Below are 917,267 nucleotides of genomic sequence, written 5' to 3' on the forward strand. Positions count from 1 at the left end.
CCTCCTTTGCTGAAAAAAGTGTACCATCTGACGTAAGGGAAGTGTCAAGAGCCTTTCTGACAACAGGCAAAAAATACGGCCCGGAGCGCTGTGCTCCGGGCCGTCGTATCTGCAAGTAAGCCTGTAAGCCGGGTTCTGTCATTTAAGACAGCCATCTATCTCGACGCACCGTCGCCGGTACGCTCAAGCCGCCTCCTCGGGACGGCCGGGCCAGCCTCATGTCCCTCCACGGCGTTGCTCCGGATAGAGTTTACAGCGATGGACGCTTGGCACGCCATCGGGTGAGCTCTTACCTCGCCTTTCCACCTTGACCGGCCAAAGACCGGCAGACTATTTCTGTTGCACTTTTCCTGGGGTCGCCCCCGGCGGGTGTTACCCGTTATCCTTGCCCTGTGGAGCCCGGACTTTCCTCACCTACGGGCCTTTCGTCCCGCAGGCGCGGCTGTCCAGCTTGCTTGCGTAGGGTATTTTACCGTATTCCGCCCCGGTTGTCAAATCAAAAGCCGCTTTGGATTGAATTTCAGTGCCAAGTAAGATATAATAATTTGGTTAAACTATGAAAAGGGAGGAACTGCCATGAATCGTTCCACCATACAGGAATATCTGGCGGGATTGAAGGGCAAGCGGGTGGCCGTCATCGGCATCGGCGTGTCCAACACCCCACTGATCAAAATGCTGCTGCGGGCAGGAGTGAAGGTCACTGCCTGCGACAAGAAGCCCAAGGAATCCTTTGCCGGACTGGCGGAGGAGTTGGAGAGCCTGGGAGCCCAGCTCAAGCTGGGCCCGGACTACCTGAAGGATCTGGACTTTGAGGTCATTTTCCGCACGCCTGGCATGCGGCCCGATCTGCCGGAACTGATAGAGGCTCTTCAGCGGGGGGCCATCCTCACCTCCGAAATGGAAGTGTTCTTCCAGGTCTGCCCCTGCAAAATCATCGCGGTGACGGGCAGCGACGGCAAGACCACAACCACTACCATCATTGCCGAACTGCTGAAGGCGGCGGGCCAGACAGTATACGTAGGCGGCAATATCGGCAAGCCTCTGCTGCCCGACGTGGACGGCATGGAGCCGGGGGATATCGCGGTGCTGGAGCTGTCCTCCTTCCAGCTGATGACGATGGACCGCAGCCCGGACATCGCCGTGGTCACCAACCTGGCGCCCAACCACCTGGACGTGCACAAGTCCATGGAGGAGTATGTGGACGCCAAGAAGAACATCTTCCTCCACCAGGGGCCGGACGGTCTGCTGGTACTGAACCAGGACAACGAGATCACCCGGAGCTTTGCTCCTGAGGCGCCGGGCCATGTAACCTTCTTCAGCCGCCGTCAGGAGCTGGAAAAGGGCGTGTTCCTCAAGGACGGGGTCATCTGGGTACGCAACGCCATGCATGAGCGGCCCGTTTTGCCGGTGGCCGATATTCTGCTGCCCGGCGATCACAACGTGGAGAACTACATGGCCGCCATCGCCGCCCTGGACGGACTGATCCCCGACCAGGTGATCCGGGAGTTCGCGGCGAAATTTGCCGGGGTGGAGCACCGGATCGAGCTGGTACGCACACTGAACGGCGTGAAGTATTATAATGACTCCATTGCCTCCAGTCCCTCCCGTACCATCGCCGGTCTGCGCTCCTTCCAGCAGAAGGTTATCCTGATCGCCGGCGGCTATGATAAGCATATCCCCTTTGACGTGCTGGGGCCTGAGGTCACAGCACATGTAAAGGAACTGTTCCTGACGGGCGCCACTTCCGATAAGATCCGTACCGCCGTGGAAAGTGCTCCCGAATATGACCCGGAGAAGCTCCCCATCACCGTGATCGACGACTTTGAAGAGGCGGTGCTGGCGGCCCATTGGGCGGCCAAACCCGGCGATGTGGTGATTTTGTCCCCCGCCTGCGCATCCTTTGACAAATTCAAGAACTTTATGGAGCGGGGAGCCGCCTTCAAGAAGATTGTCTATGGCCTGTCGTAACAGTGTGAAGGAGTGAACCTTTTGTTGGATAGTAAAAAGGTCCTGGAGGAGCTGTGCGGGTGCACAGCTCCCTCCGGGTTTGAAGGGCCGGCGGTTGAAATCGCCGCCCGGTTGCTGAAACCTTTGGTGGATGAGCTTCAGGTGGACCGGATGGGAAATCTGATCGGCGTCCGCCGCTGTGGTCAGCCCAATGCCAGGAAGCTGCTGCTGGATGCCCACCTGGATGAGATCGGTCTGCTGGTCACCGGTGTGGAAGAGGGCTTCCTGCGTTTCCGCTCCATTGGCGGAGTAGACCCCCGAATGCTGCCCGGCCGGGAGGTGTGGGTCCTGACCCAGCCGCCCATTCCCGGCATTGTGGCTTGCCAGCCTCCCCATCTCCATGACGGAGAGACGGAAAACAAATCCATTCCGCTGTCCGACCTGCGCATCGACGTGGGCCTGTCCCAGGAGCAGGCGGAGGAGAAAATCCCGGTGGGTACACCGGTGGTGTACCGGGGCAGCTGCTTCTCTCTGGGGAAAGAGCAGATGTGCGGCAAGGCCATGGACGACCGTTCCTGCTTCACGGTGCTGCTGCGGGCTATGGAGCTGCTGGCGGACAAGAAGCTGGATGTTGACGTATATGTTATGGGCTCCACCCGGGAGGAGGTTTCCGGGGTGGGTGCCACCGTGGGCACCTGGTCGGTACAGCCCGACTGCTGTGTGGCGGTGGATGTGACCCACGGCCGCACGCCTGACGGCCCTGCTGATAAAACATTTACCTTGGGCGGCGGTCCGGCCATCGGCGTGGGTCCCAATATGACCCGCTGGATGACCGGACGTATGCTGGACAAGGCGCGGGAAAGGGAGATCCCTTACCAGCAGGAGATCATGTCCGGCCACACCGGCACCAACGGCTGGGAGATGCAGATCAGCCGGGAGGGCGTGGCCACTTCGGTGCTCTCTCTGCCCCTGAAATACATGCACACTCCCATTGAGACGCTGTCTCTCAGCGATCTGGAGCAGACTGCCCAGCTGCTGGCGGCGTTTACCGAGGATTTGGGAAAGGAGTGGCCGCTGTGAAGGATCTGGTTATGAAGCTGAGTGCCCTCAGCGGCGTATCCAGCTGGGAGGACGAGGTGCGGGACTTTTTGAAAGAGGAGGCCGCGCCCTATGCCCAGGATATCCGCACCGACGCGCTGGGCAATCTGATCGTGTTCAAGAAGGGCGCAAAGGCGGCGGGGAACAAGCTGCTGCTGTGTGCCCATATGGATGAGGTAGGCCTGATGATCCGCCATATTACGGATGACGGCTATCTGAAGTTCGACACTGTGGGATCCATTGACCGGCGGGTGCTGCTGGGCAAGCCGGTGCTGGTGGGGCCTGACCGCCTGCCCGGCGTCATTGGCCTGAAGGCCTACCATCTGGTGAGCCGGGATGAGGAGAAGAATGTCCCCAAGCTGGATGACTATTATATTGATATCGGCGCCAAGAACAGGGAAGAGGCCGAAAAACTGGTCAGCCTGGGGGATGTGGCGGTCTTTACCACCCGGCCTGAGCTTTTTGGTGATGGTTTACTGAAAGGCAAGGCTCTGGACGACCGGATCGGCTGCGCGGTGCTGCTTACCTTGCTGAAAGAGGACCTGCCCATGGACTGTACCTTCGTCTTTACCGCCCAGGAGGAGGTAGGTACTCGCGGCGCCTTCGGTGCGGCATTTTCCATAACGCCTGAACTGGCCTTGGTCATTGAGGGGACTACCGCCGCCGACCTGCCGGACAGCGCGCCCCATCAGAAGGTGTGTGCCCTGGGCAAGGGTGCGGTGCTTACCTTCATGGACCGGGGTTCCATTGCCGACCGGGGGCTGTTTGAGCGGCTCCGGACCCTGGCAGAGGAGAACAGGATCCCCTGGCAGCTCAAGCAGTTTGTATCCGGCTCCAACGATGCCGCTGCATTCCAGCGCACCAAGGCCGGTGTGCGTACTGCGGTGCTCTCTGCGCCGGTACGCTATGCCCACGCCCCCGCCAGTCTGGCCTGCGTCAGCGATCTGGACGCGGTGCTGAATCTGGCAAGAGCGCTGATCCACGATGTGGCCAAGGAGGTTTAAGAAATGGATATTTTAGCGACACTGCAGGCGCTGAACGCCTGTCACGGTCCCTCTGGCGATGAGAGCCAGGTGGCCCAGACCCTTGAGAAGCTGGCCGCTCCCTTTGTGGACGAGGTTACCACCGATACGCTTGGCAACCTGATCTGCCATAAGAAAGGGAACGGCAAGAAGGTCATGTTTGCCGCCCACATGGACTCCATCGGCTTTATCGTCACCCATATCGACGAGAAGGGCTTCCTGCGCTTTGGTCGTATCGGCGGCCTGTCCGCCCATGAAGTGCTGGGTACACCTGTTCGCTTCAAGAGCGGAGTGCGGGGTGTGGTGGCCTGCCCGGGCAAGACCGATCCCAAGGAGATGAAGCTGGACGACCTCTATCTGGACATCGGCGCCAGAGACGAGGCGGAGGCAAAAGCCATGGTCCAGGTAGGGGATACCGCTGTCTATAATACCTCTGCTTTCGTAAATGGCTCCCGGATCGTCTCTCCCTACCTGGACGACCGCATCGCCTGTGTGGTGCTGCTGATGGCAATGGAGCAGCTGAAAGAGACGGAAAACGATCTCTACTTTGTTTTTACCGTTCAGGAGGAGGTTGGTATCCGGGGCGCCCGCACGGCCGCCTACGGTATTGATCCGGACTACGGCATCGCCGTGGACGTCACCGATTCCGACGACATTCCCGATGCCCCCCACGAGTGCTCCAGTGTGGCGGGGAAGGGTGCCGCTATCAAGGTGATGGACAGCTCCGTCATCTGCCACCCTGCCGTAGTGGCTAAGTTGGAGGCTCTGGCCAAGGAACAGGGAATCGCTGCCCAGAAGGATATCCTGAAGGCGGGCGGCACCGACGCCGGGGCCATCCACCAGACCCGGGCTGGCGTCTATACCGGCGGCATCTCCATCCCCACCCGGTATATCCATATGCCCCAGGAGATGGCCGACCTGGACGATATCAAAGCCTGCGCCGACCTGGCAGCAGCCTTTGCCCAGGCCAAGCTGGACTGAGAAATATAGAGATATCAAGAAGGTTAAAGGAATATGTCTTTACAGATAAGTGATAAAGTAAAAGCTCTGGCGGCCCAGGCTCAGGCTGACATCCGGGATCAGTTTGAGCGAATTGACGCCATCGCGGAGGAGAATACCGCCAAGGTTCTGGCCGCGTTCCAGAAACATCGGGTGTCCGAGGGCCACTTTGCCGGTACCACCGGCTATGGCTATGACGATCTGGGCCGTGATACCCTGGACCTGATCTTTGCGGACCTGTTCCACACCGAGGACGCCCTGGTGCGGGTGCAGTTTGTCAACGGTACCCACGCTATCTCCTGCGCCCTGTTCGGGGCGCTGAAGCCGGGGGATGTGCTGGTGTCCGCCGTGGGCGCCCCCTATGACACCATGCTGGGTGTGATTGGTGTGGTGGACAAGGGCCCCGGTTCCCTGAAAAGCTACGGAATCGAGTGCAGGCAAGTAGAACTGGTTAACAATGCTCCGGACCCCGTGGGACTGGCGGAGGCGGTAAAGGACCCCCGGGTAAAGGCCGTGCTCATCCAGCGCTCCCGTGGCTACGCCACCCGAGACTCCCTGTCCGTGGCCAAGATCGGGGAACTGGCCAAGGTGGTCAAGGACAACAACCCCAACGCCGCGGTGCTGGTCGACAACTGCTACGGCGAATTTGTAGAGACCATTGAGCCCACCCAGGTGGGGGCTGATCTGGTGGTGGGCTCCCTCATCAAAAATCCCGGCGGCGGTCTGGCCCCTACCGGCGGCTATATCGCCGGACGGCACGACCTGGTGGAGGGAGCCGCCATGCGGCTTACCACTCCTGGGATCGGGAAGGAGTGCGGCTCCACCTTTGGCAGCAACCGCAGCCTCTATCAAGGACTTTTCCTTGCCCCCCATACCACCGCCCAGGCGGTGAAAACGGCGGTCTTTGCCGCCCGGATGATGGAGCTGCTGGGCTATCGGGTGGATCCGGCCTCTGACGCGGTGCGCCACGACATCATCCAGATGATCCATTTCGGTGCGCCCGATCCCCTGAAGAAGTTCTGCAAGGGTATCCAGTTCGGCGCGCCGGTGGATTCCTACGTGACCCCGGAGCCCTGGGACATGCCGGGCTATGACTGCCAGGTCATTATGGCTGCCGGCGCCTTTATTCAGGGCGCCTCCATCGAGCTGTCCTGTGACGCCCCCATGCGGGAGCCCTACACCGCCTATCTCCAGGGCGGCCTGACCTATGAGAGCGGCAAGGCGGGAGTTATGCTGGCAGTGGAGGAGCTGCTGAGCACCCAGGCATAAGGGCAAGCACCTTTCGCATAGCCTCCCACAGGAGGTGAGGCTATGACCAGGCCCAGATACCGTCCCTGGCTCCGTATGCCGCGGGCCGGACGCCGGGTTCCGCCTGTCAGGCGGGGCAGAGGCTTGCTGCTGTCTGCCCTGCTGGGGGTAGGACTGGCTCTGCTGGTCATCGCCGCTCTGGACAGCGCTCTGCGGCCGGTGGTCACCACACTGGCTCAGGCCAGGACGGAAAACGTGGTTACCGGCATCATCAATGATGCGGTCATGGAGACCCTGTCGGCGGACGCGGTGGCCTATCAGGATCTGGTTACCCTGGAGCGGGACAGCAGCGGTCAGGTGGCACTTCTCTCCACCAATTCCGCCAAACTGAACGCCCTGCGTACCCGGATCCTGCAAACGGTGCTGGAGAAAGTGGATTCCCTGACCAGTGAAGATCTGGGTATCCCCCTGGGCAGTATCACCGGACTGTCTACCGCCTCCGACTGGGGGCCGGACCTGCCGGTGCAGGTACTGGCTGCCGCCACACCCACGGCGGAGTTCCGGAATGTGTTTACCTCGGCTGGTATCAATCAGACCCTTCATCAGATCATGCTGGATGTAGAAGTGGAGATCACCCTTCTTATCCCCGGCGGAAAGACGGAAACCCGGGTGGATGCCGCCGTATGTGTGGCGGAGACCTTGCTGATGGGCCAGGTGCCGGACACCTATCTGGGATTGCCGGCCGCCGGCTCGTAAGAAAATCACAAGGAATTTATAAGAGAAGGCGCAGATACCTTTCTTTTCTTTCTGGTACAATGAGGGAAAAGGAGGGACGTGCAATGGATACGCTGCTCTGGTATTTGGACATTACGCTGGACTATATTGCCGAAATGCTGCCCTGCATGGTGATTGGAGGGGCTGTGTTTCTGCTGCTGCTGCCCAAGCGTCGGAAGAAACTGCGCCAAAAGCATCTGACAAGCGGCAGGATCCGCGAAGCAGCATTGTTCCTCTTTGTCCTGTTCTGCGCAGGTCTGGCAGCGCTCACCGTATTCCCGTCCGGCTTCTGGACCCCGCAGCATTGGCAAAATGCGATTTCCGGGATGGAACCGCTGTGGCCATTGATCCCGCTGTCTCAGTCTGTCCCCAATATCCAATGGATGCCTACCCTGTTTCGGAGCGACATCAGCCTTGGGGAGTGGGGGCTTTATATGATGGTCGCCAACGCTCTTATTTTTCTGCCGATGGGCTTTTTCCCAAACCTGCTATGGCGCCGTCCCAGGTGGTGGAAAGGGTTGCTGGTGGGGGTTTGCAGCTCCTTGTCCATCGAGTTTTTGCAATTGTTTGCCGGACGGTCTACTGATATTGACGATTTGATTTTGAATAGTTCAGGTGCCTTTCTGGGCGGGCTGTTGGCCCTGATTCTGGGCAAACTGGTACCAAGCCTGAGCCGAAAATTCCAAGTGGAGGTCCGCCATGGACGAGAAACAGGAGATCCAAAGCCTGCGCCGGGAGCTGGAGCAGGCCAACTATGAGTACTATGTATTGGACAATCCCAGTATGTCCGACTATGACTTCGACCACAAGCTCCGCCGCCTGGAGGAACTGGAGGCCAAATATCCGGAGCTGGTGACTCCTGATTCCCCCACCCAGCGGGTGGGCGGAAAAGTGGCCGACGGCTTTTCCGAAGTCCGCCACCGGGTTCCCCTGGAGAGCCTCCAGGATGTATTTTCCGTGGAGGAGCTGGAGGAGTTCGACCAGCGGGTGCGGGATACCCTCGCCCAGGCCGTGGAGTACGATGTGGAACCCAAGGTGGACGGGCTGTCCGTAGCGCTGGAATACGAGAACGGCTTGTTCATCCGCGGTGCCACCCGGGGAGATGGCCAGGTAGGGGAGGACGTAACGGAAAATCTGAAGACCATCCCCTCTATTCCGCTGCGGCTGCCGGAGGCTCTGCCGTCTCTCATCGTCCGGGGCGAAGTCTTTATGCCCAAGAAGCGGTTCGAACAGCTCAATGAGGAGCGGGAACTGCGGGGGGAGTCGCTGTTTGCCAATCCCCGGAACGCGGCAGCAGGTTCCCTGCGCCAGCTGGACCCCAAAATCGCCGCAGCCCGGGGTCTGGACATTCGCGTCTTTAACATCCAGTGGGCGGAGGGCAAGACCTTCACCACTCATACAGAAACCCTGGAGTACCTGCAGCAGCAGCGCTTTAAAGTAATTCCACATGACACCTGTGCCACCATTCAGGAGGCATCGGCCCGCATTGCCGCCATGGGCGATGGGCGGGAGGCATACCCCTTTGATATTGATGGTGCAGTTGTAAAGGTAAATAGCCTTGCAGAGCGGGAGACGCTGGGTTCCACTGCTAAATTCCCCCGCTGGGCCGCCGCCTATAAGTATCCGCCTGAGCAGAAGGAGAGCGTGGTGGAAGACATCGTGGTGCAGGTGGGTAGAACCGGCGTTCTTACGCCCAAGGCAGTTGTAAAGCCTGTTCGCCTTGCAGGAACCACCGTCACCAATGCCACCCTCCACAACCAGGATTTCATCACGGAAAAGGATATCCGCATCGGTGATACCGTGCTGGTACAGAAGGCGGGGGAGATCATCCCGGAGATCGTGTCCGTCCTGAAGGAGAAGCGCCCGGAGGGCACCGTTCCCTACCATCTGCCCGACCACTGTCCGGTGTGCGGCGCCCCGGTGGCCCGGGATGAGGACGGTGCCCATATCCGCTGCACCGGCGCCGAGTGTCCCGCCCAGCGGCTGCGGCATATCGTTCACTTTGCCAGCCGGGACGCCATGGACATTGAGGGCCTGGGTCCCGCTGTGGTGGAGAGCCTGGTGGGCGCCGGTCTGGTGAAAGGTCCCGGCGACCTGTACCAGCTGCGGGCGGCAGACGTAGAGTTGTTGGAGCGGATGGGCAGGAAGAGCGCGGAGAACCTGATAGCCGCCATTGAGAAGTCCAAGTCCGCTGGTCTGGGCCGCCTGCTCTTTGCCTTCGGTATCCGGCAGGTGGGGCAGAAGGCGGGCAGGGTGCTGGCCGCCCGGTTCGGTACACTGGACGCCCTGATGGCGGCCACTGAAGAAGATCTGACCGCCGTACCCGATATCGGCGGGATCACCGCAAAAAGCCTGCTGGACTGGTTTGCCAACGACCAGAGCCGGCATCTGATCCAGGCTTTGCGGGAAGCGGGGGTGTCCTTCGACAGTACAGAGGCTCCGGTAGGGGACAAGCTGGCGGGCAAGACGTTTGTCCTTACCGGCACACTCCCAACCATGGACCGGAAGGAAGCCGCCGCGCTCATCGAAGCCCAGGGCGGCAAGGTGTCCGGCTCGGTTTCCAAAAAGACCAGCTATGTGGTGGCCGGAGAGGCCGCCGGGTCCAAGCTGAAAAAAGCCAATGACTTGGGTATCCCGGTATTGACAGAGGAAGAGCTGATGAAGCTGCTCTCCGACGGAGAATAGAAGGAAACAGGCCCGGAAGCATTCGCTTCCGGGCCTGTTTCCTTCTCAGAATTTCAGCTTGTGCTTTTGCAGTCCGTGCTTGGTACAATAGAGATAGAGGGTGCCGTCCCGCCGGCTGGCGGGGATGCGTACTGCCGGCTCCTGCTCCGGGTAGAGGCGGATAAGCAGTACCCGGTCGTCCTGCACATAGGCGGCAAAGCGCAGAAAATGGTCTTTCTGCATAGGATGGTCCCAGGAAATGTAGTAATCCAGGTCCATTTCCTCCACCTTCAGGTCCAAGGCCTCCGGTTCGGCAGCAGGGGAGAGAGGCTCCAGTTTCCGGCCGCAGCAGAAAATGCCGCAGTTTCCCGTACCTGTCAGCAGATTCCCGCACACCGGACAGACGTAGAAGCGCACCTTGGCCATGTTGCCCGGGTCCGGCCGGTTGGCATTCAGTTCCCCCTGGAGCAGCTTGAGCAGGTCGGCGCCCAACAGGGCAGCCAGTCCCTCCCACAGGGCGGGGTCCGGGCAGCCCTGTCCGCACTCCCACTTGGAGACCGTCTTATGGCTGACGTGGAGCCCATCGGCCAGCTGCTTCTGGGTCAGGTTCCGTTCCCGCCGCAGCTGCCGGATAGACGCCCCGATTTTCATGTAATCCATGTCGTTCACCTCGGGCCTATTATAGAGGAAGCGGAAAGAATCCGCAATCCACGCAGCGGAGACTGACAAAAAAGGCTTGCAAACCTCACCCCTTTTTGATATATTAGTAATTGCTTAATTACTTAATTATTGGAGGATACATCTATGCCATCCAAGCGCTTTGCTCTGGTAGACCCAACCTATTGTGTGGCCTGCGGCTGCTGCGTGAAGGTCTGCCCCATGTCTGCCATCTCAGTCTGGCGGGGTGTAACGGCTCAGGTAGACCGGATTCGCTGTGTGGGCTGTGGGAAATGCGTCCGGGAGTGTCCGGCAGGTACCATTTCACTGGTCGAACGGGAGGTGCAGGCGTGAACAAGAAGCAAAAGCATTGGTACGACTATCTCTGGATCGTCACACCCATCTACCTGGGGCTCGGCTTTTTCAATATCCTGTTTGCCTGGCTGGGGATGGCCTTCTTCTGCCTGCCGCTGCTCATCGCCATCTTTGGAGGCAGTAAGCTGTACTGCAACCGCTACTGCGACCGGGGGCAATTTCTGAGTCTGCTGGGTGGGCGGCTGAAGCTCTCACGAAACCGGCCCACCCCCCACTGGATGCGCTCACCAATCTTTCGGTACGGTTTTCTGATCTTTTTCTTCGCTATGTTCTTCCAGATGCTGTGGACTACCTATCTGGTGGGGGCGGGAGCCCAGAATCTGGGGCAGTTTGTCAAACTGTTCTGGACCTTCCGGCTGCCCTGGCACTGGGCCTATCACGGCACCCTGTTCGCTCCATGGGTGGCGCAGTTCGCCTTCGGATTTTACAGCATCATGCTCACCTCTACCCTGATCGGCCTGATCGTGATGGTGCTGTTCAAGCCCAGAAGCTGGTGTGTATTCTGTCCCATGGGCACCATGACCCAGCTGATCTGCCGTCTGCGGGCGGGCAAGCCGGAGCAGGCCGCCTGCGGGACCGGCTGTGCTTCCTGCGGGGGGTGCGGCAAGTGAAGGACGATAGTATGCGGGCACGGGCCAAGGACATCACGGAACTGATGGCCCAGCTGGCCAATGAGAACCGCCTGCTTCTGCTGTGCGCCCTGATGGAGGGCCCTATGACGGTGGGAGAGCTGGCGGGCGAGGTGCCCAATATCACCGCACCCGCTTTGTCTCAGCACCTCCACCGTCTCAAGGAAGGCGGGCTGGTCCAGGCTGAGAAGCAGGGGCAGTATGTCCGGTATTCACTGAAAGACCCACGGCTGTACGCATTGATGCGGGTCCTGAAACAGGAATACTGTACGTCAGAGGATCCATAGGCAAAGTGCTGACCTGCTGCGGCAGGTCAGTACTTTATTTTGGTTTGTCACGCCGCGGCCCCATGTGCTATAATGCACAGTATAATGCTCAGGAATCTCAAGAGAAAGAGGTCGCCTCCATGAAACGAACCCGTATCTGGTTTTTGATCCTGTCCCTGCTGTGTGCGCTGCTGTGCGGCTGTGAATCCCTCACGGCATCTGTTTCAGCGCCTTCCTATACTCTGGACGATCTGCCGGACTATGCCGGGGAACCATATGTGGTCCTCAATGAAAATCAGCCGGACTTTCCGGAGGAGGATTTTACCACCAATTCCTTTGAGACATACAGCCCGCTGGATGAACTGGGCCGCTGCGGGACAGCCTATGCCAATGTGGGCACCGACCTGATGCCCACTGAGGAGCGGGGCGCCATCGGGCAGGTAAAGCCCTCCGGCTGGCACACGGTCAAGTATGACTGCGTGGACGGCAAGTATCTCTATAATCGCTGCCACCTGATTGGCTACCAGCTGGCAGGGGAGAACGCCAATGAGGAAAATCTCATTACCGGTACCCGCTATCTCAATGTGGAGGGCATGCTGCCCTTTGAAAACCAGGTAGCCGACTACGTACAGGAGACGGACAACCATGTCCTCTACCGGGTCACACCCATTTACGAGGGCCAGAATCTGCTGGCCAGCGGCGTGGTGATGGAGGCTGAAAGTGTGGAGGACGACGGTCAGGGTGTGCGCTTCTGCGTTTACGTCTACAATGTCCAGCCCGGGGTGGCCATCGACTACGCCACCGGTGACAGCTGGCTGGAGACGGAGACTCAGCCGGTGGAATCCCCCGCAGAGACAGCCGCAGCTGAGGCGGAGGAGGAGCACTATGTGCTCAACACCAGCTCCATGAAATTCCACCTGCCCACCTGCTCCGGGGTGGAGAGTATGAGCCCTGCCAACCGTCAGGACTATACCGGTTCCCGTCAGGACCTGCTGGATCAGGGATACTCTCCCTGCGGGACCTGCAAACCTTAAGGAAGAAGGACAACCATGGGAGATATCGTTACCCTGTTTGGGGAGATCGTTCAAAAGGAATGCCGTAAAAATCCGCTGGCGGCCCGCCGCTTGCTGCGCTTTGGCTACCGGGCCAAGAAGCTGCAGCTCATGGCCGCGCCGGGGAAGCACACCACCAAGGCGGCCCAGATGGCGGCGGTCCAGACCATGACCTCCATGATCGCACCGCTGGCCCATCCGGAGCGGGCGGCCATGGTCAGTCTCTTCCTGCCCTGTGAGCCCCTCCAGGTGGTGGGGCTGCACCCCTATTCCTGTGAGGGATTCGGCTGCTTTCTGGCCGGCACTCAGGCGGAGCAGGAGTTTCTGCACTACGCTGAGAGCGAGGGCCTGCCCGAGACCTTCTGCTCCTACCACAAGATCTTCATCGGCGCCGCGGAAAAGGGCCTGATGCCCAAGCCCCGCTTCATTCTCAATACCACCCTGGCCTGTGACGCCAATCTGCTCACCTTCCGCCGCATGGCGGAGTATTTTCAGGTGCCCCAGTTCGTGGTGGATGTACCCTATCAGCCGGATGAGGACGGGGTGCGCTATGTGGCCGACCAGCTCCGGGAGATGGTCCGCTTTGTAGAGAAGCAGACGGGCCAGCGGATCCCGGACGACCGCCTCAGCGAGGCGGTGGCCCGCAGCCAGCGGAGCATGGACCAGTTTGACCGGTATATGACCCTTCGGGCGGACAAAAAGATCCTGGGGGAGCTGACGGGGGAGATGTTTTCCGCCTTTACCCTCCACACCCTGCTGGGCACGCCGGAGACGGAGGCCTATACCAGTCAGTGCCTGAAGGAGATCCAGGGCGCGCCCCCGGCCTCCGGCGTCCGGCTGCTGTGGATGCACACCACCCCCTTCTGGGTGGAGCCGCTCCGTCAGGTGACCGATTTCAACCCCGACGTACAGGTGGTGGCCTGCGACATGTGCTTTGAGGGCTTTGTCAAAGCGGACCCCGCCGACCCCTATGACGCCATGGCCCGGCGGGTGGTGTACTCCGCCTTCAACGGGCCGGTGACCCGGCGCATCCGGAGGGGTATTGAGGCCGCCCGCCAGGTGAAGGCCGACGGCGTGGTGTGGTTCTGCCACTGGGGCTGTAAGCATACCCTGGGCGGCGCCCAGCTGGCCAAAGAGCAGTTTGAGGCGGCAGGTCTGCCCTGTCTGGTACTGGACGGGGACGGCTGCGACCGCAGCCACGGCGGTGAGGGGCAGCTGGCCACCCGCATGGACGCTTTTGTGGAGATGCTTCGGGCGGAAAGGGGAGAAGGGGTATGAGCACCACCTGGTATATCTGCAAATACACCCCTGTGGAACTGCTGGAGGCCCTGGGCGGAGACTGTCAGGTCCTGGACTACATGCCGGAAAACTTTGATCTCAGCGATGAGGTGAGCCACCCCAACATCTGCGGGTTCGGAAAGGCCGTCATCGAGGCCTGTATGGAGGGCAAGGTCAAAGAGCTGGTGCTGGTCAACTGCTGTGACACCATCCGCAGCGCCTACGACGTACTGCTGGCCCACGGAAAGCTGGATTTTCTCTTCATGATGGACATGCTCCACTGCGGGGACGCCTGTGCCAGGGAAAAGACCAAGCGGGAACTGCTCCGGCTGGCAAAGGTATACGCCGACTATAAGGGGACCAAATTCCAGCTTCAGCGCTTCCGGGAGGCGTTTCAACCGGTTTCCCGGCCCACGGAGCCTTATCTCAGCGTTCTGGGCGGACGGGTCGGGGAAAACCTTTTTTCTGTCATGGAGAAGTCCATGCCACTGCCTGTGCGCAATGATACCTGTGTCCATAACCGGAGCGTCTGTCCGCCGCCGGAGGATGTGACGCAGTTTGACGGACTGATGGAGTGGTACGCGGGAGAGCTGCTGGGCCAGCTGCCCTGCATGCGCATGACCGACGCGGCGGGGCGGAAACGGCTGTACCAGGACCCCCACCTCCGGGGGGTCATCTACCACACGGTGAAATTCTGCGACTATTACGGCTTTGAATACTCCCAGCTGCGGCGGGAGCTGAGCGTGCCTATGCTGAAAGCGGAGTCGGACTACACTCTCCAGAGCAGCGGACAGCTCCGCACCCGGCTGGAGGCCTTTGCGGAAAGTCTGGCACCCCAGGAACAGAGGAAAGGGACGAAACACATGAGCGGGAACGGTTATTATGTAGGTATCGACAGCGGCTCCACCAGCACGGATGTGGCCATCCTGGATCGGGACATGCACATCGTGGCCCAGGTGATCCTGCCCACCGGGGCGGGGGCCGCCGCCGGCGCCGAGCGGGCTCTGGAACAGGCCCTGGAACAGGCCGGGCTGAAGATGGAGGATATCTCCGCCACCGTTACCACCGGCTATGGCCGGAGCGCCATTCAGCAGGGAGACAAGTCCATCACCGAGATCACCTGCCATGCCAAGGGCGCCCACTTCCTGGACCCGGAGGTGCGCACCATCATCGACATCGGCGGCCAGGACAGCAAGGTGATCCGGGTGGACGAACAGGGTAACGTGATTAACTTTGTGATGAACGACAAGTGTGCTGCCGGTACCGGACGTTTTTTGGAGCTGATGGCCCGTACCCTGGAGCTGTCCATGGATGAGATGAGCACCGCCGGACTGACCTGGAAGGAGGACATCACCATCTCCAGCATGTGTACGGTGTTCGCCGAGTCAGAGGTGGTCTCCCTCATCGCGCAAAACAAATCCCGGGCGGATATCATCCACGGCTTGAACGAATCGGTGGCTTCCAAGACCTGCGCCCTCTGCCGCAGACTTGGGGGTGAGCCGGTCTATATGATGACCGGCGGCGTGTCTAAAAACCAGGGGGTGGCCCAGGCGATCCAGCGGCGTCTGGGGGCGGAACTGCGGATCTCCGACCAGGCCCAGCTCAACGGCGCCCTGGGCGCTGCCCTGTTTGCCATGGAACTGGACGGATAAAAGAAAATGCCGGGGAGGTTTTCCGCCTCCCCGGCATTCTTTTATGCCTTGCTGTCAAAAGCAGGGTTGGTGTAGTAGACGTTTTTCTGGTCCATCTTCTCTTTGGCCAGCCGCACCGCTTCGCCGAAACGTACAAGTGGAGCATCCTTAAATCCGCCACTGGATCTCTATGGTGTCACCGGTGATCCGGATGACCTGGACCAGCAGATCCAGCACACGGCGCTTCTCATCAAAGGAAAGCGCCTCCCAGCAGGTCAGATAGCTGCGAAGTTCCGGCTTACGGCTATCATGTACTTGACGGGAGTGGGCTATTTCCTGCAGAATAGCTCTCTTTTTGCTGTCAAAAATCTCAATCTGCTGACGGAGATATTGGTACATCAGCTCATCAGATGTTGCCAGCCGCTCCGTCAGCACGGCCAGTTTCTCTTCCGCCTGAGCAAGGTCCTCCTCTCGGGCCGCGCGCTCTCTGTCCCACTTCGGGATACCGGCCGGGGATAGGGTGGGGAAGTCGTCCAGCTTCTTCCGCAGCTCCGCATAAATCAGCCTTTCCATCTCCTCGGTGTACAGAATCCCTGGGCCGGTGCAGATCTTTGTCTCTGCCTGACGGGAGCACAGCAGGCGGCCGTGTTTGGATACCAGGGCGTAACCGCACAGGCCGCACTTGAGCTTTCCGGCCAACCAGGTGTGCTTTGCCTTTTGGTAAGGCCGTGACGTGCCCGGTGTCCGGCGTTTGGCCCAGCAGCGAAGCCAAAGTTCCGAGTCGACAAGCCCCTGGTGGGGGGCCAGTACCAGGCAGTTGCCCTCCAGGTGTGTCTGCTTTCGCCCGGTGCTGTTCCGGCCTGTATAGTAATAGCAGCCGTTCGTCCCTGTGAAATCATCGGGAGAGTTGACAATTACTGCGCCCCGGGTCTGGAAGAATCGGTAAATCTCCAGGTCCGCCCGTACATAGACGGGATTATGCACGATGTCCGCCAGTCTGGCCCGTACCCATGGCTTGCCGTTTTTTGTGATGCCGTCGGCCTGAAAAAGGCGGAGAATGTCGCCGTAGGAGCACTCCGGCTCCGCATACAGTTCATAGATCCTTCGGACTATAGCCGCCTCCTCGGGCACGGGCTCATATCGGGCGGTATTTATCTCCCCGATCCGAGCGGGGGAGAGCCGGTAGCCGTAGGGGACCCGGCCGCCCATATAGAGGCTGCGCTGGCTCCGGGAAAAATAGGCATCAGCCACACGCCGCTGGATGGTTTCCCGTTCCAGCTGGGCAAAGACCACGCAGATATTGAGCATGGCCCGGCCCATGGGGGAGGAGGTGTCGAACTTCTCAGTAGTGGAGACAAATTCCACATGATAGGAGCCGAACACCTCCATCATGGAGGAAAAATCCAGAATGGAGCGGCTGATGCGGTCCAGCTTATAGACCACCACCTTGCTTAACAGCCCTTCCCGCATATCCGCCATCATGCGCTGAAAGCCGGGGCGCTGGGTGTTTTTCCCGCTGTATCCACAATCAGTATAGACCCTGTATTCCGCCCCGTCTGTCTCCTTCATACAGCGCTCGATCTGGCTCTGGATGGAGATGCTGTCCACCCGCTCTACAGACTGTCTGGCATAAATGGCAACCATAGGAGTCCCTCCTTGTTCTGACCATGGAAAACCGCCGGAGAAAAATTTTATTTCTCCGGCGGTTTTTCAGCCTCCTTGCCCACATAGCGGGAGAAGATCTTATAGAGCCCTTGTTCGATTTCCCGAAGCCGGTTCAACCGCTCCCGCCCCGCAAGTACAGGGGATTGACCGATAATCTTCCATTCCCGCCTTTGCCCCAGAATATCGCCGCCTTTCCTCACAGCTTCTCCCATACCTTATGCACAGAAGAATCTGTCTCATGTCAGATGCCTGACATTTCCATTGACAGAGGCAATCATACCCAATATAATAGTGCCTCGCTATGATTTTTTATATGGAGAGAGATATGAAACCTAATATGAAAAAAATACCTGCCGCGCTGACCTCTCTGGCTCTGGCGGGGCAGCTCTGCTTTCCCGGGGCCGCCCTGGCTGCAGAGCAGCCCCGTCCGCTTCAGGGCGATGTGATGGTATCGGACGTCTTTACCGATCCCATCCTGAGAAGCTGGATCCTGAGCGGAAACAATTTGGGGGGCATGGGCGCCGACGGCGTACTTACGCAGGAGGAGCGCCAGGCGGTGACCAGTCTGGACCTGTCCGGCATGAATCTGACCAGTCTGGAGGGTCTGGAGGCATTTCCGAACTTGCAGTCGCTGGACTGCTCCCGCAACGCACTGACCACATTGGATCTGTCCCAAAATCCCGCGCTGACCACGCTGAACTGTTCCTACAACCAGTTGACCCACCTGGATCTGTCCCGAAACCCGGAGATTTCTCACCTGAATTGCAGCTTCAACCGCATGACGGAGCTTGATCTGACCGGAAGGGCCAAGCTGGTGGCGCTGAATTGTGAAATGAACCAGCTGACCAAACTGACGCTGGCCGGCTGCTCCGGCCTGGTGTCTCTGTACTGCCGGAACAACTTGCTGGACAAGCTGGATCTGTCTGATAATCTGGCCCTGGAATTTATCGAGACCTTCAGCAACCGGCTTACCTCCATCGACGTAACCATGCTGGCACAGCTCCGGTTCCTCCATATAGACCACAATCAGCTCACGCATCTGGACATGAGCCAGAACCGCAAGCTGGAGGGCGGCGGGTTTGTGGCCCGGAACAACTTTGTAGAGACCATCCTGCTGCCCGATCAGCCCGGTCTGATCGTCTATCTGGATGATTACGGTGAGCAGGACCCCATTGACGGCGCGGACCGGGTTGAGTGGTATCTGGATCCATCCTATACAGACCCTGCGCCGGAGCAGCTGGAGGCAGCTGGGCAGACCCTTTACAGCAAGCGCATTCCCAACCAATACACCGTTTATTTTTCTGCCAATGGCGGCGCAGGCTCCATGAGCAGCCAAACAGCCAAGTGGGGTGATACGTTTAAGCTGCCGGAGCAGACCTTCCGCCGGTATGGCTATACCTTTTCCCATTGGAGTACCCTGCCCAACCAGGACCACGATACCTATGACGATGGTGCGGAGGTCTCCAATCTGGCCGGCCAGAAAACAGATGGGGACCGGATCACCCTGTATGCCCGGTGGACTGCCAACCGCTACTCCATCCGCCTGGATCCAAACGGCGGGGAGGGAGAGCCTCAGATTCTGGGTGCCGCCTACGACCAGAACGTAAACCTGCCTCAGGCGCCGTTTACCAAAGCGGACATGGAGTTTGCCGGCTGGGCTGCGTCAGAGGACGGCCCTGTTCGCTACGCCGATCAGGCTCAGGTACAGAATCTGACCGCTCAGGCGGATGAGACTGTCACCCTGTATGCGGTGTGGCGGACGCCAATCAACCAGATACAGAAAACCTATCTGGAGACGCTGGAACGCGCGTTCCGCGCTTACGATACCGCTTCCTACACCGGGGAGGACTGGGAAACCCTGTCCAACGCCTATACCGCCGCCGTCGGAAATATTCAGTCGGCCAGCCTGGAAACCGCTATGAAAAAGGCGGTGGAGCAGGGCCTGTCCGTTATGGAGGCCGTCCCCACGCTGGAGAAGCGGGTGGGAGCCGTAACCTCTGGCTGGCAAAGCGCGCACAACGAGGTACTGAACAGTCTGAGCAGCCCCATTCTGTCGGAAACCAACGCACAGCAGGAGAGCCGGCTGGCGCAGGCCGCGCTGGATGGCCTGGAGCAGGATGCCCTGTCGGCTTTCTGTAGCCTGAGCCGTCCGGAAGATCGGACCACCGTGGTCAGCCGGGCCGCCCAGCAGCTCCAGGAGACGGCCGAAAAGCTGAGGAATCTGCAGCAGGTCGCCCGTTGGGTGGCTGATCTGAACGGCTTGACCACCATCTCCATGGAACAGGTCCAACCGGAGCAGCTGACCGGCTACCAGGCCGCGCTGGAGAGCTATCAAGGGTTGCCGGCGCAGGTACAGGGGGCCGTCAGCCCGGGTGTGTCGCTGGCATTGCACAGCCGGCATGAGCTGGCCGGTCAGAAGCACACCAGTCTGTTGACCCTCCAGAGCGCCTATGACGGGCTGGAACAGAGTGCTTACTCCGACAAGGGCAAGGCCGCTTTGGCCCGGGAGCTGGCGGATGGGCAGGCCGCCATTCGGGCTGCCGGGTCTGCGGAGCTGGCACAGCAGGCCCAGAACTCCGCCTGGGAGCGCATCCTTCAGGTGCCCACCGCCGACAAGGAGCCGTCTGAACCGGTCACTCCGCCTGCCGGAGGCGGCGGCGGAATCGGTGGCGGTGGTTCCGGCGGCGCTGGCGGCTCCGCACCGGTAACACCGCCGGCAGCCGATGGGACGGTTACCATTACCGATGAAAAAACCGGCGCCAGTGCCCTTGTGACGACTACGGAAACCGGAACTGTGCATGCGGATGTCACCATCCCTCAGGGCGTTTCTCATGCCACTCTCCGCATCCCCTGCAAGGGCGGGGTCCAGACAGTAGCCGTCGTTGTTGGAACGGATGGTTCCCGGAGCGTGCTCCCCAAATCCGTCTATCAGGACGGCGTTCTGATCGTCCGTATGGACCGGTCGGCCCGGATCAAACTGCTGGATAACGGCAAGAGCTTTTCCGATGTGCGGGAGACCGATTGGTTTGCGCCGTCCGTCGCGTTTACCGCCAGCCGTGAGCTATTCTCCGGGGTCGGAAACGACATGTTTGCGCCGGATGGTACCATGACCCGGGCTATGCTGGCCACAGTTCTCCACCGGCTGGAGGGAGAACCCGACGCAGCGGCATCCGGCATGTTCCAGGATGTGCCCCAGGGAATCTGGTATACAAAAGCGGTGAACTGGGCGGCGGAAACCGGCCTGGTCGCCGGCGTGGGCAGCGGACAATTTGCCCCGGACGCGCCTATTACCCGGGAAAGCCTGGCTCTGATGCTGTATCGCTGCGCGGGCAGTCCTCAGCTTGCAGCCGGCGGGGCCGCCGAGACCCTGGAGCGGTTTCCGGACGCCGATAGGATTTCCGCCTGGGCCAGGGACGCCATGGAGTGGGCCTGCACCTCCGGTATCCTCACCGGGGATTCCGGCGGCCAGCTTCGTCCGGGAGATTTCACCACCAGGGCGGAGGTATCCGCCATGCTGACCCGCTTTGTGGGACAGACCCTGTTATAATCAATCAGACGAGCGCGGTATGGGAGGCTGCTCCCATACCGCGCTTTCCTGTTGTACGGTTTGCTTCGCCAAAGCGTTGGAAATGGACCACCTCCCGGGCCCGCAGGAATTTGATTACGTTGCTCACGTCCGGGTCGTCACTGAGCCGCAGAATGTTGTCATAGGTTACACGGGCCTTCTGCTCAGCGGCCATGTTCTCCGTCAGGTCGGCGATCACATCACCCTTGACCCCGATGCCGGCGGCATTCCAGGGGGCGCCGGAGGCTGCCGTGGGGTAGATTCCGGTGGTGTGATCCACGAAATACGGAGCGAAGCCGCTGGTTTTGATCTGCTCCTCCGTCAGATTGCGGGTCAGCTGATGCACGATGGCGCCGATCATTTCCAGGTGGCCCAATTCCTCAGTACCTGCTGAGGAAGCATAGCGGTTCCAGCCGCTCCATTGACGGGGGTTCTCCCGCAGATTATAATAGAACCATTGTGAACGCTCAGGAGGGAACGCCCATGTTGGCTTACACTTATATTAGACAAGGCACCTTTCAGCTGCTGGACAAGCCCAAGCCGGTCCTGCTCCACCCCCGGGACGCCATCGTTCGGGTCACCCTGGGCAGTATCTGTACCAGCGACCTGCACATCAAGCACGGCTCCGTGCCCCGGGCGGTGCCCGGTATCACCGTGGGCCACGAGATGGTGGGTGTTGTGGAGCAGGTGGGGGAGGAGGTCTCCAGCGTCAGGCCAGGCGACCGGGTGACGGTAAACGTGGAGACCTTCTGCGGTTCCTGCTTTTTCTGTCAGCACGGATGGGTCAACAACTGCACCGATCCGAACGGCGGCTGGGCTCTGGGGTGCCGCATCGACGGCGGACAGGCGGAATATGTGCGGGTGCCCTATGCCGACCAGGGCCTCAACAAGATTCCGGACTCTGTCACAGACCTGCAGGCCCTGCTGGTAGGGGACGTACTGGCTACCGGCTACTGGGCGGCCAAGATCTCTGAAATCAAGGAGGAGGATACGGTGCTGATCCTGGGTGCCGGACCAACCGGAATCTGCACCTTACAATGTGTCCGCCTGTACCATCCCCGGAAAATCATCATCTGTGATATCGATCCGTACCGGCTGCAATTTGTCCGGGACCACTATCCGAAGGTGCTGACTGCGCGGCCGGATCAGGTACAGGCACTTGTTCAGGCAAACAGCGGCCACGGCGGCGCGGATGTGGTGCTGGAAGTGGCGGGCAGTCCCGATACCTTCCGGATGGCCTGGCAGTGCGCCCGGCCCAACGCAATTGTCACAGTGGTGGCGCTGTATGACGGACCTCAGACACTGCCCCTGCCGGACATGTACGGCAAAAATCTGACCTTTAAGACAGGAGGGGTGGACGGCTGCAACTGCGATGAAACCCTGGCTCTTATCTCGGCCGGGAAGCTGGACACCACGCCGCTTATTACCCATACCTATCCACTCAGCCGCATTGAAGAGGCCTACGATCTCTTCGAGCACCGGCGGGACGGGGTCATAAAAGTCGCCATCAGGCCGGATGAGGCGGGGGAGTGATGCCTGATATGCGGCTTATCATTTCGCCGGCCAAGAAAATGAGAACTGATACGGACAGCTTGCCGTGGAAATCCTTGCCCTGCTTTATCAGTCAAGCTGAAACACTTTACGATAAACTCAGGTCCATGTCCTATGAAGAACTGAAAAGGCTCTGGAAATGCAACGATCAGATCGCCGCCCTCAATGCGGAGCGGCTGAGAACCATCGACCTGCACACCAACCTGACTCCCGCTATTCTGGCCTACGAGGGGATCCAGTACCGCTATATGGCCCCCGGCGTATTTTCCCGGGAAGCGTTTGACTATGTGCAGGAGCACCTGCGGATCCTGTCCGGGCTATATGGCCTTCTGCGGCCGTTTGACGGGGTGATCCCTTATCGTCTGGAGATGCAGGCCAAGCTGAATATCTGTGATGTGAAGGACCTTTACAGCTATTGGGGCGGCATGATTGCGGGTCAACTCTACAGCGAGACAGATTGTATCGTCAATCTGGCATCCAAGGAGTACAGCCTCTGCGTCTCCCGCTATCAAAAGCCGGGAACGCGGTTTATCACCTGCGTATTCGGCGAGGAGCGGGACGGCAAAGTCGTGGAAAAAGGTACCCTCTGCAAGATGGCCAGAGGGGAGATGGTGCGGTATCTGGCGGAGATCCAAGCCGGTGAGCCGGAGGCCATGAAGGACTTTTCCCGCCTGAACTATACCTTTTCGCCCCGGCATTCCGACCCGTCGACCTATGTTTTTCTTTTGGGAGGCACAACATGTCCAGCATAATCGAGATCACCGACCTTTCCGCCCCTGAGCTGGAGGCATACACCCAGCTCACCCACGCCCAGCTCCGCAACCGGCTGGAGCCGGAAAAGGGCATTTTTATTGCGGAAAGCACCAAGGTCATTGCCTGCGCGCTGAAAGCGGGCTGCCAACCTGTTTCCGCCCTGATGGAGCGCAATCACATTCCTTCTTTCCTGGAGCATCTGCCGGAGGGGTATCAGGACATCCCCATCTATACCGCCGACCGGGCAGTGCTGGAGGGGCTTACCGGCTATCAGCTTACCAGAGGGGTACTGTGCGCCATGCGCCGGCCTGTCCAGTCCAGTGTGGAGGAGCTCTGCCGGACAGCCCGCCGGATCGCCGTACTGGAGAATATCACAGATGCCACCAATGTGGGCGCTATTTTCCGCTCCGCCGCCGCCCTGGGTATGGACGGTGTCCTAGTCACACCCTGCTGCTGCGATCCCCTTTATCGCCGGGCCGTGCGGGTCAGTATGGGCACGGTATTTCAGATTCCCTGGGCTCAGATCGGCTCCGACCAGTCCCAGTGGCCCCAGCCCGGGCTCTCCCGCCTGCGGGAGTTGGGGTTCCAGACAGTGGCCATGGCGCTGACCGACGATTCCATCCGGATCGACGATCCGGTGCTGGCTCAGGCGGAGAAGCTGGCCATCATATTGGGCACTGAGGGAGACGGCCTTTCCGCCCACACCATCGCAGGCTGCGACTATACCGCCCGCATCCCTATGCTCCATGGGGTGGATTCCCTGAACGTGGCTGCCGCCGGAGCGGTCATCTTCTGGCAGCTTCGGCCCCGGACCTGAGCGGAGTGCAGATGGACTTTTCTCAGCTGAAGACACGGTATGCGCTGCATTTGGATCCCCAGCAGGAGACGGCGGTGCAGGCGGTGGATGGGCCGGTACTGCTGCTGGCGGTGCCTGGCAGCGGCAAGACCACCGTACTGGTCACCCGGCTGGGCTATATGTGCCATGTGCGCGGCATCCCGCCGGAGCAGATCCTCACCATGACCTATACCGTGGCCGCCGCCCGGGACATGCGGGCACGGTACGCCTCCTTTTTTGGAGCGGAAGAGGCGGAACGCCTGGCCTTTCACACCATCAACAGCGTGTGCAGCCGGATTATCCGCTACTATGAACGGGTAACAGGAGGGACCGCCTTCCGCCTGTTGGAGGACGGCGGCCAGAAGAGCGCCCTTATCAGTGAGCTTTATCGCAGCCAAACCAACGATTTTGCCACGGAGAGCATTGTCAAGAATCTGGAGACCGCCATCACTTATGCCAAAAACCAGATGCTTAAAGGGGAGGAGCTGGCGGAGGTCCAGGTGGAGGGGCTGGAGTTTCCGGTCTTCTATCAGAGCTATTGCAAAACGCTCCGGCAGAGGCATCTGATGGATTTTGACGATCAGATGGTCTATGCCCTTCAGATCCTGCGCAGATACCCCCAGATCCTCCAGGCGGTCCAGGCCCGCTACCGCTGGTTCTGCGTGGATGAGGCTCAGGATACCTCCAAGATTCAGCATGTCATCATCCGGCTGCTGGCAGGGGAAAGCGGGAATCTATTCATGGTGGGCGACGAGGATCAGAGCATCTATGGGTTCCGGGCTGCCTATCCCCAGGCCCTGACGGAATTCGACCGGGTCTACCCCAACGCCAGGGTGCTCTATATGGAACGCAATTACCGCTCTGCGGAGCAGATTGTGGCGGCGGCGGACAGGTTCATTCAGAAAAATCTCAACCGCCGCCCCAAGCATATGAAAGCCACGCGGGGGAAGGGGCCGGATATCCGGGAGATCTCGGTCTATGACCGGCAGGAGCAGTACAGCTATCTCTGTAAGGTAGCCCAAAACTGCCGCTCAGAGACTGCCGTGCTCTACCGGGACAATGACAGTGCCCTGCCTCTCATTGACCAGCTTGACCGGGCCGGAATCCCTTACCGGTGCCGGCAGGTAGAGAGTCTCTTTTTCACCTGCCGGGTGGTGCGGGATATCACGGATATCATCCGCTATGCCCTGGACCAGGCAGAGGTCGGGCTGTTTCTGAACATTTATTATAAGCTGGGCGCCGGTATCAGCCGGATCCTGGCTCAGGAGGCAGTCCGGTCGGGAAGTATGCCTCTGGAGTACATCGCCTCGTCCGCTGCCGCATCTCCGTGGACGAAAAAGCAGTGCCGGGCCCTCCAGACCCACATGGTCAATCTTCTGAAGGAGCGGGGAGACAAGGCCGTTTACCGGATCGTACACTTCATGGGTTACGGGGACTACCTGAAGGAGCGGGGCGGCGACCTGCGCAAGGCGGAAATCCTGGAGGCACTGGGCGCTCAGGTGTCCACGCCGGATCAGCTGCTGGCCCGGCTGGAGGAGCTGCGCGATGTGGTGCAGGCAGGCTCCGCAGATCCGGCATGCCCCTTTGTGCTCTCCACCATTCACTCCAGCAAGGGACTGGAATACGACAAGGTCATTCTGATGGATGTGGCGGATGGCCTGCTGCCCAGGAGCTTGCCCCAGGACCAGATGGAACCGGAGGAACTGGATGCCTATGAGGAGGAACGGCGGCTGTTCTATGTGGGAATGACCCGGGCCAAACGGGAATTGAGCCTCTTTACCTTCCGAAAAGTGGGGCTGGAATCGGTATTTTCCCGGGAAATCTTCCCTGGGAAAGGGCAGAAAGCAGCTCCGGCAGGGAAAAAGGCGCCCATTGCGGAGCAGATTACCGCGGAACATATAGAGGCCTTGGCCAAGGACTATATTCCGGGCACCAGACTGCTGCACAAGACTTTTGGACCCGGTACCCTGGTCAGCAAAACAGGCGATATTGCCGTAGTTGTCTTTGACAGTCAGGAGGTCAAAAAGATCGCCCTCTCCACTGCCCTCCGGGCAAAACAGCTGAAGCTGGAATAGAACCCCCACGGGACCGCCCGCGGGGGTTTTCGGAATGTTTTCTCTCTGTCTGCATACCGTGCAGGGAAGGGAGGGGGTCACATGGAAACGGTCCGCGTGGCGGCCTACTGCCGGGTGTCCACTGATAAAGAGGACCAGACAAATTCCTTTGAAAGCCAGCAGCGCTACTTTCAGATGTGCATCCAGCGCAATCCGAACTGGGTGCTGCAAAGTATTTACGCCGACGAGGGTATCTCCGGCACCAGCACCAAAAAGCGCAGGCAATTCAACGCCATGATCGCGGCGGCCCGGGCGGGGGAAATCGACCTGATCCTCACCAAGGAGGTCAGCCGGTTTGCACGCAATACCCTGGACACCCTGGCCTACACCAGGGAGCTGAGCCGGCGGGGGGTGGGGGTGCTCTTCCTCATCGACAACATCGACACCAGGCAGCAGGACGGGGAACTGCGGCTCACCATCATGTCCTCCATCGCCCAGGAGGAGAGCCGCAAGACCTCCCAGCGGGTCAAGTGGGGGCAGACCCGGCGGATGGAGCAGGGGGTGGTATTCGGGGGCTCTCTGCTGGGCTATGACGTGAGGGGCGGGGAGATGGCCGTCAACCCGGAGGGGGCGGAGGTGGTGCGGCGCATTTTCCGTGCCTGTCTGCTGGAACACAAAAGCACAGCGGCCATCGCCGGAGAGCTGCGGAAGGAGGGCGTCCTGTCCAGCCGCGGCAACGTAAAATGGTCAGCCGCCACCGTGTGGAAGATCCTGAAAAATGAAAAGTACTGCGGTGATCTGATCCAGAAAAAGACCTACACTCCGGACTACCTCACCCACGAGAAAAGGTACAACAGGGGAGCGGAGACCCGGGTCATCCTCCGGGATCACCACGCCCCAATCATTGACCGAAAAACCTGGGAGGCCGTCCAACGGGAGCTGACGCGCCGCGGACGGCGGTCCGGCGGCCCATAATCATATCCTCTGTACCGATATCGGTAAGCAGACCCTGGAGTTCCGGATAGGGCATGGAGTACCGCTGGGAGAGGTAGCGCAGGGATGCGCCCAGCTCGCCGTCCGGACCGCCGTACTGGCTGATGATATAACTGGCCAGCTTGGGATTGGGTGTGGTGATCTTGACCGGATACTGCAGTTTCTTTTCATATAAAAACATCAGCGGCTGCCTCCTTCCATCTGCTCCCAGGGCCAGGGACCCTTCAGCCAGGCGCTCCAGCTCTCAGCACTGGCTGTGGCGGCCGGGGTCAGCGGGCCGTAGGTGGCCTCATAGCGGGTCCTGGCCTGGCGCTCCATATCGGCGTACTGCTGATAGAGGGTGAAGGCCTCCTTGTCACTCTGGTGGGTGTCCAGATAAAGACCCAGCTCCAGAAGCACAAACTCCAGCGCCTGGAGCTCGGCCAACGGGCCGCCAAGAGCCTGCTTGGCAGTGTTCTTGACCCGGAAGGGCAGGTCCAGGCCGGGGAACAGCGTACCGACGGTCAGCGCCTCCTGCTGGGTGTAGCGCTTGGAGCCGGTCTGCTGGAACGGGACATAGGGAACGGCCAGCGGTGCGCATTCGGGCAGCGTGCCGTTGGCGTCATCGCAAACGCCGGTGGACGGCGTATTGTTGTTTTCAGGATACAACTCGGTTCCTCCTTGCTATGGATTGGAGCGGACGGCACCGCTCCGTTCCATCCTATGCGGCCGGTCGGGATCTGTCAGTTCCTGGGGGCAAAAAATCTCCCCCGTATGGGACGGGGGAGATTTTTTCCTCAATTCAGTTTGACCTTGACCACCAGCCGACGGACGGGAACCGGTCCATCCACAGCCACCCGGGGAGCGTGGAGATCCTGAGGCCACACGATATAGAAGGTGCCGGGCCGGATGGTAAGGGTGTCCCAATTCGTGGTATAGAACTGGATGTCTCCGGCAGCATCATACTCCGTCAACTGCTCCAGCGTGGCATCAGGCAGCGCGTACCCTGCGCCCTCCAGTCCGGAGACGAGACACTGGATGTCGGCGTAGTTCCTGTGGCATTCCAGCTTGCATTCCTCCGCAGGCAGCGTGTCCACATCAAAAAGGAAGGCATAGATGTCGCTGCCCTCCAGCTCCACCCGCTGGCCGGGGGTCAGGGTGTCGGGATCTGCCGTCTGCAGCCACTCCAGTGCTTTTTTGAAGCGGGGACCCAGTCCATAATACAAAGACGCGTTTTCCATTTTATCGATCACCATGCAAGTCCACCTCCGTTCTAATCTGCGTCTATCTTATCGCGACCGGTTAAAAAAGGCAACAGGAACTTGGACAACTGACTTGATCCGTGATACAATGGCTCTGCGCTTCTACCCAGCCGCCCGCCCGCATATTCTGGAGGGTGAAAGGGGAGAGGTGCATGGGAAAGGCCGGGCATTGGGCAGTATTGGCACTTTTGATCGCCGCCACCACCATCTGTTTGATTCTGCATCCGGGGCGGGAGACCTCCGCTTTCTCCCCTGCGGGCAGTTCCGGGCACACCCTGGTCCTGGATGCCGGACACGGCGGGGAGGACGGCGGCGCCGTGTCCCTCACCGGCGTTCCGGAGAGCGGAATTAATCTGGCCATCGTGCTGAAGCTGGATCAGATCCTGGGCCTTTATGGTCAGGCGCCTGTGGTACTGCGTACATCCGATATCTCTCTCCACGATGAGAGCGCCGGTACCCTGCGGGAAAAGAAAGTGTCTGATCTGCACAACCGGGTGTCGGCTATAGAGAGCGTAGAGAATGCCGTACTGTTCAGTGTACATCAAAATACCTTTACAAACCAGAAATACCATGGTGCTCAGGTCTTTTTTGCCCCTACGGACGGAAGTGAAGCGCTGGCTGTCCATATCCAGGAGGGCCTCCGTACTGTGTTAGACCCGGAAAACGCCAGGCAGGCAAAGCCTATTCCGGATACGGTATACTTAATGAACCATATTTCCTGTCCGGGTATTCTGATTGAGTGCGGTTTTTTGTCCAATCCGGAGGAGGAGGCACTGCTCCGCTCCGGCGGGTATCAGACCAAACTGGCCGCGGCCATGGCGGGCGCCTGGCTCCAGTACACCTGGCCGGAATAACAAAAGAGAACGGGGGAACCCTCAGATGAAAAGCAAAACCATGTTTTATTGCACGGAGTGCGGAAATGAACTGCCCAAATGGGCCGGTCAGTGTCCCGCCTGCAAGGCATGGAACACCATTGTGGAACAGCCGGCAGAGACCAAGCGCCGGACGTCTGCGGCAGTTTCCGAGGGGCGGCACACCATGAGCCGTCCCCGGCCAATTGCTGAGGTGGAAACCACCCATGAACTGCGGTTTGAGACCGGAATGCGGGAGCTGGATCGGGTGCTGGGCGGCGGCGCGGTGCAGGGATCCCTGGTCCTGGTGGGCGGCGCTCCCGGTATCGGAAAATCTACTCTGATGCTGCAGATCTGTGACCACCTGTGCCGGTTTGCCAAGGTACTCTATGTATCAGGCGAGGAATCGGAACGCCAGATCAAGCTGCGGGCAGACCGGCTCCACGTCAGGGGGGAGGAACTGTACCTCCAGGCGGAGACCAATCTGGAGGATGTGCTGGAATCGGTGCGGGAACTGAAGCCGGATGTGCTCATCGTGGACTCCATCCAGACCTTATACAACGGTGACCTGTCGGCAGCGCCCGGCAGCATCGGGCAGGTGAAAGACTGCACCATGGCTCTTATGCAGCTGGCAAAAGGGCTGGGGGTCACCGTGTTTGTCATCGGACACGTGAATAAGGAGGGTTCCATCGCCGGACCCAAGGTACTGGAACATATGGTGGACTGCGTGCTCTATTTTGAAGGAGAGCAGCAGAACTCCTACCGCATCCTCCGGGCGGCCAAGAACCGGTTCGGGGCCACCAACGAGATCGGCGTGTTTGAGATGGGGGATTCCGGTCTGCGGGAAGTGCCCAATCCCTCCGAAATGCTGCTCTCCGGCCGCCCTCAGGATACGCCGGGCACCTGCGTCACCTGTGTGATGGAGGGTGTACGTCCCGTGCTGGCGGAGGTGCAGGCGCTGCTGGCTCCCACCAGCTTCAATGTGCCCCGACGCACTGCCAACGGATTCGACTTTAACCGGACCAACCTGCTGCTGGCTGTGCTGGAAAAGCGGGGCGGCCTGATGGTGAGCTCCTGCGACGCCTATATCAACGTCATCGGCGGCCTTTTCCTGGACGAACCCGCCGCCGATCTGGCTATGGTGATTGCCATGGCGTCCAGCTTCCGGGACAGACCGGTACCCGGCGATCTGGCCGCCATTGGAGAGGTGGGCCTGACCGGGGAACTGCGCTCCGTCAACGCTCTGGGCCAACGCCTGAGCGAGGTGCACCGGCTGGGCTTCACCAAATGCCTGGTACCTGCCCGGACAGGCGGCAAGCTGGATGTGCCGGAAGGCCTGCAGATGATCAAGGTGCGCAATATTCGGGAGGCCCTGGCGGCGCTCCTATGAGTGTTTATGCGTGTATTCCGCGCTCTGTTCGGTTGATGCCGGCTCTGGTCTGGGCACATAGTTGACGCAGGCGTTTTCTCCCGCCGGCAGCCCGCTGGCTGCCGCCCGTTCCAGGGTGCAGCAGCCGTCCGACTGGTACACACAGGCACTGGTGCAGGCAATAAATACCACGGCACATCCACTCCCATCAAGAAATAAAAAATGGGATCTATGGAACAAGGTTGTCCATAGATCCCATTTTTATTCCCTGATATCAGCCGTCCAGATCGGTGGTCAGAATCTTTTTCAGCTTGGCAAAGCGGGGAAGAGAGGCGTTCTTGGGCGCCTCCGGCTCACCCTGGATGAGAGGAAGCACATAGTCGATAAAGGGCTGCTCCACACCGTTTCCGGCGGCGTTGATCCACTCACGGGGCACCTTTTTTTCATAGTTGGCCACAATATCCAGAGGCTGCAGTACGGTTTCGCAGTGATAGCCATTGTCTCGGGTGCACCGGAAGGCTACCATCTTATCGGTAACGCCGGAGACTGCTGCCTCCACTGCGGCCTGGCCTGCCATATAGGCCTCATCAATATCGGTCTTGGAAGCCATATGAGAGCCGCAGCGCTGAAGCAAAGACAGCTCAATGCCGCGGACTTTGGCACCAGTCTCCATCTTAATGGAGTTGGCCAGCATCGTGGCCAGGCCACCCAACTGCGCATGGCCGAAGCCGTCGGTAGAGGAGACCTTAGCTTCGGAGACAAAGGAGCCGTCCGCATGGTGGATGCCCTCGGACACAGCCACCATACACTTGCCGGTATTACGGTAGATCCGGCCCACATCGTCCAGGAAGTCAGTCAGGTCAAAATCGGTTTCAGGCAGGTAGATGAGGTTGGGGCCATAACCAGCCCAGGTAGCCAGGCCGGCAGAGCCGGCCAGCCAGCCGGCATGACGGCCCATAATCTCGATGACTACGACCATGCCGGTATCATACACATGAGCGTCACGATGGACTTCCATACAGGTGGTGGCAATGAACTTGGCGGCAGAAGCGAATCCGGGGCAGTGGTCAGTACCATTCAGATCGTTGTCAATGGTCTTGGGCACACCTATGATACGGCACTCATAGCCCACCTTCTGCATGTACTTGGAGATTTTGTTGCAGGTATCCATGGAATCATTGCCGCCGTTGTAGAAAAAGTAGCGTACATCGTACTTCTGGAAAATCTCCAGAATACGCTTGTAATCGGTGTCATCTACATCGGGGTCGGCCAGCTTGTACCGGCAGGAACCCAGCGCGGAGGAGGGGGTATACTTCAAAAGCTCCAGCTCGGCCGCATCCTCCTCACCCATGTCATACAGCCTTTCCTCCAGCACACCCTTGATGCCGTGGGCCGCACCCAGGACCCGGGTGATACAATCGGTATCCAACGCTGTGCGGATCACGCCCAGCGCACTGGCATTGATGACGGCGGTGGGACCACCGGACTGACCGATGATGCAGGCACCCTTCAGTTCACTCATGTAGTTGCCTCCTGATAACTCAAATTCGAAAAACCTGGGTTTTTTCGGAAATATCATACCACGTCCTCTTGAAATTATCAATGAGAACTGCTAAAATCATGATTGATTAAGAAAAGGAGATGAGCCTTATGCCACTGGTTACCACTAAGGAAATGTTTGAGAAGGCCTATAATGGCGGCTATGCCATCGGCGCTTTCAACGTCAACAATATGGAGATCGTGCAGGGCATCACCGAAGCCGCAAAAGAGGTTAACGCTCCCCTGATCCTTCAGGTGTCCAAGGGCGCCCGTGCCTACGCCAACCACACTTATCTGATCAAGCTGGTGGAGGCCGCTATCATCGAGACTGGCCTGCCCATCTGCCTGCATCTGGACCACGGCGACAGCTTTGAGCTGTGCAAGAGCTGCATCGACGGCGGCTTCACCTCCGTTATGATCGACGCCAGCTCCAAACCCTTTGCGGAAAACATTGCGCTCACCAAGCAGGTTGTGGAGTACGCCCACGACCACGGCGTGGTGGTTGAGGCTGAGCTGGGTGCTCTGGCCGGTGTAGAGGACGAGGTCAACGTGTCCGCCGCCGATTCCCACTACACCCGTCCCGAGGAGGTCGAGGAGTTCGTCAGCAAGACCAACTGTGATTCCCTGGCTATCGCTATCGGTACCAGCCACGGTGCCTATAAGTTCACCGCCGCTCAGTGCACCCGCAATGAGAAGGGCGAGCTTGTTCCCCCTCCGCTGCGCTTCGATATCCTGGATGAAGTCGTGAAGCGTCTGCCCGGGTTCCCCATTGTGCTCCACGGCTCTTCTTCTGTGCCTCAGGAGTATGTGAAGATGATCAACGAGAACGGCGGCAAGATGCCGGATGCCGTCGGCATTCCCGAGGAGCAGCTCCGCCAGGCTGCCCGCGGCGCTGTCTGCAAGATCAACATTGATTCCGACCTGCGTCTGGCTATGACCGGCACCATCCGTAAGTTCTTCAATGAGCATCCCGATAAGTTCGACCCCCGCGAGTATCTGAAGCCCGCCCGGGCCAACATCAAGGAGCTGGTCAAGCACAAGCTGATCCATGTGCTGGGCTGTGATGGTAAGGCATAAAAACAAATTATAAAAAAGGAGAGGGGAGACCCTCTCCTTTTTTGTTTCCCACGCTTCCTCTTCTGCATAGGATAGCAGGAAAGGGGGGGAGTGTATGCTGGAACGGATCGCCTATAACCGTCGTGCAGCAGTGGCTTATGCCCACCGCTGGGCCTTTCAGCGCAACCCAATCTATTATGACTATGAGGAGATCGGCGGCGACTGTACCAATTTTGCGTCCCAATGTCTCTACGCCGGCGCAGGCGTCATGGATTTTACACCGGACTTTGGCTGGTATTATCTAAACGCCAACGATAAGGCGCCTGCCTGGACAGGCGTAGAATATTTCTACCGTTATCTGATTCGCCAGACACCCACGCCTGGCCCCGCCGCCGATGCGGTGCGCTTGACGCAGATTGCCCCAGGGGATTTTATTCAGCTCAGTGCCCGGGGCGACACCTTTACCCATACCGCCATCGTGGTACAAGTCCTGGGACGCCCCAACTTCCGCAGCGTTCTGGTGGCCTCCCATTCCTATGACGTGGATTACCGGCCGCTTAACACCTATTCCTTTCAAAAGGCCCGATTCCTCCATATCAACGGTGTCTGGCGTGAGCAAGAGGCGATCAGTCCGCTTTTTTAGACTTTATCCTGCCCAGCGGATTGGCCTTGGCGGCGGCGCGCAGGTTCTCGTTATCTACATGGGTGTAAATCTGGGTCGTATTCAAGTGTTCGTGGCCCAGTACCTCCTGAAGGGTACGCACATCCACGCCGTTCTGGAGCATCAGTGTGGCCGCCGTGTGCCGCAGCTTATGGCTGGAATACAGGGAAGCATCCAGACCGGCCTTTTTCAGCCGCTGCTTGACCATGTAATGAACGGCATCGGTGGTCATTCTGGTGTGTTTACGGGTCAGAAAAAGCGCGTTTTTATCCGCCGCCGCACTGCGGCTGCGTTCAGCAAGCCAGTCGTCGAGCGCAGCTTTGCAGGCGTCATTGAGGAAAATCATCCGCTCTTTATTGCCTTTGCCCAAAACGCGCAGCTGCTCGTCCCGGATATCCGTTAAGTTAAGCGAAACTAACTCGGAAATCCGCAGTCCGCAGTTCAGAAAGAGGGTTAAAATGCAGTAATCTCTGGCTCTGTTTGGCTCATCCACCGATTCCAGCAGATGGATGCTTTCCTCCAGATCCAGATAGCGGGGCAGCGACTTTTTCAGCCGGGGCGCGTCCAGGTCCTGCATGGGATTTTCCGAGATCAGCTTGGCCTTATTGGTCAGGTACTTATAAAAAGAACGGATCGCCGCGATCTTACGGGCCCGGGCTGAGGGTTCCAAACCGTAGCCGGTCATGGGGCTGTTGGCATGCTTGGCCCGGTCCCGGCTGAGATAGTTCATGTAGGCGTAGACATCGCTGAGGGTTACGGAACGGACAAAATCCAGGTCCACATCATCGATCAAAATATCGTCCAGCGCAGTGTCATGCGGTACGCGGCCTTTTTCCAGCTTCAGATAGCGGAAGAAGTTGCGCAGGTCCAGATAGTATTCATCTACAGTTTTGCGGGAATGTCCCTGTATGGTCTCATGGTACACCAAAAAGTCCCGCAGAATGGGCGGAGCGTCTTTTCGGTAGTCTGACACCGGTTTTGCCTCCCTCCAACTCAACAAAATTTTTATTTTGTTGAGTTCGCTCTCTAAATTCATAGCCGCCCCCTCTCGGGGTCGGCTTCTTCAAGGATCTGAACTTACGCGGGCGGCGTCGATCCGCCCGCCAACAAAATAGCCGTTTTGCTGAGTGCTTCACTGAGCCGGACGCCGGAGCGCGGAGCGTGGTGGGCAACGCTGACAGGGCGTCACGCCGGTTCACCTCCTTCTCAGCAAGATGACAAGGACAAGGTACCACAGGCGGCGGGATTTGTCAACCCGGAATTGACGGGCTCACCATCTGGTGACGCTCCGACCGGCTCTACGGCTGGCCTTGGTAGTCAGGAGCCGGTCGGCCATGGCGTAGATCATGGTGGTCTCGCAGGAGCCGTGGTTGAGGGCGCGGCGGACCCGGTCCAGGTCGCCGTACCTGTGGAGCAGGTCCACGGCGTAGACCTTGCGGAAGCTGTGGGGAGCCACGTTCTGAGGCAGGCGGAAGGCCCTGGCGGCCCGCTTGACGTCGGCCCAGACGGCCTGTCTGGTGCGGTGTCTGGACGGGTTCCTGCCCGGGAAGGCCCAGACCTCCCCTGCCTGGGCGCGGATGTCGGCCAGCAGACCGGCGGGCAGGCCCACCTGTCTGCGCTTGCGGGTCTTGCGCTCGGTGATCCAGAAGCGAGGCCCAAGCTGTTGGGTGCGCAGGGCCAGCACGTCGCCGACCCGGAGGCCGGTGTGTAAACAGACCCGGCAGACCAGCCGGTTTGACGGGGTAAGGGCGGCCAGGACGTGGCCGACCTCCCTGTCCAGAAGGTATGAAGTTTTCATGCCAACTCCTCTCTGCGGAGCAAACCGGCGGGGTCACTCGTCTCCACCGGTTCCCTGGAGGCCTACGGCCCCAGTGGTTTTGCTCCGGCTTAACAATCCAGAAAAAGTAAACTCGAAAGAATCAAACAAGTGTTCCAGCGAGACTTTTCCACCGCCTTCCACCGGCCTGGCCCGGAGGAGGGCGAAGGAGAGCCCGGCCTCTGGGACGTCGAAGCGGTAGACGCCTCCCTCCTGCTCCAGCTCCTCCAGGTCTCTTGGTCCCAGGTCGGTGAAAGAGACCTGGGGACGCCGGAGGGCACCGCCTGAGTAGTACCAGCGGCCGCCGGGCTTCTCGCCCTGCTTTCCGATGTACTTGCAGACGTAGCCCACAGCGGCGTGGTAGTCGCCGTAGAGTTCAATGGCGGTGGTGAAGCCCAGGGACCAGGCCGGGAGGTTGTAGACTGGGTGTCCCTCCCTGTCCCTGTGGCCGGAAAAAACGGCCTTCACTGCGTCGTTGAAGAAGCCGTGGAAGTGGATGGCCCCGTCCTTGTGCCGCTCTGGCACAAGGACGTAGGCCAGGCCGTGGCGGCGGACCTGGTTGTCCAGCCAGTTGTTGAGCCTGCGGGTGATGGCGGCCATGTCGTAGCGGTCCACCCTGGCCTGGTCCAGGGTGAGGGTGACGAACCAGCGGAAGGGGTTGGCCAGGGCCAGGTCCCTGACCTGGGCCCGGGCCCGGCGCATGGATCGGTCCAGGCTGGACCGATCCTGCTTCTCCCCGTCCTGATCCTGTCCCTGCTCCTGGGGCCGAGAGGTCCGCCTTGGGCGGGAAGGGCGCTTCCCTGCCTTCTCCCAGCCCTCCGGGTGGAAGATGGGCTTGTCGCAGGCCAGGACCTCCAGAGAGCCGTCGGGATAGGCCTTGATCCTGGCTGTGCGGCAGACGCCGCCCCTGCCGGAGCCGGACTGAGCCAGGAGCGCGGAGATGCTCATGGGGTGCTTGTCTTGGGTGGTCATGGGCTGGTGCGTGACGGAATGTTGTCCCTGTATCAAGTATAGGGAGCGTGGGCAGTCGCGGGAGCGAAGGGCACCGGTCCGGGGCCCCGGGCCCGTCGGGCCCCCGTGATGGGGGGGGCCCTCGGGGTCCCCCCGTCCCGGTTGTCCCGCCTCCCGTGGGATCGGCGGGACTTCTTTCGGTGTGCTCGGCCCTGGGGCCCCTGCGGGGGCCGCTCCGGGCCCCTGTGCGGCCCTTCGTTGGCCCCCTCCGGGCTTCGGCCCGCCCCGGCTGTCTCCTCCCTCGCTCCTGCGCTGCCTGGATTACCGCATCGGCGTGTCCGCCGCCATGACCAACCTTCTCATCTCCCGGAAATTTGACCCGGACCGGCTGTTCACCATCTATACCGGCCTGGACTTTACCCCCCGCACCCCCNCCCCCGCCCCCTTCCGGGCCCTCGCGGGTCCCCCCTGCGCTCCACCCCCTGCGGGTCCCTTCGGGCCCCTCCGGGGGCCGCCCTCCGGGCGTCCGGGCTCCTCCCGCCGGGCGGGGCTGGCGGCCCTGCGGGCCGCCTTTTCGCCTCCGCCCCGCCCGGCGTGGAGAGGGGTGCCACTGTCAGGCCAGCCCGGCAAGGGTCGAGACAAGCGGCCAGAGGCCGCCCTTGCCTGGCTTGTCCTGCCTGCGGCAGATGGTAGGGAGCCCCCCAAAAGGGGGCTTGACAAGCTCGAACGCTTGTGCTACTATGATGGAGCAAGGGCGTCCCGCTCTCTACCGTCAGCCTTTTGGCTGTCCTTTGGCCGTGGTAGAGGGCGGGCGTTTTTTCGCCTTCCCCTCCCGTCCCCCTCCGTCCGGAGGGGGAGCGCAAGGGCATGGGGATGCTGCGCATCCCCCGCCATCCGCCACGGGCGGGGACGAGGGGCCGAAAAGAGGGGTGCGGACGAAGTTGTCCGCACCCCTCTGGCGTATCCTGGTCTCCCGTTCGCACTCAACAAAACGGCCCTTTATTTTGTTGAGTTCGTGATCTAAATTCATAGCCGCCCCCCTGCGGGGTCGGCTTACAGTATATAAAGCCCACGGATCTTACCGGAGATGCGGTAAGATCCGTGGTGCTGCTTATTATTGAATCCCGGTCAGAGCGCGCATGACGGTGTAAGTCTGCTGGTCCAGACCCTTGTGCATCTGCAGCGCTTCCGTGATGTCATAATCCACATAGGATTCACCATCCATGGCAACCACACGGCAGCTCTTGCCCTCAGCCAGCAGCCGGACAGCCTCATAGCCCATGTATGTAGCAGCAATTCGGTCACGCACCGTAGGTGCGCCGCCCCGCTGCACATGGCCCAGAACGGTCACACGGGTATCCAGCGACGTAGCTTCCTTGATCTGTCTGGCCACCTCATAGGCGCCGCCTTCCACACCCTCTGCCACGATAATCATGAAATGGGTTCGTCCAGCCAGACGGGATCTGCGGATCGGCTCCATCAGATCCTCCTCATAGTTGACCTTCTGCTCAGGCACCAACACAGCCGTGGCGCCGCAGGCCACGCCCACGTTCAGAGCTACATGGCCGGCGTGGCGGCCCATGACCTCTACCACCGAACAGCGCTCGTGAGACTGCATGGTATCACGGAGCTTATCAATGGACTCCAGCGCGGTGTTGCAGGCGGTATCGTAGCCAATGGTATAGGTAGAACAAGCGATATCATTGTCAATGGTACCCGGAATGCCGATGACGCTCAGGCCCTGCTGGGCCAGGGTCAGCAGACCCCGGAAGGTGCCGTCGCCGCCGATTCCCACCAGAGCGTCCAGGCCCAACAGTTTGCAAGTGGCCACCGCCTTCTCCCGGCCCAGCTGGGACTTGAAGTCCTCGCTGCGGGCGGAATACAGCATGGTGCCGCCCCTTCTGGACAGACCGCTGACGCTTTCAAAGGTCAGGGGCACAAAGTCACCGTTGATCAGGCCATGGTAGCCGCGGCGAATTCCGATACACTCAATGCCCATATGCAGGGCGGTACGAACAACAGAGCGAATAGCTGCATTCATGCCAGGGGCATCTCCCCCGCTGGTAAATACACCGATACGGCGAACAGTTTTTTCCATATACAACGCTCCTATCTTATACCTTCAGCTCAACGTCTTTCTTTTGCAGGGCATCAGAATAGCGCTCCAGAACCGGACGCACATCATGCTCCAAAAAGGCATCCACCTGCTCCGGACAGCGGCCGATATAGCGGGAGGGGGTCATGTGGGCGGTCAGCTCCTCCCGGGTCATACCGAACAGCGGATCTTCCGCAATCAGGTCGATGAGGTTATTGGCCTCTCCCCTGTCCTTCACGTTGGCGCCTGCCTGCTGGGAGAGCACACGGATGCGCTCATGCAGCTGCTGGCGGTCGCCGCCCTTTTTCACGGCGTCCATCATGATGTTCTCACTGGCCATAAAGGGCAGCTCTTCCATAACGTGCTTTTCAATGACCTTCTCGTGGACAACCAGGCCGTCCGCCACGTTGGCGTAGATGCCCAGGATGCCGTCCACAGCCAGGAACGCCTCAGGGACGGACAGCCGCTTATTGGCCGAATCATCCAAGGTGCGCTCAAACCACTGCGTGGCCGCGGTAATGGCGGGATTCAGCGCATCGGCCATCACATATCTGGACAGAGCACAGATCCGCTCACAGCGCATGGGGTTGCGTTTGTAGGGCATGGCGGAGGAGCCGATCTGATGGGCCTCAAAGGGCTCTTCCACTTCCTTCAGGTTGCACAGCAGGCGCATGTCGGTGGCAAATTTGCTGGCCGACTGGGCGATACCGGACAGCGCGGAGAGCACCATATAGTCCGTCTTTCTGGAGTAGGTCTGTCCGGATACCGGCACCGTGGCGTCAAAGCCCATCTCTGCGGCAATCTTCTGGTCCAGCGCCACACACTTGGCGTGGTCGCCGTCGAAGAGCTCCAGGAAACTGGCCTGGGTCCCGGTAGTTCCCTTGCAGCCCAGCAGCTTCAGGGAGGAGATCCGGTGCTCCACCTCCTGGAGGTCCAGCAGCAGATCATTCATCCAAAGGGTAGCCCGCTTCCCCACCGTCACCAGCTGTGCCGGCTGGAAGTGAGTAAAGCCCAGGGTAGGCAGTGCCTTATAGCGGTCGGCAAATTTCGCCAGGTGGCCCAACACCCGCACCAGCTCATCCCGCACCAGGCACAGAGCCTCCCGCATCAGGATGATGTCCGTATTGTCGCCCACGTAGCAGCTGGTGGCGCCCAGGTGGATGATGGGCATGGCCTTGGGGCACTGGAGCCCATAGGCATGGATGTGGGCCATCACGTCATGGCGCAGTTCACGCTCAAACTGAGCCGCCTTCTCATAGTCGATATCGTCGATGTGGGCTTCCAGCTCTGACACCTGCTCCTGGGTCACCGGCAGGCCCAGCTCCATCTCCGCCCGGGCCAGTGCCACCCACAGACGCCTCCAGGTAGAGAACTTCTTGTCCGGGGAGAAAATGTACTGCATTTCATTGCTGGCATAACGGGAACAAAGTGGTGATTCATACTTATTTCTATTCATGGATACCCTTCTTTTACGCACAAAAATAGCAAGTCATTACAGCCGGTAGTATATCACAAAAGCCCCTCTGTCACAAGAGCAACTTTTTACTGATTCATAACGTTATGTGGCCCGCGACAACCGCACAGACACGGCTGCCGCGGGCCACTTTGCACCGCGGAAAGGGTGAAATTACTCCGCCAGGAACTTCTCCAGACGGTTCAGACCCTCCTTGATATTCTCCATGGAGGTGGCGTAAGACCAGCGGACGAAGTTGGGCGCACCGAAACCGGAGCCGGGCACCACGGCCACCAGGCCGTACTTCAGGAACGCATCGGCAAAGACATCGTCATTGGTGATCTCCACGCCGTGGATGGTCTTGCCGATGAGCTTCTCCAGATTCATCATCACATAGAAAGCGCCCTCGGGCTTGATGCAGCTGACACCGGGGATGGAGTTCATCCGCTCCACAATGTAGTTGCGCCGCTCCTCAAAGGCCTGGCGCATCGTCTCCACCTGATCCTGGGGCGCGGTGAGAGCCACAGCAGCGGCCTTTTGGGAAATCGCCACGGGAGAACCGGTGGAGTGGCTGACGTAATTGGCCATGATCTTGGCAATGGTGTCGTTGGCGCAGGCATAGCCGATCCGCCAGCCGGTCATAGCGTAGGACTTGGACACGCCGTTGACCAGCACAGTCAGCTCCTTGAGCTCAGGGCTCAGGGCGGCAAAGCTGGTAAACTTCTTTCCGTCATAGGCCAGGCTGTAATAGATTTCATCGGAGATCACATAGATCTCATGCTTCAGGCATACGGCCCCGATGGCCTCCAGCTCTTCCCTGCCGTACATCATGCCGGTGGGGTTGGAGGGATTATTCAGGATGATGGCCTTGGTCTTGGGGGTCACAGCCGCCTCCAGCTTTTCGGCGGTGAGCTTGAAGTGCTCAGCTTCAGTGGCGGTGACCACCACAGGCACGCCGCCCACCATGCGGATCAGTTCATAATAGCTGACCCAGTAGGGCGCAGGCAGGATGATCTCGTCGCCGGGATTCACCATGGCCCGGAGCGCCAGGTACACCAGATGCTTGGCGCCGCTGCTCACCACTACCTGGCTGGGCTTGTACTCCACGCCGCAGTCGGCCTTCATCCGATCACATACCGCCTGACGCAGCTCCACTGTGCCGGCGGCGGGGGTATAGCGGGTCACGTTGTTCTGAATGGCCTCAATGCCGGCCTGCTTGATGTTGTCGGGGGTGTTGAAGTCCGGCTCACCGGCACCAAAGCCAATAACATCAATGCCATCGGCCTTCATCTGCTTGAACATAGCGTCAATTGCCATAGTGGTGGACGCCCGGACGGACTGCGCGATCCTGGACAGCTCTTTCAATGGAATCTCTCCCTTGTACTCAAAGTTCTTGACATATTATATGCGCGAACTTGCAGAAAAGCAAGTGTTTCTTAAAAAAACTTCATGGTTTTTGAATGAGGAAGAAATTATTGATGCAAAATAGGGCGTCCGCCGTTCTGACGGACGCCCTGAAAGGCATTTATGCGTGACTTCTTGCAGTGACCACCCGGACGATGACGGTGCTGAGCACCAGATTGATGACCAGCTCCAGCACAAAGTTGATTCCGGTAAGGCCAAAAATGATATAGTACACGATGTCCGTTCCACCCGCCCAGGCTACCAAGATGTCGTGGAACAGCAGGGTCAGGCACAGGCAGAACAGGCCGGTATTTACCACCGGGCTGACGATGCCTGCCGCAATAGCGCCCACAATCGGGGCCAGAGGGCCTTTGGAAATAGCCTGATAGACGGCACCGGCACACAGACCAGCCAGGATGCCCTTGGCCAGACAGACCACCGCGGTGAGGAAAGGGTTGGCGTTCCACAGGACACTTCCGCCCGGATCCCAGCCCAAAATACAGGCAATCAAAACCACAACACCGAATACGCCGCCCAGATAAGCGCCCGCTTTAGGCCCATACAAAGCCGCGCCGATGATAATGGGGGCCAACGCCAGAGTAATGGAAAACGGACCGAACTTGATGAAACTGGCGACTATCTGCAGGACCACAATAATGGCTGTCAATAAAGCCAGTCCTGTCAGGCGTCTGGTTTTCTCGCTTGCTCTCATATGAAATTACCTCCTGCTGCCGCTCCTCTTTGAGAGGATGCAGCGCACTCTTTATTTACCCACGGCAATTGCCGTTGAGTACCATTTCAGGCCTTTTTGGCTTTTCGGGTATTCTTCTGATAGAGCAGATAGAGCCCCTTCATAACCAAATCGGCGTCGTATTGGATCTCATGCCTGCAATAGCACAGGATCCGGGGGGCGTTGCCGCCGGTAGCCACTACGGTCACCGGCTGGCCGATCCGCGCCTCAATGCGGTCCACCATGCCGTCCACCATACTGGCGTGGCCGTACAGCACACCGGAGCGCATGGCCTCCTCCGTGGTGCGGCCCAGCAGATCCACCTGGGCCGGGCTCTCAATGGAAATGGGCGGCAGAGCGGCGGCCCGCTCCGACATGGCCCGCAGGGCCAGGGTCAGGCCTGGCATGATGATGCAGCCCTCATACACGCTGCCCTGAATCAGGGACAGCGAGGTGGCAGTTCCCATATCGATCATCACGATCGGGCTCTGATAGCCCGCCATGGCGGCCACTGAGGAGGCCACGATATCACTGCCCAGCTGATCATGGATCTCTGCCTTGATGTTCAGACCGGTTTTGATACCGGGTCCTACGACCAGGGGGGCTTTTCCGGTCATCCGGGTGATAGTGTCCGCAAAAACCGCGGTCAGCGGCGGCACCACACTGGAGAGAATGGCGCCGGTCACTTCCCGGATTTCAGCGCCGTACAGTCGGAACACACCGAACAGATCGATGGCGCACTGATCCCGGGTCTTGCTCTGGGAGGTCTCCAGGGTGGAGCGGAAACTCAGCTTGCCGGTCTGGTCAAACAGGCCCACCGTCGTATTGGAATTGCCCACATCCACCGCCAGAATCATAGCTCCGTACCCCTTTCCCGTTGTTATCCTCCGGTATTGTACCAGCTATTTCTCCCAGCGTCAAGCAGCGGGGCAGCCTTCAGAGGCTGTCCCGCTGTGTATTCAGATCTTCTGGCAGATGAGATCGCCCATCTGTTTGGTACCGATGGGGGTGACGCCAGGCTCGGCGATGTCGGCGGTACGCCAACCCTCGGCCAGCACGGCGTCCACTGCCGCCTCCACTGCGTCCGCCTCGGCGGCCAGGTGGAAGGAGTAGCGGAACATCATGGCTACCGACAGGATGGTTGCAATGGGATTGGCCTTGTCCTGACCGGCGATGTCGGGGGCGGAACCGTGGATGGGCTCGTAGAGGCCGGGAGCCATGTCCCCGATGGAGGCGGAGGGCAGCAGGCCGATGGACCCGGTGACCATGGAGGCCTCGTCGGACAGGATATCACCGAACATATTCTCGGTCACCACCACGTCGAACTGACCGGGATCACGGACCAGCTGCATGGCGCAGTTGTCCACCAGCACATCCTCGTACTGGACATCGGAGTACTCCTCCGCCAGACGGTGCATGACGCTCCGCCACAGGCGGCTGGTCTCCAGGACGTTGGCCTTGTCCACGGAGGACACCTTTTTCCGGCGAAGCCGGGCCAGCTCGAAGGCACGGCGGCCAATGCGCTCGATCTCCTTCTCGGAGTAGGCCATCCGGTCGGCGCACTCCATGCCCCGGTCCTCGGTCTGATACTTCTCCCGCTGGCCGAAGTAAATGCCGCCGGTAAGCTCCCGCACCATCATCAGGTCAATGCCCTTGTCCGCCGTTTCCTTCTTCAGAGGACAGGCGTCCGCCATAGCGGGCCGGAGGGTGGCGGGCCGCAGGTTGGCATACAGGCCCAGATCCTTGCGGATGGCCAGCAACGCGGTTTCAGGCCGCTGCTCGGCAGGCTTGTCGGAGCCCCACTTGGGGCCGCCAACAGCACCCAGCAGCACTGCGTCGCAGGCCTTGCACTTCTCGGCAGTACCGTCCGGGTAGCTCTTCCCCACCGCGTCGGTGGCACAGCCGCCCAGCAGGACCTCTTCATATATAAAGGTATGGCCGAATTTTTCTCCCACCGTGTTCAGGACCTTGACGGCCTCCCCTACCACCTCGGGACCAATGCCGTCGCCCCGGATCAGGGCAATCTTGTAATTCATTTCGCCACACCTCGCGCTTTCAGAGAATTGAGCAGCCCGCCGGCCTCGATGATCCGGTTTACAAACTCCGGGAAGGGCGCCGCCTGCCAGGTCTTGCCCTGGGTCTCGTCGGTGATGGTGCCGGTGGCGAAGTCCACGCTCACAGTATCCCCCGCCTGGATCTCGGCGGCCGCTTCGGCGCTCTCCATGATGGGCAGGCCGATGTTGATGGCGTTGCGGTAGAAGATACGGGCAAAGGAGGGCGCGATGACGCACTTGACACCGCAGGCCTTGATGGACAGGGGCGCGTGCTCCCGGGAGGAGCCGCAGCCGAAGTTATTGCCCGCTACAATGATATCGCCCTGCTCCACAGTGGAGGCAAAACTGGCGTCGATGTCCTCCATGCAGTGGGAGGCCAGAGATTTTTCGTCGGGTGCATTCAGATACCGGGCCGGAATGATCACGTCGGTATCCACGTTATCGCCATACTTATATACTTTCATGCCTAAAACCTCCCTTACAGCTTCCGGGGATCGGCCACACAGCCCGCCACAGCGGATGCGGCGGCCACCGCCGGGTTGGCCAGGATGATCTCGGAGGACACAGGACCCATGCGGCCCACAAAGTTGCGGTTGGTGGTGGAAATGGCCCGCTCATTGTCGGAGAGTACGCCCATATGGCCGCCCAGGCAGGGGCCGCAGGTGGGCGTGGACACGGCGCAGCCGGCCTCGATAAAGATCTGGATCAGGCCCTCGGCCATAGCGTCCAGAGTGATCTGCTGGGTGGCAGGCAGAACGATGCAGCGCACGCCCTTGGCCACCTTCCGGCCCTTGAGCACCGCAGCGGCCTGCCGCAGGTCGTCCAGCCGGCCGTTGGTGCAGGAGCCGATGACCACCTGGTCGATGTGGGTGCCCTCCACCTGGTCGATGGTGCGGGTGTTGGAGGGCAGATGGGGCAGCGCCACCGTGGGCTGGAGGGTGTTCAGATCAATGACCACTTCCTGGTCGTACTGAGCGTCCGGGTCGGGCTCCACCGCCTCCCAGGGGCGGTTTACACGGCCGGCCAGATAGGCCCGGGTCTTGTCGTCCACCGGGAAGATGCCGTTCTTGGCGCCAGCCTCAATGGCCATATTGGCAATGGTAAAGCGGTCATCCATGGACAGCTCGGCTACCCCTTCCCCGGCAAACTCCAGGGACTTGTACAGGGCGCCGTCCACGCCGATGGTACCGATGAGGTGGAGGACCACGTCCTTGCCGGATACATAGGGTTGCAGCTTGCCCTTCAGGGTGACCTTGATGGCGGCGGGCACCTTGAACCAGGCAAGGCCGGTGGCCATGCCGGCGGCCATGTCGGTGGAGCCCACGCCGGTGGAGAACATGCCCACCGCACCGTAAGTACAGGTGTGGGAATCGGCGCCGATCATGCACTCGCCGGGGGCAGTCAGGCCCTGTTCAGGCAGCAGGGCGTGCTCCACACCCATACAGCCCACGTCATAGAAGTGGGTGATGTCAAACCGTTTGGCAAACTTCCGGGCCTGGGCGCACAGCTGAGCGGACTTGATATCCTTACAGGGGGTGGAGTGATCCAGCACCAGGGCGATCTTGTCCTTGTCAAACACCTGGGTCAGCCCCGCCTTGTCGAACTCTGTGATGGCTACCGGGGCGGTAATGTCGTTGCCCAGCACCATATCCAGTTTAGCCTCTACCAATTGGCCAGGGACAACATGATCCAGGCCGGCGTGCTTGGCCAGGATCTTCTGAGTCATGGTCATTCCCATGGTTGAGAGCCTCCTTATGCTTTATTTGAAATCAGGATACCACAAGGGGTTGTCAAAAGAATGTAAACCATGCTACAATTACCGTGGGAGGCGAAGGCCAATGCTGCGCAATATCTGGACCCCGCTGGCTGACGGCCAGCCCATTCAGCACAAGGAACCCGGTCAGATGATCTATCTGCAGGACACCCGGGCGGAGTGTTTTTATTACATCGTGTCGGGCACGGTAAAGTGCTTTATCAGCTCCCCGGAGGGGGACGAGCGGATCCTCACCCTGCCCCACGCGGGCGAGCTGATCGGCGAGGCCGCCTTTTTTGACCAGCAGCCCCGGGTCTCCTCCGCCATGGCGGTAACCAAGTGTGATCTGGTGGCTGTGACCCGGCAGCGGCTGGAGCAGGTGTTCGCAGCCCGTCCCGGCCTGGCTATCGCCATGCTGGAGAATCTGGCCCAGCGGGTCCGTATGCTCTCTGAGCATGTGGACGGCGAATTCCTCCAGGCTGACAAGCGGATCGCCCGCCACTTGCTGTCCCTGATCCCGGAGGCGGACGGTCGGTTGAAATGCACCCATGAGGAGATCGGCGCCTCGGTGGGCGTCAGCCGGGTGACAGTAAGCCGGGTCCTGGGTGAGTTTGATAAAAAAGGATGGGTACAGACCGGTTACAAGCTTCTGCGGCTGCTGGACCGTCCGGCGCTGGAGCGTTTTCTGCGGGACGAATAAAAAAGCATGGGAAACATCGTTTCCCATGCTTTTTTGTTACAGAATAATGCAGATCAGGCCGCCGGAGCCCTCGTTGATGATGCGCTGCAGGGTTTCCTGGAGCTTGGCCCGGGCATCCTCCGGCATTCGCTTGAGCTTGCCGTTCAAGTCCTCGCTCACCAGCTCATGGAAGGACTTGCCGAAAATATTGGACTGCCAGATGGCCTTGGTATCCCCTTCGAACTCCTGGAGCAGGAAGTTGACCATCTCCTCGCTCTGCTTTTCGTTGCCCACGATGGGAGATACTTCGGTCTCAATATCCGCCCGGATCATGTGTATTGCGCGGTACAAACAGAAGGCTTCCCACGCCTGCGCTGGATCAGATAGGTCCAGCGCTCCGTGGAGATATGAAGGGTCAGCCTGACCTGGACGGTCCGCGGCGCCTGACCCGGCCAGGCCTCGATCCGGTCCACCAGCGCCTCAATGACCCCGCGCTGGAACCCCTGGTCAAATTCCAATTCCTGTTTCAGAGCCGGACGCAGGATCTCCTCCGGTATGGCTTTTGCCTGCTCCTGCCGGAGGCGGCACTCCAGCTCCTCCAGCCGGGTGCGTATCTGCGCCAGTTCCTCATTGAAGCCCTCGTTGCGCTGGGTGAATTCCTCATCCGAAATGCGCCCGGCTACATTCAGGTCCAGCAGCCTGTCCTTCCGCCGCAGGATCTCCGCCATGATGTGCCTGGATTGGGTGATGTACCGGTTCTGTCTGACGCCGGCCTGAAAGCTGCCGTAGATCCCAAGCAGACTTTGGAGCAGTTCCTCCTTGTCAAGCGGCAGCTGTTCCAGGATCTGCCGGATCAGCTCGTCCAGCTCCTCGGTGTAGAGAACCGGCATGATGCAGCCTGCCCTCCCCTTCCGGGCGTATTCCCGGCACTGCCACGCCTCCCTGTCCTCTGTCCTGTAGTGGTAAAGCGTGCGGTGGTACGGGATCTGGTGTTGGGAGCAGATGATCTTGCCGCTGTAGGGATATTTGTTCTGGTAGCTGCTCCTGTCCCCGGACCCTTGGGACAGCGCGCGCCGATTCAGGATGGCATTGGCCTTGTCCCACAGTTCTTCCGATACGATGGGCGGCACCGCTTCCTCATCCTTGTACATGACCCACTCCGACTGGGGCATTTGCCTGCGCCGGCTGAGCTTATAGTCATATTTGCAGCTCTTCCCGCCGCAGTAATAGCCCTTGTATTTGGGGTTGGACAGGATTCCCCGGATTGTACTGAAGGACAATGTACCCCCCTTGGTGTTCCGGTAGCCCTGCTCGGTCAGCTGGGCGGCGATGGCCCGGATTCCCATACGCCGGTTGGCGTAGAGATCGAAAATCAGGCGGACCATCTCCGCCTCCTCCTCACGGAGCACCAGTTTCCCGTCCTGTTTCTCATATCCCCATATCTTGCTGTTTCCCAGCACCACCCCGGCCTCAATGGCCCGTCTGAAACCGAACCGGACCCGCTCGGAGATTTTGCGCACCTCATCCTGGGCGATGGAGGACATGATGGTAAGCCGCAGTTCCGCATCCGGCATCAGCGTATTGATGTTGTCCGACTGGAACAGTACGCCAACCCCGTATTTCAGCAGCTCCTGGGTGTAGCGGATGCTGTCCAGGGTATTGCGGGAAAAGCGGGAAATCTCCTTGGTGACGATAAAGTCAAACTTTCCTTCCCCTGCGTCGGCGATCATCCGCAGAAACTGCTCCCGCTTATCCGCACTGGTCCCGCTGATTCCCTCGTCCACATATCCCTCCACAAAGGTCCAGGCCGGGCATTTGGCGATGAATTCCGTATAGTATTGAGTCTGGGCAGACAGTGAATGGAGCTGTTCCTCCTTCTCGGTGGACACTCGGGCGTAAAAGGTCACCCGCAGCGCCAGATCGTAAATGCTCTTGCCGCCGTTCAGTGCGCTGCGGGCCTCAAAAAGGTCCATGCGCTCCCTCCTTTCCTGCTAAAAAACCGGCAAGCCCTCCGCAGAAGGAGAGCTTGCCGGCTCTTTTTGCTCTAGGTCCATTGCAAGATCCGCTGTTTTGCCTGCTGGTACATCTCGTATGTAATGGTCTTTTTCCGATAGAGTCCCTCATTGACCTGGAGCATCAGCTCCCGTTTCAGCAGGATCAAACCATCCATGGCAGTCACACTCCCGGAATATCCTATTCCGGCGGGGCCGCTTGTATGCGGAAAACTCAGATATTGATGGGATAGGTGCCGGTAAAGCAGCCGTCGCAGAAGCCGCAGGAGGCGTCCGGCGCAATCCGGTGAAGATCCTCCAGGCTCAGGAAACCCAGGCTGTCCGCTCCGATCAGCTGGCGGATCTCCTCCACGGAGTAGCGGCAGGCGATCAGATTCTCCTTATCCGGAATGTCGGTTCCGAAATAGCAGGGGGCGATAAAGGGCGGCGCGGAGGAGCGCATATGGACCTCCGCGGCTCCGGCCTCCCGCAGCAGGGTGACGATCTGCCGGGAGGTGGTACCCCGCACGATGGAGTCGTCGATCATCACCACCCGTTTGCCCTCCACGCAGCTTTTCAGCGGTCCAAGCTTGATGCGCACTGCCTGTTCCCGGCTCTGCTGCCCCGGCGTGATAAAGGTGCGGCCGATATAGCGGTTCTTGACCAGCCCCACGCCATAGGGGATACCGGATTCCTCCGCATATCCCATGGCGGCGTCCAGGCCGGAGTCCGGCACACCGATGACCACGTCCGCCTCCACCGGATAGGCCCGGGCCAGCAGCCGCCCCGCCCGGCGGCGGGCCTCATGGACGGACTGGCCGCAGATCACCGAATCCGGCCGGGCAAAATAGATATACTCAAAAATGCACATATGGCTGGTGGCGCTTTCACAGTTCTCCCGGATAGAGGATATCTTGCCCCCTTCCACCACCACGATCTCGCCCGGTTCCACTTCCCGCTCAAAGCGGGCGCCCACCGCATTGAGTGCACAGCTCTCCGAGGCGAATACCACGGCCTCTCCCCTGCGGCCCATGCACAGGGGCCGGAATCCCCAGGGGTCCCGGGCGGCGATCAGCTTCTGGGGGGACATGACCAGCAGCGAATAGGCGCCCCGCAGACCCTTGACCGCCTGACAGACCGCCTCCTCCACCGAGCCGCAGCGCAGCCGCTCCTGGGCAATGGCATAGGCGATGAGCTCCGAATCCGTAGTGGTTTGAAAGATGGCCCCACGGTACTCAAACGTGGTGCGCAGTTCCCTGGTATTTACCAGGTTCCCGTTGTGGGCCACAGCCAGTGTACCCTTCACATAGTTGAGGGTCAGCGGCTGGGCGTTCTCCCGGCGCCCGCCGCCGGTGGTGGCATAACGCACATGGCCCACCGCCATAATGCCGTTGAGCCGGTCCAGAGTAGCCTGATCGAATACCTCACCTACCAGGCCCACATCCTTGTGGAAGGACAGCTCCCGGTCGTTGATGGCCGCGATGCCGCAGGATTCCTGCCCACGGTGCTGAAGGGCATAAAGGCCATAATATACTGTGCGGGCGCAGTCGCCGGCTGGATCATAAATTCCAAACACACCACATTCTTCGTGGATGGGCATAGTTCCATTCCTCCTGCTCAAAAAAAGAAAAGGGCACTGCGGCCTTACTTGCCGCAGCGCCCTTACTGCTGACAGAAGTATTATAATGAGGCCTATTCCCATTGTCAAGGCGATTCAGCGTTCCTTATCGCAATTTATGCATGCTGCGATTGTAAATCCTGCATAAATTGATTTGAGGAAGTGAAAGGCATTTTTGTTTTGAAAAATAAAATGTTTTGAATTCCATAAAAGTGCTTGACACTTGGCGCTAAAAAGACTATACTTTCGCCCATAGTCGAGGACAAAGATGTTCCCGCCCGGATGGCAGGAATGTCTTTGTCCTTTTTTATTTGAATGTCCGAAAGGAGCTGCTTGCAATGTCGTACACCAAGGAAGAAATCATCCGCCGCGTAAAGGAAGAGGATATCGAGTTTATCCGTCTCCAGTTCACGGACATTTTCGGCCAGCTGAAAAATGTGGCCATCACCGCCTCCCAGATCGAGAAGGCTGTGAACAACCAGATCATGTTTGACGGATCTTCCATTGAGGGCTTTGTACGCATCGACGAGTCCGATCAGTACCTCTACCCCGACCTGGATTCCTTTGCTGTGTTCCCCTGGCGTCCCAGCCACGGCAAGGTGGCCCGACTGATCTGTGATGTCTATAATCCTGACGGCACTCCTTTTGTGGGTGATCCCCGCTATGTGCTCAAGCGGGTGCTGCAGAAGGCCAAGGACATGGGCTATGATGCCTTCAACGTAGGTCCTGAGGCGGAGTTCTTCCTGTTCCAGACCGATGACGAGGGTAAGCCCACCATCAAGACCAACGATGAGGCCGGCTACTTCGACCTGGGCCCTCTGGATCACGGCGAGGGCACCCGGCGCGAGATCTGCATGGCTCTGGAGCAGATGGGCTTTGAGATTGAGGCCAGCCACCACGAGGTGGCTCAGGGCCAGCATGAGATCGACTTTAAGTATGCCGAGGCCCTCCACGCCGCCGACAACATCATGACCTTCAAACTGGCGGTCAAGACCCTGGCCCAGAAGAACGGCCTCCACGCCACCTTTATGCCCAAGCCCATTTTCGGCATCAACGGCTCCGGCATGCACACCAACATGTCCCTGTTCCGGGGCGGCAAGAACGTGTTCTATGACGCTGAGGGCGAGAAGGGCCTGTCCCACGAAGCGTATAGCTTTATCGCCGGCCTGCTGGCCCATGTGAAGGGCATGGCGGCCGTCACCAACCCTCTGGTCAACTCCTACAAGCGGCTGGTGCCCGGCTATGAGGCCCCCTGCTACCTGGCTTGGTCTGCCTCCAACCGCTCCGCCCTCATCCGGATCCCCGCCGCCCGCGGTCAGTCCACCCGTGTGGAGCTCCGCTCCCCCGACCCCGCCTGCAACCCCTACCTGGAGCTGGCGGTCTGCCTGGCCGCCGGCCTGGACGGCATCGAGAAGGGTTTGACCCCGCCCGCTGAGGTGACCGAGAACATCTTCGCCATGGATCAAGCCACCCGGAAGGCCAAGGGTATTGATTCCCTGCCCGGATCTCTGGAGGAGGCCATCGCCGCTCTGGAAGGCGACCAGCTGATTTTGGACACCCTGGGTGAGCACGTAGCCGCCAACTATATCGAAGGCAAGAAGAAGGAATGGGATGAGTTCCGTACCCGCGTCTCCTCCTGGGAGCGGGAGAAATATATCATCAACTACTAAGCGCGCATCTGCCCCACGGCGCAGTTGGGAGGGATCTCTGGAATGGATCAGGTGATCGTCGCCTTTGAAAACCAAAAGAATCTCTGGAGGGTCAAAGAGCTCCTGGAGGCCTCCGGCGCTTTTTCCTGCATCGTGTGCAAGTCTGCCGACCAGGTGCGGCGGACGGTACGCAAGCTGCATATTACCGCTGTGGTGTGCGGCTATAAGCTGTCCGACCAGTCGGCCGAAACCCTGTTCGAGGATCTGCCCCTCTCCTGCGCCATGCTGGTGCTTGCCTCCCAGGATCTGTTGGAGCTGATCCAGAATGACGATATTTTCCGCCTGGCCACCCCCGTCTCCAAGGGAGATCTGGTGGCATCGGTGCGGATGCTGACCCAGATCAGCCGCCGGCTGGAGCGGTTTGTGCGCCCCGCCCGTACCCAGGAGGCCCAGGAGGTCATCGAGCAGGCCAAGCGTCTGCTGATGGACCGCAACGGCATGACGGAGGAACAGGCCCACCGTTTCCTGCAGAAAGTCAGTATGGACAGCAGATCCAAATTAACCCAGACCGCACAAATGGTTCTGGATGGCGCAGAATTGGGATAATAAGAGACGATGTAGTCTCGCGGCGGCAGTCCGGGACGTGACTGCCGCCGTTTTTATCAAGTAACCGGAGAGGAGATGCGTATATGAGGACACAAGCGCAGCAAGGGCTGTACCGCCCATGCTTCGAGCACGATGCCTGCGGGATCGGTGCTGTGGTGGATATCAAGGGACGGCCCACCCATCAGACCGTGGATGACGCGCTGAAGATCGTGGAAAAACTGGAGCACCGGGCCGGAAAGGACGCCCAGGGAGAGACCGGAGACGGCGTCGGCATTCTGGTGCAGGTGTCTCACCGCTTCTTTTCCAAGGCGGCTGGTATTTCCCTGCCCGAGGCCAGAGACTATGGCGTGGGTATGTTCTTCTTCTCTCAGAATCTTCTCCGGCGCAGTCAGGCCAAGAAGCTCTTTGAGCTGCTGACCGAGAAGGAGGGCATGGAGTTTCTGGGCTGGCGCACGGTACCGGTCTGTCCTGAGATTCTGGGCCGGCGGGCCCGGGAGAAGATGCCCTATATCGAGCAGGGCTTTGTCCGCCGTCCGGAGGGCACGGCACCCGGTCTGGATTTCGACCGGAAGCTCTACGTGCTCCGCCGGGTATTTGAGCAGTCCTGTCCGGACACCTACGTTCCCTCCCTCTCCAGCCGCACTGTTGTCTATAAGGGGATGTTCCTGGTCCGTCAGCTGCGGGCCTTCTATCCCGATCTGGACGATCCCGATTACCAGTCCGCCCTGGCGCTGGTCCACTCCCGTTTCTCCACCAACACCAACCCCTCCTGGGAGCGGGCCCATCCCAACCGCCTCATGGCCCACAACGGCGAGATCAACACCATCCGGGGCAACGTGGACCGTATGATGGCCCGGGAGGAGACCATGTCCTCCCAGGCCCTGGGCGACGACATGTCCAAAGTGCTCCCGGTGGTGTCCGCCTCCGGCTCGGACTCCGCCATGCTGGACAACACCCTGGAATTTCTGATGATGGCGGGCATGGACCTGCCTCTGGCGGTGATGGCCTGCATCCCGGAACCCTGGATGGGTGACAAGGCCATTTCCCGCACCCGCCGGGACCTGTATCAGTACTACGCCACCCTGATGGAACCCTGGGACGGCCCGGCCGCCATCCTGTTTTCCGACGGCGACATGGTTGGGGCGGTGCTGGACCGCAACGGCCTGCGTCCCTCCCGCTATTATGTCACCACCGACGGGCGTCTCATCCTCTCCTCCGAGGTGGGTGTGCTGGATCTGCCCCCGGAGCTGATCGCCCAAAAATCCCGGCTCCAGCCCGGTAAAATGCTGCTGGTGGACCTGAAGCAGGGCCGCATCGTGGGAGACCAGGAGCTGAAGGAATCCTACGCCGCCCGGCAGCCCTACGGCGAGTGGCTGGACGGCAACCTGCTCCACCTGGCCGATCTGCCCATTCCAAACAAGCGGGTGGAGCGGCATACCTCTGAGCAGCTCCATCGCCTGCAAAAGGCCTTTGGATACACTTATGAGGACGTACACGACACCATCCTGCCCATGGCCCGGACCGGAGCGGAACCCACCGCCGCCATGGGCGCGGATATTCCCCTGGCTGTGCTGGACAATCAGGACCGCCCCCTCTTCCACTATTTCCAACAGCTCTTTGCCCAGGTGACCAACCCGCCCATGGACGCCATCCGGGAGGAAATCGTCACTGACACCACCGTATACGTGGCTGATGACGGCAATCTGCTGGAGGAGAAGCCGGAAAACTGCCGGGTGCTCCAGATCCACAACCCCATCCTGACCTCCACCGACATGATGAAGATCAAGGCCATGGACCGTCCCGGCTTCCATGTGGCCACCGTCTCCCTGCTCTATTACACCAACACCCCCCTGGAGCGGGCTTTGGACCAGCTGGCGGTGGCGGTGGACCGGGCCTGGCGGGAGGGCGCCAACATCATCGTGCTCTCCGACCGGGGCGTGGATGAGAACCATGTGGCCATCCCCTCCCTGCTGGCGGTGTCCGCCATGGAGCAGCACCTGATCCGCACCAAGAAGCGCACTGCCGTCTCCATCCTGCTGGAATCCGCCGAACCCCGTGACGTACACCACTTCGCCGCCCTGCTGGGCTACGGCGCCCGGGCGGTGAACCCCTACCTGGCGGAGGAGACCATCGTGGAGCTGATCGAGGAGGGCCTGCTGGACAAGGACTTCCACACAGCGGTCAACGACTACAACGCCGCCATCCTCCACGGGATCGTGAAGATCGCCTCCAAAATGGGTATCTCCACCCTTCAGTCCTATCAGTCCGCCCAGATCTTTGAGGCGGTTGGTATCCGGCAGGACGTGATCGACAAATACTTTACCAACACCGTCTCCCGGGTGGGCGGTATCGGTCTGGAGGAGATCGCCGCGGGTGTGGACCGCAACCACGCCAAGGCCTTCGATCCCCTGGGCCTGGAGACCGATCTGGAGCTGGACAGCCTGGGCCGCCACAAGGCCCGGGCCGGCGGTGAGGATCACCTCTACGATCCCCAGACCATCCACCTGCTCCAGCTGGCCACCCACCGGGGCGACTACCAGCTGTTCAAGCAGTACACCGCCAAGGTGGATGACGAAACACGGCCCCACACTCTCCGGGGCCTGCTGGACATGAAGTACGCCGCCCAGCCCATCCCCCTGGATCAGGTGGAGAGCGTGGACTCCATCGTCAAGCGCTTCAAGACCGGCGCCATGAGCTACGGCTCCATCTCCCGGGAGGCCCACGAGTGTCTGGCTCAGGCCATGAACCTGCTGGGCGGCAAGTCCAACTCCGGCGAGGGCGGCGAGGAGCCCGACCGGCTGAACGACCCCACCCGGAACTCCGCCATCAAACAGGTGGCCTCCGGCCGCTTCGGCGTCACCAGCGAGTATCTGGTGAGCGCCAAGGAGATCCAGATCAAGATGGCCCAGGGGGCCAAGCCCGGCGAGGGCGGCCATCTGCCCGCCGGCAAGGTGTACCCCTGGATCGCCAAGTGCCGCCACGCCACCCCCGGCGTTGCCCTTATCTCTCCCCCGCCCCACCACGATATCTACTCCATTGAGGACCTGTCCCAGCTCATCTACGACCTGAAGTGCGCCAACCGGAAGGCCCGCATCTCGGTCAAGCTGGTCAGCGAGGCGGGCGTGGGCACCATCGCCGCCGGCGTGGCCAAGGCGGGCGCCCAGGTGGTGCTCATCTCCGGCTATGACGGCGGTACCGGCGCAGCGCCCCGCACCTCCATCCACCACGCCGGACTGCCCTGGGAGCTGGGTCTGGCGGAAGCCCACCAGACCCTGATCCAGAACGGCCTGCGCTCCCGGGTGGTGGTGGAGACCGACGGCAAGCTCATGAGTGGCCGCGACGTAGCCATCGCCTGTATGCTGGGCGCCGAGGAATTCGGCTTTGCCACCGCTCCCCTGGTGACGCTGGGCTGCGTCATGATGCGGGTGTGCAACCTGGATACCTGCCCCGTGGGCGTGGCCACCCAGAACCCGGAGCTGCGGAAGCGGTTCTGCGGCAAGCCGGAGTATGTGGTCAACTTTATGCGTTTTGTGGCCCAGGACCTGCGGGAGCACATGGCCAGGCTGGGCGTGCGCACGGTGGACGAGCTGGTGGGCCGCACCGACCTGCTCTCCCTCCGCTCCCCTGCCGTCAACGAGCGGGCCGCCTCGGTGGATCTGTCCGCCCTGCTCCAGGTGCCGGCGGCAGAACCGGGGGTCAAGACCCACTTCGACCCCGCGGACGTCTATGATTTCAAACTGGAAAACACGGTAGACCTGCGGCTGCTGGAGAAACAGCTGGGTTCCGCTCTGGAGCGGGGCGAGCCCCGGCGGCTGAAGATCTCTGTCTCCAGCACCGACCGGGCACTTGGCACCATCCTGGGCTCCGACGTGACCCGGCTCCACGGCAATTCTCTGCCGGACAACACCTTCACCATCAAGTGTACCGGCGGCGGCGGCCAGTCCTTCGGCGCGTTCCTGCCCAAGGGCCTGACCCTGGAGCTGGAGGGCGACGCCAACGACTACCTGGGCAAGGGCCTCTCCGGCGGCTCCATCGTGGTCTATCCCCCCAGGGGCAGCGCCTTTGACCCGGCGGAGAATATCCTGGTGGGCAACGTGGCCCTGTATGGCGCCACCAGCGGTACGGCCTACCTGAACGGTGTGGCCGGCGAGCGGTTCTGCGTGCGCAACTCCGGAGCCACCGCGGTGGTGGAGGGCGTGGGCGACCACGGCTGCGAGTATATGACCGGCGGCCGCGTGGTGGTCCTGGGTCCCACGGGCAAGAACTTTGCCGCCGGTATGAGCGGCGGCGTAGCCTATGTGCTGGACGAGCACAGGGACCTGTACCTGCGCCTGAACAAGGAATTGGTATCCATGGAGCCTGTGACCGAGCCCCATGATGCTGCCGAACTGCGGACCCTCATCCAGGCCCATGCCGACGCCACCGGTTCCCCCAAGGCCAAGGCCATTCTGGAGCATTTTGAGGAAATGCTCCCCCTCTTCAAAAAGATCCTTCCCTACGACTATGACCGGATGCTCCGTGCCATTGCCCGCTGCGAGGAAAAGGGCATGAGCAAGGAGGAGGCCCAGGTGGAGGCCTTCTATCTCAACACCAGAAAGGCAGGGGAATAACATGGGAAAACCCACCGGATTCTTGGAATACCCGCGCCGGGGCAATCCGGCCCAGCCGCCCCTGGAGCGCATCCGCCATTTTCAGGAGTTCCATCCCAGGCTGAGCGATGAGGAGCGGCGGCAGCAGGGCGCCCGGTGCATGGCCTGCGGCGTTCCCTTCTGCCAGTCCGGCGCGGTGCTCAACGGCATGGTGTCCGGCTGTCCCCTCCACAACCTGGTGCCGGAGTGGAACGACCTGGTCTATACCGGACACTTCGACCACGCTCTGGCCCGGCTTCTGAAGACCAATAACTTTCCGGAGTTTACCGGCCGGGTCTGCCCTGCTCTGTGCGAGGCCGCCTGCACCTGCGGCCTTCACGGCGACCCGGTGACCGTCCGGGAGAATGAGCTGGGCATCATAGAAGATGCCTGGGAACATGGGCTGATGACACCCCGTCCCCCCAGAAGCCGTACCGGAAAGCGGGTGGCAGTGGTTGGCTCCGGCCCCTCCGGTCTGGCCTGCGCTGACCAGCTCAACCACCGGGGCCACACGGTCACCGTCTTTGAGCGGGAGGACCGGCCCGGCGGCCTGCTGATGTACGGCATCCCCAACATGAAGCTGGAAAAGCCGGTGGTGCTCCGCCGGCTGGAGCTGATGGCCGCCGAGGGGATCACCTTCCGCACCGGCGTGGATGTGGGCAGGGATATGGTGCCGGAGGAGCTGCTGCAGGACTATGATGCGGTGGTGCTGTGCTGCGGTGCCGCCCAGCCCCGGGATCTGGCCGTTCCCGGCCGGTCTGCGGATGGTGTCTGGTTCGCCGTGGACTTTCTGAAGGAGACCACCCGCAGTCTGCTGGACCACGACCTGGCCGAGGGCACCTACCCCTCCGCCAAGGGCAAACAGGTGGTCATCGTGGGCGGCGGCGATACCGGCAACGACTGCGTGGGCACCTGTATCCGCCACGGCTGTGCCGGTGTGGTGCAGCTGGAGATGATGCCCAAGGCGCCGGACAGCCGGACGGAAAACAACCCCTGGCCCGAGTGGCCCAGAGTGTGCAAGACCGACTATGGCCAGGAGGAGGCAGCTGCCGTCTTCGGCCACGATCCCCGTCTCTACCAGACCACAGTGACCGAGCTGCTGGCCGACGAGAAGGGCGCTCTCCAGGCGGTCAAGACGGTGCAGCTGGACAAGAAGCTCCAGCCGGTGCCGGGCACCGAGCAGACCCTGGAGTGCCAGCTGCTCCTGATCGCCGCCGGCTTCCTGGGTCCCCAGTCCTATGTGCCTGAGGCCTTTGGCCTGGAGCTGACCCCCCGCTCCTGCGTGAAAACGCCGGAGGGCAGCTATCAGACCAACGTGCCCGGCGTCTTTGCCGCCGGGGATATGCGCCGCGGTCAGTCCCTGGTGGTGTGGGCCATTCAGGAGGGCCGGAGCGCCGCCCGGGAAGTGGACGCCTACCTGATGGGATATACCAACTGAATCAATACAGAAGGGGCGGACACCTGGGTGTCCGCCCCTTCCGTTTGTTCTAAACTTCTGTTTGCTGCATACCATGTGTATGGAAGGGGCGGAAGCCTTCAGACGCACTCCGTACCGTCCCCCCTGCTTGACGATCTCCGGCTCCTCCAGCACCAGCTCGTCGGTGCTGGGCACCACGATCCCGTATCCGGTGGTCTTGACTTCCTCCAGCGCCCCGGCCACCTTGTCATACTCCGCCTTTACGTGGGAGAGCTGGGAGAGCAGCTCCAGCAGGTCGCCGTCGTCGTGGACAGTAAAGCCGGACTGCTGGGACAGAGTTTCGTAGAACAGCTCTCTGGGCAGCTCCAGCCGGGCGGCAGACAGCCCGGTACCCAGACTGATGGAAGTGATGACGGCGCTGCTCACCCAGTCGCAGCCGCCGATTGCCTCCACCGTCTTTTCCACGTCCCGGACCCGGTGCATCCCGGCAGCCCCCTCCCGGATAGCGGTGTAGAGGCCGTTTTTGATGGGGTGGTCGTAGGGCAGGGCATCTACCCAGGGAGGCAGGAACAGATCCAGCTCCTTGACCGGGAACTCATAGAGGACCCCCTTGATGATCTGGGTCACCGCCTCCTCATCCAGCTGGAGGCAGTCGGCGCACACCACCGTCACGTCGTACCGGGAGGCCAGATCGGCCCGGATGGCTTTGGCCCGGTCGGAGTCCGGGTAGGCGGAGTTGAGCACTACCAGGAAGGGTTTCCCCAGCTCCTTCAGCTCCTGGATCACCCGCTCCTCCGCCTCCAGGTAGTCCTCCCGGGGGATATCGGTGATGGTGCCGTCGGTGGTGACCACGATGCCTATGGTGGAGTGCTCGGCGATGACCTTCCGGGTGCCGATCTCGGCGGCCTCGGTCATGGGGATCTCATGGTCGAACCAGGGGGTGGTGACCATGCGGGGGGAATCGTCCTCCATGGCCCCTACGGCGCCGGGCACCAGATAGCCCACGCAGTCGATGAGCCGGACGGAAAAGGAGGCCCCGTTCTCCATATCGATGCGGACGGCCTCCTCTGGGACGAACTTGGGCTCTGCCGTCATCACAGTGCGGCCCGAGCCGCTCTGGGGCAGCTCATCTCTGGCCCGCTCCTTCCGGTACACGTTGTCGATGTTGGGGATGACCATGGTCTCCATGAACCGTTTGATAAATGTGGATTTTCCCGTCCGCACCGGCCCCACCACGCCGATATAGATATCTCCCTCGGTACGCAGGGCGATATCCTCATAGAGCTTGCGTTGTTCCACTGGCAATTCCTCCTTCGGCCCGTGAGCCGGTCGTTTTCTCTACATACGTATGGGGATAAGCCATAAAATATGCGTCCACACGGTCAAAAGTAAAGAGGGGGCCTCCGGGCAAACTGCCCGGAGGCCCCCTCTGAGTCTCTAGCGTTTCCGTGGGATAAGCAGCAGCCTGCCCCCCACCGGCGTATCCTCGTCCAGGCCGTTGGCCTGGACGATATCCCCGGCTGTGGTGCCGTAGGACTTGGCAATGTCCCACAGCCGCTCCCCCGGTCCCACCATGCGCAGCACGATGGACGGGCGCTGGCTGTGATCCAGAGGCTCCGTCTCATCCAGCGTGATGCCCGAGATCCCTGCCACCGTGCGGGAGGCCAGGGCCGTATAGCGGAAACTGACGGGGAAGCGCACCTCCAGTCCCCCTGCAGCGGCCGCCGCAAAGACCGGCGCCGTACAGAAGCAGCGGCAGCTGCACACGGCGTATTCCGGCAGCTCAAGGGAGCAGGACACCTGCAGCGGCCGGGTGACCGAGCCCATCTCGCCCTCGTCGGTCTGGTACAGGGCGGTGACGTTGATCTGGGCGGTAACCGTGAGCCGCTCCCCTTCCCGGCTTTGCGTGAGGGCCCCAATGCAGGCGTAGGCATCGGCGGCGTCCTTCAGCAGCGCCCCCGTCTCCAGCAGCTCCCGCACGGTGATCTCCTTCTCGCCCTGGTCCATCAATCGGGCCAGGGTATAATTTCGGTGCTCAGCAGTCATAGGGTACAGGGTGGAGTAGGCATCGGTGAGCATCCGCACGGTCCGCGCCTCCCGGATCACCGCCTGAGCCAGCAGGCCCAGCGATACGCTGAACATCCGGCCGTCTCCCCCGTCCATGGTGCAGTCCAGATCGGTCAGGATCACCTGTACCTCACAGCCGGCGTCCTCGCCCGCTCCGCTGACCTCCATGATCTGGGAGAATGGCAGCTCAAATTCCGCGGTGAACAGCTCACCGTCCCCGCCCCGGCAGAGCAGCTGGAGCTGGGTCTCCCCCTTGAAAATGAGCTTGTTGCCGATCACCTTGGCCTCATTGCAGCGCACATAGGCCCGGCTTTTCAGCAGTTCCTCCGCCTCCGGCTTTCCGCTGGAAAGGGTCAGATCGTCAGAAAATGTAAAGGCTTTTTCCTGCACACATACTGTGACGTAGGCGTCGTACTCCTCTGAAAGCTGCTCCACACCAAACTGTGCCCCATCCGGCACGCTGCTGCATACCGACACGCTGGCGGGAGAGAACACCTGCACATCAGCGGCAAGGCTGACCCGCACCAGTACCTTTCTGGGATTGAGCAGCCTGGCATCCGCCGCCTGCACTCTGGGCAGGGCGGTCACCAGGCAGGAGGGGGTGATGGCCGGCGCGTCGGCGGTACAGGTGAAGGGCAGCGAGACCTCCATACGCCGCATGCCCTCCGCGCCATCAGGCACATAGAGCAAAACGGCCCGCACCGTGCCGGACAGCTCCACCCGCCCCTCCTGAGGCTCCTTCCCCGCCAGGCACACCGTTCCCTCCACGTCGCAGATCCGCAGGATATCCGGACAGGCGTCGGGCACGATGGCCTCCAAAGTCTCCTCACGGCAAACCGTGGTGTCCAGTATGGTGTCGCAGCCGTTCAGCTCGGTTCGTTCCAGTTCCAGCTCCATAGTGTTCCACTCCTTGTATGGTCTGATACAGTCTTGCTACCAGACTATATGTCCAAGGAGCGCCCGGTATGCCTCAGCCCCGGATGCCGAAAATGGTCTTCAGGATTCCCCGCAGGGCCTTTGGAGATTTTACCACCACGATCTTCATAGCATTGCCTCCCTGTCGCTCCAAATTCGTTTGAGCCAGTCCTTGCCCCGGTATCCCACCCAGGCGCCCGCGCCGAAGGCGGCCAGGCAGATCGGATGGGTCAGCAATGCCGCACCTGCGGCGCAGGCCGCCGCCGTACCCAGCCACTTCCTGCCCTGTAACGTCATAAAAGCCGCCTCCCTTACTGGTTCTGACCCAGTATACGCGGGAGACGGCTTTTGTGTTCAATCTCAGATGTTTTCTTCTCTTTGGCTGCGGATCAGCAGCGCCCGGCCCTCAGTAATGGTAATTTCCATCACCCTCTGCCGGGGTTCATTGCTGATGGAAAGGGTATCGCCCCGGATCAGGTCCGCACGCTCCAGCGAATACTTCATCCCCTTCAGTGTAACGCCGGACACTGTGCGGTCCAGAGGCACCAGAGAAAGGTAGTGGTAATGGGGCTCGTCCTCCACCAGAAAGCTGCCCGGCAGGAGCAGGCGCACCTCATTGTCCTCGTCCACAATCATACCGTCCCCGCCCCGGTCGGCCAGCCACTCCAACAGAAGCAGGTTGGAGGCGGTGTGGTCCAGCCGTCCGCCGGTGCAGCCGCACAGCAGCAGCCGGGAGATCCCCATGGACAGTGCCTGGTCCATGGCAGCCTGGAGGTCGGTCATATCCTTTTCCACCGGCAGGGTCACGCAGGGCACATCCAGCTCCGGCCGCTGGCCGGAATCCCAGTCACCGATGAGAAAATCCGGCATCAGGCCGGCGGAGCGTCCATTGGCATAGCCGCCGTCGGCACAAAACACCGTCCACTGCCCTTCTTTTAAATACGGGGCCAGAAAGGAGCCATCCTTCCACGGCGCCGCCCCTATAATCAGTCCCCGTTTCCCTTCCGCTGCCATTCCGGCACTTCCTTTGCCTGTTCATACAGCCGCACATAGCTGGCATGGCGGCTTTTGGGGATCAAGCCCGCTTTTACTGCCTCCAGCACTGCACAGCCTTTTTCCTTTACATGGGCGCAGCCGGTAAACCGACACTGCCCCAGATAGGGCTTAAACTCCCGAAATGTTCGCTCCAGCTCTTCCGGACGGCGCAGCTCCATCTCTTCCGTGTCAAAGGAGGAGAAGCCTGGCGTGTCCGCTACAATTGCGCCATTGTCCAGCCGGAACAACTCCACATGACGGGTGGTGTGACGGCCCCGTCCCAGTTTGTCCGATACCTCGCCAACCTGAAGGTGGAAGTCCGGCTGAAGGGCGTTCAGAATGCTGGACTTTCCAACGCCGGAATTCCCTGTAAAGGCTGATACCTTTCCGGCGATCAGACGCCCCAGTTCCGGAATGCCCTCGCCGGTTTCCGCACTGACCCGCAGGGTGGTGAAGCCGGCTTTCACGTAGGTTTCGTACAGCTCCTCCGCCCCGTCCAAGTCACACTTATTGAGCACGATAATGCTGTCGCAGTCCCGGCCCTCGGCGATGGATACCACCCGGTCAATGAGAAACGGATCGGTCACCGGGATGGCCCCGGAGGCCACCACCACCAGTTGGTCAATGTTGGCCACCGCCGGGCGCTGAAACTGGTTCTTCCGCGGGAGAATCGCATCCAGGATGCCGTTCTGCCCCTCCAGGATGGTGAAGGTCACCCGATCGCCCACCAGCGGGGTCAGCTTCTGGTGCCGGAACTTGCCCCGGCCCCTGCAGGCGATCAGACGGCCGTCTCCGCCATCCACATAGTAGAAGCCGCTGAGGGCTTTTAAAATCACACCCTCCATATCAGCTGAACGGAATGGCCCGGGACCAGGCTTCCTGCCCGTCGATATAGACCGTAACGGTGCGGGTCCCGCTGCTGGTCAGGGGTACCACCACCGACATCATCTTTGTCTCTACTGTTTCAGCATACTTACGCTCACCATCCACGGTGATCACGACCTCTACAGTTTCACGGCCGTCTCTGGGCAGATCCACCTGGACGGGAACGGTTTTTTCCGCAGCACTGCTTCCGCCGCCGGGCGTCTGCGTTGGCTGAGTGCTGGGCTCTGTGCTGGGCGCAGTGCTGGGTTCAGCGGTGCTATTGGGATCGGGGCCCTTGCTCACCCGGAACTGGATAGAAGAGCCCTTCGCCACCTCGTCCCCGTTGTTGATGCTCTGCCAGGTAATGTGGCCGGCCTCTATATCATCACTGTATTCCTCAGTGACGCCAGACACCACCAGGCCCAAATTCTCCTCAGCCTTCTTGCGGGCCTCCGCCTCTGTCATGTCGATGAAGGAGATCACCGTGACCATCTCGGCCTTCTTGCCGTCGCTGACCACCAGCTCCACACGGTCCACCTCGTCCAGCGGGGTCTCCGGATCGGGGTCCTGGGAGATCACATAGTCCTCGTTTACATCTTCGGAGTTCTCACGCCGGATGGTCAGATTCCCGGCGGATTCAGAGAAGCCCAGTTTCTCCAGACGGCTTACCGCAATGCGATAGTCCTGATTCTCCAGGTCGGGCATTACCTCCCCTTCCTCGCTGCTCTGGCTGCCGTCACTGACAGTTACCGTAATGGTGGATCCGGCGGAGGCGTTGCGGCCGCTCTCAGGCGTCTGGCTGACGATATACCCCTCAGGCAGGTCGCTGGCCACAGTATCTCCCTGGACGATCTGGAACTGCGCCTCCACCACCTCATCCATGGCCTGGGCCTCTTCAATGGTCTTGTTGTAGAGGTTGGGTACGTTATAAACGGTGTCTCCGCTGATCCCCAGTCCGCTGAAGAAGGAGACAAACAGGAATACGCCGATGCCTACCAGGAAAATGGCTACAGCCGCAATGGCCAGAATGATGGGCAGCTTACTGCCGTGATCCGAGTAGTCATCATACTCGTCTCTCCGCTCCGGTCTGCTCTGCCGCTTCCTGGGGTGGGGTTCCGGTTCCTCCGGAACATATTTGTCACTGTGGGCCGGCTGAGATCGCACGCTGTGGGGCGTATTGGCCCCCAGCACCTGGGTGGGTTCGTCCCCATCGGTTACCAGCAGGTCCGCAGAAGTGTAATCAAAGTTGATGGAGGGATTTTTACGGAACTCCTCCAGATCAGCCAGCATGGCATCGGCGGAAATATAGCGCTGATTCACATCGGAGGCCATGGCTTTCATGGTGATGGCCTCCAGGGCCTCCGGGATCTCCGGATCGATCTCTCTGGGTGAAAGCGGGATGGAATTGATGTGCTGGATGGCCACTGCCACCGGGGAATCCCCCTCGTAGGGCAGACGTCCGGTGATCATCTCATAAAGCACCACGCCGGCGGAGTAGATATCGCTGCGGGCGTCGATGTGGCTGCCCCTGGCCTGCTCCGGAGAGATATAGTGGACGGAGCCCAGGGCCTCCTGGGTCAGGGTAGCCTGGGCTGCGGAGGTGAGCCGGGCGATGCCGAAGTCGGCCACCTTCAGGCTGCCGTCCCGCAGGACCATTATGTTATGGGGCTTGATATCCCGGTGAATAATACCCCGGCTGTGGGCGTGAGACAGAGCCTTCATAATCTGAGTGATGAAGTGGAGGGCCTCCCGCCAGGCCAGCTTGCCGCCTTTTTTCTGCATATACTGCTTGAGGGTGATGCCGTCCAGCAGCTCCATCACGATATAGTCCAACTCCGGCGTGTGGGACACGTCGTACACTGCCATGATATTGGGATGGGAGAGCATGGCGACGGCCTGAGATTCGTCGTGGAACCGGCGGCGGAATTCTGTATCCTGCGCCAGTTCTTCCTTCAGGATCTTGATGGCCACCAGTCGGTTCAGCCGGTGGTCTCTGCCCTTGTATACAACCGCCATACCGCCGATGCCGATGCGCTCCAGTATCTCATATCGATTGTCGAGTAATTTCCCTATGTACTGATCCATAGTTCATTACCCCCTTTTAAACGATCTGGAAGAGAACGGCCGTTACGTTGTCCGGCGCGCCTCTGGACAATGTGATATCCAACAGCCGCTGACAGCACTCTGCTGTCTCGCCGCCGTGGAGTACCTCGTACAAAATCTCCTGGTCCGTGACGATATTGCTCAGCCCGTCGGAGCAGAGCAATAGATAGTCGCCGGAATGGAGCTGTTTTTCATACAGATCCGCCCGAATCTGTTCTTCTGCCCCAAGCGCCCGGGTAATCAGGTTCTTCCGGGGATGGGTGCGGGCCTCTTCCGGCGTAATATCGCCCCGGGCCACCATATCCTCCACCACGGAGTGATCTCTGGTCAGGCGGGTAATGCCTTCCTCATTGATGTGGTAAGCCCGGCTGTCACCGATATTCAGCAGGTATGCCACATTCTCCACGATGAGTACCGCCACCATGGTGGTACCCATTCCCCGACAGTCCGGGTCGGTACAGGCCCGCCGGAATACGGCGGAATTGGCCGCGGCCGCAGCCTGACTCAGGACCGCGGGCGGCCCCGCCTCGTCCTTCGGCTGCATGCTCTGCAGGGTATCCACAAAGGTCTCCACCGCAATCAGGCTGGCGATATTGCCTGCCTTCGCGCCGCCCATGCCGTCGCATACCACGCCCACAGCCAGATGCTCTGAGGTAACATCTAAGTAATAACCATCCTGATTCTGCGTCCGGATCGCTCCCTTGTCGGTAACGCCCCATGCATGTATCATAGTGAATCTGCCTCTTTCCCGTACGAAAATTGCAAGCCTGTCCCCCGTCCTGCACGGCCGGACGGAGGGGCCCTTTTACTCTGCGTTCTGCTCCTGCATGCGCTTGCGGCGGAGCTGACCGCAGGAGGCGTCGATGTCGCCTCCCAGCTTTCTGCGCACCGTAGCGGTGATCCCCTGCTGCTCCAGCCGCTTCTGGAATGCGGCTACCCGGCGGCTGGGCTTCAGCGGGCTCTCCGCCACGTCATTCAGGGGGATCAGATTGACATGACCCGGCGTTCCCTTCAGGTGTCGGGCCAGCAGATCGGCCTGCCAGTCCGCGTCGTTGACGCCGTCAATCATGGCATACTCGTAGGAGATCCGCCGGCCGGTCTTTTCAAAATAGCGCCGGCAGGTGTCAAACAGCTTCTCGACACCTACCGAGCGATTCACCGGCATGATCCTGCTCCGGGTCTCATCATCCGGAGCATGGAGCGAAACGGATAATGTTAATTGTAACTGATGCTCTGCCAGTTTGTCAATTTTTTCGGTAAGGCCGCAGGTGGACAGGGAGATATGCCGCATACCGATATTCAGTCCGTCCAGGCTGTTGACCAGCTCCAGAAACCGCAGGACCGTATCAAAATTATCCAGCGGTTCGCCGATCCCCATAAGCACGATATTGCTGATTGGCAACCCGGAATCCAGCTGGGTAAACAGCACCTGATCCAGCATTTCAGCCGGTGTCAGGTCCCGCACCTTGCCGCCCAGTGTGGAGGCGCAGAAGGCGCACCCCATACGGCAGCCGACCTGAGAAGATATGCATACAGTATTCCCATGATGATAGCGCATCAAAACAGTTTCGATGCAGTTCCCGTCTCCCAGCCGCCACAGATATTTCATGGTCCCGTCCAGGGCGGAGACCTGCTTCCGCTCCACCTCCGGAGGGCACAGAAGGCAGTCAGCCTTCAGCTTTTCCCGCAGCGCTTTGGACAGGTTGGTCATCTCATCGAAAGAGCGCACCCCCCGATGGAGCCACTGAAAGACCTGCTTGGCCCGGAAGGCGGGCTCCCCCAGTTCTTTGAAAAAGGCGGTCATCTCCGCCAGATTCATGGATTTCAGATCGGTCATGTCACGCTCCCCCACCGGTTTTTTCCGGCGGTATCAGTCCGTATTTCTTGGCAATGGCGTCCAGTTCCTCCGCCGTAGGTTCCCTGTCCGGGGGCATGGGCTTGACGGGATGGGCGTAGGGTGCCGGCCTCGGCTCCAGGGGCCACTGGGTCCGGAATGTCCCGGTCTGGACCCACACCTGGGCAAAGCACCAGCCGTTGTCCTGCTCGTACTCCAGATTTTCCGGCAGCTCCCGGATCAACTCCTGAAAGCCAGGGCGATCCAGCAGCTTGGGGTGGTAGGCGCTCTCCCGCCACAGCTCCAGGCCCAGGGCGGGAAATTCATAGGTACAGGCCAGATCATGGTCCTCGCAGTCACAAACATAGCCGGTCTCTTTGGCCAGGGCCGGGATCAGATCCTCAGCGTGGGTGCGGGTCAGATCCAGGCCCCGGTACAACACCTTAAGGTCCTTGCTTTGGTTCAGGCCGATGCGGCTCAGCCGCCCGTCCTCATACTCCAGATGAAAGGTCTCGGGAACTCCATCCCCGCCGAAGCGGTGCCAGACCTCCACGGCCGGGCTTTCGGCCTCACCCAGCTTCCGGAGGGCTTCCTCCGCCTCCGCCTGGGTCATGCCCAGGGTAAATGGTCCCATACCCTCGTTGGGCCGGACCTCGTACACCCCACGCATCCGCCGCAGCTTGGCGAAGAAGAAGCCATCGGTACCGTGGCGATGGGGCCAGCAGGTCACCATGCCCTCCTTGGCCCCCTCAAAGTCGCCTGGTACTTCAAAACTCTCTAATGTAAAGTCCTTGTGCTTGTCTAAAAAGTCGTGGACTACATCCTCGTTCTCCCGCTCCAGCAGGGTGCAGGTGGCGTAGAGCAGCACCCCGCCCGGCCGAACATAGCGGCACACGTTGTCCAGAATGGCCTTCTGGACCCGGGGCAGCCCCTCCAGAGGCTTGGGGTCCTTGTACCTGATGTCCGGCTTTTTGCGGATGATGCCGAGACCAGAGCAGGGCACGTCGGCAAATACCAGGTCAAATCCGTCAAGGAATTCTTCTTTGCACTCCCTGCCGTCCAGCATTTTGGCCGAGATGCACTCCAGGCCCAGCCGCTTGGCTCCCGCCTGGATCAAATCGATCTTATGGGGGTGGATGTCGCAGGAAGTGATGCTTCCCCGGCCTCCCATGGCGATAGCGGCGGCAAAGGACTTGCCGCCGGGGGCGGCGCAGGCATCCAGCACCTCCATGTCCTGCCTGGGGTCGGCGGCCAATACCGCCAGCTTTGCGGCGGCGTCCTGGATGTAAAAGAGGCCCTCCCGGAAGGCGGTCAGCTCCTCCACGCTGCCGGTGTGGGACAACAGCAGGCAGTCTGGCAGCCAGGGGTGTGGTTCCACCTCCACTCCCTCCGCCCGGAGGGACTCGGTCACCTGTTCCGTGGTAGCTTTTGTGGTGTTCACCTGAGCACAGGTGGGCGGCTCCCCATTGTCGGCGGCCATGAGCCGCTCCGCCTCCTCCCTGCCCAGACGACGGATAAAGACATCAGCCAGCCACTTGGGATGGCTGTATCGGATCGCCGGGTCGGCGGGCGGCTCCAGGCTGTCCTTCTGCCGCACCAGGGAACGGAGCACACCGTTGACCAGTCCGGCGGACCGAGGATTTCTGGAGCCCTTCCGGGCCAGATCCACCGCCTCACTGACGGCGGCGTGGTCGGGCACCCTGTCAAGGAATAACACTTGATAGGCTCCAAGCCGCAAGGTATTTCGGACGCCGGGCTCCATTTTCTCCAGCTTCACCGTGGACAGCTTGCCCAGGTAGTGATCCAGCAGCAGCCGGTTCTGGAGCACACCGAAGCACAGCCGGGTGGCCAGGGCGGCGTCCCGGCTGTCCAGCCCGGCATCCCGGAGGGACTTCTTCAAAAATCCGTCCGACCAGGCTCCCTGCTTCTCACAGGCAATCAGCGCCCGCAGCGCCACCTCACGGGCCGAGATTCGCCCACTCATATCAATCCCTCCGACGGCCACCAAAGGCCAGCAGGAACCGGAGCAGCTGGGCCAGGGATACCAGCAGCGCTGCCACATAGGTCATGGCGGCGGCACCCAGCACCTTTTTTGCGCCCCGCAGTTCCTCTTCATCCAGCAGGTAGGTTTCCCGCAGGCTGACGATGGCCCGCCGGGAGGCGTTAAATTCCACGGGCAGGGTGACGATCTGCCCCAGTACGGCCAGGGAGAACAAAATGACGCCCAGGCCGAACAGAGGCTGAGAGTAGAGGAACAGGCCCAGAATGATCAGGATAATGGATAACTGGGAGCCGATGTTGCACACCGGGATGATGGCAGTCCGCAGCTTGATGGGAGCATAGCCCTGGGCATACTGGACTGCATGGCCCGCTTCATGGGCGGCCACGCCTACCGAGGCAATGCTGGCGGAGTTGTAGACAGCATCAGACAGACGGATCACATTGCTCCTGGGATCGTAGTGGTCACTGAGCCTGCCCGCCACACGCTCGATCCGTACATCGTATACGCCGTGAGCCCGGAGCACTGCCTCCGCCGCCTGAGCGCCGGTGAAGCCCCGGGCGCTCCGCACCTGGGAATACCGGTTGAAGGTGGAGGACACATTGACCTGGGCCAGCAGCGCGATGAGCATGGCCGGAACCAGGATCATCCAGTAATAGGGGTCATAATAGTAGAAAAATGGCATAGCAGCCTCCATTCACATGATCTGTCCGCCGGTGAGATAACCGTACAGGGTGACCACAAAGCCGAGGGACATCACCACAGTCAGCAAAATGGTGAGCCAGCGCCGCTTCTCCGTCAGTGCCGCGGCAAAGAGGAAAAAGGGTAGCGCGCAGGACAGATAGCGTCCCGCGCTGAGCAGCCAGGACAGAGAGTAGTTCAGCACCAGATAGACAAAGCCGTACAGCACATACATACTGCGGAACCGTTTCCTGGCGTAGACAGCCAGGGCAAAAAAGGCCGGGAACAACAGAATGGTTGGGATCCAGAGCTGATACCGCACCGCCTGAGTGGGATAGGACAGGGCATTTTGCAGTACATACCACAGGGTATCGGAGATCCAGCAAAAGCCCTGGCTCCAGTGCTCCTGCATAACGGTAAAGGCAAACGGATCGCCCCCCACTTGCCAGTTGAGAAGCAGGTAGACCGCCGTGCCCAGTACCGGCAGCAGCAGCACAGGCAGACGGCGTAAAATCTCCCGCCAGTCAAAGCGGCCCCTGTGTTCCACCAGCTCGGCGACGGCCGCTCCAATCAGCAAGATGCCGTGCATACGGGTCATGGCGGCCAATATCCCGAACAGCCCGGCCAGCCACCAGCGGTGCCGGCGGATATACCAAAGGCCGGCGGCGGTAGTCAGAAAAAACAGGCTTTCCGTCATGATCCCGCCGAAGAAAAAGGCATAGGGAAAAACCGAAAGGAACAGTACCGCCCGCCGGGCGGCACCCTTCCCCAGCTCCCAGGCCGCCAGCTTGCAGAGATAGACGCAGCCGCCGGCGTAGGAGAGAAACGAGATCAGCAGCCCTGCCGCCATAGTATTGCCGGTCAGGGCGGAAACCAACCGCATCAGCCAGGGGTACAGCGGGAAAAAGACCAGGAACAGGTGCTTCCCGTCCTCTATATATCCGGAATAGCCCAGATCGGCCAGATTGACATAATGCAGGGCATCCCAGCGCTTCCAGGTCCACAGGGCCGCATCTGCCCCGGAATCGGGATAGAGTACCAGGCAGGAAAAAAGTCCCACCAGAGCAAAAATCGCCAGCCGGAACAGCAGCGCCAGAAGAAAAACCTTCAGCGCCTCCTCCCTGCTCACCGGGCAGCAGACAGATCCGGGCGCCCGGGTATAGAGCGGGACCGGCAGGCCGGCGGCACCCAGCCAGCGCAGGACCAGGTACAGGCCCAGGACGATCACCGCTCCAGATACCAGAACGGTCCAAAGCAGCTCCATACCAGCCTCCTGTTATACGGTGATGGGATGCCCCCGCAGATAGTCGGCGGCTTTCATACGGCGGCCGCCGTCAGGCTGAAGCTCATCAATTCTCAAGATGGTGCCATCTCCGCAGGCCACCTCGATTCCCGTTTTATCTGCCCGGAGAATGGTGCCCGGGACGGCGCCGGTCCGGTCGGTCAAGATGGTAGTGGAAAACACTTTACACCGATTGCCGCTCAAGGTGGTGACCGCCGCGGGCCAGGGGATCAGACCCCGGACCTGGTTATGGAGCTGGCCGGCGGTGCGGCTCCAGTCCATGGGGGACAGCTCCTTGGACAGCATGGGGGCCAGCGTAGCGCTGTTGCCGTCCTGAGGGGTCCGGACAGCGGTCCCGGCACCCAGATCGGCCACCACCTTCACCAGCAGCTCCGCACCCAGCCGGGCCAGCCGGTCGTAGAGCTCCGGCGCGGTCTCATCAGGGCCGATGGGAGTGGCGGTCTGGGCAATGATATCGCCGGCGTCCAGGTCGTGGGCCATATGCATGATGGTCACACCGGTCTCCTTGTCTCCGTTGAGGATCGCCCAGTTGATGGGAGCGGCTCCCCGATAAGCCGGGAGGAGAGACGAATGGACATTGATGCAGCCCACCGGAGGCGCGGCCAGAATGTCGTCAGGCAGGATACGGCCATAGGCAGCTACCACGATAAGCTCGGGTGCCAGCTCCTGAATCAGGGCCAGGGCGGTACCGTCCCGCAGCTTGGTGGGCTGATATACCGGAATATCGTGGCTTTGGGCGCACACCTTTACCGGCGGCGGCAGCAGTTTCATGCCCCGGTTCTTGGGCTTATCCGGCTGGGTGAATACGCCGCACACCGTGTGGCCCGCCTGGATCAGAGCTTCCAGGGAGGGCACCGCGAAATCGGGGGTGCCCATGAACAGGATCCTCATTCCCCGTCCTCCTCCTGAGCCTGGATCATCTCGTCCAGCTCCTCGTTGGTGTACAGCCGGTCGGTGTGCTCGGTAAACAGGTGGCCATCCAGGTGCTCCAGCTCATGGCAGAAGCAGCGGGCCACGATGTCCTCACCCTCTGCCTCAAAGAAGTTGCCGTTCCGGTCCTGAGCCCGCACCTTGGCCTTCTGGGGCCGCTTGACGATGCCCCAGCGGCCGGGGACGGACAGGCAGCCCTCAAAGCCCTCCTGCTCCCCCTCCTGGGCGATCAGCTCCGGATTTACCAGCTCCAGCATATTCTCCTGGTCGTCCACCACGATGACCACCCGGCGGAGGATGCCCACCTGGGGCGCGGCCAGACCGGCGCCGTTGGCGTTGGCCAGAGTCTCCTTCAAATCGTCGATCAGGTCGTGGAGCCGTCCGTCGAAATTGGTGACAGGGCGGCAGACCTTGTGAAGGGCGGGATCATTATCGGTCAAAATGGTACGCAGTGCCATAAATAGTTCCTCCTAGTCCAGGGGATTGACGTCCGCAAATACGGATACCCCTTTGTTTTCTTTGTCAGCCTGGGCGCACCGGACCAGCTCGGCCACCAGAGCGCGCACTTGCTTGGTATTGGTACAGGATAGGGTCAGCCGATATCGGTATCGGTCGTTGATCTTGGCAATGCCGGCTGGCGCGGGACCCAGAATGTGCAGCTCCAGCCGGTCCAGCGGCGGCCTGCGCAGCCAGGCTTCCAGAGCCTGACGCATCCGCACGCAGGCCCGCAGGGACGCAGCCTCCGATTTGCCGGAGGCGGTGAGCACAAACAGGTCCCGGAAGGGCGGACAGCCCCGCAGCCGCCTCAGTTCGATCTCGTGGGCATAGAAGGCGTCATAGTCCTGCCTGGCTGCGGTGCGGATCACGTCGTTCTCCGGGGTAAAGGTCTGGATCAGCGCCTTGCCGCCTTTGGCACCCCGGCCTGCCCGGCCTACCACCTGGGTCAGCAGGGAGAAGGTGCGCTCCCCCGCCCGGTAGTCATCCACATACAGGGAGAGGTCGGCGGAGATCACCCCCACCAGGGTGACATTCTCAAAGTCCAGCCCTTTGGCCACCATCTGGGTGCCCACCAGAATGGGGATCTTCTCCCGTTCAAACCGGGTCAGCAGCTTTTCGTGGGTCTGAGTGGCGGACACGGTGTCGGTATCCATCCGCAGGATCTCCCGGCCGGGAAAAGCCTCCTTCAGCTCCTCCTCCACCCTCTGGGTGCCGGTGCCGATAAAGTTCAGGGTACCGCCGCAGGAGGGACAGGCATCAGGCAGCGGCTCCGAGTGGCCGCAGTAGTGGCACATGAGCCGCCCATTGGCCGAGTGATAGGTCAGATGGACCGAGCAGCGGGGGCAGGTGGGCACCTCTCCGCACTCTCCGCAGGACACCATGCGGTTGGCACCCCGGCGGTTGAGGAACAGAATGCTCTGCTCTCCCCTGTCCATTGCCTCCTCCAGGCTGGCCTTCAGAGGATCGCTGAGGTCGGTACCGTTGCCGGCCCGGAGCTCCTTTTTCATATCCACGATCTCCACCGGCGGAAGCGGACGAGTGTTGTAGCGCTGGCGCAGGGTAAACAGGTGGTAGGCACCAGTCCGGGCTCGGTACATGCTCTCCACCGACGGAGTGGCGGACCCCAGAAGGAGCAGGGCCTTTTCCTGGACACAGCGGTATTTTGCCACGTCCCGGGCGTGATATTTCGGTACATTTTCCGATTGATAGGTAGGTTCCTGCTCCTCATCCAGAATGATGAGCCGGAGGTTCTTCAGTGGTGCGAATACGGCGGAGCGGGTGCCGATGACCACCTGGGCATTTCCCGCCCGGATCCGCTTCCACTCGTCGTACCGCTCCCCGGTCCGTAGAGAGGAGTGGAGCACGGCGATCTGGTCCCCAAAATGGGCGGAGAACAGCCGCAGCAGCTGGGGAGTCAGGGCGATTTCCGGCACCAGCACCAGGGCGGAACCGCCACGTTCCAGCACCCGGCGGATCAGTTTCAGATAAACCTGAGTCTTTCCGCTGCCTGTGACCCCGTAGAGCAGGGCAGCGGCAGCCTGACCGGTACGGGTCAGCTGGTCCAGCCCCTCATAAGCCCGCTGCTGCTCCTCATTCAGCTGAGGCTCCCCCGCCGGCTCCACTCCTTCCGGGATAGCCACACGGCGGAAAACCTCCCGCTGTTCCAAGGTGAGAATGCCCCGCTTGGCCAGAGCCCGCAGGGTCGCGGCGGAAGCACCGGTAAAATAACACAGCTCCTTGGCCGAGGCGCTGCCCAGACTGCACAGCAGCTCCACCACAGCATACTGGAGGGGAGCTGAGCGCCGTTTCCCGGCAATCTGCGCCATGGCCTCCTCCGCAGGAATGGCCAGAACGGCCACTTTTTCCGTCTTGTCTCCAACGCCCCGGGAGGCGCTGGTTTCCAGGGTCAGGATTCCCTTGTCCCGCAGCATACGGAGCGCAGGGTTAGGGTCCTTGATGCCGAAGGCCTCCTTGATCCGGCCCACATCGGCCTGACCACCCCAGGCAAAGAGCAGCTCCACCAGCTGTCTGGCGTGTTCCGACCGGCCGGCGGCGGCCAAGGCCGTTTCCTCATCCACACCGGGCACCAGGCTCCAGCAATCCTGAAGGGAAAAATACAGGCCGGCAGGCAGCATGGCCCGGGCGGCGTCATACACCGTACAGAACCAGCGCTCCCGCATCCAGAGGGCCAGCTGGATGGCTTTCCCATCCAGGACCGGCTCCTCGTCCAGTACAGTGAGCACCGGTTTGCGCCTGGGATTCGGCCCGCAGCCGGGCTCCAGAGCCAGTACGATCCCCTCCGTGCGGCGATTTCCCGCTCCGAAGGGCACGATGACCCGCATACCGGGGCGAAGGGTGTCCGCTGCCTCCTCCGGCACGGTATAGTCATAGGGCTTGTCGATGGCGTAGGTAGCGGCACTCAGCGCGATCTTGGCCACCGTAATGCCGTCCATCCACATCCCTCCTGACGGCGCTGTTTTCTCCATGCACAGGCAGAGGCAAGCGGCAGATTTCCTTTCTTCTGCCGCTTGCCTCCCTCTCTCTCTGTTAGCCCTCTTCGTCTTCCGGGTGCAGCTTGCCTTCCGCCACCTCGCGGATGGCGATGGTCACCGGCTTATCCTCCAGGGAAATCCCGGCCTCCTCCGCCTCGCTGGCCACCTGACGGGCCCGCTGGGCTACCACATTGACCAGCATATAGCGGCTGGGCACCTGCTGAAGCAGTTTGTTCATGGGGGGTTCGAGCATCATATCGGATCAGACTCCTTCTACAAAATTCATGCGGTTCTTGGTACGGCAGTCCTCGGCAGTCAAAATGGCGATGATCTCGCCCGCCGCTTCCGACACCTTATCGTTGACCACCAGATAATCATAATGGCAGATCTGCTGATATTCCTCCCGGGCCTTCTGCAGGCGGCCCTGGATGACCTCCTCCCGGTCGGTGGCCCGGCCGTGGAGGCGGCGGGACAGCTCCTCAAAAGAGGGCGGCACAATGAAGATCAGCACCGCGTCGGGACATTTTGCCTTTACCTTGGCCGCGCCCTGTACCTCAATGTCCAGCAGCACATCAATCCCGGCATCCAGCTTTTCCCGGATCACTTTCAGAGAGGTTCCGTAATAATTATGGACATATTCCGCGTATTCCAGCAGTTCTTCGTTGGCAATCATCTGCTCAAAGGTTTCCCGGGTGACAAAGTGATAATTCACCCCGTCGGCCTCACCTACCCGGGGCTGCCGGGTGGTAAAGGAAACAGAAAAATAGATGTCATGCCGCTCACTCAAAAGCTCGGAGATCACGGTGCTCTTTCCCACACCGGAAGGGCCGGAAACCACGATCAACTGTCCGCGGGTCTTCTTCTTCACGCTTATGCCTCCTCACTTTCCTCTGCCGCCGGTTCGGTCTCCTTACCGGCCAGACGCCCGGCCACCGTCTCCGGCTGTAGGGCTGAGAGCACGATGTGGTCGCTGTCCATAATGAGCACCGCCCGGGTCCGGCGGCCATAGGTGGCGTCAATGAGCACGCCCCGGTCCCTGGCCTCCTGGATCATGCGCTTGATGGGGGCCGACTCAGGGCTGACAATAGCGATCAGACGCCCGGCAGAAACCATATTGCCAAAGCCAATATTGATGAGTTTCATCTGCTAGCACCGCCTTATTCCATGTTCTGGATCTGTTCCCGGATCTTCTCGATCTCGGCTTTGATATCCACCACATAGCCGGCGGTTTCAATATCGTTGCATTTGGAGCCGATGGTATTGGCTTCCCGGTTAAATTCCTGAATCAAAAAGTCCAGTTTGCGGCCGATGGCACCGTCCTGAGCCAACAGGTGGCGCAGCTGGGACAGATGACTGCGGAGACGCACCGTCTCCTCGTCCACCGCCACCTTATCGGCGTAGATGGCCGCTTCCGTCAGGATGCGGCTCTCGTCCAGCTGGGTATTTTGGAGCACTTCCGCCATTTTGGCGGCCAGCCGGGCCCGATAGTCGGCCACAATGCCGGGGGAACGGATCTCCACCTTGGATACCAGCCCCTCAATGGTTTCCGCCCGGTTCAGCACATCCTGACCCAGCTTCTCCCCCTCCCGCAGACGCATGGCGTCAAAGTCGTCCAGGGCCAGCTCCAGCACGGAACAGATGTCCGCCGACACCGCCTCCAGATCCTCCTGGGTTTTCTCCACCAGGAACACATCCTGGAATCGGGACAACGTGGAAACGGAAATATCGTCTTTCAGTCCATAGGCATCCCGCAGGGCACACAGGGCGGCATAGTAGCCGTCGGCCATGGGGCGGTTCACCGATATGGTCACATCACCGCTCTCGGAAGGGCCGATGGTGACGAACACATCTACCTTACCCCGGGAAATATGGGATTGCACCGCAGCCTTTACGGCGTCCTCTGCAAAGACATAGATCCGGGGCAGTTTTACAGTGCAGTCCAGATATCGGTTATTGACGGAGCGAACTTCTACGGTAATGGGACGGCCATGAAGCACAGCCTCTCCCCTGCCGTAGCCTGTCATACTTTTGATCAAAGCCAGTTCCCCCTGTTCCTGGTTATCTCTGTTGGATCAGTTCCGCAGCGGGTGCGAAAAGCCTTCTGAAAAGTATACCAGATCAGGCACCTTTTCGCAAGACCCTGTCCACTCTGGCCACGTACAGGCCAATAAGCTTGGAAAATCCCACGTCGTAGATCACAAAGGCCACACTGCCCGCAGCAAAGATCATCCAGCCCTTATTTAAAATCGGCGGCAGAAAGGGTAAAAACAACTCCCGCAGGCCAAACCAGAAAATCGCGACGCTTCCATTAAAAACCGCCAGCTTGCACACCCATTCCAGTACCCGGTTGGGAAGATGCTCCAGCAGGGATTTCAGCATGGGCCACAGGCCGAAAAAGAGCAGGTAGAGTACCACGCTCCCCTTGCTGGGGAGCAGCAGCAGCCCCAGAATTCCCGTGGCACCGTAGCAGAAAAATCCCGCACCCATGCCCGCAGATATCACTGCGCCAGCCGGGAATACTCCGGCAATGGCCGTGACACCCAGCCGGGCTGTGGGTGAAATGGCAGACAAATAAAGAACCGCCAGAGAAAGTGCGGTAAGCACCCCAACAAGTGCCACCCGATTGGCGCTTCCCCGATCCCGCCTCGATGCCATATCTTAGTATCCTCCTCCGCAACCGCCGCACAGGCAGTTGAGGCACATACAAGCGGTACAGATATCGCAGGCGTCCACACCGCCGCCGTATCCGTAGGGGCGATAGGCCTGCCCGCCCTGACGCATCATCATCAGCGCCTGGCGGTATTCACCGTTGGAGGGATCCATATTGCAGGCCATCTGAAAATGCTGGGTGGCCTCATCCAGCCAACCTTTCCGGTAGGCGATAGAGCCGGAGAGGAAATGCCACTCCGCATCCTGAGAAGGGGCGCTCCGCAGCAGCTGCTCGGCCCGGCTGATATCCCCCATGTTGATGGCCTGGCGGACCTGAGAATAGAGGCTGCCGGAGGTGCTGCCGGAATATTGCTGCTGATAGTTTCCGCGATAAGCATTCTGCCCCTGATAGGCGCTCTGGCCCTGGTAACCGCCGGAATTCCCACCGCCGCTGCGCATACGGGTGATGGTATCGTAGGCCTCGTTGATCTCCTTCATTTTCTCTTCCGCCAGATCAGCCAGGGGATTGTTCTGGTAATTGTCGGGATGATACTTGCGCGCCAGCTCACGGTAGGCCCGCTTGATCTCATCGTCGCTGGCGTCCGGCTTGACGCCCAATACGCTATACGGATCGCTCATGTACTCTGTCTCCTGTTTCTGTGATTGACGGCCTTCCACCGGCCGGTAAACACCAGCTCTTCCACTGCCGGAAGACCCAGATATAAAATATTTTCTACCGTCCCCTGCCAGTGGCCCAGCTCCAGCAGCGCACCGGCGGAGCGGGCCAGATTTAGAGAGTGCCGCAGAGTGGTGCGCAGATAGTCCCGGTTCGCTTCCTCCTGTCCGGGGAAGCGGGCGGAGATAGGATTATACCCGCCCCGACGCCGGTCCTCCTCCAGATCATCCCAGGCGTCCACCAGGTAGATCCAGCGCCCAATATGGTAAAGCAGCTGCTCCAGCGCCCGGTCACGGCCGGAATCATCCGAGACAGGCGCCGCGGCAGACAGGATCTTCGCAAAGGTGTCCGCCGTCCGGTCCAGAGAAGGGCAGCTCTCCCGCTCCAGGGTTTGAAGCTGCTCCAGGTTTTCACGTACCGCCTGATCAAATTCCGGGCGGCTGGCAGCCGCCCTGCGGTAGCTCCGCCGGAACAGCCAGGACAGGAGCCTGGCCCCTGTTTTCCTCCAGAATGAGCCATCCGCTACGGTATCCCGCAGCTTCCAGTAGGTCAGGATGGTGCCCGCATCGGCGGCTGCGTCAGTACCGCCGGCCATGGCACAATTCTTTTTCCGGCACCAGAGCCGGGCGGGACAGGGATGACGCTCCATCACGGGCTTGTCCCCGTCCAGCAGCATGGCCAGAAAGGTAAAATCGTAGTTGAGGAATATACGGGCCAGAAAGCCGTGCCGCCTGCCCAGAGCCTGGCACAGGCCACAGTACAGCGCTTCATAATCCCGCTGTTCCCGCACCTTCAGTTCGTCCCGATAGGGACGCACGTAACCGAACATCAGTCCTGAGGATTGATCGCTGTGATGCAGAACGTAATGGAGCGGTCGCGGCGGACCTGACGGTCCAGCAACACCGCCAGCAGCACACCTATCGCGAAGCCAATCCCGCCTACAGCGGCGCTGATGCCGCCGCTGAGATGGGCGATCGCGCACACGAAATACCCCAGGAAGAACAGGATAAAGGGCACCAGATAGACCACTACGGCGGCTTTCAGCACACCCCCGGTGGAGGATTCCACCCGCACCATATCGCCGGGCATGGCCCGCACCGGATTGGCCGCCACCACGGATACTGTAGAGCTGACCATCAGCTCGCTGCATCCGCCGCCGCACTTGGAACAGTCGTGGCCGCAGGCGGACTGCCGCTTGACTGCCACCTCCGCAGTACCATTGTCCAGAACCCGTGTTACTTTTGCTGTTTGAATCATTCTATCACCTTTTTATTATTCTCTTGTGATGGAGACCACAATATTGTAATCTCCCACCACGCCCACATCGCTGCTGCCATCCAGATATACCTTTACGGGAATCGTCTGGTTGCCGGTGGCCAGTTCCACTTCGGACAGATCTGCCACGATCCGCAGCTGGGAGGATGTTACCGCCTCCACTGCCTCTTTGGTGCCCCGGATCTGCACGCTGCACGACTGGGTCACTACATCTGCCCGGTAGCCGTTGGGCCGATTGATAAAGCTAATATTATTAACCTGCAGGACCTTGGTGGTCAGGCCCTTGATGGTCACCGTCACATTTGCCTCTGTAATGCCGCTGACATTGGTGAGGGCGGAATCCAGCTGGATGGGCATGGACTGGGTCAGGCTGCCGAATACATCGGACAGATTGATTTCACCCAGGCTGATGCTGTCCAGATTTTCCAGATCCTGATCACTGCCGGACACCATAATGGTCTTGGGGTCAATGTCGATGTCTACATCATCCTCTGTGGCACCACCGCCGGGGATAATGTCTACCGTCAGTTCCACTTCCTTCAGTTTCTCCACCGGCATGGTGACCAGCACGGTCTCCGGAGAGGTCTCCAGCTCGCTGTAATATACCGCATTGCCCTCGTAGTCGATCAGCGTATACCCGGTGTCCTGACTGTAAGTGGCATTCATATCCGTCTGCGTGACCGTCACCTTGGCGTAATCGATCTGATCCACCAGCTCCTGAGGACCGCTGACGGTGACCTTCTCCGGTGCCATGGAGAACTCGCCCCGCTGATAGCCGTCGGCAATGCTGCCCTCAAAGACACCCCGGACCCCTACGTCCTTGCTGGCCCACTTGGACACGGTAAACGATACAGTACTTGGGCTGGTGTACTGCAGATCAATGGAATCGGTCGCCGTGATGGAGCGGGGATAGCTGATATTCCGGGCGGTAATGCTCATATTCTGTTCCCCCGGTTCCGTGATGCCGGACACATCAATGGTCACGGTGGTCTCTCCCTGATTCAAGCGGGACCAGACATCGTTCCGGGTGCGGATCCGCAGGGCAACGGTCTGGTCGGCACCCTCAGAGATCATAAGCCCTCGCTCCTCCAGCTTTTCCAGGCCGCTGAACACCACCTGCACATTGCTGAGGGTACTGGTTTTGATGGGATTGGCCTCTTTCCCCACATAGATCCAGAGGACAAAGGCCAGCAGAAGAGAGATGACAATATAAAACCATCTGCTGTCAGTGATCTTTTTCCCCATTCTGCTTCTCCCCCTTTCCTGCCCGGAACAGGTTGGCCAGTTTGAATTTGGGCGCAGCCTCCGCATCCTCCTGCTCAGGCAGCAGTTCATTGCGCAGCAGACGGTCCAGCGTCTCAGGGGCCAGATGCCGCTTCAGCATACCGCCCACTGCCACGGAAATGGAGCCGGTCTCCTCCGACACGATGGCCACTACCGCGTCGGTGTGTTCGCTGGCGCCGATGCCGGCCCGGTGACGCATGCCCAGTTCCCGGGACAGGTTCACATTGCCCGACATAGGGAGCATGCAGCCGGCGCCTACGATCCGGCCGCCCCGGACGATAACTGCGCCGTCATGGAGGGGCGCTTTGTTCCAAAAGATGTTTTTCAGCAGCTCAGCATTCACCGAGCAGTCCAGCGCTGTGCCGGTCTTGATGGCATCCTCCAGCATATTTTTTCGCTCAAATACCATCAGGGCACCGGTCTTGGATTTAGAAAGAGAGGTATAGGCCTCCACCGTCTGGGTGATGGCGCTGTCCAGTTCATTACGCTCCTCCACGTGGTTGAAGACTTCGCCCAGATTGGTCCGGCCCACCTGTTCCAGGAACCGGCGGATCTCCGGCTGGAACAGAATGACCAGGGCAAGGGCTCCATATTCTACGATCTTGCCCATCAGAAAATTCACCGTGTTGAGCTGAAGCGCGCTGGTAACCAGGATCGCCACAACCAAAAGCAGGATGCCCTTTGCCACGGCTCCGGTACTGGTACGCTGGATAAACATGATGACCTTATAGATAATAAAGGCCATGATGAGGATGTCAATGAGATCAGAGACACCGAACGGCGTCACCATCCCCTTGACCTGCTGCAACAGATATAAGATCCCTTCCATTTCCTCATCTCCTGTGTCAGGCCCTCCAGAGCCTTCACTTCCCTTTAACTAAGATATTATACTGTATTCCCAGCCTCTTTACAAGTATAACGAAACGGCTGAAAATCAATTTTCTGTAAACAACACAAGAGAGCGGCGGCCGCCGCCAGAGCCGTACTCTGTCAGCTGCCGCCGCCGTCAGGCATGGGTCAATTGAGCCACCGCCCGTACCAGTTGAGCAATCTCCGCCCGGGTATTGAAATCGGAGACACTGACCCGAACCGTACCGGTCTCCAGTGTGCCGGCGGACTGGTGTGCGGTGGGCGCGCAGTGGAGGCCGGCACGTACCGCGATCCCATGGCGCCCCAGGTATTCCCCCACCTCTTCGCAGTCTCTTCCGGCGATCTGGAAGGACAGGACACCCGCCTGATCCACCGGGTCGTCGGCCGCAAAGACGCGCACACCGGACAGAGCGGCCAATCCCCGGACAGCGCTCCGGATCAGGCTCCGTTCCCTGCGGAGAATGGCTTCCGTGCCTCTGGAGCGGACATAGCCCAGGCCCGCCAGCAGTCCGGCGATTCCCGGCATATTATGGGTGCCGGCCTCCAACCGGTCAGGCAGAAAGTCCGGCATGGTCTGGAGTACGGAGGCGCTCCCCGTCCCCCCTTCCAGCAGCGGTTTAGGATCGCTGCCGCAGATCAGCAGTCCGGTGCCCTGAGGGCCGTAGAGCCCCTTGTGGCCCGGCATGGCGATAAAGGCCGCCCTCAGCTGGTCCTGCCGCACCGGCAGACAGCCGGCAGACTGAGAGGCGTCCAGAAGAAAGGGAATCCTTCGCTCCCGACACAGGGCGGCGATCTCCTCCACCGGCAGAATAAAACCGAACACGTTGGAAATATGGGTGCAGATCACCGCCTTGACATCGCCCTCCATAGCTTCCGCAAAGGCAGCCAGCTGTCCCGCCCGGTCAAACAGCGGCGCCCGGGCCGTCACGATCTCCGCCCCGATCCCGTGGAGCGGCCGGGTAACGGCGTTGTGCTCCCAGCCGGAGATCACCACCCGGTCTCCCGCACTGACCAGGGAGCGGATGGCGATGTTCAGGCCGTGGGTGGCGTTGAAGGTAAAGACCACCCGCTCCGGGTCGGATACGCCGAACAGCTCCGCCGCCGCCTGGCGGCAGGCAAAGGCGGTCTCCGCCGCTTTCATGGCGGGCGGATGTCCGCCCCGGCCGGGGGAGGCCATATGTCCCACGGCGTAGGCCGCTGCTCTGGCCACCTCCGGCGGCTTCTGCATGGTAGTGGCCGCACTGTCCAGATAGATCAAAGCAGCACCTCCTTGTAACTGCCGTCCCCTGCCATAAGATAGACCCGCTTGGGCGTCAGACCCACCCGGCTCAGAATGAGCAGTGCGTTGGCCAGATTCCGCTCCGACACCTTGACGCTGTGGCTGCATCCCTCCCGGTCGATGGCTCTGGGGGAGCGGAGGATATGGGCCGTGATCCCCGCCCGCTCCAGCGCTGCGGCCGTCCGCTGGGCATAGGTCAGGGAGCGGCAGACGATGAGATAATAGACCATAAGAAAAAACGCTCCTCTCGCACCAGTGTATGTGCGTGAGAAGCGTTTTGCGCCTCTATTCTTCCTCCAGCAGGCAGACGGCATGGGCTGCCATGCCCGCCCCGCTGCCGGTAAAGCCCAGCTTTTCCTCCGTGGTGGCCTTCACGTTGACCCGGTCGGGTGTAACACCCATCCGCCGGGCCAGATTCTCCCGCATCTCACCGATGTAGGGGGCCAGCTTAGGCCGCTGCGCCAAAACGGTGGCATCCACATTGCCCACCCGGTATCCCGCCCGGGTCAGCATCTCCACGACCGTGTCCAGCAGCTTCAGGCTGTCCGCTCCCGCATAGGCCGGATCGGTGTCGGGGAAGGCCTTTCCGATATCTCCCAGCCCAGCCGCCCCCAGCAGGGCATCCATGACGGCGTGGGTCAATACATCCGCGTCAGAGTGGCCCAGCAATCCCTTTTCAAAGGGGATGTCCACCCCTCCTAAAATAAGCTTCCGGCCCTCTGTCAGCCTGTGTACGTCATATCCGTGTCCGATTCTCATGCCTCGTCCTCCCATTCCAGCAGCGCCTCTGCCATGGCCATATCCTCCGGCGTAGTCACCTTTAAATTGCGGTAATCCCCCTGGGTCAGCGCTACCCCGATACCCAGGCGCTCCACTGCACCGCAGTCATCAGTGAGTGCGGCACCATCCTCCACCGCCCGGGTCAGGGCGGTGCGGATCAGATCCGCCTGAAAAACCTGAGGGGTCTGGATGGCAAACAGCTCCGACCGATCCAAAGTGGTCTCCACCACCCCATCTTTGGCCCGCTTGATGGTGTCTTTCACCGGTACCGCCGGGGCGGCGGCACCGCACTGGGAGGCCCGGGTGATGACGGCATCCAGTACCGCCTGGCTTACCAGAGGCCGGGCACCGTCGTGGATGGCGATCAGCTCCGCCTCTTTACTCACCTCTTCTAAGCCATTCAGCACAGACTGGGTCCGGGTCTCCCCTCCGGGGATCACCTTGGTCACCTTTTGGAAACCGCAGTCCCGGCACAGCTGACCGATAGGTACGATCAGGTCCCGTCGGGTCACCACCACGATCTCCGTGATGTGAGGGCACAGCTCCAGCGCCCGAAGAGTGTGGACCAGAACCGGCTGGTCCCCCAGCGGAAGGAGGATCTTGTCCCGGCCCGCCATGCGGGTGGAACTGCCCGCCGCAGGCACCACGGCGGCGCAGCGGATAGGCGGCGTCCCCTTCTTATGAAACAGGCGCGATAACAATCCGGCCATTGTTCTCCCCTTTCCCGAAAAAAGGAGCCCGCCGGCTCCCTTGCAGACACTTATGTAAAACTTGGGCGGCCGCGGCGGGCCGCCCACACGACAAACTTATTACGCCAGGGCCGTATTGATGCGCGCTTCTACATCTTCATAGCTGGCGTTCTGCGATAAGACGATCTCAGAGATCAGGATCTGCTTGGCGGAGTGGAGCATTTTCCGCTCCCCGGTGGACAGACCCCGCTCTTCTTCCCGAAGCACCAGCCCCTTTACCACCCGGGCCACCTCCAGCAGGTCGCCGCTCTTCAAACGGAGCATATTCTCCCGGTAGCGCCGGTTCCAGTTGGGGGTCATATCCACCTCAATATTCGGTATGGCGGCGATGACCCGGTCGGCCTCCTCCTGCTTGACCACAGGACGTACACCGATCTCCTCGCTGTGCTCCGTGGGGATCATGACCAGCATACCGCCCACAGGGAGCTTGAGAATATAATACTCCCGCACCACACCGTTGACCTTCTTCTGCACAATGCTGTCTATCACACCAGCACCATGCATCGGGTGAACGATTTTGTCCCCTACCTGAAACACGATCCCACCTCCCGGACTTATCAACTCCAATTTGTATACATCAATTTCGCTTATAAATTTATTATAGACACTTTTCAACCCTATTGCAAGTAAATTTCTGTTTTGCTCTTGTAAAAACGCAAAAAACCGCACCGTTTCCAGCGGGAAACGGTGCGGCTTGAGATCTCAGAGGCGATTACTCCTCGTTGTCACCCTCAGCGGGCTCCTGACCCTCCAGCAGAGCACGGATGGACAGGGAGACCTTCTTCTTGTCGTAGTCGATGTCGATGATCTTCACATCCACCATCTGGCCCTCGCTGAGCACATCGCCGGGCTTGTCGATGCGGTGATCAGCGATCTGGGAGATGTGGATCAGGCCGTCCACACCGGGCACGATCTCGGCAAAGGCGCCGAAGGTCATCAGCTTGACCACGCGGACATTGGCCACGTCGCCCACCTGATACTTGCCGGTGAACACCTCCCAGGGGTTCTGGGAGCGATCCTTCATGCCCAGGGAGATCTTCTTCTTCTCCTTGTCAAAGGAAATCACATACACATCAACGGTGTCGCCCACGGAGACGACCTCGGAGGGGTGCTTGATGCGGGACCAGGACAGCTCGGAGATGTGGACCATGCCGTCCACGCCGCCGATGTCCACGAAAGCGCCGTAAGAGGTCAGGCTCTTCACAACGCCAGTGTAGTGCTTGCCCTCTTCGATGTTGGCCCACACCTCGGCGGCCTTGGCGGCGCGCTCCTCAGCCTCAACAGCACGGATGGAGCCAACCACGCGCTTGCGGGCACGGTTGACCTCGGTGATGCGCAGGCGCACCTTCTGCTTGACCAGCTGGCTCATGGGAGTATCCCGGGGCAGACCGGTCTGAGAGGCGGGCACGAACACGCGCACGCCCTTGATGGAGACAACGACGCCGCCCTTGTTTTCCTCGGTGACCACGCCCTCGACGGTGGTGTGATCCTCCTTGGCCTGCTCGATGTCTTCCCAGCTCTTCACGGTGTCAAGGCGCTTCTTGGAAAGGGTGACAACACCCTCCTGGTCGTTCACGCGCATGACGTAAGTCTCGATCTCATCGCCCACTTTTACCAGATCCTCGACCTTAACCGTAGGGTCGTCGGTCAGCTCGGACACCGGTATGTAGCCGGCGTGCTTGGTCCCAAGATCCACGTAGATCTCAGTAGGCGTAATCCCAGTGACAACGCCAGTAACCTTCTCCCCTGTATTTAAAGTCTTGATCGATTTCTCCAGCATTTCAGCGAAGGATTCCTCGATCTCAATGTTTTCGTCGCTCATTTTGTCATAGACCTCCTTTATAATCCACTCAGGCGTGGACGCGCCCGCAGTGATTCCAATAGAAGCCTTCCGACGCAGGGTGGAAGGTTCCAGCTCTGCCGCCCGTTCGATCCAAACGACCTTGGGACAGAGCGCCGCGCACAGTTCCGCCAGCCGTTTGGTGTTGGAGCTCTCCCTCCCTCCGATGACGACCATAGCATCGGAATGAGCGGCCAGCGCCTGGGCCTCGGACTGCCGTTTATACGTAGCATTACATATTGTATCAAAAATTTTTAAGTTTGTACACTCTTTTTTTGCTTTTTCTACGCACTTGTCCCAAATTGCCCGGGTAGAGGTGGTTTGGGACACCATGGTAACCGGCAAATCCCGGCGTTCCATTTCCTGTTCTATCCAGCTGGAGAGCGCAGTCACCCCGTCAAACACCAGCGGATGGGCACACCATCCGGCAATGGCCTCCACCTCTGGGTGAGTGGGGGTACCGATAATGATTACCTGTCGGCCGTCCGCCTCCGCCTGGGAGACAATCTGATGGATCCGAGACACATTGGGACAGGTAGCGTCGATCAGCGGGCAGCCACGCTCCGCCAGCAGGTCGTAGGCGGCCTTTCCCTCCCCGTGGGAACGGATGATCACCGTCGTGCCTGGCTGGGCCTCCTCCGGGGTCTGGATCATCCCAACGCCTCTGGCCTTCAGGTAGTCGATCACGCTGCTGTTGTGGATGATGGGTCCCAGCATTACGCAGGCTTTTCCCTCTTCTGACGCCTGCTCCGCCAGATGGACCGCCCGGCGGACCCCATAGCAGAATCCGGCGGATTTGGCCAGCTCCAGCTTCATCGCCCGGCCTGAGGCTGCAAGGCCTCGATCCGGGCCATAACCTCATCGGCGATGGCGCGGTACTCCTCCGGAGTGGCCCGTTTGCCGGCTATTACCGGGCGATAGGGCTCACCGATGACAACCTGATTCCAGTGAAACCAGCGCTTCTCCGCCGGCATGTAGATGGGCACAATGGGTACGCCGGTGCGTACCGCCAGCATGGCGGCCCCTGTCTTGGCGTCGCCGAAATCCCCGTCCTGGTGGCGGGTGCCCTCAGGGAACATCAGCAGCAGCTCGCCGTTTTTCAGATACTTCATGGCCGTCTTGATGGCGCCGATATCCGCCTGCCCCCGCTTGACACCGAAAATGCCGCCGTGCTTCAGAATCCAGCCGATGATGGGCCAGTGCATGACCTCTTCCTTGGCCATCACGTGGATCTGATGCTTCAGGCCCAGGGCATAGGCCACAAACAGCGGGTCGCTCATCCGGGTGTGGTTGGCGCACAGCAGGGCGCCTCCCTCCGGAAAGTTCTTTTTGTTGATGCACTTGGTAGGCTTACAGATCCGGAATACCGGCCAGAGGACCAGGTACGCCAGGAAGTAAATGATATTCATGCCTGCAATCGCTCCTTTGCGATCTGTATCAGGAGCGCCAAGCTCTGCTCCAGATCCATATGTGTGGTATCGGCCAACACCGCATCCTCCGCCTGGCGCAGCGGAGCCGCGGCCCGGTGCGTATCCTTGTCGTCCCGCTCCTTTACGTCGTGGAGCACAGTCTCAAAGGGGGTATCCTGTCCCCGTTCCTTCAGCTCCAGCCAGCGGCGGCGGGCCCGGGCCTCAGGCGCGGCGGTGAGGAAGATCTTCACATCCGCATCAGGCAGCACCACGGTGCCGATGTCCCGGCCGTCCATGACCACATCGTGCGTCTCAGCCAGATTGCGCTGCTGAGCCAGCAAAAAGGCCCGGACCTCCGGGATGGCGGAGACGCCGGAGGCATAGGCAGAGATCTCGTGCCGCCGGATCTCCCCTGTTACGTCCTCTCCGTTGAGGTACATATGCTGCAGACCGTCTTCTCCATAGGCCAGATGGATCCGGATCTCCTTCAGCAGCGGGATCACCGCCGCCGGATCCGCCGGATCAACGCCGGCGCGAAAAGCCTGAAGCCCCACCGTGCGGTAGATTGCCCCCGTATCCACATATAAATAACCCAATTTCTCCGCCAGGCGCTTGGCCAGGGTGGACTTTCCCGCCCCGGACGGCCCGTCGATGGCAATGCTCCTGTGCTGCTTCATGACAGCTCCACTCCTTCTTCTCCCAGCACCCGCTCCGCCGCGCCCTGGCCTGCCGCCCGGCCGGTGGACCAGGCGATCTGCAGATTAAAGCCACCGGTATAGGCGTCCACATCCAGTACCTCACCGGCAAAAAAGACACCCTGCGCCTTCTTGGATTCCATGGTGGTGGGATTGATCTCCGAGACCTTGACGCCTCCGGATGTGACAATGGCCTCCTCCACCGGCCGGGGACCGGCTATGTCGATGCGGATACACTTCAGCGTCTCCAGCAGCTTGCGCCGCTGAGCGCGTGTAATGGAATTTGCCTTTTCATCCCCTGGGATGCCGGTCAGCTCCAGCAGAACGGGCACCATCAGCCGGGGGACCAATCCCTCCAGCACATGCTGGAAATTCCGATTGGTATTCTCCTCCAGGTCCCGCAGCAGGCGCTTATCCAGCTTCTCCTCATCCAGCGCCGGCTTCAGGTCCAACTGGATGTAATAATGCTCCTTCTCATAGTCCCGCATATGGGCGGAGGCCGTAAGGACCAAGGGCCCGGACAGGCCGAAGTGGGTAAACAGCATCTCTCCCTGCTCGGCAAAAACGGTCTTTTTCTTCTCCGTCCTCACCCGGATTGCCACATTTTTCAGGCTCAGGCCCTGCATCCGGGCGCAAAAAGGCTGTTTCGCCACCAGAGGCACCAGAGATCCCTTGGGGGGCAGCACCGTATGCCCAAGCTCCCGGGCCAGGGCATATCCGTCGCCTGTGGAGCCGGTCAGCGGATAGGATACGCCGCCAGTGGCAATCACCACCGCCCGGCAGGGATAAAAGCCGTGCTCCCCTTCCACTCCTTTCAGGGTCTCCCCGTCTCTGCGGAGCGCCTTGGCCCGGTCCTGCACGATGGACACCCGGGCCCGGCGAAGAGCCAGCAGCAGCGCGTCGATGATGTCCGCCGCATGATCGGACTGGGGGAACACCCGGTTTCCCCGTTCAGTTTTCAGGGGCACGCCCCGACTCTCAAAAAACTGTTTCACCTGCTCCGGTGGGAACCGGGTCACCGCGCTGGTGAGAAAGCGGCTGTTATGGGGCACATTCTGCAATACCTCCTGCACGGAGCAGTCGTTGGTCACATTGCAGCGGCCCTTTCCGGTAATGTACAGCTTTCGGCCCAGCTTGGGATTGCGCTCCAGAAGGGTCACAGACGCCCCTCTCTCCGCGGCGGCCAGCGCCGCCATACATCCGGCAGCGCCCCCTCCGATCACAATCACATCATTCAATGACCTGTTTCCACCTTTTCATACACGTCGTATTCATCCCAGATCTGCTCCAGGGTGGCGAAAGTCTTGGACAGATCCTCGTTCTTTTTCCGGCCGATGGAGACGATCAGGGCGTTGATCAGGCTGAGAGGAGCCACCAGGGAATCCACAAAGGAGGCCATGTCGCTCTTGGCCAGCAGCCGATGGGTGGAGTACTGCACCAGGGGCGAAGTCTCACTATCGGTCAGGGCAATGGCGGTAGCGCCCCGGTCGTGGGCAAACTGCATGGCCGAAACGGTGCGGCGGGAGTAGCGGGGGAAGCTGATGCCGATAATCACATCCCCCGGCCCAATGCGCAGCAGCTGCTCAAACACCTCGCTGATAGAGGTGGTGTGGACGATGGTGACGTGCTCAAAGATCAGATTGAAGTAGAAGCCCAAAAAGCTGGCCAGGGCGGCGGCAGAGCGGACGCCCAGGATGTAAATATGTTTGGCGTTGACGATGGCGTCCACCGCATGGCTGAACTCCGCCCGGTCCGTCTCCTCCATGGTCATATGGATCTTTTCGATGTCCGACTGCATCACCATGGACAGGATATCGTGGTCCCCGATCCGGTCGTTGGACACCTCGATCCGCTGGATCGAGGTGAGCTTGCTGCGGATCATCTCCTGCAGCGCCTTCTGCATGGCGGGATATCCGTCATAACCCAGCTCGGCGGCAAAGCGGACCACGGTGGATTCACTGACCTTCACCGTCTTACCCAATTTACTGGCCGTCATAAAAGCGGCCTTGTCGTAGGATTCCAGAATAAAATTGGCGATCAGCTTCTGTCCTTTGGAGAAAGACCCCATATTGCTCTGAATCACCGACAAAATATCCTTGGACATGATACAACCTCCCGGGCCCTGTTCCATTTATCCGGCGGGCTACTTTCAAAACGCATCCCCATGGATACAAAAATTTCAGCACGTATTATGATACCGGGAATCCCGCAGAAAAGCAATCCTTTTTTGCAAGTAGGCCTATTTTTCCTGCAAATCAAACACTGCTTTTTGTATGACCTTCCAGCAGCTGGGAAAGTTCATCCTCTGTCAGATGCCGCCAGCAGCCCACCTTCAGATTGCCCAGCGTCAGGCTGCCCTCTCTCACCCGGCGCAGCCGCCGTACTTTCAGTCCGGCTGCCGCGCACATCCGCCGCACCTGCCGGTTGCGCCCCTCGTGGATGGTGACTGAGAGCTGTCCCGGACCCAATACCTCCACTCTGGCGGGATGGAGCGGCACGCCATCCAGGGAGAGTGGCCCGCGGAGAACGGGCAGGGCAGCCGCCACATCGCCCTCCACCCAAACGTGGTACTCCTTCTGCACCTCATGGCTGGGATGCAGCAGGTTTTGCGTCAGGGCGCCGTCGTCCGTCAGAATCAGCAGGCCCTCGGAATCCAGATCCAGCCGCCCCACCGGCCACACCCGGGCGCCGCAGCCCTCCACCAGCTGGGCCACTGTCCTGCGCCCCTTCTCGTCGGAGAGGGTGGTCACATATCCTCTGGGCTTATTCAGCATCACATAAGTACGCCGGTCCAAAGACGGCAGCGGTCTGCCGTCCACCCGGATCTCGTCCCGTTCCGGGTCGGCCCGGTCCCCTATTTTGGCGGGATGGCCATTGACCGTGACGCGCCCCGCTTCCAAGTAGGCCTCCGCAGCCCGCCGGGAGGCCACACCCCGGGCGGACAGGATCTTCTGCAGCCGTTCTTCCATCTTCTTCCTCTCCCGCAGAAAGGTCTGCCGCGCTGAAGCGGCAGACCTTTGCTACTTTATTTCATGATACGTTTACGTGTACGTGCCGAATCCAAAGAACCGGCTCAGCCAGCCCTCCGGTGCCCGGTCATCCGCCGCTCCGGTCTGGTAGTACAGCGGTACCCGCAGCACGGTTTCCTCCGCCAGCCGGAACACCAGCTCTCCGGCAATCTCACCGGCGGTGATTGGGACCTCAACCTGCTCAGGCAGGGACACCTCCATGGACAACCTCTCCCCTTCCGCCAGCGGATAGCAGATATCTGCGCCGGTTCCGGCGGAGACAAACCGCGTCAGGCTGCCTCCGCAGGGGATCAGCCAGCTTTGCGCCCCTGACACCGCCAGGGTCCTGGGGTAGTTGGAAAAGCCGTAATCAAACAGGGCGGCGTGATCCGCCCAGTCGTTGGGGTCGTTCAGGGTCACAGCGATGAGCTCCTGACCGTCCCGCCGGGCGCTGGACACCAGAGTGCGGCCCGCCTCATCGGTGTAGCCGGTCTTCAGCCCGGTGCAGCCCTCATACCGCCACAGCAGTTTGTTGTGGTTGGCCAGATAGCGCCCGGCAATGGTGATGGTCCTGGTGCCTGCGATCCGGCGCAGGGTTTCCTGCTCCAGCACCGCCCGGGCCAGCAGCGCCATATCCCGGGCGGTGGAGTAGTGCTCCGGATCGTCCAGGCCGTTGGGGTTGGCAAAATGGGTGTTGGTCATACCCAGCCGGGCCGCTGTCTCATTCATCCTGGCGACAAAGGCCTCCACGGTCTCACAGCAGCTGCCCGCGATGGCCAGGGCCGCGTCGTTGCCGGAAGAGAGCAGCAAGCCGTACAGCAGGGCCTCCATGGTCAGCTTCTCCCCCGGTTTGAGATACATGGAGGAGCCCTCCGCGCCGGTCCACTCCTGCCGTACCGTCACTTCGGCAGACAGGTCCGGGCACAGTTCCACCGCCACCAAAGCCGTCATCAGCTTGGTGATGCTGGCGATGGGGCGTTTTTCATCCGCGTTTTGCGCATAGAGCACCCGCCCGCTCTCCACATCCATCAGGATGGCGGCGGAGGCAGAGGTGCTTACCGCCTTTGCGCCCAGGGCGGGAGCGGTCAATAGGCTCAGGGTCAGAAAAAGGGCGATCACACGCCTCAAGCAGCATCACCTCACGTTGATGCTGCTAGTATGGCCCTTAAAAAGCGGTGTTATCCCCCGCCTTTTTCTCCTGCTGCTTCTCTACAAAATCCGTCACCTTGTCAATGACCTCAGGCACCATCTCCACCACACGGTCCACCGTGTTGCAGGGGGGCGCCGCCACAGGCATCAGCTTTACCGTGTCGCCCTTGATGATGAGGAAGGCCACCGGAGACAGGTTCATACCCGCGCCGCTGCCGCCGCCGAAGGAGTTGTCGCTCTCCGGCTTCTGGTTTTTGGACACAAAGTCGCTGCCGCCGGAGGCAAAGCCCACCGTCAGCTTGGAAATGGGAATGATGGTGATCTCCCCGGCCTTAATGGGCTGCCCGATGATGGTGTTCACGTCCGCGATCTCCCGGATCTTCTGCATGGTGGTGGTCATCAGATCGCCGATAGGATGTTGCTTTTCCATATTCAAACCGCCTCTTTCTGTACTGTATCTGCCTGTTTTTTCTTTTTCTCCGTTCCAAGGACCTGGGGCAGTCTGGGCGCCAGCCAGAGGGCCAGCGACAGGGCCTGTCCGATGGTAAGGGTAGCCGCTGCGTCCAGACTGGCGGTAGGCCGGTTGGCTTCAAAGTCCACCCGGGTACGGATCCGCCTGTCCTTCACATTGAAATTCTGCTCCACCAGCGGCCAAATCATACCTACCGCCGCATTGACTCCGCCGAAGGCCAGAGCAGCGCTGGCGGGATCAGACGCTGCGGCGGTCACATCCAGATAGATGCGGTCCAGGCGAACCTTCCGCTTCAGCCTGCCCGCCCCTTCCGCCACCAGGGGCAGCACACGGCGAACTTGTCCCAGCATATCGCCTTTGTGCCGCTCTGCCGGAGCGGCTTCTTTTTTTCCTTTTTTCTTCTTTTTCTTGTTTGCCTTCTTCCTGGGCAGCAGGGTCACCCGGACCGGCCCCAGCTTCAGCCGGAGCGTCAGCCCTGACGGCACATAGAGCACCTGGACACCCACCCGGATCAGACTGATGAGCGCCAGCACCGCCGCGATCAGCGCCAGGATAAGCAGCACCTTCATGACTGGGCGCCTCCCTCCGTCCGGGCCATTTCCCGGGCGGCCTGTTCGATCTCTTCCTCCGTCACTTCGGTCCCCTCCTGCTCCGCTTGGAGCCGGGCTACCGCCGCCTGCATCTCCAGGGTCAGCTGGCCGTCCTCCGGCGCAGCATTGGGCAGCTCGGGCAGCTCATCCAGGCTGGAGAGGCCAAAGGACCGCAGGAAATTCTGGGTGGTGCGATACTGGATGGGACGGCCAGGCACGGCCAGACGGCCGCACTCCTCGATCAGCTCCCGCTCCAGCAGCAATCCCACGGTATAGGAACTGTCCACTCCCCGGATCTGATCCACATAGGCCCGGGTGGCGGGTTGGTAGTATGCGATGATAGCCAACACCTCCAGCGCCGGCTGACTGAGCTTGGCCGGACGGCGGCTTTCAAAGGCCCTCCGGATGTTGGGGGCAAATTCTGGAGCGGAACACAGCTGGTAGCTGCTGTCCAGCCGCAGCAGGCGGATGCCCCGTCGCTCATAGCTGTAGTAGTCCGCCAAGCGCTGGCAAACGGCATCCGCCGTGCTCCGGTCAATGTCCAGCGCCAGACACAGCCGCTCCACGCCCACCGGCTCCCCGGCGGCAAACAAAATGCCCTCAATGGCGGATTCAATTTCCTTCAATTCCATCATTATCCCCCATCCGCCGGTTCATATGCATCGGTAGAGAATTCCATGTTCTCCTGCCCTTCGGACCCGTCGGTGCAGGTCACCGTACAGTCGCTCTCGGTACCCGCCAGACGCAGGCGCCTGGCCTTGCACAGCTCCAGCACCGCGATAAAGGTGGCCACGATCTCCGAGCGGCTCCGGTTGCCCTTGAACAGGGCCCGGAACCGGGTCACGCCGAACCGGGTCAGCCGGTCCAGGATCTCGTCCGCCTTGTCTGCCACCGGGTAGGGCTCACGCCCCACGATGCCCTCGAAGGCGGCCATAGGAGGCGGCAGACGGTGATCCGCCCGGGCCAGCACGCTCTGCATGGCCCGCAGCAGATCGGCGGGCTGATGGACGTACCGGTAGGTCTTGCTCACCGGCAGCACCTCTGGGGTCTTGGTCATATAATCCCGGCCCACCGCATAGCGGTCAGACAGTTCCGGCACCACCGCCTTGATACGGGCAAAATTCTCGTGCCGCTGGTGCTCTTCCAAGGAAGCCATCAGCTGTTCCAGCTCGGACAGCGCCTCTTCATCGTGGATGGACAGCAGCATTCTTGTTTTGATAAAAACCAGCTGGGCGGCCATGGTGACAAATTCGCTGGCCACCTCCATATCCAGCCGCTTGCGCTGGTCCATCCAGGCCAGGTACTGCTCCAGGATCAGAGAGATCTGAATGTCCTTGATCTCCATTTTATTTTTTGCCAGCAGGTGGAGGATCAGGTCCAGCGGGCCGTTGAAGTCCTCCATGTCCTCCCGGGTCTTGACCACTTTTTCCAGATGGTAAATAGGCGCTTCGATGGTACTCACCTCAAAACAGATTCAGGATGGACGACACATCCTGACAGATCCACAGTACATCCGCCGGCATTCCCGTCAACGCGCACATACCCTGCAGGACATGGATCATCAGAAAACTCAGCGGCTTGCTGAATACCCCTAGCAGCACCAGGATGAACAGCGCGATGCCGATATACCGTTCATAGCGCAGGATCTTATTGTAGATCTGGCTGGGCAGCAGGGCGAACAGGATCTTGGAGCCGTCCAGGGGGGACACCGGGATCAGGTTGAATAGACCCATACCTACCCCCAGCAGGGCGATATTGGACAGAAAGCACAGTGCCAACAGAGTGGCATGACTCACCCGCCCAACATGCCAGATGAGGGAGGCCAGCGCCACGGCGGCCATGGCGGTGAGAAAGTTGGCCGCCGGACCGGCCAGAGCGGTCAGGGCCATACCCTGTTTTGGGTGCTTGAAGTAGCGCATATCCACCGGTACCGGCTTGGCCCAGCCCACCTTGGCAATGAGCATCATGATCAGGCCCACCGGGTCCAGGTGCTTGATGGGATTCAGGGTTAGGCGCCCCGCCTGCTTGGCCGTAGGATCGCCCAGCCGCCATGCCACAAATCCATGAGACAGCTCGTGGAGCGTGATACACAGCAGGGCGGCAATAGCGCTGATCAGCAGCGTGACCAGGCCCCACCAGTCCATGCGCTGCGCGAAATCTGCAAATGATGCCAAATCGTGATTCCTCCATCGGTCTTCAGGGTATCTGAATTAGATTTTATTATAGCAAACCCCACCGGAAAACACAAGGGCGGCAATGAAAAGGGGCGGCTATCGGAAGATAGCCGCCTCCTGTTGTCAGGCGTTCATACAATGTGGTTCCGCAGGATCCCGATGCCGCCGATCTCTACCTCCACCACGTCGCCGGGGACCATGGGGCCAACCCCTGCCGGGGTACCGGTGGCGATTACGTCACCGGGCTCCAGGGTCATGGAGGCGGTGATGAAGGCAATGGTCTTGCGGACACTGGTGATAAGCAATTCGGTGTTGCTGTGCTGCACCACGGCGCCGTTCAGCCGGGTGGTGATCTCCAAATGGGCGGGATCTACCTCGTCGGTAACCAGGGGACCCATGGGGGCAAAGCCATCCATGTTCTTGCCCCGGGCCCACTGTCCGTCCCCTTTCTGGATATCCCGGGCGGTCACATCGTTCAGACAGGTATAGCCCAGCACATAGTCCAGAGCGTCCTCCTCAGATACATCCTTGGCCCGCCGCTTCATGACGACACCCAACTCTCCCTCATAGTCCAGCCGCCCCACAAAGGAGGGCGCGTGGACCTGCCCCTCCGGGACGTTCAGGGCGTTGGGTGCCTTCAGGAAAAGCGTGGGCCGCTCCGGGTTGTGGGAGGCGTCCAGCATGGACCGCATCTCCTGGATATGGTCATAGTAGTTCTTTCCGATGCACACGATCTTGGTGGCCTCACAAGGGGCCACCAGTTTGCACGCGGACAGCGGCAGGCTCTCCCCGTCGTAGCACAGCTCCTCAAAGGGAGGCTTGGTCAGGGTGCGCACCTCGTTCTCCTGGAGCACACCCCATACTTCCCGGTCGTTTCGTAGCAATTTTACGTATCTCATTTGATCCCCTCCGCATGGTCCAAAATCAGATTGAGCAGTTCCTGCTTTCCGTCTCCCTTCTCGGCCGAAAAGGGAATTACCTTTACGGTATCATCCAGTTCCAAGGTCTCCCGGATCCGGGCCAAATTGGGTGCAATGTCGCTTTTGCGCAGCTTGTCCAGCTTATTGGCCACCACCGCGAAGGGTTTCCCGCTGTTCTTGAACCACTGCGCCATGGTGCAGTCGTCAGCCGTAGGCTTATGACGGGCATCCACGATCATCAGCCCCAGGGTCATCAACGCCGGATCCGCAAACCACTCTTCCATCAGCCTCCCCCAGCGCTGCTTTTCAGCCAGGGACACTTTGGCGTAGCCGTAACCCGGCAAATCCACCAGATAAAAGGCCCCATCGATGAGAAAGTAGTTAATATGCGTGGTTTTGCCCGGGGCGGCGCCCACCCGGGCAAAGTTTTTTCGGTTCAGCAAACGGTTGATAACCGAGGATTTACCCACGTTTGAGCGGCCTGCGAAGGCCACCTGGGGCAGACGGTCTCGGGGAAAGTCTCCCGCCTTGGCCGCGGAGCGGACAAACTCCGCTTTTTGCAGATTAACCGGCATAGTGACCTCCTGTAATTGTTTCTCACTTTACAGCCATATGTATCTCACTGTTTCAGGCTGGGACGCTCGTTCCGGCCCGCCGGGGATACCACTACCTGGCGCTGCTCATTGTCACTGCAGGCCAGATTCAGGGAGAGGGCCTCGGCCAGTACCGTGTCCACCTGTTCCGCAGTGACGAAACGCAGCCCTGCCCGAACGGTCTGGTCGATCTCTTCCAGATCCTTTTCATTGTCTGCCGGCAGGATTACGGTGGTGATCCCGTTCCGGTAGGCGGCCATGGTCTTCTCTTTCAGACCGCCGATGGGAAGCACCCGTCCCCGCAAGGTGACTTCGCCTGTCATTGCCAGGTTCTTACGGACCGGGGCGCCGGTCAAGGCGGACACCATGGCCGTGGTGATAGCAATGCCGGCCGACGGGCCGTCCTTGGGCACGGCCCCCTCCGGGAAGTGGATATGGATATCCTTGGTCTTGTAGAAGTCGGCTTCGATCCCCAGTTGAGCGGCCCGACTGCGGATATAGGTCAGGGCAGCGTGGGCGGATTCCTTCATCACATCACCCAGGTTGCCGGTAAGCTCGATCTTCCCGCTGCCGGGCACCACAGCCACCTCTACCTCCAGGATCTCGCCCCCCACACTGGTCCAGGCCAGGCCGTTGACCACGCCCACCTGCTCCGTCTGGGGCAGCCGGTCGGGCTGATAGCGCGGGATCCCCAGGTAGGTCTCCAGGTTCTCTTCTGTAATGTGAACACTCTTTACACCGTCTGATACTACACGCATTGCGGCTTTTCGGCACAGAGCGCCCAACTCCCGCTCCAGGATACGCACGCCGGATTCCCGGGTATAGCCCCGGATCAGGGCCCGGATGGCGTCATCGGTGAGTTTGAGCTGCGCCCTGGTCAGCCCGTGTCGCTTCAGCTCCTTGGGCAGCAGGTGCCGCTTGGCGATCTGCAGCTTTTCCTCATCGGTGTAGCTGGTCAATTCGATGACCTCCATCCGATCCAGCAGGGGTCTGGGGATGGTATCCAGGGTGTTGGCGGTGGTGATAAAGAGCACGTCGGACAGGTCAAAGGGCACCTCCAGAAAATGGTCCCGGAAGGTGCTGTTCTGCTCCCCGTCCAGCACCTCCAGCAGCGCAGAGGCGGGATCGCCCCGCTGGTCGTTGCCCAGCTTGTCAATCTCATCCAGCAGCAGCAGCGGGTTGCAGCTGCCGGCCTGCTGAATGGCCGCGATCACCCGGCCCGGCATGGCCCCCACATAGGTCTTGCGGTGGCCGCGGATCTCCGCCTCATCATGAACGCCGCCCAGGGAGATGCGGGCCATGTTCCGGTGAATGGCCTTCGCCACACTGGTGGCAATGGAGGTCTTGCCCACGCCGGGAGGACCTACCAGACAGAGGATCTGTCCCTTCAGCTGGGGTGCCAGCTGCTTGACGGCCAGAAATTCCAAGATGCGCTCCTTTACCTTGTCCAGGCCGTAGTGGTCGGCATCCAAGATCTTGCGGGCCGCCTCCACATTCACCCGTTCCTTGGTCTTCTTGCCCCACGGCAGCTCCAGCACCGTGTCCAGATAGTTGCGGATCACGGTGGCCTCCGCTGAACCGAAGGGCTGCTTCTCCAGGCGGTGCAGTTCCTTCTTCAGCTTTTCCCGTACTTCGTCGGGCAATTTGGCTTTAGCGATCTGCCGGCGGTAGTCGTTGAATTCCTGGTCTCCTCCCTGCTGGTCCTCGCCCAGCTCCTGCTGGATGACCTTGAGCTGCTCCCGCAGGACGTAGTCACGCTGGTTGCGGGTCAGCTGATCCCGCACCTTGTTCTGCATCTCCTGCTCCATCTCCAGGATCTCCACCTCCCGGCGGAGGCTCTGGCTCAGCTTCTCCAGGCGGCGCACCGGCCGCAGCTCCTCCAGGATCACCTGCTTGTCCCCGGTCCGCATGGGCAGATTCTGGGCAATGTAGTCGGCGATATATCCCGGATCCTCGCTGGAGAGCACCGAGAGCAGAATATCCGGCGTCATTTTGGGCGCCAGCTCAATGTAATTTTCAAATAGCTCGTAGGTCTGGCGGATCAGCGCCTCTGTACGGGCAGAGCGCTTTACAGGCTGCTCCGCCGGGATCTGCTCCACCTCAGCCATCAGATAGGGCGTGGATTCCACCACCTGGCACAGCCGGCCACGGCTGATACCCTCCACCATGACCCGGACATTGTCGCCGGGCAGGCGGAGAATCTGGCGCACGTTGCTGATGGTGCCGATGGTATAGAGGTCTCCCTCCTGGGGGTTTTCTACGGCCAGGTCCCGCTGGGCCACCAGGAAAATGGTCTGCCCGCTGGTCATGGCCTCGTCCAGGGCCTTGATGGAGCTCTCGCGCCCCACGTCAAAGTGAAGCAGCATATTGGGAAAGATCGTCAGGCCACGCAGGGCAAGAGCCGGCATGGTGACAGTCGTATTTGCTTGCATATGGGTACCTCCCTCATACAAAGACAGAAGCCAGGAACCGGAAGCTGCGGCTTACTCAGCAAGACCCGTTGCTCCGAATTCCTGACTTCTGTACTCCGCGTTCAGGCTTTGATCTTTTAGGATACGTTCCCTTTGGGAGCGGAGCCGCCCTTTTCCGCCCGCAGGGAGGCGCCGCCCAGGCGGGGCCTCTGCGTGCGCTCTGGATCATATTCGATGGCAGGAGGCTGGTGGTCCCGGACGCTCTCCGCCGTGATGGTCACTTTCGAAATGGTGGGGTCGGAGGGCACGTCGTACATGATCTTGGTCATGACCTCCTCCAGCACGGCCCGCAGACCGCGGGCGCCGATGCCCCGCTCAATGGCCTTGTCGGCCACCGCCTCCAGAGCCTCAGGCTCAAACTCCAGGTCCACCATATCATACTCCAGCAGCTTCTGATACTGCTTCACCAGAGCATTCTTGGGCTCGGTGAGGATGCGCACCAGCTGCTCCTTGTCCAGAGCATTCAGGGTAGTGATCACCGGCAGACGGCCCACCAGCTCGGGAATAATACCGAACTTCAGCAGGTCGTGGGGCTGGATCTCCTTGAAAATGGCGGTATCCTTTTCTTTTTTACCCTTGATGTCGGCGCCGAAGCCGATGGTCTTCTTGTCCAGGCGCTGCTCGATGATCTTCTCCATCCCGTCGAATGCGCCGCCGCAGATAAACAGGATATTCTTGGTGTCGATCTGAATAAACTCCTGGTGGGGGTGCTTCCGGCCGCCCTGAGGAGGCACATTGGCCACGGTGCCCTCCAGGATCTTCAGCAGAGCCTGCTGCACACCCTCGCCGGACACATCCCGGGTGATGGAGGTGTTCTCACTCTTGCGGGCGATCTTGTCGATCTCATCCACGTAGATGATGCCCCGCTCCGCCAGCTCGATGTCGTAGTCGGCAGCCTGCACCAGACGCAGCAGGATGTTCTCCACGTCGTCGCCTACGTAGCCGGCCTCAGTCAGGGTGGTGGCGTCGGCAATGGCAAAGGGCACCTTCAGGATACGGGCCAGGGTCTGGGCAAACAGGGTCTTGCCGCAGCCGGTGGGACCCATGAGCAGGATGTTGCTCTTCTGGAGCTCCACATCCTCCCCGCCGCCGAAGTAGATCCGCTTATAGTGGTTGTACACTGCCACCGACAGCGCTACCTTGGCGTCCTCCTGGCCGATGATATACTGATCCAGCACGTCACGAATCTCCCGGGGCGTGGGGATCACATCCGGAATGTCGGGGCTGATGGGCTCCTCCGGATCATAGTTGTCGTCCAGAATGCTCATGCACAGATGCACGCACTCATTGCAGATATAGGCGCCGGGTCCGGCAATGATCCGGGCCACCTGCTCCTGGTGCTTGCCGCAGAAGGAGCATCTTACGCTTTTCCGTTCATCATTTTTCGGCATGTTTCATACCTCAATGCTAGAAAATTCAGTGGTCCGCGCCGCTGAGACGCGGACGTCCGTATACGACACGGAGGGAGCAGGGCGTCCTCCCCGCTCCCCCCTGTTGGATTTTACCGCGAATAGATCACCTTGTCAATCAGGCCGAACTCCTTGGCCTCATCGGCGGACATGAAGTTGTCCCGCTCACAGGCGGCGGTGACCTCCTCCACGTTCTTGCCGGTGTTGTCCGCAAGGATCTGATTCATCCGCTTCTTGATGATCTCCAACCGCTTCAGGTGGATCGCCATATCGGTGATCTGCCCCTGCGTGCCGGCGGAGGGCTGGTGGATCATGATTTCGGCGTTGGGCAGCGCCAGGCGCTTGCCCTTGGCGCCGGAGGACAGCAGGAAGGCGCCCATACTGGCCGCCATGCCGATGCAGATGGTAGACACATCGCACTTGATGTACTGCATGGTGTCATAGATGGCCATACCGTCGGTAACGGAGCCGCCGGGGCTGTTGATATAGAACTGGATGTCCTTGTCGGGATCCTGGGCTTCCAGATACAGCAGCTGGGCAACCACCAGACTGGCAGTGGTAGCGTTGACTTCCTCTCCCAGGAAAATGATACGGTCGTTGAGCAGCCGGGAGAAAATATCGTAGGAACGCTCGCCCCGGTTGGTCTGCTCTACAACATAAGGAACTAAGCTCATGGTTCAGGTTCTCCTTTATTTTGATGTCAGGGCGTTTTCAACGCCCGGCCATCCCCCGATGGCGGGCAGTCACACACAAGAGTATGCCCGCTTACCGGCACCTTATTCCTCAGTCTTTTCCTCGGCGGACTTCTCCTCGCCCTCGGCGGTCTCCTCCGCCTTCTTCTTGGTGGTGCGGCGCTTCTTGGGCTTCTCTTCACCCTCGGCAGCCTCGCCCTCGGCGTCCTCCGCCTTCTTCTTGGTGGTCTTCTTCTTGGTGGGGGCCTTGCCTACCTTGGCGGAATCATAAATCAGCTGCTCGGCCTTCTTCATGGACAGCTCCTTGCGGATGTCGTCAGCGGCCACAGCCTCCTTCACCTTGTCCAGCTCCATGTGGTACTGGTCGGCCAGGCGCTTGTACTCCTCCTCCAGCTCCTCGTCGGAGATCTGGATGTTCTCGGCGGCCACCACGGCGTTCAGGGCCAGATCGCGGCGCACCCGCTCCAGAGCGGCGGCCTTGGCCTGCTCCCGCATCATGTCCATGTTCATACCGGTCATGGCCAGGTACTGATCGAAAGGAATGCCCTGAGCCTGGATGCGCTGAGCCATGTCGTTGACCAGATTGTCAGCCTCAAACTCCACCATAGCGTCGGGGATCTCGACTTCCATGTTGCTCATGACCTGCTCCAGCACAGCGGCCTCGAAGTCGTGCTGGGCCTGGTGCTCACGGCGCTCGGTCAGCTTGTCGGCCAGGTCCTTCTTGAAGTCGGCCAGAGTGTCGAACTCGGATACATCCTTGGCAAACTCGTCGTCCACGGTGGGCAGCTGCTTCTCCTTCACCTCGTGGACCTTTACCTTGAACACGACAGCCTTGCCGGCCAGGTCGGCGTGATAGTCCTCGGGGAAGGTGATGTCCAGATCCTTCTCGTCGCCGGCCTTGGTGCCAATCAGCTGCTCCTCGAAGCCGGGCACAAAGGAGTTGGAGCCCAGTTCCAGGCTGTGGCCCTCGCCCTTGCCGCCGTCAAAGGGCTTGCCGTCCAGGAAGCCCTCGAAGTCGATGACCACGGTGTCGCCGTTCTGAGCCTCACGCTCCACGGTGACCATACGGGTGGCGCGGTTGATGTAGGGCTTCAGCTCGTTCTCGATGTCCTCGTCGGTGACGGTGACCTCGGGCTTCTCAGCGGTCAGGCCCTTGTACTCGCCCAGCTTCACCTCGGGGCGGACTGTGACAACGGCCTTGAAGGTCAGGCCCTCCTTGCCCACGTTGACGACCTCCACCTTGGGCCAGGCCACGGCGTCCAGCTTCTCCTGCTCCACGGCCTGAGCATAGGCCTCGGGATAAACCTCATTGATGGCGTCTTCATAGAACACACCGGAGCCGTACATACCCTCGATGACCTTCCGGGGGGCCTTGCCCTTACGGAAGCCGGGGACCATGATCTTGCCGCGCTGCTTCAGATAGACCTTCTGAACAGCGGCCTCAAATTCCTCCGCGCCGATCTCGATGACCAGCTCGACGGTGCTCTTCTCCTGTTTTTCGACGCTCTTGACATTCATGTTGTTTACTTCCTCCTGTCAGCCTCAGCCGCCATAAAATTGAGACAGCAAAGGCCATCTTTCGCGTTATCCGCTATATAGTATCAGATATGGCTGAAAATTTCCACACTTTTTTTAAATTATTCACAGATTTTTTGCGGTTGAAACCCGGTGTAGTCCGCTGACACCAGGTAATATTCCACGGTTCCCTGGAGCCCTTCCACCGCCAGCCGGTGGCTGCCGCCATGGAGGTGACCGTAGTAGCAGCGCTCCACACCGTACGCTTCCAACAGGGCGATGATCTCCGGACAGCGGTATCCCTGATAGAGGGGCGGATAGTGGAGAAAACACAGCTTCTTTTTTTCTCCTGCCGCTTTCAGGGATGCCTCCAGTCGGATCAGCTCCCGCTTGAACACCTTCTGATCCCCTTTTTCCTCATAAAACCAGCCACGGGTTCCGCACAGTGCATATTCACCGTACTCGTAGCAGTTGTTATGCAGGATGTGGAGGGTGTTCAGCCCGTGCTCAGCAAAAAAGCGGTTCATCTTGGACGCCGTGTTCCACCAATAGTCGTGGTTGCCCTTGAGCAGCAGCTTCCGCCCGCCGGGCAGGGCATTCAGAAAAGCGAAGTCGGCCTCCGCCTCCTCCAGGCTCATGCCCCAGGACAGATCGCCGCACAGTACCACCGTATCCTCCGGCCCCACCTGCTCGAATCCAGCGCGCAGCTTGTCCACGTACCCCTCCCAGCCGCCGCCGAACACATCCATCGGCTTGTTGGAGCCGAGGGAGAGATGGGTATCTCCGATTGCATACAGTGCCATTCAGCGCAGCATCTCCAGCACCTGGTCCACCATGTGGTCCTTTGTGACGCTTCCGGTAAAGCGCACGGACTTGTCCTTCAGCGCCGCCAGAGGCGCGGGGGCGGGGATGCCGGTGAGCTCAGAGAGCTGGTCCAGCACATCGGTGCCCTCTGCCAGCTGGGTGACGCCCAGGGAGCCCAGCACATTGTCACAGAACTTGAAGGGGCTGGCAGTGGATACCACGATGGCAGGGGTATCATCTCCGCTCTCCTTCCGGTACTGATCCAGCACGTCAAAGGCCACGGCAGTGTGGGGATCGATCAGATAGTGGTGCTCCTTCCACATGGCGCCAATCACCTTCTGGGTCTCGGCGTCGTCGCAGTAGCCGGCAGAAAACAGCTTGCCCAGTTTTTCCTTAATGGTCTTGTCCACCTCATACCGGCCGGTCTGGCCCAGCTCGGCCATGTACTCCCGCACCTGAGCGTCGTCATGGTCGGACAGGGCAAAGAGCAGCCGCTCCAGGTTGGAGGAGATCAAAATGTCCATGGAGGGAGACATGGTATTATAGAAGGTACGGTTGCGGTCGTAGATTCCGCTCTTCAGGAAGTCGGTCAGCACGTTATTGGAGTTGGACGCGCAGATCAGCCGCTTGATGGGCACGCCCATCTCCCGGGCATAGTAGGCTGCCAGGATATTGCCAAAATTGCCGGTAGGGACACAGACGTTGATGGGATCGCCCTTCTGGATCTTCTCGTCCCGCATCAGGTCGCAGTAGGCGGAGATGTAGTAGACGATCTGGGGCAGCACCCGGCCCCAGTTGATGGAGTTGGCGGAGGACAGGAAGAAGCCCCGCTCCGCCAACTGCTCCCGCAGCTTTTCGTCGGAAAACAGCTTCTTGACCCCGGTCTGGGCATCGTCAAAATTGCCCACCACCGAGCACACGCCCACATTTTCACCCTCCTGGGTGTTCATCTGGAGCTCCTGAATGGCGGAGACGCCATCCTTGGGATAGAACACCAGGATCCGGGTCTTATCCACGTCCCGGAAGCCCTCCAGGGCAGCCTTGCCGGTGTCACCGGAGGTAGCCACCAGAATGCATACCGTCTTGTTTTCCTGATTCTTCTTCAGGGAGGCGGTAAGCAGATGGGGCAGCATCTGCAGAGCCATATCCTTAAAGGCACAGGTGGGGCCGTGCCACAGCTCCAAACAATAGGTATTGCCGTCCACCTGCCGGACGGGAGCCACTTCCTTTACGTCAAACTTGTTTCCGCCATAAGCCTTGGACGCAAAAGAGGTCAGCTCAGAAGAAGTGAAGTCATCCAGATAGGAATTCATCACGTAGACTGCCCGCTGCTGATAGGACATATCCTTCATGGTGTCCAGCGCGTTGTGGGACAGCTTGGGCAGTACCTCCGGCGTCATCAGGCCGCCGTCGATGGCGAGACCCTTCTCAATGGCCTCCGATGCTGTGCGCCGGTCCTCCTTATTTCTTGTGCTCACATAATACATACTTCGCTCACAACCCTCATCAGATTATTGAAAAACACATCTTGTATCAGCGCTTCCGAATAGTTGCGCTGCAATAATCGTTCGTACAGCAACGCCCAGCTCTCCACGCCGGTAAAGCCGTCCGGCAGGCGGCTGCATCCGTCCAGATCTCCGCCCAGGGACACGTTGCGTGCGCCGCCCAGCTCCAGCCAATGCTCCAGATGGGCGATCACCGTATCCACATCCGGCTTCTCGCCCAGAAACTCCGCATAGAGGTTCAGGCCCGCCACGCCGTTATGGTCTATTATGGCAGTAAATTGCTCGTCGGTCAAGTTCCGGGGCTGAGAAAATACCCCTCTGGCGTTGGAATGACTGGCCCAAAAGGGACCGGAAAGGGTCTCTGCCACATCCCAGAAACCGGGGTCGGACAGATGGGATACGTCTACCAACACGCCGAGCTTTTCCGCTTTCCGCACAAAAGCCCGGCCCTGCTCCGTCAGGCCCCGGCCGGTCTCCTCCGCATTGGTACCGGAAAGGGCATTTACATGGTTCCAGGTCAGGTTCACCGACCGGACGCCCAGGGCGTGGGCCTCTTCCAACCGCTCCGTGGAGCAGTCCAGCAGCTCCGCCCCCTCCACCGACAGGAAGGCCGCCATCTTGCCCACGGCAAAGGCTCCCTCCGCCTCCGCCGCCGTGCGGCAGTGGGTGATAACTGCGGCATTGGCCGCCATCTCCCGCTGAAACAGGTCGTATTCCCGTTGAAAGATTTCCCGAAAAGGCATACCCGGGAAATCCTCCGGCTGACCGAACAGGGCGAAGAACTGGGCATACCGCCGGTACTTTCCCGCCCGCTCCAGATCCACATGGCAGCGGTTTCTGGCAAAGTCGCCGCCAAACTGGTGGCACATCAGCACGGTATCACAGTGCCCGTCAAACACATCCACTCTCGCCGCCTGCCTTTCCTAAAACGCATTTTCCCAATAGTGAAACTCCGGGTGTCTGGTCTCCATACCCTGAGGGGCGTAGATCTCCGCCACGTCGAACCGGGGTTGGAGGGTCTGCTCCGGGTGTTCCGCCAGATAACACTGAGCGGTGGTCCGCAGCTTCTCCTGCTTTCTCCAATCCACTGCCGCCCTTCCCGGGGCGAAAGAGGCGTTTTTCCGCAGCTTCACTTCTATAAAGCATAAGTACTTGTCGGTTGCTGCGATCAGGTCGATTTCGCCAAACCGGCAGTGGTAACCGGCTCCGATCACCTGATAGCCCATACTTCGCAGCCGGTCCGCCGCCAGGGCCTCCCCCCACCGGCCCAACAGCCGCCGCTCTCCCCCGCTCACAGCTTTTTCAGAAAGCTCCGGCGGTGAATCGGACAGGGTCCATACTGCCGCAGCAGCTCATAGTGGAGCTTGGTGGGATATCCCTTGTGCTTCTCAAAGGCGTATTGGGGATATTGGGCTGCCGCCTCCTCCATGTATCGATCACGGCTCACCTTGGCCAGGATGGAGGCCGCGGCGATAGAGGCGGACAGGGAATCTCCCTTTACAAGCATGATATGGGGCGTGGTAACAGCCCCGGCCTTGCCATGGTCCCGGTTCCCATCCAGCAGAGCCAGGTCGGGCGTGATCCCCAGCTTGTCGATGGCCCGCTGCATGGCGTTCATCCGGGCGCTGAGGATGTCGGTGGCGTCGATCTCCTCCGGCCCCACCCAGGCCACACCCCAGTCCACTGCCTGGGTAATGATCTGGTCGTACAGTTCATCCCGTTTTTTGGGGGTCAGCTTCTTGGAGTCATCCAGCCCGGGAATCACCAGCTCCCGGGGCAAAATCACGGCGGCAGCGTATACCGGGCCGGCCAGGGGTCCTGCCCCCGCCTCATCACAGCCACAAACCGTCTCATAGCCCTTTGCCCAGCATTCCCGTTCCGGACACCAGAGATCTTTCTGCTCTTTCATGGCGCTAAGTCCTCCGGTGTCTCAAGTGTAAAGTTCCCGAGCTTTCCGCTTCTGTACTCATCCAGGAGCACCCGGGCCATGCGTTCGGTGTCCACTTCGCCGCCGGAGATAAGAAATCCTCGCTTCCGGCCGCACAGCTCCAGCAGTTCCCAGCCGGGCATACCCGGCTCCGGCTCCACCTTGTAGCGGGCAGTCAGTGCCTGGGGATACCGCTGGCCCAAGATCTCTGCCAGGTGGCAGGCCAGGGTCTCCAGATCCATGATCTCGTCCTTTACCGCGCCTGTAAAGGCCAAATGCATGCCAGTTGTCTCGTCCTCAAATTTGGGCCACAGGATACCGGGGGTATCCAGCAGATCCAGGCCGGCATCCACGTTCACCCACTGTTTGCCCCTGGTAACGCCGGGTTTGTTCCCAGCCTTGGCGGATTTCTTTTTAGCCACCTGGTTGATGAAGGTGGACTTTCCTACGTTAGGCACGCCCACCACCATGGCCCGCACGGGGCGGCCCACCAATCCCTTTGCCTTCCACTGCTCAATCTTATCCTTCAGGGCGGAGCGGATAGCGGCGGAAAATTGGCTGACGCCTTTTCCGTCCCTGGCGTTGGTCTCCAGCACCCACCAGCCTCGGCTGCGGAACCAGTCTCCCCACACTTTGTTCATAGCGGGGTCGGCCTGATCCGCCCGATTGAGTACGATCAGGCGGGGCTTCTCCCCCACCAGCTCATCAATGTCCGGGTTGCGGCTGGAGATGGGAATGCGGGCGTCAATGATCTCAGCCACCAAATCCACCAGCTTCAGATCCGCCTGGATCTGCCGCCGGGTCTTTGTCATGTGGCCGGGATACCACTGAATATCCATATCCCCGCCTCCTTTCTGGTGTTCTGTTTCAATGGAATTCATTATACTCAATATCTTGTGGTTTGAAAAGAGTAAGCCACAAATTTTTAAACAAAAAAGGAGAGGCATCGCCTCTCCTTTTTGTCGCTGGCAGAATCAGATGCGCTCCTTGATCTTGGCGCTCTTGCCCACGCGGTCACGCAGGTAGTAGAGCTTGGCCCGGCGGACTTTGCCCTTGCGGACGATCTCGATCTTATCCACCGCGGGAGCATGGATGGGGAATACCTTCTCCACGCCTACGCCGTAGGACACGCGGCGTACAGTGATGGTCTCCTCGATGCCGCCGTGCTTCTTGGCGATGACGGTGCCCTCGAAAACCTGGATACGCTCGCGGTTGCCTTCCTTGATGTGCACGTGCACACGGACGGTGTCGCCCACCTCAGCCTTGGGGGGCTCGGACTTCTGATACTTGGCGCTGAAAGCCTGCATGAGATCCATTTTTACTTCCTCCTGTTTATAGGCGTTCGTGCCGGCTATAAATGCCGCTCTCTCCTTTGGAGCGGCAGCCGCAGAGGACCACCCTTTATTGAGTCCATGGTATTTTACCATAGCTATTCTTTGAATGCAAGCCCTTTTTTCCGGGAAAACTTCCGGCCAGCAGCCAGGCACTGAGCAGGGGCAACGTGAGGTTGAGACTGCCGGATCGCAGCAAGATCAGAGTACCGGCCAGCAGGCCGGCTGCCAAAGCAATGGCCAGGATGCCAAGGAAACGCGCCGCCCCCTCCCGGCCCAGCAGCGGCATCAGCAGGCAGCTCAATGCTCGCCCGCCGTCCAGGCAGCCGGCGGGCAGCAGATTAAAAGCCCCCAGGGCAAAATTGATGCCTGCGAAGCACCAGCCCTCTTCTCCCCACAGTCGGACAGCGGCAAAGCCCATCGCCAGGTTCACCAAGGGACCGGCCAGGGCCGTCAACATCTGCCCCGCCCACCCCATGGTTCTGCGGCCGGAGAGCCGCATCTCAGCACCCACACAGGTAATCCGCAGCAGCTTGACCTGCCCGCCAAGAGCCAGAATGGCCAGATAGTGGCCCAGCTCATGGACGGTACAGGCCAGCAGAGACAGCAGGAACAGTCCCTGGTCATCAAAATAATAGAGCAGCGCACCCAGCAACAGCGCGCCGCCGCTTACCTCCACCCGTCTCCAACGCAGCACGGTCACTGGGTCTCAATATAGTACAGCGGATTGAGGCGGACGCCGTTCAGCTTCATCTCAAAATGCAGATGGGGCCCGGTGACATTGCCGGTAGCTCCCGACTCGGCCACCTTCTCCCCCGCCGCCACACTCTGTCCCTGCTGGACACACAGCTTGCTGCAATGGCAGTAGAAGGTCTTGAGGCCTCCCGTGTGGCTGATCTGGAGGTAAAGGCCGTATTCCGGACTGTCTCCGATATAGTCCACTGTACCCTCCGCAAAGGCCAGCACGGACGTACCGCTGTTGACCGCCAGATCTACGCCGTTATGGAACCGCTCTTCCCCATCCACCGGGTGCTCCCGCCAGCCAAAGGGAGAGGAAACCCAGCCCAGGGCAGGGGTCACTGTCTCATCTATGCCAATGGCACTTAGATTATATTTGTCCATGGTGGTATTGTCCGGCAGCGCCGGGCCGCTATAATCCATATGCTCCACCGCCGGCTCGGTGGCAGGCGCGGGTAACGGATCAGGCGTTTGCTCCGGCTCCGGGGCGGCAGTCGGCTCCGCCGGCTGGGCCGATCCGGCCACCAGCTTCATTGTATCCGTCCATAAACCCTCTGGTCCTTCCGGCGCCTGGCGCAGCCCGCACAGAAGGGCGGCCTGCTCCGCGTAAAGCGGCTGCTCCGCCCCATCAGCGGCGGCAGGCTCCTCCCCCAGCAATCCGCCCCACAGCACACCCAGCGCATCGGTCACCGGCTCTCCCTCCGACACTGCCTGACCCAGCGCGGAAAACGCCGCCTGAAAATCTGTATCCTGTCGGATGATGGACAAAAGCTGCGTCCGCACCCTATCCATACCAGCCGGAAAGATCCCCTTCCCGATGAAAACAGCCAGGAAAAGTACCAGGCAGGTTATCAGCTGGATCAGCCTGCGCCGCTCCGCAGGTCCCAGAGCCGTCTTTGATCCATGGCGCCGCCCTGCGGCAGTCCTGCGCCCTGTGCTTTTACTTTGCCGTATCCGCTCCTGCCCCTGTGTCCGTCTGACCGTCCCCATAGCGGTGTCCTTCCCTTCTGTAAGGCGTTTCGGACTATCTATATGCGGACGTGCCCTGGGCTATTCCAAAAAGCAGGCCGGCCTCAGAGAAGAGGCCGGCCTGCAAAACCGCTTATTCCTGTCTGCCTTTGATCTCCTCCCAGTATCGTCTGGCAGCCTGTTCAGTCTTATTGTCACCGTACCGGTAATAATGAGTGCCAGCCAGGATATCCGGCAGATATTGCTGCTTTACCCAGTGGTTTGGGAAATCGTGAGGATATAAATAGCCCTGTTCCCGCTCCATACCGGCGGAATCGGCGTGGACATTTTGCAGATGGCGGGGATAATCTCCGGTCTTTCCCGCCCGCACATCCGCCTGGGCGGCGGCGATTCCCTTGTAAACCGAGTTGGATTTAGGGGCGGTAGCCAGCAGGATCGCCGCCTGAGCCAAAGGCAGCCGGGCCTCCGGCAGGCCCAGCTGGAGGGCGTTGTCCACGCAGGCTTTGACGATCAGAGCGGCCTGAGGATAGGCCATACCCACATCCTCGCTGGCGGAGCACAGCAGACGCCGGATGGCGGTGATCAGATCCCCTGCCTCCAGCAGCCGGGCCAGGTAGTGGAGGGCGGCGTCCGGGTCGGAACCCCGGAGAGACTTCATCAGGGCGGAAGCGATGTCAAAGTGGTCGTCGCCCTCCCGGTCATAGCGCATGGCGGAGCGCTGGGCCACCGTCTGGGCATCGTCCAGAGTGACAAGTAATTTCCCTTGCTCCCGCTTGGCGGAGTTGAGCAGCAGCTCAATGGCATTCATGGCTTTGCGTACATCTCCCCCGCAGGCGGAGGCAATGTGCTCCTTTACCCCGTCCTCGCAGCAGACCTGGGCCTCCAGACGCTCCCCCATGAGCCGAATGCCCCGCTCCACGGCAGGCAGCACATCGGCGGCAGACAGTGGCTTGAACTCGAATACCGTGGACCGGCTGAGAACGGCGTTGTAGACGTAGAAATAGGGGTTCTCCGTGGTGGAGGCAATAAGGGTAATCTTTCCGTTCTCCATGAATTCCAACAGGGACTGCTGCTGCTTCTTATTGAAATACTGGATCTCATCCAGGTAGAGCAGCACACCGTCAGGGGCCAGCATGGTGCCGATCTCCCCAATGATATCCTTGATATCGGAGATGGAAGCAGTGGTGGCGTTGAGCCGGTGGAGGGGCCGGTTGGTGCGCTTGGCGATCAGGTTGGCTACCGTGGTCTTTCCGGTGCCTGAGGGCCCGTAAAAGACCATGTTTGGAATGTTGCCCCCCTCAATGATGCGGCGGAGCAGGCCGTTCTCACCCAGAATATGTTTCTGCCCTACCACCTCGTCCAGGGTCTGGGGCCGGATCTCGTCAGCCAGCGGCCGGTATGTCATGGGAAAGCCTCCCTCATCAAAACAGAATGGAGCGGAATTTCTTCCGCTCCATTCTAACACATGTTCGATTATTCGTACAGGGGGTATTTTGCGGTGAGCTGGGCCACCTGAGCCCGCAGGTCATCCTGCTTACCCTCGAAGTCGGTAGCGGTGCGCCACATGACCTTGGCAATGACCTCCATGTCCTCCTCCTTGAAGCCGCGGGTGGTGGCAGCGGGGGTGCCCACCCGGATGCCGGAGGTGACAAAGGGCTTCTCCGGGTCGTTGGGGATGGCATTCTTGTTGACGGTGATGTTCACCTCGTCCAGCCGCTTCTCCATCTCCTTACCGGTGAGGTGGGCGGGCCGCAGGTCCACCAGCATCAGGTGGTTGTCGGTGCCGCCGCTGACCAGATCAAAGCCCTCTGCCATCAGCGCCTTGGCCAGGGCCGCGGCGTTGTTGACGATCTGCTGCTGATAGGCCTTGAACTCCGGCTTCATGGCCTCGCCCAGAGCCACCGCCTTGGCGGCGATGATGTGCTCCAGAGGACCGCCCTGGCTGCCGGGGAAGATGGCGGAGTCGATCTTCTTGGCCAGCTCCTCCTTGCACAGGATCATGCCGCCCCGGGGGCCCCGCAGGGTCTTGTGGGTGGTGGTGGACACCACGTCGGCATAGGGCACCGGAGAGGGATGGAGCCCGGCGGCCACAAGGCCGGCAATGTGGGCCATATCCACAAACAGATAGGCGCCTACCTCGTGGGCAATGTCCGCGAAGGTCTTGAAGTCGATGATCCGGGGATAGGCGGAGGCACCGGCCAGGATCATCTTGGGTCTGTGCTTCTTGGCCAGATCCCGGACCTGGTCATAGTCGATGTAGCCCTGGTCGTTGACGCCGTAGGCCACGATGTGATAGTTCTTGCCGGAAAAATTCACCGGAGAGCCGTGGGTCAGGTGACCGCCGTTGGCCAGATCCATGCCCAGCACAGTGTCCCCGTGCTCACACAGGGCCTGATATACCGCGTAGTTGGCGTTGGCGCCGCAGTGGGGCTGTACATTGGCATGGTCCGCACCGAAGAGCTGACAGGCCCGCTTGCGGGCGATGTCCTCCACCACGTCCACGCACTGGCAGCCGCCATAGTACCGCTTGCCGGGATATCCCTCGGCGTATTTGTTGGTGAGTACCGTGGCCGCCGCCGCCAGCACCGCTTCGCTGACGAAGTTCTCCGAGGCGATAAGTTCGATGTTCCGGCGCTGCCGTTCATACTCCGCCTGGACCGCGGCACCTACCTCCGGATCCTGCGCTGTCAGAAATGTCATGATATCCTTGACCAAATTCTGTCGCCACCTTTCCCGTTTCTCCGCGTCCGGCTCCGCCGGAGCGGGCCGATTCAGCGATTTAGTTCATTATACCTGTTCCCATGAAAAAATACAATTGCCACCTGCGGAAAAACGCCCTCGTATTTTATCGGATTCTGTGTTATATTGTCTAACGAGGTGATTATATGAAAACCCAAGAGGAAGTCTGGTCTATCGTGCAGGAGCTGAAGCGCCTTTACCCTGACAGTCTCTGCTCCCTGCCCTACCCCAAACCCTATGAATTGCTGTTTGCCGTCCGCCTGGCCGCCCAGTGCACCGACGAGCGCGTCAATATGGTCACCCCCGCCCTGTACGCCCGGTTCCCCACCCTGGAATCCCTGGCGGAGGCCGATGTCAGCGAGGTGGAGACCTACATCCACTCCACCGGCTTCTTCCGGGCCAAGGCCCGTGACATCGTGGCCGCCGCCCGCATGATGCTGGAGCAATACGACGGCAAGGTGCCCGACACCATGGAGGACCTGCTGAAGCTGCCCGGTGTGGGCCGGAAGACAGCCAACCTGATCCTGGGAGACGTGTATCATAAACCCGGCGTGGTGGTGGCTGACACCCACTGCATCCGTATCACCGGCCGTCTGGGCCTCACCGACGGCACCAAGGACCCAGTAAAGGTGGAGCAGCAGCTGCGTCAGGTGCTGCCGCCGGAAGAATCCAACGATTTCTGCCACCGGATGGTGCTCCACGGCCGGGCGGTATGTATGGCCCGCAAGCCGGACTGCCAGAACTGCACCCTGCGCCCCTGGTGTTCCTACTTTACCAACACGCAGGAAGAATAAACCGCAGAAAATGGTCCGTTCCCATATGGGAACGGACCATTTTTTACTGTTTTCCTTTTTCCCGCTGATAGATGATGCGCAGGCCGTCCAGCACCAGCTGGGGGTCCACCACGTCGATGAGATCGGTATTGTCCGCCACCATCCGGGCCAGGCCGCCGGTAGCGATCACCTTGATGTCGCCGCCGCCCATCTCCCGTTTGGCCTGACGGATCAGATACTCCATGGCCCCGATATAACCCATCACCGAACCGGCCTGGATCTGGCCCACGGCAGTGGTGCTCAGCACCGTATCCGGCTTCACCAGCTCCACCCGGGGCAGCAGAGCAGTCTTCTGGAACAGGCCGTCAATGGACACCCGCACGCCGGCGGTGATGCAGCCGCCCAGATAGATCCCGTCCTTGCTTACCGCATCCAGAGTGGTAGCAGTACCGAAGTCCAGCACGATGAGGGGCGCACCGTACTTCTCCATGGCGGCAATGTCCGCCACTGCCCGGTCGGGGCCCAGCCGCTCATCGCTGTCACACTCCACATAGGGCAGTTTGGGGTCCAGATCATCGTCAATAACCAGCGGCGTCTTACCCAGATATTTCTTCACTGCGTTGGACAGGGTATGCATGATCTGAGGGACCACCGAGCCGATAACCACGTCCTCCACCTGCTCCAGTGCCACGCCGAACCGCTGAAAATACTGACACATCAGCAGGCCCATCTCATCCGAGGTGCGGTTGGCATCGGTCATCAGGCGAAAGCTGCCCTTCAGCTCTTCCCCCTCATAGATCCCCAGAACCATATTGGTATTTCCTACATCAATGGCAAGCAGCATAATGCTTCCCCCTTCTTCTTAAGTCGTACTGATATAGCATACCGCGCCGCCGTCCTCCAGAACAGCCACGGCATAGGTCGGCTTGGCCAGGCTGCCGATGCTGCCCGGATTGACCACCCACATCCCATTCTGAAACTCACAGTATGACTCATGGGTGTGGCCGAAGCACAGCAGATGAGCACCTGCTTCCCGGGCGGCCCGGACAGCTGCCCCGGGCCCCAGTTTCACATGATAGGTATGGCCATGAGTCATCAGCAGCTTGCAGCCCTCCAGCGTAAAGACCCGCTCCTCCGGCAGGTCGGGGCGGCGTCCGTCACAGTTGCCCGGCACAAAGGTCACCGGGATATCCGGAAATTTCTCCTGAAGCGCCTGGGCATCATGTACCAGATCCCCCAGGTGAAGGATGCGGTCCGGGTGTTCCAGGCGCACCATATCCTCCATATTGGCCACATTTCCATGGGAGTCGGAAAAAATCAGCAGTTTCATGCGATCACCTTTCATCCGGGACACATATAATGACCTGAGACCCACTATAAATAATTGAGATGGAGCTGATGGTATGAATATTCCTCAGTCTAATCTGGATGAACTGATGAAGGACCCCAAGGCCGCCGGTCTGCTGAAAAACAAGGCCCTGCTGCAGACCATTCTGGATGCGCCGGACACCCAGCGCCTGATCCGGCTGCTGGATCAGACAGCAGGCGGAGATCTGAAGCAGGCCGCCAGTTCCGCCGCCAAGGGGGATGCCAGTGCGCTGTCCGGTCTGGTGCGGCAGGTCATGAACAGTGAGGAGGGCGCACGGCTCATTCAGCAGCTCAATCAGAAGATCAAGTAAGGGAAGCAGACGGTTTCGGCATCAGAAAGGGGGATCGTATGGCAGAGTTTGAGGATAAGCTGAACGCCATTTTGAACGATCCTCAGGCAATGGGACAGATCCTGTCAGCGGCAAAGGCGCTCTCCGGTCAGCAGGAAGAACCGGAATCCGGCCACGCCGAGGCGGACACCTCAGACGGCGAAGCCCCTGATCCTCTGGCCGCACTGGGCCAGCTGGACCCCAAACTGGTGCAGCTGGGTCTGCGTCTGTTTTCAGAGTATACCGGCAATGACGACAAGAAAACCGCGCTTCTGGAGGCCCTCAAGCCCTTTCTCCGACCGGAACGGCAGGCAAAGGTGGAGCAGGCCGTCAAGATCGCCAAACTCACCAAAGTGATCCGCACCGCCTTCCAGCTCTTCCAGGACCGCAGAGAGGAGGCGGACGATGTATAACCGCTACATACCCAACGGCACTACCTACACCCGTGTTACCGAGCCTGATCCGCCGCCCCCTCCCCCGCCCCGCCGGGCCAAAAAGGAGGAGAAAAAATCCGGACTGCTCTCCGGGCTGCTCAAGTCGCTCAAGCTGGAGGAGCTGGACACCGGGGACGCCCTGCTCCTGCTGATCCTGCTGCTCCTCTTTCTGGACGGAGACGACAATCTGGAGCTGGTCATCGCCCTGGGTCTGATTCTGCTGTTGGGCCTGGGAAAGGACTGACTCAATGAGTCACCGTATGGAGCACCGTTCCGTCCGGCAGGGTAAAGGAGCTGTCGGACGGCGCGGGGCGCTCCAGGGCAGTGGCGGTCATACGATAGACCACCTGACCGTTTTTCAGCTGCTCCGCTTTGACCAGCAGGCCGCTGTCGTCATCTACCCAGTAGCGCTCCACATGGCCGGAATCGTCCGGCACAGTCTCTACATAGATACAGCCCAGACTGTCCAGAGCCTGGTACTCCGCCGCCGCAATGTCGTCGGGGTCCAAATCCAGCACCGTCTCATAGGTGGGGATACGCTGGCCCTCCAGGTCCGCCGAGGCGTCGTCGGAGGGGCCGGTCAGCACCTCCTGGCCGCTGTACCAGACCCAGAACCGGCCGTCACCCACGATCGAGTGGCGGACTGTTCCGCCGGGCCAGGTGGCATCTGTCCGGGTCCAGCCCCCATCCACCCAGACCTGGGCCTGGGTGGTGCCCTGCTGGTCCGTTTCCTCTCCCCAGATGTCCTGAATGGTCACCGTCCTGCCGTAGCTCTCCGGCCGCTTCAGGGTCGCAATGACGTTCTGTACCGTCTGGGGGGTCACTTCCACCCGGACCAGGTCCCCATTTTCCGTCCCGTCGGGCGAGGCAGAGGGTTCAGCTATGGGCAGTATGATCTTGGCCGTATCGGGGGCAAAAACACCCAGTCCAAAGCTGGAGAGGATAGCCACCGCAATAATCACGGCAATGAGGGCCACGATGATATTTCGTTTGCGCCGCTCCACACCGCACCCTCCTTCCGCTGGGATTTTCCTTCAGATCACACGCCAAAAGCCGCCGGAGGCTGATCCCGCAGGCCGAACTTCCATTCGATGGCATCCACGATCCGGACACATGCATGGCCGTCGCCATAGGGATTGACCGCGTGAGCCATGGCGTGATACGCGTTTTCATCGGTCAGCAGCTGGGAGGCCATCCGGAAAATGGTCTTCTCCTCCGTGCCGGCGATCTTTACGGTACCCGCCGCCACTGCCTCCGGCCGCTCGGTCTCCCGCCGCAGGACAAGCACAGGCCGTCCCAGAGCCGGGGCCTCCTCCTGCAGTCCGCCGGAGTCGGTCATCACCAGGTAGGACCGGGCCATCAGGTTGTGCATCTCCTCCACGTCCAGGGGATCGATCAGGTGGATGCGGTCGTGGCCGGACAGGTATTTGCCCGCCGCCTCCCGCACCACGGGAGACAGATGGACAGGATAAACCAGCTCCACATCAGGGAAGGCGTCCGCCACCCGGCGCAGAGCCGTCATGATATTGGCCATAGGCTGGCCGTAATTCTCCCGCCGGTGGCAGGTCACCAGGATGATCTTCTTCCCCTGATAGTCCAGGCGATTCAGTAGGTCGTTTGCAAAGTGATAGTCCTTTACAACCGTTGTTTTCAGGGCGTCGATCACTGTATTTCCGGTAATGAACACCCCGTCTTTGATATCCTCCCGGGCCAGATTGTCCCGGTTGGCGGTTGTGGGGCAGAAATGCAGGTCGGCGATGTCCCCCACCAGCTTCCGGTTCATCTCCTCCGGGAAGGGGGAGTACTTGTCCCAGGTACGCAGGCCGGCCTCCACATGGCCCACCATGATCTGGTGGTAGAAGGCGGCCAGGGCCCCGGCAAAGGTGGTGGAGGTGTCGCCGTGGACCAGCACCAGGTCGGGCTTGGCCTGCTCCAGCACGCTCTCCATACCCAGCAGACATTTGGTGGTGATGGTGGACAGGGTCTGGCGGGGCTCCATGATGTTCAGGTCATAGTCCGGCTTCAGGTGAAAGATCTCCAGCACCGAGTCCAGCATCTGGCGGTGCTGGGCGGTGACGCAGCAGATGGACTGGATCCCGGACCGCCCCTGAAGTTCCTTGACCAGCGGCGCCATCTTAATGGCCTCCGGCCGGGTGCCGAAAATAGTCATAACACGAATGGGCTTCACTTTTTCTCCTCCTCTCCCTGCTCATCGGAGGGAGCATCTTTTTCCCGCTCCTTCCGGTTGTTGCTCAGGAAGATATGTCCGGCAATGGCGCCGGCAAAGCACAGGGCCATCAGCAGCAGCATGGCCTTCACCGGGCCACTGGTGGTGAGCACCACCGCGGACAGGCCCAGGATGGCGCTGATCATGTACAGCACCGCCACCGCCTGCTTCTGGTTCAGACCCATGTCGATGAGCCGGTGGTGCACATGGCTCCGGTCGGCGTGCATGGGGCTCTGGCCGTGGGCAATGCGGCGGATAAAGGCAAAGCAGGTGTCAAAAATGGGCAGGCCCAGCATGAGGAAGGGCACCGCGAAGGAAATAATCGTATACAGCTTGAACAGGCCCTGAATGGACACCACCGCCAGGATAAAGCCCAGGAAGGTGGAACCGGTATCCCCCATAAAGATCTTGGCCGGGTTCATGTTATAGGGCAGGAAGCCCAGACAGCCGCCGGTGAGGGCCGCCATCAGGATGGCCACCGGCCCGTCGCTGATGGCCAGGGAGATGACCAGCAGGGTCATGGAGCTGATGGCAGACACACCGCAGGCCAGGCCGTCCAGACCGTCGATCAGGTTCACCGCGTTGGTGATGGCCACGATCCACAGCACCGTCACCGGGATGGACAGCCACCCCAGATCCCAGTACAGATTCTGGGAAAATACGTTGGGATTGGACAGGGTATCGATCACATTGCCGGACAGTACCGCCACCAGGGCAGCCACGATCTGGACCACAAATTTAAACATGGCCTTCAGGCTATAGATATCATCAAAAATGCCCAGCACCACGATGATGACCGCCCCCAGCAGCATACCGCGCATCTGGTCGGTCAGGTCCATAAATACCAGCACGCTGAGCAGGAAACCCAAAAAGATGGCCAGGCCACCCATCCGGGGAATGGGGTGGTCGTGCATACGACGGTTGTCTTTGGGCACATCCACGGCGCCCATTTTAAAGGCCAGATTCCGGACCACCGGCGTGGTGATCAGCGCCACCAGGAAGGCCACCACCAGAGCGGCGGCCACAACGCCGATGAGAGGAAGATTCAAATCCATCGCCATAGGAAAGACGCTCCTTTATGTCAACGGGGCAGGAAGCCCACCTTTTTATATACCTTACGCAGGGTCTTTTCCGCTACATAAGACGCCTTTTCCGCACCCGCCCGATACACGCTCTCCAGGTAGCCCTTATCGGCCAGCAGGCGCTGGGTCTCTTCCCGGATGGGACGGAGCAGTTCCACTACAGCCTCGCCCACCACAGGCTTGAAGGCGCCGTAGCCCTTGCCGTCGAATTCCTGCTCGATCTCCTCATAGCTCTTGCCGGTGATGGCGGAGTAGATACCCATCAGGTTGGACACGCCGGGCTTCTGCTCCCGGTCAAAGCGGATGCACCGCTCGGTATCGCTGTCGGTGATGGCCCGCTTGAACTTGCGCATGATATCCTCCGGCTTCTCCATGATGAACACACAGCCATCGGGGATGGACTTGCTCATCTTGGTATCCGGCTGGTTCAGGCTCATCACCCGGGCACCCGCCTTGGGGATGTAGGGCTGAGGCATCTTGAACACCTCGCCGTAGGCGTGGTTGAACCGGTTAGCGATGTCCCGGCAGATCTCCACGTGCTGCTTCTGGTCCTCACCCACCGGCACGAAGTCGGGCTGGTAGAGCAGGATGTCCGCCGCCATCAGGCAGGGATAGGTGAACAGGCCGGCGTTGATGTTGTCAGCATGCTTGGCGGACTTGTCCTTGAACTGGGTCATGCGGGACAGCTCACCGAACATGGTGTAGCAGTCCAGCACCCAGCCCAGCTCGGCGTGCTGATGGACGTGAGACTGGACGAAAATGGTGTTCTTGGCCGGGTCCAGGCCGCAGGCGATGTAGGTAGCGATCTGGGTCAGGGTGCGGCGGCGCAGGTTCGCCGGGTCCTGACGCACGGTGATGGTATGCAGATCGGCCATAAACCAGTAGCAGTCAAACTGGTCGGACAGCTCCGCCCAGTTCTTGATGGCACCCAGATAATTGCCCAGGTGCAGCTCTCCGCTGGGCTGGATACCGGACAGAAGGACCTTCTTCTCGTTTTCCATAATGAAACACACCTCTTACGCGTGATTTTTGCTGTTCAGGCACAATGCCCCATATTGAGTTATCATATCATATCCAAATGCCCTTGACAATCCTCAGAAGAAAAAATAGAATAAGGTGACGATCATCGCAAATACTGCGAAAAAGGAGTTTTTCCAATGGAACTGAACTGGTTTGAGGAGATGGAGGCCCGCATCCCCAAGGATGGGGTGCGCACCCGCTTTGCCCCCTCTCCCACAGGCTATATGCACGTGGGCAACCTGCGCACCGCCCTGTACACCTGGCTCATTGCCCGGCACGCTGGCGGCAAATTCATTCTGCGCATCGAGGACACCGACCAGGGCCGGCTGGTGGAGGGCGCTACCGAGGTCATCTACAACACCCTGCGCAAGTGCGGCCTCACCTGGGACGAGGGCCCCGATCTGGGCGGTCCGGTGGGCCCCTACATCCAGACCCAGCGCCGGGACCTGTATGGCAAGTATGCCGAACTGCTGGTGGAGAAGGGACACGCCTACTACTGCTTCTGTGAAAAGACCGAATCGGAAGAGGATTCCGGCGACTTTGACCGGGCGGCCGATCCCTGCCGTTTCCTGAACCTGGAGGAGGCCAAGGCCAGGGTGGCTGCCGGTGCTCCCTATGTCATCCGGCAGAAAATCCCCGCTGAGGGCTCCACCACCTTCTCCGACGCCGTGTTCGGGGACATCACCGTGGAGAACAAGACCCTGGACGACCAGGTGCTCATCAAACGGGACGGCCTGCCCACCTATAACTTCGCCAACGTCATCGACGACCACCTGATGGGCATCACCCACGTGGTGCGGGGCTCCGAGTACCTGTCCTCCGCCCCCAAGTACAACCTGCTGTACCAGGGCTTCGGCTGGGACGTGCCCACCTATATCCACTGCTCCCCCGTCATGCGGGATCAGCACAACAAGATGAGCAAGCGCCACGGTGACCCCTCCTATGAGGACCTGATTGCCATGGGCTACCTGTCCGAGGCGGTGGTGAACTACGTCACCCTGCTGGGCTGGTCTCCCCGGGGCGAGTATGCCGAGCGGGAGTTCTTCACCCTGAACGAGCTGGCGGAGATCTTTGACATCGGCGGCATCTCCAAGTCCCCCGCCATCTTCGATATTGAGAAGCTGAAGTACTTTAACGCCAACTACCTCCGCGCCCTCTCCCCTGAGGCTTTCTACGAGGGCGCCGAGCCCTATCTGAAAGAGGCGGTCAAGACCCCCGGCATCGACCTGAAGCTGATTGCCCCTCTGGTGCAGCCCCGGTGTGACACCTGGCTGGACATCGCCCCCCAGGTGGACTTCTTCGACGCTCTGCCGGAGTACTCCAACGAGCTCTACTGCCACAAGAAGATGAAAACCAACGAGGAGAACTCCAAGGAGGCTCTGGAGCAGGTGCTGCCGGTGCTGGAAAACCTGACCGACTGGACCTACGACGCCATCCACGACGCCCTCATCGGCCTGGCCCAGAAGCTGGAGCTGAAGAACGGCCGCATCATGTGGCCGGTACGTACCGCTCTGTCCGGTAAGGCGGTCACCCCCGGCGGCGCGGTGGAACTGGCCCATATTCTGGGCAAGGAGGAATCCACCCGCCGGATCAGGCTGGGTATCGCTCAGCTGGAAAAATAAGTACAGCATACAACGCCCCCTTTTACGCAACCTAGCGGTAAAAGGGGGCGTTTTGTTATGGATAAAAGAAGAATCAAGGCCTTGGGGATTATTTTTCTCGCGGCGGCCTTTGCTGTCACCTCCGGCTTCGCGGTACAGGGATATGTCCGGGCCGCTCAGTACCGGCGTCTGCTGGACAACGGCTACCGGCACGCCTTTGCGGAGCTGGCCACGGCGGCCGGAGAGCTGGATGTGTCCCTCCAGAAGGCGGCCTATGCCACCTCCCCCGCCCTGTTCTCCGTCCTGTGCGCCCAGACCTACGCCAAAGCCACCGCCGCTCAGTCCGCTCTGGGCGAGCTGCCCTATGGCAATGTGGAGCTGGAGCAGACGGCCTCCTTCCTGGCCAAAGCCGGCGACTACGCCCTCTCTCTGGCCAGCGCCGCCGAAAGCGGCCAGGTCTGCACCCAGGAGCATCGGAACACCCTTCAGGCCCTCTCTCAATCTGCCTCAGAAATCGCCGGAATCCTTCAGGACATCCAGGCTGACCTGAGCGCAGGTACGCTGGAGCCGGAGAGTCTGGAGCAGGTCCAGCAGCGGCTGGCCGCCGCCGGCCAGGAAGGGGATCAGGTGGAAAGCGGTTCCGCCTTCCAGACCGCGGAGGCGGACTTTCCCGAGGTACCATCCCTGATCTATGACGGCCCCTTCTCCGAGCACCTGTCCAACCGCACCCCCCGGATGCTGGAGGGTCTGCCCCAGGTGGACGAACAGACCGCCAAAGAGGCCGCCGCCGCCTTTCTGGATCTGAGAAGCGATATTTTCACTCTCACGGCATCCGGGGAGGGCGCTCTGCCCACCTATGGCTTTACCGCTATGGTGGATGGCGGGGAACTGTATATTGAGGTGACCAGACAGGGCGGCCAGATCCTTCAGCTGTTCACTTCCCGCCCGGTGGGCGAGCAGGTTCTGACCCGAAAGGAGGGTTATGCGGCGGCGGAACAATTCCTGTCCGATCACGGCTATCAGGACATGGGGCCCAGCTATTCCATCGACCAGAACGGCCTGCTCACCATCCACTTTGCCGCCCGCCAGGACGGGGTCTACTGCTACCCCGACCTGCTCAAGGTCCAGGTGGCGCTGGACACCGGGGACGTGGTGGGCTTTGAGGCCCACGGTTACCTGATGAACCACGGCGACCGGACGCTGTCCGCCCCCGCCGTTTCCGCCGACCAGGCCATGGAGCAGGTGCCGGAGAGCCTCACCGTTCTGAACACTCAGACAGCCCTCATTCCCACCGGCGGGGAATATGAGGTCCTGTGCCACGAGTTCAAGTGCCAGAGCGCCAACGGCAGCCATGTGCTCATCTATGTCAATGCCCAGACCGGTGAGCAGGAGCGTATTCTCCTGCTGCTGGAGGATGAATCGGGAACTTTGGTCATATAAACAAACCGTGCCTGCCGTAAAAACGGCAGGCACGGTTTGTTTTAAAGCAGCGGGCTCAATACCCGCAGGATGGAGCGAAACAGGCGTCGGACCCAGGAGTGGGCCAGACACTGCTCCAGGGTCGCCGGCTGACACTTGATCTGGGTATCCAGAAAATCAGCCTTGACATCCAGCACCGTTGGGTCGTGGCACAGCCATACCGCATCCTCAAAGTGGAGGAACATGCTGCGATAGTCCATATTGATGGAACCCACCACGGCATACACGTCGTCCACCACCATGTTCTTGGCATGGACAAAGCCGGGGGTATACTCAAAGATCTGTACGCCCGCCTCCAGCAGCGGCTCGTAGTGGGAGCGGGTCAGCTCAAATACCAGGGGCTTGTCCGGAATGTGGGGGGTCATGATCCGTACATCCACCCCGGACTTGGCGGCGTTGCACAAAGCCGTGTTGACGCAGTCGCTGATAATGAGGTAGGGGGTCATGATATACACATAGCGCTTGGCCTTGGAGATCAGGTTCAGATACACCGTCTCTCCCACCGTCTCGTTGTCCAGGGGATTGTCCGTGTAGGGCTGAACAAAATGGCCGCTGCCCAGCTCTGCCTCGGGAGGCAGTTCTGTGGGACGCAGGGCGTCATAGTCCACCTTGACCTCCCGGACATACTCCCACATGGTCAGAAACATCACCGTTATGCTCCAGGCCGCCTCGCCCTTCACCATAATGGCACTGTCCTTCCAGTGGCCGAAACGCATTTTCCGATTGATATACTCATCTGCCAGATTGATGCCGCCGGTAAAGGCGGTATGGCCATCGATGATACAGAATTTCCGGTGGTCCCGGTTGTTCATGCGAATGGAAATCACCGGTTTGAACCGGTTGAAGAAGCAGCAGGGTATGCCGGTCTCCTGCTCAAACTTTTTGGCGTAATTCATAGGCAGGGTGTTCAGAGAACCCACATCGTCGTAGATCACCCGGACATCCACTCCGGCGGCGTGCTTTTCCTTTAAAATCTCCACGATGGAATCCCAAAAAACGCCGGGTCCAATGATGAAGTATTCCAGGAAAATATACCGCTTGGCTTTTTTCAGTTCCTCCAGCATGACGGGAAAGGCGTCATCGCCCAGGGGAAAATATCGGGTGTAGGTATTGGTATACACCGGACAGCGGGCATATTCTTCCACATAACGGGCCTGATTCACCGCATCGGCACCGAATGGGGCCAGCGTCTCCGCCTTATAGTCCCCCTCCAGCTGCTCCCGCATGGCCCTGTCCATACCCTGCATCTTCCGGCGCATCCGGGCAGACAGCTTGTTGCCGCCGCACAGCAGATAGACCAGCCAGCCAAAGGCCGGGAAGAGCAGGATTGGAATGATCCATGCAATTTTATAACCCGGGTCGGTCTGGCGGCTGACAATGACCAGCACGGCCAACAGGGAGAGAATAACATAGGCCCAGTAGAGGTAGACATACGCCCCGGAGAACCACATCGTGGCCACCAGAAGCGCTGCGGATTGAATGATGATAAGCAGCGCCACAATTACACGCCGCTGAAAGAGAATCGATGCCAGTTTCTTAATGTTCATGCTCTGCCTCCTAACGGACCACTACGTTATCCTTGCCCAGGAGCTCTTCCAGCTCCTGTATCAAGGCGTCGTGGACCAGGCACGGAGAGCCCAGCAGCTTTCCGGTATCCGCACAGCGGATCTTCAGCTGCTCCGTGCCGGGAAACATCGTCAGGATCAGTTTGATTTTCTCCCACCGGGGATCCGTCAGGCTGGGTATACGGATGTACAGGCACCGTGCCCGTACTGTGCCGCCGGACGGCGCTGTTTTTTCTCCGTCCTTCACCTGTTCCAGGGGAGTGACCCGGTCACACATGAGCTGGGGCGCCTTCTCATCCCGGACGGAGATCCGGCCCTCTGCCAGAATGGGCATGTTCTCCTTCAGATAGGGTCCGCACTCCCCCAGCACCCGGGAAAACGCCAGCATTTCCATGGAGCCGGTGTCATCTTCCACCGTCACATAGGCCATGAGCGTATTGTTGCGGGTGGTTTTGGTGCGGACAGTGCCGATCACACCCGCGATCTTGACCCGCTGTTCATCCCGGAATACAGCGGGACCGCCATCCTGGTCAAAATCGGTCAGGATGGCGCCGATGGAGGCCGCCTTGCACTGCTTTACCAGGTCCCGGTACTCGTCCATGGGATGGCCGGACAGATAGAGGCCGGTGGTCTCCTTCTCCATGGTCATCAGCTCCCGACGGGAGAACTCCGGGATGTTTTTCAGGTGCAGCTCCGGGGCGCTCTGGGGCTCGTCCCCTCCCCCGCCGAACAGATCGAACTGGCCTTCCAGATTCTTGCGCTTGTTCTGGGCGATGGTGTCCACCAGAGATTCGTAGGCGTCCAGCAGCCGGGAGCGATATACCCCCATGCTGTCAAAGGCGCCGCACTTGATCAGGTTTTCCAGCACCCGCTTATTCAGATCGGCACTGTACATCCGCTGGCAAAAGTCCGGAAAGCTCGTAAAGGATCCCCCCTTTTCACGCTCTGCCAGCACAGCATTTATGAAGCCGCGGCCCACGCCCTTTACCGCCACCAGGCCGAACCGGATATGGTCCCCGGACACGGTGAAGTCAGCCCCCGATTCATTGATGTCCGGCGGCAGGAGCTGGATGCCGCAGTCCTTGCACTCGGCGATATACTCCGCCACCTTCTCGCTGGAGTCCAGCACCGAGGTGAGCAGAGCCGCCATATATTCCTTCGTATAGTGGCACTTGAACCAGGCCGTGTGATAGGCCACGATGGCGTAACTCACCGCGTGGGCCTTGTTGAAGGCGTACTGGGCAAAGGCCTCGATCTCGTCGTAGATGTCCTCGGCAGTCTGCTGAGGGATACCGTTGGCAATACAGCCCACGATGCCCCGCTCCGGATCGCCGTGGACAAAGGTCTGGCGCTCCTTCTCGATCTGGGCCTTTTTCTTCTTGGAGATGGCCCGGCGCACCATGTCGGCCTGACCCATGGTGTATCCTGCCAGCCGGCGGAAGATTTCGATGACCTGCTCCTGATAGACGATACAGCCGTAGGTCACCGAAAGGATGGGCTCCAGAGCCGGGTGCTTATACTTCACTTTATCCGGATTGTGCTTGCAGGCGATGAATCGTGGGATGGACTCCATGGGGCCCGGCCGATAGAGGGCGATGATAGCGGTGATGTCCTCAATATTGTGGGGCTTCAGGCCCACACAGACCCCGGTCATACCGGCAGATTCCATCTGGAACACACCGGAGGTCTTTCCGTCGGACAGCATCTGGAATACCTCAGGATCGTTGTCCGGGATGTCCGCCAGGGTAAAGCCGGGCCGCTTCTGAGCCACCATCTTTACGGTGTCGTCCAGAATGGTCAGGTTCCGCAGGCCCAAAAAGTCCATCTTCAGGAGCCCCAGCTCCTCCAGCGTGGTCATCACGTACTGGGTAACCACCGATTCGTCGTTCTTGGCCAGAGGCACATAGTCCACTACCGGCTTACGGGTGATGACCACGCCGGCGGCGTGGGTGGAGGCGTGGCGGGGCATGCCCTCGATGGCTTTGGCGGTGTCAATGAGCTCCTTTACCCTGGGGTCCCCCTCATAGAGGTCCCGCAGGGGCTTGGACAGCTTCAGGGCCTCATCCAGAGTGATGTGCAGAGCCCCCGGCCCGCTGGGTACCTGCTTGGCCACCGCATCCACGTCGGCGTAGGGGATGTTCAGGGCACGGCCCACGTCCCGGATGGCACCCCGGGCAGCCATGGTGCCGAAGGTGACGATCTGTGCCACGTGGTCCTCGCCATACTTGCGCTGGACGTACTCAATGACCTCCTGCCGGCGGCGGATACAGAAGTCGATGTCGATATCGGGCATGGTGACCCGCTCCGGGTTCAGGAAGCGTTCAAAGTACAGGGAGTACTTCATGGGGTCCACGTCGGTGATGTTCATGCAGTAGGCCACCATGGAGCCTGCCGCGGAGCCCCGGCCGGGGCCCACCGGGATGCCCTGGCTTTTGGCGTAGCCGATAAAGTCGGACACGATGAGGAAGTAGTCCACGAACCCCATCTGCCGGATGACCCCCATCTCGTAGTTCAGCCGGTCCCTGAAGCCCTCCGGATCGTCGGGATAGCGCCGGGCATAGCCCTCCTCACACAGCTTCTGAAAATAGGCGTCCCCGTCGGTGTAGCCCTCCGGCAGCTTGAATTCCGGCAGGTGGTAGGTACCGAACTGGAAGTCCATATTGCAGAGTTCGGCGATCCTGACGGTATTCGCCACCGCCTCGGGATAGTCGGGAAAAAGGGCGGCCATCTCCTCGGTGGACTTCACATAGAGCTCACTGGTCTCCATCTTCAGACGGTTGGGGTCGTCCACCGTCTTGCCCATCTGGATGCACATGAGGGTATCCTGCATCTGGGCATCCCCCCGGCGGAGGTAGTGGGCGTCATTGGTCACCACCAGGGGGATGCCGGTCTCCTGGTGGATGCGGATGAGGCCCTGGTTGATGGCGGGGTCGTTGGGCAGGTTGTGGTCCTGGAGCTCCAGGTAGTAGCCGTCCTCCCCGAACAGCTCCCGCATTTCCAGGGCGATGGCCTTGGCCCCGGCGTAGTCCCCCGCCAGGATACGGCGGGGGACCTCCCCCGACTGGCAGGCGGACAGGGCGATCAGCCCTCCGGCGTGCTGCCGCAGCAGCTCCTTGTCGATGCGGGGCTTGATATAAAAGCCCTCTGTGAAGGCACAGGAGTCCAGATAGCACAGGTTGCGGTAACCCTCCTCATTGCGGCACAGGAGGATCAGGTGGTACATGGAGGCGTCCAGCTCATGGACCCGGTCGGCGCGGCCCCGGGGGGCCACATACACCTCACAGCCGATGATGGGCTTGATGCCCTCCGCCTTGCAGGCTTTGTAGAAGTCCACCACACCGTACATCACGCCGTGGTCCGTAATGGCCACGGCGGGCTGGCCCAACTCCTTCACCCGCTTCACCAGCAGCGGAATACGGCAGGCCCCGTCCAGCAGGGAAAATTCGGTATGGACGTGCAGGTGGACAAATGACATAGGGGTACCTCCTTGGGAAAATGAAAACGTGATTTGAAAAGGGATTGTTATTTTATAAGCTCAATGTACTGGCCGCAGCCAGAACACCCAGCGTCAGATAGAAGGCCGGACTCATCTGAAGGGCCACCCCTGGGCGCAGCAGCACGGTGGCCGCCCCACAGCAGCCCAGGAACACATTTTCCAGATACGATCTGCCGTGCCTTTTTCCTATCTAAATAACAGGTGTGCGTTTTTTACAGATAATGTTTGGGGATTGGCAGACGCTCCAAAAGCAGCACTGCGCGGCGCAGTTCCTCAGGAGGTCCCCAACCCACCGGCACAGTCAACAAGACCTTGCCCTTGCGGCGGAGGGATATGGCAGTCCGGTTCAGCCCGCCTGCACACCTCCCTATGGCCGTGGTCCAGCTGCGGCGAAGTAGGACTTCCGTTCCTTCATAGGAATAGTGATAGGCTGCAAAAGCGGTTTGCTCTATCGCCTCCTGTCCATCAAACCGGATCTCATGCTTGCCGCTCAAAATGTAGCGCAGGACAAGCGCTGCCAGCATGCACAGCATCAGACAGCAAAGCCCCGCCTTTAACAGAACGGCAGCAGCGATCAGTGCCGCCAGCAGAAAAAATCCCGGCAGAAGCAGCGCCAGCATCCGCCCTTCCGCTGATGGCCGAAGGACAATGGGACCTTCTCGCTCCATCATTTCTGCTCTCCTCAACTCATGGTACTCTTGAGCCGCTAGCTGATGATCTTCATCAGAAATGTGCGCAGGCGGGCATTGTGCTCTCGCTTCTGATGGCAGAGCAGCAGATATAGCAGTAGAAATAGCACCGCAGCCCCCACCGCCCACAGTACAAGTATACCTGGAACAAAGGGCACATCTTCTCCTCCCGGCAGAACGAGAGTGGAATGAAAATATCCCCATTTAAAGCTGAGCTGGTCAATCAGGATCATACTGCCTATTGGTGCAAATGCAACGGCACAGACAGCAGCCACAAATACAGAACCACCAAATCGCCCACGAATATGGGTTCCTCCCTGTGCGTCCGCCCGAAATCTTCCCTCAAAGAGGGCATCCTTCCCTCCGCGATGTGCTGTTTGAAACGTCAGTCGAAAGCGGTTATTCTGCCACAGACGGACCTGGATCTGCCCATCCGCAACGGGATTGGACCCGCTGAGTGCCATTAACTTGGCCCGCAGCTGCTCCGGAGACAAATCACAATGAAATTGTGCCACACCTACCCTCCTCCCAGTCTGTGCCCAATCGTTCCCTACGATTCCGCCAGGGCCATCAACTTGCGCAGGCGGTGATTGAAGGCCGATTTGCTCACCGGCGGGTCGCACAGCTCCGCCAGCTGGGTGAGGGTCAGCTCCGGGTGGGCCATCCGCAGATCCACCGCCTCCTTCAGCTTATCGGGCAGCTCCTCCAGCATGCCCCGCTCCTCCAGGCGGTAAATGGCCTCGATCTGGCTTTGGGCTGCCTCCACCGCCTTGTCCAGATTGGCGGCGTCACAGTTGACCCGGCGGTTGATACTCCCGCGCAGATCCTTTTCCGCCTTGGTGTTCATCATGGCCATAGCCGCCAGGGGCGCCCCGATGGCGGTGAGGAAGTCCTCAATGGCCTCGCTCTGCTTGAAATAGGTGATGTAATTGGCCTTGCGGCAGCTCTCCTTGGGGCTGAACCCCGCCTCCTGCATCAGGGCCCGCAGCTCCCGGCTGACGCTGAGATGGGGGGTAGCCAGCTCCAGGTGGTAGCGCTTGGAGGGGTCGGTCACCGACCCGCCCGCCAGGAAGGCCCCCCGGAGAAAGGCGGTCCGGCAGTGGTCTTCTTCCAGCACGGCAAAATTGATATGGTGGGCCAGGGATTCCGCCGGGTGATAGCCGAAGGTTTCCCCCAACACGGACAGCTTATCCGCCGACGTCAGGGAAAAAATCAGCTTCCCTGCTCCCTCTTCCGGCACCCGGTCAAATTTCATCTGAAACGCCTTTTTGAAGAGAGCGGGCAGCCGGGCGGCAAAATCGGCGGATTCGGTGGTGATGCGCACCTGCCGGGCGTCAAACTGCCCGCAGTAGAGCAGCACGCCGTAGGCCTCCGCCTGGGCACAGCAGCGCCGGGACAGGGCTGTCCGGCACAGCTCGGCTTTTACGTCGGATGAAAAGGACATACGTTCCCTCCAGGCCGGCGGCAGCGCCCCGGCAGATTTAAAAGATTCGGGTATTGGCCCGCTCCCGGTAAAGGTCCATCACCGCGGCGGACAGCCGGGTGAAGGAGTGCCGGGCATAGTTCAGGGTCTCGGAGGCCAGGGGCCGGGTCACCAGCTCCACTCCCAGGGCTTCAATCGCCTCTTTGTCCACCACGATGGGGGCTGCATCCTCTTCCTTATATCGCTCCACCAGGCCGGGCCGCACAGGGGCGGAATTGCACAGGCACAGATCCACCAGCCCCGGCCCGGAGTGGTCCAGCAGGGCCTTCACATGGTCGGAGGCCGTCATGCCCTCGGTCTCTCCGTCCTGGGTCATGATATTGCAGATATACATTTTCATGGCCTTGGAGGCACGTACCGTGTCGGAGATGCCGTCCACCAGCAGATTGGGGATCACGCTGGTATACAGGCTGCCCGGCCCCAGCAGGATCAGGTCGGCCTCCTGGATGGCCCGGATGGCCTCGGGCAGCGCCTTGGGATGCTCAGGCAGCAGACGCACACTCTGGATGCGGCAGTCCTGGGCCTTTTTGAAGTCGCTGATTTTGGATTCACCCTGGACCCGGGTGCCGTTTTCAAAGGTGGCCTCCAGGGTCACGTCGGCGGTGGTCACCGGCAGTACCCGGCCTGTGATGGCCAGGACCTGGCTCATCTTGGCCACTGCCTCGTCAAAGGAACCGGAAATACCGTTGAGAGCAGCCAGGATCAGGTTGCCGAAAGACTGGCCGGTCAGCTTACCGGACCCCTCGGGGAACCGGTAGGTCAGCAGCTGCTGCATCACCGGCTCGGCGTTGGCCAGGGCCTCCATGCAGTGGCGGATATCCCCCGGCGGGGGCATGCCCAGATCCTGGCGCAGCATACCGGAGCCGCCGCCGTCGTCAGCTACCGTTACTACGGCGGTCAGGTTTTTCGTGTGGTTCTTCAAACCCCGCAGCATGGTGGACAGGCCGGTACCGCCCCCAATGGCCACCACCTTGGGTCCTTTTTCCCAGCGCCGGTCAAATACGGTCTCGCTCACGGTACCCCTCCTCACGCACGGGTCATGTCGCGGTGGTTCTCAGTGGCCTGATAGCCCTTCTGACGGATGAAGTCGGCCAGAGCCTTGGTGATGGCCACCGAGCGGTGCTGGCCGCCGGTACAGCCCACGGCAATGACCAGCATGGTCTTGCCCTCCTCCACATACTGGGGCAGCAGGAAGCTGATGAGCCCCTCCAGGTGGGTCATAAAGTCCTTGGTCTGCTGATAGCCAAAGACAAAATTGTACACACCGTCATCCAGGCCGGTCTGATGGCGCAGTTCAGCTATGTAGTAGGGATTGGGCAGAAAGCGCACATCAAAGACCAGGTCTGCCTCGATGGGAATGCCGTATTTAAAGCCGAAGGAGATGACGTTTACCGTCATGGCCGGTGTCTCTCCGCCCCGGCCGAACAGCCGCAGCACCTCCCCCCGCAGCTTGGCGGTGGAGAGGGCCGAGGTATCGATGATATACTCCGCCCGCTGGCGCACCGGAGCCAGCATGGTGCGCTCGGTGCGCACCGCCTCGTCCAGGGAGTGGGCCGAACCGGACAGCGGATGGCTCCGCCGGGTCTCCTTGTAGCGCTTGATGATGGTCTCCACACTGGCCTCCACAAAGAGGATCTTGTAGTCACAGCCCATCTCATGGAGCTCATTCAGGGCGTCAAACAGGCCGTCAAAGGTCTGGCCGCCCCGGATATCGGTGACCAGCGCCACCCGCTCATAGGATCCGGGCCGGGCCATGCACAGTGCGGCAAATTTGGGGATCAGCGGCGCCGGCATGTTGTCCACCACGTAAAACCCCATATCCTCCATAAAGGAGGCCGCTTTACTTTTACCAGCCCCGGAAAGGCCGGAGATAATGACAAAATCCATGGATACTCACCTCAAAATCCCAAAAACTTCACTTCCGGCTCCAGCTCCACACCGGTCTCACGGAGCACACGCTCCCGCACCAGTTCGATGAGCCGTACCATATCCTCCGCTGTGGCCCCGCCCCGGTTCACCAGAAAACCGGCGTGTTTCTCCGACACCTGGGCCCCCCCTACCGTGACGCCCTTCAGGCCGCACTGGTCGATAAGCGCCGCGGCAAAGTGGCCCTCCGGCCGCTTGAAGGTGCTGCCGGCGCTGGGCAGATCCAACGGCTGCTTGGCCCGGCGCTGGGCGGACAACTCGTCCATCCGCGCCTTGATGGTTCCTGCGTCACCGGGCTGAAGCTCCATCTCCGCCTCCAGAATGAGCCACTCCGGGTGGTCGGAAAACAGGCTGTGGCGGTAGCTCAGGCCGCAGTCCGCGGCGGAAATGGTGGTAACCTTCCCCGTCTCATCCAGGTAGGTGACCGCGGTCAGCACCTGGGCCATCTCGCCGCCGTAGGCCCCGGCATTCATCACCACGGCGCCGCCCAGGGTGCCGGGGATGCCGTGGGCAAATTCCAGGCCGGTGAGACCCCGGTCCAGGGCCGCCACGGCCAGCCGGGCCAGGGGGATGCCGCTCTCCGCCCGCAGCCGGCGGTTGACCTCCCGGGTCTGATCCAGGCCGCTGGACTTGATGATAAGGCCCTCATAGCCCCGGTCGGATACCAGCAGATTGCTGCCGTTGCCCAGGAAGAAGGGCTTTACGCCCACCTCGGCCGCCGCCCGCACTACAGTTGCCGCCTCTTTCCTGTCCCAGGGCAGCGCCATGAGCCGGGCGGGGCCGCCGATGCGGAAGGTGGTGTGGCGGCTCATAGGCTCGTTCTCCCGCAATTCCAGGCCGGGCAGCCGTTCCCGCAGCGTCTGTATCAGTGTCTCCAAACGATCCATGCTGACCTCCGATGATAAACAGGTGATTTTATTAGTATACCAGAAAAAGGCTGAAAATAGAAGAGGACCATCAGCTCAGGCCGAACCGGTCAAACTGCTCCCGGCTGCCCCGGAAAATGTTCAGGTCGATGTGCTGCTGGCTGCCATAGTAGCCCTCCAGCCGGGCGGTGTGGGAGTACTGCCAGAAATTCCAGTCTGGCACCAGCGGAAAAATCGTGGGGCTGGAGCACCAAATCGGATAGTCACCGTACCCGCTGCCCGCCAGGTAGCGATAGTAGGAGCGATAGGTCACGTAGAGGATGGGCTTCACTCCGTAGTGCTCCTCCAGCCGCTCCAGCAGCGGATCCAAAACAGACCGGACATGTTCCTTTTCCGGGGGATTTTCCAGGTACGGCCCATAGAACTCGATGTCCACCACCGGCGGCAGCGCTCCCTCGGTCACCGGCACCATGGAAATAAAATTATCCGCCTGGGTCTCTCCGGGGCTGTCATAGCTGAGGAAGTGATAGGCGCCCGTCCGGATCCCGGCCGCCTGGGCTCCCGCCCAGTTTGCGGCAAACTGCCCATCCCGCAGCGCGGAGCCCTCGGTGGCTTTGATGAAGGCAAAGTCCACCCCCTGATCGGCCAGCACCGGCCAGTCCACCACACCCTGATAGGAGGACACATCCACGCCAAAGATCTCCCACTGGTCTGGGTCCGCCTCATGGGACAGAAGCAGTAAGCCCTGCCACCGCAGCAGCGCCAGTGTCAGAAGGGCGGCGGCAGCCACCACCACAAGAATCAAAAGCAGCCTTGCGGCTGCCCGTAACATTTGCTTCAAGGGTCATCACCATTTCCAGAGGTTCCCGCAGCGGCAAAACCGCCGCATACGGATCTCTTTTATCATACCCGCCGGAAGCAAAAAACGCAAGAGCAACACGGGGCGCCCAGCCCCATAAGCTGGACGCCCCGTTGATCATTCACAGAATTGCTTGGATCCGCTCCACCGCCTCCGCGGTGTCCGCCGCCCCGCCGAAGGCGGTCAGTCGGATGTACCCCTCCCCGCTGGGGCCGAAGCCCGCGCCGGGGGTGGTGACCACGTTGGCCTGCTGGAGCAGCTTGTCAAAGAATGCCCAGGAGCCCATGCCGTCCGGCGTCCTGGCCCAGATGTAGGGGGAGTTCTCCCCGCCGCACACCGTCAGGCCCGCTCCCGCTAAGCCTTCCCGGATCACCCGGGCATTATTCAGGTAGTAGGAGATGGTCTCCCTGACCTGAGCCTTGCCTTCCGGGGTGTAGACCGCTGCGGCGCCCCGCTGGACCACGTAGGGAGTACCGTTGAACTTGGTGCACTGGCGGCGGTTCCACATGGCGTTCAGGCTGGCGCCGCCCCGCACCAGATCCTTGGGAATAACAGTGTAGGCACAGCGGGTGCCGGTGAAGCCGGCGGTCTTGGAGAAGGAGCGGAACTCGATGGCACAGGTCTTGGCCCCGTCGATCTCAAAGATGCTGTGGGGGATGGCCGGATCGGTGATGAATGCCTCATAGGCGCTGTCATAGAGGATCACCGCCCCGGTGCGGTTGGCGTAATCCACCCAGGCCTTCAGCTGCTCCCGGGTGGCCACCGCGCCGGTGGGGTTATTGGGGAAGCACAGATAGATCAGGTCTACCGGCTGGCTGGGAATGGCGGGAGAAAAGCCGTTTTCTGCCACACAGGGCATGTAAACCAGATTGCTCCAGCGGCCCTGCGCCTCATCATAGTCCCCCGCCCGGCCGGCCATAGCGTTGGTATCCACGTAGACAGGATACACCGGGTCGCACACGGCCACCACGTTGTCCTTGTCAAAAATATCCCCGATGTTGCCGCAGTCACTCTTGGCGCCGTCAGACACAAAGATCTCGTCGGGGGCGATGTCCGCGCCCCGGGCCTGGTAGTCCTCCCTGGCAATGGCCTCCCGGAGGAAGGCGTAGCCCTGCTCCGGACCGTAGCCGTGGAAGCCCTCCACGGTGGCCATCTCGTCCACCGCCTGGTGCATGGCCTGGGTCACTGCCGGGGCCAGGGGCCGGGTCACGTCTCCGATACCAAGGCGGATCAGCCGTTTGTCCGGGTGGGCCTCCGAATAGGCCGCCACACGCCGGGCGATCTCAGAGAACAGATAGCTGCCGGGCAGCTTTTGATAGTTTTCGTTGATGGTCACCATATTGCTCGCTCCTTTTCCTATTATTACAGGAGGTACTCTCCTTTGTATACTGTAACCGCGGGTCCGATGAGAAAAATCGTATGCTCGTCCCAGCAGATTTCCAGCGTCCCGCCGGGCAGCTCCACCTGGGCGGTCCGCTCCGTGAGGCCGGCGGAAGCTGCGGCCGCCAGGACCGCGCAGGCGCCGGTGCCGCAGGCCAGAGTTTCCCCGCTGCCCCGCTCCCATACCCGCATCCGCAGGGTGTTTCTGTCAATGACTTCTGCAAATTCCACGTTGATCCCGCCCGGAAAGGCCGGGTGCTGTTCCAGGGCCGGACCGATGGTGCTCAGGGGCAGCGCACCGATCCCAGCCTGAAAGATCACGCCGTGGGGGTTGCCCATGGACACCGGGGTCAGCCGCCAGCTGCGGCCCAGCGCCTCCACCTCCACCGGTGGAGATACCAGCGGCGGACCCATATCCACCCGGACGGCGCCGTCCAGCAGCTCTGTCCGCCGCAGACCCGCCCCGGTCTCGATGTCCAGCACGGTCTTTTTGCTCAGGCCGCAGTCCCGGATGTACTTTGCCAGACAGCGGATACCGTTGCCGCACATCTCCCCTTCCGAGCCGTCGGCGTTGAACATCCGCATACGAAAATCTCCCTGTTCCGAGGGGCACAGACAAATCAGCCCGTCGGAACCTGCGCCGAAGTGCCGGTCGCTCATCCGGACGGCCAGCTCCGGCAGGTCCGCCGGCTCCCCGTCCAGACAGTTGAGAAAGATGTAGTCGTTGCCCAATCCCTGCATCTTGATGAATTTCATACCCGGTTCCCTCCTCAAAGGATACGGAAGGGCGGCAGCCCATTCGGACTGCCGCCGCAGGACCCTATCTGTCATTCATCTTATGCAGCTTAGGACTCATCCAAAACCAGCCGGGCGGTCTGGGACAGCTTCATGCCGGTATCCATGCTTTTTTTCTGGAGAAAACGGTGGGCCTGCTCCTCTGTCAGGCTGTAGCGCTCCATCAGCAGCTCCTTGGCCGCCTGGACCTGCTGCCGTTCCTCCTGGTTCCGCCTGGACTGCAGCCCGCTCTCCTGCCGGCAGCCCAGCTGGAGGAGCATCCGCACCGAGGCAATCAGTTCACTGCGAGACACCGGGGTGGGCAGAGAAAACAGGTCGTCATTGCGCACCATATCCAGCCGGTTCTGAGGAGCCAGCAGCAGCATGGCACACACCGGCGGCAGATCGCCCAGCACATCCTCCGCCGTCTCGTCCGCCAGCTTATAGCCGCAGATCACCACGGTAATATGCTGCTTGTTGGCATACCGCCTGACCTGGTCGCCTGACCGGCAGATCAGGCAGGACGCTGTGCCGGAACTCTCCAGAATATCCTTGATCCGCTGACAGGTCTTTTCACTTTCAAAGGCGACGATCACCTGTTCCAATCCGGTTCACTCCCCGCTCCAGGAGGAAATGGCAGAGCTTAATAGTTGATGATATACTTTTCCCGCTCCCAGGAGGACACGCGGGTGCGGTACTCCTCCCACTCCTTCTTCTTGCCCTCAATGTAGTTGGCAGCTACGTGCTCGCCCAGAGTGTCCATGATCAGCTGGTCGTTCTCCAGAGCGGCGATAGCCTCCTCCAGGGAACCAGGCAGACTCTCGATGCCGTGGGCCTTCCGGGTGATGTCATCCATAGCGTAGATGTTCTCAGTGATCTCATCCGGCGGGGTGAGCCCCTTCTCAATGCCGTCCAGGCCGGCGGCCAGGCAGGTTGCAAAGGCCAGATAGGGGTTGCAGGAGGGGTCGGGAGAGCGCAGTTCCACGCGGGTGGCCTGGCCGCGGGACGCGGGAATACGGATCAGGGCGGAGCGGTTGGATGCGGACCAGGCCAGATAGCAGGGAGCCTCGTAGCCGGGCACCAGCCGCTTGTAGGAGTTGACCAGCGGGTTGGTGATGGCCGCCATGCCCTTCACATGGGCCAGCAGGCCGGCGATAAAGGAATAGGCCTCCTTGGACAGGCCGCGCTCCCCGTTGGGATCGTAAAAGACGTTCTTGCCGTCCCGGAACAGGGACATATTGGTATGCATGCCGGAGCCCGCCACTCCGAAGATGGGCTTGGGCATGAAAGTGGCATGGAGACCGTTCTTCTGAGCCAGGGTCTTGACCGCCAGCTTGAAGGTCATGATATTGTCGGCGGCGTGAAGGGCCTCCTCATACTTGAAGTCGATCTCGTGCTGACCCTGGGCGCACTCGTGGTGGCTGGCCTCGATCTCGAACTTCATGGCCTCCAGCGCCATGCAGATCTCACGCCGGGTGGATTCGCCGTGGTCCAGGGGGCCCAGATCGAAATAGCTGGCCTCGTCGTTGGTCTTGGTGGTGGGCTTGCCCTCGTCATCGGTCTGGAACAGGAAGAATTCCGCCTCGGGACCCACATTGAAAGCCTCAAACCCCATGTCCTTGGCCTTCTGGAGGGCCCGCTTCAGCACATAGCGGGGGTCGCCGGCAAAGGGGGATCCGTCGGTGTTATGGACATCGCAGATCAGCCGGGCCACCTTGCCGTGGAGGGGCCGCCAGGGGAACACACGGAAGGTCTTCAGATCAGGATAGAGATACTGGTCGGACTCGTCGATACGGACAAAGCCCTCGATGGAGGAGCCGTCGAACATGCACTGATTGTTCACGGCCTTCTCAATCTGGGAGGCAGTGATGGCCACGTTTTTCAGCTGGCCGAAAATGTCCGTAAACTGAAGGCGGATAAACTCAATATCCTCCTCCTTGACCATGCGGATAATGTCCTCTTTACTATGCGCCATAGCAGGCGATCCCCTTTCTCTCTGCATACATTCCGCGTATTTCGCGGGAGGCAAATACGAAGAAAGGCGCTCCGCCCGCCGGGTCGGAACGCCTTTGTTCACAACTGTTGGTGCTAGTATACGTTTTTTCCCATTGAGTGTCAAGGATTTTTTCCCTTTCACCAGGAAACTTTGTTGCAACAAACAGCAAGCCTTTCCGGCTCCATTTCCCTTTTATGCAATTTTCCCGCCGCGCTCTCTTTCCTCTTTTCGACAAACTCCCGCTTTTTGTTTGACGCGGCAACAATTGCCCCATATAATATTTCTATCCTCATAAGACAGAAGGAGGTACTACCATGAGCGCGTCAATTCTGATCGCCGAGGACGACGGCGATATCCGCGGCCTGCTGCGGCTTTACCTGGAGAGCGAGGGCTACCGCGTCCTGGAGGCGGAAAACGGAGCCAAGGCACTGGCACTGGCCCGGGAGGAAGTGCCGGATATGGCCATTCTGGATGTAATGATGCCGGAACTCAACGGCTACGAGCTCACCCGGGCCCTGCGGAAATTCAGCGACATCCCCATCCTCATCCTCTCCGCCAAAAGCCAGGACAGCGACAAGATCCTGGGCCTCAATCTTGGAGCGGACGACTACATTGCCAAGCCCTTCAATCCCGTGGAGATCGTGGCTCGGGTGAAGGCCCAGCTCCGCCGGGCATCCCGGGACAACTCCACTACACTGACAGTGCGGGATCTGTCTCTGGACACCGCATCCTTTCAGCTGACCAAGAACGGACGTTCCATCATTCTCACCCCTATGGAGTATAAGATCCTGGCGCTGCTGATGCGCTCTCCCGGCCGGATCTTTACCAAGATCCAGCTCTATGAGGGGGCGGTAGGCACGTACTTTGAGGGGGACGACAACACTATGATGGTGCACATCTCCAAGCTGCGGGAGAAAATCGAGGACGATCCCAAGGATCCCCGCTACATCATCACCGTGAGAGGATTGGGATACAAGATTGAAAAATAAAGCCGCTTCGGGCACCCTGTTCGGGCTGTTGGTCCGCAGCTATCTGCTGTTCACCCTCACCCTGCTGCTTATCGCGGCCGGGCTGTTCTGGCTGTGGAATGTCAATTTGGGCCGGGCCTATCAGCTCTCGGACTGGAATGGCCTGCTCCGGGATCCGGCCCTCAGCGCCGGTTCCTATCAGGATCTGACACGTTACCTGAAGCCGGGCCAGGATGCCTTCGCCGTGTATGACGGGTCCGGCAAACAGGTCTATGCCTCCGCGGAGGGTTTTGACGCCTCCTACACCGCCGGAGAGCTGGCCTGCATCCCCGGCTACAATGAGGCCTCCGTTATCGACGTCTACGACAAAATGCAGGAGGACGGTTCCATCTTCCACCTGCTGATCAAAACCTCCTATGCCGACGGGGCCATCCTGTCCCCGGACATCATGGCCCTGGACGAGGGGTTTCAGGTCATCTTCGGCGGCTTTGGGGACGGCCGGACGCGCTACACCCAGCGGGAATATCAGCTGCTCTCTTCCAAGGAGCTGTTCCGCGCCTCCTTCCGCCAGTCAGACGGACAGGCAGCCACCGTGGTATTCCGCAGTCCCCCCATCAATGACGAAACCTATTTCAGCTCCTACCAGAGCTCCTGGAAGATCTGGCTGCTCTTTCTTCCCCTTTACTTGGTTGTCACCGGCCTGTTTATCTGGCAGCTGCGACGGAAGATCGGCCGTCCCCTCCGGCGGCTCAACGACGCGGTGGCGGCCCAGGCGGTGAACAAGCCCGCCCGGGTGGGCGACTGCGGCGGCCCCAGAGAGATCCGGTGCATCGGGGAGAGCTTTGACCGCTTTGCCGACCGGCTGGCAGAAAGCGAAGCGGAGCGGCAGCAGATGGATCAGGACCGGCAAAAGCTCATCGCCGATATCTCCCACGATCTGAAAACCCCTATCACCGTCATCGCCGGATACATCGACGCCATCTGTGACGGCAAGGTGCCGCCCCAGGAACAGGAGCGCTACCTCCGGGCCATCCAGGGCAAGGCGGAAGCGCTGACCGAACTGGTGAATGCCTTCCATGAGTACAGCAAGGTGGAGCATCCGGAATTCGTCCTCCATCCGGAGCGCACTGATCTGTGCGAGTTTCTGCGGGAGTACCTGGCGGTCAAATACGACGAGATCGACCTGGCCGGGTTTACCCTGGAGGTCTCCATCCCGGAGCGGCCGATCTTCTGCTCCCTGGACCCCATGCAGTTCCGGCGGGTGCTGGATAACCTGCTGTCCAACTCCCTGCGGCACAACCGGCTGGGTACCATGCTCTTTTTTGACGTAAGCGCCGGACCTCAGTCCGCGCTGCTGCGCATAGGAGATAATGGGTCCGGGATCCCGCCGGAGCGGGCAAAGCGGATCTTTGACCCCTTTGTGGTGGGCAGCGAGGCCCGCTCGGGCAAAGGCAGCGGCCTGGGCCTGTCCATCACCCGCCGGATCATGGAAAAGCACGGCGGAACCATTACCCTGGCTACCCATCCAACGCCGGGGCGCAGCACCGAATTTCTGCTGGAGCTGCCCTTGGCTCCATAAGCGAATTAAGACCCCGGACAGGGTATTGAACTGAACTGCCCCAACTTGTGCAGACAGTACAAAAAAGAGCCCTGGTAGGAAAGATTGAGTTTTAGGCGGAGAGGCGTCGCGCAAGCGGCGCCTCTCCAGTTTTCAACTGGATGCGCTCATGGTTGTAAAACTGGATGTAACGGTCAATCATCTCGTTAGCCTCAGAGAAAGAGACGGGTTTGTGTCGGTAAATACATTCTGTTTTGAGGATAGAGAAGAAATTCTCTGCCATGGCATTGTCATAAGGGTTTCCGCATCTTGACATAGACGGCGTAATGCCGTATGTTTGAGTCAGCTCAAAATATGCTTGTGAGGCGTACTGAGCACCCTGGTCGCTGTGGAGCTGCAACTCTGCAGCGACCCTCTTTTTCTCTCGCTTCATGGCCAGACGAATCGTGTCCAGAACCAGATTCACAGTTTGTTCTGTCCCGGTTTTGTAGGCCACAATGCTATTGTCATAGAGGTCCCGGATCATGGACAGGTACAGTACGCCCTGGTTGGTGTGGATATAGGAGATGTCCGTTACCCATTTGCTGTTGGGCTTGTCCGCATAAAACTGCCGGTTGAGCAGATTTTTGTACCTGTGAACCTGCTGCCCCATTTGCTGCCATTTCCTGCGGCGGCGGATTTCAGACAGCAGATCGTACTTTTTCATAATTCGCAGCACAGTTTTGGGATTACAGAAAATATTTTGACTTTTCAGCCATATCACCATCCGCCGGTACCCGTAGGTACGCAAGGTGCGTTCCCGCTGCCGTGCAATCATTTCCGCAAGAGTGGCATCCTTTTCTGGTCTGCCCAGGCGATGGACAAAGGCGTAGTAGCCGCTTCTGGATACTCCAAAGAATTTACACATGACTGCCACTGGATACTCAGTTCTGTGACGATATATGACATGGTATTTTACCCTTGCCCTCACCTCCTTCCTGTGAAGCACAGAAAATCCCGCAGCAGCTTATTCTCCATACGAAGCCGCTGGATTTCATAGGCCTGCTCTGACACAATGTCTCTTGGTGCGGCGCCTTTCCTCGGCCGTCCTTTGGGCCGCGGGAGAATGCCGGCTTCCAATTTGCGTTCTTTTCTTCGCTCACGCTTAAGCAGCCTTTTTACCACCTGCTTATCCTGAAAGCCGTAGTATTCTGCAACTTCCCGCTGGGTTTTCCCCTCTGCTATCATTGCCTTGATTTCAGGCAGCAGCACTTGAACGTGTGTGTAATTTCGTTTTCCCATGACAAGACCCCCTGATGTAGTCTATTTTCCTACATCAGGGGGTCTTTTGTCACTGTCCGTTTTTACTGGACCTGTTCACTTAATTTTTCCCTTTACAAAGCTTTAGCTTCTTCCCTATAGCGGGTGAAGATTGGCCGGTTATGATATTCCCAGAAAGGAGGCCGAGCCGATGAATCCACCCGACGCCCGCAGCCGGCCCATCATTGAAGTAAAAAATATCCGCAAGGAGTACCCCATCGGCGACGAGACGGTGGTGGCGCTCAAGCGCATCAACCTGAACGTGATGCGGGGAGAGATCTGCTGTATCTTCGGCACCTCCGGCTCCGGCAAGAGTACGCTGCTCAACCAGCTGGCCGGCATGGAAAAACCCACACGAGGTGAGGTGCTCATCGGCGGGATCCCCATTTCCCGTCTCAATGAGAACCAGCTGGCCTCCTTCCGCCAGCGGCATCTGGGCTTCGTCTTTCAGTCCTACAACCTGCTGCCCAACCTGACCGCCACCGAAAATGTGGCCATGCCTCTTCTGTTCCGGGGCGTTCCCAAGGCCCAGCGGGAGGCCGCCGCCCGGAAGCTGCTGTGCCGGGTGGGCCTGTCCCACCGCCTGGATCACTTTCCCCGGCAGATGTCCGGCGGCCAGCAGCAGCGGGCGGGCATCGCCCGGGCCTTCATTGCCCGTCCGGACGTGGTCTTTGCCGACGAGCCCACCGGAAACCTGGACTCCAAGACCACGGTGGAGATCATGGACATGATCTGTTCCTTTGCACGGGACTACCATCAGACCATTATCCTGGTCACTCATGACCCCGAGATGGCGGCCTATGCCGACCGGATCGTTACCCTCATCGACGGCGAGATCGTCAGCAATCAAGTCAACAATAAGGAGAAAGCACACCATGGAACATAATTTTTCAAAACGGCTCTTATCTCTTCTGCTCCTCCTGGCCATGCTGACGGCGGCACTGCCCGCCGCCCTGGGGGCTGAGAGCGGAAACCTCTATGTCACGGGCTACACCGTCACCAACTCCTCCGGAGGCAATATAGGCACCATCAACAAGGGGGACACCGTCAATATCACCGTGTCCATCAAGGACACCAACTCCCCCAGCACCGACGTGGGTACCCTGGATGTCACCAAGCTGGAGGACAGCTTTACCGGTGGTTCGGCATCGGCGGAGCGCACCTCGGATCCGGAGAAGCCCCTGATCTACGCCGTCAAGCTCACCGGCCTGCAGTATAAAGGCGTGGGCCAGAGCCTGCGCCTTCAGGTTGGCCTGCCCGGCGACCCCGGCTCCTACCAGACGCTGGAGATCACGATCACCGAGGCGGTAGTCTACGACTCTTCTTCCAAGCTGCCTGATCTTCCCTCTTCCCCCGATCCCGCTCCTGCGCCCATGGTGCTTATCTCCCGCAGCAGCATCGACAATCCTATCGAAGCCGGTCAGGAACTGACCATTACCCTCTCCTTCCGCAACCTGAGCAATATCACCCTGAAGTCTCCGGTGGCTACCCTAACCCCTTCTGAAGGTATCACCATTGTCGGCGGCTCCTCCTCTTTTACCATGAGCGATATTTCCGGCAAGAAAACCGAAACCATCAAGGTCAAAATCAAGGCTAACAGCACCATTCCCTCTCCCGCCCAGTCTCTAGGTGTGGATTTAAAATTCAATTACTATAATAATGTCTCTTTCACCCAGGGTTCCGTCACAGATAAGGTCTCCATCCCCGCCCTGGGCCGGGAGAGCGTGCCCCAGCCGGTGGTGCTGGTCACCCGCTCCCCCATGGCCAATCCCATTGCCCCGGGTGAGACCACTGATGTCACGGTATACTTCCAGAATACCAGCACCGCCAAACTGGTCAAGCCGGTAGTCACCATCACCCCCTCCGAATCACTGGTGGTGCTGAACGACGCGGCCACCTTCCTGCTGTCCGATATCGAGGCAGGCAAGACCGCCTCCATTCAGGTAAAGGTAAAGGCTCTGAAAAGCCTCTCCTCCACCACCCAGACTCTGAACACCGAGCTGAAGTACGGTTACGACAACGGCGGCATGATCACTCAGGTCACCGCATCCGATAAGGTAGTGATCCCCTCTCTGGCCAAGGAGAGCGTGCCCCAGCCGGTGGTGCTGGTCACCCGCAACTCCATGGACCGTCCCATCAATCCCGGTGAGACCGTCTCCCTCACCCTCACCTTCCGGAACGCCGGTACCACAAAGCTGCTCTCCCCCGCCGCCTCTGTGACCCCTTCCGATTCGCTCACTATCGCCAATGACGCCTCCACCTTCCTGCTGCCCGACATTGAGCCGGGAAAAAGTGCTGCCATCACCGTCAAGATCAAGGCGGCAAAGGACCTGAGCGCCGCCACCCAGTCCCTGAGCACCGAGCTGAAGTACAGCTACGACAACGGGGAGACCATCACCCAGGCTACCGCCTCCGACCGGCTCAATCTGACCGCCAACGTTTCCTCCAAGGGCAATCAGTCGGTGCCCAACCTGGTCATCCGCAGCTTTACCTACGGTGGAGAATCGGTGGCTGCCGGCGCCAAGTTCCCCCTGGACTTCACCTTTGAGAACACCGGGTCGGTCAACGTGGAGAATGTGGTAGTCACCGTGGACGGCGGCGAGTGCTTCACCATGGACGGCAGCACCAACACCTATTTTTACCGCGCACTGACCGCCGGCGGCAGCCAGAGCCAGCAGGTACCCATGCGGGCGGTACCCACCGGCAAGACCGGCGCCCAGAGCATCAGCGTTTCCTTCAAGTACGAGTACACCGACGGGGAGAAACGGACCCAGGCCACCTCTGATATCAAGCTGTCCGTACCCGTCTACCAGCCCGACCGCTTCCAGATCAACGCCCCCTCCGCCCCCGAGTATGCCACTGTGGGCGAGGAGATCGAGCTCACCCTGTCCTATGTCAACAAGGGCAAGGACGACATCGCCAATCTGGAGGCCACCGTGGTGGGCGAGGATGTGGACACCCCCGCCCGCACCCAGTACCTGGGTAACGTCACCGCTGGTGCCAACGGCAATGTGGGTTTTGCCATCTCCCCTAACAAGGGCGGCGAGATCAATGTGGTACTGAAAATCTCCTATGAAAACGCCGATCAGCAGGTCCAGACCCGGGAGTTTCCCATTAAGCTGACGGCTGAGGAGTATGTTCCCGCCGCTGACGGTGGGGATGAATCCGTCGAAGAGAGTTCCGGTCCCGCCATCCCCGTACTGCCCATCCTGATCGCGGCGGGGGCTGCGGCGGCGGTAATCGCGGCGGTGGTCATTGTGAAGAAAAAGAAAGCCGCTCAGCTCCCCACTGTTGACAGTGAGAGCTGGGACGACTGGGACGACACCAACAGCAGCGAGGAGGGATAAGCCGTGCAGAAAAAGGATCTGCTCCGGATCTGCCTGCAAAACCTGATGCGACGCCGCTCCCGCACCTTTCTGACGGTGCTGGGGGTCCTGATCGGCTGCTGCTCCATCGTTATCATGGTCTCTCTGGGCATCGGCATGAAGGAGACCCAGGAAAAGCTGCTGGCAGAGATGGGCGACCTGACCATCATCACCGTCAGCGCCCCTCAGAAGGGTAAGGGCAAGGTTAAGCTGGATGAGGCCCTGGTCAAGCGGCTGCGCAATATGGACGGCGTAGTGGGGGTATCCCCCAAGCAGAGCCTGGAGGTGGACTCCATCCGTCTTCTGTCCGGCACCGGCAACCGCTATATCGCCGACTGGACCTCCGTGGTCGGCATGGACACCGAGGAGATGGAGCGGCTGGGTTATCAGATCCTGTCCGGCTCCCCCGCCAAACGCAGCGGCGACGTGGTCATCGGACAGTATCTGGCTTACAGCTTCAAGGACACCCTGCGGCCCGAGGGCCGGAACATGATCGATCGCTGGGCGGGTGAGCTGGACGACAACGGCCAGCCCGCTGAGCTGCCTCCTCCCTACTTCGACCCCATGAAGAGCACCCTTACCCTGGAGATCGGCACCGCGTCCGGCACCATCAAGCTGCCGGTCACCCCCTCCGGTGTGGTCAAGGAGGACTACTCCAAGGGCTACGAGACCTCCGAGGGTCTCATCATGAGCCTGACCGACCTGAGAAAACTGCTGGACAAGGTGCAGGGGGCCGCCAAAAAGAAGGTACCCTACGATTCCGTACTGGTCAAGGTGAGCGCCATCGACCGGGTAGCCGATGTGGAGCAGGAGATCAAGTCCATGGGCTATGCCACAGAATCCATGGAGAGCATCCGCAAACCCATGGAGAAGGAGGCCCGGCAGAAGCAGATGATGCTGGGCGGTCTGGGCGCCATCTCCCTGTTCGTTGCCGCCCTGGGCATCACCAACACCATGATCATGTCCATCTCCGAGCGCACCCGGGAGATCGGCATTATGAAGGCCCTGGGCTGCTATGTCTCCGACGTGCGGATCATGTTCCTGGCGGAGGCGGGGGCCATCGGGCTGATTGGAGGTGTCATCGGCTGTATCATCAGCTTTATCGCCTCGGTCATTATCAATCTGGTCTCCATCGGCCTTTCGCCGGAAAACATCCCCGCCGCCATTCTGGGTGGCGAGGGCATCAACCGGGTATCGGTGATCCCACCCTGGCTGCTGCTCTTCGCCGTTGTCTTTTCAGTGTTTATCGGTCTGGGCTCCGGCTACTACCCCGCCAACAAGGCAGTTGGCATTCCCGCCCTGGAGGCCATCAAAAGCGAATAAAAGAAACAGTCAGGCGGAACCATTAAGGTTCCGCCTGACTCATTTGCAGCATCATCCACATGGCGGGCTGGTTGGCCTCCATCCAGTCCGTCCCGTGCTCCTCCCGGACAGTCTCCGCCGCCTCTCTCCAGGCGTCGAAATAGGCCTGTCCGGTGTCCGCCTCCAGCTTGAGCTGTGCCTCCGGAGCCAGTTCATCCAGCACCAGCCGCATCAGGTGGCCCTCCAGCCCGGTCTGTCCCCCCGCCAGAAATCGGGAGAAGATGTAGCGCAGGGTGTCCGTCCCGCCGTCCAGCAGGGCCTGGTGCTCCTCCGGGTGAGCCGCCAGATAATCGCCCGGATTGGAAGAGGCGGCGGGAGCGGAGGCGATGGAGGCAAAAAGTTCAGCCGTCCGATCCAGCCGTTCCTCACACGCCTGCAGAAAGGCCTCCACATCCCCGGTACGGATATCCACGCTCTCCGAAAGCGTCTCACAGGTCAGATTTGCGTAGAACAGTGCATCCTCCGGTCCGCCGCTGCCCACCCATAAGGAATACCGGCCTTCGATGGGATAGACGCAGATATAAAGGCCGGAGCCCACCTCTGTGCAGGCATAGTCCGTCAGGTCCGCCCAGGTCAGTGCCTCTCCCTTCTGCGAGAGTTCCAGCACGTCTTCCAGGGTAAGTGTGCGGTCGAAATAGCCCTCCGGCAGCGGAGAATCCCCCGCTCCATAGACATCTTCCCAGGTAACCAGCCAGTCATAAGGCGCGTCATAGGAATCCCCGTCGATCATCAGATAGACGTTCCCCATGTTGACCACCTCGTGCCTGGAACCGTCTGTCAGGGTAAGGTATAGCATGATGCTCTGTCCGTTCAGGGTCTCTGGGTTCTTGACCAGGCGCCCACTGCTCTGGTTGAGCAGTTCCACTACCTCCGGGATCTCCTCCGGGGAGAGCTGCTTATACTGCCTGTCCTTGCTCTGGGGCATCACCACCAGGTCCACGGAGGCCACCTGATCCGCCGTCAGATTTTGGGCCCACTCCAGGGTGGGATGGCGGGCCGGGTCGGTGAGGAAGCACACCGCCGCCGCAATACAGACTGCCGCTGCCGCCAGCACCAGCCAGAAGGTGGGTCTTCTGTAGTTCAGAACCGCCTTGATCCGTCCCTTCACGTTCCCCTCTCCAAACGCAAGTGGACAGGCGGCCAGGGTGCGGCGGTCCACACTGCAGGTCAGCAGGGCCAGGGAATAGGCCCTCTTTCCCTCCCCATCCAGGGTGCGGACCACCCGCTCATCGCAGGCCAGCTCCAGATCCCGGCAGAACAGCCAGTAGGCTGCCCACACCAGAGGATGGAACCAGTAGACCGCCAGCAGAAAGAACCCCAGCGGCTTCCACCAGTGATCCTTCCGGGCCAGGTGGGCCTGTTCATGGGCCAGCACCGGCCCCAGCGCCGAGGCGGGCAGATCGGAGGGCAGATAGATCCTGGGCCGGAACACGCCCAGGACAAAAGGCGTGTCAACCCGGTCACACTGCCAGACCCGCCCCTCCAGCGGAACCGCTTCCGCCACCCGACGCCGCAGGCGCAGGACACTTACCAGCGCGTATCCCAGCAGCAGGAGGACACCGGCCAGCCAGACCCAGCTCAGCACAGTCATCAGTTCCGGCCCTGCCGCTGTCGTGGAATTGGCCACCACCTCCGTGTGGCTGCCCATGTCTCCGCCTGTAATTTGCGGCAGATCAGCTGTAAAGTCATATAGCTTTTCAGAAAAAGTGGGCTGAGATGCGGTCGGGATCCGGGGGACCAGGCTCAGGGAGCTTTCCAGGGAAATGGGCACCGCCAGCCGTACCCCTACCAGAGCCCACAGCACGCAGCGCACCCACTTGGGAGCCCGGAACAGGACCAGCCGCAGCAGGATCATCGCCAGAATGAGCCAGCCGGCGGAAAAGCCCATGGACAGGAGCTTTGCAAGCAGAGCGTCCATGCTCACTCCTCCTTCCCGTAAGCGTCGATCAACTTGCGGATCTCCTCCACATCGGCCTTGGACAGCCCCTTCCGGGCGGTAAAGGCCGCCAGAAAGGCGGGCAGGGAGCCGCCGAAGGATTCCGTCACGAACTCCTCACTCTGGCAGGCGTAGAACTCCTCCCGGGAAATCCTGGCTGTCACCACGCTGTCACTGGTCTCAAAAATCTCCCGGTCACACAGCCGCTTCAATACCGTGTAGGTGGTAGTCCGCTTCCACTGCAGTTCCTTCTGGCACAGCTTCACCAGTTCTCCAGTGGTCAGCGGTGCGTTGGCCCAGATCAGATCCGCAAATCTGGCCTCTACCGCCCCCAGACGATATTCCTTCATAGTATCACCTCCGGTTGTTTACACATTGTAGACAACCACAGTCTATCGCATACCCTTCCTGTTGTCAAGCATAGTTTGACGTGGCTTCACCATGAGCCTGTTCCGCACAGGCATGAAAACCCCGTTCAGTTCAGAACTGAACGGGGTTTTCATGCCTGCTTCTTTGACAGGTGCAAAAACAGAAGGCTTTTTTATGGTACAAATCCGATCCGGCGCCGGGCGGGCCAGGGGTGCTCCCGCCACTTTCCGCCATTCTGCTTGTCCGTTCCGGTCAGCAGATCGGTAGCCGCGTCCGCAAGATAGCCCAGATAGCCGGCAGCGGCGGGGTCGCCGCAGAGCAGCTTCCACATCAGGCCGCCAAACAGGTAGGACTGGGCAAATTCCCGCCAGCTGTGGAGCTCCTCTGCCGCCTTTTGGGACAGCTCCCAGAGGATACCCACCGCTTCACTCTCAGTGATCCACCCCAGATAGCTGCCCCAGCGGGTCAGCATGGCTGCCCGGCCCACATCCCAGCCGGCCAGAAAGCCCGGCGCATACCGCTCCTTGTATCGCTGTGCGAACCGCCAGGCCCGGGCGGCCGATTCCCGGTCCTCGTCATCGGCATCCTCGTCCAGCAGTGCATCCGGCGACGCCGCCTCGGCATAGACCTGGTAGCGCAGGATGTAACCTTCCCGGACCAGGTAGCGGATCATATCCAGCAGATCGCTGCGGCCGTCAATGCCCCAGGAGCGGCGCACGATGGACACTACCTGCTGCTCCATGACCGGGATATGCTCCTCCACATCCATTCCGTCCAGCCTGTGATCGTTGAGGACAGAAACGATGCCGGAAAGCAGAATACCAAACCGCTCCCATTGCGCTCCATCTCTGGCGTATGGTACCGGCTCAGGCTCAGGCAGCGCCTCCAGCCGGGCCATGGTTTCCTCCAGCAGGATATACAGGCTCTCTTCCTGCTCCAGCCCAAAGCCGGCCCCGCCGTTGTCGTCCTCCTCCCCGTCCTCCATGGCCAGGGTTTCCAGGGCCGCGGCGATCACGCCCATATCTTCGCCGTACATCTGGCTCATCAGCTCTTCCATCCCCAGCGCGGAGGCCTGAGCCACCTTTTCATCCACCATCTTCTGCAACAGCGCTTCATTGGCCCCTATCTGTGCCACGTCGCCCGCTCCAAGGACCTGCCCCAGAATCTCCACTTGCCTTTGGGTATTGGCGGCAAGCTGTTCCGCCTCCCGGTCCGCGGCACCGCACTCTGCTTCCTCTTCTGCCGTCAGCCGCTCCGCCAGCTGTTCGCTCTCTTCCTTGAGCTCCTTCAGGCTCTCTGAAGCCCGCTCCTTGGCCATCTGGGCCCGCTTCATGATTTCATCTATGTCAAACATCGCCCTCGTCCTCCTGTTCCGGCGGAAGCGGATGCCATGCGGGTGGTGCCTTGTGTCTGGTAAACAAGTGCTTGACCCGCTCCAATATGCCATCCACAAAGTGGAACCACAGATTGCCTGCCGCTACTGCCGCCACAAGGATCAGCAGACATGCACCGATCTCTTTTAAGTACATACTCCCCTCACTTTGTGGCAAAACGCTTCATAAAGAAGTCAGTAAAGGCCGCCAGAGGTTCCTCCTGGGAGACATATACGTACAGGGATTCATCCTCCAGCCAGTCATAAGCGTTAATGGCAATATAGCCTTTCCTGTCAGGGTAGATCACAAAGGCGTCGGTGGGATACTTGTTTCGATAGGCCTTCAGGATCTCGGACCGGCGGTAATATGTGGGGTCGCCGCAGCCAGAGAGGTCTGGAACGGTGGGGACCACCACGATGGTCTGACTGTCCTCATTCCACCCCACGATAAGGTTGCCGATCTTCGTCTTGCTGCCGTGGACAAACCCATAGTTGAAGCGGCTCACGTCCTCGGTGTAGCCGAAAATCAGCTGGTAGTCGTCACCATTCTCCACCACCTGATTGAACAGCGCCCGCATCTTTTTCGCGTTTGCGTTGCTCTTTTCCATATCCACCTCAGGCCCCTTAAACAATTTCCCGAAAAATCCCATGGTCTGCTCCTCCTTAAATAAAGATCTTTTTCTGTTTTTGTTTTTATTTTGCAGAAAATGAAATCCGCCGGAATACAGACAGATTCAGACGGATTTACATTGTTCCTTTCAGTGTCTCCAGATAATCCACGATGGTACTGATCTGAACGGCCACCGTCTCATCCGCCGCTTCGGGTACAAACAGCGGCAGCGTCTGCGGAATCGCACGGCGGACGATCATAACGGTCAGGCTTAGATTCGTAAACAGGTTGATTCTGTTCTGATCGGCTCTGATCCCAAAGCACTCCAGAATGTCGCCGAAAAGGCGGGACTGCTTTTCCCGGAAAAGCTGGTAGCTCTCCTCCGACAAGCGCCGGAAGATCAGCTGCTGCTCCTCGATGGTCAGAACGGCAATCCCGTTTCGCTCGCCATAGCAGCAGGTATGGAGGAATTGACGCACCGCCTCCCGCCAGCTCAGGGCAGGATCAGCCATCAGCTTTTGCGCATACGCCAGGATTTTGGGCTGCTGGAGATACAGCGTCTCCACGATCAGATCCTCCTTCGTGGGGAAGAAGGAGTAAAAGAACGTGCGTGAGATGCCCACCGCCTTATAGATCTGCTCCACCGTTGTGTGCTGGATCCCCTGCCGGGCCATCAGTTCAAGCGCTGTGGTAACCAGGGATTTTCGGATCTGCTCCCGCTCTTTCTCTGAATAAGCGACCTTCGGCATCTCACCTCTCCCCTTCATAAAAACAAATCTACAGATTTGTTTTTATTTTAACATGTCGGTCGCTACATTACAAGCACAACTTGCACTAACCGGAGAGATCGTATATTATGAAATTAAGTTCCAGCGCCATCAAACCGGATATTCAGGAAAGGTGGGAACAACCGATGAAACGGGTACTTGCCATTTTGAGTGTGCTGCTCCCCTGCACCCTGCTGCTGGCCGGGTGCACCGCCCCGCCGGAGGCCACCAAGCGGGACACCATTCCCTTTTCGGAGGGACAGCTCTATGCCGTCGCTCACCTGGGCTATCAGCAGATCGAAAATCTGGATTACTATACGGAGCATTACCTGGACAGCGACGCGCTGCCCATCCACTATCTTTCCGACGGAGACTACTATCTGGTGATCCCCCGGTATGATGGCATGTCCCTCTCCCTCTCTCAGGGAGATATTGAGACCTTGGGGTCTGTGCTGATTTTTGAGGATCCCAACTGCCAGCCGTTTATTATCCAGTGCAATGCCAGCGATATCTTTGCAGACGCCGTCATTCATTTGACCTATGGCGAGGAGGAAGCGGAATTCTCCCCCTTTATCTCGTTGAAAGACGGCTCCGTTGACATCGGCCCAAACGGGCTGCTCCTGACAGAGGAATAAATGTAAAAAGCCTTGAAATCCTTTTGGTTTCAAGGCTTTTTATTTAATAAAGGCAGGCGGGAAACCATACTTTTTATCCGGCTGTTTGCTTGTTATTGCGGCCGCAAATGCTCCTTTGCGTTGCAATGGTGAGCAAAGTATCCCCCAGCTGCGTCAGGGTCACTCCAAGCAAATTCAATTCATCTTCCGTTAGTTTACAGGCAAGCGCATTGGCAACAGCAGTGATGGAAGCCGTCAATTCGCATGAATTCACAACAGAACCACCTCCATACCCATTGTATGACCACATGGTCAGGGCGTGTATGCCATCTGCCGCGTCACTTTTTGCCGGTATTCTTTTCGTAGAGAATAAATTTTAGATTCCGGTCACAGACCGCTAAAAAGACGTCTTTTGCGGAGTGGACGCGGCGCTGTTCCAGCTGCTTGTCCAGCCAGGTCAAATCCAGTCCCATACGCTTGAGGTTGTCCTCCAAAATTCGGCCGTCCATAATCAGCTCCGTGAACAGCAGTTCCTGTTCCGGCTCCAGATTCATATCATTGGGCGTGGCAGGACGCTGGCTGCTGACGGGGAGAATGGTAAGTTTTCCGTTGTACTCAAAAACAGCTGTTTGGATATTTGACAAATCAAAGTATCCCTGCTGCCTGCACATGACCATAAACTCGCTTAAATCCAGCTTGGCCTTTTTCAGATTTTCACGGTATAGCTTTCCGTGATCCATGAGAATTGTAGGCGTACCATTAAGATATTTACGCGATCTGGGAATCCGATTGGAGACAACGCTCAGCAGCACGGTAACACCTCCATAGATCAGCATAGCCGTGAGCGGTTTCCATGGCTCCTCCAGCTCTGTAGCCATTTCAGCCGCAATGGAGCCAATCGTTATCCCAGTAATATAGTCGAAAAAATCCAGCTGGGCAATTTGTTTGTGTCCAATAAATTTAGCCACCAAAAACAGCGCGCCAAACGAGCCCAGCGCGGTGAGGCAAAGAACCAGAAAGCTCATACGATCACCCCTACTCCTTTTTATATTCTGTCCAAACCTCCGGCAAGCATTCACGGCAGCGTCGTTTCAGCTCCGGTGTACACAGTCTGCCGGAACAGGGTGGGGTGCATCCAAAGGAAATGCCGGTGTGTCCTTCTGCCTTCCTTCGACATAGCATGACCTGAGCCCCTATTAAATAACGAGGCTCAGAGAGGAATGACCTTATGGGAATCACCAATTCCAATAAAACCCTGAGTGAAACGCGCATTGACTGCGGCGGTTCTTTTCAGGTAAAACTTTCTTTAACGGCAGCGCCCGATATCGTGTCAAACCCCACTGATATTGTACTCATTCTCGACCGCTCTGGGAGCATGGCGGGAAGTGCGCTGGCGAATATGAAAAACGGAGCCAAGGCCTTTATCGACATTATCGATGAGGCAACGGACGGCACACAGGACGGGCAAATCGGATCGGGAAGCCGCATCGCCATTGTCAGCTTCGCAGAGACGGCAACGGCAGATACGCAGCTGATCACCTCAGCGGCCGATTTAAAGTCTGCGGTAGACGCCCTGTCCGCCGGCGGCAATACCAACCACGCGGACGCGTTTACCAAAGCATCCGAGCTGCTGGCAGCCCCCTCGGCAAACGCCCGTGTGATGGTGATGTTTACCGATGGCCAGACTACCGCAGGCCCGGACCCCAGCCCCATAGCGGCCGCAGCCAGGGCGGCGGGCGTGGTCATTTATGCCATCGGGCTGTCCGGCAGCAGTGGTGTGGATGCTTCCGCTCTGGAAGACTGGGCCTCCAAGCCCTCGTCTGCCTATGTGGCAATCACGCCGGATAACGCAGAATTGGAGCAGCTTTTTAAAGATTTGGCCAGAAACATTGCAAAACCCGGAGCAACCAATGTTTCGGTCGTCGATAAGGTGTCCCCCTGTTTCCGGATCACTTCTGTTGCCACACCCTCAAAGGGCACGGCCAGTCTGCTGGACGCCAACACGGTACGGTGGCAAATTGACGAACTGGGTGTGTCGCAAAGTGAAGGGGCGGCGCTGGAGTTTACTGTTGAGCACATTGGGCCCTGTTCCGGACTCATCAAGGCAAATGAGTCTATCTCCTACAGTGACACGGAGGGCAACGTGGTGATCTTCCCCTCCCCTGAGCTGGAGGTAACCTGCGATAACATCATCTTTCCAGAGAGCTGCCCGGAACCCATTGACCTCACCGTTGCCGGCTGTAAAGATACGCTGGAATTTGATGCCGGTGCGATTGGGATGGAGTCCCTCGGCCGCATCGTCCAGTTAACCGTTACCCTGCAAAACGTCTGTCCCAACAGGCGGGTTGCTTTGGCCGCCATCCTGACTGAAGTGGATGCCCAGGGTCTTGAATATAAGCGTGGTATGAAAACCATATTGATTCCCACCCACACAAGGGGCACCTGCCGGGATGTAACGGTCCGGTGCATCAAGTTTGTCCTTCCTGAAAGTCTGGACGTTTCCGGCTCAACGAGTTCCATCTGCAATGACCGAAAGTTCAAGGCCCGCTTTATCGCAAACTATATCGACAACGACTTTGAGTGCTGCAATACGGTGCTGAACCCGTAACGGCACCGCCGGGTACCACTTTTTCGGTATCCGGCTACATAGGATTTGTCCCTTGCACAACCGGGCGTCTCGGGTGCCATCAATATAAAAAAGCCTTGAAACCGTTTGGTTTCAAGGCTTTTTGGTGGAGATAAGCGGGATCGAACCGCTGACCCCTTGAATGCCATTGCCTCCAGGCTCGTCCCGTTCTGTATCATGTTCTGTTCTTTGGTGCCATAAAATCCCCTGCGTTTTCAATGCTTTGCGGCCCGTTTTTCAGTCCTTGCAGGAAAGATACGGATGCCGCAGGCGGTACCGATACCTGCACAAAGTGCGCAAAAGTGTTAGAAATGTGTTAGAAGCTGCCGTTACAGAAAACCACAGCCACGGCCCCTGGAATACGCTTTAATGCGTGTTCCAGGGGCCGCGGCATGCAGGGGCACGCAGCAAGCAACGACTGCGCACGGGTAGCAAAGGGGGCGCAGCCCCCAGCATCGGAGTAACGTAAAAGTACTCCTTGACTTTCTGAGCGTTCCATTCTATATTGTTCCCAGGAGGTGGTATTTATGCCATCGGACAAAAAGCGCATCAACCTGACTGTTCCAGACCCACTTTATGAGCGGCTTCAGCAATTCAAGGAGAAAAATGGCATCGTCAACGATGCCACCGCCTGCTTGCAGCTCATCACCCAGCAACTAAACAGCCAAGACCAGTCGGAAGTACTGATGAACCTGCTGCGGGAGACCTCGCTTGACACACTCATGCAGCTTTCCAACGACGGACTTGCTTTCAGCAAGGAGGCCTTTGCAAAGAAGCTCGAAAAGTCCGGTAGCTAGTCTCTGCACAGGGGCAGTATTACCCCTGTGCAACGATGTAATTTGTGTACCTATCCGCCTGTGAATCATCCGTGAATATGAAAAAGAACGGTACGGTCATATTCTTAAAAAATCCCGTGCCAATGATGAAGAATGGAAAGGAGATGATTCAACAAAGAAAGGAGTTATTATGCCTAGAGAATCTGCAAGCCGCAAGTATCAACTTACCATCAACAACCCCCAGGAGCATGGACTTACTCATCTGGTTCTGCGTGCGGCCATAGACAGCCTTACCGGCTGCCTGTATTGGTGCCTGTGCGACGAGATTGGCGTGGAAGGGACCCTGCACACCCATGTCTATCTGGTCTTTCAAAATCCGGTCATGTTCTCCACCATTCAGCGCCGGTTTTATGGCGCTCACATCGAGCAGTGCAAAGGCAGCAACCAGGAAAACCGGGACTATGTGCGCAAGGAAGGCAAATGGGCCAATGACCCCAAGCATGGTACCAATTTACCGGATACCTTCGAGGAATCCGGGCCGCTGCCCCCGGAACCGCAGAAACGAATGCGCGACAGCGATGGCATCCTCGCCATGATTCATGCCGGCTCTTCTGACGCCTCTATCTTGGAGGTCTTTCCTTCCGCCTACCGCAGCCTGCGGCAAATCGCCGAGGCACGGCAAGCAATTCGAAGCGAAGAATTCCGCAAGATATTTCGGCAGCTCCACGTGGTTTATCTCTGGGGACAGACCGGAATAGGCAAAACCCGCGGCATTATGGAGCGCCACGGCTACGAAAATGTCTATCGGGTAACCAACTATAATCATCCCTTCGACAGCTACGCAGGGGAAGATGTAATGCTTTTTGACGAGTTTCGTTCCAGTCTGTCAATTAGTGATATGCTATCCTATCTGGACGGCTATCCGCTGCTATTGCCTTGCCGATACGCCGACAAAACCGCCTGCTATACGAAGGTGTATGTGGTAAGCAATATTCCCCTTGAGGCGCAGTATCCCGATGTCCAAGCGGAAGAACCCGCCACCTGGGCGGCCTTTCTGCGGCGTTTCCATGAGCACTACGAGCTGCTCCCCCCTGACAGCAGCGATGCGCCGTTTTAAGGGGGTGCTGCGATGTTCCGTGACTATCCAGACGTGATGACCGTCCGGCAGGCCGCCCATGCTCTGGGCATCTGCGAGGCATCGGTCTACCGTCTGATTCACGCCAGGGCCCTCGGCACCTGCCGGGTCGGGCGAAAAATACTGGTGCCCAAGGTCTGTCTGATCGACTATGTGACCTCGGCCCGGTATATGGTATCTCATCTGTAACGGCAGACAAATCTACACTGTCAGGAAAGGAGTTCAACATGACAGGCAGTCTGCAAGAAAAAAACGGCATATACTACATGGTACTGAACACCTACGAGAACGGCAAACGGAAGCAGCGATGGTTCTCCACCGGTCTGCCCGTACGCGGCAACAAGCGTAGGGCGGAGCAGCTGCTTCGGGAGAAGATCCGCCTGCTTGAGGCGGAAACCGGCCGTACATCTTCCAATATCCTGTTTTCGGATTATGTACGCCGCTGGCTGTCCACTGTCCGGCACAAGGTGGACCCGGTGACCTTCCAGGGTTATGAAGTGCTTGCCAAGCGCCATATTCTGCCCTGGTTTGACGAACACAAGTTTTCTCTGCACGATCTGAACGCGGAAGTCCTGCAAGGGTATATGGACGAGAAGGCCGCCAACGGACGCGTGGACGGCAAAGGCGGCCTTTCTCCCCGCTCCCTGATCCTTCACAAAAACATCCTCAGCCAGACGCTGGACGAGGGTGTGAAAAGCGGCCTGCTGCCAGCCAATCCCTGCCGCTTTCTGAGCCTTCCCAGGGTCCAGCGGCATGAGGCGCATTTTTACACCGCCCAGCAGCTGCAAGCCCTTTTTGACGCCATCCGGGACGAACCGCTTTATCCCCTGGTGAAAATCGCGGCTCTTTACGGCCTACGCCGCAGTGAACTTTTGGGATTGAAATGGGATAGTATCGATTTTGAGCGGAAAACGCTGACAATCCGGCATACGGTCTCTAAAGTGACCAAAGCAGTGGAGAAGGACAAAACCAAAAACGCCAGCAGCTACCGCTCCTTTCCGCTGATCCCGGAGGCGGAGACCATCTTCCGCCGCGAACAGGAGGCGGCAAACAAAAACCGCCGCCTGTTCGGGCGGCAGTACCAGGAAAACGATTCCGTCTTTAAATGGCCGGACGGGCATCCCTTCTCCCCGGACTATGTGACGGATCGCTTTTCTTCCCTGCTCAGGAAGCATGGCCTCCCTCCCATTCGTTTCCATGAGCTGCGCCACTCCTGCGCCAGTCTGCTGCTCAACGCCGGCTTTCACCTGAAGGATGTGCAGGAATGGATGGGCCACGCCGATATCAAGATGACCGCAAATATCTACGGCCATCTGGACGTAAGGCGCAAGCAGGATATGGCCGCCAGGCTCGGCGGAGTGTTGAAGGGTTAGGGTGTTAGAAATGTGTTAGAACCGCGGCACGGGCGGTCTGTTTCAAGGCGCAAAAAAAAGCCTTGAAACCATTTGGTTTCAAGGCTTTTTCTGGTGGAGATAAGCGGGATCGAACCGCTGACCTCTTGAATGCCATTCAAGCGCTCTCCCAGCTGAGCTATACCCCCAGATCGGCTCATCTCGTGACCGACGAAGGTTATTATACTAGGCACAGCTGTATTTGTCAATCTCTTTTTTATGCTTTTTTAAATTTCTTTCGAGAGCTTACTTTCCATGCTTCTCCTTCAGATACTTGTCCATGGCAGCAGCGGCCTTCTTGCCGGCACCCATGGCTAGAATCACGGTAGCGGCGCCAGTAACGGCATCGCCGCCTGCGTATACACCCTCCCGGGTGGTGGCCATGGTCTCCTCGTCAGCCACCAGACAGCCCTTCTTGTTGGTGTCCAGACCGGGGGTAGTGGAACGGATCAGCGGGTTGGGGCTGGTACCCAGACTCATGATGACGGCGTCCACTTCCAGCTCGAACTCGCTGCCGGGCACTTCGATGGGACGGCGGCGACCGCTGGCATCAGACTCGCCCAGCTCCATCTTGATGCACTCCATGCCCCGGACGCGGCCCTTGTCATCCCCCAGGATCTTGGTGGGATTGTTCAGAAACAGGAACTCAATGCCCTCCTCCTTGGCGTGGTGGATCTCCTCCACACGGGCGGGCATCTCCGCCTCGCTGCGGCGGTACACCACATACACGTGCTCTGCGCCCATACGCATGGCGCAGCGGGCGGCATCCATGGCCACGTTGCCGCCGCCCACAATGGCGGCCTTCTTGATCTTCTTGATGGGGGTATCGTAAGTATTCAGGTATGCCTTCATCAGGTTGATGCGGGTCAGGTACTCGTTGGCGGAGTACACACCGGCCAGGGTCTCACCGGGGATACCCATGAACATGGGCAGGCCGGCGCCGGAGCCCACGAACACCGCCTCATACCCGTCGGCAAACATCTCGTCGATGGTGTAGGTCTTGCCCACCACCATGTCAGTCTCCAGGTCCACACCCATGGCAGTGAGCTTCTCTACCTCGTTGGCCACGATGGCCTTGGGCAGACGGAACTCAGGGATGCCGTACACCAGCACGCCGCCGGCGGTGTGGAAGGCCTCGAACATGGTCACCTGATAGCCCAGCTTGGCCAGGTCGCTGGCGCAGGTCAGGCTGGCGGGGCCGGAGCCCACTACCGCCACCTTGATGCCGTTGCTCTCGGGCTTCTGGGGCATCTCGTTGATGTTCTCCCGATACCAGTCGGCCACAAACCGCTCCAGGCGGCCGATGGCCACCGGCTCGCCCTTGATGCCCCGGACGCAGTACTTCTCACACTGGCTCTCCTGGGGACAGACACGGCCGCTGACACTGGGCAGGGCGTTGGTATCGGAGATGATCTCGTAGGCGGCCTTGAAGTCGCCCTCTGCCACCTTGGCGATAAAGTCAGGGATATGGATATTCACCGGACAGCCGCCCACGCAGGGCTTGTTCTTACAGTGAAGGCAGCGGGTGGCCTCCTCCATGGCCTGCTCCTTGGTGTAGCCCAGGCAGACCTCCTCAAAATTGTGACTGCGGACCTTGGGGTCCTGCTCCGGTACAGGGACCTTGGTCATACTCATATTCGGCATCGTCTGTTCCCCCTCAATGGATCATTTCGTGGGCCAGCTGCTCCATCCGGCAGGCATGGCGCTCTTTTTCCTCGGCCTCTTCGCCGCGGTACACCGCGTTGCGGCTCATCAGTTCGTCGAAATCCACCTCATGGCCGTCAAAGTCGGGGCCATCCACGCAGGCGAACTTCATCTTTCCGCCCACGGTGACCCGGCAGCCGCCGCACATACCGGTGCCATCGATCATGATGGGGTTGAGGGACACAATGGTCTTGATGCCGTAGGGCTTGGTCACGGCGGAGACAAACTTCATCATGGGAATGGGGCCGATGGCGATGACCGCATCATACTGGTTGCCGGCGTCGATCAGCTCCTGAAGCTTCACGGTGACAAAGCCCTTCTCTCCATAGGTGCCGTCATCGGTCATCACATAGCAGTGGTCGCTGACGCCGCGGAACTCGTCCTCCAGGATCACAATGTCCTTGGAGCGGAAACCGGCGATCACGTCCACCTCCAGGCCGGCGGCGTGACAGCTCTTGGCCTGGGGATAGGCAATGGCGCAGCCTACGCCGCCGCCTACCACACACACCCGCTTGGCGCCCTCCGGCAGCTCGGTGGGCAGGCCCAAGGGGCCCACGAAATCCTTGATATAGTCCCCTTCGTTCAGGTCGCCCAGCAGCTCGGTGGTCAGGCCCACCTTCTGGAAGATGATGGTGACCGTTCCCTTCTCCCGGTCGTAGTCGGCGATAGTCAGAGGGGTACGCTCCCCGTGCTCATCCACCCGCAGGATGATAAACTGCCCTGCCTTTGCCTTTTTGGCGATCATAGGCGCCGCTACTTCCATCAGCGTCACGCTGGGGTTCAGAGCCTTTTTCCGTACGATTTTTACCATTGTCCCCACCTCTCAAAAAATGCGAGCGCCTAAATTTTAATTAGACTGCCACAATTATTTTTAGAATACCACCCCTTGCTCCACTTGTCAATGCCAACCAGTTTCCTTTTCCATATTATATACCGATCAGTTTACTCTTTTCCAGAAAATCTGCAGGGCAAAGCAGCCATTCTCCAGGGCTGCCGTAATCCGGCAGCCCATCCGGTCGGCCAGGGCCTTTACAATGGCCAGGCCCAGGCCGGTATTGCGGCCGGTCCGCATTTTGTCCGAGGTAAAAAACCGGTCAAACACGTGGGGCACATCGTCCTCCGTCAGATCGGTGGTCTCGTTGCGGAACAGGCTGACCACATTCTCCCCTTCCAGGAACAGCCGCACCTCCATTTTTCCGCAGCCGTGGTCCAGCGCGTTGCGGATCAGGTTGGTGAATACCCGGAGCACCGCCCCCTCATCCGCCAGGACCGGCGGCAGTCCCTCCTCCAGCTCCACCGTCATATCGAAGCCCTTGTCCATAAAGTCGTTATAGAAGGCGGCCAGCAGGCCGGACAGGCTGGCGTGGAGATTGACCGGTTCCTGCTCCAGAGGATACTCCCCGCCCTCCAGACGGGAGAGTTCGTAAAAGCTGGTGATCAGGCTCTGGAGGGCCTTGGCACGGCTTTCAATGATGGTCAGGTACTCCCGCCGCTCTTCCTCCGGCAGATTCGGGTCCTCCAGCAGCTGGAGATAGCCCAGAATGGAGGTAAGGGGGGTGCGCAGGTCGTGGGAGATGTTGGAAATCTGACGGCGGAGGGATTTCTCCTGTTCCCGCCAGGCGGCCTGATCCATCCGGCGGGCCTCCAGCAGGTGATTGACCTCCTGGAGTAGCGCTTCCGCCGACCCGTTGGGCACCGCCAGACGCACCCGGGCCGAGCTGCCCGTCTGTTCCAGCTCCTTCAGCTGTTCCGCTGCGCTCCGCAGCGCACGGCGCTGGGTCCACACCCACCACCCCAGAACAGCACAGGCTATCGCCAGGAGGATACACAGAATCACCATTTTTTACGCCCCCTTGAACAGGCCAAGGGCGCGCCCGGAGTTCGGGCGCGCCTTTGTATTTATCGAATATCCCGCCGGAAAAAGCACAGGGCTCCTACGGCAGTGCTCACCCCGCCCCAGCCCAGGCCGATTCCCCAGCACCAGAGCTGGTATCTCCAGGTAAGCCAGCCGGACAGGTAGGGCGGCATCAGCAGGGTGTACGGCATCAGGATCGCCTGGAGCAGGGGTGAAATCTCACCCTGGGTAAACAGGGTGGAAAGCGCCGCCAGAATGGGCTGGCCCACGAAAAAGGCCAGGTAGTAAGCTGTCATCCAGACGGCTGTGCCCGGGAATACTACCGCCATGGCGTGGCACAGGGCAAACATCCCGCACCACACCGGCAGGGCTCCCAGCAGACAGAAGCCCAGCACCCCCAGGGCTGTTCCCTCCCCCACCGGATCATTGTGAGGCAGAAGGGGAAAGCAGATGGCCAGAAGGCCGACCAGCAGGAGGGCGCACAGGGCCAGACCCAGCACCAGGCCGGCCAGTAGCTTGCCGCAATAGATCCTCCCACGGCTCAGGCCGAAGGAGATCTCATTTTTCAGGGTCTCTCCCCTGCTGCCGTCTACCACCTGGACCAGCAGAGGCACTACCAGCATTCCCGTCAGCATGGTCACGCTGACCCCGGCCACCAGCTCCGCATAGGTAGCGCTGTTCATCAGAAATCCGAACAGGCCGGTACACAGGACCAGGAAGATGGTCATGCCCCAGGCGATCCGGTGGTGCAGGGCCTTCCACAGCTCAGCCTTGATGTAGTTGAGCACGACCGCTCCCCTCCCGGCAGTCCGATCCGCTCAGCGGATCTCTTTTTTCTGAAATACCGCCAGCCCCACCGCGGTGGACAGGACCAGCAGGATGATGCCAACCAGCCAGCACAGGCCCACATAGTCCATCTGAAAGGCCACGTTGGGCAGCTTATCCAGCATCACCGTGGGCATGAACTGACGCACCACCTCAAACGCCGGATGAACCAGCAGGCCAAGGGCCTGGAGGATGACGGGCACAACACCCAGCAGCCCCACGCTGATAAAGGCGGCCTGCGTGGTATTGCGCACCAGGAAATAGCAGGCCATGGTGATCCCCTGGGCACCCAGCCACAGGGGGAACGCGCCCAGCAGGCTGTAGCCGATGAGGGCCAGAGCCGCCGCATCCTGCTCGTTGTGGGACAGCAGCACCCAGCAGCCGGCCACATAGAGCACCACCATTACCGCCGCCGCCAGGATGGACACCAGCGTGGATACCGCCAGCTTACCCAGGTAGATCCGCACCCGGGGCAGGCCGTAGGCCACCTCGTTTTTCAGGGTGTTCTGCTTGTATTGCTCGGAGAAGACCATATCGCAGGTAATAATGGTGGCGTATACACCGATGCTCAGCATGACGGCCACCAGTGTGGCTGCGGAATAGAAGTTCATGCCCTCGTTGCCCCAGGAGCTGGTGAGCCAGCAGCCCCACAGCAGCACCCCTTCCAGGGCCAGCACCACCAGCAGCGTGAGGTAGAAATACTTTCTCTGAAAGACCTTGTAGCACTCGGCAGCCAGATAGTTACGCATGGCGGACACCCCCGATCATGGACAGGAAGTAATCCTCCAGGTTGGCCCCCCGGCTCTCGATGGCCAGCAGGGCCGCGCCGCCCTCCACCAGCACCCGGGCCACCTCCTGGGGCCGGTCCAGGCAGCAATACAGCCGGATGATGTTGCCGGGCAGCACCTCATAGTCCCTCACGCCCAGCGCCTTCTCCAAAATCAGGGCGGCCTGGGAGGCGTCGTCCACCTGCACCTCGATGCAGGCCCGGCACTTCTCCTGCAGAGCCTGGGCGGAGATCTGCTCCAGCATCACCCCGTTGTCAATGAAGCCGTAGCAGGTGGCCAGGTTGGCCAGCTCGGGCAGGATGTGGCTGGAGATCAGGATGGTGGTCTGCTGCTCCTGATTCAGCCGGAGCAGCAGGTTGCGGAACTCCACAATGCCCTCCGGATCCAGGCCGTTGATGGGCTCGTCCAGCAGCAGGAAGTCCGGCCGGTTCATCAGCGCCAGGGCCAGCCCCATCCGCTGCTTCATGCCCAGGGAGAAGTTCTTGAAGGTCTTTTTCCCTGTGTCCGCCAGATCCACTTCCTCCAGCACCTGGTCCACCACCCGGTTGCCGGGGATGCCCCGCTGGATACGGTAGTACTCCAGGTTCTGCCGGGCAGTGAGATAGGGGTAAAAGCTGGGGGTCTCCACCATCACCCCGGTGCGGGCCCGCATGGCGGACAGCTCCTGACCGCCGGCGGCGCCGAACAGGCTCAGTTCCCCGCTGGAGGGGACGCTCTGCCCTGTCACCATGCGGATCAGGGTGGTCTTGCCCGCCCCGTTGCGGCCCACCAGGCCGTAGATCTGGCCCTTCTCCACCTTCAGGTCCACCCGATCCACCACCGGCCGGTTCCCATATCGCTTGGTGAGGGCGTGGGTCACCAATACTTCTTGTGTCATACGGCATCAGCCTTTCTCTTGGATTGTGATGCCAGTATAGCGGCAAGTCAATAATCAGCCTTTAAGCAAAGGTGAAGAAAGTCTTAATCACACATCTTGAAACCGATGCCCCACACCGTTTTGATATATTCCGTGGGGCTGGCCTTGGCCAGCTTGGAGCGCAGGTTGGAAATATGGACGTTCACCGTGTTGTCGTCCCCCATGTAGGCGCCGTCCCACACCTGCTGGTAGAGCTGCTCCCGGGTGAACACCTTCTTGGGGTGTTCCATCAGCAGGGTCAGGATATGGAACTCCCGGGCGGTGACCGCCACCGGCTTGCCCGCCGCCGTCACCGTCACGCTCTCCTTGTCCAGCACCAGGTCCCCGTGGGTAAGCACACTGCCCCCCGCCGTGCCGGAGAACTTGCGGTAGCGGCGCAGCTGGGCCTCCACCCGGGCCAGCACCTCGGCATTGTCAAAGGGCTTGGGGATGAAGTCGTCCGCCCCCAGCTTGAGCACGTTCACCCGGTCCTCCAGACCCGCCTTGGCGGAGAGGACGATGATGGGCATGGTCTTGCGCTGGCGCAGCTGGGTGACGAACTCCTCCCCCGTCAGGCCGGGGAGCATCAGGTCCAGCAGGATCAGGTCGTAGTCATACTGCCCCGCCCACAGGGCCGCCTCGCTGCCGGAATAAGCCGGGCGGCAGTCGTAGCCCGCCCCGGTCAGCACCCGGCACAGCAGTTTATTGATGTCGGGGTCGTCCTCTACCACTAAAATATGATAGGTCTCCATCTTCTTTTCCTCCTGAAAGGGCTCCTACTTGACCCGCAGCCGCTTGGCCAGCTCGGGGTCCGGGTCCACCACGGCGGTCTGGTAGGTAGTATACACCACCATGCCCGGCCGGGCCCCGGCGGGCTTTTTCACGTACTTTACCGGCGTATAATCCACCGGCACCCGGGTGCTCTCCCTGGCCTGGGAGAAGGTGGCGGCCAGCACCGTCGCCTCGGTGAGGCTCTGGGCGTCCGCCTCTCCACCCTCCAGCCACAGGATCACGTGGGAGCCGTGGATCTTCTGGGTGTGGAGCCAGATGTCGCTCTTGTAAGCCATCTTGGTGGTGAGCTGGTCGTTCTGGCTGTTGTTCTTGCCCACCGAAATCCGCAGGCCGGCAGTGGACCGGAACTCCATGGGCTTGCCCGCCACACGCTTCTCCCGCTTGGCGGCGGTCTTGGCCCGGCGGAGGTAGCCGGTGTCGGTAAGCTCCTGCCGGATCTCCCCCAGATCCCGCTCTCCCTCCGCCAGCTCCAGATTCTCCAGCACGCTGTTCAGATACTCCAGCTCCTTTTCACCCTTTTCGATCTGGATGGTGAGCATCTTTTCGGCGGTCTTGGCCTTGTTATATTCCTTATAATATTTGGCGGCATTCTGCTGGGGAGTGAGGAGGGGGTCCAGCCTGATCTCCACCTCCCGGCACTCCGGATCATAGAAGTTCATGGCCTTCAGCACCGTCATACCCTTCTCCATCACATGGAGGTTGGAGGTGATGATGTCCCCCTGCTCCCTCAGGGCCTCCCGGTCCAGGGTTGCGGCCAGTTCCTTCTCCTGGTTGGCCAGTTTGCGGGCCGTCCGGTCCCGGGCGTTGGTCACCGCCTTCACCAGATCCTGTCCCCGCTGTTTGACCCGCTCCGCCGCCTCCCGCCGCTCATAGAAGCCGTCCAGCAGAGCGGAAAAGCTCTCCTGGCGGATGCTCTCGGTCTCCGGGCCATACTGGAGGATGGGCAGGAAAGAAAAGTCTGCCGCCTTGCCATCCCGCACCAGCAGATATGGTGTAAAGTTATTCTCACTTACATCTTTGCGCAGCTTGACCAGGGCATCATACAAGCCCTCCGCTCCACCGGCCCGGAAGGCGAGCTCTCGGGCAATCAGAGGTGAAAGGCCGGTGAAGGTATCCATCAGCAGCTTTTCCGGTTCCTTCTGGGTGGGATTCTCCAGAGCGACCCTCAGCTCGTCCTCATTTAGTATAAATGGATTTAACTTGTCAGGTGTTGGCGGCTGGCGGTAAAACAGGCCAGGCAGCACCTGCCGCTGGCCTTTGGAGAGGTCCCCGTCGATGCGGCGGATGCAGTCGATGATGCGCCCCTCCCCGTCCAGCAGGATCAGGTTGGCGCTGCGGCCCATGGCCTCCAGCACCAGGCGGCGCTCCACCCGGTCCCCCAGCTCGTCGATGGTCTCCAGCTTAAAGTCCAGAATGCGTTCCAGGGGGGGCTGATTCAGCTCCAGGATACGGCCCCCCAGCAGATGCTTGCGCAGCAGCATACAGAACATGGGGGGCTTGTCCGGATTCTCTCTGGTCAGGGTAGTGAGATGGGCCCTGGGATGGCCGGGATTGGCGGATAGGAGCAGGCGCACGTTTTCTCCCTGCCCACGGAGAAAAAGCACCACCTCGTCCCGGGTGGGCTGGTAGATCTTGTCGATCTTGGCTCCCTCCACCGTGGGGCGGAGTTCCTCCGCCACGGCGGTGAGACACAGGGCATCTAACGGCATGCTTCTTCCTCCTCCATCATTACGGCAAACAGCTCATTGAGCCGCTCTGTGCGGCCCTGGAGCCACAGCCAGCCGAACAGGGCCTCCAGGCCGGTGGCGGCCTGGTAGTCCGCCCGGGTGGCATTCTGGGGCACGCTGTGGGGGCTGACATTGCGGCCCCGGCGGAACACGTCTCTCTCCGCCTCGTCCAGCAGGGGGAGGATCTTCTCCACCGCCTTGGCCTGGGCGGGAGCGGCCACATAGCGCACGGTAGCCCGGTGGAGCCCCTTGGAGGTGGCCTTGCCGTGGAGGCACAGCCAGGAGCGTACCATCAGTTCGAACACGCCGTCCCCCAGATGGGCCAGTCCCAGGCTGCTGATGCCCCGGATGGTGTCGGGCTGAGCATTCAGGTGAAAATAGTCGGTCATAGCAATTCCTCGTATCTTTCGTACTTCATATCTTGTAAGTATACCGCAAACATCGCCAAAAAACAACTATTCCAGACGGGGACAGCCGCCGGGCCGGAAGGGAAAGACAGCGTAAGAGGCTCCGTCCAGCTCTACGATCTGAGCAAAGCAGAACAGCGGCGTCAGTGGAAACGGTCGGTCTGTCCGATAATAAATGGCAAGCAGAAATCCTTGACTATCCTTACGCAGCAAGGCTTTTGCATTCCCAAGTGCCCGGGCCAGCAGGGGTTCTCCCATCAGGCGGGCTGGATCCGGCACCCGGGTCCAGCCCGAAGGCACAGGCCGTTCCCGCTGTTCTTTCTGGAAGGTGTAGGCCAGCACTGCCTCCCCGCCGGTGGGCGGCCAGGCGCCCTGCCGCTCCAGTTCGGCCACACTGACCGTTCTGGACAGCCGCAGCACACCGCCCTCCGGCACAAAGGTACCCAGGAGCGTCCGCCCTCCCGCACCGGTGAGCCAGCCCTTGTAGAGGCCTCTCTTATTGTCAGGTAATTCACCTTTACATTCCGCTCGTCCCTGGACATCCCGGACAGTCAGCCATCCCCGGCCTTCCATCAGTGAAAATCGCCGCTCCATGCCGCCGCCCCCTCTCCCCTTCCTTTCATGTTATGCGGACAGGGCGGCCGGAAATACACAAAGAGGGCGCACGGCTGTCGTGCGCCCTCCCGATTATTATTTAATGGTATAGCTTCCCCGCACCATGATGGTCACTGCGGTGGATGCCTTCACCCCCCGGCCCTCGATGGTGCCCAGGTAGAGATGGTTGGCTTCCAGTGCCCCGCCGTTGGCCAGCGTAGAACCGTCAGTCATGTCCACCAGGCCGGGAGAGGAATCGGACACGCAAGTGGCAGTACCGCTGCGGAGCAGGAACTCGCAGGCCGCACCGCCGGTCAGGGTCTGGCCCGCCTTCAGGGTGACCACCTCATAGGCGGCGCTGCCGGACTGGCTGCCAGAGCTCGTCCCGCCGGAGGAAGACAGCTTGCTCTCCACCTCTTTTACGTAGTCCTGCGTCACCGCTTCCAGCTTCTGCTCCAGCTCGGTCTGCCTGGCGGCTACCTTGCTGTCCACCTGAGACAGGATAGACGGGGTCACCTGCTGCTCCAGATAGCTCAGGGTGATGAGGGGGTCGGACTGGCTGCCCTGCTGGCCGGCGGCCACCGCCACACCGATCAGGGCCAGGGTCACGAGGCCGCCGGAGATCAGGCGGACGGGCCATCCTTTTTTCTTCATATGTACCTCCAGTTCTAAACGTGGGGCCGCCGTCCCGACGGCCCCACCTGATTTACACCAACGTGTCCGTGTGCAGTCCGAAGCTGACCGCAATGGCGTTGTCCACCCGCTGCATCTGCGCTTCGTCCAGCCGGCCCATATGCTCTCTCAGCCGCCGTTTGTCCAGCGTCCGGATCTGTTCCAGCAGTACTACCGACTCCTTGGGCAGCCCGTAGGTGTTGGCTGAGATCTCAATATGGGTGGGCAGTCGGGCCTTGCCGGTCTGGGACGTGATGGCAGCGGCAATTACCGTGGGACTGTGCCGGTTGCCGGTATCGTTCTGCACGATCAGCACCGGACGCACGCCCCCCTGCTCACTGCCCACCACAGGGCTCAGATCGGCATAGAAAATGTCTCCGCGTTTTACGCTGTTATCCACAAAAGCTCACACTCCGCCGGAAAATAGTTACCTGCGTCACACGGCCAGCGGCCTATGTAACGCGGTTACTATGATTTTCCCACGGGGCGGCGGGATTTATACCCGCTCCCTGTAAAAAACAGACGGGCGGTGCGTGCCCCGCCGCCATGCCGGCGCATCCTCCCCGGCCCATTGTATGCCGGGCCCTGCCGGTCGGTTCGCTTTAGTCCCGGTATTCCCGGTGCACACGGGGAGACACCGCACACAGCAGCTCATACTGAATGGTGCCGGCCAGGTCGGCCAGGGCCTCTACCGGCAGATGCTCCCCAAAGACCTCCGCCTCGTCCCCCGGCGCCACATCCAGCCCGGTGACATCAGCCATACACATATCCATACATACCCGGCCCACGATAGGGGCCCGCTGGCCGTTGATCTCCACCTGCCAGCGGTCGGAACACAGCCGGGGCAGGCCGTCGGCATAGCCGATGGTCAGGGCCGCCAGACGTGTCTCCCGCTCCAGCACATGGGTACAGCCGTAGCTCACCGGCGTGCCCGCCGGAACGGTCTTTACCGACGCCACCCGGGTCTTCAGAGTCATCACCGGCCGCAGGCCGGGCCCATCCAGCCCCTCACAGGAGGGATCGGGATAGTGTCCGTACAGGGCGATCCCGGGCCGCACCATATCCAGATAGGTACAGGGATAGTTTAGCACAGCGGCGCTGGCCGCGCAATGACGAATGGCAAAGGTTACATTTCTGGCCTTCAGGGCATCCAGCAGATCCAAAAAGCGGGTAAACTGAAGCATGGTATAGTCCTCATCCCCGTCGGCGTTGGCAAAGTGGGTGTAGATCCCCTCCGCCTCCAGGCCGGGCAGAGCGCACACCTGGCAGATGATATCCACGGTCTCCGCCAGATGTTCCTTGTCGCACAGCCAGCCCAGCCGGGACATGCCGGTATCCGCCTTCACGTGGATCTTCAGCGGCTTACCCGCCTGCTCCGCCAGAGCGGACAGGGCTTTGGCGGTATCCAGATCATAGACGGTCTGGGTGATGTCCTGCTCCAGCAGCGCCCCGGCCCGCTCCACCGGGGTATAGCCCAGGATCAGGATGGGCGCTTTGATGCCCGCCTGCCGCAGCTCCAGCGCCTCATCCAGGCAGGCCACCGCCAGATACTCCGCCCCCAGCTTCTCCAGCCGGCGGGCCACCTGCACCGCACCGTGGCCATAGGCGTCCGCCTTTACCACGCCCAGAAAGCGGCAGCCCTGGGGCAGCATGGCCCGCAGCGCCCGGTAATTGTGCTCCAAATTCGAAAGACTGACCTCCGCCCAGGTCCGGGTCTGTGTCTGTTTCATATGTCATCCTCTTTTGCTCATCGAAGTCGTGTTTTTGATTATACTACGTCCGCCCGCCCTTCACAAGTGGAAAGCGGCTGACTCTTTCATCCATTTTTAATCCATTGTTCATAGAATTACAAAGACAATTTTCGTTTTTCTGTATATACTAAGGCCAGAAATCCGAAATACGGATGTGTCAGCATCCAGCAGTTATGAAGGAGGCAATTTTATGATAGAAGATTTCGGCAAGGTTCTGACCAACATCGGGCTGGCGGGCGTGGGCCTGGCGGCCATCGCCGTGGAGCAGGCCGGCAAAGCCGGCAAGATCCTGGTGGAAAAGGGCGCCGTCGCCGTGGAGGAGGGCCGGAAATACGGGGCCGAACTCCAGGAGAAGTACCAGCAGGACACTCAGCGCCGCCGGGAGGAGCAGTTCAACCAGCGGATCTCCCAGATGGACGCCAATCAGCGTGAGGCCCTCCGCCGCCGTCTGGCTGAGCTGGACGAGCTGGAACAGGAGGCCGCAAAAGCGGCGGAAGAATTGAACCAGGATGACGACAATCAGGCTTTCTGATCTCCCTGCCTTACAGGGGAGCGGCGGTGTGTTTTCTGCACCGCCGCTCCCCTTCTTTTTATGCCGCTTTTTCCTTGTGCACAATCATATAAAACAAGTAGGAATTATATATTTTTTTACCACCTCCTACAAAAATAGAAAAATTGCCCAAATAACGCTTGAAGTCCGGGATCGGCATCGGGTATAATTCCCACGTTATGTCATCCAAGGCGACATAACAACAGCACAGCATCTTTAAGTTAGGAAAGGAAGGTTGACCACTTTGAAGCATCCCCGCCGCGCCATTTCTGGCCTGCTCTGCCTGGCAACGCTTGCCAGCTCATGCACCGCATGGCTCCCTGCCGCCTCAGCCGCCGGCACTCAGGAGCAAGCCTTGCAGCAGACCACTCAGGCCACCGGCTCCATCGCCCTGACCCTCGCCTTCGCTCTGCCCCAGCGGGCCGACGAGGTGCGGGACCGCAAGATTCAGCTGACGCTGACCGACAGCAGCAACCGGCCTATAGCCACTGTTCGGCTATGGGACGGCACCGCCGATGCCGGCACGCTGCCTGTCTCCGTAGAAACGCTGAATGCTCAGGGCGTACCTCTCACCACCGAACAGCAGATCGGCTATTACCGCGCTGCCGTCTCCGGCCTGGCTCTGGGCACCTACACCATGACCGTGACCGGGACGGGCTACGCTCCCTGCTCCACCACCGTCACACTGGAGGGCTACTCCCAGCATGTGCTGATGAGCACTGGGGACGGCACCTTCTCCCTGGGTGACGTGGACGGCAGCGGCACCGTGGACATCGCGGACCGGGCCGCCATGGACGCCCATCTGGCTGCTGCCGACGCCGAGACACTGGCCGTCTACGATCTGAACGGCGACGGCAGGGTGGATGTGATCGACCTGTCTTATGTCAACAAAATGATGGATGTGTCCGCCACACCCACCGTCCTGTCCACCTCTGCCATCGTGGCGCCCACAGTGGACACCTCCGCAGTATCCGTCACCGACGGCACCCTGGATGACCTGTTCACCTCCAGCGATACCGGGGTCACTCTGGCGCCTGCCTCCGAGGGCCAGGAGTTGTCCATCCCCATCGCTTTTGAGGAAGCTGTCACCATGAGTGAGATCTCCATCACCTCACCCAGCACCGACGGCGCCATTCAGGCGGGTACCGCCCAGGTGGAGACCGAGGACGGTCAGATCCTGAACGTGGACTTTGACATCTCCTCTCCCGCCGGAACCCACGCCATCAGCCGCACCGCCGGCCAGACCGTAGTGACCATCGGTCTGGGCAGCAAGGTGGCGGTGAAGAAGGTCACCATAACCGTGACCAAGGTGGAGGGACAGGCCGGCGAGAAGCCCCAGTTTGCCACCGTCACTCAGATCGAATTTCTGAAGGATATCGTGTCCGAGGAGACCAAGGCCGACACTCAGGTGAAGGGACTGGCCGCCACCGCCGGCGACGGGGAGATCACCCTGGTGTGGGACAGTCTGCCCAACGTCACCGGCTACACCGTGGCCTACGGCACCGGCAAGGACGCCCTGAACAAGAGCGCCGGGGCCGCCACCAACCGCATCGTGATCTCCGACCTGGAAAATGGCACCACCTACTACTTCCAGGTCACCGCCACCAACGGCGACTGGAGCGGTACCCCCTCCGCCCTTCTCTCCGCCACTCCCCTGGCCGCCACTGTGCCCGGCGCTCCCTCCAACCTGAAGGTGGAGCACGCCGACAGTGCTCTGCGCCTGAGCTGGAGCAAGACCAAGGATGCCGCCTACTACCAGGTGTTCTACCGTGAGGAAGGTACGGAGACGTTCCGGACCTGGGGCGGCAGCACCACCGCCACCAGTGCCGTCATCACCGGCCTGACCAACGGAACCACCTACGAGGTGGCCGTGAAGGCAGGCAACCACAAGGGCATGGGTCCCTACTCCGCCATCGCCTCCGGCACTCCGGACAAGGAGGGCTTTGAGATGCCCGTCCTGCCCGAGAGCAACCGCATCGACAGCGGGGAGCTCACCTCTGTGGTCATGGAAAACGCAGGCAACGTGGACAAAAACCTCTGCCCCGGCTTCACGGTGAAGGATCTGACCGACGGCGATCCCAACACCTACTGGGTGGCCGCCACCTGGTGGTACTCCAGCAACATCACCTACACCTTCCGGGACACCCACGACATGAACTACCTGTTGCTGGTGCCTTACCTGGATGGTGCCTACAAGAATCGCATCGCCAATTATACCGTTACCCTGAAGGGAGAAGGCGGTGAGACTCTGGCCACCTACTACCGGGAGGGTATAAACATCACCGGCAGCGACTACTATATCGTCTCCTTCCCCGAGACCAAGGGTGTGAAAAGCGTCACCCTGGGCCTGGGAGAAAAGACCGGCGGCCCCCGGGTGAGCATCTCCGAGATCGCCTTCTATGACAGTGATACCCTGGCCGACGACATTGCCGCACTCTTCACCGACGGCACCTTTACCGCCCTGAAGGGCGCTGTGGAGCAGGGAGACATCGCCGCCCTGACGGAGCGTCTCTCCGCCCTGAGCAGCTTCTACCTGGATCTGGCCCGACTTCAGGACGAGCTGGACCTGGCCCAGGCTCTGCTGGACAAGGAGATCGACGCCCTGGGTCTGGTAAAGAGCGACTTCCAGAGCCGCAGCGGCTCCGCTGCCGCCGATCAGGCCGCCGGCCAGACCGCCAGCAGCCTGCAGCCCCTGGGGATCACCGCCAAGGCTGGCTCCACCGTGGCCATCTACGCCCAGCTCCCCGACGACGCCGCCGTCTATGTGGTGCCCACCCAGTTCTACGGCGAATCCGGCGTGTGGACGGGCACCCCCGTGGCTCTGAAGAACGGCCGCAACTACATCACCGTGGAGAAGATCGGCAGCCTCACCGCCACCCGGGGCGGCGTGCTCTACCTGACCTATGCCGGCGTCCATCCGGAGCTGATCAAGGTCCAGGTCCGGAGCAGCGCCGGGGTATATCAGATGCCGGTTCTGGAGCTGTCCGGCTGGTACGCCATGGACCAGGGCCAGCGGGAAAATACCATCCGCGCTTATGTGGAGGAACTGACCGCCTATGTGGGAACTCTGCCCTCCAACACCCTGACCACCGACATCCGCAACGCCACCGAGATCTCCACCCCCAGCGTCCTTCTCTCCCTCCCCGCCGACCAGGTGCTCTCCGGCCTGAAGGGCGTGGGCAACGGCCAGGAGGAGATGGTGAACACCATGTACCAGAACATTCTGGCCTGGGAGGAAGAGCTCTTTATCGCCAACAAGGTTCAGGGCATCCTTGATTCCGACGCCGCCCCGGCCGATTACCGCTACCCCATGACCACCCGCCAGAACATCCGCTACATGCGCATGTTCGCCGGTGCTTTCATGTACGCCGCCGGGAACCACATCGGCGTGGAGTACGGCTCCACCGCTGCTCTGGTCCAGGGCAAGCCCACCTCCGCCACCGGCGCCGGTGCGGACAACGGCCTGTTCGGCTGGGGCATCGCCCACGAGATCGGCCACAACATGGACAAGCTGGGCAAGGCCGAGATCACCAACAACATCTATTCTCTGGCCCTCCAGGCCTGGGATGGCGGTTCCATGGCCCTGGACACCCGGCTCACCGCCGACGGCCGCTGGGAGACCATTTTTGACAAGGTGGCCCAGGCCCGCCCCGGCGCTGCCAACAATGTGTTCGTCCAGCTGGGCATGTACTGGCAGCTCCACCTGGCCTATGACAACGCCGACCAGCCCCTGGCTTTCTACAACGCCTTCTTCAAGGCCTGGAAGGGCGGCGAATACAGCGGCTACAACTACGACGAGCGGGTGGCCCTCATCGCCTCCAAGGTAGCCCACCGCAACCTGACCGAGTTCTTTACCCGCTGGGGCATGACCCTCAGCGACACCGTCAAGGACATTCTGAACGACTACCCCGCCGAGGAGCGGGCCATCTGGTACCTGAATGATGCCTCCCGTACCTACCGGCTGGAGGACGGCACCGCCGCTGACGGGTCGGCCTCCGTCACCGCACGGGTCAGCGAATCCAAGGTAACTCTGACCATCAGCCACACCGACAGTGCCCACATCCTGGGCTATGAAATCCGCCGCAACGGCAAGGCCATCGCCTTTACCACCCAGACCACTTATGTGGACGACCTGGGCGCGGCCAACAATCTGACCTACACTTACTCTGTGGTACCCGTGGACAGGCTGGGCAACCAGGGCAGCGCCGCCCAGAGCAGCGAGGTCCTGGTGGCCTATGACAAGGTCATCGATCCCGATCTGTATACCCTGGAGCGCTCCGGCGACACTGTTACCATCACCATGAAGGGCGGCACCTCTGTCCCCGTCACCGGCATCAAGGTGACCGGCACCGGCCTGAGCGGCACCTACACCGTGCGACTGAAGGCAAACGCCGACGCTGAGGAATGGACCACCGCCAAGGCCGGACAGCTGTCCGGCAGCCAAGTAGTAGCCTACTTCAACAAGCCCGGAGCCGGACCGGAGGACACCCGCATCTGGACCTATGACGCAGCGGTACTGGAGCTCAACGGTATCCCCGAAGGCGCTCAGGTGGATCTGCTGGACTATCCCGGCGACCGGGTGGACTTCTATGAGGGTGCCGCTGTGGGCGTGCTGCAGAAGGATTACCGGTACGGCGAGGACCCGGATGACGTGATCAAGGCCGGCACTCTGGTGATTCTGGGCACCTACCGGGGCGACCCCGCCTTCAACTATGTATCCATCGAGGCGGAGTATAACACCACCGCCGAGGCCTGGGAGGACCAGGAGGTCACCACCATCACCCGGGCTATGAACGGCTATGCCCTGCTGTTCGCCGAGATCCCCGCCGACGGCGCGGTCAGCGACATCAGCGACGGCTTCTTCCTCTTTGTCCCCGACCTGGAGGCCGAAGCCGAACTTAACGCCAAAGACGGCGTGACTGACGCATATCCCCTGTCCATCCGGGCGGTGCTCTACCGCACCGACGACGCCGCCAGCGCCGACAGCCAGCGGATCACCAGCCAGACCCTGTGGACCAGTTTCCCCGAGGGCGGCAAGGACGGTTCGTCCTTCCCTGTCATTGAGCTGACCGGCAGCAACACTGAAACATAAGGAGTATACTGTGAAACGACCGATTTTATCTCTGATCTCCGCCCTGGTTCTGGCGGCAGGCCTGCTGTTCACCACAGCGGCCGCCGCTGGGCCCCGGCTGGTGACCTCCCAGACGGCAGCGCCCAGCCAGGACGTGACCCTGACCGGGGTCTCTTCCGACTGCCAGAGCCTCCAGATCACCCTGAACCTCTCTGCCAGCGGCTCTGCCTATACCTATGAGCCTGACGCAGGTCTGAACCGGAACGGCATCCATACGGTCAGCAAGCAGGCCGGCAGCCAGGTCACCCTCTATATCACCGCCAAAAGCGGCGTGCTGGCCGCCGACGGCACCCTGCTTCTCGGCACGCTGACCGCGGCAGACGGCACTACCTTCACCGTCACCGGATTTTCCGATCTGATGATGGCGGACTCCTCCTCCGCGGAGCTCCCCGGCGGCGGCAGCGGGAGCGCAGACAGCGGGACCAGCTCCGGCGGCAGCTCCGGCAATTCCTCCGGCAGCCAGACCGGCGGCAGCTCCGACGGCAGCACCAACAGCGGCGCTGAGGATCCTGCTCCTCAGCCTCTCCCCTTTGCCGACGTGGCGGACGGCACCTGGTATGCCGATGCGGTGCGCTACGTGTACCAGCAGGGCCTGATGACCGGCACCAGCGAGGACCGCTTCTCCCCCGACGTGACCACCAACCGGGCCATGCTGGTCACCATCCTCTACCGGCTGGAGGGCAGCCCCACCGTAACCGGGACCGCTTCTTTCCCCGACGTGGCCGCCGGCCAGTGGTACACCGACGCCGTGATCTGGGCCAGCGCCAACGGCATCGTCACCGGCTATGACAACGGCAGCTTCGGCCCTGAGGACACCATCACCCGGGAGCAGATGGCCACCATCTTCTACCGGTACAACCGCTACAAGGGCTATGACAGAACGGCTCAGGCCGCCCTGAGCGGCTACGCCGACGCCGGGCAGGTCTCTTCCTATGCGGCGGAGGCCATGGGCTGGGCCATCGGCACCGGTCTCATCACCGGCACCAGCGACACCACCCTCTCCCCTGCCGGTTTTGCCACCCGGGCTCAGGCCGCTGTGATCCTGACCCGCTTTTGCCAAACTATGAACCCGTAATAGCAGAAAACGCCCCCGGACAGGTGAATTGCCTGCCCAGGGGCGTTTTCTTCTGCAAAAATAAAAATCCGGATTCCTCCGGATTCTCTCAAAAAGCTGTTGACTTTACCAGCAAATACATGGTATACTTAAATGCTCTTATGTCCAGAACGCGTTTTCCCGCTGTCCTCCCATGTTGTACTCAATATAACACGGCCCTTCGGGAAGCGCAAGAGGATATTTTCATATTTTATCCACGCATCCGGGTGTGTAGCACCCGGACTGAACCGCCCGGTTCGTGCGGTTCGACGAAAAGCAGCCGACGGAAACCGGGAGACGCTGCCACCCAGCGGCTCCCAGACAAAGAAAACGAGGTGTTTTTTCTACGATGGTCAAGGACGTCTACTTCGGCAAAACCCTCCGCAAGAGCTTTGCCCGCCACGAGGAGATCCTGGACATGCCCAACCTCCTGGAGGTGCAGAAGAACTCCTACCAGTGGTTCCTGGATACAGGACTGCGGGAAGTCTTCAAGGATGTGGCCTCCATCACCGACTACGCAGGCAACCTGGAGCTCTCCTTCATCGACTACTCCATGGATGAGCCCCCCAAGTACTCCGTGGAGGAGTGCAAGGCCCGGGACGCCACGTACGCCGCTCCCATCAAGGTGCGGGTGCGCCTGCGCAACAAGGAGACCGAGGAGATCAAGGAGCAGGAGATCTTCATGGGCGACTTCCCCCTGATGACCAAGGCCGGTACCTTCGTCATCAACGGCGCCGAGCGCGTCATCGTCTCCCAGATCGTCCGCTCCCCCGGTATCTACTATGCCCGCACCGAGGATAAGGCCGGCACCGTCACCTACGCCACCACCGTGATCCCCTATCGCGGCGCCTGGCTGGAGTACGAGACCGACCTCAGCGACATCTTCTATGTCCGTATCGATAAAAACCGCAAGCTGCCCATCACCTGTCTGATCCGGGCGGTGGGTCCCAAGACCGACGCCGAGATCCTGGAGCTGTTCGGCGAGGATCCCCGCATCGTGGCCACCCTGGACAAGGACGCCTGCAAGACCTACGAGGACGCTCTGCTGGAGATCTACCGCAAGCTGCGTCCCGGCGAGCCTCCCACGGTGGATTCCGCCGAGAGCCTGCTGAACGCCCTGTTCTTCGACCCCCGCCGGTACGACCTGTCCGCCGTGGGCCGGTACAAGTTCAACAAGAAGCTGGCCATCTGGTCCCGCCTGTCCGGTCAGAAGCTGGCCATGCCCGTGGTGGATCCCTCCACCGGCGAGATCCTGGCCGAGCCCGGCGAGGTGCTGACCCGGGAGCGGGCCATGGAGCTGGACGCCAAGGGCGTCAACGAGGCGGTACTTGATCTGGACGGCACCCAGATCAAGGTGTTCTCCAACCACATGGTGGATATGAAGAACTTTGTGGACTTCGACCCCGCGGAGTGCGGCGTCACCGAGAAGGTCCGCTTCACCGTGCTCCAGGAGCTGCTGGCCAATTACTCCGGCGAGGAGCTGAAGGACGCCGTCAAGGAGCGCATCGACGATCTGATCCCCAAGCACATCATCGTGGATGACATCATGGCCTCCATCAACTACCTCAACTGCCTGGCCCACGGCGTGGGCAACGCCGACGACATCGACCACCTGGGCAACCGCCGTCTGCGCTGCGTGGGCGAGCTGCTCCAGAACCAGTTCCGCATCGGCTTCTCCCGTATGGAGCGGGTGATCCGGGAGCGGATGACCATTCAGGATCTGGACATCGTCACCCCCCAGTCCCTCATCAACATCCGGCCCGTCACCGCCGCCATCAAGGAGTTCTTCGGCAGCAGCCCCCTGAGCCAGTTCATGGACCAGACCAACCCCCTGGCCGAGCTGACCCACAAGCGCCGCATGTCCGCTCTGGGCCCCGGCGGTCTGTCCCGTGACCGCGCCTCCTTCGATGTGCGAGACGTCCACTACTCCCACTACGGCCGTCTGTGCCCCATCGAGACCCCCGAAGGTCCCAACATCGGCCTGATCTCCTACCTGGCCTCCTATGCCCGCATCAACCGGTACGGCTTCATCGAGGCTCCCTACCGCAAGGTGGAGCGGCCCAGCGGCCACGTCACCGATCAGGTGGACTATATGACCGCCGACATGGAGGACGAGTTCACCATCGCCCAGGCCACCGAGCCTCTGGACGAGAACGGCTGCCTGAAGAACGCCCGTATCACCTGCCGTCACCGCAACGAGATCATCGACGTGGACCGTGACCAGGTGGACTATATCGACGTATCCCCCAAGATGATGTTCTCCATCGCTACCGCCCAGATCCCCTTCCTGGAGAACGACGACGCCAACCGTGCTCTGATGGGCGCCAACATGCAGCGGCAGGCCGTGCCTCTGCTGACCACCGAGGCCCCCATCGTGGCCACCGGCCAGGAGCACAAGAACTGTATCGACTCCGAGATCGCCATCCTGGCCGAGGAGGACGGCACCGTCACCAAGGTGGCCGCCGACTCCGTCTCCGTCCGCTATGACAGCGGCCGGGTGGAGGACTACAAGCTGACCAAATACCTGCGCTCCAACCACGGCACCTGCATCAATCAGCGGCCCATCGTGGACGCCGGCCAGCGGGTGGAAAAGGGCGAGGTCATCGTGGACGGCCCCTCCACCTCCAACGGCGAGATCGCCCTGGGCAAGAACATCCTCATGGGCTTCATGACCTGGGAAGGCTATAACTACGAGGACGCTATCCTGCTGAACGAGCGCATGGTGAAGGAGGACGTCTTTACCTCCATTCATATTGAGGAGTACGAGACCGAATCCCGGGACACCAAGCTGGGTCCCGAGGAGATCACCCGGGACATCCCCAACGTGGGCGAGGACGCCCTGAAGGATCTGGACGAGCGCGGCATCATCCGCGTGGGTGCCGAGGTCCGTGCCGGCGACATCCTGGTGGGCAAGGTCACCCCCAAGGGCGAGACCGATCTGACCGCCGAGGAGCGGCTGCTCCGGGCCATCTTTGGCGAGAAGGCCCGTGAGGTCCGTGACACCTCCCTGAAGGTGCCCCACGGCGAAAGCGGCATCATCGTGGACGTGAAGGTGTTCACCCGCGAGGCGGGCGACGAGCTCTCCCCCGGCGTCAACATGGTGGTCCGTGTCTATATCGCCCAGAAGCGTAAGATCTCCGTGGGCGACAAGATGGCCGGCCGTCACGGCAACAAGGGTGTTGTGTCCCGCATCCTGCCCCAGGAGGATATGCCCTTCCTGCCCGACGGCACCCCCCTGGACATCGTGCTGAACCCCCTGGGCGTGCCTTCCCGTATGAACATCGGTCAGGTGCTGGAGGTCCATCTGGGCTATGCCGCCAAGACCCTGGGCTGGAAGGTTGCCACCCCCGTCTTCAACGGCGCCGACGAGAAGGACATCGCCGAGACCCTGAAGATGGCTGGCCTGCGTCCCGACGGCAAGAGCTGGCTGTACGACGGCCGCACCGGCGAACGGTTCGACAACCCCGTCACTGTTGGCTACGTCTACTTCCTCAAGCTGCACCACCTGGTTGACGATAAGATCCACGCCCGTTCCACCGGTCCCTACTCCCTGGTCACCCAGCAGCCTCTGGGCGGCAAGGCCCAGTTCGGCGGCCAGCGCTTCGGCGAGATGGAGGTGTGGGCCCTGGAGGCTTACGGCGCCGCCTACACCCTGCAGGAGATCCTGACCGTCAAGTCGGACGACGTCACCGGCCGTGTGCGCACTTACGAGGCCATCGTGAAGGGCCACAACGTGCCCAAGCCCGGAGTGCCCGAGTCCTTCAAGGTTCTGATCAAGGAGCTGCAGTCCCTGTGCCTGGATATGAAGGTGCTGGACGATCAGGGCAACGAGATCGAGCTGAAGGACGACGACGAGGACACCTACCAGCCCGGCAAGTTCCGGGACGACGATGACGACTTCTACGGCTACAACGCCGGCGGGGAGTCCGATTTCGCCGCCGCGGGCTACACCCTGAAAGAGGGCAGCGACGACGACGACCTGATCGCCGATGGTTCCGACGACGAGGGCGACGATGATTTTTCTGATGATGACTTCGGCGACGGCGCCGATGATATGGAATAAGTAAGGGAGGACGATCAGAACTATGAGTTACGCTGAATTCGACGCCATCCAGATTGGCATCGCCTCCCCGGAACAGATCCGCGAGTGGTCCTACGGTGAGGTGAAGAAGCCGGAGACCATCAACTACCGCACCCTGAAGCCGGAGCGGGACGGACTGTTCTGCGAGCGGATCTTTGGGCCTACCAAGGACTGGGAGTGCCACTGCGGCAAGTACAAGAAGATCCGCTACAAGGGCAAGATCTGCGACCGCTGCGGCGTGGAGGTCACCCGGGCCAAGGTGCGCCGTGAGCGCATGGGCCACATCGAGCTGGCCGCCCCTGTGTCCCACATCTGGTATTTCAAGGGCATCCCCTCCCGGATGGGCCTGCTGCTGGACATCAGCCCCCGGATTCTGGAGAAGGTCCTGTACTTTGCTTCTTATATTGTCACTGATCCCGGCTTCTCCCCTCTGGCCAAGAACCAGATTCTCTCCGAGAAGGAGTACCGCGACATGCGGGAGAAGTACGAGGACGACTTCGAGGCCGGCATGGGCGCCGAGGCCGTGAAGAAGCTGCTCCAGCAGATCGACCTGGAGGAGCTGTCCACTCAGCTCCGCGCCGAGCTGAAGGACGCCTCCGGCCAGAAGAAGGCCCGCATCGTCAAGCGTCTGGAAGTGGTGGACGCCTTCCGCATCTCCGGCAACAAGCCCGAGTGGATGATCATTGACGTGCTGCCCGTCATCCCCCCCGAGCTGCGCCCCATGGTGCAGCTGGACGGCGGCCGGTTCGCCACCTCCGACCTGAACGACCTCTACCGCCGCGTCATCAACCGCAACAACCGCCTGAAGCGCCTGATCCAGCTCAACGCCCCCGACATCATCGTGCGCAATGAGAAGCGGATGCTGCAGGAGGCTGTGGACGCCCTGATCGACAACGGCCGCCGGGGCCGCGCCGTCACCGGCGCCAACAACCGGGCGCTGAAGTCCCTGTCCGATATGCTGAAGGGCAAGCAGGGCCGCTTCCGTCAGAACCTGCTGGGCAAGCGTGTCGACTACTCCGGCCGTTCCGTTATCGTGGTGGGCCCCGAGCTGAAGATCTATCAGTGCGGCCTGCCCAAGGAGATGGCTATCGAGCTGTTCCGCCCCTTCGTCATGAAGAAGCTGGTGGAGGACGGCCTGGCCAACAACATCAAGTCCGCCAAGAAGATGGTTGACAAGGGCAAGGCCGAGGTGTGGGACGCCCTGGAGTTCGTGATCAAGGACCACCCCGTCATGCTGAACCGCGCCCCTACCCTGCACCGTCTGGGCATTCAGGCTTTTGAGCCCGTCCTGGTGGAGGGCCGCGCCATCAAGCTGCACCCCCTGGTGTGTACCGCCTTCAACGCCGATTTCGACGGCGACCAGATGGCCGTCCACGTGCCTCTGTCCGCCGAGGCCCAGACCGAGGCCCGGGTGCTGATGCTCTCCGCCAACAACCTGCTTCGTCCTCAGGACGGCGGTCCCGTCACCGTGCCTACCCAGGACATGGTGCTGGGCTCCTACTACCTGACCTATGAGAAGTACGCCGACCATACCGCCGAGGAGACCTATGACGACGTGGCCGCCGTCAAGGCCGCCCTGGACGCCGGTACCCTGAACCCCGGTGATCTGGTATGGGTCAAGAACCCCGGCGCCCTGGACGACATCCCCACTTATGCCGGCATCTGCGCTGAGACCGAGGACGGCCAGCTGCCCCGTGAGGTCTTCCACGTCTTCGGCAGCGATATTGAAGCCCGTCTGGCCTATGATGAGGGCGAGCTGGACCTCCACGTGCCCATCCTGGTCCGCCGGGAGGCGGAGATCAACGGCGAGACCCGCCACAAGCTGGTGCGCACCACCGTGGGCCGCCTGATCTTCAACGAGGGCATCCCCCAGGATCTGGGCTTTGTGGACCGCAATGATCCCGACCAGGTCTTCGAGCCTGAGGTCAACTTCATCGTGGGCAAGAAGCAGCTGGGCAAGATCATCGACAAGTGCATCAACAAGCACGGCTTCACCGTGTCCGCCACCGTGCTGGACACCATCAAGGCCAAGGGCTACAAGTTCTCCACCCGGGGCTCCCTCACCGTCTCCATCTACGACATGACCATCCCCGAGAAGAAGTACGGCCTCATCGCCGATACCGAGAAGGAGATCGTCAAGATCGAGCGTCAGTACAAGCGCGGCTTCCTGACCAACGACGAGCGGTACCGCCTGGTGGTTGAGGCCTGGGAGAAGACCACCAAGGACGTGACCGATGCCCTGATGGCCGGTCTGGACCGGTACAACCCCATCTGGATGATGGCCGACTCCGGCGCCCGTGGTTCTTCCGCTCAGATCCGTCAGCTGGCCGGCATGCGCGGCCTGATGGCCGACACCTCCGGCCGCACCATCGAGATCCCCATCAAGTCCAACTTCCGTGAAGGTCTGTCCGTGCTGGAGTACTTCATCTCCTCCCGAGGCGCCCGGAAGGGCATGGCCGATACCGCTCTGCGTACCGCCGACTCTGGTTACCTGACCCGCCGTCTGGTGGATGTGTCCCAGGAGGTCATCATCCGCGAGGACGACTGCGGCACCGACGACGGCATCATGGTCAGCGAGATCGTGGAGAACGGCCAGGTCATCGAGACCTTCGGTGAGCGTCTGAAGGGCCGCTACCCGGTGGAGGACATCTGCGATCCTCAGACCGGCGAGGTGCTCATCGACCACCACACCATGATGACCGCAGATCACGCCAAGCTGCTGGAGGCCCACGGTATCCACCAGGTCAAGATCCGCTCCGTGCTCACCTGCCGCGCCCGCAGCGGCGTATGCTCCAAGTGCTACGGCATTAACCTGGCCATCGGCGAGCCTGTGGGCGCCGGTGAGGCGGTGGGTATCATCGCCGCCCAGTCCATCGGTGAGCCCGGTACCCAGCTGACCATGCGTACCTTCCACACCGGCGGCGTGGCCGGCGGCGATATCACTCAGGGTCTTCCCCGTGTTGAGGAGCTGTTCGAGTCCCGCAAGCCCAAGAAGATGGCCCAGCTGGCCGAGGTGGGCGGCAAGGTCACCCTGGAGGAGGCCAAGCGCAACTCCATGTGCAACGTGACCATCACCGCCGACGACGGCGAGACCGTCACCTACACCCTGCCCTATTCCGCCGGCCTGCGGGTAAAGGACGGCGACGTGGTGGAGAAGGGCTTCGCCCTGACCGAAGGCGCCCTCTATCCCCAGGACGTGCTCCGTGTCCGGGGCATCCACGCGGTGTACGACTACCTGATCCAGGAAGTGCAGAAGCCCTACCGTCAGCAGGGCGTGGATATCAACGACAAACACATCGAGGTTATCTGCCGCCAGATGATGCGCAAGGTCCGCGTGGAGGACGCCGGCGACTCCGACCTGCTCTCCGGCTCCACCATCGAACTCATCGAGTTTGAGGACGCCAAGGCCGCTGTTCAGGCCCGTATCGACGCCGGCGAGACCAATGACGGTATGGAGCTGCGGCTCCCCACCTGCACCCGCCTGCTGATGGGTATCACCAAGGCCTCTCTGGCCACCGATTCCTTCCTGTCCGCCGCCTCCTTCCAGGAGACCACCAAGGTTCTGACCGAGGCCGCCATCAAGGGCAAGGTGGACCACCTGCTGGGCCTGAAGGAGAACGTCATCATCGGCAAGCTGATCCCCGCCGGCTCCGGTCTGTCCATGTACCGCAAGTACGACAAGATGGACGACGAGGGCACAGCCCAGAGCGGCGTGTCCGAAGAGCCTGTGGTGGAGGAGGCCGCCGACGCTGCAACCGACTCCGCTGAGAGCTGACACCTGACCCCAAGGGCCCGGAGTAACACCTCCGGGCCCTTCTTCTTTTTGATCGTGAGGTATCGCTATGAGATCCGTCTCTCCCCTCTCTCTGACCTGCGGCTGTACCGGCCTGACCCTGCTGGGCCTGAGCCTGATCCCCGTCCTTGGCCTGGACCTGGGCACCACATCGGTCCGGATCTGGGTCTATCTGCTGCTGCTCATTCCCGCCCTGCTGGCTCTTTTCCTGCTGAAGTCTTACGGACGCAGCCAGGTGCTCACCGCCCTGCTCCCCATCGGGCTGGCCTTTTTCCTCCGGGCTCTGATGCTCTCCTATGTCTCCTCTGATTACGAGATCTTCCTGTCCCAGTGGATGGCCGCCCTCCGGGATAACGGCGGTTTCGCCGCCATCAAACTGCCCATCGGCAACTACAACGCCCCCTACCTCTACTTCCTGGCGGCCATCTCTTACCTGCCCATCCCCGACCTCTGCCTCATCAAGCTGTTCTCCATTCTCTTTGATGTGGTACTGGCCTGGGGCGGCGCCCGTCTGGTGATCCACTTTACAGCAAAAGGCAGCAGCGCCTCCCTGATGTGCTTCTGCGTTTTGCTGCTGCTGCCTACCGTCATGCTTAACAGCGCCTATTGGGGGCAATGTGATTCCCTTTACAGCGGTCTGGTGCTCCACGCCATGGCTTGCGCGCTGGAGCGGCGGGGCGTCTCCTCGTCCGCCCTGCTGGGGATCGCCTTCTCCTTCAAGCTCCAGACGGTATTCATCCTGCCCCTGTGGGCCGCCTTCTGGCTGGCGGGGCGGATCAAGTTCCGGCACCTGTTCTGCCTCCCCGCCGCCTACGCCCTGACCTGCATCCCCGCCCTGCTGCTGGGCAAACCGCTGGTCGATATTCTCAGCGTCTATGTGGGGCAGACCCGGGAAGGGGCGGGCAGCCTGAATTACAATTCTGCCTCCGTCTTCTCCTTCCTCCCCTATGGCTCCCAGGTGGATGAGACCACCTACGCCCGCGCCGGCATCATCGCCGCCTTCCTGCTGGTCCTGCTCCTGCTGGGCACTCTGGTATATTTCCGGAAGCGGATCTCGGACACCGCCCTGCTCACCGCCGGGGTCATTCTGGCGGTAGGCGTCCCCTTCCTGCTGCCCTATATGCACGACCGCTACTTCTTCCTGGCCGACGTGCTCACCGTGGCTGTGGCCTGCATCCTGCCCGACCGGTTCCCCGCAGCGGTGTTGGTGCAGCTGTCTTCCCTCAGCGCCTACCTGGTCTACTTCCGGCAGCGGTACACCTTTGTCCTGACCCTGGGCGGCAAGACCTATACCATGCTGGGTGAAGCCCTGGCGATCCTGGCCGTGCTGGTATACGCCTGCTGTCTGCTCATTCTGGACCTGCGGCAGACAAGGCGCTCCAGAAAGCGGCCCCGTTCCTCTTCTTAACTTCCATTCAGCGTTTTTTCTGAAAAATGCCCGAAAAGCGGTTGACTCTTTGGATACAACGTGTTACAATTTGGTTACAGTTTTTAAAAATCAGTAACATTCCCGTCTATTAGGAGGTATTATGTCATCTCAAGCTATTCCTCTGACTTATAAAGGCCATCCCCTGCGCCGGAAAGACAGTCTGATCTACTACGGCAGCATGGCTGAAAAATATATCATTATGCTTCAGATCCTGAGCCAGAAAAAAGAAAACGACATGGATGTGGCCACCAAGGTCTCCGTCCAGCTCCAGCTCACCGACCCCGACCTGAAGAGCCGGGATCGTGTGGTAAAGAAAACCGAGAAGGACAGCCTGTACGCCGCCATGGATGTGGCGTCCGTCTGGCTGGAACGGGCATTAGCCAATAAGTAAGTCATATTTCAGCCCCGTCTGTGCAGCGGGGCACTATTCTGAACGGAGGGAATCTACGAATGATACTGCCTGCCAAGCTCATGCGTACCGCTCTTTTGACCGTCGCCGTTTCCGCCGTCTGTATAGTCGGTGCTTCCGCCGCCAGTGTGGGTGCCGGCACCGTCAATACCGACGCGCTCCGTCTCCGTGAGGAGGCCAGCACCTCTTCCACCATCCTGGCTACCGCCTCCAAGGGCGACACCGTGGTGGTTCTGGAGGACGCCGGAAACGGCTGGTACAAGGTGGATTACAAGTCCGTTGAGGGCTATATGTCCGCCGACTATGTCACCGTCGCCACCAAGGCGGATGTGACCATCGGCTACGGTCTGGTCAAGACCGGCGGCTCCACCCTGAACGTGCGCAGCGGGCCTGGCACCAGCTACGGCAAGGTCACTTCCCTGAATGACGGCGCCGTGGTTACCATCGTGGGCATCGACAACGGCTGGTACAAGATCAAGACCAGCGGCGGCTCCACCGGCTACGTCAGCAGCGACTACATGGTGACCTGCAAGGACTCCGCCGGCTCCCGGGGCGACGGCACCGTGGCCGCCGCTGTGGCCACCAGCAACAGCCTGGGCCAGCAGGTAGTGGACTACGCCAAGCAGTTCCTGGGTGTGCCCTATGTGTACGGCGGCAACGGCCCCAACTGCTTTGACTGCTCCGGCTTCACCACTTACGTGTACCGCCACTTTGGCTACACCCTGAACCGTACCGCCACCGGCCAGCTCTCCAACGGCGTGTCCGTCTCCAAGAGTGAGCTGCAGCCCGGCGACCTGGTGTTCTTCAAGGACGGCGGCAGCAAGCCCGTGTCCCACGTGGGCATCTACATCGGCAACGGCCAGTTCATCCACGCCTCCACCAGTACATACGAAGTCCGGATCAACGATCTGAACAGTGGTTATTACGCCGGCGTGTATGTGTATGCCCGCCGCATTCTCTGATCATTTGCCCGGCAGGCAGATGTGATTCTTTAACCGACCAACAGCGTGCGCGGGAACCGCGCACGCTGTTTTTTGCGAAAGGATGAGCTGTGTGAAAAATCACCTGGCGCTGGGCCACGTGCTGGCCCTGGCAGTCTCAGTGGTGTGGGGTACCACCTACATCTCCACAAAGGTACTCCTGACCGCTTTCCATCCGGTGGAGATCCTGATCTTCCGCTTTCTTCTGGCCTGGGCGATGCTCTTTCTCTGCTCCCCCAAGCCGCTGCTGCCCAAGAGCCTGAAGGGTGAGCTTCCCTTCCTGTGCTGCGGCCTCACCGGTCTAACCTTCTACTCCATTCTGGAGAACTACGCTCTGCAGTTCTCCCTGGCCTCTACCGTGGGGCTCATCATCGCCGCCGCCCCCATGTTTACCGCCCTCCTGCTGTGGCTGTGCCGGCGCTCCAAACGGCCGGGCGGCGCCTTTTTCATTGGATTCTGCCTGGCCATGGCCGGTATCGCCCTGATCTCCCTGGCGGAGGGGGAATCCTTTGACTGCAACCCCATCGGCATCCTGCTCTCTCTGGCAGCCGCCGTCTGCTGGGGCGGCTACGGGGTCTGCCTAGAGTGGGCCCACGTCAGCGCCGGCCTGAACGATCTTCAGATCACCCGCAAGATCTTTTTCTGGGGGCTGCTGTTCACCCTCCCCTTCATCTGGATCAACGGTCTGAGCCTGGACCTGTCCCGGTTCGCAAGCCCCGTCCTGCTGGGCAATACCCTCTATCTGGGCATCGGAGCCTCCGCCCTGTGCTTCCTGGCCTGGAACAGGGCCTCCGCCCTGATCGGCTCCATCGCCACCAACGTCTACCTCTATCTGATGCCCGTCATCACCGTGGTGGCCTCCGTCCTCATCCTTCAGGAGCCCGTCACCGCCCTCACCCTGGCCGCCATCGTGCTCATCCTGTCCGGCCTCATCCTGTCCCAGTGGAAAAAGCGGGCCCATGTTTGATTTTGATTAAAAATTTGCGCTGCATAATTTGCCTCATTCCTGCCGATACTAGCCACGGTATCTCAAATTTGAGGAGGCAGCATATCCTATGATTCTTGACAAGATCGCCCTGATCCTGGCCATCATCGGCGGGCTCAACTGGGGCAGCATCGGCTTGTTCCGATTTGACATCGTAGCCGCCCTGTTCGGCGGCCAGACCAGCATGGTCAGCCGCATCATCTACGCCCTGGTTGGCCTGGCGGCCCTGTGGTGTATTTCCCTGCTCTTCCGCGACACCCGCTCCAAAGGCGACTGATCCTTCCGCCTTTGCCAGTCAAGGCCCTGAAACTGGGCCTTGACTTTTTTTGTCCCTTGACGTACACTACACCCCAGGGGGGTGTTCAGCCATGATGGCAGATACCAAAACCGTCCTGCGCCTGCTCAAAACCGCGCGGGGACAGCTGGACGGCATCATCAAGATGGTGGAGGACGATCGCTACTGCATTGACATTTCACAGCAGCTGATGGCCACCGAAGCCATTCTCAACCGCACCAATAAGGAGATCCTGGCCGCTCATTTGAAGCACTGTGTGCAGGAGGCCTCCTCCCCGGAGGAGCGCAGCCAGAAAATTGATGAGTTTGTTCAGACATTGGGGCGGATTTTGAAGTGATCCAAGTTCCCTTTGGAAAGTCTGGTGAAACCATGAAACAAAAATTTGATGTGACCGGCATGACCTGCTCGGCCTGCTCCGCCCACGTAGAGAAGGCAGTGCACCAGGTGGAGGGTGTGGATCAGGTCAATGTCAATTTGCTGGGCAACTCCATGCTGGTGGAGTACGCCGAAAACACCACGGACGCTCAGCATATTATCCAGGCGGTGGAGGCGGCGGGCTACGGCGCCTCCCTGCCCCAGGCGAAGACAGCCTCTGCCCCGGCCCGTCGGGAAAACGTGATGGAAGAGGAGGCCGCCGGCATGAAACGGCGGTTCTGCTCCTCCCTGGTCTTTCTGGTGCCCCTGTTCTATCTCTCCATGGGCCACATGATGGGCTGGCCTCTGCCCGCCTTCTTCCACGATCCGGGCAACGTGTTCGTGGTGGCCTTTCTCCAGTTTCTCCTCACTCTGCCCATCCTGTACATTAACGACAAGTACTACAAGGTGGGCTTCAAGTCCCTGTGGCACCGGGCGCCCAACATGGATTCCCTCATTGCCCTGGGCTCCGCCGCCGCCATGATCTACGGCACCGCAGCCCTGTTTCAGATCGCCTGGGGCCTGGGCCACGGAGATCAGGCCCGGGTGGACCGGTGGTCCATGGACCTGTACTTTGAATCGGCGGGCATGATCCTCACCCTCATCACCCTGGGCAAGTGGCTGGAGACCCGCTCCAAGGGTAAGACCAGCGAGGCCATCACCCGGCTCATGGACCTGGCCCCCAAGACCGCCACCGTGCTCCGGGAGGGGGTGGAGGCGGAGGTCCCGGTGGAGGAGGTGCTGGTGAACGATCTGGTGGTGGTAAAGCCCGGCGGCCGCATCCCGGTGGACGGCGTGGTCACCGAGGGCCGGTCCTCGGTAGACGAGTCCGCCCTGACCGGCGAATCCCTCCCGGTGGAGAAGAACCCGGGGGACAAGGTGGCCGCCGCCTCCATCAACAAGTCCGGCTCCTTTACCTTCCGGGCCCTCCGGGTGGGTGAGGACACCACCCTGGCTCAGATGATCCGGCTGGTGGAGGAGGCCTCCTCCTCCAAGGCCCCCATCGCCAAGCTGGCGGACAAGGTGGCGGGGATCTTCGTGCCCACCGTCATCACCATCGCTATTGTCACCGCCGCGGTGTGGCTGATTGCCACCGGCGGCGATATCACCCGGGCCCTCACCGCCGGCGTGTCGGTGCTGGTGATCTCCTGCCCCTGCGCCCTGGGGCTGGCCACTCCGGTGGCCATCATGGTGGGCACAGGCAAGGGCGCGGAAAACGGTATCCTCATCAAGTCCGCCGAGGCTCTGGAGACCCTCCACACCATCGGAGCGGTGGTGCTGGACAAGACCGGCACCCTGACCCAGGGCAAGCCGGTGGTCACCGACTGCCGGACGGCGGAGGACGTCACCGAGGAGGAACTGCTGTGCGTGGCGGCCTCCCTGGAGAAGCCGTCCGAGCATCCGCTGGCGGAGGCCATCCTGGCCGAGGCCCAGGAGCGCAACATTCCGCTTGTGAATGTAACTGACTTTACAGCTGCTCCGGGCCGCGGCATTGCCGCCGCCCTTCATGGTGCCCCCGTGCTGGCTGGCAACCGTGCCATGATGGAAGAAGCTGGCGTACCCCTGGGCGAATTCGCCGGTCAGGCGGAGGCGCTGGCCCAGGCGGGCAAGACCCCGCTGTTCTTTGCGGAGAGCGGCAGTCTGCTGGGCATTGTGGCGGTGGCTGACACCCCCAAGCCCACCAGTGCCGCGGCTGTGGCCGCCTTCCAGGCCATGGGCATCGACGTGGTCATGCTCACCGGCGACAACCGGCGCACTGCTGAGGCGGTGGGTAAGGCCCTGAAGGTGAACAAGGTCATCTCCGAGGTGCTGCCGCAGGACAAGGAAAAAGCCATTACAGAGCTTCAGGCACAAGGAAAACGGGTAGCCATGGTGGGTGACGGCATCAACGACGCCCCCGCCCTGGCCCGGGCAGATGTGGGCATCGCCATCGGGGCGGGTACCGATGTAGCCATTGAATCGGCGGACATCGTGCTGACGAAGAGCGACCTGCTGGACGCGGTCACCGCCGTCAAGCTGTCCAGGAAGGTGATCCGCAACATCAAGGAAAACCTGTTCTGGGCCTTCATCTACAACATCATCGGCATCCCTCTGGCAGCCGGTGTGTGGTACCCCCTGTTCCACCTGCAGCTCTCCCCCATGTTCGCCGCCGCCGCCATGAGCATGAGCTCGGTGTGCGTGGTCACCAACGCCCTGCGGCTGAAGTGGTTCAAGCCGGAACGCGGGGACTTTTCCCCCGCCGCCGGATCTCAATCGGAAACCGAGAAAGGAAGTAATCTTATGACAAAGGCCATGGTAATCGAAGGCATGATGTGCGCGCACTGCAAAGCCCACGTGGAAAAGGCCCTCAACGCCCTGGATGGCGTGACCGCCACGGTGGATCTGGAGGCCAAGACCGCCCACATCACGCTCAGCGCCCCCGTCTCTGACGACACGCTGAAAAACGCGGTGACGGAAGCTGGCTACGAAGTCGTCTCCATTCAGTAAATGTTTCCTCTGATGGGAAATAGTTTGCGTTGCAAATTTCCTAGCTTTCCCGTATGCTATCAAGCGCAGCCCGACTGAAAGCTGTACTTGACGGCGAAAGGGGCTCCGGTTCGGAGCCCCTTTTTTGTCGGGCAAGCTTGAAAAAAGGAGATCCGATATGCGCAAAATTCCCGCAGCCCTTCTCTCTCTGGCGCTCACTGCCTCTCTGGCCGCCCCCACCGCAGCGGCGGCACCTGCCGCCTCTTCCCTGCCCGAACTGGATGGTCACTGGAGCCAGTCCGCCTTCGAGCGCTGGCACGATTACGGCATCGTGGAGGGCGACGCCCGCGGCATGCGGCCCGACGCCTCCATGACAGTGGGTGAATTCGCCGCCCTGCTCTGCCGCACCATGGGGTACACCGAGGTGGCCGCCAACTCCTACGCCGACCTGAAGGGCGACGAGTGGTACGCCCCCTACATCCTCAAGCTCACCGCCGCCGGCGTCCTCCAGGGCGACGGCACCAACTGCCGGGCCGAGGAGCCCATGGACCGCCAGCGGGCCACTGTTCTCTACGCCCGGGCCCTGAGCATCCGTCCCACTCAGAATCCCGATCTGAGCAGCTTTGTGGACGGCAGTCAGGCCGCCGACTGGGCCGCCGGCTACATCGACGCCATGGCCCAGGCCGGTATCATCCAGGGCATCGGCGGCGGCCAGCTGGCCCTGGGCCAGGAGATCACCCGGGGCTCCGTGGTCACTGTGCTCAACAACTCCGTGGCTGAGTATGTCAACGAAAACGGCGCCGTCGTCACCGGCGAAGTCAACGGCATCCTGCTGGTGGCCGCCGACAACGTGCGGGTGGAAAATGCCCACGTCAACGGCACCCTGCTGGTGGCCCCAGGCGCCGGCAGGGGCTCCCTCACTGTGAAGAACAGCACCGTGGCCGGTGACATTCTGGTGGAGGCCCGCAATTCCGCGCTCTCCCTGGCCGATACCACTGTGGAGGGCGAACTGGCCCTCTCCGGCGGCGAGACCAGCGTGGCTCTGGCCGCCGGTACCCAGGTGGCTCTGCTCACCGTGGAGGGTGCTGACAGCTCTGTCCAGGTGGCCAGCGGTGCCTCCGTGGACACCCTCTCCGCCCTCTCCGCTGTGAAGGTGAACAACCAGGGTACCATCTCCTCCGCCGACATCCAGGCTGACCAGGTGGTCATCGATGGCAACAAGCCCGCTGCCGTCGATGTGGCCGACGGCGTGACCCCGCCCACCAACAGCGCGGGTGAGGAGGTCACCGGCTCTGGCAGCTCTTCCCCGGATAACGGCGGCTCCGGTTCCGGCGGTGGTTCCGGTTCCGGCGGCGGCTCCGGTTCCGGCAGCGGCTCCGGTTCCGGCGGCGGTTCCGGCTCCGAGGACCAGCAGAAGCCCATCTCCGGCATCCTGGGTGTCCGGCCTGTGGACCAGGAGGGCTCCCTGGAGGATCTGCCCGCCGTCACCGCCCAGGCCAGCCAGGAGGACGGCTTTGTCCGCATCGCCCTGTCTACCGACGCTGTGGTGCCCGTCCACCAGAGCGAGGGTGCCGGCAAGGGCTCCTGGGTCGGTGTGGCCTTTGAGGCCCCCGAGGGCTACGAGGGCGAGACCTTCAAGTACACCTTCGGCACCCAGTCCTCCCCCACCGCCGACAACAGCACCGATCTGACCGTGGATCCCACCATCGGCGAGGGCAAGTATGCGGTGTTCTTCATCAACGCCAGCTCCATCGCACCCAAGACCCACATCACCCTCCAGTGGGGTGAGGAGGGTGAGCCCACCCAGTATGTGGTGGACCTTTCCGGGGTCCAGACTCCTGTGGTGGCCCTGGAGGATGTGATCGTGTCCACCCATGAGCTGCCCTCCGGCGTGGAGTCCACTCCCACCGGTTTGAGCTTTGACGGCAGCACCGCCCTGGTGCAGAACGGCGGCTCCGGCGAGCTGAGCCAGGAGCAGGTCCAGGGCATGGGCGGCGGCGGTGAGTACACCGTCTACTACTCCGTGCCCCAGGCTCTGGGTGACGGCACCCTGAAGTTTGACAAGATCGCCCGCTCCATCAACGGCGGCGCCCTCAACACCTGGGGCATTTCCAGCGAGACCGACGCCCAGTCCGGCTCCGGCTGGTGGACCAAGGACAGCACCCACTACTTCTTCAAGTGGGGCGCCGTGTTTGCCGCCCAGGAGGAGAGCGGCTACGTGATGAAGGACGGCGGCATTTACGAGTACACCCTGTACTTCCTGGACAACGACGGATCCCAGGACAATGTGGTGGCCACCTGCACCTTCACCATCGACCTGAGCGGCTACACCATTACCCCCGGTGAATCCGCCTGACCCGCTTTCCCTTTCCCTATTGGAATGGCCCGCTGCAATTTGCAGCGGGCCATTCGCTTTGTTCAAAATACAGATTGCAATTCTCTAGTATCGGAGTAGAATAGTCCTGCTGTGTAAATTTCCCGTAAAGAAGTGTGATCTATGACAAACCAACTGCAACAGCCGCTCTTCAGCCGGGACGCGCTGATCCGCCTGATCGGACCGCTGATCATCGAACAGCTGCTGCTGATGACAGTGGGTATGGCGGACACCGTAATGGTCACCACCGCAGGCGAGGCGGCGGTATCCGGTGTCTCGCTGGTGGATAATATCAATACACTGATCATCCAGATCTTCTCCGCCCTGTCCACCGGCGGCGCCGTGGTGGTCTCCCAGTACCTGGGCCGGCAGGATCTTGACAACGCCAAGACCGCCTCCAAGCAGCTGCTCTATACCATGTGCACTGTCTCCGTCCTGCTGATGGCGGTGGCTCTGGTCTTTCGCCAGCACATCCTGTCCCTGATCTTCGGCCGGGTGGAGGCCGACGTGATGGACAGCGCTCTGATCTACTTTCTGCTCACCGCCGCCGCCTACCCCTTTATGGGCATCTACAACGCCGGCGCCGCCCTGTTCCGGGCCATGGGCAACAGCAAGGTATCCATGTTCTGCTCCCTGATCATCAATATCATCAATATTGTGGTTAACGCCATCTTCATTTTCGGCTTCCACTTCGGTGCCGCCGGCGCGGGCATCGGAACACTGGCCTCCCGCATCGCCGCCGCTATCATCATCATGGCCCTGCTGAACCATCCCGACCATACCGTGCGGGTGGAGGGACTGCTCCACGTTCAAATCAACGGAGGGATGATCAAGCGCATCCTCTTTATCGGCATTCCAAACGGCCTGGAAAACGGGATGTTTCAGGCCGGAAAACTAATGGTGCTGAACCTGATCACCACCTTCGGCACCTCCGCCGTGGCCGCCAACGCCATTGCCAACAGCGTGGCCGGTGTCGTCAACGTGCCCGGCATGGCTCTGGGCCTGGCTATCATCACGGTGATCGGGCGGTGCATGGGGGCCGGCGCCACCGACCAGGCCGTTTCCTATACCAAACGGCTTGTGGGCGCCAGCTATGTATTTATGTTCATCATGAGTACGGCCATGTTCTTCGGCGCCGATTTTCTGGTCTCCCTGTTCAATCTGAGCCCGGAGGCGGTGACAATGGCCGCCCAGGTGCTGCGGATCTGTGCGGTGGGCAACGTCATCTTCTGGCCCATGGCCTTTACCTTGCCCAACTCCCTGCGGGCGGCGGGAGACGCGGTGTTTACCATGATCGTCTCCCTGTGCTCCATGTTCGCCTGCCGGGTGGCACTGAGTTACTTCCTGGCCTGCTCCTGGGGTCTGAATCTGGGCCTGGCCGGGGTATGGCTGGCTATGGTAGCCGACTGGGTGGTGCGCTCCGCTTTCTTCCTGATCCGCTATTGGCGCGGCGGCTGGAAAAAAATCAAGGTCATCGAATGACAATCAGGACCACGCGTGAATGCGTGGCTTGCACAAGCCCTGAAAGGGCATAGTGGATTGATTACCTCGCTCTCCCCCTAAAAGGGTTTTCGTACTCTTTGGTGCTAACCCTATCCTCTATTTATCTGATCGTGCTTCTCTTGCTCTTGAATATATTTCCTCAGGGCCTTCTCCCGGATGCCTACGGTGCTCACATAGTACCCGGTCGCCCAGAAATGCCGGTTCCCAAACTTATACTTCAAATTTGCGTGACACTCGAATATTATCATTGCGCTTTTCCCCTCCAGGATTGCTGCTCCTTTCCGCTTGCACAAATCCCGGATAATCTCCCGGATATCCTCTCGTATCCCCCAATAGTCTATCTTCCTCCGATATTTTGGGGTGAATACGATGTGATACTTGCATACCCATTTACTATGCGTTAGACTGTCTGCCATAGAGCTTCACCGTCTTTCTTGCTTTTTGATGGCCTGAACATCCATCATTCTACCAGCGGTGCGGCTCTTTTTCGTTTTTGACCTCACCCGCAGAGCGGGTGGCTATTTCTTTTGCTCCCGCAGAAGTCACTAAATCGAGGCAAAAAAGAGCGTCTGCCTTTTGGTGCCCCCTGACAGGGGTAACTTTGCAGGTGTCTGAACCCCCGGCAGATATTGCTTCGGCAGTATCTGCCGGGGACTTCTTTTTGTCTCACGCACCCTTGGCGGTGGACTGACCTTTCGGCTGTGGCAGTTCCACACAGCCAATGTCATTGTAGTGGATTTCTACTGTCTGCTGAGCGTGCTTGCTCCACTTCACGTCCTTTTCGTGGACCACGATCTTTTGGATGAACAGCCGCAGCATCTCCGGCGTCAGCTCCTGGATGTCCGTGTACCGCTTTGCCAGGGAGATAAAGTGGTCGGTGCCGGACACCTGCTCCCGCAGCCTCTGGATGGCAGTTTCCTTTTCCGGGATGGCCTTGTTCAGCATTTCCATCTCCTGGGTGTAGCTGCCGGAGAGCGTCTGGAACTGCTCCGCTGTGATCCGCCCCAGGACGCTGTCCTCATAGAGCCGCTTGAAGATGCTGTCCAGCTCTCTGCTCCGCTTCTTCATAGCGGCCAATTCCCATTCCAGCCCACGCATCTCTTTTCGGATCTCCGCAGACTGTCTGCTGCCGATGTATGCGGCAAACTCCTGGGTGTGCTCCCTGGCCATTGCTGTCACCCGCCGCAGATCCTCCAGGACCACGTCATCTAGTATGCACTCCCGGATATAGTGGGCGGTGCAGAGGGTGACGTCCTTCTTGTAGGTCCGGCAGGTGAAGTGGTTGTAGGACCGGCTCATGGTATGGGCGCGGTGGAGCACCATGGTACTCCCGCAGTCGGCGCACACCACCAGCCCGGAATACTTGTTCTGCTCGTCCATCTTGGTAGGCCGCCGTTTGTGCTGGCGTACCTGCTGGACGATATCCCAGACTTCCCGGCTCACCAGGGCGGGGTGGGTGTTTTCCAGCACCATGCACTCTTCCCTGGGATGTTCCACTTTTCGCTTGTCCTTGTAGGAACGAGTGCTGTACCGGAGATTGATGGTGTTGCCAAGGTAGATCTCGTTCTCCAGCATGTTGGCCACGGTGCTGCTGGTCCAGTGATAGGGGTTTTCTGCGTCCAGACTGGTGTGCGTGAGCCCGTGCCGCTCATAGGCGTAGGTCGTGGGGCACAGTACCTGCTCCCGCTTTAGCAGCCGGGCGATCTGGCTGGGTCCCTGTCCGGCGGCACACAGGGCGAAGATACGCCGCACCACGGCAGCGGCCTCCTCGTCCACCACCAGCTTCTTGCGGTCCTGCTCGTCCTTGCGGTAGCCGTAGGGCGCTCTGGTGCCTAGCCGCTCCCCGCGCTCCGCCTTGGCCCGCTGCACCGCCCGGATCTTCCGGCTGGTGTCCCGGATGAACCACTCATTAAACAAGTTCTTGAAGGGCATCAGCTCCGTGCTCTCACTCCGGTCGGTGTCCACATTGTCGTTGATGGCGATGTAGCGGACGCCGAACATGGGGAACCGCTCCTCAATGTACAGCCCCGTGTGGAGCTGGTTACGTCCCAGCCGGGACAAGTCCTTGGTGATGATGGTGCGGATCTTCCCGTTTTCCATATCCGTCATCATCTGCTGGAAGCCGGGGCGGTTGAAGCTGCCTCCGGAATAGCCATCATCCACATAAAAGCGGGGGTTGGGGAAGCGGTGCTCCCGTGCATACCTCTCCAGGATATTCCGCTGGTTCTGGATGCTGTTGGACTCTCCGTCCGCCCCGTCATCCTGACTGAGACGGCAGTACAGGGCGGTGATCTCATTCTGGTTTGACTGTTTCATACAGCCCTCCTTTTTTCTCGTCAAACCGTTTCAGCGCATCGCGCCTACACAATACCCCAAAGCCTGGGGAATGTCCAGCCCTTTAGGCACACAGCTTTCCTTGCTGCGCGTCCAGGTCGATGAGGGCTTTCAGCTTGTCCTCCGGGGTGGCGCTGCCCTGTACCGGGAACACGGACACCACCTGGATGAGCTGCCCATGGGAGCGCTGAAGGCGTTCCACGGTTACCTGTTGAACTTTGCTCTTTTGTTCTTCTGACATTTTCGTTTCCTCCATCTCTGCTCTGGAAGGTTTGGCAACCTTGCCAAACCTTCCAGAGCAGCGCTTTTGACGATATCATCAAAAGCGGTCTCCCGACTCTGTGGTATATTCCGCTCCTCCCGCGGATTGCCTTTGACACTATTGTCAAAGGCGATTTTCTGCTCCTGTGACATAAAAGTGACGCTCCTGACAATTCGGCTGAAAGCGCCCAGTTTCTCTCTGGGGCCATACCTATATCCCTACGCTGGGCCTGAGAGGCCACACGGGGCCTCCTATGGCCTTACAAGGGCTATTGCTGTGTGGAGAGAAGAAAGCATTCCTCGCAAAGCTTGTCCGCCAGAAACTCCAGCTGCGCGATCTGCTCCGGGGCAAGTTCTCTGGCCCTTGGGCAGCGGGCGATCTGCCGGATGTTGGAGTAGATATGGTTCACGGCGGGATGCGGGTCCAGCTTCTGCCTGGGCATTCGGGCGTGGATCGTGTCCTTCTTGATCAGCTTGCGGAAATAAGTTGTGACCGGCAATCTGGTAATGGCCAGATAGCGGCACAGCCGCTGGTACTGTTCCTCCGTCATGCGGACGGACAGAGAACAGCTGTTGTCCCGCATGGGTAAGCGTGGCCTGTGTTTATACCGCATAGGGGTACCCCAGCTTTCGCACTTGCCAGAACCGTTCCACCACCTGGGCCAGCCGCTGGACGGAAAAGCCCAACTGCTGGGCGGTGCCGCAGCCGCTGTTGAATGCCCTGGCCACGGCGTTGATGTCCCGGCCAGCCTCATCCGCAAAGGCGATGGCCGCTCTCGTTTCCTCCTCCCGGTAGAGTATAGGGCGGTTTCGCTCCAGCTCTCTCATCAGCCAGGCGTTGGCGGATAACCCGGCAGCCCTGCTTTTCTCTTTCAGCTGGTCGTATTCCTCCTGGCTCATCCGGATGCAGGTACGGTGCGTTTGTGCGTTCATGCAGCTCCTCCTCTCGGAAGACGGCTCCAGGGCCATCCCCGGTTCTCGCACCCATCCTAACAGATAATGCGGACAGTCTGTGTCCGCATTAAAAAAGAAAAATGGGGGTCTCATGATGCACCCTGCCCTGGATTTCTTGACCTCCAGGGTGCTAACATGGACACCCTTGTACGGATTATAATGTACCCAATCATGTAGACAGTTTATTGAAAAAACGACATCCTCATGCAGGTAAAAATCGGGTCCGGCAAGGTTGCCGAACCCGATTTTCAGCGCAATGGACTGCCGCCGGAATTGCCAAATGTTCCAATGAGATCGGGTTTGACAATTTTGTCAAACCCGATCTTGCGTGGAAAATCTTCCGAAAACTTTTCGGCAACCTTGCCGGAAAGTTCCGCCCGCAGGCGGCATTGGGGTCAGGGGTTTTCCCCTGCAAGCGCGTTTTGACATCAAAACGCTATGCTTGCGTGAAACGCCCGCCCTGAAGGGCGGGCGTTTCACCGCCGCCAGGGGCGGCGAAGCCTTGCGCAGCGGAGCATGATTTGCTGCCTCACCGCACAAAGAATGGTCACACACTCAGATACACCGACGAGCGGAAGCCCCACCCGTCCGCCTCAAACCGGGCATCATCACGTATGCCAAAACCTGCGAGACCTATGTGGCCTATCTGCACAGACATCTGTCTCATGATATAATGCGGAAGATCACAAGCCCTCCAAGTGTCGCGCTACAATAGCGACCAGCGTCTTCCAATCTGCCGCCTGCTCCTCCAGTTTTTGCCAGCCTCGAGGTGTGACTCGATAGTATTTCCGGGGCGGACCGCCGGAGGTTTTACCAGAAAACTGCTCCAGAGAACCCTCCCGATGCAGGCGGCGGAGGATGGCGTAAAAACTGCTCTCCTCCACATCGGGAAAGGACTGCCGGAGCCGCTTGATGATGTCGTAGCCGTACTGCTCCTGCTTAGCCACATCGGACAGCAGGCACAGCTCCAGCGCGCCGCGTTTAAGCTGGGCGTCCATGGCGGCCTCCCTTCCGGATGAGCAGGGCGGTCAGCGCCGCACCGCCCAATCCCACGACAAGCAAGACAGCCAGCGGGATCAGCAAGGCGGAATACGGCGAGAACGGCATCGCGTCCACGTCCAGCCAGGTTGAAAACGCAAACATCCGAGACATGGAACAAAGACAGCCCATACACCAGGCCGCACCGGTCAATGGCCGGGAGCTGCCCTCCCGCCAAGTGCGCACCAGCAGCAACGCCAACATCACTAGCACCAGCAGTGAGCCCTCCTCCTTCAGCGTTCCGATGACTACGCCGATCCCGGCCCCGGCCTCGGCAGTCTGCTGTTCGGGAGGGAGCGCCTGCTACTGCGGCACAAAGACTAGCATACACCAGGCGTAGTAGCCATAAAACACTGCCCAAGCGGCCGCCGGGATGCCAAAGGCCGCAATACACCAGCGCCCAGGGTGCGGCAGATTGTCTTTTCTCACGTCCAGTTCCTTGCGCCAGCACAGCCACAGTACTGGGATAAGCAGAAACTCCACAATATAGAACCAGAAATAACCCGAGTTGGAAAATTGGAAGGTCTGCCATGTCCACCACCAGTTGAGAAACCCCGCCAGCAGCACCCACACAATGATCAGCAAGCCCAGCGGCTGCGTTCGCCGCCCGGACTCGCGCAGGATCGCCCGCGCCACCTCTGTCGGCGCGCCGAACTCCCGGCAGACCTCGGCCTCCGTTTTGCCTTCGGCCATGCGGTCGTCGAAAAAGCCGCTGTAATCCTCCACGATGGCGCGCGTCTCCCCGCTGGGCAGACGCCAGAACAGCGCCCATCTCAGCCGCCGGAGAAAGGCTTTCTTTGTCTTGTTCACCGTTGACTCCTCCTTTACACTAACTACTGTTCATAAAACATATGTTTTCCAAACAGTAGTATAGCACGCCGATGCCAACCTGTCAATCTAGACAGATTCAGACCCAAATGGAGTCGTTGAGCAATAATGGCTCACCAAAAATAAGTGTGATTTTTTGGTAGAAAAATAAAAATCATAAGAGATCTTTCTTATATCGAGAGATCATTTTTCTCAACACTTCTCAAATAGCAGGGGCGCGGACAGCCAATCGACTGTCTGCGCCCTCTTCTGATATGCGCAAGAAGAAGGGCCTGCGGATTTCCACAGACCCTTCCTCGCTGATGCGCAAAATCGGTTTTTTGTTGTCCTTTTGCGGGGGTGCCTTTCGGCAGACGCTCTTTTTGTATCTCAATTAGGCCAGCTGGGCCTTGGCCATCTCGGTCAGGGCGGTGAAGGCAGCCTTATCATTGACCGCCAGCTCAGCCAGCATCTTGCGGTTGATCTCCACGCCGGCCTTCTTCAGGCCGTTCATGAAGGTGGAATAGTTCATGCCGTTGCTCTTGCAGGCGGCGGAAATGCGGGTGATCCACAGCTGACGGAAGTCGCGCTTCTTCAGCCGGCGGCCGGTGTAAGCGTAGGTCAGGGACTTCATGACCTGCTCGTTGGCCATCTTGAAGTGCTTGCTCTTAGCGCCCCAGTAGCCCTTGGCCAGTTTCAGGATCTTATTTCTTCTCTTGCGCGTCATCATCGCGCCTTTCACTCTAGCCATTGTAAAAAGCCTCCTATTTTAAGGTAAAATCGTTCTTATCTTATTTGTAGGGGATCAAGCGCTTGATAGCGGGCTCATTGGTCTTGTCCGCGTAAGCGCCGGCGCGGAGGCCTCTCTTGCGCTTGGTGTCCTTGCCGTGGCCGTTGAGCAGGTGGGACTTGAAAGCATGGGCGCGCTTGACCTTGCCAGACTTGGTCAGGCTGAATCTCTTCTTCGCGCCGGAGTGAGTCTTCAGTTTAGGCATGGTGGTTTACTCCTTTTCTGTTCAATTCGAGCGTAGGAAACTCTTCAGGATTTTTTGCCTTCCTTGGCAACCTTGGGAGAGAGGAAAATGGACATGTGCCGTCCGTCCAGCTTGGGGTCCTTATCCAACGCGGCCACCTCACTGCACTGCTCAGCAAATTTCAGCAGCAGATCCTTGCCGATATCGGTGTGAGCCATCTCACGGCCGCGGAAGCGGACGGTGACCTTCACCCGGTTGCCCTCGGCCAGGAACTTTTGGGCGTTGCGGAGCTTCACATTGAAGTCGTTCACGTCGATACTCGGCGACATGCGGACTTCCTTGATCTCCACCACATGCTGATTCTTCCGCGCTTCCTTCTCCCGCTTGGTCTGCTCAAACTTGTACTTGCCATAATCCATGAGCTTGCACACGGGAGGATTGGCGGTGGGAGAGATCTTCACCAGGTCCAGGTTCTGCTCCACCGCGCGCTCCAGCGCCTCGTGGGCAGACATGATACCCAGCTGTTCTCCCGTTTCTGAGACCAGTCGGACTTCCTTGTCGCGGATCTCCTCGTTGATCTGATGACCCTGTTTGCTGATACGAAAGCACCTCCATTTCACATCCGCGTAAAAAAACACGGCTACCGTTTCGGTACCCGCGTCACACAACACACACGCCCCGCAAGCGGAACGTCTGCGAAACCAGATTAACCTCTTTGCCTATGGCTGGAGGTGAGGATGGGGGTACCGATCCTGCTTTGTTTTGCTCTGATAGTATAGCAGAAGCCGCATCCCTTGTCAAGAGAAAAATCTTCTCTCCTTTTCTACTTTCTTTTTAGGTCGAAATGTGGCAAACTAGAGAGGAGGAGGGAATGAAATGCGGCACTTTATATTAAAGCAACTGTCTGTTTTTTGTCTTGCGCTCTGTCTGCTGATTGCCGGACTGTCTGTTCCGGCGTCGGCTGCCCCCCCTGAGCCTGTTTATGAAAGCACGGTTCTGTTCACACACGATACCCACGACCACTTTCTCCCTATGCCGGATGATTCCGGCGGCGAGTACGGCGGTTATACCCGTCTGGCCACTCTACTGAAAGAGGCGCGGGACAAGCATCCGGATGCCCTTACCCTGGACGGTGGTGACTTCTCCATGGGCAGCCTGTTCCAGACCATTTATACCACCCACGCTCCTGAGCTGCGGGCGCTTGGCGCTATGGGTTATGATGTTACCACCCTGGGTAACCATGAGTTTGACTACCGGGCCAAGGGCCTGGCGAATATGCTCAATGCGGCCGTGGACAGCGGTACTTCCCTGCCCGCCATTGTCCAGGCTAACTATAAGCCCCCGGAATCCGACACTGTCTCCTGGGACGCCTGGAACCGGTACGGGATTCAGGATTACGTGATTATTGAGCGCGGCGGAGTTAACTATGGCATTTTTGGCCTGATGGGCGAAGAGGCTGACAGCAATGCCCCTATGTCCGGCATGGAGTTTGAACCCATCGCAGATGCCGCCAAACGCACAGTTGACGCCATTCAGGCGGAGCTGGCCGGCAGCTCTAACCCGGCCTTTATCATTTGCCTCTCCCACAGCGGCACCAACGGCAAGGGGAAAGGGGAAGATTACGAACTGGCCAAACAGGTGGAGGGCATTGATCTGATCATCTCCGGCCATAGCCACACCACGCTGGAGGAACCTGTCCAGGTGAATGACACCCTCATCGTCTCCGCCGGAGAGTACACCACTTATCTGGGGTCACTCACCGTCTCCTGGCTTCAGGATGGCGAAAAACTGGGCTGGGACTATCAGCTCATCCCCGTGGACGAGACCGTGAACGAAGACCCCGGTATGGTCCAGCTGGTCAACACCTTCCAGCCACTGGTGGAGAGTGAATATCTGGATCAGTATGACATGAAATTCGACCAGGTGCTGGCTACCACAGACTTTGCCTTCACTCCTATCGGCCAGTTTGCCTCAGAACAGCGGGAGGACCCGCTAGGCAATCTGATCGCCGATTCCTACATCTACGCCGTCCAGCAGGCTGAGGGGGATGACTATGTCCCTGTAGATTTCGCCGTGGTTGCCTCCGGTGTGATCCGGGGCTCCTTCGCCGCAGGCGAGATCACTACCTCCGATGCGTTTAATGTCTCCTCCCTGGGCTCTGGTGCCGACGGCACACCCGGCTATCCCCTGATTTCCGTCTGGATCACTGGTAAGGAGCTGAGAGACGCCTTTGAGGTAGACGCGTCCGTCACCCCCCTTATGTCTGCCGCACAGCTTTACGGCTCCGGTATGACCTGGACCTGGAATCCCCACCGGATCATCTTCAACAAGGTGACCGACTGTGCTCAGGTACTGTCTGACGGCACTACCGTCCCGCTGGAGGACGACAAGCTCTACCGTGTCGTTACCGGCCTGTACTCCGGCCAGATGCTGGGCACGGTAAATGACCAGTCCTTCGGAATTCTGACCATAACGCCCAAGGATGCCGAGGGCAATGAGATCACCGATTTCGAGGATTACATCATCTATAACGCGGACGGCACCGAGGTCAAGGAGTGGTACGCCCTGGCCTCTTATCTGAAATCCATGGGTACGGTGGATGCCCGCTACGCCGCTCCGGAAGGCCGCAAGGTGGAAGCAGCCTCCTGGAACCCCATCAGCCTGCTGAAAGGTCTGAACCTGATCGGCGGCCTGGTCCTGCTGATCGTTCTGCTCTTTATTCTCCTGATCATTTTTATCATCTACCGGATCGCAACCCGTTCCCGCCGCCGCGGCAGCCGCCGCAGAGGCGGACGCGGCTACCGTCCTTATCGCGGATAGTCATTATAAAGCCGGGCTGACAGAGCGTTTGTTCTGTCGGCCCGGTTTTTTTCTGCCTGTTTGGGCAAACTGTCTTTTAAATGCTGCTGTCCTCTGCACAAGTTTGAATATAATTTTTAATATTATATCAAAATATGTTATTGATTTTATATCGCGGTATATGCTATACTAAGAGCAAGGTAAGGTGATAACCATGAATTCAGAACGCGCACTTCCCTATCAGCCTGTTTCTCTCCCCTATTCCCTGCCCGCCCGGCCTGTCCGGCGGAAGGTGCGGGAAAAGGACCGGGATCCCTATGACGGTCTGCGGCCCTGGTCGGCCATCACCCACGGAGCGGGGGCTGTGCTGGCTGCCGTCGGGACCGCTCTGCTGCTGGTCCGATGTGCTGTGCTGGACCTGAGCATGTGGCACGTGGTCTCCTTCCTCATCTATGGGTTAAGCATGGTCGGTCTCTATACCGCCAGTACCTTATATCATTGCCGCAATGTGAGTGTCAAGGGGCGCATCGCGCTTAAGAAATATGACCATGCCTCCATCTACTTCCTGATTTCCGGCACCTATACTCCCATGTGCCTGGTCGTTCTGCGGGAATATGGTGCCTGGGGCTGGGGCCTGTTCGGCGTGATCTGGGGGCTGGCTTTAGCCGGGCTGGTGCTGACTCTGGTGTGGATCACCGCTCCCCGCTGGCTCACCGCCGGAATTTATATCGCTATGGGCTGGCTGGCCGTGGTCGCCATCATTCCCCTGCTGCATTGCCTGCCCGCCGCAGGCTTCTTCTGGGTACTGGGCGGCGGCATCCTTTACACCATCGGCGGTGTGCTCTATGCCGTCAAGTGGCCTGGGCGGGATAATCCCCGGTTCGGCTGCCATGAGATCTTCCACCTCTTCATCCTGCTCGGTTCTCTTTTTCACTTCATGCTGATGTATCAGGTAGTAGCTTTTCTGTAAAGAGTAAATGCGCTCCCATTCACAATGAATGGGAGCGCATTTTATTCTGCTTCCACAGGGGCAGTGTCCTCCTCTTCCCTGTCCCGCTCCGGCTCCATCGTTGCCTCACAGCGGTTGATTGGGGTACCAAGATTGTGGAACTTCTCCTCATAATCGGTCATCACACCGCAGATTCCATTGGCGTGCAAATCCCGCGTGACTGCGTTCAGAGAAAAGGACACTTCGGGGAATTGCAGCAGCGACCATTCGAACAGATCCCGATTGTCCGTCTTGAAATGGATCGCGCCGCCTTCTGCCAGAACCTGACGGTAGAGCCGCAGGAAATTGGGATGAGTCAAGCGCCGCTTGGCGTGTCGGTTGCCTGGCCACGGATCACAGAAGTTGATATAGATGCGGTCCACCTCTCCAGGCGAAAAAAACGTGGGAAGCTGTGCCGCGTCTCCATCCACAAAAAACACATTGTGCAGGTCCAGTGCGCATACCCGCTCCATTGCGATCACCATAGCATCGGGTACTCGCTCTACCGCGATAAACAGTGTGTTTGGCATGCTGGCCACCGTTTCCGCAGTAAACCTTCCCTTTCCGCAGCCCAGCTCTAAGTGCAGTGCTTCCGCCTCCGGCATCAGTTCCCGCCAGTGTCCCCGATGCTCTTCCGGATCGGTAATCCAGACCCGGGCGCAGCGCTCCATCCGCGGAATCAAATTGGGCTTCTTCCTCATTCGCATATCACGGTCACCTCGTAGGTGTCATCATAACATATTTATTTGTCCTCTTGCAATCCCTGAATAGATATATTATAATCCTTTTTACAGTTGCCTTTGGGAGAAACCGCCCGGGCAGTTCCACAATTTTATATCGGGGTGTTGCGCAGTTGGTAGCGCGCCTGCTTTGGGAGCAGGAGGCCCGGGGTTCGAGTCCCCGCACTCCGACCACTTTTCGCAGAAAAACCGCCTGAAAAGGCGGTTTTTCTGCGTTTTTTGTTCTATTTTTGCGGTTTGGACGATTGCTGTTCAGCGGTGGTTCAAGGGGCAGAAAAACGGTGGGAACATGATTGAGGATTGCGGCTGAAACCGTCAAATCCCTAACCCATCCCTTATAATGGTTCCCTTGTCAAGACCACTGATTGAAATTTTATCGTGAACACAAACTGACTTTGGGGGTGCCCGAGCCGCCGGATTTGCAGGGAGCAACAGCCAGCCGCCTGCGTGAGCAGGTTGCTTTGACGGGAGGCGTTCGGCCTGTTACACTGGCCTGCCGTGCGAGGGGATCGCTTTTGTATTCTGACTCCGTCGCACCCTCGCCACTGTTGGCTGCAACAGGCCGGGCGTATCCTGTCAAGGCCGGCGGTCAGGCAACGCAGAAGCTTGCACCATAGACCTCATCAGGCGTGGCATAGCCCAGCGCTTCATGGGGGCGCAGACAGTTATAATCTTCCACATAGCCTCGGATGGACTGCCGTAGCTGCCGTGGCGAGGTAAATTCATTGACATAAATCAGCTCTGTTTTCAGGCTTCGGAACCACCGCTCAATCATAATGTTATCTGCCCACCTGGACTTCCCGTCCATGCTCTGGCGGATACACAGCTGCTTCAGAAGGTGCTTATATTCGCTGCTGGTAAACTGACTGCCCTGATCAGAGTTGAGGATAGCCGGTGCGCCAAATCTGTTCCCAGCATCCCGTACCGCCTCCAGGACAGGTTGTACACCCAGGGTATCAGAGAGATTCCAACCCACAATCTTCCTGCTGTACCAGTCGATGATGGCCGTGAGATACATATGGCTACGGTGGAGCTTGATGTAAGTGATGTCGATAGACCACACCTGGTTTGGGAACGAAATAGTCTTGTTACGTAGCAAATACGGCACAATTGCATCCTGAAAGTTGCGCTTTGACAGGTTGACCTTGGGATAAATGGCCCAGATGCCCATCTCCTGCATCAGGCGCCGCACCAATTTCCTGCCCGCTGGAAAGCCCTCTTCCCGCAGCTTTACCGTCAGCTTTCGGCTGCCCATGGCCGGCAGCATGGTGTGCCAATAGTCCAAGCCGGGCCATCATTGCCTCCCGCAGCAGTTGTTTCTCCTCATTGGGCTGCGGGGGCGGGGCATAGACCGAGGAGTGGTTGATGTGCAGCAGCTCACACTGCCGGCGCACCGACAGCTCAAAGGTGTTTTTCCGGATCAAACTCCGGGATGGGCTGCCCGACTGCGCGAAAGCAATCCTGAAGGAAATTACGTTCGATCGTCAGCTGACCAATGGTTTTCAGCATCTTGTCCCGCTCCTTCTTGACAGCGGCCTCCTTTCTTTTTGCCTCCCGCTCTGCTTTGCCCCGCTCTTCGAACACGCTGGACGCATGCTCCAGAAATTCCGCTTTCCAGTTGCGGAGCATGTTGGGATTCAGGTTGTGTTCTGCGGCAATGGCCCCCAGTTCCCGCTCCCCACGGAGCACCTCCAGGACCAACTTTGTTTTGAATTCAGGTGCGTACTTTCCTCGTGACATAGCTCTATCTTCTCCTTTGCTTTTAGCTTACCATGTTCACGATTATTTTGAAAGTCGTGGTCTGTTTTCTGGGGACCATTATACCTAACGGCAATATATCACACTTTTCGGTGTATGATAGTCGATTATCATGTTGCTTTCATAATAGTTACATGATAGCATAAAGACAAGACTGTCGTATTATGCTGATAGACCGATAGTCTATACAGGAGTGTTTTGCAAGGAGTTTCGGTATGGATGCACATAAAGCAATTATCACAAATATTTTCAATAACTCCACGCTTATAGAAGTGCCCTTCTTCCAGCGGTCCTATGTTTGGAAAGAAGATCTTTGGGCTCGGATGATTGAAGATATGGAGTACATCGTTAAGACAAATAAGCCTCACTTCTATTACAATAAATTTGGACAGGAAAGCCGGGCAGCCAGTCCGGCTTTCCCTCCATCTCGTGCCTAAGCTACAATAAGAGGAGCAACTGGCTGACCACTCACTCCTTGGGCTTGTAAGTCCGTACGAAAGACTGTCAGCCATCCTCTTGTTGTAGCGTTCGATTTCAGCAGGTTGAGCCACCGGATGCCGGGGAGTTCGCGTCACCCAATAGATTGAATCGGCAACGAGAAAAGATGGATTCCGGTTGCAGATTCTTTAGTATTGGAGGAATGTGGATGAACAGCGTTGGCATCGATGTTTCCAAAGGGAAAAGCATGATCGCCGTCATGCGCCCCTTCGGTGAGGTGGTGGTTTCACCCTTTGAAGTGCGACACACCGCCAATGAACTGAACGAACTGGCAGGGCTGCTCAAAAGTTTGGACGGTGAGACCCGTGTGGTGATGGAATCCACGGGTAATTACCACGCGCCGGTGGCCTGGCTGCTCCACGACGCGGGACTTTATGTCTCCGTAGTCAATGCAATGCTGGTGCATGACTATGGGAACAACAGTTTAAGACGAGGCAAGACTGACAAGAAGGACGCCGTGAAACTGGCCAACTACGGCCTTGACCACTGGCTCACACTACCGAAATATGTCCCGGAGGAGGACACCCGGCTCATGCTGAAGACCTGCTACCGGCAGTACCAGCAGTATTCCAAAGTACGGACCATGCTGAAGAACAACCTAATCTCCCTGCTGGACACCGCTTTCCCTGATGCAAACCGCCTGTTTACCAGTCCACCCCGCGCCGATGGCAGCGAGAAGTGGGTGGATTTTGTAGCCGCTTTTTGGCATTGTGAGTGTGTCTGTGGTTTGTCTAAAAAGGCCTTTACCACCCAATACCAGAAGTGGTGCAGAAAGCACGGCTACAATTTTAGCGAGGATAAGGCACTGGACATATACGCCTCTGCATGTGGACACTTCGGTGTCATGCCGAAAACGGATACGGCAAAACTTTTGGTAGAACAGGCTGTTTCCCAACTCCGGGCAACTTCCGCCGCGTTAGCTGCTCTCAAGCAGGAGATGCAGTCCCTGGCCGTTTCTCTACCGGAGTATCCTGTGGTGATGGAGATGTTTGGTGTTGGCCCAACCCTCGGCCCCCAACTCATAGCTGAAATTGGCGATGTACGCCGTTTTCATTCCAAGAAAGCGCTGGTGGCCTTTGCAGGCATTGACGCCCCACCTTACCAATCTGGACAAGTGGATGTCCGTAGCCGTAACATTTCCAAGAGAGGATCTGCCTCACTGCGAAGGACGCTCTTTCTGGTGATGGGGGTCCTCCTGCAATGCGCTCCAATGGATGAGCCGGTCTACCAGTTCATGAACAAGAAACGCTCTGAAGGTAAGCCCTACCGTGTCTACATGATGGCCTCCGCCAACAAGTTCCTGCGCATCTACTACGCTTCTGTGAAAGCCTACCTGGATTCTCTGGAGCATGGCTGATTTCCCAGCTCTATACTGTCTGGCTGACCGCCATTTTTTGAAATGCACAGCGGTTTAATTTGGTGCACCCTTTTCCTTTGCTCGTTTCCTTTGAAAGTTTTACTTGACTTTTGTTAGCAGGTCTTNGAGCATGGCTGATTTCCCAGCTCTATACTGTCTGGCTGACCGCCATTTTTTGAAATGCACAGCGGTTTAATTTGGTGCACCCTTTTCCTTTGCTCGTTTCCTTTGAAAGTTTTACTTGACTTTTGTTAGCAGGTCTTTGGATCTATCATACTGAAGGAAGGCCGCAGACCACATCCTGGCGAAAATTTTACTGACTGCAGAACGATTGTAGATGGGCAGCAGCGACTGACAACCTTTCTTCTTTTTATGAAAGTTCTGTGTTTGAAACTCGGCCAATCTACGACTTTTGATTGCCAGTTTAGAATTATGGGGCAGTCAATTGCTTTGCGCCACGGAAGAAATGATATTGAAGCTTTCGAAAGAGTTATGGCTTCTACATCCGCAGATAAAATAGATAACCCTGCGCCTCAGTCCAGAATTATTGAAGCGTATAATTACTTTGTTGACCATATTGATGAAAATAAGCTCAACATTATGACGGTCATGATGAACGCCCAATTCGTGCGAATTGATTTGAATGCAGATGAGGACGAGCAGCAAATTTTTAACACAATCAATTCTCTTGGCGTTAATTTGACAACCTCGGAGCTGCTGAAAAACTACTTTTTCAGCAGAGATACCATTAGCGAATACGAGGCAAAATGGGCCTCTGTTTTTGAAAAAGATGATGATGCAAAATCCTATTGGGATACCGAGATTGAAACTGGCCGAATGAAGCGTGCCATCATTGATATCTTTTTTGATTCTTTCTTCCAGATTTTTATTCAGAACAAGCGATACAATATCAGCAATGACGATAAGATCATGTACGCCAGAGTTGATAGTTTGGCACAATCCTATCAGCATTTTATCGACCATTATTGCGGTGGAGACAAAAGCGTTATACTTAGCCAAATGAAGGATTATGCCATCTGTTTTCGAACCATATTTAGTCCAGGCATCTGTGGGGTAAGCGTTCCGGGCACATTTGGTATTGAGCGTCTAAATGTGATAATCTTTGGTTTAAAGACATCTACGCTCATTCCCTATACACTGTATATCGCCAAGAATGTGTATAGCGAGGATGAACGAAATGCCATGTATGGCATCCTGGAAAGCTACATCATGCGCAGAATGGTCGTTCATTCACTAACAAAAAACTATAACAACCTGTTCACTTCTTTGATTCGCAATGAGGTTTTAGATGCCGCTTCTTTGGTAGCCAAGCTCCACAGCGGAAATGACGCAACAACATATATTCCTACTAATGAGGAGTTATTGGACGGGTTCCAAAAATCTAAGCTGACCAACCTGCAAACCAGAGGTATTCTTTACCTCATCGAAAGCTATATCCGCCCTGCAAACAGTGCAACTTTACTTCTTGGTTTTGATGGGTATAGCTTAGAGCATCTCATGCCAAAGAAATGGAGAAACAACTGGTCCGCCTGCGCCTCAGATGAAATTGCAAAGCAAAGAGATTCAAAGCTACTCACATTAGGAAATCTTGCAATCATTCCTCAATCGCTAAATGCGTCAATACGAGATAGCGATTGGACTACAAAAAAGTCCGGAAAAGGTGCAAATAAGCCAGGACTTGAAGCCTGCGCCAAGGGCCTGGTTACCTTAAACGCTGTTTTATTGGAAGACGAATGGACAGAGGAAAAAATCGACGCCAGAGCTAAATGGCTGTATGAGATAGCAGAAACCCTTTGGAATATTAAGTCCTAAAACAAAGCATAGCGCCAAGGGATGGTAATATCTCCTTTGGCGCTATGCTTGTTTCTTATCCTACTCTCTCGAACGGTATCACCTTGCACCGGCTCCCCTCCGGCGGGTCGGGCGGCTCCGGTTCCGTCTTGGCCGTGGCTGTTTCCATGAAGCCACCGATCTTCTCCGCCGCACCTCTCTGCATATCACTGGTGATGTGTGTATAGGTGTCAAGAGTGAACCCGGCGCTATAGTGGCCCAGCATACTGGACAGGGTCTTTACATCCACGCCGCTGGAGAGGGCCATCGTGGCGAAAGTATGGCGCAGATCATGGAAGCGAACACGCTCCTCAATGCCCGCCTTTGCCAGCAGCTTCCGGTTAATCCTGGACACTGCGTCCGGGCTCCAGTAGCCGCCGGTGCGGGGCGACGGGAACAGAAGGGGGTTGTCCGGGTGCTGTTCATGCTCCTTCACCAGCATATCCACGGCCTGCTGGGACAGCGCCACCTTGCGGACAGAGTTCTTGGTTTTCGGCTCCGTCACCACCAGCTCCCCATCGATGCGGGTGACCTGCTTGCTTACCGAGAGGATGCGGTCCTTCACATTCAGGTCGTCCCACCGGAGGGCCAGCAGTTCCCCCCGCCGCAGGCCACTCGATAACTCCAGGAAGAACATGGGCAGGACGCCGTACTTCTCCGCCTCGCTGAGATATACCCCCAACTTCTCCGGCGGAATGATGGCCATCTCCTTTTTCTCCTTGGGCGGGATGCGGCAGTTGTCGCAGGGGTTGTAGGGAATGATCCGCTCCTTGACTGCCTGCTTCAGCGCCGAGGAGAGCACCATGTGGATGCGCCGCACCGTGCTGCCGGACAATTCTGTGTTGGTCTGCGTCTCGAACCGCTGCACCCGCCCGCTGGTCTTGGAATCGTTGTACATCTTCTGGATCTGGATGGCGGCGAGCCGCTTAAGCTTGACTCCTCCGATGGCCGGCACGATGTGGTTTTCGATGCTGTTCTTGTAGGTCTTGGCGGTGTTGGGCCGGATCACCGGCTTGCTGTAGGTTTCAAACCACAGCCGGCACCACTCCGCCACGGTGTAGTCCTCGTCGTGGTTCACCGGGATGCCCCGGTTGTCCCGGATGGCCCGATCCAGCTTCTCCTTGCACTCTGCCCGTGTCTTGGCGGATACACTTTTCTGGATGGCCCGGCCGGTGGCGGGATCAATCCCCAAGGTGTATCGGCCCTCCCAGCGGCCGTTGGGCTTTCTGCGGATGCTGCCCTCGCCGTTTGCCCGTTTCTTTGCCATTGCTCATCCCTCCTTGGCAACACAAACAAATACCACAGAATCTTTGAAATAGCCACTAAAATATTTCCGTCTTTTTGGCCGACTGCTCCTCAATCCACGCCATGAACTTATCACGGGGGACGATGATCCGGCTACCCAGGGTGATGGTGGGAAAATCCTGCCGGTGGGCCACCTCATAGGCGTGGGCCAGCCCAATACCCAGCACATCGGCCACATCCTGTACGGTCAGCATCAGGGGGAGTTCACTAAAAGAGTTATATTTGGATCGCTTCATTAGATTCCTTTCTACCCTTCTCGTGGAAGGGATTTTATTCTTTGTTTTGCGGCTCATTTTCTGCGCCGCTTACATGGTCATACCGCCCATGCTCTGCTCCTCTACATGGTCATCCGGCCTGTGGCCCAGGGCGATCCGCTTTTCCTGGAGCGCCTGAAGCCGTTTGTGGTCAATGTGCAGCCCGGTGCTTGTGGAATCCTCCGGCACATTGTCCCGGAAGATGTTGCCCATGTGATGGAGCAGCTGCGTGACAGAGAGCAGAAGGCCGGGCGGCCCAGGCTGGCCCTGTTCCATGCGTTCCTTGAAAAACTGTGCATAGGTGTGGCCCTGTATTGCCGCAGCCTGGAACCATCCATAGGCAACCTCCCGATCCTGTTCCACCCCCTCCCCCATCAGGTACAGCTTGCCCAGCAGATACTGCGCCCAGGGGTTCTGTGCCTCTGCAGCCTGCCGGAAATACTCCGCCGCCCTATCCGCATTTTTAAGTACCTGCTCACCCATCAGATGCTCCTTGCCCAGGGCGTAGGCGGCGTAGTCGTTCCCGTTTTGCGCCGCCGCATTCAGCCATCGGATGCCCTCACTGGGATCGTGTACGTCGGGATCGTCAGAGAGAAGCAGTTTGCCAATCGCATATTGAGCCTGGGGCAGTTCACGCTTCGCCGCCTGCTCCAGCCAGTGTCTGGCCTTCTCTGCATCCGGGATCAGCAGCCCACCGTCCCGGTACAGCTGGCCCAGGAAGGTTTGGGCATAGGGATCACCCATCTCCGCCAGCAGCTCCAGCCTCTCGGTGGCCTCGTCCCGTTCTTCCAACGGGAACGCCTCATTTTCAACAATTCTCCACAGCTCCCGGCATGTCCAGGTGAGCGTCCGCTCATCCACCCAGTCACCGTTGTCCTCCATATCTCTGTCCTCGAAAGAGATATGGTTCAGCCGGACGTGCTCGGCCTCCTGAATCACCGTATTCTTGATGGCGCAGAACTCTTTCTGCTCAGAGAGCAGCGGGCGCTGCCGTTCTCTCTCGGAGTAGAAGTCATTCACTTTGCATTGCAGCTCCCACCACTTCTGGTAGCACCTATCCACAACAGGTAGGTGTTCCATCTGGTTTACGATCTCATCGACCTGTCGCTTTATCTGCTTTGGAAGATAGCCATAGGACTTCTTGCCCTTTACCCCTCCAAGCTGCTGGGCAAGATTCAAGATCATCTGCTCGATTTGCGGATGCTCACAGACCGACTCACCCATCTGCCGGGACAGCTCCAGCATGGCCTTCCGGGTCTCCCGCACCAGTTCGTCCCGGCTTTCAGACTTCTGCTCATAGAGGTGGAGCATCTCCTGCTTAAAGATCTGATTGGTGAGGGCTGACTTGATCTGCCGGATGCCGTCCCTGGACAGGTAGGCCTGTCCAGGGTTCGCCGACCACGCCATCATGTGCACGTGGGGGTGTTCCCCTTCATCGTGGAAGGCAGCGTACCACCGGAAGTCCTGGGGCTTGATATTCATAGCGGCGGCGATGTCGTTGCGGTGTGTGCGCAGGAGGGAACGCCACGCCTGGGCGTTGTCATAGCCTAGACGGGTGGCGTCCTCCCGGTGGAGAGAGATGATGTGTGTCCACACATTTCCGGTGTAGTGCTCCAGCTCCGACATGGCCTTGTCCAGATTCACACTGTCCTCGTCACCGAACAGCCCGTGGTCACCCAGCCGCTCCGCTCTGGGACGGGTGGCGATGTACCTGGCGTAGCCCTCCGAGGATTGAACCTGGGACCAGTTCTCCTCCAGCGCCAGCGCAATGAGAGACGAGGCGTTGGCTTTGGTGGGGTGCTGCGTATAGCTTTCATACTCCAGCAGATCTTTTGTATCAGGAAAATCTTTCACCAGTTTTGTGATGAGCTGCTCCTGCTTGCGTGTGGGCGGGCGGTCATCCGGGATAATCTCCACCCGCTCCCGCGTTGCGATGTACTTCATGTATCCGCCTGCGCTCTGTCCGCCGCCGCACTTGATATACGGGCTCTTGACGATCAGTCTTGCCATGGATCATCCTCCAGCTCCCGCAGCTTCTGTACCAGCGACACCTTGCCGTTGGTCTTCTTCACGTTGGCCACACTCTCCGCCCGCTGACGGCGCAGCTCTTCCTCGCTCACGTTGACACACTTGAACAGCATACTCAGTCCCATGTCCAGCTCTACCGTCTGTTTGAAGAGCAACGACGCCATGCGGTTCTCCATCTGATCCAGCCTGCCGTCCAGATAGGACTGGACGGCAGATGGCAGGAACAATCCGGAGTTGTTGGCGCTGAGGTAATCCAGATAAAAGTCGATGGCGTTCTCGATGAATCCGGTGATGCTCCGGCTGCCGTCTTCCGTATATCTCCGCTCCAGGGCCGCCTTTTTCTCCGGCGACAGGTAGAGGGGGAATTTCTCTTTTTTGCTCATCATGGCCTCCTTTCCGGGGCTTGACCCCTGTTTTTTTCTTGTGAGAGTAAGCACAGCGGGATAACGACCGCAGAATTTCCTGTTCTCTCTGCTTTTGACCCCATTTTCAACGTCTACGGAACCCCCTGAAACTGCCCGCACTGCGGGCAGAAGTGATTGGCAAAGGCGTCGATGTTGACGCCTTGCCTTTATCCTGCCCCTTCTTTCGTCCCTCGGAAGCGGCCCACTCCGCCTCCAAAGCCCCAGGTAGGGCAAGGACTCCACTCTTCTCTGAAGGAGGGCACACAGCGCCTCACAGCGGGGCACACGGGTCGTTCTTTGGTTACTGCCCCAGGAGTTTTTGTAGCCGCTGCCGCTCTGTTGCCAGTTCCAGCTCTGTCAGCTTTTCTTCGTAGTGTCGGGTAATCACATTCTGCGGCGGCAGCAGAGTGAACTGCAAGGTTCCGTTGCGGGCTACGCCTGCTTTGGTCGTAACTTTGGTGGGCTCTGCCGCGATGAGCCCCCGCTCCTCCAGCTTTTTTACATATCGGCTCACGGTATTTTCGCACATACCAACCGCCTCCCCGATGGTCTTGTAGCTGGGCCAGCATCGGTGGGTCTTCTGGTTTTCGCACCGGCGCAGATAGCAGTACACCGCCAGCTCGCCAGGGCTCATGCCCAGGAGAAAGATCTCATTGGGCAGAGAGAAAAAGTTACCCATATACTTCATCTTGCTCCTCCTCTGATAGATCAGGATGGAGCAGCTGCAGAAATTCATCCACGCTGTTGATCACCCCTGCTTCTTTCATTTTCTGATACCGGAACAAGTCACAGACGGTTCGGAAATTCACCTCCGCACACTCCAGTAACTTGTCCATTGCCACCATCTGTTGGTGGGGGCTGAGAGTGGTTGGCTTATCGGGCTCCATTAGATATGCACGAAGCTGTTCCGCCTCTGGCATATCATCACCCAGCACTCGCCCCATCGCCCATAGGACATAGTCCACTGTCTCACGTTCGCACTTGAGTTTCAAAAGTCTATTCAGGAATTTGTTGTCCAGCTTAAACTCTTCCATAGATTACACGCTCCTTATGTTCGTTCAGTTAGGCAGTTCCGGCTGCGGCCATTCAACCGGGTTTTCGGGAAGCGAAAACTTTGCCCCTCACTGATAAGGACACTTACAGGAGGTTTGTAAACCAGAAAAGTAAAAAAAGTTGAGGAGCCCTGTTACGTGACAGAGCTCCTCAACTTTTCGTGGAGTTTTTTCAGCCGCTTTGATACCGCCATCTTGGATACACCGTAGACCTTCCCGATCTCCTCCATGGTCAGACCGCTGCCATACCGGAGTTCGATCAGATCCCGGCCCTGGTCACCCAGGCCATCCACGGCTTTTCGCAGATTTTCAAGGCGGAGGTTCCAGAGCGCCGCATCCTCCACGGGACGCCTGACACAATCCAAACCGGACAGCACCGTTTCAAACTCACTTTTACTCAGATGCCTTTGGTCCTGTTTTTCCTGCGCCTGTTCCCGTTTCCGATCCTGCTCCAGGAAGTCTGCGACCTCCTTTGGCACTGATACTGGCTCCCCATTGTAGATGATATCGACGGTGTCGTTCATTCGTGTCCTTTCCGCTTTTCACGGAAAGATACACACCCGCGCTGCCGGCACAGCGCCAAATACTGAAGACCTTCATGGAGATTTCCTTCGTCTAGGGTGGTTTACAATGCCCTACGAGGCCCACGAATGTCTGAGGTCCCACCAGGGTGTGGACCTCACCGGAAAGCTGCGAGTTTTGGCTTTCGCCTGATTACATTATAGAACAAATGTTCGTATATGTCAATACTTGGTTTTCCTTTTTTCATCACGCCAGAGATATGGTTCATACTCTCTGGGTAGAGCAAAGGCTCGAGGCACATGATGCGCCTCGAGCCTTTTTGTTTTCTGCGGTGCAGCCTTTAGGCCGCCGCATTGGCGTTGATCCGGTCGATGACACTTTTAATCCCAGCCCACAGGGACAGGTCTGTGAAAATCTCCACGATGCTTCCCCGATCCGTGAAGGGCGGTTCCTGAAGCACAGACAGGTCCTTCATCACGCCATTGTGTACGATGTACTCCACAATCTGGTTGACGAAGTAGATCTGCCGGCTGTCCAGGTTGACATCGTTTAAGTACTGGGCGAAGGCCTCCTTGGCGGCCTTCATGTCCATGCCTACGATCTCCCGGACGAACTCTCCCAGCGGCTTTTGACCCACCTCGGCCTCATAGTCCTGCCTGGTGCCCACCTCGCTCCAGAGAATGGTCTCCAGTTCTTTCACATCCTCTGCCGTCAGCGGCACATTGGAGCGCAGCTTGACGATGGCGGGCTTATCCTGGTGCTGGCGGACGTAGAACTCCGCCTTGGCCTTGTAGTTCTTCAGGTCATCATTCTCCAACTCCGACTCCTTCCACTCCACGGACAGGATATCATCTGTAAAGTTGGTATTGTAAATCGCGCCGTCGTGGGGCAGATACTTCATCAGGTTCCGCAAGCACTCCCGGATGTGTTCAAACTCGTTGATCCCGGCGTTGTCCAGGTAGTCGGTATGCAGGATCTTTTCGATGAGCTCAGACTGGGCCCGGATTTCCGGGATGTTGGCCACGCTGGCCACGCCGCTGACCTTCTTCACCAAGTCCTTTCGGGCTTTCTTGTAGGTCTTTCCCACCAGATAGGCCAGTTCGATGCCGTACATCAGTGCGTCGAAGCGCACCGCACTTGCTTCATCCATGTCCGGCTGGAGCAGCGGAGCCACCTCGTCCCGCAGATAGAGGGTGTCCTCATAGCTGAGGGCCTGATAGCTTGCCATGTCGGCAAACTTCTCCACATACCTCAGGTGCTGCCGCACAGCAAAGTTCTCCCGATCCAGCTGCTGCACCTTGGAGAGCGTCTCTCCCACCAGCTTCTCTCGGAAGGGGATCAGTTCCTGGGTCTGGTAGGCCAGATCCTGGAGCTTGTAGACGATCTGGGCTTTCAAATAGAAGATGGCGCTTTGCAGAGCCATCTGGTTGGCGGTGGCCTTACCCTTGTTCATGCGGAAGAACTCGAAGTTGCCGCACAGGTCGAAGATGTAGAACTTGCTCTTGTCCTCCCCGTCCACCAGCCCCGGGCACAGCCGGGTGCCCCGGCCGATCATCTGCCAAAACTTCGCCTTGCTCATCACCTTCTTGAAGAACACCAGGTTCAGCACCTCGGGCACGTCAATGCCGGTGTCCAACATGTCCACGGAGATGGCGATCTGTGGCAGCTTTTTCGGGTCGGAGAACTCGTCAATGGCACTCTGGGCGTAGGTCATGTAGTTGTCGATAACCTTGGCGTAGCCGGGCAGATGGGGGTACTCCTTGCCGAACACCTCCAGAATTTTCTCGGCATGGCGGTGGTTCTTGGCGAAGATGATGGTCTTGCCCAGCTTCTCCCCGTAGTCGATTTTCAGGCCGTTGGTCATCAGCAGGTTCACTGCCAGACGGATGGTGTCCTCGTTGAACAGCCACTCGTTGAGGGCAGAGGATTCGATCCGCTCGGGCAGCTCCCCGTTCTCGTCGGTAAAGGTGGCCTCGTATTCCGCCTTTTCCTCCTCAGACAGATCGGCGTAGGAGATGCCCTCCTCCAGGAATTTCAGCTTGCTCTCCACGGTGAGGAAGTCCACCAGGAAGCCGTCTTTCACCGCCTGGGCCAGTTCGTAGCCATAGGTGGGCACGCCGCTCTCCAGCTCAAAGACCTCGTAGGTGTTCTTGTCGATCTCATCCTTTGGGGTGGCGGTGAGGCCTACCAGGGGGGCGTCAAAATAGTTGAAAATGTCCCGGTACTTGTTGTAGATGGAGCGGTGGGCCTCGTCGCAGATGACCAGATCGAAGTGGCCCACGGTGAACAGCTTCCCCTCCCCGTCCTCCACCGAGTCGATGCAGTTCATCATGGTCTGGTAAGTAGAAAAGACGCAGTGGGCGGTATAGTTGTCCTTCTCCTCGCACAGGTTGGTCACGGATAGATCGGGCAGCAGGTTTACAAAGCCGCGCTTGGCCTGGGTGACCAGAGAGTTGCGGTCAGCCAGAAAGAGGACATTTTTCACCCAACCGTGCTGGAGGAGCACATCCACCAGGGCGATAACCGTCCGGGTCTTGCCGGAGCCGGTGGCCATGACCAGCAGGGCCTTCCGGCGGTTCTGGGTCAAGGCCTGGCAGGTGGCCTTGATGGCCCCCTCCTGATAGTAGCGGCCAGCGATGGCGTGGTCCACCTGGATGTACTTGAGGCTTGTCCGCATGGCCCGGAGGTTGAAGAGCTTCTCCAGGTCCCGCTTGGAGTAGAAGGCGGCCACCCGGCGCTCCGGGTAGGCCCCGTCGTCCAGGCGGGTGTCAAAGCCGTTGGTGAGGAAGATCACCGGGCGGCGGCCATACTTCTGCTCCAGCAGGTCGGCGTACAGCTTGGCCTGCTGGCGGCCCTTGGCCGGGTCCACACAGGTGCGCTTGGCCTCGATGACAGCCAGGGGGCGGTGGGCGTCGTCGTAGAGCACATAGTCGGCATAGCCCACCTCGCTCTTGTTGGGCATGCCGGGCAGCTCCACCTCATTGAGCCAGTCCTTCCCCTCGGTCCAGCCTGCGTCGGTGAGCATGGCATCGATGTACAGCTTGCGGGTCTTGTACTCGGACAGATCCAGGGGTTTGGGGGTGTAGCTGGGCTGCTGGGCCTCCCGGCGGGCGGTGAGCTCTGCTTTGAGGGCCTGGTTTTCCGCCATGAGAGCGGCCAGGTCCACCTCGGGCACGGGAGCGGGGGCCGGAGCGGCGGGCTGCTGTTCCAGAAGGCCCGGGTCAAATGCTCCGGGGGTGTAAGTGGTACCATAGCAGCAGGCGATGAAGTCCATGAAGTACCAGAGGTTTTCCAGGCACAGCCGGGCCTGTTCCCTGGTGATTTTCTTCCCGGTGTGGGCGGCGGCATTGCCCGTCTGGCGGATGTACCTGAGGCGCTGCCACAGATCCCGGTCCACGATGGCCCGGAAGTCCTCGGTGTCCATGAGGCTGGCCAGCCGGTCGTCGTAGGGCATGACCAACCCGCCGTCCACGGAGTACATCCATTTGACGGCAAACTCCATACACCGGCGGCAGTTGACCACACAAGCCGCCGGGTCGATGGCATAGATTTTTTCCGCCGAGACAGCCACCTCTCCAAAAGTAGTAAATTGGGGGTCGGAGAGGAGAAAATCAAAGTTGGTCATTATATTACCTCGCAAATAAACATTGCTCTATCGTCTATTTTGTACCCTTCCATTTGACTGTGAATTCTTTTTATTCCACAGAGAGGAAATGGCATTTGCGCAAAGTTGAGTTAAAGGTTCACCAATGGCCGCTTTATAATTAAACCCTAAAAGTTGCATTGTTTTTAATGTATCGACGCTGATTAAATCCTTTATTGCCTCAAATCCTTCAATATTTGTCCCCGGCGAAAAGGACTTGATAATGTCGAGCAAGCGAGTTGCTGTCAAATTCAAATGTTCAATATCCTCATCACTTATAATGATTCTATCCAATTCTGATTTATACGCTTGAGCAATTCTTATGGCTTCTTCTCGCTCTTGCAGTACCTCATTGATTAGTTCATCGTAGGTAGTCCGCAACTTTTCAGCATCTTTTATTTCTTTTGCAGCACGAATCTTCTTATTAACCGCAGACGCCGTACCTTTTACAGCCAATTCAGCAAGCGTAATCCCCATTTCAACCAATGGCTGTGCATATGTATCAGTCATTTTATATCACCTCACCCAAAATATTGCTGCATTAGCGCTTTTTTCAGTGCTTCCAGTTTATCAAGGCTCCGCTGAATCGTCAATTTTGATTTCTCCACGCTTTCGGCAAAAGAAGCAAATTGATTTTGTATACTGATTTCTGGCATAGGTATTTGAATTGCTTTAAACTTCTCCATGGAAACATTATACATGGAACCGCTTGTCCCTGTGGATGCTGCCGAAAACTTGTTTCGGATAGTCTGACTACTTAGAATATACTTCATGTAAATTACATTAGTCACATCAGAAAAACGGATTTTCCATAACTTATCCGGCAAAATCAACTCGGGATAATCTTCCCTGATAATTGCTGTGGCACCCACCATTTCTTTTGTATTTGCACGACTAAACAGCAGATCACCTTTTTGTGGGGAAACATATTTTTTTATGTTTTCTTGGTCATCTAAAACCTTGCATTCTTCTGGAATAAAATAGCCTTTTGTTACTGCACTAACCTTTAAAACGGCAATTTCACCCGCTTTTTTCTCTCGTTGTTTTCCGTTTCCGCTCCATCCAGAATCAATTGATTTGATTACTGAGCCAATTTCTACAATTAACCAATTCATTGGATTGATCTCTGGGTCCCCAAACATCTCCACAAACCGTGCTTTAACCAGCAGATCCAGCTTGTCCAGCTGCGCCCGGCGCTTGGCAATCAGGTCACTGACTTTGTCCAGCGTGGCGGCAATGCGGCACTGTTCCTCCAATGGTGGCAATGGTATTTCTGTTTCAGCCAGAGTTTTTTTGTTAATTGCCTTAAAGGTACTTCCCGTACCTTTCGAATTTAGTTCGTCAACCTTGCATTCAAGCCCGTACCATAAATATTTGGGGCTACACAATGTCTCATTTACGGTCAATGCTGCAAGTCCACGACCAATACAGCATTGTTTATCAGCGATGTTAAGCGCTCCTATCGGTGCACGCACAGAAATTAAAATATCACCGCACTCTGCAATTTTTGCGGGTGCATTGCACCAAATTCTAACCTTTGGATGAAGTTCGCCGAAGTCTGCGTTGCCTTGAAAAAAAGGCATTCCTTCTCCGCTTTCATTATAACTGGAAGACTCAGGGGATTGTCCCATGTTAATGCTGCAAATGTCTTCTAATCTCGCCATCACACCATCTCCTCCAGCTCCGCCAGGCCTGCGGAGATCTCCATCTCCAGCTCGTTGAGGTCGGCCAGAATCTCCTGGGTGGAGGGGTACTCCACAGGGACATACTCCACCTTCTTATACTTGTTGATGGAGAGGTCATAGCCGTTCTGGGCGATCTCCTCACGGGACACCAGGAAGGACTGCTCGGTGCGCTCCCGTTCCTTCTCCCCTTCCCGGTTATGGAACCGCTTGACGATATCGGGGATGTCGTTCTCCTTTATTTCGGTGCGCTTATCGTCCAGGGAGAAGCCGTCGGCCTTCATGTCGTAAAACCACACATCATCTGTGCCGCCGTGGCCCGTCTTGGTGAACACCAGCACCGCCGTGGACACCCCGGCGTAGGGCTTGAACACCCCGGAGGGCATGGAGATCACCGCCTCCAGCCGGTTGCCCTCCACGATCTCCTTGCGGATATCCTTGTGGGCCTTGGAGGAGCCGAACAGCACCCCGTCGGGCACGATGACGGCGCACCGCCCGCCCACTTTCAGCATCCGAAGAAAGAGAGCCAGGAACAGAAGCTCGGTTTTCTTGGTCTTGCACACCTTCAGCAGGTCGGCGGACACGATGTCCGCGTCCAGGCTCCCCTTGAAGGGGGGATTGGCCAGAATGAGGGAATACTTCTCCCGGTCGGTGTTCTGGTCGCTGAGGCTGTCCCGGTACTCAATGTAGGGGTTATCGATGCCGTGGGTCATCATGTTCATGGCCCCGATGCGCAGCATGGTGCGGTCCATGTCGTAGCCGTGGAACATGTGGTTCATGTAGTGGTCCTTCTTAGCCCGGTCGTAGAAGATTTCCTCTTTACAGTTCTCCTTGAGGTATTCCCCCGCCGCCACCAGGAAGCCGCCGGTGCCGCAGGCCGGGTCGCAGATCACATCGTCCGCCCGGGGGGCCATCATGTCCACCATCATGCGGATGATGTGCCGGGGGGTGCGGAACTGGCCGTTCACCCCGGCGGTGGCAATCTTGGACAGGAGGTATTCATAGATGTCGCCCCGGACGTCGGCGTCGTGGAGCTGCTCCGCCTGGGCGTAGATCTCGTCCATGGCGGTGACGATCTTGTCCAGCATCAGAGGCGTGGGGATCTTGAAGATGGCGTCCCCCATGTACTTGGCGTAGGCGCTGTCCTTGTCGGCGTGAAGGTCCTTGATGAAGGGGAACACCCACTCCTGCATGACGGAATACATCTGCCCGGCGGGGAAGTCGTGGAACACCGACCACTTGAGCTGATTGCCCGGGATGGTCCGCTCCCCCACCTGTACCTCGCCGGCAAAGATGCTCTTGTGGGGCAGGCCCAGCATGGCACTCTCCCTGGCCCGCTGGTTGTCGGCGGCGTCCAGGTCGTGGATGAACATGAGATAGGTCATCTGCTCCACCACGTCCAGGGGGTTGGTAATGCCGCCGGTCCAGAAGGTCTCCCAGAGGCGGTCGATCTTGTTTTTCAGTTCGCCAGTGATCATGTTCTCTTACTCCTTTTCCCGGTTCCAGATATAGGCGGTATAGCGCCCGCCGCTGAGTTTCAGAATTTCCCCACCCTTTTGCAGATCGGCCAGAGTGCGCTGCACAGTAATCTGGCTGATATCGGGGCACTGTTCCATAATCTCTGCCTTGGTGATCTTTCCAAGGGTGCCTTTGATGATTTCCCGGATGCGGTCCGGCTTGTTCATGCCACTGACAGCCAGAGCCTGCACTCGGGTGGAAAAGTCCCGGTAGGCTGCCGCCACCACGCCCAGGGTATAGCGCACAAAGGGGGCGTAGTCATTGGTTCCCTCGTGCCACCCCCGGGAGCTCTGCTGGAGGGCTTCATAGTAGGTTTCCTTGCTCTCCTCAATGAGCTTTTCGATGCTGATATACTTGCCCACGATATACCCCGCCCGGTAGAGCAGCAGCAGGGTCAGCAGGCGGCTCATGCGGCCGTTGCCGTCGTTAAAGGGATGGATACAGAGAAAGTCCAGAATGAACATGGGGATCAGTAGCAGCGGGTCCATCTCACCCTTCCCCACAGCCTCCTCATAGGCCCGACAGAGACAGTCCACCGTCTCCGGCGTCTCCCATGCGGGGAGTGGCTGGAAACGAACGGTTTTGTTCCCCTGGGCATCCGTCTCGGCGATCACATTGTCCGCCGTTTTGTAGTTACCGCCGTAGGATGCGCCGCTAAATTTATAGAGATCCCGGTGGAGCTGCAGGATCAGGGAGGATTTGGGCGGGATATAGTCAAAGCTCTCATGGATGGTGGCCAGCACATCCCGATAGCCAGCGATCTCCTGCTCGTTCCGGGTGCGTGGGGTGGTCTTGTCCTGCACCAATTTTTTCAGGCGCTCGTCCGAGGTATAGATTCCCTCGATTTTATTAGAGGACTCGGTACTCTGGATCTTGGCGATCTCCACCAGCTTGGCCAGGGTATCGGCTTTGGCTTCAATAAACAGAGCCTGTTCACCTTTATATTCATGGATCTGAGTCAACAGGGCCACGATATCCGGCGTAAGCAGCTTCTCATAGTTCTTGGAAAAATCGTAGGTGCGCATTCTGTACCTCGCTCTGCGTAATTTCATCATTTTACTTATAATGATATAATTAAACTATATCAAGTAACCTTGACTGTGTCAAGGTTTAACTATATCATTTCAATAAAAATGATATAGTTAAACCAGTAGAATATAGCAATGCCGCCCTAGGATATCAGCCCAGGACGGCATTGCTTTGATTCGATTTCAGTCCCACGCGTTAAAGATAATCTCCCCCACCGTCTGGGGGTTCCAGTAGCGGATCTGCTCCAACTCTCCTTGGTTCAGTTCCCCGCACAGACCACGCCAGTTTTGGTTTAGCTCGCCGGTACTTAAAAAACGCACCGTTCCCTCCGGCAATCGGAGCCACTCCGGCGGGCCGCTGAAAATAAATCTGCCGTCAGCGTCCCGCTGGGCAAAGGCCCCATAGGGATAGTGGATGTTCTGTAAAAGAAAGACAGATTGGTCATATCTGCTGAGTTTGGCAGAATAGAAGTTCCTTGAGGCGGTATCCGTGTCCACTTCTGCCACAGTCTCACCATTTTCCACGGCAATGGAGTAGCACATCTGACAGAATGCTTTTTCGTCTAAAAACGGCGGCGGGGCTGTGTTCACGCTCCAAAATCCTGTAATTCCTCTTGGAAGTATCATTTTATCGTCCTTTGTTTGTAGTTCTTAGCAGATTTCCACACTCAGCGAACGACCTCCAAGCAGTAGAACCACGGCCGGTTGTGATCTCTGTTATCCCAGTTTTCTGCTTGAACGATCTCTTTCATGTCATCGGCGGTCAATTCGTCAATAGGAACTGTTTTTTTGCTGATATGCGGTCTGTCATCAAATTCCCAATAGCCAGAGAGCCAGACATTCCAAATTTCTACGCTGTCAGATTGTATCAGAGCGGTTCTAATATAATCAATAATTTGCTCGGCCCGTCCATCGGTAAACTGATGCAGTTCAAGATAAGCTCCGTATTTCTTCTCGCGGTATAGATCCACCTCGTCAAAGGGCAGCAGGCAATAATTATCATCCGCTCCCCCATCGAAGATAGTGCCCGTGTCCAAATTGATCTCGAGAGGATACTCCTGCGACGGAGTAACTTCGGGCAGGGGAGTATCGGCTGCTATAAAAATGCAGTTACTCATAGAAAATTTCCTTTTTCTCTTTATTGTTTTCTCCTGTCCATTCTACCCACTTTGCATGTTCCAATGTCATAATGGTGTGTTCAGGATATCTTCTGTGAATTTCGGTAAGGCAAATGCTTTCCCACTCTCCATACAAGCCCTCACCGGTTACCTGAAACTCTTCAGGGTTCCAATTAGATGATTTATATGTAGAATCCAATCTTCCGCAAATTTCGCATTGTCCTCCCCAACAAAATGAGTCACTACCATAGTGTAAGATGATTTTTTTGTATATGTGTTTATGCTTAGACCGTTTTCAGCTATCAGAGGTAGCAGCCGTCTTTGATTTACCTTTGTGCGGAGGTGTTCCTTCCTCTATTGGTTGCTGATATTGCTTTTTATATAAATGTGTTTTTTCAGGATTCATCGTTAGATTTCCTCCCTGATTATCTTTATACATCGGTGCATTTTCACAATTTCGTATCCCGTTTTATAAATGTCACCGTGGGATATTCGTCTGACAAAATGTCTGCCATCAGGTTGGTTCCACAGATAAAAAAGTGGTGGGTCTCCTCCGGAACAAGGTAGTTTTCCTCCCGGAACTTGGTCAGATGCTCAGAGGTCTCGCTGATATAAAAGGTCCAGAGCGACCAGTCCGGCGTTTTCTCGGACACCCACAGCTCCGGACGGTAGCTCTCGTCAGTGACGGTGTAAGAAACGATCCTGTCCCACACCAGCCGGAGGGCCCACTCCGACCGTTTCTCCTTTTGAAAATGGTCGGGGCGCAGGAGGACTACAAAGCCCTCCTCCCCTTCAAATCCGATCTTCTCCACATCATAGACTTCGTCTACTTCCGGATGGGGGATCCACTTTCTGAAATTTTCCCAGAAATGATGCTCCAGCATGGTTCCGCCCTCCTTTCCCGGTCAGTCTTCCATCCCAACGGATTTTAGCCGGAAGGCAACTCTAATCGTCTGTCGTTTTTCCATATCCGGTTGCATCACGGCTTCTCTCTCCTTTTTCTCACGATGGCCTTCAAAAACTGTAGGTAGCAGGCAAGAGCGATCGTCCCCATGCCCAGAAAGATCCCCCTTCTAAAAAGACCTTGACCCTCTATCACAAATACCAGAAGAAACAAGCTGGAGATGGCGATGAGAAACACGAGAGATATGAGGACAAAGCAGAGGATCCGAACAGGTCTGGAAACCTGCTCCGACTGCGCCGCGTCCATACATCCCTGAAATAAAAGATCAAGCCACATCGCTACTTCGCCTCCTCACACCAGGAGCCACTTCTGGCCGTCTGGCATGGCTCGGAGGCTTCCCTGCATTCGTTCCAGGATTTCTCCTGTGTCAAAATCCCGTACCAGAACCTCATCCCGGTAGTCTGGATCCTCGTACCAGACTATGGTATAAAGCCTGTTCCCTTCCAGAAACGCAAAATACTCGTTCTCCTCCACCGCAAAGTCCCGGCGCTCCGGCCAAAGGAGTTGAATCCTGTTATTATGCCCCGACCGTATCAGCATGAGAGGCGATGCCTCCAGCATCAGATTACAGCAGTCATCCGCAAGGTCAAGAGGCACCACAGCCAGCGGCTCGGTGGTTCCGTCCGCTTCATGGAAATGCAAAACATGAATCTCTCCCTTTGGAAAATCCACTAGGAGCAACGCCACTTGCCCGTCGTGGCACACCGGTCTGCCCAGGTACTGCCCTGGTTCTGCGCATACCGGCTCGCAGACCGTTCCCTCCGGGAAACGAACCAGGATAAGCCGGTTTCTCCGGATAGGATGGCCACTGCGGAACAGTTCCTCCGCCTCGTGTAAATCTCCGCTGGCATAATCAGTGCCCCAGTACCACTCGCTACTGCCAGCCAACGGCTCCAGATAGGTAATCCCATTTGTGATGATGTGTTTCATGTCCTGTCCTCCGGCTATGTCCTGATTTGGTTCTGAGATTATAGCACGTCGAACAGAAGAAGCACATGAACATTTTCTTAAGGTTTCTTAATCTCTAGAATCGAACTGTCTTTTTGTTTATGCGGCGCATTTTTGCGGGTGGCTGCTGCGGCAATTCGTCTTCTATTCCGGCTCCTCCTCAGATATGAAACGAGCGCCCGGTCTCCTGGCTCGGCAGGAGGCTGATCGCTCGTTTTCATCGTTGTGTAATTCTGCTGAAAGCCTCCACGCCAGCTCAAATCCGGCGATAAAGCTGTCCAGGGAGGTTTGCTCTCTGATAGAGTCCTGAGCGTCGATGATCCCCAGCACCAGTTTTCGCTCCGGTTTTTCCAGAGCCGCAATCAACGCTTTGTGGCACTCCTCCACTTCCCTCTCCTGTTCGTCAAACTTCGGGCGGATATAAAAGCAATCATACAGCTCTTTGAGCAGTTTGTTTTCCACGGTCATCGCCTCCTCTTGTGCCACAAACATATACCACACCTCTTGAGGAATATCTATCAGAATTTCAGAAGATAATCCAGAAGGTCTGCCGCCTGCCGGAGCTCTTCCGTGGATGCTTCGTTGGGCCCGCTTTTGGTGGGTGTATTGGACAGGTATGGCGCATAGTTCTGCCGTGTCATTGCGGTTCTGAAATGGCCCAGCATCTGTGCTACTTCTTTTGCGCCCCTTCCATTCTGCAGCGATAGGACGGCGCAGGTGTGCCGGAGATCTACGAACCGAATGTGATCCAGCCCGGCCTCTTTGATAATTTTATTGTGCAGCCGGCGCACCATCTGTGGTGAGTAGGGCCTCTGGGTGGCAGGGTGCATGAACATGAGTGGACTTCCTGGGTGTTTGGCATGTTCCAGGCGCAGGAGTTCAACCGCTTCCGGGGTCAGGCTGACAATCCTTGTGCCGCCTTCGTACTCCACCAGCTCTCGCCGTTCCACCGAACGGCTCTCCGTGATGGTCAGCGTCCGCTCTTTTATATCCAGGTCGCTCCACTTCAGGGCGATCAGTTCTCCTTGCCGAAGTCCCGCCGTCAGCGCCAGCAGGAACATGGGGAGGTGGCCCAACCGCTCCGCCGCATCCAGATAGTCCTCCACTTCTGCCGGCGTCAGCACATTGGCGCTGACCTTCTTGGGCTTTGGGTAGTGAAACCCACGGGCAGGGTTGTCCGTTATCAGTCCGTCCCGCATTGCTTGATCCAAGCATTGCTGGAGCAGGCGGTGGATGTGCCGCATGGTATGCTCCCCCAACCCTGGATATTCGGGGCTTTCCGGGCGGTGACCGCCAAAGCGCCTTCGCTCCTCCAGGAAATCTCCCACCTGCTCCACGGTCAATTCAGAGAGCTGAATCTCCCCCAGTCCGGGGAGAATGTGGTTCTTGAAGATGTAGCCATGAGCTGCGTAGGTAGTCGGCCTGCTCTGGTTCTTGTCGTAGACCTCCCGCCAGCGGAGAATATAGTCTTTCAGCGTCATATCCCCACCTCCATGCACTGACGCTGCAGGTTCCGAAAGGAAACCCACGGTAAGCATGCCTGTTTGAGTATCCGCTTGTGGAGGTAATAGAACTCGTGGAGCTGATACGGCGCTCCGGTCTTGGGGTTGAGGAACACATAGCAGCCGGTTTCAGGTATGTGTTCCAGAAGATGCTCCGCCTTGCTATTAAGGGTCAGTAGCCGCTGTCCCTTGAGAATGTACCGGCAGCGGATATGAAAATCGGCCCACGACAAGGTGATGAGTTCACATTGCCGCAGGCCGCTGGATAGTCCTGTGTAGATGAGAGGGAGTACGCCCAGTTGTTCCGCCGCATTCAGATACCGCTGGAGCTGCCCCAGGCGTAAGGGAGCGGTCTTATATTCCTCTGCCTTTGGTTCCTGGCAGAGCCGCACCGGGTTGTAGGGGATGCGCTGGTCACGGGCCGCTTCATCCATACAGCGCCGCAGGAGCAGGTGGACGCACCAGACGCTTCTCGCGCTGAGTCCCTGACTCCGCAGGCTGTCATAGAAACTGGTGACGGTACCTTCTGACAGCTCAGCCAGCGGGATGTCCCCGATTTTGGGGAGAATGTGGCGGTAGATCAGGTTGCAGTATCCGCTTACGGTGCTGCCGTTCCATCTGCCCTGATTCTCGCAGAACCAGCGGTCGCACCACCGGCCTACCGTGAGGTTAGTCTCTTTCTGCATATCGTCTCCTCCTTTCGGCAACCGAACAATACCACAGAAAGAGGGAAATAGCCACTACTTTATCGCCCCGTGTATGCCTTTGTTGTCTTTTGTGCGGCTGCATGGTAAAATGAGATACCTTTCCAGGCTACTTGTAAAGAGTGCTCTATTCTTTGTTTATGCGGCGCAATTCCTGCGTCCCGTCTCTGAGGTGATCCGCCCTGTCATTGCCCTTGAAACCAGGCGGAATATCTTTTAATATACAGAATCCAATCCCACACAAATCCCAAAAGACGAAAGGTTTTCTTGAAACAAGCAGGGCAAAAGAGTTCTAAAGAGGAACTGCCGAAGCAGCGGAAAGCGTCAAAGAGAGCGGTAAAGTGCCGGCTGAAGGTTCCGACACACATTTGGGAGCAAGATGCCGGGAGTTCGAGTCTCCCCACTCGGACCAACTAAGGTTGCTGAAAAAGATGCAACCCCTGAAACCCTTGCTGCGGCAAGGGTTTCAGCCGTTTCAGAGGGAAAAATCGAGCACCAGCCGAGATGGAGATGCAAAAGGCCATTTTCGTGATGTGGGGTGATTCGAACCTCTGAGCAAAGAGAAAACAGCGAGAGAAGCCCCCGCTGGTAGTTCAAATCGAACTGCTAGCGGGGGCTTCTCGCTTTTTATTACGTAGCTGTTTCAGTTGGTGGTATTGCTTGCTTTGTCCTTGGTTCCTTGGTGGTCTTGGTAATAGCTTTCTGACATGGTTTTGGATATACTTGCGTTGCAAAACGAGGAAAGGAGCGCAGACCATGGCAGACAAGAAAAATCTATGCGCCCAAATCGACATCGCCCTGCACAACCGGGTAACAGAAGAAAAAGACCGCCTGGAGATGACCACCAGCCAGTACATCGCATCACTGCTCACTGAATACTACAAGATGAAAGATGAGAATGGAGGAATCAACATGACAGGCAGCAGAACGATAGCATTCCAGATCCCCGAGGAACTCTTCCAGCGCATCAAGACCCACCTGGCCAGAGAAACGGCTCGGACCGGCGTAAAGCTCACCCAGCGGGACTTCGTCCTGGGCCTGATCGAGCGGGCGCTGGCGGAAGCCGAAGCCAGCCTGGCCCCACAGGAGGCCCCGGAGAGCACCGAGGAAGCCCCGGAGGACAGTGGAGCCGCCGGTACCACCCCAGACGCCAGCGAGGCCAGCGCAGAGGCGGAGAGAGACACAGCGGACATCGAACAATAACACAAGGAGTCAAAGCAAGGGGCCGGAGAACACATCTCAAGCGGATGTGTCCTCCGGCCCCTTTTTTGTTTTTTCGAGAAGGAGATGACATGATGCAAACAGCAGAAAGGACGCGTTTTACAGAGGCTGAAATGGCCACTGTCCGAGACACGGACCTTCCGGATCTGCTGAGCTCCCTGGGCTACCAGGTGAAGCGGATCGGCAGGTACTACACCACGCAGGAGATGGACAGCATCCGAATCAAGGACAGACGTACCTGGTTCCGCTACTCAGAGGGCATCGGCGGAGATGCCATCACATTCCTCCAGCGGTTCTATAACAAAAGTTTCCCGGAGGCCGTGGAGTACCTGCTGACCTGGCATGGCCGCGCCCGTGACTCTCCCTCGGTGAGCACTCCGCGGCAGACCAAGGAAAAGGAGGAAAAGGTCCCCTTTACCCTCCCCCCTGCCAACGTGGATCACCGAAGGGTGTTTGCCTATCTCCGCAAGCGTGGGATCGCACCCCAAGTGATCCGGGGCTTTGTGGAGGCTGGATTGCTGTACGAGGACGCCCAACATCACAACTGTGTCTTTGTTGGCCGGGACCAATCAGGAGCGCCGGTATTTGCCAATCAACGAGGAACCTATGATTGGAACAGCAGCAGCTTCAAGGGGGATGTCCCAGGCAGCAATAAGGATATCGCATTTCGACTTCACTGCAGCAAGAAGCATGATGCAGTTCTTGTCTTTGAGGCCCCAATCGACCTGATGAGCTTCTGCACCCTGCACCGGAAAGTAACCTCCAACGCGGTGGCGCTGTGTGGGCTGTACGAAGGAGGACTGCGGACCTATCTGCGAGACAACCCACACATACGCCGGATCATTCTGTGCCTGGATAACGATGAACATGGTCAGCAGGCAACCCAAAAGCTCCGAGAGATGTTTTCCGCAAAGGACTATGAGGTGTCTCAACAACTTCCGCCACAGGGAAAGGATTGGAATGAGTATCTGCTGCAACGAAATGTGCTCCGGGAAAGGGGGTGAAAATTCCAAAAAGAAGAAATGACAATATGATTTCCGGCAAATCAAAAGAAAAATTGTTGTAGGAGGAATCCAATATGAAACGCATTTTGACCACGATGTGCGCCCTGACCCTGCTCCTGGCGGCATCTGTCCCTGCTCTGGCCGCTGAACCGGAGCAAAGTGCCAGTTACTACCCCACATCGGTGGAGGAGTATATGGAGGGAGACAGCCCCAGGATCAAGAAAGTGTACCAGCTGTCCCTGGCAGATGACCCCTCCCAGATTCCCACCGAGGATTTTGAGCGGGATGGCCGCCTCTATTATCTGCTGGACATGACGCGGAAGGACGAGGTTGGGGTGGACATTCAGACCATCACCCAGACCAAAACTCTGGCCAGTGAGACCAACAATATGGAGAAGATCCTCCAGAGTCTGGAACCGCAGATGGAGGTAACCACAGAGGACGGTTATACTGGCACTCTGACACTGGATCATACCACTGTCAAGGTAGCGGCAGACGGTTATGCTACCCGGACAAAGGATCTCTCCGCCACCCGCACCTATCCCAATCTCTCGGAAGCGGATGTATCTTTGATTCCAAAGAGCATTGAGGACAATGGGAAAAGCCTGACTCTGGCAGACGTCCAGTGGGCCGAGACCAGTGAAGCTGGGGCGGATGGGGCCGTCACCCGTTATACCGCCACTGCCAAATATACCGGCACTACCAGCAGCACCTATGCTACTGGCTACACTGTTACGGCAGACTATACCGGCCAAGTTTCCAAAACCAACTGCTCTGTGTTGACCTATACCGCCATTTTTGGCAGCATGGAGATCCCCGCGGAGCAGACTGACCCGGCCCCCACAGATACCCCTTCCAGCGAAAACTCAAACGGGGCCATGGCAGATATCGACATCAAACAGCCCCTCCTGATTGGCGGCGCGATTCTCTTGCTGACTGCAGGTGGGGTTTTCCTGTTCAAGCGGTATAAAGGAAGGAGCTGATTCAACTGAAGCTGAGAGCACTTCTGCTGGCCACAATGCTATGCACCCTGTGCGTGGGACAGGCCAGCGCCCTGGAATATACCATGGAGGCCCCGGACGATTACCTATTCGGCAGACCTACCAGCGATGACACCATCTACGAATGGGAAGATCCCAATGTAGACCGGAGTAAGAACACCGCCCTGATCCCGCCTGGATTTGGCACACCTACCAGTTACCTCCCCGGCAGCGGCGACCCTCTGACGCCCAATCTCATCCCCGGTGCTCTGGATGGTGGCGGGCTGGTGTCCCAGACCGGGAGCGTCAACTATCCTGTGATCGACACAGGAAATGGGAGCAGTTCTGGCCAGAACGTCGGCTATACCGCCGTCACCAGCGATCTCTACTACTCCGGCGGACACCTGGGGACACTCAAGATCCCGGCCATCGGCCTGTCTACCAAGGTCTACGAAGGGACAGACAGCAGCACTCTGGCAAAAGGGGCCGGTCATTTCCCTGGCACCAGCATCTGGGATGGAAACTGCTGTATTGCGGGTCACAACCGCGGAGTCCGGGATGATTTTGGAGACCTGCATACCCTGGAGCCAGGCGATACCATTACCTGGACTACCAAACTGGGCACACGCACCTATCAGGTGGTCAGTGTAGAAAAGGTACTGGAGACAGACACCAGCGACACAGCCTCTACCACCGACAACCGCATTACCCTATTTACCTGTGTCCGTGATCAGCAGGAATACCGCTGGTGCGTCCGGGCCGTAGAACTTTAAGCGCAGAGCGTTTTCTCTCAACACAAGGAAACGCACTGCGCTTTTTTCTTTGCTTCTTCTGAATCTTAACTAAATCATGTTTAGAAAGAGGTGGTGAGCAACGTATGTTCAACACCTCTTTCCGCCCATTTTGAAGGAGGCGCTATGAAAAAACTGCTATCCCTGTTTTTGGCCTGTATCCTGCTGCTTGGCATCCTGCCCACATCAGTCTTTGCCGCAGACAGTGTGGAAGAAGCCCTAGGCGAGGTCAACATCTACAATGGAGACTATGAACTGGGCTATCTCTCTATCAACGGAGCAGTCAAAAAGCAGACATACACCTACTTTTTGTACGAATCCAATGATGGAACAACAAAGGAGTCCCCAGCCTACTGCGTCAACCCCACCACCCCCGGAGTCCCGCAGAGCGTAGGCCCTGGTGAGAGCATCAAGTACCTGGCCGAGGAAAAGGCCAGCGACCCCAAGGTGGTAGGCATCATCTCCAACGGCTACCCTCACCGCAGCCTGGGGGAGCTAAACCTGGACAACAAATATCAGGCATATTACGCCACCAAAATGGCCCTTTGGTGCTACCTGCTCCCCAACTGGAATATCGCCAATCTGAAGGTAGCCCCCGGCCTGACCGGCTCTGAACTGGACATTGGCAATCGCATCCTAGCTGCTGCCAAGGACATTTATAAGCGGGGTACGACCTACAACTATATGCTCTCTCCCCGGATGACCGTCACAGCGGACAAGTCTACGGCCTACCCCGTGACCATCGACGGCCAGGCATACTTGCAACAGGTATTTACTGTCTGGAGCGAGACCTGGGTGTACGACTATGATGTGACCGTATCGTTCTCTGATCCCGGCAGTGTTCCGGATGGCACAAAGATCGTGGATGCCAACAACAACGAGATCACCGCCGTTACCACCCAGCCCACCTCGGATGGCTACGCGGGCACATTCAAGGTGCTCTATCCCGCCAGCAGTGTGGAGGGACAGTCCGGTAATGTGCAGCTCTCCCTTTCCGCACCGGTAGCCCAGTATGCTGCCATGTACGCTGTGTGCCAGGAGAAGGACAAGTACGGCGAACTGCAAAACTACATCTGCGACCTGGACAACAATGTGCGGCTGGATGTGGCCGCCATCAGCAGTTATGCGGACGGCGGGGAACCCGGCCCGGACGAGACGGCCCTAAAGATTGTGAAGCTGGAGGAAGGGACCGAGCTCCCTCTGGAAGGGGCTGTATTCTCCATCTATGACCCGGAGGGACGCAAGGTACGCCCCAAACCGTACAGGTCAAGGAAGGGCAAACCGTCACGGTAGAGTTCCGCAACCAGCCTATGGGAAACCTCATCATCCATAAGCTGTCCAGCAAGGACAAGATCCCGCTGGAGGGGGTGCAGTTCAAGATCACTTATGCGGATGGCACCTATCTCCCAGACGAGGGCGGTAAGCTGTCCTCCAATGGCCTGTACTGGACCAATGCGGAGGGCCAGATCGTCCTTTCCGGCATCACCGGCACAGTGGTAGTAACTGAAGTGGAAAGCATCCCTGGGTACACCATCGACCCCAACACCCAGAGCCAGACGGTGGTGGTCAACCCGGTCGATACACAGGAACTCTGGTTCTACAATTCGCCGGTAGGCGGTGTGGAGTTTACCAAAGTCAATGAGGCAGATAAAACGGAAACCATCTCCGGCGTCACCTTTGAAATCCGCCGCGTCAGCGACGACGCTCTGGTGGATACCGTGACCACTGGGAAGGATGGAAAAGTGTTTCTGCCCCTGGAGGCTGGCGACTACTATGCCCAGGAGACCAAGGCTGCGGATGGATTTAAGCTGGATGATACGCCCATCTATTTTACCGTCAAGGACGGAGAGACCACCCGCAAGACGGTGACCAACAAGGCATTCTCCGGCATCCTGCTGCACAAGATCGACGCAGACACCCGAAAGGGCATTTACGGCGTGACCTTCCTCCTCTACGACGGCAATATGAATCCTGTGGATCAGTTCACCACCGACCAGAACGGATACGCCTACATTGACACCCTGGATCTGTCTGGCAAGGTGTATCTGCGGGAGCTGGAGAACGAGGGCTACATCGTAGACGAACAGCTGAAAACCGTCTATATAAAGCCTGGCGAGACCACGGAAATCACCTGGGAAAACCGGGCCATCACAGGCCAGATCCAGATTGTCAAGAAGTCTGCCGACTACAACCCCACCAACGGCCTGCCTGCCGGAACGCTGCTGGAGGGGGCCGTATTTGAGATTTATGATAAGGCGGGTAATCTAGTGGACACCATCCGCTCCGACAGCCGAGGGCTGGCCGTGTCCAAACCTTTGCCTCTCTCCCGCTATACCATCCGGGAGGTCAAGGCTCCGGCCAATTACGGCGTAAATGAAACGGAACTCACCGCCTATCTGGAACATGAGGGACAGATCGTCAAATTTGAGGTGACCAACAAGAGCCTGACCACCGGCGTGTCCATTACCAAAACCGGCCCCAAGGAGATCATGGCGGGCCAGCCGGTGCGCTACACATTCTCTGGGATTGCCAACACATCCAATGTCCGGCTGGATAGTTTTTATTGGCGCGATACCCTTCCCGCAGAGGTGCGGTTGGATACGGTGGTCACCGGAACCTATAACTTCCCCGGCACCTATAAGATCACCTACCGTGTGAACGGTGGCGAGTATCGGACCCTGGCAGACAACCTGTCCACCAGCAAGAACTACACCCTGGCTGCCTCGGCCACCGCACTGGGCCTTGCCAGCAATGAACGGATCACAGAGGTCATGTTCGTCTTTGGACAGGCCCCTGCTGGCTTTGCCCAGGTAGAAAAGCCGTACCTCCACTGCACCGCCGTGGACAACCTGGCCTCCACTTCGTTTGTCAATGTGGCCGACGTGGGCGGCGTCTACAACGGCCAGTGGGTGCAGGCCGTCAGCCGTTGGGTGACCACGGTGTACGGCAAGCCCGTCATTCCCACCCTGCCCCGGACGGGGTATTAAGCCCTTGGGGGACTCACAAAAGCTGTGAGTTCCCCTCTTTCTTACAACCAACTATTCTAACAGAAAAAGGAGAAATGAACGATGTTGAAGATCACTGCCACTGGAAATCTGACCAATGATGTGGAGCTGAAGATGAACGAAACCACGGGCAAGCCCTATGCCATCCTGCGCATCGCCTCGGACCGCCGCTATCGGGATCAGGACGGCAACCGGCTCACCGACTTCATCTCCATCAAGGTGCGCGGCCCCCTGGCCGAGTTCTGTGCCGCCTATGCCTGGAAGGGCTGCAAGCTGGCCGCCTCCGGCGACTTCGAGACCATCACTTTTTCTGACGATCCCACCCGCCAGCCCGGCTTCCTGATCAAGGCTACGGAGGTGGAGCTCCTCTCCCCCCGTCGGGCAGAGGATGCGACCGCTGCCGAGCAGAACCAGGGCGAGTGTGAGGCCGCCTGATGAAGAATACTGGGATCATTTACAGCAGCACAGAGCGCACCCCTGTCGTGCTGCCTGAGATGGCCGAGCTGCTCCCGCCTTTGAGCGAGGAGCAGCTCGGCGCACTGGAGACGGACCTCCTGAAAAATGGGTGCTATACCTCCATCATCGTCAATGAGGATCTGGTCGTTATTGACGGACATAACCGAAAATCCTTATGCGACAAGCACGGCCTGCCCTATCAGATGCTGGTGTTCGCCTTTGACGATCTGCTGGAGGCCAAGCAGTGGGCGCTGGATACCCAGAAAGGCCGCCGTAACCTGGACAAGTGGGAACTGGGCAAGATCGCCCTGAAGCTTAAGCCGGAGATCGAAGCCAGGGCCAAGGCCAATATGTCTGCCGGAGGGCGGGCATACCGCCCATCTGAGGAAGGTTCGGCAACATTGCCAAACCTTCCTCCTGTTGATACCCGCAAAGAACTGGCAGACTCCGTTGGTCTGGGTGAGCGGACCATGGGCAAAGTGATGCAGATCGACGAGCACGCCCCCGCAGCGGTCAAGGAGGCGCTGGACAAGAAGGAACTGTCCATCAACCAAGGCTACCAGATCACCAAGCAGGTGGAGGATCTGCCGGAGGAGCAGCGGGAGCAGGCCGCCCAGGAGGCGCTGGACATCCTGAGAGCAAAAAAGGAAATCCAGGAAAAGGACGCGGAGATCGACCGTGAGGGGAAGATCGCCGGGATCTTCTGCAAGGCATATGAAAAAGCGGTGCTGTTGGACCCTACAGAGGAAAATGTCCGGATCTGGGCCAAATGCACCCGCATGACCAGGGACGAGATGGAAAATACGGTGAAAGAATCCCGTGAATTGGCAGAGGTGTTTCGGACCATTGCCGACCTCATGGAGCGCCTCCTGCCGGAGAGGGGGACGCTATGACGGAAATGAGTGTCCGCCAGTGGCAGGAGCGGTTCCGTGCCGGGGATTTTTCCTCGAAAGATCGTGCCGCTCAGTGTGAGGCCGGGTGGTATGACTGGTTCTGTCAGGATGACGCGCTGGCCGGACGGCTCCAGAAGTTGAGCAAGGTGGTCATGGGGATCACCGACCCGTATATCCTGGACAACTACTATGTCTGGTTTAAGAACAACTGCCCGCTGTCTGGCCCGCTCTATGATGACGTGCGGTTTGAACCTCTGCATGGTGACCGCAACGGGAGATATTTTGTGGTCATACGGGACAGTCCCCATGAGACCCATAAGTGGACCATCTACACGGAGCGCCATGGATTTGAACAGCCGGAATTCACCTGTGCAAACGTGCGGGATATGCTCCGCCATATTAATTCCATGGCTCCAGAAACCTGGCGCGGTGATCCGCAGCCTGCAAAAGCACCGCGTTCCCCTCAAAAGAAGCGAAAGGAGGCAGAACGATGAACCGGGAAAATGAGGGTGCCAAGCCGACTGCTCCGCCCAGACTGCCGCCAGAGGCGGAGCAGGAGATCCTGGAGGCGTTGTTCGAGGGCATGGAGATCCACTCCAGCGAGATCGCCGCGATCCTGAAAAAGCATGGCGTGTGCGGAGATGCAGAGGCCCTCCAGGACAGCTACCGCAAGCGCCTGGGTCAGCGTCTCATGGCCAGTCTCCGGGATGATACCGGGCGGCGTGAGGTGCTGGCCAACGGAAAAGGCAGCTATGTAGTGCTGGAGGGCTGCGGCGACAGGCGGCAGCTCAAGCAGATCCACCGCCGTATCCAAAACCAGATGAAAGGACTGGATCTCTCGGCGCGGAAAGTGTCCGGCAGGCTGACTGTTCTGGAACGGCTGACCCAAAAGTGGAGAAGGGCTGGTTGAGATGGACGCAAAGACATTCTATGAGCAGATCGCCCCAGAACTGGACCCAGGGGGCTTCAAGCTGTACTTCACAGCCCAAAGGCTGACAGGCTTTGAGCTATATAAGCAGTTCCCTTATGAGGACTCCCGCGGGATGTTTGAAATGATGAACGGTCATCAGCTCATGCGCTATCTGCTGGCGGATCAGTTCCATGCCATCCGCTGGGAGATCGTACCTGGAACCTGCTACGAACGGGCCGTCCTTCTCCCTATCGACCGCACCACACCGGCATATCGGGCATTTGAGCAAAAGCTGTACACAGCGATACTGCAAAACTACCATCTAAATCCTCAGAAACAACATGATCGGAAGGAGCACGATACCAGATGAATGATGTAATTGTGATCGGCGTGGATCATGGCTATGCAGCCATGAAAACTGTCCACTTTTCCTTTCCCACCGGGTTAGTGGAGTACGAACATGAGCCGTACACCCAGAAAGATGTGCTGGAATACGGCGGCAGATACTATGTGGTGGGCAGCGGTCGCCAGCCCCTTCAGAGAGACAAGACTCAGACAGAGGACTACTATCTGCTTACCCTGGCAGCCATCGCCAAGGAGCTGGAGCACCGGGGTGCAGAGCACACCGCCAGCATCCACCTGGCGGCGGGCCTGCCCCTGACCAGCTTTGGTCGGGACAAGAAGTCCTTCCGTTCGTACCTGTACCGGGATGGGAGCACCATTCCTTTTCGCTATGAGGGGCAGGACTATACCATCACCATCCAAGAGGTGTCCCTGTTTCCCCAGGGCTATGCTGCCGTCCTGACCCAGACGGAGCTGCTGGACGAACCGTCCGTCATTGTGGCAGACATAGGCGGCTGGACGGTGGATCTGATGCGGCTGGACAACCGCATCCCCAACGCTGCCTCCTGCCGGAGTCTGGAACTGGGCATGATCCGCTGTGTCGATGAAATCAGCGAACAGGTGCGCCGGTTGTTCGGACTGTCCATGACGACCGCTCAGATCGAAAGCGCCCTGCGGGGCAGCTCCGGCGGGATGGACGAGCGGATCAGAGCGGTCATCCATGCCCAGGCGGACAAGTACGCCCGAAACCTGCTCTCGGCAGTCACAGAGAGCGGCTTGGACATCCGAGCCATGCCCGCCATTTTCCTGGGCGGCGGAGCGGCGCTCTTAAAGCGCCACCTTTCGGCCACAGACGGCCTGTGCCGCCCGCTTATCCTGGATGACGTATCCCTGAACGCTAAAGGATATGAGCGCCTTGTGGGGCAGATGTCGCGGGGTGTCGGCAATGGCAGGTAAGCGGCGGCTCAACCTTTCTTTTTCTCTGACATCACCCCAACAGCGTGATGCATGGCACATTCTTAGCTCCATCCCTGCCGGGCAGCGGACAGACGCTGTGTGTCGGATGGTGTGTAAAGCCCATGAACAGGATGCCCTCCTGTCTGCCATCCGTGGGCTGATTCGGGAAGAGTTGCGCAATTTGGATCTGACAACAGAAAAAAGCCAGCAGGCACAGGCCGGGGACATGGATGAGAATGTCCTCGGCTTTCTTCTTGCCCTGCAGCAGGAAGGAGACGAGATCACCTGATACGCTATTTTGATATGTTCGCCGGGATCGGCGGATTCCGAGCCGGACTGGATCGGGCCGGAGGTTTCCAGTGCGTGGGCCACTGTGAGATCGACAAATATGCTGACGCCAGTTACCGTGCCATCCATGATATTCGAAGGGAGGAGCGATACTATCCAGATGCAAGAAAAATCGACCCCAACGACCTGCCCGACTTCGACCTCCTGTGCGGGGGATTCCCCTGCCAGGCATTTTCAAACGCTGGCCGAAGAAAGGGATTTGAAGATGCCAGAGGCACTCTCTTCTTTGAGATTGCCCGCCTGGCTCAAGCCAGACGACCTGCGTATCTTCTGCTTGAGAACGTTCCAGGACTGCTTACGCATGACCAGGGCCGGACGTTTTCTGCCATCCTCGCCACGCTTAATGACCTGGGGTACCGCGTGGAATGGATGGTGCTTAACAGCGCGGATTTCCGTGTCCCCCAGGTCCGAAAGCGGGTGTTCATTGTCGGATATCTTGATCCCCGATGCGCCGGAAAAATACTTCCTGTCTTCGGAACAGACGGGAAAGCTCTTATACAAGTCCTCGGAGGCCCACAGGGCTCAAGAGTCTATGACCCCGGAGGGGCCGCCTGCACACAGACTGCCGGAGGCGGAGGAAAAGGAGTAAAGACCGGACTGTATCTGATGGAGCCTACCGCGGCACAGTCTTGTTTTGTGGATCTGTGTATCGGCAGGCCGACACCGACTGAAAATGCCAGGTGTCTGACTGCCAGATATAGTCAAACGACACTCTGTAACCACCGTGGCGAACGCTCTGGGGTCCTGCTGATCAAAGAAGCGACTAAACGCGGCTATAAGGAGGCGATGGTGGGCGATACCGTTGACCTGGGATATGCGGGCAGCAATACACGCCGCGGGCGTGTAGGACGGGATATCGCACACACGCTGGAAACCAGCTGCATCCAAGGTATCGTGGAGCGTGGCGGACGTATCCGCCGCCTGATGCCCCGTGAAAGCCTTCGGCTCCAGGGATTTGCTGAAGAACAGATCGACAAGATCCTGGCTATCACCTCAGATGCCCAGGCCTACAAGCAGGCCGGAAACAGCGTCACCGTTACTGTGATCGAGGCCATTGGCCGCCGCATCCGGGCAGTGGATGAGGAACTGAGAGGACCGGCAGCATGAGTGAAATAGGGCTGAAAGATCAGTGCTTCGGCGTGGAAGTGGAGCTGACCGGCATCACCCGAGAGCAGGCCGCCCAAGCCTTAGCGGATTATTTTGGTACAGAGTCTCGCCAGGGGGATGACTACTACGACAGCTGGTATGTGCGGGATGAGGCAGGAAAAGAATGGCGGCTGATGAGTGACAGCAGCATCCGCGGCGAACACAAAGTGGGAGCCAGATACAACTCCACCTCAGATCCAAGGTATCGTGTAGAAATGGTCACACCCAAACTGACCTATGCGGAATTACCCAAATTCCAGGAATGCGTCCGCCGTGTCCGCACCGCAGGAGGAAAAGTCAATTCCTCCTGCGGTATCCACATCCATGTGGATGCTGCAAACCACAACCGGCAGTCGCTAAAAAATCTCATCGGGATCATGTATTCCAAAGAGGATATTTTGTTCAAGGCATTGCAGGTCAATGAGTCTCGGGCCTCCAGGTGGTGTCAGAAGGTACGGGAACCCATGCTGCAAAAGGCACGCAAGCTTTCATCCGAAGAAACCAAAAACCTGACACAGCTGGAAGCCATCTGGTACGAGGGGGACAACGGCAGTACAGAGCACTACAACTGGACGCGGTACTATGCGCTCAATCTCCATTCTGTGTTTTACCGAGGAACCGTGGAATTTCGCTGTTTTAACTCCACTCTCCATGCGGGCCGGGCTGCCGCTTATGTGAATCTGTGCCTTGCCATATCGGCCCAAGCCATCGCCCAGCGCAGCACCGTCATGCGCAAAACGCAAAGTGACAACGAACTGTTTACCTTCCGGGTGTGGTTGGTACGCCTTGGGTTGAATGGACCGGAGTTCAAGCACACGCGGGATCATCTTCTGGCCAACTTGGACGGGGATCGGGCATGGCGCTATGACAAGGACAGTTACGATGTCAATAAGAAAAAGAAAAACCGAAGCAGTGAGGTGGCACGATGAAAATACGCATTGAAGATACCGTGTACGAGGGTACCGGGACAGAAATCATGGACCAGCTTCGGAAAGCTGCCTTTGATCCTACGGAGTTTCCGGACACGGAGAGCTATATCTGGCAGCTTCGCAGCAATTTCATCCGCATGACGGATCAGGACTGCATTCTGCCGGATCGCGGTGTGGAGGCGCAGGCGCAGACCATGATCATGGCGCTGGCGAAGATCGGCGCGCTGGAGGTGTTGAACCATAGCTGAAGATAAATTGTATTTCGCCTACGGCAGCAACATCAACCTGGTTCAGATGGCCTACCGCTGTCCCGCGGCCCAGGTGGTGGGGCCGGTCGTGCTGGAGGGATATGAACTGCTGTTTCGCGGCAACGCAAGCGGAAATGGCGTTGCCACCATCAAGCCCAAGGAAGGGCAGCAGGTACATGGCCTACTTTGGCGGATCACACCGGGCTGTGAGCGGTCTCTCGATCTCTATGAGGGATATCCCCACCTATACGAAAAAGAGTCTGTTGCTGTGCGGGATAATGCAGGGCGGCAGCTGACCGTCATGGCCTACGTGATGACAGATGGGGATCGGTGGCGCTCTCCCGCCCTGCCCTCGGAATATTATTACCAGGGCATTCGGGATGGCTACCGCCAGAACGGACTGCCACTGTCCAAATTAAAACAGGCATGGGAGTATTGTGCTAAGGAATTGGATCAAGCGAGCAGTAAACTCAACCGTATCTGCGGCGGGCAGGCCAAATTGCCCAAGAAGCAACGTGGGAAAGAGCGATAGGGGGAATGATCGCACATGAAAGTATTAGTGGTAGAACCGCAAAAGCCCTGCCGTGTGCAGGAGATTGAAAGCCTCGCGGATATGCAGCAGCTCGTAGGAGGAGATATTGAAGCTGTGTATCCGTTCCAAGAGCTGGTGGCCGTGGTGTGCAATTCTGAGGGAAAGCTCCTTGGTCTGCCGATGAATCGTCCGCTGTTGGATAAGGACTATCTGCCCTATGACATCATCCGCGGCACCTTCTTCATCGCTGGACTTGGCCAGGAGGACTTTATTTCCCTGACGGATGAGCAGATTCAGCGATACAAGTCCCTGTACGACAACATGCAGATCCTTCCTGTGCGAACGGCAGCCGGAGAACAGGGACGGATCGTTGGCGACCAACACATAAAAAAGAAAGGGAAAATCGACCATGAGAGATAAATACATTTTGACCGCAGAGTCTGTTACCGAGGGCCACCCTGACAAGCTCTGCGACACCATCGCGGATTCTGTTCTGGATGCCTGTCTCAAGGGTGACTCCTCCGCCCATGTGGCCTGCGAAGTACTGGCCACAGCTGGCAAAGTGCTGGTGGCCGGAGAAATCTCGGCAAAGGTCATGCCGGATATCCCCTCCATTGTCTGCCGGACCATCCGGGAAGCTGGGTACACTGAGCTGGACTATGAGATCGAGGTCATCACCCACGACCAGAGCGACGATATTGCTTACGCTGTGCGGGAAGGAGTCCAGACCGGGGCTGGCGACCAGGGGATCATGTATGGCTTTGCCTGTGATGAGACAGAATCCTATCTTCCTCTGCCGGTCATCCTGGCCCACCGGCTCACCCGGCTGCTGACCAACGCCAGAAAAACCGGGATGATCCAGGGCCTGCGTCCGGACGGCAAGGCGCAGGTGTCTGTGGAGTACAACTTCGATATCCCCGTGCGTCTTGCATCGGTGGTTCTGTCCTGCCAGCATGACCCGGAGAAAGACCTGGACCAGCTGCAGGCGGAACTCATGGACCATGTGATCCAGCCCGCACTGCGGGAGCTGCCGCCCGATGCGGATACAGAGATCCTGATCAATCCATCGGGGCGGTTTGTCTACGGCGGATTTGAGGCGGATACCGGCCTCACGGGCCGCAAGCTGATGGTGGATACCTATGGCGGACTGGCCCCTCACGGCGGCGGCGCGCTGTCTGGAAAAGACGCCACCAAAGTGGATCGCAGCGGAGCCTACATGGCCCGCTATATTGCTAAGAACATTGTATCTGCCGGTCTGGCGGATCGCTGTACCGTCACTCTGGCCTATGCCATTGGCAAGGCTGAACCCGTGGCGGCCAATGTGGACACCGATGGGACCGGCGAATACCGGGATGAGGTGCTGGAACAGGCCGTCCGGGCAGTCTTTGACTTGACCCCCGCCGGGATGCGTCACACCCTCGGACTGGACAAGCCCATCTTCGCTCAGTTCTGCAACTATGGACACTTTACCCATCCAGACGCGCCCTGGGAGCAGACGGAGAAAGCGGAGGTACTGTGCAACGCCTGTCGCATCAAGGAAGCAGGTGTGTCGGACCGTTGAAACATGTCGCCTCCTGTTCCTTTGGTAAGGACAGTCTTGCCACCATATTACTGGCTCTGGAACATGGGGAGCCCCTGGATGAGGCAGTATATTGTGAGGTCATGTTCGACAAGGAGATCTCCGGCGAGGTGCCGGAACACCGAGATTTTATCTACACCACCGCCATTCCGGCTTTAGAACGCAGGGGTGTGAAGGTAACCGTCCTGCGCAGTGAGAAAACGTATGTGGATCTCTTCACAGGCAAAATCACCCGCGGTCCCAAGAAGGGCCTTCTGCGTTCTTTTCCCATCTGCGGACGGTGTGCTGTTCAGAGAGACTGCAAGCTGAAGCCGATCCTGCGATACCAAAAATCGCTGCCGCCCGACACAGTTCAGTATATTGGGATCGCCAAGGACGAGCAGGAACGGCTGCTTCGATTGGCCGGGAACCGGGTCTCCTTACTGGACAAGTACAACTGCACAGAGGAAGATGCAAAGCAGCTCTGCCAGCGGGCAGGGCTGCTTTCGCCTGTCTACACATTTACAACCCGCGGGGGCTGTTGGTTCTGCCCTAACGCCAAAAGAAAAGAACTGCGCCATCTCTATAACTACCACCCAAACCTGTGGGAACGGATGTTGGAGCTACAGGCCTTACCCAACAAGGTGAGCGAGAAATTCAATCGCAGCAAGACCTTCTCTGACATTGATGCGGAGTTCCGTCTGGAAGATGCGCAGGAGAGTCTGTTCCAAAATGCTGCATAAAAAAGGAGATGAGAACAACGAGCAATCAGAAATATGAGATCACGGAGATCTCGCACGAAAAGTATCCCTTTCTTCATCGTATCCGGGCACTCCGGGATGTGAGTGCGGAGGTCAGGGCCGGTGATTTAGGTGGCTTCGTGGAGAGCGAGAGCAACCTTTCCTTTGAGCCGGACGATACCGCATGGATTTTTGACGATGCCATTGCCTGCAATGACGCCTATGTTGACAAGGGGGCTGTTCTGCGCGGAGAGGCGGTCGTCTGCGACAACGCTTATATCTCTATGGGCGCTGTCCTTTCCGGTCATACGCGGGCAGAGGACAATGCCTATATACGCGGCGCTGTGCTCAGCGCCTCTGCAAGGGCCTCCGGTTTTTCCATGATCCTCAATGACAAAGATACCATGGGTGTTCCCATTCTGTCCGGCCACTGCGCGGTCTATGGCAAAGTATCCGGGGATGTGCGTCTGACAGGCAGCGCATTGGTGATCAGCGGTGAGGAGATCCGCAACGATACACTGGACACCCTGGTGATCAGCGGGAAAAACCGTTCTGTGATCCGGGATTCGTCCCGAGACGAACTGGCTCCTCAACAGCCAGTTCCTTCTCCCCCAAAGAAACAGAAAGGCTGTGAGATAAGCAGATGAGCAACTTTTTTGAGCAGGAACTCCGCAAACTGTTTGCGGACGGGTCTGTGATCCATGATCCGGTCTTTGTAGGCCGCGCCTGCCTGGGTGGCTTGGACAGAAATCGTCAGGTGAGGGCTGAATTTGTTACACTGGGCCATGCGGATCATTATGCGGCTCTCCGCCTGACGCTGCTGGACAGCAATCAGGGTGTGGTGGACAAGCTGACTCTTCGGTTCAAGGATGTATGGGGAAAACAGAAGATCCCCAACAACCCCTACCTGCGGGATGGCGTTGATCCGCATATTTGGGTAGATGGTGACCGGATCGATTGGTATGCCTACCATCCCTCCCTGGAGGACTACCGGCAGCTCCGGCAAATGGCCAGCGACTATGTGGAGACTTTTCGCATTCAAGTCCCGGCAAAAGACCACGGACCCAAATTGGTGTACATCTGCGCGCCCCTCCGAGGTGAGGTAGAGAAAAACATTGAGTTCGCCAGACAGAAAGCCCAGGAAGTCTTTCAGGCGGGCGACATCCCAGTCTGCCCCCATCTCATGTTCCCGCCCATCGCAGATCCGGGCAATCCGGTGCAGGATCAGGCCGCACGGGAGATGGGCCTTCGGCTGGTAGAAAAGTGTCAGCAGGTCAATGTCTATGGACCGGTCACGGAAGGGATGTGGGCGGAGATCCATCGCGCCAATAAACTGGATATCCCAGTGGTAACCGATTTGAAAACGAAGGGACGCACTTCGCCCAGAAGAAAGAAAAGCGCCAAGCGCGAGGAGGTCAAATGATCCGAGAAAAGACCACGGAGGACTTGCGGCACATGACCGATGAGGAGGGGCTGATCCTCCAGGGCTGCGGCGGCGACCTTCAGGAATGGGTGGACGGAATCAATGATCTGCTCACCCAGGAAGGAATCCTGCTGAATGGCACCAAATTTGAACATGTGGCCACATTTCAGCACAACGGCCTCACAAACCTGCTGTTCTCTTTTGAGGGGGTACAGCTGAATGTGGGAAAGCTCGCGATGTGGCGGATTCAGACGCACAGCCAGTTTGGCAGCACTTGGCTGTCCGACTATGTGTCCAATCGGCTGGGTGGTTTCCTGGATCAGCCGAACCAGCAGGAGCGAGCAAAACCGTACTGTTCGCTGATTGAGCAAGACGGTAACATCTTCAACCTGATGGGGGCAGCGTCCAGAACGCTCCGGAAGCATGGCATGGGTGACCAAGCCAAAGAGATGTGCGACCGCATCACCGGAGGGAATTGCCACACTTACCATGAGGCGCTGTGTATCATCAGCGAATATGTGGAGACGGATCTGCCCGCGCTCCAAAATCAATCCAAAGGAAAGAAGGAGAAACATGCCTATGAGCGATAACATCACTGCGATTCATCCCAGCTGGGAGATCATCCACGGCGACGCACTGAAGGTCCTGCGCGAGTTTGCCCCTAATACCTTCGATGCGGTCATCACCGATCCCCCCTATGCCTCCGGGGGCCGGACCCAGGCGGAGAAAAACAAGTCCACCGACAAGAAATATTCCAGCATGGGGGAAAGCGCACCCCCTCCCTTTGACGGCGACTCCAAGGATCAGCGATCCTGGACCCGCTGGGCCGCCGAATGGCTCTATGATGCCCGCAAGGTCTGTAAACCCGGTGCCCCTGTGTGCATGTTTATCGACTGGCGGCAGCTCCCCGCGGCCACCGATGCGCTCCAGTGGGCGGGGTGGATCTGGCGCGGCACAGCTGTCTGGGACAAAGGCAACAGCCGTCCCCAGAAGGGCCGCTTCCGCCAGCAGGCTGAGTACATTGTCTGGGGGTCCAACGGGGATATGCCCATCAGCAGGCCTGTCCCCTGTCTGCCCGGCGTATTCAAGTACGGCAATCCCCAGAACCGTATCCACCTGACGGAAAAACCCCTGCAGCTCATGCGGGACGTGGTGAAGATCACCGAGCCGGGCGGGCATATTCTGGACCCCTTTGCCGGTTCCGGCAGCACGGTGCTGGCCGCCGTGCTGGAGGGCTACTCCGCCACCGGCATCGAGGTTACGGATTCCTACGCCGCCCTGTCCAAGGAACGGATCGCATGGGAACTGGCCCAGGGTGCGTGACGGCGTACTGTCTGCCGATTGTCCTTGATGAGTTTTCTGGTAGTATATTGTAGTTTGGGCAGGGTGTCATATAAGACACCCTGCCCGGATTTTTTGACATTCAGGGTGCTAACATAGACACCCTTGTGTGGAGATGATCATGCCAGAGGAATATTGAGCATTCCAGCCCACAATAAGTGTCGCCGCTCTGGTCCAGAGCGGTGATTTTTCTTTTTCGAGGAGTTGGCAGGCTCTGCCTGCCCGAATCATAATCCACCTACCGCATGAGAAAAGGCCCCGCTTCGGCGGGGCCGCACCAACGCCGCCAGGGGCGGCGTTGGGCAAGCATAGCGCAAATGTACATTTTGCGCGCTTGCAGGGGAAACCCCTGACCCCAATGCCGCCTGCAGGCGGAAGGTTTGCGGCAGAGCCGCAGAAAGGAGGCACGCTTGGGGCTCCCAAAAGAAAAACACCATCTGCACATCGAGCTGACGGCGGAGCAGTATCAGCAGCTCTGCCGTCAGGCCAAACTCTGCGGACTATGCAAACGGGCTTATATCGTCCGGCTCATCGATGGGACTCCGATCCGGGCCAGACCCTCCCAGGAAATCAAGGACCTCCGCACGGAGATCCATCACATCGGCAATAACATCAACCAGATTGCCCGCAGTGTCAATGCCGGTATCGCCACGGCAGAGGATGCCAGGCGTGGACTGTTCCTGCTAGATAAAGTCTATGAGTTGATGTACCAGGTGGCCAATCCGTAATGGCTGTCACCAAGATCCTGGCTCGAAAAGGTCGGTTGGATATCGGGATCGACTACATCCTCAACGGCGATAAGACGGAGCAGAAGATCCTCACAGCCCATCAGGGCTGTGAACCAGGCCGGGAGTGCCGTCAGATGCTGGAGACCAAACGGGACACCGAAAACATGGGGGGCGTCCAGTACTACCATATTGTCCAGTCCTTCAAGCCCGGCGAAATCTCTCCCGAGCTGGCTCTGGAAATTGCCAAGACTTTCGCTGCGGAGCATCTGAACGGTTACGAGGCGGTAATTGCCACCCATGTGGATCGAGGGCATATCCACTCGCACATTGTGTTCAACTCCGTAAATGCGGACACCGGCGAGAAATATCATAGCAATGCCAGAAGCTATTACTGCCAGATCCGGGCCATCTCAGACCGGCTGTGCCGGGAGCACGGCCTCTCCGTGATCCTCTCTGGAGAGTCCTCCAAATCCATGAGCTATCTGGAGTGGCTGCGTCAATCCAAGGGTCAACCTACCTTTCGCTCCATGCTGGAGGCAGATCTCCGGGAGTCCATTGAGGACGCCAATGACCTGGGACACTTCTTCCTGCTCATGGAGCACAAGGGCTACGAGATCCGCCACGGAAACCGTCTGGGATTCCGTCTGCGGGGGCAGGAGCGGTTTCAGTATCCAGGCAGAAAAAATGCCGCATTCACAGAGGACGGTATCCGTGCCGCCATCCTGGGCAATTTGGAGGAAATCGAGACAGGTCAACGGGCCGCTTTTGCGGACAGACCCATGTTTCGTCCCTACCGCAGACACCCCAAATACACGGGCTTTTTGGCCCTGTACGTTCATTATCTCTACCTGCTGGGAAAAATCGAACAGCGACAGTATCCCCCCAGGATGACGCCGCACCTGCGGCAGGAAGTCATGAAGTTTGAGCAGTACCGAACACAGTTCGCTTTCCTGCGAGAGAACAACATTTCCACCACTGACGAAATGACCGCCTATCAAAGCCGCACAGAGGAAACTCTGGCCAATCTGATGAAGCAGCGCACCATCCTCAATGTGCGCAAAAAGAAGCGGCAGGCGCTGTACGACGCCCTGGCGGATGTGGAGGCCCTGGCACCGGCCAAGGCACTCTATGAGAATGGGCTGTCCGGCATGGAAGATGAGTTTGCCCGCTACATGCAAGCCGTACGCCTATTGGAACAGTGCGGCATCCCTCCAGAGCATCTGACAAAAGAAAAAACAGAGGTGTATAACCAACTTGCCGATCTGAACCGGCAGATCCGCGCAGAACGCAAAAAGCTGGCTCTGTGTCGGGAGATCCAGACGGCAAGTAAGCAGATGGAAGAAGATATCCGCAAAACCGAAACAAGAGGAAAAGAGGTGGAACACGATGAACATCGGAGGCGGTGAGGCTGCCGACCAAATGGTTCGCATGATGTTGACCGGCACAGAAGTGACGGTTCGGCTGGGTGCATCCGCTCTCAAAAATCTACTGGCCATCACGCTGGCTTTGGCAAAGCATCACAAGACCCTGTCCGGGAAGGTCAACATGGGAAAAATGCTCCGGGAGACACGGGATATCCGAATGTTCCCCATGTCGCCGGAACAGTATCAGGCATTCAAGCAGAGGGCAGTCAAACAGAAGATCCTATTTTCTGTCATCCGGGATTCGGATGGTCGCGGCAAGGTGGTAGATGTGGCCATGCCAGTCACAGAGCTGGAGCGCGCCAATCTCATTTTTGAGCGCATCCGATACCTTCCGCAGGATCGCCAGAGTACACCAGCCAAGGAGCAATCCCCCATGCGGGATTCAGTGATCCGGGAGGAAAAAACGCCAAAAAAAGAGTCTCGGTCGGAGTTCGACTTGGCCGGTATCAGCGGCAGCTCCAGTATCTCCAAGAGCGAAATCAGTACGGAGACGACCCATAAGCGCCCCTCTGTTCTGGCACAGCTAAAGGGGTACCAGGAGCAGCTGAATCGGCAGCACAAAGCGGCTCCGGCCAGAAGTAAACAAAAAGGACACCCCAAACAGAGATAATGCCCCTACTGTTGGGGAGTATGTTCACACTCACAATCAATTACAAACAAGTCATTTGGTGTGCATTTTAGCAATAAACACAGGGTTTCAATTCGCTCCAATTTAATAGATTGAGTTTCATTGTTCACCATGCGGTTGAAATTCTGATAGCTCATTCCAAGTTGCTTATAGAGCCAATATTTTGTCCTGCCCTGTTTCTCCAGCAATTCCAACACATTCAGTTTCACCATATCTCATGCTCCTATTATCTAATGCTATAGTTAGATAATATGGAATTGCTCACTCGAAGGTATAGACTATTACATTAGATAATGTTATAGTCTACGCCGAAGGAGGAGTGGTTTATGCATGAGCAAGAACTACGGCAGCACCGTTGCTGCTTTACGGGACACAGACCAGAAAAGCTGAACATCTCAGAAGAACAGTTATGTGTACGATTAGGACTGGAAATCGACCGAGCGATAGAAGATGGGTTTACTACCTTTATTTCAGGTATGGCAAAGGGGGTAGATATTTGCGCGGCAGAGCTGGTTCTTAAACGCAGAGTATCAGATGACCGACTGAAGCTGATCTGCGCACTTCCGTATGAAAATTTTGGGCTTCATTGGAGTGCGTCTTGGACTAGTCGTTATGTGGAGGTGATACGGCAGGCAGATCTGGTGCGCTGTATTAGTCAGGAGTTCTCCTATTCCGCATACCAGCGCCGCAATGAATGGATGGTAGATCACTCCGGACGGGTGATCGCGGTCTATACGGGTGAGAGCGGCGGAACCAGAAATACCATCGCTTACGCCAAACAACAGCACATTCCGTGTGTTATCATCACACCATAAATAGGGGGACTCAGCAGACGAATCCATCCGCTGAGTCCCCTGTGTTTTTCTTGGAGGTGAATTTCCTGAAACAAAGCTCCAGGGCCGGGGACATTGTCCTGGCCCTGTTTTTCTATGTTCCGGTGGTCTGGGGTGCATTGCTCATTGCCCAATCCTTGGGGCGTGGATTGCCGGAACTTCTTACCAACCTGGCAACGGCGCTCCAGCACCCGCTGGATATCCATTGGACAGACAAAAGCCTGCTGTCCATCCTGATCTGCACCAGCCTCTATATCATGGGCCTATGTATCTACGCCTCGGAACAGCGGCGCACTCGGGACGGCGAGGAGCACGGCTCCGCCACCTGGGGCTCTCCACGGCAGGTCAACGCCATGTTCCGCCAAAAAGAGAACAAGATCCTGACCCGCCATGTCCGCTTGGGCCTGGACACCCACAAACACCGCCGCTCCCTCAACGTCCTGGTTATTGGCGGCAGCGGCGCGGCCAAGACCCGCAGCTATGTGAAACCAAACATTCTGGAGGCCAACACCAATTATGTCATTACTGACCCGAAAATGGAGGTGCTCACTGCGACCGGAGGGTGGCTGAAAAGCAAAGGATATGACATCCGGGTGCTCAACCTGGTCAACCTGGAGGAGTCGGACGGATACAACCCATTCCGCTATCTGAGAGACGAAAAAGATGTCCTCAAGCTGGTCAATAACCTCATTCAAGCTACCACACCAAAGGGCAGCCATGAATCTGATCCGTTTTGGACCAAAGCCGAGACGGCGCTCCTTCAGGCCATCATCCTCATGCTGTTCCAGGAGGCCCCGGAGTATGAGCAGAACTTCTCCATGGTCATGCGGGTGCTGGAATACGCGGAGGTTCGAGAGGAGGATGACGAGTATCTCTCCCCCCTGGATTTACTGTTTCAGGCCATAGAACGGGAGAACCCGGAAAGCGTGGCTCTGCGGCAGTACAAAGTATTCAAGCAGAGCGCGGGAGATGTATGCTCTAAGTGACTTCTTAATCATGTTTTTTGTCATGGTTAGTGAAGCAGTCACTTAGAGCATTTTCATTTCAGGAGGTACAGCCATGAGAAACGAGAAAATCACCCCACTGTATGAGCGTTTGAGCCGCGATGATGAGTTACAGGGCGAGAGTAACTCCATAAGCCATCAAAAGCAGATGTTAGAGGAGTTTGCCCGCCGGAATGGGCTACCGAACCCCACTCACTTTACCGATGACGGCGTATCGGGAACCCGCTTTGACCGTCCCGGCTTTCTGGCGATGATGGAGGAAGTCGAGGCCGGACGGGTGGAGGCCATCGTCATAAAGGACATGAGCCGCCTGGGGCGCGATTATCTGAAAGTCGGACAGGTCATGGAGATTTTGCGGCAGCGCGGTGTCCGTCTGATCGCCATCAACGACGGCGTGGACAGTCTGAAAGGCGACGACGATTTTACCCCATTCCGCAACATCATGAACGAGTTTTACGCCCGCGACACCAGCCGGAAAATCCGCTCCGTGTTCAAGTCCAAGGGCATGAGCGGCAAGCACCTGACCGGCACTGTCATTTACGGCTATTTGTGGGACGAAAAACGGGAACACTGGCTTGTTGACGAAGAAGCCGCCGAAGTGGTACGCCGCATCTTTTCCCTGACGATGGAGGGCTACGGCCCCTACCAAATTTCCAAGCTGCTGTCCGAGGCAAAGGTTGAAATCCCCGCTGTCCATCTGGCACGCTTTCACGAAGGCGTAAACAGGTCAAAGCCGGTCAAAGACCCCTACGGCTGGGGATCATCCACCATTGTGAACATCCTGAAAAAGCGGGAATACCTGGGCCACACCATCAATTTCAAGACCCGCAAGCACTTCAAGGACAAGAAAAGCCATTATGTTGACGAAAGCGAGTGGACGATTTTCGAGAATACCCATGAGGCCATCATCAACCAGGAAACCTTTGACAATGTGCAGCGCATCCGGGCGAACGTCCGGCGCTACCCGGACGGCTGGGGCGAGGCCCATCCCCTGACCGGCCTGATGTACTGTGCCGACTGCGGCGGCAAGATGTATGTCCATCGCGTCAATAACGGCAAGCGTGACCCACAGTTTACTTGCAGCCAGTACAGCAAGTACCCTATCGGCTCCCTTTGCCCCACACAGCACCGCATCCGGGCCGAGGCTGTCCTGACCCTGATAACCGATATGCTCCGGGCCATCGCGGAGTATTCCAGGAATGACCGGGCTGAGTTTATCCGCACCGTCCAGGAAACGCAGGCCGCCCAACAGACCGCCGACATATCCAAAAAGCGGAAACGGCTGGCCGCCGCCCAAAAGCGGGCCGGGGAACTGGAACGGCTGATCTGCAAAATCTATGAGGACAACGCCCTGGGTAAGCTGCCGGACGCCCGGTATGAGGCGCTGGACGCTCAGTACGCCAAAGAGCAGGACGCCCTCAATGCGGAAATCGCGGAACTGGAAAAGGCCGTTATCGGCTATGAGCAGGGCCGGAAATCTGCGGAGAAGTTTATCGCTCTGATTGATAAGTACGAGAATTTCGACACGCTGACAAACACCATGCTCAACGAGTTTGTAGAGAAAATCCTTGTCCATGAGCGCGCCCGGAAAGGCAGCCAAGACACCACGCAGGAGGTTGAAATCTACTTCAACTTTGTGGGCCGGTATATCCCGCCCGCCTTGCAGCCGGTTCCCCTGACCCCGGAGGAACAGGAAGAACTGCGGAAGAAGGAGGAACGCAAGGACAGACTTCACCAGAACTACTTACGCCGCAAGGCAAATGGCAAGCAGAAGGAATGGGAAGAACGCTACAATGCCAGGCGCAAGGCCCAAGTTGAGGCGGCAAAGGCCGCGATCCGGGCCGAGGACATGGAAAAAGGCATTTTTACCACCGTCAGCCAGTTACCCAGGCAGGAGCCGCGCAAGGCCACTGTATCGGCCAGCGCCGCAGTTTAACCGTCACAGTGTAAAGGAGGACGAACATGAACGAATTGACTTACACCCGCTGCGGGGATTACTACATCCCCGACCTGAAACTTTCCGAGCAGCCGGAGGCCTCCATCGGCAAGTATGGCCATATGCGGCAACGCTACCTGAAGGAACACCGGCCTGGCCTTTACAGCAGTTTGATTTTGAGCGAAAAGCTGTACCCGCACCTATTGGAGATTGACCGGGCGGCGCGTGAACGGATGGACGCCATGCTGCCCCGAATGATGGAGGCGGCGGGCGTCACCGAAGAACTGAAAGCCCGTGACCCTATGCGCTGGGTGGGGCTGATGAACACGCTGAAAGCACAGGTAGAGGAAATTGTGCTGACAGAGCTGATTTATCAATAGCCCTTTTACGAGCGGAGGCTGCAATTTGCGGCCTCTGTTTGTTTTACGCTTTCGACATCTCTCACGCCTTGTATTCTTCGAGATAATGAAATATAATGATAGATGTTGTCGGAGGTGCAAGCATGGACTACATGACACTTAAAGAAGTAAGCGAAAAATGGGGCATTTCGTCCCGTCAAGTCAACTATTACTGCGTCGATGGGCGTATTCCCGGCGCTGTGAAAATGGCCGGTGTCTGGCTGATCCCCAAGGAGGCAGAAAAGCCAATAGATCGGCGTTATAAGCAAACATAAAAGGGGGTCAGTTTTATGGCAAATATTCTAATTGTCGAAGATGAAAAGAATATGCAGGATATTATTGCTGAATATATGCAGCGTGGCGGTCACACCTGTTTCACGGCTGATGACGGCATAGACGCTTTGATGATATTAAAAAATAATCCAATGGATTTGATGATACTGGATATTATGATGCCAAACTTTGACGGCTTCTCGGTCTGTAAGGTAGCAAGAGAAATGAGCAATCTTCCCATTATTATGCTGACCGCCAAAGGGAGCGAAGAAGATAAACTAAAAGGCTATGATTTGGGCGCGGATGATTATATGACAAAACCATTCAGCCCTAAAGTGCTGTTAGCGAAAGCAAATGCCTTGTTACGGCGTTCTTCTGTTCTTCCGGCTGATGCAATAAACGCTGGGAAAATTTCTGTTATCCCAGCCTCTCACAAGGTATTTGTCAATGGAAAGGAAATTGTACTTACCCACAAGGAATATGAACTTCTCCACTTTTTCATGGCGAACCCCGGACAAATTTTCAGCCGCGAACAACTGCTTAATCGAATTTGGGGGTACGATTTTGAGGGAACAACCCGGACAGTAGACACGCATATTAAAACCTTACGTCAGAAGTTAGGTGATGAAGGCAAACATATAGTAACACTGATCCGTTCAGGTTATAAGTTTGAGGTGACGCCATGAACGTAAAAGATAACTTCACATTAAGAACTGTCCGCAAAAAAATCATAATGGTGTCCAAAATTGCAGGGCTGCTCTTGATTGTTTCTTATATCGTGGCAACACGGCTACCTATTGAACAGGATTTTTCTTTTCTTCTCTGGCTTTGTTTTGTTACATTGCTGGTTCTGGTGGTTGACTATTTGATGGGGCGTTTTATTTCAAAGCCGATTGATAAATTAAGCCGGGCAGCTCGAAAGATGGCGCAGCTTGATTTTTCTTCTTCTTGTGAAATCCAAACAAATGATGAATTTGGTGATCTATCGAAAAATCTTAATAAGATGTCCCAAAATTTGCAGCAGACACTTTCACAATTACACGCTGCAAATAATCAGCTTGAAAAAGATGTAGAACACGAAAGGCTCTTATTAGCGGAGAGAAAAGAACTGGTAGACAGTCTTTCCCATGAAATGAAAACCCCATTAGGCGTGATCCGCGCCTATGCCGAGGGCTTGCAAGACGAGCCAGATGAAGAAAAAAGAAAAAGGTATTTGGGCATCATTGTATCTGAAACAGAGCGCATGAGTAACCTCATTACAACGCTTCTTGATTTGTCTGCTCTGGAAAACGGAGCCACCCAGCTTTTCCCGGAACGATTTGACTTTGTTGAGTTTGTGGAAACTGTTGCCGGACGGTTATTGATTGATGCCCCGGATGTGGACTTTGATTTGCAATATGAATTGCCGGAACACCCCGTCTATGTTGAAACCGATAAGCGCCGAATGGAACAGGTGTTGGACAATTTGCTCGTCAATGCAAAGCGAAATACGCAATCAGGTGGTGTTTTGAAACTGCGTCTGAAAGAACATGACGATATGCTCGATTTTTCTATCTTTAATCAGGGGCCGCCGATCCCACCAGAGGATTTGCCCAAAATATGGACAAAATTCTACCGTAGCAAGAACTCCAAATATAGCGGTTCGGGTTTAGGGCTTGCTATTGTCGCACAGGTTTTATCAATGCAACATCTTCCCTATGGTGCAGAAAACCAGCCCGGAGGCGTAAGGTTTTACTTTACAGTCCCCATTGCAAAATAAATATTTTTTCTTGCTGGAAAGCTCTGATTTCAAACAGGAAATTAGGGCTTTCCTTTTTTGCTTTTCAAAGTATTTCACACCGATTTCACACCAACCTCACACCAACTTCAACGCATTTTTATAGTTTTACCTCAATAAGAGGGGCGACCCTCAAAACAAGGAGGTAACAAGTATGTTCTTAGGTTTGGAGTGGTATTGGTGGTTAGTTCTTCTGGCGGCGCTGCTGATCTCTATCCCGTTCAAAGTTAAGTTTATGAAATGGTGGAGTAAGCGTCAACAGGAAAAGAAAAAAGAGCAGCATGGAAAATGGGGGGATGACGAATGATTGAAGTTAGGGACTTGACCTTTTCTTACGGGAAAGGCAAACAGATATTGCATGGTCTGAACTTTTCCGTAAAGGATGGAGAAATCTTCGGCTTTTTAGGGCCGAATGGCTCCGGCAAGTCCACGACACAAAAAATACTGACCGGCATTTTGAAAAACCACGGCGGCGCGGTTTCGTTATTCGGCCAAGACATCCGAAATGTGCAGACACAAGAATTTTTCCAGAAAATAGGCGTTCTGTTTGAATTTCCATACCTTTATACAAATTTGAGCGCACTTGACAATCTGCATTACTTTGCTTCTTTCTATCCGGCAGAGCATACGCGCAATGCGGAAGAACTGCTGGACGAACTGGAATTTAAGAAAGACTTCCTGAAAAAGCCGGTATCGTCTTACTCAAAAGGGATGCGCCAGCGCGTCAGCATGGCAAGGGCGCTTATCAGTAATCCCAAACTTTTGTTTTTGGATGAACCTACAAGCGGTCTTGACCCTGCTGGAGCAGTCCTCTTTCGTAAAATCATTGAAAAGGAACGACAAAAAGGTACAACGGTTTTTCTCACCACGCATAATATGCTGGATGCCGATTTGCTTTGTGATCGGGTAGCCTTTATCTCCAATGGAAATATTGTTGCGATTGACACCCCAAGGAATTTGAAAGAGCGAAACAGCAACCACCGTATTGTCATCGACTATTTGTATCAGGGCAATCGTGAGGAAAAAGTCATAGAAGCAACAGAATTAAAAGCCGGTATTCCGTTTGTATATGATGAATTGATTAGTATTCATTCACAGGAGCCTACTTTGGAGGATGTGTTTATCCAATATACCGGGAGGGGGCTGACTTGATGTGGAGAGGATTTTATCATTTACTGAAAAAAGACTTCAAATTGATGCTTTCCAGTAAGTTTTTTCTGTTAGCCCTTATCTCGCTGATTTTATATTCCTGCTATATTAACTTTGTGTATGTGAATTTAGATCAGGAGATGTATCCGGTTTATCTCTATGATCCGCAAGGCAAGGTGTCTGTCAACTCGCAATACCTAACGAGGGTAGATAGCCGTGAGGCTTTGGAAACAGCCTGTGCGGACCAGTATTCTGTCGGTTTTGATTTTTCAGATGTTGAGCCGGAATTGTATATGATTTCTTGCGGGCTGGAAACCACCGATCACTACCGTATCATTTGGGGTGAAGCTGTCCTGCAAGGAAACACGGACGGTCAGGCTGATATGATTGGCACCAACGATAAGGAAATGAAAAATCGTCGGGAAATTACCGCTGAATTTCTGTTTTTTGAATTGTCCGCAGTTGGTTTTTTGGGACTGGCTTCCATGCTATTTAAGGAAAAGCAAATGGGTGTGATACGGGTGCATGGAATACTTCCTGTCCATCGCCCTATGTTCATTCTATCAAAATTATTGCTACTGTTGCTTTCAGACCTTATTTTTGCGGCTTTACTTACCGTTGTCAATTTGGGAACTTCGTATGCCATTGATGTGCTGCCAAGTGTTTTTCTGCAAGCAAGTATTCTATCGGTTATCATGGCATTAGTAGGCTTTCTTTGCGCCATCCGGCTGCCAGATTTTAAGCAGTTTTCTTTGTTTTATCTTGTCCTTGCGGTTTTTGTGACAACACCCGTTTTTCTGGCCGGACAGACCGGCATTACATGGGATTGGATCGTTTACCATCCTATGTACCATCTGTTTACTGCAATGAAAGCGGCATACTTCTCCGCACCAATGGCAGGAGTGCCGTACTATTTGATTTGCATTGGTACAATCATTCTTCTGTTCCTGCTTTCCTATCATACTTTGAACCGGGAACTGGCAAAGGAGGGATAAAGGATGAAAGGACTAAAGTATCAGTTGAAAAGTATTCGCCGTGATAAAATGTGTCTTTTAACCTTCCTACTTCCCGTCATTGTGGGTATCGCCATCAACCTGCTTTCGGGTGTGAGTTTCCAGACAATGGGCGAAACCACATTCGGAGTGGTGGGAAGCAATATTACTGATGATACAGTTGAATGGCTGCAAAACAATGGCGTTGTTGTATCGTATGAAACACGCGATGAACTGGAAACTGCCGTTAATAATCCGTCCACCCAAATGATAGGAGTTTTGCAAACAGGAAACATGATACAGACTTTTATTGCCGGGGATGAATTGGCGGTAAACAAAGTCATTGCAAATACGCTCCCGCAAGTCTATGAAAATCGGGCAACGCAGCTAACCATTACAAGAACAATCATCCCAGTAGTGACTGATAATGAGGGGTTAAAATCGCTTTTCATTGTAATTACGCTGGTGACAGCAATGTTTATGGGCTGTACTTTCAATGCCATGAATATTATCAGTGAAAAAGAAGATGGTATAGAGTTTATCAATCAGGTGCTTCCTGTGTCAATGACATCCTACATCATTCAGAAAACTCTTTTGGGATTTATCGGGGGGACAGTTTCGACCATAATAACAGCGTTAATCTGTATGAGAATACAAGCAGTACAAGTATTGCCGTTTCTGTTGATTGTTCTGCTCTCGGCCTATATTTCTGCCTTAATAGGGCTATTCATTGGCTATTATGCAAACGGTCTGATGGTAGGAATTGTTTACATCAAAATTGTAATGATCCTATTCCTTGCTCCGCCCATTTTCTTTTATTTGACAGTCCCAAGCGACAGTATTGTTTTCAGGCTTTCGTATTTACTGCCGTCCAGTGTCACTTTCTATGGAGTTATGGACTTGATAAATGGACAGACAAAAGAAATAGGCTCTTATGCTTTGGTTCTACTCGTTCATTCGGTTTTTTGGAGCGTGGTATATAAGCTGATCCGAAAAACAAAGAAAACAAATTTATAAATGGACTGCTGCCGGACGACGGCAAAAGAAAAAAAGCCGTCGTTCAGCAGGTAATCTTCATGCCCTAAATACACCTACGGCGGCTTTGAGAAAATCAAGGCCGCCGTTCCTTATGCCCTCAATAAAGGCGTGACGCCCATACGCTGACACGGCGGCTTTAGGAGGGAGCCGCCATGAAGCACACTGACCGCCGACAAATTCAGACGATATTTGCACTATCGTCAAAAAAAGCCCGGCCACCCAACCACCCCCGTCTGGCAGCCGGTGCGAAAATTGTCACAATGTAACTGAATACCGTATTTTTTGCGCTCGAATAGCTTTCTGCTGTCCGGGCGTTTTTTCATACCTGTGGGGCCAGAACATCGGGTCAGCATGGCCCGAACCCTGTCCCCGGTGCCGTTCCCCGCCGCCCCGTTCAGATTTTCCCGCAAAAAATCTGAACGGAGGAAAGGCAGATGGAAGTCACCATCCATTACAACGGACAAGCTGTGGCCGTGGAGGTCACGCTGGAAGTCTATGAATTTCTTGACCGGGCCGACCACAAGACCGAGAACCTGTCCCATGAACAGCGGCGGCACTGGGATGGCCGGGAGTTTGACGAATACATAGTTGCCACCGAGGGCGTGGGTATCTACGGCGAAACGCCGGAGGACTACCTTTGCCGCATGGAAACGCTGGGCGAGCTGATGGCCGTCCTGGACACCTGCACCGAGGCCCAGCGCCGCCGGTTCCTGCTCTATGCCCTGGACGGGCTGACTCTTGCAGAGATCGGGACGGTGTGTGGCTGCTCTAAAGTGGCCGTCTATGAAAGCATTGACGCGGTTCGGAAAAAATTTTTGAAATTCTTTGCGAACTACCCTAACGAATGACCCCTTTTCGGGCTACCAAGTGAAAGGGATTGTTTCCCTTATCCCAGCGGGAGGCGGACAGCGGACAAGCTGCCCGCCTCTCCCATTTTCAGGAGGTAAGCCTATGAAAACAATCAATCTGCGGTGGATTTATCCCCACTACCGGCACGACGAGTTTGTGGAGGTCAGCGACGAGGTTTGGGAGGCCATGCAGCAGGCCCAGCGCGAGATGAACAACTATGAGCGCCGGAAGGTCTACCACCGCGCCTGGTACTCTCTGGACGCATATAGCTGGGCGGAGAACTACGCGCTGGAACACGGCAGGTCGCCGGAGGAAATCCTTTTGGAGCGTGAGGAACGGGCCGCCCGCCTGCGGCTGGTTGCCGCCTTGCCGGAGGCCCTGGCCCATGCCACCCCCACCCAGGCCCGCCGCGTCCGGGCCTACTACATCGCCGGTATCAACCAGCCGAAAATTGCCCGGATGGAGGGCGTACACAGCAGCAAGATCAGTGTTGCCATCCGGCGGGGCCTGCGGAATATGCGCCGCTGCTATGACGGCCTTTTCCCGTCAGAGTGAGGGCGGGCCTATGCAGACGATCAACCTCAAACAGTATTATCCGTTCTGCACCGAGGACACCTTTGTAGAGGTGTCGGATGAAATTGTCGAGGCGTTTCTGCTGGACAAGCGGGCCGAGGCCGCCAGGGAGCGGAAGATGTACCGCTACAAGGCCCATTACTCCCTTGACTGTGACGACGGGATTGAGAAGGCTGCCATCGGTTGGGCGCAGCCTTCGCCGGAGGATTACCTGATGGAAAAGGAGGCGCAGGCCGAATATGCCGAACTGATCCGGCGGCTCTATGAGGCCATTTCCTCTTTGCCCCCAACGCAGGCCCGGCGCGTCCATGCCCGGTATATGCTGGGGATGAAAGTGAAGGACATTGCCGCGATGGAAGGTATTACCCCATCCCAGGCGGGGAAGTCCATCCATGCGGCGCTCCGGCGGCTGCGCCGGTACTTCATACGCCGGAAATGGACAAGCGGCCTATGAAAACCATCAACCTGAAAAAATACTACTACCCGATTTGTAAGAAAGACACCTTTGTGGAAGTGCCGGACGAGGTGGCAGACGCCATTGTGGAGGAAAGCCGCGCAGAGGATGCCAATGACGCCAAACAGCACTATCACTGCTACTCTCTGGACGCATCCCCCGGCATGGAAAACCATTTCCCGGAGCAGGCCGTTTCCCCGGAGGATATTCTGATGGAGAAGGAAACGGAACGGGAACAGGAGGCCGCCCGCGCCCTGATGATGGAACGGCTCCGGGAGGCCCTTGCCACCCTGACGCCCCGGCAGGCAAGCTGCCTGCACGCCCGGTTTTGGGAGGGCAAGCAGTTTAAGGAGATTGCCGAGGCCGAAGGCTTTACCACATCGGCGGCCATTGTCACGGTTCGCAACGCCATCATCAAGTTGCAGAAATATTATATTAAGCGCGGCTGGATGGAGCCGCCAAAGGAGAAAGCGATATGCACAAAGACAGCACCACCCAAGCGAAACAGAAAAAAGACGAGCGCGAAGAAGTCCTGAAGGAGATCCGGCAGCTTGAGAACCGCCAGAAGATTTTGGAGAACAAGCAGCGGGGCGAGGAACGCAAGGCCCGCACCCGCCGCCTGATTGAGCGCGGGGCCATTTTGGAGGGTATTTTCCCTCTGGCCCTCGACCTTCCCGGCGTAGAGGTCAAGGCGTTCCTGATTGCCCTGTCCCATCTTCCGGGGGCGGCAGAACTGGCCGCAAAACTGCCGAAATCCGGGGACAAGCCGTAAGTCCCTTGTTTACAAGGGCGCACTTATACACCGTTGCCGGTGTCATGCGCCCTGCCGGGGGCTGTTGCGCTCTCCGAGCGCGATGGGGCGCTACACTCCCCAAACCCCTTGTGCGCCCCGCGCAGCCAGACACCCGCTTCGCGTCTGTCCGGCTCCACGGAGCCTGAATACCCCTTACCGAAAGGAGGTGCCACCCATAGATTTTTGTCATATTCCCGTTAGTATCATCAAGCGCAGCGAGGGCCGTTCCGCTGTTGCCGCAGCCGCCTACCGCAGCGGAACAAAGCTGACGAATGAATGGGACGGCCTTACCCACGATTACACCCGCAAGGGCGGCGTTGTCCATGCGGAGATCATGCTGCCCGCCCACGCCCCGCCGGAATTTGCAGACCGCTCCACCCTTTGGAACAGTGTGGAGCAGATCGAGAAAGCCAGGGACAGCCAGCTTGCCCGCGAGATCGAGGCGGCTTTGCCCCGCGAACTGTCCAGGGAACAGCAGCTTGCCCTTGTCCGGGCCTATGTGAAGGACAACTTTGTGGACAAGGGGATGTGCGCTGATTTTGCCATCCATGACAAGGGAACCGGCAACCCCCATGTCCATATCATGCTGACCGTCCGGCCCTTAAAAGAAAACGGCGCATGGGGCGCGAAGTGCCGCAAGGCATACGACCTGGACGAAAACGGCCAGCGCATCCCGGACGAGAGAGGCGGCTGGAAGAACCACCGGGAGGACACCACCGACTGGAACGACAAAGGGAATGTGGAGATTTGGCGAGCAGCATGGGCGGCTTATACCAACCGGGCATTGGAGGCAGCCGGTCAGCCTGCCCTGGTAGACCACCGCAGCTACAAGCGACAGGGCATTGATAAAATCCCCTCTGTCCACCTGGGGCCAGCGGCCAGCCAGATGGAGAAGCGCGGCATCCGCACCGACAAGGGGGAAGTCAACCGGCAGATCGCCGCCGACAACAAGCTGCTGAAAGAAATCAAGGCCCGCATTACCCGCCTCTACAACTGGTCGAAGGCCGAGGCCGAGAAGCCGGAGGGCCAGCAGCCCAGCATGATTGACTTGTGGGAGGCCCAGCAGCAGCTCAAGCGGCCCGACACCCGCACCGGTAAAATCCGGGCTTTGCAGGAGAGCGCCGCCCTGTTCAATTTCCTGAACGCCAACGGCATCCAATCCATGCAGCAGCTCCATGAAAAAATTGCCGGCATGAACACCCGCTACTATGACCTGCGGCGAGAGATCGTCAAAGCCGAGCGCCGGATTGCCACACTCACCGAGCGCGGGGAGATGTGGGCGCAGTACAACGAATACAAGGCCATTCATAAACAGCTTGCCAGGGTGAAGCCGGAGAAGCGGGAACTGTTCGAGCAGCGCCACAGCCGGGAACTGATCCTCTATGACGCGGCGGCCCGGTATCTGAAAGAACTGAAAGCCAGCGGCGAGGAAATCACCCCGAAGGAATGGCGGCGTGAGATCGACCTGTTGACCGCCCAGAAACAGGTGGACAGCATCGACATGAAAGCTATGCGGGAGGAGCTAAAAGCTGTGGAACGGCTCCGCAAGGCCGCCGACCAACTGGCCCGGCAGGAACGGGACAAGCCCCGCGACCGGGGGCCGGAGCGGTAAAGGGTACGGCGCTTTGCCGACCCCTTTCAGGTGCGTCGCGTTTCACGACACCCTTTTGCACACAGAAAAACCGCCGTACAGGTTTCCCCATACGGCGGCAGATGGTTTATTTGCCGAACAAGTCGCTGTGCGACCCGGTGCGGGCAAGCGTCAGCACCAGCACATCATCCTCGATACGGTAAATGAGCAGCCAGTCCGGGAGAATGTGACATTCCCGATGGCCCACCCAATCGCCGGACAAATCGTGATCGCGGTTTTTATCCGGCAGCGGTTCGCCCATCGACAGCAGCGCCACGACCTGTTCCAGCAATTCGATTTTCAGGCCGCGCTTGATTGCCCGCTTGTAGTCCTTTTTGAAAGCGGTCGTGTACTTGACGGTGTACTTTGTTTTCCTCATTTTTTCAGGTCGGCAAACAACTCGTCAAGGTCATTGTATCCCTTTACAGACGGGTCTTTTGCAATCCTTTCCGCTTCCAGCATGGCAGCAATCGTTTCCTTGTTGGGCTGTTCCAGCTTCACCTCAAAGGGAATGCCGCCCTCACGAAGCGACTGGCGCACGAAGATGTTGAACGCCGTGGATAAATTCATGCCGAGTTCCGCAAACAGGGCGTCGGCCTGTGCCTTCAAATCCGCGTCCATGCGGATGCTGATGTTTGTGGTATTTCCAGCCATATCATCAACCCCTTTCTGCTGGTACTTTTAGTATATGCCATTTGCACGAAGAAAACAATACTTTGCACGAATATTTAACAGTAAATTCATTGAAGGAGGTCACTGTATGAAGCAAATTATTTTGCCCGTCACTATCCACCTGAATATCCGCCTGCCCCTTGCCCTCTTGCAGCCGGAATCGGCAGACGCGCCCACCGGCCCGGAGCCGGAGGCCCGTGCCTGCCAGGGCTGCGGCAACTGCGGCGGGTGTGGGAAGTGCCAGCATGAAAAAAAGCAAGCCTGAACCCGTCCCCGTCATGGACTACCGCCAGTACCGCAGAGCGCGGCGGCTGGTACATGAGTGCTGCAACTATGACGGCGGCCACTGTATCGCGCTGGATGATGGGGAGGAATGTGTCTGCGTCCAGTCCATTTCCTACTCCCTGTTGTGCCGGTGGTTCCGGGCGGCGGTGCTGCCGCTGGACAGAGAACTGGAAACGGCCCTGTTCCACCGCCTGGACGCCAAACGGTGCGCCGTCTGCGGGGCGCTGTTCACCCCCGGCTCCAACCGGGCCAAATACTGCCCGGAATGTGCCGGACGCATGAAGCGTATCAAGGCCGCCCAGCGCAAGCGCAAACAAAGGGCGAAATGTCACGCTTTAGGGGCTGAAAACCCCTTGTAAATCAAGGCTTTTTTCGAGGGTGTCGCTGGGGGCCTGATAGATTTATCCTCTGGCCCCCAAAACGGCCCTCTAAAGGCATACAGACCCCTGAAATAAACCCCAAGGAGGAAGCCTATGTCAGACAATCGAAAATATTACTACCTCAAGCTGAAAGAAAACTTCTACAACAGCGAAACGATGGTCATTTTGGAGAGTATGCAGGATGGCCTGCTGTACTCCAATCTGCTGCTGAAAATGTACCTCATGTCACTCAAAAGCGGCGGTATCCTCATGCTCAATGACCATCTGCCCCACACGCCCCAGACCATCGCCACCTTTACCCGCCATCAGGTGGGGACGGTGGAACGGGCCTTGAAGGTGTTCCTTGAATTTGGCCTTGTGGAGATTTTGACCGATGGGGCCTACTACATGGCCGACATCCAACTGCTGATCGGCCAATCCTCTACCGAGGGGGAACGGAAAAAGAAAGAGCGTATGCGATTGAAGCGTCAAAAACTGCTCCCATCCGGCGGGGCGGACATTTGTCCACCATATAGCCAGGGGGACATTTGTCCACCAGAGATTAGAGATAAGAGATTAGATATTAGAGATAAGAGTATAGAGAATAGAGAGAGTGAGAGCGCCCGCGCCTATGGCCGTTACCAGAATGTTTTCCTGACGGACGAGGAACTGGCAGACTTGCAGGCCAGTTTTCCCACTGTATGGGGCCAGTACATCGAAAAGCTGTCCGAATACATGGCCTCTACCGGTAAGCGGTATCAGAGCCATGCCGCCACCATCCGGCGCTGGGCCGGTGAGGACGCGAAAAAGGCGGCCCCGCCCACCCGCAACCGTGATTACAGCGTAAAGGAGGATGAAACCGTATGATGGAGATTACCGCAGAAATCCGGGCGCTGATCGACAAGGCAGCCGCCGGTATGGAACTGGCCGGGGACGAGTACATAGACCCGGCAGACGGCCTCATTCACTGTAAAAAGTGCGGCGGCCAGAGGCAGACCGTTGTGCCATGCTTTGGGAAACCCGGCTACTTCATGCCCCGCTGTATCTGCCAGTGTCAGCGGGAGGCCGAGGAACAGCGCAAGGCCGCCGAGGAACGGCAGCGCCGCATGGAGCGCATCAAGCGCCGGAAGGCCCAGGGCCTGCAAGACCGCTATCTGTACGACTACACCTTTGCCAACGACAACGGCCAAAATCCTCTGATGGACAAGGCCCGCGCCTACGTGGAGAACTGGAAGGAGGCATACAGGAACAACACCGGCCTGCTTCTGTTTGGGGATGTGGGAACTGGCAAGTCCTTTTTCGCCGGTTGTATCGCCAACGCCCTGCTTGACCGGGATGTGCCGGTGCTGATGACGAACTTTCCCACCATCCTGAACCGTCTGACGGGAATGTTTTCCGAGGACAGGGCCGACTTTATCGCCAGCTTTGACGAGTACGACCTGCTTATCATTGACGATTTGGGTGTGGAGCGCAGTACCGAGTATGCGATGGAGCAGATGTTTTTCGTCATTGACAGCCGCTACCGCAGCCGCAGGCCCATGATCATCACCACCAACCTGAAGCTGGCCGAACTCAAAAACTCGCCTGACCTGGCCCACGCTCGTATCTATGACCGTATTCTGGAACGGTGCGCCCCGATCCTCTTTGCCGGGAAAAACTTCCGGGAGGAAAACGCCGGGGCCACCAAGCAGGCGGCGAAAGACATTGTAAACCGTAAGCATGAGTAATTTTGTGCCGGACGGCACAGCCCCGCCCGGAGAAAGGAGCGCCATGAGCGAAGAAACCCGTACCATGCAGACCGCAGACACCACCACTACCAGAGCGCCGGAGGACGCCCCCGCGCTGGTAAAGAAAATCGGCAAGACCACCTACAAGGTGCGCGTCCATTTCAGCCAGACCAGCACTGAAACCATGAGCGACAAAATCAAGCGTATGCTCAAAAACGAGATACAGCAGATGTGACCGGCTGATAAAGCCAGCCGCCTTGTGTTAAACTGATGATGGTACACGCCAAAACTTTTAGCCAAGGAGGACATGAAAATGCTGTACGAAGAAACGGAAAAGAAAGAGATTGAGAGGGTTTACGCGGTGTTTGCCGACTACATCCGGGAAAGCCCCTATCTGGAATGGCTCTGGTCTGATAAGCTGGGCTATCTGCTGCTGAAAATCAGCACAAAAAAGCGGTATGTCGAGGAAGAAATACTCGTTGACACCGCCGACCAGCTTGCCGAAGTGCTGTTTTCCGAGGTGTCGATGGATGTGTTGCAGATGACCGGCAACGATCACACTGAACAGACCGCCGACCCTCTGGAACTGGCCGAGATAAAGCGGCGCTGGAACCCCTTCCTTGAACGGCTGCCGGAATACCAGACCGTTTGCGAAAAAATCCTTGCCGGGGAAAAGTAACCCCACCCGCCTGAGTGTCAGGAGCATGAAAGTGCTTCTGGCACTTTTTTGTGGCTTTTTTGTGAATTTGATTAAAAAGTCCTTGACAACTCGTTTCGGGCAAGACAGCCAAGAGTATTTTGGTCTCCGCCGCGGTTCGTCTGGCCCCCTTTAACCTACCCCAGATCCGGGCCATCACGGATCACGACGATATGGACCTCTATACCCTGGGAGAAAAGAAATGCGCTCTCTACGCCGTGATCCCGGACAATGACAGCACCTTCAACTTCTTGGTGTCCCTGCTCTATTCCCAGGCGTTTCAGACACTTTATTACAGCGCGGACCAGATCCATCATGGGGCGCTGCCCCGGCACGTCCACTTTGTATTGGATGAGTTCGCGGCCATGCCGCTGCCAGGGTACACTCGTGAATTGGCCACCATGCGTTCCCGCAACATTTCCTCCAGCACCATCATTCAGAACATGGCCCAGATCAAGGAACTGTACAAGGACTCCTGGGAGACCATCCCCGGCAACTCGGACACTATCCTCTATCTGGGCGGCAACGAGCAGAGCACCCATAAGTATATCTCTGAGGCCCTGGGCAAGGCCACCATTGATACAAAGACCCATGGGCAGACCAAGGGCAAATCGGGCTCCTACTCCACCAATTTCCAGATGAGTGGACGGGAGCTGCTTACCCCTGATGAGGTCCGTGCGTTGGATAATCGCTATTGCATCTTGTTTATCCGGGGAGCAAAACCCGTCATGGACCTAAAGTATGAACTGACCGAGCACCCCGCTATCCGCTACACCGTGGACGGAGGCGGAGCGCCGTATATTCACCATGGACACAACACCACACCGGCCATTCCAGGCACACCGTTCTTCCAGGTTATTTCTGCCGATGAAACCAACAAAGAAAAGGAGACTGCAGCATGAAACATGATCTGACCACCCGTAAGTATGAGCGCCGCGCACGGAAACTGTACGCCCTGTTTTCCTGCCTCGTTCTGGCGCTGACCGTTATGGTTGTCCCGGCCTTTGCCGCAGATGATCCGCTGACGGTCGTCAACAACCTTTCCGAGTTCATCTTCTCACTGATTCGAGCCATCGGCCTGATCCTGCTGGGCTTCGGCGTCCTCCAACTGGGCCTGTCCCTCAAGAGCCATGACCCCTCCCAGCGGGCCAATGGCATGCTCACCATCGCCGGTGGTATCGTGATCACCTTTACCAAGGAGATCCTCACCCTCATCACCGGCTGATGAGGAAGAAACGCAAGAACACCCACGGCCCTGGAATGGGCTGTGGGTGAGAAAGGAGTGGCTGCAACATGAGATACAGCCTGTATGGGAGGTGAAGTGATTGGGCAGTGGAAACTGGATCGTAGACAATCTGAATTCCGCCCTGCAGACCTGGAACGACAAACTCGCAGAGATCTGGACCCTGATCAGCACGACCCCAGAGGACTTCAAAGGCGGCGGGATCTGGAACGTGATCGTCAGTATCAACGGGGCGCTGCAAGCCATTGGCTATGCGCTGTTAGTGCTGTTTTTTGTGATGGGCGTAATCAAGACCTGCGGCAGCTTTACCGAGATCAAGCGCCCGGAGGTGGCCTTCAAGTGCTTTATCCGCTTTGTGCTGGCACAGGCGGCAGTGACCTATGGCATGGAACTAATGAACGCCCTGTTCCAAGTGGCCCAGGGGGCAATATCCACCATCATGGACGCATCCGGCATGACTGCCATGTCACCCACCACACTGCCGGAAGAACTCATTACCGCCATTGAAAGCGTGGGGCTGTTGGAGTCCATCCCCCTTTGGGCGGTGACTCTGCTGGGCTCCCTGTTTATCTGGGTCCTGTCCCTCGTTATGATCCTGACCGTTTACTCCCGCTTTTTCAAGCTCTACATGGCCACCGCCATCGCGCCTATCCCCCTGGCCAGTTTCGCGGGACAGCCCTCCAGCAGCATTGGCGTCGCTTTCCTCAAAAGCTATGCCGCCATCTGCCTGGAGGGCTGTATCATTGTGTTGGCCTGCGTCATTTTTTCGCAGTTTGCCTCCGCTCCGCCCGCTGTGGGCGACGCTTCCACAGCACCGGCCACACTGGTCTGGAACTACATTGGCGAGTTGATCTTCAATATGCTGGTGCTGGTTGGTTCCATCAAGATGAGCGACCGGATCATCCGGGAATTGATGGGGCTTGGTTAATCATCGTCAAACAGGTCGTCCACCCGGATCTTATATCCGCCATCCGCTTCTGGTTCCCCGTACATTTGGGCCTCCCGCATCCGGTTGAGCACGATGAGTTCCAGCATCTTGTCCTCTCTCCTCCGGAGCAGGATGTCCTGGACCTTCCGAACCAGGGAGACCACCCAGGACAGGACTACCACCGCCAGCAGCGCATACCAGATGACGTTGGCCAGCGTTTGATTGGCATAGTACCATTCATGAAAAATGGTGGGAACGATCAGCGCATAAACCAGTGGGATGGTCAGGCGAAACACCGCTGCCAGGCGGAACACAATGGAGAGCAAAATCATTACGCTCCCGAGCATCAGATATGCCATACGCTCAACTCCCTTCCTAAGTTGAGCAAATGGTACCATAGCCGGACAGGCTTTGCAACGGTCTGTCCATGAAAACCAAACAGAAATGCAGGAGGTGATACCTTGGAGGTACGCATCAATAAAGAGGTGCGGAATTACCAGGAAAGTCTTTTTTTCGGCCTGTCCCTGCGGCAATTTTTGTTTGCCCTGCTGGCCGTTCTGGTGGCGCTGGCCGTGTACTTTTGCCTGCACCCGGTGCTTGGAACAGGCGAGATCGGATGGGTGTGCATCCTGGCCGCGTTTCCATTCGCCCTGGGTGGTTTTTTCACCTATAACGGCATGACGCTGGAACGCTTTCTCATGGCGTATATCCGCTCGGAATTTTTCATGCCCAAACGTCTCTTGTTCCGTTCAAATGATCTCTATGTCCAACTCATGGAACATTCATCGATAAAGGAGGCCATTCGACTTGATTAAGACCCTTCAAAACACATTGAAGCAGGACAAGGAGCACCTTACGGTGCCGAAGTCCGTTCAGGACACCATCCCCATCCGCCGGATCTGGCCGGATGGGCTTTTCCAGTTCGGAGGGAAATTCTCGAAAACCATCCGCTTTTCCGACATCAATTACGCCATCGCTTCCAAAGAGGACAAGACCTCCATGTTCCTGGGCTACTCGGAACTGCTCAACGCCCTGGACACCGGCTCCACCACCAAGATCACCATCAACAACAAGCGGCTCAACCGCCGCAATTTTGAGCAGGAGATCCTGATCCCGCCCCAGGGGGATCATCTGGACGGGGGGCGCTCCGAGTACAACGCTATGCTGCTGGACAAGGTCACCGACTCCTCCAACAGCATGGTGCAGGAGCGATATGTCACCGTCTCCACCCATAAGAAAACGCCCGAGGAGGCCCGGACCTTCTTCGACCGGGTCATGAATGATGTGACCACCCGGCTCAATCACCTGGATTCCCACTGTGAGGAACTGGACGCGGTGGAGCGGCTGCGTGTGCTCCATGATTTTTACCGGGTGGGCGAGGAGTCCCGGTTCCATATCGATCTGCGGGAGTGCATGAAAACAGGCCGTTCCTTTAAGGACGCCATCTGCCCGGACAGTATGGAGTTTCGGAAGGACCACTTCATCCTGGGCGACAAATATGGCCGGGCCATGTTCCTCAAGGAGTATGCCAGCTACATCAAGGACTCCATGATCAACGAACTCACCAGCCTGAACCGCACCATGATGCTGTCCATCGACGTGATCCCCGTCCCCACCGATGAGGCTGTGCGGGAGATGCAGAACCGCCTGCTGGGGGTGGAGACCAACGTCACCAACTGGCAGCGGCGGCAGAACAGCAACAACAACTTCTCCGCGGTGGTGCCCTACGACCTGGAGCAGCAGCGGAAAGAGACGCGGGAAATGCTGGATGATCTAACCACACGGGATCAGAGGATGATGTTCGCCGTGGTGACTCTGGTGCATCTGGCCGACAGCAAGGAGGAGCTGGACAGCGACACAGAGACCCTCCAGTCCATCGCACGCAAGCATTTGTGTCAGCTGACCACTCTGAACTGGCAGCAGGACGCGGGCCTTGTCACCGCCCTCCCCTTGGGTCTGCGGCGGATCGACGCCCTGCGCACCCTTACCACCGAGGCCCTGGCCGTCCTCATGCCCTTCAAAGCCCAGGAGATCCGGGACCGGGGCGGCATCTACTACGGCCAGAATGTCATCAGTAAAAATCTCATCATTGCCGATCGCAAGCAGCTCCTCAACGGCAACGGATTTGTTCTGGGCGTGTCTGGCTCCGGCAAATCCTTTACCGCAAAACGGGAGATTACCGCCCTGGCCCTCTCTACCCAGGATGACATCCTGATCATTGATCCGGAGTCGGAATATCGGCCCCTAGTGGAAGGGCTGGGCGGCGAGGTGGTGGAGATCTCCGCCACCTCCAGCAACCACATCAACGCCATGGACATGGAGCAGGGCTACGGCGAGGGTGAAAACCCCGTGGTGCTGAAATCGGAGTTCCTGCTTTCTCTCTGTGAGCAGTCTGTGGGGGCCGGAAAGCTGTCTGCCAAGGAGAAGTCTATCATCGACCGCTGTACAGCACAGTGCTACCACGACTATGTGCGGGACGGCTGCCGGGGCCAGGCCCCCACACTCCAGGACTTTCACGCCGAACTGCTGCGCCAGCCGGAGGCCGAGGCGCGGGATGTGGCTCTGGCCCTGGAACTGTTCACGGAGGGCAGTCTCAACACCTTTGCCAAACCCACCAATGTGGACATGAGCTCCCGCATCGCCTGTTATGACATCCGGAAGCTGGGCAAACAGCTGCTCTCCATGGGCATGCTGGTGATCCTGGACAGCTTTCTCAACCGAATCACCCGCAACCGCCGCCTGGGGCGGAATACCTGGATCTATATCGATGAGATCTATCTGCTGTTCCAGCATGAGTACAGCGCCAACTTCCTGTTCACCCTTTGGAAGCGGGTGCGGAAGTACGGTGCCTGCTGTACCGGCCTGACCCAGAATGTGGACGATCTGCTCCAGTCCCACACGGCCCGGACCATGCTCGCCAACAGTGAATTCCTGGTCATGCTCAACCAGGCCAGCACCGACCGGCTGGAGCTGGCCCGTCTGCTGAACATCTCAGACAACCAGCTCTCCTACATCACCAATGTGGACTTTGGGCGGGGCCTCATCAAGTGCGGCAGCGCCATTGTGCCCTTCATGGACAATTTCCCCCGTCATACGCAGCTCTATAAACTGATGACGACCAAGCCCTCTGACTTGGCCGCGTAATAAAACCAGGGAGGGGCCAAGGCCCCTCCCTGCTGGAGTGAGGTGAGATATATCGATAAAATCAAAGAGAAACCGCAGGTGCAGCACACTTTGAAAGAACGGGTCAAGTCCGCGCCGAAGGAATTGATCCGGCGGGGGCTGGATGACGGCACAGAACGCCTGCGGGGCCAGCTGCGGGACACGGCCCAGCACGGCCAGCGGGATGACTTCGGCGGCGACCAGCTGGGCGATGCCGAGGTGAGCGGTGTCAAACGGGCGGAGCAGCTGGCCGAGCATCTGCTGGGAAAACGAAAGAAAGGTGCAAAGCACACCCCGGATGCAGGCCCGGACGGATACCCTGACCGTCACGATCCGCCAGGAGCGGCAAGACCAAGAGATGACGGCACTCTGCCTCCAAGGGGCCGCCGCCGCGGGAAAGAAGCGGGAGATCTGCTCCGGACGCAGAGTGCGGGCAGAAGCCAGCCCCAGCCGCAGTCCGCACTCCAAACGCCTCAAAAAAGAAATATCAAGACCAAGGACGCCTATCTGAAGATGCAAGCCGATCCCGCGCCTGCCACACCGCCAAGCGCCTTGCAGCAGGGAAAAACGTCCTTTGTGCGGGAGCGCCAGGGCACCCTTCTCCGCAGCAGGAAACTGGAGCAGCGCTTGCCTGTGAGAAAGGTCGGCCCCTTGGCAGCTCCTCCCTCGGGAAAACGGCCACAAGGTACAGAGGCCCGCAAGCAGCTACATCAGGTGTCCGGGCAGACAGGTGGTTCTCGTGTGCAGCCCCGGCCTCACGGGGAGGTCTCCAGGCAGGCTATGGGCAGCACCGCAAAGACGGCAGTAAAAGAACGAGGCGTGCCGGTCAAATCGGCTGGCCATCCCATTCGCAAAACGGCTGGGATTGGAAAGCCGGGTGGGAAACCGCCTGTAAGAGCGTTTCCGGCCCGACAGGCCCGCCGTGCGGCGGAGGCGGGAGCCAGGCTGGCACAGACTCAAAAGGCCGCACAGGCGGCCCGTGTGACCGCCAGACAGGCCGCACAGGCGGCAAACCGCGCACTACGCGCTGTGATCGCGGCAGCTAAGGCTTTGGCCGCCGCGGCCACAGCAGGCGGTGGGGTGGTGATCGCGGTGGTGGTTGTCATCTGTTTGTGCGGCATCATCCTTGCCTCACCGCTGGGGATCTTTTTTGCCGGACCTGATGAAACAACCGGAGCCATCTCTCCCGCCCAGGCGGTGGCACAGATCAACGGCGAATTGGGAGAGAAGATCTCCAGCATGCAGGCGGAGGGTGGATATGACACGCTGGAGATCCAGGGACAGCCGCCCCCCTGGTCTGATATTCTGGCGGTGTTTGCCGCCAAAACGGCGGGCGCTGCTGATGGAACGACCGTGGCGATATTGGATGCGGCCAATGTAGAGGCCCTGCGCACAGTCTTCTGGGACATGACAAAACTTGCCTCCTCCTCCAGAGCGGTGGAGCATCCCGCCTCCGGAGACACTCCGGCCTGGACAGAGCAAATACTCACTGTGACGATCACCGCCAGGACGCCGGATGATATGCGGGTATTTTATTCTTTCACAGAGGAACAGAACAAGGCTCTGGATGAACTGCTGGCAAATTCCGACATGCTGGCTGCCTTGACCGGGGATCTCACGATCTCTGACGCCACAGCAAAGAAGCTGCTGGCTGACCTGCCCGCTGATCTGGACCCAGAGCGCCGGGCTGTGGTGGAAACAGCCTGTAGGCTGGTAGGCAAGGTCAACTACTTCTGGGGCGGGAAGTCTCTGGTGATTGGCTGGGACTCCCGCTGGGGCCAGCTCACCAAGGTATGGGCAGACGGCAGCTCGACTACCGGAACCTACCTGCCCTACGGGTTAGATTGCAGTGGATTCGTCGATTGGGTATTTTACAATGTTACTGATGGAGAGTACGTCATAGGCCACGGCGGTGGTGCCCACATGCAGCACACCTACTGTACCCCCATCTCTTGGGATGAGGCCCTACCGGGGGATCTGGTGTTTTATCCCGGTGACGAGCACGTGGGAATCGTAGGCGGCAGAGATACAAATGGCAGGCTTTTAATAATTCATTGCGCTTTTAGCCAAAATAATGTAGTTATTACGGAGTCAGAAGGCTTTGTGGCTGCTGCAAAACCATCATTTTATTAAATTGCAAAAGGAGGACAATACCACATAAAAATAGAGGAGCAGTGTGGTAGGGCTGCATGAGAACCATGCCGGGGTGAAATTCCCATGAGGTTATGCTAATAACCGTCCGATTAAAGCCTTTGTTTTATTGAATAGTGGACTTGCTGCTATTCATAGACTGTATTATATGTTTGCGAAAGAAAGGGGGATTTTCTTTGACGCAAAACCAAACGCCCGTTACCACAACGGAGCATAAAATAGGAAAAGTTACTTACCTTGTATGTTCGTCCGNGTGGTAGGGCTGCATGAGAACCATGCCGGGGTGAAATTCCCATGAGGTTATGCTAATAACCGTCCGATTAAAGCCTTTGTTTTATTGAATAGTGGACTTGCTGCTATTCATAGACTGTATTATATGTTTGCGAAAGAAAGGGGGATTTTCTTTGACGCAAAACCAAACGCCCGTTACCACAACGGAGCATAAAATAGGAAAAGTTACTTACCTTGTATGTTCGTCCGCAAGTGAACGCGCAACGGACACACTGGATAAAAAGATAAAAAAACTCATTCGCAAAGACATGGAACTGAACCCCGCAAACGCCCGGAAATAGGGCGTTTCTTCACATTTTATACATGACACAGGCAGCGGTATGTGGTATAATATAGACAGTACAAATGCCATGCTTGTCTGTCGTCGGAAAGGAGGACAAAATGTTACAGACAGACAAGATTACCGCTTTATATTGCAGATTGAGCCAGGAAGATATGCAGGCCGGGGAAAGCGAGAGCATACAGAACCAAAAGATGATTTTACAAAAGTATGCTGACGAACACCACTTTTTCAACACGCGCTTTTTCGTAGACGACGGATTTTCCGGCGTGAGCTTTGAGCGTGAGGGGCTTCAAGCCATGCTGCACGAAGTTGAAGCCGGGAACGTGGCGACCGTCATAACAAAAGACCTCTCCCGTCTGGGACGTAATTATCTGAAAACCGGGGAGCTGATAGAGATTGTTTTTCCCGAATATGAAGTGCGCTACATTGCCATTAAGTTGAATGACCCGCCAAAAATGGTGCATCGTTCAACAGGGGAAGCGCGGACGTGCGGCTGATCAATGAGAGAATACGGCCGCCGCATTCCCCCATGGCCAGGGGGCGCACAAAGAGCGGCAGATCCCGGCGGAGCCTGTCGGTATCCGCCTGGTTAATCTCCAGAAGGCTATGCAGCATAGCCCGCTTGATACGAGGCATGCTGTAGCGCTTGGTTGAATGACCCGCCAAAAATGGTGCATCGTTCAACAAATCATAATCAAAAACTCTGAAAAACAAACTTTTTAATTTTGAAAAGGAAGGATATTAAATGAAACACTTACCTAAAAGTACACCTACGGAAATATTGAATGACCCATACGGATTTACTTACAAAGAAATGTCGGAAGTAATTGGAGAGGATAAAGCAAGAGCCTTATATGCGAAATTGTATAAACAGCCATTTCACAAAAAAAATCTATCAATATCAACAAAAAAAGTCTATAAAAGTAGCGATACTGAAAAGTATGTTTATGAATTGAAAGACAACAGGTATATCGAAACGGTTTTTATTAAACGGCGAGATGGTGGGACTGTTTGCGTAAGTACGCAAGTTGGTTGTTCTGTTGGCTGTATTTTTTGTGAGTCCGGACGCAATGGTTTCGTTCGTAATCTAACACCGTCTGAAATTGTGCAGCAGGTCATATTGATACGTCAAAAAGTAAATCGTATCGTTTTTATGGGAATGGGAGAACCTTTATTCAATTACGACAACTTGATTGCAGCAATCCATATTCTTCGAGATAGAAATGGACTTAACTTTCCAACCGACGGCATTACCATATCAACAGTTGGTCCAGTTAATCAATTAAAAAAATTGCGCGAAGAACATCTAAAAATTCAGTTGACAATATCTTTACATGCAGCAACACAGGCTGTGAGAAACTGTATCATTCCTCATATGCACATGTACGCTATTGAAGATGTTGTTAAGCAAGCATTGTCCTATTCACAAAGGCATAATCGAAAAGTGGTATTTGCGTATTTGCTTTTACCAGGTATAAATGACCGTTCCTCAGATATAAGGCAACTTGCAAAATGGTTTAAGGGCAAAAATGTTATGATTAACGTGCTGCAATACAACCCGACGAGTAATTCAAAAATTAGAGCACCACAAAAACAAGAAATGGTTGCGTTCAAACATCAATTAGAGCAAACAGGACTTGAAGTTACCATGAGAGTTTCTCATGGTAGAGAGATTAAAGCAGCTTGTGGACAGTTAGCTAATACATATAATAAAGCCAAAAAACAACAAAAATAATTTAATTAAAAGAGCCAGACGCACAGACGCAGAGCCGATAATATGCAGTTTGAAATACTGCTGTTATCGGCTCTTTTTTGATTTAATTTGTGCCCCCAATAACCATATTGGAGCAAAATCAGAACTGTTGCTTGTCGTTCTTTGATTTCCGCAGCAGCTTTGAAAAATCAAAGCCGCCGTTTCTTTTTATCTTCTCAAGAAATGACGCGGTATCACTGTTAAAAGCGGCGGCTAAAGGAGGTAGCCGCCATGAAGCACATACCATATCGACAAAATCCGACGGTCATTGACACATCAAAAAAAGCCCGACCACCACCGGGGGAAATTACGCTTGTATATATGAACTGTCTAATCATCTAAATACTACTCACAATACCAATGCGCCTGTCCGGGCTTTTCGGACAGGCGCATTTTGCTGCTCAAAAAATTTTTTGAAGAAATTTCAAAAAATCTTCGGCGTTTTTGAAAACCGCCGTATTGCCCCGCGAAAAGGGGGAAGCACCACCAACTTTCCAACGAGAAAGGAGGTGAGAATGTGGAACCTAACAGCAGGGAGTTTTACAAACAGTGTGCTTTTCAGAAGTTTTGTAATACGGTACTTCACAATGAAGCGTGCGACACTCATAGAGAGCTTCGCAGACACAGGGCAAAGGAAGTGACCTTTTCCGACATGACCTTAGACGAAGCGCGACAGCTTCATACGTTTGATGAATATTTCAAACGGGAAACTGTTGAAACCGTCTTTGAGAAAGCCGGGAAGAAAATCACGCCAAAGCTGCTTCTTGAAGCAATCCGTACTTTGCCGGAAGAAAAGCGCAAAGCCATACTGCTGTATTACTTCGAGGGAATGAACGATACCGAGATTGCGGAACTGTTCAATACGTCGAGAAGCACGATACAGTACAGGCGGACAAGCTCTTTTGAGAGATTAAGAAAATATCTGGAGGAAAATGCTGATGAATGGGACGAATGGTAACGAACCCGGCTACCCGGAAAATGCCCTTGTTCCCTATCCTGTCATTGTGGTAGCGACAAAGGGCGACCCGGACGCTATGAAGATTGTCTTGCAGCATTTCAGCGGCTACATAGCCCGCCTCTCCATGCGGAAGCTGTACGACGAGCGCGGGAATGTCTATTTCGGCGTAGACCACGACATTCGGGAACGGCTGCAAGCAAAACTGATGATGGCTGTCCTCACCTTTAAGGCAGAGGAATAAACCGCAGCGGCGGCGGGACGCTTTCTCTCTCCCCCTTTTCCGTTCCGCTGCTGACGCGGCAGCAAAGCCATTCTGAACCTTGACAAAGAAAGCGGCGCAAGATAACGGCGGCGCAGCATAGGGCAAATCGGATACGTTCCTTTTGCGCCGAGCCATACGGCGGGTGCGCCATGACGCTATCCGGGTGAGGTTATCCCCGCCCGGACAGCCGAGCGACCAACACCGCGCCGGAAAGCAAGTGTAGCGGCTTGCGGGCGACGACACGCAGAATATACAATGATACTTCCTTACAGCCACAGTCCGAGCGTTAAGAGCGTCGCAGGCAATGGGTAGGGCTGCATGAGAACCATGCCGGGGTGAAATTCCCATGAGGTTATGCTAATAACCGTCCGATTAAAGCCTTTGTTTTATTGAATAGTGGACTTGCTGCTATTCATAGACTGTATTATATGTTTGCGAAAGAAAGGGGGATTTTCTTTGACGCAAAACCAAACGCCCGTTACCACAACGGAGCATAAAATAGGAAAAGTTACTTACCTTGTATGTTCGTCCGCAAGTGAACGCGCAACGGACACACTGGATAAAAAGATAAAAAAACTCATTCGCAAAGACATGGAACTGAACCCCGCAAACGCCCGGAAATAGGGCGTTTCTTCACATTTTATACATGACACAGGCAGCGGTATGTGGTATAATATAGACAGTACAAATGCCATGCTTGTCTGTCGTCGGAAAGGAGGACAAAATGTTACAGACAGACAAGATTACCGCTTTATATTGCAGATTGAGCCAGGAAGATATGCAGGCCGGGGAAAGCGAGAGCATACAGAACCAAAAGATGATTTTACAAAAGTATGCTGACGAACACCACTTTTTCAACACGCGCTTTTTCGTAGACGACGGATTTTCCGGCGTGAGCTTTGAGCGTGAGGGGCTTCAAGCCATGCTGCACGAAGTTGAAGCCGGGAACGTGGCGACCGTCATAACAAAAGACCTCTCCCGTCTGGGACGTAATTATCTGAAAACCGGGGAGCTGATAGAGATTGTTTTTCCCGAATATGAAGTGCGCTACATTGCCATTAACGACGGTGTAGACACAGCAAGGGAAGATAACGAGTTTACCCCTCTGCGGAACTGGTTCAACGAGTTTTACGCCCGCGACACTTCAAAGAAAATCCGGGCTGTCAAACAGGCAAAGGCGCAGAAAGGCGAGCGCGTCAACGGGCAAGTGCCTTATGGGTACATAGCTGACCCCAACGACCGCAATCATCTATTGCCCGACCCGGAAACGGCGCACATTGTAAAACAGATTTTCGCTATGTATGTGCGCGGCGACCGTATCTGCGAAATCCAGAACTGGCTACGGGAACATGAGGTATTGACTGTTGCAGAATTGCAGTACAGGCGCACAGGAAGCCACAGGCACCCCCGCCCACACCCGAATTGTATTTACAACTGGCCGGATAAGACGCTCTATGACATTCTGGCGCGTAAAGAGTATTTGGGGCATACCATTACAGGCAAGAGCTATAAGGTATCTTACAAATCGAAAAAGACGAAGAAGAACCCGGAGGAAAAGCGTTACTTCTTCCCCAACACACACGAACCCTTGATTGATGAAGAAACCTTTGAGCTTGCACAGAAACGGATTGCCACCAAACACCGCCCTACAAAGGTTGATGAAATTGACATTTTTTCGGGGCTTCTCTTTTGCGGGGACTGCGGCTATAAAATGTATCTGCAACAGGGAGCCGGGACACTGGAACGCAAACACGCCTACACTTGCGGCAAGTATCGAAACAGGATAAGGACTGGCGAGCTTTGCACTACCCATTATATCCGAAAGAGCGTCCTTAAAGAACTTGTCCTTGCCGATTTACAAAGGGTATTGTCCTATGTGAAAGAGCATGAACAGGAGTTTATCGAAACCGCCAACGAGTGCAGCGCAAAGGCAGTACAAAAGACGCTGACGCAGCAACGGAAAGAGCTTGACAAGGCGCAGAGCCGGATTAGCGAGCTGAATATCTTGTTCCGCAAGCTCTATGAGGACAACGCTTTAGGGAAACTTTCAGATGAACAATTTGCTTTTCTGACTTCCGGCTATGACGAAGAAAAAAAGACGCTGACCCGGAGGATTGCGGAACTGTCACAGGAAATTGACAACGCCACCGAGCGCAGCGCGGACGTGAAAAGGTTTGTCGCACTGGTACGCAAATACACCGCCATTACCGAACTGACCTACGAAAACGTCCATGAATTTATTGACCGCATTCTTATTCACGAACTGGATAAGGAAACGAACACCCGCAAAATCGAAATCTTTTATAGCTTTGTCGGCAGAGTTGATACAGGCGACAAGCCTACTGAAAGTATCTCCTATTTCAGACAGATTGGAGCCGACGTAAAGAGTTATGCTATCTAACATACATCAAAAAGAGGTAAGATAACACCCTCTGCAAAAAAGGTTACGTTATCTTACCTCAACAAAGTTGGCTCCGCTCCATCCGTCATCCACGAAAAACTGATAGGGCATCAGGCTATGCTCACGGGCGTAGCTTTCGAGGATGCGCTTTTGATTGGAAATCGAGTTGCTCTCGCCCTGCAATTCATCGTCGCGGCTGAGGCGGCAGTACAAGGCGGTGATGGGGGCTTGCATGGGTTGCTGTCTTAACATCGTTTCCTCCAATCCGACAGCCCCGGCCCCGCTATTCCGATGGCAACAGTATAGCACAGGCCGGGGCGGTTGTATAGTGCTTTTTACTTCCTTACAAGAAAAAGTTTTAAGCTGAGGATTATCGCGGAACTACCGGCAGGAGGTCACGGGCCGGGGCTGATCTGGCAGCGGCTTTCGGCCTCCAGGACTTTCGCCATTTTGTCGGCGGCGGTGTCGGTGGTGTCCTGCTTGAAGTAGCCGGAAACGGTGAGGACGGTGTTGCCCATGCGGATTTCAGTCACGCAGTCCGGGCGGCGGGTGGTGGTCTTGCTGGGGGTGTCGGTCATAGGCGGCTCCTTTCAAATTTTTGTTGTGGACATTTAGAGGGCCATTTTCGAGGCCCGGAATGGTAGTACACAGCTCCCCTATTGAGGACGGCCCAAAAGCCCCGTGATACCGGGCTTTTCAAGGGCCTAAACCGTTACATGGCGGCCCGGTGGCGGCGCACCCGCTCACGGGTCTTGCGGCGTTCTTCCTCCTTGGCGCACTCCGGGCAGTATTTGGCCCGGTTGGATTTTGGGATGTACCAGCCACCGCACAGGACGCACTTTTTTCTTTCCCGGCGGTGGAGCAGGGCGGCGCACAGGCTTTCGTCCAGAGGCAGCACAGCCGCCCGAAACCAGCGGCAGATCAGCGAATAGGAAATGCTCTGCGGGCAGACACATTCCTCCCCATCGTCCAGCAGAAGGCAGTTCCCGCCGTCATAGTTGCAGCAGTCATGCACCAATCGCCGGACGGCCCGGTACTGCGGATAGGTCAGCCGGACGGCGTTATCGGTCATGCTCGTCCCTCCGCTGGCTGGGCGCACCGTGAAGCACCTGGTCGATGTTCCGCTTGACGGTCAGCAGCTCGTCCGCCTCCCGCTTACGCTCCTGATACTCATTGTACCCGGCGTTCTTCTCGGACATCAGGGCCTCGATCTCCGCCGTCAGCTCCTTGACGGTGGGCAGCTTGGTGATGCCGTTGGCCTTGAAGAAACGAATGGTGGCCTCGGAGAGGAGAAGATCACCTTCATGCTCCTGCCGGTAGGCGGCGCGGGCCTTGGGCGTTTTCTGTGCGGCGAGGCCATCCCGGACTGCTTTGGTGTTCCGGTAGATGATGATCTGCCGCCGCAGCTCCTTTTTTTCTTTCAAGGCCAATTCCTTCGGCTTCAAGCTGGCGGCGCTGTCACGCACAGCGGCAAAGGCGGCGGACACGGCGGCGTCCAACTCCTCCGGCGAGGAAAAGCCATACTCGGTATAGACGTTGACCGAGTTTGCTATCTGCTTCAGGTTGAACACGGACGCCCATTGCTGGTAGCCGATGCCCTTGCCCTCGGCTTTCTTGGCCTCAATGTCCACCATGCGCTGGACGCCCTGGGGCTGGCGAAGCTGCTCCCGGATGCTGGGCTTGGCTCCCAGGCTGGGACGGGCGGCGTTGCGTTCCAGAGCGGCACCGACGGCGGCGCGGTCGAAATCGTCCCCCAGCTTCCGGGCGGTGATGGGCTTGGCCCGGTCGGGGGTGAGGTAGGACAACCGGCCCCGGCTCTCCTTGACGGTGATGCCCCGCTGTAACAGCCGCTGGGCAAAGTCCTCGAAGCTGACGGCCAGGTTGAGGACGGCCCGGATCTCCCGGCGCAGCTTCTCCTTGTCCGTTTCAAACTTGGTGGGCGGCTTACCCTGGGCGGCGGCTTCGGTGTCCAGAGCAAGCTGCCCTTTCTTCTGCGCCCAATACTCCCGTTCGGTGACACGGTTTTTGCTCCCGCCCAGCAAGTCGATTTGGTACAGCCCCGCCCCCTGGCACAGCTCCATGACCTCGGCCCGGAAGTGGCGCATGGCTGCGGCGGTGCAGCGGTGCTTGGCTCCGGCCTGGGTGTCGCTGGCTCTGTCCATGTACGGTTTGCGCTCCACCTCGGCCACCCGCAGGGAGTTGATAACGATATGGACATGGATGTTGCCGCTGTGGTTGTGACCGTCCGGGTGGGTGCAGACCAGGGCCTGGTGTCCGGGGAACTGCTCGGCACAGAACCGCTCCCCCAGCGCCTGGGCCTTGTCCATTGTCAGGCCGTGGTCGGGGCCGTCCCTGGGGTCAAAGGACAGGATGTAGTGATGGCTTTTCACGTCCTCCCTCTGCTGGTTTTTTCCATAGCGGAGATTGGCCCGCATACAGGCTACGGCGAAGTCCTCCTCGCCGCAATTCAAAGAAGAAATGCGGTAGTCCTGACGGGGGACAAGCCGCCCGTTCTCGTCCAGGATGGGCTTGCCGGTGAACTCGTCATGCTCAAAGGTGAGGTACTGCTCCGCCACGCCGTAGTCGGCATTTTTAGAGCTTAAATGTTTCAGTGTTGCCAATGGCTTCACCTACCTCTCGAAGCACCTGGAACTTGAGGGCAGCGAGGTCGGACAGCTCCGCCCGAACCTCGGCGGCGAGGGTGTTGTACGGTGCTCCGTACTCGTTCAGATACCGGGCAATCTGATTGAGGTTGCCGCCGATTTTCCCATACTCCCCGGTCAGCCTGCCCACGGCGGCAAGCAGCTCGTCATTGACGGGGGACACGATGATGATGGGCTTGACGGTCGCGCCGGTGATGGCCTGCCGGATAAATTCGGACTGGCTCATGCCGTAGGCGGTCAGGCGCTCCATGAAGTCGGCGTGTTCTTCTTCGGTCACACGGGTCTTGATGATGTGGGTGCGGTGGGGCGTGTTGTAGCGTTTGGACAATAAACTTTTACCTCCTGTTTTGAAATTCCCTTTAGGGTATAGTTCGCCCATTATACACCTTTCAAGTTTTCCATATTCAGTTGTCATGGGCGATGTGTTACGCGATGGAAAAGGGAACATCAGGCTTTGGAAAAACACAATGCACCCAGGTGGTCAAGACCATCTGGGTGCAGAGAATTTTACTGATATTCACTTTTTATATCGCTCATCGTTAAGACTATTATAGAGCGAATGTAAAGTATTGTCAATGCGTTTTGAGGTCTAGTTTTGTCGAATTGGCCCGATGGAACAGTACAGACGCAAAGCGGGTGTACTATTCCGGCGGGTGCGCCGCTCTGCGGCGATTGCGGAAACGGCTTCCGATTTCCGCCTGGTCAGGCGAGAACGCAACAGGCGGGGCTGACGGATTTTTGTGGCGCGGCTGCGCCACAACACCGGCGCGGAGCGCCGGTCAGCAGGGTTTGGGGAAGGCACTCCCCAACAAGTAGCAGACCAGGGGAACAAATGAGCGGAGCGAAATTTGGGCCACGGGTCGATACTTGCTCTCGCTCTCGCTCTCGCTCTCGCTCTCGCTCTCGCTCTCGCTCTCGCTCTCGCTCTCGCTCTCGCTCTCGCTCTCGCTCTCGCTCTCGCTCTCGCTCTCGCTCTCGCTCTCGCTCTCGCTCTCGCTTCTCTTTACATTGACAACACAAAGCCCATTTGCTATAATATCGCGAAGAAGAACAGCCATGTTGTTCTAATTTCAGTATCGGAGGTATTCATATGGCAAACTGCAAAAACAGAAACAAGTCTTTTAACGGCGCTTTGGGCACTTTAGGAGGCCTTTTCTAAAATCACTGTTAGAAAGGGCTGAGAAGTTTGCCCTTCCTGCGCGGCAGTCGGGCTTGTTTCACAAAACAACCCACTGATTCGTAAAGGAGAATGTAACTTCATGTTTGCTAAAAATTCAAAGGCATATTCTGTCTACCTGCTGTTCCGATTTGTCTTTTCCCTGGCGGTTTCTATGTCCACAGTGCTTTCCATCGTGTACCACCTGGAGGTGGTGCAGCTGGATGCTTTCCAGCTTGTCCTGGTAGGGACGGTTCTGGAGACCTCCTGCTTTCTGTTCGAGATACCCACCGGTGTGGTGGCGGATTTGTATAGCCGTCGGCGCTCGGTGCTGATTGGAATGTTCCTCTACGGCCTGGGCTTTCTGATGGAGGGTGCGCTACCGTGGTTCGCGCCGGTTCTGCTGGCCCAGGTTGTCTGGGGTTGCGGTGATACCTTCATCACCGGCGCTCTGGAGGCGTGGATTGCCTCGGAGGAAGAGGACAAACCCATAGACAAGGTGTTCCTGCGGGGCAGTCAAATGGGGCAAATCGGCGGCGTTCTGGGCGTGGTGCTGGGCACACTGCTGGGAAACATAAACCTGCAAATGCCTGTCATCTTGGGGGGCAGTTTGTGCTTGTTGTTGGGGCTGGTGTTGGTTCGCATCATGCCAGAAACCAACTTCTCCCCTGCTATTGAGGAACGGCAGGGCTTGCTTAAAGACTTTGTCTGCCTGTTCAAGCTCAACCTGGGCTTTGTGAAAGGCGCACCTGTGTTGCTGGCGCTCTTAGCAATCACACTATGCGGGGGACTTGCCAGTGAAGGCTTTGACCGGCTCTCCACCGCTCATTTTCTGGATGACACGGTAATACCCGTTATCGGGCCGCTGAACAGCGTCACTTGGTTCGGTGTTATCAGTCTTATCGGCAGCGGCTTAGGTATTCTGGCTTCTCAGTTGCTCATCGCCCGCATGGAGAAAAAAGGGACTGTCAGCCGAACCAGTGTGGTCATGTCCACCAGCGCCGGGTATATCCTGTGCCTGGTTCTCTTCGCGGTGGGGCGGAGCTTTTGGTTCATGTTGTTGGTGTTCCTGCTGGCGGGGCTTATGCGCACCATCAAGGAGCCTGTGCTGGCCGCCTGGATGAACGACCATGTGGATGAGAAAATGCGCGCCACAGTCTTTTCCACCAGCGGACAGCTGGACTCTTTCGGGCAGATCATCGGCGGGCCTATTGTGGGGCTGGTAGCCCAGCAGGTGTCCATACCCTGGGGGCTGGTCTGTACCGCTTTCCTGCTGTTGCCCGCGCTGTTCTTAGTGCCGGTGGCGGGAAAGAAGCGGGATTGATATGGCATAGTTAAGTTTACTGACGAGCGGGAGATTACTTCCGCTCGTCTTCATTTAGTAGCGCAAAATTTGAGGACTCTTTATTTCCTTATTCGGTATAGCGGAGGCGGCTGTCAATTCGACATAATTTTCTTGTGATACTTTACCGTACATGAGCATTGGTTCCAGCCAACAATCAGACACAACGTAACCTCCAACTTTTGCAGGCGTTTTTTCAGCGCTATTCCTTCTGCACGGCAGGTGAGGTGCTGGGTACGGCCCGCAGCGGAAAACCAGCCTTTGAGGATCAATTTCTGCTTACAAAGGAGCGACTTGGTTCTTTTTGGGAATCTTTGCTGCCTGATTTACCCCAGTATGAAGCATACAAAGCCTGGCCAAACTGGCTCTATCAAACGGTGGATGGCCTGAGCGATGTGGAAAGTTTTTTCTCCGGCGAGGACAGCTCTACTTTGTTTGATTCGCTTCAGGAGGCGCTGGATGCCCACTGGAGCGCCTATCCCCTGCTCCATCCGAATCGCACCACTCTGGAGGCTGCCGTCCGCAACTGGGACTTCTCAGAGAATGAGTGGGCCTGCCGAGATCTGCTGATTGCCGCCTTTCCTGATGCAGTCCGCTTCTGGAGTGCGGAGGAACTTTTGGAGATGGACACCATGGAACTCCTGGGAAAAGTAAGTGAGTGGAAACCGGAAGTAGGCATCCAGATGATGAAATTGCTGCTGGATACTGCCGAGTGCCATCTCCAGGAGCCAGAAGTCGCCGAACAGCTGTTGGGTAATGATCTGTACGAACTCTGTCAGAATCAAACCGTCCAGCCCAAGCTTTTGGCTCAACTGAAAGAGGATGCTCGTCTGGTTCGGCAGTTGTTCCAAAGCGCCTATGTAGGCGACCTGCAAGAGGAGTTACTGGAGGCATGTGACTGGTTTGGAGAATCGATGCTGAAAGAGCATCTTCAATCTCTTTTGGCACAAAACCCTCATTTCAAGGAATTTGAATAGATAGAATGGCTCGGCCTGTGATCGACACTGGCCGAGCCTATTTTTTTCCTGAAAATTCCTTATTCTTTAGCACAAGTGATGTATGACTTGTTGAACGATACATATCTTCCAATGCTCTTGTTATCAGACTCCCGATGGTATAAAATGTTATCAGAATCAGTCATTTACATGTAGGGGGGATTTTAAGTGGCAGCTGTAAGATCGATTTTCGAGTATGTCAGTAATAAGTGCTATAATGGACTATACGATGCCGCAAAAAAGTACCTCGATAACCATTGGCACACAATGGGGCTTGAAACTAGACGTGTGGCTGAAATAAAAAATGCTGAACTGATAGATGCAACTGTACAACGGGTTTATGTTACAGATCGACCTGGCAACTGTATTGCATTTGACATTGGCCTAGAGTTAGAGGTTTGCGTGTCGTCTGCCGATCACCACAATGACAGCGATGATACCTGCTATCCATGGCTTCGCTTTTCCTGCGAAGGGGACCTCTCCAAAGGCTTAGATGACTGGGAAATCCGCGAAATTACGCCTTATGCTAAGCGCAATATACCAGACAATTCTATGTCTGACGCGCTGGTTCCAGATATCCGCCCTGCACAATATGAAAAAACGGCTACAGACTTTCTTGAGGAATATTATCCAGAAGCCTTACGAATTACAAAAGTTGGAGAACCTCCTATTTATGTCGACCCTTATGTTTTAGCCGATCGTCTGGGGCTTTCGGTTTTGACGCATCGTATCAATAAAGAAGGGTCCATTTTTGGACAGCTCTTCTTTTTGGAAGCAGATGCGGAAATGTACGATATCGAACATGACAAGTACGTAGTTATCCATGTTCCAGCAAAAACCATAGTTGTTGATCCCCGGATGTACCTGTTCCGTAATCTCGGATCTGTCAACAATACCATTATCCACGAATGTGTCCATTGGATCAAGCACCGCAAGGTGTTCATGCTGGAAAAGCTGTATAATGAAAAAATACATGGAATTACCTGTGAGGTTGTCGGAGGGGCAAGAGCAAATATGTCCAAGCAGGCAACAGAGAAAATGGAACAGCAAGCTAACCGACTAGCTCCTCGAATCCAAATGCCTGCAGCCCCTTTTAAGGCAAAAGCTTCTGACTATATTGCCAAATTTATGCGCGAAATCGGTGCACACCACGAAATTGAAGTTATGGAGGCGGTAATTCAACAACTTTCGGTAGAGTTTGTAGTCTCTAAGCAGGCTGCTAAAATTCGCTTGGTAGAGCTGGGTTTTGAATCGGCTGTTGGTACATTTAATTTTATCGATGGCCATTATGTCCCACCGCACAGTTACAGCAAGGGAGCCATTTCCAGAAACCAAACATTTACCATAAGCGGTCGGGATGCAGCAATACAACGGCTGGTTAACCCCGCTCTCCATTCTCTGACGCAGGATGGAGATTACCTTTTTCTTGAAAACCACTATGTTTTCAAGGCCCCGATGTATATTAAGAAGGATTCCGAAGGTCACCTCCATCTGACAGAATATGCCCGTTCTCATATGGACGAGTGCTGTTTGGTCTTTGATATGGAGATTCAAGGGGATGTTAGCAAGGAATACCATACGGTTTGTTATCTTAATCGTGAAGAAGGGGCCTATACCTTTAACATTACATATAATGAGGATTTTCGCGCCAAAACCAAGGAGCAACAAAAAGCTTACCGTCAAAAGGAAAAACAGGAAGAAATAGAAATTCGTATGAAAATGACAGATGACCCTTCTCAATGCATGAAACTTCTTCTTAACTGGAAAGGAATGAGCAATCTTGACTTGGGCGTTGCTATTAATAGAGATGAACGCACCATTAGACGAATCGTCAATGGAGAGAACGTTCCAAGCTTAGAGACTGCTGTCCTGATTTGTCTGGGGTTGAACTTGCCCCCAATTATCAGTTCCAAACTGCTGGATTCACTTGGGGTTAAACTGATACCTAGTAAATCCACTCATCTCTGGTACCAGGAAGTCCTAAATGTAAAATATAACGAACCTGTTGAGGATGCCCAGGCTTATCTTGCAGAGTTTGATATTGAACTAAAATAAAATTTTGGACACCCTGTGTCCGGAGACCTTAGTTTGCTAAATAGGAGGCTTCAACATGTCTGGTGTGCGTAAATCTGAACGCAAAAATCCCCAGCGAGATTTACCACCTAAACCTTCACCGTCTTACGATGAAGTTAAGAAAAAATTTGGTATGGAAAACATGACAATAGAAGAATTAACAGTTTTTCTTCGACATACCTCCCGATGGCTTGGTACTGATCTTACCACAAAATCGGTTAAAAACTATATCAAAACTATTTGTGACCATAGCGATGGGCTGTTGCGACCAGATGATTTTAAAGAAAATCCGGAAAACCCCAAAAGTTCATATTGCATACGGCCAGAATGTCAGGGACTACTAGTTGTCTTGATCAATTCTGAATATTTTGACGGACGCAAGAATGATCGTAGATTAAAGACCCGTTCTGACCTTAATAATCAATTAGCAAAAAATGTACGAGAGTATCTTACAGACAGCGATAAGCAGCTCGTCTTAAATAACCCAAGCTATGTCAATGCAGAATTAGAGGCTCAATTGTCCCGGCAAATCAACCAGCAACTCATCATTCTTTTACGTACTATGTACCATGTTTCACCAGTAATTCGATATAAACTGATGATGGAATTTATAAAACAGCTTGTGAACTTAAACGACTGGATGTCCAGACAAGATTCGAAGGAAATTGCTGCCCGTCTGGTTTATGCGCATGAGCTGGACGCAATACATGATGCACTGTATCAGAAAGGGCTTTTTTCCTCTAAATCGCTGGATGAATTACTCATCAACCTTCTTGCATTTCGTATGCATGACAAAGAATTCACTTATATTGAAGATAATGAGCAAATGACTCCAATAGGTGTGTATTTGGCTACTCTCATTTTTCAGAGTGAATTTCCTAAAGAATCTGAAACACAAAAACAGATGGATGACATCAATCGAGCAATAGAAAATCAATCACTCTATCAATGCATACAGGAAAAGGCCAAGAAGATTTTGGATTTAAGCAATCCTTTTGAGGAACAAATGTATTACGATCTGATGAATATGGCCAAAATGCGCTGTTGCACCCCGTATGTTTCTCCAGAAGATTACGATCGCATGGTGCGTTTTACAGAAAGCGCAATTGCAGATGACAAATGGGATATTATAAATAAATTTCTTCAATTAGGAAATCGGGCGCTATCTAAACAAGACATGGAAAAAAACTGAAGCAATATCTTTCCGTTTCTAATACAACTCTCGCATGGTAGCCTGGAAGCGCCAGATGAGAGTTGACTCAGAAATGTGCGCCGGGGCGCATCTGAATGACTTTAATTGTCATTTGGATGCGCCCCGGTTTTTTATTTCCAATATAGAGCGACGGACACGCCATGTCCGACGCTCACTCAGCAGAGATGCTATTCTATGTCCACCAAGGCCGGACTCATTTTTTCAAAAAAGTTTTTTAATCCGGACATGAGCTGTCCGCTTTAACCTGTATGATTCGGCCATGGAGGTGAAAGGGGGTGAGAGTGTGAGGATCAACGACCGGCAGCAGCAGATCATCAACCTGCTGTGCCAGCGGCGGAGCGATACCGTTCAGAATCTGGCGACGGAACTCGGCGTCTGCGAACGGACCATCCGCCGTGACATTGAAGAGCTCACACTCACCTACCCCCTTGAGACAGTCCGGGGCCGATATGGCGGCGGGGTAAGGATGGCCGACTGGTACTTTCAGGACCGGCCAAAGCTATCTCCCAAGCAGACCGCCCTGCTCAAGCGATTGGCGGTTGGACTGCACGGCGAGGACCTGGACGAAATGAACCAGATCCTGGCCCGTTTCGCTTCCTGAAGGAGCGCCCGCCGCTCCACGGCACCTTGAAAAGTTCATACCAGCAGTACGGAGAACCACCCGAACAGTCGAGCGTCATGCAGCGCGCGCCATGACACCCAGGGCATCTGCCCTGGGCCGAGCGAGAACGCCACCTGCATGGGGCGCTATGGCACGCGCTTTTGCAATGACGCTGTTTGGGTACATAATGAGACACCTCGCTTGGCCTGCGCGTAAGACAGGCGGCGCTGCCCCGGAGTTGAAAGCAGTAGAGACTCCAGGTAAAAGCCCGTGCGGCCTCTTGCCAGAAGCCGATCCGTACTGTTCCCCATCGTCGGGGGGCGAGCTGCAAATACGACGAGAATGAAAAAGAAAAATAACTCACTTATTCAAGGAGATTTTACAAATGATTAGTTATCATAACAGGCAGGTCGCACATCGTGAGATCGACCATATCTTTCAGGACCTCTTCCCAAGCCATGGCATGACGGCCCGGCCCAGCCAAATCGAGTTGAGCCACAAGATGCTGGATGCCATGATTCACAGCAAAATCGCTTTAAGTGACGCGGGAACGGGAATCGGCAAGACCTATGCCTATCTGGTGGCTGGTGTTTCTTTTTCTCGTGCGTTGAGCCGGGAGAACATCCCTTTCCAGCCCATCCTCATTTCCACCTCCAGCATCGCCCTGCAAACGGCGGTAAGGGAGGAATACATCCCGTTCCTCTCCTCTGTTCTTTTGGAGGATAAGCTGATCCAGGCCCCCATCCGGGCGGTCATTCGCAAAGGAAAAAGTCACTATGTCTGTGATGAGCGTCTGATGCGCCGCCTGCGGCAGGTAGACCTGGAACGAAAAAATCCGCTGGCCGCACAGGCACTCCTCTCCCTGCGGGATCATTTGGACGCAGACCAAGCCCCCCATCTCAGTCAGTATGACCGAAATCGTGTATGTGTCCCAACGATTTGTGATTGCCGCCGGGATGGCTGCCGGTACCTCTGCTATATGGAAGCCTGCAACTCTGACCGCTATCTGTTTCAGATCTGTAACCACAATCTGCTGCTGGCAGACGCCATCCATCGTGGCAGCGGTCACCGCCCCATCCTGCCGGACGTTGGCGCTTTGATCATTGATGAAGCACACAAGCTGCCTGAGACTGCCCGGCAGATGTTTGGCATTACCCTGGCAGCCAAGGACATCCGCACGCTGATCCGCACCCTACGGGCGGAACGATATCTGCTGGCATCGGAATCCCTGGCTGATATGGCGTCGGCGCTTCTGAAGCTTATGTCACTGCCTTATGATGGTGATCGCCCTTTTTCGGACTATGTCCGACACATGATAGGACCGGCCCGAACCCTGGCTACCATTCAGAGACAGATCGGCGGGGTACTGACACCAACTGCCAGAAAGGAATTGGATCGGATATCCTCCGCAATCCATCTGTTTTTGCAGGAACGCTCTGACCTGGTATTCTACACTGCGGCGGATGACGATGGCGGCACATTGCTGTGCGCCTCCATCTCCGACCTGACCGCCCAGCTCCAAGCAACACTCTGGTCACAGCCCCAGCCCGTCCTCCTTACTTCCGGGACGTTGGCCATAGGTAAAGACTTTTGTCGTTTCAAAGAGGAGGCTGGCCTCACCGATAACTCTCGGGTGGAGGAATCTGTTTCACCCTCTCCCTTTGATTACCGGAAAAACTGCCTGCTCTATTTTCCCACGATGCCGCCCAGGCAGCACGAAGCGGACTACTTTGCCAAGCTGGCCGAGGAGATCCGCACATTACTGATTGCGGTTCACGGCCATGCGTTGGTGCTGTTCACTTCTTATGCAGCCATGTCCGCTGTGAAGGATCGTTTGAAACAACAGCCCCTTCCGTTTCCGCTGTTTACCATGGGACGGAACGCCCCGCACACCATGGCCCAGTTCAAGGCGGCACCCGGAAGCGTCCTGTTTGCCACCGGCGCTGCCTGGGAGGGTTTTGACTTTCCCGGAGACTGTGTCTCTTTGCTGGTCATCCCCCGACTACCGTTCCAATATCCGGACGCCTTGCAAGAAAAAAAGAGAGAGGCATATCCTGATCTCCGCACGTTCATCCGGGCCGTGGCTGTGCCGGAGATGCAGATCAGACTCAAGCAAGGGTTTGGACGAGCCATCCGCTTGGAGACTGACACCTGTGCCATCGCCATTTTGGATGAACGAGCCGCCAAGGGTAGCCGTTACTTCCGGGATGTTCAATCCGCGCTGCCGGAAATGCCTGTCACAAGCAGCATCTATGCGGTAGAACGGTTTATCCGGCGGGTCAAGGATGAGAGCTACTTTGAGGAGGCTGCGTGATGGAGATCCGAAACGAACTGCGTTACCTGTTATCGGTGGGTCTATGGGAACGGATGGCTGCAGACGGCCTGCTGACCAAAGAAGAACTGGCCAGAGCCAAACGGTTGTCCGCAGAACGATACCGGCCCGGAACTGTTTGGGAATAGTGCTGGCTATTCCCGCAGGAGTGTGGTATGGTTTCGTTGCCGAAAAAGATGGAAGGAGGCGAATGAGAAATGGCTGAAGTACAAGTGATCCCACCCAAGGCAGCGAGACCAGACACCCTGCGGGTAGCAGCCTATTGCCGTGTCAGCTCCGACTCTGCGGACCAGCTCCACTCCTACGCCGCCCAGATCCGGGCTTATACGCAGGCGATCAACGCCCACGATGGCTGGGATCTGGTAGACATCTACGCAGATGAGGGCCTGACCGGCACGCGGATGGATAAGCGGGAGGACTTCAACCGCCTGATGGCAGACTGCCGGAAGGGCAAAATCGATAGGATCGTGGTCAAGTCCATCTCCCGATTTGCCCGGAACACCCGTGACTGCCTCGCCACCCTGCGGGAACTTTCCTCGCTGGGTGTGACCGTCAAGTTTGAAAAAGAGAATATCGACACTGGAACGCTCACCTCAGAACTGATGGTGAGCGTTTCCGCTTCTCTGGCCCAGGAGGAATCCATCTCCATCTCCAAAAACCAACGTATGAGCTATCAGCGCCGCATGGAGCGCGGGGAGTTTATTACCTGCTCCGCACCATTTGGATACCAAATCGTTGATGGTAAGAATCTTACAATCGTAGAGGATCAGGCAGAGATCGTAAAGTGGATTTTTGCAGCCTATCTTAGAGGATATAGCTCTGAGTGGATTGCCCAGGAGTTAAGTGAGAATGGGCCTGCCCCCCTTCATGGTGGGCAAAAATGGCATCAGCAGACCATTCGAAAGATCTTAACAAACGAGAAATACATTGGAGATGCCCTCTGCCAGAAAACCTACACAACCAACACATTTCCATATCGCAGGAAAGATAACCATGGTGAGGCGGACCAATATTATGTAGAACATACCCACCCTGCCATTATCAGCTATGAGGACTTTCAAAAAGTTCAGGAACTGCTGAAGCGGCGGGCAGAACGGCAGTCGATTCCACATGATCAGACCCCGCTTGCTCGGAAGATCATCTGTGGGCAGTGTGGGACGCTGTACATGCGGAGAATTTCGAAAGCTGGATACGTCTCCTGGGTATGTCGCAAGCATGACAGAAAAGCCGCCGACTGCCCCAACGGACGGATCAGCGAGGACAGCATCCATGCAGCATTCCTCCGGATGTATCGCAAGCTCCGCACCCATGACGGCATCGTGCTGGCACCTGTGCTGAGGCAAATGGATACTTTGTCAGATGCCCTGCACCGCGGCAACCCGGCCATGCTGGCGGTCAACACAGCCATCGCCACGGCATCCGAGCAGAGTTATCACCTCACAAAGCTGCACACGGCAGGTCTCCTGGACAAGGCTGCCTTATCCGCAAAGCAGGCGGAACTCAACGCCAAGCTGACAGAACTACGACGGGAGAGGCGAAAGCTGCTTTGCAATGAGGATATTGATGAGCAGGTCGATGCAATTCGCCTGACGATTGATACCATCCGAAATGGTCCGGAGACTCTGTCCAGCTTTGACGAAGCCCTGTTTACCAAGCTAGTGGAACGAATCGTTGTAGATACTCAGGGCACCATCCGCTTTCAACTATATGGCGGGTTTGAATTCCAAGAAACACTGGAGGCGTAGGCAATGGCAAATCGGAAGATATTGTATGGCTACCAGATCATACACGGCGATCTGGTCATCCAGGAGGAGGAACGACTCACTGTTCAAAATATATTTACCACCTATCTGGCCGGGTTATCCTATCAGGCACTGGCAGACCGGATGAATGCGGACAACATCCCGTTCTCTCAGGAATCGCCGCTGTGGAACAAGCACAAAATCAAGCGAATGCTGGAAAACTCTCGCTATGCCGGGGAAAATGGATACCCACCCATTATTGACCAAGATACCTTCCAGCAAGTGCAGGAAAAGATCTCAGAAAAGACAAGTGGGAAGTTTCCACGCCGGACGGAATCGGATGGCTTATGGCAAAAGCTGCGAAGCGGATGCTGTCAGACTCGCCTGCTCCGAACCGGAGGGCCAATCGGGCATACCGGAAACGTCCATCTGAAATGTTCTGCCTGCAGAAACGCATTTGTTGTCGGGAAGGAGGAACTGCTTGCGCAGACGGCACGGCAGCTTGCGGCACATGAAAAACCCATATGTAAGCCATACGCGCCCTCTGCGGAGGCTGTTCGCCTGGCCAATGCCATTAACCGGGCGTTGGAACAGCCAGGAGACGGTAAGGAGGCTCTCTCCCACATCCTGCAAGGGGCAGCTGCCCGGTATGCCTGCTGTGATGATGGTGTGGATACGGCTGTAAGCCAAACGCAGCCCGACCAAATCGACTGGGAACGCTTCGAACGAACGGTCTCCCATATCATAATCGGAACAGATAACGCAATCACCGTACACTTCTGATTAGGAACAGAAAGGACAGCAAAATGGAACAATCATCACTGGAACGCACCGTCCACCGTATTCCGGCATTACGCTCCAATGTAGCAGGCAACAAGACGAGACTCCATGGCAGGCAGCGGGTGGCGGCTTACTGCCGGGTCAGCACCGACAGCGAGGAGCAGATCAACAGCTACACCGCCCAGAAAGCCTACTACACCCAGAAAATTGAGGAGTCCCCAGATTGGGAACTGGCCGGGATCTTCGCGGACGAGGGGATCACCGGGACCAGTATGAAGAAGCGAAAAGAATTCAACCGGATGATCACCGCCTGCAAGCGGGGCAGGATCGACCTCATCCTGACAAAATCCCTCTCCCGTTTCGCACGAAATACAGTGGACTGCCTGGAGACTGTACGGATGCTGAAGGCCAGGGGGATCGGGGTCATCTTCGAAAAGGAAAATATCAATACGCTGACAGAGTCCAGCGAGTTCCTCATCACCCTGTTCAGCGGCTTTGCCCAGGCCGAGAGCGAATCCCTCAGCTCCAATATCCAGCTGGGCATCCGTATGGCAATGAAAGAGGGAAAGGTCAACTTCCACTACAGATCCATGCTGGGCTACCAAAGAGGAGCGGACGGTAAGCCGGAGATCGTACCGGAGGAGGCCGAGGTGGTGCGGCGAATCTACCGCCGGTACCTGGAGGGATGCAGTGAGGGCCAGATCCAGAGAGAACTTACCCAGGCCGGAGTCGCCACCGCAAAGGGTGTCAAGGCATGGTCCCATCAGATTGTGCATAACATCCTCACCAATGAAAAGTATGCGGGAGACGCCCTGCTGCAAAAGACCTTCACCACAGACTGCATAAGCAAGAAGGTCAAGAAGAATACCGGCGAGCTGCCGCAGTATTATATCAAAGACAACCACACTGCCATCATTCCAAGGGACATCTACCAGCGGGTACAGGAGGAAATGGCAAGGCGGACCAGCAGGCGGAAAATCCTGCAGAAAAGTGGAAAAACAGAACAGGGCAAGTATTCCGCCAAATATGCGCTCAGTGAGCGGCTGGTCTGTGGGGAGTGTGGTTCCCCCTATAAGCGGTGTACCTGGGCCAGAAACGGCCTCAAACGGATCGTCTGGCGGTGCGTCTCCCGGCTGGAATTCGGGAAAAAATACTGCCATAACTCGCCTTCCATGGCGGAGGACAAGCTGCATACCGCGATCCTCACGGTGCTTAACCGGGTAGTTGAAGCAAGCGATGGCTTGCAGGATGAACTTGCAGAGACGCTCCGAATGGTATGTACTCCGGAAGGGGACGGGAACAACCTGTTGGAATTAGAACGCAACATGGAAGCACTTACCGCACGGCAGAATACACTGTTGGATCAGGTATTGGCCCACATGGATGACCTGACACTAACAGAGCAACTCAAAGCCCTGCTGGAAGAAAAGCAGCACCTGCAGACACGGATCGATGCAGCGAAGAAGAAGGCAGCCAACAGAATCAACGAGGACTCACGTATGGCAGAGTACACAGCTTATCTGGAGGAGCACCTCAATGGCTTCCCTCACTATGATGACGAGATCGTTCGAAAGATGATTGAACGGGTCACTGTAGTCGATTCGGAAATAATCCGGGTCAAGTTCCGATACAGCGATTTGGAGATTGAACAGGCTGTATGCTAAAATAGAGACAAGGAGCGATTTACTTATGGAAATTTTTATCACAGGAGATACACATGGAGATTTCTGCCGGTTCCGGCCCGACATCTTCTATGAGCAGGAACACCTGACCAAGGAGGATTTGGTTCTGGTCTGTGGAGATTTTGGTGGAATCTGGCACGGTGACCCACGGGATGATGCAGGACTGGACTGGCTGGAGGACCGGCCATACACTACTGCATTTGTGCTTGGGAACCACGAAAACTATGACGCTTACAAAGACTACCCCAAAGAAGAATGGCATGGTGGACAGATCCAGAGGATACGTCCCTCCGTTCTGCACCTCATGCGAGGTCAGGTATATGAGCTCAATGGCAGGAAGTTTTTTACCATGGGCGGCGCTTCCTCCCATGATATCCAGGACGGCATCCTGGAACCGGACGATCCTGACTTCGAGGAAAAGTTCCAGCAACTCGAACAGCGCGGTGCGCTGTTTCGTGTGAACCATCATTCCTGGTGGGCCGAGGAACTGCCCAGCGAAGCGGAATATCTGGAAGCCAGAGCAAATCTGGCGCGTGTCCACTGGAATGTGGATTACATCATCAGCCACTGCTGCCCCTCCAGCATACAGGATGTGTTCAGCGGAGGAATGTTCAAAAAAGACGCACTGACCGAGTTCTTCGACGAAGTGCGTCAGAAATGTACCTTCCAGTACTGGTTCTTCGGCCACTATCACAGCAATATGGTGATCGAGAAAAGATATGCCATGCTATATGAGCAGATCATAAGACTGAAGTAAGACAAAGGGCTGTGCTGATGGTAGCTACTCATAAAACAGCATCAACAATCAACTGAAACAGGGTAGCTGCCATACGGATTGCCACAAAAGCGGGTAAGAGGTCAAAGACTTCTTGCCCGCTTTTTCTGTGCCGCGTGGAACGATAGAAAGGCATTTTTGCGCTTTCAAGGGATACGATACTACTTGTTCTGTTTCCGTTCTCTGCAAGTCGCATAAATCAAGGCTTTTCGCCTGCCTAAATGTCCACGCTGGCATGGCAAAATGTTACGCAGTAGACCGCCATTTTTGAGGGTGGGGATATAAACACTCAACTCTTGTGTTTTCAAGTCTGCAAAACCGCGTTGTGTAAGGCGCTCTCGCTCTCTATTGCGTAACACATCATCATAGATTGAGGGCGCAAGCGGTCTATCCGTTTGCGCCCTCTTGATTACCCGACAGCAAAGACGGGCAAAGCCGTCAAGGACGCGAAGCGCGAAGTTTATCCTTGACGGCTTTTTCTGCCTTTGCTACTTGTCATCTGTCAAAGCGGAACTTGGGTAGTGCTTCCATTAGTAAACTCCATGATAAAGGACGGGAAGCCAAGTACATAGACCGAGCAAATGCTCCGCCACTTCAGTTTGAATTTCGTTAAGTACAAATCCCCGCGCTTGAATATGAAATGGGGCAGCATAATTAAAACGCTGAAAATGGGGCCAAGTGCGGTAGCCAATGCTGCACCGGCAATCCCCATGTTCAATGGGTACATAAACACATAGTCCAAGACAATATTTGATACAGAGCCAAACATGAGGGCAAACATGGCAAGTTTTGGACGGTTATCATTACGCACCAGACCGCTTAACAAGAAACTGAAAAGCAGGAATGGGGAAAAGGTAATGATGTACCACATATAACTGATTGCTTCATCATGGATAACCGGAGTTGAGCCTAAAAGTTCAGCAAGCGGGTGAATAAAAATATTTCCCAATACGCTAATCAACAGCCCCATAACAGCCGTACATAGGGCGGCAAGGCTAAAAATGTGGCGTGCTTTTTCTTTCTCACCTTGACCGAGATGTGAGGAAATCAAAACGCCCGCGCCTGTGGCAACTGCCATAGACAATGCAATTAGTATCTCGACAAGCGGAACAGAAACGGCAGCGGCGGCCATAGCGTCGCGGCCAAGTCGATTGCCAATGAATACACCGTCAACAATCATATAGACCGAGTTAAACAGCAACCCTATCATTTGCGGTACGGCATATTTGGCAAATAAAGTGTGTGATTTGCCTTCATACATGATAATCAATCCTCCTAACAAATAAAAAAAGGCCAGCGTTTGTGTAACGCTGGCCTACTACACAATAAAATGAAACCCCGGCGGGCTGATTTTATTTACAGTCTATTTAATTTTTCCTTTTCTTTTACAAGTCCTATCGCCTCTTTTCCTGTTATGTGGTCGATTTTCATTTCCAACATACAAAGAGGTTTCAACCCGCGGCTTATGGCATCATCACGGTTTGCGGCAGTATCTTCCGGCGCATATTTGATTGCCAGTTTTTCCATCGCTGCTCTCTTTTCGAGATCACCTTCGATTATCCGTATTTGTCCAAAAGCAATTACACTTCTAAAATAAGTTGTGTACTCCTCCGGCACAACTAAATCTTTATCAATCACACAAAACGACGCTTTTGCAGTTCTTTGAATAGCGTCTATTTTATGACCGTTTTTTGCGCCGTGAAAATAGATTTTCCCGTCGTCATACACATAACTGATTGGAACGGCGTAGGGATAATCGTTGTCGCCCAAAAGGGCAAGCACACCAGATGTCCCCTTATGCAGAATATCCGCAATCTCTTGCCGCGATAGTTCCTGTTTTTTTTGCCTCATTTCTCGAAATATCATATTGACCTCCACAAAAAAATAGACGTTTTTTTTTACTCCTTCCATGGCCGACTGGAGTAAGAATAAGCGTTTCTCGGCAGAAACATATTTTTATTTAGAATATCACAAATTGCATGGTAAGTCAATATCATTTTCCGGATTTTCATTTTTATATAGTGAGGGGGAAAGTGCAACAAAAGCTGCCTTTCAAACGGGATATTGAGTGAGAGAAAGTAAAGGGTTTGGGATTTTCCCAACAAGCCAAAATCGCAAATGGGTACTCATTTGCTGTGCTTGCTCCCTACTCAAAACAAAGGAAAGGACGGGAAAGGAATGGAAAAGAAGCGAACAATCAAAGACGGGCAAATCGTTGTAAAAAATCCACTCTATCAAGAGTTGCCCACACACGAAGTTACAATTCAATCCGGCAGGACGTTCTATCGTTTTACGGGAAGCTACGACGGAAGCCGAAGCCTACCCCATAAAGTTTTACGGCTTATGGGGCACTCCCCTATTGATGAAAAAGACGAGGAGCGTTAAAATGAGTATAAGCAATCCTGTAATGGCAGACTGCCCGCCGATGAAAGGAGCAGAAACGATGTTAAGGCAGTCTGGCAAGATTACCGCCCTCTATTGCCGCCTATCCCGCGACGATGAACTAACGGGCGACAGCAACAGCATTGTAAATCAAAAGGCGATTTTAAGTAAGTACGCAAAGGAAAATCATTTTTCAAATCCATTGTTTTTCGTGGACGATGGATATTCCGGGACAAACTTCAACCGTCCAAGTTGGAGCGAACTTTTGGAAAAAATCGAAAACGGCGAAGTGTCCACCTTGATCGTCAAGGATATGTCGCGGCTTGGGCGTGATTATCTGAAAGTGGGATTTTATACCGAAGTCCTGTTCGTGGAAAAGGGCGTGCGTTTTATAGCTATTAACAACGGCATAGACAGCGCAAACCAGCAGGACAGCGACTTTACCCCCTTTCTCAATATCATCAACGAGTGGTATGCGAAAGACACCAGCAAGAAGATACGCGCGGTGATGAAGTCAAAAGGCGAAGCGGGGGAACACCTCTGCACCAACCCGCCATACGGCTACAGGAAAGACCCGGAAAACAAAAAGCGGTGGATTATCGACCCCGAAGCTGCCGAAGTTGTCAAGCGGATATTCGCCCTTTGTCTGGACGGTTACGGGCCGTCGCAGATTGCCCGTATTCTGAAAGATGATAAAGTCATAACGCCGACAATCCATTTTCAGCAGACAGGCAGGGCGACAAGGAACGCGCCGCCGGATAATCCCTTTAACTGGACGGGCGATACAATAGCCGACATTTTGGAGCGTCCGGAATATCAAGGGCATACAGTAAACTTCAAAACCTACAAGCAGTCCTACAAGAGCAAAAAGACCTGCAATAATCCCGAAGAAAAATGGCTTGTGTTTGAAAATACCCACGAAGCAATCATTGACGCTGACACATGGGCGCGGGTGCAGGAATTGCGGAAGAACAAACGCCGCCCGACGAGGACAGGAAAGACAAATATGTTTTCCGGCATTGTGCGCTGCGCCGATTGCGGTGAAAAGCTGTATTACTGCACAAGCAGGAACTTTGAAGCAAGGCAAGACCACTTTGTCTGCTCTACTTCAAGGCTCAAAGGGAAAGAGGTTTGCGCGACGCATTTTATCCGCGCCGTTGTCTTGGAACGGGGCGTACTCGCCCACATGAGAATGACGATTGCCTGTGTTGCGAACCATGAAGAACAATTCCGCAAGGCTATGGGTGCGAAGCAGAAAGCCGAAGCAAAAAGAGAACTCGCGGCGAAGCGTCGGCAACTGACGCAGGCAGAACGACGGATAGAAGAACTTGACCGACTATTCAAGCGTATTTATGAGGACAACGTAGGCGGAAAACTATCTGACAGCAGATTTCAAATGCTCTCTGACGACTACGAGCAGGAGCAGAAAGAACTGCGGGAAAAGCTGTTGCGGTTGAATGAAGAAATTACAGAACAAGAGGAACAGGCAGAGAATATCGACAGGTTTATCTGCAAGGTGCGGAAGTATCTCGACTTGAACGAGCTGACACCCACTATCCTAAACGACATGGTAAAGGCGGTATATGTTCACGCGCCGGACAAGTCGAAGGGTTATCGGGAACAACAGATTGACATTTCCTATGACCTTGTAGGAATACTCCCCGCGTCTTTACTGATTGACCTGCAAAACGGAGAAACGGCATAGCCGAAGCTACGCCGTTTCCTGAAAACATTCTTATGCTGTTTTATGCGTGCCGCCCCGACGCACGGCCCTTTTTTCGCCTCTGTTTGCACACGGCTTTGTCAGTATGTCATATGGGGGTTCGGAAATGGCTTGAAAAAAGCGCAGAAAAACAAAAACAAAAGTTGCGCAAAACCCTGAATCCATTGAGCCGCAAGGCTTTCCAGGCTGTATCTTTTTCGGCAACAAAAGACAAAAATCCGTCAAAATCTTGTGATTTTGGCGGATTTTTCTTAACTTTTACAACAAAACTATTCTATTAGATTTCACTATCCATTTTTACTTTTCTTGAGGTGCCGAAATATGGTGATCGAGACAAAACGGCTGATCCTGCGACCCTTTCTGGAGACGGATGCGGCGGATGTTTACGAATATCTGAAAGAGCCAGCGGTCAACTGCTTTGCCGGCATGAAACTGCACTCTCTGGACGAGGCCAGGGAGGAGATGAAAAAGCGACTTGGCGAGACGGAGTACTATTTTGCTATCACCCTGAAGGGCGACGGCAAGGTAATCGGCGAGATCGACGCCTACCCGGAGGCGGGCGAGCCCCATGCAGGCGAGGACGCCCCGCAGGACACTTTCAGCCCTTGCTGGATGCTCAACGAGGCCTATCAGGGCAAAGGGTACGCCTTCGAGGCGGCCCAGGCCTTCTTTGACTATCTCTTCTCCCAAAAGGGCGCAAGGCGAATTTGCGCCTACACCGAAGACTATAATCTTTCCAGCCAGCACCTGTGCGGGAAACTGGGCATGCGTCGGGAGGGCATGTTCCTGGAATTCATCTCCTTCGTGAACAATCCCGACGGAACCCCCAGGTATGAAAACACGGTGCAGTATGCCATCCTGAAAAAAGAGTGGGACCGGCAGCAGTCCCAATAGGCAGTTGGAGGTATGATATGGGCGCAGCTTCTGTTTCGGAGTATGTGGCATCGCTGAACGAAGAGCAGCGGCAGCATGTCAGCGCATTCATTGACTTTATGAGTGCAGAATATCCGCAGTTGACTCCTAAAATCTCCTTTTCCATGCCCATGTGGCTGCTGGGGAAAAAGATGTACGAGGGATGTGTGGCAGTTTCCGCCGCGAAAAGCCACTTCTCCATTCATTTTTCCGACGAAGAGTTTCTGAACCGGGCCAGATGCAAAATGAAGAAGTGCTGCCTGACTAAAAGGTCACATCACCTGCGCAGATTGCGAGGAATATAAACACTGCGAGACCGTCCAGGCCTTTCTCAACCATTCCGGCTACAAATACTCCAAATACAAGCAGGCACTGGAGTTCATCCGCGCCCACGGCTACTCTGCCTTTCTGAAAGCGGCGGAACACTGGACAGGCGCCTACGGCAAGTACCCGAAATCAGATTTCTGAAAGAGATGATACCGCCCGCTGAAATCCGTGGATGTTCAGCGGGCGGTATTCTTTGTATATAGCTTGTTAAATACTGATACGCCTGATGCGAGAGCAAAGCAGGATTGAGGCAACAGCCAGTTGCTTTGCTTTTTGCTCCCACTGTGGTACAATTCGGGCAAGGTGGTGATCAACATGGATGCCAAAGAAATCCTTCTGGAGCTGCGCACCAGGCACGGACTCTCCCAGGAGCAGCTGGCGGAACAAGTGCATGTGACCCGTCAGGCGGTTTCCCGCTGGGAGACCGGTGAAACGGTGCCCAACACAGAAACTTTGAAGCTGCTCTCCAGGCTGTTTGATGTCTCCATCAACACCCTGCTGGGTTCGCCCAGGGAGTTGATCTGCCAGTGCTGTGGTATGCCTCTGGAGGATGCTAATATCAGCCGGGAGCCGGACGGCACCTTCAACGAGGAATATTGCAAGTGGTGCTATACTGACGGGAAATTCGTCTACACAAGCCTTGAGGAACTGCTGAATTTTCTGGAAAGTCATATGTCCAATGAAGCCTGGCCCCCGGAGCAGGTCAGAGCCTACTTTGAAGCTCAGTTGCCAAAGCTGAACCACTGGAAACAGCCCGAGACATGAATACGTCCCTCTGAAATCTGCGATTTCAGAGGGACGTATTTTTTGCTCTGTGTCATTTAAGCCAGAACTTTACGGCAAAACAGGTCATCTGATTTGATCCAGCTGTCCCGATTGTATTGCGTCCAGATTGGCCTGGATCCGTTTCTCCGGCCAGTCCCACCACTGCAATTCCAACAGCGCGGCAATTGTGTCCTCAGAAAAACGCTTTCGGATCGGCTTGGCCGGGACACCGCCCACAATGGTATAGGGCGGTACATCCTTCGTCACGATGGCCCGGGCACCGATGATGGCTCCGTCACCAACCGTCACCCCCGCCAGGATGACTGCCTCGTAGCCGATCCACACATCATTTCCTATGACAATGTCACCCTTGTTGTCCCAGGCGTTGGCCACCTGACTCCGGTCCAGTCCCCACTCCCCAAAGAAGATAGGAAAGGGATAGGTGGAGAGGGATTGCAGGCTGTGGTTGGCGCTGTTGAAGAGGAACTTTGCCCCACAGGCGATGGAGCAGAACTTGCCGATCACCAGCCGGTCATGGTTGACGGGATAGTGATACAGCACGTTGTTCTTCTCAAAGTCAACGGGGTCATGGGCAAAGTCGTTATACATGGTGTAGTCCCCCACAAGGATGCTGGGATCTGTCACGACTTGGTTGAGATAGACAGTCTGTGTATCTCCTGTCCGGGGATAGATCCTGGATGGATTCATATTCTTTTCCTCCTCTTAGTTGTTTTGGCTGCCCTCTCCCAAATGCTCACGCACCAGCGTTTTTCTTTCCCAGACTCTGCTTTTGAAATAGATGAGCCCCACCAGGGCGGGAAGGATGGGCGACAGGGCCTGGCCCAGATAGATTCCGTGAAAGCCCATGGAAAGGGAAAAGGCCAGCAGCCACCCCACCGGCAGGCGCACCACCACCGCGTCCAGCAGGGCATTGACCATGGCCACATGGGCCGCGCCCACGCCGATGGCAAAGGAATCCAGCGTGTACATGGCGGCATAGACCAAGCTGTTCACGCCGCAGCACAAGCGCAGGTACAGTACGCCAACCCGGATCACCTCCGGGCTGGTGCTGTCAAACAGGCGGATGAGAGGTTCCGCCAGAAGCTGGACTGTTACGACCACCGCCGCTGTGGCCGCAAGGTTCAGCAGCAGACCGGACCGCACCACTTGGCGGACCCGCTGAATTCGGCCGGCTCCCACACACTGGCCCACCATGGCAGTGATTGCCTGTCCGATGGCCCAGCAGTGCATCCCAGCAAAGGTGTTAATTTTCAGTCCTACACCGGAGGCAGCGGCCACCGAGGTGCCAAAGGGATTGAGCATCCCCGTCACCAGCAGATAGGCGGTGTTCACTACCACCATCTGGATGGCAGTGGGCAGGCCTACCTTCAAAATGGCCAGCAGGATTTCCCGGCGAAATTCCATTTTTCCGTGGGGAAATTTCCATGGACGCCGTCGCAGATAGGCCAGTGAGCCCACAAAGGAAACGCCCTGGGCCGTGATCGTGGCCCATGCTGCGCCGACGGTGCCCATGGAACACGGCCCTACCAGCAGTACATCCAGCAAGACATTGAGAATCGTGGCGACACCTACGAAAAAGAGGGGTGTTTTAGAATCGCCCAGGCCTTTCAGAATGGAGCAGACTGTATTGTAGCCAAAGACGAATACGGTCCCCCAGCAGATGATCTCCATATAGCCGCAGGCATCTGAATAGGCCTCCGCCGGAACATCCAGCGCCCGGAACAGAGGCTCATAGACGGCAAGACCGAGCATGGTAACTACAACGGAGGCCGCCAATGACAGGAGAAACAGCATTCCGATGGTGTCACGCTGTCCCTTTTGGTCGCCCGCCCCCTTGTACTGGGCAACCAAAACACTCCCGCCCATGGTCAAGCCGATACAGAGGGAGTTGATGATAAAGCACAGCATGGAGGCGTTGCTGATGGCGGCCATGCCGATCTCACCCACCATTTTCCCTACCACCAGCATATCCACCACATTGTAGAAGGCCTGCAGCAGGTTGGCCAGAAAAAGCGGGAAGGCAAACCGGAGCAGTTTTTTCGGCACGCTCCCGGTCAATAAATCTTGTTCTTGGGTCATGTAGTATCTTCCTTTCAAAAAACAGAGGGCAGCACAGTGCTGTGCGCCCTCTGTTCCATTACTCTTAAAATGGGCATAACAAAAGGCCGCGGACAAAACATCGTCCGCGGCCCAAAATCAAAAATCTTGCCCTGTCAGTTTGTAAAAAGGGTACAAAAACCAAAGGCAGTGATTTTCTGCCCCGGCCTCTCGGTTTTACAACTTGACAGTCCGAAAAGGCTCCGCACAATGTTTTGTGGTATCCACTTGTACGGAGCCGAAATCAATACAGAATTTTCCGAACAACATCGTGCTCACCTCGCTTTCCTACCATGAATACTATAACCATGTGCCGCAGCCTGTCAATGTCCGCCTGACGGCCTACCATTGATAGGGCAGAGCGCTGACATCACCGCATCCGTCATGTCAGTGACAACTGCCCAATTCGTTCGCAGCGCTCACTCTCCATGTTTACAGTCTCCTTTGCAGATACACCATATCTACCATCTGTACCCCGCACTCGTAGATAGGGTGGTCGTAGTGGTCAATGAAAAAGTCCTTGACCAGATGGTGTCTGCGAAAGCCGCAGGATTCATAGAAGGGGATGGTGGAGGGGCTATCTCCGGTTCCCACCTGCAGCACCGCATACTGTCCTGTGTAGGTTCGGACGAGAAAGTCCACTATGGCTTTTCCATAGCCCTTGCCCTGAGCGGCAGGCTCCACAGCGACGTTCTTCAGCTCCAGGATACCGTTTCCTTCGTCGGTTACCACGCATTCCGCCTTGACACCGTCATTCTCCAGCACATACATGGTCCCACGCTCCAGATAGCGGTCCACCATGTTCTCCTGCTCGTCGGCCAGCAACAGCAAATCCAGGTATCTCTTTTTATCAGTCTCCACTTTTCTGATTTCCATAGGCACACCTTATTGTTTCAGAAGCCGCTTCAGCGCGGCGGCATCCAGCAGATTCACCGTCATAAACTTTCCCCGATAGAAAACCGCCCAGTTGTTAAAAACACAGGGCAAGGCCTTAGCCTTTTCCAGAGTGTCCACCGGAATGAGCATATAGGGCGTCTCCAGCTCCTGGCAGGTTATGCGAACCAGTTCCACACTTTGGTGGATGTAGGGACACTGGAAGCTATAGTAGATGGTCAGTTCCTGATGTTCAATCTCCAGCCGCTTGGCGTTCTCTGCAAAGCAGGGCTTCGTCCCGTCAAAGGAGAGGGCCAGCAGCCGATAGCCGTCCGAGGTGGTATCCACGGTTTCAAATCCATACTTCTCTGCGAAGGCCTGGTCTGAGAGCCAGGCTTTTTGCTTTTCCGCCCCCAGCATATACACGCCGGACTTTCCCTTGGCCCTGGCGTCGGCCAGGCAGTACTCCATCAGCTGCCTGCCGTAGCCCTTGCCCTTGAACTCCCCGCTGACCCACAGACAGTAGATATAGAGGTAGTTATCCCCCTCCACTGGCACCCAGGCGGTCTCCAGCGGAGCGTACTCGATGAACACCACACCCTTGGCGTCCAGCTTGCGGAACACATGTCCCTCCCGGAGCCGCTCCCGGAGCCAGGCCCGCTTGGCCTCCACACCGGGGTGGGGCTTCTTGCTGCGGATAATACAGCACAGGTGCTCCCGATCCAGATTTTCTTCCGTCAGATTGAGAAATCGTTCGCTCATGGGGCCTCCTCAAAAAAATCACAAATCAGTGCGGCCAGTTCTTTCGCCTGGGAATAGATCAACGGATGGCCGCCTGTCTCAAAAATACGGCAGGTGATCTGTGGAGCGGCTACTGTCCAGTTTTTACTCTCCTCAATACAGTGGCCGGAGAGCATCTCGTCCTCCCGGCTTACCGTGACCAGCAACGGGCATTGGATCTCACCTATAGGCCGAGGGAACAGCGGCCCCGGCCGGCGCGCCAAATGGACCAGCGCTTCCGTGTCCTGATCCACAACCCGTTCCCAGTCCTCACCCTGACACCATCGATAAAACTCCCGGGCAGATGGATCCGCCTTGGCTCTGCGGCGTTCTTCTGTCATGGATCGGGCAAATTCGTTTGGCAGTGTGCTGCCGTCAAAGCTGTCAGCCACAATTTTACCGAACAGCTCCGGCGCCTGAAATCCAGCGTGGATGGCGGCATAAGCCCCACCGCTGGTCCCCACCAGATTGGCCTTGGCGTATCCCAAGCGGCGGCACAGCTCCACCACCTGTCTTCCTTGGTCGGCCCATATGTCAGAAGGAAACGTAGGCAGGCGTTCCGACTGCCCATTCCCCAAAAAATCTATTAAGACGATCTTGCCGTGAGATTGATACAGCGGCAGAAGCGGTTCAAACATACGGGAAGAGGCGGTGTTTCCATGAAGAAAGATCCAGGGCGTTCCTTTGCCATATTCCTGATAGTATATCCGCATTCCTTGATAAGCAAAGTAAGACATGATAAGCCCTCCAAACTTAATTTCACACTTGTTTTGTGGCAGGGCTCCATTCCCCTGCAATTCAGAACGGATTTCTCATTCTCTCACTTCCCTTCTTTCCGTCTTTCATGGTACCAAATTAATTGGAAAAAGCGCAACGGAAATAGAAACATGACAGACAGTTGTCCTGTTCCTATGGTATAATGCAGACAAACAGGAAAGGCGGTGGATCCTATGAAGATGGAGCGGCTCATCGGCATTCTGTCCATCCTGCTCCAGCGGGAGAAAGTCACCGCACCGGAGCTGGCGGAGCAGTTCGAGGTATCCCGCCGGACCATCCAGCGGGATATCGAATCCCTGTGCCGAGCTGGCATTCCTATCTCTACTACCCAAGGAGCGGGCGGCGGTATCTCCATCATGGAGGGCTACCGGGTGGACCGGACGGTGCTCACCGCCCCGGAGATGCAGGCCATCCTGGCGGGTCTCAGAAGCCTGGACAGCGTCAGCGGCACCCGGCGCTACGCCCAGCTGATGGAGAAACTGTCCGCCGGGACAGGCGGGCTGGTGCCAGGCGGCGCCCACATGCTCATCGACCTCTCCTCCTGGTACAAAACCAGCCTGCCGCCAAAAATCCAGCGTATCCAGGAGGCCATTGAGCAGCACCGCACCATCCGCTTTGCCTACTTCTCCCCCAAGGGGGAGTCGGTGCGCACCGTAGAGCCCTACTACCTGGTATTTCACTGGTCCACCTGGTATGTGTGGGGCTGGTGCCGGATACGGGAGGCTTTCCGCCTGTTCAAATTGAACCGCATGACGGAGCTCACCGCCGGAGAACCCTTTGACCCCCGGTCTGCGCCCCTGCCTGACCTGGAGCCGGAGCGGGTCTTTCCAATCAAGTATCAGGTCACCGTCCTCTTTGATCCCGCCTGCCGCTGGCGGCTGGTGGAGGAGTACGGGGCGGACCGCTTCACCGTGGAGCCGGACGGACGGCTGCGCTTTACCGGCGGCTTTCCCGACGCTGACAGCGTGCTCAGCTGGGTGCTGACCTTCGGTGACAAGGCAGAGCTGCTGGAACCGGAGGAGTTGCGGGAGCAGTTGAGGGAGTTGACCAAAACACTGGCCCACCGTTACAGGAGGAATTGATATGGCCTCTCATCAGGACTTTGTGGACTATGTGGCCGAGCAGCTGCGGGAGGCGGGCGCCATCCGCAGCCGGAAGATGTTCGGGGAATACGGCCTCTACTGCGACGACATATTTTTCGCCGTTATCTGCGACGACCAGCTTTTCGTCAAGATCACTCCGGCGGGAGAAGCGGCGTTTCCAAATCTGCCCAAGGCTCCGCCCTATGAGGGGGCCAGGGACTACATCCGGGTGGAGGATGTGGACGACCGGGATACCATGACCGCTCTCACCCGCCTCACCTGTCTGGCACTTCAGGAGCAGCCGAGAAAATGGAGGAAATGACCATGGCCTTTGACTACAAGATGGAGTACAAGGAGTTCTATCTGCCGCCCAGGACACCAGGCATCGTCACCGTGCCCGCCATGGACTTCCTGGCCGTTCGTGGGCAGGGCGACCCTAACCAGGAGGGCGGCGCTTACAAGCAGGCCCTGGAACTGCTCTACGCTGTGGCCTACACCATCAAAATGAGCAAGATGGGCAAGCACAAATTAGAGGGCTACTTCGACTATGTGGTACCGCCCTTGGAGGGACTTTGGTGGCAGGAGGATACCCAGGGCATGGACTACTCCCGCAAGGCGGATTTCCGGTGGATCTCCCTCATCCGCCTGCCGGAGTTTGTGACCAGAGAGACCTTTGACTGGGCCGTTCGGGAGGCCACGGAGAAAAAGCAGCGGGATTTCTCCAAGGTGGAGTTCTTCCCCTGGGAGGAGGGCCTGTGCGTCCAGTGTATGCACCTGGGCCCCTATGACGATGAGCCCGCCACCGTGGCCGCCATGGAGGTGTTCGCCAAGGAGCAAGGCTTTGCGTTGGATTTCAGCCAGGGCCGGTTCCACCATGAGATCTATTTGAGCGATGTGCGGCGGTGCAAGCCGGAAAAGCTGAAAACCGTCGTCCGGCAGCCCGTGAGGAGGATACCATGAAAGGTTTTGCCAGAGAAGAAACTCGCTTCTCCCTCTGCGGACTGAATTGCTGCCTTTGCTCCATGCACCTGGGCGGCTACTGTCCCGGCTGCGGCGGCGGAGCGGGCAATCAGAGCTGCTCCCTGGCTAAGTGCTCCCTGGAGCACGGCGGCCTCCAGTTTTGCTGGGAGTGCCCGGAGTACCCCTGTTCCCGGTACGACGACTTCAACGATGGGGATTCCTTTGTCCCGCACCGGAACCGACAGCAGGACATTGCCCAGGCCGGAAAACAGGGATTGGAAGCCTACCTTGCCCATCTGGAGAAAAAACGGGCTATTTTAGAAGGACTTCTGGCCCATTATAATGATGGCCGCCGCAAGACGCTTTTCACCACGGCGGTCTACCTCCTGCCCCTGGAGGATTTGCAGTCCGTAATGACCGCACTGGCCATCCGGTCGGAACTGAAAGAGCAGCCAATCAAAGAGCGGGCCCTCGCCGCCGTGGGGCTGCTTCAGGAGGCGGCGGAGCACCGGGGCGTCAGCCTGAAGCTGAACAAGGAGCCGAGAAAGGGGTGATCCTATGGCCGTCTCCAAGGTGGCGGTCCACTTTTCCTGCTCAGTGGAACAGGTGTGGAATACGGTAACCGACCTTACCCATACCGCCTGGCGCAGCGATCTGGCCCGGGTGGAGATTTTGGACAGCACCCACTTTGTGGAGCACACCAAAAGCGGCTACACCACCAGTTTTACGGTCACGGCCTGTGAGCCGCCCCGCTTCTGGGCCTTCGCCATGGAGAACGGCAATATGTCCGGCGCCTGGGAGGGCAGCTTCGAGGCGGAGGTGGGCGGCACCCGGCTGACCTGCACCGAGACTGTAGCAGGCAAGCACTGGTGGATGCGCCCCTTCATTCCCGGCTATCTGAAACGGCAGCAGAAGCGGTATCTGGACGATTTGCGGAAGGAACTGCTGAAATAAGCCGTGTTAATCCGCGTTGCTTGCGGCAACGGGCCATTCTTCCTACAATGTGAGTGAAAGACCTGCTAACAAAAGTCAAGTAAAACTTTCAAAGGAAACGAGCAAAGGAAAAGGGTGCACCAAATTAAACCGCTGTGCATTTCAAAAAATGGCGGTCAGCCAGACAGTATAGAGCTGGGAAATCAGCCNGGACGCGATGATCCTTGGAGGATTGCATCAGGCCAAGACACTCTCATTCTAACAGCTTAGGCAACGATACGGAAAAGACACGGCTGGCTGCCGTGCCTTAAACCGTAAATATATTGTAATAGGAGGAATAATATTAGGCGACGTACTGCGAGGGCAAATAAATGGAATTAGATTACAAAGAGATTGGAAAGCGCGTGAAGATCGCAAGAATACGGGCCGATCTGACGCAGGAAGCATTGGCGGAAAAGGCCGGGCTGTCCATTACCCACATGAGCAACATTGAAAACGGCCATTCCAAGTTGAGCTTGCCGATGGCGGTTGCGCTGGCAAACGTCCTGTCTGTTTCGGTGGATGAATTTCTGTGCGACAGCGTGATCCACTCCAAGGAAGTTTTCTCCCATGAGGTTCAAATGCTTTTGGAGGATTGCGACGACTACGAGATACGCATACTCACCGATCTGCTCAAAGCAGCCAAAGACACGATCCGCAGGGATATGAAGCTGAAACAGCAGCAATAGCGCAGGCGGTCACGATTGACCGTTCTGCGCTACTCTTTTCTTACAATGCAAAGCGCCGGGCGCGGGGGCCGTGTGCCTCTGCGTCCGGCATTGTTTATGTTCGTGGTTAAAAGTACGTCCGTGCAAATTGTGGCATAGATTTGTTCAAATTCTTATGATAAAATTTATAGTAAAAATGGGCGGAAAAGTAAAAGGACAGGGAGGCTTTTGTTTTATGTCGGAAAGAGAAAATATTGTGCGCTTATGGTTCAATATGTGGCTTACACAACAAGATTTAGGGATTGATAGTATTTTTGCGGAGGATGTAGTTTATACTGAAAGTTGGTGTCCCCAATATTCTGATCGAGAAACAGTAAAACACTGGTTTGAGGAATGGAATACCCGTGGGAAAGTGCTTGCATGGGATATTAAACAGTTTTTTCATCAGGGTAATCAGACCGTTGTGGTATGGTACTTCAAAAACCGAATGGACAACGGGAAGATTGAAGAATTTGATGGGATTTCTTTAATTGAGTGGACACAAGATAATAAAATTAAGACCTTAAAGGAATTTGGATGTAATCTTAATAACTACAATCCATATCAGAATGGTAATGCGCCTGAATTTAGGAATGAAAAAACAAACTGGTTTTAAGCTCTATGCCATAAAGAGTATAAGCGATATGTAGTCATAAAGTACAGAAAAGCGCCGGGCGCGGGGGCTGTATGCCTCTGCGTCCGGCGCTCTTTTTTCTTATGCCTGCCCCATCGGGAAGTGTGGCAGTTCTTCCAGCAGCTTCAAAATGAGGTGCTGCTTCATATCTTCGTCAACAGCCAGCTCGTCGATCATAGGGGTGTAGTGTTCGATCACCTTTTCTTTGGCCCACTTCTCACCGGCGACGGCGGCCCTGATGGTATCAGTGTCCAGCAACATTTCCTGTTCAGCCATCGTGTCAACTCCTGTCGTTTTAGTCTTATCACAGCATATCATAGAACCGGCAGGAAAACCAGCGGCGGAAAGATTTTCCTACGCATTTCAAAGCCCGTTCCGGCGGGTATTTGATAAATCATTCTGCCACCCCACCGACCACCGCCGAAAAGCCTTGATTTCCGTGGGCTTTTTGCCCCCTAAATGCGTAGACAGGATGGGCTTTTCAGCTCTCATATTCTGCATATTGCTTGTGACGTTACTACACTCTATAATTCATATTTTATTTCTTGTTCTTCGAGTAAATGAAATATAATGGTATAAAATGTCGCTGCTTTGTTTTATTTGAAATCATCATAAAGAGTTTACATAAAGTTACGCCAGTAGCATTGACTTTTTCACACGACTGTGGTAGTATATATCTGTACACTACTGTTGTCGTGTGAACGAGGTGATATGTTATGGATAATAAACTTTTCGATTCTGAATTAAAAGTAATGTCTGTCCTATGGCGTGAGGGAGAATGTACGGCAAAGCATATTTCCGACGTTTTGAAAAAAGAAGTCGGCTGGAACATGAACACAACCTACACCCTAATCAAAAGGTGCATTAACAAAGGCGCAATAGAGCGGTCAGAACCTAACTTTATGTGCCGCCCCTTAATTTCAAAAGAAGCGGTACAAAAAAGGGAAACAAACGAACTGATTGATAAAATATTCGACGGGTCAGCCGATAAATTGTTTGCTGCTTTGTTGGGGAAAAAAACTTTATCTTCCAAACAGATTGAAAAATTGAAACAAGCAGTTGACGAATTAGAGTGAGGTGATTGTTATGAACTTACTGCAAATGAGTTTCACCGGCTCTATATTCATAATGTTGATTTTCCTTTTACGCCTTTTGGCTGTAAATAGGCTTCCTAAAAGCACTTTTTTAGTATTATGGGGGATAGCTATAATAAGGCTGTTAATACCTTTCTCTATTCCCTCGGCTTTTAGTGTGTATTCTCTTTTGAATAGAAATACTGCTCTCCAAGGGGCGCTTAACGATAGTCCTATTGCGCGTCTGTTGCCGCTTTCAAATAGTACTCCCTCAACGGTTGGAAGTAAGGTTACGCAGCAAGACATGGGGGCATTATCCTTTGAACATATAATATATTTTCTCGGTGTTGCTCTCTGCTTGCTGATATTTGCAACAGCATATTTTTGCTGTATAAAAAGGTTGCGTCATTCGCGCCCGATCAGAAACCGTTATCTTTCAGAGTGGGTTAAAACTCATAAGATAAAAAGGAAAATCCGTTTTGAACAATGCGACCATATTTCCTCTCCCCTAACATACGGTATTTTTTCGCCTATAATCCTATTCCCTCAAAACACCGATTTTGATAACCGCCAAGAATTGAATTACATACTGCTGCATGAATACTTGCACATTCGGCGTTTTGACTGTTTGCTTAAAATAATTGCTGTTGTTACCGTTTGTATTCATTGGTTTAATCCGTTGGTATGGCTTATGTATTTCTTCTTAAACCGAGATATGGAACTCTCTTGCGACGAATTTGTTGTTAGAAAAAATGGGAAAACTGCAAGAGCCAGCTACGCACGTTTACTAATCGCTATGGAAGAAAGACGTAGCGTACCTTTGGCTATGTTTAGCGAGTTCTCAATCAATGTGTCAGAAGAAAGAATTACCGCCATTATGAAAACAAAACCATTTACCGTAGTAAGCATGGTTACTGCTTCCATTTTAATCCTTACGTTATGTGCAGGCTTTATGACTTCTGCTTATGGAGTAAAGATTGATGTAGGACAACCACAAACAGCCAATGTGTCTGTCCCAAATGTTGATGTTCCGTCTATAAACGAGAAAGCAGTAGCCACAGCCCCCGAATGGGTATGGCCAACAACCAGCAATGAAATATCAACAGTATTTGGTTATCAATCATCTTCGGGAAAAATGAGCGATCATATCAATATCAAAGGAGAGAAAGGTGATGAAATATTTGCTGCTGTTGACGGGCAAGTAATTGAAATTGGAATGGATAGGGAGTACGGAAATTACGTTGTCATAGAAAGCGATAATAATATAAAAATTATTTACGGACAATTAGAAGATGTTTCAATAACTGTAAATGATCCTGTTAAAGCAGGAGAAAGGATAGGGACAATCGGACGATCTGGAACGGCAACGGGGTATTGCTTATCGTTTGCAGTATTCGCAAACAACGTAGCTGTTGACCCTATGAGTTATTATGAATAGCCTTGACCGTAGCAAGTGGATTATATGTCCGGTGTGCGGGAACAAAACCCGCGATAAAATACGAGCAGATACAGTTATGGAACACTACCCCTTATTTTGTCCGAAATGCAAACATGAAACTCTAATAAATGTCAAAAAAATGAATATCACTATTGTGAAAGAGCCAGACGCATAGACGCAGAGCCGATAACCCACAAATCTTTTTAGGTGTGGATTATCGGCTCTTTTCTTTAATATGAAATAACGATTGGAGAAGCACAGATATGAAACTTAAAAAAACAATTCTTTTGACAGTTGCTATGGTGCAAGCAGCAATTTTTCTAACCGCTTGTGTCGCAACGCCCCCCTCTACCACAGAAAATAAAATAGTGGTTACAGATGATACTGATACCATTTCTGAAACCAACGAAAATAGCGTGCAGACTGAAAATGATAATGTTGTAGATGATACCTTACATATCTCCGACACTCTTTCCTGTTCAAAAGAACTTTCTTTTAATGAAGTCCTTACCGGGCTTGACGGGGAGATCAATCTAAACAATGCAACTGTAAATATTGGGAATATTGAAAATATCGGATTGTATGAATACAAGGTTTTACCAATTACAGATGATTTTAGAAAATCACTGTTTACATCGGTTTTAGGGGATAAAGCCGCAGACGCAGAATATGACGCAAGAAACGATGTATGGGAACTTCGACTATCAAACAAAGTAGGAGATTATTATTTGTATGAAACAGGCTATTTTCTTTCTGGTGAAAGTGTAGCGGAACAGACTACATTTTCTTTGGAATACCGCTATGTCGATTTATACCCGTTTGATGATAATATCTTATCCTCGATCGAACAATCTCCTATGGCAATTTCTGCTGATGAAGCAGTTTCTATGTGTAATAAAATTATGGACGAGATAGCAAACGGAACGGAATATCAAGTTGATTATATTTTTGCCTATGGGACAAATGGGCGACACCCTTACTATAAGATTGTTTATAAACAAGTGATTGACAATACAACCATTACTGCATTTAACGATATATATTTTTTGGTAGACGATAGCGGAGTACAAAAGGTTTTTGGCTGTCTTTATGAAGTCGGAAATACAATCCTCGCAGACCCTATTATTTCTGTTGACAAAGCAGTTGAGATCTTAAAGGATAGTATTTTTCAAATCTCTTTCCAAGAGTTTGACAATGGCACTCTAACTGTAAATGAGATTACATTGGAATACATCGTTGTCAATGCTGATGATGGGAAAGCGTATATAAGACCAGCATGGCGTTTTATTGTGGGAGAAAACGAAGAACAGCAAAATCGGTATCGAGATCGCATTATAGCTATCGACGCAGTAACAGGGGATTTAATTCAAGGTAGACGGGGGAATAACTTTTGAAAACTTCATTGTCCATACGATTACGCGCAGCGATATTTTCTCCTGCTATGCTGATAAGCGTTCTGTTGGGGTTAATCCTGCTTCTCAAGTTCCACATTTCTAATTATATTTGGTATTACACAAAATACGGCGCAATCAATTTTTCTGATATAGGATCAACATTTCTGAATGAAATATTTGTAACTGACGCAACAAGCGGTTTCGGGCTGTTTGCACCCATTTTAGCAGTACTTCCCGCTACCACCTTATTTTGTGATGATTACAACAGCGGATATATCAAACCTATTTTAAGTCGTATTGAGAAGAAACGTTATATCAAAGAAACGGTTTTTTGCTCTACGATTGCGGGCGGCTTGGCAGTTTTCGTCCCAACCTTTTTAACGGATTTTCTTATGGTGATATGCTTTAAGCCTAACACATTGGAAAACAATTTGGGGTATCAAACATTTTTAGATGAAGGGATTTTTGCAAATATTCAATTTATATGGGGCGGCTTACTGGTTGTGTTCCTGCTACTTTTGCTTTCATTTTTATTTGGGGCGGTATGGTCAAATATCGGGTTGTGTATTTCTGCATTTATCCCCAATAAATATGTTGCATTGGCAACCCCATTTGCGTTGTATTTTTCCCTACATCTCATTTTATATAAAACGGGCAGCCTATTACTTTTCAGCCCCGTAAATATGCTAACGGCATTTTCAGATTTTCTCCCCTGTTTACCATACCCCTTTATTTATCAAGGGATATTATTAACCGCCGCGACCTGCATATTTTGGTGGGGCGTAAAAAGGAGGTTAAAAGATGTTTAGGGTTTGCAGTCATCAGTTGAAAATCTCGCTATGTTCCCCGCGAATATATATCGCTGTTTTTGCTGGAATTGTCATACAGATTGTAAGTTTAATATCTTTTTTGGACTTTTCCAAAACGATAGGAAAACCGCTTTGCGTTTTTGAAAGCATTACCTATTCTAATTGCGATCTGTACGCGCCCGTAGCATTATTTCTTGCAGTTTTGGTGTTGGTATCAGATATACCGTTTACCTCACAAAGCGAAACATACACGCTGTTAAGAATATCAAGAAAGAAATGGATTGCAGGAAAGGCCATGTACTTGGTATGTATTTGTGCAATTTATTATTTGATTGTTTATGCGGCGGGAGCATTGTTTATAGTGGAAAACGCATATGGGGGCAATCTTTGGAGTGAACCGTTATATATCATTGCAAACGATACAACGTCTGCTCTATCCCTATCGAGCAATGTCTATTTTCCCTATGCGTATATCCTTAATAATCTAACCCCATACCTTGCCGCATTTCTCATATATTTACTAAGCGTTTCTTATGCAACGCTTATGAGCTTGCTGGTATTTTGGCTTAATTTGAAAATATCACGAATATTAAGCTATGCAGCCGTTATGTTGGTGCATATTGTCAGCTATACACTAACGGCATTATCCGTAACACCGAGCCGGATCAATCTTTCGCTTTTTAGCAATAGCCTACTCATGTTTCATAATATTGGGGCTGGGTCAGATGAACGATATAACTCTATACCACAGACAGTCATTATTTATGGCGTAATCATCGGCCTGCTTGTGCTTATGATTTTACACGCAATAAAGCGGTATGATTTCAGAATTACAGTTGGGGGTAAGCAATGAACACGAAAATCATCGAAAGAACACTTACCCCTACAATATGTACTTTTTATCTTCTCATGTGTTGCTTATTAGCGGCGACTGCCGAGGGGAAAACGGTTATTGATGTTTGGGGTGGCTTTGTTCCGTCCGGCGGCTTGTTGTCAAACGTTATAGGAATTGTGCGCTGGAATATTTGTGTTATGCCGCCTGTTATGGTATCCAATCTGTTTATGATTGCGGAAACAGGCAGATTAAGCACTTTTACAGTAATAAGAGAAACAAGCCTTGAAAACTGGTTCTTCAAGCGATATATCGCAATGGTTATTTCATCGTTTACCTATATAGCATTGGCAATAATATTAACCACGCTTTTAGGATTTAACAAAAGTTTGCAGCTTCATCAATTTTTTAGCTTTGCATTACTCTTTTCAGCGCATATTTTACTGCTAATCTCCGCTTCTGTTGCCACGCTTCTTATTTTTAGATCAGCAAAAGCGGTGTTAATACTGTATCTAATCATAGAGGGAATTATGGTGATTATAGGTACTACTTTTCCTGTAACAAGCAAATACCTCATTCCCTATTGGGGAATGGCAATCGAAGATCAGTCCATGACAGTTGCTTGGAAAACGGTTCTATCGCTTTTGATAACTGCTTTAAGCGTATTGATTACAATAGTTTTTTTGAAAAAACACAATCCAGCGGAAACCCCGAAGAATACATAGGAGGTGTGATAATGGAAAACATTATTTGCGTAGAGAATGTGAATAAATCATATAAGGGAAATCAAGTCCTTCAAAATATAAATATATCGTTTGAAAGGGGAAAAATACATGGCATTATCGGAAGAAACGGTTCGGGTAAAACTGTATTGATAAAGACAATATGCGGTTTTGTTCACCCGGATACCGGGCGGGTGCTGGTTGACGGAAAGATTATAGGGAAAGATATTGATTTTCCTAAAAACATTGGAGCAATTATCGAAGCACCGGGCTTTCTCCCTAATGCAAGCGCGTATAAAAATCTTGAATACTTAGCGTCATTACGCAGAGTGATCGGAAAAGAGGAAATCCGAAAAGCAATAGAAATTGTGGGACTGAACCCCGATGATAAAAAACACGTTGGGAAATACTCTCTTGGTATGAAACAGCGGTTGGGATTGGCACAAGCTATTATGGAAAACCCGGATATTTTGATTTTAGACGAACCTATGAATGGGCTTGATAAAGAAGGAGTTTCCGAGATAAGGGAATTGCTTTTAGATTTCAAAAGCAAAGGTAAAACCATTATCATTGTTTCTCACAATTCGGAAGATATAAATATGTTATGTGATACTGTTCATGAAATGGATAAAGGTAGATTAGTTGAATAGTTAAGAGCCAGACGCATAGACGCAGAGCCAAACAGCATAAATAGGCAGCGACTTTGCGAAGGCAAGGTCGCTGCTTTGTTTGATCGCCCGCATTTGGTTCACACCCAAAGACGCGGAAAAGCCCGTTGACAGGAAAAGAAAAGGAAAATGTTTTTCAAGAAGTTTGTAAGATTTTTTGCTTTACTCATTATGGTGGGAGGACTTTGTATAACACACTTGCATTGCCTACCGTTAGTGTGTAGTTCTCAACCTGGCGGAAATTGAACCTAAATGCAACTCTGTACGCCCATAGTGCAACTTGCGTTTCTGATGTTGAAAATGGCTAAAAGCGTTTCTTATAATATCAAAAAAGGGGGTGATCCCATTTGAAAATAGTATTGAATGAGCGATCAGATATTCAAGAAATTGAAGTTATTATAAATTGCATTTCAAATAATGAAACCGTACAAAAAATTGTATCTTCTTTATCTGCAATAGATATAAAACTGACTTGTCGCAAAGGTAATGAAGTATTCCAACTTGAACCAGCAGACATTTTATATATAGAGTCTGTGGATAGGAGAACTTTTCTTTATACAGAACAGCAGATTTTTGAAACAGAAAGGCGTCTGTATGAGCTGGAGGCGCACTTGGAAAAATGCTCCTTTTTTCGAGCGTCAAAAGCAATCATCATCAATTTACAACGAGTACAATCGCTACGTCCAGAGTTGGGGGCAAGACTTTTGCTTACAATGGATAACAAAGAAAAAATCATCGTATCTCGGCAGTATGCAAAAACGATAAAAAATGCTTTGGGGGTGATATAAGTGCGTAAAAATTGGACAGCAATCTTAAATATGCTAATTTGCTTCTTTTCTGTATTTGGAGTTTTTGTATTCCTCTTTTTTGTTCGTGGCCTTTTCCCGGATTCTGGTGGTCTGGTAGGAATGTCACTATTTCATATTTTGCTTTGTATGGGAATTGCTTTCGTATTAACGCTTTCTCATACTGTAATTGCAAGTGAGTATTTGGATCAATACTTCTCTATAAAATCCAGAGTTATTTTTTGCGGTATTCTCTGCACAATCGCACTTGGAGTATTTACTGTTTATTATGGTGTTCCATCGCTTATTGTACTGATAATGGGTTTTGAAAATACATTATCGTCTACTTTAACTTGGGTAATTGCATTTGTTTTCTGCTTCATTTTGACGATACTGTTCTATTGTTTGGTTGAAAGGAACTTCCAAAGCATAGGAAAAAAATACGATAAAGCTCTTTTCGCATACAAAAAGAAAGCAGGGGCAAATAAATGAAATTGACAATTTCAAATATCAGTAAATCTTTCAAAACAAGAATTGCGCTTCAAAACATTTCTTTTGAATTGCAGCCTGGGATTTATGGGTTACTTGGGCCAAACGGAGCCGGAAAAACAAGTCTTATGAAAATTATAGCTGACATCATGGCTCCAACTTCGGGAGAGGTTTACTTGGACGGAACACCTGTCAAAGAATTAGGCGATAATTATCGCAATCTACTTGGATATATGCCGCAAAATCTGGGGGTTTATCGTGATTTTACAGCGGAGCAGTATTTACTATATATCGCCGCCTTAAAAGGGCTCCCACCAAAAGACACTCAAGAAAAGGTATATGAGCAGTTAAAAAAAGTTGGGTTAGAGCAGTCCGCGAAAGATAAATTAAAAACGTTTTCTGGGGGTATGATTCGCCGGATTGGGATTGCTCAAACTCTACTTAATTCTCCAACGATCTTGTTGCTGGACGAGCCGACAGCAGGGTTAGATCCGCAAGAGCGGATACGATTACGAAATATTCTGTCCGGTCTATCGGAACATTGTATCGTTGTTTTGTCAACGCACATTGTGTCTGATGTTGAGTTAATTGCAGATAAAGTGATTTTATTAAATAACGGAACACTTTTAGCTGCTGATAGGGTGAACGATCTTCTTCATAACCTAAAGGGCATGGTTTGGTCTTTCTGTTTATCATCAAAAGCTGAACTTCAAGAAATGTCTGACGAGTGCTTGATTGGTAATGTGATTCAGAACGACCGTGATATTCAAGTGAGGGTTGTATCTCGCAACAAACCGCATAAAAATGCCGTTTCTTTGCCCCCTACAATGGAAGATTTATACCTGTTTTATTTTCAAGGAGGGGATACGCATTGAGTTTGTTGGTAAAGTTAGAGCTTCAAAAACTAATTCGTCGAAAATATCTATTCGTTGGTGCTATTCTCTTAATCATCTATACTTTGTTTTGGTTTTTTGTCTGTGCGGTCAATCACGCAGCGACATTTCCCACACATACTGAAACTGGGCGTCTTTTGGAAGGTAGACAGGCCGCGCTTTACAATAAGGTTTTATACGAGCAATATGCCGGTGAATTGACCGATGAAAAAGTAGCCGAAATATTAGATGACTTTCAAACTTTGAAGAACCGTTACGAAGCCACTCATAGCGATTTATTCAATGCTCCCCTAATATACGAGGATTTTTCGATGTTCAAAGCAACCGACGAGAACGCTTTTGAAAAATCATTATCTCAATATGGGTATATCAGCGTTAACTCAACAGATATTCCAAACTTTGATACTCCTCTTCATTTCACATTTTCAAGTACATGGGAAACCGCTGCCGACATTTTTTATAATGGCAGTTTTGGGATTGCCCTTTTGCTTTTAATTGCGCTGGCTCCTTTATTTGCCGAGGAATACAGTAGTGGGGCCGCAGGAGTTATCCTAACGACCCGATACGGAAAGAACAAAATTATTGCTGCAAAATGTATTGTGTCGCTGATTATTGCTACGGTAGCTGTAATTCTCTTTGCCGCATTTGTAATATCGCTTTGTAGTATATTCTTCGGCGGATTTACAGGGTGGCAAGCTGATATACAAACACAATTTAGTTCATTGCTTATGTCTGTACCTTTGCGAATGAATAATCTGCAATTTTTTATGTTTTCTATTTTGCTGTATTGGTTATCTGCCATTGGAGTAGCCGCTTTGATTTGTTGCTGTTCTGCCTTTTGTAAGAGGTCTTTATCCGCTTTTGTGGCAAGCACCGTTATTTATGCAGTTCCATATTTTATCCGGCAATTTGGCATTGGGGGAACAGTAGTTGGAGAGTTGATGCTTTTATTTCCCGTTTGTTCAGCGAAAGTGCAACAGGTTGTGCGAACCTCGGAGCATAAGATGATTGACCTTTTACCTGTTACCTGTGAAATGCCAATTTGGATTGCATTGTTTACCGCTATTTCGATTTTTGTTTTATTCTTTTTGGCATATAGACATTTCTCCAAACATCAAGTAATAGGCTAAAAACTCATACTTTGAAAATGATATGGAGGTGGCGCATTGGAAAAAGAAAAGTGGGTACTATGCCCGATCTGCAACAACAAAACCCGGATTAAGGTGCGCCCAGATACGGTGCTTGAAAACTTCCCCCTGTACTGCCCTAAGTGCAAGCAGGAAACAATCATCAACGTAACCGGGCAAAATGTAGTTGCGGTCAATAAAATTAAAAATGATAGAGAGGGACAATAATATGAAAAAGAAAACGACTATTGTTGTCACAATAATAGCCATAATCGTTTTGGCGATAGCTGTATGGTTTTTCGAATACCACAACCGAAAAAGCAACGACAATTTGCCAAGCCTTACTTCTATTGCCCAAATGGACGAAGGCGAGGTTAATAAGATTGTATGCGGATACCGCAGGGAGCAATTAGTCGAAGTTTGGGGTGCCCCCGACGAAAGCAGTTCTACGGAAGATATTTGGATTATTGAGGACAGCATTACGCTTACTGTTAATTACCACAACAACGACGATAAGGCCGTGGTGTGTGGCTTGTCTAATCAATAGAATAGAAAAAGTGACAATATGGAGATCGTGTTAAACTTTTTCTGAATTATATTACATTGACGGTGGCGGGTATTGGATTTGTTATAACCCTTAGTAAATTACCGCATTACTGAACAGATCAACACAAAATAAATAAATATATCAGTTATCACAGAGCCAGACGCATAGACGCAGAGCCGATAGCCAGCAGGGATGTTCCTTGCGGTTATCGGCTTATTTTTATCTCAATACACGACAATATCCTACCCTGCCAGACGGGAAAAGAAAATCCATTGCCGGATCAGTTGCTTTTGCGCTCATTCTACATATCCGGCAGCGGTTTTGAAAAATCAAGGCCACCGTTCTTTTATGCCCTCATAGGAACGACGCCATGATGTTGGCGAGATCGGCGGCCCACGGAGGGAGCCGCCATGCTGATATACCCTGTTTTTCAAAAGCATAGCTTGTTAAAAAAAGCCTGTACCCAACAGGGGGTAGCCCCGGCCAACAATATGAACTATACCATGTAAGGCAACTTCATATCTATTTTCATTTCGCCCGGTGGGTCTACGACCTGCCGGGCGAATTTTGTCGTTTCCTGCGGTCTTTCGGTGCGGGCCGGAGCTGCCGCAGCAACATAGATACAGGGGGCGACGCAACCGGCCCCGGCCTCTCACTCTCCCGCAGATCGGGGGTGAGAAGATGAAGTACACTCCTGATGGTTATGGAGAACGCTGCCGGTTTGATGCTTTCTGCAAAACTGTTCTCCGCAACGAGGCCAGAACCCACCTGCGGGATTTAGGCCGCCAGTGGAACCGGGAAACGGAGTTCGGCGCCTTGTCCCAGCACGAAATGGACAAGCTCTGCACAGTGGACGAATACCCAAGTGCCAGCTTCCTATTCACGGCCTATGGCCACACTCTGCATATCCGGGACGAGCAGATGGCCGCCGCCTTTGCCAGTCTGCCGGAACAGGAGCAAGGTATTTTGATCCTGCATTGTGTGTTGGAGCTGACAGACGGTGAGATCGGCAAACTTGTGGGAATGTCCCGCAGCGCAGTCCAGCGGCACCGCACCAAGGCCCTGAACGAATTGCGGAAACGATTGGAGGAAGAAAGGAGGAAAACGAAATGAAGCAGCCGACTTTCTGTGGGCGGGGGCTGTTGCCCCTGTCTGTGATCGAGGCGGCCCGCGCCGGTGATCCTCTGGCTGTGGAGCGCGTCTTGCGGTACTATGAGGGCTACATGGACAAGCTCTGTACCCGGACGCTCTACGATCTGGATAGTACGCCCCATGTGCGGGTGGACGAGTACATGAAGCGCCGATTGCAAAGCAGACTGATCCGGGCCATCCTGAACAGCCCATAAGAAAGCGCCGGACGCGGTGGCCTGCTGGCCCTGCGCCCGGCGTTTTTCTATGGGTTTATTCTACGCATTTCAAAGCCTGTTTCGGCCGGGATTGGAGCAATCCTATTGCCGCCCCGTCAAATGTGTGTCAGAAGCCCGCTATGGCGGCCTATTCAGCGGCTTAACTGCGTAGCTTGTAGGTATCTTTTCCGCTGCCTTTCGGCCTCTTGCTTCCGGCGCATCCGTACCGCGCAATCGGGGCAATATTTCGCCCGGTTGGATTTCGGTGTAAATGCAGCTCCGCACACGGCGCACCGCTTCACGCTGTCCCGGCTCTGGATGATCTCGGCATACAGCGCCCCGTCCAGCGGGAGGACAGCGGCACGAAACCACCGGCACAGCAGCGAATAGGAAATGCTCTGGACGCACACACATTCCTCGCCGTCGTCCAGCAAGAGGCAGTTCCCGTCACAGTAGTTGCAGCACTCATGCGTCAGCTTCCGCGCCTTGCGGTATTGGGGGTAATTCATTCTCGGTATGTTCATAGCTCTTGTGCCTGCTCCTTTCCCGGCGTCACCCGCAAAATGCTGTCCACATTCTGCTTGATAATGCCGTATTCTTTCAGCTCTCGCTTGACTTCGCCGTACTGTTCGTACAGCCGCGCTTTCTGCTTGTCCAGCTCCCGGTACTCGGCTTTCAGAGCAGCCAGATCGGGCAACCTTGTGATCCCGGCGTCCTTGATGGCCTTTGCCGCAGCCTCGTACAAAATGAGCTGGCTTTCATGTTCGCGCCGGAACGCAACCTTGTCTTTGGCCTTGCGGTATTCCAGCACCACGGGCCGGAGCTGCTTGTAGGTAGTGAGGTTCTTTATCAGCACCGCCATGTCCCCAATACGATGTTCCACGTCTTTGAGGGCCGCAGCCGCCTCGTCGTTGGCCGCGCTGATCTCCGCGATCTTGCTTTCCAGCTCGATATATTGCTCTATGCCATGCTCGGTAAGAAAGTTCACTGTCTTTGCGGCCTGCTTCAAATTTTGGAGCTTCGCCCAACGTGCATAGCCTGCGCTCTGTTGGGCCTTGATGTTGTTCTCCAAGTCGATCCGCAGGGTGATACCCTTGCGCTGCCGGTTCGGGCCTCTGTCCACGGCCAGCCCCTTGATCCGGCGGGTGATGGCTTCCTCGGTGTAGTTCTCGCCCAGCGTCTTGCAGCGGGTGAAGCGTTCCTGTCCGGGGGCGCGGAACGAGATAAATTTGCCCTGCTTGATCTCATAGCCCTGCGCCGCCATGAGCCGGAGAAAATTGTCAAAGTCTTTGGCCTGCGGGATTACGGCGTCGATGGCAGCTTTCAGTTTGGCTTTCCAGCTCTTGCCCTTGCGCCCGGCATCCCATTCCGCATAGCTCTTGCCCTTATCCAGGCTGGGCTGTACCACCGACAAACCGTTTTCCCGGCACAGCCGGTCACTGGTGCGCCGGATATAGGCGTAGCTCTGCCGGTTGGAATTGTACTTGCGGTGGTTCACCATATCCACGGCACAGAAAATCAGGTGATTGTGGACGTGGCCTTTGTCGATGTGGGTTGTCAGCACATAGGAGTATTTGCCTTGCAGCACTTCGTCGGCAAGCTGCTTGCCAATCTCATGGGCCTGTTCCGGCGTGGCCTCGCCGGGGGCAAAAGATTGGATCAGGTGATGGGCCAGATTGTTGCCTTTCTGTATGGCCTGCGCCAGCAGCATTTCAAATTCTATGTCCGCTGTTTCATAGGAGCAGCCAAAAGAGGACACCAGCATTTTGTCCTCGGTCTTGTCCGGGTTCTCGATGTAGTCCAGCGCCTTTTTCAGCGTTGACTTGATAGGATGTATCTTTGTAACTGCCATATCTTTGCCAGCGCCCCTTTGATGTCCTCAATGTCCTGCGCGTACACAGTCCCGGTACTGTTGATACGCCGGGCAATCTGATTGACGTTGACACCGATCTTTTGCAGCTCGGCGGTCTGCGCCCGAATGTCGCTGGTGTCCATGTGGACGATATACCCGTCAATGAGCATTTTCCGGGCATAGGCGGAAAAGTTTTTCGTATGGAGCTGGGCCATTTTCTGCTGGATCAAGGCCCGTTCTTCCGGCGTCACAGGGACGCGCAGCACAATGTTTCGTGTTCGGTTTGCCATTCATTCACCGTCCTTTCTGAACAGGGGTTTGGGGCTTTCCCCAACAAGCAACCGGCCACGGCCCGCAGGGACAGGGGCGGGCCGGTTTTCGGAAGTGTGGCTACACTTCCTATGCTTGCTACGTTTCTTTTTCTCCGCTACTAAAACGCTCTCAACACGTCCAACTGCCCGCAAAATACGAGATTCTCTGAAAAAAGGGCAAAAAAATAAGAGAGCCTTGCGGCCCTCTGGCAAAACGGAAAACAGAGGATGCTTTCACACATCCCCCGTTTCTTTCGCTGATTGTTCAATTTTCAGCGCCCCGTCGATTGCGCCCTCAATGACTGGCAAATAGTGTTCCGGGCAAAGTTTCAGCTTGTGGCTGACCCGCTGCCGCTGTTCGCTATCCCCGCGTATGATTTCCGGGTTGAAATACTGCTCCACGGGAAGCCCGCAGACTTTGATAAGCTGGATCACAACCGGGAGGCTGGGGATCGTGCCTTTATTTTCAATATTGGCAAGATAGCGCCATTCAATTCCCACTATTTCGGCCAGCACCTTGCGCGTCAGGTGCTTTGCTTTCCGCGCAGCTTTCACGTCCGCGCCGAAAGTTTCAAAGCCGGGGCAATCTTCAACTTTCGCCATATAACATCACCCATTTACATTGTATAGTTCATAGTATCTCGATGGAATGTTGCTATATGCAGGTAAATTAAATTTTATAATTCATATTTTGTTCGTTGCATTGTTCGAGTAAATGAAATACAATGGTATGAAATGTCGTTGCTTTGCTATCTCAAACAAAAAGAATATTTGTATGATTTCATATACACTCCATAAGTAAATGGTAGACTACGCAAGGAGGTGCTTTTATGACAACAATAATGATTGTAGAAGATGATAGGCAAACGAACGATGCCGTTACTGAATATCTAAAATCTTTTGGGCATCGGATGCTTTCGGCTTATGATGGTGATGAAGCATTACAACTTTTTGAGTGCAATAACATTGATCTGATTATTTTGGACATTATGATTCCAGAAAAGACGGGGCTGGCTGTATTACATACGATTAGAGCAAAAAGTTCTGTGCCGATCCTCATGTTGACCGCAATCGGTGATGAATATACTCAGGTTACAAGTTTCGATGAACAGGCTGATGACTACATTACAAAACCGTTCTCAATGGTTTTACTTGGGCGGCGGGTTACTGCTCTCCTGCGGCGAAGCGGACAAACGGTTTCACCAGATACTATGACTTTTGGGGATGTGACAGTTGATTTCTCTGGATACACAGCTAAAGGCCCCGAAGGAAAAATCGATATTACCCCAAAAGAAATTGATTTGCTGAAGCTCTTAGTCGAACACAAAGGTTTAGTGCTCACCCGATCTCAAATGCTGGATAGTCTATGGGGGGCCGATTACCCTATTATTGATCGTACCATTGATACATATATTAAGAACTTGCGGAAAAAACTTCGCCTTGATTGTATTGTTACGGTGAAAGGGATAGGGTATAAATTCGAGGTAGAAGCATGAAAAAGTTAAAGCTCTTTCCCAAAATATTTGTTTATACCTTGGCACTATTATTGCTAATAACCATGTTTGCCAGCGGAACGATTTATCTTCTTGCACCGATGCTGGGGGAAAACACGATCATATCAGAGGGGACTTATGTTGATGGGATGTCATCAGCAATTACGACTGCTGCCATTCCGAGAAATACAGAAATAGCCCACACAATATTGCGCTCAATACCCTATACCGTAGTGATTTGTGTTGTAGTTTCGCTTTTATGTGCCTACTTTTTTTCAAAAGCAATAACAAATCCCATCAAGGGGATTTTAGATGCAACCACTCACATGGCCGTTTTGGATCGCCAAGCGGCGTGTAAGACTGAAACCAATGACGAGATCGGAATATTAGCCAACCAAATCAACCAACTATATCAAAATTTATTGAGTACGATTGAACATCTGCAAGAGGAAAAAGATAAAGTTAGTGAAGCGGAAAAGCAAAAAATCGACTTTCTGCGGTCGGCATCCCATGAACTGAAAACCCCGGTTACAGCATTGAATGCCATGTTAGAAAATATGATCCTAAAGGTCGGTAAATACGGTGATTATGAAGAATATCTGCCGTTATGCAAAGAACGAACAGAACAACTCAGCAATATGATTTCAGAGGTTTTGGACGCATCCAAACTTGGGTCAACTGTGGAGGAAAAGCCGCAAGTACTAGCCGTGGATTGCTATTTATCAGAGTTGTGTAAGCAATATCGCTTGATTGCTCAGGCAAATGGAATTTCCTTTCAAGAAGATTTTTCTGCGATCTTTACAGTCTCTTTGCCCCCTAAAACATTTGCAAGAGCATTTTCAAATATTCTCTCCAATGCCGTTGCCTACACCTTGCCCGGTAGCTCTATTTTTGTCCGCATTGATAACCGTAAATTGATAGTCGAAAATGAATGTGAGCCAATTCCGGCAGAGCATCTAAAACATATATTTGAACCATTTTATCGCCCCGACTATGCTCGCAATCAAAATGATGGTGGTAATGGTCTTGGGTTATACATAGTGGCCTCGGTTTTAGATTCTTTGAAACTTGCCTACTCACTGGAACCCATGCAAAAACCATTGGGAATGCGGTTTACCATTACTTTTTGATGATCCTGATGTCATCCCTTTGCTATGAGAAAATAAAACATACTTCCATATTGGTTTCATATATGCTCCACATACAGATGGTAGATTATCATTGCACAGAGGAATATGTGTAATTACCAATATGGAGGTCATGTTATGAAAACATTGCTGAAAAAAAGTATGTTTATAGCCGTATCACTTGCCTTGTTTACCTGTACCTGCCTGATGTTATCCGCGTGTGCTGCAAACGCCACTTCCGCACCAGAAATACCGCGTACTTCAGGAGAGGATCAACCTGCTCCTATGAACATCAGCACCCAAGTTTCATCTGATGTGATAGCAGATGAAAACTGCTTGACGGGTAGCCCGTCTGATACCCAACCGGAGCATTGGGAAATTGAAGAATTTGAAGTATGGATGGAGCAACAGCGAGATCAAATTCAAAAGTTGGCGGACAATAAGGATAAATCCTTTTATTACAAAGATGACAACGGTAGCTATGTGTGTCGTGAATGGACACAGGAGGATGTAGATAGTCTGTATGAAAGCTGGCAGGATCAGCTTGCGCTTATGAAAGAGGGCTATCACTTTACTAAATCCATGGAATTGTCGGACGGAAGTATCATTTCCGGAGCGTTTGACCCTGAAACATGGAACGCTGCACCAGCGTCTGCCCACGGATCAACAATCATTACTTTACCTGACGGTTCGACAGTTGATTTGGGCCATTTTGATACCGTAGATGCTGCTACAAAAGCTGTGCAGGAATACTTGGAGCAGCAAGTTTCATCGGGAAATATGACACAGGCAGAAGCAGACAATTTGCTCAACAATGGTTCCATCGAGTAACAAATTTCTCAACTTGGCGGAGTTTCATTTCAAGAACCAATCATTTCATGTGAACTCCATCTGTTCGCTCCAATGCAAGTGGGAAACTCAATAAATCAGTCATCACAGAGCCAGACACAGAGCTAATAACACAAGATAATTTGTCTGGTAGGCATCGGCTTCTTTTTATCATATACAGAACAACAGCCTGCCCCATTCAACGGGGAAAGAAAAAAACCGTTGCCGGGCAGGTTGGTTCTGTGCGTCCATTCTATATCCCAGCGGCGGTTTTGAGAAATCAAGGCCGCCGCTCTTATTTTATCTATATCTAAAGGAATGTGATACTCGGATCGGCGGCCCACGGAGGGAGCCGCCATGCTGATATGTCCTGTTTTTCAAAAGCATAGCTTATTAAAAAAAGTCTGTACCCAACAGGGGTCAGCTCCGGCCAACAGTATGAACTATACCATATAAGACAACTTCATAACGCTTTCATATTCGCCCGGTGGGTCTACGACCTGCCGGGCGAATTTTGTCGTTTCCTGCGGTTTCAAATTTGCTCTGGAAGTTTTTCCAAAAAAAGTCCAAAAAGGAGGCGTGCATCGGGCAGCAAAGGGTGTCGCAGGATTAGTAGTAGCGGAAAGGGAGAGAACCACCCAATCCCCCAACAGAAAGGGGGTGAAAATGATGGAAGCTATCCCCCGCGACTATGGACAAGGCCAGTTTGATGCCTTTTGCAAAAAAGTGTTGAAGAACGAGGCACGGGCTTATCTGCGGAATATGAAGCGTCAAAGAGATCGTGAAACGATGTTCAGCGACCTGCCGCAGCATGAGTTGGACAAGCTCTGCACCGTAGACCGCTATCCCAGCGACAGCTTTGTGTTTAGCTCTCATGGGTACGATTTACATATCGACAACGAGCTTGTGGCCGACGCTTTTGCCAACCTGCCGCAACAGGAACAAAGCATTTTGATCCTGTACTGCGTACTGGATATGGCAGACGGCGAGATCGCCAGCCTCACAGGAATGTCCCGCAGCGCCGTCCAGCGCCACAGGACAAAGACACTGAAAGAGTTGCGTGTAAAATTGATGGCGCTCATGCCGGAAGGAGGTTGACGCGGATGAAAGAACCTGCCTACAAAGGCAAAGAGCCTTTGCCCCTTTCAGTGTATGTGTCCGCCCGTGCAGGCGATCCCCAAGCCGTAGAACGGTTGCTTCGGTACTATGACAATTACATGAATTGTCTGTGTACCCGGACGCTCTATGACGAGGACGGCTATCCTCATTTGTGCGTGGACGAGTACATGAAACGGTGCTTAGAAATCAGGTTGATCCAAGCTATCGTTAAAGTTTAACGATAATCGCCCGGCTGGATGCAGCGGCTTACCCTTTCCCCGCCAGCAAAAGGTCTGTGGCGTCACAGTTCTTTGAAAAATATGCCCGTATATAGCGGCGCATCATAGGGCAAACGGACACATTCTGTCTGTGCCGAGCCGTGCAGCAGGTGCGCCATGAGGCTTTTCCGTAGGAAACAGCGGAGCGATCAAACCGGGCTGTAAAACAAGTGTGGCAACTTGTGGGCGACGACGTACAGGCAAGACAATGATACTCCCGCGTTGAACGCCCTCAAAGCATTGCGCGGCGCACCCATCAGCATGGGCCGGGGTGAGATTCCCGTGGAGCTGTGCCAGCAGCCGTCCGTACTGCCCATTTCGTTTTACACCAATGTAAGCGAAAGGGGGATTACTGTATGAGTACAGTAACAAGTCAGAACCAGACCGCCCCCGTAGTACGTCAGTACGAGATCGGAGGCGTTCGCTATATTGTCAAGGCGACCGTCAAGGACGGCGCAAATGAAACCGCAGTCAAGAAAATCCGTCGGCTGCTCCAGAATGATTTGAGCAAGGCAGCCACTTAAAATTAAAGATTTTTTCATTTCCTACAAGCAGACGGATGGGGCATGATATGGTATAATATGCTTGTATCATGCCCCGTTTTCCGGCTGCGGAATAGGAGGAACTTATGAGCAAACAGCCGGAAATGGTGATTGCACGGAACCACCGTGCGACACGGAATAACGATACTACTTTGAACCTTGACAATCAAATGTACCAACAGCCAGTCACTTCCTTTCAGCGCGTGTCCAACGACGCGCCATTGAGCGAGGAAACCAAGACGGCCATCCAAAACACGGTGCTGCAATTCTATGTCCACAGCCAGACGCAGGAGGACGCCGAGGGCATCACCGCCTGCTATGAAAGACTTTCCCGCGACGATGAACGGGCAGGAGAAAGCCTGTCAATAGAGAACCAGAAGCGGATTTTGGAAAAGTATTGCCGGGATCACGGCTATACCGCCATCCGCCACTACGACGAGGACGACGGATTTTCGGGAACCAACTTCAACCGTCCCGGATTCCAGCGGATGCTTGCCGACATCAAAGCGGGCAAGGTCAAGCGCGTCATCGTTAAGGATATGAGCCGGTTCGGGCGTAACTATTTGCAAGTCGGGATGTACACGGAAATGCTGTTTCCAGAGTACGGCGTCCACTTTATAGCCGTCAATGACGGTGTGGACAGTGTGCGCGGGGATAACGAATTTGCCGCCATCCGAAACGTGTTCAACGAAATGTACGCCAAGGACACCAGCAAGAAAATCCGGGCTACATGGCAATCCAAGGGACGCTCCGGCGAACACCTTACCACCGTTCCGCCCTATGGGTACATCAAAGACCCGGAGGACACAAAGCGGTGGATCGTGGACGAAGAAGCTGCCGCCGTTGTCCAAAAGATTTTTGCACTGTGCATGGACGGTTTGGGGCCGACGCAGATTGCAAAATGGCTGAAAGAAAACAAAGTGCTGAACCCTACTGCTTACGCTTATGAAAAGGGACTACCAGCTCCGAACAAACCGCCAGTCGATCCCTACAAGTGGACGAATGAAACGGTATCGCGGATTTTGGAGCGTCTTGACTATTTGGGTCATACGGTGAACTTCAAAACCACCAAGCAATCGTTCAAGAGCAAGAAAAAGCTGTGGAATGACCCGTCGGAATGGGTGATCTTCGAGAACACACAGGAACCCATCATTGAGGAAAGCGTGTTTCTGATCGTCCAGAAAATCCGGCAGGGCCGCCGCCGTCCTACCAAAATGGGCGACATGGGAATGTTCTCCGGCCTGCTGTATTGTGCGGATTGCGGCGGAAAGATGTACCTGTGCCGGACGAACTACTTCAAGCCGGAACAGGAATACTACATCTGTTCTACCTACCGCAAAGACCGCACCTTATGTTCGACACACTCTATCCGTCGCGTTGTCCTTGAAGAAATCGTGCTGCGGAACCTGCGGGAAGCCATTCAGTATGTGACACAGTACGAGGACGACTTTGTGCAGCGGGCAGCGGATCAAAGCCTGCGGGAACGGGACAAGGAGCTGGCGCAAAAGAAAGATACCCTGACGCAATCGCAAAAGCGGATTGCCGAGCTGGACGTTATCATCAAGCGTCTGTATGAGGATAACATTTCCGGCAAGCTCTCCGACGAGCGTTTCATCAAACTGTCCCGTGATTATGAGCTGGAACAGACCAACCTTACAAATCTCGTCGAACATCTTCGGCAGGAAGTCAAGGAACAGGAAAAGCAGAAAGTCAACGTCAGACAGTTTATTGCAGCGGTCAGGAAGTACACCGATATGCAGCAGCTTGACGCTTCTGTTCTCCGGGAGTTTGTGGAGAAAATTTATATCTCCGAGGTTTACACGCCGGACGAGAACGAGCCGCGCATTAAGGTCAGAGAAATTGAGATTGTCTATAACTTCATTGGTGCATTTGATTTTGAGGAAGCAAGGGAGCAATCCCAAGCAGCCCAAAAAGAAAAGAAAACCGGCGTAGCCTAAACTACGCCGATTCTCTCACATAAATGTTTTCTTACGTCACCGCCCCTCAGGCCGGGTTTTTTATTATATGCCGATAGCGGCAGGCGGACGTCCGCAGAGTGAACTACACCCGCAAGGCAGACTTTCCGGTGGAGTTCTTCTCCTGGGAGGAGAGGCTCCGTGTCCAGTGTATGCGCATAGCCCCCTACAGCAATGAGCCCCGCCAGAACAAATACGCCTTGGATCATCGGATCATTGACAGGTCCGGGATCCGGACGCTATGATAAGATAAGGCAGCGGGATTTCAAAATACACACACCAGGAAATTTACCGATGTGATGTAATGCGATTCGGTCTTTCGGAGATCCGGAGGAATTCCTAAGACTGGACAATAGGGCGGAGCGGCTACGACTTTGACAGCCGCTGGGATGATGAGCTGGCCAGTCTGCGTCAGAAGCGCATCATGGATCAGTTTGCCGTCAAGGACGAGCTGTTCTCCTTTGAGCTCAAACGCCTGGCCGGGTTCGGCGAAGAGGGGGAAAAGAACTTTGAGGGCACGGTGACCGACCTTCAGATGGGCGGCTACCTGCTGATCCGGGACTTCCGGCAGCACCTCAACAAAAAGGGCCAGCCCTACGGGTGGCCCATCTCCGTCTATACCACCCCAGAGAATTTATGGGGCTATGAGCATATCTCCTCCGCCTACTCCACAGAACCCATGCTATCCAAGGAACTGGTTTATGATCAGGTGCACAGGAATTTCCCGGCGGCTACAGAGGCTACCCTCCAGGCGGTGCTGGGATGGGACAGATAAAGGGGGCGCTATCATGCGGATTCTGATGCTGGGCAACAGCTTTATTTTTACCAACCATATGCCCCAGATGCTGGCTGCACTGACCGGCGCGGAAGTGATCCACCATACCCGGGGCGGGGCGCGGCTGTCGGAGCATCTGAACCCCGACACCAAACTGGGAGCCCGGACGCAGACAGCACTGCGGGAGGAGCACTGGGACTATGTGGTGCTCCAGGAGATGAGCCATGGGCCTGTCACATCCCCCAGGAGTTTCTTTTCCAGTGTGGAGCGGCTTTGCAGGCAGATCCGGGAAAATGGCGCCGTCCCTGTTCTTTATGCCACCTGGGCTTACCAGAAAGGCGGGGCAAAGCTGGCCGCCAAGGGCTGGGACTACGATGAGATGGCCCGTCAGCTGTCAGAAGCCTATCATAAGGCCGCTCAGGAAAACCACGCCCTTATCGCCGATGTGGGCCGGCGGTTTTACCAGCTGTCCGATACCCAAAATCTCTACGCCGACGACGGCGTTCACCCCAACGAGCAGGGCTCCCGTATTGCGGCGGAGACCCTTGCGGCGGTCATTCAAGCGCACAAGGAGAAGCAACGATGATTCAAGCTATCTGCAAAGACGAGGTATTTCTGGCTCAGAAGGCGGAGCCAGCCACAGCCGGCGATCTTCAAATCGCCGCCGACCTGCTGGAAACACTGGAGCACCACAAGGAGGGCTGCGTGGGCATGGCGGCCAACATGATCGGCGTGAACAAGCGCATCATCGCCTTTGATAACGAGGGCACCTACATGATCATGTTCAACCCGGAGATCATCAAAAAGTCCGGACCCTATGACGCGGAGGAGGGCTGTCTCTCCCTTACCGGGACCCGCTCCGCCAGGCGGTGGAAGTCCATCAAGGTGCGCTGGCAGAACGAGAAGTTTCAGGAGCGGCTGAAAACCTTTACCGGCTGGACGGCCCAGATCATCCAGCACGAAATCGACCACTGTGAGGGTATCATCATATGAAAAAGTGCAGGATCACCGTCATGCGCATTACCCGATATGAGGATCTGATGGCCCAATATGAGAATCCGATCTCCCACGCCTGCGACATGGAGGTGGGGCAAGTCTTTATTGCCAACGGCTGGGCTAAGCCGGAGGGCTTCTGTCAGAGCGCATGGGACACCCTCTCCCCTTTTGTGCTGGCCCTGAGCCACGGCGGAGCGGACTTTTACGACGGCTGGATGCAGAATCCCAAATCCGCCATGCTCTCCTGCAACGACGGCTTCCGCCCGGTGAGTTTTCTGGTGGAGGCCCTGGACGAGAATGCGGACTGAGGAGGACGACCCATGTTTGAAAACAAAGTTGCCGTGGTTACCGGCGGCGCCAAGGGCATCGGCAAGGCCATTGCCCGGGAGTTCCGCAAGGCAGGGGCCAAGGTGTGCGTCATTGACCTGCTCCCCAATGACTACTTTGTGGGCGACCTGGCCGATCAGGCGGTTCTGGAGGAGTTTGCCCGCAAGGTCATCGCCGACTGGGGCCACGTAGACTATCTTGTGAACAACGCCCTGCCTCTGATGAAGGGCATCGACGCATGCACCTATGAGGAGTTCAACTACGCCCTGCGGGTGGGTGTCACCGCCCCCTTTTACCTTGCCAAGCTGTTTGCGCCCTATTTTGCCCCCGGCGGGGCTATTGTGAATATCTCCTCCTCCCGGGATCGGATGAGCCAGCCCCAGACGGAGAGCTACACGGCGGCCAAGGGCGGCATCTCCGCTCTGACTCACGCCCTGGCCGTGAGCTTCAGCGGCAAGGTGCGGGTGAACGCCATCTCCCCCGGCTGGATCGACACCGACTGCACTGTCTATGACGGGCCTGACGCCTATCAGCAGCCGGCCGGCCGGGTGGGCAATCCCCTGGACATTGCCAATATGGTGCTCTACCTCTGTTCCGACAAGGCGGGCTTCATCACCGGGGAGAACATCTGCATCGACGGCGGCATGACCCGTCAGATGATCTACCACAACGACTTCGGCTGGACCCTCCGGGGAGGCGAAAAGGGATGAAAACCGCCATTTGCTACTATTCCCGCCACCACGGGAATACCCTGAAAGTTCTGGAGGCCATAGCCGAAGAGGGTGAGATTGATCTCATCGATGTGACCACCCGTCAGGCTGTCCGGCTGGAGACCTACAACTGCATCGGCTTTGCCTCCGGGGTATATTTTGGGGAGTTCCACGACGGCGTCCTGACCTTTGCCCGGCAGTACCTGCCCCAGGGAAAGCCGGTGTTCTTCGTCTGCACCTACGGCGGGGCCAAGGGCGCCGGCACGAAGAGCCTTGCGGAGATCGCCAAGGAGAAAGGCTGCCCGGTGCTGGGGGAATTCGGCTGCAAGGGCTACGATACCTTCGGCCCCTTCAGGCTGGTGGGCGGCATCGCCAGGGGCCGCCCCAACGAGCGGGATCTGGAGAATGCCCGCAGCTTCTACAGGAATCTCAGAGAAATCTACAACAGTGAGGGGAAGAAATGAAGATCGCCATTCTCTCCGACACCCACGGCCTGCTGAGGCCCCAGGTGCTGGAGCATCTGAAAACTGCCGACGCCATTCTCCACGGCGGCGACATCAACAAGCAGAGCATCGTGGACGAGCTGCAACAATACGCCCCGCTCTACGTCGTCCGGGGCAACAACGACAAGGAGTGGGCGGAGGGTATCCCGCATGACCTCACCGTCACGCTGGACGGCGTGACCTTCGTCATGGTTCACAACAGGAAAGAGCTCCCGGCGGATCTCTCCGGGGCGGATGCAGTGGTGTTCGGCCATTCCCACAAGTATGTGCAGGAGGAAAGGGACGGCCTTCTGTGGCTCAATCCCGGCTCCTGCGGCCCGCGGCGCTTTCATCAGGAAATTACCATGATGATGGCGGATGTCAGCGGCGGGAAAATCCAGGTGGAGAAGATCACCATCCCCCACGAGGCAACGTGATGGAGCTGGGCCTTACCTTCCCTCTTCAGCGTTTTCTGAACGTAAAAACCCCGGCCTGCGGCACAGAGCCGGACCGGCGTTTTTGTTGGGATCTCCACGTCATCACCTTGAGGGGGTGTAAGTGCTTGCTGGCTGTCCACTGTCACAGCCGGTACGCCTTTGTGCGCTATGACGTACCGCCCTTCCAATGGGCAGACATTCCCGGCCTGTTCCGGGATGGGCTTCTTGAGAGCCTCACCGCCGCCGGGTTTACTCAGGGGCAGGCAAAGGGATACCTGCACCGAGCTGGGGAAAGTCAGATCACCCGGACCCATGGCCGCCGGGAGGTGGCCTTCCTCAACCGGGCTTGGGAGGATGTGCTGGCTCTGGATCTGTGCCTGGACGCCTCCAGTCAGGCCCAGCCTCTGCTGGATCACGCCGTCAACACCAGGCCCGGCCGGTGTGCGGGCTTTGAGGGGCCTGGGCTGGCTCTGGAGCGGATCACCGCAGCATTGAATGAAGAAAAGACAGAAACATGAAAGAAGAATATGCCCGGCAGCATAATGCCAAGCGCGCTGTGATGGAGGGCAGAGTGTACTGGTTCCATACTGCTGCACAAGTAGCCGTACTGCGGAAATGAGAGGAGACAGAGACTTGAACACGGAAGAATGTCTGATCTGTAAGGCGCCCCTGGAATACCTGACACAGGACGAGGTCATGGAGTGCGCCATCTGCCACAGGAAAGAGCCCAGCAAGACCCGCTGCGTGAAGGGCCACTATGTATGCAGCGACTGCCACACGCAGGGCATGGACAGCATCTTCGGTCTGTGTCTCTCCGAGACCTCCACCGACCCCGTCGCCATCGTCCGTCGGATGATGGATCTTCCCTTCTGCCACATGCACGGCCCGGAGCACCATGTGATGGTGGGGGCAGCTCTGCTCACCGCCTACAGGAACGCCGGCGGCACCCTCGATCTTGAGAAGGCGCTCCATGAGATGTACAGCCGGGGCAAAGCCATTCCCGGCGGTGCCTGCGGCTTCTGGGGCGCCTGCGGAGCGGGGATCGGTACAGGCCAGTTTCTGGCCATCGCCACGGCGTCTACTCCCCTGGCCAAGGAGCCCTGGGGGCTGAGCAATCAGATGACCGCCCGGGCCCTGGACCGCATCGGCAAGGTTGGCGGCCCCCGGTGCTGTAAGCGGGACTCCTTTTTGGCGATTCTGGCCGCCGTGGACTTTACCCGGGAGCACCTGGGGGTGGAGATGAAGCGCACCGTCCCCGTCTGCTCTTACAGCGCCAAGAACAACCAGTGTATCGGCAAACGCTGTCCCTTCTCGGCGGCTGCCAACAGAAAGGCTGAGGCTCCCCAGCCCGTCAGACGCATCAGACTGGCGAAACTGCCCTCGAAGTGAAAACCGCTCTGCTCCTGCCGCGGAGGCGTATCACTTCTTCCGATTCCGGAAGTCTGCCTCGATGTCCTCCTTCCAGTGCTCATCCAGGGGGGCACTGCACCGGACAGCGGCCACGGCCCGCCCTACCACCTCATAATTGAGCCGGGTGCCCTCACTGTCACAGCGGTAATTCACTGCCCGGTCGGGGGTGATGCCCAGATGCCCCGCCGTCTCCACCGCGTCGATATTGGCCCCCAGGAAGAGAAAGTCCCAGCCGTACTTCTCCTTTTGCCGCTGGATCATCTCCTTGACCCGCTGAGGCGAATAGCGGTGGCTGGCGTTCTCCATACCGTCGGTGGTGATGACGAAAAGCGTGTGCTCCGGCACATCCTCACGCCGGGCATACTTATGGATGTTTCCAATGTGGCGGATGGCCCCGCCGATGGCATCCAGCAGAGCGGTACAGCCCCGGACATAGTATTCCTTGTCGGTGATGGGCCTGGCCGCACTCACCTTCACCCGGTCGTGGAGCACCTCGATCCGGTCATCAAACAGGACGGTGGAGACAAAAGCCTCGCCGGGCTCCTTCTTTTGCTTGTCCAGCATGGCATTGAAGCCGCCGATGGTGTCCCCCTCCAGTCCCCGCATGGAACCGCTCCGGTCCAGAATGAATACCAGTTCCGTCAGATTCTTTTTCATAGACAAATCCCCCTATACCGTGTTTGTTTGGCTTACAGGCACAGTATAGGGGGATTTCGTTTCTATTTGGTCGCTTCGCAGGCGACAAACGGCTCAGCCGCCCAGCAGCTTCTGGTCAAAGGCAAACAGCGCCTCGTTGATCTCAAAGATATCGTAGTTCTGATGGGCAATAAAATACTCCACGATGATGTCGAACTTGCTGGCGTGGGAGAAGGCGAAGCCCGCCTTCCGGAGCATCTCCCGGGCCTCCTCCAGCGGCAGTTCCAAAGCGATGGCAAAGGCCATGGCGGTGGGCTTGGAGGGTTTGTAGTGGACGTCTGAGCGGATCTTGGAGAAGAGCTTGCGGTCGATGTTGGCCCTTTTGTAGCACTGCGCGTCGGTCATACCGGCCTCATCGATCTTCCGCAGCAGCATCTGAGAAAAGCTCTCGTCCAGCCGCCCCAGGGCCTCGTCCAGACTTCCGGGCGCCGCCCCGCAGGGAGCGGGGACCCACAGCTCTTCCGACCTGGGTGCCGCGGAGGCCGCCCGGAAGGTCCTGGCCCTACGGCGCTGCTCCTTCTGAGAATCCGTATGCTCCGCCACATAGCAGTCGTCGATGTAAGCGGCAATATCGGCGAAGAGTTTTTTGCTGATGGCATAGGCCGCCCGGTCGAAAATCACCAGATAAACTGTCATATCATGAGCCAGAAGGAAGTCTCCGATGGTATCAACCGCCGCTTTCACGGCCTGGTCCTTGGGGCAGCCATACGCCCCGGAGGAAATAAGGGGAAAGGCCACCGTTTCACATTTGTGGGCCAGGGCCAGCTCCAGAGAGGAACGATAGGCGGAAACCAGCAGCTCCCGCTCGCCGTGACTTCCGTCCCGCCAGATGGGACCCACCGTGTGGATCACATATCGGGTGGGCAGGCAATAGCCTTTCGTGATCTTGGCCTGTCCTGTCTTACAGCCGCCCAAGGTACGGCACTCTTTCAGCAGCTCCGGCCCTGCGGCACGGTAGATGGCGCCGTCCACTCCCCCGCCGCCCAGCAGGCTCTCGTCGGCGGCGTTGACGATGGCGTCCACCTTCATGGTGGTGATGTCGTTTCGCACGATGTGAAGGGGCATAGGGACACCTCCCGCAGGGACGATTTAAAAGGTGACGGTACGGCTGGGCTCAGTGAAGGAGGAGAAGGTAGCGGCAGCCTCCGTCAGCGCAAAGACCATGGTATTCCCGTCGCCAGGCGCGTAGGCGGCATGGAGATTGGGGTACTCATTCAGCATATGTTCCTGGGCTGCGACTTCAGGCACCTCCACGGCTTTGGCCGTCACACGCAGCCAGTGGCTGCCGTCAAAAGCGCAGAGCTCTACCTTGGGATTCGCCAGCATTTGCTTCGCCACGTCCTTCCTCCGTCCGGTCTGGATGGTAAGCTGCCCATTATAAATATCGATGGTGCCGAAGGGGCGCACGCGCGGCTGATCCCCGTCCATAGTGGCCAGGTAATAGGTACCGCAGGTTTTCAGGAATTGATAGACTTCTTCCATGGGATATCCCTCCTTGCTTTTCCTCCATTTTATACCATAGCCCCTGCAGCGTCAATGTCCTCGGCGGAGCCGGAATGGGAAACCCTTGACAAGAGAGCGCAAAACGCTATAATGAACCATGTTCAAGTTGAGGTGGTTGGATGAATACCGTTGTGACGTCGAAAGAAGAAATCTTGAAAACCAGCCGGGAGCTGATCCAGCGTCAGGGCTGGACTGCGGTCAATATCCGCTCAGTGGCGGCGGCCTGTGGGGTATCGGTAGGATCTATCTATAACTATTTCGGCTCCAAGACCGCTCTGGTGGGTGCGGTGGTGGAAAGTGTCTGGTGTGAGATTTTCCATCGGCCGGAGGATGGGGCCGTGTTTCAGGACACCCTAGCCTGTGTCACCTGGATGTACGAGCGGATGGAATATGGCTGCAAGCACTACCCCGGCTTTTTCACTCTGCATTCTCTGGGCTTTATGGGGGAAGACAAATCGGACGGGAGACAGAAGATGCAGCAGACCTGGCAGCACATTTTAAATGGGCTGTGCGCTGTTCTGAAGCGGGACGCCAGGATTCGCCCCAACGCCTTTACCGGGGAGTTTACGGCGGAGAAATTTGCGGACGTTCTGTTTTCCCTGATGTTGTCCGCGCTGCTGCGGCAGGATTATAACCCCACGGCTGTGCTGGAGCTTGTCCGGAGAGCGCTCTATTGAAATTCCCAAGCAATCGTGGGAATTTCATATCCCGGAAATTGAACATCGTTCACCCGAAAGGAGGCAAATGATGAAAGTAAAACGGAATACCCTGCTGCTTCTGGCCTGTCTGGTGTGGAGCGCGGCGGGGTTCAATATTCTCCGCATCGGCTTGATGGCCTATCCGGCCTACCTCACGATACTGAATTTCCTGCTGTCTATCCTGGTTTTTGCCGTGTTCCAGAGATTCATCTTCGGCAAACTGGTAAAAAAGCACACCGCCAGGATCAGCGCCTATCTGGAGGAGCGTCACTTCTTCCTGAAATTCTTTGACGGAAAGGCCTTTGCCATCATGGCGGTGATGATGACAGGCGGTATTGGCCTGCGCTTCAGCGGACTTGCGCCGGAGCAATTCATTGCCGTCTTCTATACCGGTCTGGGCGCTGCGCTGCTGTCAGCCGGATTGCTGTTTGGCCGCAACTATGGCAAGGCAGTCTTTGCGGCAGCCACCAACCAAAATGAAATGGGACAAAAAGGAGAGTAAGCAATGCAGGCAATTATGGAGACTCTGTTTGACGCCGGCTATCTGATCTTGGTCATCACCATCGGCATTTTGATGATCCGGGGCAGCAAGGGGAATCGCCAATTCCGCCTCTTCGGCTTTATGGCGGTGGTGCTGGGCGCGGGTGATGCCTTCCATCTGATCCCCCGGGCGTACGCCCTGTGTACCACAGGTCTTGAAAACTACACCACGCTTTTGGGCCTCGGGAAGTGGATCACTTCCATTACCATGACCATTTTCTATGTGCTGCTCTACTATGTCTGGCGGCAGCGGTACCGTATAAAGGATCAGAACGGCCTCACCGCTGCGGTGTATGTCCTGGCCGGGCTGCGCATTCTGCTGTGCATGATGCCGCAGAATCAGTGGTTCAGCGCCGACGCTCCCCTCTCCTGGGGGATCTACCGCAATATCCCCTTTGCCCTGCTGGGCCTTCTGGTGATCGTGCTGTTTTTCCGCAGCGCCAGAGGGTGCGGAGATCGGGCGTTCCGCTGGATGTGGCTGACCATCGTGCTGAGCTTTGGCTTCTACATCCCGGTGGTGCTGTGGGCAGATGTGATGCCCATGATCGGGATGCTCATGATTCCCAAGACCTGTGCCTACGTATGGACGGTACTGATCGGATATTTTTCCATGAAAAAGGAATGCAGATAGCGGCGGAAATCACATAAGCACTGCACGGCGCAGGGTTCAGGATGCACGGTCTCGCTGCTCAAAAAGTTCAAATTCGGTGTCGGTTATGCTATACTGAATGCAAGAATACCTGCATCGCCGGAAAGGAGTGACCCATATGCCGATGCTCGGTGCTGTTCTGACACCTCACCCGCCTGTGCTGCTGCCGGAAGTGGGCAAGGGCCGGGAGCGCGAAATCGCCGCCACCGGACAGGCCATGCACACCGCCGCCCGGGAAGTCGCTCGCTGGAACCCCGACGTTCTCATCATCTCTTCGCCCCATACCATCCTGTACGGGGACTATTTCCATATCGCCCCCGGCAGCGGCGCGGCAGGCGATATGTCCGCCTTTGGGGCCCCTCAGGTGCGGATAGCGGCAAGGTATGACGTCCCGCTACGGGAGGAGACCGTGCGTCTGGCTCAGGCCGCCGGGCTGGAGGCCGGTACCCTGGGGCAGCGGGACCCGTCCCTGGACCACGGCGTCCTGATCCCCCTCTACTTTCTGCGTCAGGCGGGTATCGACTGCCCCATCGTGCGGATGGGCCTGTCCAGCTTTTCTCCGCTGGACCATTACCGGTTGGGCCAGTGCGTGGCCCAGGCGGCAGAGGCTCTGGGACGCCGGGCGGTCTTCGTGGCCAGCGGGGACCTCTCCCACAAGCTGAAATCCGACGGTCCCTACGGTTTCGCCCCGGAGGGACCGGTATTTGACGAGGCGGTCACCCAGGCCATGGCCTCCGGGGATTTTCTGCGGTTCCTCACCATGGATGCCTCCCTCTGTGAACGGGCGGCTGAGTGCGGCCTGCGCTCTTTCCAGATGATGGCCGGGGCCCTGGACGGGCTGGCAGTCAACCCGCAGCTGCTGAGCCACGAGGGCACCTTCGGCGTGGGCTACGGAGTGGCGCTGTTTCCGGTCACCGGCCGGGATGAAACCCGCCGCTTCGCCGCCGCCTGTGAGCAGGCCCGGCGGGCCCGCCTTCAGGCACGCCGGGCCGGAGAGGACCCCTGGGTGCGGCTGGCACGTCTGTCCCTGGAGACCTACGTGCGCACCGGCCGGCCTCTGGAACGCCTGCCGGACGGTCTGCCTCCGGAACTGACCGGACAGGCGGCGGGGGCCTTCGTGTCCCTGCATATCGACGGACGCCTGCGGGGCTGCATCGGCACCATCTCTCCTACCCAGAAAAATGTGGCCTGGGAGATCGTCCAAAACGCCGTGTCCGCCTGCTCCCGTGATCCTCGCTTTCCGCCTGTACGGACCGCTGAGCTGGATGAGCTGGAGTACAGTGTAGATGTACTGGGCCGGCCGGAGCCCGTGGACTCCCCTGCCCTGCTAAACCCCAAACAGTACGGCGTCATCGTCAGCTGCGGGCACCGGCGGGGCCTGCTGCTGCCCGATCTGGACGGCGTGGACACCGTGGAGCAGCAGCTGGATATCGCCCGGCAGAAGGGCGGCATCCGCGCCGGAGAGCCCTGTCAGATCCAGCGGTTCCAGGTGGTGCGCCACCTATGAGCACCCAATGTGAGCTCTGCTTCCACCACTGCCGGCTGGACGAGGGGCAGACCGGCCTGTGCCGGGCCAGAGCCGCCCGGGGCGGCCGGATCATCTCCCTCAGCTACGGCAAGCTGACTGCACTGGCCCTTGATCCCATTGAGAAAAAGCCCCTGCGCCGCTTCCACCCCGGCAGTATGATCCTGTCGGCGGGCAGCTTCGGCTGCAACCTGCGCTGCCCCTTCTGCCAGAACGCCGGGATCGCCGCGGCGGGGGCTGAAATCCCCACCCGGGATTGCCCGCCCGAAGTTCTGGTGCGGGAAGCCGTCCGCCTGCGGGACCAGGGCAATATCGGTGTGGCCTACACCTATAACGAGCCGCTGGTGGGCTATGAGTACGTGCGGGACTGCGCCGCGCTGGTGCACGAGGCCGGGATGTGCAACGTGCTGGTGACCAACGGGACGATTGAGGAGCGCCCGTGGCGGGATCTGCTGCCGCTGATAGACGCGGTGAACATCGACCTGAAGGGATTCACCCCAGACTGGTACCGCGCCCTGGGCGGCGATCTGGAGACGGTCAGGCGCTCCATCACCCTGGCGGCTCAGTGCTGCCACGTGGAGGTCACCACCCTGATCGTGCCGGGTGAGAACGACAGCGAGGAGGAGATGCGGGCCCTGGCCAGCTGGCTGGCCTCGGTCAGCCCGGATATTCCCCTGCACGTCTCCCGTTTCTTTCCCCGCCACCGTATGGCCGACCGGCCGCCCACGCCGGTGGAGCGGGTCTGTCATCTGGCCGATATAGCCCGGGAAAAGCTGCGTTATGTCTATACAGGCAACTGCTGAACACTTATGCAACAGGAGGTATGTTTCATGCGCAAGAATTTTGGAGCCAAGCCCTGGACCTATCCCCAGCCGGTCTTTATTCTCGCCACCTACGGCGAAGACGGTATCCCAGATGCCATGAACGCGGCCTGGGGCGGGATCAGCGACGACAAGGAGCTGTCCATGTGCATCAGCGCCGGCCACAAGACCACTGCCAATATTTTGGTCCGCAAAGCCTTTACCGTCAGTATGGCTACGGCAGACCAGCTGGCGGCCTGCGACTATGTGGGTATCGAGTCCGGCAACAACGTGGCAAACAAGGTGGAGAAGGCGGGCTGGCACACCACCAGATCGGAATTTGTAGACGCCCCTCTCATTGATGAGCTGCCCATGGCCGTGGAGTGCCGTCTGGTGAGCTATGACCCGGAGAGCTGCCGTCTGGTAGGCGAGATCGTCAACGTCAGCGCGGACCAGTCTGTGCTGGACGCCGACGGTAAGATCGACCCGGACAAGCTCCAGCCCATCATCTTCGACCCCATCCACAACACCTACCGCAAGCTGGGCCAGCTTGCGGGCAGCGCCTTCCGGGATGGGGCAAAGCTGAAATAACACCCTATAGCCCGTTAGGAAAGCTGGGACATATATGGCTCCTAAAAGAGTATGGATGTCACCGCATACCGGAAACTACATGCTGCACGTCCTGGGCGGAAGCCTCGGCATCGTACTGCTGGCCATGCTGCTGATCATCGGTGGGACCTGGCTGTCGGATCACGGGCACAATGTGCTGGGGTACGCGGCCGGAACCATTGAAACGCAGGAATTTCTGAATCGGCTTGCACAGATGCCCTACGTGCCGGCCGGTGCCGACGAAGTGCTGAAAGTGGAACGCATCAAGGACAGCCGCTCCTGCTACGCCGTCTCCTGCCAGGTGCGTCACCCCAACCGGAACGTGATCCGCCGTTCCTATTTCATCGTAAAGGGGGTTCTGGAGGAAACGTCACTGCTCCTGGAGCTGGAGCGGCGGGAGAGATAACTTCCGCTGAGCCAAAAGGCCGGCGGCACTTTTCCCCGGGAAATCCGCCGAAACCGGACCGCGCACGGTCAGTACCTGCCGGGATCCCGGCGGTCCCGCTGCTGCTTTTTGCTCCGCTTATCCAGCGGCACCATCCGGGTCATAGCCGGCATCTCCTCTCTTTGTGACAACTTCCTAACATTTTCCCCGCTCACCTTGCACTTTAGCTCACAATCGGCTATAGTTATGGTCCTATCCGACCAACCTGAGGCGTAAGAATGGAGGCGGTTTTGATGGCGATTATCCGGTTTCCGGTGATTGATCCTGTGGCAACCGGCGCAAACATCACCCGGCTGCGGCTGGAACGCGGTTTTACTGTCCGGGATCTGCAGCAGTTCTTCGGTTTTGAAGAGCCGCAGGCGATCTACAAATGGCAAAGAGGGCAGAGCCTGCCAAATATCGACAATCTCTACGCCCTCAGTCAGCTGTTCCAGATCTCCATGAACGAAATCCTGGTACCTTCTTCCCATATCAATGCCCTTGAGCAGCAGGCTTCGGCCTGCTGCTCAAGTCATATTATCCCACTTTGGCTCCGGGCACAGGGGGTATGGCAAAATTTCAGGACTGCTTAGACCCTTATCCGCCGGGACTCCGGTGATCTTCGCTGCCAGACGGCAGCTCCGCTCCCACGGACTTCCGGACGACTTCATCTCATAAAATGAATCAGGCGAACCTGAAAAGGCGGAGACGCATTGGCGGGTTGGGCAGTGATGGAATTGACAAACCAGCAAAAGCGCGGCATGGCGCGGGACGCAGAGCAACGCAAATGGCGATCCTGGTAAACCGGCCTGTTTGGGCCTCATTCCCTTTCAAAGCATTTGACTCCTCTGCAGCATACGCAGCATCATAATTCATCTGCGTCTGAACCGGCCGTGGCAGTTCTTCCATCTTGCCATACCCGCTGTGCCCGGAAGCACGGCGGGCCCGCTATGCTTCGGCGCTGCCCGACTCTGCCGTTTTTTCAATGAAGTCGGTCAGGATCGCGTCAAAGCTGTCATTGAGGTCAAAGGGAGGCACGTAGTCCAGTTCTGTGTTGACCAGGCACTTGTCCAGCTCAATGGAGCGCTCATCGGACTTTTTCCCCAGGGACGCCGCCAAGGCGCGGATCTTGTTCCGGTTAAAGTCGATCGTGACGACCTGTCTGGCGTCACAGCGGTAAGTGACCTGGTTTCCGTCGCCGTTGAACCGGTACCCGGAGCCGCCGCCCGGGATGGTTTTCTCGCTGTTGCGCAGGGTGGTCATACTGCGAAAGACGCGGGCCAGGGCCTGCCGCTGCCGGTTGAGGCCCACTTCGCTGTCCATATCAAGGGTCAATTTGCCCTTGGCGTCACGAATCGCCTTGCTCAGCTTCTCCCGCTCCTGCATCATGGCCATGAGGAATTCCGCGATCTCGTTGGCATGGCCGGCATACTCGCTGGGAGCGTTCTCTTCCACAACCACATCCTGCGCATCGCCCATGACCTTGCTGCGCAGGTGCGTCATCTTGACTTTAAGGATGTTCCGGTGATCCTCCAGAATATCCATTGCCTGGTTCATGACGAGCTGGAGCTTGTTCTGGACCCGAAACGCATCTTTCAGATTCATTCAGCCTGCCTCCCTTTGACTTTTGATGCGCTTATCATAAGCCCAAAGGCCCCATTTGTCATTGAACTGCTGGTTGAATCCCCTGTTTTGATCCGGCGGACAGCAGCACCTCGCCCACCGCCAGGGAGTAGTCCGGTCAATAGCCCCCTTGATCTGTGCCGGAAGCGTAAGTACGCACATTTAAGTGCGGATCCCGCTCACTCTTTTTTATCCAGACACCGATGGAACTCCTCCAGCATAGACGCTAAGGTGGTCTCCTCCATCGCCGCCCGGATGGATTCCTCAATTTTTTGATAGGGTCCCGCCAGTACCTTTCGGATGTTCCGGGCCACCGGACACGGCCGCTGGCCGCAGGGGTGGATCCCAATGAGAGAGGACAGCCCATCCGGCTCCAGGGCACTGTAAATCTGATACAGGGTGACCTGTTCCGGCTCCCGGCACAGCTCCGCCCCGCCAGTCCCCCTGGCCACCGTGATCAGCCCCGCCTTCTTCAACGCGCTGAGGATATTGCGGATCACCACCGGGTTGACGCCGGTACTCTGGGCAAGCAGGCTGCTGGTCACTTTGGCCGTCCCCCTGGCCTCGTAAATGAAAATCAGGCAGTGTACGGCCACGGAGCATTTCATACTCAGCTGCATAGTCAGGATCCTTTCCGGTTCATAAACCCGATGTAATTATTGACATTACAATGCATTGGTGATACACTGTTCCCATCATGTAACATGAAAACTTACAACGTCATTTTACAATTCTCCCCTCCCAAATGCAAGTTCAATCCGCGCTCGCCGCTCCATATATGGGCCAAAATGTCCTCAGGTCACCGGCAGCCAGACGAACATGACGATTCAAATTCCGCAAGGAGGAATATTTCAATGAAGTTCTGCGAGATCACCTTCAGTCCCACCGGCGGCACGCAAAAGGCCGCCGACCTGCTGACAAACGCGCTGGGCGGCGCCAGTACCGCCGTGGACCTGACCGACAGCAATGCCGATTTTTCCGCCGTGGTCTTTGCCCCCGAGGATGTGGCTGTGATCGCCGTGCCCTCCTACGGCGGCCGGGTACCGGGTCCGGCCGTACAGCGGCTGCGCACCATGAAGGGCGGCGGGGCCATGGCTGTGCTGGTGTGCGTATACGGCAACCGGGCCTACGAGGACACCCTGGTCGAACTGGAGGATGCCGCCAAGCAGGCAGGCTTCCGCGTGGTCGCTGCCGTAGCCGCCATCGCAGAACACTCCATCGCCCGCCAATATGCTGCCGGACGGCCTGACGCCGAGGACCAAAAGCAGCTCCAGGGGTTCGCCGAAAAGATCCGGGAAAAGCTGGCCGCCGGTGACTGCACAGAGCCCAGCATCCCCGGAAACCGCCCCTATAAGAAGGCCGGCGGCTCCAACATGGTGCCCAAGCCCACCAAGGACTGTAACAGCTGCGGAGTGTGCGCTCAGAAATGTCCCGTGCAGGCCATCGACCGGCAGGATCCCAAGTGCACGGATAAGAACCGGTGCATCTCCTGTATGCGGTGCGTATCCGTCTGCCCCCAGTCGGCCCGGAAGGTCAGCTCCGTGCTGCTGGCGGCGGTGGATGTGGCGCTGAAAAAGGTCTGCTCCGACCGAAAAGAGGGCGAACTCTATCTTTGAATCTGAGCCGGAAGGAGCCGGAGACCTTATGCGGTCTCCGGCTCCTTCTTTTTATGCGCCGGCTCCCCCTTATGGCTCTGCGCGTAGTAAAAGAAATACTGCTGCATGATCCCGGCCACGGGGCCGTACCGTCCGAAGGGATCCCGCCCCCTGTATTCCCGCTGAATGATCTTTTTGATCCAGGTATCCACGGGCGCACAGGCGGTCCGGCCGTAGGCAAACAGGGCCACGCAGTTTGCCACCTTCACCCCCACGCCCCGCACCCCTTTCAGGGCCTCAATGAGCTCACAGTCGGAGAGGGCGGAAATCCCACTCAGGTCCAGGCAGCCGGACAGGACTTGCCGGACCGCATCACAAAGATAGGGCGCCCGGTACCCCGCCTTGCAGGTTATGTAATCCGCTTCACACACATTCTCCAGCTGCCGCGCCGTGGGGAAAGCATAGAGGGTCTCCTCAGAGGTTCGGATAGGCGTACCATATCGTTGGCTGAGCATCTCCACCACCCAGCGGATTGCCGGGATGCTCTTGCGCTGGGAGATGATGAAGGTGACCAGCGTCTCCCAGGGATCCTGACGCAGGATCCGGATCCCCGCGCCCGCCTGGGCCGCCCGGCTCAGAAAGCTGTCTTTCCGGGGGATCTGTGCGCTGATGGTCCGATAGTCCCGGCCCAGATCGAAATAAGGGCTCCAGACCGATGCCCAGGCATCCCGACCGCAGCTTACCTCATAGTTTTCTTCTGAAACTTTTCGGATATACAGCACCTGCTCGCCGGTTACAAAGCGGCAGGTCCCATCGGGCCGTGCGACAGCCCGAAAGCACTGGCCGCTGGATATGATCTTGTTCAGGTCAAACAGGTCGGGAATGTAAACTTCCATGCGGCTGCTCCTCTCTTACGCCTGTCCCGCGCAGAACGCGTCCAGCTGCTCCTGCAGGCACGCCAGAAACAGCTCCGCCGCCTTGGAAAAGATCTGGGATCTCTTCCAAACCAGATACATCCCCAGTTCAAGCGGCGGGTACAGAGGCCGGAAGCAGAGGTTGCTTCCAGTGGTGTTGACCAGCTTGTCCAGGGTAAAGGCATATCCCATCCCCTCATCCACCATCAGGGAAGCATTGTAGATCAGGTTATAGGTTGCAACAGTGTGGAGCTCTGACGGCTCTTTCCTGAGCCAGCGGTACAGGCCGCTCTTGTTGTCCATCTGCCGGGAGAGGATCAGGGGCTTATCCCACAGGTCCCCCGGCAAAATGGCGTCCTGCGCTGACAGCGGACTGTCCCGCCGCATCAGGACACCCCAGGTATCCTTCATGGGCAGCTCCAGGTAGCGGTACTTGATCTTGTCGATGTCCCCCAGCAGGACGCCAAAATCCAGCAGTCCTTTGTCCAGGCGCTCACATACATCCACGGCATCGCCGCTGACGATATGGAAGCGGATGCCCGGACAGCTTTCCTGAAGTCGGTTTGCGGTCCTGGCGATCTGCCGCACTCCGTCGGTCTCACCGGTGCCGATATAGATGTCCCCGCTGACAGTATCGTCAGACCGCATGACCTCCTTTTCCGTCCGGTCCACCAGCTCCAGGATCTCCTCTGCCCGCTTCCGCAGCAGCATACCATCTTCAGTCAGCGTGATCTTCCGGTTGCCCCGGATCATCAGCTGCTTGCCCAGCTCCTCCTCCAACTCCTTGAGCTGCCTGGACAGGGTGGGCTGGGTCAGGTGCAGGGACTGAGCCGCTGCCGAAATATTCTGCTCTCTTGCCACAGCCAGAAAGTATTGCAATACCCTCAATTCCATAGCCTCACCTCCGGATGATCTGATGATAGCACAAATCAGATATAGGTTTCAAGCATAGTAAAGTATGCTATATAGGTATTTGTTATCCAATTTGCCGGGTGCTACAATAAAGGCAGAAACGATATGAAACAGGAGTAAAACAATGGACTTGGAAGCATTTTTAGAACATCTCAACAGTGGGAAACCGATTCAGGGCGGCAGTGAAGCCCATCTGTTCATGCACGGTGTCAGCCAGGAGGCTTTAAGGATCACGGCAGAGATGAACGGCAGCTATCATACACCGGCAGAATTGCGCGCCCTCTTCTCCCGGCTGATCGGCAAACCGGTCGACGAGAGTTTCGGGCTGTTTCCGCCCTTTTATACCGACTGCGGAAAAAATATCCACGTTGGAAAAAACGTCTTTATCAACATGGGCTGCAAATTTCAGGATCAGGGCGGCATTTTTATCGGAGACGGCGCCCTCATCGGCCACAACGTGATGCTGGCCACCCTCAATCATGCCAAGTCCCCGAAGGATCGGGCCAGCATGATCCCCGCTCCGATCCGCATCGGCAGGAATGTCTGGATCGGTTCCAACGCCACTGTCCTGCCCGGCGTAACCATCGGTGACGGCGCCATTGTGGCGGCGGGAGCTGTGGTGGACAAAGATGTCCCGGAAAACGCCATTGTGGGCGGCGTACCTGCCAAGATCATACGCCGCTTAAGGGAGGAGGAGCTGCAATGAGCAGGAAGGTTCTGGTGATTGCCACCAGTCCCCGGAAGGGTTGCAATTCGGACAGGCTGGCGGACGAATTTGCCGGCGGCGTGACCTCCGTGGGAGAGATCCAGGGCCATTCTGCGCTGAAGCAGGACTTCGAGATGGGCAAAAACGTTTAAGGAGGACGAAAACATGCATTCCAAATATCAGGGATATTCTTTTCAGCTGCGGGATACCGTTACCCGGGAGAAGGTGCGTTTTCACAACCGCTACGGTATTGAGCTGGCAGGTGATCTGTACCTGCCCAAGGGCGCCGCAGGAAAACTGGCTGCTGTGGCCGTATCCGGCCCCTTCGGCGCCGTGAAGGAACAGTGCTCCGGGCTGTACGCCGAGGAGCTGGCCGGCCGGGGCTTTGCCGCCCTGGCCTTTGACCCCTCTTTCACCGGTGAGAGCGGCGGTCAGGTCCGGAACGTGGCCTCTCCCGACATCAACACTGAGGATTTCTCCGCTGCGGTGGACTTTCTCGCCACCCGGGACTTTGCGGATCCGGAGAAGATCGGCATCCTGGGCATCTGCGGATGGGGCGGTATGGCCCTTAACGCCGCCGCCATAGATACCCGCATCAAGGCCACCGTTACCTCCACCATGTACGACATGACCCGGGTAAACGCCAAGGGCTACTTTGACGCCGCAGACAGCGCCGATGCCCGGTATGAAATGAAAAAAGCGCTCAACACCCAGCGGACCGAAGATTATAAAAACGGCACCTACGCCCGGGCCGGCGGAGTGGTGGATCCGCTGCCCGAGGACGTCCCCTTCTTTGTGAAGGACTACTATGACTACTATAAGACGGAGCGGGGCTATACTGAGCGCTCTCTCAATTCCAACGACGGTTGGAATACTACCTCCTCCCTGTCCTTCCTCAACATGCCAATCCTGCATTACAGCAATGAGATCCGCAGCGCCGTACTGATGATCCACGGAGACAAAGCTCATTCCTGTTATTTCAGCAGGGACGCCTTCGCCGACATGGTGAAGGACAACCCCTATGCCGGCAACAAGGAGCTGCTCATCATCCCCGGAGCCGTCCACACCGACCTCTACGACCGGAAGGATATCATCCCCTTCGACAAGATTCAGCAGTTCTTCCAGGCATATTTAAAGTAATCTTCTTGCGGGAGGCGAGATTTCGCTGCGGCTATTCTCTTACATAGGAGGTATTTGATATGGCAGTAAAACAGACGGCGGGCAGAGAGGCTCTGGGCCAGTTTGCCCCCAAATTTGCCCAGCTCAATGACGATGTATTGTTTGGTGAGGTCTGGAGCCGGGAGGATAAGCTCTCCCTGCGGGACCGCTCCCTGGTCACGGTGGTGGCCCTGATGTCTCAGGGTCTGGTGGACAGCTCCTTCCAATACCATCTGGCCACCGCCAAGCAAAATGGTATAACCCGGCAGGAGATTGCCGAGATCCTGACACACGCCGCTTTTTACGCCGGCTGGCCCAAGGCCTGGGCGGCCTTCCGCATGGCCAAGGAGGTGTGGACAGAGGACGCCGGAGAGGACGGCAGGGCTCAGCACCAGCGGGAGATGGTCTTCCCCATCGGCACTCCCAACGACGGTTTCGCCCAGTATTTTGTGGGTCAGAGCTACCTGCATCCCCTCTCCACCAGTCAGGTGGGAGTATACAACGTCACCTTCGAGCCCGGCTGCCGCAACAACTGGCACATCCACCACGCCGACCAGGGCGGCGGGCAGATGCTGATCTGCGTGGCCGGCCGCGGCTACTACCAGGAGTGGGGCAAGGAGGCCCGGGAACTGCACCCCGGTGATGTGGTCAACATTCCGCCGGAGGTAAAGCATTGGCACGGCGCTGCCCCGGACAGCTGGTTCTCTCACCTGGCCCTGGAGGTGCCCGGCACGAACTGCTCCAATGAGTGGCTGGAGACCGTCACCGACGAGGCGTACAGCAGGCTGAAGTAATCTGAAAAGGCAAAAGATCCGCTTCTCCCGGCAGCTGATACTGTCGGAGAAAGCGGATCTTATTTTTCAGTCACGGGCCTGGTAGACGCAGTTACCGCCGACGTAGGTGGCCAAGACAGGAATGTCACCGATAGTATAGGGGTCCGCCTCAAAGGGGCTTTCACCCAGCACGACAAAGTCCGCCAGATACCCCGGCGCAATCCGCCCTTTCACCTTCTCCTCAAATGTGGCGTGGGCGCTGTGGATGGTGTAGCTGTCGATGGCCTGCCGCACTGTGAGCCCCTCATTGGGCAGATAGGGCCCCATCCGGTCCTTCAGCGTGCAGCGGGTAACCGCGCACTGGATACAGGCCAGCGCCCGGGGCAGCTCTACGGGGCAGTCCGTACCTGAGGAGGTCCAGACGCCGGAATCCATCAGCGTGCGGAAGGCGTAGCTGGTGGACGCCAGTTCGGGACCGACGCGCTGCTCCACCATATGGATATCGTAGTCCAGGAAGATGGGCTGGATATAGGCGTGCAGCCCGAGGGCGGCAAAGTCCGTCAGCTGGTCGGGGCGGGTGATCTGACAGTGTACCACACCGTGGCGGTGGTCGGCCCGGGGGTTCTCCGCCAGCGCCTTCTTATAGGCGCTCAGGACCCGGTCCAGGATCCCGTCGCCGATGGCGTGTACCGCCACCTGCATACCGCTGCGGTTGGCGCAGCCGATAAGATCATCAAACTGCTGCTGCGTATAGATGGGGATGCCGCGGCAGCCCGGCTTATCGGCATAATCGCGGCTCAGATAGGCGCTGCGCGCCCCCAGAGAACCGTCGCCCAGGATCTTCAGCGGGCCCACCTTTACCCACTCGTCGCCCCAGCCGGTATTATACCCCTCCTCCAGGAAGGCCTCCAGGTCCTTCACCGTTGTGAGCTGGGCCTGCTGGGCCATGCGCACGGTCATCTTCCCCTCCGCCTCAAGCTGGCGGTAGGCCTCCATGATATCGTGCCAGTCCACATTGGCAAAAGCCGTGAAATCGTCCGTCTGACAGGAGGTCACACCGTAGGAGTTCAGGTGGGCCTGGGCATCCAGCAGCATGGCCTTCAGGTCCGCTGTCCCCGGACGGGGCAGCTTCCCATAGACCAGATCCATACCGTTCTCGCGGAACACACCGTTGGGCTTTCCGTCCTCGCCCAGCTCAAAGCAGCCTCCTTCTGGCTGCGGCGTGTCGGCCGTAACACCGATCATCTCCAGTGCCTTTGTGTTCACCACGCAGGTGTGGCCGCAGGCGCGCACAATGCACACAGGGTGTTCGGTGCTCACCTGATCCAGGTCAAGCCGTGTCGGAAACCGGGGCTCGTCGGTAAAGTAGTCGTGGTTCCAGCCCCGGCCTCTCACCCACTGGCCGGGTGCTAACCGCTTCTCCCGCAGGAAGGCCCGCATGGTCTCCAGCACCTGGGCAAGAGAACCGGTATTGGAGGACAGGTCTGCCACCTGCAAAGCATAGCCGTAATTCAGCAGGTGCATATGGGAGTCGTTGAAGCCCGCGCAGACAAAACGGCCGTTCAGGTCTACCGTCTCTCCGCCTTTCTCTGCCAACGCCCGGGCCTCCCGGTTGGTGCCGGCAAAAATGAAGCGGCCATCCTCCACGGCAAAGGCCTCTGCCAGCGGCAGGCTGCCGGTATACACCGAGCCGCCATAATAAATCGTGCGCACGGTCAAGCTCCTTTCCTGTGGGGAGTGGTACGTCGGGGTACACGCTGCGGGCCATGCCGGCGGAGAGCCGCCACATTTTCGGCAAGCGCGCACATTCTGTTACGCACTACCCGATTGCGTTTCATCATAGTCCAACTGTGTGCCCCTGTCAATGTTTTGTCCCTCCGTTTCTGCGGCTCAGATACGGCTGCCTTCCTGCGGGCCCTGGCAAATGGCTGGAATTTTGGTATAATAAAAAGGCAACAGACTATGTGCCTGACCAGGTCAAAGGAGTATCATTATGCAATCGTCAGCTGCTCTTCGGGCCTTATTGGCCAAAATCGACCGGAAAAGCTACCCTGCCTACAAGGATACCCGGGGCACCTATCAGTTTCCGGGATATGTGCTGTCCATCGACCACGTACAGGGCGATCCCTTTGCCGCACCCTCCAGACTGAGCATCCACATCGACGGAAAGCAGGCCGGATTTCCCCGGCAGCTCTACCGGCTGCCCTGTCAGCGCGTCGCCCTCCAGGACGAACTCACCCGCCGGTTCGGCCGTCTGGCCGGCCAGGCCTCTTTCCAGGCCAAGGGTTCAGGACACAGCGGGCTTATCTCCATCAGCCGCTGCGGTCAGGAGGTGCTGGAGCGGACGGCCTGCTCTCTGGACCCGGAGGACGGCGGCCTTGTCCTGCGCCTGGAGGCTGGCTTCCCCGCCAATGGCCGCACCATCAACGCACGGGAGCTGGAAAAGATCCTCTTTGATCTGCTCCCCCGATGTGTGGAATCCGCCCTGCTCTTCCGGAATCTGGACAGCACACGGCTCCAGACTGTGGCCGACCTGGCGGAGGACCAGCAATGTATCCGGGACCAGCTCCCCAAACTGGGGCTGTGCGCCTTTGTAGCCGACGGCAGCATCCTGCCCCGGGCTTCCGGGATCTCTTCCCTGCCCATGAAGGACGCTGTGCCCTTCCGCTCACCCAGGGAGCTGGCGATCACGCTGGAACTGCCTCACCGGGGTGCTGTAACCGGCATGGGAATCAAAAAAGGAATCACGTTGATCGTAGGCGGCGGCTACCACGGGAAATCCACTCTGCTGAAAGCGCTGGAACTGGGCGTATACAACCACATTTCCGGAGACGGACGGGAATACGTCATCACCGAAGCTGACGCTGTGAAAATCCGGGCCGAGGACGGCCGGAGCATCCGGAACACCGATATCTCCATGTTCATCAACAACCTGCCTGACGGAAAGGACACCACCCGATTTACCACTGCGGATGCCAGCGGCAGCACTTCTCAGGCGGCCAACGTGGTGGAGAGCATGGAGGCGGGTACCTCCCTCCTGCTGATGGACGAGGACACCAGCGCCACCAATTTCATGGTCCGGGACGAGCTGATGCAGCGGGTCATCCACCGCGACATGGAACCCATCACGCCTTTCATCGACCGCATCGGGGAGTTGTACCACAGCTATGGCGTCTCCACCGTTATTGTGGCCGGAAGCTCCGGAGCCTACTTTCACGTGGCCGACCACATCATCCAGATGGACCGGTATGTACCGAAAGACATCACCGATCTTGCTAAGCGGGAGGCCCAGTCTTTCCCCGCCGGCAATGACCGCCCGGAACCTGCTCCCGCCCCCAACTTTCACCGCTGTCCCAAGCCCTCGGCTGAATTCCGCGATGGTGACCGGATTAAGCTCAAGGCCCTGGGGCGGGACGGCGTGTCCATCAACCGGGAGAACATCGACCTGCGGTACGTGGAGCAGCTGGCCGACGGGGAGCAGTCCGCCGCCCTGGGCTACTGCGTGCTCTACGCCCAAAGGCATCTGGCAGACGGTACCCGCACCCTGCGGCAGATCGTAAAAGAACTGAACAGGCTGATCGAAAGCCATGGTTTGGAGGCTCTGCTCGAGAACCGCTCCGCTGTGCCCTTCCTGGCGCGGCCCAGAGTACAGGAGATCTTCGCCTGCCTCAACCGCTGGCGGGGGCTTCGCTTCTGACCGTTTTATGCTCCGCCGATGTTCCGGATCTGCTGTCCGGTCTTTTCCTGTATAAAGCGCCGGAACTGCTCCGGGGTGCCCCCCTCCAGTTCCGACTTGTCAAATGCCTGGGCATGATTTTTCCCCAGCACAAGGAGAAAGTACCCCCTGGTCTCTGCCAGGGCAAGGACCTTATCGTACTGCCATTGGGTCACGGCGCCGGTGATCCGCACCTCATAGCAGTCGGGATGGAAGGTGCTCTCCATATACTCCATGCCGGGGATGGCCTTTCGCCTGGCAAAGAAACCGTTCAGCGCGTCCTGCTTCCAGTTGACCAGCAGCAGCAGCACGACCACCAGTATGTCCAGCACGATCCGCCATAGGTCCTCCCCCCAGGAGATCCAGATGCACAGCAGGCAGAGGCTGATCACGGCGGCGGAATAGAGACGGAGCAGACGGTCCCGTTTGACCCGCATGGTCTTCCGCACTGCCCGGGCCAGTGCGGTCATCGTCTTCTGGGTGTACTGTGTTTTACAGCTAAATTCCATAACAGCCTCCCGATCTCAGAAAATACTCCAGATGGAGGCAGTATACCAGATCTCCCTTCCCACACACAGAAAGGATATTTTAATTTTTCCTTAAATTTGGGAAAGGGCAGCAAAAAAGGGCTTGCCGCCTGCGATCCGCAGGCGGCAAGCCCTTTGACTGTTAATACGGGATGTTCAGCGCTGACCCTTGTCGTAGGGAATGCCCTCCGCCTTGGGTGCTCTGGACTTCTTGGAGGTGAAGGCCAGCACAATCAGGGTGATGAGGTAGGGCAGCATCCGGTAGAAATGGGGGCTGATTCCCAGGTTAGCCAGCAGGAACACACCGTCGCCGTTGATGTCGATGCTGGAGTAGGAGGCGGCGATGCATTTGAACAGGCCGAAAAGCAGGGCGGAACCGGCGATATTCAACGGCTTCCAGTTGCCGAAGATCATGACCGCCAGAGCCAGGAAACCGAAGCCGGCCACGTCGCCGGTGGAGGCGCAGTTGGCGGTGGTCAGGGCGTACACAAAGCCGCCCATGCCGGCCAGGGCGCCGGAGATGGTGGTACCGGCGTAGCGCATCACATAGACGTTGATACCCAGGGAATCAGCCGCCTGGGGATTCTCGCCGCAGGAGCGCAGCCGCAGGCCGAAGCGGGTCTTGTACAGCAGGATGGACAGGACCACGAAGAGGATGATGCAGATATAGGTGGCCAGATAGGTCTTATCCACAAAGGTGGAACCCAGGAAGCCCATCTCATCGTTGCGGCCATAGCCGAAAAAGATCTTCTTGATCATGAACCAGCTTGCCGCGTCTCCCTCCGCCATCTGCAGGGTGTTCTGATTGGCGATGATGCGGATGAGAAAGAGCACCAGGGCGGGAGCCAGCAGGTTCAGGGCGGTGCCGCCGATGGTCTGGTCTGCCTTCAGGTTTACCGAGGCGAAGGAGAGCAGCAGGGAGAACAGTGCACCCAGCGCCGCGGCCACCAGCATGGCCAGGATCATGAAGCCCTGGAGCGCCACCCAGTCGCCGGCAGCCTTGGCCTCGGCAAAGGTGCCCGCCTTCTGGGTCAGATTGACAAACAGCACGCCTGCGAAGGCGCCGAAGATCATAATACCTTCCAGCGCCAGGTTAATGATACCGCTGCGCTCGGCAAAGACGCCGGCCAGGGCCACGATCATCAGGGGAACGGCATAGAGCAGGGTCTGCTGGATCAGGAATGTCATACCCCGTCGCCTCCTTTCCCTTCCGCCGTGCCCTTGTCCGGCAGCGGATCTGCGGCCGCGGTCTTAGGCTCCTCCTCCGCGGGAATCTTATGCTTTTTGCGGCCGTTGAGCAGCATCTTGATTACCAGAGAGAAAGCGCTGAGGTACACGATCACGGCAATAATAACGTCGGTGATATATTCGTTGTAGGCTGTCAGGTTGGTCATCTGCAGGCCCACAATGTCCAGCATGGACATGAAGCAGCCGGTAAAGATCACGGCGATGGGGTTGCTGGCCGCCAGCAGGGCCACGGGGATGCCGTTGAAGCCGGTGGCGGGCAGGGTCTGATAGGTGGACCAGAAGAACTCCGTGTTGCCGGACAGGTAATACAGGGAGGCCGCCGCGCCGGACAGGGCGCCGGCAATGGCCATGGACAGCACGATATTCCGCTTGTCCGCAATGCCGGCATAGCGGGCCGCGTGCCGGTTGGCGCCGCAGGCCTTCAGCTCATAGCCCAGGGTGGTCTTGTTCATCAGGATATAAATCAGGATGGCGATCACGATAGCGATGATGATGCCGCCGTTGACCTGAGAGTTGGGGAAGAGCTTGTCCAGCCCCAGCTTGGCGGTCTGTACACCGTTATAGGTGGTCTTGTAGATATAGCCGCTCTTGGTGTTCTCCACCAGGTTGCGGAAGTCGCTGCCGTCAAATATCCAGGTCACCAGGTTGGCGGCAATCCAGTTGGTCATGATGCAGGCCAGCACCTCATTGATGTTGAGGAAGGCCTTCACCAGGCCGGGGATGCACCCCCACAGGGCGCCGGCCAGGGAGCCGCCCACAAAGGCGATGACCCAGATCAGCCAGGTGGGCACCGTCTCAGACGGGATGCCCAGAGCCAGCATCAGGCTGACCGCGGTACCCATCAGGTACTGGCCCGGCGCGCCGATGTTGAACAGGCCGGTCTTAAAGGCCACAGCCACGGACAGGCCGGTGAGAATCAGCGGAGTGGCACGGAACAGCATATTGCCCACACTGGTGGGGTTAAAGCCGAAGGTCAATTGTCCCGCCGCGTTCCGGCCTGTGCTGAACAGGCCGCCGAACACCAGCCGGATTCCTTCCAGAGCTCCGCTGAGCCCCAGATTGGAGTTGCCCAGGCCCACGATCAGAATGATGATGCCGCCCACCACCATACCGATCACAATGGAGATCAGGGAGGCCATGACCGACTTGGTGCTGTCCTTGGCCCACAGGTTGGAAAGCTTTCCCTTCACGCGCCCTCACCCTCCTTCTCCATTCGCTTGGCGCCGGCCATATAGAGGCCCAGCTCCTGTACTGTGGTGGTCTTGGGGTCCAGCTCGCCCACGATCTCTCCCTCATACATCACCAGGATGCGGTCGGACAGGCTCATGACCTCGTCCAGCTCCAGAGAGACCAGCAGCACCGCCTTGCCCTTGTCCCGCTCCGCCACCAGCTGCTTGTGGATATACTCGATAGCACCCACATCCAGGCCGCGGGTAGGCTGGACCGCCACGATCAGCGGCTTCTCCCGGTCGATCTCCCGGGCGATGATGGCCTTCTGCTGGTTGCCGCCGGACATGGAACGGGCCATGGTCACCGGGCCCTGGCCGGAGCGCACGTCATACTGTTCGATCAGCTTTTCCGCGTATTCCCGCACGGCACCCTGCTTGATAAAGCCGGCGTGCTGGAACTGAGGCTCCCGGAACCGCTGGAGCACCAGGTTCTGCTCCAGGGTGAAGTCCAGCACCAGGCCGTGCTTGTGCCGGTCCTCCGGGATGTGGCTCATTTCCTCACCCCGGTGCCGGATGGAGGCGTGGGAGATATCGTGGCCGCAGAGGGTGATCTTGCCGCCGGAGCTCTTCTCCAGGCCGGTAAGGCCGTAGACCAGTTCGGACTGGCCGTTGCCGTCGATACCGGCGATGCACACGATCTCCCCTGCCCGGGCGGTAAAGCTGACGTCGTGGACCGCATCCCGCTTATGGCTCTTGGAGGGCACCGTCAGGTGCTCCACCTCCAGGACCGCCTCACCGGGCTTGGCCGGTTCCTTCTCCACCTGGAGCTGCACCGGACGGCCCACCATCATGTTGGACAGGGACTGCTTGTCCGTATCCTTGGTCTCCACCGTGCCCACATATTTGCCCTTGCGGAGCACCGTGACACGGTCGGCCACCGCCATGATCTCGTTGAGCTTGTGGGAGATGAACAGGATGGACTTGCCCTCCTTGGCAAACTCCTTCATGGTAGCCATCAGCTCGTCGATCTCCTGAGGCGTCAGTACGGCGGTGGGCTCGTCGAAGATCAGGATCTCATTGTCCCGGTAGAGCATCTTCAGGATCTCCACCCGCTGCTGCATGCCGACGGTGATGTCCTCCACCTTGGCATCCAAGTCAACCTTCAGCCCGTACTTTTCCGACAGGGCCTCCACCTTTTTCCGGGCCTCCTTCTTCTGCAGAAAGCCCAGTTTGGTGGTCTCCGCCCCCAGGATGATATTTTCCAGAACTGTGAATACGTCAACAAGCTTGAAGTGCTGATGCACCATCCCGATGCCCAGCGCGGTGGCGTCGTTGGGATTGTTGATCCGCACGACCTCACCGTTTTTCTTGATCTCCCCCGCTTCCGGCTGATACAGGCCGAACAGCACGCTCATCAGGGTAGACTTGCCCGCTCCGTTCTCGCCCAGAAGCGCGTGGATCTCCCCTCTCCGCAGCTGGAGGGTGATATCATCGTTGGCGATGATACCGGGAAATTCTTTGGTGATATGGAGCATCTCGATGATGTTCTCAGCTTCCATAATCCGCATCCCGCCCCCTTCATTGAATATGGACTTATTATATAATATTACCGGAAAAAACACAAGAAATTTGTCCCATCTTCCCAATAGGAAAAGGGGCGGGAGCGCTTAAACGCTCCCGCCCCTCCTGCATTCTGACTGAATCAGATGATGTTCAGAACCAGGTTGCTCCAGTCGGTGGTCTCCAGCTTGGAGAAGTCGTTGTCCACCACCAGGGTGCCGTCCAGCATCTGCTGATACAGGTCCTCGTACTCCTCCACGGTGAAGGTCTCGAACCGCCAGGAGTCGGCAGCGGTGGGCAGCTCCACGGCGTTGTCCTTCACGCCCAGAGAGGTGCCGGTGCCGCCAATCTCGGAGAAGGTACCGTCATAGACGTGACCCACGGCCCACTGCACAGCGTCGGACAGGCCCTTCATAGCGGAAGTAACCACGTAGTCGGACTCGCCGGACTGGTCCACGTCCACGCCGATGACATAGCCGTCATTGGCAGCGGCAGCGGCAGCGATGGACTGGAACATGGAACCGCCGCAGGCAAAGACGATCTGGGTGCCGTTGGCATACCAGCCGCTGATCATGGTCTGCAGCTCGGTGGAAGCCTGGAAGGTAGCGCCGTACTCCCAGGAGTAGTTCATGTCGACCGTAACGCCCAGCTCAGCAGCAGCAGCGTTGGCGCCCTGGACATAGCCGTAACCGAACCGGCAGCAGGCATCATTGGTGCCGCCGCCGCCGCCGGAGAAGCCCAGCTTGGTGAAGCCGTCCTTCACAGCGGCGTAGCCGGCCAAATAACCGGCCTGCTCTTCCTGGAAGGCGATGCCGGCCACGTTGGTCAGCACGTTGCCGCTGTCATCGCTGAGAGGATAGCCATCGATAAAGACGAAGGGAGTGTCGGGGAAGTCGATGGCGGCCCGCTTCAGAGCGGCCTCCTGCAGATAGCCGGCGCACACGACCACCTCGGCGCCGCCGTCCACGGCGGCCTTCATGGCGTCATAGCGGTCATCGTCGGTAGCCTCGCTGCCGTTGGCGGGCTGATAGTACTTATAGCTCAGGCCGTTGGCGTTGGCATACAGCTTCACGCCGTCGAAGGTGCCCTGGTTGAAGGACTTGTCCTTCAGCTGGCCCACGTCGGTGACGAAAGCCACCTGATAGACACCGTTGGGATCGGTCATGGTGTCGGGGATGGAGTCGGGATCCACAGCGGTCTCGCCGCCGGTCTCACCAGCAGGAGCCTGGGACTCGGTGGCGGGAGGCGTGCTCTCACCAGAAGGAGTGTTGGAGTTGCCCTGGTTACCGCTGCCGCAGGCGGCAAGAGCGAATACCATGGACGCAGACAGGAGCAGTGCAAGGAGCTTCTTGTACATCTTCAATGTAATCTACCTTCCTTTCACAAAAATGGCCCAGTTCGGTCCAGACAATATGATGTCTCTCCCCCCTGAGCTACGAGCTTATTATACCTTATCCCCGGCCTCATGGCAACCTCGAATTTTACAAGATGCACAAGAATTTTACCATTTTCCGCCTCTGGGTGTAGATTTTTTTGCCACGGGATAAGAAATATGCCGGGAGATCCGTCAGATCTCCCGGCATATGCCACATACAGCTCAGTACCCCTGAGGGGTCTGGCCCTTCACCAGCTTCACGATGGCGGAGGTGCCCAGGCGGTCAGCACCCAGGTTGATGAAGTCCTCCGCATCCTGAAGGGTGCGGATCCCGCCGGCAGCCTTGACCTTTACATTCGGGCCGACGTGGGCCTTGAACAGCGCCACATCCTCCCGGGTAGCGCCGCCGGTGGAAAATCCGGTAGAGGTCTTGATATAGTCCGCGCCCGACTCAGTGACAATCTCACAGAGCTTGATCTTCTCCTCCTGGGTGAGCAGGCAGGCCTCCACGATCACCTTCAGGATCCGGCCCTGGCAGGAGGCCTTGATGGACCGGATTTCCTCCAGCAGATCGGTCCACCGGCAGTCCTTGACCCAGCCGATATTGATGACCATGTCGATCTCGTCCGCTCCGTTGCGGATGGCATCCTCCGTCTCAAATACCTTGACTTCAGTGGTAGAGTAGCCATTGGGGAAGCCGATGACGGTGCAGATCTTCAGATCGTTCCCCACATAGTCGTTGGCCTGCTTTACGTAGGCCGCCGGGATGCACACCGAGGCACAGCCGTATTTCATGCCGTCGTCGCAGACCTCCTTGATCTGCGCCCAGGTGCTCTCCTGCTTGAGCAGGGTGTGGTCACAGCGGGACAGGATCTCCTTTACGTCCATAGTTGGCCTTCCTTTCTCCATTTTTATTTCACTTCGATCAGCTCATAGGAGCGGGTGCCCACGCCCATCTTTTCACAATGGGCCAGGCAGACTTTCCAGTCGGTGACAGGCATACTGTTGATAAAATGATCGTGGTGGTCGCAGAAGCCCTCCTTGTGCATCTCGTCATCCAGATGGGAGCCGGGGATAGGGGGCTGACGCAGGCAGGCCTCGGCGCAGGCCTGGTCCAGAGCCACCGGATCAAAGGAGGCGAACATACCCACATCAGGCACAATGGGCAAATCGTTCTCCCCATGGCAGTCACAATAGGGGGACACGTCGATCACCAGGCTGATGTGGAACTGGGGCCGGCCGTCCACCACAGCCTTGGCGTACTCCGCCATACGGCAGCTCAGCTCCTCCATGGCCGCGTCGTTGCCGGCGTGGATGGCGTCAAAGTTGCAGACCGCGATACACCGCCCGCAGCCTACGCACTTGTTCCGGTCGATGACAGCCTTCCGGTCCTCCCCATAGGACAACGCGTCATGGGCACACTGGGTGGAGCATTTGCGGCAGCCCACGCAGCGGCGGGCGTTGATCTCCGGCTTGCCCTCGGCGTGCTGCTCCATCTTGCCCCGGCGGGAGCCGCAGCCCATGCCCAGGTTCTTGATGGCGCCGCCGAAGCCGGTCTGCTCATGTCCCTTGAAGTGGGACAGGGAGATAATCACATCGGCCTCCATAATGGCCTTGCCGATCTTGGCCTCCTTGATATATTCCCCGCCCTTTACCGGCACTTCCACATCGTCGTTGCCCCGCAGGCCGTCGCCGATGATGATCTGGCAGCCGGTAGACATGGGAGAGAAACCATTTTCATAGGCCGCATCCAGGTGCTCCAACGCATTCTTGCGGCGGCCGGGATAGAGGGTATTGCAGTCCGTCAGGAAGGGTACGCCGCCCAGGCTCTTGACCACATCGGCCGCCACCTTGGCGTAATTGGGCCGCAGAAAAGCCAGGTTGCCCGGCTCACCGAAATGCATCTTGATGGCTACCAGCTTCTTGTTAAAGTCAATCTGATCGATTCCCGCTGTACGAATCAGCTTTTCCAGTTTATTCAGCAGACTGGTTCCGGGCTGGCAGCGGAGATTAGAAAAATAAACCTTCGCCTGTTCCATCTCCCATATACCTCCTAAATTCCAATTGTTAGACAAACCTTATTTTATACCGGCTTATTCGTTCCCGCAAGGTCTTTGTGCTCAAACATCATAACAAAAGCAATGATCAGCGGTGGGAGACTGATCAAAACTCCTGTCTGCCCCATGGCGCCCGCACAGAGCGCGCCTAAAGCCGCTCCGGCAATAAAGCATAAGATAATCCCGTAATACTGAACCGCCCTTGCCCAGTGGTCCCGCTCTCCGCTTTTGAGATATAAAAACAGCCGCTCCGTGCCGCTGCGCAGATTTCCGGTACACATCGTAGTGGCAAAGGCGTTGCCGTTGACCTTGCGGAAGCTCTCCACCTGGACGGCGCACACGAAGGACACCGCCACATTGGCCAGGCTGTCCAGGCTGGATGGCAGAAAGGCTACCACCGCCAGCAGGATCAGCTCCAGGCCTACAGTGAGCTGCCGCCAGTGTACACCGCCGGAATAGCGGAACCGCTGCTTGATCAGTTCTGCCACAATAACTCCCACGGCAAAGGCCAGAATGGGGATCAGGTAGTGCAGCACCTGCGCCCACTGGCCCTGGATCAGCCGCACGCCCAGCAGCACGATATTTCCAGTCTGGGCGTTGGCAAACACGCCGCCTCTAACCAGGTAGGTATAGGCGTCCAAAATTCCACCCGCCACCGCCAGCAGCGCCCCCAGCCGAAAGCTTTCAGAGGTTTGCTTTTCCATATTTTATCCGTATCCCTTCACATACAGACCGGGGCAGGCCTCTGGCCTACCCCGGTCATCCGGATTGCTTCGCTCAGAACGGAAGCCCCAAGCCTCCGGTCAGCTGCTGCATACTGGAGGCGGAATCGCTCTCTGCCGCCCGCAGCGCCTCGTTGACAGCCGCCACAATCATGTCCTGCAGCATCTCCACGTCCTCCGGATCCACCGCGTCCGGGTCAATGGTGACGCTCTCCAACACCCGCTTGCCGGTCACCGTAGCGGATACCGCCCCGCCGCCGGCCGCAGCGGTATAGGTCTTGGTCTCCAGCTCCTGCTGCATCTTCATCATGTCCTGCTGCATTTTCTGGACCTGCTTCATCATGTTCATGTTCATACCGCCGCCAAAGCCGCCCATGCCCCGGCTGTTGAATCCCTTTGCCATAGGTCGCAACTCCTTTTATTCTTCAATAATAATATTATTAAACTGCTGGCCCAACGCCAGCAGATCATCCAAATTGTCATGCTCTGCCGCCGGAACCTCATCGGCCTGAGGCGGCGCTTTTCCCACCTTCACCAAACAGCGCACCGGTCCACCGGTCTGCTCAGAGGCCAGCCGCGCCAGCTCCTCCAGGATATGGGCACCGCCCACCATGCTTTTGGTAAATTCATTCTCCACCCAGAGGGTGAGCACGCCGTTCTCCAGCCGGCCCTGCACTGACGCTGGATTGTTCAGGAAGGGGTAGACCGCAGGGAATTTGCCCTTCACCAGTGTTACAAGCCCCGGCCAGATGTCACCCCTGTTTCCGGAAGAAGCGGGGACTTTGGGCGTGTCTGCCGCCCTGTCCTCCGGTACGTTCCGGTCATCCGGCTCCGGCGGTTCCTCCGGCAGCGGAGGACGCTCCTCCTCTTCCCAGGGGGGGAGGTCTTTCGTTTTGGCCGGTGCGTCCTGACGCGCCGGCTTCTGCTCCGGCACGCTCCGCTTCAGCGGTGCGGAGGGCACTGTGCAGGTAACGGGCACGCCGCCGGCCAGCATCTCCTCCACCCGGCTCAGCCGCACATTCAATCCGGTCAGGCTCTCGTCCAGCGCCGGCTGGCACAGCCGGATCAGGCACAGCTCCGCGTCGGTGCGCCGGTTGGCGCTGCGGGGCAGGTCCGCAATGGTGCTCTGCAGCAGGCCCAGAATCTGGACCAGCCGGGCAGTCTGAAAGGCATTGGACAGCTTACGCATGGTGTTTTCATCATAGCCGCCGGTAAGCAGCGCGGCACCGCCCTGGGGCGCCGTCTTGCGCACCAGAAGGTCCCGGGCCAGGGCAGACAGCTCACCCAGCAGGCTGCCCACTTCCTTTCCCGCCGCATAGAGCCGCCCCAGCGTCTCCAGCGCGCCGGCGGTATCTCCCCCGCCGATCTGTTCCATCAGGGCCGCGGTCTCCAGATTGCCCGCCAGGCCCAGGGCGTCCAGCACTTCCTGCTCCCCGATGGGTCGGTCGGTCACCGCGCACTGGTCCAGCAGCGACAAAGCGTCCCGCAGGCCGCCGTCCGCCAGCCGGGCCAGCAGTGCCGCCCCCTCCCCTCTCAGTTCCAGCCCCTCTTCCCTGGCCACATAGGCCAGGCGGGCGGCAATGTCGCCGGGCAGGATGCGCTTGAAGGAAAACTGCTGGCACCGGGACTTGATGGTGGCAGGCACCTTGTGCAGCTCCGTGGTGGCCAGAATAAACATCAGATGGGCCGGCGGCTCCTCCAGGATCTTCAGCAGCGCATTGAATGCCGCAGTGGAGAGCATATGGACCTCGTCCACGATGTACACCCGCTTCCGCACGGCGGCCGGGGTGTATACCGCCTCATCCCGGAGGGCACGCACCTGATCCACACCGTTGTTGGACGCCGCGTCCAGCTCCAGCACATCCAGAATGGAACCGTTCTCGATCCCCAGACAGGAAGGGCACTGGTTGCAGGGGTTGCCGTTTACCGGGTGCTCACAGTTTACCGCCCGGGCCAGGATTTTGGCGCAGGTGGTCTTGCCGGTGCCTCTGGTACCCGTAAACAGGTAGGCATGGGACAGGCGGCCCGTGGCCACCTGCCGCTTCAGCGTCTCGGTAATATGTGCCTGCCCTACCACATCGTCAAAGGTGGTGGGACGCCATTTTCGGTACAATGCCTGATACAAACCAGTCACCTCAAGCCATTAGAGAATGATATGAAAAGGAGGGGCGGAGGATGCGGAAAGCCGCGTCGCTTCGCCCCTCCCCGATCTCGTCCGGGACATGGCAAGACCGCACACCGGCCTTTGGAAACACCGCTATGTCCGTTACCCTGGCAGCCGGCTCAGGAGCGGGAACCCCGCGGCACAGATCGCGGTCCGCTTAGTGCTGCTCGGTTCCCCGCCTGACACGGTTCACGGGGCGGCCTTGCGCGGGACCGATCCATCATCACTGCTTACCAGGGTCAGACAACACAGCGCTGTTCCGGGGGCCGGGATTCATCCCTGCTGTAGCGGGTTGCAGGTACAGGGCACCGCTAACTCCCCGACTAGTGCGGCCTTGCCGCGGACCGGACGCATCAGCGCCGTCCCTCGGAAGGCTGTCTTTGATATCATACATCATTTTTCCCGATTTATCAATATCGCTTTTATCTTTTTTTAAAAAAGGACTTTACAACCTGATAAATTATGCTATAATGTTTTGGTGTTGACGCCATCGTATGAATATGGGCCTATAGCTCAGCTGGGAGCGCGCACGGGCCAGTTATATGCCCCCTCTTTTGGGCCGGTGGCTCACATGGCTCCCATCCGGTTCGCATCCCTTAGATTAAAACTTCATATCGTCATATGTTTGGTCCGGTGACTCGCTTGGCAGTCAACCGTGGCAGATATATGGGCCCATAGCTCAGTTGGGAGCGCACGCGGGCCAGTTATATGCCCCCTCTTTTGGGCCGGTGGCTCACATGGCTCCCATCCGGTTCACATCCCCTTTTATTAAAACTTCATACCATCATATATTTGGTCCGGTAACTCGCTTGGCAGTCAACCGTGACAGATATATGGGCCCATAGCTCAGCTGGGAGAGCGTTCGGTTCGCATCCGAGAGGTCGAGGGTTCGAATCCCTTTGGGTCCACCAAAGACAGGCTTGTTCGTGCAAGCCTGTCTTTTTTATGCCGTGATATATACCAAAGGCTGCTCACTTGTTCCCTGATCCTGGCACTCTGTTGCCATTGTGCGGAACTCCTCAAAGGAGACATTAAATTCAATCTCCAGTGTGTAATCTCGATAGACATAAACAGATTTGATAAACTGGGAAATAATCATCTTCTTGGCAGCAAAGTTACAGTTGTCATAGAGGTCAGCCCAGGTCTTTATCTTCTCATACTCTTTCCGCTCTACATCAGCGTTCGCAAGATGAATGTCCAGTTCTTCCCTCGCTGCCTCCACCGCGGCCTCAAGCTCTGTTACCTCGGCCTTCGCCTTGCTGACAAGTTCGTTCAGAAACTCCATATCAAACTTGCTCTGCCCGCGAATGACCTTGATTCCTTCGTTTTGGTAATCAACCAGTTCTCTTTGCTTTTCTGCTAACTGCACCGTTGCCAGATGGTGTCTTGCTTTTGCCAATTCGATGGCTTTCTGGTTCTGTTTCGCAACAATATCTTCCCCGGACGCGGCACTGATTTTAGAAAGCTGATAGCGCACGATCCGGTCTATAATCCCATCCAATTTCTTTACTCCATAGCCTGACTGTCCATCACATTCTCCCGGATGACGGACATTATAGTGACACTGATACCTGGCGCGAACATCATGGTAAATACTTCCGTCCTTTCGCACCCGGTTTCTGCCTCCAGTGGTTAAAGTCAGCCGATTTTTACAATGGCCGCAAAAAATATTCCCTACCAGGAGAGATTGTCCTTTCAGGTTCAATGGGGTTTCTGCATGGTGTGTCGTTCTGTCAGACATGATTTTCTGTGCCCGGTCAAAGGTCTCCTGGTCTATAATCTGTAATTCTGGAATAAATGCCGACTGTGCATCCCCATTCCGTATTACTCCCGTATAGATAGGGTTCTTAATGATACGGTTGATGGAGGTATTCGGAAAGTTCTTTCCGTTAGGCTTGCGGATTTTCTTTTCTTCCAGATATCGGGAAAGACGCTGGGCACCATATCCCTCGTTCACATACTTGTGAAAAATCAGTTGAATGATTTTCGCGGCATCTTCGTCTACCGCCAAATCAAAGACTTCTTTGTTCCGCTTATTGGTACGGCCTCGCTTATCCAGGCGATAGCCATACGCAATAGAGCCGCCTGTATAAAAGCCGCTCTCTGTAAGCTGCTCCAGCCGGGTCTTGGTGCGTACAGAAGTCTTGATACTCTCACCCGACGCTTGCCAGTAGCGTATGTAGTTCAACAGCTTATCTACATGATTGTCAAACCGCTGCTGTCCCTCTGTTGCACTCCAAACTTCAATTCCATTTCGCACAAACCACTCAACAATGAACGGAGTTTCATCATCCTTGCGGCCCAGGCGGTCAAACATATAGACCAAAAGAATATCAAACTTTCCCTCTACCGCGTCACGCTGAAGCTCCTGGATGGCGTCTCTTTCTTTTGCAGATTTCTTAAAGCCGGAAACGCCTTTCTCGTACACTTCCTTTTCAAGTTTCCAATTAGGGTGTTCTGCAATAAAAGCCCGGCAAAACTCTCTCTGCATAGGAATGTCGTTTTTCTCAACCTGTCCTACCGTAGATACACGATAAAGGCAATCGACTCGCACTACATTTTCCATAACATACACCTCATTCGCTATGGGAACAGTGTATGTATCCTTGTTTTCTCTATTTCTCTATCTATTTGTCAAGGTACACTTCACACTATTATTATAGCATTTTTTAGTCGTTTTTGCAAGAAATAGAGTATTTTTTGTCAAGAAAGTTCTGATTTACAAGGGTGCCTTTCACCTTGTCCATTACACCGGGGACAGGCTTTTCTGCATACCGCATAATTACAGTGCAGCCATCAATCGTGATTACTTCACTCGGAAATTGTTTTGTCTCCAAAGGTTTCATATTCTTCTCCCATCTTTTGCGTCTCACGGTGAGACGCAAAAAGCCATATCATTCGGAGTGTCCATTGATAGGTGCAAGTAAGGATAGACAAGCCAGCGGCGGGTGGCAACCGCTCCATAGGCAATAAACCTCCCCCCATTCCCGTGGGCGGGGCGTCCTACGCTGTGACGCATAGCCGACGCAAGTAGCATGATCCCGTATTTGTGTCATGGCCTGCGGCTTTGCCAAACCGTGTTACGCTGCTGGTGTGGATCGCTCCTTTCTGCCGGAGCTGTCACCTCCTTTCCCGGCAGAAGATCCCGGCGCACCCAGCGTTTGGCTCAACAGAATACGGCAAGTAACTGGCTCGTCCTATTCAGTTGTCAGAAAGATCGAAGGAATAAAACTCGTCCTTCACTTACCGCCGTTTTTGGTTCCGTTCTGCACCCACCTTTCCAAAAATTTTTTTAGAATTTTTTTGGCTGCCAATATTCTCTTGGATATATTCTGGTGTTTGACCTTCTCTTGCGCCGCAATTTCCTTTATGGTCAGGCCCTCCACACAGTAGAGCCAAAGACGGCGGCGTTGAGGCGCAGTCAGGCAGGCATCCAGGCCCTCGGCCAACAGGCGGCATAGGCGGGCCCGCTCCTCCTGGTCGTATTGATCCATGACTTCCGTTTCGGCAGAGAGCACCGCAAAGGATAGTTCAGCCAGTCCTTCCAGTGAAATTGTCCGGTTACTGTGCCGGTGATCCGCTTTCTCAATCGCGTGGTAGTTTTCATCAGACCAGCGTTTCCATTTTTCAAACTCCTCCGCACTGGAGAAGTCGGCACGGGTCAGGCGGATATGTATTCCGGTGGCGCTTTTGCATACGATGGCGTCCGGGTCCTTCTTATTCAGAGCATAGTCACTATTGCGGTCAAACATATTGGCTCCTCCTTTAATTTTCGTTGATTCGTGGATGGTCAACGAAAATCGGGAGGAGAGCGGCAGGAATATCTTTTTCCGCCAAAATGCAAAAATTTTTCTAAGTTTTCAATGGTTTTTCCGAGCCGGGATAGGTCAGTGTAAAAATCATATCCATACCTCGACACTTCATCCCAATATCTTCCAGAATTTTCTGGGGGATACTCGGATAACTTGTCGAGAAATAAATGAGGCGCAGACAACCGGTTGGTTGTCTGCGCCTTTGTTACGGCATATATGTAATTAGGCGGCGATTTGCCTGTGTGATGAATTAGGTTAAAAGGGATTGCACTTCATTTCTATCCCTCAATTCCTTAGTTATCTAATATCCCTCTTTGCCAATTTGGCAGCAGTAGCAATTACACCAAAAAGGAAAAAGTACACGAACATTACCCGAGGATAGAACCATATATATTCCAGCATACCAATTCCTGAAATAGCGCAGAGCGCGCCTACACCAGCAGCCAAAATATTCCTAGCTTCTTTATTGGTGCTAGAGTAGAACGTCTTTACACCTATTTTGAGCTGATATATCACCGATGCAAGAAAAGTAATTACTCCCCCAAAACCTAGCTCAACCCATATTTGAAGATAATGATTATGAGTATGGATAGGGTAATTCCCATCAAACATAGGCGGATAATGTTGGAATACCTCCGTCATAACGTCAGTGCCAAGCCCTATACCTCGCATACCATAGTCGCGGATAAGATAGACAGTTTCTTCATAAATGCTAAAACGGTACTGAAGTGAGCTATCTTCAAAATTTCCAATCGTAAGAATACGATTCATTATACTTTCAGGCAGTAAAGGTAGCGCAAGCAATCCCACCAAAAAGAAAATAGGCAGAAATCTCCAATTCATCATTGCCAGAAATATCATTACCGCCATGCCAAGTCCAACCCAACCAGTACGAAAGTAAGTAAGGCCAATAGCGATAAAACAAATTGCCATAGAAATAAACACTAGAGTTCTGCCTATCCATGTCTTGGAATTAAGTAGCAATGCCAATGTAAAGGGCATAAGCATAACCAGTATTTCTCCAAAGGCATTTGGGTTATCAAAAAAGGAATATACTCGTCCAGGCATCCCAGGGTTGAGTGCCATATCTTGTTGTGAAGGATTGACCTCAACTCCCTGCCAGCCCTGATAACAACCATAAAGGGAGGCGATCACTAGCCCAATATTCGGGTCGGGCGAAACTAACCTTCAAGTGTCGGGAGTTCGCAGCCATACCTAGTCGGAAAAGATAAAGCCACTACCGATGCTCTTTTAAATCCTGTACACTGGAAAGTGCCAACAACCCAGCGGAAAGGAAAAGCGATGAAAGAGCAAAATGGTAATGGCTTTGCACCAAGTATAGCACAAGCCATAGAAGAAATGAAGGCAAAACAGGGAGACTCCTTTTCTTTGGAACGCATCAACTTAGCGGAGTTAGAACGACGAACCGGCGTATCTCGTAGCAGACTGCGCAGACTCAAGAGAAACGGCTTTCAAGACTTGCCTCGCAGCACTAAAGGCAGTAGACATAGGGTCACAAAACTCAGCGGTTATACTGGCCTGTTGGACAGCTTGCTGCGCCAAGGCGTTAAGAATTCCTCTGTCGTATTGGAGCGTTTGAAACAGGCTGGTTTTGAAGGAGGGGCGACCATTGTAAAAGAGTATATTGCCGCTCACAAGGACCTCATTCCGGCCAAACGCCAGTTGGTTGCGCCGCAGGGAAATCGTGGCCGCCGGTACGTCACAAAGCCCGGTGAAGCCTACCAGATGGACTGGGGATTCACGGATGTCTTGGATTACAACAGTCGGACCTACCGCGTTGCCTGCTTTGCCATGATTTGTCACCACTGTGGCCAGCGGTATATTGAGTTCTTCCCCAACGCCCGGCAGGAAAACCTGTTTATTGGGATGATCCATGCTTTCCAGTACATGGGGGTTCCGAGATTTGTATTAACCGACAATATGAAGAGTGTCGTGCTGCACCGGGATCTGGAGGGACATCCAGTCTGACAGAAAGACTACGACACCTTTATGCAAGCGCTGGCTTTCGAGACAAAACTTTGCAAGCCACGGCATCCCTTTACCAAGGGCAAGGTGGAGCGGTTGGTTCGCTTTGTGAAAGACAATTTCCTGGCTGACCGAGTATTCTGCGATCTTACAGACCTGAATTGGCAGGCACTGGAATGGTGCAACAAACAGAACGAAACATACCGCCGTACTGTGGATGGTGCGCCTCAAAAGATTCACGAAACTGTATGCGGAGAACAACTGCGTATGGTTCCGGAGGATGCCATCCGATTCTATCTCTGTCCGGAAAGAAAAATCTCCTTTGATGGCTTTGTAAATTACGAGGGCAGGCGTTTCGGTGTACCCTACAGCTATCCTGGTGCAACAGCGAGAGTAGAGCGCAACGGTGATTTGTTGCGCATCTATTCTGCTGATCTGAAGGTACTGCTGGCTACACATACCGTTACCTGGAGCCGCACCGACAGTTTCTGTGAGGGACAGTACGAATCCTTGGCACAGCCAGAAGAATTTCCCACAGCGCCTGTACAAACGCAGATTTTTCAGTTACCAAAACCCTCTCAGGATCTATCCTTTGCCAAATTCGATTTTGACAAGGAGGACCAGGTATGAAAGAAACAATCTTTGAGCAGGTGGCGTCCGCTGCTTCTGTTTTGAAGCTGGATCTTTCCGCTGAGGAATTCGCGCTGTTCGCAGAAGACCGGGAATTCTCGGAAGCGGGAATGGAGGCGGTACAGATGCTGCTCGGCTATCTTAGCGAAAAGAAACAGCAGACCACCATTCAGACCTTATTGAAGATGAGTCGTCTACCCACAAAAGCACCCAAGACCTTTGAGAATTTTGACTTTTCGTTGCTCAAAGGGAAAGATGTGGAACGCCTGAAGGTTTTGTCCTCCTTGAACGCTATCTACTCTCACCGCAACCTGGCCTTTATTGGCCCGGCAGGCACAGGCAAAACGCATTTGGCTCAGGCTTTCGGATACGCCTGCTGCCAGCACGGGTTGAAAACCTATTTCATTAAGGCATCTGAACTCCGTGACAGATTCACAGCAGCCCGACGTTCTGGAAAGACTGATTCCTGCCTAAATGGTCTTGTGCGCCCTTCTTGCCTGATTATTGACGAGATTGGCCACTGTGCCTTTGACAAGGAGAATACCAGGCTGTTCTTTGACCTGATTGACCGGCGCTACAACAAGGAAGGCAGTTTCAATATGATCTTCACCAGTAACAAGAATCCGGCTCTCTGGCGTGAGGATTTCGAGGAAGACGCTACCTTGCTGTGTACGCTGGACCGCATCTTTGACGATGCCACTGTGTTTAAGCTGCGTGGTGAAAGTTTCCGCGGAAAGAAACTGGAGACCGTCTCACTGCAAACTGGCAGGGTACCTACAGTTGAGCCGGCAGTAACGAAAGAATAACTAATCTATGAGTGCTGGGTTGTTGGCACTCTTTTTGTTTATTCTACTAGCTCTGGGGTTCGCCGACAAAAATTGGTTAAATACTCCCGACAAAATATGGTCTCGATCTCCCGGCGCTAACACCAATCAAAACGATAATTAGCATAAGCTGAAGCTGTTTTGTACTTTGGATTGTATTAACTAACATGATAGTAACAAGAAAAGCTATCACATAGAAAACTAAGAATCGTAATGAAAGGCTGTTTTTGAGCCCCTGCATAAAACCGTTAGTAAAATCTGTTCCTAAACTACTAAAAAAACCATATAAAACTAATCCCATAAATAACAAAAAATAGGGACCTAATGTAGCGAGTTCTAACCGACAATCTGGCCTTGCCATCGAGCCTACAAGAAACAGTAGCAGAATTAAAATCATGATACATAGGGCATAGAGGTTATTCCAGTTTCTATGAGGAACAATGAGCATAACAAGCATGAAAATGCCCAGCAAAAGATAACTTGAGGCTCCTATTGCTGAAACCACACGGAAGGTAATACTATTGCGAAAATAATTGCTTCCAATCTTGTAAATTCTTTGAACAAACGTTATTGGCAAATTAACAATCAATATAAGGACATGATAGGTAATGCTGCTAGACAAGCGTTTTGGAAGAATCCCTTCACGCCATACTAATTGACAGAACCAGCTTCCAGTTATGTTACGGCTCAACGCAAGGCCAAATTGTACAAATATTTTCCTCAATACACTATCTTTCCAAATGCTACACAATAAACTCCAACAGGTAATAAAGAAGCACCCTATGACACTATTTTGTATAATTTTCATAATGAGACTCCACTTGGATCAGATCTTTAGACACAATCAAAACCAATTTTGGAGAAAAACCTTCCTGGCCGGAAGATAGCTTCGCCTTGGCTTCCTCATACCGCATTATCCTTTTTTTTGCGAACAATTCTAAATATTCCAATGAACATAAACAGCATACTACAAGCCCAGCAGACTCCAGCAAGTCCAACCCGTAAAGAACATTCTTCCGTCAACATTGGATGATTATCTGGAACAGTAATAAGCCCAAATAAATACTTAAATGTCAGGATTAAAAATATCAGTTGTACAACAAAAAATAATAGGTTCAGGTTATGAGAACGAATAAAGAGCACTAATAACGCAATAAAAGATAGTATTGCTACGACAGTAAAACCGACGAGGAGGAATAGTGGCACCTCGGCTTCAAATGCAATCATAAAAATACTCCTATTACAATAAATTTGGACAGGAAAGCCGGGCAGCCAGTCCGGCTTTCCCTCCATCTCGTGCCTAAGCTACAATAAGAGGAGCAACTGGCTGACCACTCACTCCTTGGGCTTGTAAGTCCGTACGAAAGACTGTCAGCCATCCTCTTGTTGTAGCGTTCGATTTCAGCAGGTTGAGCCACCGGATGCCGGGGAGTTCGCGTCACCCAATAGATTGAATCGGCAACGAGAAAAGATGGATTCCGGTTGCAGATTCTTTAGTATTGGAGGAATGTGGATGAACAGCGTTGGCATCGATGTTTCCAAAGGGAAAAGCATGATCGCCGTCATGCGCCCCTTCGGTGAGGTGGTGGTTTCACCCTTTGAAGTGCGACACACCGCCAATGAACTGAACGAACTGGCAGGGCTGCTCAAAAGTTTGGACGGTGAGACCCGTGTGGTGATGGAATCCACGGGTAATTACCACGCGCCGGTGGCCTGGCTGCTCCACGACGCGGGACTTTATGTCTCCGTAGTCAATGCAATGCTGGTGCATGACTATGGGAACAACAGTTTAAGACGAGGCAAGACTGACAAGAAGGACGCCGTGAAACTGGCCAACTACGGCCTTGACCACTGGCTCACACTACCGAAATATGTCCCGGAGGAGGACACCCGGCTCATGCTGAAGAACTGCTACCGGCACTAACAGCAGTATTCCGAAGTACGGACCATGCTGAAGAACAGCCTAACCTCCCTGCGGGACACCGCTTTCCCTGATGCAAACCGCCTGTTTACCAGTCCACCCCGCGCCGATGGCAGCGAGAAGTGGGTGGATTTTGTAGCCGCTTTTTGGCATTGTGAGTGTGTCTGTGGTTTGTCTAAAAAGGCCTTTACCACCCAATACCAGAAGTGGTGCAGAAAGCACGGCTACAATTTTAGCGAGGATAAGGCACTGGACATATACGCCTCTGCATGTGGACACTTCGGTGTCATGCCGAAAACGGATACGGCAAAACTTTTGGTAGAACAGGCTGTTTCCCAACTCCGGGCAACTTCCGCCGCGTTAGCTGCTCTCAAGCAGGAGATGCAGTCCCTGGCCGTTTCTCTACCGGAGTATCCTGTGGTGATGGAGATGTTTGGTGTTGGCCCAACCCTCGGCCCCCAACTCATAGCTGAAATTGGCGATGTACGCCGTTTTCATTCCAAGAAAGCGCTGGTGGCCTTTGCAGGCATTGACGCCCCACCTTACCAATCTGGACAAGTGGATGTCCGTAGCCGTAACATTTCCAAGAGAGGATCTGCCTCACTGCGAAGGACGCTCTTTCTGGTGATGGGGGTCCTCCTGCAATGCGCTCCAATGGATGAGCCGGTCTACCAGTTCATGAACAAGAAACGCTCTGAAGGTAAGCCCTACCGTGTCTACATGATGGCCTCCGCCAACAAGTTCCTGCGCATCTACTACGCTTCTGTGAAAGCCTACCTGGATTCTCTGGAGCATGGCTGATTTCCCAGCTCTATACTGTCTGGCTGACCGCCATTTTTTGAAATGCACAGCGGTTTAATTTGGTGCACCCTTTTCCTTTGCTCGTTTCCTTTGAAAGTTTTACTTGACTTTTGTTAGCAGGTCTNGGAGCATGGCTGATTTCCCAGCTCTATACTGTCTGGCTGACCGCCATTTTTTGAAATGCACAGCGGTTTAATTTGGTGCACCCTTTTCCTTTGCTCGTTTCCTTTGAAAGTTTTACTTGACTTTTGTTAGCAGGTCTTTCGTTTATTTACCAAATCATATAATATTCATACAGAATAAGTAATCTATTGTATATTTACTGCTTGTACCACTTTATCAAATAAATTAGGTTAACGAGCAGAAAAACAGACCAATGAGTAACTACAAGAAACGATATCGTCTCAACTGCGTAGTTTGCATCGTTCAGAACCATGAAAAAGGCTGTGGGAAACAACAGCAAAAGTACGATACCTGTTGCGATAAAACTCGTTGCTAAAATGCCGGTTTGATATTCATCATACTTCTTTTTCCGAATCAGCGACAACACAAGTATGCAGAGTGTGACAAGCAGATAAATATAGCCGATATACTTGAGATTGCCTTGTCTCAAAAATACAGTCCAGCCATTCCAAAATGCACTGCTCAATGACTGTCTGTGATCAAGCATGCCTAGAAATTCATCGTGGCCGCTTGTAATGATGAATATTGCTGCATAGAAAACAGATATGATAGTGATGACGGCAGCATTGATATACGGATTTTGCAGTAGCTTCATTTTCTTTTCCCCCCTTCAAAATCAAATAATTCTTCTATACTTAAATCAAAGAGTTTCGCAAGATCATACGCCAACCAAATAGAAGGATCAAATTTTCCTGTTTCAATGGCGTTGATTGCTTGCCGAGAAACCCCTACCTTTTCCCCTACTTCTTTTTGTGTCAGCCTTTTGGTCTCACGCATTTCTTTCAGTCTGTTTTTCAAAAAAGTGCCTCCTCGTATGTCAAGCCAACCTGACACAATAGTTATACAGTAAATTGTATGTCGTGTCAAGTAAACCTTACTTCAACCACATATAAATAGGTAAGTCTTGGTTATTTGCTACAAAGATTGAAATCCCCACACAGGCTTTCGGCGCATCCATGGAAACTATGTTTAAGATTGTGAAAGTGCTGGAATTCCGGTATTCAAATTATATGAAGATTAAAAAAACTCACGGTGAGACCTCATTCCGACAGGAATTGCGTCTCACCGTGAGATTTATTTTATTCCCCGTAATACAAGGGGCGCCCAATGGAGGTAAAGCCCTCCAGGCCGGTGATAACCACATTGTTGGCTCCGCTTGCGCAGTGGACAATCAGCAGATTGCCGTTTTCGTCCCTGCCGCCCACAATACCGACATGAGTATCTTCTGGATAGAATACCAGATCGCCGGGCTGGGCCTCCTCCCAGGAGATAGAGGTACAGTAGGTGTGCTGCATACGAGCACCACCGCCATGGCCGATAACATATTCGCCGTTGCTGACATTATAGAAAGTCCAGTCCACAAAGCCGGAACAGTCCAGCCCATAGGGCCGATAGGTGCCGGTGGTGGAGTTGCCGTCCGCCCACACCTTGGAGAGCTGCCCCCAGCGGGAGTCCCAGCCGAGAACCAGGGATTTTCCTCCCCAAAAGTAGTTGACCTTGCCCACCAGCTTGCAGGCGGTCTCCACCACCGCACGGCGCTCCGGGGAAAGATCCTCCGGGAGATTTTGCAGAAGTTCCACTGCGTCTGCCTGGGTGATAGCAAGATCCCCCAGCAGTCCATCCAGTGCGTCCAGCTCCTCCAGCAGTTCGGTCAAGGTTTTGTTTTGGAACTCCGAGAAGGAATAGACTGTCCGCATATCATCGGCGGTTTTGGGAGTAATGGTGATATGAAGGATCGTTTCTGTGGAGTTCTCCCCTTCCACCGTCTCCGTCTCTGTGGTGATTTGACACATATCCCAAAAGACAGCACGCAGGCGCTCTATCCGATCTGGGGTCAGCGCGGCTACATCCACACCATCGTCCCCTCCGGCGGTTTTGACAGCAAAGACAGCCACCACCTCTTTCCAGGCCGGGGGTTGTCCCTGTATGTCAATGCTGTCATAGTCTCCCGTTTGCAGTGTTTCCAGCTCGTCCGCAAGTTCAACATTGATTTGCGCAATCCCTGCATTTAATGGAATGGCGTCTCTGGATGGCTCATTGGAAAAGAAGATCCCAAACGGAGAGGCCAGAAGTGCCGCAATCAAGGCCATGACTGCCAGCGCCGCTACCAAAACCACGCCGCCTACCAAAGATACCAACGCACTGACAAGTGCTGCCACCGCTTTTGTCACTGCAACAGCGGCCTTTCTGGAAAGTTCCGCGGCAGCCTTAGCCGTCTGCTTGGATTTTTGCAGCATACTCCGCTGGGCGGCGGTCTGTGCCTTCCGGCGAGCACGCTCCATTACTTGCTTGGCTGCGGGCGTCCCTGCGGTCTTTCGGGCAGTTGTTTTGACCGCATTCGTTGATACCTGGGCGGATTTGTCCATAGCTTTTCGTGTCTTGGGTGTAAACGCCCCACCGGGCGGCTTTTCTTTTGGCCCGGAGGAGCGCCGGGGGCGCTCCTTGATGGATGGATTGATGGATTGATTTCCGGGAGAGCGTTCCTTTTTTGTAGTGTATGTATTTTGGGGAGTACCGCCATAATGAGGGACTTCCCGGAATTGGCCGTTCTTTGGATGATCGGTTCTGACGGAGCGTTCCAACTTCTCCATGGTCTGTTGTTTCATCTGGGTCTCCGGGGTAAGCTGTGATCCATTGTGTAAGCTGTCCGGGGTATTGGGATGAATGGTTTTCCCATCTCTCAATGTATCATTGGCAGATGGGACCATATCTGTTCTCTCCTTGGGATGGCGGCCGCTTTCTTTGATTTGTTCCTTCCGGACCTTGGGACGGTGCGCCGGGTACAGCAGTCGATCAACTGCCTTTTCGGCTCGGTATCCCACTTCTTCCACAGCGTCCATCCCCGCCTGAACACTCTGTTCAGCCGCCTGGGTGTCAGGTGTTGCGGTGCTGCTATTGTCCCGTTGACGCTCCACCAGCCTACGGCGAAATTTGGCGGTTATTTGCCGCAGGGGGCCTTTTGGTTTCCACTCTTTGCCAGTGCGCTTGATTTTATTATCAGAACTACGTTCTTTTAACTTAGGCATGATCCACCCCTTTCTTTTGGACTATTCAATGTTGCTAGACGATATCTCGGATATTTTTCATTTTTGTTATGGTTGGTTGCTCCCTTTGAATAAAGAAAAGAGTGATTGTGGAAGTCACTCTTTTCCTGTTAGTTTATCTTGCCCTATCGCCTACAATTCTGGTCAAGTATTAAATGCTTTTGTATTATCCTTTGCATCATTTAACTGGATATGTTATAATTTGTAACCTAATAGTTAATCATTCAAAACCTAATCTACTGTATAGAAAGGATTATATTTAATGAAATTCGAGATGATAAATTCATTTGGTCACCCAGTTCAGTTTATGGATTATTTTCTCTTTTTTACATTTGTTTTAATGCTCTATAACTGCATCTGTATGCTTATGGTGTTTGGGAAACGACAAACAAAAACTGGTTGTCCAGTTCGTCTATTTGTGAATTCAACCATTGTTTTTTTACTTCATTTGCTTATTTGTGGTTATGCTTGGCAGTATTCCATGTGGATAGAGGCAGAACCATGTACTGATATTATTGCACAGATTGGAGTTATGACTTGGCTGTTTGTAACGCCAATTCTATACTTCATTATCATAGTCGCTTTTGCCGTTTTGTGTATTTATTTATTTATCGAATGGAGAAAACTCGATAAATTATAAATAAGTACATATTATTCCATATTAACTCGCAGTCAACAGGACGAGGTTCTTTTAGTCCTTTATTTCGTCTCACGATGATATCTGGCTTTATCTTTGTCCAGCACCTCCGCAATACCCGCCATGAGATAATCGGCACAGGGTAGCGCAATAGAGTTGCCTAGGGCACGATACCGTTGAGTGGAGCTGATGGGCTTGCCGTCTGCGCCGTACTCCGTCCAACCCTCCGGCAATCCCATCATGCGCTCGGTCTCCCGTTCCGTAGGGAAACGGATGCACCCCCCAAAAGGATCATCCTCAAACCAGAAGGCAAAGGGCGTGACCACCCCAGCTAAAACAGTGGGAAAAGGGTCAGTTGGAAACCCAAAGCTGTCTCGGAATTGGACGTGTTCCTGCTTTTTGGATGCCCCCCGCATACGGAACAGTTGAAAGGGTCGGAGGATGGGTACGCGCCCCCCTGTTTCAAGAAAAGGGCCTCGATTTCCGGCGGAGGCGGACAACCCGCCCGCTGGGCCAGTTTCAGAAAGTAGGAACATTGGGCGGGGCTTAAACAGTATTTCGTGAGCACGCTGCCCTCCAAAATCTGCCACGAGAAAGATACGTTGCCGTCGTGCCAGGCGGGGGCTTGCCCAATATTGGGCGTCCATAAGCCGCCAGGCCAGATCGGGACATCTCCCTCGCACCATTCCGGCATTTGCCCATCGACCAGAGGGAGGAACTGAAAACGTGGCGTCTTGGAAGGATCGGAGCACGGCCAGAAAATCCAGCCGGTCATTTGATGAAAGAGCTCCCATGACGTTTTCCCAAAGAGCGATAATTGGAAATTGACCTCCAGTGGCACACCTCATTTCTTTGATAATTCGGATTGCATGATGAAACAGACTTGATTTGGCTCCAGCCAAACCGGAACGGTCTCCGATTTGAGACAAGTTTTGGCACGGAGAACCAAAGGTAAGAATGTGGACGGCGGGAATCTGTCCGCCGTCCATCTTTGTTATATCCCCCAAGTGCTCCATCTCCGGGAAATGCCGCCGGGTGATGGAGATGGGGGCTTTTTCAATTTCGCTGGCCCAGAGCGGCACGATCCCGTGACGGCTGGCCGCCAGTGGAAATACTCCAATCCCGTCAAACAAACTGCCCAGGGTCAGCGGCGGCTCGTTTTGCGTCTCACGGTGAGACGTGATTTCCAGCGCCATATCAGTTTTCTCCCGGTGTGGTGGACATGAGCCGATAGAGCTCGGTATCCTTGGGAATGGAGTTGTTGAATGGGACCAGGGAGCCGCCCATCTTCAAAAGGCCGTGTCCGGGCTCCGCATTGGTGATGTAGCCCATCTGTGTATCGGAGATATGAAGGAGCTTGCCCAGCTCCGCCCGGTCGGTGGCCGCCTGATTGAACAGCAGGAGAAATTCAGAGTTTGCCAGCATGAGCCGGGCCGTTTCGGACTTTAAGCACTCCTCCACATTCTGGGTCGCCGCCGTCATAATGCCTGCGTACTTTCTGAACCGTTTCCAGGCGCGGTACAGAAACTCGCCGGAATAATGGTACTTGAAATACAGATACACTTCGTCCAGGAACACCCAGGTGTACTTGCCGCGTTTTCGGTTTTCCATGACACGGTTCTGGATGGCCTCTAGCGTAACCACCAGGGCGGTAGGACGGAGCTGTTCTCCCATTTCATAGAGGTCCAGTGTGATGATCCGGCTATTCATATCAACATTTCCGGGATGGGCAAAGACATTCAAGCTGCCCTCGGTAATAAGCTCGGCGGCCAGGGCGATTTCGCGGGCCTCCGGGTCCACCTGTTTCAATACCTCGTTGCGCCAGTCGGTCAAGAGCGGCATAGGGGCCTTGCCCCGGCTATGGAAATAGTTCTGATAGACATTGGCGGTACAGCGGTCAATGATGGATTTATGGCTGCCGTTGACCCGTCCCACACCCATCTGCTGCTCCAGAATACTGGTGATAAGCTCCGATTTCATGGCAATGGGGTTTTCTCCATCGCCGTATCCATCCGCCACCTCCATGGGGTTGATGTGATGGGGGCTGCTCGGGGAGATTTCCACCACTGTGCCGCCCAGGGACCGGGTGATGGGGCCATACTCGCGCTCGGCGTCGATGATGATAATATCATCATTGGTAGCCAGGGCCACATTTTCAATCGTAGACTTCATAGCCACCGATTTGCCGGAGCCGGAAACGCCCAGGTAAAAGGCATGGGGAGAAATGAGCCGCTTGCGTTCACATATCAGCAGGTTCTTGGAAATGGCGTTGACACCGTAAGGCAGGCCGCCGGGGTCCTGGATCTCCTGGACCCGGAAGGGCATGAGTACGGCGGCGCTCTCGGTGGTCAGCGTGCGCAGGGCCTTTACCCGGCGCAAGCCGTAGGGCAGCACTGTGTTCAACCCGTCCTCTTGTTGATAGCGCAGGGTGGAAAATTGGCAAAGGTGCTCCCTCCCAATAGAAAGCAGTGCCTCGGTGTCCGCGTCAAGCTGCTCCAGGCTGTCCGCAATATGGACCAGTGTAACCACAGCGAAAATCATCCGTTGATCTCGCTCCGTGAGGTCGGAGAGAAATTCCTTGGTCTCTCCCCGGAGCTGTTCCAGCTCATAGGGAATGGATGCGGTAAAGTTGTTCTTGTCGTTCTGCCGCTGCTGCCAGCGTGTAATATCCGTCTCAATGCCCAGGATACGGCTCTGTACCTCCCGCACAGCCTCATCGGTGGGAATGGGCAAAATATCAATAGAGAGCATGAGGTTTCGCGGGAAGTCGGACAGGTCGGCAATCATCTCGTCTTTGATGTAACTGGCATAGTCCTTCAGAAACAACACCCGGCCCACCTTGTCACCCATCTCAAAGTGTCCGGCCTTGAAGGCAAGTCCATCCGGACAAATGAGGTCCCGGAAGTCGAGCCCACGGCGGATGGCCGCTGTCTGGTCAAAGGTAAAATATTGCTCCTCTCCGGGACGGAAAAAGTCATGGAGGATACGGAGCCTGTCGTGGGTGGTAAGAGGCTTGGCCCCGGAGTCCAGCCGTCCAAAGCCCTTGGACAGATTGGCGTCCACCCGCCGGAAATAGGTTCGGGTCTCCTCGATTTTCCGCTGCGGAATGGAAAGGGTGATGTATTTCTCCTGAACCAGATTGTTGCTTTCGGCGGCCCGTCTGGTCAGGATTTGATTGGATTCCCGACGATAGCGGTCCAGTTCGTCCCCGCGCTCTTTCATCAGGATTTGCCGCTGGAAGTCCACAGGATTGATCCGGCGATTGATGATGGTGATTTTTGCGGCGGCGTCAGTAGGCAGGGAGTTGAGCACCGCGCAGTAGGAGAGGAAAATGGACCGGCGCTCCTCCTCTGACGCGGCAGCATAGTTAATATCCGCAAAGCGCCAGGTACGGCTATGTTTCCGGCCAGTATGCCAAATTCCATCCGAATAGACGCACCGAATGGGAATGGATTGCTGGACGCTGCGGGGAATTACAAAACGGTCTTTCTCACTCTTGTTGGCAGCCAGCAGGGATTTAATCAAAGTCGTCACGCTCCTTTCTCCCCAGGCAGACATAGTAGAAGTTTTCTGATACAAAGCGCCGGGGCTTGGCACAAAGAATTTGAGACTTGATGACAGCCCATAGGAATTGTTCCAGGGTCATGCCATTGAAATGGAAAAAACCGGCCACAGCCACCGGCGCGGCGGCAAGGATACAGAACCAGCCCGCCGTCTCTTTTCCAATTTTGGAGTTAAGGCACAGATAGACACACACAGATAATCCCACAGCCACCACCGAACAGAAAAACTGCCGTGCGGACAATCCAAAAAAGATCGTCTCCTGGTGCTTGCGCACCTCCTTCGGAATTTTGATTTCGATAACATATCACCTCGTATTCCTGCAAAAAGTTGACTATATTAATTAAAAACAGTATAATATAGATAGAAAATGAGCGATAAAATCCAACGATGTGAGGAGGCTCTGTCATGGAAGTTTTCATAACTGCCGGGAAGCAGTTGTTTATTGTGCTGCTTATTCTTGTGTCACTCCCGTTGGCCTGTAAACTGCTATGGTGGCTTCGTCTCTTGCCCTTGGCGGTATATCTTGTTACTACAAAGCTCTTTTTCCCTGTATGGGCAGCAGACCACAGAATCCTGTGCCTGAGCCTCTTTGTGGGATGTATTCTGTTTACGGTCCTGGCATGGGGGCACCGCATTTACCGCAGGAAGCAGGAACAGCGGTTTTGGGAAATACAGATATTATCCGATCCTTCCACCCATTATTGGCCATTCCCAGGGGAAAAAAGTAAAACGGAATAATCGCGTATATGTCATAAGCGGGACAGGTGTTTCCTGTCCCGCTTTTTTATGTTATAGACCCAGCATTTCCTTTACAATCCGATCCGCGCCTTTGACAAGTCCGGTGAGGATAAGCATATTGAAAATGAGCTGTCCTACATATTGCCATACCATACTCACAGCGGAAAGGGATGCGTCTGCCGCTGGTGTGGAGCTGGACAGGAACGCCGAATAGATCAGGCAGGCCAGAACCACTACTGCGCCCTCCATACACACACCGATATAACTTTTCAAAAATGCTTTTCCGCTGGCAGCGGTTCCCTCCCCGGCAAAAGACGCCAATGGAAGGGGGGCCAGGGCGGTGTAGAGATAGAGCCGGAAAAATCGTCCATAGACAGTTAGCAGCAGGATAAAGGACATGATGGTGATAAAAAGGCTGGATAATAGAGATACCAGCCATAGAGGGATACTCTCCAGAAGGCCCAGGCTTTCCACCGCAGTCACGATCTCCGTGGGCAGCGTAGCCGCCGTAGAAATAGAGCCGCCCACACTGCCCATAACGGTATTGACAACACCTCCACAGATGGCAAATATGGCCGTCATCAGTTCCATGCAGCTCCCCACCGCCAGCTTTGCCAAAATAAATCTTATAAAGTGACGCAAGGCAAATTCCGGGCGCTGAAAGTCCCGGAAACTGGCCGCACTCTGGAAAATTCCAATGGCAAAAAACAGGACCAGCAGACCATATCCAACCCCCACCAGGGCGTTATGGATGCCGAGGATGGCGTTCCATATATCGCCGCCCTTGAAGGTCTCCGGCGTCTGGGTCAGAAGGGTCCATATCTCGGCCAGTTTGTCGTTCCACCCGGAAAGCGCGTCCTCCAAAATATTAACGACCCAGTTATCGCTGATAAAGCTGCACCTCCTTGGGGGAATTGCGTCTCACGGTGAGACACAATTCCCCATTTTCTTTTGCATGGCTCATGCCACGCCGATGGTGGTCAGGATTTCCTTGGCAAAGGCAATCAGCAGCCCGCCAAACAGACACAGGAACCCCTGGGTGCGCTGGGAGGCGTCGTGGCTCTGGATGCTCATGCCAACCTGTACCACGCCCCAGCCCAGGATGATGATGCCCAGGGCACGAATGATGGAGAAGATAAAGTCGGAAAGATTGTTGACGATACTGAGCGGATCGCTTGCGGCCATAGCGGGGACTGTCAGGAGAGAAATGGTCAGTACCAAAACCGCCCAAATGCACTGGATGCGGCGTCCATTTTTCTTCGTCAGGGATCGTTTGTTCATGTTAAGATTCCTCCATTTCATCAATGATTTCAATGTCGTCCAAAGATGTAAAGATAAAGTCCAGATCCTCCTCGGCATACAGGCAGCGGGGACTATGGATATATGGCGCGGCCCCGCCGTCTGCGGTGAGCTTGATATTGGGGTGTCGCATAAGGTCATATTTTTCATCAATAACCGGAGCCTCGCCCCGCAGGAGCACCAGGGCATAGCGGTTGTCCAGCATACGCACCTCGTCCGGGGTCAAGAGTTCCCGCCCTGCCTGTTGAAAGTTTTGGGAATAGGAGCCGTTGCGCCCCCGGCTCTGGCTTGAAGTTCTGGTCTCAATGGTCTCCTTGCCCAGCAGCTCCGACACATACTTGTGGGTGCTTTGCTCGTTGCCTCCCAGGTACACAAAAGCGTCAGCATTGCCGATGATCCCCTCCCAGGAGTCTTTGAACAGCTCTTTAAGTTGACTGATATTTTGCAGGATAATGGTGGCCATCACATTTCTGGACCTCATGGTAGCTTGTAAACGGGCATAGCCGTCAGGGAGTGCCACATTTGCAAATTCATCAAACATGAGCCGGACCGGAATAGGCAGGCTGCCCCCATGCACCTTGTCCGCCTGAAAGTAAAGCTCTTGAAATGCCTGGGTGTAAAGCATACCAACCAAAAAGTTGAGAGACACATCGTTGCTGTCAGGAATGACGCAGAAGATAGCCTGCTTGCGTTCCCCCAGTTTTTCCAGCTCCATCGTGTCCGTGCTGGTGATCCGCTGCACCTCCGGCAAGGAGAACGGAGCCAGCCGCACGGCAGCGGTAATCAAAATGCTCATAGCCGTCTCACTGGGAGCCTGCTTAAACACCTTATATTGCCGCAGGGCGATATGGTTTGGGTTTTCCTCCTCCAGCGCCTCAAACAGAAGATCCAACGGGGATTGATAATCGCCGTCGCCCTCTTTCGCCGTACCGTATTCCAGCATGGTGAGCATCATTTCCATGGTTTGCTCCTCTGGAGGTGCCTCATGCAGAAGATACAGCATAAGGGCACAGTCTAAAGCTGTCTCGGATTTCTCCCAAAACGGATCATTGGCATGGGCGTTTTTGGGGGTGGTATTGCGGATAAAGTTCGCTATGAGTTTCAGTACATCAGCATCACTTCGGATATAGCGGAATGGGTTATAGCAGTCGGAGCGATCCGGGTCCACCAGGTCAAATACGCGGATGGTGTACCCTTTCCGCAACAACAACGGAATGGTGCTCCGGGCCAGCTCCCCCTTCGGGTCCGTGCAAATATAGGAGGTGTTGGCGAGATAGATATTGGGCTTTACCACATAGCGCGTCTTGCCTGATCCTGAACCGCCCACAACGATTTGCAGTAGGTTCCGTTGATGTTTCCGGCTGTTCAGGCTCATGCGGATATGCTGGGTGAGGATGACATTATTCTCCTCCTTTTTGTCCCGGTATTTCCGGTCAAGCTGCCTGGCGTCGCCCCAATGGGCGGAGCCATGTTCCTCTCCCGGCCTTCGGTTCTGGCGTGTTGAGCGATAGAGAACAAGGGCAAAGGCATAGATCACCAGCCCGCCCAGCATAAATTTGGGGGTGTGCGGCGTCCAGTGAATGGCAAAGGGGCGTTCCAGCAAAGTGCTGAAACGCCCCATCAGGTCAAATACTGTCATGCCGTCCTCATAGCCATAGGCCAGGATGGCCGATAGCCAGAGGACGGGGACAGCCAGCAGTATCCAGGGAAGGACACCGCTGTTATGTGTCTGTTGTTTCATGGATTTCTCTCCCGTCAGATACAGAAATGCGTCTCACGGTGAGATTTAATATCCGGTTCTCGGCAGGGTCACAGTGGTTTTCGCATATACGCTGGTCACCCATCTGGACACGCCCATGATCCACTGACCGTTATAGAGTCCTCCAATATCAGCCACATTCACAAAGCTGGAACCATTGGCAAGACCCTTGGAGACGGTTCCATTGATGTAGGGTGTCTCCACCTGGGCAAAACCAGCCTTGACCACGCCAAACACCACCATAAATTCCGTCACCTTTTCATTGGCGGCAAGGCCCAGCGCCGTGGGCGATGCGTCCAGTACATAGTTCTTCGTCGTAGAGAGGTTATCAGCCAATGTGCGGTAGGTATCGCCGGAAAGGTTGGTTTTGTAGACGATCTTGTAAGAGAGCTGCTGGTTATAGGTGCCGGTAACAATCCGGGTCAAAGTGACCTGACCGGGCAGCGTGTCTCTCCAATAGAAAGACTGGAGCTGCACAGTGGAGGTATTCCCAATTCCGCTAATGCTATACTGAATCGGCTGACCGGGCACCACCTGGACCGGGCCGGTCTTTTTGATATTGACACCGGTAGCCACGCTTTCATCTTCCACCTCAAAGGTGACGATCTGTCCCTCATATTCCAGATAGGCAGTCATCACCGTGGGATTGATGGCATAATAGTCCGGGGACGCCACTTCACGGATGGTATAGCGGGACAGCGGGAGCTGCTTGGATACCGCCCGTCCCCGACTGTCGCTCTTGATGGTGTCAACAACATTTCCGGCCTTGTCGTAAATCTCAAATACAGCCCCCTCCAGCAGCGTTCCAGCGGGCAGACCGTTGATGGGGTTATCATCGGCAGACTTTTTGATAATCTGAATCTGTCCCGTAATGGCACGATTTTCCCAGGTGATTTCCGTGGTCTCGCCCGGTTTGATATAGACGGTTTTCAGCTGTTCGTCTACGATATAGCCCTCGTTCTCCAACTCCCGCAGATACACCTTGCCGGACAGCTCCAGGGTGTCAATGTAGGCGTATCCGTTCTGGTCGGTGGTGAACTGATCCACGGGATTCATATTGCCGTCGTAGAGGAGGAAGGTCACACCATAGATTCCCTTTCGGGTGGCGGCGTCGATTTTGTGTAATAGAATACCCGAAAACGCCTTATTGGTCACGGTCTTGCGGGTGGTCTCCCCATCCTTTACGGTGAAGTAGATGGGTGTGGGGTCCAATTTGAAGGTATCCGGGCAATCGGTCTCCACGGCATAGTAGTTGTCAGCCTCCAGGGGCAGAAACACTTTTCCATCCTTCCCGGTGGTCACGGTATCCACCAGAGCGTCGTCGCTGACGCGGCGGATTTCAAAGGTGACGCCGGAGATGGTTTCTGTTTTATCTGCCTCATTGACTTTGGTAAACTCCACACCGCCCACCGGCGCATTGTAGAAATAGAGCTGCTGGGTATCGTCCGGGTTGACCACCACCGTCTGGCTCTGGGTGTTGGGGTCGATGGTGTATCCAGGGATGCTTTCCACTTCAGTTACTACCACTGTGCCGGTGATGCCGGAGAGGATGATCTGCCCCTCCGAATTGGTCCAGTACAGTCCATTGGAGGACAGCTTGCCGCCCTCGTCCGGCAGGTAGGAACCGTCCGCATAGGTGATCTTAAACTGCACCCCCTCCAGCGGGGTCTTGTCCTTACTGGACAGTTTATGGATGATAAGATTTCCCAGGGGTTGATTGCGGAACTCCACTGTGACGGTCTGGCCTTCCTTGACCTGGACGGTTTGGGGCGTATCGTCCAGCAGATAGCCCGGCTTGGCTCGGGTTTCCTTGATGACCAGCGTGGTCCCAGGTTCTACCCCTTCCACCAGGAAAGTGCCGGTGCTGTCTGTCACGAACTTGCCGTTGGCGTCGCCCACCACAGAGCCGTCCGATTTTGTCACCAGGAACTCCACATCGGAGAGCGGCGTGTTATCTGCCGCCGATACCTTCTTGACCAGAACAGCTCCCTTGGGGGCGTTAGAAAAGTAGAGAGTCACGATATCCTGGTCTTTCCCGGAAATGTAGAAGGACTGGGGCGCGGCGTCGATTACATGGCCGCTGTCGCTCTCCAGCTCCTCGCAGATGTAATAACCAGCCTTGAGCCCGGTAACGGTGAAGGACCCGTTTGCCGAGGTGGTGTAAGTGCCGATCACGGTGCCGCCGCTGCCGCTGGTCTCACCGCCTAAATAGCTCAACTGAAAACGGCAGCCGCTCAAGCCTTCCCCACTTACGCTGTCCTGCTTGTAAACGATCAGGGCGGACAAGGGGGTGTTCTCAAACAAGAAGGTATGCCCCTTTCCGGCAGGGATGAAAGCCTCCTGGGTATCGCTGTCCTTGATAGAGAACCCTGTGGGCGGCTCCAGCTCTTTCACCCGGAACCAGCCGTCGCGCAGGCCGTTGGCCGGGCCGGTCAGCTCAATGCGCCCGTTCTCGTCCGTGGTGAATACGCCCAGGTCGTTGTATTCGCCGGTCTCCGTATCGTTGCTGGCATACCACACCTGAAAGCGCACATTTGCCAGTCGTTCATGGGTGATGGAATTTTCCTTGATGATTTCGATAGTCGGGGCCTTGTGGTTTTCAAAATATACATCCCGGTCCCGGTTGGGGTAGAGGGTCACAAGCTGGGGGTCTGCGTCCAGCAGATAAGGTGACGGAACGGACTTCTCGATTACCTCATAGACCATGGGCAGGAGATTGGGGACCTTAGCAGAACCGTCCGGACCGGTGGTCACCTCCGCCACACTATGCCCGTCTGCACCTTTCACCAGAAAAATCGCACCCTCCACGGGGGCGCCGCTGTCTGCGTCTCGTTTCCAAATGGTAAGATTTGGGCGTCTGTTGTTTTCCAAAACAATGGTGCTGTCCTTACCGGGGAACAATTCCACATGATATTCCTTGGGGTCCAGAATATGGTCCGATACTGTATCGGTTTCCTTCAGGGAATATACTCCGGGCTGCAAGCCCTCCCAAATGATGGTGCCTGTGCTGGAAGTGGTCTGATCCATGTATCGGCTGCCATCTCCAATCCGGGTCAGGCTGTATGTCACTCCAGCCAGGGCGGAGCCATCCGAACTGATTTTCGTGAGATGGAGAGAAGGCAGTTTGCTGTTGGTAAAGACGAACTGGGCCGTCTCATTTCCGTCCAGATGGATGATCCGCTGGGGTTCATCGATCACAAAACCTGGGCACTCCAATTCAGTCACCACATAAGCGCCCACGGGGAGTTTGGAGAGGTCGATGGTCCCATCCTCCGAAGTCGTATACTCCTCCGGTCCCCAGGAGCCGTCCACCGCCTCAATGCGGAATTTGACATTGGCAATCGGTTTGCTGAGGTTCGCACTGTCTACCTTGATAAGATGGATACCGGGCAGGCGATCATTGTAAAATACCCGTTCCACAATGCCCATACCCGTGGTCAGCTCCACATATTGGGGGGTGGTGTCTACAATGTGTTCATCGTCTCCAGGGTTTCGTTCCTCGATCCGATAGCTGCCCTCGGGCTGGTTCACCAGGAGAATTTCGCCCTGTTCATTGGTACGGAAGATGCCCAGGGAAACATTATCCCGGAAGATCTCAAAGGCCACATCCGGCATAAGTTCCATCGTTTTTCGGTCATACTTGATGATCCGCAAGCCTGGGAGTTCTTCATTGATGATAGTCGCGGTAGATTCCTCGCCCGATACCACATTGACCGTCTGAACGGTATCGGTCACAGCCTTCCAGCCCTCGATTCCTGCCAGCTCACGCACTTCCCATGCGCCCGGCTCCAGCTGGTCGAAGGTGATGGACCCTCCGGTGGTGGTTTGTCCGCTCCGGGTCTGGCCGCTCTCCAGGTGCTTGATCTGGATGGTTACACCGGAAAGCAAATCGCCGGTATTACTCTTTTTTTCCACGCGCAAGGAGCCATAGGGTGCGTTCCAGAAGGTCAGGGTCGCTACTTTGTTGTACTCCACATCCGCGTGCTGGGTACGCTCGTCCGGGAGAAGATGATACCGGGGCGGAATCTCCTCTGTCACCGTATAGTGGCCCTCAAGAGTCAGGGGGATCACCACGGTCCCGTCCGGCCCAGTGGAGAAAGAACCAACCTTGCGGCCCTCGGGGTCATAGACGGAGAACACAGCCCCCTCCAGGGGGATTTCTGTGCCTTCCTCCAGCTTTACGATTTTCAGCGCGGTCTCGTCCGGGTCGGGGTCCTGGCCGTCGTAATAATTGCTGATAGCCGCCACATCCAGTTGCACATTGTTGTCCAAATCACAGATATAATTTTGCAGTTCACCATACTTGTCTTTCTCCTGGCAGACGGCATACATAGCAGCATATTGTGCCACCGATGCAGACAGTGCGAGCTGGACGCTGCCGCTTTGGTTCTGAATGGATTCCGCAGGGTACAACACCTTGAATTGAGCGCCATACCCATCACCAGTCCATTCTGCCGCAACAGCAGTCACATCCTTGTTGTCCATATTGACGATCCGGGTTCCGTTTGGAACGGAGGCGGGGTCCTGGAAGGAAACAGAAATGTCGTAATCGTAGACCCATGTCTCACTCCAAGCCGTAAATACCTGCTGATAGTAGTCCTTACCCTCGACGCTGACAGGATAGGCCACAGAATGGTCCGGGGTAGCTGTCATTTTGGGTGTGAGCATATAGTTGTAGGTGGTGCCGCGCTTATAAATGTCCTTGGCGGCGGCCAGGATGCGATTTCCTCTATCCAGCTCCTCTCCGGTGAGGCCGGGGGCGACCTTCAAATTATTGATGTTCCAGCTGGAGATCAGATAACACCACAAAGCCATCTTAGTGGCATAATACGCCTGATACTTGTTATCCAAATTCAGTTCGCCCAGGCTGCGGTGGGGGTAGCCGTTAGAGATGATGCCCACCACCTTGGGATCACTGGATTTTTCCTCGGCCAGATATTTTACGCTTTGGCCAGGCTCAACAACTTTAGGAACTCCAGTTGTCGTTGGGTTGACACAATATGCCGGAACTTCTCTCATTGTTCCGTCATTTCCCTGGTACTTAAAATAGGTGTAAGTCTGTTTTCTTATTGCACCGTTGATGGATAGATACCCCAACTCATATCCGCCGTTGTAAATGTCTACCTCGCCTAGGGCAGCTTCAACGGAATCAGATGCAGCGGCCAAGCCGGTACAAATGTTTAATAAAGTGACAATGCACAGCATAAGTGCAAGCAGTCTCCGTGTCATGGTATAACCTCCTTTTGGATACAGAAAGAGGGAGTACACAGAATGCGTACTCCCTCTAGTGTTTATTGTATATAGTATCAGTATTTGCGATGTTTCCACACCATAATGCCATTTAAGATAATGCTCACTGCCAAAAATAGTGCAACTACAAGCAACAGTGCAGAGATTGTATCCTCTATTGCGGACCAGTCATGTGCTTGGACATTACAATAGATATCAAAAAACTGTGTTCCAACCGACATGGCAGCCAAACCCATGCTAATCCAGACATAAACTGCTGCTCGGACTTCTCTTTTGCAGATTATCAGTCTGACGGGAATGAACCACGCTGCCAATCCCAGTAAAATGCTAGTAACGGAGATTAATACAATTCTTCCGTATTGCAGTAGCACCAGCAGTACAAATATGGCCGCACACAGAATAATTGCCAGGAAAATTCTCCCCACTACTTGCTCTATGTGATTGCTGGACGTACGAATTGTGATTGTATCAGCAATCATCTTTTCAGCCACCTGTGTACTGATGAACTCGCCTGTATTACGTTCTCCCTGTATTAATTCGACCAAGGATACGTCTAGTGCCTTTGCAAGCGGTTCAATATTTTTAATATCTGGAAATCCAGCTCCTCGTTCCCACTTGCTAATGGTTTTATCCGATACAAACAGTTTTGCAGCAAGCTCTGACTGTGTCATCCCCCTTTCTTTCCGAATGGATGCTATAAATAATCCTAATTTCTGTGCATCCATCGTATCACCTCCTCGTTGTTTATAAGTATAACAACCTCCAAATAAATTTCAATCAACGTATCGTGTATCTCACAAAAAACAGGCTCTACGTTTCGTCTACCTTATAGAGTGCCAATGGGCAGCATCCCTAGAGTGAGCATCAGGGCCAGGAGCAGGCAAAGTAGTTGCTTCATACATATTCTTTCTCTCAAATTTCCACAGCTTGAACCATCCAACGGTAGGCACGCTGATCCCGGACACAGGTATAAAGGGTGATCCGGTTGTCACTGGTAGCCGCCGTATCACTGGTATCCGTTTCCAATACCTTCTCAACGCTGACAACCTCATAAGTCCGCATGCCCAGCTTGGTAGTCCAGGTAACAGTATCGCCCGGCTCCAGGGTATGCAGGTCACCGAAGTCGTCCCGGACACCCCGGTTGTGACCAGCAATGCAAACATTTCCATCCCAAATGCTGGTGTCGGAGAAATGTCCCGCGCCTTTTGCAAGAGTGCTGCTGCCGGTTCCCTGGTAGACCTTAACGGTCAGGCCAATAGCAGGGATCTTCAGCGTACCCAAATGACCGCCGGAATAATAGAGGTCGTCCGTAACCTCCGTGTAGCCCGTAGAAATGCTGCCCCCGATGCTGGAACCGCCGGTATTGGGACTGAAATTAGGCGGCATGACGGTTACGCCGCCACCAGCCACCGTCCCGGTCGTGCTGTTCTGATTGACCAGATTGGGCGTCAACAGTTCACCGGCGTTCAATGTGTATGAAGTAGGGCTGCCAAAAGCAGGCGGGATACGCGCCGCGGATTTGCTGCGGTCCGTGTTGGCCGGTTCATCCGTGGTGACATAGATCGTATCATCAGAGGTGGGCCGTCCAAACAGGTAATCATCCGGCGCTCCGACTGTGTATTGCAGCGCGGATGCCGGTATAGTGAGAACTGCCGCCAAACTGAAGGCAGCACACATGGAATATAGCGTTTTCTTCATTTTACATACCCCCGTTTCTTGTCGCGCAGGTATTTCATCAGCCGCCAGCCGCCATATCCGGCCCCGCCCAGGAACACAGCACCCAGCGGGATCAGGACCAGCCGCGCGTCAAAACTGGCCTTGGATTCTGCCTCGGTTCCTGCCTCCGTGAGCTCTGTATTTTGCGTCTCACCGTGAGACGCAAATACGGCAGTGTAGATTACCGTATCACAGTTCGTCCGGGTGATCTCTCCTTTGTAGTCGGCGGTTACGGTGTAGCCGGTGGCATATTTGCTGGTAGCAGTGCCGGTATAAGTAGCAGTAGCATTATAACGGATTGCCAGGTCGTAACCATCCATCTGGTCGGTTGCCGCCTCCTGCCACTGCACGTCGGCCAGCGTTAATGTCCGTCCGCCGTCCTCCACCGTTTTGGGGATCAGCGATACATCGGCGTTGGATAAATTGGGATAGGTACGGGTGGCGGAGACGGTGCGGCTGCTGGTCTTGTACCCTGCCGCCTCCACCTGGATGCTGGTATAATCCGGGACCAGAACGCCGGTATAGCCGTCCTCGGTGGTGATTTCCAGCTCTGGCTCCAGAAGTTGGATAATCTCGGCCATATCCTTGGTGTCCATGTCCCGCGTGATAACCTCGATATGCTCCTTTGTATCTGTCTCCGTCTGATCGTTTTTCAGAATATCCAGAAGGGTATATGTCCGCCCTTCCCTGTCAAAGTCTCCGGTTGGAATGGTGGAAGGATCATCTTCTCTGGAAAGGTAATATACCTTTTCCAGATAGTAGGCTCCGTTTTCCTCATAGGCATTGACTTCCGCCGGATAGACCGCAGATGGGGCGGGGGGAACTGTTTCCACCACCGGCGGCGTCTGGGCCGGTTCTGTGCCTTCTTCCGGTTCAGCGGCCAGAGCGGCGGTGGGACAGGCGGCCAGCGTCAAGATCAGGATGGCAGATAAAAAGAGGCCCTGTTTCCGTTTCTTCATTGGCTTAAACCTCCAGTTTTGTATTGGGTAGTGGAATTGCGTCTCACGGTGAGACGCAATTCCACGGATGGGAGCGCACCAGCCCCCAGAATAGCAAAAGCCGTCCTTGGACGGCTTTTGGGGTGTGGTCCCCTTGGTAACTGAAAACGGCGCCGGGCGCCGTCTGTCAAGGCCCGTCCAGTTCGCAAACTGGGCGGCTCGCGGCGATTGCGCCAGCAATCGCCGGCCTTGACGGACGGGGAACGGCGGCGTACTCTCCCCCAGGGGGACACGCCCCCTTATCGTGCGCCCAAATGTCTGCGGCTCCGTTCCTGCTGTCTGGGCTGAATGGCCCGGTCAATGCCATCGCCCATATTGCGGGTCGTTTTGCGGAGCTGTTCCAGGGCCTCGCCCCGGTCAGACGGTTCATAGCCCTCATAGAGCTGGGCCAGCTCCGCGGCCTGGGGCGGCTTGCAGTCAACCCCAAAACGACGGCAAAGCATATAGCTGACGCTCTCGGCGTCTACCCGGTAGGTCTCCCGGTCGAAGTCGATGTTGCGGCCTTTGTCGTGGGCCTGGGCATAACCGATTTCGGTAGCCAGGGCCGAAAATACCTCCAGCTCCCCGTAGCTGGGATCAATGGCAAGGCAGAGATGTGTTTCATCATATCGGGCAGGCGTCGGCATACCTCCCTGCTCCACAATGGGAACCGGGGAATAATTCATCAGGGTCCCCAGGGCCGTCTCCATTCTGGCAGTGTTCTCCATCAAAGGGACCGGTTCCTTGATGGGTCTGCCGATAGTCTGGCTCACATCGTAGTAGTCTCCCATAAGATAGCCCCGGCGCTGCCCGTTCCGGGAAGGAACGAATACCTTGGCCCCGCTTTTCATGGCCTCGTCCTGGACATAGCGCCCCTGTTCGTGCCAAAAGCTGATGGTCCCGATTTTGGTGGCCCCTTTTAGCTGGAACAGGGTCAGCGCCACATTTCCGGCGCTGCAACTGATATTGTTTGCCTGCAAGTCCAGGTATTTCTGGTACATCTCCGGGTTGGTGGTGATTTCCTCAAGTGCCACATCTCGCATTTCTGACAGGTTGCCGCGTTCAGCCCGGCGTTCCTCCAGCCACGCCTGGTCACGGACGGATTTGTTTTTGATAAGGTCGCTGATATTCATTGGTGATTCCTCCTGTTATCTTGTTCTTTCCCGAACCTTTTCCGGCCCGGTGCGTGTCTGCTCCGATAGGGCTTTCAGCCGTTCCAGCCGCTTTTTGACGGAAGGTTTTTGCTGCTCAACATCCTCCGTCGGAGATGGTGTCGAGCCAATCCCGCGCTCTCTCAAGGACTTCTCTTGTGGAGCGCGGGGGTTCGCTTTTTTTGGCGTTTCCTCCTGGGTCCTTGCGGGAATGGGATAACCCAGAGCCTCCAGCGCGGCGTTCAGCTGGGCGGCGTAGTTCTGTGTGGACACCACATTTACATATTCCCCTTGGCTGCCCTTCTTCCTGGCAAAGAAGTAGAGGATACCCAGCTCCCTGGCAAGTTTCTGAAATTTCCCCATATCTTCTTGTTTGACCCGAACCACCTCGGCCGGAGATGGGTCCCTGGCAAGCCGCCGGGAGCTGGTTTTACCCACCACCTTGTAGTCCTCTTTGGAGAGGGCCAGCAGCAGAGCCGCTACATTCTTCAACCCTGTTCCGGCCAGCTTGACGGCGCTTTCGGTTGCCTGGATACTTTCTTTTACCACCAGATCAGCGGTTTCTCCGCTCACATCCATGTTGTTCACCTGCCTTTCTCAAATTTTCTATAAAGTCCAATGTACTGCCGATGGTCGTGTGAGTGTGGTAGTGCTTTGCGATCCGCCGGATATGGGCAGCTGCGTCCCCTGGGGTGCCTGCGGCAAACTGCTCCACATCCTGGGCTGAGGTGTTATAGTCCAGCACTGTGACGATACCAAAGGGGCGTCCTTTGATTACATGGGAAATATGAAGATACAGCGCGTCTACCTTGGGTTCAGAAAACAATCTGTATGCAGTCCAGCAGAGGTATGCGTAGCTTTCCGCCAGATAGACTTCCGATATAGGGAACAAGTAGCTTTTCTCCCGGCGGGCAAGAAATAAATAATCCCTGTCCTCCATCCGTCCCAATTTCCGAATATCCAGCGCAAGGCTGTCAGCGTCAAGTTGTGGACGGTAATCAGCGAACAGGGTCAAAATGCCGATCAGGTCGGCCCTTATCAGTTGCAGCATGGCTTTTTCTTTGATGGCGCTCCTCCTGTTCCCGCCGGATGTTGGTCTGGTATTCCTCCATTTGCGTTTGGATATGAGACATATCCACTTTGATTTGCTCACAAAGTTTGAGTTTGGACCTGACCCGGCGCAGTTCTTGATTGATGGACTGAATTTCTGCCGTGACCTCTCGCCCTTCCCGTTTCTCCTGGTATCGTTCTTTTCGTTGTTCGGTCAGACCGTCGATTTGGGCTTGCAGGGCGTCCGTCAGCATGGAAAACTGTGCGCTGTTATCAATGCGATATTCCTGCAACAATCTGAATTGCCGCTGATAACGCCGTAGTTTGGAAACCTCCGCCCGTATGGAAAAGGGGATTTGTTTCCTCTTAGGTCGTCGTATGTTCAAAAGATAGAGATAGGAAACATACAAGGCCCGGAACCCCTGCACTTTTTTTCGGGGCATTTGAGTAAGGTAGCCCCGGCGGATGGTATAGCGTTTCGGTGGCTCGATGATTTGCACAGGAAGATCCTCTCGGTCTCCGCGGCGAATGGCTGCCAGTCGTTCCCGGATAGCTGCCTCTGTATATCGTTCTCCCATGCCGGACAGCCGGAAAAATCTCTGGCCTCCTGGTGGACAAATGGCAGTATGCTTGACATTGGGGCCATATTTGATGGAATAGCCTTGCCTCCGTAAAGCAGCCAAAAAACTCTCAAAGGTAAAGCTCTCACGAATAGCAGCGTCGATGTCCCGGCGGATCAGCCCGCGGACCGTCTCCTTGCCGGTCCGCTCCGCCTCCCACTCCGCATAGTGCTTGCCCTGTCCTGTCGTTACCTCGATCACGGATAGTCCACGGTCCCGGCTGACGGCGTTGGAAGTTTCCCGCAGGGTCCCAAAATAACTCTGAAAATCGCTGCGGTATTTTCTGCCGTCCACAAAAGAGACGGAGTTGAATACGATGTGACAGTGCAGATGTTCCCGGTCAAGGTGGGTGGAGATCACCGCCTCATAGCTATTTCCCAACAGGCGGCGGGCAAATTCCACACCAGCGGCGTGGGCCTCCTCCGGTGTGACTTCGCCCGGAGCATAGGAGTGGATGATGTGATACCCCAGAATACCTCCCGTTTTGTCCCACCGGCGTTTAGTTACCTGCATTTCTGAATAAGCAGTGGCAGCCTGACAGTTAATGCCGGTCACAAGCTGGTGGGCCTTATCGGGGTTCTCCGCATAGGTTAGGGCATGGTCGAGACTATTCTTTTCTTCATTGAGCACATAGCCCAGGCAGTTGTCCATGCGCTGCCGTATGGGGATGATTTTGTCATAGGCCATTCAAAAATTCTCCTTCACCAAACGGGCTGCCTCATAGGCGAGTGCTGCCGCCCGGCGCAGGTCCTCCTCCTGGGTGCTCTTTTGCGCGTTGGCCCAATAAGCAATTTGATTGATATTGTTGCCGATGGCGTGGAGCTCCCGGATCAATGCGGCAATATTGTCAGGCGGACGAGGGCGGAGCTGGACACCGGATACCAGGAGCCGGATAAAGGGATCTATACCCAGTCCCGCTTTTTTAGCCTCCGCCTTCAAATGCAGGTATTCCGCCTCATTCATCCACACGCTCACATGGCGGTTTCGCTTTCGCATAATCACCTCCTTGAGATTTGCGTCTCACGGTGAGACGCGATTTCGTATGGGGTTTTAGGGGGTATCCCCCTAACAAGGGTCATTTGTGCTACCAAATGACATACTTGCTAATGCAGCGCCGCCACGGGCGGCGCTGTTTGGGATGGAGCCTGCTACCTGACCGGATGGGAGCGGCCTGGTTTGGGAGCCTTTTTGATTTTCCCCGTCTGGTGGCGGTGTTCCACCATAATAATGCGGGTAAGCTCGGCCTCATTATCCGGCTCATATTGTACCGTGCGGATTGTGCCGTGGCCGGGGCGGACCGTGTTGAGTGACGCTCGGTGTCCGTCATAGGGAACCACGATGGTATGGCCGCTTTCATATTGAAGCGTCAGGGCTGTTGCGGGAATGGCTTGCTCCTGGACCCGGCGTACCTGAGTTTTGTAGTCCAGCGGTATCACCTGTCCCATAACCTTTCGGCCTTCCATGCCGGTGATTGTCACCCGGTATGCACGGATACCCTCCGGTTGGTCAGCGTAGTATGTCCAGATGGAGTGAGCGCCGCTGCCTTGCAGAAAGACTTCCCGTTCCTTGACACACCATGTTCCATTGGGGCGGCTCATCCAATAAAACACCCGATCCCTCATGTCCTTTTCCTGGGCAGCCTGTGTCAACATCCTTACATCGTACTGGAAGTCGGAGCGGTAGCCGGTGGTATTTTCCTCAACCACCTGGGCCAAAAACGCCAGCACATCAATCCGATTTCCCATAGCGGTCTGCCTCCGGGTCGTAGTCCGGGGAGAGATACTTTTCCTCGAACTCGGCAGGAGTGTATTCTCCGGCCTCAATGTCCAGGAACAGGTCACCCGGCTCGATTTCCCGCTGTCCCTCATGGGTCATGGGGATGGGAACGGGAGTCAGTACCGTTCCCATAAAATCATCCCCGCTGTCCTGGGCCAGATGGCGGGGGCTGCCGGGGACCTCCTTGCTGGAAAGCAGTTCATATCGGTACATTCCGGGGTAGACATCCTCGGGGGCGATACGGTTGCTGCTAAACAGAGCGGGGATACCAAAAATCTCGATTTCCTTCATGCGTTCACCCTGGGAATTGATTTGCATAGTGGTCACTCTCCTTACTATTTTCTGCTGCGCTTTTCCTTGTGGTTTACTTGATGCTGTTTGGGGTTCTGCATTTTTTCTGCCAGTTCATACAATGGTTCCGATGGTTGGATCGCGTTGATGATTTCACCGGCAGTAGAATGGATGCAGTCCAGGGATGCCTTCAGTTCGGTAAGTTCTCGTCCTCGGCTCCATCCGGCAATATAGCCAAAGGAATATTCGGATGTGTCCAATCCAAAATGTTGGCATACTACATAAGCTACACTTTCTGCCTCCACCTCTTTCTCCCGGCGTTGTTTTCGTTCCTCCGGTGATAGGTGGGCAGGATCGTGGAGTTTTGCATGGGCGATTTCATGTACCAGTGTCTTGATGGTCTGCATTTGGCTCATACCAGGCCGAATGACGATTCGCTGTTCTTGAAAACTGGCATATCCCTTTGCCGCTCCCGGAAAATCCTCCATTTCAATGGGAAGTGGGGATAGTTCCGTTAAGCGGTCAAATATTTCTGTGAAATGCTCTACCTCGCCAGTCAGTTCAGAGACTCCAATATTGGGAAGTTCCCGTCCTTCTGTCTGGCTTATGTCGAAAACCGTTGCTACTTTGAATCGGGTGATTGGTTCAAACATGGTCTCTACCAGGGGCTTGCCGTCTGGCCCATATAGTGTCTGCCTGGTATTAGGGTCCTTCTGTTCACAATCAATTTGTCGTTTGTAGGGACAAGGGGCCAAAATCTGGATACCTTTTTCATGTCGCTTAACTTGTCGCCCCAGTTTCTTCCATGTGGTGTAACCGGCAACACGACTTGCAGTTGGACATTGAAATAAAATCAGCAGCGCATTGCCAAAGCTGTAATGATGAAATTTGGACATGGCAGCAAGATATTCCGCATAGCGGTTGCTGTCATATAGTTCCCTAATGCCGTTTTCAAGCCGGTCTGTCAGTTCAGCCAGCCTCTCCTTGATTGTCTGGGCCATAGTCAGCGGGATGGCTGTTTTCGCGGGGGTGTTTGATCCGGGCCGTTTCTCCGTTTGGGTTCCACTTTCATTGTGATAAGATCATTGCCCTGCGCCCCCAACAAGATTTCCGCATGGTGGAACTTCTTCTTGTACCGTTCCATCTGTTCCGGCGTTAAGGAGCAAAAGCTGTCCTCCGTCAAACCACAGACAAAGAAGGGGCCAAAAATACCGCCATAGCCGCCCTCCACACTGCGGTTAAATTCCATTTTCAGCAGGATTCCCTCATCATTGGCCACAATACCGACAGGTTCTTTATAGGGATAAATGACGGTAATTAACCCGCCGACAGCGGCCTGCATTTCCTTTAAGCCATTCAGTTCTTTCTCATAGGGAGCCATGCCCGGCTCCACCATTAAAACATTCAAATCATCACTCCTATCTGAAATGGGTATGAAAAAAGCACCGTTTCCGGCGCTATCTTCCGTGCTTATGTCTGTAAGGTTTCTTTGGGGTTCTGTATGGTATGCCTTGTTCTTCCAGTGCAAAACGCCGTTCCAGTTGAGCCACGGTCCATTCCTTTCGGAATTGTCCCAGAGGTGTATAGCCGAATTGTGTAATGGCCCTTTCATCCAGTTCCATCAATTTTGCCCATAACTCCGGGTGAAAACGGCGCAGATTCCGCAGCTCTCCAATTTTCTGGAATGGACAACACCAGCAGGAACAGCGGCCATATATCTCATACAGTCCGTCCCAGTTGTACCCCCTGTCATAACAGATATTAAGTGCGTCTTTTTCTGTGATCCCCCATGTTACAAGCGGGTACTGCTCGTTTTTGATTCTTGTCGGTTCGTCTGCCGCAATTCCCACATAATGGAGCGCAGAGTATTGGCCTTTCAGCATATTGACTTCTTTGCTGATAAGGTGGGTTTTCATTTGACCAGTACACCAGCGCACCTTGATTCCAGGCCATCCATTTCCATAGGGAGGGACACCCAGCTGAGCGCGTAGTTCAATGGAGGAAGGTTTTTCTTTGGGTTCATCGAACATTAGCCATTCAAACCCCTTGGGATGGCGTAAGATGGTCAAATGCAGGCCGCGTTCACGGTATAGGTATTGCTCCACTCGATCCCAGTGGCGGTACATCTCCGGGAACTCCATGCCTGTATCCGCCGTCAGCACCATATCAATAGGCATCCCACGCTCAATCATCAGCAGGAGCATGGCTGTGCTGTCTTTCCCACCAGAAAATGAGACTGCATGGAAGGCCTTTTTCTCGAAACGATCACCTGCTTTCTGTTATTTTCAGATATGAAAAAAGCGCCTCTAACGGCGCTTGCTTTTGGGACTATCCCGTTCTTTTTGATTGTTGTGGCGCTTGACCTTGGCTTGCAGCGGATATTGAAACACTCGATATTCCCGCGGTATCTCCTTCCCATCATAGATTTGCTGGAAGGACCCGGACCTGTCATGGCAGATATACCCCTGGGGTGTGAGGTCGCCATTTTCGTTGATTGCCGTTGTCTCGCCGTATTCCTCATAATTAAAATAGAACCTTGCTCCACGGGGCAGTGAAAAGTCCCGTTTGGTATCCACCAGATACCGGCCGTAGTCCTCGTAGGTCTTAACCTCCGGCAGCAACATGAATTGTTCCAGATTACAGGGATAGGCGAGATTGATTAAGTCCTGGACACTGCAAACATATTCGCCGTGGCGCACAGCAGCAGCAAACTTCTTCAGATCCTCCGGTGAAAGACATTCCAGCCGCTTTGCCAGGTAATTCAGTTCATCAATATGGGCATATTCCCCCAGCAAAGATGCAACACCGGCAATCCCAATAGAATACTCCTTTACAATCACTTCTTCGTACTTCAAGCCATCCACACCAATGGTTTGCAGGGCCTTTTGTACCTGTTCCGTGGTAGTAGGAAATGCAAGGGGGGTTTCCGCCACAATACCTGCGGCATATTTGCCCAAATTGGCGATCAATGCAGTAAATTCCATGCCATCACCTGGTCGGGCCGCCCTTTTTCAAAATGGCCTCTTTCTGCTTTTGCTTTTCCAGCCGTTGCCGCCGCTCCTCCAGGGCCTCGTAAACGCTCTCCTCGATTTGCCGGGGCGTCATGTTTACATCAGGAAAATATCTGCGCAGGCGATCTCCCGCAAGAATGACCTTGGTGTATTCAGGCCGTTCCTGTTCCCCCTTGAACGGGTCTTTTTCCTGTGCGGGAGTCTGTGCGGGTTTCTCTGGAGGTGTTGGGGTCATAGTCGGTGTCGGTGCGGTAGGCGGTGTGGTGGTGGGCGTCGTGGCAACGGGTTCCGGGGCTGCGGATACGCCTGCTGGCTCAACGGGTGTTTTCTCCTTGCTGGGTTCAGATCCAGGTGTGGGAGCCGGTGGAATGATTTCGTGGGTAGGAACATTGGAGGGCGGCGCTCCTTTGGCAGGCTGCGGAGTTTCCGTTCCAGGGAACGAGACTACCTTCGGGGGCTCAAGGACATTTTCTCCGTCCAGCACCTTCCGCATGGTTATCTCGTCCAGCTTTCCGGCTTTCTCTACCTTTTTCAGATACTCGATTCGTTCCGTGGGGAGCTTGTAGCCCAGGTCTGTCAGATGGAGCGCCACATCCTGATTTTCCGGCTTTAGGAAAGAAAGGGCGGAGGCCGCGGAAAGGGGCAGCGTGCCATCGTCTACTCGATTGCATACCTCCTTGGACGCCTCGGACAGCCGGATAATTCGATTGAGCTTACTCACGCTCATGCCCATTTCCTTTGCCAGCTTTTCATCGCTGTTCAGTTCCTCGGCAGTAAAGCCCTTCTTGCGGCGCCCCGCCTTCTGTTTCATGCCCTCCATTTTCATCCGCAGGGTCCGGGAGAGGTCATAGGTGGAAATTTTGGGGCGGTGCAGGTTTCCATCCGATACCAGGATCTTTGCGTCTGCGTCATCAATTTTCTGAATGATAGCAGGAACCGGATAGTTCAATTCCCTTGCAATCATGTGGCGGCGCTGGCCGGACAGGATTTCAAGGCCGCCGTCAGGATTGATACGGGTGAGAACCGGGTCCTTGACGCCGTTGAGCTCAATGGATTTTTTCAGTTCCCGGTAGTCCTCGCTGTTCTGGTCCACCGAAACTGTATTGAATTTGGATTTTTCCAGATAGCCAGGGTGTAACACGATGAAATAGGATTCGCCCTCTTTAGGGGTAGGCAGGTTTTTCAGTGCCTTATCATCCGGGGGAGAAAGGCGATCCTCAAACACCTGGGTGATTTGGGTGCCAGCGGGTCCCTTGGCAGCCATGCCGACAGCCTTAGCAACGGCCTCGGACTTTTTCTCTGCCTCCAGGGTCTTGCCCTCCTTGGGGGCGGTCTGTTCTGCCTTGGGAGCCGGTTCATCGGTTTTCTTGCCGGGAGCGGCAGGAATAGTCTGTTCCGGCTTTTTTTCCGCCTCCGGGGACTTACCTTCTTTGGGGGCGGTCTGCTCTGCCTTGGGAGTAGGCTGCTCTGCCTTGGGAGCCCGTTCATCGGCCTTCTTGTCGGGAGCGACGGGGATAGTCTGTTCCGGCTTTTTTTCTGTCTCCGGGGACTTACCCTCTTTGGGGGTGGCCTGCTCTGCCTTGGGAGCCGGTTCATCAGCCTTTTTGCCAGGAGCGGCGGGGACGGCCTGTTCGGGCTTTTTCTCCCCCTCCGGGGCCTTGCCTTCCTTGGGAACGGTCTGTTCTGCCTTGGGAGCCGGTTCATCAGCCTTCTTGCCGGGAGCGGCGGGAACGGCCTGCTCGGGCTTTTTTTCTGTCTCTGGGGACTTACCCTCTCTGGGGGTGGCCTGCTCTGCCTTGGGAGCCGGTTCATCAGCCTTTTTGCCGGGAGTAGCGGGGGTAGCCTGCTCGGGCTTTTTCTCCCCCTCCGGGGTCCTGCCCTCCTTGGGGGTGGTCTGCTCTGCTTTGGGAGCCGGTTCATCAGCCTTCTTGCCGGGAGCGGCGGGGACGGTCTGCTCGGGCTTTTTCTCCGTCTCGAGGACCTTATCGCCCTTGAGAGGTTCCTGTGTTTCTGTGGGAGTATTGACCAGTACGCCCGGTACAGGGAGTGTCGGTTGGCCCTTGACCTTCTTGTGGTACTCAATCGCCTCCTGCAAGGTCATTTTATAGACCAGGGCAGGAATGTCCTTCTTCTTTGCCAGCTCGCTGGCTCGGCGGCGGCGATACCCGTCTACAAGTTGGTATTCACCGTCCTCGCGCAGTCGGAGGATAACAGCCTCTTTGACGCCGCTGACTTGGATGCTGGTCACAAGCCCGCCATAGGCTTTATCCTGGACTTTGGGGATAAAAACACCGGGGAGATCATGGATTTTTGCTAAAGGGACAATTTGGGGTTTGCGGGGTTCATTTGCCATCTGATTACCTCCATTCATTTATTTGCCAACAATCAAGTTCCATAAAGAGCTTGATTTTCGGCCTTATCCATGCGAGTTCAGTCGAAATTTGCGTCTCATGGTGAGATTTATTTCTAACCGAAGTCATGCCGCACTGCGGCGGAGTAGTAAGGGCCTATCGTCACCGGAGCGTTATATAGCACCGTAAGAAGATAGGCCCGAATATTATTGATTTTCGTTGTGGTCTGTTTGAGGGAGTCAATCACATACTCGATATGGCTGCTGTCTAATTGCCGGAACCGTTCCTTCACAGGTCCCAGCGGCAATACCTCCCCTCCAATGCGTATTGTGGAGGCGGTGCTGCTCACCACATCCACCATGAGCTCCAGCAAACTTTCTACATCGTCGTATGGGCATTGGCTGCGAAGGTGTTCATAGTCAATATTTTCTTTCAACTCCTCTCTGATTTGGTTTCGATCTATCCCATCCATCTCACCGTATGGGGGGTAGCGGGGGGAGATGGATGGATCAGGATGACTAAAATCAGGATGACTTCTATTAGTATGGTTAGGGTCGGATTTTTCGACCTCTGCAAGTCGGGATTGCCGACCTCTTGAAGTCGGTTTTTCCGACTTCTGGACATCGGAAAAATCGACCTCTGGAATGGGCATAAAAGAATCTGGTTCTGGCGGTGCCGGCGGTGGGACAGCACGGGTAGTAAATCGCTTGACATAGATTTTTGTGGGTTTTCCCTGACCCTGTTTGATACGCTCGATCAGGCCCACACCTTTGCCGGTATCCAGTTCAGCCAGCAACTTCATAGCTTTATCCCGGCCGCAATTCATATCTCCGCATATTTCTTCCACGGTATAGTAGATATACACGCGCCCATCTTCGTCGTACCAGTTGTTCTTGGCAGATAGGCTCATGCGGTCTAACAGCATACCATACAGTAGTTTTGCGTCTGTGGAGAGGTGTTTGAAACGGGGGCTTGTAATCAGCAGTCGAGGAATACGGAAGTAGATGAATTGTTCTGATTCATCCCCGTAAAAATAGTCAGATAGAATAATCTCTGACACAATCTGCCCCCCTCCTTTCCTTGGGTCATAATCGTTCGCAAAATCTTTGAGGTGTATGTTTATTGCAGGGGGTGTAGCGCAAGTGCCCCCCACTTGAGTTACGAGACCAATTAAGTATTTGCCCATAAAAAAGAGGCACCCATGATACCGAAATTCCGGTATTGGACGCCTCCTATATAACAAAGATACACGCTGTTCCGCTAATTTTAGACTGTTTATTTCTGTTTTTGCTATTTTTCTGTCCCACTTTAGGGCTCATATAACTTTCACGCTTGGGAGAGCGTTCGGTTCGCATCCGAGAGGTCGAGGGTTCGAATCCCTTTGGGTCCACCAAAAACGGAAATCGCCGCAGTGAAAACTGCGGCGATTTTCTCATCTGACCACAGAAATACCACAGACGGGTTTCTGTTTTGACCACTTGAAGGGTACCCCTTTCACAAGGAATGTCCTTCTTTTGGGTTTTCTGGGCGGAGGTACTGAACTGAAACAGCGGGCATTCTTACCGTGATTCCACATCCCTTTGGAAAATTCATATTGATATGTTATAATGATAAAAACCTTTTTTCGCGGGAGGTGGACCCTTGCTGCGGCAGATCAAATATTTTCAAGCTGTTGTACGCAACAACAGCTTTTCAGAGGCAGCGGAAGAATGCCACATATCGCAGTCGGCCATATCTCAGCAGATCAAGGCGCTGGAAACGGAACTGGGGTTTTCTCTGTTGGAACGGAAAAACCGAAAGTTTGTTTTGACTCCTGCCGGGGAACATTTTTACAAAAAAAGCCTGGTTCTGATTGCTGATTACGAGCAGATGTGCAGAGAGGCCGCCAAGATCGCCCATGGGAACGAGGCAGTCTTGAAGTTCGGCTACCTGCGCAGTTACAACAGCCCGGAAGTTCACCAGGCGCTGGAGGAATTTTCAGCCAAATATCCCGGCATTCCTGTCCAGCTTTTGTATGGCAATCATGAAGAATTATTTACTTTGCTGCGCACCGGCGGTGCGGATCTGGTGCTCAACGATCAGCGGAGAGCCTTTTCCGACGAGTATGTCAACCTGATTCTGGCTACCAGCAGGATGTATATTGAGCTGGCAGCCCGAAATCCCGTGGCCTCTCTTCCTTCGGTCTCTGTCCAGGAATTGAAAAACATTCCCTGCATTCTGGTGGCCTCCAAAGAACAGCAGGCTATCGAAAAGGAGTTTTATCAGACGATCATCGGCATACAGGGGGAAATCCTCTATGCGGAAAATCTGGAGGAGGCCCGCATGATGGTCATAAGCGGGCAGGGCTTCCTGCCGGTGGAAGGCAGCAGCCAGGCCATGACCTTTGGCGCTTCCATTCGTCGTGTTCCTCTTTGCCGCGGTGAAGAACAAATCACCCGCAACTATTGCCTGTTCTGGAAAAAGGATAACTCCGGCTATTATGTGGAGGAATTTGCTGACATCCTGCAAAATAAATTTAAATAGTCAATCGGCCGTTTTGTGACTGCTCTCGCTCTGCGAGGGCAGTTTTTTCGTATAAGATAAACTTATCAAGCGGGGCCGAAACTCAAATTGATTGAGCCGTTAGGGACTTTTATAATCATAGCAGACCGTTCAAAGGAGAGCCTGCTATGAAAATCTTGATCATCAGCTCCAGCCCCCGGAAAGGCGGCAATTCCGATGTGCTCTGCGGCCAGTTTGCCAAGGGGGCAGCGGAGGCTGGGCACGAAGTAGAAAAAGTAAACCTGCGGGAAAAGGCGCTGTCCCCCTGTCGGGCGTGCTACGCTTGCATGGAGAACCATGTATGCGCCATCAAGGACGATATGGCGGAGATATTCCCCAAGCTTGTAGCTGCCGATGTGATTGTGCTGGCTTCGCCGGTATACTTTTATTCTTTGTGCAGCCAGATGAAGATGCTGATCGACCGCTGTCTTGTGGATCACAAGGCCATTTCAGGCAAGCAGTTCTATTTTATCATCACGGCTGCCGACCCACGGCATGAAGCCGGGGATGAGACGCTGGCGGCGTTCCGAGGGTTCCTGCGCTGCCTGCCGGATGCGGAAGATGCGGGTGTGATTTACGGGACCGGCACCTGGGACAAAGGGGATATCTATCAGCACCCGGCCTATACCCAGGCTTACGAAATGGGAAAGCAGCTATAGGAAGGAACGCATTATGAAGCAAATAAAAAAGAATTTTGGATTCGGCTGTGTGCGCCTGCCCATGAAAGACGGCGAGGTGGATACGGAGCAGACCTGCCGTATGGTGGATATGTTTCTGGAAAACGGTTTCAACTACTTTGATACAGCCCACGGTTATCTCAACGGCAAGAGCGAAGCTGCTCTGAAAACCTGCCTGACCAGCCGTTACCCCCGTGACCGCTATATCCTCACCAATAAGCTTACCAACTTCTTCTTCAAAAAGCTGGAGGACATCCGTCCGCTGTTTCAGAGTCAACTGGAAGAGTGCGGCGTGGACTATTTCGACTTCTATCTGATGCACGCCCAGGGCGCGGACGTCTTTGCCTACTTCAAGCGGTGCCGGGCCTATGAGACGGCGCTGGAGCTGAAGGCAGAGGGCAAGATCCGGCACTTCGGCATCTCCTTCCATGACCGGGCGGAGGTTCTGGAACAGATCTTGACCGAGTATCCCCAAGTGGAAGTGGTACAGATCCAGTTCAATTACCTGGACTATGAGGACCCCGCCGTGGAGAGCCGGAAATGCTACGAGGTCTGCCGCAAATATGGCAAGCCGGTCATCGTCATGGAGCCGGTGAAAGGCGGCACTCTGGCGAACCTGCCGGAAAAGGCGCAGGCTGTACTGGATGAACTGGGCGGCGGCTCCGCCGCAAGCTATGCCATCCGCTACGCCGCCGGGTTTGAGGGCATTCTGATGGTGCTCTCCGGCATGAGCAGCCTGGAGCAAATGCGGGAAAATATCAGCTTTATGAAGGATTTCAAGCCGCTGGATGATCGGGAACTGGCCGCCATTGGTCGGGTACGGGAAATCTATCATGGGATGAACCTGATTTCCTGTACCGCCTGCCGCTACTGCGTGGCCGGATGTCCCAGGCATATTTCCATTCCTGACCTGCTGGCTGTGATGAACACCAAGCAGATCCACCACGACTGGAATGCGGACTACTATTACAACGTGGTCCACACCGGCGGCGGAAAGGGCAAGGCGTCTGACTGCATCCAGTGCGGAAAATGCGAAAAGGCCTGTCCCCAGCACCTTCCGATCCGCAAACTGCTGGTGGATGTGGCAAAGGAATTTGAAAAGTGAGGCATTGACATGGCAAAACTGATTGCGTTTTACTCCCGGGCCGGTGAGAATTATTTTGGCGGCCAATACCGCAGCGTTGCAGTGGGCAACACGGAAAAAGCAGCGAACATGATCGCAGAAGCTGTCGGCGGAGAACGGTTCAAAATTCAGCAGAAGATGCCCTATGCCGCCGACTATCTGACCTGCATCCGACAGGCAAAGGAGGATCAGCAGGCGAAGGCTCGGCCAGAGCTGGCGGCGCTTCCTGACAATCTGGACGGCTACGACGAGATCTATCTGGGCTATCCCAACTACTGGGGCGATCTGCCGATGGCGGTTTACACCTTCCTGGAGGCCTTTGACTGGACGGGCAAAACGATCCACCCCTTCTGTACCCATGAGGGCAGCGGTCTGAGCGGGACTGAGCGGAAGATTGCCCGCACCTGTCAAGGTGCCCGCGTGACGGATGGCCTGGCAATTTGCGGCTCTGATGTGGATGCCAGTGCGGAAAAAGTACGAGCATGGCTTTCCGGACATAGAGGTACGATATGAGAAAAATGTTGATTGTATTCTACTCCTGGTCAAATGGCAATACAGAACGCATTGCCAAGATGCTCCAGAACGCTGCCGGTGCGGACATTGCGCAGATTGAGACTGCTCTTCCCTATACCGGCAGCTACGACGATGTGGTACGGCAGGGGCAGGAGGAAGTGCAGCGCGGCTACGAGCCGGAACTCAAGCCCATGGACGTCGATATTCGGAAATATGATGTGATCGCCATTGGCACGCCCACCTGGTGGTACACCATGGCTCCCGCTGTTCTCAGCTTTCTGCATCAGCAGGACTGGCAGGGAAAAACCATCGTGCCCTTTCAAACCCATGGAGGCTGGCCGGGCCATGTGCTGAAAGATATCGCAGCCGCCTGCAGCGGTGCGGAGGTCACCTACAAAATGCAGGTGAAGTTCGATTCCAACGGCGGAGACCGTCTGGAAACACCGGAAACCGAAGTCGCGGCATGGGCGCAGAAGGTAAAAACCCTGCTGTAACAGCGGGGTATGAAGCGAATGCCAGCGTGGAAAGGAAGGATCGTCGTGAAAGATGTGATGGTATGGACCGGCGCTGGCCAGATCGGTATGGCCATTGCACGCCGGATGGGGTATGGAATGAAAATCGTCGTCGGCGATAAAAAGCAGGAGAACGCCCAAGCTATCGCAAAGACCATGAATGATGCCGGGTTTGATGTGGTACCGGTGGAGATGGACCTCTCCAGTCGGACCTCTATCCAGGGCATCATCGCCGAGGCGCAGAAATACGGTGACATTACCATGATGGTCAATGCTGCCGGTGTCTCACCCAGCCAGGCACCCATTGAGGCCATTTTGAGGGTGGACCTGTACGGCACAGCGGTATTTCTGGAGGAAGTGGGCAAGGTAATCGCTCCCGGCGGCGTAGGTGTGACCATCTCCAGCCAGTCCGGCCACCGGATGAAGCAGCTCACCCCGGAGGAGGATGAGCTGCTGGCGTGTACCCCCACCGAGGAATTGCTGGAATTGCCTTTGCTTCAGCCCGAGAATATCCACGACACCCTGCATGCATACCAACTGGCCAAGCGGTGCAATGAAAAGCGTGTCATGGCAGAGTCCGTCAAGTGGGGCGCGAAGGGGGCGCGGATCAACTCCATCTCCCCCGGTATTATTGTCACACCGCTGGCCATCGATGAGTTTAATGGTCCCCGCGGGGACTTCTACAAAAATATGTTTGCAAAATGTCCCGCCGGGCGTCCCGGTACAGCGGATGAAGTGGCCAACGTGGCGGAGCTCCTGATGAGCCGTAAGGGCGCCTTTATCACCGGTGCTGACTTTCTCATTGATGGTGGGGCAACTGCCTCCTACTTCTATGGGCCACTGAAACCGTAAAGCTTCTGACCCAATTTGCAGATACAGATCGTCACTCAGGCAGCCAACAGAAGCGGAATGAATCCCACTCTGAGCGGAGCACCCATGTAACAGGCGCTCCGCTTTTCTGTTGGAAACGTGTCAAAAATACCGTCGTGGGACATACCAGCTGCGGCAATTGTGCCCGCCCCTTAATAGGTATTCAGAGGAGGCGACGCTTTTGAAACTATTGAAATGGCTGTCCGTGGCGGATCGTTTTGCCAAAGCTTACCTGGATAAGCGGCTGGCTCCCCTGGGCATCAACAGCGGCCAGCACATCTATCTTCTGAAAGTATGCGATGAACCGGGGATCTCTCAGGATTCCCTCCTGAACAGCGTCTATGTCCACCCCAGCAATATCGTGCGGATGGTCGCTGCGCTGGAGAAAAAAGGGCTTTTAACCCGCACTCCCTGCCCACAGGATAAGCGGACCTGGCAGTTCTACCCCACGGCCATTGCCGGACAGGTCCGTGCCGCCTGTGAGGAGACCGAGGACATTCTGTTGGACAGTATTCCGGCGCAGTCCCAGGCGGACTTTCAAAGCGCCTTGTATCTGTCAGGCAGGAATATAGCACGCAAACGCGGATCAGGTCTTTATCGGCCAGGGAGTGGGCTATTTGGGCAATGCCGCGACCAACGTGTCCTGCCCCCTGTCCGCCATCTGTCTGGCTATTTCACTGCTGCTGGGAATCGGCGCCTCCCGCTTTTCCATTTATCTGGGGAAGCTGGAACCGGAGCGCGCTGCCCGTCTGGTGGGAAACGGCATCCTTCTGATGGCCGGAGCAGGGATCCTCTACTGTGGTCTCTGTAGTCTTTGTCGCCCGGGAGTTCAAGGCCCTGCGGGCCTTGGAGGCCGCTTCGGCAAGTACTTCTGCGTCCTGTTGACTGCACCTTCCGCTCACCGTATAATATTTTTATACAATACAGTCAATAAAACCAGCCGGGGCAGTCCCGCTTCAATCTGCTCTGCTGGCCGGAGGAACAGCTATGAATATTCTGGTTTTAAACGCCAGTCCCAAGGGGAAAAACTCCACCACCGTCCACACCGCGCTCTATCTGCAGGCGCTGCACCCGGAGCATACGTTTATCTTTCTGCCTGTAGGCCAGCGCATCAAGGCCTGCGAGAAGGACTTCACACCGGTGCGTACCGCACTGGAGCAGGCGGAGCTGATTCTCTTCTGCTACCCTGTTTATACTTTTATTGCCCCCTATCAGCTCCACCGGCTTATTGAACTCATCAAGGCCGACGGTGTGGACCTCTCCGGCAAGTTTGCCTCCCAGATCACCACCTCCAAGCACTTTTATGATGTGACCGCCCACCGGTACGTGGAGGAAAATTGCTTTGATCTGGGGATGAAGGTGATCCGGGGGCTCTCGGCGGACATGGAGGACCTGCTGACCGAACAGGGCCGGAAGGAAGCCCGCATGTTCTTTGACCAGCTGATCTTTTCCTGTGCGCACGGCCCGTTTGCCACGCCGCCTGTCCAGGCACCCGCTCGGGAACAGGCCGAATATCAGCCTGCTCTGCCCGAAACGCCCAAGCGCAAGGATAAGGACGTCGTGATCGTCACCAACTGCGCCCCCGATGACAGGAATCTCCGGAACATGATCTCCGATTTTCGGGCCGCTCTTCCCTGTGAGAGCCGGGTAGTAAATATCAGAGAGTTCCCCTTCGGGGGCGGCTGTTTGGGTTGCTTCGGGTGTGCCATCACCGGCAAATGCGTCTACAAGGACGGGTTTGACCAGTTCCTGCGTCAGACGATTCAGACCGCCGACGGCTTCGTTTACGCCTTCACCATCTCCGACCACTACACCCACTCCAGCTTCAAATGCTTTGACGACCGGCAGTTCTGCAACGGCCACCGCACGGTCACCCACGGCACCCCCATCGCCTATCTCATCAGCGGGGACTACCGGTATGAGCCAAACCTGCGCATGATCGTGGAGGGCCGGGCGGAGGTGGGCGGCAACTACCTGTGCGGCGTGGCCACCGACGAGGGCGATACGGCGGCGGATATTCGGGGGCTGGCGGAAAATCTGGCCTTCGCCATGGAACACAAGCTCACCCGCCCGGCCAACTTCTACGGCGTGGGCGGCATGAAGATCTTCCGGGACCTCATTTACGTCATGCAGGGTCTGATGAAGGCCGACCACAAATTCTACAAGGCCAACGGCATCTATGATTTCCCCCAGAAGCAGCAGAAACGGATCTGGCAGATGCGTCTGGTGGGCGCTCTTATGGCCATCCCGTCGATCCAGAAGAAGGCCAAGGGCAAAATGACCGAGGCCATGATCGGCCCCTATCAGAAGGTGGTGGAGCAGGCCGCCCGGAAGGAGGCCTGAGCCTTGGAGCAGGTGAGGCGTCCCCGACACAAAAAGCTGCGCATTGCCGCCGCGATCCTGCTGATCCTGCTGGCGGTGCTGGCAGGCGGTTTCTTCTGGTATGTATCCGACTACTACCGGGCAGAGGATGTGGCTGTGTCTGTTCTGGCCCAGGCGGACGGCATTGCGGTGCAGGACAATCTGACCATTCTCTCTCCCTCGGTGCCCGGCAATACCGCCATCATCTTCTACCCGGGGGCCAAGGTGGAGGCTGTTGCCTACCTTCCCCTGCTGGATCAGATCAGGCGGACGGGTGTGACCTGTATCCTGGTGGATATGCCGTTCCATATGGCGATCTTTGATCCCAATGCCGCCGAAGATGTGATTGCTGAATTTCCGGAGATATCACACTGGTACATAGCCGGGCACTCCATGGGCGGCGCCATGGCCTCTCAGTTTGCCGCCGGCCATCCGGACCAGGTGGATGGTCTGATTTTGCTTGGGGCTTATATTTATGGGGATTATCCGCCGGAAAGTACCCTCACCATCTACGGATCTCTGAATCAGAGCGTAGAGGACAAACTGGATTACACCGAAAATGTGGTGGAGATCGAGGGCGGCAATCACGCCCAGTTCGGCAACTACGGACCTCAGAAGGGGGACCCGCCCGCGGCGATCTCTGCCCAGGAGCAGCAGGCCCAGACCGTGGCAGCCATTGAGGCATTCATCAGCCAACGGCAGGAAACATGAAAAACCGCCCGTGACCTCAGTTGAGGTCACGGGCGGTTTTTCTTACATCTGCCCTTTCCACACCCGGGCCAGGATATCCTTTAGCACCAGGAGGGCGTCTGTATTGTTATACCCGTAGTCCACCCGAAGCTGGGTCAGCATCTCCCGAAGCTGGGGCGCATAGTCTCCCACCCGCACCTTCTGATGATAGGTGGCCAGCACCGGGTACTTCTTGCTCCAGACCTTGCTCCAGTCGACCCTGGCCTGTGCCTCTTCACTGACGCTGTCGATCATCTCCTGAGCCTGACGCTCATCAAAGTCGTACTCGATCAGTTCATCCAGCGTCATGTGATACAGTACGGCCAGCCCTTTGGACTGACGGATATCCGGCAGGGTCTCGCCGGTCTCCCACTTGGAAATGGTCTGACGGCTGACGCCCAGTTTTTCGGCCACGTTCTCCTGGGAAAGGCCGCTCTTCTTTCTGGCATGGTACAGACTGCTTCCTAGGCTCATGTTCGTCCTCCCGGTTTGATATGGTAGCTCCAGTATAGCGGGCCGGAGATGAAAAGGCCACCAACGCAAGCTGTCATTTCTGCCCGTTTTCTTAACAAGGAGCGCCGTCCTTTTTTTCTGCCCGCGGTGCCTCCACCTGACGCAGGAACTGTCCGGCGGCCGCCTGGATGTTGCGGACCAGCTCCCGCAGGACGGGATACTGGTGATAGGCCTGCTTGGCACAAAACAGGCACAGATCCCCGCTCGTCTCGGAGCTGTCAATGGGCACGTAAACCAGCTCACCGCTGGCCACGCCCTCGTACCGGTTCAGGGCGGGATAGTAGGACAGGGCACAGGAATCCGCGTGATTCCGGATGGTACGGATCACCGTACCCACCGACTCCACCTGGATCGCACGATGGACGGAGGCCGCCTGGATCATGCGCTCCAGAATGGGAGAGGAGAAGGTCTGCTGCTGCCCCCTGGCCCCCACCTCAGGATAGATAAAGTAAAAGTCCTTCAGCTCCTCCAGCTTCACTTTCTCCCGTCCTGCCAGGGGATTGTCCCGGTTTACCAGGCAGCCGTACTCCCCCCGGAACAGGACCCAGTACAGGTTTCCATGCGTCTCCGCCAACCGACGGGCCTCATCCGCCTGGCAGATGAACAGGGCCAGGACCGGGCAGGCCAGCTCATTGGACAGATACTTCTCTGGCGCGAACACCGCGTGATGGTTGATCACCAGATCCGGGTCCCGCTTCTTGAAGGTCAGCAGCACATCAGGCAGCAGAAAATTGGACAGGGAGATATGAGAGTAAATGGTGACCGCCTCGGGTCGGTCCCGCTGGGCCATCTCCAGCCATCCCTTGTAGTAGGCCACCATCTGGCGGGCCTCCGGCAGGATCTTTTCCCCCGCTTCAGTCAGCGTGATCCCGCCCTTGCCCCGCACAAAAAGCGCCACGCCCAGTTCATCCTCCATATGCTGCAGGGCTTTGGTGAGGCTGGGCTGGGCAATGTACAGCTTCTGGGCCGCCTCATTGATAGAGCGGGATTCCGCCAGTGTAATGAAGTATTCCAATGTCTGCAATTTCAAGGCCAACCACCCCATTCCCTGTTATAGCTTTTTTTCATATCACATGCCTTTTTGTGTATTATACAAAAGAACGTCACTATGATACCCTAATCTCAGCCAGAATGTCAAATCAATTTCCCATTGGAACAGACAGAAAGGGGTATCTTTATGACAAAACGAGAGAGATTTGCGCATTTCCTCGCCAATGAGCCTGTGGACCGGGTGCCGGTGGCTTTCTTCCATCATTTCTGCGATTTCAACGACTTCGGCAAGGGCGTGGACAACGATGCCATTCTGGAGCAGAACATTGAGGGGCACCGGCTGGCGCTGGAGGCATTTGACCCCGACGTAGCCAAAATCATGAACGACTCTCTGATGCTCATGCCGGTGGATGCCTCCTTCGTGGAGACCCCTGCGGACCTCTATAAGGTGGAGCCCATCTCGATCCACTCCAAGTTTGCCCAGCGCACGCTGGAATTGACGAAGCAGGTGCGGGAGATCTACGACCACACCGGCGCACCGGTGTACGCCACCGGCTTCTCCCCCTCCCTGGTGCTGCGCAACAGTCTTGCTGTGGGCGGACTGCCCGGCGCCGGCGGTGATGAGGCCAAGCTGACCCGCCTGCTGGCGGAGGATCCCCAGGCGGTTTCCGCCGCAGTCAAGACCCTGAGCGAGGGCATCAACGAGCTCAATCACCTGCTGCTCACCGAGGGCGGTGTGGACGGCATTTACCTCAGCGTCAACAACCAGTGCGGCTTCTTCCCCGATGAGATCTACCTCCGGTACATCGCCCCCTGGGACAAGGCGGTGCTGGACTACGCCAACAAGCTCAGCTCCATGAACCTGCTGCACATCTGCGGCTACTCCGGGCGGGCCAACAACCTGAAACTCTTTACCGGCTTTGAAGCGGCGGCCTACAACTGGGCGGTCCACGCCGAGGGCGTGTCCCTGTCCGAGGGCAAGAAACTCTTTGGCGGCAAGCCGGTGTTCGGCGGCTTTGAACAGGCCGGCGTCATCTACACCGGCACCCCCCAGGAGGTGGAGGAGGCCACCTTCCGGATCCTCCGGGAGAGCGGTCAGATCGGCGTCATGCTGGGCGCCGACTGTACGGTGCCCACCGACATCGACAACCACCGACTGGACTGGGTACGTCAGGCTGCCGTCAAATTTGCGGAGCAGTAAGGGGGAAAATGTCATGCTGAAACCTGAAACAGAAGCCGCCTATACGGCTATTCTCCAGGAGGAGCTGATCCTGGCCACCGGCTGTACCGAGCCCATTGCCATCGCCTACGCCGCAGCCAAGCTGCGCCAGGTGCTGGGTGCTCTGCCGGAGCGCATCACCGCCGAGATGTCGGGCAACATCATCAAGAACGTGAAGAGCGTGGTGGTGCCCAACACCGGCGGGCTGAAGGGGATCGAGGCCGCCGTAGCCGCCGGCGTGGTGGCCGGCGATGCCGACCAGGAGCTCCAGGTGATCTCCTCCGTCCCGGCGGAGCGCCACCCGGAGATCGCCGCCTATCTGAAACACACCCCCATCAGCGTGTCCTGCGCCGACACCATGCACATTCTGGATATCGCCCTCACCGGATATGCCGGAGATACAACGGCCTTCGTGCGGATCGCCGACCGGCACAACAACCTGGTGGAGATTCGGAAGGACGAGCAGGTCCTGCTCCACAAGCCGCTGTCCGACGAAACCGACAGCGTCCAGACCGACCGGAGCGTGCTCAATCTCCACGATATTCTGCTCTACGCCCAAGAAGTCCCGCTGGAGAAGGTCTCTCCCCTGCTGGACCGGCAGATCCAGTGCAACTCCGCCATCGCCCAGGAGGGGCTGGAGCACAACTGGGGCGCCAACATCGGCTCCACCATCCTGCGTGAGTACGGCAGCGATATCAAGTCCGAAGCGCGGGCCTGGGCTGCCGCAGGCAGCGACGCCCGCATGAGCGGCTGCGAGATGCCTGTGGTCATTCTCTCCGGCTCCGGCAACCAGGGCATCACCGCCTCCCTGCCTGTGATCCGCTATGCCAAGCACCTGAATGCCACCCAGGAAGCGCTGTACCGGGCCCTGCTGATCAGCGACCTGGTCACCGTCTATCAGAAGGTGGGCATCGGCCGGCTGTCCGCCTACTGCGGCGCCATAAGCGCCGGAGTGGGCGCCGGGGCGGGCATCGCCTTCCTCCAGGGGGCGGACGAGACCGCCCTGGCCCACACCATCGTCAACGCCGTGGCCATTCTCTCCGGTACCATCTGCGACGGGGCCAAGCCCTCCTGTGCCGCCAAGATCGCCGCCAGTGTGGATGCCGGCATTCTGGGCTATCTGATGTACCGCAGCGGCCATGAATTCAAGCGGGGTGAGGGCATCGTGGGCTCCAGCGTGGCCAACACCGTCACCAACGTGGGTGTGCTGGCCCGGCAGGGCATGCACGGAACGGATCAGACCATTTTGAAGATCATGACCGAGTAAGGTTCCATATTCCATTCAGAGAGGAGCGTATCACTTATGGAACAGAGCAAAACCACCTCCACCAACAAGCGTCTGGCAGCCTGGTTCGGTCTGGGCGCCATGATGTTCGGCACCTACTGCGGCGGCTCCATGGCCTCCGGTGCCTACGCCACCGGGTACATGACCACCTTCGGCGGCGGATATATGCTGGTCTTTCTGGCCATCTTCTGCGTTTTTATGGCCTTCTTCTGCGCCATTTCCCTTAACTTCATCCGCACCTACCACGTGGAGGACTACAACGAATATTACCTGGCCCTCTACGGCCTGGAGCGTACCGGCTCTCAGCCCATACTGAAAGGCGTGGTAACGGTATTCTTCGATGTGTACACCGTGCTCATGGGCCTCATCACCACCGCCGGTACCATCAACCTCTTCGGCCAGCTTATGAATTCCATCTTCGGCATTCCCATTATCGCGGGCAGCCTGATCTCAGTGGTGCTCTTCGCCATTCTCACCATTTACGGCAGCGGATTCCTGCGCAAGTTCAACACCATCATGACCATCGGCCTGGTAATCTGCCTGGCCGCCATTCTGGTGGCGGTGCTCACCATCCGGGGTGACGTATTCGCGGAGCGCTTCGGCAACTTCGACATCGGCATGGATTGGAGCGGCACCACCCTCCAGGCCCACATGACCATGTTCCTCTCCTACTGCTTCACCACCTCCAGCTGGGGCTCCACCCTGTGCAACTACTCAGAGAAGATCAAGGATCAGAAGGACGCCATCGGCGCCGGCATCCTCATCGCCGTGCTGGTAACCGCCCTGTTCGCCGTCACCTCCTTCATCGTGCTTCCCTTCCTGCCGGAGATGTTCAACGACGGCCCCATCCTGGCTATCTGCCAGCAGTACCTGGCTCCCGCCCTCACCGTGATCTACTGGGTGGTGGTCATCTTCTCCGTGGTCTCCACCGGCCCCACCTTTACCTACAATGTCTCCCGCCGGTTCTCCAAGCTTTGGAAAACCGATAAGGTGGGTGAAAAGGTAAAGTTCTTCATCCTGTCCCTGGTGTTCCTGCTGCTGTGCTTTGTGGTCTCCAATGTGGGTCTCATGGCCATCGTGCAGAAGGGCTTCTCCACCATGGGCGGCATCGCCGGCTTCGCCATCGGTATCCCCCTGTTTGTCTCCATCTACCGGGTGTGGCGGAAAAATCGCATCGCTCACTGACCCTTCCCTGTGACAAAGGAGCAAAAATATGAATTACGTGTTTGAACAAAAAGTCAAAATGGTGTGCGGCTGGGACAGCGTGAATCAGCTGCCCACTCTTCTGAAGGACGAGGGCTTCCAGCGCCCCCTCGTGGTGTGTGACCAGGTGGTGCGCCAGATGGGCCTGCTGGAGCGCCTGGAGCGCCTGCTGAAAGAGGCCGGCATAGAGGCTGTGGTCTTCGACCAGGTGCAGCCGGACCCGCCCGCACCTGTCATCGACGCCGGTGCTGCCCTGTGCCGGGAACAGCATTGCGACTGCGTGGTGGCGGTGGGCGGCGGCAGCACCATCGACACCGCCAAAGGGATCAATCTGCTGCGCGCCAATGAGGGAGAGATCCTGGATTACGCCGGTGGGAAATCCTACCGGCCAGCCAGCGGCCTGATCTCCATTCCCACCACGGCGGGGACCGGCAGCGAATTGTCCAACGGTATGATCGTCACTGATCCCGACAGCGCCCAAAAGCTGGCCATCATTGCCTACGGTGATTTCACCATTCTGGACCCCGCGCTCACCGCCACCATGCCCGCCTCTCTCACGGTAAACACCGGATTGGATGTATTCTCCCACGCCTTTGAGGCCTACACCTCCGTACTCAGCAACCCCATGGCCGACGCAGTGTGCGAGAAGATCATGGCGGAGGTATACCGGTGGCTTCCGGCGGCAAAGGCCGACGGGGCCGACCGGACCGCCCGGCAGCGCATGGCGGTGGCCGCCTCCCTGGGCGGCTGGATGCTGTCCAATGCCTGCGCCCATGTGGGCCACTCCCTGGCCCACGTGCTGGGGGCCAAGTTCCACATGCCCCACGGCCTGGTGTGTGCCTACACCCTGCCTGTCACCATGGAAACCATCGCTCCGGCTGTGCCGGAGAAGGTACGGTACGCCGGTGAGGTCCTGGGCGTGCAGTTTGCCGGTACAGAAACTCCCCAGGAGATCGGTGCTATGACCGCCCAGGCTTACCGCCGGTTCCGGGACGGGCTGTTGGATGGAAAAGCGGTCACCTTCCCCATTGATGCCGACAATATCGAGGCTCTGGCGGAGGAAGTGGTGACAGAGGCCTTTGTGGGGCTGACCCCCCTGAAAGTTGATCTTCCCCTTGCTGAGCAGATGCTTCGCCATATTTTCTAAGTTAAAATGATGAAACTGTAAAAAATGGGAGCAAGCGCAATAACGCTTGCTCCCATTTTGGCGCAGCGGGAGGGATTCGAACCCTCGTGCGATTGCTCGCAAACTGATTTCGAGTCAGCCCCGTTATGACCACTTCGATACCGCTGCATATCAAGTTGTGAGAACGCAAATCAGGATTACTGTGAGCATTTTGTTAGCGTTTTTCCGAAGCGCCGCTCACACCCGCGCCCGGAAACCCTTGGGAGACATAGCTTTTTGGCTGTTAGCGCGTTCCGCCGACGTAGCGATTTCGAGTCAGCCCCGTTATGACCACTTCGATACCGCTGCATATGGATTTAGTATGCGGTGCAATGCCTGAAGAGGCAAGAGCACCGCAGCCACTTGGATTAGGATACCTTATTTTTGTGCGCTTGTCAATATTGCACAGTGGTATTAAATAAGATATAATGAACAAGACAGCCTGTTTCTTGTAACAGACAGAAAGGAGCACTATGGACGAATTAAAGCGACGCATCCTCAGCGACGCGGTTGTTGGCGAAGGCGATATCATTCATGTGGACATGTTCCTGAACCACTGCATGGATATGGATCTGATGGAACGAATGGGAAGCGCCCTGGCAAAGCGCTTTCGGAGTGAACATATCACCAAGGTCTTGACCGCTGAGAGCTCCGGCATCGCACTGGCCTGCTTTACAGCAAAGGCATTGGGTGTCCCGGTCCTGTATGCCAAAAAGTTTCAGACCGGTTATATCGATCCAGATGTCTATTCTGTTGATGCTCACTCCTTCTCTCTGGACAAGTCTTATACGCTCCGTGTTTCCAAGCGGTATCTGGATTCCCACGATCTCGTGCTTTTGGTAGACGATATTCTTTCCAATGGGCAGACAATGCTCAGTCTGCTGGAATTAGTCTCCAAGGCCGGCGGCGAGGTCGCCGGTGTCGGTGTTGCGATTGAAAAAGCCATGCGGGAGGGCGGCAGGGTCCTGCGGCGCATGGGTATCCGCGTAGAGGCGCTGGCTGCAGTGGAGCGTATTGAGGGCGGTCGTATTATCTTAGCATAATGGGGGAAAACAATCCATGCTGGACAAGGAATCATTTGAAGCTACCGCGCGGGCCAACGCCTTTGCCAATTATAACGAGATCACTGTGCGTCAGTTGGAGTTGGGCAAGGCAGAGGCTGAATTAACGATTGGGCCCAATCATCTTAACCCTCTTGGTAAGCTTCACGGCGGGGCATATTACACACTGGCCGATTGTGCTGGTGGTGTTGCCTGCCGCACAGACGGGAGAAAATATGTGACATTGGATGGAACTATCCACTTTATTCGTTCTGCTGAAAAGGGTACCGTGACTGCCTCCGCCGTGGTTCGTCATCGCGGGCGCACCACCACTCTGGTGGAGATCGAAATTACCGGCGAGGACGGCACACTCTTTGCAACCGGTGAATTTACATTTTTCTGCATCTTGGGTTCCTGAGTCCTGTTGTTCTCTTCATATTCAAAAGCAGGCCGGGCAGATCTGCCCGGCCTGCTATTATGTTCTCAGGAAACTGTACACGCTAAAAGAAAGCGCCGGACGATCGTCCGGCGCTTCTTCTTTTCTTATCACAATTGATACTGTCCCCCTCAATCCTCGCCCACTTGTCCGCCCAATCCTGGCCATGTGAGCAATTCTTGAGAGTGGGGGCCTGAAGCTCTAAAATACCCCGGAAAATAAAAAAATGGAGACCAAAAGGGGGTTCTTGGTCCCTTTGTCTCCAAAAAAATAAGGAGCCCAGGGCAATCATTACGATTACCTTGGACTCCTTGCGAATCATTATTGAGTGGACAATGAGGCTATGATGCGGGGGGATGGCCTCAGGGAGACTCAAGGTAATTCGTCGTTTATGTGAATATAATAGCAGAAAAGCGCAGGAAACACAACATGGAATTTCGCACAAAACGCAATCAAAAACTTTGCAAAATATTCATTTTAAGTTATTTTTTGAACTTTATTTTCAAATTCCTGAAAACAAAAAGATGGCCTGATATCTGAAACTACTATATACACATAAAAAAATTGGTGCTCCCTCCATAATTCTCTGTTAACTTCCAGCAAAGCGGGTTATAATATGCACTAAATAAGGATATTATTCTGTCGGAGGTAGAGGCATGAAGAATATCACCAAGAGTGCCGCACAGATTGCACGGGAGCATAATATCAGCCCGCAGCTACTGCGCAATCGAATTAAAAAAGGAATGTCCATAGAGGATGCAGTCAAAGAGTGTATCAATATCAGAGATGCACGGGCGGCCTCCGGCAGCGCTCCTCATAAAAGCTCACGCCCCTGCCAGGGTGAAATCCAATTTGCCGGTGAAACATACGCTTCATTCTCGGCGGCGTGTCAGGCATTGGGGCTAAGAGAATCTTCTGCATACGCCAAACGTAAGCGACTGATGAATGATGGTTATAGCCTGGAATCTGCATCTCGTACAGTACTGGAAGAGGCAGCTACCCGTGGTGTGCAGCGCCGCAAGCGTACCCCTGTTATTATTAATGGTATCTCATACGATTCTCAGTTGGAAGCTGCTGGTGCACTGGGATTATCGATGGGCTCCATTAATGCTCGGCGTACTCGGGACAAGCTATCCTTCGAGGATGCCGTGCAAGTTCTTCTCGACTCCAAATCAGCCGACTTTATCTATGGAACTCCTGCCATGACTCATCCCTGGCCAGAATTTCGGGATGCGATTTGTGGAAATCAAGATTATCAGTTGGCCGAAGATGGTAATAAGATCACTGCGAAGCTTTCGCTTCCCGGCAATATTTCGATTAGCTATACCATTTCCATGACTGTGTCGGGTTTCTTGTCATTCTATTTTCAGGATCTTGATTTTTTGGCGAGTTACGATCTGAATGAGTTAAATTGTCGCTATATTGGTGCGAAATTTTTCTGTGAAGCCAACAACACAGTGTCTGTCCGTTACGATATGCCTGTTATCGGGAGAGTCCAGTCAGATCTAGCGCAATTCTTCAAAGTTAGGAATTTTATTTATAACATCATCTCGTCGCTTATCAATCAATAATTTTCAGTAAGTTTTTAAACTCTTTTGCTGACTTTTAAGTGAAGGGTGATATAATCCAGCTACCAACAGGTCTTCTCCTTGCTGTTACATTGGGAGCTATACTAAGGACTAGGCGATAGCCACTGGTGGATATCCCGTATAAAGACAAAAGAAACGGCAAAAAGCCACAGGGAGTTGTGACCACTGGATCTGCCTCGCCAGCGGATCGAAATACCTCCGTTTGTACATTATAGTAAGGGCGGGCAACGAAGACCCGTCAACAATAGAGGCATCCTGATCAGTCAGGACGCCTCTATTGTTTATGGGCTTCATTATTATTCTCTTGGCCCTTGACCAGGAATAATGTCAATAACCGCTTTTAGCAAAATTCGCATTTGTAATCAAGGTATCTTTTTACTCGCTCTAAATCAATCTCTCCGTTAAGATAATCTTTGGGATGGATAGAAATAATCAGTTTGCTAACAACTTTATCCTCGGATTGTACAAAGCAATCGATTGTCTTTTGGCTTACAATTTCCTTTGTTGCTTCTCGGATTGCAGCTCGCCCTGATCCAATGAGTGGCACGCAGAGTATGTCACAATGTCCCATCCTTTGAATTGCATCAATTACTGCAATCAGGGCTGTAGTAACATTTTTGATGGTCTGGCCTATAGGCTTCCCATGGCGGTTAACGTCATTTACCGCAACAAAGTAAAAGTGTTTTCCTTTGAGATCAATTTTTGCTACTGTACCAATTGGATATTTTTTTGTTGAGCCAAAACAATCAGCAGCATCTTCTCCTATAATTCCTTGTACCGCTAAACTTGCACTAATCATTTCATCCAAGCGTTGAATATTCTTTTTAAAATATTTTAACTGAAACCTTCCTTGAACACTTCGAGGGCTAATATATTCATCTTTCATTTGGGTCCTAAAAAAGGTATTAGTTGGGATTACATAACTATTGGCACTTCTGTTTGAGAAAATGTCTTTAACACTAATTGCGATTTGCATATCACGATTAGATACCATTTTACTGTAGTTAATCTTTTTGCGATTATGTATACATGAAACAAGCAGACCAGCAATCACAAGTATCTGCCAATGCCCCTTTGTCCATACCTCCAGATTGTCCCATGCAGCTAAATCTTTAAGTAAAACTGCCAATGAGAAAAATGATGATATATAGCCGATAGCAGTACAGATTAACTTACATATGGCTTTAAATGTGTTTATCTCTCCCGTAAGCGATTTCCACAGGAGTTTTACTCGGTCAATCATATCCCAGGTCCTTCTTAATATGATAATAATCCCCAATCTTATTACCCAAGATATCCTTCGTCCAGAAAGCGTATGCTTCTTCCTCATATTCCTTCATGTAATCTGGAAGCCAACTCGGCTGCTTATTTAGAGAGTTATACACTATAATGATAGTCCTTTTTTTCCTCTTAGCTTGAAGGAATTCATGCTTAAGATAAGAATATGTATTAATATTGCCCAAGTCGTCATTTGGTCCAGGTGTTGAAACCATATCCCATTTACATGTACTGGTTCCTTTCGAGTTTTGTTTATAGGGAGTGCACTCACAACCAGCCTCACCGTTATAGCGTCTACATACACTTCCTGCAGTTCGAGACGCCGTTTTATCACCAATAATAAAAATTACAACTGAAGATGCATTAATCTGTTTATTAAACTCTTTCTTTAGATCACAAGGGCGGCAATCAGGATCATTAGAAACACTGCCAGAAACTACTTCAGCGGTATCAACATAATCTACCTTATGAAGATTATCTTTTCCCCATTTATGTAACTCCTCTACAACATCACGGTCTCCGTTTACTTCGGAATAATCTGCGCTAATATAAACACGTTTACTCATGTTTCTATCCTTTCTTCAATTCTGTTATCACTGATATAATACTCTTATATTTTTCATACAAACTTTTCTTAAACACCTCTCAATCGCTCATACAGCACCGTGCCCACAGTTTCCACCACCGACCGCATCATATCAGAATTAGAGACCATATTACAAAGAAGCCTTTATTATACTTATACCAGATGGCAATACCTTAGCTAACAGCAACAGTGTGTTCATATGTATCTTTGATTTTGGACGTAGCTATTGAGGGTACTATAAAATGTTCAATATCAGAAAGTGGAATTTTAATAATAGGAATGTTGAGCCTATTGGCAATATCCAATTCTTTTTTTACCCATGGTGAGTGATAGGTTCCTGTTGTTTCTATAAGATACAGATAGTCCGCACTAATTAACCACTTATATAACTTTTTCTGGTGTTTTTGACTGATTCTATTATCAATAAGATCAATAAAAGTATCAACTTCTAATCTTTGCAGCGTTTTCTTAAGTCGTGCTAAAATTTCTAAAGTAAGTTCGTTATCCCGCATTGTATAGCTAATAAAAACACGTTGCCTCAAGTGATCACCATCCAAAACTCTCACAAAGTTATTTTGACTAAAAAACAATTAGAATCACTACCGAAACAAGCATTAAAATCCAATACATTATTTGCGAACCATTTAACAGAGAACGGAAGATTCTATCAAATATCTTATTTCCTACTATCGTTCGTCTATTGAATTCTTGCGCAGGAAGCCTATGACGATATCGTATCTTATTTTCTTCTGTAACCATTGTATCTCTCAATTTATCTTGATAATAGTAAAAGCAAACGTCAATGATATAAAAGAGCAATGCAATTATCAAACTGGAGATTCCTAGTAACAGAAATAAATTGGTAATCTTATCGTTTTCATGTAAACCTATTAGCAATGTTATCGAAGCAATTTCAGCTGTTACACATAACTTTTTGGTTTCCAAACTATTATTGCTAAAATTCAGTGTGGCATTATGTAGTTGATCAATTTGCTTAAGATTTAATGAATCTTCGATTGTAAAGGCATCATTAACGCTACATGTTTGTGCATCTCCTGTATTAGGTGCCTGACTCTCATTGTGACAGTCTTGATTGTTCTCACCAGCATATGCTTCATCTGTATTTCCCGGAATTTCCACTACATCCATATCAGTTTCCTCCTGGGCTTCCCATATAGCACACACCTACTATCTCCATCACCTACCGCATCGTATTTGGATTGGAGAGCAGGTTTACGAAAGGCACCTCATTCTGCTCATACCGGACATCAACCTTATTGGGAAAGTCCTTTTCAATGATCAGCAATGAGATTGTGAGGGCATTGTTCTGAGTGTAGCTATGCCATTGTTCTGGGCAGCATAGTATAAAGAATTTTGCGTACACGTTGAACTTGTGAATTTCCTTATCAAACTATTTGGGCTAGCTAGTGTGAATGAAAGCGAGAAATATACCAGTATCCAGCGCCCTTCCCCAATTGAAGGCAATGTTTTTCCATTCTAATAACCGCCATGGGGTAATGCAATACGCCTCAATATCCTGCTCAAAGAGTTTTACGCCAGAGTCGGGTATTTTATCACTTCTGAACTTGCTATCTAAGCCGTTTAATCAATTCCTTCGCAAACAATATTGCAATTTCTTCTTTTGAATAGCGATTACTATCTATAACCTGGATATCTCCCAATGATGGGTATTCCTCTTTCAATCGCTCCAAAGTTATATTATGTAAAAGTGGAAGAACAATTTTTTGCCCACTAGTGTTTTGCCGTGTAAGGAACTCTTGTAGCTCCCTTTCCGTCCATTCTCTGCCGAAGAAGTTTTCAGATATTACAATAATTGCAAATTCCGACGAATTTGTTCCATCAAGAATAACCTGCTTCCAATTATCACCCCATGACAGAATCTCAGTATCATAAAAAATATGAACGCCTAATTTTCGTATAGTCATATATAGTGAATCTACATAATCAGATTTATCTTTACATGCGTGAGAAATAAAAACATCATATTCTTTTTTTGTTATTACCTCTTTAGTTTGAGCTGACATTTGAGCATTCTCCTTTCTTGCAAAATAAGTTAAACCTTGTGGAGAAATAGTTGCGCTCCATCCGCCAAGATAGGTATGAGAGGATGAAATTACCCCATACATATTTAATTTTTCAAACTCTAATGCGATAGAAGAATGATAAGCCGTAGGGAATACTTGATAGTCTCCAGAAATATCTCTATTCTCATTTCCGTCATAAAGGGACAGCATAATACCAAAAATTTCTTCAGCCGATGGATCCATAATTCTCACTCCATCAACGATGGGTTGTCCATTAACAATTGCATTGGCTCGCTGCCGTCGAGCCTCTTGATCGGCCAATTTTTTTGCTTCCCGTTGTTGTTTTTCTATTGCTTTCTCAAAAGCACTTTTTGCCATATATTACACCTCTTTTTTCCGGTTGGGTCCCCATAAATGAGGGTGTTTTTGTGGGTGCTCAGGCATTCCACAATTTTTGTCTACACGATATTGAAGTCTCAATAGCATTATACTTATTAGTGTTATAAAACTCCGTTCTGGACGCTTTTCCCAGCGACAAATCCCGCACGGAGAGATTTTTCACAGTTTCGAACTTCTTCAGCACTATATCTTTGGTGTCGGGCAGGATACAGTCGAACCAGCGAGTCGCTGTGGGGGGTTAGGATTACCTTTCTGTATTCATTGGCTTATACACACCAGTAAATTTATCTGCAATCATCCATTTTTCACTTACATTGGCACTCAGACTCATTTTGCATTTCCTCCGAAGCTAAAGGCTTTATCGTCTCGTAATATTTCTGAAGCTTTTTATCAAATTCTAATTGGAATTTATGGGATAGGACCATTGTTCTTACTAAACAGATAATAAGAACAATCAGAATCACAGTAAGTACAATTGCTCCTATGGTTGTCCACTTTTTTAGAGATACCAACTTGTCATTACTCTCTTTAACAACATTTTTTAGTATTAATTTTGATAACCCAACAGTTCGTTGACTGTAATTGATATTACCTGCTGCTCCCTCAGTAAAGACATTAAAGGTAATTGATTCTCCTGGATTCAGGAGAATATCTTCTATACTCAAAACTGTACCATCAATACTGGTTTTTTCTAGAAATTCACCCCATAAATCACGATTAGAAGCTTCAATAATAGTGGCTTTTATGACGCTGGTTGATTCTTCAAAATCTATGGTCAGAGGCTTTGTGAAATCTTCGTTTTGAATCGGTTGTTCCCCTGTATTTTCTATGGTAATATTGTAAATCCAAGGTTCTTCCACTTCTTTACCTTTAAACAGCATTTGAAAATCCTCATCTTCTGTAACTTGCAAAACAAGTGGAAAGCCGGAGTTTAGTGTGCATGTAAGCTCTTTTGGGGGGATTTTCACGGGCTGATTTGCAACATATACAGAATAGCAGAGTGCACCAATTGAAAGAACTAAACCTATGACCATAAACAATCCGCCGTATTTCTGTGAAAAACTATTTAGTCTTCTGTTTGCATTATTGATCCACACTTACTTATTCACCTACACTCTTGTTTATGGATATCCACTTCATCTGAATTTCCAGGAATCACTTCAACGATATCGCCATTGTCGTAGTTTAACGCATGACAAATCCGAACTAGGATATCCGTTGTCACACTTTCGTTTTTACCGAGTTTAGCCAAAGTTCCAGAACTAATTTTGGCCGCCCCACAAAGCTCTGTTTTTCATTTCCTTGTCAATCAGTAGCTTCCACAGCTTATTATACCATTATACCGAAATATGGGAGGTCCGACAATGTGAATCTGTGTGTGATGTTGGTACATTTATTTTGAAGTCGACAAAAAGCTGCATTCCAAAGTTGATGTTGTGTTTCTGTTTGCCGGTTTTGAAAGAGCAATATATTACGATAAGGTAAAGTAAGCAGAAGGAGAGTGCCGTGTGCGGCACTCTCCTTTCTTATTATATAAGTGTAAAAGAAAACAGTTGTTATCGTTGCCATATGATTGGCGGTTGCAACTAACCCCCAAATGCTCCATCAGAAGGGTAAATCTGTAAATGATACGCACACTACCCTTTTGTTTACAAAGCTCAAAGCCCCATAAATTTCGTGATAGTTTTTCTGGTGTGTGCATATAATAATATGCAAGTATTAGAAGAAACTGAAAAATTATCAATCTTCCCAAAATATATTCAAATAATTTTTTTATACTTTGCATATAATAATATATCAAAAAAAAGAAAGGAGCCAACAATATGGGCAATAACCCTTTGTCTTATAATCCGCCAGCCCCGCTCCCTGGCCGTTATGTGGCTACTATCATGACAACATATTGTGACGATAGGGGCATCTACATCACATACGACATTGCAACTGGCGATCATGCCGGATGGGCTACGATCACCTATCTCACTACAGGCTACCATCCGCTGCAGCAGCGCATCGACATCGCCCGTGGCCGCCAGGTGCTGGAGTGCCTATGCCATGCTGCTGGTGCCGGATCTGTCAATGACTTAGCTGGCAAGCAGGTAGTAATCGATATGCGATATGATGATCGTCAGTCCGGCAATCCGAATCAGCATAACTACCGTATCTGCCGTACTTATCCAGTTACTACCACCTACATCCACCCTGATGATATCCGGGCAGGAACCGAGCGATGGTCATCTGGCTCTGCTGATACGATCCAGGCAGCTATGATTGCGTATCGCTCTGGCTTGCCTGTGCTCATGGTTGATAAGCAGGAACGACAGTCTCCCATGGTGGATTGGTGTGCCGAGCATAATATCGCTGTCTTACCGGTGTCTTTTCCATCTGGCGACTATACCACCCCTTCCTCAGGAGCCGTTGTCGATCGGAAGCAGGACATCAACGAATTATATAACAACTTTGCGGCCTCCGCCAACATGGCCTCCTACCATACAGCGGCGGCAATTGCAGGAGCAATGAGTAAACGTCTGATCTATGTGGTTGGGACGACACCCGAGGATCAAGTGCAGTGCATCGATGATCTGGCTACCTGGCACGGTACTATCCCTGGTGTCGGCCAAGTGGACGGCAATGCCATGTACCGGCATGTGGCTGCTTACCAGCAGATGTACCCGCATACTGATTTTGTGTTTATCGATAAAAGTTGTCAATGTGAAAAAATTTGGGAAATTCTCAATGAAAGGAGCGCTTAACATGAACATCAATGAAAAGAAGGCCCTGCTCGATCTGTACATCATGCAGCGTGCTCGGGCATCTACCACAGATGCCGTGGCTATGCTTACCTCTGATCAGATGGTCCGGGTTGAAGAAAGCATTAGATCCGCCAGCCCCAACATGACCACCCTGGAACGGGCAGCCCTGCAGGGTAAGTTGGACGGGATGACCGTGGAGGCCATCGCCGAGCAGCTGGGCCGTGGTCGGGGGTATGTGTATCAAGCAATCACTTCGGCGATCAAGCAGATTAATCTGTAGAGAACAAAGAATCTATGAGAAAGGAGTAGCACTATGGCTAAGGCAAAAATTTCAGAAGAGATCATCAATGAATGCAGCACCGCACAGAAGCGAAACGAGTGGCTGACACAGTACAAGGTACACGGATACGGCGACGAGCCCGATACCATGGAGGCGTTTGGGATTCCATTCGAAAAAACTGGAATCATTCCTTTTGGCTTTACCACATCACCATTTGATCCAAAATATGGTCTGAATGAAATTGGACTGGCAAAAATGTTTGCCGACGAACACAAAAATCGTGTGCGTTATTGTACGGAGCAGAAGCGATGGTATATCTTTGATCGCTGTAAAGGCTGGATTGCGGACAAAAACAGCAAAATATTAGATATATACCAGAGCTTTATCCGCAATTTGGCCTATGCATACAGTCTGATTGACAACGATGATTATCGCAAAGCGTTCGGTAAATTTTTGAAATGCACCAGTATTAATGCGTGTGACAATATATTGCGACACGCCGCAAAATACTATCCATTTGATGCGATTGAAATGGACGCTAAGATTGACATTGTGGCCGCTCATAACGGTGTAATCCAGCTGGACCGGGCAAACGGCACATTCGCTTTTCGCTCTTTCCGCCCCGATGATATGACAACCAAGCGGATGTCTGTGACCTATGATCCTGACGCAAAATGTCCAAGATGGGAGCAGTTCGTGGGCGAAGTTATGAATGGTGATACCGAGCTTATCACTTTCCTGCAGATTTTTTTGGGGCAGATGATGTATGGCCGTAACGAGCAAAAGGCATTTGGCATTTTTCTCGGCGTATCGACCAATAACGGCAAGTCGACGCTTGTTGAGGCTCTGAAAGATCTCCTGGGAGATTATGCTGTTTCGGTTTCGGAATCCGTAATTGCCAAAGGTAACAACAACCAGATCAACGAGCTGGAGCAGCTGGCAAAGACGCAGGGTGCACGCATGGTTTCACTGCCCGAGCCACGCCAAAATTTGCAGTTGAACGAGCAGGTTTTGAAATCCTTTACCGGCAACGGATCGATCCATGTGCGCCGCTTGTATCAGGAGGGATTTGACATCCAGCCCGGTGCCACACTTATCATCGATACAAACTATGAGCTGGCACTGCGTGATATGTCTGTTTTTCATCGCAAATCCGTAATTCTTTTTCCCTTTAATGTTTCATTTTCTGAAAATCAAATCGACACTTGTCTTTTTGAAAAATTACGGGCAGAGTCCTCTGGAATTCTTAACTGGATCCTGAAGGGCTGGGAAATGTACTGTGATATTACACCTAATAGCTGTCAGTGGACTTTACCGGCACGGATGCAGCAGGTGATCAACGAGTACGCCCACGACTCAGATATTATTCACCGTTTTATCGAAGAAAACTATCAAATCACTACCAACCGCTCGGACGTAGTCCCCATGCCGGAACTGTATCAACGGTACCGCACCTGGAGCCTGGAAAATGGAGACTCCCCCCGGAGCGCAAAAAATATTAATCCTGAAATCAAACACAAACTCGCTGAACTGCTGGATCTGCCGAAAGATATGCTCCCCGTCCGCAAGACCAATGGGGGCACGATGTGTTACTACGGCCTGCGCCCCCTTCGCATTGGAGAAGAGTCTGTCGTATCTGCAAATTATAATGTGGACACACAGGACACCATCGCCGCATTCCAACGCTACTGTTTCTGCGGCTTTGGTCCCAGTAGTACTGGCACTCCTGTGGCAGATATTATGCGGGGTTTTAGGGCTGCAAATCCAGATTGTAAAATCACTGCACCTGCCTGCATCGGGGTCCTGGAAACCTTAAGCGGACAACCAATCGTCGATGGGAGAGCTATGGTTGAGTCCCGTGAGGCCATGGCACAATACACCATTCACAGCTGCGCTTAAGCCGCAAGGTGATGCATATATGACTCGCAACGATATCGAAACCTACCGCCTGGCCAAGCGTCGCACCTGGCGTTTGCCCAGGCCATCCAGATGGGCCGGCAGCCCCGTCCCCTGCTGGAAGCTGAACTGCATCAACAGGACGAGGCTCTGGCCCCTCTCGGATCTGCCATCTATCGGGCCATTCTCCAGCTGGACAAGCCTACTGCCCAGCTGATCATGGAGCTGCGCTACATCCATTGTCTCACTGTCCGAGAGATCGCTGGGGAAACAGGATATAGTGCATCCGGTGTGCGCAACATCATTAGTCGAGCACTCAAAGAAATCACTAAATCAAATCCATCATGAAAGGAATCTTAGATCCCATGAAGTACAACAACACCAAGAAAACAGTCGATGGGATCACATTTGACTCCATTTTAGAGGCCCGTCGTTATACCGTACTTAAATCCCGCCTGGAAGCCGGCACGATCAGTGATTTGCGACTCCAGCCCCACTACACCATCATGGAGGGATATAAGGATCTCTCCGGCACCTACATCCGCCCCGTACAATACATCGCAGATTTTTCATACATTAATGAAGATGGGAAGAGAATCGTGGAGGACACCAAAGGAGTACGGACCGAGGCGTACGCCATTAAACGCAAACTGGTCCGGGATCGTTTTGAGGTTGATGTCGTAGAGATTACGGCCAAAAATGTGGCGCAGTAACAGGAGATGGCTCAGTTACTGCTCTTTTTGCTCAGCGCAAGGAGCTGAAAATATTCCAGCAGCGCAGTTCTTTTTGTTGGCTTTTTTGAAGTTCGTCGAAGTGAACAAATTTATGGCATAAAAAAAGACCGCCGAGAACAAGTCTCGACGGTCGGTTGCGTTTAGAGTTTAGGCGGGATAGCGAGTGCTCAAGCGGACATTGTGCGACTCCAAGAAGTCTCTGGTGATTTCTCGACCCCAGAGGACTTTGCCAGCGTTATTACCCTCGGCCACGATGATGGAATTGGGCTTCTTTTCCAAGACCACAACGGCATGAGCGGTGCCGTAATCGGTGTCATAGCCGACCTTGTCTCCAACTCGGATGCTGTCAAAGGAATCGTAGTGCGTAACCTTTGCAAACTTGCCAGTGCCTCCATCTCCGAATGCAGCATCCTGACACATCTGCACAAAGGCGGTACATCCACGGCTGTTGATAGGATACAGCTCTCCGGTAGAGAGAGGAGTCCAAATCTGATACAGCTTATCGTCTCCCCAGGGCGTACCATCGGGATACTGAGCTTTGAGAGCAATAATGGCATTGTACACTTCCTGCTCGGTAGGCACATCAGAGGGAGTAGCGGGCTTAGTGGGCTCACTAGGCTGCTCAGGCTCGGTAGGCTTAGTGGTCTCAGTAGGCTGCTCGGGCGCATCGGGGATCTTACCACCGTTGTCAACCAGGTCAGCCATACGGCCAAGTACCACAGCGGCCTGGGCACGGTTCATCAGGCCATCGCCGTTGAACGTACCAGCCTTGTCCACTCCACCGATAATGCCCATAGCGTAGCAGCGCACAACCGCAGTATAGGCACTGGACGTAACAGGGATCTTATCCAGGTCCGGAATGGTATCGGCAACCGCATAGAACGTATCCTGCGGAACCTCAACACCCATCTGATCCATGACCTCAGTCACAACACAGGCCATCTCGGTACGGGTCATAGGACGTTCGGCAACAGCTGCGTCAATATCAGCTGCAAAGTAGGCATCGAACATGTTGTCCACACCCACCTGCATATAGGTTGCATACCACTTGTTGCTATACCACTTGCCAGCATCCGCCTTGTCAGGAATCTGATCGCCGTAGAATGCACGGGCCACCATCGTGTACCACTCGGCCCCCGTTACATCTCCGTTGGGATTGAACTTCCCGTTGCCAATGCCGGCCACCCAGCCTTCGTCTGCTGCACGCTCCACATACTGATAGGCCCAGTGGCTCACAGGGACATCAAGAAAAGAGGGGCCAGCGGCAAAGGCTGAGATAGACAGGGATAGTGTTAGTGATAGAGATAAGATAAGCGATAGCAGTTTCTTCATTTTCTTTCCTCCTCCGGTGGATTAATGTGGCTACAGTATACCACATGACAGTTCTTTAGTACATATTAATTTGTGGTTAGCCCCCATGTTAAATAAAAAGTAACCCCGGGATAATAGTACCAGGTACATATTATCAGGGGGGATTACACCATGCCAAGATCAACACCAACCAGCGAGTCTACTGCCATTGGCATCCGAGTGCAGCAGGAGCGTACCCGCATGGGGCTAACCCGGGAGCAGCTGGCTGAGATGATGGATATGTCGGTGTGGTATATCACGGACATCGAGCGGGGACGCTCCGGCCTGTCTGTCCCCGGACTAATCCAGCTCTGCGAGATTTTTGGGTGCTCGGCTGATTATCTGCTATTTGGCCGGCTGGATTCTGTCAGCATGGCCGCCCGGGTGGACCAGTTACCGCCCGAGCTGAAGAAGCTGGTAGACGATATGCTGGCCAAGCAGATGGAGATCATCGAGGCGGCAAGGGATTTAGTGAAAGACTAAGACTAACCAAAGCCGACACAGCAAATGATGGTGGCAAGGAATCATATGATTGGGCAAAAATAGTTGGGACCCTGAAAAAATCTGCATATGATAAGATAGCCATAGTTGAGGATATCTATCCTATCTCCTTTTTGTGATCCCCCTGTTGAACCCCCGGAGCGAGAAAGTCGCCCGGGGGATTTTTTTGCGCCCATGTTTGGTCCATTGTTTTATGCTGTGTTATATCTTTGGTTTTACCTGATGTTTTATGCTCCGTTTGACCTTTCGTTATATCTTTTGTTATATGCTGTGTTATACCCCCTTGGTATTACTCAATAACATCAACGGGATCACCACCCCCCATCTCAACTCCGTGTCTTATTCTCTCACAATTTCGGGCTATCCGTCTTTTTTGTCTCGAATTTTATATTCTGAATATTGTATAGAGGTGGACAAAAAACATACATCAAACGTACAAGACACGGTCGACTTTACCCCCCAATCATTCCCCTTTTCTTTTCCCCAAGACATGCAGATGAAAAAATGCACATCGTCACATATCCAGGTCTCGAACATGGGGGCGGAAGAGCAGGGCTAGAGCCGGTACCAGGTCCGGAGGATCATTGTACTCAATATCATGATCCCGAGTCTTATCATCCTCGTACCATTTATCGATCACATACCGCCACCAGGACTGCCCATCGTCTACTGTCAATGTCCCCCGGATAGTGTTATCCGGAATTAGAAAGATTGGGTAACAGTTGTCGGCGTATTCCATTGCTCGCATGTCATTAATGGCGATGATCCGAAACGCTCTGAAGCATTGACCATACTCAGTCTCACCATGTACGATCTCCACTGTGCAGCTTCCGATTGTAATGTTCAATTCGTCATAATTAATCTCGGTATCTATAAGCTCTCGGCGCTCAACCTCCCGAATATAGACCTCCGGGGGATAGGGGTACTCCTCAGGTTGCCGCTCCACCGTCGTCAGGATTATCGCCGGCGGAAGGATACGATAGATGATATCTCGCTCAGTCATATGGGCTCGCCCCCTCTGATTGCTTCCAGGGCCATAGCTTGGGTGACCCAGTGCAGGTGCAGCGCCGCTACGATATCCGGCGGATCGTTGCGAGTCGAGTCCTCGGTGGCCGCAAAGATATCCTTATACCAGCGGTCCACCACATAACGATACCGGCCAGCAATGGTATCTACGATCACACAGCCCATTAAGCTGGTGGCCGGAGGAACCAGCGGAGGAATGGGGACAGGGCCGATTTCAGCGGACAAGCCCTCAATTTTTGAAATGTGGTATGCCCGAATATAAGCGTCATCCTCCGTGGTAGCCCAAAGAGTATCAAGGTCACAAGAATCGATGGAGATGTTAGCTCCAAGGACAATGGAGCGGATATCATATATTTTATGGCTTTTAAATTCCAAATCATGAATCTGAATCTCTTCTCGTTCCCCTTGTTCCCCCCGGTAAAGGGTGGTGCGGAGAGCTGCAGGCGGGATCAGATGGGCCCGATAGGTCTCAATCATTTCTCTTGCCTCCTTTGCTGATCATTAATGAGATGAATGTACTTATAGGCTGTGGGACGGCTGACGCTGGCCAACCGAGCCAATTCGGTGAGAGAGAGGTGACCGCCCTGAAATAGCGTATAGTAGCGTAGAAATTGATCAGGAATCCGGTCAAATGTGGTTGCTGGTCGGCCAATCTGCTTGCCCTTGGCCCTGGCATTGACCATGCCACTCCGCACCCGTTGCCGGATCATAGAGAGCTCCAATTGGGAAAAAACGCCCGCAATCTGAAGGAACGCCTCCGTCATAGGATCAGGTGTATCCATCCGGCAGTCCATGGTGATAGAACCTAAGATGATCAAGCACAGATGTTTGTCCCGGATGCAATCGATGACGGTGCACAACTGACGGACTGATCGAGCGCGGCGGGAGACTTCTGAGACAACAATGGTATCGCCCGGCTTTGCGGCTTCCAGCATGGCTCCCTGCTGATCTTTTGTCTCAGCGTCGCCATGCTCATACTCCATCCAGATTCGTTCTGCACCGGCTGCCCGGAGCTCCCGCACTTGGCGATCAATGTCCTGCTTGGAATCAGTTGTCGAGCAGCGGGCGTAGCCATGTATGGTTTCAAGAGGTTCCTTATCCTCTGATGTTGATTTGGCTCGATTTTCAAAGTGCTTCTCCATGTCTCAGATTCACCTGCCATGTTATAACCTTGTACTTTGTGGAGGCGTTGTTTTCTTGAGCTGCATCTCGATTGCCTTGTGAATCTTAGCTCCTATCGCCCGGCACGCCCATTGATAGATACAAGGGCTGACACCCAGAGGCGAAGAAGCAGATGTAAGGGCCATGAGTGCTGAAATTACCCACAGCATGGGCCCAAGATTGAGGTGCTCGTCCAATGGCCCAATAACCTCGTCCACCCAATCAGCCATATCGTCATCGCTGCGTACCCAACTGAGCGTGAGGGCATGGACTCGATAATAGCTATCCATCCAGGTCATTATGGTCTCTCCGTTCTTTGGTCGAGATGGCTCGCAGTCTCTCCATCGCCTCAATCACATCTAGCTCAGACTTATCCTTCGATGCAGTTCGAGCGGGTACCGGGTATATCTCCCGCATCTTGTCATACATATCATCCAGCAGATTATCGAGTCTCCCCCTGATTTCAAGATAAGCCCCAATCGTATTGATCCCATCATCCAGGCACAACGTGTACAGAGCGGCCAGCATGGCTGCCCCATCTTCCATGGCAATCATGTGTGGGGACTCGTCGACGGAGAGGCACAGCACCTCAGCGATGGCATCGGCCTCTTTCTCTTTGGCTTTTTTGTCGCCATTACCTTTTTCCCTTATCTGATCGATAACTTTCTTGTACTTGTTCACATTTACCTCTCTTTCTTCTCGCTACCCTTAGATTGGCAAGTCATCGTCGCCATCGTACATATCTGTATTTGCAATCCAGTCGGGCACTTGATCGATACGAGACTCAAGCGATGCCCTTATGCCACCAAGCGCCGCCTGCAGATCAGGGGTGATGGACCCAACCAGGGATAGTGCCAGATCCCGGTCGGCCCGTCGCATACGATCCCAGCCATCCCAAATGGTACCAATCAGGGTGACCATGGGGATGATGTCATCCGGAGTTTCGATTTTAGCCTGTCTTGCCTGAGCAACAGCTGCTTCAATTAATGACCAGTCATGGCCAGAGAAAGAAGCGGCATCATGGAGACTAAGGCCGTCCGCCAGTGCGTGGATAGATTTGCATACCATATTAGTGCTCCTTTTCGATTGAATTTAAGAGTACCTGCCTGCAGTAAACTGCAAGTTGTCCATTTCCGTTCCTCTTGACTGATTCTTGGATCGTTGCGTACTCTGACTCTGTTAGTAATAAACGAATGCACCGAGTGCGCTCCTTCCCCACTTTTCGCCAGAATGGCTGTATGCCATGTTTGTGGGCCAGACGATCCAATTGTGCTGGACTGACCCCCATCATCTGCGCTAATTCATTCTTTCGATATACAGTGCCTATTTCTGAATAGTAGAGCAGTCGCTCTTTCAGAGTATCATTTTCCGGTAGCCTTTCCCCCAATAAGGTGTTAGCTGTCATTTCCACCATGGCAGCCAGTAATGCATATCGATCAGGAGAGGTGAGCTCCCAGCGAGAAAGCCGGCACAGTATAGCTGGTGACAACTTTGAAAAATATTGCTGGTAAATACTATCACCATATAGTTCCTGCGTTGCTTGTTGGACTTTTTGCACACTAATGGCCTGATGGTCGCTGAGTTTATCTACTCCATAACCTTTGGTCAATAACATGCTATAGAGATTGTTGTAGCCGACTGTTGCTCCGGCTTCTACTGGTAAAGACAAAAAAGCCATCAATAAATCTGTCAACGGATGCATCCAGTGAAATGCTGGCTCCGGATCATCCTCCGAAACACGAACTGAAGAGAGCGGAACATAGACTTCGGAAAGACGTGAAAACTTAACTGGATAGGTGTTAAGGACTATGTGATGCTTTGGACACATCGGCATCAACGGGATTTGGTGTTCACGGTGCCAGTATGGTTCGCCAAAACAATTCATATCATCGCAATAACATTGTGGACAATACTTTAGGCCTTCCTGAACACCCGGCAACTTTGAGTGAATATTGGTGATTCCTGCTCCTTTTCCACTACGAAGCAATTCTAAAGTTTTTTGCTTTTTCGCCGAGTCATAGAAGCGAAGGTAGAATGGTAACAATGTGTGGTTGGCCAACACATCATCTATTGATAGTATTCCAGGCGGAAGTTGAGATAAGATTCTGGCACAATCTCCTCCCGGCATCAAACGTCCATGCACCATGGGTTTCCCGCCATATAACTCCCTAGTGGTTGTAGCATATTTAGGGTATCCACTGCGCACATGATACCGACACAGCACTGAGTACCACCACTCGCCCGGATATGGCACTGGGAAATACGGCAACATATCAGTACGGCAGCACTGCCTGATAATCAGCCTGCGGATCGCCGCACAGGTGCCGGATATCCGTCTCCACGCCAGCTTTGGCTTTATCCAGAGAATCGTAGACCCTCAAAAATATGCCGGCATCAGAAGGATCGTGCATCAATGAGTCTTCGTCGGGGAGAAATTGCCGATCAAAAGTAATGTAGCACTGGATCTGCTGATCCTGCTGGGAGCGCTGATAGACAATGGTGTACTTGTGCGTCTCAATTTCGCCGCCCGGCCGCCGGAGCTGTACCAGAGCACAGTAGCCATCTTCTCTACTTAGCGAGGCTTCGGCGCTGAAAAATATAGGCAGCCAAATGAGAGGAGATTCTTCGGTGGCAAAGATGTTAGTCTCGGCCAGGTTAATGATCTTCGGGCCTTTATCCATTGTTGTTCATCCTTTCTAATAGTTGATGCATAGCCAAAAACTTGATCATCTCTTGTATTCCTTGGTTCCCCCGGAAAGCCACCAGCAAGTCTGCATCATCTCGCTGCGTTGCACGCCGTCCCCGCTTGTTGGCGAATTGGCGAGGCACTTCCTGCGGCTCTGGTGGTACCTCTGGCAGTTCTTTTCCGATTTCAAAATCCGAAATATGAGTGCCGCCAGAGTAGGTCTTAGGTACCTTGATTGCCAAGATGTCGATTGCCCGCTGCATAATTTTTTCGTCGGTTGAGCTTCGGCCGAGGATCAGAGCCTGGGCTTGACTTTCCTGAAAAATTTTGATGATATACGCTGGGATACCGCCAGAAAAATCGTATAGCTTATTGGCCAGCTTGTCCGTTAGCGCAGCGGACTGTGGTGTGTATTGGTAAGGCCAGATGGACCGTAAGAACTCACGGTAGGTTCCGTCCGGCCTGAGAGGAAGCAGGCGGATGCCACGGGTTCGGCGCTTGAGGTGCTCCTGGGCGATGAACAATTCCTCGGCTAATGGGGTGCCGATAAAATATACGGCGGTAGATGTGTCGTTGGTGAGCTCGACTAAAAATTTGATAAGTGGCTTGACCTGACGATTTTTTCGGGCCGTAACCACAGCGTTTTGGATTTCATCGACGATAATAACCCCCACATGATGGGTCATGCATAGGATTTTGACCTGGGTGGCAATGGCGCTGGCCGAAGACGAGCGCAGTGCACTGAGTGAGTCCATATAGCCTGATCCAATCGCTCGATCCAGGGCGGTGATGATGTTATATCCCAGGGTTTTAACGGAGCAGTCCGAAGGACATTCCGCAAGAAGATAGAGCACCTGTTTGCAATAAAACGGCTGTCCTTGGTACTCCGTGTGTTCGATGGTCTGCGGCATCACCGACAGGCACCGTCGGATGGTAGATGTTTTTCCGATACCAGGAACGCCTAAAATTGATCCGCTGTCCGCTTGTGTAGCGTAACTTTGCAGTTCACGGCCGGCGAATATGGCGTTGATCTGCCGGATACCATCTATCATGGTGCGGGTAGTGTAGGTGGTTGCGATAGCCCGGTACAGGGTGTCGTAGATGGCGTACATATAATCCAGGGGCACAAAGAGGGACGATAGCGTCGGGAGCAACCGCCGGCGCTCTTCCAGGGTCATTACCGGCAACTCTTGCGGCAATGGTGGTGAGCTGCCAATTTGCTGCAGGAAGTGGGCCGGCGGCAGCAAGTCTGGCATAGCCGCCAGGAACGGGTTTCCCGCCGGGGCACTATCATAGACGGCACCTACCACCTGACCTTTGGGATATTTGTCCATTGATGTGTGTTTCTCCTTTCTTCTTGTTCTTGAGCAAAAAGTGCTCAATTTCCAAAAGTTCTTGCATTACTTTTTCCTTCAAACTTTTTCAAACACTTTTGCAGATTGAGCACAATCTGCTCAATCCTATCTTTTTAAGCCGACACAAAAAGTCATTGCCTTGGTTGGTCTTGGATTAGGGCACAAAGGTAAAATCTTAAGTAAAAAGTATTTCTTATTTATGAGTTCATATATCTATTTACTTTCCATATAATCTTACCTTTTTACCCTATACAGAAAAAAGATTGTAAAAAGCAAAGAAATATATGGTATATGAAACGATTTTAGCCCCATAAGTTGCATTTACGTCAAGATCCTTAATCCCCCAAATCTACCTTGATCATACCTTTCTACCCTGCAACTTTCTTGTGTTGGCTTAAAACGTCAGGCTTGACCCAAAGCCCCCAAGACGTTTTTCTCACTGCAGGTGCCGGTGTCAAAGAAAAGAGGAGGGGGCAGCCCTCACCAGGCCAGGTGGGAACGTTCAGCTTCCCTGCTTCGCTGAATTTCCTGCCCATTTTGTTCCCCCTGCGCCGCCCCCGAAGCCTGTGCCGCAATATCCCGGATGGCCTGTGTGGCGGCAATGCTGGCAGCCTGCGCCGCCCGCCTGCGTTGTCTAACCTGCTGTTGTAGTGCCTGTTGAGCCATCGCCGCTTCCACAGCACCTGCGCCCTGATAGCGCTGGTCAGCAGGGCCCAGGCGACACGGGTAGTACTGACCATCCAGCACCACATAGATGCAGCTCACGTCGCTGGGGTCATAGGCAATGGTGTAGGTCTCCCCGGGGTGCAGCAGGTCTCGGTCCGACGGCACATACCACATTTTTCTGTGTCGGATTCCTTTGCGTCCCATTTTCACCGTGGTGCGGGGGAGTCCCATACAGGATAGTTCTTCACTATCCACCTGAAGCAAACTGTCTTCCACTTCCAGCCACTGTTGTGCGGGGGTTATGCCAGTAGAAAGCAAGCGCCCGGAATTCAGAAACAGGATTGCATGAACCACAATCGCCGTGAATTCATCCAGCGTTAAAGATGCCTGCGCCCGGTAGTCCACTGCCCATCGCTCCTGCGCATCTTCTTCAATCACACCCCTCCCACGCAGAAGCGGCTTGTATCGTTCCTGGATCAAATCAAAGGCTTTTTCCACCAGGCCCTTGCGGTCCGGGCGATAGGGTGGCAGGTTTTGAATGACTACGCCATATCTCAAAGCAAGTTCTTCCACCCGGTTTCTGCAGAATTCCCGCCCCTTGTCCGTGATGATCTCTCGGGGGATCCCTGTGTTGGGCCACTGCGCTTCCGTAATGCTGATTCCGTAGCGTCGACAGAATTCCACCTTGTCTCCTGTCGCCTGTGCAATACAGGCCATAACCGCAGTTTCTCCGGCATCCAGTCCTACATAGACACCCGCAATCAGCTGTGTCATGGTGTCCACTGCCAGATAGATGTTAGGCCGCCCGATCACGGTGCTGCGGTCCAGGCGGGAGACCAGGTAGATATCAGCCAAAGTAGCGTCCATCTGGTAGCAGCCCAGCCGATCACGCCACCCTGGTCCGCTGCCAAGGGTCAGCCGGTGATCCCGCTGATAAGCCGAGAGGCCTTCTCTGGCAATGATCTTTTGGGGCAGCTGATGGAGTCGATGGTCATAGAAGTAGTGGCGAAATGTATGGTAGCTCGGTGCATCCTCTTTGATTTGGCCTGTATCATCCATGTAATGCTCTAAAATCATCATTTCATAGGTACCACGCAGCGAAAACTGCCGAGAGGAGTAGTAATACCGTTGGATTGCTCGTTCAAACTCCGGATTCCGACGGTGTTCTCTTGGTTTGTTTTCCAGAATCACTCCCGATGAAATGTATCGGAAGTAGAGCCGCAGCACAGTGCGCACTGTTACGCCATTTGCATCAGCAATCTCCTGTGCCTTTCTACGTCTTGCTTTGGGGGCGCAGATGTATTGATCGTCAGCAACCAGCGGTTCGATCATTCGCAGACGTCTGACTTGTGCTTCACTCATAGTGCCATGGGTCTTGATTGCTTGTACAAACCCTTCCGGAGCAGGTATAGCGGTATATGCTGTGAGATTGGCTGCCGAAACAAAGAAGGGTTCCCTTGCCAGTGCGTAGGCAATCAGCCATGCCCCGTCTGCTGTTTCCAGCAAAACCCGGTAGATATCGCCAGTGTACTCAACAAAGCGACTGATCATAGGCCTCTACCAGCTTTCCTTCACCTCCATACACATACACCCGCCAGTCCGTCGCCCCAGCAGTTAGCCAGTAGCGGCGTGAGAATTCCAGTTTCTCGATAAACGCACGTCGTTTGAACTGCTCCAGAGTGCAAATTTCCCGGACTCCTGTGTTACCATCCGCCAAATGGAGGACAAAATCGCTGGCCCATTGGATTTGAAAATACTCCGCCCGGATGTCCACAGGGGACACATGGGGGTAGTGGTCCATTTGCAGAGGTACACAGGAGTCATAGGACGCCACCCAGGGCTGCTCCTCCAAGTACCGGGCGAACTCCTGAGCCACAGGCGTATGGACAGTCATCATAGCGTTGTTTTTGGGACTGTAAAACTTGATGTCCCTGGTTTTTGTGCCGGCTTTCTCCATGGGATTAAGACCTCCTTCATTTTTAAATTTTGTGGTAATAGAGACTCAAATGGCTAAATCTCCTTGGTTCTATCAGACCACCAACCGCCCCCAGATCGTATCGCCATCGATGGGGCCAAATGAGCGGGAGTCCCGGGAGTTTTCCCGGTTATCGCCCAGCACATAGTACTCTCCGGGTCCCAAGGTAAGAGGAGTGCCCCAATGGTCTACTGTGTCCCCAGGCCCAGCCATGATCCGTTTGATGTAGGAGTCCTTCTGACTAGGCCGCTGGAATGCCACGATGTCTCCGATTTTCGGATCCTGGACAGGTACAAGGATATGGATACTGTGATCTTCCAGAGTTGGCTGCATGGACGGACCGATCACCATAGCTACTCGCACACCACTAATTATGATGATGTAGGCGAAGGCAAGAGTGATGGCCAACTCCACATAATCACGTACTGTGCATCGATCATCACCGATTCGCTTCATTTGATTTCACCTCCTCTTCATAAATTACAGATTCGCAAAAAGCAATTAGCCAGGAAATCCAGCAAGCCACTGTCAGTATCCCGGCAACGGCCAGACCCCGCAGATCATAGCGGATGATGACATACAGCAGCACTGTCATCCAGATTACGGCCATGGTTGGCTGCATCTCATAGCCTGTCACATAGCGCATCAGCCACACAGGGCAGGGGACATAGGTCTCATGGATAGGCAGGGCGACAAAGAAATCTGTAAGTAAAGTAATTCCAAGGGCAAGAATAAGCGCCACAAGGTTATTAGAAGATATCGTTAGCATTCAAAACACCTCCAGGGAGAGTCAAGAATTAATGGGAGAATCTGCGGAGAACCAAGGGAATTAATCCGAGTTTTTGTAGAGAACAAAGAATTAATCTGAATTTTTGCTGGTGTTTTCCTCAGAACTTCCGATTAAATGGACATACTGTTCTTTCCTCTCCACAGAAATTCCGATTAATTCAATCCATCACCTTTTTCTTCCAGAATTAATCCGAGAATTTGCTGAGATCCCAGGGAATTAATCTGAGTTTCTGCTGAAATTCCCCGCAAAAACTCCGATTAATTCAAAAACTCTCTGCAAAAACTCCGATTAATTCGATTTATCTTGAGTCTCCCTGATACTCTCCCTCTCAATCCTCGCCCACTTGTCCGCCCAATCCTGACCATGTGAGCAATTCTTGAGAGCGGGAGCCTGAAACTCTAAAATACCCCGGAAAATAAAAAAATGGAGACCAAAAGGGGTTTCTTGATCCCTTTGTCTCCAAAAAAATAAGGAGCCCAGGGCAATCATTACGATTACCTTGGACTCCTTGCGAGTCATTATTGAGTGGACAATGAGGCTATGATGCGGGGGGATGGCCTCAACAATTACTTGCCCAGCTGCTTGGCAATCTCCTCGGCAAAGTTCTCCTGCTTCTTCTCGATGCCCTCGCCCTTCTCAAAGCGAACAGCGCTCTTGAAGGTAATGTTGCCGCCCAGAGCCTTGGCAGCGGAAGCGATATACTTCTCCACGGTCATGGAGTTGTCCTTCACAAACTCCTGCTGCAGCAGGCAGTTCTCCTTGTAGAACTTGCCCAGCTTGCCGGCCACGATGCCCTCCTTCACCTTGTCGGGCTTGGAAGCCATCTTGGGGTCGTTGGCCATCTGCACCAGCAGGATCTTCTTCTCCTCTTCCAGAGTGGCCTCATCCACCTGGCTCTTGTCCCAGAAACGGGGATTCAGAGCGGCGATCTGCATGGCCACATCCTTACCAACGGTCTCCACCTTGTCGGCGGACAGGTCGGTGTCCAGATTCACCAGCACGCCGATCTTGCCGCCGGCGTGGACATAGGGTACGGAGACGCCGTCGGTAAAGAAGGCGAAGCGGCGGACCTTGATGTTCTCGCCGATAACCAGCACCATCTCCTGCTGCTCCTCCAGCACGGTGCGGCCGTTGCCGTAGGGCAGAGCCATCAGAGCATCCAGGTCAGCGGGCTTGTTGGCGGCCACAACGGCGGCCACACCCTTGACGAAGTCCACGAACTTCTCGTTCTTGCCCACGAAGTCGGTCTCGGCATTGACCTCGACCACCACGCCCACGCCGTCCACAACGGCGGCGTAAGCCATACCCTCGGCGGCGATGCGGCCGGCCTTCTTCTGGGAGGCAGCCAGGCCCTTCTCACGCAGGATCTCAACAGCCTTATCCATATTGCCCTCGGCCTCGGTGAGGGCCTTCTTGCAGTCCATCATGCCCACGCCGGTCATCTCGCGCAGGGCCTGTACGTCTTTCGCAGTGATTGCCATGATCACATTACCTCCATTTTAAAAATCAAAAAGGAGCGCCCGCCCGCGCGGGCGGGCGCTCCAAAGGTTCGATCCAGATTACTGAGCGTCGGCCTCGGCTTCCTTCTCAGCAGAAGCCTCAACGGCATCCTGGCCCTGCTTGCCCTCCTGGATGGCGTTGGCCATCACGCCGGAGATCAGCTTGATGGCGCGGATGGCGTCATCGTTGCCGGGGATCACGTAGTCGATCTCGTCGGGGTCGCAGTTGGTGTCCACGATGGCCACGATGGGGATGTGCAGCTTGCGGGCCTCGTTAATGGCGTTGCGCTCCTTGCGGGGGTCAACCACGAACAGAGCGCCGGGGAGCTTCTTCATCTCCACAACGCCGCCCAGGTACTTCTCCAGCTTGGCGATCTCGCCCAAGTGCTTCATGACTTCCTTCTTGGGCAGCATGTCGAAGGTACCGTCCTCCTGCATCTTCTTCAGCTGGTTCAGACGGTCCACACGGCCGCGCATGGTCTTGAAGTTGGTGAGCATGCCGCCCAGCCAACGGGCGTTGACATAGTAGCCGCCGCAGCGGGTAGCCTCTTCCTTGATGGCCTCCTGAGCCTGCTTCTTGGTGCCCACGAACAGCAGGGTCTGGCCGGACTCGCCCAGAGAACGGACGAAGTTGTAGGCCTCCTCCAGCTTCTTCACGGTCTTCTGCAGGTCGATGATATAGATGCCGTTGCGCTCGGTGTAGATATAGGTGGCCATCTTGGGGTTCCAACGACGGGTCTGGTGACCGAAGTGGACGCCCGCCTCCAGAAGCTGCTTCATAGATACGACTGCCATAGTAACATTTCCTCCTTTATTTGTTGATTCCTCCATCCGGTTCATCCGAAGCCGGCCAACTGTCGTTTCCAGCAGCACCTGGCCCTCCGTCCGCGGATGTGCGTAATCACATGCCCTGGTATAATACCACAGTCTTTCCCATTTTGCAAGGATTTTTTCGCTTTCCGCGCAAAAAAGGACCCGGATGACTCCGGGCCCTTTTTCTGTGGCTGTCAGGACTCTTTCCAGACGGTGTTGACCTGGCTCCAGTAGGTATCGTTGACAAAGGATTCCGGCTCAAAGTAGAAACCGCTGCAGTCCTCGTCCAGGACGATTTCTTTGATTTGGGACACATCAATGGGATAGGCCAGGGAGAGCCGGATATGGTCAGCGCGGCACTCGCTCTCATTAATTCCCTGTACGCTGACTGCCACCCGCTGGAACTCGGCCTCCACTTTAGTGCCGTCGGCCAGCTCCACCCACGCTTCCAAAGGACTGTATGGCTCTTCCGCCGCACCATAAACCTCGCTGTCCATGATAAGCAGGTCAAAGGTCACCGAAATAGGCGACAGGGTCAGATCGTCCACTACCACAAAGACGTCGTCATCCAGCAGCGCCGCTCTCCTGCCCCGGAAGTCGTAGTGAGTAGTAGAGATCACGGGAATCACCAGTTCAAAATCCATTCCTTCCAGCACGGGCACACTCTCCATGCCTTCCGCCGCCAGCAGGCGGCAGAATCCATCCACCCGGCAGTAAGCTCCATTCTCCGGCAGGTTGTTCAAATCGCTGATGCGAAGCACAAACTCCAGGCCTTCTGTCCAATAAGCAAAGCACCGGGCCGGAAACAGGAGCCCCCCCGTCGGGGCCGCCGGATCGGTACACGCCTGGTCGGTATAGAACTGCCCGCTCACCGCCTCTTTTTCCCAATCCGCCGTCAGAATGGGTTTTCTCCCCTCCAGCAAAGACAGGTCGGCCCCTTCCGGCGGGATAAATTCCGCCAGAGCGTAAACCTGCTCCTGATCGGCCACCACTTCCTTGATGACAATGGCAGCCCCGGAGCCATTCAGGTCCTCAAATCTCAGGTTCACCTGCTCCGCCCCCAACTGCTCCCGCTGGGCTCCGCTGGTAATGCCGAACAGCTCCCGGAAGGCCGGGGATACCCCCGCCAGGGAAACCGCTCCCACCGCCCCGATCAGCAGGCAGGCCGCCGCCACCGCCGCAATCAGCGCCCGGTAGGGCAGGCGCATTCTTCTCTTCTTCTGCTCCCCGCGGCCCGCCGTCAGCCGGTGGGCCAGAGTTTCCTTTTCCCCGGGGGTAAACCGCAGCTTTTCCAGTTCTTCACGATAGCCCGCCATAGCCCTGTCCCTCCAATTCTACCTTTAATTTCTGGCGGGCCCGGCTCATCCGGGCCCGCACCGCCTCCGGACGGAGGCCCAACATGTCCGCGATCTCGTTGGTGTCGTAGCCCATGTAATAGTAGAGTACCAGCACCTCCCGGTACTTGGGGGGCAGGCGCTGGACCTCTTCCAGCACACCCCCCTGCTCCGGCTGGAAGGCGGTCTGTTCCGCCACCGTGTCCAGCCCCACCGTCCGGGTACGCCAGGGGCTGCGGCGGAGGTTCTTGCAGGCGTTCACCGTCACCCGCACCAGCCAGGCCCGCTCATGCTCCGGGCTGTCAAAGAGAACGCCGCAGTCCAGCCGCTTGAGCAGCACCTCCTGACACACGTCCTGGGCGTCGTGTACAGAGTTCAGAATGGAATAGGCCACCCGCAGCAGCTGGTCGGAATAGGTCTCCACCAGTCGTCGGGCCAACTGCTCATTTTCCCGGGTCTCCATTGTCCTCGCCCCCTTCCCAGATTGGAACCTCTTCACTTTGAATACACCTGAGCAAGACCAAACGTGACAAGAAATGCCTGCGGATTTTCCGCAGGCATTTCGCTTTATTATTCCTGAATCCGGGCCTGCCAGTAGGCGGCGGATGTCTTCCAGGCGGCGGCGTTCTCTCTGGTCTGGGCCCGGGGAATCAGCCCCACCTGCTCTGTCAGAAACCGACCCAGCCAGGCGGAAAAAATGGCCGCACCGTCCTGGTTCAGGTGGCTGCCGTCGTAGAGATGCCGATCAGGCACCAATCCGATCTCTTCAAAGCTGTCCGTCCAGTTGTACACCAGCACATCGCTGTCCAGCGACAGGATGTCCGCTATGTTGCAGGCGTATTGCTCATCTGTGCAGCGGTTATAGGTCGGATTAAAGGTGACAATGGGCCGGGCTCCATGCTCCCGGCACAGGGCCAGGATCTTGCCCAGCCAGGCCAGATTGGCGGCATAATCCTCTGCCGATACCGTCCGGCCGTCTTCGGTGGGAACCTCCCCCACCCCCTCCAGTACCTGATCAATCGGGGTATAGCCCTTGTAGTCACCCCGCGCGGCTGGCTGGACCGCCCGCTCCAGATCGCTCCATTCCAACTCCCGCCAACGGCTGTGGTACAGGGATAAATCGAAGAGAAGCCCGGCACGCAGCTCCGGCTCGGAGGCGGTAAAGATGGCCCCAAGCTTGTTGAGGGAAAAAGGCATCTGGCTTACGTTCTGCTGGGTGTAGTTCTGGTACTGCTTGAAGTACAGCGAGGTCCCCTCCAGAACCACGGCGGAGGGCGACTGGGTGCGGAAAATCTCCTTCAGATACCAGTAGGTGATGGACAGGGGCTGCTCCCCTCCCGCCATCACGTAGCCCGTCAGGCAGGAGGCGTCGTACACCAGGGAAGGGTTGAAATCGCAGTAGGCAAAGGAACTGCCCAGATAGATCACATCCAGGCTGTCCTCCGGCTCCCCCCGAAAGGCCCGCCAGGTGGCGCCGTAGCTCGTCTGGGCGGGACGCAGCACGTCGGAGATAAAGTTGACCGACAGCCCTGTCAGCAGCAGGAAGATCAGGGCAAACAGCAGCTCCCGCCGTTTTCTTCTCGGTCTCATGCCCTGTTCCTCCTAAAACTGGAATCCATAGAGAAAGTCCTGAGCGGCATAGCCGGAACCATAACTGCCGAAGATCAGGCAGCTGAACAGCAGCGCCCACACCACGCACCAGCGGACCAGCCGGGGCAGGTTCAGGTAGTCCGCCGGCAGGTCCCGTTTCCGGCTCAGCAGGTCCACCAGCAGCAGGAGCAGCAGGCCGCCCGCCGCGATCAGCAACTCCCAGCGGTCCAGTCCCATGCTCAGGCCCACCCATGCGGGGCCGCGGAACATGCCGTTCAGCACCGCCCAGGCATTGGAGAGAGAGCTGGCCTTGAAAAAGATCCAGGCCGCCGTTATCAGGATAAAGGTAATCAGGGTCTGGACCCCGCGGCGCAGAGCACCATCCGGCTCCAATCCCGCACGGCTCCAGAGTTTGTCCCGCACAGGGGCGGTGATCTGACCCACCACCTGATACAGGCCGTTGAGCAGTCCCCACACCACATAGGTCAATGCCGCTCCATGCCACAGGCCGCTGACGGTAAAGACGATCAGGATATTCAGATACTTCCGGGCCTTTCCCCGGCGGGAACCGCCCAGAGGAATATACAGGTAGTCCCGGAACCAGGAGGTCAGGGACATGTGCCACCGGCGCCAGAAGTCCGCCACAGAGCGTGCAAAGTAGGGGGTGCGGAAGTTCTCCCGCAGGGTAAAGCCCATGCTGTCCGCCACGCCCAGCGCCATATGGGTGTAGGCGGAAAAATCACAGTAGATCTGGAATGCAAAGGCCACCGCCGCCCCTATGATCTGAAGAACACCGTAGGATTCCGGCGCGCCGAACACCGTGTTCACCAGCACAGCCAGCCGGTCGGCCAGCACCATCTTCAGAAAGGCGCCCCACAGAAAGCGCACCAGTCCCCGGCGGAACCGGTCATAGTCAAAGGGGTGGGGACGGGTAAACTGTGGGATCAGCTCCTCCGCCCGTCCGATGGGGCCGGACACCACCTGGGGAAAGAAGGAGAGAAACAGGGCATGAATCAAGAAGCTGTGTGTGGCCGGTACCTTACCCCGCCATACATCCAGCACATAGCCCATGGCCTGAAAGAGGTAAAAGGAAATGCCCACCGGCAGCACCAGCTCCAGCACCGGAGCCTGCCAGCTCACCCCTATCCCGTTCAGCACCTGGGCGGCCAGGGTCAGGGCAAAGTTGACATACTTGAACAGGAACAGCAGTACGATCCCGCCCAGCATGCTGAGGCTCAGCACCCACTTTTCGTGTCGGTACTCCAGAGCCAGTCCCACCCCATAGGAAACCAGGATCACAAGGAGCAGCAGACTCAGATAGACCGGCTTGGCGCACAGATAGAAGAACCAACTGGCCAGCAGCAGCCACCCGTTTTTCAGCCGCCGGGGCAGCAGGAAATAGAGCAGTGCTGTAATGGGGAAAAAGCAGAAGAACGGAAGAGAGAGAAAGTTCAAACGCCGCCTCCCTCTCTGTTATCAGAACGCCCCATATCAGCTGTTCTGCATCTGGGCACTCATGGCCTGATCGAAGTGCTCATTGATCTGCTTGGTGAACTCCAGGGCGGCGTTGTAGCCCATCTTCTTGTGGCGGTTGTTCATGGCGGCCACCTCGATGATAACAGCCAGATTCCGGCCAGGCTTTACAGGCACTGTAAGGGAAGGAACCTTCACATCCAAAATCGTGGTGTACAGGTTCTCCAGACCCAGCCGGTCGTACATGGCCCCGTCCTTCCACTGCTCCAGGCTGATGACCATGTCGATCTCCGCCTCTTCCTTGACGGCGCTCATACCGAACAGGCGGCGCACGTCGATGACGCCGATGCCCCGCAGCTCGATATAGTGGCGGATCAGCTCGGGGGCGGTACCCACCAGGCCGCCGGTAACGGTCTGCTTGATCTCCACCGCGTCGTCGGCGATGAGCCGGTGGCCGCGCTTCACCAGCTCGATGGCAGTCTCGCTCTTGCCCACGCCGGACTCGCCCAGCAGCAGCACGCCTTCGCCGTACACCTCCACCAGCACGCCGTGGCGGGTGATGCGGGGGGCCAAATAGGACTTCAGAGAGGCAATGATGGTGCTCATCAGCACACTGGTGGTATCCTGACTGCGGAGCACCGTGCGGTCGTACTTCTCCGCCATCTCCATGCACTCGGGGAAGGGATCGATGCCCCGGGAGATGATGAGGGCGGGGATATCCTGGCTGAGCAGCTGCTCAAAGCTGGCCCGCCGCTGGTCCGCCGTCAGGCCCTCCAGATAGGTGGTCTCTACCCTGCCGATCACCTGGAGCCGCTTGGGATCGAAGTAGTCGAAAAATCCGGTGAGCTGCAAACCGGGACGATTCACATCCTCGGTGCGGATGGGCACATCCTCATAGCCCGCCGCCCCTCGCAGCACCTCCAGCTTGAACTGCTTGATCAGTTCCCCCAGTTTGACGCTGTACAGACTTTCCATGACCGATTCCTCCTCAATCGATGTCCGGACACGCCGGTTCACCTGAATTTTCTCCTTATGGCGGCATTATACCATTTCTTTCCCCCCAAATGCAACCAGTCAGAAAAAGCCCCTTTCTTCTACAAATATAGTTGATGCTTTTCTTCTATTGTTGTAGAATATAATTGTACTACAAATATAGAAGGAGGGGTCCCCATGAAAGCGATCCGCCGCCTTCCAGACGCGGAGCTGGAAGTGATGCAGGCCCTTTGGCGGTGTGAGCCGCCAGCCTCCCGGACCGACGTGGCCGCCGCCCTGCCCCCGGAGCACCCCATGGCAGTGACCACCTTGCTGACGGTACTCACCCGGCTGGGGGAAAAGGGGTTTCTCCGGGCGGACAGGGATGGCCGCCGCAGCCTGTACACCCCCCTGATCTCCCAGGCCGACTACCTGGCCGCCCAGAGCCGCACCTTTGTGCAGAAGGTGTGCGGCGGCAGCCTGCCCGCCTTCGCCGCCGCCCTGTGTGACAGCGGCCTCACCAAAGAGGAGCTGGAGCAGCTGCGGGACCTGCTGGAGAGGGATGCGCTATGAACGACGACCGGCTGTTCTGGCGACTGTTCACAGCGCTGATCCTGGGGATCCTCTTTACCGGGGTCCTCTACTGGAAGCGCCCCAACCAGATCTCTTTCCTGACAGGCAGGGAAAAGCCCCGGTACACCCCCTATTTCCTCTACTGGCTTCTCCCCATGTATTTTCTGCTGATCCTCTGCTTCCTGCCCCAGATGCTGCCCCAGGGCGGCGGAAACAGCCTGCTGGGGATCTTGTTCCAGACCTTTTTGCAGCTAGCGCTGTATGACAGCCTGCTGCTCCTGCTGCTTCCCCTGCTGCGGCGGTTCCTCCAGCCCCAGACCTGCGTGGTCCTGTGGCTGCTGCCCAATTACCTCTACCTGGTCCTGAGCGGGGAAAACTACCAGCTTCCCCGCCCCCTGGTGGTCATTCCCATCTCCCGGCAGATCCTGCTGCCCATCTGCCTCCTGTGGCTGGCGGGCTTTATCGGGATACTGGGGTGGAAGATCTTCTCCCACCTGCGCTTCCGCCGCCGCATCCTGAAGGAGGCCAAACCCGTCACCGATCCCCCCGCCGCCCGGCTGTGGGAGGAGCTGAAGCAGTGGGCGGGACAGCCGAAAAAGCGCTGGCCCCTGCTGGTCTCCCCCGCTGTGTCCACGCCCCTGTCCATCGGCCTGTTCTCCTCCACTATCCGGGTGGTGCTGCCGGAGCGGAACTACACCCAGGAGGAACTCACACTGATCCTGCGCCATGAGCTCATCCACATCGGACGGGGAGACAGCGCGGCCAAGTTCTTCCTCACCTTCTGCACCGCCCTGTGCTGGTTCAACCCTCTCACGTGGGCCGCCATGAGGCAGGGCGCGGAGGATCTGGAGCTGAGCTGCGATCAGGAGGTGCTGGACTGGAGCGATGAGGAAGGGCGGCAGGAGTACGCCCAGCTGCTGCTGCGCACCGCCGGAGAGCAGGCCGGCTTCACCACCTGCCTGTCCGCCTCAGCCTCCTCCCTGCGCCGCCGGCTCCGCCGGGCCCTCCATCCCGGCCAGCGGCATATCTGCGGCCTCCTGGTGGGGTTCACCGCCTTCGCCCTCTTCCTGACCGTCGGCTGGGCCACCCTGTCCTACAACATCACCAGCCGGGAGGTCTTTTTCCCCGGCGGCGCCTGGGAGGACTGGACCCTGGCTGACTTTTACGAGCCGGGAACGGTCACCGATCCGGAGGCTCTGCTGGACTATCTGGCGGGGCTGGAGCTGCAATGCCTGGCCGGACAGTACTCCCTACCCCAGCAAAAGCAGGCACGGGAACTGACCCTGTTCCTGGATGGGCCGGAGGGCACCCGCTATGTGTCCCTTCACGGCGACGTGGTCCGATCTGCCCCCATAAACGTCCCCTCCCATGAGGGCAGAAACAGCTATCTGTCCACCGGCGGGGTGGACTGGGACTACCTGGACACCCTGCTGCCCCTGGCGTAATGCAAAAAAAGCCGTGGATTTTGAAAAAAATACTTGCATTTTTTCTTCGGCTCTGCTATCATATCATTCGATGCTTTATGAAAAGCGTATCCTGACGAGCGAGGAGGTATAAGCGAATGGCCAAATGTGAATTTTGCGACAAGGGCGTTGTGTTCGGCATCCAGGTTTCCCACTCTCACCGCCGCTCCAACCGTCCCTGGAAGCCCAATGTGAAGCGCGTCAAGGCGATTGTCAACGGCACGCCCAAGCACGTCTATGTGTGCACCAGATGCCTCCGTTCGGGTAAGGTCACCCGCGCTGTGTAATAGCATAGATCGAAAAAAGGTCAGCCTTTTGGCTGACCTTTTTTGTTTCCTCTTTTCAGGAAAAGCTGACCTGACTGTTGGTGGGCACAACACACACATAGGTGTGCCCCGCCCCGAAGGTAATAGGGTTGCCGTCCAGATCCTTGTAGTACAGCTGGCCGTCGGGATAGCTCTTGCTCCAGGTCAGGTCGATCACCTTCCCGCCGCAGGCAAAGTAGCCGGTACCGCCGCTGGACAGATCCACCGTGATGTGGCCCAGACTGTCGCCGGTGTTCCGGCAGGCGGTCTTGATGACCACCACGTTGGTGACCCCCACCTGCTGGTCCGTGTTGCCGTCTATGTAGGCCTTGCCGTACTCCTCCACCAGATAGAGGCCGCTGTCAGCATCATAGGTGAAGAGACCGGTCTTATAATTGGAGAAGGGCACCTTGATCTGAGCTGCAGGAGAGCCGTTGGCCGGGGTCCCGTCCTCTTTAAAGGCCATATCATAGACATAGCCCTCCTTGTGCTCCTGCCGCAGGTTGGTATAGCCGGCGAAGCGCTGCATGATGGATTCCCCGGTGGTGACCACGGTGTGCTCCAGACTGTAGCTCTTCCGCCGTTCCGGGTCCCGCCACATCAGATTGCCGTTCTCCGTATTGCTCATATAGGGACCCCGCACGCCGTCCAGGGCGGCCACTCCCCACTGACTGATCTTGGCGTAGGCGTCCTCGCTGCCGCCGGCGTGGATGAATATGGCGTCGTGTCCCAGGGCAAGCTCCAGGTAATAGGGACGGGCGGACCGGATGGAACCGATCTTCCCTACGCCGTCCAGGGACTGAAACAGCGCCAGCATCCGGGTAATGCCCCCCTCGGCGGGCACCTCATAGATGATGTCCGCCTGGGACTGACCCAGCTGGGGCAGTGCCTCCTTCAGGTTGTTGAGCATGATGGCCACCGGCCGGCGGTTCACCCATTCCTCCCCCATGGGCAGGCCGCTGAGGGGGCTCACCGGGCCGTCGTAGGGCGTAGGGGTGGGCTCCGCCGTCACCTCCGCCACCGGGGTAGGCGAAGCGGAAGGCGGCGTCTCTTCCACAGGCGGTTCCTCCTTCCCGCCGCAGGCGGACAGGAGCAGAATCATGGCAAGGAACAGTGGCAGCAGCTTTCGGCGCATAGCGGATCCTCCCGTCATTCTGTTTTTTCTATGATACCCCACCGGCGCTCTCCCCGTCAAGGGCGGGAAAAATCCCTTGTGATTTTGGTCCGTTTTCGTTATAATATTTTTAGACTGAGGGACACGCCGCCTGGCGCCACCTCATTTTACCCCTCGGAAAGGAGATCCTCTATGCCCCGTTATGGCTTTATCCACGACAAGTTGGAGATCAAATTTCTGATTCTCTATCTCATGGCCCGGGTGGCCGCCCCCATCGACTTTCCCACCCTCACCGACCTGACCATGTGCGACGACGGGATCGACTATTTTGATTTTGCCGAGGCGGCGGCTGAGCTGGTGGAGTCGGGCCACCTGACTCTGGAAAATGACCTCTACTCCATCACCGACAAGGGCCGGGAGAACGGCGCCGCCTGTGAGAGCAGCCTGCCCTACACGGTGAAGCGCAAATGCGCCGCCAATCTCTCCAAGGTCAACGGCATTCTCCGCCGCAACGCCCAGGTGCGGGCCGAGATCCTGCCCCGTCCGGAAGGGGGACTCACCCTGCGGATGGTGCTGGATGATGACAACGGAAACCTCTTTACACTGGAGCTGCTGTGCGGCTCTCAGGAGCAGGCTGACCGGTTGGCCGCCCACTTCAAGGCCAGACCGGAGCATATCTATCACCACGTGCTGGAGGCTCTGCTGGAAGAGCCGGAATAACCCTGAGCTACAAAAATGCCGCCGCCCTTCTGAGAAGGGCGGCGGCATTTTTTATTTATGCCCGCACTTTGATCCGTCTGCGCCGTCTGACCAGGAGAATGACCACCCCGGCGGCCAGAACCAGCACCAGGATGAGTACCACTACCAGAGCCATCGGGAAGGGCTGGGGCAGGATACAGAACACGGTGGTCTCCCCCGTCCCCTTCAGGAGCAGATAGCTGCCGTCTATGGTGCTGTCCTGCCTCTGCCAGCCATCCTCGCCCTTCACCCAGAGCTGCCAGCTCTTGCCCTCCTCCGGCAGGCGGCAGTGGATGGTATAGGATACCTCCTCCAGCTCGGGATCTGTAACAGTGACCGTCCACACCGTGCCCTGGTACTCTTTCCCTTCCCTGTCCGTCCAGGTCTCCTCCCGGCTGTTGTGGGAGACCTGGGCGCCGCTGCTGAAGCTGCCGTCCACCAAAATCTCCGGCAGCTCACCGCCGTCGGTCAATGCTGAGGTGTAAGGTGTGTAAACCGCATCCACTGTACAGCTTGCGGTGACATTTCCGTAGTCCAGCTCCGGCCAGGCAGCGGAGCAGCCCTCCTTTGCCGGGATATCCGGCAGAGCGGTCACACTGCCGCCATAGGGGACGGTTATCACCTCTACCGTCTCACCGTCAGCCACAAAAGTCAAGGTAATCTGGGCGAAATCCTCCGGCGCTCCGGGCAGAGCACACAAAGTCTCAAAATCTGCCGGTTCCGCCTTGCCCGCATAGCTGATACCGTCAATAGCAGCCAGCGTATCACTTGTAAAGAGGTTCCCATTTACAGTTCTATCTTCCTCTACCGTTCCCGCCACGGCACCCAGATAGGCATTTCCCCGGGAAATCTCCACCGCGGAACGGCAGTCGCTCAGGGTGCTGCCCAGACCGGCGATGCCGCCGATGTAGTGGCTGCCCGACAGGGTGCATTTGCTCCAGCAGTCCTGGATCATGCCGCGGGAACTGCCGGCGATACCGCCCACATAGCTGCCGTCGGTGCTGGCCACATCGCCGTAGCTCTCACAGGCCTGGACCCGGCCTAGATCCATCCGGCCGGTGATGCCGCCGGCGTTGTCCTTCTTGCCGGTGACCGCTCCGGCGTTGACGCAGTCGAACACAGCGGCCTTGGCCTGTACCAGGAAGTTGACCGAGCGGTCGCCCTGCTGGGTCAGGTCGTCCTCCGGGTCAAACTCCAGATCGATGGCTATGGCGCCTGCGATGCCCGCCACGTCCACGTCGCCCTCCACGGCCCCCTCGTTCCGGCAGGCGGACACCCGGCCGGTGGACTGGCTCTGGATCTCCTGCATGGCGGACACATCCTGAACCCGGTCCTCCATCTGGGTCTCCCCCATCCGCTGGCCCTCGTTCCGTACCAGGCTGCTGATGACCCCCAGCTGGGCGTTGATGGCCTGCAGGTCGGTCAGCAGCGTATCGGTAGAATTGGAGATCAGGGTGTTCAGGTCATCCGCCCCGTCCATGAGGCCGGAAAAGGCATCGCTGAGGGCGTCGCTCTGCTGGGTCACGGCGGTGTCCAGTGAGGGCACCTGGATGGACGGTCCGTCCGTCAGCTCCTGGACCACCTGTTGGACCTGTCCGGCACTGTCCGCCAGGCTGGAAAGTACATCCGCCACCTCCCGTCCGGCCTTACCCAGGCCGGAGAGGGAGCCATCCAGCACCCCGCTCAGCTTTTTCAGGCTCTCCATAGCGTCTGCCAGATGTCCCGCACCGCCCGCCAGCCCGGCCAGTGCCTGGCTGGCGTCAGACCCCGCGCTTTTCAGCTGTTCCAGAGCCTGCTTCACGCCCTCCGCCGGATTGCCGGTCAGGATTGCCTGTTGCAGGGCGGAAAGGGCCTTCACCGCCTGGGTCAGCCCCTCGCCACCCTGCCGGGCAGCCTCCGACATATCGGTCAGGGCGGCAAGCAGCTGCTGGACGGCCTGCTGATCACTTTTGTCCGCCCACAGCCGCTGGAGGGCCGAGCGGATCTGCTCCGCCGCCGTGCCCAGGCTGGTGAGGGCGGTGCTCATGTCTCTGACACCCTGGGACAGGCTGTTCAGCGCAGACGACATGGCCTGCTCATCCCCCAGCCCCTTTTTCAGCGCATCCAGGGCGGCGGCGATATGAGTACGGGCCTCCTTAAGGTCTCTGGCCGCGGCGGCGGCATCTTTTACGGCCAGGCGCAGGTCCTCCGCCCCGTCCCCGCTGAGCTGGCCCAGCTTTGCCGCCTCCTCCAGGGCGGCGGAAAATTGATCCGCCACATCCCCCAGGGCGGTCAGCTGAGTATCCGCATCATCCAGAATGGGAGTAAGGCCCTCCAGAGCCCGGGAGATCCGGGCGGACAGGTCGTTGATCTGGCCTACTCCCTCCTCCGTCCAGTCCACCATGGCGTCAGACAGTCCCTTGACCGCGTCACGGGCCGTCCGGGTATTGTCGGAGAGGCTCCGCATCTGGGCGGACAGGTCGTCCGAGACGGCTCCCGCATCATTCAGCAGACCGTCCATCTTGTTCTGCAGCACATCCAGCTCGCCCCCCAGCTGCTCCAGAAAGCTCTTCTGGTAGAGGAGGGTCACCTCAGGCTCCAGCTGGCCCACGATGCCGCCCACATCCTTCCGGCCCTGAACGGTCCCGGTATTGGTGCAGCCGTCCAGAAAACCGTTCTGCCGCCCGGCGATACCGCCGATGTTGTAGCCCACATGGGGGTAACCCACCGCGCCCTCGTTCCGGCAGTTCTGCAGGATGCCGGTGGAGTGTCCCGCGACGCCGCCCACATCGGTCCAGCCGGACAGGTCGGCGGCGGCGTCTGTGACGGTTTCCTCCTGGAGAAGGGTCTGGGGATCGGCTTCCGTATCCAGCTCGGTGGTATTGACGCTGCCCCGGTTGGTACACTGGATCACACTGCCCAGGTTCTGGCCCACGATGCCGCCCACGTGGAGCTCGCCGCTGACAGAGCCGGAGAAGGTGCAGTTGATGACCTGCCCTCCCGCCTGGTTGCAACCCACGACGCCGCCCACGGTGGTCTTGCCGGACACCGTGCCTTCAAAGGTGCAGCGGAGCACTTCCCCCTTGTTGTCCCCCACGATGCCGCCGATGGTATCCCGGAAATCGGTGGGAGATACGTTCCCCGTCACCGTCAGGTCTTTTACCACGCCGCCGGACTGCAGGTAGCGGAACAGCCCCTGCACATTGCCGCTGCCGGTGAAGGACAGGCCGGAGATGGTGTGGCCGCCGCCGTCAAAGGTCCCCCCGAAGGTGGGGATGGCCTGAAAGGACGTTCCGGCCAGGTCGATATCCGCCGTCAGACGGACGGTCTTTCCCTGGGACCAGCTGTCCAGCGAACAATTCCGGGACAGCTCCGTCAGGTCCTCCGCCGTGCGGATGGTAATGACCGCCGGCTCCGCCGCCCATGCAGCGGGGGCCAGCAGCTGAAGCAGCAGGACCGCCGTCAGCAGAGCGGACAGCCCTTTATTCCTGTGTCTCATGTTCTTCCTCCTTGGATATATCTCCCGAGTCCACCATGGCGGCCAGCTCCCCGTGGATCACGCCGTGGATATTGGCGTCGATGACGCCGCTGACCCGGCCCCGTACCCGGCCGCTGACGTAAATCACACCGCTGGTACGGGTGATCCGCTCGTGCTCCGGGAATTTCAGATTGAACCGGGTCCGCTCCACGATCTTGTCACCCAGCAGCAGGAGCTGCGGCAGAATGAACATGACCAGGAACATGGAGATCAGGGTCCCACGGCACAGGCACTGGCCGATGCCCACAATGCTGGGCTCGGTGGTGATCTGAGCGATCAGGAAGGCCGCCACCGACAGGATGCTGCCCGAGGTGAGCACAGTGGGAAAAGCCAGGCTCAGGGCCTTGACAATGGCCTGCTTGCGGGGCATGGTAGCCTTCAGCTCGTTGTACCAGGAGGAGATGACAATGGCGTAGTCAATGTTGGCGCCCATCTGGATGGCGGTGACGATCAGATAGCTCATAAAGAAGATGGGCTGCCCCGTCAGACCGGGAACCGCGAAGTTCAGCCAGATACTGCCCTGGATCACCAGGATCAGCAGGATGGGCAGGCCGACGGACAGGAAGGTGAACAGCAGCACCAGAATGACGAACACCACCGTCAGGACGCTGATCAGGATGTTGTCCCTGGCGAAGGAGGTGGACAGGTCATAGTCGCTGGTGGAGTTCCCCACCAGGAAGATCTGATCGGCGTCATAGTACCGCTCCGCCTCGGCGTGGATGGTCTTGAGGAAGTCGAAGGTCTCCTCACCCTCCTCCGGCAGATCCAGCTGAAGTACCAGCCGGGAGTAGTGCTCTCCCAGCATCTGGGCCCGGGCATCGGTGAGCTGGTCATAGAGGTCGTCGATCTCCCTGCTCATCTGGTCGTCCAGGGTAATGTAACCACTTGTTTTGGCATCGTGGATGAAGAGGAACAGGTCCATCAGGGGGATGGTGTAGTCGTCTACCCCCTCCACGATCCGGCCGTACTCCTCCTTGTCGGCGGCATAGGCAGCATAGAGCAGCTTGGCCTGCTCATAGTCCAGGTCGATCAGCTCGGAAAACTGCCTGGGTGTCAGCGCGTCGGTCAGGGCATAGCCGTCCATGGCCTCAATGTTGGCAAGGCCCAGGGCGCTCTCCACCTCGTCATAGGACGACAGCCGGTTGAGCAATGTCTTTTCACTCTCGTAATCCCCCCTGGGCACCAGCAACGCCGCCGTGTTCTGGGCGCCGAACGTGTCGTTGATGGTCTCTGTCGCAATTTGGGCCTCATTCTGGCTGACGGTATGGATCTGACTGTATCCATAGACATAGGGGCACTGGTTGGAGAAATAGAAAGCTGCCACCAGACACAGGGCAAACACCGGCGCGCCGATGAACCGCAGCTTCACCACCAGCTTGCCCCAGCGGTCGATGGAGGGAATGAAGTTCCTGTGTCGGGTGCGCTCCATGGCCTTGCAGAAGATCATCAGCAGGCCGGGCATCAGGGTGAATACCGACAGCATACTGATGCAGATGGCCTTGATGAGTACCATGCCCATATCAAAGCCGATGCGGAACTCCATGAACATCATGGCGGCCAGGCCGGAGATGGTGGTCAGGCTGCTGGCTGAGATAGAGGGGATGGAGGCACTGAGGGCAGCGATACAGGCCCGCCTGTCATCCAGGTGCTCCCGCTCCTCCAGAAAGCGGTGGAGCAGGATGATGGCGTAGTCGATGGCCAGAGCCAGCTGGAGGATCACTGTCACCGAATTGGAGACGAAGGAGATCTCCCCAAAGAAAAAGTTGGTGCCCAGGTTGAGCAAAGCTGCCGCCCCGAAGGTAAGCACCAGCACCGGGATCTCCGCATAGGACTTTGAGGTAAGCAGCAACACCAGCAGGATGACCGCCGCCGCGATGGCCAGGATGACCCCCATCTCTGTCTGGAGGGTGTCGGAGGTCTCGTTTCCCACGGCGGTGTCGATGTAGCAGTCATAGGGTTCCAGCAGGTCGCGCAGCTGGGACAGGGCCTCCCCGCTCACCGGGTCGTCCTCCTCCCCGGCAAAAGTGACAGTGAGGAGCACATCTGCCCCCTTGCAGTATTCCGAGATCTCCTCCGGGGTCTCTCCGCTCCCGCTTCCGCCGGCGGCGGCCCCTTTCCCCAGCACGGCGGAGGAGACACCGTCGATCTCCTCGATGCGGTCGGCCAGGTCCCGGGCCAGGTCCACCGTGGTGTGGGACACCATGACCCGTGCAGTAGCAAAGGTGGTGAACTCATCCTCCATGATGGTCAGGCCCTGGCGGGTCTCGGTGGTGGCGGGCAGATACTGGGTAATGTCACTGCACACCGACACCCAGTTCCGGGAAAAGAGGGAAAAGATGGCGGCGCAGATGTACAGGAAAAAGATCAGGTTGCGCTTATCCACGATGAGCGTGGCCAGGCGCTCAAAAAAGGACGGCTTGTCAGGGTTTTTACTCACAGTTTTTCTCCTCAGTCTGTTCTTCGTTCAGGGGTGCTCCGCTCCACTTCATCCGGCACCCGTCCAGCTCCGCGGTACCCCGCAGGGTGTTTCCCGCCAGGTGGAGCACTGAGCGGCAGGCATAATCTCCCAACGCTGTGCGCAGGCTGTGGAACAGAGTGAGCATTCCCGCCCCGTCCCAGGTGCCCCGCACCGGATTCTCGTAGCCAGCCAGGGACAGGATGCCCCGCACAGTGCCGTCTCCCTTTCGGTGAAGGAAGAGCTTCCCCTCCCTGGGGCCCATCTGGCTGTGCAAGGTAATCTGATACCACTGTTTCATATAGGATCCCCCTCCGGTCTTTTTTCTCAGCATACGTTCCCGGCGCGCCGGTTACAACATGCAAACTGCCCGTCTGTGTCAGAATTCTGACACAGACGGGCAATTTGCATCTAGGAAAAAGGCCCCTTGGGATGGTATACTGGGTCCAAGCTCATTTACCATCACCGGACCGGAGGCTCCCTTTATGAAGCACAAATCCTATGAATCCTCACATGCCACCAAACAGGCCATCTGCGCCTCCCTGAAGGAGCTGATGGTCCAGAAGCCCCTGGACAAGATCACGGTCAGCGAAATCATGGACCACTGCGGCATGGTGCGCCAGCACTTCTACTACCACTTTGAGGATATCTACGATCTGGTACGCTGGATGTTTCAGGAGGAAGCCCTCTCCCTGCTGAAACAGCAGGAGGGCGTGCTGCTGTGGCAGGAGGGTCTGCTGCAGCTCTTCCAGTACTTACAGGAAAACCGGGCAGTATGTCTGTGCGCCCTCAACTCCCTGAGCCGCAATCACTTAAAGCACTTCTTCTACACCGATCTCTACGCCATCATCCGCCACACCGTCACCACCGTTGCGGATGAGATGGGCTGTACCTCCGGCGAGGAGGGCGATCTGGAGCTGTTTACCCACTTCTATGTGATCGCCCTGGCAGGGCTGGTGGAAAGCTGGCTGCTGGGTGAGATCGACAAGACACCGGAGGAGCTGATCCGCTTCACCGACAGGCTGCTGCGGGACCAGATGCGGGGCAGCGTGCTCCGTCAGACACAGCAAGAGGAAAAGGATGACTTATTATAGCTCTTTTTCTCAAAAAGGGCGTGGAAAACTATAGTTTTCCACGTCCTTTTCTTTTTTCACTGGGTAACGATGACCCGTACCACGGCGTCTGTTCCCAGAGTACCGCTGTAGTAAACGGTGAAGGTATCCGTGTAGGCCTTGGCCTGGGGCAGGGTGATCCAGCTGCTGTTGTCCCCGTTACGGACCTGCACGTCATCGCTGATGGGGACCCTAACTCCGTTGACCACCACGGCATCTTCTCCGTCAAAGGAAGATCGGGCCACGTCTTTAGACTGAGACAGGGTGACCACCGCCACGGCTTTCTCCTCGCCGCTGACAGCGATACCGCCCATGGCGCCGCCCCGGACGGTCTGGCCGGTGATATAGCTCTGGCTGGTACCGGCACTGTTCTCCACCGACACAGTGGTGTTGGTATAGGTCAGGCTGCCGCTGCCGCCGCTCTGCTCCCCGACCTCCAGAATCCCGTAGGTATAGGCATTGCCGGTCACGTCGTCCAGCAGCAGCACGCTCACCTCACCGTCAGCGTTGGTGGCGTAGAAGTCGATCTTGGAGGCGGACACCGTACTGACCAGGATGTCATCCAGGTCGATCTCCACCACCACGCTGTTTTTCGCCCGCTCGTAGATCACTACGTTATCTGCCAGCGGGATGCTGCCCAGCGTACCGCGGGTCAGGTTCAGGGACAGGGAAACCTCGCTCTCCGCCGGGCTCACCGACAGCTTGCCGATGCCGCTGGAGGTAACGCATACCAGATCGCCGGTCTGTACTGAGCCGGTGCTGCTGATCGTGCCCCTGGCAGTCAGGCCGCAGGACAACGACACCTCTCCATTGCCCAGCACGCCGTACTGGCTGTCCTGCTGGCTGTATGCGGCGGCAGAGGCCACCTCCCCCGTTCCGTTGAGGGTAACGGTAATCCTGTCCCCCACACTGAACTGGCTCAGGCTGTCTTGCCCGCTGTCCGCCACCGGCAGTTCGATCCCCAGCAGGGTAATGGTATCGGGGGCGGCGGTGTTGGGGCTGGCCCCCTCGTAATAGCCGCTGAGGGTCACACCCTCATAGGCCACCGCCTGGGAGGCAGTCACCAGGTCCACAGTCCCCTTTTTGTTGTAATAGAGGGTCACAGTGTCCCTTCCCTCCAGATCATACCAGCAGGAGCTGTAGGCGGTAAGGGTGTCATCCAGAAGGACGTTGACCGAATTGGAAACGCTATGGAAGCTGCCGGCAGTGTCCGTAATGCCGCTGGCCGACACCGACGAGAGGGCTACGGTGCGGCTCACCGTACCGTCAGGCAGGAAGCCGCACACCTCCCCCGTCTTGTCCAGCAGCAGGGTGCCCCGATTCCCGGCCAGAGACTCCGACACCTCGCCCGCCGGCTCATAGTAACTCAGGCCCTGGGTGGTGCAGATCTGTACCAGGCCGGTGGTACCGTCGTCGGCCTCCGCGTCCACATCCAGCAGCACCGCATCGGCCACCTTGGAGGCACACAGCTTGTTGATGTAGTCGCCACCCTCCTTATCGGTCTGGGACAGCAAACCGTAGAGCAGCAGGGCCGCCTCTCCCCGGGTGAGCGCGTGGTCCGGGTCAGTGGAGATTCCGTCCAGCAGGCCCAGCTTCTCCCCCAGGCTCATGTAGTCCTCCGGCCAGAAGGGACCCACGTCCTCGGTGGTATAGCCCAGCAGGTGGAGGGCCACCGTCACCGCCTGACCCACCGACACCGGGTCGTCGGGGCCGAAGGTGCCGTCCCCGTAGCCGGAGACCAGGCCCTCCTCATAGGCCAGATTGATATAGGGCGCCGCCCAGTGGCTGCCCGACACATCGGAAAAGAGGGTGCGGTAGGCGCTGCCGGTCACCTGATCCCCGTGACCCTCCGCCAGTACTGCCAGCTTGCAGAACTGGGCTCGGGTCAGGCCGTCGGAGGGGTGGTAGGCCCCATCGGAATAGCCGGAGACGATGCCCAGGCTGTACAGCACCTCCACTGCCGTGGCGGTGTCCCCGCTGACGTCGGTAAAGGCAGCCGCCGGAGCGGGCAGGACCGCCAGTGTCAGGCACAGCCCTGCCGCCGTCAGCAGGGCGCAGATCTTTTGTTTCAATGGAATCTCCTCCTTCTCTCAATCCGCCCGCAGGGCGTCCACCGGCTGGAGGTTGGAGGCCTTCACCGCCGGATAAATACCGAATACGATACCGATGACCACCGAGAACACAAAGGCGCCCGCCGTCACCAGACCATTGGGTAACAGGATCAGGTCATACATGGCCTTGCCCAGCACCAGGCTCAGGCCGAAGCCCAGCAGGATGCCGATAACGCCCCCCATGCCGCTGAGGATGGCCGCCTCCACCAGGAATTGCCCCACGATCTCCCCCCGGGGAGCGCCGATAGATTTCTTGATGCCGATCTCCCTGGTGCGCTCGGTGACCGTCACCAGCATGATATTCATAATGCCGATACCTCCCACCAGCAGGGCAATGCCGGCGATCCCACCCAGCACCACGCTCATGGAGGTCATCTCATCCGTGGATTCGGTCATGGCGGAGTTGCCGTTTTCCAGCTCATACTCCCCCACGGTGGTGGAAACGGTGTCGGCCAGAAACACCTCCAGTCTGGACATGACGCTGTCCATATGGTCGGAGGTGTCCACCTTCACCGTAAAGGCAGTCAGGTAGTCGGTCTCCAGAATGGCCCGGTCCAGGGAGTAGGGGATCACCGCCATGTCGTCCATAGAGCCCTCAGTGCCCCCGTCCTTCTGATAGTAGGTTCCTACCACGGTAAAGGGATTGCCGCCGATGTAGACCGTCTCCCCGATGGGGTCGGCATACTGGAACAGGCTGTCGGCCACATAGGAGCCCAGGACGCACACCATGTTCCGCTGCTCAATATCGAAGGCGTTGATATCGCGGCCGTCCTCCAGGGTGTAGTTGTTGCAGGCGGCGTACTGATCGCTGCCCAGATACACGGTGGAGGTGTCCAGGGTGGTGGTGCGGTATTTCAGGGGCAGCGAGGTGGAGACATCTGGACTTACCCCCTCCACCATATCGCCCAGTTCTTCGTTGCCGTAGTCATACAGGGCGCTCATCACGTCCACCGCCCGGCTGGTGTCGTACCAGGTGACGGTCACATTGACCTTGTTGACCCCCAGCTTTTCATAGTAGGCGGTGATATCGGCGTTGTAGCCCGACACCAGGGCCACCAGCACCAGCACAGCGGTCACACCGATGATGATGCCCAGCATGGTAAGGAAGGACCGGCCTTTTTTGTCCCGGATGGAGTCCAGGGCCATCATAAATGCGTTCACGGCGCCACCGCCCGGGCCACGGGCAGGTCCACCAGCACCCCGTCCCACAGGCTGTCGTGGACGATTTTCCCGTCCATCACCCGCACGGTGCGGTGGGCCTGGGCAGCGATGCCGTTGTCATGGGTGATGAGAATGACGGTGGTGCCCGCCCGATTCATCTGCTTCATCAGCTCCAGCACCTGGGCGCCGGTTCTGGAGTCCAGGGCGCCGGTGGGCTCGTCGGCCATGAGAATGGGAGAGCGGGCGGCAATGGCCCGGGCGATGGCCACCCGCTGCTGCTGGCCGCCGGAGAGCTGGCCGGGACGGCAGTCCGCCTTGGCGGCGATGTCCACCCGCTCCAGGGCCTCCATGGCCCGCTCCTTCCGCTGGGCCAGGGGTACCTTCTGATACAGCAAGGGCAGGGCCACATTCTGCCACACATTCAGAGAGGGGATCAGGTTGTAGCCCTGAAAGATAAAGGCAATCTTCCGTGAGCGGATCAGTTCCAGCTCCCTGCGGCTGCGGCCGCTGATGGGGGTGCCGTCCAGGCAGTACTCTCCGGCGGTGGGCACGTCCAGGCAGCCCAGAATGTTCATCATGGTGGACTTGCCGGAGCCGGAGGTGCCGATGATAGCCACAAACTCCCCCTGATTGATCTCCAGAGTGACCCCATCCAGGGCATTGACCTGGTTTTCCTGGCCCGGGCCGTAGATTTTATAGACATTGTCCAATCGGATCAAGCTCATGTCACGCCTCCTTAACCCATGGGTCCGCCGCTCATGCCGCCACCGGGCATGCCGCCGCCCATATTGCCGCTTCCCATGTTCCCGCCAGGCATGCCGCCGCCCTCGGAGAAGTCGGGCCGCCCCTCAAAGTCCTGGCTGTCCTCCCCCTGGCTGGTGGTGTCGCCGCCGGAGGGTGCCGACTGCTGATAGCGGGTAAAGACCTCCACGTCCTCCTCTACGCCGGATAAGATTCGGACATACTGGCTATTGGACACCCCGGTCTCCACCGGTACAGCGTAAAATCCGTCAGGCACCACGCCGTTCTCCAGATCCACTGCGTTGTCCGGGCGGCTATCCACCTTGACAAAGAGGCAGGTGCCCTCGCTGGTGTTCTGGAGAGCCGCGATGGGGGCCAGCACACCCTCCGATTCATCTCCCACGGTGATGGTGTAGGACACATTCACACCGGCGGAAAGAGCGCCGTCGCTGGGAATGGTGATGGTGATGGGAAAATAGGCCACACCGTTGGTGTTGGTGGCCTCATAGCTGATGGCGGTCACCGTGCCGGTATAGTGGGTGTCGCTCTCCGCCCCGGACTGGGTGATGTCCACCTCCATGCCCATGGTGATATTGTCGATGTCCAGCTCGTCGATGTTGGCGGTGATGGTCATGCAATCCATGTTATAGAGGGTCACAGCCGTCTGACCGGCCTGGCGGGGGCTCTCCCCCTCCTGCACGCCCACCATGATGATCTTGCCGGAGATCTCAGCGGTGACGTTGTAATCGGCCCGCCTCTCCTCCGCCTGGGTAATTTTCTCCTGGGTCTGGGTGATTTTGTCCTGGGTCTGGGTGATGCTCCGGTTGGCCGTCTCTATCTGCTTCTCCAGCTCGGAGCCGTCGATGGAAAAGAGTACCTTGCCCTTGGACACTGATTCGTAATCGGACACATTGACGGCAGTCAGTTCCCCCCCGGTCTCCGCCACGATGTCCTTACTGGCGTAGTACTCCAGAGTTCCCTCCACCGCCGGGTAGAGCTTTTCCCCGCTGTCGGCCACCAGGTAGCCAGCGCCGCCCATACCCTCGGACAGGGCACCGGGATTATCTACCGTCACCGTCACGGCAAAACAGTGGGTGCCCTCGGCGGTCACCCGGTCCACCTTCTTGATTTCGGTGACGGTGCCCTCAAACGTGTTCATCAGGCTGGCCACCGAGATGCCGGCCTTCATACCCACATAGACCTGATCCTCATAGGCGTAGCTGAAGTACTGAGTCAGCGTCATCTTGCTGTCATTCACCAAGGTGGCCAGCTTGGTCCCGGCATTGACGCTGTCCCCCACGTCTGCCGCCACATCTGTCACCCGCCCGGCAAAGGGGGCAGTGACGGTCAGGGCCGCCATGCTCTCCTGTAAGTCGGCCAGCTGATCCTGGGAGTCGGACAGGGTGTTCTCCAGCTCGGTGATCTCATCCTGATAGCCCTCGATCTCCTCGTCCAGTTCAGTAGCGTCCTGGGTATAAAGCAGGTCACCCTCCTCTACGGTGTCCCCAGCGGAGACATAAACGGCGGTGATCTCGCTGTCGGAAGCGGTGGTATAGGTCACGCTGTCCGCTGGTACGGTGGTGCCTGTGCCTTCGATGGTGGTGGCCAGACTGCCGTAGGTAGTACGCTCGGTCAGGGCCACTTGCCCTTCCCCGGAAAAAAACAACACCTTGATTCCCACACCGGCTGCCACCGCCAGCACTACCACAGCCAAAAGGATCACCCGTTTCCGGGTCACCTTCCGGCGGGGCTTAGGTGCCACCGGCGGCGCACCTTCTCCGGCATCCCGTTTCCCTTTTCTCACTGCTAAGAGCTGCATATATGCGTCCTCCCGTTCTGTTCCGGTTTCCGGGACAGTATAGTTCCGCAAGCTGAAATTACCCTGAAAAAGCCCGTATGGAAATTGTTAACACTCTGTAAATCCTTTTTTCTTTCAGATTTGCTATCCTTCTTTCAGACAAATTTCAGGATAGCGGAATATCATGGGAAAAACCGTGATGAAAGGAATTTTACAACGATGCAGATTTTGATTGTTGAGGACGAGCGGCGGCTGGCGGAGGCCCTGGGGCAGATTATGGAGGAGCAGCGCTATCAGGCCGATCTGGTGTATGACGGGGCGGATGGTCTGGACTATGCCCTTACTGGCCAATATGACGTGATCATTCTGGACGTAATGCTCCCCAAGGTGGATGGCTTTGAGGTGGCCCGGCGGCTCCGCTGCGCCCACGTATCCACTCCTATCCTGATGCTCACCGCCCGGGACGAGGTGCCCGACAAGATCGCCGGACTGGACCACGGAGCCGACGACTACATGACTAAGCCCTTTGACATTGGGGAGCTGCTGGCCCGGGTGCGGGCCCTCACCCGCCGTCAGGGGGAGGTGGTGGGCGAACAGCTTTCCGCCGGAGATCTTACTCTGGAGCTATCCACCCGCTGCCTGCGCTGCGGCAGCAAGTCGGTCCGCCTGGGCTTCAAGGAGTTTGACGTACTCAAGCTGCTGATGAGCCACCTCCACTCCGTGGTGCCCAAGGAGGATATCATCTCCCGGGTGTGGGGGTTGGAATCGGATGCCGAGGATAACAATGTGGAGGTCTACATCTCCTTTCTTCGGAAAAAACTGCTCTATCTATCCTCCGCCGTCAGTATCGGTACGGTGCGTAAGGTGGGGTACTACCTGGAGGTACCGGTGGAATGATACGGAAGCTGCGGCGAAAGTTCATTCTGATCAATCTGCTGCTGGTTGGTCTGGTTCTGACGGTGGTATTTGGGCTGCTGGTGGTCTCCAACGCCCGACGGTTCAGCGACCAGAGCGAGGCTGCCATGCGTATGGCTCTCAACTGGCAGGAGGACGAAAATCCGCGCTTTGAGATCGGCGGCCCGCCGCCGGATCGTGACCGCCAGGAGAGCGGCGGACGCTTCACTATGGTACCGGTGTTTGTGGTAACCGTGGAGGACAGCGCCGTCACCCACATCAATGACGGCGGCCAGGTAGAGGTATCGGAAGAGACGGCGGAACAGGCGGCTCAACAAGCCCTGGCGGCCGGGACAGACCGAGGCGTACTGGGCACACTCCACCTGCGCTTTCTGGTAGAGCAGCGGCCCGACGGCACCGTCCATATCGCCTTCGCCGACCAGAGCTGGGAAAACAGTTCCCTGCGGAACCTGATCCTGAGCTGTTTGCTGATCTGGCTGCTGGCTATGACCGCCTTCTTTTTTGTTGGTCTGTTTCTCTCCAGCCTGGCCCTCCGGCCGGCGGAAAAGGCATGGCAGCAGCAGCGGCAGTTTGTGGCTGACGCCTCCCATGAGTTGAAGACGCCCCTCACTGTGATTCTGGCCAACACCGGTATCGTGCTGGCACATCCGGAGGATCCCGTGTCAGCTCAGTCCAAGTGGCTGGAGTACACACAAGAGGAGGCCCGCCAGATGAAGGGATTGGTGGAGGATCTGCTCTTCCTGGCCAAGTCTGACGCGGCCAGACAGGACTTTCGCGCCGACCAGGTGGATTTGAGCGAGCTGATCCAGGGTTGCCTGCTGCCCTTTGAGCCGGTAGCCTTTGAAGCCGGTGTCCAGCTGGAGTCCCAGGTGGAACCAGGGCTCACCCTGACCGGTGATGAAGCGCAGCTCCGCCGGCTGGTGCGCATCCTGCTGGACAATGCGGTGAAATATGCGGGCAGACAGGGTTCGGTGGAGCTGTTCCTGGACAGGCAGCAGGACAAACTTCGGCTCACTGTACGCAACACCGGCCAGCCCATTCCGCCGGAGCATCTGCCCCACCTGTTTGAGCGGTTTTATCGGGCGGACGCCGCCCGGGATCGGAGCCAGGGGGGCTACGGTCTGGGTCTCGCCATTGCCAAGGCCATCACAGAACACCACCGGGGGAAAATTTCGGTATCCAGCTCTGTAGGGACAGGGACCATATTTACCGTTCTTTTGCCGCGCAGCATAGAAAAAGACAGCCGCCTGTCATTCTGACAAGCGGCTGTCTTTTTCTCATTTTAGTAATTTACACTGCGCAGCTCAAAGTACGCCTGGGGATGGGCGCACACGGGACACACCTGAGGGGCCTCTTTGCCGAAATGGATGTGACCGCAGTTGCGGCACTTCCACATATACTCGTCGCCCCGCTTGAACACCATGCCTTCCTCCAGGTTCTTCAGGAGGGTCAGATAGCGCTCCTCGTGCTCCTTCTCGATCTTGCCCACGCCCTCGAACAGGAAGGCCAGCTTCTCAAAGCCCTCTTCCCGGGCGGTCTCAGCCATTTCCTTATACATCTGGGTCCACTCTTCGTTTTCGCCGGCGGCGGCGGCCTTCAGGTTGGCCTTGGTGTCACCGATGCCGCCCAGCTCCTTGAACCACAGCTTGGCATGTTCCTTCTCATTGCCGGCGGTCTCCTCAAAGATGGCCGCGATCTGCTCGTAGCCCTCCTTCTTGGCCTTGCTGGCAAAGTAGGTGTACTTGTTGCGGGCCATGCTCTCTCCGGCAAACGCGGTCCAGAGATTGGCCTCGGTCTTGCTGCCCTTCAGCTCCATAAGAAACGCCTTCCTTTCTGTTTTAAGATTTTATAAGATCAACGTCTGATATTCGGGATCAGCCCTCGCCCTTCCAGAAGCCGTGGAGGTTGCACAGCTCGTAGGCCGTCACCTTCCCGTCTCCATAGGCAAAGGTCTTCAGCTCCGGCTTGTCACCGGGCTTGGGGAACTTCATCACCACGGTGTCCTCGGTGACCGCGGCGATCAGGGGAATATAGTGCTCCGGCAGCATGGGATGCTCCACGCTGCCCACTTTCACGGTAACGGAACTGCCGCTGCCGTGGGCGGACTTCTCCACCACAGGGACGTGCTTCTCCAGAGCGCCGTCAGTGGTGTTGGGCACCAGCTCCTCCATCTTCTGACCGCAGCAGAACAGGGGCACGCCCTTGTCCACCGCCTTGAACGCGATATTGCCGCAATGAGCACAGCGATACAGTTTGAACTCCATAATCATAACCAACCTTTCCGTTTTTATTCTTATCGTTTTCCCCTGACGGGTTATCATGACGTGTTTCAGTGGAGCTGCTTGCACTTGATGCAGGTACCCCGGAACAGGACCTCGTGCCCCGTCACATCGTGGCCGCTGGCCAGCAGAGCCTGCTGATCCAGTCCGGCATCATAGGGCAGGTCCAGATCGTACACCGCGCCGCAGCGCTCGCAGCAGAAATGGGGGTGGGCAACAGTATTGGCATCATACCGCTCCACCGGAAACGCCATCCGGGTAATGCTCCCCTCATCTGCCAGCAGATTCAGGTTCCGGTAGACTGTCCCCAGGCTCAGATTGGGATTCTCCGGCTTGAGCCACTGGTACAGCATCTCCGCCGTGGGATGCTCCTTGGTGTGCTTCAATGTCTCGTAGATCAGCTCCCGCTGTCTGGAGTAGCGTTTTCCGTTCATAGTCCACCTCACTTTCTCAAAATCATTAAACAGTAATCATTACTGTTATTGATATAATAGCAGATCTTTCCCCTCCGCGCAAGTATTTTTTTCAAATTAGGTAAAAAATTTTTGTATAGTTTCCTTCTGTCCGCCCACACTAATCTGTGCAGCCCATTGAAACAACAGGAGGACGGAAATGAAACGGAATTTTGCTTTTCTTGTATTGGCGCTGGCCCTGATGCTGCCTCTGGCGGCCTGCAAGCCCAACGTCCCAGAGGTGGTAACTCCCACCCCCATGGTCTCCTCTACTCCTAAGCCGGACGTCACCTCCACCCCGGAGGGTATCCTGGATGACATCGGCGACGCAGGAAAAGACGTGGCCGACGACATCGGCGACGCCGCCAAAGACGTGACCGAGGATGTAAAGAACGGTGTGAAGAACGCCACCCGCTGACGGCACTTTTTTCCGCTCCGCCGCCGGTACGCCCTTGACAACTGCGTACCGGCGGCGTATACTTACCCCAGTCAATTGAATAAGATCTTCAGGGCAGGGTGAAAGTCCCTACCGGTGGTATAGCCCACGAGCCGTTAAGGTATGATTCGGTGTAACTCCGAAGCCGACAGTACAGTCTGGATGAAAGAAGATCGTTGCCGCGCGGGACATTGGATTCCCGTGGATTTTACGATTGCTCTGGTATGTGTGACATTCCAGAGTTTTTTGTTTGCACAGGGACTGCTCCTGTGCCCCTTGTCATTGCCCTGAACGATCTGTTCAGGGCAATTTTCTTTGTTCGGAGATGATGGTATGGAGGATCGGGACTACATGGCCCTGGCCCTGTCTCTGGCAGAGCGGGGCGTGGGCTGGGCCTCCCCCAATCCCATGGTGGGCGCGGTCATCGTGAAGGACGGCAGGATCATCGGACAGGGCTGGCATGAGAAGTGCGGCCAGCCCCATGCGGAGCGCAACGCCCTGGCCGCCTGCACCGAGCCGCCTCAGGGCGCCACCATATATGTCACGTTGGAGCCCTGCTGCCACTACGGCAGACAGCCACCCTGCACCCAGGCCATCCTGGAGTCGGGCATCCGCCGGGTGGTGGTGGGTTCCGGGGACCCCAACCCCCTGGTGGCCGGCAAGGGGATCGCCCTGCTGCGTCAGGCCGGCGTGGAGGTCACGGAGCACGTGCTGGAGTCGGAATGCGAGAAACTCAACCAGGTGTTCTTCCACTATATCCGCACCAGGCGGCCCTATGTGGTGATGAAATACGCCATGACCATGGACGGCAAGATCGCCGCTCACACCGGGGATTCCAAATGGGTCACCGGCCAGGCGGCCAGAGATCACGTCCAGCAGCTGCGCCACCGGTATACCGGCATCATGGCGGGGGTGGGCACCGTGCTGGCGGACGATCCTCTGCTGACCTGCCGCATCCCCGGCGGGCGGAGCCCGGTGCGCATCATCTGCGACACCCATCTCCGCACCCCCCTCACCGCTCAGGTGGTGACCACCGCCCGGCAGTCCCCCACCCTGCTGGCCACCTGCTGCACAGATGCAGACAGGCGGACACCTTATGAGGCGGCGGGCTGCCAGGTGTTGGTGCTGCCGGAGCGGGACGGCCATGTGGACCTGAACGCCCTGATGGACGAGCTGGGCCGGCGGGAGATCGACAGCGTCCTGCTGGAGGGGGGCGGCACCCTGAACTGGTCGGCTCTGGAGCAGGGCGTGGTACAGAAGGTGCTGACCTACATCGCCCCCAAGCTGGCGGGCGGCAAAGAGGCCAAGACCCCGGTGGAGGGGACGGGCATCGGCCGGATGGCTCAGGCCATCCCGCTGAGAAACAGCACCGTCACCCGGATCGGAGACGATCTTCTCATAGAAAGCGAGGTGGACGCTGATGTTCACGGGGATCGTTGAAGAAATGGGCCAGGTGGAGGGCATCCAGCGGGGCAGACAGTCCGCCGTGCTCACCATCCGGGCCAAAACGGTGCTGGAGGGCACCAAAATCGGGGACAGCATCGCGGTGAACGGGGTGTGCCTGACGGTCACCTCCCTCTCCTCCGACCGGTTCACCGCCGACGTGATGCACGAGACCCTGGATCGCTCCTCCCTGGCCCAGCTCAAGCGGGGCGGCGCCGTCAACCTGGAGCGGGCCATGCCGGCCGACGGCCGGTTCGGCGGCCATATCGTGGCCGGACACATTGACGGCACCGGCCGGGTGATCCAGATCCAAAAAGATGACAATGCCATCTGGTACACCATCCAGGCCCCGCCCCAGGTACTGCGCTACATCGTGGAGAAGGGCTCCATCGCCGTGGACGGCATCAGCCTGACGGTGGCCCGGGTAGGCGCCGATTCTTTCGCCATCTCCGCCATCCCCCACACGGTGGCCCAGACGGTGCTGCGGGACCGGAAGGAAGGCGACCTGGTGAATCTGGAGACCGATATCATCGGCAAATACGTGGAAAAGCTGCTGACGCCTGCCCCGGAGACCCCGGCATCTGGCGGGATCACCCTGGATTTTCTGGCCAGGAACGGATTTTAAGCAAGGAGGAATCGGAATATGGAAGAATTGTTCTGCACTGTGGAGGAGGCGCTGGAGGAGCTGCGGGCCGGCCGCATCATCATCTCCATCGACGACCCGGACCGGGAGAACGAGGGGGACATGATCTGCGCCGCCCAGTTTGCCACCACCGAAAACGTCAACTTTATGGCCATGCACGCCAAGGGCCTGATCTGCACCCCCATGAGCCAGGAGCTGGCCGACCGGCTGCAGCTGGAGCAGATGGTGAAGGTCAACACCGACAACCACCAGACCGCCTTCACCATCTCCATCGACCACGTCAAGACCACCACCGGCATCTCCGCCGAGGAGCGGGGCTTCACCTGCCGGATGTGTGTGGACCCGTCCACCCGTCCCGAGGACCTGCGCCGCCCGGGCCATGTGTTCCCGCTGGTGGCCCGCCGGGGCGGCGTGCTCACCCGCAACGGCCACACCGAGGCCACGGTGGACCTGTGCCGGCTGGCCGGACTGTCCCAGTGCGGCCTGTGCTGCGAGATCATGCGGGACGACGGCACCATGATGCGCACCTCCGAGCTGCTGGAGAAGGCCAGGGAGTGGGGGCTGAAGATCATCACCATCAAGGCCCTCCAGGACTACTGCCGCCTCCACGACAAGCACGTGGTGCGGGAGGCGGTAGCCGAAATGCCCACCCGCTACGGTCAGTTCCGGATCTACGGCTACACCAACGACCTGACCGGCGAGCACCATGTGGCCCTGGTGAAGGGGGACATCGGGGACGGCCAGGACGTGCTCTGCCGGGTCCACTCCGAGTGCCTCACCGGCGACGTGTTCGGCTCCTGCCGCTGCGACTGCGGCCAGCAGCTGGCCGCCGCCATGAGGCAGATCGAGAAGGAGGGCCGGGGCGTGGTCCTCTATATGCGTCAGGAGGGCCGGGGCATCGGCCTCATCAACAAGCTGAAGGCCTACGCCCTCCAGGAGAAGGGCTTCGACACGGTGGACGCCAACGTGGAGCTTGGCTTTGCCCCCGACCTGCGGGAGTACTGGACCGGGGCACAGATCCTGCGGGACCTGGGCGTGCGCACCATGCGGCTGCTGACCAACAATCCGGACAAGGTGTACCAGCTGTCTGAGTTCGGCCTGGAGATCACTCAGCGGGTACCCATCCAGATGGACGCCAACGATTACGACCTGTTCTACCTGAAGACCAAGCAGGAGCGGATGGGACACATTCTTACTTATTGATAGAATTGAGAGGAGAGCTTATCATGAAAACGTTTGAAGGTAAACTGGTATCCAGCGACATCAAGGTGGGCATTGTGGTGGCCCGGTTCAACGAGTTCATCACCTCCAAGCTGCTCAGCGGCGCTATGGACGGACTGCTCCGCCACAACGTGAAGGAAGAGGACATTCAGGTGGCCTGGGTGCCCGGCGCCTTTGAGATCCCTCTGATCGCCTCCAAAATGGCCAAGAGCGGCAGGTACGACGCGGTGATCTGTCTGGGGGCCGTCATCCGGGGCTCCACCAGCCACTACGACTATGTGTGCAATGAGGTGTCCAAGGGCATCGCCGCCGTCTCCCTGGAGACCGGCATCCCGGTCCTGTTCGGCGTGCTCACCACCGAGAACATCGAGCAGGCCATCGAGCGGGCCGGCTCCAAGGCGGGCAACAAGGGCTCCGAGTGCGCCGAGGGCGCCATTGAGATGGTCAACCTGATCCGGGAGATGGGCTGCTGAGCCCCTCCCCCGCTCCAGCACAAAAAACAGCGGCATGGCCTGTGGCCATGCCGCTGTTTCTATTCTGCATCAGGAATCCATATCAAAGGGGGGCAGGTCCCGGCTCTGGGGGATGGCGTCCCCCTCAAACTCCAGCTCGTCGGGAACGGGCTCGGACGCGGCAGGCGCCATGTCCTGTTTGAACTGCATCTCCTGCCACTGCTCCTTGGTGATGAGCACCTGGCGGGGTTTGGAGCCCTCGAAGGGGCCCACCACGCCCTTCTCTTCCATCTGGTCCACCAGGCGGGCGGCCCGGGAGTAGCCCAGCTTCAGCCGGCGCTGGAGCATGGAAACCGATGCCATGCCGGTCTCCACCACCACCTCGATGGCGGAGGGGAGCAGTTCGTCGTAGTCGTCCGCCACGGCCTCCGGCGCGGAACCGCCCACGCCCTTGCCGCCCTTCTCCTTCTCGGCGGCGTGCTGCTCGATCTCGTGGATGATTTCCTCCGAGTACTCGGCAGTGCCGCTGTTCTGCTTGATGAAGTTCACCACGGCCGCCACCTCCTCGTCGGAGATCAGGCAGCCCTGGACCCGCTGGGGCTTGCCGGTACCCAGAGGGAAGTAGAGCATATCGCCCCGGCCCACCAGCTTTTCCGCGCCGGTGGTGTCCAGAATGATGCGGGATTCCAGGGAGGACGCCACGGCAAAGGCGATACGGCTGGGGATATTGGCCTTCATCAGGCCGGTGATCACGTCAGCGGAGGGCCGCTGGGTGGCGATGATCAGGTGCATACCGGCGGCACGGCCCATCTGGGCCACCCGGCAGATGGATTCCTCCACCTCCTTGGCGGCCACCAGCATCAGGTCGGCCAGCTCGTCGATGACCACCACGATCTGGGGCATCTTCTCCATGCCCTCCGTCTTGGCGGCGTGGGCGTTGTAGCTGGCCAGGTCACGGACCCCCACCTCGGAGAAGGCACGGTAGCGCTTCATCATCTCCACCACCGCCCACTGGAGGGCCCCGGCCGCCTTCTTGGGGTCGGTGACCACAGGGATCAGCAGATGGGGAATACCGTTATAGATGCCCAGCTCCACCATCTTGGGATCCACCATGATGAGGCGGACCTCCTCGGGAGTGGCCTTGTACAGCAGGGAGATGATCAGGGAGTTGGTACACACCGACTTACCGGAGCCGGTGGTGCCGGCGATCAGCAGATGGGGCAGCTTGGCAATGTTGCCCACGATGTTGTTGCCGCCGATGTCCTTGCCCACGGCAAAGGACACCTTGGAGGGGTTGTCCCGGAACTCCCGGGAATCAATGACATCGTGGATGTGCACCGGGGAGACCAGCTTGTTGGGCACCTCGATACCCACCATGGAGATCTTGTCGGGGATGGGGGCAATGCGCACACCGGTGGCTCCCAAAGCCAGGGCAATGTCATCCGCCAGGTTGGTCAGTTTGTTCAGCCGCACACCCTGATCCAGCTCCACCTCATACCGGGTGACCGAGGGGCCCCGGGTGACGTTGACGATAGCGGCATCGATGCCGAAGGAGCGGATGGTGTCAGACAAACGGGTCTGGTTGGCCCGCAGCTCCCCCGCCACATCAGCCCCGGAGGTTCCATCTCCTTCCGTCAGAAGGGAGACCGGGGGATACTGATAGGCTACTGTGCTCTCCCCCAGACTGCGGGCAATGTCCTGGGCCACTTCGGCGGCAGCCTGGGCAGTCTCCTCCCGTCTGGCCTTGGCGGCAGAGGGCACCGCCGGCTCCCGCTGGATCTCCGGCATGGGAGGAGCGGGCTTCACCGGCTCCACAGGGGCGGAGGCGGGTGCCTCCGCCACAGGCTCTTCCGCAAGTGGCGTCTCCGCCGGCTGGACGGCCGGTTCTGCCGCCGGAACCTGGGGCTCCTCCGGCACGCTCACCCCGTCCACCCCGGCCAGCACCTGGTCAGGGGCGGGCACCGAGGACTTTCGGTTGAAGAAATGGGCCTTCTTCTCCACCGGCTTGGGCTCCACCCGTTTGCCCACCAGCGGGCCGTCGTCCACCGGAATATCGATCTGGGGAACTGTCTGCCGCTTGGCTGTGGGAGCCGCCGTCGGCTCAGGCTCGGGCCGGCGCCGTTCTCTGGACCGGGGCTCGGGCAGCTCTTCCTCCTCATACTCTGCTCTGGGACGGGAGCGAATCTGGTCGAACAGAGCTACCGGCGAAATGTGGAAGGCCACCATCAGCATGATCAGGTCCGCCAGCACCAGGATAACACCGGCGCCGATCTTACTGAACACCGCCGTCAGGCCCAGGGCGACCACGCCGCTGACCACGCCGCCGCTCTTCAGGCTCTCGCCCTGAGTCCACAGGGTCTTGACCAGCTCCAGATTCCAGGCATAGGGCCCCTTGGCCAGGATCAGATGGAGCAGGCATCCAAACAGCACCGGGGTAAGCAGGGCGCAGCACACCCGGAAGCGCACCGGGCGTCCCCTGTGAAACAGCAGGATACCGCTGGCCACCAGCAGCATGGGGGGCAGCAGCCAATAGCCGTAGCCGATGAGGCCCTTCACCAGGCCGCAGAAAAAGTCAATGAAGATCGCCTGAATGTGGAAGTATCCAAAGGCGGAAAAAATGGCCAGCAGCAGGCAGACCACCGCTCCCACTTCCCGGCGGACCGGCCTGGGAGCAGAGGTCTTTTTCCGGCTGGAGGACGAACGGCTGGAGGACGTGCTGCGGCTCTTTCCAGACGCAGTACGCTTCCCGCCCGTAGTCTTCTTTGGTGCTGTGGCCAACTCGATCAGATCCTTTCCAGGGTATTTCTTACGTACAGCAGCGGATCAGGCCGCCATCGCCGTCTTGATGATGCCGGCGATCAGGCTGCCCAGACCCACTGCCCAGCAGTAATAGGCAAACCGGCCGAACTTGCCCTTGTCGGACAGGCTCTTTACCAGGCGGATGGCGAAGTAGCCCACCACCGCGGCCACCACCACGCCTACAATATACATGGGCATCTCTTCCATGTTGATTCCGGCATCCACCGCGTCCTTGATCTCCAGCACGTTGGCGCCCAGGATGGCGGGCAGGGACAGCAGGAAGGAAAAGCGCACGGCAAAGGACCGGTCGAAGCCCCGCAGCATACCTACGGAGATGGTGGTACCGGACCGGGACAGGCCGGGGATCACCGCCAGGGCCTGGCCGCAGCCCACGATGAGGGCATCCGCCACGGTGGCGTTCCGGGCGGTCTTGCGGCCCTTGGCCAGCCGGTCGGAGAAAAACAGGATGAAACCGGTGCACAACAGGGCAATGGACACCATGATGGAGTTGGAGAACAGAGCGTTCACCGCATCCTGCAGCAGCACCATGACAAACAGAGGCAGGGTGCCGATGATGATGAGCATCACCATCCGCCGGGCGGGAGGCGGCGGCGTGCCGGTATCCTTCCCTGCCAGGGCTGCAATCCCCAAAAAGAATTCCCGGATCATATCCACAATATCCCGCCAGTAGACCACACACACCGAGATCAGAGTGCCGAAGTGGAGCAGGACGGTAAAGAACATGTACTTCTCTTCAACATTTTCCATGCCGAAGAAGGTCTGGAACAGGGCCAGGTGGCCGGAGCTGGAGATGGGCAGGAACTCCGCCACGCCCTGGATGATTCCCATTAGGATGGACAGAAGATAGGTCAATGTGATTCCCTCCATGACGATACTTTTGGACATACATATTTATATTACCATACGCCGCAGAATATTTCCATCCTTTTCTTTTATGTCAACAGAACTGTCTGGTTTACCTCGGTTCTATTGACACCTCACCCTGTTCCGCTATAATTAAATCAAAGTTACGAGATCGATTCTTGCCATAAGGAGGCCGTTCGTGTGGCAAAGGCACCCAACGAAAAAACGAAGGTAGTCATTAAGACCTCTACCCGCATGTCAAAGAAGGGACCTCTCACCCCGGACATGCTGCGAAAAATCGACGCTTATTGGCGGGCCGCCAACTATCTGGCTGCCGGACAGCTTTATCTGCAGGACAATCCCCTGCTCCGTCAGCCGCTGCGCCCCACCGATGTGAAGCCTACACCGGTGGGCCACTGGGGCACAGTGCCGGGACTGAATTTCATCTACACCCACCTGAACCGGGTGATCACCAAGTACGATCTGAATATGATCTATGTCTGCGGCCCCGGACACGGCGGCAGCGCGGTGGTGGCCCAGGCCTATCTGGAGGGTACTTACAGCGAGGTCTATCCCAACGTGAGTCAGGATGAGGAGGGCATGCGCAAGCTGTTCCGCCAGTTCTCCTTCCCCGGCGGCATCGGCAGCCACTGTGCGCCAAATACCCCCGGCTCCATCAACGAGGGGGGCGAGCTGGGCTATTCCCTGGCCCACGCCTTCGGCGCGGTGATGGACAACCCCACCCTCATTGCCGCCTGCGTGGTGGGAGACGGCGAGGCGGAGACCGCACCTTTGGCTACTGCCTGGCACTCCAACAAGTTCCTGGACCCGGTAGGAGACGGGGCGGTGCTCCCCATTCTCCACCTCAACGGCTACAAAAACGGCACGCCCTCCCTGCTCGCCCGTATCAGCGGCGAAGAGCTGGAGGACTTCTTCAAGGGCTGCGGCTGGACGCCCCGCTTCGTGGAGGGAGACGACCCGGCCCAGATGCATCAGAAAATGGCCGCCGCTCTGGATTGGGCGGTGCGGGAGATTCAGCGGATCCAGCAGGGCGCCCGGGAGCTGGGCGAAAAAGAGCGGCCCCGGTGGCCCATGGTGGTGTTCCGTTCCCCCAAGGGGTGGACCGGCCCCCTCCAGCCCGACGGCACCTGCCGGGTGCACCAGCTCCCTCTGGCGGTTGATGAGAACCATCCCGAACTGCTGGCCCAGCTGGAGAGCTGGCTGCGCAGCTACCGACCGGAGGAGCTGTTCGACGATACCGGCGCACCGGTATCCACTCTGCGGGCTCTGGCGCCTCAGGGTGAGCGGCGGATGGCGGCCAACCCCCACGCCAACGGCGGCCTGCTTCTGCGGGACCTGCGTACCCCCAACTTTGCCAAATACGCCGTGGAAGTTCCCTCCCCCGGCGCGGTGGAGGCGGAGGATATGGCAGAGCTGGCCAAATATGTCCGGGACGTGCTGAAGCTCAATCAGAAGGCCAAGAATTTCCGCATTTTTGTGCCGGATGAGGCTATGAGCAACAAGCTTCACGCCGCTTTCGAGGTCACGGGCCGCCGCTGGAACGCGGAGACGCTGCCCACTGACGAAGCCCTGACCTCCGACGGTCGGATCATGGACGGCATGCTGTCCGAGCATATGTGCCAGGGCTGGCTGGAGGGTTACCTGCTCACCGGCCGTCACGGCTTTCTCAACAGCTATGAGGCTTTTATCCGCATCGTGGACTCCATGGTGAGCCAGCACGCCAAGTGGCTGAAGGTGGCACGGCAGCTCCCCTGGCGGCAGGATATTGCCTCTCTGAACTATGTGCTCTCCTCCAACGTGTGGCAGCAGGACCAGAACGGCTTTACCCATCAGGACCCCGGCTTTCTGGACCACGTGGCCAACAAGAAGGCAGATGTGGTTCGCCTCTATCTCCCCCCCGACGCCAACTGCCTGCTCTCCTGCTTCGACCACTGCATCAAGAGCCGCAACTATATCAATGTGATGGTCACCTCCAAACACATGAGACCCCAGTGGCTCACCATGGACGAGGCCATCAAGCACTGTACCCACGGCATCGGCATCTGGCAGTGGGCCTCCAACGACCAGGGTGCGGAGCCCGACGCGGTGCTGGCCTGCTGCGGGGAGACCCCCACTCTGGAGACCCTGGCGGCCGTCACCATCCTGCGCCGCTACCTGCCCGAGCTGAAGGTGCGGGTCATCAATGTGGTGGATCTGATGAAGCTCCAGCCCCATACCGAGCACCCCCACGGTCTGACCGATGAGGACTACGACGTGCTTTTCACCCGGGACAAGCCCATCATCTTCGCTTTCCACGGCTACCCCTCCCTGGTCCATGAGCTGACCTACCGCCGCCGGAACAAGAACCTCCATGTCCGGGGCTATATCGAGGAGGGCACCATCACCACGCCTTTCGACATGCGGGTGCAGAACTGCATCGACCGGTTCGACCTGGTCATCGACGTGGTCAAGCGGCTGCCCCAGCTGGGCAACCGGGGAGCCTTCCTCATCCAGCTGATGAAGGACAAGCTGGTGGAGCATCACCAGTATATCACCGTCCACGGCTGCGATCTGCCGGAGATCCGGGAGTGGAAGTGGAATGACGGAAAAGGTGTCTGATTTTTCAGAGAACCCCCCTCTGCCCGCTGCAATGCGGCGAACAGAGGGGGGTTCTGTTTCTCTCTATTTACTCCCACTCGATGGTTGCGGGGGGCTTGGAAGTGATATCGTAGACGATACGGTTGATGCCCTTGACCTCATTGACGATGCGGGTGGAGATCTTATCCAGCACATCGTAGGGGATGCGGGCCCAGTCGGCAGTCATGAAGTCACTGGTGGTCACTGCCCGGAGGGCCAAGGTGTAGTCGTAGGTACGGCCGTCACCCATGACGCCCACTGAGCGGGTGTTGGTAAGCACCGCGAAGTACTGGTTGATATTCTTGTCCTCTCCGGCGGCGGCAATCTCCTCCCGGTAGATGGCATCCGCCTCCCGCAGGGTATCCAGCTTCTCCTTGGTCAGGTCGCCGATGACCCGGATGGCCAGGCCGGGTCCAGGGAAGGGCTGACGCATAACCAGATATTCAGGCAGGCCCAACTCACGGCCCAACTGCCGCACCTCATCCTTGAACAGCAGGCGCAGGGGCTCGATGATCTCCTTAAAGTCCACATAGTCAGGCAGACCGCCTACGTTGTGGTGGCTCTTGATGACAGCAGCGTCACCGGCGCCGGACTCGATCACGTCTGGATAAATGGTGCCCTGCACCAGGTAATCCACCCGCCCGATCTTTTTGGCCTCTTCCTCGAAGACCCGGATGAACTCCTCACCGATGATCTTCCGCTTGTGCTCCGGCTCGGACACACCGGCCAGCTTCAGCAGGAAGCGGCTTTCGGCGTCTACCCGGACAAAATTGATATCCCAGCGGGAGAAGGCGGCCTCCACCTCATCTCCCTCATTGAGGCGCATGAGGCCGTGGTCCACAAACACGCAGGTGAGCTGATTGCCCACGGCCTCGGCCAGCAGAGCAGCTGCCACAGAGGAATCCACACCGCCGGACAGAGCCAGCAGCACCTTGCCGTCCCCCACCTTTTCCCGGATGGCCTGGATGGCGGTGTTCTTATAGTCGCCCATGGACCAGTCGCCCACCGCACCGCACACCTCATAGAGGAAGTTGCGGATCATGTCGATGCCGTGCTCGGTGTGGTTCACTTCGGGGTGGTACTGCACGCCGTAGAAGCCCCGCTTTTCGTCAGCAATGGCCACGTTGGGGCAGGCATCGGTATGGGCGGTCAGAGCGAAGCCTTCAGGCACCTTGGCCATATAGTCCCCGTGGCTCATCCAGGATATGCCCTTCTCCGGCAGTCCCTTAAAAATCTTACAGGTGGTGTCATAGTAGGTCTCGGTCTTGCCGTACTCCCGCGCGGTATCGGCCTGGGCAGCGGTGACCTGACCGCCCAGCGTATAGGCCATGAGCTGGCAGCCGTAGCAGATACCCAGCACAGGCACACCCAGTTCAAAAATAGCGGGATCCACATGGGGCGCCTTTTCGTCATACACACTGTTGGGGCCGCCGGTAAAGATGAAGCCGATGGGCTCCATGGCCTTCAGCTGCTCCAGAGGGGTGGTGTAGGGCTTGACCTCGCAGTACACCCCGCACTCCCGGACCCGGCGGGCAATGAGCTGATTATACTGGCCGCCAAAATCCAGGACGATTAAGGTCTGATGGGACATGCACGTTCCTTCTTTCTATGGATTCTATGATCATCTGGGGAAAAGACGAAAATTTTACAGTTTAGGATACCATATTTCCCCCAAAAGCGCAAGAGCTCCGAAAGGAAAGCCGCCGGACCCGCAGGTCCGGCGGCTTTCTTCATGGTTGTACTTCTGCTCCGCCCCACTCCACCGCCGTGAAGCCGGAGCGCTGCGGAGCAGTAAGCGTTTGGGGCGGCACTTCCACCTGCTCCTCCACCCCCTGCCAGGCCATAAACACCCGGATCAGGGTATCCGGGGCCGGGTCAATGGTCAGTTTGGCACTGTCGGTATAGGCGGTGGTCTGGAAGGAGATCAGATTATAGGGATTGTGCTCCATCCTGGGCAGCCAGTAGATAATGAACTCGTTGGCCTCTTTTTCCGTCAGACCCAGGTCGGCCAGAGCGCCCTCCAGAAAGGCGGCGGTATCTGCCCCCGCCACACAGAACCCTGTAGAGAAGTCATACTCCACCTCAGTGACCCCCTCCCAGAACAGGCAGTAGTACTGCCGGCCGGTATCCGGGTCGGTAAGGGTGCCGTCGGGGGCAGCATCCACCGTCCAGCCGTCCTTATAGGAGGGGTAGGTGGAAGTAAACTGGCCGTTATAGTCCAGTGTGACGCTCACCCGTGTCTCCTCCTCCGGGTAGAGGTAGATCACCGGCTTCTCTGTGGTTGCCTCCATGACACACCCGGACAGTCCCACCACCAGCAGACCCGCTGCTATGGGCATTGCCAACCATCTGCGCATAAAAACTCCTCCTTCCAAATTCTTTTTGTCTATTCTATCAGACGAATCCGGAAGGAGGAAGTTCCATTTCAATTAAATTTTGGTGATGTCGATGGGCCGCAGATCGGCGGAGCGGCCCTGGGTGCGGACGGTGAGCATGGCCCGGGCGGTGTCGATGGCCGTAATACAGGCCACAGAGTGCTCCACGGTGGAGCGGCGGATCCGGAAACCGTCGGTGTCATGACGGCGGCCCCGGGTGGGCGTGTTGATCACCAGGTCCACGGTACCGGAGGCGATCATGTCCAGGATATTGGGGTGAGCCTCGGACACCCGGGCCACCTTCCGGGCGGGAATGCCGGCGGCGTTGAGGGCGTCGCAGGTGCCGCTGGTGGCCAGGATCTCAATACCCATGTCGGCAAAGCCCTGGGCAATGCCCACGATCTCGCCCTTGTCCTCGTCCTTGACGGTGATGATGATGCGTCCGCCCTTCTTGGGGGCCTTCATGTTGGCGCCCTTGAAGGCCTTCAGCAGGGCCTGGGGGAAGGATTCGGCCAGACCCAGGCACTCACCGGTGGACTTCATCTCGGGGCCAAGGCCGGTGTCCACGTCGGTCAGCTTCTCGAAGGAGAACACCGGCATTTTTACGGCGTAGTAGTCGGCCTCCTTATAGATGCCGGTGCCGTAGCCCAGGTCCTTCAGCTTCTGGCCCAGCATGACCTTGGTGGCCAGGTCGATGATGGGTACCCCGGTGACCTTGGAGATATAGGGGATGGTACGGGAGGAGCGGGGGTTGACTTCGATGACGTACACGGTGTCATCGTAGATGACGAACTGGATGTTCACCAGGCCCACCACCCCCAGAGCCTTGGACAGGGCATAGGTGTAGCGGTAGATGGTATCCTTGTGCTTCTGCTCGATGTGGATGGGGGGATAGACGGAGATACTGTCGCCGGAATGGACGCCGGCCCGCTCGATATGCTCCATGATGCCGGGGATCAGCAGGTCCTCCCCGTCGAACACGCCGTCCACCTCTACCTCCCGGCCCATCAGGTACTTGTCCACCAGGATGGGGTGCTCCTGCTGCACCTGATTGATGATGCGCATGAACTCGATGATATTGCGGTCGTTGTACGCGATCTCCATACCCTGGCCGCCCAGCACGTAGGAGGGGCGCACCAGCACGGGGTAGCCTACCTCGTGGGCGGCAGCCAACGCCTCATCGGTGGTGAACACCGTCTTGCCGGCGGCACGGGGGATCTTGCACTGGTTCAGGATCTCGTCAAACCGCTCCCGGTCCTCGGCGGCGTCCACGCCGTCGGCGGAGGTGCCCAGGATGGGCACGCCCATGTTGGTCAGGGCCTGGGCCAGCTTGATGGCGGTCTGGCCGCCGAACTGGACCACGGCCCCCCAGGGCTTCTCCAGCTCCACCACGGCCTCCACGTCCTCGGCGGTCAGCGGCTCGAAGTACAGCTTATCCGCCACGTCGAAGTCGGTGGACACGGTCTCGGGGTTGTTGTTGATAATGATGGTCTCATAGCCCAGGCGCTTGAAAGCCCAGACAGAGTGGACCGAGCAGTAGTCGAACTCGATGCCCTGGCCGATGCGGATGGGGCCGGAGCCCAGCACCAGCACCTTTTTCCGCTCTTCCACAGGAGTCTTGCGGTGGGGCTCTGCGGCGGCGGCGGTGAGATAGGGGGCCTCGGGGATGTTGGGGGCCAGCTCTCCTACCTGGGGCATGTGGAGCTCTTCCGCCGCCTCGTTCTCCTGGTCGTAGGTGGAGTAATAATAGGGGGTCTGGGCCTCAAACTCGGCGGCGCAGGTGTCCACCATCTTGAAGGCGGGAACGATGCCGTAGCTCTCCCGCAGGGCCTTGATCTCCTCCCGCTCCTTGCCGGACAGGGCGGCGATCCAGGCGTCGGAGAAACCCATCTCCTTGGCGGCACGCAGGGTGTCGGCATCCAGATGGCCGTGGTCCAGCTTGTCCTCCATGTCCACAATGATCTGGAGCCGGTCCAGGAACCACAGGTCGTACTTGGTGATCTTGTTGATCTTCTCGGGGGAGAAGCCCCGGCGGAGGGCCTCAGCTACCACGAAGAGCCGCTGGTCATCGATGTTCACCAGCCGGTCCTCGATCTCTTCGGTATACAGCTGGTCCAGGCCAGGCATGCGGAGGGACTTCACCGGCAGCTCCAGGGAGCGGATGGCCTTCATCAGGGCGCCTTCAAAGGAGTTGCCGATGGCCATGACCTCGCCGGTGGCCTTCATCTGGGTGCCCAGGGTGCGGCTGGCGGTGGTGAATTTGTCGAAGGGCAGGCGGGGGATCTTGAGCACGCAGTAGTCCAGGGTGGGCTCAAAGCAGGCGGTGGTCTTGCCGGTCACCGCGTTGGGGATCTCATCCAGGGTGTAGCCCAGGGCAATCTTGGCCGCCACCTTGGCGATGGGGTAGCCGGTGGCTTTGGAGGCCAGAGCGGAGGAGCGGGACACACGGGGGTTGACCTCGATGACCGCGTACTCGAAGGAGTCAGGATTCAGGGCCAGCTGCACGTTGCAGCCGCCCTCAATCTTCAGGGCGGAGATAATGTCCAGAGAGGCCTTGCGCAGCATCTGGAACTCCTTGTTGGCCAGGGTCTGGGTGGGCGCCACCACGATGGAGTCGCCGGTGTGGACGCCTACCGGGTCCACGTTCTCCATGGAGCAGATCTGGATCACGTTGCCGGCGCTGTCCCGCATGACCTCGAACTCGATCTCCTTCCAGCCGGAGATGCACCGCTCGATGAGCACCTGGCCCACCCGGCTCAGATGGATGCCCCGGTCGGCGATCTCCCGCAGGGAGAGCTCGTCATAGGCAATGCCGCCCCCGGTTCCGCCCAGGGTATAGGCAGGCCGGACGATAACGGGGTAACCGATGGACCCGGCAAAAGCCACCGCGTCCTCTACGCTCTCCACCACGTCGGAGGTGACGCAGGGCTGGCCGATGGCCTCCATAGCGTCCTTGAAGCCCTGACGGTCCTCAGCCTTGCGGATGGATTCCGGGCTGGTTCCCAGCAGGCGCACGCCGTACTGGTCCAGAATGCCCTGCTCATACAGGTTCATGGCCAGGTTCAGGCCGGTCTGGCCGCCCAGAGTGGGCAGGATGGAGTCGGGCCGCTCCATCTGAATGACCTGCTCCACGCTGGCAATGTTCAGCGGCTCGATATACACATGGTCGGCGATGTCCTTGTCGGTCATGATGGTGGCGGGGTTGGAGTTGACCAGCACCACCTCCACGCCCTCTTCCTTCAGGGCGCGGCAGGCCTGGGTGCCGGCGTAGTCGAACTCGGCGGCCTGGCCGATCACGATGGGGCCGGAGCCCAGCACCAGCACCTTCTTGATATTCGGATTCTTGGGCATTACCGCTCCCCTCCCTTCATGCTGTCTACAAAGCGGTCAAAAAGATATTCGGTATCCATGGGACCGGGAGAGGCCTCCGGGTGGAACTGAACGGTGAAGCAGTTGGGCCGCTTGTACTTCAGGCCCTCCACGCTGCCCTCGTTGACGTTGACGTGGGAGATCTCCGCCACCGCGGGGTCCACACTCTCGGCGGTGACTACATAGCCGTGGTTCTGGCTGGTGATGAAGGCCCGGCCGGCGGCCAGGTCCTTCACCGGATGGTTGCCGCCCCGGTGGCCGAAGCGCATCTTCCGGGTCTCGGCACCGGTGGCCAGAGCCAGCAGCTGGTGGCCCAGGCAGACAGCGAACAGGGGGATGGAGGAATCGTAGAGCTTGCGCACCTCTTTGATGATGTCCACGTTGTCCGCCGGGTCGCCGGGGCCGTTGGACAGCATCACGCCGTCAAAACCGCCGTTGAGGATGATCTCCGCCCGGGTGTGGGCGGGATACACCGTCACCTGGCAGCCCCGCTTCTGGAGGCAGCGGATCATGTTCTCCTTCACGCCGTAGTCCATCATGGCCACCCGGAACCGCTGGGCGGTAAGGGCCGGATAGACCTGGGGCTCCTTCCGGGTCACCTTTTCCACGGTGCCCTCCACCCGGTAGGCCTTGATGCGCTCCAGACACTCCTCTACATGAAAATGCTCCGCACAGGTGATCATGCCATTCATGGTCCCCTGACTGCGGAGTATTCTGGTCAACGCCCGGGTGTCAACACCCTCGATCCCGGTGATATCATATCTCTTCAAATAGGAATCCAGGTCTCCCTCACAGCGGAAGTTGCTGCCGCGGCGGGACAGATGCCGAACAATAAAGGCCTCCGCCCAGGGACGGGAGGACTCGTTATCCTCGTGGTTCACACCGTAATTGCCAATGAGGGGATAGCTCATCACGATGCCCTGTCCTGCATAGGAGGGGTCGGTCAAAATCTCCTGATAGCCGGTCATGGAGGTATTGAATACCATCTCGCACACCCGGTCCGCCGAAGAGCCGATGCTGACGCCCTGGAACACCGCGCCATTGGCCAAGATCAAGGTCGCTTTCATCTCCTGTATCACGCCTTTCTTTCCCATGGTATTTGTTCGATTGTACTCTAATTTTTTTCCTGGGGCAACTCCCTTTTCCCCCCATTTTTCAAAATTGTAAATTTGGACAAAACAACGGGGCGCACTTCCCATTTTTCCCGGTCAATGCGCCCCAAAGTTCTAAAAAATAGATATTTGGCCTAATTATTTTTTTGCTTCCGACGTGACTTCAATCACCACGACCTCCGGCGGATTGAAGAACCTGGGAACCCGGGTACTCTCCCGGGCCAGCCCCCGGCTGACGATGAGGGTGGTACCCTCCAGATCGTATGTACCCCCGGCATATCGTGGGAACAGCCCCTGGTTGGGGGCGATCAAGCCGTTGATGAGGCCGGGCAGCCGCCACTGGCCCCCGTGGGCGTGGCCCGCCAGCACCAGATCAAACCCTCGGCCGGTGTAGTCCGTCACCCGCTCGGGCCGGTGGGTGAGAAGGACGGAGAATACGTCCTGCTTCAGAGCGGCGGTCACAGTCTCCATCTGGCTCCGCCAGGCCCGCTCCCCCACGTTGGGGTCGTCCACGCCGCAGATCTGGATGGTCTGCCCCGCCGCCGTCACCAGCCTGCTCTCCCCCTCCAGCACCACAGCGCCCCGCTGCCGCAGCGCCTCCTTGATCTCCTCCACCCGGCCGCTCCAGAACTCGTGGTTGCCGGTCACATAATAGACCGGCCACCGCTCCGCCAGAGCCTCCACAGCAGTCAGAGCCTTCTCCTCCGGCAGCCGGGGGTCGTCATCCACCATATCGCCGCTGAGGAGCACCAGATCCGGGTTCTGCGCCTCCACCACATGCAGCAGCTTCTGCTGGCCTTCCCCATAGTCGCAGCAATGGAGGTCGGTGAGCAATACCAAGCGCACTGTGCTGTCTATTTTTTCGCTCTCCACTGTATATTCCCGCACAGTCAGGCCGGAATCCAGCCCCGCCCACACCAGCAGGCCGGCCGCGATCCCGCCTGCTGCCAGCAGGTGTCGGGTTCTTTTTTTCAAAGGAAGCTCCTTTCTTTCCGGGCAGGCCGCATAAAGCGGGCTCCGCCGGCCATACTGAATCAGAACACCCGCGTTTGGGGAGGTCTGTTATGGTCATCGCCTTTCTGCGCACCATCATTCTGTATACGTTCATCATCGCCGGCATCCGGCTCATGGGCAAGCGGCAGGTGGGCGAACTGGAGCCCTCCGAGCTGGTTCTGGCCCTGCTCATCGCCGACCTGGCGGCGGTGCCCATGCAGGATTTCGGCATTCCCCTGCTCACCGGCCTCATCCCCATCCTCACCCTGCTGTGCCTCACCATGGCCCTGTCGGTACTCACCATGAAAAGCGTCCGGTTCCGGGCGGTGCTCTGCGGCCGGCCCAGCGTCATCGTGGAGAACGGGAAGCTGCGGCAGAGCGAGATGCGGAAAAACCGCTTTACCCTGGATGAGCTGATGGAGGAACTGCGGATGAAGGGCATCACCGACCTGTCCGCCGTCAAATACGCCATTCTGGAGACCAACGGACAGATCTCCGTTCTCCCCTATGCCGCCCAGCAGCCGGTCACTGCCCGGCAGATGGGCCTGATCCCCCGGGAGCCGGGGCTGCCCATGGTACTCATCAACGACGGCCGGGTCATCACCCGCACCCTTCACAGCCGTGGGCTGGATGACGTCTGGCTGGAAAAACAGCTCCGGCAGCACCATGTCAATCGGCCCGAAGATGTGTTTTTGCTGACGGTGGACGAAGACAACAGGGTCTATCTGGCCAAAAAGGAGGCGCGCAGATGAAGCGGCTGTGGATCGCCCTGGTTCTGCTGGGGGCCATTTTTGCCGGAACTCTGTTCCACATCCGCTCCCTCCACGGCTTTACCGATACCCTGTCCACCCTGCTGGACCAGGCAGAGGAGCAGGCGGCGGCGGAGCGCTGGGACCAGGCCCGGGCCCTCACCGTACAGGCCAAGGAGGCCTGGGCGGACCGGGACGTCTACCTCCATGTGCTCCTCCGCCACGCCGACACCGACTCCATCTACGCCGGGTTCCAGGAGACCCTGGCCCTGCTGGACAGCCGGGAGTACGGGGAGTATTCCGCCGCCAATGCCCGGCTGGTCACCCAAATCGACCTGCTCTATGAGGCGGAGCAGCTCACCCTGAAAAACATTTTTTAGCGGGAACGGCATCCGTCCCCGCTTTTTCCTATTTTAATAGCCCCGCAGAGGGATGGAGCCGTCATCCTCTCCCTTCTCGATGGAGAGGATCCTGGCGTCGTAGCCGTAATTCTCGTTGACCTGGATATGTACGGTCTCCCCTACCCTGCGGCCCAGCAGAGCCTTGCCCACCGGGGATTCCTTGCTGATGAGTCCGTGGAGGGCGTCCTGCCGCATGGTGGTCACCACCTGGTAGGTCTCGGTATCGTCCTCGTCCTCCAGGTAGACCGTCACCTTGTCGTACAGGTTTACCCCGTCGGCGGGGCCCTCCTCCTTCAGCACCCGGGCAGTCTTGATCATGTTCTCCAGGTAGCGGATGCGGCCCTCATTGCGGTTCTTCTCCTGCTTGGCCGCCTTGTACTCAAAGTTCTCACTCAGATCGCCGAAGGCCCGGGCCTCCTTCACCGCCTCCAGCAGCTGAGGACGGAGCTGGATGCGGCGGTAGTCCAGTTCCTCCTTCATCATCTGAAGATCCTTTTTTGTCAGTTCGTCGTGCATAAGGCATCCCTTTTCTTTTACTTGGATTGATTGGGCCGGAATTTCCGGGGCTCCTCCCCCCGCATGATGCGGCCCAGGCCGTGATAGTGACGGCTCACCATCAGCACGGTCAGCACCAGCGCCAGAGCCCCCGCCTCCCAGCTGTGGAAGAGAATGGCCAGGGGGAGAAAAACGGCGGGGATCACCACCGCCCCCAGAGGCAGCCAGCCGGTGATGACTGTCACACCCAGCCCGGTGAGGCAGGCCGCCGTCCCCCACAGGGGCGAATACAGGATCAGACCCGCGCAGGTGACCGCCACCCCCTTGCCGCCCTGAAAGCGCCGCCAGAAGGGGAAGTTGTGGCCCAGCACGACCCCCAGGCAGGCCCACAGCAGGGCCAGCCGCCCCAGGTGCTCCCCGGCCAGCAGGGCGCAGGCCAGACAGGCCAGGGCGGTCTTGGCGATGTCCCCCAGCAGCACCAGCAGGCCCCAGCGCAGTCCCAGTTCATGGGCCACATTGGCCATGCCCGGGTTGCCGGTGCCCAGCCGGGCGGCGCTCTCCCCGGTGCGGCGGCGGGCCACCAGCTCCCCGGTGAGGAAGCAGCCGAAGGCGTATCCGATCCCAAGACAGAGTATCCGTTCCATGGTAAGCACCTCTTGCTCCCGATATGGAGCCAGTTTGCCCCAAAACAGCGGTTTTACCCCTCCGGCTCCTGCTTTTTGGCGTGGGCCGCCTGGCCCTGACGGATGGCCTCCCGCTCCCGGGACAGCTCCGTCTTCAGCTCCAGGGAGTTCCATGTCCCGTTGGTGGGGGTGAGCACTGCCTTCAGGGACACGGGCGGGATCTTGTTCCGCCGGAAGCCCTGGAGGAATTTATCCAGCAGCGGGCCGGTGCAGTTGACCAGCAGCAGCACCTCATCGGTGAAGGTCTCCCCGTCCCAGGGGGTCTCGGGGGCCTTGCCCTCCACCAGGTCGTTCAGGGCCAGGCCGTACTCCGCCGGCTCCACCAGCCGGGTGCGCAGGCCCAGGGGCAGGCACATCCGTCGGATCTTGGCCCCCTTGGGGGTATCCAGATTATAGAGTAATACCATAGGATGGTTCATAAATCGTCCTCTTTTCGGTCATATGATGATGCCTCTTATTTTACCCGTCCGCTTCCCCGCCGTCAACAATTTTGGCCGGTTCTTGCAAAGGGCCGCATATTTGTGGGATACTACTACTAGAGGAAACAAGTATGGCAAAGAAGGGATCCTACATGAAAATCGCCATTGTCACCGGTGCCTCCTCCGGGCTGGGCCGGGCCTTTATCCGCCGGTTGGACAAACTGGGCGGCCTGGACGAGATCTGGGGGGTGGCCCGCCGCCGGGAGCGGATGGAGGAGCTGGCAAAGGAGCTGTCCGCCCCCATGCGGTCCCTGCCCCTGGATCTGACCAGGTCCGAAAGCATCCAGGCCTTGAGGGAACTGCTGGAGGAGACGGGGGCCGACGTGCGGGTGCTGGTCAACTCCGCCGGATTCGGCAAGTTCGGCACCTACGCCGACATGACCTTCCGGGAGACGGAGGATATGATCGACCTGAACTGCCGGGCCGCCGTCTCCCTCACCGCCGCGGTCATCCCCCACATGAGCCGGGGAAGCCGGATCCTGGAAATCTGCTCCTCCGCCGCCTTCCAGCCCCTGCCCGGCCTCAACGTGTATGCCGCCACCAAGGCCTTCCTGCTCCACTACAGCCGGGCCCTCCGGTGGGAGGTGGCCCCCAGAGGCATCCGGGTGACGGCGGTGTGCCCCGGCTGGATCAAGACGGAGTTCATCTCGGTGGCCCAGGATACCAAAAACGGACACACCGTGCGGTTCTTCCCCTTTGCCCTCAAACCGGAGACGGTGGCCCGGCGGGCCCTGCGGGACAGTCATCTGCTGGCCGTCACCACCTGCGGCCTGCCCGCTCTGGTCCAGCGGATGGCCAGCAAATTTTTGCCCAACTGCTTCATCATGGCCTGCTGGGAGGGACTGCGGCGGATCTGACCGCAGGAAAATAAAAGGCGCTCCGCCGACGGCGGAGCGCCTTTCTCCTTTATTTCTGGATGGCGCCGGTATTCAGGTAATCGGTGACACCCTGGGTGATGCCCTCCGCCAGCTTCTGCTGGTAGGAGTCGGTCTTGAGCCGCTCCAGCTCCTCCACGTTGGACATAAAGCCGCACTCCACCAGGATGGCCGCCATATTGGTCTCCCGCAGCACCACGAAGTTGGCTGAGGCGATCCCCCGATCAATGGCGCCGGAAGCGGCGCACACCGCGCTCTGTACCGCCTGGGCAAAGTTCTTGCCCCGGGTGCTGCCGGGATAGTAGTAAGTATACAGGCCCTGGAAGGTGGGTACGGTGCCTGAGGCGTTGATGTGGATGCTGATGAACAGGTCGGCGTTCACCGAATTGGCCAGTTCGCTGCGTTCGTACAGATCCCCCGCCGTCTCCCCCGTCCGGGTCATCACCACATTATACCCCGCCTTCTCCAGCTGGGTTTTCAGCTTGTTGGAGATGGAGAGGGTCAGGTCCTTCTCATAGATCTTGGTGCCGCTGGCGTCGGGATAGACCGCGCCCAGCGTAGTACCGTCATGGCCCGGGTCCACCACGATGGTGTACTTGTTGGGGTCCAGATTAAAGTCGGGTGTCTCCGGCTCCTCCGTCTGGGTCAGAATGGCCCGGATCTCCCGGCTGCCCGCCTCCATCGTCACATTTTTGGCATAAGAGGCGCCGCTCTTCAGATCCAGCACCACCCGCAGGGTGTGGGGATAGCTGTAGCCCAGATCGTCGTCATGCTGGAGATAGCGGACGCTGGAGATCACCGGGCTGTCGGCAGCGATGGTCACCGTCTTTTCCACCGCCTCCCCGCAGTAGGCCCCCAGTACGTCGATGACCACCCGGTCCCCCAGGTCGATCACACGGTATTCCGGCATGTGGTCGGTGGAGATGGTCACCACCTGGGCGCTGGCGGAGAAGGTGATCCCCGTCACCTTACCGTTGTCCGGATTGGCGGGCGGCACAGGGGTAGGAGTCGGTGTAGGCGTAGGTGTAGGCGTGGGTGTGGGAGTCGGCGTGGGTGTGGGTTCCGGCTCCTTGGGTGAGGTTATGATGGCGGTAAAGGTGCCGCCGTCCCAGGCCACCTCCGCCCCCAGCTGCTCGGAGACGAACCGCAGGGGCACCATGGTGCTCTCCCGCCCGTCGCACTTCACCACTCCGGCGGGCACACCGTCGGGCAGCTGCACACTCTTGCCGTTGACCAGAGCAGTGGCGGAGCCCAGGGTGAGCACGATGGTGCTCTCATCCTTGGTCAGGATGGCCTGGCGGGTCTCAGGCACCCAGGTCACCGTGGCCCCCAGGGCCTCGGCGATCAGCCGCACCGGCACCAGGGTACGGCCGTCCTTCCCCTCCGGATACTGTACCAGAGCGGGCACGTCCTCCGGGGTCAGGGCCGCCCCGTCCAGGGTCATGTTCACCCGGTCGGTCTGGACCTGCGATCCATAGCGGCCGGCGGCCTCATCATAAAAATAAACGGAAAGAGTACCCGCCGGCCCGGCGGCCACGACTGGTATCATTCCGATCAGCAATACAAGGGTCAAAAGTAGGGAAACGGCCTTTTTCATATCAGAACTCCTATGCAAAATATGTTTTTATTCTACCGTATTCCCTATATCCCGTCAAGGCAGCGAGGCAAAAAAGTTGACATAAATTTTTGGTTATCGGCACTTGCAAGTCCGAGCAAAACGGCTTGCACTTACGGCAAAATATTGGTATGATAGAGACAATTCGATACATAACGGAGGGGATACCCATGCTGAAGATCACTACGGAGGGCGTATACTATAAAAATGGCGCCTTCCTGCCCGCCCAGGACGGACCCGCCGCCGGTCTGTCCGCCCCGGAAGAGGCCAAAAAGGGTACCATGGCCTATACCATTCTGAAGGCCCATAACACCGGCGATTCCATGGACAATCTGGCCATCAGATTCGACGCCATGGCCTCCCATGACATTACATATGTGGGCATCATCCAGACCGCCCGTGCCTCCGGCATGAAGCAGTTCCCGCTGCCCTATGTGCTCACCAACTGCCACAACTCCCTGTGCGCTGTGGGCGGCACCATCAACGAGGACGACCACGTGTTCGGCCTGTCCGCCGCCAAGAAGTACGGCGGTGAGTTCGTCCCTGCCCACCAGAGCGTCATCCACTCCTACATGCGGGAGCGGTACGCCGCCCCGGGCAAGATGATCCTGGGCTCTGACTCCCACACCCGCTACGGCGCCTACGGCACCATGGCCATCGGTGAGGGCGGCCCCGAGCTGGCCCGCCAGCTGCTGGAGAAGACCTACAACATCTCCTACCCCAAGGTCATCGCCATCTACCTCACCGGCGCCCCCATCCCCGGGGTGGGTCCCCAGGACGTGGCGCTGGAGCTGATCCGCTCCACCTTCAAGGACGGCATCGTGAAGAACGCCGTCATGGAGTTCTTCGGTCCCGGCGTGGCCAACCTGTCCATGGACTACCGCTCCGGCATCGACGTGATGACCACCGAGACCACCTGCCTGTCCTCTGTGTGGTCCGCCGACGACACCCTGAAGGATCACCTGGCTGTGCTGGGCCGTGGGGACGAGTTCAAGCCCCAGGCCCCCGCCGACGGGGCGTACTATGACGGCGTTATCTACGTGGAGCTGGACAAGATCCGGCCCATGATCGCCCTGCCCTTCCACCCCTCCAACGCCTACACCATCCAGGAGTTCAAGGAGAACATGGAAGACCTGCTCCACCAGGTGGACGAGGACACGGTGCATCAGCTCAAGCTGAAGAGCAAGCCCGCCTCCCTGCTGGACAAGATCGTGGACGGCCGGTTCCATGTGGATCAGGGCGTCATCGCCGGCTGCTCCGGCGGCACCTATCAGAATATCGTCCGGGCGGCCCAGATCCTGGACGGCCACGCCATCGGCGCCGACGAGTTCTGGCTGTCGGTCTACCCCACCAGCCAGCCCGTCAACCTGGAGCTGACCCGGAAGGGGTACATCACCTCCCTGATGGCTGCCGGCGCCTCCATCCGCTCCTGCTTCTGCGGTCCCTGCTTCGGCGCCGGCGACGTGCCCGCCAACGGGGCCTTCTCCATCCGCCACTCCACCCGCAACTTCCCCAACCGGGAGGGTTCCAAGCCCTCCGACGGTCAGGTGTCCTACGTGGCCCTGATGGACGCCCGGTCCATCGCCGCCACCGCCCTCAACGGCGGCGTGCTCACCGGCGCGGACGAACTGCCCAGCGCCCCCGTGGACCCCGCCGTGGAGCCCTTCTCCTATGATCCCACCCCCTACAAGGCCCGGGTATACTTCGGCGTGGGCAAGGCCGATCCCAGCCAGGAGCTGGTGTTCGGGCCCAACATCGCCGACTGGCCGGAGCAGGTGGCTCTGCCGGAGAACCTGCTGCTCACCGTGTGCTCCGCCATTTACGATCCTGTGACCACCACCGACGAGCTGATCCCCTCCGGCGAGACCTCCTCCTACCGCTCCAACCCCATCAAGCTGTCCGAGTTCGCCCTGAGCCGGAAGGACCCCCAGTACGTCCCCCGTGCCAAGGAGGTGCTGGCGGTGGAGAAGCTGCGCCGCACCGATCCCGAGGCCCCGGAGGTCAAGGAGGCCCTCATGGGCCACGACGGAAAGGACACCGGTCTGGGCTCTCTGGTGATGGCCCTGAAGCCCGGCGACGGCTCCGCCCGGGAGCAGGCCGCCTCCTGCCAGCGGGTGCTGGGCGGCGTGGCAAACCTGGCCGCCGAGTACGCCACCAAGCGCTACCGCTCCAACGTGGTGAACTGGGGCATGCTGCCCTTCATCGCCGAAAGCGTGAAGGACTGGAACGTCCAGCCCGGTGACAAGCTGTACATCCCCGGCGTCCGCGCCGCCCTGGACAGCGGGGCCGAGGAGATCCCCGCCACCCTGATCCAGAACGGAACTGAGAAGGCCGTCACCCTGAAGCTGCCCGGTATGACCCGGGAGGAGCGGGACATCGTGCTGGCCGGCTGCCTCATCAACTACTACGCCAAGTAAGGGAGCGGCCCATGGAAGAATTTGAGCTGTCCTGCGCGGACTGCGGCACCAAGGCCTGCCGGGCCGCCTCCGGCCCCCTTCCCCCCTTCTGCACCACGAATACCCTGGAACCGGGAGAGCTGGAGGAGGCGCTGGCTCTGTCCAACCAGCCGGAAAACCAGGAGGTCCTCCGCAACGCGGCCCAGGTGGAGTATGAGGGCTACTGCAAAATGACCCGGGTGGAGGAGATCATGGACTTCGCCCGCCGCATGGGCTTTCACAAGCTGGGGATCGCCACCTGCGTCGGCCTGCTCAAGGAGAGCAACGCCCTGGCCCGCATTCTCCGGGCCAACGGCTTTCAGGTCTGCTCCATCGCCTGCAAGGCGGGCCGGACCGACAAGTCCCTGGTGGGCATCGACGAGGCCTGCAAGGCGGTGGGCGTCAATATGTGCAACCCCATCCTTCAGGCCAGGCACCTCAACCGGCTGGGGACCGAGCTCAACATCGTGGTGGGGCTGTGCGTGGGACACGACAGCATGTTCTACAAGTACGCGGAGGGCCTGACCACCACCCTGGTCACCAAGGACCGGGTCACCGGCCACAACCCTGCCGCCGTCCTCTACAATCTGGACGGCTACTATAAGCGTCTACTGGACCCGCCCGCCCCTGACGAAAAATAATTGTTCCTTCCGCGCAATCATTGCCCCCTCTCAGGTGTGTAACGGGCAGAAAACACAGGAAGGAGGATCTGCCATGAAGCGTCTGCTCCGCGCCGTTCCCTGTCTCCTGCTCTGCCTGATCCTGCTGGCGGGCACCGCCTCCGCCGACACAGGCCCCAAGCCCGCCGTCACCATTACGGTGATCAACGCCCCGGAGGGGGTGTACTACCTGGACCTGCTCCAACAGGACGAGGACGGGTCCCCCAATATCGACCGGGAGGACTACGACCCCGCCCTGCTGGAGGGGCTGGAACGCTGGGAGGACGAGGGCTGGTACCCCGCCCTGGTACACGGCACCTACCCGCCCCTGTTCGGCGACCTGGTACCCGGCGAGGACGGTACCCACCACTTCACCTACTTCGGCCTGCCGGAGACCTTCCGCATTGCCGTGTCCTCTGCCAGCGGGGCCCAGGCCACGGCGGAGCCCTTTACCCGCACCGTGTTCTACACCCACCTGACCTACGACTGGGAGAGCAATGCCATCACCGCGGCCACTTCACCGTTTGGCTTCTACTCCCTTCAGTTCCTGTCCACCCTGGTTCCTACTCTTGTGGTGGAAGGCATCCTGCTGTGGCTGTTCGGATTCCGCGCCAAACGGGACTGGCTGGTGTTCCTCCTGGTCAACCTGGTCACCCAGGCGGGGCTTCACCTGTGGATCGGGGCGAATCTGGTCAGCGTCGGCTCCCATCCCCTGTACTACCTGGTCCTGGTGGTGGCTGAGGTGCCCATCCTGCTGGCGGAGCTGATGGCCTATCTGTTCCTGCTGAAGGAGCACGGTAAGGGCCGCCGGGCGGCCTACGCCGTCTGCGCCAACCTGGCCAGCTACGCCGCGGGCTATCTGCCCCTCCACTGGATGGTGCAATTTCTGGCCCGATGACAAGAATTGTTTTACAGAATCGAAAAAGTGCGGTATAATACGATATGCTGGGTAGGAATTGCCCAGCATATCGTATTTTTTGTTTAGATAAGGGGATCTCTATGAAAAAACTGCTCGCGGCGGCCTGCACCCTGGGCCTCCTGCTCTCCGCCTGCTCCGCCCCCGCCGCCTCCCAGCGGTCGGACGACGGCAAGCTCCACGTGCTGGCCACCACCTACCCGGTGTACCTGTTCACCACAGCGGTGACCGAGGGTGTGGACAGCGTGGAAGTCAGCCTGCTAGTGAACCAGCAGACCTCCTGCCTCCATGACTACACCCTCACCGTCAACGACATGAAGGCCATTGAGGGGGCCGACGTCATCATCATGAACGGCGCCGGGCTGGAGGATTTTATGGACGACGCTCTGGCCGCCTCTGACGCGCCGGTCATCGACTGCTCGGAGGGGATCGACCTGCTGCCCGCTCTGGGCCACGAGGGCCACGACCATGACACCGAGTATGACCCCCACATCTGGATGGCGGAAGAAAACGCCTCCATCATGCTGGAGACCATCAGCAGCGGCCTGTCCGGGCTGGATGCAGCCAACCAGGAGACCTACGCCTCCAACGCTGCCCAGGCCCAGGACGCCCTGGGCTATGATCCGGCGGTGCTGGAACAGCTGGCCGGCAAGCCCCTCATCACCTTCCACAACGGCTTCCAGTACTTCGCCCAGGCCACCGGCCTGGACCTGCTGAAGTCAATCGAGGAGGAGGAGGGGTCCGAGGCCTCCGCCGCAGAGATCCAGGAGATCGTCTCCCTCATTGAGGAATATGACATTCCCGCCATCTTCACCGAAGTCAACGGCTCCGACGCCACCGCCCAGGCCATTTCCCGGGAAACCGGCTGCGCGGTGTACCAGCTGAACATGATCATGAGCGGAGACGGCACCGGCATCCAGCCTTATCTGGACGCCATGAATGCCAATCTCAAAACCATTGCGGAGGCGTTTGGATGAGCGTACACAAACACGGCAATTCCGGCCCCGGCTGCGCCGGCTCCTGCTGCCTGAAGGTGACCAACCTGGGGGTGAACTTCGGCAGCGAGGAGATCCTCCACGACGTCTCCTTCCACCTTCACTGCGGGGAGATCGTGGCTCTCATCGGCCCCAACGGAGCGGGAAAAAGCTCCCTGTTCCGCACCATTCTGGGCCAGATCCCCCACACCGGCACCATCGAGTTCCAGCGGGCGGGGGGCGACAGGACCCGGCCCCTCATCGGCTACGTGCCCCAGTCCCCCAGCTTTGACCGGGGAGACCCGGTGAGCGTGTTCGACTTCTTCTCCGCCGCCATCTCCAAATGGCCGGTGTTCCTCCCCTCCCCCAAAAAGCTGCGGGAGCGGGTAACGAACTGCCTGGCCCGGGTCCATGGGGATTCCCTCATCGACAAGCGGATGGGGGCCCTGTCCGGCGGCGAGCTCCAGCGGGTGCTGCTGGCCCTGGCCCTGGAACCTCTGCCCCACATTCTGGTGCTGGACGAGCCCCTGTCCGGCGTAGACATCGACGGGGAAAAGCAGCTGCTGGACATGCTGGACGAGATCCGCACCAAGTACGACCTGTCCATTCTCCTGTCCACCCACGACTTTGCTACCCTGGACCAATACGCCGACAAGGTGTTATTGCTGAAGAGCGAGATCCTGAAAGTGGGCACCCCCGCCGAAGTGCTCTCCTCGCCGGAGTTCCAGGAGGTCTTTCATCTGGACCTGGGGAAAGGAGGGCGGCGGTAATGGAATGGTGGTATTCCCTGGTGGAGCTGCTGCCCTTTGACTGGGCAGCTCCTGGCTCCATGTACTTTATGAAAAATGCCCTTCTGGCGGTGCTGGTGATCTCCCCCCTGTTCGGCCTGCTGAGCACTATGGTGGTCACCAACCGGATGAGCTTCTTCTCCGACGCGTTGGGCCACTCCGCTTTTACCGGCATCGCCATCGGCACTCTGTGCGGCTTTGCCGACCCCATGTGGATGGCAGTGCTGCTGGCGGCCGCTTTCGCCCTGCTGTTCACCTACGTGCGCCACAAGTCCCACATGGCCAGCGACACGGTGATCGGGGTATTCTCCTCCACCGCCGTGGCCCTGGGTATCTTCATCGCCACCCTGGACGGCGGCAGCTTCACCAAGTTCAACAGCCTGCTTATCGGTGACATCCTCAGCGTGGAGCCCGCCAAGATCGGCCTGCTGGCCGTCATTCTGCTGGTGGTGGTGGTGCTGTGGCTGGTCTCCTTCAACGGCCTGATGCTCTCCTCCGTCCACCCCGCCCTGGCCAACAGCCGTGGGGTAAAGGTATTCTGGCAGGAGGCGGTGTTCTCCATGGCCATCGCCGTGGTGGTCACCGTATCCATGACCTGGGTGGGCCTGCTGGTCATCAATTCCCTGCTGGTCCTCCCCGCCGCCGCCGGGCGCAATCTGGCCCGGAACATGCGGCAGTTCCACCTGTTTTCCATCCTGGCCGCCATTGTGGCAGGCGTCGCGGGACTGATGACCTCCTACCACATCGGCTCCTCCGCAGGCGCCTCCATCACCCTCTATCTGGCCCTGTGGTTTGCCGTTACCTTCCTGTTCCGGCGTTCCAGATGACAATGTAAAACCGGTCCGGCGTTTCAAGCGCCGGACCGGTTTTTTATACGAGACTTGTTTTTTGGACCTGCTTGTCCGTTATACTACCAGACAAAGGGGGTGATGGGGCATGCTCCAGAGCGATGACGGGCTGCTGCGGCGGATGGCCAACGGGGACGAGGGTGCGCTGGAGGAGCTGGTGAACCGTTGGTACCCCCGGATCTACGCCTACGCCCTCCGGACCACCGGCCGGGAGCAGGACGCTCAGGACGTGACCCAGGAGACCTTCCTGGCAGTCCTGCGGTACCGGAAAACCTTTGTCCGGCACAACTTCCAGAGCTGGCTGTTCACCATCGCCCACCACAAGTGCGTGGACCTGTTCCGGCTCCAGGGCAGGCTGGCCGCCGCCCCGGAGGAGCTGGAGAAACTGAGCGGCCCCGACCCCAGCGGTCAGGTGCTGGACCGGGCGGCCCTGGAGCAGGCGCTGGACAGGCTGCCGCCCCTCCAGCGGGAGGCGGCGGTGCTCCACTACTTCCACGGCTTCACGCCCAAGGAAATCGCCGCCATGACGGACAATCCCCTCTCCACCGTGCGCTGGCGGCTGGCCGCCGCCCGGCGGACCATGGCGGAGCGCTTGAAGGAGGATGGATATGGATAGACAAGCGCAAACCATTCAGTGGCTCAGGGCCTCCCTGCCCCGGCGGGCCCATAAGGCGAGCCCGGCCCAGCTGCTGAAACCCGCCCTCGCCGAGCTGCATCCCGGCCTGTTTCTGGGGGCGGTGGGGCTGTCCCTGCTGGCCGGACTGCTGGCGGGTCGGCTGACCGCTCCCTTCACCGCCACCTTCTGCACCGCCCCCCTGCCGCTGTTCCTGCTCTATTTCCGCTACTTCTGGCGGAACGAGTCCCGGATGCGGGAGCTGGAGCGCACCTTCCGCTTCTCCTTCCATCAGATGTGCCTGGCCCGGTTCACGGTGCTCTTCGGCAGCACGGCGGCGGCCCTGCTGGCCCTGTGCCTGACCGCCGCCTGGGGCGGCACCTCCCCCCTGCCCCTGGCCCTGTGCGGGGCCTCCTCCGCCGCCCTGCTGGGGGGCGCGCTGCTGCTGTTCTCCCTTGGGGTGCATACCGGCAGCCTGGGCCTGCTGGGGGGTACCCTGTGGATGGGCCTGTGCGCCCCCCTGGTGGGACTGCGCCTGGAGGCCTGGCTGGCCGCCCTGCCCCTGTGGGGGTGGCTGATCCCCATCGGCCTGGGAGCCGTCCTGGCGGCGGCCGGAGCAAAAGGAGGCGGCTATGTACGCGCTGAGCGCTGAGTGGAAAAAATTCATCACCTTCCGGGAGCTGTACGCGGCCCTGATCCTGGCCGTATTTCTGACGCTGTGGGGAACCATTCCCTATGCCCGGAATCCCAACGGCTTCTGGGTCAGTGTCTATAACTTCAACGTCAACATAGCCTCTGTCCTGATCCTCCTCCTCCAGGTGGCGGGGCTCTCCCGGCTGTTCTGCTGTGAGCGCGCCGGGCGGACCGATCCTCTGATTCGTGCAGGGCGGTTCGGACTGCGGGACACCTTTGGCGCAAAGCTGGCCCTGGGACTGAGCTATGGGGCTGCCTCCTCCCTGTTCCCCGGTCTTCTGGCCTTCTGTCTCAACCTTTTGCTGGGAGGCGGAATACCCGATTCGGCCTGCATCGGGACGAATATCTCCCGGATCCCCCTCTGGGAGACGGCGGGGCCGCTGGCCCTCTGGGGCTGGGAGATGCTGTTCTCCCTGCTGGGCGGGCTGTGCGCCGCGGGGTTGGTGCTGCTCTGCTCCGCCCTGGCCCGCCGCCCGGCGGCGGCCATGGCGGGAGCTGCCCTCTGTCTGGCCCTCCCCGCCGGGCTGCAGGTGGGGCTGGTGGCCCTCTTCTCCCGGTTCCCGCTGCCCCGTGGACTGGCCGCAATCGCCGAGGGGCTTTACCGGCTCAGCGGATACGCCTGGTCCGGCATCCTGAGCTATGACGCCCAGCTGTTGGGGGCGGACGGCGCCCCTCTCTGGCGGCCCATTTTGTACTGTCTGTGCCTGCTGGGCGCGGAGCTGGCCTTGACATGGGCAGCCTGGAACAGGAGGGCGAGCAGATGAAACAGGAGCTGCGGCGGCTGTGGGCCGCGCCCTTTACCTGGCTGTTGGTCCTGGGACCGACAGCCCTGAACGGGGTCCTGGCGCTGTTTCAGAGGCGTTACGGGCCGGAGCACTACTGGAGCTTCGTGGGCCGGTTCTGGGACAAGCTGGGGCTGGCGGCGGTGGCCGTTCTGGTGCTCAGCGTCTGCCTCTCTCTGATGTCCTGTGACAAGAGCTGCAGAACAGAGGATCTGATGCTCACCACCCGACTGGGGCGGAAAAGCCTCTTCCTCCGGCGCCTGCTGGGCTGCGCCTTGGGTGTGTTGCTCTTCGCTCTGCTCCTTTCGGCGGGAAATTTCCTCTGTGGGCTTACCCTGGCAGGAGGACTTTCCATTCCGGACGGCTGGGCGGTCCGCTATCTGGGCCACACTCTGCTGGCGGGAGCGGGCGGGGCCCTCCTGGCCCTGTCCGCCTGCGGGCTGTGCGAGCTCTTCCGTTCCCTGCCCGTCGCCTTTCTTCTGGTGGCTGTGGTGCTGCTGTTCAGTGCCCTGGCCCCCGACCTGAAGGGGGAACCGCTGGACCTGTATGTCCTGGCCAACGGCTTTTTTGCCAAGCTGATCCGGGGGCGTGCCCTCACCGGCTGGGCCTCCTACAGCCCGCCCTGGGGATGCGAGTGGTGGCTCTGGGGCCCCTGGCACCTGTGCCTCACCGCCCTGTGTGTGGGGTGGGCCGTCCGCAAGAGAAAGGAGCGCAACCAATGGTAACCTTACAGGTAGAACGGGTAAGCAAGCTGTACGGCGGCTTTGCGGCCCTGAAAGAGATAGAACTGGAGCTGGGCAGCGGGGTATACGGCCTGCTGGGACCCAACGGTGCGGGCAAGACCACCCTCATGCGCATCCTGACCGATCTGCTGGCCCCCTCCCGGGGCCGGGTGCTGTGCAATGGCAGGGACATCCACGTCCTTGGGGCGGACTACCGGGACCTGCTGGGCTATCTGCCCCAGGATTTCGGGGTGTATCCCAACTTCACGGCGGAGGGCTTCCTGTGCTACATCGCCCGGCTGAAGGGGCTGGACAGGGAGGCCGCCCGTCAAAAGACGGCGGAGCTTCTGGAGCTGGTGGGGCTGTCCGACCGGCGGAAGCGGAAGCTGGGGGGCTTCTCCGGCGGGGAGCGGCAGCGGGTGGGCATTGCCCAGGCCCTGCTCAACGACCCTCAGGTCCTCATTCTGGACGAGCCCACCGCCGGGCTGGACCCCCAGGAGCGCATCCGCTTCCGGGGGATGCTCAACCGTCTGGGCAAGGACCGGCTGGTGCTTCTGTCCACCCATATCGTCTCCGACGTGGAGAGCGCCGCCGACCAGGTCATCCTGCTGCGGCGGGGGGAGATCATTGGGCAGGACAGCCCCGGCGCGCTGCTGCGGCAGCTGGAGGGAAAGGTGTGGTCCGTGCCGGTCTCTCCCCAGGAGCAGGAGGACCTGGCCGCCCGCTATCCGTGCAGCAATGTGTCCCGGCAGGATGGAGGCACCTGCCTGCGGCTCATCGCCGACGCCCCGCCCGCCGCTCTGGCCAGGCAGGTCCCACCCAATCTGGAGGATCTGTACCTCTGCCACTTCGGTACAGAATAAAAAATGGCCGCCTTTCGGCGGCCATTTTTCTGTCTTCAGATGGAAAATACGTACTTGTCCAGACGAGTAAAGGCCTCCTGCACCCGGGAGAGGGGCAGAGCCAGGTTCATGCGGATATGGCAGGGACCGTGGAACTTAGTGCCGTCCTGCCAGGCCACCCCCACGTCCCAGCCCGCCTTCAGCAGCTCCTGAATGGTCTTTCCGTGGGCGGCACACCAATCAGTACAGTCAATAAACAGCATGTAGGTGCCCTGAGGCCTGGAGACCCTGACCCCTTCAAAATGCCTGGCGATATAATCGCAGGCGTACTCCACGTTGCCGGTGAGCACCTGCCGCAGCTCGTCCACCCACTCATACCCCTCGGGCTGATAGGCGCCGATCAGAGCGTGCATGGACAGCACATTCATCTCGTTGTAGTGGGCCAGGGAGGACTCCTTGTCCACCCGCTCCCGCAGCCAGCGGTTGTAGATGATATGATAGCTGCCCACCAGCCCGGCCAGGTTGAAGGTCTTGGAGGGGGCGTACAGGGCCACAGTACGCTGACGGGCGTCCTCGCTCACCGACTGGGTGGGGATGTGCTTGTACCCCTCCAGGATCAGGTCCGACCAGATCTCGTCGGAGATCACATAGACGTCATACTTCCGGCACAGCTCCATGAACCGCTCCAGCTCCCAGCGCTCCCACACCCGGCCGGTGGGGTTGTGGGGCGAGCAGAGAATGGCGGCATGGATGTGGTTGTCCGCAATCTTCTGCTCCATATCGGCAAAATCCATGCGCCAGACATTGTTTTCATCCGGCGCCAGGGGGCTGTGGACGATATGGTAGCCGTTGTTGCCCAGGCTGTTGGTGAAACCCACATAGGTGGGCGAGTGGACCAGGACATTGTCCCCCTTGGAGCACACCACATTGAGGGCACTGACCACTCCGCCCAGGACGCCGTTCTCATATCCGATGTACTCCCGGCTCAGGCCGGTGACCCCGTTGCGTGTCTCCTGCCAGCGGATGATGGAGGCATAGTAATCGTCGCTGGGAAAGAAATAGCCGAAGGCCGGGTGCTCGGTCCGCCGGATAATGGCCTGGGCCACAGTGGGTACAGTGGGAAAGTTCATGTCTGCCACCCACATGGGGATCACGTCGAACCCCTCCTTGGGCGGCTCCGGTGAAAAGCCGGGCCTGCGGCCCAGCCCATCCACGGCTAAAGCATCCTTACCGCGGCGGTCCATGATGGTGGTAAAATCGTATTTCATTTCAACCCGTCCTTTCCAACCCGCAAGGGGCCGCTTCCCTGTTTCGCAAAAAGAAAAAACCGGAAGCACCCTGCGATGCTTCCGGTTCTTTGGCAGCGGGAGAAGGATTCGAACCCTCACATACAGAGTCAGAGTCTGCTGTGCTACCCTTACACAATCCCGCTATCTGTGCCCACTCTTGCGGGCGCGAATGTTATTATACGCAAAAGGGTCCTGATTGTCAATAGATTTTCCAAATTATTTTTAAATTTTTTTATCCGGCCCTTTTCACCAGAATACAGGGCGTATAGTTTGCGTATTATGGCGGATCGCCTGCAAAATTCTCCTTGCAAACGGCTGGAAAAAAGCGGCTTCTTTCTGATCTCATAGGTTTAGCTCTAAAGGACCTATCAGAAATAGTTCCCGCTTTCCCCCGTTTTTCTCGTTTTCACCGGTCCTTTTGCAGCTGGTATTTTATGTATTATGTTTACATAATGCATACTCATAATGTCCTCTACAAATAGTTATTCACATTGTCCACACTCTTTTCCACATCAGTATACCCCTTATTTTCCAATCATTTTTCCACTTGTGCACAGAGTTTTCCACCGTCCACCCCCAAAAGTTTTCCACCGCTTATTCCCGCCGGTCCGTAAACATAACGCTATTTTTTGCTTTTGCTGCACCTCTGCCGTCTCTCTCCTTCAAAAGAAAAGGGCTGACCTCTGGTCAGCCCTTTGAGATATCACGGTTGGCATAGGCGTTCAGATCCATCCCCGCCCGCTTTCCTGCCAGAAATTCATAATAGCCCTGACAGCCGATCATGGCCCCGTTGTCTCCGCACAGGGAGAGCTGGGGCAGATAGAGCCGGATCCCTGCGGTGGAACATGCCTTCTCCAGATCGGCACGGATGCGGGAATTGGCCGCTACCCCGCCGGCCACCGCCAGCTTTCCGTAGCCCTTCATCCTGGCCGCCTCCATAGCACGGGGCACCAGGGAATCGCTGACAGCGGCAGAGAAGGAGGCCGCCAGGTCCTTCAGATCCAGCTGCTCCCCCTTCTGAGCGGCGTTGTGGGCCAGGTTGAGCACGGCGGTCTTGAGGCCGGAGAAGGACATGTCCAGAGGCGCGTCCGCCACATGGGCCCGGGGCAGCTCATACCGCTGATCGTTGCCCCCCTGAGCCAGCTTGTCAACCGGAGCGCCGCCGGGATAGCCCAGTCCAAGCACCCGGGCTACCTTGTCGAAGCACTCCCCCGCCGCATCGTCCCGGGTGGCTCCCAGGATCTCCATATCGGTGTAGTCCTTCACATCCACGATCAGAGTATTGCCCCCGGAGACACACAGGCAGACAAAGGGTGGCTCCAGGTCGGGGTGGGAGATGTAGTTGGCGGCGATATGGCCCCGGACGTGGTGGACGGGCACCAGGGGCACGTTCAGGCCGAAGGCGGCGGATTTGGCGAAGTTGACCCCCACCAGCAGGGCCCCGATGAGGCCGGGGGCATAGGTCACCGCCACGGCGTCAATGTCGGCCTTGGTGACCCCTGCCTGGGCCAGGGCCTGATCCGCCAGGCCGGCGATGGCCTCGATGTGCTTGCGGGAGGCGATCTCGGGCACCACCCCGCCATAGATGGCGTGCATATCCGCCTGGGAGGCGATGGCGTCGGACAGGACGGTGCGGCCGTCCTTTACCACGGCCACCGCCGTCTCGTCGCAGGAGGATTCAATGGCTAAAATATTCATTCCGTTCCCTTCTCTTCCTGAGAAAATGTAATGGTCATCAGCAGGGCGTCCTCGTGCTCCTCCCGATAGTAGTTCTTCCGGCGGCCCACCACCTGGAAGCCCAGCTTCTCATACAAGCCGATAGCGGGGGCGTTGCTCTCCCGCACCTCCAGGGTGAGGAAGGCCAGATGGGCCTGTCCCAGCCGCAGGTAGGCCTTCAGGATCTCCTCCGCCACCCCCTGGCGGCGGAATCGGGGCGCCACGGCGATCTTCTCCAGAGTGCCCTCATCCAGGATGGCCCGCACCTCGCCGTAGCCCAGCACGGTGCCGTCCTCCCCCTCGGCCACCACCAGGGAGATCATGTCGTTATAGAGTTCCTGCTCCAGCAGGGCCGCCGACCAGGGGTGGGAAAAGCTTGCCCGCTCGATGGCCTCCACCTGGGGCAGGTGGGATTTGTCCATGGGGACCAGTTTATAATTCATGTGAGTGATTCTCCTTCTTTCATCCAGGCGGGCGGCCCGGGGGGCAATTCCCCCACCTCCAGAGGCACCTTCACATCGGTGCGCTCAGGGCCGTAGATGGCCCTGTGGAGGGCCATAACGGGGGTCAGGTCCTGGGGCAGGTAGGGCAGAAAGGTGGCAAAGCGCATGCCGCAGGTGGCCATGTCGTAGGCGGGCACAAAGCCGCACCGCTCATAAAAGGCCAGGCGGCGCCGCCGGAGGTTGTTCTCCGCCGGGTCGCCCCCCTCCACCGGCCGCTCGGCCTCGATGAGCAGCAGGGACTTGCCCTCCATCTGCTCCGCCAGCATCCGGACGATCTTCTGTCCCAGGCCCCCGTTCCGCCGGGCGGCGGTGACCCCCAGGTAGTCCAGCAGGATGCAGCTCTTGTCGGTGGGCTCCATCCACAGGGTAGCGTAGCCCAGCATGGTGTCCCCGTCGAACAGGCCCCACACCTCGTACCGCCCGGCGTCCATCAGGGCCCGGATATCGGGCAGGGGCTTGCGCTCGTTGGGGGGGAATGCCTCGCTCAGTTCCCGGTCATACCAATCTTCCAGTGCTTTTCCGGTGACAGGACGCAGTTCCATCAGACGCTCCTTTCAGCCCTTGGCCTCCGCCCAGCTGCGGCCCGCATGGGCCTCAGCGATCAGGGGGAGGGCCAGCTCCACCACCCGCTCCATCTCGGTCTCCAGCAGCTTCTTCACCCGGTCGGTCTCCCCCTCGGGGCACTCTACGATCAGTTCGTCGTGGACCTGAAGGATCAGCTTTGCCTCCAGCCCCTCCTCCGCCAGCTTGTCCCGGACCCGGATCATGGCCATCTTGATGATATCGGCGGCGGTGCCCTGAATGGGCATGTTCAGGGCCACCCGCTCCCCGAAGGAGCGCAGGTTGAAGTTGGAGGACTTCAGCTCCGGCAGCCAGCGGCGGCGGCCGAAGATGGTGGACACATAGCCGTCGGCCTTGGCCTGCTCCACCACCCGGGTCATATAGGCCCGGACGCCGGAGTACTTTTCAAAATACCGCTCCATATACTCCTTGGCCTCGGACCGGGTGACCCCGATGTCCTGGGACAGGGAGAAGTCGGAGATGCCGTAGACGATGCCGAAGTTCACCGCCTTGGCCCGGCGGCGCATCTCGTGGGTCACATCCTCCGGTGCCACCCCGAACACCTGGGAGGCGGTGACGGTGTGGATGTCCTCTCCGGAGCGGAAGGCATCGATCATGTGCTGGTCCCCCGCGATGTGGGCTAGCAGCCGCAGCTCGATCTGGGAGTAGTCGGCGTCCACCAGCATCTTCCCCGCCGGGGCCACAAACATCTTCCTCAGCTCGGCGCCCAGCTCGGTGCGGACGGGGATGTTCTGCAGGTTGGGCTCGGTGGAGGACAGCCGCCCGGTGGCAGTAACGGTGTTCTGGAAAGAGGTGTGGATGCGCCCGTCGGGGGCAATGACCTTGGTGAGGCCATCCACATAGGTGCTCTTCAGCTTGGCCAGCTGCCGGTAGTCCAGCACCGCCTCCACGATGGGGTGCTTGTTCCGTAGCTTCTCCAGCACTTCGGCGTTGGTGGAGTAGCCCGTCTTGGTCTTTTTCACCGGAGGCAGACCCAGCTTGTCAAACAGGATATGGCCCAGCTGCTGGGTGGAATTGATATTGAACTGCTCCCCCGCCAGGTCGTAGATCAGGGCCTCGTCGGCCCTGATCCGCCCGTCCAGCATGGTGCCGAAGGCGGTGAGGGCGCCCCGGTCCACCAGCATACCCATATGCTCCATCTCGGCCAGCACAGGGCACAGGGGGAGCTCCACCTCATAATACAGCTTGTCCATGCCCAGCTCGGTGAGGCGGGGGGCCATGGCCTCCTTCAGGGCCCCGATGAGGGCGCAATGGGACAGGAAGGTCCCCAGCACAGCCACCTGATCGGCCAGAGGGGTAAAAGCGTCCTTGGCCAGATAGGTGTCCTTGGCCTTGGGGTACTCGTGATTGAACCACCGCATGCCCAGGGTCTCCAGCTCATAGCTGCCGTCGGTGGGTGAGAGCAGATAGGCGGCGATGGCGGTATCAAAGACGAAGCCGCCCCCCTCAATTCCCTCATCCAGCAGCCGGGACAGCAGGGTCTTGACGTCGTGGGTGTTCTTTTTGATATCAGAGGCAAAGAGGGCCTTCAGAACGTCGTTATACCCCTCCAGCTGATCGGAGCGGAGGATGGCGGCGTGGCTGTCCGTTTCGTTCTCCCAGTGCTCCACCACCACCACGTCCAGGCTGGGCAGGGCCAGCACGTCCACACTGTCCTTTGTCCTCCAGACCGCCAGCAGTTCCTCCGCCCGGGCCCGGTCAGTCACGTCCTCGCTGGTGCAGGTGCCGGTAAACTGCTGCTCCTCCTGCTGCACCTCCCCCTGGGGGGCCTTCAGACCCAGCTTGTCGATGAGCTTGTTGAACTCCAGCTTCAGGAACAGCTCATACAGCGCGGGGGCATTGGGCTCCTGCCGCACATTGGCCTCGGGCGTAAAGTCGATGGGGGCGTCAGTGTGGATGAGGGCCAGGTCGTAGGACATTCTGGCCTGGTCCGCCCCCTCCGCCAGCTTTTTCAACACAGCAGGCTTGGCCTCCACCTTGTCCAGGTCGGCATAAATGGCGGATACGCTCTGATAGCGCTGGATCAGATCCATGGCGGTCTTTTCTCCGATGCCCTTCACCCCGGGGATGTTGTCGCTGGTATCCCCCATGAGGGCCTTCAGATCCACCATGTGGATGGGATCAAAGCCGTAGGCCTCCCGGAAGGTGTCCGGAGTCATCTCCTTGGTGGTGGTCTGCCCCATGCGGGTGGACACCAGTTTCACCCGGGTGGTGTCGGTGACCAGCTGGAGGGAATCCTTGTCTCCGGTGACGATGACGGTATCCCAGCCCGCCGCGGTGTCCTTCACGGAAATGGTGCCGATGAGATCATCAGCCTCCCAGCCGTCCAGCTCATACCGGGGGATATTCATGGCGTCCAGCACATCCTTCAAAACCGGCAGCTGAGCCGCCAGCTCGTCCGGCATGCCCTTTCGCTGGGCCTTGTAGCCCTCGTAGGCCAGGTGGCGGAAGGTGGGCGCCTTCCGGTCGAAGGTGACACACAGAGCCTCCGGCTTCTCCTCCTCCAGCAGCTTGAGCAGGATGTTCACAAAACCATAGACGGCGTTGGTGGGCTGGCCGTCCTTGGTGGTAAGAATCCGAATACCGTAAAAGGCCCGGTTGATGATGGAATTGCCGTCGATGACCATGAGTTTCATGGAAGATCCTCCCAGTTCAGAAATGCCGATAAGTAAGGATATTATACCACGCAATGCAGGTTTAGTCAAAAAACCGGGCGGCCCAACAGGGCCGCCCGGTCTGACGCCGGCTGGCTTATTTCTCGGATCGTCCCGCAGATTTCACAACTCCATTTTGTCCAGGGCCCGGTAGACCACCACATACATGGTGAGCAGGCAGGCCAGGCCGCCGATCACATTGGAGATGGGCTCAGCCAGGAACACGCCGTCCACACCGAAGCCCAGCACCGGCAGCAGGAGGGTCAGCGGCGCCACGATAAAGGCCTTGCGCAGCAGAGAGAAGAACACCGCCTGCTTGGACCGGCCCAGGCCCACAAACACCGCCTGTCCGATAAACTGGAAGGACATGCAGAAGAAGGTGGCAAAGTAGATCCGGAAGGCCGGGATACCGGCGGCGATCAGGTCGGATTCATCATTGAAAATACGGATCAGAAACTCAGGGAAGATCAGTACCAGCAGCCAGACTACCAGAGAGTAGCTCATGGTAAGGATCGTGGTGAACCGGATCCCCTGGCGCACCCGCTGATACTCCCCTGCCCCGTAGTTATAGCCCAGCACCGGCTGGCAGCCGTTGGTGATGCCCTGCACCGGCATGGAGATCACCTCCCGGATGGAGTTGATCACCGTCATCACACCCACGTACAGCTCTCCGCCCCAGGCCTGGAGGGTAGCGTTGCACAGCACCTGGACCAGGCTGTTGGTCATGGACATGACGAAGCCGGAGGTGCCCAGCGACAGGATCCGGCGCACCCGCCCGGCGTGGAGCGGCAGGGCGGACAGCCGCAGCTTCAGAATGGCCCGGCGTCCGGTGAGGAATTTGAGCACCCACACCGCCGAACAGGCCTGGGAGATCACCGTGGCCAGGGCTGCGCCCCGCACACCCATGCCCATACCGAAGATGAAGATGGGGTCCAGCACGATGTTCACCGCCGCGCCCACCGTCACCGTGACCATTCCCATCCGGCTGAAGCCCTGGGCGTTGATAAAGGGATTCATCCCCAGGCCCACCATCACAAAAATGGTGCCCAGGATGTAGATGGTCAGATAATCATTGGCATAGGGGAAGGTCAGGTCACTGGCGCCGAACAGATAGAGGATGGGCCGGCGGAGCAGCAGGCAAAAGGTGGTGATGCCCAGGCCAAACAGGAGCAGCAGAGTGAAGGAGTTGCCCATGATCCGCTCCGCCTCGTCGTTCTCCCCTCTGCCCCGGTGGATGGAACATAAGGGAGATCCACCCATGCCGCACAGGTTGGCAAAGCCCATGATGATGGAGATAATGGGCAGACACAGGCCCAGGCCAGTCAGCGCCAGGTGGCCCGGCAGACGGCCCAGATACATCCGGTCCACCACATTATAGAGAATATTGATCAGCTGGGCCACTGTCATGGGCACGGCCATGTTGACGATATTCCGGGCCATGCTGCCCCGGGAGAAGTCATTTGTCGCTTGGGTCTGCGTGGTGTCCACCTCATTTTCTTCCTTGCAAAGTACGACGTTTTGCAATATAGTAAAAAACAGTTCTATTATTATATAACAACGGGCAGCCGCCCGCAAGACAGAAAGGATGGGAAGATCGTGGAGCTGTTGGAGCAGGCCAGGGCTCTGGAAGGAGAGCTGCGGGCCTTTAAGGACGAGCTGCACCGCCACCCGGAGCTGAGTTTTCAGGAGGTGCACACCACAGCGCTGCTGAAAGAAAAGCTGGCCGGGCTGGGGTTGGAGCTGATCGACCTGGGCATGGACACCGGCGTGGTAGCCCTGCTGCGCGGCGGCAGGAGCGGCGGTACCGTGGCTCTCCGGGCGGACATCGACGCCATCGCCCAGCAGGAGGCGCCCCACGAGGGGGTCATGTCCTGCACAGACGGCGTGATGCACGGCTGCGGCCACGACTTCCACACCACCGGTCTCTATGGTGCCGCCCGGCTGCTGTGCGCCCGGCGGGACGAACTGACGGGCAATGTGGTCTTTCTCTTCCAGCCCGCTGAGGAGGTCACCCAAGGAGCTCAGGCCATGCTGGACCACGGTCTGCTGGACAAGCTGCCGGACAAGCCCCGGTATCTCTTCGGCCTCCACAACCGGCCGGAACTGCCTGCAGGGCAGATCGCGGTGATGGAGGGGCCGGTGATGGCGGGCAAGAGCCACTTTACCATTACCCTCCACGGCAAGTCCGGCCACGGCGGCTCCCCCCACAAATGCACCGACGTGATCGTGGCGGGGGCGGCGGTGGTGAACGCCCTCCAGACCGTGGTCAGCCGGGACACCGACCCGCTGGACAGCGTGGTGTGCTCGGTGCTCTCCATCCACGCCGGCACACCGGACAACTTTGTGCCCGACCTTCTCACCATGACGGGGAGCATCCGTTTCCACCAGGAGTGGGCCCATCAGAAGGCCCGCCGGCGGCTGGAGGAGCTGACCGTGGGGGTGGCGGCCGCCTACGGCTGCAAGGCGGAAGTGGCCTTCCACCCCGGCGTGCCCGCCACCGTCAATTCCCCGGAGCTGACCGTCCTGGCCCGGAAGGCCGCCGCGGCGCTGGTTGGGCCGGACAGCGTGGTCTCCCCCCGCCCCGACATGGGCTCGGAAGACTTTGCGGTGCTGGGACAGCACATCCCCGCCTTCTTCTACTGGCTGGGCTCCGGTTTCCCGGGGCAGGCCAATCCCTGCTGGCACAATGAGCATTTCCGTACCGACGATTCCGCCCTGCCTCTGGCCGCTGCCCTGCTGGCCCAGTCGGCCCTGGTGGGTCTGGAGTCTCTCAAATAAACAGGAGGTATGTAACAATGAGCTTAACCACTTATTTTACTCCCACAAAAGTGGTCTTCGGCAGAGGCGCGGAGGAGCAGACAGGGGCGCTGGTCCGGGAACAGGGCTGCAAAAAGGTCCTGATCCACTACGGCAGCGGCAGCGCCCGGCGCTCCGGCCTGCTGGACCGGGTAGAGAAGGCCCTGGACGGGGCCGGGATTGCCTATGTATCCCTGGGCGGCGTGGTACCCAACCCCCGGCTGAGCCTGGTCTATGAGGGCATCCGCCTGGCGAAGGCGGAGGGCGTGGACCTGATCCTGGCCGTGGGCGGCGGCAGCGTCATTGATTCGGCCAAGGCCATCGGCTACGGCGCGGCTGCCGACGGGGACGTGTGGGATTACTATGCCGGTCTCCGGAAGCCCACGGCCTGCCTGCCCATCGGCGCGGTGCTCACTATCTCCGCCGCCGGCAGTGAGATGAGCAACTCCTCCGTTATCACCAAGGAGGAGGGCGGCCTGAAGCGGGGGTGCAACTGCGACCTGTGCCGCCCGGTCTTTGCGGTGATGAACCCGGAGCTGACCATGACCCTGCCCCCCTACCAGACCGCCTGCGGCTGCGCCGACATCCTGATGCACACCATGGAGCGCTATTTCAACCACGGGGACAATCTGGAGCTGACTGACGGCATCGCCGAGGCGCTGATGCGCACGGTGCTTCACCACGCCCTGGTGCTGAAGGACCACCCGGACAACTATGAATCCCGGGCGGAGATCATGTGGGCCAGCAGCCTGTCCCACAACGGCCTCACCGGCTTCGGCACCGACGGGGGCGACTGGTCCACCCACAAGATGGAGCATGAGCTGGGCGGTATGTTCGACGTGGCCCATGGGGCGGGCCTCGCCGCTGTCTGGGGCAGCTGGGCCCGCTATGTCTGCCGGGAGCGGCTGGACCGCTTTGTCCAGTTCGCCCTGCGGGTCATGGGCGCGGCCCCGGCGGAAGACGACTATCACACCGCCCTGGCCGGCATCGCCGCCATGGAGGACTTCTACCGGACCATCGGGATGCCCACCTCCCTGACCGAGCTGGGGGTCTCCCCCACCGACGCCCAGCTGGAGGAGATGGCGGAGAAGTGCATCCAGGCCGTGGGCGGCAGGCTGCTGGGCGTAGTCAAGCCCCTCAGCGCCCAGGACATAGCCGCCATCTATCGGGCGGCCAGATAGATACAAAAAAGCACCGGATCGGCAAGATCCGGTGCTTTTTTCAGTTCTGTCACATCCGTGTCCAGGTGGTGCCTTCCTTGCTGTCCTTGATCTCAATGCCCATGGCCTTGAGCTGATCCCGGATGGCGTCGGCCTTGGCCCAGTCCTTGGCCATCTTGGCCTCCAGGCGCTGAGCGATGAGGGCCTCGATCTCCTCGGCACCCTCTACCGGGGCGGACGCCTTCTCCCGCAGGGCGGCGGCCTTCTCCAGCAGGCCCAGGCCCAGCACCTGATCGAAGCTGCCGATGAGGGCCCGCTTGGTGGCATCGTTGGTGTCGGCCTTCAGCACGTCGTACACGGCGGTGACACCCAGAGACGTATTCAGGTCGTTGCCCACCGCCTCAATGAAGGCGGCCTTATACTTGGCGGCAGCTTCCTCGTCTACCGGAGCAGGGTCGTCAGACAAGGCGGCGATGCGGCTCACCAGCTTGTCGTAAGCGGTCTTGGCGTTGTCCAGGTTCTCCCAGGTAAAGACCAGGCTCTTGCGGTAGTGGGACTGGAGGCAGAAGAAGCGGTACACCAGGGGATCATACCCCTTCTCCTCCAGCAGGGAGACGGTGAGGAACTCACCGCTGGACTTGCTCATCTTGCCGTGATTGGTGTTCAGATGGTGGATATGCACCCAGTACTTGCACCAGGGGTGACCCAGATAGGCCTCAGACTGGGCGATCTCATTGGTGTGGTGGGGGAAGGCGTTGTCGATGCCGCCGCAGTGGATATCCAGATACTCGCCGCAGTACTTCATGGAGATGCAGGAGCACTCAATGTGCCAGCCGGGATAGCCCACGCCCCAGGGGGAATCCCACTTCAGGGCCTGGTCCTCAAACTTGGACTTGGTGAACCACAGCACAAAGTCGTTCTTATTGCGCTTGTTCAGGTCCTCCTCCACGCCCTCCCGGACGCCCACCGCCAGGTTCTCCTCGTCGTGGTCGTTGAACACATAGTACTGCTTCAGCTTGGAGGTATCAAAGTACACGTTGCCGCCGGCGAAGTAGGCATAGCCGGTATCCATTAGCTTGGAGATGACCTTGATATAGTCATCGATCATGCCGGTGGCGGGCTGCACCACGTCGGGGTACTTGATGTTCAGCTTCTTGCAGTCGGAGAAGAAGGCGTCGGTATAGAACTTGGCGATCTCCATCACGCTCTTGTGCTCCCGCTTGGCGCCCTTCACCATCTTGTCCTCGCCGGTGTCGGCGTCGGAGGCCAGGTGGCCCACGTCGGTGATGTTCATGACCCGCTTCACGTCGTAGCCGTCGTACCGCAGGAACTTCTCCAGCACATCCTCCATGATATAGCTGCGCAGGTTGCCGATGTGGGCGAAGTGGTACACCGTGGGGCCGCAGGTGTACATGGACACCTTGCCAGGTGTGCGGGGGACGAATTCTTCCTTCTTGTGGCTGGCGGAATTGTATAGCTGCATATTCGTAAGCTCCTTTTTACTGATTTTGGTCTTCCATATTCTGATCCATCAGCTTTTCCAGCCATTCCAGCCGGGAGCTGAGTGCCTGCAGTTCCTTCTGCACCGGGTCGGTAACGTGGATCTGATCCACCTGGCTGGTGTAGTCCACCTTCTCCCCGGCGATGCGCACCACCCGGGCGGGCACGCCCACGGCGGTGGCGTCCGGCGGGACCTCCCGCAGCACCACCGCGTTGGCCGCGATGCGGGAGTTGTCCCCCACCCGGAAGGGCCCCAGCACCTTGGCGCCGGCGGATACCATCACATTGTTTCCAAGGGTGGGGTGTCGTTTGCCGTGGTCCTTGCCGGTACCGCCCAGGGTGACTCCGTGGTAGATCAGGCAGTCGTCCCCCACCTCCGCCGTCTCGCCGATGACAATGCCCATGCCGTGGTCGATCACCAGCCGGCGGCCGATCTTGGCGCCGGGATGGATCTCGATCCCCGTCCAGCAGCGGCTCCACTGGCTCACCAGCCGGGCCAGGAAAAACAGCTTGTGACAGTACAGGAAATGGGCGATCCGGTGATAGATGACGGCATGTACGCCGGGATACAGCAAAAAGATCTCCAGCCGGCTGCGGGCAGCCGGGTCGCGGGCCTGGTAGGCCCGCAGGGTCTCGCCAAGACGGGTCAAAGAAACACCTCCCAGAAACAAAAACGCCTCTTATGCGTAAACGCATAAGAGGCGATCAGGTCGCGGTTCCACTCTCATTTCTCACTCAATGGCCGGTAACGGTGCCTGCCGGGGGGCTTCCACATCCCCCGCGCTCCCGGACGCACATTCTCCAGTTACCCCCTGGGACCGCTCTCAGCCGGTGACGTTCCCTCTCTGGCGGGTACTCGCTGGGTACTCTTTCCGTTCCTCGCGCTATTCAACTGCTTTAGTATATTACCATCTTCCCCGGAAGGTGTCAAGCGTCCGCCGGAGCAATCACACCTTGCTCCAGTCGATAACGTCCTTATTCTTCACAAAGTACTCCACGCCGGAGTAGATGGTGGTGGCGATGATCAGGAAAATGCAGATCCCGTCCAGAACCGGCTCCCGGAAGACCAGCATCAGGCAGATACACACCATGGTAGAGGCGGTCTTGACCTTGCCCGACCAGGCGGCGGCGATCACCCGCCCGCCCTCCACAGCGATGAGCCGCAAACCGGTGACGGAGAATTCCCGGACGATGACGATGAGCAGTGCCCAGGCCGGGAACCGGCCCACTTCCACAAACCACAGCAGGGCGGCCATCACCAGCATCTTGTCCGCCAGGGGGTCCATGAATTTTCCAAAGTCTGTGACCAGGTTATAGTGCCGGGCAATGTAACCATCCACAAAGTCGGTAACACTGGCCAGAATGAAGATGACCAGCGCGAAAAACATGTGGAACGGAAAATCCAGATAAAGCACCACCAGAAACACAGGGATCAGAAAGACACGCAGCATGGTCAGCTTATTGGCAGTATTCATGACACGTCACTCCTCAATCTCTCCGGTCAGATCACCGTCCTGGGTGCCGGTGATACGCACGTTGACGAAGGTGCCGGCGGGGATCACACCCGCAGCTGTAAAGTACACATGGTTGTCAATATCTGTCGAGTCTGCATAGGAACGCCCTGCGTAGCAGCCCATGTCAGGGTCAAATCCTTCACAGAGAACCTCCAGGGTCTCTCCCAACCGGTCCTCGTTCCAGGCGTCCATCACCCGGCTTTGCAGCTCCACCAGCAGCTCCACCCGGCGCTTGGCGGTCTCTGGATCCACCTGATCGGGCATGACGGCGGCTGGGGTGCCCTCCTCGGGAGAGAACTGGAAGATGCCGGCCCGTTCAATTTTACTCTCCCGCAGGAACTCACACAGCTCCTCGAACTCCTTCTCCCCTTCGCCGGGCAGGCCGCAGATCAGGGAGGTGCGCAGCACCACACCGGGGATGCGGTCCCGCAGCTTGGCCAGCAGGGCCCGGATCTCCGCGCCGGTGGAGCGGCGGTTCATGGCCTTCAGGATCCGGTCGTTGATATGCTGGAGGGGGATGTCAATATACTTGACGATCTTACGCTCATGGGCGATCACGTCAATGAGCTCGTCGCTGAGCATGTCGGGATAGAGGTAGTGCAGCCGGATCCAGTGGAAGGGCAGCTTGCACAGCTCCTTCAGCAGCTCTGCCAGCATGGGCTTTTTGTACAGGTCAATCCCGTAGCGGGTGATGTCCTGGGCGATGACGATCAGCTCCTGCACCCCGTTCTCCGCCAGACCTCTTGCCTCCTCCAGCAGGGATTCCATGGTGCGGCTGCGGTAGCGGCCCCGGAGGTAGGGGATGATGCAGAAGGAGCAGCGGTTGTCGCACCCCTCGGCAATCTTCAGGAAGGCGGTGTAGGACGGAGTGGTCACCATCCGCTCGCCGTCCTCATAGGTGCGGCTGATGTCCCCGAACAGGCGGGGATGGCCGCCGGCGGCCACATCCTCCACGGCGGAGACGATGTCGGTATAGCTGCCGGTACCCATAACACCGTCCACCTCAGGCATCTCCTTCGTCAGCTCATCCTGGTAGCGCTGGGACAGGCAGCCGGCCACCAGCAGCTTGCCCAGCTTGCCCTGGTCCTTCAGCTGGGCCAGTTCCAGGATATTCTGGATGGCCTCACTCTTGGCGGAGTCGATGAAGCCGCAGGTGTTGAGCACCGCCACATCCGCCCCCTCCGGGTCGCCGGTGACGGTGTGGCCGGCGTCCTTCACCAGGGCCATCATCTGCTCGGTATTCACCAGGTTCTTGGCACAGCCAAGGGAAATAAATGCAACCTTCAAAAGACTGTCTCCTTACACGATGGTATAGCGTCCCTCACGGCGGGGGGGCATCTTGGGCTGCTGATCGGGGTAGCCCAGGGTGATGGCCGCCACAAACTCTCCCTTGTCGGGAGCAAAGCGGGCCTGGAAGGCGGGGCCGAAGCCCATGCGCTGGGGGGCGGACAGCCAGCAGGAGCCGATTCCCTTGTCCCAGGCCGCCAGCAGCACGTTTTCAATGGCGGCGGAGACGCTCTGCATGGCGCCGTCCCGGTCGGGGTAGTCCGGCTTGAGCATGAACACCAGCACGCACACCGGGGCACCTCCCAGAGTGGAGAGGAACTTGTTGGTGATCCCGATCTGCTCCGGGTTGCGGGCAAAGCGCTCCTCCAGCACGGGAAGGAACTTGTCCACCACACCGCTCATGATCTGCCGCACATCCTCCATGGCCTCCGGACTCTGGACGGCCACAAAATACCAGTGCTGCAGGTTGATGGCGGAGGGGGCATAAAGCCCGGCCTCCAGAATCTCCCGCAGGTCGGATTCAGGAATGGGGTCGCTCTTGTAGCGGCGGACGCTGCGGCGGGTCAACAGGGTTTCGCGGGTCTCCATCAAAATTCCTCCTCCATAGCCCCGCCGTAGCGGCGCAGGCCGTCCTTGATATCCTCCCACCGAAAGCCCCGTCTGGCCAGGGCATCGGCGGCACGCTGATAGCTCCTGGGGTCGGTGAGATCCGCTCCCCGGAGTTTTTTTTGCAGAAAGGCGTCAATGGCGTCGTCAGGGGCGTCCAGCCCCTCCAGCGCCTCGTCCCAGAACTCCCGGGGCACCCCCCGGCGATAGAGCTCCTCCCGGATCCGGCTGGGGCCGCACCCCTTGGCGGCGTAGTGCTCCGCCACCGTGTGGGCATAAGCCTGATCGTTGAGGTAGCCCAGCTCCTCCAGCCGGTCGGCCGCCGCCTGGGCGGTCTCCCGGTCGGCCAGAGGCTCCTTGTCCCTGCTCCGGGGCCTGGCGGTCAGCTTGTCCACCAGTTCCTTCCGGGACAGAGGCCGGGCGGCCAGCAGGTCCATGGCCTTGTCCCGCACCGCGGCGGCTTTGGCAGCCTGTGTGACCGCCTCCAGCTGCTCCTCCGTCAGCTCCAGACCGGAACACAAACCGAAGGCCACCACTTCATTTTCGGTGATACGCAGGATGCTACCGTCCTCCAGATGGCAGAGCCAGCGGCCCGTCACCCGTTGAGAGGGGGCCAGCTTACTGATCCGCATCCGCAAAGTCCTCGGCGGACACATCCACAGCCCGGCCGGCGGCCCGGGCGGCCGCACGGGCCTGGCTGCTCATCAGCTTATAGGCGTTCTTGCGGATATCCGCCTCCAGACGGTCGCACACCTCCGGGTTGTCCTTCAAGTACTGCTTGGCGGCATCCCGGCCCTGGCCCAGACGGGTGTCACCCATGGCGAACCAGGAACCGGATTTCTGTATCAGGTCCAGCTTGGTGGCCAGATCCAGGATCTCGCCCACCTTGGAGATACCCTCGCCGTACATGATGTCGAACTCGGCCTCCTTGAAGGGGGGAGATACCTTGTTCTTCACCACTTTGGCTCGGGTGCGGTTGCCGATGATCTCCGAGCCGTTCTTCAGGGATTCGATCCGCCGCACGTCGATACGGACGGAGGCGTAGAACTTCAATGCCCGGCCGCCGGTGGTGACCTCCGGGTTGCCGTACATGACGCCCACCTTTTCCCGCAGCTGGTTGATGAAGATGACCACGCAGTTGGTCTTGGCGATGGAGCCGGCCAGCTTCCGCAGGGCCTGGCTCATGAGCCGGGCCAGCAGGCCCACGTGGGAGTCGCCCATGTCGCCCTCGATCTCGGCCCGGGGGGTCAGAGCGGCCACCGAGTCCACCACCACCACGTCGATGGCGCCGGAGCGGACCAGGGCCTCGCAGATCTCCAGGCCCTGCTCACCGGTGTCCGGCTGGGAGATGAGCATGGAGTCGATATCCACGCCCAGCGCCCGGGCGTAAGAGGGGTCCAGGGCGTGCTCGGCGTCGATGAAGGCCACCTCGCCGCCCCGCTTCTGGGCCTCCGCCACGATATGCAGGGCCAGGGTGGTCTTACCGGAGGACTCGGGACCGTAGATCTCCACGATCCGGCCCTTGGGGACGCCGCCGATACCCAGCGCCAGGTCCAGGGACAGGGACCCGGTGGGGATGGCCTCCACCACGATGTCGGTGTTGTCCCCCAGCCGCATGATGGAGCCCTTGCCGTAGGTCTTTTCGATCTGGGCCATGGCGGTCTCCAAGGCCTTCTTCTTATCAGAGGCGGGAGCCGCGCTCTCCACCACGGATTTTTTCTTATCTGCCATAGTGTGACTTCTCCTCTCCAGACGGCGGACTGCTCCGCCCTTACCGATTCATAACGCCCTCTACCACGCGCCAGATGCCCTGGGTATCCTGGGCGGTTTGGATCTGCTCAAATCCGTTGACGGCCAGAATGTGCTCCACGTCGGGGGCCTGGCCGATCCCCACCTCAAACACCAGGGAGCCGCCCAGCCGAAGAGCCTTCCCCCAGTGCTCCGCAATGGCCCGGTAGAAGTCCAGGCCGTCGGCGCCGCCGTCCAGGGCGGAGCGGGGTTCATAGTCCCGCACGCTCACGTCCAGGCCGGCAATGTCCCCGGTGGGGATGTAGGGCGGGTTGCAGGCGATCACGTCAAAATCCCACAGGGCGGCGGCGGGAGGCTCCAGCGCGTCGGCGTGGACGCAGGTCACCCGGGCGTTCAGGTCGCACCGGCGGATGTTGCCCTTGCATACCTTCAGGGCCGCCTCACTGACGTCGGCCAGCACCACCCGGCACTCCGGCACGTTGGAGGCCACCGCCAGCCCCACGCAGCCGCTGCCGGCGCACAGGTCCAGCACCCGGGCTCCCTCGCCGGCGGCCCGGGCCAGCAGAATGGCCCGCTCGGCCAGCAGCTCGGTGTCCATCCGGGGAATCAGCACGTCGGAGGATACCTCCAGTGGCAGGCCGTAGAACTCCCACTCCCCGATGATGTAGGCCACTGGCTCCCCGGCCAGGCGCCGCTCCAGCAGTTCCTTCAGCTTCTCCTCCACCTGGTCGGAGGCATAGAGGGTCATGTCCCGGTAAAACTGCTCCCGGCTTTTGCCGGCGGCACAGCAGACCAGTTCCCTGGCCTCCAGCTGAGCCCCCTCCACCCCGGCCCGGCGCAGGCGCTGCCTGGTGTCCAGGTAGAGGTTGTTGTAGGTGGTCGCCATGTAACCACACTCCCGTTATCAATCTCTCTTTCTCTCACACACGTTTTACCACTGATCCTTCCCCTTCTCCTGGGGAAGTACCAGTGTAAAGGCCCGGATGCCCACCTCGATCATGCTGTCGTCCGGCTCAAAGGTGGTCCAGTTCTGGAGCCACAGACCGGGGGCCGTCATCAGGCGGGTGAACCAGTTCTCATACCGGCCCACCAGTCGGTTGAATTCGTAGGTCAGGCTGACGATCACCGGCAGCAGCAGCAGATGCAGCCCCATCCGAATAAAGGTATTGGTCACATTCACGTAAGTAAACACCACGCTGGACAGCAGGATGCTCACCACAATGACCACGAACAGGAAGCTGGTACCGCAGCGGGGATGGTGCCGGGGCTGTTTGCGCACGTTCTCCACCGTCAGGGGCAGGCCGTGCTCATAGCAGAAAATGGTCTTGTGCTCCGCGCCGTGGTACTGGAACACCCGATGGATGTCCTTGGTGTGGGAGCAGAAGATCAGATAGCCCACAAAAATCACGATGCGCACCACGCCCTCCAGCAGGTTGCGCACCCACATGGCCAGGGGCACCACCCGGCCCAGCAGCCCCACCAGGGCCGTGGGCAGCAGGATAAACAGGGCCACGGAAAAGAGGATGCCCAGCACCACCGCGAAGGTGACCAGGGCGGAGGCCGCCTTCTCGCTGCCCAGATGCTTGTCCAGCCACTGCTCGAACCTGGAGGGCTCCTCCGGCTCCTCCTCGTCCTCCGGCAGGAAGGATGCGGAATACATCAGTGCCTTGACCCCGTTGGCCATGGACGAACAGAAATTGAACACACCCCGGATAAAGGGCACGCCCAGCAGCGGGTGCTTGTCCTTGATCAGCACCCGCTCTTCCACCTGCTCCTCCAGCTCCCCATCCGGCTTGCGGACCACCACGGCCTTCTTCTCCGGGCCCAGCATCATGATGCCCTCGATCAGGGCCTGGCCGCCGATCATGGTCTTATACGGGGTCTGGCAGCTCTGTCTCGTCTCATTTGACATGCAGTTTTTGTTCTCCTTGCTGTTGGAATCTGAGATATCCTGTATATTGTACCAAACCCGCGCCCTGATTGCAAGGGGCGCGGGTTTGGTTTTTAGAACTTATGTTCTATTCACGACTGGGGACGGATGGGCAGACGGATGGTGACGATGCAGCCGCCCCCCTCCGCGTTGCCGATCTCCAGGGTGCCCTCATGGCGGCCCACGATCTCATCGCACACCGCCAGACCGATGCCGGAGCCTCTGGCCTTGGAGGAACCCTTATAAAACTTGTACTTCACGTGGGGCAGCTCTTCCTCCGGGATGCCGGGGCCGTAGTCCCGGATGGTGATGACCACCTGATCCCCCTCCCGGTGGATGGCGGTGTCGATCCGCTTGCCGGAGCCGCCGTGCTTGGCGGCGTTGTCCAGCACGTTGCAGAACACCTGCCGCAGCCGCTCCGGGTCACCGGAGATGAGGGGGAATTCCTCTTCACAGTCGAAGTGGTTGAGCTCGATGCCCTCCCGCCGGAAGAACTCCCGGTAGGTGTATACCGCGTCCTCCAGTTCCGCCTTGATATCCATGGGCTCCACCGACAGGGTGAAACGGCCGTCCTGGATGCGGGAGAACTCCAGCAGCTCCTCCACCATGTTGGTCAGCCGCCGGGCTTCGGATACGATGATGCCCATGCCCTTCTTTACGTCGCCGCTGTCCCGCACCTCCCCGTTCATGATGGTCTCCGCCCAGCCGTTGATGGCGGTGAGGGGCGTACGCAGTTCATGGGAGACAGAGGAAATGAATTCGTTTTTCATCTTCTCACTCTGGCTGATTTTCAGGGACATATCGTTGATGGCGTCGGTCAGGTCGCCGATCTCATCATCAAACTGCTTTTCGATCTGCACGCCGTAGGAGCCGGCGGCAATATGCTTGGCCGTTTCGGTAATGCTGGCCACCGGTTCCACAATGGACCGGACAAAGTATAGGTTGGAGAAATACACCATGGCCAGAATGGCCAGTCCTACACCCAGAGAGGCCGCCACGATCAGGACGATCTGCCGGTCCACAATGCGCAGGGAGGTGACATAGCGCATGGCGCCCACCACTTCCCCGTTGATGATCAGCGGACTGGAGGCCGCCATAATGTGTTCCCCGGTGCTGGGATCAGAGCCGGACCAGGACTTGGTCTTGCCCTGGCTCAGGGCCTCGGTAATATCCGGCGTACCGGGGGTACGGAAGGCGGTCAGGTCGGAGCTGGAAAAGCGGATCTGGCCGTCGGCGTCCAGAAACTCCACCTCCAGCTTGTCCCCCGACTGATCCCCCGCTACCAGGGAGCGGGCGTATTCGTAGTAGCTGTCCTCAGACAAAAAGTAGTTGAAACTCTGCACCGCGTTCTCCGCCTTTTGGGCCAGAGATTCACTGAGGGTGGAATAGTAGTAGCTCCCCATGGCGGCGGAGAAGGCCGACACCGCCAGCAGGACGATAAACAGCACCACGCTGATGGAGTTCACCATCCAGCGCTTGCGGATCCCGCGGATGCCTTTGATCTTCTTCATAAGTTATTCCTTCACCACCTGGGTTTTTTGAAAGTCGCCAACGGAATCAGAAGCCCCACTTGTATCCATAGCCCCACACCGTGGTAATAAACGTGGGATTGGTGGGATCGTCCTCGATCTTGATCCGCAGGCGGCGGATATTCACATCCACGATCTTCAGTTCGCCGAAGTAGTCCCGGCCCCACACCGAGTCCAGGATCTCCTCCCGGGACAGGGCCTTACCCGGGTTGTCCATGAACAGCTTGATGATGGAGTACTCCACCTGGGTCAGCTTCACCCGCTGGCCGTTCTTCTCCAGGGTCCGGTTCCGGGTATTGAGCAGGAAGGGGGGCTGGCTGATCTCGCCGGAGTCCACCGGGTCGCCTCCGCCGGTGCGGCGGTACAGGGCGTCGATCCGGGCCGTCAGCTCTGCGGGAGAGAAGGGCTTGGTCACATAGTCATCCGCGCCGGTCATCAGCCCGGTGACCTTATCCATCTCCTGGGTGCGGGCGGTCAGCATGATGATGCCGATCTTGTTGTCCCCCGCCCGGATCCGGCGGCACACCTCAAAGCCATCCATGTCCGGCAGCATGATGTCCAGCAGCGCCACCTTGATGTCCGGATTCCGCTTGAGCTGGGCCAGGGCCTCCTCGCCGGTCTCCGCTTCGATAGCCTCATATCCGGCCCGCTTCAGGTTGATGACCACAAAACTGCGGATGTTGGCCTCATCCTCCAGTACGAGCACTTTTTTCATTCCCGCTTCCCCCTTCTTATGTCTCGTAAGACCACTCGTTGGTGATCAGCGCAAAATTCTGCTTGACGCCCTCCTCATCCAGGCCGCAGTCCCAGTCGCACTGGAGCAGTCTGGCGGCATAGATGGTATCGCTGTCGGTATCATCCGGCAGCAGCCGGAACCGGCCAGCCATGTTGGCCCGCATGAACCGGTTATCGCCGCTGAGGGTGTAGATGACCAGGAACGGAAGCGGCTCCGCCTCTCCATTTCCCTCCCAGTAGGAGAAGATCACAGCCCGCTCTCCCCCGGCAACGTCGTTCCGGGAGACGGTGATCTTGCCGTCCCAGCTCTCCGGCAGGATAAAGTACCATTTATCCCGGTCATTGTAGTAGGTGGTAAAAACCAGGTCGGCATTTCCGTTGCTGTCGTACTGGAGCCAGCGGATAGCCCAGAAATTCACCGCGATGCTCAAACTGCCGGGATCGGTCAGAGCATAGGGATCGGGCAGCTCCAGGATCCCGTCGTTATTGATGTCTTCCGCGGAAACCGCCGTATACCACCGGATGGTCCCATCACTCTCTCCTGTATCGGAATTCAGAGTGATATTCTGCATTTTCCCATTTTTCCACGCAAAAATATCCGTAATATGCCCGTCGCTGCTGTAGGTCGAGGCTGTCGAATTCGGCCCGGGGGCATAGCTGCCGCTGGCAGAATAGAGGGAATCCACAAAGACTGCGGTTACGCCATCCTTCAGCTGGCCCGTCCTGACACCATTTTCTGAAAGCCCCGTAATGTTGCGGGACAGAGGCGCGGAGGAGTCCAGCTCCATCATACCGTCTCGATAATCGTACAGATCCGCCCGGTTGCCGTTTTCCGCGGTGCCGGTATGGATTACAACAATCTCATTCACCCCGTCCGTATCCAGATCACACACCTGGAAGTCGGTGTACTCCGTCCGCATCATTTCAAGAACCTGATCATTGTGGATGGAATAGGCCGCCAGGGAGTAGAGCTTATCGCTCTGCTGCCAGCCCACGATGATCTCCTTGCCCGGTACCCCGTCCAGATCCTGATAGTCCACCACATTGATCGCGGTACCCGCGCTCTCGATCATAGCAGCCAGCTCATAGTTCTCGTCCTGCTGGTGATAGATGCAGATCTTCAGCTGCCGCTCATCCGAACTGACCCGGAAAAAGGCAATGGCCTCCTGTACGCCGTCCCCATCCAAGTCCTGAAGCTGCACCTTCTGGGTCAGCTCACCCGTCAGCGGCGCGGCGTATTCCCCGCCTGCATTGAGCATCTCATTGATTTTTTCATCCAGTTTCAAGTAGTCGTCCGGCGCCTTGGGCGGTGCGTACAGCTCGTCCACCGATTGGGAAAAGCAGCCGGTCAGCAGAAGCAGCAGCCCCGCCGCCAGGATCAGCTTGAATCGTTTTCGCATAAAAAACCCTCCGTGGGAGCTCATTTGATGCAACAAGGATATCATATCACATCTTGAAAACAAATGATACGGTATTTTTCTCAATTTCTCCCGAAAGACCACTTGCCAACACCCTTCAACTCATGTATAATACCCTTTGTATCTGCCGGTATGATGGAATTGGTAGACGTGACGGACTCAAAATCCGTTGATGGCGACATCGTGTCGGTTCGAGTCCGACTACCGGCACCAAAGTAGACAAAACCTGCGTATAACGATAGTTATACGCAGGTTTTGCTTTTAACCGTCAGTTTGCACCAGATACACCAGTGCTGATTGTCCATTATTCCATAAATACTGTTCCAAAACGCAGGTTTGGGCGGCGAGAATTCCGTTTCTAAACCTGCGTATATTATTGTTTTAGCAAAGGAGATATATAAACATGCGTATTCCTTATGGTTATCAGATGGAAAACAATGAATTTATTATTTGTCAGGAGAAAGCGGAAGTCGTCCGCATGATTTTTGATTACTATCTTTTGGGAGCCAGTCTTGGGAAAGTGGTAGATATGCTTTCCGAGAAAAGGATCACTTCTCCAACCGGAAAAGAACGCTGGACAAGAGCAGCAATCGATAAGCTCTTGTCCAATGCAAAGTATATTCCCATCGTTGGAACTGAGGCATATATGAATGTCCAATTTGAAAAGGAGCATAGATGCAATATCGACTACGACAAGGCCGGCACCCCCAGAAAATCTACTCGGTATCAATCTCCGGTATTATGATTTTGTAGAGCGCTATCTAACCTTCTCTTTCTGTGTTATACTGAAACAAAAAGCGGAGGATACAGTATGACGGGGAAAGAACTCAGCGAACTATATATGCGGCTTGCACTTCAATTCGATTCCGTGCTTGGGACGCTTGTTTCAAAAAATTTGGTTTTCCCGGATTTTGTACCCGGAATCAGAAAAGATTTTTACGATTCCCTCAACGAGGAAAAGAGAAAAGATTTTGAAAGGATTTCTACCTATACCGAAATCATAAGACGCTACATAAGAGAGAATGCAAATGACGGTTCAGTATCGTTGACTCAACTGGCCAAAAAGTATTCTGAGGAATCGCCTGGGTATGTGATCCAAAGCTGGATGCGTAGCAGAAATACATTGGAGTTCTTACGCCAGTGGGAAATAGCGGAGAACCCAGATTTCGATGATACTGCATGTGAGGAACTAATCCGTCAGGCACGTTCCTCGTCCCTGACAATCACGCCAAGCCTTTGGGTGAAAAGGACACAAGCGATAGGGATGACAGTAAAGCAAGGCAAAGGTGGCGGCGTGACCGCACACTCAGAAATTGCCTTGGACTTTCACCTCTGGTTAGATCCAACAATGCGAGTTGTAATGGTAAGGTTTGCTGGTAAGCAGTAAAGTATAAAGCAGGATATATCAAAGAAAACATCTACAGGCAAAAAGAATACTATGGAGATGATGATATGGAATTCAACCGTGAAGTTTATGATCTCATGCCACCAAGTAGAAGAACTTTCAACTTAGCCGGTGTTAAGATTCCAAATGATAAGGATATCTTTTTTCGAGCAAAGCAAAAAGAAACTCTGGATCGATATCAAGCTGCCCGACGTTTTATGTATGAATTAGAAACCGATGATTGGGATCACTATTTTCGAAAGAGCACTATTGATAAGGCGAATATATATTTTCAGAATGTTCTAAAGGCTCAATTATATGAAGCGGCTCTTTTATTTTATAATACGGTCATAGACCTGTCTTGGATTACCTGCTATGTGTCAGCAGAGTATTTTATATACCTTGATGGAAAACCTGTAGAAATCGAAGGAATTAGCTCAATTGAAACTGCCTATACCGCTTTACGAAAAGCCGAAGGATTGGTTCAGCATCCAGGAGCAGACGGTTCCCCATTTGCCTATTTGAAAAAAATGTGTCCACAATTTAGCTCAGTCCTCGACTTTATAATTGACTTTTGGGAGCACTTTTCAAACACTCCTGTACGTACAAATTATAACTTTTTAAAACACAAGGGTGCTCTATGCTATGAAGAAATTCAAAAGCTCGAGCCTAACAGGATTTTTTCATTACAAATAAGCGATCAAAAGTGCCCGAGTGATATCAGAGATGTGCAAAAATCAATAAGCCTTCTTGGGGCGATCGAAGAATTGAGACAGTTTGATAATAACCAGCTATTTCCGTACATTGAGTCGTTGTTTCAGCAGTTAGAAGCATTGGTAAAGCCATCTCCGTTGATTTTTTGAATTCTACAAAATGATTGCGCAATATTGATAAGAAGATGCAAATTATGATATAGTTTTAGCGAAAAACATTTTTATCTTTGTGTAATAGAAAGAAGCAAAATTATGAAGAACTACAGTTTAAAACTAACCGATGAAAACGCTCTGGAACTGCTGCGTACAAACTCTATCGGAAGGTTACAGTATGTCCTTCGTTTTATCACCTTGCTGTCACACATGGAAGATGATTGTTATTCCATTGCACTTAACGGGGATTGGGGCTCGGGAAAGACTTTTTTTATAAAACAAGTAAAACTGATAATTGATACATATAACCCGATTTCTCAATTACCGGAAGACATTCGAGAAGAAGTTAAAAGGCTTGAAGAAAAAGGCTTTAGTTACCCAGCAAACTATACGACCGTTTATTACGATGCATGGGCAAATGACAGTCATGTAGATCCCATTCTCTCCTTAATCTATGCGACTATTAGTAGTAATCAGAGTGACTATACTGTGGCCCGTCAAAGAGATATTGGTAACGCTGCAGCCGCTATTGCAGATGCGGTAACCGAGCGTGGTATTTCAAATGCCCTCAAATCTTTGAGGGGAACTGATCAACTTGCTTCGATTAAAGAAAAAGAAAGTATTAAAGAACTTGTAACGGATTTTCTCGATGCTCTCATTAATGAGCATGGGGATAGACTTGTTATTTTTATCGATGAACTTGACCGGTGCAAACCTGACTATGCTCTTTCCCTTATGGAAAGAATAAAACACTTTTTCGATGATGAGCGAGTCACATTTGTCTTTGCTGTCAACCTATCGCAGCTCCAGCATACTGTCAAAAGCTATTATGGCTCAGCATTCGATGCAACAAGATATTTAGATAAATTTTTCGACATACAAATGGCACTTCCGAATGTAAACTATGAGAATTTTCTCACAGCCCAGTTGGAGCTTCCGACACAGTTCCTTTCTGATGCAGTTTGTATTGAAACTGCAAAGTATTTCAGATTCTCGTTGCGTGAAATGGAACGGTATGTCCGGCTATATAAAATAGCCAGAAAAGCGTTGGCCAATATTTCTACTGGGTTTTCAACACAAAATGGAAAAGTTTTTTCAGCTATGTATTTTGTTCCAATCATGTTGGGTCTGCAAATGAGTGATATGACCAGTTATAACAAATTCCTTTCTGGCAAGGACTGCGGACCATTATTAGAAATCTTGCTCAGTCCTAACATCCGAATAAATACTAAGTGGCTGTGTAATCAAAATGAAAATTTTGATGAAAATGAACGCTTATTTAAAAATAGAGACGGCAAGTCTGTTTTACTGGAAGATAGACTAAAAGAGGTCTATGATGCCATTTTCAAAAATTCACGTGGTAATGGCTATCGTGAAATAAATATAGGGCAACTAAGCTTTTCAGAAAATACACGAAACGCAATTGTAGAAATCACATCACTATTGTCTCCAAATTCCGATTATGAGTTTAGATAAAAGGGAGTATGATTATTTAAAACACCACTCCTCAAGTAATTAAATTGTTTTCGGTAAAAAGGCATATTACTTTCCCTAAAATCTGTGGCATCTATAGTGTTGCAATGTTCCAGCGCGCCGCAAGCGGCTTATCGCTTGCGGCGCGCTTTTTATCTTTATTCCGGGATTTTCCGCTGTTGGCGTCCGCTGTCCAGCACGAACTGCCGGAAATCCCGGGCAGCCGGCGGCAAAAACACCCGGTCATTATGGACCAGGAAGAATTCCCGCTTGTAGGGCGGCGCACTGATCTGCAGAATGGCCAGATCCAGTTTGAGCAGCAGATCCATATAGGGGACCACGGCGATGCCGAAGCCCTGGGCTACCAGGCCCGCAATGACCTGATCCTCCTCTGTCTCACAGGCGATCCGGGGTGTGCCGCCGGCAGCTGCAAACAAGCCGTCCACCACCTCCCGCAGGCCGGAACCCTTGGCAAAGTAGACCTGGGGATAGGGCAGCGCCTCCGCCAGATCCACGCTGCGGGCCGACGACAGCGGGTGCCCCTTCGGAACGATCAGCACCAGATCCTGCTTTGTCACCGGGACGGCAGTCAGATGGAGCTCCGGCGCGGGCTTTGAGCACATCACCAGGTCGTAGTTCTGGTTCAGCAGGCCGTCCAACAGGCCCTGGGTCCGGTCGGTATGGAACGTAAAGCGGATGTTTTTATCCGGATTGGCCGCCAGAAAACGGGCTGCCAGCCTTGGGACATAGTCGGTCCCCAGAACCCGCAGAAAGCCCAGGCGGATCAGCCCCTCCCCCTGGGCACTGCGCCGGAGGGATGCCACTCCCTGATCCAGCGTGGCCAGTGTCCGCCGGGCGCAATCCAGAAATTCCGCCCCGAAGCGGGTCAGTTCCGTGTTGCGCCCTGTCTTTTCAAACAACGGCACCCCCAGCTCCGCCTCCAGCAGCCGGATGGCGTGACTCAGGCTGGGCTGGGTGATGCAGAGCTGCTCGGCGGCCTTGGTGTAATGGCGCGTCTCCGCCAGTCTGACAAAATAGCGCAGGTAGTCCAGATTCATGCTCTCCCTCCTGTCTTTCAGGGATATCATACCGCATTCAATAGATAAAATCTATTGTTTTATTTAAATTATGAATTATACATATGAATATCAAACAGCTATAATAGGTTGGATCTGATGATACTGGGAGGAACATTCTGTGGAACAGAAAGATAAGCTGCCGCTGTTTCGCGGCGAACTGGCGTTGGCCATCGCGGTGCTCACCAACTCCTTCGGCGTCGTGCTGATGCTGTACTCCGGCGCGGGCATCTCCGCCATTTCCAGTGTTCCCTACGCCTTTTCGGAGGTATTTCCCCTCCTCACCCTGGGTACCTGGACCTATCTCTTCCAGGCGGCGCTGATCCTGACCCTTATGATACTGCGCCGGCGGTTCGTGCTGTCCTATCTGTTCAGCTTTGCCGTGGGCTTTGTATTCAGCGAGCTGCTGGACCTGCACGAGCTGTGGATCGGCGCTCTGCCCACGGAACCGGGCTGGCGCGTGGTCTATTTCATTGTCAGCTATCTGCTGATCTGCTTCGGCATCGCCCTCTCCAACCGCTGCGGGCTGCCCATCGTCCCCACCGACCTGTTTCCCCGGGAGCTGGCGCAGATCACCAAAGTCAGCTATCCCAAGATCAAGATTTCCTTTGACGCCATCTGCCTCATCGTAACGGCCGCCCTGACCTTCCTGTTCCTGGGTCATCTGAAGGGGATCGGGATCGGCACGGTGCTGGCCGCTCTGACCATGGGCAAGGTCATCGGCATCATGGGCAGCCGGCTGGACCGGCACTTTGTCTTTGATACCTACCACCGCCGCTCCGGAGAGACCAACGTGTGCAGGTTTTCCTGAATGATAAAATGAAAGCGCCCCGGTCCATCCTTGGAGTGAACAGGTCCAGTAAAAACGGACAGTGACAAAAGACCCCCTGATGTAGGAAAATAGACTACATCAGGGGGTCTTGTCATGGGAAAACGGAATTACACACACGTTCAAGTACTTCTGCCTGAAATCAAGGCAATGATAGCAGAGGGGAAAACCCAGCGGGAAGTTGCAGAATACTACGGCTTTCAGGATAAGCAGGTGGTAAAAAGGCTGCTTAAGCGTGAGCGAAGAAAAGAACGCAAATTGGAAGCCGGCATTCTCCCGCGGCCCAAAGGACGGCCGAGGAAAGGCGCCGCACCAAGAGACATTGTGTCAGAGCAGGCCTATGAAATCCAGCGGCTTCGTATGGAGAATAAGCTGCTGCGGGATTTTCTGTGCTTCACAGGAAGGAAGTGAGGGCAAGGGTAAAATACCATGTCATATATCGTCACAGAACCGAGCATCCAGTGGCAGTCATGTGTAAATTTTTTGGAGTATCCAGAAGCGGCTACTACGCCTTTGTCCATCGCCTGGGCAGACCAGAAAAGGATGCCACTCTTGCGGAAATGCTTGCACGGCAGCGGGAACGCACCTTGCGTACCTACGGATACCGGCGGATGTGGATATGGCTGAAAAGTCAGAATAGTGTCTGTAATCCCAAAGCTGTGCTGCGAATTATGAAAAAGTACGATCTGCTGTCTGAAATCCGCCGCCGCAGGAAATGGCAGCAAATGGGGCAGCAGGTTCACAGGTACAAAAATCTGCTCAACCGGCAGTTTTATGCGGACAAGCCCAACAGCAAATGGGTAACGGACATCTCCTATATCCACACCAACCAGGGCGTACTGTACCTGTCCATGATCCGGGACCTCTATGACAATAGCATTGTAGCTTACAAAACCGGGACAGAACAAACTGTGAATCTGGTTCTGGACACGATTCGTCTGGCCATGAAGCGAGAGAAAAAGAGGGTCGCTGCAGAGTTGCAGCTCCACAGCGACCAGGGTGCTCAGTACGCCTCACAAGCATATTTTGAGCTGACTCAAACATACGGCATTACGCCGTCTATGTCAAGATGCGGAAACCCTTATGACAATGCCATGGCAGAGATTTTTTTCTCTATCCTCAAAACAGAATGTATTTACCGACACAAACCTGCCTCTTTCTCTGAGGCTAACGAGATGATTGACCGTTACATCCATTTTTACAACCATGAGCGCATCCAGTTGAAAACTGGAGAGGCGCCGCTTGCGCGACGCCTCTCCTCCTAAAACTTCATATTTCCTACCAGGGCTCTTTTTTGTACTGTCCGCACAATCTGGGGCAGTTCAGAGGATGGACCGGGGCGCTTCCCTGTCTTTCGGTCACACGGCCGTTACCCGGTAGGCCGTGGTGTGGTGATAGCTCTCCCCCGCCCGCAGCACGACGGATGGGAAAGCGGCGTGATGAATGGCGTCCGGCCAGGCCTGGGTCTCCAGGCAGAAGGCCGACCGGGGGCCGTAGGCGGCGCCACCCTTGCCGGGGGTGCCGTCCAGATAATTGGCGGTATACAGCTGGAGGCCGGGCTGGGTGGTGTAGCACTCCAGGCACAGCCCGCCGCCGGTGACCCGGGCGGCCAGCCGCATGGGGGACCGGGGCTGACGGCTCAGGACGAAGTTGTGGTCGTAGCCGTTGCCCAGAGCCAATTGGGGGTGCTCCATGGCCAGGCCCTGGAGGAACTCCACCGGCCGGCGCAGGTCAAAGGGGGTGCCGTCCACCGGCAGCAGTACCCCGGTGGGGGTGCTGTCTGCATCGGTCTCGGTGATGGCGTCCGCCCACACCTGGATCCGTTGGCCCTCCAGGGAGCCGTGGGCGTGACCCAGCAGATTGAAGTAACTGTGGTTGGTCAGATTGCAGAGGGTGTCGGCATCGCTCTCCGCCCGGTAGTCCAGGGTGAGCACCCCGTCGGCGGTGAGGGTATAGGTCACCCGTGCCTTCAGAGTGCCGGGGAATCCCTCCTCCCCGTCGGGGCTCGTATGGGAGAGCACCAGGGCGCCGTTCTCCTCCCCGGCCTCCCACACCGCCTGGTTGAAGCCGCGGATGCCGCCGTGGAGGCAGTTGGGCCCGTTGTTGGCCGCCAAGGGATAGGTCTTCCCATTCAGGTCAAAGGAAGCCCCGCCGATCCGGTTGGCCACCCGACCCACCAAGGCCCCCAGGTACTTGTCCTGGGTCTCATACTGCTCCAGGGTCTCGCACCCCAGAACGATGTCCCGGCTCCCCTCGGAGGCTGGGACGGTAAAGGAGCGCAGAACGCCGCCGTAGGTGAGCACCTGAGCGGCATACCGGCCCGCCCGGAGGGTCCACAGCTCCACCTCCCGACGGTCGGCGGTCAGCCCGAAGGGCTGCCAGGTCAGTTCTGCCATCTGTTACACCTGCCTTAAGAACCGGAGGAAAGCCTCCTGCCCCGCCGGGGTGCGGGCGTATACGCCGGCGTGCTCCAGCACCTTGGCGAATACCAGGCCGGTCTCGTGATACACCGTCTCCAGGGCGTTGTCCGCCGTCAGGCTGTACTTGCCCCGGAAGCCCTCCGCCCAATCGGCGTGGGCTGCCGTCAGAGGATCGGCTCTCAGGTCCTCTCCCTTTACCAGCTTGTCGGCCACCGCCGCCAGTTCCGCCTTCAGCCGGGCGGGCAGCACCGCCAGGCCCATGACCTCGATGAGGCCGATGTTCTCTTTCTTGATGTGATGGAGCTCGGCGTGGGGATGGTACAGGCCCAGGGGATGCTCCGGCGTAGTCAGATTGTTGCGCAGCACCAGATCCAGCTCATAGTCCTCCCCCCGCCGCCGGGCGATGGGGGTGATGGTGTTGTGGGGCTCCCCGTCGGTCTCCGCCAGAATCATGGCGTCCCGGTCGGTGTAGCCCCGCCAGCTCAGCAGGATCCTGTCGGCCAGGTCGATGAGCCGGGCCGGATCGGCACAGGTCAGCCGCACCACCGACATGGGCCACTTGACGATGCCCGACTTCACATCCTCATAGCCGGGGAAGGTGAAGGGGGTCTCCACCGGGGCCTTGGCCATGGCGAAGGTGTACCGGCCGCCCTGGAAGTGGTCATGGGCCAGGATGGAGCCGCCCACGATGGGCAGGTCGGCGTTGGAGCCAACAAAGTAGTGGGGGAACTGGCCCACAAAGTCCAGCAGCTTGCCGAAGCAGGCCCGGTCGATCTTCATGGGGGTGTGGACCTTGTTCAGGCAGATGCAGTGCTCGTTGTAGTACACATAGGGGGAGTACTGCAAAAACCAGGGGGAACCGTTGATAGTGATGGGGACGATGCGGTGGTTCTGCCGGGCGGGGTGGTTCACCCGGCCGGCATACCCCTCGTTCTCGGCGCACAGCTGGCACCGGGGATAGGCGGAGGCGGGCAGGTTCCGGGCGGCGGCGATGGCCTTGGGGTCCTTCTCCGGCTTGGACAAGTTGATGGTGATGTCCAGCTCCCCGTACTCCGTCATGGTCTTCCACTGCACATCCCGGGCGATCCGGTCCCGGCGGATATAGTTGGTATCTTGGCTGAATTTATAGTACCAGTCGGTGGCTGCCTTGGGGCTCTCCCGGTACAGGGCCTGGAACTTTTCGATCACCTGGGCGGGCCGGGGGGTGAGGGCCCCCATCAGCTTGGTGTCCAGCAGATCCCGGTAGGTGATGGTGTCCTCCGCCAGCACGCCCCGCTCCGCGGCGTCATCCAGCAGGGCGTCCAGCACAGCGGACAGCTCTCCCTCCCCCATCGGGGGCAGCTCCTCGGGCAGCGCACAGCCATCCAGCTCCAGCGCCTGCAGCAGGGCGTTCACCGCCCACAGCTGCTCTGACGGCTGGATCAGCTCCTTATCCAGCGCATAGGATATCAGTTTGGCGATAGCCTGATCTCGTTCCATGGTCAGCCCTCCTCAAAGCCGTGGGGGTGGTCCTTGTGCCAGGCCCAGGCGGTGGCCACGATGGTGGACAGGTCGTTGTACCTGGGCTTCCACCCCAGCACCTTCACCGCCTTCTCCGAGGAGGCGATGAGCTGGGCAGGATCCCCCGCCCGCCGGGGGGCCATATTGGCGGGGATGGGGTGGCCGGTCACCTCCCGGGCCACCTCGATGACCTCGTTGACGGTGAAGCCCACGCCGTTGCCCAGGTTGAACACGTTGTTCTCCCCGCCCTTCATCAGGTAGTCCAGGGCCAGGATATGGGCCTGGGCCAGATCGGTGACGTGGATGTAATCCCGGATGCAGGTGCCGTCCTTGGTGGGGTAGTCGTTACCGAACACGCTGACTGCCCCCCGCTGGCCCAGCGGCACCTGGAGGATAATGGGGATCAGGTGGGTCTCCGGGTCGTGGGCCTCACCGATCTTTCCCGAAACGTGGGCGCCGCAGGCGTTGAAGTACCGCAGGGCCACATATTTCAGTCCGTGGGCCCGGGACACCCAGCCCATCATGTGCTCCATGGCCAGCTTGGTCTGGCCGTAGCAGTTGGTGGGGATGGTCTTGTCATCCTCTAGGATGGGCACCCGCTCGGGCTCCCCGTAGGTGGCGGCGGTGGAGGAGAACACGATCTTATCCACCCCGTGGGCCACCATGGACTGGAGGAGCACCATGGTGCCGTAGAGGTTGTTGTCATAGTACTTCAGGGGGTCGGACATGGATTCCCCCACCTGGGAGGAGGCGGCGAAGTGGATAACGCCGTCGATCTTTTCCGCCTGGAACAGGGTATCCAGGGCGCCCCGGTCCCGGATATCCAGCTGATAGAACTTGGCCTTGGGGTGGACGGCGGCCCGGAAGCCGGTCTGCAGATTGTCTGCCACCACCACCTCACGGCCCGCGTCGATCAGTTCATACACCGTGTGGGAGCCGATGTATCCGGCTCCGCCCAATACCAGAATTGCCATTTCAGATGCGCTCCTTTCCCATCAAGCTGTTGGTCCTTCAGGGGCAGAGGACCGTGCCGCCCACAGGGCGGATCCGCAGCACATGACAGCTGCCCTCCCCCAGGGCGGCCTCCACCTGCTTCCGGAACTCCGGCAGCAGGTCCAGGGGCACAAATGCCTGGATGGTGCCGGCAAATCCGCCGCCATGGACCCGGCAGGCGCCCCGGCCGCCCAGGGCCCGCTCCGCCACGGCCAAAGCCACCGCCATGGCCTGTTCCTTCACTGCGCCGATGGGGGTAATGTCCTGAAGCAGCTCCCAGGAGGAGCGGCCGGACTCGTTCACCAGAGACAGGAAGGTGTCCATATCCCCTCTCGCCAGGGCGTCGGCCTCACCTTCCACCCGCTTGTCATCCGCAAAGAAGTGGAGGGCGCGGAGCACCGCCCGGTCCCCCACCGCCTGCCGCAGCCGGGGCAGATCACGGAGCACGTCGGCCTCTGTCACCTCATGCAGCACACGCTTGCCGAAGAAGGCGGCTACCGCCCCCATCTCCTGGGGAACGGCCGCATACTCACCTGTCAGATCCGCGTGGCTGGCCCCCGAGTCGATGATGCACAGGGCGTAGCCCAGGCTGTCCAGGTCCACCGCCACCGTCCTCACCACAGGCGCGGCGGGGTCGGCAAAGTCGATGGCCACCGCGCCGCCCACAGAGGAGGCGGTCTGGTCCATCAGGCCGCTGGGCTTGCCGAAGTACACGTTCTCCGCCCGCTGGCCCATCTGGGCGATGGTCACCGGGTCCAGCTCACCCCGGCAGAACAGATGGTTTTCGATCACACCCAGCAACACCTCACAGGCTGCCGAGGAGGACAGGCCGGAGCCGGGCAGCACATCGGACATGGCATACACGTCGAAGCCGGCCACCGGGTAGCCCCGCTGAACGGCCTGGGCCGCCATGCCCCGCACCAGGGCGGCAGTACTCTCCTTCTCCCCTTCCTTCGGCTCCAGGGTGTCCAGGACCACCTCCACCATGGGCCAGCCGTGGGACTGGAACCGGATGGTATTGGTGCCGTTGGGGGCCGCACAGGCCAGAAAGTCCAGGTCTACCGCCCCCGCCAGCACCCGGCCGTGCTGATGGTCGGTGTGGTTGCCGCAGATCTCGGTGCGGCCGGGGGCGGAGCACAGCGCCACAGCGGTGTCCTCACCTGCTCCGAATGTCTGCTGAAAGTGGTCCAGCAGCACCGTTACCCGCTGGCGGTTGGCAGCGGGACCTCCGCTCATCAGACGAGACAACGCTCCGTCCAGCTCTCCGCCGTCCAGCGCACGGCGCACAGCGCCCAGTTTTTGCATGGTTATCCTCTCCCCTTTTTTATCCCGGCAGGCCGGGATCCTTTTCAATGCAAAGCATACACGCTTTTTCCCGTTCAGTCAAACAAAAGCCGCTGCAAAGCAGGCGGGTACTCCGCGTTTGCCTTGCAGCGGCTTCCCGCTTCATGAAGGTAATGTTTACTTCTTCTGCACGTACTTCAGGCAGTCCAGCATAACGGCAACCAGAATGATGATGCCGGAGAACACGAACTGCAGGTTGGTGTCGATGCCCAGAGTGGTCAGGGAGTAGGTCAGGGCAGTGAAGATGAACACGCCCACTACCACGCCGGAGATCTTGCCGATGCCGCCGGTGAAGGAGATACCGCCTACCACGCAGGCCGCGATGGCGTCCATCTCCCAGCCCTGTCCGTAAGCGGCAGAGCCGGAACCGAACATACGCAGGCACTCCAGCCAGGAGCCGAAGCCGTACAGGATGCCCGCCATGATGAAGGCGCCCACGGTGACCCAGAACACGGAGATACCGGAGACGGAGGCCGCTTCCGGGTTGCCGCCCACGGCGTACAGGTTCTTGCCGAAGGTGGTCTTGTTCCAGATGAACCACACAACGACGACCGCCGCCACCGCCCACAGGATGATGGTGGGGAAGTTGTTGATTCTGGGAATGATCATATTGGGGATAGTGGAATCAATGGCGCCGAAGGAGACGCCCTTGGTGGAATAGGTCACCAGGCCGAAGATCACCAGCATGTTGGCCATGGTGGAAATGAAGGGGTGCATCTTGAACTTTGCCGTAAAGAAGCCGGCAATGGTGGTGAAGATGGTGCACAGCACGATGCACACCACCAGAGCCAGGAATACCCGGCCGATGACCGGCACGCCGGTGAAATCAAAGATATGGCCGAACACAGAGCCGGTATTGATGCCCTGGTGCATGATGATGGTGGCCGCCGTCATGCCCATGCCCACCATACGTCCGATGGACAGGTCGGTACCGGCCAGCAGGATCAGGCCTGCCACGCCCAGAGCCAGGAACATTCTCGGGGACGCCTGCTGCAGGATATTCAGCACGTTGTTCACCGTCAGCAGCGGCATGTTCTTCACCACGGGGGTGATGATGCACAGGGCAATGAAGATGATGATGATGGCAATGTACAGGCCGTTCTTCAGCAGGAAGTCCCGGCGGTTGAAGGTGTACTTGTAGTTCTCCCACTTCTGGGCCATGGACTCACCGAAGGTGAACTTGGACATGCGCAGCAGGTCGATGAGGTGATACTTGTGATCAAAGGCGGCGTGCTGCCGGTCCTTCACCTCCTGCAGGTTCTTGGCCCGCTGCATCTTGGCGTCGAAGAGGCGGTTCTTGTGGACGTACTTCTCGTCCTTGATCTCGTGGGGATCGCTCAGCTTGGACACCGTCTCCTGGTGCTCTTTGGTGAGGCTCTCCATCGACGCGCGGTAGTTCTGCTCCGCGACGACCTTCTCCTCTTTGCAGCTGGCCACCACCGCCTGATAGTACTCGGTGTCGTAGTGAGCCTTCAGATAGTTTTCGGCGTCGGCAATCAGCTTGGCCACTTCGTCCTTGTTCTTGGCCTCCACCGCCTTGGCCTTCTCCAGCGCACTCCTGAGCTCGGTGATCCGGGCCTCCTTTTCCTGCTGGGTGTAGATCCGGTCCCGCTTCAGGCCGTCAATGGTGTTCTGGATCTCGATGACCTTGTCGGTACCGTCGGCACGCAGGGCATTGATCTTTTCCTGGATGCCGCCGACATATTCATCGATGGGCTGGAGCAGCTTTGCTTCCTGCTCAGCCGTAAGAATTTTCGTGTTATCTGCTACCATAAGCGTTTTCTCCTACTACAGGTATTTTGCGCTAAGCCGCAAAAGCTCTTCCTGATTGGTCTCTTTGGTGTTCACGATGCCGGAGAGATGCCCGTTGGACATGACGCCGATGCGATTGGTGATGCCCAGAATCTCAGGCATCTCGGAGGAGACGACGATGACCGTCTTGCCCTGCTTGGCCATCTGGATGATCAGCTCGTAGATCTCGTACTTGGCGCCCACGTCGATGCCGCGGGTGGGCTCATCCATCATAAAGACCTGGGGCTCCCGCTCCAGCCATTTGCCGAAAATGACCTTCTGCTGGTTGCCGCCGGACAGGCTGGTGATCATATCATCGGGACCCATGCACTTGGTGTGCATGACCTTGATCTCCTTGTTGGTGGCCTTGACCATCTTGGGCGTGGACAGGGCCACGCCGGCCTTATACTGCTCCAGATTGGCGATGGTGGTATTAAAGGTCAAATCACATTTGAGGAACAGGCCGTTGGCCTTGCGCTCCTCAGTGATCATGGCAAAACCGTGCTCTATGGCCTCCTTGGCGCTGCTGAAATTCATAAGCCGGTTTTTAAAATAGACACGTCCCGCCGCTCTGGTACGCACGCCAAAGATGGTCTCCAGCAGCTCGGTACGCCCGGCGCCCACCAGGCCGTACAGGCCGAAGATCTCGCCTTCTCTTACATCAAAGCTGATATCCTGCAGGTGGGGTGCGTATTTGGTGGAAAGGTGCTGGATGGACAGAATAGGCTCTCCCGGCTGATTGTCCACCGGCGGGAACCGGCTCTCCAGAGAGCGGCCCACCATGGCGGCAATCAGTTCGTTCATGTTGGTGTCCTTGGCGTTCTTGGTCATGACCAGATTGCCGTCCCGGAGCACCGAGATCTCGTCGCAGATCTCAAAGATCTCATCCATCTTATGGGAAATGTAAATGAGCGCGATGCCCTGTTCCTTCAGCATCCGCATCATTTCAAAGAGCTTGTTCACTTCCTGCACTGTCAGGGAGGAAGTGGGCTCATCCAGAACGATCACCTGAGAGTTGTAGGAAATTGCTTTGGCAATCTCACACATCTGCCGCTGGGAAACGGACATATTCCGCATGGGCTGGGTCAGGTTCACCGTCATACCCAGCTTGCGGAACAGTTCGGAAGCTTTCTTTTTCATCCTGCCTTCGTCAACAACGCCCACGGAATTGGTGGGAAAGCGACCCAGGAACAGGTTGTCGATCACGTTGCGCTCCAGGCACTGGTTCAGCTCCTGGTGCACCATGGCGATGCCGTTTTCCAGGGCGTCCTTGGGCCCGGAAAAGCTGATCTCCTTGCCGTTTAAGTAGATCTTCCCCTCGTCCTTCTGGTAAGTGCCGAACAGGCACTTCATCATCGTCGACTTACCGGCACCATTTTCGCCCATCAGCCCCATGACCGTGCCCCGCTTCACATCCAGATTGATGTGGTCCAGCACCCGGTTCCGGCCAAAGGACTTGCTCATGCCGCGGATTGACAGGACAATATCATTTTTCGCGTCTGCCATTCTAGTTACTCCCGTTAATGCATATTAGCAGTTTCAGCGAAAATCTGATTCTGCCGGATTTTTCATCATAAATGCTATTAGGGAGAATTCCTTCTCCCGATCAGAGAATTCCTCCTCCTCAACGGAGAATTCCTTCTCCCTAATAGCATACGGTTATTTCTTAGCGGACCTCAGTGAGGCCCCGCTCCATTACTGGCTCAGCAGGCCGGTGTAGGAAGCGGCGTTGTCGGTCTTCACCATGTTGATGGCAAAGGCGTCATAGGCGCTGGGGTTGCCCAGGCGGTTGGTGATGTTGGACTCGGTCTGGCCGTCGCCGCCGATGTACTCAACGTTCAGGTTCAGCAGGTCGTCGTACTTCTGCAGCAGGGGCTGATAAGTAGCGCTCAGGAAGTTATCAGCGGCGTTGTAGATGTTCAGCCACACGTTTTTGGTGGGATGATCAGTGGCGTCCAGCTGGCTGGAGACGGGAGCGTAGGTCACGGTGGAGTCCAGGAACTCCTCATAGTTCTCAGCGGTGACAGCCACGTTCAGAGCGTAGTAGGAACGGGTGGCCTCGTCATAGTAGAACACGTCCTCACCCAGCACATTGCCGGCCTCATCCGCGGTGCCGATGCCGCTGTCGATGTCCACGCCGTCCAGCGCGTTGCGCAGCACACGCAGGGTCAGGTAGGCCTGCACGTCGGCGTGCTGGCTGATGGTGCCGCCGTAGCCGTTGGCGATAGCGGCAACAGCGTCGGAGTTGGCGTCATAGCCGAAGGTGGGAACGCCGTTGGCCTGAGACCAGGCGTTGAACATGGCCATGCCCATGCCGTCGTTGTTGGAGGCCACGATGTCGATCTGGTCGCCGAAGGAGGAGGCCCAGGTGGTGATGGCATTGCCGGCGGTGGCAGCATCCCAGGTGGCGCCGGCGGAGTTCTTCATCTCCTGAGAGGCCAGCTCACGGACGGTGTAGGTCTTGCCGTTGATCTCCAGGGTGCCGTCCTTCACGTAGGTGGAGGTGCCGTCAATGTTGGTGCCCACGGGGGTGCTGTCGATGGCGCCGTCCACCTCAACAGCGGTGTCCAGAGCGGCGCGAACGCCGCGGGTACGGGCGATGGAGTCGTTGTGGCCGATGTCGCCGATGGCCAGCACGTAGCCGATGACACCGTCTTTGTTGCGGTCGATCTCATCAATGTGAGCGGTGATGTAGTCCAGGATCATGGTGCCCTGCAGCTCGGCGCCCTGGTTGGCATCGAAGCCCACATAGTAGGTCTTGTCATTGAACTGAAGCGCGTTCATGTCCAGCTCGCCGGTGGAGCTGTTGGAGGGCTGACGGTTGAACCACACCAGGGGCTTATCCTTGTTGGCGACCGTTCCGGTCTCGCCGCCGGCGGCAGCGCTCTCCTGGGTATCGGGGTTGGCACTCTGCTGGGTGTCCCCGGTACCGCCGCCGCAAGCAGCCAGGCTGAACGCCATCGCGGCAGTAAGAGCTAACGCAAGTACCTTCTTTTTCATAGCTATTCTCCTTTTTCCTTAGATTTGGGCGAAGTTTGTTCCAAAACGATCGCCCGATCTGTCTTCATTCTAGAGGATAGCAACTGGAAAAACAAGGTGAAAATTCACCGAAAGACCTGCTAACAAAAGTCAAGTAAAACTTTCAAAGGAAACGAGCAAAGGAAAAGGGTGCACCAAATTAAACCGCTGTGCATTTCAAAAAATGGCGGTCAGCCAGACAGTATAGAGCTGGGAAATCAGCCATGCTCCAGAGAATCCAGGTAGGCTTTCACAGAAGCGTAGTAGATGCGCAGGAACTTGTTGGCGGAGGCCATCATGTAGACACGGTAGGGCTTACCTTCAGAGCGTTTCTTGTTCATGAACTGGTAGACCGGCTCATCCATTGGAGCGCATTGCAGGAGGACCCCCATCACCAGAAAGAGCGTCCTTCGCAGTGAGGCAGATCCTCTCTTGGAAATGTTACGGCTACGGACATCCACTTGTCCAGATTGGTAAGGTGGGGCGTCAATGCCTGCAAAGGCCACCAGCGCTTTCTTGGAATGAAAACGGCGTACATCGCCAATTTCAGCTATGAGTTGGGGGCCGAGGGTTGGGCCAACACCAAACATCTCCATCACCACAGGATACTCCGGTAGAGAAACGGCCAGGGACTGCATCTCCTGCTTGAGAGCAGCTAACGCGGCGGAAGTTGCCCGGAGTTGGGAAACAGCCTGTTCTACCAAAAGTTTTGCCGTATCCGTTTTCGGCATGACACCGAAGTGTCCACATGCAGAGGCGTATATGTCCAGTGCCTTATCCTCGCTAAAATTGTAGCCGTGCTTTCTGCACCACTTCTGGTATTGGGTGGTAAAGGCCTTTTTAGACAAACCACAGACACACTCACAATGCCAAAAAGCGGCTACAAAATCCACCCACTTCTCGCTGCCATCGGCGCGGGGTGGACTGGTAAACAGGCGGTTTGCATCAGGGAAAGCGGTGTCCAGCAGGGAGATTAGGTTGTTCTTCAGCATGGTCCGTACTTTGGAATACTGCTGGTACTGCCGGTAGCAGGTCTTCAGCATGAGCCGGGTGTCCTCCTCCGGGACATATTTCGGTAGTGTGAGCCAGTGGTCAAGGCCGTAGTTGGCCAGTTTCACGGCGTCCTTCTTGTCAGTCTTGCCTCGTCTTAAACTGTTGTTCCCATAGTCATGCACCAGCATTGCATTGACTACGGAGACATAAAGTCCCGCGTCGTGGAGCAGCCAGGCCACCGGCGCGTGGTAATTACCCGTGGATTCCATCACCACACGGGTCTCACCGTCCAAACTTTTGAGCAGCCCTGCCAGTTCGTTCAGTTCATTGGCGGTGTGTCGCACTTCAAAGGGTGAAACCACCACCTCACCGAAGGGGCGCATGACGGCGATCATGCTTTTCCCTTTGGAAACATCGATGCCAACGCTGTTCATCCACATTCCTCCAATACTAAAGAATCTGCAACCGGAATCCATCTTTTCTCGTTGCCGATTCAATCTATTGGGTGACGCGAACTCCCCGGCATCCGGTGGCTCAACCTGCTGAAATCGAACGCTACAACAAGAGGATGGCTGACAGTCTTTCGTACGGACTTACAAGCCCAAGGAGTGAGTGGTCAGCCAGTTGCTCCTCTTATTGTAGCTTAGGCACGAGATGGAGGGAAAGCCGGACTGGCTGCCCGGCTTTCCTGTCCAAATTTATTGTAATAGNTGACAGTCGTTCGTACGGACTTACAAGCCCAAGGAGTGAGTGGTCAGCCAGTTGCTCCTCTTATTGTAGCTTAGGCACGAGATGGAGGGAAAGCCGGACTGGCTGCCCGGCTTTCCTGTCCAAATTTATTGTAATAGGAGGGTAAAATTTTATTCGATTAAAACAATCTATAAAAATTTTTACCGCAAAAACTGTGCAACATGCTTAATCCGGCCGCTGTTCAAAGGCAAACAGCGCCTTCTGGCTGTCCATGGTGAAGAGATTGTCCCGGTCCACGATCTGGGTGGAGGTATCCACCGTGTGCTCCATGCCGTCGTTCTGGCCGGCCAGCAGCTTGTAGGCGCTCTCCACCCCCAGATACCCCATAGCGTAGGGATTCTGTACCACCAGTGCGTCCACAGCCCCCTCCTGCAGGCCGTCGACCGTGACTACATTGGAATCGAACCCCACAAGGAAGATATCCTCTGTGCGGCTGAGGTCCTCCACGGCCCGGGCCGCACCCACGCTGGTGGGCTCGTTAAAGGCCAGAAGCACGTTGATCTCCGGATGCTCCAGCAGAAGGACAGCGGCGTCTGTCCGGGCCTGTTCCGCCTCCGCCAGGGTATTGACCACAGCCACGATCTCCGCCCGGCCGCTGGCCGTGAAGGTATCCACCGCGCCCCGTTCCCGCTCCTGACCGTTGGCACTGCTGATGTCATAGTTGACCAGCCCCACCTTCAGCTGACCCCCCACCCGGTCCAGGGCGGCCTGGGCGGCCATCTGCCCCGCGGCATAGTTGTCCGTCCCGATGTAGGTGCTCACCAGGTCGGAGTCCACGCTGCTGTCGATGGCCACGATCTTCACCCCTTTGTGGGCTGCGGCATCGATGGCGGCGGCGTTGTTCTCATAGTCGATAGCGGAAAAAACGATGGCCTCGGTGCCGCCCTCCACCGCGTCGGCGATCATCTGGTTCTGGCTCTCGTAGTCCTCCTCCGTCTCAGGTCCGATGATATCCAGATTCAGGTTATACTCGGTGGCAGCCGCCTCCGCGCCGGCAAAGACCGACAGCCAGAACTCCGTCTGGGTGGACTTGGCCACCAGGGTCACCGTATGCTGCTCGGAAGAGGCCGGATTCCTCCCACAACCGCACAGGAGGACGCTGAGCAGCACCGCCCACAGGGCAGCACACCTATTTCGCCTCATAGTCCCCCTCCTGTATCTTGGGCATACGGATCTCCACACAGGTGCCCACATCCGGCTCACTGGTGATCCGAAGCCCGTAATCTTTACCGAAGTAGATCTTGAGCCGGTCATCTACGTTCTTGATTCCAATGCCGGTGCGGTCCGTGGGACCGCGCTGCATGATGGACCGGATCTGCTCGTCGCTCATCCCGACACCGTTGTCCTGCACATAGAACACGATATCGCCGCCGTCCTGGCACACCCGCACATCAATCCGCCCCTCCTCCACCAGCAGGTCCAACCCGTGGTTGATGGCGTTTTCGATGATGGGCTGCAAGGTTATTTTGTTGCAGTAATAGTCCAAACAGCCCGGATCCACATCAAATTCATAGGTAAACTGGTTCTTATAGCGGTATTTCTGGATCTGCAGATAGCTTTCGGCGTGCTCGATCTCCTTGGCGACGGGGATCAGCTCATGGCCCCTGCTGATGCTGATGCGGAACAGCCGGGCCAGGGCATGCACCATTTTAACGGCATCGGTATTGCGCCCCTGCTCACACATCCAGGCGATGGAGTCCAGGGTATTGTACAGAAAGTGAGGATTGATCTGGGCCTGAAGGGCCTTCAGCTCCGTCTTGCGGAGATTGAGCTCCTCCTCCCGCACGGTAGACATGAGCTGCTGGATGCGCAGCACCATATGCCCGAAGGAGTTGGACAGTTCCTGCACCTCACGGGTACCGCCTACGGGCCGGTAGGTAAAGTGGTCGGCATCGGTCTCAAAGCTCTCCATGGCGGAGGCCAGGCCACGCAGCGGCCGCCCCAGCAGACGGGAGAGCAGCCAGCTGGTCAGCAGCGCCGCCGCCAGGGCCATCACCGCCAGCAGCATGGACAGGCGGATCATTTCGCTCACATTGCGGTTGACCAGCTCATCCACATAGCTGACGCCCACCACCCGCCAATCGCTGTCCGCCACACTGGTGATGCTGTAGATCACAGTATCATCGGCATAGGCGTCGTCCGCCAGGGCAGCCAGAGCCGCAGTGTTCTCCGACTTCAGGCCCGCGTACAGCAGCTGCTGCTGGGGGTGGTACACAATGTTGCCCTCCCCGTCCATCAGGAAACAATATCCCCGCTGTCCGATGCTCACGTTGCTGATGTAGCTGGAAATGCTGGAAAAGCTAAGATCCAGGGAGACCCACCCGGTCTCTCCGCCCTGCTCCAGCGGCGCCGTCATGGTCACCACCCAGGGGTAGTAGCCCTCGAAAATCGTCTCCACATGGGGGGCCGTCATATAGGGGCCGTTTGAGGCCCGGGCCGTCGCCAGATCAAAGGACAGGTTCTGGAAGATGTGCACCCGGGGCTCCCGGCCCAGAGACCAGCAGTCCCGCAGTGTGCCGTCGGCGGAATAACTGGTGACGGCCACCACGTCGGGGCGGAAGTTGAGAAAGGCGGTGAGCAGCCGGTCCCGGTTGTCCGGATCCTCCGACATGGACTGCTCCACCAGCCCCATGGCCTGTTCCATGTCCCGCAGGTAGTTGCCCACTGTGTTGGAGGCCTGGGACACTGCCTGGGCGCTGGTGGTGCGGGCATTCTGCACCATGGCGCTGCGATAGCGGTCCAGGAACCACAGAATACAGCAGCTCAGGATGACGGCCACCACGCCCACCACCATGGCCACCAAAATGGTGGTGATCCGCAGACCCGTCCGTGAAACGCCGCGCTTCAAGCGTCCTCACCCGCCTTCTCCTGGTCCAGCCTGCGGCGCATGGCATTGGGGGATTCCCCGCAGTACTTCTTAAAACAGTAGCTGAAGTAGTGCTGATCCGTGTAGCCGCACCGCTGGGCGATCTCCTGGACCCTGAGCCGGGAGGAAGCGATCAGCTCCCGGGCCGCCTCCATCCGCTTCCGGATCAGGATGTTGATGAAGGTCTCGCCGGTATACTTTTTGATGCAGGCACTCAGGTGATTGGGGCTCACCTCCAGCATCCCGCTGAGGGACACCAGAGAGAGGTCGGCATCCATATAGGACTGGTCCAGAGCCTCCAGAGCCCGCCTGCACAGCAGGCTGCCCCCCTTTACCGCGGGGGCCAGGTCACTGATGAACTGGGCGCCGCCCTCGGTCTGATCCCCCTGCCGCAGCGCCTCCATGGCCTGACGGTATGCGGTATGCAGTCCACTGAGGGCGCTCGTCTCCCGGCTGACGCCGATGCGGCACTGCTTGCCCAAAACCCGGGCAGCCATCTGGGGGATTTCGTCCGCCAGAATATGCAGGTACTCCTGAAAGTCCGACGGATTGCCCAACAGCACCGAAATCACCTTGCCGGAGGCAAAAAAGCTGACGCCCCGCAGGTATTTGGAGGCCAGCCGGTCCACTGATGCCACGAAGGAGAGCTCCGTGCAGTTGTCCCCTTTTTCATTCAGCAGGACGGACACCATCACCGTGTAATTGGGCTTGTCCTCCAGGTCCCGCAGCAGACCGCACTGCCGGGCATAGGCCTCCACCTGCCCGTCGCCCCCCGGATCGGCGTAATCATCCAGCACCAGAGGCATCAGTACCGCCGCCCGCAGATCCAGACCCCCCACTTTGGGCGCCGCCTGTCGGAACATGGCGAACTGGGCATCGATCTTCTTCCGGATGGTGCGCAGCTCCGTTCCCAGCCCCTCCATGGTCAGGGGCTTGAGCATATAGCTGATGATGTTGTACTGGATGGCCTGCTTGGCGTACTCGAAATCGTCATAGCCGCTGAGAAAGGCGATATTGGTGGCGGGACGCACCTCCCGCACCTGCCTGGCCAGCTCGATCCCGGAGATAAAGGGCATGCGGATATCGGTCAGCAGCAGATCCGGCTCATGCTTTTCCACCAGCTGCAGCGCATCCAGGCCGTTACTGGCGCTGCCCACCAGCTGGAAACCATAATCTTTCCACGGAATCATGGTGCATACCGCTTCCCTGAGCTCATCCTCATCGTCTGCGACAACCACAGTGTACAGCGTCTTTGCGGCCATTGCGGCACCGTCCTTTCTCCATTGAAACGGACCAATCAGGGGAAATTTTCCACAGGTGTTTTTCTTTATTATATCAGAACCGGCCCTGCCCCACAAACATTTCTTGCGAACTGCCGTCAGCGAAAGAAGGCGGACGCTCTTGGAGAGCGTCCGCCTTCTTTCCTTTTTATGTGCGATTTACAGCACTCTGCCCGGTTTAGAGCACTGCGCCTGTCCATCCTTCACCACAAACTGTCCGTTGACAAGGACATACCTCATGCCGGTGGACAGCTGGTTCGGGGCCTCATAGCTGGCCGGGGCCTTGATGTCCTCCAACCGGAACAGACACAGGTCCGCATACCAGCCCTGCCTGATCTCACCCCGCTGCGCAAAACCAAACCGGGCCGCCGGCAGCCCGGTCATTTTGTGAATCAGGGTCTCCAGCGGGATCCGCCCGCCCAGGCCGTAGTAGGACAGCAAGTGGGCAAATGTTCCGTAATACCGCGGGTGTGGCCGCTCCCGCAGTCTGGCACGCACAGGGTCCATCACCATACTGTCTGAGCCAAACATACTCAGGGGGTGCTCCACCACCAGGTCCACGTCGCTCTGCTCACACTGGAACATGACCATTTCCACGATCCCGTCGTTGTCCAGCATCAGCCGCACTGCCGCCTCACAGGAGGTAACTCCCCACAGCCTGGCCCACTCTGCTACGGTTTTTCCTACGCAGCTCTCCTGTTTGGCGCTGGTGATCAGCAGGTTTTCTCCGTTCCGCTCTCCGATAAAGGTGCTCCAGCCTGCATAGCCGTGCTCCATATCCCACAAAATCTGCGGCAGCTGCTTCGTGTCACGCAGACGCTCCAGCAGCCTGGCGATGCCGCCTTCATGGTATTTCGGTGGGAAAACCAGCCCCAGGTAGGAACAGCCGGCCGTATAGGGATACGTGTCAAAGGTAACGTCCGCACCCTGGCTGTTCGCCTCCTCTATCAGAGCCAGTATTTCACTCATATGCCCGATATTGTCCTTGCCGGCACACTTCAGATGGGATATCTCCGTGTGCACCCCTGTCTGCCGGGCAATGGTGAGCACCTCCCTGATGGCCCGGAACAGCGTGAGCCGCTCGCCCCGGACGTGGAAGGCAAATATTCCGTCATTCTTCCTGACAACCCGGGCGGCCTTTATCAGTTCCTCCGTGTCGGCATAAAAATCCGGTGCGTAGCCCAGCCCCACCGAAAGGCCACAGATCCCGTCCCGGAACGCCTCATCCAGCAGCTGCTCTATCCTGCTCTGCTCGCTGTCACTGGGTTTCCGGTTGTCATAGTCCATAACAAAGGCGCGGATGCTCCCGTAACCGATCAGCGCCCGCAGGTTTTCGTTCACTCCCCCGCGCACAAGCCGCTCCCGGTACTGGGGCCAGGTCCTCCAGTCCCATTCCACGGAACGGCAATCAATAAGCGACAGGGAATCCCGTCTCTTTCTGATAAACTCAGGGTCATCCCGCAGGGGGAAGGGAGAATAGCCGCAGTTGCCGATCACCTCACTGGTCACGCCCTGGACGATATGTCCCGCCGGGTCCCCGCAGCAGAGAAAGGAAATGTCCGAGTGGGTGTGTACGTCAACAAAGCCCGGCGTGCAGAGCAGGCCGTTGCCGTCGATCAGCTCCATGTCGTCCGTCCCGTCTACCGTTCCTACATGCTCGATCCGGTCCCCCCGGATGAGCAGATCGGAGCGGACGGGCTGCCGCCCCGTGCCGTCCACCACAGCTGCGTTTTTGATACAGATCATCTTATCCATCAGTAGCTCTTTCCTCTCGCGTCCACCGATATGCTGCGGATATATTGCTCCCCGGAAAAGAGGAACATTCTGTCCACCAGATTCGCCACCACACAGCTGTGATAGGGAATCACGTCCACCTCTTCCCCCACGTGCAGGTGGTACTGCTCCGGATCATACCTCACATACCCGTGCTCCTCATTGAGCTTATATATGGTCGCTTCCGGATACTGTCTGATCTTTCCGAACCCACAGCTGTCATGGTCGGAGGACAGGATCTTTGAGCCGCAGTCCAGGGTGGCCAGACCGTGCTCCGGGGTGCTGACCACCGTGGCCCGTACCGTCAGGGCGCAGTCAGACTCCTTCACCGCGCCCAGTCTGGCGTAGTGGATATCCCCGAACACATAATTGCCGGCCCTGGACTCCGTCAGGCCCTTCATCACATCCGCCCGGCGGCTGATCACAGTGGATCCGCCGCTGACGATTTCCACCTTCACTCCGGCTCGCTCCAACCGGTCCCTGCACCGGCACAGAAGCCGGATCTCCTCCTCAGACATACTGCGCAGCCCGTTGTCCGGGTCGGAATTGGGATTCAGCCCACTGTATGCCATGATGCCCCGGAATTCCAGGCCGGGCAGACCGTTCAGCGCCTTCACGAACGCCTCAAGCGCCTCCTCGCTGACTCCCCCCCGCTTGATGTGGGTCATGATCTCCACCAGCACGGGCACAGGCCGCCCCAGTTCCAGGCCCACCTGATTGAGCTGTTCCGCGGAAACCATATTGTCGCACGTCACGGCGACCTCCGCCTGCTCCATCAGCCGTTTCAGGCGGAGCATCTTGTCCGCGCCCACCAGACTGTAGGCAATCAGGATATTCCGGATCCCGGCAGCGGCCATGACCTCCGCCTCGCCGAGCTTGGCGCAGGTGATCCCCACCGCGCCCGCCGCCAGCTGCATCTTTGCGATCTCCACAGAGCGGTGGGTCTTGATGTGGGGTCTCAAGACCTGCCCGTTCTCCGTTACCCAGCTCTGCATCCGGGCAATGTTGTTTTCAAGTGTGCTTTTTTCGATTTTCACGTATGGTGTTGACAGCATATGGATCTCCCCCGTTTAAAGAGCATCTACTTCCACAACCAGTTCCACTTCTGCGGTGATGTTGTTGGGCAGAACGGACACGCCCAGCGCGGTGCGGCTGTGCCGTCCGATCTCCGGCCCGAATACCTGGCAGATCAGATCAGAGGCGCCGTTGATGACCGCCGGCTGAGCGTAAAACTGCTCCGCGCTGTTCACATAGCCCCGCAGATTCACCACGCGCCTGACCCGGTCCAGGCTGCCCAGATAGGCGCGCAGCTGGCTCAGCAGGTTCAGCGCGCAGATCCGGGCCGCCTGGTACCCCTCCTCCGGTGTACGCTCCCTGCCTACCGCGCCCACATAGAGCCGCTCGCCATTGAATATGGTACCCTGCCCGCTTACGAACACCAGATTTCCCGTCTGTACGCAGGGTGTGTACGATGCCACCGGAACGGGTGCCTTGGGAAGTTCAATCCCCAATTCCGCCAAATTTTCTTCCGCTGTTTTGTTCATAAGATATCCCTCATAGGCCGGCGGGGAACCGGATCTACCGGCTCCCCGCGCTTCCCTTTCGTTATGATTTCAGCTTCTCCGTGATCGCCCTGGCGCTGTGCACGGATTCTTCAATAAAGCAGTTCAATTTTTCGTTGGTCATCCGGTATTTGGGGGTCGCCACACCTATGGTACAGGCGATTTTACCATCCGGGAAAAAGACGGGCGCCGCTACACATACCACATCCGGATTATGTTCGCTGTTGTCCACGGCATACCCCTGCTTTCTGATACCGGCCAGCTCTTCTTCCATCATTTTTCTGTCTGTAATGGTGTTTTCCGCCAGCTTCTCCATTACGGTATGGGCAAAATAGTCGTCCAGCCACTCCTGGCTCTGGTAGGCCATCAGCACCTTCCCGCCGCTGGTGCAGTACATGGGGACATGCTTACCCACCACGGAGCGGATACCGATCTGGTTCTGGGCGCCCCTCTTGTCCAGATAGACGGCATCGTTATTTTCCTGCACGATCAGATGGACGGTCTCTTTGGTCAGATCATTGAGGCGGTCCATCTCCTGCGCTGAGGCTTCCAAAAGGTAATCGTCATCCGTGATCACCTCAAACAGGGACCGCGCCATAACCCCGCAGCGGTATTTCTTGCCCACCTTCACGGCAAGCCCGCAGTCAATGAATTCGTGCAGGATCCTATGTATCGTGCTCCCGGACAGGCCGGTCAGCTGGGCGATCTCATTGATCCCGCACTCCTTCTTGTAGAATGCCAGCGCGCTCAGTACCTGGACGGATTTCAGCGTGGTATAGTCCTTCAGCCTTTTCTGGAACATCTCCTGTTGTTCATAAGTCATGCTGTGTAAACCTCGCTTCTTTATGAATTATTTGGGATGATCTCCGGAGCTGCCGCCCATTGTCCCCACGGGCGTTCAGCGGCACTCCCGGCAGGTCAGGTTCCATACCCGTCTCTTTTCCGCCGTACAGGCGCCCCATCAGTCATCGGCAATAAATTCCTTCTGGGGCTTTCCCTTTGTGAAAAGGGGCTTCAGTACCGGCACCAAAATACTGGCCGCGGCGATCAGCAGGAAAATCAGGGAGACAGGGCGCATGAAAAACATCGCCCAGCCCTCGGTGGAGTAGGTCATGCCTTTGCGCAGATACTCCTCGATCTTCTCGCCCAGAATAAACGCCAGGATCAGGGGCGTCATGGGCACGCCGGCCATATCCATCAGCAGCGCCAGCACGGCCACAGCCAGCATGACCACCACGTTGAACATCATGTTGGTAGAGGTAAAGGCGCCGATAAAGCACATGACCAGAATGATGGTATACAGATAATGATACGGGATCCGCAGGATATACGGGAACCACCGCTTGGCGATCAGCTCGACGGCAAGGACGATCACAGCACCCACAAGCATATAGCCGAAAATCATATAGCTGGTGACGGGATGCTGCTGGATCATCAGGGGTCCGGCCGTCAGGCCGTGGATGGTCAGGGCGCCCAGCAGCAGGGCGGTGGCACTGTCGCCGGGGATGCCCAGCGCGATCATGGGGATCAGTGCGCCGCCGGTAGCCGCGTTGTTGGACACCTCAGACGCCAGGATTCCTTCCGCACACCCCGTGCCGAACTTTTCGGGATGCTTGCTGGTGGACTTGGCAAAGGAATAGGAGACCATGTTGGAGAGTGCCGAGCCCATACCGGGCAGAAAACCGATCCAGAGTCCGATCATCAGGGAGGAGAAAATCGTCTTGATATTGGAGGTAAAGTCCTTCAGCTTAACGCCGATGCCCTTGATGTCCTGAGCCTTGATCACCTGGAGCTTCTGCGTTCCCTTGGCATAGCTCTTTGCGATCTGAGACAGGGCGTAGGCGCCCAGCATCAGCGCGGTCATATCAATACCGCCGGTGAGGGACCGGTTCCCGAAGGTAAATCTGGCGCAGCCGGTAATGGGGTCCAGGCCCACGCAGCTGAGGAGAATGCCGATGGCCGCAGCCATGATCCCCTTGGCCATCCTCCCTTTGGAAAGAGCCGCCACCAGAGAGATGGCACAGACACAGAGGCTGAAGTACTCCCACGGGCCCAGCATCAGCGCCAGATCGGCGATCACCGTGCACAGGCCGGAGGCGATAAGGACCGCCAGCACTTCCCCTATGAACGAACCTATGATGCCCAGGCCCAGGGCCCGCGATGTCTCGCCTTTCTGGCTCATGGGATGGCCGTCGTAGCACGTGGCTATCGCGGAAGGCGTGCCGGGGATTCCCAGAAGCACCGCGGAAATGAATCCGCCGGAGACGCCGCCCACATACATACCGCAAAGCATACTGAAAGAGGCATTATTGGACAGGCCGAAGGTGATCGGCAGCAGCAGCGAGATGCCCAGGCTGCCGTTCAGCCCCGGGACCGCGCCGAAAATGATTCCTGCAATGACACAAACAAACAGCAATATCAGGTTTGCCGGCTGAAGGCACACGCCCAAAGCCGCAATATAATCCGCCATACGTATAATCCGCCTTTCTGCAAGAGGCACCAGCCATAGATTACGGGATACGCCGCGCCTTCACAGGCGCGCCCCCTAGAACAGGCTGCCCTTGGGCAGCAGGATGGAAAAGCCCTTTGTGAACATAAAATAGAGGCCCACGGTCAGAAGGACGATCATCAGGAGGGCCACGATGGGATTGACCTTTTCATCTTCCTTCAGCAGGTAGATGAAAACGGCAATGGCGATGGGCGTGCTGATGAGGAAGCCCAGGTAATTCAGGCCCACGATATACAGCGCCATGCAGGCCAGAATGATGACCAGCTTGATCCATCCCGCTTTGTCCAGAAAGCTCTGGGCATCGCTTTTGCTCACCAGGATGATGAGCGCACAGATCCCCAGGATCGCTTCTCCAATATACGGCAGCAGTCTGGCGCCGGGATCACTGCTGCTGGCAAGATCCCGGATCGAACCTGTATTGACAAATAGCACCACTACTGCCAGCAAACATATGGCTGAAAATAGTTTATCATATTTGAGTTTCATATCTCAACACCATTATCCCGTTTTATTGCGGGGCCCGCATCACGCCTGCCGAATCGCAGAAATGATGCAGGCCCGCTGTCTCCTACGTCACAAAGGCGGTTGGTTTCCCGGTGTATCTGTTCAGAGTCTCACTCGACCACGGAAATGCCCAGCGCCTTGCCGGTAGCCAGAATGCTGTCGTACTCCTTCTGGAAAATCTCCTGGCTCTCCTTCAGATCATACCACTCGGCCCGGGCGCCCTGCATCTGCAGGTTTTCCTTTACGGTCTCGTCCTCCATCACGGACTTCAGGCTGCTGTTGATCGCCTCCAGGACCTCCACAGGCGTGTCGGCGGGAGCCCACATATAAAGGCGCATATCCCAGCCGATGTCGTAGCCCTGCGCCTGCAGGGTGTTCCAGTGCTCCGGCCACTCAGGCAGATTCTCGCCGGTGGAGCTGAGCACGCCGATCACCTTGACCTTGCCGGCCTCCTCGTAGGACTTCGCGTTGGCCACGTCCACCTGGCCGCAGTCAATGAAGCCGCCGGAGATGTTCGTGAGCTTGTCCGTCGTGTTGGCGGCCACCACCATGTTCAGCTCAACACCGCACTCGTTCATGACCTGGCCCCACAGGAACTGGGCAGGACCGCCGGTGGCGATGGCCACGGAAACCTCGCCCGGATGTTCCTTGGCATAGGCGATGAACTCATCAAAGTTGTTGAAGGGCGCGTCCGCGGGAACGATCAGGGCGTTCTCGCCCATGTACTGCAGCGCCGCGACCAGCGCCAGATCCTCGCTGGGATTGACGTCCAGTACGCCGGTAACATACTGACAAATGGCGGTGTTCTGATGGCACACCAGGGTATAGCCGTCGGGATCCGCATCCGCGCAGGCCGTCATAGCCACAGGGGTGGCCTCATAGTTGGTCACAACCACGCTCTGCCCAAGCTGCTGTGCCCAGGTATCCGTAAATGCGCGGATGGTGTTGTCGGTACCGCCGCCGGCTGCGGAGGGGCAAATCACATTGACGGTGGTGTTGGGCCAGTCCACCGTCGCTTCCTGGGCAGCCTGTCCGGAACCGACAGGCGGCGTATCACCGCCCTGACCGGACTGATCCGTGCCGCAGGCGCACAGTGTCGCTGCCATGGAAAGTGCAAGAGTGAGCGCAATCAACTTTTTCATGTCTTTTTCCTTCTTTCTCCTTTTCAATATTTATATTGGAAGCAGCTCCACTGCTTACAATATGACCGTTTTGGCACAGAGCAGGCGATCGGCCGACTCTGCCGCTTCCCTCAGGAGTTCCTTTTCGCTCCCGCTGAGCTCACGCATGGGGAAATGGGCGCTTCCCATAGGCATTCCCCGCAGCTCCAGAAGATATTTGTGGCTCATCACCGGGACTGTGGCCCGACAGGCCTGCCGCAGCTTGACCAGCTCCCTTTGGTATGCCCGGGCCATGTCCAGGTCCCCGCTCCGGAAGCACTCACAAATACCCACGCAGAGCTCCGGATAGACATTTGCCAGCGCCACAATGGCGCCCTTGCAGCCCAGCTGCAGAGAGGCCAAAATCTCTGCGTCATTTCCGGTGACGATCTCAAACCACTCCGGCACTGCGGCGCGGAATTCCTGCAGGTTGGTGAAGTTCATGCTGCTATCCTTGACACCCTTCAGGTTTCCGCACTGCCGGATCAGTTCCGGCAGCATATTCGCCGCAATGGGATTGCCCGTCATGTCCGGCATATTGTAGATGAATAAGGTGAGCCCCCGCGACATCTCCGACACTTCAGCAAAATATTCCATCAGCGCCGCCCTGTCATACTTGTGATAGATCGGTGCGGTGACAGAGACACAGGATACCCCTCGCTCCGCCGCAAAGGCGATATGCTGTTCCATCTCTCTCCTGTTCATGGACGTGATGTTATACAGCACATCCAGATGACTGGCACTGTTCTGCGCCAGCTCCAGCTGACGCATCCGCTCTTCGGCGGAAAAATTGACGAACTCTCCCGTGGTCCCGCCGATAAAGATTCCCGCGATACCCGCCTGCTCCAAAAAGGCGATGTGTTCGCAGAACCGGCCTTCATCCAACCGGCCATCGCCGGTGCATGGCGTCAGAACGGGCACGGTTATCCCTTTAAAATAAGTCTCCATCTGTGTTATCCCTTTCTTATTCCAATACGGCACCCCTGGCCGCAGAGGATACCTGCTTGCTGTACCGGGCGAGATACCCCATGCTGCCCTTTGGACGGGGGACCCACTCCATCATGCGCCGCTCCAGCTCTTCCGGTGCGATCAGAAGGTTCAGCACCCCCTGGTCGATATCGATCTCGATCAGATCGCCGTCCCGGACCGCTGCAATGGGACCGCCCGCCATCGCCTCCGGCGAAATGTGCCCGACGCACGGTCCTCTGGTAGCTCCGGAAAATCTGCCGTCTGTCACCAGCGCCGTGCTTTCGCCGTAGCCCATGGCCATCAGCGCCGCCGTGGCAGTGAGCATCTCCCGCATCCCGGGGCCGCCCTTCGGCCCTTCCCCGCGAATAACCAGCACCTCTCCCGCCGCGATCCGTCCACTCTGAATGGCCGCCACGCAGTCTTCCTCACTCTCAAAGCAGTGCGCCGGCCCCACATGGCGCCGCATCCCCGGACTGACCGCCGACTGCTTCACCACACAGCCCTCAGGCGCCAGCGTCCCCTTCAGCACGGCGATGGAGCCGTGGAATTCATAGGGGTGCGCCCGATCGCGGATCACGGTATGGTCCGTCGCCGGCGCCTGTCCGCAGTTCTCCCGAAAAGTGCGGCCGTTCACCGTTATGCGGTCCAGGTCGATCAGACCGTCCAGCTCCTGCATCACCGCCCCCGTGCCGCCCGCCAGATCCAGGTCCAGCATGGTATGCTTTCCGGACGGCTTCATCTTGGCCAGGATGGGGGTCTCCGCGGAGAGTGCCCCGATCCGCTCCAGGCTCAGCTTCAGTCCCGCCTCGTGGGCGATGACCGGCATATGGAGGGTGATATTGGTGGAGGCACACACCGAAAGGCCTACCCGCACCGCATCCTCCAGCCCCCGCTGGGTCACAATGTCCCTGGGCCGGAGCCCTCTGCGCACCAGCTCCACAACGGCCCGACCGCTCTCCTTCGCCGCCCTGCGCTTGCTGCCGTACACGGCATGGGCGGTGGCACAGCCCGGGACCGTCAGCCCCATAGCCTCAGCAATGACCGACATGCTGTTGGCTGTACCCATCATGGCGCACGAACCGGGCGTGGGAGAAAAGCAGCTCTCCATCCGCTCGTACTCCTCCCGGGTGATCTCCCCTGCCAGCACCTTTCCGGTCATCTCCTTGAGCTGATAGGTAGCATACTTCTCTCCGCCGTAGCGGGCCGGGAGCATGGGGCCGCCTGTCAGAATCACTGCGGGAAGATTGATCCGGAGCGCCGCCATCAGCAGGGCGGGCACGATCTTGTCGCAGCCGCCGATCAGCACCAGGCCGTCCAGCTTGTGGGCATTGGCGTAGATCTCAATGGAGTCCGCTATGACCTCTCTGCTGGGGAGCACGCTGCACATACCGCTGTGCCCCTGGGAGTAGCCGTCGCAGATCGAGATGGTTCCCGTTTCAAAGGGGATCCCCCCCGCCTGCCAGACACCGGCTTTCACCAGTTCCCCCAGCTTGTCCAGGTGAAAATGGCCCGGATGCATCTCATTGTGGGTGTTGATGACTCCGATGAAAGGCCGCGCCATATCCTCCGTATTCAGGCCGATATTTCGCAGGTGGGCACGCGGTCCCGCCATGTTGACTCCATTCACTACCACTGAACTGGGATATTTCTCGTCCTTATACAAAAATTCCATACAATCATTCCATATATAAAATTTTTATTCCATCTGTAAATAGTTTAGCATGGGGCGCGATTGGATTCAATCTCCAATATCCTCAAAATTTTTCCCTTTTTTCTATGCATATATTACAAATACAGAATCATTATTTTATATATAGAATTTTATGCGGCTATACCGCGGTTTGAGGGCAAAAAAAGCCGGCGACCCCGGGTAAGCCCGGGGCCGCCGGCCGCTGTATTCTGTCGTATTGCGGCGGTCTTATCTGCTAATTCCAGATCTCCGCATTTCCGTCTTTCTCATAGGTGTGGGTCACCGAGGCCTCCAGGATCTCCCAATAGGCCCAGTGGCCGGAGGGCACGTCGGAGAAGGGGAGAACCGCGTCCCGCACACCGGTCTGGCGGCCCAGCGCCTGGTTCACCAGCTTCACCGCCTCCGCCCGGCTGATGCTCCGCTCCGGCTGGAAGGTACCGTCGGGATAGCCGGACACCCAGCCCTGATCGGCTGCAAAGGCAATCACGTCCGCCGCCCAGTGGCCGGCGGGCACATCAGGGAAGCTGGCCATTCCCGAGGTTTTGGGGAAGAAGGCGGCCAGCAGCTTCACCAGCTCCGCCCGGCTCACCGGCTGCTCCGGCCGGAAGGTGCCGTCGGAGTAGCCGTTCACCAGGTTGTATTTCTGGGCAAAAGCTACGTAAGGGGCGTACCAGGCGTTGGCGGAGACATCGGAAAAGCTGATGCTTCCCGTCTCTCCAGTGTAAAGGGAATTCCCATTACTATCTACCGCCAGACGGGCCAGCATAGCCACCGCCTCCGCCCGGCTCAGGGTGGCCTCCGGCTTGAACAGGCCGTTGTCACCCTCCATATAGGCGGTGTGGTTCACCATATCCAGGGCCACAGTCAGCGCCGGCTCCGGCGTGTTGCTGGGGACCGGAGTAGGGGCGACCGTAGGCTCAGGAGTGGCTGTGGCCGCAGGCGTTGGGGTCGGGGTCGGCTCGGGCAGGACACCGCCGTAGGCCTTCCGGTAGAGGTCGTTCAGTCCGCTGTTGTTCACCAGGAACTGATAGCGGAAGTGGACCTCCCCCGTCACCTGGGGCAGCTTCTGGTTCAAAGCCAGCTGCTGTTCAATGGCGGAGGTGCCGTACCAGGCACTGTTGGGATCGGTATTTCCCGCCTGATAGTCCGCCATTCCTATGTAAAGGGAAACTCCTGTACCCTCCACTGTGTCCGCCCACCAGCGGACAATGGTCTCATAGTCCATGCTCTTGTGGCCGATGTACCAGTAGACCTGGGGACAGATGTAGTCGATCCACCCCTCTTTCACCCATTTCCGGCTGTCGGCGTAGGAGGCGTAGTAGCTCTCATAGCCGCCGGTGGTGTTGGAGCCCTCGGGCAGGCTGCTTTTATCCGCCCACACGCCGGAGGGGCTGATACCGTAGGACAGATCGTGGTCGATGGCGTGGAGCCGCTCTCCCAGCTCCTTCACCAGTTGGTTCACGTTGTCCCGCCGCCAGTCCCCGATGTCGGAAAAGGCACCGCCGTACCGGGCGTAGGCGGCGGCGTCGTCAAAGCCGCTGCCGGGATAGAAGTAGTCGTCCAGGTGGATGCCGTCGATATCGTAGTTCCGGACCAGCTCCTCAGCGCCCTGAATGATGTACTCCCGCACCTCGGGCAGGCCGGGATTGAAGTAGAAGTTGTTCTCAAACTGCACCACCCAATCGGGGTGGACCTTGGCAGGGTGATCGGCGGTGAGGGAATCAAACTCGCTCTGTCCGCCCTTGGTGATGCGGAAGGGATTGATCCAGGCGTGGAGCTCCAGGCCCAGCTTGTGGGCCTTCTCCACCCAGTAGGCCAGGGGGTCAAAGCCGTCCCTGGGGGCCGTGCCCTGAGTTCCGGTCAGGTACTTGCTCCAGGGGTAGTAGGCCGAGGGGTAGAGGGCGTCGGCAGAGGGCCGCACCTGGAGGATCACGGCGGTCATGCCCATATCGGCGCAGTTCTGCAGGATCTTGTCGGCGTCCGCTTTGAGCACCGCCGGGTCTGTGGTGGCCTGGCTGGGGTAGTCCAGGCGGTACACCGTGGACACCCACACGGCCCGGAAGTCCTTTTTCTCCCAGGTGGATGCGGCGGAGGCACCGGGCTGGGACCAGCGGCCCAGTCCGATCAGGACCAGGACGCCCACCAGCACCAGTGCCAGGATGGGTTTCCAATGCTTTGTCATGGGGTTTCTCCTTTTAAGTGGTCTCTATTGCTTGGCGATCTGTTCGGCCAGGTCGTTGAGGTAGACCCAGCGCTCCATTTTCTCCTCCAGGGCGGCCTCCAGCTCCTCCTGCCTGGTCTGGAGCTCCTGAAGGGCTACATAGTCGGTGGCTTTCTCCGCCTGCTCCCCCTGGACCTGCCTGATCTGCTCCTCCAGGGCGGCGATATCGGCGTCGATGGTCTCGTACTCCCGCTGCTCCTTATAGGTGAATTTCACCTTCTGGCGGGGGGCGGGCTGGCGCTCCTTCCCCTTGTCCGGGGCAGGCTCCCTGGGGACCTTGGGCTTCTCCTCCTTCCGCCGGGCCTCCAGGTACTCGGTGTAGCCGCCGGGATAGCCCTTCACCCTGCCATCGGGCTCCACGGCGAACACCCGGCGCACCACCCGGTCCAGGAAGTAGCGGTCATGGGACACCGCCACCACCGCTCCGGGGAAGGTGTCCAGATAGTCCTCCAGGATGGACAGGGTCTGGATGTCCAGGTCGTTGGTGGGCTCGTCCAGCAGCAGTACGTTGGGTGCGGCGGCCAGCACGGACAGCAGGAACAGCCGCCGCTTCTCCCCGCCGGACAGTTTCCGTATCGGGGACCACTGGACCTCCGCCGGAAAGAGGAACTGCTCCAGCAGCTGGGTGGCGGTGAGCATTCCGTCTGCCGTCTCGATCCGGTTGCCGATCTCCTTCACGTAGTCGATGACCCGGGTATCTCCATCCATATCCGGCACCTCCTGACAGAAGTAGCCGATGCGGACGGTCTCCCCCACCTCGATCTCCCCGGCGTCGGGGGCCAGCTTCCCCGCCATCAGGTTGAGCAAAGTGGACTTGCCGCTGCCGTTGGCCCCCACGATGCCGATGCGGTCGTCCCGCAGGAGCATGCAGTCAAAGTCCCGGATCACCGTCCGGTCCCCGAAGGACTTGGTGACGCCTCTCAATTCCACCGTCTTCTTCCCTAGACGGCTGGACCGGGCGGAAAGTTCCAGGGAACTTTTTTCCGCCGGGCCGGTCTGGGCCTTCAGCTCTTCATACCGCTCCAGCCGCTCCCGGCTCTTGGTGCCCCGGGCGGTGGGGCCCTGCATCACCCACTGGTACTCCCGGCGGAGGATGGCCTGACGCTTGCGCTCGCTGGCTTTCTCGCTCTCCAGCCGGGCCGCCTTCCGCTCCAGGTACTTGTCATAATTGCCCGGATAGGTGTACAGCTTGCCGTCCTCCACCTCCACCATGGTGGTGACGATGCGCTCCAGAAAATACCGGTCGTGGGTCACCATCACCAGGGCACCCTTCCAGGCCTTCAGCTCCTCCTCCAGCCAGTTCACCATATCGTTGTCCAGGTGGTTGGTGGGCTCGTCCAGAATCAGCACATCGCTGGGCCGGGCCAGCACCGCCGCCAGGGCCACCCGGCGGCGCTCCCCGCCGGACAGCTCCCCCACCTTCTGGTCGAACCGGGGTACCCCCAGGCGGTTGAGAATGGTCTTGGCCTCATACTCCGCCAAAACCTTGTCGTCGTCGCTCAGCCCCGCCAGCACCTGCTCCAGCACCGTCCGCTCCCCGGAAAACACCGGGTTCTGAGGCAGATACTCCAGACGCACGTTGGGGTCTGGCCGGACGGTGCCCTCGTCAGGCTCCTCCACCCCGGCCAGCAGGCGGAGCAGAGTGGATTTTCCGGTGCCGTTGACCCCGATCACACCCACCTTGTCCCCGCGATCCACATAAAAGGAGACCCCGTCCAGTAAAACACGGGTCCCATATATCTTTGTCAGTCGTTCTCCAGAGAGCAGCATAATACAGGTTCCTCGCTTTTTTATGATCTGTTTTAGTATAGCGGAAACAGGCGAAAAAGAAAAGGGGCTTCTCCCCTTGACAGGAAACCGTATTACTCATATAATACAGTCAGAAAGTGTATTAATTGTGTAGTACAGTTGAGGAGGTGAGGGCCTTGGTTGATTTTTCCGCCTTTGTACCGGAAGACGGTCTGCCCATCTATCTGCAGATCATCCGCCACGTCAAGCGGGCCATTGCCGCCGGGACGGTGCGGGCCGGAGACGAGCTGCCCTCCCGCCGGGTGCTGTCCGCCCAGCTGGGGGTGAACCCCAACACGGTGCAGAAGGCCTACAAGCTGCTGGAGGACGAGGGGATCATCACCTCCCGCTCGGGCGCCAAGAGCGAGATCGCCCTCTCCCCGGACCTGGTGGAGCAGATCCGCAGACAGCTGCTGGAGCAGGAGGCGGGGCTGCTGGTGCGGTCCCTGCGGCAGGCGGGCCTGGAGAAGGAGGCCGCCTTTGACCTGCTGGACCGGCTGTGGGAAGAAAGTAAGGAGGAAGGATTATGAAAGGTTATCTGTCCGCGCTCTCCCCCGCCGCCCGGCTGACGGTGTGGAAGGTGCTGGCCATCTCCCTCCTGGCCGCCGGAGCGCAGGTTCTCCTGCTGCATGTCGGCCTGAGAGGATGGGACTTTGACAGCAGCGGCACGCCGGTGCTGGAAGCGGCGGTACAGATGGGCAAACTCTCCCTGGCGTTTGGGGCGGGGCTGCTGCTGGTGTGCGCCGTGCTGGTGCTTCCGGGCCTGGAGCGGGGAGCCAAAACCGGCTATACCATCCGGCGGCTGGCCGCAGACGAGCGGGTGGTGGTGGTGCTGTGGGGCGGGCTCAACGCCCTGCTGCTGCTCATCTTCTGGGGCATCCAGGCGGCGGCGGCGCTGGCCCTGAGCCGGTACTACTTCCAGACCGTCATGGCAGACACCGCCAATCAGCAGTCCCTGTTCATCGCCTTCTCCCGCTCTCCCTATCTCCACGCCCTGCTCCCTCTGTGGGACTGGCCGGCGATGGTCCGCAACGTGTTATGCTGTGTCACGCTGGGGATGTCCTCCGCCTCTCTCTCTTTCCACTGGCGGCACGGGCGGAAGGCCTGGACCCTGCTGCCTCTGGCGGTGCTGGCCGCCGTTCTCTTCCCCTCCGGCATGGACGGCGGCACCGTAACCGGCATCGGGCTGATCGTCCTCGGCGCAGCCCTCGTTCTGATGATCTTCAATGTCTGGAGGTGTCACGAGGATGAAGAATAAACTGAAGCGCCTGGCCCGGCTTTTCCCCCTGGGTTGGCCCTGGGACAACGAGCTCATAGGGGCCGCCTGCGCCATGGGCATATCTGCCCTCACCGCCCTGTGCCTGTTCGCCTACCGGTTCAACATAGCGGTGGACAGTCTGTACCACGGCACCGGCCCGGAACGCCAGCTGATCCCCGGCGCCGTCATGCTCCCCTATCCCCAGGTGCTGGGCAACGCCATGATCCTGTTCGGGGTCACCGCCCTGTGCCTGGCCCTGCTGACCGTGGTCCACTACCTCTGGCACCGGCATGGGGCCCGCAGCGACTACCTGATGCGGCGGCTCCCCCGGCGGTGGGAGCTGGCAAAGCGGTGCCTGGCGGGCTCCGCCGTTCTGCTGGCCTGTACCGCCCTGGCGGCAGCGGTGCTGTTCGGTATATTTTTCATCTGGTATCTGTGCCTGACCCCGGCGGGCTGTCTGCCGCCGGACGTATGGGCTAGGACAGGAGGTTAAGGCTATGCTGGAACTGAAGGATGTGAAAAAGACCTATCTGAACGGCTCCAAGGCCCTGGACGGGGTGGATCTGGCCATCGGCCCCGGGGAGATCGTGGGTCTGTTCGGAGAAAACGGAGCGGGCAAGACCACCCTGATGAAATGCGTGCTGGGTCTGCTCCGCTGCACGGGGGAAATCACCCTGGACGGCGACCCCATTACCCCCAAAAACATCGCCCGGCTCTCCTTCGCCACCTGCGAGCACTCCTACTTCCCCGCCCTCACCGCCAAGGCCCACCGGGCCTTCTATCAGGAGCAATTCCCCACGTTCCGCTCCAAGCGGTTCGAGGCACTGATGGACTTCTTCCAGCTGCCTATGGGCAAGGCCATCCGCGGCTTCTCCACCGGGCAGAAGAACCAGTTTGAGGTGATCCTGGCCCTGAGCCAGGGGGCGGACTACATTCTGATGGATGAGCCCTTCGCCGGCAACGACATCTTCAACCGGGAGGACTTTTACAAGGTCCTGCTTGGGATTCTGGAACCGGAGGAGACCATCCTGCTGTCCACCCACCTGCTGGAGGAGGTGCAGCACTTCATCGGCCGTGCGGTGCTCCTCCACCAGGGAAAGGTGGCGGGTGACGTCACCACCCTGGAGCTGGAGGAGCAGGGCCGGGGGCTGATGGATTTTGTGAAGGAGACCTACCAATACAAGGCCGACCGGGTGAGCCGTGCCCTGGGCGAGCTGACGGACAGGGAGTGAGGATATGAGAGGATACCGATGGCTGATCCTGCTGCTGGCCCTGCTGTCCGCCGGGCTGCTGACGGCCGCCGATCTCACCATTCTGGACACCGCCGACCAGGTGACCGTGGAGCGGGAGGTACTGGCGGGGGAACCGGACGCCGCCGCCGGGGTGGAGGTGACCCTGCCGCTGTCCTGCGGCGACCATCTGTTCTGGACCACCACCTTTCCCGCCGACCGGCCGGAGGAGGCGGCCACCGACTTTACCTACACCCTGAGCCGGGACTACCGCATAGCGCCGTGGGACCAGCAGCCGCTGTCGGTGGAGGTACTCGACAGCTACTACTGGGATCTGGGATATGGTGAGGAGTCTGATCCCTCATCACTTCGGGATCAGCTGTTCCAGCAGGCCCAGGACGCCGCGCCGGCGTATCAGGACAGCACCTTTACCTTCTGGGTGCGGGACTATTTTGACAGCTGGCCTTTGAGGGTCACCGCTGACAGGCAGAAATACACCGCGTATGCCCAGTACGGGAAGGACAGTCTGTCCCAGCTGTTTCAGTCCTACTTTTCCATCCCCGTCTCCTCCGGCGCCCGGATCACCGTCACCGTCCACAACCTAAGCGGAGGCGGCACCTCTTATGACGAGATCGGCATTCCCCAGCGGCTGGACAGCTTTTCTGCCCCCTGCGGCGATTCCATTCTTTTCGTGCTGGCCAATATCGCCTCTGTCGCTGTCAGAGACGAGGCGGGAAACTTCCAGCGAACCGCGATGGCGCTGGACGGCAGCCAGATCCCCGGCGGCTGGGGGCTCTACCGCTATATTCCCAATGAGGATTACACCGGCGGCACGCTGGAGACCCTCTGGTCCCTGCCGGACGGGGCCGAGATCCTGGAGTTCTGGGGGGCGGAGGATGAGAAGGACTTCTTCCTGCTCACCCGGGAGGAGGAACAGCTGCGGCTGCGGGTCTTTGACGGGGACGGGAACCTGCTCCAGGCCATGGATCTGCTGCCTCTCTCCGGCGAAGAATCCTATATGCAGACGTACAAGGGGGACGGCTTCTTCGTACCCATGATCTACGACCCCAGGGACGAGGGATATCGCTATCACTTCGCGGTGGTGAGCAAATGCGCGGAGGATTGGTCACTGGCGTTTACAGGGGATGACCGTCAGGCTGATTCCCTTGGCTACGGCGGCTTTTCCTGGGTCGACAATGCATACGGCGGCCTGATCATGGCCTTTGATGGAGAGCGGCTGGTCATCCGGGATTCCACCTATTCCGACAGCGACCCCTTCTGGCTGGCCATCTACACCAAGGACGGACTGGACTATCTGGCCACCTACCGGAACTCTGTCTCCCAGGCGGCCGACAACAGCTCCGGCCCGACCTTCTATGATACCGCCCGGCCGTTCTGGATCGAGGAGCCCCAGGTGCGGTGGACGGAAACTGCCTCTTGACAAAACCGGACGGTTCGGCTAAAATGACCGTAATCAAATCCTGATACAGGCAATGATGGGAAGAAAGCACGTCCCGTCCCGCTCAGAGAACCGGTGGTTGGTGCGAACCGGCGCGGGGAAGCGTGTGGATACTGAGCCCGGAGCCGTCCGCCTGAACTTCCAGTAGGGCGGGCCGTCACGGCCACGTTACAGGCCGCGGCCTTGTTGGAGGCCATGAGCGTCCGCCGGTGACGGCGGGCGGAAGCAGGGTGGTACCGCGTATCTTACGCCCCTGACCATATTCTGGTCAGGGGCGTTTTTCGTACTCTGACCCAAGGAGGAACTGCTATTATGAAACCCGCGCAGGAAAAGTACATTCCCTTTGTCCCCATCAAAATGGAAAAACGCACCTGGCCCGACAAGGAGCTGAAGGCCCCTCCCATCTGGTGCTCCGTAGACCTGCGGGACGGCAACCAGGCCCTGATCGACCCCATGAACGTGGAGGAAAAGCTGGAGCTGTTCCACACCCTGGTGGACATCGGCGTCAAGGAGATCGAGGTGGGCTTCCCCTCCGCCTCCGAGACCGAGTATGAGTTTATCCGCACCCTTATCGAGGGTGGCCACATCCCCGACGACGTGACCATCCAGGTGCTGGTCCAGGCCAGAGAGCACCTGATCCGCCGCACCTTCGAGGCTATCGACGGCGCCAAGCACGTGATCTTCCACTTCTACAACTCCACCTCCACCCTCCAGCGGAAGGTGGTGTTCCACACCGACGTGGCCGGCGTCACCCAGATCGCCGTGGACGCCGCCCACCTGATCCGGGAGCTGAGCCAGCCCGCCATCGACAAGGGCATGGATCTGCGGTATCAGTACTCCCCCGAGTCCTTCATGGGCACCGAGATGGACGCCGCCGTGGAGATCTGCCAGGCGGTCATCGAGGCCATCGGCGCCACCCCCGACCACAAGATCATCCTCAACCTGCCCACCACCGTGGAGAACTGCATGCCCAACTACTTCGCCGACGAGATCGAGTACTTTATCAACAAGCTGCCCAGCCGGGAGTGTGCTATCATCTCCCTCCACCCCCACAACGACCGGGGCGAGGGCGTGGCCACCGCAGAGCTGGGCCAGCTGGCCGGAGCGGAGCGGGTGGAGGCCACCCTGTTCGGCAACGGCGAGCGCACCGGCAACGTGGATATGGTCACCCTGGCCCTCAACCTGTACACCCAGGGCGTGGACCCCGGCCTGGACTTCTCCAACATCAACAAGATCCGGGATGTGTACGAGAAGGTCACCAAGATGAAGATCGGCGAGCGGCAGCCCTACGTGGGCGAACTGGTGTTCACCGCCTTCTCCGGCTCCCACCAGGACGCCATCAACAAGGGCGTCAACTATATGCAGACCAGCGGCACCGAGTACTGGGAGGTGCCCTATCTGCCCATCGACCCCGCCGACGTGGGCCGCCAGTACGAGCCCATCATCCGCATCAACTCCCAGTCCGGCAAGGGCGGCGCCGCCTTCGTCATGCAGCACTCCTTCGGCTTCGATCTGCCCAAGGCCATGCACCCCGAGTTCGGCCATATCGTCCAGGTGGAGACCGACCGGGTGGGCAAGGAGCTGAAGCCGGAGGCCATCTACGAGCTGTTCAAGACCCACTACATCGACGCGGTCAAACCCTACGAGCTGGTACGCCACTCCTTCGCCGAGTTCACCGACGAGGAGGGCCACTCCCACGTCACCTTCGCCGGTACCCTGCGGCACACCGACACCACCTTCCAGGTCCAGGGCTCCGGCAACGGCCCCATCGACGCCTTCTTCAACGCCATCCACGGCCAGAAGATGGACCGGTTCACCTTCGTGGATTACAGCGAGCACGCCATCAAGCAGGGCTCCGACTCCCAGGCTGTGGCCTACATCCACCTCCGGGATGAGAACGGCAAGGACTGGTTCGGTGTGGGCATGAGCCACAACATCAACCTGGCCCCGCTGAAGGGCATCCTCTCCGCCATCAACCGGGCGGTCACCAAGGACGGAATCTGAATACGGCAAAAGCGGCGGGGACTTCCCCGCCGCTTTTTACAGCTCATTTCCAATTGTGATATCATTTTCAGGGACCTTGGACCAGTCAAAGATACGGGCCAGCTCCGCCGGGGTCACCGGCTCCGGCTTCTCCAGCTGCCCTGCCCAGAAGGCCAGCAGGCCGGTGAGCTCCGCAGGGGTGAACCGCTGCCGCAGGGCACCCATATCCAGGTCCTTCTCCCGCTTGGACAGCCGCCGGCCGTCCGGAGCCACCAGCAGGGGCACGTGGTAAAATTCCGGCGGGGTCAGACCCAGCAATTCATACAGATAGAGCTGCCGGGGGGTGGAGTCCAGCAGATCCCGTCCCCGCACCACCTGATTGACCGCCATGGCCCCGTCGTCGTACACCACCGCCAGCTGGTAGGCGTACACCCCGTCGGAACGGCGGAGGATAAAGTCGCCGCAGTCCCAGAGCAGATTTTCTTCAAACCGCCCCTGCACACCATCTGTGAAGGAAACCTCCCTGTCGGGCACGATCAAACGCCAGGCCGGGCGGCGGGTGCGGGCCAGCTCGGTTCTCTGTTCCTCTGTCAAGTTTCTGCACTTGCCGGAGTAGACTGTCTGACCGTCGGACCGGTGGGGCGCCGAGGCGGCCAGCCGCTCCGCACGGGTACAGAAACAGGGGTAGATCAGACCCTGCTCCTCCAGTTTGCGGAAGGCGGCGGCATATAATTCCGTCCGATCGCTCTGCCGGTAAGGGCCGTGGGGGCCGCCCTTCCCGTAGCCCTCGTCCCAGTCCAGGCCCAGCCAGAGCAGATCGTCGGCCAGCTGGACGGCGTATTCCTCCCGGCACCGGTCCGGGTCCAGGTCCTCCATCCGCAGCACCATCACGCCCCCGGCGGAGCGCACCGATAGCCAGGCCAACAGGCCGGAAAACAGGTTTCCCAGGTGCATCCGGCCGCTGGGACTGGGGGCAAACCGCCCCCGAAGCTCTCCCATAGTGTTCTCCCCTTTCCCGGATAGTGTAACACATCGAAGGTCCCATGGCCATTGCAATCTTGCCGAAATCGTGGTATTGTGAATGCAAGTAAACTGCTCCGAGCGGTACCGTCTAAGGGCCCTGCCTATGACGCTCCGCCAGGGCCGGTCTGGAAACGGACCGACCTTCCGCTTTGAAAAGGGGCCGCTTTTTCCCGGGGGGCAGTATACCCTTCCGGCCGAGAGCGCCGCTTCAAAGCGGCGCTCTCTTTTTTATCAGGAGGTTTTGTCCATGAAGCTGATCGACACCCGGCAGGCAGTGGGCCACGTGCTCTGCCACGACCTGACCCAGATCATCCCCGGCGTCACCAAGGACGCCCGGTTCCGTAAGGGGCATGTCGTTACAGAGGAGGATATCCCCGTGCTGCTCAGCATGGGAAAGGGGCACCTGTACGTGTGGGAAAAGCAGCCCGGGATGCTCCACGAAAACGAGGCGGCGGAGCGGCTGCGGGCCCTGTGTCAGAACGAGCATATGCACCCCACGCCGGCGAAGGAGGGTAAAATCGAGCTCATCGCCGACATGGACGGCCTGTTCCAGGTGGATGTGGAACGGCTCAACGCCATCAACGGCGAGGACGAGATCATGATCGCCACCCGCCACACCAACACCGCCGTTCACAAGGGGGACAAGCTGGCGGGCACCCGCATCATCCCCCTGGTCATCGCCGAGGACAAGCTGAGGTCGGTGGAGGACCGGGCAGGATCCACCCCCATTCTCTCCCTCACGCCCTGGAAGCTGAAAACCTGCGGGCTCATTACCACCGGCAGCGAGGTGGCCAAGGGCCTCATTCAGGACAGCTTCACCCCCGTCATCATCCGGAAGCTGGCTGACTACGGCATTGAAGTCACCCACCGCTGTCTGCCCGGGGATGACATGGCGGCCATTACCGCCGCCGCTCTGGAGTATAAGACGAAGGGCGTGGACCTGATCCTGTGTACCGGCGGCATGAGCGTGGACCCGGACGACCGCACCCCCGGCGCCATCAAGGACACCGGAGCGGAGATCGTGTCCTACGGCGCTCCGGTGCTGCCGGGTGCCATGTTCCTGCTGGGCTACTTCGCCGACGGCACCCCCATTCTGGGGCTGCCCGGCTGCGTCATGTACGCCAAGGCCACCGTGTTTGACCTGATGCTTCCCCGCATCGCCGCCGGAGTACGGGTCAGTCGGGCCGACCTGAAGGCCCTGGGCCACGGCGGTCTGTGCCTGGGCTGCGCTGAGTGCCACTACCCCATCTGCCCCTTCGGGAAAGGCGTGTAAATGGTCACCGGAATTTCATTGGAGGAAGCGGTAGCCCGGATGACTGCCCCTCTCTCCCCGCTGGGGACGGAAACGCTGTCCCTGGAGCAGGCCCTGGGCCGGACCCTGGCGGCGGATGTCACCGCCCCCCTGGACCAGCCGCCCTTTGACCGCTCCCCCCTGGACGGCTACGCCCTCCGGTCCGCCGATCTGGCGGGGGCAGACAAAGAACACCCTGCTATGCTTCAGGTGGTGGGTATCTTATACGCCGGGGATGAGGCCAATGTCTCCGTGGGGCCCGGCCAGGCGGTCCGGATCATGACAGGGGCCATGCTGCCCCCCGGCTGCGACTGTGTGGTACCCCAGGAGCAAACCGACCGGGGAGAGCCGGTGAAGGTGTTTGTCTCTCTGAAACCTTATCAGAATTATGTCTACCAGGGTGAGGATTACCGGGCGGGTACACCGCTGCTGAAAGCGGGCGCCCGACTGGACGCCGCCGCTCTGGGTATGCTGGCCAGCGCCGGGCTGACGGAGGCGGAAGTCCGCCGCCGCCCCAAAGTGGGCCTGCTCACCACCGGAGACGAGGTGGTGGACCCGGGAACGCCCCTTCCCGCTGGGAAGATCTACGGCTCCAACCAGATCCTGCTGGCCGCCCGGCTGACAGAGCTGGGATTTGAGACCGAGACCGCCCATCAGGGGGACGATCCCGCCGCCGTGGCGGCGGCCATGAAGCAGCTGCTGAAAAGCTGCGACGTACTGATTTCCACCGGCGGGGTATCGGTGGGCGACAAGGACATCTTCCACCAGGCCCTCCCCCTGCTGGGGGCGGAGCAGGTGTTCTGGCGGGTGGACCTGAAACCGGGCACCCCCGCCATGTACTCCGTCTATGAGGACAAGCCCATCCTGTCCCTGTCGGGCAACCCCTTTGCCGCCTTCACCACCTTTGAGCTGCTGGCCCGGCCCCTGCTGGCCGCGCTGGCCGGAGAGGAAGGGCCACGGTGGGGGGAGGGCGTGCTGGATACCCCCTTCCCCAAGGCCAGCCCCAAGCGGCGGTTCATCCGGGGCAGATATGAGAACGGACATATCACGCTGCCGGAGGGCCACTCCTCCGGGCTGCTCTCCTCCCTGGTAGGGTGCAATTGTCTGGCGGAACTGCCGGCAGGCTCACCCCCGGCGGGGGCGGGACAGAAGGTCCGGATTCTGCTGCTGTAATCAGGAGGTTGTTATGGAACCTGTATTCAATCATTTTGACGAGGCGGGCAACGCCATCATGGTGGACGTGACTGGCAAGGAGCCCACCTTCCGCACCGCTGTGGCCGAGGGAAAAATCAAGGTCACCCGGCCCATTCTGGACGCCATCACCGGCCGCACCGCCGCCAAGGGGGACGTTCTGGGGGTGGCAAGGGTGGCGGGCATCATGGCCGCCAAGCGCACCTGGGAGCTGATCCCCCTGTGCCACCCCCTGCTGCTCAGCCACCTGTCGGTGGATTTTGAGATTCTGGAGGAGGAGTGCGCCGTCCGGGGGTCGTGCACCGTGAAGCTGTCCGGCAAGACCGGGGTGGAGATGGAAGCCCTCACCGGGGTGTCCGTGGCCCTGCTCACCATCTACGACATGTGCAAGGCCATCGACAAGGGCATGGAGCTGAGTGAGATCCACCTGGTCCACAAGGAGGGCGGCAAGTCGGGGGTGTATGACCGTGGGTAAGCCCGTGGTGATCGCCGTTTCCGGGGTGAAGAACTCGGGAAAGACCACCCTCATTGAAGCCATGCTCCCCCTGCTGGCAGATATGGGGTTGGGCGTGGCGGTCATCAAGCACGACGGGCACTGCTTCGACCCCGACCCGCCCGGCACTGACACCGGCCGCTTTATGGCCGCCGGGGCGGCAGGCACCGCCATTTTCGACGGGGAGAAATTCAAGATCGTAAAAAAACAGCCGGTGACGGAGGATGTGCTTATCAGCCAGTTCCCGGAGGCCGACCTGATCCTGCTGGAGGGCTTCAAGCACACCCCCTGGCCCAAGCTGGAGGTGGTGCGGGGGGCGATCTCACAGGCCCCGGTGTCCGACCCCGCCACCCTGCTGGGCCTGGTCACCGACCTGGACCTGGCTCTGCCCGGCATCCCTATTCTGCCTCTGGGAGAGCCGAAGGCGGCGGCGGACCTGCTGCTGGACTACATCCAAAAGGAGAGAAAACACCATGCTTGACGCCCTGGGGCGGAACATCCGCTACCTGCGCATCTCCGTCACCGACCGGTGCAACCTGCGCTGCCGCTACTGCATGCCGGCGGAGGGGGTGCAGTGGGTGGACCACAGCGCCATCCTCACCTACGAGCAGATCACCCGGCTGGTGGGCCTGTTTGCCGCCATGGGGGTGGAGAAGGTACGGCTCACCGGCGGGGAGCCCCTGGTGCGGAAGGGACTGGACAGCCTGGTAAGGAGCATCAGGCAGGTGCCCGGTATCCGCAGGGTATACCTCACCACCAACGGCCTGCTGCTGGCCGACCAGCTGCCCGGCCTGCTGGCAGCTGGGCTGGACGGGGTGAATCTCAGTCTGGACACCCTGGACCGGACCCAGTATGAGGCTCTCACCCGCCGGGACGAGCTGGACCGGGCTTTGGCGGGCCTGAACGCCGCCCTAGCTGTCCCCGGCCTGACGGTGAAGGTCAACTGCGTCCCCTCCGGGGAGAATGACGATCAGCTGGTCCCCCTGGCGGCTTTGGCAAAAGATCAGGACCTGTCGGTGCGGTTCATCGAGCTGATGCCCATCGGACTGGGCTCCTCCCTCCCCCGCCGGACAGAGGCGGAGGTGCTGTCTATCCTGGAATCCGCCTTCGGCCCCGCTCTCCCCTGTCCCCAGGAGACAGGCGGCGGACCGGGCCGGTATGTGACATTTTCAGGCTTCCGGGGCAAGGTGGGCTTCATCAGCGCGGTGAGCCACCGGTTCTGCCAGAGCTGCGACCGGGTACGGCTCACCGCCGTCGGATTTCTGAAAACCTGCCTGCAATATGACTGCGGGGCGGACCTGAAGGCCCTGCTGGATACCGGCGCGGACGACGCTTCTCTGATGGATGCCATTCGGGGAGCCATCACCCAAAAGCCGGAGGGGCACCATTTCGGGCAGGCACCCACCGGTCGGGACGAGGGCCGGAACATGAACCAAATTGGAGGGTAAGACATGGGTAAGGTAATCGCCGTCTGCGTCAGCGAGCAGAAAGGCACTCAGAAAAAGAACGTGGGCTCCGCTCAATTCGTCGAGGACTGGGGCATTCAGGGGGATGCCCACGCAGGCAAGTGGCACCGGCAGGTGTCCCTGCTGTCCCACGAGCAGGTGGAGGCCTTCCGGGCCAGAGGAGCCGTGGTGGAGGACGGCGCCTTCGGAGAGAACCTGGTGGTGGAGGGGTACGACTTCAAAACCCTGCCCATCGGCACCAGATTCAAGTGCAATGACGTGGTGCTGGAGCTGACCCAGGTGGGCAAGCAGTGCCACAGCCACTGCGAGATCTACAAGGTCATGGGGGACTGCATCATGCCCCGGGAAGGGGTATTTACCAAGGTGCTCCACGGGGGCACCATCTCGGTGGGGGACGAGCTCACCATTGTGGAGGAGGGTTAATATGCGAGTGGCTATCATTACCCTCAGCGACTCCGGCTACGCCGGACAGCGGGAGGACAAAAGCGGCCCGGCCATCCGGGAGCTGTCAGAGGGAGCGGGCTATGAAGTTGTGCACACCGCCCTGCTGCCCGACGGCATCGAGCCGCTGGCTTCCGAGCTGAAGCGGCTGTGCGACGAGGACATGGCCGACCTGATCCTCACCACCGGCGGCACCGGCTTTTCCCCCACCGACCTGACCCCGGAGGCCACCCTGTCCGTGGTGGAGCGTCCCGCTCCCGGCATTGCCGAGGCCATGCGGTACAACTCCCTCCAGATCACCCCCCGGGCCATGCTTTCCCGGGCGGCGGCAGGCATCCGGAAGAAAACTCTCATCGTCAACCTGCCGGGCAGTCCCAAGGCGGTGCGGGAATGCCTGGAATTTATCCTCCCCTCTCTGGGCCACGGCCTGGAAATCCTCAGGGGGACTGCGGGCAACTGCGCCCGTTAACATAAGTCCTGAATTCTTCGAGCCCGTGGCGCCTAAAGCGTGAGCCATGGCGGCGGGCCGGGGCGCTCCTGGAAACGGGGCCGCCTACCATTTTGTAAAGGAGAATGCAGTATGAAAAAACTCGTATCCCTGACCCTGGCCCTGGCATTGGCTCTGGGCCTCACCGCCTGCGGAGGTGGAAATCCCGGCACCGCCGAAAGCCCGGCGGCCCAGAACAGCGAGACCCCGTCTGCCCAGGCGGAGTCCGTGGACGTGGTGGTATTTGCCGCCGCCTCTATGGAGGCCACTCTCACCGAGATCGCCGGTCTCTATAAGGACGTGGCTCCCAACGTCAACCTGATCTTCACCTTTGATTCCTCCGGCACCCTGAAGACCCAGATCGAAGAGGGCGCGGTGTGCGACCTGTTCATCTCCGCCGCCCAGAAGCAGATGAACCAGCTGGATGCCGCCGACACCACCGGCACCAACGAGGGGCTGGACTTTGTGCTGTCTGACACCCGCATCGACTTTGTGGAAAACAAGGTGGTGCTGGCGGTGCCTGACGACAACCCCAAGGACATTCAATCCTTCCAGGACCTGGCCACCGACAAGCTGGAACTGCTCTGCCTGGGCAACGACGACGTGCCGGTGGGGGCCTACTCTCTCCAGATCCTGGATACCCTGGGCATCGACATTGCCAGTCTGGAAGCGGACGGCAAGGTGACTTATGCCTCCAACGTGTCCGAGGTGGCCACCCAGGTGAAGGAGGGCGCGGTGGACTGCGGTATTATCTACGCCACCGATGCCTTTACCTATGAGCTGAACGTGGTGGATCAGGCCACCGCCGACATGTGCGACCAGGTCATCTACCCCGCCGCCGTCATGAAGTGCGGCGGCAGCGAGGCCAGCCAGCAGGCCGCCCAGGCCTTCCTGGACTACATCCACACCGACGCTGATGCCATCGCCGTACTGGAGGGTGTGGGCTTTACCGTATTGTGAGTAGGGGCGCACATTGTGCGCCCGAAGGCGGGGAGTACGCGCCCCCACGCCAACATGACAGGACGGTGAATTTTCTTGGACTGGTATCCCCTCTTTAACTCCCTGCGGATCGCCGCCATCTCCACGGTGCTCATCTTCTTCCTGGGCATCTTCGCCGCCTACTATGTGGCCAGGCTGCCCCGGCTGGTAAAGGGTGTGCTGGACGTGGTGCTCACCCTGCCCCTGGTGCTCCCTCCCACGGTGGTGGGCTACTTCCTGCTGCGGCTGCTGGGACCCAAGCGGGTGCTGGGCATGTGGTTTCTGGAGGTCTTTGACCTGCGGCTCACCATGGTGTGGTACGCCGCCGTCTTTGCTTCTGCGGTGGTGGCTTTCCCCCTGATGTACCGCACTGCCCGGGGGGCCTTTGAATCCTTTGACAGCACCCTGGCCCATGCCGCCCGCACGCTGGGCAGGTCCAACACCTGGATTTTCTGGCGGGTGATGCTGCCCTGCTGCAAGCAGGGGATCATCGCCGGGACGGTACTGGCCTTCGCCCGGGCCCTGGGCGAGTACGGCGCCACCGCCATGATCGCCGGATACACCCCCGGCAAGACCGCCACCATCTCCACCACGGTATACCAGCTGTGGCGCACCGGGGATGACGCGGGCGCCATGAAGTGGGTGCTGGTCAATCTGGCCATCTCCGCCGTGGTGCTGCTGTGTGTCAACATGCTGGAGAAAAAGGACCGCAGGCCCCGCCGGAAGGCGGCTCCCGTGTCCGGGGAGGTGGAATAATGCGCCTGTTTGTGGATGTCCATAAGGACTTCGGCGCGTTCAAGCTGGATGTGTCCTTTGAGACGGAAAGCGGACAGATCACCGGCCTGCTGGGGGCCTCCGGCTGCGGCAAGAGTATGACCCTGCGGTGCATCGCGGGCATTGAGAAGCCGGACCGGGGCCGGGTCGTGCTGGATGGCAAGGTGCTTTCTGATTCGGAACGGCACATTGATCTACCGCCCCAGAAACGGCGGGTGGGCTATCTGTTCCAGAACTACGCCCTGTTCCCCAACATGACGGTGGCCCAGAACATCGCCGTGGGGGTGCGGGACAAAAAGGTCCGGCGGGAGACGGTGGCGCGGCTGGTGCGCACCCTCTGGCTGGAGGGGCAGGAACAGAAGTATCCCCGGCAGCTCTCCGGCGGCCAACAGCAGCGGGTGGCGCTGGCCCGGATCCTGGCCAGCGCACCGGAGGTGCTGCTGCTGGACGAGCCCTTCTCCGCTCTGGACAGCTACCTGAAATGGCAGGTGGAACTGGAGCTGGCCGACCTGCTCTCCGCCTTCCCCGGCCCGGTGATCTTCGTCACTCACAACCGGGACGAAGTGCAGCGGCTGTGCAGGCAGGTGTGCGTGCTGGATCAGGGGAAATCCCAGACTGTCATGCCGGTGAATCAGCTCTTTGAAGCTCCCCGCACTCTGTCCGCCTGCCTGCTGTCCGGGTGCAAGAATATCTCACGGGCCAGGCCCACAGCCGACGGCAAGGTGGAGGCCCTGGACTGGGGGGTGACCCTGGACCCGGAGGGCCCCCTGCCGGAAGGGCTGAGCCACATCGGCGTGCGTGCCCATTACATCATACCGGTGGACGGGCCCGGCCCCAACCGGCTGCCCTGCAAGGTGAAGCGGGTGGTGGAAAACGTGTTCTCCACCGTGGTCATGCTATCCACCCCCGGCGGCAGCCAGGGCTTCTCCCGGCTGCGCATCGAGCTGGAAAAGGGCAGATGGACGGCTTTGGCGGGCAAGGACCCTCTGTGGCTGGAGCTGCCCGCCAAGGATCTGCTTCTGCTGACCAAGGATGGATAAAATAACACCGGGACCGGTGATACCGGTCCCGGTGTTATTTTAATCTACCGGGTCAAGCGGATAGGCCACATCGGTGATCTCACAGTCCAGCCTTTCACTGTTGGAGGTCACCTTCAGCTTGGGAATCGGATCCCCCGTACAGGTTGCCAGGATCAGGAACCGGCCGGCATTGCTGCCGCCGCTGGGCAGGTCCAGACTCAGGAGCGGCCCGCCGAACAGGCCGCTGGCCGTGGTTACATTCACCTCAGACTGGTTGGCCATGCTGGGCAGATAGACCAGATACTGCACCCGGGTCTCGTTGCCCCAGGGTTCGGTATAGCGGAGGACATAGGCGGTGCCATCGTCTCCATCGCAGGTATTCAGCCACTGCTCCACCCGAGGCTCCTCCGCCAGGCTCAGGTACTCTTCTACCGGCATGGAAGTTACCCCCGCACCGCCGCTGTTTCCGGCTCTGGAGATGGACAGGACCAGGAGAACCGCCACTACGATCAGGAGGACGGGGATGAGAATGACAACCAGGAGGATCTTCCACAGGGTCCTGTCCTGCCGCCGCACCGGGGGCGTGAATCCCTCCCCGAATTCCGGCAGCGGATTGCCGCAGTGGGGACACACCTTCCAGTCCGGCTCCACCGGAGCGGAACAGCTGGGACAGGTGGCCTTCAGCCGGGCGCCGCATCTGGGACAGGAGAGGTACTGCTCCGTGACGGGGGCGGTGCAGTTGGGGCACTTCAGGTCGGAGTAGCTCCCCCGCACCAGCAGATAGATGATCAGGCCCACAAACACCGGGGCCAGCACCGCCACCAGGGTCCACAGAACGGCGTTCATTCCCCGGCGTGTGGCGTCCCGGTAGACGTAGACACCGATGAGTACGGGAATACCTACCAGAACCGCCAGATAGATGATGAGGAACAAGGCCACATTCAGCGACATCACCATGTGAGTTCCCTCCTTTTCTGCACAAATACAACGGAAATGACACAGGCCCCCGTGACGGCGGCACAGAGATAGGCCATACAGGCCAGGGTCAAAGCGGGATAGACCGGATACAGGGCCGCCGCTGCCAGAAACAGACAGAACAGACACAGCATCCCCGCCAGGGCCAGCAGGGTGGTCTGCCGCCGCAGACGGCGGCGCTCCAGCTCCTTTTGCAGGGTGCTCTCCCGCAGGACAGGAGGCGCTGTTTGATTAAAATGGTAGATCTGCTTCATGCTCCAGCGCCTCCTTCAGCTTTTTTCGCGCGTGGTTCAATCTGGATTTCATGGTGCCGGCGGGAATGCCCAGAATCTGTGCCGCCGACGAGAGGTCCATGTCCCGGAAGTAGAAGAGGATCACCGCCACCCGCAGCTTGTCGGGCAGCCGGTCAATCGCCTGGTGGAGGTCTGCGTACTCCTCCTCCCCCTTTGTCTCCTCCGCCGGTACCGACGCCAGCACGGCGTCCTTTTCTTCATTGGTGGAGAAGCGGTTCCAGACCGGGCTGCGGGCCAGCCGCCGCAGGGTGCTGCGGTAGGTGTTGACACAGATGCGGGTGAGCCATGGCTCAAACTCCCGGTCGGGGTCGTACTGGTCCAGGTGGGCCAGAGCCTTGAGCCAGGTCTCCTGGTACAGGTCGTCCGCGTCGTGGGGGCTGGCACAGAGGGTGCGGCACAGGCCGTACAGCCGCGTGCCGTATTGCCGGATATAGATGTCGATCAAGCTCTCCCGCCCCCTTTCACTTACACATACCATCCGGGCGGCCGAAAGGTTCACCGGTTTTTCAAAAAAAGCGGGCCGCCCAGCGGCCCGCTTTTCTTTTACTTGCCCAGCTCCTTGTTCTTGGCGAAAGCGGCCATCACCGCCTGGATGGCGGCGGAGCGGAAACCCTTCTCCTCCAGGGCCGCCACGCCCACAATGGTGGAGCCGCCGGGGGAGCAAACCTCATCCTTCAGCTGGCCGGGGTGCTTGCCGGTCTCCAGCACCATGGCCGCGGCACCCAGCACGGTCTGGGCGGCGTAGGTCTGAGCCTGGGCCCGGGGCAGACCGGCCATCACGCCCCCGTCGGCCAGCGCCTCGATGAACTGATACACATAGGCCGGACCGCAGCCCGCCACAGCGGTGAACTGGTCCATCAGGCCCTCGACCATCCGCTCCACCCGGCCAGCGTCGGCCAGGATGGCCTCCACTGCGGCAAGGCCGGTCTCGTTCCCCGCCCCGCCGTCGGTGAGGGCCAGCATCCCCTTGCCGATGGCGGCGCAGGTGTTGGGCATCACCCGCAGGATGGGGATGTCCCAGGAAATACCCTGGAGGAACCCCCGGAGAGAGGCGATCTCCACCCCGGCTGCGATGGACACCAGGGTCTTGTCCTCCCCCCGCCCATGGCAGGCATTGAGGGCGGGCACCAGGGCGGCCGCCACGCCGGGCAGCACCTGAGGTTTGACACAGAGGAAAATATATTCGGCACGCTCCACCGCACCGGCGTTATCCGCCGCCGCGGTGCAGCCCAGCTCGGCCGCCAGGGCGGCCGCCTTCTCCTTCGCATAGTCGGCAATGACCACCTGGTCCGGCCCGATGGCCCGGCAGGCCGCCCGGATCAGGGCCCCGCCCATGTTGCCGCTGCCGATAAACGCCACTCGCTTCATTTGATTCACCATTTCCTTTCTCTGCTTACCAATCGGGCTCCAGGTCGTCCAGCAGCTCCAACTCCCGGAACACCGCCGCCGCCCGTGCCTCGTACTCCGCAGGATCTTTGGCCTTGCGGATGGCCTTTCCGTATTTCGCTCCGTCCCGGAACAGACAGATCAGGTAGCACCACAGCTCCTTCATCCGCAGCACGGCGCTGTGCCTGCTGCCAAAGCCCTGGGTGTAGCCCTCATAGACCTCCGCCAGAAAGCCCTTCAGCTCCTCTTTGGAGGCGGCGGGACCGCCCGCCAGCTTCCGGGCCAGAGCCGGGTCACCGATGAGCCCCCGGCCCAGCATGATCCGCTCCACATTGGGACAGTCCTTCTGAAACTTTTCCACCGCCCCTGTGGTGTACAGGTCCCCGTTGTAGCACACCGGCGCGCGGCTCCTGGCTGCGGCGGCGGCAAACAGCTCCCGCCTGGGGTGGTTCTTATACTGGTCCTTCTGCACCCGTGGGTGGATGATCAGCTCCTTGATGGGATATTGATTATAAATGTCCAGAATGGGCCAGAACTCCTCCGGGTCGGAAATACCCAGCCGGGTCTTGACCGAGATGGCAATGGGGCACTTGGAAAAAATCTCCTCCAGAAAGGCGTCCAACTCCTGGGGAACCGCTAAAAATCCGGCCCCTTTCCGCTTGGCGGTCACCGTCCCGGAGGGACAGCCCAGGTTCAGGTTGACTTCCTCATATCCCAGATCTGCCAGGGCGTCGGCCGCCCACAGAAAGTCCTCTGCCCGGCGGGTAAGCAGCTGGGGCACCAGAGGCACCCCCTCATTGCCCGCCGGGTCGATCTCCCGCAGCTCCCGCTTGGGAAACACGTGGTCCTGGGTAGGGGAAAGAAAGGGGGTGTAATACCGCTCCACATCTCCGAACCACCGCCGGTGGGCCTGCCGGTACCATACGCTGGTGACCCCCTCCATGGGGGCGAATTCTGCCTTCAAACGTCTCTCTCCTTGTTTCACGCGCTGCTGTTGGAAATTGTAGCCCATCCCCTCCCCCCTGTCAAGAGCACATCCCTCTTGACAGGAACGCCCCAGTCTGCTATACTTTCCTCGTGGTTAGTTGTTGCTAACCAATACATTTTCCCCGATAGTTAGCCTTGGCTAATTAAGAAAGGAGCCCACCCATGCAGTTTGAACAGGCCCTCATTGAACACGGCGCCCTCACTCTGGCAGGTCTGAAACCCGCCTCTCTGTTCCGCTTTCTCCCCCGGGACGGGAGCGCCTTCATTTCCCGCTTTCTGGAGTGCCGGGCAGCGCTGGCCAAGCGGGGGCTGCGGCTGCTGATCCTGAAGGGCTGCCGGAAACTGGGCTCCTACCTGCTCTGCCTGTACCGGGAGCGGGATCTGGCCGCCCTGCTGGACCGGGCGGAGTACCGGCAGTTTCTCTATTCCATGGGCTACCAGCCCTGGGACGGGGTGCGGGGCTGCCTGCGGCAGCTGGCGGCACGGCTGTGTCTGGAGGAGGAGTTTCCCCACGAGATCGGCGTCTTTCTGGGGTATCCTCTGGAGGACGTGACCGGCTTCATCGCCCACGGCGGCAGGAACTACACCTGCTGCGGCTGCTGGAAGTGCTACGGCGACCCGGAACAGGCCATGCGGCGGTTTGCGCGCTACCGCCGCTGCACCGACCTGTACCGCCGCCGCTATGCCCAGGGGGCCACCCTGGGGCAGCTCACCGTGGCCGCCTGAATTCTCTCACAGCGAAAGGAAGGAATGAACTATGAGCAAGATCGCAATCGTCTATTGGAGCGGCACCGGCAACACCGAGGCCATGGCCAATCTGGTGGCAGAGGGTGTGACCGCCGCCGGCGGGCAGGCCGACCTGCTGACTCCCGAGCTGTTTGACGCCGGACAGGTGGGCAATTACACCGTCTTCGCCTTCGGCTGCCCCGCCATGGGGGCCGAGCAGCTGGAGGAGGCGGAGTTTGAGCCCATGTTTACCGCCGTCAAGCCCAGCCTGTCCGGCAAGACCATCGGCCTGTTCGGCTCTTACGGCTGGGGGGATGGCGAGTGGATGCGCACCTGGGCGGCCGAGTGCGAGGAGGCCGGGTGCAATCTGGCCGACGAGCCGGTGATCGTCTGCGGGGCTCCCGAGGGCGACGCCGCCGAGGCCTGCCGGGCTCTGGGCCGGTCCCTGGCAGGCTGAACCGCCCGATTGACTTTGCCCCCCTCTCATGCTACAATAGGGCTGCTTGTCAGAGGACTTGCAATCGGATCCGATTGTTGAAGTGGGATAAGACCGTTTGGGTTTTATCCCACTTTTCTTTTTGCAGCGGGAGGGCACTTTATGAATGCGGAGACAAAATCTCTGTTCCGGTACATCTTCCCCGCGTTGGGCGGACTGTTTGTCACCTATCTTTACAATGTGGTGGATGGTATCTTTGTGGGGCGGGGCGTGGGCTCGGCCGCACTGGGCGCCGTCAACATCGGCGTCCCCTTCATCACCTCCGCGGTGGCCATCGCGGCCATGTTCCCCATGGGCGGCGCTACGGTGGTGGCCATCCGTATGGGGCGGGAGGATCGTGAGGGCGCCAACCACGCCTTCATGACGGCCCTCTCCATGACCGCCCTGCTGTCCGTCCTCCTCATGGCGGCGGGCATGGCGTTTTCCCGGCAGATCGTGGATCTCAGCGGCGCGGGAGAGCTAAGCGCGGAGATGCGGAATATGTCTGCGGACTATCTGTTCTACTACTCCGCCTTCTCCGTCCCCATGCTCATGAGCTCCTGCCTGTCCGTCTTTGTCAGAAACGACGGCTCCCCCGCCCTCGCCTTCGCGGGGATGTCCGTGGGCGCGGCGGCAAACATCTTTCTGGACTGGCTGTTCATCTTTCCCCTCTCCATGGGTGTCGTCGGCGCCGCGGTGGCATCCGGTCTGGGGCAGGTCTCTTCCATCCTTATCCTTCTCTCTCATTTCGCAGGAAAAAAGGGCGCACTGCGGATCCGGCCGTTCAAGGCCGACCTGTCCCTGATGAAAAAGATCTGCAAGCGGGGCGTGCCGGAGGCGGTCACCCAGCTCACCACCCCTGTCACCGCTCTCTGCTATAATCTGACGTTGGCAAGCCTGATGGGCGATATCGGCGTATCCACCTTCAGCGTGCTCAGCTTTATCTATTCTCTGGCCAACGCCATCCTGTCCGGAGTGGCTCAGGGCCTGCAGCCCCTCTGGGGCCGCTGCTACGGCAGAGGGGATACCGAAAAAATGGGCTGGTATTTCCGCCGGGGAATCCTGATCAATCTGGCCTTGTCCGTTTTGATCTGCGGGGGACTGTGCCTCTTTGACCGGCCCGTGATCTGTATTTTCAACCGGGACCCGGAGCTGGTGGGGCTGGCATCGGCGGCCCTGCCCCTGTTCAGCCTCTCCTTTTTCCCCATGGCCCTGAACCTGATCTGCACAGCCTTCCTGTTCTCCACAAAGCGGACGGGAGCGGCAAACCTCATCGCCGTCAGCCGGGGGATCGTGATGAAAGCACTGGCCATCTTCTGCATTCCCATGCTCTTCGGCGGGGACACCGTCTGGAGCGCACCCCTGGCCGCGGAGGCGGTGACTCTGGCCCTCGCGCTCCGGCTGAGCAGGGCCGCTGGACCGATTCGCCAATGACCGCATAAAACCCATAAAAAAAGGACGCTTCCGCGTCCTTTTTTATGCCTGGTTCTCTCTGCCCAGGGCGTGTTCCTTGATCTTCTGAAAGGTCTCCTCACTGAGATCGTGCTCGATCTTGCAGGCGTCCGCCGCCGCCACATCGGGGCTCACCCCCAGGCGGATGAAAAACTGGGTGAGCAGCTTGTGCCGCTCGTAGATCCGGCGGGCGATCTCCTCCCCGGCGGGCAGGAGGGAGATGAATCCCTCCTTGTCCATCTCGATATAGCCGCTCTCCCGCAGCTTTTTCATGGCCACACTGACGCTGGGCTTGGAAAAGTGCAGGTGGTTGGCAATGTCGATGGAGCGCACCAGGCCCTGAGTCTCATGGAGGCTGAGGATGGTCTCCAGATAGTTTTCGGCGGATTCGTAGATGTTCATGGTGCGCTCCTTTCCAGCGGAGTTTTTTTACAGTTTATCACAACTCAGCTTTCTTGGCAAGGCGGCTCCAGCCGCCGCCAGGCCGGGACCCGCCGCCACAGCAGGCAGGCCAGCCAGCCGCACAGCAGACCCACTGCCAGTCCGGCCAGCACATCGGTAGGAAAATGGACTCCCACAAACAGCCGGGAGAACCCCATGACGGCCGCCATCACCACGCCGGTCACCTTCATCCACCGCCGGGGCAGGGTCCGGCACCACGCAGAGGCGGAGGCAAAGGCAGCACAGGTGTGGCCCGACGGGAAGGAGTTGGGGTCGTGCTCCGCCACCAGAGGCACCAGCCCCTCCACTGTCAGCCAGGGCCGGGTACGGCCCACCAGATGCTTGAGCACCACATTGGTACACAGCAGGCCCAGCAGCATGGCCAGCAGGCTGGCCAGCCCCGCCTTGCGGGTCCTGCGGAAGCACAGCATCACCACCGACAGCACGATCCACAGGATGCCCGCGTTGCCCAACTGGGTGTATACACTCAAAACACCATTCAATATGGTGCAGCGCAGCGTCTCCTGGATCCACAGCAGCACGCCGCCGTCTATATTCAGCAGCCATTCCGGCATAGTCGTTCCTCCTGCAAACAATCAGGGGCGGCGGATAGACCGCCGCCCCTGTCCGTCTGTTGTCTCTTTACTTCTCCGTACCGTCATCCCAGACACAGTCGATGATGGTGCCGGAGTTCATCTCAAACTTGTCGGTCTTGACAATGTGGCTCTTGCCCAGGCGGACCTCCTGGGTGCCGATCTCCGTGGTAATGGTATTGACCACATTGCACTCGATGGTAAAGGTCAGGTCCAGCAGTTCCTTGTCGGTGGACACCAGGAGCATATCCCCGCTGGAACTGACAGTGGCGTTGGTGGTGTGGGGCTTGGCCTCCACAGCCACCACCTGGCCGTCCAGCATCTCACCGGAGGCCATCAGGGTGGAGGGGATATACTGCTGGATATTTTCATACACCTCTGGACGGACGCTCTCCACCAGCACCTTATAGGTCACATGGGTGGTCTTGGGATTGACGGACACCGAGCTGTTGGGACTCAGGAACTTCACGCCCAGCACCGCAGCGGCGATAATGATGACCAGGATCACCAGCAGATCCACGATGTTGATTTTTCCAAAGAGTCTTCCCTTTTCGTCTATCATCTTTTATAACCTCCGAGGTTGTAAATTGACATAATCATTGGTACAATGGTACCTGGGTATTGTACCATAACTCTCTATGGCCCGACAAGTACTTTCTTCGGAGGTTTTTATCTCATGAAGGTTATTCATCTGATCTCCGGCGGCGACAGCGGCGGCGCCAAGACCCATGTCCACATGCTGCTTCAGAATTTATCCCGCACCATCGATGTGACAATGGTGTGTTTTATGGAGGGTCCCTTTGCCCAGGAGGCCCGGGAACTGGGCATCCCCACCGTGGTGCTCCCCGGCCACAATCTGCTGCGCACCTTCCGCACCCTGAAAAAAATGGTCCAGGAGAGCGGCTGCCAGATCATCCACTGCCACGGCGCCCGGGGCAACATGATGGGCGCCCTGCTGCGGAAAGCCACCGGCCTGCCGGTGGTCACCACCGTCCACTCCGACTACCGGCTGGACTACCTGGGCCGGCCCTTCTCCCGGCTCACCTACGGCACCATCAATACCATCGCCCTGCGCTGCCTGGATTACCGCATCGGCGTGTCCGACGCCATGACCAACCTGCTCATCTCCCGGAAATTTGACCCGGACAGGCTGTTCACCATCTATAACGGTCTGGACTTTACCCCCCGCACCCCCGCCATGANCCCCCTGCGCTGCCTGGATTACCGCATCGGCGTGCCCGACGCCATGACCAACCTGCTCATCCCCCGGAAATTTGCCCCGGACAGGCTGTCCACCATCTATAACGGTCTGGACTTTCCCCCCCGCCCCCCCGCCATGACCCGGGAGGAATATCGGAAAAGCGTGGGGCTGAAGGCCGACGAAAACAGCGTGGTGGTGGGCATCGCCGCCCGCCTCAACCCGGTGAAGGACATCGCTACCCTGGTGCGGGGCTTCGCCCTGGCCCATGAGAGCTGTCCCAACCTCCGCCTGCTCATCGCCGGCGACGGCGAGCAGATGGACATGCTGAAAAATCTGGCCCGGGAGCTGGGCGTGGCGGATGAGGTCTGCTTTGCCGGCTGGGTCAGCGACACCGACAGCTTTTACAACGCTCTGGACATCAACACCCTCACCTCCCTGTCTGAAACCTTCCCCTACTCCCTCACCGAGGGGGCCCGGGCCGGCCTGCCCACAGTGGCCAGCCGTGTGGGCGGCGTGCCCTACCTGATCGAGCACGGGGTCCACGGCTTTCTCTTTGAGGCGGGGAACTATAAGGCCCTGGCCCATCATCTGGCTGCCCTGGCCCAGGACCCGGAGCTGCGCCGCCACATGGGGCAGCGTCTCTATCAGCGGGCCAAGCAGGACTACTCCCTGGAGAGCACCCTCCAGCGGCAGCTCTCCATTTATGAGGCCATTCTCCGCCGTCAGGCCCGGAAGACGGGCAAACGGGACGGGGCCCTGGTATGCGGCGCCTACGGCCGGGGCAACGCCGGTGACGACGCCATTCTGGAGGCCATCGTCACCGAGCTGCGGCAGGTGGACCCCGATCTGCCGGTGTGGGTCCTCTCCCGCAATCCGGAATCCACCCGGCTCACCTACCGGGTCAACTCCATCTACACCTTCGCCTTCCCCAAGTTCCTGTGGCGGATGCGCAAGACCCGCCTCTATATCAACGGCGGCGGCTCCCTGATGCAGGATGTGACCAGCCACCGCTCCCTGTGGTTCTATCTGTTCACCATCTCCTGGGCCAAGCGGCTGGGGAACAAGGTGATGATGTACGGCTGCGGCATCGGCCCCATCCACTCCCCCGCCAACCGCCGCCGGGCTTCCCGGGTGCTCCAGAAGAGCGTGGATGCCATCACCCTCCGGGACACCCACTCCAAGGATGAGCTGGACGATATGGGGGTCACCGCGCCGGAGATCATCCTCTCCGCCGACCCCACCGTCATCCTCCCGCCTGCCCCGGAGCAGGCCATCGACGGCATTCTGGAGAGTCAGGGGATTGATCCAAAGGGAAAGTATATCGGCTTCTCCCTCCGGCCCTGGCCGGGCTTTGAGGAAAAGGCCAGGGTCTTTGCCGCCGCGGCGGACTACGCCTACGAGAAGTACGGTCTGACTCCCGTGTTCCTGCCCATCGAACGGCGGCTGGACGTGGCCGCCGCCCGCACCGCCGCCCAGTATATGAAAGCCCCCCATTATATTCTCAACGAGACGGGCAGCTCCGGCCACACCATCGGCCTGTTTGCCCGGATGCAGGCGGTGGTCTCCATGCGGCTCCACGCCCTGGTGTTCTCTGCCGGCCAGGGGGTGCCTCTGGTGGGTGTGGTGTACGACCAGAAGATCAGTTCCTTCCTGTCCTACATCGGCCAGGACCTGTACACCGACCTGAGCCAGGTGACGGCAGAGAGCCTGTGCAAATATATTGACGCCGCCTGCAAGCGGATCGGGGACACGGAATTCCTGTCCGGCGGTGTGGAGCGGCTGCGCCAGGTGGAACAGCGCAACAGCGAAACCGCCCGCAAACTGCTGGAGAGGTGAGGTGTCCTTGAATCAGATTCTCTGCCTCTCCCCCGCCCCCTGGCGGAATATTCCCACCCGTACCCAGCAGCTCATGACCCGGCTGAAGGACGCAAAGGTGCTCTACTTTGAGCCGCCGGGCAGACAGTGGAAGAAGCCGGGCCGGGAACTGCGCCCCGGCCTGACGGTATACACCCTGCCGCCGGTGCTGGAGGCGGAGGAGCGCCATCAGCTGCTCTTCCGACGCCACTACCGGAAGCTGGCCGCCCATATTCTGCGGCAGATGGACCGCCACCGGTTCCGGGAGCCTCTGATCTGGTGTACCTGCCCGGAACAGATCCACCTGCTGGAGTACCTGCCCCACCGTGGGATCGTATACGACTGTGACCGGGACTGGCCCGACTATCCCCCCGAGTGGGAGAGCGACCTGGCCCTGGCCTCCGATGTGATCTTTGCCGCCTCCTCGGGGCTCATCGACCATCTCTCTCCCTGCAACGACAACATCGCCCTGCTGCCCAACGGGGTCAATCACCAGATGTTTACCCGCCCGGAGGCCGAGTGCCCGCCGGAGCTGGCCCGGGTATCCGGGCCGGTGCTGGGCTATTGCGGCGTGGTGTGGGAGGATCTGGACCTGGCCCCGGTGGCCGAGGCCGCCCAGGCCCTGCCCGACTGCACCTTCGTCTTTCTGGGCAGGGTGGAGGACAGCCCCATGGCCCGCCACCTGGAGCGGTATCCCAACGTGTGCTTTCTGGGCCGCCGGGCCCCGGTGGAGGTGCCCGACTATCTGGCCCGGTTCGATGTCTGCCTCAATCTGCGCCGCCGGTCGGAGCGGTATGACGACATCGTCCCCACCCGGATCTATGAGTACCTGTCCTCCGGCAAGCCCATCGTGTCCATGTTCTACCCCGACCAGGTGGAGCACTTCCCCGACGTGATCTACGGGGCCCACTCCCCGGAGGAGTTCGCCCGGCTGTGCCGCCGGGCCCTCACGGAAACCGGCGACTGGGCACGCCTCCGCCGCCAGGAGCACGGCGCCAGCGCCGCCTGGCCGGTGCGGGCGGAGCAGGTCCAGCGCATCCTCACCGCCATCGGCCTGTATCAGTAAGGTATATCCACACCCCCTGTCCCGTAAGATGGGCCGGGGGTGTTTTTTATGCTGACGGAGATCCTGTCCGACCCGGTGGCCGCCCTGACCTGCGCCCTGGTGCTGGCGGTGGTGGCGGTCAACGGCTGGACCGACGCACCCAACGCCATCGCCACGGCGGTATGCACCGGCGCCCTGCCCTTCCGCCGGGCGGTGGGACTGGCCGCCCTGTGCAATCTGGCGGGGCTGATGTGGGTCACCGCGGTCAATACCACGGTGGCGGAGACCCTGTTTGCCATCGCCGGGTTCGGGGCGGACACCCAGTCCGCCCGCTCGGCCCTGTGCGCCGGGCTGTGCGCTGTAGTACTGTGGTCCACCGCCGCCTGGCGCTTCGGCATCCCCACCAGCGAAAGCCACGGTCTGGCAGCCGCCGTCACCGGCGCCGCCCTGGCCCTGCCGGGGGGTACGGTACACCCGGGGCCCTGGTGCAGAATCCTGCTGGGCCTGGTGCTGTCGGTGGGCCTGGGCTGGCTGTTGGGCCGGGTATGCGGGGCGGCGCTCAACCTCATCCGCCCCTCCCCCGCCCTGTGCCGCCGGGGACAGGTGTGGGGCGCGGCAGCCATGGCCTTCCTCCACGGCGCCCAGGACGGGCAGAAATGCCTGGGCATACTGCTGCTGGGCCTCTCCCTGGCCGGGATCATCCCGGCAGGCGATGTCTTTTCCGTTCCCGCCGGAACCGCCCTGCTGTGCGCCGGAATGATGGCGGCAGGCACCGCCCTGGGCGGGCGGAAAATCATTGACACGGTGGGTCGGGAGATGGTGTGCCTGGCGCCCCGGCAGGGTCTGGCCGCCGACCTGGGCGGCGGCAGCTGCCTGCTGATCTGCACTCTGCTGGGCCTGCCCGTCAGCACCACACACGCCAAGACCGCCGCCATCCTGGGTGCGGGCTCCAAAGCCGACAGCCGGGTGGCAGGTCAGATCATCCTCACCTGGCTGTGTACCTTTCCCGGCTGCGGCGCACTGGGATTTTTCCTGGGAAAACTCTTTCTCTTTGGCCTATGATGTGGTATACTGCCTTCCGTGCAAATTTCCCACTCTGGGACAGGAGGCGACATTTTCTCATGTATCATACCGCCATTTTCGATCTGGACGGCACCCTGCTGGACACCTTGCAGGATTTGGCCGACAGTACCAATTACGCCCTGGCCCTCCACCACTTTCCCACCCGCACGGTGGAGGAGGTACGCCGCTTTGTGGGCAACGGCGTGGGCCTGCTCATCCACCGGGCGGTGCCGGAGGGCACGGACGCGGAGCTGGAAAACCAGGTGCTGAAAGACTTCCGTGCCCACTATCTGATCAATATGGAGCATAAGACCGCCCCCTATCCCGGGGTGCTGGAGCTGTTGGACCAGCTCCGGGCGGCGGGGATCCACACCGCCGTGGTGTCCAATAAATTCGATGGTGCGGTAAAGGGGCTGTGTCAGGCCTACTTCGGCGACCGGGTGGAGGTGGCCATCGGCGAATCCCAGGGGGTCGCCCGCAAGCCCGCCCCCGACACCGTATTTCGGGCCCTGGCCGAGCTGGACGCCCCGACGGAGGGCGCGGTATATATCGGCGATTCCGATGTGGACATCCAGACCGCGAAAAATTCCGGCCTGCCCTGCATTTCGGTCAGCTGGGGGTTCCGGGACGAGGCCTTCCTCACCGAGCACGGGGCCACCACCATCGTGGCTACCCGGGAAGAGCTGGCTCAACAGCTCCTCAGGTGATTTTACATTTTTTTCTTGCTTTTTCTTTCCCACTGTGCTACACTAACGCGGTAGCAATGCTGCAATATTTGGAGCCATAGGGCAAACGGACTGCGATTTTAAATCAGCGGCTAAGGCGGGCCGCCGAAAAGAGACTGCACCGGTACGGCAAGGGCGCCGTACCCGGTGCAGTACTGTTTTCGGCGGTCTCTTTTATCGGCGAAAGATTGGCACCAAATTTGCAGCAGCCCAAGCTACGGCTACAGTCAAAGGATAGAGGGGACAAGCTTATGAAACGACTTTGGTTCAACGGAAATGTAGTCACGATGGATGGGCAGATGACCCGCTGCCGGGCACTCGGTGTTCAGGACGACAAAATCATCTTTCTGGGCGATACCGACGAGGCGCTGAAGCAGTCCTGGGACGAAAAGCGGGATCTGAAGGGGGCCATGATGCTGCCCGGCTTCAACGACACCCACATGCACCTGCTCTACTACGCCATGTTCCAGAAAAACGTGGCTCTGTTTGGCGTGCCGTCCATCGAGGAGATCGTGGCCCGGTGCAAGACGCGGATTGAGCAGAACCACCCGGACTACCTGCTGGGCATGGGCTGGAATCAGGAGAGCATGGCGGAAGGGCGGATGCCCAACCGGGCGGACATGGACCGCATTTCCACCGAGATCCCGGTGTGTCTGCTGCGGGCCTGCGCCCACATCGCCAGCTGCAACGGCGTGATGCTGGACCGCATTCGTGCCCTGGATGGGGTGGACCCGGAGACCCTCAGCCACGTGGACTTTGAGAACGGCCTGCTGCGGGAGGACGCCATGCGTCTGTACATGGAGGTGCTGCCCAAGGCGGATGACGCCTACGTGCGGGAGCTGATGAAGATCGGCCAGAAGGATCTGAACGCCGCCGGCATCACCTGCGTCCACTCCGACGACCTGAAGGTCATCGCCGGCGTGGACCCCATCCACCTTGTGGAGCTGCTCCGGCAGATGGACAAGGACGGGGAGCTGACCGTGCGTCTCTACGAACAGTGCCTGGTGGATCAGGAGGACTTCGGCCGCCTGCTGGCGGTGCGCAGCGACCCGGCGGACCGGACCAGCCTGTTCCGCACCGGACCCCGGAAGCTGCTTCAGGACGGCTCCCTGGGCGCTAAGTCCGCCGAGATGATCGACGGCTATGTGGACGACCGGGACAACCACGGCATTCCCGCCTACACAGAGGAGGAGCTCTTCCAGCGGATCAAAGCCGCCCACGACCAGCACATGGACGTGGCGGTCCACACCATCGGCGACCTGGCCCTCCAGAAGGTGTGCCGGGCCGTGGAGCGGGCGGAGCAGGCCAACCCCTGGCCGGGCCACCGCCATGGCATCGTCCACGCCCAGACCACTTCCCCCGCCCTGCTGGAGTGGATGAAGCGTCTGGGGCTCCAGGCCTACATCCAGCCCATCTTCATCGACGCGGACATGAACATCATCGAAGAGCGGGTGGGCGCGGCCCACGCAAAGGACTGCTACAACTGGAAGGCCATGGAGGACCTGGGGATCCGGGTCAGCGGCGGCTCCGACTGCCCGGTGGAGCCATTCGACATCCTGGACAATATGCGGGCAGCCATCACCCGCCAGAACCGTTCCGGCACCAGGACCTACCTGCCGGACCAGGCCCTCAGCGTGGAACAGGCCATCCGCCTGTTCACTTCCGACGCCGCCTGGGCCAGCCGGGACGAGGCCGTCCGGGGCACCCTGGAGCCCGGCAAGCTGGCCGACCTGGTGGTGCTGGAGCGGGACCTGTTTGAGACCGACCCCAAGGATTTTCCCAAGGTGCGCATTCTGGAGACGGTGCTCAACGGCCGGACGGTCTACCGCAATGCGGAGGCCTGAGGCAAGAAGAAGGAGGAAACGAGAATGAAGAAGAGAAATTTTGCAAGGGATACCATCATTGTGGGCCTGGCGCTGTTTGCCACCATGTTCGGCGCCGGCAACCTGATTTTCCCGCCCCAGATCGGCCTGTTCAGCGGCACCCAGTGGGTGCTGGGCGCCCTGGGCCTGCTGTTCGGCGGCATCATCCTGCCGGTGCTGGCCCTCTGGGCCGTCAACAATGTAGGCGAGGATGCCAAGGATCTGATGCGGCACGTATCCCCCTGGTGCTATAACCTCTACTACCTGATCGGCTGCTCCCTGATCGCCATGGGTTCCACCCTGCCCAGGAGCGCCGCCACCACCCATGAGATGGCCATTCAGCCCCTCTTCCCCAACGTGCCCATCTGGATCACCGTGGTGGTGTTCTTCGCCCTGGTGTACTTTTTCGCCTGCGACCCCAACTCCGTCATCGACAAGCTGGGCAAGTACATGACCCCCATCCTGGTGGTGCTGCTGGCCATCGTGCTCATCAAGGGCGTGATCAGCCCTGTGGGCCAGCCCATTGACACCGGCATCGGCAACCCCTTCGGCACCGCCATCCTCACCGCCTACAACACCGGCGACCTGACCGTGGGCATCCTCTTTGCCAGCGTCATCCTGCTGGATCTGCGCCGCCGGGGCTACGACGGCAAGGCCTGCAAGCGGGGCGGCTTCCTGGCCGGCATCGTCTGCATCGTGGTACTCTTCGCCGTCTACGGCACCCTGACCTATATCGGCGCCTGCGCCAGCGCCACCTATCCCCAGGACACCGCCCAGACCGCCCTGCTCTCCGGCATCATCCGGGAGATCATGGGCACCGCCGGTATGGCCTGCCTGGGCTGCGCGGTGGCTCTGGCCTGCCTGACCACCGCCGTGGGCATCGGCACCACCGCCGTGGGCTTCTTCTACGAATTCTTCAAGCAGAAGGTGCCCTACAAGGTCCTGATGCTCATCGCCTGCCTCATCGGCGTGTTCATGGGCATCACCGGCGTGCAGAACATCGTCAACTACGTCACCCCCCTGTTCCTGGTCATCTACCCCTCCACCATCGTCATGACCGTTCTGGGCCTGCTCAACAACTTCCTGCCCAACGACGGCCCCTACAAGGGCGGCGTGCTGATGGCCGCGGTGGTGAGCCTGGGCGACGCGGTGCTCAGCGTGAACCCCAACATCGGCTGGCTGCAGGACCTGATGTCCTGGTTCCCCCTCTCCGGCATGGGCTTCTCCTGGCTGGTGCCCGCCATCATCGGCGCGGTAGTGGGTACCATGATCTGCCGGGGCCGCCCCAAGTATCAGCCCCTTGCCGCCACGGAAGAGACCGCTCAGTCCTGACAACAAATCATTTTCCTGTTGAAACCCCTGAGCCGTCCCAGGATGGCTCAGGGGTTCCTTTCTCTTGACAATATCGAGGGACGATATTATAATATCCGCAGACGATATCGTGTCTCGATATCAGGAGGTGAGGAAGATGGGACGCAAGACCCTGGAGCTGCTGACGGAATCCATGTTCTATGTGCTGATGTCCCTGCTGAAGGAGGACCGGTGCGGCACCGAGATGGCCGACTGGGTGCAGACACGTACCAGGGGCCGGGTACGGCTGGGCCCCGGCACCCTGTATACCATTCTGGCCAAGTTTCAGGAGGAGGCCCTGATCCGGGAGACAGCGGTGGCCGGCCGGCGGCGGACCTACGCCCTGACGGAGGAGGGCCGCAGGCGCTACCTGGAGGAGGTGGCCCGGCTGCGGGCCTGTCTGGACGACGCGGAGGAGGAAATGCCATGAGAGATACGGTGCGGAAATGGATGCGGGTGGACCCCATCGACATGGAGCACTTTGAGGGCTGGCTGGAGGACATGGCCCGAAAAGGGCTGTTTTTTGAACGGACCTGGGCCATGGGTACCGTCTTCCGCCGGGGGGAACCCGCCCCGGTCCGATACCGGCTGGACCCCGCCGGGAATCTGTGGACCCGGGAAAACCGGGACTACTGCAAATCCCTGGGCTGGGAATACGCGGGCAGCCTGGGAAAATACTTCGACCTGTATGTCAACCGGGACCCGGAGGCCCCGGAGCTCCACACCGACCCGGTGGTGCAGAGCTACGCCCTGGAGCAGGTGGCAAAGCGGGCCAGGCGGACCTGTATTCTGCTGACCGCCCTGACCCTGGCGATGCTGGTCCTCATCTTCCTGCCCTTTTTCCTGCTGTCCGCCCCCATCCTCTACCAGCTGGTGGAAAACCCCGTCGGCGGCAGTCTGCTCTATCTGATCCTGGATATTCTGTCCACAAGTATGACGATCCGATCTTACAGGGCCTTCTTCCGGCTGCGCAGACGGCTGGAGGAGGGAGAGCCGCCCCGGCGGGACGGAAGCTGGAAAACCGCTGCCCGTTGGCAGCGGGCGGTGAGCTGGATTCTCCTGCCGCTGTGCATCCTTTACCTGGGCGCTCTGGCGGTCACCACCTCCCGCTCCTGGGAGGGGCAGCTGGAGGGGCTGAACAAGCCTGTCCCCTCCCTCTCCCTGGCGGAGCTGGAGAGCGATCCGGAACTGGAGCCTCTGGTGGACGGCCGTTGGGAGGACGGACAGGATCGAAACAATTATGTCAACTTCACATGCACCCTGGTGGCCCCGGAGCAGTATGAGATCACCCAGTGGCTTACCGACGGCGGGGACTATGAGCCCCGGCTCACCATCAACTGGTACCGGCTGTCTCTCCCCTTCCTGGCCGCTCCCCTGCTGAAGGAGCTGGTGTATCAGTACACCCAGTACAACTACTTCCCGGAGGAGTACCAGGTGGAGGAGGTCACCCTCCCCGGCTTTGACCGGGCGGTGCTGGCCACCGACACCCAGTGGCCCGGCCAGCGGCTTTTCCTCCGGAAGGGCAGCGTGGTGGTCTATCTGTCCTACTCCGGCAATCAGGATCTGACCAGCCGCCCGGAACTACTGGAAGAACTTGTGGCATCCCGCAATTAGAACGTATGTTTGACTTTCAGGCGGAAGCGTGATATCCTGAATGCAAAGGGGGCGATGGGATGGAGCGGGTCATCCTCCACTGCGATCTGAACAGCTTTTACGCCTCGGTGGAGCTGCTGGACCACCCGGAGCTGCGGGACAAACCGGTGGCGGTATGCGGCGACCCGGAGAGCCGCCACGGCATCATTCTGGCCAAAAACGAGCCCGCGAAGGCCTTCAAGGTCCAGACCGCTGAGACCATCTGGCAGGCCAGGCGGAAATGCCCCGACCTGATCCTCCTCCCCGCCCACCATGGCAAGTACCGGGAATACTCCAAAAAGGTCAACGCCGTTTACGAGCGGTACACCGACCTGGTGGAGCCCTTCTCCATCGACGAGAGCTGGCTGGACGTGACGGGCACCCTCCACCTGTTCCACACCGACGGCAAGGGGCTGGCCGACCAGATCCGCCGGGCGGTGCGGGAGGAGCTGGGGCTGACGGTATCGGTGGGCGTGTCCTTCAACAAGGTCTTTGCCAAAATGGGCAGCGACTACAAAAAGCCGGACGCCACCACCGTCATCACCCGGGACAATTATCAGCAGCTGCTGTGGCCCCTGCCGGTAACCGACCTTTTGTTCGTGGGCCGGGCGGCGGCCCGGGTGCTGGCGGGCTACGGCGTGCGCACCATCGGGGACCTGGCCCGGTTTGACCGGGAGGTTTTGGGGGAGATCCTGGGCAAAGGGGGCTACACCCTCCACGACTATGCCACCGGGGCGGAGCACAGCCCGGTGATCCCCGCCCGGGACATGCCGGGGCCCAAGTCGGTGGGCAACGGCCTCACCTTCCCCCGGAACCTGGTGGGGTGGGCGGAGCTGCGCACCGCCCTGTCCGAGCTGGCCGACGAGGTGGCCGCTCGGCTGCGCAAGCACGCCCTCAAGTGTACCACGGTCCAGGTCACCATCCGGGACCCCAATTTCAAGGATATCTGCCGCCAGACGCGGCTGACCGCCCCCACCTACGTCTCAAGGGACCTGGTGGAGGCGGCCATGGCGCTGGTTCATGCGGCGTGGAACGAAAAGGCCCCGGTGCGGGCCCTCACCATCACCGCGCAGAATCTGGTGGAGGAGGGGGACGCAGGGGAGCAGATCAATCTGTTCGCCGCTGACGCGGCGCCCAGGCGGGACAAGCTGGAAAAGCTGGAAAAAGCCATGGACGGCATCCGGGACAAATACGGCCGGGAGGCCATCTCCTCCGCCTCCAACCTCCGGCGGGGAGACCGGCGGCCTATCCCGCCCGGGCCGCCGGAGGAGGTCAGGCCGTCAGACTGAGGGCACCGCCCAAAAGGCGCTGCTCCACTGGGTTTGGGTGCCTTCAAACCAGGTGTATTCCACCGTCACGGCCAGCAGCAGATTTTCACCCTCCCAGCCTCTGTTCTCTACATCCTCCCGGTTCAGGGGAAAGCCGAACGCGGAACGTACATGCTCCACCTCGTTGTCGCTGCTGCTGCCCCCCACAACGGCCTGATCCAGAACCGTACCGTCCCCATCCAGCAGGTATAGGGTAGTTTCGGCGGACTGGAAGGGCGTGGAGAGGTCATTGATGGTAAGAATCGCGTCCATGGGCAGGGTGGGCAGATCACCCCTGGTCACGATGGAACCGAATTCCGAAGGACCGCCCTCATAGACCGGAAGAATGGTACCATCGGAGACCATCAGCGGCTCCTCCAACACCTGATCTTCCCGGACGGACGGCACCAGCAGGCGGAAGGCATAGGTGGCGGAGCGGCTGGTAAATCCTTCTTTCCAGGTGTAGGTAAGGACCACGCCCCGTTCCTCCGTGCCGGTTCCGGCGGAATCCTCCCGGGGGTGGAGGCCGATGGTGTATGTCATAGAACCATTGAGCCCTTCCACCCACTGCCCGTCCCGGAGCAGATAGTCCGTATAGGCCCCCTTCCGGGGCTGGGGCTGACCAAAGACAGACAGGCTCACATTGTGAACCCAGAGGTAATCATCGGTGAACAGCGGTGCGTCCGCCAGCAGTTCCGCCGGATCAGGGGGCGTGTCGCCGTCCCAGTGGGCGGCGGTGAGTTCCGCCTCACGACTGTCGATGGACAGGGTGATGGCAGGCGGAGACTGGGGCAGGCCCGCCCCGCCGGTAGAATCCGCAGCCAGCCACAGGCCTATACCTCCGGCAGCAATGACCAGCACCGCCGCCGCGATGACGGCGGGCTTGCGGTAGGCCAGGGCCCCCTTCACCCGGCGGGACACGTCGTGCTCCCCAAAGGCGGCGGGCAGGCGGCTGGTCTCAGGGGCGGCCAGGGCCAGCAGAGCCCGGGCGTAGCCGGTGCGCTCCCCCTCGGGCAGCTGACCCAGCACCCCCTCGTCACAGGAGGCCTCCAGGTCCCGGCAGAACAGCTGCCAGGCCAGCCACAGCACCGGGTTGAACCAGTGGACCGCCGCCGCCAGGAAAAACAGGGGCTTCCAGAGGAAATCCCCCCGGCGCAGGTGGAGCCGCTCATGGGCCAGCACATAGCTCCGGTTTGGCTCCGCCAGATCTTTGGGCAGATAGATTCTGGGCGGAAAGAAGCCCAGCACAAATGGCGGACCGGGCCGGTCGCTCTCAAACACGCCGGTGGCTGCCTGCACCGCCGTCTCCATCCGCTTTTTCAGCTTCCGGTGGGTGTACAGCCACCATCCCCACAGGAGGGCCACTCCCGCCAGCCACAAAAGGGCCAGCGGCAGCATAGGGGAAAGCCGGGGCTCCGGGACCTCTGCGGGCTCCAGGGTGGTGATCTCCACCGCCGCATCCTCCGGCAGAGGCTCCTCCGGGGAGATGGCCGGAACACCCACTGTGCCCGGCTGCTGAACCGGCTCCTGGGTCTCCTGCACCTGAGCCATAGGAGGCAGCGCCTCCTCCACCAAGGCGGCAGCACTCCAGGGGCTGGTGAAGCTGACAGGGCACACCATGCGGAAGAGCACCACCGCCCACAGCAGCAGACGCACAAAGGCAGGGGCTTTCAGCTTCACCAGCACCCACCGCAGGGCGATGACCACCAGGGCGGTGAGGGCGGCGATGAGGCTCATGTCCCCTACTGCCATCAGCAGCTCAGTCATGGTGCTCCTCGCTTTCGTCAATGAGCCGCCGCAAGGTCTCCGCCTCCTGATGGGACAGCTTTTTCCCGCTGAGGAAGGCGGCCACAAAGTTGGGCAACGAGCCGCCGAAGGACTTTTCCACCGCCGCCTCACTCTCCCGGCGGAGAACCTGCTCCCGCCCTACCAGAGCGGTGACGGTGGCGTTCTCATTTTTCAGGATGCCCCGCTCCCCCAGCTTGCGCACCAGGTTGAAGGTGGTGGACTTCTTCCACCCCAGCTTCTCCTGGCACAGCCTGGACAGGGCGGTGGAGTTGATGGGCTGGTGCTCCCACACCAGATCCATCAGCCGGTACTCCGCGTCGAACAGTCTGAGATCTTCCATATACAGACCCCCAGTTGGTTTGTCTTGATAAACCTCTTTTCCAAGGCTAGTTTATCAGAACAAACCTCTTGTGTCAAGGCAGAAAAACGGCGCACAGCATTTGCTGTGCGCCGTTTTTCTGTTCTCTTTTACTGTTCGCTCATCAGCAGGTACATAACCGCTTTCTGCGCGTGGAGCCGGTTCTCCGCCTCGTCAAAGATCTCGTCGGCGTGGGCTTCGAACACGTCGGCAGTGATCTCCTCGCCCCGGTGGGCGGGCAGGCAGTGCTGGACCATGCAGCCGGAGTTGGTGAGGGCCATCAGGTCGCTGTTGATCTGATAGACGCCCTCAAATACGGCCCGGCGCTTCTGAGCCTCGCTCTCCTGGCCCATGGAAGCCCACACGTCGGTGAACATGGCGTCGGCGCCCACGGCAGCCTCCTTGGGGTCCCGGCACAGGGTGAACTTGCCGCCGCAGTTCTTGGCGAACTCCAGCACCTGGGGATCGGGATCATAGCCCTCGGGGCAGGCCACGGACACCTCCATGCCCACCTTCAGGCCGCCCACAATGAGGGAGTTGGTCATATTGTTGCCGTCGCCGATGTAGCACATCTTCAGGCCCTCCAGCCGGGACTTGTGCTCCCGGATGGTCATGAGATCGGCCAGCACCTGGCAGGGATGGCAGAAGTCGGTCAGGCCGTTGATGACGGGGATGGAGGCGTACTTGGCCAGGGTCTCCACCTCGTCCTGGCCGAAGGTGCGGATCATGATGCCGTCGCAGTAGCGGCTGAGCACCCGGGCGGTGTCCTCGATGGGCTCGCCCCGGCCGATCTGGCTCTCCTTACCGGAGAGGAACAGGGCGTGGCCGCCCAGCTGGAACATGCCGGTCTCGAAGGAGACCCGGGTGCGGGTGGAGTTCTTCTCAAAGATCATGGCGAGAGTCTTGCCCTCCAGGTAGTGGTGGGTCAGGCCGTGCTTCTGGTTGTACTTCATCTGGTCGGCAGTGTCCAGAATCTTTGTAATATCAGCGGGGGTCAGGTCCAGCAGCTTGAGCAGATCTTTTTTCATTTCATTCACCTCATATCAGATTAAGCCAGAATTTGTTCCATGATCGCCAGGCCCTTGTCGATCTCGGCCATGGTGATGGTCAGCGGCGGCAGCAGCCGCAGGGCAGATCCGGCGGTAAGCACCAGCAGCCCGTGTTCGATCAGCCGGGTGGCCAGTACCTTGTTGCTCTCCTCGCCCTTTACTTCCACACCGATCATCAGGCCCAGGCCCCGGGTCTCCCCCAGGCTGGACAGGCCCATGCGCTCGATGCGGGCCCGGATGTACTTGCCCTTCTGTGTCACGGCGGCCAGAGCATCCTCATCCAGGGTATCCAGCACAACCTGGGCAGCTGCGGCGCAGATGGGGTTGCCGCCGAAGGTGGCCGCGTGGGTGCCGGGGCCCAGCACGTTCCGGCAGCGCTCGTTCACCAGGAAGCCGCCCATGGGCAGCCCCCCGGCAATACCTTTGGCGAAGGACACACCGTCGGGTATGATGCCGTACTGCTGGAAGGCAAACAGGGTGCCGGTGCGGCCCACGCCGGTCTGCACCTCGTCCACCAGAAGCAGCCAGTCCCGCTCGGCACACAGCACCGCCAGGTCGTGGACGTACTCCGGATCCATGGGGTAGACGCCCCCCTCCCCCTGGACCAGCTCCAGCATGACGGCGCACACATCGTGGCCCGCCACCTCCTGGACGGCGTCGATACTGCCCGCCTCGGCGTACCGGAAACCGTCGGTGAAGGGGAAGAAATAGTTGTGGAACACCTCCTGACCGGTGGCGGTCAGGGTGGTAATGGTACGGCCGTGGAAGGAGTTCTTCAGGGTGATGATGGTGCCTCTCCCCTTGCCGTACTTGTCAAAAGAATATTTACGGGCCATCTTGATGACGCCCTCATTGGCCTCGGCGCCGGAATTGCCGAAGAAGACCGCCGCCATGCCGGTACGCTCACACAGCTTCTTGGCCAGCTGGGCATAGGGCTGGGAGTAGAACAGGTTGGAAATGTGACCCAGCTTCTTCGCCTGCTCGGTGATGGCCGCCACCCACTTCTCGTTGCCGTAGCCGATGGAGTTCACCCCGATGCCGGAGGAGAAGTCAATATACTCCTTCCCCGCCAGGTCGTACAGGGTGGCGCCCTTGCCGTGATCGATGTCCACATCGAAGCGGCCGTAGGTCTGCATGGTATACTGGTGGTCCAGCTCTACCAGTTCTTTGTGATCCATGGTCTGTCTCCCTCCTTACAGCAGCATGGTGCCGATGCCCTCGTCGCTGAGCAGCTCGATGAGGATGGAGTGCTGGATGCGGCCGTCCAGAATGACCGCGTCCTTCACCCCGGAGCGTACCGCCTCCACGCAGCAGTCCACCTTGGGGATCATGCCGCCCTTGATGACCCCGTCCTTTACCAGGCCGGGCACCTGGGACAGCTTCACTACCGGCAGCAGGGTATTTTCGTCCTTGGGGTCCATCATCAGGCCCCGCACGTCGGTGAGCAGAATCAGCTTTTCCGCCTTCAGCGCCATGGACAGCTTGGCGGCGGCAGTGTCGGCGTTGATGTTGTAGGCCGTCTCGCCGTCGACCCCCTGGGCCACGGTGGACACCACGGGGATATAGCCGTTCTCCAGGCAATCCTCCACCGCCTGGGGGGCCACGGCGGTGATCTCACCCACCAGGCCGTACTTTTCGTCCAGCTTCTTGGCCTGGAACAGGCCGGCGTCCATACCGCACAGGCCGATGGCTTTACCGCCCAGACGGTTCAGGGTGGCCACCAGGTTCTTGTTCACCTTGCCGCACAGCACCTGCTGGACAATATCCATGGTCTCCTGGTCGGTGTAGCGCAGGCCGTCCACAAACTTGGATTCCTTGCCGATCTTGTTCAGCATCTCGGTGATCTCCGGCCCGCCGCCGTGGACCACCACCACCCGGATCCCCACCAGGTGGAGCAGGATGATGTCGGAGATGACCGCCTGGCGCAGGGCGTCGGAGATCATGGCGTTGCCGCCGTACTTCACCACCACGGTCTTGCCGTTGTACTTCTGGATATAGGGCAGGGCCTCGGCCAGCACCTGAGCCCGCTCCACATGGGAATAGGACATATTTCGCACCTCTTACGTCCGGTAATCGCCGTTGATCTTCACATAGTCATAGGTCAGGTCGCAGCCCCAGCAGGTGGCCTCATGTTCGCCCTCGTGGAGATCCACCTCAATGATGACTTCATCCTGGGACAGGATGCTCTTGGCGGCCTCCTCGTCAAAGTCCACGCCGGCCCCCTGCTGGCACACCAGGATCTCACCCACGGCGGAGGCGAACTTCACATCCACGAACTCGGGACGGAAGGGGGCCTTGGAATAGCCCATGGCACACAGCACCCGGCCCCAGTTGGCGTCGGAGCCGAACATGGCGGCCTTTACCAGGGAGGAACCCACCACCGCCTTGGCCAGGCGCTCGGCGCTCTCCTCGCTGCGGGCGTCCTTCACGGTGCAGGTAATCAGCTTGCTGGCACCCTCGCCGTCGGCGGCGATGTTCCGGGCCAGCTGCTCAAACACGTAGTAAAGGGTCTTATAGAACACCGTGTAGTTGTCGTCCTTCCACTCGATGAGTTCGTTGCCCGCCATGGAGTTGGCCAGCACCACGCACATATCGTTGGTGGAGGTATCCCCGTCGATGGTCACCCGGTTGAACGTACGGGGGACGATCTCATGGAGGGCGTCGGTGAGCATCTCATGGGTAATGGCGCAGTCGGTGGTGACGAAGCACAGCATGGTGCCCATATTGGGGTGGATCATGCCGGAACCCTTGGCGATGGCGCCGATGGTCACCGTCTTGCCGCCGATGGAGCAGGTCACCGACAGCTCCTTCTTCACGGTATCAGTGGTCATGATGGCGTTGGCCGCGGCATCGGAGCCGTCTTTGGACAGGGCGGCGGCGGCGGCGGGCAGGCCCTTGGCGATGGCGTCGATATTCAGTTCCTGGCCGATGACGCCGGTGGAGGCCACCACGAAGTCGCTGGCCTTCAGGCCGGTGACCTGGGCCGCCAGTTGGCACATCTCTTCGGCGTGCTCATGGCTGTTGGGGGCGCAGGCGTTGGCGTTGCCCGAGTTGGCCACGATGGCCTGGGCCTCCCCGTTCTCCAGATGGTCCATGGTCACATACAGAGGGGCGGCCTTCACCCGGTTCATGGTGTATACCGCCGCCGCCACGCAGGGCTGCTCGGACACGATGAGGGCCAGATCCTTCTTGCCCTCCAGCACCTCGGGCATCTTGCTCATGGGAGGCTGATTGCCGTCCCCCTTGCCCTTCTTCACGCCGCAGTGGACGCCGGAAGCCGTAAATCCTTTCGGTGCGGTCACGCCGCCGGGGATCTGTTTCATAGTAAGTTCTCCTTCCATGGGGGCGGTTCAATCCGTCCGTCAATCACAGCGCCAGGCCGCGGGTCTCTTCAAAGCCCAGCATCAGGTTCATGTTCTGTACCGCCGCGCCGGAGGCTCCCTTGCCCAGGTTGTCGAAGCGGGCGGTGATGATGCTCTGTCCCTCGTGGCCGCTGACGGTGAGCTCCAGCCGGTCGGTGCCCGCCAGGGCGTTGGCCGCCAGATAGGCCGGCTCCTCCGTGTAGGGGGTCACCGAGATCAGCGGCTGCCCGGCGTAGTAGGCCATCAGGATCAGGCTCAGCTCCCGGGCGGTGGGCTGACCCACCAGATAGCGGTTGTGGAGATAGATGGTGGTGGCCATGCCCTTGTAGTAGTCATCCACCACCGGGGTGAACACCGGCGGGTTGTCCAGGCCGGCGATCTTCTGCATTTCGGGCAGATGCTTGTGCTTCAGGGTGGTCCCGTACACTCTCGGACTGTAAAGTTCCTCTCCTTTATCGTCACTCTCATATTGGGCGATCATCTTCTTGCCGCCGCCGGAGTAGCCGGTGAGGGAGCAGCAGGTCAGGGGGTAGTCCTTGGGGAGCACCCGCATGGACACCAGGGGAGCCGCCGAGGCCAGAAACCCGGTGGCGTGGCAGCCGGGATTGGCCACAAAGCGAGCTGTTCCAATGGTTTCCGCCGGATTCTTATACAACTCCGGAAAGCCGTACACCCAGCCCGGCGCGGTGCGGTGGGCGGTGGACGCGTCGATCACCCGGGTGTGGGAGTTCTCAATGAGGCCCACCGCCTCCACCGCCGCGGCGTCCGGCAGGCAGAGGAACACCAGGTCGGCGGCGTTGATAAGCTTCTTTCTTTCTGTCAAGTCTTTTCGCTTGTCAGGATCGATAACCAGCAGTTCGATATCGTCCCGGCCCGCCAGCCGCTCATGGATCTGGAGGCCGGTGGTGCCCTCCTGGCCGTCGATAAATACCCTGGGCTTACTCATGCTCCCTCGCCTCCACGAAAGCCCGGATACTGGCGATCTGCTGCTCCACGGCCTCCTTGGCCGGGCCGCCGTAGACCTTCCGGCCGTTGACGCAGGTCTTGAGCTCCAGGGCCTGGTACACGTCGGCGTCAAACAGGTTGGAGATGGAGCGGAAGTCCTTCAGAGGCAGAGTGTCCAGCGTCTCCCCCGCCTTGATGCACATATTTACCAGCCGGCCCACGATCATGTAGGCCTCCCGGAAGGGCATTCCCTTCTTGGTCAGGTAATCGGCGCAGTCGGTGGCGTTGATGAAGCCGCCGGAGGCGGCGGTGCGCATATTCTTGGGCAGGACGGTGAGGGTGTCCAGCATGGCGGTAAACACCGGCAGGCACATCTCCACGGTGTCGATGGTGTCAAAGACGCACTCCTTGTCCTCCTGCATATCCTTGTTGTAGGCCAGAGGCAGGGCCTTCATGACGGTGAGCAGGGTCATCAGGGAGCCGTACACCCGGCCGGTCTTGCCCCGCACCAGCTCGGCCACATCGGGGTTCTTCTTCTGGGGCATGATGGAGGAGCCGGTGGAGTAGGCGTCGTCCAGCTCCACGTACTTGAACTCCCAGGAGCACCAGAGGATGATCTCCTCGGAGAACCGGGACAGGTGCATCATCAGGATGGAGCAGGCGGACAGGAATTCAATGGCAAAGTCCCGGTCGGACACGGAGTCCATGGAGTTGTCAGTGGGCTTTTTGAAGCCCAGGGCGGCGGCGGTCTGGAACCGGTCCACCGGGTAGGTGGAGGTGGCCAGGGCGCCGGCGCCCAGGGGGCACTCGTCCATCCGCTCCAGGCAATCCTCCAGCCGGGTCACGTCCCGGCGGAGCATATTGGCGTAGGCCATCATGTAGTGGGCAAAGGTGGTGGGCTGGGCCCGCTGCATATGGGTATAGCCCGGCATGACGGTCTCCAGGTTGGCCTCCGCCTTCTTGATGAGCACCTTCTCCAGGTCCAGCACCATGCTGATGATCTTGGGGATCTCCCCCTTCACATAGAGCCGGAAATCCACCGCCACCTGGTCGTTCCGGCTGCGGGCGGTGTGGAGCCGCTTGCCCGTGTCGCCGATGCGCTGGGTGAGCATGGTCTCGATGTTCATGTGGATGTCCTCGTTCTCCATGGAGAACTCCACCTGCCCGGCCTCAATGTCGGCCAGGATGGCCTTCAGACCCTCAATGATCTTCTCCGCCTCGTGCGCCTCGATGATGCCCTGCTTGCCCAGCATGGCGGCGTGGGCGATGGAGCCGGCGATGTCCTCTCGATACATCCGGGCGTCAAAGGTGATGGAGGAGTTGAAGTCGTTTACCAGGGTATCGGTCTCTTTCTGGAACCGTCCGGCCCATAGTTTCATAGTCAATCGCTCCCTATCTGGATTGCGGGCGACCGCAGGTCGCCCCTACGGTAATGGTAGGGTCAGCCTGCGGCCGCCCGCAGAAAATTTCAATTACTTGTTCAGCTTGCCCTGGTCCCGCAGCGCCAGCACGGTGTCCGGCAGACCCCACAGGTTGATGAAGCCGGTGGCGTCGTTCTGGTTGTAGTCGCTCTCCTGGAAGGTGACGATGTCCTCGGAGTAGAGGGTGTCGGGAGAGGTGACGCCGGAGGTGATGATGTTGCCCTTGTAGAGCTTCAGCTTCACGGTGCCGGTGACGTGCTTCTGGGTCTCGGTGGCGAAGGCGGTGAGGGCCTCCCGCAGGGGGGTGAACCACTTGCCGTTGTACACCAGGTCGGCGAAGTCCACCGCCAGCTTGCTCTTCATATGGGCGGTGTCCTTGTCGATGGTGATCATCTCCAGCACCTGGTGGGCCCGGTACAGGATGGTGCCGCCGGGGGTCTCGTACACGCCCCGGTCCTTCATGCCGGTCATCCGGTTCTCCACGATGTCCAGCAGGCCGATGCCGTTCTTGCCGCCCAGGTCGTTGAGCTTGCGGATGATGTCGGAGGCCTTCATCTTCTCGCCGTCGATGGCCACGGGCCAGCCCTTCTCAAAGTCGATGGTCACATAGGTGGCCTCGTCGGGGGCCATAGCGGGGGACACGCCCATCTCCAGGAAGCCGGGCTTGTCGTACTGGGGCTCGCTGGCGGGATCCTCCAGGTCCAGGCCCTCGTGGCTCAGGTGCCACAGGTTCTTGTCCTTGGAGTAGTTGGTCTCCCGGGAGATCTTCAGAGGCACGTTGTGGGCCTCGGCATAGTCGATCTCCTCGTCCCGGCTCTTGATGTCCCACTCACGCCAGGGGGCGATGATCTTCATCTCGGGGGCAAACCGCTTGATGGCCAGCTCAAACCGGATCTGGTCGTTGCCCTTGCCGGTGCAGCCGTGGCAGATGGCGTCGGCCCCCTCGGCCTTGGCGATCTCCACCAGCCGCTTGGCGATGATGGGCCGGGCAAAGGCGGTGCCCAGCAGGTAGTCCTCGTACTTGGCGCCCATCTGCATGGAGGGGATGATCACCTCATCCACCATCTCGTCCACCAGATCCTCCACGTACAGCTTGGAGGCGCCGGTCTTGATGGCCTTCTCCTCCAGGCCCTCCAGCTCGTCGGCCTGGCCCACGTTGCCGGAGACGGCGATGATCTCGGGGTTGTTGTAGTTCTCCTTCAGCCAGGGGATGATGATGGATGTATCCAGACCGCCGGAATAGGCGAGCACTACTTTCTTGATGTCAGCCATGGTAAAAACCTCCGTTTGTTCTTGTTGGTGCTAGTGTAGCACAGTATCCCCAAAAATGCAAGGGGGTAATTCGCATAAATATGCGAGTTGCCCCCTATTTCTCTGGTGCACATTTCCGATAATATGCATAATATACGTCTATCTATGAATATTCATGGTTTCTGCGGCGGAGCAGCCACACCCCTGCGGCCGCCAGGGCCGCCAGGCTGAGCCACTGGGAGGTGGAGAAGGGGCCGAACAGCCCCCGGGCCGGGTCCCCCCGGAAAAATTCCAGCAGAAAGCGGACGGGAGCATAGGCCAGCAGATAGGCCACCAGCAGCAGGCGGCGGTCCTTTCCCCGCCCGGCATACCGCAGCAGAAAGAGGAAAATGAGCGCCTCCGCCCCGCTCTCCCACAGCTGCACCGGCAGCAGGGACACCCCGCTGGGTCCGGCTATGGCGTGGGAAAAGGCGATCCCCCAGGGCGGCGGCGCCTCCACGCCGTAGCAGCAGCCGGCGCAGAAGCAGCCCACCCGGCCGAAGGCGTGGAACAGGGGGATGGCGGGGACCAGGACGGGGAAAAAATCGCTGAGCTCCAGGGAAAACCAGCGGGCGGTGAGCACCGCCGCCGCCAAAGCCCCCAGGACGCCGCCGTAGTACACCATGCCGCCGGCCAGGTAGGTCTGAGCAAACAGCCCCGCCTGTCCCGTCCACAGCATGGGCAAGTCGGCCATCATCTGAGGCAGCCGGGGCAGCAGGTAGAGCAACTTGGCCCCCGCCAGGGCGCCCAGGGCGGAAAACACATAGAGGTAGACGCCGTCATCCCGGCTCAGGCCGAAGCGGGGGCAGCCCAGCAGCACCAGCAGCAACCCCGCCAGAAAGCCCAGAACGCCCAGCAGGCCGTAGGCGGACAGCGTATGGCCCAGAATGGTCACATAGGGCAGCACCCACACCCCTCCTCACACAAAATGCCGCGGCGCACCCCTCCGGGCCGCCGCGGCACTTCACTTTTCCTCAGAAACTCATGCCGATCGCGCCAATGGTAGCCACGCAGGCCAGGGCCAGGACGAACATCAGCACGCCCGCGATCACGGAGATCAGGCTCATGACAAAGCCGGCGGTGCGCATGGAGCCCTCAAACCCCTGCTGCTTGGCCTTCCCGGCCAGCACCAGGCCGATGATACCCAGGATCAGGCCGATCAGGCCATTGATGAAAAAGGTAAATACCAGGCCCACGATACCCAGCACCATACTGGCGGTAGCCAGGCTCTTTCCGTTGTCTTGTGTCATAACAGCAACTCCCTTCTCCCATAAACGTCAAAATATTTCCAACCGGGAATTAACTTGCCTCTTGCATTATACGACACACTTCGCCCTCCGTCAAGCCGCACGCCTCATACATGGAAGCGCTTCCTGGCCTCCTCCCGCAGGGAGGGTACCCGGCGGACAATGATCAGGGGGATCACCAGTCCCACGCAGATGGTGAGCACCACCAAAGACCAGGAGGGGTCCCAGGCTCCGTAAAGCCACTGGTCGATCAGATACTCCACTCCGAACAGGAATACGCCCAGACTGCCGATGAGGATGGTAAGGGAGGTAATAACCGACCGGCGGTACACCCGGAGCACCAGGCCCAGCAGCAGCAGGATAGCGCCGCCCCACAGGATGATGGGCGCGGCCAGGCCCCAGAACCACTGCTGGCCTTTCAGATCCAGCGCGATCAGGTAGACATACAGTCCCACCGCGGCCACATCCACCAGCAGGCGCAGCAGCAGGTGCATTCCCCGGGCCAGCAGGGGCGGTACCAGCCAGAGCCACAGCATGGCCGCCGCACCGATCACGTACAGGGACCACCCCCGCTCCGCACGCAGAAAGAGATTCAGAATGCCACAGCACACCGCCACACTGGCCAGCATGGCAGTAACCAGCAGGGCCAGCTCCTGCTTGGAGGCGGGGGCCACCTCTCCAGGCTGGGTGGGAAAAGGCCTGGGTGAGGTGGTATCCGGCGGCTGGACCGGGTCCAGCACCGGGGTATGGCAGAGGGGGCAGAAGGTGGCCGTGGCGTCTAATTCCACCCCGCAGTGGACACAATATGGCATAAAAACGTCCCCTCTTTTCTTATTCCGTCCGGTTGCTCTCCACCTTCACCGCGATGCCGTCCCGCACCAGGAAGCGGAAAAAGTCCCGCTCGGTGTCGGTCTCCTTCAGCGTACCGGCAAAGGTGATCTCCATGATGTCCCCGTAGCTGATGGAGGCACAGTGAACCCGGGGATTGGTGGCCTGGCCCAGGATGACCTCCATACGTTGGATATGGGGCGCCATCTCGGGCGGCACCGTGAAGGCCCCCGGATTGGTGTAGGTTCCCGAATAGGGCCGCACTCCGGCGATGCGGTAGCCCAGGGCCATCACCGGATTCTTTATCACAATGGGCACGATCTGGAGCAGGCGGTTCTTGGTAAAGCGCACATTGCCCGTCAGCTCCGCCTGCATCTTCTGGCGGTTGATGTTCAGCCGGAGTATATGATGGACCTGGCTGAGCACCTCTTCAAAGGTATATTCCCCCAGGGAGGGATCAATGACCGGCCGGGCGGTGAGAATGAAATTGCGCAGGGTCTCCGAAGGGAACCATGCCCGCAGGTTGATGGGAATGGCCAGGGCCACCGGCAGTTCCCTGCGCGGGGCCTCCCGGTGCTGCTTGTCCAAAATCACCTTCATCAGCACCGCCGTCAGGTACTCGGTGATGGACACGCCGTAGCTTTTGGCCTTCTGCTTCAGCTGGAGCACCGAGCAGAAGCCCATGGTCACATGGAAGGTATAAAAGGGCTCCGGCGTACCGGTGTTCTGGTAGGCCTTGCCCGGGTTCTTGGCCCGGCGGCCCTTGCCCTTGGCGTACTTTCCATAGGCATCCTCCAGCTCTTCCCGCCGGGGCGGGGCATCCACATCCAGCACCCCGCAGGTGTTGGGGATCTCATAGCCCAGCTCCCGGAGATAGACCGCCAGCAGGGTCTTGAACAGCACCAGGGCCCCGCCGCCGTCACTGATGGCGTGGAACACTTCCAGCGAGATCCGGTGCTCATAGCAGTAAAACCGCACCAGCCAGCCGTTGTCCTCCCGGAACCGCACCGGCTGACAGGGGTTGGAGATGTCCTCCTTCACAAAGGGGCCGGGGGCGTCATTGGGCTCAAAATAGTACCAGAAGGCCCCCGGCTTGATGCGCACCCGGAAGGTGGGAAACCGGGGCATGGTCTTGTCCACCGCCCGCTGGAGGACCTGCCGGTCTACCGGCCGGTCCATGACGGCGGAAAAGCGGTAGATGGCGGAGTAGGTCTCCTTCTGCAGGGCGGAGTAGAGCACGCCCGCGTTGTCCAGGCGGTACCACTCCGAAGCGCCCGCTTTCTCAGGCATGACATCCCCTCCTTTAAAGCATAGCATACCACATTCCCCACCCTGTCACAAGGGGAAGTGAGGCGGGTCCCGCCGCCGCTTCCCTTTTCCCCGGGGTTATGGTATAATGCTGTATCACACCCCTACTTCCAGGAAGGAGAACACCCATGGACCAGGACAAGATCCACATCAAGCTTCAGGGCCGCATCCAAAAGCAGCAGGCCGCCGCTGAGAACCAGCGGCTGGACCCCTTCCTGCGGGCCCTCCGGGCCATCCACAGCGCCGCCACTCCGGAGACCATGAACCTGGAGGATCTGGAGAAGCAGCGCAAGGGCCAGCAGCTGCTGGGCCGTCTGGTGGCCCCCATGGCCGGCATGAGCTGGGAGCCCTTCGAGCTGGAGGAGATGCCCTGCGCCTGGGTGCGCCCCCACCGGGGCCACGACCGGCGGCGGGCCATTCTCTACTGCCACGGGGGCGGCTACACCAGCGGCAACCTGGGCTACTCACGCATCCTGGCTTCCAAGCTGTCCAACGTCACCGGCTGGCAGGTGCTCTCCTTTGAGTACCGGCTGGCCCCCGAACACCCCTACCCCGCCGCCGTGGAGGACGCCATGAAGGCCTGGGACTACCTGATGTACCAGGGTTACGGCGCCCGGGACGTGGTGGTGGCCGGGGATTCCGCCGGCGGCAACCTGGCTCTGGTGCTCACCCACCTCCTGAAAAAGGCCGGGCGGCGGCTGCCCCGGGCCCTGATCCTCCTCTCCCCCTGGACGGACATGACCGCCAGCGGCAAGTCCTATCAGGAGCGGGAGGATATCGACCCGGTGCTCACCCTCAACTATATCTACGCCGTGCGGGACGCCTACGCCAGAGGCCGGGACTTGTCCGACCCCTGCCTGTCCCCCCTGTTCGGCGACTTCACCGACTTTCCCCCCACTCTGATCCAGGCGGGCACCAACGAGATCCTGCTGTCCGACTCCATCCGCCTGCGGGACCGGCTGATCCAGGCCGCTGTCCCCTGCCGGCTGGAGGTCTGGACCGACCTGTGGCACGTGTTCCAGATGTTCCCCATGAAAAAGGCCAACGAGGCCATGGAGAGCATCGGTCGCTTCCTGCTGGAGACCCTGTAAGAGGGGAACGACAACGGGTATTCAGCACAAAAGGCTGAATACCCGTTTTTTGTACGCCGATGACACAGAGAGTACAAATCTCTGCTGTATCCTGAGGACGAAGGGAGGGAACCGCCATGAACAACCGCATCCTGATCGTGGAGGACGAGGCCAAGCTGCGGGAGGTGCTGTGCGACTATTTCCTCAGCAAGGGGGACCTGCCCGCAGAGGCCGCCGACGGTGCCCGGGCCCTCTCCATGCTGGAGGAGAGAGAATTTGACGCGGTGCTGCTGGACATCATGATGCCGGAGCTGGACGGGCTAACCGTGTGCCGGGCGGTGCGCCGCACCAACGACGTGCCCATCATTTTCCTCACCGCCCTGTCTGACGAGGAAGACAAGCTGCTGGGCTACGAGCTGGGGGCGGACGACTATGTGACAAAACCCTTCACCATGTCCGTCCTCTACGCCAAGACCGCGGCTCTCATCAAGCGCAACCAGCGGAACGTACTGGCCGGGGACCGGCTGGAGGGCGGCGGCGTCACCATGGACCTGTCTGCCAGAAAGGTATTCGCCGGTCGGCGGGAGGTGGTCCTGACCCCCAAGGAGTTTGCCCTGCTGCGCTGCCTGATGCAGAACAAGAACTTGGTGATGAGCCGGGAGCAGCTGCTGGTGAAGTGCTGGGGCTACGACTACGAGGGTGAGGCCCGGGCGGTGGATACCCACATCAAGCGGCTGCGGGAGAAGCTGGGGGACTACGCCTCCTGCATCAAAACCGTCATCAAGGCCGGATACAAACTGGAGGGGTGAATATGAAAGGGAGATACGGTCCCCGCTCCGTCACCATGGTCACCCTTCTGCTGGCCGGACTGGCCCTGATTCTCTGGGGCGTGGGGATGTACTGCCTCACCGCCGTGACGGCGGAATATGCCGCAAACCGGTATCTGAACGACTATGAAGACCTGGCGTCCACCGCGATGGACCGGCATATCACATCCTGGTACGGAGAGACGGACCTTCCATATGCCAACTACCAGGAAAGCCATCTCTGGGAGGCTGTGGCTTCCAGCTACATCAATACGGGCCAGCCGGCCGGTCCCCCCGGCTCCAATGGATTTTTGGCCCGGCCAGACAGCAGGGATGCCTGTGCCGCCACCGCCGTCTATGACGCCCAGGGGGACCTGATGGAGTGCAGCTGGAAGGATTTTTTCTACTTTGAATATCTGACGGAAGCGCAGTGGGCTGACCGGGAGGAGCGCTCTATGAACAACGCCCGGGCCTTCTTTGACCGGGACCTGCTCACCGACGCCGGGCGGGAGCTGGTCAGCCAGGGGTACCTCCACGCCCACGGAGCCGCCCTGCGGCTCACCGGCACCTTTGACGGGGTGGAGTTTATACCCGTTCAGATCGACTTCATCGACGGCGACAGCTTTTACAAGGCTCTCTGGTCCCAGGATGGCGGCTCCTATACGGTCTCCGGCGTGGTGCAGGACCACGATCTGGCCTGGACCACTTTGTATGAAAACCCTGGCGCCGTCCCCTCCGGCACAGAGCTGGTCACCCTTTATTCCGACTGGTTCGACGTCTGCTATACCCCCACCTCCCCCGCCTTTTCCTACAACGGCAGCAGCTATGACAATGTGGCGGAGCTGACCGCCCGGCTGGGGCCGGAGCTGGCTGACGGCTACCAGCAGCTGAGCCGCTATGAGGGTCTGAACCTGCTCATCATCAGCGTCAGCTACTGTCAGCAATTCGAGGGAGAAACTTACTTTTCTCCCTATTACCACGGTCCCAACGCCTATCAGGATGGGGCCCCGGAGATGGACTTCTATCTGGTCAGCGCGGTGTACTGTTCCCCCTGGTGCACCGCTTTTGGGGAGCTGCGTAACGTCTACATCCTCACCTTCCTGCTGGCCGCTGTTCTGGTTCTGATCGTCCGCTCCGCCATCAAGCGCAGGCTGATCCGCCCTGTTCAGCAGTTGAGTGAGGTCATGGCAGACACAGACGGCCGGCCCGAAGCGGACCGCCGGGCCTGGCGGGAGGCCCGGCTTCTGGAGCAGCACGCGGCAGACTGGTCGGACACCCTGCGGATGCGGAAAAACGAGATGGCCCGGCTGAACACCGCCCTGGAGTACGCCAGAACGGCGGAGGAGAACCGCCGCCAGATGACCTCCAGCATCGCCCACGAGCTGAAGACCCCCCTGGCGGTGATCCACAGCTACGCCGAGGGGCTGAAGGAACACATCGCGGAGGACAAGCGGGACAAGTATGTCTCCGTTATCCTGGCAGAGACGGAGCGTACCGACGGCATCGTGCTGGAGATGCTGGACCTGTCCCGACTGGAGGCGGGCAAGGTAAAACTGGCCCGGGACGACTTCTCCCTGGCCGCCCTCACCCGGTCCATCTTCAACAAGCTGGACCGGGCCATCCAGGCCAAGGAGCTGAAGCTGTTCTTCTCCCTCCCGGAGGAATTCCACGTCACGGCGGACGAGAGCCGCATTGCTCAGGTCATCGAAAACTTTGCCACCAACGCCGTCAAGTACACCCCCATCGGCGGGTCCATCACGGTGACCATCCGTCGGTGGCAGGGCAGGACCTCCCTGTTTGTGGAAAACGAGAGTTCTCCCCTCTCCCCCGAGGCCCTGGACAAGGTGTGGGACACCTTCTACCGGGCGGACGAATCCCGCTCCGGCGAGGGCACCGGCCTGGGCCTGGCCATCGCCAAAAGCATCATCGAGCTCCACGGCGGCAGCTGCGGGGTGCGCAACACCGCACACGGCGTGGAATTCAGCTTTACCATCTGAGTGCAGAAAACAGCCCGGATAGATCTGTCCGGGCTGTTTTTCGTCTTTACGGGGTATCCTTTCTGCGGCCGCTGACCGAGGTGAGGTCCACCCGCCACACTGAAACGGCGGGCAGGTACTTTTCGATGACCTCCTCCACCCGCCCCGGGCAGTCAGGGGTATACTTTTCGCAGATGGCCCTTAAACCCCGGCGCATTTCCTCTGGGTCGGTGACCTCAACCGCCCGGCCACGGGCCACGGCGCAGGTGAACAGGGTGGTGTACTCCGCCTGCACCACCTGCTGCCCCCCCACCGCGGTGATGCACACCGCCGGATGGGCCCGCAGGCAGTCCAGCTTCTCCCCCCGTCTGGCACAGTGGAAATAGACGCACTCCCCCACCCGCACCCCGTTGAGGGGCAGGCAGTAGGGCTCCCCCAACCGGTCGGTCATGGCCAGCACCATATATTCGCATTCGTCCAGGGCTTTCAGGCCCTCTTCCCGATTTTCGTCCCGCTTCACAGTGCTCCCTCCTTTGCTATCACCATCATACGGGATACCGCCCCAAGCCGCAAGAAAAATTTTTCGTTTTCCTATTGACATATGAACAATCGTGCATATAATAACATTTGAACAATGGTTCATATGTTTACGAAAGGAAGTGCAGCCATGTCGGAGCCCAAGGATGTGAAACGCTGTGACTATATGCACGTGCATGAGGATATCGTGGCCCTGGTCAACCACAATATGCCCGATGAGGAGGTCCTGTACGACCTGGCGGAGCTGTTCAAGATCTTCGGCGATTCCACCCGCATCAAGATCCTGTATGTCCTGTTTGAGTCGGAGATGTGCGTATGTGACATCGCCCATCTGCTGGGCATGACCCAGTCGGCCATCTCTCACCAGCTGCGCTCCCTGAAGCAGTGCCGCCTGGTGAAGGCCCGCCGGGACGGCAAGACTGTGTTTTATTCTCTGGCCGACGGCCATGTGCGTACCATCCTGAACCAGGGCATGGAGCACGTGGCGGAGCTGCTGCCCCTGCATATTTTATAAGGAGGAGAGCGAACCATGAAGAAGCGTTTTAAGCTGGTCAACCTGGACTGCGCCAACTGCGCCGCCAAGATGGAAGACGCCATCAAGAAGCTGGACGGGGTAAACGACGCCACCGTCAGTTTTATGACCCAGAAGCTCACCCTGGACGCTGAGGACGCCCGGTTTGAGGAGATCCTCCAGCAGGCGGTCAAGGTCTGCAAGAAGGTGGAGCCTGACTGCACCGTGGTGCTGTAAGACCTTCGGCCCCGGGCCGGAAGGAGAGGTTTGTCATGTCAAAGAGGCAAAAGCAGATGCTGGCCCGGCTCACTGCCGCAGCCATTCTCTTCGCAGCAGCCGTGCTGCTCCCCCTCACCGGGTGGGGCCGGCTGGCGGCATTTCTTATTCCCTACGCCGTGGCGGGCTGGGACGTGTTGTGGCGGGCGGTGCGCAACATCGCCCACGGACAGGTCTTTGACGAAAACTTTCTGATGGCGCTGGCCACCGTGGGCGCCCTGGCTACCGGGGAATACCCGGAGGCGGTGTTCGTCATGGTATTCTACCAGGTGGGCGAGCTGTTCCAGAGCTATGCCGTGGACCAGTCCCGTAAGTCCATTGCCGCCCTGATGGACATTCGACCCGACTACGCCAATGTGGAGGCGGACGGTCAGCTTCAGCAGGTGGACCCGGAGGAGGTGGCGGTGGGCGACACCATCGTCATCAAGGCCGGGGAGCGCATTCCCCTGGACGGCGTGGTGCTGGAGGGGGCCTCCACCGTGGACACCGCCGCCCTTACCGGCGAGTCCCTGCCCCGGGAGGTACGGCCCGGCGACGACGTGATCTCCGGCTGCGTCAATCTGTCCGGCCTGCTCCGGGTCCGGGTCACCCGGGCTTTTGAGGAGTCCACCGTGTCCAAAATCCTGGACCTGGTGGAGAATGCCTCCGGCCGGAAGGCCAAGGCGGAACACTTCATCACCAAATTCGCCCGGTACTACACCCCCATCGTGGTGCTGGCGGCGGCGGCCCTGGCCTTCCTGCCTCCCCTGTTTTCTTCCATCGGTTGGGTGGATTCCATCCAGCGGGCCCTCAACTTCCTGGTGGTGTCCTGCCCCTGCGCCCTGGTGATCTCGGTGCCCCTGTCCTTCTTCGGCGGCATCGGCGGCGCCTCCAGAGACGGCATTCTGGTGAAGGGGGGCAATTACCTGGAGGTGCTGGCCAGGACGGAAGTGATCGTCTTCGACAAGACCGGCACCCTGACCCGGGGGGTGTTCAACGTCACCGCCATCCACCCCGACCACTGTGACGAGGGGCAGCTGCTGGAGCTGGCCGCCCTGGCGGAATCCTACTCCGACCACCCCATCTCCCGCTCCCTGAAGGAGGCCTACGGCAAGGAGATCGACGCCGCCCGGGTATCCGGGGCGGAGGAGCTGTCCGGCCGTGGGGTGCGGGCCGTGGTGGACGGCCGCACCATCTGTGCAGGCAACGACAAGCTGATGGAGGACATCGGCGTGTCCTGGCACCCCTGCCACCGGGTGGGCACCACCGTCCACGTGGCCGCTGACGGGGTGTATCTGGGCCATATCGTCATCTCCGACGAGGTGAAGCCCGACGCGAAGGCGGCTATCTCCGCTCTGAAGGCTTTGGGCATCCGCAAAACCGTCATGCTCACCGGCGACGCCCAGGCAGTGGGTGAGGATGTGGCCCACCGTCTGGGGCTGGACGAGGTCCACACCCAGCTTCTCCCTGCCGACAAGGTGGACCGGGTGGAGGATCTGCTGAAGGAGGTCTCCCCCAAGGGGGCCCTGGCCTTCGTGGGGGATGGCATCAACGACGCCCCCGTGCTCTCCCGGGCGGACGTGGGCATCGCCATGGGCGGTCTGGGCTCCGACGCCGCCATCGAGGCCGCTGATATCGTGCTGATGGACGACAAGCCATCCAAGATCGCCCACGCCATCGCCATCGCCCGGCGCACTCTGGCCATCGTCCGGCAGAACATCGTATTCGCTCTGGCGGTCAAGCTGCTGGTGCTGGTGCTCAGCGCTCTGGGGCTGGCCAGCCTGTGGGCGGCGGTGTTCGCCGATGTCGGAGTGTCGGTCATCGCCATTCTCAACGCCATGCGCTGTCTGAAGCAACCCAAACAGTCCTGAACGCAGCCGAAGGGCCGCCCCAAAAGGAGCGGCCCTTCGTTTTTTCTCTTTACTTGTTCCGGTCAGCCTGGATCAGCAGCTTGACAGCCTCGATCCCCACATCCAGGGCGGCGGACAGATCGTGGCTCTCGGTCTGGTCCAGCCCGGCGGCCTCCCGCTCCTGGTTCCAGATCACGTGGAAGCAGGAGCCGCACCGCACGCCCAGGGCGGCAGCACAGCAAAACAGGGCGGCGGATTCCATTTCAGAGGCCAGGACGCCCAGGCGCTTCCACGCCTCCCACTTGTAGAGCAGCTCCTGGCTCACCGGCATCCGCTTGGGGTCATGCTGGCCGTAGAAGGAGTCCTTGCACTGGACCACTCCGGCGTGCCAGGGCTTGCCCAGGTTCTTGGCCGCCTGCACCAGAGCGGACTGCACCTCATAATCGGACACGGCGGGAAACTCGATGGGAGCGTATTCCCGGCTGGCTCCCTCATGCCGCACCGCGCCGGTGGCGATCACCACGTCGTCGCTCTTTACCTTCAGGGCGATGCCTCCGCAGGTACCCACCCGGATGAAGGTATCCGCACCGATGTTGTGCAGTTCCTCCATGGCGATAACGGCGGAGGGGCCGCCGATGCCGGTGGAGCAGACACTCACCTTCTCCCCCAGCAGGGTGCCGGTGTAGGTTGTGTACTCCCGGTTGCTCTGGATCTTGACCGGGTTGTCAAAGTAGGCCGCAATCTTCTCGCACCGGCCCGGATCACCGGGCAGGAAGCAGTACCGGCCCACGTCGCCGGGCCCGCATTGGATGTGAAATTGAAGCTCATGCTGATGCATGGCGGTCACCTCGTTTCTCCTCATTGATGGGTTTATTATACCTGGTTTACCCTCTATTTGCAAGTTCCACAAATCAGACCGCATTTTGTAACCATTTGTTGTTGTATTTTTTGAGACATTCCGATAAAATATCATGTCGTGACAGATCCCTGATATGGGAGGAGAATACGATGCGAAGGACCATCCTGCTTCCCGCCCTGGCTCTGGTGGGCGGGCTTGCACTGGGCACCCTTCTGGGCGGCGGCCTTTTTTCCGCCAGTCAAGGACTGACCAACACCTTGGGCGGAAACGCTCAGGTAGCCCGGGCCGCAGCCAGCAATGCCGCTGTGCAGCCCACCGCCACACCGTTGGACACAGATGACAATACCCGCCTGTTGGAGCGGGCGGAGTCTGCCCTGGAGCTTCTGAAGGCGGAGGATTATACCAACCTGTCCGCTTTGATCCACCCGGAAAAGGGGCTTACGCTCACCCCCTATTCCACCGTTTCTGTCGAATATGACCGCACCCTGTCCAGCCAGCAGGTGTCCACTCTTGCAGAGGATCAAGAGACCTATGTATGGGGTGTAATGGATGGCTCCGGCTCCCCGATCCGGTCCACATGCAGTGATTATTTCCAGCGGTTTGTGTATAACGCCGACTATGCCCAGGCGCCGGAGATCGGCGTGGACACTGTTCTGATGAGCGGCAACGCCCTGGAAAACGTATCGGATGCCTATCCCCAGGCCCGCTTTGTGGACTACAACTTCCCCGGTATCGACCCGGAGAAGAACGGTTATGACTGGTGTTCCCTCAAGTTGGTGTTCGAGCCCTGGCAGAACGATTGGTACTTGGTCGGCATGGTCCACAGTGAATGGACTACATAAAGTTGGCAATATCAGATGGAAAGCGCGCCTCTCCTACCGGGGAGGCGCGTTTTTTCTGCTCAATTCCGACAAAATATTATGCATCGGTACTTGCATGTAGGTTCTGTTTGCGTTAAGATTGTCCTTACCAACATGCGCAGTGTGTGGAGACGCGCTTGGAAAGGATGATCGCAGCTTGAAAATCATTATCGTTGGCGACGGCAAGGTGGGCTACACCCTGGCCGAGCACCTCTCTCAGGAGGAGCACGACGTCACGGTGATCGACACCGACGACGAGGCGCTGAAACGGGCCTCCGACGCACTGGATGTCATGTGCGTCAAGGGAAACGGAGCGTCCATCGCTGCTCTGGAGGAGTCCGGTGTCGCCTCCGCCGATGTGGTGATCGCCGCCACCAACCTGGATGAGGTGAATATGGTCTGCTGCCTGACTGCCAAGCGCCTGGGCGCCAAGTTCACCATTGCCCGGGTGCGCAACGTGGAGTATGCCATGGAGTTTTCCCACCTGAAGGATGAGCTGGGTGTGGATCTGGCCATCAATCCGGAGAACGCCACGGCGGTGGAGATCTCCCGTCTGCTCCGCTTTCCCCCTGCCGCCAACATTGAGACCTTCTGCCGGGGCCGCGTGGAGCTCATCGGCTTCCGGGTGCGGGAAGGCGATTTTCTGGTAGGTGAACCTCTTTCCGCGCAAGGCCGCAAGCTGCAGGAGCTCTCCATGCTGCTGTGCGCAGCAGAGCGGGAAAACGGTGAGGTCATTATTCCGGACGGCTCCTATGTGCCCCAGGTGGGCGACCACCTGTACCTGGTGGGTGACCCGGTGGGCCTGACCTCCTTCTTCCGGCTGCTGGGCCGGCACACCCCCAAGAGCCGGGACGTATTCGTGGTGGGCGGCGGACGCATTGCCCACTATCTGGCGGTCATCTTGAACCGGATCGGCATGCACGTGAAGATCATCGAGCGGAACATGGAGCGCTGCCGCCATCTGAGCGAAGTTCTGCCCCGCACCATGATCCTGTGCGGAGACGGTACCGACCAGGAGCTGCTGGAACAGGAAAACGTCACCGCCTCCGACGCCTTTGTGGCCCTCACCGACCGGGACGAGGACAACCTGATTATCTCCCTCTACGCCATGCAGCAGGGCATCCCCAAGGTGGTAGCCAAGTGCAACCGGCAGAACTACGTGGGCATCGCCCACGCCGCCGGTCTGGACAGTATCATCTCTCCCAAAATGATCACCGCCAGCCATATCCTCCAGGTGGTCCGCGGCATGCAGAATTCCAAAGGCAGCGTAATGAACGCCCTTTACAAGATCGCCGACGGCCACGCCGAGGCCATGGAGTTCGTGGTCAACGAGACAACCCACAATCTGGACATCCCTCTGCGGGATCTGCGGCTGAAGAAGGGGATCCTGATTGCGGTCCTGGTCCGTCAGGGCAAGATCATCATTCCTGACGGCTCCTCTGTCATCTCCTCCGGCGACACCGTAATCCTCATCTCCCGCAATCACGGCATTATGGATATCAATGATATCTTTGAGGATTCCCTGTTGGATATGGGGGCTGCTCAATGAACTTCAGACTGGTATTCAAGCTGACGGGCAAGACCCTGATGGTGGAGGCAGGCGCTATGCTGCTGCCTCTGCTGGTCTGCCTGTATTATCGGGAGGATCCCCGCCCCTTTCTCATCACCATCCCGCTGCTGATCCTGGTCGGGGCTCTGCTCTCCATGCTGCGGAGCAACGACCACTTTTTCCCCCGGGAGGGGTTCTTTGCCGTAGCCCTGATCTGGCTGCTGGTCAGCGCCACCGGCGCGCTCCCCTTCTACTTCTCCGGCTACTTCCCCACCTACATCGACTGTTTCTTTGAGGCCGCTTCCGGCTTTACCACCACCGGCGCCTCCATCCTCACCGCGGTGGAGCCGCTGCCCAAGGGGATCCTGTTCTGGCGCTCCTTCATGCACTGGCTGGGCGGTATGGGGGTACTCATTCTCGCCATCGCCCTGCTGCCCAGTCTGGGCGCCCGCACCCTCCACCTGATGAAGGCGGAGAGCCCCGGCCCGGTAGTCAGCAAACTGGTACCCAAGAGCAGCCAGTCCTCCAAGATCCTCTACGGCATTTACTGCGGGCTGACGGTGATTGAGATTGTGATTCTGCGAATTGCCGGCATGCCCTGGTATGACAGTATCGTGCATTCCTTCGGGACGGCGGGCACCGGCGGCTTCTCTGTCAAGAACATCTCCATCGCCGCCTACGGCAGTCCAGCCATCGAGATCATCATTACAGTTTTTATGTTGTTGTTCTCAGTGAACTTTGCCCTCTATTTCCTGCTGCTGCGGGGCAAGATCAAGCAAGTGTTCCAGAGCGATGAGCTGCGCTTCTTTCTGGTGGTGGTCTTTGTCAGCATCGTCCTGATCTCCATCAATATCTGGGACCTCTACCCCACCGGGGGTGAGGCTGTGCGCCACGCCGCCTTCCAGGTGGGCTCCATCATCTCCACTACCGGCTATGCCAGCACCGACTTTAACCTCTGGCCGGAGTTCTCCCGGACCCTGCTGGTGCTGCTCATGTTCATCGGCGCCTGCGCCGGCTCCACCGGCGGCGCCATCAAGTGCTCCCGGATTCTCATTCTCCTGCGGTGCATCTACCGGGAGATCCGGCAGGTCATCCACCCCAGAGAGGTCAACGTAGTCAAGCTGGACGGGCACGTGCTGGAGGAGAGTTCCCTACGCTCGGTCCACATCTTCTTTGCCGCCTATATATTCATCACCCTGGGCGCCACTCTTCTGGTGTCGGTAGACAACTTCTCCTTCGGCACCACCATTACCGCCGTCATCTCCTGTATCGGCAACATCGGTCCCGGCCTGGAGACGGTGGGTCCCATGGGCAACTACGCCTCCTTCTCCCTGTTTTCCAAAACGCTCCTCTCGCTCTGCATGATTGTGGGTCGTCTGGAGATTATTCCCATCCTCGTGCTATTTAGCGGAAATGCATGGAAACGCTCCTAAGCGCCCCCTATATCTTTGTGGAAAGCGTCAAATCCTAGGATTTGACGCTTTCTTCTTTGGAATGGGGCTTGCCAAACGCAGGTGTTTTGCGTTAATATTATGTTGTCTGGAAAACCGGGAACCCCTAGTGCTACAAGGGTTCCCGAACTACAAAGGAGTTGGGAAAGTTGTTGGAAAACCTGTTTTGGATTGGCTTAGTGGGTGCAGCTATCGCACTAATCTTCGCCTTAACCCAAGCGAAGAAGGTATTAGGCTTCTCAGAAGGCAACGAGCTGATGCAAAAGCTGGCTGCTTCCATTCGTAAAGGTGCCAATGCCTACCTTAAGCGGCAGTATACGACCGTCGCGAAGATCTTTATCATCGTCTTCATTATTCTTCTGATTTTGGCGTGGGCAAAGATGCTGGATAACTGGTTTATCCCCTTCGCTTTCCTGACCGGCGGCATTTATTCCGGTCTGGCGGGCTTCATTGGTATGAAGATCGCCACCTCCGCCAACGCCCGTACCGCCAACGCCGCCCACGAGAGTCTGAACCGGGGGCTGAATGTAGCCTTCTCCTCCGGCGCGGTCATGGGCTTCACCGTGGTTGGCCTGGGTCTGCTGGACGTATCCATCTGGTTCCATATCCTGAAGTATATCGCCCATTTTGAGGCCGCCAAGATTGCCCAGACCATGGTCATGTTCGGCATGGGTGCCTCCTTTATGGCTCTGTTCGGCCGTGTGGGCGGCGGCATCTTCACCAAGGCCGCCGATGTGGGCGCCGACCTGGTGGGCAAGGTTGAGGCCGGCATCCCCGAGGATGACCCCCGCAACCCCGCAACCATCGCCGACAACGTGGGCGACAACGTGGGTGACGTGGCCGGCATGGGCGCCGACCTCTATGAGTCCTACGTTGGTTCCATCCTGGCCACCTTTGCTCTGGGCGCCGCCGCCTACGGCGCCGACGAAAAGCTGACCTGGGGCTCCATGCTGCTCCCCCTGGTCATCGCCGTGGTGGGCGTGATCTGCTCCGTACTGGGCACCTTCCTGGTCCGCACCCGTGAGGACGCCACCCAGAAATCCCTGCTGGCCACCCTGCGGAAGGGCACTTATACCGCCGCTGTGCTGGCCGCTATCATCGGCGCCCCCGTGACCTATTTCATCATGGGCTCCTGGGGTCCCTACATCGCCATCCTGGCGGGCCTGATCGCCGGCTGCGCCATCGGCTACTTCACCGAGTACTACACCTCTGACACCTATAAGCCCACCCAGAACCTGGCCGTCTCCACCGAGACCGGCGCCGCTACCACCATCATCGGCGGTATCTCTCTGGGCATGCTGTCCACCGCCGCTCCCATCATCATCATCGGCATCGCCATCATCGTCTCCTTCCTGGCGGCCGGCGGCTCCCTGGCCACCAACGGCGAGAACTACAGCGAGCTGTTCAGCAAGGGCCTGTACGGCATCGGCATCGCCGCCGTGGGTATGCTGTCCACCCTGGGCATTACCCTGGCCACTGACGCTTACGGCCCCGTGGCCGACAACGCCGGCGGCATCGCCGAGATGAGCGGTCTGGGCGAAGAGGTCCGCAACCGCACCGACGCTCTGGATTCTCTGGGCAACACCACCGCCGCCACCGGCAAGGGCTTCGCCATCGGCTCCGCCGCTCTGACCGCCCTGGCCCTGCTGGTCTCCTATGTGGACGTGGTCAAGGTCCGTATGGATCACGCCCCCGACCTGTCCCTTACCAACCCCGCCGTGCTGGTGGGCCTGTTTGTGGGCGCTATGCTCACCTTCGTCTTTGCCGCCCTCACCATGAGCGGCGTGCAGCGGGCCGCCCAGTCCATCGTGGTGGAGGTCCGCCGCCAGTTCCGTGAGATCGCCGGCATCATGGAGGGCAAGGCCGATCCCGACTACGCCTCCTGCGTGGATCTGTGCACCAAGGGCGCTCTCCACGAGATGGTGGTCCCCTCCCTGCTGGCTATCATCGTTCCTGTTGTCACCGGCCTGATCCTGGGCGCTGAGGCCGTTGTGGGCCTGCTGGGCGGCGTCACCGTCACCGGCTTCGTAGTGGCCGTGTTCATGTCCAACGCCGGCGGCGCCTGGGACAATGCCAAGAAGTACATTGAGAGCGGCAAGCATGGCGGCAAGGGCTCCGATTGCCACAAGGCTGCCGTTATCGGCGACACTGTGGGCGATCCCTTCAAGGATACCTCCGGCCCCTCTCTGAACATCCTGATCAAGCTGTGCTCCACCGTCTCCATCGTATTCTCCGGCCTGATCACCGCCTATCACCTGTTCTAAGGATTTTCTAAAGCAATCAGCCCGCCCCTTAAGGGGCGGGCTGATTGCTTTTTCAAACGGTTAAGCGATCTGACTATAAAACAACAAGGTCCCGTACCGGCTGGTACGGGACCTTGCAATGTGTTTGATTAATAGTACTTCTTGCGGTTCTTGCGGGCGGCCTCAGACTTCTTGCGGCGCTTGACGCTCGGGCTCTCGTAGTGCTCACGCTTGCGAACCTCGGCCAAAACACCAGACTTGGCACAGCTGCGCTTAAAACGCTTCAGCGCGTTCTCCAAGGACTCGCCGTCCTTCACATGGACTTCCGACATTGATTTCCCCTCCCTCCGAAGCGGCGGGGTTCCACCGCCAAAGGGCCACATAGATATGGCTTTAACAGAACCATTGTATTCTATTATCGTACAAATGTCAAGAGCGGATTTCCATTCTACTGATATTCGTGGAAGAACTCGATCAGGATAGGATACCCGGCCTCCCGCATCCGCAGGATCATAGCATCTACATGGTGCAGTCCGTTTACTTGTTACTTGGCAATCAGGTTGACCAGCTTGTTGGGTACCAGAATGGTCTTGACCAGGTTCTTGCCCTCGGTGAACTTCTGCACCTTGGGATCGGCCAGAGCGGCAGCCACCACGGTGGCCTCGTCGCTGTCCATAGGCACGGTGACGGTGGCACGCAGCTTGCCGCACACCTGCACAGCCATCTGCACCTCGGCAGCCACGGTCTTGCTCTCGTCGTAGGCGGGCCAGCTCTGCTGGCAGGCCATACCGTTGGCGTTGAAGCCCAGGGTCTCCCACAGCTCCTCCACCATGTGGGGAGCGAAGGGGGAAAGCAGCAGCAGCAGGGTCTTGTAATCGCCCTTGGAGCAGCCGTTGGCGTAGAAGTCGTTGACCAGGGCCATAAGGGCAGCGATGGCGGTGTTGAACTTCATGGCCTCGATGTCGTCGGCCACCTTCTTGATGGCCTTGTGGATGGCGCTCTCGTTTGCGGCGGTATACTCCAGGCTGTCGGTGAGCTGCTCGGACAGGTTCCACACCCGGTCCAGGAAGCGCTTGCAGCCCTTGACCGCGTTGTCACTCCAGGAGGCGGCCTTCTCAAAGTCGCCGATGAACATGATATAGGTGCGCATGGTGTCGGCGCCGTACTGGGCTACCACGTCGTTGGGGTTGACCACGTTGCCCCGGCTCTTGGACATCTTCTCGCCGCCCTCGCCCAGGATCATGCCGTGGGAGGTGCGCTTCTGATAGGGCTCCTTGGTGGGAACCACGCCGATGTCGTAGAGGAACTTGTGCCAGAACCGGCTGTACAGCAGGTGGAGGGTGGTGTGCTCCATGCCGCCGTTGTACCAGTCCACGGGAGACCAGTACTTGAGGGCCTCGGGAGAGGCCAGGGCCTTGTCGTTGTGGGGGTCCATATAGCGCAGGAAGTACCAGCTGGAGCCGGCCCACTGGGGCATGGTGTCGGTCTCACGCTTGGCGGGGCCGCCGCAGCAGGGGCAGGTGGTGTTCACCCAGTCGGTCATCTTGCTCAGGGGGCTCTCGCCGTCGTCAGTGGGCTCATAGCTCTCCACGTCGGGCAGCAGCAGGGGCAGCTGGTCCTCGGGCAGAGGCTGCCAGCCGCACTTCTCACAGTACACCATGGGGATGGGCTCGCCCCAGTAGCGCTGGCGGGAGAACACCCAGTCACGGAGCTTGTAGTTGACCTTGGCCTTGCCGATGCCCTTCTCCTCCAGCCACTTGGTGATGACGGGAATGGCGTCCTTCACGGTCAGGCCGTTGAGGAAGTCGGAGTTGACCAGGATGCCGGTCTCGTCCTTGGCGGTAAAGGCGGCCTTCTGCACGTCCTCGCCGCCGGAGACCACCTCGATGATCTCGCAGCCGAATTTCTTGGCAAACTCCCAGTCGCGGTCATCGTGGGCGGGCACGGCCATGATGGCGCCGGTGCCGTAGGTGGCCAGCACGTAGTCGGAGATGAAGATGGGGATTTCCTTGCCGTTGACGGGGTTGATGCCCTTCACGCCGTCCAGGCACACGCCGGTCTTTTCCTTGTTGAGCTCAGTACGCTCCAGGTCGGACTTGGAGGCGGCGGCAGCCTGATAGGCCTTTACCTCGTCGGCGTTCTGAAGCTTGCCGCTCTCCAGCCAGCCCTTCACCAGGGCGTGCTCGGGAGAGAGGACCATATAGGTGGCGCCGAACAGGGTGTCGGGCCGGGTGGTGAACACCACGATGTCCTCGCCGGTGGTGGCCTTGAAGGTGACCTCGGCGCCGGTGGAGCGGCCGATCCAGTTCTTCTGCTGGATCTTCACCCGCTCGATGAAGTCCAGGTCGTCCAGGTCGTCAATGAGCCGCTGGGCGTACTCGGTGATTTTCAGCATCCACTGGCTCTTCTCCTTGCGGATGACGGGGGCGCCGCAGCGCTCGCACACGCCCTCCACAACCTCCTCGTTGGCCAGCACGCACTTGCAGGAGGTACACCAGTTCACGGGCATGGTGGTCTTGTAGGCCAGGCCGTGCTTGTACAGCTGGAGGAAGATCCACTGGGTCCACTTGTAGTAGGAGGGGTCGGTGGTGTTGATGACCCGCTCCCAGTCGAAGGAGTAGCCCAGCATATGGAGCTGCTTGGTGAAGTTCTCGATGTTGTCGTGAGTCACCTTGGCGGGGTGGATGTGGTTCTTGATGGCGTAATTCTCGGTGGGCAGGCCGAAGGCGTCATAGCCCATGGGGAACAGCACATTGTAGCCGTCCATCCGGCGCTTGCGGGCCACTACGTCCATGGCGGTGTAGGGCCGGGTGTGACCCACGTGCAGACCCTGACCGGAGGGATAGGGGAACTCCACCAGGGCGTAGAACTTGGGCTTGTCGCTGTGATTTTCGCAGTGGAAGGTCTTTTCCTCCATCCACTTCTTCTGCCACTTGGGTTCGATGGCGGCAAAATCGTACTTCAAATCTCTCACGCTTTCTTTATTGAAGTCCCCGTTTCATCAAAAAACGGGCGAATATCCAATCTAAGATATTATAATGGAAAGATTTCATGATTGCAAGTATCAGGAACAAAAAAGCATTATCCAACCTGCATCCGGAACAAAAAGCATGAGCTAAGCTATTATGTTTCTGCTTCCGGCACCTATTCACCACGTCTGGTCCAATTGACAAATAAAAGACGCGTCCGCCGTTTTGGCGGACGCGCTTTTTTCAGCCTGTGCCTATGTCATATCACCGGGCATCCAACCGGATGACCGCCTTCCGGCCCTCCAGCAGCTCATACTTCTGGACAAAGAACCAGATCTGAGCCACCTTGTCCACATCCCGCTGATAGGACGCTTCCGTCGGCATGGAGATGACGGTGATCGTGCCGTCGCTCCGATTCTTGATCTTCTTCACGAAGATATCGTCAAAGAGCTCATTGCCCTGGGAATCCCGGAAATAGACCCCGTTGAGCAAGCGGGCATACCAGGCGTTTACCGCCCCCACAGGCTGCATCTTCACGATAAGCTGTCCATCCACCGCCTCATAGCTGGCCGGAGCATAGCCGCCGTCCGGGTTGCCTGTGTCGGTGGAGGGCAGCGAATCCACATCCACCACCTGCCGGAGAGCCTCTCCGCCCACCGGCGTGTTGGGGATGATCTCCAGGGTTTTCAGACCGCTCACGTCCCCGTACAGCTCATAGACGCTGTCCACATAGCCCTCCGGGTCCCAGTAATGATTGATCACCACCTGGTCATAGGGGATGTAGGTCCCAGTATCTCCGTCCCGCAGCACAAAGTCATACCACTCCCTGGCACCGGTATCCTCCTCCGCCCAGCGCAGCCTGAACAGAGTGCCCAAAGGGGAGCGGTTCAGAGAGACCGCCTCCACCTGTACCGGCTCTCCCCCCATCCTGGCGGAAAGGACGGCGTCCAGTTCAAACTGTTCTCCCTGGATAGGGTCGACAGAAAAGGTAAGCGTCTTTTCCCATAACAGCGGAGCGAGCTCACCCGGCTCTGCTTCTCCATACCGGGCCAGCTCCAGCTCCACCTGCTCCCCATCTTCCAGAGGCGCGCGCAGGAGGAAGCGCCATGCGCCGTACAGGGTGTGGTCGTCGGCCAGGTACTCCTGGTTCTCAAAGCTGTTGCCGTAGCCCTCCATGGAAATATCCTCCCCGCCGGAGCGCAGGGTCATCCTGGGGACGTACCGCCATGTCTCATCCTGAACGTATAAACAGTAAAAGATGGTACAGAATGTCCCGTCGGTTGCCACCCGGTCCACCGTAAACACATCGCCGTTTTCTGCCGTTACCGATGACTCCACCGGCTGGGCACAGGTCTCATACACTTCATTCATGCCCAGCATGGCATACTCGTTCTGCTCCCGCAGGAATTCAAGGGTCCCCATGTAATAAGCTGCCGCCGTAACTACCAACAGGCCGCACACCACTGCCGCCACTACAAACACCCGGAGTGTGCGCCCCGCGGTTTTGGCAGGCTCCGCCGTCATGGCCGCCGCGATCTCGCCCTTCTTCTCCCGGCTGAGTACCACATACTCCATCCCCTTTTTGTAATCCTGGCTAAACATATACATCGCCCTCCGTTTCTGAGAGAATCTGCCGAAGCATCTTTCTGGCCCGGCTCAGACGGGTGCGGATGCTCCCCTCCCGTTTGCCCAGTACCCGGGCTATTTCCGCCGTATTCATATCCTCATAGTAGTAGAGGTGCACCACCACCCGGTAGTCCTCCGGCAGCATCAAAAGCACCTCACCCACGTCCCCGGCCTCCAGTTCCGGCGCAGTCACTTCTCTTGCCTCCTCCAGGGGTACCACGCGCCTGCGCCAGGGGGAGCGGTGCAGGTCTCCCGCACAGTTGGCCGCCACCCGCAGCAGCCAGGCCTTGCAGTGCTCCTCCTCCCGGAAAGCGGGTGCTGCCCGCACCAGCTTCAGAAAGGTCTCCTGGGTGATGTCCTCCGCGTCCTCCCGGCTGCCGGTTCTGGCATAGGCCAGACGGTACACCATGGTGCCATACCGCTCCACCAGGCAGGCTGCTTCTTCCCTGTCCATATCCTCCCTCCTTTCACCGTTCTATAGGATACACGGTTTTGCACCGGAAAACGTTACAGCTAAAAACAAAAGCGCGTCCGCCGTTTTGGCGGACGCGCTTTTACGCACAGGTTCAGTTTTCCGTCAGCACCTCGCTGAGATCCACGGGGGTGGCATCGCCCCACAGGCGCTCCAGGTCGTAGAACTTCCGGGCCTCTTCATTGAAGATGTGGACTACCACAGAGGAGAAGTCCAGCAGGATCCAGGTGCCGCCCCGGTGGCCCTCCACGTGGTGAGGGGGCTCCCCAGCCTCCTTGAGCATCTGCTCACATACATCGGCCAGGGCCTTGATCTGGGTGGTAGAGGTGGCGGAGCACAGCACGAAATAGTCGGCCAGAGTGGTCAGGTGGCCGGTCTCCAGCACCTTGATGTCCTGTCCCTTCTTGCTGTCCAGGGCTTTTACCGCGACGAAGGCGATCTCTTTGGGCGTCATTTGCAACTCTCCTTTATGCCACAGGCTCCATGCCCGGGCCATATTCAATATCTTCCGTGGGCGCCGGTGTGGACACCGGGGCGGGCGTCTGTACCGGCGCAGGGGTGGCAGCCGGAGTGGGGGTGGAGGCGGGCGTCGTCTCCGGACTGCTGCTGGCCGCCGGGCTGGAGGAGGGCGCGGTGCTGGCGGAGACAGCGGGGGTCTCAGTCTCCACCGGCTCCACAGAGGGCTCCTCCGATTCCACCGGAGCGGTGGAGGGCTTGGTGCTGGGCTTGCTGGTACTGGTGGAATTGCCGGAGGAGCTGGAGGAACCGGAAGAGCCGTAGCTGGTTACCAGGTCCAGGTCTGCCAGTTTGATTTCCTTGTCATAGGGATTGAATCCGTCGTTGATGAGCTCCACGATCTCGTCCCCGATGGGCAGCAGATGGCCATTGCCAGCGCTTTTGTTTGGCAATGTGACAAACTCCACCTGCTCCATATCCAGCCCGCTGGCGGCTGACTTGCCGAAATAAGCCATCTCAGGAATCGTCAGGTCGGTCTCTACGTTCTTCTGGAAGATGGTCACATACTCCATCAGGTTGGGCAGCAGCACGGTGGGCTGGAGGCACTTCTCGATGACTGCGGTCAGGAAGGCCTGCTGGGTCTTGATCCGGCCCAGATCCGCGTCCGGATAACCGGGGGTAACGTATTTGCCATTTACCCATCTACCATTGTCGTGGCGGTAGCGAACCACTCCCATAGCTGCCTCTCCGTCCAGCAGCTGATAGCCCTCGGACAGGTGGATGTGCAGATCCTGGGTGGGGTCGTCATAGTTCATATCCCGGGGCACATCAAAGTAGACTCCGTCGATGGCGCCTACCAGCTCGCCTACGGCATCCCACTGGATGATCACATAGAAGTCGGGGGTAACGCCTGTCAGCTGGCCCACTTCCTTCTTCAGGGCCTCAATACCATCCTCACCGCCGCCGGCCCCGTTGTAAACCGAGTTGATCAGCACCTTGTGTCCATAGTTCACATAGATATCCCGAGGAATGCTCATGACGTTGAGGGTCTGGTTTGGCACGTCGTAGGACACCAGCATCATGGTATCCGTGTTGCCGCCGCCGCCGGTATCCTGCCCCACCAGCAGGAAGGTATAGAACTGGTCCTTCCGGTTGGCCGCCAGGCCCGGGATTTCCACTTCGATCTCGTTGCCGTTCTCGTCTATGATGGTGGTGGTCTGGGGCTTGGGGGTAACCTCGGGCGGTTTGGTCATCAGGAAAAATACCGCCGTGCCCACCACGATGATGGCCGCGATCACGGTCAGAACGATCAGCAGGATCCGCAGGATTTTTTGTTTCCGGGTAAGCTGAGGTCTGGGACGCTTCTCCCGTCGGCGGCGGGGCGCACTGGGCTTCTTCTCCAGCCGGGCGCCGCCATGGGTACTCTTTCTGTGTTCCGGGTTCATGCTATCATGATTCCTTTCCGCTTGATTTGCTCCTCAACCAATCCCTGGCCCGCACGGTATTGATGTGTACGGGCAGGCCTCTGTCTTCCATCTCTTGAATGCTCATCTCACACCCGGTCAGCACCGCTTTGTCCAGGTCCTGATAAGCCAGCTCCCGCAGGCGCTCCACCCCGGGGAAGTCCCGGTTGGGCTCCATGTAGTCGGCGATATAGAGGATCTTTTCCAGCAAGGTCATGTCCGCCTTGCCGGTGGTATGCCAGAAGATGGCCTCATACACGTCATCGCTCACTCCGTACACGTCCCGGGCCACACACGCACCCGTTTTCGCGTGGAGGAGCTTTACCGCCTGTTTCTCCAAATCATCCAGTACGATACCATATTTTTCGCAGGTCCGCAACTGCTTCTCCATGTCCCAGTATTTGGTGCAGTCGTGGAGAATGGCGCCCCGGCGGGCCTTCTCCTCGTCGGCGCCCCACCGGCGGGCCAGTCGGACGGCTTCCTCCTCCGTGCCCTTCACATGGGCGATCCGCTTGGCCCGGATCATGGAGTAGGAACAGGCCCGCAGTTCCCGGTCAGGCAGATGTTTCAGATCATAGTGGACGCCGTACAATCCGTGGCGGATGATGTAGCCATACACCGCCGGGGACAGGTACTCCTGTCCCTTGCCCTGGGCCAGCAGCTCCCGCAGCTGGGTGGAGGACACATCCACAATGTGGGGCAGCTGGAGCACACAGGTATTGGCTCCAAAGGTCTTGCGCAGATACTCCGCCTGGATGTTCAGGGCCTCTCCGCTGTCCGACTGGGTGCGGGCAAAGGTGCAGATCCCCGCCAGGCGGGTGATCACCTCCGGCTCGTGCCAGTACTGCAGCGTCAGGAACATGTCGGTGCCCATCAGCAGCCAGAGCTCCGCCGACGGATCACCCGCCTTCAGCTGCTCCAGCGTGTCGGCAGTATAGCTTTTCCCGGAGCGCTGCAGCTCCATACCGCTGACGCTCACCTTTTTGGGCAGCAGCAGTCCATCCGCCGCCAGGGTCGTCATCTCCAGCCGCTGCTCGGCGCTGGGGCTGCCGGCCGGCAGCGTCTTGTGAGGCGGCATGGCCGCCGGGACGAAGCGCAGCTCGTCCAGCTTCAGAGCGTCCAGTGCAAACTGGGCCGCCGCCAGATGTCCCAGGTGAGGGGGATTGAAGGTACCGCCGTAAATGCCCAGCTTCATGCTAAGACCTCCCCGCTTTAATCCCGTTTCTTGGATGCCGTCAGAACGATCCGGTCCTTCTTCTCCTTATTATGGGTTGGACGATATAAAACGAATTTTGTTCCAATGACCTGCACCACCTCGCTGCGGGTGGCTTTGGCCAGTTCCTCCGCAGCCTCCCGGCTGGTGAGCATGCAGTTCTCCAGCACCTTGCCCTTGATGAGCTCCCGGGCTTCCAGGGCGTCGTCCGCCTGCTTGATCAGGTTGTCTCCGATGCTGTCCTTGCCGATGTGGAGGATGGTGTCAATGCTGTTGGCCAGGCCCCGCAGCTGGGCCCGCTGTTTACTGGTCAGATCCATTCAAATACCGCTCCAATTCCGTTTTGAATTTTTTCAGGGCATTTCCCCGGTGGGAGATGGCGTTCTTCTCCTCAGAAGAAAGCTCTGCAAAGGTCTTTTTCAGGCCGGGTACAAAAAATACCGGGTCATAGCCGAAGCCGCTGACCCCCTTGGGGGCATAGGCGATGGTGCCGGGGCACTCCCCCCTGGCCTCCACCTTGTCCCCGTTGGGGAAGCAGCAGCAGATGCAGGAGACGAACTTGCCCCGCCGGTCCAGCTGGCCCCGCAGGTTGCTCAGCAGCAGCTGATACCGGCCCACGTCATCCAGCTCCGGGCCGCCGTACCGGGCGGAATAAACGCCGGGGGCGCCGTTGAGGGCGTCCACGCACAGGCCGGAGTCGTCGGCGATGGCGGGCAGGCCGGAGGCCTCACACACCGCGTGGGCCTTCAGATAGGCGTTTTCCTCAAAAGTGGTACCCGTCTCTTCCACGTCCACATCCACACCCACGTCGGACTCCAGCACCACTTCCACCCCCAGCTGGGAGAGGATGTCCTTCATTTCCACCAGCTTATGGGCGTTCTTGCTGGCCAATACCATTTTCATGTTTCAACCCTCCAGCGCCTTGCTCTGGATGGCCCGCAGCTCCCCGATGCCCTTGGCGCACAGATCCACCAGAGTGCGCTGCTCGGCAATGGTAAAGGGCCGGCCCTCGCCGGTGCCCTGGAGCTCCACCAGCTCCCCCTCCGCCGTCATGACGCAGTTCAGGTCCACCTGGGCGGAGGAGTCCTCCTCATAGCACAGGTCCAGCAGGGGTTCCTCCCCCACGATGCCGGCGGACACCGCCGCCACCGAGGTCTTGAGGGCTTCCTCCGCGCCGATGGCCTTCAGTGCCAGGGCCAGGGCCACATAGCCGCCGGTGACGGAGGCGGTACGGGTGCCGCCGTCCCCCTGGAGCACATCGCAGTCCACGGTGATGGTGCGCTCCCCCAGCTTTTTCATATCCACGCAGGCCCGGAGGGACCGGCCCACCAGCCGCTGGATCTCGGCGGAGCGGGGGGACAGCTTCAGCTTGGCGATGTCCCGCTTGGACCGCTCCCGGTTGGCGCGGGGCAGCATGGAGTACTCGGCAGTGACCCAGCCCTCGCCCTCGGCCACATGGGGGGGCGTGCGCTCCTCCACGCTGGCGCAGCACAGCACCTGGGTATTGCCGCAGCGGATCAGGCAGGAGCCCTCCGCAAATTTGTTGAAGTGAGGAATGATTTCCACAGGCCGCAGCTGGTCGCTGGCCCGTCCGTCGATTCTAGCCATATCAGATAACCTCCATTAAATCAGCGCTTCCACAAAGGCCTTGGCCTCGAAGGGCATCAGATCGTCGATGCCCTCCCCCACGCCGATATACTTCACCGGCACCTGGAGCTCCTGGGCGATGGCGATGACGATGCCCCCCTTGGCGGAGCCGTCCAGCTTGGTGAGGACGATGCCGGTGATACCGGCGGCCTCCTTGAACTGCTTGGCCTGGATCAGGCCGTTCTGGCCGGTGGTGGCGTCCAGCACCAGCAGGGTCTCCCGGTCCGCGCCGGGCAGTTCCCGGTCCACCACCCGGGAGATCTTGTTCAGCTCGTTCATCAGGTTCTGCTTGTTGTGGAGCCGGCCGGCGGTATCGATGAGGATCACGTCAGACCCCCGGGCCTTGGCGGCGGTGAGGGCGTCAAACACCACGGCGGCGGGGTCGGCCCCCTCGTGCTGCCGCACCAGGTCCACCCCGGCCCGGCCGCTCCAGATCTCCAGCTGATCGGCGGCGGCGGCCCGGAAGGTATCGGCGGCGGCCAGCAGCACACGCTTGCCCTCTCCCTTCATCCGGGCGGCCAGCTTGCCGATGGTGGTGGTCTTGCCCACCCCGTTCACCCCGATGAACAGGGCCACGGAGGGGGTGGTGGTCAGGTGGAGCTCCGGTTCACCCACCTGGAGCATCTCGGTGAGCACCTGCCGCAGGCAGGCACGGGCGGAGTCCATATCCTTGATCTTCTCCTCCTTCACCCGGCGGCGGAGCTCCTCCACTGCCTTCAGGGTGGTGTCCACTCCCATGTCCCCCAGGATGAGGGTCTCCTCCAGCTCGTCGTAAAAGTCGTCGTTCAGCTCCCCGGCAAACAGCTGGTCGAAGGAGTGGCCGATATTCTCCTTGGTGCGGGTCAGGCCCGCCTTGATTTTTTCAAAAAAACCCATGTGGTCCAAATTCCTTTCTTATTCAATAGGCCGCTTGCAGTTGGGGCACTTGTCCGTCTTGCTGACCCCCAAAAAGGCCCCGCAGTCCGGGCAGCGCCAATAGCGGTGCAGAATGGCGATGGCCACGGCGATGAGCACCAGCCCCGCCACAAACAGCAGGATGAACTGAGTGATCAGCGACAGGCACACCAGCAGCGCCGCCGCGATAGACATACGTTCCATGATCTTGCGGGCCTTATACGCTTGCTCCATTTCCAACGCTCCTTACTTGATATTCAGTTCCTTTTCCACGTCGTTCAGGTTGATGGTCAGCAGCCGGCTGACACCCTGCTCCTGCATGGTGACGCCATACAGCACGTCCGCTTCCTCCATGGTACCCCGGCGGTGGGTGATGACGATGAACTGGGTCTTGTCCGCCATCTGGCGCATGTAGTGGGCAAAGCGCACCACATTGGCGTCATCCAGGGCGGCTTCGATCTCGTCCATCACCACGAAGGGGGTGGGCCGCACCTTCAGAATGGCAAAGTACAGGGCGATGGCCACAAAGGCCTTCTCGCCGCCGGACAGCAGGGAGAGCACCTTCAGGGCCTTGCCCGGAGGCTGGACCTTGATCTCAATGCCGCAGTTCAGGATGTCGTCCGGGTCCTCCAGCTCCAGGGTGGCTTTGCCGCCCCGGAACAGCTCCACAAAGGTATGTTGGAAAGCCTCGTTGAGCAGGGCAAACTGGGCGGCAAAAATCTTCCGCATCTCCTCGGTGATGCCGGCGATAATGTCCTCCAGCTCCTTCTTGGAGCGGGTCACGTCGTCCCGCTGGTCGGTCAGGTAGGTGTACCGCTCGTTGATGCGCGCAAACTCGTCGATGGCGTCCAGGTTGATGTTGCCCAGGGCAGAGATGGATTTTTTCAGCTCCCCCACCCGGCGCTGAGCCTTGGGCACGCTCTCCAGCTCCACCCGCTGGGCCCGGGCCGCCTCGTGGGACAGCTCGTAGGTCTCCCACAGCTTGTCCAGCAGGTTCTTCTCCTCCATGGCGGCGGCCGCCTTCTTCTGTTCTAAGACGGAGACCTCCCGCTGTAAGTTGAGCAGCTCGCCGTTTTTGTCCCGGGCCTCCTTGTCGGCCTGGTTCCGCTGGGCCTCCAGGGCCAGCTTCTCCTCGTTGATGCGGCTGATGGCCCCCTGCTGGTCCTCATTCTCCCGGCGGAGAGCCTGGAGGGCGCGCTCCTTCTCCCCGATCTCCGCCTGCAAACCGGCGTTCTTCTCCTGGAAGGAGTCCAGCATCTTCTGCCGCTCCGCCCGGTCGCCGGTCAGGTCGGCCTTCAGAGCCTCCAGCTCGTCCAGGGACTTTTGGGAGGCCTGCTCCTCCGCCTCCAGGGCGGCCAGGCGCATATTCAGCTCGGCAATGGCCTCCCCGATGGCGGCGGCCTGCTCCTGCATGGCGGTCTGGCCCTGGGCCTTGCCCTCGGCCTCGGCCCGCAGGGCGGCGGCCGAGCCCTCCAGCTCCTGGATCCGCCGGCGGGCGGCCTGGGTGTCGGTCTCGGTCTGGGCCGACCGGGCCTGGAGCTGCTCCAGCTCCTCCTGCTGGCCGGACCGCTGCCGCTCCAGGTCGGCAAGCTGGCTGTCCAGGTGGCTCAGCCGCTCCTTCAGCTGGAGGATGTCGTCCTCGTGCCGGCGCTGCTGGCCCTGGGCGGTCTCCAGCTCATAGGAAGCGGCGGTGGCCTCCCGTCTGGCCTCTTCCATGGCGTGGGCGGCGGCGGCCAGCTGCTCGGTCACGCCCCCCGCCTGCTGCTTCAATCGCTCCAGCTCGTTGGCCCGGCTCAGGATGCCCGCGCTGCGGGACACCGAGCCGCCGGTCATGGAACCGCCGGGGTTGAGCACCTGGCCATCCAGAGTGACGATCTTGAAGCGATAGCCGTATTTTCGGGCGATGGCAATGGCCCGGTCCATATCCTCGGCCACCACCGTGCGACCCAACAGATTGGAAAAAATCTTCTCATACCTGGGATCGAACTGGATCAGCTCGTTGCCCAGGCCCACAAAGCCGGGCTCCCGCCGCACCCCCTGGTCCCGGAAATCGGAGGGGCGCATGGAGGTCAGGGGCAGGAAGGTGCTCCGGCCCCCCTCCCGGCGCTTCAGGTACTGGATGGCGGCCTTGCCGTCCTCCTCCCGCTCCACCACGATGTGCTGCATAGCGCCGCCCAGAGCGGTCTCGATGGCCACGGTGCAGGTGTCCGGCACATGGATCAGCCCGGCCACCGGGCCGTGGATTCCCTTCAGCTGGCCCTTTTTGGCCTCACCCATCACCAGTTTCACCGCTTTGGAGTAGCCCTCATACATTTTCTCCATTTCGGAGAGCATATGGATGCGGGAGCGGATGGCATTCTCCTCCATCTGGAGCCTGACGTGGCGCTCCTCCGCCTCTTTGGCCTTCTTCCGGCGGGATTCCACCCGCATGGTGTAGCCGTTAATGATATTCTGTAGGCTGTCCCGGTCCTCCTGGGCCTTATCCAGGGCGTCGGCAGCCTCCTTGCGGGCCGCCTTGGTCTCATTCAGCCGTTCCTCTCCGGCGGTCAGCTCCTGCCGCAGGCTCCCGTCCCGGTCCAGCAGCTCCTGAGCGGCGGCGGCCAGGGCGGAGAGCAGCGCCTTGGCGTCGGCGGCGGAGGCGTTCTCCACCGACTCCTTCTGCCGCAGCTGCTCCAGTTCGTCGGCCAGGCTGCCGGCGGAATGGGCGGCCTCACGGGCCTCCCGCTGGCGGTCCTCCAGCTGGGTCTGGAGCTGGGTCCGCTGTTCCGCCAGCTCCGCCAGGCGCTGGCGGCGGTCGTCGATCTGTGCGGCCACCGAATCGGCCCGGCCCTCCTGCTGGTCCAGCTCCCGCTGGATGCGGTCCCGGTTCTCCAGATTGTTTTGAATATTTGTTTTCAGGACGGCAATGGCGTTTTCCAGGCTGTTGGCGTCAGCCTGCTTCTGCATCATCTGGAAACGGACGCCCTCAGCCTCTACGTCCTTGTCCCGCATTTGGGCGGAGAAACCCTCCGCGTCGGCGTAGAGCTGCTCCACCTGGCCCTGGGCCTCCTCCTTCTGGCGGACGGCGTTCTCAAAGTCGGACAGGGTCTTGATGGCTCCCGCCCGGATCTTTTCCAGCTGGTCCAGCCACAGGGAGATCTCCAGGCCCCGCAGCTCGTCCCGGAGGATGAGGAACTTTTTGGCCTTCTCGCTCTGGTTGCGGAGGGGCTCCACCTGGAGCTCCAGCTCGTCGATCTTGTCGGTGATCCGCACCAGGTTCTCCTGGGTGCGCTCCAGCTTGCGCTCGGCCTCCTCCTTCCGGTGGCGGAAACGGGAGATGCCGGCGGCCTCCTCAAAGACCTCCCGCCGGTCGCCGCTCTTCACCGACAGGATCTCGTCGATGCGGCCCTGGCCGATGATGGAATAGCCCTCCCGGCCCAGGCCGGTATCCATGAACAGCTCGTTCACGTCCTTCAGCCGGACGGAGCGGCGGTTGATATAGTACTCGCTCTCCCCGGAACGGTAGTACCGCCGGGTGACCATGACCTCGCTCTCCTCCATGGGGAACAGGTGGTCGGTGTTGTCCAGCACCAGGGACACCTCGGCAAAGCCCTGCTGCTTGCGCAGGGCGGTGCCGCCGAAGATCACGTCCTCCATCTTGCCACCCCGGAGGGCCTTGGTGGACTGCTCCCCCATGACCCAGCGGATGGCATCGGAGATATTCGATTTTCCGCTGCCGTTAGGCCCCACAATGGCGGTGATGTCCTCCCCGAAGGAGAGCACCGTCTTGTCGGGAAACGACTTGAATCCCTGGATCTCCAGCGCTTTTAAATACAAAGCACGCACCTCGCTGCAAACTTACTTTTGAATAAAATATTATATCAAGTAATATGTCTTATTGCAAATCCTTTTGAGACCCGTTTTGCCGCAAAAAGGGACCACGGCAAACGCCGTGATCCCTGCATCGGATTCAGCCTTTCAGCTTTTCAATGGCCGCCTTGGCGGCATTCTGCTCCGCCGCCCAAACCGCACAACGGTTTGGGGACCCGTTTCACTCCATCTGCTCGGGCGAAATGAATTCGCCCGGCATCAAGATTTTGCTCCGCAAAATGCTTGGCGCCGCACGGCGGCGGCTCGCTTGCGCTCGCAAAAGAGGCGGAGCGCCCTAGCAATTGCTCAGCCTTTCAGCTTCTCAATAGCCGCCTTGGCGGCATTCTGCTCCGCCTCTTTTTTGCTGCGGCCCTGGCCCTGACCGATAGAGGCGCCGTTCAGGTCCACCTCCACCGAGAATACCTTGGCATGGTCGGGACCCTCAGCGCCGATGAGCCGGTAACCCAGCACCTGGCCACTCTCCCGCTGCACCAGCTCCTGGAGGGCGGTCTTATAGTCCCGGCTGGCGCTCTTCTCTTCCTCCCGGTCCAGGATGAACCGCTGGATGATCTTGCGGGCCGAGCCGATGCCGCCATCCAGGTAGACTGCGGCCAGCACCGCCTCCACCGCGTCGGCCACGATGGAGGGCCGCTCCCGGCCGCCGCCGGCGTCCTCTCCCTTCCCCAGCTTCAGGTACGCGCCCAGATCCAAAAGCTGCGCCACCTCCACCAGGCTGCCCTCACACACCAGCGCCGCCCGGGTACGGGTCAGATCCCCCTCCGGCAGGTCCGGGTGGGTGCGGTACAGATAGTCCGCCGTCACCATGCCCAGCACCGAGTCGCCCAGGAACTCCAGCCGCTCATTGCTCTGGGCCCCCTTGGCCTTGTTCTCATTGGCGTAGGAGCTATGGGTCAGGGCATTCTCCAGCAGTGCCCGGTTCGTGAAGCGATAGCCCAGCTTTTCCTCCAGCGCTTCCATCGCTGTCCCTTCCTTTCCCTTTCAAAGCGGGAGCCCCGCCGGCGGCGGGGCTCCCCTGTTTTTCCAGCTTGGTTTAGTCTTCCAGCTTGGATTTCAGATAATTGACCAGGTCACCCACAACGGAGATGCCGGACAGATCATCCTCATCCATGTTCTCCAGGCCAAACTCCTCTTCCACAGCCATGGTCAGCTCCACGATGTCCAGGGAGTCGGCGCCCAGATCCTCGAAGGAGGTGTCCATGGTGATGCTGTCTGCTTCCACTCCGAACTGCTCGGCAAGCAGAGCGGCGATCTTCTCAAAAATCATGTTCATCTACTCCTGTCGCAACCGTTTCCAACGGCTTCATTGCATTATGATAATAGGCAAGTTTCAACCGCCTGTCAATAGGTATCCTCAAATTTTTTCCACCTGATTGGTGGGCAGACGCATGTGGTCGATATTCTCCACCAGATCGTCGATCATACCGGAGGCGGCAAAGTCCCGGGCCTGCCGGATGGCGTTCTTGATGGCGTAGTCGTTGGAGGAGCCGTGGGCCTTGATCACCGGCTTGGAGATGCCGATGAGGGCGGTACCGCCCACCTCGCCGGAATCCATCATCTTCTTGAACTCCTTCAGGCCGCCGGACACCAGCACAGCCGCCAGCTTGGTGAATACGTTCTTCATAAACATGGCCTTGAGCTGCTTGGCCATGAAGCCGCCGGTCCCCTCCATGGTTTTCAGGAAGATGTTGCCCGAGTAGCCGTCGGACACGATGACGTCCACCTGCCCGAACACCGCCTCACGGGCCTCCACATTGCCCACGAAGTGGATGCGTCCGGCCTTGTCGGCGGCGGTGAGCAGGGCGTGGGCCTCCCGCTGCAGGTCGGTACCCTTGGAGGGCTCCGCACCGATGTTCAGCAGGCCCACCTTGGGCTCGGGCCGCTTGAGCACCCGCTCGGCGTAATAGGAGCCCATGAAGGCGAACTGCAGCAGATACTCCGGGGTGCACTCGGCGGTGGCGCCGCAGTCGATGAGCACTGCGCCGCCGGCCCCCGTGGGCACCACTGGCGCCAGGGCCGCCCGGCGGATGCCCCGCACCCGCTTGACCATCAGGGTGGCGGCGGAGAGCAGCGCGCCGGTACTGCCGGCGGACACAAAGGCGTCCCCGTCCCCGCCCTTCAGCAGGTTCAGACCAACCGTCAGGGAGGAATCCTTCTTCTCCCGGAAGGCGGTGGCGGGATTGTCGCACATCTCCACCACTTCGGAGGCGTGTACGATCTCCAGACCGGGAGGCAGATCGTCAATGCCGTCCTCCTTCAGGACCTTCAGGATATCCTCCCCCCGGCCCACCAGGATGACCTCCACCCCCAGCTCACGGACAGCAGCCAGGGCGCCCCGCACATTGGATACGGGCGCGTTGTCGCCTCCCATGGCGTCTACGATGATCTTCATACGGTTCTCTCCTCTACTTTCTCTGTGTCCAGGCTGTCCAGGATCTCCAGCGCCCGCCGGCTCAGCTCCGCGTTCTTGTTCCGCTTGCCCTTCACCCGGTAGCCCAGGGGCGGGATGATGCCGAAATTCACGTTCATGGGCTGGAAGTCAGCCACGCTCTCGTTGCTCACATACAGGGCCAGGGCGCCCACGGCGGTCTCCTGGGGAAAATCCACCGGGGGCTTTCCCTCCAGCCGCCGGGCCAGCTCCACCGCCGCCAGGAAGCCGGAGGCGGTGGACTCCACATAGCCCTCCACCCCGGTGATCTGTCCGGCAAAGCAGATGCGTGGCTCCTTCTTTACCCGGTAGTACCGGTCCAGCAGCCGGGGAGAATCCAGGTAGGTGTTGCGGTGCATCACCCCGTAGCGGACGAATTCCGCGTTTTTCAGGGCGGGGATCATGGAGAACACCCGCTTCTGCTCCGGCCACTTCAGGTGGGTCTGGAAGCCCACCAGATTGTAAATGCTGCCCTCGGCGTTGTCCCGCCGCAGCTGCACCACAGCGAAGGGCTCCTTCCCCGTCCTGGGGTCCCGGAGGCCACGGGGTTTCAGAGGCCCGTAGCACAGGGTCTGCTTGCCCCGGCGGGCCATGACCTCTACCGGCATACAGCCCTCAAACACGTTCTTGTCCTCAAACCCGTGGACCTCCGCCTCCTGGGCGTGGCACAGCTCCTCCCAGAAGGAATTGTACTCCTCCTCAGTCATGGGACAGTTGACATAATCCGGCGTCCCCTTGTCGTACCGGGAGGCAAAGAAGGCGCTGTCCATGTCCACGCTCTCAAAGCTGACCAGAGGGGCGGCGGCGTCATAGAAGTTCAGGCCGTGGCTTTCGGGAAAAAAGTCCCGGATGGCCTGGGCCAGGGGGTCGGAGGTGAGGGGGCCGGAGGCCACGATCACGTTTCCTTCCGCCGGGATGGCGGTCACCTCTCCCTCCTCCACGGTGATGAGGGGATGGCTCTTCACCCGCCCGGTGATGGCCCGGGCGAAACCGTAGCGGTCCACCGCCAGGGCGCCGCCTGCCTCCACCCGATGGGCGTCGGCACATGCCATGATGAGGGAGCCCATCCGGCGCAGCTCCTCCTTCAGCAGGCCCACCGCGTTTTCCAGCTGGTTGGACCGCAGGGAGTTGGAGCACACCAGCTCCCCAAACCAGGGGCTGTGGTGGGCGGGGGTCATTTTCTCCGGCTTCATTTCCTTCAAAAGCACGGGAATGCCCCGCTGAGCCAGCTGCCAGGCGGCCTCCGATCCGGCCAGCCCCGCGCCGATGACGATGACAGGTTCCATGGGTTCTCCTTTGTGTGGATTAGGATTCGTCTTTCTTCTTGGTGGTGCTTTTCTTGGCTGTGGTCTTTTTCGCGGTGGTCTTCTTGGCCGCCGCAGTCTTTTTGGCGGCGGGCTTCTTGGTGGCAGCCGTCTTTTTGGCTGCCGTCTTTTTCTTGGCCGCGGGCTTCTTCTCCTCCTCAGGAGGGGTGCCCTCCGCCGGAGTCTCAGCCGTGGTCTTTTTCTTATAGCCCCGCTGGTCCTCCGGCAGGAAGTTGGGACACTCGGGGTTGATGCAGAAGGGCTTCTTGAAGCCGCGGCCCGACTTCTTGAACAGGGTGTGGCCGCAGACAGGGCAATTGTCCTTCACCGGCACGTCCCAGGTCATGAAGTCGCACTTCCGGGCCTCATCCTTGTTGCTATTGTTCTCACAGCCGTAGTAGGCAAAGCCCCGCTTGGAGGTCTTTTTCAGGATCTTGCCGCCGCACTTGGGGCATTTGCCCGGCATCTCCACCACAATGGGCTGGGTGTGGTCGCACTCCGGCCAGCCGGGGCAGGCCAGGAACCGGCCGAAGCGGCCGGACTTGTACACCAGGTTGCGGCCGCACTTGGGGCAGATCACGTCGGATACCTCGTCGGGTACCTTGATCCGCTCCCCGTCCAGGTCGGTCTCGGCCTGCTTCATCTCCTTCTCGAAGCCGCCGTAGAACTGGGTGAGCAGGCTCTTCCAGTCCACCTTGCCGGTCTCCACCTCGTCCAGCTGCTCCTCCATGTTGGCGGTGAAGGCGGTGTCCACGATATCGGGGAATTTGTCCTTCATCAGTCCGGTGACCACCTCGCCCAGAGGTGTGGGCCGGAGAGCACGTCCCTCCTTCACCACATACTCCCGGTCCAGGATGGTGGAGATTGTAGGGGCATAGGTGGAGGGGCGTCCGATGCCCTTCTCCTCCAGGGCTTTGATGAGGGTGGCCTCAGTGTACCGGCTGGGGGGCTGGGTGAAGTGCTGATCGGGCTTGAGGCCCTTCAGCTCTACGGTCTCCCCCTCCTTCAGGTCGGGCAGGGGGGACTGGAAGGTCTCCTCCTCCTCGTCCTTGCCCTCCACGTACACGGCGGTGTAGCCGGAGAACTTCAGGGAGGAGTGGGTGGCCCGGAAGGTATAGCCGGCGGAGGCCACCTCAATGGACACGCTGTCGTACACGGCGGAGGCCATCTGGCAGGCCAGGAAGCGGCTCCAGATCAGTTTGTACAGCTTGTACTGCTCTGCCGTCAGATCCTTTTTCACGTCCTCCGGGGTCAGGTTCACGTTGGAGGGCCGGATGGCCTCGTGGGCGTCCTGGGCGCCGGATTTGGTCTTGTACACCCGGGTCTTGCCGGGGTAGTAATTGGCGCCGTACCGGGCCAGAATGAAGTCCCGGGCGGCGGCGGTGGCCTCATCGGACAGGCGCAGGGAGTCGGTACGCATATAGGTGATGAGACCCACGGTGCCCTCGCCGGCGATATCCACGCCCTCATACAGCTGCTGGGCAATGGACATGGTGCGGCGAGGGGTCATGTTCAGCTTGCGGCTGGCCTCCTGCTGGAGGGTGGAGGTGATGAAGGGGGGCGCCGGGTTGCGCAGCTTGTCCTGCCGCTTCACCCCGGTAACGGTGAAGGGGGCCTCCTTCACAGCCGCCATCACGGCGTCCACCTCGTCCTTGCTGTGGAGCTCCACCTTCTTCTCCTTGCCGTAGAAGGCGGCCTTGAACTGCCCCAGGTTGGGGGCGATGCGGGCCAGATCGGCGTCCAGGGACCAGTACTCCTGGGGTACGAACGCCTTGATCTCTTCCTCCCGCTCGCACACCAGCCGGGTAGCCACCGACTGCACCCGTCCGGCGGACAGGCCCCGGCGGATCTTTTTCCACAGCAGGGGGGAGATCTGATAGCCCACGATCCGGTCCAGCACCCGTCGGGCCTGCTGGGCGTTCACCAGGTCCATGTCGATGGCCCGGGGGTGGGAGATGGAATCGTTGACCACTTTTTTGGTGATCTCGTTGAAGGTCACCCGGTAGGTCTTGTCGTCCGGAATGCCCAGCATCTCCTTCAGATGCCAGGAGATGGCCTCGCCCTCCCGGTCCGGGTCGGTGGCGAGAAAGACTTTTTCGCTCTTCTTGGCGGCTTTCTTCAGGTCGCTGATGACCTCTTCCTTGCCCTTAATGGGCTGGTAGTCTACAGTGAAGCCGTGCTCCACGTCTACGCCGATCTTGCTCTTGGGCAGATCCCGGACGTGGCCCATGGAGGCCTTTACCTCGTAGCCGGGACCCAGATATTTCCCGATGGTCTTGGCCTTCGCCGGAGATTCGACGATCACCAAATTCGATTTTGCCACAGCATGATACTCCTTTATCGGTCTTGGTCGAAACGGACGGCGGCAGTAAACCGCCGGCCCGGTAATTCCTTCAAATAGCCCTGAGCCTGCAAAATAGTCAGGGCTGTGTTCACCCGCCGGGCAGGGATATCGGTACGGCCCACAATGTCATCGGCGGTGAAGCTGTGCTCCTCCAGAAGCAGGAAGATCTCCCGCTGCTCGTCTCCCAGGCGGGCAAACTCCGCCCCGCTTTTCAGAGGCAGTTCTTTCTCCTTCGGCTGCTCCGGGGACGGAGGCGGGGCCTCCTGCTCCGCCGGACCGGGCTGAGGGGCCAGGCGGGCGTCTGCCTCCTCAGCGGTGAGGGGCGGCGGAAAGGTCAGCTTCTGGGGATATTGTCCCGTGTACTCCGACAGAATATCCCAGCCGGAGCGGACCAGCTTGGCCTCGCCCCGGGAAATCAGCAGATTGGTGCCTCCGCTCATGGGGGCGTCCGCGGGACCGGGGACGGCAAACACGTCCCGGCCCTGGTCCAGGGCGTCATGGGCGGTGATGAGGGAGCCGCTGCGCTGTTCCGCCGCCTCCACCACCAGGATGCCCAGTGACAGGCCGCTGATGATCCGGTTCCGGATGGGGAACCGCCAGCCGTCCGGCCGGGTGCCCGGCGGATTTTCCGAAATCACCGCGCCGGAAGCCTGGATGTCCTGGTACAGCCAGCGATTGCAGGCGGGATAGACCACATCCACCCCACCGGCCAGCACGGAGATCACCCTGCCGCCGCCCTGGAGCGCGCCCTTCAGGGACGCAGCGTCGATGCCTTCCGCCATACCGGACACCACCACCGCACCGCTGCGGGCCAGCTCCATGGAGATGCGGCCCGCCATGGCCTGCCCGTAAACGGTGCATTTCCGGCTGCCCACCATGCCCACGGTCACCTCACGGTCCACCCGGGGCAGAGTGCCCTTCACATACAGGACCAGAGGGTGGTCATCCAACTGGTACAGGCGCTCCGGGTAGGCGGCGTCCTGGCAGGTGAGCAGGGAGATGCCCTGCCGGTCGCACTGCTCCAAAATCCGCTCGGCACCGTCCAGCTTCTTGTCCAGCAGAGAGCGGCGCAGACGGGACGGCAGCGGAAGCATATCATATTCCTTTGCGTCGGCGTAGTGGGCCGCCTCCGCCGTGCCGAAATGACGGAGCAGGCCTGCCGCCACATCCGCCCGGATACCCTCCCGGGTGGTCAGCCAGATGAGATAGGATATGGCGGCCATGGCTCCTTCTCCTTTCCAACGCGCTAGCGCCAGCCCTCCCACAGTACCACCGCGGCGGCTACCGCGGCGTTGAGGGATTCGCAGCGCTCACTCATGGGGATACGCACGGTCTGGTCGCAGGCGTCCAGCGCCTCCTGGCTCAGGCCCCGGCCCTCGCTGCCAATCAGGAGGACGGCCCGGCTCAGGTCGGCCTGGCGCGCATCCACCGTATCCTCCCGCAGGGCGGTGCCGATCAGCGGCAGGCCCGCCCCCTTCCGCAGCGGAAGCAACTCCTCCAGAGTACAGCTCCACACCGGGCGGCGGAAGGCCGCTCCCATGGAGGCCCGGAGGGTCTTGGGGCTGTACAGGTCGGCACAGCCCGTCAGCAGAAACAGCCCGTCGGCGTCAAACGCGTCGGCGGTGCGGAGGATGGTACCCACATTTCCCGGGTCCTGCACCCCCTCCAGGGCCAGATACCGCCTGCCGGGCAGCGTGTCCGGCAGGGCGCTGGCGGGACGTTTGGCGGAAAAGAGCACCCCCTGGGGGGTCTCCATGGGGCTGATATACTCCATCAGCCCCTGGGGCACCTCCACCGCCCGCACATCCGGGGGCAGCTGGGGCAGCTCAGTTCCCTGGGTACATACCACCGCGGTCAGCTCAGCTCCCCACTGGAGGGCCTCCCGGAGCAGCTTGCCGCTGTCCCCCAGGTACTCCCCGGTCTTGTTCCGGTAGCTGTGGGAAGAGCCCAGCTTCCGCAGGTGGGTCATCAGGGGGTTGGAGCGGCTGGTGATCTGTTCCATGCAGGCCGCCCTCACAGATCCTGGAGCCGGTTTACGTCCTCCGTCCGGCCCACAGCCACCACCGTGTCTCCCGCCTCCATCTGCGTATCGGGACCGGGTGTGACGTTGAAGGTCTCCACACCCTTTTTCCGCACGGCGATGATATTTACCTTGTACCTGGCCCGCACATTCAGGTCCAGGATGGTCTTGCCCTGCCACTCCCGGGGGATGGCGGTCTCCACGATGCCGAAATCTTCGCTGAGCTCAATGAAGTTGAGCACGTTGGAGCTGGACAGGCTCTGGGCCAGCTTGACCCCCATCTCGTGCTCGGGGAACACCACCCGGTCGGCGCCGATCTTCTCCAGCACCTTCCGGTGGACATGGCTCTGGGCCTTGCAGATGACCCGGCGAACCCCCAGTTCCTTCAGGTTCAGGGTCACCAGGGCGGAGGTACCGATATCTACGCCCACAGCCACAATGGCACAGTCGTAGTTGCGCACACCCAGGGCCCGGAGCACCGCCGGGTCACGGGCGTCCCCGGTCACCGCGTGGGTGACCTTGTCGGCCACCTTCTCCACGTTCTCCTCGGAATCGTCCAGCGCCAGCACCTCATGGCCCAGAGCGCTCAGTTCCGTGGCCACGGCTGTGCCGAAGCGGCCCAGGCCGATAACTACAAAGGTTTTCAACGGTTACACGTCCTTCCGGAACAGATCGTTCAGCCGATCATCACATTCATTTCAGGATATCTGATCTTGGCCGTACTTCTCCCCCGGGTCATCAGTGCGATGGAGAAGGAGAGCACGCCCACCCGCCCGGTATACATGAGCAGGATGATCAGGGTCTGGGAGAAGGGACTGAGGGTGGGGGTGATGCCGGTGGTCAGGCCCACCGTGCCCATGGCGGAGGCCACCTCGAAGGCGCAGTCCAGATAGGGCAGGTTTTCCACGGTGGAAATCATCATGGAGCCCAGCAGGAACAAAAACAGCATCACCAGCGCCAGGGTCATGGCGTTGAGCACCCGGCGGTAGGGGATGGTACGGCCCCGGAAGGTGACCTGCTCCCGCCCGGCCAGGCCGGAGCGGAGGGCCAGCAGCAGCACCGCCACGGTAGCCGTCTTGAGGCCGCCGGCCGTGGAGCCGGAGGAGCCGCCGATGAGCATGAGGATGGAGGAAAAGGCCTTGCTTGTGTCGCTGAGGCCCCCCTGCCCCACCGCGTCAAAACCGGCAGTGCGCAGGGTCACCGACTGGAACAGGGCGTTATAGACTTTCTGTCCCAGGGTCATATTCCCAAAAACAGCGGGATTGCTGTACTCCTCCACAAAGAAGAAGGCCGTGCCGCCCACAATCAGCAGGAGGGTCATCAGCAGCACCATCTTGCTGTACACCGACAGGCGGTGGATGGAACGCTTCTGGATGATGTCTTCCCACACGAAAAAGCCCAGGCCGCCCACCACAATGAGGCAGGCGATGGTGAGAAGTACCACCGGATTGTTATTGTACCCCACCAGGCTGGAGAAGGCGCCGAACTCGCCCCCCAGCAGGTCAAAGCCGGCGTTGCAGAAACCGGAAACCGAATGGAAGATGCCCCTCCAGATGCCGCCCGGCAGTCCGAAATCGGGGATCATGCAGGCGGACAGGATTACTGCCCCGATCCCCTCTATCAGGAAGGTACCCATCAGGGCGTGGCGCACCATGCGCACCACCCCGTCCAGGTCGTTCAGGTTCAGGGTGGACACCATGATGAGCCGCTCGGACAGGCCGATCCGCCGGTGGAGGGCAAAGGACACCAGGGTGATGACCGTCATAAAGCCCAGGCCCCCCAGCTGGATCATGGCCAGGATGACCACCTGCCCGAACAGGGACCACTGGAGCCAGGTGTCCGCCAGAATCAGTCCGGTGACGCAGGTGGCGGAGGTGGCGGTGAACAGTCCGGTGAAAAAGCCGGCGCTCTGCCCGTCCCGGGACGCGATGGGCAGGGTGAGCAGCAGCGCCCCCACCAGAATGATAACTGCAAAGGAAACCGCCACCACCCGGGTGGGGTTCAGGCTCCGGCTGCGGACAAATACATCCCGCATCCAGAGGGCGATTCTTCTGATCACGATGGGACCTCCCGGCGCGGGTTATCGGTATCCCGCGCACCTGTGTTTTACGCAGAAAAGCATACCGAAGGAAATACTTCCTCCGGTATGCCAGTTCTGATTAGTCCAGGGGCTTCATGGTGGGGATTTGAGTTCTGACCGTTTCATCTTGTTTCAACATAGCCTGTTGTGCCATAAAACCGCCACCTTCATGACATTCTTCATACAGCTTTGATTCCATTTCATGCCTTCCTGCGCCGTTTGGTTTTGAGCAAAAGTTGTGGGAAAGTTGTAAAAAGTTGTAGTGGCTCAGAATTGGCCCGAAGATGGCTTAAAATTGGCACAATGAATGGCTACATTGCTTTGAAAGGCAACAGCCCCAGGAAGAGTAAAGCCTGCATGGATACTGCCAGCATCAGCAAGCAGATTCATACAGAAACAAGTATAGCATAAGCCCCAGAGATGTTCAAGTCAACGATTTTTTCGCAGTGCAATCCAATTTCATACCTTATATATAAAAAGGAGATTCTTATGCCAGCCTATCAATTACAAATTAAACAGGTGGTGGACTATCCACGTTGTCGGATTTACCGACAGTTTATCCATCGTCTGATAGATGACCGGAGCATTCGCGCAAGCGGCGGCTCCGGCCTTTTTTATTATACCGTGCTTTGCAGCTTTGCAAACTTCCGCACCTCATACCGGCGAATTGATGGCATCAGCTACACCGTCTACCCCGGCGAATGGGTCTGTACGCTCAAAGAGCTTTCTCAATGGTTTCGGACTCGTTTCCAGTGTCAGGCGCTTTCCATCCTGGGAGAGCTTCAGCAGCGTCATCTCATTGACTTCTCCTCTCTGGGGCGAGGGAATGTGATCCGCTATAAAATCCGGAACTGGGCCCGGCATAACACAGTTCTGGAGTATAACGCTCCCTGTCAAAAGGACACCGGTTTTTTCTTTCTGCCGGTATCCATCGTTACTGATCTGATCAGCTCTGACCGCTGTTCTGAAATGGACATCGTGCTGGATCTATGGGTCTCAGCCATCTACAACGACAGTCAAGTGCAGGGGTCGGCGCTTGGGCCTGTAGCCTATTTTCGCAACGGCACCGGCAACCCTTTGGTCACCTATACGGAACTTGCTGCTCGCTGGGGCCTTTCCCGGGCCACCGTTGGCCGTGTTCTTAAAAAGCTGTCCGCCCTGGACTATATTTCCCTCATGTCCTTCCCCGGCCGCCACGGCAGCGTGATCTATCTTAAAAACTACTTGTCCACCATGTTCGAAATATCTGATGTGATGGTGGACAAAGAGGAGGTCGCTATGACACTCAATATCCGTCTGGAGCTTCCTGCGGAGGGCTGTGTTGACCAGGAAGAGCCCACCATGGAGCATGAGGTCATCGTTTCAGACGAACTCTCCAGCGTTTCAAAAACTCACATTGAAATCATCCTGCAGAAAATGGCGCAAATCCTGATGGCACAAGGGATTTCGTGCTTTGGATGCTCCCTCTCTCACTACAAGTTATATCCTTTATCGGGCGACTGCCGGGAAGTATTACTACCCCGCGCGCGCGATCAAACGGTGCTGCGCTTAGGCCTGGCTGTGTTGTGCGGCAACAAGCAGGTCGCAAGTTTTGAACTTACTCTCAACCCCATTGTTGAAAACGATTAAGGAGGCATAACCATGAAGAAATTTGACGAAAAGAATGTTGCTGAAAACCCGCTGTACTACTGCAGAGGGTGAACCCGTTTTGGAGGATGATTTCGCTCCGGTGGAGGAGCAGGTGCCTGAAGCCGCTGCTCCCCGGGCGCCCGCTCGCCGGCGGAATGTGCAGACGCGCCGTGAGCCCTCTATCCTGACCATCCGCAGCCGCGAGGATGTAGAGACGGCGGAAGACCGTGAGGATGTCATCTGGCATGAGATCCACAACGCCTACCGTACCCGCCGTATTCTGACGGGCCAGCTGGGCGGCATCGAGCAGCTGGACAACCGTAAGACGGTGGCCGTGGTGGACTACAAGGGTTTCCGCATCATCATTCCCATCAAGGAAATGATGATCAACCTGGGGCGCAGCCCTTCTGGCCAGGACTACGCCGACCTGATGCTGCGCCAGAACAAGATTCTGGGCAACATGCTGGGCGCCGACATCGACTTTGTGGTGCGGGGCATTGACTCCAAGACCCGCAGCGTGGTCGCCAGCCGCCGGGAGGCGATGATGCGTAAACGCCAGATCTTCTACTTCGATTTGGATGCTGACGGCATGTACCGTGTCTACGAAGGCCGCATCGTGCAGGCCCGTGTGATCGCCGTGGCTGAGAAAGTTATCCGTGTGGAAGTGTTCGGCGTCGAGTGTTCCATCCTGGCCCGGGATCTGGCCTGGGACTGGATCGGCGACGCCCATGAGCGGTTTGCCGTGGGCGATGAGGTGCTGGTCCGCATCCTCAGCGTGCGGCGCGAGAGTCCGGAAGACCTGAGTATCCGGGCTGACATCAAGAGCACTTCGGAAAACACTGACCGGGATAATCTGCAGAAGTGCCGCATCCAGGGCAAGTACGCCGGCAAGGTCACCGATGTCCACAAGGGCGTCGTCTATGTCAGGCTTTCCAACGGCGTCAATGCGGTGGCCCACTCCTGCTATGACTACCGGATGCCCGGAAAAAAGGATGATGTGTCCTTTGCCGTCACCCGCCTGGACATGGAGCGTGGCGTAGCCGTGGGCATCATCACGCGGATCATCCGGCAGAACCTGTAATAACATAGTATTAAGCCCCCGCTCCAGTAAGGCACAAGCAAGTGTGTTGCTGGAGCGGGGGCTTTCCTGTGTGTAAATATAGAAGCCTTATATTATACGATTTGATTGTCGGTAATCCGAGCTCCATTTGTTTTAGAAATTGGATAAACTGTATATTATCATCCCTGTTCTATCCACAAGCATTTTCTCAAACATTTTTGGTTTTACAATACAGCAGTATATTGTAATTGCACTCAGCATTACTAAAAACACCAAAAACATCGTCTTCAATAAAGCAAATTGTTTGATAATTGTATAAACACCCGATATTGCTCCAAATAGAATGATCATCGCTAGAACTCTTTTTATTGTGTGTTTTTTCTTAGTATTCGGATTAGTGTAAAATCTAATCGAGAAAAACGAGCAAAATAGAGTTAAAACGTTTAAAGTAAATATTGATATTACAATCAAATCGGATAGTTGTAAGATAGCCTCCGGAAATTTCAAAACCAGTATTATTGTCACTATGATTGTGCCTATGATAGAAACTGTCATATATGTAATATTTTTTGCTTGCACAAGTTTCGATTTTGCAGTTGCCGAAATAAGCGGCAACACCAAAGTTTCCTCTTCAAGTCCAAAATAATTGAAACCATACATGAGAGCAAAATCTATAATAAAGAAAGCCTGTACGGTATAAAGAAAATCAGCCTCTTTTGTAATGAATATGGTCATAATTGTATATACCAGCGCAGATATAATAAGGCTCATTTTATACTTGAACAGAAAGTAGAATTCCCTAATTAATAGCATAAACAGTGGGGTAATATTTTTCTTTCTAATTATGCACCGAGACATAATACTTTGTTTTGATTTGCGGGAGGAATACTTTCTAAATTTTCCCAAAAAGGAAAGCTTTGAAAAAAGGCAAAAAACAGCTAATATAATGGCATAGAAACTGCCAAAGAATATAAGCCGTTCATTTCCAATAGTTTTGATAATATGGGGGCTGAAAGAGCAGAATAGCTTCAGTGCGATTGAAATCCACATAACAATGGAAAGAATACTTTTAGCAAAGATTCTGGAAGAAATGATTGCATATGCTTCTTCAATGCAATCAAGAGCAATCATTATCAGTAACCATACCAATATGACTTCCCACAAGTTGTTCTCGTTTAAATAGATAGTAAAGAACAGTTGCGTTCTATACAGCCAATCAGAAGGTTGCAGTATATTGCTTACCATTCTTACAAATAGTATTTCAAGCCGAGTCACTGCATATCTTTTTTCAATTCCATAGCATAATTCAGACTCTGTAAGTCTTTCAATATGGGCGCCAAAACACTTTATTCCTGAAAAGAAAATGACCAAGGACGACATATTATAGTTTGTCGAAAACATTAAATTGTTAAACAGCAGGAATCCAAACATCCAGATAGTGGAATTAAGGAGCATTGAAAATATATAGATTCCCCACTTTTTTTCTGCTTTGTATTGTCCAAAGGAAATAAAACTCGCATACCAGATTAAATACCGCAATTTACTCTGCTGCTTCATGGCCAACAACCTCTATAAAAATTTGCTCTAAATCCACCCCGTTGTCTTTTTCTATATTCCCGCAACGAACAACACTTCCTTGATTTATTATAATGTATTTATTGCAAAGATTTTGGATAGTTTCAAGAATGTGTGAAGTAATAATTACAGTTGAGCCATGCTCCACTAGGTGTTTCAAATGCTGTTTTATCTCAAAACAAACAATTGGATCTACTGACTCAAAAGGCTCGTCAAGTAAAAGAACACGCGGCTCATGTACTATTGCAGCACAAAACTCAATTTTCTTTTTTGTGCCCGCAGAATACTTCTTTATGGATCGGTGTAGCTCTGATTCAAAATTGAACTTATTTGCAATAAACAATACTCTTTCCGTAATCATGTCTGGCGGATAATTGTTAAGAGCTGCAATTAAGCACAAATATTCAAACCCCGTCATTTTTAAATGAACACCAGTTATCTCTTGCATTACGCCAATCATACTTCTAATTTTGTAATCGTTCGTACCATTTAGAGGCATATCATCAAATATGATATTTCCTCCTTGCATTTCTAAAATGCCCGTTAACAGCTTAATAAGTGTGGTTTTTCCAGCAGCATTTGGTCCCAGTATCGCAAACAAGTCTCCATCATCGACATTAAAAGATACTTGCTGTAAAACGCATTTATCAGCGTATGAAAAGTTCAAATCCGAAACTCGAATCACAACCGTTTCTCCTTTGTTAATATTTTCAGGAATTCATTTGTATTTGCAAATTTGCCGTCCCTAGACTTTCTAACGATGCTATATTCACCATCATACTTTAAGGTGTTTTCTAGCACTATAATTTCACTCATAAGCGCTTTTTTGACGGATATTTTAACTTCTTTTAGCACCTCAGGATTGCAGATATGTCCAGATCCAGTTATACGTATTCCAACTACACTACCATCCGAAAGGAGAAAGATATGCAGTTGCTCGTACGGCATTAACGGCAAGATTCTGACATACCATTTTTCTTGCTTCAATGTTATCAAATAGTCAATCACTTCAACATTTGGAAATGCTTTCTTAACTGCATCGACATATATATTATTCATCATTTTCCTCCTTCTAAGTAGCCACCATATAGTGATATATAGATATAGCTTGAATAATCACATATAACAAATTATATACACCCAATAAAATGAATGCGAGATGACCTACATTTTCGCGTTTAAGGTTGATTGCAAGAATAATCGAATATAAAATTTGGGAAACCACAAACGCAGCAATTTGAAACAGAGCATTTTCGTGTCGTATAAGAGTCACTTGAATAATGAATGCTAATCCCATAACGGCCGCGAAAGCCCAATAAGATTCAAGGCAGCCTTTAATAGTAGATTTTAGAGGAAGATTATTACTAGAAAACTTAATTCCCATTTGTATAATAAAAACCTCAAAAGCAAATTTTATGCTGAGAGATAAAAACGTAACAACCAGGAATATGAAAAACAGATTTACTTTAACAAATAAGCTTTCACCAAATGAATAATCCACGGTTAGAAAGGCTGTATTTACAAACAACAATGACAGTATTATAAGTAAACCATTAACTCTTTTTTTCATTAATTATCCCCCACTCAACACCATAAGGCAATATACGGAGTTATGTAGCACTCTATTGCAGCTGCGATCACCAATGATATAAACACTGCGATATAGTATCTCTTGAGTTGTTTCACTTGCGTTTTAATCGAAGCCCCAGTTCGTAAATGGCTGATAATTATCTTCCCAAGCTTAATTCCTAATGCTCCAGATATTATAATTGCTGGAATTTCAATTATTCCATGAGGCAGGAGTAACACAAGAAGTTTATCAAGCGGGTTATTTAGTCCCAGCCACAGTCCCGCTTGAATACCTATTGCACCAGATTGAACAATCAACAGTGGAACTGTAATAACTCCACACCCTAATGCGAAGATCATACAGGTTGAAAGATTTTTTGCAAAAATATAAAAATAGTCCACTTTGATATTGACGGCTTCAAGCCCATTGGTAGGTTGGGATATTACAATCCATTGCCCAACTAATACTCCTACCAGTAATGATACCAGAAAAATAGCACTTGCAATAGAAATATCTTTTTTCATTGTTTCCTTTTTAATAGAGGGAATTGTTTCTTATCTCGGATCGAAACAATTCCCTCACGGTTGGTTAATTATTGTAGCTGATGGATCTCAAAAGCCAAAGCCCATTAGCTGGCGCCGGCGATGACACCAATAACCGCTCCTGCGGGTCCGGCAAGCGCACCAACCTTGGTGCCCAGCGCCGCCACAGCCTTCGCAGTTCCCTTTTTTACCAGAGTTTCGACAACCAGGCTTGCCAAAGTGCCTCCGATCAAGTTGCCCAGGTGCTTCTTCAGGCCAGCCGCGCCAAGGTCAGAAAGCATTTTATCCAGGTACAGACCAACAATGTATCCAACTTTCATAGCTAATTTTAGCCTCCTTATTTAGTGTTTATATCACAGCAGCCGAGAACTGTTATGATTTCATTTTATAGGGCTTCAATGCAAACAGAAGAACAGAAGCCACACAAAAACATACACAGTAAGCCATAATAATTCCTAGAGTTCTCCCCATTGCGGTTGGAGAAACAGGCGATGTAAAATACATATTTAGTTCGTCTAAGCAGGTGGTCAACAAATACTCTCTTTTTAGAGTACTCGTTGTTAAAGGTAGCAGTCCTCTTAGAAGCCAAAAAAAGATAGATCCAACAATTGCTATGGCTTGGTTTTTCACTATAACAGAGAGCAAAAGCGTAATCACTGAGTGCACTAATATTTCTACAGCAACTAAAACCATCGTTCTAATGATAATTTCAATACCGCTCACGGCATATACTTCACCAGATTGGTTTATGAATAACTCCGCACTTACAAATCCATTTTTCCCAAAGATTAGTACTCCAATAACAAATGACAAAACGCTATACAGCAACTCCAGAATCACTGAAACAAGTACTACTGAAAGAATTTTTGATACAATTATACTTGACCGTCGCATTCCTCTTACTATTAGGATCTCTGTCATTTTACTTGAATACTCATTGCATACCACATATGAGGAAATAACGATCATCAAAATAATCAAAATATATTTTGCAGAGAACGCTTTGTGAACAAAGCTAATAGGTGTTGTAATAAAAAAAGCGATGTTATTCTTTAGACCATACTCCAGCTTCGCGATATATTGCTGCTCATATGTTATTACATCTTGATTTTCTGACGTTGAACTTGACAATTCTTTTATATATTCTTGTGACGCACGAATTCTATTCTCTGCTTCTGTTCTCCAATTAGTTATATTGTATTCTCCACGAGCCATTAGCGCTGATAACACAATAAAAAGCAAAAGGAGCAATATAGTAATCAAAATTCTTTTCTTCACCAGAAGTTTGATCAGTTCATTTTTGACGAGTGTAGCCATATGGCCTCATCCTCCGCTCTATAACGAAACAAATATATTCTCTAGTGGGGATTGATTTTGCATTAAAAGGACTGTCTCTTGACCTGCAATCTGTATTGGATCATTTGTTTTAAAATAGATTCTTGATAGTGAATCAACAATAAGATATTCTTGCGCATGTTGTTCAAACTGATCAATTATCCTTTTTCTTTCGCTTTCATCATTAAAACAGATGTAAGCGTTGAATTCTTCAACTCTGTTATCATAATCGGACAAAATTTCAATAATTCTTCCTTTCTTTAGGAAGATATATTTATTGCAAAAATAGGCCAGTTCTTTCAAAGCATGGCTTGAAATAAGAAGCGCCGCATTATTTTCAGCAACATAACTAGTCATATACTGCTTGAATTCCAGAATTGCTTTTGGATCCAACCCATTAATCGGTTCATCCATAATTACTAAACGGGGGCTTCCAATAATTGATCTCGCAATATTCAACCGTTGTCTCATTCCCAAAGAAAACGCCGAGACTTTCTTATTTTTGCTTTCAGATAAGCCACATGTTTTTAATACTTCCTCAATTTGTGCATTATCATATGAAAGAACTTTAAGATTATCTGCCGCACTTAAATGAGAGTAAAATGCCAATGAGTCAAATGCTATGCCAAGGTTTCCATAGTAATCATTCTTATCATTCAATTGTTCGCCACAAACTTTGATTGCTCCCGTATATGAGATTATGCCCGCAATCGAATTCAGCAAAGTTGTTTTTCCAGATCCATTTTCACCTATTAAACCAACAATATCTCCGCTACACGCAAAGAAAGAGGCCTCTTTTAGTACTGTGTTATTGCCATAATTTTTAGTGACATTATTCATTTCTAAAATTACATCCATCAAGATGGCCCCCTCTCAATTTTTTCGATTCCTCAGATATTTGCACACATACCACAACACTGTGGCTATTTCATGCTCCAAGTAATCTAGTGCAGCTTATGTATGGACATTATATTGGACGATCTGGAATTTCTCCGTACCATGTAGAATGATCCCACCACGGATTTCGGATCCATGAATTGTATATTTTTGAAAGACGACGCTATACGGTTGGCCATCATCATAGGCAACGATTTTTCCGTACTGCGCCACCGGAAATGCTGTTCCAGGATCTTTCCCAATTTGTGAAGCAGAAGCTGGTACCCGGTAACCTCCTGGAGTTTTTTCCGGCAGTGGAATTCATATCGGCGTGTTACCAGTTCCGGGATGGAGAGCTGGTGCCACTCGGCACCAGCCATATCCTCTCCGGCCCCTTTACCAGCCGCAGACTGGCAAAGGAACCGCAATCACTCGTCAGCAGCCTTTTATTCGGCTCTTGCTCCAATTTTCGTAGTCAAGTTGATATAGAAGGTCCGTGGTGTGACACCTAGAATTTGGAATGTTCTGTCTCTATAAAAGATTAATTTCTGTAGAAGTAGCCGAAATATTATCTACACCTGTAGTAACCGCAACTTTTGCACGATATCTGGCTTTATCCTTTACAGTGTAGGTTTTTGTGACATTGACCGTCCCGCTTTCGCTAATCGGCCAAGACTTTACTTCCTTCCATCCTGATCCATCATACTGCTCTAAATATAGCGTTCCCTTCGTTCTTTCTTTACTTTGTTTGGGCTTGATTAAGAGCGACACAGAAATATTCTTTCCTGTGTTTTTGATAGATGGAACAACAAGCGTCGTACTCGTCCAGCGAGAATCAATAGTGGCATTTTGAGCACTTTGATCAAGGGACTGTGGAACAGCTCCCATGGCCGATGCCGGAAAAGTCAATGCACTCATAAGCGTAATAGCTGCTAGTGCTAGTACAATCGTTTTTTTCTTACTTGTATTCAAAAGAAACCCTCCTTTTTGGCTATCTACCCATATAACGAACAGAGGAACAAAAAGGGACAACATTTTTCCGTCAAAAACTATTTATTTTGTATAAGAAAATCTCCCTGTACGTTTATGAGTCTTTACTCATATAACGCACAGGGAGACAAAAGGGGGACATCTTTTTTATTTTATATTTTCAGCAACCCTGATTAATTCAATCTTGTCAATAGTTCCATAGACCGAGAAATAGTAGCCGTTTTTTTCAAATACGACGTAATTATTTCCGTCTTTCTGGAAGTAGTATCCAGAACCATCTTCTATTTGTACGGTTTCCAATGAGCTTCCTTCTGTATCAACATAAACTTTGGTATCCGACAGACTAATCAAAACACTCAAAAACTCATCGTCACCACGCTCATATTCATATAAAATCAAACTGGGTTGCTCAATCGTATCAAGCAATTCAAACTTATCAGGAAGATATTGTGGTGAAAAATCCTGTAACTCTTGAATCTGCAGCCCATCGTTACTCTTTAATTCAAAGATAGTATATTTCTCAAAAGTTTCAATAAACCACGAAACAACACGTTCTCTAAATTCAGCATTTGCGACTAAGGCCGTAGAAAAACTTACAGCAGCAATAACGGCAGCTACTGCAATTTTTCGCAGCACTCGTTTTTTGATGCCTTTATTCAAAATTAGAGGTGGAGTAGCTTCATAAAGTTCGTGATCCAAATACTTTTTCATTGCCATTATACTGGCTTCTTTAAAACTGGATTCCGAGATTACTTCTATATTTTTAATTCCTATAATATAAGACAACCATTTCTTATAGTATAAAAGAAGTGCTTTCCCATCCTTTATATGATAGAACAGTTCTGCCTCTTCTGGTGTAAAATGAAAGCAATATTTGCAGAACAGTACCAATACACCATCCCTAGGAAGAAGTAATATCTTCTCGCTTAGAATTTGTATTTGTTTCCGGCTTAAATTCACTTCATTATGTTGCATGCTACCTACTTCTACAGCCTGGGAACATTCCTTTTCAAACTCAAGATTTGCTGCAATTTTCAACAAGTCATTAAAACTATCATTCACTGTTATTCCCCCCTTTCAAACAGTCTTTTTAGCTTTTTTATAACTCGCTGTCCTCGCTTTTTGGCCGATTCCTCTGAAATTCCAAGCATTGCACCTATCTCAGCATAATTCATATTCTGTACGTATCTCATATGAATAAGATACCGTTCTTCGTCAGCAAGTAAATGAACCAATTTCACTAACCTTTGTATATTTTGCTTTTGGATGAATGCATCTTCAAAATTATCTGATGATTTTTCAGCGAACACATCTATCGAATCCACATACGCATTTCTTTTGGATTGACGCAAAATATCAATAGATGCATTTTTCACTATTGTAACGCAAAAGGCAGTCATTTGGGGACATGGCAACTCTGATATTCTTTCAATATTGTCCATTATTTTAAAATATGCTGTTGCCACTGCATCATTTGCCAAAGGCTCAGTTTTCACTATTTTGCAGGAAATATTTATAAATTTGACATGGTGTGTATGAAATATATGTTCAACCAGGTTTTTCTGTTCCTCGGTCAAAACACCCCAAAAGATACATAGCATTCTCTCCCCTCCTGATCAAATAAGCTCTTCTGAAATTCTGTTATGATTATACCATGGGTTTATTCTCACTGTACAGCTTCATTCTCCAAGTTTCAGTATTGCTTAGATCTGATTTACGCCCGATGACTAATGCCCCCTAGAAACTTGCCAAAACTCAAATACCAAATCCACTGCACAAAGAAGGCAGTTTTCTTGGCCATGAAAACGCGTCTTTGTGTACCCTAGATAAGCTCCACCGCATGAATACAATCAATTCCACTCTTTTCCTGCTGTCACCTATCTGTAAGAATACAACATAACTGTGGGCATCATCACATGGATCATCTGGCGGAATCTTTGATTGCATAATACAAAGCCCCCGCTCCAGCAGCACTCCCTTGTGCACACGCTGGAGCGGGACTTTTTTGTTTGCAATTACTTCGAATAGCTAAACACATTAGCATCTCATCAACAGCACATTACTTTACAAAAAAATAATGTGCCGCTGTCGCCCCATCCTTGACAATCGCGCATTATTTTTATAGAATATAATGTGTAGTTGTCAAGAGCAACAAGGAGATGATGCCATGACAGATCGTGAACAGATTAAAACCCTTCTAAAAGCATCACCAAATGGGACAATCACCACGGAGCAGGTAACTTCTGCTGGATTACACCGCAGCATTTTGCAGGAACTTGTAGACAGCGGTGAGATTTATCGTTTCGGACGTGGTTTATATGTACGCACTGACGCATGGGAAGACGATCTCTATCTGTTGCAGCTAAAATACGGACGTGGAATCTATTCGCACGATACCGCATTGTACCTGCACGGTTATTCTGACCGCACCCCGGCACAGTACACCATGACCTTTCCCAAAGGCTACAACTCCCGCTCCTTGAAAGAGGAAAATATCCTTGTTAAGCGCGTTGTGGCAGAGAATTATTCGCTGGGCGTTATGGAATTGCCCTCTCCTTGCGGCAATCAGCTCCGAGTCTATGACCTCGAAAGAACGCTATGTGATATTCTTCGCGGCAGCGGGAGTGATATCCAGATCATAAGCGTAGCGATGAAAAAATACGCTGTCTCAAAAGAGAAGGATATTCATAAATTGATGAAGTACGCAGAGCAGCTGCGTGTAAAACCCAAGGTGCTTCGATACATGGAGATACTATTATGATCACAAAAAATCCGATGCAGCTAAAGGCTTTTATCAAAAAGAAAGCCGCAGAGAAAAAGATTTCCGCTCAACTGATCATGCAAAACTATATGTTAGAGAGACTGCTGGAGCGGATCTCACTCTCAGCATATAAGCAGAATTTTATTTTGAAAGGCGGCTTCCTCATTTCCGCAATCGTCGGCCTTGACACACGGGCCACCATGGATTTGGATACCACGATCAAAGGCTTCACCCTAACACATGAAGCCATCCGAAGGATTTTTGAAGAAATCTGTGCTGTAGAGATTGCCGATGATGTGCGCTTCGAATTGGTGGATATTGCCGACATCCGCGAGGGTGATGATTATCCTGGGATTCGAGTTTCGCTGAAAGCAAATTATCCGCCAATCAGTGTCCCTTTGACTGTAGATGTGACGACCGGAGACATTATCACCCCACGAGAAATCGAATACACTTTTTCTTTGCTGTTTGACGACCGCTCCATCAGTATCCTGGCCTACAACCTCGAAACCGTATTGGCAGAGAAAATTGAAACCGTATTGTCCCGCAGTATTGCCAACACGCGGCCGAGAGATTTTTATGACATATATATTCTGTATTCTCTGCGGGGTGCCGAGTGCGATTCAAAAACACTGCTTCAGGCCCTGGAGCGCACAGCCAATAAGCGAGGCAGCCAAAAAGTCCTCAACCTCTATCCGGATATTATTACCGAGATCCGCTCCAGTGAACAGCTTCGCAGTTTTTGGAAAAAATATCAGAGAGATTTTGATTACGCAAAAGATATTTCGTTTGATGATGCTTGTGATACGATTCAGCATATCATGGACACCATTATGAAATGAGCGGCATCTGAATTGGCACAATCTTGCCCCTATATTGGCGCAGTCCTGCCCTTTCGCCGTAAATCCATATCTGTTATACTTGGTACAGTCAATACTTTGTAAAGCAGCCGCTCCGGCAGGGGGCGGCTGCTTTCATTTGTCAGAAAAGGTGGTGGTTCACATTCATACTTTCCTGCAGAAAGCCCGCAGGACAATGAAGAGCGAGCGAGGTGAGGCCAACTATTTCTCCACGGTGTTCTTCATCTTTATCGCCGTTGTCCTGCTGGCATTTATCATCGATCTGTTCGGTATCATCTCCACGAAGCAGGAGTTGGATCACGCAGCCGATCAGATGGTAAAGCAGATCCAGCTGTCCGGTGGCATCAACAGCGAGACGGATTCTCTCTTTGAATTTCTGTGCTCGGAGATCGAGGGAGCGGAAAACATAACCTACTCCATCGACGCCACATACAAATCGCCCACACCTGCCGGAATGTCCAGGGCCATTCAGCTCGGGACTCCTTTCTATATCACCATTGAGGGTGAAGCAAAGTTGGGCGGCTTCTGGAATCTGGATTTGGTCAACATCACGGTGGTGGCCCGCGGCTCCGGCGTCAGCGAACACTACTGGAAGTGAGGTGGCCTATGAAGCATTTTATGCGGTGGCTGCGACGGCCACTCCGCAACGAGCGGGGTGAGATCACTTTCTTTGCCTGCTTTTTTGTGGTCGGCGTAGTGATGCTCATTTCCTTTATTTTATTGTACGCCTCGGTGCGAATCACTTGTATCAACATCCGAAACGGCGCTAAAATGGAGCTGAACAACCTGAGCGCCACCATCTATGCGGACACTTACCGCTCCCAACGGGAAACTAACTTTGAAGAGTACCTGCGCACCCTTTATTCCAGCAGTGACTACACGGAAATGCTGGAGGCCACGGTGGCAGGCGGACTTGCCTCCAAAATTCCGCTTTCCACGGACGACTACCAGGTATCCGACATCAGCCTGGAGTTCAATGTGGTGGGCGACCGAGTCGAGTATATCTTCTATTGTGATGTGGAGTTCTATGTGCGGATGTTTGGGCACAACTACCCTACCATTACACAGCGGGTAGAGTTGACTGGCTACCATAACACCAAATTTTAGCGGCGCTGTTGAAACATCAGTAAGTTCCGCAGTATATGCTTTATATAACAGTAAAGAAGGAGTGTGGACACACATGAAAAAGTTTTTCCAATCCAAAGGCTTTATCGTTTCGGTCCTGGCCGTCCTCTGTGTTGCGATCCTGGGCGTCTGCTGGTTCGTAAGCCGGGATCGAACGGAGAATTTTAAGCCGGATGAATCGCCTCCCAGCAGCACCACCAGCAATTGGTCGGACGGCGGCGCCCAAAACGGGGACGATTTCGGCGGAGCAGATGCGTATTCCCCTGGGCAGTCTCCCAGCTCTGAGGAGGAATACCCCAAGGTAACCTCCGAAACGGAAAGTGAAGTGGTGATCGACTTCACTGATACGGACAAGCCGGAGGAAACTCCGCCCCCTGCTCCGGAAGGCAAGACAGAGATCGCAGACCCCGGCAAAGATCACGATGTCAACCCCGACCCGTCTGTACCTCAAGTCACGGCGCCGCCGGCAGAAGAATCCACTTCCAGTAATGAGCCGGCCCCCGGCTCCAGCAATGGCAGTGGTGCCGTCTACGATCCCGTCTTTGGGTGGGTGGTGCCCGGCGATGTGCAGCAGTCCACCGGCGGCAGCGATGGTGACCTGAACAAGCAAGTCGGAAACATGGGCTGATTGCCCCACAACTAAACACGGATCTCCAGGGCCGTCACAGCTATGTGGCGGCCCTTCAATTTTATATGATTGGAGTGTGATGTTATTTGAAACGACTTCTCGCCCTCCTGTGCAGTCTGGCGCTGACCCTGTGCCTTGTTCCTGCCACTGCTTTTGCTGCCGGCGGGAACGGCAACATTGACGGCGGCGGCGGTGGTATGGGCCAGGGCACCAGCACCAACTTCTGGAACCCGGGCAATGACGGTGTTCGCATTACGGTGGTAGATGCAGAGAGCGGCTCTGCCGTCTCTTCTCCGATTGACTTTTCCAACCGTACGCAGAAAAGCAGCATTCTGCACTTTGGTAAAGTCAATAAACTGCAATATCTGGCCGGTACCGGGCTTTCTCTTCAATCCGGCGTGGCCTATACCTGCATTAAGCCCACCCAGTCTATGCCCACAATCATCAGCAGTAGCGGGCAGAATAATATTGATGCCATCAAACGGTACTTCTGCTCAGAATATGCCTGCATGATGGTTGCTCAGGCAGCAGGTGTAGATTACGAGCGGATGATTGCCGGTGAATACAAGCTTCTGATCGAGCCCATCGCCTACTTTACCCACAATGGCCAGTATTACTGCATGACAGCAACTGAAGCTGGCCTGTACGATCAGCTGGCGGGTGGTTCTCTGCGAAAGACTATGACCTCGCTCACCCATAAGAACTTGCCCTTGAGCATGTTTCTGGAGTTCAGTGACCTGGGCATTTCTGCATGGGGCGGCAGCACCACCGGGACGCAAAACAACTCCGACATCATCAATACCCTCGGCGTTGGCATCGTCTGGTTTGATGAAATCCCGCCCGAAGGCGAGATTGAGGCCCCTGATGTAGAGTATCGGGTAGATACCGATGTAATCACGACCGTGACACTTCGGACTGATACCGACCTTACACCGGATAACCCCGCTTCAGTGACTTTTTCTATTCTCGGCACATCCTACCGGGTCAACAATATCGTGATTCCGGCTGGCGACAGCCAGAAAGTCTGGGTCAAATGGCACACTCCCTCCACTCCCCAGACAGTCACTATAACGGTATCCGTCAGCGGCGCTTATACCGCTCAGGATACCTTTGTGGCGAAAATCGTAGATCTGAACGAACACATCCCGCCCGATCCCGTAGCTACGGATACCAATCCGAGCTATACACTGCCTTCCCTTCCCAGCGAAACACAGAAACTGACCGCCAACTGGGGTGTTTGGAGCTGTTACTGGGTGCCGGTATGGGTATGGTGTGACCACGGAGAAGATGGTGGTCACTGGGTCGATGAAGGATATTGGGAGTATGAATACACCGGTTACTCCGCTTCAATCAGCGGAGTCATGTCTCTGATGCCGGATGATATTGTACCGACTGCCTCCGGCAAGGCCATGAAGAGCGGGTATGGCGTCAAGCAGGATGTGACCGCAACGCTCTCTACCGATGCCCCCACCAGTCACATTACCCATCCGCAGACGGCGTTTTCTGTGTTTCCGGAATTCCAGTACCAAACCTATCTGCGTCTTCTGCAGCGGGTGTCCAGTGGTCGAAGTGCAAAATTCACTTTCCAGCCCAACGATTTCTCCACTTACAACAGAACGGTGCATTTTACGCCTATCTGGTTCCCGGATTCTACCAACTACACAGTATTTACTCAGGTTTGGGACACGTGGACACCGGATGTGATGCTGAGCATCAACCTGAACGATTATGTATCGATCAACGGGAGCCTCTATGATGACTGGTATACCAATCGAGAATAGTATCTGGTCGGCATATCTGCTCACCGCGTTTTTGGTGATTGTCGGTTTTGCCTTCTACGATATCTTTCATCGGCGAGTGCCCGACCGGGCGCTCGTCTTTTTTATCCCGCTGGCTGCGGCGGCGCCGCTGATTAAAGCGTGGTTCGCACTGGACTGCGGACAACCTCCGCTTTGGCTCTGGCCGATATTCGCAAAGTCCTTAATAGGTGCTCTGCTTGGATTCAGTATTCCTCTGGCTGCTGCCATGGCGACTGGAGGGACCGGCATGGGCGGCGGTGACATCAAATTCTGCGGTGTGCTGGGACTCATCTATGGTCCTTCCGGTATGTCCATCGTTTTTCTGGTCTCCGCAGTATGTGCTATGCCCATCATTTTGATGATTCGGCGGATTTACCGGGATCGGCGCCCTTTGTCCATCCCGTTTCTACCTTTTCTGGCCTGCGGCTGCTCTGCGGCGACATTGGCCGAACTATTTTTGCATTAGGAGATTATGCTTATGAAATTGAACAACCGTTTTATCTTCGGCATTTTGTCCCTGGTCCTGGCAGCAGTCATTGCCTTTGTTGCCCTCCCCACCATCGCCCGCCAGACCAACGGAAAAGCCGAAATCGTCCGTATCACGCAGCCGGTGCTGAAAGGCGAAAAAATCACCTCGGACAATGCCGAGGTTGTGGAAGTTGGCGGCTACAATCTGCCCTCCAATGTTGCGCACAGTCTCAGCGATGTGGAGGGCCTGTATGTAACCGCGGATCTGGCTGCGGGTGACTACATCCTTACCAGCAAGGTCAGCAGTGTTCCGGTTTCTTCGGATGTGGCACTCAATGACATCCCTTCTGGAAAGGTAGCTATCTCAATGACTGTTAAGACGCTGGCCTCCGGCCTCTCTGACAAGCTCCAGCCCAACGACATCATTCGGATCTATCACTTCCTGGAGACAGCAGAAGAGGTCCCGGAGCTCCGCTTTGTTAAAGTGCTGTCGGTTACCGATTCCGATGGCGTCAATGTGGACAACACCAAGGAGCCCACGGAGGATGAAGAGCGGCAGCAGTCTGCCACTATCACAGTTCTGGCAACGCCTGAGCAAGCCCGGATCATCACAGAGATGGAAAATGACGGCGTTTCCCATGTTGCCCTGATCTCCCGTAACAACGATCAACTGGCTGAAGAACTTCTGGCAGCGCAGGACAAAACCCTGCAGGAGATCTATTTTCCCGAAACGCTGACGGAAGATGGTGAGACTACGGAGGGCAGCGAGCCTACGGCCGAGGACGGTTCTGAGGCGCCGGACAGCGGCGCCGAAACGCCCCCCGCGGACACCAGCCAACCGGCTGAGTAACAGAAGGAGGTCGGAAACGATGGGAAAAGTCATTACTGTCTGGGGCAGTCCCGGAAGCGGGAAAAGTATGTTTTCCTGCATTCTTGCAAAAGCCCTGACCCGAGATAAGCGGAAAGCCATCATCATCAACGCGGAGATCAGCGTTCCCATGCTCCCGGTCTGGCTGCCGGATCAGATCATTCAGACCAACGCCTCGGTGGGCCAGGTTCTCAGCAGCGTAGAGATCGATACCTCGCTGGTGGCAAGCCATGTCACGGTTCTGAAAAGCTATCCGTTTATTGGCCTGATGGGGTATTCCGCCGGTGAGAATCCTCTGAGTTACCCGGAAATCAAATACGCCATGGTACTCCAGCTGGTCAATGCGGCAGCCAAACTGGTGGATTTCGTCATTTTGGACTGCAGTTCCAACATGACCAATGTGTTCACACCGGCGGCCATTGAATCCGGTGATCTGGTCATCAGACTGCTCACCCCTGATTTGAAAGGGATCAACTACTTGAAGGCCCATCAGCCGCTGCTGGTGGATGGACGTTTTCACTACGATCAGCACCTGACCTTTGCCGGTATGGCCCGGCCGTTCCACGCTCTGGATGAAATGGGGTATATCATCGGAGGATTTGATGGTTTGCTCCCCTACGGCAAGGAAATCGACCGTTGTGCCACTGAGGGCGGCATGTTCCAGGCCATCAAATATTGCAATCCCAAGTACACCGCTTCGCTCAACAAGGTGCTGGACGCACTGGAGCAGATGGAGTTGGCGAAACAGGCCGCAGAAGAATATCCTGACGATGAGGAAGAGTTCGAGGAGGACGATGCCGATGAATAACCTCAACGACATATTCTTTGCGCCTGCCGCCAATCAGGATCTGACCTATGACCAGGTGTTGGAGGATGTGCAGCGGTATTTTGCCGAGAATCACGCATCCACTATTGCCGAAGCTGGCGAAGCTAATGCCGAGCGGGCCACGGCCTTGCTGAAAGAACTGATGGTGCAGTACATCGTCAAACGCAAATATGCTATCAGCGGGCTGACCACCGAGCAGCTTTGCGAGCAGCTCTATGAAGATATGGCCGGGTACTCCTTTTTGAAGAAATGGATCTACAAGCCCGGCATCGAAGAAGTCAATATCAATGCCTACAATGACATTGAGGTGATCGAGGCCGGCGGCCGCAGCATCAAGATCCCGGACAAGTTTTCTTCTCCGCAGCACGCCATTGATGTGGTGCGGCGTATGCTCAACGCCTGCGGCATGGTCATCGACGATACGATGCCCAGCGTGGTGGGGTTTCTGGATAAGAACATCCGTATCTCCGTGGATAAGACCCCTATCGTGGACCCGGATGTTGGTATCAATGCCTCCATCCGTATCGTCAATCAGCAGACGGTCTCTGAACAGAAGCTTCTGGATTCCGGCAGCGCCACAGCTGAGATGCTTCACTTCCTGATGGCCTGTATTCGGTACGGTGTCAGTGTGTGCATCGCCGGTTCCACGGGTTCCGGCAAGACTACCATCATGGCCTGGCTGCTCTCCAATGTACCCAACAACCAGCGCCTCATTACCATCGAGGAGGGCAGCCGTGAGTTTGATTTGGTCAAACGGGACGAGAACGGCAACATCCTGAATTCTGTCATCCACCTGCTGACCCGCCCCAGCGAGAATCCGGCTCTGAACATCAACCAGGACTTCCTCTTGGAGCGGGTTCTGCGCAAGCATCCCAATGTGATCGGCGTCGGTGAGATGCGGTCTGCGGCGGAAAGTCTGTCTGCAGCAGAGAGCTCTCGAACCGGCCACACGGTCTGCACCACCATCCACTCCAATTCCTGCAACAGCACATACCGCAGAATGATGACCCTCGCCAAGCGCAAATACAGTATGGATGACTCTGTGCTCATGGAAATCATGGTAGAGGCCTACCCCATCGTGGTGTTCACCAAACAGCTGGAGGATCGCTCCCGCAAAATCATGGAAATCCTGGAGGGTGAGGACTTCCGAGATGGTCAGCTCGTCTCCCACACACTATATAAGTTTGAGGTAGAGGACAATGTGACCGATAGGGATGGGAATGTCCGTGTGGTCGGGCACCATCGGAAGGTCGGCCTGATCTCCGACACTTTGAAAAAGCGCCTGCTGGACAACGGTATTTCCAACAAGGAATTGGCTGAGTTCATGCAGCCCCCTAAGGAGGTGGATTAAGCATTGCAGTGGATCTATATCATATGTTTTTCGCTTATCAGCGCGGGCCTCCTGGCTTTGTTCGGTGTGCGCCCGGGCGATTTCATTGACGCTCTCTTCCGCTCCCAGCGCAAAGCGGCCACATTGTCTGATGAACTCAATGTTCTGATGGGCACACCCGCCAAGGGATTCTTCAATCAGGATTATGAGCTGAAGCAGATCCTGAAAGGCACCGGCCGGTCTGACCGTTATGAGGCCGTCAAACGGCTGTCGCTTATCCTATTTGCGGTGGGTGCCGTACTGGCGCTGCTCATCAATAATGTGTATATGGTGCCGATTCTGGGCATTGGATTTTCCCTTGCCCCCATTTGGTACCTGCGAAGTACCGCCGCCAGCTACAAGAAGCATCTCAATGAGGAACTGGAGACCGCCATCTCCATCATCACCACCTCTTATCTGCGCACCGAGGATCTGATCCGGGCTGTCAAAGAGAACCTGCCCTACATCAACGAGCCGGTAAAGGCCAATTTTGAAGCTTTCGTCTACGAGGCGGAGCTGATTAACGCCAATCTGACAAGCGCCATCAACTCCCTCAAGATGAAGATACCCAACCGGGTCTTTCATGAGTGGTGCAACATCTTGATTCAGTGCCAGTCTGATCGTTCCATGAAAAACACGCTGCCCACCATTGCCCAAAAGTTCAGTGATGTGCGTGTGGTACAGTCTGAACTGGAAGCCATGATGCAGGGGCCGCGCCGGGAAGCTATCACAATGATGTTCCTGGTGATCGCCAATGTGCCGCTGCTCTATTTCCTGAACAAAGACTGGTTCCATACCCTCATTTTTACGACTCCCGGTAAAATCGCTCTGGCGATCTGTGCAGCCATCATTCTGTTTGCTTTGACCCAGATCATGAAGCTGAGCAAACCCATTGAATACGGAGGTGACGGCGCATGACGCTTCTGGCTCTTTTGGCAATCATCTGTTTTGGGTTCGCCACCTATAACCTGACTTGCGCCTTCGTGGACATTCCCACTAAGAAGACCTCCCGGATGATGATGCTGGCCCGTAAACAGCAGGGCATCAAAGCAGAAAAGCTGCTGGACGTCTACACCACCAAGATTGCCGGGCTGCTCGCTCCTTATCTGAAACTGGATAAGCTCAAGCGCAATAAGCTTCAGCGGGCACTGGACATTGTCGGCCTGGAACTGTCACCGGAAGTCTATACCGCCCGAGCATGGGTCCGAGCGGGCGCCGTTGGTCTCTGCGCGTTGCTCATGGCGCCGCTTATGCCGCTGGCCGTTCCGATCCTGATTGGTTTGGCGGTAGCACTGTGGTTTTCGACCTATTACAGCGTTTTCGATTTTGTTAAGAAGCGTCGCAAACTCATTGAGAGCGAGATACCCCGATTTGCTTTGACCATTGGGCAGAATCTGGAGAATGATCGTGATGTACTGAAAATTCTCACCTCCTACCGTCGCGTTGCAGGTAAGGATTTCGGTGCAGAGCTGGATCAGACGATTGCTGACATGAAAACCGGCAATTATGAAAACGCTCTGATCCACTTTGAGACCCGCATCGGCAGCCCCATGTTGTCTGATGTGATCCGAGGTCTGATTGGCGTACTACGCGGTGACGACCAGCGGATGTACTTCAAGATGATCTGCTTTGATATGCGGCAGATCGAACAGAACAACCTGAAAAAAGAAGCTGCCAAACGGCCCAAGAAGATCCAGCGTTATTCCATGATGATGCTGATCTGTATTATGATCATCTATCTGGTCGTCCTCTGTACGGAGGTGCTGGCTTCTCTCGGGGCTTTCTTCGGCTAAAAGGTTCCCGCTCACACTTCAAGTCTGAGCTTTAATATACCAACTCCCCGCTCGGGAACCAACCCATAATGGAGGTGATACCGTGTATGTCAGCGGGTTCCCATAGCAGCCGGCGTACCGGCTGCTATCAACCTTGCCACAAGGCCGGCCTGCTGACAGGCCGGCCTTGATTTATCGTTTGAACAGGAGAATTCCATGGCGAAGAAAAAGTTTATTCCGCCTGACGGCGAAAATCGGATTCGCCGCCGGTTCCACCAGCTTCTGCATCAGAAGCCCAAGGTATATCCTGACAAGCCCCGTTCCAACAAAAACGGCCTGCTCAAGCCGATCCGTCGCTCCTAACAGGCTGCACCCAACCATTCAATAATCACACTCTCAGGAGGTATTTTCATGAAGAAGTTTACCAGCTGCATCTGCAACAAAGCCAACTGCCTCGTCCTTCGCGCCCGCACGGCGCTCTCCAACCAGCGCGGCGATTTTTATATCTCTGACGCTGTGAAGATCATCATCGCTGTCGTCCTCGGCGCGCTGCTCCTGGCGGCTCTGACCCTCATCTTCAACGATACGGTCATCCCCCGGATTACCAAGGAGATCGAGGGCCTGTTCGCCTAAGTGCCAATATGCGGGGGTCGGTTTGTGGATATCCACAACCGGCCCCCGCTTTTTGTTTTTCAAAAAACGAATAACGGAGGTACAGGATGAATACACCCTGCAAATTTTATTCCTTTCTGCGTGCCACTGGTGGAAACTGGCGCAATGCCATTTTTATCTCCTGTGATTGTGAGGTCTGCACGCATGAACATGAAAAACCATGCTCGGGTTTTCTGTTTACCGTGGATGAGTGCGGGCAGGTCATGCTGCTGTCTGCCGAATCGGTTCATCAGCTGACCGGCGAGCAAGTTGATCCCGCCGAGTGCAGCGCTGTCCTGCCGCGCCGTTCCTTTGAATCTGCCTTTTCAAAATACATTGAATGGCACACGCCGGACCCGTCTGACTGCACACTTCACCAGCTTTGCTCTGCGTGGTCCTGTGGCAGCGCCCCCCTAATTTATACCCAAAAAGACGTCATTGCGCCGTCTTCGGCGCGTTTTTGGAGGTGATGATTTTATGATGAAGTTAAAAAATATTAAATGCCCATACTGTCACGCCAACGCTTCGCTTCGCCCCGCTAGTGTTGTATATGGGCACAACCGACGCTCTCAGGGAAAATTTCTCTATCTCTGTGATCGCTGGCCTGCCTGTGACGCTTACGTGAGCGCCCATGATCGAACGCACCTGCCCATGGGGGTCTTGGCCAATGGTGATCTGCGACACAAACGGATTTTGGCGCACCAGGCACTTCGTCAGCTGCAACAGAGCCGGAACATGGAAAAATGGGAGGTCTATATCTGGCTACAGGCCAAATTGGGCTTAAACGAGCACCAGACTCATATCGGACAGTTTTCTGATTGGATGTGCGATGAAGTGATTCGTCTGTGCAAACAGGCGTCTGGCCCTCCCGCCGACATAAAGGCGGCAGCCTGATGGGGGGCGAAAGTATGAATAGCCTAACAAAAGTACAGCAGGAACTCGTTGCACAGAATCTGCCTGTGGTACATTGGGTGATTTGCGATTATATCCATGTCAATCCTACCATTTGCGGCCTGGAGTACAGCGATTTGTTTCAAGAGGGATGCCTCTGGCTCTGCAAAGCTGCAGCCACTTATAAGGATGACGGGCGGGCACAATTTTCCACCTATGCCAAAACAGTCGTGAAAAACGGTCTCTTATCCTACTGTAGAAAGGTATGCAATCACCGGAGCCATTTCAGCCGTCTTATCATTGGCGAACATGGCGAGCTGGCGGCAGACGGCGAGGCGTTGGAACCGCAGGCCGATGATTTTGATGCTCGTATGTCCCTGGTAGAAACACTGTCGCTCCTGGAGGCCAGCAAACAGGAATATGACGGTGTAGCCAGACTCGGTATTGAGGCGCTTGCTCTTAAACTACAAGGGATGCGGGTCACAGATATTGCGGAAATCTATCATGTGCCTCCGTCCCATGTAGGCGCCTGGATCTCTCGCTCTGCAGCCAAGCTGCGCTGTGATCCCCGTTTTTTGGCAAGTCTGCTTTGAGTCTGTTGAAAACCGCGGTCATACAGCAGTAAAGGATATTTAAAAGGAGGTTTTGATGCTATGGAATTAAAAAAGCTGTATACTGCGGTCGGCCGTCTGGAGCGGGAAGCCAACGGGTGCGGACGTTCCTGCCCGGTCATTGTGCTGGGTGGTGAGCGATACATGGTGGATATGCAGGAAATGGTCGTGTGGACTGCACTGAACTGGCGGATCTCCAAATGGGATGATATTTCCTTCCAGTGTGACAAGCTGGCCTCCTCCCTGGGCGGATGTGTTGCCCGTCCCTGGGATGCCTGCATCAACCGTTTGCTCATCCGCGGCCTTCTGGTATCCGGATGCGGCGAAACAGAATTCGATGCATTGTACGACCTGCTCAGCTCTCTTGGGGTCATCCCCACCAATGGCTCCGCATTTGTACGCGGCGTGTCCGCTGCCAAACTGGTACTCAGCCGGCGGATAACGATGAAGCAGGCTATGAAGCTATTCCATAAAGACCGCCGGACTGATTATGAATCCCGTGTAATGAGGCTGGCCCATCAGGCGCTTCTTTCCACCGCCGAAATCATCAAATGTGTGGAGCAGGATGTCTTCTCTCTCCCCAGTGAACGGGTCCTGATGGAAAAGGTGTACGGTGACAGCGAGACCACCTGCCAGAATATCGCCAGCATGATGAAGAACAGCCGGAGCAGTCAGGCTGTCACGCTGGCCGTGGCCAACCTGTATTTGCGCCAGCAAATCATTTTTGAAAGGATCAGCACATGAAAAAACAATGGAATGAATTTCCCTTTGTGCTACGGCGTAAGATTCTGCTGACCGCTTTGGCCGGACTTGCCAGCCTCGCTGTCAGTCTTGTAATTTTCGCCGCAACCACAGATCACATCCTTCTGGCACTGGGCGGAATTATTTTCATCGCTTCGCTGGTGCTGAGCGGAAGCCTGTGGAACACCACCGCCCGTGGCCGGTATGAAGTAGTCGAAGGAGTTTGTACCGGTATCACTACCCCCGCATTGCATCGTTATCGCAAGGTACAGTTAGTAGATGCCCAAGGCGCAGAAGCCACCCTGCTTTTAAGCAAATCTTCCAGGTTTCGGATTGGCTCCCACTACCGATTCTATTTCCAGACGGGGAGCCGTCCCGCAGTTGGAAATGATTACCTGGACGCAGCTCTTTCTACCAATAGTTTTCTGGGGTATGAAGAGCTTGAAGCGACTTCCTCTGCGGATAAAAACCTTGAACAAGAACCCACCGAATAGGGAAAAGCTGCGGCACCGTTCAAACTGTTATGGTGCCGCAGTTTCTTGCTTGCCATTACAAATTTAATCTGCATTGCAGAAAACAGAAAACAACTCCCTATTTAATAAGCGGAACATCAAAAAGGAGGTTTCGCCAATGTATAAGCCACACACCATTGAGCAATACAAAATCCAGCAATTCCTGGACGCCAATTTTGCCATGGAACATTTTCTGGTATCTCCGCTTTCCCGAACTTCTCTTCTTCTGGAGGACAAAACCGGCGAACAGATTGCCTTTGGATTTTTGGATAACAAAGTCCAAGAAATTCCGATCCCGCCGCCGGCAAAGCCGGAAGACGTGAAGGCCTTTCTCCAAGCTTTCCGTGCGCTTGATCCAAAGCCGAAGCTGAATTCCTTTGAAGATGTTACACGCTGGTGGTTAAGTCATCCGAATCCTTTGACCTACCAGCAGGCTCTGTGCTTATCGGACGAACTCTATCGCCGCTTTCTCTCCCGCCCGATGCTCCGGGAAGAAGATTGCTGCCGACTGGCCGCCTCTGGCCTTGTAACCGAGGAACAATACCAGGACATTCAGCTCTGGTTTTTTGACGAGGGCAAAAACTACTGCTGGCTGGGTCCCCTTGGGGTGGATGGCACCGGAAACTTCTACGGTTTGACAATTCACTACGGCAAAACAGACGCCAGAAGATTGAAGTTTTACCTGCTGGATGACTACTATCGTCATATGAATCACATGCTGTAAATCGCCGCGCGAAATATCTATATATAGAATTATACCACTTGACAGACACAAGATATGGTGTTACACTTACCTTGTAATTGATTTTTGTGCGTTTCCCGTATGGGATACAGACCGATGTTCTGTACCGCAGGCCAAAAGCCCGCATTGCACACGCTGTTAAGTTTGTATGCAAGTGTCAGTGGTATCTCCGCGCCCATTTTGTGGCCGGATTGCTGCTGGCACTTTTTATATATAGATAGTAACGCCAAAGGCGAAGAAAGGAAGTGTTATGGCACAAATCCATGTATTTGGCCGAGTCATGCATGATCTTGTTTCCAAAGAAGGCCAGACAAAACAACCGTATGTCTGCTTTGACCTTATGGAGCGAAACGGCGGTAACCAGCCGGACTTTTATCAGGTATGGGCCCGTGGCGACGCTGTTGCCAGGCTCATGAAGCTCAGGGTCAGAAAGGGCAGCATGATCTGGCTCACCGGATCGCAAAAACTGGTAGATGTCCGCCAAAAGGACGGAAGCACGGTCAAGAAGCTGAAAGTATGGCTGACTGACTTTGGCTACCTTCCCGGACAAACCTCCAGAGCAAAGCCGGAAAGTGATCAGAATGGCTCCGACCAAGCGGAGACTGTTCCTGCACCCGCAGAGGTGATGGACGGTGACCGCGAACCCCTGCCGGGATAAGTACCGGCATCTCAGAGGGACCGTATCAAGTTTTCAGAATGGACTGAAAAACTTGGTGCGGTCCCTCTTTTTTTGTTATCAGGCAAAATTTACAGGAAGGACGGCAAAAAAATGAGTAACGACAAAGGACTTTTGAGCGGCAGCATCACCATTCTGATTGGTGCTGTTATCGCCATCATGGCTCTGGTGCGCGGACCGTGGCAGGCTTGGCTGCTGATTGGGGTATTCACCCTCTGGGGGCTTTGGGTCGTACTGATCCTCCTGCTCCCCTATATGCAGCAGGCCAAACGCCGCCGGCAGCGCCAGCAGCGGGAACGGCAGCTTCATGCCGAAGGCGTTAGTCGGAGCACATTTCAGGTCCCGGAACTGGAGGAACCAATTTCGGATGATCTGCTGCTCCGCTACGCAAATCACCGCATCCTGACCTACCTGCGCTCCTCGTATGCAAACGCCTGCTTTGAGTGGTGCGAACCCAAGCCGACCGAGCTGATCCGCACCAATGGTACCGGACGCATCCGACTTTACAATGTGGATGATTTTGACCATGCGGACATCACCTTCGGCAAGGACGCAGCTATTCGCTGCGATCTGCTCCGGATCGTACCGCTGTCCAAGACTGAAACAGGGGCAGACGACCCGAACAATATTCCGCCCAACAAGCAGCCAATCGATCCACGCATCTGGTATGAAAACAGCGGACGCACGGTTTTGGAGGCACTGGTGGCGGATTTGAACTCTCGTGGCCACAGCAAGCTCACTCTGCGTGAAAACGGCGATATCTGCATTCAGCAGGGTGAGGAGTTGGTGCCGCAGGAACACCTCTCCAACTTTCCGGCGAAGGTCTACTGGCCCCGTCTGGTGGAAGTATTTGAGAGCAATGGTCTTTCTGCCGAAACAACGGCGCAGGGCATTCAGGTCTCCTGGTAAGCACCATCATACAAAGAAGGGAGTGAAAACACAATGAAATCCGGGATAAGCCTTGTTGAGATGGCAAAGGAGATCCAGCGTCAGGCCGAACTGAAGGCCGATTATGTGATGGATACCCGAAGCCTCCGTCTGGAGCCTTTTGGCTCGGACTTATATCTCAATGCCTATACCCCGTCTGGCGAGATGGCTGTGGAGCCGCTGGAGATCAATGCCATCGCCCACAGGCAGATCGGCACCCATCTGAAGATCCCGGCGGCCTACTACGACAAGATGCTGACACAGCATCCCCAGCTGCTTTCGGAAAATGTGAACGCCTGGTTCGAGCGTGAGCCCGCTGTGCGCTTAGTCCGCACTATTGGCGGCACCGCCCGGGCATTCCTTAGCAACCGCTACCGGCGTATCGACAATCTGGATATTGCCGGCATCGTTCTTCCTGTCCTGCAGGATATGGAAGGGATGCACTTTGAAAGCTGCCAGCTCACCGAAAGCCGTATGTATATCAAGGTGGTGAACACCCGGCTGCAAGCAGAGGTCTCTCCCGGCGATATCGTCCAGTCAGGCATCATCATCAGCAACAGCGAGGTGGGGCTTGGCTCGGTGAATATCCAGCCGTTGGTCTACCGTCTGGTGTGCAGCAATGGCATGGTGGTCAACGACGCCCAGACGCGCCGCAACCATGTTGGCCGTGTCAACGAGGCCACGGAGAATTATCAGCTATACTCCGATAAGACGCTGGAAGCCGACGATAAGGCGTTTGCCATGAAGATTCAGGATACGGTACGGGCCGTGGTGGATGAGGTGCGTTTCACTCAGGTGGTTAACCTGATGAAAGATGCCAAAGACGCCCGGATGAATACCGCGGATGTTCCTGGTGTCGTCAAGCTGGTCAGCAGAGACTTTCATATCACGGAAGAAGAAAGCTCCGGTGTGCTGCAGCGGCTGATTGAAGGAAACGATCTGACGCTGTATGGCTTGTCCAACGCAGTGACCCGCCACAGCCAGGATGTCGAGGACTATGACAGAGCCACCGCTCTGGAGGGCATCGGCTACAACATTCTTTCCATGCCGGCAAGGCAGTGGAGCCGTATCAATCAGATGGCCGCCTGAGTGGCTGCCAACCAGTCAATTCTAAGGAGGAACGAACTATGTACGAACAGAACACTTCCATGATGAACATTCCCGAGCAGAACGCTTTCCTGCTTCCCGCCATGGTAGAGGGCGACTTCAGCAGCGAGGAGATCGCGGAGGATGCCGACGGTCTGCAGATGATGAGTTTCCAGCGGGTGAAGATTCCCGCCGGCGGCCAGCTGCAGTTCGAGATCCCCACCGAGGACCCGGACAATCCGGACTATGCCCGGACGCTGGAGGGCGTGATTCTCTATAATCACGCCGCCTGCACCCTCTGGCCGGAAGGCAGTGAGTATGACGAGGACACCAAGCCTCTCTGTTCCTCTGTGGACGGCAAGACGGGAATTGGTGAACCTGGCGGCGCCTGCGCCACTTGCCCGATGAACGAGTATGGCTCGGCCCGAGACGGCGGACGGGGCAAGGCGTGCAAGAATATGCGGGACATCTACCTGCTGCGCAGCGGCGAGTATATGCCTCTGCTGATCTCGCTCCCGCCCACCAGCATCAAGCCGTTCAAAGAGTTTCTGAACAGAGCCTTTGTCTACCGGCGGCGTGCCACCTATGGCAGCCTGGTGCAGATCTCGCTAAAGAAGGAAAACAACGGCAGCAACGACTACAGCGTTGCCACCTTCCGTCTCGTGCGCGACTTCCAGGGCGAGGAGTTGAGTCAGATCCGTGCCTATGCCAATGGCTTCAAGGAGCAGATCAAGCTCATCAACATCCAGCGGGCCCTGATCAACGAAGAGCAGCGCACCAACGACTGCGAGTATGAGATCCCCGCATCCGCCACCGAAGCCGCAAATCCTGATGGGAGCTATGCGGTCGGAGCGATCAACGGCGACTACGAAAAGCTGCCGGCATAATGGATTTTCTGCGGGCATAACCGCATGACATGTCATCAAGGGATACCTCTGGCTCACGCCGGGGGTATCCCTTTTTTTGTTTTAGACTGGAGGAAATATATATGTTGTGTGAAGTACCGTTAACAAAGGAACAGCAAGAGTTTGCCGCCGAACATCACGGCCTGGTTTATAAATTTCTGAATGATAACCATCTCTCTGAAGACGAATTTTATGACGTGGTTATTTTTCCCTATTTAACTGCAGTCCGGGATTACTGTAACAGTTCGTCTGCTCAGAAATACTCGTTCAGCACCATTGCCATGAGGCAAATGAAATTTCGGTTATGTGATTATTTTCGGGCTCAAGAGCGTCACAAACGAAATGCCGAAATCCTCAGCATTCACCTTGGCCTGTATCCCGACGGCACTCCTTTGGAAGATACACTGGCGGTGCAGGACAAACTGATGCAGGAATTCGAGATGGGCCAGCTGCTCCATGATCTGGCTGGTCGCATTTCCAGACAGCAGATGAACATTGTCCGTATGAAAGGTTGCGGCTATGGCGTACGAGAGATTGCCAAAAGCGAAAAGCTCCCTGTCCGGTGTATCAAAGATCTTCTTGAGGAAGCCCATGTGGTGTTTCTGGAACTCTGCCGCGAGTAATCTGCCCCGGCGGGAAATCAAAATCATTTTGAATGGAGGTCGAATACTATGACGAAATCGAAGAAATCCATTGTGATGCACGGAACGCTTCTGTGCCCGCTGGTTCTGGGCCACTGCGCTTTTCTGCGTGCCAACGGCACCACCTACCGCACCTCGACCGTCGTGGCGATCCACGAGCAGTCGGCGGATATGATCCATTTTGAGACGCTCAATTCTGACTACTACCTCTCTATGGACCCTTTCCCGATGGCGGCCGTCTTCCCGGCTTATACGGCCCTGGCCGCGTGCGCGTAGAATTCAACAAGTAAGGGGCCACGCCCCATAAGTCCCGGCCGTGGCAGGCGTCTTTGTCTGCCGCGGCCTTTTTTATGGAGGAATACGATGGAAGAGCAATCCAAAACCCTTGCCGTGTCGGTACGAGCAAAGGAGTTCGTTTCATATCACTGCAGTTGCTGCGGTCATTGCTGCCGTCATATTGAAAATTGCGTGATGGTTGAGAGCCTGGATGCCTACCGGATGGCTAAGCACCTGCGTAACCAGCATTGCGGTATCAGCAGCACGGACGATGTGCTGCTCCGATACTGCGAACCCATGCCGCTTACCGATGAAGGTTATCCCATTTATGTACTCAAAACGGTCGGCGCAGATGCCACTTGTATTTTTCTGCGCGAAAACCAGTGCAGCATCTATGCTGCCCGCCCTCGAACCTGCCGCCTTTACCCGTTCTCGGTGGGGCCTGGTGAGCGTGGACGGGATTTTGAATACTGCCTGTGCTTTGATGATAATCAGCAGCATCACTTCAACGGCGGAAAGGTATTGGTAAAAGACTGGCTGTACCACAACTTTCCCAAAGAGGACAAGGAATTTTTGAAGCAACAATATCTGGTTATCCCAGAGATTGGCCGGCTGATGCACCGTATGCCGGAAGAAATGCGCCAAGCAGCTGTATTTAAGATATTGTTCTATCACTCCTATTACAATAAATTTGGACAGGAAAGCCGGGCAGCCAGTCCGGCTTTCCCTCCATCTCGTGCCTAAGCTACAATAAGAGGAGCAACTGGCTGACCACTCACTCCTTGGGCTTGTAAGTCCGTACGAAAGACTGTCAGCCATCCTCTTGTTGTAGCGTTCGATTTCAGCAGGTTGAGCCACCGGATGCCGGGGAGTTCGCGTCACCCAATAGATTGAATCGGCAACGAGAAAAGATGGATTCCGGTTGCAGATTCTTTAGTATTGGAGGAATGTGGATGAACAGCGTTGGCATCGATGTTTCCAAAGGGAAAAGCATGATCGCCGTCATGCGCCCCTTCGGTGAGGTGGTGGTTTCACCCTTTGAAGTGCGACACACCGCCAATGAACTGAACGAACTGGCAGGGCTGCTCAAAAGTTTGGACGGTGAGACCCGTGTGGTGATGGAATCCACGGGTAATTACCACGCGCCGGTGGCCTGGCTGCTCCACGACGCGGGACTTTATGTCTCCGTAGTCAATGCAATGCTGGTGCATGACTATGGGAACAACAGTTTAAGACGAGGCAAGACTGACAAGAAGGACGCCGTGAAACTGGCCAACTACGGCCTTGACCACTGGCTCACACTACCGAAATATGTCCCGGAGGAGGACACCCGGCTCATGCTGAAGACCTGCTACCGGCAGTACCAGCAGTATTCCAAAGTACGGACCATGCTGAAGAACAACCTAATCTCCCTGCTGGACACCGCTTTCCCTGATGCAAACCGCCTGTTTACCAGTCCACCCCGCGCCGATGGCAGCGAGAAGTGGGTGGATTTTGTAGCCGCTTTTTGGCATTGTGAGTGTGTCTGTGGTTTGTCTAAAAAGGCCTTTACCACCCAATACCAGAAGTGGTGCAGAAAGCACGGCTACAATTTTAGCGAGGATAAGGCACTGGACATATACGCCTCTGCACGTGGACACTTCGGTGTCATGCCGAAAACGGATACGGCAAAACTTTTGGTAGAACAGGCTGTTTCCCAACTCCGGGCAACTTCCGCCGCGTTAGCTGCTCTCAAGCAGGAGATGCAGTCCCTGGCCGTTTCTCTACCGGAGTATCCTGTGGTGATGGAGATGTTTGGTGTTGGCCCAACCCTCGGCCCCCAACTCATAGCTGAAATTGGCGATGTACGCCGTTTTCATTCCAAGAAAGCGCTGGTGGCCTTTGCAGGCATTGACGCCCCACCTTACCAATCTGGACAAGTGGATGTCCGTAGCCGTAACATTTCCAAGAGAGGATCTGCCTCACTGCGAAGGACGCTCTTTCTGGTGATGGGGGTCCTCCTGCAATGCGCTCCAATGGATGAGCCGGTCTACCAGTTCATGAACAAGAAACGCTCTGAAGGTAAGCCCTACCGTGTCTACATGATGGCCTCCGCCAACAAGTTCCTGCGCATCTACTACGCTTCTGTGAAAGCCTACCTGGATTCTCTGGAGCATGGCTGATTTCCCAGCTCTATACTGTCTGGCTGACCGCCATTTTTTGAAATGCACAGCGGTTTAATTTGGTGCACCCTTTTCCTTTGCTCGTTTCCTTTGAAAGTTTTACTTGACTTTTGTTAGCAGGTCTNGGAGCATGGCTGATTTCCCAGCTCTATACTGTCTGGCTGACCGCCATTTTTTGAAATGCACAGCGGTTTAATTTGGTGCACCCTTTTCCTTTGCTCGTTTCCTTTGAAAGTTTTACTTGACTTTTGTTAGCAGGTCTTTCATTTTGAGCTGGATCAGCCATTCCTGCCTCAGTACGAGCAGAACAACCGCAGCTTGCTGAACGAGCTTCGCAAATTGGCTCCTTCAGAGTGAGGTGGCACCCGTGATTTATGTGCTGGAGCATCTCTCTTCACAGAACGGCAACGGTCAACCATGCCATCAATGGATGCAATATGCCGTCTGCGGCAAGCATGAAATTTTGCAAAAGATCTGCCGAAACCAGCGTCACCCGGAAGAATGGCGTGTGACACCACTGGCCGTAAGCACAGCAGAGGAAAGGAGCGTTGCATGAGTACCAATCAATATCAGGAGATGCGTAACCGCCAACAGGCGGAAATCAACGCATTCCCTATGTTCTTTGCGTTCAACAAACAACAGTTTGCCGAAGGGATGCGCACACTGGGCCTCTCTCTTTCGGACACCTGCCAGATGTGCAGTATTTTCGGTGGCGGCTACTGCCGCAAAAGCGATGCTGCCAAGCTGGATAAAATGCTCGCCCGACATCGCAAAGAACTGGAAGATGCCATTTCCTCGGATAAAACGGGGAAAGGCTTTATATTCGATATGTTCCTCCAGGAATTGGAGAATCACGAGTATAGTTACACCGGCGATGTGCAGGAAGCATTGGATGCTTTGGGTATTACGCCCCAGTATATGGAGGCTATGCCGCAGTTGATGACAGGCCTCTCTCTGGCCTGCAATAAAGCTATGCAGCACGACTGTTTTGGCTGATTTTCAGTATCTACTATGGATGGTCTATGACCTTATCAGAGGTCTCAATCAGTAACCACCGCAGCTTTTGTACCGTCGGTGGTTCATTCATTGACAGGAGGTGCCAACCTTTGAATTTTTACGAAACGATATACGGTCGCCGCTTTTTTGAGGCCCAGCTGCCCAATCTTATCAAGGCGATGGAACGAATTGCTGACGGACTTGCGCATCTTGAGGCGGGTTCGCCGCAGAGTGCAGCTCCTACATCCAATTTTCTGCACGGCCTCTACTACGGTGACTATGAGCCGAGCGTGTTCAAAACGCAGAGCAGTGAGCAGAAAAAAATGGACAAGTCGGTTTCCGCTGCCGAAGCAGCCCTGCGAAACATCCTGCAGAAATCCCCGTCAGCCATAAAAGCGTTCGAGGCCTATCAGATCGCTGTTGGTGAGCAATACGGTGCCGTTACTGAACAAGCGTTTGAATCCGGTTTTCAGACTGCCTTTCAGATGCTATTGGCTGGTCTTCCGCTGCCTGAAGGCACGCATGATGACGAGTTTCCTCTCACTCTGCAGGAACTCAGAAAAATGAACGGCCAACGAGTGTTCTGTCTCGAAACAAATGAGGAAGTCCAGGTCGTGGCCTACAAAAAGGGATTTATCCGAGTAACCAATGACAAAGAGAACCTCCCTATCCATGGCTTGACTTTATATCGTCGTCGGCCAAGCTGGTGTGAATAGAACCAATGCCTCAATCAAGGAGAATACGGCATGAATATTTGCGAAGATAAAATCAAAGTGTTTCTTGAGCGGCTTTTCCCCCTTCAGGAATCGGAACAACAGATTCTCTGCCCAAGGTGCGGCCACAATGAGTTATATACCGGCAATTACTTTTTTCTGAACCCGCTGAGCCGATACGCTCATGTTTATATCTGTGAAAAGTGCTGGATGGATGAAGCGTTGCGGGAAATAGACCGCCAACCAATTCCTCTCAGGATATGGAGTGCGGCACTTCCCCTGGTTTTAAGCGGAGAGTTACCGTCATCTATGAATCCAACAGCTGAGGAACCACATCCATGAAGTATGAGAACTATAGACTGCCCGGTGGGAAAACCCTCTCTGAAGCTACATTCGAGGATATCCGCTGGCAATATGGAGTGTTCCGCTGTAACAGCACCGGTGCTGGCCGAGATAAAAAATATACTCCTTGGCGGGCTGTCAAAACCAAATTAGGTGAGATCGAAGAATGTGACTGGTGCAAGCTGGTGGAGGCTGTCATCGAGCGGGAAAATGAGGTTCCGCTGCTGAATGCGCTTATCCAATGGTGCAATGAGCACAACTATGTCTCAGCATCTGTGTCTGAAATGCGGAAGGAGGCGCTCCAGCTTCATGCTTCCCGGATCTTCGACAATCCTCAATGGATCGGTTTTATCCCCTTTAACGCAAAATATCGGCCAGAAATACTGAACACTGCCGACATCGTTTTTGTTCGCATGGCGTGCTGCCCCGAAGCCGGCACAGTCACCCAAGAACAAATTGACCGCGCTTGCAGCGGCCAGATTTCTTGCCCACACTGTGGGCGTTGGAACAGCTTCACGATTTTGGAGCGAGGATCTGTCCCTGGTACTTATCCTTTCGATTCAGAGCACACCAGCGTGGAGCACATGGAGCATATGACAAAGAAGGAGGCTGACACAAATGATGCAGATTCCCCTTGGGAAGAAGATGACGAACTTTAAGTGTAAACCGCCTGAGAATCGGCTGAACCTAACCGGCAGGGGTTCCGTCAAGCAGTCCTCTAAAATGCAGGCGTACCGCGCCTATGGTGCCGCCCATTTTTATGTTCAGGAACGGTGCCGCCACTTCCGGCGTGGATAGCCAAAATCAATCCAGGGGCAAGGATATGCCCCTACCCTCTAAAGAAGGAGGTATGACCTACGATCTACCAAAATGAAAACGAAGAACTCTGGCACGAAGGCATCTGCTTCAAAATCGGTGCACGGGTCTTTGCCAACGATCAGAGCGAATACGAAGGACTCTTTGGAACCATCTTCGAGATCCGCACCGGAACCGACAAAGAAACTGAAAACGACACGCCGGATATTTACTGCAGGTTTGACCTGCCTGTTCTCTCCGCTGACCGCAAAGCTCTGGAACGGACTTTTTCTGAACTCTACCATGAGCCAAAGAGTGTGGAGGATCTGGGACTTGATTTTGTTATCATGTCACCGGAAATGTTGATTCCTTTGCCGGCTCCGAAACAGGATTATCCCCAAGCAACACTTTATATTGTAGCTTCCCACTGGGCCAGCGACGGAGAATATGGCTCTTATGAGATCCCATTCACCAGTCTGATCGATGCCCAGAGGCAGTTCCATGATGATCTCCGGGAGGAACAGGACGGCGGCAGCATTGATAGTTGGCGCCAAAAGAGTCAGTTTGTGGAGGAAGAGACGCAAAATAGCTATGAATGCTATCTGGACGGTGAGTATTGTGAAAACCACTTTTCCATTGAGCTGAAAAGTTTTTCGTTGCCGATGGCCCCCTGCTTTATGGAAGATGTGGCTGGTCTCTGGCAGGGAAAAAATATGCAAGAGGACTTCAGAGAGCAGGTTGAAGACTGGGAGGAATTTCAGGAGCTTACTGTATCCCAGCGTGAAAGATTGCTGGCCTCTCCGGATTTTCCCCGGCGCCTTCTTGCACAGTTAAGAAGCAGTTCTGCTTATCAGGAGGCCTATTGGGAAGCGGTGTCTGAAGTAGCGGCGGCGCTTTTGACGGAAATTAGCCGACAGCCTGATACTGATAAATGAATGGAGGGATATGTTTTTATGGACGAAATGGAAAAGGCTCTTCGTGAAGAATTGGAAAAGCATCTGGACACACTCCGCCGCAATCTGGAGGTCGTGCCTATGGATGTGCTGAAAACCAAGTATAAGAAACCCTATCAGGAGTTGAAGGAAAGCATCTGCAAAGCCGCTACGGCGTACACCCGCCATGTGTCTCTCGGGGGTATTCGCATCAAACAAAAGTATGGCGATGAGGCAACGAGCTATGCCAACGAAGCGGTAAAAGACTCCCAATGTCTGAAGCGGATTTCCGAGGCTGCTTTTGAGCGGCAGGACATGAATGAGATCGCTGCTTTGGCGAAACAGCTGAGAGAGGAAATTCTTCAGGTCCTCCATGTTTTTTACCTGCAGCATATGTGCATTTATGTGTCCAAAGAATGCATGAGCGACCATCATCTGGCGCCGGAGGTCTATAACGACGCTACCGCACAGGTTTGGCGAAACGGAGAATGGCAGACTATGGAGGATACTTCCTGCGGTGCGTTGCTTCCCGTTGAGGTCATCTATGAGGTTCCTGGCCCTGTCGAGGCAGCCGCATGACAAAAAAGCAGAAATATCTGAACAGCGAGGCCCATGGCTATCTGTTGGAATCGGACGCCTGTGCTCTTCTGATCAAAGAATTGGAGCGAGTTTGCACCAAGTTTCAGCGCCGCATAGACAAGGAAAATGCCGCACGGCAGGCTGATTTCGATGCCGCTATGGAGTACCACAGTGAAAATGAGATCCAGGATGCTTACGGCTGGGAGTTGATCACCGAAGCACAGTACCATGCGTATATGGCCCTGTTCCACCGCGGCCGACAGGCTCTTGAGGAACACGCCCCCACCGTATCTGAGCTGGCATTGTCCATCGCAAGGCGGGTCATCTATGATTTGGAGTCCGATCAGCGTGAGTTTGCCTTCTCTGCTCTCACACCAGAACAGCAGACTGCCGAACTGCTGCGCGCAGAGAAAGCTCGCAAAGAGTGGAAAGAACATATTGCCCGGTTGAAAGAGCAGCAGGGGCAAATCGTCAAATGGGAAGACAAAGACGGCACATCAATGTTGACTCTTTGACTATGAGAAAAAGACCCTTCTGGTTCATTCAGAGTAAGTGTCAAAAGCCCGGCAGATTGTTTTCTTGCAATCTGCTGGGCACTTTTATGGAGGGACAGTTTTATGATCATATACCATGATACATCTTATGTGAAACCATCCAACGCAAAGTGGATCGCCAAAGGATATGCAATGGAGGACATCTATTCTCTGCGCCTGCAGTTCTTATATACGGAAGCGCAGCAGGAAGAAAACAGAATGGCTCATGCGGCCGGAATCAGGGATACCGTTCAGCTCCGGCAGGCCGCCGAACACAGAAACGCGGTTATGGCTCCGATCATGGCTGCCATTGCTCATAATTTCATTTGCTACGGCTACACAGAAGAGGAGCCGGCCCCCTACCTCAGCGATGGTTGGGAAGTCTATTTCTGGTGCAACGATTTCAGCAATACTGCACACGGCTGTGGGCTCTCTGGCAGAGATTATTCTTATTTTACGCTGACCTTCAATGAACGGCAGACAGTTTCTCAGCGCAGGGTGCTTTGTGAGCGGCTGCTGGAATTTCTGGATACGGAATTTAAAAGCCATCCGAACCTGCATGTGGCGGTACAGTATTCCACCTGGTATGACACCAAAAAAATTGAAAGAGACGCCCGAAAGATGCAGTATCTTCTGGATGGGCGGCGCCATATCTACGGTGGGAAGGAGGGGCGATTTTTCCTTGAAAGCGGCGAATTACTCTTCCGCCCCAAATATGCAAAACGAACTGTATATCGGGTAGACCGGGCAGACATTCTCACAATCTGCTGGGAATTGGGGCTAATGGCTGATAGTTGTAGCGAAGATAATCATCCCACATCTGCGGAAACCGACTCTGCCACCACACTTCTCCCCTATGAGAAGTATGGCTCTACCCACCAGATCCAGCTCGCAGTTACCTCCTATGTCGGCGGCAATCTTGCAATTCAAATGGTGGCCTGGGAGGACGGCTATCCCGAGCCGTGGGCATCTCTGACTGTCAATTTGGACGGCAAGCGTCAGAAAGACTGTGCATTCATTGACACCAACGGGGACCCCGACTTTCCTGTTTGGATCATCCGCAACGGGCTGGCAGTCCCTACTGGCATCCTACAGCGCAGCGGGTTCTGCGAGTACCCGGAATACCGTTTCCGAGCAGATCGGCTGCAAGAGCTTGATCCGGATGGGTACGCCTCTTACCTTGCTTCACAGCAAAGCGGGAAAAGCGCATAAACAACAATGACGACGAGGCTGCTCTCCCCTATCCTGCACTCTGGAGTCAGTCTTACAACACAACGACCGGTGGGTTGCTTTTTGCAGCCCACCGGTTTTGCTTGGAGGAAAGCAATGCAGCCAATACCATTCAAAATGAAAGGAACAGACTATGTCATAACCATTAAAGTTGCCACCTACCCGGAAGGCAACCTCGCTATCAAACTTTATCAAGAGAATTTCGGGCAGTTGATATTCTGGGACACTCTCACCACAAATCTGGGTGGTCTGCGGCCGAAGGACTGTGGTTTTGTCAACACAAAGACCACTGGCAAACGGTTTTATGCATGGATTAAGCGCAACGGACTAGGAGAACCAACAGGCCAAATTCGCTCTGAAAACGGAGTGGATAATGTGGAATATCTCTTTAATAGCAAGAAGCTTAAAAAGCTTGATCCAGACGGCTATACCTACTATTCCAGGCGATTGAAAGGAGAACTTGGCCGTCAATATGAACGCTTGTATTTGGCACTTCGCCGGCTCGCAAATCATGTTCCTCACTTCCACTACACGGATTACAGCGGATGGCGAAAACTCCAAGGCTCTGATGATACGCTCCCATTATGGATTGAGGCCGAAGATCCGGCTCACTGTTTGCGGTATATTTTTGAGCAGCGCGGAATTATGCTGCGGACCACAATCATTAACTGCGAGGCCCAAACTGTGCAACACTATATTCACCGCCGCAAAGAAGATATGGCCACCAACCTGCTTTCGTTTTATCAAGGGGAACTTCCTGTATACGCGCCTTGGTCAGAAGATCGGCGGCGCCAGAGTGACACAAGACATGAAAATCCTCTTATCCAGACTTTCAAAGAAACCGCAGAAATCCGCCAGCAGGCAGGAAAGAAAAAGAAATCTCAAAAAAGGAGGACTTGACAATGAAACTGCTGCTCTACCCCAAGGGGCTGTTGGAAGCAGCCTGGCGCAAAGACAAGAAACTTTATGCGGACGGTGACGCCGCAGATCCGCCCAAATGTCTGCGGTGTGGCGCCCCGTTGGCTCCGCATTTGATGGTAAACGCCCTTAGCCGCTATGTGGATGTCCAGATCTGTGAGGCCTGCGGGATGGACGAAGCTCTCCGAGATGCAGCGCATATTCCCTTGCCTCTTGAAGAATGGGACGCGATTAAGCAGGGTCGGCTGTTGAGGCTGAAAAAAAGTCGTGACTGCTATCTGAAGACCACCTGCGGCTTTGATCAAGTGTTCCAGCACACCTATACTCCCCCCATGCAGGCCACCAAGCGACCTGTCAGCGAAGTGGCTTACTCCCGCTCCGATTATGACGGGTGCCGGTGGTGGACGACCTGGCATGATGAGCGTGGGCAAAAACCGGCTCCAGAGCTGGCAAAAGAAATTGACGAGTTTCAGAGTGCCCTGTTCAAACTGCCGGCCTTCAAGACGCTGGAAACCATGCGGCGGTTCTGCCGCTATGCACAGCCTACCAACGAGGCAACGGAATTCAACCTTTATTCCGAGACCGATCATCTGTATATCTGGGTTCGTTTGATCACCCGGTTTCGGGCCTACAATGTCTATGTTCACTATTATGATAAGAACTACCAGTAAAGTGTGAAATGGGGCGCAGATTTATGTCTGCGCCCCATAATCATTACAAGCAGATATATCGGCCCCGCCTAACTGTAAAATGTTGTGGGGCAGGTGGATTAGTGCATTTATACTACATAAGCATCGGTGTACAAGGGGTACAAACGAGATGAAATAGAAATGAGGGGCGATAGAGCGGAAATGTCAGATTTTCCACTCTATCTGAACACGGTCGCTGGTGGCCTTGATTGTAGAAATCAAGCCATCGGCGGCTTTTCTTTTGTCGTCAAAATCTATGCTCTCCCAGTTGTCGAGATAATAGGACAGTTTCTTTATCTGCTGGGGCGATATGGTTTCGACGCTCAAATCGGCTATTGCTTTTGAAATGGTCTGACGGCGGGTGTCCAGTTCTTCGATTTTCTTGTTGGCGTACCCGCTTGTCTTGACCATTGACAACTTCGACCGGATTTTATTCTTTCATCTGACGCATTTTTCCACTTTCCATATAAAAGCAGCGATCACAGATTTTTTCTATCAGATCGTGGTCGTGGCTGATGACAATCAGCCCCAGATTTCTCCGGTTTACAATCCGAAGAAGGCTTCTCCATATGAATTCCTGCGTAATTGCATCCAGCATAGTAGTCATTTCGTCTGCTATCAGATATTTTGTCTGCGGATGCAGTGCTCTCACAATTGAAAATCTTTGCAATTCGCCTCCGGACAGCTCAATCGGATACCGGTCCATCCATTCTTCTCTGATTCCGAACGTCTCCAGCAGCTCCGGTTCAGGAATATACGCCTCTTCCAAGATTTTTTTCATTCTCCATAACGGGTTCATGATTTTTTCGGGGTGCTGACAAATCAGCTGTACCTCTCGAAATCCATGAGAGCCATGTGCCTTCCCGTCAATAAAAACAGTTCCCTCCTTCGGCGATAAAAAGTCTGACAGCACCTTGGACAGACTTGTCTTGCCGCAGCCGCTGTATCCGAAAATCCCCAGAATTTCACCTCGTTGAATTTTCAAATCAATATCTCTGAATATCCACTCGTTTTTAGTATAGTAATACCCGAGCTTTTTAGCTTCCAATGCCATTTGCTTCTCCTCTCAGAAACTCATTCTGCGGCAAGGCCAGCCAGAGATTTCGCGTATACTGTTCTTTCAATCGCTCTCCCTTTCCTTCAAAAAAATTTGCCGGTGCAGTCTCTATATTTGCCCCGTCCTTAAATACAGAAATGTAATCGGCGATCCTGACTGCTGAAATAATATCATGTGTAATCAGCATAACTCCCATACCCTGATCAGCAAAGTCGCGCAGCTGCTTCAAAACCATATCCAATGCTTCTTTGTGTATTCCCGGAGTTGGCTCATCCGCAATAATCAGCTGAATTCCCTGCTTTACGCAGGTTGCGAACAGCACTCGTCTGAGCATACCGCCGGAAAGCTGATAAGGGTAGAGTTCGCCGTCTGTTTTTTTTAGTCCATATTTTTCAAACAAAGCCTCCTGAAGCTGCCTGTTTCTTTCCTTTGTTTCATGCAATCCGATCCTTACTTGGTTTTTTACCTTCATGAACGGGTCAAGATAATTGACCGACTGCGGAATAAAGGCGATCTCTGTTCCGCGCAGGGCACCTATGTTTTTTTTGTCAAGCACCTTTTCCTTGTAGGAGATTTCCCCCTTTACCATTGCATTCGGGGGAAGTATATCCATAATGGCGTGCGCCAGCAGACTTTTCCCTGAACCGCTTGCTCCTACTATGGCAAGGATTTCCCCCTTTTTTATTTCTACACTCAGGGACTTTATCGGTGTGCTTATAAAATGCTTAAGTCCTTTTCCATATTGAGAAAATGAAATGGACAAATCTCTGACGCAAAGTAATCTATCGCTCATATTCCGTCTCCTACATGTATCTCATTTGCGGATCATTTAATTTCCTCAGGGCTTCTCCGATATTGTCGAAGCTTTTTACCAGCAGGATCAGGGAAAGCCCCGGCAGGACAACAAGCCACCAGTTGCCAAGGGATATGTGCTTTGCCGCCTCCGATAATATGATTCCTATGGATGGCTGCTGCGCAGACAGCCCGAAGCCGAGAAAGGTCATGGACGCTTCGTGTAAAATAACATGCGGAAAGAGAAGAATAAACCCGATGAAAATCTGTGGGAAAATCACCGGCAAAATATGATTCACCACGATGTACCATCTGCTTTTCCCCATGTTTTTTGATATTTTAATGTAGTCCATGTTCTTGATGTCATATACTTCGTTCCTTATCACCCTTGCCAACGCAGGCCAATGCGTAATAGCGGTTGCAATAATTACCCCTTGTGCGCCTTTCCCTGCAACAAAGGAAATCAAAATCATAAAAACCAAATGCGGCATACCGATAAACATATCGACGGTCCACAGAACAATTTTATCGACGGTTTTATTGCCAATTGCGGCACTGATCCCCAGTGTAAGTGCAATCATAACCCCGATCACAGAGCCGATGATCCCTACGAACAAGGAAAATCTCAATCCCCTGACGGTTCTTACCAGCATATCCCGTCCCATGCTGTCGGTCCCGAATAAATAGGACGAAGAGGGAGACAGGTTCTTTAATCCGGCGTTCGGAGTCAGTCCCTGCTCATTCAGGACAAAGCTCAATATCAGAATCAAGCCTATGATAAGGACGGATATAGTGATTGAAAAAATCACTTTTATTCTTGCGTCTGTTTTCATGCTTCTCTCCTCAGATTAGGATTAAACAATCCGTTCAGTATATCGGCAGTCATGTTTCCACAGAACACAAAAACGGCTCCTATCATTACAATCGCCAAAAGCAGGGGTGTATCACTCTTCAGTCCTGCCTCTGTCAGCGTAGAACCCAAGCCCGGATATGAGAATACTTCCTCCGCCAATACAGAGCCTCCAAACAATTCACCGAAATAAGAAAAATGAATTGTGATGGCGGGAACGATCGCATTACGTAACGCATGGTTTTTGAATATCTGCCAGCTGTTTTCGCCTCTTGCTTTCGCAAAGGTCACATATTCGCTGTGAAGCACATCAATCATTTTTTCACGGGTGTGAAGCGTTACATTGGCAATACCCAGGACGCTTAATGTGAATGCGGGCAGAATCAGGTGTCTCAGTCTGTCCATGAATGTTACATTTTCGCTGAGCACTCCGATCGGAGAGGAAATACCGATAGGAAACCAGCGAAGCTGTACAGCAAAAATAAGCAAAAAAATCAGTCCGATCCAAAAGGTCGGAACAGTCGCCTGCAGATAAGAAAACCATTTCACAAACCTGTCAAATAATTTCCCCTGATGAAACGCGGCGATGGTTCCAAGAGCAAATCCCAGTATTCCGGACAATATCCAAGACACTCCCATCAGCAATGCGGAAGCCCCGGCTCTTGCCTTTATCACTTCTATTACCGGTTCTCTGTGCACAAGAGATGTTCCGAAATCGCCATGAATGAAATTTTTAATCCACAGCAGATACTGCGTAACCGGAGGTTCATTTAATCCATAGTATTCTGCAATAGCGTTATATTGTTCCTCTGACAGAGTGGTGTCATAATTTACGCTTGCCATTACAGGATCTACAGGAGAAGCTTTAAGGAGGACAAAGGAAAGAAGAGAAATGCCTAAAAGCAGTGTGAAGCACCGTATAATCTTTCTTATGATAGTCCAAATAGTTTTCATCAAAATATTTCTCCCCTAAGCTATAAAGGAGGGTTCCATTTCGGAGCCCTCCCTTATGGCATATGATATTATAGAATTATATTATTGTGCATTTTCGTTCCAGGTCCATTCCGCTATATTAGCAATCAAAGACCAGTCATGACCGTGGCTGTGCAGTCCTTGATTACCCACATTGATTCTGTTGTCTCCGATATAAGTATGATTGATTCTTACCAACCAGACGTTTGCCAAATCTCCCATAGAGGAGGCGCCTGTGCTTCCATCCCACTGTGCAAGCTTCCAATATTTTTCCGCCTCTTCCAAGCTGGGCGCTTTCATCGCTTTTTCCAAATATTCCGTCACTGCCGGATTGTTATAGAAAGTAATATTTGTCCACCCTTTTCCTGCGGAATCCGGATGATGGGATTCATAAAACTGATTCGGATTGTGACGTCCGCCCGCATATAAGAGCGATACCTCATGTGATTTTGTAATCATTTCATCCCAGTTGCTTCCTACCAGGTTGATCTGGATCCCAAGCTCTTTTGCCTGGCTTGCCGCTTCCACTGCCACGTTGGTTCTGAGCGGATCAGCAGTTGGATAATACAGCTCAAACTCCGCTCTGATACCGTCTTTCTCACGGATACTGTCACCTCCCGCAAGCCATCCGTTCTCCTCCAAAAGCTTCTTCGCAGCTTCCGGGTCATTGTCTTTAATAACCGATTCCGGATTCCAGAAGGAGGTCCCGTCAATGACAGAATAGGCCGGTTTTCCGTGCCCGTTCAGCACGGTATCCACCACTTTCTGACGATCCACACCGATATTTAAAGCCTTACGAATAACGGGATCGCTGGTTACATCATTCCCTACCGGATAACCGTCCGGGGAATTCGCGATAACACCTGTCTTTACATACGGCATCGAAAGGCCGCGCACATCGTTGGATTCTATATCGAAGAGCTTACAACCATCAACTTTCTTGTCTGCCAGTTCCGGTGTCGCATAGATCATATCCACATCGCCGGATTCCAGCGCGGCAAGTGCCGTATTTTCATTCAGCATAACCCATGTCCATTTCTTAAAGTATGGCTCATCTCCATGCCAATATGGATTGACCGTAAAAATTGCCTGCTCATCCGGCTTATACTCAGCTACCATATAGGGACCGGATCCAATCGGATTAAATTTATAGTTTTCATCGTAGTGTGCTGCCGGAACGATCGGCACTTCAACAAGCTGCGACATCGCAAAAGTAGATCTTGGCTCTTTCAAGGTAAACACAATCTGATTTTCAGCAGGGATCTCAATCTTATCTATAAAAGCAAGATCCCAGTGTTTCCCATCCTCTTTTAGCATCTCATAGGAAAACTTTACATCCTCAGCTGTGACCGGCTCACCGTTGGAGAACTTAAAATCGTCATGCAAATTGAAGCTCCAAACCAAGCCGTCATCAGAGATTGTATAATCCTTTGCAAAATCCCCCACAATTTCGAGATCCGCTGTTCTACGAAGCAGTGTACTGTGCGTGATATGTGCTTCGTTATACATTCCATAACGCTCTTTGGGGTCAAATTCATGGGGCAGCCTTGCGCCCATAGAAACAACGAGCTCATCCGCCGCCCGTCCTTTCCTGTCCCTTGTGACAGAGGTCTGCGAACTCTCCGCAGATGGAGTTTCCGTCGAACTGCTGCTTGGATTTCCGTGGCACGCTGCTAACTGAAGAGCCATAACAGCAACAAAAGCAGCAGCAATTATTTTTTTTGCTTTTTTCATACTCTTTAGGTTCCTCCTTGAAATTATGATGATAGACCAACCAACCGAAATGTACCAATTCTCAGAAATGACCTTGGAAGTGTAAAAACTCGTACCAATACACATGGTTAGCCATTGCTAACCATTATATATATATATATATATATATATATATATATAATGTCAAGATTGGGACGGAAAATCTGTGATACCGAAAATAAAAAGTATGTGCTGAACAATCTATGCTTGCGCTGGAACTTTACAGCAGCTAATACAGAATTATCGGAATAGTAGGGCTGACTGTCTATCTTTGTTGAATGCTTCTTTACCGTACACAAGTATTTGCCGCGGATAGCGATAGGTAATCCTTTGAAGTTATCGCCGGATTTTCACCCGCTCCGCACCGTGCATGCGGCTTTCACCGCACACGGCGCTCCATCGGAAATGAATTTCAACGGTTTTAAACACAACTTACACACTTCGTTACAGCATTAAAGAATGGTTATACAATAGCTGGCGTTCCCGCCAGTTTCCGCAGTTTATTGAGTTTTTCCAGTTGCTTTTTGTTCAGTTGGAGTTGTTTTAGGTACTTCTGTATCGTTTCTTCTAAGGTGGCATGGATAAGCAGGTGAACAGCTTCGGTCACGAGGACAAGGTTGCTGTATTTGTCGGTTCCGCCGTTTTCCAGCGGCACTTTGTGGTGACAGCGTATGTCATAGGGCATAAGTTCTGTGCCTGTGATGGCACACCGCCCGTATTGAGCCGCAAACAACGAAATTCTGTTGTCTGCAAATTCAATGCTTTTATCCAGCACAGGAGTTCGCATAAGCCATATCATCGTATCGGTGTTTACACCGAGATTTTTATGGATTTCTGCCCGTCCTTCCGGCGTGTACCGGTTGACAGTTTTCTTCTTGTGCTGAGCGTCCCGTGTCTGAACGTACCCAATCGGAATGAGCGGGTGTCCATTCAAAAACCTTAACTGTTTGCTTTTCCCATATCGTTCCTTTATGAATCCACGTTCCAGTTTCCGGTTTCGGGTCAAGCCACGTAGTCTGTTTGACATTTGCTTTTTTAGCCCTTGCGCCAGATTAGGAAAGTCCTCGCTGACACGGGTTGCCAGACGGTAATAATTAAGCATTTATGGTGCGCTCTGTAGATGTGGCCCGGCACATGGATGTGTCTAAACCCAGCGTGTGCCATGCGGTAGCTACCTTGCGGGACGGCGGCTTTCTCACGATGGACGAGGATCACTTTCTTTATCTGACCGATATAGGCCTGGAAGTTGCTGAAACCATCTATGAGCGTCATTGTTTCTTTACAGAGCGGCTTATCGCCGCAGGCGTTGCCCCTAAGACTGCAGATGCTGACGCCTGCCGGATGGAACACGTTATTAGCACCGAGAGTTTTTTGCGGCTGAAAGAGGCAGCCGCCCAAGAGCAAGAACAAATCTTATAAGACAATCCATTCTGCTGCACAACAGAAAAAAGCCGTCGTACAATAAACCTTTTGACGCACCCATATAACCAGCGGCAGCTATGAGAAATCAAGGCCACCTCTTTTTTATGAAGGCTCACAAGGGAGATACTGCCATGAAAAAGAAGATCATTATTCACCTTGAAGATCTCACAACAGCCCAGGAAGTTTTGCTCCAGGAGCTTCTTCAGACTTTTTGTGTAGAGCAGATTGAGGTGCTTGAAGATATCACCTCTACCCTGCTGGTCGGTGACCTGCAGATTGATGTGCGGCGGCGCCAGGTATGGCGGGCTGGCAATCTGATAGAACTGACTTCGATGGAATTTGATATTCTTTACCTGTTAGCCCACCACCCGGGGAAGGTATTTTCCGCTCGGCAGATTTACGAAGCCGTCGCAGCAGATTCCTTTGATGCCAGCTGGACCGGGATTTCCCAGCATGGTCTACAAACTCCGGCGCAAGCTGGGTGCCGGTATCATCGAAACAGTCTGGGGACACGGGTATAAATTCATCGTCCCAGGCATCTCAGCCAAATTAAAATAAGCGCACAACGGTTTTCTTCCGCTGTGCGCTTATTTTATTCCTCGCGCCGGTAATGAGGTTCCGGTAAATAAGGCTCTTTCTGGTATTTGCGGTATTTCTCCGATATTTCGGCAGGCCCCTCCAGGCTTTCCTCGCTGTAATCAATCGGCTCATCACAAACTGCGTCCAGCAAAATGCGCTCCAAATGCTCAAATTCTGAAAACTGATCCAGGGAAGCCATCACAAAAGAGTCGCGGACATAGCCGGCACTGGCAGCCATCAATTCCTGATCCATAAAGTATCCATGATGCTCCACAAAAAAGGTCATCATCATTACAACCGTTCGGGTATTGCCCTCCCGGAAAGGGTGCACCTGCCAGATCGGCGGAAAGAGGCTAATGAGCTGATGGACGAATTCTTCCCGGCTGATGCCATCCCATCTAACATTTTCCAGCCGCTTAAAAGCCTCATTGAGATCTTCTTCTATCCTGTCATCGTTGCTGTACCAAACGCTTCGGCCTGCCAGCAGTTTCTCCCGTTTTTCAATATTGATAATGCGGTACTGGCCGGCCCACTCATAAATGTCGGCAAACAGGGTCCGATGAATCTCCCGCAGGCCATCCGGAGAAAAGTCCTGAAAGCCCTGTTCGTACAGCAGCATCATATTTGCTCTGGATTGCTCGGCCTCGATGCGATCCAATGTTTTCTCATTTTTGATGCCCAGCTCGTTTTTCAGGACAGGCACATCTTCATACAGGTACGGGTCAGACACGGCTCTGGCGCTCCTGCTCCGCGATCCGGCGATGATGTGCCAGCAATGCCTGCTTCATCTGTTCGCCCGTCAGTTCGCCGCGGGCCCAGCTGGCAGATAGCGACCGTGCATAGCTGGAAATCGGTGCGCCCTCAATGGCGTTGATTGCATCGGCCGTCTTGACTGCTGCAATTCGCTTCTTTACCAATGGACTCATAGCGCCTTCACCTCCTTGCTGATTTTAGTATAACACAAGGATGGCCCTGTTGCCAATAGGCCAGGTCAATGCGAACCTTGCTGGTTTTGAAAGCGGATTGCAAAGACTTTAAGCCCACGGGAAAGACCCTGAGATAGCAATCTCAGGGTCTTTCTCATAAACTTAAATCCGGAACAGTTCAATCGCCCGCATCAGTGTGATGCACAGCTCCTGGTACAGATCCTCATCCAGTCTGCCGTTGATCACGGCATACTTGAGCAGCAAGGGGCGGTACATGAGCAAAATGCTTGTGACGGCCTCTTGGTCACCGCCCTTGGCTCGCCGCAGCATCTGTTCAAATGTCATATCCGTTCACCCCCTCGATGCTCTTCTTCAATTTCCGAATGGACCGGTAATACACCGCGGCCGCACCCTTATACGACAATCCCAGCTGCACGCCGATCACATCGAATGGGCGCTTGTCCAGTACGTGGGCAAGGAACACATACCGTTCCCGCTCGTCTAGCTGTTTCAAGGCATACAGGAGCGCACCGCTCTCAATGTTCTCCCAGAGGGGCAGACGCTCCATCACTTCCTGCTCCAGCGTCTGGCTCACAGCGCAAAACACTTCCGTAAGTATCTCGTTTTCACCATATTTGCAAAGAGCTCTCAGATAGTCCCGCTGTGTGCGCCTAACCGCCTGGATTAAGTAACCTGTAAATCTGATTTGCAGTTCTTCCCTTGCTTGTCCATTATTTCGTTGCCACATGACCTTTTCCTCCAAATCATTCAAGAAGTCCAACAGGTTTCTTGAACTTTCGGAGGAGACCGGCATCGAACTAACGGGCGTGTGTGTTTGTTACATAAACAAACACAGCCAACCACACACCGCAAAAGTGAACGGTCGGCCGTGTAAAACACATAAAGAAGTCCGTCACGACTTCCGCCGCCCACAGGAGGAGGCTTGTCGCTCGATTTGCGATGTTCCCGCCTGCTCCTGTGAAAAGGGCGGCGAAAGAACTGTATTGTAAAGTAAGCTGTGTGTCGAAATGTAAGCAGATGGACGAACCTCTTTATGTGCATGATCCATCTTTCTCTCATGCACCTTTGGCTCCCTGCCATCTGAACCACACTTTGCACACGAGCCCGCAACTATCAAGACTAGGTAGCGGGCCTGCCAACGATTTGGGTTCAGTATCGCTCTAAAAATATTGTCGTTTTTTGTCGCCTGTAAAACAAAGGGGCGATCTTATTCATTTACGAATAAAGCCGCCCCCGATATCTTGAAATTTCCTCTGCTATTTCGATTCTTGGTTTTCATACTTATTTCCCCGTTTTCAAAAGTACGATTTCATGTTAAACCGTCTAAAACTCCATTTTTATGATAACTGGCAAATCTGACTGAATTCTGACCAAATCTCCATTTTCCCTTTTAATTGCAGCTTTTTACATAAAAGGAAAGTGCAGCCCCGCTGATAGAATAGACAAGAGCTACACTTTCTTTGGTTACTTCTTTTCTGTCAAAGTCTTTTTTAAGCGTTGAAAACTACTCTCGCTGATGACATGCTCAATCCGGCAGGCGTCCCGCTCGGCAGTAATGGGGTCTACCCCGGCATTTGTCAGCATTTCTGTAAAGAAGCGGTGCTTTTCGTAGATTTGTTCCGCTACTTCCCTACCCGCATCGGTCAGGTGTAGAAAGTGATCTCCATCCATGAGTATTATAACACTGAGCTGGAAAACCGCAGGGTTCCAAGCGAACACCACCACATTGGCCAACAGCCAGATCAGAATCTTGGTTCGAGGATCAAGAAAAGAAGGGCGAATATTCTTCCTCATTGGGCCAGCCCGGCCTTGACAAAATGCTTACGCATGAGTTTCATACCCAGCAAGGAGCCCAGAACAGAGCCTACCAGAATGCTCAGTACAATGACCCCGAACACCGGCCAGGTCAGCAGGCCCTCCATGGTGGCCATATAGGAGAACGCATCGTTGCCCACAGCGTATTCCATCCGGCCCTCCCGGCAATAGTCGATGCAGAGAAGATCCTGCCGGGTCTCAAAAGATGAGTCGCAATATCCCGTTTAGTCATGGAATTTAGCGCTGTGACAGAGATGTACCATCTTCACCATACAGAATCGGTCCGAAACTGCCATGCTGATCTTGGTGGACAGCTTCAATCCGGTTCGGGGGATATGGCGGTAATAAGGCTCCTCAGCCAGCACCCTGACCCCACTGCCGATTTTTCCGGCCAGCACCGATGCGGAATCCACATAGAAAAACATCTGCGCATCTCCGTGGCCCACTTGCTTCATGTACTTTTTCCGCATCATGGCCATACCGCTTTTACTCACGGAGTCAAAGACGATTTCAATCTCTCCAAACCCCGTGAGCATCCGCAGGAGTCCCACAACCTTGCTTTCCTCAAAATAGTGGAACAGGCCGCCAGCGGTGACCAGAATAGGAGCATCCGGCACATCAGCGCGGATCTGCTTGATCCAGTCCTCGGCAAAGGCGTCTCCAGCGAGATAGGTCTCCCGCTCCGGCTCCGGCAGCAGCTCTCGCCGGTACTCCACCACATGGGGCAGATCAACGGCGTACCAGCGAGTGTGACCATTGTCGCAGCGATGATATATCGTTTCCAGACCGCATCCGAGCTGGACAATGATACCATCCGGCCTGCGCTCCAGAAACACCCGGATGTACCGGTCCATATTGGCCGAGCGAGCAGCGGAAGCCAGCAGGGTATACTGGCTCTGTCCGTCCTGCTCCGGCAGTCCAGAAAGCAGTTTCTTTTTCAGTTCCAGCGCCTTTGGATCGTACAGGATCTGCGGGCAGTACTCGCTGGCATAGATCCTGCCCAGCATGGGGACAAACAGCGTGTCCTCAACAACGCCTAATTTGAACATAGTTATCCTCCTGTTTGAGCCTTGATAAATTTTGTCTCCAACTTTACATAGTCCTCCAGACGCACCATCAGCGTCAGATATCCGCCGATCAGATCAGTGACTACCGCGGGTTCGGGCATCAGGTCGATCAAGTCCTTTTTGCAGACCGGGGTGAAGGTGATGCCGTCCTCAGAGAGGATCAGCATCACCTTCACCTTTGCCGCTTTCCCGGCCTGAAATCGATTTTTCTCTCCGAATTTTTTCTAATACAAGCAAGGAGGAAAGGACTGATAGGCCATCCTCTCCTTCTTGCGAACGATCGAAGCATTTGGACTTACAAAAAGAGCAGTAGGCTGACGGCCATAACCACCATACCAGAGATCAGGCCGTAGATAGACAGATGGTGTTCTCCGTATTCCCGGGCAGCCGGGAGCAGCTCGTCAAAGGAAATGAACACCATAATGCCGGCTACTCCGGCGAACAACAGTCCGAACACCGTGTCGCTCATGATCGGGCGCAGCACCAGCCATCCCAGCAGAGCCCCCAGCGGTTCCGCCAGGCCAGAGAGGAAGGAGTAGCAGAACGCTCTGCGCCGGGAACCGGTGGCCTGGTAGATGGGCACAGACACTGCGATTCCCTCCGGGATATTGTGGATTGCAATGGCAACAACAACGGGAATAGCAACGCTCGGCTCCTGGAGTGCGGATACAAAAGTAGCCAGCCCCTCGGGAAAATTATGGATCGCGATGGCCAGCGCCGTAAAAACACCCATGCGCATCAAACGCCCCGGCTGCGGAGCGTCCTTCTCTGTGTCCTCCATGCGCTTTACTTCGTGGGGATTCTCCGCGGACGGAATCAGCTTGTCGATCGCCGCGATCACCACCATACCGCCGAAAAACGCCGCAACCGTTGCACAGCTGCCGGGGCGCGTACCCATTTCGGCGATCAACGACTCCTGGGCTTTGAAAAATATCTCGATCATGGAGACATAGATCATGACACCGGCGGAAAACCCCAGGGAAGCTGACAAAAATTTTCGATTGGTGTGCCGGCAGAGAAACGCGATGCAGCTGCCGATGCCGGTGCTGAGTCCAGCCAGCAGGGTCAGGAAGAAGGCGAAAAATACAGTATGATCCAAGTAGAACCTCCTTTCAAACATTCGGTTAGTTATAGCTAACCACCTTGATTTTAGCACCCGCTCCATAGTATGTCAACAGCACGCTTTGTGCTCCAGTGCAGTGGTTCTGTCTGATGAAGACGATACAAGCACTCACACCAGTGGATTTCAGGGCAAAAGCAGTAACGGCATCATTCAGAACATCACCACTCGCAAAAACATACCCGCAAGCCATCAGGGCGAACGCTTGCGGGTATGTTCATTTTCACAAAGAAAAGTCTATTTTATTTATTCAAATTCCAGCAATCATCACAACAGTCCCGGATCAGCTCATCATCATGCGTAATGACCAATACTGTTTTCCCATTGCCTGCTGTATCACGGAGTACTTCCGCAATCATTCTCATATTTCCTCCATCAAGCCCGGAGGTCGGTTCGTCCAGAATCAGGATCTCCCGCCCGGAAAGCAGCCCGCAGGCGATGGAGAGCCGCTGCTTCTGTCCTCCGGAAAGAGTGGCCGGATGGACGTCCTTATAGGAATACAGCCCCAGCCGTTTCAGCAGCGCTCGCGCCTGCTCCAATCGCGGCGTTGTTTGTTCCCCGTTGAGCAGCAGCTCTTTGGTGACGCTGTCCGTAAAAAACTGGGTCCCGGTGTCGTTGGAGCCGTACCATACCAGCTTTCTGCGGGCGGCCGGGCCAAGCGGTTTGCCCGTGATCTCCACGCTTCCGCCGCTTTCCCGCCACAGTCCAGCCAGCACAAGAGCCAGACTGGTTTTCCCCGCTCCATTCATACCGGTAATGGCTGTGATCCGTCCGGCGCTGGCGCTGAGCGAGCGGTCCCGAAAAATATAGATCCCGTTCTTTTTGCAGGAAAGCCCTCTGGCTCGGATGCTCGCCGCGACCGGCTCGGGAGGAGGCAATGCAGGCATTTGCCGCTCTGCTGCCTCCCGCAGACCGTAGCGTTCCCGTTCTTCGGCAGACATGGCCTCTAGCTCCTCCGGGCGTTTGGCCCAAAGGAGCCTTCCATCCCGCAGATAGAGGAACCGGTCCGCAATTCCCCGCAGCCATGCCAGCCGATGCTCTGCGATCACAAGCGTATGTCCTTCCGCTTTGAGCCGTCTCAATGCCTGTGCCAGCTGCCGCGTTCCCTCCCGATCCAAATTTGCGGTAGGTTCATCGCAAACATAGATGTGCGGCCCCAGGGCATAAATTGCCGCGATGGCCACGCGCTGTTTTTCTCCGCTGGAAAGCACATCCAGCTCGCGTTCCCGCAGCGGTTCCAAAGCAAACGTGTGTATCGCGCTGTTGGTCCGGTGCCGAATCTCCTGCTGCTGCAGCCCATAGTTTTCGCAGGCAAAGGCCACCTCTCCGGTCAGCTCCGAGGAAAAAAACTGGCTTTTGGGGTCTTGAAATACGCTGCCCACCTGTCGCCCAATCTGGTGCTGCGCAAGCTGCTCCAGGTCGCGTCCGTCCAACAGGATCCGCCCTGTTCGCACACCGGCATAGTATCCCGGCGCAAGGCCGTTGAGCAGGCGTGTGAGGGTCGTCTTGCCGCCGCCGGACGGGCCGGTCAGCACAACGCACTCCCCTTTACGAATCGAGAGGTCAATATTCGATACGCCGTATGGGCTGTCCGCGTATTGAAAGGAAAGCTGTTCCAATCGTATCACAGGCGTATCCCTCCCATCCAGAGAACGCAGAATGTGACCGCCGGCCACAGAGCCAGCCAGCACCAGTCCCAACCGGTCAGCGCCCGACCATCGTAGCTGCCTCGCCGTCCCGGCGCATCGGCGCCCCGCGCCACAGCGGAAACCGAAAGCTGGTCTGCAATCTGCAGGCAGCGCAGCAACAGAGGGACCAGGACATATTCACAGCTGGCTGCCGGATGAAGGAGCATCTGGCTGGGCGAGGTCAGTCCCCGGTTGCGCATAGACCGCACCACGCACTTGAACTCCGCCTTCATAGTGGGAAAAAAGCGGAACATGACCAGAAGCCCCAGGATCACAGCAGTGGGCATGCCGATCCGGGACAGAAAGGATGCAAGCTCTCCCGGGGGCGTGGTGATCAGATCCCAGCCCACCAACAGTACAGCGGAGAGATTCCAGAACATCAGTACATGGAACTCGGAAAATATCGCCAGCCGAACCCCATGCTGATCGATCAGGCAGAGCAGCAGTGCCAGGATCCCATAGAATACGCCGAAGCTCACCATCAGCCTCCAATTTCTCTGCACGGCCAGATACAAAAATCCGGTCGCCGTGAGTATGCAGGTCATGAGCGGGGCGCCGGTCAAAGAAACGCCCAGGATGGCGCAGGCCAATGCCCACAGCTTGACCGGCACGGCCAGATGATACCGCTTCATCAAAGAACGCCCGCCTTCTTGAAGTGTTTTTGGATCAGCTTTCCGCCGATCAAACTGCCAATAAAGCCGCAGACGGTGGTAAACAGCAAAATGAACACAAGCCACTGCGGCGAGGAATAGTACCGCACAAAGGAGTCGATATAGCTTTGCTCCATTCCGCTGGCCAGCGCAAAGGCCTCGTAGGTATCCCAGAAGAACCACAGCGGCAGGATATTGACGCCGTTATACAGCAGGCTGGAGAGCGTCCAGGACGCCGTCAGCTTTTTTGTGGAGGCCCATCCGACGTTCCACAGGATTGCCTCGCAGAGAACTCCCACCACCATATAATAGAGAAGCAGATACCAGTTCCCCATAACGAGGAAAACCGTGCCGAGGATCGTCATATAGACCAGGGACACAAAGCGTTTGCGGATCCGGCTGACCATCAGAAAATAGATAGGCGCACACAGCAGCATGGTAAAGCCCACAGACAGCACCATGCTGACAAAATCGTTGACCATGCAGATCATGTTGATAACCAGCTGAATGACGATTAGCAGCACCGAAAGCAGCACGGTGGTGATCACATCCTTCACCGACCATTTATGATTCTTCATTTTCATGTTCCTTTCCTGTGTTGTAAAAAAAGATATCGCGCAGCCTTTCGCTGATATTCTTTGGAGGCTCCCGGCGTGTTCATGCCTTTTTCAGCCTCCAGCCCAACGCCTGCTCCCGAAGCGTGACGAACCGGCGGTACATCCCCTCCTGCCCCATCAGCTCCTCATGAGCGCCCCGCTGCACGATACGTCCCCCATCCAGCACCAGGATCTGATGCGCTTCGCGCACCGTATTCAGGCGGTGTGCGATCATCAGGAGAGTCTTTCCCCTGGTAAGCGCTCCAATGGCCTTTTGCAGCTCCGCCTCGTTTTCCGGGTCCACGCTGGCGGTGGCCTCATCCAGAATGATGATGGGCGCATCCTTCAAAATGGCCCGGGCGATGGAGATGCGCTGCCGCTCTCCGCCGGAGAGCGAGGAGCCGCCCTCGTCCACCACCGTGTCATAGCCCTTGGGCAGCGTCAGGATAAAGTCATGGCAGCACGCCTTTTTCGCCGCTTCCACCACCTGTTCATGGGTGGCCTGCGGACAGCCGAATTTGATGTTGTTCTCGATGGTATCTTCAAAGAGATACACCTTTTGAAAGACGATGGAGAAGTGCCGGAGCAGGCTGTCACAGGTGTATTCCCGCACATCGTATCCGCCCAGCAGGACTTGACCCTCCTGCACATCCCAAAACCGGGCGATCAGGCTGCACAGTGTGGTCTTGCCGGAGCCGGAGGGGCCTACGATGGCGCAGGAGGTTCCCTGCGGGATGGAAAAGCTCACATCGTGGATGACCTCATTCTCCCCGTAGGCAAAGGATACGTTCCTCAGCTCGATGTCCAGACGCTCGGGGGCGATCTCTCTGCCTCCTTCATCCAGAGCGGGTATATTCAGAACCGCGTACATACGGTCGAGAGAGGCCTCGATCACACGGGCCACGGAGGCCATGCTTCCCACCAGCTCCACGCTGGAATAGATGAGAAAGCTGGACACCAGCAGCAGCAGGCACTTGACCGGCGTGATCTCCCCGCCCGCCAGCAAATAAGGAGCAATCACCAGGATCGCGGCCTTTGCCAGCTTGAATACGGTCTGATAGACCGCTGTCAAAGAGGAGAACACGGATTCCAGCCGGATGTTTGCTTTGGCACTTTCGCCGATCGCCTGATCCACAGTGCGGTTGGCACTTTCTCCAAGGCCAAACGCCTTTACCACGCCCATCCCCTGCACATATTCCAGAACGGCTGTTACCAGATCGGCCTGAGCCGCCTGCCGCCTGGGAGACAGACGCTTGCCCGCACGCTGCTGGAGCGTGTATACCAGCAGGGAAACAGCCAACCCCGCAAACATCAGCGCACCAATATGCCACTGGTAAAACAGAAGCCACAGCCCGATGACCAGCGCATGAAGGAAGCCTCCCGCCACCCGCTCCAACACCATGACCGCGTTGCTTTCGATATCTCCCAGCGTGGTAGTGGCTGCTGCGGTAATATCGCCCAGCCGGTTTTGGCTGAAATAGCCCATAGGGGCACGCTTGAGCTTTTCCCCGATCTCCAGGCGCTTTTCCGCGCAGAAGGCAAAGCTGCCCAGCGTCCGCCTGGCGGCGGAAAGGCTGCTGCACAGGATGCGCCCCAGGATACTGACCACCATGATGCCCAGAGAGATCCAGATCGTTTCACGCGGCATGCTTGCGCCGGAAATCGTGCCCAAAATGCCGGTGAGGACCGTCAGGATCGCCAGAATGGGCAGCATCTCAAAGACAGAGTCCAATAGGCTGAACACAAAGGACAGGATCAATTTTTTCCTTTGCGTGCCGGAAAAGTCCAGCAGACGTCGGATGAGCGCGATCATACCGTTTCCTCCTCTTTCATATCCCGGGCGCCCTGATGCGCCCGCCAAAGGTTCTGGTACAGCGGACAGGCCCGGAGCAACTCCTCATGGTTCCCCTGCGCCTCCACCCGTCCGTGGTTCAGGACAACGATCCGATCCGCACCCACAATGGTGGACAGGCGGTGGGCAATGACGATCAGTGTTTTCCCCTGCACCAGCTCGTCGATGGAGGTCTGAATGACCGATTCATTTTCCGGGTCGGTAAACGCCGTGGCTTCATCCAAAAGGACCACAGGGCTGTTCTTGAGAATGGCCCGCGCAATGGCGATGCGCTGGCGCTCTCCACCGGACAGGCTGGAGCCGCCATCGCCTGCCATCGTGTCGTAGCCATGAGGAAGGCCGAGAATGAAATCATGGCAGCTGGCCTTTTTTGCCGCCGCTACGATCTCCTCCTCGGTGGCATCGGGCTTCCCGATCCGGATATTCTCCCGGATGGAGAGGTGGAACAGGAAATTGTCCTGCGACACATAGGCCACTGTGTCCATGACCTGTGACAACGGTAATTTCCGCACATCCACGCCGCCAATCTGCACCTCGCCGCTGACCGCCTCCCAAAAGGAGGCAATCAGCCTTGCCACGGTGGATTTCCCGGAACCGGATGGCCCCACAATAGCAGTCATACCCTGCGGCACGGTATCAAAGGTAACACGGTGGAGCACTTCGGCCTGACCATATCCAAAGCAGACCTCCCGGAAGGACACCTGACAGCCGTCCAGTTTGGCAGGCTGTGTCGGCCTGCACAGCTCCTCCGCCTCCAGAAGAGCGGCGACCTCCTGTACCGTGGAATCCACCATGGCCAGGCTGTCCGTATATTGTAACGCCTGGATCAGCGGACGGATGAGCCCCAGCGACAGGATGATACAGGTGATAAACGTGGGAGCCGCCAGGCTGCCCTCCATGAAAAGCCAGCTTCCCAGCGGGAGCACACCCAGAAGACTGGCGGGCATAATGGCGATCCCCGCCGCGTAATACCCGTTGGTTTGCCGGAACCAGGTGGCTTTTGCCGCATTGTTTTCCCTTACCGCATCCGCGTATTTCCCGTAGGAGGACGAGCCTTGGTTGAACGCCTTGATCACTTCGATCCCGCTGATGTACTCCACGATGGCCGCGTCCATGCTCTTTCCCGCGGTCAGCACCCGTTGATAGCGGGATTCGTAATCCTTCATCATGCCCATGTAGCACAGCAGACCAATGGGAAGCGTGACCAGAGAGATCAGGGCGATACGCCAGTCCAGGAAAAACAGATATGCCGTCATCAGAACGGGGATCAGCAGGTTTGCTGTCAGCTCCGGGATCATATGAGCCAGCGGCAGCTCCAGCTTCTCCACCGTATCCACCAGCAGCGTTTTATGCTGTCCGGAGGGGGTGTCCAAAACGGCTCCCATGGGCACCCGGGAGAGCTTGGCCGTCAGGGCGGTACGGATCTCTTTCAGGATGGTAAATGCCGAGCGATGGCTCAGCATCGTGGACGCAGCGGACAGCCACACATTCCCCAAATAGCCCAGCAGCCCCAGGGCGGCGCAGCCCGCAACAGCGCCCAGGCCGTACTCGCCGCCGCAGACCAGTATCAGGATCCGGGATACCGCCAGGTAGGGTATCATACCGCTGGCACAGCCAAGCGCCGCCAGCAGGACGGAGGCGGTCAGCTTCCCTCTGCACGACCGGGCAAAGCGCAGCAGCCACCGGATGGTGTCGTGTTTCTCTTGTTTCAAATGAATCACTCCTTCTGAAAGTCCAGTATCAGAATCCGTTCCAGGTGAAAAGGCCCTTCGGAATTTCTCAATCTATGGCCTCCCATGAGTTAGCTTTAACTAACCACCCTGTAAAAAGAAAGGCTCAATCGAGCCTTAGAAGCCCCGCCCAGCCGCAGTTAAAGAAGGTGGCCAGTTCATTGACATAGACAATGGCTTTTTCTCTGGACATGTCGTGGGCGACGGTTTCGAAAACAGCGGTAAAATAGGCGCTGGTGATCATATGGTGAAGCTCCGGGCTGACCGTTCCTTCCAGTCTGCCCATTTGGCGAAGCTGCTCGTAATAGCGCTGTGTCTGGGTCACCTCGATCTCCACCAGATCGCTGATATAGCTCGCGTACCTCGTGCCCTCCGAACAGCAGATCACCAGTTTGAACGCATCGAAGTTGTCGTAGATATAGTGGACAAAGTGGTTGAGATATTCTGTGGAGAGCTCCCGGCTCTGCGCGGTCTTCCCCTGGGGGATCAGGTCATAATGGGCCTGCTGTGCGGACTTGAATTTCTCCAGCAGGCCATCTGCCGCCTCAGACACCAAAGCATCAAAAAGTGCCGCCTTATCTGGATAATATCCATAAAACGCTCCCTGCGTAAAGCCCGCCTCCCTGACGATACCGCGCAGCGAAGCGTCTTTATAGCCTTTCGCCAGAAATTCTTTTTTTCCAATCTCCAAAATTTTTAGTTGTGTTTCTGTGTATGCAGCCATTTGGAATCTGCCCTCCAGCCTATATATCACCGCTATATATCACCGATATAATAGCAGACCTTTTTCCTTTTGTCAACCCTCCCAGCTGTATATGCGGCGGCTCGAGCCACTGAGAAAGCACACCCATAAAAAATACCGGGAACCGCCGATTTCGGCGATTTCCCAGTATTCTGCAGGCTGGCGCAGCTTTTATTTTTGGCTTTTTGTAACAGCGGCAGGTAAGATGGCGGCGTGTAGCCAGGGTTTCCCGTCACCGTTGACAGCGAAGGTGCCTCTGCCGGAAAATATCCGGCGGCGGCACGCCTCTTTTCGTGATGCTTGAGCAAAGGCTTTTCTCAGAGCTTCCACTGGCCGGACTCTTTACGGCCGGATACGAACGCCCGATACAGTCCCCCCTGAGCCATGAGCTGGCTGTGGGTGCCCCGCTGAACGATATGTCCGCCGTCCAGCACCAGGATCTGATCCGCATTGCGGACCGTCTTCAGCCGGTGAGCGATCATCAGGATAGTCTTGTCCCGGGTCAGGGCTTCGATGGCCTTTTGCAGTCGGTCCTCATTCTCCGGGTCTACATTGGCGGTGGCTTCATCCAGAATCACGATGGGAGCATCCTTCAGGATAGCCCGGGCAATGGAGATGCGCTGCTTCTCGCCGCCGGAAAGACTGGAACCACCCTCGCCGATGACGGTGTCATAGCCCTTGGGCAGGGTGAGAATAAAGTCGTGGCAGCAGGCTTTCTTTGCCGCGGCTACCACTTCCTCATGGGTGGCATTGGGGCACCCAAACTTGATGTTGTTTTCCACCGTGTCGGCAAAGAGATAGACCTTCTGGAATACCATGGAGATCTGATCCATCAGGCCCTCCAGGGTATAGTCTTTCACATTCTGACCGCCCACCAGAACGGCGCCGCTTTCCACATCCCAGAACCGGGCGATGAGATTGCACAGCGTGGTTTTCCCGGAGCCGCTGGGGCCCACGATGGCGGTGGTGGTTCTGTCCGGGATGGAGAAGGATACATCCCGCAGGATAGGCCGCTGGTCATAAGAGAACGAAACATGGTCGAAGGTAATGCCGTGCTCCCTGGGCGTGCCGGCCCGACCGGTCTCTGCCAGCTGGGGCATGGCATCCGTCTCATCGGCATGGGCCATGCAGCTGCTGACGATACGCAGCAGGGACATGCCGCTGCCCGCCGAGGAGATCTGAGCAAAGACCAGGAAGGACATGATGACCACCATCAGAGCGTTGGCCAGAATCATCGTTCCGGAGAGATAGAACCATACCGCCGCAAGCATCATGGCCACGCTTCCCAGCTGGAGTGCGATCCCCTGCGCCATAATATAAGGGGTGAACATCTTTTCGATGTTCAGGTTACTGCGGCAGTTGTATTCCAGGGCTTCCTGCAAGGTGCGGTCACCCCGCCCGGTGAGGTTGAAGGACTTCACCACGCTCATGCCCTGCACATACTCCAGCACCGCCTCCACCAGCTTGGCCTCGGACTTCTGACGGTGCGGGGCGAGGGCGGCGGATTTTTGCTCCATGGCAGAGGTGATGAACAGATAAACTGCTGTGGCCACCACCACAATGAGACCGACCCGCCAGTCAAAAATCAGGATCATCGCCGTAAAAACCAGAGCGTTAAGCAGCCCGCCCAGCATGGTCACCAGCACCATGGGAGCCACGGTCTCCACATTGTCCAGTACAGTGGTGCAGACCCCGGTAAGCTCTCCTAGGCTGTTGTCGTTGAAGTAGCCCATGGGGACGGATTTCATCCGCTGCCCGATGGCCACGCGCTTATTGGCCGCCATGAAGTACCCGGCGTGGGTCTGCTGGAGCTGAGAGAAATACTTGGTCACGGCGCTGCCCAGAATACTGACTGCCAACAGACCCAGCGCCTGCCACGCCGTGGCAGAGCTGTTTTTTCCATCCAGCAGATCCAAAATGGTGTAGTAGATGGCGGCGATCTCAAACATATGGAACACCGCGTTGAAAAAGCAAGCGATCACTGAGCGCCGGATGTTGCGCTGTTCCTCACCGGCAAACCGCCAGATACCTCTGAATGTCTCGATCATACCGTTTCTCCCTCCTTTGCGCCCATGTGAGCCTGCCACAGATCGGCGTACAGCGGGCAATGGCGCAGCAGGTCTTCATGCCTGCCCTGCGCCTCAATGCTTCCATCCTTCACCACCACGATCTGATCCGCGCCGGTGATGGTGGACAGGCGGTGGGCAATGACGATGACCGTCTTACCCTCCACCAGTTTTGCCACTGCCCGCTGGACCACCGCTTCATTCTCCGGATCAATGTAGGCGGTGGCCTCATCCAGAATCACCACAGGGGCGTTTTTCAGCATGGCCCGGGCGATGGCGATACGCTGCCTCTCTCCGCCGGAGAGATGGGCGCCTCCGCCGCCCACCCGTGTGTCATAGCCATGCTCCAACTGGCGGATGAAGCTGTCGCATCCGGCGGCTTTGGCGACTTGTTCCACTTCTTGATCCGTGGCATTTACCCGGCCCATGCGGATGTTTTCCCGGATGGTATCATCAAAGAGGTAATTGTCCTGAGAAACAAAGGCCACTTGGTCGTAGAGTTGTTCCAGCGGGATACGGCTTTCCTCCACGCCGCCCAGGGTAATGCGGCCCTCGGTCACATCCCAGAAGCCGGCGATGAGCTTGGCAATGGTGGACTTACCTGAACCGGAGGGTCCAACCAAAGCGGTGAGGCTGCCGCCCGGAATGGTGAGGGAGATGTTGTGGAGGATCTCCTTGTCCTGGGCATATCCAAAGGAAACATGATCCAAGGCGATATCCGGTTTTCCCAGCTGTGCCGGCTGTGTTCCGTGATCCTGCTCCGGCTTCAGGAGGATCTCGTCCACCGAGCCCACGATGGTGCCCGCCTTGGCCAGATTATCCACAAAGCCCATAGCGGCAATGAGCGGTCCCATGATGCTCATGGACAGGATGATGGTGGTGAGAAATACCTCCGCGGACAAGCTGCCGCCCGTGTAGAAGATCCAGCCCACAGGCAGCACCGTAATAAGCGTGGTGGGAGCGATGGCATAGGCCAGAGCCATCCCAAACTGGCATTTCTTCATCCAGCTGTAGTAGTAGGCAGCATTGGCCCGTACCCGGGAAGAGAACTTCTCATAGGAGTTCTTTCCCTGATTGAAGGCCTTGATGACCTCAATGCCGCCGATGTACTCCACAATGGTCTCGTTCATGGCCTGGGTCGTCTCCACCGCCCCCTGATAGTCCTTGCCATAGCTGCCCATAATGGCCATCATAAAAGCCATGCCCACAGGAATGGACACCAGACTCAGCAATGCCATGCGCCAGTCCAGCGTGAACAGGTACACAAGGACGCATACCGGCGCCAGCAGATTGGAGGTCATCTCTGGCAGCAGGTGGGCCAGCGTCGTCTCCATACTCTCCACCTGATCTACCACGATCTGTTTGAGCCGCCCACTGGAGGTGTCCAGAATGTCTCCCAAGGGTAAGCGGGGCATTTTGGACAAAACCATCTTCCGGATGTCCCGCAGGATTTGAAAGGTGGCCTTGTGGGAGAGGGAAAGTGCCAGATTGTAAAGCAGGGTTTTGGCCAGATAGCCCCCCAGGGCCACCATACACCACAGAAGATAGAAGTTCCAGTCCCGCTGCCCGGTCAAAAGCGCTACCAGGATATGCCCTGCTGAGAGATACGGCAGCAGCCCCAGCAGGACACCCGCCACCGCGCAGAAGATGGCGGCAATCAGGCCGCCGTGATGTTCCCTGCCCAGCTGCCACAGCCGTAGCAGCGGGCTTTGCGTTTTCTGCATAAATAAGCCTCCTTTAGTTAGTTATTGCTAACCTTTGGCTCTATGAAAAGGCCGCCGGGAAAGCGGCCTTTTGCACTACCGGAAGTTTTCAGGATGAAAGATCGTCTCAAATCCTGCCATGTGATAGCGGTTGAGCTGGCGGATATAGTGGAGCGCCCGGGCCTTATCCATGCGGTGCCGCACCGGCTCAAACATTCCGTTGAAGTAGGCGGTGGTAACGATATGGATCAAGTCCTCGGTGACCTGACCGGAGCGGACGCTCTCACAGCCGATGACCTCCATGTATTTGTAGGTGTAACTGACTTCGATCTCCACCAACTCGTCAATATAGTGGGCATATTCCGTCCCGGCGGCCCGGCGGAGCAGCAGTTCAAACTCCGGCAGGTGCTCATAGATGTAGTCAAACAGTCCCTCCTGGGCATGGGCAGTGTAACGCCCCATCTCCTCCTGCTGGGTTTGGCCGTCAAACCGGTGAAAAGACTCCTGAATCTCCAAAAAACGGCGCTTCAGCTCTCCGGCAGCAGGCTCCACCAGGGCGCGGAACAATCCAGCCTTGTCGGTAAAGCGGGTATAGATGGAGCCGGTGCTGGTTCCCGCCGCCTTGGCGATGTCCCGCAGGGAGGCCAGAGCAAAGCCTTTTTCCAAAAATTCCCGACGGGCGCAGCGGAGTACATTTTCATAGACCCCTTCGATCTGCTTTGCCATGGTATCGCCTCACAATCCAAAACAGTGTTTTATAACGATGTTTTGAATATACAACCAAAAAGCGAGTTTGTCAAGAGAGGATTTCCCCTTGACAGGGGCAGAAAGGGATGCTATATTGATAATCAGATTATCGGTAATCAAATTATCATTTGTCGGGAGGGGTGTTATGGCAAGACCGGATACTTCCATCGACCCTCGGATCATGGACAGTGCCAGAGAGGAGTTCCTGGCGCTTGGCTTTGAGAGGGCTTCCCTGAAATCCATCTGCCAGCGAGCGGGTGTGACAACCGGGGCTCTTTATAAGCGTTACGCCGGAAAAGAGGAACTGTTTCGCGCTGTGGTGGCGGATACGGTGGCGGATTTGGATGCTGTTTATGAGGAGCGGACGGCGGTGCCGGCATCCGCCCTCTCCGACGAAGACCTGATCCGGGCGTGGTATATGGATGAGGAATACATGCTGTGGTGGTTCCGCTTTCTCAATGAGCGGCGGGATGGCTTTGTGCTGCTGCTCACCGGAGCGGAGGGCACCGCTTACGCCAACTTCCAGCACGACTGGGTGGAGAAAATGACGGAAGGCACCTGGACCTACTACGCCGAGGCCAGACGCCGGGGCTTGTGTACTGTGGATATGACGCAGGAGGAGCTCCATGTAGTCCTGTCCGCCTTCTGGACCACCATTTACGAGCCCTTTATCCACGCCTTCGCCTGGCCGGAGATCCAGCGCCACTGCACTTTGGTCTGCCGTCTCTTTGACTGGTACGCTGCCCTGGGATTCCCCAAGGGATGAAAAACGCCTCTGCGGAGGCTTTTTTCTCGCCAATAAGTTAGCAATAACTAACTAAAAAGGAGTGATACTGTGTTTCAAAAAGTCCTGCGCTACACCGGACGCCACCGGAAGACCACCTACGCCTCCATTCTGGTGCTGGTGGCCGGCGTGGCCATGAGCGTGCTGCCCTATTTCTTCCTCTACCGCCTGCTGAGACCCCTGCTGACTGGGGGTAGTCTCACTTTGGAGGAAACCTTATTCAACGCCGGGGCCATGGCCCTGTGCATGGTCCTCTACGGCCTATTTTATGTGGAAGGACTGGCACTGTCCCACCGTTCTGCCTATCATACGCTGGAAAACCTCCGGCTCCATCTCCAGAGCAAGCTGGAAAAGCAGCCCCTGGGCGCGATCCAGGAGAAGGGCGTTGGAGTCTGGAAGAAGATGTTCATTGACGACATCGAGAGCATGGAGCTGTTGCTGGCTCACGCCCTGCCGGAAGGGCTGTCCAATCTGGCGGTGCCGGTGGTGGTATTTGTGGCCATGTTCCTCACGGACTGGAAGCTGGGTCTGCTTTCCCTCTGCTCCCTCCCACTGGGCGTGCTGGCTATGGGCATGATGTACCGCTCCGGCATGAGCAAGATGGGGGACTACTACGCCGCCGGGCAGAAAATGAACAACACCATCGTGGAGTACATCAACGGCATGGAGGTAGTGAAGGTCTTCAACCGGGACGGAGAGTCCTATCACCGCTTTGAGACCGATGTAAAAAACTACCGTGATTTTACTCTGGATTGGTTCCGGGCCTGCTGGCTGTGGATGGCCCTCTACACCAGCATTTTGCCCTGCGTGGCGCTGGTGCTGCTGCCAGCCGGCGGCTATCTGGTACTCACCTGCGCCTCTACCCTGCCGGATTACGCGCTGGTATTGTGCATGTCTTTTTCCGTGGGACCGCCTCTGATCCGAGCCATGAACTTTATGTCGGTGCTGCCCCAGCTGAGCTACAAGATTGACCAAATGGAATCTCTGTTCAATATTCCGCCCCTGAAAGAAGGAAAAACGGATTTCAACGGAAACGATTTGCAGATCCGCTTTGAGAATGTGCGGTTTTCTTATGAAAAGGACGAAGTCCTCCACGGCATCTCCTTCTCTGTCCCACAGGGAAGCCTCACTGCTTTGGTGGGAGAATCCGGCAGCGGGAAGTCGACCCTTGCCAAGCTGCTGATCCACTTTTACGATGTGACGGACGGACGCATCACGCTGGGGGGGCAAGACCTGCGAGAGATGTCCCTCGCCTCTCTGAATGAGCAGATCTCCTTCGTCGCGCAGGAGCAGTTCCTGTTCAACACCAGCCTGTTGGAGAACATCCGGCTGGGAAGACCCGGCGCCACCGACGAGGAGGTGCTGGCGGCGGCGGAACGGGCTCAATGCGGAGAGTTTCTGAAACGGCTGGAAAAAGGAATCTATACCATGGCCGGCGATGGCGGCAAAGGGCTTTCCGGCGGGGAGCGGCAGCGGATCGCCCTGGCCCGGGCGATTTTGAAGGACGCTCCCATCGTGGTGCTGGATGAGGCCACCGCTTTTTTGGACCCGGAGAATGAGGAGAAAATGAACGCCGCCATTGCCGAGGTGATCCGGGGCAAGACGGTCATCGTCATCGCCCACCGGCTTCAGTCCATTGCAGGTGCCGATCAGATCGTGGTGCTGGATCAGGGCAATGTGGCAGGGATTGGCCGCCACGATACATTGCGAAAGACTTGCCCCGCCTATGAAAAACTGTGGCGGGCTGCCGAGGGAGCCGCTGCCTGGCGTGTCTCTGCGGAGAAAGGAGGCGACGAGGCATGATCGCGCTGATGAAACGAATCCTGTCCGTATCCGGCCCCTATCAGGGGCGGATCAAGCTGGCCTTTGTCTTTGCGTTCCTGAAGTCCATGCTGTCCAAGGCCCCCATCGGTCTGTCCTTCTTGGCCCTGAGCGCTTTTCTCCAGGGAACCATGACGGCACGGCTGTGCCTGTGGCTGGCGGTGGGCACGGTGGGCTGCGTTCTGCTGGAGTGCCTGTGCCAGAACATCGCCGACCGGCTCCAGGCCGCGGCGGGCTATATGGTATTCGCCGATCTGCGCATGGAGCTGGGACGGCATCTGCGCCGCCTGCCCATGGGCTATTTCACAGAGGGCAACATCGGCAAAATCAGTTCCGTTCTGTCCACCGACATGGTGTTCATTGAGGAGAACTGTATGCACGACATTGCCAACATGATGAGCTATACCTTTGCCCAAGCCATTCTTGTGCTGTGGCTGGCCTTCCTGAATCCCTGGCTGGGACTGGCCGCCTTGGTGGTGGTAGGGATCATTTGGCAGCTGGGCCGCGCTTCCCTGGGGAGCACCCTGGCTCACTCTGATGTCCGACAGGAGCAGAGCGAGGCTCTCACACGGGCAGTGCTGGACTATGTGGAGGGCATTGGTATTGCCAAGACCTTCAACCTGCTGGGAGAGCGTTCCGAGCAACTCACCGAAAATTTCGCCCGGAGCCGCAAGGTCAGCATCGAGTTCGAGGAGAGCCAGGCTCCCTGGATGCGGGCCCTCTATCTGGTGTGCGGTCTGGGCTCGGTGCTGATAATCCCCCTGTCACTCTGGCTCTATGGCCGTGGGCAGCTCTCCATCACCTTTCTGCTGGGTGTCTTGCTCTTCGTCTTTGACCTCTTCGGCCCCATTAAAGCGCTCTATAGTCAAGCCACCCGCCTGACGGTGATGAACGCCTGCATGGACCGGATCGAGGCGGTACTGGCCCAGCCAGAACTACCTGACCGGGGCCGGGAGACCTTACCCAAAGCCGGCGGTGCCCCGGAGGTGGAGTTCCGAAATGTCACCTTCGCCTACGGGGAGAAAGAGGTACTGCATGATGTCTCTTTCACACTGGAGAAAAACCGGATGCTGGCCCTGGTGGGGCCCTCTGGCGGCGGCAAGAGTACGGTAGCCAACCTGCTTTCCCGGTTCTGGGATGTGAAACAGGGGCAGGTTCTGGTACGGGGCAGGGACATCCGTGATATTCCTCTCTCTGATCTGATGGACCAGATCTCCATGGTGTTCCAGCGGGTCTATCTTTTCCAGGATACCGTCTATAACAATATCGCCATGGGACGGACAGACGCCACACGGGAGGAGGTCTATGAGGCAGCCAGGAAAGCCCGATGCTATGACTTCATCATGGAACTGCCCGACGGCTTTGACACTGTTATCGGCGAAGGTGGAGCCAGCCTATCCGGCGGAGAGCGGCAGCGGATCTCCATTGCCCGCTGCATTCTGAAGGATGCTCCCATCGTCATTCTGGATGAGTCCACTGCCAGCGTGGACGCCGACAATGAGAGCTACATCCAGGAGGCCATCACCCAACTGTGCCGGGGCAAGACCCTGCTGGTCATTGCCCACCGGCTCAATACCATTCGCCACGCCGATGAGATCCTGGTTATCGACCAGGGGCGCATCGTTCAGGCCGGCGACCACGACAAACTTATGGCGGAGGAGGGCATTTACCGCCGCTTCATCACCGCCCGCTCCAATCCCACCGGTTGGTGCCGGTAAACACAGTGAGCCGAACGAAACGGAAAGAATGGCCGGGAGATGTATCCCGGTCATTCTTCGTTCTCGCTTCTTCCCTTGATTTATCCCAGAGAACATGCAAAACCAATATGGCGGCATCTTGCAATTTCGTGCGACAAAGAGTATGATGTAGTTAGCAATCGCTAACCATCATTGAGGTGACCATATTGTATGGATGACAACAAGCAGTTTTGGGAGCGGTTTTCACGGCATTACTCCGGTTTCATGCGCCGCTCTCAGACAACCTATCAGCAGATATGCAAAGCAATGCGCCCTTTTCTGAAACGGGACATGGATGTGCTGGAGTTGGCCTGCGGAACTGGTCAGCTGTCCGTGCCGCTTTCTCCATGTGTCCGGAGCTGGGAGGCAACCGACTTTTCAGCTGAAATGATCCGTCAGGCCAAAAAGCAGGTGCATTCGTCTCGGCTCCATTTCTCCGTCCAGGACGCCACCAAGCTGCCCTACGGCCCGGAGAGCTTCGATGCGGTCGTGATCTCCAACGCCCTCCATGTCATGCCTCACCCCGAAAAAGCTCTGGTGGAAGCCTGGCGGGTTCTGAAGCCGGGGGGATGGCTGTTCGCCCCCACCTTTGTCTGGGGCAAAAGCCGCAGCGCCAGACTCCGGCTCTGGTTCATGGGGCTGTCCGGCTTTCGGGTATACCATGTCTGGACTGCCGGGGAGCTGATGGCATACCTGTCCGAGTGCGGCTATTCCATCGTTCGCCATCAGCTTCTCGGAAGTTCGTTGGCGCCGCTGTGCTGTCTGATAGCCAGGAAGATCCCGGATGAACGGACTGCGGCACGGCAGACCACCATCCGGTCCGCGCAGCTCAATCATACTAAAGTCAAGGAGGAATGAGAAATTATGTGGAAGTACACAGTGGAAGTCAACGGAATGGTGTGCGGGATGTGCGAGGCCCATGTCAATGACGCCGTGCGCAAAGTCTGCCCGGTCAAAAAGGTGAGTTCTTCCCGAAGCAAAAACCAGACCGTGATCCTCTCTGAAACGGAGCTGGACACGGAGGCTGTTATGAACGCCATTCGCAGCACGGGGTATGAGGTCGGAGCGATCCAGAAGGAGCCGTACAAAAAAAGAGGACTATTCGGTTGAGTTCGTTGGCGGCAGCGGTCAGAAAAGAGGCGTGAATATGAACACGGCAATGCAGTCGTTTGGATATGGATTAGCGGCTCTGCTGTTTTGCATCGCTATTTTTAGCGTGTGCCATAAAATCAAAAAAGCCGCCCGAAAGGTTTTGAAAAGCCAGCAGACACATAAGGATGAGCTGCCGTAAGCGTTTGGAGCTATGGAGCAGGTACGCTTGGCGGTGAACTTACACAGCAGGTCGCTCCTGATTTAAAAGCGCAGATCACATAAAAATGAGGTGGAGGCCATATCAAGGCTCCACCTTATTTGATATCCCGTGCCAAATGGCAGGTATTCACTTATCGCATTGCTGCTCGATAGCAAAGTCCGCCAAATTTGCATAGGCTCATTGCCCGTGCGCATCTTCCCGCATTTTCGTTACCTGCTCCAAGTGCGCCTGCACCGCCGCGAAGGATTTTTCGCTGATCACATGCTCGATCCGGCAGGCATCCTCGGTCGCAGTCTCCTCGTCCACGCCCAATTCCATCAGCATCTGGCTCAACACCGTGTGGCGGGTATACATCGTCTTAGCAATGGCAAGCCCGGTCTCCGTCAGGGTGATCGCTCCGTCAGCATCCACATTCACATATCCGTCCTTTTTCAGAATGGACATGGCTCTGCTGACGCTGGGCTTGGTAAAGCCCAACCGCTCTCCCACATCGATAGCCCGAACAAAGGTGCTGTTCTGTGAGAGAATATAAATGGTTTCCAGATACATCTGGCCAGACTCGTGAATCGCCATAGGAACCTCCAAAAAACGGGCGTTTTGCTTATTATAACACAGGCGTCCGACAAGCGCCATTTTTTCTGTCAGCAAAATCCGTTCGTCCTCTTGACAAGCGAATTTGCCCTGTATATAATTGCATTAGTTAGCTACCGCTAACCAAGAGGCGGCAGCTATATATTCGACACTTTAGTTAGCTATTGCTAACCGTGTTTACTGTCCGTTTTTTCATTTTGCCGTACAGTCTTCGCATGGACATGATTTTGTGAGGGAAACGCCTATGTCAGAGGATCTGCTGATTCGTCACTGTTCTCCCACCCTGGCCGGAATCAAGACGGGAAATCTCTTTTCCTGCGCCTGCCCCAGCCGGAAGGATCTGACGCGAGACTTGTGCCGGCTGAACAAGAAACTGGTGCCCAAGGGCATCCGCATTCTGCCGCTCCGGGTTTGCAAAGGCCGCGCTTTGATTTACGCCTACCGGCCCAATGCGCTGGAGAGCGATCTGACCGATCACCGCGCCAGAGCCGTGCTTCTGAAATACGGCTATGTGCCGGAAAACCCCAATGGCTGCGTGGTTCACCTCATCCGCCGACTCCGGAGTGAGGGGGAATTCCCCCATGAGATCGGCCTGTTTTTGAGCTATCCGCCGGAGGATGTGCTGGGCTTCATCTGCAATCGGGCGTGTAATCACAAGTGCGTGGGCTGCTGGAAGGTCTACGGCGACGAACAGGCCTCCAAAAACATCTTTGAAAAATACGAGATGTGCAGCAAAATCTACTCCCGGCAGTGGCAGCAAGGGAAATCCATCGAGCAGCTCACCGTGGCTGGTTGATGTTTCTACCATAACAAATCCAGAAAGAAAGGTCGCTAAAGTCTTATGAGTAAAGTTGCAGTTGTGTATTGGAGCGGCACGGGAAACACCGAGACCATGGCCATGGCGGTGGCCGAAGGCGCCAAGGGCAAGGGCGCCGAGGTGTCTGTGATTGCTGCCGCGGAGTTCTCTCCGGAGCAGGTCGGCGAGTATTCCGCCATCGCTTTCGGCTGCCCCTCCATGGGGTCGGAGCAGCTGGAGGAGAGCGAGTTCGAGCCTATGTTCACCGCCTGTGAGGGCAGGCTGAGCGGGAAGAACATCGCTCTGTTCGGCTCCTACGGCTGGGGGGACGGCGAATGGATGCGCAGCTGGGAGTCCCGCTGCAACGACGACGGCGCCAATCTGGCCTGTGAGAGCGTGATCTGCAACGAGGCTCCGGACGATGACGCTCTGGCGGCCTGCCGCGAGCTGGGCGCGTCGCTGGCCTGACAAAAGCACCGCAGAAGGCAGGAGGCGCTTGTCTCCTGCCTTCTCTCTGGTTCCCCGGTCAGCATAGGTAAAACCAATTTCGAACCCAGAAAAACAGGTCGTGAGAAATATGCTGAAAGAATACTTATTGAGGCAGGGCTCCGGCACGGGCCGTTGGGGCCACGGTATGCCAGGGGTAGAAATCTGCCGCTTTTCCTTGCCGGAGCCGGAACAGGAACCTCTGCGGTCTGTCCCAGTGTGCGGCGCACCGCTCCAGTTTGAGGTGCTGTTCTGCATGACTGGCCGCCTTACTGTCCGAGCGTTACAGGGTGCTTCCTGCATGGTGGAGGCTCCGGGGATCTTCCTCCTCTCCGACAGCTCCGCTCTCCGCTCGTGTCAGTGTAGCGGAAACCTGTGCGGCGTTTTGATTGCCGTAGACGCCAAAGCCGCAAAAGAAAGCCTTGTGACGGTCTGCTCCACCCTGGGGATGAGGTTGGACACCAGGATCGTCAAGGAGAAGATGACGGCGAGGAACGGCTGCATGGCCCTGTGCGGCACACCTTGGACGCAGTCATTTTTTGAAACGGTTCGCTATCTGTCTGAGCAGGAGCAGGAACGCTACTGTGTTTTCAAGTCGGTGGAACTGCTGTATCTGCTCTGCACCGAGGTATCTGAATCGAATGGCTCTCTCTCCGGCTCAGGCTGCCCAGTATCCCACAGTCTGTTGGAAGTCAAGGCATACATCCAGACGCATCTGTCTGATAAGCTTACCATTGCGTTCCTCTGCAAACAGTTTTCGCTTTCCCCGACCTTCTTGAAAGAAGGGTTCCGCCGCGCCTATGGCATGCCGATTCACAGCTTTTTGGTTCAACAGCGCCTCCGACGGGCACAGGAGCTGATCTGCACCACCCGGATGCCCATTCAGCAAATTGCGCAGGCTGTGGGGTATGAGGGTATGAGCCAGTTCAACGCAGCGTTCAAGCGGGAGTATGGCATGACTCCCGGCCAGTACAGAAAAATGTCGGAAACCGCAACTCTGCGTCCGTTTTGACAGCGACAAACACCCACGGTTTCTGCTACAATAATCAGACATCCCAAAGCATTCAGAAGGAGTGACAGCGATGAAACAGCATCGTTTTTGGGCGTGGGGCGCTGTGATCTGCATGATTATGGTCATGGTCACCGGCTACAAACGGAAATAAGGGAAAGGAAGGATCACAATGAGCGTTTATACGAAACTTGCCTGCTTTGCGGGTGGTGCGTTGTTTGGTTCTTTTGGCATCAAGCTGCTGTCCAGCAAGGATGCCAAGAAAGCCTATGTCCATGTCACGGCTGCCGGCCTGCGGATGAAGGATTCGGTCATGGGGACTGTGACCACGGTGCAGGAAAACGCCGCGGACATTCTGGCCTCCGCCAAGGAGCTGAATGAGGACCGGGCTGCGAAGGAAGCGGAGGAAGCCGCCGCTGCCAATCTGGAGAGCGAAGAAGCCTGATTGACCCAGAGGGAGCCGCCAGCGGCTCCCTCTTTTCGTGAAGGAGGAACCTATGAACGCAACCATATTGCACGAGAGCCGGGGGCGCATCCGGTTCCGGCTGCGCCAGAAACAGATGACGCTCGCTCAAGCGGATCTGCTGGAGGCATGGATTCAGGGAAAATCATGGTGCCGGCAGGTCACCGTCCATGAGCGAACCTGCTGCGTCATCCTGTACTACGATGGGACTCGCCAAGCCGTGCTGAATGAGATTCGGCATTTTTCCTGGCAGGAGGCGGAGCGGACCACCACGCTGCCCGCCCACAGCAGCCGGGCGCTGAACCGGGAATTTGAGGAGAAGCTGGTGGCAAAGGTGGTGTGCAAGGCCGCCTGCACCCTGTTTCTCCCACCTCCATTGCGGATTGCCCGCATACTCTGGCACATGATCCCCTTTGTACGGCGGGGACTGCGCTGCCTGCTGCGCCGCCGCATCAAGGTGGAACTGCTGGATGCCCTGTCTATTTCCATTTCCGCCTGCAGAAGGGACTTTGGAACCGCCGGAATGGTCATGTTCCTGCTGGAGGTGGGCGAACTGCTGGAGGAGTGGACAAGAAAGAAATCTGTGGCGGATCTGGCCCGGTGCATGTCGCTGAATGTGGACCGGGTCTGGCTGCGCACAGCCCAGGGCGAAGTGCTGGTCCCCGTGTCCCAGATCCAGCCGGGGGATGCGGTAGTCGTCCGCGCCGGCGGCATCGTCCCCGTGGACGGCCTGGTGCTGGAGGGGGAGGTCACCGTCAATCAGGCGTCCCTCACCGGAGAGTCCATCCCGGTGCCCAAGCGACCCGGAGGCGCAGTCTATGCCGGCACCGTGGTGGAGGAGGGCGAGTGTGTGCTGGAGGTGAAGCAGGCCTCCGGTCAGAGCCGCTATGACCAAATCGTTCACATGATCGAGCAGTCGGAGCAGATGAAGTCGGAGGCTGAGAGCAAGGCTGCCAATCTGGCGGACAAGCTGGTGCCCTATACCTTTGTAGGGAGCCTGCTGAGTTTTGCTCTTACCCGCAATGTGGCACGGGCTTTGTCGGTGCTGATGGTGGACTTCTCCTGCGCACTGAAACTGGCCATGCCTCTGGCCGTCCTCTCTGCCATGCGGGAGGCGGGACGGGCCCATATCACCGTCAAGGGCGGCAAGTTCCTGGAGGCGGTGGCTGCCGCCGACACCATCGTTTTCGACAAGACCGGCACCCTGACCCACGCCTGCCCCCGGGTGGCTCAGGTGGTGTCCTTCGGCGGCAAAGAGGAATCCGAAATGCTGCGGCTGGCTGCCTGTCTGGAGGAGCACTTCCCCCATTCCATGGCCAACGCCGTGGTGGAGGAGGCCAAGCGCCGGGGCCTGCGCCACGAGGAGTACCACTCCAAGGTGGAGTATCTGGTGGCTCACGGCATCGCAAGCACCGTCGATGAGGAGCGAGTCCTCATCGGCAGTGCCCACTTCGTCTTTGAGGATGAGCGTTGCGTCATTCCAGAGGGCGAGCAAGAACGCTTTGACGCCCTGCCGCCGGAGTATTCCCACCTGTATCTGGCGGTGGGGGGACAGCTTGCCGCTGTGATCTGCATCTCCGACCCGCTGCGTGAGGAGGCGAAGGAAGTCCTATCCGCCCTCCGCGCCCTGGGGATCACCAGTACCGTCATGCTTACCGGAGACAGCCGCCGCACCGCCGAGGCCATCGCCCTGCAAGTGGGGGTAGACGCGTTTCGCGCCGAGGTACTGCCGGCGGATAAGGCGGACTATGTGGCCCGGCTGCGCCGGGAGGGACATACTGTCCTGATGGTGGGCGACGGCATCAACGACTCACCGGCCTTGTCCGAGGCGGATGCAGGAATTGCCATCAGCGACGGCGCCGCCATCGCCCGGGAGATTGCAGACATCACCATTGCCGCCGACAGCCTCTGGGAGCTTGTAGAGCTGCGTCGGATCGCCATGGCGCTGATGGCGCGCATCCACTCCAACTATCGCTTTGTCATTGGCTTCAACGGCGCCCTGATCGCTCTCGGCGTGGCCGGAGTCCTGCCGCCTGCCACCTCCGCCACGCTGCACAACCTCTCCACTCTGGGTGTCAGCTTACGGAGTATGAGTGCATTGCCACTTAGCAAAAAGAATACACCATGACGAATAAGGAGAGGCAATCTACAGAGTTCGCCTCTCCTTATTTCATCTAAAAGCATATCGCACCCTACATTGGGTGCGATATGCTTTTATTGGCCTATTCTGCTAATCTTGCCCGTATCCGGATGAATTAGCACAAGCGGCAGTTTGCGGGCCTCTGCAATCCGCATTGCTATCCGTATGCTACCCGCTTCCTGCAGATCATTATTATACACTGCCACCAAGCAGTCGGCGCATTCCACCATGTAAGCTGTGCGCTCTTTATACCCCTGCGCTCCCACTCCCCTGCTACCCATTACAAATTGGTCGCAGTTCTCCTTTAGGCGGCGCAACCTTTCACGACTTTTGGGGTCCCAGCGTTCGTCATGACCTGGAAAGGGATACACCAGCACAATTTTCAATTCAGGGCATTCTTCCTGCCATCGCATTTCCAACAGGATCTCACCGGCCCATAGATCGACACCAAGAGCTCCACTGACATAGTACCGACGTACTCCACGCCGATACAGTTCCATAAAAACATCATGCAACCGCTTCTTCAGACGCTTACACGAAGTCATATATTCTTGATATTTGAATTTAAACTGCGTAGGCCGTTGACTAACAACAGCACACGAATAAAACTTGTCCATCTCATCTCCTCCTTTTTTCAATAGTACAGTAATATAGCTCATTATACCTGCTATGGCTGAATAAGTTCAACTATGGCCGCTTAATTTTTCGTGCTATGGCGGATAAAATATAGCTATAGCATGGAGGGCTGCCAATGGGTGAATTATTAAAAGAGATGGGCCAGCGAATGCTGGATCGCCGCAAACAACTGAGATTAACACAAGAAACTCTGGCTAAAATGGCACATGTAACCCCGCAAACTATTTCAACTGCCGAACTGGGAACAAAAGCCATGCGGCCTGAAACTATACTGAATGTCTGTGAAGCATTGGACATCAGCACAGATTATTTACTGCGCGGTCAGGTCATAGAAGACGATGCACTCTTACTTCATCAAAAGATTTCTTCATTGACACCCAGCCAGTACCGCCATCTGGAAGATATTATTGATAGTTATATCGCTGCCATTCAAGAACAGAAAGAGGTATAGGACGAGGCTTTATCTGTCTCTCCTATACCTCTTTCTTTAATTATCTACGGAATGCAGCCATTGTGTTAGCTATCAGGTTGCGGGTCACATCATCAATCTCCGGTGCTTCTCCCACTTCCGGCATATACTCTGGCTCCTGCGCCTGCACATTTGATATCGGAGCCGTTTTCTCTTCTTCCGCTCGGCTGACACCCGAGACAGGGGCATGCTTTTCGATTTGTCCTGTCTCCTGCCGCATGATCTCACGCACAATGGCCTCGATAGCGGTTCTGTCAATGACCGGAGCTATCGCTTTCAACGGCTGTGGGTCATCTGCAAAATGCGCATTATAGTATGTGATTGCATTGGCAATATATTGGGATTTGCTATGCGGAGGCTGAAGTTCCAACAGTTCAACGGCAGCCCGTTGTACGGGGTCGCCAATATTGAACCGCAGAGAAAATCGTCCCCGTTCCTTTTTGGCCGCCATGCTCGTCACCTGCCCGCAGCTTCCAGCCGATAGAGATATTCAAAGCCTGCCGCATTGGCATTGATGTTCGTGACGAACAACGGCGTCCCCACCTTACCGGAAGCTTCGATCTGCCGACGCAGCAGGATTGCGCCGCCGCCCACAAAGACCACCTTGCTGTAACGAAGATCCAGCATCCGCTCTCGGAGCGTGCTGAACAGGTCATTTACAAATTCTTGTGCCAGCCGCTCCACAAGGCGCACTGCTTCCGCCGGATACGACGTCTTTCTGCCAGCAAGAATTGCATCCACATCGCTTTCATCCAGCAACAGATCCAGCTCCGAGTTTCCTCTGGACCTGATTTTATTGTAGAGCAGAATCACGCCGTTTTCCAGCGAATCGCAGGAAGTGAGATCAGCTTTCCCATTTTTCAAAAGAAGATAATCCGCCGTGAAGCCTCCGATATCCAGCACCACCGCTTTCGGGTCATCCATGAGCGTGTGAAGCATGGTTGCCGCCGCTGCATACGCCTGAGGGTAGCACACCACATCGGTAATGCGAATGGCATAGGGCTTATCCCGGTACACGAACTCCACGATCCCATCTCTCTTGAAATAATCAGTAAACTTTTTTGCCTGGGCGCCAAAATGTGCCGGCGGCAACCCTACCGGCAGCTGAATATTGTAGAGCTCCTGCTTGCCGATGTGGCGAGTCTCCAGTTCCTCCGCAATGGCGATCAGCGTAAGAACAAAGAAACGATCATCTTCCGTCTTGTCCTTCCGGAACGGGATGCGCTCGTTGGAGAGCGTGTAGTAATTGCCCCGATATTGCAGGCTCTGGCCAAAGGGTTTTGTAATGCTCTGCTGCAGACCGGAAACAAACGGGCTGCAGTGGACGGTTTTGATTTGCTTGTTGCCATGATCGACACCAATCAACATAGGTAGTTGCCTCCTTTTTTTGCTTTATACATATCCTTTACGCCTGGATGACGCCTTTCTCAACAGAAGTTCAAAAAAATCAATGTTGTATTGGTAATTTAGCAACACTACTTTATTCCATCCATTCCTGATGACTTGGTATTAACCAACACCACACCATTCTATTAGCGTGTTCTGCCATGATACAAAATTTGCGAATCCAAACAAACAATCTTTCCTACTTGTTGGGTCTGCTTAAAGCATGGTAGAATAGAAGCGATATTAACCGGGGGATTCGCACTATGATAGTCTATTTACAAATAATCGAAACTGCAGAAGAGCGGTCGAAATTTGAACAACTCTATCTGGAATACAAGGGTCTCATGTTTCATGTGGCTTTTGACATATTACATAACGAGCAGGATGCTGAAGACGCAGTTCATCAGGCTTTTATTAAAATTGCGGAAAATATTAAAAAAATTGATGATCCTATATGTCCAAAAACTCATGGCTACGTCGTTACTATAGTTGAAAACCAATCTATTGATCAGTATAGGAAGCGGCAAAAGCAGCAAACCGTTGAGCTAATCGACGAAATGCACGGTATTTCTGTGCAATATGACAGTGCTGGTGATTTGACAAAATGCATCTTAAAATTGCCTGCCAGATATCGTGAGATAATTTTGCTGCGATACCATCAAGGATATACTGTCAGAGAAATTTCAAAAATATTGGGATTGTCCTTACCAGCTGCAATTAAACTGGATCAACGAGCCAAAACCAAGCTCAAAAAACTATGTGAGGAGGCGGGAATCCTGTGATAAGCGAAGAAATGCTGAAAAAAGCGGCGATGGAAGCGGATCAAATAATCAGGGATTCGCTCCCCTCTCCTGCCGAATGTGAACATGATTTTTCTCCATCATTTCAAAAAAAGATGCGCCGTATTTTTCGCAAAGCAAAACACCCCGTAATCTATAAGCTACCCAAATATGCAGCCTGCTTTGTTCTGATGGTTGCTCTCGTCAGTAGCACTTGGCTGACTGTTGACGCAGAAGCACGAGCCGCCTTTTTTGCGTGGATACGTGAACAATATGAAACATTCGTCGAATATCGCTTTGTTGGAGATACCACACAAAATGATAATTCAAAACAATATGAATTAACGCAGTTACCGGACGGTTTTTTCGAGACTAACAGAATGGAGTCGAAAGGAAACGCAGTAGTCATATACCAAAACGAGTCCGGAAAAACTATTCAATTTACCTATTCGCAAGGTGATGATTCCATAAGTCTATTTCTCGAAAGTAACACTTCTAATGTGCAAATTGTTCGCATCGGGAATATTGATGCGGAGTTTTACCGTTCAAGCGATCCTGATATATCAAATGGCTTAGTTTGGCAATCAGAAGATGGGAATACGTTTTTTTGTATTACATCCACTTTGCCCCAAGAGGTTATGCTTCAATTGGCAGAAAGCGTACAAGCAAAACAATAAATTTGTTAACAGCTGTCCAAAATGACCCCTTTCATTCGTTTAAGAGGGAAAACGAATGAAAGGGGTCATTTCTTTGAAAAAACGAATTGTTCCGCTTGTACTATTGCTCGCCATGCTACTGTCACTTCCAGCATATGCGGCATCTCCACGTGTGATGACAATTCTACCTGCAATCTCTTTTGATGGCACAACCGCCAACTGTCGTGTTTCTGTTTCTGCTGATAGATCAACTGATCAGATAAGTGCCGTTATCCAACTTTGGAATGGCTCTACACGTATTGCGCGTTGGACTGATTCTGGAACTGGATACCTTCTTTTCTCTAATTCAGCAACTGTTTCAAAAGGCAAAACCTATGAGTTAACCGTTGACGTGAAAATAAATGGTGTCTCAAAGCCACAAGTCTCAATCAAAGGTACTTGCAAATAAATCATAATCACTCCATTTCTTGGTGGACGCGGTATTGCTTTAAGGCTGTAGTGAAATCATGTATTCATAAACCGCATTCATCATAAAAAATCATGATACAAAAGTTGCTTTACAAGGGCACTTTTGGAATACTGTCGGTGTGGTAGTTTAGTAAGAGGAGGTCAAGATTTATGGCAAAAATCGAAAAGCGTTTTCTCTCCTTTGGTCTGGTGCTCGCTCTTATGGTTGCACTGTCCTCCGTCTGCTTCGCACAAGAATACAATTTTTCCAGCTATAAAAAGTCTGTGGACAGTAACAGCTGGAGCTACATCGGCTCGGCCACCAAAGACAGCGCGACAGAAAATGGTGAGTTAAAGATCACCAAAATGTATGACGCTGATGGGAATGAGACGAGCCTGTACACCCAGGTATACGCAAAAGCAACCAGCAACGGAACTTCCACGCTTGTAACCTCGGGCAGTTGGTATAATGTTCCCATTCCCTCTTCTTATCAGGCAGCTGGCAAAAGTGTTAGCTTGTACTGCAAGGGGCACATTCCTTGGATCGATTGCAAAATCTCCGGTTACTGGAACGTACATTGATTTCACTCCTGTTCACCAATAACACACCAAGTATTAAATAACTAAAATTACCACACCGACAGTTATTATTTAGGAGGCAGCCAATGATTTTTTCATCAACCTGCGCACAGATAAAGACAATGCTTACAAAAAAAGAGTTTAAGGTCGCCGCAGTGATAGCCTTATTTTATTCATGTTTTGCATTTGTCTTTACATTGGCAGAGTTTTCGGGATTGGATATATCGAAAATAAAAGACGCCAACCAACTCGTCTGTTTTTCACAGTCAAATAGGCTTTGGTTTTTCTTTTCTTTACTTTATCCGTTTTTGTTGGTATTACCTTTTTCAACTTCATATATTGATGACTACAAGAACCAACTTCTTCCTATATATATAAGTCGTACTTCACGAACTATTTACTATGCATCAAAACTAGTTGCAAGTTTTTTCGGCACTTTTTTAATTATCGCCGTTCCATTTTTTATTAACCTCATTCTTTGCAATGTTTTTTTACCACATAACCAAAACACATGGCTTGGTGAATACCAGATGGGGAATTATTTCCGTCAACTCTTAGGAACAAATATATTATATCAGACCTCATATACTAAGATGCCTTTTTTAGAAATTTTTCTTTACAGTCCATTTTTATACAATTTTATCTATCTACTAATTTTTGCTGCTTTTTCTGGATTACTTGCATCCTTCACACTTAGCCTGTCTTTCCTATATAGAAAAAGTAAGCTTTTTTTGTTCATACCAGTGTTTGCAATTTTACAACTGCTTAGAGTATATGATTCCTATCTATTTTCTCGCTCAATAGAAGACGGTCGAACATATGTTAATTTCGACATATTGGACTATGTTGTTCCAACACTTCTTAAAGGCCAGGATTATGCGTTCTTTGCCAAAATTGTTTTTATACTTATTTTAGCAATTGTTACTTTAAGTATATACGGAATTAAAAGCGATTTAAAAAGTCTCCAATAAAAAGCACAAAACTTATTATGCGTTGTCTGAGTGGAGGAATCTTGAGTGAGAAAAAAGGTTGTTTTCTTTTGCGCAAGAAAAATATTGCTTATAATTCCATACATATTTTTTATGTCGCTTTCAGACATCTTTTTGTCGTCTCCACAAGATCAACCTCTTGTAGAAATTCTATGGTACGACATTTTCGGACGTCTTTCTGCTGGTAATATTCAAACACTTGTTATGTCCATTGAAAGCCTCGGGGTTATTTTTTTATTTACTATACTTTTCGGGAGCCATATATCGATTTTTTTTGATTCAATAGGAACATATATCTTCAGTCGTCTCCCAAGCCGTAGAATTTGGATTTCTCAAAAAATTATTGGTCTATGTGCTATTTCGATATTCTACACAATTGTTTACTTAGCCCTAAAGTTTTCTATCTCTTCTAGACGAGTTACTGTCTGGCAGATGGACCGTCAGACTTTATTTACACTAGTTACTCTATTTGCAATGTTGTTTCCTATATTTGCTGCAGTCTGTTTATTAGCCAACTGGATTTCTATTAAGCATGGTTTACCTATTGGCATTTTAGGAGTATTTGTGCTTATATTGGCTTTGGAACTTGTTGCTATTCTCAATTTCGATAGTCCGGTAAATATGATTTTAAATCCGCTTTGCTTTAATATCGATATAATCCGATCTGTCAAAATAGCTTTGGCAAAGATATTGTCCGAACTAGTTTATCTTGCTATTTTGTCAATTGGAATCACATTATATATATGCCGCACAGATATTTTCTAACATTTGTGGGAGGTGCAAAGGTGAAACAACTTTTATATGCTGAAAGTGTCTCTAAAAAAATAGGTTCTAAACAAATATTGCAAAATATAACCTTGAATTTGTCTGGAGGAAATGTATACGGCTTTGTTGGCGAAAATGGTTCTGGAAAAACTATGCTTTTTCGTATTTTAAGTGGACTAGTAAAACCAACTACTGGAAAAGTTTGTTTAAACAGAGCTGATATCCACAAAGGCCGCTGTTCGGAGAGAATCGGTGTAATTATAGAGAATTCATGTATGTGGCCTGAATTAACCGGATGGGAAAACCTCCTATTTTTAGGTTCGCTTAATAAGCGAATTTCAAAAGCTGACATTACAACAACATTGGAGAGGGTTGGACTTGATCCAACCAATCCCCTCCCTATCAAAAAGTATTCACTTGGTATGAGGCAACGTCTCATTGTTGCACAGGCTATTATGGAGAGGCCGAATTTTCTTTTTTTGGACGAACCCACAAATGCCATTGATAAAGATGGTGTTTTACTTATACGCGACATCATTGCTGAGGAAGCAAATCGGGGTGCTGTTGTTTTGTTGGCCAGTCATATAAGTCAGGATATTTCTACGCTATGCACAGAAATCTACCACATGAAACATGGTAAGATCGAGGAATAGGGGGGAACAAATGAGAAAAAAGCATTATCTTTTTTTTATTGCTAACATCTCCCTTCTTTTGATTTCTATTATCCTTGGTCTTGTCTTTCGAGGCAGCATTTCTGATTGTGGAATTTCTCACCTGTCAAATATAAAAGATGTCAAAGATTTAAGCATAGTATTAAATTATGCGTGGAATGAAAATGATGAAGGGGGATTGACCCTTACATCTTTTGGATCGGATGTGGATCTATATGGTGTGGCTTCTGCAGAAATTATTGCAGTTGTTGCTCCAACTGGAAACATAATTCAAACTGAGGGAAGCATCGGTCAGGAATTCACTGTGAAGGAAATTATCAAAGGTGATACTTCTCTTTCAGTAGGAAATACAGCATATGTTTATCAATATTTTGGATTTCAAGAAGTCGATGGACACATCGAATTTATGAACACATTAAATTTGATGATTCCTGAAAATAACTATCTAATTTTTATGGATATTTCACCGCTAAATGCATATCAAAATGAGCCCGCATTCATTTTAAAATCAGAGTTTTTTGGTTATGTCAAAATCGAGCGTACCGATACCTTAACACTTGAAGGGAATTATAGAGACTATAATTTTTCCGATTTAGCTAGTTACGAATTTTTCTCTACATCTGATTCTGTAACAAAAACATTAAATTATATTAGAAACGAATTGTTAAGGAAATTCACATGAGAGAAATTCCTTTACTATGTTAAACCGTCCCAAAATTACTCAAACCACCGGGCAGATTGGTCTCTCTGCTCAGCAGTTAATACTTATCCTATCCATTAGTAACACATAAATTACTGTTTTTTCAATTTGATTCCCGGAAGCTCGGTAGATCCTTGGTGATCATTAGGTGCAACAAAGAATTTCTTTATGCGTACTGTCCAAAATGAGCCTTCATATTCGTTTATAGAGGTAAAAGAACTTAATCTAAAATGAAAGATTGAATTTTGGTAAAACTGAACTTATAAAGAGGTGAGTCCCATGGTTTAAGATTTCGCTTTAAAACGAGTTGACACCCCCGATTTTCTAACAAAAGGGAGGAATTAAAGTATGAAAAAGCTGAAGATGTTGTTTTCCATGATCTGCGCCATCGCCATCCTTTCTTCGCTGTGTATTCCGGCTTTCGCGTACTCGGACGGCGATCGTGAAGTCCTGTACTATGACTTCCATATTGGCACTGATGAATTGGTCGGTTGCTCCTCGTCCAGCATGAAGCGCCTCTACAATCGCCAATGGGTCGTATCGGTGAATAGCCGTGCCAACAACCGCTACGCTATCACCTATGGAATGCTCGACAACAATGCGACTGAGTGGGACTATGCTCTCGTGAGTAACACCACCTCTCGTTCCGGGACCGGCAACTTCGGTTCCACTTATCGCAGTTCTTCGTCCATCGGTTCCCGCCTTTATCTCGGCGCCCTCATCAACTACAATGATGTCAACCGCGGTGTTGAGACTTCCGGCCAGTGGAGTACGGATGCGGCTAAGTAATTTCAAATAACGCAAGGGGTGATGGGGATCGTACAGCAATTCCCATCACTCTTTGCTACTTTATGGAGGGGTATATGAAAAAACCAAGAATGATCTGGACTGGCACGCTCCTTTGCCTTTTATTACTCACAGCCTGCCAGTCGGCTCCAGACAAACCCACAAACTCAGATACCGGCAACAATTCTGACTCCTCTGTCTCACAGTCCAGTAATCCAGTTGAGAATAATACAGATGCAGGAAGCGATATTGCCTCCATTTCAGATGCAAATATGGAACTGGTGCGCGGTGTAAATGGAATAGCGATAGAAGAAACCATAACCACGGCTGATGGGAAACAGATAATCCTCAATGCTCAGGTTGATACCGAAAATGTCGAAAGTGTTAGGCAGTATCAGTATGAGGTGCTTCCTGTTACGGACGAACTACGCAAAACGCTATTCACTACATTTTTTGGCGAGCGCGCTTCTGAGGCTATTTACGACCAGCGAAATGATGTCTGGGAACTTCACAACTCTGAATCAATTGGTGACTATTACCTCTATGAGCACACTATGGCCATGGCCGGAGAGAGTATTCCTGGAGAGGAAATCTTTACATTGCAATACCGGGATGTAAACCTTTATCCCTTTGAAGATAACCTTTTGCCCTCCTTGGCAGAATGTGGTGTATCTATCCCACTGGAGGATGTAATTTCTTTGTGTGGTACCATTACAGATGCCATTGCCCCTCAGAATAGTTATTTCGCTGATACTGTGTTGCCTTACGGCAATCAAGGGCGTCGGCCTTACTACAAGATTTTTTTCCGACGCACCGCAGATGGAATGCCCATCACTGGTTACAACGATCTTTCTTTTTGGGTGGATAGTAATGGTATCCAAACAATTAGCGGCGCTCTTTATGAACTGACATCCCAGCCGATTTCCTCTGACCTTCTTACCCTTGAGGATGCAGTTTCGACCTTGCAGGAAAATGCCACACTTATTGATTTCTATGGTGAAGATACCCTTACTGTCGGTGCCATTTCTTTAGAATATATTGTAACGCTGACTGAAACACAAGAGGCGGTTGTTGTTCCTGCTTGGCGTTTTCAAATTGGATCTGATGATGATGCCTTGATGATTAACCGTATGCGAGTTCTGGCTGTGAATGCGGTCACAGGGGAACTGATTCAAGGAGAGCGGGGGATGAATTTTTGAGTAAATCTTTGCGTTTTCGGCTTCACGCCTCCATTTTCTCCTGGCCGATGCTGGCCAGCATCATGGTAGGAGCATTCCTACTTTTATGGAATCAGATTTACTACTGGATTATTTACTGTATTTCGTATGAACCCATTCCCTTGAGCGCAACATGCACAACTTTTCTCGACTCCATTTTTAAGGCAAACGACTTGGGTGGTTTTGGCATTTTCGCTGCGATTCTGGCTGTCCTGCCTGCATCCACTCTATTCTGTGAAGATTACAACAGCGGTTACTGCAAGGCAATTTTGTGTCGGGTAGAGCGGAAACGCTATCTTCAGGAGACCTTACTCTGTTCTGGCATTTCGGGCGGGTTAGCTGTTTTTCTTCCCGTTCTACTCAGCGATATAGTTTGGATTATAAATGGTGATCCGAACACCGGGGAACAGATGGGAATCAACTATTTTACAGTCTTTGATGAAACTGTGTATCGGGAACTACAGTTTGTCTGGAACGGCCTTTTTCTGGTGCTGTTCCTGCTCCTGCTGGCTTTTCTGTTTGGCGCATCCTGGTCTGTAATTGGGCTTTGCGTTTCTGCGCTTATTCCGAATCGCTACATTACTCTGGCTGCTCCCTTTGCACTGTTCTTCGGCACACACCTGATTCTCTACCGATTGGGTGAACCGCTACTGTTTAGCCCCGCCAATGTTTTGATGCCGGCTACGGACTTCATTCCATTCCCAGCCTTTCCACTGTTGTACCAGTTGGGGATGCTGGCGCTGGCCTCTATTTTATGTTGGAAGCTGCTTGAAAGGAGGCTGTGGGATGTTTAAGATCTGTGCACATCAATTCCGCCAGGCCTTTCTTTCGCCACGGCTGTACTTAGCACTGATCTTGGGCTGTACTATTCAAATCATCAGTGCGTTTCCTCTGTTGGATTTTTCAAAAGCCATGGGTGAACCCCTTGGAATTTTTGAGGCATTCATTTATTTCAATACCGATACCTACACAGCTACCTGCGCTTTTCTGGGTGCTGTTCTGATGGTGTCCGACATACCATTTTCCAGCCAGAACGAAACATACACCCTTCTGCGAGTATCCCGCAAGACCTGGGTCGCTGGAAAAGTTCTCTATTTGCTCGGCATCAGCGCAGTGTATTATCTTGTGCTGTTTATTGCTGGCGCATTGTTTATTTCAGAAAATTCCTTTGCCGCTAATGTATGGAGTTTGCCTCTCTCTGTGCTTGTGCAGAATCGGGCGCCTGAACTGGCCTGGGAATACCAGGTTTCCTTCCCATACGGGCATTTGATGACACTGACACCAGCCATAGCCTGCGTATTAAGTTACCTGCTTAGTGTGTGCTATGTTTTTGTAATGAGTCTCATCATTTTCTGGCTTAATCTGCGCATCTCTAAGGTACTCAGTTACCTTGCTGCTATACTGGTTCATGTGGCAGGGTACATTCTGACAATCGGGTTTTTGACTGATTCTTACCGAAAGTTTTCGCTTTTGGCGAACAGCCTGCTCATGTATCACAATGTCAGCGGCTCAGAAGCGGAAACCGCATACCTGACACTGCCTCAATCGTTCCTGGTCTATGCTGCCGCTGCTGTGGTGCTGTTTCTTTTGATTCTACATGCAATCCACAGTTACGATTTCCGTATTACAGTGGGGACAAAGCAATGAAAGGACGCCTATTTACACGGGTCTTTGACCGTCATACACTGACCTGCTATCTTACCGCAATAGCCCTCATGCTGTTCCTTGTGGGCGGCCACCGCTCTCCGCTGTTATTCTTCCTGGGGGTTTCCACCCAAGATGGTGCTGGTGGGCTGGACATTCTGAAAACTATGGAATGGAATTTATGTGTCCTTCCGCCCGTCTCGGCAAGCCTTCTTTTCCTGATGCCAGAGCTTGGAACACTAAGCACCTATACCGTCTTACGTTCCAAGAACATACGCAGTTGGTGGCTAATGCGGCTGGCTGCTGTGGTCATAATAAATTATGTATTTTTTCTCTTTGCACTGATCATACTGTCCCTGATTCCTGGCTCGGATTTGTTGTGGGCAAAATGGTGTACAGTAGTGGTGCTGTTCCCACTGCACACCACACTTCTCTCAGTTCTCTGTGCTGGTGGTATGATTCTGTCTGCAAGTCGGGCAGCAATCACTCTTTATCTTTTAGTAGAGTGTGGTCTGTTAGCTGTTGGAATGGCTTATCCACCAGTCAGCTTATTTCTCCCACCCTATTGGGGTATGGCACAGGCAATGGGCAACAATTTCGGTCCTGCGGTGGCAATCAGCTTGTTTCTGTTGATAGTGCTGAACCTTGGCATCGTGTACTGGCTGGGCCAGCATAATCCAGCAGCAAATCCGCAAAGCAAGTAATTGGAGGAATATTATGGAATCAATTATTGAAGTACAGGATGTTACGAAGTCCTTTAAGGGAGCTACTGTACTCCACCAAATCAATGTCTCCTTTGAGAAAGGCAAGATTCATGGAATCATTGGGCGAAATGGTTCAGGAAAAACAGTGTTGATTAAAACCATCTGCGGCCTGATCCATCCGGATCAAGGAAAGGTGATTGTTGACGGAAAAGTCATTGGGAAAGATGTGGATTTTCCAGAGAGCATTGGCGCCATCATTGAGGCTCCTGGATTTTTGCCCTCGGCCAGTGCTTATCGAAACTTATCATATCTGGCCTCACTGCGGGGACGTATTGGAAAAGACGAGATCCGTGCTGCAATATCCTTTGTCGGACTTAACCCAGATGACAAAAAAACGGTGGGAAAATACTCCCTTGGCATGAAGCAACGCTTAGGGCTTGCCCAGGCTATCATGGAAGATCCAGATATTCTATTGCTGGACGAGCCAATGAACGGTCTGGATAATAGTGGTGTCTCGGAAATGCGGAATTATCTGCTGCAGCTCCGGGAGAAGGGAAAGACCATTTTACTGATTTCACATAGCTTAGAGGATATCAACACCCTTTGTGACACTGTTCATGAAATGGATCATGGGGTTTTAACTGAAAAAGCACACATTTCTTCTCAGCGACTTGGCCATGAACTTTAAAACCAAATCATACATCCTTTATTTTTCGATTTTTACATTGCTTTTATTTTCGCCTTTACTTAAGCTCAAGAGATAGAGCCGATGACCACAGTTCACATAAAAAATGGGCGGCATTTGGCCGCCCATTTTTTATGTAAGGAATAAAACACTCAAATCATTTTTATTTTGTAACCGTCAAAGGAGCAAGCGGATAGACTTCCATGAGATAATAGTGCTGGAACGTAGCGGAACGTTCCAGCACTATTTTGTACGGGGGGTCTTGCCATGACATCAAACAAATTGAAACACCAGGCGCAGCTGCAGGAATGGGTGGCAGCAATCCAGGATTGCCGGAGCAGTGGGTTATCCGTTCGGAAGTGGTGCAGGCAGCGAGAAATCAGCCCAAGCACATATTATCGCTGGGAAAGAGAAGTGCTGTCTGCAGCAGACAATATGGCACAGCAGAGAGAACAAGGTAGCGTTACCTTTGCTGAAGTGCCGGTACCAGGAGAGGAATGCTGCAACGAAGCGGAACATTCCGCTACGCTGTATGTGGGGAATGTGAGGATCGACATCTATTCATCGTGTGGGAGAGAGCAGCTGAAAACATTGGTTGAGATGCTGCACATATGCTGAACGATTTCAACTGCAGCTGCCCGGTTTACATCGCCTGCGGATACACAGATCTGCGGCGAGGCATTGACGGACTGGCCAACCTGGTAAAGAGCCAGTTTCAGATGGATCCCTTTCAGCGAGCGCTGTTTCTGTTCTGTGGAAGAAGGCGGGACCGGATTAAGGCGCTGTACTGGGAAGGAGACGGTTTTCTGCTGTTGTATAAGCGCCTGGAGAGCGGCAGTTTTCAATGGCCTCGGAGCACGGAGGAAGTGCAGGCCTTAACGCCTCAGCAGTACCGCTGGCTGATGGAGGGGCTGAAGACCGAGCAGCCGAAGGCAAACAAGGCAGTGTCCGGCCTGAGCGTGATCTAATGCCGGAAAGCACGGAAAGCATTGAATTTTTAGCCTGTTTTATGGTATTATTTACTCATGGAACATGAGAAGAACTCTGCCGTAAGCACCCCGGAAATGGTGACCATTTCGCGGGCGGAATACGATTCTCAGCAGGCACAGCTGAGTGAGCTAAAGCTCCAGAACCAATGGCTTCTGGAGCAGCTTGGTCTTGCTAAGAAGCGGCAGTTTGGCGCGTCCTCAGAGCGGCTCCAGGAGGGCTTGATGGACCAGCTGTCTTTCATGGCGAATGAGGCGGAGGCCTATGCCTATGGGACCCAAAATGCAACAGCGGAGCAGGTGGCAGTAAAGGCCCATGCCCGCAAGCGGCAGAGTGGCAATGTACTGGATATCGTGCCGGAGGGCACCCCTACGGAAGTGGTGGAGCACCGTCTTTCCGAGAAAGAGCGCACCTGCGATACCTGCGGCGCCGTGATGGAGGAGATTGGCAAAGAGGTACGCCGGAGTCTGAAGATGGAGCCGGCCCGATTCTGGATCCGGGAGGATGTGTACTACACCTACGCTTGTAAGCAGTGCGAGGCGGAAACAGGCGAAGGCAATCTCCGGAAAACATCCAAACAGCCGACGCTCTGCCCGGGCAGCTTTGCCTCCCCGGAGGCGGTAGCCCATATCATGACGCAGAAATTTGTTATGCACTCGCCGTTGTACCGCCTGGAGCAGGAGTTTCAGCGGCAGGGGCTGAAGCTATCCCGGCAGACTATGGCCAACTGGATCCTGCAGGCCTCAGACACCTGGCTGCGGCCGGTGTATGACGCCCTACACCGAAGGTTGTGCCAGGAGACTGTGCTGCACGGAGATGAGACCACGCTGCAGGTACTGAAGGAGCCGGGCAGGACATCTACGAGCAAGTCCTATATGTGGGTCTACCGGACCAGCGGCTGCGCTGAGTATCCCATTGTTCTGTATGAGTACCAGCCCAGCCGAAAGGCGGAGCACGCCCGTGCTTTCCTCAAGGATTTCTCCGGCTGGCTGCACGCGGACGGCTACCAGGGGTACCACAAACTGCCTGAGAGCATCCGGGTGGTGGGCTGCTGGGCACACGCCAGGCGAAAATTTGATGAGGCGCTGCAGACACTACCCAAAGAGAAACGGCAGGAGTCTCCGGCGGCAACCGGCGAGTGTTACTGCACCCGGCTGTTTCAGCTGGAGCAGTCTCTCGCGGACCTGACACCGGAAGAACGATACAACAAGCGGCTGGAACTGGAGAAACCGGTTCTGGACGCTCTGTTGGCATGGGCAAATGAGGCCAGCGCCAAGACTGCCCCCAAGTCCGCCCTGGGCAAGGCTCTGCACTATCTGCGGGAGCAGTGGCCCTATCTGGTGCGCTATTTGGAGGACGGCAGGCTGGAGCTCTCCAACAACCGTGCCGAGCGCAGCATTAAGCCATTCGTCATGGGCCGGAAGAACTGGCTCTTTTCCAACACCCCCGCCGGCGCCCAGTCCAGCGCTGTGATCTACAGTCTGATTGAAACCGCAAAAGAGAATGACTTGGATCCCTACCGCTACCTGGTTTGGCTCCTGCACAACGCACCGGGCCTGAGCCGGACGGATGAGGCTTGGGCGGAATCGTTCCTCCCGGTGAATGCGCCCCAGAAATGCAAAATTCCAAAACCATGATGAAAATGCCGACCGCCATCTCATTGCCTGTGCGCTGAGATGGCGGCCTTTTTATACGCCGGGAGATTTTACGGTTACGTTCTTCCAGCAACTTCATAATCAAGTGCTGCTTCATGTCCTCGTCAACGGCCAGCTCGTCGAACATGGGAGTGTAGTGTTCAATCACCTTTTCTTTGGCCCACTTCTCACCGGCGACGGCAGCCTTTATGGTATCGGTGTCCAGTATCATTTCCTGTTCGGCCATCGTGTCAACTCCTGTCGTTTTTGTTTTTGTTCCAGCATACCACAGAACCGGCAGAAAAACCAGCGCCGTCCCGGTTCCGCCGTGGACGACGCTGCTGTTATATTGCAAAGGGTTTAGTCCGTAACTTCTACATTGAGCTGGCCGGCGATTTCTTCCACAGACATTCCATTTTTCATTGCCAGTTTGACAATCTCCTGAATCTTCTGCTTTTTCGTCTTTCGAGGCTTGCGAGGCGGCTTTGGTGACAGAATTTCCTGTTTTTTTGCTTCCAGCACTTTTATACGATCCTGAGCAGCGGAAATCTTGGCATCATAGTCAGCTATGGCAGCTTGCTTTTTTTCTTCCAGTTCTGTAATGGACTCTTTTACCTTTTCGATTTTGCTATCTAACTCAGTGGCCCGCTCCTGTGGGGTGCGGCGTATGCGCTTGTTCTCAAGTTCCTCCATTAGTGAAATCTCCTTCCTGATTCATTATTGAATTGCCAAGTAATCAGTTAGACATATTCATCTGTATCTAAGAGTATCATATATAATACCGGAACACAAGAGTTAGGCATTGAAATCGATATTGGCATATGATTGATCTTATGAAACACTATATTGAATCCTATAAATGAACATTAAGCTCATAACACATTTTTATAACGCAGAAAGGGCCGGGAGAGGAATATTCCTCTACCCGGCCCTGTTGTAAATCCACACGGAATCTAACCCCAAATTCTATAAAGGGTTAGACGAATGCCTTGCTTCAACTTCCGTCCACTTTAATTAGGACATAAAAGCTATTGCCAATATCACAGGCTTCTTCTCTTAACCAGTTTTCCTTATAGGGAATCCCATAGAAGTCACACATATAGCAAACATCGTCGTTGCTCACGCCCGTTTGGCCCAGAGAGCCAAAGCAATGAATCAGGCAATTACCCTGGTCATTCCTGCGCTCCAGGAGCTGGAACCGGCCAGCGAGCTTTCTCTGCACCTTGCTCCAGTCCATTACTTCACCGCCCATATTCCTCGCTCTATAAGGACTGCCTCCTGTCCAGCCTCTCCCGGGATCAAGAATTTAATTTGGGTATTCTCGCCGTACTTTTCCGGCCTGCGCTCTTGAGGCAAATATCGCGCAAAGCATTCCCAGTCAGGATTTCTAAAACGACCAGTCAGCTTACACAAACAACCGGTAGCCGACCATTGATTACAAATGCGGCACGGAAAGCAGCGCATCCGCTCATTCTGATACGTCTGCGTCCTTTTGTTATCCGCCACCAAACATTCAAAGCGTTGGATCAATTTCTCATCATCTGTGACGATATAGAAAAAGTGCCCATAATGCAGGAATTGCCCCGAGATTATGGTGCAGCCCTGATACGCTTGTTGCTCTTTCGCTCTCTGCCACACCGGCGTTCGGTTTACAAAGTTTCCATACCACTCATAAATGGGGTCCAGAGTATACTGCTCAAACAGCGGATAAAGCTGTTCCAGTGTCTCCAAAGGAGTTTGTCCCCAAACACTGCCGTTCATCTTAATAACCGTCATTGTATGTACCTCTTTGATTTTGGTCAGGTATGCACGCTGTACTGAGCCTTCCGGAGATTGTCCGCACCATGCAGGATGACGGCGCCGCAGATACCTCTGCCATAAGGCGTATACTCCTCAAAAAAGAAGCTGTACGGCTGGCTGTCATCATAGAGGACGATCTTTTCCGTACCGCGCCACTGGAAATGCTGTTCCAGGATCTTTCCCAATTTGTGACGCAGAAGCCGGCACCCGGTAACCTCCTGGAGATTTTTCCGGCAGCGGAATTCATATCGGCGTGTTACCAGTTCCGGGATGGAGAGCTGGCGCCACTCGGCACCATCCATATCCTCTCCGGCCCCTGCAAAAGCGCGGAATGGCTCATAGGGAAGCCGCACATCCTCTTTCCAGCCATGCACCCTGTCATTGCCATCTTCCTGAAGCCATGTGAACCGGGTCTCCAGAATCTGCGTACCATCTGGTCCCTTTGTCAGCCGCAGACTGGCAAAGGAACCGCAATCACTCGTCAGTACCCTTTTATTCGGCTCCTGCTCCAACTTTTGCAGTTCGCTGCGCAGGATGGCAAACCGATGCGGGGACTTTTTCTCCCATGAAATGGTGCGAATATAAAGCAGTTCCTTGTCGCACCGCACTTTTATCATAGTCCGGTCATTCATATGTTCATTCCTCCTTTTCAGGAAGCGCCCCTGCGGTATGCAGGGCCGCCCGTTCTACCAAAAATGCATCTTCCACATATCTCTCCTTGCGGGAGGTCATTGCCGCACCGCCCAGGGAGTCGAGATACTGCTGCCCGTTCTTGGACTTAGAGATATACACATAAAACGGGCTGCTGACATACTGATCCCGTGCATAACAGTTGACATACCTCCTTGCCAGAACAGAGACTGCCCCCAGCTCCGTAGCCTTCTGCGTTGCCAGAGCGACGGCCATCTCCATGACCATCTGTTGCTCATCGTCATTGATGCCGGAGGTGTAAATGCGCTCCAGAAACAGCACCAGCTTCTCACTGACAATATGACCGCTCTCGGTTGTGTTCTCTCCGGCCAAATCAGCAAAAGAAAGCATCAGTTCTGTCGGCTTTTGAAACGCCCCTTTCGTCAGGCGAATGCAGGCGCGGGCCACGATCTCATCACCTTTTCTGATCAGGATGATTTTCTTGTTGGAATCAAAAGCCGCCAGCAGGCACTCGCGCTGGCTCCCCGTTCGATAAGACAAGCAGGTGCTATAGGGCAGCTCGCCTATCTGAATGGTGTGGTAGAAATCATCCGCTTCCTCGGCAATAAACTTGCCTCGATCCAACGCAAGGTTCTTTTGCCATGCGGTCTCCTGCTGCTCACTGATTGGGTGGTTTATTTCCCGGCGCAGATCGTCTGCGAAATATTTCAGCACATAGAACTGGCCCATGAGTTCAGCCTGTACGATCCTTCTGAGTGCCTCAATAGCCGCATCATTTCCCTGCAGGTAGTTATATAGCGGAGTCACCAGGCTACTGCCTCCTCGAAGCAGGAAGTCTGTGATACGATTTTGGTTCTGTTTCACAAACTCGTCTGAAATGGAGAGGCTTTCTTTCAACTGGGCCCAATCCATATCCGTGGTCAAGACAGAGGTTCGAACCTGCAGCCAATTTTCACACCCGGCAAGCAATGGCAGGTTTCTGGCCGCAAAGACCGCATCCGTTTCCGTCTGGAGATCCAGGACAAAGGGGCAAAGCTGGGTGTAATGAAACAGCATTTGCATAGCCGTCCGCCTCGTCAGCCCGCGAATATGTCCGAATCGCTTCCGATACCATTCGCTGAACGGTTGCTCCAGCAGGCATTGAGCCAGCTGAGTCAGTTGCTCATCCTCCGTGTATCGGCTGACCAGATCCCGCTTGAGGAGCTGGCGAAGCGTGAGCATACGCTGGTCTACCGGGAGTGGGGCCAGCTTTGCATACAAGCGGACATAGATTTGGTCCTGCTGCCACAGCAGCCGCATCTCTTCAAAGGTATATTGCTGTCCTTCCTCCAGGCAGTCAAAATAGCTGTCTGGGCGCTTTGCAGCATCGCAATCCTGCAAATTTTTTTCTGACAGGGAATTGATATTGCAGTGCTCACAAAAGCAGTCTTCAAACAGGAGCGCATAGCGGCTCAGAGAAAGGAAAATCTCACTGTTCTGATCCACCAACTGTAAAAAGTGCTTTTTCCGGTGTTCCACCGCATAGACAAGGATCGGGAACTGATACGAGCGGATCGCACCGAAATCCAGATGGAGGCAACCGGCATACAGTGCATTCAGGTAACTGACCTGATTGCACAAGATCTCCTCACGCTGTTCTTTGTTCAGCGGTGCTTCCTGTCTGATGAACCAGTTCAGATCATACTGTCCCGCACGGTTTTCAAACCAGCGTTGGAAAAAGATGTTCAAATCATCTACATCATGTTCAAAGACCTCCAGCAGCTGGCGGAACTTCCCGATATCGGTTTCCCGCAGCCATTGAAGTGCTTTCAGCCGGCCAGAATCAAGAAACACGGTCACGCCCTGCTGGTACAGCAGGCCGAGGATCTTCTGCAGCGGTGTATTCTGCTCCAGAAGTACCAGCGTCTCTTTTTCGTTGCTATGCCAGTTGAACAGGCAGGCGCCAAGAAATGGAAAGCGCATCATGTCCCGCTGATGTGCGGTCAGTGAAGAAAGTCCTTTCCAATCTGCAACAGGAAAAAGCCAGAGATTATCCAGAATAGCTTTTTCCTCTTCTTCGTACTTGACATAGGGCAAATAGTATTTCAAATACTCAAAAGTCAGCGCCGTTGGAACATTCAAAGACGCTGCCTCCAGTACCTGTTCCATCGGATACTGTGTCAGGCTCTCATGGCAGTCATCTGCCGATTTGAGCATCGGTTCGATCCTGTCATCCTCGATCTCACAGGTACACAAAGCATGGTACAAATCTGCGAACTCACCGCATTCAACCAGTTTCCGCTGAATTTGGGAGCTCCTGTTTTTCTTCAGCCGCGCCTGCAGTTCCAGCCGTTCGACCTTTTCGCACGCCCCGTCCAACTCGTTCTCAGAAAACAAGCCCGTTAGGCTCAGCATCAGGCCGTCAGTTTCCATGCGGCCCAGCAGAGACAAATGTTTCATCGTATTGGTCATGCTGCTGCACCTCCTTCGATCATGTTTTTCACCATATCCAATAGTTCTTGTTTTGGCCTGGTCTCGTACTTTGCCAGCATTCCGCACAGCACAAAGAAATTCTGTGTGTCTATCGGCGTCAGTTCCTGCACACAGCCGGCAGGCCATTCCAACAGTTTTTCATAGACCATATTCATGGCTTGCTGTTTATCTTCTTTGTAATAATACTTGTCTGCAAATTGAACCAAAGACATCGCACTTCCGTTATAGATCTGTGCCAGCTTTTCCTTTCTTTTCAAAAATTCCTGCTGCTTTTGCAGCATCTGCTCCTGCTCTTTTTTCTCTGCAGCGGCTTTTCGGTCGGCTTCAAGTTCTTTTTTGGAATAGAACCGCTTTTTCAGGCAGTTGCCATCATAGCCTCCGCTGTTGCCCTGGGCAATCAGCTGCCGCAGTACAGAGGCCAGGGTGGGCCTGTCGTAGAGCCGCTGAATCGTCGGGTCCTTCAGTGCGCTCCAGACAAATGCCGTATAGTGTTCCGGCTCCATTTGAAAAAACGAAGAGTCCACCCATTCGTAGAGCTTTCGGTGCTCCTCTGGGCCAAGGAAAGGCCGGGCAATTATGGTGCGAAAATTCTCGTTTCCGTAACCACCAGTATTCTCGCAGAAAAAGCGGTGAAAATAGAACCGATCTCCGAAAATCTCCTGCAGCTGTGTAAATCTGTATTGGTTCAGCAACTTTTCGACAAACCGATAGCATTTCCAGCTGGAAATACGCAGGGCATAGTCCCGAAGAAGCTTCAAAGGGTATGCGTATTCACCCTCCGCTCGGTGTTTCTCAAAAAAAGTCCACAGGTCGATTTTCTTCGTTTCCACCAGAAGGGTAAACGCCTCCTCGGTGTGCTGCCGAAAGCAAGTGAAATACTCCATGTAGTCGGCACCGGTCAGTTGCTTATACCGGGCAAGCCACTGTCCAGTAGTTGCCGATCCAAGCGAGCGAAGCATTTGCATCGTGAACAATTCCAAATAGGTGTCCCGCTTTAACTCGACTGCCAGGCAGTCATACTGCGGATCAAACACATCGAACCGATAATTAAATGACTGCTTGATGTTTCGGTTCATCCAAAGGATAGTTTTGGGGGAAGACGGTGAAAGGCTTGAATTTACAGCCGCCCACAAATCCCGATTGCCCTCATATTTGATGGAGAAATCCTTGTAGCGGGTAAACAGCCAACCAACATATCCATAGAGCGAATCCGGCAATGCTTCCGGGCAGTTGAGCAACATCTTGCAGCACGCCGCCGCAAGTTTCTCGGCAGGAATGCTGTTAGAGGATAGCCGGCACGGAATTCTATCCATCCACATTGCGAGTGAGTTTGTCAGAATGATTTCATCTGCTCCGTACCCAGCTGCGGTCAAAACTGCAAACTCCCGGCTGTCCTGTTTCATATTCATACAAGGAAGCTTTACCAGTGTTCGCAATACAAGATCTGCCTTTGACCGGCAGGCCTTCACCTGCTCAGCGTATGTGCGGATAAACCACTCCAGCACACCACAGTTAAAAGCCAGCGGCATCGTTCGCTCCGGACCAAACAACCGGAGCAGCTGTGCGTGCATCGCCTGATATCCTTCCTCCCGGTCATCAAACAGAGAAAGGACAAACAAGGCTTCTTCTGTCTTGGTGTATTCCGTCTTTGCCAGGGCATCCAACAGGGCACGCTGGCGCACAGTATCTTCCTCCAGATGATACAGAGCACCGCTCAGGTACACATCCCCATCAGCGATTCGCCGGATTTTCTGGATAAAGCCACTACGCTGACTGCCCACAAACATCTGGTCTGCGTGGAGTGTGCGGGTAACGGCAAGTGCCAGTGCCAATGCACGGACAATACGGATATCTGTGCCCAGCTTATTCTCAAACCGCTCCAGCACCTCTCCAGGATAGCGCAGGCTATACTGCTCAAAATAGATAGAGACATCCACATCTTGCTGCCAAATCTGGGCAGCTGCGATCTGGCGATAGTGCATCCTTGCCTTGTCGTCCTGAGAAGTCTGTACCACCAGTTCGGCAAAAGCATGATACAATGTCAGATCAATGGCTTTCTGATAGGCCGAGTATGCCGGCATGATTTCTTGATTCACAGTTGTCCCTCCTTTCGTGATTACCTGGGCCAGTGGCCCCCAGTGGAGTAGTTCCATTCGATGGTTCCATCGTCGTACTGGAGAATTCCATGCGCCTGCAGGCTCCAGCCATCGCGCACTCGCGTGAAGAGCGCCGTCGTTTCACACGGCCGGATTGCTTCGGAAACACTGGTGCAGCGATATTCACTGCCGTTGCGATTGTTATAAGTCTGGTTCACGATTGGCGTGATATAGGTTCTATCCATATCAATTCCTCCATAAAAACAGGGGGAGAGCGCCGAATTATGGCGCTCTCCCTGTTGCTATTGACTGGCCTGGTGTTCAGGCCACGCCTGCCATACGGAAAAATTCCTGCGGTTCCAGCACAGTGACACCCAGTTCCCGCGCCTTGGACAGTTTGCTGCCAGCCTTCTCGCCGCAGACCAGATAGTGGGTCTTACGGGTCACCGAGCTGCCAGCAATCGCCCCCAGCGAGGCAATCAGGCTGTTCATCTCATCGCGGGTGTAGGGTTCCACCTTTCCGGTCACCACAATGGTTTTCCCGGCAAAGGGATTGTCCTGCGTGTTGTTTTCCGCAGCCGGCTGCACCGGCTTCTGGATCTTCATCATCATCTGCAATTCCTCCCAAACACAGAAATTTTCTTCTTTGCTGAACCACTCATGGATATTATTGTGTAGCGTATCTCCAAAATCCGGGAGCTGCCGGAAGTCGTACCCGGCATAAACGGCATCCCGGAACTCGTCCAGATTACCGTGGAATACCTGGCAAAGAACGCCACTGGCGGTGTTGCCGATCATGGGGATGTCCATGGCAATCACATACCGCTCAAAGGTCGTATTCCTGCTCTGCTGAATGGCGCTCCAAAGGCGCTGCCAGGATCTTTCTCCAAAGCCGTCCATACGCACCAGCTCGTCTTTATGCTGATCCAACCGATAGATGTCCAGATAGCTGTGAATCCAGCCCCGGCCAATCAATTTTTCCAGCGTTGCTTCGGACAGTCCCTCAATATTCATCGCCTTTTTGCCGACAAAATGGACAAACTGCTTGAGCTTTCTCGTCTCGCAGCCAGCATTGTCGCAGAACAGCGTCTTGATCGTGCGTTCCTCGCCGTTCTCATTGCGCCCTCTAGTTTCGTGGATACGGGTGGGTTCCCCACAGCAAGGGCACCGGTGGGGGTATGCGCTTTCCAGCACAAAGCCGCCGCGGTCCAGATTGTCTTCCACATGAGGAATGATGAGATTCCTTTTTGATACCAAAATGCGGTTTCCTGGTGTCAGCCCCAAATCTTCGATAAAGGAAAGATTGTGCAGGCTCGCTCTGGACACCTCGCAGCCATCGATCTCCACCGGCGCAAAGACTGCGACCGGGGCAATCTCGCCGGTGCGTCCGGGCGTCCATTCAATCATCTGAAGCTTTGTTTCAAACAGATCATCCTCAAATTTGAACGCCAGTCCGTCCTTATAGTGGTGGCCTGTACGCCCGCAGCTCTTGGCGAAGGCCACATCATTGTAGGTGACAACGATGCCGTCGATAGGAATATCCTTGTCTCTGGCATACTGCTGCAGCTGCTTGATTCCATCCTCCGCCTCTGCCTGCGTCAGCGTTCGCTTGGTCACCAGATACTTGCAGGGGGTAAATCCCAGCGCAGAGAGCTCTTTCAGCCGCTCCGACTTGCGCGGCAGGTTTTCAAATCCCTCCAGCACAGTGAACGGCATGAACATCAGACGCCGCTCCATACAGGTCTTGGCATCCAGCAGGCGTACCGAGCCAGCCGCCAGATTGCGTCCGTTTTTGTAGGTTTCTCCGTTATTGTCCACCAGCGAGGCCTTCAGCTGTTCAAAATCACTGGGTCGAATGAATGCCTCTCCAGTGATCACCAGACGATCTTCATATCGGATATGCGCAGGTATGCCGCCAATGGCGCGGGTATTGTGGGTCACGATTTCGCCCACTTCCCCATCGCCTCGGGTAGCAGCTTCCAGCAATTCGCCGCCCTCATAGGTTAACTTGATGGTGAGCCCGTCCAGTTTGAGCATGAACATCACCTGATGCTCGCCCATGAAACGGCACACCTCCACAATGTTTTTTTCCTTATCCAGCGACAGCAGCGGGATTGGATGGTTGGTTTTCTCCAGCTTGCTGATTGCCGGATACCCCACCGTACTGGTAGGAGAGTTCGCCATCTGGATGCCCGTCTGCCGCTCCAGGTCTTGAAGTTCCTCAAACAGCCGATCATAGACAGCATCACTGATGCTGGGCGCATTGAGATTGTAATACTCATGGCGATAACGGTTGAGCCGGGCAGTCAGATCCTGCTGTTTCCTTATCAATTCCTGATTCATCACGCTACCTCCTCATTCAGTACACGAAACGCAATGATCAGCGTTTCTTTTCTGTTGCCGCCGTAGGTGAACGAACTGCACACACCATTTTCAAATGTCCAGGTGCTGGCCGGCCCCCACCAGAGCATGGCGCCGCGGCCATTATTGCCGGCATCGATCTTGTCAGCCGGCTGATTCAACACCTTCGTGCAAAATCCATTTGAGGTAATCCATGTGACCTCACGCAGTTGATTGATGCACTCCGTTCGGCGATGATCAACGATTTGCAGACGGATTCCGGGCCGCAGCGCGCGTTTCAGCTGATTCAAATTTTCGATCATGCGACATTCTCCTTACTGTTCCGTTTTTCCTTGATAGCGTAGCGGCCAAAATTCAATTCATGGATAATGCGTTGGATCACTTCGTCATCATCCCATGCGGCAAAAAGAGAAGTCCGCTCCGGCCCTTCCCCCACATGGACACTCACCTGTCCACCATAGATCTGCATCAACACATCCGTGCGTTGGGCACAGACGATTGACAAATTTCCAAGCTGTTTCATAATTTCTCCTTGTTCACACAACATGCAGCCAAACCATGACAGGACGGCGAAGGTCTGCAGTCGCATAATGCTTTCTGATATTGACAGGACGGTAGTGCCCATCCAAATCGCATTCAACGCTTTGCTCCACTCGGCCTTTATCCCGGGCCAGTTCTTCACGAACCGCCTGCAAAATACATAGGCGAGTTTTCAATGTGTCGCTTTCTCTGCAACGAAGCGAAGGGCAATACACATATTCGTGCGGGTTCTCTTTGAGCATGAAGCCATAGGTCATATACTGACGGCATTTACGCTCCCGCTCCCGCTCGATGTGTTTCACATAGTCCACGGCGCTTTTAACCCCCTCCGTCAAACAGAGGTATCCCATCTGCTGGCGCTGTTCATCGGACAAGGGAATCTCTTTTTTCTTTTGTCCCGGCAGCCCCTTATAGATGTGGAAGCTCTCGGGAGCATAGCGATAACCGCGGATGTTGTACTCAAATTTCAATTTGCTCAATGTAAAACCCCTTTCTTAAATGAATGGCCGGACGCCCCAAGGGACGCCCGGCCATTGAACCTGTCTCACGCGACTGCAGGGAGTGCCTGCGGCTGTATGACTTCCGTATTTTCCATTAAGTCGGCCAACAACACATCTGCCAGCAGACGGCCAGCCAGATGCCCAGTGTGGATAATCACACGGTCTTTCTGCATCTGGATAAATTCTTCATTCCGCAGCTCACGGCTCCGCTCGGCCAGCTTCAGGTCGCGGCCGGTAAGACGGGCTGCTATGACCTTCTGCCACTTCAGCAGAAATTCCGTTGCCTGTTCGATGTCCTCATATTGGCGGTCAAACAGGGTACGTTTCTGCCTCACAGTACCATCCGGCTCGATTTCAAGCGTGTAATAGGGGTCTTCCGGTTCATCCGTCCGGCGAAGGAACATGATGAAGCTCTCCCGGCGCTCGATGCGCTCATAATACCGCTCGCCGCTTCCGTCATTTCCGACGCAATGGTGGAGCATACGCCCCTCTTTGATGATGGCAAAGATGTTTTGAGGCGCAAGCACTGTGTAGTCGCCATCGCTGTAGGCATATTTTTCCTGCAGTTCCATGCAGATGTCGTTGACATGGGGATATTTCGCCGCCATTTTCGACGCCCGCTCCTCCAGACTCCCAGCTTCACTCTGAAGGACCAGTTCATCGTGCCGCTGGCGCAGTTTGCGCACACGGTATACGATCTCATCACTGGTGTCATAGTGCAGCCGTTCTGCCATAGCAAGGTAGTCCTGCCAGGTGGTCAGCGCCTGCTGGCAGCTGCCATCGAAATACTTCTTTTGCCGTTCCAGATAATTTTTGATCTGTACCACACTCATGCGGTCTGCGATAAACACCAGATCCCTGGGGCTGATCCGTTCTTTTTTGCTCCAGCACAGCATTTCATTCGTGATACACTGTCCCGTCCGCTTCTCAAGCTGCAGCCAGGCTAAAGTTTCTGTGTCTCCGTCCAACTGGCGCAGGCGGCGGAATTTGGGCGTATCCAGACCAAGAGCTCGAATCAACCCTGGCTCGTTCGGATGCAGAACCAATTTTCGCACACGGTCACAGGAGTTGAAGCACTCGTTGGTCAGCTTCGGCAGTCCAGCCTTCCAAATCTGCTCCATCTGGGGAAGTTTTTCCCATACCGCCAAGTATTTTTCAGGATCAGTGATGGGATGGCTTCGTACCCACTCAACCAAGCCGGTCTGGCGAAGTTCTTTTTTCCCAAGGCTGGGCAAAGTCTTTCCATACACCCGGCCAGACTGATACCAGCTATAGTTGTAATAGCAGGGGCTTCCTATGATCCAGCGCACTTCTCTTTGGCAGTACATTCCCCAGTAATAAGATCGGATTTCTCCGCTGCGGTCATAAATCGAACGCCGGATCTCATGCCAATAAGGTTCACTATTGGGCAAACTGTGCTTTCGATAGGTCCTGTTCGCCCAGAATTCTCGGACAACAAACCCATCTCTACACCGCTGGATAAGATAAGCATAATGCCTCTGCGTCTGAAAATAGCCAGTGCGGCCCAGCGCCTTAAAAACAACGGGATGCCGGCAACGGATGCAATGTCCCTCTTTGTTGTGGTAGGGATGCCCGGAAATAGGCACCTCCTTCCCGCAGAAGGTGCAGTAGCCAGTTTTTGCTCCGCCGCGCTTGTAGTTGTAAAATATAAAATTTTCCCGCACGGCCACCTTGTCGGCCCAACGGCCCCAGTCTTTCGGCAATTCCGGTACCTGAGCAAGATCTTTGTCCCACGGGTCGGTGATTCGCCTATGACGCTGATCCAGCTGTTCTTCTCTCACTTTTCTTTGAAAATCGAGGATGCCGAAGTATCCGCCACGTTCGCTGGAAAAATACTGCTGCACCATATCTGAGTCTCCTGTACTCACCCAGCAAACCGCATCATAATCCTGTCCAGGCCATTCCAGTCTGTCCAGCTTGGCATCTCGCCACTTCTTATCCAAATAGTCATAGGTAAGGAATTGGCGCTTCTTTTTATCAAGAAACACCTCATAGGCGGGATTGTCCCCATCCAATCGAAGATGATCCGGCAGATAAAGCGCCACCTTCAAAATGCCGTTCTGAACCATGCAATTCATATAGCATTTATACTTCCGACGAATGCGGGTGTACCCGGAGTAGGTTCTCACTTTTTCCGGCTCGTCTTCAAGTGCCACTTTTTTCATTTCCGGGGATGCCGTCAGTTTTGGCATCCCCAGAAGAATAGATTTCTTCAATTCATTTCACCGTCCTTTTTTCAAGATCGGCTCCATACCACTCATTGGGTCGGAGTTTCTTCCCATCAATGGTCGCCACCACAATCTGCTGGATACAGCCGGTGACCGGATCTTCCTTGGCAAACGCTAACACATCACCTTTCCGGCTGCCTTGTGCAACAGGGTCAACACCACGCACAACAGCGTATCCACAACACGCCACAGCTTTGTCCTTCTTCACATGGCTGTTCCATTTCCGTTTCGGATGATCGGCCATAAACGCAAGGCCAAGGGTGAAAAGTTCTTCCTTGGTCAGCCGCCTAAGAACCGTCAATTCAGTGCAGGAAATCTTTGAGTCGAATTCGTCTTCATCAATGTCGCCGCCAGCGTTGACGATATAGTATTCCGAGTGATCCACATCACTGTAATAACTCAGACAGTCCAGTGGGTCTTCTGCACAGTGAAAACCGCTTTGGCGGCAGTTGGCTTCTTTGGTCACGTTCAATCCCATCTGGAACTGATAGCCGATACAAACCATGCCAGGATGAAACCCTTTGTACGCGATCATACGCTACCTCCTTACCCAGCTTTTGCCACGCTGAAATCCAGCAAAGACATCTGGCCATCAGTAGAAGGCTTCTTTTCCGGCGCCGGTTTTGGTTCCGGCGTTTTCTTTTCGGCGGGCTTCTTTTCCGCTTTCTTTTTCTTGCCGGTATTTCCGGTAGTCTTGCCAATATAGGGCTTCGGCACAAACTTTTCCTCCTGCTCCTGGTCCTCCTTGGCATCCGGGTCGCGGAAATAATCTTCCGCCCACTGGTAGCACAAATCGTCAGGAATATCGCAGCCATAGCCTTGGCCGCCCTGTCCGGGCTGGATACCACTGGCCTTGAGCTCGTCCTGAACATAGTCCCACGCCTTCCGGCTGATGTACTGGAAGCAATGGATCATGGTTTTCTTCGGGTGCATGGTGAGCCGGGCAAAAGCCGGATCATCCAGGCAGAGCGTCTGGATATACTCCGAAACACACTCCTTCATGTTTCGACGGGTCAGCTTTTCCACATCCTTACTGACACGTTGCATGGAGGCGGATACCACTTCATCATCGCTCATAGCGGCAAGGCGGTCCATCTGCTCCTGCAGGGCCCGCTTTTTTTCTGCCTGCTTGGCCTCCCATTCAGCCTTGCGTTTTGCTTCGGCAGCCTTATGCTCGGCACGGCGCTTTTCTTCATCGGCATCCTTGGACGCACCATTTCCGACGGGCACATCCGTTTTGATGTCAACTGCATCGTCACATCCGCCATCCTCTTCCATGGGGTCATCCTCCGGCGCTTCCATCATCTCAGCGGAAACGGAGGATGCCGCATCAGAACCAGGCTGGGGTGCAGCTTCGTTCAGGGGCTGGACAGACGAACTGCTGACCGGAGGCACCGGCAGCTCGTCAAAGCTTTCCTCTTCCTCAAAGGCATTTTCGCCCGTGAGTGCAGTTGCCGACGGTTTGCGTCCCTCCTGCATATCCAGCGACATCTCTGAAAAATATCCCATAGTGAACTCCTTTCTGTAAACGAAAACGGCATGGACGGGCCAAAGCCCATTCCATGCCATCGTTACCTGTATCACAGCACATAGAGCAAAGTGCTGAAGCTGTCAAAGCAGTAGCAGACCACATTGGGGTACTGCTCCGCCCATTCTTTGATTTGTTCCTGTACTGCCTGCGCCACCAGCTGTGCCGAAATATTCCAGGGCGGCGGAACTGTCACCGTGAAATATCCTTGTTCTATGTTGGGGCGAACATCCGCATTCAGCTGAACGCATTGCTCCAAAAGCGCCTCCAACTGCCCCGCTTTCGTTCCTTTTACAACAACCATTGATCTGCTCATGCTCCTCCCGAAACCTTCTTTTTGGCGAGCATCGGAGAAAACTTTACCTGCTGAAACTGTGTATCTCCGTTCACATAGTAGTAAATTCGTTTCATGGGATACTCCAGCTCCACAACATCAGAAAGAGACATTGGCCGTCCGTTGCAGTCTTCCGGCAACTCCACGCTGAGTTCTGAAAACAGGCGTTTCAATACCTCGGCATCACTTTGATTGGTAGGACAATAGACTTCCCCCGTCCAGACCATGCGATATTGAGCCGCAGGCGGCTGCTCATAGCCGGCCTTTTTTACCGCTTCCATATCCTTGAACGCAAACGGAATCGCTTTCTGCTCGTCCAGTTCCAGCTGGTAGAGCACAAATCGCTGACTTCTGCGCTGGGGTTCCAGAAGGACGCCAAGCGCCTCCCGGCCATGGCGCAGAAATGTTTCATGCTCTTCCCGGGTCAGACCCAGATATTCGGTCAAACCGATGTTACTCTCCGCCCGGTGTTGCCATTGCTCGGTGCAGTCCTCAATATGCGCCAACTCACACCAGCCATTGAGGTACTGTTCTTTGAATGTCTTTCTTTCCAACTCCTTTCTTCGCTGATTTTCCCGGCGCAAGGCAAGCTGCCAATCATCAAATCCCTTATAGTTGGGGTTCCAGGTCAGCCGCCTGCAATTCATTCCGTACTTTCGGGCTGTCAGATAGATTTTTGATGCTCCCGCCATGGTCATTTGGTTATTGTACTTGTCCATATCGTGGGCTTCGATGATCTCCTCTGTACCGCTCTGCGCCAGAAGGGCAAATAATGGGTCCAGCGGACTTGTGTTATTGGCTCCGGCAATCGCAGCAAATGTGCGTCCAGTCAAACAGTGGGATATGTCGGCTTTCAGCAATCCCTCAATGACATACACCACACGGGCAGACGGATCACCAACCAGGTGTACCGGGCTTCCCGATGAAGCGCCGTCCCTCTTGGAAGAAGAAGAGAACCAGATGTATTTGGCGCCAGCTTTTTCCGGCGGGTCATCTTTGTCCTTCAGCGGCACATCCAGCATGATTTGAAACCCCTGTAATCTGCCGTCAAAACCAACGGCTGGAATCAAAATTCCAGATGTTTTTTTATAGAAGGCCATGGTCCAGTAGCCGCAGTCATCGCGGTAGAACCCCGGGACACCTTCCACCTTACAACCCATTTTTATCAGACGCGCCGTAATAGAGCGGCACAAAAAGGGCGGCGGGGTGCTCTTAAAGCCCAGCGATTCGATTTGTTCATCAGATAACCCACGCTTTGGTGACCGAAGATGCTCCCTATGAGCCGGCCGCAGTGTAAGCTGGGCCAACAGCAGGGATAGCGTCTGGTGGATTTCCGCAGGACTTGCTTTCTCTGACTGCGGCACAGTTTTTCGCTCGGAAGTAGAATGACAGCCGGCGTCAGCCCGGGCCCCCGAAAGTGAGGACCCGGTGCTGACCGTCAGCTTAGGAGCTTCATTCCCGGAGCGTATATGTTCTTCATGGCAGTTGTCGCACAAAGCTTCTGCTATTTCCCAATAAGCGTCCGAGGTCGTCGTATTGTTGAGCCGTGCATACAGCCCAAGCATTCCGCCATGCTCGCCGCAGTAATTGCAGCGCCACACATTTTTGACGAAATTGACATTCATCTTACCTCGACGGTCGCCACAGAACGGGCAATCCACATAGACACTATTTGACTGCTGGCGCCTGATACGCAGGTGCAGCAGTTCCACGACATCCATGATATTGAACGGAAATTCATCCGGGTATGAGCCCATCTGTCATTCCTCCCTTTGTACCCACGCTGGGGTTCATATCAGCCGGCCTTCTGGAGAGAATCGAGCACCAGCTGGGCGGCAGCGCGCACCAGGTTGTTCTTGCTCTTGCCCGGAATGAGATAAAAGCGCAAATTGACCGGGCGTTTCTCCGCCACCTGTGCAATCGTCATGCCACGGCAGATGCCATCATCCACAACGACCTGTCTGGCCTGTTCCAGCGTCATCACCTGCAGAAGCTCTTCCACAGGAGTATTCTGCGTGTAGGCCGGAGCCTCGTCCTGCACGGGCGCGTCGTTGCCCTGAGGTTCAATCCGCATCTCAGCCTTTTGGGCGGGCAGCGGCAGTTCATCCGTCTGCTCCACGGCTCCCGGTTCAGCGGCAGCCATCACAGTATCCGTGGGCACCACTTTCTCCGCCTTGACAGGCTCCACCGGCTCCACAGGCGGGGCCGTCACAGCCGTTTTCGGGGCCACAGACGCCCTCTGCTGCGTTTTAAGGTCGCTGGCAGGGGAATCACCAACAGCGGGCGCAACAGGTTTCTGAGGGGTATTGACAGGCGCCTGGCGCGGTTCCGTGCGCTCCACCTGAACAGGGACAGTCTCAGCCGCCTTTTTCTCGGCGGCGTTGGCTTTCTTCTGCTCGGCGGCCTGTGCGTCGGCGTTGATGAGCTGAATACCGAAGCCGGCATCCGTGAGAGCCTGACTCAAAGCCTCATTCTGTGCGCCTCGGATAAAGTCACGGTTGTCCTGAAGCTGCTGTTGGGCCACGCTCATGCTGAAAGGCTCGGCATCGCCACGATCCAAAAACACCCGGGCCTCGAAAATCGCCATCTGTTCGGTGATCCGCAGCGCCGTCACGCGCATACGGCCATTGGGATGGGCCATACGGAACCACAGCTTCTGATAGGGCAGATCCAGTCTCATGCTGTCCTTGGTGCGGCGGAGGAACTTGAGCGGGTCAAAGCCCGGCACCTTGTTCAACTCTGCTACGGCGGGTACGGCCTCATACATGGTTTTGGGATTGCTGCTTTCGTTCATCTTGCAAACTCCTTCCTGTTAAATAAAATAGGAGACGCACTGTGCTTTTTCTGCACTTTGCGTCCCTTTTTAACCTGCATGTTTCAATTCTTTTTTCGCTTCATTCGAGAGCGGAATACCAGCACGTCTGGCATAGGCCTTAAAGTACATGTCGATGCGTGCGCCCAGCAGCGTATTTCGCTTGCTGATCTCGTTGCGGTGAATCGCCATGAACAGCACCTGCTTCTGTCCAATCAGCACCACACGCTTTTTAGCACGGGTGATTCCGGTATAGAGCAGATTGCGGTAGAGCATGATGCTATGCGCTTTCAAAAGCGGCATGATAACCGTTTCATACTCAGAACCCATAGACTTATGGATGGTGGTGGCATAGGCAAGGTCCAGATTGACCATATCCTCTACGCTGTATTCCAGTTCCCGGCCAACTCCAAAATCGAGGCCCACACGCTTTCCGTTCTCCCCGTCTTTGATATAACGGATAAAGCCCAGATCGCCATTGGATACCTTTGCTGTGTTCTTGGTCTGCATAATACGGTCATTGACCCGAAAAACCTTGACACCGATTTTGATCTCGTCTTCGGCGGATCGGAACGGGTTGACCACTTCACGGATAGCCTCATTGAGCTGTTCCGCCGATGCCGCACCCTCTGAGCGAAAGGGCGACAGGATCTGCACTCGGTCGATGCCGCTTTCTTCAATCTCTCTGCAATAACGGGAGATGATCCGCTCGGCGGCATCCGCCTGGTTATCGCTTGCCATAAACATAAAATCCGGCCCATAGTACAGCTTGGTATTGCCCTCGTTGATGAACTTGGCATTGTAGGCAATCAAGCTGTCTTTGGACTGACGGAAAATCTGATCCAGCACAGTGACAGGCACCAACTCACAGTCGATCAGCTCACGGAACACATTTCCAGCTCCCACGCTGGGGAGCTGATCCGGGTCGCCTACAAGTACGATTCGTGCACCGTCCTTGATGCGCGAGAAGAATTTATCTGCCAGCCACATATCTACCATGGAAAACTCGTCCACGATGATCAGGTCAGCCGACAACGGCTCCTGTTGTTTGGTTCGGTTGACATCGTCCTCTTCGCTGCCGAGGCCCAACCCGCTGTGAAGCGTCCGGGCCATATCAAAGCCGGTGCTCTCTGCCATACGACGGCTGGCTCTGCCCGTCGGCGCCATCAAGACGATTTGGCCGTCAGGGTGCAGCCGGCGGTATACCTCCAGGATCGTTTTCAGAACCGTCGTTTTGCCGGTACCGGGAGAGCCTGTGATAATGGAAAGATTGTGGCGATACGCCGCATAGACAGCAGCCTCCTGTTTGGAGGACAACACCACGCCCATCTCACGCTTGACCCGTTCCAACACCCGCTCGATCCGCTCCGGTTCTGACGGCTCCACCAACCGCATGGCAATGCGGCGGGCGGTTTCGTCCTCCTGTGCAAACACCCGGGGCAGATAGATGTTATCCTTGACCGACACCACTTCTCCTTTGAGAATCATGTCCTGCAGCACATCTGCGACTTCCTGCACCTGAAGGCGAAGTGCCGGTACAGGAATCTTGTTGTTGAGCAGCCGAAGCGCCTCTTTCTGCAGGGTTTCCCCGGGCAAGAACAGGTGCCCTTTAGAGCCTTTGCCATCTTCCAGCGCCCAGAACAGTGCTCCTTTGACCCGCATGGGGGCATGAAGGTCACCGCCGTTCTTCTGAACAATGGCGTCTACACGCAGAAAGCCGAACCCGGATATCTGGCACAGCTCAAACGGACTCTTTTTCAAGATGTCTACGCTGGAAGGCCCAAAATACTGATAAATCTTGAGCGCAGTTTTCGGCGTGATTTTGAACGGGGAAAGCAGGGTCATCAGATCCTGCAGCATCCGGCTCTCCGCATAGGAGGTCTTGATGTCCTCCAGCTTGCTTTCCGTGATACCTTTGATTTCCAAAAGCCGTTCCGGCTGGTTTTGCAGAATGTCCAGCGTGTCCTCGCCAAATCGGGCGACAATCAGCGCGGCGGTTGCGGGTCCGATGCCTTTGATAAGACCCGATGCCAGATAACCCTCCACACCGCTTTTGGTGCGGGGGACGATCTCGCGCCACTGCTCCACCTGAAGCTGCATACCATACTTGCCCTGCTTCCATTCACCATCCAGTTCCAGCTCCACCGCATCCGTGCGGGGCAGTTCATAACCAGTCGCCACGAAACGGATCAGATGGTCTCTGTACCGGCGGGTAGAACGGGCCTCCAGCGGCACCTCTTTGTCAGCAGTCTTCACACTAATAATGCAGAACCGATTTGCCGGGTTGTGATAAATCGTCCCGTCATAAGTTCCTTTATGAATCACTTCTTTTTTCCCTCCTTTAAGCCGCCTTGGTATCAGCTTTCACACTGAACCGGCGAAACTCCGAGATCGTGACATACTGCTCGTAGATATCAGGATGGTCCAGTTTCAACCGGATCAGATTGTCTTTGTCGATGTTAGGCTTCCGCACTGGATTGTAGGTGACCGTATAATTTACGCCGTCCTGCTGGCAAATGGCTTTGCAGCTCTTGCCCATTTCGGCAATCAGTGCACCTTTCAGCCGTTGCATATCTGCATCGATTTCCTTGCTGTTCTTTTCAGCACGTTTCTTTTCTTCTTGGAGCTGGAGATACCGCATCAGCTTGGCAGTCAGAGAATAATCAAAGGTCACCACAGGGGCGTCCTTATCCGCAGGACCCGTATGCCGGCGCACGCTTTCAATTACAAGATCGCCCTCCTCGGTATAGGGTGGCGGTGTTTTGGCAAGGACATGGTTCTCCCAGAAATGTTGTTCCAAGAAAATCATTTCATCCTCATAAGTCTCGTCGCGGCGAATCTCACGAATGATGGTTTCTTCCTCGTTGTTGCCGTACAGACAGCAGAAGAAGCAGCGATCCACATCCATGACGGCCATGTAATGGCGCCCCTGGGTTTCGTAGTAGACCGGAACAGTTTCTTCCCCGTTCAGCCACCAGTGATCCTTGGCATTGTAGTTCGTGGTTTTGATTTCCAGAATTGCTGTTGTACCATCCGGAAGTTCCACAAAGTAGTCCACATCCGCCAGCATCCAGGGATACTTGGGGTGCTGGAACATCTTCTTAATCTGATAGATCTTGTAGCCGGTCCGATGCTGGAAAATTTTCGCCACTAGCGGCTCCAGTAGATGCCCCATCTCCAGAGCAACCCAGTTTTCTTCGTTGTCCTCAACCGCTGCAATATTCAGCTTGTCGTAGTACAGGTCACGGGCCGTCCGCCAGGGTGATATACCCAGCAGCGCAGCCACATCACTGCCACCAATTCCTTTTCGCCGATAAGCGAGCCATTCCTTTTCGGATAAGCCTGCGGTCTCGACCAGTACCTGCGGTTGATGCGTTTCCTTCAATGCCGCACAGCTATCCGGCATACTCAGCACCCCCTCCTCGTCGGGCGAGGAACGACGTGCGCCTTCATCACCGGGCACCGCCTCTTGATAGGCTGCTGCAGTTTCTTGAACTGCCTCCAACTCTCGTTCAATTTCTTCTCTTTCACCATGATGTCATGGTTCAGCATTTTCGTGTTCATTTGCATACCTGCCTTTCTGATTTTTGATATATCCTCAAAGCCGCTTCCGGCATTTGGGCAAAAAAATAAGCGAGGTTGACTGCGGCATACGCCTGCTGTCCACAGCAACCTGTGAACCAAAGTCATCCTCGCCAATAGGGAATTTGCATTCCCTGAAAATAGAAAAAAGCCAGTAATATACCGACCCATACGGGCGCAGTAATACTACTGGCACAAGTACAATCTTAACCGCGTGTGCAATGCGGGCCTTTGGCCTGCGGTACAGAACTTTGGTCTGTATCCCATACGGGAAGCGCACAAAAATCAATTACAAGGCAAGTTTAACACAATATATAGCGTTAGTCAAGTATCGTTATCTACATATAGCGTCTTAATTGTTCCTTCGTATCTGTCTGAGAATAAAAAATGGGAATCTGCAGAATTCAACCCGTTCCGTCCCTATATATAAAGCGTATAGACATGGCGTGTAGTTCCACTGCCTGTCCGTGCGTCTTTTGTACCTTGACAGCCCCTATAACCTTTTCCATTGGAGTTATACAGGGGTCGTGGATAGTGTGTGATGACTGCATGGAGCACGCCCACGACTGAAATGCTGCACAGCAGTTGCCTGAAAATACGCGGCGGAAAAGCCCGGCGCAGGAAATGGCCTTTGGAAGAGACCTGATACCTCCCGATGAATTTGAATGACTTCATTGTTTTTGTTGAAAACCTTTCCCTACAAACAGTAGAGGATATATGTAATTGCAAATAAAGGAGGGCAATTATGGAGAAAAGAAAACCCAATGACCTTTCGCCTGAGCAGTGCTTGGCAGTAGATACGGAATCGCTCTGCAAGCTGCTCGACTGCGGGCGGCACACTGCCGTTCAGATCGGCGACCTTGCCCATGCTCGCATCACCATGAATTCTCGTGTCCTTTGGAGCGTTCAGCGCGTAAAGGAATATCTTTACGATATCTCATGCTGACAGAATCCTGCCCACCAGGGGCGCAACAGCACACCAACCATCGGGAGGTATCAATTTATGCCCAAAATTAGAAAAGACAACAAAGGCCGCAATCTCCGGCCAGGCGAAACCCAGCGTTCAGACGGCAGCTATATGTTTGTCTATATGCTGGGGAAAAAGAAAAAGTACATTTACGATACTGACTTAGCCGCTCTTCGCGCAAAAGAAAAGCAACTCACGAAAGATGCCGATGACGGCGTTCGTACCCAAGAGGCTATGAAAATCACCCTAAATGACATGTTCAAAGTTCTCATGGATACGAAACTCCAGTTGAAGGCTTCCACGCGGGCAAATTACGAATACCTTTGGAGCAGTTATATTAAGGATGAGCCGTTTGCTAACACTCCCCTGCCCAATATTCGTAAAAGCGATATCCTGACATTTTACACTAAGCTTTTGAAAAAGGGCTTTGCAATCAACTCGCTGGAAAGCATCAATAATCTGGTTCATCCCGCACTTGAATTGGCAGTCGATGATGACTATATCCGAAAGAACCCCAGCAAGGGTGTTTACCGTTCTCTAAAATCCGAGGGAAGCGGAAAGCCTGCAAAAACAAGGATTGCGTTGACCAAGGAGCAGCAGAAGAACTTCCTGCGCTTCATTTCCAAATCGCCGATGTATAGTCACTGGCTGCCCGTCATGGTCGTGCTGCTTGGTACGGGACTGCGTGTGGGAGAGTGTACTGGGTTAACCAAAAACGATGTGGATCTGGAGAACAACACTATCTCCGTGAATCACAACTTGATTTATCGGGTCATTGATGGGAAAGCAGGCTTTCACATTACCACTCCCAAAACGGCAAGCGGTACTCGCACTATTCCCATCCTGTATCCGGAGGTTGCCGAACAGCTCCGTGCGCTGATTGAAGTGATGGACGCCTTGTATCCGGAGGATCTCGTGATGAACGGCTATCATGGTTTCCTCTTCCGAAACCGCTCTGGTTACTTTCTCAGTGCCCACAACATCAACCGGGCCATTGAGCGCATCTCCATCGCCTACAACGCCGAAGAAATGGACCAAGCAGAATTGGAAGACCGTGCGCCGGATCTATTGCCTCATTTCAGCGTACATAATTTACGGCACACCTTCTGCACCAGACTTTGCGAGAGCACAAATGACATTAAGTTCATCCAGCAAGTAATGGGACATGCTGATTTCTCCACCACCATGGACATCTACACCCATATCACGCAGGAAAACATGAAGGAAAAAGCAGAAGTGATCAAAGGCAATTTGGTGCTGATGTGAAAATTACAAAAAAGGGCAAATCCGCATCTCGAACGCGGATTTGCCCTTCATTTTGGCCCGTCTGGTGTCGTCTGGTTTCAAGCAAAAGTTGTAAAAAAGTTGTAGTCGCAAGCCCCTTTTGCTTCATCTTGTGTTGTCCGTTTCCGTCAGACACTACATATTGTGCTTTACTTGTCCAATGGCTTCATCGTGGGGAACAGGATCACGTCGCGGATGGAGTCGGAATCGGTGAGCAGCATGACCGCACGGTCGATGCCGATGCCCATACCACCCGTGGGGGGCAGGCCGTACTCCAGGGCGTTGATGAAGTCCTCGTCCATCATGCCGGCCTCGTCATTGCCCATCTCACGCAGGGCCAGCTCGTGCTCGAAGCGGCCGCGCTGGTCGATGGGGTCGTTCAGCTCGGAGAAGGCGTTGGCAAACTCCGCGTGGTTGATAAACAGCTCAAACCGCTCGGTGAGCCGGGGGTCCTTGGGGGAACGCTTGGTCAGCGGGGAGACCTCCACGGGGTACATGGTGATGAAGGTGGGCTGAACCAGCTTCTCCTCCACCCGCTGATCAAAGGCCTCGTACAGGGCGGTACCCCAGGTGCGCTCGCAGCCCTCCAGGTCGATGCCCACGGCCTCAGCGGCCTTGCAGGCCTGCTCGTCGTCGGAGATGGCATCGAAGTCCACACCCACATACTGCTTGACCGCGTCGATCATGGTCAGCCGCTGCCAGCCGGGGGTCAGGTCGATGTCCACGCCCAGCCACTGCACGTGATAGGAGCCCAGGATGTCCTTGGCGGCGGAGGACAGGATGCCCTCGGCAATGTCCATCATGTCGTGGAAGTCTGCATAGGCCTCATACAGCTCGATGGAGGTGAACTCGGGGTTGTGCTTGGGATCCATGCCCTCGTTGCGGAAGATGCGGCCGATCTCGTACACCCGCTCAAAACCGCCCACCACCAGGCGCTTCAGGTGCAGCTCGGTGGCGATACGCATATACATGTCGATATCCAGGGTGTTGTGATGGGTGACGAAGGGACGGGCGGTGGCGCCGCCGGAAATGGTGTTCAGAACGGGGGTCTCAACCTCCATGTAGTCCCGGTCGTCCAGGTACTTGCGCACGTGCTTGATGAAGGCGGTGCGGATCTGGAAGGTCCGGCGCACATCCTCGTTCATGATCAGGTCCACATAGCGCTGACGGTAACGCATCTCCTTGTCAGTCAGGCCGTGGAACTTCTCGGGCAGAGGCTGAAGAGACTTGGAGAGAAGGGTCACTTTGTGGGCCTTGACGGAGATCTCGCCGCGCTTGGTCTTGAAGACCTCGCCTTCCACGCCCACGATGTCGCCGATGTCGATCTTCTTGAACTTGGCGAAGGCCTCCTCGCCCAGCTCGTCGATGCGGACGTACAGCTGGATGCGGCCCTTCACGTCCTGCAGGTCGCAGAACACAGCCTTGCCCATGCCGCGCTTGGACATGATGCGGCCGGCAATGGAGGTCTCAGTGCCCTCCAGAGCGTCGAAGTTCTCTTTGATGTCGGCGGAGTGATGCTTCACCACATACTTGGTGATCTGGAAGGGGTCCTGGCCGGCGTCCTGAAGCTCCTTGAGCTTGGCACGGCGGATGAGCCGCTGCTCGGACAGGTTCTGCTGCTCCTCAGGCTGATTGACGCTTCTCTCTTCAGTACTCATTGTTCTTGCTCCTTACTTTTGAATCTCTAGGATACGATACCTTAATACACCGGCGGGCGCTTCCACCTGTACCTCTTCGCCCACCGCGCAGCCCAGCAGGGCCCTGCCGAAGGGGGAATCCTCAGAAATGCGGCCATTCATGGGATCGGCCTCCTGAGAACCTACCACCTGGTAGCTCTCCTCCTCGTTGAACTCCAGGTCCAGCACCTTCACGCTGGAGCCCAGACGGACGGAATTGGGATCAGACTCATGCTCTTCGATGACCACATAGTTGGACAGGATGTTCTCCACCTCCGCGATGCGGGAGTAGAGCTTGCCCTGCTCGTTTTTGGCCTCGTCGTACTCGCTGTTCTCGGACAGATCGCCAAAGGAACGGGCCTCCTTGATCTGATCGGCCACTTCTTTTTCCCGGACCGTTTTCAGATAATTCAGCTCCTGTTTCAGCTCCTCCAGGCGCTCCGCGCTCAATTTGAATTCTTTTGCCATGTTGATCGTGCACACCTTTCCTTACTTGCTCTCACGATAAAAAAGAAGCCGTTCACGGCTGTCCTAGATCCTGAATTAAAACATTCCGTCACGTTAATACGATATTATAGGTAGTTTGATTCCTCCTGTCAAGTCAATAATTTGGTACTAGGTGGAAGAAATTATGATTTTTCGCAGGTCAAGCCGCCCTTCCTCCCACAACAGTGAGAGCACCGCCAGAGTGTCCAGCCCCCTCTTTTCCAGTCCGGCCGGAGGCACGATGCGGAATCCGGCCAGGCCGGGCCGGGGGCCATATAATTCAAAGGTAGTGTGCCCCGGTTCACCCCCCGGGCCGAAGCGGAGGGCCACATCCGCCCGGCGGCCGGCGTCCGGACTCACCATGGCCGCGCCGAACTCCCGCCACAGCCAGTCCGCCAGTTTCTCCCCCTCCCCCGGCACATCCACGGACAGCCGGCGGACCCGGGGGCAGAGTTCCTCCGCCGCCCGGAGCAGGGCCCGGCTCACGCTGGGGCCGGACAGCACCACCGACGCCCGGGCGGGGGACACCCCCTGCCGCTCCAGGGCCGCCAGGGTCAACGGCAGGGCCAGGGCCTGGCAGAAGCCCGCCGCCTCCACCGGCCGCAGGCCGCTCCGCTCCAGCCGGTCCCAGCAGGGGAAATCCGCCGCCGTCACCACCCGGCGCACTCCGGCCTTGGCCAGCAGCCGGGAGCCCCTGTCCACCCGGCGGCCAAGCCGCCCCTCCCCCAGGCCGGGGCGGAACGGGATCTCCGCCCGCAGGCAGGGCAGGCCCAGCAGGTCCCACCGGACCGCCGCCGGCCTGCGGCCCCTTCCCTCCCTCAGTTCCACCACGCCCACCATCGCCGCATCACCTCGGCTACAGGGTATGCGTCTTTCCCCCGATTATGCGGCAAAAGGGAGCGGCGGCGGATCATTCCGCCGCCGCTCCCCTGTCCTTTTTCAGGATTGGAGGGTCATGGTGAATTCCATCTGATAGCGCAGCTGGTCCTTCGGGACACTGTCGTCGGCAACCAGCCAGCCGGCAAAATCGTGGTAGCCGTTCTGTGTCACCTTTTGTGTGATAGTCACATCTCCGGCCTGGAGGGTGTAGTCCCCAAAGCCCCCCTCTGAAATGGCGGTCAGTATGCCGCTGTTCATCCAGCTGACACAGTTGTAATTTCCCACCGCCGCAGCGAAGGAGAGGGCGGCCAGCTGCTTGTCAAAGGTGTCATCATACGTGATCACCTGCTCACCCGTCAAATCCCGGCTCAGGGTCACAGCGGTCACCTTTCCCTCTTCATTCAGGGTGAGCTGGTGGTCGGGGTCGCCGTCTCCAAAGACATACAGGACATTGACCTTGTCCTCCCAGTGTCCGTTCTCGTCCATGACCTGGTCGGAGCTCTGGGTGAGGTAGTGATACATATCGTTGACGTTGTCCACATACTGCTCGGCCGTGAGCATCCCCCGGTGGCGGGGCATCTGGGCCTGGGCCGTTGCCAGCACCATCAGACCGAACAGGACCGCCGCCGCCCCCACAAAGCCCACGCACCGCAAGGCCTTTGCATCCTTGATGGCGTAGCCCCGCTCCTCCTCCCAGGGCAGGGTCTCACAGTCCATGCAGGCCCGGTAGCTTTTATAATAGCGGTAGAGATTATAGATGGGGATGCCAAAGCCCTCGCCCTTGGCAAAGACTCCCCAAGTGCGGGCCAAGGCATCGGTCCAGGTTGGCTTTCCGCCGCGGATGTCCTTGACCTGGAGGCCGAAGATCCACTTACCGGGGGTGTAGCCCCAGGTGGACAGCAGCAGGGGCTCCACCACCAGCATGGTTCCGTAATTCAGGTAGCGCCCCAAAAGGCCGAAAAAAACGCCGCCCGGAGGATTGAACCGCAGCACCAGCATGCCGAAGGCCGACCACAGCACGCCGTAGAGGAAGAGATCCAGCCACCGGGCGAAGAACCGCCGCCAGGGAAAGGCAACCATGGGAGTGCTGTCCTTCTTCAGGCTGAAGTAGCCCTCCCCCTCCGCCGGGCGGTCCAGGGCGTCCAGATACTTCTGGGCGTCCAGGGTGGCGTACTCCACCCGGTCGGAACGCATGGAGGCGCACACCCGGTCAGCCCACTCCAGTTCGGCGCGCTGGGTCTCCAGGGTATGCTGCTGCCTGGCCAGGGCGGCGTCCAGCCCCAGCTCCCCCCGCTGCACCTGTTTGATGGTGTCCAGAGGCAGGCCCAGCTGGCGCAGGAGCTTGATCTTCCGCAGGGTTTCCACATCTTCCTCGGAGTAGATGCGATAGTTGTTCCCTCCCCGGGCGGGGCTGATAAAACCCTCCTGCTCATAAAAGCGGATGTTGGCGCGGGTCATACCCAGGGTGGTCTCCAGCTCTTTGATGGTCATGGCGCTCGCCTCCTCACCCTCAATATAAAGCATCAAGTTCCTTTACAGTCAAGGCTTTTTACAAATTTTACGGATTCAGCAGAGCCAGGGCGGCCTCCAGTTGGGCATCCCCCTGGTCGGTGAGATAGACCTCCTGGTCCAGGGTCAGGCCGGTACCGATGAGGGAGGTGCCGCTGCCCGTGTAGTAGGAGGCGGTGGAGATGGCCATGGCTCCGCCGTGAGGCAGAGCGAAGGTCTGCTGGGAGTAGCCCTTGCCGCTGGTGGGCTCGCCCACGATCTTGGCCACCCCCTGCTCCTGGAGCTCGGCGGCAAAGAACTCGGCCGCAGAATAGGTGTTGGCATTCACCAGCACCACCATGGGCAGATCCACGCAGGAGGCGTCGGAATAGGTGATTTCCTCATGGCCCGCCTTGTTCCGGGTGATGAAGATGGGGCCCTCGGGCAGCAGGAAGTCCAGCATATCGGTGAGCTGGTTCAGGTAGCCGCCGCCGTTGTCCCGCATGTCGAAGATCAGGGCTTCGGCCCCCTGGGCCTGGAGGTCGGTCACCGCCTCCTCCAGCCGGGCGGCGCTGTTGTCATAGAAGTTGAGCAGATGGACATAGCCCACGTTTCCGTCCAGCATCTGGCTGACCACGGGGTCGCTGTCCATACTGGCCCGCTCCACCTCCACGGTACGGGTAGTCCCATCGGTCCCCAGGATCTCCAGGGACACGGTGGTGCCCTCTTCCCCCTGGATCAGAGAGGCCCCGTCATACCGGGCATCGCCGGCCAGGGAGGTACCGTCGGCGGCGGTGATGATCTCACCGGCCGCCAGCCCTGCCTGTTCCGCCGGGCCGCCCTCCGTCACGCTCTGGATCAGCAGGCCCTCCTCCCGCTCGTAGGTAATGGTGACACCGATGCCCACATACTGGTTGGTGCGCCGCTGGTTCTGGGCCTGGTACTCCTCCTCTGTCAGGTAGTAGCTCCAGCGGTCCCCCAGGCCGGAAACCAGCCCCTCCAGGGCGGAATCCACGGCGGCGGTCTCGTCATACTCCCCCACGAATTTATCCTCCACCAGCTTGAGACCCTCCAGCAGAGAGGCGCCGTAGGTGCCGATGGAGAGGCGGAAACACAGCAGGCTTCCGCCGATGCAGACCACAGCGGTGAGCAGCACCGCCAGCAGCAGGTGAAGGTCGGTAAATCGTCTGGTTTTCATGCGTTTCAGATCCTTTCGCCAAAAAATCCAATAAGGGCGGAGAGGCTTCCCCCTCCGCCCTTATGTAGATGCATATGTATTACCAGGAAGTCAGATTCAGGTCCGGGAACTTGCTCTCCGGGTCCACCCGCTGGCCGCCCACCCGGATCTCCAGGTGCAGGTGGTTGCCGGTGGAGTTGCCGGTGGTGCCCACATATCCGATGACCTGGCCCTGCTTGACCATCTGGCCCTCGCTCACCGCCCGGGAGCTCATATGGGCGTACAGGGTGGAGTTGCCGTTGCCGTGGTCGATGACCACGTAGTTGCCGTAGGACCAGTAGGCCCCGCTGCCCTTCACCGAGGTAATCACCTGTCCGCTCTTGGCCGCCAGGATGGGCGTGCCGCCGTTGGCGGGGATGTCAATGCCGCTGTGGTTCTGGGCCCGGCCGCTGACCGGGTTGATCCGGTAGCCGAAGGGAGAGGAGATGCTGTACCAGCCGGGCAAAGGCCACATGTAGCCACTCTCCGACACGATGGTGGTGCCGGTCTGTTTCCGCTGCTCCTCCAGCTCCTTCTGTTTCTTCACAATATCCGCCTGGATGGCGGCGGCGGCGGCGTCCTCCTCGTCCAGCAGACGGTTGACCTCCGCCACATTCTTGTTCAGCTCATCCAACACCTTTTCCGCTTCCGCGATCTTGGACTGCTGCTCGGCCTTCTTGGCCTCCTGCTGCTCCTTGACGGCCTGCTCGTCGGCCCGGGCGCTCTCCAGCTCGGCCTGGAGCCGCTCCAGCTCCTCCCGGGTGGCGATGAGCTCGTCCATCACCTGGTTGTCGTAGTCCATCACCGCGTCCACATCGGCCAGCCGGTCCAGCAGATCGGAAAAGCTCTCGGCGTTGAAGAGGATGGACCAGTAGGAGACGGTGCCCTCCTCCTCCATGGCGCGCACCCGCTCACAGAACAGCTCGTACTGGGCCTGCTCGTTGGCCTCGGCCACCTTGCGCTCCTCTTCCTTCTGGGCGATGGCGTCGTCATAGTAGGCGATCTGCTCGTTGATGTTGTCCAGCTCGTCATTGATGGCGTCCAGCTGCTGCAGCAGCAGATCCCGCTTATCCTGAGCGGCAGACTGCTCCGACTCAGCCTGGGCCAGCTGCTCTTTCAGCTCTTTCTGGCGGGCCTGGCTCTCTGCCTGTTCCTGCTTCAGGGCGTCGATCTCACTCTGGGTCACCGCCCCGGCACCCCCGATGATCATGGTCAGCATGGGCAGCAGCATCAGCAGGGCCATAACGGCCGCCAGAACGCCGAACAGTACACGGCGCTTGTCCATCTTCTGCTTCTTCTGTGCTTTTTGTCCTTTTGCCACAGTATTTCTCCTTTTCCGCGCAGCGCAGGTCTCTTATACCTGCAGGAACTTCCGAATGGCCAGCACCGAGCCGCCGGCGCCGATCACAAAGCCGGTGAGCACGAATACGCCCAGCACCTGCAGCGCCATGGGCTGGAAGGGCAGAACCTTGATAAGCTCAATGGTGTCCGAGGTGGAGATGGCCTTGCTCACCAGCACGTAGATGCCCCACTCCAGGAAGAAGGCCACCACCGCTCCGATCAGGCCCAGGATCAGTCCTTCAAATACAAAGGGCCAGCGCACAAAGGAGTTGGTGGCGCCGCACATCTTCATGATGGCGATCTCCTCCCGCCGGTTGAAGGTGGCCAGCTTGATGGTATTGGCGATGATGAACAGGCTCACCGCCAGCAGAATGATGACCAGAATGACGGCCACCGCACCCGCCACGTTGCGGATGACGGTAAAGCCCTCGGCAATCTCGGGGGCGGATTTGGTCCAGGCCACGCCCGTCACTCCGTCCACCGCCGCCTCGGTCTCGGCCAGCTTGCTGATGTCATTCAGATAGACATGGAACCGGTCCCGGTACACCGAGGAGGGCAGGCTGTCAAAGAGGGGGTTGCCCTCGTAGTCGGCCTCAAACTCCTTCTGGGCCTCCTCCTTGGTGACGAACTCAGCCCGGGCCACGTTGGGGATGGCCTCGATATCGTCCTGAAGGGCGCGGGCCTCATCCTGGGTCAGGGTGTCCTCAATGTAGGCCGTGAACTGGTTTTCCTTCTCCAGATCACTGAACATATTGGAGGCGTTCACTGCCACCAGGGAAAAAGAACCCATGATGAGCAGGCAGCATACGATCATGCACACGGCCGCGAAGGACATCAGGCCGTGGGTAAAGATGCTGCGGAAGCCCTCCATGAAGAAATAGCCAAAATCATATCGTTGTTTCATTATTATAATACCCGCCTGTCTCGTCGCTGATGATTCTGCCGTTCTCGATGGCCACCACCCGCTTGGAGAAGCGGTTGACCAGCTCCCGCTCGTGGGTGACCACCAGCACGGTGGTGCCCAGCTCGTTGATGCGCTCCAGCAGCATCATGATCTCCAGGGAGCGCATGGGGTCCAGGTTGCCGGTGGGCTCGTCGGCAATGATCATCTGGGGATTGTTCACCAGCGCCCGGGCGATGGCCACACGCTGCTGCTCGCCGCCGGAGATCTCACTGGGCAGACGGTCTCCCTTCTGGTCCAGGCCCACCAGCTCCAGCACATAGGGCACCCGTTTGCGGATCTCCCGGGGGGAGGCCCCCACCGCCCGCATGGCAAAGACCAGGTTTTCCTGCACTGTTTTCTTTTCAATGAGCCGGAAATCCTGGAAAATGACCCCCAGGGTGCGCCGCATGTAGGGCACCTGCCGGGGCCGGATATTATTCAGATTATAGCCGTTGACCATCAGACGGCCGGCCGAAGGCGCGATCTCCGCGGTAATGAGCTTCAGAATGGTGGACTTACCCGATCCGGACGGCCCCACCAGAAAGACAAACTCCCCGTCGTCGATGCGCATATTGACCCCTTTCAGGGCCTTTGTCCCATTATCATAGGACTTTTGAATGTCGATCAGACGTATCACGCTCGGTACCTCATCTATGTATTTATCGTATCCTAAGAATTTCTTCATCACCAGGAGGGACGCCGTTTCCGACGTCCCTCCCTGTTAAAGTTGTTCAGTTGTCAATGCCGCGGGAGATCAGGTACTTCTTGACCATCAGGGCCACCTTGAAGGTGATGGCGTCGTCAAACTCCCGCAGGTCCAGGCCGGTCAGCTTCTTGATCTTCTCCAGGCGGTACACCAGGGTGTTCCGGTGGACGAAGAGCTTCCGGGCAGTCTCGGACACGTTCAGATTGTTTTCAAAGAACTTGTTGATGGTGAACAGAGTCTCCTGGTCCAGGGCGTCAATGGGGTTCTTCTTGAAGACCTCCTGGAGGAACATCTCACACAGGGTGGTGGGCAGCTGATAGATCAGCCGGCCGATGCCCAGGTTCTCATAGTTGATGATGCTCTTCTCGGTATCGAACACCCGGCCCACATCGATGGCGATACCCGCCTCCTTGTAGGCCCGGGCCAGCTCCCGGATGTGGGTGACGATGGTACCGATGCCAATGACCACCCGCAGGTGGAGCTCGTCGGTAATCTTGTCCTCGATCTGCTTGGCGATCTTGTACAGGTCCCGGGTCTCCGCACCCTCGTTGAGCTGCTTGATCAGGGCCACGTCGGTCTCGCTGATGGACAGCACAAAGTCCACCTGCTTGTCGGGGAACATGGCATGTACCACGTCGATCAGGGCGGGGTCGGTGGTCTCCACCTGCCGGATCAGGAACACCGCCCGGGGCGCCTCGGAGGTGAAGTGCAGCTCCTTGGCCCGGACGTAGATATCGCCCAGCAGGATGTTGTCGGAGATGATGTTCTTCACAAAGGTGGCCTTATCGTGCTTCTCCTCATAATAGGTCTTGGCGCCATTGAGGGCCACGGTAGCCATGGAGCAGACCATGCGGGCCTCCTCATCCTCACCCTTGGCAAAGGCCGCATAGTCAAACTGGGAGCCCCAGCCGGTCAGGGCCTTGAAGGTGCGTCCCTCATAATGGACGCACTCCCCCTCGCCCCGATTCACCGTCTCAACGGCGCCGGGCCAGTGCTCGCCAATGCAGCTGAGTTCGTTGCAGGCCACCACCGTCCCCTCAGAATCGATCACGCCTATTGCCCGGTCTGTGCTGTCCTTCATCTGCAAGACAACGCTCTGAAAAATTCTGCTGGACATGGTGTCAGCCTCCTTCAAATCTCCTTACCCTCAACTCGTCCCGCCGCAGATTGCCGGCAGAACCCATCTTGAGACTTCTCTTGCTTAACAGTCAATATTATACCGGTTCTTTTTGCTCTTTTCAATATCTTTTTGAAAGTTTTTTGTGGAAATTGCCTAAACAGTTCCGTTCCTAACGAATTTTCTGCACTATGGCGGTTCAGAGCCGCCCGCCGCTTTCCCGCAGAGCCGCCAATTCCTCCGCCGTCAGGGGCCGCCACTGGCCGGACGCCAGAGCAGGATCAAGGGTAAGCGGCCCCATGGTCAGCCGCTTCAGATAGCGCACCGGCTTACCCCGGCTGGCCAGCATCCGCTTGATCTGGTGGTACTTCCCCTCCCGCAGGGTGACCAGGCCGGTATCCCGCTCCGCCAGGATCTCCAGCCCCGCAGGCAGGCACTCCAGGCCGTCGGCCAGGGTGATCCCCCGCCGGAAGGCCTCTACATCGGCTTGTTCCAGCAGGCCGTCTACCCGGACGAAATAGGTCTTGTCCACATGCCAGCGGGGAGAGAGCAGCCGGTGGGCCAGGGGGCCGTCGTTGGTCAGCAGCAGCAGGCCCTCCGTGTCCTTGTCCAGCCGCCCCGCCGGGAACAGGCCCACCCGCCGGAGGTGTTCCGGCAGCAGAGTGAGCACTGTGGGCTCTCTGGGGTCCTCGGTGGCCGACACCAGCCCCGCCGGCTTGTGGAGCATCAGATAGACCAGCCGCTCCCCCGACACCGGCTGGCCGTCCACCAAAAAGGAAGCAGCGGGGTCGTGCTTTTCCTCCGGCGTCCGGGCCACCGCGCCGTCCACCGTCACCCGGCCCGCCCGCACCAGCTCCCGCACCTCCTTCCGGGACCATCGGCCCGTATTGGCCAGGATCTTGTCCAGACGCTCCATCTGATGTCCTCCTTGTCCTTTTTTGCGATTTCCGTCATATATGCTCCTCCTTCCCCATATCCTTGAAATACCAGCATTTTGGGGAAGGGAGCGTTGCGCTGTGTTTATCTTTACCGCCAAGATCCGCAAGGGCCGGATCGCCGCCGTGGCCGTGGCCGCCGCTGTGGTGTGCGGCGTTTTGGTGACCGGGTCCGTCCTGGCGGGAGGACGGGACGCGGCCGCTTCCGCCGCCGTCAGCCCCAAGGGGATCAAGACCAACGAGGACCGGATCGCCTACCTGGGCAGCTACGGCTGGACCGTATCCGAGGAGCCGGTGTCCGTGGAGGAGCTCATCATCCCGGAGGAATTTGACGAGACCTACAGTCAATATCTGGACCTCCAGGCCTCCCAGGGCTTCGATCTGACGGAGTACGCCGGCAAGCGGGTAAAGCGGTACACCTATCAGGTGACCAATTATCCCACCGGGGAATCCGGAGTCCAGGCCGGGCTGCTTATCTACAAAAACACCGTCATCGGCGGCGATGTGCTCTCCGCCCAGCTGGGCGGCTTCATCCACGGCCTGGAGATGCCCTCCTGACAGGAACAGCGCGGCGCCCGCCCGGCGCCGCGCTGTTTCGCTTCAGGACAGGAAACCGGAAGCCCGGTACAGGAAGATCAGGTACTGGATCCCCGCCACCAGGGCGGCAATCACCGTCGGGATCATCACCAGCGCCGCCAGGATCACCACCCCCGGGATCAGGGCCAGCAGGGTGCACACCACGGTGATCACTGTACACACCACATACAGCTTCCAGACAAACCGTCCCTTGGCGGCGGTGGCCGGGTCGCCGGTCTCGTCCAGAATGTCGGCGGTGATGTTGCACACCAGATAGACCATCACAAAGAACAGGATGCTGTTGACCACTCCCAGCGGAGGGATGAAAATCGCCAGCACCTCCACCACGATAGCGGCAATATCAATCCAGAAGGCCGTCCGGTAGCCATCCGCCGCCGCGGAGGCCTCATTCAGGCCCACCAGAATCATGATTGCGCCCACCAGAGCCAGGATGCCCCCGATCAAAGGGATAAAAGACAGGATCACCAGGATCTCGCCGATGAACACCTTGTTCAGGCCGCGGCCGGCCGCGGTATAATCCATCATGTCCGCTCCTCCTTTTTCTCCACGATCCGCACATCCAGCTGATTATAGGGGATCTCAATGCCGTTCTGGTCAAAGGCCGCCTTGATCTGCTCCAGCAGGTCGAAATACAGGTCCCAGTAGTCCACAGTGGCGCACCACACCCGGACGGTGTATTCAACGGAGCTGTCCTTCAGGGCGGACATCCGCACAAAGGGCTCCGGGGTAAACAGCGCCTTAGGGTGGGCGCCCACTACCGCCTTGATGCAGGAGATCACCTGCCGGGGGTCGCTGTCGTAGGACACGCCGAACACCAGGTCCACCCGCCGCTTCTCCTCACTGGAGTAGTTGGTGATCTTTTCCCCGGAAATCTGTCCGTTGGGAATGGAGATCACCTTGTTGTCCACCGTGGCCAGCTTGGTGTAGGCCAGACCCACCTCTTTCACCGTGCCGCCAACGCCGCCGGCCTCCACATAATCCCCCGCCTTGAAGGGTTTGGAGACCAGGACCTGGATGCCGCCGGCCAGGTTGGACAGGGTACCCTGGATAGCCAGGGAGACCGCCAGGCCCAGCACCCCCAGCAGAGCCACCAGGCTGGTCATGGGCACACCGATGTAGTCCAGCACGATACATAGGGTAATCAGCCACAGAATCACCCGAAGGGCAGCATGGATAAAGGTATGCAGGCTCTTCTCCATCTCCAGGCGGACAAAAGCCCGGTCCACCAGCTTGAGGATGATCTTCATGGCCACCATGCAGCCCACGAACAGCAGCACGATGGTAATGAGCTTCTGCAGGCTCAGATTGTTGAAAAAGCCGCTGACGGACTGGATGGTCTCCTCCGCGTCCTCCGCGGTGATGTTGGTAAGATTGCTCAGCATCGCCCATCCCCCCTTCCGGAACCCATTCTATCATAGCTTTCCGCCGGGGACAAGCCCTGTTCCTCCGCTGGAAACAGAAGGTATTATGTGTTATACTGGGAAAAAAGAGCGGAGAGCAGGTGGCGGCCATGAGGAACGCGCGGACGGAATTTGAGCGGCAGCTGGACCGGGAGACCGAGGCCCGCATCGCCCGGATGGAGGAGCCGGACTACCCCTTCCCCCGGCGGTTTTCCCGGCGGGACTGGCTGCTGTGGGCGCTGGTGACGGTGGGCAGTCTGGCCATGCTCATCCTGGGGGCCAGGCTGTGAGGGGGCGGTCCGTGGAGGACCGGGTGGCCCGGGAGGCCCTGTTCGGTTCCCTTCCTGTCCTTTCCGACCAGCGGCTGTACGGCTTCGCCGACGCCCTGCTCCTCCTCTCCGGCTACTGCATCGCCACCTGGAGCTACACCCAGGGGGCCTACCTGGCCACCCTGGTGGGGTTCCGGCAGCTGGTCATCGGGGTCTTTTTCGGGGCCATCCTCATGCTGTGCGTCTACCAGCTCCCCGTCATCCTGTCGGTGCGGTACGGCATCGACATCTGGATCTGGCTGCGGGCGGTGTTCGGCGGCCGGGGCGTCATGGTGATGACGGTGGTCATCATTCTGATCAACTACCCCTGGTATGCCGTGTGCGCCGACCTGTTTGCCGCCTCCATGATGCGTCTGGCGGCCCTGCTGGGGCTGGAGCTGCCGGGGAGCTTTCACCCGGCGCTGGGCCTGGCCTGCGTGCTGGCGGGCACCCTGCTGGCCCTGCGGGGGCCGGGGCCCATGACCAAAGTGACCCGGATACTGGTGCCCCTGCTGCTGGCGGTGGGGGTGCTGGTGGTGATCGTGGGATTCCGGGCGGTCCCCTTCCAGGTCATCTGGAACTACCGGCCCAAGGCTCAAAACGGCTTTGCCTACCTCATGTCCATTGAGGCCAACTTCGCCTTCGTCATCACCCTGGTGGGCGGCATGGCGGGGGTGCCCCGGCTCACCCGCAGCGAGCGCTCCGGCTTCTGGGCCGGTGTGCTGGGCCAGGGGGCGGCAGGCTCCTTCTTCGTGGTGGTTGGGGCGGTCATGGCCATCGCCACCGGCCACGTCACCGGCCGGATGGCAGAGGACCCCACCCTGATGCTGGCGGTGCTGGCCGCCCCCGCCATGGCCCTGTGCTCCCTGCTACTGGTGGCCTTCGCCAACATCGGCACCCAGGCGGTAGGGGCCTACCTGTACGGGGTGATGCTCAAGTCCGCCTTCCGCACCGCCGGCTACCGGGTGATCCTGCTGATCCTCACCGTCTACGCCTGTGGTCTGGTGCTGTGGGGTGGCGTAGTGGATTACTTCGGCTCCTTCCTCACCCTGAGTGCCTCCATCTACGCGCCCCTGGCCGCCCTCCTCTTTACCGACTTTTTCCTGGTGCGGCGGCAGAAGCTGGCCCTCCGCTCTGCCTACGGCCTGCCGGGCTACACCGCCTACCGCTACACCGGCGGCTTCAACTGGGTGGGGCTGGCCTGCGTGGCGGTGGGGGTGGTCCTGTCCCTGGCGGTCTATGACCCGGTGTCCGGTACGGTGCGGTGCGCCCTCTTGTTCATCCTGACCCCCACCGGCCTGTCCTTTTTGGGAACGGGCCTGCTATACACCCTGCTCAGCTATGTGCCCCCCGTCCGCCGCTATCTGCTCCGGGACCGAGGTGAGATCACAGTATGAAGAAACGAGACATCGACCCCACCCCCTTTGACCGGAAGCGGGAGCCGCCCCGGCAGAATCCGCTGATCATGCCCGCCCTGTGGCTGTGGTGCTGGCTGGCTACCCGTTCCGGGAAACTGCGCATCCATAAGATCAATATGAAAGGGCTCAGGCCCCCCTTTCTGGTGCTGGCTACCCACCACGCCTTTATGGATTTCTACGTCACCCCTCTGTGTCTCTTCCCCCACCGGGCCAACTATGTCTCCGAGCTGGAGGGGTTTGAGCACTACGGAGAGTGGCCCTACCGGCAGATCGGCTGTCTGGGCACCCGGAAATTCGTCAACGATCTGGCCCTGGTGCGCAACATCCGCCGGTGCATGGACCGGGGCGGCATTCTGGTGCTCTATCCCGAGGCCCGGTACGCCAACGTGGGTACCAGCTCTCCCCTGCCCCCCTCCACCGCCAAGCTGATCCGGTATCTGAAGGTGCCGGTTGTCACCATCAACATGAAGGGCAACTACCTCCAGTCCCCCATTTGGAACCTGAAAAAGCGGAAGGGGGTCCGGCTGGAGGCCGACGTGCAGCAGCTGCTGACGGCGGAGGAGGCAGGGATGCTGCCCTTGGAGGATATCCAGCAAAAGGTGGAAACGGCCCTCACCTACGACGAGTACGCCTGGCAGGCCCAACAGGGCATGGTCATCGACGCCCCCTGGCGGGCGGAAGGACTGGAGCACCCTCTGTATCAGTGTGCCTCCTGCGGTGCGGAATTCCGTATGGCCTCCAAGGGGACGGAACTGTTCTGCACCGCCTGCGGCGCCCGCTGGCGGATGAACGAGCTGGGGGGTCTGGAGGGTCCCCGGTTCTCCCGCATCCCCGACTGGTACGAGTGGGAGCGCGGTCAGGTAGAAGAGGAGATCCAACGGGGTACCTATAATCTGGACCTGAAGGTGCGGGTCCAGTCCCTGCCCAACGCGGTGAACTTCATCGAGCTGGGCGAGGGCAGGCTGCGCCACGGGCCGGAGGGCTTCGCCCTCACCTTTACCGACTACGGAGCGGCAGGGCCGGACACCCTGCGTTTCCCCGCCAGGTCCACCTTTTCCATCCACACCGAGTACGACTATCGGGGACAGGGCGAGTGCATCACCCTGTCCACCCCGGACAACACCTACTTCCTCTACCCGCTGGAGCCCGGTTTCAGCGCCACCAAACTCCAGTTTGCCGCCGAGGCCCTGTGGCGGTCCTGCAATTGATCTGAGAACGCAAAAGAGAGCCAGCCTGACGGCCGGCTCTCTTTTTATACAAGATACAAGAAAGACCTGCCCGAAGGCAGGTCTTTCCGTACAGAAGGAGAATTACTCCTCGATCTCGATAACAACGCCGGAACCCACGGTACGGCCACCCTCACGGATAGCGAAACGCAGGCCCTTCTCGATGGCGATGGGGGTGATCAGCTCCACCTTCATGTCGACGTTATCGCCGGGCATGCACATCTCAGTGCCCTCGGGCAGAGTGATGACGCCGGTCACGTCGGTGGTACGGAAGTAGAACTGAGGACGATAGTTGTTGAAGAAGGGGGTGTGACGGCCGCCCTCGTCCTTGCTCAGAACGTACACCTGGCCCACGAACTTGGTGTGGGGGTGAATGGAGCCGGGCTTGCACAGAACCTGGCCGCGCTCCACGTCGGTCTTGGCGATGCCGCGCAGCAGGGTGCCGATGTTGTCGCCAGCCTCAGCGTAGTCCAGCAGCTTGCGGAACATCTCGATGCCGGTGACGACGGTCTTCTTCTTCTCGTCGGTCAGACCAACAATCTCGACTTCCTCGTTCATCTTGATGATGCCGCGCTCCACACGACCAGTAGCCACGGTGCCGCGGCCGGTGATGGTGAACACGTCCTCGACGGGCATCAGGAAGGGCAGGTCGTCGTTACGGGCAGGAGTGGGGATATAGTCGTCGACAGCATCCATCAGCTCCTTGATGCAGGCGAAGTCGGGATCGTTGGGGTCGCCGGACTCGCAGGTCAGAGCGTTCAGAGCGGAACCCTTGATGATGGGGATCTCGTCGCCGGGGAACTCGTACTTGGTCAGGACCTCACGGACCTCCATCTCCACCAGCTCCAGCAGCTCCTCGTCGTCGACCTGATCGCACTTGTTCAGGAAGACCACGATGGCGGGCACGCCCACCTGACGGGCCAGCAGGATGTGCTCACGGGTCTGAGCCATGGGGCCGTCGGTAGCAGCGATAACCAGGATAGCGCCGTCCATCTGAGCAGCGCCGGTGATCATGTTCTTGATATAGTCGGCGTGGCCCGGGCAGTCGACGTGAGCGTAGTGACGCTTGTCGGTCTCATACTCAACGTGAGCGGTGTTGATGGTGATGCCGCGCTCGCGCTCCTCGGGAGCCTTATCGATGCTGGAGTAGTCCTCGTACTGAGCCTGGCCCTTCAGAGCCAGATACTTGGTGATAGCAGCGGTCAGAGTGGTCTTGCCGTGGTCAACGTGGCCGATGGTGCCGATGTTGACATGGGGCTTGGTGCGCTCAAATTTAGCCTTAGCCATTTTGGATGTTCCTCCTTAATTTCTGATCATGGGATAAAACCCTGTTTCCACAAATAAATGCGAAAATATTGTATAGCATTGCAGGGTAAAATGCAATACCTTTGTTGCAGGAAATGCCAAAAGACAGAGATTAATCCTCTTTGCGGCCCCGCTCGGCGATGATCTTCTCGGCAATGCTCTTGGGAATCTCCACATAGCTGTGGGGCTCCATGGAGTACTGGCCGCGGCCCTGAGTGGAGGAGCGCAGGTCAGTAGCATAGCCGAACATGCTGGCCAGAGGCACCAGGGCGTCCACCTGAGTGGCGCCGGGACGGCTCTCCTGGCCCTGGATCATGCCGCGGCGGCTGGTCAGGTCGCCGATGACATTGCCCAGATACTCGTCGGGCACGATGACGGAAACCTTCATCACAGGCTCCAGCAGCACGGGGTTGGCCTTGCGCATGGCCTCCTTGAAGGCCATGGAACCGGCGATCTTAAAGGCCATTTCAGAGGAGTCCACCTCGTGGTAGGAACCGAAGGTCAGGTGCACCTTCACGTCCACAACGGGATAGCCGGCCAGGATACCCGCCTGCATGGCGCCCTGGATACCGGCGTCGACAGCGGGGATATACTCCTTGGGGATCACGCCGCCGGTGATCTCGTTGAGGAACTCATAGCCCTTGCCGGGCTCGTTGGGCTCGATGGTGATGCGGACGTGGCCGTACTGGCCCTTACCGCCGGACTGACGGGCATACTTGGTGTCCTGCTCCACAGCCTTCTTGATGGTCTCCTTGTAAGCAACCTGGGGCGCGCCCACGTTGGCCTCCACCTTGAACTCGCGGAGCAGACGATCCACGATGATCTCCAGGTGCAGCTCGCCCATGCCGGCGATGATGGTCTGGCCGGTCTCTTCGTCGGTGTAGGTCTTGAAGGTGGGGTCCTCCTCGGCCAGCTTCACCAGAGCCAGGCCCATCTTCTCCTGACCGGCCTTGGTCTTGGGCTCGATGGCCACGCGGATAACGGGCTCGGGGAACTCCATGGACTCCAGGATGATGGGGGCCTTCTCGTCACACAGGGTGTCGCCGGTGGTAGTGTTCTTCAGGCCCACGGCGGCGGCGATATCGCCGGAGTAGACCTCCTCGATGTCCTCACGGTGGTTGGCGTGCATCTGCAGGATGCGGCCCATACGCTCCTTCTGGTTCTTGGTGCTGTTGAGCACGGAGGAACCGGTGGTCAGCGTACCGGAGTACACGCGGAAGAAGGACAGACGGCCCACATAGGGGTCGGTCATGATCTTGAACGCCAGAGCGGAGAAGGGGGCGCTGTCATCGGCAGGACGCTCGTCCTCCTCGCCGGTGTCGGGATCGGTACCCTTGATGGCGGGGATGTCCACAGGGGAGGGCATGAAGTCCACGATGGCGTCCAGCAGCTTCTGCACACCCTTGTTCTTGTAGGAGGTGCCGCAGGTCACGGGAACCAGCTTGTTGTCGATGGTGCCCTGACGGATGACCTTGCGGAGCAGATCCTGGGGAATGGGCTTCTCTTCCAGGGCCAGCTCCATGACCTCGTCGCTCAGGTCGGCGCAGGCGTCCACCAGCTTGGTGCGGTACTCCTGGGCCAACTCCATCATGTCGGCAGGGATCTCCTCCACGCGCATGTCCTTGCCCATCTCGTCATAGTAGATGTCGGAGTCCATCTCCACCAGGTCGATGATGCCCTTGAAGGTATCCTCGGAACCGATCGGCAGCTGGATGGGCACCGCGTTGCACTTCAGACGGTCATGGATCATGTGCAGCACGTTGTAGAAATCGGCACCCATGATGTCCATCTTGTTGACGTAGATCATGCGGGGAACCTTGTAGTGGTCGGCCTGACGCCACACAGTCTCAGACTGGGGCTCCACGCCGCCCTTGGCGCACAGCACGGTCACAGAACCGTCCAGCACGCGCAGGGAACGCTCCACCTCGACGGTGAAGTCCACGTGGCCCGGGGTGTCGATGATGTTGATACGGGTCTGGGGGAACTGGTTCTTGGAACCCTTCCAGTAGCAGGTAGTGGCGGCGGAAGTGATGGTGATGCCGCGCTCCTGCTCCTGAGCCATCCAGTCCATGGTGGCGGTACCATCATGGGTCTCACCGATCTTGTAGTTCACGCCGGTGTAGTAGAGGATGCGCTCGGTGGTAGTGGTCTTACCGGCATCGATGTGAGCCATGATGCCGATGTTTCTGGTATTCTGTAAGGTAACTTTCCTAGGCATACTCTAACTCCTTACCAGCGATAGTGAGCGAACGCCTTGTTGGACTCGGCCATCTTGTGGGTGTCCTCACGTTTCTTGACCGCGGAGCCAAGGTTGTTGGAGGCATCCATGATCTCGCCAGCCAGCCGCTCCTTCATGGTCTTCTCGCTGCGGTTGCGGGAGTAAGTGGTGAGCCACCGCAGACCCAGGGTCTGACGGCGCTCAGGCCGAACCTCGATAGGCACCTGATAGGTGGCGCCGCCCACACGGCGGGCCTTAACCTCCAGGGACGGCATGATGTTCTCCAGAGCGGTGGTAAACACATCCAGAGGGTCCTTCTCGGTCTTTTCCTTGATGATGTCGAAAGCTCCGTAGACCACCTTCTGGGCCACGCCCTTCTTGCCGTCCAGCATGATGCTGTTGACCAGCTTGGTCACCAGGACGGAATTGTAGATAGGATCGGGCAGAACCTCCCGCTTGGGTACGTTTCCTCTTCTGGGCACTTTGCTTCCCTCCTTCATAGTATGATTTCATAGGTACTCGAAGGCGTTTCAAACGCCCCCGTGTAAGACAAGTGCCTGCTTGTCCAGTGCCCCACAGGAAACGCACCTATATATATAGGTAAGCGCTTCTGCAAGGACAACTGCCTTGCGCTTGACGCGCGTTGATTCATTCGATTGCTTGGAACTGACAGAAGTAAGGATCTTACTTCTTGCCGGCCTTGGGCCGCTTGGCGCCGTACTTGGAACGGCCCTGCATCCGGTTGGCAACGCCCTGGGCATCCAGAGTGCCGCGGATGATGTGGTAACGCACGCCGGGCAGGTCCTTAACACGACCGCCGCGGATCATGACCACAGAGTGCTCCTGCAGGTTGTGACCCACACCGGGAATATAAGCGGTCACTTCGTAGCCGTTGGTCAGACGCACACGGGCGATCTTACGCAGCGCGGAGTTAGGCTTCTTCGGGGTGGAGGTACGAACAGCGGTGCACACACCTCTCTTCTGGGGAGAAGGCAGGTCGGTCTCCCGATTCTTCAGAGTGTTCAGACCCTTCTGCATGGCGGGAGAGTTGGACTTGTAGGTCACGGCCTCGCGTCCCTTCCGGACGAGCTGGTTAAACGTAGGCATGGTTTTCCTCCTTTCTTTGGTTCTGAAATATATATTTTAACGGAACAACCAGAAGTTATACCGTTAAAATCAAATTATTGCAGCAGCGCGGCCACCGCGCTGCCCACGGCGATGCCGCAGGCGGAGCCCAGCTCCTTCATCTGCGCCACCCGCTCCACGGGGATGGACTGCGCTTCACACAGGACTGCGATGGGATCGGTCACCCGAGGGTCCGCATCCTCCGCCAGGAATACGCGAACAGCCCTTCCGTCATTGATGGCCCGCTTGGTCTGCTTGACGCCGACCACCTTGGGCCCCTGCTTGAGTTCTGACAACATCGGGCTGCTTCCCCTTCCTTGCTTGCTTTGCGCCCCAGGGCTTTGCGCCCTTTTTGGCTTCGGCAGGCACACCTGCGCAATTTGGAATTATACCATATAGCAATAGTTTAGTCAATCAGAATTTCACTAGATTTTTCAGTACTTTTGGCCCGTTTCCCGGTCAGATATGCCAGCCCCTCCGTTCTGCCGTCCCGGCAGCCCCGGGGCTGTTTCTTTTTGTTATCATTTGTTGCCAGTTTCAGGATATAAACGGCGAAAAATGTTCTGCACCCATTTTTATTTTTTCTCTCAATCCATTGCGCCGCAATCGATTGACAATCTGAGACAAAATTTCCTATTGACTTTCCAGGCCAAAAGTGGTTACAATATGGTTACAATTCAGCGACCAACAAGTAACAGACTGTAACAGGAGGATTCCTAACCATGAAAAAACGAGCCCTTCGTGTGCTTGCCTGCCTGGCTATCTGCTTCACGCTGGCCATTCCGGCATACGCTACCGAGAGCGGCGTCACGGTTACCGTCAACGGTACCGCCATCGAGACGGGATTTACCTCTCAGGTACTGAATAAGCAGACCTATGTCTCCTATTATGCCGTTGTAAAAGCGCTCTATCCCGACGCCACCGCAGTGTGGGCCAACAACCAGGCGGAAGTGACCGCCACCGGCCTGAAGCTGTGCATCAAGCCCGAGGCCAAGTATATTGTGGCCAACGGCCGCTACCTGTACGTCCGCGACGGAGTCAAGGTGGACGGCAATCACATTCTGGTCCCGGTGCGCGTTCTGTGCGAGGCGCTGGGCGCCTCGGTCACCTGGAATGCCGCTACCTCCACCGCTACCATCATCGGCGGTTCCGGCCCCATCACTTCCGGCGACAGCTACTATGATTCCGAGGATCTGTACTGGCTCTCCCGGATCATCTACGCCGAGAGCGGCAACCAGTCCCTGGAAGGCAAGATCGCCGTGGGCAACGTGGTGCTCAACCGTGTGGCCAGCACCCAGTTCCCCAACACCGTCTACGGCGTCATTTTCCAGCGCAACCAGTTCACTCCGGCTTCCAGCGGATCCATCAACCGCACGCCCAGTGCGGAGAGCGTGATCGCCGCAAAGCTGTGCCTGGACGGCGCCAACACCGCCGGCAACGCGCTGTACTTCATCAACCCCAAAGTTTCCCCCAACAGCTGGGCGGCCCGGAACTGCACCTATGTGGCCACCATCGGCGCCCACGCTTTCTTTGCCTGAATTGTAAATCACGGCCCGATCCCCCAGGGATCGGGCCGTCTTTTATTTTCTTTTGCTTTTTTGAAAATAGGGCTTGACGTAGCGAAAAAATATGCTATAATAACTTTTACTGTCCGTCCTGAACGGCGGCAGGAATTGAATATGGAGTAGTATCGAAGTGGTCATAACGAGCACGACTGGAAATCGTGTAGCCGTCAAAAGCGGCTCGAGGGTTCGAATCCCTCCTACTCCGCCAAATTGTGTTGATAAAAAGATGCACAGCAAAAACGCCACACGAAAGTGTGGTGTTTTTGCTATTCTGAGCAAAAAAGAAGGAAAATGAAGGCAAAAAGTTCGTTTTAATAAAAGAGAGCCAAATTCACCCCAAACCGAGCCGCCTGTGATACAGGAGCGAAGCCAGAATGGACTGCACTGATTCAAACAGTTGAACATTACAGCAGAAACCGCCCACACTGTTCAGGAGAACCCTGAATGGTGTGGGCGGTTTTTTGTTTTCCCTGACCTTGGTACTTATGCTTCGGTTGTTCCCCATTCTTTGTTGGTGTTGGTAATAGCTTTCCCCATGCTTTCCAGCTATACTTGCGTTGCGATCAGCGAAAGGAGGACAGCAGGCAATGCCGGCAACAAAAAATTTATGTGCCCTAATTGACCTGAACCTCCATACGAAAGTATGCGAGGAACGGGAAAAAGCGGGTCAGACCACCAGCCAGTACATCACCCAACTGCTTATCGAATATTACGAGATGAAAGAAAACGGAGGGAAACGCGACATGACTAACAATGGAAACAGGACAATGGCCTTCCAAATCCCGGAGGAGCTCTTCCAGAGAATCAAGCATCACCTGGATCGTGAGAGTGAGCGCCAGGGCCGGAAGGTGACCCAGCGGGAGTTCGTCCTGGGCCTGATCGAGGAAGCCCTGAGCAAAGCGGAAGCGGCCAGTGAGGAGGTGAACACGGAGGCCGGGGATAACATGGAGGGCGAGGCGGAACCGGAGCCAGACCAAGTAGAAAGCGGGGGTGACGAGGAAGCGGACCAGACAGCGTAAGATAGAGTGAACAGCCCGGAGAGACACCCTGGAGACAGGGCGTCTCTCCGGGCTGTTTTTCGTTTTCGGGGAGGTGAGAAAAACGAAAGCAAGAACAGGCCATCGGTTCACGGACGCGGAGTTGGAGATCGCCAGAGAGACAGATCTGCCGGATCTGCTGGAACACCTGGGATATCAGGTCAGGCAGGTCGGCAGGTACCACACCACCAAGGAGATGGACAGCCTTCGCATCAAAAACCGCCGCACATGGCGCCGCTACTCTGAGAATACAGGGGGAGACGCGATTACCTTCCTTCAGCGGTTTTGCGGCAAGAGCTTCCCGGAGGCGGTGGAATACCTGCTGGACTACCACGGGCGGGCCAGGGATTCCCCCGCCAAGCCGCGCCCAAAGGCTATGGCAGAGCCTAAGCAAATCTCCTTTGTCCTTCCCCCAGCAGACGCGGAGCACCGCCATGTGTTTGCCTATCTCAGAAAAAGAGGGGTGGCGCCGCAGGTGATCCGCGCTTTTCTGCAGGCCGGCCTGCTGTACGAGGATGCCAAGCACCACAACTGTGTCTTTGTGGGCAGGGATGCCAGCGGAGAACCCCGGTTTGCCAGCTGCCGCGGCACATACGACTGGAACGGGCCGGGATTCAAGGGGGATGTGGCCGGCAGCGACAAAAATATCGCCTTCCGCCTCCCCAGCAGGCCGGAGCTGGATTGGGTGCTGGTGTTCGAGGCGCCAGTAGATTTAATGAGTTACCTCACCCTGCGCCGGCAGGTCACCAGCAACGCCATCGCCCTGTGCGGCCTGTATGAGGGCGCCCTGGATACTTACCTGAAGGACAACCCCCACATCCGGCGGATCGCCCTGTGCCTGGATGCGGACGGCCCTGGGCAGGAGACGGCAGAGAGGCTTCAGGCCAAATATGAGGGAATGGGCTACACCGTTAATATCCAGAAGCCGGCCAGAGGGAAGGACTGGAATGAGTATCTGCAGCAGCGTGGCCTGATCAAGGAGAGGAGGGATGCCCGCCAGTCCATGACCAGATAAGCATCATCCAGGCCTATCAAATGAAAAAAGCAACGGAGGAACCACAATGAAACACATTTTTACCACAGTGTGCGCCCTGGCCCTTGTCCTGGCCGGAACGGTCCCCGCGCTGGCCGCCGCGCCGGGGCAGGCAGCGGATTCCGCGCCGGACGCGCGCTATTATCCGGTTTCCGTGGAGGAATATACGGCAGGGGATCTGGACGAGCCCCGGATCAGCAAGACTTACCGGCTGTCGCGCACGGATGACCCCTCCCTCATCCCCCGGTCAGATTTTGAACGGAACGGCAGGCTGTATTATCTGCTGGACATGACGCGGGAGGACGAGATCGGAGTAGACGTCAAGGCCCACACAGAAACCATCACTATGGCCAGCGATACGGACAATATGGAGGAGATCCTGCAGCGGCTGGCGGCGGAGCTGGAAGTTACAACGGAGGACGGTTACACCGGGACCCTGGCCCTGGATCACACCAGCGTCAAGGTGGCCGTGGATGGTTACGCCACCAAGACCAAGGCCCTCTCCGCCAGCCGCACCTATCCGAACCTGTCCGAGGCAGACGTCTCTCTCATCCCGAAAAGTATCGAGGACAACGGCAAGACCCTGACCCTGGCAGACGTCCAATGGGCCAGTACAGAGCAGACAGACGGCGCGGGCGGGATCGTCACCCGCTACACCGCTGCCGCCAGCTATACCGGCTCCAGCAGCTACCAGTATGCCACCGGCTATACCGTGGCGGCGGACTATAGCGGTGAAGTGGCCAAGACGGACAGCAATGTTGTGGTCTATACGGCCATTTTTGGCAGTGTGGAAGCGCCGGAGGATAACAGCAATGTTCAGCAGAATATGGATCTGTCCGCGCTTAGGCTCCCTCTCTTAGTTGGCGGCGGCGTACTTCTGGCCGTTTTGGGCGGCCTCCTGCTGTTCAAGAAAACACGTGTAAGGAGATGACCCATGAAGCAATTGAAACTGCGCGGACTTTTGGCGGCGGCCATGTTGTGCGCCATGTGTGTTGTCCAAGCCAGCGCACTGGAATATACCATGGACGCTCCGGAGGACTACCTGTTCGCCCAGCCCACCAGCAACAATACCATCTATGAGCGGGAGGACCCCAACGTGGACCGGAGCAAGAATGTCGCCCTGATCCCGCCTGCCTTTGGGAGTCCTACCAGCTACCTCCCCGGCAGTGGTGAGCCCCTTACACCAAATCTGCTTCCCGGCGCCCTGGACGTCGGCCTGGTCTCCCAGGTGGGGAGCGTCACCTATCCCGCCGTGGACACAAGCTCCGGCTGGATCGGGACGGCCTCCACCGGCTGGACGGATGTGACCAGCGACCTCTACTACTCCGGCGGCCACCTGGGGACGCTCCAGATACCGGCCATCGGCCTGAGCGTCAAGGTCTATGAGGGGACCAGCAGTTCCGTGCTGGCCAAGGGCGCGGGCCACTTCCCGGACACCAGCATTTGGGCCGGAAATGTCTGCGTCGCTGGCCACAACCGGGGCGTGAGGGACGACTTCGGGGACCTCCACACCCTGGAGCCCGGCGATACTGTCACCTGGACCACCAAGCTGGGCACCCGGACCTACACGGTAGTGTCGGTGGAAAAGGTGCTGGAGACCGACACCAGCGGCGCCGCCGCCACCACGGACAACCGCATGACGCTCTTTACCTGCGTCCGGGATCAGCGGGCCTACCGCTGGCAGGTCCAGGCGGTTGCGGTATGAGCGTGCCGCGGATCAAAATTCCCGTACCATCCATCACGGAAAACCGGCAGAACAGATCACGTATTATTCTTCCAATCCCTTCCGCAAATTTGAATTAGGAGGCGCCATGAAAAAACTGTTATCCCTATTCCTTGCCTGCATCCTGGCCCTGGGTATCCTGCCCATGGGGGCCAGCGCCGCCGACAGCGTGGAGGCCGCCCTGGGGGAGGTCAACATCTACAACGGCGACTACGAGCTGGGCTACCTCTCCATCAACGGGGCGGTCAAAAAGCAGAAATATACCTATTTCCTCTACGAATCCAACAACGGAACTATGCGGGAATCCCCCGCCTACTGCGTCAATCCCACCCAGTACGGCGTGCCCCAGACCGTGGGGCCCGGCGAGAGCATCAAGTACCTGGCCGAGGAAAAGGCCAGCGACCCCAAGGTGGTGGGCATCATCTCCAACGGCTACCCTCACCGCTCCCTGGGGGAGCTGGACCTGGACAACAAGTACCAAGCCTACTACGCCACCAAGATGGCCCTCTGGTGCTACCTCATCCCCGGCTGGTCCATCAACAGCCTGAAGGTGGCCCCCGGACTCACCGGCGCGGAGCTGGACCGGGGGGAGCGCATCCTGGCCGCAGCCAAGGACATCTACCAGCGGGGCACCACCTACAACTATATGCTGGACCCCCGCATGACCGTCACGGCGGACCGCTCCGCCGCCTATCCCGTCACCATCGGCGGCCGGGAGTACAAGCAGCAGGTGTTCACCGTCTGGAGCGAGACCTGGGTGTATGACTACGACGTGGCCGTGGCCTTCTCCGACCCCTCCCAGGTGCCAGAGGGCACGAAAATCGTGGACATGGACAACAACGAGATCACCGCCGTCACCACCACCGGCGCCAACGACGGCTACGCCGGGCAGTTCAAGGTCCTCTACCCCCTGGGGGGCATCGAGGGGCGGTCCGGCAGCGTCCAGCTCTCCCTCTCCGCGCCCGTGGCCCAATACGCCGCCATGTATGCTGTCTGCCAGGAGAAGGACAAATACGGCAACCTGCAAAATTACATCTGCGACCTGGACAACAATGTGCGCCTGGACGTGGCCGCCATCAGCAGCTACGCGGACAGCCCGGAGGAGGAGCCCCCCGATACCGGCCTGAAAATTATCAAGCTGGAGGCGGGGACGAACATCCCCTTAGAGGGGGCCATCTTCTCCGTCACCGGCCCGGACGGGGAGCCCATCGGTTCTTTCTCCTCCAATTCGGACGGCGAGGTGCTGCTCCCCCTGACCCTCAGCGGCCTCTACACCGTCACCGAGGAAATCCCAAGCCGGTATCACCTGAAACCGGAGGAGGATACGCAGCAGGTCATGGTCCGCTACGGTGAGATCGCGGAAGTCACCTTCTGGAATGAGCCCTACGGCGAATTAAGGGTCATCAAGGAGGACGGAAGTACCGGCCGGGAGCTGGCCGGGGCCCGCATCCAAATCAAGCATATCGAGAGCGGCGCTACCTACACCGGCGAGACCACAACGGGAGGGTCCTATACGTTCTCCCGTATCCAGCCGGGGGCATACGAAATCGTGGAGCTCACCGCCCCGGAGGGCTGGCAGAGGGACCCCCAGACCTACACCACCAACGTCATCGCCGGGGACTGCGTGGAGTACACCCTGAAGAACGAGGCCCTGCCCGGTCTGCGGATCATCAAGTATGACCGTCTGACCCATGAGACCATGGCCGGCGTCACGTTCCGTATCTGGCGGGATGGGGAGCTGCTGGGGGACTATGAGACGGACGCCCTGGGCGAGGTCTTGCTCACCGGCTGTCAGCCCGGCACATTCCGGGTGGAGGAACGCCAGAGCGACGACGCACACATCACCGTCACCCCCCCCCAGGAGATCGAATTGAAGGCCGGGGACGGCATCAAAGAGCTGGTTTTCTTCAACGACAAAAAGCCCGGCATCCGCCTCATCAAGGTGGACAGCGGCGACCTCTCCAAACCCATCGCCAACGCCAAATTCTTATTTGAGGCGGTGGACGGGTCCTGGTCCCAGGAGCTGACCACCCTGGAGGACGGCGCCATCGACCTGTCCAAGCTCCCCACCGGCGCGGTGGTAGTAACGGAACTGGAGTGTCCGGGCTATGTCATCGACGACGCCCAGCGCGTCATCCACCTGGACCCCAACGAGAACGCGGAATTTGTGTTCACTAACAGCAAGCTGCCCTCCCTCACCCTGACGAAGATCAGCGCGGATGGTATGCCCCTGGCCGGCGTCACTTACAGCCTGACCCGCATTGAGGACGGCAGCCGGTACATGGACCAGACCACCTCGGCGGCGGGGACCATCACCTGGGAGGGCCTCAGCCCCGGCGTCTATTCCCTAAAAGAGACCGATACCGTATCAGACCACATCCTGGACCCCAAGGAGCACCATGTGGAGCTGTTCCCCGGCAAAGACAGCACCATCGTGCTGGAAAATGACCGCCGGCCCAATCTGACGGTGGTGAAACGGGACGCCGACACCGGGGCCCCCGTTGCCGATGCCGTGTTCCTGGTGGAGGCGGCGGACGGCCACAGCGTGGACGAGATCAGGACCGGGGCGGATGGGACGGCCACCCTGGAAAATTTGCTGCCCGGCGTGTACCAAATTTCCGAACAGTCGGTGCCGTCGCCCTACCTGCTGGACGCGGAGCCCCAGCTTGTCACTCTCTATCCAAACCGGGACCGGACGGCCTATTTTGAAAATCACAAGGCGCCCACCATCCAGATCATCAAGGAAAATTCCATCACCCATGAGCGGTTAAGTAACGTTCGTTTCCAGGTGTGGTACGCCAGCAGCGACACGGAGACCGGCGAGTACAACGACCTGGGCGTGTTCACCACGGACGAGAACGGCCGCATTGAACTGACTGGCCCGGACAACGGCCTGCGGGACGGCTGGTTCCGGGTGAAGGAGCTGGAGCCGCCCACTGGATTCTCCATCAAGGACAGCGACACCCAGGAGGCGTTTGTCCAGGCTGGGAAGGGCCACACGTTCCTGTTTGAAAATACCCCTCTGTCGGCTTTGGTGGTGTATAAGCGGGACAGTGTGACCGGGGCCGCCCTGCCCAACTGCCGTTTCCAGCTCAGTTACCTGGGGGGCAGCACCTCCGGCACCGGCGGCACCGTCATCGGCACCTATGTGACCTCGGAGAACGGCTCCTTCACCGTCACGGGCTTGAAGGCCGGCTATTACATCTGCGAGGAAGTGGAGAGCGACGGGGCCCATGTCATCGACAGCGCGCCCCAGTCCTTCTATATCTCCGGCGAGGATCAGGACATCGTGACCCTCTATTTTGGCAACGCGCCCAAGGGGGCCGTTTTGGTCAAGAAGGTGTCCAGCGCGGACAACAGCCCCTTGAGTGATGTAGAGTTTTTTGTGACCACTTCGGACGGGGCCGTGGTGGGCGACGCCAACGGCAGGTTCGTGACAGACAGCGCGGGGGCCTTCCTCATCGAGGACATCGACCCCGGCACCACGCTGGTCATCAAAGAGACCAGGGCCAAGGACGGGTTCCTGCTGGACGATACCCCCCAGACCGTCCAGGTAAAGGAGGGCCAGACCGTTACCGTGGAGTTCCGCAACCAGCCCCTGGGCAGCCTGGTGATCGAAAAATGGGGGCGGAACGGCACAACGACGATCCCCCTGGAGGGCGTCAAATTCGAGATCAAATACGCGGATGGCCGCTATGTGGACGCCGCCGGGGGCACCCTGTCCTCCAACGGCCTCTACTACACCGACTCTACGGGAAAGATCATCCTGTCCGGCATCACCGGCACCGTCGTTGTAACGGAGCTGGAGAGCGTACCGGGCTATTCTATCGACCCGGACAGCCAGAGCCAGACCGTCACCGTCAATCCCAACGACACCCAGACCTTAAAATTCTTCAACAACGCTGTGGGCGGCGTGGAGATCATCAAGGTCAGTTCGGCGGACAAGTCGGAGCGCATCCCCAACACCACCTTTGAAATTCGCCGGGTGTCGGATGACGCCCTGGTGGACACCGTGACCACCGGCAAGAGCGGCAGCGTCTTTGTCTCCCTTGGGGATGGCAGCTACTACGCCGTGGAGACCGAGAGCGCCGAGGGCTTCAAGCTGGACCCCTCGCCCCACTACTTCACCGTAAAGAACGGGGAGACTACGAAACTCACCGTGACCAACGCGCCCCTCTCCGGCATCCTGCTCCATAAAATTTCCACCGCGGACGGCGAGGGCATCCCCGGCGTGTCCTTCATCCTCTACGACAGCGGCCACAACCCCATCGACCAGCAGACCACGGATGACCGGGGCTATGCCTGGTTCGAGGGGCTGACCGAGAGCGGCCGCTACTATCTCCGTGAACTGGAACATGAGGGCTATATCCCGGACACCCAGCTCCGCACCGTCTACGTCAAGGCTGGGGAGACCACGCTGGTGGAGTGGGAGAATACCCCCATCACCGGGCAAATCCAAATCATCAAAAAATCCGCCGACTACAACCCCACCACCGGCCTGCCCGCCGGGACACTCCTGGAGGGGGCCGTGTTTGAGATTTATGACAAAGCCGGGAATGTAGTGGACACCATCCGCTCCGACAGCCGGGGGCTGGCCGTGTCCAAGCAGCTCCCCTTGTCCCGCTACACCATCCGGGAGGTCAAGGCGCCGGACCACTACGGCGTCAATGAGGAGGCGCTTACCGCCTACCTGGAGCATGAGGGCCAGATCGTGCGCTTTGAAGTCACCAATAAGAGCCTGTCCACCGGCGTCAACATCTCCAAGACCGGGCCAAAGGAGGTCGTCAGCGGCCAGCCGGTGCGCTACACCTTCTCCGGGATCGCCAACACCTCCAATGTCCGGCTGGAGAGCTTCTACTTCCGGGACACCCTGCCCGCTCAGGTGCGGCTGGACACGGTTGTGACCGGAACCTATAACTTCCCCGGCACATACAAGATCACCTACCGGGTGAATGGCGGGGAGTACCAGACCTTGGCGGACAACCTGTCTACGGCACAAAACTACACCCTGGCAGCGTCACCTGTGGCCCTGGGCCTTGCCGCCAACGAGCGCGTGACCGAGATTATGTTCGTGTTTGGCCAGGCCCCCGCCGGGTTTGCCCAGGTGGAAAAGTCCTACCTGCACTGCACCGCCGTGGCAAGTCTGTCCGCCGATTCCTTCGTGAATGTGGCCGACGTGGGCGGCGTCTACAACGGCCAGTGGGTGCAGGCCATCTCCCGCTGGGTGACTAAGGTATATGGCAAGCCGGTCATTCCGACCCTTCCCCGGACGGGATATTGATGGATCTGGCGCGGCGGGTCCCATTGGGACCCGCCGCGCCCACTCATACACCACTACCATTACAAAGTAAAAAGGAGAGCAAGATTATGCTGAAGATCACCGCAACCGGAAACCTGACCAACGACGTGGAGCTGAAGATGAATGAGGCCACCGGGAAGCCCTATGCCATTCTGCGGATCGCGTCGGACCGGCGCTACCGTGACGCGGATGGCAACCGGCTGACGGATTTCATCTCCATCAAGGTGCGCGGCCCCCTGGCGGAGCGGTGCGCCGCCTTTGCCTGGAAGGGCTGCAAGCTGGCCGCCTCCGGCGATTTCGAGACCATCTCCTTCGCGGACGACCCCACCCGCCAGCCCGGCTTCCTGATCAAGGCCACCGAGGTGGAATTCCTCTCTCCCCGCCGGGCGGAGGAAGCGGCCCAGGCGGAGGATAGGCCGGAGGAGGATTCCGGTCCTGTCGCGGCCTGAGAGGCGGGCCGCTGAAATGAAGAATACAGGGATCACATACAGCAGCGCGGAGCGCGTGCCTGTGCGCCTGCCGGAGATGGCCGAGCTGCTCCCCCCGCTGAGTGAGGAGCAGCTGGCCGCTTTGGAGGCGGACCTGCTGAAGAACGGCTGCTACTCCCCCGTCATCGTCAATGAGGATACCGTCGGCAGCTTGGCCAGCGGCTCATGGCCAGCCTGCGGGACGACGACGGCAGGCGGGAGGTCCTGTCCAACGGCAGGGGCCGGTATTATGTGCTGGAGTGCTGCCGGGATCAGATGCAGCTCCAGAGCATCCAGCGCCGCATCCAGAACCAGATGCGGGGCCTGGACGCCACGGCGGGTAAGGTGCGGGTGCGCATCCGTGTGCTGGAACGCCTGAAAGCCCGCCTTATGCCAGGGAAACAGAGAAAGGCGGGATGAGCACGTCGGACGGAGCAGAAAAGATTAAATGTTTATACCGGCACTTTGCGCCGCGGCATGACCCGGACGGATTTCAACTCTATTCCGCCGCCCAGGAGGTCACGGGGATCAGGCATCTGTGGGAGGAATTCCCCTATGAGGATGCCTGCGGCTGTTTCGAATTTGCGGACGGCCGCCAACTCCTGCGGTATCTGACCGCCGCCTATTTTCGGGCGGTATCCTGGGAGACTGTGCCCGGCACGACCTATGAGCGGGCTATCCTGCTGGAGGTGGATACCGGGACCCTGGAATACCGCGCCTTTGAGAAACGGCTCTATGAGACGGCCCTGCGGCGCATGGGCCTCAGAAAGACAAGGAACCCAAAATCAGAGCGAGGTGACGCGCGATAGAGACTAAGAGCACGGAGATGAACAAGGACACCTTTTGGGAACTGATTCATAAGGCCAAGGAAAAGTGCGGACAGGATATGGACGCTATGGCGGCTGAACTGAAAGACCGGCTGGTGGAAATGGGGCCGGAGCAAGCCCAGGCCTTCCACGACATCCTGCACGTATATGAAGATCTGGCCAATCGATATGGCCTTTGGGATGCGGCCAGCATCATGAAGGAGTGGTGTTCCGACGACGGCTTTATTGACTTCCGCGCATGGCTGATCGCTCAGGGCAAGGAGATTTATCTGGCCGCGCTGCGTAACCCGGATTCCCTGGCGGATATAGAGGCGTATGGGGATTGTTGCTTTGAGAGCCTGTCCTATGTGGGGGACTATGCCTATGAGCAGCTTACCGGGCAGAGCGCCTACGAAAATTCAAGCCCTGATTCCTATGAGAAGTGGAAAGCTGTCCTGATGGAGGATATTGCGTATCGGGATGACATCAGCTTCCCGCGGGCAACACGGGCACTGCCTGCCGCTTATCCCCGGCTATGCGCCAAATATGGTGGAGCTGAGAGATTCAATATAGATGGAACCGGCTGGAACACGGACCAGCCGGAAATTCGTCTGCTGTTGGAGCAGGGGAGATTATATGACGCAAAAAAGGAATTGAAAAAGAAAGGTAGAGAGGCAAGATGAGCGACGTTTGCACAATTGGGGTGGATCATGGGTACGCAGCCATGAAGTCCCCCCACTTTTCTTTTCCCACCGGAGTGGTGGAGTACGAGCATGAGCCATACACCCAGAAGGATGTGCTGGAATATGGCGGAAGGTACTATGTGGTGGGCAGTGGGCGGCAGCCTCTTCAAAAGGAAAAGACGGCCACAGAGGACTACTATCTCCTGACCCTGGCGGCCATCGCCAAGGAGCTCGAATACCGGGAGGCGGAACGGACGGCGGAGGTGCTGCTGGCCGCCGGCCTGCCCCTGACCAGCTTTGGCCGGGATAAGAAGAAATTCCGGGAGTACCTGTTCCGGGACGGAAAACCTGTGCTGTTCCGCTATGAGGGCCGGGAGTATGCCGTGACGGTCACAGACGTGTCCCTGTTCCCCCAGGGCTACGCCGCCGTGCTGACCCAGAGTGAGCTGCTGGACGAGCCCTCCGTCATCGTGGCGGACATTGGCGGTTGGACGGTGGACCTGATGCGGCTGGACAACCGCATCCCCAACGCCGCAGCCTGCCGGAGCCTGGAGCTGGGCATGATCCGCTGTCTGGACGGGATCAGCGAGAAGGTGCGGCAGATGTTCGGCATTTCCATGACGGACCCGCAGATCGAAGCTGTGCTGCGCGGCAGCGCGGGGAGCATCAACGAGCGCGTCAAGGCGGTCATCCACGCCCAGGCAAATCAGTATGTTCAGGAGCTCCTCTCCGCCATCACAGAGAGCGGACTGGACGTCCGCGCCATGCCCGCCATCTTCCTGGGCGGCGGGTCGGCGCTGCTGAAGCGGCACGTCGCGGCCACAGAGGGCCTGTGCCGGCCTTTGATCCTGGACGACGTATGCCTGAACGCCAAGGGCTATGAGCGGCTTGTGGAGCGGATGTCGGGGAGTGCGGCCCATGGGCGGTGACCGGCGCCGGCTGAACCTCTCCCTCTCCATGCAGGCGCCCCATCAGCGGGAGGCATGGAAGATCCTGCGGACCATCCCACCTGGGCAGCGGACGGACGCCGTGTGCAGGATGGTGTGCCGGGCCCAGGAGCAGGAGGCGCTGCTGGACACTGTCCGCAGGGCGATCCGGGAAGAACTGAAACACTTTGATTTTACCGCGACAGAGCGACCAGCGCGGCAGCCGGCCGGGGATGTGGACGAGAGCATCCTCGGCTTTCTGCGCACGCTCCAGGAGGGAGATGACACAGCCTGATCCGCTATTTTGATATGTTCGCGGGGATCGGCGGCTTCCGGGCCGGGCTGGACCGGGCCGGGGGCTTCCAGTGCGTCGGCCACTGCGAAATCGACAAGCGCGCGGAGGCCAGCTACCGCGCCATCCATGAGATTCGAGAGGAGGAGCGATACTATCCAGACGCCAGAACCATTGACCCCGCTGACCTGCCGGACTTCGACCTGCTGTGTGCCGGGTTCCCCTGCCAGCCATTTTCATGCGCTGGCCACCGCAGGGGCTTTGCCGACGCCAGAGGCACTCTCTTCTTTGAAATTGCCCGGTTGGCTCAGGCAAGGCGACCTGCGTATCTGCTGCTTGAAAATGTTCCCGGAATTTTGGGCCATAACCGGGGGGAGACCTTTGCGGCCATCCTCACCGCGCTGGATGACCTGGGGTACCATGTGGAATGGGCTGTGCTTAACAGCGCGGATTTCTATGTCCCCCAGGCGCGAAAGCGCCTGTTCCTTATCTGCTATCTTGATCCCCGATGCGCCGGAAAAATACTTCCTGTCTTCGGCACAGCTGGACAAGCTCTTATACAACGCCTTGGAGGACCGCAGGGGGCCCGGATCTACGACGCCAGAGGCGCCGCCTGCACCCAAACGTCCGGGGCGGGCGGAATGGGAGGAAAAACAGGACTGTACCTGATTTATCCCGAGGACAAGCCCTTTGTAGATCTGTGCGCGGAAGCGCCGCGCCGGACAGACGCCGCCCGATGCCTCACGGCACGATATGGGCAGACCACCCTGTCCAACCACAAGGCGGAACGCTCTGGCGTGCTGCTGATCCGGGAAGGGACCCGGCGGGGCTGCTGTGAAGCGGCGGAGGGAAGCGCGGTAGATCTGGCCTATCCCGGCAGCAGGACCCGAGCCGGACGTGTGAGCCGGTACGCCCACGACGTGGCCTGCGTACAGGGAATTGTGGAGCGCGGCGGCCGCATTCGCCGCCTCATGCCCAGGGAGTGCCTCCGGCTTCAGGGCTTTGATGAGGGACAGATCGACAAGATCCTGGCTATCACCTCAGACGCCCAGGCATATAAGCAGGCGGGGAACAGCGTGACCGTCAATGTGATCGAGGCTATCGGGCGCCGGCTGCTGGCTGTGGACGAGGCGCTCCGCCAGGTTGACGCGGCATGACCGGGATGAAAGATCAGTGCTTCGGCGTGGAGGTGGAGTTCACCGGCATCACAAGGAAACAGGCCGCTAAAGCCCTGGCGGAATACTTTGGGACCATGCCTCGTCACAAGGGCGGCACTTATGATACTTGGGCCGTCAGGGACCCCGAGGGTAAGGAGTGGAAGCTGGTGAGCGACAGCAGCATCTACGCGGAAAAGTGGAATGGATACAGCTATGAGGTCACCGACAGCCCAGACTATCGCGTCGAGATGGTTTCCCCCAAGCTGACCTATGGGGAACTGCCTAAGTTTCAGGAGTGTGTCAGGCAGATGCGGTATGCCAAGGGAAAGGTCAACGACTCCTGCGGCATCCATGTCCATGTGGATGCCGCCAAACACAACAGGCAGAGTTTAAAAAATCTCCTGAGCATCATGTTCTCCAAGGAGGATATCCTCTTCAAGGCGCTGCAGGTCAACCCGGACCGGGTGCGGACCTATTGCAAAAAAGTGCGGGAGCCCATGCTGCAAAAGGCCCGCCAGCTTTCCGCCGAGGAGACAACGGATCTGACGCAGTTGGAGGAGATTTGGTATGAAGGGAAGGTCAAAAACAGTGACCATTACAACTGGACGCGGTACTACGCCTTAAATCTCCACTCTGTCTTTTACCGGGGTACCGTGGAATTCCGCTGCTTCAACTCCACCCTCCACGCGGGCCGTGCGGCGGCGTATATCAACCTGTGCCTGGCCATGTCAGCCCAGGCCATCGTCCAGCGCAGCACAGTGATGCGCAGGACCCACAGCGACAATGAGTTGTTCACCTTCCGGGTGTGGCTGGTGAGGCTGGGTCTGAACGGTCCTGAATTCAAGCACACCCGCGACTATCTGCTGGCCAATCTTGAGGGGGATAGGGCCTGGCGATACGATAAGGACAGCTACAAAGTCAATCAGAAGAAGAAAAACAGAACCGCAGAGAGGTGAAAAATTGAAAGTTCAAATTGAAGATGCCACCTATACCGGCACCGGGACAGAGATCATGGACTGCCTGCGGGACCAGGCCTTTGATCCCACGGAATTCCCGGATACCGACACCTACATCTGGTTTTTGCGGAACAATGTGGTCCGCGCCGCCGGGATGGACTGTCCCCTCCCGGAGGGCGGGACGGAGTGTCAGGCGCGCGCCATGCTGGAGTACCTGGACCGGATCGGCGCGCTTGTTCTTGTGGAGGAATGAGAATGGAGAAAAAATCGGACTGTTCCCTTTATTTTGCCTACGGCAGCAACATCAACCTGGAGCAGATGGCATTCCGCTGTCCGAACGCGCGGGTAGTTGGCCCTGTTACCCTGGAAAATTATGAGCTGCTGTTCCGTGGCCATGCCAGAGGGGACGGCGTCGCCACGATTGCATTTAAGAACGGGAGTGTGGTACATGGCCTGCTGTGGGAGATCACCTCTGCCTGTGAAACGTCTCTCGACTTCTATGAGGGCTATCCACGACTGTATCAAAAAGAATCTGTGACCGTCCGTGACCGGAATGGGCAGCAGATCACCGTTATGGCCTATGTGATGACGGACAACGAGCAGTGGCAGTCGCCGGCTATGCCCTCCAGCCCCTACTACAAAGGTATCCAGGACGGCTACCGCCAGAATGGCTTGCCGGTACAAGCATTGAAGGATGCCTGGGAGCACTGTGCCAAGGAAGTGGATCAGGAGACGAGGCGCGTCAACCGTATAAGCGGTGAGCGGGCCAGGCAGCCGAAACGGAGGGGCAGCCATGAGAGGTAGGTCGCTGTGCCTGGAGGGACGAAATGCCAGGTAAGGAAATCTCGCTGACCGGGGAGCTGCATATAAGGTCCACGGGATTCCATGTGACGGTGGGCGCGCTGGAGGCACTGAAGGTGGCCGGCCTCGCCTATGGCCTATACGACCACGCGGAGGAATTTCGGGAATGCCGCGTCACCCTTCAGGGTGGAGAGCGGCCCGCGCTGGTCGTCCAGGAGGACCGCGGCCTCCATGGCAGCCCCCTCTGGGTGACGGTTCGAACTGTGACGGATGACCCAGAGCAGATCCAGAGATATATGGCCTTCCGGGAGACCTTGAAAATGGTACAGCAGTTGGACCGTCAGTGGGGGAAGGAGGCCGCCCGCCTGCCCTCCAGCCATGACCGTGTCACTTCAAAAAGAGACAGGAGGAACGTGAATGAGCGGTAACCCATATCAGTGCGGACGGTTTTCTTTATATGATACGTCGAATGGAGACATTGACCCACTCTTTGCCACAAAACTGCAGGAGGACGCTCAGGTGGGCTGTCTCAAAGGTGTATTCTTAGGGGAAAACGTTGGGGACGATGTCATGGTAACCTGGCAGCAGAAGCACAGGAGATTGGATTCCCCGTCATTTCGTTCGGAACTGCATGAACTGATCGATGAATTGCAAGGCAGCGGTATGCTGGGCAGTTTTCCCGCAATGAAAGCGTTTTGCCAGGCACATTCGGAGGCACAAATGTCCGGCCGACATACCTTCTATGCGTTCCGCATGGACAGCAGCCAATACCGATATTACCTGCGGCTCTTTCCACAAGAACAAAAATTCTATATTTTCTGCTATCGGACGGATCGGATGCGGGAAGATCGGCCCAAGCCGGATTTCAACTACTTATACAGAAAAAAGGAAAAACCCGCAGAGGAGGTGACCGAACATGAAGGTATTGGTTGTGGAGCCCCTGAAGCCCTGTTATGTGCGGGAGATCGAGGGCCTGGACGCCATGCAAAAGCTGGTGGGCGGCGACATCGAAGCGGTCTATCCCTTCGATGACCCTGTGGCTGTGGTCGTCAATGAGGAGGGCAAGCTGCTGGGCCTCCCCTACAACCGCCCCCTGCTGGATGAGCAGAACGTGCCGTATGACATTGTCTGCGGCACGTTTTTTGTGGCCGGGCTGGGGAGCGAAAGTTTTACATCTCTGACAGACGACCAGATCCGGCGTTATAAAGAGATGTTTGACAACTGCATCGTCCTCACTGTTCCGGCAAAAGCACAGACGGAGAAAAATCATACCAAGAAAGGAAACGCGCATGAGAGATAAGTACATCCAAATCGCGGAGTCAGTTACAGAGGGGCACCCGGACAAGCTGTGCGACGCCATCGCGGACAAGGTGCTGGACGCCTGCCTGGAGTACGATCCCAACGCCCGCGTGGCCTGTGAGGCCATGGCCACGGCAGGAAAAATCATTGTGGCCGGCGAGATCACCGCCAAGGCGCTCCCGGACATCCCAGCCATTGCCGCCCAGACTGTCCATGAGACCGGATATGGTTCTGACTATGAGATCGAGGTCCTTACTCACGATCAGAGCGCCGACATCGCGGAGGCTGTGGATAGCGGCAGCGCCGCCTCCCCACAGCGAGGGGCCGGAGACCAGGGGATCATGTACGGCTGCGCATGCTTGGAGACGGACGAACTGCTTCCCCTGCCCGTTGTGCTGGCGCACCGCCTGACCCGCCTGCTGGCCAATGCCCGAAAAACGGGCGCGATCCGGGGCCTGGGGCCGGACGGCAAAGCCCAGGTGTCGGTGGAGTATGTGTTCGGCCTGCCCAGCCGGATCACCAGCGTGGTGGTCTCCTGCCAGCATGAGGCGGACAAGAGCCTGGAGGAGCTGCGACGAGAGATCACGGAGCGCGTGGTCATACCCGCCCTGCGGGAACTGCCCCCGGATGAGGGGACTGAGATCCTCATCAACCCCTCTGGCCGCTTCGTCCTGGGCGGCTTTGAGGCGGACACCGGCCTGACCGGCCGCAAGCTCATGGCGGATACCTACGGCGGCCTTGTCCCCCATGGGGGCGGCGCCCTGTCCGGGAAGGACGGGACAAAGGTAGATCGCAGCGGGGCTTATATGGCCCGGTACATCGCCAAGAATATCGTGGCGGCTGGCCTGGCGGAGCGGTGTACCGTCGCACTGGCCTACGCCATCGGCAGGGCGGAGCCTGTGGCGGTGGATCTCGACACCCACGGGACCGGCGCCTACACCGACGACATACTGGAGCAGGCGGTTCGGTCTGTATTTGACCTGACCCCGGACGGGATGATCCGCGCCCTCCGACTGGACCGCCCCGGCTTTGCCCGCTTCTGCAATTACGGGCACTTCACCCATCCTGACGCCCCCTGGGAGCGGACGGACCGGGCGGAGCTCCTGGCGGAGGTCTGCCGGTTCAAGGAAGCGGGTGTGTCCAATCGTTGAAGCACATTGCTTCCTGCAGCTTTGGCAAGGACAGCGTGGCCACTGTCCTGCTGGCGTTAGAGCATGGGGAGCCGCTGGACGAGGCAGTGTACTGCGAAGTAATGTTTGACAAGGATATTTCAGGAGAGGTCCCGGAACACCGGGACTTTATTTATACCAGGGGAATCCCGGCGCTGGAGCGTATGGGAGTAAAGGTCACGGTCCTGCGCGGTGAGAAAACCTATGTGGATCTGTTCACTGGCCGGATCACCCGCGGCCCAAAGAAAGGAATGCTGCGCTCCTTCCCCATCTGTGGGCGGTGCGCCGTCCAGCGGGACTGCAAGCTGAAGCCCATCCGACGGTACCAGAAAAGCCTGCCGCCCGACACAATCCAGTACATCGGTATTGCCAAGGATGAGCAGGACCGGCTCCTGCGGCTTGGGACACGCCAGGTGTCTCTTCTGGAAAAATATAGCCGCACAGAACAGGACGCCGGGGAGCTGTGCAGAAAAGCGGGGCTTCTTTCCCCTGTCTACGCCTTCACCAACCGGGGCGGCTGCTGGTTCTGCCCCAACGCCAAACGCCGGGAGCTTCGTCACCTCTACGACCACCACCCGGAGCTGTGGGCCAGGATGCTGGAGCTGCAGGCCCTGCCGGGAAAGGTGACGGAGAAGTTCAACCGCTCTCAGCGGTTCTCCGATATCGACGCGGCGTTCCGGCGGGAGGACGCACAGATGAATCTGTTCCGAGAAGCTGCGTAAGAGAAAAAGGAGCTGAGAACGACGACCAACCAAAAATACGAGATCACAGAAATCGCCCATGAGACATACCCCTTCCTCCACCGCATCCGCGCCCTGCGGGATGTAGGCGGTGAGGTCAAGGCCGGGGACCTGGGCGGGTTTGTAGAGAGCGAGAGCAACCTGTCCTTCGAGCCGGGGGACGACGCCTGGATCTTCGATAACGCGGTCTCCTGCAACGACGGCTATGTGGATAAGGGCGCCTGCCTGCGGGGCAATGCCATCGTGTGCGGGAATGCATACGTGTCGCGGGGGACGCTTCTGGTCGGCCATGCCCGTGCCGAGGACGACGCCTATATCCGGGGCGCCATCCTGACAGGCCACGCCAGGGCCTCCGGCTTTGCTTCCATCGTCCATGACCAGAACACCGGCGGCGCCCCCGTGCTCTCCGGGCACAGCGCCGTTTACGGCAGGGTCTCCGGCGACGTGCGGCTGACTGGCGCCGCGCTGATCATCAGCGGCGAGGAGATCCAAAACGACACGCCGGACACGCTGGTCATCAGCGGCCAGGGACGTTCCATCATTCGGGACGCGTCCAGAGACGAGCTGGCGCCCCAGGCAGGACAGCCGGAGCATTCCAAAGCAAAAACCAAGGGGAGGAAGGTGGAGCGGTGAGCAATTTTTTCGAGCAGGAATTGCGAAAACTGTTTGGGGACGGGAAGATCATCCACGACCCGGTTTTCGTAGGCCGCGCCTGCGTAGGCGGCCTGGACACGGGCAGGCAGGCGCGGGCCGAATTTGTGACCATGGGCCACGCGGATCACTACGCGGCCCTGCGCCTCACCCTGCTGGACAACGACCTGGGCGTGGTGGACAAATTGACCCTGCGTCTGAAGGATGTGTGGGGCAAAAAGGAGGTCCCGAACAATCCCTACCTGAAAAGCGGCGTTGATCCCCATATCTGGGTGAATGACGGGAAAGCGGACTGGTACGCCTACCACCCGGCGCCGGCAGATTACCAGCGGCTCCGGCAGGCAGCCGGAAGCTATCTGGCCGCGTTTCGAGGCCGAACCAAAGACCAGGAACATGGTCCGAAGCTGATCTACATCTGCGCCCCTCTGTGGGGCGATGTGGAGAAAAACATCGAGTTTGCCCGGCAGAAAGCCCAGGAGGTGTTTCTGTCGGGGGATGTGCCGGTGTGCCCGCACCTCATGTTCCCGCCCTTTGCCGACCCTGATGACCCTGTCCAGGACCAGGCGGCACGGGAGATGGGCCTGCGGCTGGTGGAGCACTGTCAGCAGGTCAATGTGTACGGCACTGTGCGTACACCGGGGATGCTGGCGGAGATCCGCAGGGCGGAGGAGCTTGACATCCCGGTCAAGGCAGAGCAGCCGGGTCTCAAAAAGACAAGGGGCCGACCCAGACACGGTCAGAGCAGATAGGAGGACAAATGGCAGAAATCAAGACGGTCACCATCGACGAACTGCGTCAGATGAACGATCAGGAGGGCCTCATCCTCCAGGGCTGCGGCGGTGACCTTCAGGAGTGGGTGGACGGCATCAACGGCCTTCTGACGGAGGAGGGTATCCTGCTGGACGGCAGTCAATTTGAAAGCGTTTCCGCATTTCAGCATCAAGGGCTGACCAACCTGCTGTTCTCCTTTGATGGCGTCAAGCTGGATGTGGGCAAGCTGGCCGTATGGCGCCTGCAGACCCACGGGCAGTTCGGCGGCACCTGGCTGAGTGACTATGTCCCCAACCGCCTGGGCGGTTTTATCCAGGAGCAGCGGCCCGCCAGGCCCAAAATGGAGCTGGTGGGACAGGACGGAAATATCTTCGGCATCCTGGGCCGGGCCTCCCGGCTGTTGAAGCAGGCCGGACAGAATAAGCAGGCCGACGAGATGTTTCAGCGGGTCACCAGCTCCGGCAGCTATGAGGAAGCATTGTGTATCATCAGCGAGTATGTGGAGACGGAGCTCTCCACCGCGCCAAAGCCTCAAAAATCTGTTCAAAAGAAAGGTAGGGATACCCATGAACGATAAGTGGGAGATCATCCACGGCGACGCGCTGAAGCTGCTGGGACAGTTCGCCCCCGGCACCTTCGACGCCGTCATCACCGACCCGCCCTACGCCTCCGGGGGCCGTACCCAGGCGGAGAAGAACAAATCCACCGCCAAAAAGTATTCCAGCATGGGCGACCACGCGCCCCCGCCCTTTGACGGGGATTCCAAAGACCAGCGGTCCTGGACCCGCTGGGCGGCGGAGTGGCTGGCGGACGCCCGAAAGCTCTGCAAGTCCGGCGCCCCGGTGTGTATGTTCATCGACTGGCGGCAGCTCCCCGCCGCCAGCGACGCACTCCAGTGGGCGGGCTGGATCTGGCGGGGCACCGCTGTCTGGGACAAGGGCAACAGCCGGCCCCAGAAGGGCCGGTTCCGGCAGCAGGCGGAGTACATCGTCTGGGGCTCCAACGGCGATATGCCCATCAGCCGCCCCGTGCCCTGCCTGCCCGGCGTGTTCAAGTACGGCAATCCCCAAAACCGCATCCACCTGACGGAGAAGCCCCTCCCGCTCATGCGGGACGTGGTGAAGATCACCGAGCCGGGCGGCCATATCCTGGACCCCTTCGCCGGCAGCGGCACCACCGTGCTGGCCGCCGTGCTGGAGGGCTACACCGCCACCGGCATCGAGGTCACCGGCGAGTACGCAAGGCTGGCCAGGGAGCGGATCGCGCGGGAGCTGGAGCCGTGTGCGTGAATTGCTGGTGCTGTTTGGGAAAAGGATTGGATAAACCAGCGGAGGTGCGGTATCCTGTAGCCGATCCCGAAAAATGGAGGTGAGACAGATGAGAGTCGACATGACCTTTGACCAGCAAAAAGTGGAACAGCAGGGCTACACCTTGGACACTGTGCGGCAGGCCATCCAAAAAGACTTTGAGGCTCATGGCCTGCGCTGTGTCCAGAACGGCCCTGTGCTTACCTGTGCCGATCATGGCGGAGAGGATGACTTCGCCAATCTGTGGGCGGTCATTATGGCCCTGCTGCGGACGGAGTGGTTCCCCGCGCTGGCCTCCTCCTGTATCTGGCACGATGACGACGGCACCCAGGAGGATGTGCTGTCCCAGGCGTGGAAGGTACAGGGCCGAAAGATGGGCTGAGTATGGCAGGCAGCGGAAGCCGAAAGCAAATCACATTTGATTTGCACCAGGAGTCGCTGAAGCGGTATTATCCCCACCCGGAGCCGGTGCGGAATGAGCAATACTATAAACGGGCTTACCATGACATCCAGCAATTTATGCACATGAATGGCTTTGAACGCCGGCAGCACTCTGTGTACGTCTCCATCAACAAGGTGACAACCTTGGATATCGTCGGACTGATGGAGCAGCTGGCGGAGGCGCTTCCTTGGCTGAGCCAATGTGTCCGCGAGGTGGATATGAGCACGGTCGGGGCACGGCACAGCCTGAAGCGGACGCTCCAGGCCGCATCTGGAGCGCTGGCGGTTGAACTGGACGGGCCCGCAATACAGGCCAGAAGCAGGCCGGAACCGCAGGCAACGCCCGAACAGCAAAGGAAACGAAAGCGTGTCCGATCTCAGGAACGCTGAGTTTTCTAGCAGGCAATTCCCCTTGCGGAAACCAGGATGAACCAGTATAATAAAGGGCAAAAGAGCCTGCATTGTGCAGACCCGGACACTGTTCCGGGAATCTCTTACTGCCGGAATGGAGGTGGCTGCGGCATGGAACAGGAGTATATGCTGCGCCTGTACGATATGGATCTGCTGGCCTTCTCCCTGGCGGAGCAGGGCATTGAGGGCCTGAAAGCGCAGATCCACAGCATCAGAGAAGATGATCGGGCGCTGTTCCCCCTGGATCTGGAGCTGACGGACGACGGGCTGGTGAAATGGCTGCAGAGGCGGGTGATCCCCAAGAACCGCGCCTATGTCGCTGAGATCCTGAAAACCTTCAGTCTGAGCATCAACGACACCAGGGGCATCATTGACGTGTGCAAGGGCTTGTCCCTGAACGACAGCTATTGGGTAGTGCCCCAGGGCTTTACCGGGACGTTTGCACAGTATAATCTATATGAGAACCGCTTCTCTGAGATCCTGTCTCTGGTGGCCTACACCGGCATTGGGCAGAGCGACGCGGCCTTCACCACCTCGCCGGAGCTGACCACCAACGGGATGCTCCCCAAGGCATGGCGGTTTATCGAGGGTGAGGGCATCTATCTGTACAAGGGCGGAACCTTCGGCGCGGCCAACACCGGCAATGAGCCCTACAGCGAGTTTTACGCCAGCCAGGTCGCCCAGGCCATGGGCCTGGACGCGGTGGCCTACGAGCTGGAAAACTGGAAGGGCATCCTGGCCTCCCGCTGCAAGCTGTTTACGGATATTGACACCGCCTATATCCCTATCGGCCACATTGTGCGGGAGGGCGGGCTGAAAGCCTGCATGGAGTATTACCGGCAGCTTGGACCGGAAGCCTATGAACAAATCAAAAGTATGCTGGTGCTCGACACGGTGATCTACAATGAGGACCGGCACTTCGGAAACTTCGGCGTCCTGCGGGACAACCACACCGGGAAGGTCACCAGCGCGGCGCCTGTATTTGATAACGGGATGTCCCTGTTCAACTTTGCCATGCCGGAGGATTTCAAGGATCTGGACAGCTATGCCAGAACCAGGGGGACGCCCTATGGTATCAGCTTTGAAACGGTGTGCCGGGAGGTAATGGGGCCGGTCCAGATGGGGCAGCTCCGCAAGCTGATTGGATTCACGTTCCAAAGGCATCCCAGGCTGAACCTGCCCGACGACCGGCTGCTGGCGATTGAGCGGCATCTGCAAAAGCGGGTGCGGCAGCTTCTGGACTTAAATTCGCGGCCCTCTGGCGAGCATGAAGGGTAAACTCAGATAAGATTCTGCAAGGAGAAGCGATGATGACGGATTATTTTGTAGAGAGCCTGATCCGGCGCTTTGAAATTGAGCAAAGGAAAAATGACCGGGGAGGTGTTTACGCGCTCACCCAGCGGATGCTGGCTTACAATTCCAACAAAATTGAGGGCAGCACATTGACGGAGAAGCAGACAGCCTCCCTCTTCGACACAGGAACCCTGACCTCTGAGGACGCCATAATCCGCGCGAAGGATGTAGAGGAAATGACTGGGCATTTCCTGATGTTTAACGAGATGCTGAAAACCTACAGTCTCCCTCTCTCCCACGAACTCATTCAGCGCTACCATTATAAATTGAAAAGCGGCGTTTTCGAGGACATCGCCAATGGGTATCCAATCGGCGCGTATAAAAACAGAAGAAACATGGTTTCGAATATTGTCACAGCCCTTCCGGAGGAGGTGGAAGCCCGGATGACTGAGCTGCTGGAGTGGTACAATGCCGCTGAACAGCATACGCTTGACGGTCTGGCAAGATTTCATGCCGAGTATGAGCGGATACACCCGTTCCAGGATGGGAACGGAAGGACCGGGCGGATCATCCTCTTTAAAGAGTGTTTGAAAAACGGCATTGTCCCCTTTATCGTCAGAGATGACAGGAAGGTGGACTATTACCATGCCTTGAACGCGGCGCAGACGGAAGCAGACTATGGGCCGCTGGAACGATTCTTTGGCGAGGAGCAGGCGGAGTACCGGGCGCTGGTGGAAGGGTTTGTCCTGCCCATGGAGCGTCCGGCAGACTCAAAGGAAAAAGGCCGGGACACAGGCCGCCGTTCTGAACCAGAGAGATAACGTAGGCGGGGCAAGCTTCTCACGGCCCCTGTCCCCTGTGTTTGAGAATGGGCATAGATATCTTTCAGTATAGTAAAGTAGAAAAGCCAAGGACCATGATCGGGGAGGTGCGATGAATATGGAGCAAAAAGAAATTGAGGCATTGATCGCGGCAGGCGGCGCTATCTGTGAACTATGCGGAGGCCGGATGCTGAGGGCAGATGGCTGCACTTGGCCGGGGATCTACTGCGGAGGCAAGTATTATAGGCGTATCCGGTACGGCGATGAGAGCTCCCATTGGAGTGATGAACGCTGCCACGATTGCGGCGCAAAGCGGGGGCAGTATCACCATGCCAACTGTGATGTGGAGCAATGCCCGGTATGCGGTGGCCAACTGATCGGCTGTTCATGTGAGATTGAATATACCGCCACCCCCAAAGCAGCGCAGGAATAGCAGGAATAATTGAGGGCATGGATCAAACCCAAAAGATTTATATGGCGGAGTGCTTTGCAAGGCACTCCGCCGCTCTTTTTTATTCGGCAGGGGGACGATTCCCCCTTGCTGTGAGATAGGAGGCACGATGAAAACAGACTTTGAATCCCCTCTTACCCCTGGCTACGCAGGCTACTGTGCCGACCTGGCGCTGGATGAGGCCGCGACCCAGGGCGTTGCCCAAGCGCTGAAGCAGGCCATCGGCAGCCTGAAGGGACAACTGCTGGCGGGCCAAATCAGCAGCAACGCGGGGCTGTTCCACGCCCTGCGCAGGCTGGGCCAGCTCCAGGATATGCACAACCGCCTAACTGGCGGGGATGAGGATATTGAATACCTTTTTTCTGATGACGGCGAGTGCAGCCATTATGTAGCGGGCTTCTTGGGCGACCTGTCCGGTGTGACGGACACCCACGGTCAGCCCCTGCGTGTGGGTGATACGGTGACAATGCTCCGAGATGGAGAGCCCTACGAACAGATGATTATCCTGAACCATAAGGGGAGATCCCAGCTCTCACAGGAGCACCTGAACCGTCATGGGGCGGTTTTCCAGACCCCGTTTACAGAGGCAGGCATCATGACGGCCCAAAGATACTCCTACCCAATAATAGAACGCCGGTCCTGCCTCACAGCCTATTATCTCGCCCAGAAACAGGCCAGGGCGCCTGCCAAGCAGCCTCACAAAACAGGAAGCCAAGCTCGGTGAGGGTTGTCCGGCCCGACTGCTCCGAGGTTGCGCTCCAGACTGCGGTTGGAAAGGGCTGTTTGGGGATAGTCCGGCCTGTTCGGGAACAGGAATCGCTTTCCCGCCCGGTATGTGGTATTGTGTAGCTGTGGAAGCAGCCCAGTACAATACGGATTGAAACTGAGGGAACTGTATGGGAGTCCAACGGGCAATCAACGGACAGCTCATTACATGGGAGGTCATTGTTTATGGCTTCCTGGGTATGGAGCAGGTAGCGGCGCGCTACAAAGACCCCTGGAAAGCGGCGGTCTATTGCTGTGAGAACAACTGCGCCGAAGTCAAGATGGCCCTTTCCGAACCGGATGAGCCGCTACCGACGAATGACTAACAACATCGGCCGCGGCATCGGCTGGATGCCGCGGCCAACCGTACAAGGCCGACTTTAAAATCCTGTTTACATTCTATAAACTATCGGGTATCATGAAAGGAGAACCGCACGAGGAGGCAGGACAATGGAGCAACGATATAATAAGGAAACCGGGCTTCCCGTAGATCGCGCCTATCTGGAATGTGGGCTTCCCCCTTATTTGCAGAGGTCTCTGGATACAATGAAACGGGCCTGGGAGGCGGAGGACAACGGAGCCAACGACCTCCACGTCGACGCGTATTATTGTGAGCTCCAGGCCGATATCAACTCCGCGGAAGTGGAGGGAGAGATCAGCTCCGAGCAGGCATGGTACCTGCGGGAAACCTATTTGCGCATTCAGCGCGGAGTAATCTGATATGATAGACTTTACGAATCTTCCAAGACGGAACAAGTCCTATGGCGGCGCCAATGGCAGCAAGCGCTCTGTCATATACCAAGGTGAGCAGTATATGCTGAAGTTTCCGCCGCATCCGTCCAGGAACAGGGACATGAGCTATGCCAATAGCTGTCTCTCCGAGTATTTGGGCTGCCACATCTTTGCCCTGGCGGGCATTCCAGTACAGGAAACTCTGCTGGGAACCTATACCCATCAGGGAAAAGAAAAGATTGTAGTGGCGTGTAAGGATTTTACATCTCCGGGTGTTGTTCTACAGGACTTTGCCTCAATGAAAAACCAGGTGATTGATTCGGAGCGGAACGGATACGGGACAGAGCTGGACGATATTCTGTTCTCCATCCATGAACAGCCGGCCATAGATTCCAAGGAGCTGGAAGAACGGTTTTGGGATATGTTCATTGTAGACGCCCTAATCGGCAATTGGGATCGACACAATGGAAACTGGGGTGTCCTCTATGATACTGTGCGTGATATGGTAGCCTTGGCTCCGGTATTCGACTGCGGCAGCTGCCTGTATCCGCAGTTGGACGAGGGAAAAATGCAGGCCGTGCTCAATGATCCACGGGAAATGGACTTCCGGGTATATGAGATCCCCCTGTCTGGAATTAAGCGGCAGGACAAAAAAGTCCGGTATTTTGATTTTCTGTCCTCTCTGGAATACGAGGGCTGCAACGCGGCTTTGAAGCGAATCGGACCAAAGCTGGATATGGAGCAAATCTGCCGTTTGATTGATGAGACGCCCTGCCTTTCAGGGCTCCAGAGGAGGTTCTACAAAGAGATTCTGGCGCTCCGAAAGGAACGGATCATCGACTACTCGCTGCAGAAGCTTCAAGAGCGTGAGCGGAGTATGCTTCCAGGCCATACAAAGAAGCCGTCCAGAGATACTGAGCGTTAAAATGGCTGGAGCTGGGTGCTACCTGCAGCACCCTGATCGCCACAATTTATCGTAAGATCTGGGCCCAGGGTGTGCAACAGCGCACCCTGGGCCTTTTGTCTGCGTCAGGAAACAGAGCTGGGTCGGACGGGAAACAGCCAAGCTGAGGCCGGATGGGAAGCACGCCTCCCGCCTTTTTTGTGGAAAAGCTGTCCGTCCTTCGGAATTTCAATCAATCATACCGCTGAAGAAACAACCCCGCCCTGGCGGGGCCGGAGCCGTCGCCGCCCTCTGGCGGCGGCGGCGCAAGCATAGCGCGAATGTACATTCGCACGCTTGCAGGGGCACACCCCTGACCCCAATGCCGCCTGCAGGCGGAAGATCGGCGGCGGAGCCGCGGGAAGGAGCGTGGAGTGCGAAGTGTCGCCTCAGTGAGCTTTGGCAAGGACTCCCTCGCCATGCTCTTATTATTACTGGAGCGAAACACTCGATTGGACGAAGTGATTTTTTACAATTCGGAAATGGAATTCCAGGCCATATACGATATCCGAGACCGGATCAAGCCGGTTCTGGAGCGGCGGGGCATCCGGTTCACCGAGGTGAAGCCGGGTGTCCCGTTTTTATACAATATGCTGGACAGGCCGGTCAACTCCAAGAAGAACGGCTTCCACCTGGGCTACGGCTGGTGCGGCGGCCCCTGCCGCTGGGGGACCAAGCTCAAGACCCGCACCCTGGACAGCGTGGCCCTGGACGCGGACATTCACTATGTGGGCATCGCCACAGACGAGCAGGAGCGGCTGAAACGGCTGGAGGCCCCCAAGTGTTCACCCCTGGCCGAAGCGGGGATGACGGAGGCGGACTGTCTGGCATACTGCTATGAACGGGGATTTTTCTGGGAGGAAAACGGTATCCGGCTGTATGACATCCTGGACAGGGTGTCCTGCTGGTGCTGCAAAAATAAAAATCGCAAGGAACTGAAAGCGATCTATCAGTTTTTACCCCAATATTGGGAGAAGCTGAAGGAGCTGCAGGCTCAGATCCCCATGCCTATGAAACCATACAGCCGGAAGGGTGTCCCCTATGGCAGCGTGTTTGATTTGGAAAAGATATTTGAACAGGAGATCCAGGCGGAGAAAAACGGCAGCTCTCCCAAAAGGAAAAGGAGGCGGCATGAGCAGAGCAGATAAGCGTGGCCGGCATCATCTGCACATCGAACTGACGCCGGCGCAGTATCAGTGGCTGGCAGACCAGGCCAAACAGTGCGGCCTCTCCCGGAGGGCCTACCTCGTCCGGCTGATCGAAGGGAAGCCGGTCAAGGCCCGGCCCAGCCAGGAAATCAAGGAATTGCGGACGGAGATCCACCACATTGGAAACAACATCAACCAGATCGCCCGCAGCGTCAACGCCGGGATCGCAAGGCCGGAGGACGCCAGGCGCGGCCTGTTCCTGCTGGACCAGGTCTATGAGCTGATGTACCAGATCGCTAAAAAGTAATGGCCATCACCAAGATCCTGGCCAGGAAGGGCCGCCTGGACGTGGGCATCCGTTACGTCCTCAACGGGGACAAGACCCAGGAGCAGGTCCTCACAGCCCGCCTGAACTGTGAGCCGGGCCGGGAGGCGCGGCAGATGCTGGAGACCAAACGGGACTATGGAAAGGAGGGCGGCGTCCAGTATTACCATATCATCCAGTCCTTCCGCCCCGGCGAGATCACGCCGGAGCTGGCCCTGGAGATCGCAAAGGCATTTGCCTCAGAGCACCTGCCCGGCTGCCAGACGGTCATCGGCGTCCATGTGGACAGATCCCACGTCCATGCCCACATCCTCTTCAACTCCGTCAACGCGGACACCGGCGAAAAGTACCACAGCAATGCCCGGAGCTACTACCGGCAGATCCGGGCCATCTCAGACCGGCTGTGCCGGGAGCATGGCCTCTCTGTCATCATGCAGGGAGCACCGTCCAGGGCGGTCAGCTACATCGAGTGGCTCCGCCAGTCCAGGGACCAGGCCACCTTCCGCAGCATGCTGGAGACGGACCTGCGGGAGGCCATCCAGGACGCCAACGACCTGGGGCACTTCTTCCTGCTCATGGAGCACAAGGGCTATGAGATCCGCCATGGGAACCGGCTGGGCTTCCGTCTGCGGGGACAGGAGCGGTTCATGATCCCCGGCAGAAAAGAACCGCTGTTTACCGAGGAGGGTATCCGGGCCGCCATCCAGGGAAACCTGTCCGCCATTGAAGCCGGGCGGCGGCCTGCCGTCCTGCCCCGGCCGGCCTATCACCCCTACACGCCGCATCCCAAGTACAAGGGCTTCCTGGCCCTCTATGTCCATTACCTCTACTTATTGGGAAAGATCGGGCAGCGGCAGTATCCGCCCCGTATGACGTCCCGCCTCCGGCAGGAGGTGATAAAAGCCGAGCGATACCGGGCACAGTTTGCCTTCCTGCGTGAGAACAACATCACCGGCCCAGATGACATGACGGCCTTCCTCACCCGCACAGAGGAAGCGCTGGCCAGACTGACCAAGCAGCGCACCATCCTCAACGTGCGGAAAAAGAAGCGCCGAACGCTGTACGCGGCTCTGGCGGATGTAGAGGCCCTGGCCCCGGCCAGGGCGCTCTATGAGGACGGCCTGTCCGGGATGGAGGGGGAGTTCGCCCAATATATGGAGGCCGTCGCTGTTCTGGAGCAGTGCGGCATCCCCAGAGAGCGGCTCATGGCGGAAAAGGCGCGGTTGTACCAGCGGCTGGCGGAGCTCAACCGCCAGCTCCGCCAGGAGCGGACGAAGCTGGCCCTGTGCCGGGAGATTTTAGACCGGATACCACAGATGGAAACGGATATACAAAAAGCCGAAAATCATTTACTGGATATTCATGAGAAAGGCATTCCGTCCCGTTAGATTTTAAAACCAACCGGGAACCCAGCGCAGTGGTTCCCGGTTGGGGAGGAGGAGCAACGGAATGAATGAGCCCAGGCGCCTGCGCCGGGGCAAAGAATATGAAGTTTGCGACGACGAGGAGGTGAGAAACGATGAATATCGGAGGCGGTGAGGCCGCCGACCAGCTGGTGCGCATGATGCTCGCCGGCACAGAGGTGGCCGTCCGGCTGTCCGGCTCGGCCATGAAAAATGTGCTGGCACTCAGCCTGGCCCTGGCCAGAAGCCATAAGCGGATCTCCGGTAAGGTCAGCCTGGGGAAGATGCTGCAGGAGACCCGCGACCTGCGGCAGTTTCCCATGACCCCGGAGCAGTACCGGCAGTTTCAGAAGCTGGCAAAGCGGCAGAAGCTGTTGTACGCATCCATCCATGACCGGGACGGCCGCGGGAAGATCGTAGACGTGATCCTGCCGGTGACAGAGCTGGACCGGGCCAACCAGGTCTTTGAACGGATGCTGTACCAGGAACCGTCCCAGCGCCCGGAGCGGCAGGGCCCGAAGCAGGCGGAAAAGGACGCTCGGCCGGTACGGGAGAAGGAGCTGGAGCGGCAGGCGGACGCCCATGTCCGCCAGGAGGGGCCTGTGGCCCGGCATCGGGAGGTGAAGCCAAAAAAAGATTCTCGGTCGGAACGAGACTCGCAAGGTACAAAAACCAGCTCCTCTGCATCCAGAGAGAGCGGGAGTTCCGGGACGACGCCTGAGCGCCCCTCCGTCCTGGAGCGCCTGAAGGTCTACCGGACGCAATTGGATCAGAAGTCCGCTCCGGCCAGGCAGAAAACAAAAAACCGGCAGAAAACAAGATGATCCTGACAGCAAGCAAACAGGTATTCCTCCCCACCGGGGGCGTCGGAGAAGATCCGGCGCCCCCGGTTTTTTTCGTTTTGCCAGGAGGTGATCGCTGCTGAACCAACCCAAAAAGGACGGCGGCCTGCTGGTCTGGCTGTTCCTCTATATCCCCGTTGTCTGGGCGGCCCTGCTCCTCGCCCAATCCCTGGGCGGCGGCCAGAATCTGGCTGGCGGCCTGCCGGATATCCTGGCCCGCCTGACCGAAGCGCTGGAGCACCCCTTCCGGCTTCGCTGGACGGAGCACAGCCTGGTGTCTATCCTCGCCTGCACCGGGCTCTACGCCATGGGCATCTGCCTGTACCGATCCGAGCAGGGCCGGACACGGGACGGCGAGGAGCACGGCTCCGCTGCCTGGGCCTCCCCCAGGCAAGTCAATGCCATGTTTGCCCAGGAACAAAATAAGATCCTCACCCGCCATGTCCGCTTGGGCCTGGACACCCACAGACACAGGCGCTCCCTGAACGTGCTGGTCATCGGCGGCAGCGGCGCCGCCAAGACCCGAAGCTATGTAAAGCCCAACATCCTGGAGGCCAACACCAACTATGTGGTCACAGACCCGAAACAGGAGGTGCTCACCGCCACCGGCGGCTGGCTGAAAAGCCAGGGCTATGACATCCGGGTGCTCAACCTGGTCAACCTGAAGCAGTCGGACGGGTATAACCCCTTCCGCTACCTGCGGGACGAAAAGGACGCCCTGCGGCTGGTCAATAACCTCATCCAGGCCACCACGCCTAAGAACAGCCATGAGTCAGACCCGTTCTGGACCAAATCCGAGACGGCGCTGCTCCAGGCCATCATCCTCATGCTGTTTCAGGAGGCCCCGGAGTATGAGCAGAACTTCTCCATGGTCATGCGGGTGCTGGAGTACGCCGAGGTGAAGGAGGAGGATGAGGAGTACGTCTCCCCCCTGGATCTCCTCTTCCAGGCCATGGAGCGGGACAATCCCACCAGCGTGGCGGTGCGGCAATATAAAGTATTTAAGCTGGCGGCGGGCAAGACGGCCAAAAGCATTTTGGTGTCCACCGCCGTCCGCCTGGCGCCCTTCAACCTGCCACAACTCCAGGCCATCACCGACCACGATGACATGGACCTCTACACCCTGGGGGAGAAGAAAACAGCCCTCTATGCCGTTATCCCGGACAACGACAATACGTTCAATTTTCTGGTATCCCTGCTCTACGCCCAGGCATTCCAGACCCTCTACTACAGCGCCGACCAGATCCACCACGGGGCCCTGCCCCGCCATGTCCACTTCGTGCTGGACGAGTTCGCCGCCATGCCCCTGCCCGGCTTTACCCGCGAACTGGCCACCATGCGCTCCCGGAACATCTCCGCCAGCACCATCATCCAGAACATGGCCCAGATCAAGGAGCTCTACAAGGACTCCTGGGAGACCATCCCCGGGAACTCGGACACCATCCTCTACCTGGGCGGCAACGAGGCCAGCACCCACAAGTATATCTCAGAGGCCCTGGGCAAGGCCACCATCGACACCAAGACCCACGGCCAGACCAAGGGCAAGTCGGGCTCCTATTCCACCAACTTCCAGATGAGCGGCCGGGAGCTGCTCAGTCCAGACGAAGTGCGGGGCCTGGACAACCGATACGCCATCCTCTTCATCCGGGGTGCCAGGCCCGTCATGGATCTGAAGTATGAGCTGACCCGGCATCCGGCCATCCGCCACACCATGGACGGCGGCGGGCCGCCCTATATTCATAAAGGCAGACAAAAGCCAGCCTTTTTAGGCACACCCCTCTTTCAGGCATTTTCCGCTGACACATCTGATGAAGAAAAGGAGAACGCTGCATGAAAAACGATCTTCGCAACCGCAAGTTTGACCGCCGCGCACGGCAGGCTTACGCACTGTTTGCCTGCCTGGTGGCGGCCCTGTCCCTTACCGTTATGCCTGCCATGGCAGCGGACGACCCGCTGACGGTGATCAGCAATCTGTCTGATTTTATCTTTTCCCTGATCCGGGCCATTGGCCTGATCCTGCTGGGCTTCGGCGTCCTCCAGTTGGGCCTGTCCCTCAAGAGCCACGACCCCTCCCAGCGGGCCAACGGTATGCTCACCATTGCCGGCGGCATTGTAATCACCTTTACTAGGGAGATCCTCACCCTTATCACCGGCTGAGGGTTCCCAAGCAAAACAACCACCCGCGGTCGCTGTCATAGGCCGCGGGTGGGAAAGGAGGTGTGGTAAATCGGAAGCGGAAACTGGATCGTAGACAACCTCAATTCCGCCCTGGGGACCTGGAATGAGAAGCTGGCGGAGATCTGGACGCTCATCAGCACCAGCCCGGAGAGTTTCAAAGGCGGCGGCGTGTGGGCGGTGATCGAGAACATCAACGGGGCGCTCCAGGCCGTGGGCTATGGCCTGCTGGTGCTCTTTTTCGCCGCCGGCGTGGTTAAGACCTGCGGCAGCTTTACCGAGCTGAAGAAGCCGGAGATGGCCTTCAAGTGCTTTGTGCGGTTTGTGCTGGCCCAGGCGGCGGTGGGCCATGGGATGGAGCTGATGACGGCCCTGTTCAGCATCGCCCAGGGCATGGTGTCCACCATCATGTCCTCCTCCGGCCTGACGGCACTGACCGCCGCCACCCTGCCCAGCGAGATGGTGACCACCATTGAAAGCGTGGGCTTTTTGGACAGCATCCCCCTGTGGGCCATCACCCTGCTGGGCTCCCTGTTCATTTGGGTGCTCTCCCTGGTGATGATCCTTACCGTCTACAGCCGGTTTTTCAAGCTCTACATGGCCACGGCCATCGCGCCCATCCCACTGGCCAGTTTCGCGGGACAGCCCTCCAGCAGCATCGGCGCGGCCTTTTTGAAAAGCTACGCCGCCATCTGTCTGGAGGGCTGTGTCATCGTATTGGCCTGTGTGATTTTCTCAGCCTTTGCCTCGGCGCCGCCCGCCATCACAGACAGCACCCTGGCGCCGGCCACCATTGTGTGGAACTACGTCGGGGAGTTGATTTTCAACATGCTGGTGCTGGTGGGGGCCATCAAGATGAGCGACCGGCTTATCCGGGAGCTGATGGGGCTGGGCTGACCTCAGAGCCACAGCCCGTCTGTGCTGACGGCGGATGCCCCATCGGCCCTGGCCTGCCGCACACGCGCGGCAAGCTCGCGCGCCGCGGCCCGCTCCGCAAGCCGCTCATCCAGCCACCCATAGACTTTCCGGGCGGCGGTCACCACCCAGGACAGGGCGGCCAGACCCACCAGGGCAAAGAAAATGCCGTCCGCCAGCGCGGTATGGGCCTGGTACCAGCCGTGGAACACGGTGAGCATCCCCAGCGCATATAGAAGCGGAATCCCCAGCCGGAGCCGGATCGCCAGCCGGAGCAGGAGGGGCAGGAGGAACAGCCCTGCCACCAGGAAAAAGTACAACATTGCCACGACCTCCCTTTTCTGGTTTGTGGCATCTTACCATACGCGGACAGCCATTGCAAGGTTTGTCTGCCGATTTCTGAAATAGGAGGAACTGTGAAATACGAAGAATTTGAACAGCAGATCCGGGAGATGATTCCCCAACCATCCGTAGCAATCACTGACGCCCTATACCGGATGGGCGTGGAGGCGCTGGAGGAAAAGCCGCAGGAGCTCCTGATCGCCTTTGAATTCATTTCCCGGCATTTTAGGCAGAACGTGCTGCAGGGAGCCTATGAAATCATCCAATACGGCTCCGCCGCACTGCCGGATGAATTGGTAGCTGCCGCCGTCCTTTTACAGGCTGGCGACACACCCGAGCACATGGCGCGGATGGCCAACGATGGGGAACTGATGTGTTTCTATTGCCCAAAAGAAAAAGGAGAGATCAGCCCCCTGGCCCTATGCTCCATCCTGGAGGACGGAAAACGATTCGACTATTACACTACAAAATTCGGGAAGTTCTCGGCCAAGGACATCCTTGCCCGTGCCAAGTCATGTGCAGAACAGTGCGGAGGATCTGTTGTAGGAGCGTTTGAATGTATCTCTCCGGAAGGAGAGGTAAGCGCGAATTTTTGTGCGGGGCAACGAGTCCTTTCCGGGCCGTGGCCCAGGATGACCACAGCTCTGTCCGATATCTTTGGGACCTGTCCTGCCGTAGCTGCCCGTATTACCCTTGATGTGGATCGCAGCCATGCTGCGGTAGAGTATAATCCGCTTTGGCAAAAAGCACGTATGGAGCATGGGCAAATCGCACGTCGAGAAAAACACCCGAAAAGCTCTTGCCAGGAGAGGTAGGTGATTATGGAGGTACGCATCAACAAAGAAGTCCGCGACTATCAGGAGAGCCTGTTCTTCGGCCTCTCCCCGCGGCAATTCATGTTTGCCCTGCTGGCCGTCGCTGTGGCGGTGGGCGTTTACTTTGGGCTTCGCTCCATTGTGGGCAACGCGGACGTGGGCTGGCTGTGTGTACTGGCCGCCTTTCCCTTTGCCGTCTGCGGCTTTTTCACCTACAACGGCATGACCTTCGAACGGTTCCTGGCAGCCGTGATCCGCTCAGAGCTGCTGTATCCCCGGCATCTTGTGTTCAAATCGGACAACTTCTACGCGAAACTGATGGAACACACGTCGATGAAGGAGGCTCTCAAGCTTGATTAGGACCCTGCAAAACACCATCAAACAGGACAAAGAATGTTATGCGGTTCCAAAAACAGTACAGGACGCCATTCCCATCCACCGCCTCTGGCCGGATGGGATTTTTCAATTCGGCTCCAAATATTCCAAAACCATTCGCTTCTCGGATATCAACTATGCCATCGCCTCAAAAGAGGACAAGACCGCCATGTTCCTGGGCTATTCCGAGCTGCTCAACGCCCTGGATACCGGCTCCACCACCAAGATCACCATCAACAACAAGCGGCTCGACCGGGAGAACTTCCGGCAGGAGATCCTGCTGCCCCGCCGGGATGACTACCTGGACGGCTACCGGGCGGAGTACAACGCCATGCTCATGGACAAGGTCACAGACTCCTCCAACAGCGTGGTGCAGGAGCGGTATGTCACCCTGTCCGTCCACCGGAAGAACATCGAGGAGGCCCGCGCCTTCTTCGACCGGGTGACCGCGGATGTGACCTCCCGCCTGAACCATCTGGACTCCCGCTGTGAAGAGCTGGACGCGCTGGACCGCCTGCGGGTGCTCCACGACTTCTACCGCGCCGGGGAGGAGTCTGAGTTCCATCTGGATCTGCGGGACTGCATGCGGAAAGGACATTCCTTCAAGGACGCCGTCTGCCCGGACAGCCTGGGCTTCAAGAAGGACCACTTCGTCATGGGAGATCAGTTCGGGCGGGTGCTGTTCCTGAAGGAGTACGCCAGCTACATCAAGGACTCTATGATCAATGAGCTGACGGCCCTGAACCGCGCCATGATGCTGTCCATCGACGTGATCCCCGTCCCCACCGACGAGGCGGTGCGGGAGATGCAGAACCGCCTGTTGGGCGTGGAGACCAACGTCACCAACTGGCAGCGCCGGCAGAACAGCAGCAACAACTTCTCCGCCGTGGTGCCCTACGATATGGAGCAGCAGCGGAAGGAGACGCGGGAGATGCTGGACGACCTGACCACCCGCGACCAGCGGATGCTGTTCGCCGTGGTGACTCTGGTGCATCTGGCGGACACCAAGGAGGAGCTGGACAGCGATACCGACGCACTCCGGTCTGTCGCCCGCAAGCACCTGTGCCAGCTCTCCACCCTGAGCTGGCAGCAGGCGGACGGCCTGTCCACCGTCCTGCCCCTGGGCCTGCGGCGGATCGACGCCCTGCGCACCCTGACCACCGAGGCCCTGGCCGTCCTCATGCCCTTCAAGGCCCAGGAGATCCGACATCAGGGCGGCGTGTACTACGGCCAGAACGCCATCAGCAGGAACCTCATCATCGCGGACCGGCGAGAGCTGCTCAACGGCAACGGCTTTGTGCTGGGTGTGTCCGGCTCCGGCAAGTCCTTCATGGCCAAGCAGGAGATCGTGGGCCTGGCCCTGAACGCCAGCGGCAGCGCGCCGAATGACATCATCGTCATTGACCCGGAGGCAGAGTACCGGCCCCTCATCGAGGGGCTGGGCGGCGAGGTCATCACCATTTCCGCCACCTCTCCCAGCCACATCAACGCCATGGACATGGAGCAGGGCTATGGGGATGGGGAGAACCCCGTGGTGCTCAAGTCGGAGTTCCTGCTCTCCCTGTGTGAGCAGTTGATGGGCGGTCGGATGCTGTCCGCCAAGGAGAAGTCCATCATTGACCGCTGCACCGCCAGCGTCTACCACAGCTATCTCAAGGGCGGCTGCCAGGGCAGGGCGCCCACCCTCCAGGATTTCCATGCCGAGCTGCTCCGCCAGTCCGAACCGGAGGCCCGCGACGTGGCCCTGGCCATCGAGCTGTTCACCGAGGGCAGCCTCAACACCTTCGCCAAGCCCACCAATGTGGACACCAGCTCCAGCATCCTCTGCTATGACATCCGGGATCTGGGCAAGCAGCTCCAGCCGGTGGGGATGCTGGTGGTGCTGGACAGCGTGTTCAACCGAATCATCCGCAACCGGAAGCTGGGCAGGGGCACCTACATCTATATCGATGAGATCTATCTGCTCTTCCAGCATGAGTACAGCGCCAACTTCCTGTTTACCCTCTGGAAGCGGGTGCGCAAGTACGGGGCCTGCTGCACCGGGATCACCCAAAATGTGGACGACCTGCTTCAATCCCATACGGCCCGCACCATGCTGGCCAACAGCGAATTTCTGGTTATGCTCAACCAGGCGGCGACGGACCGGGCGGAGCTGGCGCGGCTGCTGAACATCTCAGACAACCAGCTCTCCTACATCACCAACGTGGATTCCGGTCGCGGGCTGCTCAAGTGCGGCAGCGCCATCGTGCCCTTTATGAACAGCTTTCCCAAGAATCGGCTCTATCAGCTCATGACCACCCGCCCGTCCGAGACGATGGCGGCCTGAAAGATCAGGGGCAGGGACGCACCGGCGTCCCTGCCCCCATACGGGAGGTGACAGACCATCGGGAAAATCAAGGAGAAGCATTCCGGCCCCAAGGCCCTGAAGGAAAAAGCAGCGTCCGCGCCCAAGGAGCTCGTCCACCGGGGCCTGGAGGACGGCACGGAGCGATTGCGCCTCCAGTTCCGGGACGCCGTACAGGGCGGGCAGCGGGATGAATACGGCGGGGATCAGGTGGAGGACGCCGCCGCCAGCGGCGTCAGGCAGGTGGAGCGCAGGGGCAGAGATCTGCTGAAAAGCAGAAAAAAGGCGGACAGCCCCCAGAAGCCGGCCCAGACGTCCCCTGACGATTCCCCCCTATCGGAGAGGCCGCAAAGCACGGCGCCTGAGCGGCAGCCGGCAGGCGGCACGCGGATCAAGACACGGGAGGCTGACGGCGGAGGCGCCGCCTCTCATGGTGTGGACGCCCCGGACAGCGCCCAGGGCCGGTCCGCCGCGCCGCAAGCCGGACACAAGGGGCTCAAAACCAAGGACGCCGATATAAAACAGCAAGCCCCTGCCGCGCGAAGCACGGTTCAGAGCGGGGACGGGCTGGCCCAAAAGCAGGGGCGTTCCCTGGCGCGTCGGAATGCGGAACAGAGGCGCGTCATCAGAAACAGCGGTTCAATGCCCACTGGAGGGTGGGGCAGACACGGCGCCGCCCCATCGGGTCAGGCCCGCCACCCTGCGGACGCCAGGAGCCTTGGCAGCTCGCCGCCCGGTCAGCCATCCAAGGGGAAGCCGGCGCCGGACAGGGCTGGCATTAAGGTGCGGCCAGGACATGGGACGCCTGGAAAGGCCCCGGCCAGGGCCATCAAAAGCGCGGAGCGTATCCCTGGTGGAACAGTGAAAGCAGCGCGGCGGGCGACTCACACGGCGCGGCAGGCGGGAAGCTCTGCGCATGCAATGCAGACTGCCGCGCGCAGCGCCCAGCGGACGGCCCAGGCTGCCCGCATGGCGGCAAGATCCGCCGCCGTGACCGCCAGAACAGCGGCCAAAGCCATCGGCGCGGCAGTCAAGGGAGCGGCGACCGCCGCCCACTCCCTGGCCGCCGCCATTGCCGCCGGCGGCTGGGTAGTGATCGTCATAGTCCTGGTGATCTGCCTGGTGGGGATGCTTGCGGCCTCCCCCTTCGGCATCTTCTTTGCCGGCGACAGCAGCGCCCCGGACTCGGTCTCACCCTCCACGGCGGTGGCCCAGATCAACGGGGAGCTGGCGGATCACCTGGCCGGGCTGCAGGCGAATGGGACCTGCGACCGGGTGGAGATCCTGGGCCAGCCGCCGGCCTGGTCGGATGTGCTGGCGGTATTCGCCGCAAAGACGGCCAGCGCGGCGGGCGGTGTGGATGTGGCCGTGCTGGACCCTCAGCGGGTGGACCTTCTGCGCACGGTATTTTGGGATATGACAAAGATCACCTCCACACCGGAGACAGTGGAGATCCCGGCCAGCGGAGGCGCCCCGGCCTCCACAGAGGAGGTGCTGACCATCACCATCACGGCCAGGACGCCGGACGATATGCGGGTGTTTTACAGCTTTACGCAGGCGCAGAACGACGCACTGGATGAGCTGCTGGCCAACTCGGATATGCTCACTTCACTGGCGGGGGATCTGACCATCTCCAGCCAGGACGCCAAGGCGCTCCTGGCCAACCTTCCAGCGGGTCTGTCCCCGGAGCGCCGGGCCGTGGTGGAGACCGCCTGCAGGCTGGTGGGGAAAGTGAATTATTATTGGGGCGGGAAGTCCCTGACCATCGGCTGGAATGACGCCTGGGGCGCCCTCCGAAAGGTCACGGCGGCGGGCAGCTCCACTACCGGGACCTACCGGCCATACGGGATGGATTGCAGCGGGTATGTGGATTGGGTATTTTACAACATCACAGGCGGCGAGTACGTCATCGGCCACGGCGGAGGGGCCCACGCCCAGCACACCTACTGCACCTCCATCTCCTGGGACGAGGCCCTACCCGGCGATCTGGTATTCTATCCCGGTGATGAGCACGTTGGGATCGTGGGAGGCCGGGATGAGAACGGAGATCTTCTGATCTTACACTGCGCTTACAGCGCCAACAATGTGGTCATCACCGGGGCAGGCGGCTTTACCTCCATCGGCAGGCCGGTGTTCTATCAGGAATAGGCCGAACGGCTCCGGCTCCTGCTGCTTGCCAACGAGTGCAAAGACCTTGACGAGTTCCGCCGCCGCTTGCGAGACCTGCTGAACAAGTAAAGCGCCGGGGGTCCCCGTAGCAAGGCCACCCCCGACGCTCAAACACCGGCACGGGCGGCCAGTTCGCCGCCGCCCTGCCGCCCGTATTCTACCACCGCCGCCGGACGAATGCAACCCCCGGTGGCACAGACCCCACCGCCCAGCGAACCGCCGCAGGCCGTCCCGGCCCCGGCGACCAGAAAGGGGAGGTGAACATGACCACGCCGACAGCAAGCGAATTGCTTGTACAGCAGGCACGGGAGGCCGAACGGCTCCGGCTTTTGCTGCTCGCCAACGAGTGCAAAGACCTTGACGAGTTCCGCCGCCGCTTGCAAGACCTGCTGAACAAGTAAAGCGCCGGGGGTCCCCGTAGCAAGGCCACCCCCGACGCTCTCAACCCGGCACGGGCGGCCAGTTCGCGGGCCGCCCCACCGGGACCATTCTACCACCGCCGCCGCCCAAAATCAACCGCAGCCGGGGCCGCTCCCCCAATCCCCCCGAAAATCCACCTGTGCAGGGCCCGACGGCGGGTATTTTTTAGCCCGTTTGCCGCCATTCTATGGCCGGAAGCCGGGCGGAGCGCCCTGTTTTATAGTATAAAAGAGAGCTGTGCGAAAGCCTTCCCCCCAGGGGAGCGCAGGCTGTATATCAACCTGACATAATAGAAAGGAAGTTCGGAATGGACGAGAGATCGATGACCCTCCAGCAGATCGAGGAGTATGTGAGGTATCTGCGGACCGAGGAAAAAAGCGCCGCGACGATCAAGCAGTACCAGCGGGAGGTACAGCGGTTCTATCTCTGGCTTCCCGATGGGAAGCGGCTGGGGAAAGAGCAGGCGCTGGCCTATAAGGAGGCGCTTCAGGACAGAAAAAAGGCGGTCAGCGTCAACGCTTCGCTGGCCGCGCTCAACAGCTTTTTCCGCTTCATGGCGTGGCCGGAGCTGGCGCTCAAGCCCATGAAGACCCAGAGGCGGATCTTTTGCGAGGAGTCCCGGGAGCTGGACTACGAGGAATACCTGCGGCTGGTGGAGGCGGCGGAGCGGCTTCCCAACGACCGGCTCTGCCTGATCCTCCAGACCATCGCCAGCACGGGCATCCGAATCTCAGAGCTGCGGGCCGTCACGGTGGAGGCCGTCCGGCTCCAGAGGGCGGAGGTCCGGTCCAAGGGGAAGATCCGGACGGTGTTCCTGCCCCAAAAGCTGTGCCGGAAGCTGCTCCGCTATATCCGAACGCGCCGCCTGGCCTCCGGGCCCGTCTTCGTCACCAGGTCCGGGAAGCCGGTGGACCGGAGCAACGTCTGGGCGGAAATGAAAAAACTTTGCGCCATGGCCAACGTGGACCCGCGCAAAGTTTTCCCGCACAATCTCAGGCACCTGTTCGCCAGGCGCCATTATGACCGGCACCGAGACATCGCCAAGCTGGCTGACATCCTGGGCCACAGCAACGTGAACACGACCAGGGTATACACCATTTCCAGCGGACGGGAACACGCCGTGCAGATCGAATCACTGGGGCTGGTCGTCTGACGGCGCGAATAAATACTGCATAAGGATTCTTATGTGGTAAAAGGGTCCGGCACAGCCAAGCCAGGCACCTGAATACATCCTTTTCCAGGTACTATTATACTTCCTCCCATCCGATTCTTCAAGTGGAAATTATAAAAATCCTAGTGCATCAGCAGGTTAGTGCTTTTCGGAGCCTTTTCGACGGGAAAAAGGCAGGCCGTTCAGGGCCGACAACGCGAATTCGTTGCCGGCCCTCAGCGGCCTGCGTTCCTACGCGCCAAGTTCAGGCCCTTTTGGGCCAAAAAAACACCTTGCTCCGATGGCGGCACAGTCTTTTTCTTTTTTACTACCACATAAGAATCCTTTTGTGGTAAAAGAGGCGGTTTTGATTCGCGGAAGCGGAGCTGCCGGGTACGCTTGCCCCGCGCTGTGGGCAAAGGCGGGATGAGAGCAATGGCAAGACGGATGGATAAAGATACCTATCCCCCGGAAAAGGTGATTTTGACCCCGGAGCTGATCGACGGCTTTCTGGCTGGGATGGCGGCCAGGGGCGCCCGGAAGGACACGCTGGGCACCTACAGGAACCGCCTGGAGATGTTTTATCACTATTTGCCGGAGGACAAACGCATCCGCCGGGGCGCCGTGGACATGTGGGCGGAGGCGCTGCGCGGGCAGAACTACGCCGGGCGGACGGTAAACCAGTCGATCTCCATTGCCAACAGCCTGCTTGCCTGGGTTGGCCGCTTGGACCTGCAGGGAGAGCGCAACCCGATCCCGGACACGCAGGCCCAGCCGGAGCTCACCCGCGGCGAGTACCTGCGGCTTCTGTCCACCGCGAGGAGCCTGGGGAAGGACCGGGCCTATCTGCTGGCCAAGGTATTCGCCACCACGGGCGTCAACCTGCAGAACCTGTCGCGGCTGACCGTGGAGGCGGTCCGGGAGGACCGGGTGCAGGTCACGGACCATGGAAGCCAGCGGCCGGCGCACATCCCGGCGTGTGTCAAGGCGGAACTGCTCGCCTACGCCAGGAGGAAAGGCATCCTCCGCGGCCCTATTTTTGTCACCAGGGGCGGCGCGCCGCTTAACCGGGTCACGGCCTCCATGCTCATCAGCGGGATATGCCGCGACGCCCAGGTTCCCAGGGAAAAGGGGAACCCCCGCTGCCTGAAAAGGCTGTATCAGGCCACCCAGGCTGGTTTCGAGGCGAACATCTCGCTTCTGGTCGAGCAGGCCCACGACCAGATGATCGAGATGGAGCAGGCCGCGGTGGGCTGGAACTCTGAGAGCGCCATCGAACTCTGACCCGGTGTGGCATGCTGCATGCCGCTTCTCTCTTCCGGGTCCGCGGAATGGCGGCATTTAAGGCGGCTTTGTGTATGGTTTGGGTTTTGCGAATAAGTAAAGCCATCCGCATGACGGCTCTACCTGTTCGAGAACTAAATTAATCAAAGACCTGCTAACAAAAGTCAAGTAAAACTTTCAAAGGAAACGAGCAAAGGAAAAGGGTGCACCAAATTAAACCGCTGTGCATTTCAAAAAATGGCGGTCAGCCAGACAGTATAGAGCTGGGAAATCAGCCATGCTCCAGAGAATCCAGGTAGGCTTTCACAGAAGCGTAGTAGATGCGCAGGAACTTGTTGGCGGAGGCCATCATGTAGACACGGTAGGGCTTACCTTCAGAGCGTTTCTTGTTCATGAACTGGTAGACCGGCTCATCCATTGGAGCGCATTGCAGGAGGACCCCCATCACCAGAAAGAGCGTCCTTCGCAGTGAGGCAGATCCTCTCTTGGAAATGTTACGGCTACGGACATCCACTTGTCCAGATTGGTAAGGTGGGGCGTCAATGCCTGCAAAGGCCACCAGCGCTTTCTTGGAATGAAAACGGCGTACATCGCCAATTTCAGCTATGAGTTGGGGGCCGAGGGTTGGGCCAACACCAAACATCTCCATCACCACAGGATACTCCGGTAGAGAAACGGCCAGGGACTGCATCTCCTGCTTGAGAGCAGCTAACGCGGCGGAAGTTGCCCGGAGTTGGGAAACAGCCTGTTCTACCAAAAGTTTTGCCGTATCCGTTTTCGGCATGACACCGAAGTGTCCACATGCAGAGGCGTATATGTCCAGTGCCTTATCCTCGCTAAAATTGTAGCCGTGCTTTCTGCACCACTTCTGGTATTGGGTGGTAAAGGCCTTTTTAGACAAACCACAGACACACTCACAATGCCAAAAAGCGGCTACAAAATCCACCCACTTCTCGCTGCCATCGGCGCGGGGTGGACTGGTAAACAGGCGGTTTGCATCAGGGAAAGCGGTGTCCAGCAGGGAGATTAGGTTGTTCTTCAGCATGGTCCGTACTTTGGAATACTGCTGGTACTGCCGGTAGCAGGTCTTCAGCATGAGCCGGGTGTCCTCCTCCGGGACATATTTCGGTAGTGTGAGCCAGTGGTCAAGGCCGTAGTTGGCCAGTTTCACGGCGTCCTTCTTGTCAGTCTTGCCTCGTCTTAAACTGTTGTTCCCATAGTCATGCACCAGCATTGCATTGACTACGGAGACATAAAGTCCCGCGTCGTGGAGCAGCCAGGCCACCGGCGCGTGGTAATTACCCGTGGATTCCATCACCACACGGGTCTCACCGTCCAAACTTTTGAGCAGCCCTGCCAGTTCGTTCAGTTCATTGGCGGTGTGTCGCACTTCAAAGGGTGAAACCACCACCTCACCGAAGGGGCGCATGACGGCGATCATGCTTTTCCCTTTGGAAACATCGATGCCAACGCTGTTCATCCACATTCCTCCAATACTAAAGAATCTGCAACCGGAATCCATCTTTTCTCGTTGCCGATTCAATCTATTGGGTGACGCGAACTCCCCGGCATCCGGTGGCTCAACCTGCTGAAATCGAACGCTACAACAAGAGGATGGCTGACAGTCTTTCGTACGGACTTACAAGCCCAAGGAGTGAGTGGTCAGCCAGTTGCTCCTCTTATTGTAGCTTAGGCACGAGATGGAGGGAAAGCCGGACTGGCTGCCCGGCTTTCCTGTCCAAATTTATTGTAATAGNTGACAGTCTTTCGTACGGACTTACAAGCCCAAGGAGTGAGTGGTCAGCCAGTTGCTCCTCTTATTGTAGCTTAGGCACGAGATGGAGGGAAAGCCGGACTGGCTGCCCGGCTTTCCTGTCCAAATTTATTGTAATAGGAGTGATAGAAGTTGAGGAAAAAAAGAATCCTGAGTCTTCTGATGACGTTGGTTCTCGTAACTTCCTTGCTGCCTCATGCGGCGGCAGTGAGCGCAAGCAGATTTACCGACGTCAGTGAAGACAGTTGGTACTACGAGTATGTAGACTTTGTCACCGAGAAAGGCTACTTCGCGGGCACCAGCGCAACCACCTTCTCCCCGGACCTCACAATGACGCGGGCAATGTTTGTCACGGTGTTGGCCAGAGTGGACGATGCTGAAATTGACAACAGTGTCTCCGCCTTTGTGGATGTTCCGGCCGGTACCTGGTACACAGGTTCGGTCACTTGGGCTTCGGAGAACGGGATTGTCTCCGGTATTGGGGACAACCTCTTTGACCCGGATGGGGAGATCACCCGTGAGCAGATGTGCGTGATCATGGATCGCTTCATCGACTACTACGGGGAGAAAACAGACCAAGTTCATGAGACGGAGGGCTCTACGGCCTTGTTCCCGGACAACAGTCAGATCAGCTCTTGGGCCAGAGACGCGGTGGCAAATTGCCGCGAGTATGGCCTGATCGCTGGTTATGACGATGGGCTTTTCCATCCCCTGGACAGCTCTACCCGCGCACAGGTCGCCACCGTAATCAGCCGCCTCGCCTGGCTGGTCAAGCCGGAGGAAAACCCGAATCAGGGCGGCGGCGGAGGCGGTGGAGGCGGCGGAGGTGGTGGAGGTGGCGGCACCACCCGCTACACCTACACGCTGACCTACGATGCCAACGGCGGTGTCTTCTCGGATGGACAGACCACCCGTCAGCAGACCGCTACCTCTACCAGCTCCAGTTCCTATGCGTTTACCATTGAGAGCGTCAACCCGACTCGCGATGGCTATCGCTTCTTGGGCTGGAGCGCTTCCAACAGTGCAACTACTCCTGACTACAGTGCCGGCAGCAGCTATACGGTGGGAAGCACCCGGTCCGGCACCCTGTATGCCGTGTGGAGTGAAAACCCGCCGGTGGTTGGCAATTATACCATCACCTATTACCTCAACCCCCCGGCTGGCGATGACAGCGTAATCACCACGGTTGAGACAAATGGCGCGTTTACCACGCTGGACAGCGCTACTCTCGAGGGGTACGCACTCGCAAGCTGGAACACCGCGAAGGACGGGACCGGAACTCAGTATGCGCTGGGTACCCAATATACGGCCGCCAGCAATCTGGACCTCTACGCTCAGTGGATCGCGGATAACGACTACATCGGCCTCGCGGTTCAGGCGACTATGGAGCAGTTCAACGACATGCTTCCTATGAACAGCATCTCTGTCTCCTCCGCCGCTGCCGCGCTGGATCCGGTTTCGTTCAGCGTTGCCACGAGCGACAGCGATACCAGACCGCAGACGGTGACCGCAAGCGCGGAAGTGTCTGATGATCTGGTTGCGACTATCATTGAGCAGGCCGCCACTATGGCATGCAGCCTGATGGACAATCCTCCCTCTCAGGGCGAAGTGGACAGTGTCGTGAACGACATCATTGACGCCTTGGAAGAAGCTCTTGATATTGAGATTTCCGGCCAGACCGCGCAGAAGATTGCAGATCAAGTCTATGCTAAGGTGCTTGAGGTTGGCAAGAGCCTGTGGGAGAACTTCTATGATGCTGACGGGAACTACTATACCGGCGATGTGACTGTCAGCGTCAACGATGTATCCGCCACGATCAATGTGGATCAGGACAACCACACGACTACCTTGGAGGGCAGTAAACGCACTGCTCTGGTAAACCTCGGGACTGCCTTTGCCAAGGATCTGTACGAGGATCTGAAGGGTTATTCCACTTATACCGGCGTGGTGGAGCTGGACGGTACCGTGACCTTTACGTTCACGGACGGCAGTGTCTACGGTGCCGCAACGGATGAGTATCCCCATGTATATCCTGTCACCCTGGACCTGACTCTGGACGGCGGCGGCCTGATCGAGTACAAGTACGAGGATGGCACGGTTTCCCCCAGCTATGTGAAGCTGAACCTTACGCAGGAAATTCAGAATGCGTACAGCAGTGCAGTGAATGACGTGGTGGAGACGGCTCTGGATCAGCCGTCCGTCCAGAATGAGCTGAGCACTGCCATTGAGAACGTGATGAATGGGATCAGCGGCAACAGTACCTTCCAGACCATTATTTCCGCCTTGGAGGGCATTGGGGTCACTGAAACTGAAGCGCAGGAAGTCGTGACAAACGCTATGAATGCGTGGCAGGAGGCCAACCTGGATGTGACGGATCTGACCAGCAGTCCCATCTATCAGATTTATTGGCTGGATCAGAACGTCAGCTACAACAATGAGGACATCTATGACCTGATTGACTATGTGGCTGAGGAAGCGTCTGATTTCACGTGGGAAACCTTGGCGCAACAGGGCGGAGACTGGATGCCCTCGGCTACCTTCCGGTATGTTATGCCTGACAACCTGAGATCTACCATGGAAGCTCAGAATATCGAACTTGGTCTTGAGAGCTATCCAAATCTTGAACAATATGTCCTTGCTAAAATGTGCGAATTGTTATCGGCACGTGCTGAAGGAAGCACGGAGGCAAGTTCTGAGGCTGTTGCTCCCGACATGCACACTGAGGTCAACAACCTGCTGACTGAGACCCTAGAAGAGAGCAGCTACTTCCAGAACTACATGGACAAAGCGCTGAAGCTCAAGAGCATCGAAAGCATGGAGGACGTAGCCCTGAGCAATCTGGCCTCCCTGCTGGAGAATCAGACCTTCCTCAATTTCGTGGGAGAGCGTGGCAGTTCCTACGTGGACCGGCTGACCAATCTGATCGGCCGCCTGCCTGCCGGAGCCAGCGTGACCATCGGTGGTGAGGGCGGATTTACCGTCAGTGAGGCTGCCCTGATCGAGCTCCAGAACGCCGGCACCACTTCGGAGGCCTGTGAGGCGATTGCGAACCTGATCAACAGAAGCGATTACCTGAAGGCCCTGTCCCTCAGCGACTTCTATGGCGAGGATGGTCAGGAGATCACGGTGCAGTATAACTCCCGCACCTTTACCTTCCATCTGGTCATTGAATTGCAGTAACTTCCCAGCTTCTTTCCAAATCCCAGAGCATCCCCCTTGGCAGGGGCGGCACTCCGCCCCTGCCGGGGACCGGAGCCCTGGGACCAGGGCCAGCGTTGCCGGCCTTGGTCCGATGGCTTCGAATGGCGGGCATCGTAAAAAAGGAGAATACATCCCCATGAATGAAAAACTGCTGAAATACCTAGTACAGGAAGGGTTGCTGACCCAACTTCAGGCGGATGAGCTGTGGAAAGAGCACATCTCATCCCGCAGACCCGTCCGCGAGCTGGTACTGGAGCTGGGTGCTGTTCCGGAGGATAGAGTTATTGAAGCGCTGTCTGCTGTGTCCGGCCTTCCCACTGTACGCCTCTATGAGAACCCGATACCAATGGAGGTTCAGCAGATGGTGAGGCCGGATTTATTGCGCACCCATTTGGTACTTCCCTTCGCGCTTGACCCGGCAGACAACCGGACGCTCTTTGTTGCCACAAATGATCCGATGAATATGCGCGGCCGGGACGCTGTGGCGGCGGCCAGCCGCCGCCGGATCCGGCTGTATTTAGCCACTTCTACCGACATTCTCCGAACCATCGACCGCTATTTTGGTTCGGAGGAAATGCAGGAGGCCGCGGAACAGTATACTAGGGCCAATGAAACGGACCGCTCCCTAGAAGAGCAAATCCTTCAGGAAGATGTGAATTCTTCGCCGGTCGTGGTTCTGGTGACGTCCCTAGTGGAGCAGGCGGTTCGACAGCGCGCTTCGGATATCCATATTGAAGCCGGACCAGACCGGGTGCGGGTACGCTGCCGGGTAGATGGCATCCTGTATCAAACTGCCACTTATGATCAGCGCCTGCTCTCGGCCATTGTGGCTCGGGTGAAAATCATCAGCGGCATGGATATATCGGAAAAGAGAAAACCCCAAGACGGGCGCTTTTCCATTACGGTAGACCGCCGTGAATACGATGTCCGCGTATCTACGCTTCCCACTGTCTACGGCGAAAAATGCGTCATGCGTCTGGCCCAGAAAAAGGCCCTCAGCCGGAGCAAAAGCGCCTTGGGACTCTCCGGAGACGACTTGGAGAAATTTGATCATATTCTGAAAAAACCAAACGGCATCGTCCTAGTTACCGGACCCACGGGCTCCGGCAAATCCACGACCCTGTACACCGCCCTGAGCGAGCTGAACAGCGATACGGTCAATATCGTCACGGTCGAAGACCCGGTGGAGGCCAATATCGAGGGGGTCAATCAGGTGCAGGTGAATCCCAAGGCAGACCTGACCTTTGCCAACGCCCTGCGTTCCATCCTCCGGCAGGACCCGGACATCATCATGATCGGTGAGATTCGGGACAGCGAAACCGCATCCATCGCCGTCCAGGCGTCCATTACCGGGCACTTGGTGGTGAGCACTTTACATACCAATGATACCGCCAGTAGTATCACCCGTCTGCTGGATATGGGAATCGAGAGTTATCTGATTGCCGATGCCACCGTAGGCATCATTGCCCAGCGTTTGGTCCGCCGTCTCTGCCCAGACTGCAAAAAAGCGAGGCCCATTTTGGAGCATGAGGCGGAATATCTGGAGCTTCCGCGGGAGAAGCGAAGCACGGCTCTGCTGTGCGAACCTGTGGGCTGCCAGCGCTGCGGCGGCACTGGATACTACGACCGCATCGGTGTGTACGAGATTATGGAGATTACTCCAACTCTGCGCTCTATGATTGCCAAGCGCTGTTCCGCGGACGAACTGCGCCAGGCGGCGATCAACGAGGGAATGCACACCATGCGGGAGAGCGCAAAGCGGCTGGTTCTGGAGGGAATTACCTCTCTCAGTGAGCTCCAGCGGATCAGCATGGAGGATCAGAACGAGGTGCAGGACGAATTTGTTGTGCATGGCCTTAGTTCGGAGGTAAGCGCATGAGCCAGTTAAATGACCTGATCGGGCGCGCCGCCGCTCAGAACGCTTCCGATATCCATCTGACGGTAGGGCTTCCGCCGGTGTTCCGTATTGACGGAGCGCTGCAAAACGATGGAGAGGCGATCCTGGACGAAGAGGCAGTAGCCGCTATGGCGAAAGAACTTGCCAATCAGCGGCAGATAGAGGAACTGGAACATACAGGCGAGGTTGATTTTGCCGTTACCGTTGCCAGCTCCATACGAATGCGGTGCAATATCTTCCGTCAGCAGGGGTACACTGCCCTGGCCCTGCGCCTGCTCCCCCTGCGTATCCCAACGGCGGAGGAACTGCTGCTTCCACAGATCATCATTGAGCAGGCAGAGAAGCCTCGCGGGTTAGTGCTCATTACCGGGCCCACAGGCTCCGGGAAGAGCTCCACGCTGGCCGCCCTGCTGGACCACATCAACCGCACAGAGCGCCGCCACATCATTACACTGGAAAATCCTATCGAGTACGTCCATGAGCGCATCCAGTGCGTGATTAACCAGCGGGAGGTTGGCAGTGACACCGGAAGCTTCGCCTCCGGCCTGCGGGCCGCCCTGCGCCAGGACCCGGACGTGATTCTGGTGGGCGAGATGCGGGACCTGGAGGCGATTTCCACCGCCATTACCGCGGCGGAGACCGGACATCTGGTATTCGGCACCCTTCATACCAAGGGGGCGGCCAACACCGTGGACCGCATCGTTGACGTGTTTCCGGCAGATCAGCAGGAGCAGGTGCGTATTCAGCTGGCCGATGTGCTGGAGTGTGCCATTGGACAGACCCTTTTGCCGAAGATCGGTGGCGGGCGACGGGCGGTGTTTGAGATCATGGTTGGCACAGCAGCCGTGCGAAGTCTGATCCGGCAGAACAAATCCTTTCAGATCACCAGCACCATGCAGACGAGTAAAAAGCTGGGCATGGTCCTGTTGGACGATGCTCTGGCAGAACTGGTGCAGGCGGGCGAGGTGTCCGTGGAGGACGCCGCCTCCGCCGCAAATGATCCCCAGGCTATCCGGGCACTTCAGCCCAAACGGCATATAAATATGCCGCTTTCAAGCGGCCAGCTATGAGTTTCGCAGATTGGTATTTCAGCAAGGAGGCCCTGTCAATTGCCATCATACAGTTATACCGCAATCAGCCGCCGCGGAAAGCGGGTCAAGGAATCCGTGGAGGCCGCCTCTCTGGAGACCGCAAAGAACTCCCTTCGGGGGGCCGGCTATACCATTCTAGACATCAAAGAGCAGAACGCCCTCAACCGGGACATTGAACTGCCCTTTCTGGGAAATCCCACCGCGAAGGACATGGCTATCTTCTGCCGGCAGTTTGTCTCCATCCTCCGGGCGGGTGTGCCCATCTCCACTGTGCTGTCCATGCTGGGACAGCAGACGGAGAACAAGAAGCTGACCGCCGCCATCCGGGAGATGCAGGCCGACATTGAAAAGGGCGACACCCTGGCCGGGGCCATGCGCAAGCACAAAAAGATCTTCTCCAACATGCTGGTGAACATGGTAGCCGCTGGCGAGGAATCCGGAAATCTGGAGGACTCTTTCCACCAGATGGAGCTCTACTTTGAAAAGGCCAAGCGGACCAAGGGCGCGGTGATCCGGGCCATGATCTACCCCTGCATCCTGCTGATTGTGATGATCGTGGTGCTGATTGTGATGATGACGCGGATCATCCCCATGTTCCTGCAGACCTTTGTGGATATGAATATCGAGCTCCCCTTCCTGACCCAGTGTGTCATGGCCGTCAGCAACTGGTTCGTGGATTGGTGGTGGCTGCTGACCATTATCCTTGTGGCGCTGGTTGCGGGCGGTATCTTGTTCAACCGGACGCTGAGAGGGCGGCACTTTTTCGGGCTGATTGCCCGGAAAGCGCCGGTGTTCGGCCGCCTGACCGTCCGCTCTGCCTGCGCCACCTTCTGCCGGACGCTGTCCCTGCTTCTGGCCTCCGGCCTGACCCTGACGGAGAGCCTGGACCTGGCGGCCAGCAACATGGGCAACATCTACTTCGAAGAGGCGGCGCGCACGGTGCGCACCTTAGTCTCAGAGGGCTGGCCTCTGGCCTCCGCCCTGCAGGAGACCCGCCTGTTCCCGCCCATGGTGACCAATCTGGCCGGAATCGGGGAAGAAACCGGCGACCTGCAGGAGATGCTGGGCAAGGTGGCGGACTACTATGACGAGGAGGTGGAGGACGCCACCCAGCGCCTGCTGGCCATGATGGAGCCCGTGATCATCCTGTTTATGGCCGTCTTTGTGGTGATCATCGTCCTGTCCATCTTCCTGCCCATGCTGAATATGACCCAGGCCTATGACCAGTACCTGTAAGCTGGATGAAACCCGGTATCTCCGGCGCCGGGGGGCCGGACGGCAGGATAGGCTGCCGCCCGGCTGCACGGCGTTGCGGATATAAATACACAGACGAGATATCTTTAAGGAGTGATTTTTCATGGAACGCATGAAGAAACTCAGAGAGAAGCTGGCGGAGAAGGCCGGCTTTACCCTGGTGGAATTGATCGTGGTCATCGCCATCCTGGGCATTCTGGCCGCTATTGCTGTGCCTACATATACCGGATACATTTCCCGTGCTCGTCAGGCGAACGACCTTCAAGTTTTGAGTTCTGTGGCCACCGCTGTGGTTGGAGTCAAAGCAGCTGATGGAACAGAGGTGACCACTATTCAGGTTTCCCTTACAAGAGATTCTAACGGTGCAGGGAAAGCCGCCGTAATTAGCTATAATGGTACCGTTTCGGGTACTTCCTACTCTGGTGGGACTGCTTTGGCAGACGCTGATTTGGAGGATGTGACGGACCTTCTGGGCTACACAACTCTTTCGAGCGACTTGGCTGCAGATTTCAGCAATCAGACCGATTGGACAGTTGCTATTATGTCGGGCGGTGAGTGGACCCTCTCCACTCCCTGATCCTGATTTGTCTACAACGCCCTAAGTACGTAAAACATATTCCCCTGGGCCTATCCCCAGGGGAACACCTTAAACATCCCGACAGGAGGTATGTCCCATGCTGCAAGCGCTTTGCCTGACGTTTCTGACCCTGCTGGGCCTGTGCGTGGGCAGCTTCTGCAACGTCCTCATCTACCGCATCCCCAAGGGAGAGGAATTTGTCCGCACCCACTCTCACTGCATGACCTGTGGGCATGTGCTGGCGTGGTACGAGCTGATACCCTTGGTGAGCTGGCTGGTCCAGAAAGGGAAATGCCGCTCCTGCGGGGCTAGTCTCTCCCCTCAGTATCCCATTGTGGAGGGGATGAACGGCGGCATGTGGCTGCTCACTGGTATTCTGTTCTGGGGCGATGTTCTCCATACGGTCCTGTACTGTGCACTTTTTTCCCTGCTTCTGGTGCTGTCGGTCATTGACTGGCGCACCTTTGAGATCCCCAACGGATTGAATCTGGCGATTCTGGTTCTTGGGGCCGTCCAGCTTGCCGCCGATTGGGGGAACTGGCCGGTCTATCTGATTGGCATGTGCTCGGTCAGCCTGCTGTTTCTGGCCCTGTGGTGGCTGACCAAGGGGGCGGGCCTCGGAATGGGCGATATCAAACTGATGGCGGCGGCGGGCCTGCTTCTGGGCTGGCCGCGTATTTTGCTGTCTATGGTGGCTGGCAGTGTGGCGGGGGCGGTGATTCACCTGATCCGTATGCGGCACGGCGCCGGGCGCAAGCTGGCCTTCGGTCCCTATCTGGCGGCGGGCATCTGGTTTTCCGCCCTGTTTGGACAGCCGCTGATCGCGGCCTATCTGAACCTGCTGGGACTGTGATATGAGAGAAAAAACAAAATTGAGAGCTTGTGAAAATGGAAGAGCCATTCGTGCTCACAGCGGACGGCTGTTCCATTTTCATTATCTCGGAAGGAGAACGGCATGAAAAAGAGAATTTCCGGGCGCGCGTTTGTAATCCTGCTAGAGCGGGAGGAAATCCGAATCGCACAGATGAACTTGGGCGCGTCTGCACCCCAGATCCAGGAGACCATAGTGCTCCCCACTCCGGAAGGAGCGGTGGAGGACGGCTTTATTCTGCAGGCGGAGCCTCTGCGGGACTGCCTGCGAAGCGCACTGACTGCGCCGGAGCTGAAGCGGACGCGGAAAGTGGTGTTCAGCCTGTGCTCCACCCAAGTGCTCTCGGTGGTGACAACAATACCGGCTGTGGCGGACCGCCAGGTGGAAAAGCTGGTAAACGCGAACATGGACATCTATTTTCCCGTGGACGTGAAGGACTATCATCTGGTCTGGACCCCCATAGGCGTGGAAACGGATGAAAACGGGACAGAAGTCCGAAGCGTCCAGCTCTGGGCGGTCCCCAACGCCCTGCTGGTTCGTTATTATCACCTGGCGAATGAGCTTGGCTTCTCCGTGGAGGCCATAGATTACTGCGGCAACAGTTTCGTCAGCATGGTGGGAGCCTCTTTTGCAGATGCGGCTTCAGCCAGACAGCCGGTTATGAAGCGGCTTGCCCTACCAAAGCTCTCCACAGGAAAAAAGAAAGCTGGGCGGCGGCTGCAGAGCCGGAACCGCAGGGGCAATGAGGCGGAGCGTGTAGAAATCGCGGCCGCAACCGCGGTGCTGGAGCCCCCCGAACCAGATGGCGGGGATACGATGCTCTACCTGTTGGCCGAGCCGGACTTTCTTCTGATGACCTTCGTGCGGGATGGTCAGGTGAAGCTCCAGCGCATGATCCAACAGGGCGGAGCGTTTTCAGAAGAGTTGAGCGAAATTCAGATGGCCATGGAATTTTACGACTCCATGGCGGACAACCGGTACAGAAGCGTACAAGCGTTCCTCTATGGTTCGCTGGCCAACAACCCCGAATACGTCCAGCAGATGGAGTTCGCCGTGGGGACCTCCATCCAGATTTGGGACGGCCAGCCGGGCCCGGAGTGGTGCCTGTGCCTGGGCGCGTCCAAAGCGAAGCTGGATTTTGGCGTCCCCGCCATGAACCAGCCCAGAAGCTCTATCATCGCTTCCCAAGCGCTTCAGTACGGCCTAGTTTTGGGCGGCGGCCTTCTGCTGGCCGGTTCCTTGGTCCTGACCTTCGGATCGCGTGCGGTCTGGGACTCCACCATCAGCGGTCTGGAAGCAAATCGGGACTCCCTCCAGCTCCAAGCCGCTCAGGGCGCGGGCAACGCACAGCGGTATTACGACTATGAAACCGCCTACAACAATTACAGCAGTGATTGGGATACCCTCTTCAATTCCCTGCGCACCTATAACGATAACTTGGTGCTCATTCTGGATGAGCTGGAAACACTTCTGCCCTCTACTACCAGCGTCACGGAAATCGGGATTGCGGAAGAGGGGCTCGCGCTCCAGCTGGCCTGCCAGAGCAAAGAAGAGGCGGCCTATGTGATTTTGACCCTGCGCTACAACCTGCAATATGGCTCGCTGAATTCCGTTTCCGACCTCACCGTGGGGCCCGGCGTGTCCGCCCTCTCTGTGCTTCCCTCGCTTGCGGCACAAACCGGAGCCGGTACAGCAGACGGTCAGGATCAGGCCAACGCAGACAGTAATTCTGAGGCCGGTACAACTGAAGAAACAACCGAAGCGCCTCCTACGGAAGGAAGCCAGTATGACCTAGCCTCCCTTCTTGAAATCATGCAGCAGGCCATGCAGGGATCCGGCTCGACAGATTACATGACTATCCTCGCCTATGCGCTGGAAAACGGCCTGATCACCGAGGGCGACCTGCGCTCTGCCATTGAGAACCTGACGCCGGAACAGCTGGCTGCGTTGGAGTCTGTTTACGGTGTCAATACGGATACAACCTACACCTTGGATGAATTGCTGGAGACTGCAACCCTGGCACAGCGGGAGGCCGCTCTGCGGACCATGCTGACAGAGGATCCCATGGCGGTGTATTTGTTCGCGGAAGTCTTCCAGGAGGATATGCAGCGCCCGGCAGGAACGGAGATCTTGTTTGCCATAATCTATGACGATTTGTGGAGCAATTCGGATACATTTATGAATTTGATGAATGGCGACTTAGAAGCTGTTCAGGAGGCCGTCCCAACCATGTTGGACATCCTCACCAAGAATGAAGAAACCGTCTCCGCCACAGAAGAGCTGATTCAGACAAATCAGAGCCTGTCCGAAAAGCTCGCCTACTACTTGGCATTGGAAATGGGGCTGGATCCCAATCCCTCCACCTCACCGGGCACCGGCGAAGAAACGGGTAATACCGGTACAGGCGGTAATACCGGATCCGGCAATGCTGGAAATATCGATGTGGGCCAAATCATTGACGACATTATAAATGGTACGGTGCCAACGGATGATGAAGCTCTGAACGATGCGCTCAGTTCGCTTGCTCCTGATCTGGAGGACAGCGGCCTGACCATGGAGGACATTCTCCAGATGATACAGGACAGCCAGGGCAATGGCGGATCTTCCATCGGCGACATCATCGGGAATATCGGCGGAAACGGCGATATTTTCTCCCCTGATACCGGCGATCCGGGAGCAGGGACGGAGCCTGCGGATACCCGCACCTATGTGACCGTGACGATTGGATACAATGAGGAACTCCGCCTGGCGGAGCTGGATCGCAGGGGCCTTACCTATGAGGGCAAGATCGGACGCTTGGAGGTAGAGGAATGAGAACCTTAGTCAAATACTGGAGAGCCGTTCTGGCCATTGTCTTGGTTATGGCGGCGATTCCCGTGTTCTTTATTGGTTATCTGTCCGGCCAGGAGAATTTCAATTCTGAGAGCAACTCCCTGAATATGGAGATCCGCACGCTTCAGACCACGATAGCGGAGAATACCCGGTACGCAGACGTACAGGATGAGATCGTGGACGCCACTGCCGATATTGAGGCCAGCCGCCGGGCACTGTATCAGCATTTTCCCGTAACTCTGTTGGAAGAGGACCAGATTATGTATGTCCTATACCTGGAAAACCTCTTCGGGACGGAAATCAATTTCAGCTTTGGAAGCACAGCTCCCATCGGGATGTTGAGCGATGGGGCTACCTTGGGAGGTTTAACCCTGACGGTCAATTATGAAACGACCTATCAGGGCTTTAAGGATATGATCGAGTATCTGTCCACGGACTCCCGCATTACATCCATCCAATACTGCACACTAAACTATGACGATGCCAGTGACACTGCTACCGGAACCCTGACGCTTTTGCTTTATGTCATGAATTCCGACCTGCTGGACGGGTATCAGCCCCCGGTTATTACGGAACCGGACACCGGCAAGCCGAACCTGTTTGATTGAGGATATGGCTATGAAACGAGAGAACAAAAAACAGACCGCGGGCTTCTCACTGATTGAGGTCGTTGTGGCTATAGCGATCCTTGGGATGGTGACCATTCCATTGGGCGGCGGGCTTGTTCTCTCCCATCGGCTCAATGCCCGGAGTGAACAGATGATCCAGGCTAGGCTTGACGTTTCCAATGTGGTGGAGGCCCTCATGGCGGAGGGAATCGCGGCAGAGGAAAGGGAAAACTATACCAGCCGTTTCTCTGGCGTAACTGTGACAGTAAACGACCCTGAGACAGGTGAAGAAGCCTATCGGGTGACCGTGACCAGCAGGTCCGTGGATACCGTATCTGTGGAGACCTATATCCGGCCAGCGTCCGCGGGCGCGTCAGGAACTGGAGGCGAGTCGGGATGAAAAAGAATTCGGGCGGATATGTGCTGGTTTACGTCCTCATTGTGATTGTGCTCCTCTCTCTGCTGGCTCTCGGGGTTTGCTCCATCGCTCTGCGGAACCTTCAGACCCAGCAGGCATCCGTGGAGCAGATGCAGGAACGCTACGAAGTGGAAGGTAACATGGAGCGCTTTGTGGCAAAGCTGCAGGAACTTCAGGTTGAAGATTCGATTTACTACAGTGCCGAGGACACTGCTCATTCTGAGGCCCGTAGCCGCTTTTGGACGGAAGTTCGGGGGATGGCTAATGGTATCGTGACGCTTCAGGGAGACGCCCCCGCATGGGAGGTTGATGATTCCTGCAAATTGACTGTGCAGGCGGTCTTGGGCGATCAAGTCCTGACAGCAGTGCTGGATGTCTCCGTATCCATCAGCATAACCCCGCAATGGATACCGACACCAACTGAGGATAACCCTGATGACGGCCACTACGAGTATAGCTACTCGATTTCAAGTACCACATATACATATGACTCTTACGACATTTCCACCGGGAGCGCCGCAGGAGACGAAGGAGGCGAGGCTGCATGAAGAAGAAAAACGGCGGATTCACTCTCGTGGAACTGCTCGTGACCATGGCCTGCTCCACTCTGATTATGTTTGCCGCCATGACCTTCCTGCTGGTCTGTATGCGTTTGGATGTCTCGGCGCAGACCACAGCGTCTCAACAAGGAACTGCGCGTATCGTACTCTCGTTGCTGGAAGATGTAACAGGCACCGGCCAAGTGGAGCGCGTGGAGACAGTAGGCGATGACTGGATGCTGTTTGGCCAGAGCGGCGGCATCCTTCTGCAGTATTCCGCCAGTAATAACGCATTTCTCACCGGCGGCGGCGCCGTGCTGATGGACGGGATACAGGGCTCAGACGTGTCTCTGGACGGTTCGAAGCTCCTGACCGTATCCTTCCAAACAAACGAGGACCGGTATGAGACTTCTGTCTACTGCCGGACCTCCGTGGAAGCGGCAACCTACGGGGGGGAGAATGGCTCTTGGGTGGACGAGGCAAGAGACGAGCAGGATCCTTCCTTGGAAGAAACCTATGACGGCCGATATGCACTGCTGGAGATTCTGGCGGCTCAATATGGCAGCGAGGGTGAAATTAAAGGTGCCGAAGGTGGGCCACGATACTTTTCGGAGTGGTACATCGGCAGTTATGAGAACAATCCGGGCTGGAACAGGGATACGCCTTGGTGCGCCTGCTTCCTGTCTTGGGCGGTGGATCAGCTTAATTCCGATAATCCTAATACATTAGAGGAAGTGCCCAAGTTTTCCTCTGTGGATGATGGGGTAGAAAATTTCAAAAATGGCACATATGGCGGGTGGTTAGAAGCGGGTACAACCCCAGTCCCCGGCGACTTTATCTTTTTTGATTGGGATGAGGATGGTGACCCAGAACATGTGGGCGCCGTCTTCTTGGTGAGAGGCGGAAGAGTTTATACCATTGAGGGAAACAGCGGCGGCAAGGTAGCGGTCCACAGCTATGCTCTGGACGACCCGCAGATCATGGGCTATGGTCAGCTGAAGTGGAGCACAAATACAGCTGCAGAATGAGGCTGAAATAACAGTGCTTTGAAAGGTGAAGCTATCTCCCGGATTATTATTGAGGAATGCACATGAGTGATTTAGAACGGAGAAAGCTGTGGAGACGGGAGCTGTTCTGGACCAAGTGTATCTTGCTCACCATCCACATTACGGTGTGCTTGATATGGATATGGGGGAGCTGGTCATATGACCTGTTTTACGCACAGCAAATCGAGCCTGGGCCACGTCCGCGGGCACGCTATTATCGTGTGTTTTTTTGGCGAAGCAGATTATTTCAAATTGCGATGATGCTTCTGTTTTTTCTCCCCCTTCGAAAAAAAGGGCAGAGCATTTGGAGCTATCAAAGTATAGGTATGTCCCTAAAACGTGTATTTTTACTGCTGCCCGTAGCTGTTTCAGCTGTTCTCCTTTTTAACGGCAGTATACGAGGACTTGTTGAACCATTGGCACTACATGGTTATCGAGTATCTATCGTATTGGGAACTTTTATCATTGCCTTAATCGCGCGAGGCGTGGTTGCGCTTCTTTTTAAGCTGAAGATGTTCCCATACCTTGATTTTCCTATTAGGCTATCCGGCATATACGCCGTGCTGAGTGCTTTGATTTTGGTAGGGGCGGTTGCCGTTTCGTCATTTTTGGAAGAATTAGCAGAAACGATTCCAAACTTTATCTACCATTAACCTGCCAAGCGTTGAAGGAGGCTTTGGCCATGACCCGTACAAAAAACAAAGGCCGGATTTCTCGCGGCAAGCCCGGCTTGTTCCGATCTTCCCCCGGTTTTGCCACGGTGGTTCCCATGCTGATTTTGGCGGCATTCTGCCTGCTGGTGATTGTGGTTTGTCTGGTGCGTGTTGCCGTGTCCCTATAACGGCAGGCTTGCCATCCGGCGGATCCGGCGCAGGGGCGGCTTCTGCTTGATCTTTCTTCGGGGCTTTGCCTCGTGAAAGATATCCTTTCTCTCTGTTGCTGGACGTCTCTGGGCCAGAGCCCGGAGCGTCCAGCCATGGGCCTCATTTTCACATGGGGCTCATGGCTGGGCGAATCAAATTGATGCTGAAGCGTAAATTGCACGGTTAGATGTCTGAACTGGCGATAGGAGACAAAATCCGAACTGGAGGTGAGCGTGATGCGGGAGAGTTTGGAGCACTATTGCAGGCGAACAGAGATGGAATATCTTTTGCGGGAGTGGGACTATGGGCGGAATGGGAGCCTGACGCCGGCCACCGTCAGCTATGGAAGCCATCACAAGGTTTGGTGGCAGTGCCGGAAGGGCCACAGCTGGCAGGCGCTGGTAACCACCCGGACGAATAACCACAGCGGCTGCCCGTTTTGCGCGGGCGTCCAGCCTTATCCGGGCGAAACCGATCTTGCGGCCTGCTATCCAGAGGTGGCGGCACAGTGGCACCCCACGAAGAATGGGACGCTCACACCGGAGCAGGTGCTTCCGGGCAGCCACCGCATGGTCTGGTGGATCTGTCCGGAGGGCCATGAGTGGAAAGCCGTCATCAAGTCCAGGGTGTCCGGATGCGGCTGTCCTGTCTGCGCAAACCGTGTCAACCAGCCGGGGGAAAACGACCTGGCCTCCCTTTACCCGGATGTGGCGGCCCAATGGCACCCCACAAAAAACGGGACATTAACGCCAAAGGACGTGGTAGCCGGTTCTCATCTGCGTGTCTGGTGGCGCTGTGAGCAGGGACACGAATGGAGAGCCCAGATCTACTCCCGCACCAAGGGCGGCGTTGGGTGCCCGTTCTGCGCGGGACGCAGGGTGGTGGTTGGCGTAAACGATTTGGAGACTTTGGCGCCGGAGATCGCCGCTCAGTGGAATTATGAGAAAAATGGGCTGCTCGATCCCACGGAGCTCACCCGATACTCCAACCGCATTGTCTGGTGGCGGTGTGAAAAGGGCCATGAGTGGAAAGCCCCCGTTTCCGCCAGAACCGAGCGCCTGATCGGGTGCCCCTACTGTGCGGGGAGGCGGGTGCTGGCAGGCTTTAACGACCTGGCGACCGTTCACCCGGAGATTGCGGCCCAGTGGTATCAGCCGCTCAACGGAACCCTCACTCCGCAGATGGTGACTTCAGGGAGCAAAAAGAAGGTGTGGTGGGAGTGCGCTTACGGACATGTCTGGAAAGCGGTGATCTCATCCCGCACGGGACGCCGAAAATGCGGTTGTCCCATATGCGCGGGCCGAGTCAAGAGCGCCCACAACATAAACCTCCCGCTGAAACCGGAACCTTTTGGTAGAAATACGGGGGCGGCCAACTGCTCTGTTCTCGGCCCTGCCGGGCGGGAGAAGCCGCAGACAAATCCTCCCCCGGCGGCCTGTCCACCAAAACGCCGGGCAGGAAATGGACAGGAGACGAAAGTCAATTAAATCCTTGGGGGCCTGATATCGTCCATGAACCGAAAAAAGCACGATCCTTTTTTGATTTTCCTGATTGTCGTCACTTATCTGTGCAATATTTTTGACCTCTGGTACACCCTTGTCGCACTGGATTTTGTGCCGGCGGCGCAGGAGGTCAACCCCTTTGTCAATTACCTACTGGGGGAACACACCCTGCTGGTAGTTTTATATAAATACGCCGTACTGCCTCTTGGCCTGTACCTGCTGTACCGGTTCCGGCACAAGCGGATTGCGGTTTTGGGAATTTACCTGTGCGCGCTGTGCTTCATCGGTACGGTGGTATATCAGCTTCTGATGATGCCCCTGCACTGGTGGTAGCGCAGCAGAGGAAAGGAGATGAAAGCGCCGCATGACTGTAGATAGTCTCATTGATTTATCTCTGTTGGATTTTCTGGCGTACAAGATACGGCGGGTGGTGGAGCGGACGCCGGCTGAAGCGTTTTCCATGAAGAACTGGATGGACGCCATACAGTACATAACAGGGAGCTGTCCTCTGCTCCCGCTGGAATTTCGTGAGGAAGCAAAACAAATTCTGCTGGAAAGGCTTGATGTGACATGCAGGTAGACAGGGAACGGATTTTATGCGTCCCTCACGAGGTGCTGGACGCCATGTACATCTCAGAAGACACGATTCCCCGCAATGGCGGGGTCTGGCCGGAGTACGCCGGCACCATGCTGGTCTGCGTGGATGGGAAGGAGCGCGGCCTGATCTCCGGCCGACTGCACAATTACTGCTTTCGCGAGGCGGCGGAGTTCGCCAGTCTGGACCAGCTCCTGTTCGCCATCGAGGACTTCCTGGAGCGGATCGGCACACCGGAGCGGGACACGGCCCTTCGCCGGAAGCTCTGCACGGTGCAGTATAAGCGGAAGGGCCCGCAGGGAGAAACGGTCCGGCCCAGAGGCAGGCGGATGCCCTACCATACCCCGGAGGATTTTCACGTAAAGGGCGGCGCGCTGGCCAGCTTCTATCTCCGGATCTATGGCAGGCGGCACTCCAGCATGCAGGGGGTGATCGGCAGGGCGGCAGGCCAAGCCAGCCTGACCCCGTTCCGCAGCGAGATGGAGCTGATGACCCTGATCCGCGGGGCGCTGGAAAACCATACGGATGCGGGACGTCCGCCGCCGGTTGGAGCAGCAGCCGGAAGTTCCGAAGAGAAATAACAGCCATTGGCTGATACGATATAGATTCCGCCCAAAGGGCACAGGAACACTGCAGCAAACAGGCTGAATGTTGGAGAGGATGCTTTATTGTTAGAATTTTGCAGAAAAATAACAAAAACTGGTTGAAACGCCAAAATAGGAGGACTATACTATGGAAAAGACAGTAAAAAAACGGAAATGTACAGGAGGCTTCACCCTAGTGGAGCTCATTGTGGTCATCGCAATTCTGGCCATTCTGGCCGGCGTGGGCACGGTGGCCTATACCGGCTATATCAAGGCCGCCAATAAGGGTGTGGACAAACAGCTGATTGGCGATCTGATCTATGCGTCCACATTGGCCGATTACGCAAACCCTGGACTGTTTGAAAACAGTGTTGGGATGATCATTCTGTCCACCGATGGAAATCCGCAGGTGATGGGAAGTACCGATTCCGGAAAATTCCAATCTGCGCTCGAAGACAGCATGGGCGATCTCGACGCGTTGAGTCTGTCGTACAGCGGTTGGGGGCTGTCCGTTGACAACTTGTCTGCCCGGTTAGAAGAGATTACGGAAACATTCCAAAATGCTGGATTGTATAACGAAGAGACAGGAAAACTCGTCCCCATTGGCTATGCGGATGTAGCCGAAGAATATTGGGGTTACATGGAGGAGGTCGTCACAGGCGCTTTGGGAAGCACGGATATTCCCGAGGAAAACTTTGAGACTCTGATGGTGCTGACCTCCTATGTAGTGGCAGATCAGTCGAATGCCAGCTCTATGGGAACCGCCTGGACGAATAGTGCAAATAGTGACCAAACTGATATGGGAACGATACTCGGACAGCTGACGCAGACACAATATTCCAACAGTACCGTGGCATCGGCGAGAGTGTTTGCCAGCGAGGGTGCCGCATATGCCAGAAACATGGCCTTTGCCAGATATCTGGAAAAAAATGCGAGCTATGATGGCGTGGAAGAAGACATCGCAGCCCTCAAAGATGTGATGAATGCGAAAAACTTGACAACCCTGAGCACGGATGAGAGTTATAGAAACGCCCTGAGTACATATCTGAACACGCCCGTGAGCGGTACGCACTCTCAGGCGTACGTGGACGGCGCGGCATTTTACGCCTTTATGGACAGCCTGAATAATCAGTACGGCGGAGATAATATTAGCTTTCCTGAAAATACAAGTGAGGTTCCGACGATTGACAACATGCCGGACAATTTCTGGGAAGACGGAGCCAGCTATGTGAAGTGGGCGGCCGGCCTTGGCACAGGTCAGGACAGCGTTAAGGACATGCAAGCGGCGCTGATGAACGCATCTGGCAATGCTGTTATCATCTATGCGGATAAGACCAGCGGTACTCTGCAATTTACAGTCAGCCCAGCCGATGCCAATCCGCAGGACGGCGAGGAAGACAAAGTGGAGGTGGAAGTTGAAACCCCAACAGAAGCTATTACCGTGACAATAACCGAAGACAGCATTACAGTTAATCCTACGGAAATTAAAACAACAAAAGGAGATAGGCTCAATTACACTCGGAGTGCGCCCGCGGGTTGGACCTTTGGGACTTGTACCGTCACAAACTCTAATGAAGATGTGTTCTCTGTAACATTCACTAAGACCCGGGGTGTGCTTTTGGCCGTGGAACAGCTAGTGTCCACCACCAACACAGAGTATAGTCCAATAGGAACAGCAACACTTACGGTCACTATGACAAACATTACTACAGGCGCGGAAAAAACTCTGACCACGACAATTAGTCTGAAGGCGCTCAACTAAACTGCTTGGAAAACAGCTTAAATAAAGGAGGGGATATAACAGAAGGTAACGGCAAACCGACCAAATTGTTTACTGGCAAAGGGGGAGCAAAGCAGAAAACATGATTCACCCATATACCAAACTTTAGGAGGAATTACGATGTTAAAGAAATTTACTTCCGTACTCATGGCGACCCTTCTGGTCATGTCCTTGACGGTAATGGCAGCTTCAGCGAGCGAAACCGTTATGGATGAGGAGACCGCCGTAGCTACCGTTACATATGTGATGGATGGTACTACCTATACCGATTCGTATGCGACTTTGGAAGAAGCGTTGGAGAATGCCTATGAGGACGATACGGTAAAACTGGTGGCCCAGAACTACACGATGACATCTTCTGCCACGGTTCCGTCCAAAGTGACGCTTATTATTCCGACTGCTGCGGATGCCAACGATACGATTACCGGGAATAATGTCAGCGGCGCAGTTGCCTCTGGTACCGCCTACGCCACCTTGACCATTCCGGAAAATGTATCTCTGACTGTCAACGGCACTTTGTTGGTGGCGGGCAATCAGCAGGGCAGCGTGCCCCAGACCGGCTGTCTCACCGGGAACTACGGGAAGATGGTCGTAGACGGTGCGGTCACGCTGAACTCCGGCGCGAATCTGCACGCCCGGGGCGAGGTCTCCGGCGCCGGCACCATTACCGCCAAGAGCGGCTCCAATGTCTACCAGTTGTTCCAGATCAACGACTGGCGCGGCGGTACGGCCACCAGCAGCATCTACAGCAGCGTGTTCCCCTTCAACCTGTACAATGTGGATAACATCACCGCCAAGACTGTGTACGAGTACGGCTCCCATATGTATGGCCGCTACTATGTGGTCTACACCTTCCTGGGGAGCAGAATCGAGACAAACGAAGCGGCCATGGTTCTGGGCGCCGCCAACGATACGGGCAGCCTGTTTCGGATGACCAGCTCTGACGCCAGCGTTGTGGTGGAGAACGCCACCGATGTGACCCTGTATGGCAACGTCTCCACGGGCCCCCTGACCATCATCTTCAACACCATTTTTGGCCGGGTCAATCTGACCACGGAAAACATGACCTGCCCCATCTACAACATGAATGTTGTTGTGGAGAATGGCGGCAGCCTCACGATTACGGACTCCCTGAAGTTCCTGCCCGGCGCTTCCCTGAGCGTTTCCAGCGGCGGAGAGCTGGCGGTTGCCAGCGGTAAGTCGGCTTACTTCTACGCTGTGGACGATTACAGCAGCGACTACTATTGGCAGAACCGCGCCTCCGTGGGCGACACGGACGCGGCGCTGAACGCCACTCTGGGCTCCTCTGTTTCCGGCGTCATTGCCAGCAGCGATGATACCATGAGCAATATCACCATCGCCGGTATTTCTCCCACCGCTACCGGAACGGATATCGTGAAGGAGGCCACTCAGTCCAATACGAGCACCACGATTGTGGATGTCACCTTCTATACCTACACCGCTACTGCGGCTTCCGCCGAGTAAACATCGACTTGGACGCTCCGGGCTTCGCCCGGAGCGTCCGGCCATGGGCCCCGCTTCCTGGGGGACCCGTGGCCGGGCGGTTCATCCGGTATGTGGGCGCAGGGATAGAAGCGGCAAATGGATTCTCATAACCCAATATTTTACAGAAAAAGGAGCGACCCACATGATTGTCGATACAGAGAATTTGATTTCCATAACAGAGGCCAATCAAAATTTTTCCAGGGTAGCCCGGCTGGTGGACGAGCGCGGCTCCGCCGTGATCCTGAAAAACAACGTGCCGCGCTACCTGATTACGGACCTGCAAAGTGCGGAGGCAGCCCGCGGCGGCGAGGCGCTGGAAGTCTCCATCCACATCACAGGCAAAGGGCGCGGCTGGTAAGACCGGGGAATCAGCACATGAAAAACGAATCACAGAAACGCATTTTATATCTCTTGGAATATCTGTATCAGGAGACAGACGAGGATCATCCCGTCTCCGCCCAGGATATCATCGCCCATTGGCGAAGGAAGGGGATCGAGGCGGGCCGCAAGAGCGTCTATGGGGACATCGCCGCCCTGACGGAAGCGGGTGTGGATATCCTCTGTGACAAGAGCACCCAGAACCGCTATGCCATCGGGAACCGCCTGTTTGAGCTCCCGGAGCTGAAGCTGCTGGCAAACGCGGTGGAGTCCTCCCGGTTCATCACCGAAAAAAAGAGCGCCGCCCTGATTCAAAAGCTGGGCCAGCTCACCAGCCGGGCCCAAGCGGACCAGCTGAACCGCCCCATCTATATGGACGGGACGGCAAAGCCCAAAAATGAGACCATCTATTACAGCGTGGACGCCATCCAGACCGCAATTCAGGAGCACCGGCAGATTATCTTCCAGTATTATGAGTACACGCCCAAGAAGGAGAAGATCCTCAAGCACGGCGGCTTCCGATACAAATTCAGCCCCTACGCCCTGATCTGGGACCGGGACTTTTATTACGCCGTGGGCTGGTCCGAGAAGCACGGGAAGCTGGGCCAGTTCCGGGTGGACCGCATGGCCGGCGTAGAGCGGACGGACGAGCCCGCCGTACCCCAGGGCGATTTTGCTCCGGCGGCCTATGTACAGAAGGTGTTCGGCATGTACCCGGATGACCTTCAGACGGTGGAGCTCCTCAGCGAGAACAGCATGATGCGCAGCGTGGTGGACCGCTTTGGGGAATCCGTACATACCGAACCGGCAGACGGCGGGCACTTCCGCGCCATCGTGGAGGTGGCCCCCAGCCCGCCCTTCTTCGCCTGGGTCTTTACCTTCGGCGGGAAAATCCGAATCACCGGTCCGGAGAACGTGCTGGATGAAATGCGGGAAATGGCAGCGTGGCTGCAATAAAAATCCGGGAGGTGTTCCCAAATGGGGACACCTCCTTTTCTGCGCCTTGATAATAGAACAAATGTACGGTATAATGCGGGTAACTGTTCTCAGAAAAGAGAACAAAAGAAACGGGGTGAATTTATGGAGTGGACCTTTGGCAGTTTTATACGGGAACGGCGGAAGGAAAAGGGGCTTTCGCTTCGGGAACAGGCCGCGCGGCTCGGGCTCTCTGCCGTCTATATGAGCAACATCGAGACGGGCCGGCGGGCCGCCCCCACCCAGGAGTACCTGGACAGGATGGCGGCGGAGTTTGCACTGGACAAGGAGGAATATGAACAGTTTCTGGATCTGGCGGCGAAGTCGAAGCGCCAGCGGGTGTCCTCAGACCTGCCGGAGTACATCATGGAACGGGACATCGTCCGCGCCGCCCTGCGCACCGCGAAGGAGGTGGACGCTACGGACGAGGAATGGCAGGAGTTTATAGACCGCATTACCAGACGGGAACGAAAGTGAGGTGGGCGGAAGATGTCAAGGCTCTATTACAGTGAACAGACATTTGAAAGCATCGCCCGCCGTGTACTCACCGGTTATAACAGCAAACTCTATTATGGCCCTCCGGCCGCCATCCCGATTGAGAATCTGATCGAGGCCCACGGACTCACGCTGGAGTATCAGTATCTGCGCAAGAACGGACGTATCCTGGGCAAGACCATCTTTGACAGCGGGCTGGAGGCAATCTACGACATGGAGCGCCATGAATATACGCTGTTCCCGGTGCGGGCGGGGACGATTCTCATTGATGCTTCTCTCTGCGAGGAAGACGCCGGAACGGGCCGTTTTCGGTTTACCTGTGCCCATGAACTGGCCCACTGGATTTTGCACAAGAAGCTCTACTTGGGCACTGGGGAAAGCGCCGCTCTGGCAGCCGCTGCGGAGGAAACGGATATGGAGGTACAGGCCAACATGCTGGGCTCCGCCCTGCTTATGCCTATGGCGCAGGTGAAGCGGTGCTTTTACCGGCTTCGGGCAGGCCGGACGGCCAGCCAGATCGTTGCGGACATGGCGGAGGTCTTCCAGGTCTCCCGTCAGGCCATGCGCATCCGCCTGCAGGGGCATAACCTGCTTTGAATGGAAATATTTTTGGGCTTTTGTTCTCAAAAAAGAGAACACACGGAGGATAGAGAATGCCTATGAAAGAGAGAGACGCCCAGGCGGTGAGATGCCCCGTCTGCCACAAGGGCAGGGTCATTGACGCCGCATCGGGAACCGATATATCGAGAATCCAACTCTATGGACCGCGACAGGCGGCAAAAGCCGAGTGGTTCACAAAATGCCCCAAGTGCGGAGAGCAGATCGGGATCGCTTTCCGAACCAACTGAATCCCTGAGCAGCAGTGGACAGGAGGCGGGAACGCCCCTGGCCCTCCCTCAAACCAATCATACTTCGTCAAGCGCATCAGCCGTTCCCCGTTGTGTGGAACGCGCTCGGAGCCTTACAAGTAGCTTTTTAGCTATGCGTAAGGCTCCGTTTTTTTGTGTCTTTTCTGCCTAGCTAAAGGGCGGAAAGGATCAAAATGCAGGGTCGCCGCTGGCTTCCATATATATCCAAATACCCGTGAGCTCCAGTCTCAGACCGCGCTTCCCCAAAAATCTGAGATTGGAGATCAAAGAGATGAAAACGAAAAGTTCGGAATCTGCAACCAAACACACAGGCTACGACCTGTCCGCCTGCGGCGGGCGGATTCGTCAGCTTCGCAAGACCTATGGCTATACTCAGGAGGGGCTGGCAGATCTGCTGGGGATCGACCGCAGTTACCTGAGCCGAATTGAGGCTGGGACGAAGGGGTGCTCCGTAGACCTGTTCATTGCCTTGGCGGATGTGTTCCACACCTCGCTGGATCATTTGATTCTGGGTGCCGCCCCCCAGGAGGGAACGCTGAAGGACGAGGTACATGCCCTGATTGGGAAGCTGGTCCAGTTGGAGAAACAGCTCTGACGTGTCTAATTGTCACTGGAAAGTGTCCATTGCTCTCTAAAAAACCATCCCGCTTTGCGTTACACTGAATCTGCCAGCCGGGGAAGCCGGCGGCGGGTACTTTGATAACTTCATACCAGCAGTACGGATCACCACACGGACAGACGCACAGTGCGCGCCACGACCCGGAGGGGAGGCTGCCTCCTCTCCGGCGAGCGATCCAGCCTGTGCGAAACAGCCCCGGCAAGGCTGTTTTTCATCCCCTGGGTTGAAAGCAGTAAAGGCCCACGGAATGTGCCCGTGAAGGTCCGCCAATCCTTGTCCGTGCTGTTCCCAACCTCATCGGGGGGCGAGCTGCAAATACGATGGGGAACAGAAAAATACTTATAAGGGGAATTTACGGATGATGACCATTGAAAACAGGCAAACAGCCCATAACGAGATTGACCATATTTTTCAGGACCTGCTCCCGGTCCACGGCATGACCGTGCGCCGGGAGCAGATCGCCCTGAGCCACCGCATGCTGGACGCCATGCTGGACAAACGGATTGCCCTGTGCGATGCGGGAACAGGGATCGGAAAGACTTACGCATACTTGGTGGCCGGAACAGTATTCCTTCGCTTCCGTGCCAGCAGCGGCCAGCCCTTCCGCCCCATCCTCATTTCTACTTCCAGTATTGCGCTTCAGAACGCAGTACGGGACGAATATGTCCCCCTGCTGTCTGGCATTCTGGTTGACGATGGCTTGGCCGATAAGCCGCTTCACGCGGTGGTGCGGAAGGGCAAATCACACTATGTCTGTGACCAACGGCTGATCCGGCGCCTGCAGCGGGTGGACTTGGAAAAGAAGAATCCGAAAGCAGCAGAGGCCCTGCTCTCCCTCCGGGATCATCTGGACATGGATATGGCGGAGCACCTCAGTGGCTATGACCGGGAACGGGTCCAGGTGCCTCAAGTCTGTGACTGCGGGCGGGAGGATTGCCGGTACCTGTGCTTCCAGCAGGTATGCGATACGGACCGCTATCTGTTTCAAATCTGCAATCACAACCTGCTGTTGGCGGATGCCATTCACCGGAGCATTGGCCGGAGGCCCCTCCTGCCAGAGTACAGTGTGCTGATCATGGACGAGGCACACAAACTGCCGGAGGCAGCACGCCAGATGTTTGGCATCACGCTCACGGGAGAGGACTTACGTGCGCTCATCCGTGCGCTTCGGGGGGAACAATACCTGCTTGCGGCGGAGACACTGGCAGAGGCAGCGGGGCCGTTGCTGCGGGAGCTGTCCCGGCCCTGGAACGGGGATCAGCCTTTTTCTCATTTCGCAAGCCTGCTGAAAAGACCGCACACAGCGCTGGAAATTATCCGGCGTCAGTTGAGGACCCTTCTATCGCGGGATACTCGGCGCCGGCTGGATCGGTTATCAGGCAAGGTTGACCTGTTCCTACAGGAGCAACCGGACCGAATCTTTTATACGACAGAAGATGATCAGGGCGGCGCTATGCTGTGCGCTACCATCTCCGACCTGACAGCCCAGCTTCGCCAGGCCCTCTGGCGCCAAGAAAAACCAATGATTCTGGCATCTGGCACCCTTGCGATAGGGGATGACTTCCGGAGGTTTAAGGAGGAAACTGGCCTCTTGACGGACAGCCGGATACAGGAATCCGTTGCCCGCTCTCCGTTCGCATACAACAAAAACTGCCTGCTGTATATTCCTCGCTGCCCGCCCCTGCAAAGCAACGGACAGTATTACGAAAACCTGACGGCAGAGATCGCAACCCTGTTGGAAGCGGCCCAGGGCCACGCACTGGTGCTGTTCAATTCCTATGCCGCCATGTCCGCTGTGCGCGAATTGCTTCGGAGGCGGGGCCTGCCCTATCCGCTGTATACTCTGGGCAGAAATGCAGTACACACGGTCAGACAGTTTCGGAGCAGGCCGGGCAGTGTACTGCTGGCCACCGGAGCGGCCTGGGAGGGCTTCGACTTCCCTGGGGACTGCGTATCCCTGCTGGTGATCCCCAAGCTTCCCTTTCCCATCCCGGACGCGCTGAAGGAGAAGGAACGGGAACAGTACCCCACCTTCCATTCTTTCCTGCGAACCGTGGTGGTGCCGGAAATGCAGATAAGGTTAAAGCAGGGCTTTGGCCGGGCGATCCGTCTGGAGACCGACACCTGCGTGGTGGCCATTCTGGATGAACGGGCCAGCCAAGGCCGCCGGTACTATGGGGACGTGAAAAACGCCCTGCCGGAGATACCGGTTACAGACAGCATCCAGGAGGTGACACGCTTCATCCGGGAAGTTAAGACAGAGCGCTACTTCCGGGAGGCGGCGGCATGATTCAGGCAAAGAATGAGCTGCAGTACAGGCTGACGGTAGAATTGCTGGAACGGCTGGCGGAGAGCGGTTACCTGTCCGATGCAGAGCTGGCGGTTGCCAAACAGCTGGCGGTCCAAAAATACCGCCCCCAAGCTGTTTGGGAATAGCGCTGGATATTCCCGCGAAGTTGTGGTAATTTCGGTGTTGACGAAAAAGATAAAAGGAGTGGAGAAGAAATGGCGCATGTGACGGTAATCCCGGCCCAGCCGGAACAGCAGGAAATCCTGCGGGTGGCGGCCTACTGCCGTGTGAGCTCTGATTCCAACGATCAGCTTCACTCCTATGCCGCACAGATCCGGGCCTACACGGAACTGATTGGCAGCCATGAGGGCTGGGATCTGGTAGATGTGTACGCTGATGAGGGCCTGACGGGGACCCGGATGGATAAGCGGGATGACTTCAACCGGATGCTGGCCGACTGCCGCAAGGGGAAGATTGACAAGGTGATCGTAAAATCCATCTCCCGGTTTGCCCGCAACACCAGGGACTGTCTGGCTGCCCTGCGGGAATTGTTCCGTCTGGGCGTTGCCGTGCAATTTGAAAAAGAGAATATTGATACGCAGACGCTCACCACCGAATTGATGGTGAGCGTTTCTGCATCTCTGGCCCAGCAGGAATCCATCTCCATCTCTCAAAACCAGCGGCAGAGCTATCGCAGGCGGATGGAACGGGGACTTTTTATCACCTGCAAGGCCCCCTATGGCTACCGGCTGACGGAAGATGGCAAGAACTTGGAGATCGTGCCCGAAGAGGCGGAGCAGGTTCGGTGGATCTTTGACCAGTACCTGAGTGGTCGAAGCGCCGCTTGGATTGCGGAACAGATGACCCGGAAAAACATCCCTACGACAGACCGCAAGCCATATTGGCAGACCACCACGGTCCTCTACCTGCTCTCAAATGAGAAGTATGTCGGGGATGCCCTGTGCCAAAAGACCTTTGCCCATGGCTTCCCCTTTGTGAAGCGGCTGAACAAGGGAGAAAAGATGCAGTACTATGTGGAAGGGAGCCATCCTGCAATCATCTCCCACGAAGTGTTCGAGCGAGCAAAGGAGCTCCGGCGCCGGAAAGCTCAGCGCGCCGCCAGTGAACGGCAGGAATATCCGCTGACCCAGAAACTGGTCTGCGGAGCCTGCGGGGCCACTTTTGTGCGGCGTAAGAATAAAGGAAGTGGACTGAATGTCTGGGTCTGCCGCAGGCACGATGACAAGGCGGACAGCTGCCCCACCGGCAGGATACGGGAGGACGCAGTTTATCGCGCCTTTGTACGGATGTACAACCGGCTGAAGCAGAATGAGAGCGTAATTTTCCAGCCTGCCTTAAGCCAGCTTGACGCCCTCATTGACACCGCACACCGGGATAATCCGGCAATTCTGGAGATCAACCAGGCCATCGCCCAAAATACGGAGCAGAACTATAAAATCAACCTATTACAGTCTAAAGGTCTGCTGGACGAAGAAACCTGCGCAGCCAGACGGAATATGATCAACGCCAAGCTAAACCAACTCCGGGTGAAGCGCAGGCGTCTTCTGGAGAACGATGATATTGATGAGGCTGCGGAGGTCTTGCGCCGCACTGCCAGCCTGATTCAGAAAGGCCCGGACGCTCTGGAGTCCTTCGATGAAACCCTATTCGATGAGCTGGTGGAACAGATCATCGTGGACGCCCGGACTCAGATCCGGTTCCGGATCAGAGGCGGGATCGAATTGCGAGAGTCCCTGGAGGTGGGACCATGATCAAACGGAAATTAGTCTATGGCTACCAAATCGTGAATGGCGAGGTCGTCCTGCAGCCGGCGGAGAGCCCCATTGTAGTGAGAGTGTTCCGCCTGTATCAGGAGGGGCTGTCCTATCAGAAAATCTCCGACCAGCTCAATCAGGAAAAGCTCCCATACAGTGCAGAGGGCCAGATATGGGACAAGCACAAAATCAAACGCTTGCTGGAAAACCCGCGCTACATTGGAGAACAGGGCTTTCCCCCCATTGTGGACCGGGCTCTGTTCCAAGAAATCCAAGCTAGGATTCAGGGTAAAACCCAAAAGGCAACGGAAAGACCGGTGCGGCCAGTGCTGGCGTTCAAACGATACTTGCGCTGCGCACACTGCGCAGGACGCCTGCTGGGCTTGGGCGGCGCCGGCCAGAGTAAAGACACATTATATCTCAAGTGCGAGGGGTGCGGACGCGTTATCCGAATATTGGACGAAGATTTTCTGCACGAGGTTTACCGCCTGGCAAAAGACCGGCATTTGGCATCCAAAGCACAGTATACCCCCTCTGAAGAAGTGGTCCGGCTTACCAATGCCATCAACCGCGGTCTGGAACAGCCCGGCGACCCTTTCCAAGTAATTGATCTGATTCTGCAAGGTATATCCGCACGCTATGACTGTTGCCCGGTGAATATGCCGCAGGAGCAGGCTGGAGGGACAGATTTGAGAGGCATTGACCGTATGGTTGAGCATATCACGATATCCCAAGACAACCGGATCGAAATTCAATTCAAGGAGGGCTCGTTATGCCAGAAGAAACACGAAGGATCAGGGTGATCCCCGCCACAAAAGAAGAGACGGGGCGGGGCGGCGAGGCGGGGGGCCGCAAGAGAGTAGCGGCCTACTGCCGGGTCAGTACCAACAGCGAAGAGCAGATCAACAGCTATGAGTCTCAGAAATCCTACTATACGGAGAAGATCGAGAAGAACCCGGATTGGGAAATGGCCGGCGTGTTCGCGGACAAGGGATTGTCCGGCACCAGCCTGAAAAAGCGGGATCAATTCAATAAAATGATTGCCGCCTGTAGGCGGGGACGGATCGACCTTATCCTGACCAAATCCCTTTCCCGCTTCGCCCGAAATACGGTGGACTGCCTGGAGACTGTCCGCATGCTGAAAGCCAACGGGATCGGCGTGTACTTTGAAAAAGAAAACATCAATACTCTGACCGAAAGCAGTGAGTTCCTGATCACGCTGTTCAGCGGCTTCGCTCAGGCGGAGTCTGAGTCCCTGAGCAAGAATGTCGCCTGGGGTAAGCAGAAGAGTGCGGAGGCAGGCAATGTCCCATTCCAATACAAAAAGACTCTGGGCTACCGCAAGGGTAAAGATGGGAAACCGGAGATCGTCCCGGAGGATGCCAAAACTATCCGCCGCATTTATCAGCGGTACCTAGACGGGTGCAGCTTGGGGCAGATCAAGCAGGAGTTGGAGGAAGACCAGGTCCCCACAGCCCAAGGCGTCCATCGATGGTCCTACCAGGTGATCCAGAACATCCTCACCAATGAGCGGTACATCGGAGATGTACTTCTGCAGAAGACTTATGTGACAGACTGTATCAGCAAGCGGGTTAAGAAGAATCAAGGGGAGCGCCCCATGTACTACATCGAGAACAATCATCCGGCCATCATCCCGCGGGAGATCTACCAAGCGGTACAGACGGAGATGACGCGCCGGTCCAGTAAGCGAAAGGTGATGCAGAAGACAGGAAAAACGGAACAGGGCAAATATTCCTATAAATATGCTCTGTCCGAGCTGCTGGTCTGCGGGGAATGCGGTACTCCCTACAAGCGGGTGACTTGGGCCAGGAACGGAAAAAAGAAGATCGTCTGGCGGTGTATCTCCCGGCTGGAATTCGGGACGAAATATTGCCACACCTCGCCCACGATAGAAGAGAGAAAGCTGCATGCGGCTATCCTGTCCGCCATGAATGAGCTGGCGGACTTTGCCCAGGTACAGCGGGACGCCATGATGCTGGCCCAAAGTGCGCAGGAGAGCCAGGGTACAGGCGGGGATAGCCTGCTGGAGCTGAGACGGCGCCTCCAGGAGCTGAGTGTTGAGCAGGAAAGCCTGTTGGAGCAGATTCTGGACAACATGGACGATGTGGAGCTGAATGCCCGTCTGAAAGAAGTGGCCGATGAAAAGCAGAAGGTAAAGAACAAAATCGAGTCCCTGCGCCAGAACGAGATCTACCAAGCGGAGCGTGAGGAAAGGCTCCAAGCAATGTGGGCCAGCATTCAGGAGCATGCCAAAGGCTTCCAAGCGTATGATGATGAGTTAACGCGGCTGGTTGTGGAAAAAATCACCGTTCTGGACAGCAATACGATCCGCATCCGGTTCCGTGATACGGATCTGGAAATGGACCGCACATTATGATAATATGGGAAAAAGACAGGAGATGCGCTCAATGGCATGTTTTATTACAGGTGACACCCACGGGGATTTTACCCGGTTCAAAGAAGACATCTTCTATGAACAGGCGGAACTGAACCGTGAAGACTACGTAATTATTTGCGGCGACTTCGGAGGGATCTGGGACCGCAGCCCCAAAGAAAATAAGACACTGGACTGGCTGGACCGGCGGCCGTTCACAACTCTGTTTGTCTCAGGCAACCATGAGAACTTCGATGCACTCCGGGAGTATCCGGTCCTAGAATGGCACGGCGGGAAGGTACAGCAGGTCCGGCCCGGCGTCCTGCACCTGATGCGGGGGCAGGTTTATGACATCAACGGCAAGCGGTTCTTTACTATGGGTGGGGCCAGCAGCCACGATATTCAGGACGGCATCCTAGAACCGGATGACCGGCTATTCAAGCAGAAATTTCGGAAGCTGAGTATGGAACGGGCCCTGTTTCGGGTAAACCATCGGTCCTGGTGGAAAGAAGAACTTCCCAGCGAGACAGAATACGAAGAGGCCCTAGCCAATCTGGACAAGGCAGGCTGGGAAGTAGACTATATCATCACCCACTGCTGTCCGACCAGTGTACAGGATGTGTTTAGCGGCGGCCTGTTTCAGAAAGACGCTCTGACAGACTTCTTCGATGAGATACGGCGTAGATGTCAGTTCAAATACTGGTTTTTCGGACACTATCATGAGAACATGGTTATAGAGAAATCATTCGTAATGCTCTACGAGCAGATCATACGGTTAAAGTAATAGAGAAAAGGCCGGACTCCGGCCTTTTCTCTATTACTTTAACCGTGGCGGTCCGGATTGATCTACCGTTTGATTTACAAGCGACAAAAACACAGGGATGGAAGATTTTCCTCCGCCCCTGTGTTCTAACGAATCAGGTATGTAGAGTGTGATGTTGGCCAGGATATACGACTCTGGCCTTTTTGTAACCTTTCCAATCCAGATGCTGGCCGCACCGGTCACAGAAGTTCATGAATTCCCGTTCCATGGTCACATGGCATCTGGGACAGACATAATAACCATTTCCATCGGGAAAGCACATAACCTCTGTTACTGGCATTTTCATACGGTAGCCGGCAAGGATGAGCAGAAGGTTGGCAAAGATAGCCGGGGAAAGGGATGTTTGCCTCGGCGTTTTAGATTTCAATCGTCCTCTGCTGCCTGCTCCCATCATTCTTTTTCCTCCGGGAACAAGTCAGCAAATTCGCAGGAATAACGGACCTTCATTTTCAACAGTTCGTTCCAGTCTGGGAATTGTTCCCCGGCCTCGTACCGTTGGATCGTACGCGGGTCACAGGAAAGTTCTTCCGCAATTTCTTCTTGGGATATGCCGGCTTTTATACGGGCCTGCTGAAGTGGATTTTCAGGATGGCCTCCGCCCACCCTTGCGGTCATCTGCTTTTTTTTTCATGGTCATAATGATTCCTCCTTCAAAATTTTTAACGGGACATGTCCCGTTTTTCATTTTAGAGGAAACATTACCCAGGCAACACGGCGCCTGTGTCGGGTTGCAAAAAAAGAGGAATTTTGTCGTCAAACATAACAAAATGGGCCGGCAGAGGCCAGCCCATTTCTCAGGTATTTTGAGTCAATGTTGGCGGATTACGGCACTCCTCCGGTGCGTTTTCCGGCAGCAGACGCTCCGCCCAGCCCGGCCCAAAAACTTCCAGATTTGAAGCGCTTTGCAGCACCCGTACTAGGCAGCGGTACGGGTCCAGCCGGTTCTCCTTCGCCGTTTCCATCATACTGAAAATCATTGCGCTCCTCCTGGCCCTATTGAGCGTGTTGGTAGGCTCAACTGCTCATACACTTCTTTACCTAGTTTTTCAGAGGCGGAGCTAAACTGTTTCCTCCGCAAAAACCGGAGCGCCTCCATAAGCTGCTCCACCTGCTTTTCATATGCGTAGATCCGCTCCCATACGCCTGAAGTTTTTATATTCCCTATGGGAGATGGACACCATTCCCGTATTACCTTCCTGTTTGTTAACGCCATTTTTTATAGGTAAATTATACCATAAATCCCTCTAAAAGTCCAGTATTTTCAATACTTTGCGCCATTCAGACCATGCTTAGTTGCATACTACGGAAATATTTGATACATCCCTGTACAGATGCCCAGTCCTGTGATATAATCCATCCAAAGATTGGTCGGAGGTGATGGATCATATAACATATAAGGTAAATTGGCTTGGTTGTGATGAGTTAGACTTGTCCACATTTAACTTAGATGACATGTATCTGCGGCTAAAAAAATTCCCCGCATCTACCGTGATTTATACGAATATGGATATGCCCTGACTAAGCGCTCCATTGACTTTCTGGAGCGCAAATATCTCAAATAGCACTCGGCATATATGGACAAAACTTACAAGCGCTGAATCCCTTGCGCCGCAAGGCTTTCAAGGCACATCTTTTTTATCCGGGGGTGACAGAAAAAAGCCGGTTTGTCTGAACAAGCCGGCTTTTCTTTTTGCCCTGGCAGTTGTAAGAGATTTGAAAGAATTTCCCCATTTTCTTTGCAAGAAAGATCAGGTATCCTAGGAGCAGACAGGAGGGGGTCCCAATGAACGAGTGCATTCTGGTGGTGGACGATGACGCTGAGATCGTCAATGCCATTGCCATTCTGCTGGAGAAAGAGGGGTACCGGGTGCTGAAGGCCTACAACGGCATGGAGGCCCTGGATCTGGCCCTGGACCCAGGTCTGCGGCTCATCCTCATGGACGTGATGATGCCGAAGCTGGACGGGCTGTCGGCGGTGCTGAAGATCCGGGAGAAGCGCAACCTGCCCATCCTGATTCTCAGCGCCAAGAGCGAGGACACTGACAAGGTGCTGGGGCTGAGCATGGGGGCAGACGACTACATCGCCAAGCCCTTCAACCCCCAGGAGCTGGTGGCCCGGGTGCGCAGCCACCTGCGGCGGTACACCCAGTTGGGGGACGTGAACGCCGCCGGCCGCACCCGTGAGATCGTCAACGGCCGGCTGCGCTATCGGCCGGAGGAGCGGGTGCTGCTGGCGGACGGCGAACCGGTGCGGCTCACCGCCACCGAACTGAAGATCGTGGACCTGCTGATGCGCAACCTGGGCCGGGTGTTCCCCGCCGAGGAGATCTACCGCCGGGTGTGGGGGGAGGAACCCTTCGCCACCGAGAACACGGTGATGGTCCACATACGGCGGATCCGGGAGAAGATCGAGCTCAACCCAAAGGAGCCGGAATATTTAAAGGTGGTGTGGGGCATTGGATACAAAATCGAGAAGCGTTAAACCGGGCCTGGCTCTTCTGGCCTTTATCCTGGGGATCACCCTGCTGCTGTACAGCGGGGCGGGGTGGCTGTACCTGCTGGTCAGCACCAGCTCCGCCACCCGGGTCAACGTGTTGGATGCCTTCCGGAGCGATTACCAGCAGACCGCCGCCTTCCGCAGTATGCTGGGCAGCGACCTCTATTCCCTGCTTCATTACGCCGTCAGCTCGGAATACTACGCCTCACCGCCTCTGGCGGAGGAAGACGTGAACCTGCTCTACCTAGTGGAAAAGGGAGATATGCTGCGGTCCTCCAATACCGCCGCCGACCTCTCCTCCCCGGATACCCTGCCGGAGGGCTATAACTTTCTGCTCCGCTTTACCGGAGGCACCGCCTCCATCTGGAAGGATGGCCGGGAGCTGGACGTCTACGGGGACGGCTTCTTCCGGGGCACGGAGGAAGACTGGTACGTGCCCGGCTACGCCAACGGCGGGACCCATGATGAGGCCGAGTACGACAGCGTGACGGTATATATCGCCGCCGCCGCAGAACCGGCAGACTATGGCACGGGCTACGGGCCCTACAGCCTGGTGCAGGACATGACCAGGGTGCGCACCTACCTCATCTGGCTGCTGCTGGTGCCTCCGGCGGCAGGGGTGGCCTTTCTGGTGTGGGCCATTCTCTGGAGGAAGCACAAGCTGCGGGCTGACCAGGCCGTCGCCTGGTTCACCGGCCACATCTGGCTGGAGGTCAAGGCGGCGCTGCTGATCCCCCTGGTCTTTCTGTGGTGCGGCTGCGCAGTGAGCCTCATAGAGCTGTTCGTACACTATAATTACGGCGGGATCGTCTGGTGTCTGGCCACCCCCCTGCCCCTGTGGTGGTCTTACTTCTGTCTCAACGACCTGCGATACAATCTTGGGCAGCTGCGGTCCCACAGCTTCTGCGCCGCCTGCGTCCGGCTCTTCCGGCGGCAGGAGCTGGGCTGGACCGTTCAGAAGCGGATGGACCGGCGGGCGGTGCTCCAGTTCGTGCTGTGCGTCCCCTTCTTCCTGGTGTGGGCGGCTCAGTTTCCCAACCTCTATCTGCGGCGGTTTTATAGCGGCCTGCTCCCCCTGCTGCTGGCAGGCCTTTTCCTGGCGGGGGCGGCCCTCATCGCCGCCCAGATCAGACTGATGACCGCCAACCGGAAAACCACGGCTGACACGGACAAGCTGCTCACCCATATCCAGGCCGCCGGAGCGGGACAGCCCACCGGGGCCCTGGTCCTGCCGGAGGATTCCGACCTGCGGCAGGCCGCCGACAGCCTGGGCCACATGGAGGACGGTCTCCGGGCCGCCCTGGCGGAGCAGATGAAAAGCGAGCGGACCAAGATCGAACTCATCGCCAACGTGTCCCACGACCTGAAAACCCCCCTCACCTCCATTGTCAGCTATGTGGAACTGCTCCAGCAGGAGGAGGGGCTGCCGGAGCATGTGCGGGACTACGTCCGCATTCTGGCAGAGAAGGCCCAGCGGCTCCAGACCATGGTGCGGGATGTGTTCGAGGTAAGCAAGGCCGCCGCCGGAAATCTGCCGGTGGCGATGGCTCCCCTGGACTACGCCAAGCTGCTGCGGCAGACCCTGGCGGACATGAGCGAGGAGATCGAGGCCGCCTCCGCCTCCCTGCGTCCCCGGCTGCCGCAGGAGCCGGTATGGATCGAAGCTGACGGGGACCGGCTGTACCGGGTGTTCCAGAACCTGATCGGCAACGCCCTGAAGTACGCCCTGGAGGGCTCCCGGATCTATCTGGACCTGAATGTGGACCAGGGACAGGCGGCGGCCGTACTGCGGAATATCTCCCGGGACGAGCTGCCCCAGGACGTGGATCTGACTGAACGGTTTGTCCGGGGAGACGCCAGCCGCACCGATGGAGGCAGCGGTCTGGGGCTGTCCATCGCCCGCACCTTTACCGAGGCCTGCGGCGGCAGCTTCACTCTCAGGACCGAAGCCGACCTGTTCACCGTGCAGGTATCCTTTCCCCTGACAGACAAGCGTCCGGCGGAGGAACCGCCGGCGGAATAAGTGCGCGGACTTCGTCACGGCCGCCCCCGGATGGGGGCGGCCGTCTTTCTTTTCGTCGATTATTGACATGTCAATATTTCTATATTAAAATGAATCCGCAAACTTTCAAAAGTGAGGCGAGGCACATGGACCCCACACCCACCAATCCTCTGGGCACGGCACCCATCGGCAGGCTGCTGCCCAAATTTGCCATACCTTCGGTCATTGCCTTTCTGGTGACCTCCCTGTACAACATCGTGGACCAGATCTTCATCGGCCAGGGCGTGGGCTATCTGGGCAACGCGGCCACCACGGTGGCCTTTCCCTTCGTCACCGCCTCCACCGCCATCGCCCTGCTCATGGGCATCGGCACGGCGGCCAATTTCAACCTGAATCTGGGGGCCGGACGGCGGGAGGCGGCCCGCCAGGTGGCGGGTACCGGTCTGGTGGTGCTGGCTGTTTTGGGGCTCTGCCTGGGGTTTGCGGCCTACTTTCTCCGGGCGCCTCTGCTCACCTTTTTTGCCGCCACCCCTGACGTATTTCCCTACGCCATGACCTATACCGGCATCATCGCCTTCGGTCTGCCTATGGTCACCTTTACCACCGGGGCCAGCAACATGATCCGGGCGGACGGCAGTCCGGCCTTCTCCATGTTCTGCACCCTGTCCGGTGCCATTCTCAACACCATTTTAGACCCCATTTTTATCTTTGGGCTAAAACAGGGGGTGGCGGGAGGCGCTCTGGCCACCGTGCTGGGCCAGGCGCTGTCCCTGGTACTGGTGCTGGGCTACCTGCTGCGCACCCGGCTGCGTACCGTGCCCCTGACCCGGGCCGATCTGCGGCCTCAGCCCCGGCTGCTCAAGTCCATCTTTGCTCTGGGCATGGCCCCCTTCTTCAACCAGATCGCCATGCTGCTGGTGCAGGTGGTGCTCAACAACACCCTGACCTATTACGGCGCACTGTCCCGGTACGGCTCCGACATCCCTCTGGCCTGCGTGGGGGTGATCTCCAAGGTCAATATCCTGGTACTGGGCTTTACCATCGGCATCTCCCAGGGATGCCAGCCTATTTTCAGCTTCAACTATGGCGCGGGCAAGTACAGCCGGGTGCGGGAGGCCTATCGGAAGGCCATCATTGTGGCTACCCTGATCTGCTGCGGGGCCTTTCTGTGCTTCCAGCTCTTTCCCCGGCAGATCGCGGGTATTTTCGACTCCTCCGGCACTGAGCTGTACTTCCAGTTCTCCGAGCGCTATTTCCGTATCTTTATGCTGATGACCTTCGTCAACGCGGTACAGCCCATTACTTCCAACTTTTTTACCTCCATCGGCAAGGCTCCCAAGGGCATCCTGATCTCCCTGACCCGGCAGGTGATCTTTTTGATCCCCCTGATCCTGGTGTTTCCCCTGATCTGGGGCATCGACGGGGTGATGTACGCCGGTCCCATCGCCGACAGCGCGGCGCTGGTAGTGGCCTTCCTGCTCACCAGGCGGGAAATGAAACGTATGCCCGCCCAGGACAGGCTGCCTGATCCCGTCCACGTACAGAGATAACCAAAAAGAGCGCCGCGGGGCGATGCCCCGCGGCGCTCCTTTTATGCCGCTTTCCGGCTATGGTACGGTAAACTCAGCAGCCGCAGTTGTTGCCGCAGCCGCAGCCGTTGTTGCTGCTCTCGCCGGAGCCGCAGCAGCAGCACAGCAGGATGATGATGAGGATGATCCACAGGCAGTTGCCGCCGCCGAAACCGCAGCCGTTGTTGCACATCATAAGAAGTACCTCCCGGTTGAAAATGGAGCGCCGGTGCCGGGGGACGGAGCGTTCCGTCCTTCGGCCCGGTCTCACTTCATATTATGCCGGGGGGGCCGGGTGGTGCATTATTCCAGCTCAAAAGCGCCGGTGTACAGCTGATAGTACAGGCCGTGCTGGTGGATCAGGTCCTCGTGGCTGCCCCGCTCCACGATGCGGCCGTGATCCAGCACCATGATGGCGTCGGAGTTGCGGACGGTGGACAGTCGGTGGGCAATGACAAATACGGTGCGGCCGCTCATCAGGGCGTCCATGCCCCGCTGGACAATGGCCTCGGTGCGGGTGTCAATGGAGGAGGTGGCCTCGTCCAGGATCATCACCGGGGGATCGGCCACGGCGGCCCGGGCGATGGCGATCAGCTGCCGCTGGCCCTGGGACAGGTTGGCGCCGTTGCCGGTGAGCATGGTGTCGTAGCCCTGGGGCAGGCGGCGGATGAAGTCGTCGGCGTTGGCCAGGGCGGCGGCGGCCTCCACCTCCTCATCGGTGGCCTCCAGGTTGCCGTAGCGGATGTTCTCCCGGACGGTGCCGGTGAACAGGTTGGTGTCCTGGAGCACGATACCCAGGGAGCGCCGCAGGTCGGGCTTGTGGATGTCGTTGATGGAGATGCCGTCGTACCGGATCTTGCCGTCGGCGATATCGTAGAACCGGTTGATCAGGTTGGTGATGGTGGTCTTGCCGGCGCCGGTGGCGCCCACGAAGGCCAGCTTCTGTCCGGGCTTGGCGAACAGGGTGATATCGTGGAGGATGGTCTTGCCCTCCTCATAGGCAAAGTCCACGTCGTCGAAGCGCACGTCGCCGGTGAGGCGCACATAGGCATAGCTGCCGTCGTCCTGAGGCACCTTCCAGGCCCAGATGTTGGTGCGCTTGTCGCTCTCGTGGAGGTTGCCGTCCTTGTCAAAGGACACGTTCACCAGGGTCACCTTGCCGTGGTCCTCCTCGGCGGGCTCATCCATCAGATCAAAGATCCGCTGGGCGCCGGCCAGAGCCATGACCACCGAGTTGAGCTGCTGGGAGATCTGGCTGATGGGGTTGGACAGGCTCTTGGACAGCTGGAGGAAGGTGGCGATGACACCCAGGGTGATGCCGGAGCCGATGCCGCTGAGGGCCAGGGCACCGCCGGCCATGGCGATAATGACGTACTGGATGTTGCCGATGTTGATGAGGATGGGCATGAGGATGTTGGCGTACTTGTTGGCCTTGTCGGCGCTCTCGAACAGGGCGTCGTTCACCTTGTCAAAGCCCTCCTGGGCCTCCTGCTCATGACAGAAGACTTTAACCACCTTCTGGCCGTTGATCATCTCTTCGATATATCCGTTCAGGTCGCCCAGCTTTACCTGCTGGCGGACAAAGTAGCGGCCGCTGCGGCCGGCCAGTACCCGGGTGACACACAGCATGACGATGATGCACAGGATGACCACGCCGGTGAGCAGCAGATCGGTGGTCAGCATGCCCACGAAGGCCACCACGATCATCATCAGGGAGTTGATGACCTGGGGGATGCTCTGGGAGAACATCTGGCGCAGGGTGTCCACGTCATTGGTGTAGACGCTCATCACGTCGCCGTGGGCGTGGGTGTCAAAGTACTTGATGGGCAGGGACTGCATATGGCCGAACAGGTCGTCCCGGATCTTCTTCTGGACGCCCTGGGAGATGGTGACCATCAGGCGGTTGTAGGCCAGGGCGCACAGGGCTCCGGTGATATACAGACAGCCCATCATGGTCAGGGCGTGGATCAATCCGTCAAACACAGGGTTTTCCATGGCCATCAGCGGGGTGATATAGTCGTCGATGAGGGAGCCCAGGAACAGGGAGCCGGACACCGAGGCAATGGCGCTGATCAGGATACACAGCAGCACCAGGATGAACCGGAAGCCGTAGCCCCGGCCCACATAGCTCATGAGCCGGCGGACGGTATGGGACTTCTTTACAGGGGACTTATTCATCGTCGCTGCCTCCCTTCGTCTGGGACTCGTAAATCTCACGGTAAATGTCGCAGCTCTTCAGCAGTTCCTCATGGGTGCCCATGGCGGCGATCTTGCCGCCGTCCATCACCAGGATCTTGTCGGCATCCTCAATGGAGGAAATACGCTGGGCGATGATGAACTTGGTGGTCTCCGGGATCTCCTCCCGGAAGGCCTTGCGGATCAGGGCGTCGGTCTTGGTGTCCACGGCGGAGGTGGAGTCGTCCAGAATGAGGATCTTGGGCTTCTTCAGCAGGGCACGGGCGATACACAGCCGCTGCTTCTGGCCGCCGGACACGTTGGAGCCGCCCTGCTCGATGTGGGTGTCGTACTTGTCGGGGAACTCCTGGATGAAGGGGTCGGCCTGGGCCAGCTTGCACACCCGGACCATCTCCTCGTCTGTGGCCTCCTTGTTGCCCCAGCGCAGGTTCTCCTTGATGGTGCCGGAGAACAGCACGTTCTTCTGGAGCACCATGGCCACCTGCTCCCGCAGGGCGTCCATGTCGTAGTCCCGCACATCCACGCCGCCCACCAGCACGCGGCCCTCGGTGGCGTCGTACAGGCGGGGGATCAGCTGGACCAGAGTGGTCTTGGAGGTACCGGTACCGCCCAGGATACCCACCGTCTCGCCGGAGTTGACGGTCAGGTTCACATCCTTCAGGCACTCCTTGGTGGGGTCCTTGGCGTAGCTGAAGCTGACGTTCTCAAAGACCACGGAGCCGTCCTTCACTTCTTCGATGGGATTGGGGCCGTTCTTCAGGTCGCTCTTCTCGTTGAGCAGCTCGGTGATACGCTCAGCAGAAGCACGGGCCAGGATGATCATGACCAGCACCATGGACAGCATCATCAGGCTCATAAGGATCATCATGATGTAGCTGAACATGCTGGTCAGCTGGCCGGTGGTCAGGTCGCCGCCCACCACCAGGTTGGCGCCGATCCAGGACACGGTGATCATACAGGCGTACACACAGATCTGCATCAGGGGCATGTTGAAGGCGATGATCTTCTCCGCCTTGGAGAAGTCCATATAGATCTCGTTGGAGACCTTGCCGAATTTCTCTTTCTCGTGGTCCTCCCGGACGAAGGACTTCACCACCCGGATGCCCAGCAGATTCTCCTGCACCACGTTGTTCAGCCAGTCGTACTTCTTAAAGACCCGCTCGAACAGGGGATGGGCCGACCGCATGATGATCAGCAGGCCCGCCGCCAGGATGGGGATGACCACCAGGAAGATCAGGGCAAGCTTGGGGTTGATGGTAAAGGTGAGCACCCAGGCACAGATGAGCATGATGGGGCAGCGCACCGCGATGCGGATGATCATCATGAAGGCCATCTGCACATTGGTCACATCGGTGGTCAGGCGGGTGATGATACCGCCGGTGGAAAATTTATCGATATTGGAAAAAGAAAACTTCTGCACGTTCCGGTACATTTCCCGGCGCAGGTTGCGGGAAAAGCCGGTGGACGCCCGGGCGGCAAACCGGCCGGACAGAGCGCCCAGCAGCAGGGCCATCAGGGCCATCACCACTACCAGAACGCCATATTGCACGATATGTGTCATGCTGCCCGCCTTCACGCCTTCGTCCAGCAGTTTGCCGGTCATCATGGGGATCAGCACGTCGAAGGCCACCTCGCCGATGACGAAGATCGGGGTGAGGATGGTATCCCGTTTAAATTCTTGAATGCAGCTTATAAGCCCTCTTCTTTTCTTCATAGGTTTCCTCCTTGGATCGCTGTGGTCTGCGCTTACATCAAGTTCTGCTTCAGTTTCTCCACCGTGGCCAGAAACTGATCCAGCTCCTGCTGGGACAGGCCCCGGGTCAGCGTCTGCTCCACATGGGAGATCCGCCTTGTGACCTCCTGGAGCAGTGCGTCCGCCTTGGGGGTGGTGGTCACCTGCTTGAGCCGGGCGTCACGGGACACCGACCGGCGTACAATGAAGCCCTCCGCCTCCAGGCGTTTCAGCAGGCGGGAGGCCGTGGAGCGGCGGATGTAAAACGCCTCTTCAATGTCCTTCTGACAGATCTCCTGGTCCCGGTTGTGACACAGAAAGCCCAGGATCTTGGCCTGCATCTCGGTAAAATCGTCCCCCTCGGGACTGCCCGTGGTGGTCTCCATCACCTTACGCCGCAAGAGGTTGGACAACGCCTTGATCTCGTATCCCACGTGGTGCTCCTGACGCATCCACTCATCTCCTTTGTTTGCGTTACTTATTAGTTTAGTTGCATTGCTAACTGTTGTCAATGCGCAACATCCACAAAACTCTCACCGCTCTTTCCTGTCCATTCTGACAGGTATAAAAAGCAGCCGCCGCGGTACACCGCGGCGGCTGTGAGACGCTGTTCTGTTACAGGCGGGGGACGGTAACGCCCGCCATGATCTGCTCCGCTTTGCTCCGGGTGAGCGCACCGCTGGTCACCGTCCGGTCCAGCAGCACCCCGCCGGTTTTCATGGGAGCGTTCAGGGAGAAGTAGGACAGGTAGACCACCTGAGCCCGCAGGAAGCTGCTCCTGGCCAGCATGGTCTGCTCCCCGCTGGTGAGCACCCCCCAGGCCACGCTCTTGGTCACAGCGGTGTCCCAGGTAAAATCGGGGGTGGTCCCGCTGTCGGTGTAGCCCAAGGCCCGGAGGATCAGGGTCATGTACTCATTGGCCGAGATCTGGCGGTCCGGCGCATAGTAGAGCTGTCCGGAAGCGCTCTCCCCCACGCCGTTCACGTAGCCCTTTTCATAGGCGTATGCCAGATAGCGGTCGCTCCACGCCGCCGTGTCCGCGAAGGGATTGACCGCCGTACTGGACAGGGCGGCCTGTTCCTCCCCGATGAGCCGCAGGAACATCACCAGGCCCATGATCCGGGTGGAGGGCACCTCCAGATCGTATCCGCTGCCGTAGGCGGTCCCGCTGCCCTGGAACAGCCCCATCCCAAACAGGGCGTCGGCCAGGGCATTGTAGTCCACACCGGAGCCGGAGGCCACGGAATAATAGCCCTCCACACTGAGCACCGCGGTGTCCGAGGTGATGGTGATGCCGACGGTGGTATTCTCTCCCGCCAGGTAGCGGTGCCGGAGGGTCAGGCTGCTGCCGGAGGCCGCCGTCTGCCCCGCCGTCACATCCACCACCGCGCTGCCCGACACGGTCAGGCTGGCGCTCCCCGCCAGCAGCATCCCGCCGGAGCCGGTGGACAGGGTCACCACATCCCCCTTCTTGAAGCGGAGGTCGGTGAGAGAGGCGGCATAGCTCTGCTCCCCGCCGGCCAGGGCCAGGTAGGTGCTGTGCTTCTGGTTCAGATCGGCCAGGGCGGACTGGTAGGTGTCCTCCGTCTTTTCCTCCACCCGCTGGGTGACCTGTTTTTCCACATCCGGGATGTAGGTATTGGTGAGATAACTTTTGGAGATCAGCGATTCGCCGGCGGCGTAGACCACCGCGCCGCTCACCAGGATGGCGGCGGCAAGCAGGACAACTGCGGGTTTCTTCATGGCACCTCCGAAATCATATAGCTCAGAGCCAGCAGGCTGTCGGCAAAATGGACGTCCTCCACCACCACATCGGGAGCAGCCAGAGACAGCTCGATATTGGTAAAGTTCCAGATCCCCTTCACACCGGAGCGCACCAGACGGTTGGCAATGCCGGGGGCCACCCGGCCGGGGACGGTAAGGACCCCGATGCTGGCGGGGTGCTGAGCCAGATACTCCTCCAGATGATCCACGTGGTGCACCGGGATGCCGGAGACCTCCCGGCCTACCAGGTCGGGCACCACGTCAAAGGCGGCGGCCAGAGCCACGCCGGAGCGGTCAAAGTGAAAGTTTTCCATCAGGGCCCGGCCCAGGTTGCCCACCCCCAGGATCACGGCGGTATGGCCCCGGTTCATCCCCAGGATATCGGCAATCTCGTCCCGCAGGGTACTCACATTATACCCGTAGCCCTGCTGCCCGAACTCGCCGAAGCAGGACAGGTCCTGCCGGATCTGGGAGGCGGTGAGCCCCAGGGAATTGCCCAGGGCGTTGGAGGAGATGCGCTCCACGCCGGCCTGGTGCAGGTCATTCAGATGCCGGTAATAGCGGGGCAGGCGGCGGATCACCGGGCTGGACACCTTTTGCTTTTTCATATCAAATCACACTCTTTCCAGAGCATAACTGCCAGTCGTTCTTATCTAGTTTACTCGAAACGGCGGGCGATGTCAACTTCCCCCGCCAATTCCCGGGGCACAGACAGGCCCGCTTCCGCATAGAATGGAGCCAAAAGGAGGAATGTCCGTTGGATACATTTGGAACCATTTTGACCCGTGTTTATACCTCCCGGGCCCAGATTCCGGTATCAGGCGCTACCGTGGCCTTTACTCAGCGGGGAACCGAAGGACACCACGAGCTGCTGGCGGTGCGGGTAACAGATGAAAATGGCCGCACCTCGCCCGTGCAGGTGAGCACTCCCGACGCCGCCGCCAGTGAATCCCCCGGCACCGCAGATCCCTTTGCCGTATGCGATATCTGGGCAGAATCCCCTGGTTACGAGCTTCTGGTGGTGGAAAACGTGCAGATCTTTCCCGGCACGGAGACGCTGCAGGAGCTGGAACTCATCCCCCTGCCCGAGCAGATGTCCGCCCTGCTCCCCGAGCATCCGGTGAACATCCCGCCCCAGAATCTGTAAGGAGGGAGACTATGCCTGAATCTCTGCCCATCACGCCCTATGTGCCCCAGTACATCACCGTCCATCTGGGTGCGCCGGGCTCCAACGCGGAAAACGTCACCGTCTCCTTCCCGGAATACGTGAAAAACGTGGCTTCCAGCGAGATCTACCCCACCTGGGAGCCTGCCGCCCTTCGGGCCAACATCCTGGCCATCATCTCTTTCGCCCTTAACCGGGTATACACCGAGTTCTACCCCAGCCGGGGCTATCCCTTCAACATCACCTCCTCCACCGCCTACGACCAGAAGTTCATCAAGGGCCGCAACATCTTTGAGAACATCAGTCAGCTGGTGGACGAGATCTTCAACTCCTACATACGGCGCATCGGGTTCGTGGAGCCTCTGGCTGCCAAGTTCTGCAACGGCACCACCGTCACCTGCGACGGACTGTCCCAGTGGGGCAGTCAGGCTCTGGCGGAGGAGGGCCGGGACTACATGTCCATCCTCCGCTCCTACTACGGCGACAATATCGAGCTGGTCACCAACGCGCCGGTGCGGGGCATCCGCTACTCCTACCCCGGCTATCCCATCCGCCGGGGGGACAGCGGCGAGGCGGTACAGCGCATCCAGGTGATGCTCAACCGCATCTCCCGGGACTACCCCGCCATCCCCAAGGTCTATCCGGTGGACGGCATTTTCGGCTCCGCCACCGAGGGGGCGGTAAAGAAATTCCAGCAGATCTTCGACCTGACTCCCGACGGTATCGTGGGCAATTCCACCTGGTACAAGATGGTGTTCCTCTACGTGGGCGTGCTGGACCTGGCGGAGCTCATCAGTCAGGGCCAGACCTACTACCCCGGCAGCAGCGGGCAGTCTCTCCCCAACGTGCTGCGGGAAGGGGACCGGGGGGAGCCGGTGAAAGTGATCCAGTATGTGCTGTCGGTAGTGGCGGAGTTCTACAACAACATCCCCGCCGTAGCCATCGACGGCATCTACGGTCCCGCCACCAAAAACGCCGTCATCGCTGTCCAGCGGATGGCCGGTCTCACCCAGGACGGCATCATGGGGCCCCGGACCTGGGCCGCCCTCTACCGGCTGTACGCCGGCATCGTGGACACCGTAGGCACCTATACCAACGTGATCCCGGAACAGTTCCGTCCCGACCTGCCTGAGAGCCAGGCCACCGGCCTGACCCAGTATCCCGGCCAGCCCATGACCCTGGGCTCCGCCGACCAGAGAGGAGCCGCCTCATGATCGCACCTCAAGAGATCCGCCTCATCGGTCAGCCCATCCGCAGCCTCCAGACCATGCTGCGGGAGCTGTCTTTCGTCTATGATTTTCTTCCCCGGCTCACCCCCGACGGCATTTTCGGGGAACAGACCCTGGAGGCCGTCATGCTGTTCCAGCGGGAGTTCTTTCCGCCGGTCACCGGCCGGGTGAATCAGGCCACCTGGGATGCCATTTCCGCTCTCTATCTCCAGGCCATAGCCCGGCGAATCCGCCCTCTCCAGGGTTATCCCGGCGGCGAGTATACCGTCAGCCCCGACCAGGACAGCGTCCACCTCTATCTGGTGCAGTCCATGTTCCGGGCTCTGGCCCGTCTGCTGGACGGGGTGGAATCCGCCCCTGTCTCCGGCCGGAACGACGCCGCCACCCAGCGCAATATCCGTTGGATCCAGCGGCTGGACGGTCGGCCGGAGACCGGTATTCTGGACCAGGACAGCTGGAACACCGTCAGCCGGCTGTACACCATGTTTGTCACCTACAGTCAGGCATAAATAAAAGGGGCGCTGCTTGGCAGCGCCTCTTTTTCAGGTCTCGTGGTCCACGACCTTCATCTTTTTCAGATTGCCGATCTTGTGGCTGCGGCGCTCCAGCTCGGAGAGCACCGCATCCAGCGGGATGTTCTGGTCGGCCATCATCACCATCAGGTGGTAGATCAGGTCGGAGATCTCCCCCACCGTCTCCTCCTGCTTGCCGTTCTTGGCAGCGATGATGGTCTCGGAGCACTCCTCCCCCACCTTCTTCAGGATCTTGTCCAGACCCTTGTCAAACAGGTAGCAGGTGTAGGACCCCTCCTGGGGGTCGCTCTTGCGTCCCAGCACCACCTGGTACAGGTCCTGCAATACGGTATCGTTCATGTGTTTTCCTCCCAAATATCGTTGAAAAAGCAGCTTCTGGCCCCGGTGTGGCAGGTGGGGCCCTCCGGCACGCACAGATAGAGCAGGGTGTCGGTATCGCAGTCGGTGACCACCTTCTTCACATGGAGGAAGTGGCCGGAGCTCTCTCCCTTGTTCCACAGCTTTTGGCGGCTGCGGGACCAGAACCAGGCGGTCTTTGTTTTCAGGGTCAGCTCCACTGCCTCCCGGTTGGTGAACCCCAGCATGAGAATATCCTTGCTCTCCGCGTCCTGAATGATGACGGGGATCAGATCCGACTTCTGAAACAGTACATTCAAATCAAAGTCCATGGTTCACCTCACGGGGATGGATCGGCTGCGGAGATAGTCCTTCACCTGGGGCACCGTCAGCTCCCCGAAGTGGAACAGAGAGGCGGCCAGAGCGGCGTCGCAGTTGGTTTTCTCAAACACCTCCGCAAAATGGTCCAGGGAGCCGCAGCCGCCGGAGGCGATGACCGGAATGGACACCGCGTCGGTAACCGCCTTGGTCATACCCAGGTCAAAGCCCGCCTTGGTGCCGTCGGCGTCCATGGAGGTGAGCAGGATCTCCCCCGCTCCCAGGGTCTCCGCTTTTTTCACCCACTCAATGAGGTCGATGCCGGTGGGTTTTCTGCCGCCCGCTACGACCACCTCCCAGGTGCCGTCACCTCTGGCCCGGGCGTCGGCGGCCAGCACCACGCACTGGGAACCGAACCGCTCCGCCGCCTCGGAGATCAGCTCCGGCCGGGCCACGGCGGCGGAGTTCACCGAAATTTTATCGGCTCCCGCCCGCAGCAGACGCTGAAAGTCCTCCACGGTGCGGATACCGCCCCCCACAGTCAGGGGCACGAACACCTGAGCGGCGGTGCGCTCCACCACGTCGGCCACGGTGTCCCGGGCGTCGCTGGTGGCGGTGATATCCAGGAACACGATCTCGTCGGCCCCCTGGTCCGAATAGTACTTGGCCAGCTCCACCGGGTCGCCGGCGTCCCGGATGTTGACGAAGTTGACCCCCTTCACCACCCGGCCGTCCCGCACGTCCAGGCAGGGAATGATACGTTTGGCTAACACTGTTTCCCAGCCTCCTTTACGGCCGCAGGCAGATCCACCGTTCCGGCGTAATAGGCCTTGCCGATGATGGCCCCATAGAGGCCCATAGCGTTCAGTTTGGACAGGTCCCCGTTGGAGGACACCCCGCCGGAGGCGGTGATCTGACAGCTCACCGCCTGCTGGAGAGCTGCCAGCCGGTCAAAAGAGGGGCCGGACAGCATACCGTCGGTGGCAATATCGGTAAAGATAATCGTCTTTACCCCGATCGTCTCCATGGACCTGGCGAAGTCCAGGTAGTCCAGGCCGGAGGACTGCTCCCACCCGGCGGTCTTGACGATGCCGTCCATGGCATCGATACCCACAGCGATACGCTCGCCGTACTTTTCCACCGCCTCTTTCACGAACTCCGGGCGGCTGACGGCGGCGGAGCCGATGACGCACCGCCACACGCCCAGGGAGAAAACTTCCTCCAGGTCGGCCATGGTGCGGATCCCGCCCCCCAGTTCCACCTTCAGGCCGGACTGCTCTGCCACCGCCCGCACGATGGAACCGTTCTGCCGCTGTCCGCTGCGGGCCCCGTCCAGATCCACCATGTGGACATACCGGGCCCCGGCGGCGTAAAAATCTTTGGCCACGGCCAGAGGATCGGAGGCCACCTGGTGGGCGGTGGCAAAGTCCCCCTTGTACAGGCGCACCGCCTGGCCGTTCTTCAAATCAATGGCCGGAAACAGGATCATGTGTTCAACCCTCCGAAATTCCGTAAGATCTGCAGGCCCACCTCGCCGCTCTTCTCCGGGTGGAACTGGCAGCCGTACACGTTGCCCTTCTGCACCGCCGCCGTCACCGGCACGCCGTACTCGGTCTGGGCGATGACGGTCCTGGGATCGTCTGCCACGGCGCAGAAGGAGTGGACGAAGTAGACATAACTTCCCGTCTCCACTCCGGCGAACAGGGGGGACGGGTTGGGAAAATACAGGCTGTTCCAGCCGATATGGGGCAGCTTCAGCTCCGTGGTGATCCTGCGGACCCGGCCGGGCACCAGGCCCAGGCCGGCGCACTCCCGCACTTCCTCTCCCTGGTCCAGCAGCAGCTGCATCCCCAGGCAGATGCCCAGGATGGGCTTTTTCTCCGCCTGGGCGATCAGCACCTGATCCAGCCCGGAGACCCGCAGCTTGTCCGCCGCGTCGGGAAAGGCCCCCACCCCGGGCAGGATGATGGCGTCGGCCAGCTCCAGCTCCTTGGGGTCGCTGGTGATGCGGGTTTGCAGGTCCAGATAATCCATGGCGTTGGTGACGCTCTTCAGGTTGCCCACACCGTAGTCCACAATGGCAGTATAGCCCATGCTCTCTCTCCTTCCGCCTTATACCGTGTGGTAAAAGACGATAATATCTTCATATCCGCCGTTCTGCAATCGGAAGCCCCCGGGGATGGTTCCCAGCCGCACAAAGCCCAGGGACTCATACAGGGCAATGGCGCCCAGGTTGCTGGCTACCACGGCGTTGAACTGGAGCAGCCGGAAGCCCAGCGCTCCGCAGGCCGCCAGGCTGTCCTCCACCAGGACCCGGCCCACGCCCCGGCCCCGCTTGTCCCGGCGCACGCCGTAGCTGGCGTTGGCGATATGGCCGCAGCGCCCCACGTTGTTGGGGTGCAGAATATACAGCCCCACCACTTCCCCGTCCAGCTCCGCCACGGCAGCACGGCTCTGGCCGGCGAAAAAGGCCGCCGCTCCCGCCCCGTCCAGCGTCTCTTCCTGGGGAAAGGCCACGCCGTCCTCCACGACCTGATTCCAGATCTCCGTCATGGCAGGCAGATCCTCCGCCCCATAGGGGCGGACCTTCAGCTCCCCTGCCATCACAGTACCCCCTTGGTGGAGGTGACCCCGGTACCGGTGATCTGAACGGCCTCCTTCACCGCCGCCCCCAGGGACTTGAACAGAGCCTCGGTGATGTGGTGGGCGTTCTTGCCGTACAGGCACTTCATATGTAAGGTCAGGCCGCTGTTCACCGCAAAGGCCCGCATGAACTCCTCGGTGAGGCAGGAATCGTAGGCCCCGATCATGGGCTGGGGCATCTCGGCGTCGAACACCAGGAAGGGCCGGTTGGAGAAGTCCAGGGCGGTGAGGCACAGGGCCTCGTCCATGGGGATATAGGCGGAGGCGAACCGGCGGATGCCCTTCCGGTCCCCCAGGGCCTGCCTCATGGCCTGGCCCAGGACGATACCCACGTCCTCCACGGTGTGGTGGCCGTCCACCTCCAGATCCCCCTTGGCGGTCACCTCCAGCCCCAGGCCGCCGTAGAAGGCGAAGGCGGTGAGCATGTGGTCGAAAAACCCGATGCCGGTGGCGATCTCCACCGGGCCGCCCTCCAGACTGAGGGTCAGGCGGATGTCGGTCTCCTTGGTGGTACGGGTCAGTTGGGCTGTTCTCATGGTCATTCTCCTTTACTCAAACCGCACCTGGATGGAGTTGGCGTGGGCGGTGAGCTTTTCGCTCTGGGCCAGGGTGATGATCTGGTCCTTGATGGGGGCCAGGCTGGCCTGGTCGTACTGGATGATGCTCATGGTCTTGAGGAAGCTGTCCACGCTGAGGGGGGAGAAGAACCGGGCGGTGCCGCTGGTGGGCAGCACGTGGTCGGGCCCGGCCAGGTAGTCCCCCAAAGGCTCCGGGGACCAGGCCCCCAGGAACACCGCCCCGGCGTTGCGGATTTTGGGCAGCAGGGCCCGGGGATCCTCTGTGACGATCTCCAGATGCTCCGGGGCGATCTCGTTGGCCAGAGCGGCGCAGTCGTCCAGGGTGTCGCACACAATGGCGCAGCCGAAGTCCCGCAGGGAGCACTCCATGATCTCGGACCGGCTCAGATACCCGGTCTGGCGGACGATCTCCCCGTCCACCGCCTGAGCCAGCTCCACGGAATCGGTGAGCAGCACGGCGGAGGCCAGCTTGTCGTGCTCGGCCTGGCTCAGCAGGTCGGCGGCCACAAACTTGGGGTTGGCCTTGCCGTCGGCGACGACCAGCACCTCGGAGGGTCCGGCCACCATGTCGATGTCCAGCTTGCCGTAGGCCTGCCGCTTGGCGGCGGCCACAAAGGCGTTGCCGGGCCCCACCAGCTTATCCACCCGGGGGATGAAGCCCGCCCCGTAGGTCAGGGCGGCCACCGCCTGGGCCCCGCCCACGGCGATGACACGGTCCACACCGGCGATTCTGGCGGCGGCCAGCACCGCGTCGTTCAGGTTCTCGGTGGGGGGCGTCACCATGACGATCTCCTCCACCCCGGCCACCTTGGCGGGCACCGCGTTCATCAGCACGCTGCTGGGATAGGCGGCGGTGCCGCCGGGGACGTAGATGCCCACACGGGTCAGGCCCCGGACGATCCGGCCCACCACGCCCCCGTCGGGGGAGGTCCACTCCATGGTATGAGTGAGCAGCTTTTCATTATAGTCCCGGATGTTGGCCGCCGCCCGCTCCAGAGCGGCGATCAGCTCCTTGGAGCAGCGATTATAGGCAGCCTCCAGCTCGGCCGGGGTGATCTCCCTGGGCTCGGCCTTGTCGAAGCGGAGGGAGTAGTCCCGCACCGCCTCGAACCCCTTCTCCCTCACGGTCTCCATGATCTCCGCCGCCGCGGCGTCGATGGCCTGGTTGGCCTGGGCGGCCCGGGCCTTCATGGCGGCCATCACCGCCCGCTCGGCGGAGCCATCCGCTTTTACGATCTGTATCATTTCCGCTTCTCCAATTCTCCCTCGCAGCGGGCAATAAAATCTGCGATCTGATCTTTATACAACTTCATGCTGGCGGTGTTGACGATAAGCCGGGCGGACACCGGGGCCACATCCTCGATGGGCACCAGGCCGTTGGCCTTCAGGGTGGCTCCCGTCTCCACGATGTCCACAATGGCGTCGGTGAGATTCAGGATGGGGGCCAGCTCCACGCTGCCCTCGATCTTGATGATGTCCACATCCATGCCCTTACTGGCGAAGAAGGCACGGGTCACCTCCGGGTACTTGGAGGCCACCCGCCGGGTCTTGTAGGTGCCGTAGAAGTCGCTGCCCTGCCTGACAGCCAGGGCGAAGCGGCACTTGCCGAAGCCCAGATCCAGCACCTCGTAAAAAGAGCCGCCCTTCTCCAGGATGGTGTCCTTGCCCACGATGCCCAGGTCGCACACCCCGTGCTCCACATAGGTGATGACGTCGGGGGCCTTGGCCAGCACCGCGTCCAGGGGGTAGTTGGGCAGGCTGTGGACCAGCCGCCGGCCCGGGTCCCGGATGGGTGTACAGTCCAGCCCGGCCCCCTCAAAGAGCTCCACGCTCTTGTCCAGCAGGCGGCCCTTGGTGATGGCGATTCTCAGACGCTCACTCATACCCGCACCGTCCTTTCTCCGTCCTTGTCAAAGACCAGCACGGCCTCCGCCCCCTTGTCCCGGGCCAGGTTCAGACTGGACTCCAGGGTGCGGCAGGGGGACAGTTCGCTGGTACCGGCGGGGCGGCCGTCCACCGCCTCCAGGGCCTGGGCCAGATAGCCCGGCTCGTAGTGGACGATGGTGCGCAGCACCGGCGGGGCCATCTCCGGCAGGGTGCGGGCCACCGCGTCCACATCCACGGCAAAGCCGGTGGCCTGGGCCTCCCGGCCGAAGACACCCACCAGGTTGTCGTACCGGCCGCCGGAGAGGACGGCGTCCCCCGCCCCCTCCACATAGCCCCGGAACACCACGCCGGTGTAGTAGTCGATCTGATGGACCATGCCCAGGTCAAAACGGACATAGGAGCCGTAGCCCGCGGCGGACAGCTCGTCATACAGGGCGGACAGATAGTCCACCGCCGGGGTCTTGCCCGCCAGCTTCTCCGCCTGGGAGAGCACCTCCACCCCGCCGAACAGCCGGCTGAGCTGCCCCAGGGCGGCGCAGGCCGGATTGCCCCGGTAGGGCTCCAGGAAGGCGTTGAGGGCGGCGAAGTTCTTCCCCTCGATGAGGGAACGCATCTCCTCGGCTTCTTCCTCCCCCAGCTCCAGCCGGCCGGCCAGCTCCCGGAAATATCCGGCGTGGCCCAGCTCCACATGGAACCTGGCGGCCCCGCAGGAGCGCAGGGCGTCTATGGCGGTGACGATGATCTCCACGTCCGCCTTCTTCCCCTTGGCCCCGATCAGCTCCACCCCGCACTGGGGGATCTCCCGGCTGCCGCCGTTGTGGGCGGGGTTGGAGCGGTACACCGTCTGGTCGTAGTACAGCCGCTGGGGCAGCGCCACCGCCTTCAGCTTGGTGGCTGCCACCCGGGCGATGGGTGTGGTGGAATCGGGCCGCATGACGCAGAACTTGCCGCTGGGATCCCACACCTTGATCATCCGCTCCTGGGGAATGGCGCTGCCCGACAGGGCAAACAGATCGTAAAATTCCGTGTCCGGGGTGGACACCTCCAAAAAGCCCCGCTGCCGGAACAGGCGGGTCAGCCGGGCCTGCACCTGCCGGCGCTCCTGGCACTCGGCAAACAGCCGGTCCCGGGTGCCCTCCGGGGTGTTGATAATGACGCTCACGGGAGTTCCCCCTTTTTTTGCTTTCACGCTTTACCACGCTACTATACTATAACATCTATTCCTTGTCAAGAGGAAAACCGGGGCCGCGTCAGCCGCGGCCCCGGTCACGGGAATGTTGGATGGGTTCACACCAGACCGGCCAGCAGCAGGCGGACCGTCAGAGCGGCGATCTCGCCCCGGGTCAGGACCCCCTGAGGGTCCAGCAGTCCGCCGGGCTTGCCGGTGAGCAGGCCGGCCGACACCGCCCAGTCGGTACCCTCCGCCGCCCAGCTGCTGACCCGGGCAGAATCGGCGAAGCCGTCCAGGGCGCCGGTAAGGCCGCCGTCATAGCCGGCCATGCGGCCCAGCATGGCGGCCAGCTGCTCCCGGGTCACCGTTCCGTCCGGGTCGAAGCGGGAGCCGTCCACCCCGCCCACGATGCCGGACCGGGCGGCCCAAGCCACCGCTTCGGCGTACCAGGCGTCCCCGGGCACGTCGGCAAAGGCGGCCGTCTGGTCCTGGACTTCCGGGCAGCCCGCCAGCCGCCACAGGAGGGTGACCGCCTGGGACCGGGTCAGGCTGCCGTCAGGCAGGAAGTTCCCCGCCCCATCGCCCCGGAACAGGCCGGCGGCGGCGCAGGTCAGCATGGGCTCCTCCGACCAGTGGCCCTCCAGGTCGCTCGGGACAGGCAGGCCGTACACCTGGCTCAGCAGATAATTCTGCAGTTCCCCGGCCAGAGCGGCCACCGTGCCCGTCTGGAAGATATCCCCCAGGCCGGCCGCCTGCACCGCCTCCCGGTAGCTCAGGCCGGTACCCCGCTCCACCAGACCCAGGTAGGCATCCGCCGCCCCGTCAAAGTCCGTCTGGGCATCCAGGAACAGCTCCAGGGCACTCAGGGCGGAGGTGGCGTAGCTGATATAGTACATGGGAGACTCGAAGGTGTGGTTCACCTGCACCCAGTTGTAGTCGGAGTTGGTACCGAACATATCCAGGCCGCCGTACTCCTCCAGCAGCCAGGTCATCAGGGCATTCATCTCTGCCCCTGTCATCTCCCCGTCGGCATAGAGGGCTGCCTGGAACTCGTCCAGCATACAGCCGGACACCACGCTGTTCAGCAGCTGCGCCAGCACATAGCCCCGGTAGACCGCCCCGCCCTGGGGAAACATCTCGTCGGCAAAGTCCAAGCTGAGCAGCTCCAGGCCCTGGGAGTCGATCTCCGCCACGTCGACACACTCAAAGCCGCCGCCCACCTGGTCGGACAGGCAGTATTCCGCGTAGTGGCCGAACTCGTGGAACAGCGATTCTACGTCATAATAGCCGCCGGACGGACAGTTGAACAGCACCGCCGAGCGATAGGCGGGCAGGCTGGTGGTAAAGCCCACGTCCAGCTTGGTGTCCAGAGGACCAATATCCGCCAGGTGGTTTTCCCGCATATAGCGGAACAGGTCGGCGTACTCGCTGGAGATCCGGTTCAGATAGGGTTCCACCAGATCCAGCTGCTCCTCCTGGGTCAGATCCGTCACATAGGGGGACAGCAGGTCTTGGGACAGGGCCTCGTTGTGCCCCATGGCCGCCGACATCTGGATCAGCAGGGGGACGATCTTCTCCTTCACCTGGGCGTAGAGCCGCCTGGCGTCATCCAGCGTGTAGTCCCGGCAGTACACCTGCTCATAGGCATAGTCGGCATAGTTGTCGTATCCCTTGCTCCGGGCGTACTGGTTGCGCACATCCACCATCTCTCCCAGGATCGATGCGGCAGCGGCGTTGCGGGCCTCGTCCAGCAGGCGCTGGATCTCTCCGATCTCCTCCACACTCAGGCTGTCGGCCTGGTTCAGCTCCCCCTGGGTCCAGCTCTGGCCCTGCCAGGTCACCTGGTAATCCTGGGCCATAGCGGTCCAGTAGTCGTTGATCAACTCCTGATCCCGGCTCATCAGTTCCTGCTGCTTCTGGTCATCTGGGGAGATCATAGCCAGCAGTTCCTCCCGATCCATCCCCATAGCCTGAGCCACTGCCTGGCCATACCGGGACTGGAGCACCTGCCGCTCCGCCTGTAAATAGGCGTTCTGGGCCTCTAGAAGTAACTGGCTCCAGTCCAGGTAATCCTGGGCGGCAGAGACCGGGTCCCGGTAGTAGGCCACAACACACACCGCATACCGGGTATTGAGCTCCTCCCACGCGGTCCCGGCCTGGTCCATCAGCTCCAGCACCCGGTTCTGGTTGTCCGGCTGGGCGCAGGCCGCCTCCAGCTCCTCCAGCAGGGCATACAGCGCTCCGGCATCCGCCGGACCGCAGGTCAGTGTGTTGAAGTCCACATCCTCCGGCCAGGCGTCAAAAACGTCGGTCTCCCGGGCCAGTGCGGTGGTGCTCAGCAGAGCGCACAGCAGGGCCGCCACGGTCAGCAGGGACAAAATACGTCTCTTCATGCCTCTCTCCTCTTCTCTTTTAAAAGCCGTCAAACAGGGTCATCTGGCTGGTATCGGGCATATTGTCCAGAGCGCCGACGGCTTTCAGCTGCTCGATGTGGGTCTTGGACACCTTGGGGCAGGCGGCGGAGAACTCCTCGATGGAGATGAACCGCTTACCCTCCCGCTGCTCCATAATGGACCAGGCGGCGGTCTCACCCAGGCCGGGGATGGAGGTGAAGGGGGGCAGCAGGGTGCCCTTCTCCATGTCCGGCAGGAAGTTCACCGCGTGGGAGCGGTACAGGTCCATGGGCTCGAAGCTGAAACCCCGGAGGTAGAACTCATACACCACTTCCAGGGTGACCAGCATATCCTCCTCCACCGGGGTGGGCTTCTCCTTGCTCTCGATCTCCTTCATCTTGGCCTTGCACACGTCCATGCCCATGCACATGCAGGTGGCGTCGAAGGCTTTGGCCCGGATGGAGAAGAAGGCGGCGTAGAAGGCCAGGGGCCGGTGGACCTTGAACCAGGCGATGCGGAAGGCCATCATGACGTAAGCTACGGCGTGGGCCTTGGGGAAGAGGTACTTGATCTTCTTGCAGGAGCCGATGTACCAGTCGGGCACGCCGGCGGCCTTCATCTCCTCTTCGGCCCCCTCGGGCAGACCTCTGCCCTTCCGCACCGCCTCCATGATCTTGAAGGAGCGCTTCTCCGGCATGCCGCAGGAGATGAGGAAGAGCATGATGTCGTCCCGGCAGCCGATGGCCTGGCCGACGGGGATGCCCTGGTCCACCACCAGGTCCCGGGCGTTGCCCAGCCACACGTCGGTGCCGTGGGAGAAGCCGGACAGGCGGAGCAGGATGTCGAACTGGTGGGGCTGGGTGTCCACCAGCATGCCCCGGGTGAATTTGGTGTTGAACTCCGGAATGGCCACGGCGCCGGTGGGGCCCAGGACGGGGTCGTTCTCAAAGCCCAGCACCTTGGAGGAGGTGAAGATGCTCATGGTGTCCTTGTCGTCCAGGGGGATCTTCTGGGGGTCCACCCCGGTCAGGTCCTGGAGCATGCGGATCATGGTGGGGTCATCGTGGCCCAGCATATCCAGCTTCAGCAGGTTGGATTCCATGGAGTGATATTCAAAGTGGGTGGTGATGATGTCGCTGTTGGGGTCGTCGGCGGGGTGCTGCACCGGGCAGAAGTCATAGATCTCCCGGTTCTGGGGGATGACCACCATGCCGCCGGGGTGCTGGCCGGTGGTGCGCTTGACCCCGCTGCACCCCAGGGACAGCCGGTTCTCCTCCGCCCGGGTGCCGTGGATGCCGTGCTCGTCCAGGTAGTGCTTTACGTAGCCGAAGGCGATCTTGTCCTTCACGGTGCCGATGGTGCCTGCCCGGAACACGTGGCTCTGGCCGAACAGCTCAAAGGTATAGCGGTGGGCGTTGGACTGGTACTCGCCGGAAAAGTTCAGGTCGATATCGGGCACCTTGTCGCCGCCAAAGCCCAGGAAGGTCTCGAAGGGGATGTTGAAGCCGTCCTTGTCGTAGGGGGTGCCGCAGACGGGACACACCGCGTCCGGCATATCGGCGCCGCAGCCGATACCCAGCTCCTTGGCCGCCTCGAAATCGGAGTGCTTGCACTTGGGGCAGCGGTAGTGTGGGGGCAGGGAGTTGACCTCGGTGATGCCCGACATGAAGGCCACCAGGGAGGAACCCACCGAACCACGGGAGCCCACCAGGTAGCCGTGGTTCAGGGAGTCCTGCACCAGCTTCTGGGCGGACATGTAAATGACGTCATACTTACATTTAATAATGTCCCCCAGCTCGGCATTGATGCGGTCCACCACGATCTTGGGGGGCTCTTCGCCATAGAGGGCTTTGGCCTTGTCCCACACCAGCCGCGTCAGCTCCTCGGCGGAGTTTTCGATCTTGGGTGCGAACAGGCCCTGGGGCAGAGGCACCACGTCCTCGCACCAGTCGGCCACCAGGTTGGTGTTGCGCACCACCACCTCGTAGGCCTTGTCCTTGCCCAGGTAGGCAAACTCGTCCAGCATCTCCTGGGTGGTCTTGAAGTAGAGGGGCAGGGGCGAGTCGGCGTCCTCAAAGCCCTTGGAGGCCAGCAGGATATGGCGGTAGATCTCGTCCTCCGGGTCCAGGAAGTGGACGTCACCGGTGGCGCACACCGGCTTGTCCAGCGCCTCACCCAGGGCCACCACGGTGCGGTTGAAGTCCCGCAGCTCCTCCTCGCTGCGCACCATGCCCTTGCGGAGCATGAAGGCGTTGTTGCACAGGGGCTGGATCTCCAGAAAATCGTACCAGGAGGCGATGCGCTTGAGCTCCTTGAAATCCTTCCGCCTGACGATGGCCTGGAACAGTTCCCCCGCCTCGCAGGCCGAGCCGATGATGAGCCCCTCCCGGTTCTGGTCGATGAGGCTCTTGGGCATGATGGGGTACCGCTTGAAGTGATCCAGGTAGGAGGCGGAAATCAGCTTGTACAGATTGCGCAGGCCCAGCTGGTTCTTGGCCAGCACGATCAGGTGCTTGGGCTGCCGTTTGGCCTTGCCGCCGGAGCGCAGCTTGCGCATGGCGGGGTTGATCTGCTGAAGGGTGCGGACCCCCTTGTCCCGCAGCATGTCAAAGAAGGGCACCAGCATGTAACCCACCGTGGCCGCGTCGTCATAGGCCCGGTGGTGGTTGAAGGCGGGCAGGTTCAGGTGCTCCGCCACGATATTCAGCTTGTACTTGCCCAGGTCGGGCAGCAGGTTCTGGGCCAGGATCAGGCTGTCGATGGAGGTATTCTCAAAGGGGCGGCCGATTTTGCGGCAGCCGGCGGCCAGGAAGCCCATGTCGAACTCGGCGTTGTGGGCGGCCAGGGGCCGGTCCCCCACAAAGTCCAGGAAGGAGTTGATGGCGTCCGCCTGGGAGGGAGCCCCCTCCAGCATCTGGTCGGTAATGCCGGTGAGCTCGGTGATCTCCCGGGTCAGGGGCCGGCCCGGGTCCACAAAGGTGGAAAACTGCTCGGCCACCTCTCCGTTGCGCAGCACCACGGCGCCGATCTCGATGATGACCTCCCGCCGGTTGTCCAGGCCGGTGGTCTCCAGATCGAAACAGACGATCTCATCCTCCAGGGCCTGGTCCTTCTCCCCGTGGATGGCCACCCGGTCGTCCACGTCGTTGATGAAGTAGGCCTCCACCCCGTAGAGGATCTTGATCTTCTTGGCGGAGTGCCAGGCGTTGGGGAAGGAGTGGGCCACCCCGTGGTCGGTGATGGCAATGGCCCGGTGGCCCCACCGCTCGGCCCGCTTCACCACGTTCTTGTCGGTGCCGATGGGAGAGTCCATCTTGGAGCCCACAGCGGTGAGGGCATCCATGGCGGACATGTTGGTATGCAGATGGAGCTCCACCCGCTTCTCCGTGGCGTCGTCCACCCGTTCCGTGCGGCCGGTCTCCATGATGGCGTAGGGCTCCAGCACCATGTCGCCGGTAAAGCGGTCGATGTTCAGCTTGCCCTGGATGAGCAGCCGCTGGCCCTTCTTCACCCCGTCCACGATGCCCTTTCCCTCGTCTCCGGGGAAGAACTTGTTGATCCGCACCGAGCCGGTATAGTCGGTGACATCGAAGGACACCACCCAGGCCCCCCGCTTCTTCAGCTCCCGGTGATCCAGGGCAAATACGTCTCCCTCCACGATCACCGTGCCCATATCCAGATCCAGGTCCCTCATGGGGGTGGGTGTCTTGCGCACCTCATGCTTGCCGTAGAGCAGCTTGCCCTTGGGGGCGCTCCCCTTGCCCCCCTTCTTCTCTGATGGCTTGGGGGACTTGAGGCCCGCAAGAGCCTTGCGGCGGATCTCCTCGGTGCGGCGGAACGCGGCGGCGGCCTCGTCCTCCACCACGGGCGGCTCCGCCGGGGCTGGCGTGGGCACGGGGGTTGGGATGGGGTCCGCCTTGGGGGCAGACAGCTCCCGCTCGGAAACGGGCTGCTCAGCCACCGCCAGCTCCACTTTCTCCACCCGGTAGGCCAGGGCCAGGCTGCGCTCGATGGTGCGGCGCAGGTCCTCTGCCGGCGGGGCGGCGCACTCCACGCTGGCTTTGATAGACCTGGTATGTTTATCAATTACCGCCCGGGTCACCAGGTAGCCGGACACCAGTCCGGACAGCTCGGCTCCCGGGTGCCAGGCGGAAAACAGTTTCAGAAATGGGATCTTTTGTGCTTCTGGCATTTGACACGCTCCTGCTTACAGTTGGTCAATGAGGGCGAACAGCTCGTCCACCAGTTGATCCTGGGGTACCTTTTTCACGATCTCCCCCTTGCGGAACAGCAGGCCCTCCCCGTTGCCGCCGGCGATGCCCACGTCGGCGGCGGAGGCCTCGCCGGGTCCGTTGACCACACACCCCATCACCGCCACGGTGATGGGCTTGTCCACGGTCTTGAGCCGCTCCTCCACCTGGCCGGCCAGGCCGATCAGGTCGATGCGGGTGCGGCCGCAGGTGGGGCAGGACACCAGGTCGGGTCCGTCCTTCCGCAGGCCGGCGGCCTTCAGGATGTCCTTGGCCGCCAGCACCTCCTCCACCGGGTCGGCGGACAGGGACACCCGCATGGTGTCCCCGATGCCCAGGGCCAGCAGGCCCCCGATGCCGATGGCGGATTTCAGGGTGCCCATGCGGATGGTGCCCGTCTCGGTGACGCCCAGATGTAAGGGATAATCGCTTTTCTCGCTCATGAGCCTGTAGGCCGCCATGGTCACCGGCACGCTGGAGGACTTGAGGGACACGCAGATGTCATGGAAGTCATACTTCTCCAGCAGGGCGATATGTCCGAAAGCCGACTCCACCAGGGCCTCCGGGGTGACGCCGCCGTATTTGGCCAGCAGGGGCTTTTCCAGGGAGCCGCCGTTGACCCCGATGCGGATAGGAAGGCCCTTGGCCTTACAGGCCTCAGCCACCGCCTTCACTCGCTCCTCCCCGCCGATGTTGCCCGGGTTGATGCGCACCGCGTCGCACCCGGCCTCAATGCAGGTGAGGGCCAGCTTGTAGTCAAAGTGGATGTCCACCACCAGGGGGATGTGGATGCGCTCCCGAATGGCCCCCACCGACCGGGCGGCCGCCTGGTCGGGCACCGCCACCCGGATGATCTGGCAGCCGGCGGTCTCCAGCCGCTTGATCTGCTCCACGGTGGCCTGTACGTCGTCGGTACGGGTATTGGTCATGGACTGTATGGTAACAGGGGCGCCCCCGCCTACGGGGACGCCTCCTACAAGAATCTGTCTTGTCATTTTGAACATGCCTCCTACAGGATATACTTGTTCACATCGCTGATGGCCACCAGAATCATCAGGGCAATCAGGCAGATGAAGCCCACCATATTCACATAGCCCAGATATTTTTGGTCGATATACTTCTTACTGAACAGGTGGTAGATCCCGTTGACGATAAGCAGGAAAATCTGTCCGCCGTCCAGAGCGGGGATGGGCAGCAGGTTCATCACCGCCAGGTTGATGGCGATAAGCGCGGTGAAGTCCAGCAGATTGACCACCGCGCCGAACATGCCCGCCGCCTCGGCGCCGGCCTGGCCCACATCGCCGGCCATGGCCACAATGCCGATGACCCCGGACATGTCGCGGAGGCCCACCGCACCGGTAAAGATGTCGCCCAGACCCATCCACACCATGCGCACATAGTCAATGGCCTGATACCAGGTGTTCTGCAGGCGGGTAGCCACTGTGTCCTCCAGATACTGACCCACGTAGATGCCCCGCTTTTCCACCTGGGCACCGGTCTCATCGGTAAGCTGGCGGTAGGGCAGATAGATCTCACCCAGATCCACCTTCTCTCCGTCCCGGAGCACCGTCACCTCCACCTGCTCCCCCGCACGCTGGAGATAGATCATGGCGTCGCTCTGGAAGTAGATCCGGTGGCCGTCGATGGTGTAGAACTGGTCCCCGGGCTGAAGGCCGGTATCCAGCACCGCCTCCGCCCCCTCCATCACGCCGGTAAACACCGGGGCGGCGGGACTGCCGACCAGAAAGAGGAGCACCAGAATGATGACCAGGCCCGTCACGAAGTTCATGAAGGCACCGGCCACCAGGATAATCAGTTTTTTCCAAAAGGGCTTGTTGTGGAAGGATCGGGGATCGTCGGAGCTCTCCTCTTCCCCCTCCATGGCGCAGAAACCGCCGACAGGGAAAACCCGGAGCGAGTAGAGGGTCTCCCCCTTCTCCCGGGAAATGATGGCCGGTCCCATGCCGATGGAAAATTCGTTCACCCGCACCCCCATGATCTTGGCGGCAATAAAGTGGCCGAATTCGTGGACCGCAATCAGCAGGCCGAAAAACAGAATAATGAGTACGATGGAAAAGATGGTCATAGGCACCTCATACCTCAGCAGTCTTCCACGGCCGCCTCCCGGGCGGCGGAGTCGGCGGCCAGCACGGCCTCCAGATCAGGCTTCTGCGCCGCGGGCACAACCGACAGCGCGTGTTCCACCCGCTCGGCGATCTCCCCAAAAGAGATCTTTCCCGCCAGGAACAGGCCCACCGCTGCCTCGTTGGCTCCGTTCAGAATGGCGGTGGCTGTGCCGCCGGTACGGGCGGCGCCCAGCGCCAGGGGCAGGCAGGGGAAAGCATCGTAGTCCGGCGCATGGAAGGTCAGGGGCGGACAGGTCAGCAGGTCCAGGGGCTTTGCCACGGCATCCGTCCGTGCGGGCCAGGTCAGGGCGTACTGGATGGGCAGACGCATGTCCGGCACCCCCAGTTGGGCCAGGATGGCGTTGTCACAGTATTCCACCAGGGAGTGTACAATACTCTCCCGGTGGATCACAATGGAAATTTTCTCCGGGGGCAGGCGGTAGAGCCGCATAGCCTCGATAAATTCCAGGCCCTTGTTCATCAGGCTGGCGGAATCCACGGTGATCTTGGCCCCCATGGACCAGTTGGGGTGCTTCAATGCCTGCTCCACCGTGGCAGAGGCGATCTTCTCCCGGTCCCAGCCCCAGAAGGGTCCGCCGGAGGCGGTGAGAATCAGCCGCTTCACCTCACCCCGGTCCCCGCAGCCCTGGAGGCACTGGAAAATGGCGGAGTGCTCCGAATCCACCGGCACAATCTCCGCCCCATAGGTATCGGCGGCCTCCATCACCAGTTCCCCGGCACACACCAGGGTCTCCTTGTTGGCCAGGGCGATGCGCTTGCCCCGGCGGATGGCCGCCAGAGTGGGCCGCAGGCCCACCATGCCCACCACTGCGGTGAGCACCGTGTCCGCCTGCTCCAGGCTGGCCGCCTCGATGAGGCCGCCCATTCCCGACCCCACCCGGACGGAGGTGTCCGCCAGCCGCACCCGCAGATCCGCAGCGGCAGCGGGATCCATCATCACCGCCAGCTCCGGCCGGAACTTCCGGCACTGCTCCTCCATCCGCTCCACATCCCGGTTGGCGGTGAGGGCGGCCACAGTCATGCCACAGGCGGCAATCACATCCAGTGACTGCCGCCCGATTGACCCGGTGGAACCCAATAACGATATACACTTGCTCATAGTCAGCCTCCCACGGCGGGCAGGATGTGGAGCAGCAGCTCCACCAGCGGCGCACAGAAAATCACGCTGTCAAACCGGTCCAGCACACCGCCGTGACCGGGGAAAATGTTGCCGAAATCCTTGATGCCGTACTCCCGCTTGATATAGGAAAAGGACAGATCTCCCAGCTGGGACACCACACTGCCCAGAGCGCCGTACAGGGCCAGCAGGAGATAGTCGACCTCCATGTGGAAACCCAGGCTGAGCGCCACCCCGTAGAGCACCGTACACACCACGGCACCCAGGAAGCCGCCCACCGCCCCTTCCACCGTCTTCTTGGGGGAGAGCTCGGGGGCCAGCTTGTGCCTGCCGAAAGCCATGCCCGCGAACAGGGCGAAGGCGTCGCTGATAAAGGCGATCACCAGAGGCAGGATCACCAGGGCCCGCCACTGATCCATCAGCCGGATGCGCAGGAAGGAGGACAGGAAAAACGGGATGATGAGGGTGAGGAAAAAGGCCCCGCCCAGCTTCTCCAGCCCGATCCGCTTGTGGCTGGCGATGGCCTCGCAGAACAGGAGCACCACATAGAGAAACAGACCGCACAGGACGGGCAGGGATTCGCCGCTGTAGTACACCCAGAAGGGGATCAGGCCCGCCATGATGATGGAATAACCGGAAATGCGGGCGTGCTTCAGAAAGCTGGTGGACCACAGGGCCTCATGCACCGCGATCATGGACAGGCCGGCGATAATGATGGGCAGGACCACCGGATAGACCGGAGAGGCCCAGTAGATCGCCAGCAGCAGCAGCGGAATGAAGATCACCGCTACCATAACTCGCTTGACCACTCACACACCTCCAAAACGGCGGGAGCGTCCCTGGTAGGCCGCCAGCGCCTTGTGCAGTTCTTCCTTGGAAAAGTCGGGCCACAGCACGTCGGTGTAGTAGAATTCAGCATAGGCCGACTGCCACAGGAGGAAGTTGGAGATCCGAAGCTCCCCGCTGGGCCGGATCACCAGATCCGGATCGGGCACGCCGGCGGAATAGAGGTAGTTGGAAAAGCTCTCTTCCGTCAGCTGTTCCGGCTCCGCCTTTCCCGCCATACAGTCGGCGGCAAAGGCCCGGGCCGCCCGGACGATCTCGTCCCGGCCGCCGTAGTTGAGGCACACGTTGACCTGCATGCCGTCGTACCGCTTGGAAATGGCGTCCGTCCGGGCGCACATCTCCCGCAGTTCCTGGGGCAGCGGAGACAGGTCCCCGAAAAAGTGGAGCTTGATCTTGTCCCGCTCCATCTTCTCAATGGATTCCAGCAGATATTTCTTCAGCAGGCCCATAATGGCGGACACTTCCTCCAGGGGCCGCTTCCAGTTTTCCGTGGAAAAGGCGTATACCGTCAGGTAATCCAGCCCGATCTTCTGGCAGTAGGTGGCGATGGTACGGAAGTTCTCCGCGCCGGCAGCATGGCCCGCCGTCCGGGGCATCCCCCGGCGCTTGGCCCAGCGGCCGTTGCCGTCCATGATAATCGCCACATGGCGGGGCAGGTGGTCAAAGTCCACCTGTGCCTCCCCGCTCTCCTTTGGTTTTAAAAATGCCATATCCGATTCCTACCCGATTTATGAATACCGGTGCGGGACGCCTGGGGCGCCCCGCACCGTTCTGCGTTTGTCTGCGCGGTCAGACCGCCATCAGCTCGGTCTCCTTCTTAGCGGTGAGCTCGTCGATCTGCTTGCAGCGCTTCTCGGTCAGATCCTGCAGCTCCTTCTCGTAGTCCTTCCGGTCATCCTCGGTGATCTCGGACTTCTTCTCCATGGCCTTGAACTTCTCCATGGCGTCCCGCCGGATGTTGCGGATGGCCACCTTGCCGTTCTCGCCGTACTTGCGCACCTGCTTGGTCAGATCCTTACGGCGCTCCTCGGTGAGCTGAGGGAAGGACAGGCGGATCACACGGCCGTCGTTCTGGGGATTGATGCCCAGGTCGGAGGTCTGGATGGCCTTCTCGATGGCCTTCAGCAGGGTGCTGTCCCAGGGCTGGATCATCAGGGACCGGGGATCGGGAGAGGAGATGGCGGCCACCTGGTTCAGGGGCGTGGGCGCGCCGTAATAGTCCACCGTGATCTTATCCAGCACGGCGGCATTGGCGCGGCCCGCCCGGACACTGGCGAAATCGCTGATGACGACATCAATGGTTTTCTGCATTTTTGCGTCGAATTCCTTGTTGACTTCCTTCATTTCACGGTTCCTCCTTGACGATGGTTCCTATTTTTTCGCCCATGACCACCCGCAGGATGTTCTCCGGGTCCTTCAGGGCAAACAGAATCACAGGGATCTTATTGTCCATGGACAGGGACGTGGCGGTGGAATCCATCACCTGCAGGTGGCGGGCCAGGATATCGTCATAGGTAATGGTGTCGAACTTCACCGCGCTGGGGTCCTTCTTGGGATCGGCGGAGTACACCCCGTCGATGTTCTTGGCCAGCAGGATGGCGTCGGCGTCAATCTCCGCCGCCCGCAGCACCGCCGCGGTGTCGGTGGAGAAGAAGGGGTTGCCGGTGCCGCAGCCGAAGATGACCACTCTCCCCTTCTCCATGTGCCGGATGGCCTTGGACCGGATATAGGGCTCCGCAATGGAGCGCATCTCGATAGCGGTCTGCACCCGCACGTCCACGCCCTTCTGCTCCAGCACATCGGCCACGGCCAGGGCGTTGATGGTGGTGGCCAGCATACCCATATGGTCGGCCCGGGTGCGCTCCATCCGGTCGCCGCCGTCCTTCACGCCGCGCCAGAAGTTGCCGCCGCCGACCACGATGCCCACCTGTACGCCCTTCTCCACGCACTTCTTGATCACATCGCAGACGTTTCCGATTACGTCAAAATCCAGCCCGCGGCTGGCATCGCCCGCCAATGCCTCACCACTAAGCTTTAACAGCACCCGCTTGTACTGCGGTTCGCTCATAATTCCAACCCCTTCTTATGGTATTTCAGTTCATCTCATTTTAATATAGTTTTCCACATTTGCCTAGTGGTTAGGCCAAAGTTTTTATAAATTATTCAAAGTCTCAGTGGTTTTTCACAGGCAGCACAGGGGCCGGCGCATCAAAAGATGCGCCGGCCCCTGCTTTTTGCGCTGTATCATCCCTGATCGGAGGGTTTGCGTGCCTGCTTCACTCTTTCCGGGCGCGGCTCAAAACAGCGTTTTCTCATTTTCCGAAAACAATTTGTCATTGATCTCGGTCAGACTGGTTTTATGCAGGATCCCGTGGCTGATAATGGCGTCCCGCTTGACCTTGGGGTAGAGCTGGGCATAGGTGGCCTGCTTCAGCAGCTGCTGGGTCTCCTCCAGGGTGGCCTCCAGCCCGATGCACAGACAGAGCAGCCGGTCCCGGGAGGGTTTCCTCCTGCCGGAAAATACCTGGTGGAGATAGACCTCGCTCATGCCGGCCTTCCGGGCCAGCGCCGCCTTGGAGATGTCTCTGCCCTGATACACGTCGTTCAAAAGAGCCGCGATGTTTTGTTCCGTAAAATAGGCCTGGTTTTCACTCAGATAGGTATCCAGGTCAGAATCATTCATCAGCTCCTGTCTGAGATCGTCGGTGGTCTTTGGCTCCATGGGGTTCCCTCCGCTTTACTTTTTTTCAGAAATCGTTTATACTAAATTTACAACAATTTGTATCTTAATACAATATGCCCGCTGCATAGTATACAAGATTTTGGAGGACGCCGTGATTTACACTTGGCTTACCGACGCGCTGCGCGCAGAGTTTGAATTGGTGGACACGCTGAAAAAGAGCCCCAGGGGCAGCGTCCGCCTGATCCGCCACAAATCCACCGGAAAAAAGTTCATCCTGCGCCAGTTTACTGGCAATCCGGAGGTCTATCAGAAGCTGCTGGACTACACCTGTCCCAACCTGCCCACCGTATACGAGGTGGCGGCAAACGAGACGGACAATCTGGTGCTGGAGGAGTACATACAGGGCGACACCCTGGGGTTCCTGCTGAAGGGTGCCCTGTTCACGCCCGAGGAGACCCGGAAGATCGTCATTCAGGTGTGCCGGGCCCTGTGGGTGCTCCACTCCATTGGTGCGGTCCACCGGGATGTGAAGCCGGAAAACATCATCCTGCGGGGGAATGAGGCGGTGCTCATCGACTTTGACGCCGCCCGGCTGCACAAACCCGAGCACGACACCGACACTCAGATCCTGGGTACCACCGGTTTTGCCGCCCCGGAGCAGTACGGCCTGTCCCAGTCCGACCTGCGCACCGATATCTACTCGGTGGGTATCCTCATCAACGTGATGCTCACCGGGGAGCACCCCTCCAAAAAGCTGGCGGAGGGCAGAATGGGCCACATCGTGGACCGGTGTACCCATGTCAACCCCCAGCGGCGGTACAAAAACGTGCTGCGGCTGATGGAGGCCCTGTAAGATGGACGGCAGGACCAGGCTCTGTCCCCACTGCGGCGTCTCCCTACCGGAGGACGCCGCTTTTTGTCCTTTCTGCGCTCAAAGCGTCCGGTCCCGTCAGTCGGTACCCGTACCCTCCTACCAGCGGCGGAAGTGGGGCAAGCGGCTGGCCGGGCTGGCGGTACTGCTGGCGGCGGTGGTGCTGCTGACAGTCGGGCTGTACGATTGTTTTACCCCCGACGTATACGACGCCTGGGGTGAACTGACCTACACTCTGGACGGCAATGACTACCACCTGGCCGTCACCTTCCGCAACGATCCCACCCCGGAGCCGGAATATACCGTGCAGGTGGAAGCAGACGGGCGCTATGACCGGGCCGCCAAGCTCTTCATCACCCACGTGGGCACCGGGGTGGACGCGGGGCAGATGTTCAATCAGCAGATCAACTCCGCCTTTGTCCGGGTGACCCAGCCGCCGGACAGCCCCTCCCCCGTCACCTGGCTCCAGCCGGAGTACCAGGACAATCCCGCCACCGACGGGCTGCTTCTCTCCGTGGTCAACTTCACCGGAGAGAGCACCGGCCCGGCGGAACTCACGTGGACCCTGAACATGAAAAACGGGGATACCATCATCCTGCGGCAGGAGCTGGACTTTCAGCCGGTGGACAGCATCCACTACTACCCGGAGGATTACCCCATGGACACCATTGAGGACCTTCAGGCCCTGGTGGACCGGATCCAGGCGGAGGTCCCCCTGCCCACGGCGGTACACCTCCATCTGCCCCCGGTAACCTATGAGGGGGGCCTCACCATCGGCAAGCGCACCATCAACCTTTACGGCTCCCTGGGTGAGAACAACAGGCGCACCACCTTCCTGGGCCCGGTGGTGTACAAGCCTGAGACGGATCCCCAGGGATTCATTGAGTACATCGACTTCCGGGGGAACGGCTCCGGCACCGGCCTGACCGTGGAGGCCGACTGCCACGTGGAGGACTGCGGCTTCTCCGGCTGGGAGGTGGGCCTGCTGGTGGGCGGGGAGGACTGGGCCGACCCGGTGGGCTGTCTCTTTGAGGACAACGGCGTGGGCTTCCGCTTCGACAGCGGCGGCAGCTACGTCAACAGCAACCTCTTTGAGGGCAACACCTTTCTCCGCAACGGCACCGCCGTGGAGCTGCTCCGGGTGCCGGGCGCCAAGACCCTCTTGTTCAACAGCTGCCGGTTCGAGGGCAATGACACAGATATCGTCAATCCTGCGAACCACCCCATCGACATCTCCTATGCTACCTTTACATGAAAGGGACGAACCCTATGGAACACAACTGCCCCCACTGCGGCGCGCCGCTGCCCGAAAACGTCTCCTTCTGCCCCCGCTGCGCCAAGAGCGTCCGGGAACACCAGGCGGTGAACGTCCCCTCCTACCTGTGGCGGAAGGGGCTGAAATGGGCGCTGGCGCTGGTGCTGGTGCTGGCCATAGCGGGCGGGCTGTACGCCCGCCTCGGCCGGGAAGCGCCCTCCGCCGGGCTCCCTGCCGGGGACACCACGGCGGTGACCCTCACCGAGGACGAGAACGGCATGGTGGCGGTGACCCCCGACCTGCTGCGGGAATACTTCCCCCTGCTGGCCGGGCTCAACTTTTCCACCACCTCCACCACCAGCGACAACATCGACGACTATCTGGTAGAGACCTTCCAGATGGCCAATCTGGTGGCCTCCCGGGGGGCCGCCGGTACCGACGAGGAGATGGGCATGTTCTACGCCCGCAGCTCGGGCACCCGGCTGTGCCTGCTGCTCTTCGACCGCAACACCCACCTGATGGGCTACTTCATCGGGGAGCCCATCCAGATCTCCGAGGGAAAATGGCAGATCGACGTGGTGTCCTGCGACTATGACTTTACAGGGCTCTACGAGGAGCAGCTGGCCGCCTTCGAGGCGGGCTGGCGGGACGACTTTTCCACCTATATTCCGCCGGAGGAGATCGAGAGCGCCGGGGCGGTGTGGTTTCTGAGCGGCTACAATACCGGCAAGGGACCGGTGCTGCGGGAGGACGACGCCCAGCTCTACCACCTGTGGGCCCTGCTCCATTCCCCAGAGCCGGAGCGCCAGTGCCGGGAAATTGAGCGGCTGGAGGAATTCCTGCCCAACGAGGGCCGGTGGCGGTGCTATCTGCTGCTGGACCAGGACTATGACCTGCTGGGCTACACCATGCTGGACTGGCAGGGCAACGGAGGCTGACCATGGAACACAAGTGCCCCTGGTGCGGCGGGGACCTGCCCCAAAACGCATCCTTCTGTCCCCACTGCGCAAAGTTTGTCCGGCCCCGGAAGGAGGCGGCAGTTCCCAGGCCCCGGCGAAAACAGGTGCTGCTGGGCCTTTTGATCCTGGCGGTGTTCCTTGCCGTAGGTGCCGGACTGTGGCAGGTCTTTTCCCCAAAGACCTATGACGGCTACGGAGAGGTCCGCTACGGGGACTGGCAGCTCCTGCTGAGCCAGGGGGCCGACCGCTTTACCCCCTCCCCCACGGTTTCAACTCAGGGAGAGCCGGAGGGCCAGTACCGGATGCCCGCCCGGCTGTTTGTCAACAGCGGGGACGGTCAGGACGCCTCTGAGGCGTTTCTGGAAGAAGTGGAGACGGTGTCGGCGGCTTTTATCGGCCAGGAGGACAGCCCCTCCCCCATGGTGTGCTCCCAGCCCGCCTACAACCCCGGGGTGCCCGAGTGCCCCCTCATCTCCCTCATCGACTATACCGGGGAGAGCCGCACGGCGGAGCTGGTGTGGACCTTCCGGATGAAAAACGGGGATACCATCCACCTCCGTCAAAGCTATGAGATTACCCCCATTACGGTGTACGACTACTACCCGGAGGAGTACCCCATGGACACCGTGGAGGAGCTCCAGGCCCTCATTGACAGCATCAGCGGCCAGGTGGAGGAGGCGGCCGTGGTGAACCTTCATCTGCCCGCCATCACCTATGCGGGGGGCCTCACCCTCCGGGACCGGAGCCTGAACCTGTACGGCTCCGCCAACGCCGACGGAAACCGCACCACTTTCACCGGCCCGGTTCAGGTTCTGGCCCCCTACAGCTCCATCACCTATTTCTATGACATGGACTTTGTGGGGGACGGCAGCGGCACCGGCCTCTCCGGCTCCGCCTCCTTCCGGGCCACCAACTGCACCTTTACCGGCTGGGACACCGGGGTCTTTGCCTACGGCACCAGCTGGGCCAATGTCATCGGCTGCGCCTTCCGGTACAACCGCATCGGCTTCCGCTTCGACAGCAGCGGGGAGTACGCCAACCACTCCATGTTCAACGACAACACCTTTCTGGGCAACGACGTGGGGGTACAGCTGGACAACGTGCCTACCGATGTGAAGCTCAATTTCCAGGGCTCGGTGTTCCTGGGCAACCGGATCAAAGTGGACAACCGCTGTGAGCAGCCCCTGGATCTGTCCCAGGCCACCTTAGACTGACATAAGGAGTGACCCCCTTGCAACAGCAGACCTGTCCCCACTGCGGCGCGCCCCTGCCGGAGGGCGCCGTCTTCTGCCCCCACTGCGCCAGAGACGTACACCCCCGGAAGGACACCAAAAGACCCGCTCCCCTGCGGAAAAAGCTGCTGGCGGGCCTGCTGGCCCTCCTCGTAGTGATCGCCGCCGGGGCGGGCATCTGGTACGCCAACCGGCCCTATGTGCCCCGGGAATACGACGGGGTAGGCGAGGTGTACTACGAGACCGGCGGCAGGACCTACCAGCTGCTGGTGGCCTGGCCCGCCGACCGGTGCGCTCCCGCCCCCGACATCTACCAGTACGGCCGGGAGGACGATCTGACCCGCTGGCCCTCCCGGTTCTATGTGAACGACGCCGCCAACGGCGCCGACGCCTGGGGGGAGTTTGAGCCCCTGGTGGAGCAGGTGACGGTGGAGGTGGTGCAGGACGAGAACGCCGGCAGCACTCTGACCGCCGAATCCCCCGCCCAGGACGAAAACTACCCCGACGCGGCCGGCACCTCCATCCTGGAGTTTGACGGGCTGTGCGGGGAGCCCCAGGTGGTGTGGAACGTTCAAATGAAAAACGGGGATGTGCTCCGGGTGCGGCAGAACATCCACGTCACCCTGATCCACACCTACACCTACGACTGGCACGACTACCCCATGGACACCCTGGAGGAGCTCCAGGCCCTGCTGGACCGGGTGGTGACGGAGGTGCAGCCGATGGACGAGCTGATTTTCAACCTGCCGCCGGTGACCTATGAGGGCACCCTGACCCTGCCCAACACCTGCACTCTCCAGGGCTGCACCGACGGCAGCGGCCGCACCGTCTTTGCCGGCAGCGTGCTGGCCACTCCAGAACAGGGCTACTGGCTCAACTACCTGTTTGACATCGACTTTGTGGGGAACGGCTCCAACGTGGGGCTGTCCGCCTCCATCAGCACCATAGCCATCGGCTGCACCTTCACCGGGTACAAGACCGGCATTCTGTCCTACGGCTCCGCCTGGACCGCCCCTGTGGAGTGTACCTTCACCGGTAACCAGGTGGGCTTCCACTTCAACAGCGTGGACGGCGGGGTCAGCCGGGCCCTATTCGACAACAACGTCTTTACCGGCAACGGCACCGCCGTGCTGCTGGAAAACGTGTCCGCCGACGGCACCATCTATTTTGACGGCTCGGTGTTCTCCGGCAACGGCACGGATATTGACAACCGCTGCGGCTACGATGTGGATACCTCCAAAGCGGTTTTTGAGTAAAAGGAGAGAGGAACATGGAACACAAATGCCCCCACTGCGGCGCGGACCTGCCGGAAAACGCCGCCTTCTGCCCCCACTGTGCCCAGGATGTCCACCCCCGGAAGGGGGCAGGAACCCCCTCCCCCCTGCGGAAAAAGCTGCTGCTGGGCCTGATCGCCCTGGTGGTGGTGATCGCCGCCGGAGTTGGAATCTGGTACGCCAACCGGCCCTACGTGCCCCAGGAATTTGACGGGGTGGGCGAGGTGTACTATGAGACCGGGGACAAGACCTACCAGCTGCTGGTAGCCTGGCCCAACGACCGGTGTATGCCCGCCCCCGACATCTACCAGCAGGGTGCGCCGGACGAGCAGTACCGCTGGCCTTCCCGGTGGTACGTCAACGACGCCGCCACCGGCCAGGACGCCTGGGAGGAGTTTGAGCCTCTGGTAGAGCAGGTCACGGTGGAGGTGGTGCAGGACGAGAACGCCGCGGACGAGCTTATCGCCGGGGAGCCCAGCCACCGGGAGGACTACTCCCCCGACGCCGCCATGGTGTCCTCCCTGGACTTCACCGGCAATTCCGGGGAGCCCCAGGTGGTGTGGACGGTACAGATGAAGAACGGGGATATGATCCGGGTGCAGCAGAACATCCACATCAGCCTCATCCTCACCCACGAGTACCACTGGGAGGACTACCCCATGGACACTCTGGAGCAGCTGCAGGGGCTGATGGACGACATCTCCGCCCAGGTCAATCCCGTGGACGAGGTGATCCTCTATCTGCCGCCGGTGACCTATGAGGGGAACCTGGAGCTGCGCCGGTCCTTTGAGTTCCACGGCAGCACCGAAGGGGACGGACGCACCACCCTGAAGGGCAGCCTCACCATGCTGGAGACGGGCAAATACTACTGGATCAACTATTTCTACGACATGGACTTCGCGGGAGACGGTGCCAACGCCGGCATCACCGCCCTGTCCAAGGTGTGGGCCATCGGCTGCTCCTTCACCGGCTACAAAACCGGCCTGCTGACCCAGGGGGGCGCCTGGGTGAACGTCACGGAGTGCACCTTCACGGACAACGAGGTGGGTCTCTTCTACAACAGCACCGGCCAGTCCGCTACCGACGACCGCTACTTCGACAACACCTTCACCCACAACGGCACCGCCGTGCTGCTGATGAACGTGCCCACCGATCTGACCCTGTACTTCGACGGCACCACCTTCTCCGGCAACGGCACCGATATCGACAACCAGTGCGAGCATCCCATTGACACTTCCAACGCCATCTTTGAATAACAGAAAAACACGGGGTACGGCAAAATGCCGTACCCCGTGTTTTCGTTTGCTCAGAAATCGTAGCGGTAGATCTTCTCCATGACCCCGCCGCCTTCGGGGGCCTTCTCCACGAACTGCCACCCCATCTTCTCATAGTAGTTGTCCAGCTTGGTGATGAGGTAGAGGCAGGGATACCGGCCCAGGGCCCGCACCGCCTCAATGCTGGCCCGCTGGAGCTGCTGGCCGATATGCAGGTTGCGGTACTCGTCCTTCACATACAGGGTGGCCATCCAGGGGGACAGGTCCTGCCGGGTCTTCAGGTCATTGAGCCACAGGGACACCACACCCACCGGCTTCCCGTCCCGGACGGCCACCAGGGTCTGGGGCACCGTGTCCTTCTGGGAGGCGTACTTGGTGCGGTAGACGATCTCCTCCAGGGTGTACCCGTCGGCCTTGGCCCACTCCAGCCACAGCCACCGGGACACCTCCTCCAAAAACTCCGGCGCGTCCGCCAGATTGACGATCCTGGTCTCGCATTCCACAACGTCAGCCCCTTTCACAGTTTGGTTAGCTGTCTTCATTATATGGGACAGCCAACCACTCCGTCAAGGGTACCTCAGCTATGCTCTGCCCGCCAGAGGGTCTGATACCCCTCCCCCGTCACCGCCACGGCCTGCTCCATCTCCTCCGGCCAGTCCTCCGTGGGACAGGCGGTACCACCCTCATACCGCACGCAGGTGCCGCAGCTGCTG

At 57.2% G+C, this 917,267-nt stretch carries 931 protein-coding genes, 8 tRNA genes, 2 other RNA genes, 12 pseudogenes, 3 riboswitches and 1 other annotated feature (1 of these 957 cut by a window edge); of the genes and pseudogenes, 472 read left to right on the forward strand and 481 right to left on the reverse strand.

What is annotated here, in order from left to right:
- Window positions 1-108: 108 nt before the first annotated feature.
- Window positions 109-458: RNase P RNA component class A (gene rnpB, locus E0E41_RS00315), an RNA gene on the reverse strand.
- A gap of 118 nt (window positions 459-576) precedes the next feature.
- Between rnpB and murD the strand changes: the two genes are divergently transcribed.
- The 8 genes from murD (at window position 577) to ligA (E0E41_RS00355) (ending at window position 9,773) form a co-directional block, all read left to right on the forward strand.
- Window positions 577-1,968, forward strand: coding sequence for a UDP-N-acetylmuramoyl-L-alanine--D-glutamate ligase (gene murD, locus E0E41_RS00320; RefSeq protein WP_130868243.1), 1,392 nt, complete (start codon window positions 577-579; stop codon window positions 1,966-1,968).
- Between the two features lie 21 nt (window positions 1,969-1,989).
- Complete coding sequence (locus E0E41_RS00325; RefSeq protein WP_242623637.1) at window positions 1,990-3,027, forward strand: M42 family metallopeptidase; 1,038 nt, start codon at window positions 1,990-1,992, stop codon at window positions 3,025-3,027.
- Window positions 3,024-4,049 carry a M42 family metallopeptidase gene (locus tag E0E41_RS00330; RefSeq protein ID WP_130868244.1) on the forward strand — a complete coding sequence of 342 codons (1,026 nt, stop codon included), beginning with the start codon at window positions 3,024-3,026 and terminating at the stop codon, window positions 4,047-4,049. Before E0E41_RS00325 ends, E0E41_RS00330 begins: the two co-directional genes overlap by 4 nt.
- Window positions 4,050-4,052: 3 nt before the next feature.
- Window positions 4,053-5,048, forward strand: a complete 996-nt coding sequence (locus E0E41_RS00335; protein WP_130868245.1) for a M42 family metallopeptidase — start codon at window positions 4,053-4,055, stop codon at window positions 5,046-5,048.
- 33 nt (window positions 5,049-5,081) lie between these two features.
- Window positions 5,082-6,335: an aminotransferase class I/II-fold pyridoxal phosphate-dependent enzyme gene (locus E0E41_RS00340; RefSeq protein WP_130868246.1), complete on the forward strand. Its 1,254-nt coding sequence runs from the start codon at window positions 5,082-5,084 to the stop codon at window positions 6,333-6,335.
- Window positions 6,336-6,377: 42 nt separating this feature from the next.
- Window positions 6,378-7,070: a sporulation protein YunB gene (gene yunB / locus E0E41_RS00345; RefSeq protein WP_130868247.1), complete on the forward strand. Its 693-nt coding sequence runs from the start codon at window positions 6,378-6,380 to the stop codon at window positions 7,068-7,070.
- A gap of 83 nt (window positions 7,071-7,153) precedes the next feature.
- A complete protein-coding gene (locus E0E41_RS00350) occupies window positions 7,154-7,846 on the forward strand; it encodes a VanZ family protein (RefSeq protein WP_130868248.1) in 693 nt (230 codons plus the stop codon).
- Window positions 7,788-9,773 carry an NAD-dependent DNA ligase LigA gene (gene ligA, locus E0E41_RS00355; protein WP_130868249.1) on the forward strand — a complete coding sequence of 662 codons (1,986 nt, stop codon included), beginning with the start codon at window positions 7,788-7,790 and terminating at the stop codon, window positions 9,771-9,773. Before E0E41_RS00350 ends, ligA (E0E41_RS00355) begins: the two co-directional genes overlap by 59 nt.
- A gap of 45 nt (window positions 9,774-9,818) precedes the next feature.
- Here the strand turns inward: ligA (E0E41_RS00355) and E0E41_RS00360 are convergent, their stop codons facing one another.
- On the reverse strand, window positions 9,819-10,412 hold the full coding sequence (locus E0E41_RS00360) for a helix-turn-helix domain-containing protein (RefSeq protein ID WP_130868250.1): 594 nt from the start codon (window positions 10,410-10,412) through the stop codon (window positions 9,819-9,821).
- 144 nt (window positions 10,413-10,556) lie between these two features.
- Here E0E41_RS00360 and E0E41_RS00365 point away from each other — a divergent pair, with 144 nt between their 5' ends.
- From E0E41_RS00365 to E0E41_RS00390, 6 genes are all read left to right on the forward strand, one after another.
- Window positions 10,557-10,763 carry a 4Fe-4S dicluster domain-containing protein gene (locus tag E0E41_RS00365; RefSeq protein WP_130868251.1) on the forward strand — a complete coding sequence of 69 codons (207 nt, stop codon included), beginning with the start codon at window positions 10,557-10,559 and terminating at the stop codon, window positions 10,761-10,763.
- On the forward strand, window positions 10,760-11,395 hold the full coding sequence (locus E0E41_RS00370) for a 4Fe-4S binding protein (RefSeq protein ID WP_130868252.1): 636 nt from the start codon (window positions 10,760-10,762) through the stop codon (window positions 11,393-11,395). The genes E0E41_RS00365 and E0E41_RS00370 overlap by 4 nt, the downstream gene beginning before the upstream one ends.
- On the forward strand, window positions 11,392-11,700 hold the full coding sequence (locus tag E0E41_RS00375) for an ArsR/SmtB family transcription factor (RefSeq protein WP_242623638.1): 309 nt from the start codon (window positions 11,392-11,394) through the stop codon (window positions 11,698-11,700). Before E0E41_RS00370 ends, E0E41_RS00375 begins: the two co-directional genes overlap by 4 nt.
- A 119-nt stretch (window positions 11,701-11,819) precedes the next feature.
- Complete coding sequence (locus E0E41_RS00380; protein ID WP_130868253.1) at window positions 11,820-12,713, forward strand: DNA/RNA non-specific endonuclease; 894 nt, start codon at window positions 11,820-11,822, stop codon at window positions 12,711-12,713.
- Between the two features lie 15 nt (window positions 12,714-12,728).
- Window positions 12,729-14,009: a 2-hydroxyacyl-CoA dehydratase subunit D gene (locus E0E41_RS00385; RefSeq protein WP_130868254.1), complete on the forward strand. Its 1,281-nt coding sequence runs from the start codon at window positions 12,729-12,731 to the stop codon at window positions 14,007-14,009.
- Complete coding sequence (locus tag E0E41_RS00390; protein WP_130868255.1) at window positions 14,006-15,661, forward strand: acyl-CoA dehydratase activase; 1,656 nt, start codon at window positions 14,006-14,008, stop codon at window positions 15,659-15,661. Before E0E41_RS00385 ends, E0E41_RS00390 begins: the two co-directional genes overlap by 4 nt.
- Before the next feature lie 147 nt (window positions 15,662-15,808).
- Here E0E41_RS00390 and E0E41_RS00400 read toward each other — a convergent pair whose 3' ends face one another.
- Together E0E41_RS00400 and E0E41_RS18410 are read right to left on the reverse strand one after the other, a co-directional pair.
- A complete protein-coding gene (locus E0E41_RS00400; RefSeq protein WP_130868256.1) occupies window positions 15,809-17,284 on the reverse strand; it encodes a recombinase family protein in 1,476 nt (491 codons plus the stop codon).
- A gap of 47 nt (window positions 17,285-17,331) precedes the next feature.
- Window positions 17,332-17,505 (reverse strand): hypothetical protein, encoded by a 174-nt coding sequence (locus tag E0E41_RS18410; protein WP_165450479.1) that lies wholly within the window; start codon window positions 17,503-17,505, stop codon window positions 17,332-17,334.
- Between the two features lie 137 nt (window positions 17,506-17,642).
- Here E0E41_RS18410 and E0E41_RS18700 point away from each other — a divergent pair, with 137 nt between their 5' ends.
- Window positions 17,643-20,852, forward strand: coding sequence for an S-layer homology domain-containing protein (locus tag E0E41_RS18700; RefSeq protein WP_207303181.1), 3,210 nt, complete (start codon window positions 17,643-17,645; stop codon window positions 20,850-20,852).
- A gap of 4 nt (window positions 20,853-20,856) precedes the next feature.
- Here E0E41_RS18700 and E0E41_RS00420 read toward each other — a convergent pair whose 3' ends face one another.
- Window positions 20,857-21,312 (reverse strand): manganese catalase family protein, encoded by a 456-nt coding sequence (locus tag E0E41_RS00420; RefSeq protein WP_278045188.1) that lies wholly within the window; start codon window positions 21,310-21,312, stop codon window positions 20,857-20,859.
- A 41-nt stretch (window positions 21,313-21,353) separates the two neighbouring features.
- On the opposite strand from E0E41_RS00420, the gene E0E41_RS00425 reads away from it, so the two are divergent.
- From E0E41_RS00425 to E0E41_RS00445, 5 genes are all read left to right on the forward strand, one after another.
- Window positions 21,354-22,403, forward strand: a complete 1,050-nt coding sequence (locus E0E41_RS00425; RefSeq protein WP_130868258.1) for an alcohol dehydrogenase — start codon at window positions 21,354-21,356, stop codon at window positions 22,401-22,403.
- A gap of 8 nt (window positions 22,404-22,411) precedes the next feature.
- On the forward strand, window positions 22,412-23,173 hold the full coding sequence (gene yaaA, locus E0E41_RS00430; protein ID WP_130868259.1) for a peroxide stress protein YaaA: 762 nt from the start codon (window positions 22,412-22,414) through the stop codon (window positions 23,171-23,173).
- On the forward strand, window positions 23,161-23,991 hold the full coding sequence (locus E0E41_RS00435; protein ID WP_130868260.1) for a TrmH family RNA methyltransferase: 831 nt from the start codon (window positions 23,161-23,163) through the stop codon (window positions 23,989-23,991). The genes yaaA and E0E41_RS00435 overlap by 13 nt, the downstream gene beginning before the upstream one ends.
- 11 nt (window positions 23,992-24,002) lie before the next feature.
- A complete protein-coding gene (locus tag E0E41_RS00440) occupies window positions 24,003-26,084 on the forward strand; it encodes an ATP-dependent helicase (protein WP_130868261.1) in 2,082 nt (693 codons plus the stop codon).
- 81 nt (window positions 26,085-26,165) lie between these two features.
- Complete coding sequence (locus E0E41_RS00445; protein WP_130868262.1) at window positions 26,166-27,038, forward strand: recombinase family protein; 873 nt, start codon at window positions 26,166-26,168, stop codon at window positions 27,036-27,038.
- Window position 27,039: 1 nt separating this feature from the next.
- On the opposite strand, the pseudogene E0E41_RS00450 reads toward E0E41_RS00445, so the two are convergent.
- The 3 genes and pseudogenes from E0E41_RS00450 to E0E41_RS00460 all read right to left on the reverse strand — a co-directional run.
- A pseudogene (locus E0E41_RS00450) lies at window positions 27,040-27,237 on the reverse strand (manganese catalase family protein); the annotation flags it as partial.
- The gene (locus E0E41_RS00455) at window positions 27,237-27,704 is read right to left on the reverse strand and encodes a spore coat protein CotJB (protein ID WP_242623639.1); all 468 of its coding nucleotides are present in this window, start codon (window positions 27,702-27,704) and stop codon (window positions 27,237-27,239) included. The gene E0E41_RS00455 and the pseudogene E0E41_RS00450, both read right to left, overlap by 1 nt.
- 128 nt (window positions 27,705-27,832) lie before the next feature.
- Window positions 27,833-28,291 (reverse strand): YhcH/YjgK/YiaL family protein, encoded by a 459-nt coding sequence (locus tag E0E41_RS00460; RefSeq protein ID WP_130868264.1) that lies wholly within the window; start codon window positions 28,289-28,291, stop codon window positions 27,833-27,835.
- 158 nt (window positions 28,292-28,449) lie between these two features.
- On the opposite strand from E0E41_RS00460, the gene E0E41_RS00465 reads away from it, so the two are divergent.
- Window positions 28,450-29,151, forward strand: coding sequence for an N-acetylmuramoyl-L-alanine amidase (locus tag E0E41_RS00465; protein WP_130868265.1), 702 nt, complete (start codon window positions 28,450-28,452; stop codon window positions 29,149-29,151).
- A 25-nt stretch (window positions 29,152-29,176) separates the two neighbouring features.
- Window positions 29,177-30,538, forward strand: a complete 1,362-nt coding sequence (gene radA / locus E0E41_RS00470) for a DNA repair protein RadA (RefSeq protein ID WP_130868266.1) — start codon at window positions 29,177-29,179, stop codon at window positions 30,536-30,538.
- Window positions 30,539-30,791: 253 nt separating this feature from the next.
- Here radA and E0E41_RS00475 read toward each other — a convergent pair whose 3' ends face one another.
- Window positions 30,792-32,039 carry a 6-phosphofructokinase gene (locus E0E41_RS00475; RefSeq protein ID WP_130868267.1) on the reverse strand — a complete coding sequence of 416 codons (1,248 nt, stop codon included), beginning with the start codon at window positions 32,037-32,039 and terminating at the stop codon, window positions 30,792-30,794.
- A 128-nt stretch (window positions 32,040-32,167) separates the two neighbouring features.
- Between E0E41_RS00475 and fba the strand changes: the two genes are divergently transcribed.
- Both fba and E0E41_RS00485 read left to right on the forward strand, forming a co-directional pair.
- A complete protein-coding gene (gene fba / locus E0E41_RS00480) occupies window positions 32,168-33,133 on the forward strand; it encodes a class II fructose-1,6-bisphosphate aldolase (protein ID WP_130868268.1) in 966 nt (321 codons plus the stop codon).
- Window positions 33,134-33,227: 94 nt separating this feature from the next.
- Window positions 33,228-33,755, forward strand: coding sequence for an amidase domain-containing protein (locus E0E41_RS00485; RefSeq protein ID WP_130868269.1), 528 nt, complete (start codon window positions 33,228-33,230; stop codon window positions 33,753-33,755).
- Here the strand turns inward: E0E41_RS00485 and E0E41_RS00490 are convergent.
- From E0E41_RS00490 to leuC, 11 genes are all read right to left on the reverse strand, one after another.
- Window positions 33,739-34,746, reverse strand: coding sequence for a tyrosine recombinase XerC (locus E0E41_RS00490; protein ID WP_242623640.1), 1,008 nt, complete (start codon window positions 34,744-34,746; stop codon window positions 33,739-33,741). The two genes, E0E41_RS00485 and E0E41_RS00490, sit on opposite strands and share 17 nt — an antisense overlap.
- A 297-nt stretch (window positions 34,747-35,043) precedes the next feature.
- The gene (locus tag E0E41_RS00495; RefSeq protein WP_130868271.1) at window positions 35,044-35,571 is read right to left on the reverse strand and encodes a tyrosine-type recombinase/integrase; all 528 of its coding nucleotides are present in this window, start codon (window positions 35,569-35,571) and stop codon (window positions 35,044-35,046) included.
- 33 nt (window positions 35,572-35,604) lie between these two features.
- Window positions 35,605-36,561 (reverse strand): rolling circle replication-associated protein, encoded by a 957-nt coding sequence (locus E0E41_RS00500; RefSeq protein WP_130868272.1) that lies wholly within the window; start codon window positions 36,559-36,561, stop codon window positions 35,605-35,607.
- Between the two features lie 1,093 nt (window positions 36,562-37,654).
- The gene (pfkA, locus tag E0E41_RS00505) at window positions 37,655-38,638 is read right to left on the reverse strand and encodes a 6-phosphofructokinase (RefSeq protein WP_130868273.1); all 984 of its coding nucleotides are present in this window, start codon (window positions 38,636-38,638) and stop codon (window positions 37,655-37,657) included.
- 16 nt (window positions 38,639-38,654) lie between these two features.
- Window positions 38,655-40,091 (reverse strand): adenylosuccinate lyase, encoded by a 1,437-nt coding sequence (gene purB / locus E0E41_RS00510; protein ID WP_130868274.1) that lies wholly within the window; start codon window positions 40,089-40,091, stop codon window positions 38,655-38,657.
- A 171-nt stretch (window positions 40,092-40,262) separates the two neighbouring features.
- Complete coding sequence (locus E0E41_RS00515) at window positions 40,263-41,453, reverse strand: pyridoxal phosphate-dependent aminotransferase (protein ID WP_130868275.1); 1,191 nt, start codon at window positions 41,451-41,453, stop codon at window positions 40,263-40,265.
- A gap of 160 nt (window positions 41,454-41,613) precedes the next feature.
- Window positions 41,614-42,204: an ECF transporter S component gene (locus tag E0E41_RS00520; protein ID WP_130868276.1), complete on the reverse strand. Its 591-nt coding sequence runs from the start codon at window positions 42,202-42,204 to the stop codon at window positions 41,614-41,616.
- An 86-nt stretch (window positions 42,205-42,290) separates the two neighbouring features.
- Window positions 42,291-43,079, reverse strand: a complete 789-nt coding sequence (locus E0E41_RS00525) for a type III pantothenate kinase (protein ID WP_130868277.1) — start codon at window positions 43,077-43,079, stop codon at window positions 42,291-42,293.
- 102 nt (window positions 43,080-43,181) lie between these two features.
- Entirely contained in the window at window positions 43,182-44,258 is a 1,077-nt protein-coding gene (gene leuB / locus E0E41_RS00530) for a 3-isopropylmalate dehydrogenase (RefSeq protein WP_130868278.1), read from the reverse strand.
- The gene (locus E0E41_RS00535) at window positions 44,255-44,740 is read right to left on the reverse strand and encodes a 3-isopropylmalate dehydratase small subunit (protein ID WP_130868279.1); all 486 of its coding nucleotides are present in this window, start codon (window positions 44,738-44,740) and stop codon (window positions 44,255-44,257) included. Before E0E41_RS00535 ends, leuB begins: the two co-directional genes overlap by 4 nt.
- A 14-nt stretch (window positions 44,741-44,754) precedes the next feature.
- Window positions 44,755-46,014, reverse strand: a complete 1,260-nt coding sequence (gene leuC / locus E0E41_RS00540) for a 3-isopropylmalate dehydratase large subunit (RefSeq protein WP_130868280.1) — start codon at window positions 46,012-46,014, stop codon at window positions 44,755-44,757.
- A gap of 100 nt (window positions 46,015-46,114) precedes the next feature.
- Between leuC and E0E41_RS00545 the strand changes: the two genes are divergently transcribed.
- The gene (locus E0E41_RS00545; protein ID WP_130868281.1) at window positions 46,115-46,729 is read left to right on the forward strand and encodes a Crp/Fnr family transcriptional regulator; all 615 of its coding nucleotides are present in this window, start codon (window positions 46,115-46,117) and stop codon (window positions 46,727-46,729) included.
- A 36-nt stretch (window positions 46,730-46,765) separates the two neighbouring features.
- On the opposite strand, the pseudogene E0E41_RS00550 reads toward E0E41_RS00545, so the two are convergent.
- The 4 genes and pseudogenes from E0E41_RS00550 to purF form a co-directional block, all read right to left on the reverse strand.
- Window positions 46,766-47,050: pseudogene (locus tag E0E41_RS00550) on the reverse strand (sporulation stage IV protein A); the annotation flags it as partial.
- Window positions 47,038-48,681 (reverse strand): recombinase family protein, encoded by a 1,644-nt coding sequence (locus E0E41_RS00555; protein WP_130868282.1) that lies wholly within the window; start codon window positions 48,679-48,681, stop codon window positions 47,038-47,040. The pseudogene E0E41_RS00550 and the gene E0E41_RS00555, both read right to left, overlap by 13 nt.
- A gap of 71 nt (window positions 48,682-48,752) precedes the next feature.
- A complete protein-coding gene (locus E0E41_RS19080) occupies window positions 48,753-48,878 on the reverse strand; it encodes a hypothetical protein (protein WP_278045174.1) in 126 nt (41 codons plus the stop codon).
- A 56-nt stretch (window positions 48,879-48,934) separates the two neighbouring features.
- Window positions 48,935-50,299 (reverse strand): amidophosphoribosyltransferase, encoded by a 1,365-nt coding sequence (gene purF / locus E0E41_RS00560; RefSeq protein ID WP_130868283.1) that lies wholly within the window; start codon window positions 50,297-50,299, stop codon window positions 48,935-48,937.
- 356 nt (window positions 50,300-50,655) lie between these two features.
- On the opposite strand from purF, the gene glnA (E0E41_RS00565) reads away from it, so the two are divergent.
- The 4 genes from glnA (E0E41_RS00565) (at window position 50,656) to E0E41_RS00580 (ending at window position 58,638) form a co-directional block, all read left to right on the forward strand.
- The gene (gene glnA, locus E0E41_RS00565) at window positions 50,656-51,987 is read left to right on the forward strand and encodes a type I glutamate--ammonia ligase (RefSeq protein WP_130868284.1); all 1,332 of its coding nucleotides are present in this window, start codon (window positions 50,656-50,658) and stop codon (window positions 51,985-51,987) included.
- A gap of 42 nt (window positions 51,988-52,029) precedes the next feature.
- A complete protein-coding gene (locus E0E41_RS00570; protein ID WP_130868285.1) occupies window positions 52,030-52,572 on the forward strand; it encodes an ANTAR domain-containing response regulator in 543 nt (180 codons plus the stop codon).
- 83 nt (window positions 52,573-52,655) lie between these two features.
- Window positions 52,656-57,182, forward strand: a complete 4,527-nt coding sequence (gene gltB, locus E0E41_RS00575; protein ID WP_130868286.1) for a glutamate synthase large subunit — start codon at window positions 52,656-52,658, stop codon at window positions 57,180-57,182.
- Window position 57,183: 1 nt separating this feature from the next.
- Complete coding sequence (locus tag E0E41_RS00580; RefSeq protein WP_130868287.1) at window positions 57,184-58,638, forward strand: glutamate synthase subunit beta; 1,455 nt, start codon at window positions 57,184-57,186, stop codon at window positions 58,636-58,638.
- Between the two features lie 129 nt (window positions 58,639-58,767).
- Here the strand turns inward: E0E41_RS00580 and spoIVA are convergent.
- From spoIVA to glyA, 58 genes and pseudogenes are all read right to left on the reverse strand, one after another.
- A pseudogene (gene spoIVA, locus E0E41_RS00585) lies at window positions 58,768-59,916 on the reverse strand (stage IV sporulation protein A); the annotation flags it as partial.
- 138 nt (window positions 59,917-60,054) lie between these two features.
- Window positions 60,055-61,581 (reverse strand): DUF3794 and LysM peptidoglycan-binding domain-containing protein, encoded by a 1,527-nt coding sequence (locus E0E41_RS00590; RefSeq protein WP_130868288.1) that lies wholly within the window; start codon window positions 61,579-61,581, stop codon window positions 60,055-60,057.
- Window positions 61,582-61,725: 144 nt separating this feature from the next.
- A complete protein-coding gene (locus E0E41_RS18415; RefSeq protein WP_165450480.1) occupies window positions 61,726-61,896 on the reverse strand; it encodes a hypothetical protein in 171 nt (56 codons plus the stop codon).
- Window positions 61,897-61,959: 63 nt separating this feature from the next.
- Window positions 61,960-62,613, reverse strand: a complete 654-nt coding sequence (locus E0E41_RS00595) for a thiamine diphosphokinase (RefSeq protein WP_130868289.1) — start codon at window positions 62,611-62,613, stop codon at window positions 61,960-61,962.
- The gene (rsgA, locus tag E0E41_RS00600) at window positions 62,586-63,479 is read right to left on the reverse strand and encodes a ribosome small subunit-dependent GTPase A (protein ID WP_130868290.1); all 894 of its coding nucleotides are present in this window, start codon (window positions 63,477-63,479) and stop codon (window positions 62,586-62,588) included. Before rsgA ends, E0E41_RS00595 begins: the two co-directional genes overlap by 28 nt.
- Window position 63,480: 1 nt before the next feature.
- Window positions 63,481-65,583 (reverse strand): Stk1 family PASTA domain-containing Ser/Thr kinase, encoded by a 2,103-nt coding sequence (pknB, locus tag E0E41_RS00605; RefSeq protein ID WP_130868291.1) that lies wholly within the window; start codon window positions 65,581-65,583, stop codon window positions 63,481-63,483.
- A gap of 16 nt (window positions 65,584-65,599) precedes the next feature.
- Window positions 65,600-66,331, reverse strand: a complete 732-nt coding sequence (locus E0E41_RS00610; protein WP_130868292.1) for a Stp1/IreP family PP2C-type Ser/Thr phosphatase — start codon at window positions 66,329-66,331, stop codon at window positions 65,600-65,602.
- A gap of 75 nt (window positions 66,332-66,406) precedes the next feature.
- On the reverse strand, window positions 66,407-67,438 hold the full coding sequence (gene rlmN, locus E0E41_RS00615; protein WP_130868293.1) for a 23S rRNA (adenine(2503)-C(2))-methyltransferase RlmN: 1,032 nt from the start codon (window positions 67,436-67,438) through the stop codon (window positions 66,407-66,409).
- A gap of 1 nt (window position 67,439) precedes the next feature.
- Complete coding sequence (rsmB, locus tag E0E41_RS00620; protein ID WP_130868294.1) at window positions 67,440-69,419, reverse strand: 16S rRNA (cytosine(967)-C(5))-methyltransferase RsmB; 1,980 nt, start codon at window positions 69,417-69,419, stop codon at window positions 67,440-67,442.
- A 1-nt stretch (window position 69,420) separates the two neighbouring features.
- Window positions 69,421-70,119 (reverse strand): zinc metallopeptidase, encoded by a 699-nt coding sequence (locus E0E41_RS00625; protein ID WP_130868295.1) that lies wholly within the window; start codon window positions 70,117-70,119, stop codon window positions 69,421-69,423.
- Window positions 70,120-70,131: 12 nt separating this feature from the next.
- On the reverse strand, window positions 70,132-71,379 hold the full coding sequence (locus E0E41_RS00630; RefSeq protein WP_130868296.1) for a glycosyltransferase family 39 protein: 1,248 nt from the start codon (window positions 71,377-71,379) through the stop codon (window positions 70,132-70,134).
- A gap of 12 nt (window positions 71,380-71,391) precedes the next feature.
- Window positions 71,392-72,309, reverse strand: coding sequence for a methionyl-tRNA formyltransferase (gene fmt / locus E0E41_RS00635; protein WP_130868297.1), 918 nt, complete (start codon window positions 72,307-72,309; stop codon window positions 71,392-71,394).
- Complete coding sequence (gene def, locus E0E41_RS00640) at window positions 72,306-72,806, reverse strand: peptide deformylase (RefSeq protein WP_130868298.1); 501 nt, start codon at window positions 72,804-72,806, stop codon at window positions 72,306-72,308. Before def ends, fmt begins: the two co-directional genes overlap by 4 nt.
- Window positions 72,807-72,818: 12 nt before the next feature.
- Entirely contained in the window at window positions 72,819-75,299 is a 2,481-nt protein-coding gene (priA, locus tag E0E41_RS00645; protein WP_130868299.1) for a replication restart helicase PriA, read from the reverse strand.
- 94 nt (window positions 75,300-75,393) lie between these two features.
- Window positions 75,394-75,594 (reverse strand): DNA-directed RNA polymerase subunit omega, encoded by a 201-nt coding sequence (rpoZ, locus tag E0E41_RS00650; protein ID WP_130868300.1) that lies wholly within the window; start codon window positions 75,592-75,594, stop codon window positions 75,394-75,396.
- A gap of 6 nt (window positions 75,595-75,600) precedes the next feature.
- Window positions 75,601-76,212: a guanylate kinase gene (gene gmk / locus E0E41_RS00655; protein ID WP_130868301.1), complete on the reverse strand. Its 612-nt coding sequence runs from the start codon at window positions 76,210-76,212 to the stop codon at window positions 75,601-75,603.
- Window positions 76,209-76,481: an extracellular matrix/biofilm regulator RemA gene (remA, locus tag E0E41_RS00660; protein ID WP_130868302.1), complete on the reverse strand. Its 273-nt coding sequence runs from the start codon at window positions 76,479-76,481 to the stop codon at window positions 76,209-76,211. The genes gmk and remA overlap by 4 nt, the downstream gene beginning before the upstream one ends.
- Before the next feature lie 14 nt (window positions 76,482-76,495).
- Window positions 76,496-77,374: a YicC/YloC family endoribonuclease gene (locus E0E41_RS00665; protein ID WP_242623641.1), complete on the reverse strand. Its 879-nt coding sequence runs from the start codon at window positions 77,372-77,374 to the stop codon at window positions 76,496-76,498.
- A gap of 82 nt (window positions 77,375-77,456) precedes the next feature.
- Window positions 77,457-77,993 carry a hypothetical protein gene (locus E0E41_RS00670; RefSeq protein WP_130868303.1) on the reverse strand — a complete coding sequence of 179 codons (537 nt, stop codon included), beginning with the start codon at window positions 77,991-77,993 and terminating at the stop codon, window positions 77,457-77,459.
- Window positions 77,994-77,996: 3 nt separating this feature from the next.
- Window positions 77,997-78,626 carry a J domain-containing protein gene (locus E0E41_RS00675; RefSeq protein WP_130868304.1) on the reverse strand — a complete coding sequence of 210 codons (630 nt, stop codon included), beginning with the start codon at window positions 78,624-78,626 and terminating at the stop codon, window positions 77,997-77,999.
- Window positions 78,623-79,492, reverse strand: coding sequence for a DUF5685 family protein (locus tag E0E41_RS00680; protein ID WP_130868305.1), 870 nt, complete (start codon window positions 79,490-79,492; stop codon window positions 78,623-78,625). Before E0E41_RS00680 ends, E0E41_RS00675 begins: the two co-directional genes overlap by 4 nt.
- The gene (locus E0E41_RS00685) at window positions 79,492-79,920 is read right to left on the reverse strand and encodes a SoxR reducing system RseC family protein (protein WP_130868306.1); all 429 of its coding nucleotides are present in this window, start codon (window positions 79,918-79,920) and stop codon (window positions 79,492-79,494) included. Before E0E41_RS00685 ends, E0E41_RS00680 begins: the two co-directional genes overlap by 1 nt.
- Before the next feature lie 15 nt (window positions 79,921-79,935).
- Window positions 79,936-81,183: a CdaR family protein gene (locus E0E41_RS00690; protein WP_130868307.1), complete on the reverse strand. Its 1,248-nt coding sequence runs from the start codon at window positions 81,181-81,183 to the stop codon at window positions 79,936-79,938.
- The gene (cdaA, locus tag E0E41_RS00695; protein WP_130868308.1) at window positions 81,164-82,051 is read right to left on the reverse strand and encodes a diadenylate cyclase CdaA; all 888 of its coding nucleotides are present in this window, start codon (window positions 82,049-82,051) and stop codon (window positions 81,164-81,166) included. The genes E0E41_RS00690 and cdaA overlap by 20 nt, the downstream gene beginning before the upstream one ends.
- 177 nt (window positions 82,052-82,228) lie before the next feature.
- Window positions 82,229-83,350, reverse strand: coding sequence for an aminotransferase class V-fold PLP-dependent enzyme (locus E0E41_RS00700; protein WP_130868309.1), 1,122 nt, complete (start codon window positions 83,348-83,350; stop codon window positions 82,229-82,231).
- The gene (locus tag E0E41_RS00705) at window positions 83,347-83,601 is read right to left on the reverse strand and encodes a DUF3343 domain-containing protein (RefSeq protein ID WP_130868310.1); all 255 of its coding nucleotides are present in this window, start codon (window positions 83,599-83,601) and stop codon (window positions 83,347-83,349) included. The genes E0E41_RS00700 and E0E41_RS00705 overlap by 4 nt, the downstream gene beginning before the upstream one ends.
- 55 nt (window positions 83,602-83,656) lie before the next feature.
- Window positions 83,657-84,130, reverse strand: a complete 474-nt coding sequence (gene ispF / locus E0E41_RS00710) for a 2-C-methyl-D-erythritol 2,4-cyclodiphosphate synthase (protein ID WP_130868311.1) — start codon at window positions 84,128-84,130, stop codon at window positions 83,657-83,659.
- Entirely contained in the window at window positions 84,127-84,861 is a 735-nt protein-coding gene (gene ispD, locus E0E41_RS00715; protein ID WP_130868312.1) for a 2-C-methyl-D-erythritol 4-phosphate cytidylyltransferase, read from the reverse strand. Before ispD ends, ispF begins: the two co-directional genes overlap by 4 nt.
- A 99-nt stretch (window positions 84,862-84,960) precedes the next feature.
- On the reverse strand, window positions 84,961-85,437 hold the full coding sequence (locus E0E41_RS00720) for a CarD family transcriptional regulator (protein WP_130868313.1): 477 nt from the start codon (window positions 85,435-85,437) through the stop codon (window positions 84,961-84,963).
- A 175-nt stretch (window positions 85,438-85,612) separates the two neighbouring features.
- Complete coding sequence (locus E0E41_RS00725) at window positions 85,613-87,556, reverse strand: bifunctional 4-hydroxy-3-methylbut-2-enyl diphosphate reductase/30S ribosomal protein S1 (protein WP_130868314.1); 1,944 nt, start codon at window positions 87,554-87,556, stop codon at window positions 85,613-85,615.
- Window positions 87,553-88,149 carry a lysophospholipid acyltransferase family protein gene (locus E0E41_RS00730; protein ID WP_130868315.1) on the reverse strand — a complete coding sequence of 199 codons (597 nt, stop codon included), beginning with the start codon at window positions 88,147-88,149 and terminating at the stop codon, window positions 87,553-87,555. Before E0E41_RS00730 ends, E0E41_RS00725 begins: the two co-directional genes overlap by 4 nt.
- Entirely contained in the window at window positions 88,146-88,826 is a 681-nt protein-coding gene (gene cmk / locus E0E41_RS00735) for a (d)CMP kinase (protein ID WP_130868316.1), read from the reverse strand. Before cmk ends, E0E41_RS00730 begins: the two co-directional genes overlap by 4 nt.
- The gene (locus E0E41_RS00740; RefSeq protein WP_130868317.1) at window positions 88,823-90,082 is read right to left on the reverse strand and encodes an NAD(P)/FAD-dependent oxidoreductase; all 1,260 of its coding nucleotides are present in this window, start codon (window positions 90,080-90,082) and stop codon (window positions 88,823-88,825) included. The genes cmk and E0E41_RS00740 overlap by 4 nt, the downstream gene beginning before the upstream one ends.
- The gene (locus E0E41_RS00745) at window positions 90,079-90,948 is read right to left on the reverse strand and encodes a MurR/RpiR family transcriptional regulator (RefSeq protein ID WP_130868318.1); all 870 of its coding nucleotides are present in this window, start codon (window positions 90,946-90,948) and stop codon (window positions 90,079-90,081) included. The genes E0E41_RS00740 and E0E41_RS00745 overlap by 4 nt, the downstream gene beginning before the upstream one ends.
- Window positions 90,949-91,099: 151 nt before the next feature.
- Entirely contained in the window at window positions 91,100-91,813 is a 714-nt protein-coding gene (locus tag E0E41_RS00750; RefSeq protein ID WP_130868319.1) for a pseudouridine synthase, read from the reverse strand.
- Between the two features lie 72 nt (window positions 91,814-91,885).
- The gene (locus E0E41_RS00755; RefSeq protein WP_242623811.1) at window positions 91,886-92,971 is read right to left on the reverse strand and encodes a D-alanyl-D-alanine carboxypeptidase family protein; all 1,086 of its coding nucleotides are present in this window, start codon (window positions 92,969-92,971) and stop codon (window positions 91,886-91,888) included.
- 46 nt (window positions 92,972-93,017) lie between these two features.
- Window positions 93,018-93,431 carry a GerW family sporulation protein gene (ytfJ, locus tag E0E41_RS00760; protein WP_130868321.1) on the reverse strand — a complete coding sequence of 138 codons (414 nt, stop codon included), beginning with the start codon at window positions 93,429-93,431 and terminating at the stop codon, window positions 93,018-93,020.
- Window positions 93,432-93,433: 2 nt separating this feature from the next.
- Window positions 93,434-94,042, reverse strand: a complete 609-nt coding sequence (locus E0E41_RS00765) for a DUF2953 domain-containing protein (protein ID WP_130868322.1) — start codon at window positions 94,040-94,042, stop codon at window positions 93,434-93,436.
- Window positions 94,039-94,695, reverse strand: a complete 657-nt coding sequence (gene scpB, locus E0E41_RS00770) for an SMC-Scp complex subunit ScpB (RefSeq protein ID WP_130870726.1) — start codon at window positions 94,693-94,695, stop codon at window positions 94,039-94,041. Before scpB ends, E0E41_RS00765 begins: the two co-directional genes overlap by 4 nt.
- A gap of 2 nt (window positions 94,696-94,697) precedes the next feature.
- The gene (locus tag E0E41_RS00775) at window positions 94,698-95,525 is read right to left on the reverse strand and encodes a ScpA family protein (RefSeq protein WP_368019803.1); all 828 of its coding nucleotides are present in this window, start codon (window positions 95,523-95,525) and stop codon (window positions 94,698-94,700) included.
- Between the two features lies 1 nt (window position 95,526).
- Window positions 95,527-96,237: a site-2 protease family protein gene (locus E0E41_RS00780; protein WP_130868323.1), complete on the reverse strand. Its 711-nt coding sequence runs from the start codon at window positions 96,235-96,237 to the stop codon at window positions 95,527-95,529.
- 131 nt (window positions 96,238-96,368) lie between these two features.
- Window positions 96,369-97,136 carry a fumarylacetoacetate hydrolase family protein gene (locus E0E41_RS00785; RefSeq protein ID WP_130868324.1) on the reverse strand — a complete coding sequence of 256 codons (768 nt, stop codon included), beginning with the start codon at window positions 97,134-97,136 and terminating at the stop codon, window positions 96,369-96,371.
- Window positions 97,133-97,732: a ribosome biogenesis GTP-binding protein YihA/YsxC gene (gene yihA, locus E0E41_RS00790; protein ID WP_130868325.1), complete on the reverse strand. Its 600-nt coding sequence runs from the start codon at window positions 97,730-97,732 to the stop codon at window positions 97,133-97,135. The genes E0E41_RS00785 and yihA overlap by 4 nt, the downstream gene beginning before the upstream one ends.
- Before the next feature lie 44 nt (window positions 97,733-97,776).
- The gene (lon, locus tag E0E41_RS00795) at window positions 97,777-100,182 is read right to left on the reverse strand and encodes an endopeptidase La (protein ID WP_130868326.1); all 2,406 of its coding nucleotides are present in this window, start codon (window positions 100,180-100,182) and stop codon (window positions 97,777-97,779) included.
- A gap of 116 nt (window positions 100,183-100,298) precedes the next feature.
- Window positions 100,299-101,612 (reverse strand): ATP-dependent Clp protease ATP-binding subunit ClpX, encoded by a 1,314-nt coding sequence (gene clpX, locus E0E41_RS00800; RefSeq protein WP_130868327.1) that lies wholly within the window; start codon window positions 101,610-101,612, stop codon window positions 100,299-100,301.
- A gap of 110 nt (window positions 101,613-101,722) precedes the next feature.
- Window positions 101,723-102,304: an ATP-dependent Clp protease proteolytic subunit gene (locus E0E41_RS00805; protein ID WP_130868328.1), complete on the reverse strand. Its 582-nt coding sequence runs from the start codon at window positions 102,302-102,304 to the stop codon at window positions 101,723-101,725.
- 102 nt (window positions 102,305-102,406) lie between these two features.
- The gene (tig, locus tag E0E41_RS00810; RefSeq protein ID WP_130868329.1) at window positions 102,407-103,840 is read right to left on the reverse strand and encodes a trigger factor; all 1,434 of its coding nucleotides are present in this window, start codon (window positions 103,838-103,840) and stop codon (window positions 102,407-102,409) included.
- Window positions 103,841-103,959: 119 nt separating this feature from the next.
- Window positions 103,960-104,640, reverse strand: a complete 681-nt coding sequence (locus tag E0E41_RS00815; protein ID WP_130868330.1) for a metallophosphoesterase — start codon at window positions 104,638-104,640, stop codon at window positions 103,960-103,962.
- The gene (gene thrC / locus E0E41_RS00820; protein WP_130868331.1) at window positions 104,641-106,128 is read right to left on the reverse strand and encodes a threonine synthase; all 1,488 of its coding nucleotides are present in this window, start codon (window positions 106,126-106,128) and stop codon (window positions 104,641-104,643) included.
- On the reverse strand, window positions 106,116-107,051 hold the full coding sequence (locus E0E41_RS00825; RefSeq protein ID WP_242623642.1) for a dipeptidase: 936 nt from the start codon (window positions 107,049-107,051) through the stop codon (window positions 106,116-106,118). The genes thrC and E0E41_RS00825 overlap by 13 nt, the downstream gene beginning before the upstream one ends.
- A gap of 18 nt (window positions 107,052-107,069) precedes the next feature.
- Window positions 107,070-107,441 carry a YraN family protein gene (locus E0E41_RS00830; RefSeq protein WP_130868332.1) on the reverse strand — a complete coding sequence of 124 codons (372 nt, stop codon included), beginning with the start codon at window positions 107,439-107,441 and terminating at the stop codon, window positions 107,070-107,072.
- Window positions 107,438-108,055, reverse strand: a complete 618-nt coding sequence (locus tag E0E41_RS00835) for a ribonuclease HII (protein ID WP_130868333.1) — start codon at window positions 108,053-108,055, stop codon at window positions 107,438-107,440. Before E0E41_RS00835 ends, E0E41_RS00830 begins: the two co-directional genes overlap by 4 nt.
- Window positions 108,052-108,912 (reverse strand): ribosome biogenesis GTPase YlqF, encoded by an 861-nt coding sequence (gene ylqF, locus E0E41_RS00840; RefSeq protein ID WP_130868334.1) that lies wholly within the window; start codon window positions 108,910-108,912, stop codon window positions 108,052-108,054. Before ylqF ends, E0E41_RS00835 begins: the two co-directional genes overlap by 4 nt.
- 135 nt (window positions 108,913-109,047) lie before the next feature.
- A complete protein-coding gene (rplS, locus tag E0E41_RS00845; protein WP_130868335.1) occupies window positions 109,048-109,389 on the reverse strand; it encodes a 50S ribosomal protein L19 in 342 nt (113 codons plus the stop codon).
- 85 nt (window positions 109,390-109,474) lie between these two features.
- On the reverse strand, window positions 109,475-110,101 hold the full coding sequence (locus E0E41_RS00850) for a site-2 protease family protein (RefSeq protein WP_130868336.1): 627 nt from the start codon (window positions 110,099-110,101) through the stop codon (window positions 109,475-109,477).
- A gap of 2 nt (window positions 110,102-110,103) precedes the next feature.
- Complete coding sequence (locus E0E41_RS00855; RefSeq protein ID WP_242623643.1) at window positions 110,104-110,934, reverse strand: M23 family metallopeptidase; 831 nt, start codon at window positions 110,932-110,934, stop codon at window positions 110,104-110,106.
- A gap of 310 nt (window positions 110,935-111,244) precedes the next feature.
- Window positions 111,245-112,516 (reverse strand): replication-associated recombination protein A, encoded by a 1,272-nt coding sequence (locus E0E41_RS00860; RefSeq protein ID WP_130868338.1) that lies wholly within the window; start codon window positions 112,514-112,516, stop codon window positions 111,245-111,247.
- Between the two features lie 68 nt (window positions 112,517-112,584).
- Window positions 112,585-113,811 (reverse strand): serine hydroxymethyltransferase, encoded by a 1,227-nt coding sequence (glyA, locus tag E0E41_RS00865; RefSeq protein WP_130870729.1) that lies wholly within the window; start codon window positions 113,809-113,811, stop codon window positions 112,585-112,587.
- A 185-nt stretch (window positions 113,812-113,996) separates the two neighbouring features.
- Between glyA and nth the strand changes: the two genes are divergently transcribed.
- Window positions 113,997-114,644 carry an endonuclease III gene (gene nth, locus E0E41_RS00870; protein ID WP_130868339.1) on the forward strand — a complete coding sequence of 216 codons (648 nt, stop codon included), beginning with the start codon at window positions 113,997-113,999 and terminating at the stop codon, window positions 114,642-114,644.
- A gap of 43 nt (window positions 114,645-114,687) precedes the next feature.
- Here the strand turns inward: nth and E0E41_RS00875 are convergent, their stop codons facing one another.
- Together E0E41_RS00875 and E0E41_RS00880 are read right to left on the reverse strand one after the other, a co-directional pair.
- Window positions 114,688-115,467: a type III pantothenate kinase gene (locus E0E41_RS00875; protein WP_130868340.1), complete on the reverse strand. Its 780-nt coding sequence runs from the start codon at window positions 115,465-115,467 to the stop codon at window positions 114,688-114,690.
- Window positions 115,468-115,485: 18 nt separating this feature from the next.
- A complete protein-coding gene (locus tag E0E41_RS00880; protein WP_130868341.1) occupies window positions 115,486-115,953 on the reverse strand; it encodes a metallophosphoesterase family protein in 468 nt (155 codons plus the stop codon).
- A gap of 73 nt (window positions 115,954-116,026) precedes the next feature.
- Between E0E41_RS00880 and E0E41_RS00885 the strand changes: the two genes are divergently transcribed.
- The 3 genes from E0E41_RS00885 to E0E41_RS00895 are packed head-to-tail and all read left to right on the forward strand — an operon-like array spanning window position 116,027 to window position 116,998.
- A complete protein-coding gene (locus tag E0E41_RS00885; protein ID WP_130868342.1) occupies window positions 116,027-116,302 on the forward strand; it encodes a hypothetical protein in 276 nt (91 codons plus the stop codon).
- 38 nt (window positions 116,303-116,340) lie between these two features.
- The gene (locus E0E41_RS00890) at window positions 116,341-116,733 is read left to right on the forward strand and encodes a hypothetical protein (protein ID WP_130868343.1); all 393 of its coding nucleotides are present in this window, start codon (window positions 116,341-116,343) and stop codon (window positions 116,731-116,733) included.
- Window positions 116,726-116,998, forward strand: a complete 273-nt coding sequence (locus tag E0E41_RS00895; RefSeq protein ID WP_130868344.1) for a hypothetical protein — start codon at window positions 116,726-116,728, stop codon at window positions 116,996-116,998. Before E0E41_RS00890 ends, E0E41_RS00895 begins: the two co-directional genes overlap by 8 nt.
- 1 nt (window position 116,999) lies before the next feature.
- Here E0E41_RS00895 and E0E41_RS00900 read toward each other — a convergent pair whose 3' ends face one another.
- The 4 genes from E0E41_RS00900 to trpS are packed head-to-tail and all read right to left on the reverse strand — an operon-like array spanning window position 117,000 to window position 121,064.
- Window positions 117,000-117,758, reverse strand: a complete 759-nt coding sequence (locus E0E41_RS00900) for a hypothetical protein (protein WP_130868345.1) — start codon at window positions 117,756-117,758, stop codon at window positions 117,000-117,002.
- 35 nt (window positions 117,759-117,793) lie between these two features.
- Window positions 117,794-118,942, reverse strand: coding sequence for a non-hydrolyzing UDP-N-acetylglucosamine 2-epimerase (gene wecB, locus E0E41_RS00905; protein ID WP_130868346.1), 1,149 nt, complete (start codon window positions 118,940-118,942; stop codon window positions 117,794-117,796).
- Window positions 118,939-120,042, reverse strand: a complete 1,104-nt coding sequence (locus E0E41_RS00910) for an MraY family glycosyltransferase (protein ID WP_130868347.1) — start codon at window positions 120,040-120,042, stop codon at window positions 118,939-118,941. Before E0E41_RS00910 ends, wecB begins: the two co-directional genes overlap by 4 nt.
- Window positions 120,043-120,062: 20 nt before the next feature.
- Window positions 120,063-121,064: a tryptophan--tRNA ligase gene (gene trpS, locus E0E41_RS00915; protein WP_130868348.1), complete on the reverse strand. Its 1,002-nt coding sequence runs from the start codon at window positions 121,062-121,064 to the stop codon at window positions 120,063-120,065.
- 156 nt (window positions 121,065-121,220) lie between these two features.
- Between trpS and gltX the strand changes: the two genes are divergently transcribed.
- Both gltX and E0E41_RS00925 read left to right on the forward strand, forming a co-directional pair.
- Entirely contained in the window at window positions 121,221-122,705 is a 1,485-nt protein-coding gene (gltX, locus tag E0E41_RS00920; RefSeq protein ID WP_130868349.1) for a glutamate--tRNA ligase, read from the forward strand.
- Window positions 122,706-122,762: 57 nt separating this feature from the next.
- Window positions 122,763-124,124, forward strand: a complete 1,362-nt coding sequence (locus E0E41_RS00925; protein WP_130868350.1) for a PepSY1/2 domain-containing protein — start codon at window positions 122,763-122,765, stop codon at window positions 124,122-124,124.
- Between the two features lie 41 nt (window positions 124,125-124,165).
- On the opposite strand, the gene cls is transcribed toward E0E41_RS00925, so the two are convergent.
- From cls to glnA (E0E41_RS00990), 13 genes are all read right to left on the reverse strand, one after another.
- Window positions 124,166-125,710, reverse strand: a complete 1,545-nt coding sequence (cls, locus tag E0E41_RS00930; protein ID WP_130868351.1) for a cardiolipin synthase — start codon at window positions 125,708-125,710, stop codon at window positions 124,166-124,168.
- A 10-nt stretch (window positions 125,711-125,720) separates the two neighbouring features.
- Entirely contained in the window at window positions 125,721-129,203 is a 3,483-nt protein-coding gene (locus E0E41_RS00935; protein WP_130868352.1) for a DNA polymerase III subunit alpha, read from the reverse strand.
- Window positions 129,204-129,436: 233 nt separating this feature from the next.
- Window positions 129,437-129,895, reverse strand: coding sequence for a hypothetical protein (locus tag E0E41_RS00940; RefSeq protein WP_130868353.1), 459 nt, complete (start codon window positions 129,893-129,895; stop codon window positions 129,437-129,439).
- 35 nt (window positions 129,896-129,930) lie between these two features.
- Window positions 129,931-130,428: a hypothetical protein gene (locus tag E0E41_RS00945; protein ID WP_130868354.1), complete on the reverse strand. Its 498-nt coding sequence runs from the start codon at window positions 130,426-130,428 to the stop codon at window positions 129,931-129,933.
- Window positions 130,429-130,463: 35 nt separating this feature from the next.
- The gene (gene whiA / locus E0E41_RS00950; protein ID WP_130868355.1) at window positions 130,464-131,357 is read right to left on the reverse strand and encodes a DNA-binding protein WhiA; all 894 of its coding nucleotides are present in this window, start codon (window positions 131,355-131,357) and stop codon (window positions 130,464-130,466) included.
- A 37-nt stretch (window positions 131,358-131,394) separates the two neighbouring features.
- Window positions 131,395-132,411, reverse strand: coding sequence for a gluconeogenesis factor YvcK family protein (locus tag E0E41_RS00955; RefSeq protein WP_130868356.1), 1,017 nt, complete (start codon window positions 132,409-132,411; stop codon window positions 131,395-131,397).
- A gap of 11 nt (window positions 132,412-132,422) precedes the next feature.
- Entirely contained in the window at window positions 132,423-133,283 is an 861-nt protein-coding gene (gene rapZ, locus E0E41_RS00960) for an RNase adapter RapZ (protein ID WP_130868357.1), read from the reverse strand.
- 11 nt (window positions 133,284-133,294) lie between these two features.
- Window positions 133,295-134,209, reverse strand: a complete 915-nt coding sequence (gene murB / locus E0E41_RS00965; RefSeq protein ID WP_130868358.1) for a UDP-N-acetylmuramate dehydrogenase — start codon at window positions 134,207-134,209, stop codon at window positions 133,295-133,297.
- Between the two features lie 70 nt (window positions 134,210-134,279).
- Window positions 134,280-135,020, reverse strand: coding sequence for a glycoside hydrolase family 25 protein (locus tag E0E41_RS00970; protein ID WP_242623813.1), 741 nt, complete (start codon window positions 135,018-135,020; stop codon window positions 134,280-134,282).
- A 148-nt stretch (window positions 135,021-135,168) separates the two neighbouring features.
- Window positions 135,169-136,386 carry an LL-diaminopimelate aminotransferase gene (locus tag E0E41_RS00975; RefSeq protein WP_130868360.1) on the reverse strand — a complete coding sequence of 406 codons (1,218 nt, stop codon included), beginning with the start codon at window positions 136,384-136,386 and terminating at the stop codon, window positions 135,169-135,171.
- A gap of 23 nt (window positions 136,387-136,409) precedes the next feature.
- On the reverse strand, window positions 136,410-137,183 hold the full coding sequence (gene dapF, locus E0E41_RS00980; protein WP_130868361.1) for a diaminopimelate epimerase: 774 nt from the start codon (window positions 137,181-137,183) through the stop codon (window positions 136,410-136,412).
- 89 nt (window positions 137,184-137,272) lie between these two features.
- A complete protein-coding gene (locus tag E0E41_RS00985) occupies window positions 137,273-137,797 on the reverse strand; it encodes an ANTAR domain-containing response regulator (protein ID WP_242623814.1) in 525 nt (174 codons plus the stop codon).
- Between the two features lie 47 nt (window positions 137,798-137,844).
- Window positions 137,845-139,176 (reverse strand): type I glutamate--ammonia ligase, encoded by a 1,332-nt coding sequence (glnA, locus tag E0E41_RS00990; RefSeq protein WP_130868363.1) that lies wholly within the window; start codon window positions 139,174-139,176, stop codon window positions 137,845-137,847.
- A gap of 335 nt (window positions 139,177-139,511) precedes the next feature.
- On the opposite strand from glnA (E0E41_RS00990), the gene E0E41_RS00995 reads away from it, so the two are divergent.
- Complete coding sequence (locus E0E41_RS00995) at window positions 139,512-140,186, forward strand: response regulator transcription factor (protein WP_130868364.1); 675 nt, start codon at window positions 139,512-139,514, stop codon at window positions 140,184-140,186.
- Window positions 140,176-141,744, forward strand: a complete 1,569-nt coding sequence (locus E0E41_RS01000) for a sensor histidine kinase (protein WP_130868365.1) — start codon at window positions 140,176-140,178, stop codon at window positions 141,742-141,744. The genes E0E41_RS00995 and E0E41_RS01000 overlap by 11 nt, the downstream gene beginning before the upstream one ends.
- Window positions 141,745-141,835: 91 nt before the next feature.
- Here E0E41_RS01000 and E0E41_RS01005 read toward each other — a convergent pair whose 3' ends face one another.
- The gene (locus E0E41_RS01005) at window positions 141,836-142,711 is read right to left on the reverse strand and encodes an IS3 family transposase (protein WP_368019807.1); all 876 of its coding nucleotides are present in this window, start codon (window positions 142,709-142,711) and stop codon (window positions 141,836-141,838) included.
- A complete protein-coding gene (locus E0E41_RS01010; protein ID WP_130868367.1) occupies window positions 142,690-143,004 on the reverse strand; it encodes an imidazolonepropionase in 315 nt (104 codons plus the stop codon). Before E0E41_RS01010 ends, E0E41_RS01005 begins: the two co-directional genes overlap by 22 nt.
- Window positions 143,005-143,173: 169 nt before the next feature.
- Between E0E41_RS01010 and E0E41_RS01015 the strand changes: the two genes are divergently transcribed.
- The 3 genes from E0E41_RS01015 to E0E41_RS01025 are packed head-to-tail and all read left to right on the forward strand — an operon-like array spanning window position 143,174 to window position 147,710.
- Window positions 143,174-143,908: an ABC transporter ATP-binding protein gene (locus E0E41_RS01015; protein ID WP_130868368.1), complete on the forward strand. Its 735-nt coding sequence runs from the start codon at window positions 143,174-143,176 to the stop codon at window positions 143,906-143,908.
- Window positions 143,898-146,369, forward strand: coding sequence for a COG1361 S-layer family protein (locus E0E41_RS01020; protein WP_130868369.1), 2,472 nt, complete (start codon window positions 143,898-143,900; stop codon window positions 146,367-146,369). Before E0E41_RS01015 ends, E0E41_RS01020 begins: the two co-directional genes overlap by 11 nt.
- A gap of 3 nt (window positions 146,370-146,372) precedes the next feature.
- The gene (locus E0E41_RS01025) at window positions 146,373-147,710 is read left to right on the forward strand and encodes an ABC transporter permease (protein WP_130868370.1); all 1,338 of its coding nucleotides are present in this window, start codon (window positions 146,373-146,375) and stop codon (window positions 147,708-147,710) included.
- 22 nt (window positions 147,711-147,732) lie between these two features.
- Here the strand turns inward: E0E41_RS01025 and E0E41_RS01030 are convergent, their stop codons facing one another.
- The 6 genes from E0E41_RS01030 to E0E41_RS01055 all read right to left on the reverse strand — a co-directional run bounded on the left by E0E41_RS01030 (window position 147,733) and on the right by E0E41_RS01055 (window position 152,785).
- Complete coding sequence (locus E0E41_RS01030) at window positions 147,733-149,667, reverse strand: M56 family metallopeptidase (RefSeq protein ID WP_130868371.1); 1,935 nt, start codon at window positions 149,665-149,667, stop codon at window positions 147,733-147,735.
- Between the two features lie 2 nt (window positions 149,668-149,669).
- Entirely contained in the window at window positions 149,670-150,035 is a 366-nt protein-coding gene (locus E0E41_RS01035) for a BlaI/MecI/CopY family transcriptional regulator (RefSeq protein ID WP_130868372.1), read from the reverse strand.
- A gap of 191 nt (window positions 150,036-150,226) precedes the next feature.
- Window positions 150,227-151,408 carry a DUF1266 domain-containing protein gene (locus E0E41_RS01040; RefSeq protein ID WP_165450481.1) on the reverse strand — a complete coding sequence of 394 codons (1,182 nt, stop codon included), beginning with the start codon at window positions 151,406-151,408 and terminating at the stop codon, window positions 150,227-150,229.
- Window positions 151,401-151,583, reverse strand: a complete 183-nt coding sequence (locus E0E41_RS01045; protein WP_130868374.1) for a hypothetical protein — start codon at window positions 151,581-151,583, stop codon at window positions 151,401-151,403. Before E0E41_RS01045 ends, E0E41_RS01040 begins: the two co-directional genes overlap by 8 nt.
- Before the next feature lie 7 nt (window positions 151,584-151,590).
- Window positions 151,591-152,076: a hypothetical protein gene (locus tag E0E41_RS01050; protein ID WP_130868375.1), complete on the reverse strand. Its 486-nt coding sequence runs from the start codon at window positions 152,074-152,076 to the stop codon at window positions 151,591-151,593.
- Between the two features lie 94 nt (window positions 152,077-152,170).
- Window positions 152,171-152,785, reverse strand: coding sequence for a TetR/AcrR family transcriptional regulator (locus tag E0E41_RS01055; RefSeq protein WP_130868376.1), 615 nt, complete (start codon window positions 152,783-152,785; stop codon window positions 152,171-152,173).
- A 164-nt stretch (window positions 152,786-152,949) separates the two neighbouring features.
- Between E0E41_RS01055 and E0E41_RS01060 the strand changes: the two genes are divergently transcribed.
- The gene (locus E0E41_RS01060; protein WP_130868377.1) at window positions 152,950-153,438 is read left to right on the forward strand and encodes a hypothetical protein; all 489 of its coding nucleotides are present in this window, start codon (window positions 152,950-152,952) and stop codon (window positions 153,436-153,438) included.
- Between the two features lie 73 nt (window positions 153,439-153,511).
- Here the strand turns inward: E0E41_RS01060 and E0E41_RS01065 are convergent, their stop codons facing one another.
- Both E0E41_RS01065 and E0E41_RS01070 read right to left on the reverse strand, forming a co-directional pair.
- Window positions 153,512-153,691: a DUF6774 domain-containing protein gene (locus E0E41_RS01065; protein ID WP_130868378.1), complete on the reverse strand. Its 180-nt coding sequence runs from the start codon at window positions 153,689-153,691 to the stop codon at window positions 153,512-153,514.
- A gap of 64 nt (window positions 153,692-153,755) precedes the next feature.
- Complete coding sequence (locus E0E41_RS01070) at window positions 153,756-154,442, reverse strand: YetF domain-containing protein (RefSeq protein WP_130868379.1); 687 nt, start codon at window positions 154,440-154,442, stop codon at window positions 153,756-153,758.
- A 203-nt stretch (window positions 154,443-154,645) separates the two neighbouring features.
- Here E0E41_RS01070 and E0E41_RS01075 point away from each other — a divergent pair, with 203 nt between their 5' ends.
- The 5 genes from E0E41_RS01075 (at window position 154,646) to E0E41_RS01095 (ending at window position 159,327) form a co-directional block, all read left to right on the forward strand.
- Window positions 154,646-156,025 carry a vWA domain-containing protein gene (locus tag E0E41_RS01075; RefSeq protein ID WP_130868380.1) on the forward strand — a complete coding sequence of 460 codons (1,380 nt, stop codon included), beginning with the start codon at window positions 154,646-154,648 and terminating at the stop codon, window positions 156,023-156,025.
- Between the two features lie 545 nt (window positions 156,026-156,570).
- Window positions 156,571-156,840, forward strand: coding sequence for a hypothetical protein (locus E0E41_RS01080; RefSeq protein WP_130868381.1), 270 nt, complete (start codon window positions 156,571-156,573; stop codon window positions 156,838-156,840).
- A gap of 169 nt (window positions 156,841-157,009) precedes the next feature.
- Entirely contained in the window at window positions 157,010-157,936 is a 927-nt protein-coding gene (locus E0E41_RS01085; protein WP_130868382.1) for a replication protein, read from the forward strand.
- 12 nt (window positions 157,937-157,948) lie between these two features.
- Window positions 157,949-158,143 (forward strand): helix-turn-helix domain-containing protein, encoded by a 195-nt coding sequence (locus tag E0E41_RS01090; RefSeq protein WP_130868383.1) that lies wholly within the window; start codon window positions 157,949-157,951, stop codon window positions 158,141-158,143.
- A gap of 38 nt (window positions 158,144-158,181) precedes the next feature.
- Entirely contained in the window at window positions 158,182-159,327 is a 1,146-nt protein-coding gene (locus E0E41_RS01095) for a site-specific integrase (protein WP_130868384.1), read from the forward strand.
- A 91-nt stretch (window positions 159,328-159,418) separates the two neighbouring features.
- On the opposite strand, the gene E0E41_RS01100 is transcribed toward E0E41_RS01095, so the two are convergent.
- The 14 genes from E0E41_RS01100 to alr all read right to left on the reverse strand — a co-directional run bounded on the left by E0E41_RS01100 (window position 159,419) and on the right by alr (window position 171,334).
- Window positions 159,419-159,494, reverse strand: a tRNA-Ala gene (locus E0E41_RS01100).
- 97 nt (window positions 159,495-159,591) lie between these two features.
- Window positions 159,592-160,989, reverse strand: coding sequence for an NADPH-dependent glutamate synthase (gltA, locus tag E0E41_RS01105; protein WP_130868385.1), 1,398 nt, complete (start codon window positions 160,987-160,989; stop codon window positions 159,592-159,594).
- 13 nt (window positions 160,990-161,002) lie between these two features.
- On the reverse strand, window positions 161,003-161,860 hold the full coding sequence (locus E0E41_RS01110; protein ID WP_130868386.1) for a sulfide/dihydroorotate dehydrogenase-like FAD/NAD-binding protein: 858 nt from the start codon (window positions 161,858-161,860) through the stop codon (window positions 161,003-161,005).
- Window positions 161,861-161,986: 126 nt separating this feature from the next.
- Window positions 161,987-162,889: a sensor histidine kinase gene (locus E0E41_RS01115; RefSeq protein WP_130868387.1), complete on the reverse strand. Its 903-nt coding sequence runs from the start codon at window positions 162,887-162,889 to the stop codon at window positions 161,987-161,989.
- Between the two features lie 59 nt (window positions 162,890-162,948).
- Entirely contained in the window at window positions 162,949-163,692 is a 744-nt protein-coding gene (locus tag E0E41_RS01120; RefSeq protein ID WP_130868388.1) for an ABC transporter permease subunit, read from the reverse strand.
- Window positions 163,693-163,722: 30 nt separating this feature from the next.
- On the reverse strand, window positions 163,723-164,478 hold the full coding sequence (locus E0E41_RS01125; RefSeq protein ID WP_130868389.1) for an ABC transporter permease: 756 nt from the start codon (window positions 164,476-164,478) through the stop codon (window positions 163,723-163,725).
- Window positions 164,471-165,394 carry an ABC transporter ATP-binding protein gene (locus E0E41_RS01130; RefSeq protein WP_130868390.1) on the reverse strand — a complete coding sequence of 308 codons (924 nt, stop codon included), beginning with the start codon at window positions 165,392-165,394 and terminating at the stop codon, window positions 164,471-164,473. The genes E0E41_RS01125 and E0E41_RS01130 overlap by 8 nt, the downstream gene beginning before the upstream one ends.
- Window positions 165,395-165,477: 83 nt before the next feature.
- Complete coding sequence (locus tag E0E41_RS01135; protein WP_130868391.1) at window positions 165,478-166,164, reverse strand: response regulator transcription factor; 687 nt, start codon at window positions 166,162-166,164, stop codon at window positions 165,478-165,480.
- Window positions 166,165-166,188: 24 nt separating this feature from the next.
- Window positions 166,189-167,913 carry an Rqc2 family fibronectin-binding protein gene (locus tag E0E41_RS01140; RefSeq protein ID WP_130868392.1) on the reverse strand — a complete coding sequence of 575 codons (1,725 nt, stop codon included), beginning with the start codon at window positions 167,911-167,913 and terminating at the stop codon, window positions 166,189-166,191.
- Window positions 167,904-168,320, reverse strand: a complete 417-nt coding sequence (locus E0E41_RS01145) for a Mini-ribonuclease 3 (protein ID WP_130868393.1) — start codon at window positions 168,318-168,320, stop codon at window positions 167,904-167,906. The genes E0E41_RS01140 and E0E41_RS01145 overlap by 10 nt, the downstream gene beginning before the upstream one ends.
- Before the next feature lie 66 nt (window positions 168,321-168,386).
- Window positions 168,387-168,932: a hypothetical protein gene (locus E0E41_RS01150; protein WP_130868394.1), complete on the reverse strand. Its 546-nt coding sequence runs from the start codon at window positions 168,930-168,932 to the stop codon at window positions 168,387-168,389.
- A gap of 96 nt (window positions 168,933-169,028) precedes the next feature.
- Window positions 169,029-169,586 (reverse strand): hypothetical protein, encoded by a 558-nt coding sequence (locus tag E0E41_RS01155; RefSeq protein WP_130868395.1) that lies wholly within the window; start codon window positions 169,584-169,586, stop codon window positions 169,029-169,031.
- Between the two features lie 52 nt (window positions 169,587-169,638).
- Window positions 169,639-170,004 (reverse strand): type II toxin-antitoxin system PemK/MazF family toxin, encoded by a 366-nt coding sequence (locus E0E41_RS01160; RefSeq protein WP_130868396.1) that lies wholly within the window; start codon window positions 170,002-170,004, stop codon window positions 169,639-169,641.
- Between the two features lie 202 nt (window positions 170,005-170,206).
- Window positions 170,207-171,334 (reverse strand): alanine racemase, encoded by a 1,128-nt coding sequence (gene alr, locus E0E41_RS01165; RefSeq protein WP_130868397.1) that lies wholly within the window; start codon window positions 171,332-171,334, stop codon window positions 170,207-170,209.
- A gap of 211 nt (window positions 171,335-171,545) precedes the next feature.
- On the opposite strand from alr, the gene E0E41_RS01170 reads away from it, so the two are divergent.
- The 14 genes from E0E41_RS01170 to E0E41_RS01235 all read left to right on the forward strand — a co-directional run bounded on the left by E0E41_RS01170 (window position 171,546) and on the right by E0E41_RS01235 (window position 196,837).
- Window positions 171,546-171,887 carry a hypothetical protein gene (locus E0E41_RS01170; protein WP_130868398.1) on the forward strand — a complete coding sequence of 114 codons (342 nt, stop codon included), beginning with the start codon at window positions 171,546-171,548 and terminating at the stop codon, window positions 171,885-171,887.
- A gap of 373 nt (window positions 171,888-172,260) precedes the next feature.
- Window positions 172,261-176,997, forward strand: a complete 4,737-nt coding sequence (locus E0E41_RS01175) for a fibronectin type III domain-containing protein (RefSeq protein WP_130868399.1) — start codon at window positions 172,261-172,263, stop codon at window positions 176,995-176,997.
- A gap of 10 nt (window positions 176,998-177,007) precedes the next feature.
- The gene (locus tag E0E41_RS01180; RefSeq protein ID WP_130868400.1) at window positions 177,008-178,111 is read left to right on the forward strand and encodes an S-layer homology domain-containing protein; all 1,104 of its coding nucleotides are present in this window, start codon (window positions 177,008-177,010) and stop codon (window positions 178,109-178,111) included.
- A 367-nt stretch (window positions 178,112-178,478) separates the two neighbouring features.
- On the forward strand, window positions 178,479-182,192 hold the full coding sequence (gene rpoB, locus E0E41_RS01185; protein WP_130868401.1) for a DNA-directed RNA polymerase subunit beta: 3,714 nt from the start codon (window positions 178,479-178,481) through the stop codon (window positions 182,190-182,192).
- 22 nt (window positions 182,193-182,214) lie between these two features.
- Window positions 182,215-185,985 carry a DNA-directed RNA polymerase subunit beta' gene (rpoC, locus tag E0E41_RS01190; protein ID WP_130868402.1) on the forward strand — a complete coding sequence of 1,257 codons (3,771 nt, stop codon included), beginning with the start codon at window positions 182,215-182,217 and terminating at the stop codon, window positions 185,983-185,985.
- A 67-nt stretch (window positions 185,986-186,052) separates the two neighbouring features.
- Window positions 186,053-187,411, forward strand: a complete 1,359-nt coding sequence (locus tag E0E41_RS01195) for a conjugal transfer protein TraL (protein ID WP_207303182.1) — start codon at window positions 186,053-186,055, stop codon at window positions 187,409-187,411.
- 121 nt (window positions 187,412-187,532) lie between these two features.
- A complete protein-coding gene (locus E0E41_RS01200; RefSeq protein ID WP_130868403.1) occupies window positions 187,533-187,823 on the forward strand; it encodes a hypothetical protein in 291 nt (96 codons plus the stop codon).
- Window positions 187,824-187,882: 59 nt separating this feature from the next.
- Window positions 187,883-188,803 (forward strand): SH3 domain-containing C40 family peptidase, encoded by a 921-nt coding sequence (locus E0E41_RS01205; RefSeq protein ID WP_130868404.1) that lies wholly within the window; start codon window positions 187,883-187,885, stop codon window positions 188,801-188,803.
- Window positions 188,804-188,894: 91 nt separating this feature from the next.
- Entirely contained in the window at window positions 188,895-189,788 is an 894-nt protein-coding gene (locus tag E0E41_RS01210; protein WP_130868405.1) for a DMT family transporter, read from the forward strand.
- An 88-nt stretch (window positions 189,789-189,876) separates the two neighbouring features.
- On the forward strand, window positions 189,877-190,083 hold the full coding sequence (locus tag E0E41_RS01215) for a DUF378 domain-containing protein (RefSeq protein ID WP_130868406.1): 207 nt from the start codon (window positions 189,877-189,879) through the stop codon (window positions 190,081-190,083).
- A 91-nt stretch (window positions 190,084-190,174) separates the two neighbouring features.
- Entirely contained in the window at window positions 190,175-190,438 is a 264-nt protein-coding gene (locus E0E41_RS01220) for a metal-sensing transcriptional repressor (RefSeq protein WP_130868407.1), read from the forward strand.
- 32 nt (window positions 190,439-190,470) lie between these two features.
- Window positions 190,471-193,002 (forward strand): heavy metal translocating P-type ATPase, encoded by a 2,532-nt coding sequence (locus E0E41_RS01225; protein WP_130868408.1) that lies wholly within the window; start codon window positions 190,471-190,473, stop codon window positions 193,000-193,002.
- A gap of 157 nt (window positions 193,003-193,159) precedes the next feature.
- A complete protein-coding gene (locus E0E41_RS01230) occupies window positions 193,160-195,337 on the forward strand; it encodes an S-layer homology domain-containing protein (RefSeq protein WP_130868409.1) in 2,178 nt (725 codons plus the stop codon).
- 141 nt (window positions 195,338-195,478) lie between these two features.
- Entirely contained in the window at window positions 195,479-196,837 is a 1,359-nt protein-coding gene (locus E0E41_RS01235) for an MATE family efflux transporter (RefSeq protein ID WP_130868410.1), read from the forward strand.
- Window positions 196,838-196,898: 61 nt separating this feature from the next.
- On the opposite strand, the pseudogene E0E41_RS01240 reads toward E0E41_RS01235, so the two are convergent.
- The 10 genes and pseudogenes from E0E41_RS01240 to infC all read right to left on the reverse strand — a co-directional run bounded on the left by E0E41_RS01240 (window position 196,899) and on the right by infC (window position 203,846).
- Window positions 196,899-197,274: pseudogene (locus tag E0E41_RS01240) on the reverse strand (transposase).
- Between the two features lie 250 nt (window positions 197,275-197,524).
- Window positions 197,525-199,174, reverse strand: a complete 1,650-nt coding sequence (locus E0E41_RS01245; RefSeq protein WP_130868411.1) for a recombinase family protein — start codon at window positions 199,172-199,174, stop codon at window positions 197,525-197,527.
- A gap of 82 nt (window positions 199,175-199,256) precedes the next feature.
- Complete coding sequence (locus E0E41_RS18420) at window positions 199,257-199,433, reverse strand: hypothetical protein (protein ID WP_165450482.1); 177 nt, start codon at window positions 199,431-199,433, stop codon at window positions 199,257-199,259.
- A 289-nt stretch (window positions 199,434-199,722) separates the two neighbouring features.
- Complete coding sequence (locus E0E41_RS01250; protein ID WP_130868412.1) at window positions 199,723-200,037, reverse strand: hypothetical protein; 315 nt, start codon at window positions 200,035-200,037, stop codon at window positions 199,723-199,725.
- Between the two features lie 19 nt (window positions 200,038-200,056).
- Window positions 200,057-200,386 carry a plasmid mobilization protein gene (locus E0E41_RS01255; protein WP_130868413.1) on the reverse strand — a complete coding sequence of 110 codons (330 nt, stop codon included), beginning with the start codon at window positions 200,384-200,386 and terminating at the stop codon, window positions 200,057-200,059.
- Window positions 200,387-201,090: 704 nt separating this feature from the next.
- A complete protein-coding gene (locus E0E41_RS01260) occupies window positions 201,091-201,405 on the reverse strand; it encodes a PadR family transcriptional regulator (RefSeq protein WP_130868414.1) in 315 nt (104 codons plus the stop codon).
- A gap of 343 nt (window positions 201,406-201,748) precedes the next feature.
- Window positions 201,749-202,255, reverse strand: a complete 507-nt coding sequence (locus E0E41_RS01265) for a DUF1700 domain-containing protein (RefSeq protein ID WP_130868415.1) — start codon at window positions 202,253-202,255, stop codon at window positions 201,749-201,751.
- Window positions 202,256-202,646: 391 nt separating this feature from the next.
- Complete coding sequence (gene rplT, locus E0E41_RS01270; protein WP_130868416.1) at window positions 202,647-203,003, reverse strand: 50S ribosomal protein L20; 357 nt, start codon at window positions 203,001-203,003, stop codon at window positions 202,647-202,649.
- Window positions 203,004-203,043: 40 nt separating this feature from the next.
- Entirely contained in the window at window positions 203,044-203,247 is a 204-nt protein-coding gene (gene rpmI, locus E0E41_RS01275) for a 50S ribosomal protein L35 (protein WP_087341538.1), read from the reverse strand.
- Between the two features lie 44 nt (window positions 203,248-203,291).
- Window positions 203,292-203,846 (reverse strand): translation initiation factor IF-3, encoded by a 555-nt coding sequence (gene infC, locus E0E41_RS01280; protein WP_242623645.1) that lies wholly within the window; start codon window positions 203,844-203,846, stop codon window positions 203,292-203,294.
- Between the two features lie 412 nt (window positions 203,847-204,258).
- On the opposite strand from infC, the gene E0E41_RS01285 reads away from it, so the two are divergent.
- A complete protein-coding gene (locus E0E41_RS01285; protein ID WP_242623646.1) occupies window positions 204,259-206,046 on the forward strand; it encodes a bifunctional metallophosphatase/5'-nucleotidase in 1,788 nt (595 codons plus the stop codon).
- 193 nt (window positions 206,047-206,239) lie between these two features.
- Entirely contained in the window at window positions 206,240-206,995 is a 756-nt protein-coding gene (trhA, locus tag E0E41_RS01290) for a PAQR family membrane homeostasis protein TrhA (RefSeq protein WP_130868419.1), read from the forward strand.
- A gap of 41 nt (window positions 206,996-207,036) precedes the next feature.
- On the opposite strand, the gene trmB is transcribed toward trhA, so the two are convergent.
- Window positions 207,037-207,720 (reverse strand): tRNA (guanosine(46)-N7)-methyltransferase TrmB, encoded by a 684-nt coding sequence (gene trmB, locus E0E41_RS01295; RefSeq protein WP_130868420.1) that lies wholly within the window; start codon window positions 207,718-207,720, stop codon window positions 207,037-207,039.
- A 131-nt stretch (window positions 207,721-207,851) separates the two neighbouring features.
- Between trmB and E0E41_RS01300 the strand changes: the two genes are divergently transcribed.
- A tRNA-Pro gene (locus E0E41_RS01300) sits at window positions 207,852-207,927 on the forward strand.
- 415 nt (window positions 207,928-208,342) lie between these two features.
- On the opposite strand, the gene E0E41_RS01305 is transcribed toward E0E41_RS01300, so the two are convergent.
- Together E0E41_RS01305 and E0E41_RS01310 are read right to left on the reverse strand one after the other, a co-directional pair.
- Entirely contained in the window at window positions 208,343-209,038 is a 696-nt protein-coding gene (locus E0E41_RS01305) for an IS3 family transposase (protein ID WP_130868421.1), read from the reverse strand.
- 116 nt (window positions 209,039-209,154) lie between these two features.
- Window positions 209,155-209,493: a transposase gene (locus E0E41_RS01310; protein ID WP_130868422.1), complete on the reverse strand. Its 339-nt coding sequence runs from the start codon at window positions 209,491-209,493 to the stop codon at window positions 209,155-209,157.
- A 233-nt stretch (window positions 209,494-209,726) separates the two neighbouring features.
- On the opposite strand from E0E41_RS01310, the gene E0E41_RS01315 reads away from it, so the two are divergent.
- The 3 genes from E0E41_RS01315 to E0E41_RS01325 all read left to right on the forward strand — a co-directional run bounded on the left by E0E41_RS01315 (window position 209,727) and on the right by E0E41_RS01325 (window position 213,199).
- On the forward strand, window positions 209,727-209,948 hold the full coding sequence (locus E0E41_RS01315) for a DUF262 domain-containing protein (RefSeq protein ID WP_130868423.1): 222 nt from the start codon (window positions 209,727-209,729) through the stop codon (window positions 209,946-209,948).
- A gap of 209 nt (window positions 209,949-210,157) precedes the next feature.
- Window positions 210,158-211,366 carry an IS110 family transposase gene (locus tag E0E41_RS01320; protein ID WP_130870730.1) on the forward strand — a complete coding sequence of 403 codons (1,209 nt, stop codon included), beginning with the start codon at window positions 210,158-210,160 and terminating at the stop codon, window positions 211,364-211,366.
- 273 nt (window positions 211,367-211,639) lie between these two features.
- Window positions 211,640-213,199 (forward strand): DUF262 domain-containing protein, encoded by a 1,560-nt coding sequence (locus E0E41_RS01325; RefSeq protein ID WP_278045189.1) that lies wholly within the window; start codon window positions 211,640-211,642, stop codon window positions 213,197-213,199.
- Window positions 213,200-213,254: 55 nt separating this feature from the next.
- Here the strand turns inward: E0E41_RS01325 and E0E41_RS01330 are convergent, their stop codons facing one another.
- The 20 genes from E0E41_RS01330 to E0E41_RS01425 form a co-directional block, all read right to left on the reverse strand.
- On the reverse strand, window positions 213,255-214,484 hold the full coding sequence (locus tag E0E41_RS01330) for a tyrosine-type recombinase/integrase (protein ID WP_130868425.1): 1,230 nt from the start codon (window positions 214,482-214,484) through the stop codon (window positions 213,255-213,257).
- A gap of 55 nt (window positions 214,485-214,539) precedes the next feature.
- Window positions 214,540-214,758, reverse strand: coding sequence for a helix-turn-helix domain-containing protein (locus tag E0E41_RS01335; RefSeq protein WP_130868426.1), 219 nt, complete (start codon window positions 214,756-214,758; stop codon window positions 214,540-214,542).
- A 69-nt stretch (window positions 214,759-214,827) separates the two neighbouring features.
- Entirely contained in the window at window positions 214,828-216,786 is a 1,959-nt protein-coding gene (gene mobP3 / locus E0E41_RS01340) for a MobP3 family relaxase (protein WP_130868427.1), read from the reverse strand.
- Window positions 216,774-217,187 carry a hypothetical protein gene (locus tag E0E41_RS01345; protein ID WP_130868428.1) on the reverse strand — a complete coding sequence of 138 codons (414 nt, stop codon included), beginning with the start codon at window positions 217,185-217,187 and terminating at the stop codon, window positions 216,774-216,776. Before E0E41_RS01345 ends, mobP3 begins: the two co-directional genes overlap by 13 nt.
- Window positions 217,188-217,509: 322 nt before the next feature.
- A complete protein-coding gene (locus E0E41_RS01350) occupies window positions 217,510-217,896 on the reverse strand; it encodes a helix-turn-helix domain-containing protein (protein ID WP_165450483.1) in 387 nt (128 codons plus the stop codon).
- Complete coding sequence (locus tag E0E41_RS01355; protein WP_130868430.1) at window positions 217,880-218,242, reverse strand: hypothetical protein; 363 nt, start codon at window positions 218,240-218,242, stop codon at window positions 217,880-217,882. The genes E0E41_RS01350 and E0E41_RS01355 overlap by 17 nt, the downstream gene beginning before the upstream one ends.
- Window positions 218,243-218,394: 152 nt before the next feature.
- Window positions 218,395-218,784 carry a sigma-70 family RNA polymerase sigma factor gene (locus tag E0E41_RS01360; RefSeq protein WP_130868431.1) on the reverse strand — a complete coding sequence of 130 codons (390 nt, stop codon included), beginning with the start codon at window positions 218,782-218,784 and terminating at the stop codon, window positions 218,395-218,397.
- Between the two features lie 338 nt (window positions 218,785-219,122).
- Window positions 219,123-222,407, reverse strand: a complete 3,285-nt coding sequence (locus E0E41_RS01365) for a DEAD/DEAH box helicase family protein (protein WP_207303183.1) — start codon at window positions 222,405-222,407, stop codon at window positions 219,123-219,125.
- Between the two features lie 27 nt (window positions 222,408-222,434).
- Window positions 222,435-222,935 carry a hypothetical protein gene (locus tag E0E41_RS01370; RefSeq protein ID WP_130868432.1) on the reverse strand — a complete coding sequence of 167 codons (501 nt, stop codon included), beginning with the start codon at window positions 222,933-222,935 and terminating at the stop codon, window positions 222,435-222,437.
- Window positions 222,936-222,946: 11 nt separating this feature from the next.
- Window positions 222,947-224,089 (reverse strand): restriction endonuclease subunit S, encoded by a 1,143-nt coding sequence (locus E0E41_RS01375; RefSeq protein ID WP_130868433.1) that lies wholly within the window; start codon window positions 224,087-224,089, stop codon window positions 222,947-222,949.
- On the reverse strand, window positions 224,089-225,585 hold the full coding sequence (locus E0E41_RS01380; protein WP_130868434.1) for an HsdM family class I SAM-dependent methyltransferase: 1,497 nt from the start codon (window positions 225,583-225,585) through the stop codon (window positions 224,089-224,091). The genes E0E41_RS01375 and E0E41_RS01380 overlap by 1 nt, the downstream gene beginning before the upstream one ends.
- Window positions 225,586-225,591: 6 nt before the next feature.
- Window positions 225,592-226,650: a Fic family protein gene (locus tag E0E41_RS01385; protein ID WP_130868435.1), complete on the reverse strand. Its 1,059-nt coding sequence runs from the start codon at window positions 226,648-226,650 to the stop codon at window positions 225,592-225,594.
- Window positions 226,651-226,836: 186 nt separating this feature from the next.
- Window positions 226,837-227,244 (reverse strand): hypothetical protein, encoded by a 408-nt coding sequence (locus E0E41_RS01390; protein WP_130868436.1) that lies wholly within the window; start codon window positions 227,242-227,244, stop codon window positions 226,837-226,839.
- A gap of 77 nt (window positions 227,245-227,321) precedes the next feature.
- A complete protein-coding gene (locus tag E0E41_RS01395; protein WP_130868437.1) occupies window positions 227,322-227,771 on the reverse strand; it encodes a V-type ATPase subunit in 450 nt (149 codons plus the stop codon).
- A gap of 449 nt (window positions 227,772-228,220) precedes the next feature.
- Complete coding sequence (locus E0E41_RS01400) at window positions 228,221-228,655, reverse strand: hypothetical protein (RefSeq protein WP_130868438.1); 435 nt, start codon at window positions 228,653-228,655, stop codon at window positions 228,221-228,223.
- A gap of 95 nt (window positions 228,656-228,750) precedes the next feature.
- The gene (locus tag E0E41_RS01405) at window positions 228,751-229,011 is read right to left on the reverse strand and encodes a hypothetical protein (protein WP_130868439.1); all 261 of its coding nucleotides are present in this window, start codon (window positions 229,009-229,011) and stop codon (window positions 228,751-228,753) included.
- A gap of 15 nt (window positions 229,012-229,026) precedes the next feature.
- Window positions 229,027-229,665 (reverse strand): hypothetical protein, encoded by a 639-nt coding sequence (locus E0E41_RS01410; RefSeq protein ID WP_130868440.1) that lies wholly within the window; start codon window positions 229,663-229,665, stop codon window positions 229,027-229,029.
- A gap of 162 nt (window positions 229,666-229,827) precedes the next feature.
- Complete coding sequence (locus E0E41_RS01415; RefSeq protein WP_130870732.1) at window positions 229,828-230,151, reverse strand: DUF6809 family protein; 324 nt, start codon at window positions 230,149-230,151, stop codon at window positions 229,828-229,830.
- 50 nt (window positions 230,152-230,201) lie between these two features.
- Entirely contained in the window at window positions 230,202-231,164 is a 963-nt protein-coding gene (locus E0E41_RS01420; RefSeq protein WP_130868441.1) for a tyrosine-type recombinase/integrase, read from the reverse strand.
- Window positions 231,161-231,871 carry a tyrosine-type recombinase/integrase gene (locus E0E41_RS01425; protein ID WP_130868442.1) on the reverse strand — a complete coding sequence of 237 codons (711 nt, stop codon included), beginning with the start codon at window positions 231,869-231,871 and terminating at the stop codon, window positions 231,161-231,163. Before E0E41_RS01425 ends, E0E41_RS01420 begins: the two co-directional genes overlap by 4 nt.
- Before the next feature lie 774 nt (window positions 231,872-232,645).
- On the opposite strand from E0E41_RS01425, the gene E0E41_RS01430 reads away from it, so the two are divergent.
- From E0E41_RS01430 to E0E41_RS01555, 27 genes are all read left to right on the forward strand, one after another.
- Window positions 232,646-233,092, forward strand: coding sequence for a translation initiation factor 2 (locus tag E0E41_RS01430; protein WP_087378800.1), 447 nt, complete (start codon window positions 232,646-232,648; stop codon window positions 233,090-233,092).
- Window positions 233,093-233,223: 131 nt separating this feature from the next.
- Window positions 233,224-234,114: a toprim domain-containing protein gene (locus tag E0E41_RS01435; RefSeq protein ID WP_242623648.1), complete on the forward strand. Its 891-nt coding sequence runs from the start codon at window positions 233,224-233,226 to the stop codon at window positions 234,112-234,114.
- Between the two features lie 74 nt (window positions 234,115-234,188).
- A complete protein-coding gene (locus E0E41_RS01440) occupies window positions 234,189-235,097 on the forward strand; it encodes a hypothetical protein (protein WP_087327449.1) in 909 nt (302 codons plus the stop codon).
- Window positions 235,098-235,132: 35 nt separating this feature from the next.
- Window positions 235,133-235,867 carry a class D sortase gene (locus E0E41_RS01445; RefSeq protein ID WP_087327452.1) on the forward strand — a complete coding sequence of 245 codons (735 nt, stop codon included), beginning with the start codon at window positions 235,133-235,135 and terminating at the stop codon, window positions 235,865-235,867.
- A gap of 144 nt (window positions 235,868-236,011) precedes the next feature.
- Window positions 236,012-237,178, forward strand: a complete 1,167-nt coding sequence (locus E0E41_RS19335; RefSeq protein WP_438819444.1) for a thioester domain-containing protein — start codon at window positions 236,012-236,014, stop codon at window positions 237,176-237,178.
- A 17-nt stretch (window positions 237,179-237,195) separates the two neighbouring features.
- Complete coding sequence (locus E0E41_RS19340) at window positions 237,196-238,872, forward strand: MSCRAMM family protein (protein ID WP_438819445.1); 1,677 nt, start codon at window positions 237,196-237,198, stop codon at window positions 238,870-238,872.
- An 81-nt stretch (window positions 238,873-238,953) separates the two neighbouring features.
- Window positions 238,954-239,325, forward strand: coding sequence for a single-stranded DNA-binding protein (locus tag E0E41_RS01455; RefSeq protein ID WP_087378806.1), 372 nt, complete (start codon window positions 238,954-238,956; stop codon window positions 239,323-239,325).
- A complete protein-coding gene (locus E0E41_RS01460) occupies window positions 239,325-240,239 on the forward strand; it encodes a hypothetical protein (protein WP_087378808.1) in 915 nt (304 codons plus the stop codon). Before E0E41_RS01455 ends, E0E41_RS01460 begins: the two co-directional genes overlap by 1 nt.
- Window positions 240,236-240,733 carry a hypothetical protein gene (locus E0E41_RS01465; RefSeq protein ID WP_087378810.1) on the forward strand — a complete coding sequence of 166 codons (498 nt, stop codon included), beginning with the start codon at window positions 240,236-240,238 and terminating at the stop codon, window positions 240,731-240,733. Before E0E41_RS01460 ends, E0E41_RS01465 begins: the two co-directional genes overlap by 4 nt.
- Window positions 240,730-241,149, forward strand: a complete 420-nt coding sequence (locus tag E0E41_RS01470; RefSeq protein ID WP_087378812.1) for a synapsin-1 (Synapsin I) — start codon at window positions 240,730-240,732, stop codon at window positions 241,147-241,149. The genes E0E41_RS01465 and E0E41_RS01470 overlap by 4 nt, the downstream gene beginning before the upstream one ends.
- Window position 241,150: 1 nt before the next feature.
- Entirely contained in the window at window positions 241,151-241,519 is a 369-nt protein-coding gene (locus E0E41_RS01475; RefSeq protein WP_087378814.1) for a hypothetical protein, read from the forward strand.
- Window positions 241,516-242,448: a ParM/StbA family protein gene (locus tag E0E41_RS01480; protein WP_087378816.1), complete on the forward strand. Its 933-nt coding sequence runs from the start codon at window positions 241,516-241,518 to the stop codon at window positions 242,446-242,448. The genes E0E41_RS01475 and E0E41_RS01480 overlap by 4 nt, the downstream gene beginning before the upstream one ends.
- Window positions 242,438-242,737, forward strand: a complete 300-nt coding sequence (locus E0E41_RS18785; RefSeq protein ID WP_227602958.1) for a hypothetical protein — start codon at window positions 242,438-242,440, stop codon at window positions 242,735-242,737. Before E0E41_RS01480 ends, E0E41_RS18785 begins: the two co-directional genes overlap by 11 nt.
- 14 nt (window positions 242,738-242,751) lie before the next feature.
- On the forward strand, window positions 242,752-243,903 hold the full coding sequence (dcm, locus tag E0E41_RS01490; protein ID WP_087378818.1) for a DNA (cytosine-5-)-methyltransferase: 1,152 nt from the start codon (window positions 242,752-242,754) through the stop codon (window positions 243,901-243,903).
- On the forward strand, window positions 243,900-244,871 hold the full coding sequence (locus E0E41_RS01495) for an amidoligase family protein (protein ID WP_087378820.1): 972 nt from the start codon (window positions 243,900-243,902) through the stop codon (window positions 244,869-244,871). Before dcm (E0E41_RS01490) ends, E0E41_RS01495 begins: the two co-directional genes overlap by 4 nt.
- Window positions 244,868-245,119 carry a hypothetical protein gene (locus E0E41_RS01500; protein ID WP_006574419.1) on the forward strand — a complete coding sequence of 84 codons (252 nt, stop codon included), beginning with the start codon at window positions 244,868-244,870 and terminating at the stop codon, window positions 245,117-245,119. Before E0E41_RS01495 ends, E0E41_RS01500 begins: the two co-directional genes overlap by 4 nt.
- A 7-nt stretch (window positions 245,120-245,126) precedes the next feature.
- Window positions 245,127-245,651: a gamma-glutamylcyclotransferase family protein gene (locus E0E41_RS01505; RefSeq protein ID WP_130868443.1), complete on the forward strand. Its 525-nt coding sequence runs from the start codon at window positions 245,127-245,129 to the stop codon at window positions 245,649-245,651.
- Between the two features lie 15 nt (window positions 245,652-245,666).
- Window positions 245,667-246,071, forward strand: coding sequence for a DUF3846 domain-containing protein (locus tag E0E41_RS01510; protein ID WP_087378824.1), 405 nt, complete (start codon window positions 245,667-245,669; stop codon window positions 246,069-246,071).
- The gene (gene metK / locus E0E41_RS01515) at window positions 246,061-247,212 is read left to right on the forward strand and encodes a methionine adenosyltransferase (RefSeq protein ID WP_130868444.1); all 1,152 of its coding nucleotides are present in this window, start codon (window positions 246,061-246,063) and stop codon (window positions 247,210-247,212) included. The genes E0E41_RS01510 and metK (E0E41_RS01515) overlap by 11 nt, the downstream gene beginning before the upstream one ends.
- Window positions 247,209-247,952 (forward strand): phosphoadenosine phosphosulfate reductase, encoded by a 744-nt coding sequence (locus E0E41_RS01520; RefSeq protein WP_130868445.1) that lies wholly within the window; start codon window positions 247,209-247,211, stop codon window positions 247,950-247,952. The genes metK (E0E41_RS01515) and E0E41_RS01520 overlap by 4 nt, the downstream gene beginning before the upstream one ends.
- An 8-nt stretch (window positions 247,953-247,960) precedes the next feature.
- Window positions 247,961-248,596, forward strand: coding sequence for a hypothetical protein (locus E0E41_RS01525; RefSeq protein WP_130868446.1), 636 nt, complete (start codon window positions 247,961-247,963; stop codon window positions 248,594-248,596).
- Window positions 248,593-249,372, forward strand: coding sequence for a DUF7768 domain-containing protein (locus tag E0E41_RS01530; protein ID WP_130868447.1), 780 nt, complete (start codon window positions 248,593-248,595; stop codon window positions 249,370-249,372). Before E0E41_RS01525 ends, E0E41_RS01530 begins: the two co-directional genes overlap by 4 nt.
- Window positions 249,369-249,962, forward strand: coding sequence for a hypothetical protein (locus tag E0E41_RS01535; protein WP_130868448.1), 594 nt, complete (start codon window positions 249,369-249,371; stop codon window positions 249,960-249,962). Before E0E41_RS01530 ends, E0E41_RS01535 begins: the two co-directional genes overlap by 4 nt.
- A complete protein-coding gene (locus E0E41_RS01540) occupies window positions 249,952-250,695 on the forward strand; it encodes a DNA-methyltransferase (protein WP_207303184.1) in 744 nt (247 codons plus the stop codon). The genes E0E41_RS01535 and E0E41_RS01540 overlap by 11 nt, the downstream gene beginning before the upstream one ends.
- Window positions 250,696-251,123: 428 nt before the next feature.
- Window positions 251,124-251,441 carry a plasmid mobilization protein gene (locus E0E41_RS01545; RefSeq protein WP_087378833.1) on the forward strand — a complete coding sequence of 106 codons (318 nt, stop codon included), beginning with the start codon at window positions 251,124-251,126 and terminating at the stop codon, window positions 251,439-251,441.
- Window positions 251,441-252,847, forward strand: a complete 1,407-nt coding sequence (locus E0E41_RS01550; protein ID WP_118642371.1) for a relaxase/mobilization nuclease domain-containing protein — start codon at window positions 251,441-251,443, stop codon at window positions 252,845-252,847. The genes E0E41_RS01545 and E0E41_RS01550 overlap by 1 nt, the downstream gene beginning before the upstream one ends.
- Complete coding sequence (locus E0E41_RS01555) at window positions 252,828-253,475, forward strand: DUF3801 domain-containing protein (RefSeq protein WP_130868449.1); 648 nt, start codon at window positions 252,828-252,830, stop codon at window positions 253,473-253,475. Before E0E41_RS01550 ends, E0E41_RS01555 begins: the two co-directional genes overlap by 20 nt.
- Window positions 253,476-253,480: 5 nt before the next feature.
- Here the strand turns inward: E0E41_RS01555 and E0E41_RS01560 are convergent, their stop codons facing one another.
- A complete protein-coding gene (locus E0E41_RS01560) occupies window positions 253,481-253,705 on the reverse strand; it encodes a helix-turn-helix domain-containing protein (RefSeq protein ID WP_118642375.1) in 225 nt (74 codons plus the stop codon).
- A 114-nt stretch (window positions 253,706-253,819) separates the two neighbouring features.
- On the opposite strand from E0E41_RS01560, the gene E0E41_RS01565 reads away from it, so the two are divergent.
- The 17 genes from E0E41_RS01565 (at window position 253,820) to mobQ (ending at window position 267,174) form a co-directional block, all read left to right on the forward strand.
- Window positions 253,820-254,308, forward strand: a complete 489-nt coding sequence (locus tag E0E41_RS01565) for an SLOG family protein (protein ID WP_118642377.1) — start codon at window positions 253,820-253,822, stop codon at window positions 254,306-254,308.
- 167 nt (window positions 254,309-254,475) lie between these two features.
- Window positions 254,476-255,312, forward strand: a complete 837-nt coding sequence (locus E0E41_RS01570; RefSeq protein WP_242623649.1) for a type IV secretory system conjugative DNA transfer family protein — start codon at window positions 254,476-254,478, stop codon at window positions 255,310-255,312.
- Window positions 255,313-255,385: 73 nt separating this feature from the next.
- A complete protein-coding gene (locus E0E41_RS01575; RefSeq protein WP_130868450.1) occupies window positions 255,386-257,266 on the forward strand; it encodes a recombinase family protein in 1,881 nt (626 codons plus the stop codon).
- A 26-nt stretch (window positions 257,267-257,292) separates the two neighbouring features.
- A complete protein-coding gene (locus E0E41_RS01580) occupies window positions 257,293-257,646 on the forward strand; it encodes a TnpV protein (RefSeq protein ID WP_130868451.1) in 354 nt (117 codons plus the stop codon).
- 122 nt (window positions 257,647-257,768) lie between these two features.
- Window positions 257,769-257,939, forward strand: a complete 171-nt coding sequence (locus tag E0E41_RS01585) for a helix-turn-helix domain-containing protein (RefSeq protein ID WP_130868452.1) — start codon at window positions 257,769-257,771, stop codon at window positions 257,937-257,939.
- A 15-nt stretch (window positions 257,940-257,954) separates the two neighbouring features.
- A complete protein-coding gene (locus E0E41_RS01590; protein WP_130868453.1) occupies window positions 257,955-258,623 on the forward strand; it encodes a response regulator transcription factor in 669 nt (222 codons plus the stop codon).
- Window positions 258,620-259,696 carry a HAMP domain-containing sensor histidine kinase gene (locus E0E41_RS01595; RefSeq protein ID WP_130868454.1) on the forward strand — a complete coding sequence of 359 codons (1,077 nt, stop codon included), beginning with the start codon at window positions 258,620-258,622 and terminating at the stop codon, window positions 259,694-259,696. Before E0E41_RS01590 ends, E0E41_RS01595 begins: the two co-directional genes overlap by 4 nt.
- A gap of 172 nt (window positions 259,697-259,868) precedes the next feature.
- A complete protein-coding gene (locus E0E41_RS18425; RefSeq protein ID WP_165450484.1) occupies window positions 259,869-260,021 on the forward strand; it encodes a hypothetical protein in 153 nt (50 codons plus the stop codon).
- Window positions 260,018-260,866 (forward strand): ABC transporter ATP-binding protein, encoded by an 849-nt coding sequence (locus tag E0E41_RS01600; protein WP_130868455.1) that lies wholly within the window; start codon window positions 260,018-260,020, stop codon window positions 260,864-260,866. The genes E0E41_RS18425 and E0E41_RS01600 overlap by 4 nt, the downstream gene beginning before the upstream one ends.
- Complete coding sequence (locus tag E0E41_RS01605; protein ID WP_130868456.1) at window positions 260,866-261,858, forward strand: ABC transporter permease; 993 nt, start codon at window positions 260,866-260,868, stop codon at window positions 261,856-261,858. Before E0E41_RS01600 ends, E0E41_RS01605 begins: the two co-directional genes overlap by 1 nt.
- A gap of 3 nt (window positions 261,859-261,861) precedes the next feature.
- Complete coding sequence (locus tag E0E41_RS01610; protein ID WP_130868457.1) at window positions 261,862-262,872, forward strand: ABC transporter permease; 1,011 nt, start codon at window positions 261,862-261,864, stop codon at window positions 262,870-262,872.
- A gap of 455 nt (window positions 262,873-263,327) precedes the next feature.
- Entirely contained in the window at window positions 263,328-263,741 is a 414-nt protein-coding gene (locus E0E41_RS01620; RefSeq protein WP_130868458.1) for an RNA polymerase sigma factor, read from the forward strand.
- Window positions 263,742-263,844: 103 nt separating this feature from the next.
- On the forward strand, window positions 263,845-264,297 hold the full coding sequence (locus tag E0E41_RS01625; RefSeq protein ID WP_130868459.1) for an RNA polymerase subunit sigma-24: 453 nt from the start codon (window positions 263,845-263,847) through the stop codon (window positions 264,295-264,297).
- Window positions 264,298-264,307: 10 nt separating this feature from the next.
- Window positions 264,308-264,769: an RNA polymerase sigma factor gene (locus tag E0E41_RS01630; protein WP_130868460.1), complete on the forward strand. Its 462-nt coding sequence runs from the start codon at window positions 264,308-264,310 to the stop codon at window positions 264,767-264,769.
- The gene (locus tag E0E41_RS01635) at window positions 264,766-265,305 is read left to right on the forward strand and encodes an RNA polymerase sigma factor (RefSeq protein WP_130868461.1); all 540 of its coding nucleotides are present in this window, start codon (window positions 264,766-264,768) and stop codon (window positions 265,303-265,305) included. Before E0E41_RS01630 ends, E0E41_RS01635 begins: the two co-directional genes overlap by 4 nt.
- Window positions 265,245-265,541 carry a DUF3847 domain-containing protein gene (locus E0E41_RS01640; RefSeq protein WP_130868462.1) on the forward strand — a complete coding sequence of 99 codons (297 nt, stop codon included), beginning with the start codon at window positions 265,245-265,247 and terminating at the stop codon, window positions 265,539-265,541. The genes E0E41_RS01635 and E0E41_RS01640 overlap by 61 nt, the downstream gene beginning before the upstream one ends.
- Before the next feature lie 187 nt (window positions 265,542-265,728).
- Window positions 265,729-267,174 carry a MobQ family relaxase gene (gene mobQ, locus E0E41_RS01645; RefSeq protein WP_130868463.1) on the forward strand — a complete coding sequence of 482 codons (1,446 nt, stop codon included), beginning with the start codon at window positions 265,729-265,731 and terminating at the stop codon, window positions 267,172-267,174.
- A 106-nt stretch (window positions 267,175-267,280) separates the two neighbouring features.
- Here mobQ and E0E41_RS01650 read toward each other — a convergent pair whose 3' ends face one another.
- Both E0E41_RS01650 and E0E41_RS01655 read right to left on the reverse strand, forming a co-directional pair.
- Complete coding sequence (locus tag E0E41_RS01650) at window positions 267,281-267,571, reverse strand: type II toxin-antitoxin system YafQ family toxin (RefSeq protein ID WP_003509355.1); 291 nt, start codon at window positions 267,569-267,571, stop codon at window positions 267,281-267,283.
- Window positions 267,568-267,846, reverse strand: a complete 279-nt coding sequence (locus E0E41_RS01655) for a type II toxin-antitoxin system RelB/DinJ family antitoxin (RefSeq protein ID WP_003509354.1) — start codon at window positions 267,844-267,846, stop codon at window positions 267,568-267,570. The genes E0E41_RS01650 and E0E41_RS01655 overlap by 4 nt, the downstream gene beginning before the upstream one ends.
- A 106-nt stretch (window positions 267,847-267,952) precedes the next feature.
- Between E0E41_RS01655 and E0E41_RS18430 the strand changes: the two genes are divergently transcribed.
- From E0E41_RS18430 to E0E41_RS01695, 9 genes and pseudogenes are all read left to right on the forward strand, one after another.
- Entirely contained in the window at window positions 267,953-268,129 is a 177-nt protein-coding gene (locus tag E0E41_RS18430; RefSeq protein WP_165450485.1) for a hypothetical protein, read from the forward strand.
- Entirely contained in the window at window positions 268,110-268,508 is a 399-nt protein-coding gene (locus tag E0E41_RS01660) for a cysteine-rich VLP domain-containing protein (protein ID WP_009296692.1), read from the forward strand. The genes E0E41_RS18430 and E0E41_RS01660 overlap by 20 nt, the downstream gene beginning before the upstream one ends.
- Before the next feature lie 114 nt (window positions 268,509-268,622).
- Window positions 268,623-269,375: a phage replisome organizer N-terminal domain-containing protein gene (locus E0E41_RS01665; protein ID WP_130868464.1), complete on the forward strand. Its 753-nt coding sequence runs from the start codon at window positions 268,623-268,625 to the stop codon at window positions 269,373-269,375.
- Window positions 269,372-270,235, forward strand: coding sequence for an ATP-binding protein (locus tag E0E41_RS01670; protein ID WP_130868465.1), 864 nt, complete (start codon window positions 269,372-269,374; stop codon window positions 270,233-270,235). The genes E0E41_RS01665 and E0E41_RS01670 overlap by 4 nt, the downstream gene beginning before the upstream one ends.
- Before the next feature lie 43 nt (window positions 270,236-270,278).
- Window positions 270,279-270,470, forward strand: a complete 192-nt coding sequence (locus E0E41_RS01675; RefSeq protein WP_044911006.1) for a transposon-encoded TnpW family protein — start codon at window positions 270,279-270,281, stop codon at window positions 270,468-270,470.
- Between the two features lie 78 nt (window positions 270,471-270,548).
- The gene (locus E0E41_RS01680) at window positions 270,549-270,914 is read left to right on the forward strand and encodes a hypothetical protein (RefSeq protein WP_003509348.1); all 366 of its coding nucleotides are present in this window, start codon (window positions 270,549-270,551) and stop codon (window positions 270,912-270,914) included.
- 86 nt (window positions 270,915-271,000) lie between these two features.
- Window positions 271,001-271,834 (forward strand): annotated as a pseudogene (locus E0E41_RS01685) (VirD4-like conjugal transfer protein, CD1115 family); the annotation flags it as partial.
- Window positions 271,831-272,157 carry a hypothetical protein gene (locus E0E41_RS01690; RefSeq protein ID WP_006574296.1) on the forward strand — a complete coding sequence of 109 codons (327 nt, stop codon included), beginning with the start codon at window positions 271,831-271,833 and terminating at the stop codon, window positions 272,155-272,157. The pseudogene E0E41_RS01685 and the gene E0E41_RS01690, both read left to right, overlap by 4 nt.
- Before the next feature lie 100 nt (window positions 272,158-272,257).
- Window positions 272,258-273,103 carry a hypothetical protein gene (locus E0E41_RS01695; protein ID WP_118642379.1) on the forward strand — a complete coding sequence of 282 codons (846 nt, stop codon included), beginning with the start codon at window positions 272,258-272,260 and terminating at the stop codon, window positions 273,101-273,103.
- Here the strand turns inward: E0E41_RS01695 and E0E41_RS01700 are convergent.
- Complete coding sequence (locus E0E41_RS01700; protein ID WP_242623650.1) at window positions 273,100-273,462, reverse strand: molecular chaperone GrpE; 363 nt, start codon at window positions 273,460-273,462, stop codon at window positions 273,100-273,102. The two genes, E0E41_RS01695 and E0E41_RS01700, sit on opposite strands and share 4 nt — an antisense overlap.
- Before the next feature lie 102 nt (window positions 273,463-273,564).
- Here E0E41_RS01700 and E0E41_RS01705 point away from each other — a divergent pair, with 102 nt between their 5' ends.
- The 5 genes and pseudogenes from E0E41_RS01705 to E0E41_RS01730 all read left to right on the forward strand — a co-directional run.
- Window positions 273,565-273,918: a PrgI family protein gene (locus tag E0E41_RS01705; protein ID WP_006574299.1), complete on the forward strand. Its 354-nt coding sequence runs from the start codon at window positions 273,565-273,567 to the stop codon at window positions 273,916-273,918.
- Entirely contained in the window at window positions 273,911-276,247 is a 2,337-nt protein-coding gene (locus E0E41_RS01710) for a VirB4-like conjugal transfer ATPase, CD1110 family (RefSeq protein WP_130868466.1), read from the forward strand. Before E0E41_RS01705 ends, E0E41_RS01710 begins: the two co-directional genes overlap by 8 nt.
- 90 nt (window positions 276,248-276,337) lie before the next feature.
- Window positions 276,338-278,398, forward strand: coding sequence for a C40 family peptidase (locus E0E41_RS18705; RefSeq protein WP_242623651.1), 2,061 nt, complete (start codon window positions 276,338-276,340; stop codon window positions 278,396-278,398).
- Window positions 278,399-278,760: 362 nt separating this feature from the next.
- The gene (locus E0E41_RS01725) at window positions 278,761-278,988 is read left to right on the forward strand and encodes a transposon-encoded TnpW family protein (protein WP_004607973.1); all 228 of its coding nucleotides are present in this window, start codon (window positions 278,761-278,763) and stop codon (window positions 278,986-278,988) included.
- A gap of 100 nt (window positions 278,989-279,088) precedes the next feature.
- Window positions 279,089-279,424 (forward strand): annotated as a pseudogene (locus E0E41_RS01730) (recombinase family protein); the annotation flags it as partial.
- On the opposite strand, the gene E0E41_RS19220 reads toward E0E41_RS01730, so the two are convergent.
- Complete coding sequence (locus tag E0E41_RS19220; protein WP_368019928.1) at window positions 279,423-279,626, reverse strand: hypothetical protein; 204 nt, start codon at window positions 279,624-279,626, stop codon at window positions 279,423-279,425. The pseudogene E0E41_RS01730 and the gene E0E41_RS19220 overlap by 2 nt on opposite strands.
- A 109-nt stretch (window positions 279,627-279,735) precedes the next feature.
- On the opposite strand from E0E41_RS19220, the gene rlmN (E0E41_RS01740) reads away from it, so the two are divergent.
- From rlmN (E0E41_RS01740) to E0E41_RS01770, 5 genes are all read left to right on the forward strand, one after another.
- The gene (gene rlmN, locus E0E41_RS01740; protein ID WP_008978028.1) at window positions 279,736-280,725 is read left to right on the forward strand and encodes a 23S rRNA (adenine(2503)-C(2))-methyltransferase RlmN; all 990 of its coding nucleotides are present in this window, start codon (window positions 279,736-279,738) and stop codon (window positions 280,723-280,725) included.
- A gap of 535 nt (window positions 280,726-281,260) precedes the next feature.
- A complete protein-coding gene (locus E0E41_RS01745; protein ID WP_008978027.1) occupies window positions 281,261-281,701 on the forward strand; it encodes an RNA polymerase sigma factor in 441 nt (146 codons plus the stop codon).
- Entirely contained in the window at window positions 281,682-281,942 is a 261-nt protein-coding gene (locus tag E0E41_RS01750; protein WP_019727567.1) for a helix-turn-helix domain-containing protein, read from the forward strand. Before E0E41_RS01745 ends, E0E41_RS01750 begins: the two co-directional genes overlap by 20 nt.
- 417 nt (window positions 281,943-282,359) lie before the next feature.
- On the forward strand, window positions 282,360-282,587 hold the full coding sequence (locus E0E41_RS01765) for a transposon-encoded TnpW family protein (RefSeq protein WP_004607973.1): 228 nt from the start codon (window positions 282,360-282,362) through the stop codon (window positions 282,585-282,587).
- A gap of 100 nt (window positions 282,588-282,687) precedes the next feature.
- Window positions 282,688-284,364: a recombinase family protein gene (locus tag E0E41_RS01770; protein WP_019727566.1), complete on the forward strand. Its 1,677-nt coding sequence runs from the start codon at window positions 282,688-282,690 to the stop codon at window positions 284,362-284,364.
- Window positions 284,365-284,427: 63 nt separating this feature from the next.
- Here E0E41_RS01770 and E0E41_RS01775 read toward each other — a convergent pair.
- From E0E41_RS01775 to E0E41_RS18435, 6 genes and pseudogenes are all read right to left on the reverse strand, one after another.
- A pseudogene (locus E0E41_RS01775) lies at window positions 284,428-284,616 on the reverse strand (recombinase family protein); the annotation flags it as partial.
- A gap of 143 nt (window positions 284,617-284,759) precedes the next feature.
- Entirely contained in the window at window positions 284,760-284,942 is a 183-nt protein-coding gene (locus E0E41_RS01780; protein ID WP_091132804.1) for a transposon-encoded TnpW family protein, read from the reverse strand.
- A 134-nt stretch (window positions 284,943-285,076) separates the two neighbouring features.
- The gene (locus E0E41_RS01785) at window positions 285,077-285,436 is read right to left on the reverse strand and encodes a cysteine-rich VLP domain-containing protein (protein WP_091132801.1); all 360 of its coding nucleotides are present in this window, start codon (window positions 285,434-285,436) and stop codon (window positions 285,077-285,079) included.
- On the reverse strand, window positions 285,426-286,985 hold the full coding sequence (locus E0E41_RS01790; protein ID WP_091132798.1) for a relaxase/mobilization nuclease domain-containing protein: 1,560 nt from the start codon (window positions 286,983-286,985) through the stop codon (window positions 285,426-285,428). The genes E0E41_RS01785 and E0E41_RS01790 overlap by 11 nt, the downstream gene beginning before the upstream one ends.
- A complete protein-coding gene (locus E0E41_RS01795; protein ID WP_177187319.1) occupies window positions 286,957-287,355 on the reverse strand; it encodes a plasmid mobilization protein in 399 nt (132 codons plus the stop codon). The genes E0E41_RS01790 and E0E41_RS01795 overlap by 29 nt, the downstream gene beginning before the upstream one ends.
- 451 nt (window positions 287,356-287,806) lie before the next feature.
- Complete coding sequence (locus E0E41_RS18435) at window positions 287,807-288,085, reverse strand: hypothetical protein (RefSeq protein ID WP_165450486.1); 279 nt, start codon at window positions 288,083-288,085, stop codon at window positions 287,807-287,809.
- Between the two features lie 201 nt (window positions 288,086-288,286).
- Between E0E41_RS18435 and tet(40) the strand changes: the two genes are divergently transcribed.
- The 11 genes from tet(40) to E0E41_RS01855 all read left to right on the forward strand — a co-directional run bounded on the left by tet(40) (window position 288,287) and on the right by E0E41_RS01855 (window position 301,700).
- Window positions 288,287-289,507, forward strand: coding sequence for a tetracycline efflux MFS transporter Tet(40) (gene tet(40), locus E0E41_RS01805; protein ID WP_002578914.1), 1,221 nt, complete (start codon window positions 288,287-288,289; stop codon window positions 289,505-289,507).
- Between the two features lie 158 nt (window positions 289,508-289,665).
- Entirely contained in the window at window positions 289,666-290,502 is an 837-nt protein-coding gene (locus E0E41_RS01810) for a hypothetical protein (protein WP_130868469.1), read from the forward strand.
- Window positions 290,503-290,688: 186 nt separating this feature from the next.
- The gene (locus E0E41_RS18790; RefSeq protein WP_242623652.1) at window positions 290,689-292,575 is read left to right on the forward strand and encodes an XRE family transcriptional regulator; all 1,887 of its coding nucleotides are present in this window, start codon (window positions 290,689-290,691) and stop codon (window positions 292,573-292,575) included.
- 55 nt (window positions 292,576-292,630) lie between these two features.
- Window positions 292,631-293,785, forward strand: coding sequence for a hypothetical protein (locus E0E41_RS18795; protein WP_242623653.1), 1,155 nt, complete (start codon window positions 292,631-292,633; stop codon window positions 293,783-293,785).
- Window positions 293,786-294,089: 304 nt separating this feature from the next.
- On the forward strand, window positions 294,090-294,407 hold the full coding sequence (locus tag E0E41_RS01830; RefSeq protein ID WP_412570075.1) for a DeoR family transcriptional regulator: 318 nt from the start codon (window positions 294,090-294,092) through the stop codon (window positions 294,405-294,407).
- Between the two features lie 385 nt (window positions 294,408-294,792).
- Window positions 294,793-296,721 carry an ATP-dependent DNA helicase gene (locus E0E41_RS01835; protein WP_130868470.1) on the forward strand — a complete coding sequence of 643 codons (1,929 nt, stop codon included), beginning with the start codon at window positions 294,793-294,795 and terminating at the stop codon, window positions 296,719-296,721.
- Entirely contained in the window at window positions 296,721-296,867 is a 147-nt protein-coding gene (locus E0E41_RS18440; RefSeq protein ID WP_006574319.1) for an SHOCT domain-containing protein, read from the forward strand. The genes E0E41_RS01835 and E0E41_RS18440 overlap by 1 nt, the downstream gene beginning before the upstream one ends.
- Window positions 296,868-296,936: 69 nt before the next feature.
- Window positions 296,937-298,484, forward strand: a complete 1,548-nt coding sequence (locus E0E41_RS01840) for a recombinase family protein (RefSeq protein WP_130868471.1) — start codon at window positions 296,937-296,939, stop codon at window positions 298,482-298,484.
- A gap of 3 nt (window positions 298,485-298,487) precedes the next feature.
- Window positions 298,488-299,264, forward strand: coding sequence for a recombinase family protein (locus E0E41_RS01845; protein WP_008979991.1), 777 nt, complete (start codon window positions 298,488-298,490; stop codon window positions 299,262-299,264).
- A gap of 23 nt (window positions 299,265-299,287) precedes the next feature.
- Window positions 299,288-300,925, forward strand: a complete 1,638-nt coding sequence (locus tag E0E41_RS01850; protein WP_242623654.1) for a recombinase family protein — start codon at window positions 299,288-299,290, stop codon at window positions 300,923-300,925.
- A 25-nt stretch (window positions 300,926-300,950) separates the two neighbouring features.
- Window positions 300,951-301,700 (forward strand): metallophosphoesterase family protein, encoded by a 750-nt coding sequence (locus E0E41_RS01855; RefSeq protein WP_118642413.1) that lies wholly within the window; start codon window positions 300,951-300,953, stop codon window positions 301,698-301,700.
- A 520-nt stretch (window positions 301,701-302,220) separates the two neighbouring features.
- Here the strand turns inward: E0E41_RS01855 and E0E41_RS01860 are convergent.
- Together E0E41_RS01860 and E0E41_RS01865 are read right to left on the reverse strand one after the other, a co-directional pair.
- On the reverse strand, window positions 302,221-302,979 hold the full coding sequence (locus E0E41_RS01860; RefSeq protein WP_130868472.1) for an MATE family efflux transporter: 759 nt from the start codon (window positions 302,977-302,979) through the stop codon (window positions 302,221-302,223).
- Window positions 302,980-303,074: 95 nt separating this feature from the next.
- Window positions 303,075-303,581 (reverse strand): pyridoxamine 5'-phosphate oxidase family protein, encoded by a 507-nt coding sequence (locus tag E0E41_RS01865; protein WP_130870735.1) that lies wholly within the window; start codon window positions 303,579-303,581, stop codon window positions 303,075-303,077.
- A gap of 315 nt (window positions 303,582-303,896) precedes the next feature.
- On the opposite strand from E0E41_RS01865, the gene E0E41_RS01870 reads away from it, so the two are divergent.
- The 5 genes from E0E41_RS01870 (at window position 303,897) to E0E41_RS01890 (ending at window position 307,827) form a co-directional block, all read left to right on the forward strand.
- Window positions 303,897-304,103 (forward strand): hypothetical protein, encoded by a 207-nt coding sequence (locus E0E41_RS01870; RefSeq protein WP_118636074.1) that lies wholly within the window; start codon window positions 303,897-303,899, stop codon window positions 304,101-304,103.
- Window positions 304,104-304,161: 58 nt separating this feature from the next.
- Entirely contained in the window at window positions 304,162-305,805 is a 1,644-nt protein-coding gene (locus E0E41_RS01875) for a recombinase family protein (protein WP_106765277.1), read from the forward strand.
- 339 nt (window positions 305,806-306,144) lie between these two features.
- The gene (locus E0E41_RS01880) at window positions 306,145-306,717 is read left to right on the forward strand and encodes a GNAT family N-acetyltransferase (RefSeq protein ID WP_130868473.1); all 573 of its coding nucleotides are present in this window, start codon (window positions 306,145-306,147) and stop codon (window positions 306,715-306,717) included.
- Window positions 306,718-306,734: 17 nt separating this feature from the next.
- Complete coding sequence (locus E0E41_RS18710; protein WP_242623656.1) at window positions 306,735-307,040, forward strand: DUF1801 domain-containing protein; 306 nt, start codon at window positions 306,735-306,737, stop codon at window positions 307,038-307,040.
- A gap of 337 nt (window positions 307,041-307,377) precedes the next feature.
- The gene (locus E0E41_RS01890; RefSeq protein ID WP_130868474.1) at window positions 307,378-307,827 is read left to right on the forward strand and encodes a zinc ribbon domain-containing protein; all 450 of its coding nucleotides are present in this window, start codon (window positions 307,378-307,380) and stop codon (window positions 307,825-307,827) included.
- Between the two features lie 84 nt (window positions 307,828-307,911).
- On the opposite strand, the gene E0E41_RS01895 is transcribed toward E0E41_RS01890, so the two are convergent.
- The 5 genes from E0E41_RS01895 to E0E41_RS01915 all read right to left on the reverse strand — a co-directional run bounded on the left by E0E41_RS01895 (window position 307,912) and on the right by E0E41_RS01915 (window position 312,335).
- On the reverse strand, window positions 307,912-308,535 hold the full coding sequence (locus E0E41_RS01895; RefSeq protein WP_130868475.1) for a CatB-related O-acetyltransferase: 624 nt from the start codon (window positions 308,533-308,535) through the stop codon (window positions 307,912-307,914).
- Window positions 308,536-308,550: 15 nt separating this feature from the next.
- The gene (locus E0E41_RS01900) at window positions 308,551-309,927 is read right to left on the reverse strand and encodes an MATE family efflux transporter (protein WP_130868476.1); all 1,377 of its coding nucleotides are present in this window, start codon (window positions 309,925-309,927) and stop codon (window positions 308,551-308,553) included.
- 450 nt (window positions 309,928-310,377) lie between these two features.
- A complete protein-coding gene (locus tag E0E41_RS01905; RefSeq protein ID WP_130868477.1) occupies window positions 310,378-310,821 on the reverse strand; it encodes a GNAT family N-acetyltransferase in 444 nt (147 codons plus the stop codon).
- 9 nt (window positions 310,822-310,830) lie between these two features.
- A complete protein-coding gene (locus tag E0E41_RS01910; protein ID WP_130868478.1) occupies window positions 310,831-311,580 on the reverse strand; it encodes a GNAT family N-acetyltransferase in 750 nt (249 codons plus the stop codon).
- The gene (locus tag E0E41_RS01915; RefSeq protein ID WP_130868479.1) at window positions 311,577-312,335 is read right to left on the reverse strand and encodes an alpha/beta fold hydrolase; all 759 of its coding nucleotides are present in this window, start codon (window positions 312,333-312,335) and stop codon (window positions 311,577-311,579) included. Before E0E41_RS01915 ends, E0E41_RS01910 begins: the two co-directional genes overlap by 4 nt.
- A 213-nt stretch (window positions 312,336-312,548) precedes the next feature.
- On the opposite strand from E0E41_RS01915, the gene E0E41_RS01920 reads away from it, so the two are divergent.
- The 7 genes from E0E41_RS01920 (at window position 312,549) to E0E41_RS01950 (ending at window position 316,712) form a co-directional block, all read left to right on the forward strand.
- Window positions 312,549-313,457, forward strand: a complete 909-nt coding sequence (locus E0E41_RS01920; protein ID WP_130868480.1) for a helix-turn-helix transcriptional regulator — start codon at window positions 312,549-312,551, stop codon at window positions 313,455-313,457.
- A 1-nt stretch (window position 313,458) separates the two neighbouring features.
- A complete protein-coding gene (locus tag E0E41_RS01925) occupies window positions 313,459-313,779 on the forward strand; it encodes a TfoX/Sxy family protein (protein ID WP_130868481.1) in 321 nt (106 codons plus the stop codon).
- Window positions 313,780-313,781: 2 nt separating this feature from the next.
- Window positions 313,782-314,417, forward strand: a complete 636-nt coding sequence (locus tag E0E41_RS01930; protein ID WP_130870736.1) for a GyrI-like domain-containing protein — start codon at window positions 313,782-313,784, stop codon at window positions 314,415-314,417.
- On the forward strand, window positions 314,414-314,971 hold the full coding sequence (locus E0E41_RS01935; protein WP_130868482.1) for a DUF3795 domain-containing protein: 558 nt from the start codon (window positions 314,414-314,416) through the stop codon (window positions 314,969-314,971). The genes E0E41_RS01930 and E0E41_RS01935 overlap by 4 nt, the downstream gene beginning before the upstream one ends.
- A 4-nt stretch (window positions 314,972-314,975) precedes the next feature.
- On the forward strand, window positions 314,976-315,371 hold the full coding sequence (locus tag E0E41_RS01940; protein ID WP_130868483.1) for an SRPBCC family protein: 396 nt from the start codon (window positions 314,976-314,978) through the stop codon (window positions 315,369-315,371).
- A 350-nt stretch (window positions 315,372-315,721) separates the two neighbouring features.
- Window positions 315,722-316,078: a helix-turn-helix domain-containing protein gene (locus tag E0E41_RS01945; protein ID WP_130868484.1), complete on the forward strand. Its 357-nt coding sequence runs from the start codon at window positions 315,722-315,724 to the stop codon at window positions 316,076-316,078.
- A gap of 214 nt (window positions 316,079-316,292) precedes the next feature.
- The gene (locus tag E0E41_RS01950; protein ID WP_130868485.1) at window positions 316,293-316,712 is read left to right on the forward strand and encodes a nuclear transport factor 2 family protein; all 420 of its coding nucleotides are present in this window, start codon (window positions 316,293-316,295) and stop codon (window positions 316,710-316,712) included.
- A 99-nt stretch (window positions 316,713-316,811) separates the two neighbouring features.
- Here E0E41_RS01950 and E0E41_RS01955 read toward each other — a convergent pair whose 3' ends face one another.
- Window positions 316,812-317,006 carry a helix-turn-helix domain-containing protein gene (locus E0E41_RS01955; RefSeq protein ID WP_130868486.1) on the reverse strand — a complete coding sequence of 65 codons (195 nt, stop codon included), beginning with the start codon at window positions 317,004-317,006 and terminating at the stop codon, window positions 316,812-316,814.
- Window positions 317,007-317,446: 440 nt separating this feature from the next.
- Here E0E41_RS01955 and E0E41_RS01960 point away from each other — a divergent pair, with 440 nt between their 5' ends.
- From E0E41_RS01960 to E0E41_RS02035, 16 genes are all read left to right on the forward strand, one after another.
- Window positions 317,447-317,806, forward strand: coding sequence for a BlaI/MecI/CopY family transcriptional regulator (locus tag E0E41_RS01960; protein WP_130868487.1), 360 nt, complete (start codon window positions 317,447-317,449; stop codon window positions 317,804-317,806).
- 10 nt (window positions 317,807-317,816) lie between these two features.
- Window positions 317,817-319,241 carry a M56 family metallopeptidase gene (locus tag E0E41_RS01965; protein WP_130868488.1) on the forward strand — a complete coding sequence of 475 codons (1,425 nt, stop codon included), beginning with the start codon at window positions 317,817-317,819 and terminating at the stop codon, window positions 319,239-319,241.
- Window positions 319,234-319,416: a cysteine-rich KTR domain-containing protein gene (locus E0E41_RS01970; RefSeq protein ID WP_130868489.1), complete on the forward strand. Its 183-nt coding sequence runs from the start codon at window positions 319,234-319,236 to the stop codon at window positions 319,414-319,416. The genes E0E41_RS01965 and E0E41_RS01970 overlap by 8 nt, the downstream gene beginning before the upstream one ends.
- Window positions 319,417-319,504: 88 nt before the next feature.
- Window positions 319,505-320,635: a hypothetical protein gene (locus E0E41_RS01975; protein WP_130868490.1), complete on the forward strand. Its 1,131-nt coding sequence runs from the start codon at window positions 319,505-319,507 to the stop codon at window positions 320,633-320,635.
- Window positions 320,632-321,444: a hypothetical protein gene (locus E0E41_RS01980; protein ID WP_130868491.1), complete on the forward strand. Its 813-nt coding sequence runs from the start codon at window positions 320,632-320,634 to the stop codon at window positions 321,442-321,444. The genes E0E41_RS01975 and E0E41_RS01980 overlap by 4 nt, the downstream gene beginning before the upstream one ends.
- Window positions 321,437-322,297 carry a hypothetical protein gene (locus E0E41_RS01985; protein WP_130868492.1) on the forward strand — a complete coding sequence of 287 codons (861 nt, stop codon included), beginning with the start codon at window positions 321,437-321,439 and terminating at the stop codon, window positions 322,295-322,297. Before E0E41_RS01980 ends, E0E41_RS01985 begins: the two co-directional genes overlap by 8 nt.
- Window positions 322,294-323,001 (forward strand): hypothetical protein, encoded by a 708-nt coding sequence (locus tag E0E41_RS01990; protein WP_130868493.1) that lies wholly within the window; start codon window positions 322,294-322,296, stop codon window positions 322,999-323,001. The genes E0E41_RS01985 and E0E41_RS01990 overlap by 4 nt, the downstream gene beginning before the upstream one ends.
- 11 nt (window positions 323,002-323,012) lie before the next feature.
- A complete protein-coding gene (locus tag E0E41_RS01995; protein ID WP_130868494.1) occupies window positions 323,013-323,648 on the forward strand; it encodes an ATP-binding cassette domain-containing protein in 636 nt (211 codons plus the stop codon).
- A 365-nt stretch (window positions 323,649-324,013) separates the two neighbouring features.
- Window positions 324,014-324,454: a LytTR family DNA-binding domain-containing protein gene (locus E0E41_RS02000; protein ID WP_130868495.1), complete on the forward strand. Its 441-nt coding sequence runs from the start codon at window positions 324,014-324,016 to the stop codon at window positions 324,452-324,454.
- Window positions 324,455-324,943, forward strand: a complete 489-nt coding sequence (locus E0E41_RS02005; RefSeq protein WP_130868496.1) for a hypothetical protein — start codon at window positions 324,455-324,457, stop codon at window positions 324,941-324,943.
- Window positions 324,940-325,815 carry an ABC transporter ATP-binding protein gene (locus tag E0E41_RS02010; RefSeq protein ID WP_130868497.1) on the forward strand — a complete coding sequence of 292 codons (876 nt, stop codon included), beginning with the start codon at window positions 324,940-324,942 and terminating at the stop codon, window positions 325,813-325,815. The genes E0E41_RS02005 and E0E41_RS02010 overlap by 4 nt, the downstream gene beginning before the upstream one ends.
- Window positions 325,812-326,963: an ABC transporter permease subunit gene (locus tag E0E41_RS02015; protein ID WP_165450487.1), complete on the forward strand. Its 1,152-nt coding sequence runs from the start codon at window positions 325,812-325,814 to the stop codon at window positions 326,961-326,963. The genes E0E41_RS02010 and E0E41_RS02015 overlap by 4 nt, the downstream gene beginning before the upstream one ends.
- Window positions 326,964-326,999: 36 nt before the next feature.
- Window positions 327,000-327,188 (forward strand): cysteine-rich KTR domain-containing protein, encoded by a 189-nt coding sequence (locus E0E41_RS02020; protein ID WP_130868499.1) that lies wholly within the window; start codon window positions 327,000-327,002, stop codon window positions 327,186-327,188.
- 1 nt (window position 327,189) lies between these two features.
- Entirely contained in the window at window positions 327,190-327,507 is a 318-nt protein-coding gene (locus E0E41_RS02025) for a hypothetical protein (protein WP_130868500.1), read from the forward strand.
- Window positions 327,508-328,188: 681 nt separating this feature from the next.
- Window positions 328,189-328,620, forward strand: coding sequence for an RNA polymerase sigma factor (locus E0E41_RS02030; RefSeq protein WP_130868501.1), 432 nt, complete (start codon window positions 328,189-328,191; stop codon window positions 328,618-328,620).
- The gene (locus E0E41_RS02035; RefSeq protein WP_130868502.1) at window positions 328,617-328,853 is read left to right on the forward strand and encodes a helix-turn-helix domain-containing protein; all 237 of its coding nucleotides are present in this window, start codon (window positions 328,617-328,619) and stop codon (window positions 328,851-328,853) included. Before E0E41_RS02030 ends, E0E41_RS02035 begins: the two co-directional genes overlap by 4 nt.
- Before the next feature lie 152 nt (window positions 328,854-329,005).
- Here E0E41_RS02035 and E0E41_RS02040 read toward each other — a convergent pair whose 3' ends face one another.
- The 4 genes from E0E41_RS02040 to E0E41_RS02055 all read right to left on the reverse strand — a co-directional run bounded on the left by E0E41_RS02040 (window position 329,006) and on the right by E0E41_RS02055 (window position 331,619).
- Window positions 329,006-329,377 (reverse strand): cysteine-rich VLP domain-containing protein, encoded by a 372-nt coding sequence (locus E0E41_RS02040; protein ID WP_130868503.1) that lies wholly within the window; start codon window positions 329,375-329,377, stop codon window positions 329,006-329,008.
- Window positions 329,374-330,705, reverse strand: coding sequence for a relaxase/mobilization nuclease domain-containing protein (locus tag E0E41_RS02045; RefSeq protein ID WP_130868504.1), 1,332 nt, complete (start codon window positions 330,703-330,705; stop codon window positions 329,374-329,376). The genes E0E41_RS02040 and E0E41_RS02045 overlap by 4 nt, the downstream gene beginning before the upstream one ends.
- Complete coding sequence (locus E0E41_RS02050) at window positions 330,666-330,995, reverse strand: plasmid mobilization protein (RefSeq protein WP_069988592.1); 330 nt, start codon at window positions 330,993-330,995, stop codon at window positions 330,666-330,668. Before E0E41_RS02050 ends, E0E41_RS02045 begins: the two co-directional genes overlap by 40 nt.
- 255 nt (window positions 330,996-331,250) lie before the next feature.
- The gene (locus E0E41_RS02055) at window positions 331,251-331,619 is read right to left on the reverse strand and encodes a helix-turn-helix domain-containing protein (RefSeq protein WP_069988590.1); all 369 of its coding nucleotides are present in this window, start codon (window positions 331,617-331,619) and stop codon (window positions 331,251-331,253) included.
- A 227-nt stretch (window positions 331,620-331,846) separates the two neighbouring features.
- Between E0E41_RS02055 and E0E41_RS02060 the strand changes: the two genes are divergently transcribed.
- The 16 genes from E0E41_RS02060 to E0E41_RS02135 all read left to right on the forward strand — a co-directional run bounded on the left by E0E41_RS02060 (window position 331,847) and on the right by E0E41_RS02135 (window position 343,474).
- Window positions 331,847-332,512, forward strand: a complete 666-nt coding sequence (locus tag E0E41_RS02060; RefSeq protein WP_130868505.1) for a response regulator transcription factor — start codon at window positions 331,847-331,849, stop codon at window positions 332,510-332,512.
- Window positions 332,509-333,639: a sensor histidine kinase gene (locus E0E41_RS02065; protein WP_130868506.1), complete on the forward strand. Its 1,131-nt coding sequence runs from the start codon at window positions 332,509-332,511 to the stop codon at window positions 333,637-333,639. Before E0E41_RS02060 ends, E0E41_RS02065 begins: the two co-directional genes overlap by 4 nt.
- 135 nt (window positions 333,640-333,774) lie before the next feature.
- Window positions 333,775-334,467 carry a hypothetical protein gene (locus E0E41_RS02070; RefSeq protein ID WP_130868507.1) on the forward strand — a complete coding sequence of 231 codons (693 nt, stop codon included), beginning with the start codon at window positions 333,775-333,777 and terminating at the stop codon, window positions 334,465-334,467.
- A 666-nt stretch (window positions 334,468-335,133) separates the two neighbouring features.
- Window positions 335,134-335,562, forward strand: coding sequence for a sigma-70 family RNA polymerase sigma factor (locus tag E0E41_RS02075; protein WP_165450577.1), 429 nt, complete (start codon window positions 335,134-335,136; stop codon window positions 335,560-335,562).
- Window positions 335,563-335,567: 5 nt separating this feature from the next.
- Window positions 335,568-335,801, forward strand: coding sequence for a helix-turn-helix domain-containing protein (locus E0E41_RS02080; RefSeq protein ID WP_069988586.1), 234 nt, complete (start codon window positions 335,568-335,570; stop codon window positions 335,799-335,801).
- Between the two features lie 395 nt (window positions 335,802-336,196).
- A complete protein-coding gene (locus E0E41_RS02085; protein ID WP_130868508.1) occupies window positions 336,197-336,364 on the forward strand; it encodes a transposon-encoded TnpW family protein in 168 nt (55 codons plus the stop codon).
- Between the two features lie 104 nt (window positions 336,365-336,468).
- Complete coding sequence (locus tag E0E41_RS02090) at window positions 336,469-338,340, forward strand: recombinase family protein (RefSeq protein ID WP_242623657.1); 1,872 nt, start codon at window positions 336,469-336,471, stop codon at window positions 338,338-338,340.
- Between the two features lie 370 nt (window positions 338,341-338,710).
- The gene (locus E0E41_RS02095; protein WP_438819462.1) at window positions 338,711-339,133 is read left to right on the forward strand and encodes an AlkZ-related protein; all 423 of its coding nucleotides are present in this window, start codon (window positions 338,711-338,713) and stop codon (window positions 339,131-339,133) included.
- A 13-nt stretch (window positions 339,134-339,146) separates the two neighbouring features.
- Window positions 339,147-339,719, forward strand: a complete 573-nt coding sequence (locus E0E41_RS02100; protein WP_130868509.1) for an SGNH/GDSL hydrolase family protein — start codon at window positions 339,147-339,149, stop codon at window positions 339,717-339,719.
- The gene (locus E0E41_RS02105) at window positions 339,716-340,126 is read left to right on the forward strand and encodes a peptide deformylase (protein ID WP_130868510.1); all 411 of its coding nucleotides are present in this window, start codon (window positions 339,716-339,718) and stop codon (window positions 340,124-340,126) included. The genes E0E41_RS02100 and E0E41_RS02105 overlap by 4 nt, the downstream gene beginning before the upstream one ends.
- The gene (locus E0E41_RS02110; RefSeq protein ID WP_130868511.1) at window positions 340,123-340,437 is read left to right on the forward strand and encodes a TIGR04076 family protein; all 315 of its coding nucleotides are present in this window, start codon (window positions 340,123-340,125) and stop codon (window positions 340,435-340,437) included. Before E0E41_RS02105 ends, E0E41_RS02110 begins: the two co-directional genes overlap by 4 nt.
- A 12-nt stretch (window positions 340,438-340,449) precedes the next feature.
- Entirely contained in the window at window positions 340,450-341,166 is a 717-nt protein-coding gene (locus E0E41_RS02115; RefSeq protein WP_130868512.1) for an SDR family oxidoreductase, read from the forward strand.
- Complete coding sequence (locus E0E41_RS02120) at window positions 341,163-341,630, forward strand: flavodoxin family protein (RefSeq protein WP_130868513.1); 468 nt, start codon at window positions 341,163-341,165, stop codon at window positions 341,628-341,630. Before E0E41_RS02115 ends, E0E41_RS02120 begins: the two co-directional genes overlap by 4 nt.
- Window positions 341,627-342,085, forward strand: coding sequence for a metallophosphoesterase family protein (locus E0E41_RS02125; RefSeq protein WP_130868514.1), 459 nt, complete (start codon window positions 341,627-341,629; stop codon window positions 342,083-342,085). The genes E0E41_RS02120 and E0E41_RS02125 overlap by 4 nt, the downstream gene beginning before the upstream one ends.
- A complete protein-coding gene (locus E0E41_RS02130) occupies window positions 342,085-342,603 on the forward strand; it encodes a DUF6933 domain-containing protein (RefSeq protein ID WP_130868515.1) in 519 nt (172 codons plus the stop codon). Before E0E41_RS02125 ends, E0E41_RS02130 begins: the two co-directional genes overlap by 1 nt.
- A 115-nt stretch (window positions 342,604-342,718) precedes the next feature.
- Window positions 342,719-343,474, forward strand: a complete 756-nt coding sequence (locus E0E41_RS02135) for a DUF5714 domain-containing protein (protein WP_368019816.1) — start codon at window positions 342,719-342,721, stop codon at window positions 343,472-343,474.
- Window positions 343,475-343,504: 30 nt separating this feature from the next.
- Here E0E41_RS02135 and E0E41_RS02140 read toward each other — a convergent pair whose 3' ends face one another.
- From E0E41_RS02140 to E0E41_RS02150, 3 genes are all read right to left on the reverse strand, one after another.
- On the reverse strand, window positions 343,505-344,152 hold the full coding sequence (locus E0E41_RS02140) for a vWA domain-containing protein (RefSeq protein WP_130868517.1): 648 nt from the start codon (window positions 344,150-344,152) through the stop codon (window positions 343,505-343,507).
- A 93-nt stretch (window positions 344,153-344,245) separates the two neighbouring features.
- Window positions 344,246-345,256: an O-acetyl-ADP-ribose deacetylase gene (locus tag E0E41_RS02145; RefSeq protein WP_130868518.1), complete on the reverse strand. Its 1,011-nt coding sequence runs from the start codon at window positions 345,254-345,256 to the stop codon at window positions 344,246-344,248.
- A gap of 24 nt (window positions 345,257-345,280) precedes the next feature.
- Window positions 345,281-345,673 (reverse strand): pyridoxamine 5'-phosphate oxidase family protein, encoded by a 393-nt coding sequence (locus tag E0E41_RS02150; RefSeq protein WP_130868519.1) that lies wholly within the window; start codon window positions 345,671-345,673, stop codon window positions 345,281-345,283.
- A gap of 140 nt (window positions 345,674-345,813) precedes the next feature.
- On the opposite strand from E0E41_RS02150, the gene E0E41_RS02155 reads away from it, so the two are divergent.
- The 8 genes from E0E41_RS02155 to E0E41_RS02190 all read left to right on the forward strand — a co-directional run bounded on the left by E0E41_RS02155 (window position 345,814) and on the right by E0E41_RS02190 (window position 351,532).
- Window positions 345,814-346,371: a TetR/AcrR family transcriptional regulator gene (locus E0E41_RS02155; RefSeq protein WP_130868520.1), complete on the forward strand. Its 558-nt coding sequence runs from the start codon at window positions 345,814-345,816 to the stop codon at window positions 346,369-346,371.
- On the forward strand, window positions 346,349-346,894 hold the full coding sequence (locus E0E41_RS02160) for a hypothetical protein (protein ID WP_438819446.1): 546 nt from the start codon (window positions 346,349-346,351) through the stop codon (window positions 346,892-346,894). The genes E0E41_RS02155 and E0E41_RS02160 overlap by 23 nt, the downstream gene beginning before the upstream one ends.
- 3 nt (window positions 346,895-346,897) lie before the next feature.
- Window positions 346,898-347,563, forward strand: coding sequence for a hypothetical protein (locus tag E0E41_RS02165; RefSeq protein ID WP_130868522.1), 666 nt, complete (start codon window positions 346,898-346,900; stop codon window positions 347,561-347,563).
- A gap of 136 nt (window positions 347,564-347,699) precedes the next feature.
- A complete protein-coding gene (gene amrA, locus E0E41_RS02170; protein ID WP_130868523.1) occupies window positions 347,700-349,088 on the forward strand; it encodes an AmmeMemoRadiSam system protein A in 1,389 nt (462 codons plus the stop codon).
- On the forward strand, window positions 349,085-349,909 hold the full coding sequence (gene amrS, locus E0E41_RS02175; RefSeq protein WP_130868524.1) for an AmmeMemoRadiSam system radical SAM enzyme: 825 nt from the start codon (window positions 349,085-349,087) through the stop codon (window positions 349,907-349,909). Before amrA ends, amrS begins: the two co-directional genes overlap by 4 nt.
- 27 nt (window positions 349,910-349,936) lie before the next feature.
- On the forward strand, window positions 349,937-350,497 hold the full coding sequence (locus E0E41_RS02180; RefSeq protein ID WP_130868525.1) for a flavin reductase family protein: 561 nt from the start codon (window positions 349,937-349,939) through the stop codon (window positions 350,495-350,497).
- Between the two features lie 79 nt (window positions 350,498-350,576).
- Window positions 350,577-350,921 carry a hypothetical protein gene (locus E0E41_RS02185; RefSeq protein ID WP_130868526.1) on the forward strand — a complete coding sequence of 115 codons (345 nt, stop codon included), beginning with the start codon at window positions 350,577-350,579 and terminating at the stop codon, window positions 350,919-350,921.
- 272 nt (window positions 350,922-351,193) lie between these two features.
- Window positions 351,194-351,532, forward strand: coding sequence for a helix-turn-helix domain-containing protein (locus tag E0E41_RS02190; protein ID WP_368019818.1), 339 nt, complete (start codon window positions 351,194-351,196; stop codon window positions 351,530-351,532).
- A gap of 355 nt (window positions 351,533-351,887) precedes the next feature.
- On the opposite strand, the gene E0E41_RS02195 is transcribed toward E0E41_RS02190, so the two are convergent.
- Together E0E41_RS02195 and E0E41_RS02200 are read right to left on the reverse strand one after the other, a co-directional pair.
- Window positions 351,888-352,544 (reverse strand): hypothetical protein, encoded by a 657-nt coding sequence (locus tag E0E41_RS02195; RefSeq protein ID WP_130868527.1) that lies wholly within the window; start codon window positions 352,542-352,544, stop codon window positions 351,888-351,890.
- A 197-nt stretch (window positions 352,545-352,741) separates the two neighbouring features.
- Window positions 352,742-353,182, reverse strand: a complete 441-nt coding sequence (locus tag E0E41_RS02200) for an Rrf2 family transcriptional regulator (RefSeq protein WP_130868528.1) — start codon at window positions 353,180-353,182, stop codon at window positions 352,742-352,744.
- A gap of 234 nt (window positions 353,183-353,416) precedes the next feature.
- On the opposite strand from E0E41_RS02200, the gene E0E41_RS02205 reads away from it, so the two are divergent.
- Window positions 353,417-354,178, forward strand: a complete 762-nt coding sequence (locus E0E41_RS02205; RefSeq protein WP_130868529.1) for a 4Fe-4S binding protein — start codon at window positions 353,417-353,419, stop codon at window positions 354,176-354,178.
- 26 nt (window positions 354,179-354,204) lie between these two features.
- Here E0E41_RS02205 and E0E41_RS02210 read toward each other — a convergent pair whose 3' ends face one another.
- Together E0E41_RS02210 and E0E41_RS02215 are read right to left on the reverse strand one after the other, a co-directional pair.
- Complete coding sequence (locus E0E41_RS02210) at window positions 354,205-355,053, reverse strand: DNA-3-methyladenine glycosylase family protein (RefSeq protein ID WP_130868530.1); 849 nt, start codon at window positions 355,051-355,053, stop codon at window positions 354,205-354,207.
- 15 nt (window positions 355,054-355,068) lie between these two features.
- Window positions 355,069-355,965 carry a LysR family transcriptional regulator gene (locus E0E41_RS02215; protein WP_130868531.1) on the reverse strand — a complete coding sequence of 299 codons (897 nt, stop codon included), beginning with the start codon at window positions 355,963-355,965 and terminating at the stop codon, window positions 355,069-355,071.
- 142 nt (window positions 355,966-356,107) lie between these two features.
- Here E0E41_RS02215 and E0E41_RS02220 point away from each other — a divergent pair, with 142 nt between their 5' ends.
- The 4 genes from E0E41_RS02220 to E0E41_RS02230 are packed head-to-tail and all read left to right on the forward strand — an operon-like array spanning window position 356,108 to window position 358,641.
- Complete coding sequence (locus E0E41_RS02220; RefSeq protein ID WP_130868532.1) at window positions 356,108-356,689, forward strand: DapH/DapD/GlmU-related protein; 582 nt, start codon at window positions 356,108-356,110, stop codon at window positions 356,687-356,689.
- Complete coding sequence (locus E0E41_RS18445) at window positions 356,686-356,841, forward strand: hypothetical protein (protein ID WP_165450475.1); 156 nt, start codon at window positions 356,686-356,688, stop codon at window positions 356,839-356,841. Before E0E41_RS02220 ends, E0E41_RS18445 begins: the two co-directional genes overlap by 4 nt.
- A 13-nt stretch (window positions 356,842-356,854) precedes the next feature.
- A complete protein-coding gene (locus E0E41_RS02225) occupies window positions 356,855-357,829 on the forward strand; it encodes an alpha/beta hydrolase (RefSeq protein WP_130868533.1) in 975 nt (324 codons plus the stop codon).
- Between the two features lie 59 nt (window positions 357,830-357,888).
- Window positions 357,889-358,641 carry a carboxymuconolactone decarboxylase family protein gene (locus tag E0E41_RS02230; RefSeq protein WP_130868534.1) on the forward strand — a complete coding sequence of 251 codons (753 nt, stop codon included), beginning with the start codon at window positions 357,889-357,891 and terminating at the stop codon, window positions 358,639-358,641.
- Between the two features lie 66 nt (window positions 358,642-358,707).
- Here E0E41_RS02230 and E0E41_RS02235 read toward each other — a convergent pair whose 3' ends face one another.
- Window positions 358,708-360,333 (reverse strand): amidohydrolase, encoded by a 1,626-nt coding sequence (locus tag E0E41_RS02235; RefSeq protein WP_130868535.1) that lies wholly within the window; start codon window positions 360,331-360,333, stop codon window positions 358,708-358,710.
- A 280-nt stretch (window positions 360,334-360,613) separates the two neighbouring features.
- Between E0E41_RS02235 and E0E41_RS02240 the strand changes: the two genes are divergently transcribed.
- Entirely contained in the window at window positions 360,614-362,317 is a 1,704-nt protein-coding gene (locus E0E41_RS02240; protein ID WP_130868536.1) for an ABC-ATPase domain-containing protein, read from the forward strand.
- A gap of 5 nt (window positions 362,318-362,322) precedes the next feature.
- Here E0E41_RS02240 and E0E41_RS02245 read toward each other — a convergent pair whose 3' ends face one another.
- From E0E41_RS02245 to ffs, 11 genes are all read right to left on the reverse strand, one after another.
- On the reverse strand, window positions 362,323-362,844 hold the full coding sequence (locus E0E41_RS02245; RefSeq protein ID WP_130868537.1) for a YcxB family protein: 522 nt from the start codon (window positions 362,842-362,844) through the stop codon (window positions 362,323-362,325).
- Window positions 362,845-363,018: 174 nt separating this feature from the next.
- A complete protein-coding gene (locus tag E0E41_RS02250; RefSeq protein WP_130868538.1) occupies window positions 363,019-364,050 on the reverse strand; it encodes an ABC transporter permease in 1,032 nt (343 codons plus the stop codon).
- Window positions 364,047-365,300 (reverse strand): ABC transporter permease, encoded by a 1,254-nt coding sequence (locus tag E0E41_RS02255; protein ID WP_130868539.1) that lies wholly within the window; start codon window positions 365,298-365,300, stop codon window positions 364,047-364,049. The genes E0E41_RS02250 and E0E41_RS02255 overlap by 4 nt, the downstream gene beginning before the upstream one ends.
- Window positions 365,297-366,847, reverse strand: coding sequence for an ABC transporter ATP-binding protein (locus E0E41_RS02260; RefSeq protein ID WP_130868540.1), 1,551 nt, complete (start codon window positions 366,845-366,847; stop codon window positions 365,297-365,299). The genes E0E41_RS02255 and E0E41_RS02260 overlap by 4 nt, the downstream gene beginning before the upstream one ends.
- Window positions 366,848-366,981: 134 nt before the next feature.
- Complete coding sequence (locus tag E0E41_RS02265) at window positions 366,982-368,196, reverse strand: BMP family lipoprotein (RefSeq protein WP_242623817.1); 1,215 nt, start codon at window positions 368,194-368,196, stop codon at window positions 366,982-366,984.
- A 240-nt stretch (window positions 368,197-368,436) separates the two neighbouring features.
- Entirely contained in the window at window positions 368,437-369,102 is a 666-nt protein-coding gene (deoC, locus tag E0E41_RS02270; RefSeq protein WP_130868542.1) for a deoxyribose-phosphate aldolase, read from the reverse strand.
- A 23-nt stretch (window positions 369,103-369,125) separates the two neighbouring features.
- On the reverse strand, window positions 369,126-370,253 hold the full coding sequence (locus E0E41_RS02275) for a DUF362 domain-containing protein (RefSeq protein WP_130868543.1): 1,128 nt from the start codon (window positions 370,251-370,253) through the stop codon (window positions 369,126-369,128).
- A 44-nt stretch (window positions 370,254-370,297) separates the two neighbouring features.
- Window positions 370,298-370,975, reverse strand: coding sequence for a YoaK family protein (locus E0E41_RS02280; RefSeq protein ID WP_130868544.1), 678 nt, complete (start codon window positions 370,973-370,975; stop codon window positions 370,298-370,300).
- 73 nt (window positions 370,976-371,048) lie between these two features.
- Window positions 371,049-371,396 (reverse strand): YbaB/EbfC family nucleoid-associated protein, encoded by a 348-nt coding sequence (locus tag E0E41_RS02285; RefSeq protein ID WP_130868545.1) that lies wholly within the window; start codon window positions 371,394-371,396, stop codon window positions 371,049-371,051.
- A gap of 15 nt (window positions 371,397-371,411) precedes the next feature.
- A complete protein-coding gene (dnaX, locus tag E0E41_RS02290) occupies window positions 371,412-373,118 on the reverse strand; it encodes a DNA polymerase III subunit gamma/tau (RefSeq protein WP_130868546.1) in 1,707 nt (568 codons plus the stop codon).
- 106 nt (window positions 373,119-373,224) lie between these two features.
- An RNA gene (ffs, locus tag E0E41_RS02295) (signal recognition particle sRNA large type) lies at window positions 373,225-373,489 on the reverse strand.
- Window positions 373,490-373,992: 503 nt separating this feature from the next.
- Here ffs and E0E41_RS02300 point away from each other — a divergent pair.
- Window positions 373,993-374,068 (forward strand) — tRNA-Ala (locus E0E41_RS02300).
- Between the two features lie 32 nt (window positions 374,069-374,100).
- On the opposite strand, the gene E0E41_RS02305 is transcribed toward E0E41_RS02300, so the two are convergent.
- The 3 genes from E0E41_RS02305 to E0E41_RS02315 all read right to left on the reverse strand — a co-directional run bounded on the left by E0E41_RS02305 (window position 374,101) and on the right by E0E41_RS02315 (window position 378,124).
- Window positions 374,101-375,723 carry a recombinase family protein gene (locus E0E41_RS02305; RefSeq protein WP_087331019.1) on the reverse strand — a complete coding sequence of 541 codons (1,623 nt, stop codon included), beginning with the start codon at window positions 375,721-375,723 and terminating at the stop codon, window positions 374,101-374,103.
- 673 nt (window positions 375,724-376,396) lie between these two features.
- Complete coding sequence (locus tag E0E41_RS02310) at window positions 376,397-376,909, reverse strand: RNA polymerase sigma factor (RefSeq protein WP_087187193.1); 513 nt, start codon at window positions 376,907-376,909, stop codon at window positions 376,397-376,399.
- Between the two features lie 357 nt (window positions 376,910-377,266).
- Window positions 377,267-378,124, reverse strand: a complete 858-nt coding sequence (locus E0E41_RS02315) for an O-antigen ligase family protein (RefSeq protein ID WP_242623658.1) — start codon at window positions 378,122-378,124, stop codon at window positions 377,267-377,269.
- A gap of 147 nt (window positions 378,125-378,271) precedes the next feature.
- On the opposite strand from E0E41_RS02315, the gene E0E41_RS18715 reads away from it, so the two are divergent.
- The 3 genes from E0E41_RS18715 to E0E41_RS02325 are packed head-to-tail and all read left to right on the forward strand — an operon-like array spanning window position 378,272 to window position 380,391.
- Entirely contained in the window at window positions 378,272-378,958 is a 687-nt protein-coding gene (locus E0E41_RS18715; RefSeq protein WP_207303187.1) for a transposase, read from the forward strand.
- 21 nt (window positions 378,959-378,979) lie between these two features.
- Window positions 378,980-379,585, forward strand: a complete 606-nt coding sequence (locus E0E41_RS18720; RefSeq protein ID WP_207303188.1) for a transposase — start codon at window positions 378,980-378,982, stop codon at window positions 379,583-379,585.
- The gene (locus E0E41_RS02325) at window positions 379,582-380,391 is read left to right on the forward strand and encodes an ATP-binding protein (RefSeq protein ID WP_087296494.1); all 810 of its coding nucleotides are present in this window, start codon (window positions 379,582-379,584) and stop codon (window positions 380,389-380,391) included. Before E0E41_RS18720 ends, E0E41_RS02325 begins: the two co-directional genes overlap by 4 nt.
- A 76-nt stretch (window positions 380,392-380,467) precedes the next feature.
- Here E0E41_RS02325 and E0E41_RS02330 read toward each other — a convergent pair whose 3' ends face one another.
- A complete protein-coding gene (locus tag E0E41_RS02330) occupies window positions 380,468-381,217 on the reverse strand; it encodes a hypothetical protein (RefSeq protein ID WP_130868547.1) in 750 nt (249 codons plus the stop codon).
- 95 nt (window positions 381,218-381,312) lie between these two features.
- Complete coding sequence (locus E0E41_RS02335; protein ID WP_087331023.1) at window positions 381,313-381,636, reverse strand: hypothetical protein; 324 nt, start codon at window positions 381,634-381,636, stop codon at window positions 381,313-381,315.
- Between the two features lie 286 nt (window positions 381,637-381,922).
- On the opposite strand from E0E41_RS02335, the pseudogene E0E41_RS02340 reads away from it, so the two are divergent.
- A pseudogene (locus tag E0E41_RS02340) lies at window positions 381,923-383,131 on the forward strand (IS110 family transposase).
- 319 nt (window positions 383,132-383,450) lie between these two features.
- On the opposite strand, the gene E0E41_RS02345 reads toward E0E41_RS02340, so the two are convergent.
- From E0E41_RS02345 to E0E41_RS02355, 3 genes are all read right to left on the reverse strand, one after another.
- Window positions 383,451-383,909, reverse strand: a complete 459-nt coding sequence (locus E0E41_RS02345) for a hypothetical protein (protein ID WP_087331025.1) — start codon at window positions 383,907-383,909, stop codon at window positions 383,451-383,453.
- The gene (locus E0E41_RS02350) at window positions 383,906-384,112 is read right to left on the reverse strand and encodes a helix-turn-helix transcriptional regulator (RefSeq protein WP_087331027.1); all 207 of its coding nucleotides are present in this window, start codon (window positions 384,110-384,112) and stop codon (window positions 383,906-383,908) included. Before E0E41_RS02350 ends, E0E41_RS02345 begins: the two co-directional genes overlap by 4 nt.
- A gap of 281 nt (window positions 384,113-384,393) precedes the next feature.
- Window positions 384,394-385,920, reverse strand: a complete 1,527-nt coding sequence (locus tag E0E41_RS02355) for a C40 family peptidase (RefSeq protein ID WP_242623659.1) — start codon at window positions 385,918-385,920, stop codon at window positions 384,394-384,396.
- Window positions 385,921-386,620: 700 nt separating this feature from the next.
- Between E0E41_RS02355 and E0E41_RS02360 the strand changes: the two genes are divergently transcribed.
- Window positions 386,621-386,998, forward strand: a complete 378-nt coding sequence (locus E0E41_RS02360) for a hypothetical protein (RefSeq protein WP_087331030.1) — start codon at window positions 386,621-386,623, stop codon at window positions 386,996-386,998.
- A gap of 59 nt (window positions 386,999-387,057) precedes the next feature.
- On the opposite strand, the gene E0E41_RS02365 is transcribed toward E0E41_RS02360, so the two are convergent.
- Genes E0E41_RS02365 through E0E41_RS02375 form a run of 3 tightly spaced genes read right to left on the reverse strand, consistent with a single transcriptional unit; the run spans window position 387,058 to window position 390,857 of the window.
- The gene (locus E0E41_RS02365; protein ID WP_130868548.1) at window positions 387,058-388,191 is read right to left on the reverse strand and encodes a DNA cytosine methyltransferase; all 1,134 of its coding nucleotides are present in this window, start codon (window positions 388,189-388,191) and stop codon (window positions 387,058-387,060) included.
- Between the two features lies 1 nt (window position 388,192).
- Window positions 388,193-390,520, reverse strand: coding sequence for a VirB4-like conjugal transfer ATPase, CD1110 family (locus E0E41_RS02370; RefSeq protein WP_130870741.1), 2,328 nt, complete (start codon window positions 390,518-390,520; stop codon window positions 388,193-388,195).
- Window positions 390,513-390,857, reverse strand: a complete 345-nt coding sequence (locus tag E0E41_RS02375; RefSeq protein ID WP_130868549.1) for a PrgI family protein — start codon at window positions 390,855-390,857, stop codon at window positions 390,513-390,515. Before E0E41_RS02375 ends, E0E41_RS02370 begins: the two co-directional genes overlap by 8 nt.
- A 107-nt stretch (window positions 390,858-390,964) precedes the next feature.
- On the opposite strand from E0E41_RS02375, the gene E0E41_RS02380 reads away from it, so the two are divergent.
- The gene (locus tag E0E41_RS02380; protein WP_130868550.1) at window positions 390,965-391,297 is read left to right on the forward strand and encodes a hypothetical protein; all 333 of its coding nucleotides are present in this window, start codon (window positions 390,965-390,967) and stop codon (window positions 391,295-391,297) included.
- Between the two features lie 51 nt (window positions 391,298-391,348).
- Here E0E41_RS02380 and E0E41_RS02385 read toward each other — a convergent pair whose 3' ends face one another.
- The 20 genes and pseudogenes from E0E41_RS02385 to E0E41_RS02480 form a co-directional block, all read right to left on the reverse strand.
- Window positions 391,349-392,188, reverse strand: coding sequence for a hypothetical protein (locus E0E41_RS02385; protein WP_130868551.1), 840 nt, complete (start codon window positions 392,186-392,188; stop codon window positions 391,349-391,351).
- Between the two features lie 69 nt (window positions 392,189-392,257).
- Window positions 392,258-392,578 (reverse strand): glutamyl-tRNA amidotransferase, encoded by a 321-nt coding sequence (locus tag E0E41_RS02390; protein WP_224776001.1) that lies wholly within the window; start codon window positions 392,576-392,578, stop codon window positions 392,258-392,260.
- Window position 392,579: 1 nt separating this feature from the next.
- Window positions 392,580-394,337, reverse strand: a complete 1,758-nt coding sequence (locus E0E41_RS02395) for a VirD4-like conjugal transfer protein, CD1115 family (protein ID WP_130868553.1) — start codon at window positions 394,335-394,337, stop codon at window positions 392,580-392,582.
- Window positions 394,338-394,382: 45 nt separating this feature from the next.
- On the reverse strand, window positions 394,383-399,584 hold the full coding sequence (locus tag E0E41_RS02400) for a SpaA isopeptide-forming pilin-related protein (protein ID WP_130868554.1): 5,202 nt from the start codon (window positions 399,582-399,584) through the stop codon (window positions 394,383-394,385).
- 77 nt (window positions 399,585-399,661) lie between these two features.
- Window positions 399,662-400,330: a helix-turn-helix domain-containing protein gene (locus tag E0E41_RS02405; RefSeq protein ID WP_087337592.1), complete on the reverse strand. Its 669-nt coding sequence runs from the start codon at window positions 400,328-400,330 to the stop codon at window positions 399,662-399,664.
- A gap of 187 nt (window positions 400,331-400,517) precedes the next feature.
- Complete coding sequence (locus E0E41_RS02410) at window positions 400,518-401,303, reverse strand: class D sortase (protein ID WP_130868555.1); 786 nt, start codon at window positions 401,301-401,303, stop codon at window positions 400,518-400,520.
- Window positions 401,300-402,280: a hypothetical protein gene (locus E0E41_RS02415; protein WP_087337586.1), complete on the reverse strand. Its 981-nt coding sequence runs from the start codon at window positions 402,278-402,280 to the stop codon at window positions 401,300-401,302. The genes E0E41_RS02410 and E0E41_RS02415 overlap by 4 nt, the downstream gene beginning before the upstream one ends.
- A 278-nt stretch (window positions 402,281-402,558) precedes the next feature.
- On the reverse strand, window positions 402,559-403,431 hold the full coding sequence (locus E0E41_RS02420; protein ID WP_130868556.1) for a hypothetical protein: 873 nt from the start codon (window positions 403,429-403,431) through the stop codon (window positions 402,559-402,561).
- A gap of 15 nt (window positions 403,432-403,446) precedes the next feature.
- Entirely contained in the window at window positions 403,447-404,028 is a 582-nt protein-coding gene (locus tag E0E41_RS02425; RefSeq protein ID WP_087337581.1) for a PcfB family protein, read from the reverse strand.
- Complete coding sequence (locus E0E41_RS02430; protein WP_087337577.1) at window positions 404,003-404,500, reverse strand: hypothetical protein; 498 nt, start codon at window positions 404,498-404,500, stop codon at window positions 404,003-404,005. The genes E0E41_RS02425 and E0E41_RS02430 overlap by 26 nt, the downstream gene beginning before the upstream one ends.
- The gene (locus E0E41_RS02435) at window positions 404,448-405,806 is read right to left on the reverse strand and encodes a relaxase/mobilization nuclease domain-containing protein (protein WP_130868557.1); all 1,359 of its coding nucleotides are present in this window, start codon (window positions 405,804-405,806) and stop codon (window positions 404,448-404,450) included. Before E0E41_RS02435 ends, E0E41_RS02430 begins: the two co-directional genes overlap by 53 nt.
- Entirely contained in the window at window positions 405,807-406,115 is a 309-nt protein-coding gene (locus tag E0E41_RS02440; protein ID WP_087337571.1) for a plasmid mobilization protein, read from the reverse strand.
- A 152-nt stretch (window positions 406,116-406,267) separates the two neighbouring features.
- Window positions 406,268-406,864: a hypothetical protein gene (locus tag E0E41_RS02445; RefSeq protein WP_130868558.1), complete on the reverse strand. Its 597-nt coding sequence runs from the start codon at window positions 406,862-406,864 to the stop codon at window positions 406,268-406,270.
- Window positions 406,848-407,213, reverse strand: coding sequence for an LPD28 domain-containing protein (locus E0E41_RS02450; RefSeq protein WP_130868559.1), 366 nt, complete (start codon window positions 407,211-407,213; stop codon window positions 406,848-406,850). Before E0E41_RS02450 ends, E0E41_RS02445 begins: the two co-directional genes overlap by 17 nt.
- Before the next feature lie 17 nt (window positions 407,214-407,230).
- Window positions 407,231-408,187 (reverse strand): ArdC family protein, encoded by a 957-nt coding sequence (locus E0E41_RS02455; protein WP_130868560.1) that lies wholly within the window; start codon window positions 408,185-408,187, stop codon window positions 407,231-407,233.
- Between the two features lie 2 nt (window positions 408,188-408,189).
- Window positions 408,190-408,594: a DUF3846 domain-containing protein gene (locus E0E41_RS02460; RefSeq protein WP_165450488.1), complete on the reverse strand. Its 405-nt coding sequence runs from the start codon at window positions 408,592-408,594 to the stop codon at window positions 408,190-408,192.
- A 49-nt stretch (window positions 408,595-408,643) separates the two neighbouring features.
- Window positions 408,644-409,414, reverse strand: a pseudogene (locus E0E41_RS02465) (phosphoadenosine phosphosulfate reductase domain-containing protein); the annotation flags it as partial.
- A 78-nt stretch (window positions 409,415-409,492) separates the two neighbouring features.
- Window positions 409,493-410,170: an antirestriction protein ArdA gene (locus E0E41_RS02470; protein WP_130868563.1), complete on the reverse strand. Its 678-nt coding sequence runs from the start codon at window positions 410,168-410,170 to the stop codon at window positions 409,493-409,495.
- A gap of 4 nt (window positions 410,171-410,174) precedes the next feature.
- The gene (locus tag E0E41_RS02475; RefSeq protein WP_130868564.1) at window positions 410,175-412,568 is read right to left on the reverse strand and encodes a ParB/RepB/Spo0J family partition protein; all 2,394 of its coding nucleotides are present in this window, start codon (window positions 412,566-412,568) and stop codon (window positions 410,175-410,177) included.
- Between the two features lie 95 nt (window positions 412,569-412,663).
- Window positions 412,664-413,608, reverse strand: coding sequence for a DUF6017 domain-containing protein (locus E0E41_RS02480; RefSeq protein ID WP_242623660.1), 945 nt, complete (start codon window positions 413,606-413,608; stop codon window positions 412,664-412,666).
- A gap of 251 nt (window positions 413,609-413,859) precedes the next feature.
- Here E0E41_RS02480 and E0E41_RS02485 point away from each other — a divergent pair.
- The 10 genes from E0E41_RS02485 (at window position 413,860) to E0E41_RS02535 (ending at window position 421,856) form a co-directional block, all read left to right on the forward strand.
- Window positions 413,860-413,941 (forward strand) — tRNA-Ala (locus E0E41_RS02485).
- Between the two features lie 248 nt (window positions 413,942-414,189).
- Complete coding sequence (locus E0E41_RS02490) at window positions 414,190-415,071, forward strand: LysR family transcriptional regulator (protein WP_130868566.1); 882 nt, start codon at window positions 414,190-414,192, stop codon at window positions 415,069-415,071.
- A 146-nt stretch (window positions 415,072-415,217) separates the two neighbouring features.
- A complete protein-coding gene (locus E0E41_RS02495; protein WP_130868567.1) occupies window positions 415,218-415,748 on the forward strand; it encodes a flavodoxin family protein in 531 nt (176 codons plus the stop codon).
- Window positions 415,749-415,761: 13 nt separating this feature from the next.
- Window positions 415,762-416,871 (forward strand): aldo/keto reductase, encoded by a 1,110-nt coding sequence (locus tag E0E41_RS02500; protein ID WP_130868568.1) that lies wholly within the window; start codon window positions 415,762-415,764, stop codon window positions 416,869-416,871.
- A 9-nt stretch (window positions 416,872-416,880) separates the two neighbouring features.
- Window positions 416,881-417,402 (forward strand): flavodoxin, encoded by a 522-nt coding sequence (locus tag E0E41_RS02505; protein WP_130868569.1) that lies wholly within the window; start codon window positions 416,881-416,883, stop codon window positions 417,400-417,402.
- Entirely contained in the window at window positions 417,399-417,896 is a 498-nt protein-coding gene (locus E0E41_RS02510; protein ID WP_130868570.1) for a flavodoxin, read from the forward strand. The genes E0E41_RS02505 and E0E41_RS02510 overlap by 4 nt, the downstream gene beginning before the upstream one ends.
- 18 nt (window positions 417,897-417,914) lie before the next feature.
- A complete protein-coding gene (locus E0E41_RS02515; RefSeq protein ID WP_130868571.1) occupies window positions 417,915-418,766 on the forward strand; it encodes an SDR family oxidoreductase in 852 nt (283 codons plus the stop codon).
- A 199-nt stretch (window positions 418,767-418,965) separates the two neighbouring features.
- Window positions 418,966-419,595 carry a MarR family winged helix-turn-helix transcriptional regulator gene (locus E0E41_RS19225; RefSeq protein WP_368019821.1) on the forward strand — a complete coding sequence of 210 codons (630 nt, stop codon included), beginning with the start codon at window positions 418,966-418,968 and terminating at the stop codon, window positions 419,593-419,595.
- 176 nt (window positions 419,596-419,771) lie between these two features.
- Complete coding sequence (locus E0E41_RS02530) at window positions 419,772-421,127, forward strand: NAD(P)H-dependent oxidoreductase (protein ID WP_130868572.1); 1,356 nt, start codon at window positions 419,772-419,774, stop codon at window positions 421,125-421,127.
- Window positions 421,128-421,139: 12 nt separating this feature from the next.
- Window positions 421,140-421,856: an alpha/beta fold hydrolase gene (locus tag E0E41_RS02535; protein ID WP_242623819.1), complete on the forward strand. Its 717-nt coding sequence runs from the start codon at window positions 421,140-421,142 to the stop codon at window positions 421,854-421,856.
- 42 nt (window positions 421,857-421,898) lie between these two features.
- Here the strand turns inward: E0E41_RS02535 and E0E41_RS02540 are convergent, their stop codons facing one another.
- Complete coding sequence (locus E0E41_RS02540) at window positions 421,899-422,348, reverse strand: helix-turn-helix transcriptional regulator (RefSeq protein ID WP_130868574.1); 450 nt, start codon at window positions 422,346-422,348, stop codon at window positions 421,899-421,901.
- Between the two features lie 91 nt (window positions 422,349-422,439).
- Window positions 422,440-423,417: a LysR family transcriptional regulator gene (locus E0E41_RS02545; protein WP_242623661.1), complete on the reverse strand. Its 978-nt coding sequence runs from the start codon at window positions 423,415-423,417 to the stop codon at window positions 422,440-422,442.
- Window positions 423,418-423,564: 147 nt separating this feature from the next.
- On the opposite strand from E0E41_RS02545, the gene E0E41_RS02550 reads away from it, so the two are divergent.
- From E0E41_RS02550 to E0E41_RS02565, 4 genes are read left to right on the forward strand one after another with little or no spacing between them, the layout of a single operon-like run.
- Window positions 423,565-424,578, forward strand: coding sequence for a uroporphyrinogen decarboxylase family protein (locus E0E41_RS02550; protein ID WP_130868575.1), 1,014 nt, complete (start codon window positions 423,565-423,567; stop codon window positions 424,576-424,578).
- 13 nt (window positions 424,579-424,591) lie between these two features.
- Entirely contained in the window at window positions 424,592-425,863 is a 1,272-nt protein-coding gene (locus tag E0E41_RS02555; RefSeq protein WP_130868576.1) for an L-cysteine desulfidase family protein, read from the forward strand.
- Between the two features lie 36 nt (window positions 425,864-425,899).
- Entirely contained in the window at window positions 425,900-427,066 is a 1,167-nt protein-coding gene (locus E0E41_RS02560) for a hypothetical protein (protein WP_130868577.1), read from the forward strand.
- Between the two features lie 28 nt (window positions 427,067-427,094).
- Window positions 427,095-428,231, forward strand: coding sequence for an iron-containing alcohol dehydrogenase (locus tag E0E41_RS02565; protein ID WP_130868578.1), 1,137 nt, complete (start codon window positions 427,095-427,097; stop codon window positions 428,229-428,231).
- A 58-nt stretch (window positions 428,232-428,289) separates the two neighbouring features.
- Here E0E41_RS02565 and E0E41_RS02570 read toward each other — a convergent pair.
- Window positions 428,290-428,378 (reverse strand) — tRNA-Ser (locus tag E0E41_RS02570).
- Window positions 428,379-428,722: 344 nt separating this feature from the next.
- On the opposite strand from E0E41_RS02570, the gene E0E41_RS02575 reads away from it, so the two are divergent.
- From E0E41_RS02575 to E0E41_RS02585, 3 genes are all read left to right on the forward strand, one after another.
- On the forward strand, window positions 428,723-429,292 hold the full coding sequence (locus tag E0E41_RS02575; protein ID WP_130868579.1) for a xanthine phosphoribosyltransferase: 570 nt from the start codon (window positions 428,723-428,725) through the stop codon (window positions 429,290-429,292).
- A gap of 16 nt (window positions 429,293-429,308) precedes the next feature.
- Window positions 429,309-429,707 (forward strand): PaaI family thioesterase, encoded by a 399-nt coding sequence (locus E0E41_RS02580; protein WP_130868580.1) that lies wholly within the window; start codon window positions 429,309-429,311, stop codon window positions 429,705-429,707.
- Between the two features lie 674 nt (window positions 429,708-430,381).
- Window positions 430,382-431,296: a hypothetical protein gene (locus E0E41_RS02585; RefSeq protein WP_130868581.1), complete on the forward strand. Its 915-nt coding sequence runs from the start codon at window positions 430,382-430,384 to the stop codon at window positions 431,294-431,296.
- A 358-nt stretch (window positions 431,297-431,654) separates the two neighbouring features.
- On the opposite strand, the gene E0E41_RS02590 is transcribed toward E0E41_RS02585, so the two are convergent.
- The 7 genes and pseudogenes from E0E41_RS02590 to E0E41_RS02620 form a co-directional block, all read right to left on the reverse strand.
- On the reverse strand, window positions 431,655-432,557 hold the full coding sequence (locus E0E41_RS02590) for a macro domain-containing protein (RefSeq protein WP_130868582.1): 903 nt from the start codon (window positions 432,555-432,557) through the stop codon (window positions 431,655-431,657).
- Window positions 432,550-433,158: a hypothetical protein gene (locus E0E41_RS02595; RefSeq protein ID WP_130868583.1), complete on the reverse strand. Its 609-nt coding sequence runs from the start codon at window positions 433,156-433,158 to the stop codon at window positions 432,550-432,552. The genes E0E41_RS02590 and E0E41_RS02595 overlap by 8 nt, the downstream gene beginning before the upstream one ends.
- A 193-nt stretch (window positions 433,159-433,351) precedes the next feature.
- A complete protein-coding gene (locus E0E41_RS02600) occupies window positions 433,352-433,720 on the reverse strand; it encodes a TIR domain-containing protein (RefSeq protein WP_130868584.1) in 369 nt (122 codons plus the stop codon).
- Window positions 433,721-433,757: 37 nt separating this feature from the next.
- A complete protein-coding gene (locus E0E41_RS02605) occupies window positions 433,758-434,327 on the reverse strand; it encodes a hypothetical protein (RefSeq protein ID WP_130868585.1) in 570 nt (189 codons plus the stop codon).
- A gap of 440 nt (window positions 434,328-434,767) precedes the next feature.
- Window positions 434,768-435,601, reverse strand: a complete 834-nt coding sequence (locus tag E0E41_RS02610) for a toll/interleukin-1 receptor domain-containing protein (protein ID WP_242623662.1) — start codon at window positions 435,599-435,601, stop codon at window positions 434,768-434,770.
- A 326-nt stretch (window positions 435,602-435,927) separates the two neighbouring features.
- A complete protein-coding gene (locus E0E41_RS02615) occupies window positions 435,928-436,719 on the reverse strand; it encodes a hypothetical protein (protein WP_130868586.1) in 792 nt (263 codons plus the stop codon).
- Window positions 436,720-436,727: 8 nt separating this feature from the next.
- Window positions 436,728-436,920: pseudogene (locus E0E41_RS02620) on the reverse strand (helix-turn-helix domain-containing protein).
- A gap of 525 nt (window positions 436,921-437,445) precedes the next feature.
- Between E0E41_RS02620 and E0E41_RS02625 the strand changes: the two are divergent.
- From E0E41_RS02625 to E0E41_RS02645, 5 genes are all read left to right on the forward strand, one after another.
- Entirely contained in the window at window positions 437,446-438,372 is a 927-nt protein-coding gene (locus E0E41_RS02625) for a hypothetical protein (protein ID WP_130868587.1), read from the forward strand.
- Entirely contained in the window at window positions 438,356-438,652 is a 297-nt protein-coding gene (locus tag E0E41_RS02630) for a hypothetical protein (protein WP_130868588.1), read from the forward strand. The genes E0E41_RS02625 and E0E41_RS02630 overlap by 17 nt, the downstream gene beginning before the upstream one ends.
- A gap of 33 nt (window positions 438,653-438,685) precedes the next feature.
- A complete protein-coding gene (locus E0E41_RS02635; protein ID WP_130868589.1) occupies window positions 438,686-440,551 on the forward strand; it encodes a DNA primase family protein in 1,866 nt (621 codons plus the stop codon).
- Window positions 440,552-440,641: 90 nt separating this feature from the next.
- Window positions 440,642-440,896, forward strand: coding sequence for an RNA polymerase sigma factor (locus E0E41_RS19230; protein ID WP_130868590.1), 255 nt, complete (start codon window positions 440,642-440,644; stop codon window positions 440,894-440,896).
- A gap of 17 nt (window positions 440,897-440,913) precedes the next feature.
- Window positions 440,914-441,261, forward strand: coding sequence for a DUF1064 domain-containing protein (locus E0E41_RS02645; RefSeq protein WP_165450490.1), 348 nt, complete (start codon window positions 440,914-440,916; stop codon window positions 441,259-441,261).
- Window positions 441,262-441,429: 168 nt separating this feature from the next.
- Here the strand turns inward: E0E41_RS02645 and E0E41_RS02650 are convergent, their stop codons facing one another.
- Window positions 441,430-442,614 carry an S-layer homology domain-containing protein gene (locus E0E41_RS02650; RefSeq protein WP_130868592.1) on the reverse strand — a complete coding sequence of 395 codons (1,185 nt, stop codon included), beginning with the start codon at window positions 442,612-442,614 and terminating at the stop codon, window positions 441,430-441,432.
- Window positions 442,615-442,764: 150 nt separating this feature from the next.
- Here E0E41_RS02650 and E0E41_RS02655 point away from each other — a divergent pair, with 150 nt between their 5' ends.
- Window positions 442,765-443,115 (forward strand): helix-turn-helix domain-containing protein, encoded by a 351-nt coding sequence (locus E0E41_RS02655; RefSeq protein WP_130868593.1) that lies wholly within the window; start codon window positions 442,765-442,767, stop codon window positions 443,113-443,115.
- A 532-nt stretch (window positions 443,116-443,647) separates the two neighbouring features.
- Here the strand turns inward: E0E41_RS02655 and E0E41_RS02660 are convergent.
- The 20 genes from E0E41_RS02660 to hprK all read right to left on the reverse strand — a co-directional run bounded on the left by E0E41_RS02660 (window position 443,648) and on the right by hprK (window position 460,476).
- Window positions 443,648-444,136 (reverse strand): hypothetical protein, encoded by a 489-nt coding sequence (locus E0E41_RS02660; RefSeq protein WP_130868594.1) that lies wholly within the window; start codon window positions 444,134-444,136, stop codon window positions 443,648-443,650.
- Window positions 444,133-444,636 (reverse strand): hypothetical protein, encoded by a 504-nt coding sequence (locus E0E41_RS02665; RefSeq protein ID WP_130868595.1) that lies wholly within the window; start codon window positions 444,634-444,636, stop codon window positions 444,133-444,135. Before E0E41_RS02665 ends, E0E41_RS02660 begins: the two co-directional genes overlap by 4 nt.
- On the reverse strand, window positions 444,633-445,301 hold the full coding sequence (locus E0E41_RS02670) for a recombinase family protein (protein ID WP_130868596.1): 669 nt from the start codon (window positions 445,299-445,301) through the stop codon (window positions 444,633-444,635). The genes E0E41_RS02665 and E0E41_RS02670 overlap by 4 nt, the downstream gene beginning before the upstream one ends.
- Window positions 445,302-445,322: 21 nt before the next feature.
- On the reverse strand, window positions 445,323-445,619 hold the full coding sequence (locus E0E41_RS02675; RefSeq protein WP_130868597.1) for a hypothetical protein: 297 nt from the start codon (window positions 445,617-445,619) through the stop codon (window positions 445,323-445,325).
- Window positions 445,603-446,001, reverse strand: a complete 399-nt coding sequence (locus tag E0E41_RS02680) for a hypothetical protein (protein ID WP_130868598.1) — start codon at window positions 445,999-446,001, stop codon at window positions 445,603-445,605. Before E0E41_RS02680 ends, E0E41_RS02675 begins: the two co-directional genes overlap by 17 nt.
- Window positions 446,002-446,028: 27 nt before the next feature.
- Window positions 446,029-446,388 (reverse strand): hypothetical protein, encoded by a 360-nt coding sequence (locus E0E41_RS02685; protein WP_130868599.1) that lies wholly within the window; start codon window positions 446,386-446,388, stop codon window positions 446,029-446,031.
- Between the two features lies 1 nt (window position 446,389).
- Window positions 446,390-447,592 (reverse strand): TniQ family protein, encoded by a 1,203-nt coding sequence (locus E0E41_RS02690; RefSeq protein ID WP_130868600.1) that lies wholly within the window; start codon window positions 447,590-447,592, stop codon window positions 446,390-446,392.
- A 1-nt stretch (window position 447,593) separates the two neighbouring features.
- Window positions 447,594-448,001: a hypothetical protein gene (locus tag E0E41_RS02695; RefSeq protein ID WP_130868601.1), complete on the reverse strand. Its 408-nt coding sequence runs from the start codon at window positions 447,999-448,001 to the stop codon at window positions 447,594-447,596.
- Window positions 447,994-449,340 carry an AAA family ATPase gene (locus E0E41_RS02700; protein ID WP_130868602.1) on the reverse strand — a complete coding sequence of 449 codons (1,347 nt, stop codon included), beginning with the start codon at window positions 449,338-449,340 and terminating at the stop codon, window positions 447,994-447,996. The genes E0E41_RS02695 and E0E41_RS02700 overlap by 8 nt, the downstream gene beginning before the upstream one ends.
- A 501-nt stretch (window positions 449,341-449,841) precedes the next feature.
- Window positions 449,842-451,578 (reverse strand): transposase family protein, encoded by a 1,737-nt coding sequence (locus E0E41_RS02705; protein WP_242623663.1) that lies wholly within the window; start codon window positions 451,576-451,578, stop codon window positions 449,842-449,844.
- Window positions 451,559-451,984 carry a hypothetical protein gene (locus E0E41_RS02710; protein ID WP_130868603.1) on the reverse strand — a complete coding sequence of 142 codons (426 nt, stop codon included), beginning with the start codon at window positions 451,982-451,984 and terminating at the stop codon, window positions 451,559-451,561. Before E0E41_RS02710 ends, E0E41_RS02705 begins: the two co-directional genes overlap by 20 nt.
- Window positions 451,985-452,056: 72 nt before the next feature.
- The gene (gene lepB / locus E0E41_RS02715; RefSeq protein ID WP_130868604.1) at window positions 452,057-452,458 is read right to left on the reverse strand and encodes a signal peptidase I; all 402 of its coding nucleotides are present in this window, start codon (window positions 452,456-452,458) and stop codon (window positions 452,057-452,059) included.
- Window positions 452,442-452,771, reverse strand: coding sequence for a hypothetical protein (locus E0E41_RS02720; RefSeq protein ID WP_130868605.1), 330 nt, complete (start codon window positions 452,769-452,771; stop codon window positions 452,442-452,444). The genes lepB and E0E41_RS02720 overlap by 17 nt, the downstream gene beginning before the upstream one ends.
- 587 nt (window positions 452,772-453,358) lie before the next feature.
- Entirely contained in the window at window positions 453,359-454,273 is a 915-nt protein-coding gene (tsf, locus tag E0E41_RS02725; RefSeq protein WP_130868606.1) for a translation elongation factor Ts, read from the reverse strand.
- Between the two features lie 78 nt (window positions 454,274-454,351).
- Entirely contained in the window at window positions 454,352-455,086 is a 735-nt protein-coding gene (gene rpsB / locus E0E41_RS02730; protein WP_130868607.1) for a 30S ribosomal protein S2, read from the reverse strand.
- Between the two features lie 212 nt (window positions 455,087-455,298).
- Window positions 455,299-456,420 carry a DUF4179 domain-containing protein gene (locus E0E41_RS02735; protein WP_130868608.1) on the reverse strand — a complete coding sequence of 374 codons (1,122 nt, stop codon included), beginning with the start codon at window positions 456,418-456,420 and terminating at the stop codon, window positions 455,299-455,301.
- Entirely contained in the window at window positions 456,404-456,901 is a 498-nt protein-coding gene (locus tag E0E41_RS02740; protein WP_130868609.1) for an RNA polymerase sigma factor, read from the reverse strand. The genes E0E41_RS02735 and E0E41_RS02740 overlap by 17 nt, the downstream gene beginning before the upstream one ends.
- 107 nt (window positions 456,902-457,008) lie before the next feature.
- Entirely contained in the window at window positions 457,009-458,028 is a 1,020-nt protein-coding gene (locus E0E41_RS02745; protein ID WP_130868610.1) for a hypothetical protein, read from the reverse strand.
- Between the two features lie 12 nt (window positions 458,029-458,040).
- Entirely contained in the window at window positions 458,041-459,483 is a 1,443-nt protein-coding gene (locus tag E0E41_RS02750; protein WP_130868611.1) for an MBOAT family O-acyltransferase, read from the reverse strand.
- A 36-nt stretch (window positions 459,484-459,519) separates the two neighbouring features.
- Window positions 459,520-460,476, reverse strand: coding sequence for an HPr(Ser) kinase/phosphatase (gene hprK, locus E0E41_RS02755; RefSeq protein ID WP_130868612.1), 957 nt, complete (start codon window positions 460,474-460,476; stop codon window positions 459,520-459,522).
- Between the two features lie 195 nt (window positions 460,477-460,671).
- Here hprK and E0E41_RS02760 point away from each other — a divergent pair, with 195 nt between their 5' ends.
- The 3 genes from E0E41_RS02760 (at window position 460,672) to rpmB (ending at window position 462,796) form a co-directional block, all read left to right on the forward strand.
- Window positions 460,672-461,046, forward strand: a complete 375-nt coding sequence (locus E0E41_RS02760) for a BlaI/MecI/CopY family transcriptional regulator (RefSeq protein ID WP_130868613.1) — start codon at window positions 460,672-460,674, stop codon at window positions 461,044-461,046.
- Window positions 461,043-462,491 carry a M56 family metallopeptidase gene (locus E0E41_RS02765; protein WP_130868614.1) on the forward strand — a complete coding sequence of 483 codons (1,449 nt, stop codon included), beginning with the start codon at window positions 461,043-461,045 and terminating at the stop codon, window positions 462,489-462,491. Before E0E41_RS02760 ends, E0E41_RS02765 begins: the two co-directional genes overlap by 4 nt.
- A 116-nt stretch (window positions 462,492-462,607) precedes the next feature.
- On the forward strand, window positions 462,608-462,796 hold the full coding sequence (rpmB, locus tag E0E41_RS02770; RefSeq protein ID WP_033116638.1) for a 50S ribosomal protein L28: 189 nt from the start codon (window positions 462,608-462,610) through the stop codon (window positions 462,794-462,796).
- A 55-nt stretch (window positions 462,797-462,851) separates the two neighbouring features.
- Here the strand turns inward: rpmB and E0E41_RS02775 are convergent, their stop codons facing one another.
- A complete protein-coding gene (locus E0E41_RS02775; RefSeq protein ID WP_130868615.1) occupies window positions 462,852-463,949 on the reverse strand; it encodes a DUF3048 domain-containing protein in 1,098 nt (365 codons plus the stop codon).
- A 171-nt stretch (window positions 463,950-464,120) separates the two neighbouring features.
- On the opposite strand from E0E41_RS02775, the gene E0E41_RS02780 reads away from it, so the two are divergent.
- Window positions 464,121-464,648 (forward strand): DUF4364 family protein, encoded by a 528-nt coding sequence (locus E0E41_RS02780; RefSeq protein WP_130868616.1) that lies wholly within the window; start codon window positions 464,121-464,123, stop codon window positions 464,646-464,648.
- 55 nt (window positions 464,649-464,703) lie between these two features.
- On the opposite strand, the gene E0E41_RS02785 is transcribed toward E0E41_RS02780, so the two are convergent.
- Genes E0E41_RS02785 through E0E41_RS02795 form a run of 3 tightly spaced genes read right to left on the reverse strand, consistent with a single transcriptional unit; the run spans window position 464,704 to window position 470,939 of the window.
- Window positions 464,704-468,144 (reverse strand): GLUG motif-containing protein, encoded by a 3,441-nt coding sequence (locus E0E41_RS02785; RefSeq protein WP_130868617.1) that lies wholly within the window; start codon window positions 468,142-468,144, stop codon window positions 464,704-464,706.
- Window positions 468,128-470,620, reverse strand: a complete 2,493-nt coding sequence (locus E0E41_RS02790) for an efflux RND transporter permease subunit (protein WP_242623664.1) — start codon at window positions 470,618-470,620, stop codon at window positions 468,128-468,130. Before E0E41_RS02790 ends, E0E41_RS02785 begins: the two co-directional genes overlap by 17 nt.
- On the reverse strand, window positions 470,613-470,939 hold the full coding sequence (locus tag E0E41_RS02795; protein ID WP_130868619.1) for a hypothetical protein: 327 nt from the start codon (window positions 470,937-470,939) through the stop codon (window positions 470,613-470,615). The genes E0E41_RS02790 and E0E41_RS02795 overlap by 8 nt, the downstream gene beginning before the upstream one ends.
- Window positions 470,940-471,123: 184 nt before the next feature.
- On the opposite strand from E0E41_RS02795, the gene E0E41_RS02800 reads away from it, so the two are divergent.
- Window positions 471,124-471,732 (forward strand): TetR/AcrR family transcriptional regulator, encoded by a 609-nt coding sequence (locus E0E41_RS02800; protein WP_165450491.1) that lies wholly within the window; start codon window positions 471,124-471,126, stop codon window positions 471,730-471,732.
- Between the two features lie 56 nt (window positions 471,733-471,788).
- Here the strand turns inward: E0E41_RS02800 and E0E41_RS02805 are convergent, their stop codons facing one another.
- Genes E0E41_RS02805 through E0E41_RS02820 form a run of 4 tightly spaced genes read right to left on the reverse strand, consistent with a single transcriptional unit; the run spans window position 471,789 to window position 477,582 of the window.
- A complete protein-coding gene (locus tag E0E41_RS02805) occupies window positions 471,789-473,822 on the reverse strand; it encodes an S-layer homology domain-containing protein (protein ID WP_130868621.1) in 2,034 nt (677 codons plus the stop codon).
- 18 nt (window positions 473,823-473,840) lie between these two features.
- The gene (locus tag E0E41_RS02810) at window positions 473,841-475,022 is read right to left on the reverse strand and encodes an ABC transporter permease (protein ID WP_130868622.1); all 1,182 of its coding nucleotides are present in this window, start codon (window positions 475,020-475,022) and stop codon (window positions 473,841-473,843) included.
- Window positions 475,019-475,747, reverse strand: coding sequence for an ABC transporter ATP-binding protein (locus E0E41_RS02815; RefSeq protein WP_130868623.1), 729 nt, complete (start codon window positions 475,745-475,747; stop codon window positions 475,019-475,021). The genes E0E41_RS02810 and E0E41_RS02815 overlap by 4 nt, the downstream gene beginning before the upstream one ends.
- Window positions 475,748-475,758: 11 nt before the next feature.
- On the reverse strand, window positions 475,759-477,582 hold the full coding sequence (locus E0E41_RS02820) for an efflux RND transporter periplasmic adaptor subunit (RefSeq protein ID WP_130868624.1): 1,824 nt from the start codon (window positions 477,580-477,582) through the stop codon (window positions 475,759-475,761).
- A gap of 198 nt (window positions 477,583-477,780) precedes the next feature.
- Between E0E41_RS02820 and E0E41_RS02825 the strand changes: the two genes are divergently transcribed.
- Together E0E41_RS02825 and E0E41_RS02830 are read left to right on the forward strand one after the other, a co-directional pair.
- Window positions 477,781-478,458 carry a response regulator transcription factor gene (locus E0E41_RS02825; RefSeq protein ID WP_130868625.1) on the forward strand — a complete coding sequence of 226 codons (678 nt, stop codon included), beginning with the start codon at window positions 477,781-477,783 and terminating at the stop codon, window positions 478,456-478,458.
- Complete coding sequence (locus tag E0E41_RS02830) at window positions 478,455-479,735, forward strand: sensor histidine kinase (RefSeq protein ID WP_130868626.1); 1,281 nt, start codon at window positions 478,455-478,457, stop codon at window positions 479,733-479,735. The genes E0E41_RS02825 and E0E41_RS02830 overlap by 4 nt, the downstream gene beginning before the upstream one ends.
- A 23-nt stretch (window positions 479,736-479,758) precedes the next feature.
- Here the strand turns inward: E0E41_RS02830 and rbr are convergent, their stop codons facing one another.
- The 3 genes from rbr to E0E41_RS02845 all read right to left on the reverse strand — a co-directional run bounded on the left by rbr (window position 479,759) and on the right by E0E41_RS02845 (window position 481,189).
- On the reverse strand, window positions 479,759-480,292 hold the full coding sequence (rbr, locus tag E0E41_RS02835; RefSeq protein WP_130868627.1) for a rubrerythrin: 534 nt from the start codon (window positions 480,290-480,292) through the stop codon (window positions 479,759-479,761).
- Window positions 480,293-480,350: 58 nt separating this feature from the next.
- A complete protein-coding gene (locus tag E0E41_RS02840) occupies window positions 480,351-480,740 on the reverse strand; it encodes a desulfoferrodoxin family protein (RefSeq protein WP_130868628.1) in 390 nt (129 codons plus the stop codon).
- Between the two features lie 65 nt (window positions 480,741-480,805).
- Entirely contained in the window at window positions 480,806-481,189 is a 384-nt protein-coding gene (locus tag E0E41_RS02845) for a Fur family transcriptional regulator (RefSeq protein WP_130868629.1), read from the reverse strand.
- A gap of 178 nt (window positions 481,190-481,367) precedes the next feature.
- Between E0E41_RS02845 and E0E41_RS02850 the strand changes: the two genes are divergently transcribed.
- The 5 genes from E0E41_RS02850 to ribH all read left to right on the forward strand — a co-directional run bounded on the left by E0E41_RS02850 (window position 481,368) and on the right by ribH (window position 485,423).
- Window positions 481,368-481,625 carry a hypothetical protein gene (locus tag E0E41_RS02850; protein WP_130868630.1) on the forward strand — a complete coding sequence of 86 codons (258 nt, stop codon included), beginning with the start codon at window positions 481,368-481,370 and terminating at the stop codon, window positions 481,623-481,625.
- An 80-nt stretch (window positions 481,626-481,705) separates the two neighbouring features.
- Window positions 481,706-481,821, forward strand: a riboswitch (FMN riboswitch).
- 155 nt (window positions 481,822-481,976) lie between these two features.
- A complete protein-coding gene (gene ribD / locus E0E41_RS02855; RefSeq protein WP_130868631.1) occupies window positions 481,977-483,083 on the forward strand; it encodes a bifunctional diaminohydroxyphosphoribosylaminopyrimidine deaminase/5-amino-6-(5-phosphoribosylamino)uracil reductase RibD in 1,107 nt (368 codons plus the stop codon).
- Entirely contained in the window at window positions 483,064-483,711 is a 648-nt protein-coding gene (locus E0E41_RS02860; RefSeq protein ID WP_130868632.1) for a riboflavin synthase, read from the forward strand. The genes ribD and E0E41_RS02860 overlap by 20 nt, the downstream gene beginning before the upstream one ends.
- Window positions 483,712-483,729: 18 nt before the next feature.
- The gene (locus E0E41_RS02865; protein ID WP_130868633.1) at window positions 483,730-484,932 is read left to right on the forward strand and encodes a bifunctional 3,4-dihydroxy-2-butanone-4-phosphate synthase/GTP cyclohydrolase II; all 1,203 of its coding nucleotides are present in this window, start codon (window positions 483,730-483,732) and stop codon (window positions 484,930-484,932) included.
- 23 nt (window positions 484,933-484,955) lie between these two features.
- A complete protein-coding gene (gene ribH / locus E0E41_RS02870) occupies window positions 484,956-485,423 on the forward strand; it encodes a 6,7-dimethyl-8-ribityllumazine synthase (protein ID WP_130868634.1) in 468 nt (155 codons plus the stop codon).
- 69 nt (window positions 485,424-485,492) lie between these two features.
- On the opposite strand, the gene E0E41_RS02875 is transcribed toward ribH, so the two are convergent.
- Window positions 485,493-488,180, reverse strand: a complete 2,688-nt coding sequence (locus tag E0E41_RS02875; protein ID WP_130868635.1) for an FtsK/SpoIIIE family DNA translocase — start codon at window positions 488,178-488,180, stop codon at window positions 485,493-485,495.
- Between the two features lie 45 nt (window positions 488,181-488,225).
- Window positions 488,226-489,074, reverse strand: coding sequence for an undecaprenyl-diphosphate phosphatase (locus E0E41_RS02880; protein ID WP_242623665.1), 849 nt, complete (start codon window positions 489,072-489,074; stop codon window positions 488,226-488,228).
- A gap of 246 nt (window positions 489,075-489,320) precedes the next feature.
- Here E0E41_RS02880 and E0E41_RS02885 point away from each other — a divergent pair, with 246 nt between their 5' ends.
- The gene (locus tag E0E41_RS02885) at window positions 489,321-491,684 is read left to right on the forward strand and encodes a phosphoketolase family protein (protein WP_207303237.1); all 2,364 of its coding nucleotides are present in this window, start codon (window positions 489,321-489,323) and stop codon (window positions 491,682-491,684) included.
- 67 nt (window positions 491,685-491,751) lie between these two features.
- On the opposite strand, the gene guaA is transcribed toward E0E41_RS02885, so the two are convergent.
- The 5 genes from guaA to E0E41_RS02910 form a co-directional block, all read right to left on the reverse strand.
- Window positions 491,752-493,293: a glutamine-hydrolyzing GMP synthase gene (gene guaA / locus E0E41_RS02890; protein WP_130868637.1), complete on the reverse strand. Its 1,542-nt coding sequence runs from the start codon at window positions 493,291-493,293 to the stop codon at window positions 491,752-491,754.
- A gap of 139 nt (window positions 493,294-493,432) precedes the next feature.
- Window positions 493,433-494,059, reverse strand: coding sequence for a hypothetical protein (locus E0E41_RS18810; protein WP_130868638.1), 627 nt, complete (start codon window positions 494,057-494,059; stop codon window positions 493,433-493,435).
- 72 nt (window positions 494,060-494,131) lie between these two features.
- Window positions 494,132-497,428, reverse strand: a complete 3,297-nt coding sequence (carB, locus tag E0E41_RS02900) for a carbamoyl-phosphate synthase large subunit (protein WP_130868639.1) — start codon at window positions 497,426-497,428, stop codon at window positions 494,132-494,134.
- Entirely contained in the window at window positions 497,428-498,513 is a 1,086-nt protein-coding gene (locus E0E41_RS02905; RefSeq protein ID WP_165450492.1) for a carbamoyl phosphate synthase small subunit, read from the reverse strand. Before E0E41_RS02905 ends, carB begins: the two co-directional genes overlap by 1 nt.
- Window positions 498,514-498,696: 183 nt before the next feature.
- On the reverse strand, window positions 498,697-499,533 hold the full coding sequence (locus E0E41_RS02910; protein ID WP_130868640.1) for a metallophosphoesterase: 837 nt from the start codon (window positions 499,531-499,533) through the stop codon (window positions 498,697-498,699).
- An 89-nt stretch (window positions 499,534-499,622) separates the two neighbouring features.
- Between E0E41_RS02910 and E0E41_RS02915 the strand changes: the two genes are divergently transcribed.
- Both E0E41_RS02915 and E0E41_RS02920 read left to right on the forward strand, forming a co-directional pair.
- Window positions 499,623-500,303 carry a DUF421 domain-containing protein gene (locus E0E41_RS02915; protein ID WP_130868641.1) on the forward strand — a complete coding sequence of 227 codons (681 nt, stop codon included), beginning with the start codon at window positions 499,623-499,625 and terminating at the stop codon, window positions 500,301-500,303.
- Entirely contained in the window at window positions 500,300-500,680 is a 381-nt protein-coding gene (locus tag E0E41_RS02920) for a DUF4363 family protein (RefSeq protein ID WP_130868642.1), read from the forward strand. The genes E0E41_RS02915 and E0E41_RS02920 overlap by 4 nt, the downstream gene beginning before the upstream one ends.
- Before the next feature lie 33 nt (window positions 500,681-500,713).
- On the opposite strand, the gene E0E41_RS02925 is transcribed toward E0E41_RS02920, so the two are convergent.
- Genes E0E41_RS02925 through E0E41_RS02935 form a run of 3 tightly spaced genes read right to left on the reverse strand, consistent with a single transcriptional unit; the run spans window position 500,714 to window position 502,298 of the window.
- The gene (locus tag E0E41_RS02925; protein WP_130868643.1) at window positions 500,714-501,217 is read right to left on the reverse strand and encodes a GreA/GreB family elongation factor; all 504 of its coding nucleotides are present in this window, start codon (window positions 501,215-501,217) and stop codon (window positions 500,714-500,716) included.
- A 17-nt stretch (window positions 501,218-501,234) separates the two neighbouring features.
- Window positions 501,235-501,840, reverse strand: a complete 606-nt coding sequence (locus tag E0E41_RS02930; protein ID WP_130868644.1) for a glycerol-3-phosphate acyltransferase — start codon at window positions 501,838-501,840, stop codon at window positions 501,235-501,237.
- Between the two features lie 53 nt (window positions 501,841-501,893).
- Window positions 501,894-502,298 carry a DUF3783 domain-containing protein gene (locus tag E0E41_RS02935; protein ID WP_130868645.1) on the reverse strand — a complete coding sequence of 135 codons (405 nt, stop codon included), beginning with the start codon at window positions 502,296-502,298 and terminating at the stop codon, window positions 501,894-501,896.
- Between the two features lie 131 nt (window positions 502,299-502,429).
- Here E0E41_RS02935 and E0E41_RS02940 point away from each other — a divergent pair, with 131 nt between their 5' ends.
- The gene (locus tag E0E41_RS02940) at window positions 502,430-503,215 is read left to right on the forward strand and encodes an SDR family NAD(P)-dependent oxidoreductase (RefSeq protein ID WP_242623666.1); all 786 of its coding nucleotides are present in this window, start codon (window positions 502,430-502,432) and stop codon (window positions 503,213-503,215) included.
- Window positions 503,216-503,264: 49 nt separating this feature from the next.
- Here E0E41_RS02940 and E0E41_RS02945 read toward each other — a convergent pair whose 3' ends face one another.
- A complete protein-coding gene (locus E0E41_RS02945; RefSeq protein ID WP_130868646.1) occupies window positions 503,265-504,830 on the reverse strand; it encodes an N-acetylmuramoyl-L-alanine amidase family protein in 1,566 nt (521 codons plus the stop codon).
- Between the two features lie 188 nt (window positions 504,831-505,018).
- Between E0E41_RS02945 and E0E41_RS02950 the strand changes: the two genes are divergently transcribed.
- The 11 genes from E0E41_RS02950 to E0E41_RS03000 all read left to right on the forward strand — a co-directional run bounded on the left by E0E41_RS02950 (window position 505,019) and on the right by E0E41_RS03000 (window position 515,141).
- Window positions 505,019-507,265 (forward strand): hydratase, encoded by a 2,247-nt coding sequence (locus E0E41_RS02950; RefSeq protein WP_130868647.1) that lies wholly within the window; start codon window positions 505,019-505,021, stop codon window positions 507,263-507,265.
- An 11-nt stretch (window positions 507,266-507,276) separates the two neighbouring features.
- The gene (locus tag E0E41_RS02955) at window positions 507,277-507,924 is read left to right on the forward strand and encodes a DUF1847 domain-containing protein (RefSeq protein WP_130868648.1); all 648 of its coding nucleotides are present in this window, start codon (window positions 507,277-507,279) and stop codon (window positions 507,922-507,924) included.
- A 73-nt stretch (window positions 507,925-507,997) separates the two neighbouring features.
- Window positions 507,998-508,840, forward strand: coding sequence for a hypothetical protein (locus E0E41_RS02960; RefSeq protein ID WP_130868649.1), 843 nt, complete (start codon window positions 507,998-508,000; stop codon window positions 508,838-508,840).
- Window positions 508,841-508,941: 101 nt separating this feature from the next.
- Window positions 508,942-509,835, forward strand: a complete 894-nt coding sequence (locus tag E0E41_RS02965) for a metal ABC transporter substrate-binding protein (RefSeq protein WP_130868650.1) — start codon at window positions 508,942-508,944, stop codon at window positions 509,833-509,835.
- Window positions 509,832-510,602 (forward strand): metal ABC transporter ATP-binding protein, encoded by a 771-nt coding sequence (locus E0E41_RS02970; RefSeq protein WP_130868651.1) that lies wholly within the window; start codon window positions 509,832-509,834, stop codon window positions 510,600-510,602. Before E0E41_RS02965 ends, E0E41_RS02970 begins: the two co-directional genes overlap by 4 nt.
- Window positions 510,602-511,447: a metal ABC transporter permease gene (locus tag E0E41_RS02975; protein ID WP_130868652.1), complete on the forward strand. Its 846-nt coding sequence runs from the start codon at window positions 510,602-510,604 to the stop codon at window positions 511,445-511,447. Before E0E41_RS02970 ends, E0E41_RS02975 begins: the two co-directional genes overlap by 1 nt.
- A gap of 109 nt (window positions 511,448-511,556) precedes the next feature.
- A complete protein-coding gene (locus E0E41_RS02980) occupies window positions 511,557-512,084 on the forward strand; it encodes an RNA polymerase sigma factor (RefSeq protein ID WP_130868653.1) in 528 nt (175 codons plus the stop codon).
- Window positions 512,077-512,733, forward strand: a complete 657-nt coding sequence (locus E0E41_RS02985; protein WP_130868654.1) for a hypothetical protein — start codon at window positions 512,077-512,079, stop codon at window positions 512,731-512,733. Before E0E41_RS02980 ends, E0E41_RS02985 begins: the two co-directional genes overlap by 8 nt.
- Window positions 512,714-513,538 carry a hypothetical protein gene (locus tag E0E41_RS02990; protein ID WP_130868655.1) on the forward strand — a complete coding sequence of 275 codons (825 nt, stop codon included), beginning with the start codon at window positions 512,714-512,716 and terminating at the stop codon, window positions 513,536-513,538. Before E0E41_RS02985 ends, E0E41_RS02990 begins: the two co-directional genes overlap by 20 nt.
- The gene (locus tag E0E41_RS02995) at window positions 513,535-514,281 is read left to right on the forward strand and encodes a hypothetical protein (protein ID WP_130868656.1); all 747 of its coding nucleotides are present in this window, start codon (window positions 513,535-513,537) and stop codon (window positions 514,279-514,281) included. Before E0E41_RS02990 ends, E0E41_RS02995 begins: the two co-directional genes overlap by 4 nt.
- Window positions 514,275-515,141 (forward strand): ABC transporter ATP-binding protein, encoded by an 867-nt coding sequence (locus E0E41_RS03000; RefSeq protein ID WP_130868657.1) that lies wholly within the window; start codon window positions 514,275-514,277, stop codon window positions 515,139-515,141. Before E0E41_RS02995 ends, E0E41_RS03000 begins: the two co-directional genes overlap by 7 nt.
- A gap of 35 nt (window positions 515,142-515,176) precedes the next feature.
- Here E0E41_RS03000 and E0E41_RS03005 read toward each other — a convergent pair whose 3' ends face one another.
- From E0E41_RS03005 to E0E41_RS03035, 7 genes are all read right to left on the reverse strand, one after another.
- Window positions 515,177-516,388 carry a MalY/PatB family protein gene (locus tag E0E41_RS03005; RefSeq protein ID WP_130868658.1) on the reverse strand — a complete coding sequence of 404 codons (1,212 nt, stop codon included), beginning with the start codon at window positions 516,386-516,388 and terminating at the stop codon, window positions 515,177-515,179.
- Window positions 516,389-516,478: 90 nt separating this feature from the next.
- Window positions 516,479-516,552, reverse strand: a tRNA-Gln gene (locus E0E41_RS03010).
- A 544-nt stretch (window positions 516,553-517,096) separates the two neighbouring features.
- Entirely contained in the window at window positions 517,097-518,107 is a 1,011-nt protein-coding gene (gene tsaD / locus E0E41_RS03015; protein WP_130868659.1) for a tRNA (adenosine(37)-N6)-threonylcarbamoyltransferase complex transferase subunit TsaD, read from the reverse strand.
- On the reverse strand, window positions 518,104-518,568 hold the full coding sequence (gene rimI / locus E0E41_RS03020) for a ribosomal protein S18-alanine N-acetyltransferase (protein ID WP_130868660.1): 465 nt from the start codon (window positions 518,566-518,568) through the stop codon (window positions 518,104-518,106). Before rimI ends, tsaD begins: the two co-directional genes overlap by 4 nt.
- Window positions 518,565-519,170 carry a GNAT family N-acetyltransferase gene (locus tag E0E41_RS03025; RefSeq protein ID WP_130868661.1) on the reverse strand — a complete coding sequence of 202 codons (606 nt, stop codon included), beginning with the start codon at window positions 519,168-519,170 and terminating at the stop codon, window positions 518,565-518,567. Before E0E41_RS03025 ends, rimI begins: the two co-directional genes overlap by 4 nt.
- Before the next feature lie 12 nt (window positions 519,171-519,182).
- Complete coding sequence (gene polA / locus E0E41_RS03030) at window positions 519,183-521,846, reverse strand: DNA polymerase I (protein WP_130868662.1); 2,664 nt, start codon at window positions 521,844-521,846, stop codon at window positions 519,183-519,185.
- A 141-nt stretch (window positions 521,847-521,987) separates the two neighbouring features.
- Window positions 521,988-523,304, reverse strand: a complete 1,317-nt coding sequence (locus E0E41_RS03035; protein WP_130870747.1) for an MATE family efflux transporter — start codon at window positions 523,302-523,304, stop codon at window positions 521,988-521,990.
- Window positions 523,305-523,460: 156 nt separating this feature from the next.
- On the opposite strand from E0E41_RS03035, the gene E0E41_RS03040 reads away from it, so the two are divergent.
- On the forward strand, window positions 523,461-524,642 hold the full coding sequence (locus tag E0E41_RS03040) for a M20 family metallopeptidase (RefSeq protein WP_242623667.1): 1,182 nt from the start codon (window positions 523,461-523,463) through the stop codon (window positions 524,640-524,642).
- A 17-nt stretch (window positions 524,643-524,659) separates the two neighbouring features.
- Window positions 524,660-525,841 (forward strand): iron-containing alcohol dehydrogenase, encoded by a 1,182-nt coding sequence (locus tag E0E41_RS03045; protein WP_130868663.1) that lies wholly within the window; start codon window positions 524,660-524,662, stop codon window positions 525,839-525,841.
- Window positions 525,842-525,890: 49 nt separating this feature from the next.
- Here the strand turns inward: E0E41_RS03045 and cysS are convergent, their stop codons facing one another.
- The 12 genes from cysS to E0E41_RS03105 form a co-directional block, all read right to left on the reverse strand.
- The gene (cysS, locus tag E0E41_RS03050; RefSeq protein ID WP_130868664.1) at window positions 525,891-527,303 is read right to left on the reverse strand and encodes a cysteine--tRNA ligase; all 1,413 of its coding nucleotides are present in this window, start codon (window positions 527,301-527,303) and stop codon (window positions 525,891-525,893) included.
- Between the two features lie 16 nt (window positions 527,304-527,319).
- On the reverse strand, window positions 527,320-527,970 hold the full coding sequence (epsC, locus tag E0E41_RS03055; RefSeq protein ID WP_207303189.1) for a serine O-acetyltransferase EpsC: 651 nt from the start codon (window positions 527,968-527,970) through the stop codon (window positions 527,320-527,322).
- Between the two features lie 297 nt (window positions 527,971-528,267).
- Window positions 528,268-528,795 carry a CDP-diacylglycerol--glycerol-3-phosphate 3-phosphatidyltransferase gene (gene pgsA / locus E0E41_RS03060; RefSeq protein ID WP_130868666.1) on the reverse strand — a complete coding sequence of 176 codons (528 nt, stop codon included), beginning with the start codon at window positions 528,793-528,795 and terminating at the stop codon, window positions 528,268-528,270.
- A gap of 6 nt (window positions 528,796-528,801) precedes the next feature.
- Complete coding sequence (gene rimO / locus E0E41_RS03065) at window positions 528,802-530,121, reverse strand: 30S ribosomal protein S12 methylthiotransferase RimO (protein ID WP_130868667.1); 1,320 nt, start codon at window positions 530,119-530,121, stop codon at window positions 528,802-528,804.
- Window positions 530,122-530,133: 12 nt separating this feature from the next.
- The gene (locus E0E41_RS03070; protein WP_130868668.1) at window positions 530,134-530,709 is read right to left on the reverse strand and encodes a nitroreductase family protein; all 576 of its coding nucleotides are present in this window, start codon (window positions 530,707-530,709) and stop codon (window positions 530,134-530,136) included.
- Window positions 530,709-531,359, reverse strand: a complete 651-nt coding sequence (locus E0E41_RS03075) for a regulatory protein RecX (RefSeq protein WP_130868669.1) — start codon at window positions 531,357-531,359, stop codon at window positions 530,709-530,711. Before E0E41_RS03075 ends, E0E41_RS03070 begins: the two co-directional genes overlap by 1 nt.
- Entirely contained in the window at window positions 531,346-532,458 is a 1,113-nt protein-coding gene (gene recA / locus E0E41_RS03080) for a recombinase RecA (protein ID WP_130868670.1), read from the reverse strand. Before recA ends, E0E41_RS03075 begins: the two co-directional genes overlap by 14 nt.
- A gap of 40 nt (window positions 532,459-532,498) precedes the next feature.
- Window positions 532,499-533,362: a peptide chain release factor N(5)-glutamine methyltransferase gene (prmC, locus tag E0E41_RS03085; RefSeq protein WP_130868671.1), complete on the reverse strand. Its 864-nt coding sequence runs from the start codon at window positions 533,360-533,362 to the stop codon at window positions 532,499-532,501.
- A gap of 45 nt (window positions 533,363-533,407) precedes the next feature.
- Complete coding sequence (locus tag E0E41_RS03090) at window positions 533,408-534,388, reverse strand: DUF1385 domain-containing protein (protein WP_130868672.1); 981 nt, start codon at window positions 534,386-534,388, stop codon at window positions 533,408-533,410.
- Window positions 534,389-534,498: 110 nt separating this feature from the next.
- A complete protein-coding gene (locus E0E41_RS03095; protein ID WP_242623668.1) occupies window positions 534,499-535,917 on the reverse strand; it encodes a sensor histidine kinase in 1,419 nt (472 codons plus the stop codon).
- A 46-nt stretch (window positions 535,918-535,963) separates the two neighbouring features.
- Window positions 535,964-536,650, reverse strand: a complete 687-nt coding sequence (locus tag E0E41_RS03100; RefSeq protein WP_130868673.1) for a response regulator transcription factor — start codon at window positions 536,648-536,650, stop codon at window positions 535,964-535,966.
- A gap of 16 nt (window positions 536,651-536,666) precedes the next feature.
- Window positions 536,667-538,070 carry a hypothetical protein gene (locus E0E41_RS03105; protein ID WP_130868674.1) on the reverse strand — a complete coding sequence of 468 codons (1,404 nt, stop codon included), beginning with the start codon at window positions 538,068-538,070 and terminating at the stop codon, window positions 536,667-536,669.
- A gap of 144 nt (window positions 538,071-538,214) precedes the next feature.
- Here E0E41_RS03105 and E0E41_RS03110 point away from each other — a divergent pair.
- The 5 genes from E0E41_RS03110 to E0E41_RS03130 all read left to right on the forward strand — a co-directional run bounded on the left by E0E41_RS03110 (window position 538,215) and on the right by E0E41_RS03130 (window position 541,814).
- A tRNA-Leu gene (locus E0E41_RS03110) sits at window positions 538,215-538,301 on the forward strand.
- Between the two features lie 190 nt (window positions 538,302-538,491).
- A complete protein-coding gene (locus E0E41_RS03115; RefSeq protein WP_130868675.1) occupies window positions 538,492-538,833 on the forward strand; it encodes a recombinase family protein in 342 nt (113 codons plus the stop codon).
- 66 nt (window positions 538,834-538,899) lie between these two features.
- Complete coding sequence (locus E0E41_RS03120; protein ID WP_130868676.1) at window positions 538,900-539,475, forward strand: KilA-N domain-containing protein; 576 nt, start codon at window positions 538,900-538,902, stop codon at window positions 539,473-539,475.
- Window positions 539,476-539,540: 65 nt separating this feature from the next.
- Window positions 539,541-540,335, forward strand: coding sequence for a hypothetical protein (locus E0E41_RS03125; protein WP_130868677.1), 795 nt, complete (start codon window positions 539,541-539,543; stop codon window positions 540,333-540,335).
- Window positions 540,336-540,437: 102 nt separating this feature from the next.
- Window positions 540,438-541,814: a KAP family P-loop NTPase fold protein gene (locus E0E41_RS03130; RefSeq protein WP_130868678.1), complete on the forward strand. Its 1,377-nt coding sequence runs from the start codon at window positions 540,438-540,440 to the stop codon at window positions 541,812-541,814.
- Window positions 541,815-541,969: 155 nt separating this feature from the next.
- Here the strand turns inward: E0E41_RS03130 and E0E41_RS03135 are convergent, their stop codons facing one another.
- The gene (locus E0E41_RS03135; RefSeq protein WP_130868679.1) at window positions 541,970-542,869 is read right to left on the reverse strand and encodes a LysR family transcriptional regulator; all 900 of its coding nucleotides are present in this window, start codon (window positions 542,867-542,869) and stop codon (window positions 541,970-541,972) included.
- Between the two features lie 139 nt (window positions 542,870-543,008).
- On the opposite strand from E0E41_RS03135, the gene E0E41_RS03140 reads away from it, so the two are divergent.
- The 3 genes from E0E41_RS03140 to E0E41_RS03150 all read left to right on the forward strand — a co-directional run bounded on the left by E0E41_RS03140 (window position 543,009) and on the right by E0E41_RS03150 (window position 544,981).
- Window positions 543,009-543,698: a DUF6198 family protein gene (locus tag E0E41_RS03140; RefSeq protein ID WP_130868680.1), complete on the forward strand. Its 690-nt coding sequence runs from the start codon at window positions 543,009-543,011 to the stop codon at window positions 543,696-543,698.
- Between the two features lie 114 nt (window positions 543,699-543,812).
- The gene (locus E0E41_RS03145) at window positions 543,813-544,127 is read left to right on the forward strand and encodes an imidazolonepropionase (RefSeq protein ID WP_130868681.1); all 315 of its coding nucleotides are present in this window, start codon (window positions 543,813-543,815) and stop codon (window positions 544,125-544,127) included.
- A gap of 50 nt (window positions 544,128-544,177) precedes the next feature.
- Window positions 544,178-544,981 carry an IS3 family transposase gene (locus E0E41_RS03150; protein WP_242623669.1) on the forward strand — a complete coding sequence of 268 codons (804 nt, stop codon included), beginning with the start codon at window positions 544,178-544,180 and terminating at the stop codon, window positions 544,979-544,981.
- Window positions 544,982-545,074: 93 nt separating this feature from the next.
- Here E0E41_RS03150 and E0E41_RS03155 read toward each other — a convergent pair whose 3' ends face one another.
- The 22 genes from E0E41_RS03155 to E0E41_RS03260 all read right to left on the reverse strand — a co-directional run bounded on the left by E0E41_RS03155 (window position 545,075) and on the right by E0E41_RS03260 (window position 574,829).
- On the reverse strand, window positions 545,075-546,112 hold the full coding sequence (locus E0E41_RS03155) for an aldose epimerase family protein (RefSeq protein ID WP_130868683.1): 1,038 nt from the start codon (window positions 546,110-546,112) through the stop codon (window positions 545,075-545,077).
- A gap of 3 nt (window positions 546,113-546,115) precedes the next feature.
- Window positions 546,116-547,615, reverse strand: a complete 1,500-nt coding sequence (gene galT / locus E0E41_RS03160; RefSeq protein WP_130868684.1) for a UDP-glucose--hexose-1-phosphate uridylyltransferase — start codon at window positions 547,613-547,615, stop codon at window positions 546,116-546,118.
- A gap of 2 nt (window positions 547,616-547,617) precedes the next feature.
- Window positions 547,618-548,610: a UDP-glucose 4-epimerase GalE gene (gene galE / locus E0E41_RS03165; RefSeq protein WP_130868685.1), complete on the reverse strand. Its 993-nt coding sequence runs from the start codon at window positions 548,608-548,610 to the stop codon at window positions 547,618-547,620.
- Between the two features lie 37 nt (window positions 548,611-548,647).
- Window positions 548,648-549,934, reverse strand: a complete 1,287-nt coding sequence (locus E0E41_RS03170; protein ID WP_130868686.1) for a galactokinase — start codon at window positions 549,932-549,934, stop codon at window positions 548,648-548,650.
- A 156-nt stretch (window positions 549,935-550,090) separates the two neighbouring features.
- Window positions 550,091-551,746 (reverse strand): ABC transporter permease subunit, encoded by a 1,656-nt coding sequence (locus tag E0E41_RS03175; protein WP_130868687.1) that lies wholly within the window; start codon window positions 551,744-551,746, stop codon window positions 550,091-550,093.
- Window positions 551,747-551,761: 15 nt separating this feature from the next.
- Window positions 551,762-553,270: a sugar ABC transporter ATP-binding protein gene (locus E0E41_RS03180; RefSeq protein ID WP_130868688.1), complete on the reverse strand. Its 1,509-nt coding sequence runs from the start codon at window positions 553,268-553,270 to the stop codon at window positions 551,762-551,764.
- Window positions 553,271-553,459: 189 nt separating this feature from the next.
- Window positions 553,460-554,764, reverse strand: coding sequence for a substrate-binding domain-containing protein (locus E0E41_RS03185; RefSeq protein WP_130868689.1), 1,305 nt, complete (start codon window positions 554,762-554,764; stop codon window positions 553,460-553,462).
- 236 nt (window positions 554,765-555,000) lie between these two features.
- Complete coding sequence (locus tag E0E41_RS03190; protein WP_130870730.1) at window positions 555,001-556,209, reverse strand: IS110 family transposase; 1,209 nt, start codon at window positions 556,207-556,209, stop codon at window positions 555,001-555,003.
- Between the two features lie 481 nt (window positions 556,210-556,690).
- Complete coding sequence (locus E0E41_RS03195; RefSeq protein WP_130868690.1) at window positions 556,691-557,668, reverse strand: substrate-binding domain-containing protein; 978 nt, start codon at window positions 557,666-557,668, stop codon at window positions 556,691-556,693.
- The gene (locus E0E41_RS03200; protein ID WP_368019834.1) at window positions 557,655-559,373 is read right to left on the reverse strand and encodes a sensor histidine kinase; all 1,719 of its coding nucleotides are present in this window, start codon (window positions 559,371-559,373) and stop codon (window positions 557,655-557,657) included. The genes E0E41_RS03195 and E0E41_RS03200 overlap by 14 nt, the downstream gene beginning before the upstream one ends.
- Window positions 559,370-560,653 (reverse strand): response regulator, encoded by a 1,284-nt coding sequence (locus tag E0E41_RS03205; protein WP_130868691.1) that lies wholly within the window; start codon window positions 560,651-560,653, stop codon window positions 559,370-559,372. Before E0E41_RS03205 ends, E0E41_RS03200 begins: the two co-directional genes overlap by 4 nt.
- A 177-nt stretch (window positions 560,654-560,830) precedes the next feature.
- Window positions 560,831-562,426, reverse strand: a complete 1,596-nt coding sequence (locus E0E41_RS03210; protein WP_130868692.1) for an N-acyl-D-amino-acid deacylase family protein — start codon at window positions 562,424-562,426, stop codon at window positions 560,831-560,833.
- The gene (locus tag E0E41_RS03215; RefSeq protein ID WP_130868693.1) at window positions 562,426-563,499 is read right to left on the reverse strand and encodes an alanine racemase; all 1,074 of its coding nucleotides are present in this window, start codon (window positions 563,497-563,499) and stop codon (window positions 562,426-562,428) included. Before E0E41_RS03215 ends, E0E41_RS03210 begins: the two co-directional genes overlap by 1 nt.
- Before the next feature lie 15 nt (window positions 563,500-563,514).
- A complete protein-coding gene (locus tag E0E41_RS03220; RefSeq protein WP_130868694.1) occupies window positions 563,515-563,988 on the reverse strand; it encodes a RidA family protein in 474 nt (157 codons plus the stop codon).
- Window positions 563,989-564,049: 61 nt separating this feature from the next.
- On the reverse strand, window positions 564,050-564,829 hold the full coding sequence (locus E0E41_RS03225; protein WP_130868695.1) for an IclR family transcriptional regulator: 780 nt from the start codon (window positions 564,827-564,829) through the stop codon (window positions 564,050-564,052).
- Window positions 564,830-564,967: 138 nt separating this feature from the next.
- Window positions 564,968-566,476 carry a tripartite tricarboxylate transporter permease gene (locus E0E41_RS03230; RefSeq protein ID WP_130868696.1) on the reverse strand — a complete coding sequence of 503 codons (1,509 nt, stop codon included), beginning with the start codon at window positions 566,474-566,476 and terminating at the stop codon, window positions 564,968-564,970.
- Between the two features lie 75 nt (window positions 566,477-566,551).
- Window positions 566,552-567,001, reverse strand: a complete 450-nt coding sequence (locus E0E41_RS03235; RefSeq protein ID WP_130868697.1) for a tripartite tricarboxylate transporter TctB family protein — start codon at window positions 566,999-567,001, stop codon at window positions 566,552-566,554.
- A 128-nt stretch (window positions 567,002-567,129) separates the two neighbouring features.
- Window positions 567,130-568,161: a Bug family tripartite tricarboxylate transporter substrate binding protein gene (locus tag E0E41_RS03240; protein WP_130868698.1), complete on the reverse strand. Its 1,032-nt coding sequence runs from the start codon at window positions 568,159-568,161 to the stop codon at window positions 567,130-567,132.
- 54 nt (window positions 568,162-568,215) lie between these two features.
- A complete protein-coding gene (locus E0E41_RS03245) occupies window positions 568,216-569,127 on the reverse strand; it encodes a dihydrodipicolinate synthase family protein (protein WP_130868699.1) in 912 nt (303 codons plus the stop codon).
- A 16-nt stretch (window positions 569,128-569,143) separates the two neighbouring features.
- Window positions 569,144-570,820 (reverse strand): dihydroxy-acid dehydratase, encoded by a 1,677-nt coding sequence (ilvD, locus tag E0E41_RS03250; protein ID WP_130868700.1) that lies wholly within the window; start codon window positions 570,818-570,820, stop codon window positions 569,144-569,146.
- 253 nt (window positions 570,821-571,073) lie between these two features.
- Complete coding sequence (locus E0E41_RS03255; RefSeq protein ID WP_130868701.1) at window positions 571,074-573,020, reverse strand: family 10 glycosylhydrolase; 1,947 nt, start codon at window positions 573,018-573,020, stop codon at window positions 571,074-571,076.
- Window positions 573,021-573,044: 24 nt separating this feature from the next.
- Window positions 573,045-574,829 (reverse strand): ABC-F family ATP-binding cassette domain-containing protein, encoded by a 1,785-nt coding sequence (locus tag E0E41_RS03260; protein WP_130868702.1) that lies wholly within the window; start codon window positions 574,827-574,829, stop codon window positions 573,045-573,047.
- Window positions 574,830-574,984: 155 nt separating this feature from the next.
- Between E0E41_RS03260 and E0E41_RS03265 the strand changes: the two genes are divergently transcribed.
- From E0E41_RS03265 to leuA, 6 genes are all read left to right on the forward strand, one after another.
- Window positions 574,985-575,377 (forward strand): GntR family transcriptional regulator, encoded by a 393-nt coding sequence (locus tag E0E41_RS03265; protein ID WP_130868703.1) that lies wholly within the window; start codon window positions 574,985-574,987, stop codon window positions 575,375-575,377.
- The gene (locus E0E41_RS03270; protein ID WP_130868704.1) at window positions 575,374-576,105 is read left to right on the forward strand and encodes a hypothetical protein; all 732 of its coding nucleotides are present in this window, start codon (window positions 575,374-575,376) and stop codon (window positions 576,103-576,105) included. The genes E0E41_RS03265 and E0E41_RS03270 overlap by 4 nt, the downstream gene beginning before the upstream one ends.
- Window positions 576,095-576,598 (forward strand): hypothetical protein, encoded by a 504-nt coding sequence (locus tag E0E41_RS03275; RefSeq protein ID WP_130868705.1) that lies wholly within the window; start codon window positions 576,095-576,097, stop codon window positions 576,596-576,598. The genes E0E41_RS03270 and E0E41_RS03275 overlap by 11 nt, the downstream gene beginning before the upstream one ends.
- A gap of 4 nt (window positions 576,599-576,602) precedes the next feature.
- Window positions 576,603-577,337, forward strand: a complete 735-nt coding sequence (locus E0E41_RS03280; protein WP_130868706.1) for an ATP-binding cassette domain-containing protein — start codon at window positions 576,603-576,605, stop codon at window positions 577,335-577,337.
- Window positions 577,338-577,341: 4 nt separating this feature from the next.
- Entirely contained in the window at window positions 577,342-578,775 is a 1,434-nt protein-coding gene (locus E0E41_RS03285) for a hypothetical protein (protein WP_130868707.1), read from the forward strand.
- Window positions 578,776-578,818: 43 nt separating this feature from the next.
- Window positions 578,819-579,051, forward strand: a binding site (T-box leader).
- A gap of 54 nt (window positions 579,052-579,105) precedes the next feature.
- Window positions 579,106-580,797, forward strand: a complete 1,692-nt coding sequence (gene leuA, locus E0E41_RS03290) for a 2-isopropylmalate synthase (protein WP_130868708.1) — start codon at window positions 579,106-579,108, stop codon at window positions 580,795-580,797.
- 36 nt (window positions 580,798-580,833) lie between these two features.
- Here leuA and gluQRS read toward each other — a convergent pair whose 3' ends face one another.
- Entirely contained in the window at window positions 580,834-581,775 is a 942-nt protein-coding gene (gene gluQRS, locus E0E41_RS03295) for a tRNA glutamyl-Q(34) synthetase GluQRS (RefSeq protein WP_130868709.1), read from the reverse strand.
- A gap of 84 nt (window positions 581,776-581,859) precedes the next feature.
- A riboswitch (molybdenum cofactor riboswitch) is annotated at window positions 581,860-581,975 on the forward strand.
- Between the two features lie 71 nt (window positions 581,976-582,046).
- On the opposite strand from gluQRS, the gene E0E41_RS03300 reads away from it, so the two are divergent.
- From E0E41_RS03300 to E0E41_RS03345, 10 genes are all read left to right on the forward strand, one after another.
- Window positions 582,047-583,072 carry a molybdopterin-binding protein gene (locus E0E41_RS03300; protein ID WP_130868710.1) on the forward strand — a complete coding sequence of 342 codons (1,026 nt, stop codon included), beginning with the start codon at window positions 582,047-582,049 and terminating at the stop codon, window positions 583,070-583,072.
- Entirely contained in the window at window positions 583,073-584,263 is a 1,191-nt protein-coding gene (locus tag E0E41_RS03305; RefSeq protein ID WP_130868711.1) for a molybdopterin molybdotransferase MoeA, read from the forward strand.
- Window positions 584,264-584,276: 13 nt separating this feature from the next.
- Window positions 584,277-584,756, forward strand: a complete 480-nt coding sequence (gene moaC, locus E0E41_RS03310; protein WP_130868712.1) for a cyclic pyranopterin monophosphate synthase MoaC — start codon at window positions 584,277-584,279, stop codon at window positions 584,754-584,756.
- Window positions 584,743-585,255: a molybdopterin-guanine dinucleotide biosynthesis protein B gene (mobB, locus tag E0E41_RS03315; protein WP_130868713.1), complete on the forward strand. Its 513-nt coding sequence runs from the start codon at window positions 584,743-584,745 to the stop codon at window positions 585,253-585,255. The genes moaC and mobB overlap by 14 nt, the downstream gene beginning before the upstream one ends.
- Window positions 585,248-586,222 (forward strand): GTP 3',8-cyclase MoaA, encoded by a 975-nt coding sequence (gene moaA, locus E0E41_RS03320; protein ID WP_130868714.1) that lies wholly within the window; start codon window positions 585,248-585,250, stop codon window positions 586,220-586,222. The genes mobB and moaA overlap by 8 nt, the downstream gene beginning before the upstream one ends.
- Window positions 586,223-586,225: 3 nt before the next feature.
- Window positions 586,226-586,663 (forward strand): MOSC domain-containing protein, encoded by a 438-nt coding sequence (locus E0E41_RS03325; protein ID WP_130868715.1) that lies wholly within the window; start codon window positions 586,226-586,228, stop codon window positions 586,661-586,663.
- Between the two features lies 1 nt (window position 586,664).
- Window positions 586,665-587,150 carry a MogA/MoaB family molybdenum cofactor biosynthesis protein gene (locus tag E0E41_RS03330; RefSeq protein ID WP_130868716.1) on the forward strand — a complete coding sequence of 162 codons (486 nt, stop codon included), beginning with the start codon at window positions 586,665-586,667 and terminating at the stop codon, window positions 587,148-587,150.
- Window positions 587,151-587,153: 3 nt separating this feature from the next.
- A riboswitch (molybdenum cofactor riboswitch) is annotated at window positions 587,154-587,269 on the forward strand.
- The gene (gene modA, locus E0E41_RS03335; protein ID WP_130868717.1) at window positions 587,262-588,128 is read left to right on the forward strand and encodes a molybdate ABC transporter substrate-binding protein; all 867 of its coding nucleotides are present in this window, start codon (window positions 587,262-587,264) and stop codon (window positions 588,126-588,128) included. (Overlaps the previous riboswitch by 8 nt.)
- A gap of 75 nt (window positions 588,129-588,203) precedes the next feature.
- Window positions 588,204-588,902, forward strand: a complete 699-nt coding sequence (gene modB, locus E0E41_RS03340; protein ID WP_130868718.1) for a molybdate ABC transporter permease subunit — start codon at window positions 588,204-588,206, stop codon at window positions 588,900-588,902.
- Window positions 588,902-589,960 carry a sulfate/molybdate ABC transporter ATP-binding protein gene (locus E0E41_RS03345; protein ID WP_130868719.1) on the forward strand — a complete coding sequence of 353 codons (1,059 nt, stop codon included), beginning with the start codon at window positions 588,902-588,904 and terminating at the stop codon, window positions 589,958-589,960. Before modB ends, E0E41_RS03345 begins: the two co-directional genes overlap by 1 nt.
- 39 nt (window positions 589,961-589,999) lie before the next feature.
- Here the strand turns inward: E0E41_RS03345 and E0E41_RS03350 are convergent, their stop codons facing one another.
- The 5 genes from E0E41_RS03350 to E0E41_RS03370 all read right to left on the reverse strand — a co-directional run bounded on the left by E0E41_RS03350 (window position 590,000) and on the right by E0E41_RS03370 (window position 593,557).
- Entirely contained in the window at window positions 590,000-590,896 is an 897-nt protein-coding gene (locus E0E41_RS03350; RefSeq protein WP_130868720.1) for a double zinc ribbon domain-containing protein, read from the reverse strand.
- The gene (locus tag E0E41_RS03355) at window positions 590,890-591,168 is read right to left on the reverse strand and encodes a hypothetical protein (RefSeq protein ID WP_130868721.1); all 279 of its coding nucleotides are present in this window, start codon (window positions 591,166-591,168) and stop codon (window positions 590,890-590,892) included. Before E0E41_RS03355 ends, E0E41_RS03350 begins: the two co-directional genes overlap by 7 nt.
- The gene (locus E0E41_RS03360) at window positions 591,146-591,652 is read right to left on the reverse strand and encodes an RNA polymerase sigma factor (protein WP_130868722.1); all 507 of its coding nucleotides are present in this window, start codon (window positions 591,650-591,652) and stop codon (window positions 591,146-591,148) included. The genes E0E41_RS03355 and E0E41_RS03360 overlap by 23 nt, the downstream gene beginning before the upstream one ends.
- A gap of 98 nt (window positions 591,653-591,750) precedes the next feature.
- Window positions 591,751-592,575, reverse strand: coding sequence for a pyrroline-5-carboxylate reductase (gene proC, locus E0E41_RS03365; protein WP_242623670.1), 825 nt, complete (start codon window positions 592,573-592,575; stop codon window positions 591,751-591,753).
- A gap of 25 nt (window positions 592,576-592,600) precedes the next feature.
- The gene (locus E0E41_RS03370) at window positions 592,601-593,557 is read right to left on the reverse strand and encodes a tRNA dihydrouridine synthase (protein WP_242623671.1); all 957 of its coding nucleotides are present in this window, start codon (window positions 593,555-593,557) and stop codon (window positions 592,601-592,603) included.
- Window positions 593,558-593,742: 185 nt separating this feature from the next.
- Between E0E41_RS03370 and E0E41_RS03375 the strand changes: the two genes are divergently transcribed.
- The 3 genes from E0E41_RS03375 (at window position 593,743) to E0E41_RS03385 (ending at window position 596,215) form a co-directional block, all read left to right on the forward strand.
- Window positions 593,743-594,306, forward strand: coding sequence for a DUF3793 family protein (locus E0E41_RS03375; RefSeq protein WP_130868724.1), 564 nt, complete (start codon window positions 593,743-593,745; stop codon window positions 594,304-594,306).
- 31 nt (window positions 594,307-594,337) lie between these two features.
- A complete protein-coding gene (locus E0E41_RS03380) occupies window positions 594,338-594,763 on the forward strand; it encodes a flavodoxin (RefSeq protein ID WP_130868725.1) in 426 nt (141 codons plus the stop codon).
- A gap of 141 nt (window positions 594,764-594,904) precedes the next feature.
- The gene (locus E0E41_RS03385) at window positions 594,905-596,215 is read left to right on the forward strand and encodes an MATE family efflux transporter (protein WP_130868726.1); all 1,311 of its coding nucleotides are present in this window, start codon (window positions 594,905-594,907) and stop codon (window positions 596,213-596,215) included.
- A gap of 42 nt (window positions 596,216-596,257) precedes the next feature.
- Here E0E41_RS03385 and E0E41_RS03390 read toward each other — a convergent pair whose 3' ends face one another.
- The 3 genes from E0E41_RS03390 to E0E41_RS03400 all read right to left on the reverse strand — a co-directional run bounded on the left by E0E41_RS03390 (window position 596,258) and on the right by E0E41_RS03400 (window position 597,829).
- A complete protein-coding gene (locus E0E41_RS03390; protein ID WP_130868727.1) occupies window positions 596,258-596,635 on the reverse strand; it encodes a metal-dependent transcriptional regulator in 378 nt (125 codons plus the stop codon).
- A 44-nt stretch (window positions 596,636-596,679) separates the two neighbouring features.
- A complete protein-coding gene (locus E0E41_RS03395; protein ID WP_130868728.1) occupies window positions 596,680-597,249 on the reverse strand; it encodes a phosphatase PAP2 family protein in 570 nt (189 codons plus the stop codon).
- A gap of 67 nt (window positions 597,250-597,316) precedes the next feature.
- Complete coding sequence (locus tag E0E41_RS03400; protein ID WP_130868729.1) at window positions 597,317-597,829, reverse strand: DUF4330 domain-containing protein; 513 nt, start codon at window positions 597,827-597,829, stop codon at window positions 597,317-597,319.
- A gap of 114 nt (window positions 597,830-597,943) precedes the next feature.
- Between E0E41_RS03400 and csaB the strand changes: the two genes are divergently transcribed.
- The 9 genes from csaB (at window position 597,944) to dinB (ending at window position 609,287) form a co-directional block, all read left to right on the forward strand.
- Window positions 597,944-600,304, forward strand: a complete 2,361-nt coding sequence (gene csaB, locus E0E41_RS03410) for a polysaccharide pyruvyl transferase CsaB (RefSeq protein ID WP_242623672.1) — start codon at window positions 597,944-597,946, stop codon at window positions 600,302-600,304.
- A gap of 7 nt (window positions 600,305-600,311) precedes the next feature.
- Window positions 600,312-601,388, forward strand: a complete 1,077-nt coding sequence (locus E0E41_RS03415; RefSeq protein ID WP_242623673.1) for a glycosyltransferase family protein — start codon at window positions 600,312-600,314, stop codon at window positions 601,386-601,388.
- Between the two features lie 48 nt (window positions 601,389-601,436).
- Window positions 601,437-602,429: an inorganic phosphate transporter gene (locus E0E41_RS03420; RefSeq protein WP_130868730.1), complete on the forward strand. Its 993-nt coding sequence runs from the start codon at window positions 601,437-601,439 to the stop codon at window positions 602,427-602,429.
- A gap of 59 nt (window positions 602,430-602,488) precedes the next feature.
- On the forward strand, window positions 602,489-603,136 hold the full coding sequence (locus E0E41_RS03425; RefSeq protein ID WP_130868731.1) for an HAD family hydrolase: 648 nt from the start codon (window positions 602,489-602,491) through the stop codon (window positions 603,134-603,136).
- A 269-nt stretch (window positions 603,137-603,405) separates the two neighbouring features.
- Window positions 603,406-604,998 carry an amidohydrolase gene (locus E0E41_RS03430; RefSeq protein ID WP_130868732.1) on the forward strand — a complete coding sequence of 531 codons (1,593 nt, stop codon included), beginning with the start codon at window positions 603,406-603,408 and terminating at the stop codon, window positions 604,996-604,998.
- Between the two features lie 24 nt (window positions 604,999-605,022).
- Window positions 605,023-606,348, forward strand: a complete 1,326-nt coding sequence (locus tag E0E41_RS03435; protein ID WP_130868733.1) for a branched-chain amino acid transport system II carrier protein — start codon at window positions 605,023-605,025, stop codon at window positions 606,346-606,348.
- 136 nt (window positions 606,349-606,484) lie between these two features.
- Entirely contained in the window at window positions 606,485-606,796 is a 312-nt protein-coding gene (locus E0E41_RS03440; protein ID WP_130868734.1) for a PadR family transcriptional regulator, read from the forward strand.
- On the forward strand, window positions 606,793-607,980 hold the full coding sequence (locus tag E0E41_RS03445) for a DUF2812 domain-containing protein (protein WP_130868735.1): 1,188 nt from the start codon (window positions 606,793-606,795) through the stop codon (window positions 607,978-607,980). The genes E0E41_RS03440 and E0E41_RS03445 overlap by 4 nt, the downstream gene beginning before the upstream one ends.
- Window positions 607,981-608,039: 59 nt before the next feature.
- A complete protein-coding gene (gene dinB / locus E0E41_RS03450; protein WP_130868736.1) occupies window positions 608,040-609,287 on the forward strand; it encodes a DNA polymerase IV in 1,248 nt (415 codons plus the stop codon).
- Here dinB and E0E41_RS03455 read toward each other — a convergent pair.
- From E0E41_RS03455 to E0E41_RS03515, 13 genes are all read right to left on the reverse strand, one after another.
- Window positions 609,279-611,072 carry a M56 family metallopeptidase gene (locus E0E41_RS03455; protein ID WP_130868737.1) on the reverse strand — a complete coding sequence of 598 codons (1,794 nt, stop codon included), beginning with the start codon at window positions 611,070-611,072 and terminating at the stop codon, window positions 609,279-609,281. The two genes, dinB and E0E41_RS03455, sit on opposite strands and share 9 nt — an antisense overlap.
- Window positions 611,065-611,433, reverse strand: coding sequence for a BlaI/MecI/CopY family transcriptional regulator (locus E0E41_RS03460; RefSeq protein WP_130868738.1), 369 nt, complete (start codon window positions 611,431-611,433; stop codon window positions 611,065-611,067). The genes E0E41_RS03455 and E0E41_RS03460 overlap by 8 nt, the downstream gene beginning before the upstream one ends.
- A gap of 128 nt (window positions 611,434-611,561) precedes the next feature.
- A complete protein-coding gene (gene argF / locus E0E41_RS03465) occupies window positions 611,562-612,479 on the reverse strand; it encodes an ornithine carbamoyltransferase (protein WP_130868739.1) in 918 nt (305 codons plus the stop codon).
- Window positions 612,480-612,499: 20 nt separating this feature from the next.
- Window positions 612,500-613,678, reverse strand: coding sequence for an aspartate aminotransferase family protein (locus E0E41_RS03470; protein ID WP_130868740.1), 1,179 nt, complete (start codon window positions 613,676-613,678; stop codon window positions 612,500-612,502).
- Window positions 613,679-613,693: 15 nt separating this feature from the next.
- Window positions 613,694-614,548 (reverse strand): acetylglutamate kinase, encoded by an 855-nt coding sequence (argB, locus tag E0E41_RS03475; protein ID WP_130868741.1) that lies wholly within the window; start codon window positions 614,546-614,548, stop codon window positions 613,694-613,696.
- Window positions 614,549-614,560: 12 nt separating this feature from the next.
- Window positions 614,561-615,823, reverse strand: coding sequence for a bifunctional glutamate N-acetyltransferase/amino-acid acetyltransferase ArgJ (gene argJ, locus E0E41_RS03480; RefSeq protein ID WP_130868742.1), 1,263 nt, complete (start codon window positions 615,821-615,823; stop codon window positions 614,561-614,563).
- A gap of 43 nt (window positions 615,824-615,866) precedes the next feature.
- Window positions 615,867-616,808, reverse strand: coding sequence for an N-acetyl-gamma-glutamyl-phosphate reductase (gene argC, locus E0E41_RS03485; RefSeq protein WP_130868743.1), 942 nt, complete (start codon window positions 616,806-616,808; stop codon window positions 615,867-615,869).
- Window positions 616,801-618,186 carry an argininosuccinate lyase gene (argH, locus tag E0E41_RS03490; RefSeq protein ID WP_130868744.1) on the reverse strand — a complete coding sequence of 462 codons (1,386 nt, stop codon included), beginning with the start codon at window positions 618,184-618,186 and terminating at the stop codon, window positions 616,801-616,803. Before argH ends, argC begins: the two co-directional genes overlap by 8 nt.
- Window positions 618,187-618,279: 93 nt before the next feature.
- On the reverse strand, window positions 618,280-619,500 hold the full coding sequence (locus tag E0E41_RS03495) for an argininosuccinate synthase (protein ID WP_130868745.1): 1,221 nt from the start codon (window positions 619,498-619,500) through the stop codon (window positions 618,280-618,282).
- Window positions 619,501-619,642: 142 nt separating this feature from the next.
- A complete protein-coding gene (locus E0E41_RS03500; RefSeq protein ID WP_130868746.1) occupies window positions 619,643-620,425 on the reverse strand; it encodes a prolipoprotein diacylglyceryl transferase in 783 nt (260 codons plus the stop codon).
- A 67-nt stretch (window positions 620,426-620,492) separates the two neighbouring features.
- Window positions 620,493-620,768 carry a hypothetical protein gene (locus E0E41_RS03505; RefSeq protein ID WP_130868747.1) on the reverse strand — a complete coding sequence of 92 codons (276 nt, stop codon included), beginning with the start codon at window positions 620,766-620,768 and terminating at the stop codon, window positions 620,493-620,495.
- A 104-nt stretch (window positions 620,769-620,872) separates the two neighbouring features.
- Window positions 620,873-621,577 (reverse strand): DUF6320 domain-containing protein, encoded by a 705-nt coding sequence (locus tag E0E41_RS03510; RefSeq protein ID WP_130868748.1) that lies wholly within the window; start codon window positions 621,575-621,577, stop codon window positions 620,873-620,875.
- Window positions 621,578-621,596: 19 nt separating this feature from the next.
- Window positions 621,597-622,883 carry a hypothetical protein gene (locus E0E41_RS03515; RefSeq protein ID WP_130868749.1) on the reverse strand — a complete coding sequence of 429 codons (1,287 nt, stop codon included), beginning with the start codon at window positions 622,881-622,883 and terminating at the stop codon, window positions 621,597-621,599.
- 146 nt (window positions 622,884-623,029) lie between these two features.
- On the opposite strand from E0E41_RS03515, the gene E0E41_RS03520 reads away from it, so the two are divergent.
- The 3 genes from E0E41_RS03520 to E0E41_RS03530 all read left to right on the forward strand — a co-directional run bounded on the left by E0E41_RS03520 (window position 623,030) and on the right by E0E41_RS03530 (window position 626,774).
- A complete protein-coding gene (locus E0E41_RS03520; RefSeq protein ID WP_130868750.1) occupies window positions 623,030-623,992 on the forward strand; it encodes an alpha/beta hydrolase in 963 nt (320 codons plus the stop codon).
- A gap of 116 nt (window positions 623,993-624,108) precedes the next feature.
- Window positions 624,109-624,780: a response regulator transcription factor gene (locus E0E41_RS03525; RefSeq protein ID WP_130868751.1), complete on the forward strand. Its 672-nt coding sequence runs from the start codon at window positions 624,109-624,111 to the stop codon at window positions 624,778-624,780.
- A 2-nt stretch (window positions 624,781-624,782) separates the two neighbouring features.
- Window positions 624,783-626,774: a sensor histidine kinase gene (locus E0E41_RS03530; RefSeq protein ID WP_130868752.1), complete on the forward strand. Its 1,992-nt coding sequence runs from the start codon at window positions 624,783-624,785 to the stop codon at window positions 626,772-626,774.
- Window positions 626,775-626,820: 46 nt separating this feature from the next.
- Here E0E41_RS03530 and E0E41_RS03535 read toward each other — a convergent pair whose 3' ends face one another.
- On the reverse strand, window positions 626,821-627,273 hold the full coding sequence (locus E0E41_RS03535) for a pyridoxamine 5'-phosphate oxidase family protein (RefSeq protein ID WP_130868753.1): 453 nt from the start codon (window positions 627,271-627,273) through the stop codon (window positions 626,821-626,823).
- A gap of 147 nt (window positions 627,274-627,420) precedes the next feature.
- Between E0E41_RS03535 and E0E41_RS03540 the strand changes: the two genes are divergently transcribed.
- Genes E0E41_RS03540 through E0E41_RS03550 form a run of 3 tightly spaced genes read left to right on the forward strand, consistent with a single transcriptional unit; the run spans window position 627,421 to window position 629,927 of the window.
- Window positions 627,421-627,804: an ArsR/SmtB family transcription factor gene (locus E0E41_RS03540; protein ID WP_130868754.1), complete on the forward strand. Its 384-nt coding sequence runs from the start codon at window positions 627,421-627,423 to the stop codon at window positions 627,802-627,804.
- 15 nt (window positions 627,805-627,819) lie between these two features.
- Window positions 627,820-628,038 (forward strand): cation transporter, encoded by a 219-nt coding sequence (locus E0E41_RS03545; RefSeq protein WP_130868755.1) that lies wholly within the window; start codon window positions 627,820-627,822, stop codon window positions 628,036-628,038.
- Between the two features lie 35 nt (window positions 628,039-628,073).
- Window positions 628,074-629,927, forward strand: coding sequence for a heavy metal translocating P-type ATPase (locus tag E0E41_RS03550; protein WP_130868756.1), 1,854 nt, complete (start codon window positions 628,074-628,076; stop codon window positions 629,925-629,927).
- A gap of 49 nt (window positions 629,928-629,976) precedes the next feature.
- Here E0E41_RS03550 and udp read toward each other — a convergent pair whose 3' ends face one another.
- A complete protein-coding gene (udp, locus tag E0E41_RS03555; protein ID WP_130870753.1) occupies window positions 629,977-630,744 on the reverse strand; it encodes a uridine phosphorylase in 768 nt (255 codons plus the stop codon).
- A 170-nt stretch (window positions 630,745-630,914) separates the two neighbouring features.
- Here udp and E0E41_RS03560 point away from each other — a divergent pair, with 170 nt between their 5' ends.
- The 4 genes from E0E41_RS03560 to E0E41_RS03575 all read left to right on the forward strand — a co-directional run bounded on the left by E0E41_RS03560 (window position 630,915) and on the right by E0E41_RS03575 (window position 636,889).
- Window positions 630,915-631,607: a hypothetical protein gene (locus E0E41_RS03560; RefSeq protein WP_130868757.1), complete on the forward strand. Its 693-nt coding sequence runs from the start codon at window positions 630,915-630,917 to the stop codon at window positions 631,605-631,607.
- Between the two features lie 175 nt (window positions 631,608-631,782).
- Window positions 631,783-633,174, forward strand: a complete 1,392-nt coding sequence (gene trkA, locus E0E41_RS03565; protein ID WP_130868758.1) for a Trk system potassium transporter TrkA — start codon at window positions 631,783-631,785, stop codon at window positions 633,172-633,174.
- Entirely contained in the window at window positions 633,171-634,607 is a 1,437-nt protein-coding gene (locus tag E0E41_RS03570; RefSeq protein WP_130868759.1) for a TrkH family potassium uptake protein, read from the forward strand. The genes trkA and E0E41_RS03570 overlap by 4 nt, the downstream gene beginning before the upstream one ends.
- Before the next feature lie 170 nt (window positions 634,608-634,777).
- Complete coding sequence (locus tag E0E41_RS03575) at window positions 634,778-636,889, forward strand: sodium-translocating pyrophosphatase (RefSeq protein ID WP_130870754.1); 2,112 nt, start codon at window positions 634,778-634,780, stop codon at window positions 636,887-636,889.
- Between the two features lie 128 nt (window positions 636,890-637,017).
- On the opposite strand, the gene rpsU is transcribed toward E0E41_RS03575, so the two are convergent.
- From rpsU to E0E41_RS03685, 22 genes are all read right to left on the reverse strand, one after another.
- Window positions 637,018-637,200 (reverse strand): 30S ribosomal protein S21, encoded by a 183-nt coding sequence (gene rpsU, locus E0E41_RS03580; protein ID WP_009259223.1) that lies wholly within the window; start codon window positions 637,198-637,200, stop codon window positions 637,018-637,020.
- A gap of 212 nt (window positions 637,201-637,412) precedes the next feature.
- A complete protein-coding gene (leuS, locus tag E0E41_RS03585) occupies window positions 637,413-639,833 on the reverse strand; it encodes a leucine--tRNA ligase (RefSeq protein ID WP_130868760.1) in 2,421 nt (806 codons plus the stop codon).
- A gap of 268 nt (window positions 639,834-640,101) precedes the next feature.
- On the reverse strand, window positions 640,102-641,439 hold the full coding sequence (locus E0E41_RS03590) for a DUF4179 domain-containing protein (protein WP_130868761.1): 1,338 nt from the start codon (window positions 641,437-641,439) through the stop codon (window positions 640,102-640,104).
- Window positions 641,432-641,917: an RNA polymerase sigma factor gene (locus E0E41_RS03595; protein ID WP_130868762.1), complete on the reverse strand. Its 486-nt coding sequence runs from the start codon at window positions 641,915-641,917 to the stop codon at window positions 641,432-641,434. The genes E0E41_RS03590 and E0E41_RS03595 overlap by 8 nt, the downstream gene beginning before the upstream one ends.
- Before the next feature lie 112 nt (window positions 641,918-642,029).
- Complete coding sequence (rsfS, locus tag E0E41_RS03600; protein ID WP_130868763.1) at window positions 642,030-642,389, reverse strand: ribosome silencing factor; 360 nt, start codon at window positions 642,387-642,389, stop codon at window positions 642,030-642,032.
- A gap of 13 nt (window positions 642,390-642,402) precedes the next feature.
- On the reverse strand, window positions 642,403-643,836 hold the full coding sequence (locus E0E41_RS19085) for an LCP family protein (protein ID WP_130868764.1): 1,434 nt from the start codon (window positions 643,834-643,836) through the stop codon (window positions 642,403-642,405).
- A gap of 4 nt (window positions 643,837-643,840) precedes the next feature.
- Window positions 643,841-645,049: a nicotinate (nicotinamide) nucleotide adenylyltransferase gene (gene nadD / locus E0E41_RS03610; protein ID WP_130868765.1), complete on the reverse strand. Its 1,209-nt coding sequence runs from the start codon at window positions 645,047-645,049 to the stop codon at window positions 643,841-643,843.
- A 17-nt stretch (window positions 645,050-645,066) separates the two neighbouring features.
- On the reverse strand, window positions 645,067-645,387 hold the full coding sequence (yhbY, locus tag E0E41_RS03615) for a ribosome assembly RNA-binding protein YhbY (RefSeq protein WP_130868766.1): 321 nt from the start codon (window positions 645,385-645,387) through the stop codon (window positions 645,067-645,069).
- Entirely contained in the window at window positions 645,371-645,970 is a 600-nt protein-coding gene (locus E0E41_RS03620; protein ID WP_130868767.1) for an XTP/dITP diphosphatase, read from the reverse strand. The genes yhbY and E0E41_RS03620 overlap by 17 nt, the downstream gene beginning before the upstream one ends.
- 3 nt (window positions 645,971-645,973) lie before the next feature.
- Window positions 645,974-646,675, reverse strand: a complete 702-nt coding sequence (gene rph, locus E0E41_RS03625) for a ribonuclease PH (protein WP_130868768.1) — start codon at window positions 646,673-646,675, stop codon at window positions 645,974-645,976.
- Between the two features lie 15 nt (window positions 646,676-646,690).
- Entirely contained in the window at window positions 646,691-647,590 is a 900-nt protein-coding gene (gene ftsY, locus E0E41_RS03630; RefSeq protein WP_130868769.1) for a signal recognition particle-docking protein FtsY, read from the reverse strand.
- A gap of 18 nt (window positions 647,591-647,608) precedes the next feature.
- Complete coding sequence (locus E0E41_RS03635; protein WP_130868770.1) at window positions 647,609-647,842, reverse strand: hypothetical protein; 234 nt, start codon at window positions 647,840-647,842, stop codon at window positions 647,609-647,611.
- 12 nt (window positions 647,843-647,854) lie between these two features.
- Entirely contained in the window at window positions 647,855-651,433 is a 3,579-nt protein-coding gene (gene smc / locus E0E41_RS03640; protein WP_130868771.1) for a chromosome segregation protein SMC, read from the reverse strand.
- Between the two features lie 330 nt (window positions 651,434-651,763).
- Window positions 651,764-652,435 carry a ribonuclease III gene (gene rnc / locus E0E41_RS03645; protein ID WP_130868772.1) on the reverse strand — a complete coding sequence of 224 codons (672 nt, stop codon included), beginning with the start codon at window positions 652,433-652,435 and terminating at the stop codon, window positions 651,764-651,766.
- 73 nt (window positions 652,436-652,508) lie between these two features.
- Window positions 652,509-652,742 (reverse strand): acyl carrier protein, encoded by a 234-nt coding sequence (gene acpP, locus E0E41_RS03650; protein ID WP_130868773.1) that lies wholly within the window; start codon window positions 652,740-652,742, stop codon window positions 652,509-652,511.
- A gap of 87 nt (window positions 652,743-652,829) precedes the next feature.
- Complete coding sequence (plsX, locus tag E0E41_RS03655; protein ID WP_130868774.1) at window positions 652,830-653,867, reverse strand: phosphate acyltransferase PlsX; 1,038 nt, start codon at window positions 653,865-653,867, stop codon at window positions 652,830-652,832.
- On the reverse strand, window positions 653,864-655,189 hold the full coding sequence (gene trmFO, locus E0E41_RS03660) for a methylenetetrahydrofolate--tRNA-(uracil(54)-C(5))-methyltransferase (FADH(2)-oxidizing) TrmFO (protein WP_130868775.1): 1,326 nt from the start codon (window positions 655,187-655,189) through the stop codon (window positions 653,864-653,866). Before trmFO ends, plsX begins: the two co-directional genes overlap by 4 nt.
- 19 nt (window positions 655,190-655,208) lie before the next feature.
- Complete coding sequence (gene topA / locus E0E41_RS03665) at window positions 655,209-657,530, reverse strand: type I DNA topoisomerase (protein WP_130868776.1); 2,322 nt, start codon at window positions 657,528-657,530, stop codon at window positions 655,209-655,211.
- Between the two features lie 14 nt (window positions 657,531-657,544).
- The gene (gene dprA / locus E0E41_RS03670) at window positions 657,545-658,774 is read right to left on the reverse strand and encodes a DNA-processing protein DprA (protein ID WP_130868777.1); all 1,230 of its coding nucleotides are present in this window, start codon (window positions 658,772-658,774) and stop codon (window positions 657,545-657,547) included.
- Window positions 658,775-658,797: 23 nt separating this feature from the next.
- Complete coding sequence (locus E0E41_RS03675; protein ID WP_130868778.1) at window positions 658,798-659,553, reverse strand: TrmH family RNA methyltransferase; 756 nt, start codon at window positions 659,551-659,553, stop codon at window positions 658,798-658,800.
- Window positions 659,554-659,564: 11 nt separating this feature from the next.
- Window positions 659,565-660,218, reverse strand: coding sequence for a potassium channel family protein (locus E0E41_RS03680; RefSeq protein WP_130868779.1), 654 nt, complete (start codon window positions 660,216-660,218; stop codon window positions 659,565-659,567).
- A 29-nt stretch (window positions 660,219-660,247) separates the two neighbouring features.
- Entirely contained in the window at window positions 660,248-661,630 is a 1,383-nt protein-coding gene (locus E0E41_RS03685) for a TrkH family potassium uptake protein (RefSeq protein ID WP_130868780.1), read from the reverse strand.
- Between the two features lie 510 nt (window positions 661,631-662,140).
- Between E0E41_RS03685 and E0E41_RS03690 the strand changes: the two genes are divergently transcribed.
- Together E0E41_RS03690 and E0E41_RS03695 are read left to right on the forward strand one after the other, a co-directional pair.
- Window positions 662,141-663,280, forward strand: coding sequence for a MarR family transcriptional regulator (locus tag E0E41_RS03690; RefSeq protein WP_130868781.1), 1,140 nt, complete (start codon window positions 662,141-662,143; stop codon window positions 663,278-663,280).
- A 79-nt stretch (window positions 663,281-663,359) separates the two neighbouring features.
- Entirely contained in the window at window positions 663,360-664,361 is a 1,002-nt protein-coding gene (locus E0E41_RS03695) for a S1 RNA-binding domain-containing protein (RefSeq protein WP_242623674.1), read from the forward strand.
- A gap of 132 nt (window positions 664,362-664,493) precedes the next feature.
- Here E0E41_RS03695 and E0E41_RS03700 read toward each other — a convergent pair whose 3' ends face one another.
- The 11 genes from E0E41_RS03700 to E0E41_RS03750 form a co-directional block, all read right to left on the reverse strand.
- Window positions 664,494-665,897, reverse strand: coding sequence for a hypothetical protein (locus tag E0E41_RS03700; protein ID WP_130868782.1), 1,404 nt, complete (start codon window positions 665,895-665,897; stop codon window positions 664,494-664,496).
- Window positions 665,881-666,600 carry an ABC transporter ATP-binding protein gene (locus E0E41_RS03705; RefSeq protein WP_165450494.1) on the reverse strand — a complete coding sequence of 240 codons (720 nt, stop codon included), beginning with the start codon at window positions 666,598-666,600 and terminating at the stop codon, window positions 665,881-665,883. Before E0E41_RS03705 ends, E0E41_RS03700 begins: the two co-directional genes overlap by 17 nt.
- On the reverse strand, window positions 666,597-666,974 hold the full coding sequence (locus E0E41_RS03710; RefSeq protein ID WP_130868784.1) for a hypothetical protein: 378 nt from the start codon (window positions 666,972-666,974) through the stop codon (window positions 666,597-666,599). Before E0E41_RS03710 ends, E0E41_RS03705 begins: the two co-directional genes overlap by 4 nt.
- Before the next feature lie 13 nt (window positions 666,975-666,987).
- The gene (locus E0E41_RS03715) at window positions 666,988-667,485 is read right to left on the reverse strand and encodes a hypothetical protein (protein ID WP_130868785.1); all 498 of its coding nucleotides are present in this window, start codon (window positions 667,483-667,485) and stop codon (window positions 666,988-666,990) included.
- A 14-nt stretch (window positions 667,486-667,499) separates the two neighbouring features.
- Window positions 667,500-668,009: a stage II sporulation protein M gene (locus E0E41_RS03720; protein ID WP_130868786.1), complete on the reverse strand. Its 510-nt coding sequence runs from the start codon at window positions 668,007-668,009 to the stop codon at window positions 667,500-667,502.
- A gap of 104 nt (window positions 668,010-668,113) precedes the next feature.
- Window positions 668,114-668,347: a hypothetical protein gene (locus tag E0E41_RS03725; RefSeq protein ID WP_130868787.1), complete on the reverse strand. Its 234-nt coding sequence runs from the start codon at window positions 668,345-668,347 to the stop codon at window positions 668,114-668,116.
- Window positions 668,348-668,399: 52 nt separating this feature from the next.
- Window positions 668,400-669,344, reverse strand: coding sequence for an ABC transporter permease (locus E0E41_RS03730; RefSeq protein ID WP_130868788.1), 945 nt, complete (start codon window positions 669,342-669,344; stop codon window positions 668,400-668,402).
- Between the two features lie 18 nt (window positions 669,345-669,362).
- Window positions 669,363-670,220, reverse strand: a complete 858-nt coding sequence (locus E0E41_RS03735) for an ABC transporter ATP-binding protein (RefSeq protein WP_130868789.1) — start codon at window positions 670,218-670,220, stop codon at window positions 669,363-669,365.
- 549 nt (window positions 670,221-670,769) lie between these two features.
- The gene (locus E0E41_RS03740; RefSeq protein WP_242623675.1) at window positions 670,770-671,210 is read right to left on the reverse strand and encodes a cell agglutination protein Mam3; all 441 of its coding nucleotides are present in this window, start codon (window positions 671,208-671,210) and stop codon (window positions 670,770-670,772) included.
- A 165-nt stretch (window positions 671,211-671,375) separates the two neighbouring features.
- Window positions 671,376-672,290 (reverse strand): DUF4367 domain-containing protein, encoded by a 915-nt coding sequence (locus E0E41_RS03745; protein WP_130868790.1) that lies wholly within the window; start codon window positions 672,288-672,290, stop codon window positions 671,376-671,378.
- Window positions 672,291-672,292: 2 nt separating this feature from the next.
- Window positions 672,293-672,829, reverse strand: coding sequence for an RNA polymerase sigma factor (locus E0E41_RS03750; protein WP_130868791.1), 537 nt, complete (start codon window positions 672,827-672,829; stop codon window positions 672,293-672,295).
- 566 nt (window positions 672,830-673,395) lie between these two features.
- Between E0E41_RS03750 and E0E41_RS03755 the strand changes: the two genes are divergently transcribed.
- The 39 genes from E0E41_RS03755 to E0E41_RS03945 all read left to right on the forward strand — a co-directional run bounded on the left by E0E41_RS03755 (window position 673,396) and on the right by E0E41_RS03945 (window position 702,234).
- A complete protein-coding gene (locus E0E41_RS03755; protein WP_130868792.1) occupies window positions 673,396-673,989 on the forward strand; it encodes a type IV toxin-antitoxin system AbiEi family antitoxin domain-containing protein in 594 nt (197 codons plus the stop codon).
- Entirely contained in the window at window positions 673,986-674,831 is an 846-nt protein-coding gene (locus E0E41_RS03760; protein ID WP_130868793.1) for a nucleotidyl transferase AbiEii/AbiGii toxin family protein, read from the forward strand. The genes E0E41_RS03755 and E0E41_RS03760 overlap by 4 nt, the downstream gene beginning before the upstream one ends.
- 193 nt (window positions 674,832-675,024) lie before the next feature.
- Window positions 675,025-675,447: a DUF4320 family protein gene (locus E0E41_RS03765; RefSeq protein ID WP_007712733.1), complete on the forward strand. Its 423-nt coding sequence runs from the start codon at window positions 675,025-675,027 to the stop codon at window positions 675,445-675,447.
- Window positions 675,448-675,455: 8 nt separating this feature from the next.
- The gene (locus E0E41_RS03770) at window positions 675,456-675,956 is read left to right on the forward strand and encodes a hypothetical protein (protein WP_130868794.1); all 501 of its coding nucleotides are present in this window, start codon (window positions 675,456-675,458) and stop codon (window positions 675,954-675,956) included.
- A 73-nt stretch (window positions 675,957-676,029) separates the two neighbouring features.
- The gene (locus E0E41_RS03775) at window positions 676,030-676,602 is read left to right on the forward strand and encodes a DUF6550 family protein (protein WP_130868795.1); all 573 of its coding nucleotides are present in this window, start codon (window positions 676,030-676,032) and stop codon (window positions 676,600-676,602) included.
- A gap of 86 nt (window positions 676,603-676,688) precedes the next feature.
- Window positions 676,689-678,383: a hypothetical protein gene (locus E0E41_RS03780; protein WP_130868796.1), complete on the forward strand. Its 1,695-nt coding sequence runs from the start codon at window positions 676,689-676,691 to the stop codon at window positions 678,381-678,383.
- Entirely contained in the window at window positions 678,355-678,867 is a 513-nt protein-coding gene (locus tag E0E41_RS03785) for a prepilin peptidase (RefSeq protein ID WP_130868797.1), read from the forward strand. The genes E0E41_RS03780 and E0E41_RS03785 overlap by 29 nt, the downstream gene beginning before the upstream one ends.
- A 12-nt stretch (window positions 678,868-678,879) precedes the next feature.
- Window positions 678,880-679,719 (forward strand): Flp pilus assembly protein CpaB, encoded by an 840-nt coding sequence (gene cpaB, locus E0E41_RS03790; protein WP_130868798.1) that lies wholly within the window; start codon window positions 678,880-678,882, stop codon window positions 679,717-679,719.
- A gap of 19 nt (window positions 679,720-679,738) precedes the next feature.
- Window positions 679,739-680,545 carry a hypothetical protein gene (locus E0E41_RS03795; protein ID WP_130868799.1) on the forward strand — a complete coding sequence of 269 codons (807 nt, stop codon included), beginning with the start codon at window positions 679,739-679,741 and terminating at the stop codon, window positions 680,543-680,545.
- Entirely contained in the window at window positions 680,538-681,914 is a 1,377-nt protein-coding gene (locus tag E0E41_RS03800) for a CpaF/VirB11 family protein (RefSeq protein WP_130868800.1), read from the forward strand. The genes E0E41_RS03795 and E0E41_RS03800 overlap by 8 nt, the downstream gene beginning before the upstream one ends.
- A gap of 3 nt (window positions 681,915-681,917) precedes the next feature.
- Window positions 681,918-682,850: a type II secretion system F family protein gene (locus tag E0E41_RS03805; protein WP_087259510.1), complete on the forward strand. Its 933-nt coding sequence runs from the start codon at window positions 681,918-681,920 to the stop codon at window positions 682,848-682,850.
- Entirely contained in the window at window positions 682,847-683,725 is an 879-nt protein-coding gene (locus E0E41_RS03810) for a hypothetical protein (protein ID WP_130868801.1), read from the forward strand. Before E0E41_RS03805 ends, E0E41_RS03810 begins: the two co-directional genes overlap by 4 nt.
- A 195-nt stretch (window positions 683,726-683,920) precedes the next feature.
- A complete protein-coding gene (locus E0E41_RS18450; RefSeq protein WP_164488728.1) occupies window positions 683,921-684,067 on the forward strand; it encodes a hypothetical protein in 147 nt (48 codons plus the stop codon).
- 48 nt (window positions 684,068-684,115) lie between these two features.
- Entirely contained in the window at window positions 684,116-684,337 is a 222-nt protein-coding gene (locus E0E41_RS03815; RefSeq protein WP_130868802.1) for a DUF6133 family protein, read from the forward strand.
- A gap of 86 nt (window positions 684,338-684,423) precedes the next feature.
- The gene (locus E0E41_RS03820; protein WP_242623676.1) at window positions 684,424-684,825 is read left to right on the forward strand and encodes a hypothetical protein; all 402 of its coding nucleotides are present in this window, start codon (window positions 684,424-684,426) and stop codon (window positions 684,823-684,825) included.
- 7 nt (window positions 684,826-684,832) lie between these two features.
- The gene (locus E0E41_RS03825; protein WP_130868803.1) at window positions 684,833-685,249 is read left to right on the forward strand and encodes a zinc-finger-containing protein; all 417 of its coding nucleotides are present in this window, start codon (window positions 684,833-684,835) and stop codon (window positions 685,247-685,249) included.
- 14 nt (window positions 685,250-685,263) lie between these two features.
- Window positions 685,264-685,839 carry a sigma-70 family RNA polymerase sigma factor gene (locus E0E41_RS03830; protein ID WP_130868804.1) on the forward strand — a complete coding sequence of 192 codons (576 nt, stop codon included), beginning with the start codon at window positions 685,264-685,266 and terminating at the stop codon, window positions 685,837-685,839.
- Between the two features lie 60 nt (window positions 685,840-685,899).
- Entirely contained in the window at window positions 685,900-686,601 is a 702-nt protein-coding gene (locus E0E41_RS03835; RefSeq protein ID WP_130868805.1) for a hypothetical protein, read from the forward strand.
- Entirely contained in the window at window positions 686,598-687,092 is a 495-nt protein-coding gene (locus tag E0E41_RS03840; RefSeq protein WP_130868806.1) for a hypothetical protein, read from the forward strand. The genes E0E41_RS03835 and E0E41_RS03840 overlap by 4 nt, the downstream gene beginning before the upstream one ends.
- Window positions 687,093-687,228: 136 nt before the next feature.
- A complete protein-coding gene (locus tag E0E41_RS03845; RefSeq protein ID WP_130868807.1) occupies window positions 687,229-687,834 on the forward strand; it encodes a hypothetical protein in 606 nt (201 codons plus the stop codon).
- 268 nt (window positions 687,835-688,102) lie between these two features.
- Window positions 688,103-688,510, forward strand: coding sequence for a single-stranded DNA-binding protein (locus tag E0E41_RS03850; RefSeq protein ID WP_130868808.1), 408 nt, complete (start codon window positions 688,103-688,105; stop codon window positions 688,508-688,510).
- Between the two features lie 111 nt (window positions 688,511-688,621).
- Window positions 688,622-689,437, forward strand: a complete 816-nt coding sequence (locus E0E41_RS03855) for a hypothetical protein (protein WP_007712845.1) — start codon at window positions 688,622-688,624, stop codon at window positions 689,435-689,437.
- A 33-nt stretch (window positions 689,438-689,470) separates the two neighbouring features.
- The gene (locus E0E41_RS03860) at window positions 689,471-690,544 is read left to right on the forward strand and encodes a DUF932 domain-containing protein (protein ID WP_130868809.1); all 1,074 of its coding nucleotides are present in this window, start codon (window positions 689,471-689,473) and stop codon (window positions 690,542-690,544) included.
- A gap of 38 nt (window positions 690,545-690,582) precedes the next feature.
- Complete coding sequence (locus E0E41_RS03865) at window positions 690,583-691,428, forward strand: hypothetical protein (RefSeq protein WP_007712847.1); 846 nt, start codon at window positions 690,583-690,585, stop codon at window positions 691,426-691,428.
- A gap of 101 nt (window positions 691,429-691,529) precedes the next feature.
- Complete coding sequence (locus E0E41_RS03870) at window positions 691,530-692,069, forward strand: sigma-70 family RNA polymerase sigma factor (RefSeq protein ID WP_087378954.1); 540 nt, start codon at window positions 691,530-691,532, stop codon at window positions 692,067-692,069.
- 48 nt (window positions 692,070-692,117) lie between these two features.
- On the forward strand, window positions 692,118-692,363 hold the full coding sequence (locus E0E41_RS03875) for a hypothetical protein (RefSeq protein ID WP_007712849.1): 246 nt from the start codon (window positions 692,118-692,120) through the stop codon (window positions 692,361-692,363).
- An 87-nt stretch (window positions 692,364-692,450) separates the two neighbouring features.
- Window positions 692,451-693,107, forward strand: a complete 657-nt coding sequence (locus tag E0E41_RS03880) for a YkgJ family cysteine cluster protein (RefSeq protein WP_130868810.1) — start codon at window positions 692,451-692,453, stop codon at window positions 693,105-693,107.
- A 209-nt stretch (window positions 693,108-693,316) separates the two neighbouring features.
- Window positions 693,317-694,525, forward strand: a complete 1,209-nt coding sequence (locus tag E0E41_RS03885; protein ID WP_130870758.1) for an IS110 family transposase — start codon at window positions 693,317-693,319, stop codon at window positions 694,523-694,525.
- Between the two features lie 367 nt (window positions 694,526-694,892).
- Entirely contained in the window at window positions 694,893-695,081 is a 189-nt protein-coding gene (locus E0E41_RS03895) for a hypothetical protein (protein WP_130868811.1), read from the forward strand.
- Complete coding sequence (locus E0E41_RS03900; protein WP_130868812.1) at window positions 695,078-695,521, forward strand: DUF7659 family protein; 444 nt, start codon at window positions 695,078-695,080, stop codon at window positions 695,519-695,521. Before E0E41_RS03895 ends, E0E41_RS03900 begins: the two co-directional genes overlap by 4 nt.
- A 110-nt stretch (window positions 695,522-695,631) precedes the next feature.
- Window positions 695,632-696,237 (forward strand): DUF6809 family protein, encoded by a 606-nt coding sequence (locus tag E0E41_RS03905; RefSeq protein WP_242623677.1) that lies wholly within the window; start codon window positions 695,632-695,634, stop codon window positions 696,235-696,237.
- A 30-nt stretch (window positions 696,238-696,267) separates the two neighbouring features.
- Window positions 696,268-696,576: a hypothetical protein gene (locus E0E41_RS03910; RefSeq protein ID WP_130868814.1), complete on the forward strand. Its 309-nt coding sequence runs from the start codon at window positions 696,268-696,270 to the stop codon at window positions 696,574-696,576.
- A complete protein-coding gene (locus E0E41_RS03915) occupies window positions 696,573-697,235 on the forward strand; it encodes a hypothetical protein (protein WP_130868815.1) in 663 nt (220 codons plus the stop codon). The genes E0E41_RS03910 and E0E41_RS03915 overlap by 4 nt, the downstream gene beginning before the upstream one ends.
- Window positions 697,236-697,688: 453 nt before the next feature.
- Window positions 697,689-698,306, forward strand: coding sequence for a hypothetical protein (locus E0E41_RS03920; protein ID WP_242623678.1), 618 nt, complete (start codon window positions 697,689-697,691; stop codon window positions 698,304-698,306).
- Window positions 698,307-698,324: 18 nt separating this feature from the next.
- Window positions 698,325-698,882, forward strand: a complete 558-nt coding sequence (locus E0E41_RS03925; RefSeq protein ID WP_040411874.1) for a hypothetical protein — start codon at window positions 698,325-698,327, stop codon at window positions 698,880-698,882.
- Complete coding sequence (locus tag E0E41_RS03930) at window positions 698,879-699,397, forward strand: adenylosuccinate lyase (protein ID WP_130868817.1); 519 nt, start codon at window positions 698,879-698,881, stop codon at window positions 699,395-699,397. The genes E0E41_RS03925 and E0E41_RS03930 overlap by 4 nt, the downstream gene beginning before the upstream one ends.
- Before the next feature lie 102 nt (window positions 699,398-699,499).
- A complete protein-coding gene (locus E0E41_RS03935; RefSeq protein WP_007712872.1) occupies window positions 699,500-700,627 on the forward strand; it encodes a DUF4313 domain-containing protein in 1,128 nt (375 codons plus the stop codon).
- Window positions 700,628-700,708: 81 nt separating this feature from the next.
- Window positions 700,709-701,545, forward strand: a complete 837-nt coding sequence (locus E0E41_RS03940; RefSeq protein ID WP_242623679.1) for a DUF4313 domain-containing protein — start codon at window positions 700,709-700,711, stop codon at window positions 701,543-701,545.
- A 2-nt stretch (window positions 701,546-701,547) separates the two neighbouring features.
- Window positions 701,548-702,234 (forward strand): hypothetical protein, encoded by a 687-nt coding sequence (locus tag E0E41_RS03945; RefSeq protein ID WP_207303190.1) that lies wholly within the window; start codon window positions 701,548-701,550, stop codon window positions 702,232-702,234.
- Between the two features lie 183 nt (window positions 702,235-702,417).
- Here the strand turns inward: E0E41_RS03945 and E0E41_RS03950 are convergent, their stop codons facing one another.
- From E0E41_RS03950 to E0E41_RS03980, 7 genes are all read right to left on the reverse strand, one after another.
- Window positions 702,418-702,663, reverse strand: a complete 246-nt coding sequence (locus E0E41_RS03950; RefSeq protein ID WP_242623680.1) for a hypothetical protein — start codon at window positions 702,661-702,663, stop codon at window positions 702,418-702,420.
- Between the two features lie 19 nt (window positions 702,664-702,682).
- Window positions 702,683-703,306 carry an ABC transporter ATP-binding protein gene (locus E0E41_RS03955; protein WP_130868818.1) on the reverse strand — a complete coding sequence of 208 codons (624 nt, stop codon included), beginning with the start codon at window positions 703,304-703,306 and terminating at the stop codon, window positions 702,683-702,685.
- A complete protein-coding gene (locus tag E0E41_RS03960; RefSeq protein ID WP_130868819.1) occupies window positions 703,290-704,102 on the reverse strand; it encodes an ATP-binding cassette domain-containing protein in 813 nt (270 codons plus the stop codon). The genes E0E41_RS03955 and E0E41_RS03960 overlap by 17 nt, the downstream gene beginning before the upstream one ends.
- Before the next feature lie 10 nt (window positions 704,103-704,112).
- Window positions 704,113-704,934 (reverse strand): ABC transporter permease, encoded by an 822-nt coding sequence (locus E0E41_RS03965; protein WP_130868820.1) that lies wholly within the window; start codon window positions 704,932-704,934, stop codon window positions 704,113-704,115.
- Window positions 704,931-705,905 carry an ABC transporter permease gene (locus tag E0E41_RS03970; protein WP_130868821.1) on the reverse strand — a complete coding sequence of 325 codons (975 nt, stop codon included), beginning with the start codon at window positions 705,903-705,905 and terminating at the stop codon, window positions 704,931-704,933. The genes E0E41_RS03965 and E0E41_RS03970 overlap by 4 nt, the downstream gene beginning before the upstream one ends.
- Window positions 705,906-705,986: 81 nt before the next feature.
- Complete coding sequence (locus E0E41_RS03975) at window positions 705,987-707,657, reverse strand: ABC transporter substrate-binding protein (RefSeq protein ID WP_165450495.1); 1,671 nt, start codon at window positions 707,655-707,657, stop codon at window positions 705,987-705,989.
- 481 nt (window positions 707,658-708,138) lie between these two features.
- Window positions 708,139-708,777 carry an HNH endonuclease signature motif containing protein gene (locus tag E0E41_RS03980; RefSeq protein ID WP_242623681.1) on the reverse strand — a complete coding sequence of 213 codons (639 nt, stop codon included), beginning with the start codon at window positions 708,775-708,777 and terminating at the stop codon, window positions 708,139-708,141.
- 2 nt (window positions 708,778-708,779) lie between these two features.
- Here E0E41_RS03980 and E0E41_RS03985 point away from each other — a divergent pair.
- Window positions 708,780-709,094 (forward strand): annotated as a pseudogene (locus E0E41_RS03985) (metal-dependent transcriptional regulator); the annotation flags it as partial.
- Between the two features lie 134 nt (window positions 709,095-709,228).
- Window positions 709,229-709,618 carry a winged helix-turn-helix domain-containing protein gene (locus E0E41_RS03990; protein WP_242623682.1) on the forward strand — a complete coding sequence of 130 codons (390 nt, stop codon included), beginning with the start codon at window positions 709,229-709,231 and terminating at the stop codon, window positions 709,616-709,618.
- Window positions 709,619-709,689: 71 nt separating this feature from the next.
- Here E0E41_RS03990 and E0E41_RS03995 read toward each other — a convergent pair whose 3' ends face one another.
- The 18 genes from E0E41_RS03995 to E0E41_RS04080 form a co-directional block, all read right to left on the reverse strand.
- Window positions 709,690-710,406 carry a Fic/DOC family protein gene (locus tag E0E41_RS03995; protein WP_130868823.1) on the reverse strand — a complete coding sequence of 239 codons (717 nt, stop codon included), beginning with the start codon at window positions 710,404-710,406 and terminating at the stop codon, window positions 709,690-709,692.
- Window positions 710,399-710,602, reverse strand: coding sequence for an antitoxin VbhA family protein (locus E0E41_RS04000; protein WP_007712900.1), 204 nt, complete (start codon window positions 710,600-710,602; stop codon window positions 710,399-710,401). Before E0E41_RS04000 ends, E0E41_RS03995 begins: the two co-directional genes overlap by 8 nt.
- A 162-nt stretch (window positions 710,603-710,764) precedes the next feature.
- On the reverse strand, window positions 710,765-710,947 hold the full coding sequence (locus E0E41_RS04005; RefSeq protein ID WP_130868824.1) for a helix-turn-helix domain-containing protein: 183 nt from the start codon (window positions 710,945-710,947) through the stop codon (window positions 710,765-710,767).
- Window positions 710,937-711,197, reverse strand: coding sequence for a hypothetical protein (locus tag E0E41_RS18825; RefSeq protein ID WP_242623683.1), 261 nt, complete (start codon window positions 711,195-711,197; stop codon window positions 710,937-710,939). Before E0E41_RS18825 ends, E0E41_RS04005 begins: the two co-directional genes overlap by 11 nt.
- Window positions 711,198-712,087: 890 nt before the next feature.
- Entirely contained in the window at window positions 712,088-712,417 is a 330-nt protein-coding gene (locus E0E41_RS18830; protein ID WP_242623684.1) for a metal-dependent transcriptional regulator, read from the reverse strand.
- A complete protein-coding gene (locus E0E41_RS04020) occupies window positions 712,414-712,590 on the reverse strand; it encodes an MptD family putative ECF transporter S component (RefSeq protein ID WP_242623685.1) in 177 nt (58 codons plus the stop codon). Before E0E41_RS04020 ends, E0E41_RS18830 begins: the two co-directional genes overlap by 4 nt.
- A gap of 72 nt (window positions 712,591-712,662) precedes the next feature.
- Window positions 712,663-713,487: a class I SAM-dependent methyltransferase gene (locus E0E41_RS04025; RefSeq protein ID WP_130868826.1), complete on the reverse strand. Its 825-nt coding sequence runs from the start codon at window positions 713,485-713,487 to the stop codon at window positions 712,663-712,665.
- Between the two features lie 2 nt (window positions 713,488-713,489).
- Window positions 713,490-713,681 (reverse strand): hypothetical protein, encoded by a 192-nt coding sequence (locus E0E41_RS04030; RefSeq protein WP_130868827.1) that lies wholly within the window; start codon window positions 713,679-713,681, stop codon window positions 713,490-713,492.
- Window positions 713,682-713,800: 119 nt separating this feature from the next.
- The gene (gene zupT, locus E0E41_RS04035) at window positions 713,801-714,604 is read right to left on the reverse strand and encodes a zinc transporter ZupT (RefSeq protein ID WP_130868828.1); all 804 of its coding nucleotides are present in this window, start codon (window positions 714,602-714,604) and stop codon (window positions 713,801-713,803) included.
- A gap of 263 nt (window positions 714,605-714,867) precedes the next feature.
- Entirely contained in the window at window positions 714,868-716,253 is a 1,386-nt protein-coding gene (locus E0E41_RS04040; RefSeq protein ID WP_130868829.1) for an ABC transporter ATP-binding protein, read from the reverse strand.
- On the reverse strand, window positions 716,250-716,945 hold the full coding sequence (locus tag E0E41_RS04045; RefSeq protein ID WP_130868830.1) for an energy-coupling factor transporter transmembrane component T family protein: 696 nt from the start codon (window positions 716,943-716,945) through the stop codon (window positions 716,250-716,252). Before E0E41_RS04045 ends, E0E41_RS04040 begins: the two co-directional genes overlap by 4 nt.
- Complete coding sequence (locus E0E41_RS04050) at window positions 716,945-717,541, reverse strand: MptD family putative ECF transporter S component (protein ID WP_165450496.1); 597 nt, start codon at window positions 717,539-717,541, stop codon at window positions 716,945-716,947. The genes E0E41_RS04045 and E0E41_RS04050 overlap by 1 nt, the downstream gene beginning before the upstream one ends.
- A 79-nt stretch (window positions 717,542-717,620) precedes the next feature.
- On the reverse strand, window positions 717,621-719,372 hold the full coding sequence (locus E0E41_RS04055) for an ABC transporter ATP-binding protein (RefSeq protein ID WP_130868832.1): 1,752 nt from the start codon (window positions 719,370-719,372) through the stop codon (window positions 717,621-717,623).
- Window positions 719,369-721,123, reverse strand: coding sequence for an ABC transporter ATP-binding protein (locus E0E41_RS04060; protein WP_130868833.1), 1,755 nt, complete (start codon window positions 721,121-721,123; stop codon window positions 719,369-719,371). Before E0E41_RS04060 ends, E0E41_RS04055 begins: the two co-directional genes overlap by 4 nt.
- Before the next feature lie 124 nt (window positions 721,124-721,247).
- On the reverse strand, window positions 721,248-721,865 hold the full coding sequence (locus tag E0E41_RS04065) for a TetR/AcrR family transcriptional regulator (protein WP_130868834.1): 618 nt from the start codon (window positions 721,863-721,865) through the stop codon (window positions 721,248-721,250).
- A 335-nt stretch (window positions 721,866-722,200) separates the two neighbouring features.
- Window positions 722,201-723,931, reverse strand: coding sequence for an ABC transporter ATP-binding protein (locus E0E41_RS04070; RefSeq protein ID WP_130868835.1), 1,731 nt, complete (start codon window positions 723,929-723,931; stop codon window positions 722,201-722,203).
- Window positions 723,928-725,673 (reverse strand): ABC transporter ATP-binding protein, encoded by a 1,746-nt coding sequence (locus tag E0E41_RS04075; protein ID WP_130868836.1) that lies wholly within the window; start codon window positions 725,671-725,673, stop codon window positions 723,928-723,930. The genes E0E41_RS04070 and E0E41_RS04075 overlap by 4 nt, the downstream gene beginning before the upstream one ends.
- Window positions 725,674-725,748: 75 nt before the next feature.
- Window positions 725,749-726,378: a TetR/AcrR family transcriptional regulator gene (locus E0E41_RS04080; RefSeq protein ID WP_040412592.1), complete on the reverse strand. Its 630-nt coding sequence runs from the start codon at window positions 726,376-726,378 to the stop codon at window positions 725,749-725,751.
- A 166-nt stretch (window positions 726,379-726,544) separates the two neighbouring features.
- On the opposite strand from E0E41_RS04080, the gene E0E41_RS04085 reads away from it, so the two are divergent.
- From E0E41_RS04085 to E0E41_RS18835, 6 genes are all read left to right on the forward strand, one after another.
- A complete protein-coding gene (locus E0E41_RS04085) occupies window positions 726,545-727,165 on the forward strand; it encodes a TetR/AcrR family transcriptional regulator (RefSeq protein ID WP_006572682.1) in 621 nt (206 codons plus the stop codon).
- A gap of 69 nt (window positions 727,166-727,234) precedes the next feature.
- Window positions 727,235-728,986, forward strand: a complete 1,752-nt coding sequence (locus E0E41_RS04090) for an ABC transporter ATP-binding protein (RefSeq protein ID WP_130868837.1) — start codon at window positions 727,235-727,237, stop codon at window positions 728,984-728,986.
- Window positions 728,983-730,722 (forward strand): ABC transporter ATP-binding protein, encoded by a 1,740-nt coding sequence (locus E0E41_RS04095; protein ID WP_130868838.1) that lies wholly within the window; start codon window positions 728,983-728,985, stop codon window positions 730,720-730,722. The genes E0E41_RS04090 and E0E41_RS04095 overlap by 4 nt, the downstream gene beginning before the upstream one ends.
- A gap of 189 nt (window positions 730,723-730,911) precedes the next feature.
- Window positions 730,912-731,598, forward strand: coding sequence for a class I SAM-dependent methyltransferase (locus E0E41_RS04100; RefSeq protein ID WP_130868839.1), 687 nt, complete (start codon window positions 730,912-730,914; stop codon window positions 731,596-731,598).
- A 6-nt stretch (window positions 731,599-731,604) separates the two neighbouring features.
- Window positions 731,605-731,850 carry a heavy-metal-associated domain-containing protein gene (locus E0E41_RS04105; RefSeq protein ID WP_130868840.1) on the forward strand — a complete coding sequence of 82 codons (246 nt, stop codon included), beginning with the start codon at window positions 731,605-731,607 and terminating at the stop codon, window positions 731,848-731,850.
- Between the two features lie 37 nt (window positions 731,851-731,887).
- On the forward strand, window positions 731,888-732,031 hold the full coding sequence (locus E0E41_RS18835) for a hypothetical protein (RefSeq protein ID WP_242623686.1): 144 nt from the start codon (window positions 731,888-731,890) through the stop codon (window positions 732,029-732,031).
- A gap of 198 nt (window positions 732,032-732,229) precedes the next feature.
- On the opposite strand, the gene E0E41_RS04115 is transcribed toward E0E41_RS18835, so the two are convergent.
- The gene (locus E0E41_RS04115) at window positions 732,230-732,625 is read right to left on the reverse strand and encodes a metal-dependent transcriptional regulator (RefSeq protein ID WP_165450582.1); all 396 of its coding nucleotides are present in this window, start codon (window positions 732,623-732,625) and stop codon (window positions 732,230-732,232) included.
- Between the two features lie 262 nt (window positions 732,626-732,887).
- Here E0E41_RS04115 and E0E41_RS04120 point away from each other — a divergent pair, with 262 nt between their 5' ends.
- From E0E41_RS04120 to E0E41_RS04140, 5 genes are all read left to right on the forward strand, one after another.
- Window positions 732,888-733,439 (forward strand): DUF3793 family protein, encoded by a 552-nt coding sequence (locus E0E41_RS04120; RefSeq protein ID WP_130868842.1) that lies wholly within the window; start codon window positions 732,888-732,890, stop codon window positions 733,437-733,439.
- 45 nt (window positions 733,440-733,484) lie between these two features.
- Window positions 733,485-733,907, forward strand: a complete 423-nt coding sequence (locus E0E41_RS04125; protein WP_130868843.1) for a flavodoxin — start codon at window positions 733,485-733,487, stop codon at window positions 733,905-733,907.
- Between the two features lie 319 nt (window positions 733,908-734,226).
- Window positions 734,227-734,937 carry a helix-turn-helix domain-containing protein gene (locus E0E41_RS04130; protein WP_242623687.1) on the forward strand — a complete coding sequence of 237 codons (711 nt, stop codon included), beginning with the start codon at window positions 734,227-734,229 and terminating at the stop codon, window positions 734,935-734,937.
- 169 nt (window positions 734,938-735,106) lie between these two features.
- The gene (locus tag E0E41_RS04135) at window positions 735,107-735,379 is read left to right on the forward strand and encodes a DUF6110 family protein (protein WP_006575244.1); all 273 of its coding nucleotides are present in this window, start codon (window positions 735,107-735,109) and stop codon (window positions 735,377-735,379) included.
- Between the two features lie 52 nt (window positions 735,380-735,431).
- Complete coding sequence (locus E0E41_RS04140) at window positions 735,432-737,525, forward strand: heavy metal translocating P-type ATPase (protein WP_130868845.1); 2,094 nt, start codon at window positions 735,432-735,434, stop codon at window positions 737,523-737,525.
- Between the two features lie 86 nt (window positions 737,526-737,611).
- On the opposite strand, the gene E0E41_RS04145 is transcribed toward E0E41_RS04140, so the two are convergent.
- Window positions 737,612-738,154: an SLOG family protein gene (locus tag E0E41_RS04145; protein WP_130868846.1), complete on the reverse strand. Its 543-nt coding sequence runs from the start codon at window positions 738,152-738,154 to the stop codon at window positions 737,612-737,614.
- Window positions 738,155-738,288: 134 nt separating this feature from the next.
- Between E0E41_RS04145 and E0E41_RS04150 the strand changes: the two genes are divergently transcribed.
- Window positions 738,289-738,624, forward strand: coding sequence for a helix-turn-helix domain-containing protein (locus tag E0E41_RS04150; protein WP_130868847.1), 336 nt, complete (start codon window positions 738,289-738,291; stop codon window positions 738,622-738,624).
- 40 nt (window positions 738,625-738,664) lie between these two features.
- On the opposite strand, the gene E0E41_RS04155 is transcribed toward E0E41_RS04150, so the two are convergent.
- Window positions 738,665-739,093 (reverse strand): hypothetical protein, encoded by a 429-nt coding sequence (locus E0E41_RS04155; protein ID WP_130868848.1) that lies wholly within the window; start codon window positions 739,091-739,093, stop codon window positions 738,665-738,667.
- A 5-nt stretch (window positions 739,094-739,098) separates the two neighbouring features.
- A complete protein-coding gene (locus tag E0E41_RS04160) occupies window positions 739,099-740,010 on the reverse strand; it encodes a ParM/StbA family protein (RefSeq protein ID WP_130868849.1) in 912 nt (303 codons plus the stop codon).
- A gap of 281 nt (window positions 740,011-740,291) precedes the next feature.
- Between E0E41_RS04160 and E0E41_RS04165 the strand changes: the two genes are divergently transcribed.
- The 17 genes from E0E41_RS04165 to tnpC all read left to right on the forward strand — a co-directional run bounded on the left by E0E41_RS04165 (window position 740,292) and on the right by tnpC (window position 753,274).
- Window positions 740,292-740,810, forward strand: a complete 519-nt coding sequence (locus E0E41_RS04165; RefSeq protein WP_130868850.1) for an RNA polymerase sigma factor — start codon at window positions 740,292-740,294, stop codon at window positions 740,808-740,810.
- Window positions 740,807-741,484, forward strand: a complete 678-nt coding sequence (locus E0E41_RS04170; protein WP_130868851.1) for a DUF4367 domain-containing protein — start codon at window positions 740,807-740,809, stop codon at window positions 741,482-741,484. Before E0E41_RS04165 ends, E0E41_RS04170 begins: the two co-directional genes overlap by 4 nt.
- A 55-nt stretch (window positions 741,485-741,539) precedes the next feature.
- Window positions 741,540-741,911, forward strand: a complete 372-nt coding sequence (locus E0E41_RS04175) for a hypothetical protein (protein WP_130868852.1) — start codon at window positions 741,540-741,542, stop codon at window positions 741,909-741,911.
- Between the two features lie 170 nt (window positions 741,912-742,081).
- Complete coding sequence (locus E0E41_RS04180) at window positions 742,082-742,492, forward strand: hypothetical protein (protein WP_130868853.1); 411 nt, start codon at window positions 742,082-742,084, stop codon at window positions 742,490-742,492.
- A gap of 83 nt (window positions 742,493-742,575) precedes the next feature.
- Complete coding sequence (locus E0E41_RS04185) at window positions 742,576-743,460, forward strand: hypothetical protein (RefSeq protein WP_130868854.1); 885 nt, start codon at window positions 742,576-742,578, stop codon at window positions 743,458-743,460.
- A gap of 45 nt (window positions 743,461-743,505) precedes the next feature.
- Window positions 743,506-744,243: a hypothetical protein gene (locus E0E41_RS04190; protein WP_130868855.1), complete on the forward strand. Its 738-nt coding sequence runs from the start codon at window positions 743,506-743,508 to the stop codon at window positions 744,241-744,243.
- Window positions 744,244-744,263: 20 nt separating this feature from the next.
- On the forward strand, window positions 744,264-744,896 hold the full coding sequence (locus tag E0E41_RS04195; RefSeq protein WP_242623688.1) for an ABC transporter ATP-binding protein: 633 nt from the start codon (window positions 744,264-744,266) through the stop codon (window positions 744,894-744,896).
- A gap of 10 nt (window positions 744,897-744,906) precedes the next feature.
- Window positions 744,907-745,596: a hypothetical protein gene (locus E0E41_RS04200; RefSeq protein ID WP_130868857.1), complete on the forward strand. Its 690-nt coding sequence runs from the start codon at window positions 744,907-744,909 to the stop codon at window positions 745,594-745,596.
- Between the two features lie 366 nt (window positions 745,597-745,962).
- Window positions 745,963-746,403: a hypothetical protein gene (locus E0E41_RS04205; protein WP_130868858.1), complete on the forward strand. Its 441-nt coding sequence runs from the start codon at window positions 745,963-745,965 to the stop codon at window positions 746,401-746,403.
- A 74-nt stretch (window positions 746,404-746,477) separates the two neighbouring features.
- Window positions 746,478-747,599: a hypothetical protein gene (locus tag E0E41_RS04210; protein ID WP_130868859.1), complete on the forward strand. Its 1,122-nt coding sequence runs from the start codon at window positions 746,478-746,480 to the stop codon at window positions 747,597-747,599.
- The gene (locus E0E41_RS04215) at window positions 747,596-748,411 is read left to right on the forward strand and encodes a hypothetical protein (RefSeq protein ID WP_130868860.1); all 816 of its coding nucleotides are present in this window, start codon (window positions 747,596-747,598) and stop codon (window positions 748,409-748,411) included. The genes E0E41_RS04210 and E0E41_RS04215 overlap by 4 nt, the downstream gene beginning before the upstream one ends.
- Window positions 748,404-749,264, forward strand: coding sequence for a hypothetical protein (locus E0E41_RS04220; RefSeq protein ID WP_130868861.1), 861 nt, complete (start codon window positions 748,404-748,406; stop codon window positions 749,262-749,264). Before E0E41_RS04215 ends, E0E41_RS04220 begins: the two co-directional genes overlap by 8 nt.
- On the forward strand, window positions 749,261-749,965 hold the full coding sequence (locus E0E41_RS04225; protein WP_130868862.1) for a hypothetical protein: 705 nt from the start codon (window positions 749,261-749,263) through the stop codon (window positions 749,963-749,965). Before E0E41_RS04220 ends, E0E41_RS04225 begins: the two co-directional genes overlap by 4 nt.
- 13 nt (window positions 749,966-749,978) lie before the next feature.
- On the forward strand, window positions 749,979-750,653 hold the full coding sequence (locus tag E0E41_RS04230) for an ATP-binding cassette domain-containing protein (protein ID WP_130868863.1): 675 nt from the start codon (window positions 749,979-749,981) through the stop codon (window positions 750,651-750,653).
- Window positions 750,654-750,917: 264 nt separating this feature from the next.
- Complete coding sequence (tnpA, locus tag E0E41_RS04235; RefSeq protein WP_130868864.1) at window positions 750,918-751,268, forward strand: IS66 family insertion sequence element accessory protein TnpA; 351 nt, start codon at window positions 750,918-750,920, stop codon at window positions 751,266-751,268.
- Window positions 751,262-751,618: an IS66 family insertion sequence element accessory protein TnpB gene (tnpB, locus tag E0E41_RS04240; protein WP_130868865.1), complete on the forward strand. Its 357-nt coding sequence runs from the start codon at window positions 751,262-751,264 to the stop codon at window positions 751,616-751,618. The genes tnpA and tnpB overlap by 7 nt, the downstream gene beginning before the upstream one ends.
- Window positions 751,619-751,714: 96 nt before the next feature.
- Window positions 751,715-753,274 carry an IS66 family transposase gene (gene tnpC, locus E0E41_RS04245; RefSeq protein WP_438819463.1) on the forward strand — a complete coding sequence of 520 codons (1,560 nt, stop codon included), beginning with the start codon at window positions 751,715-751,717 and terminating at the stop codon, window positions 753,272-753,274.
- Window positions 753,275-753,416: 142 nt separating this feature from the next.
- Here the strand turns inward: tnpC and E0E41_RS18840 are convergent.
- The 20 genes and pseudogenes from E0E41_RS18840 to E0E41_RS04345 all read right to left on the reverse strand — a co-directional run.
- Window positions 753,417-753,518 (reverse strand): annotated as a pseudogene (locus E0E41_RS18840) (helix-turn-helix domain-containing protein); the annotation flags it as partial.
- A 113-nt stretch (window positions 753,519-753,631) separates the two neighbouring features.
- Window positions 753,632-753,964, reverse strand: a complete 333-nt coding sequence (locus tag E0E41_RS04255; RefSeq protein WP_130868867.1) for a hypothetical protein — start codon at window positions 753,962-753,964, stop codon at window positions 753,632-753,634.
- Window positions 753,965-754,265: 301 nt separating this feature from the next.
- Window positions 754,266-754,508 carry a hypothetical protein gene (locus E0E41_RS04260; protein ID WP_130868868.1) on the reverse strand — a complete coding sequence of 81 codons (243 nt, stop codon included), beginning with the start codon at window positions 754,506-754,508 and terminating at the stop codon, window positions 754,266-754,268.
- Entirely contained in the window at window positions 754,508-755,047 is a 540-nt protein-coding gene (locus tag E0E41_RS04265; protein WP_130868869.1) for a hypothetical protein, read from the reverse strand. Before E0E41_RS04265 ends, E0E41_RS04260 begins: the two co-directional genes overlap by 1 nt.
- 23 nt (window positions 755,048-755,070) lie before the next feature.
- On the reverse strand, window positions 755,071-755,703 hold the full coding sequence (locus tag E0E41_RS04270) for a hypothetical protein (RefSeq protein ID WP_130868870.1): 633 nt from the start codon (window positions 755,701-755,703) through the stop codon (window positions 755,071-755,073).
- 4 nt (window positions 755,704-755,707) lie between these two features.
- The gene (locus tag E0E41_RS04275; protein ID WP_130868871.1) at window positions 755,708-758,173 is read right to left on the reverse strand and encodes a hypothetical protein; all 2,466 of its coding nucleotides are present in this window, start codon (window positions 758,171-758,173) and stop codon (window positions 755,708-755,710) included.
- Window positions 758,170-760,290, reverse strand: coding sequence for a hypothetical protein (locus tag E0E41_RS04280; protein WP_130868872.1), 2,121 nt, complete (start codon window positions 760,288-760,290; stop codon window positions 758,170-758,172). The genes E0E41_RS04275 and E0E41_RS04280 overlap by 4 nt, the downstream gene beginning before the upstream one ends.
- Window positions 760,291-760,310: 20 nt before the next feature.
- Window positions 760,311-760,535, reverse strand: a complete 225-nt coding sequence (locus tag E0E41_RS04285) for a hypothetical protein (RefSeq protein ID WP_130868873.1) — start codon at window positions 760,533-760,535, stop codon at window positions 760,311-760,313.
- 76 nt (window positions 760,536-760,611) lie between these two features.
- Window positions 760,612-762,633: an NAD-dependent DNA ligase LigA gene (gene ligA / locus E0E41_RS04290; protein ID WP_130868874.1), complete on the reverse strand. Its 2,022-nt coding sequence runs from the start codon at window positions 762,631-762,633 to the stop codon at window positions 760,612-760,614.
- On the reverse strand, window positions 762,633-762,953 hold the full coding sequence (locus tag E0E41_RS04295) for a hypothetical protein (RefSeq protein WP_007713133.1): 321 nt from the start codon (window positions 762,951-762,953) through the stop codon (window positions 762,633-762,635). The genes ligA (E0E41_RS04290) and E0E41_RS04295 overlap by 1 nt, the downstream gene beginning before the upstream one ends.
- The gene (locus E0E41_RS04300) at window positions 762,950-763,174 is read right to left on the reverse strand and encodes a hypothetical protein (RefSeq protein WP_130868875.1); all 225 of its coding nucleotides are present in this window, start codon (window positions 763,172-763,174) and stop codon (window positions 762,950-762,952) included. Before E0E41_RS04300 ends, E0E41_RS04295 begins: the two co-directional genes overlap by 4 nt.
- Window positions 763,175-763,187: 13 nt before the next feature.
- On the reverse strand, window positions 763,188-763,670 hold the full coding sequence (locus E0E41_RS04305; RefSeq protein WP_040411903.1) for a hypothetical protein: 483 nt from the start codon (window positions 763,668-763,670) through the stop codon (window positions 763,188-763,190).
- A gap of 65 nt (window positions 763,671-763,735) precedes the next feature.
- Window positions 763,736-765,928 (reverse strand): PcfJ domain-containing protein, encoded by a 2,193-nt coding sequence (locus E0E41_RS04310; RefSeq protein WP_130868876.1) that lies wholly within the window; start codon window positions 765,926-765,928, stop codon window positions 763,736-763,738.
- A 1-nt stretch (window position 765,929) separates the two neighbouring features.
- Window positions 765,930-766,475: a DUF7666 domain-containing protein gene (locus tag E0E41_RS04315; RefSeq protein ID WP_130868877.1), complete on the reverse strand. Its 546-nt coding sequence runs from the start codon at window positions 766,473-766,475 to the stop codon at window positions 765,930-765,932.
- Between the two features lie 11 nt (window positions 766,476-766,486).
- Complete coding sequence (locus E0E41_RS04320; RefSeq protein ID WP_165450497.1) at window positions 766,487-767,449, reverse strand: PcfK-like family protein; 963 nt, start codon at window positions 767,447-767,449, stop codon at window positions 766,487-766,489.
- A gap of 71 nt (window positions 767,450-767,520) precedes the next feature.
- Window positions 767,521-767,784, reverse strand: a complete 264-nt coding sequence (locus E0E41_RS04325) for a hypothetical protein (protein WP_130868878.1) — start codon at window positions 767,782-767,784, stop codon at window positions 767,521-767,523.
- Window positions 767,781-769,559 carry a YodL domain-containing protein gene (locus E0E41_RS04330; protein ID WP_130868879.1) on the reverse strand — a complete coding sequence of 593 codons (1,779 nt, stop codon included), beginning with the start codon at window positions 769,557-769,559 and terminating at the stop codon, window positions 767,781-767,783. Before E0E41_RS04330 ends, E0E41_RS04325 begins: the two co-directional genes overlap by 4 nt.
- A 38-nt stretch (window positions 769,560-769,597) precedes the next feature.
- Entirely contained in the window at window positions 769,598-770,596 is a 999-nt protein-coding gene (locus E0E41_RS04335) for a hypothetical protein (protein ID WP_130868880.1), read from the reverse strand.
- 69 nt (window positions 770,597-770,665) lie between these two features.
- The gene (gene recD2, locus E0E41_RS04340) at window positions 770,666-772,939 is read right to left on the reverse strand and encodes an SF1B family DNA helicase RecD2 (RefSeq protein WP_130868881.1); all 2,274 of its coding nucleotides are present in this window, start codon (window positions 772,937-772,939) and stop codon (window positions 770,666-770,668) included.
- Between the two features lie 16 nt (window positions 772,940-772,955).
- Window positions 772,956-774,119, reverse strand: a complete 1,164-nt coding sequence (locus E0E41_RS04345; protein ID WP_368019847.1) for a YqaJ viral recombinase family protein — start codon at window positions 774,117-774,119, stop codon at window positions 772,956-772,958.
- A gap of 822 nt (window positions 774,120-774,941) precedes the next feature.
- Here E0E41_RS04345 and E0E41_RS04350 point away from each other — a divergent pair.
- Both E0E41_RS04350 and E0E41_RS04355 read left to right on the forward strand, forming a co-directional pair.
- On the forward strand, window positions 774,942-775,142 hold the full coding sequence (locus tag E0E41_RS04350; protein WP_130868882.1) for a hypothetical protein: 201 nt from the start codon (window positions 774,942-774,944) through the stop codon (window positions 775,140-775,142).
- Between the two features lie 57 nt (window positions 775,143-775,199).
- The gene (locus tag E0E41_RS04355; RefSeq protein ID WP_130868883.1) at window positions 775,200-776,429 is read left to right on the forward strand and encodes a site-specific integrase; all 1,230 of its coding nucleotides are present in this window, start codon (window positions 775,200-775,202) and stop codon (window positions 776,427-776,429) included.
- A gap of 167 nt (window positions 776,430-776,596) precedes the next feature.
- On the opposite strand, the gene lysS is transcribed toward E0E41_RS04355, so the two are convergent.
- From lysS to E0E41_RS04405, 10 genes are all read right to left on the reverse strand, one after another.
- Complete coding sequence (gene lysS / locus E0E41_RS04360) at window positions 776,597-778,105, reverse strand: lysine--tRNA ligase (protein ID WP_130868884.1); 1,509 nt, start codon at window positions 778,103-778,105, stop codon at window positions 776,597-776,599.
- Between the two features lie 12 nt (window positions 778,106-778,117).
- Window positions 778,118-778,591: a transcription elongation factor GreA gene (greA, locus tag E0E41_RS04365; protein ID WP_130868885.1), complete on the reverse strand. Its 474-nt coding sequence runs from the start codon at window positions 778,589-778,591 to the stop codon at window positions 778,118-778,120.
- A 147-nt stretch (window positions 778,592-778,738) separates the two neighbouring features.
- A complete protein-coding gene (locus E0E41_RS19090; protein ID WP_130868886.1) occupies window positions 778,739-779,449 on the reverse strand; it encodes a hypothetical protein in 711 nt (236 codons plus the stop codon).
- Between the two features lie 99 nt (window positions 779,450-779,548).
- Window positions 779,549-780,979, reverse strand: a complete 1,431-nt coding sequence (locus E0E41_RS04375; protein WP_130868887.1) for a MerR family transcriptional regulator — start codon at window positions 780,977-780,979, stop codon at window positions 779,549-779,551.
- A 67-nt stretch (window positions 780,980-781,046) separates the two neighbouring features.
- The gene (locus E0E41_RS04380; RefSeq protein ID WP_130868888.1) at window positions 781,047-782,174 is read right to left on the reverse strand and encodes a S41 family peptidase; all 1,128 of its coding nucleotides are present in this window, start codon (window positions 782,172-782,174) and stop codon (window positions 781,047-781,049) included.
- Between the two features lie 79 nt (window positions 782,175-782,253).
- Window positions 782,254-783,513 carry a murein hydrolase activator EnvC family protein gene (locus tag E0E41_RS04385; RefSeq protein WP_130868889.1) on the reverse strand — a complete coding sequence of 420 codons (1,260 nt, stop codon included), beginning with the start codon at window positions 783,511-783,513 and terminating at the stop codon, window positions 782,254-782,256.
- A gap of 33 nt (window positions 783,514-783,546) precedes the next feature.
- Window positions 783,547-784,437: a permease-like cell division protein FtsX gene (gene ftsX / locus E0E41_RS04390; RefSeq protein WP_130868890.1), complete on the reverse strand. Its 891-nt coding sequence runs from the start codon at window positions 784,435-784,437 to the stop codon at window positions 783,547-783,549.
- Complete coding sequence (ftsE, locus tag E0E41_RS04395) at window positions 784,421-785,113, reverse strand: cell division ATP-binding protein FtsE (protein ID WP_130868891.1); 693 nt, start codon at window positions 785,111-785,113, stop codon at window positions 784,421-784,423. The genes ftsX and ftsE overlap by 17 nt, the downstream gene beginning before the upstream one ends.
- 94 nt (window positions 785,114-785,207) lie before the next feature.
- Window positions 785,208-786,299 carry a PucR family transcriptional regulator gene (locus tag E0E41_RS04400; protein WP_130868892.1) on the reverse strand — a complete coding sequence of 364 codons (1,092 nt, stop codon included), beginning with the start codon at window positions 786,297-786,299 and terminating at the stop codon, window positions 785,208-785,210.
- Between the two features lie 199 nt (window positions 786,300-786,498).
- Window positions 786,499-787,215: a pseudouridine synthase gene (locus tag E0E41_RS04405; protein ID WP_130868893.1), complete on the reverse strand. Its 717-nt coding sequence runs from the start codon at window positions 787,213-787,215 to the stop codon at window positions 786,499-786,501.
- Window positions 787,216-787,315: 100 nt separating this feature from the next.
- On the opposite strand from E0E41_RS04405, the gene E0E41_RS04410 reads away from it, so the two are divergent.
- Window positions 787,316-787,792: a DUF4830 domain-containing protein gene (locus E0E41_RS04410; RefSeq protein ID WP_130868894.1), complete on the forward strand. Its 477-nt coding sequence runs from the start codon at window positions 787,316-787,318 to the stop codon at window positions 787,790-787,792.
- 42 nt (window positions 787,793-787,834) lie between these two features.
- Here E0E41_RS04410 and E0E41_RS04415 read toward each other — a convergent pair whose 3' ends face one another.
- Entirely contained in the window at window positions 787,835-788,356 is a 522-nt protein-coding gene (locus E0E41_RS04415; RefSeq protein ID WP_130868895.1) for a hypothetical protein, read from the reverse strand.
- Entirely contained in the window at window positions 788,353-789,213 is an 861-nt protein-coding gene (locus E0E41_RS04420; protein WP_130868896.1) for a mechanosensitive ion channel family protein, read from the reverse strand. The genes E0E41_RS04415 and E0E41_RS04420 overlap by 4 nt, the downstream gene beginning before the upstream one ends.
- 128 nt (window positions 789,214-789,341) lie before the next feature.
- Here E0E41_RS04420 and E0E41_RS04425 point away from each other — a divergent pair, with 128 nt between their 5' ends.
- The 3 genes from E0E41_RS04425 to E0E41_RS04435 are packed head-to-tail and all read left to right on the forward strand — an operon-like array spanning window position 789,342 to window position 792,165.
- On the forward strand, window positions 789,342-789,521 hold the full coding sequence (locus tag E0E41_RS04425) for a hypothetical protein (protein WP_130868897.1): 180 nt from the start codon (window positions 789,342-789,344) through the stop codon (window positions 789,519-789,521).
- The gene (locus E0E41_RS04430) at window positions 789,518-790,936 is read left to right on the forward strand and encodes a cytosine permease (RefSeq protein ID WP_165450498.1); all 1,419 of its coding nucleotides are present in this window, start codon (window positions 789,518-789,520) and stop codon (window positions 790,934-790,936) included. Before E0E41_RS04425 ends, E0E41_RS04430 begins: the two co-directional genes overlap by 4 nt.
- Window positions 790,933-792,165, forward strand: a complete 1,233-nt coding sequence (locus tag E0E41_RS04435) for a hypothetical protein (protein WP_130868899.1) — start codon at window positions 790,933-790,935, stop codon at window positions 792,163-792,165. The genes E0E41_RS04430 and E0E41_RS04435 overlap by 4 nt, the downstream gene beginning before the upstream one ends.
- Window positions 792,166-792,267: 102 nt before the next feature.
- Here E0E41_RS04435 and tuf read toward each other — a convergent pair whose 3' ends face one another.
- The 5 genes from tuf to E0E41_RS04460 all read right to left on the reverse strand — a co-directional run bounded on the left by tuf (window position 792,268) and on the right by E0E41_RS04460 (window position 797,130).
- Window positions 792,268-793,470 (reverse strand): elongation factor Tu, encoded by a 1,203-nt coding sequence (gene tuf, locus E0E41_RS04440; RefSeq protein WP_130868900.1) that lies wholly within the window; start codon window positions 793,468-793,470, stop codon window positions 792,268-792,270.
- A gap of 130 nt (window positions 793,471-793,600) precedes the next feature.
- A complete protein-coding gene (gene fusA / locus E0E41_RS04445) occupies window positions 793,601-795,706 on the reverse strand; it encodes an elongation factor G (RefSeq protein WP_130868901.1) in 2,106 nt (701 codons plus the stop codon).
- An 11-nt stretch (window positions 795,707-795,717) separates the two neighbouring features.
- Window positions 795,718-796,188, reverse strand: a complete 471-nt coding sequence (gene rpsG / locus E0E41_RS04450) for a 30S ribosomal protein S7 (RefSeq protein ID WP_207303191.1) — start codon at window positions 796,186-796,188, stop codon at window positions 795,718-795,720.
- A gap of 202 nt (window positions 796,189-796,390) precedes the next feature.
- Window positions 796,391-796,813: a 30S ribosomal protein S12 gene (gene rpsL, locus E0E41_RS04455; RefSeq protein ID WP_087187743.1), complete on the reverse strand. Its 423-nt coding sequence runs from the start codon at window positions 796,811-796,813 to the stop codon at window positions 796,391-796,393.
- Between the two features lie 74 nt (window positions 796,814-796,887).
- Entirely contained in the window at window positions 796,888-797,130 is a 243-nt protein-coding gene (locus E0E41_RS04460; RefSeq protein ID WP_130868903.1) for a ribosomal L7Ae/L30e/S12e/Gadd45 family protein, read from the reverse strand.
- A 423-nt stretch (window positions 797,131-797,553) separates the two neighbouring features.
- Between E0E41_RS04460 and E0E41_RS04465 the strand changes: the two genes are divergently transcribed.
- The 41 genes from E0E41_RS04465 (at window position 797,554) to E0E41_RS04670 (ending at window position 832,160) form a co-directional block, all read left to right on the forward strand.
- Complete coding sequence (locus tag E0E41_RS04465; protein ID WP_130868904.1) at window positions 797,554-798,369, forward strand: cell wall hydrolase; 816 nt, start codon at window positions 797,554-797,556, stop codon at window positions 798,367-798,369.
- Between the two features lie 143 nt (window positions 798,370-798,512).
- Window positions 798,513-798,604, forward strand: a tRNA-Ser gene (locus tag E0E41_RS04470).
- Window positions 798,605-798,983: 379 nt separating this feature from the next.
- The gene (locus E0E41_RS04475) at window positions 798,984-799,415 is read left to right on the forward strand and encodes a translation initiation factor 2 (RefSeq protein WP_130868905.1); all 432 of its coding nucleotides are present in this window, start codon (window positions 798,984-798,986) and stop codon (window positions 799,413-799,415) included.
- 121 nt (window positions 799,416-799,536) lie between these two features.
- Window positions 799,537-800,448, forward strand: a complete 912-nt coding sequence (locus E0E41_RS04480) for a DUF3991 and toprim domain-containing protein (RefSeq protein ID WP_242623689.1) — start codon at window positions 799,537-799,539, stop codon at window positions 800,446-800,448.
- A gap of 46 nt (window positions 800,449-800,494) precedes the next feature.
- Window positions 800,495-801,397, forward strand: coding sequence for a hypothetical protein (locus E0E41_RS04485; protein WP_130868907.1), 903 nt, complete (start codon window positions 800,495-800,497; stop codon window positions 801,395-801,397).
- A gap of 42 nt (window positions 801,398-801,439) precedes the next feature.
- The gene (locus E0E41_RS04490) at window positions 801,440-802,171 is read left to right on the forward strand and encodes a class D sortase (protein WP_130870765.1); all 732 of its coding nucleotides are present in this window, start codon (window positions 801,440-801,442) and stop codon (window positions 802,169-802,171) included.
- A 106-nt stretch (window positions 802,172-802,277) separates the two neighbouring features.
- Window positions 802,278-807,470: a SpaA isopeptide-forming pilin-related protein gene (locus E0E41_RS04495; RefSeq protein WP_130868908.1), complete on the forward strand. Its 5,193-nt coding sequence runs from the start codon at window positions 802,278-802,280 to the stop codon at window positions 807,468-807,470.
- 86 nt (window positions 807,471-807,556) lie between these two features.
- The gene (locus E0E41_RS04500; protein ID WP_130868909.1) at window positions 807,557-807,937 is read left to right on the forward strand and encodes a single-stranded DNA-binding protein; all 381 of its coding nucleotides are present in this window, start codon (window positions 807,557-807,559) and stop codon (window positions 807,935-807,937) included.
- Between the two features lie 204 nt (window positions 807,938-808,141).
- On the forward strand, window positions 808,142-808,375 hold the full coding sequence (locus tag E0E41_RS04505; protein ID WP_242623690.1) for a hypothetical protein: 234 nt from the start codon (window positions 808,142-808,144) through the stop codon (window positions 808,373-808,375).
- The gene (locus tag E0E41_RS04510; RefSeq protein ID WP_130868910.1) at window positions 808,372-808,764 is read left to right on the forward strand and encodes a hypothetical protein; all 393 of its coding nucleotides are present in this window, start codon (window positions 808,372-808,374) and stop codon (window positions 808,762-808,764) included. The genes E0E41_RS04505 and E0E41_RS04510 overlap by 4 nt, the downstream gene beginning before the upstream one ends.
- Window positions 808,765-808,781: 17 nt before the next feature.
- Entirely contained in the window at window positions 808,782-809,444 is a 663-nt protein-coding gene (locus E0E41_RS04515) for a DUF4240 domain-containing protein (protein WP_130868911.1), read from the forward strand.
- On the forward strand, window positions 809,441-810,373 hold the full coding sequence (locus E0E41_RS04520; RefSeq protein WP_130868912.1) for a ParM/StbA family protein: 933 nt from the start codon (window positions 809,441-809,443) through the stop codon (window positions 810,371-810,373). Before E0E41_RS04515 ends, E0E41_RS04520 begins: the two co-directional genes overlap by 4 nt.
- Complete coding sequence (locus E0E41_RS04525) at window positions 810,363-810,665, forward strand: hypothetical protein (RefSeq protein ID WP_242623691.1); 303 nt, start codon at window positions 810,363-810,365, stop codon at window positions 810,663-810,665. Before E0E41_RS04520 ends, E0E41_RS04525 begins: the two co-directional genes overlap by 11 nt.
- Window positions 810,666-810,679: 14 nt before the next feature.
- Window positions 810,680-811,819 carry a DNA (cytosine-5-)-methyltransferase gene (gene dcm / locus E0E41_RS04530; RefSeq protein ID WP_130868913.1) on the forward strand — a complete coding sequence of 380 codons (1,140 nt, stop codon included), beginning with the start codon at window positions 810,680-810,682 and terminating at the stop codon, window positions 811,817-811,819.
- On the forward strand, window positions 811,816-812,775 hold the full coding sequence (locus E0E41_RS04535) for an amidoligase family protein (protein ID WP_130868914.1): 960 nt from the start codon (window positions 811,816-811,818) through the stop codon (window positions 812,773-812,775). Before dcm (E0E41_RS04530) ends, E0E41_RS04535 begins: the two co-directional genes overlap by 4 nt.
- Window positions 812,776-812,779: 4 nt before the next feature.
- Complete coding sequence (locus E0E41_RS04540; RefSeq protein WP_130868915.1) at window positions 812,780-813,028, forward strand: hypothetical protein; 249 nt, start codon at window positions 812,780-812,782, stop codon at window positions 813,026-813,028.
- Window positions 813,029-813,030: 2 nt separating this feature from the next.
- Entirely contained in the window at window positions 813,031-813,579 is a 549-nt protein-coding gene (locus E0E41_RS04545) for a gamma-glutamylcyclotransferase family protein (protein WP_130868916.1), read from the forward strand.
- Window positions 813,580-813,602: 23 nt separating this feature from the next.
- The gene (locus E0E41_RS04550; RefSeq protein WP_242623692.1) at window positions 813,603-814,004 is read left to right on the forward strand and encodes a hypothetical protein; all 402 of its coding nucleotides are present in this window, start codon (window positions 813,603-813,605) and stop codon (window positions 814,002-814,004) included.
- A gap of 488 nt (window positions 814,005-814,492) precedes the next feature.
- Complete coding sequence (locus E0E41_RS04560) at window positions 814,493-814,876, forward strand: DUF3846 domain-containing protein (protein ID WP_130868917.1); 384 nt, start codon at window positions 814,493-814,495, stop codon at window positions 814,874-814,876.
- Window positions 814,866-816,026, forward strand: a complete 1,161-nt coding sequence (gene metK, locus E0E41_RS04565) for a methionine adenosyltransferase (RefSeq protein WP_130868918.1) — start codon at window positions 814,866-814,868, stop codon at window positions 816,024-816,026. The genes E0E41_RS04560 and metK (E0E41_RS04565) overlap by 11 nt, the downstream gene beginning before the upstream one ends.
- Window positions 816,023-816,766, forward strand: coding sequence for a phosphoadenosine phosphosulfate reductase (locus tag E0E41_RS04570; protein WP_130868919.1), 744 nt, complete (start codon window positions 816,023-816,025; stop codon window positions 816,764-816,766). Before metK (E0E41_RS04565) ends, E0E41_RS04570 begins: the two co-directional genes overlap by 4 nt.
- 225 nt (window positions 816,767-816,991) lie before the next feature.
- Window positions 816,992-817,417, forward strand: a complete 426-nt coding sequence (locus E0E41_RS04575) for a hypothetical protein (protein WP_242623693.1) — start codon at window positions 816,992-816,994, stop codon at window positions 817,415-817,417.
- Window positions 817,414-818,184, forward strand: a complete 771-nt coding sequence (locus E0E41_RS04580; RefSeq protein ID WP_130868921.1) for a DUF7768 domain-containing protein — start codon at window positions 817,414-817,416, stop codon at window positions 818,182-818,184. The genes E0E41_RS04575 and E0E41_RS04580 overlap by 4 nt, the downstream gene beginning before the upstream one ends.
- Before the next feature lie 8 nt (window positions 818,185-818,192).
- Window positions 818,193-818,783, forward strand: a complete 591-nt coding sequence (locus tag E0E41_RS04585; protein WP_130868922.1) for a hypothetical protein — start codon at window positions 818,193-818,195, stop codon at window positions 818,781-818,783.
- The gene (locus tag E0E41_RS04590; protein ID WP_130868923.1) at window positions 818,773-819,495 is read left to right on the forward strand and encodes a DNA-methyltransferase; all 723 of its coding nucleotides are present in this window, start codon (window positions 818,773-818,775) and stop codon (window positions 819,493-819,495) included. The genes E0E41_RS04585 and E0E41_RS04590 overlap by 11 nt, the downstream gene beginning before the upstream one ends.
- Before the next feature lie 88 nt (window positions 819,496-819,583).
- The gene (locus E0E41_RS04595; RefSeq protein WP_165450499.1) at window positions 819,584-819,895 is read left to right on the forward strand and encodes a hypothetical protein; all 312 of its coding nucleotides are present in this window, start codon (window positions 819,584-819,586) and stop codon (window positions 819,893-819,895) included.
- Window positions 819,896-819,897: 2 nt separating this feature from the next.
- Window positions 819,898-820,344, forward strand: coding sequence for a VapD family protein (vapD, locus tag E0E41_RS04600; protein WP_130868925.1), 447 nt, complete (start codon window positions 819,898-819,900; stop codon window positions 820,342-820,344).
- A gap of 132 nt (window positions 820,345-820,476) precedes the next feature.
- Complete coding sequence (locus E0E41_RS04605; protein WP_242623694.1) at window positions 820,477-821,643, forward strand: XRE family transcriptional regulator; 1,167 nt, start codon at window positions 820,477-820,479, stop codon at window positions 821,641-821,643.
- A gap of 32 nt (window positions 821,644-821,675) precedes the next feature.
- The gene (locus E0E41_RS04610; RefSeq protein ID WP_368019854.1) at window positions 821,676-822,479 is read left to right on the forward strand and encodes a Fic family protein; all 804 of its coding nucleotides are present in this window, start codon (window positions 821,676-821,678) and stop codon (window positions 822,477-822,479) included.
- A 118-nt stretch (window positions 822,480-822,597) separates the two neighbouring features.
- Entirely contained in the window at window positions 822,598-822,912 is a 315-nt protein-coding gene (locus tag E0E41_RS04615) for a hypothetical protein (RefSeq protein ID WP_130868927.1), read from the forward strand.
- Between the two features lie 127 nt (window positions 822,913-823,039).
- Window positions 823,040-823,654 (forward strand): hypothetical protein, encoded by a 615-nt coding sequence (locus E0E41_RS04620; protein ID WP_130868928.1) that lies wholly within the window; start codon window positions 823,040-823,042, stop codon window positions 823,652-823,654.
- A gap of 172 nt (window positions 823,655-823,826) precedes the next feature.
- Window positions 823,827-824,021, forward strand: a complete 195-nt coding sequence (locus E0E41_RS04625) for a hypothetical protein (protein ID WP_130868929.1) — start codon at window positions 823,827-823,829, stop codon at window positions 824,019-824,021.
- Between the two features lie 124 nt (window positions 824,022-824,145).
- Entirely contained in the window at window positions 824,146-824,415 is a 270-nt protein-coding gene (locus E0E41_RS04630; protein ID WP_130868930.1) for a hypothetical protein, read from the forward strand.
- Between the two features lies 1 nt (window position 824,416).
- On the forward strand, window positions 824,417-825,352 hold the full coding sequence (locus tag E0E41_RS04635) for a HipA domain-containing protein (RefSeq protein WP_130868931.1): 936 nt from the start codon (window positions 824,417-824,419) through the stop codon (window positions 825,350-825,352).
- A 410-nt stretch (window positions 825,353-825,762) separates the two neighbouring features.
- Window positions 825,763-826,518, forward strand: coding sequence for a phosphoadenosine phosphosulfate reductase domain-containing protein (locus tag E0E41_RS04640; RefSeq protein WP_278045191.1), 756 nt, complete (start codon window positions 825,763-825,765; stop codon window positions 826,516-826,518).
- Window positions 826,502-826,825: a plasmid mobilization protein gene (locus tag E0E41_RS04645; protein WP_130868933.1), complete on the forward strand. Its 324-nt coding sequence runs from the start codon at window positions 826,502-826,504 to the stop codon at window positions 826,823-826,825. Before E0E41_RS04640 ends, E0E41_RS04645 begins: the two co-directional genes overlap by 17 nt.
- Entirely contained in the window at window positions 826,825-828,231 is a 1,407-nt protein-coding gene (locus tag E0E41_RS04650) for a relaxase/mobilization nuclease domain-containing protein (protein ID WP_130868934.1), read from the forward strand. Before E0E41_RS04645 ends, E0E41_RS04650 begins: the two co-directional genes overlap by 1 nt.
- Before the next feature lie 131 nt (window positions 828,232-828,362).
- On the forward strand, window positions 828,363-829,070 hold the full coding sequence (locus tag E0E41_RS04655) for a DUF3801 domain-containing protein (RefSeq protein WP_130868935.1): 708 nt from the start codon (window positions 828,363-828,365) through the stop codon (window positions 829,068-829,070).
- A 292-nt stretch (window positions 829,071-829,362) separates the two neighbouring features.
- Window positions 829,363-830,922 (forward strand): VirD4-like conjugal transfer protein, CD1115 family, encoded by a 1,560-nt coding sequence (locus E0E41_RS04660; RefSeq protein ID WP_242623695.1) that lies wholly within the window; start codon window positions 829,363-829,365, stop codon window positions 830,920-830,922.
- The gene (locus E0E41_RS04665) at window positions 830,919-831,245 is read left to right on the forward strand and encodes a formate hydrogenlyase (protein ID WP_130868937.1); all 327 of its coding nucleotides are present in this window, start codon (window positions 830,919-830,921) and stop codon (window positions 831,243-831,245) included. The genes E0E41_RS04660 and E0E41_RS04665 overlap by 4 nt, the downstream gene beginning before the upstream one ends.
- Window positions 831,246-831,314: 69 nt before the next feature.
- Window positions 831,315-832,160, forward strand: a complete 846-nt coding sequence (locus E0E41_RS04670; protein WP_130868938.1) for a hypothetical protein — start codon at window positions 831,315-831,317, stop codon at window positions 832,158-832,160.
- A gap of 2 nt (window positions 832,161-832,162) precedes the next feature.
- On the opposite strand, the gene E0E41_RS04675 is transcribed toward E0E41_RS04670, so the two are convergent.
- Complete coding sequence (locus E0E41_RS04675; protein ID WP_130868939.1) at window positions 832,163-832,501, reverse strand: hypothetical protein; 339 nt, start codon at window positions 832,499-832,501, stop codon at window positions 832,163-832,165.
- Between the two features lie 93 nt (window positions 832,502-832,594).
- On the opposite strand from E0E41_RS04675, the gene E0E41_RS04680 reads away from it, so the two are divergent.
- From E0E41_RS04680 to E0E41_RS04710, 7 genes are all read left to right on the forward strand, one after another.
- Complete coding sequence (locus tag E0E41_RS04680) at window positions 832,595-833,335, forward strand: hypothetical protein (protein WP_130868940.1); 741 nt, start codon at window positions 832,595-832,597, stop codon at window positions 833,333-833,335.
- A gap of 6 nt (window positions 833,336-833,341) precedes the next feature.
- Window positions 833,342-833,695: a PrgI family protein gene (locus tag E0E41_RS04685; RefSeq protein ID WP_130868941.1), complete on the forward strand. Its 354-nt coding sequence runs from the start codon at window positions 833,342-833,344 to the stop codon at window positions 833,693-833,695.
- Window positions 833,688-836,036 carry a VirB4-like conjugal transfer ATPase, CD1110 family gene (locus tag E0E41_RS04690; protein ID WP_130868942.1) on the forward strand — a complete coding sequence of 783 codons (2,349 nt, stop codon included), beginning with the start codon at window positions 833,688-833,690 and terminating at the stop codon, window positions 836,034-836,036. The genes E0E41_RS04685 and E0E41_RS04690 overlap by 8 nt, the downstream gene beginning before the upstream one ends.
- Before the next feature lie 939 nt (window positions 836,037-836,975).
- Window positions 836,976-838,202, forward strand: coding sequence for a C40 family peptidase (locus E0E41_RS04695; RefSeq protein ID WP_130868943.1), 1,227 nt, complete (start codon window positions 836,976-836,978; stop codon window positions 838,200-838,202).
- Window positions 838,203-838,486: 284 nt separating this feature from the next.
- Window positions 838,487-838,624 carry a protein phosphatase gene (locus E0E41_RS04700; protein ID WP_130868944.1) on the forward strand — a complete coding sequence of 46 codons (138 nt, stop codon included), beginning with the start codon at window positions 838,487-838,489 and terminating at the stop codon, window positions 838,622-838,624.
- Window positions 838,625-838,950: 326 nt separating this feature from the next.
- Window positions 838,951-839,796 (forward strand): tyrosine-type recombinase/integrase, encoded by an 846-nt coding sequence (locus E0E41_RS04705; protein ID WP_130868945.1) that lies wholly within the window; start codon window positions 838,951-838,953, stop codon window positions 839,794-839,796.
- Window positions 839,797-840,228: 432 nt separating this feature from the next.
- A complete protein-coding gene (locus E0E41_RS04710; protein WP_130868946.1) occupies window positions 840,229-841,077 on the forward strand; it encodes a tyrosine-type recombinase/integrase in 849 nt (282 codons plus the stop codon).
- Between the two features lie 271 nt (window positions 841,078-841,348).
- Here the strand turns inward: E0E41_RS04710 and E0E41_RS04715 are convergent, their stop codons facing one another.
- On the reverse strand, window positions 841,349-842,557 hold the full coding sequence (locus E0E41_RS04715; protein ID WP_130870730.1) for an IS110 family transposase: 1,209 nt from the start codon (window positions 842,555-842,557) through the stop codon (window positions 841,349-841,351).
- Between the two features lie 426 nt (window positions 842,558-842,983).
- On the opposite strand from E0E41_RS04715, the gene E0E41_RS04720 reads away from it, so the two are divergent.
- The 31 genes from E0E41_RS04720 (at window position 842,984) to E0E41_RS04860 (ending at window position 874,595) form a co-directional block, all read left to right on the forward strand.
- Window positions 842,984-846,031 (forward strand): S-layer homology domain-containing protein, encoded by a 3,048-nt coding sequence (locus E0E41_RS04720; RefSeq protein ID WP_130868947.1) that lies wholly within the window; start codon window positions 842,984-842,986, stop codon window positions 846,029-846,031.
- A gap of 157 nt (window positions 846,032-846,188) precedes the next feature.
- Window positions 846,189-847,931 carry a GspE/PulE family protein gene (locus tag E0E41_RS04725; RefSeq protein ID WP_130868948.1) on the forward strand — a complete coding sequence of 581 codons (1,743 nt, stop codon included), beginning with the start codon at window positions 846,189-846,191 and terminating at the stop codon, window positions 847,929-847,931.
- Window positions 847,928-849,019 carry a type IV pilus twitching motility protein PilT gene (locus tag E0E41_RS04730; RefSeq protein ID WP_130868949.1) on the forward strand — a complete coding sequence of 364 codons (1,092 nt, stop codon included), beginning with the start codon at window positions 847,928-847,930 and terminating at the stop codon, window positions 849,017-849,019. The genes E0E41_RS04725 and E0E41_RS04730 overlap by 4 nt, the downstream gene beginning before the upstream one ends.
- A 39-nt stretch (window positions 849,020-849,058) precedes the next feature.
- Window positions 849,059-850,276 (forward strand): type II secretion system F family protein, encoded by a 1,218-nt coding sequence (locus tag E0E41_RS04735; RefSeq protein WP_130868950.1) that lies wholly within the window; start codon window positions 849,059-849,061, stop codon window positions 850,274-850,276.
- A 121-nt stretch (window positions 850,277-850,397) separates the two neighbouring features.
- Complete coding sequence (locus E0E41_RS19095; protein WP_278045177.1) at window positions 850,398-850,871, forward strand: type IV pilin protein; 474 nt, start codon at window positions 850,398-850,400, stop codon at window positions 850,869-850,871.
- 97 nt (window positions 850,872-850,968) lie between these two features.
- The gene (locus tag E0E41_RS04745) at window positions 850,969-851,724 is read left to right on the forward strand and encodes a prepilin peptidase (protein WP_130868951.1); all 756 of its coding nucleotides are present in this window, start codon (window positions 850,969-850,971) and stop codon (window positions 851,722-851,724) included.
- 102 nt (window positions 851,725-851,826) lie between these two features.
- Window positions 851,827-854,556 (forward strand): type IV pilus biogenesis protein PilM, encoded by a 2,730-nt coding sequence (gene pilM, locus E0E41_RS04750; RefSeq protein WP_130868952.1) that lies wholly within the window; start codon window positions 851,827-851,829, stop codon window positions 854,554-854,556.
- Entirely contained in the window at window positions 854,553-855,182 is a 630-nt protein-coding gene (locus E0E41_RS04755) for a hypothetical protein (RefSeq protein WP_130868953.1), read from the forward strand. Before pilM ends, E0E41_RS04755 begins: the two co-directional genes overlap by 4 nt.
- 10 nt (window positions 855,183-855,192) lie before the next feature.
- Window positions 855,193-855,582 carry a type IV pilus modification PilV family protein gene (locus tag E0E41_RS04760; RefSeq protein ID WP_165450500.1) on the forward strand — a complete coding sequence of 130 codons (390 nt, stop codon included), beginning with the start codon at window positions 855,193-855,195 and terminating at the stop codon, window positions 855,580-855,582.
- Window positions 855,579-856,148 (forward strand): hypothetical protein, encoded by a 570-nt coding sequence (locus E0E41_RS04765; RefSeq protein WP_130868955.1) that lies wholly within the window; start codon window positions 855,579-855,581, stop codon window positions 856,146-856,148. The genes E0E41_RS04760 and E0E41_RS04765 overlap by 4 nt, the downstream gene beginning before the upstream one ends.
- A complete protein-coding gene (locus E0E41_RS04770) occupies window positions 856,145-857,167 on the forward strand; it encodes a CHAP domain-containing protein (RefSeq protein WP_130870769.1) in 1,023 nt (340 codons plus the stop codon). Before E0E41_RS04765 ends, E0E41_RS04770 begins: the two co-directional genes overlap by 4 nt.
- 62 nt (window positions 857,168-857,229) lie before the next feature.
- A complete protein-coding gene (locus tag E0E41_RS04775) occupies window positions 857,230-857,838 on the forward strand; it encodes a hypothetical protein (protein ID WP_130868956.1) in 609 nt (202 codons plus the stop codon).
- A gap of 29 nt (window positions 857,839-857,867) precedes the next feature.
- A complete protein-coding gene (locus tag E0E41_RS18455) occupies window positions 857,868-858,026 on the forward strand; it encodes a hypothetical protein (RefSeq protein ID WP_165450501.1) in 159 nt (52 codons plus the stop codon).
- 258 nt (window positions 858,027-858,284) lie between these two features.
- Window positions 858,285-859,535, forward strand: coding sequence for a zinc-ribbon domain-containing protein (locus E0E41_RS04780; RefSeq protein WP_130868957.1), 1,251 nt, complete (start codon window positions 858,285-858,287; stop codon window positions 859,533-859,535).
- 24 nt (window positions 859,536-859,559) lie between these two features.
- A complete protein-coding gene (locus E0E41_RS04785) occupies window positions 859,560-859,883 on the forward strand; it encodes a DUF5658 family protein (RefSeq protein ID WP_130868958.1) in 324 nt (107 codons plus the stop codon).
- A gap of 31 nt (window positions 859,884-859,914) precedes the next feature.
- Window positions 859,915-860,130, forward strand: a complete 216-nt coding sequence (locus E0E41_RS04790; protein WP_130868959.1) for a hypothetical protein — start codon at window positions 859,915-859,917, stop codon at window positions 860,128-860,130.
- A 44-nt stretch (window positions 860,131-860,174) separates the two neighbouring features.
- Complete coding sequence (locus E0E41_RS04795; protein ID WP_130868960.1) at window positions 860,175-860,726, forward strand: hypothetical protein; 552 nt, start codon at window positions 860,175-860,177, stop codon at window positions 860,724-860,726.
- Between the two features lie 151 nt (window positions 860,727-860,877).
- Window positions 860,878-862,491 carry a pilus assembly FimT family protein gene (locus E0E41_RS04800; protein WP_130868961.1) on the forward strand — a complete coding sequence of 538 codons (1,614 nt, stop codon included), beginning with the start codon at window positions 860,878-860,880 and terminating at the stop codon, window positions 862,489-862,491.
- A 138-nt stretch (window positions 862,492-862,629) separates the two neighbouring features.
- Window positions 862,630-863,994, forward strand: coding sequence for a hypothetical protein (locus E0E41_RS04805; protein ID WP_130868962.1), 1,365 nt, complete (start codon window positions 862,630-862,632; stop codon window positions 863,992-863,994).
- Window positions 863,995-864,157: 163 nt separating this feature from the next.
- Complete coding sequence (locus tag E0E41_RS18855; RefSeq protein ID WP_242623696.1) at window positions 864,158-864,373, forward strand: type II toxin-antitoxin system Phd/YefM family antitoxin; 216 nt, start codon at window positions 864,158-864,160, stop codon at window positions 864,371-864,373.
- Window positions 864,374-864,390: 17 nt separating this feature from the next.
- A complete protein-coding gene (locus tag E0E41_RS04815; protein ID WP_130868963.1) occupies window positions 864,391-865,350 on the forward strand; it encodes a helix-turn-helix transcriptional regulator in 960 nt (319 codons plus the stop codon).
- Window positions 865,351-865,473: 123 nt separating this feature from the next.
- Window positions 865,474-865,845, forward strand: coding sequence for a helix-turn-helix domain-containing protein (locus tag E0E41_RS04820; protein ID WP_130868964.1), 372 nt, complete (start codon window positions 865,474-865,476; stop codon window positions 865,843-865,845).
- Between the two features lie 12 nt (window positions 865,846-865,857).
- Window positions 865,858-866,460, forward strand: coding sequence for an ImmA/IrrE family metallo-endopeptidase (locus E0E41_RS04825; RefSeq protein ID WP_130868965.1), 603 nt, complete (start codon window positions 865,858-865,860; stop codon window positions 866,458-866,460).
- Between the two features lie 56 nt (window positions 866,461-866,516).
- Window positions 866,517-866,711: a hypothetical protein gene (locus E0E41_RS04830; RefSeq protein ID WP_242623697.1), complete on the forward strand. Its 195-nt coding sequence runs from the start codon at window positions 866,517-866,519 to the stop codon at window positions 866,709-866,711.
- 292 nt (window positions 866,712-867,003) lie between these two features.
- Window positions 867,004-867,327, forward strand: a complete 324-nt coding sequence (locus tag E0E41_RS04835; RefSeq protein ID WP_130868966.1) for a helix-turn-helix domain-containing protein — start codon at window positions 867,004-867,006, stop codon at window positions 867,325-867,327.
- Between the two features lie 382 nt (window positions 867,328-867,709).
- Window positions 867,710-869,641 (forward strand): ATP-dependent DNA helicase, encoded by a 1,932-nt coding sequence (locus tag E0E41_RS04840; RefSeq protein WP_130868967.1) that lies wholly within the window; start codon window positions 867,710-867,712, stop codon window positions 869,639-869,641.
- On the forward strand, window positions 869,638-869,787 hold the full coding sequence (locus E0E41_RS18460; protein WP_165450476.1) for an SHOCT domain-containing protein: 150 nt from the start codon (window positions 869,638-869,640) through the stop codon (window positions 869,785-869,787). Before E0E41_RS04840 ends, E0E41_RS18460 begins: the two co-directional genes overlap by 4 nt.
- Before the next feature lie 69 nt (window positions 869,788-869,856).
- The gene (locus E0E41_RS04845) at window positions 869,857-871,413 is read left to right on the forward strand and encodes a recombinase family protein (RefSeq protein ID WP_130868968.1); all 1,557 of its coding nucleotides are present in this window, start codon (window positions 869,857-869,859) and stop codon (window positions 871,411-871,413) included.
- Window positions 871,410-872,219 (forward strand): recombinase family protein, encoded by an 810-nt coding sequence (locus tag E0E41_RS04850; RefSeq protein ID WP_130868969.1) that lies wholly within the window; start codon window positions 871,410-871,412, stop codon window positions 872,217-872,219. The genes E0E41_RS04845 and E0E41_RS04850 overlap by 4 nt, the downstream gene beginning before the upstream one ends.
- Window positions 872,189-873,814 carry a recombinase family protein gene (locus tag E0E41_RS04855; protein WP_130868970.1) on the forward strand — a complete coding sequence of 542 codons (1,626 nt, stop codon included), beginning with the start codon at window positions 872,189-872,191 and terminating at the stop codon, window positions 873,812-873,814. Before E0E41_RS04850 ends, E0E41_RS04855 begins: the two co-directional genes overlap by 31 nt.
- A gap of 31 nt (window positions 873,815-873,845) precedes the next feature.
- The gene (locus E0E41_RS04860; protein ID WP_130868971.1) at window positions 873,846-874,595 is read left to right on the forward strand and encodes a metallophosphoesterase family protein; all 750 of its coding nucleotides are present in this window, start codon (window positions 873,846-873,848) and stop codon (window positions 874,593-874,595) included.
- 429 nt (window positions 874,596-875,024) lie between these two features.
- On the opposite strand, the gene E0E41_RS04865 is transcribed toward E0E41_RS04860, so the two are convergent.
- Entirely contained in the window at window positions 875,025-875,249 is a 225-nt protein-coding gene (locus tag E0E41_RS04865; RefSeq protein ID WP_130868972.1) for a helix-turn-helix transcriptional regulator, read from the reverse strand.
- Between the two features lie 179 nt (window positions 875,250-875,428).
- Entirely contained in the window at window positions 875,429-875,611 is a 183-nt protein-coding gene (locus tag E0E41_RS04870; RefSeq protein WP_130868973.1) for a transposase domain-containing protein, read from the reverse strand.
- Between the two features lie 806 nt (window positions 875,612-876,417).
- Between E0E41_RS04870 and E0E41_RS04875 the strand changes: the two genes are divergently transcribed.
- The 3 genes from E0E41_RS04875 (at window position 876,418) to E0E41_RS04885 (ending at window position 880,683) form a co-directional block, all read left to right on the forward strand.
- Window positions 876,418-877,116 carry a response regulator transcription factor gene (locus E0E41_RS04875; protein ID WP_130868974.1) on the forward strand — a complete coding sequence of 233 codons (699 nt, stop codon included), beginning with the start codon at window positions 876,418-876,420 and terminating at the stop codon, window positions 877,114-877,116.
- Window positions 877,091-879,154: a sensor histidine kinase gene (locus E0E41_RS04880; protein ID WP_130868975.1), complete on the forward strand. Its 2,064-nt coding sequence runs from the start codon at window positions 877,091-877,093 to the stop codon at window positions 879,152-879,154. Before E0E41_RS04875 ends, E0E41_RS04880 begins: the two co-directional genes overlap by 26 nt.
- Window positions 879,155-879,279: 125 nt before the next feature.
- Window positions 879,280-880,683 (forward strand): MATE family efflux transporter, encoded by a 1,404-nt coding sequence (locus E0E41_RS04885; RefSeq protein ID WP_130868976.1) that lies wholly within the window; start codon window positions 879,280-879,282, stop codon window positions 880,681-880,683.
- A 73-nt stretch (window positions 880,684-880,756) separates the two neighbouring features.
- Here the strand turns inward: E0E41_RS04885 and E0E41_RS18465 are convergent, their stop codons facing one another.
- The 6 genes from E0E41_RS18465 to E0E41_RS04910 all read right to left on the reverse strand — a co-directional run bounded on the left by E0E41_RS18465 (window position 880,757) and on the right by E0E41_RS04910 (window position 887,001).
- On the reverse strand, window positions 880,757-880,897 hold the full coding sequence (locus E0E41_RS18465) for a hypothetical protein (protein ID WP_165450477.1): 141 nt from the start codon (window positions 880,895-880,897) through the stop codon (window positions 880,757-880,759).
- Between the two features lie 107 nt (window positions 880,898-881,004).
- Window positions 881,005-882,879 carry an ABC transporter ATP-binding protein gene (locus tag E0E41_RS04890; RefSeq protein WP_130868977.1) on the reverse strand — a complete coding sequence of 625 codons (1,875 nt, stop codon included), beginning with the start codon at window positions 882,877-882,879 and terminating at the stop codon, window positions 881,005-881,007.
- Window positions 882,872-884,611, reverse strand: a complete 1,740-nt coding sequence (locus E0E41_RS04895; RefSeq protein ID WP_130868978.1) for an ABC transporter ATP-binding protein — start codon at window positions 884,609-884,611, stop codon at window positions 882,872-882,874. Before E0E41_RS04895 ends, E0E41_RS04890 begins: the two co-directional genes overlap by 8 nt.
- Before the next feature lie 32 nt (window positions 884,612-884,643).
- A complete protein-coding gene (locus tag E0E41_RS04900; protein ID WP_130868979.1) occupies window positions 884,644-885,081 on the reverse strand; it encodes a MarR family winged helix-turn-helix transcriptional regulator in 438 nt (145 codons plus the stop codon).
- A 163-nt stretch (window positions 885,082-885,244) separates the two neighbouring features.
- Window positions 885,245-886,372, reverse strand: a complete 1,128-nt coding sequence (locus tag E0E41_RS04905; protein WP_130868980.1) for a hypothetical protein — start codon at window positions 886,370-886,372, stop codon at window positions 885,245-885,247.
- Complete coding sequence (locus tag E0E41_RS04910) at window positions 886,369-887,001, reverse strand: redox-sensing transcriptional repressor Rex (RefSeq protein ID WP_130868981.1); 633 nt, start codon at window positions 886,999-887,001, stop codon at window positions 886,369-886,371. The genes E0E41_RS04905 and E0E41_RS04910 overlap by 4 nt, the downstream gene beginning before the upstream one ends.
- Window positions 887,002-887,150: 149 nt before the next feature.
- On the opposite strand from E0E41_RS04910, the gene E0E41_RS04915 reads away from it, so the two are divergent.
- From E0E41_RS04915 to E0E41_RS04925, 3 genes are read left to right on the forward strand one after another with little or no spacing between them, the layout of a single operon-like run.
- On the forward strand, window positions 887,151-887,540 hold the full coding sequence (locus tag E0E41_RS04915) for a spore cortex-lytic protein (RefSeq protein ID WP_130868982.1): 390 nt from the start codon (window positions 887,151-887,153) through the stop codon (window positions 887,538-887,540).
- An 11-nt stretch (window positions 887,541-887,551) separates the two neighbouring features.
- Window positions 887,552-888,772 carry a peptidoglycan-binding protein gene (locus tag E0E41_RS04920; protein ID WP_130868983.1) on the forward strand — a complete coding sequence of 407 codons (1,221 nt, stop codon included), beginning with the start codon at window positions 887,552-887,554 and terminating at the stop codon, window positions 888,770-888,772.
- The gene (locus E0E41_RS04925) at window positions 888,769-889,296 is read left to right on the forward strand and encodes a peptidoglycan-binding domain-containing protein (RefSeq protein ID WP_130868984.1); all 528 of its coding nucleotides are present in this window, start codon (window positions 888,769-888,771) and stop codon (window positions 889,294-889,296) included. Before E0E41_RS04920 ends, E0E41_RS04925 begins: the two co-directional genes overlap by 4 nt.
- Window positions 889,297-889,329: 33 nt before the next feature.
- Here E0E41_RS04925 and hisE read toward each other — a convergent pair whose 3' ends face one another.
- The 20 genes from hisE to E0E41_RS05025 all read right to left on the reverse strand — a co-directional run bounded on the left by hisE (window position 889,330) and on the right by E0E41_RS05025 (window position 909,728).
- On the reverse strand, window positions 889,330-889,659 hold the full coding sequence (hisE, locus tag E0E41_RS04930; RefSeq protein ID WP_130868985.1) for a phosphoribosyl-ATP diphosphatase: 330 nt from the start codon (window positions 889,657-889,659) through the stop codon (window positions 889,330-889,332).
- Complete coding sequence (hisI, locus tag E0E41_RS04935; protein WP_130868986.1) at window positions 889,656-889,988, reverse strand: phosphoribosyl-AMP cyclohydrolase; 333 nt, start codon at window positions 889,986-889,988, stop codon at window positions 889,656-889,658. The genes hisE and hisI overlap by 4 nt, the downstream gene beginning before the upstream one ends.
- A 3-nt stretch (window positions 889,989-889,991) precedes the next feature.
- Complete coding sequence (gene hisF / locus E0E41_RS04940) at window positions 889,992-890,747, reverse strand: imidazole glycerol phosphate synthase subunit HisF (RefSeq protein WP_130868987.1); 756 nt, start codon at window positions 890,745-890,747, stop codon at window positions 889,992-889,994.
- Window positions 890,741-891,463: a 1-(5-phosphoribosyl)-5-[(5-phosphoribosylamino)methylideneamino]imidazole-4-carboxamide isomerase gene (hisA, locus tag E0E41_RS04945; RefSeq protein ID WP_130868988.1), complete on the reverse strand. Its 723-nt coding sequence runs from the start codon at window positions 891,461-891,463 to the stop codon at window positions 890,741-890,743. The genes hisF and hisA overlap by 7 nt, the downstream gene beginning before the upstream one ends.
- Window positions 891,460-892,068, reverse strand: a complete 609-nt coding sequence (hisH, locus tag E0E41_RS04950) for an imidazole glycerol phosphate synthase subunit HisH (RefSeq protein WP_130868989.1) — start codon at window positions 892,066-892,068, stop codon at window positions 891,460-891,462. The genes hisA and hisH overlap by 4 nt, the downstream gene beginning before the upstream one ends.
- An 18-nt stretch (window positions 892,069-892,086) precedes the next feature.
- A complete protein-coding gene (locus E0E41_RS04955; protein WP_130868990.1) occupies window positions 892,087-892,578 on the reverse strand; it encodes a GNAT family N-acetyltransferase in 492 nt (163 codons plus the stop codon).
- Window positions 892,578-893,153 carry an imidazoleglycerol-phosphate dehydratase HisB gene (gene hisB / locus E0E41_RS04960; protein WP_130868991.1) on the reverse strand — a complete coding sequence of 192 codons (576 nt, stop codon included), beginning with the start codon at window positions 893,151-893,153 and terminating at the stop codon, window positions 892,578-892,580. Before hisB ends, E0E41_RS04955 begins: the two co-directional genes overlap by 1 nt.
- Window positions 893,154-893,165: 12 nt before the next feature.
- Entirely contained in the window at window positions 893,166-894,440 is a 1,275-nt protein-coding gene (gene hisD / locus E0E41_RS04965; protein WP_130868992.1) for a histidinol dehydrogenase, read from the reverse strand.
- Entirely contained in the window at window positions 894,437-895,078 is a 642-nt protein-coding gene (gene hisG, locus E0E41_RS04970; RefSeq protein WP_130868993.1) for an ATP phosphoribosyltransferase, read from the reverse strand. Before hisG ends, hisD begins: the two co-directional genes overlap by 4 nt.
- On the reverse strand, window positions 895,075-896,244 hold the full coding sequence (hisZ, locus tag E0E41_RS04975; protein ID WP_165450502.1) for an ATP phosphoribosyltransferase regulatory subunit: 1,170 nt from the start codon (window positions 896,242-896,244) through the stop codon (window positions 895,075-895,077). The genes hisG and hisZ overlap by 4 nt, the downstream gene beginning before the upstream one ends.
- Before the next feature lie 125 nt (window positions 896,245-896,369).
- Window positions 896,370-898,646, reverse strand: coding sequence for an S-layer homology domain-containing protein (locus E0E41_RS04980; protein ID WP_130868995.1), 2,277 nt, complete (start codon window positions 898,644-898,646; stop codon window positions 896,370-896,372).
- Window positions 898,647-898,665: 19 nt separating this feature from the next.
- Complete coding sequence (locus E0E41_RS04985) at window positions 898,666-902,838, reverse strand: PolC-type DNA polymerase III (protein WP_130868996.1); 4,173 nt, start codon at window positions 902,836-902,838, stop codon at window positions 898,666-898,668.
- Between the two features lie 15 nt (window positions 902,839-902,853).
- Window positions 902,854-903,891 (reverse strand): flavodoxin-dependent (E)-4-hydroxy-3-methylbut-2-enyl-diphosphate synthase, encoded by a 1,038-nt coding sequence (gene ispG / locus E0E41_RS04990; protein ID WP_130868997.1) that lies wholly within the window; start codon window positions 903,889-903,891, stop codon window positions 902,854-902,856.
- Window positions 903,892-903,905: 14 nt separating this feature from the next.
- Window positions 903,906-904,982 (reverse strand): M50 family metallopeptidase, encoded by a 1,077-nt coding sequence (locus E0E41_RS04995; protein ID WP_130868998.1) that lies wholly within the window; start codon window positions 904,980-904,982, stop codon window positions 903,906-903,908.
- Window positions 904,983-904,996: 14 nt separating this feature from the next.
- Window positions 904,997-906,142, reverse strand: coding sequence for a 1-deoxy-D-xylulose-5-phosphate reductoisomerase (locus E0E41_RS05000; RefSeq protein WP_207303193.1), 1,146 nt, complete (start codon window positions 906,140-906,142; stop codon window positions 904,997-904,999).
- A 2-nt stretch (window positions 906,143-906,144) separates the two neighbouring features.
- Complete coding sequence (locus tag E0E41_RS05005; RefSeq protein ID WP_242623698.1) at window positions 906,145-906,969, reverse strand: phosphatidate cytidylyltransferase; 825 nt, start codon at window positions 906,967-906,969, stop codon at window positions 906,145-906,147.
- Window positions 906,970-907,716 (reverse strand): isoprenyl transferase, encoded by a 747-nt coding sequence (locus E0E41_RS05010; RefSeq protein ID WP_130869000.1) that lies wholly within the window; start codon window positions 907,714-907,716, stop codon window positions 906,970-906,972. It lies immediately after the preceding gene.
- 79 nt (window positions 907,717-907,795) lie between these two features.
- On the reverse strand, window positions 907,796-908,350 hold the full coding sequence (frr, locus tag E0E41_RS05015) for a ribosome recycling factor (RefSeq protein WP_130869001.1): 555 nt from the start codon (window positions 908,348-908,350) through the stop codon (window positions 907,796-907,798).
- A 1-nt stretch (window position 908,351) separates the two neighbouring features.
- On the reverse strand, window positions 908,352-909,074 hold the full coding sequence (pyrH, locus tag E0E41_RS05020) for a UMP kinase (protein ID WP_130869002.1): 723 nt from the start codon (window positions 909,072-909,074) through the stop codon (window positions 908,352-908,354).
- Between the two features lie 228 nt (window positions 909,075-909,302).
- The gene (locus tag E0E41_RS05025; protein WP_130869003.1) at window positions 909,303-909,728 is read right to left on the reverse strand and encodes a helix-turn-helix domain-containing protein; all 426 of its coding nucleotides are present in this window, start codon (window positions 909,726-909,728) and stop codon (window positions 909,303-909,305) included.
- Window positions 909,729-909,840: 112 nt separating this feature from the next.
- Here E0E41_RS05025 and E0E41_RS05030 point away from each other — a divergent pair, with 112 nt between their 5' ends.
- The 6 genes from E0E41_RS05030 to E0E41_RS05055 are packed head-to-tail and all read left to right on the forward strand — an operon-like array spanning window position 909,841 to window position 916,536.
- The gene (locus E0E41_RS05030; protein ID WP_242623699.1) at window positions 909,841-910,542 is read left to right on the forward strand and encodes a serine/threonine protein kinase; all 702 of its coding nucleotides are present in this window, start codon (window positions 909,841-909,843) and stop codon (window positions 910,540-910,542) included.
- 1 nt (window position 910,543) lies between these two features.
- Entirely contained in the window at window positions 910,544-911,815 is a 1,272-nt protein-coding gene (locus E0E41_RS05035) for a zinc ribbon domain-containing protein (RefSeq protein WP_130869005.1), read from the forward strand.
- A gap of 14 nt (window positions 911,816-911,829) precedes the next feature.
- The gene (locus E0E41_RS05040; RefSeq protein ID WP_165450503.1) at window positions 911,830-912,753 is read left to right on the forward strand and encodes a zinc ribbon domain-containing protein; all 924 of its coding nucleotides are present in this window, start codon (window positions 911,830-911,832) and stop codon (window positions 912,751-912,753) included.
- A gap of 2 nt (window positions 912,754-912,755) precedes the next feature.
- On the forward strand, window positions 912,756-913,988 hold the full coding sequence (locus E0E41_RS05045; protein ID WP_130869007.1) for a right-handed parallel beta-helix repeat-containing protein: 1,233 nt from the start codon (window positions 912,756-912,758) through the stop codon (window positions 913,986-913,988).
- A gap of 17 nt (window positions 913,989-914,005) precedes the next feature.
- Window positions 914,006-915,262: a zinc ribbon domain-containing protein gene (locus E0E41_RS05050; protein WP_165450504.1), complete on the forward strand. Its 1,257-nt coding sequence runs from the start codon at window positions 914,006-914,008 to the stop codon at window positions 915,260-915,262.
- 14 nt (window positions 915,263-915,276) lie between these two features.
- Window positions 915,277-916,536 (forward strand): zinc ribbon domain-containing protein, encoded by a 1,260-nt coding sequence (locus E0E41_RS05055; protein WP_130869009.1) that lies wholly within the window; start codon window positions 915,277-915,279, stop codon window positions 916,534-916,536.
- 50 nt (window positions 916,537-916,586) lie between these two features.
- Here the strand turns inward: E0E41_RS05055 and E0E41_RS05060 are convergent, their stop codons facing one another.
- Window positions 916,587-917,057 (reverse strand): GNAT family N-acetyltransferase, encoded by a 471-nt coding sequence (locus E0E41_RS05060; RefSeq protein WP_207303194.1) that lies wholly within the window; start codon window positions 917,055-917,057, stop codon window positions 916,587-916,589.
- Between the two features lie 74 nt (window positions 917,058-917,131).
- Window positions 917,132-917,267, reverse strand: partial view of a DUF3343 domain-containing protein gene (locus E0E41_RS05065; RefSeq protein ID WP_130869011.1) — the 3' portion only. The gene runs 110 nt beyond the window's last position; the window shows 136 of its 246 coding nt (coding positions 111-246); the start codon falls outside the window, past its right edge — the gene reads right to left on this strand; it ends in the stop codon at window positions 917,132-917,134.

The sequence above is a fragment of the Intestinimonas massiliensis (ex Afouda et al. 2020) genome (assembly GCF_900626285.1).
Taxonomy (GTDB): Bacteria; Bacillota; Clostridia; order Oscillospirales; family Oscillospiraceae; genus Flavonifractor; species Flavonifractor massiliensis_A.

Coding starts and splice junctions, on each gene's coding strand:
- murD (WP_130868243.1), top strand. CDS start 577: ATGAATCGTTCCACCATACAGGAATATCTGGCGGGATTGAAGGGCAAG.
- E0E41_RS00335 (WP_130868245.1), top strand. CDS start 4,053: ATGGATATTTTAGCGACACTGCAGGCGCTGAACGCCTGTCACGGTCCC.
- E0E41_RS00340 (WP_130868246.1), top strand. CDS start 5,082: ATGTCTTTACAGATAAGTGATAAAGTAAAAGCTCTGGCGGCCCAGGCT.
- yunB (WP_130868247.1), top strand. CDS start 6,378: ATGACCAGGCCCAGATACCGTCCCTGGCTCCGTATGCCGCGGGCCGGA.
- E0E41_RS00350 (WP_130868248.1), top strand. CDS start 7,154: ATGGATACGCTGCTCTGGTATTTGGACATTACGCTGGACTATATTGCC.
- ligA (WP_130868249.1), top strand. CDS start 7,788: ATGGACGAGAAACAGGAGATCCAAAGCCTGCGCCGGGAGCTGGAGCAG.
- E0E41_RS00360 (WP_130868250.1), bottom strand. CDS start 10,412: ATGGATTACATGAAAATCGGGGCGTCTATCCGGCAGCTGCGGCGGGAA.
- E0E41_RS00365 (WP_130868251.1), top strand. CDS start 10,557: ATGCCATCCAAGCGCTTTGCTCTGGTAGACCCAACCTATTGTGTGGCC.
- E0E41_RS00380 (WP_130868253.1), top strand. CDS start 11,820: ATGAAACGAACCCGTATCTGGTTTTTGATCCTGTCCCTGCTGTGTGCG.
- E0E41_RS00385 (WP_130868254.1), top strand. CDS start 12,729: ATGGGAGATATCGTTACCCTGTTTGGGGAGATCGTTCAAAAGGAATGC.
- E0E41_RS00390 (WP_130868255.1), top strand. CDS start 14,006: ATGAGCACCACCTGGTATATCTGCAAATACACCCCTGTGGAACTGCTG.
- E0E41_RS00400 (WP_130868256.1), bottom strand. CDS start 17,284: ATGGTTGCCATTTATGCCAGACAGTCTGTAGAGCGGGTGGACAGCATC.
- E0E41_RS18700 (WP_207303181.1), top strand. CDS start 17,643: ATGAAAAAAATACCTGCCGCGCTGACCTCTCTGGCTCTGGCGGGGCAG.
- E0E41_RS00425 (WP_130868258.1), top strand. CDS start 21,354: ATGTTGGCTTACACTTATATTAGACAAGGCACCTTTCAGCTGCTGGAC.
- yaaA (WP_130868259.1), top strand. CDS start 22,412: ATGCGGCTTATCATTTCGCCGGCCAAGAAAATGAGAACTGATACGGAC.
- E0E41_RS00435 (WP_130868260.1), top strand. CDS start 23,161: ATGTCCAGCATAATCGAGATCACCGACCTTTCCGCCCCTGAGCTGGAG.
- E0E41_RS00440 (WP_130868261.1), top strand. CDS start 24,003: ATGGACTTTTCTCAGCTGAAGACACGGTATGCGCTGCATTTGGATCCC.
- E0E41_RS00445 (WP_130868262.1), top strand. CDS start 26,166: ATGGAAACGGTCCGCGTGGCGGCCTACTGCCGGGTGTCCACTGATAAA.
- E0E41_RS00460 (WP_130868264.1), bottom strand. CDS start 28,291: ATGGTGATCGATAAAATGGAAAACGCGTCTTTGTATTATGGACTGGGT.
- E0E41_RS00465 (WP_130868265.1), top strand. CDS start 28,450: ATGGGAAAGGCCGGGCATTGGGCAGTATTGGCACTTTTGATCGCCGCC.
- radA (WP_130868266.1), top strand. CDS start 29,177: ATGAAAAGCAAAACCATGTTTTATTGCACGGAGTGCGGAAATGAACTG.
- E0E41_RS00475 (WP_130868267.1), bottom strand. CDS start 32,039: ATGAGTGAACTGAAGGGTGCCTGCATCATCGGTCAGTCCGGTGGTCCC.
- fba (WP_130868268.1), top strand. CDS start 32,168: ATGCCACTGGTTACCACTAAGGAAATGTTTGAGAAGGCCTATAATGGC.
- E0E41_RS00485 (WP_130868269.1), top strand. CDS start 33,228: ATGCTGGAACGGATCGCCTATAACCGTCGTGCAGCAGTGGCTTATGCC.
- E0E41_RS00495 (WP_130868271.1), bottom strand. CDS start 35,571: ATGAAAACTTCATACCTTCTGGACAGGGAGGTCGGCCACGTCCTGGCC.
- E0E41_RS00500 (WP_130868272.1), bottom strand. CDS start 36,561: ATGACCACCCAAGACAAGCACCCCATGAGCATCTCCGCGCTCCTGGCT.
- pfkA (WP_130868273.1), bottom strand. CDS start 38,638: ATGGAAAAAACTGTTCGCCGTATCGGTGTATTTACCAGCGGGGGAGAT.
- purB (WP_130868274.1), bottom strand. CDS start 40,091: ATGAATAGAAATAAGTATGAATCACCACTTTGTTCCCGTTATGCCAGC.
- E0E41_RS00520 (WP_130868276.1), bottom strand. CDS start 42,204: ATGAGAGCAAGCGAGAAAACCAGACGCCTGACAGGACTGGCTTTATTG.
- E0E41_RS00525 (WP_130868277.1), bottom strand. CDS start 43,079: ATGATTCTGGCGGTGGATGTGGGCAATTCCAATACGACGGTGGGCCTG.
- leuB (WP_130868278.1), bottom strand. CDS start 44,258: ATGAATTACAAGATTGCCCTGATCCGGGGCGACGGCATTGGTCCCGAG.
- E0E41_RS00535 (WP_130868279.1), bottom strand. CDS start 44,740: ATGAAAGTATATAAGTATGGCGATAACGTGGATACCGACGTGATCATT.
- leuC (WP_130868280.1), bottom strand. CDS start 46,014: ATGGGAATGACCATGACTCAGAAGATCCTGGCCAAGCACGCCGGCCTG.
- E0E41_RS00545 (WP_130868281.1), top strand. CDS start 46,115: ATGCTGCGCAATATCTGGACCCCGCTGGCTGACGGCCAGCCCATTCAG.
- E0E41_RS00555 (WP_130868282.1), bottom strand. CDS start 48,681: ATGGACCTTTTTGAGGCCCGCAGCGCACTGAACGGCGGCAAGAGCATT.
- E0E41_RS19080 (WP_278045174.1), bottom strand. CDS start 48,878: ATGGATGGTTTGATCCTGCTGAAACGGGAGCTGATGCTCCAGGTCAAT.
- purF (WP_130868283.1), bottom strand. CDS start 50,299: ATGCCCATCCACGAAGAATGTGGTGTGTTTGGAATTTATGATCCAGCC.
- glnA (WP_130868284.1), top strand. CDS start 50,656: ATGTCGTACACCAAGGAAGAAATCATCCGCCGCGTAAAGGAAGAGGAT.
- E0E41_RS00570 (WP_130868285.1), top strand. CDS start 52,030: ATGGATCAGGTGATCGTCGCCTTTGAAAACCAAAAGAATCTCTGGAGG.
- gltB (WP_130868286.1), top strand. CDS start 52,656: ATGAGGACACAAGCGCAGCAAGGGCTGTACCGCCCATGCTTCGAGCAC.
- E0E41_RS00580 (WP_130868287.1), top strand. CDS start 57,184: ATGGGAAAACCCACCGGATTCTTGGAATACCCGCGCCGGGGCAATCCG.
- E0E41_RS00590 (WP_130868288.1), bottom strand. CDS start 61,581: ATGGAGCTGGAACTGGAACGAACCGAGCTGAACGGCTGCGACACCATA.
- E0E41_RS18415 (WP_165450480.1), bottom strand. CDS start 61,896: ATGACGTTACAGGGCAGGAAGTGGCTGGGTACGGCGGCGGCCTGCGCC.
- E0E41_RS00595 (WP_130868289.1), bottom strand. CDS start 62,613: ATGGCAGCGGAAGGGAAACGGGGACTGATTATAGGGGCGGCGCCGTGG.
- rsgA (WP_130868290.1), bottom strand. CDS start 63,479: ATGGAGGGTGTGATTTTAAAAGCCCTCAGCGGCTTCTACTATGTGGAT.
- pknB (WP_130868291.1), bottom strand. CDS start 65,583: ATGGATCAGTACATAGGGAAATTACTCGACAATCGATATGAGATACTG.
- E0E41_RS00610 (WP_130868292.1), bottom strand. CDS start 66,331: ATGATACATGCATGGGGCGTTACCGACAAGGGAGCGATCCGGACGCAG.
- rlmN (WP_130868293.1), bottom strand. CDS start 67,438: ATGACCGATCTGAAATCCATGAATCTGGCGGAGATGACCGCCTTTTTC.
- rsmB (WP_130868294.1), bottom strand. CDS start 69,419: ATGAGTGGGCGAATCTCGGCCCGTGAGGTGGCGCTGCGGGCGCTGATT.
- E0E41_RS00625 (WP_130868295.1), bottom strand. CDS start 70,119: ATGCCATTTTTCTACTATTATGACCCCTATTACTGGATGATCCTGGTT.
- E0E41_RS00630 (WP_130868296.1), bottom strand. CDS start 71,379: ATGGAGCTGCTTTGGACCGTTCTGGTATCTGGAGCGGTGATCGTCCTG.
- fmt (WP_130868297.1), bottom strand. CDS start 72,309: ATGAGGATCCTGTTCATGGGCACCCCCGATTTCGCGGTGCCCTCCCTG.
- def (WP_130868298.1), bottom strand. CDS start 72,806: ATGGCACTGCGTACCATTTTGACCGATAATGATCCCGCCCTTCACAAG.
- priA (WP_130868299.1), bottom strand. CDS start 75,299: ATGGACGGCATTACGGTGGCCAAGATCGCGCTGAGTGCCGCTACCTAC.
- rpoZ (WP_130868300.1), bottom strand. CDS start 75,594: ATGATGCTCGAACCCCCCATGAACAAACTGCTTCAGCAGGTGCCCAGC.
- remA (WP_130868302.1), bottom strand. CDS start 76,481: ATGAAACTCATCAATATTGGCTTTGGCAATATGGTTTCTGCCGGGCGT.
- E0E41_RS00670 (WP_130868303.1), bottom strand. CDS start 77,993: ATGGCATCGAGGCGGGATCGGGGAAGCGCCAATCGGGTGGCACTTGTT.
- E0E41_RS00675 (WP_130868304.1), bottom strand. CDS start 78,626: ATGAGCGATCCGTATAGCGTATTGGGCGTCAAGCCGGACGCCAGCGAC.
- E0E41_RS00680 (WP_130868305.1), bottom strand. CDS start 79,492: ATGTTCGGTTACGTGCGTCCCTATCGGGACGAACTGAAGGTGCGGGAA.
- E0E41_RS00685 (WP_130868306.1), bottom strand. CDS start 79,920: ATGATTCAAACAGCAAAAGTAACACGGGTTCTGGACAATGGTACTGCG.
- E0E41_RS00690 (WP_130868307.1), bottom strand. CDS start 81,183: ATGGGGAAAAAGATCACTGACAGCAGATGGTTTTATATTGTCATCTCT.
- cdaA (WP_130868308.1), bottom strand. CDS start 82,051: ATGGAAGGGATCTTATATCTGTTGCAGCAGGTCAAGGGGATGGTGACG.
- E0E41_RS00705 (WP_130868310.1), bottom strand. CDS start 83,601: ATGGTCTATTATCTCATCGTCTGCCGCTCCCTGACCTATGCCCAGCGG.
- ispF (WP_130868311.1), bottom strand. CDS start 84,130: ATGAGAATCGGACACGGATATGACGTACACAGGCTGACAGAGGGCCGG.
- ispD (WP_130868312.1), bottom strand. CDS start 84,861: ATGGCCGGATTGTTATCGCGCCTGTTTCATAAGAAGGGGACGCCGCCT.
- E0E41_RS00725 (WP_130868314.1), bottom strand. CDS start 87,556: ATGAAGCTGGAGCTGGCCAAATCCGCCGGATTCTGCTATGGGGTCCGC.
- E0E41_RS00730 (WP_130868315.1), bottom strand. CDS start 88,149: ATGAATATCATTTACTTCCTGGCGTACCTGGTCCTCTGGCCGGTATTC.
- cmk (WP_130868316.1), bottom strand. CDS start 88,826: ATGAAGCAGCACAGGAGCATTGCCATCGACGGGCCGTCCGGGGCGGGA.
- E0E41_RS00745 (WP_130868318.1), bottom strand. CDS start 90,948: ATGTCCAAGGATATTTTGTCGGTGATTCAGAGCAATATGGGGTCTTTC.
- E0E41_RS00750 (WP_130868319.1), bottom strand. CDS start 91,813: ATGGAAGAACGGCTGCAGAAGATCCTGTCCGCCCGGGGTGTGGCCTCC.
- ytfJ (WP_130868321.1), bottom strand. CDS start 93,431: ATGGAAAAGCAACATCCTATCGGCGATCTGATGACCACCACCATGCAG.
- E0E41_RS00765 (WP_130868322.1), bottom strand. CDS start 94,042: ATGAAGGTGCTGCTTATCCTGGCGCTGATCGCGGCGGTGCTGGCGCTC.
- scpB (WP_130870726.1), bottom strand. CDS start 94,695: ATGGAATTGAAGGAAATTGAATCCGCCATTGAGGGCATTTTGTTTGCC.
- E0E41_RS00785 (WP_130868324.1), bottom strand. CDS start 97,136: ATGAGATACGTAAAATTGCTACGAAACGACCGGGAAGTATGGGGTGTG.
- yihA (WP_130868325.1), bottom strand. CDS start 97,732: ATGCCGGTTAATCTGCAAAAAGCGGAGTTTGTCCGCTCCGCGGCCAAG.
- lon (WP_130868326.1), bottom strand. CDS start 100,182: ATGCAAGCAAATACGACTGTCACCATGCCGGCTCTTGCCCTGCGTGGC.
- clpX (WP_130868327.1), bottom strand. CDS start 101,612: ATGCCGAAAAATGATGAACGGAAAAGCGTAAGATGCTCCTTCTGCGGC.
- E0E41_RS00805 (WP_130868328.1), bottom strand. CDS start 102,304: ATGAGCTTAGTTCCTTATGTTGTAGAGCAGACCAACCGGGGCGAGCGT.
- tig (WP_130868329.1), bottom strand. CDS start 103,840: ATGAATGTCAAGAGCGTCGAAAAACAGGAGAAGAGCACCGTCGAGCTG.
- E0E41_RS00815 (WP_130868330.1), bottom strand. CDS start 104,640: ATGGCACTGTATGCAATCGGAGATACCCATCTCTCCCTCGGCTCCAAC.
- thrC (WP_130868331.1), bottom strand. CDS start 106,128: ATGTATTATGTGAGCACAAGAAATAAGGAGGACCGGCGCACAGCATCG.
- E0E41_RS00835 (WP_130868333.1), bottom strand. CDS start 108,055: ATGAAAGAGCAGAAAGATCTCTGGTGTCCGGAACGGGAATGCTGGGCA.
- ylqF (WP_130868334.1), bottom strand. CDS start 108,912: ATGGATATTCAGTGGTATCCCGGCCACATGACAAAGACCCGGCGGCAG.
- rplS (WP_130868335.1), bottom strand. CDS start 109,389: ATGGATCTCATGCAGGCTTTCAGCGCCAAGTATCAGAAGTCCGAGCCC.
- E0E41_RS00855 (WP_242623643.1), bottom strand. CDS start 110,934: ATGGATAGGGTGCGGACGCAGCTTTTGTCCATCATCCGACAGGATACA.
- E0E41_RS00860 (WP_130868338.1), bottom strand. CDS start 112,516: ATGACATACCGGCCGCTGGCTGACGAGATCCGGCCCCAGACCCTGGAC.
- glyA (WP_130870729.1), bottom strand. CDS start 113,811: ATGACATTTCTGACAGCGCAGGATCCGGAGGTAGGTGCCGCGGTCCAG.
- nth (WP_130868339.1), top strand. CDS start 113,997: ATGAAAACCCAAGAGGAAGTCTGGTCTATCGTGCAGGAGCTGAAGCGC.
- E0E41_RS00875 (WP_130868340.1), bottom strand. CDS start 115,467: ATGCTGCTTGCCATTGATGTAGGAAATACCAATATGGTTCTGGGGATC.
- E0E41_RS00880 (WP_130868341.1), bottom strand. CDS start 115,953: ATGAAACTGCTGATTTTTTCCGACTCCCATGGAAATGTGGCCAATATG.
- E0E41_RS00885 (WP_130868342.1), top strand. CDS start 116,027: ATGAATATTCCTCAGTCTAATCTGGATGAACTGATGAAGGACCCCAAG.
- E0E41_RS00890 (WP_130868343.1), top strand. CDS start 116,341: ATGGCAGAGTTTGAGGATAAGCTGAACGCCATTTTGAACGATCCTCAG.
- E0E41_RS00895 (WP_130868344.1), top strand. CDS start 116,726: ATGTATAACCGCTACATACCCAACGGCACTACCTACACCCGTGTTACC.
- E0E41_RS00910 (WP_130868347.1), bottom strand. CDS start 120,042: ATGGCGATGGATTTGAATCTTCCTCTCATCGGCGTTGTGGCCGCCGCT.
- trpS (WP_130868348.1), bottom strand. CDS start 121,064: ATGGAAAACGAGAAGAAGGTCCTTCTGTCCGGTATCCAGCCCAGCGGA.
- gltX (WP_130868349.1), top strand. CDS start 121,221: ATGGAACTGAACTGGTTTGAGGAGATGGAGGCCCGCATCCCCAAGGAT.
- E0E41_RS00925 (WP_130868350.1), top strand. CDS start 122,763: ATGGATAAAAGAAGAATCAAGGCCTTGGGGATTATTTTTCTCGCGGCG.
- cls (WP_130868351.1), bottom strand. CDS start 125,710: ATGAACATTAAGAAACTGGCATCGATTCTCTTTCAGCGGCGTGTAATT.
- E0E41_RS00935 (WP_130868352.1), bottom strand. CDS start 129,203: ATGTCATTTGTCCACCTGCACGTCCATACCGAATTTTCCCTGCTGGAC.
- E0E41_RS00940 (WP_130868353.1), bottom strand. CDS start 129,895: ATGATGGAGCGAGAAGGTCCCATTGTCCTTCGGCCATCAGCGGAAGGG.
- whiA (WP_130868355.1), bottom strand. CDS start 131,357: ATGTCCTTTTCATCCGACGTAAAAGCCGAGCTGTGCCGGACAGCCCTG.
- rapZ (WP_130868357.1), bottom strand. CDS start 133,283: ATGGATTTTGTCATTATCTCCGGCCTTTCCGGGGCTGGTAAAAGTAAA.
- murB (WP_130868358.1), bottom strand. CDS start 134,209: ATGGATCGTTTGGAGACACTGATACAGACGCTGCGGGAACGGCTGCCC.
- E0E41_RS00970 (WP_242623813.1), bottom strand. CDS start 135,020: ATGTTACGGGCAGCCGCAAGGCTGCTTTTGATTCTTGTGGTGGTGGCT.
- E0E41_RS00975 (WP_130868360.1), bottom strand. CDS start 136,386: ATGGTGACCATCAACGAAAACTATCAAAAGCTGCCCGGCAGCTATCTG.
- dapF (WP_130868361.1), bottom strand. CDS start 137,183: ATGAAATTCATCAAGATGCAGGGATTGGGCAACGACTACATCTTTCTC.
- glnA (WP_130868363.1), bottom strand. CDS start 139,176: ATGGCGCATAGTAAAGAGGACATTATCCGCATGGTCAAGGAGGAGGAT.
- E0E41_RS00995 (WP_130868364.1), top strand. CDS start 139,512: ATGAGCGCGTCAATTCTGATCGCCGAGGACGACGGCGATATCCGCGGC.
- E0E41_RS01010 (WP_130868367.1), bottom strand. CDS start 143,004: ATGGGAAAACGAAATTACACACACGTTCAAGTGCTGCTGCCTGAAATC.
- E0E41_RS01015 (WP_130868368.1), top strand. CDS start 143,174: ATGAATCCACCCGACGCCCGCAGCCGGCCCATCATTGAAGTAAAAAAT.
- E0E41_RS01020 (WP_130868369.1), top strand. CDS start 143,898: ATGGAACATAATTTTTCAAAACGGCTCTTATCTCTTCTGCTCCTCCTG.
- E0E41_RS01030 (WP_130868371.1), bottom strand. CDS start 149,667: ATGGACGCTCTGCTTGCAAAGCTCCTGTCCATGGGCTTTTCCGCCGGC.
- E0E41_RS01035 (WP_130868372.1), bottom strand. CDS start 150,035: ATGAAGGAATATCGTCTGGGGGCGGTAGAGGCCAGATTTGCGGATCTG.
- E0E41_RS01040 (WP_165450481.1), bottom strand. CDS start 151,408: ATGTTTGACATAGATGAAATCATGAAGCGGGCCCAGATGGCCAAGGAG.
- E0E41_RS01045 (WP_130868374.1), bottom strand. CDS start 151,583: ATGTACTTAAAAGAGATCGGTGCATGTCTGCTGATCCTTGTGGCGGCA.
- E0E41_RS01050 (WP_130868375.1), bottom strand. CDS start 152,076: ATGGGATTTTTCGGGAAATTGTTTAAGGGGCCTGAGGTGGATATGGAA.
- E0E41_RS01055 (WP_130868376.1), bottom strand. CDS start 152,785: ATGCCGAAGGTCGCTTATTCAGAGAAAGAGCGGGAGCAGATCCGAAAA.
- E0E41_RS01060 (WP_130868377.1), top strand. CDS start 152,950: ATGAAACGGGTACTTGCCATTTTGAGTGTGCTGCTCCCCTGCACCCTG.
- E0E41_RS01070 (WP_130868379.1), bottom strand. CDS start 154,442: ATGAGCTTTCTGGTTCTTTGCCTCACCGCGCTGGGCTCGTTTGGCGCG.
- E0E41_RS01075 (WP_130868380.1), top strand. CDS start 154,646: ATGGGAATCACCAATTCCAATAAAACCCTGAGTGAAACGCGCATTGAC.
- E0E41_RS01080 (WP_130868381.1), top strand. CDS start 156,571: ATGCCATCGGACAAAAAGCGCATCAACCTGACTGTTCCAGACCCACTT.
- E0E41_RS01085 (WP_130868382.1), top strand. CDS start 157,010: ATGCCTAGAGAATCTGCAAGCCGCAAGTATCAACTTACCATCAACAAC.
- E0E41_RS01090 (WP_130868383.1), top strand. CDS start 157,949: ATGTTCCGTGACTATCCAGACGTGATGACCGTCCGGCAGGCCGCCCAT.
- E0E41_RS01095 (WP_130868384.1), top strand. CDS start 158,182: ATGACAGGCAGTCTGCAAGAAAAAAACGGCATATACTACATGGTACTG.
- gltA (WP_130868385.1), bottom strand. CDS start 160,989: ATGCCGAATATGAGTATGACCAAGGTCCCTGTACCGGAGCAGGACCCC.
- E0E41_RS01110 (WP_130868386.1), bottom strand. CDS start 161,860: ATGGTAAAAATCGTACGGAAAAAGGCTCTGAACCCCAGCGTGACGCTG.
- E0E41_RS01115 (WP_130868387.1), bottom strand. CDS start 162,889: ATGGTGATTCTGTGTATCCTCCTGGCGATAGCCTGTGCTGTTCTGGGG.
- E0E41_RS01125 (WP_130868389.1), bottom strand. CDS start 164,478: ATGCGTAACTATCTGGCTGCCGAGTGCTACAAGGTCTTTCAGAGAAAG.
- E0E41_RS01130 (WP_130868390.1), bottom strand. CDS start 165,394: ATGACACAAGAAGTATTGGTGACCCACGCCCTCACCAAGCGATATGGG.
- E0E41_RS01135 (WP_130868391.1), bottom strand. CDS start 166,164: ATGGAGACCTATCATATTTTAGTGGTAGAGGACGACCCCGACATCAAT.
- E0E41_RS01140 (WP_130868392.1), bottom strand. CDS start 167,913: ATGCCGTTAGATGCCCTGTGTCTCACCGCCGTGGCGGAGGAACTCCGC.
- E0E41_RS01145 (WP_130868393.1), bottom strand. CDS start 168,320: ATGACCGACTATTTTCACCTGAATGCTCAGCCCGACACCATCCGGGGC.
- E0E41_RS01150 (WP_130868394.1), bottom strand. CDS start 168,932: ATGGAGCGGCGATTTTCACTGATGGAAGGCCGGGGATGGCTGACTGTC.
- E0E41_RS01155 (WP_130868395.1), bottom strand. CDS start 169,586: ATGAAGAAAAAAGGATGGCCCGTCCGCCTGATCTCCGGCGGCCTCGTG.
- alr (WP_130868397.1), bottom strand. CDS start 171,334: ATGAAACAGACACAGACCCGGACCTGGGCGGAGGTCAGTCTTTCGAAT.
- E0E41_RS01170 (WP_130868398.1), top strand. CDS start 171,546: ATGATAGAAGATTTCGGCAAGGTTCTGACCAACATCGGGCTGGCGGGC.
- rpoB (WP_130868401.1), top strand. CDS start 178,479: ATGGTCAAGGACGTCTACTTCGGCAAAACCCTCCGCAAGAGCTTTGCC.
- rpoC (WP_130868402.1), top strand. CDS start 182,215: ATGAGTTACGCTGAATTCGACGCCATCCAGATTGGCATCGCCTCCCCG.
- E0E41_RS01195 (WP_207303182.1), top strand. CDS start 186,053: ATGAGATCCGTCTCTCCCCTCTCTCTGACCTGCGGCTGTACCGGCCTG.
- E0E41_RS01200 (WP_130868403.1), top strand. CDS start 187,533: ATGTCATCTCAAGCTATTCCTCTGACTTATAAAGGCCATCCCCTGCGC.
- E0E41_RS01205 (WP_130868404.1), top strand. CDS start 187,883: ATGATACTGCCTGCCAAGCTCATGCGTACCGCTCTTTTGACCGTCGCC.
- E0E41_RS01215 (WP_130868406.1), top strand. CDS start 189,877: ATGATTCTTGACAAGATCGCCCTGATCCTGGCCATCATCGGCGGGCTC.
- E0E41_RS01220 (WP_130868407.1), top strand. CDS start 190,175: ATGATGGCAGATACCAAAACCGTCCTGCGCCTGCTCAAAACCGCGCGG.
- E0E41_RS01225 (WP_130868408.1), top strand. CDS start 190,471: ATGAAACAAAAATTTGATGTGACCGGCATGACCTGCTCGGCCTGCTCC.
- E0E41_RS01230 (WP_130868409.1), top strand. CDS start 193,160: ATGCGCAAAATTCCCGCAGCCCTTCTCTCTCTGGCGCTCACTGCCTCT.
- E0E41_RS01235 (WP_130868410.1), top strand. CDS start 195,479: ATGACAAACCAACTGCAACAGCCGCTCTTCAGCCGGGACGCGCTGATC.
- E0E41_RS01245 (WP_130868411.1), bottom strand. CDS start 199,174: ATGAAACAGTCAAACCAGAATGAGATCACCGCCCTGTACTGCCGTCTC.
- E0E41_RS18420 (WP_165450482.1), bottom strand. CDS start 199,433: ATGTCAGAAGAACAAAAGAGCAAAGTTCAACAGGTAACCGTGGAACGC.
- E0E41_RS01250 (WP_130868412.1), bottom strand. CDS start 200,037: ATGCGGGACAACAGCTGTTCTCTGTCCGTCCGCATGACGGAGGAACAG.
- E0E41_RS01255 (WP_130868413.1), bottom strand. CDS start 200,386: ATGAACGCACAAACGCACCGTACCTGCATCCGGATGAGCCAGGAGGAA.
- E0E41_RS01260 (WP_130868414.1), bottom strand. CDS start 201,405: ATGGACGCCCAGCTTAAACGCGGCGCGCTGGAGCTGTGCCTGCTGTCC.
- rplT (WP_130868416.1), bottom strand. CDS start 203,003: ATGGCTAGAGTGAAAGGCGCGATGATGACGCGCAAGAGAAGAAATAAG.
- rpmI (WP_087341538.1), bottom strand. CDS start 203,247: ATGCCTAAACTGAAGACTCACTCCGGCGCGAAGAAGAGATTCAGCCTG.
- E0E41_RS01285 (WP_242623646.1), top strand. CDS start 204,259: ATGCCGGATGATTCCGGCGGCGAGTACGGCGGTTATACCCGTCTGGCC.
- trhA (WP_130868419.1), top strand. CDS start 206,240: ATGAATTCAGAACGCGCACTTCCCTATCAGCCTGTTTCTCTCCCCTAT.
- trmB (WP_130868420.1), bottom strand. CDS start 207,720: ATGCGAATGAGGAAGAAGCCCAATTTGATTCCGCGGATGGAGCGCTGC.
- E0E41_RS01310 (WP_130868422.1), bottom strand. CDS start 209,493: ATGTCACGAGGAAAGTACGCACCTGAATTCAAAACAAAGTTGGTCCTG.
- E0E41_RS01315 (WP_130868423.1), top strand. CDS start 209,727: ATGGATGCACATAAAGCAATTATCACAAATATTTTCAATAACTCCACG.
- E0E41_RS01320 (WP_130870730.1), top strand. CDS start 210,158: ATGAACAGCGTTGGCATCGATGTTTCCAAAGGGAAAAGCATGATCGCC.
- E0E41_RS01330 (WP_130868425.1), bottom strand. CDS start 214,484: ATGGCAAAGAAACGGGCAAACGGCGAGGGCAGCATCCGCAGAAAGCCC.
- E0E41_RS01335 (WP_130868426.1), bottom strand. CDS start 214,758: ATGAAGCGATCCAAATATAACTCTTTTAGTGAACTCCCCCTGATGCTG.
- mobP3 (WP_130868427.1), bottom strand. CDS start 216,786: ATGGCAAGACTGATCGTCAAGAGCCCGTATATCAAGTGCGGCGGCGGA.
- E0E41_RS01345 (WP_130868428.1), bottom strand. CDS start 217,187: ATGAGCAAAAAAGAGAAATTCCCCCTCTACCTGTCGCCGGAGAAAAAG.
- E0E41_RS01350 (WP_165450483.1), bottom strand. CDS start 217,896: ATGAAGTATATGGGTAACTTTTTCTCTCTGCCCAATGAGATCTTTCTC.
- E0E41_RS01355 (WP_130868430.1), bottom strand. CDS start 218,242: ATGGAAGAGTTTAAGCTGGACAACAAATTCCTGAATAGACTTTTGAAA.
- E0E41_RS01360 (WP_130868431.1), bottom strand. CDS start 218,784: ATGAACGACACCGTCGATATCATCTACAATGGGGAGCCAGTATCAGTG.
- E0E41_RS01365 (WP_207303183.1), bottom strand. CDS start 222,407: ATGACCAACTTTGATTTTCTCCTCTCCGACCCCCAATTTACTACTTTT.
- E0E41_RS01370 (WP_130868432.1), bottom strand. CDS start 222,935: ATGACTGATACATATGCACAGCCATTGGTTGAAATGGGGATTACGCTT.
- E0E41_RS01375 (WP_130868433.1), bottom strand. CDS start 224,089: ATGGCGAGATTAGAAGACATTTGCAGCATTAACATGGGACAATCCCCT.
- E0E41_RS01380 (WP_130868434.1), bottom strand. CDS start 225,585: ATGATCACTGGCGAACTGAAAAACAAGATCGACCGCCTCTGGGAGACC.
- E0E41_RS01385 (WP_130868435.1), bottom strand. CDS start 226,650: ATGCGCACCTACGATTTTTCCAAGAACTATGAGAAGCTGCTTACGCCG.
- E0E41_RS01395 (WP_130868437.1), bottom strand. CDS start 227,771: ATGAGTAACTGCATTTTTATAGCAGCCGATACTCCCCTGCCCGAAGTT.
- E0E41_RS01400 (WP_130868438.1), bottom strand. CDS start 228,655: ATGCTGGAGCATCATTTCTGGGAAAATTTCAGAAAGTGGATCCCCCAT.
- E0E41_RS01405 (WP_130868439.1), bottom strand. CDS start 229,011: ATGTGGCTTGATCTTTTATTTCAGGGATGTATGGACGCGGCGCAGTCG.
- E0E41_RS01410 (WP_130868440.1), bottom strand. CDS start 229,665: ATGAAACACATCATCACAAATGGGATTACCTATCTGGAGCCGTTGGCT.
- E0E41_RS01415 (WP_130870732.1), bottom strand. CDS start 230,151: ATGACCGTGGAAAACAAACTGCTCAAAGAGCTGTATGATTGCTTTTAT.
- E0E41_RS01420 (WP_130868441.1), bottom strand. CDS start 231,164: ATGACGCTGAAAGACTATATTCTCCGCTGGCGGGAGGTCTACGACAAG.
- E0E41_RS01425 (WP_130868442.1), bottom strand. CDS start 231,871: ATGCAGAAAGAGACTAACCTCACGGTAGGCCGGTGGTGCGACCGCTGG.
- E0E41_RS01430 (WP_087378800.1), top strand. CDS start 232,646: ATGGCAGACAAGAAAAATCTATGCGCCCAAATCGACATCGCCCTGCAC.
- E0E41_RS01435 (WP_242623648.1), top strand. CDS start 233,224: ATGGCCACTGTCCGAGACACGGACCTTCCGGATCTGCTGAGCTCCCTG.
- E0E41_RS01440 (WP_087327449.1), top strand. CDS start 234,189: ATGAAACGCATTTTGACCACGATGTGCGCCCTGACCCTGCTCCTGGCG.
- E0E41_RS01445 (WP_087327452.1), top strand. CDS start 235,133: ATGCTATGCACCCTGTGCGTGGGACAGGCCAGCGCCCTGGAATATACC.
- E0E41_RS19335 (WP_438819444.1), top strand. CDS start 236,012: ATGAAAAAACTGCTATCCCTGTTTTTGGCCTGTATCCTGCTGCTTGGC.
- E0E41_RS19340 (WP_438819445.1), top strand. CDS start 237,196: ATGGGAAACCTCATCATCCATAAGCTGTCCAGCAAGGACAAGATCCCG.
- E0E41_RS01455 (WP_087378806.1), top strand. CDS start 238,954: ATGTTGAAGATCACTGCCACTGGAAATCTGACCAATGATGTGGAGCTG.
- E0E41_RS01460 (WP_087378808.1), top strand. CDS start 239,325: ATGAAGAATACTGGGATCATTTACAGCAGCACAGAGCGCACCCCTGTC.
- E0E41_RS01465 (WP_087378810.1), top strand. CDS start 240,236: ATGACGGAAATGAGTGTCCGCCAGTGGCAGGAGCGGTTCCGTGCCGGG.
- E0E41_RS01470 (WP_087378812.1), top strand. CDS start 240,730: ATGAACCGGGAAAATGAGGGTGCCAAGCCGACTGCTCCGCCCAGACTG.
- E0E41_RS01475 (WP_087378814.1), top strand. CDS start 241,151: ATGGACGCAAAGACATTCTATGAGCAGATCGCCCCAGAACTGGACCCA.
- E0E41_RS01480 (WP_087378816.1), top strand. CDS start 241,516: ATGAATGATGTAATTGTGATCGGCGTGGATCATGGCTATGCAGCCATG.
- E0E41_RS18785 (WP_227602958.1), top strand. CDS start 242,438: ATGGCAGGTAAGCGGCGGCTCAACCTTTCTTTTTCTCTGACATCACCC.
- dcm (WP_087378818.1), top strand. CDS start 242,752: ATGTTCGCCGGGATCGGCGGATTCCGAGCCGGACTGGATCGGGCCGGA.
- E0E41_RS01495 (WP_087378820.1), top strand. CDS start 243,900: ATGAGTGAAATAGGGCTGAAAGATCAGTGCTTCGGCGTGGAAGTGGAG.
- E0E41_RS01500 (WP_006574419.1), top strand. CDS start 244,868: ATGAAAATACGCATTGAAGATACCGTGTACGAGGGTACCGGGACAGAA.
- E0E41_RS01510 (WP_087378824.1), top strand. CDS start 245,667: ATGAAAGTATTAGTGGTAGAACCGCAAAAGCCCTGCCGTGTGCAGGAG.
- metK (WP_130868444.1), top strand. CDS start 246,061: ATGAGAGATAAATACATTTTGACCGCAGAGTCTGTTACCGAGGGCCAC.
- E0E41_RS01525 (WP_130868446.1), top strand. CDS start 247,961: ATGAGAACAACGAGCAATCAGAAATATGAGATCACGGAGATCTCGCAC.
- E0E41_RS01530 (WP_130868447.1), top strand. CDS start 248,593: ATGAGCAACTTTTTTGAGCAGGAACTCCGCAAACTGTTTGCGGACGGG.
- E0E41_RS01535 (WP_130868448.1), top strand. CDS start 249,369: ATGATCCGAGAAAAGACCACGGAGGACTTGCGGCACATGACCGATGAG.
- E0E41_RS01540 (WP_207303184.1), top strand. CDS start 249,952: ATGAGCGATAACATCACTGCGATTCATCCCAGCTGGGAGATCATCCAC.
- E0E41_RS01550 (WP_118642371.1), top strand. CDS start 251,441: ATGGCTGTCACCAAGATCCTGGCTCGAAAAGGTCGGTTGGATATCGGG.
- E0E41_RS01555 (WP_130868449.1), top strand. CDS start 252,828: ATGAACATCGGAGGCGGTGAGGCTGCCGACCAAATGGTTCGCATGATG.
- E0E41_RS01560 (WP_118642375.1), bottom strand. CDS start 253,705: ATGGTGAAACTGAATGTGTTGGAATTGCTGGAGAAACAGGGCAGGACA.
- E0E41_RS01565 (WP_118642377.1), top strand. CDS start 253,820: ATGCATGAGCAAGAACTACGGCAGCACCGTTGCTGCTTTACGGGACAC.
- E0E41_RS01575 (WP_130868450.1), top strand. CDS start 255,386: ATGAGAAACGAGAAAATCACCCCACTGTATGAGCGTTTGAGCCGCGAT.
- E0E41_RS01580 (WP_130868451.1), top strand. CDS start 257,293: ATGAACGAATTGACTTACACCCGCTGCGGGGATTACTACATCCCCGAC.
- E0E41_RS01585 (WP_130868452.1), top strand. CDS start 257,769: ATGGACTACATGACACTTAAAGAAGTAAGCGAAAAATGGGGCATTTCG.
- E0E41_RS01590 (WP_130868453.1), top strand. CDS start 257,955: ATGGCAAATATTCTAATTGTCGAAGATGAAAAGAATATGCAGGATATT.
- E0E41_RS01595 (WP_130868454.1), top strand. CDS start 258,620: ATGAACGTAAAAGATAACTTCACATTAAGAACTGTCCGCAAAAAAATC.
- E0E41_RS18425 (WP_165450484.1), top strand. CDS start 259,869: ATGTTCTTAGGTTTGGAGTGGTATTGGTGGTTAGTTCTTCTGGCGGCG.
- E0E41_RS01600 (WP_130868455.1), top strand. CDS start 260,018: ATGATTGAAGTTAGGGACTTGACCTTTTCTTACGGGAAAGGCAAACAG.
- E0E41_RS01605 (WP_130868456.1), top strand. CDS start 260,866: ATGTGGAGAGGATTTTATCATTTACTGAAAAAAGACTTCAAATTGATG.
- E0E41_RS01610 (WP_130868457.1), top strand. CDS start 261,862: ATGAAAGGACTAAAGTATCAGTTGAAAAGTATTCGCCGTGATAAAATG.
- E0E41_RS01620 (WP_130868458.1), top strand. CDS start 263,328: ATGGAAGTCACCATCCATTACAACGGACAAGCTGTGGCCGTGGAGGTC.
- E0E41_RS01625 (WP_130868459.1), top strand. CDS start 263,845: ATGAAAACAATCAATCTGCGGTGGATTTATCCCCACTACCGGCACGAC.
- E0E41_RS01630 (WP_130868460.1), top strand. CDS start 264,308: ATGCAGACGATCAACCTCAAACAGTATTATCCGTTCTGCACCGAGGAC.
- E0E41_RS01635 (WP_130868461.1), top strand. CDS start 264,766: ATGAAAACCATCAACCTGAAAAAATACTACTACCCGATTTGTAAGAAA.
- E0E41_RS01640 (WP_130868462.1), top strand. CDS start 265,245: ATGCACAAAGACAGCACCACCCAAGCGAAACAGAAAAAAGACGAGCGC.
- E0E41_RS01650 (WP_003509355.1), bottom strand. CDS start 267,571: ATGAGGAAAACAAAGTACACCGTCAAGTACACGACCGCTTTCAAAAAG.
- E0E41_RS01655 (WP_003509354.1), bottom strand. CDS start 267,846: ATGGCTGGAAATACCACAAACATCAGCATCCGCATGGACGCGGATTTG.
- E0E41_RS18430 (WP_165450485.1), top strand. CDS start 267,953: ATGAAGCAAATTATTTTGCCCGTCACTATCCACCTGAATATCCGCCTG.
- E0E41_RS01660 (WP_009296692.1), top strand. CDS start 268,110: ATGAAAAAAAGCAAGCCTGAACCCGTCCCCGTCATGGACTACCGCCAG.
- E0E41_RS01665 (WP_130868464.1), top strand. CDS start 268,623: ATGTCAGACAATCGAAAATATTACTACCTCAAGCTGAAAGAAAACTTC.
- E0E41_RS01670 (WP_130868465.1), top strand. CDS start 269,372: ATGATGGAGATTACCGCAGAAATCCGGGCGCTGATCGACAAGGCAGCC.
- E0E41_RS01675 (WP_044911006.1), top strand. CDS start 270,279: ATGAGCGAAGAAACCCGTACCATGCAGACCGCAGACACCACCACTACC.
- E0E41_RS01680 (WP_003509348.1), top strand. CDS start 270,549: ATGCTGTACGAAGAAACGGAAAAGAAAGAGATTGAGAGGGTTTACGCG.
- E0E41_RS01690 (WP_006574296.1), top strand. CDS start 271,831: ATGAAACATGATCTGACCACCCGTAAGTATGAGCGCCGCGCACGGAAA.
- E0E41_RS01700 (WP_242623650.1), bottom strand. CDS start 273,462: ATGGCATATCTGATGCTCGGGAGCGTAATGATTTTGCTCTCCATTGTG.
- E0E41_RS19220 (WP_368019928.1), bottom strand. CDS start 279,626: ATGCCTCGTATCAAGCGGGCTATGCTGCATAGCCTTCTGGAGATTAAC.
- rlmN (WP_008978028.1), top strand. CDS start 279,736: ATGAAACACTTACCTAAAAGTACACCTACGGAAATATTGAATGACCCA.
- E0E41_RS01750 (WP_019727567.1), top strand. CDS start 281,682: ATGAATGGGACGAATGGTAACGAACCCGGCTACCCGGAAAATGCCCTT.
- E0E41_RS01770 (WP_019727566.1), top strand. CDS start 282,688: ATGTTACAGACAGACAAGATTACCGCTTTATATTGCAGATTGAGCCAG.
- E0E41_RS01780 (WP_091132804.1), bottom strand. CDS start 284,942: ATGACCGACACCCCCAGCAAGACCACCACCCGCCGCCCGGACTGCGTG.
- E0E41_RS01785 (WP_091132801.1), bottom strand. CDS start 285,436: ATGACCGATAACGCCGTCCGGCTGACCTATCCGCAGTACCGGGCCGTC.
- E0E41_RS18435 (WP_165450486.1), bottom strand. CDS start 288,085: ATGGCTGTTCTTCTTCGCGATATTATAGCAAATGGGCTTTGTGTTGTC.
- E0E41_RS18795 (WP_242623653.1), top strand. CDS start 292,631: ATGTCTGGTGTGCGTAAATCTGAACGCAAAAATCCCCAGCGAGATTTA.
- E0E41_RS01835 (WP_130868470.1), top strand. CDS start 294,793: ATGATTAGTTATCATAACAGGCAGGTCGCACATCGTGAGATCGACCAT.
- E0E41_RS18440 (WP_006574319.1), top strand. CDS start 296,721: ATGGAGATCCGAAACGAACTGCGTTACCTGTTATCGGTGGGTCTATGG.
- E0E41_RS01840 (WP_130868471.1), top strand. CDS start 296,937: ATGGCTGAAGTACAAGTGATCCCACCCAAGGCAGCGAGACCAGACACC.
- E0E41_RS01845 (WP_008979991.1), top strand. CDS start 298,488: ATGGCAAATCGGAAGATATTGTATGGCTACCAGATCATACACGGCGAT.
- E0E41_RS01850 (WP_242623654.1), top strand. CDS start 299,288: ATGGAACAATCATCACTGGAACGCACCGTCCACCGTATTCCGGCATTA.
- E0E41_RS01855 (WP_118642413.1), top strand. CDS start 300,951: ATGGAAATTTTTATCACAGGAGATACACATGGAGATTTCTGCCGGTTC.
- E0E41_RS01860 (WP_130868472.1), bottom strand. CDS start 302,979: ATGTATGAAGGCAAATCACACACTTTATTTGCCAAATATGCCGTACCG.
- E0E41_RS01870 (WP_118636074.1), top strand. CDS start 303,897: ATGGAAAAGAAGCGAACAATCAAAGACGGGCAAATCGTTGTAAAAAAT.
- E0E41_RS01875 (WP_106765277.1), top strand. CDS start 304,162: ATGTTAAGGCAGTCTGGCAAGATTACCGCCCTCTATTGCCGCCTATCC.
- E0E41_RS01880 (WP_130868473.1), top strand. CDS start 306,145: ATGGTGATCGAGACAAAACGGCTGATCCTGCGACCCTTTCTGGAGACG.
- E0E41_RS18710 (WP_242623656.1), top strand. CDS start 306,735: ATGGGCGCAGCTTCTGTTTCGGAGTATGTGGCATCGCTGAACGAAGAG.
- E0E41_RS01890 (WP_130868474.1), top strand. CDS start 307,378: ATGGATGCCAAAGAAATCCTTCTGGAGCTGCGCACCAGGCACGGACTC.
- E0E41_RS01895 (WP_130868475.1), bottom strand. CDS start 308,535: ATGAATCCATCCAGGATCTATCCCCGGACAGGAGATACACAGACTGTC.
- E0E41_RS01900 (WP_130868476.1), bottom strand. CDS start 309,927: ATGACCCAAGAACAAGATTTATTGACCGGGAGCGTGCCGAAAAAACTG.
- E0E41_RS01905 (WP_130868477.1), bottom strand. CDS start 310,821: ATGGAAATCAGAAAAGTGGAGACTGATAAAAAGAGATACCTGGATTTG.
- E0E41_RS01910 (WP_130868478.1), bottom strand. CDS start 311,580: ATGAGCGAACGATTTCTCAATCTGACGGAAGAAAATCTGGATCGGGAG.
- E0E41_RS01915 (WP_130868479.1), bottom strand. CDS start 312,335: ATGTCTTACTTTGCTTATCAAGGAATGCGGATATACTATCAGGAATAT.
- E0E41_RS01920 (WP_130868480.1), top strand. CDS start 312,549: ATGAAGATGGAGCGGCTCATCGGCATTCTGTCCATCCTGCTCCAGCGG.
- E0E41_RS01925 (WP_130868481.1), top strand. CDS start 313,459: ATGGCCTCTCATCAGGACTTTGTGGACTATGTGGCCGAGCAGCTGCGG.
- E0E41_RS01930 (WP_130870736.1), top strand. CDS start 313,782: ATGGCCTTTGACTACAAGATGGAGTACAAGGAGTTCTATCTGCCGCCC.
- E0E41_RS01935 (WP_130868482.1), top strand. CDS start 314,414: ATGAAAGGTTTTGCCAGAGAAGAAACTCGCTTCTCCCTCTGCGGACTG.
- E0E41_RS01940 (WP_130868483.1), top strand. CDS start 314,976: ATGGCCGTCTCCAAGGTGGCGGTCCACTTTTCCTGCTCAGTGGAACAG.
- E0E41_RS01945 (WP_130868484.1), top strand. CDS start 315,722: ATGGAATTAGATTACAAAGAGATTGGAAAGCGCGTGAAGATCGCAAGA.
- E0E41_RS01950 (WP_130868485.1), top strand. CDS start 316,293: ATGTCGGAAAGAGAAAATATTGTGCGCTTATGGTTCAATATGTGGCTT.
- E0E41_RS01955 (WP_130868486.1), bottom strand. CDS start 317,006: ATGGCTGAACAGGAAATGTTGCTGGACACTGATACCATCAGGGCCGCC.
- E0E41_RS01960 (WP_130868487.1), top strand. CDS start 317,447: ATGGATAATAAACTTTTCGATTCTGAATTAAAAGTAATGTCTGTCCTA.
- E0E41_RS01965 (WP_130868488.1), top strand. CDS start 317,817: ATGAACTTACTGCAAATGAGTTTCACCGGCTCTATATTCATAATGTTG.
- E0E41_RS01970 (WP_130868489.1), top strand. CDS start 319,234: ATGAATAGCCTTGACCGTAGCAAGTGGATTATATGTCCGGTGTGCGGG.
- E0E41_RS01975 (WP_130868490.1), top strand. CDS start 319,505: ATGAAACTTAAAAAAACAATTCTTTTGACAGTTGCTATGGTGCAAGCA.
- E0E41_RS01985 (WP_130868492.1), top strand. CDS start 321,437: ATGTTTAGGGTTTGCAGTCATCAGTTGAAAATCTCGCTATGTTCCCCG.
- E0E41_RS01990 (WP_130868493.1), top strand. CDS start 322,294: ATGAACACGAAAATCATCGAAAGAACACTTACCCCTACAATATGTACT.
- E0E41_RS01995 (WP_130868494.1), top strand. CDS start 323,013: ATGGAAAACATTATTTGCGTAGAGAATGTGAATAAATCATATAAGGGA.
- E0E41_RS02010 (WP_130868497.1), top strand. CDS start 324,940: ATGAAATTGACAATTTCAAATATCAGTAAATCTTTCAAAACAAGAATT.
- E0E41_RS02025 (WP_130868500.1), top strand. CDS start 327,190: ATGAAAAAGAAAACGACTATTGTTGTCACAATAATAGCCATAATCGTT.
- E0E41_RS02030 (WP_130868501.1), top strand. CDS start 328,189: ATGAAGTACACTCCTGATGGTTATGGAGAACGCTGCCGGTTTGATGCT.
- E0E41_RS02035 (WP_130868502.1), top strand. CDS start 328,617: ATGAAGCAGCCGACTTTCTGTGGGCGGGGGCTGTTGCCCCTGTCTGTG.
- E0E41_RS02040 (WP_130868503.1), bottom strand. CDS start 329,377: ATGAACATACCGAGAATGAATTACCCCCAATACCGCAAGGCGCGGAAG.
- E0E41_RS02045 (WP_130868504.1), bottom strand. CDS start 330,705: ATGGCAGTTACAAAGATACATCCTATCAAGTCAACGCTGAAAAAGGCG.
- E0E41_RS02050 (WP_069988592.1), bottom strand. CDS start 330,995: ATGGCAAACCGAACACGAAACATTGTGCTGCGCGTCCCTGTGACGCCG.
- E0E41_RS02055 (WP_069988590.1), bottom strand. CDS start 331,619: ATGGCGAAAGTTGAAGATTGCCCCGGCTTTGAAACTTTCGGCGCGGAC.
- E0E41_RS02060 (WP_130868505.1), top strand. CDS start 331,847: ATGACAACAATAATGATTGTAGAAGATGATAGGCAAACGAACGATGCC.
- E0E41_RS02065 (WP_130868506.1), top strand. CDS start 332,509: ATGAAAAAGTTAAAGCTCTTTCCCAAAATATTTGTTTATACCTTGGCA.
- E0E41_RS02070 (WP_130868507.1), top strand. CDS start 333,775: ATGAAAACATTGCTGAAAAAAAGTATGTTTATAGCCGTATCACTTGCC.
- E0E41_RS02075 (WP_165450577.1), top strand. CDS start 335,134: ATGGAAGCTATCCCCCGCGACTATGGACAAGGCCAGTTTGATGCCTTT.
- E0E41_RS02080 (WP_069988586.1), top strand. CDS start 335,568: ATGAAAGAACCTGCCTACAAAGGCAAAGAGCCTTTGCCCCTTTCAGTG.
- E0E41_RS02085 (WP_130868508.1), top strand. CDS start 336,197: ATGAGTACAGTAACAAGTCAGAACCAGACCGCCCCCGTAGTACGTCAG.
- E0E41_RS02090 (WP_242623657.1), top strand. CDS start 336,469: ATGAGCAAACAGCCGGAAATGGTGATTGCACGGAACCACCGTGCGACA.
- E0E41_RS02100 (WP_130868509.1), top strand. CDS start 339,147: ATGCGGATTCTGATGCTGGGCAACAGCTTTATTTTTACCAACCATATG.
- E0E41_RS02105 (WP_130868510.1), top strand. CDS start 339,716: ATGATTCAAGCTATCTGCAAAGACGAGGTATTTCTGGCTCAGAAGGCG.
- E0E41_RS02110 (WP_130868511.1), top strand. CDS start 340,123: ATGAAAAAGTGCAGGATCACCGTCATGCGCATTACCCGATATGAGGAT.
- E0E41_RS02115 (WP_130868512.1), top strand. CDS start 340,450: ATGTTTGAAAACAAAGTTGCCGTGGTTACCGGCGGCGCCAAGGGCATC.
- E0E41_RS02120 (WP_130868513.1), top strand. CDS start 341,163: ATGAAAACCGCCATTTGCTACTATTCCCGCCACCACGGGAATACCCTG.
- E0E41_RS02125 (WP_130868514.1), top strand. CDS start 341,627: ATGAAGATCGCCATTCTCTCCGACACCCACGGCCTGCTGAGGCCCCAG.
- E0E41_RS02130 (WP_130868515.1), top strand. CDS start 342,085: ATGGAGCTGGGCCTTACCTTCCCTCTTCAGCGTTTTCTGAACGTAAAA.
- E0E41_RS02140 (WP_130868517.1), bottom strand. CDS start 344,152: ATGAAAAAGAATCTGACGGAACTGGTATTCATTCTGGACCGGAGCGGT.
- E0E41_RS02145 (WP_130868518.1), bottom strand. CDS start 345,256: ATGCCCCTTCACATCGTGCGAAACGACATCACCACCATGAAGGTGGAC.
- E0E41_RS02150 (WP_130868519.1), bottom strand. CDS start 345,673: ATGGAAGAAGTCTATCAATTCCTGAAAACCTGCGGTACCTATTACCTG.
- E0E41_RS02155 (WP_130868520.1), top strand. CDS start 345,814: ATGAATACCGTTGTGACGTCGAAAGAAGAAATCTTGAAAACCAGCCGG.
- E0E41_RS02165 (WP_130868522.1), top strand. CDS start 346,898: ATGCAGGCAATTATGGAGACTCTGTTTGACGCCGGCTATCTGATCTTG.
- amrA (WP_130868523.1), top strand. CDS start 347,700: ATGCCGATGCTCGGTGCTGTTCTGACACCTCACCCGCCTGTGCTGCTG.
- amrS (WP_130868524.1), top strand. CDS start 349,085: ATGAGCACCCAATGTGAGCTCTGCTTCCACCACTGCCGGCTGGACGAG.
- E0E41_RS02180 (WP_130868525.1), top strand. CDS start 349,937: ATGCGCAAGAATTTTGGAGCCAAGCCCTGGACCTATCCCCAGCCGGTC.
- E0E41_RS02185 (WP_130868526.1), top strand. CDS start 350,577: ATGCTGCACGTCCTGGGCGGAAGCCTCGGCATCGTACTGCTGGCCATG.
- E0E41_RS02190 (WP_368019818.1), top strand. CDS start 351,194: ATGGCGATTATCCGGTTTCCGGTGATTGATCCTGTGGCAACCGGCGCA.
- E0E41_RS02195 (WP_130868527.1), bottom strand. CDS start 352,544: ATGAATCTGAAAGATGCGTTTCGGGTCCAGAACAAGCTCCAGCTCGTC.
- E0E41_RS02200 (WP_130868528.1), bottom strand. CDS start 353,182: ATGCAGCTGAGTATGAAATGCTCCGTGGCCGTACACTGCCTGATTTTC.
- E0E41_RS02205 (WP_130868529.1), top strand. CDS start 353,417: ATGAAGTTCTGCGAGATCACCTTCAGTCCCACCGGCGGCACGCAAAAG.
- E0E41_RS02210 (WP_130868530.1), bottom strand. CDS start 355,053: ATGGAAGTTTACATTCCCGACCTGTTTGACCTGAACAAGATCATATCC.
- E0E41_RS02215 (WP_130868531.1), bottom strand. CDS start 355,965: ATGGAATTGAGGGTATTGCAATACTTTCTGGCTGTGGCAAGAGAGCAG.
- E0E41_RS02220 (WP_130868532.1), top strand. CDS start 356,108: ATGGACTTGGAAGCATTTTTAGAACATCTCAACAGTGGGAAACCGATT.
- E0E41_RS18445 (WP_165450475.1), top strand. CDS start 356,686: ATGAGCAGGAAGGTTCTGGTGATTGCCACCAGTCCCCGGAAGGGTTGC.
- E0E41_RS02225 (WP_130868533.1), top strand. CDS start 356,855: ATGCATTCCAAATATCAGGGATATTCTTTTCAGCTGCGGGATACCGTT.
- E0E41_RS02230 (WP_130868534.1), top strand. CDS start 357,889: ATGGCAGTAAAACAGACGGCGGGCAGAGAGGCTCTGGGCCAGTTTGCC.
- E0E41_RS02240 (WP_130868536.1), top strand. CDS start 360,614: ATGCAATCGTCAGCTGCTCTTCGGGCCTTATTGGCCAAAATCGACCGG.
- E0E41_RS02245 (WP_130868537.1), bottom strand. CDS start 362,844: ATGGAATTTAGCTGTAAAACACAGTACACCCAGAAGACGATGACCGCA.
- E0E41_RS02250 (WP_130868538.1), bottom strand. CDS start 364,050: ATGACATTCCTGATCCAGCAGACCCTGCTCTATGCCGTTCCCCTGATG.
- E0E41_RS02260 (WP_130868540.1), bottom strand. CDS start 366,847: ATGCGGATTATGGAAGCTGAGAACATCATCGAGATGCTCCATATCACC.
- E0E41_RS02265 (WP_242623817.1), bottom strand. CDS start 368,196: ATGTACAAGAAGCTCCTTGCACTGCTCCTGTCTGCGTCCATGGTATTC.
- deoC (WP_130868542.1), bottom strand. CDS start 369,102: ATGGACGTAAAGGAGATCCTGTCCCGCTGTGACCACACCCTGCTCAAG.
- E0E41_RS02275 (WP_130868543.1), bottom strand. CDS start 370,253: ATGGAACAGGCGAAGGTTTATTTTTCTAATCTCCGCTGCCAGCCCGGA.
- E0E41_RS02280 (WP_130868544.1), bottom strand. CDS start 370,975: ATGGAAAAGCAAACCTCTGAAAGCTTTCGGCTGGGGGCGCTGCTGGCG.
- E0E41_RS02285 (WP_130868545.1), bottom strand. CDS start 371,396: ATGGCAAAGGGATTCAACAGCCGGGGCATGGGCGGCTTTGGCGGCGGT.
- E0E41_RS02305 (WP_087331019.1), bottom strand. CDS start 375,723: ATGGAAAATGTAGTGCGAGTCGATTGCCTTTATCGTGTATCTACGGTA.
- E0E41_RS02310 (WP_087187193.1), bottom strand. CDS start 376,909: ATGTTTGACCGCAATAGTGACTATGCTCTGAATAAGAAGGACCCGGAC.
- E0E41_RS18715 (WP_207303187.1), top strand. CDS start 378,272: ATGAAAGAGCAAAATGGTAATGGCTTTGCACCAAGTATAGCACAAGCC.
- E0E41_RS18720 (WP_207303188.1), top strand. CDS start 378,980: ATGCAAGCGCTGGCTTTCGAGACAAAACTTTGCAAGCCACGGCATCCC.
- E0E41_RS02325 (WP_087296494.1), top strand. CDS start 379,582: ATGAAAGAAACAATCTTTGAGCAGGTGGCGTCCGCTGCTTCTGTTTTG.
- E0E41_RS02330 (WP_130868547.1), bottom strand. CDS start 381,217: ATGAAAATTATACAAAATAGTGTCATAGGGTGCTTCTTTATTACCTGT.
- E0E41_RS02335 (WP_087331023.1), bottom strand. CDS start 381,636: ATGATTGCATTTGAAGCCGAGGTGCCACTATTCCTCCTCGTCGGTTTT.
- E0E41_RS02345 (WP_087331025.1), bottom strand. CDS start 383,909: ATGAAGCTACTGCAAAATCCGTATATCAATGCTGCCGTCATCACTATC.
- E0E41_RS02355 (WP_242623659.1), bottom strand. CDS start 385,920: ATGAAACAACAGACCATGGAGAAGTTGGAACGCTCCGTCAGAACCGAT.
- E0E41_RS02360 (WP_087331030.1), top strand. CDS start 386,621: ATGAAATTCGAGATGATAAATTCATTTGGTCACCCAGTTCAGTTTATG.
- E0E41_RS02365 (WP_130868548.1), bottom strand. CDS start 388,191: ATGGCGCTGGAAATCACGTCTCACCGTGAGACGCAAAACGAGCCGCCG.
- E0E41_RS02380 (WP_130868550.1), top strand. CDS start 390,965: ATGGAAGTTTTCATAACTGCCGGGAAGCAGTTGTTTATTGTGCTGCTT.
- E0E41_RS02390 (WP_224776001.1), bottom strand. CDS start 392,578: ATGAACAAACGATCCCTGACGAAGAAAAATGGACGCCGCATCCAGTGC.
- E0E41_RS02395 (WP_130868553.1), bottom strand. CDS start 394,337: ATGAAACAACAGACACATAACAGCGGTGTCCTTCCCTGGATACTGCTG.
- E0E41_RS02400 (WP_130868554.1), bottom strand. CDS start 399,584: ATGACACGGAGACTGCTTGCACTTATGCTGTGCATTGTCACTTTATTA.
- E0E41_RS02405 (WP_087337592.1), bottom strand. CDS start 400,330: ATGGATGCACAGAAATTAGGATTATTTATAGCATCCATTCGGAAAGAA.
- E0E41_RS02410 (WP_130868555.1), bottom strand. CDS start 401,303: ATGAAGAAAACGCTATATTCCATGTGTGCTGCCTTCAGTTTGGCGGCA.
- E0E41_RS02415 (WP_087337586.1), bottom strand. CDS start 402,280: ATGAAGAAACGGAAACAGGGCCTCTTTTTATCTGCCATCCTGATCTTG.
- E0E41_RS02420 (WP_130868556.1), bottom strand. CDS start 403,431: ATGAATATCAGCGACCTTATCAAAAACAAATCCGTCCGTGACCAGGCG.
- E0E41_RS02425 (WP_087337581.1), bottom strand. CDS start 404,028: ATGGATGTGAGCGGAGAAACCGCTGATCTGGTGGTAAAAGAAAGTATC.
- E0E41_RS02430 (WP_087337577.1), bottom strand. CDS start 404,500: ATGCTGCAACTGATAAGGGCCGACCTGATCGGCATTTTGACCCTGTTC.
- E0E41_RS02435 (WP_130868557.1), bottom strand. CDS start 405,806: ATGGCCTATGACAAAATCATCCCCATACGGCAGCGCATGGACAACTGC.
- E0E41_RS02440 (WP_087337571.1), bottom strand. CDS start 406,115: ATGCGAAAGCGAAACCGCCATGTGAGCGTGTGGATGAATGAGGCGGAA.
- E0E41_RS02445 (WP_130868558.1), bottom strand. CDS start 406,864: ATGGGAAATCGGATTGATGTGCTGGCGTTTTTGGCCCAGGTGGTTGAG.
- E0E41_RS02450 (WP_130868559.1), bottom strand. CDS start 407,213: ATGCAAATCAATTCCCAGGGTGAACGCATGAAGGAAATCGAGATTTTT.
- E0E41_RS02455 (WP_130868560.1), bottom strand. CDS start 408,187: ATGGCCCAGACAATCAAGGAGAGGCTGGCTGAACTGACAGACCGGCTT.
- E0E41_RS02470 (WP_130868563.1), bottom strand. CDS start 410,170: ATGGAATTTACTGCATTGATCGCCAATTTGGGCAAATATGCCGCAGGT.
- E0E41_RS02475 (WP_130868564.1), bottom strand. CDS start 412,568: ATGAATGGAGGTAATCAGATGGCAAATGAACCCCGCAAACCCCAAATT.
- E0E41_RS02495 (WP_130868567.1), top strand. CDS start 415,218: ATGAAAATCTTGATCATCAGCTCCAGCCCCCGGAAAGGCGGCAATTCC.
- E0E41_RS02500 (WP_130868568.1), top strand. CDS start 415,762: ATGAAGCAAATAAAAAAGAATTTTGGATTCGGCTGTGTGCGCCTGCCC.
- E0E41_RS02505 (WP_130868569.1), top strand. CDS start 416,881: ATGGCAAAACTGATTGCGTTTTACTCCCGGGCCGGTGAGAATTATTTT.
- E0E41_RS02510 (WP_130868570.1), top strand. CDS start 417,399: ATGAGAAAAATGTTGATTGTATTCTACTCCTGGTCAAATGGCAATACA.
- E0E41_RS02515 (WP_130868571.1), top strand. CDS start 417,915: ATGCCAGCGTGGAAAGGAAGGATCGTCGTGAAAGATGTGATGGTATGG.
- E0E41_RS02530 (WP_130868572.1), top strand. CDS start 419,772: ATGAATATTCTGGTTTTAAACGCCAGTCCCAAGGGGAAAAACTCCACC.
- E0E41_RS02540 (WP_130868574.1), bottom strand. CDS start 422,348: ATGAGCCTAGGAAGCAGTCTGTACCATGCCAGAAAGAAGAGCGGCCTT.
- E0E41_RS02550 (WP_130868575.1), top strand. CDS start 423,565: ATGACAAAACGAGAGAGATTTGCGCATTTCCTCGCCAATGAGCCTGTG.
- E0E41_RS02555 (WP_130868576.1), top strand. CDS start 424,592: ATGCTGAAACCTGAAACAGAAGCCGCCTATACGGCTATTCTCCAGGAG.
- E0E41_RS02560 (WP_130868577.1), top strand. CDS start 425,900: ATGGAACAGAGCAAAACCACCTCCACCAACAAGCGTCTGGCAGCCTGG.
- E0E41_RS02565 (WP_130868578.1), top strand. CDS start 427,095: ATGAATTACGTGTTTGAACAAAAAGTCAAAATGGTGTGCGGCTGGGAC.
- E0E41_RS02575 (WP_130868579.1), top strand. CDS start 428,723: ATGGACGAATTAAAGCGACGCATCCTCAGCGACGCGGTTGTTGGCGAA.
- E0E41_RS02580 (WP_130868580.1), top strand. CDS start 429,309: ATGCTGGACAAGGAATCATTTGAAGCTACCGCGCGGGCCAACGCCTTT.
- E0E41_RS02585 (WP_130868581.1), top strand. CDS start 430,382: ATGAAGAATATCACCAAGAGTGCCGCACAGATTGCACGGGAGCATAAT.
- E0E41_RS02590 (WP_130868582.1), bottom strand. CDS start 432,557: ATGATTGACCGAGTAAAACTCCTGTGGAAATCGCTTACGGGAGAGATA.
- E0E41_RS02595 (WP_130868583.1), bottom strand. CDS start 433,158: ATGAGTAAACGTGTTTATATTAGCGCAGATTATTCCGAAGTAAACGGA.
- E0E41_RS02605 (WP_130868585.1), bottom strand. CDS start 434,327: ATGGATGTAGTGGAAATTCCGGGAAATACAGATGAAGCATATGCTGGT.
- E0E41_RS02610 (WP_242623662.1), bottom strand. CDS start 435,601: ATGGCAAAAAGTGCTTTTGAGAAAGCAATAGAAAAACAACAACGGGAA.
- E0E41_RS02625 (WP_130868587.1), top strand. CDS start 437,446: ATGGGCAATAACCCTTTGTCTTATAATCCGCCAGCCCCGCTCCCTGGC.
- E0E41_RS02630 (WP_130868588.1), top strand. CDS start 438,356: ATGAAAGGAGCGCTTAACATGAACATCAATGAAAAGAAGGCCCTGCTC.
- E0E41_RS02635 (WP_130868589.1), top strand. CDS start 438,686: ATGGCTAAGGCAAAAATTTCAGAAGAGATCATCAATGAATGCAGCACC.
- E0E41_RS19230 (WP_130868590.1), top strand. CDS start 440,642: ATGGGCCGGCAGCCCCGTCCCCTGCTGGAAGCTGAACTGCATCAACAG.
- E0E41_RS02645 (WP_165450490.1), top strand. CDS start 440,914: ATGAAGTACAACAACACCAAGAAAACAGTCGATGGGATCACATTTGAC.
- E0E41_RS02650 (WP_130868592.1), bottom strand. CDS start 442,614: ATGAAGAAACTGCTATCGCTTATCTTATCTCTATCACTAACACTATCC.
- E0E41_RS02655 (WP_130868593.1), top strand. CDS start 442,765: ATGCCAAGATCAACACCAACCAGCGAGTCTACTGCCATTGGCATCCGA.
- E0E41_RS02660 (WP_130868594.1), bottom strand. CDS start 444,136: ATGACTGAGCGAGATATCATCTATCGTATCCTTCCGCCGGCGATAATC.
- E0E41_RS02665 (WP_130868595.1), bottom strand. CDS start 444,636: ATGATTGAGACCTATCGGGCCCATCTGATCCCGCCTGCAGCTCTCCGC.
- E0E41_RS02670 (WP_130868596.1), bottom strand. CDS start 445,301: ATGGAGAAGCACTTTGAAAATCGAGCCAAATCAACATCAGAGGATAAG.
- E0E41_RS02675 (WP_130868597.1), bottom strand. CDS start 445,619: ATGACCTGGATGGATAGCTATTATCGAGTCCATGCCCTCACGCTCAGT.
- E0E41_RS02685 (WP_130868599.1), bottom strand. CDS start 446,388: ATGGTATGCAAATCTATCCACGCACTGGCGGACGGCCTTAGTCTCCAT.
- E0E41_RS02690 (WP_130868600.1), bottom strand. CDS start 447,592: ATGTTGCCGTATTTCCCAGTGCCATATCCGGGCGAGTGGTGGTACTCA.
- E0E41_RS02695 (WP_130868601.1), bottom strand. CDS start 448,001: ATGGATAAAGGCCCGAAGATCATTAACCTGGCCGAGACTAACATCTTT.
- E0E41_RS02700 (WP_130868602.1), bottom strand. CDS start 449,340: ATGGACAAATATCCCAAAGGTCAGGTGGTAGGTGCCGTCTATGATAGT.
- E0E41_RS02705 (WP_242623663.1), bottom strand. CDS start 451,578: ATGATCAGTCGCTTTGTTGAGTACACTGGCGATATCTACCGGGTTTTG.
- E0E41_RS02710 (WP_130868603.1), bottom strand. CDS start 451,984: ATGGAGAAAGCCGGCACAAAAACCAGGGACATCAAGTTTTACAGTCCC.
- lepB (WP_130868604.1), bottom strand. CDS start 452,458: ATGAAGCGAATCGGTGATGATCGATGCACAGTACGTGATTATGTGGAG.
- E0E41_RS02720 (WP_130868605.1), bottom strand. CDS start 452,771: ATGCTAACGATATCTTCTAATAACCTTGTGGCGCTTATTCTTGCCCTT.
- tsf (WP_130868606.1), bottom strand. CDS start 454,273: ATGGCAATCACTGCGAAAGACGTACAGGCCCTGCGCGAGATGACCGGC.
- rpsB (WP_130868607.1), bottom strand. CDS start 455,086: ATGGCAGTCGTATCTATGAAGCAGCTTCTGGAGGCGGGCGTCCACTTC.
- E0E41_RS02735 (WP_130868608.1), bottom strand. CDS start 456,420: ATGGCGGGCTATCGTGAAGAACTGGAAAAGCTGCGGTTTACCCCCGGG.
- E0E41_RS02740 (WP_130868609.1), bottom strand. CDS start 456,901: ATGGAGACCCGGGAAAATGAGCAGTTGGCCCGACGACTGGTGGAGACC.
- E0E41_RS02745 (WP_130868610.1), bottom strand. CDS start 458,028: ATGAGACCGAGAAGAAAACGGCGGGAGCTGCTGTTTGCCCTGATCTTC.
- hprK (WP_130868612.1), bottom strand. CDS start 460,476: ATGGAAAGTCTGTACAGCGTCAAACTGGGGGAACTGATCAAGCAGTTC.
- E0E41_RS02760 (WP_130868613.1), top strand. CDS start 460,672: ATGAAAGCGATCCGCCGCCTTCCAGACGCGGAGCTGGAAGTGATGCAG.
- E0E41_RS02765 (WP_130868614.1), top strand. CDS start 461,043: ATGAACGACGACCGGCTGTTCTGGCGACTGTTCACAGCGCTGATCCTG.
- rpmB (WP_033116638.1), top strand. CDS start 462,608: ATGGCCAAATGTGAATTTTGCGACAAGGGCGTTGTGTTCGGCATCCAG.
- E0E41_RS02775 (WP_130868615.1), bottom strand. CDS start 463,949: ATGCGCCGAAAGCTGCTGCCACTGTTCCTTGCCATGATTCTGCTCCTG.
- E0E41_RS02780 (WP_130868616.1), top strand. CDS start 464,121: ATGCCCCGTTATGGCTTTATCCACGACAAGTTGGAGATCAAATTTCTG.
- E0E41_RS02785 (WP_130868617.1), bottom strand. CDS start 468,144: ATGAGACACAGGAATAAAGGGCTGTCCGCTCTGCTGACGGCGGTCCTG.
- E0E41_RS02795 (WP_130868619.1), bottom strand. CDS start 470,939: ATGAAACAGTGGTATCAGATTACCTTGCACAGCCAGATGGGCCCCAGG.
- E0E41_RS02800 (WP_165450491.1), top strand. CDS start 471,124: ATGAAGCACAAATCCTATGAATCCTCACATGCCACCAAACAGGCCATC.
- E0E41_RS02815 (WP_130868623.1), bottom strand. CDS start 475,747: ATGAGCTTGATCCGATTGGACAATGTCTATAAAATCTACGGCCCGGGC.
- E0E41_RS02820 (WP_130868624.1), bottom strand. CDS start 477,582: ATGCAGCTCTTAGCAGTGAGAAAAGGGAAACGGGATGCCGGAGAAGGT.
- E0E41_RS02825 (WP_130868625.1), top strand. CDS start 477,781: ATGCAGATTTTGATTGTTGAGGACGAGCGGCGGCTGGCGGAGGCCCTG.
- E0E41_RS02830 (WP_130868626.1), top strand. CDS start 478,455: ATGATACGGAAGCTGCGGCGAAAGTTCATTCTGATCAATCTGCTGCTG.
- rbr (WP_130868627.1), bottom strand. CDS start 480,292: ATGGAGCTGAAGGGCAGCAAGACCGAGGCCAATCTCTGGACCGCGTTT.
- E0E41_RS02840 (WP_130868628.1), bottom strand. CDS start 480,740: ATGGAGTTCAAACTGTATCGCTGTGCTCATTGCGGCAATATCGCGTTC.
- E0E41_RS02845 (WP_130868629.1), bottom strand. CDS start 481,189: ATGAACGGAAAACGCTACTCCAGACAGCGGGAGCTGATCTACGAGACA.
- E0E41_RS02850 (WP_130868630.1), top strand. CDS start 481,368: ATGAAACGGAATTTTGCTTTTCTTGTATTGGCGCTGGCCCTGATGCTG.
- ribD (WP_130868631.1), top strand. CDS start 481,977: ATGGAGGATCGGGACTACATGGCCCTGGCCCTGTCTCTGGCAGAGCGG.
- E0E41_RS02860 (WP_130868632.1), top strand. CDS start 483,064: ATGTTCACGGGGATCGTTGAAGAAATGGGCCAGGTGGAGGGCATCCAG.
- E0E41_RS02865 (WP_130868633.1), top strand. CDS start 483,730: ATGGAAGAATTGTTCTGCACTGTGGAGGAGGCGCTGGAGGAGCTGCGG.
- ribH (WP_130868634.1), top strand. CDS start 484,956: ATGAAAACGTTTGAAGGTAAACTGGTATCCAGCGACATCAAGGTGGGC.
- E0E41_RS02885 (WP_207303237.1), top strand. CDS start 489,321: ATGTCAAAGAAGGGACCTCTCACCCCGGACATGCTGCGAAAAATCGAC.
- guaA (WP_130868637.1), bottom strand. CDS start 493,293: ATGTCCCATCAGACCTTAATCGTCCTGGATTTTGGCGGCCAGTATAAT.
- E0E41_RS18810 (WP_130868638.1), bottom strand. CDS start 494,059: ATGCGCAGATGGTTGGCAATGCCCATAGCAGCGGGTCTGCTGGTGGTG.
- carB (WP_130868639.1), bottom strand. CDS start 497,428: ATGCCCAAGAATCCGAATATCAAGAAGGTGCTGGTGCTGGGCTCCGGC.
- E0E41_RS02905 (WP_165450492.1), bottom strand. CDS start 498,513: ATGAAAGCGACCTTGATCTTGGCCAATGGCGCGGTGTTCCAGGGCGTC.
- E0E41_RS02915 (WP_130868641.1), top strand. CDS start 499,623: ATGGTCATCGCCTTTCTGCGCACCATCATTCTGTATACGTTCATCATC.
- E0E41_RS02920 (WP_130868642.1), top strand. CDS start 500,300: ATGAAGCGGCTGTGGATCGCCCTGGTTCTGCTGGGGGCCATTTTTGCC.
- E0E41_RS02925 (WP_130868643.1), bottom strand. CDS start 501,217: ATGCACGACGAACTGACAAAAAAGGATCTTCAGATGATGAAGGAGGAA.
- E0E41_RS02930 (WP_130868644.1), bottom strand. CDS start 501,840: ATGGAACGGATACTCTGTCTTGGGATCGGATACGCCTTCGGCTGCTTC.
- E0E41_RS02935 (WP_130868645.1), bottom strand. CDS start 502,298: ATGAACCATCCTATGGTATTACTCTATAATCTGGATACCCCCAAGGGG.
- E0E41_RS02940 (WP_242623666.1), top strand. CDS start 502,430: ATGGCAAAGAAGGGATCCTACATGAAAATCGCCATTGTCACCGGTGCC.
- E0E41_RS02945 (WP_130868646.1), bottom strand. CDS start 504,830: ATGAAAAAGGCCGTTTCCCTACTTTTGACCCTTGTATTGCTGATCGGA.
- E0E41_RS02950 (WP_130868647.1), top strand. CDS start 505,019: ATGCTGAAGATCACTACGGAGGGCGTATACTATAAAAATGGCGCCTTC.
- E0E41_RS02955 (WP_130868648.1), top strand. CDS start 507,277: ATGGAAGAATTTGAGCTGTCCTGCGCGGACTGCGGCACCAAGGCCTGC.
- E0E41_RS02960 (WP_130868649.1), top strand. CDS start 507,998: ATGAAGCGTCTGCTCCGCGCCGTTCCCTGTCTCCTGCTCTGCCTGATC.
- E0E41_RS02965 (WP_130868650.1), top strand. CDS start 508,942: ATGAAAAAACTGCTCGCGGCGGCCTGCACCCTGGGCCTCCTGCTCTCC.
- E0E41_RS02970 (WP_130868651.1), top strand. CDS start 509,832: ATGAGCGTACACAAACACGGCAATTCCGGCCCCGGCTGCGCCGGCTCC.
- E0E41_RS02975 (WP_130868652.1), top strand. CDS start 510,602: ATGGAATGGTGGTATTCCCTGGTGGAGCTGCTGCCCTTTGACTGGGCA.
- E0E41_RS02980 (WP_130868653.1), top strand. CDS start 511,557: ATGCTCCAGAGCGATGACGGGCTGCTGCGGCGGATGGCCAACGGGGAC.
- E0E41_RS02985 (WP_130868654.1), top strand. CDS start 512,077: ATGGATAGACAAGCGCAAACCATTCAGTGGCTCAGGGCCTCCCTGCCC.
- E0E41_RS02990 (WP_130868655.1), top strand. CDS start 512,714: ATGTACGCGCTGAGCGCTGAGTGGAAAAAATTCATCACCTTCCGGGAG.
- E0E41_RS02995 (WP_130868656.1), top strand. CDS start 513,535: ATGAAACAGGAGCTGCGGCGGCTGTGGGCCGCGCCCTTTACCTGGCTG.
- E0E41_RS03000 (WP_130868657.1), top strand. CDS start 514,275: ATGGTAACCTTACAGGTAGAACGGGTAAGCAAGCTGTACGGCGGCTTT.
- E0E41_RS03005 (WP_130868658.1), bottom strand. CDS start 516,388: ATGAAATACGATTTTACCACCATCATGGACCGCCGCGGTAAGGATGCT.
- tsaD (WP_130868659.1), bottom strand. CDS start 518,107: ATGAATATTTTAGCCATTGAATCCTCCTGCGACGAGACGGCGGTGGCC.
- rimI (WP_130868660.1), bottom strand. CDS start 518,568: ATGAATTATAAACTGGTCCCCATGGACAAATCCCACCTGCCCCAGGTG.
- E0E41_RS03025 (WP_130868661.1), bottom strand. CDS start 519,170: ATGGAACTGCGTCCTGTCACCGGAAAAGCACTGGAAGATTGGTATGAC.
- polA (WP_130868662.1), bottom strand. CDS start 521,846: ATGAAACTCATGGTCATCGACGGCAATTCCATCATCAACCGGGCCTTT.
- E0E41_RS03035 (WP_130870747.1), bottom strand. CDS start 523,304: ATGGCCCGGAATATCGTCAACATGGCCGTGCCCATGACAGTGGCCCAG.
- E0E41_RS03045 (WP_130868663.1), top strand. CDS start 524,660: ATGAGCTTAACCACTTATTTTACTCCCACAAAAGTGGTCTTCGGCAGA.
- cysS (WP_130868664.1), bottom strand. CDS start 527,303: ATGCAGCTATACAATTCCGCCAGCCACAAGAAGGAAGAATTCGTCCCC.
- pgsA (WP_130868666.1), bottom strand. CDS start 528,795: ATGAATACTGCCAATAAGCTGACCATGCTGCGTGTCTTTCTGATCCCT.
- E0E41_RS03070 (WP_130868668.1), bottom strand. CDS start 530,709: ATGGAGACCCGCGAAACCCTGTTGACCCGCCGCAGCGTCCGCCGCTAC.
- E0E41_RS03075 (WP_130868669.1), bottom strand. CDS start 531,359: ATGCGGATCAGTAAGCTGGCCCCCTCTCAACGGGTGACGGGCCGCTGG.
- recA (WP_130868670.1), bottom strand. CDS start 532,458: ATGGCAGATAAGAAAAAATCCGTGGTGGAGAGCGCGGCTCCCGCCTCT.
- prmC (WP_130868671.1), bottom strand. CDS start 533,362: ATGGCGACCACCTACAACAACCTCTACCTGGACACCAGGCAGCGCCTG.
- E0E41_RS03090 (WP_130868672.1), bottom strand. CDS start 534,388: ATGTCAAATGAGACGAGACAGAGCTGCCAGACCCCGTATAAGACCATG.
- E0E41_RS03095 (WP_242623668.1), bottom strand. CDS start 535,917: ATGAAGAAGATCAAAGGCATCCGCGGGATCCGCAAGCGCTGGATGGTG.
- E0E41_RS03100 (WP_130868673.1), bottom strand. CDS start 536,650: ATGAAAAAAGTGCTCGTACTGGAGGATGAGGCCAACATCCGCAGTTTT.
- E0E41_RS03105 (WP_130868674.1), bottom strand. CDS start 538,070: ATGCGAAAACGATTCAAGCTGATCCTGGCGGCGGGGCTGCTGCTTCTG.
- E0E41_RS03115 (WP_130868675.1), top strand. CDS start 538,492: ATGCGTATTCCTTATGGTTATCAGATGGAAAACAATGAATTTATTATT.
- E0E41_RS03120 (WP_130868676.1), top strand. CDS start 538,900: ATGACGGGGAAAGAACTCAGCGAACTATATATGCGGCTTGCACTTCAA.
- E0E41_RS03125 (WP_130868677.1), top strand. CDS start 539,541: ATGGAATTCAACCGTGAAGTTTATGATCTCATGCCACCAAGTAGAAGA.
- E0E41_RS03130 (WP_130868678.1), top strand. CDS start 540,438: ATGAAGAACTACAGTTTAAAACTAACCGATGAAAACGCTCTGGAACTG.
- E0E41_RS03135 (WP_130868679.1), bottom strand. CDS start 542,869: ATGAATCTGGACTACCTGCGCTATTTTGTCAGACTGGCGGAGACGCGC.
- E0E41_RS03145 (WP_130868681.1), top strand. CDS start 543,813: ATGGGAAAACGGAATTACACACACGTTCAAGTACTTCTGCCTGAAATC.
- E0E41_RS03155 (WP_130868683.1), bottom strand. CDS start 546,112: ATGGCAGAACTGACCTGGCAGCCCTTCGGGCTGACCGCCGACCGTCGG.
- galT (WP_130868684.1), bottom strand. CDS start 547,615: ATGGAACGAGATCAGGCTATCGCCAAACTGATATCCTATGCGCTGGAT.
- galE (WP_130868685.1), bottom strand. CDS start 548,610: ATGGCAATTCTGGTATTGGGCGGAGCCGGATACATCGGCTCCCACACG.
- E0E41_RS03170 (WP_130868686.1), bottom strand. CDS start 549,934: ATGCAAAAACTGGGCGCTGTGCGCCGTGCGCTGGACGGCGGAGAGCTG.
- E0E41_RS03175 (WP_130868687.1), bottom strand. CDS start 551,746: ATGGTAGCAGATAACACGAAAATTCTTACGGCTGAGCAGGAAGCAAAG.
- E0E41_RS03180 (WP_130868688.1), bottom strand. CDS start 553,270: ATGGCAGACGCGAAAAATGATATTGTCCTGTCAATCCGCGGCATGAGC.
- E0E41_RS03185 (WP_130868689.1), bottom strand. CDS start 554,764: ATGAAAAAGAAGGTACTTGCGTTAGCTCTTACTGCCGCGATGGCGTTC.
- E0E41_RS03190 (WP_130870730.1), bottom strand. CDS start 556,209: ATGAACAGCGTTGGCATCGATGTTTCCAAAGGGAAAAGCATGATCGCC.
- E0E41_RS03195 (WP_130868690.1), bottom strand. CDS start 557,668: ATGAGGCGAAATAGGTGTGCTGCCCTGTGGGCGGTGCTGCTCAGCGTC.
- E0E41_RS03205 (WP_130868691.1), bottom strand. CDS start 560,653: ATGGCCGCAAAGACGCTGTACACTGTGGTTGTCGCAGACGATGAGGAT.
- E0E41_RS03210 (WP_130868692.1), bottom strand. CDS start 562,426: ATGGATAAGATGATCTGTATCAAAAACGCAGCTGTGGTGGACGGCACG.
- E0E41_RS03215 (WP_130868693.1), bottom strand. CDS start 563,499: ATGCTGTCAACACCATACGTGAAAATCGAAAAAAGCACACTTGAAAAC.
- E0E41_RS03220 (WP_130868694.1), bottom strand. CDS start 563,988: ATGAACAAAACAGCGGAAGAAAATTTGGCGGAATTGGGGATTGAACTT.
- E0E41_RS03225 (WP_130868695.1), bottom strand. CDS start 564,829: ATGACTTATGAACAACAGGAGATGTTCCAGAAAAGGCTGAAGGACTAT.
- E0E41_RS03230 (WP_130868696.1), bottom strand. CDS start 566,476: ATGGCGGATTATATTGCGGCTTTGGGCGTGTGCCTTCAGCCGGCAAAC.
- E0E41_RS03235 (WP_130868697.1), bottom strand. CDS start 567,001: ATGAAACTCAAATATGATAAACTATTTTCAGCCATATGTTTGCTGGCA.
- E0E41_RS03240 (WP_130868698.1), bottom strand. CDS start 568,161: ATGAAAAAGTTGATTGCGCTCACTCTTGCACTTTCCATGGCAGCGACA.
- E0E41_RS03245 (WP_130868699.1), bottom strand. CDS start 569,127: ATGGAGACTTATTTTAAAGGGATAACCGTGCCCGTTCTGACGCCATGC.
- ilvD (WP_130868700.1), bottom strand. CDS start 570,820: ATGGAATTTTTGTATAAGGACGAGAAATATCCCAGTTCAGTGGTAGTG.
- E0E41_RS03255 (WP_130868701.1), bottom strand. CDS start 573,020: ATGACAAAGCATTGGAAACCCATCCTGGCACTGGTGCTGGTGGGCGTC.
- E0E41_RS03260 (WP_130868702.1), bottom strand. CDS start 574,829: ATGCTGCTCTCTGGAGAACGACTGACAAAGATATATGGGACCCGTGTT.
- E0E41_RS03270 (WP_130868704.1), top strand. CDS start 575,374: ATGAAAGGTTATCTGTCCGCGCTCTCCCCCGCCGCCCGGCTGACGGTG.
- E0E41_RS03275 (WP_130868705.1), top strand. CDS start 576,095: ATGAAGAATAAACTGAAGCGCCTGGCCCGGCTTTTCCCCCTGGGTTGG.
- E0E41_RS03280 (WP_130868706.1), top strand. CDS start 576,603: ATGCTGGAACTGAAGGATGTGAAAAAGACCTATCTGAACGGCTCCAAG.
- E0E41_RS03285 (WP_130868707.1), top strand. CDS start 577,342: ATGAGAGGATACCGATGGCTGATCCTGCTGCTGGCCCTGCTGTCCGCC.
- leuA (WP_130868708.1), top strand. CDS start 579,106: ATGAAACCCGCGCAGGAAAAGTACATTCCCTTTGTCCCCATCAAAATG.
- gluQRS (WP_130868709.1), bottom strand. CDS start 581,775: ATGGGAGAGCTTCGGGGGCGGTTTGCCCCCAGTCCCAGCGGCCGGATG.
- E0E41_RS03300 (WP_130868710.1), top strand. CDS start 582,047: ATGAAGCTGATCGACACCCGGCAGGCAGTGGGCCACGTGCTCTGCCAC.
- E0E41_RS03305 (WP_130868711.1), top strand. CDS start 583,073: ATGGTCACCGGAATTTCATTGGAGGAAGCGGTAGCCCGGATGACTGCC.
- moaC (WP_130868712.1), top strand. CDS start 584,277: ATGGAACCTGTATTCAATCATTTTGACGAGGCGGGCAACGCCATCATG.
- mobB (WP_130868713.1), top strand. CDS start 584,743: ATGACCGTGGGTAAGCCCGTGGTGATCGCCGTTTCCGGGGTGAAGAAC.
- moaA (WP_130868714.1), top strand. CDS start 585,248: ATGCTTGACGCCCTGGGGCGGAACATCCGCTACCTGCGCATCTCCGTC.
- E0E41_RS03325 (WP_130868715.1), top strand. CDS start 586,226: ATGGGTAAGGTAATCGCCGTCTGCGTCAGCGAGCAGAAAGGCACTCAG.
- E0E41_RS03330 (WP_130868716.1), top strand. CDS start 586,665: ATGCGAGTGGCTATCATTACCCTCAGCGACTCCGGCTACGCCGGACAG.
- modA (WP_130868717.1), top strand. CDS start 587,262: ATGAAAAAACTCGTATCCCTGACCCTGGCCCTGGCATTGGCTCTGGGC.
- E0E41_RS03345 (WP_130868719.1), top strand. CDS start 588,902: ATGCGCCTGTTTGTGGATGTCCATAAGGACTTCGGCGCGTTCAAGCTG.
- E0E41_RS03350 (WP_130868720.1), bottom strand. CDS start 590,896: ATGGTGATGTCGCTGAATGTGGCCTTGTTCCTCATCATCTATCTGGCG.
- E0E41_RS03355 (WP_130868721.1), bottom strand. CDS start 591,168: ATGAAGCAGATCTACCATTTTAATCAAACAGCGCCTCCTGTCCTGCGG.
- proC (WP_242623670.1), bottom strand. CDS start 592,575: ATGAAGCGAGTGGCGTTTATCGGCAGCGGCAACATGGGCGGGGCCCTG.
- E0E41_RS03375 (WP_130868724.1), top strand. CDS start 593,743: ATGCAGTTTGAACAGGCCCTCATTGAACACGGCGCCCTCACTCTGGCA.
- E0E41_RS03380 (WP_130868725.1), top strand. CDS start 594,338: ATGAGCAAGATCGCAATCGTCTATTGGAGCGGCACCGGCAACACCGAG.
- E0E41_RS03385 (WP_130868726.1), top strand. CDS start 594,905: ATGAATGCGGAGACAAAATCTCTGTTCCGGTACATCTTCCCCGCGTTG.
- E0E41_RS03390 (WP_130868727.1), bottom strand. CDS start 596,635: ATGAACATCTACGAATCCGCCGAAAACTATCTGGAGACCATCCTCAGC.
- E0E41_RS03395 (WP_130868728.1), bottom strand. CDS start 597,249: ATGCCGGAATGGCTGCTGAATATAGACGGCGGCGTGCTGCTGTGGATC.
- E0E41_RS03400 (WP_130868729.1), bottom strand. CDS start 597,829: ATGATAGACGAAAAGGGAAGACTCTTTGGAAAAATCAACATCGTGGAT.
- E0E41_RS03420 (WP_130868730.1), top strand. CDS start 601,437: ATGCTGACGGAGATCCTGTCCGACCCGGTGGCCGCCCTGACCTGCGCC.
- E0E41_RS03425 (WP_130868731.1), top strand. CDS start 602,489: ATGTATCATACCGCCATTTTCGATCTGGACGGCACCCTGCTGGACACC.
- E0E41_RS03430 (WP_130868732.1), top strand. CDS start 603,406: ATGAAACGACTTTGGTTCAACGGAAATGTAGTCACGATGGATGGGCAG.
- E0E41_RS03435 (WP_130868733.1), top strand. CDS start 605,023: ATGAAGAAGAGAAATTTTGCAAGGGATACCATCATTGTGGGCCTGGCG.
- E0E41_RS03440 (WP_130868734.1), top strand. CDS start 606,485: ATGGGACGCAAGACCCTGGAGCTGCTGACGGAATCCATGTTCTATGTG.
- E0E41_RS03445 (WP_130868735.1), top strand. CDS start 606,793: ATGAGAGATACGGTGCGGAAATGGATGCGGGTGGACCCCATCGACATG.
- dinB (WP_130868736.1), top strand. CDS start 608,040: ATGGAGCGGGTCATCCTCCACTGCGATCTGAACAGCTTTTACGCCTCG.
- E0E41_RS03455 (WP_130868737.1), bottom strand. CDS start 611,072: ATGACTGAGCTGCTGATGGCAGTAGGGGACATGAGCCTCATCGCCGCC.
- E0E41_RS03460 (WP_130868738.1), bottom strand. CDS start 611,433: ATGGAAGATCTCAGACTGTTCGACGCGGAGTACCGGCTGATGGATCTG.
- argF (WP_130868739.1), bottom strand. CDS start 612,479: ATGAAAAAAGATCTGCTCAAGCTGCTGGACCTGACCCCCGCTGATATT.
- E0E41_RS03470 (WP_130868740.1), bottom strand. CDS start 613,678: ATGGATCACAAAGAACTGGTAGAGCTGGACCACCAGTATACCATGCAG.
- argB (WP_130868741.1), bottom strand. CDS start 614,548: ATGTCCTATTCCCATGTGGAGCGGGCTCAGGTGCTGGCCGAGGCCCTG.
- argJ (WP_130868742.1), bottom strand. CDS start 615,823: ATGAAACAGATCCCCGGCGGCGTGACCGCACCGAAAGGATTTACGGCT.
- argC (WP_130868743.1), bottom strand. CDS start 616,808: ATGAGTAAGCCCAGGGTATTTATCGACGGCCAGGAGGGCACCACCGGC.
- argH (WP_130868744.1), bottom strand. CDS start 618,186: ATGAAACTATGGGCCGGACGGTTCCAGAAAGAGACCGATACCCTGGTA.
- E0E41_RS03495 (WP_130868745.1), bottom strand. CDS start 619,500: ATGGCTGACATCAAGAAAGTAGTGCTCGCCTATTCCGGCGGTCTGGAT.
- E0E41_RS03505 (WP_130868747.1), bottom strand. CDS start 620,768: ATGACACAAGACAACGGAAAGAGCCTGGCTACCGCCAGTATGGTGCTG.
- E0E41_RS03510 (WP_130868748.1), bottom strand. CDS start 621,577: ATGCCATATTGTGTCCACTGCGGGGTGGAATTAGACGCCACGGCCACC.
- E0E41_RS03515 (WP_130868749.1), bottom strand. CDS start 622,883: ATGCCTGAGAAAGCGGGCGCTTCGGAGTGGTACCGCCTGGACAACGCG.
- E0E41_RS03520 (WP_130868750.1), top strand. CDS start 623,030: ATGGACCAGGACAAGATCCACATCAAGCTTCAGGGCCGCATCCAAAAG.
- E0E41_RS03525 (WP_130868751.1), top strand. CDS start 624,109: ATGAACAACCGCATCCTGATCGTGGAGGACGAGGCCAAGCTGCGGGAG.
- E0E41_RS03530 (WP_130868752.1), top strand. CDS start 624,783: ATGAAAGGGAGATACGGTCCCCGCTCCGTCACCATGGTCACCCTTCTG.
- E0E41_RS03540 (WP_130868754.1), top strand. CDS start 627,421: ATGTCGGAGCCCAAGGATGTGAAACGCTGTGACTATATGCACGTGCAT.
- E0E41_RS03545 (WP_130868755.1), top strand. CDS start 627,820: ATGAAGAAGCGTTTTAAGCTGGTCAACCTGGACTGCGCCAACTGCGCC.
- E0E41_RS03550 (WP_130868756.1), top strand. CDS start 628,074: ATGTCAAAGAGGCAAAAGCAGATGCTGGCCCGGCTCACTGCCGCAGCC.
- udp (WP_130870753.1), bottom strand. CDS start 630,744: ATGCATCAGCATGAGCTTCAATTTCACATCCAATGCGGGCCCGGCGAC.
- E0E41_RS03560 (WP_130868757.1), top strand. CDS start 630,915: ATGCGAAGGACCATCCTGCTTCCCGCCCTGGCTCTGGTGGGCGGGCTT.
- E0E41_RS03570 (WP_130868759.1), top strand. CDS start 633,171: ATGAACTTCAGACTGGTATTCAAGCTGACGGGCAAGACCCTGATGGTG.
- rpsU (WP_009259223.1), bottom strand. CDS start 637,200: ATGTCGGAAGTCCATGTGAAGGACGGCGAGTCCTTGGAGAACGCGCTG.
- E0E41_RS03590 (WP_130868761.1), bottom strand. CDS start 641,439: ATGTTTAGCCAGGATTACAAAAAGGGGATGGAGTATGTGGTACTCAGC.
- E0E41_RS03595 (WP_130868762.1), bottom strand. CDS start 641,917: ATGGACAGGGAAGAAGCAGCCTGCCTGGTGGAGCGGTATGGCACCATG.
- rsfS (WP_130868763.1), bottom strand. CDS start 642,389: ATGACGCCCAAAGAGATCGCCTTCGTCGCGGTAAAAGCCCTGGACAGC.
- E0E41_RS19085 (WP_130868764.1), bottom strand. CDS start 643,836: ATGAACCCGGAACACAGAAAGAGTACCCATGGCGGCGCCCGGCTGGAG.
- nadD (WP_130868765.1), bottom strand. CDS start 645,049: ATGAAGCTGGGCATTTACGGCGGTACCTTCAATCCCCCTCACCTGGGA.
- yhbY (WP_130868766.1), bottom strand. CDS start 645,387: ATGGATCTGACCAGTAAACAGCGGGCCCAGCTGCGGGGCCTGGCCAAC.
- E0E41_RS03620 (WP_130868767.1), bottom strand. CDS start 645,970: ATGAAAATGGTATTGGCCAGCAAGAACGCCCATAAGCTGGTGGAAATG.
- rph (WP_130868768.1), bottom strand. CDS start 646,675: ATGGCTAGAATCGACGGACGGGCCAGCGACCAGCTGCGGCCTGTGGAA.
- ftsY (WP_130868769.1), bottom strand. CDS start 647,590: ATGGGTTTTTTTGAAAAAATCAAGGCGGGCCTGACCCGCACCAAGGAG.
- E0E41_RS03635 (WP_130868770.1), bottom strand. CDS start 647,842: ATGGAGCAAGCGTATAAGGCCCGCAAGATCATGGAACGTATGTCTATC.
- rnc (WP_130868772.1), bottom strand. CDS start 652,435: ATGGAAGCGCTGGAGGAAAAGCTGGGCTATCGCTTCACGAACCGGGCA.
- acpP (WP_130868773.1), bottom strand. CDS start 652,742: ATGATTTTTGAGAAGATCGCCGCTCTGCTTGCCGAGCAGTTCGGAGTG.
- plsX (WP_130868774.1), bottom strand. CDS start 653,867: ATGAAGATCATCGTAGACGCCATGGGAGGCGACAACGCGCCCGTATCC.
- trmFO (WP_130868775.1), bottom strand. CDS start 655,189: ATGGAACCTGTCATCGTCATCGGCGCGGGGCTGGCCGGATCGGAGGCC.
- dprA (WP_130868777.1), bottom strand. CDS start 658,774: ATGGCCGCCATATCCTATCTCATCTGGCTGACCACCCGGGAGGGTATC.
- E0E41_RS03675 (WP_130868778.1), bottom strand. CDS start 659,553: ATGGAACAGATCACCAGCCGCTCCAACCCCCTGATGACCCACCTGCGG.
- E0E41_RS03690 (WP_130868781.1), top strand. CDS start 662,141: ATGCCAGCCTATCAATTACAAATTAAACAGGTGGTGGACTATCCACGT.
- E0E41_RS03700 (WP_130868782.1), bottom strand. CDS start 665,897: ATGAAGCAGCAGAGTAAATTGCGGTATTTAATCTGGTATGCGAGTTTT.
- E0E41_RS03710 (WP_130868784.1), bottom strand. CDS start 666,974: ATGAATAATATATATGTCGATGCAGTTAAGAAAGCATTTCCAAATGTT.
- E0E41_RS03715 (WP_130868785.1), bottom strand. CDS start 667,485: ATGAAAAAAAGAGTTAATGGTTTACTTATAATACTGTCATTGTTGTTT.
- E0E41_RS03720 (WP_130868786.1), bottom strand. CDS start 668,009: ATGAAAAAAGATATTTCTATTGCAAGTGCTATTTTTCTGGTATCATTA.
- E0E41_RS03725 (WP_130868787.1), bottom strand. CDS start 668,347: ATGAAAGTTGGATACATTGTTGGTCTGTACCTGGATAAAATGCTTTCT.
- E0E41_RS03730 (WP_130868788.1), bottom strand. CDS start 669,344: ATGGCTACACTCGTCAAAAATGAACTGATCAAACTTCTGGTGAAGAAA.
- E0E41_RS03735 (WP_130868789.1), bottom strand. CDS start 670,220: ATGGATGTAATTTTAGAAATGAATAATGTCACTAAAAATTATGGCAAT.
- E0E41_RS03750 (WP_130868791.1), bottom strand. CDS start 672,829: ATGCTATGTATCTTTTGGGGTGTTTTGACCGAGGAACAGAAAAACCTG.
- E0E41_RS03755 (WP_130868792.1), top strand. CDS start 673,396: ATGACAGATCGTGAACAGATTAAAACCCTTCTAAAAGCATCACCAAAT.
- E0E41_RS03760 (WP_130868793.1), top strand. CDS start 673,986: ATGATCACAAAAAATCCGATGCAGCTAAAGGCTTTTATCAAAAAGAAA.
- E0E41_RS03765 (WP_007712733.1), top strand. CDS start 675,025: ATGAAGAGCGAGCGAGGTGAGGCCAACTATTTCTCCACGGTGTTCTTC.
- E0E41_RS03770 (WP_130868794.1), top strand. CDS start 675,456: ATGAAGCATTTTATGCGGTGGCTGCGACGGCCACTCCGCAACGAGCGG.
- E0E41_RS03775 (WP_130868795.1), top strand. CDS start 676,030: ATGAAAAAGTTTTTCCAATCCAAAGGCTTTATCGTTTCGGTCCTGGCC.
- E0E41_RS03785 (WP_130868797.1), top strand. CDS start 678,355: ATGATGACTGGTATACCAATCGAGAATAGTATCTGGTCGGCATATCTG.
- cpaB (WP_130868798.1), top strand. CDS start 678,880: ATGAAATTGAACAACCGTTTTATCTTCGGCATTTTGTCCCTGGTCCTG.
- E0E41_RS03795 (WP_130868799.1), top strand. CDS start 679,739: ATGGGAAAAGTCATTACTGTCTGGGGCAGTCCCGGAAGCGGGAAAAGT.
- E0E41_RS03800 (WP_130868800.1), top strand. CDS start 680,538: ATGAATAACCTCAACGACATATTCTTTGCGCCTGCCGCCAATCAGGAT.
- E0E41_RS03810 (WP_130868801.1), top strand. CDS start 682,847: ATGACGCTTCTGGCTCTTTTGGCAATCATCTGTTTTGGGTTCGCCACC.
- E0E41_RS18450 (WP_164488728.1), top strand. CDS start 683,921: ATGGCGAAGAAAAAGTTTATTCCGCCTGACGGCGAAAATCGGATTCGC.
- E0E41_RS03815 (WP_130868802.1), top strand. CDS start 684,116: ATGAAGAAGTTTACCAGCTGCATCTGCAACAAAGCCAACTGCCTCGTC.
- E0E41_RS03820 (WP_242623676.1), top strand. CDS start 684,424: ATGAATACACCCTGCAAATTTTATTCCTTTCTGCGTGCCACTGGTGGA.
- E0E41_RS03825 (WP_130868803.1), top strand. CDS start 684,833: ATGATGAAGTTAAAAAATATTAAATGCCCATACTGTCACGCCAACGCT.
- E0E41_RS03830 (WP_130868804.1), top strand. CDS start 685,264: ATGAATAGCCTAACAAAAGTACAGCAGGAACTCGTTGCACAGAATCTG.
- E0E41_RS03835 (WP_130868805.1), top strand. CDS start 685,900: ATGGAATTAAAAAAGCTGTATACTGCGGTCGGCCGTCTGGAGCGGGAA.
- E0E41_RS03840 (WP_130868806.1), top strand. CDS start 686,598: ATGAAAAAACAATGGAATGAATTTCCCTTTGTGCTACGGCGTAAGATT.
- E0E41_RS03845 (WP_130868807.1), top strand. CDS start 687,229: ATGTATAAGCCACACACCATTGAGCAATACAAAATCCAGCAATTCCTG.
- E0E41_RS03850 (WP_130868808.1), top strand. CDS start 688,103: ATGGCACAAATCCATGTATTTGGCCGAGTCATGCATGATCTTGTTTCC.
- E0E41_RS03855 (WP_007712845.1), top strand. CDS start 688,622: ATGAGTAACGACAAAGGACTTTTGAGCGGCAGCATCACCATTCTGATT.
- E0E41_RS03860 (WP_130868809.1), top strand. CDS start 689,471: ATGAAATCCGGGATAAGCCTTGTTGAGATGGCAAAGGAGATCCAGCGT.
- E0E41_RS03865 (WP_007712847.1), top strand. CDS start 690,583: ATGTACGAACAGAACACTTCCATGATGAACATTCCCGAGCAGAACGCT.
- E0E41_RS03870 (WP_087378954.1), top strand. CDS start 691,530: ATGTTGTGTGAAGTACCGTTAACAAAGGAACAGCAAGAGTTTGCCGCC.
- E0E41_RS03875 (WP_007712849.1), top strand. CDS start 692,118: ATGACGAAATCGAAGAAATCCATTGTGATGCACGGAACGCTTCTGTGC.
- E0E41_RS03880 (WP_130868810.1), top strand. CDS start 692,451: ATGGAAGAGCAATCCAAAACCCTTGCCGTGTCGGTACGAGCAAAGGAG.
- E0E41_RS03885 (WP_130870758.1), top strand. CDS start 693,317: ATGAACAGCGTTGGCATCGATGTTTCCAAAGGGAAAAGCATGATCGCC.
- E0E41_RS03900 (WP_130868812.1), top strand. CDS start 695,078: ATGAGTACCAATCAATATCAGGAGATGCGTAACCGCCAACAGGCGGAA.
- E0E41_RS03910 (WP_130868814.1), top strand. CDS start 696,268: ATGAATATTTGCGAAGATAAAATCAAAGTGTTTCTTGAGCGGCTTTTC.
- E0E41_RS03915 (WP_130868815.1), top strand. CDS start 696,573: ATGAAGTATGAGAACTATAGACTGCCCGGTGGGAAAACCCTCTCTGAA.
- E0E41_RS03925 (WP_040411874.1), top strand. CDS start 698,325: ATGGACGAAATGGAAAAGGCTCTTCGTGAAGAATTGGAAAAGCATCTG.
- E0E41_RS03930 (WP_130868817.1), top strand. CDS start 698,879: ATGACAAAAAAGCAGAAATATCTGAACAGCGAGGCCCATGGCTATCTG.
- E0E41_RS03935 (WP_007712872.1), top strand. CDS start 699,500: ATGATCATATACCATGATACATCTTATGTGAAACCATCCAACGCAAAG.
- E0E41_RS03945 (WP_207303190.1), top strand. CDS start 701,548: ATGAAACTGCTGCTCTACCCCAAGGGGCTGTTGGAAGCAGCCTGGCGC.
- E0E41_RS03950 (WP_242623680.1), bottom strand. CDS start 702,663: ATGGTCAAGACAAGCGGGTACGCCAACAAGAAAATCGAAGAACTGGAC.
- E0E41_RS03955 (WP_130868818.1), bottom strand. CDS start 703,306: ATGGCATTGGAAGCTAAAAAGCTCGGGTATTACTATACTAAAAACGAG.
- E0E41_RS03960 (WP_130868819.1), bottom strand. CDS start 704,102: ATGAGCGATAGATTACTTTGCGTCAGAGATTTGTCCATTTCATTTTCT.
- E0E41_RS03965 (WP_130868820.1), bottom strand. CDS start 704,934: ATGAAAACAGACGCAAGAATAAAAGTGATTTTTTCAATCACTATATCC.
- E0E41_RS03970 (WP_130868821.1), bottom strand. CDS start 705,905: ATGAAAACTATTTGGACTATCATAAGAAAGATTATACGGTGCTTCACA.
- E0E41_RS03975 (WP_165450495.1), bottom strand. CDS start 707,657: ATGAAAAAAGCAAAAAAAATAATTGCTGCTGCTTTTGTTGCTGTTATG.
- E0E41_RS03980 (WP_242623681.1), bottom strand. CDS start 708,777: ATGCTTAATTATTACCGTCTGGCAACCCGTGTCAGCGAGGACTTTCCT.
- E0E41_RS03990 (WP_242623682.1), top strand. CDS start 709,229: ATGAAAAAGAAGATCATTATTCACCTTGAAGATCTCACAACAGCCCAG.
- E0E41_RS04000 (WP_007712900.1), bottom strand. CDS start 710,602: ATGAGTCCATTGGTAAAGAAGCGAATTGCAGCAGTCAAGACGGCCGAT.
- E0E41_RS04005 (WP_130868824.1), bottom strand. CDS start 710,947: ATGACATTTGAACAGATGCTGCGGCGAGCCAAGGGCGGTGACCAAGAG.
- E0E41_RS18830 (WP_242623684.1), bottom strand. CDS start 712,417: ATGAGGAAGAATATTCGCCCTTCTTTTCTTGATCCTCGAACCAAGATT.
- E0E41_RS04020 (WP_242623685.1), bottom strand. CDS start 712,590: ATGGAATACGCTGTGGGCAACGATGCGTTCTCCTATATGGCCACCATG.
- E0E41_RS04025 (WP_130868826.1), bottom strand. CDS start 713,487: ATGTTCAAATTAGGCGTTGTTGAGGACACGCTGTTTGTCCCCATGCTG.
- E0E41_RS04045 (WP_130868830.1), bottom strand. CDS start 716,945: ATGAAGCGGTATCATCTGGCCGTGCCGGTCAAGCTGTGGGCATTGGCC.
- E0E41_RS04050 (WP_165450496.1), bottom strand. CDS start 717,541: ATGAAGAATCATAAATGGTCGGTGAAGGATGTGATCACCACCGTGCTG.
- E0E41_RS04055 (WP_130868832.1), bottom strand. CDS start 719,372: ATGATCGCGCTCATCCGACGTCTGCTGGACTTTTCCGGCACGCAAAGG.
- E0E41_RS04065 (WP_130868834.1), bottom strand. CDS start 721,865: ATGGCTGCATACACAGAAACACAACTAAAAATTTTGGAGATTGGAAAA.
- E0E41_RS04070 (WP_130868835.1), bottom strand. CDS start 723,931: ATGATCGAGACATTCAGAGGTATCTGGCGGTTTGCCGGTGAGGAACAG.
- E0E41_RS04075 (WP_130868836.1), bottom strand. CDS start 725,673: ATGCAGAAAACGCAAAGCCCGCTGCTACGGCTGTGGCAGCTGGGCAGG.
- E0E41_RS04080 (WP_040412592.1), bottom strand. CDS start 726,378: ATGGCAAAGCAGATCGAAGGGGTCTATGAAAATGTACTCCGCTGCGCC.
- E0E41_RS04085 (WP_006572682.1), top strand. CDS start 726,545: ATGGCAAGACCGGATACTTCCATCGACCCTCGGATCATGGACAGTGCC.
- E0E41_RS04095 (WP_130868838.1), top strand. CDS start 728,983: ATGATCGCGCTGATGAAACGAATCCTGTCCGTATCCGGCCCCTATCAG.
- E0E41_RS04100 (WP_130868839.1), top strand. CDS start 730,912: ATGGATGACAACAAGCAGTTTTGGGAGCGGTTTTCACGGCATTACTCC.
- E0E41_RS04105 (WP_130868840.1), top strand. CDS start 731,605: ATGTGGAAGTACACAGTGGAAGTCAACGGAATGGTGTGCGGGATGTGC.
- E0E41_RS18835 (WP_242623686.1), top strand. CDS start 731,888: ATGAACACGGCAATGCAGTCGTTTGGATATGGATTAGCGGCTCTGCTG.
- E0E41_RS04115 (WP_165450582.1), bottom strand. CDS start 732,625: ATGGCGATTCACGAGTCTGGCCAGATGTATCTGGAAACCATTTATATT.
- E0E41_RS04120 (WP_130868842.1), top strand. CDS start 732,888: ATGTCAGAGGATCTGCTGATTCGTCACTGTTCTCCCACCCTGGCCGGA.
- E0E41_RS04125 (WP_130868843.1), top strand. CDS start 733,485: ATGAGTAAAGTTGCAGTTGTGTATTGGAGCGGCACGGGAAACACCGAG.
- E0E41_RS04130 (WP_242623687.1), top strand. CDS start 734,227: ATGGTGGAGGCTCCGGGGATCTTCCTCCTCTCCGACAGCTCCGCTCTC.
- E0E41_RS04135 (WP_006575244.1), top strand. CDS start 735,107: ATGAGCGTTTATACGAAACTTGCCTGCTTTGCGGGTGGTGCGTTGTTT.
- E0E41_RS04140 (WP_130868845.1), top strand. CDS start 735,432: ATGAACGCAACCATATTGCACGAGAGCCGGGGGCGCATCCGGTTCCGG.
- E0E41_RS04145 (WP_130868846.1), bottom strand. CDS start 738,154: ATGGACAAGTTTTATTCGTGTGCTGTTGTTAGTCAACGGCCTACGCAG.
- E0E41_RS04150 (WP_130868847.1), top strand. CDS start 738,289: ATGGGTGAATTATTAAAAGAGATGGGCCAGCGAATGCTGGATCGCCGC.
- E0E41_RS04155 (WP_130868848.1), bottom strand. CDS start 739,093: ATGGCGGCCAAAAAGGAACGGGGACGATTTTCTCTGCGGTTCAATATT.
- E0E41_RS04160 (WP_130868849.1), bottom strand. CDS start 740,010: ATGTTGATTGGTGTCGATCATGGCAACAAGCAAATCAAAACCGTCCAC.
- E0E41_RS04165 (WP_130868850.1), top strand. CDS start 740,292: ATGATAGTCTATTTACAAATAATCGAAACTGCAGAAGAGCGGTCGAAA.
- E0E41_RS04175 (WP_130868852.1), top strand. CDS start 741,540: ATGAAAGGGGTCATTTCTTTGAAAAAACGAATTGTTCCGCTTGTACTA.
- E0E41_RS04180 (WP_130868853.1), top strand. CDS start 742,082: ATGGCAAAAATCGAAAAGCGTTTTCTCTCCTTTGGTCTGGTGCTCGCT.
- E0E41_RS04185 (WP_130868854.1), top strand. CDS start 742,576: ATGATTTTTTCATCAACCTGCGCACAGATAAAGACAATGCTTACAAAA.
- E0E41_RS04200 (WP_130868857.1), top strand. CDS start 744,907: ATGAGAAAAAAGCATTATCTTTTTTTTATTGCTAACATCTCCCTTCTT.
- E0E41_RS04205 (WP_130868858.1), top strand. CDS start 745,963: ATGAAAAAGCTGAAGATGTTGTTTTCCATGATCTGCGCCATCGCCATC.
- E0E41_RS04210 (WP_130868859.1), top strand. CDS start 746,478: ATGAAAAAACCAAGAATGATCTGGACTGGCACGCTCCTTTGCCTTTTA.
- E0E41_RS04220 (WP_130868861.1), top strand. CDS start 748,404: ATGTTTAAGATCTGTGCACATCAATTCCGCCAGGCCTTTCTTTCGCCA.
- E0E41_RS04225 (WP_130868862.1), top strand. CDS start 749,261: ATGAAAGGACGCCTATTTACACGGGTCTTTGACCGTCATACACTGACC.
- E0E41_RS04230 (WP_130868863.1), top strand. CDS start 749,979: ATGGAATCAATTATTGAAGTACAGGATGTTACGAAGTCCTTTAAGGGA.
- tnpA (WP_130868864.1), top strand. CDS start 750,918: ATGACATCAAACAAATTGAAACACCAGGCGCAGCTGCAGGAATGGGTG.
- tnpB (WP_130868865.1), top strand. CDS start 751,262: ATGCTGAACGATTTCAACTGCAGCTGCCCGGTTTACATCGCCTGCGGA.
- tnpC (WP_438819463.1), top strand. CDS start 751,715: ATGGTGACCATTTCGCGGGCGGAATACGATTCTCAGCAGGCACAGCTG.
- E0E41_RS04255 (WP_130868867.1), bottom strand. CDS start 753,964: ATGGAGGAACTTGAGAACAAGCGCATACGCCGCACCCCACAGGAGCGG.
- E0E41_RS04260 (WP_130868868.1), bottom strand. CDS start 754,508: ATGGACTGGAGCAAGGTGCAGAGAAAGCTCGCTGGCCGGTTCCAGCTC.
- E0E41_RS04265 (WP_130868869.1), bottom strand. CDS start 755,047: ATGACGGTTATTAAGATGAACGGCAGTGTTTGGGGACAAACTCCTTTG.
- E0E41_RS04270 (WP_130868870.1), bottom strand. CDS start 755,703: ATGAATGACCGGACTATGATAAAAGTGCGGTGCGACAAGGAACTGCTT.
- E0E41_RS04275 (WP_130868871.1), bottom strand. CDS start 758,173: ATGACCAATACGATGAAACATTTGTCTCTGCTGGGCCGCATGGAAACT.
- E0E41_RS04285 (WP_130868873.1), bottom strand. CDS start 760,535: ATGGATAGAACCTATATCACGCCAATCGTGAACCAGACTTATAACAAT.
- ligA (WP_130868874.1), bottom strand. CDS start 762,633: ATGAATCAGGAATTGATAAGGAAACAGCAGGATCTGACTGCCCGGCTC.
- E0E41_RS04295 (WP_007713133.1), bottom strand. CDS start 762,953: ATGATCGAAAATTTGAATCAGCTGAAACGCGCGCTGCGGCCCGGAATC.
- E0E41_RS04300 (WP_130868875.1), bottom strand. CDS start 763,174: ATGAAACAGCTTGGAAATTTGTCAATCGTCTGTGCCCAACGCACGGAT.
- E0E41_RS04315 (WP_130868877.1), bottom strand. CDS start 766,475: ATGATCGCGTACAAAGGGTTTCATCCTGGCATGGTTTGTATCGGCTAT.
- E0E41_RS04320 (WP_165450497.1), bottom strand. CDS start 767,449: ATGGGATATTTTTCAGAGATGTCGCTGGATATGCAGGAGGGACGCAAA.
- E0E41_RS04325 (WP_130868878.1), bottom strand. CDS start 767,784: ATGAGCAGATCAATGGTTGTTGTAAAAGGAACGAAAGCGGGGCAGTTG.
- E0E41_RS04330 (WP_130868879.1), bottom strand. CDS start 769,559: ATGGGCTCATACCCGGATGAATTTCCGTTCAATATCATGGATGTCGTG.
- E0E41_RS04335 (WP_130868880.1), bottom strand. CDS start 770,596: ATGAACGAAAGCAGCAATCCCAAAACCATGTATGAGGCCGTACCCGCC.
- E0E41_RS04350 (WP_130868882.1), top strand. CDS start 774,942: ATGGAGAAAAGAAAACCCAATGACCTTTCGCCTGAGCAGTGCTTGGCA.
- E0E41_RS04355 (WP_130868883.1), top strand. CDS start 775,200: ATGCCCAAAATTAGAAAAGACAACAAAGGCCGCAATCTCCGGCCAGGC.
- lysS (WP_130868884.1), bottom strand. CDS start 778,105: ATGAGTACTGAAGAGAGAAGCGTCAATCAGCCTGAGGAGCAGCAGAAC.
- greA (WP_130868885.1), bottom strand. CDS start 778,591: ATGGCAAAAGAATTCAAATTGAGCGCGGAGCGCCTGGAGGAGCTGAAA.
- E0E41_RS19090 (WP_130868886.1), bottom strand. CDS start 779,449: ATGGTGGGCGTGGTGGAACTGAGGGAGGGAAGGGGCCGCAGGCCGGCG.
- E0E41_RS04375 (WP_130868887.1), bottom strand. CDS start 780,979: ATGACCATCAAAGAGCTGGAGACCACCCTGGGTATGACCCGCGCCAAC.
- E0E41_RS04380 (WP_130868888.1), bottom strand. CDS start 782,174: ATGAAAACCAGACGATTTACCGACCTTCACCTGCTGCTGGCGGTGCTG.
- ftsX (WP_130868890.1), bottom strand. CDS start 784,437: ATGAAACAACGATATGATTTTGGCTATTTCTTCATGGAGGGCTTCCGC.
- E0E41_RS04400 (WP_130868892.1), bottom strand. CDS start 786,299: ATGTCCAGCAGAATTTTTCAGAGCGTTGTCTTGCAGATGAAGGACAGC.
- E0E41_RS04405 (WP_130868893.1), bottom strand. CDS start 787,215: ATGGAGCGTCTGGACAAGATCCTGGCCAATACGGGCCGATGGTCCCGG.
- E0E41_RS04415 (WP_130868895.1), bottom strand. CDS start 788,356: ATGATGGATTATACCGCGGCCGGCCGCGGCCTGAACAAGGTGTTCATC.
- E0E41_RS04420 (WP_130868896.1), bottom strand. CDS start 789,213: ATGCTGAGCAATCTTACCAACATCACCGCGGAGGACGCGGAGGAGACC.
- E0E41_RS04425 (WP_130868897.1), top strand. CDS start 789,342: ATGAGGAACGCGCGGACGGAATTTGAGCGGCAGCTGGACCGGGAGACC.
- E0E41_RS04435 (WP_130868899.1), top strand. CDS start 790,933: ATGAAGAAACGAGACATCGACCCCACCCCCTTTGACCGGAAGCGGGAG.
- tuf (WP_130868900.1), bottom strand. CDS start 793,470: ATGGCTAAGGCTAAATTTGAGCGCACCAAGCCCCATGTCAACATCGGC.
- fusA (WP_130868901.1), bottom strand. CDS start 795,706: ATGCCTAGGAAAGTTACCTTACAGAATACCAGAAACATCGGCATCATG.
- rpsL (WP_087187743.1), bottom strand. CDS start 796,813: ATGCCTACGTTTAACCAGCTCGTCCGGAAGGGACGCGAGGCCGTGACC.
- E0E41_RS04460 (WP_130868903.1), bottom strand. CDS start 797,130: ATGTTGTCAGAACTCAAGCAGGGGCCCAAGGTGGTCGGCGTCAAGCAG.
- E0E41_RS04465 (WP_130868904.1), top strand. CDS start 797,554: ATGAAAAAACGAGCCCTTCGTGTGCTTGCCTGCCTGGCTATCTGCTTC.
- E0E41_RS04475 (WP_130868905.1), top strand. CDS start 798,984: ATGCCGGCAACAAAAAATTTATGTGCCCTAATTGACCTGAACCTCCAT.
- E0E41_RS04485 (WP_130868907.1), top strand. CDS start 800,495: ATGAAACACATTTTTACCACAGTGTGCGCCCTGGCCCTTGTCCTGGCC.
- E0E41_RS04490 (WP_130870765.1), top strand. CDS start 801,440: ATGTTGTGCGCCATGTGTGTTGTCCAAGCCAGCGCACTGGAATATACC.
- E0E41_RS04495 (WP_130868908.1), top strand. CDS start 802,278: ATGAAAAAACTGTTATCCCTATTCCTTGCCTGCATCCTGGCCCTGGGT.
- E0E41_RS04500 (WP_130868909.1), top strand. CDS start 807,557: ATGCTGAAGATCACCGCAACCGGAAACCTGACCAACGACGTGGAGCTG.
- E0E41_RS04505 (WP_242623690.1), top strand. CDS start 808,142: ATGGCCAGCCTGCGGGACGACGACGGCAGGCGGGAGGTCCTGTCCAAC.
- E0E41_RS04510 (WP_130868910.1), top strand. CDS start 808,372: ATGAGCACGTCGGACGGAGCAGAAAAGATTAAATGTTTATACCGGCAC.
- E0E41_RS04515 (WP_130868911.1), top strand. CDS start 808,782: ATGAACAAGGACACCTTTTGGGAACTGATTCATAAGGCCAAGGAAAAG.
- E0E41_RS04520 (WP_130868912.1), top strand. CDS start 809,441: ATGAGCGACGTTTGCACAATTGGGGTGGATCATGGGTACGCAGCCATG.
- E0E41_RS04525 (WP_242623691.1), top strand. CDS start 810,363: ATGGGCGGTGACCGGCGCCGGCTGAACCTCTCCCTCTCCATGCAGGCG.
- dcm (WP_130868913.1), top strand. CDS start 810,680: ATGTTCGCGGGGATCGGCGGCTTCCGGGCCGGGCTGGACCGGGCCGGG.
- E0E41_RS04535 (WP_130868914.1), top strand. CDS start 811,816: ATGACCGGGATGAAAGATCAGTGCTTCGGCGTGGAGGTGGAGTTCACC.
- E0E41_RS04545 (WP_130868916.1), top strand. CDS start 813,031: ATGGAGAAAAAATCGGACTGTTCCCTTTATTTTGCCTACGGCAGCAAC.
- E0E41_RS04550 (WP_242623692.1), top strand. CDS start 813,603: ATGCCAGGTAAGGAAATCTCGCTGACCGGGGAGCTGCATATAAGGTCC.
- E0E41_RS04560 (WP_130868917.1), top strand. CDS start 814,493: ATGAAGGTATTGGTTGTGGAGCCCCTGAAGCCCTGTTATGTGCGGGAG.
- metK (WP_130868918.1), top strand. CDS start 814,866: ATGAGAGATAAGTACATCCAAATCGCGGAGTCAGTTACAGAGGGGCAC.
- E0E41_RS04585 (WP_130868922.1), top strand. CDS start 818,193: ATGGCAGAAATCAAGACGGTCACCATCGACGAACTGCGTCAGATGAAC.
- E0E41_RS04590 (WP_130868923.1), top strand. CDS start 818,773: ATGAACGATAAGTGGGAGATCATCCACGGCGACGCGCTGAAGCTGCTG.
- E0E41_RS04595 (WP_165450499.1), top strand. CDS start 819,584: ATGAGAGTCGACATGACCTTTGACCAGCAAAAAGTGGAACAGCAGGGC.
- vapD (WP_130868925.1), top strand. CDS start 819,898: ATGGCAGGCAGCGGAAGCCGAAAGCAAATCACATTTGATTTGCACCAG.
- E0E41_RS04605 (WP_242623694.1), top strand. CDS start 820,477: ATGGAACAGGAGTATATGCTGCGCCTGTACGATATGGATCTGCTGGCC.
- E0E41_RS04610 (WP_368019854.1), top strand. CDS start 821,676: ATGACGGATTATTTTGTAGAGAGCCTGATCCGGCGCTTTGAAATTGAG.
- E0E41_RS04615 (WP_130868927.1), top strand. CDS start 822,598: ATGGAGCAAAAAGAAATTGAGGCATTGATCGCGGCAGGCGGCGCTATC.
- E0E41_RS04620 (WP_130868928.1), top strand. CDS start 823,040: ATGAAAACAGACTTTGAATCCCCTCTTACCCCTGGCTACGCAGGCTAC.
- E0E41_RS04625 (WP_130868929.1), top strand. CDS start 823,827: ATGGGAGTCCAACGGGCAATCAACGGACAGCTCATTACATGGGAGGTC.
- E0E41_RS04630 (WP_130868930.1), top strand. CDS start 824,146: ATGGAGCAACGATATAATAAGGAAACCGGGCTTCCCGTAGATCGCGCC.
- E0E41_RS04635 (WP_130868931.1), top strand. CDS start 824,417: ATGATAGACTTTACGAATCTTCCAAGACGGAACAAGTCCTATGGCGGC.
- E0E41_RS04645 (WP_130868933.1), top strand. CDS start 826,502: ATGAGCAGAGCAGATAAGCGTGGCCGGCATCATCTGCACATCGAACTG.
- E0E41_RS04650 (WP_130868934.1), top strand. CDS start 826,825: ATGGCCATCACCAAGATCCTGGCCAGGAAGGGCCGCCTGGACGTGGGC.
- E0E41_RS04655 (WP_130868935.1), top strand. CDS start 828,363: ATGAATATCGGAGGCGGTGAGGCCGCCGACCAGCTGGTGCGCATGATG.
- E0E41_RS04665 (WP_130868937.1), top strand. CDS start 830,919: ATGAAAAACGATCTTCGCAACCGCAAGTTTGACCGCCGCGCACGGCAG.
- E0E41_RS04675 (WP_130868939.1), bottom strand. CDS start 832,501: ATGTTGTACTTTTTCCTGGTGGCAGGGCTGTTCCTCCTGCCCCTCCTG.
- E0E41_RS04685 (WP_130868941.1), top strand. CDS start 833,342: ATGGAGGTACGCATCAACAAAGAAGTCCGCGACTATCAGGAGAGCCTG.
- E0E41_RS04695 (WP_130868943.1), top strand. CDS start 836,976: ATGCAGACTGCCGCGCGCAGCGCCCAGCGGACGGCCCAGGCTGCCCGC.
- E0E41_RS04700 (WP_130868944.1), top strand. CDS start 838,487: ATGACCACGCCGACAGCAAGCGAATTGCTTGTACAGCAGGCACGGGAG.
- E0E41_RS04705 (WP_130868945.1), top strand. CDS start 838,951: ATGGACGAGAGATCGATGACCCTCCAGCAGATCGAGGAGTATGTGAGG.
- E0E41_RS04710 (WP_130868946.1), top strand. CDS start 840,229: ATGGCAAGACGGATGGATAAAGATACCTATCCCCCGGAAAAGGTGATT.
- E0E41_RS04715 (WP_130870730.1), bottom strand. CDS start 842,557: ATGAACAGCGTTGGCATCGATGTTTCCAAAGGGAAAAGCATGATCGCC.
- E0E41_RS04725 (WP_130868948.1), top strand. CDS start 846,189: ATGAATGAAAAACTGCTGAAATACCTAGTACAGGAAGGGTTGCTGACC.
- E0E41_RS04730 (WP_130868949.1), top strand. CDS start 847,928: ATGAGCCAGTTAAATGACCTGATCGGGCGCGCCGCCGCTCAGAACGCT.
- E0E41_RS19095 (WP_278045177.1), top strand. CDS start 850,398: ATGGAACGCATGAAGAAACTCAGAGAGAAGCTGGCGGAGAAGGCCGGC.
- E0E41_RS04745 (WP_130868951.1), top strand. CDS start 850,969: ATGCTGCAAGCGCTTTGCCTGACGTTTCTGACCCTGCTGGGCCTGTGC.
- pilM (WP_130868952.1), top strand. CDS start 851,827: ATGAAAAAGAGAATTTCCGGGCGCGCGTTTGTAATCCTGCTAGAGCGG.
- E0E41_RS04755 (WP_130868953.1), top strand. CDS start 854,553: ATGAGAACCTTAGTCAAATACTGGAGAGCCGTTCTGGCCATTGTCTTG.
- E0E41_RS04760 (WP_165450500.1), top strand. CDS start 855,193: ATGAAACGAGAGAACAAAAAACAGACCGCGGGCTTCTCACTGATTGAG.
- E0E41_RS04765 (WP_130868955.1), top strand. CDS start 855,579: ATGAAAAAGAATTCGGGCGGATATGTGCTGGTTTACGTCCTCATTGTG.
- E0E41_RS04770 (WP_130870769.1), top strand. CDS start 856,145: ATGAAGAAGAAAAACGGCGGATTCACTCTCGTGGAACTGCTCGTGACC.
- E0E41_RS04775 (WP_130868956.1), top strand. CDS start 857,230: ATGAGTGATTTAGAACGGAGAAAGCTGTGGAGACGGGAGCTGTTCTGG.
- E0E41_RS18455 (WP_165450501.1), top strand. CDS start 857,868: ATGACCCGTACAAAAAACAAAGGCCGGATTTCTCGCGGCAAGCCCGGC.
- E0E41_RS04780 (WP_130868957.1), top strand. CDS start 858,285: ATGCGGGAGAGTTTGGAGCACTATTGCAGGCGAACAGAGATGGAATAT.
- E0E41_RS04785 (WP_130868958.1), top strand. CDS start 859,560: ATGAACCGAAAAAAGCACGATCCTTTTTTGATTTTCCTGATTGTCGTC.
- E0E41_RS04790 (WP_130868959.1), top strand. CDS start 859,915: ATGACTGTAGATAGTCTCATTGATTTATCTCTGTTGGATTTTCTGGCG.
- E0E41_RS04795 (WP_130868960.1), top strand. CDS start 860,175: ATGTACATCTCAGAAGACACGATTCCCCGCAATGGCGGGGTCTGGCCG.
- E0E41_RS04800 (WP_130868961.1), top strand. CDS start 860,878: ATGGAAAAGACAGTAAAAAAACGGAAATGTACAGGAGGCTTCACCCTA.
- E0E41_RS04805 (WP_130868962.1), top strand. CDS start 862,630: ATGTTAAAGAAATTTACTTCCGTACTCATGGCGACCCTTCTGGTCATG.
- E0E41_RS18855 (WP_242623696.1), top strand. CDS start 864,158: ATGATTGTCGATACAGAGAATTTGATTTCCATAACAGAGGCCAATCAA.
- E0E41_RS04815 (WP_130868963.1), top strand. CDS start 864,391: ATGAAAAACGAATCACAGAAACGCATTTTATATCTCTTGGAATATCTG.
- E0E41_RS04820 (WP_130868964.1), top strand. CDS start 865,474: ATGGAGTGGACCTTTGGCAGTTTTATACGGGAACGGCGGAAGGAAAAG.
- E0E41_RS04825 (WP_130868965.1), top strand. CDS start 865,858: ATGTCAAGGCTCTATTACAGTGAACAGACATTTGAAAGCATCGCCCGC.
- E0E41_RS04830 (WP_242623697.1), top strand. CDS start 866,517: ATGCCTATGAAAGAGAGAGACGCCCAGGCGGTGAGATGCCCCGTCTGC.
- E0E41_RS04835 (WP_130868966.1), top strand. CDS start 867,004: ATGAAAACGAAAAGTTCGGAATCTGCAACCAAACACACAGGCTACGAC.
- E0E41_RS04840 (WP_130868967.1), top strand. CDS start 867,710: ATGATGACCATTGAAAACAGGCAAACAGCCCATAACGAGATTGACCAT.
- E0E41_RS18460 (WP_165450476.1), top strand. CDS start 869,638: ATGATTCAGGCAAAGAATGAGCTGCAGTACAGGCTGACGGTAGAATTG.
- E0E41_RS04845 (WP_130868968.1), top strand. CDS start 869,857: ATGGCGCATGTGACGGTAATCCCGGCCCAGCCGGAACAGCAGGAAATC.
- E0E41_RS04850 (WP_130868969.1), top strand. CDS start 871,410: ATGATCAAACGGAAATTAGTCTATGGCTACCAAATCGTGAATGGCGAG.
- E0E41_RS04855 (WP_130868970.1), top strand. CDS start 872,189: ATGCCAGAAGAAACACGAAGGATCAGGGTGATCCCCGCCACAAAAGAA.
- E0E41_RS04860 (WP_130868971.1), top strand. CDS start 873,846: ATGGCATGTTTTATTACAGGTGACACCCACGGGGATTTTACCCGGTTC.
- E0E41_RS04865 (WP_130868972.1), bottom strand. CDS start 875,249: ATGACCGCAAGGGTGGGCGGAGGCCATCCTGAAAATCCACTTCAGCAG.
- E0E41_RS04870 (WP_130868973.1), bottom strand. CDS start 875,611: ATGATTTTCAGTATGATGGAAACGGCGAAGGAGAACCGGCTGGACCCG.
- E0E41_RS04875 (WP_130868974.1), top strand. CDS start 876,418: ATGAACGAGTGCATTCTGGTGGTGGACGATGACGCTGAGATCGTCAAT.
- E0E41_RS04885 (WP_130868976.1), top strand. CDS start 879,280: ATGGACCCCACACCCACCAATCCTCTGGGCACGGCACCCATCGGCAGG.
- E0E41_RS18465 (WP_165450477.1), bottom strand. CDS start 880,897: ATGATGTGCAACAACGGCTGCGGTTTCGGCGGCGGCAACTGCCTGTGG.
- E0E41_RS04890 (WP_130868977.1), bottom strand. CDS start 882,879: ATGAATAAGTCCCCTGTAAAGAAGTCCCATACCGTCCGCCGGCTCATG.
- E0E41_RS04895 (WP_130868978.1), bottom strand. CDS start 884,611: ATGAAGAAAAGAAGAGGGCTTATAAGCTGCATTCAAGAATTTAAACGG.
- E0E41_RS04900 (WP_130868979.1), bottom strand. CDS start 885,081: ATGCGTCAGGAGCACCACGTGGGATACGAGATCAAGGCGTTGTCCAAC.
- E0E41_RS04905 (WP_130868980.1), bottom strand. CDS start 886,372: ATGAAGAAACCCGCAGTTGTCCTGCTTGCCGCCGCCATCCTGGTGAGC.
- E0E41_RS04910 (WP_130868981.1), bottom strand. CDS start 887,001: ATGAAAAAGCAAAAGGTGTCCAGCCCGGTGATCCGCCGCCTGCCCCGC.
- E0E41_RS04920 (WP_130868983.1), top strand. CDS start 887,552: ATGCCTGAATCTCTGCCCATCACGCCCTATGTGCCCCAGTACATCACC.
- E0E41_RS04925 (WP_130868984.1), top strand. CDS start 888,769: ATGATCGCACCTCAAGAGATCCGCCTCATCGGTCAGCCCATCCGCAGC.
- hisE (WP_130868985.1), bottom strand. CDS start 889,659: ATGAACGATACCGTATTGCAGGACCTGTACCAGGTGGTGCTGGGACGC.
- hisI (WP_130868986.1), bottom strand. CDS start 889,988: ATGGACTTTGATTTGAATGTACTGTTTCAGAAGTCGGATCTGATCCCC.
- hisA (WP_130868988.1), bottom strand. CDS start 891,463: ATGATCCTGTTTCCGGCCATTGATTTGAAGAACGGCCAGGCGGTGCGC.
- hisH (WP_130868989.1), bottom strand. CDS start 892,068: ATGGGCTATACTGCCATTGTGGACTACGGTGTGGGCAACCTGAAGAGC.
- E0E41_RS04955 (WP_130868990.1), bottom strand. CDS start 892,578: ATGGCAGGGGAGCTGAAGGTCCGCCCCTATGGGGCGGAGGATCTGCCT.
- hisB (WP_130868991.1), bottom strand. CDS start 893,153: ATGAGAACAGCCCAACTGACCCGTACCACCAAGGAGACCGACATCCGC.
- hisD (WP_130868992.1), bottom strand. CDS start 894,440: ATGATACAGATCGTAAAAGCGGATGGCTCCGCCGAGCGGGCGGTGATG.
- hisG (WP_130868993.1), bottom strand. CDS start 895,078: ATGAGTGAGCGTCTGAGAATCGCCATCACCAAGGGCCGCCTGCTGGAC.
- E0E41_RS04980 (WP_130868995.1), bottom strand. CDS start 898,646: ATGAAGAGACGTATTTTGTCCCTGCTGACCGTGGCGGCCCTGCTGTGC.
- E0E41_RS04985 (WP_130868996.1), bottom strand. CDS start 902,838: ATGCCAGAAGCACAAAAGATCCCATTTCTGAAACTGTTTTCCGCCTGG.
- ispG (WP_130868997.1), bottom strand. CDS start 903,891: ATGACAAGACAGATTCTTGTAGGAGGCGTCCCCGTAGGCGGGGGCGCC.
- E0E41_RS04995 (WP_130868998.1), bottom strand. CDS start 904,982: ATGACCATCTTTTCCATCGTACTCATTATTCTGTTTTTCGGCCTGCTG.
- E0E41_RS05000 (WP_207303193.1), bottom strand. CDS start 906,142: ATGAGCAAGTGTATATCGTTATTGGGTTCCACCGGGTCAATCGGGCGG.
- E0E41_RS05010 (WP_130869000.1), bottom strand. CDS start 907,716: ATGGCATTTTTAAAACCAAAGGAGAGCGGGGAGGCACAGGTGGACTTT.
- frr (WP_130869001.1), bottom strand. CDS start 908,350: ATGAAGGAAGTCAACAAGGAATTCGACGCAAAAATGCAGAAAACCATT.
- pyrH (WP_130869002.1), bottom strand. CDS start 909,074: ATGAGCGAACCGCAGTACAAGCGGGTGCTGTTAAAGCTTAGTGGTGAG.
- E0E41_RS05025 (WP_130869003.1), bottom strand. CDS start 909,728: ATGGAGCCAAAGACCACCGACGATCTCAGACAGGAGCTGATGAATGAT.
- E0E41_RS05035 (WP_130869005.1), top strand. CDS start 910,544: ATGGACGGCAGGACCAGGCTCTGTCCCCACTGCGGCGTCTCCCTACCG.
- E0E41_RS05040 (WP_165450503.1), top strand. CDS start 911,830: ATGGAACACAACTGCCCCCACTGCGGCGCGCCGCTGCCCGAAAACGTC.
- E0E41_RS05045 (WP_130869007.1), top strand. CDS start 912,756: ATGGAACACAAGTGCCCCTGGTGCGGCGGGGACCTGCCCCAAAACGCA.
- E0E41_RS05055 (WP_130869009.1), top strand. CDS start 915,277: ATGGAACACAAATGCCCCCACTGCGGCGCGGACCTGCCGGAAAACGCC.